This window comes from Streptomyces sp. DS1-CR2, from assembly GCF_055760475.1.
On record NZ_CM147085.1, the window covers coordinates 6347501 to 7270246 of the forward strand.

Below are 922746 nucleotides of genomic sequence, written 5' to 3' on the forward strand. Positions count from 1 at the left end.
GGGTGGAACGTTGACTATTCGGCACACTTGATCGTCTTCTCCTGCAAGTACTGCCCCTTCGGGGCGTGGAACGTTGAGGGGAGCGGGAAGGGTGTCGGGCACGCTGTTGGGTGTCTGAAGGTACGGCCGAGACGGTCGCCTTCAGTGCCGGCCCCGGTAAAGATCTGCTTCGGTGGGTTGTGACGGGTGGTTGGTCGTTGTTTGAGAACTGCACAGTGGACGCGAGCATCTGTGGCCAAGTTTTTAAGGGCGCACGGTGGATGCCTTGGCACCAGGAACCGATGAAGGACGTGGGAGGCCACGATAGTCCCCGGGGAGTCGTCAACCAGGCTTTGATCCGGGGGTTTCCGAATGGGGAAACCCGGCAGTCGTCATGGGCTGTCACCCGCTGCTGAACACATAGGCAGTGTGGAGGGAACGCGGGGAAGTGAAACATCTCAGTACCCGCAGGAAGAGAAAACAACCGTGATTCCGGGAGTAGTGGCGAGCGAAACTGGATGAGGCCAAACCATATGCGTGTGATACCCGGCAGGGGTTGCGCATGTGGGGTTGTGGGATCTCTCTTCTGTCGTCTGCCGGCGACAGGACGAGTCAGAAACCGTTGATGTAGGCGAAGGACATGCGAAAGGTCCGGCGTAGAGGGTAAGACCCCCGTAGTCGAAACATCAGCGGCTCGTTTGAGAGACACCCAAGTAGCACGGGGCCCGAGAAATCCCGTGTGAATCTGGCGGGACCACCCGCTAAGCCTAAATATTCCCTGGTGACCGATAGCGGATAGTACCGTGAGGGAATGGTGAAAAGTACCGCGGGAGCGGAGTGAAATAGTACCTGAAACCGTGTGCCTACAAGCCGTGGGAGCGTCGCTGTATGTGCTTGCACATGCAGTCGTGACTGCGTGCCTTTTGAAGAATGAGCCTGCGAGTTTGCGGTGCGTTGCGAGGTTAACCCGTGTGGGGAAGCCGTAGCGAAAGCGAGTCCGAATAGGGCGGTTTAGTAGCGCGCTCAAGACCCGAAGCGGAGTGATCTAGCCATGGGCAGGTTGAAGCGGAGGTAAGACTTCGTGGAGGACCGAACCCACCAGGGTTGAAAACCTGGGGGATGACCTGTGGTTAGGGGTGAAAGGCCAATCAAACTCCGTGATAGCTGGTTCTCCCCGAAATGCATTTAGGTGCAGCGTCGTGTGTTTCTTGCCGGAGGTAGAGCACTGGATAGGCGATGGGCCCTACCGGGTTACTGACCTTAGCCAAACTCCGAATGCCGGTAAGTGAGAGCGCGGCAGTGAGACTGTGGGGGATAAGCTCCATGGTCGAGAGGGAAACAGCCCAGAGCATCGACTAAGGCCCCTAAGCGTACGCTAAGTGGGAAAGGATGTGGAGTCGCACAGACAACCAGGAGGTTGGCTTAGAAGCAGCCACCCTTGAAAGAGTGCGTAATAGCTCACTGGTCTAGTGATTCCGCGCCGACAATGTAGCGGGGCTCAAGCGTACCGCCGAAGTCGTGTCATTCCAGCTATAGGGCCAACGCCTGCTGGGATGGGTAGGGGAGCGTCGTGTGCCGGGTGAAGCAGCCGCGGAAGCGAGTTGTGGACGGTTCACGAGTGAGAATGCAGGCATGAGTAGCGATACACACGTGAGAAACGTGTGCGCCGATTGACTAAGGGTTCCTGGGTCAAGCTGATCTGCCCAGGGTAAGTCGGGACCTAAGGCGAGGCCGACAGGCGTAGTCGATGGATAACCGGTTGATATTCCGGTACCCGCTGTGAAGCGTCAAACATTGAATCAGGCGATGCTAAGTCCGTGAAGCCGTTCCGGACCCTTCGGGGAAAGGAAAGTGGTGGAGCCGACGGACCAGACTTGTAGTAGGTGAGTGATGGGGTGACGCAGGAAGGTAGTCCAGCCCGGGCGGTGGTTGTCCCGGGGTAAGGGTGTAGGCCGTGTGGCAGGTAAATCCGTCACACATTAAGGCTGAGACCTGATGCCGAGCCGATTGTGGTGAAGTGGATGATCCTATGCTGTCGAGAAAAGCCTCTAGCGAGTTTCATGGCGGCCCGTACCCTAAACCGACTCAGGTGGTCAGGTAGAGAATACCGAGGCGTTCGGGTGAACTATGGTTAAGGAACTCGGCAAAATGCCCCCGTAACTTCGGGAGAAGGGGGGCCATCACCGGTGATTGGATTTACTTCATGAGCTGGGGGTGGCCGCAGAGACCAGCGAGAAGCGACTGTTTACTAAAAACACAGGTCCGTGCGAAGCCGTAAGGCGATGTATACGGACTGACGCCTGCCCGGTGCTGGAACGTTAAGGGGACCGGTTAGTGCACTTTCGGGTGTGCGAAGCTGAGAACTTAAGCGCCAGTAAACGGCGGTGGTAACTATAACCATCCTAAGGTAGCGAAATTCCTTGTCGGGTAAGTTCCGACCTGCACGAATGGCGTAACGACTTCTCGACTGTCTCAACCATAGGCCCGGTGAAATTGCACTACGAGTAAAGATGCTCGTTTCGCGCAGCAGGACGGAAAGACCCCGGGACCTTTACTACAGTTTGATATTGGTGTTCGGTTCGGCTTGTGTAGGATAGGTGGGAGACTGTGAACTCTGGACGCCAGTTCAGGGGGAGTCGTCGTTGAAATACCACTCTGGTCGTGCTGGATGTCTAACCTGGGTCCGTGATCCGGATCAGGGACAGTGTCTGATGGGTAGTTTAACTGGGGCGGTTGCCTCCTAAAGAGTAACGGAGGCGCCCAAAGGTTCCCTCAGCCTGGTTGGTAATCAGGTGTTGAGTGTAAGTGCACAAGGGAGCTTGACTGTGAGACCGACGGGTCGAGCAGGGACGAAAGTCGGGACTAGTGATCCGGCGGTGGCTTGTGGAAGCGCCGTCGCTCAACGGATAAAAGGTACCCCGGGGATAACAGGCTGATCTTCCCCAAGAGTCCATATCGACGGGATGGTTTGGCACCTCGATGTCGGCTCGTCGCATCCTGGGGCTGGAGTCGGTCCCAAGGGTTGGGCTGTTCGCCCATTAAAGCGGTACGCGAGCTGGGTTTAGAACGTCGTGAGACAGTTCGGTCCCTATCCGCTGTGCGCGTAGGAGTCTTGAGAAGGGCTGTCCCTAGTACGAGAGGACCGGGACGGACGAACCTCTGGTGTGCCAGTTGTCCTGCCAAGGGCATGGCTGGTTGGCTACGTTCGGAAAGGATAACCGCTGAAAGCATCTAAGCGGGAAGCCTGCTTCGAGATGAGGACTCCCACCCCCTTTGAGGGGTTAAGGCTCCCAGTAGACGACTGGGTTGATAGGCCAGATCTGGAAGCCCGGTAACGGGTGGAGGTGACTGGTACTAATAGGCCGAGGGCTTGTCCTCAGTTGCTCGCGTCCACTGTGTTGGTTCTGAAACCACGAACAACCCCACGTTTGTCACAGAGCGTGGTGCGGTTGACAGTTTCATAGTGTTTCGGTGGTCATAGCGTGAGGGAAACGCCCGGTTACATTCCGAACCCGGAAGCTAAGCCTCACAGCGCCGATGGTACTGCAGGGGGGACCCTGTGGGAGAGTAGGACGCCGCCGAACTAATTTTATAGAGCTGGTCCCTGAACTTCGGTTCAGGGACCAGCTCTTTTTTGTTTTGCGTCACTTGTCGTTCACGTTGCGCAGCCAACATCCCGTGTCATGGGGACAGTTGCAATGCTGAGGGCCGCCGGTATCGGAACCGGTGACGAGGTCATCGTGCCCGCCTACGGAAACATCGAGGTCGCGGAGGCCGTCGAACTGGCCGGAGCCAGGCCCGTGTTCGCGGACATAGACCCGGACACGTACTGCCTCGCCCCCGCCTCGGTCGAGGGCGGCGTCAGCGTACACACCGCGGCGATCATCGCCGTACACCGCTTCGGGCAGCCGGCCGATGTGGCGCGGCTTCGGGAGATCGGTGGGCGGCGCGGGCTGCTGGTCCTGGAGCAGGGCGAATCGGAGCAGCCGCACGACGGGCTCGCCAAGCGGCGGGCGCACGCCGGATATCTGAACGCGCGGCTCAGCGGCGTACAGACACCCGCCGGGAGCGAGCGGCACACCTACCAGCAGTACGTCGTCCGGGTGCCCGGCAACGGGCGGCCCGACCGTGACGCCTTCGCACATGCGATACGGGCCAGGGGAATTGACTGCCGCGTGCCCGTGAAGACGCCCGTGCACCGGCTGCCGCGGTTCCGGCGTGACGTCGCGCTGCCGGAGACCGAGCGGGCCGCCGACGAGACTCTGGCGCTGCCCGTCAGTGCCACGCTCTCGCGGCGCGAGCTGCAGAGGGTCGTCTCCGCGTGCAATGCGCTCGGCGGGCTGCTGCAGCCTGCTTTCTGACGCGCAGGCGGGGCGGTTCGTACCGTGCTGAAGTTCGGGTATGCTTAATTCCGTTGCTGCGGGGGAAACTCCGGGAAAGCAACAGGCCCCTATAGCTCAGTCGGTAGAGCGTCTCCATGGTAAGGAGAAGGTCAGCGGTTCGATTCCGCTTGGGGGCTCAGACATAAAGGCCTCCGCCCTTTCGGGCGGGGGCCTTTTGCGTTGGGTCTCTCAGTCCTTCTGGAGTTCCGGGACGCGCATCGTCAGGATGGCCATGTCGTCCGAAGGGGCGTCAGACGCGAAACGCTCGACCGCGCGCATGATGCGGGCCGCCACCGCGCCGGCCGTCAGGCCCGTACAGGTCGTCAGGACGTCCGCCAGGCCGTCGTCGCCGAGCATGCGCGTGCCTTCGCGACGCTCGGTGATGCCGTCCGTGACGCAGAGGAGAACGTCGCCCGGGTCGAGTGTCGTCGTCTGCTCGTAGAGCTCCAGGTCCTCCATGACCCCGAGGAGCGGCTGCGGCTCCGCGTACGGTTCGACCGTGCCGTCCTGGCGCAGGCGCAGAGGGAGCGGGTGGCCGGCGCAAACCATCTTCAGGACCGCCGAGCCGTCCTCCTGCGGCCACAACTCACCGTAGAGAAGCGTGAGGAAGCGGCTGCGGGCGCCCTCGTCGAGGATCGCGGCGTTCAGGCGCTCCAGGACCGCGGGGCCGCCGAAGCCCTCGCGGGCCAGGAGGCGCAGGGCGTGACGGGCCAGGCCGGTCACTGCCGCGGCCTCGGGTCCCGTACCGCAGACGTCGCCGATGGCGAAGCCGTAGGCGCCGTCGCGGATCGGGAACAGGTCGTAGAAGTCGCCGCCCACCTCGTTGCCCTCGCCGGCCGCGCGGTAGATGACCTCTACCTCGACACCCGGGATGTGCGGCAGCTCCGGTGGGAGCAGGCTTCGCTGGAGGGACTGGCTGATGGCCATGCGCTCCGAGTAGAGGCGCGCGTTGTCCAGGGCGAGCGCGGCACGGCGGCTCAAGTCCTCGGCCAGTTCCAGGATTTCCTGGCGGAAGTGTTCGTCGGACGGCTTGCCGAGCGTGAGCATGCCGATGACGCGGTTGCGGGCGACCAGAGGGAGGACGACCGTCTCGCCGCCGACCGCGGACGCCGTCGCGAGGGTTGTGCCGATGCCCGAGCTGACGCTGGCGGGTGCGCCGAGGCCGAGGCTGCGCATGGACGTCCGTAGAGCCGCCTGGTGGGCCGCCTCGGCGGGCGCCGCCCAGACGCGGGCTCCGGGGCTGGGGACCGGGTCGGGCGGGGCGATCTTGGAGAGGAGTGCCTTGAGGCCGTCGATGCGCTCCTCGTCCTCGTGCAGGACGTACGAGAGATACGGCTCCGAGGACTGGTCAGCGATCGTGTAGACGGCGCACCAGGTGGCGAGCGTCGGGACCGTCATCTGGGCCATCAGGGCCAGGGTCTGGTCGCGGTCGAGGGTGCCGGCGAGGAGGTCGGAGGCCTCGACGAGGAAGCTGAGGGAGCCGCGGCGGAGCTTTTCGAGCTCGCCGAGACGGGCCGACTCGACGGCCAGTGCGATGCGGTCGGCAGCGAACTGGAGGCGCAGGGCCTCCTCGTTCGAGTACCGGTCGGGTGCCTCGGCTGCGACGCCGAGGGAGCCGGTGAGGCGGCCCTCGACCTTGAGCGGGACCGTGACGACCGAACGCATGCCCGTGCCGTTGAGGAGCGGGACGGCGCCGGGGACGACCGTGAGGTCCTCGTGGACGGCCGGCATGCGGGCCGAGCCGTAGCGGCCGGGGCCCACCTCCACGGGGACGCGGGCGAAGCGCTGGCGGGCCGAGGGAAGGCCTGTGGAGGCGCGGACCTCCAGTTCGGTCTCGTCGTCCGTCGCGAGCAGCAGGAAGGCGGAGTCGCCGTCGAGCATGTCGCGGGCGCGTTCGACCGTGCGCTGGAGCAGGCCGTCGAGGTCGTCGGGGGCGGGTGAGCCGATGAAGACCTCGAACGGGTCGGACGCGTTGCCCTCGGACAGCGTGCCGCTCTCCGAGGTGGTCTGGCCGCGCAGCGGGGTCTGGAGGACGGCGCGCTCGTGGTCGCGGACGAGGAGGCAGACCGTGGAGGGCTCGCCGTCGGCGTCGCGGACGCGGAGGTGGGACGCGTAGACGGGGGTCACGCGGCCGTTGGCGCCGCGGATGCCGTAACTGCCCTCCCAGCGCGAGAATTGCAGCGCGTCGGCGATTCCCGTGCTCGTGCCGGGGGTGTGCGGCCAGGCCGCGAAGTCGGTGAGGGGTTTGCCGACGACCTGTTCGGCGACATATCCGAACAGGTGCTCCGCGTCCTCGCTCCAGGCGGCGACGGCTCCCGTGCTGTCGATCTGGACGACGGCGACCCGGACTCTGCCGTCGGCCAGCGGGAGGAGGTCGGTGGGGAGCGCGGGCCCCGCGGTGCGGGTGCCCACCGAACGCTGGGGAAGGGCGAGTTGGAACCAGACGAGTTTGTGCGTCGGCGTGTAGTCGACGCCCCAGCGGGTGGCGAGGGCCGCGCAGAGCTGGAGGCCGCGGCCGCCCTCACGGTCGGGGCTGCCCATGTTGATCGCGGACTGCTGGAGCGGGATCTCGCGCTCCGGATAGCGGTCGGCGACCTCGATGCGTACGCCGTCGTCGGTGCGCAGGCACAGGACTTCAGCGGAGGTGCCGGCGTGCACCACGGCGTTTGTCACGAGCTCGCTGGTCAGGACGACCGCGTCGTCGATGATGTCGGGGAAGCCCCACCCCTGGAGGGTGTCGCGCACAAAGGCGCGGGCGGTCGCGACGGACCGCCCGACGGGGTCGAAGGTGGCAGCCGCGCGCGCGGTGATCACAGAACTCCCTGTATCAGTCGTACGAGTCTCGACGCCCAGGTCTCCCGAACTCATGGCGCGGCCGCCCCCTCCGGTGCCCGTAGTCCTCGTGCCACCGCCCTGGCCGGGCGGACCGGGGTGGGTGGACAGCCGGTGCCAAGGTTACTTACCTTCGCCGTCCATGCGGATGCCGGTCGCCAGTGTTTCCGCCCGGAGGGTGTGCGGACGGTGTGCGAAGCTGCCGAACTGTTATGGCCTGGTTCTGCCATGGTGAAACACTGGGCAGGCTTCCGAAGAGAACCCGAGCAATCCGAGCAGTACGGCCAACCCTTGCGGGAGGGACACAGTGGAGTCTGGCGCAGCGTCGCGAGGCACGAATACGCGCGCAAAGGGCGGACAGTCCCTGGCGAAACAGCGTAAACCGCGCAATGGGACCACAGCGGTGGACACCGCTGCCCTGAACAGACTGCTCGCCGGGCTTGTGGCGATGCGGGACGGCAACTTCCGCAAGCGGCTCACGGTGTCGGGCGACGGCCTCATGACCGAGATCGCGGCGGTCTTCAACGAGGTCGCGGACCGGAATCTGCACCTCACCGGCGAGCTGTCGCGGGTGCGGCGGATGGTCGGGCGTGAGGGAAAGCTCACCGAACGGCTCGAGACGGGCGCCTGTGAGGGCTCGTGGGCCGCGGCGATCAACGCTTCGAACGCCCTGGTCGACGACCTCGTACGCCCGGTCTCCGAGGTCGGACGGGTGCTCACGGCGGTCGCGGAGGGCGATCTGTCGCCGCGCATGGAGCTGCGCTCGCAGGTGCCGGACGGCAACGGCCATCCGCTGCGGGGCGAGTTCCTCAAGGTCGGGCGCACCGTCAACAACCTGGTGGACCAGCTGTCGACGTTCACCGACGAGGTCACACGGGTGGCCAGTGAGGTGGGCACGGAGGGCAAGCTGGGCGGTCAGGCCCGGGTGCGCGGTATGTCCGGTTCGTGGAAGGACCTCACGGATTCGGTCAACACCATGGCGTACCGGCTGACGGCCCAGGTGCGTGACATTGCTCTCGTGACGACCGCGGTGGCAAAGGGCGATCTGTCCCGGAAGGTCACAGTTCACGTCGCGGGCGAGATGCTGGAGCTGAAGAACACCGTCAACACGATGGTGGACCAGCTGTCGTCGTTCTCCTCAGAAGTGACCCGGGTGGCCCGCGAGGTGGGCACGGAAGGTGAGCTCGGCGGCCAGGCACAGGTGCCGGGTGTGGCGGGTGTGTGGAAGGACCTCACCGATTCCGTAAATCTTATGGCCGGCAACCTGACGGCCCAGGTGCGCGGGATCGCTCAGGTCACGACGGCGGTCGCCAATGGTGATCTGTCGCAGAAGGTGACGGTGTCGGCACGCGGTGAGGTCGCCCAGCTCGCCGAGACGATCAACCAGATGACCGAGACGCTGCGCACCTTCGCCGACGAGGTCACGCGCGTGGCCAACGAGGTCGGTGCGGAAGGGCAGCTCGGCGGCCAGGCGAATGTGCCGGGTGCGGCGGGAACGTGGAAGGACCTCACCGATTCGGTGAACACGGTCTTCCGGAATCTGACCACTCAGGTGCGCGACATCGCGACCGTCACGACGGCGGTGGCGAACGGTGATCTCTCGCAGAAGGTGACCGTCGATGTCGCCGGCGAGATGCTCGAACTGAAGAACACCGTCAACACGATGGTCGATCAGCTCTCCGCGTTCGGCTCGGAAGTCACGCGCGTGGCGCGGGAGATCGGTGTCGAGGGTGAGCTGGGCGGCCAGGCGCACGTGCAGGGCGCGGCCGGTACGTGGAAGGACCTGACGGACTCCGTCAACACGGCCTTCCGCAACCTGACGGGCCAGGTCCGCAACATCGCGCAGGTGACGACGGCGGTGGCCAACGGCGACCTGTCGCAGAAGGTCACCGTCGACGTGTCCGGCGAGATGCTCCAGCTGAAGAACACCGTGAACACGATGGTGGACCAGCTGTCCTCGTTCGCCGACCAGGTGACGCGCATGGCGCGCGACGTGGGCACCGAGGGCCGCCTCGGCGGTCAGGCGCGTGTGGACGGCGTGTCCGGTACCTGGAAGGAACTCACGGACTCCGTCAACTTCATGGCGGGCAACCTGACTTCGCAGGTGCGCCAGATCGCGCAGGTGACCACGGCGGTGGCGCGGGGCGACCTGTCGCAGAAGATCGACGTGGACGCGCGCGGCGAGATCCTCGAACTCAAGAACACCATCAACACGATGGTCGACCAGCTCTCCGCGTTCGCCGACCAGGTGACGCGGGTGGCACGCGAGGTGGGTACGGAGGGCCGGCTCGGCGGTCAGGCGCAGGTGCCCGGCGTCGCCGGTGTGTGGCGCGACCTGACCGACTCCGTGAACGGCATGGCCGGCAACCTCACCGCCCAGGTGCGTAACATCGCGCAGGTCGCCACGGCGGTGGCGCGCGGTGACCTGTCGCAGAAGATCGACGTGGACGCGCGCGGCGAGATCCTGGAGCTGAAGAACACCCTCAACACGATGGTGGACCAGCTCTCGAACTTCGCCGAGCAGGTCACGCGGGTCTCTCGCGAGGTGGGTACGGAGGGCATCCTCGGCGGGCAGGCCGAGGTCCAGGGTGTCTCCGGCACCTGGAAGGACCTCACGCAGTCCGTGAACGGCATGGCCAACAACCTGACCCTTCAGGTGCGCAACATCGCCGAGGTCACCACGGCCGTCGCGCGGGGCGACCTGTCCAAGAAGATCACCGTCGACGCGAAGGGCGAGATCCTCGAACTCGTCACGACCGTCAACACGATGGTGGACCAGCTGTCGTCGTTCGCCGAGCAGGTGACCCGCGTGGCCCGTGAGGTGGGTACGGAGGGCCAGCTGGGCGGTCAGGCGCGCGTGCGGGGCGTCACGGGCATCTGGAAGGACCTCAGCGACAACGTCAACCTGATGGCCAACAACCTGACCAGCCAGGTGCGCAACATCTCGCAGGTCGCGACGGCCGTCGCCAACGGAGACCTCACCAAGAAGGTCACGGTCGAGGCGCGCGGCGAGGTCGCGCAGCTCGCCGACACGGTCAACATCATGGTGACGACGCTGAGTTCGTTCGCCGACCAGGTGACCCGGGTGGCCCGCGAGGTGGGCACCGACGGCATCCTCGGCGGGCAGGCCCGCGTCCCGGGAGTCTCCGGTACGTGGAAGGACCTCACCGAGTCCGTGAACGGCATGGCGTCGAACCTGACCGGACAGGTCCGCAACATCGCGATGGTCACGACCGCCATCGCCAAGGGCGACCTGACCAAGAAGATCGACATCGACGCGCGCGGCGAGATCCTCGAGCTCAAGACGACCATCAACACGATGGTCGACCAGCTGTCCTCGTTCGCCGAGCAGGTGACGCGGGTCGCCCGTGAGGTGGGTACGGAGGGCCAGCTCGGCGGTCAGGCGCGCGTGCGCGACGTCGACGGCACCTGGCGCGACCTGACCGAGTCCGTGAACGAGATGGCCGGAAACCTGACCCGTCAGGTGCGCGCCATCGCGGCCGTCGCCACGGCGGTGACCCGCGGCGACCTGAACCTCAAGATCGACGTCGACGCGGCGGGCGAGATCCAGGTCCTCCAGGACAACATCAACAAAATGATCTCCAACCTGCGCGACACCACGATCGCCAACGAGGAGCAGGACTGGCTGAAGGGCAACCTGGCGCGCATCTCCGGCCTTATGCAGGGCCGCCGCGACCTCGAGGACGTGGCCTCGCTGATCATGAGCGAGCTGACGCCGGTCGTCTCCGCCCAGCACGGCGCGTTCTTCCTGGCGCTGCCGACGGACGAGGCGGAGGCCGGTGGCGCGCCCGAGGACGCGTACGAGCTGCGCATGCTTGGCAGTTACGGCTACTCGATGGGGTCCATGCCGACGTCCTTCCGGCCCGGTGAGACGCTGATCGGGACCGCGGCCCAGGAGAGGCGCGCGATTCTCGTGGAGAACGTGCCGCAGGGCTATCTGAAGATCGCTTCCGGCCTCGGGGAGGCGCCGCCCGCACATGTCATCGTGCTGCCGGTGCTCTTCGAGGGGACGGTCCTCGGTGTGATCGAGCTGGCGACGTTCCAGCCGTTCACGCAGATCCAGAAGGACTTCCTGAACCAGATCGCCGAGATGATCGCGACAAGCGTGAACACCATTTCCGTCAACACGAAGACGGAGGTGCTGCTCAAGCAGTCGCAGGAGCTCACCGAGCAACTGCGCGAGCGTTCCGCCGAGTTGGAGAACCGGCAGAAGGCGCTCCAGGCGTCCAACGCGGAGCTGGAGGAGAAGGCCGAGCTGCTCGCCCAGCAGAACCGCGACATCGAGGTCAAGAACACCGAGATCGAAGAGGCCAGGCAGGTCCTGGAGGAGCGTGCCGAGCAGCTCGCGGTCTCCATGCGGTACAAGTCCGAGTTCCTGGCGAACATGTCGCACGAGCTGCGTACGCCGCTCAACTCCCTGCTGATTCTGGCCAAGTTGCTCGCCGACAACGCGGACTCGAACCTGACCCCGAAGCAGGTCGAGTTCGCCGAGACGATCCATGGCGCCGGTTCCGACCTGCTCCAGCTGATCAACGACATCCTCGACCTGTCGAAGGTCGAGGCGGGCAAGATGGACGTGTCGCCGACCCGCATCGCGCTGGTGCAACTCGTCGACTACGTAGAGGCCACTTTCCGCCCGCTGACCGCGGAGAAGGGCCTCGACTTCTCCGTACGGGTCTCTCCCGAACTGCCCGCGACGCTCCACACGGACGAACAGCGCCTGCTCCAGGTGCTGCGCAACCTGCTGTCCAACGCCGTCAAGTTCACCGACTCCGGAGCCGTCGAACTGGTCATCAGGCCGGCGGGCGCGGACGTGCCCAACGCCATCCGTGAGCAGCTGCTCGAAGCGGGCTCCCTGCAGGAGGCGGACGGCGACCTGATCGCCTTCTCCGTGACCGACACCGGCATCGGCATCGCGGCCAGCAAGATGCGGGTGATCTTCGAGGCGTTCAAGCAGGCCGACGGGACGACGAGCCGCAAGTACGGCGGTACGGGCCTCGGCCTGTCCATCAGCCGTGAGATCGCGCGGCTCCTCGGCGGTGAGATCCACGCGCAGAGCGAGCCGGGCCGTGGCTCCACGTTCACGCTGTACATGCCGCTGCACGCGAGCGAACTGCCGCCGCAGGGCTACCCGCAGCTCGCCCCGTCCATCGAGCCGGGGATGCACGCCGTGCCGATGGAGGGTGTCATGCCGCCCGAGGCGTCGATGCCGCCGGAGGTCAGGTCGTACCAGGACACCCAGCACGGTCCCGCCGCGCTCTTCAGGCGGCGCCGCAAGCAGGTGGCCGCGTCCGAACAGAGGCCGGCGCTGCCGGGACAGCCTGGGCAGCAGGCGCCCGTGGAGCCCGCGCAGGACCGTGCCCAGGAGCAGTGGGCGGGGACCGGCCAGGAAGAGGCGCCGCAGGAGCGACGCACGTTGCTCTTCGGTGGCGAGAAGGTGCTCATCGTCGACGACGACATCCGTAACGTCTTCGCGCTCACCAGCGTCCTGGAGCAGCACGGTCTGTCCGTGCTGTACGCCGAGAACGGCCGGGAGGGGATCGAGGTCCTAGAACAGCACGACGACGTGACGGTCGTCCTGATGGACATCATGATGCCGGAGATGGACGGCTACGCGACGACGACGGCGATCCGCAGGATGCCGCAGTTCGCCGGGCTGCCGATCATCGCGCTCACGGCGAAGGCGATGAAGGGCGACAGGGAGAAGGCCATCGAGTCCGGGGCCTCCGACTACGTCACGAAGCCGGTCGATCCGGATCATCTGCTGACGGTGATGGAGCAGTGGATGCGCGGGGAGTGACCGGGTAGGTGTGCGTTACTGAGCAGTTGTTGACTGAGTGTGGCCGAAGCCGTGTAGAAGTGCGGTATTCGGGGAACCTTCTGGTCTCCCACTGCGTTTGTGCTACGTGCACAGTGACATCGCGGTGACAGGGTGTGGCGACAGGCGGGGTGCGGCTACCATGACCGGCACAAGGACGGGCGACGCAAGGGAGTCGCCCCCTGGGGCGGCTTCCGGAGCCGCCCCAAGTCCTGCGGACAGGGGCGGCCCCATGCCGGGGCGAGGAGGGCGGGCCATGGTGCAGAAGGCCAAGATCCTCCTGGTCGATGACCGGCCGGAGAATCTGCTGGCGCTGGAGGCCATCCTCTCCGCGCTCGATCAGACACTGGTGCGGGCATCGTCCGGGGAGGAAGCACTCAAGGCGCTACTCACGGACGATTTCGCGGTCATTCTGCTGGATGTTCAGATGCCGGGAATGGACGGTTTCGAAACCGCGGCGCACATCAAGCGCCGTGAGCGGACACGCGACATCCCGATCATTTTCCTCACGGCCATCAACCACGGCCCGCACCACACGTTCCGTGGGTACGCGGCCGGTGCGGTGGACTACATCTCGAAACCGTTCGACCCGTGGGTCCTGCGTGCGAAGGTCTCGGTCTTCGTCGAGCTGTACATGAAGAACTGCCAACTGCGGGAGCAGGCAGCCCTGCTGCGGCTCCAGCTCGAGGGCGGCGGGAAGTCCGACGTAGGCGACTCCAAGGAGCCGGCCGGGCTGCTGGCCGAACTCTCCGCGCGGCTCGCGGCCGTTGAGGAGCAGGCCGAGGCGCTCTCGAAGCAGCTCGACGACGAGTCGGCGGACGCAGCCGCGGTCGCCACGGCAGCTCATCTCGAGCGCAAACTCACCGGACTGCGCCGTGCTCTTGACGCCCTGGAGCCCGGCACGGGAAGCGGCGCACCGTCACTTCCCTCGCAGAACTGAGCAGCAGCCCACCTTTTGAGGAAGCGTCACCTCCGGGCACACCGATCCGCGACACGGACGGGTGAAGCAGTAGGCACACGTGTCCGCGGTGGTCTCCACCGGTAACCTCACACCCATGGCCTCACGTCCCGCAGCCAAGAAGTCGCCCGCGAAGAAGGCGGCCGCCCCGACCAAGGCTCCGGCGAAGAAGGCCCCTGCCAAGAAGGCGGTCGCGAAGAAGCCCGCGGCCAAGAAGGCGCCCCCGAGGAAAGCCGCGGCGAAGAAGCCCGCGCCCAAGCCGGCGCCCAGCCCCACCGGGGGCGTGTACCGGCTCGCACGCGTGCTCTGGCTCGGCGTCGCGCACAGCGTGGGCGCGATGTTGCGCGGCATAGGACGTGGCGCCAAGGGACTCGACCCGGCACACCGCAAGGACGGCCTCGCACTCCTGCTCCTCGGCCTGGCGCTGATCGTCGCGGCGGGCACCTGGTCCAATCTGCGCGGACCCGTCGGCGACCTCGTCGAAATGCTCGTCACGGGCTCGTTCGGCCGCCTCGACCTGCTCGTACCGCTGCTGCTCGGCGGCATCGCCGTACGCCTCATCCGGCACCCCGAGAAGCCCGAGGCCAACGGGCGCATCGTGATCGGCCTGTCCGCGCTCGTCATCGGCGTGCTCGGCCAGGTCCACATCGCCTGCGGCTCGCCCGCCCGCACCGACGGCATGCAGGCCATAAGGGACGCCGGAGGGCTCATCGGCTGGGGCGCCTCCGCCCCGCTGAGCTTCACCATGGGAGAGGTGCTTGCGGTACCGCTCCTTGTCCTGCTCACCGTCTTCGGACTACTCGTGGTCACCGCGACGCCCGTGAACGCTATCCCGCAGCGGCTGCGGCTGCTCGGCGTGAAGCTCGGCGTCGTCCATCCGGACCCCGAGGACGACCTTCTCGGCGCCGACGGTGCGACGGACGACGACGAGCGCTACGACGACCGGTGGCGCGAGTCCCTGCCCGCGCGCTCCAGGCGGCGCCCGGCGGACCCGGAGGCGTACGACCCCGACCAAGCGGAGCGGGAGGCGCTCTCCAAGCGGCGCAGGCCCCGGCGCACGCCCGTGCAGCCCGTCGTGACCCGGCCCATGGACGCGGTCGACGTGGCCGCGGCGGCCGCTGCCGCGCTCGACGGGGCCGTGCTGCACGGCATGCCGCCGTCGCCGCTCGTCGCCGATCTGACGCAGGGGGTCGGTACGGAGCGGGAAAGTGCTCCGGAGCGCACGGCGCCGGTACCCACCGCGCGGGCGAAGACCTCGGTGAAGGAGGCCAAGGAGGCGGCTCCGGAGCCCGCGGCCGCGGCGCCCAAGGCCGGTGTGCCCGACCTGACGAAGTCGGCCCCCGACGCCCCGCGCGACCTCCCGCCGCGCGCCGAGCAGCTCCAGCTGTCCGGCGACATCACCTACTCGCTGCCCTCGCTCGACCTCCTGGAGCGCGGCGGCCCCGGCAAGTCGCGCAGCGCGGCCAACGACGCCGTCGTCCACTCGCTGTCGAACGTCTTCTCCGAGTTCAAGGTCGACGCCGCCGTCACCGGTTTCACGCGCGGCCCGACGGTCACTCGCTACGAGATCGAGCTCGGCCCCGCCGTGAAGGTCGAGAAGATCACGGCGCTGGCGAAGAACATCGCCTACGCCGTCGCGTCCCCGGACGTCCGGATCATCTCGCCCATCCCCGGCAAGTCAGCCGTCGGCATCGAGATCCCGAACACTGACCGCGAGATGGTCAACGTGGGCGACGTGCTGCGCCTCGCCGACGCGGCCGAGGACGACCACCCGATGCTCGTCGCGCTCGGCAAGGACGTCGAGGGCGGCTACGTCATGGCCAACATGGCCAAGATGCCGCACATCCTCGTCGCCGGCGCCACCGGCTCCGGAAAGTCCTCCTGCATCAACTGCCTGATCACCTCGATCATGTGCCGGGCGACCCCCGAGGACGTGCGCATGGTCCTCGTCGACCCCAAGCGCGTCGAGCTCACCGCCTACGAGGGCATCCCGCACCTGATCACGCCGATCATCACCAACCCCAAGCGGGCCGCCGAGGCGCTGCAGTGGGTCGTGCGTGAGATGGACCTGCGCTACGACGACCTCGCGGCGTTCGGATACCGGCACATCGACGACTTCAACCAGGCGATCCGCGACGGCAAGCTCAAGACGCCGGAGGGCAGCGAGCGCGAGCTGAAGACGTACCCGTATCTGCTGGTCATCGTCGACGAGCTCGCGGACCTGATGATGGTCGCGCCGCGGGACGTCGAGGACTCGATCGTGCGCATCACGCAGCTCGCGCGCGCGGCCGGTATCCACCTGGTGCTCGCCACCCAGCGCCCGTCGGTCGACGTGGTCACCGGTCTCATCAAGGCCAACGTCCCCTCCCGGCTCGCCTTCGCCACCTCCTCGCTCGCCGACAGCCGCGTCATCCTCGACCAGCCCGGCGCCGAGAAGCTGATCGGCAAAGGCGACGGGCTCTTCCTCCCGATGGGCGCGAACAAACCCACCCGTATGCAGGGCGCGTTCGTCACCGAGAACGAGATCCACGCCGTCGTCCAGCACTGCAAGGACCAGATGGCGCCCGTCTTCCGGGAGGACGTCACCGTCGGGACCAAGCAGAAGAAGGAGATCGACGAGGACATCGGCGACGACCTCGACCTGCTGTGCCAGGCCGCTGAGCTGGTCGTTTCCACGCAATTCGGGTCCACGTCGATGCTCCAGCGCAAGCTGCGCGTCGGCTTCGCGAAGGCCGGGCGGCTCATGGACCTCATGGAGTCGCGGAACATCGTGGGCCCGAGCGAGGGTTCGAAGGCACGTGACGTTCTTGTGAAGCCTGACGAACTGGATGGAGTGCTCGCCGTGATCCGCGGGGAGGCTCAACCCTGAGGCGCGCGTCGCAGGGACAGCGCGCGCCCCGGCAGGTAGAACGGACGGCTCACACTCGCGATCGACGCTCACTCGTAAGGGAGCGTGAGGCAACCGTTTCCCCTCCTCGTACGTCAAGTTGAGGGAGGGGCCGGGTATGTGTCCCAGCATCGGGGTGACCGGCCGTTGTGTCCGGCCATTCCGATGGCGTACAAAGTCTGACCGCCCGGTTGCCCCACCCTTTCGTACCCCCCCTAGACTGAACCTCCAGCAGGTGGTTACACGCTCGAAAGGCGCCCCCGTGTCCATCGGCAACTCCCCTGAAGACGACCGTCCTTCGGATGACCTTCACGCGACGCCCCCGCCGGCCGTCGAGCAGGCGCCCACGCCCGCGGACGACCGTCCCTCGATCGGACGCGTCCTCCGTCAGGGGCGCGTCGACGCCGGGATGACCGTCGACGAAGTCAGTACGTCCACCCGGGTGCGCGTCCCGATCGTGCACGCGATCGAGGAGGACGACTTCTCCCGGTGCGGCGGCGACGTCTACGCCCGCGGTCACATCCGGACCATCGCGCGCGCCGTGGGCCTCGATCCCGAGCCGCTTGTCGCCCGGTTCGCCGACGAGCACGGCGGGCGGCCCGCGCCGACGCCGGCCGCTCCGCTGTTCGAGGCCGAGCGGATCAGGTCCGAGCCGCGCCGGCCGAACTGGACGGCGGCCATGGTCGCCGCGATCGTCGCGGTGATCGGCTTCGTCGGCTTCACCGCGTTCGGCGGCAGCGACGACGGTGCCAAGCAGCAGGCCACCGAGGGTGCGACACCGGCCACCGGCAAGCCCAAGCCCACCCACACTCCCAAGGCCACCAAGCCCACCGACCCCAAGCCCGACCCGACCGACAGCGCGATCGCGGCCGCGCCCCGCGACAAGGTCACTGTCAAGATCAACGCGGCCGACGGCCGCAGCTGGATCTCCGCGAAGGACCACAACGGACGGATCATGTTCGACGGCCTGCTCGAACAGGGTGAGTCGAAGACCTTCCAGGACAACAAGAAGGTCGACCTCGTCCTCGGCGACGCGGGCGCCATCCAGCTGTACGTGAACGGCAAGCAGGTGGACAACGAGTTCGAGCCCGGACAGGTCGAGCGCCTTACCTACACCAAGGGTGATCCCGAGGTCGGATGAGCGGGAGGTTGCCCGGTGATGATCTCCGGGTAACCCTCGCGGGCGGGGCTGTCGGTGGGACGAAGTAGTCTTGAGCCCATGCCCGAACGCCGTACCGTCGCCCTTGTCACTCTTGGCTGCGCCCGTAACGAGGTGGACTCGGAGGAGCTCGCAGGCCGCTTGGAGGCGGACGGCTGGGAGCTCGTCGAGGACGCCGAGGCCGCAGACGTCGCTGTCGTCAACACCTGTGGCTTCGTCGAAGCCGCCAAGAAGGACTCCGTCGACGCCCTTCTCGAAGCCAATGACCTCAAGGGCCATGGCAGAACCCAGGCCGTCGTGGCCGTCGGCTGCATGGCCGAGCGGTACGGCAAGGACCTGGCGGAAGCCCTGCCCGAGGCCGACGGCGTGCTCGGCTTCGACGACTACGCCGACATCTCCGACCGGCTCCAGACCATCCTCAACGGCGGCATCCACGCCTCCCACACCCCGCGTGACCGGCGCAAGCTGCTGCCGATCAGCCCTGCCGAGCGGCAGGACGCGGGCGCCGAGGTGGCGCTTCCCGGACACGCCCCCGTGGACCTGCCCGACGGTCTTGCGCCCGCGTCCGGCCCCCGTGCCCCGCTGCGCCGCCGCCTCGGGACGAACCCCGTCGCCTCGGTGAAGCTGGCGTCCGGCTGCGACCGCCGCTGCTCGTTCTGCGCCATCCCGTCCTTCCGCGGCTCCTTCATCTCGCGCCGGCCCAGCGACGTCCTCGGTGAGACGCGCTGGCTCGCCGAACAGGGCGTCAAGGAGGTCATGCTCGTCTCCGAGAACAACACCTCGTACGGCAAGGACCTCGGCGACATCCGGCTCCTGGAGACGCTGCTGCCCGAGCTGGCCGCCGTCGAAGGGATCGAGCGGGTGCGCGTCAGCTACCTCCAGCCCGCCGAGATGCGCCCCGGCCTCATCGACGTCCTCACGGGCACCGACAAGGTCGTCCCGTACTTCGATCTCTCGTTCCAGCACTCGGCGCCCGCCGTGCTGCGCTCCATGCGGCGCTTCGGGGACACCGACCGGTTCCTCGACCTGCTCTCCACCATCCGGGACAAGGCGCCGCAGGCCGGTGTCCGGTCGAACTTCATTGTGGGCTTCCCCGGCGAGAGCGAGGCCGACCTGGCCGAGCTGGAGCGCTTCCTCACCGGCGCCCGCCTCGACGCGATCGGCGTCTTCGGCTACTCCGACGAGGAGGGCACCGAAGCTGCGACGTACGAGCACAAGCTCGACGAGGACGTCGTCGCCGAGCGCCTCGCGCGCGTGTCGCGGCTCGCCGAGGAGCTGGTCTCGCAGCGCGCGGACGAACGCGTCGGCGAGGCGGTCCACGTGCTCGTCGAGTCCATCGACGACGAGGACGGCGCTGTCGGGCGCGCAGAGCACCAGGCGCCCGAGACGGACGGACAGGTGCTGCTCACGAGCAGCGAGGGCCTGAGCGTGGGTCGTATCGTCGAGGCAAAGGTGATCGGCACCCAGGGCGTGGACCTGGTCGCCGAGCCGCTCGAGTGTTCTGAGGAGGCGGGCAGATGACCGGAGTCCCGGCGTCCGCTACGGGCGGTTCCGGTAGGCCGGCGCCCGGCGGGAAGCTGGGCGCTGCGGCCGTCAACCAGGCCAGCCTGTGGAACATCGCAAACATCCTGACCATGGTCCGGCTCCTCCTCGTGCCGGGTTTCGTCATGCTCTTGCTCACCGACGGCGGCTACGACCCCGTGTGGCGCGCCTGGGCCTGGGCGGCCTTCGCCGTTGCCATGATCACGGATGTCTTCGACGGGCATCTGGCGCGCACATACAACCTGGTCACGGACTTCGGGAAGATCGCCGACCCCATCGCCGACAAGGCGATCATGGGGGCGGCCCTCATCTGTCTCTCCAGCCTCGGCGACCTCCCCTGGTGGGTGACGGGAGTGATCCTCGGGCGTGAGCTCGGAATCACCCTGCTGCGCTTCTGGGTCATCCGGTACGGCGTGATCCCGGCCAGCCGCGGCGGCAAGATGAAGACCCTCGCGCAGGGCACGGCGGTCGGAATGTACGTCCTGGCGCTGACCGGGCCGCTGGCCACCTTCCGGTTCTGGGTGATGGCGGTGGCCGTCGCGCTGACCGTGCTCACCGGCCTCGACTACGTGAAGCAGGCCGTGGTGCTGCGGCGGCAGGGCATGGCGGCCGAGCGTGCCGCCCGCGACGGACGTGAGGCGGCGGCGGAGCAGTGACGTCCGGAGCGGTCGGCGGCGGCGGGGCGGACGGCCTCGCCACCGCCGCCGTGGTGCTCCGGCTGCTCACCGAGCGGGGCGAGACCCTCGCGGTCGCCGAGTCGCTCACCGGCGGCCTCGTGGCGGCCGACATCACCTCGGTGCCGGGCGCCTCGCGCGTCTTCCGCGGGTCCGTGACCTCGTATGCGACCGAGCTGAAACGGGACGTCCTCGGCGTCGACGGCACTCTCCTGGCCGAGCGAGGGGCGGTGGATCCCGAGGTCGCCCTGCAGATGGCGACCGGGGTGCGCAGGGTCCTCGGCGCGGACTGGGGAATCGCGACCACAGGCGTGGCCGGGCCCGACGAGCAGGACGGGCAGCCGGTGGGGACGGTGTTCGTGGCCGTCGCCGGTCCGGGGAATTCCACGGCCTTCGAGGCGGGCTCCACAGGGGCTGACGCGGGAGCCGGCGCCGGGGTTGAGGGGTCTGTTGCTTATGCCGGCAGTTTCGCTCGTAGCCGGAAAGTGGCCGCGTTGCGGTTGAACGGCGACCGTTCGGAAATCCGTATGAAGAGTGTACGGAGTGTGCTTGAGCTGCTGCTTGAGCGGCTCTTGAGCGAACGCGCAGAGAATGAGCGGGCACAGGATACGGAACAGAACGGGGGGTTTTGATGTTTACAGCCCTGAGTGAACACGACATCGCTCCCCGCACGGCCGCGGCGCAAGGCGGTACGGTGGGGCGTGAAGGATGCGGCTACGCGGTCCGAGGAGGGAGCCACCGATGATTCTGCTCCGTCGCCTGCTGGGTGACGTGCTGCGTCGGCAGCGCCAGCGCCAGGGCCGTACTCTGCGCGAAGTCTCCTCGTCCGCCCGAGTCTCGCTCGGCTATCTCTCCGAGGTGGAGCGGGGGCAGAAGGAGGCATCCTCCGAGCTGCTGTCCGCTATTTGCGACGCGCTTGACGTACGGATGTCCGAGCTCATGCGCGAGGTGAGCGACGAGCTCGCTCTCGCCGAGCTGGCCGTGTCGGCAGCGGCTACTGATCCGGTGCCCGCACCGGTTCGCCCGCGGCTCAATTCTGTCTCCGTGGCCGGTGTCCCACCGGAACGGGTGACCATCAAGGCGCCTGCGGAAGCGGTGGACGTCGTCGCTGCGTGAACTCGCGCGGCGTGACGCCTCGTGCAGGTGTCACTCATAAGTGTGTGAAAGCCCCGGCCGGGAGATCGGCCGGGGCTTTTTCATGTCGAGGGGACTGGGTGGCGGGAGCGGAGTGTCAGGAGGGGCGGGCCGGGGTGTAGCGGTGGGCCCGGGGTGCCGGGGCGGGCTCGACATGCCCGCATCAGGGCATTCGTGCCATGGTGAAGGGGATTTCGACGTGCGCGGGAGCGCCTTCGGTGTGCGGGAACGCCTCCGGAGCGCCCTGCCGCCGGGTGGCGCCGGCATTCGGGTTCGATCCGATCCGGCATCGGGCAGGAGGTGGCGGCCGTGGCGTGGCGGACCGTGCGCGGAATACCGGCCGGGGTGTGGCGGAACGCGCGCTGGATACCGGCCGTGGCCTTCGGGGCGCTGTGGTGGTGGGGCCTGCTGCGGCTGGCCTTCTCGCCTGACGCGGGAGCGTTCGAAGGATCCGTGGCGGCCGGTGGGTGGGGTCTGAGCCTGCTGCCGGTGCACTGTGTACCCAGGGCCCGGGCCGCGAGGGCCGTGAGGCGGGGCGGGACTTCTGCGGGGGCGGGGCGGTCTTCTGGGGCGGCTGCGGGGGCGACGGGGGCCGATGGGGCGGCTATGAGAGCGAGGCGGTCCGCTGCGGCTGGTCTGCTTACCAGGGCATGGCGACGCCGCCGTTCGGGCGGAGGATCTGGCCCGTCGTGAACGATGACGCGTCCGACGCCAAGTGCAGGACGGCGTGGGCGATGTCGTCCGCCTCGCCCACCCGGCCCAGCGGGGACATCCGGACCATCAGAGCCTCGGTGTGCGACTGCTCCGACGCGTCGTGGCGGCCGGTCATAGGCGTACGGATCCAGCCGGGCGCGACCGCGTTGACGCGGATGCCCTGCGGGCCGACCTCGGTCGCCAGGGTCTTCGTCAGCTGGACGACCGCGGCCTTCGAGGCGCCGTAGCAGAGCAGTCCGGGGCCGCCGGTGTCCACGGCGCCCGACGCCATCGTGACGATGCTGCCGCGAGTGCCCGTCGCGATCATGGCGCGGGCAGCCTCCTGGCAGGCGTACAGCACCCCCTTGAAATTGATGCCGAGGACGCGGTCGAGGTCCTCGTCGCGGGTCTCCAGGACGGGGCTGCTGTGCATGATCCCGGCGATCGCGGCCATGACGTCGAGACGGCCCGTCGCGTCGACGGCCGCGGCCACCGCCTCGGCGAGCTGCGTGCGGTCCGCGACGTCGAGGGCGTGGGTGCGGGCCGTGCCGCCCCTGGCCTTGATCAGCGTCTCCGTCTCGTGCAGGCCCTGCGCGTCGCGGTCGGCGCAGTGCACGGTGGCTCCGGCGTCGGCCAGGAGCTGGGCGGAAGCGCGTCCGATGCCGCTCGCGGCGCCGGTGACGAATGCGGTGCGTCCGGTGAGGTCGTACGCGGTGACGGGCATGAGGGGACCGTACGAGCATTTCTGACGGATCGTCAATTAGCTTGTACGGGCTATCTGGTGAGGCTGTGTCATCTGGTGGTCGGGGGCTGCTCGGCGTACGGGCGTGGGGTCGGGCCGTGTTGGCAGGAGGGGCACCAGTAGGTGGGGCGGTCGCGGGAGCCGTCGCCCTGGTCGGCCACGCGGATCGGGGCGCGGCAGCGCAGACAGGGGCGAGGCGCCCGGCCGTAGACGTAGAGCCGCTGGCCGGGGCGGCCACTGCCGGTGGTGACGCGTGCGGGGCGGTCGCGATTGGCTTCGAGGAGCTTCTTGGCGAGCTCGGGGAGGCGGGCGGCCGTGTCGTCGGGGAGTTCGCCGACGGGCAGCCATGGGGTGACCTGGAGGAGGAAGCACAGCTCGGACTTGTAGACGTTGCCGATGCCCGCGAGATTGCGCTGGTCTAGGAGTGCCTCGCCGAGGGGGCGGGCCGGGTCACTGAGGAGGTTGCGCAGGGCCGTTTCGGCGTCCCAGTCCGGGCCGAGCAGGTCGGGGCCGAGGTGGCCGACCACCTTGATCTCGTCGGCCGTGCGCATGAGTTCGAGGACGGGGAGGCGGTAGCCCACGGCGGTGCGGGTGGCGTTGCCGAGGACCGCCCGGATCTGGTGGCCGGGGCCGCCGGTCCAGCGCTCGCCGAGTGCGTAGACCTTCCAGGAGCCGTCCATGCGGAGGTGCGAGTGCAGGGTGAGGCCGCCCTCGATGCGGGTGAGGAGGTGCTTGCCGCGCGGGGTGACGTCGAGGACCGTGCGGCCGGTCAGGTCGGCCGTGGCGAAGCGGGGGACGCGCAGGTCGGAGCGGATGAGCACCTGGCCTGCGAGGGCGGTGTGCAGCCGCCGCGCGGTCTGCAGGACGGTGTCTCCTTCGGGCATGGGTCAAGCGTGGCACGGGTGGCAGCGGTGGTGTGGTCGGCGTGGGCCGGCGTGAGGAGCGGGGTCGGCATGGGGGAGCGGTGGGCCGGTGAGGGATTGGGGTGATGTCGTGGGGGTTCGGGTGGGCGTGTTCCATGCGGGGTCGGGTCTAGGCGCGCAGGCGTAGGCCTCGCGGGGTTGCGTGGAAGCCGGCTGTTTCCAGGAGGGGCGAGAACGGTGAGGTCAGAGCGGCGGAGCCGTTGATCCGCTCCACGGTGATCGTGCCGAGGGAACCCGCTCTGGCGGCATCGGCCAGTGCCTCCGCGGCGGCGGGCAGCCGGGAGTCCTCGGCGACCTCGGCCTCGGAGAGGCCGCCGGCGTCGCCTTCGGACGCCGGCCAGGCCAGCAGGGTCTTGCCGCCGCGCTCCATGTAGAGGGTCAGCTCGCCGTCGACGAGCACGACCAGGGAGCCCGCCTTGCGGCCCGGCTTGTGTCCGGCGCCGGTGGGGGAGTCGGGCCAGTTCAGGGCAGCGCCATAAGCGTTCGCCGGGTCTGCGGCGGCGAGAACGATGGCTCTGGACGCGGCTCTTCGGCGGCGCTCGGTGCGATCCGGGCCTGGGCCTGGGCGGCCGGGTGCGGGCCAGGCGTTGTGTTCCGCGAAGTCCGGGGGAAAGTCCGGGACGGCGTCCGGGGAGAAGCCGGGGGGAAAGTCCGGGGGGAAGTCCGGGATGGTGTGCGCTCCGGTGGCGGTGGACCACGACGGATCCCAGGCCGCCGACGGGTCGGTCGCGGAGTTCATGGGAGCCCCGGGCGGACCGGCGTAGGGGTCGGGCGGGGCATCCCCGCGGTCGCGTGCGTTCGCGGCCGCGCGCAGGCGGTCCACCGCGCCGTCCATCGCGAACTGTGCGGCGCCGAGGCCCTCGACGACGTACCCCCGCCGGGCCTGGCCGCTCTCCTCGAAGGCGGACAGGATGCGGTACACCGCGGAGAAGCCGCCCTCCACGCCCTCCGCGGCGACGGCGCCCCGGGTCACCACGCCGTGCCGGTCGAGGAGCGTGCGGGCCAGGGCATGGGCGCGCACTGTCGGGTCGGGGTCGACCGTGGGCAGTAGCGACCAGCGGCCCGCGACGGTCGGCGGGCCCGAGCGGGAGGCGGTCCGCGCGGCGGCGGTGAGGCCCCCGTAGCGCCCGCGCGGGATCGCGCGGCGGGCGCGATGAGCCGTGGATCCCGCGGTGCGGCCCGACCCGAGGAGCGAGCGCATCGGGGCCAGCGTGTCGTTCGTGAGCCGCCCGGACCAGGCCAGATCCCAGAGCGCGTCCGCCAGTTGAGGATCGGTGGCGTCGGGGTGCGTCGTCGCGCGGACCTGGTCGGCGATCTGGCGGAAGAACAGGCCGTAGCCACCGGAGAGCGTGTCCAGGACGGACTGGTGGAGGGCGGTGAGCTCCAGGGGGTGCGGCGCGGGGAGCAGCAGGGGTGCCGTGTCGGCCAGGTACAGGGAGACCCAGCCGTCCTTGCCGGGCAGGGAGCCCGCGCCTGCCCACACGACCTCGCCCGACGCCGTGAGTTCGTCGAGCATGGCCGGCGTGTAGCCCGAGACCCGGGACGGCAGGACGAGCTTCTCCAGGGCGGACGCCGGTACGGACGCGCCCTGCAACTGCTCGACCGCGCGCACCAGACCGTCGACACCGCGCAGTCCGTGCCCGCCCAAGTGCTGCCACTGGGGCAGGAACTGGGCGAGGGCGGCGGGCGGGACCGGCTCCAGCTCGTGCCGCAGGGCCGCGAGCGAACGCCTGCGCAGACGCCGGAGCACCGTCGCGTCACACCACTCCTGGCCGATGCCGGCCGGATGGAACTCGCCTTGCACCACCCGTCCGTTCGCCGCCAGGCGGTGCAGCGCGCCGTCCGTGACCGCCGCGCCGAGGCCGAAGCGGGTGGCGGCCGCGGCCGAGGTGAACGGGCCGTGCGTGCGCGCGTACCGGGCGAGAAGGTCGCCCAGGGGATCCTTGACGGGCTCCGTGAAGGCCTCGGGTACGCCGACGGGCAGCGCGGTGCCGAGCGCGTCCCGCAGCCGGCCTGCGTCCTCGATGGCCGCCCAGTGGTCGGCTCCCGCGATACGGACTCGGATGGCGCGGCGGGCGGACGCCAGCTCCGGGGCCCACCCCGGCTCGGCGCCCCGATCCGCCAACTCGGCGTCTGTGAGCGGCCCGAGGACGCGCAACAGGTCCGCGACGCCCTCGACGTCCTTGATGCGGCGGTCGTCGGTGCGCCACTGGAGCTCCTGTTCCAGCTCGGCGAGCACGTCCGCGTCGAGGAGCTCGCGCAGCTCGGCCTGGCCGAGCAGTTCGGCGAGCAGCCGCGAGTCCAGCGAGAGGGCGGCGGCGCGCCGCTCGGCCAGCGGGGAGTCGCCCTCGTACAGGAACTGGGCGACGTAGCCGAACAGGAGGGAGCGGGCGAACGGGGAGGCCTCCGGGGTGGTGACCTCGACGAGGCGGACCTTGCGGGACTCGATGTCCCCCATCAACTCCGCGAGGCCGGGCACGTCGAAGACGTCCTGGAGGCACTCCCGTACGGCTTCGAGGACGATCGGGAACGAGCCGAACTCGCTGGCCACCTGGAGGAGTTGGGAGGCGCGCTGGCGCTGCTGCCACAGAGGGGTGCGCTTGCCGGGGTTGCGGCGGGGCAACAGCAGGGCGCGGGCCGCGCACTCGCGGAAGCGGGCCGCGAACAGGGCCGAGCCGCCGACCTGGTCGGTCACGATCTGGCTGACGTCGCCCTTGTCGAAGGCGACGTCGGCGGCCCCGAGGGGCGCCTGGTCGGCGTCGTACTCCGAACCGGCCTTCGAGGGCTCCTGGTCCAGGAGGTCGAGGCTCATGAGGTCGGCGTCGGGAAGGCGCAGCACGATGCCGTCGTCGGCGTGCATGACCTGGGCGTCCATGCCGTACTTCTCGCCGAGCCTGGCGCCGAGAGCGAGCGCCCAGGGGGCGTGCACCTGCGCGCCGAAGGGGGAATGCACGACGACCCGCCAGTCGCCCAGCTCGTCACGGAAGCGCTCGACCACGATGGTCCGGTCGTCCGGGATGTGGCCGCAGGCCTCGCGCTGCTCGGACAGATAGGCCAGCACATTGTCGGCTGCCCACGCGTCGAGGCCCGCCGCGAGCAGCCGGAGCCGCGCGTCCTCCGTGGACAGGGAGCCGACCTCGCGCAGGAACGCGCCCACCGCGCGCCCCAGTTCGAGCGGGCGGCCGAGCTGGTCGCCCTTCCAGAACGGGAGCCTGCCCGGGACGCCGGGCGCGGGGGAGACCAGCACGCGGTCGCGCGTGATGTCCTCGATGCGCCAGGAACTCGTACCGAGGGTGAACACGTCGCCCACCCGGGACTCGTAGACCATCTCCTCGTCGAGCTCACCCACCCGCCCGCCGCCCTTCTTGGGGTCGGATCCGGCGAGGAACACCCCGAAGAGGCCGCGGTCCGGAATCGTGCCCCCGGAGGTGACGGCCAGGCGCTGGGCACCGGGGCGTCCGGTGACCGTGCCGGCGATGCGGTCCCACACCACGCGTGGACGCAGCTCGGCGAACGCGTCGGAGGGATAGCGGCCCGCGAGCATGTCGAGAACGCCGGTGAACGCGGACTCCGGAAGCGATGCGAAGGGGGCCGCGCGGCGGACGAGCGCGAGCAGGTCGTCCACCTGCCACGTGTCGAGTGCCGTGATCGCGACCAGCTGCTGCGCCAGCACGTCAAGGGGGTTGGCTGGGACACGAAGGGACTCGATGGAGCCCGTGCGCATCCGCTCGGTGACCACCGCCGCCTGGACGAGGTCGCCCCGGTACTTCGGGAAGACCACGCCCGTGGAGACCGCGCCCACCTGGTGTCCCGCGCGGCCCACGCGCTGGAGGCCGGAGGCCACGGAGGGCGGGGACTCCACCTGGACGACGAGGTCCACCGCCCCCATGTCGATACCCAGCTCGAGGCTGGACGTGGCCACCACGGCGGGCAGCCGGCCCGCCTTGAGGTCCTCCTCGACGAGGGCGCGCTGCTCCTTGGAGACCGATCCGTGGTGGGCGCGGGCGATGACCGCCGGCGCTCCGTTCGCCGCGCCCGAGCCGCCCATCAGCTCGGCCGGTGAGTGGTCCTCGGGGAGGGCCTCGCCCGTCGCCCGCTCGTACGCGATCTCGTTCAGCCGGTTGCACAAGCGCTCGGCCAGGCGGCGGGAGTTGGCGAAGACGATCGTCGAGCGGTGCGACTGGACCAGGTCGGCGATGCGCTCCTCGACATGCGGCCAGATCGACGGACGCTCCGCGCCCTGGTCGGAGTCGGCGACAGGTGAGCCGCCGAGCTCGCCCAGGTCCTCCACGGGGACGACCACCGAGAGGTCGAACTCCTTGCCCGAGCGCGGCTGGACGATCTCCACCTTGCGCTGGGGCGACAGATAGCGCGCCACCTCGTCGACCGGGCGGACCGTCGCCGACAGACCGATCCGGCGGGCGGGCCGGGGCAGCAGCTCGTCGAGGCGCTCCAGGGACAGCGCGAGATGGGCGCCGCGCTTGGTGCCCGCGACGGCGTGCACCTCGTCGAGAATCACCGTCTCGATGCCCGTGAGCGCGTCACGCGCAGCGGACGTGAGCATCAGGAACAGCGACTCCGGCGTTGTGATCAAAATGTCCGGGGGCCGGGTCGACAGGGCGCGGCGCTCGGCCGGGGGAGTGTCCCCGGAGCGGATGCCGACCTTGACCTCGGGCTCGGGCAGCCCGAGGCGCACCGACTCCTGCCGGATACCGGTGAGCGGGCTGCGCAGATTGCGCTCCACGTCGACCGCGAGGGCTTTGAGCGGCGAGACGTACAGGACGCGACAGCGCTTCTTCGGGTCGGCCGGCGGCGGCGTCGACGCCAGCTGGTCCAGGGCGGCCAGGAAGGCGGCCAGGGTTTTGCCGGAACCCGTCGGCGCGACGACCAGCACGTCCGAGCCTTCGCCGATGGCCTGCCACGCCCCGGCCTGCGCGGACGTGGGCGCGGAGAACGCCCCCGTGAACCAACTGCGGGTCGCGGGGGAGAAACCGTCGAGCGGGCTGCGTGCGGACCTGACCATGCACCCATCGTGCACCTCCCCACTGACAATGGCCCGGACCTGCGCAAACGCTCCGCGTCCTGATCCCAGCGGCGGGGCGGCGCCGCCCGCTCGTGACGCAGAATGAAACACATGGCGGGGTCGGGAACGAAGGAATGGGCCAGGCACTGGCGCTACGAACAGCTGCCGGGCCTCGACCTGCTGCGGGCGCGTTACGTCCGCCACACCTTCCCCCGCCACAGCCACGACGGGTACGTCTTCGGTGCGGTCACCAGCGGGGTCGAGGACGTGGGCCTGCCGACGGGGACGGTGCACGCGGGCCCCGGCACCGTCGTCATGATCAACCCCGAGGTGGCGCACACTGCGCGGGCGGGGGAACCCGAAGGGTGGGCCTACCACACGCTCTACCCGTCGGCCCATGTCATAGCCGAGATCGCGGGCGAGACCATGACGGTCCGGGGGACCGCGGCGTTCGCCGAGCCGATCGTGAGCGACCCGCAGGCGGCTCACCTCATCACTGAGGTGCACCGCGCCGCCGAGGAGGGCAACGCGCTCGCCGCCGACAGCCTGCTGCGCATCGTGGTCGCCCGGCTGCTGCGGGATCACGGGCAGCCCATGACCGCGCGCCCCACGCGGTCCGCCGGCGCCTCGATCGCGGCACGCGCGCGTGCCGTGCTCGTCGAGCGGATGGCCGAGCCGCCATCCCTGGAGATCCTCGCCACCGAACTCGGCACCAGCCCGTTCGCTCTGCTGCGCGCCTTCAGGGACGCGTTCGGCATGCCGCCGCACACCTGGCTCACCGACGCGCGCGTGCGGGCCGCCCGCCGCCTCCTGGACGGCGGCACGGCACCGGCCGACGCGGCCGTGACGGTCGGCTTCACGGACCAGCCGCACCTGAACCGGCACTTCACGCGGATCGTCGGCGTACCGCCCGGCGCCTATCAGCGGGAGCGCAAGAACGTACAAGACCCGGCAGGACGCTCCCTCGTACCGTCGGAGGCGTGGCAGAACAGACAACATCCGCGGCGATACGCGCCGGATCAGCACGGGACGGGCAAGCAGGGCCGCCCGGCGACGGAAGGCCTGAGAAGGCCGATTCCGCCGTCGTCCGGGACGCACTCGGCGTCGGCGTCGCCGTCGGACTCTCCGGGTTCGCCTTCGGCGTGACCTCGGCCGGCAGCGGCCTCAGCGTGCTCCAGACCTGCGCGCTCAGCCTGCTTGTCTTCACCGGGGCCTCGCAGTTCGCCCTCGTCGGCGCCATCGCGGCCGGCGGCAACCCGCTCACCGCCGCGGCGGGCGCCTTCTTCCTCGGCGTGCGCAACTCGTTCTACGGGCTGCGCCTGTCCCAGCTGCTCGCACTCCCGCGTGTGGTGCGCCCCTTCGCCGCACACTGGGTCATCGACGAGACCGCAGCCGTCTCGCTCGCCCAGCCCACGCGCCGCAGCGCCCGCATCGGCTTCACCGTCACGGGACTCTCCCTGTACGTGCTGTGGAACCTCACGACCCTGCTCGGGGCGCTCGGCGCGGAGGCCATCGGGGACACCGACGCCTGGGGGCTCGACGCGGCCGGACCCGCTGTCTTCCTGGCGCTGCTCGCGCCGATGCTGCGGACCCCCACGGAACGGGCCGTGGCCGGTATCGCCGTCATCCTCGGCCTCGGGCTGCTGCCCGTCCTGCCGGCCGGTGTCCCGGTCCTGGTGGCCGCGCTCGTCGCGCCGACCGTGCTCTACGTAGAGGGGCGCCGGGCGGCACGGAGAGAGACCGGAGACAACCCACCAGAGAACTCGAAGAAGGCCGACGGCCGACAAGGAGACGGCCGATGAACATCTGGATCGCGGTCGCGGTGACCGCAGTCGGCTGTTACGCCGTCAAACTCATCGGCCTCCTCGTGCCCGCCGGTGTCCTGGAACGTCCACTGGTCCGGCGGCTGGCGGCGCTGCTGCCCGTGGCCCTGCTGGCCGCGCTCACGGCCCAGCAGACCTTCGCCGAAGGCACCACGCCCATCCTCGACGCGAAGGCGGCCGGGCTGGCCGCGGCGGCGATCGCGCTGATGCTGCGCGCGCCGTTCCTGGCCGTCGTCGCGGCGGCCGTCGTGGTCACGGCAGGGCTGCGCGCTGTCACGGGATGAGCCCCACGCGCGCGTGCCCCCCCTTTTGCCCGGCGGCCGGCCGCACTCAGTGAGCCACCGGCACCCGCGGCGTCGACCCCGTCGCGGGCTCCGGTAGGCCGAGTCGCCGAGCCGTTGTCTCCGGGCGGCAGAAGAGCGCGGCCAGCACCCCCGCCGTCACCAGCAGCCCGGCGGTGAGAAGCCAGCCCTCCTCGTAACCTGCTGACACCGTCCTCGCGCGGTCCACCATGCCGCCGAGCACGAGGGGCGACAGGATGCCGCCCAGCGCGTAGACGAAGGTCAAGGTACCCAGAACGACGCCGCGTTGGGCCGGCGGAGCGATCCGGGCGCAGGCCGTGGACGCCACCGTCAGCATCACCATGGCGAGCGCCATGGGGCCGAGCATCAAGGGCACCTTGACCGCCAGAGTGCCCGTCGTGCCGTACACGGCGGTGGCGCAGCCCGCGACGGTGACGAGGAGACCCGCGCCGGCCCCGGGGGGCAGACGCCGGGGTGTGTCCTTGCGGGCGGAGCGCTGGGCGATCAGGCCGTGCCCGAGGAGGACCGCCCCGTTGGCGAGGGCCCCCAGGCCGACCATGGTGCCCGCCTGGTGCAGGTCCCAGCCGACGACGCTCTCCAGGTAGTCCGGTGCCCACGTGAGCATGGTGCTCATCGACCAGTAGGCGGCGAACGAGGCGAACGCGGCGGTGAGGAACGTGCCGGACAGCAGGATGGCGCGCAACGGCACTGTGTCCGTCGTGGAGGTCTGCTCGGCCACCTCGGGCGGCTTCCTGGCGACCGGTGCCTCCTGCTCGGCGGCCTCGGGCGGCTTCCTGGCGACTGGTGCCTGCTCGGCGGCCTCGGGATGCTTCCTGGCGACCGTCGATGCCAGCGGCCCGTCCGCGCCCCACAGCCGCCAGCAGACGGCCCAGAGAAGACCCGCCAGACCGACGGCACCGAACGACCAGCGCCAGCCCCAGTGCGTGATCACCCATGTGAGCACGGGCGAGGCGACGGCCACTCCGGCCGCCGCGCCGACCAGCAGGACAGCGGTCGGCAGAGTCCGCTCCCGCTGTGGGAACCAGCCGTGGACGTGGTGCATGGCCACCGGTGCGGCCGGCCCCTCCGCCGCGCCGAGGAGCACGCGCGTGGCCAGCAGCGTGCCGAACCCCGCGGCTCCCCACAGCATGGGCAGTTGCGCGACCGACCACAACAGCGCAAGCACCAGGAGGAGGGTCGTCGTCCGCACGCGCCGTGTCAGGGCTGAGACCCCGAGCGCGGCCACCGAGAACAGCGCGAAGAACGCCGACTGCGCCGTGCCGAACTCCTGCCGCGTGATGCCGAAGTCCGCCCGGATCTCCGGGCCCGCGAGCCCGAGCACGGCCTTGTCCGCGAAGTTCACGAGCATGAAGGCGAGCAGCAGCCACGTGGTGCGCCATGCCCGGCTCATCAGCAGCAGCCGTCTTCGTCGTCGACCACACCGACGCTGATCGCCCCTTCGGCCCGCCTGCGTCCCTCCGGGGAGCGCGTCAACTCCGTCTGCAGGTCCGTGCCGGCGGCCACGGCGGCCGACTCTGCCGCGGCCCAGTGGAAGACACCGCGGGCCATGGTCGACGTCTCCTGGAGGGCACGCCGTGCGAACACGTCGGCACGCACGCGTGCCACCTCCTGGTCGGCGGGCGCCGCGAGGGCCGCCGTCTCCGCCAGATGCGAGGCGAGACGCAGCTTCCCGGCGGCGAGCAGCTTGGAGGCGCGCAGTGCCAGCGCGGACGCCCCGCCCGCTGCTCGCGCGAACTCGGCCGCGACGTCCGCCTCCGGGGCGGGCTTGAGGTGCGCGGGGTTCTGGTCGTACCAGCCGCCCCACAGGCGCCACAGGTTGCGTACGACGAACTCCGGTTCGTCGTAGGCCGGGTGGAGGTACGGCTTCGCCAGCAGATCCTCGGGGGCCTTCACCCCGTGGATGACCGCGTCGAGGCGATGGCCCGCGTTCATGAGCGCCCTGGTCTGCTCGCACAGCGACTCCAGGAGGCGCGCGGTGTCGTCGAGAGCCTGGTGCACGCGGTCGGAGCCGACCACGGGAACGCCGTGCCCAGGGAGGAGGAGTTCGGCGCCGAGTTCCTGCATGGCACGCAGGGCGCGCGCCCAGTCCTCCGGATAGCGCTGCACCTTCTGGGGGTTGCCGGCGTTCGGCGCGTTCCAGATGAACAGGTCGCCCGTGCACAGCGTCTTGAGTTCGGGGATCCATACGTAGGTGTGGTCGTCGGTCTCCCCGCGCGCGTGCACGAGCTCGAACGTCAGCTCTCCGCGCCGCACGGCGAGACGGTCCCTGTAGACGACGTCCGGATACCGGTATGTGGTGGGCCACCCCAGGGAGGGCACTCCGAACTGCCGGCGATTGATCCAGGAGTTGTAACCCGCCGTCCCTATGTAGCGGTCGAACCGCGCGGGGACGGCTTCGTGAGCGATCACCTCGGGGCGCGGTCCGCCGCTCTCGTCGGCCTCCTGGTCGAAGGGGGCCACTCCGAAGACGTGGTCCACGTGACCGTGCGTGTACACCACGGAGCGCACCGGTCCCGCGTCGAACCCGGCGACTGCCTCGTGCAGTTGGCCCGCCGTACGGAAGTCGCCCGAGTCGACGAGGACCACGCCGTCGCCCGTGTCGAAGGCGGCCACGTTGGCGAACGCGGGGAAGAAGCCCACACGGTCACGCAGGCGCACCAGTTCACTCCCGGAGTACGCGCCCGTCAGATGAGGCAGCAGCGTCTCGGTGCCCTGCCAGACCCGGTCGATGTAGTCGGCGTACGAGACGGACCCGGCGCCCTCCGTGTGGTCCCGCTCTTTGTGTTCGGTCATGTCCTCGGCTCCTCGTGTGCAGTGCGGTCGTTCGCCACCGGCCACGAGTTTCGGCCCCCGGTGTGAGATCGAACACCGCCTCACGTCACACGTCCCACCCGTGGGTAATGTGACGCGTCACAAACGCAGTGCCCGTCCATGTCCATGGGGGAATGGAGGAACAGTGGCTCTGTCACCCGAAGCCCGATCCCTGGCCGCGCGCTGCGAACCCGGAGTCAACGAACTCGCCCGCCGAATGGCTCGCGAGTCGTTCGAGGAACTGCCCGGATACGTCGAACTCCCCGACGACGTGAAGGACTTGGAAGTCGCCGCCACCGCCCGGCACGGCGTACGGCTCTTCCTGCGCAAGGTCAGCGACCCGGACCTGGCACAGCCCGGCAGCCACCGGCTGTTCCGCGAGCGCGCCGCCCAGCGGGCCGAGGAGGGCATGCCGCTGCACCTCCTCCTGCGCACCCACGCGCACGGCCTCTACGTCCTGTGGCAGGCCTTGCGCGACGCTGCGGGCCCCGGTGACGAAGGCGCGCTGGTCGAGCTCGTGGACGTACTGCTGCAAGCGCAACCGGGGATCGTGGGGGCCGTGGCCGAGACGTATCTCGACGAGCGGTCCGCCCTGGAGGCCGAGCAGCGGGCCCAGGTCCGCTCCCTGGTGCGCGGGCTGCTCGACGGAATGGTCCCGCCCGGGCACGTCCTCCTGGACCAGCTCCGCCTCGAAGGGCCCGCGCTCGTGCTGGCCCTCGGCCTCGACGCGGATCCCGCCGAGGGGCCGGTCGCCGTGCGGCGCAGGCTGCGTCGGGTGCAGACCGCTCTGGACCACACCTTCGGAGTGGAAGTGCTCGCGCTCCTGGAGGCCGCCGGCGGGCGGGTCATCGTGCCCGGGGACTGCCCGGCTCCGGACGATCTGGCCGGCCGTCTCGCCAAGGCCGGCGGGTTCGAGGTCCGGGTGGCCGCCGTGCAGGCAGCCGGACCCGAGGAGGTGACCGAGGCGGCCCGCACCGCCACCGAGATCCTGCGCATCACGCGCGCGTGCGGCATCCCGCCCGGGCTGCACCGCCTGGACGACGTGCTCCTGGAGTACCACCTGTCCCGTCCCAGCGAGACGAGCCACCGGATAGCGGCCCTTCTGGACCCGGTGGCCGACCGGCCGGAACTCCTGGAGACCCTGCGGACCCATCTCGCCCACCAACAGGACCGCAGGGCGACAGCGACCGTGCTCGGCCTGCATCCCAACACGGTCGACAACCGGCTCGCCCGCATCGGTGAGCAGACGGGTATCGATCTCTCGGCTCCGCGCGGGACGGCGCTCGCCATCGCCGCGCTGCTGCTCAGGGACGCGTCCGACGTCTCCTGAGACGCCGCCCACGAGGGCGTCAGGCGACGGGCCGCCCGTACGCCCGCAGCGTGCGCAGCGCCTCGACCGTCACCATCGGGCGCGCCTCCAGCGCGACCACCGGAGCCCACTGGCGCCAGCGGATCGGCCACCCGCCGTCGTCCTGCTGCTCGCCCGCGAGGAAGTCCAGCGAGCGCGCCATCTCATCGTCCGTGAACCACGCGCGCGCCAGCGACTCCGGAGTCCTCGCGTAGTCGTGCGGAAGGTGGTGCTCACCCGGCGCGTACCCGGGCGCTACGGGATGCGCCTCCGCCCGCTCGGGATCGAGCAGCGCGAGCTGCTGCTCACGCACGAGACGGCCGAGCCGGTCGGCGGCCGCCTCCGCGCGCGGGCGGTCGGGCGCGCCGTCCAGGAAGGCGACGGCCGCCTCGATCTCGTAGGGATGGGACTTCTTCAGGGACTCGACCGCGGCCCAGCAGAAGTCGGTCGCCCGGAACAGCCACGCGTGCCACACCTGGTTGCGGTGCAGCAGGCCGACCACGGGGCCCGTGGCGAGCAGCTCGCTCGGCGGGTCGTCCACCACCGGCACGAAGGGCGCGCACGGGTAGCCGCGCTGGCTGGGATGGATCGCCGGGAGAGCGCCCTCGGCGGTCGAGACGGACGTCAGATAGCGGCACACGCGCTCCACGCGCTGGCCGCTGCACCGGCCGATCGAGTCGAGGACGCGCAGTGCGTGCCCGGTGGGCAGCGGCTGGCTCACCGGGCCGCGGAGATCGGGTTCGAGGGCGTGGCCGTAGCCCTCGTCCTCGTTGCGGTAGGCGGCGAGGGCGGTCTCGACGGCGTCTGCGCCGGCCCGGCCCGCGCCGAGGAAGTGGTAGGCGAAGCGGCGCTGTTCCAGCACGCGCGCGGTCAGCCAGATGAAGTGCTCGGCACGGGAGAGCGGGGAGGGCACCGAGGTGGTCTGAGGGAGTGGGGATGCTCCGTTTTCGGCCATGCACCGACGGTAGGACGGAAAGCGTTCTCGGTGAGCCTTCTGTGCCGGGCTGCACTCTCAGGGGGCGGGATACTGGTGTCATGCGGTTGACGGTCTTTTGGCAGCGGATGGCGGATCACTTCGGTCCTGGCTACGCCGAAACATTCGCGCGTGATCATGTGATGACGGAACTCGGTGGGCGCACGGTGCACCAGGCGCTCGATGCCGGCTGGGAGGCGAAGGACGTGTGGCGTGCGGTGTGCGCCACGATGAATGTTCCGTCGGAGAACCGCTGACCTGCTCGAACGAGCAGGGGCGGTGCCCGGCTGTCAGTGGCGTGGGCGAGACTGGCTCCGTGGCACCCATAGACGAGACCTTGCAGGCGACAACCGACGCCTCCCCGCCCGGCCCGACGCCCCCTGGTGGGGCCGCGAGCGTGCGTGGGCGGATGCCGGGCTGGCTGCCGCGGGCCATGGTGCTCGCCCTGGCCCTCATCGCCTGCTTCCAGCTGGGCAGTTGGGCGTTCCACCAGCTCACCGGGCTGTTGATCAACGTACTGATCGCGTTCTTCCTAGCCCTCGCCGTGGAGCCGGCGGTCAGCTGGATGGCCGGGCGCGGCATGCGCCGGGGGCTGGCCACCGGGATCGTCTTCCTGGGCGTCACTATCGCCGGCGCGGGTTTCGTGGTCCTACTCGGCTCGATGCTCGCGGGCCAGATCGTCAGCATGGTCGAGGACTTTCCCGCCTACCTCGACTCAGTGATCAACTGGATCAACCAGACGTTCCACACGGAACTGAGCAGGGTCGCGATCCAGGACAGCCTGCTGCACTCAGACTGGCTCCAGAAGTACGTGCAGAACAGCGCGAGCGGCGTCCTCGATGTGTCGGGGCAGGTCCTCGGAGGCCTGTTCCAGCTGCTGACGATTCTGCTGTTCTCGTTCTACTTCGCCGCCGACGGCCCCCGGCTCCGGCGCGCGCTGTGCTCGGTGCTGCCGCCCGCCAGGCAGGCCGAGGTGCTGCGCGCCTGGGAGATCGCGGTCGACAAGACCGGCGGCTATCTCTACTCGCGCGGCCTGATGGCACTGATCTCCGGGATCGCGCACTACATCCTGCTCCAGGCCCTGGGCGTGCCCTACGCGCCCGTGCTCGCCGTCTGGGTCGGCCTCGTGTCCCAGTTCATCCCGACCATCGGCACATATCTGGCGGGCGCCCTGCCGATGCTGATCGCGTTCACGGTCGACCCCTGGTACGCGCTGTGGGTGCTGATCTTCGTAGTCGTCTACCAGCAGTTCGAGAACTATGTGCTCCAGCCCAAGCTGACTGCGAAGACCGTGGACATTCACCCGGCGGTCGCCTTCGGATCCGTCATCGCGGGCACGGCGCTCCTCGGCGCGGTCGGCGCGCTGATCGCCATCCCTGCGGTGGCGACGCTGCAGGCCTTCCTCGGGGCGTACGTGAAGCGCTACGCCGTCACGGACGACCCGCGGGTGCACGGCCATCGGACGAGATCGGGTTCGTCCCCCCTCGCGCGCATACGGGCCGCCCTGCATAACCCGGACGATCCAAGGGGCGAAGCAGTGCCCGGGCCGGAACCGGAAGGGGACGCGGACCATACCCGCGACGGCTCTGAGTAGGCGCCCTAGGTGGCCTCCTAGGTCTCAGTAGGTGGTCGCCGCCCAGATCCCGGCGGCGGCGACGGCTGCCGCGTAGCAGGCGACCGCACCGCGCATCACGCCGTTCCTGGCCCTCTCGCTCCATGCCGTACGGGACATCAGCCAGGCCAGCGCGGGCAGGACGAGCACGGCGTGCAGGCTGACGCCGTGCAGCGGCTTGAGGGGCGCGGTCGAGTGGTAGGCCGCCTCCTGGTGGCCGGTCTTCGTGAGGATCACCCCGCGCGCGATCATCGCGGCGCCGGACGCCAGCGCGACGAGCAGAATCGCGAACCCGGACCGCAGCGCGAGCGGCATCCCTGTGGGCCCCGACGGCCGGCGCCGGAACGAGGCGACCGCGAACACGGAGAGCAGTACGACCAGGATCCCGCCGCCCACCGCGAGGGACATGGACACGGCGGTGTTGAAGCCGGACTCCATGTTGAGATGCGACGGCACCCGCCGCCATGCCTGGAGGGTGATCCCGCCGACCTCCAGGACGCAGTCGGCGGCGAACACGACGAGCAGTACGTTCCTGGCGCGGGCGCCGATCCGCAGATACGACGTCACCCAGGTGAGCGCGATCAGCGTCAGGCCGAAGGAGACGCCGAACGTGACCGGCTTGCGCCACGAGACAGGGCCGTCCCAGGGACCTCCGTCGACCACGAAGACGAGCAGGTGGGCGAGGCCGGAGAGGGTGAGTACGGCGCCGGTGGCGTAGCAGAGGCGCTCGGAGGGGCGGGCGGCGCGCCACAGGTCCCGTCCCGCACTGGTCAGGGCGGGGCCTGCCGGGCCCGGCAGGGGAGTGGCTGTAGTGGGCGAGGACATCAGACGCGCACCTCCTTGGGACGGCCGAACCGCAGTACGGACACGGCGCCAGTAAGGATCATGCCGGCGAGGGCGAGGAGCTCGGCCAGAGTGGAGACGATCAGCAGCGGGTCGCCGGAGGAGAGGTGGTCGCCGGTGTTGGGGGTGACGACTGCGCCGACGCCGATGAACAGGCCGACGGCCAGGGCGAGCCCGGCGGTCCAGCGGTTCGGCCGCCAGGCCAGCAGCGCGGCGGCCACCACCGGGATGACGAGGCCGGGCGGCACGGCGGGGTAGTCCGCGCCGGCCACGATCTGGCCGACGATCGACAGAGCGAGCAGTGCCAGGGCGGCGAGCGTGACGACGACGGCGGGGCCCCGGACCGGGCGGCGGTCTCGCGGGCGATCCAGGAGCTGGTCCTGCGGGATCCCCGGGCGGTGGTTCTGCGCGTTCTCCATGGCGCAAGCCTCGCGAACGAGGGACGTGCCGTCGTCCCCTGGCCGAAGACACCGCCTGTACGCCGGGGGGAGTATCCCCGGCGGGGGAGTGGCCCGTGGAGTGCCGGTGATGGCCTGGCTTCAGGCTGGGCTGCCGGTCGAGACCGGACTCTCAGGAGGAGCCGTAGGTCACCACCACGCCGCGGTAGAAGTTCTCCTCGTCGGCCCCGCCCGACCCGATGTACCCAACGCCCCAGACCTGTTGGGTGCCCGGTACCCGCTCGATTTCGTGAAGCAGCAGTCTCTGCCGGCGGTCGGCCTCTGTGACCTTGCCTGTCTTGCCCGGCAGGTAGGGCGGCCGCCCAATGCCGATCACCTTGCCCTCAGCCGTCCGCTGCGCCACCCCGAAGACCAGTCCTCCCGCGCCGTCCGAGGCCACGGGGACGCAGCAGAGGGACACGTCGGGGGCCGCTTCCTTCACCCAGCGGCTGCCGTCCCAGCGCAGAAGGATGGCCTCGTCGTCGGGTTCGTTGCCTTCGTCCCCCCGGTCGAAGGTGTGCTGTCCGGTCGCCCACAGTCCACCTGTCTCGGACACGAGAACTTCATCCGGGCCGGCCTGGGGCTCATAAAGGCTCGGGTCTGTGAAGCGGTACCGCGGGGTCTCGGTCAGCCGCCAGCTGTGCCCGTCGTATTGCATGGCGGCGAGCTTCGTCAGCTCCACGTCGTCCGGTGCGTTGCCCACTGCCCAGATGTCGTCGCCCGACCGTCCGTCGATGGCTTCGGCCTGGGCGGGCAGCGGGACGGAGGTCCACCGGCTGCCGTCCCAGTGCCACGCCGCCTGCCCGCCGGCCAGCCGATGGCCCGGGGGCGGCCTCCTCTGCTCTCCGGCAAGCAGCCAGACGTCGTCGGGGGCGAAGACCGCCGCGTTCTTCACCTTGTCCGTCATCGGCGGAGGGAGCGGCACCTCCCGCCAGCGCTTGCCGTCCCAGCGCGCGATGGCCGGGTCGGTTCCCAGGGTGCCCAGCGGAAGGTCGGTGCTGAACAGCCAGACGTTGTCCGGCCCGGATGCCTCCAGGACGGTCAGCCCGAGGGTGGCGAGCTTCGGCAGCTCGGCGGCGGCGTCGTAGTCCCGCCACTTCTTTCCGTCGTAGTGGAGGAAGAACGTCGAGTACCCGGGGGCCTTCTCGATTGCGGTGCTGACATGGATCCTGTCGCGGCCGATCGCCCAGCCCTCAGTGGCGGAGGCGGCGGCGACATCCCTGATCTCGGCGTCGTCGGACTCGCTGACGTACGCGCTGCGCCAGCTGTCCCCCTCCGGAAGACCGGCGGAGGGCGAGGCAGGCGTGGGCGAAGCACGCGTGCGCGAGGCCTTCCCGGAGTCGCTCGCATCCGGCCCGCACCCGGCCAGAGAGAGGATGAGTACAGCGGACAGCACCGCGGTTCTGCAGCGCAGGGGCAAGGGCATCTGCGGACCCTCCAGGCCTCGGGAGCCCCAAAGCTGTCTCGGGGAGCGCCAGAGTCTACGAGCTTGCGCATCGCAGGGCGCGTGGTGCGCGTGGTGCGCTTGACATCAAAATCGAACATCCATTCTTATGGAGTGTCTGGCGGCTCTCTCCCCAGTGTTTCCGGGGATTTCGGTGAGAGCGGCAGGGCTGTGAGCCTCGAGTTATCCACAGGCGGACGGGCGCCGAGGCCGATTGTCAGTGGCAGGCGCTAGCGTCATTGACGTGAAGCGATCGACTCAAGCAAATCGGGTGGAACCCATGGCAGGTACTGACCGCGAGAAGGCGCTCGACGCCGCGCTCGCACAGATTGAACGGCAATTCGGCAAGGGCGCAGTGATGCGCATGGGCGAGCGGCCGAATGAGCCCATCGAGGTCATCCCCACCGGGTCGACCGCGCTCGACGTGGCCCTCGGCGTCGGCGGTCTGCCGCGCGGCCGTGTGGTGGAGGTGTACGGGCCGGAGTCCTCCGGTAAGACGACCCTGACGCTGCACGCCGTGGCCAACGCGCAGCGGGCCGGCGGCGCCGTGGCGTTCGTGGACGCCGAGCACGCGCTCGACCCGGAGTACGCGAAGAAGCTCGGCGTCGACATCGACAACCTCATCCTGTCCCAGCCGGACAATGGCGAGCAGGCGCTCGAGATCGTCGACATGCTGGTCCGCTCCGGCGCGCTCGACCTGATCGTCATCGACTCCGTCGCCGCCCTGGTGCCGCGCGCGGAGATCGAGGGCGAGATGGGCGACTCGCACGTGGGCCTGCAGGCCCGCCTGATGAGCCAGGCGCTCCGGAAGATCACCAGCGCGCTCAACCAGTCGAAGACCACCGCGATCTTCATCAACCAGCTGCGCGAGAAGATCGGCGTGATGTTCGGCTCCCCGGAAACGACGACCGGTGGCCGTGCGCTCAAGTTCTACGCCTCGGTGCGACTCGACATCCGCCGTATCGAGACGCTGAAGGACGGCACCGACGCGGTCGGCAACCGCACGCGCGTCAAGGTCGTCAAGAACAAGGTCGCGCCGCCCTTCAAGCAGGCCGAGTTCGACATCCTCTATGGCCAGGGCATCAGCCGCGAGGGCGGCCTGATCGACATGGGTGTGGAGAACGGCTTCGTGCGCAAGGCCGGCGCCTGGTACACGTACGAGGGCGACCAGCTCGGCCAGGGCAAGGAGAACGCGCGCAACTTCCTGAAGGACAACCCCGACCTGGCCAACGAGATCGAGAAGAAGATCAAGGAGAAGCTGGGAGTCGGTGTGAAGCCGGAGGCGCCCACGGCCGAGCCCGGTGCCGACGCGGCGGGTGCCACCCCCGCCGAGGACGCGGCCAAGACGGTGCCCGCGCCCGCGGCCAAGGCCACCAAGTCCAAGGCCGCGGCGGCCAAGAGCTAGTCCGTGACGCGACGAACCGACTGGGCCGATCACGCCTACTCCGCCTCCCCGACGGACCTGGGTGACGGGGGCCCGGGCGATCTGGACGGGCACGGGGCGCCGCGTGACGGCGACGGACCGAGTGACGACGACAGTCCACGGGGCGGTGGCGGTACCCGTGGCGGTACTCGTGACAGCGGGCGCAGCCGTGGCCGTCGGCGCGGCAGCTTCGGCGAAGCGGCCGGAGGGCGACAGGGCAGCGGCTCCCCATCCTCGTCGAGGGCCGAAAAGGGGGAGCCGCCTGCCGACCCGGCGGAGCGGGCGCGCGGCATCTGCCTGCGCCTGCTCACCGGACAACCGCGTACGCGCAAGCAACTCGCCGACGCTCTGGCGAAGCGGGACATCCCCGATGAGGTGGCGGAGGAAGTGCTGTCCCGCTTCGAGGAGGTCGGCCTGATCAACGACGGCGCCTTCGCGGACGCCTGGGTGGAGTCGCGGCACCACGGCCGGGGGCTGGCCCGGCGGGCGCTCGCCCGGGAGCTGCGTACCAAGGGGGTGGACTCCGCGGTGATCGACGAGGCCGTCGGGCAGCTCGACTCCGAGCAGGAGGAGGAGACCGCCCGCGAGCTCGTGGCCCGCAAGCTCCGCTCCACACGCGGCCTCGACCGCGACAAGCGCCTGCGCCGCCTCGCGGGCATGCTCGCCCGCAAGGGATACCCGGAGGGCGTGGCGCTCAGGGTGGTCCGCCAGGCGCTGGAGGAAGAGGGCGAGGAGACCGAGGACCTCGGGCTGGGGGACTTCTAGCCCCCGGGTGAGGACTCTGAGCTTCCCTCGGTAAGGGGATGGCCTCTGCCGGGTGAGGGGCTGGTGAGCTCCGCCTGGTGAGGGGGAGGGCGGCGTCGGTACGGGGGTCCGACGCCGAACTCGCCCTCACCCAGGTGGGGTTAACCCCCGGGTCATGACGCCTGGTCACCGTAGTGCACAGGGATGTGTGCACAGGCGACTGTGTACGCATGACACCGGAACCCGGCTCCGCCGCTCCCGCCGGCGGCCAGGAGCTGAGCGATCTCAGCGCTCTGAAGGCGCTGGCTCAGCCCCGCCGCCAGCAGATCCTCCAGCACCTCACCCTCCACGGGCCCGCGACCTCGGCGATGCTGGCCCGTGACCTCGGGCTCAACACCGGCGCCACCAGCTACCACCTGCGTGAGCTGGCCCGCTGCGGATTCACCGAGGAGAGCTCGCCCCAGAACCAGAGTGTGGGCGGGCGCGAGCGGTGGTGGCGAGCCGTCCCGGGGGACCGCCGTTTCCCACCCCGCAGCCGCCAGAACCCCGAAACCCGGCTCGTCATGGACGAGTTGAACCACCTCTCGTACGCCGCCGACCTCGAACTCTTCGAGCGGCTCCAGCGACAGGGGCAGGACCTGGGGGAGTGGGCCGAAGCCTTCCCGTACTCGCGCGGCACGATCCGGCTCACGCTGCCCGAACTCCGCGCGTTCTTCGAGGAGTTCATCGCGCTCCTCAACCGCTACAAGCGCCCCGACAGCGAGACTCCGGACGGCGCACGCACCGTCCTGACCCGCCTGCTCGCCTTCCCCGCGCCGGCCCGCCTCGACGACGCCGACGACGCCCGCCCCAACGACGTCCAGGCCCCGGCGCGCAGGGCTCCGGCCGACGGAATTCAGGTCCCGGCCGAGGGAATCCAGGCCCTCGACAACACCGCAGAGACGGACACGCCATGATGCTGCGCTACGCACTGCACACCGTCCGGGACCGCAAAGGGGGGTTCCTCGGTGCCTTCCTCGCCCTCATGTGCGCGGCCGCCCTCATCGCGGCCTGCGGCACCCTTCTGGAGACCGGCCTGCGCGGCACCATCCGCACCGAGCGGTACGCAGCCGCCCCCGTCGTCGTCTCCGCCGACCAGAATGTCTACAAGACCACGGTCAAGCACAAGAAGGGCAAGACCAAGCTCAAGCACAAGGCCAAACCGATCGCCGAGCGGGCCTGGCTGCCTCAGGACACCGCGCGACGGCTCCGCGACCTGCCGGGCGTCGAGCGGGTCGTCCCCGAACTCACCTTCCTGGCCCAGCCCTTGCCGCCAGGTGCCGCCGACCCCGACAGGCCCGCGTACGGCCATGCTTGGGGCTCCGCCGCGCTGACCCCCTACGCGCTGACAGCCGGCACCGCACCCACCAAGCCCCAGGACCTCGTCGTGGACCGGGACCTGGCCGACCGCGCCCACCTCGCGCCCGGAGGCAGCCTCACCGTCCAGTCCACCCAGGCACCGCGCACCTACCGCGTCACCGGAATCGCCGCGCCCGCCGGGCACGCGTCAGTGACCCACCAGACCTCCCTGTTCTTCACCACCTCAGAGGCCCGGCGCCTCGCCGACCACCCCGGCCAGGTCACCGCCCTCGGCGTCATCCCCGCCCCCGGCCAGAAGCCGGCAGAGCTGGCGCGTGCCGTCGCGAAGGCTCTCGACGGCACGACCGCCCAGGTCACCACCGGCGACGCCCGAGGCCCCGTCGAGTTCCTCGACGCCGCGGGGGCTCGCATCAAGCTCGTCAGTATGGGAGGCGCGATGGGCGGCACCTCTCTCCTCGTCGCCGTCCTGGTCGTCGTCGGCACCTTCGCGCTCTCCGTCCAGCAGCGCCACCGCGAACTCGCCCTGTTGCGCGCCATCGCCGCCACGACCGGGCAGATCCGCAAGCTCCTCGGACGCGAGGCGCTCATCGTCGGCGCCGCCGCGGGCGTCCTCGGCTCCCTCGCCGGGCTCCCCCTCGGAGGATGGCTGTACCACCGCTTCGTCGAGCTCGGAGCGGTGCCGCCGACCCTCGAACGGACCGTCAGCGTCTTCCCCCTGTCCGCGGCCGTCGGCGCCACGCTGCTCGGCGCCTGGGCCGCCGCCCAGATCTCAGCCCGCCGCCTCGCCCGTATCCGCCCGGCCGAAGCGCTCGCGGAGGCCAGGGTCGAGCGTTCTCGGCCCACCTGGGGCCGCATCGCAGCCGGAATCGCCCTTCTCGCGGGCGGCGCCGTCCTCGTTGCCGTACTCAGCGTGCTGCGCACCGAATCCGCGTCAACTCCCGTTACTTTCCTCGCTGTTGTTGTCCTCGCTTCCTCCGTCGCGCTGCTCGGCCCGCTCCTGGTGAAGGGCGCCGCGGCCCTCCTCGCCGGACCTCTGGGCCTTGCGGGACCCGGCGGCAAACTGGCCACCGCCAACCTCCGCGGCAACGCGGCCCGGATGGCCGCCGTCGTCACCCCGCTCGCCCTCCTCATCGGCATGACCTGCACTGTCCTCTTCACCCAGCCGACCCTGGGCAACGCGGCCCGCGCCCAGGCACGCGAAGGTATCCGGGCAGACTGGATCGTCGCGGCGCAGGGTCCCGGGGTGCCCGCCGAGGCCGCACGCAAGATCCGTAAGACCAAGGGCACCGTCGCGACCGAGGTCGTCCGCACCACCGTGCGCGTAGGACTTGCCAAGTACCCGGCTCAGGGAGTCACCCGCGAAGGCCTCACACGCACGTGGGATCCGGACGTCACCGCGGGATCGCTGAAGGATTTCCGGCCGGACGGCGTCGCCGTCAGCGAACTCGCCGCCGACCAGCTCCACTTGAAGCCCGGCAGCAGGCTGAAGCTGACGCTCGGGGACGGCACACCGGCCACCCTCACCGTGACGGCCGTCTACGCGAAGGGTCTCGGCTTCGGCGATCTGACCCTGGCCCATGACCTGGTGGCCCGGCACGTCGACAATCCCCTCGCCTCCTCCGTACTCGTCAGGACCGGCCGTACACAGAAACAACTCGCGAGCACCGTTCGAGAGTTCCCGGGTCTGCGCGTCCTCGCCCCCGCGGCGGCCGACGACCTCCAGGCCGAACGCCGACAGGACAACGCCGAAGTCAACCTCCTCGCCATGGGCCTGATCCTCGCGTTCACCGCGATCGCCGTCGTGAACACCCTCGCGATGTCGGTCTCCGAACGCATCCGGGAGTTCGCGATGCTCCGTCTTGCCGGCGCCACCCGCCGCCAGGTTCTGCGGATGCTGCGCACCGAGACCCTCGCTGTGCTGCTCCTCGGCACGGCCCTGGGCAGCGGCATCGCGCTGGCCGTCCTGACGGCGTTCAGCGTCGGCATGACCGGCAGCGCAGCCCCCTCTGTCGCGCCCCTCGTCTACGTGGCCGTGGTCGTCGCCGCCGGACTCCTCGCGCTCACCGCGACCGCGCTGCCCGGCCGCGCCGCCCTGAAGCCCCGCCCGGTCGAGGTGGCAACAGCCAAGGAGTAAGGGGCAGTACGCAATGGTGGGCGCCCCTTACCTCGGGGGCGCCCACCGGCACGTACACCTACAACCTCGCACGACCGTCACTCGGCCACCGGCAGCCCCGCCGCCTTCCACGCCTGGAAGCCGCCCACCAGATCGGTGGCCCGGTGCAGCCCCAACTGCCGCAGGGAGACGGCGGCGAGGCTCGACGCGTAGCCCTCGTTGCACACGACCACGACGCGCAGATCGTGGCTCGTCGCCTCGGCTGCGCGATGGCTGCCCTGGGGGTCGAGCCGCCACTCCAGTTCGTTGCGCTCCACCACGAGCGCCCCGGGGATCAGCCCGTCCCGCTCCCGCAGCGCCGCGTACCGGATGTCGACGAGGAGCGCGTCGCCCGCCGTGGCGGCCTCGTACCCCTCACCGGCCTCGACCCGGTCCAGACCGAGGCGCACCCGGTCGAGCAACTCGTCGATTCCCTCAGGCCGTTCACTCCGCGAACCGCTCAAGCCACCCGCGCCACCCGCGCCACCCGCGCCGCTCACGCCGCCACTCACCCCAGTAGTCACGTCACCCACCCTGCCCTCTCCGCTCACTGCCAGTCCTCCGGCCGCTCCACCGTCTCGAGCCGCAGCACCGCGCCCGCGCGGCTGTAGCGGCGGATCTGGGGGAGCGGCGGGTAGTAGGCGTGCACGGAGATCGCGTGGTCGCTGGTGGACTCGTTGAGGACTTCGTGCACATGGTGCTGTCCGAAGGCCCTGCCCTTGCCCGCGGCCAACGTCCGTTCGCGGTCCACGTCCTCGGACAGCTCAAGCGTCTTCCAGCCGTCGGCGGGCAGCCGGGCCCCGAGTGAGTTCTCCTTGAGTTCGCCCGACGCCGTGAGGAAGGCGCCGACGGATTCGGCGTGGTCGTGCCAGCCGGTGCCCGTGCCGGGCGGCCAGCCGATGAGCCATGCCTCGCTGCCGCCGGGCCCTTCGAGCCGCACCCACGTGCGGCCCTCGGGGTCCAGGGGGAGCGAGGCGATGAGTTCGTGGTCCTCGGCGGTACGGCGTACGAAGTCGAGGAGGTCACGCTGCGTGGGCGCGGCCGTCGCCAGGGAAGGAGAGGGTGAGGCAGACACAGATACCGTCCTGAAGGTTCGCGGAGAGTGCGCGAGAAGCCCCGGAAGAACCGGTGAATCCGGGGAAAAGGGGGATCGCGCAGAGGGAAGAGGCGAATTCAGCAGGACGGGCGACACACGCAGCCCACATAGCGGACGAGGTCCATATGGACCCTCCGCCACAGGCGCACATCGGTGTCGGTCACGCTCCGGAGTACACCATGGCGGAGGGGGTCGGTCAACTCGTTCCGGCGGCGCTCCCGGCCTTCGCGCCGTTCTCCACGGGCCCCCCGAGCGCGGCTCGCGCTGCCGCGTACAGCTGAGCGGGATGCACCCCACTCAGGGCCGTGACCAGGTGGCCGTCCGGGCGCACAAGCAGCACGGAGTGCGCCGGGGCGCCCGGGTAACTCTCCGCGACGAGCAGCTCCGCCTCGTGCGGCAGTGCCGTGACGGCGGCCGCGAGCCGTGGCATCACCCCGGCCGAGACCCAGTGCCGCCGCTCCCACACACCAGTGCCCGGCGCGATCAGAACGACGAGCAGGCGTCCGAGACCGAGCCGCTCCCGCAGCCGGACGAAGGACCCGTCGGGCGCCGTGACCCGCACGTCCCGGACAGGCGCGCCCGGAGCCGTACCCACGTCGACCTCCGCCTCGGAGGGCTCCGGCGCCAGCGGCGACTCGGCGTACGCCCCCGGCGCGCCCAGCGCCCCGTGCCCCAGGTGACCGTCCGTGAGCAGCACATCATGGCCGCGCGCGGATCCGGCGACGTACGAGCGCAGCCCTTTGCCGCCCCGCAGTATCGGCAGCGCCTGGTCGGCGGCGCGCAGCCGGCCCGCGACGACCGCGCGGCGCTCGGCCTGATAGCTGTCGAGGAGTGCCTCGTGCGGGCCCTCGTGCCAGGCGAGGGCCAGTTTCCAGGCGAGGTTGTCCGCGTCCCTCAGGCCCTCGTCGAGGCCCTGCGTGCCGAGCGCGCCGAGCAGGTGCGCCGCGTCACCGGCGAGGAAGACCCGGCCGACCCGCCACCGCCGGGCCAGGCGGTGGTGAACCGTGTGCACCCCCGTGTCCAGCAGCTCGTACGGCGGTGTCGAGCCGGCACACCAGCCGGCCAGCGTCTCCCGGATGCGGGTCACCAGGATGTCGGGCGTGACCAGCTCGCTGCGGGGCGGCAGCAGCCAGTCGAGGCGCCAGACGCCGTCGGCGAGGGGGCGGCCGACGACCTCCCCGCCGGACGGGCCCGACGTCCGCCAGGGAAGGTTCCGATGAAGCAACGCCTCGCCGGGCCAGGGAAGTTCCGTGCGCAGCGCGGCGACGGCGTGTCGCTCGACGGACGTGCGGCCTGGGAAGCGGATGTCGAGCAGCTTGCGGACCGTGGAGCGTGGACCGTCGCAGCCCACCAGGAAGCTCCCGCGCCACCAGGTGCCCTTCGGGCCGCGGGTGTGCGCGGTCAGTGCGCCGCTCTCCTGCTCGATCGAGTCGAGGCGACTGTTCACGGCGACCTTGATGAGCCGCTCGTCGGCGGCGGCCTCCCGCAAGGCGCCCGTCAGTTCGTGCTGGGCCAGATGCAGCGGAGAGAGCATCTGCTCACCGAAGGTGAGCTCCCGCATCACCTGTTTGCGCCGCAGGGAGCGCCAGCCGGTCCAGCGCGCGCCCGTCGCGTCGAAGGACGTCCGGGCGAGCCGCTCCACGAGGGCGGCGGTGTCCTCGCGGAGGATCACGGTCCGTGCGGGACGCTGTTCGTCCTTGCCAGGGCCCTCGTCGAGCACGACGGAGGGCACCCCGTGGCGGGCGAGAGCGAGGGAGAGCGTGAGCCCGACAGGGCCGGCGCCGACGACGATCACCGGATCCACGGCGCGGCTCCTCCTGCCCCGGGGAGTGCTGTGGGAGGCGTACAAGAAAGGGCAGTTGGAGCGGGGTGCGCGATCACAGAACGTATGCAACCCATTGCGGGTGCTTGCGTCAAGTGACGGAGGCAGCGGCGATCATGCCACTGCCTCCGTTTGCTCACATCTCGTCAGTTCTTCTGCAGAGCGGCTCAGTCGGTCCCGTCCACGACGGAGGGCTCGGTGGCAGCCGCCACCGCGATACCGGTCTTCGCGCGCCGGCCGCGCCGCTCGATCCAGGTGGCGAGCCCGGCCAGGGCCAGACACAGCGCCACGTAGATCGCGCCGACGACGATGACCACCGCGGTGATCGGGTTCTCGCCGTTGACGATGATGTTGCTGGCCATCGTGCGGGCCGCGAACAGCAGCTCGCTGTACGTGATGATGTAGCCGAGCGACGTGTCCTTGAGGGTCACCACGAGCTGGCTGATCATCGTCGGCAGCATGGAGCGCACGGCCTGCGGCAGCAGCAGCATCGTCATGACCTGCGACTTGCGCAGCCCCAGTGCGTACGCGGCTTCCACCTGTCCGCGCGGCACGGCGTTGACGCCCGCCCGGATCACCTCGGCCTGCACGCAGCCGTTGTAGACGGTCAGACCGATGACGAGCGCCCAGAAGGCGGTGTTGTCACCGACGACGCCGAGGCTGGTCTTGTAGGTCAGGAACAGGAACCACAGGGCGTAGATCGTGATCAGCAGCGGGATCGCGCGGAACAGTTCGATGAAGCCCGTGGCCGCCCAGCGGACCGTCTTGTGCTCGGACAGGCGCGCGACGGCCAGGAGCAGGCCGAGCACCAGGGAGAGCACGCCGGCGACGGCGAACACCTTCAGCGTGGTGAGCACGCCGTCGCGGATGCTGGTCCGCACACCGGCGTTGTTGAAGATGTTCCAGACCTCGGGCTCCAGCTGCCCCTTGACGTTCATCCGGTAGAGGGTGAACGCGATCAGGCCGAGTACGGCCAGAGAGCCGACGACCGTGTAGATGCGGTTGCGCACCCGGGCCTTGGGGCCCGGTGCGTCGTACAGGACGCTCGAACTCATCGTGCGACCCCCATGCGCCGCTCGAGCAGCCGGAAGAGACCGCTGATGGTGAAGGTGATGACCAGGTAGCCGAGAGCCACCCAGAGGAAGATCCAGGCGATGGCGAAGCCCTGGTCGCTGAGCAGCTTCTGTACGCCGAACAGCTCGGTGACGCTGAACGCGCCCGCGATCGCCGAGTTCTTCGTCAGCGCGATGAAGATCGAGCTGAGCGGCGGCAGGACGGTCCGGGTGGCCTGCGGAAGGATGATCAGGCGCAGCGTCTGGAAGAAGGTCATCCCGATGGACCGGGCGGCCTCGGCCTGTCCCAGCGGCACCGTGCTGATGCCGGACCGGACGGCCTCGCACACGAACGCCGAGGTGTAGAAGCTCAGCGCCATGAGGGCCTTGGCCCACGGGCTGAGGCCCGGCATGAAGATGACCGGAACGACGAACCACGCCACAAGGAAGAGCAGGGTCAGCGGGGTGTTCCTGAAGAGCGTGACCCAGGCGGTGCCGAAGAAGCGCAGCGGGGGCACGGGTGAGACACGGAACCCGGCGATGATGACACCCAGGACCATCGCGAGGAGCCCGCTGGCCAGGGTCAGCAGGACGGTGCCTATGAACCCCTCGCGGAATTCCGCGAGATGGTCGAGCAATACGTTCACGGGGATGTCCTCGTGGGCGGCGGCGGACAGGCAGCGCGGGCCGCGCCACGGGCGCACTGTGCGGTTGCGCCCGTGGCGGGCAGGTCACTGCCGGGGGGTCGTACGGTGCGGGCTGTGGCCCGCACCGTTAGGGGGTGTCCGGCGGATCATGGCCGGGGTCGCGACGCCTGGCACGGCACCTCGCCGCGTTGCCGAAACGCCCGAATAGCTCCGCTATTAGGACGCTCCGACGCCTTGCGATGCACCGCACCAGACGCCGCGACCTGTCCGACCCTGATCCGCCGGACACCCCCTGGCGCGTCAGTAGCGCTCGAGCGCCGGCGGCGCGGTGTACGCGGACTTGGACAGGCCGAGCGTCGCGTCGTACGCCTTCTTGTAGTCGCCGTTCTTCTCGTGCGCCTCGATGGCGTTCGCGACGGCCTCGCGCAGCGCCTTGTCGTCCTTGTTCATGCCGACGCCGTACGGCTCCTCGGTGAACGGCTTGCCGACGACCTTCAGCTTGCCCGGGCGCTGGGCGGCGTAGCCCTTGAGGATCGCGTCGTCGGTGGTGACGGCGTCGACCTCGTTGTTGAGCAGCTGCTGCACGCACTCGGAGTACTTGGAGAGCTCGACGGTCTTGGCGCCGTACTTGGGCTTCTTGATCTCCTGGAGCGGGGTCGAGCCCTTGATGGAGCAGACGGTCTTGCCCTTGACGGAGTCCGGGCCCGTGATGCCCTTCTCGTCGCCGCGGACGAGGAGGTCGGCGCCGGCCATGAAGTACGGGCCGGCGAAACCGACCTGCTTCTTGCGCTCGTCGTTGATCGTGTACGTGCCTACGTAGAGGTCGACCTCGCCCTTGGAGATGGTCGTCTCACGGACGTTCGAGTCGATCGTCTTGAACTCGATCTGCGACGGCTTGAAGCCGAGGTCGGCCGCGACCATCTTGGCGATCTCGATGTCGAAGCCCGAGCGCTTGCCGTCGGTGTCCTGGAAGCCCAGGTACGGCTGGTCGTTCTTGGCGCCGATGACGAGCTTGCCGGCCTTCTGCGCCCGCTTCAGCGTCGCGGAGTCCAGCTTCACGCCCGAGGCGACCGTGTACGTGGGCAGCTTCGGCTGGTCCTTGCCGCCGGCGCCGCCGGCCGGCTTGTCACCGGCGTTGCCGGAGTCGCCGCCACACGCGGTGGCGGTGAGGGCGAGCACGGCGACAGTGGCCGCCGCCGCGGCGGACTTGCGGAGCTTCATGGTGAACATCCTTCGTGTCGGCAGATTTCGGCCGTGAAAAGTCAGACGCCCGTGCGTCAGCGTCAGTGGTGCAGGATCTTCGACAGGAAGTCCTTGGCCCGGTCGCTGCGCGGGTTGCTGAAGAACTGGTCGGGGGTGGCCTCTTCGACGATCCGTCCGTCCGCCATGAAGACCACGCGGTTGGCCGCCGAGCGCGCGAAGCCCATCTCGTGCGTGACGACGATCATCGTCATGCCGTCGCGGGCGAGCTGCTGCATGACCTCGAGGACCTCGTTGATCATCTCCGGGTCGAGGGCCGACGTCGGCTCGTCGAAGAGCATGATCTTGGGGTCCATCGCCAGCGCCCGTGCGATCGCGACGCGTTGCTGCTGCCCGCCGGAGAGCTGCGCGGGGTACTTGTCCGCCTGCGTTCCCACGCCCACCCGGTCGAGCAGGGTGCGCGCCTTGGCCTCGGCCGCCTTCTTGTCCGTCCTGCGGACCTTGATCTGCCCCAGCATCACGTTCTCGAGCACGGTCTTGTGCGCGAAGAGGTTGAAGGACTGGAAGACCATGCCCACGTCCGCGCGGAGGCGGGCCAGCTCCTTGCCCTCCTGGGGCAGCGGCTTGCCGTCGATCGATATGTCACCCGTGTCGACGGTCTCCAGGCGGTTGATCGTGCGGCACAGCGTCGACTTGCCGGAGCCCGAGGGTCCGATGACGACGACGACCTCACCACGCGCGATGGTCAGGTCGATGTCCTGGAGCACGTGCAGCGCGCCGAAGTGCTTGTTGACTTGGTTCAGCACGACCAGCTCGTCGGCCGCGGGAATGGCGTCCTTGGTCACCGATACATCGGTCATCGGGGTCTTGCTCCATCCTCCTCGGTTGGGAGGACAGTAGTAATGCCGTACGACCAGCGTCATTACATCTGAGGGGAACTTGAGCATAACGATCCGGCTTCGACCGGCCACGATGCGTGAAGGGGGTGGCCCCGCGCGTACCGGCTGGATAACGGAAGGCGCCCGTAACCGGAACGCTCTTGACGGCGTCCTTATGTATCGGAGTGGATGCCCTGGTGTGCCGCACGCGCGTGCACGGATAACGCCTGCCGGCGTGCCGGGGCCGAACGACCGATGAACCGAAGGGGGCCGTGATGAGACTGCTGCTCGTCGAGGACGACGACCATGTCGCCGCTGCTCTGTCGGCGGTCCTCGCCCGGCACGGCTTCACCGTGGTGCACGCCCGTAGTGGCGAGGAAGCGCTCCGGGCTCTGGTCCCCGAGGCGGACGCCTTCGGTGTCGTACTCCTCGATCTCGGCCTGCCCGACCAGGACGGCTACGAGGTGTGCGGCAAGATCCGCAAGCGCACGTCGACACCCGTGATCATGGTGACCGCGCGCGCGGACGTACGCTCCCGCATCCACGGCCTCAACCTCGGTGCCGACGACTACGTGGTCAAGCCGTACGACACCGGGGAGCTGCTCGCCCGGATCCACGCGGTCAGCCGGCGCAGTGTGCCGGACGAGTCCTCCGCGTCGGCCGAGGACGGACTGCGGCTCGGGTCCGTGCACATCGAACTGCCCACCCGCCAGGTCAGCGTGGACGGTTCGGTTGTCCAACTGACCCGCAAGGAGTTCGACCTCCTGGCGCTTCTCGCGCAGCGCCCCGGGGTGGTGTTCCGCCGGGAACAGATCATCAGCGAGGTCTGGCGCACCAGTTGGGAGGGGACGGGCCGCACACTGGAGGTGCATGTCGCGTCCCTGCGCTCCAAGCTGCGCATGCCCGCCCTCATCGAGACCGTGCGCGGCGTCGGGTACCGGCTCGTCGCGCCGGCCGCCTAGAGGCCGCGGGTGCGCGCTCGCCTCCTCCCGCTGCTCATCGTCCTGATGGCGGGCGTGCTGCTCGCGCTCGGCTTCCCGCTCGCCGCGAGCGTGGCGGCCGCCCAGCAGCAGAAGGTCGTCGTCGACCGCATTGACGACACGGCTCGTTTTGCCGCGCTGGCCCAGTTCGTCACCAAGCGCTCGACGGGCTCCCGCGTACGCGTCACGGACGAGCGCCAGCAGACCCTGCAGAACGAACTCACGCGCTACTACGAGGTGTACGGGATCCGCGCGGGCGTCTTCTACCGCAACAGCGACCCCATGGGGCGCGCCCCGGACGACTGGCAGCTGCCCCGCGACGGAGCCGTGCGCGAGGCCTTCGACGAGGCCCTGTTCTCGCGCGGCAGCCACGACCCGCAGCAGGTGTGGCCCTGGAGGCGCGGCCGGCTCGTCGTCGCGTCACCCGTCATCAGCGACGGCGATGTCGTCGCGGTCGTCGTCACCGACTCACCCACCGGCAAGATGCGCTCCAAGACGCTTCAGGGGTGGCTGCTCATCGCGGCGGGCGAGGCGGCCGCGATGCTTCTGGCCGTCGGCGCGGCCCTGCGGCTGACGGGCTGGGTCCTGCGGCCCGTGCGGGTCCTCGACGCGACCACCCACGACATCGCGACCGGACGCCTGAAGTCCCGCGTCGCCTCGGCCGGGGGACCCCCGGAACTCCAGCGCCTGGCCCGGTCGTTCAACGAGATGGCCGACAACGTCGAGGACGTCCTGGAGCAGCAGCGCGCCTTCGTCGCCGACGCCTCGCACCAACTGCGCAATCCGCTCGCCGCCCTGCTCCTGCGCATCGAGCTCCTGGCTTTCGAACTGCCCGAGGGGAACGAGGAGATCGCCTCCGTGCGCACGGAGGGCAAGCGGCTCGCCTCGGTCCTCGACGACCTGCTCGACCTGGCCCTCGCCGAGCACACCGAGGCGGATCTGAGGCTCACGGACATCGGCGAGCTGGTGACCGAACGCGTGGACGCGTGGCGGCCGGTCGCCGACGAGAAGGGCGTACGGCTGACCGGGGACTGCCCCGCGGTCACCGGGTGGGCGGACCCCGTGACGCTGTCGAGCGCCCTGGACGCTGTGATCGACAACGCCCTGAAGTTCACCCCCTCCGGCGAGGAAGTACGGGTCTGCGTCGCCCGTAACGGAGAGTCCACCGAGATCGTCGTCGCGGACCGGGGTCCGGGCCTGCGCGAGGACGAACTCGCGCGGATCGGAGACCGGTTCTGGCGCAGCGCCGGCCATCAGAACGTCAAGGGATCGGGCCTCGGCCTGTCCATCTCGCGGGCGCTGCTCGCGGCCGGCGGCGGCTCCATCACGTACGCCCCTCACGAGCCCCACGGGCTGTGCGTGACGGTGGCGGTGCCCCGGACCCACCGGGAAGGCTGAGGCGGCGAGCCAGGGGCCCTACGGCTTCACCGAGCGGTAGTAGCGGCGGGCGCCCTCGTGCAGCGCCAGCGGATCCGTGTAGAGCGCCGTCCGCAGGTCCACGAGCTGCGCGGCGTGCACCTGTGTGCCGATGTGGTCGCGGCTGTCTATCACCGTGCGCGTCAGCGCCTCCGTCAGGCGTGGATCGGCACGGTCCGTGGTCACCAGCAGATTCGCCACGGCCAGCGTGGGCACCGAGACGCCCTGCTGCGCGTCCGGATAGGCGTCCGCGGGCATCACAGCGGCCCGGTAGTAGCGGGACGCGCCGTCCTGCTTGTGCAGCGCGTCGACGAGGTTGCCGAGCTCGACGAGACGGATGGGGTAGTTCTCGGACAGCTCGCGCACATGGTTCGTCGGCAGGCCGCCCGACCAGAAGAAGGCGTCGATGTCGCCGTCCTCGAGCGCCTGGGGCATGCCGTCGATCCCTGTGGAGACGGGCTTCATGTCCCTCTCCAGGTCGAGCCCGGCTGCCTTGGCCACGCGCTCCGCGATGAGCCGGACCCCGGAGCCCTTGCCGCCCACGGCGACCTTGCGGCCGCGTAGATCCTGGACCGACCTGATCGACGACGAGCGGGGCACGACCAGCTGCACGTAGTCGTCGTACAGGCGGGCGCAGCCACGCAGCCGGTCCCCTCCGGCGCCGCCCTGAAGCTTGTACTTCTCCACGGCGTCGGCGGCCGCGATCGTGAAATCGGCCTTCCCCGTGGCGACCCGTTCGACGTTCTGCTGGGACCCCTCGCTGTTCGTCAGGCGTACATCGAGGTCCGGCAGGTCGTGGCCGAGCGCGGTCTTGAGGAGCTTGCCGTAGCGCTCGTACACCCCGGTCCGCTGGCCGGTACTGAACGTCATGCTGCCCCCCGGTGTCCCGTCGTCCAGCGGCAGCAGCCACCACAGGAGCAGCCCGAGGACGACGAGGGCGGCGGCCGAGCCCTCCAGGGCTCGGCGCCTGCTGACACGGGGGAGGGCCTTGTGCATGCGGGCGATCCTGCCATTTCACTCACCGTGAGGACCAGGGCCGAGGTCAGGGAACACCGGGGCACGCGCGCGTGGTGACCCCGTACCCTGGTGTGCGAGATGAGCGCGAAGACCTACGAGGTGCGCACCTACGGGTGCCAGATGAACGTCCACGACTCCGAGCGGCTCTCCGGCCTCCTTGAGGACGCCGGATACGTCCGTGCGCCCGAGGGCGCCGACGGTGATGCCGATGTCGTCGTCTTCAACACGTGCGCCGTCCGCGAGAACGCGGACAACAGGCTGTACGGCAATCTCGGCCGCTTGGCGCCGATGAAGACGAAGCGGCCCGGCATGCAGATCGCCGTCGGCGGCTGCCTCGCGCAGAAGGACCGCGACACCATCGTGCAGCGGGCCCCGTGGGTGGATGTCGTCTTCGGCACGCACAACATCGGCAAGCTGCCGGTCCTCCTGGAGCGCGCCCGTGTCCAGGAGGAGGCGCAGGTCGAGATCGCCGAGTCCCTGGAGGCGTTCCCCTCGACGCTGCCCACGCGCCGCGAGAGCGCGTACGCGGCCTGGGTGTCCATCTCCGTAGGCTGCAACAACACCTGCACCTTCTGCATCGTGCCCGCCCTGCGCGGCAAGGAGAAGGACCGCAGGACGGGCGACATCCTCGCCGAGATCGAGGCGCTCGTCGGCGAGGGCGTCAGCGAGATCACGCTGCTCGGCCAGAACGTGAACGCGTACGGCTCGGACATCGGCGACCGCGAGGCCTTCAGCAAGCTCCTGCGCGCCTGCGGGAAGATCGAGGGCCTGGAGCGGGTGCGCTTCACCTCCCCGCACCCGCGCGACTTCACGGACGACGTGATCGCGGCCATGGCCGAGACGCCGAACGTGATGCCGCAGCTGCACATGCCGATGCAGTCCGGCTCGGACACCGTCCTGAAGTCGATGCGCCGGTCCTACCGGCAGGAACGCTACCTGGGGATCATCGAGAAGGTGCGCGCCGCGATCCCGCACGCCGCCATCTCCACGGACATCATCGTGGGCTTCCCCGGCGAGACCGAGGAGGACTTCGAGCAGACCATGCACGCGGTCCGCGAGGCCCGCTTCGCGAATGCCTTCACCTTCCAGTACTCCAAGCGCCCCGGGACCCCGGCGGCGACCATGGAGGGCCAGATCCCCAAGGAGGTCGTCCAGGAGCGCTACATGCGCCTGGTCGAGCTCCAGGAGGAGATCTCCTGGGACGAGAACAAGAAGCAGGTCGGCCGCACCCTGGAGCTGATGGTCGCCGAGGGCGAGGGCCGCAAGGACGGCGCCACGCACCGCCTGTCCGGCCGCGCCCCCGACAACCGCCTGGTGCACTTCACCAAGCCGGACGCCGAGGTGCGCCCCGGTGACGTCGTCACTGTCGAGATCACGTACGCGGCCCCGCACCACCTGCTCGCCGAGGGCGACGTCCTCGAAGTGCGCCGCACGCGCGCGGGTGACGCCTGGGAGAAGCGGAACGCGGAGCCCCAGCAGAAACAGGGCGTCATGCTCGGCCTGCCCTCGGTGGGCGTCCCGGCCCCGCTGCCGGCGGCCACGGGCGGCTGCGCCGTCAACTGACGGCACCACTCCCTGCGGGCCACGTGCCGCGCAGTAGGCTGCCGATCATGCTTGTCGCCGCCGCCGTCTGCCCCTGCCCGCCCCTGCTCGTACCCGAGGTCGCCGTGGGTGCGGCCCCTGAGCTGGAGGCCGCGCGCGCGGCCTGCGACGAGGCCGTCCGCGCGGTCCTGGCGGCCCGGCCCGACCTGATCGTGGTCGTCGGCGAAGGGTCCTCCACCCGTACGCACAAGCAGGGCGCCTTGGGCGGTTTCCAGCCGTTCGGTGTCGACCGTGAGGTCCGCCTGGGCGCGGCTCCCGACTCCGAGGCACCGGCGCACCGGCTGCCCCTGTCCCTCACGGTGGGCGCCTGGCTGCTCGAACGGGCCGGGTGGACCGGTCCTGCGGAGGGCTTCGAGGTCGAGGGCGACAGGTCCTGGCCGGCCAACCGCGAGGACGGCGTGCGCCTCGCGGCGCGGGCCGAGCGCGTAGGGCTCCTCGTGATGGGCGACGGCACGGCCTGCCGCAGCGTCAAGGCGCCCGGCTACCTGGACGACCGTGCAGAAGGGGTCGACGCGTCGATCGCGCAGGCTCTGGGCAACGGCGACCGCGACGGATTCTTCGCGACCCTCGACGCGGACCTCGCCCGCGAACTCAAGATCTCCGGTCGCTCCCCGTGGCAGATCCTCACGGCGGCTGCCGACGAGGACCGGATCGGGAGCGTCCTGTATGAGGACGCTCCCTACGGAGTGGGCTACTTCGTCGCCGGCTGGTCGTAGACGAGCGCCTGGCGACGAACGGCGAGACCAAGGACGAACAGCGAGAACACGGACGAACGGCGAGAACACGGACGAACAGCGACGGCCGCGAAGCCGTGAGAGGCTCCGCGGCCGTCCGCAGTGTGCTGGTACCGCGCGCCTCAGGAGGCGGGAGGTGGCGGCGGTGTGGCGCCTCCGCCCGAGCTGCCGCCCTTGTCCTGACCCGGCTGCCCGAGGCGGTCCATGGCGTCCTTGGCCCTGCTGGTGCCCGTCTGGATCTGGTCGCTGTACTTGCCCTGGGTCTTCTCGTCGGCCGTCTTCGCGGCCTTGTCCATGCCCTGGTCGATCTTGTCCCCGTGCTGCTGCGCGAGGCCCGCGACCTTGTCCTTGCTGAGCTTGGCTTTCAACGTGTCCAGGATGCCCATGGGTTCACCTTCACTCGCGTTGGGACTACTTGCGGGCGCCCTCACCGGCCTCGCTGTCGGCGGCCTGCTCCGCGGACTGCTGCTTGGGGATTTCCACGGGCTCCGCCGCGGCGGGCTCGGGGGTATCGGCAGCCTCCGTGGATGCCTCAGGCTTCGCGGCGTCGGTGGCCGCGGAGGTGTCGGCAGCCTCGGGAGTCCCGGAGGAGGAGCCCTCAGTCCCGGAGGGGGAGTCCTCGGCCTCGGGTCCGGCCGTCAGAGTGGCGGCCTGCGCCTCAGTGGTTGACGCCTCCTCCGCGTCCTTCGACTTCCTGCGAAACCTGGCAAAAACGCCCATTTCAACTCCATACGTTACTCGTGCGGGCGAAATCCCGCGTCGCCCGGTGCGTCCGATTGCGGCGCCCGGGTCTGAGGCACTCGAAACCGGCGGTCGGAACCTCGCAACAGGGAACGACCCCGGACCTGTGGCGTCACGTAGCTCGTTCGGGAAGAGGTCCCGAGGTTTGCGAGACTGGGGCGGTGAGTAGTGCAGCTCCCGCTCCGCGGGTCATCGCCGTCGTCGGACCCACTGCGGCCGGAAAGTCCGATCTGGGCGTTTTTCTCGCCAGAGAACTGGGTGGCGAGGTCGTCAACGCCGACTCCATGCAGCTCTACCGGGGGATGGACATCGGCACCGCCAAACTGACGCCCGAGGAACGTGGCGGGGTTCCGCACCACCTCCTGGACATCTGGGACGTCACCGAGGCAGCCAGCGTCGCGGAGTACCAGAAGCTCGCCCGCGCCGAGATCGACCGGCTGCTCGCCGCGGGACGCTGGCCCGTCCTGGTCGGCGGATCCGGCCTCTACGTCCGCGCAGCGGTGGACCACCTGGAGTTCCCGGGCACCGACCCCGAGGTGCGCGCGCGCCTGGAGGAGGAGCTCGCCCTGCGCGGCTCCGGCGCTCTGCACGCCCGCCTCGCCGTCTCCGATCCCGGGGCCGCCAAGGCGATCCTGCCGAGCAACGGCCGGCGCATCGTCCGGGCCCTCGAAGTCATCGAGATCACAGGCAAGCCCTTTACGGCCAACCTGCCCGGACACGAGTCCGTCTACGACACCGTCCAGATCGGCGTGGACGTGGCGCGCCCCGAACTCGACGAGCGCATCGCGACCCGCGTCGACCGCATGTGGGACGCCGGGCTCGTGGACGAGGTGCGCAGCCTCGAGGCGCGCGGCCTGCGGGAAGGGCGTACGGCGTCGCGCGCGCTCGGCTACCAGCAGGTGCTCGCCGCGCTGGCCGGGGAGTGCACCGAGGACGAGGCGCGCGCCGAGACCGTCCGCGCCACCAAGCGCTTCGCGCGCCGTCAGGACTCGTGGTTCCGGCGCGATCCGCGCGTCCACTGGCTCAGCGGCGAGGCGGCCGAACGCGGGGAACTCCCGGTCCGGGCCATGACGTTGATCGAACGACCGGTTACAGCCTGATCACGTGATGGCATCGGGACGCTCCGGCCGTCATCGCGGCCCCTGGGAGCGTGCCATCATCGACCATCGATCGACCAGTGGAGTCCGAAGTGGGAGGGCGCGTGGCGATGGAGGCCGGCCCTCGTGACACCGCACCCGGCGGGGAACAGCTGAGCCCTGACGGACCGGACGCGACCCCGGACGGTGTGATCGCCGACGGCCCCACGGCCGAGGAGCTCGCATCGCAGAGCGCAGGCGGCGAGGTCGAGGTGGAGCTGCGTCCGCAGCGCCGCCTGCGCCTGTGGCAGCTCGCGCCCATTGTGATCCTCTCCGCGATCGGCTCCCTGATGTTCGCCTTCCCGCTCTTCTTCGAGTTCGGGGACGGCGGGGCCGTCGTGGCCATGTTGGGGCTGCTGATCAGCTCCTGCGCCGCCGGCTGGGGCATGATGGCCGCGCGCCGCGTCGGCTACACCTGGCCCGGTTTCCCGGCCCGGGGATCGGGCCGGCGCCCGGACTGGCGGGTCGTCGGCGCGTACGCGGTCGTGGTTGCCGCAGTCGCCGTCCTCGCCGTGTGGCGCGTCGCCCGCCTGCGCTAGTGCCTTTCGTTCGGATCGGGCTGGGCTGGCCCGCGTAATGGGCCGTCCCGATGGGTTGTCGTCGCTACCCCGTACGATCGAGGAATGAGCACGCGGATCGCCTTCCTCAAGGGGCACGGGACCGAGAACGACTTCGTGATCGTCCCCGACCCGGAGAACGCCCTGGAGCTGCCCCCGGCGGCCGTCGCAGCCCTGTGCGACCGACGCGCCGGAATCGGCGGTGACGGCCTGCTGCACGTGGTGCGCTCCGCGGCCCACCCCGACGCGCGGCACCTGGCTTCCGAGGCCGAGTGGTTCATGGACTACCGCAATGGCGACGGCTCGGTCGCCGAGATGTGTGGCAACGGCGTGCGTGTGTTCGCCCACTACCTTCAGCGCGTCGGCCATGTCGGCGAGGGCGACCTCGCGGTGGCCACGCGCGGAGGCGTGAAGAGCGTGCACATCGACAAGGAGGGCGACATCACGGTGGGCATGGGCAAGGCCCTCCTCCCCGAAGGGGATGTCACCGTCAGCGTCGCCGACCACAGGTGGCCCGCGCGCAACGTGAACATGGGAAACCCCCACGCTGTCGCCTTCGTGGACGACCTCGCCCAGGCCGGCAACCTCTTCACCGCCCCGCCTTTCACCCCGGCCACGGCCTACCCGGACGGGGTGAACGTCGAGTTCGTCGTCGACCGCGGCCCCCGTCACGTAGCCATGAGGGTCCACGAGCGCGGTGTGGGCGAGACCCGCTCGTGCGGCACGGGCGCGTGCGCCGTGGCCGTCGCGGCGGCCCGCAGGGACGGCCTGGACCCGGCGGTCACCGGATCGCCGGTGACGTACGAAGTGGATCTGCCCGGCGGACGGCTCGTGATCACGGAGCGGGCCGACGGGGAGATCGAGATGACGGGACCCGCGGTGATCGTCGCCGAGGGAGAGATCGACACGGACTGGCTGGCGGGTCTCGAAACCGTAAACCCCTGAACGTTCGCTCGAATGGGTGATCCGTTTCACGCTGGGCGAGAGGGGGACTGCTCCACGTGATGGGCTCGGTAGCATCAAGCACCGGCCCGGGCGGGAACCCCGCAGACCGCCGCCGGTCGACGCAGCCGGAGGTGCTCATGAGTGCGGAGGCGACCAATCCCGCGACGCCGGGCCCGGTCACACCGGGCGCGCACCGCCGGCGCGGCCGTCCCCGGATCGACCTGCGCCGCATCGGCTGGGCCGCGCTCCTCGGCCCCGCCGCGGGCAACCGGCTGCCCGACGCGATCGGACACGTGGTCGAGGCCCACCGCGCCCACCACCCGGAAGCCCCCCTTGAGCCGCTGCGCCGGGCATACGTCCTCGCCGAGTCCTCCCACCGGGGACAGATGCGCAAGAGCGGCGAGCCCTACATCACACACCCCCTCGCCGTGACGCTGATCCTCGCCGAGCTGGGCGCCGAGACCACGACACTGACCGCGTCCCTCCTCCACGACACCGTCGAGGACACCGAGGTGACGCTCGATCAGGTGCGTACGGAGTTCGGTGAAGAGGTCGCCTATCTCGTCGACGGCGTGACCAAGCTCGAAAAGGTCGACTACGGAGCTGCCGCCGAACCCGAGACCTTCCGCAAGATGCTCGTCGCCACCGGCAACGACGTGCGGGTCATGTCGATCAAACTCGCCGACCGGCTGCACAACATGCGCACCCTCGGCGTGATGCGCCCCGAGAAACAGGCGCGCATCGCCAAGGTCACCCGGGACGTGCTCATCCCGCTCGCCGAACGCCTCGGCGTGCAGGCACTCAAGACCGAGCTCGAGGACCTCGTCTTCGCGATCCTGCACCCCGACGAGTACACGGAGACCCGCGAGCTCATCGCGGCCAACGACGCGCGGGACACCGATCCCCTCGCGGAGATCGCCGAGGATGCCCGCGCCGTCCTGAAGGACGCCGGGATCACGGCCGAAGTGCTGATCAGGCCACGGCACTTCGTCTCCGTGCACCGGGCGAGACGCAAACGCGGAACACTGCGCGGTGCGGACTTCGGGCGCGTGCTGGTACTCGTCGGCGAGGACGCCGACTGCTACGGGGTGCTCGGCGAGCTGCACACGTGCTTCACGCCGGTCGTCTCGGAGTTCAAGGACTTCATCGCTGTACCGAAGTTCAACCTGTACCAGTCGCTGCACACAGCCGTGTCGCGCGGTGACGGGGAGGTCGCCGAAGTCCTCATCCGTACCCACCAGATGCACAAGGTCGCCGAGGCCGGCGTCGTCGCCCTGGGCAATCCCTACGCTCCTCCTTCGGAGGAGCAGGCCGACAGCGACGGGGAGCGCGCCGACCCGACCAGGCCCGGCTGGCTCTCCCGCCTCCTCGACTGGCAGGAGGCCGCCCCGGACGCGGACACCTTCTGGTCGACGCTGCGCGAAGACCTCGCCCAGGACCGCGAGATCACCGTTTTCCGGCCCGACGGCGGCACGCTCGGCCTGCCCGCGGGCGCCAGCTGCGTCGACGCCGCGTACGCCCAGTACGGCGAGGACGCCCACGCCTGCATCGGAGCCCGCGTCAACGGCCGGCTGGCGACGCTCAGCACGGTCCTGAGCGACGGGGACACCGTTCAGCTCCTCATGGGCCAGGACCCCGCTTCCGAGCCCTCCAGGGACTGGCTCGACCACGCCCGTACGCCCGCCGCGCGCATCGCCATCCGGCGCTGGCTCACGACCCACCCGGCCACACCCCAGCCCGAGCCCGAGGACCGGCGCACTCCGGAGTCGGCCCCCAGGACGCCTCAGGGCGCGCCTGCGGGCCGCCCCGCCGAGGCGAACGCCGTCGTGGACCAGCCGGGCGCGACGGTCCGCCTCGCGGGCTGCTGCACACCCGTGCCGCCCGACGCGGTGACCGCCTTCGCCGTACGCGGCGGTGTCGTGACCGTGCACCGCGCGGAGTGTCACGGCGTGGAGCGCATGAAGAGCGCGGGGCGCGCCGAGGTCGGCGTGCACTGGGGCGACACCACGCAGTGCCGGGTCTCCCTGATCGCCGAGTCCTTCAGCCGGCCGCATCTGCTGGCCGATCTCACCGAAGCCATCGCCTTGGAGAGCGTCGCCGTCATCTCCGCGACCGTGGAACCGCCGACCCAGGGCCGTGTGCGCCACACCTACACGCTCCAACTCCCCGACGCGACAACGCTCCCCGGACTGATGCGCGCCATGCGCAACATCGCAGGGGTGTACGACGTCAGCCGCGCGCAGCACTCCGCCCAGACCAGCTCGTAGGTCTCGTTCGGGTGGGTGTGGCGCGTCCCGCCCGGGTCCGGACGCGCGCGCTGGTAGCCGTAGTTCATGCTGCTCACCCCCCGCACCATCCGCATGGGCACCGCGCTCGTCGCCGCGGCCGCCTCCACCGCACTTCTCGCCGCGAGCGCCCCGCCGCCGGCCGTCCCGCTGGGCATCGGCGACCGGCTCTTCCCGCACCTGGGCAACCCCGGTTACGACGTGGAGTCGTACGACATCGCGTTCACGTACCACGGCGACAACAAGAAGCCGCTCGATGCCGTCACCAAGATCGAGGCCACGGCGACCGCCCGCCTCGAGCAGGTGAACCTCGACTTCGCGCACGGAACCGTCCGCTCCGTAGAGGTCAACGGCAGTCCCGCGCGGTTCGACACCAGCGGCGAGGACCTGGTCGTCACGCCCGAGAGGGCCGTCCCGGAGGGTGCCCCGCTGGAGATCACGGTGCGGCACACCAGCAACCCGGTGCCCGGCAAGGAGGAGGGGGGCTGGGTGCAGACGAAGGACGGTCTTGCCATGGCCAATCAGGCCGACGCCGGGCACCGTGTGTTCCCGAGCAACGACCACCCTTCGGACAAGGCCCTGTTCACGTTCCGGGTCACCGCACCCAAGGCGCTCACGGTCGTGGCCAACGGGGTGCCCTTCCTGAAGATGCGCCACGGTGCGGACACCAGCTGGTCTTACCACACCCTCCACCCCATGGCCACCGAGCTGGCGCAGGTCTCGATCGGTAACTCCGCGGTGCTGCATCGGGAGGGGCCGCACGGGCTTCCCGTCCGCGACGTGGTGCCTGCCAAGGACCGGAAGGTCCTCGAACCATGGCTCAAGAAGACGCCCGCCCAGCTCGCCTGGATGGAGGGGAAGGTGGGCCGCTACCCCTTCGAGAACTACGGCCTCCTGATCGCCCGGGCCCAGACCGGCTTCGAGCTCGAGACCCAGACGCTCTCCCTCTTCGAGAAGGACATCTTCACGGAGCCCGCGTACCCCGCCTGGTACATCGACTCGATCATGGTCCACGAGATGGCGCACCAGTGGTTCGGCGACAGCGTCAGCCCCCGCACCTGGTCCGACCTGTGGCTGAACGAGGGACATGCCAGCTGGTACGAGGCCCTCTACGCTCAGGAGAAGGGTCACCAGTCCATGGCCAAGCGCATGCGTGAGGCATACCGCGCCTCGGACGGCTGGCGCGCCGCGGGCGGCCCGCCGGCCTCCCCCAACGCCCCGAAGCCGGGCCAGAAGATCAGCATCTTCCGGCCGGTGGTCTACGACGGCAGCGCCCTCGTCCTCTACGCGCTCCGCCAGGAGATCGGCACCCCGGCCTTCGAGCGCCTGGAGCGCGACTGGGTGCGCACGCACCGTGACGGCACGGCGGGCACGGCGGACTTCATCAGTCTCGCTTCGCAGACCTCGGGCCGCGACCTCCAGGGCTTCCTGGGGGCCTGGCTCTACGGGAAGACGACGCCGCCGATGCCGGGGCACCCGGACTGGAAGTCGTCGCCGGTGGCGAAGGCGAAGCCGGCCCAGGGGTAGGTCATCGACCGGCGGCGCACAGCCCAGGCAGGACAGGCTCCGGGCCCGGCGCGTGCGGGCAATAAGTCGGGTGACGAGACGGGCCGTACCGTGCGACCATCTTCCAGGTCGGCGGCACGGCACCCCGGGAATCTACGGACGCCCCGGGACGTTGTGTCAGTCGAAGGGCCACGCTGTCGTGCGCGGACCGTCACCCGTTCCAACCATCTCGACGTAAGGATCCAATGACCTCCTCTTCTTCCCCTTCCCAGGACGCGCAGAGCTTCGCGCAGAACAACCCCGAAGGTCTTCGGGCCGATGCCCTGATGGAAGAGGACGTCGCCTGGAGCCACGAGATCGACGGAGAGCGGGACGGCGACCAGTTCGACCGCTCCGAGCGCGCGGCCCTGCGACGCGTCGCGGGCCTGTCCACCGAGCTCGAGGACGTCACCGAAGTCGAGTACCGGCAGCTCCGCCTGGAGCGGGTCGTGCTCGTCGGTGTGTGGACCTCGGGAACGGTGGACGACGCGGAGAACTCCCTCGCGGAGCTGGCCGCCCTCGCCGAGACCGCGGGTGCCCTGGTACTAGACGGCGTCATCCAGCGCCGGGACAAGCCCGACGCGGCGACGTACATCGGCTCGGGCAAGGCACTGGAGCTGCGCGATATCGTCCTCGAGACCGGAGCCGACACCGTCGTGTGTGACGGTGAGCTCAGCCCCGGCCAGCTCATCCACCTCGAAGACGTCGTCAAGGTCAAGGTGGTCGACAGGACCGCCCTGATCCTCGACATCTTCGCCCAGCACGCCAAGTCCCGAGAGGGCAAGGCGCAGGTAGCCCTCGCGCAGATGCAGTACATGCTGCCGCGACTGCGCGGCTGGGGTCAGTCGCTCTCCCGGCAGATGGGTGGCGGTGGCTCCTCCGGCTCCGGCGGCGGCATGGCCACCCGTGGTCCCGGTGAGACCAAGATCGAGACGGACCGGCGACGGATCCGCGAGAAGATGGCGAAGATGCGCCGGGAGATCGCGGAGATGAAGACCGGCCGCGAGATCAAGCGCCAGGAGCGCAAGCGCAACAAGGTGCCTTCGGTGGCCATCGCCGGATACACCAACGCGGGCAAGTCGTCCCTGCTCAACCGCCTGACGGGCGCCGGTGTCCTGGTGGAGAACGCACTGTTCGCCACCCTCGACCCGACCGTCCGCAGGGCGGAGACGCCCAGCGGGCGGCTGTACACGCTGGCCGACACGGTCGGTTTTGTACGGCACCTGCCGCACCACCTCGTCGAGGCGTTCCGCTCCACGATGGAGGAGGTCGGTGAATCCGACCTGATCCTGCACGTGGTGGACGGATCGCACCCGGCGCCGGAGGAGCAGTTGGCAGCCGTACGCGAGGTCATCCGCGACGTGGGCGCCACGCAGGTGCCCGAGATCGTGGTGATCAACAAGGCGGACGCGGCCGACCCGCTCGTCCTCCAGCGGCTGCTGCGCGTCGAGAAGCGCGCGATCGCGGTGTCGGCCCGCACCGGGCTCGGCATGGACAAACTGCTCGCGATCATCGACGACGAGCTGCCGCGTCCCGAGGTCGCGATCGAGGCGCTCGTGCCGTACACGCATGGCCAGCTGGTCGCGCGTGCGCACGCCGACGGAGAGGTGATCTCCGAGGAGCACACCCCGGACGGCACCCTGCTCAAGGCGCGGGTGCACGAGGAACTCGCCGCAGAGTTCGCGCCGTACCTTCCGGCGGCGGCCGCGAGCTGACGCTCCGGCAGCAGCCGGGCCTCCTGTGCCGACGGCGGGGGCCCGCCCCCAACTACCTGGGGGCGGGCCCTCGTTCGTTCGGTGCAGCCGGCGGTTACCGGCTGCCGTACTTCTCGCTCATCGTGTCGAAGACCTGCTGGGCGCCCTTGCCCAGCTGCGGTCCGGCCAGCCAGGTGTTCTCGGCCGGGCCGATCGACGTGTTCGACACCAGCTGCGTCTTCCCGTCGACCATCCGGAACCAGCCGCCACCGGACGAACCGCCGGTCATGGTGCAGCCGATGCGGTACATCGTCGGCATGTCGGGGCTGAGGGAGAGACGGCCCGGGCGGTCGATGCACTTGTGCATCAGCTGGCCGTTGAACGGTGGCGCGGCCGGGTAGCCCCAGGCGCCCATGCTGCTGACCGACTGGACCGTCGGCTCGGAGAAGTCGACGGGCAGCGCGTTGCCGACGGTCTCCTCAAGAGACTTGGAACCCTGCTCCGGCTTCACGTGCAGCACCGCGTAGTCGTACGGAGCGCCCGCACCGCCCGACTCGGCGCCCGTGTCGATCCACTCGTTGGAGGTGGAGGCCCAGTCGGCCCAGAAGGTGCCGTACGGGGCGATCTCCTGCGGGGCCGCGTTCTGCAGCTGCGCCTCGGACTTGCCCAGGTCGTTGTAGGCCGGGACGAAGGCGATGTTGCGGTACCAGCCGCCCGCCGAGCCCGCGTGCACGCAGTGACCCGCGGTCCAGACAAGGTTGGACTTGCCCGGGTTGCGCGGGTCCTTCACGACGGTGCCGGAGCAGACCATCGAACCCTCGGGCGAGTCGAAGAAGACCTTGCCTACCGGGGCGGCGTTGTCGTGGTACGGGGTCTTCTCGGGCACGGCCTTGACGGGCTGCGGCTCAGGGTCCGTGGCGCCCTGGCCGGCCGAGGCGTCCTTCGCGGCGATCGTCTTGTCCGGGTCCTTGGCGGACTTCATCCGCTCGGGCTTCCAGTGGTCCTTGATGACCGGGTTGACGAAGTCCTTGGCCTCGCGAAGCCAGTCGTCCTTGTCCCAGTTCTTCCAGGCGCCGTTCTGCCACTTGTCCGGGTCGATGCCGTGCTTCTTGAGCTGGTCGGCGATGCCCCCGGGCAGTTGGCCGTTGGATCCGTCGTCGGCGCCCTGTGAAGCGGAGGCGGCCGACTTGTCACTCGTCTTGTCGTCGCTCGGGCCGCAGGCCGTGGCGGTGAGCGCCAGGGCCGCGGCGAGCCCCGTAGCGGCGAGGACGGTACGTCGGCCCCGGCTCCGCGTGGATGACGGACGTGTGGAACGCATGGTGCAGTTACCCCCGTTGAGCGAATGTGTCATGAGCTTGTCAGGTCCGGAGTGGGCTCCGTGCGGAGATCTCGGACGCAGCACCCCACTATGCCTGTGGAGTTGGGGACGAACGGCGGCGGGGTGGTGAAGGTTTCGTCACCCGCCGCCGTCCATTGCCTGCCTGTTGGCGATGCCTGCCTACGGGCTGCCTACGGGCGGTGCCTGCCTACTGGCCGGCGTACTTCTTGCTGACCGCGTCGTAAATTCCCTTGGCCTCCTTGCCGAGTCGCGGGCCCGCGAGCCAGCCGGCCGTCACCGGGCCGATCGACGTGTTCGACACCAGCGACGGCTTGCCACCGGAGCCCTGCGCGATCCAGCCGCCACCGGACGAACCGCCGGTCATGGTGCAGCCGATGCGGTACATCGTCGGCTCGGCCTTCGCCAGCGAGAGCCGGCCCGGCTTGTCGGCGCACTGGTACAGCGTCTGGCCGTCGAACGGCGGCGCCGCCGGGTAGCCCTTCGCCGTCATCGTCGCGATCTTGGGCACCGCGGGCGCGTTGAAGTCGACCGGCACGGCCGTACCGACCGCCTCCTCAAGGGACTTGCCCTCGCTGCCCTTCTCCGGCGTGACCTGGATGACCGCGAAGTCGTACGGCGCGCCCTGCCCGCCCGTCGGACCGCCCTGCTCGATCCACTGGTCGGACGTCTGCGCCCACGCACCCCACCAGACGCCGTACGGAGCGACCTCTTCCTTGGTGGCGGTCTTGAGCTGCTCGTCCGACAGGCCCGCGTTGTTGTACGAGGGCACGAAGGCGATGTTGCGGTACCAGCCGCCGTTCTTGCCGGCGTGCACGCAGTGGCCCGCGGTCCACACCATGTTGGACTTGCCCGGGTGTGCGGGGTCCGTGACGACCGTCGCCGAACAGACCATCGACCCCTCGGGGCCGTCGAAGAAGAGCTTTCCGGCGTACGGCGCGCTCTCGTGGTACGGCGTGCCGACGGCCGCGGCCTTGACCGGCTGCGGCGTCGGGTCCGTCACGCCCTGGTCGCCCGAGATGTCGTTGTCGTCGACCTCGTTGTCCGGGTTCTTGTCGGCGTCACGCATCCGGTCCGGGTCCCACAGACCATCGATGATGGGGTTGACGTAGTCCTGCGCCTCACGCAGCCACTTGTCCTTGTCCCAGTTCTTCCACTCGCCGTTTTTCCACTTGTCCAGATCAATACCGTGCTCCTTGAGCCGGTCCTTGATGTCGTCCGGGATCTGGATCTTGTCGCTGCCGCCCTGCGTCGCGGACGCGGTCGGCTTCGAGTCCGCGTTGTCGTCGCCGGGACCGCACGCGGTGGCGGTGAGCGCGAGCGCCGCACCGATGGCGAGAGCGGCCGCCACGGGGGAGGTTCTGCGGCGCACGCTCCTCCCGCGCTGAACGGTCAAGAGCGGACGTATGGGTCGCATGTCGTGAATCCCCCTGGGCTTCGAGAACTGTGCAGTGCCGGCCGCCGGCGGTCGTGAACCGGTCGCGCCACGCCGCTCGGCACTTGATGTGCCTCGCCCCGCGACCGAACCCTCCGCCCTCCGTCGAACGGCAACCCACCCTATGCGCGCGCTGTGGGTGACTACCCACGGAACGGCAACGGTTCCGTCACGGCAGCGATCTTCCGCGGGTCAAGGATTTTCCGCTGACCCGTGATCCCGCGCAGCCACCGTCGTTGGTACGTACGGGGTTTCGCCGTCGTCGCTCGGTCCTTGGGGTTCGGCCCCGGACACACGTACGTCAACTGATCCCCCCACACCGAGAATTCGACCGGATCCAGCGGGATCCAGGGGAGGACCAGCAGTCGTGGCCGTCACCGAGCCTGCGCCCGCGGCGGTGCCCGCGGGGTATGAGGGAGGCGCCGCCCGTGAGGGCGCTGCCCAAGAGGGGATCCTGCGGCGGCAGTCCGCGCGGGAGTCGGCGGCCCGCACCTATGCGCGCGCACTGCCGATCGTGCCCGTGCGGGCGCGCGGCCTGACCATCGAGGGCGCCGACGGACGCCGCTACCTCGACTGCCTCTCCGGCGCGGGCACGTTGGCCCTCGGCCACAACCACCCCGTCGTCCTCGAAGCGATCAGACGCGTACTCGACTCCGGCGCCCCCCTGCATGTGCTCGATCTGGCCACCCCCGTGAAGGACGCCTTCACGACGGAACTCTTCCGCACGCTGCCCGCCGGGCTCGCCGAGCGGGCACGGATCCAGTTCTGCGGACCGGCCGGCACCGACGCGGTGGAGGCCGCCCTGAAACTCGTGCGCACGGCCACCGGCCGCAGCGGAATGCTCGCCTTCACCGGCGCCTACCACGGGATGACCGCGGGAGCGCTCGAAGCGTCCGGCGGGGCGCAGGACGTCAGGGTCGCGCGGTTGCCCTATCCGCAGGACTACCGCTGTCCCTTCGGCGTCGGCGGCGAGCGCGGCGCCGAACTCTCCGCGCGCTGGACCGAATCCCTCATCGATGACCCCAAGTCGGGGGTGCCACATCCCGCTGGCATGATCCTCGAACCCGTCCAGGGGGAAGGCGGAGTGATTCCCGCGCCCGACTCCTGGATGCGCAGGATGCGCGAACTCACCGCGGCACGCTCCATCCCGCTGATCGCCGACGAGGTCCAGACCGGAGTGGGCAGGACCGGCACCTTCTGGGCCGTCGAACACAGCGGAGTCGTGCCCGACGTCATGGTCCTGTCCAAGGCGATCGGCGGCAGCCTCCCCCTGGCCGTCGTCGTCTACCGGGACGACCTCGACGTCTGGCAGCCCGGAGCCCACGCCGGCACGTTCCGCGGGAACCAACTCGCCATGGCCGCCGGCGCCGCGACCCTCGCCCATGTCCGGGAGAACCGTCTCGCCGAACGCGCCGCCCTCCTGGGCGCCCGCATGGTGGGCCAGCTCCAGGGTCTCGCCGCCGAACACCCCTGCATCGGGGACGTACGGGGTCGCGGCCTGATGATCGGCGTCGAACTGGTCGACGTGGGCGCCGCCCAGGACCCGAACAGGCCCGCCGGACCCGACACGAGCCCGCATCTTCCCGCGCCCGAACTCGCTGCGTCCGTGCAGCGCGAATGCCTCCGGCGTGGACTCATCGTCGAGCTCGGCGGCCGCCACTCCAGCGTTGTACGCCTCCTGCCGCCCCTCACGATTACCGACGAACAGGCTGCCGCGGTCGTCGAGCGTCTCGCCGACGCCCTGGCCGAAGCGGCCCGCACCCATCGGGGATAGCCCAGCCAGGACGGGCGCGTTCTGGGGCCCCACACCCACCAGGCCAGGACCGCCACGACACCGACGACCGCGACGACCACGACACGGAGCACCACGGACAGCCGCGGAACACCGGACAGTCCGGACAACCGCATCACGGAGTCAACTACCCCACAAGGAAGCCCCGTTGAACGCCACTCCTGCACCCGACGACCGACGCCGCCCCCAGGCGATCGGAGCCTGCGACACGCAGCCCCAACCAGACCCGGAACGCGGGACGACGGTCCCCCGGCAGAAGGACGGCGGCCAGGAGGCCGAGCATCTGCACGGCTCCACCGCCGACCTGCTGGAGCATCCCGACCCCGGCACCGCGGCCCAGGCCGCGGCCGTCGAGAACCTGCTCCGCTGCTGGGTGCGGGAGAACGATCTGGCCGAACCTCCGCACGGCACTCTGCGTATCTCTCTGCCCGCAAGTGGTACCGCCCTCCTCATCCCTGTCCACTACTGGTCCGTGACCGGCTGGCACCGGTTCGGCATGCCCCATCTCCAGGACGGCCCGCTCGACGCCCCGCGCGTCGACGCCGTCACAGTCGCCGCCCTCCTGAGCCGCGAGGCATCGGGGCCGGGAAGCGCGGCCGCGGTGCGGGGTGGTGTTCCGGCGAGGGACGCCGGGACAAACGGCGCCGATGTCGCCCCACGGGAGGGGGCCGTCCCGGGGCCGCCGGCGGGTACGCCGGACACCACGTCCGGCACGCTCGCCGGGCCCGAGTCGGTAACCGGCCCGGCGCCGACCGCCTCGTCGCCGACCTCGAGCGTTCCCGTGCGCACGCAGACCGTCCCGGAGGCCGTCGCTGCTGCCTTCGCCCCTGTGGTCCCTCACCCGGAGCAGTCACCCCACCCCGAGCCCTCACACTCCGAGCCCTCTCGCCCGACCACCCCCCGCCACTCCCACCCCACCCCCTCCGGCGACGGAGCCGACCTAGTGGGGCGCGTGGCCGACTCGGTTCGCCGCACGGCCGACTTCATCGCTCACCGACGCAGCAACCCCCGCGACACGACCGACCTCTTCCTGGCCGCCGAACAGTCCCTCCTGCTCGGCCACCCCCTGCACCCGACCCCGAAGAGCCGCGAGGGCCTGTCGGAGGCCGAATCCCGGCTCTATTCACCCGAGTTGCAGGGGTCCTTCGCCGTGCACTGGATGGCGGTGAACCGCTCGGTGCTCGCAATGGACTCGGCCTGGACCCAGCGAGGCCGCCCCCTTCCCGCGGACCAGCTCGCCCTCCAACTGGCCGGAACGGAACTGCCCCTGCCCGACGGCCACGCCGCGCTGCCCTTGCACCCCTGGCAGGTACGCGAGCTCAAGCACCGCCCCCAGACTGCGGCCCTTCTGGACGCCGGCCTTCTGCGTGACCTCGGACCGCATGGCGCGCCCTGGTACCCCACCTCCTCCGTCCGTACGCTCTACCAGCCCGACGCGTCGGCCATGCTGAAGCTCTCGCTCGGCCTGCGCATCACCAACTCCTGCCGGGAGAACCTCCGTAAGGAACTTCACCGCGGCGTCGAGGTTCACCGACTGCTGCGCACCGGCCTCTTCGAGCAGTGGCAGGCCGCTCACCCGGGATTCGACATCGTTCGCGACCCGGCCTGGCTCGCCGTCAACGGCCCGGACGGCGAACCGGTGCCCGGCCTGGACGTGATGATCCGGAATAACCCGTTCGGACCCGGAGACGACGCAGCCTGCGTTGCCGGCTTCGTATCACCCAGGCCCCCGGCGCTGCCCCATGGGCAACGGGACCGCCAGCTCATGTGCTCCCGTCTCGCCGAGACCATCACCCGCCTCGCCGGCCGCACCGGACGCCCCCGCGGTGCCGTCGCCGCCGAGTGGTTCCTGCGCTACCTCGAACACGTCGTGCGCCCCGTGCTCTGGCTCGACAGCACCGCCGGCGTAGCCCTGGAGGCCCATCAGCAGAACACGCTGCTGCTGCTCGACCCCGAAGGCTGGCCCGTCGGCGGCCGCTACCGCGACAACCAGGGCTACTACTTTCGCGAGTCCCGGCGCGCCGAGCTGGACGGCCGGCTGCCCGGCATCGGCAGCCACAGCGAGACCTTCGTCTCCGACGACGTCACCGACGAAAGGTTCGCCTACTACCTCGGGATCAACAACATCTTCGGTCTCATCGGCGCCTTCGGCTCCCAACAGCTTGCGGACGAACGGCTGTTGCTCGCGGCCTTCCGCGGGTTCCTCTCCGATGTCGCGTCAGGCCCGGACAAGCTTCGCACCCCCCTGCCCGGATACCTCCTCGACTCCCCGGCCCTGCGCTGCAAGGCCAACCTCCTCACCCGCCTGCACGGACTCGACGAACTCGTCGGCCCCGTCGACACCCAGTCCGTCTACGTCACCATCGCCAACCCCCTTCATTCCTGAGGAACATGCCCCACCCCATCCCCTGAGAGGAACGTCGCCGTGTCATCCACCGACGCGCGCACCGACGCCGGAGTCACGCCCGCCACCGCCCTTACCGATGCCGTCACCGACGAGATCACCGACACGGGCCCCGGCGCCGACGAGCCCACTGGCTCCGACCCCGGCGGCGGCACGGATGTCGCCGACACCCTGGACCTGCGTCTGCCCGACGAACTCATCGACCTGATCGCCGGGCACGGTGGACCTGGCGGACAGGTCGACGGCAGCCCGGACCAGGGGACCGATGCAGGTTCCGGCGACTACAGGCACGCAGGCGACGGAACGCGAGCGCACGTACCGGGCGGCACCTCGACGCCCCTGGCGGACGACGACCTGCTCGACAACGTCGGAGCGTGGCGACCGGTCACCACACGTTCGGGCGTTTTCCAGCTGGTTCCCGTCCGTATCGAACGCGACCTGCCGCTGATCAGTCGCTGGATGAACGATCCAGCCGTAGCTGCCTTCTGGGAACTTGAAGGCCCGGAGAGCGTCATGGAGAACCATCTCCGCCCCCAGCTGGACGGCGACGGGCGCAGCGTTCCCTGCCTCGGCGTACTGGACGGCACCCCGATGAGCTACTGGGAGATCTACCGTGCCGACCTCGACCCGTTGGCGCGCCACTACCCCGCCCGCCCGCACGACACAGGTGTTCACCTCCTTATCGGTGGTGTCGCCAACCGCGGCCGAGGACTCGGCACAGGCCTGCTCAAGGCCGTCGCCGACCTCGTATTCGACCATCGCCCGCGCTGCGCACGTGTCGTCGCAGAGCCGGACCTTCGCAACACCCCCTCTGTGTCAGCGTTCTTGAGTGCTGGCTTCCGCTTCTCCGCCGAGGTGGACCTCCCCGACAAGCGAGCCGCACTCATGATCCGAGACCGGGCCCTGCGCGCTCTGCTGTGAGCCCGTCACTCTTAGTACACCGCTCACCCCGATCCGGTTCCCTCCCGAGGAGTCCCCGTGCCGAATCCGTCCGAGCCCCAGATGCCCGCAGCGTCCTTCGCTCTGTACGACCCAGCGGAGCTGACCTCCGAGAACTGGGAGCGCGCCGCAGCCCGGCTGCTGGCGAAGATGATCGGGGAGTTCGCGTATGAGGAGATCATCGAACCGAAACGGGAGCCGGAGCCGGAGCGGGGGCATGGGTCGGGGCATGGGCCAGGGCCGTTGCGGACAGACCTGTACACCCTTCCCGTCGACGGATCCCACGTGTCGCCGGGCAGCGCGTTCCGGTTCAGGGCCCGCCGGGGCGCGTACGGCAGCTGGCTCGTAGATCCGGGCAGCATCCAGTGGATCGCCGGCCGCCCAGAGAAGACTGCCGACCGCCCCGCGCAGACGGACATGGACGGGGACGCCACCGAGCCCGAGCCGTCACCCACCGCAGCGAACCCGCCGGAACGCTTCACCGACCCCCTCGCCTTCCTCCTCCGCGCCAAGCATGTCCTCGGCCTCGACGGCGCCACGCTCGGGCATCTCATCCGCGAGCTCACCGTCACCCTTGCCGCCGACGCCCGTCTCGCCGCCACCGCGCTCGACGCGGCCCAGCTCGCCGATCTCGGATACGCAGAACTGGAAGGCCATCAGACTGGCCACCCCTGGCTCGTCCTCAACAAGGGCCGCATGGGATTCTCGGCGACCGACACGGCCCGCTGGGCGCCCGAGGCCCGTACCCCCGGGGCGCTCCCGTGGATCGCCGTCCACACGAGGATCGCCGCCTACAGAGGCGTCGCGGATCTGGCGACAGCCGAACGCCTCTACGAACGTGAGTTCTCCCAGGCGGCGCGGGACTCCTTCGCCGAGGCCCTCCGGGAGCGCGGCCTGGACCCGCAGGCCTACCTGTACCTACCGGTACACCCATGGCAGTGGAGCAACATCGTGCTGCCGCTCTTCGCCGGCGCTGTTGCGACGGACGCCATCGTGCCGCTCCCCACCGATGGCGACGTCCGCCTGCCTCAGCAGTCCATCCGTACGTTCCTCAACATCTCGCGCCCCGACCGCCACACGGTGAAGCTCCCGCTGTCCGTACTCAACACCCTTGTGTGGCGCGGCCTGCCCACAGAGCGCACGCTCGCGGCACCGTCGGTGACCGCGTGGATGCACTCCCTCCGCGAAACAGACCCCTTCTTGAAGGACGATTGCGGGGTCATCCTCCTGGGAGAGGTGGCTTCCGTTGCCGTCGAGCACCCCGCGTACGACGGCCTCGAAGAAGTCCCCTACCAGTACAAGGAGTTGCTGGGCGCCATCTGGCGCGAACCGGTGTCCCGGTATCTTGCGCCCGGGGAGAGGGCTCGCACGCTGGCCTCGCTGCTCCACGTAGACCCGCACGGCAGGGCATTCACCGCGGAACTCGTCGCCCGCTCGGGCCTGACCCCCGAGGTGTGGCTGCACCGGCTCTTCGCGGCCCTGCTGCCCCCGCTCCTCCACTTCCTCTATCGCTACGGGACCGTGTTCTCCCCGCACGGAGAGAACGCCATCGTCGTCTTCGACGACCACGACGTGCCCGTGCGGCTCGCTGTGAAGGACTTCGTCGACGACGTGAACGTGAGCGCCGAGCAGCTGCCCGAGCACGACCGCATGCCACAGGACGTACGCGAGATCCTGCTCACCGAGCCGCCCGCATTCCTGACCCAGTTCATCCACTCGGGGCTCTTCGTCGGCGTCTTCCGATATCTGGCGCCCCTGTGCGAGGAACAACTTGGGGTCACGGAAGGGAAGTTCTGGTTCCTGCTGCGGGCGGAGATCCTGCGGCATCAGGCGCGCTTCCCCGAGCTCAAGGAGCGGTACGAGATGTTCGACCTCCTCACTCCCCGTATCGAGCGGCTCTGCCTCAATCGCAACCGACTGCACCTGGACGGTTACCGCGATCGGTCCCAACGCCCTCACGCGGCCGTGCACGGCACGGTCCCCAATCCTCTGCACCAGCCTTGATCGCGGGATTGTCAGTGGTGCCCCGTAGGGTGGTCGAGCTATGACTGCTTCCCCTCGCGCCTCCCTCCCCGAGCTCCTGCACGCCGCCGTCGCCGCCGTCGGCGGTACGGAACGACCTGGCCAGGTGACCATGGCCGAGACCGTCGCCGAGGCGATCGACGGCGGTTCCCACCTGCTCGCCCAGGCAGGCACGGGTACCGGTAAGTCCCTCGGCTACCTGGTCCCTGCCCTGGCGCACGGGGAGCGGGTCGTGGTCGCGACGGCCACGCTGGCCCTCCAGCGCCAGCTCGTAGAGCGGGACCTGCCGCGCACGGTCGACGCGCTGCACCCCCTGCTGCGCCGGCGCCCCCAGTTCGCCATGCTCAAGGGCCGGTCGAACTATCTGTGTCTGCACCGCCTCCACGAAGGAGCGCCGCAGGACGAGGAGGAGGGGCTCTTCGACCAGTTCGAGGCGGCCGCTCCGACCAGCAAGCTCGGCCAGGACCTGCTGAGGATGCGGGACTGGGCCGACGAGACGGAGACGGGCGACCGGGACGATCTGACCCCCGGAGTCTCCGACCGGGCCTGGGCCCAGGTGTCGGTCTCCTCCAGGGAGTGCCTGGGCGCCACCAAGTGCGCGTACGGGCAGGAGTGCTTCGCGGAGGCGGCCCGCGAGCGGGCCAAGCTCGCCGATGTGATCGTCACGAATCATGCGCTCCTGGCGATCGACGCCATCGAAGGGGCGCCGGTCCTGCCGTCCCACGAGGTGCTCATCGTCGACGAGGCGCACGAGCTCGTCTCCCGGGTCACAGGTGTGGCGACCGGCGAGCTCACCCCGGGGCAGGTGAACCGGGCGGTGCGCCGTTCCGCCAAGCTCGTCAACGAGAAGGCGGCCGATCAGCTCCAGACCGCCGCCGAAGGTTTCGAGCGGCTCATGGAGCTGGCGCTGCCCGGCCGTCTTGAGGAGATCCCGGAGGACCTCGGCTACGCGCTGATGGCGCTGCGGGACGCCTCGAGGACTGTCATCTCGGCCATGGGCACCACGCGCGACAAGTCCGTCCAGGACGAGGACGCGGTACGCAAGCAGGCCCTGGCCTCCGTGGAGAGCATCCACGACGTGGCGGAGCGCATCACGAACGGCTCCGAATACGACGTCGTCTGGTACGAACGCCACGACCGCTTCGGCGCGTCCCTCAGAGTGGCCCCCATGTCGGTGTCCGGCCTGCTGCGGGAGAAGCTCTTCTCGGACCGCTCGGTCGTCCTGACCTCGGCGACACTCAAGCTCGGCGGCGATTTCAACGGGGTGGGTGCCTCTCTTGGCCTGGCCCCCGAGGGCCAGGAGGGCGAGGGCCTCCCGCAGTGGCGGGGCGTCGACGTCGGATCGCCGTTCGAGTACCGCAAGCAGGGCATTCTCTATGTCGCCAAGCATCTGGCACGCCCCGCGCGTGAGGGCACCCGCAGCGACATGATGGACGAGCTGGCCGAGCTGATGCAGGCCGCCGGTGGCCGGACGCTGGGGCTCTTCTCGTCGATGCGCGCTGCACAGGCCGCGGCGGAGGAGCTGCGGACCCGGCTTCCCGAGTACCCGATCCTCCTCCAGGGCGAGGAGACGCTCGGCGAGCTGATCAAGGGGTTCTCGGCCGACCCGAAGACGTGTCTGTTCGGCACGCTCTCCCTCTGGCAGGGCGTGGACGTGCCGGGCGCCAGCTGCCAGCTCGTCGTCATGGACAAGATCCCGTTCCCGCGGCCGGACGACCCGCTGATGAGCGCCCGGCAGAAGGCCGTCGAGGATGCCGGCGGCAATGGCTTCATGGCCGTTGCGGCGACGCATGCGGCCCTGCTGATGGCCCAGGGCGCGGGCCGTCTCGTACGGGCGACGGGGGATCGCGGCGTGGTGGCGGTCCTGGACCCGCGGCTGGCGACGGCCCGGTACGGCAGCTATCTGCGGGCCTCGATGCCGGACTTCTGGTACACGACGGACCGGAACCAGGTGCGGCGCTCGCTGGCCGCGATCGACGCGAAGGCGACCGCCGAAGCCGAAGAGAGTGCGTAGCCGAGCGGACCGCGTCAGCGCGTGGCCGGAGCCCCGGACACCCGGGGCTCCGGCCACGCAGCAGGCCCCCGGATCCCGTAGGCCAATGACACTCGGCAGGCCCAGGACACATCAGACTCAGGACACAGCAGGGCCCCGGAACCGGCGCAGTTGGTTCCGGGGCCCGGTCAGGGGTGCGGGGTCACACCCGCCGCAGAACGGCCACCACCTTGCCGAGGATGGTCGCCTCGTCACCGGGGATCGGCTGGTACGCGGAGTTGTGCGGCAGCAGCCACACATGGCCGTCCTCGCGCTTGAAGCGCTTGACGGTGGCCTCGCCCTCGAGCATCGCGGCGACGATGTCGCCGTTCTCCGCGACCGGCTGGCGGCGGACCGTGACCCAGTCGCCGTCGCAGATCGCGGCCTCGATCATCGAGTCGCCGACGACCTTCAGGACGAACAGCTCACCGTCTCCGACCAGCTGCCGGGGGAGGGGGAACACGTCCTCGACGGACTCTTCGGCGAGGATCGGGCCACCGGCGGCGATGCGGCCGACGAGCGGGACGTACGACGCGGCCGGCTTGCCCGCGGTGTCCGTGGGCTGCGCGCTCGGCTGGTCGGACCCGCGGACCTCGTAGGCGCGGGGGCGGTGCGGGTCCCGGCGCAGGAAGCCCTTGCGTTCGAGGGCCATCAGCTGGTGCGCGACGGACGACGTGCTCGACAGGCCCACCGCCTGACCGATCTCACGCATCGACGGCGGGTAACCACGCCGCTGCACGGAGTCCCTGATCACCTCGATGACGCGGCGCTGCCTGTCCGTGAGCCCCGAGCTGTCCGCGCGGATTCCGGGAGGTCGGCCCGGCAAAGAGCGCGCGGGCTTTGGCCCCTCCGCGCTCATGGATGCGTCATTCATGGCATGCACCGGCTCGAGTCGGCCCTGGGAACGGTCCTGGGCAGTGATGGTGGCGCTGTCTGCGGTGGTGGTCACGTCGGTCGGCCCCTCTCGAGATGTTCTCCCTAGCTAGCCAACGGTAGTTGCTTTCGAAAGGTTGCGCCAAACACACGTTCGAGTGAAAAATCGCAGATTGCTTGTCGTGATCACGTGCCTGGGTGTATGCCTTGCGCTTCGCCGGAGTGGCAATTCGGTTCATTACGGTACGCTTCACCGCCGAGGCCGAGACCCGCTCCGTGGGGCTCCCAGTGTGCCATCCGGTGGTCCGTCAACCCGGAACCGGCCCCCTCTCCGTGCGCCGCCGCCCGTGATCTGCGCGCATCCGTCATGGGCGCGCTCCCGCCCCGGTGTTCGTGAGGTGAAAGCGACACGCGTGGGGGCGAATTAGCGACCAAACCCCAGATCTAGTGGTTCGATTGCATCAGTAGCCCAGAAGTTGTGGTCCCGGTCCATCGAGGCCTCGGTCATCGCCTATGCTTGGGGCTGCTTCGAGGGGCCTGAAGGGCCTCGCGAGGCCATTGAGTCGTGCTGTGAAGGAGGGTTGGAGTTCCATGCACTGCCCCTTCTGCAGGCACCCCGACAGCCGTGTCGTCGACAGTCGCACCACCGACGACGGCACGTCGATCCGCCGGCGCCGCCAGTGCCCCGACTGCTCCCGTCGTTTTACGACCGTGGAGACGTGCTCGCTCATGGTGGTCAAGCGGAGCGGGGTGACCGAACCCTTCAGTCGTACGAAGGTGATCAACGGCGTCCGCAAGGCATGCCAGGGTCGCCCCGTCACCGAGGACGCCCTCGCCCAGCTCGGCCAGCGGGTCGAGGAGGCGGTGCGTGCCACCGGCAGCGCGGAGCTGACCACCCATGACGTGGGCCTGGCCATACTCGGCCCGCTTCAGGAACTCGACCTCGTCGCCTACCTGCGCTTCGCGTCCGTGTACCGGGCGTTCAATTCGCTGGAGGACTTCGACTCGGCCATCGCGGAGCTGAGGGAACAGCTGCCCGGTGCGAGCCGGGGGGACGCGGGCGGAGAGCGCGAACCATGTGGCTGCGGGCCCGGAGGGACTGTCGAAGTCCCCGTGCCCGCCACCGCTGCCGACTGACCGTCCCAGGGGTCGGTCGGCGGCCATCCAGACCTGTTGCGGGCGGCAAGAGCGGCGTCCGCAATACAAGACACACACCGTGCCACGGGAAGATCGAGGCACTTCGGGGCGTTTTAGCCCGGTATAGGGAGGCGGCATGACAGAGACGACGAGTGGCCCGGCACGTGGTTCCCGCGCCAAGGGAGCCAAGGCCAACAAGGGGCTGCGTATCGAGCGCATCCACACGACTCCCGGCGTGCATCCGTACGACGAGGTGGAGTGGGAGCGCCGTGACGTCGTCATGACCAATTGGCGCGACGGCTCGATCAACTTCGAGCAGCGTGGCGTCGAGTTCCCCGGCTTCTGGTCGGTGAACGCGGTCAACATCGTCACCAGCAAGTACTTCCGCGGCGCGGTCGGCACCCCGCAGCGCGAGGTGAGCCTCAGGCAGCTCATCGACCGGATCGTGAAGACGTACCGGAAGGCCGGAGAGGACCACAACTACTTCTCCTCGCCCGCCGACGCCGAGATCTTTGAGCACGAGCTGGCGTACGCCCTCCTGCACCAGATCTTCAGCTTCAACTCTCCGGTGTGGTTCAACGTCGGTACGCCGCAGCCCCAGCAGGTCTCCGCCTGCTTCATCCTTGCCGTCGACGACTCCATGGAGTCGATCCTCGACTGGTACAAGGAAGAGGGCATGATCTTCAAGGGCGGCTCCGGCGCCGGCCTGAACCTCTCGCGGATCCGTTCCTCCAAGGAGCTGCTGTCCTCGGGTGGCAATGCCTCCGGCCCCGTCTCCTTCATGCGCGGTGCCGACGCCTCCGCAGGAACGATCAAGTCGGGTGGCGCCACGCGCCGCGCGGCCAAGATGGTCATCCTCGACGTCGACCACCCCGACATCGAGAACTTCATCGAGACCAAGGTGAAGGAAGAGGAGAAGATCCGCGCGCTGCGTGACGCGGGCTTCGACATGGACCTGGGCGGCGACGACATCACGTCCGTCCAGTACCAGAACGCCAACAACTCGGTCCGCGTGAACGACGAGTTCATGAAGGCCGTGGAGACCGGCGGCAAGTTCGGTCTGCGCGCCCGGATGACCGGTGACGTCATCGAGGAGGTCGACGCCAAGTCGCTCTTCCGCAAGATGGCCGAGGCCGCGTGGGCGTGCGCCGACCCCGGTATCCAGTACGACGACACCATCAACCAGTGGCACACCTGCCCGGAGTCCGGCCGGATCAACGGCTCGAACCCCTGCAGCGAGTACATGCACCTGGACAACACGTCCTGCAACCTCGCGTCGCTGAACCTGATGAAGTTCCTGAAGGACGACAGCAAGGGTCACCAGTCCTTCGACGTCGAGCGCTTCTCCAAGGTCGTCGAGCTGGTCATCACCGCGATGGACATCTCGATCTGCTTCGCGGACTTCCCGACGCAGAAGATCGGCGAGAACACCCGCGCCTTCCGCCAGCTGGGCATCGGCTACGCCAACCTCGGCGCCCTGCTGATGGCCACGGGTCACGCGTACGACTCCGAGGGCGGCCGCGCCCTGGCCGGTTCCATCACGTCGCTGATGACCGGTACCTCGTACAAGCGTTCCGCCGAGCTCGCCGCGGTCGTCGGCCCGTACGACGGCTACGCCCGTAACGCCGCGCCGCACCAGCGCGTCATGAAGCAGCACGCCGACGCGAACACCAAGGCCGTCCGCATGGACGACCTGGACACGCCGATCTGGGCCGCCGCCACGGAGGCCTGGCAGGACGTCGTCCGCCTTGGCGAGAAGAACGGTTTCCGCAACTCGCAGGCCTCGGTCATCGCCCCGACCGGCACCATCGGTCTCGCGATGTCCTGCGACACCACCGGCCTTGAGCCCGACCTCGCCCTGGTCAAGTTCAAGAAGCTCGTCGGCGGCGGCTCGATGCAGATCGTCAACGGCACCGTCCCGCAGGCCCTGCGCCGCCTGGGTTACCAGGAGGAGCAGATCGAGGCGATCGTCGCCCACATCGCCGACCACGGCAATGTGATCGACGCCCCCGGCCTGAAGACCGAGCACTACGAGGTCTTCGACTGCGCGATGGGCGAGCGCTCCATCTCCGCGATGGGCCACGTCCGCATGATGGCCGCCATCCAGCCCTGGATCTCCGGCGCGCTGTCCAAGACGGTCAACCTGCCCGAGACCGCCTCGGTCGAGGACGTCGAAGAGGTCTACTTCGAGGCGTGGAAGATGGGCGTCAAGGCGCTCGCCATCTACCGCGACAACTGCAAGGTCGGCCAGCCCCTCTCCGCCAAGACCAAGGAGAAGGAGGCGGTCACCGCCAAGGCCGAGGAGACCATCCGTACCGCGGTCGAGAAGGTCGTCGAGTACCGTCCGGTCCGCAAGCGTCTGCCCAAGGGCCGTCCGGGGATCACCACCTCCTTCACCGTCGGTGGCGCCGAGGGCTACATGACCGCCAACTCCTACCCGGACGACGGTCTCGGCGAGGTCTTCCTGAAGATGTCGAAGCAGGGCTCCACCCTCGCCGGCATGATGGACGCTTTCTCGATCGCCGTCTCCGTCGGTCTGCAGTACGGCGTCCCGCTGGAGACGTACGTCTCGAAGTTCACGAACATGCGCTTCGAGCCGGCCGGCATGACGGACGACCCGGACGTGCGGATGGCGCAGTCGATCGTCGACTACATCTTCCGCCGCCTGGCGCTCGACTTCCTGCCCTTCGAGACGCGCTCCGCGCTCGGCATCCACTCGGCCGAGGAGCGTCAGCGTCACCTGGAGACGGGCTCGTACGAGCAGTCCATCGACGACGTCGATGTCGAGGGTCTGGCTCAGTCCGCCCCGCGGCAGACCGAGTCCCTGAAGGCCGTCGAGGCCCCCAAGGCCGAGGCCGTCGCCGCGGCGCCCGCTCCGCAGCAGGCGCACACCAGCGCCGAGCTCGTGGAGATGCAGCTGGGCATCCAGGCGGACGCCCCGCTGTGCTTCTCCTGCGGCACGAAGATGCAGCGCGCCGGCTCCTGCTACATCTGCGAGGGCTGCGGCTCGACCAGCGGTTGCAGCTGATCCGCTGACGCAGTGAGGTGAGGGGCGGCGGGCCACCAGGCCCGCCTCCCCTCACCCGTTCCGCCTTGCCGGAGCGCTCAGTGCGCGCCGCCCATCGCGGCGGCGAACGACGTCGGGTCGCTGTCGTAGCCCTGGAGCACCTCGCGGAAGGTCCACTCTCCGGAGTCGTCCCTCGCGAATTCGGCGATCACCGCCGCCGTGGAATCGGCCACTTCGGAGAAGTCGTTCTGTGCGAGGCCGGTGTACCCCTCGCGGATACGGACCGCCGTGTTCGCCACCGCTCCGAACACCGTTGCCCGCTCTCCCTGCTGTATGGCGATACCGACGACCACGCGCGCGTAGGAGGGCGACAGGCGCTCCAGCTCCAGTGTCATGACTTCGTCGAATCCGAAGCCCTGGCCCGTCGTGCTGTCCCGGTTGAGGGTAATGGTCCCATCGGGGGAGCGGCTGTCGAAGTGCACGACGTAGGCCGGCGCTCCGCCCGGATCGTCGGATGTGTAGGTCGCCGCGATGATGTCGAGATCATGGGGCGGCTGACCGATGGGGCTCGGGTCCCATTTCAGCGCGACCTCGACCTTCTTGAGCCCTTTCTTGAAGCTGCTCACCGAACTCCCCCTTCTCGGCTGCCGGTTAGAGCTGTTCATCACTGACCGCTCATGGCTGCTCATGACTGCTACGGACACGCTACGTCCTACGATTGTGACCATGAACTGGAACGGGGAAGACCTTGATCTCGACGCCTACTTGGCGCGAATCGGCTTCATGGGGGACGTCAAACCGGACCTGGACACGCTGTGCGCGCTGCACCGGGCGCATATCGCGGCGATTCCGTTCGAGAACCTGGAGATCATGCTCGGGCGGCCGGTGGACCTGGGCCTCGCCGCGTTGCAGGAGAAGCTTGTGCGGCAGCGCCGCGGCGGCTACTGCTACGAGCAGAACCTGCTCTTCGCGGCGGTTCTGGAGCGAATGGGCTTCCCCCTGAAGGGACTTGGGGCCCGCGTCAGGGTGGGCGCCAGGTCGCTTCGCGCGGTCACTCACATGCTGACCCGCGTCACCGTGGAGGACGGCCAGGAGTGGCTGTGCGACGTGGGCTTCGGCGCCCAGGGCCTGCGCGAACCGATCCCCCTGCGGGACGGCATCGAGGTGCGTCAGGGAGCGTGGACCTTCGGCCTCGTGTCGGAGGACGCCGGCGTTCTGGTTCTGTGCGGCTTGCGTCCCGGTGGCTGGGAGGAGATATATGCCTTCACCCTGGAGGAGCGCTATCCCGTCGACTACGTAGTGATGAACCACTACACGTCGACGCATCCGCGGTCCGCCTTCACTCATCGCCCCGTCGTCCAGCGTGCCGCCGTCGACAGCCAGCGCTCCCTCATCGGCACGCGGATGACGGTCGAGCTGCCGGACGGCACCCGGGACGAACGGAACGTGCGGGAAGTCGAGTTGATCGACCTTCTCGCCCGTGAGTTCGGGATCGAACTGAGTGGCGAGGACGCGGCACGACTGACCAGGATGCGCGACGCCGGAGCGTGACCGAACCCACGTCGTGGGCCGTACGATGGCGCGGTGCTGGTCAAGTGGATTCGCTGCACCGTGACCGATCGACGCGGATTCGAGCGGGGGCAGCGAAGGTGGGCGGGGCTTCTGGGGGAGCCGGGATTCCGGGGACAGGGCGGGGGCTGGAGCAGAAATCGGCCGGGGGTGGCTCATGTCCTCGGCTTCTGGGAGAGCCGTGCCTTCTACGACTCCTTCATGGCGCGCTCGCACGACCGGCTCGCGGCCGCCCAGTCGGGCACGTACAAAGACATCCAAGTGAAGCTCTTCGACCACCGGTTCGACGTGAAGACGGGCTTCGAGCCGCGCTTCACGGATGCGGACACGGTGCGCCTCGCGCACTGCCGGGTGCACGCGGACCGCGAGGAACACTTCGCGCTCATGCAGGAGAAGGTCTGGAACCCCGCGATGGCAGGCTCCCCGGGGATGGTGCGAGGACTGTTCGGTGAGGCGCCGGGCAACGAGTTCCTGATCCTTTCGATGTGGCACTCCGTGGCCGAGCACGGCAAGTACCAGGCCGAACGCGTGGAGCGGCTCTCGACCCGCGCCCAGACGGAGACCGACATCGCCGGGATCACGGGCGACATCGTCCAGCTCGAACCCTCCTGGACGGTCTGATCCGGACCGGCCACAGCAGCGGCCGCGGTGTGACATACGCCGGATGGAGCCCGTACGGGTGCTCGAACCGCGCCCTTCCGATCTAGGGTTTCCGCATGGCACGACCACGGCGCATTGTCCTTGTCAGGCACGGCGAGTCGGAGGGCAACGCCGACGACACCGTCTACGAACGCGAGCCCGACCACGCCCTGGCCCTCACCGAGACCGGGCACCGGCAGGCGGACGAGACAGGGACGTACCTGCGGGAGCTGTTCGGCCGTGAGCGGGTGAGCGTGTACGTGTCGCCCTACCGCCGTACGCACCAGACGCTCCGCGCCTTCCGGCTCGACCCCGAACTCGTACGGGTGCGCGAGGAGCCGCGGCTGCGGGAGCAGGACTGGGGAAACTGGCAGGACCGGGACGACGTACGCCTCCAGAAGGCGTACCGCGACGCGTACGGCCACTTCTTCTACCGCTTCGCCCAGGGCGAGTCCGGGGCTGACGTGTACGACCGTGTGGGTGCTTTTCTGGAGAGCCTGTACCGGAGTTTCGAGGCGCACGACCACCCCTCGAATGTCCTCCTCGTCACCCATGGGCTCACCATGCGGCTGTTCTGCATGCGCTGGTTCCACTGGACCGTCGCCGATTTCGAATGTCTGTCGAATCCAGGGAACGGTGAGACGCGGGCACTCGTTCTCGGGGAGGACGGCAAATACACCTTGGACCGGCCGTTCGAACGATGGCGTGACCCGGAGCCGTACGGGGTCACCGGTTAGAGTGGCAGGGCGATGACCGCTGACTCCTCTCCTCATGTGCGGCTTGACCGCGCCCTGTCCAGCCTGCGCGGCCTGGCGGTGGGGGATGCGCTGGGCTCCCAGTTCTTCGTGCCCGCCAACCATCCGCTGCTCAAGCGCCGCGAGCTGCCCGACGGCATCTGGCAGTGGACCGACGACACCGAAATGGCGTGCTCCGTAGTGGCGGTCCTGGCCGCCGAGAACCGGATCGAGCAGGACGCGCTCGCCCGGTCCTTCGCGGAGCACCACGACTTCGACCGCGGCTACGGTCCCGCGGTGAACCGGCTGCTCCGGCAGATCCGCGAGGGCGGCGACTGGCGTTCCCTGTCCTCCGCGCTCTTCAAGGGCCAGGGCTCCTGGGGCAACGGCGCGGCGATGCGGATCGCGCCGCTCGGGGCCTGGTACGCGGACGATCCGGAGCAGGCCACGCATCAGGCCGAGATCTCCGCCTACCCGACGCATCAGCACCGGGAGGCCGTGGTCGGGGCCATGGCCGTGGCCGCGGCTGCCGCGATCGTGGCCGATCCGGCAGGACCACCGACCCCGCAGGCGCTCCTCGACGGAGTGATCGCGCTCGTGCCGCGCAGTGCGGTGGGCGCGGGCCTGCGGCGGGCCAGGGACATGCTCGACTACGGCGACCCGGGGACTGTGGCCGCGGTCCTCGGCTGCGGCCGACGCACCACGGCGCACGACACCGTGCCGTTCGCCCTGTGGTCGGCGGCGCGCGGGCTCGGCGACTTCGAGCGCGCGTTCTGGGAGACGGCCCAGGTGGGCGGCGACATGGACACGACGTGCGCGATCGTGGGCGGAGTGGTCGCTTCAGGCTTGGGTGGCGCTCCGGCGGACCTGTGGCTGCAGCGGACCGAGCCTCTGCCGGAGTGGGCGCCCGGACTGCCGGTCTGAGCTGTGGATTGCTCACGCCTCACTCGGTGTGACGGACACCCGTAGGGCTCTGGTGAACGCATCGCCTTGGGTGTGATGGATGCGGGGCCGCCTTCGTCGAGTCGGATGGCCCGGCATCCACCTCCCCCGTTGGACGGCTCCCCCAGTCAGCCGCCAGCCGGCCCGGCCGCACCCGCGGTACCCGCGAGCGCTTCCAGGTCGCTCTTGCGCACCCGGATCACCACAGTGGCGACGATCAGGGCGAGCAGCGCCATCGCCGCGGCCGGAATGAACGCGGTCGAGATGCCCTCCGCCAGGACCTGGTGACCCCAGGGAGCCGGGAGCTGATGGGTCTTGGCGAACTCCGCCTTCTGCTCGGGCGTGGCCTGCGCCATGAAGGAGGGGATCTGGTCCCTGGCCTCGTTCCTGCTGGCCGTACCGAAGACGGTCGTCAGGATGGAGAGGCCGAGCGAACCTCCCACCTGCTGCATCGCGTTGAGCAGCCCGGACGCCGCGCCCGCCTCGTGCTGGGCGACTCCGGAGACGGCGGTCAGGGTGAGCGTCACGAAGTTGAGCCCCATCCCGATGCCGAACAGCAGCATCGGGCCGAGCACCCCACCCACGTACGAGCTGTCGGGGGAGATGAACGTCTGCCAGCCGAGGCCGAGCAGGACGAACGTCGCGCCGGTCATCATGAACGGTTTGGGGCCGAGGACCGGAAGCAGCCGCTGCGACAGGCCCGCGCCGACGATGATCGCGGCCGTCACGGGCAGGAAGGCGAGGCCCGCCTCGATCGGCGTGTAGTTGAGGACGTTCTGTGCGAACAGGACGATGAAGAAGAACATGCCGAACATGGCCGCGGCCAGGCTCAGCATGATCACGTACGTACCGGAGCGGTTGCGGTCGGCGAACATCCGCAGCGGAGTGATCGGTTCCTTCGCCCGGCTCTCGATGAACACGAAGGCGAGCAGCAGCACCACGGCGGCGACGAACGAGCCCACGCTGACGCTGTCCCGCCAGCCCTCCTCCGACGCCCGGATGAAGCCGTACACGAGCGAGGCCATGCCCGCCGTGGAGGTGAGCGCGCCCGCGATGTCGAAGCGTCCCGGGTGGCGTTCGGACTCGTTGATGTACATCGGCGCCAGCACCGCGATGAGGATGCCGATGGGTACGTTCACGAACAGCACCCAGCGCCAGTCGAGCCACTCCGTGAGCATGCCGCCTGCGAGGAGACCGACGGCGCCGCCGCCCGCGGAGACGGCCGCGAAGACGCCGAACGCGCGGTTCCGCTCCGGGCCTTCGGGGAACGTCGTGGTGATGAGGGCGAGCGAGGTGGGCGACGCGATCGCGCCACCGACGCCCTGCAGGGCCCGGGCCGCCAGCAACTGCCAGGGTTCCTGGGCGAGTCCGCCGAGCAGGGAGGCGAGCGTGAAGAGCAGGATGCCGGACATGAAGACCCGGCGGCGACCGAGGATGTCTCCCGCACGGCCACCGAGAAGCAGCAGGCCACCGAAGGTGAGCGTGTACGCGCTGACGACCCAAGTGAGGTCTGTCGTGGAGAACTTGAGCGCGCCCTGAATGTGCGGGAGCGCGATGTTCACAATCGTCGCGTCCAGTACCACCATGAGTTGACAGGCCGCGATGACGGCGAGGGCTATGCCGGGGCGCCCCGCCCGTCGTGCCTGCCCCGGCTTTCCCGGCTTGTTCGGTTTCTGATCTTGAGTTAACTGAGAGGTTGACACTATGGATCCCCCACAAGTGCGTTAGTGAACGCAACCGTTCACTGTTGCCTCGAACGGTAGTGACTCCCCATCAGTGAACGCAACCGTTCACTGAAGAAACTGCCTGGAACACCCGGTTCCCCAACGGAGAGAAGACGATGGATACTTCGCGCTGGACGGCCGCCCCCGCTCGGACGGCCACCCTGCGCCGGCGTGGCCCCGTGCTGGAGCGGGCCATCCTGGAAGCCGCGCTGGAGCAGCTCAGTACGGTCGGCTGGAACGCCCTCACGATGGAAGGCGTCGCTGCCGGAGCGCAGACGGGCAAGGCCGCCGTCTACCGCCGCTGGCCGTCCAAGGAGGAGCTCGTCGCGGACGCACTCCAGGCGGCGCTGCCCAGGCTCGACGGAGCGCCGGACCGCGGCAGCGTCCGGGAGGACCTGATCGAGCTGTGCGGCCTGATGCGTGAGGCGATGTACTCGCGCCCCGGATTCGCCCTGCGTTCGGTTCTTCACGAATGCGACTCGGCGACGGCGCAGCGCTTCCATGAGGTGATCTTCGAGGGCGTCGTCCAGCCGAGCGTCGGGCTGATCAAAGAGGTCGTGAACCGCGGGATCGAGCGGGGAGAGGTTCGCCCCGGCGCCGCTGACGCGTACGTCTGCGATGTCATCCCTGCGATGATGATGTACCGCTCCAAGGTGTGCGCGAGCGAATGGGAAGAGCGTGATCTCACGGAGATGATCGATCAGGTGATGGTTCCGCTGCTGCGGCCGCGGGGGGCGTGAGGCGGGGCGGCGTCGGCCGTGGATCTGAGCCGGCGCCGGGGTGTGTGGCTGCATCGCGCCGCATGGACGGAGAAACGGGCCGGTCGTACCGGGGTGTCGCCGAGGGGTCAAGGCGGCGTAGGCTATCTGGCGCCATGCCGTACGAACCACCCACTCACAGCGTCGAGCGCTCACTGCGCGCCACCACCGGAGCCAAGATCGTCGCCGGTGTGGACGAGGTCGGTCGCGGTGCGTGGGCGGGACCGGTCACTGTGTGCGCCGCCGTCACCGGGCTGCGCCGACCGCCCGAAGGTCTCACCGACTCCAAGCTGATCAGCCCGAAGCGGCGCGAAGTGCTCGCCGAGACGCTGGAGAGCTGGGTGACGGCACATGCTCTCGGGCACGCCTCCCACGAGGAGATCGACGAGCTGGGGATGACGGCTGCGCTGCGGCTCGCCGCGGTGCGCGCCCTCGAGGCCCTTCCGGTCCGTCCGGATGCGGTCATCCTCGACGGCAAGCACAACTACCTCGGCGCTCCCTGGCAGGTCCGCACGGTGATCAAGGGTGACCGGTCCTGTGTGGCCGTCGCCGCGGCATCGGTGATCGCCAAGGTTCGGCGCGACAAAATGATGGCCGAACTGGGCATCGAACATGCAGACTTCGGTTTTGCGGCCAACGCCGGTTATCCGTCGCCGGTCCACAAAGCCGCGCTGGAGGTGTGGGGGCCCACCCCGTACCACCGGCTCACGTGGGCGTATCTTGATGCGCTGCCCCAGTGGCGGCACCTCAAGAAGGCCCGCATCTGGGCGGACGGAAACATTCCGGAGATCGAAGGCCAACTCGGCTTCGACTTCTGATCTTCCGTTCGCACTCATGTGCCACCCGCCGGGGCCACCCGCACCGGCGTTTGATAGATATCAGCTCATGCCTCTCCTTCCCGAGGAGCCTCAGATTCACGAGAGTGCCCAGGGTCCCCGCGCCGCTTCGGCCCCCAGCGGCCGCAACGCGCCGACCCCCCGCCCTGTACCCGGCCCGCGTCCCGCGGCGCCGCCGCGACCCGGACGCCCGGGTCCCGCACGGCCGATGCCGCCCGCGCAGCGCACGTCGCGCGAGTCGGTGTCCGCCGCCAAGCCGGGGCCCGCGGCTCCGGCCGCCCCCGCCGCCGTGCCGACCGCGCCCGCTGCGGCGGACGCGAGCGCGCAGCCGCAGATCCAGTTGATCCCGGCTTCGGCCGAGGGCGCCCTGGACGCCGCGGAGGAAGCCGTCGACCTGCTCCTCGACTCGGGCCGTGCGCCCGGCGAGGTGCTGGTGATCACTTCCGGTGACCCGCACCCGTGGGCCACGCACGAGCTGTCCTTCGGCGACACCGCCTACTGGGCGCAGCACGACGCGGGTGACGACGTCTTCTACGCCGACGCCGGTGCCGCTGAGCGTGCCACCAAGCGGCCAGTGGTCGTCGTCGCGCTGAACGGCGGCGCCGATGAGGCGGCCGCCGCGGCAATGCCTCTCGCCCTCGGCCGGGCGGGCGCCCTGCTGATCGTGTGCGGCGACCCGCAGCGGATCAACTCCCTGCTGGGCGCCGGAGTCTGACACGCCGCACGCCGGCTGCCCGGACCGCTCGACGGTTCCGCGGGCGGCCGGCGGCGTCGTGTGCCTGCGGCTCGCGTCGCGACGGGCTCGTTTCAGCGGCAGCTCTCAGCGGGCGGCCGCGCGGCGTAGTACCTCCGACGCGGCTCCTCCTGTGCGCGGCAGTGGCGGCTCGACGCCGCCCTCGAACGCTTCGGGCGTCGCCCCAAGGCTCGGCCGCCGGCCGCCACGTCCCTCGCCGAGTACCTGCCAGCCGTCCCGCGTCATGGTGATGTACGCCCCGCAGCGCAGCCCATGAAGTGTGCAGGCATCCCGCAGCCCCCACATCCACGCACCGTCCTCCTCCGTCCAACGCGCCTCGCCCTCACGGCAGTAGAGCAGTACAGCCGTACGCACCGGTGTACGGCGTCGGAGGTCGTGCGGGATGACCCGACGCAGATGCGTGAGCAGCGCGTTGCGGAACACCCAGCCGTCCGCCGCGCTCGCGCGCCGGGTGAACGACGCGCTGGCGCTGAGCCGTTCCTCCGTGTCAAGAACGGCCACGACGGCCGTCTGAGGCTTGGGGAGGTGCCGCGCGTGCAGGCCGCTGACGACCTCGCGCGGATTGCGCAGCAAGGGGATTCCCGCCGCGGCCCATTCTGCGGGTTCGAGCACCCTGGCGAGTTGATTGGCGGAGTCGGCGAACATATCGGCACGCGTTGACGTCGACAATGATGTCGCCGAGGACGGAGCGAATCCGAAGGTCACGGTCCTCCCTTCGGCTACGCGCCCACACTGCGGGCGGGGTCGGACTGCGGGAGCGCACCGCGGCACAGCCCTACCGGACCACGATCGAGCCGCGCGGGAGCGATTCCAATTCTTCCCTTCGCACTGGCTTGCGGCAACGAGCAATCGGGGCCGGGAGCCGGTATCTGGGGAAGCGTCGGCTATATCCCTGCCCACCGCCGCCACCCGTGACGCCAGGATCACGTCTTTACGGCTTCGACCAGGCACCAGGATCACGTCGTTACCGCCACGACCAGCGGTAACACCCCCTGACCTCAGCGACCCGCCCGCCCCGAGAATCGGATCAAGAGGGGCTCGGATCAAGAGGGGCTCGGCACCTGGCCGGACCCCCTCCAGGCGGCCGGATGGAAGGGGCAGGCGGTGATCATCGCGGCGGGGGATTGGGCCGTTGTCAGTGGTGTGGGGTTGCATGGGGGCATGAGTAACCAGGAGCTGCGTGCCGAAGCCGACGCCATCCTCGCTGAGCTGGTCGGCGATCCGGGGGGTTCGGCGCGCCTTCGGGAGGACCAGTGGCAGGCGGTGGCAGCCCTGGTCGAGGAGCGGCGGCGTGCCCTTGTGGTGCAGCGCACCGGATGGGGCAAGTCGGCGGTGTACTTCGTGGCCACGGCCCTGCTGCGGCGGCGTGGCTCCGGTCCCACGGTGATCATCTCGCCGTTGCTGGCGCTGATGCGTAACCAGGTCGAGTCGGCGGCGCGGGCCGGTATTCAGGCGCGCACGATCAACTCGGCCAACCCGGAGGAGTGGGACACGATCTATGAGGAGGTCGAGCGTGGCGAGACCGACGTTCTCCTCGTGAGTCCGGAACGCCTCAATTCGGTGGATTTCCGTGATCAGGTCCTGCCCAAGCTCGCGGCGACGACCGGTCTGCTCGTGGTCGACGAGGCGCACTGCATCTCCGACTGGGGCCATGATTTCCGGCCGGACTACCGTCGGCTGCGGGCGATGCTGGCCGAGCTTCCCGCCGGTGTTCCGGTGCTGGCCACCACCGCTACGGCGAACGCGCGGGTCACGGCGGATGTCGCCGATCAGCTGGGTACGGGAGCCGGCGAGGCACTGGTGCTCCGCGGTCCGTTGGATCGGGAGAGTCTGCGCCTGGGCGTGGTCCAGTTGCCGGATGCCGCACACCGCGTGGGCTGGCTTGCCGAACACCTGGATGAGCTTCAGGGCTCCGGCATCATCTACACGCTGACGGTGGCCGCGGCCGAGGAGGCCACCGCCTTCCTGCGCCAGCGCGGCTTCAACGTGGCGTCGTACACGGGCAAGACAGAGAACGCCGACCGGCTCCAGGCCGAGATCGACCTCCAGGAGAACCGGGTGAAGGCGCTGGTCGCCACCTCCGCGCTGGGGATGGGCTTCGACAAGCCGGACCTGGGATTCGTGATCCATCTCGGCTCGCCGTCCTCGCCGATCGCCTACTACCAGCAGGTGGGGCGTGCGGGCCGCGGTGTCGCCCACGCAGATGTGCTGCTGCTGCCGGGCAAGGAGGACGAGGCCATCTGGCGCTACTTCGCCGATACGGCCTTCCCGCCCGAGGCGCAGGTCCGCCAGACCCTCTCGGCTCTCGCGGGTGCGGGACGTCCGCTGTCCGTGCCCGCCCTGGAGGCGGCAGTGGATCTTCGGCGCAGCCGCCTCGAGTCGATGTTGAAGGTGCTGGACGTCGACGGCGCGGTCAAGCGCGTCAAGGGCGGCTGGACGGCCACGGGGGCCGACTGGGTGTACGACTCCGAGCGCTACGCGTGGGTGGCCAAGCAGCGGTCGACCGAGCAGCAGGCCATGCGCGACTACGCGAGTACGTCCCAGTGTCGGATGGAGTTCCTGCGTGAGCAGTTGGACGACGAGGGTGCGGTTCCGTGCGGCCGCTGCGACAACTGTGCGGGGGCCTGGGCCGATTCATCGGTATCGGCGGAGATGCTGACGGGGGCGGCCAGGGAGCTGGACCGCCCGGGGGTGGAGGTCGAGCCGCGCCGCATGTGGCCGACGGGGATGCCCGCACTGGGCATCGACCTCAAGGGGCGCATCCCGGCCAAGGAACAGTGCTCCACCGGGCGCGCCCTGGGACGGCTCTCGGACATCGGCTGGGGCAACCGACTCCGCCCGCTGCTGGCCGAGAACGCGCCCGACGGGTCCGTCCCCGACGACGTCCTGAAGGCCGCGGTGGCGGTCATCGCCGACTGGGCGCGCTCGCCCGGGGGCTGGGCGCCGACTGTTCCGGACGCCTCTGCCCGGCCGGTGGGAGTCGTCGCCGTGCCGTCTCTGACCCGGCCGCGACTGGTCGCTTCCCTCGCCCAGGGAATCGCGACGATCGGCCGCCTCCCCTTCCTGGGCACGCTTGCGTATACGGGGCCGGGGGACGTACACGCGGCACGCCGTAGCAACTCCGCCCAGCGGCTCAGGACACTGTCCGGCACCTTCACCGTTCCTGACGATCTGGCTGCGGCCCTGGCCGGCGCTCCGGGTCCCGTCCTGCTCGTGGACGATTACACGGACTCAGGCTGGACCCTCGCGGTCGCCGCGCGGCTGCTCCGGCAGGCAGGGAGCGAGCAGGTTCTGCCGCTGGTGCTGGCTGCGGCGAGCTGAGTCATGGGGTGCTCAGGGCTGAGGCGCTGAGCCGAGTCACTGACCGGAGCCGTAGAAGGGGACGCGCGAGCCCGGAGTAGACGCCTCGCTCCACGCCTGGGTCAACAACCCCAAGCACGAGAGCCAGAGCCACACCCGATCGCGGTTCGTGGACCCGCGTGCCCGAAGCTCCTGTCCGCATCCGGCCGCTGAGCTGACGTCAGCAAGCGAACGACATGGCTGGGACAAGCATGGCCTGACGGGTCGGCTCGCGCGAGTGGCCCTGCCGGCCTGTGGACAACTCCTGTCGTGTCCCTGATCCGGGTTATCCACAGGTCAAAACGGAATCTTGAGATTCGCGGCATGGTCGTCACATGACGAATCACAGCGAAGCAGCCGGCGCACCCGGCACGGAACAGGTCACCCTGCGCAACCCGTCCGAACTGGCCGAAGCGCTCCCGTACTTGCTCGGGTTCAAGCCCGAGGACAGCATCGTGCTTGTCGCACTGCACCGCGGACGCTTCGGCGGGCGCGTGCGACTCGGGATCCCCGAGCGCCCCGGCGACTGGCCGTCCGTCGCGGACGAGATGGCCAAGTGCCTGATCAGTGGATGCGAGAGGAAGGACGGAACGCCGGACGGCATCGTCGCGTTCCTGTGCCGGGATCCGAAGTCCACCGAGACCGGTCGGCAGATCATGGAGCACCTGCACCCACTGGCGCAGATGCTGCGCTTGGCGTGCGGCCGCCTCGACGTGCCCGTGGTCGAGACCCTCTGCATCGCCGACGATCACTTCTGGTCGTACAGCTGTCCGGTCGCGGAGTGCTGCCCGCCCGACGGCACACCGCTGGCCGCGTCCGGTACGTCCGTCACGGCGGCCGCGATGACCTACGCGGGCATCCAAGTGCGGCGTCCGCTAAGGGAGATGAGGGCCAGGCTCACGCCGTGGCAGACGGCGGCCGTGCCGGAGCAGGAGCGTGCGCTGGATGCCGCGGCCATGGCTCTGGTCCCGAGGATTCTCGCCGGAGTCCCGCGCGTTGAGGTCGCGGACGAGACGCTCGCTCTCGCACGGCGGGTCTGGAGCCGTTTCGGGCACCTGCCGACCGGCGACGACACGCTCGAAGCCGATCTCAAAGACGACGAGCAGCTCGCGCATGACGAAGCGGCGAGGCTGATCCTCGGCCTCCAGGACCGGCTGACCCGGGATCACGCCGCCGAGTGGATGGAGGGCGACGAGGCACCGCTCGTTCTGCGTCTGTGGCGAGCCCTGGCCCGCCGCTGCGTGGGCCCGTACGGCGAACACGCGGCGGCGCCGCTGACGCTCGCCGGCTGGGTCGCGTGGTCTCTGGGCGACCGAGTGGAAGCAGGCGAGGCATTGGACATGGCTCTGGCGGCGGATCCCCGGTACGTCTTCGCCCGGCTCCTCATGGAGGCGTGCAGCGCGGACCTGGATCCGGAGCCGGTGCGGCGAAGCCTGCGCAAGACCCGGGACGAGCGGAACGTGACGCCGTCCGGGGCGGGTTCCGAGGAGGACTCTGACGGAGCCGGAGCAGGAGTAGCGGTAGGCGCGGGGCCTGTTGCCGGCGTCAATGCCGAAGGCGCCGCCGGCCGTAAGGGCGCAGGATCCTCTGGGCGGCCAAGTGCCGAGGACTCGCGGGAACCGGCCGAGGATCGAGTGACGCGGGCCCTGGAAGCGGCCCTGCGCCGCCGCGGATCTCGACGGGCAGGCGCGGGTAAGGGGCCCGCGCAGGCTGGGGCGCATGCGTCGAGGCGACCGCAGGGACGCCGCCGAGCGGGGCGGCAGGGGACGAGGCGGGACGGATGAGTACCGGCTCGTGGCGCAGGTTCCGCATGCCCGCCCTTGTAGCAGCGCGGGCACTGGCCGACGTGAGGGAGTTGGGGAGGGGCATGGGGCGTCGGCTGCTCGGCTTCCTTTGCCGCGGGCGTGACTTGGGGTGGTGCAGGCCCGTTCACCTCTGTGGCACGGCCCGTGATCGGACTGCGCCGTCGTCTCCCCGCCGACCCTTCGGAGCGCCATCGGCGCCTCGCGCGCGCCCAGCGCGGAAGGAGCCACCCCATGCCGCCCCCCGCGTCGTCGACCATGCCCGCCGTATCGACTTGCGCCGTGCCGGTGCTGCTCGCCCTGGAGGAAGACGCCCCACCAGGTGCCATCGGACCGCCCCGCGGGACCGGTACCGCTGGTTGTCCGGGGCCGAGGCGGCGGTGATGCCTTCAGCTGCACGCGCGCCGGAGCCCGAAGACTCGTTCAAGGCGTCCTTCGAGAGTCCCTTGGAGGACTCGTTCGTCGACCGCCTCGGCGGAGGTGCGGGCCGGGCCCCTGGAATCCCCGCAGGGATGTCGCCCCCTCCACTGGCTGGGGTATCCACCGCGCCCGCTGGGGTGTCGTCCGCGACCTTAAGGCTGGGAGCGCCATCCGGCACCGCGGGGCCGTCAACCGCCATCGCGGGAGCGCCATCCGCTCACGCAGTGACATCTGCAATCTCCCCAGCGATCTCGTCCGCTCACCGCAAGGACCCGGCTCCACCTGCTACCCGCAACGCTCCACCCCCAAATACGCACGCCGGTCGCGCGAACACCCCCGCTCCCCGGCGCTCCGCGGAGCTGCCGCCGGCGCACACGGCGTTGATCTGCGTGGCCCTGCCCTCGCTCGCGATTTCTTCGCAACAAGGGCAGTTGACGGGCGATGGCCTGGAGGGGTTCTACCGCGCCGGGCGCCGTTTGTTGTCGCGCTGCCTGCTCCGCGTGGCGGGGCGCGAGCCGGTCGCGGTTCAGGCCCGTATGGTCGCCGCCGACCGGGCCCGGTTCGTGGCGACGCTGAGGCCTGTCATGGACGGCGGCCCGGACCCGGACATCACGGTCGAGCGGATGCGGCATGCCGACGGCACGGAGCGGATTACGCTGCGCAGCTCGGCCACACGCACGCTGCGACTGCCGGTCGAGGTCGCGCTCGGTACGGATCTGGCCGAGCTGGGCGCGGTGGCGGCCGGACGGCCGGGGCGTGCACTGTCCGCCACCGTCCACGACTCCGGCATGCGATGGTCGTCGCCCGCGGGCCACGCCGTCGTCACCGCCGACCCGCCGCCCCGGGATGCGCTCGCCTCCGCCGGCCTGCTGCGCTGGGAGTTCTACCTGCCTCCGGGTGGCACATGGAGTGTCGAACTACGGGTACGGGCCGACGGCGGAGGGACGGGCCGGCCGGTCGGGCATGGCACCGTACGTCCACTCGCCGGGGCGGAAGCCGCAGGGGACGACGCACGCGTGGGGCCGCTGCTGAGAACCTGCGCCGAGGACCTGCACGCATTGCTGCTGCGCGACACTGCGCACCCCTCGGACCTCTACCTCGCCGCTGGCGCGCCCTGGCGCTGTGGTCTGGCTCCGGCCGAGGCGTTGGCGGCCGCGCGGATGGCGCTGCCTTTGGGAACACGGTTGGCCGCGGGCACGCTCAGGGCCCTCGCCCGGACCCAACTCCCGGGAGCAGGAAGGGAGTCGGGGATGATCCCCGGCCCGCTGAGAGACGCAGGCTCGCATCTGCCGCCCGGCTGTACTGGAACCGAAGCGACGCTCCTTTTTCCGGCGCTCCTCGCGGAGGCGAGACGCTGGGGCCTTCCTGAGCAGGAGGTCGCCGAGCTGCTGCCCACTGCGGAGCGCTGCCTGCACTGGCTGCGGGCATCCATGGGCGATGGGACGTACCTGGCGGACCCCGGCCCCGGAGGACCGTTGCGCTGCGAGACCCAGGCCCACGCCCACCGGGCCGCCCTGCTCGGCGCGGATCTCCTCGACGCCCATGGCCGACCCGGCGCCGTAGAACTGCGTCAGTGGGCCGAAGCGATGCGGACACGGTTCAGGGAGGACTTCTGGGCCGAGGACCGCGGAGGCGGCAGGCCCGGCGCCGCCCGCACGCCGGACGGACGCCTCCTGCCCCACCTGGGCAGCGCCGCGGCCCACCTCCTCGACACAGGGCTGCTTGGCGGCGGTGTGATGGCCCCGGGACTCCTCGACAAGGTGCAGACCGAACAGCTCGCGCGGCTCCTGGGCGGTCCGGCACTCGACTCAGGATGGGGGCTTCGCAGTCTGGGCGTACGGGAGGCGTCGTACAACCCGTTCGGGCACCGTGGCGGAGCCGTGCGGGTGCAGGAGACGGCGCTGGCCGTGGGCGGCCTGGCCGCTGCGGGCTACGAGAAGGAGTCGAGTTCGCTGCTGCGGGGCGTCCTGTCGGCGGCCGAGGCATTCGGGTTCCGGCTGCCCGAGATATACGCGGGGGAGCAGCGTTCCGAAGGGGGCGCGCCGCTTGCGCATCCGTCCGCCTGCAGACCCGCGGCCACCGCCGCGGCGGCGGGGGTGCAGATCCTCGCGGCCCTCGCCGGGATCCGGCCGGATGCGCCCGCCGGGACGGTGACGCTGAGACCGATGCGCAGCGCACCCTTGGGGCAGATCGGACTGGCCGGGTTGCGGGTCGCGGGCGCACCCTTCTCGGTGCGGGTCAGCAGACTCGGTCTCGCCATGGTCGAGGAGGCGGCCGACGGGCTGCAGTTGGGGGTGTGACCGGGCCGGACGTGAGTTCGGGAGATCGGCGGGGGCCGCCTCGGGGGCTTCGAAGAAGGCCTTGATCGACGATCGCGAAGGGAGTGTTTATCGTCAGGAAGACGACTATGATCGCGGCATGTCGCCCTACGACCCGTCGGCCTTTCCGCCCTTCGCAGTCACCGTCGACCTGGTCGTGCTGACCGTGCGTCGTCACGCGCTCTGTGCGCTCGCGGTACGGCGAGGCGAACCGCCGTTCCAGGGGCGTTGGGCACTCCCCGGCGGCTTCGTACGGGACGACGAGGACCTGTCGTCCGCGGCGGCGCGCGAACTGATCGAGGAGACCGGGCTCTGCGCCCATGATCCCGCAGACCCTGACCAGGTAAATGGCGCGCACCTGGAGCAGCTGGCCACCTACGGCGACCCCAAGCGCGACCCTCGTATGCGGGTGGTCAGCGTCGCTCATCTGGCCCTGGCGCCGGATCTGCCCGCACCGCGTGCGGGTGGCGACGCGCGCAGCGCGCGCTGGGCACCCGTAGAGGCACTGCTGAACCCGAGCGGGTACGGGCGCGAGGGTGAGCAGGCGGCGCCCCTGGCCTTCGATCATGCGCAGATCCTCGCGGACGGCGTGGAGCGCGCCCGCTCGAAGATCGAGTACTCGTCGCTCGCTACGGCCTTCTGTCCGCCCGAGTTCACGGTGGGCGAGCTGCGGCGCGTGTACGAGGCGGTGTGGGCCGTCGCGCTCGATCCGCGCAATTTTCACCGCAAGGTGACAGGCACCCCGGGTTTCCTCGTGCCCACCGGCGGGACCACCACCCGCCAGGGCGGCAGGCCGGCCCAGCTCTTCCACGCCGGGGGCGCGACGCTGCTCAACCCGCCGATGCTGCGCCCCGAGGTGTGACCCGGAGCTGACCGGGCCTGACCTCCCGGCTCTGCCCGCCCACGCCGCGCAGGGACACCCGAAGCACCCTGCCCGAAAAGACGGAAATATCGCGTTATCTTTCTGCGGTACCCACGGGGTTCGTCCGTCCCCGCTCGGCGGACGGGTCCCGGCCGCCGAGCGGTCGCACATCCTGCGAGAGAAGCGATGATCCAGGCCTTCGGACTGACCAGCAACCCGCGCCAGGAGCTCCCGCCCGCTGTCGACGACGTGTCCTTCGAGGCACCGACGGGTCGCGTCACGGCGCTGCTCGGTGCTCGCGGGTCCGGTAAGACGACGGCGGTTCGGCTGATGCTCGAACTCCAACAAGGCCGTGGAATCACGCATTTCAGAGGCCGCCCCCTACACCGCATCCCCCATCCATCCCGCGAGGTGGGCGTGTTGCTCGGTGAGGTCCAGGGGCATCCGTCCCGAACCGTGCGCGGACAACTGCGTATGTTGTGCGCGGCCGCAGGGGTGCCGGTGCAGCGTGCCGACGAGGTCCTCGAAGTCGTCGGCATCGTCAGCCTGCGTGAGCAGCGACTCGGCACGCTCTCGCGAGGCATGGACAGGCGCCTCGGCCTCGCCTGCGCGCTTCTCGCGGACCCTCACACCCTCGTCCTCGACGGACCCGCTGACGGACTCTCGGTGCGTGAGGGCAAGTGGCTGCACGGCATCCTGCGGGCCCACGCGTCGCTCGGCGGCACCGTGCTCTTCACCACCGACGACGCCAAGGAAGCGGCGCGGACCGCTGACCGCGTGGTCACCATGGAGGCAGGACGCGTCATCGCGGACCAGGGAGTCGCGGACTTCTCCCGTACGCGGCTGCGCCCCCGCGTCGCCGTGCGCAGCCCGCATGCCACCCGGCTCGGTGTCCTGCTGGCCAAGGAGGCGCGCGCGACGCAGCGATCCGTCGAGGTCGTGAACGAAGACGGCAACCGCCTCTCCGTATACGGCAGTAACTGCGCGGACATCGGCGAAACCGCGTTCCGCCACAGCATCCTCATCCACCAACTCGCGGACGAGGTCGGGGATGCGGGACCGTCGGTGAGCGTCCCGGCACGCGCGCGCACTGAAGCAGTCCGCGGCGCGGAGCCGACCCCGCCTCAGACGACCGCCGCGGAGGCATCGCCCGCCGAGACGCCACCTCCGGCCACAGAGTCGTCGGAACGCGACGCGGACCTTGCCGGCGCCTCCTCCCCGGCTGAGTCGCCGCAGCGCGACGTTCCGGGCCCTCAGGCGCCCGGAACTTCCTCAACCCCAGCCCCCGCCCCTCCCTCCTCCCCCCTGTCCCCCCTCCCACCCCCCATCACGATCCGCCCCGCACCCAGCCCGCTCCGTCCGCTGCGTTACGAGGTTCGCCGGGCGGCCGGCATCGCCACCGGTTACCTCACGGCGGCCGCCGTCCTCGGCGCCTCCGCGATCGTCGCCGTGCTGCTCGCCCGGACCGGTCACACGCCGCAGCCCCGTCTCCTTGCAGCCTGGCCGCGGGAGCTGCCGCTTCCGCCGGCGGCCCTCGGTGCGGGGCTGCTCGGGGCCTTCGCGTTCGGCGACGAATTCCGTCACCCCGCGCTGGCCGCCGACCGCGGCACCGTCCCCCGTCGCCTGGGACTTCTCTGCGCGAAACTCGTCGTCGCAGCGGCCATCGCCGTCTCGCTGGCATTCCTCGTCGTCGCGTCCGACGCGGTGCTGCTTCACCTTGTATACGGAGAAGAGCTCACCAAGGTTCCCGCCGACTGGCTTTCATCGAGCGCGAGTTGGCTCGCGCTCGTCATGGGCTGCGCCTGGGCCGGGGTGCTGGCCGCAGGTGTCTTCCGGTCCACGACGGCCGGGCTGGCCGCCGTACTCGCCGTTCCGATCCTCGTCGTGCCCCTCGTACAAGAGGCCTTGGCGGGTCCATCTGTGCGAACGGCGGCGGGACTTCCGTCGAGGCTTCGTGATCTGGCGCTTGTGCACTGGCCGTTCGGGGCGGAGCGTCTTCTGGCCGCGGGGCTGCGGATGATCGCTCAACCTGTGGGCGGCGCCCTGATGTTGTCGCTGACCGCTCTGCTCTGCGCTTATCTGCTCACAGTGCTACGTCCCAGGGCTCGATGACGGCCTTCGGCGCCTTCCGGTCCGGCCCCGCGCACAACTCTCCGACGACCGCCCATTTCCGTCCTATAAGGCGTCAATTGCGACGAGGTAAGCGATCACCCTTTCGTGTGCTTTTCACCAAAGACCTCAAGGGACTTGGGAGCGGCGCCGACAACAGATCCGTGAGTACCCTTGCGCACACCATGATGACCGCCGCCCGCTCCGCCGACTCCGGCCTGACCGGCCCGGGCGAACTCGACCGATACCCCTATGGGGAGGCCAATGGTGCCGACCGTGTCGGCGCCCCTGTCTGGGATGTCGCGGATCAGGATCTCGGCCGGATGGGGCGGCGCGCCGCCGGCAGCCGCGGCCGCGGCCTGCACGGCCAGCTCGTCCAGCAGCTGGGCCAGATGATCGTTTCCGGGGATCTCGGCGCGGACCGCCCGCTCGTCCCCGAGGAGATCGGCCAGCGATTCGAGGTGTCCCGCACCGTCGTCCGCGAGTCGCTCCGCGTCCTCGAGGCCAAGGGCCTGGTCAGCGCCCGCCCCAATGTGGGCACCCGCGTCCGCCCCGTCAGTGACTGGAACCTGCTCGACCCGGACATCATCGAATGGCGCGCCTTCGGTCCGCAGCGCGACGACCAGCGCCGGGAGCTGAACGAGTTGCGCTGGACGATCGAACCCCTCGCCGCCCGGCTCGCGGCCGGACACGGCCGTGAGGACGTCCAGCAGCGGCTCACCGACATGGTCGAGATCATGGGGCACGCCCTGGGCCAGGGCGACCCGATCACCTTCGCCCGCGCCGACGCCGAGTTCCACTCCCTGCTCATCCAGCTCGCGGGCAACCGCATGCTCGAGCACCTGTCCGGCATCGTCTCCGCGGCCCTTCAGGTCTCCGGGGGGCCCGTCACGGGCTGTGACCGTCCGAACGAGACAGCCGTCGCCCACCACAGCCGGATCGCCGACGCCCTCGCCGCGGGTGACGGCACGGGCGCGGAGGCCGCCATGCGGCAGCTGCTCACCGTCCACCCCGATGTCGAACGTGTGGTCCCCGCGCCCCGCGAGCACTGACGCCTTCCACGGCGATTCGGTGATCCGGCGCCTCGGTGCAGACTCCGGTGCCCGATGCACCGCACGGTCCGGGTGCGCCCACCATCTGTTCCCCATGTGTCGCCGGATCGCGCCTGATCCCCCCGGACCCGGCGCGATCCGGCGACATATGCGTGAACCATGGGTTCCGCCGGTTCGAGCTGGGTACCCGAAGAGTGGCCATGTTTGACCGTATCCATTAGTTTTTGACTGCTTACGGGGTGTGACTCGGGCCACGCAGATTGGGCGTAACGCTCCTTGGAACAGCGCGATGACCTAAGAGGCGACAGTCGAGGAGGGAATACAGCAGCCGCGTATGGCGCTGTCCATCTCCCCGGCCCCCGCCCGCGCCGTCGGCCCATCCCCAAGCCGGCGGTCGTCGGCTCCGGTCCTCACAGGACGGGGCCGGAAGCCGTTTTCCAACGTTCCGAGAGGTTGTTCGTGTCGGCCAGCACATCCCGTACGCTCCCGCCGGAGATCGCCGAGTCCGTCTCTGTCATGGCGCTCATTGAGCGGGGAAAGGCTGATGGCCAGATCGCCGGCGACGACGTGCGCCGTGCCTTCGAGGCCGACCAGATTCCGGCCACTCAGTGGAAGAACGTTCTGCGCAGCCTCAACCAGATCCTCGAGGAAGAGGGTGTGACGCTGATGGTCAGTGCCGCGGAGCCGAAGCGCCCCCGCAAGAGCGTCGCAGCTAAGAGCCCGGTCAAGCGCACCGCCACCAAGACCGTCGCCGCCAAGACGGTCACGGCGAAGAAGGTCGCTGCCACGGCCACCCCCGAGTCCCCGGCCGAAGAGGCCGAGGCTGAGGACGCCGAACCCAAGAAGGTCGCAGCCAAGAAGACGACGGCCAAGAAGGCCGCCGCCAAGAAGACCGTCGCCAAGAAGGCGGCGGCGAAGAAGACGTCCGGCAAGAAGGACGACGAGGCCGACGACGAGGCCGAGGAGACCCCCGGCACGGCCAAGGCCGAAGGCGAGCCCGGCGAGGAGGGCGCGCAGGGCTTCGTCCTGTCCGACGAGGACGAGGACGACGCGCCCGCGCAGCAGGTCGCCGCGGCCGGCGCCACCGCCGACCCCGTCAAGGACTACCTCAAGCAGATCGGTAAGGTCCCGCTGCTCAACGCCGAGCAGGAGGTCGAGCTCGCCAAGCGCATCGAGGCCGGCCTGTTCGCCGAGGACAAGCTCGCCAATGCCGACAAGCTCGCGCCGAAGCTCAAGCGCGAGCTGGAGATCATCGCCGAGGACGGCCGCCGTGCCAAGAACCACCTCCTGGAGGCCAACCTCCGTCTGGTGGTCTCCCTGGCCAAGCGTTACACCGGGCGCGGCATGCTCTTCCTGGACCTGATCCAAGAGGGCAACCTCGGTCTGATCCGCGCGGTCGAGAAGTTCGACTACACCAAGGGCTACAAGTTCTCCACGTACGCGACGTGGTGGATCCGTCAGGCGATCACCCGCGCGATGGCCGACCAGGCCCGCACCATCCGTATCCCGGTGCACATGGTCGAGGTCATCAACAAGCTCGCGCGCGTGCAGCGTCAGATGCTCCAGGACCTGGGCCGCGAGCCCACCCCGGAGGAGCTGGCCAAGGAACTCGACATGACCCCGGAGAAGGTCATCGAGGTCCAGAAGTACGGCCGCGAGCCGATCTCCCTCCACACCCCCCTGGGTGAGGACGGCGACAGCGAGTTCGGCGACCTCATCGAGGACTCCGAGGCGGTCGTGCCGGCCGACGCGGTCAGCTTCACGCTCCTCCAGGAGCAGCTGCACTCCGTCCTCGACACCCTGTCGGAGCGCGAGGCGGGCGTCGTCTCGATGCGTTTCGGTCTCACCGACGGTCAGCCGAAGACCCTCGACGAGATCGGCAAGGTCTACGGCGTCACGCGTGAGCGGATCCGTCAGATCGAGTCCAAGACGATGTCGAAGCTGCGTCACCCGTCGCGCTCGCAGGTGCTGCGCGACTACCTGGACTAGAAGCGCGACCGCCCTGACCGGATCCGGTCGGTAGGTACGTCATCGAAGGGCCCGGCCCCCCTGTGGGGGCCGGGCCCTTCGATGTGCTCGTGTGCATGACGCACGAAGTTCGCTCACGCTGGGTGGGTCGATACAACCCAGAGTGAGGACACCGAATGCGTCGTCCCTTCGCCCGAGCCCTGCTCCGGGCGCCTGCCCTGCTGGCGGCGGCGGCCTTGCTGCCCCTGGCCTCCCCCGCCCCGTCAGTGGCGGACAGCGTCGTCATCGGGGGCCGGCCGGTCCGGGTGGCCGACAGTCCGTGGGTGGTGGCGCTCTCCAGTCGTGACCGGTTCGGGGGTACGCGATCCGGGCAGTTCTGCGGGGGCGTCGTGGTCGGGCGGTCGACCGTCATGACCGCCGCCCACTGCCTTGGCCCCGAGGTCCTGGGGACCACGCCACGCGCCGTGGGTGACCTCAAGGTCATCGCGGGGCGTGATGACCTGCGGACCCAGTCGGGCGAGGAGATCCTGGTACGCCGCACCTGGGTGAACCCCGACTACAACCCCGAGACCAACTCCGGGGATGTGGCGATCGTCACACTGGGCGCGCCGCTACCCGAGAGGTACGTGATCCCGATGGCGGGGGCGGGGGACTCCGCGTACGCGACCGGAACCCGCGCCGCTGTCTACGGCTGGGGTGACACCACCGGGGCCGGTGACTACGCGACCATGCTGCGGGTCGCGGACGTGCAGGTATTCAAACGCTCCGTGTGCAAGGCGGCCTATCCGGGCGGCTCTGAGGGAACGTTCCGCGCTCGCACGATGCTGTGCGCGGGGGTGCCGCGAGGCGGGCGGGATGCCTGCCAGGGGGACAGTGGTGGCCCTCTCGTGGCGCGCGGGCGCCTGATCGGGCTCGTGTCGTGGGGGAACGGCTGTGGGCGTCCTGGAAACCCCGGCGTCTACACCCGAGTGTCGGAGGCAATGCGCGTCATGCCAAAGCCTGTCTGAGGCGCTCAGGGCGCCTCACGGGCATATGTGGGGCTGATGCGAGGATGGGCGGCCACCCCTGTGGTGCAGGGATGGCCGCCCGATCACCGGCCTGGGCCGGAGCTGGCTCGTCGTTGTGCGAGGCGTCAGCGTTCCTCGGTTTCGGCGCTTGCCGGAGCGGCGGTCAGGCGCTCCGTCTCGTCCTGTATCTCAGCGGCGATCTTCTTGAGTTCCGGCTCGAACTTGCGGCCATGGTGGGCGCAGAAGAGCAGTTCACCACCGCTGATGAGGACGACACGAAGGTACGCCTGGGCGCCGCAACGGTCACAGCGGTCAGCGGCCGTCAGTGGGCTCGCGGGGGTCAGAACAGTAGTCACGTCGCCTCTTCTCTAGCTCGACGAGCTGTCGTACCAGGGTCAACATCCAACCAGGCCGAAAACGTTCCCGCTCGTGGCTTTTCCTCGAAAAATCTTTCCGAGGGGCTGTCTGCTGCCGGTTGGCGGCGAATGTGCCGTATTGCGTCTCTTACGTGTCATACGGGTTCGCGCGTTCCGTCAGGTCGGTCCTCGCCGACTGGCTTGTCGGTTGTGCATGAGGACGTGCCCGGAGCCTAAATGGTTCATGCCTCGAAGGGAACGTGATGTGCGCTTCACCCCATCGAGGGATCGAACACGCATGCGATGCTGGACTAGTCTGGGCAGAGGCGAGGGTTGCGTTACAACGGCTCTACCAGGCCTCGGTACCCTCTGAGCGGCGACCGAAGCCGATCCCTTACCCAAAAGGGTTCCAACTGAAATTCAGCGAGGAGCGAACTGCGTGACCGCCGAAACGTCCGTGCCGTCCACAGCGCTGCTGACCGGAGCAGGCGGCATCGTGGACAAGGACAGTTCCAACTACACCGCGCGGCACCTGCTCGTCCTTGAGGGACTCGAGGCCGTACGCAAGCGCCCTGGCATGTACATCGGGTCGACGGACAGCCGTGGCCTGATGCACTGCCTCTGGGAAATCATCGACAACTCCGTCGATGAGGCCCTCGGCGGCTATTGCGACCACATCGAGGTCATCCTCCACGACGACGCCTCCGTAGAGGTGCGGGACAACGGCCGCGGCATCCCCGTGGACGTCGAGCCGAAGACCGGGCTCTCCGGGGTCGAGGTCGTCATGACCAAGCTGCACGCGGGCGGCAAGTTCGGCGGAGGCTCCTACGCGGCCTCCGGCGGCCTGCACGGAGTGGGCGCCTCCGTGGTGAACGCGCTCTCCGCGCGGCTCGACGTCGAGGTCGACCGAGGCGGGAACACGCACGCCATCAGCTTCCGCCGCGGCGTCCCCGGCGCCTTCGCCAAGCCGGGACCCGACGCGACCTTCGACTCCGCCGCGCGGCTCAGCAAGGTCAAGCGGATCCCGAAGAACCGCACCGGCACGCGCGTGCGCTACTGGGCCGACCGCCAGATCTTCCTCAAGGACGCCAAGCTCTCCCTGGAGAACCTGCACCAGCGCGCCCGCCAGACCGCGTTCCTCGTGCCAGGCCTGACCATCGTCGTGCGCGACGAGTACGGGCTCGGTGACGGCGGCAGCAAGGGCGAGGAGTCCTTCCGCTTCGACGGCGGCATCAGCGAGTTCTGCGAGTACCTCGCCGCCGACAAGCCGGTCTGCGATGTCCTCCGTTTCTCCGGACAGGGCACCTTCAAGGAGACCGTCCCGGTCCTCGACGACCACGGTCAGATGACGCCGACCGAGGTCACCCGCGAGCTCGCTGTGGATATCGCGATGCGCTGGGGCACCGGCTACGACACGACACTCAGGTCGTTCGTCAACATCATCGCCACCCCCAAGGGCGGCACCCACGTGAGTGGCTTCGAGCGCTCGCTCACCAAGACGATGAACGAGGTGCTGCGCTCCCAGAAGCTGCTGCGCGTCGCCGAGGACGACGTGGTCAAGGACGACGCCCTCGAGGGCCTGACGGCCGTCGTCACGGTGCGTCTCGCCGAGCCGCAGTTCGAGGGCCAGACCAAGGAGGTGCTCGGCACCTCGGCGGCCAACAGGATCGTCGCGAACGTCGTGGCCAAGGAACTCAAAGCGTTCCTGACCTCCACCAAGCGCGACGCGAAGGCCCAGGCCCGCGCCGTCATGGAGAAGGCCGTCGCCGCGGCCCGTACGCGGATCGCGGCCCGCCAGCACAAGGACGCGCAGCGCAGGAAGACGGCCCTCGAGTCGTCGTCGCTGCCGGCCAAGCTGGCGGACTGCCGCAGCGACGACGTGGAGCGCAGCGAGCTCTTCATCGTCGAGGGGGACTCTGCGCTCGGCACCGCCAAGCTGGCCCGGAACTCCGAGTTCCAGGCGCTGCTGCCGATCCGCGGCAAGATCCTCAACGTTCAGAAGTCGTCCGTGTCGGACATGCTGAAGAACGCCGAGTGCGGCGCGATCATCCAGGTCATAGGAGCCGGGTCCGGGCGGACCTTCGACATCGACGCCGCGCGCTACGGGAAGATCATCCTGCTCGTCGACGCCGACGTCGACGGCGCGCACATCCGCACCCTGCTCCTGACCCTCTTCCAGCGCTACATGCGGCCGATGATCGAGGCGGGCCGCGTGTTCGCCGCGGTGCCGCCGCTGCACCGCATCGAGCTCGTCCAGCCGAAGAAGGGCCAGGACAAGTACGTCTACACGTACTCGGACCGCGAGCTGCGCGAGACGCTCCTCGAGTACCAGCGCAAGGGCGTGCGCTACAAGGACTCGATCCAGCGTTACAAGGGCCTCGGAGAGATGGACGCCGACCAGCTGGCCGAGACCACGATGGACCCGCGTCACCGCACGCTGCGCCGTATCAACATCGGCGAGCTGGACGCCGCGGAGCAGGTCTTCGATCTGCTCATGGGCACGGACGTGGCGCCGCGCAAGGAGTTCATCAGCAGCTCGGCCGCGACGCTCGACCGCTCGCGCATCGACGCCTAGGGGCGCCCCGGATGCCGGCTCCACCCGTGGGTGGAGCCGGCTGATCCACCCACGATCCACCCCAGCTCCGATCCCGTGAACTGGCCTTTTCCGTAACTTCGAAGACGTTGCTCGACGCCGCTGTTCGGCGTCGCAGGCGAAGTTCTCGAACCGCTCGAAATCCTCGAAGTCACGGAAAGTCGGAGGCCGCCATGTCCGGGCTCACCAATGTGCTGGTGATCATCGCAGTCGTCGTGCTGGTGGTCGTCCGTCAGTTCAAGGCGCAGCGGATCACCATGGACAAGCGCTGGTGGGTCGTGTCCGCCGTGCTCGTCTTCATGGCGCTGCGCAAGCCGGACCTCCTCGACTCCCACCACCAGGCCCTCTCGGCCTCGCTCATAGGGCTTGAGCTGCTCGTCGGTCTCGCCCTCGGCGCCGGCTGGGCCTGGACCACCCGGATCTGGACCGCGCAGGACGGCACCGTGTGGAGCAAGAGCACCAAGGCCAGCGGCGCCGTCTGGGTCGTCGGAATCGCCGTACGGGCCGGTCTCTACGCCGCCGGCGCGGCCTTCGGTATCAAGCAGGGCAGCGCCGCGCTCATGCTTGCCCTGGCCGCCACACTGCTCGTCCGCTCCGGAGTCCTCATCTGGCGTGCGCAGTCCCTGCGGCCTGCACCCCAGGGGGCCGGGGCGTACGGTGCCGGCGTGCCCGCGCCGTCGTGGAAGGACCGTGTGTGACGTCCGGAGCCTGGACCAGCTGGCCCTCGCGGGAGGCGCTCTCCCGCGAAGGGCTCACGCGGGCGCGGCGGGTCCTTGCCCGCGTCGTGAGAGCGGTCGCGCTCACGGCTCTCGTGTGGACCGCGGCAGCGGAGCGTGGCGTGCACGGGTGGACCGTTGCCCTGGCGCCGGTCGCGCTCATCGCCTGCGGCGCCGCGGCCTGGGGGTTCTTCCGGACCACGCTGGAACACCTGCTGTGGCCCTCCGTGGGTCTGCTCGCCGTCCTGCTGGGCGCGGCATTCGCGGCGGAGCAGACGGGGTTCAGAGGGCCGGCGCTCGTCCTCTGGTGCGGCTGCGCCGTCACCGCTCTTGAGCGGCTGCCCCTGGTCGCGGCCATTCCTCTCACGGCTGGCGCGCTCACAGGGTTCGCGGTCCTGAACAACGACGCATGGTTCACCACAGCGGTCACCACCATCGGGCTCTGCCTTGCGGGATACGTCCTGCGCCTCGACGCGGAGGCCAGAGGAAGTGCCCAGCGGCTGCTCCGGCAGGAACGGGCCGCGCGCGCCGCGGAGGCGGAATCCGCCGCACTGGCCGAGCGGGCCCGGATCGCGCGGGAGATCCACGACGTGCTGGCCCACAGCCTCTCCGCCCAGCTCGTCCACCTCGAAGCGGCACGTCTGCTCATCGAGCGGGGCGCGGATCTCGACCAGATCCACGAGCGCGTCGTCGCCGCCCGGGGCATGGCACGCGATGGGCTCACCGAGACCCGCCAGGCACTCTCGGCGCTGCGCGGAGAGATGACCCCGCTCGAGGACTTCCTGCGCGAACTCGTCGCCACGGACGGCGCGACGGTCTCGGTGGAGGGGGTGCGGCGGCCGTTGTCCGTCGAGGCGTCACAGACAGTACGCAGGGTCGCCCAGGAGGCCCTGACGAACGTACGCAAGCACGCGCCCGGCGCGAAGGCCCAGGTGAGACTGGAGTACGGCATCGCCGAAGTGACCCTTGAGGTAAGGGATTCGGGCTCGGCCACGCTGGCGGGGGAGCTCACTGTCAGTGGCTCCGGCTACGGTCTGTTGGGGATGAGGGAGCGTGCGGAGCTGCTCGGCGGCACGCTCGTGGCAGGGCCGTGCGAGGAGGGTTTCGCAGTGAAGCTGAAGGTACCCGCATGAGCGGGACGGACCCGGGGGCGAACGGAACGGATCGCCTGGCGGACTCGGCAGGTTCGCAAAGGGGCGGTGCGGACGCGGAAAGTTCGCAAACAGGCGTGGCGGACGCGGCAGGTTCGCAAGGGGGCGGTGCGGCGCGTAGGGACGCCAGAGTGGTGGTCGCCGATGACCAGACGGTCGTGCGCGAAGGCATCGTGATGCTGCTCGGGCTACTGCCCGGCATCAAGGTCGTCGGAGCGGCCGGCGACGGCGACGAGGCCGTCGCGCTGGTTGCCCAACTCGCCCCGGACGTCGTCCTCATGGACCTGCGCATGCCGCGCTGTGACGGGGTGGAGGCGACGCGGCGCATCCGATCGAAGTACCCCGGAACCCAGGTCGTCATCCTGACCACCTACGCGGACGACGAGTCGCTGTTCCCCGCGCTCAAGGCCGGAGCCCGCGGCTATCTGACCAAGGATGCGGGCGGGGACGAGATCGTGCGGGCCGTCGAGGACGTGCTCTCCGGGGACGCGGGCCTTTCCCGAAGATCCAGCGCCGACTTCTGGAGCGTCTTTCGGAGCCGGCGCCGGCCCCCGCGCCAGTGGAGCCGCCCGACGGAATCACCGCGCGAGAGGCCGAAGTTCTGGGGCTCATCGCCGAGGGGCTCACCAATCAGGAGATCGCCCGCGCCCTGCATGTCTCCACCGCGACGGTGAAGACACACATCAACAATCTCTTCGCCAAAACCGGCCTCAAGGACCGGGCTCAGGCGGTGCGGTATGCCTATCGGCACGGCCTTGTTCAGCCACCGGGGTAGGCCATCACCTAATGGAGTGAAGGGAGATGTGAGAAGAGTCCGGGATCTTCCCGTTCTGCCCATCCTTGGGCTCGCGGCCTAAGTGGCCTGCGGGCAAGGAGAGTTCGGTGGAGAAGCATGACGGGAGCGAGGCGGCGCAGACCCGGCCCGGTGATCGCGGTGTTCTCGGCGATCCCTGGTACGACGCGCTGGCCTCCGGTTGGGGCGAGTTGGACGGCACGGGGGCACCGGCCCCGGCCGTACCTCCCCAGGCCGGCCCCCCGGAGCGGAGCGCGGCGGCGATCTATCTGGAGGTGCAGCGCAGCGCGGCCTTCCAGGAAGTACGTAGCCGCTACCGGAGGTTCGTCATTCCGGCCGCCGCGGCCTTCTTCGCCTGGTACCTCGCGTACATCCTGGCGGCGACGACGGCCCCGGGTCTGATGGGCAGGCCCGTCGCGGGAGCGGTGAATGTGGCGATGCTGGCGGGGCTCGGGCAGTTCCTGAGCACCTTCCTGCTGACGTGGCTGTACTCGCGCCACGCGCGGCTGCGAAGGGACCGCGCGGCGCTCGAACTGCGCTGGGACACCCAGGAGATGACCCGAGTGATCGAGGCTGGCCGGCGGTGACCGCGAACCATCAGACACTGGCGCTGCTGCTGTTCAGCGTGTTCGTCGCCGTCACGCTGGCGATCACCACATGGGTGAGTCGCAACAGGCACGGATCGGCGGAGGAGTTCTACGCGGGCGGCCGGCTGTTCTCGCCCATGGAGAACGGGTTCGCCATCGCGGGCGACTACATGTCGGCCGCCTCCTTCCTCGGGATCTCTGGCCTGATCGCGCTCTTCGGATACGACGGCCTGCTCTACTCGGTCGGGTTCCTCGTGGCCTGGCTGGTCGTGCTGCTGCTGGTCGCCGAACTCGTGCGCAACTGCGGGCGGTTCACCCTCGCCGACGTCATCGCCGCCCGGATGCGAGAGCGTCCCGTACGGATCGCGGCGGGAACTTCCTCGGTGACGGTGTCCGTTCTCTATCTGGTGGCGCAGATGGTGGGTGCGGGCAGCCTGGTCGCGCTGCTGCTCGGCAGCACCGGCGGAGCCGTTCAGGCGTGGACCGTCGTCGGCGTCGGCGGTCTCATGGTCATCTATGTGTCGCTGGGAGGGATGCGGGCCACCACCTGGATCCAGATCGTCAAGGCGGTCCTGCTCATGGGCGGGGCGATCACCCTGACCGTGCTCGTCCTGGTGCGTTTCCACGGGGACTTCGACCAGCTGCTGCGTACGGCGGCGCAGCGCAGCGGGCACGGAGCCGCGTTCCTCGCGCCCGGTCTGAAGTACGGCGACGACTGGACCGCGAGGCTCGACTTCATCAGCCTGGGCCTTGCGCTCGTGCTCGGCACGGCCGGACTGCCGCACATCCTGTCGCGCTTCTACACCGTTCCGACGGCGCGGGCCGCGCGCCGCTCGGTCATCTGGTCCATCGGACTCATCGGCAGCTTCTACCTGATGACCATCGTGCTCGGCTTCGGTGCGGCGGCGATCGTGGGATCCGACGCCGTGCGGGGTTCGAACGCGGCCGGGAACACGGCGGTTCCGCTGCTCGCGCTCGACCTGGGCGGCGGTCCGGACTCCACAGGTGGAACGGTTCTGTTCGCCGTCGTCGCGGCCGTCGCCTTCGCCACGATCCTCGCCGTCGTCGCCGGGATCACGCTCGCCTCCTCGGCCTCCGTGGCCCACGATCTCTACGCGTCCCTGCGCCGCCCCCACGCCAAGCCGCGCAGCGAGGTCGCCGTGGCCCGCGTCGCCGCCGCCGGGATCGGCGTGGTCGCGATCGCCCTGGGACTGCTCGCCCGCGACCTCAATGTGGCGTTCCTCGTGGGCCTCGCCTTCGCCGTGGCGGCCTCCGCGAATCTGCCCGTACTGCTCTACTCCCTGTTCTGGCGGAACTTCACCACGCGCGGCGCCGTGTGGTCCGTCTACGGAGGGCTCGTGCCAGCCCTCGTCCTGGTGGTCCTGTCACCGGTCGTGTCAGGCAGCGAGACGTCGCTGTTCACCGGCGTGGACTTCCAGTACTTCCCGCTGGAGAACCCCGGCCTCATCTCCATTCCCCTCGGTTTCCTGGCGGGCTGGCTCGGCACGGTCACCTCGCATGAGCCACCGGACGAGGCCAAGCACGCGGAGACGGAGGTGCGTGCGCTGACCGGGGCGGGAGCCGTCTGAGGACCACGTCCCACAGGTGTGGCCGGCTCCCGCGCGGCTGCCCCAGAGCGCTCAGGTCAGGTCGGGCCACCGCCGGCCACCTCAGGGCGCCACCCACACATAGCGATGCTCCGGACGCCCGGTATCCCCGTACTTGAGCGAGAGGTGGAGCCGGCCCGACTGTTCCATGTGGCGCAGATACCGCTGCGCCGTGGAGCGGCTCAGGCCGGTCTGAGCCGCCACCTCGTGGGCGGACAGCGGATGGTCGGCGCGGTGCAGCACATCGCAGATCAGATCCGTGGTCGGCTCCGACTGACCGCTCGGCAGGCCGGGCGACGCGGGCATGGGCAGCGCCCGTAGCGCACCGAAAATCCGGTCGACCTGCTCCTGGCCCGCAGCGCCGCGGCCGCTGACCCGGTCCACGGTGCGGCGCAGCGCCGCGTACGAGTCGAGCCGCGAACGCAGCGCGGCGAACGTGAACGGCTTCACCAGGTAGTGCAGGGCTCCCTGGCGCATCGCCGCCTGCACCGTCAGGACGTCGCTCGCCGCGGTGATCATGATGACGTCGGTGTTGTGGCCGTTCTCCCGCATCCGGTGGGCGAGTTCGAGGCCCGTCATGTCGGGCAGGTAGTGGTCGAGCAGCACGAGGTCGATGCGCTGGCGCTCCACGGCGGCCAGCGCCTGCGCGGCGTTGTGGGCGCGGGCCACCACCCGGAAGCCGGGAACCTTTCCCACGTACTTCGCGTTGATCTCGGCGACACGGAAGTCGTCGTCCACGACCAGGACGTCAATCATCGGGCCTCTCTCCCTCAAGCCCAGGCGAGCTGTTAAGCCCGTGTTTCGGCTCAGCTGTTGTAGCGCGAGCAAAACGAGCACAACAGCCTCTTGCAAGCAGAAGTCCTCCTTGCGCCCAGAAGACTGATGCGGTGTCCCAGGTCACATCTACCTTCCGGCCATGAGCACAGACACCGGCCCCGCCATCGAACTGCGGGGCGCGAGCAAAACCTTCAGGACGCCTTCGGGCGGCCTGCACACCGCGGTCAGGGAGCTCGATCTGACCGTCGGACGCGGCGAGTTCGTGGCCGTCGTCGGCCCCACGGGCTGCGGCAAGTCGACCACCCTCACCCTTGTCAGCGGCCTGGAGGAACCCACCGACGGCGAGGTCCTGGTGGCCGGCGAACCCGTCGAGGGAGTCGGCGACAAGGTCGGATTCGTGTTCCAGCAGGACGCGACGTTCCCCTGGCGAACGGTGCTGTCCAACGTCATGGCCGGTCCGCGCTTCCGCGGCGTACCGAAGGCCGAGGCGAAGGACAAGGCCCGCGAGTGGCTGGCGCGCGTCGGTCTCGCCTCCTTCGAGGACCGCTACCCGCACCAGCTCTCCGGAGGCCAGCGCAAGCGGGTCGCGCTCGCCGCCACGTTCGTCAACGACCCCGAGATCCTGCTCATGGACGAGCCGTTCTCGGCGCTCGACGTGCAGACCAGGGCCCTGATGTCGGACGAGCTCCTGGAGCTGTGGGAGGGGACGGGCGCCTCGGTCGTCTTCGTCACCCACGACCTGGAGGAGTCCATCGCGCTGGCCGACAAGGTCGTCGTCATGACCGCGGGCCCGGCCACCGTGAAGCAGGTCTTCGACATCGGCCTGCCGCGCCCCCGCAAGGTCGAATCGGTACGCCTGCTGCCCGAGTTCATCGAGATCTACCGCGAGATCTGGGAGTCCCTGGGCGAAGAGGTCCGCATCACGCGCGAGAGGGGTGCCGCCGATGTCGCCTGATGCCGTCACCGCCCTGCCCGCCACCGAGACCGCCAAGCCGGGACGTGCCGTCACCAAGGCCCGCGCCGCCCGCCGGCGCAAGGTACTGATCGGCAGCGCCCGGGTCCTGCTCCTCGTCGCCGTCCTCGGCCTCTGGGAGGTGCTCGCGCGCGCCGCGGTCATCGACCCGTTCAACTTCTCGATGCCGTCGAAGATCTGGGACCAGATCTGGACGTGGACCACCCACGGCACGGCGCTCGGGTCGCTGGGCGAACAGGTCTGGTTCACGCTCTACGAAGCGCTCGTCGGCTGGATCATCGGTGTGATCGCCGGTGTCGTCTTCGGTATCGCGCTCGGGCGCATCACCTTCCTCGCCGACGTCCTCGGCCCGTACATCAAGGTCCTCAACTCGATCCCGAGGATCGTGCTCGCCCCGATCTTCGTGATCTGGTTCGGCCTCGGCCCGGCCTCGAAGGTGGCCTCCGCCGTGGTCCTGGTGTTCTTCCCGGTGTTCTTCAACGCCTTCCAGGGAGCCCGTGAGGTCGACCGGAACCTGGTCGCCAATGCCCGCATCCTCGGCGCCAGCGACCGCCGTGTGACGCTTCAGGTCGTCATCCCGTCCGCCACGTCATGGATCTTCACCAGCCTCCATGTGAGCTTCGGCTTCGCACTGATCGGCGCCATCGTCGGCGAGTACATCGGCGCGACCAAGGGCGTCGGCCTGCTCGTCGCGCAGTCGCAGGGCACGTTCAACGCGGCCGGTGTGTACGCGGCGATGGTCATCCTGGCCGTCGTGGCCCTGCTGGCCGAGGGGCTGCTCACCTTTGCCGAGCGCCGCATCTTCCGCTGGAAGCCGGCGGATTCGGACAGCTGACCACCGCGGCTCGTCGCGAGTCACGAGCGCTTCTCCGTACCGCTCGCTCCGCCCTCTCCGCCCTCTTCATTCTCTTCAGTCTCTTCACAAGGACGTGAACCACCATGCGTAACACCGCGCGGCTCTGTGCCCTCGCAGCGACCGGCCTGCTCGCCCTCTCCTCGCTCACGGCGTGCGCCAACGACGCCGCCAGTACGAGCACCGGCTCCGGCAAGAAGGCGGACGGGAAGGGAGAGCACGTCAAGATCATGGTCGGCGGCCTGGACAAGGTCATCTACATGCCGGCGATGCTCACGGACCGGCTCGGCTACTTCAAGGATGAGGGTTTGAATGTCCAACTTCTGAGCGAGCCCGCGGGTGTCCAGGCCGAGACGGCGCTCGTCTCCGGCCAGGTCCAGGGGGCCGTCGGCTTCTACGACCACACCCTCGATCTACAGGTGAAGGGCAAGGCCGTCGAGTCCGTGGTGCAGTTCTCACGCGCCCCCGGAGAGGTGGAGATCGTCTCCAACAAGGCGTCCGGGGCCATCTCCTCGCCCAAGGACTTCAAGGGCAAGAAGCTCGGCATCACGGGTCTCGGCTCCTCGACGGACTTCCTCACGAAGTACCTGGCGGTCAAGAACGGCGTCCAGCCCAGCCAGTTCTCGCCGGTGGCCGTCGGCGCCGGCCCGACGTTCGTCTCCGCGCTCCAGAAGGGCGCCATCGACGGCGGCATGACGACGGACCCCACCGTCGCCACGATCCTGGACAAGAAGCTCGGCAAGGTCCTCGTCGACATGCGGACCCCGGAGGGCTCCCAGGAAGCGCTCGGCGGCCCGTACCCGTCGTCAAGCCTCTACATGCAGACCGACTGGGTCAACAGCCACAAGCCGACGGTCCAGAAGCTCGCCAACGCGTTCGTGAAGACGCTCAAGTGGATGTCCACGCACAGCGCCGACGAGATCGCGGCCAAGATGCCGGCCGACTACTCGCAGGGCGACAAGAAGCTGTACGCCGAGGCGATCAAGGCCACGCTGCCGATGTTCACGACGGACGGCGTGATGCCCAAGAACGGCCCCGAGACTGTTGAGAGTGTGCTCAAGGCGTTCAACCCGAACATCAAGAACGCCAAGGTCGACCTGAGCAAGACCTACACCACCGAGTTCGTGGACAAGGCCGCCGGCTGACCACGTCAACTCGATGTACGTGGCTCAGGTGCGGGTCGCCCAGACATAACGGTGTTCCGGGCGGCCCGCATCGCCGTACTTGAGGGTCAGGCCGGCCCGACCGGTGCGTTCCAGGAGCTTCAGGTAGCGCTGGGCCGTCTGCCGGCTCAGCCCCGTACGGTCGGCGACCTCCTGCGCCGAGAGCGGGCCCTCTGCGTCCACCAGCGCCCTGCGGACGAGCTCCGCCGTGCTGAGGGAGTGCCCCTTCGGGAGGTCCGGCTCGGTGTCGGCCGAGAGGGCGCCGAAGATCCGGTCGACCTGGGCCTGTTCGGCCTCGCCGCCACCGTCCAGGGTGCGGCGCAGCCCCGCGTACGCCTCCAGCTTGGCGCGCAGACCCGCGAACGCGAACGGCTTGACCAGGTACTGCAGCGCCCCGAGTCGCATGGCGGCCTGCACGGTGGAGACGTCTCGCGCCGCCGTCACCATGATCACGTCGGTCTGGTGGCCGCGACGCCGGATCTCCTGAACGGTCGCCAGACCCGTCTCGTCCGGCAGGTAGTGGTCCATGAGGATCAGGTCGATCTGCGGCCGGGCCTCCACCTCGCGCAGTGCCTCGGCCGAGCTATGTGCCTCGGCGACCACGCGGAAGCCCGCCACCTTCTGCACGTAGGCCGCGTTCACGCGCGCGACGCGGATGTCGTCGTCCACGACCAGCACTTCGATCATCGCGGGTCCTCCTTCGTGGGGGTGGCCATGGCATCGGCGACGGTGTCGGCCGTGGTGGTCGTGGGTGCTTCGGTGGCGTCCTGCGCGAGGCCCGGATCCGTGAGCGCCTCGGGCAGGACGACGGTGAACTCGGCGCCCCCGCCGTCCGGTTCGCCGACGTCGACGCTGCCGCCCTGCCGTTCCGCGAGCCGGCGCACGAGGGGCAGGCCGATGCCGCGCTTCCCGTGGGAGGGCAGCTTCTTGGTGGACCACCCCTCCGTGAAGATCAACTCCCGTCGGGCGGCGGGGATGCCGGGTCCCGTGTCGCGCACCCGCAACTCCACTGTGTGGTCGTCGGTCGCCCGTACATCGACCTCCACGCGCGCGTGGGGGGTGCCCGCGACCGCGTCCACCGCGTTGTCGACCAGATTCCCGACGATCGTGACGAGTCCCCGCGGGTCGATCAACCGGTCGGGGAGGAGTGTCCTGTCGGAGATCCACAGGGCGACTCCGCGCTCCGCGGCCACCGTAGCCTTGCCGACCAGGAGCGCCGCGAGCAGCGGATCGTGCACCTTCTCGGTCACCTGTTCCGCGGTCGCCCTGTGGTCGCCCACCACCTCGCCGACGAACTCGACGGCGTCGTCGAACATCTCCAGTTCGAGCAGGCCGAGCAGCGTGTGCATGCGGTTGGCGTGCTCGTGGTCCTGGGCGCGCAGGGCGTCGATCAGGCCGCGCGTCGAGTCGAGCTCGCGGCCGAGCTGCTCCAGCTCGGTGCGGTCCCGGAGGGTGGCGACGGCGCCGCCGTCGTCCGTGGGCATGCGGTTGGCGATCAGGACGCGCTGTCCGCGGACGGTCACGAGATCCGTGCCCGTGGCCCGGCCCGCCAGCACATCAGTCGTACGACCCGGGCCCAGGGCGTCGTCGAGCGACTGCCCGATCACCTCGTCGCCGATGCCCAGGAGCCGGTGGGCCTCGTCGTTGAGCAGCCGGATCCGGCCGCTCCGGTCCAGGGCGACGACGCCTTCGCGAATGCCGTGCAACATGGCCTCGCGCTCCGACAGCAGCCCCGAAATATCGGAGAACGCCAGGTCACGGGTCTGCCGCTGGACCCGGCGCGAGATCAGGTAGGCGGCCAGCGCGCCCACCGCGAGGGCGCCGCCCGCGTACGCGAACAGACCCGGAATGGCGTGGATGAGCCGCGCCCTGACGCTGTCGTACTCGATGCCGACGGAGACGGCCCCGACGATGTCGCCCCGTGCGTCGCGCAGGGGAACCTTCCCGCGCGCGGAGCGGCCCAGGGTGCCGCTGTCGATCTCCATGACCTCGTGGCCCGCGAGCGCCTCGCTGGGGTCCGTGGAGACGATCCTGCCGACCTCGCCCGGATCCGTGTGGGACCAGCGGACGCCTTCCTTGTTCATGATCACTACGTACTCGGCGCCACTGGCCCGGCGGATCCGCTCGGCCTCCCGCTGGACGGGACCGTCGACCGTGGGACGTGAATGACGCAGGTCCTCGGCGATGCTCGGCTGGGCCGCGGTGGTCTGCGCGATGGCGAGCGCGCGGCGCATCGCCTGGTCGTCGAGCTGGTCGCTGAGCGGCGCGAGGAAGAGCCCCGTCGCGAGCACGGCCACGCCGGCGGCGATCGCCACCTGCATCAGCAGCACCTGCGCGAAGACGCGTCGTGGCAGGCCGAAGCGCAGCCGGCGCGTGGGGGGAGTGGGGCTCATACGAAGAACGGTAAGGGGGCGAGCGGGCTAGTCCGTAGCGATGTGGCGGGTATCTCGCGACCTGGGATGCTCCCCGTACGGGGTGGGGCGTGCCGCGAGTGCGCCGTTGCGGGGCGCGCCTCGCCGGGTCAGCCGCTCGCGCTGAGGGGGCCTGTGACGACGGGCGTGGTCTCGTCCACCGCGAGTACGTCCATGCGCGCCGGAGTGCCCAGTGCGGCACCGCAGCTTTCGGGGCGGGGCGGCTGCGAAGCGCTCTGCGCGACGGTGACGTGCCAGCGGCGGCCGTCCGTGTGCGCGACGGTCACCTCCCAGAGCGGAGCCACGGGTCCCTGCGCCACGCCCTTCGTGCCCACGACACTCAGCACTCCTGCGTCATCGATTCCCGCAGACGTGCGCACGGCGAGCTCGGCGGCCTGACCGGGCCGCTCCCACGCGGAGTTCCCGCGGCACCCGTCGGTGGCGATCCGGCCGACCCGTACCGCGTCGAGGGCGTCCCTGACGTGCGAGGCGTCGGCACGGCCGTACGCGTACCCGTAGGGCAGGACGAGGAGCGTGGGGGAGAAGCGGTGGCCGCCGAGGTGGGTGACCTCCCAGATGCCGTCCTGCCCGGACGCGGCGAGGTCGGCGGCCAGAGGCCGGCCCAGGAGGGCGCAGCAGCGGTCGCGCTTGCCATTGGTGCAGACGAGGGCGAGCGGCGCGCCCTCGTGCGGCGTGCCGAAACCGCGGTGATCACCCGCTCCGAGGGCTACGAAGTCGAGGGCGAGCAAGTCCTGTGGAGACTCGGTCATGGTGCCGCGCAGCCAGGTGTTTCCCGGGATGGTGTGGGCCACATACACATGTCGCCGGGTGGCGGCATGGAAGTCGGCGTGCCGGCCCGGGCGCCGGATGAGGGCGACGCGTACGCCGGTCCCCTCCGCGGCCGCCTCCAGGGCCCTGCCGAGCTCCGGGTCCAGATGGCTGGACGTCAGCGCCTTCACACCCCAGGGGCCCGGCTGCTCGATCAGCAGCCAGGTGCGCGCGGTGGCGGCGGTCCCCGCGAGAGGCTCGTTCAGGTCCTGCGAGGCGGTCGTACACGTACTCACGAAGGGGAGCCTAACCTCACTTGGCCGGCAATGGGGCTTCGGGCGCGGGCAGCGGCTGAGGCGGGCGTCGTCCCACGTACTGGCCGCTCGGCCGCATCCGCAGCGGGCGCTCGTCGTACTCCTCCAGGGCGTGCGCGATCCAGCCCGCTGTCCGGGCCACCGCGAAGACGGTCTCGCCCGCCTCGGCGGGCATGCCGCACGAGACGGTGAAGACCGCGAGGGCGAGGTCCACATTGGCGTGCAGGTCGGTGTGGCGGGCCGTCGTCGCCACGACGTCGCGGGCCGCGGCGAGGGCCGGGTGGACCTGCGGGATCTCTTCCAGGAGGGCGAACAGGGCCTGGGCGCGCGGGTCCTCGCCCTTGTACAGGCGGTGGCCGAGGCCCGGGACGCGGCGCCCGGCACGCAGTTCATCCGCCACCACAGGGGCCGCACTGCCGCGGTCGAGGACCTCAAGGAGCATGCGGTGCGCGAGTCCGCTGGCGGCGCCGTGGAGCGGTCCCTCCAGGACGCCGAGGCCCGCGGACACCGCCGCGTACGCGTGCGCGCGCGCCGACGCGGCGACCCGGACGGCGAGCGTCGACGCGGCGAGGTCGTGGTCGACGAGGAGCCCAAGTGCCGTGTCCAGTACGCGCAGTGACGGATCGTCGGGTTCGCGTCCGGAGAGGCGGCCCCACAGGCGCTGTGCGAGCGGCCCGCCGTCGCGGTGCGTGTGCCGTACGGGTGGCAGGGCGGTCACCAGGGTCGGGATGAGGGTGCGGGCCGTGCCGAGTACGGCCTCTTCGGAGAGGTCGTAGCGCAGTGGGTCGGCGACGGCGGCGGCGACCGCGGCGACCCGCAGACGGTCGACAGGGCCGCTGTGTTCCGGCAGTGCCCCCACGGCGCGCCGGGCCGCGGCGAGGGACTGCCGGGGGGCGGTGAACCGGATCCCTGGCCGCAGCACCCCCGTCCACAGCCACTCGGCGACCTCTTCGTAGCTGTGGTGCGCGGCGAGCTCGGCCGCGTCGACCCCGCGGAAGTAGTAGCGGTCCTCGTCGATCAACGTGATGCGGGTGCGCACCGAGAGCTCGCCAGGGGCCGAACCGGCCGTGGGTTCCCGCTTGTTGCGCAGCGCGAGCGCCTCCACCTCGGCCGCGTCGAACGTGCTGCCGCGCGAGCCCGGCGCCGCCCGGCGGCTGCTGAGCTGACCGCGGCTCACGTACGCGTACACGGTCTCGGGCTTCACGCCCAGCAGTTCGGCCGTCTCCTTGGTGCTGAGCCGCCGGGCTTCCCGCGCGGGTGCGTGTTCGTGATCCGTCATGCGCGCCACCGTATATCCGCATCGCTTGTATTGATTCAATCAATATTGACAGGCGTTGAGTCAAGCATGGACAGTCGAGTCAATTCCAGGGAGGAAACATGCCGATCAACGGGACCACGGCCGCCCCTGTCGACGTACCGCGGGGGCTCGCGGGCGTCGTCGTCACCGACACCGAATTGGGTGACGTCAGAGGGCGTGAGGGCTTTTACCACTACCGCCAGTACTCGGCCGTCGAGCTCGCGCAGACCCGCAGCTTCGAGGACGTATGGCACCTGATGATCCACGGCGAGCTGCCTGACGCCGCGCAGTCCGCGGCCTTCGCCACGCGTACGGCCGCCCTGCGCAGGCTGCCCGACGACGTGTGGGCCGCGCTGCCTGTGATCGCCCGAGCCGGAGCGCTCTCCGGCCCACTCGCCGGGCTGCGCAGCGCTCTGTCGCTCTTCGGTGCCTCGAAGGGCTTCCGCCCCGTGTACGACGTCGACGACGGGCGCAGGCGCGACGACGCGCTGGCCGCCGCGGCGGTCGTGCCGACGCTGCTCACGGCGCTCTACCGGCTCGGCGACGGGCTCGAACCGGTCGAGCCGCGCGACGACCTGTCGTACGCGGCCAACTACCTCTACATGCTGACGGGTTCGGAGCCGGAGCCCGCTCACGCCCGTGCCATCGAGCAGTATCTGATCTCAACCATTGATCACGGGTTCAATGCGTCAACGTTCACGGCGAGGGTCATCACATCGACCGGTGCCGATGTCGCGGCCTGTCTCGTCGGCGCCGTGGGGGCGCTCTCCGGGCCGCTGCACGGTGGCGCCCCGAGCCGCGCGCTCGACACGCTCGACGCGATCGGCACGCCGGACCGGATCGACGGGTGGATCCGCGAGCGGGTGCTCGCGGGTGACCGGATCATGGGCTTCGGTCACCCCGTCTACCGCACGGAGGACCCCCGCTCGCGGATGCTGCGGGGCATCGCCGAGGGGTTCGGCGGGCCGATGGTGGAGTTCGCCGTCGAGGTCGAGCGCCATGTGGAGTCGATCCTCGCGGAGCTGAAGCCGGGGCGGGAACTTCACACGAACGTGGAGTTCTACGCGGGCGTGGTCATGGAGCTGTGCGGGTTGCCGCGCACGATGTTCACCCCCACTTTCGCCGCTGCGCGGGTGGTGGGGTGGAGCGCCAACATCCTTGAGCAGGCGGAGGATTCAAAGATCATTCGCCCGGCGGCGCGTTACGTGGGGCCGGCGGCTCCGGCGCCGGTGCCGTTGATGCCCTGAACGCACCGGAGCCCGGCCCCTCGTGGGGACCGGGCTCCGTAAGGGAGGGGGCTACGCGTCCGGGATGTCGGCCTTGGCGCGCACCAGGGTCTCGCGACTGACGATCACGATGCGTTCGTAGTCGGCGCGTGAAGCGTCTGCGGGGAGCTCTTTGTCGAGCTCCGCGGTGGCCTCGGTGCCGATGACGGCGAAATTGCCGTCGCTCAGCTCGAATACGTCAGGGCAGTTCGCGCCCGAGGCGCTGCCACGTTCGCGCGGAGGCACACCAATGCGGCGCACGATCTTCAAGGGGTACCGGTCCTTAGGGGGGCTTGCTTCCAGCAGGATGCCGACAGGCTAATGCGACCCTTGGGGCTTGTGTGCCGCGACGCGCGACGCTTGGTTTCTTTGGGGAGTTGGAGGATGCCTCGTCCGTGTGAAAGGTGGCACCGCGTTGACGATCGAGGATCAAGATGTCGGAGGATCTCCGATCACCCACCACTCGTCGGTGTCCGCTTCTTCGAGTTCCTCGAGGAGACGGTCGGCGAGGTGGCCGAGTCGAGCTTCGTCGGATGAGTCAGGCAGGGTAGCTCGGTTGGACCGACTGGCCCGCCAGTATTCGCGAAAGATCGAACTCTGGAACAGGTCACGGAGATGGCCGCGCATCTGTTCCTGGTCGACGAGGCCAGCCTGGTCCAGGTGGTAGAGATTGACGTACCAGGCGTTCGCGTAGAAGTACTGGCGCAGCTTGTCCAGGGGAACCTCTGTGCCGTACGTGTTGATCACGGCCGCGAGTGAAGGGTCGTCGATGGCCTTTACCAGAAGCGCCCAGTGCATGCGCTGCTGATGAGCCCGGGCCCTGCGGCGCTGCGCCACTTCGTCCCGCTCCAGCTGCTCGACGCGGAGCAGCAACTCCTCGCGGCGTTGCTGCATGGTGAGGGCCAGCGTGGCCCCGCCGAGAGCGAACCCCACCAGTGCGGCAGCACTCAGTGCGCGTATCCCATTACTTTGTGTGGCCATGTCAACCCCCGAATCAGGCGACCGTCCGCCGGTCGTCGGGTGCGGGGCGACGGGAAAAGGACCGGCGAGCGGTGGGCGGCGCGCTTGCCGCCCCCCCAGGGTGCCGAGCGGCGCTGGTCGGCGGGGAGGCGGAGAGGAGGCACACGGAGGGAAGCAGGGGTCGCTCGTCCGGGCGCCATGCCTGTCGTGTGCCCAGCCCGCGACGCTAACAATCGTTCACTTCGCGGTGTTTCTACGCGCTCGTATCCTGGGGCGGCATTCATTCGTCGTAAGAACGCCGGTATGCGCGTCGGTATGAGACCGGCGTGCGCGTCGGTGTGAGAGAGGTCGCGCGTTGAGTCAGCCGTGGCAGGAGCTTCCGCAGCAGATCCCGGTCGTCGTGCTCGCCGGGTTCCTGGGCTCCGGCAAGACCACCCTGCTGAACCATCTGCTGCACCACGGCGGCGGCACGCGGATCGGTGCGATCGTCAATGACTTCGGCTCCATCGAGATCGATGCCATGGCCGTCGCCGGGCAGCTCGGCGACTCCACCGTCTCTCTCGGCAACGGGTGCCTGTGCTGCGCCGTCGACGCGAGCGAGCTCGATGAGTACCTGGGCCGGCTCACCCGGCCGTCGGCCCGCAATGGCATCGATGGCATGGATGTGATCGTGATCGAGGCGAGCGGGCTCGCCGAGCCGCAGGAGCTCGTGCGCATGGTGCTCGCCAGCGAGAATCCGCGGATCGTGTACGGCGGCCTGGTCGAGGTCGTCGACGCCGTCGAGTTCGACGCGACGCGGGAACAGCACCCCGAGCTCGACCGGCATCTGGCCATCGCCGACCTCGTGGTGGTCAACAAGGCCGACCGGATCCCGGAGACAGAGCACCGGCGCGTCCTGGAGCGCGTGCGCGGGCTTGCCGGAGGCGCGGCAGTCGTTCCCGCGACGTACGCGCGCGTGGACCCCGAGTTCCTCTTCGACCGCCGGCCGACGCGCGAGCGGATCGGCCAGTTGTCGTTCGACGACCTCCACCGGTACGACGGCGACGGTGCGGGCGGAGACGAGTACGACGAGCATGACCAGCACGACGGCCATCTGCACTCCGCCTACGACAGCGTCTCCGTCGAGTCCGAAGTGCCGCTCGATCCACGCCGGTTGATGGCTTTCCTCGACAGCAGGCCCGAAGGGCTCTACCGCATCAAGGGGTACGTCGACTTCGGTGCGGCCGACGCGCGCAACAAGTACACCGTGCACGCCGTCGGGCGGTTCCTGCGGTTCTCGCCGGAGCCCTGGGCTCCAGGGGAGCCGCGCCTCAGCCGGCTCGTCCTCATCGGCGCCGGGATCGACGCCCCGCGGTTGAGCAAGGAACTGACCGCCTGCGCCCAGGACGCCCCGCACATCTATGCCGACGAGCACAGCATGTGGGGCGTCCTGAGATACGTACAGGAGCCGAGCGACGCGGAAAGCGACGCGGGCTAGACCGGTCCCGCCACCACCGAGACCGTCTTCGCGAGGGAGACGCCCGAGCCGTCGCGGCGCGGGTCGACCTCGGGCAGCTCGGCCGGGGTGCCGTTCTTCTGCGCCGCGCGGGCCGGCGTCGGGCCCGCCCAGCCCAGGCTCAGGCAGTCCTCGCCCTTCAGGAAGCGCTGACAGCGCACGCCGCCCGTGGCGCGTCCCTTGCGCGGGTACTGGTCGAACGGGGTGAGCTTCGCGGTCGTCTGGACGGAGTCGTCGAGCGTGCCGCGCGACCCGGCCACCGTGAAGACGATCGCGTCCACAGCCGGATCGACGGCGGTGAACGAGATCACCTTGGCGCCGTCGGCCAGCTTGATGCCCGCCATACCGCCCGCGGCCCGGCCCTGCGGACGTACCTGCGACGCCTGGTAGCGGAGCAACTGCGCGTCGTCCGTGATGAAGACGAGGTCCTCCTCGCCGGTGCGCAGCTCCACGGCGCCGACGATGCGGTCACCGTCCCTCAGGCCGATGACCTCCAACTCGTCCTTGTTGGTCGGGTAGTCGGGCACGACGCGCTTGACCACGCCCTGCTCGGTGCCGATCGCGAGGCCGGGCGAGGACTCGTCGAGGGTGGTCAGACAGACCACCTTCTCGTCCGCCTCCAGGGACGACAGGAACTCCGTGACAGGCGCGCCCCCGGAGAGGTTCGGCGCCGAGACCGTCTCCGGGAGCTGCGGCAGGTCGATGACGTTGAGCCGCAGCAGGCGCCCCGTGGACGTGATCGCCCCGATCTCGCCGCGTGCCGTCGCCGGCACCGCGGAGACGATCACGTCGTGCTTGGTGCGCCTGGCGTCCTCGTCGTCCTCGAACGGTTCGGCGTTCGCCGTGCGCGCGAGCAGGCCCGTGGACGACAGGAGCACGCGGCACGGGTCGTCGGCGACCTGGAGGGGCACAGCGGCGACCGTCGTGCCCGCCGACTCCAGGAGGACGGTGCGGCGCTCGGTGCCGAACTTCTTTGCCACCGCCGCCAGTTCGGACGAGACGAGCTTGCGCAGCTCGGCGTCGGAGTCGAGGATCCCGGTCAGCTCGTCGATCTCGCCGTTGAGCCGGTCGCGCTCCGTCTCCAGCTCGATGCGGTCGAACCTGGTGAGACGGCGCAGCGGAGTGTCCAGGATGTACTGCGTCTGGATCTCGCTCAGCGAGAAGCGCTCCATCAGGCGCTCCTTCGCCTGTGCGGAGTTGTCGCTGGAGCGGATGAGGCGGATGACCTCGTCGATGTCCACCAGCGCGACGAGGAGGCCCTCGACCAGGTGCAGCCGGTCCCGTTTCTTCGTACGGCGGAACTCGCTGCGGCGGCGCACGACCTCGAAGCGGTGGTCGAGATAGACCTCCAGGAGCTCCTTGAGGCCGAGGGTCAAGGGCTGGCCGTCGACCAGCGCCACATTGTTGATACCGAAGGACTCCTCCATCGGCGTCAGCTTGTAGAGCTGCTCGAGGACGGCCTCCGGCACGAAGCCGTTCTTGATCTCGATGACCAGGCGCAGGCCGTGCTGGCGGTCGGTGAGGTCCTTGACGTCCGCGATGCCCTGGAGCTTCTTCGAGCCGACCAGGTCCTTGATCTTCGCGATGACCTTCTCGGGGCCCACCGCGAAGGGCAGTTCGGTGACGACGAGGCCCTTGCGGCGCGCCGTCACGTCCTCCACGGAGACCGTGGCGCGGATCTTGAAGGTGCCGCGGCCCGACTCGTAGGCGTCCTTGATGCCGGACAGGCCGACGATCCGGCCGCCCGTCGGCAGGTCGGGGCCCGGGACGAACTTCATGAGCGTCTCGAGGTCGGCGCCCGGGTGCCTGATCAGGTGGCGCGCCGCGGCGATGACCTCGCCGAGATTGTGCGGCGGCATGTTCGTCGCCATACCGACGGCGATGCCGGACGCGCCGTTGACCAGGAGGTTCGGGTAGGCGGCCGGCAGGACGGCGGGCTCCCGCTCCTGGCCGTCGTAGTTCGGCCCGAAGTCGACCGTGTTCTCGTCGATCGACTCCGTCATCAGCGACGTCGCCGGGGCCATCCGGCACTCGGTGTACCGCATGGCGGCCGGCGGGTCGTCGTTCCCCAGGGAGCCGAAGTTCCCGTGGCCGTCGACCAAGGGGAGGCGCATCGAGAACGGCTGGGCGAGCCGCACCAGGGCGTCGTAGATCGACGCGTCTCCGTGCGGGTGCAACTTACCCATGACCTCGCCGACGACGCGGGCGCACTTCACGTAGCCGCGGTCGGGGCGCAGGCCCATCTCGTTCATCTGGTAAACGATGCGCCGGTGCACGGGCTTCATGCCGTCACGGGCGTCCGGCAGGGCCCGGGAGTAGATCACCGAGTACGCGTACTCGAGGAAGGAGCCCTGCATTTCGTCGACAACGTCGATGTCGAGGATCCGCTCCTCGAAGTCGTCGGGAGGCGGGGTCTTCGTGCTGCGGCGGGCCATCGCTGCTGCGGCTCCTTCACAGATGCTGCCGGGGCATGTACGAGAATCTGACGCGCACCATTGTGGACCGCCCCACTGACAACGCCGACCGCGACCCGTCCGTAGGGCGTTCGGTGCTCGCTCTCGGCGTACCCAGTGCGGGAACTTCGCCAGGCGTCGGGACGCTTGCATACAGTGGCAGAAGTGGCAGCACATCTGCAGTTTCCGCGATAGTTCAGCGATCGAAGGGACGTACATGCCCATGGGTCACACGGCCACCGCCGAGGCCGGCTCCGGCGGCCTGACAGCGACCGAGCACCGCCTCGCCAACGGCCTGCGCGTGGTGCTCTCCGAGGACCACCTGACCCCGGTCGCAGCGGTCTGCCTCTGGTACGACGTCGGCTCGCGCCACGAGGTCAAGGGCCGTACGGGCCTGGCTCACCTCTTCGAGCACCTGATGTTCCAGGGCTCGAAGCAGGTCCACGGGAACGGGCACTTCGAGCTGGTGCAGGGCGCCGGCGGCTCGCTGAACGGGACGACGAGCTTCGAGCGCACCAACTATTTCGAGACCATGCCCGCCCACCAGCTGGAGCTGGCGCTCTGGCTGGAGGCCGACCGGATGGGCTCCCTCCTCGCCGCGCTCGACGACGAGTCGATGGAGAACCAGCGCGACGTCGTCAAGAACGAGCGCCGTCAGCGCTACGACAACGTTCCGTACGGGACAGCGTTCGAGAAGCTGACCGCCCTCGTCTACCCGGAGGGCCACCCGTACCACCACACGCCCATCGGCTCCATGGCCGACCTGGACGCGGCCACCCTGGAGGACGCGAGGAAGTTCTTCCGTACGTACTACGCGCCGAACAACGCCGTGCTTTCGGTCGTCGGGAACATCGAACCCGAGCAGACGCTGGCTTGGGTCGAGAAGTACTTCGGCTCCATCCCGCGCCACGACGGCAAGCAGCCCCCGCGCGACGGCACCCTGTCCGACCTGATCGGTGAGGGTGTGCGCGAGGTCATCGAGGAGGACGTCCCGGCCCGCGCGCTGATGGCCGCCTACCGGCTGCCGCAGGACGGTACGCGCGCGTGCGACGCGGCCGACCTGGCCCTGACGGTCCTCGGCGGCGGCGAGTCGTCCCGGATCTACAACCGTCTCGTACGGCGCGACCAGACCGCCGTCGCCGCCGGATTCGGTCTTCTGCGGCTCGCGGGGGCGCCCTCCGTGGGCTGGCTGGACGTGAAGACGTCCGCCGACGTCGAGGTCCCGGTCATCGAGGAGGCCGTCGACGAGGAGCTCGCGCGGTTCGCCGCCGAAGGGCCCACCCCGGAGGAAATGGAGCGCGCCCAGGCCCAGTTGGAGCGCGAGTGGCTCGACCGGCTCGGCACGGTCTCGGGACGTGCCGACGAACTGTGCAGGTTCGCCGTCCTGTTCGGCGACCCGCAGCTCGCCCTGACCGCCGTCCAGCGCGTCCTCGACGTCACCGCCGAGGAGGTCCAGGAGGTGGCCAAGGCCCACCTGCGTCCCGACAACCGCGCGGTGCTCGTCTACGAGCCCACGGCCCCCGAAGAGGCCGATGAGACCGCCGAAGCGTCCCTCACGGACGAGGTCGCGGACAAGACCGTCGGCGGGACCGCAGACACCATCGGGACCGCAGACAAGGAGGCCGGCAAGTGACCGAGCTCGCGACCATGGACTTCCACCCGCAGCCCCAGGCCGGGACCGCCAGGCCGTGGGCCTTCCCGGCGCCCGAGCGCGGCACCCTCGACAACGGCCTGACGGTGCTGCGCTGCCACCGCCCGGGCCAGCAGGTCGTCGCGGTCGAGATCAACCTCGAAGCGCCCCTGGAGGCCGAGCCCGCCGGGCTCGACGGCGTCGCCACCATCATGGCGAGGGCCTTCTCCGAAGGCACCGACAAGCTGGCCGCCGAGGAGTTCGCCGCCGAGCTGGAGCGCTGCGGCGCGACGCTCGACGCGCACGCCGACCACCCCGGCGTACGGGTCTCCCTGGAGGTGCCCGTCTCCCGCCTGCCGAAGGCGCTCGGCCTGCTAGCCGACGCCCTCAGGGCGCCCGCGTTCGCGGACAGCGAGATCGAACGCCTCGTGCGCAACCGCCTCGACGAGATCCCGCACGAGACGGCGAACCCGGGCCGCCGCGCCGCCAAGGAGCTCTCGAAGCAGCTCTTCCCGGCCACCGCGCGCATGTCCCGCCCGCGCCAGGGCACCGAGGAGACCGTCACGGCCATCGACGCGGCGGCCGTACGTGCCTTCTACGACCGGCACGTGCGTCCCGCCACGGCCACCGCGGTCGTCGTGGGCGACCTCGCGGGCATCGACCTCGACGCCCTCCTCGCGGACACGCTGGGCGCCTGGACGGGGAACACGGCGGAGCCGCGCCCCGTACCGCCCGTCACGGCCGACGACACCGGCAGGGTCGTCATCGTCGACCGGCCGGGCGCGGTACAGACGCAGATCCTGATCGGCCGCATCGGCGCGGACAAGCACGACCGGGTGTGGCCGGCGCAGGTGCTCGGCACGTACTGCCTGGGCGGCACCCTCACCTCCCGCCTGGACCGCGTCCTGCGCGAGGAGAAGGGTTACACCTACGGCGTGCGGGCGTTCGCCCAGGTGCTGCGCTCGGCGCCGGACGGGACGGGCGCCGCGATGCTCGCCATCAGCGGCTCCGTGGACACGCCGAACACGGGTCCGGCGCTCGACGACCTCTGGAAGGTGCTGCGCACGCTCGCGGCGGAGGGCCTCACCGACGCCGAACGGGACGTGGCTGTACAGAACTTGGTGGGCGTCGCCCCGCTCAAGTTCGAGACCGCCGCGGCCGTCGCGGGGACGCTCGCCGACCAGGTCGAGCAGCACCTGCCGGACGACTTCCAGGCGGAGGTGTACCGGCGGCTCGCCGCGACGGGCACCGTGGAGGCCACTGCGGCTGTCGTGAACGCCTTCCCGATGGACCGTCTGGTGACGGTGCTCGTCGGTGACGCCGCGCAGATCGAGGAGCCCGTGAGGGCGCTCGGGATCGGAGAGGTGACCGTCGTCACGGGCTGACCGTGACCGGTGTGCAACGAGGGGCCCCGGTGGGCGAGATGACCACCGGGGCCCTTGTTTGTCCGAATTGAACCAGTGGTTGCCTGTCTGCCCTGTGGCATGCGCTACAAAAGCCCGGTTCCGTTTGTTGATTGAAAGTTGCCCCGCTTAGCGTCGGTCCGGCTGTCCGCCAGACGTACGCCGCACCCGTGGCACCGGACAGTCATCGCCGAGTCCCCCAAGGCGCGAGCCGGGGGAGCCGGGGACCCACCGTCCCTGGGGTGAATCGGACGCCCTTCCCTGAAGGGGGTCCGTAGGAGACCTTCCTGCTCCGAACCCGTCAGCTAACCCGGTAGGCGAGAAGGAAGGAAAGGATCAGCCACCCCATGGCGTTCACCCGTGCCACCGGGAAGCACCGTCGCCCCAGCCGTCTCACGCGCACCACCGCGCAGGTCGCCGGCGTCGCCGCGCTCACCACGACCGGTGTCATCGGAGGCCTCGCCGCCCCCGCGCTCGCCGCCGACGACGCGTCTCTTGAGCAGACCGGCCTGACCAAGGCCATCTCCATCGGTGACTCCCTCGCGGAGCAGATCGACGCGCAGGCCGCCGCCCAGCAGCAGGCCGCCGACGAGGCCGCCGCGAAGAAGAAGGCCGAGGCCGCGGCCAAGAAGAAGGCCGAGGAGGACCGGCGCGAGGCCGCCGCCAAGGCCAAGGCCGAGCGCGAGGCCAAGGAGCGCGCCGCCCGTGCCGCCGAGCGCAAGCGCCTGAACGCGTTCGTCATTCCGGTCACCGGCTCGTACGTGTCCACCGCGTACAAGGCCAGCAGCGGCCTGTGGTCCTCCGGCAGTCACACCGGCATCGACTTCCACGCCGCCAGCGGCACCTCGGTCCACGCGGTGGGCGCGGGCACGGTCGTGGAGGCCGGCTGGGGCGGCGCCTACGGCAACAACATCGTCATCAAGATGAACGACGGTACGTACACGCAGTACGGCCACCTGTCGTCCATCGGTGTCTCCGTCGGCCAGACGGTCACCCCGGGGCAGCAGATAGGCCTCTCCGGAGCGACCGGCAACGTCACGGGCCCGCACCTCCACTTCGAGGCGCGCACTAGCCCCGAGTACGGCTCGGACATCGACCCCGTCGCGTACCTGCGCTCCCACGGCGTGAACGTCTGACCTTCGTCGCGTACCTCGCGAGGACGCACCGAATGCCCCGGCTCGCTGAGCCGGGGCATTCGTCGTTCCCGGACCCGCCTGTTCCTGACGCCGGTGTCCAAAAAATATCCATGGATTACGGCCTGCCGTCGGAAATTCGCGCCCGCTGGAATAGAGTCGCTGGACAGGCGAGCTGAACAGACGTCAATCGCGCTGTACGGGCGACTATCGACCGCGTTTCGCGGGGATTAAGGCGGAGGTCGGGGCATGCGCATTCCGGCGCACTCGGTATGCACGGCGATCCGCGACGACATCGTCTCCGGTGTCTACGAGCGCGGCGGCAGACTCACCGAGGAGGTGCTCGCCCGCCGCTACGGCGTCTCGCGCGTCCCCGTGCGCGAGGCGTTGCGCACTCTGGAGGCCGAGGGCTTCGTCGTCACCCGCAGGCACGCGGGCGCGTGCGTCGCCGAACCCTCCGCGCAGGAGGCGGCGGACCAGCTGGAGATCCGCATGCTCCTCGAACCGCTCGCGGCGGCCCGCGCCGCGCAGCGCCGCACCGAGGCGCACCTGAAGGTCCTGCGAGGCCTGGTCAGGCTCGGTCAGGAGCGCTCCAGGCGAGGTCAGAGCGAGGATCTGCGCTCGCTGGGCAGCTGGTTCCACGAGACGCTGGCGCAGGCGTCCGGCAGCCCGGGGCTGACCACGATGCTCACCCAGCTCCGCCACAAGATCGCGTGGATGTACACCGTCGAGCAGCCCGCGCGGCCCGCCGACTCCTGGGCCGAGCACGGGGCGATCGTCGACGCCGTGGCGCGCGGTGACGCGGAGCGCGCGCGGGCGCTCACGGCCCAGCACACGGAGCGCGCCTCGGCCGCTCACCGCTTGCGCGCCCCCCGCCCGGGTGGCCGTGTGAGGACTTCGCAACCTCCCGTCAACACGGTGGGGCTTCAGCATTAACAGAGGCGCCGTATACAAAGAGGGCGGCCCATTTCCAGGGGCTCTGTTTCCGATGCCCCGGAATTCTGAGAACAGAGCCGCAGAAAGCAAAAGGGTCTGCTCGGAAAACCGAACAGACCCTTTATGTGGCGCGATCTTCTGTGAGCAGGAGACGGCGCCCAAGAATCGAGAGACCCGGTACCGGGGCCCCTTACTAGACGGTCTCGGGAAGCTCCTCGAGCCCCTCGGCGACCAGCTTGGCCAGACGGTCGAGCGCGATGTCCGCACCCTCGACGTCGGAGGCCAGGACGATCTCCTCGCCGCCGCCGGCGCCCAGGCCGAGCACCGCGAGCATGGAGGCGGCGTTGACGGGGTTGCCGTCGACCTTGGCGATCGTCACGGGGACGCCGGCCGCCGTGGCCGCGCGGACGAAGATGGAGGCGGGGCGGGCGTGAAGGCCCTCGGCCCAGCCGACGTTGACGCGGCGCTCAGCCATGTGATGCTGCCCTTCAGGATTCTCACGGTTGTCTAGACCAGTCTCCCACATCGGTGGGCGTGCCGATGTGAGCCCTGCGTACCGCCCGCACACGCCCGTCGGCCCTCATAGCGTGCCTTCGGCCCGCTCGCGCCGCGACCCGTACGACTGTCACCGCTGCGCCGTACGCTGGCCCTATGCAGACCCCGTCGGACCGGCACGCATACCCCGCCCACTGGGAAGCAGACGTGGTGCTGCGCGACGGCGGCACCGCGCGCATCAGGCCCATCACCATCGACGACGCCGAGCGGCTCACGAGCTACTACGAGCAGGTCTCCGACGAGTCGAAGTACTACCGCTTCTTCGCGCCGTACCCGCGACTGTCCGCCAAGGACGTCCACCGCTTCACCCATCACGACTACGTGGACCGGGTGGGCCTCGCGGCCACTGTGGGCGGCGAGTTCATCGCGACTGTCCGCTACGACCGCATCAACGCCCAGGGAATGCCCACCTCCGCCCCCGCCGACGAGGCCGAGGTCGCCTTCCTCGTACAGGACGCCCACCAGGGCCGGGGCGTCGCGTCCGCGCTCCTGGAGCACATCGCCGCCGTCGCCCGTGAGCGTGGCATCCGCCGCTTCGCCGCCGAGGTGCTGCCCGCCAACACCAAGATGATCAAGGTGTTCACGGACGCCGGATACACCCAGAAGCGCCACTTCGAGGACGGCGTCGTCCGCCTGGAGTTCGACCTCGAACCCACCGAGGCCTCGCTCGCCGTGCAGCGCGCCCGCGAGCAGCGCGCCGAGGCCCGCTCGGTGCACCGGCTCCTCGCCCCCGGCTCCGTCGCCGTCATCGGCGTGGGCCGCACGCCCGGCGGAGTCGGCCGCAGCGTCCTCGACAACCTCCGCGACGCCGGCTTCACCGGCCGCCTCCACGCCGTGAACAAGGCGTTCCCCGACGACCTGAGCGACCTCGACGGCGTCCCCGCCCACCGCTCCGTCCACGACATCGACGCCGCCGAGGCCGTCGACCTGGCCGTCGTCGCGGTTCCCGCGGAGCGGGTCCCCGAAGTCGTCGCCGAATGCGGCGAGCGTGGCGTGCAGGGGATCGTCGTGGTCTCCGCCGGATACGCCGAGTCCGGCAGCGAGGGCCGCGCCCGCCAGCGCGAACTGGTGCGCCAGGCCCGCTCGTACGGAATGCGCCTCATCGGGCCGAACGCCTTCGGCGTCATCAACACCTCGCCCGAGGTGCGGCTCAACGCGTCACTCGCCCCCGAGATGCCGCGCGCGGGCCGCATGGGCCTGTTCGCCCAGTCCGGAGCCATCGGCATCGCGCTGCTCGCCCGCCTCCAGCGGCGCGGCGGCGGCGTGACCGGAGTGACAGGTGTGTCGACGTTCGTCTCCGCCGGCAACCGCGCGGACGTGTCGGGCAACGACGTACTCCAGTACTGGTACGACGACCCCGACACGGACGTCGCCCTCATGTACCTCGAATCCATCGGCAACCCGCGCAAGTTCACCCGCCTCGCCCGCCGCACGGCCGCCGCGAAGCCCCTCGTCGTGGTGCAGGGCGCCCGGCACAGCGGCATCGCGCCCCTCGGCCACGCCGTCCGCGCCACACGCCTGCCGTACGCCACCGTCTCCGCCCTGCTGCGCCAGGCGGGTGTCATCCGCGTGGAGACCATCACCGAACTCGTCGACACCGGCCTGCTGCTGGCCCGCCAGCCCCTCCCGCCGGGCCCCCGCGTGGCGATCCTCGGGAACTCGGAGTCGCTCGGCCTCCTCACGTACGACGTCTGCCTCGCCGAGGGCCTGCGGCCGAAGCCGCCGCGGGACCTGACGACCGCGGCGTCCGCCGAGGACTTCCACGCGGCGCTCACGGAGGCGCTCGCGGACGACAAGTGCGACGCGGTCGTCGTCACGGCCATGCCCGCGGTGGGGGAGTCGACCGCCCAGGACGCGGCGCTCGCCGAGGCGCTCAGCTCGGCCGCCGCCGGCACCCCCACCAAGCCGGTCCTGGTCGTGCACGTCGAGCTCGGCGGCCTCGCCGAGGCGCTCTCCGCGGCCACCAGCACCGGCCCGCGCGCGCTCGCCAAGACCCCGGGCGGCCCCCCGGCCGGACGCCCGCCCACGGACGAGCCCGCCCCCACGCCCGCGCTCATCCCCGCCTACCCCGCGGCCGAGCGCGCCGTCCACGCCCTCGCCGAAGCCGTCAAGTACGCCCAGTGGCGGCGCGACGCCGCGGAGCCCGGCAAGGTCCCCGAGTACGACGGCATCGACGAGACGGGCGCCGCCGAGTTCATCACCGCGCTCCTCGCAAAGGACGACGACCCGCGCGGCGCCGAGCTCGCCCCCGAGGACGCCCGCGCCCTCCTCGCCCGCTACGGCATCGACGTGCGGCGGACCCTGCCCGCCCCCGGACCCGACGAGGCAGCCGCCGCCGCGCGCACCCTCGGCTACCCCGTCGCCCTCAAGACGACCGCCCCGCACCTGCGCCACCGCGCCGACCTCGGAGGAGTACGCCTCGACCTGGCGCACGAGGAGGAGCTGCGCCGCGCCTACGAAGAGCTGTCCGAGACGCTCGGTAAGCCCGAGGAGCTGCGGCCCGTCGTCCAGGCCATGGCGCCCCGAGGTGTCGACACCGTCGTCCGCGCGGTCATCGACCCGGCCGCAGGCGCGGTGCTCTCCTTCGGGCTCGCGGGCGCCGCGTCCGAGCTGCTCGGCGACACCGCGCACCGGCTGATTCCGGTCACCGACCGGGACGCCCAGTCGATCGTCAGGGGCATCAAGACCGCGCCGCTGCTCTTCGGCTGGCGCGGCTCCGCGCCGGTCGACACGGCAGCGCTCGAAGAGGTGCTGCAACGGGTCTCGCGGCTCGTGGACGACCACCCCGAGGTCGTCGCCGTCTCCCTGGAGCCCGTCGTCGTCGCCCAGAGCGGCCTGTCGGTCCTCGGCGCCTCGATACGGCTCGCCCCGCCGCCCGCCCGCGACGACCTCGGCCCGCGCACCCTGCCCGCGTACTGAGCAGACGGGTGAGACGAGCCCCACATACAGGTGTTTTCCGCACCGGTCCACAGGCGCACCGCGAGCCCCCCGCCGGGCTTTAGGATGGGTCTCATGGCCAAGACCAGTACGACGACCCAAGGGCTTCGCGCGGCGATCGAGCGCAGCGGCTACTACCCGGCCCTCGTGGCCGAGGCGGTGGAGGCCGCGGTCGGCGGCGAACCCATCGGGTCGTATCTGGTCCACCAGGAGACCACCTTCGACTCGAACGAGGTGCGCAGGCACGTCACCGTGCTCGTCCTCACCGGCACCCGCTTCATCGTCAGCCACACCGACGAGCAGGCCGCCGACACCACGTCGCCGACGCCGTACGCCACGACGTCCACCGAGTCCGTGAAGCTCGGCCGGATCTCGTCGGTCGTGCTCAGCCGTGTCGTCGCCAACCCGGAGAAGTACGTTCCGGGCACCCTGCCCCGCGAGGTCGTCCTGACCATCGGCTGGGGCGCCGTCGCCCGCATCGACCTGGAGCCCGCGGCCTGCGGCGACCCCAACTGCGAGGCGGACCACGGTTACACGGGCAGCTCGACGGCCGACGACCTGAGCCTGCGCGTCAGCGAGACCGGGGACGGCCCTGACACCGTCCGTCAGACCCTCGCCTTCGCCCAGTCCCTGTCCGAGGCCACCGCTGCGACCGCGCGCTGATGGCCATGCCCAGCTGGGACGACGTGGAGCCCCTCGCCGTCCGGTCCGCCCCCGTGCCCGAGTACGGCGCCGGCTCCCTCGCCGACCTGCTCCCCACCCTCGGCTCCCACCTGGGCGTCCCCGACTGCGCTCCGGCGATACCCGAGCTCGCGCCCGCCGACCGCGCGTGCGTGTTCCTGATCGACGGGCTCGGCTGGCAGCAGCTCAAGGCCCACCCCGACGAGGCACCGTTCCTCACCTCGCTCCTCGCGTCCTCGCGCGGCGGCACGGGCCGCCCGATCACCGCGGGCTACCCGGCGACCACCGCGACCTCGCTCGCCTCCGTCGGCACGGGCCTGCCGCCCGGCGCGCACGGCCTGCCCGGCTACACGGTCCGCAACCCGGACACCGGTGAGCTGATGAACCAGCTCCGCTGGATCCCCTGGACCCAGCCGCACGTCTGGCAGCCCTACCCGACGATCTTCCAGCGCGCCCACGACGCCGGAGTGCACACCGCCCAGGTCTCCGCCCCCGCGTTCGAGTCGACCCCTCTCACGAAGATCGCCCTCAGCGGCGGCACCTTCCGCGGGCGTCTCTCCGGCGAGGACCGCATGGACCTGGCGGCCGAGCAACTGGCGGCGGGCGACCGGTCGTTGGTGTACACGTACTACAGCGAGGTCGACGGCAAGGGCCACCGCTTCGGCGTCGACTCCGACCCGTGGCGCGGCCAGCTCATGTACGTCGACCGCCTCGCCCAGCGCCTCGCCGAGCAGCTCCCGCCGCGCAGCGCCCTCTACATCACGGCCGACCACGGCATGATCGACATCCCGTTCGACGAGCAGTCCCGCATCGACTTCGACGAGGACTGGGAGCTGCGCGCAGGCGTCGCCCTCCTCGGCGGCGAGGGCCGCGCCCGCCACGTCTACGCGGTGCCGGGAGCCGAGGCGGACGTCCTGACCGTGTGGCGCGAGGTGCTCGGCGAGCAGTTCTGGATCGCGAGCCGGGACGAGGCGATCGAGGCCGGCTGGTTCGGCCCGCACATCGACGAGCGGGTCTATGCGCGCCTGGGCGACGTCATCGCGGCCGCCCACGACGACGTGGTGATCATCGCCTCGGAGCGGGAGCCCAAGGAGTCGGCCATGGTCGGCAACCACGGCTCGATGACCCCCGCCGAGCAGCTGGTACCGCTGCTCGAAGTACGCTCCTGATCGTCCCTCACCACCGCGGAAAGGCCCTGAACTCCCCATGCCCGAGCTCGTGTTCTTCTCCGGAACCATGGACTGCGGAAAGAGCACCCTGGCTCTCCAGATAGAGCACAACCGCTCGGCACGCGGCCTCAAGGGCATGATCCTCACGCGCGACGACCGGGCGGGCGAGGGCAAGCTCTCCTCGCGCCTCGGCCTCGTCACCGACGCCGTCGAGGTGGCCGACGACCTCGACGTGTACGCGTACGTGGTCGACCAGTTGTCCCAGGGCGGCCGCGTGGACTACGTCATCGCGGACGAGGCGCAGTTCCTCGCGCCCGGCCAGGTCGACCAGCTCGCCCGCGTCGTCGACGACCTCGGCCTCGACGTCTACGCCTTCGGCATCACGACCGACTTCCGGTCCAAGCTGTTCCCCGGCTCCCAGCGCCTGGTCGAACTCGCCGACCGCGTCGAGGTCCTCCAGGTCGAGGCGCTGTGCTGGTGCGGCGCCCGCGCCACGCACAACGCGCGCACGGTGGGTGGCCGGATGGTCGTCGAGGGCGCCCAGGTCGTCGTCGGCGACGTCGACCGGAGCGACGACGAGATCGGCTACGAGGTCCTGTGCCGACGCCACCACCGCAAGCAACTGACAAGCGCCACGGCACGCGCGGCGGCCCTGTCTCCCGAAGTCCTGCCGGTCGCCTCGGCCTGAGCTGTCGCAGGCGCCCGTCAGGACACCTCCTGGTGCTCCTCGCGCGCCGCCGACCGTACGAGGGTGAACACCGCGCCCTCCGGGTCCGCGACCGTCGCCTGGCGGCCCTGGGAGCCGTCGCGTGCGGGCTTCACGACGTGGCCGCCGAGCTCCTCGACCAAGGACACCGACTCGTCGACGTCCGCCACCTCGAAGTACGTCATCCAGTGCGCGCCCCGGTCGCGGGGGAGCGCCTGGCCCACGCCGTGCACCGATGCCACCGGGACGCCGCCCAGGTGCAGCGTCAGATAGTCGAAGTCGGCGGAGACGACGGCCTCTTCCTCGTAGCCGAAGGTCACCTCGTAGAACTTGGCGACGCTCGCCGTCTCCTGCGTCACCAGCTCGTTCCACGCCGGCGCCCCCGGCACCCCGGTGAGCGCCATCCCCAGATGCTCCGCCGCTTGCCAGATGCCGAACACGGCGCCCGCCGGGTCCGACGCGATGGCCATCCGGCCCGCCTCCGCGGCGTCGAGCGGACCGACGCCGACGGTGCCGCCGCAGTGGCGGATGCTTTCGGCCGTGGCGTCCACGTCGTCCGAGGCGAGGTACGGGGTCCAGGCGACGGGCAGATGACGGTCGGGCGGCATCTGCCCGATCCCGGCCACCTCGTGACCGTCGAGCAGGGCCCGCACGTAGGGGCCGAGCTGCTGCGGTCCCGGCCGGAACTCCCAGCCGAACAACGCCGCGTAGAACTCCTGGGTCGCCGCCATGCCGTGCACCATGAGACTCACCCAGCACGGGGTGCCCGGCGCGCGCCTGGCTGCTGCCTCGGTCATCGTCACTCTCTCCTCGGAACAAAATCACGTGTCGCAACGCGCCCGAGCTGATGGTGGCACTCCGTGCCGCGCGACGCCCATCGGCCGCGCCGCCACGGCCGGATCCTCGCACGAGGATGCCCGGTGAGATGTCCGCATCCATTGCCGCGCCACGGCCTCGCGATGTCCGGTCGGTCAACGCTCGGTAGTCGATCGTGCACGCTAGCCGACCGACGGCGCTCGGGCCAGAGCATGAGCAAGGATGGCCCTCATGAATGCCATCATCTCCGCAACCGAACTCGCGAGCGAGTCGACCGGCGGGAACCCGCCGGTCATCCTCGACATCCGCTGGCAGCTGAGCGTGGCCAAGGCGGCGGGCCCCCCGGCCTTCGACGGACGGGCCGCATACGAGGCCGGACACATCCCCGGCGCGGTCTACGTCGACCTCGACGCCGACCTCGCGGGACCCGCCGGAGCAGCAGGTCGGCACCCCCTCCCGGATGTGGCGTCCTTCGGCGCCGTGATGCGGCGGGCCGGCGTGTCGGCCGACCGGGACGTGGTCGTGTACGACGGCGGGCAGGGCTGGGCCGCCGCGCGCACCTGGTGGATGCTGCGCTGGACGGGTCACCCTTCCGTGCGCGTTCTCGACGGCGGTCTCGGTGCGTGGGAGGGCCCGCTGGAGACCGCGGTGCCGTCGCCCGTGCCGGGCACGTTCGAGCCCGCGCCCGGCGCAGTGGCGCTCCTGGACGCCGACGGCGCGGCCGCGCTGGCGCGCTCGGGGATCCTGCTCGACGCCCGCGCCGCCGAGCGCTACCGGGGCGACGTGGAGCCGATCGACCGCGTCGGCGGTCACATCCCGGGCGCGGTGTCCGCGCCGACGTCGGAGAACGTGGCGCAGGACGGCCGTTTCCTGCCCGCAGACGCGCTCGCCGACCGCTTCAAGTCCCTTGGCGTGTCCGGAGATTCGGGCGAGGTCGGCGTGTACTGCGGCTCCGGCGTCTCGGCCGCCCACGAGGTGCTCGCCCTCGCGGTGGCGGGCATCGACGCGGCGCTGTACGTCGGTTCGTGGTCCGAGTGGTCCTCGGACGAGTCACGCCCCGTGGCGACCGGCCCGGAGCCTCTGTAGGGCTTCGGCAGATGAGTACGCGAGAGGCCCGCGCCGATCGGTGCGGGCCTCTTCTGCGTACCGTTTGCGGCTAGTCCTGCTTCTTGCGGCGCGTCCCAAAGACGATCTCGTCCCAGCTCGGCACGGCCGCGCGCCGTCCGGGACGGACCCCGTCGGCCTCGGCCTGGCGGTCGGTGGTGCCGGTGAGACGGTCCCGGTGTCCCGCGACGCTGCGCGGCATGAGGACGTCCGCGTAGGCGGAACCCGCTCCCGCGGACGCGGCGGGCGCCGGGGGCTCCTCCGCCTCGGCGGGCTCCGGCTCGTCCGTGACGGGATCGGGCGCGGGCACCGTGGGGCGCTCGGGGACCACGATGTCGCCGCGGTAGCTGGGTACGGCTTCCAGAAGGCTGGTCAGCGAGTCACGCTCGGTGGCGGAGACGGCCGCCGGGCTCTCCTCGGTGATCTCCGGTGCGGGGGCCGGCGGCGTCGGGCGCTCCAACTGCCGGTCGAGGGCCCGGTCGAGCGGGCGGTCGCGGGGCAGCCTCGCGATGCGCGGCACGAACGGAAAGCTGGGTTCCGGCGCGGCGATGTCGTCGGTCTCGCCGATGAGCGAGCGCGCCTCGTCGTCGACGGCCTGGACGAGCCGCCGGGGCGGGTCGTACGTCCAGCTCGCCGAGTGCGGCTCACCCGCGACCAGGTAGACGAGCAGGACCTCCCAGGTGCCGTCGTCGCGGCGCCACGAGTCCCACTGGACGGTCTCCTTGTCGGCGCCGCGCAGCAGCAGACGCTCCTGCACCGCCTCGCCGAGCTGGGGGCCCGCGTTCTCGCCGGGACGGCGTACGGGGGTCTTCCTGGCCCGCTCGGCCATGAAGGCGCGCTCCGCGAGGACAGGGCCCTCGAAGCGGCGCACGCGGTCGACGGGGATGCCGGCGAGCTGGGCCACCTCCTCGGCGGAGGCACCGGCACGTATACGCGCCTGAATATCGCGGGGGCGGAGATGACTCTCCACCTCGATCTCGATCTGGCCGAGGCGCGGACGGTCGCCGCGCACGGCGGCCCGGAGGCGCTCATCGATCGGAAGCGTGTACTCCGTGCTGTCCGCAGCCTTCAGCACCAGCCGTGTGCCGTCGTTAGAGACGGCCACGACACGCAGTTCGGGCATGGGGACCTCCCGGGTGGTGCCTGCCGACGTCACGTGCGTCGCTGCTTCCGCTAGTCGAGTGTGGCCTGCCCGGGTGCAGCCTGCCACAACCTTGCCGAGTTGCCCGGCGTGTCGGGCATGGGCCCTGGATCGCCGTTATGGCACGGTTACCTGTTCGCAACGCTAAGTGACCGAGCTCGTCACCCTGTGCAACGAAACCCCTCCCGGCGGTCCTGGAAGGCCCCGGGCACCCTGACGGGAGACCGGACCCAGGGCTCGCAACGGTACTCCATTCGGGCCACTCGGGTGGACCGGCACGCCATCGAAGTTCTCATGGGGGACGGGAGTTGGGTGCGGGGGGTCACTCGTTCGGGGTTCATGGACGTGGCGTGCTTCACGGAATCCGCAGAAACGGAACTAATCACTTCGTGCATCCGTCCCTTTCTCGTGAAGTAAGTCGAGAAAGGCAGGCAAGGGTCGGAGATGGGCGAGAAGCCGGAAACCTCCCAAGATGCACAAGAAAAGCCCAAGGGGAAGCGGCTCGACCTGAGTGTGCCGCAGGTGGCGGGCAGCGCCGTGGCCGCCGTGGTGGCCGCCAAGCTGGCCGCCGGGCTCGGTGTGTACGGGACGATCGTGGGCGCGGGCGTGGTGAGCGCGCTGGCCACTTGCGGCGGCTCGCTCTTCCAGCACTTCTTCCGGCGCACGGGCGAGCAGATACGTGACGTCGCGGGCCAGGCGATACCGAAGGGCCGGCCGATCCCGGTGACCGACGACGGGCGCCCGGTACCGGAGAGCTTCCGGTCCGACATGGTCCCCGCCTCCGTGACGCCGCCCGCGGCCACGGCTGTGATGCGGACGGACGTGCTGCCGAGGACCACGTCGTGGGGGATGGGCGGCGCATCGGCACAGGGCGCCGACGCGACGACTGTCCTCCCCGCGCTGGACGCCGAGCGGACGCAGCTCCTCAGGGCGGATGCCGGTGATCCGGATCGGACGCAGCTTCTGACGGCCGGTGGTGCCGCCGCGGAGAAGACCCAGTTGCTGAGGGTCGGGGTCGGGGTAGGAGCCGGTCCGGGTGTCGTGGACGACGCCACGCGCGTCCTGCGTGCCGCACCGACGGACGGGGGAGGGGCCGGGGCCGGTGGGCCGGAACTGCCGCCTCCGCCAGGCGACTTGGGCGACTTGGGCGACGAGTTCACCGAAGGGACCATGCATCGCGCGCGCGTGCGGAGCTGGAAGCGGCCCCTCGTCGCCGCTGCCGTGGTCTTCGGAGTGACGATGGGCGGCATCACGACGTACGAGCTCGCCTCGGGGCAGAGTTTCAGCGGTGACGGGCAGCGGACCACGCTCCGCGAGGCCTTCACCGGCGGAGGCGACCACCCGTCCCGCAACGACCACACCCCCGTGCCGAGCACCTCGCAGGAGCCGTCGGACAGCAGTGGCTCCGGGACGCAGGGCGGCACGCCGCAGGACGGGGACGGGGGGCAGAAGGGCGACACCGAGCAGCCCGCGCCCACGCCCAGCGCGAGCGAGGACTCCGACACCGGTCACGACAACGGCTCGGGCAGCGGTTCCGGGGCCGGCGGAGACAAGTCCACGCCGACGCCTACCCCGACGCCCACTCCGAGCACCTCGGAGAGCAGCGACGGAGCTGATGTGCCGCAGCAGCAGGACGAGACGCCCGAGGGGTGAGCGCGGTCAGTCGCCGATGACCCGGCGCAGATAGTCGTTGGCGAACAGGCGGTCCGGGTCGAGACGGTCGCGCAGCTCCGTGAACTCGCCGAAGCGCGGATAGACCGTCGAGAAGTAGCCCGCGTCGCGCGTGTGCACCTTGCCCCAGTGCGGCCGGCCCTCGTGGGCGGTGAAGATGCGCTCGGCCGCCGTGAAGTAGGCCTGGTAGGGGGTGCCCTTGTACATGTGGACGGCGATGTACGCGCTCTCCCGGCCGGACGCCGTGGAGAGCGTGATGTCGTCCGCGGGGGCCGTGCGGACCTCGATCGGGAAGCTGATGCGCAGGTTCGAGCGCTCGACCATGGTCTTCAGCTCGCGCAGCGTCTCGACGAGGGCCGCCCGCGGAACGGCGTACTCCATCTCCACGAAGCGGACGCGGCGCGGGGACGTGAAGACCTTGTAAGGGATGTCCGTGTAGGTGCGGGCGGAGAGCGCGCGGCTGGAGATCTTGGCGATCGACGGGATCGTCGAGGGGAGAGCGCGGCCGAGTGAATTGACCGCCTGGAAGAGGCCGTTCGACAGGAGCTCGTCCTCGAGGAAGCTGCTGAATCTGCTGACAGGGGCTTCCGGGCCGGCGCTACGGTTGTTGCGCTTGGTGTTGCAGTTGCCCGTGTGCGGGAACCAGTAGAACTCGAAGTGCTCGTTCTCCGCGTACAGCGCGTCGAAGTCGCTCGCGACCCTGTCGAAGGTCATCGGCTCCTCGCGGGCGGTGAGCAGGAAGATCGGCTCCACGGCGAACGTGATCGCCGTGATGATGCCGAGGGCGCCGAGTCCGATCCGTGCGGCCGCGAAGACCGCGCGTTCTTCTGCGGTCCCCTTCTCCGAGCACGTGAGGACCGTGCCGTCGGCGGTGACCAGTTCGAGGCCCTTGATCTGCGCGGATATGGACGCCGATTCGCGGCCCGTGCCGTGCGTGCCCGTGCTGGTGGCGCCCGAGACAGTCTGCTCCATGATGTCGCCCATGTTCGTGAGCGACAGGCCCTCGCGGGCCAGGGCGAGGTTGAGTCTCTTGAGCGGGGTGCCGGCCTCCACCGTGACGGTGCCGGCGTCGCGGTCAATGTTGCGGATGCCGGTCAACAGTTGAGGGCGTATCAGTACACCGTCGGTGGCCGCCGCCGCGGTGAACGAGTGCCCCGTGCCCACGGCCTTCACCTTGAGGCCGTCATCGGCCGCCGCGCGGACGGCCGCCGACAGTTCCTCCACCGACGCGGGCGTCACCTCGCGGACCGGCCGCGCGGTGACGTTCCCCGCCCAGTTACGCCACGGTTCGTTCCGGGTCCTGGCCTGCCGGGCGTTCGTCGCGCTGCTGCCCGAGTTCCCCGTGCTCATTGGTTCCTCCCCGCTGCGGCACCGGCTGCTTCAGCCGGCGGTACCCCAGGAACCCGACCGCCACCGCGACGGCGCCGGCCACGGCCGGAACCCCGTACCCGGCCTTCGCGCCGGCGGCGTCGATCACCCAGCCGGCCGCGGAAGAGCCGAGCGCGACACCGACCGCGAGTCCGGTGCTCACCCAGGTCATGCCCTCGGTCAGTTTCGCGCGTGGTACGTGCTGCTCGACGAGGGCCATCGTCGTGATCATCGTCGGTGCGATGGACAGGCCCGCGACAAAGAGCGCCACGGCCAGAAACGGAAGGTTCCCGACCAGTAGGAGGGGGATCATACTCACGGCCGTCGTGCAGACACCGACCAGCCACCTGCGCGCGGGCGCCCCCTTGAAGTGCAGCAGGCCGAAGACCGCTCCGGCGGCACAGGAACCCGCCGCATACACCGCGAGCACGAGACTGGCCGCCGCCTTGTGGCCCTCGTCCTCGGCGAACGCGACGGTCACCACGTCCACCGCACCGAAGATCGTGCCCGTCGCGACGAACGTGGCCACCAGGACCTGAAGACCGCGCGACCTCAGGGCGGACCCCCCGGAGTGCTGTCCGCGCGGATGCGGCACCGGCTCGGTCGCGCGCTGCGCGGTCAGCCAGAAGACCCCGGCAGCGAGGAAGCAGCCCGCGAGCAGGGGCCCCGCCTCCGGGAACCATGCCGTCGACAGACCGATCGAGATGATCGGCCCGAAGATGAAGCACACCTCGTCGATGACGGACTCGAAGGAGTACGCGGTATGCAGCTGAGGGGTGTCCCTGTAGAGAGCCGCCCAGCGCGCCCGGACCATCGAGCCGACGCTCGGCACACAGCCGATCAGGGCGCTGAAGACGAACAGCGTCCAGTCCGGCGCCTCGAACTTCGCGCACAGCAGCAGACCGGCGACCGCGACCAGCGAGACCAGGGCCGCGGGCCGCAGCACACGGCGCTGTCCGTGCCGGTCGACGAGGCGTGAGATCTGCGGGCCGATGGCCGCCGCCGAGAGCGCCACGGTGGCGGACAGGGCACCCGCAAGCCCGTATCGGCCGGTCAGCTGGGAGACCATCGTGACGATCCCGATGCCCATCATCGACAGGGGCATCCGGCCCAGGAACCCGGCGACCGAGAAGCTCTTGGTGCCGGGCAGGGCGAATATGGCGCGGTAGGGGCTGGGCAAGTCGACTCCGGTAAGGCGCGTAGATGGCCAAGACAGCTTACGGGTCCCGGGGCTTGCGGGCATGCCCCTTTCCCGCCTGTCAGTGACGGATGGCAGGATCAAAGGCATGTCCGATGCGCTCGATCCCACGCCCTTCGACGGCTACGACGCCCTGCTGCTGCTCTCGTTCGGAGGCCCCGGGGGCCCGGACGACGTGGTCCCGTTCCTGGAGAACGTGACGCGCGGCCGGGGAATCCCCAAGGAGCGGCTCAAGGAGGTGGGGCAGCACTACTTCCTGTTCGGCGGGGTCAGCCCCATCAACGAGCAGAACCGCGCCCTGCTGGACGCGCTCCGCAAGGACTTCGCGGACCACGGCCTCGACCTGCCCGTCCACTGGGGCAACCGGAACTGGGCGCCGTACCTGACGGACACCCTCCGCGAGATGGTCACCGACGGCCACGAGCGCATCCTCGTCCTCGCGACCAGCGCGTACGCGTCGTACTCGGGCTGCCGTCAGTACCGCGAGAACCTCGCGGACTCGCTCGCCACCCTCGAAGCGGAGGGGCTCGAAGTGCCGCGCGTCGACAAGCTGCGGCACTACTTCAACCACCCCGGCTTCGTGCGCCCCATGATCGACGGTGTCCTGAAGTCGCTCGCCGACCTCCCCGACGACGTACGGGACGGCGCCCACATCGCGTTCACGACGCACTCCATCCCGACCGCGGCAGCCGACGTCTCCGGGCCCGTCGGTGACCACGGCGACGGCGGCGCCTACGTGAAGGAGCACCTGGACGTCGCGCGCGTGATCGCCGACGCGGTCCGCGAGGAGACCGGCATCGAGCACCCCTGGCAGCTCGTCTACCAGTCGCGTTCCGGCGCCCCGCACATCCCGTGGCTGGAGCCCGACATCTGCGACCACCTCGAGGAGCGGCACAGCGCCGGTGTGCCGGCCGTCGTGATGGCGCCCATCGGCTTCGTCTCCGACCACATGGAAGTCCTCTACGACCTCGACACCGAGGCCACGGCCAAGGCCGCCGAGCTCGGCCTCCCGGTGCGCCGCTCCGCTACCGTCGGCGCGGACCCCCGTTTCGCCGCCGCGGTCCGCGACCTCGTCCTCGAACGGTCCGCCGCCGAGAGCGGCCGGGACGTCACGCCCTGCGCCCTGGGCGCGCTCGGCGCGAGCCACAACCTCTGCCCGGTGGGCTGCTGCCCCTCCCGTACCCCCAAGCCCGCGGCCGCGGGCGCCGACAGCCCGTACGCGTAAGGATCCCGACGTGACAGACCTGAAGGCCGAACTTCTCGAGGTCGCCCTGGAGGCCGCCGCCCGCGCCGGGACCTTCCTGCGCGACGGACGCCCCGCCGACCTCGGCGTCGCCGCCACCAAGACCAGCGCCGTGGACGTCGTCACGGAGATGGACATCGCCTCCGAGAAGCTGATCACGGGCTTCCTCGCCGAGCGCCGGCCGGACGACGGAGTCCTGGGCGAGGAGGGCGCGAGCACCGAGGGCAGCAGCGGGATCACCTGGGTGATCGACCCCATCGACGGAACGGTCAATTACCTGTACGGGCGCCCCGAATGGTCGGTCTCCATCGCCGCGCGCCAGGGCGACGAGACCCTCGTCGGGGTCGTCGCCGCGCCCCTGCGCGGAGAAACTTACCGCGCGGTCCTCGGCCAGGGCGCGTACGTCAACGACCGCCCGGCACACGCGCGCGTGGCGCCCCCCTTCGAGCAGGCGCTGGTCGGCACGGGATTCGGCTACCTGGCCGCTCGCCGGGCCCACCAGGCCGATGTCGTACGGGAGTTGGTGCCTCACGTGCGCGACATCCGGCGTGGCGGTTCGGCCGCCATCGACCTCTGCGACGTCGCCGTCGGACGCCTCGACGCGTACTACGAGCGCGGCTTGAACCCCTGGGACCTCGCGGCCGGCGACCTCATCGCGCGGGAGGCGGGCGCGCTCACCGGTGGCCGTCCGGGCGAAGTGCCGACCGGCGAGCTGACGATCGCGGCGCCGCCCGGGCTCTTCGAGCAGCTCCAGAACCGCCTTGAGGAGCTCGGGGCCTGGCACGACTGAAAGGCGTCCCCAGCCTGCTGAGCCCCCAGCCTGCTGAGCACAGAGAAGGGCCCCGGCGCCTGCCTGGATCGACCAGGCGCCGGGGCCCTCCGTGCTGCGTCAGACGTGCGAGACGCCGAGCTCCACGCCGTGTTCGGCGGCGAGCCGATGCAGGTCGTCCAGCTCGTCCTGCTCGATCTCGACGAGGAATTCGTCGCCCGTCTCGCGAGCCCGGCTCAGATCGGACTCGGTCGCCTTGATGCGCTGCAGAAGTCCTGCGGTGAATGCGTCCATGGTTGCGCCCCCTCGTCCTGGGTCGTGGGTCTGTGGCACGGGGGTGTGCCCTCGGAAGGGGCGATCACGTCTCAAACCGCCCTGCGGAAAGCGGGTCGTGGCACGCCACATACAAAGCGTGATCGCGGGTGTAAATCCGTCCTCCCCGCGCTCACTTCCGCAGAAACCTCGACCGGCGAGAAAATCCGCATTCCCGGGGCGCCCCACCGCCTTACAGCCGGTTTATGGCCGAAAGGGGCAGGATGGAGGCCACACTCCACGACCCGGACCTGCTCACAGGTGCTCAGAACCTGCCCGCAGGCCACACAGGAAGGACAGCGCCGTGCGCGTACTCGTCGTCGAGGACGAGCAGCTGCTCGCCGATGCGGTGGCCACCGGACTGCGCCGGGAGGCCATGGCCGTCGACGTCGTGTACGACGGCGCGGCCGCCCTCGAGCGCATCGGCGTGAACGACTACGACGTGGTCGTACTCGACCGGGACCTCCCGCTCGTGCACGGCGACGACGTCTGCCGCAAGATCGTCGAACTCGGCATGCCGACCCGCGTCCTGATGCTGACCGCCTCCGGCGACGTCAGCGACCGCGTCGAGGGCCTCGAGATCGGTGCCGACGACTACCTGCCCAAGCCGTTCGCGTTCAGCGAGCTGACGGCCCGTGTGCGGGCGCTCGGACGCCGTACGAGCGTGCCGCTGCCGCCCGTCCTCGAGCGCGCGGGCATCAAGCTCGACCCGAACCGCCGCGAGGTCTTGCGCGACGGCAAGGAGATCCAGCTCGCGCCCAAGGAGTTCGCCGTCCTCGAGGTGCTGCTGCGCAGCGAGGGCGCCGTCGTCTCGGCCGAGCAGCTCCTGGAGAAGGCCTGGGACGAGAACACGGACCCCTTCACGAACGTCGTACGGGTCACCGTCATGACCCTGCGCCGCAAGCTCGGAGAGCCCGCCGTCATCGTGACCGTGCCCGGCTCCGGATACCGGATCTGATGCCCTGTGGCCTCGTCACCCGCGCCACCGGCCGCGCCTCCGAAACCCACGTGGGACCCCAGAAAAGCCGAGCCGCCCTACCCGTGGCTGCGTCCCACCATCCGTATACGCCTCACCCTGCTGTACGGCGGCATGTTCCTGATCGCAGGCATCCTGCTGCTGTCGATCATCTATCTGCTCGCCGCGCAGGCCCTGAACGTCGGCAGTGACCTGCCGTTCACCGTCAACGTCACGAACGGCTCGGTGAGCAGCGGAACCTGCCGCAACTTCTCCGGCCTGCCCGACCACCCCACGACGGCCCAGCTCAACTCCGCGCTGAACGAGTGCGTCAACGAGATGCGTCAGCACGCACTCGACAATCTCCTCAGCCGCTCGCTCCTCGCCCTGCTCGGCCTCGCCGTGATCGCGTTCGCCTTCGGGTACGCGATGGCGGGCCGCGTCTTGTCCCCGCTGGGCCGCATCACGCGCACCGCGCGCCGGGTGGCCGGCACGGACCTGTCGCGGCGGATCGAGCTGGACGGCCCGGACGACGAGCTGAAAGAGCTGTCCGACACCTTCGACGACATGCTCGACCGACTGGAGAGAGCCTTCACCGCGCAGCAGCGGTTCGTCGGCAACGCGTCGCACGAGCTGCGCACGCCGCTCGCGATCAACCGCACACTGCTCGAGGTCCACCTCTCCGACCCCGGAGCGCCGGTGGAGCTCCAGCAGCTCGGCAAGACGCTCCTGGCGACGAACGAACGCAGCGAGCAGCTCGTCGAGGGCCTGCTCCTGCTCGCCCGCAGCGACAACCAGATCGGGGAGCGCAAGCCGGTCGACCTCGCCGAGGTCGCCTCGCAGGCCATCGACCAGACCCGCTCGGAGGCCGACGCGAAGGGCGTCGAGATCCGCGGCGAGCGCAAGGAGGCCGTCGTCCAGGGCAATGGCGTGCTCCTGGAACGCATCGCCCTGAACCTCGTCCAGAACGCCGTCCGGTACAACGTCCCGGAGGGCGGCTGGGTCGAGGTCACCACCGAGGCCCAGCACGGCCAGGCGGTCCTCGTGGTGTCCAACACGGGGCCCGTGGTGCCCGCTTACGAGATCGACAACCTCTTCGAGCCGTTCCGGCGGCTGCGCACCGAGCGCACCGGGAGCGACAAGGGCGTGGGGCTCGGTCTGTCGATCGCCCGCTCCGTGGCGCGCGCTCATGGGGGCCGTATCATCGCGGAGCCGCGTGAAGGGGGTGGGCTCGTCATGCGGGTCACCCTGCCGATCTGAGGCCTCCGAGACGCGTGTCACCCGCCGATTCGAGCCTTCCGAGATGCGGGTCGGCGACCGATCTGAGATGCTTCCGCCGACGTGCCGGGCGAGTTCGCTTTGAGCGGAATTTTCGGGACCTGATCCCGGGGAGACCGTGTGTGATCGATCACAAGGGCGAATTTCCGGCCATCTACTCTCCGTGATCGCGAAAGCCCCCGGAAAGCCGGGAAAATCCGGGTTTTCAGGGGTCCGGATCACGGGAAGTACACGGGGTGGCGCCGTGAGGTGCCATCTCCGGACCGTGTACGGTCCCGATCGCCATCCAACCCGATCACTCATGAGGGATCCGGTTGGGTGTCGATTGAGTAACAGACCTTGATGTGAGGCAAAATCTCCGCCTCAGGTCGGGCACAAAGTCCGGCCTCCCGCGCGTTGTGCGCTGGAGACACCGCATACACCCAGAGGGGGAGAGCGACACATGGCAACGGATTACGACACCCCACGCAAGACCGACGATGACGTCAACGAGGACAGCATCGAGGAGCTCAAGGCTCGTCGGAACGACAAGTCGACCTCGTCGGTCGACGTCGACGAGTTCGAGGCGGCCGAAGGCCTGGAGCTCCCCGGCGCCGACCTCTCGAACGAGGAGCTGGCCGTCCGGGTCCTGCCCAAGCAGCAGGACGAGTTCACCTGCATGAGCTGCTTCCTGGTGCACCACAGGAGCCAGCTGGCCAGGGAGAAGAACGGCCAGCCGATCTGCCGCGACTGCGACTGAGGCAGGGTCGGCCGTGACTGGCTCGACCCCGCCCTGGAAGCGCCGCTCCCGGAAGGACCGGGAAGCGGACGGTGGCCCGTCCGGCGACGGCGTGCGTGACGACGAGCGAGGCTCTTCCCCCACTGGAGCAGCCTCGCTCGAGGACGCGGACGGCCAAGAGGTGACGGGCGACCTCGCGGCGGCAGGATTCAGCGACCTGCCCGCCGTGCCCGCCGCGGGTGACCAAGCGCCGATCGGCGGCCGTGCACAGGTCGCCAGGCGCCGTGTGGCCGCCGTCAGAGATGGCGTCCGCAAGAGCGGCACCGCCGCCAAAGCAGGACTCGGCTACCTCGCCGACCGGATCATCGAGAACGCGCCGCGTGTGCCGGTGCGCGATCTGGCGACCCTGCGCAGACAGTTCCCCGGCCTGAGCGCCGAACAGCTCGCGGACAAACTCGTCGCGGGCGCGGCCAACGCCACCTCCACCGTGGGTGCGGGGGTCGGCGCCGCCGCGATGATGCCCGTACCGCCCGCGATGCCCGCGGAGCTTGCGGCCGAGATCACCGGCGTCGCCGCCATCGAGATGAAGCTCGTCGCCGAGCTGCACGAGGTCTACGGCGTGCGCCCGCCCGGCGCCCTCAAGGACCGCAGCGCCGCCTATCTGGCCTCGTGGACCGAGGAGCGCGGCATCGAGGTGACGAAGCCCGCGACGATCAACGCGGCGCTCGGCGGCCAGATGAAGCGCGAGCTGCGCCAGCAGATCATGAAGCGCATGGTGCGCAACCTGCCGAACCTGATGCCGTTCATGGTCGGCGCCGCGGTCGGGGCGGTCATGAACCGCCGCGACACCAAGAAGCTCGCGCAGCGGATCCGCAAGGACCTGCGCAAGATCCAGGTCCCCTGGGACGCCCTGCCGGAGCTTCCGCCCCTGGAGCGCCCCAGCGACCCGCACCCGCTGATCCCGGGTGACGCGTCCGAGCCCAAGGAGCTCGGAAGCTGACCGGCGCTACTTGCCGAGCGCCTTGGCCAGCCCCTTCGGGTCCCGCGTCGACAGGTACAGGTACGGGGTCGGGTCCTGCGGGTCGGTGACGTCCACGCGCAGGGCCGTCGGCACATAGCTGCGCAGCAGCATGAAGGCGCGCGGGTCGGCCTTGTGCGTGCGCCAGGCGCGCGCCCCCTCGGCGTCCAGGATCTCCGCGTCACCCAGCGCCGACAGCGGGATCTTCGCGTCCCCGGCGACCAGCGAGTCCGCCACGACACGGATGCGTACGGAGCCGTACGAACTCGTCACCACCGCCGCCGCGGCCGTCCCGCCGACGAGCCCTCCGAGCAACGGCAGCGTGCCGAACGGCAGCAGGACCAGGGCGCAGGCGACGCCGAGCAGGAGTGAGACGAGCCACCACGAGCGGGGGGCGGTGAGGCGTTCTTCGAACGGTGCGGTGGAGAGCTCCATGCAGCCAAGCTTGGCACGGTGCGCTTTCTGCCAGGACGCGCGGGTAAGGTCTGCGCCTGTGAGTGGTACTTCTGCAGCTCTGACGCCCCCCGCCGACGCCATAGCGCCCGTGCGGCACCCCGATGCTCCTGCACCCGGCGAGCTCCTCGGCGCGCACTACGGACACTGTTTCGGCTGCGGCGACGAACAGCCGCACGGGCTGCACCTGGCGGCGCGCGCGCAGGACGGCGTCCGCGTCACCGCCGAGTTCACGGTGCGCCCCGCCCACCAGGGCGCGCCCGGCCTCGCGCACGGCGGCATCCTGGCCACCGCCCTCGACGAGACGCTCGGCTCGCTGAACTGGCTGCTGCGTGTCATCGCGGTGACCGGCCGGCTCGAGACGGACTTCGTGCGGCCCGTGCCCGTGGACACCGTGCTGTACCTGGACGCCGAGGTCACTGCCGTCGCCGGCCGCAAGATCTACTCGACCGCCACCGGCCGGATCGGCGGCCCCGACGGGCCCGTCGCGGTCCGCGCCGAGGCCCTCTTCATCGAGGTGAAGGTCGACCACTTCATCGACAACGGACGCCCGGAGGAGATCCAGGCGGCCATGAGCGACCCGGACCAGGTCCGGCGCACCCGTGCCTTCGAGGTGAACCCGTGACCCGAGCCCCTCTCGACGTGCTGATCAGGCGCGTCGACCCCGACGTACCGCTGCCGTCGTACGAGCACCCCGGTGACGCGGGCGCGGATCTGCGGACCACCGAGGCGTGCGAGCTCGCGCCGGGCGAGCGGGCCGTACTCCCCACGGGGGTGTCGATCGCGCTGCCCGAGGGGTACGCCGCCTTCGTGCACCCGAGATCCGGCCTCGCAGCCCGCTGCGGTGTCGCCCTGGTGAATGCCCCAGGGACGGTGGATGCCGGGTACCGTGGAGAGATCAAGGTGATCGTGGTGAATCTCGACCCGCGCGACAGCGTGCGGTTCGAGCGCTTCGACCGGATTGCCCAACTGGTCGTCCAACAGGTCGAGAAGGTGCGCTTCCAGGAGGTGGCGGAGCTTCCCGGCTCGGCGCGGGCCGAGGGGGGCTTCGGGTCCACCGGTGGTCATGCCGCCGTGGGGCCGGGCCCGGGTGGGCATCAGGGTGGGAATCGATACGCATCGGTCGTATCCGACCGGGAAGGACAGTGACGTGTTCGGACGTCGCAAGAAGAACGGCGCCGCCGATGACGCGGCGGGCGAGGCCGAGCAGGTCGTCGACGGCGTAGCCGGCGACAGCGACGCGGACGAGGGCGAGCCGCAGCGCGTGCGGCTCGAGCCCGAGCCGCGTCCCGACGGCCCCTGGGACGCCTCCGAGGTCCGTGAGCCCGGCGAGGGTCGCGTGGACCTGGGCGGACTCTTCGTCCCCGGAGTCGAGGGCATGGAGCTGCGGGTCGAGGTCGCGGGCGACGCGATCGTCGCGGCCACCGTCGTCCTCCAGGACAGCGCCGTGCAGCTCCAGGGCTTCGCCGCCCCCAAGAAGGAGGGCATCTGGGGCGAGGTCCGTGAGGAGATCGCGTCGGGCATCACTCAGCAGGGTGGCGTGATCGACGAGGTCGAGGGTCCGCTCGGCTGGGAGCTGCGGGCCCAGGTGCCGGTGCAGCTGCCGGACGGCACGGGCGGCTTCCAGGTCGTCCGGTTCATCGGCGTCGACGGCCCCCGCTGGTTCCTGCGCGGAGTGATCTCCGGGCAGGGCGCGGTGCAGCCGCAGGCCGCCGGGCTCCTCGAGCAGATCTTCCGGGACACCGTCGTGGTCCGCGGTGAGGGCCCGATGGCTCCGCGCGACCCGATCGTCCTGAAGCTGCCGGACGACGCGCAGATGGTCGCCGAGGGCGTGCAGCAGGAGCCGCAGGAAGGCTCCCGGTTCGCGGGCGGCATGGGGCAGCTGGCGCGCGGTCCCGAGATCACCGAGGTGCGCTGAGCCGCACCTGTACGGCCATCGATGGGCCGCGCACTCCATGGGAGTGTGCGGCCCATCGGCGTTGCGCGGCTGGGCAGTTGAAGGTTGTCCGGACCATTGCATGGCCTTCGCGCAACCCCCTGATGTGCCGCGCATACGGGGAAGACCGGTTCGTGGCCGTACGGCGGGTGCCTGCCGTGGTGTGGGGGAGCGGGCGCGATCGGATGGTTCTGTGTGCCGCCGGGCTCGCGATCCTGCTCGTGGCCATGGTGCTCGCCGCGCTCGCCGCCCTCACCGAGAAGGCTGTCGAGGGCGGGGTGCAGCGCCGGGCCTGCCGTCGATCCAGCCGCTGTCGTCGAGGTGCCCGGGGGCTACTGCGCCGCCGGCGGAACTCGGCGCGCCGGGGGCGGGGGAGGGCGTGTGAAGCGCGCCCTTGTCGACGCCGGCGTTGTGCGCGGGGTGTCGGGTCGCGGTGCCGCTGACGGCGGACCTCGCGACCGTGGACGGCTGCCGCGCCGTGGCCGCTCGATCGCGTGGCGGGGCAGGTGTCGGCGTCGTGGTTCGCGCAGGCCCTGTGGGCGCGGGAGGACGTGTGAGGCGTATGGAGCGCGCCCTCATTGACGCCGGCGCAGTGTCGACGGAGGCGCTGCCGCGAACGCGGCGGAGAGGGCGAGGAGTTCACGGTTCTGGACCGGGCGGTCCGGCTCCAGCTGCCGCGCGCCCACGTGGAGCGGTACGGGATCGGCGGTCGGGTTCGGCTCATGGGTGAGGTGGGCCACGTGGGTGTATGGCCGGATCGCGACGACCGGACCGACAGCTGAACTGCGGCTCTTTCTTCGCCTCTTGACGGAAGGCTGGTCCGTACCTAGGGTCTCCGGCCAACACCCGTGTTCATAAAGGTACTTCACGTTCACATAGAAGAACGGATGGCCCCCCACATGCCGAACACACCGGCCCCCGCCCGCCACCGGCGCAGACGACGCACGGCCCTCCTCGCCACCCTCGCGACCACCACCACCGCTCTCGTCGCCACCCTCCTCGCCTGGCCCGGCGCCGACCGCGCCGACGCCGCGCCCGCCACCTTCGCCCACCCCGGCGTCACCGTCTCCAAGAGCCAGCTCGACTTCGCCCGCGACAAGGTCAACGCCGGCGCCCAGCCCTGGAAGGGCGCGTACGACCAGATGCTGGCGAGCAAGTACGCCTCCCTCACGCGCACCGCCACGCCCCGCGCCACCGTCGAGTGCGGCTCGTACTCCAACCCCGACTACGGCTGCACCGACGAGCGCCAGGACGCGATAGCCGCGTACACCGACGCCCTCGCCTGGTACATCACACGCGACGACCGCTACGCGAAGAAGGCCATCGAGCTGATGGACGCCTGGTCGGCCACCATCAAGGAGCACACCAACAGCAACGCGCCCCTCCAGACCGGCTGGGCCGGCTCCTCCTGGCCCAAGGCCGCCGAGATCATCAAGTACACGTACACCGGCGGCTGGGCGAACGAGGGCCGTTTCAAGGCGATGCTGCGCGACGTCTACCTCCCGGAGGTCATCAACGGCTCGAACTCCAACGGCAACTGGGAGCTGTCGATGATGGAGGCCGCCGTCGGCATCTCCGTCTTCCTGGAGGACAAGACGTCGTACGACAAGGCCATGGCCAAGTTCCGTACGCGCACGGCCGCCTACGTCTACCTCGCCTCCGACGGCGACCTGCCGAAGACCGTGCCGAGCCAGAACCTCGACACCAAGGCCAAGATCGTCAGCTACTGGCAGGGGCAGTCCACCTTCGTCACCGGCCTCACCCAGGAGACCTGCCGCGACTTCACGCACAGCGGATACGGCATCTCCGCCATCTCCCACATCGCCGAGACCAGCCGCATCCAGGGCCAGGACCTGTACGGCACCGACGTCGGGCAGCGCCTCCAGCAGGCCCTCGGCTTCCACGCCAAGTACGAGCTGGGCGAGGCGCCGCCGAGCTGGCTGTGCGGCGGGTCCGTCACGCGCGGACTCGGCCCCGTCACCGAGGTCGGCTACAACGCGATGCACACCCGCCTCGGCAACGCCATGACGAACACCCAGAAGCTCACCGAGCAGAACCGCCCGGCGGGCTCCAACAACCTGTTCGTCGCCTGGGAGACCCTGACCCACGCCGAGAACCCCAACTGATCCCGGCCATTGCCCGGCCGGGCGCCGCGTGACCATACTGGCGCCCGGCCGGGGAACGCACGGGGGAGCGCACATGAGCGAGAGCACGCAAGCGGGGGCCGCCGTCCTCGACCAGGACGGCGCCGGCCCCATGGTCGTCATCGAGGACCTGCACCGGTCCTACGGCACCGGGGCCGCGGCCGTGCACGCCCTGCGCGGCGTCTCCTTCGAGGTGCCGCGCGGTGAACTCGTCGCCCTCAAGGGCCGCTCGGGATCCGGCAAGACGACCCTCCTCAACCTTGTCGGAGGTCTCGACGAACCCGACGGCGGGCGCATCACCGTCGACGGACAGGACCTCTCCGGGCTCGGCGAGAACGGGCTCCTGGAACTGCGCCGTGACCGCATCGGCTTCATCTTCCAGTCCTTCGGCCTGATCCCGATCCTGTCCGCCGCCGAGAACGTCGGCGTGCCGATGCGGCTGCGCAAGGCCGACCCCCGCGAACGCGAGGAGCGCGTCGAGCTGCTCCTCGCCCTCGTCGGCCTCGCCGACCACGCCAAGCAGCGCCCCGGCGAACTGTCCGGCGGCCAGCAGCAGCGCGTCGCCATCGCCCGCGCGCTGGCCAACCGGCCCGCCCTCCTCATCGCCGACGAACCCACGGGCCAGCTCGACGCCGAGACCGGCCTCGCCGTCATGGAGCTGCTGCGCGCCGTAGTCCGCAGCGAACACGTCACCGCGCTCGTCGCCACCCACGACGCGGCGCTGCTCGACCTCGCCGACCGGGTGCTCGAACTCCGCGACGGCGAGATCACGGAGACCACCGCGGCGCAGGGGCGCTGACCCGAACGCCGCCGGTGCGGCGAGGCCCGCATCAGAGTTGCGTCAAAGACGCACGTCCGCGGCCCCCTTGCCCCATTTGCCGCAATTGGTGGCCGTAGGGTCGACGCTGCGTACAACACGTGAAGCGGGAAGACAATGGGGCCATGGGACGCGGCAAGCTTCGGATCTACCTCGGTGCGGCGCCGGGCGTCGGCAAGACCTACGCGATGCTCTCCGAGGGTCACCGCCGTATCGAGCGGGGCACGGACTGCGCCGTCGGCTTCGTCGAGCACCACGGCAGGCCCCGTACGGAGGTGATGCTCCACGGCCTCGAACAGATCGCCCGCAAGGAGCTCACCTACCGCGGCGCCGTCTTCACCGAGATGGACGTCGACGCCGTACTGGCCCGCCGTCCCGGCGTCGCCCTGGTGGACGAACTCGCCCACACGAACGTGCCCGGTTCGCGCAACGCCAAGCGCTGGCAGGACGTCGAGGAACTCCTCGCGGCCGGCATCGACGTCGTGTCCACCGTCAACATCCAGCACCTGGAGTCACTCGGCGACGTCGTCGAGTCGATCACCGGCGTGCGCCAGCGCGAGACGGTCCCCGACGAGGTCGTGCGCCGCGCCGACCAGATCGAACTGGTCGACATGTCGCCGGAAGCGCTGCGGCGCCGCATGGCCCACGGCAACATCTACAAGCCCGACCGGATCGACGCCTCCCTCTCCAACTACTTCCGCCCCGGCAATCTCACCGCCCTGCGCGAACTGGCCCTCCTGTGGGTGGCCGACCGCGTCGACGAGTACCTCCAGCAGTACCGCGGCGAACACAACATCCGCTCCACCTGGCAGGCCCGCGAGCGCATCGTCGTCGGCCTGACCGGCGGACCCGAGGGCCGCACGCTGGTCAGGCGCGCGGCGCGGATGGCCGCCAAGGGCTCGGGCAGTGAGATCCTCGCCGTCTACATCGCCCGCAGCGACGGCCTCACCGCCGCGTCCCCCAAGGAACTCGCGCTCCAGCGCACCCTCGTCGAGGACCTGGGCGGCACCTTCCACCACGTCATAGGGGACGACATACCGGCCGCGCTCCTCGAGTTCGCGCGCGGAGTCAACGCGACCCAGATCGTGCTGGGCTCCTCGCGCCGCAAGACATGGCAGTACATCTTCGGACCCGGCGTCGGCGCGACCGTCGCCCGAGAGTCGGGCCCCGACCTCGACGTGCACATCGTCACGCACGAGGAAGTGGCCAAGGGCCGCGGCCTGCCCGTCGCACGCGGCGCCCGCCTCGGCCGCTCCCGGATCATCTGGGGCTGGCTCGTCGGCGTCGGCGGGCCCGCCCTGCTGGCCCTCGCGCTCACCCATGTCACCGCCGATCTCGGCCTCGCCAACGACATGCTCCTCTTCCTGTCCGTGACGGTGGCCGCCGCGCTCGTCGGCGGCCTCCTCCCCGCCCTGGCCTCGGCCGCCGTCGGCTCACTCCTCCTGAACTACTACTTCACGCCGCCCCTGCACCTCTTCACCATCGCCGACCCCAAGAACATCGTCGCCATCGCGATCTTCGTAGGGGTCGCGGTGTCGGTCGCCTCCGTGGTCGACCTGGCGGCCCGGCGCACCCACCAGGCCGCCAGGCTGCGCGCCGAGTCCGAGATCCTCTCCTTCCTGGCCGGCAGCGTCCTGCGCGGCGAGAACAGCCTCGACGCGCTGCTCGACCGGGTCCGCGAGACCTTCGCCATGGACTCCGTGGCCCTCCTTGAGCGCGCGAACGACGTGGAGCCGTGGACCTGCGCCGCCAGCGTCGGCCCGCACCCTCAGGAACGGCCCGAGGACGCGGACGTCGACATGCCGGTCGGCGACCACATGGCGCTCGCCCTGTCCGGCCGCGTGCTGCCCGCCGAGGACCGCCGCGTCCTCGCGGCCTTCGCGGCCCAGGCCGCCGTGGTCCTCGACCGCCAGCGACTCCAGTCCGAGGCGGACCAGGCCCGCACCCTCGCCGAGGGCAACCGCATCCGCACCGCCCTGCTCGCCGCCGTCAGCCACGACTTGCGGACCCCGCTCGCCGGCATCAAGGCCTCCGTCTCCTCATTGCGCTCCGACGACGTCGCCTGGTCCGAGGAGGACCAGGCGGAACTCCTCGCCGGCATCGAGGAGGGCGCCGACCGCCTCGACCACCTCGTCGGCAACCTCCTCGACATGTCCCGCCTCCAGACCGGCACCGTCACCCCGCTGATGCGCGAGATCGATCTCGATGAGGTGGTCCCGATGGCGCTGGTGGGTGTCCCTGACGGCAGCGTCGACCTCGACATTCCGGAGAGCCTGCCCATGGTCACCGTGGACAAGGGACTCCTGGAGCGCGCCGTCGCCAATATCGTCGAGAACGCCGTCAAGTACAGCCCCGAGGACGAGACGGTCCTCGTGGCGGCCAGCACACTCGGCGACCGCGTCGAGGTACGCGTCGTGGACCGCGGTCGCGGTGTCCCCGACACCGCGAAGGACCGGATCTTCGCCCCGTTCCAGCGCTACGGTGACGCACCGCGCGGCGCCGGAGTGGGCCTCGGCCTCGCCGTCGCGCGCGGCTTCGTCGAGGCGATGAACGGCACGCTCACGGCGGAGGACACCCCCGGCGGGGGCCTGACCATGGTCCTCACGCTCACCGCCGCGCCCGCCCACCCCCCGGCCGGCCCCACCAGCTCAGCCATTGCTCAGAGAGGCAGGTACGCATGACCCGGGTGCTCGTGGTCGACGACGAGCCGCAGATCGTGCGCGCCCTCGTCATCAACCTGAAGGCGCGCAAGTACGAGGTGGAGGCCGCGGCCGACGGCGCGGGCGCCCTCCAGCTCGCCGCCGCGTTCCACCCCGACGTGGTCGTGCTCGACCTGGGCCTGCCCGACATGGACGGCGTCGAGGTGATCAGGGGCCTGCGCGGCTGGACCCGCGTACCGATCCTGGTGCTGTCCGCCCGGCACTCCTCCGACGAGAAGGTCGAGGCGCTCGACGCGGGCGCCGACGACTACGTCACCAAGCCGTTCGGTATGGACGAGCTCCTGGCCCGGCTGCGCGCCGCGGTCCGCCGGGCCGAGCCCACCGGCGGCGGCGAGGACGAGGGCATCGTCGACACCGGCGACTTCACCGTCGACCTGGCCGCGAAGAAGGTCAACCGCGACGGCCGCGACGTGCGCCTGACCCCCACCGAGTGGCACCTCCTGGAGGTCCTGGTCCGCAACACGGGCCGCCTCGTCAGCCAGAAGCAGCTCCTCCAGGAGGTCTGGGGTCCCTCCTACGGCACCGAGACGAACTATCTGCGCGTCTACATGGCCCAGCTCCGCCGCAAACTGGAGTCCGACCCCTCCCATCCGCGGCACTTCATCACCGAGCCCGGCATGGGGTATCGCTTCGAGCGCTGACCCGCTCATCCGTTGTCCCCGGCCCCCGGTACGCTTGATTTATGACTGCTGTCCCTCGTTCCGATACGCCGTCCGAGAAGCCGGCAGGCCGCTTCCGGCGCATGCTCGACCGGCTGTCCTCCTCCCAGGAGGACCTGGAGTCCGAGGAGCTGCGCGAGGACTCGCAGACCACGGGCTGTACCCGCATCGGGGACTGCCAGGACCGGCAGATAGTCACCGTTACTGGTACCTTGCGCACGGTCACCCTCCGACCACGCGCCGGAGTCCCGGCCCTGGAGGCGGAGCTGTTCGACGGCTCCGCGGCTCTGGACGTCGTATGGCTCGGCCGCCGGTCCATCGTCGGCATCGAACCGGGCCGCAAGCTGATCGCTTCCGGACGGGTCTCGATGAGCCGGGGCCGTAGGGTGCTCTTCAACCCGAAGTACGAACTCAGACCGCTCGGACGGGAGTAGCCGGTGACGTCCCTCGACAAGCCGACCGCGGATCAGGACGCCGACTCGAAGGCGGTGACCGAGGCCGCCCTCTTCGAGGCCTTCGGCGGCGTGCGGGGCATGGTGGAGACGGTCGTTCCCGGCCTCCTCTTCGTGACCATCTTCACGATCAACAAGGACCTGCACATGTCGGCCATCGCGGCCCTCGCGGTGTCCCTGGTCCTGGTCGTGGTCCGCCTGGTCATGAAGGGCACCGTCAAGCACGCCTTCAGCGGCGTCTTCGGCGTGGCCTTCGGCGTCGTCTTCGCGATGATGACGGGCAACGCCAAGGACTTCTACCTGCCCGGCATGCTCTACACGCTGGGCCTGGCCGTCGCCTACATCGTGACCACGCTGTGCGGGGTGCCGCTGATCGGCCTGATCCTCGGGCCGGTCTTCAAGGAGAACCTCTCCTGGCGCACGCGCAACCCCGGCCGCAAGAAGGCCTACGCGAAGGCCAGTTGGGCCTGGGGCCTGATCCTGCTCGCCAAGTGCGCGATCCTCTTCCCGATGTACTGGTGGGCCGACACCACGAAGTTCGGCTGGGTCCTGATCGCCCTGAAGATCCCCCCGTTCCTGCTCGCCGTCTGGCTGACCTGGGTTTTCCTGGCGAAGGCGCCCGCGCCCATCGACGTGTTCGCGGAGATGGAGGCGCAGGAGAAGGCCGAGAAGGAAGCGAAGGCTGCCGGCAAGGAGGGCGCCGCGCGCCATCGCCGGGAGGCGTGAGGCTCGTTCGCGTCTGACGGTGGGTGGGGGCTGGTCGCGCAGTTCCCCGCGCCCCTAAGGCGAGATGGGGGCCCGGAGTGTGACACTCCGGGCCCCCATCCGCGTAACCAGGGAAAACCTCAGCCCGCGACGTCCTCGCGGCGGACCGACAGCAGGTCCTCGAGCTGTTCCTCGCGGGCCTGGGCCGCCACGAACAGCAGCTCGTCGCCCGCCTCCAGGGAGTCGTCCTGGGACGGGGCCAGGACGCGGGTCCCGCGGATGATCGTCACCAGGGACGTGTCCTCGGGCCACTGGACGTCGCCCACGCGCGTGCCGGCGAGGGCCGACTCGGGCGGCAGCGTCAGCTCCACCAGGTTCGCGTCGCCATGGCTGAAGCGCAGCAGGCGGACCAGATCGCCCACGCTCACCGCCTCCTCGACGAGCGCGGACATCAGGCGCGGCGTGGAGACCGCGACATCGACGCCCCACGACTCGTTGAAGAGCCACTCGTTCTTCGGGTTGTTCACACGGGCGACGACCCGTGGGACTCCGTACTCGGTCTTCGCGAGCAGCGAGACGACGAGGTTGACCTTGTCGTCGCCGGTGGCCGCGATGACCACGTTGCAGCGCTGGAGCGCCGCCTCGTCCAGGGACGTGATCTCGCAGGCGTCGGCGAGCAGCCACTCCGCCTGCGGGACGCGCTCGACCGAGATGGCCGTCGGCGCCTTGTCGATGAGAAGGACCTCGTGCCCGTTCTCCAGGAGCTCACCGGCGATGGAACGGCCCACCGCGCCCGCTCCGGCAATGGCGACCCTCATCAGTGACCGCCCTCCTCTTCAGGACCCTCGGCGAACGCCGCTTCGACCTTCTCGACGTCGTCGGTACGCATCATCACGTGCACCAGGTCGCCCTCCTGCAGCACCGTCTGCGACGTGGGCAGCATCGCCTCGCCGAGCCGGGTGACGAACGCGACCCGGACGCCGGTCTCCTCCTGGAGCCGGCTGATCTTGTGTCCCACCCATGCCACCGAGGCGTGCACCTCGGCGAGCTGGACGCCCCCGGTGGGATCGCGCCACAGCGGCTCGGCGCCCGACGGCAGGAGCCTGCGCAGCATCTGGTCCGCGGTCCACCGCACGGTCGCGACGGTCGGGATGCCCAGGCGCTGGTAGACCTCGGCGCGACGCGGGTCGTAGATACGGGCCGCGACGTTCTCGATGCCGAACATCTCGCGGGCCACGCGGGCGGCGATGATGTTCGAGTTGTCACCGCTGGAGACCGCGGCGAACGCGCCGGCCTCCTCGATCCCCGCCTCGCGCAGAGTGTCCTGGTCGAAGCCGACCCCGGTGACGCGGCGGCCGCCGAAGCCGGAACCCAGGCGGCGGAAGGCCGTGGGGTCCTGGTCGATGACCGCGACCGTGTGCCCCTGTTGCTCAAGGGTCTGGGCCAGGGCGGAACCCACCCGGCCGCACCCCATGATGACGATGTGCACCGGCCGCTACCCCGCACTCCTGGTCGCCCCGATGACCTGCGAAAACATCTCGCTCACTCTTCTCTCTCAGCCTGCCGGGCAACTAGAGGCAATCGCGTGCCGCGTTGCCCGGAGACGAGCTTAAGCCGCATGGCCTGAGTTGCATGCATCCGCGTAGCCGGAAGCTTGATCAGCTTCGCCGCGCGCTGCCCCTGTCCGCAATCCGGGCCGCGTCCCGCCTGAACGCCCACTTCATCTCCTTGAAGAAGGTGTACGCGACCTCGAAGATCACGTAGGGCACCGCGACCCCGGTGATGAGCCGCCGGAGCCGGTCGGGCCAGCGGTCCGGCGGAGCCGGAGGCGCCGCGGGCGGCGGTGCCCGTACAGACGAAGCTGCGGGAGAAGTAGCCGGAGATGACGACGAACGCCGGCATGTGGCCCCACCTAGACTGAGGTCCTCCTTGGCCCGGTGAGCCGAAGCGGATGTGGGAGAGGACGACGGTGGTGACGCGCGTACGCGACTTCGATGACCGGCCCGCCTTCGACGACCCGCCCGCCGACGTCATCGCGGAGGCGGCCGGCGCGTTCGGGCTGCTCGCGTCCTCGGCCCGGCTGCACATCGTGTGGGCCCTCGCGCAGGGTGAGAGTGATGTCACAGGCCTCGCCGAACGCGTCGGCGGCGCGCTGCCGGCAGTGAGCCAGCACCTCACCAAACTGAAGCTCGCCGGGCTCGTCCGGTCCCGGCGCGAGGGGCGCCGCCAGGTCTACTTCGTGGACGATCCGGACATCGTCGCCGTGGTGCGGCTGCTGATCGGCCGCCTCGCCGAACGCGCCGACCGGACCCCGGCCCGCCGGCGCGGGGCCGGAGCCCAGGCCGTGCGATGACGAAGCGGGGCGGGCAGGCGCAGGCGTAGGCGCAGGCCCTGGCTCTGGGGTGCGGTGGTGCTCGTTCTGGTCGTGTCTTGAGCGTACGGGCGGTCGGGGGATACGGGGGCTGACGGGACCGGTGGGGCCGGGAGCCAGGCCGCCGACTATCTGGCCCGACTGCGTTCGAACTGGGACAAGGCAGGGTGATCCGCCTCCCCTGCCGGCGGCGACTGAGGCCGTAAGCCCTCGTCAGGACTGCCCGGTCAGGCGCCCGGTGTGAGGTTCCGGTGCACTTGGGGGGTGGTGGGTGGGCGGCTCCCCGTTCGAACGCTTACGATCCTCTGCGTGTCCAAACTGACCGACGTGCCCAAACGGATCTTGATCGGGCGCGCTCTGCGCAGCGACCGGCTCGGAGAAACACTCCTGCCGAAGCGCATCGCCCTCCCCGTTTTCGCCTCCGACCCGCTGTCCTCCGTGGCCTATGCGCCGGGAGAGGTGCTGCTGGTCCTGTCCATCGCGGGCGTGTCGGCGTACCACTTCAGCCCCTGGATCGCGGTCGCGGTCGTGGTGCTGATGTTCACCGTGGTCGCCTCCTACCGCCAGAACGTCCACGCGTACCCGAGCGGTGGTGGCGACTACGAGGTCGCGACCACGAACCTCGGCCCCAAGGCCGGCCTCACCGTCGCGAGCGCCCTCCTCGTCGACTACGTCCTCACCGTCGCCGTGTCGATCGCCTCCGGCATCGAGAACCTCGGCTCGGCGATCCCGTTCGTCGTCGAGCACAAGGTCCTGTGCGCGGTCGTGGTCATCGTCCTGCTCACGCTGATGAACCTGCGCGGCGTGAAGGAGTCCGGGAAGCTCTTCGCCATCCCGACCTACGTCTTCGTGGCCGGCGTCTTCATCATGATCGCGTGGGGCGCGTTCCGCGGGCTCGTCCTCGACGACACCATGAAGGCGCCCACCGCCGACTTCCACATCAAGGCCGAGAACCAGGGCCTCGCGGGCTTCGCCCTCGTCTTCCTGCTGCTGCGCGCGTTCTCCTCCGGCTGTGCCGCGCTCACCGGCGTCGAGGCGATCAGCAACGGCGTACCGGCGTTCCGCAAGCCGAAGTCGAAGAACGCGGCGACCACGCTCGCGGCGATGGGCCTGCTGGCCGTCACCATGTTCTGCGGCATCATCGCCCTGGCCATGACGACCAAGGTCCGCATGGCCGAGAACCCGGCGACCGACCTGATCCACAACGGCGTCGCGGTCGGCGGGAGCTACGTCCAGAACCCGGTGATCTCCCAGGTCGCCGAGGCCGTCTTCGGCAAGGGCAGCTTCCTCTTCGTCATCCTCGCCGCGGCCACCGCGCTGGTCCTCTTCCTCGCGGCCAACACCGCGTACAACGGGTTCCCGCTCCTCGGCTCGATCCTCGCCCAGGACCGCTACCTGCCGCGCCAGCTGCACACCCGCGGCGACCGCCTCGCGTTCTCGAACGGCATCGTGCTCCTCGCCGGCGCGGCGGCGCTCCTCGTCGTGATCTACGGCGCCGACTCGACGCGCCTCATCCAGCTGTACATCGTCGGCGTGTTCGTCTCGTTCACGCTGAGCCAGACCGGCATGGTCCGGCACTGGAACCGCCACCTGCGCACCGAGAAGGACCCGGCCAAGCGCCGCCACATGGTCCGCTCGCGCGCCATCAACACCTTCGGCGCGTTCTTCACCGGCCTCGTCCTCGTCGTGGTCCTCGTCACGAAGTTCACGCACGGCGCCTGGGTCGCCCTCCTCGGCATGTGCATCTTCTACGCGACGATGACCGCCATCCGTAAGCACTACGACCGCGTGTCCGAGGAGATCCAGGCCCCCGAGACGCCGACCGACGACAGCGTCCGGCCGTCCCGCGTGCACTCGCTCGTCCTCGTCTCCAAGATCCACCGGCCCACGCTGCGCGCCCTGGCCTACGCCAAGCTCATGCGCAGCGACACGCTCGAGGCGCTCAGCGTGAACGTCGACCCGGCCGAGACGAAGGCCCTGCGCGAGGAGTGGGAGCGGCGCGGCATCGACGTACCGCTCAAGGTCCTCGACTCGCCCTACCGCGAGATCACCCGGCCGATCATCGAGTACGTCAAGGGGCTGCGCCGCGAGTCGCCCCGCGACGCGGTCAGCGTGATCATCCCCGAGTACGTGGTCGGCCACTGGTACGAGCACCTGCTCCACAACCAGTCCGCCCTGCGCCTCAAGGGCCGCCTCCTGTTCACCCCCGGCATCATGGTCACCTCGGTGCCCTACCAGCTCGAGTCCTCCGAGGCCGCCAAGAAGCGGGCCCGCAGGCGCCAGGACTGGAACGCTCCGGGCGCCGTGCGCCGCGGCCCGGTCGAGAAGCGCCCGAAGGAGCCCTCGAACAAGGGCTGACCCCCTCGGCTGTCGTGTGGCGAGCGGCCGGACAACACCCACGTAGACTGGTGGGCTGTTGTCCGGCCGTTCGCCGTGTCCCTTGCTTTCTTACGTTGTGGAGTCCCCCGCCATGCAGGCAGAACCGAAGAAGTCGCTGGTCGGGGAGGAGTACGAGGTCGAGATCGGCCCCGTCGCCCACGGAGGCCACTGCATCGCCCGCACGGACGAGGGCCAGGTCCTGTTCGTCCGGCACGCGCTGCCCGGCGAGAAGGTCGTGGCCCGCGTCACGGACGGGGAGGAAGGCGCCCGCTTCCTGCGCGCCGACGCGGTCACCGTCATCGAGGCGTCCAAGGACCGCGTCGAGGCGCCCTGCCCGTACGCAGGCCCCGGCCGCTGCGGCGGCTGCGACTGGCAGCACGCCAAGCCGGGCGCGCAGCGCCGCCTCAAGGGCGAGGTCATCGCAGAGCAGCTCCAGCGCCTCGCGGGCCTCACGCCCGAGGAGGCCGGCTGGGACGGCACGGTCATGCCGGCCGAGGGCGACAAGCTCCCGGCGGGCGAGGTCCCGCAGTGGCGCACGCGCGTGCAGTACGCGGTCGACCCCGACACCGGGAAGGCGGGCCTGCGCCGCCACCGCTCGCACGAGGTCGAGCCGATCGAGCACTGCATGATCGCGGCGCCGGGCGTCTCCGAGCTCGGCATCGAGAAGCGTGACTGGACGGGCATGGAGTCCATCGAGGCGATCGCGGCGACGGGCTCCCAGGACCGCCAGGTCATCCTGACCCCGCGCCCCGGCGCGCGCCTGCCCCTGGTCGAACTCGACAAGCCCGTCTCCATGCTGCGCGTCGACGAGAAGGACGGCGGCATCCACCGGGTCCACGGCCGCGGGTTCGTACGCGAGCGCGCCGACGGCCGCACGCACCGCGTCGGCAGCGGCGGCTTCTGGCAGGTGCATCCGCAGGCGGCGGACACGCTGGTCAAGGCGGTCATGCAGGGCCTGCTGCCCCGCAAGGGCGAGATGGCGCTCGACCTGTACTGCGGCGTCGGCCTCTTCGCCGGCGCGATCGCGGACCGCATCGGCGACCAGGGCGCGGTGCTCGGCATCGAGTCGGGCAAGCGCGCGGTCGAGGACGCCCGCCACAACCTGGCCGCGTTCGACCGCGTCCGCATCGAACAGGGCAAGGTCGAGTCGGTCCTCCCGCGCACGGGCATCACCGAGGTGGACCTGATCGTCCTGGACCCGCCGCGCGCGGGGGCGGGCAAGAAGACGGTGGAACACCTCGCATCGCTGGGCGCGCGCCGCATCGCGTACGTGGCCTGCGACCCGGCGGCGCTGGCGCGGGACTTGGCGTACTTCCGCGACAGCGGCTACAAGGTGCGGATGCTGCGGGCGTTCGACCTGTTCCCGATGACGCATCATGTGGAGTGCGTGGCGATTCTTGAGCCCGCAGCAAAGGGTGTTTGACCTGCTGTTTTTCTGATATGCCGATCGCGAGGGTCGCCGCCACCACGGCGGCGACCCCGGACCATCAACGATGTCTTCCTGGAGGCGCGGGAGAAGCCGCACCGTAGGCCGTCATCGATGCGCGCTTTCGTTTGTGGCAGGTCCCATCAGGTGCGAGTCCAGCGTTGGTTGCTGCCGTTCGAGCAGGAGTAGAGCTGGATCAGGGTGCCGTTGGCGGTTCCGCCTGCGGCGGCGTCGAGGCACAGGCCGGACTGGACGCCGGCGATGGAGCCGTCGGAGTTGAGGCGCCATTTCTGGTTGTCGCCGCCCCAGCAGCTGTAGATCTGGACCTTGGCGCCGCTACCGGTGCCCGCGGCGTCCAGGCACTTGTTGCCATAGACCTTCAACTCACCGGCGGAGGTGTACGTCCACTGCTGGTTGGTGCCGCCCGAGCAGTCCCACAGCTGGACCTGGGTGCCGTCGGTGGTGCTGGAATTGGGTACGTCCAGGCAGCGGCCCGACCCGACGCCCTTGATCTGTCCGCCGTCCGAAGGGGGCGTGGTGGAGCCGCCGTTGAGCGCGTTGAGGACGGCCGTGTAGGCGGGCTTCTTGCTGCCGTCGCCGTTGAACAGAAGCGGCGTGTCCCCCGAGCGCCAGGAGTCGGTGTCGCGCACACCCCAGACGGTGATGCCGAGGCAGCGCGCGACGGCCAGGCAGTCGTTCGTCACGTTGGCGTAGGTCGAGGACGGAGCGCCCTGGATGTCGAGTTCGGTGATGGCCACGTCGACGCCGAGGGCGGCGAAGTTCTGCAGGGTGGTGCGGAAGTTGCTGTTGTAGGGGCTGCCGCTGTTGAAGTGCGACTGGAAGCCGACGCAGTCGATCGGCACACCGCGCTGCTTGAAGTCCTTGACCATGGCGTACATGGCCTGAGTCTTGGCCCAGGTCCAGTTCTCGACGTTGTAGTCGTTGTAGCAGAGCTTGGCGGCCGGGTCGGCGGCGCGCGCGGTGCGGAAGGCGACCTCGATCCAGTCGTTGCCGGTGCGCTGCAGATTGGAGTCGCGCCGGGCCCCCGAACTGCCGTCCGCGAAGGCCTCGTTCACGACGTCCCACTGGGCGATCTTGCCCTTGTAGTGGCCCATCACTCCGTTGATGTGGTCGATCATCGCCTGGCGCAGTGTGCTGCCACTGAGGCTCTGCATCCAGCCGGGCTGCTGGGAGTGCCAGGCCAGGGTGTGGCCGCGCACCTTCTTGCCGTTCTGCACCGCCCAGTTGTAGACGCGGTCACCAGCGGTGAAGTTGAACTGGCCGCGCTGCGGTTCGGTGGCGTCGATCTTCATCTCGTTCTCGGGCGTCACCATGTTGAACTCGCGGCCCGCGATCGACGTGTACGCCGAGTCGCCGAGCTTGCCCGAGGCGATGGCGGTGCCGAAGTAGCGGCCGCTCTGCGCCGCCGCGGCGCCGAGCGTGCTCTCGGCGGCGTGTGCGGCCGGCGCAACCAGTGCGCCGGTCGCACCGAGGACGCCGACGACCAGCGCCAACAGCGGGCCGCGGATCTTCCGGCGGACAACGGATCTGGGAAGGGCATACGAGCCCATGACTGTGCCTCCAAGGTAGAAATCACGGAAGGACTGAAGCGCCCGGGTTTGCGTCGTCAACTCCCCTGCGGCAGACGGACGGACGGGACGGGCCGGAGCCCGGGCGGCACGGAATCACCGGACGCCGCGGACAGGGGACGGACGATCTTCGAGACAGGCACGGGGGCACTCCATCGCGGCTCAGCCGGGGGACCGCCATGCGGCGTCACCTACCTCTCCCACTGCGTGAAGAGCCAGGGATGCGTTGGTGCGAGCCTCACCGGAACGAAACGGGGTGGTGCAGGTGCGGTGCTTTGGTGCGCGGATCTGTAGGGCAGTCGTGCGTGGATCTGCCGTGCAGCACGGATTGCCGAAGGCCGATGTGGTTCGAAATATCGAACTGCGACTGGTTGCTCAGACGGGAATGATTGAGGTATTGACGATGCATCGTCAATACACTGTTGCATAAAAGTTTCTGACACTTGTCCGAAACATTCGGGATCGTGAGTGCCGGACGGTGAACTCCCGGCGACGTCGATGGCCGATGCCGTAGGGCAGGGGCCGAGGCCAGGGCGAGTATGCGAACGCTTCCTCCACTCCGGCGTCAAGTTTGGTCCGGGCTCGGCCATTTGCCGGTGTGGCGTGCGGCGTCTCGCGCATAGGTTCCCGCAATGTTTCGGCCTAGATAACGACACATGCGAGAGGGGTTGACGCCGTTCACCGGTTCCCTATCATTCGGGTTGCTCGACACTTCGACCTTTGTTCGATACGCCGAACGCGGTCGAGTCGCTCCATCGCACAGCAAGGCAACTCCGGGTCGCACCGCCCGAACGCAGAGCCGCAAGGAGTCGTGCCGCATGCGTATGTCATGGCCGCGCCAATCTTTCTCTTTTCGACCGTGCCACCCGGGTGCTCGGCCGTCCACGCCTCCACCCCTGGCACTCATGTCGCCCTAAGGCGCCGGGCGCCACCGGACCTTCAGAAGGTCGCGAAGGACCGGGAAGTCACAAGCGGTCTGCCGTGGTGCTCGCGGGCCGTTGCGCACCGCGCTGCACCGACAGTCCGGACTACCTCTGACGAGGCCGACCGGAACCGCCCACTCAAGGTTGAGGAAGTCCCCATGCACAGAAGAATTTTCAGCCGCAGACGTCTGTCCGCGGTGCTCGCCGCCGCGGTTGCGACCCTGACCTTGTTGGCGGCGATGTTCGTCGCCAATCCGGCTCAGGCGGCCACCAGCGGCGCCCTGCGCGGTGTCGGTTCGAACCGGTGCCTCGATGTGCCGAACGCCAGCCAGGACAACGGCACGTACCTGCAGATTTACGACTGCTGGGGTGGGTCCAATCAGCAGTGGACGCTGACGGACGACCATCAGTTGACCGTGTACGGCAACAAGTGCCTGGACGTCCCCGGCCACGCGACCGCGGCCGGTACCCGGGTGCAGATCTGGTCCTGTTCCGGCGGTGCGAACCAGCAGTGGCGGGTGAACTCCGACGGCGCGGTCGTAGGCGTGGAGTCCGGGCTGTGCCTGGAGGTCACGGGCTCCGGTACGGCCAACGGTACGGCGGTGCAGATCGGGACGTGTAACGGTGGCAGCAGCCAGAAGTGGACCGGCCTGTCCGGGACGACCCCGCCTGGCGGCTCGTGTTCCCTTCCGTCCACGTACCGGTGGTCGTCGACGGGCGCGCTGGCGCAGCCGGCGAACGGGTGGGCCGCGGTGAAGGACTTCACGAACGTGGTGTACAACGGCAAGCACCTGGTCTACGCGTCGAACGTGTCGGGATCGTCGTACGGCTCGATGATGTTCAGTCCCTTCACGAACTGGTCGGACATGGCGTCGGCCGGCCAGACCGGGATGAGCCAGTCCGCGGTGGCGCCCACGCTGTTCTACTTCGCACCCAAGAACATCTGGGTGCTGGCGTACCAGTGGGGTCCGTGGCCCTTCATCTACCGCACGTCGAGCGACCCCACCAACCCCAACGGCTGGTCCGCGCCGCAGCCGCTGTTCACCGGGAGCATCTCCGGCTCCAGCACCGGCCCGATCGACCAGACCCTGATCGCCGACGGCCAGAACATGTACCTGTTCTTCGCCGGTGACAACGGCAAGATCTACCGGGCGAGCATGCCGATCGGGAACTTCCCGGGCAGCTTCGGCTCGTCGTACACGACGGTCATGAGCGACACGACGAACAACCTGTTCGAGGCGCCGCAGGTCTACAAGGTCCAGGGCCAGAACCAGTACCTCATGATCGTCGAGGCCCAGGGTGTGAACGGGCGCTACTTCCGCTCGTTCACGGCCTCCAGCCTGAGCGGTTCGTGGACCCCGCAGGCCGCCAGCGAGAGCAACCCCTTCGCGGGCAAGGCCAACAGCGGTGCCAGCTGGACCAACGACATCAGCCACGGTGACCTGGTACGCAACAACCCCGACCAGACCATGACCATCGACCCCTGCAACCTGCAGTTCCTCTACCAGGGCAAGTCCCCCACCGCGGGCGGCCCCTACGACCAACTGCCCTGGCGGCCGGGCGTCCTCACCCTGCAGCACTGACCCGCCCGATCCACGGTGACCGTGATGTGGTGCGGTCTGCCAGCGTGTGGGCGAGCGGTTCACGGCGTGGGCCGTTCCACCTGCTGACCGACGCTCACCGTCTCGAGGAACCCCAGCCGTGCGGCGGCCGGGGTTCCTCTCATCTCCGGTGCAGTTGTCGCGGTACAGCCCGTCTTCGAAGAGGTCGAGACTGAGGTTCGCACTCGGCGCCCGTGAGGTTCACACCCGTAGTCGCCGGTAGTCGTCGTCTGCTTGAGCAGTTTGGTTGCGACCGGACTTCTGGTCCTGACGGAAAGCTGGGTGGTTCCCGTCAGATCTTGATCACGGTGACCCGTGTCCCGCAGAGGGTGGTGAGGTCCTCCGGGTCGGAGGTGAGCACAGTGGTGGGGCCGGGGGCGGCGAGTGCGGTCGCGGCGAGTATGGCGTCGATGGCGTATTTGTGGCCGTGGAGCCCGGCGTCGGCGAGGAGTGTGGCGGCGTGCCGGGCGAGCGGGTCGGTGACCGGTTCCACGACCAGCCGGGAGAGGGTCCACTCCAGGGCGGGGCGGTTGATCCGGGGGTGGATGACCTCGACCAGGGTGGCCGCGGAGGTGATGACCCGGAGATCATCGGCGAGGGCGAGGGCGAGCCAGGCAGTGACCGTGCGGTCGCGCAGGACGGCTTTCGCCAGCCCTTCGCTGTCCAGGACGAGGGTGCCGCCCGGGACCGCGGGGGAGGTGCGGGTCACGCGGCGTCCGCCCGGTCCGATCCCTGCTGCCGCCGGGCCTGGTGGAGCTCGTCGCGCAGGGCCTGGATCTCCTCGTCGGTGACGGGCCCGTGTTCCGCTTCCGCGACTGCGATGAGCTCGTTGAGATTGTCGCGCTCGACCTGACGGGCGACCGCTGCGGCGACGTAGGCGGAGAGGCCGGAGGGTCCGCTGCGGTCGCGGGCGGCCTCGGCGATGTCCCGCGGCATGGTGATGGAGTACTTGCCGGTGGCTTCACTCATGCTACCTATCCTACCGCTGGTGCTCCTCCTGGTTCCGGTGCCGTTCGGGCTGCGCTATCAGGCAACTCTCTATGCCTGACGCTCATGACGCACGTTTGGTCGCACCGTTCCGGGATGCACGATTCCGCGGCACCGACAACGGGGCTCCGCCCGCGTGCGGCTCAGCCGTGGCGGCGAGGCCGCCTACCTGGCCAGACCCGTGTCATCCGCCCAGCCATAGGCGGTACGCGGCGGATCGGGTACGGCGCCCACCGCCGCCAGGTCCCGGTCGGCGGCGTGCATCAGCTGACCGGCCAGGTCGCGCATCGCGCGGCTCGCCGCGATCTCGTCCCCTATCGCGGGGATTTCCACGTCCTGGGGATTGCAGCGCGCCTTGCCTCGTCCGACCATCTGCGTCTTCCCGTTGCCGAGCACTGCCCGGGCTCTGGTGATGCCGTCCTCCTCGGTCAGGTAGACGCCGACCTTCCACTCTTCGGCGTGTGTCATGACGTGCCTCCTCAGGCTCCGGTCCCTCTGATTCCAGTAGTTTCCAGAATCCCTCCGTGCGGGCCCATTCGGCGATTTCAGCCTGTTCCGGTGTGGATATACCCATTTCTCGCGGGTAGGGGTCGTGCATGCCCATGCTCGTCGGAACCTCGGGGTGGCAGTACGAGGACTGGCGCGGCGCTCTCTACCCGACCGGCCTGCCGCAGCGGCTGTGGCTGGAGGAGTATGCCCGGCGATTCGCGACCGTCGAGAACAACAACGCCTTCTACCGGCTTCCGACGAAGGAGATCTTCGGGTCTTGGCGGGAACGGACGCCTGAGGGGTTCGTGATGGCGGTCAAGGCCAGCCGCTATCTGACCCATATGAAGCGGCTGCACGACCCCGAGGAGCCGGTGCACCGGCTACTGGACCGTGCCGAGGGTCTTGGTGACCGGCTGGGACCCGTACTGCTGCAATTGCCGCCCCATCTCCGGGAGGACGTCGGGGCGCTGGACGCGTGCCTGAGCTGCTTTCCAAGCACGGTCCGGGTGGCCGTTGAACTGCGGCACACCTCGTGGTGGGACGCGGGGCGGGAGCTTCGGGCGGTACTTGAGCGGCACGGCAGCGCGCTGTGCTGGGCGGACCGGGGATCACGGCCGGTGACGCCGCTGTGGCGTACCGCGTCCTGGGGATACGTGCGCTTCCACGGCGGCATCGCCCAGCCGCCGCCCCGCTATGGCCGGCAGGCGTTGAAGTCCTGGGCCGGACGCATCGCCGACGCCTGGCCGGACCGGGACGACGTGTACGTGTACTTCAACAACGACCTGGGTGGTGCTGCCGTCATCGACGCTACGAAGTTCGCCCTGGCCGCGGACACGCTGGGCCGGACGGTGAGCCGGACGCCGTCGTCCCTTACGGGCTTATGCCGACCGGGCGCCGTTTTGGACGGGCGACCCGTCGACGCCGAGGGTGAGGATGCCGTCCGGGTCGTACGCGATGCGCGAGCCGAAGCCGCGGCTGATCCGGCCCAGGAGTTCCTGAAGCCACTGGCAGTCCTTCGCCGACGCCCTCCGAAGCCGCATCCGCCGGGCCTGGAAGGGTGTGATGCGCAGTTGGCGGAGTCTGCCGGTGCAGGGCTCCAGCGAGGGGGAGTAGAGCAGCCGCAGGTCGTCGCGGTAGTTCTCGTAGCCGGAGATGCCCTCGTAGTCGTTGACCAGGTCGCCGCAGCCGTAGGCGATGAGTTTTCCCCGGTACAGCTCGAACGGCCGGGGATGGTGCGAGGAATGCCCGTGGACGACATCCGCGCCTCCGTCGACGAGTGCGTGTGCGAAGCGGACCTGGTCGCGGGGGACGGTGTAGCCCCAGTTGGAACCCCAATGGATCGAGGCGACGACGATGTCACCCGGTCGCTTGACCTGCCGGATCCGGGTGACCACCGCAGCCGCTGCGGCGTCCGACGCCTCGGCCACGTAGTCGATCCCACTTCGGTCCGCCGTGGCGGCCCAGCTCGGCGGGATGCCGCTGGACGGCATGCCGAAGGAGTGGACCAGGATCCGACGGCCGCCCTTGACGGGGACGATCGCCGGCCGACGGGCCGCGTCCGCATCGTGTCCCGCCCCCGCTGAGGCGAACCCTGCGCCCGCCAGCGCGTCGAGGGTCTCCGCGAGCCCGCGGCGGCCGAAGTCGAGGATGTGGTTGTTCGCCAGGACGCAGACGTCGGGGCGGGCGGCGGTGAGGCAGGGCAGATTGGCGGGATGCATGCGGTAGTGGACGGCCTTGCCGGGTGCGAAGTCGTCGCTCCGCGTGACGCTGGTCTCCAGATTGAGCACCACGATGTCGGAAGCGGCCCGGTCGAGGAGCCGCAGCGTCTCACCCCAGGGCCAGGAGAAATCGACCGGGCGGGGAATCGGCCCGTTCGCGGCCTCCGCCAGCTCGACGTAGGAGCGGGCGTCCCGGACGTACGTCTCCGCCAGCGCCGGATCACCGGGGTGCGGAAGTATCTGGTCGACGCCCCGCCCGAGCATCACGTCGCCGGCGAGGCACAGCGTGATCAGATCACCCTGCATCCCTCCAGACTAGAACCCTGCCACAGGGATGTCACGGGAGCCGCAACGCCGCCGCGCTCAGCCGGCCGACGTGCGCACGACACCCGCGTACCTGGCCGGGGGGCGGCAGACGGCCACCCTCCGTGTGATCCACCGGGGCGAGATCGAGGCCCCCGCGCGCCTGGCCGGAAAGCCTGGGATCGTGGCACAGAGAGGGCCCATGACTCGACCCCTGACAGGCAGCGGTGGTGAGCGCTGTGGCGGAGATTCACGAGCATGCTCCAGGACCGGGCGGTCCGGCTGTTGCGTCCCTGGATCCTCTCGGGGACTCGTTTCTCCGTACGCGGATCGCCCTGCCGGCGCGGCCCGCCGCCTACCTGCGGCGGCAGCGGCTCGACCGGCACCTCGACAAGGCTCTTGGGACGCGGTTGACGCTGGTCAACGGCGCGGCCGGCGCGGGCAAGACCCTGCTGGCCGCCGACTGGGCCGCTGGCCTGCCGCAGCCGGTCGCCTGGCTCACCGCCGAGGACGAGGACCGGCAGCCCGGTGTGTTCTGGGCGTACGTGCTCGAGGCTCTGCGCGCGTGCGGTGCGCCGGTCTCCGGCGCGGTCGGGGTCCCGATGGAGGCGGCCCGCGTGGACCGCAAGCTGCTGGCGGCGCTCGCCGCCGATCTGGACGCACGTCGGCAGCCCGTGATCCTCGTGGTCGACGAGTTCGACCGCGTGACCAACCCGGAGGTCGGCGAGCAGCTGGAATTCGTCCTGCACCACGCCGGGGAGGGCTTGCGCCTGGTCCTCGTCACCCGCACCGAACCCCTGCTGCCGTTGCACCGTTACCGGGCGGCCGGCGAGCTGACGGAGCTGCGCGGCGCCGAGCTGGCCTTCACCCCCGAGGAGGCCGTCCCGCTGCTGGAACTGCACGGTCTGCGCCTGTCGGTCGACGCCGCGCGCGCCCTGGTGGACCGCACCCGGGGCTGGGCCGCCGGCCTGTGCCTGTGCGCCCTGGCCGCGCGGGAGAGCGCGACCCCGGAGCTCTATCTGAAGGAGTTCGAGGCGGACCGCAGTACGGTCGCGGACTTCCTGCTGGCCGAGGTGCTCAAGCGGCAGCCGGAGGAGACACAGGATCTCCTGCTGCGGGTCAGCGTCCTGCAGCGTTTCAGCCCTGATCTGGCGAACGCGCTGACGGGGCGGACCGACGCGGAGGCCCTGCTCGCCGAGCTGCACCGCGCGAACGCGTTCGTCGAGGACCTCGGGCACTCGCTGTACCGGCTCCACCCGCTGTTCGGGGAGATACTCCGGGCCCATCTGCGGGTCCGCCTGCCGGGCCTCGAGCCCGAGCTCCACCGGCGTGCCGCGCAGTGGCTGCGCCGTTCCGGATCCCTCCTGGAGACACTCACTCACGGCGCCGCCTCGGGCGACTGGGGTCTCACCGCCGGCGCCCTCGTCGACGACGTGGCGATCGGACAGCTCTTCACCGGTCTGCGCTCGGGCGACCTCGACCAGTTGTTCTCCGGTATGGCCCCTGAGGCCACCGGTCCCGCGACGGATCTCGTCCGGGCGGCCCGCGAGCTGTCCCGGTGCGACGTCGAGCGTGGTCTCTCCCACCTGCACCGTGCCGAGGAGCGGCTTGCCGTCGACCCGTCCGACGGAGCGGCCGCGCAGCTGAGCTGTGCGCTGCTCGAGGCGCTGGCCGCCCGGCTGACCGGTTCTCCCGAGCAGGCCGAGGACGCCGCGGAGGCGGCCGGCCGACTCCGGGGGGCGGTCCCGGAGCACCTGCTCGACAGGCATCCCGAGTTCACCGCGCTCCTTCTGACCCATCTTGGCTCCACGCGCCTGTGGGCCGGGCGTTTCGAGGACGCGCGTGCTGCCCTGACCACTGTGGCAGGCACTCATGGCGGAGCGTCCACCGTGCTGCCCCGTGAGGAGTCGCTGGGGCACCTCGCACTGATCGACTACCTGAACGGCTGGAACGGCAGGGCGGAACGCAAGGCTCTCGCCGGTGCCTCCGAGGCGGAGGGGTTCTGTCTGCCCCGGACTCGCGCCGCCGGTACCGGTACCGGCATCGGGTTGCTGGTGCGGGCCGCCGTGGCCGTCGACCGCGACGAGCTGGGCCGTGCGCAGACCCTCCTCGACGAGACGGCCCGGCTCCCCTGCGCGACGCACGATCCGGTGATCGCCGCGGGACGGGCCATGACCAGGGCGCGTCTCCTGCTGGTCCAGGGCAACGCCGCAGCCGCCGTCGAGGCGGCGGACCCAGGCGTCCGTGTCGCTGTGGCCTCACCCTGGGCGGCGGGCCATCAGGCGCTGGTCGCCTCCGCCGCGCATGTCGCCGAAGGACGGCCGGAGAGGGCGGCCGAGGTGCTCCAGGGTGTGTCCGGCGATCAGCCGGCGTGTGCGGTGGAAGCCGCGCGGATACTGCTCGCAGCGGGCCGTCCGGAAGCGGCGGTCAGCCTGCTCGACAGTATCGACACCGGGGGCCGGACCGGGCCGGGCGTGACCGTTCGGGCAGCGCTGGTCAGGGCTCAGGCCGCGCAGGGGGCGGGAGACGACGCCACGGCCCGCCGGCTCGTTGCGCAGGCACTGCTCGGCGCCCGGCGCGAGCGGCTTCGCAGACCGTTCCTCGATGCCCGGCCGTGGATCCGGCCTCTGCTGTCGACCGCGCCGCTCCGGGAGCTGGCCGCGGAGTGGCTGACGCCTGCTCCGTCGCGCCGAGGTGAACCGGCCACGACCGACGCGCGGCCCCCTCAGCTCGTTGCCGGGGAGCTGAGCGGACGCGAGCGGGACGTGCTGGAGCGACTGGCCCTGATGATGTCGACCGAGGAGATCGCCGCCGACCTCTACGTGTCGGTGAACACGGTGAAGACCCACCTCAAGAGTGTCTACCGAAAGCTGGGGGTGAACCGACGCAACGAGGCGGTGCGCCGCGCGCGCGAACTCGGGCTCGTGTGAACGGGCGTCATCGGCCGGAACGGGAACCGGGTCGTCGTGCGCCGGGCGCGGCAGGTCACCTGTACCGGGTGAGGCCCGGCCGGGCGTCGGGGCGGAGGCTTGCAGGAGGGGGTGCCGCCTACCTGCCCCACACCGCCGGCGGGAGAAAGCCCATGCGCTGCGAGTTCCGCGTCGAGGGACACATGTCGGAAACGCTGACCAAAGCCTTTCCGGAACTGAGCCACGTGATGATGTCCGGCCAGACGATCCTGTTCGGTCCCGTCGTGGACGACGCGCATCTGTACGGTCTGCTGGCCCGACTCCAGTCGCTGGGACAGCGGGTCCTGGAGATGCGGCAGCTGCCGGAGGATCCGGCCGGCTGATCCGCCGGATGCGGAGAACTCGAGGAAAGCCGGATGGGGAGAACTTGAGGACGGCCGGATGCGGAGAACTTGAGGAAGGCGGTCTCCCGCCCTGCCACATCGCCACGGCGGTGCTCACGGATCACCCGCCGTGGGTGACCCGGCGGCCTGCGGCGCGCGGGAGGCTGGGGTTGTCGGGTCCCCGCGTACGGCCCCTTCGGCGTCCGGGAACGGCCCGCTCGATCGCGCGAGGAGGAGCCATGACCATGCCGCGTGGTCCGGCGCCGCACACCGGACCGGAACCCCCCGCCGACGGGGCCGCCCCCCGCCCGGCCGACGATGCCGCGGACGTACTGGCGCGACTCGGCCGTTCATGGACCTGGATCATGGGCTCGGCGGTCGTGACGCTGGTGCCGGGCGTCCTGATCCTGGTCTGGCCGAAGGAGACACTGCATGTCCTCGCGGTCCTCATCGGCCTGTACCTGCTGGCCACGGGGGTGTTCCGGTTCGTCGCCGTCTTCGCGCGGGACGAGCACGGCGAACGGCTGTCGGGGCTGCTCCTGGCCGTGCTGTTCCTCCTGGCCGGGGTGCTGTGCCTGCGGAACCCGCTGCAGACCATCACCGCGCTCTCCCTGATCGTCGGCGTCGTCTGGCTCGTGTCCGGCGTCCTCACCCTCTACACCGCCATCGCCTCCAAGGGCCTCCCGCACCGCGGCGTGCTCTTGGGTGTCGCGGTGCTCGGCATCGTCGCGGGGATCGTGGTGCTGGCCCTGCCTGCCCAGTCGGCACACGCCCTGACCCGGCTGCTCGGACTGTGGCTCGTCCTGCTCGGTCTGGCCGAGGCGGCGGTCGCCCTCGCCTGGCGGGCCGCGCTTCGAAAGGCCGGCGTCACGGACCCGCCCGGCCCCTCGACGACGACCTGACATCAGGCCCCCGCCGCACGCACGTCCTGACGCAGGAGCGCGTCCAGCCGTACGCACGTCCTGTCGTTGTCGCAGGAGCGCGTCCATCGGCGGATGCCGGGCCGTCCGCAGGCTCACCCGCGTCGGGTGAGGCCACGCGGCCCCGGCCGTGAGCACGCTGAATACGGCTCGCGAACGCGGCCGGTGAGCGCTCGGGACGGAGAAGAGACATGAACGCGCAGATGGTTCTGGCGTACGACTATCCCCTGCTGAGCGTCTTCTGGAGCATGCTCTGGTTCTTCCTGTGGATCATGTGGTTCGTTCTGTTGTTCCGCATCATCGGGGACATCTTCCGTGACGACGACATGGGCGGCTGGGCGAAAGCCGGCTGGCTGGTGTTCACCGTCCTCCTGCCCTTCCTGGGCGTCTTCGTCTACATGATCGCCCGCGGCAAGAACATGGGCCGCCGGGAGATCGCGCAGGCCCGGGAGCAGCAGAAGGCCTTCGACAGCTACATCAAGAAGACCGCGGGCGGTACGGACCGGCCCAGCGCCGTGGACGAGCTCTCCAGGCTGTCCGAGATCCGCGCTCGCGGCGACATCACGGACGAGGAGTTCGACAGGGCGAAGGAGCTGGTCCTGAGCGGCCACGGTCCGGCCGAACGCCCGGGTACCGACACGACCACCGGCTCAGGAAGCTGAGCATGTGCCGGGCGACGCGAAACGAGGAACCAACATGACCACGACCCACACACAACAGGCGGACACGACGAAGCAGGCGTGGGCAGGCGGGTTGACGCTCTTCGCGGGCATCATGCTCACGATCACCGGTCTGCTCGGCATCTGCCGGGGAATCATGGGGATCGCGAAGGACGACATCTTCGTCACCACGCGCAACTACATCTTCAAGTTCGACCTGACGGGCTGGGGCTGGGTCCATCTCGTTCTGGGCGTACTCGCCGTGATCGTCAGCTACGGGCTGATCCAGAAGGCGGTGTGGGCACGCGTCGCAGGTGTGGTCATCGCCGGACTCGTCATCATCGCCAACTTCCTCTCCCTGCCGTACTACCCGGTCTGGTCCGTCGTGCTGATCGCGATCTCGGGCTTCGTCATCTGGGCGCTGTGCGTGGTCCGGAGCGACGAATCCCCCGACCGGTAGGAGCGAACACCTCACGACGTGTGGTCGACCTGCCGAGGCAGGCTTCGTGATCGGGAGGCAGCAGAGCGGTGGGCCGCAACGCTTCTCACACCCGCGGGTCGGTGAGTGTGTGGCAGGCGTAACCACTCGTGATCACTCGGGTTGACCTCGGGGTAACGGGCATTTCGTACGGTCGGGTGGTCTCATCCGACCGTACGAAAGAGGGCGCCCGGTGGCAGCTCAGGACCCCCGGGGCCGTGCCGAGCAGGTACGGACCGTGTGCTCGTACTGCGGTGTCGGCTGCGGGATGGTTCTCGACATCGCCACCGGGTCCGACGGGCGCCGGAAGGTGCTCAAGGCCTCGGGCGACAAGGCGCATCCCGCCAACTTCGGGCGGCTGTGCACCAAGGGTGCGACCACGGCCGACATGCTGGCCGCCCCGGGGCGGCTGACCTCGGCACTGGTGCGGGCGCAGCGCGGGGCCGCGCCGGTGCCCGTCGCCGTGGACGAGGCGATCACGTCCACGGCGCGGCGGCTGCGGGCCATCGTCGACGCACACGGTCCTGACGCGGTCGCCTTCTACGTGTCGGGGCAGATGAGCCTGGAGGCGCAGTACCTCGCCAACAAGCTCGCCAAGGGCTTCGTGCGCACCAACCGGATCGAGTCCAACTCCCGTCTGTGCATGGCCAGTGCGGGCAGCGGCTACAAGCTGTCCCTCGGCGCCGACGGGCCGCCCGGTTCGTACCAGGACTTCGAGCGCGCCGATGTCTTCTTCGTCATCGGGTCCAACATGGCCGACTGCCACCCGATCCTCTTCCTGCGGCTGATGGAGCGCGTCAAGGCGGGCGCGAAGCTGATCGTCGTGGATCCCCGGCGCAGCGCCACCGCGGAGAAGGCTGATCTGTTCCTGCAGATCCGGCCGGGAACGGATCTCGCCCTGCTCAACGGGCTGTTGCATCTGCTCCACAAGAACGAGGACCTGGACACCGGCTTCATCGCGGACCGTACCGAGGGCTGGGAGGCGATGCCGGAATTCCTCGCCGACTATCCGCCCGCCACGGTCGCGGAGACCACCGGCATCCCGGAGGAGGACATCCGGAAGGCCGCGCAGTGGATCGGCGCGGCGGGGGAGTGGATGAGCTGCTGGACCATGGGGCTCAACCAGTCCACGCACGGCACGTGGAACACCAACGCCCTGATCAATCTGCACCTGGCCACCGGGGCGATATGCCGCCCCGGCAGCGGTCCGTTCTCGCTCACCGGCCAGCCCAACGCCATGGGCGGACGCGAGATGGGCTACATGGGACCTGGCCTGCCCGGTCAGCGATCGGTCCTGGTGGACGAGGACCGGGCCTTCGCCGAGGATCTGTGGGGACTGGAACACGGCGCCGTGCGCGCGGACGGCTCCGGACAGGGAACCGTCGACATGTTCCGGCGGATGGCGGACGGGGAGATCAAGGCCTGCTGGATCATCTGCACCAACCCCGTCGCCTCGGTCGCCCACCGCAAGACCGTGATCGAGGGTCTCGAATCGGCCGAACTCGTCATCACCCAGGACGTGTTCGCCGACACCGAGACCAACGCCTACGCCGATGTCGTGCTGCCCGGTGCGCTGTGGAGCGAGACCGAAGGCGTGCTGATCAACAGCGAACGCAACCTCACCCTCGCCCGCCCTGCCGTCGACCCGCCCGGTGAGGCCATGGCCGACTGGCGCCTCATCGCGCGCATCGCCTGCGAGATGGGATACGAGAAGGCGTTCTCGTACGACAGTGCCGAGGACGTCTTCGAGGAGATCAAGGGCGCCTGGAACCCGAAGACGGGGTACGACCTGCGGGGCGTGACGTACGAGCGACTGCGCGCCACGCCCGTCCAGTGGCCGGCCGCGGACGCCGAGGGTCCGGACCGCAACCCGATCCGGTACGTGAGCGAGGACGGCGCCGGTCCGGTGTTCCCGACGGCGAGCGGCCGGGCCGTGTTCTTCGGCCGCCCGCACATTCCCGCGGCGGAAATGCCCGAGGCCGGGCCGTGTTCTTCGGCCGCCCGCACATTCCCGCGGCGGAAATGCCCGACGACGACTACCCGTTCGTCCTCAACACCGGGCGCCTCCAGCACCAGTGGCACACCCTCACCAAGACCGGCAAGGTCAGCAAGCTGAACAAGCTCAACCCGGCTCCCTTCGTCGAGCTGCATCCCGAGGACGCCGACCGCCTGGGTATCGCCGAGGGCGATTCCGTGGAAGTCGCCTCCCGGCGCGGCCGGGCCGTGCTGCCCGCCGTGGTGACGGACCGGGTGCGGCCGGGGTGCTGCTTCGCGCCCTTCCACTGGAACGACCTCTACGGTGAGTACCTGAGCATCAACGCGGTGACCAGTGACGCCGTCGACCCGATCTCGTACCAGCCCGAGTTCAAGGTGTGCGCGGTGACGCTGGCCAAGGTCAGCACGCCGGTCACGGTCGGTCCCGGGCCGTCCCCGCTCCCTGCCGTGGAGCCGGAGCTCGTCGCAACCTCTGCCCCTGTGCCCGGCGCCGCGGCCGCGTTCGGGCTGCCGAGCGCGCCGCCGCCCGTGCTGGCCGAGCACGAACGCCAGTACCTGGTCGGCTTCCTGGCGGGGCTGGAGTCGGGCGCGCCGGGAGTTCCTGTCCTGCCGCCCGGCGCGCCCTTCACCGAGGAGCACGCCCGCTGGGTGAACGGCGTACTCGCCGGCATGTACTCGCGTGCCCCGCAGCCGGACGCGGAGCCCCCGGCGCGGGTGCGGAGCGGCAGTCGTGAGGTGGTCGTGCTGTGGGCCTCGCAGACCGGAAACGCCGAGGAGTTCGCGGCGGTCACCGCCGACCGGCTCACCGCGGCCGGGCACAGCACGGCCCTGATGAGCATGGACGCCACCGACCCCGGAACCCTCCCGGCCACCGCTGATCTACTGCTGATCAGCAGCACCTTCGGTGACGGAGACGCTCCCGACAACGGCGCCGGATTCTGGGAGGCCCTCACCGCACCCGACAGCTCGGGGCTTGAGGGCCGGCGCTATGCCGTACTCGCCTTCGGGGACTCCTCGTACGACGACTTCTGCGGCCATGGGCGGCGCCTCGACCAGCGCCTGGACGAGCTGGGAGCCGTGCGCCTCGCGCCGCGCACCGACTGCGAACCGGACTACGGGCCCTCCGCCCACGCCTGGCTCGACCAGATCGCCACCCACCTGAGCACCGCCCCGGCACCGGCCCGCGACCTGGCGCCGGCGCCGGCCCGGGCACCATCCCGGATATCCGCCCCGGCCACGACGCCGGTCCGCAGTGCCAAGCCCGCACCCGCCGTCGCCCGGCTGGCCCGCAATCGGCTTCTCAGCCTGCCGGGCGCCGGAAAGGAGGTCCGGCGGTTCACCTTCGACAGCCGGAACAGCGAGGCACCGCTCGTGTACGAAGCCGGCGACGCGCTCGGTGTGCATCCCGTCAACTGCCCTGATCTGGTGGCCGAATGGCTGGCCGCCACCGGACTCGACCCCGACGCCGCCGTGCAGGTCCCGGGCGTGGGCGGCGTCCCCCTCGGCGAGGCCCTGCACCAGCACCTCGACATCACCCGGCTCACTCCCGCCCTGCTCGCCTTCATCACCGAGCGCACCGGCGACCGCGACCTGAAGAAACTGCTGCGCCCCGACAACAAGGGCGAACTCGCCCAGTGGTCCTGGGGCCGCCAGGCGGTCGATGTCGTCTCCGAGTACGCGGTCCACGCCGACGCCCAGGACTGGGCCGGCGTCCTCAAGCGGCTGCAACCCCGCCTGTACTCCATATCGTCGAGCCCTCTGCTGGACCCCCGTCAGGTGTCGCTGACGGTCTCCGTCGTCCGCTACGAGAATGTCCGCGGCCGCCCCCGCAAGGGCGTCTGCTCGACCTTCCTCGCCGATGCCGCTCCCGACGCTGCGGTGCCGGTCTTCGTTCAGCGCTCACCGAACTTCCGGCCCCCGACGGACCCCACGGCCCCGATGGTCATGGTCGGCCCCGGCACCGGCGTCGCCCCGTTCATGGGATTCCTCGACGAGCGCCGGGCCCGCGGACACGGCGGCCCGAACTGGCTCTTCTTCGGTGAACAGCACCGCGCCACCGACTTCTACTACGAGGACGAGCTGTCCGCCTTCCTCGCGGACGGCACCCTCACCCGGCTCGACACGGCCTTCTCCCGCGACCAGCGTGCCAAGATCTACGTCCAGGACCGCATGCGCGAACACGGAGCCCAGCTGTGGTCCTGGCTCCAGGACGGCGCGCACTTCTACGTCTGCGGCGATGCCTCCCGCATGGCCAAGGACGTCGACAGCGCACTGCGCGACATCGCCGTCGCCCATGGCGGCCTCGACCTCGACGCGGCCGCCCTGTACGTCAAGCAGCTCGCCGCCGACAAGCGCTACGTCCGCGACGTCTACTGACGGAGCTGGAGTTGAGCCGCTTGCGCGGATTGAACATGAAGGGCAGCCTCACGGTCCGCTGACGTCGGCGCACCCCGCACGCCCTCGTCACCGGGAGCCCCAGCCACGTCCTGCGAACCGATGAGGATCGAGACCGCCCTCAGGCGGGCCGCCTCCGGACACTGAGCGATATCTGTTCCGGCGAGTGCAGAAATTGAGGGCGGGGGGCTGAAGTTTTCCGGGCGGCGGGGCTGGGGAATTTGGAGTTCTGCGGGATTTCGGGGTGGCATGCTACTGTTGCATTTAGTTGCAGTTGTGGTTCCCAAAAACTTCGAGTGCCTCCGCCGGGATATTCGTTCCGGCGGGAGCGCTTCTGTGTTTCCGGTGTCCTTTCCGGGCGGGGCGATGATCGCGGCGACAGGAGTTCGCACAGTGCGGGCTCCGGGCACTGCCCCGAAGGAGATATGACATGGCTGCTGGCACCGTGAAGTGGTTCAACGCGGAAAAGGGTTTCGGCTTCATCGAGCAGGACGGTGGCGGCCCCGACGTCTTCGCCCACTACTCGAACATCGCCGCCCAGGGCTTCCGTGAGCTGCAGGAAGGTCAGAAGGTGAACTTCGACATCGGTCAGGGCCAGAAGGGCCCGACGGCCGAGAACATCGTTCCCGCCTGACGTCGTCGCTGACGCGTAGACCGTAGCTGGGGCCCGCACCTTGGGGTGCGGGCCCCAGCTCGTTGCTTTTCCAGGTGCCGTTCATGTTTTTGGCATCCAATTATTCGGCTCGTTCCTGCGATTCCCTGCGCTGTTCGAATGTCGCGGGAATTCCCTGACGCGTGCCGTGCATTTTCGTGCCGCGTCGAGGAAGGTTTTGCCGATCATGAAACGTACGTATGGGACAGGTCGAGGGAGTCGAGCCGGGCGAACGAGCGGGAGTGTGGTTTCCGGGGAGTTCGCGTTGCCGAAGACTGTTCGGCCGGGCCTCCCCGCAGTCGCTTCCTTCGGGGAACTCGCCCTGCCGGACGAGCTCCTGCGGATGCTCACCAGCCTCGGCATGAACGAGCCGTTCCCCATCCAGGCCGCGACCCTGCCCAACTCCCTCGCCGGGCGTGACGTGCTCGGCCGCGGCCGTACCGGGTCCGGCAAGACCCTCGCGTTCGGGCTCGCCCTCCTCGCCCGTACCGCCGGGCGGCGCGCCGAGCCCCGCAGTCCGCTCGCCCTGGTCCTCGTCCCCACCCGTGAACTCGCCCAGCAGGTCACCGAGGCACTCACCCCGTACGCGCGGTCGCTGAAGCTGCGCCTGGCCACCGTCGTCGGGGGCATGTCCATCGGACGTCAGGCCGGGGCGCTGCGCGGCGGCGTCGAGATCGTCGTCGCCACCCCAGGGCGGCTCAAGGACCTCATCGACCGAGGCGACTGCCGGCTCGACGAGGTGGCCGTCACCGTGCTCGACGAGGCCGACCAGATGGCCGACATGGGCTTCATGCCCCAGGTCACGGCCCTGCTCGATCACGTGCGGCCGGAGGGCCAGCGCATGCTGTTCTCCGCCACGCTCGACCGCAACGTCGACCTCCTCGTGCGCCGCTACCTGCACGACCCCGTGGTCCACTCCGTCGACCCGTCGGCCGGCGCGGTGACCACGATGGAACACCACGTCCTGCACGTGCACCCCGTCGACAAGCACGCGGCCACCACGGAGATCGCCGCGCGCGACGGCCGGGTCATCATGTTTCTCGACACCAAGTACGCGGTGGACCGGCTGACCCGGGACCTGCTCGGCGTCGGTGTGCGCGCCGCCGCCCTGCACGGCGGCAAGTCCCAGCCGCAGCGCACCCGCACCCTGGCCCAGTTCAAGAGCGGCCACGTCACCGTCCTGGTCGCGACCAACGTCGCCGCCCGCGGCATCCACGTCGACAGCCTCGACCTCGTCGTCAACGTCGACCCGCCCGCCGACCACAAGGACTACCTGCACCGCGGCGGCCGTACGGCCCGTGCCGGGGAGTCCGGCAGCGTCGTCACCCTCGTCCTGCCCAACCAGCGCCGCGACATGAGCCGGCTGATGCGCGACGCCGGGATCACCCCGCAGATCGCCCAAGTCCGGGCGGGTGAAGCCGAGTTGAGCCGCATCACCGGGGCGCGGGCGCCGTCCGGTGTGCCGGTCGTCATTACCGCGCCGGTGATGGAACGCCCTCGGCGCAGCGGGGCGAGCACCCGTGGCCGCCGCAGCCGTTCCGCCGAGGCCCGGCGCGCCGCCGATCCGAGGCGCGCCGCCGACCAGCCGCGCACGGGGCAGGACGTGGGAACCTTCCGGCAGTCCGCGCCCCCGGTCGCCGTGGCGTCCTGACCTGATACGCCACGGCCCCTGGCCCCGCCCCATCCCGCCATCCCGTAGGAGGCACTTTGACACTGGTAGAGACACATCCGCGCAAGACGGCCCGCCCCCCTTCGGGGGCAGCGTCCCTGAGGCCGTCGGGACCTCACGTCTGGGCCGACATGACCGTCGAGGTCGCCCTGTCCGTCCTCGACAGCTCCCGCGCCGGCCGGCTCCTCCTCTGCGACGAGGACGGCCGCTGCACCGGTACGGTCAGCCGCGCCGAGCTGACCGCCGCGCGCGACAGCGCCCGCTACACCGATCGCACCCAGCTGCGGGACATCGTCCACAGCTCCGGACCGTCCCTCTCCCTGTGAGGCCCTCATGCGCTGTGTCATCGCCAGATTCCCCTTCGACCTCTTCAGCAGTGACGTGCTGGAAGCGATGAAGGGCGTCAAACCCGAACCCGTCACCGGCGACTCCGTGCTCATCGGGCGGCGCCGCTACCCCGTCAAGCAGGTCGGGGCCGTCATCACCCGGCAGGACCGGCGCGACTTCACCTCCGGTGAGGTGGTCAGGGCTCTGACCGCGCTCGGCTTCACCTGTACCGAGGTCTCCGCGGGCGGCTCCGCCGGGGCTGAACTCACCCCGCTCCAGGCCGCGTCGGCGCTGATGGGCCTGCCGGCCTCCGCGTAGACACACCACCACCGCCGGCCGCCGAGGCCGGGCGGTGCCGAGGGCCCCGACCGGTTCACCGGTCGGGGCCCTCGGCGTGTGCGTGGCCTCGGCGGCGGCGCGGCCTTGCGGACGCATGGTGTTCAATTTGGCCGGGGCACGGCGGTCGCGACGGCGCCGGGGCCCCTCCATGCGCCCCTCGACGAGGTGAGATGACAGCAGAAGAACCGCTCGGCCGTCTCGACGACGACTACCCCGCCTTCACGATGGGACGGGCCGCCGAGATGATCGGCACCACGCCCGCGTTCCTGCGGGCCATCGGCGAAGCGCGCCTGATCACTCCGCTGCGGTCGGCCGGCGGACACCGTCGCTACTCCCGCTACCAGCTGCGTATCGCGGCACGTGCCCGCGAGCTCGTCGACCGGGGGACCCCCGTCGAGGCCGCCTGCCGCATCATCATCCTCGAGGACCAGCTCGAGGAGGCCCTGCGCATCAACGCGGAGTTCCGCCGCGCGGCGGCCGGACCGGACGCCGGGGCCGAGGGCCGATAGGCCCCACCCGAAGACCCTTCCCCTCAGGCAACGCCCTGCCATGCAGCTTCCTGGCGTGGCCGGATGCGGACAGCGGGGGTGGTGGCGCGGTGATTATCTCTAGGCACGCAGTCGGAACGGTCGCAGCGGACCGGACCGGCGCAGGCCAACGCATCGAACGTACGCCGCACCGTACTCGCGAATGGAGACCTCCCATGTCCCGTGCCACCACCGCTGTCAACACCCTGTACGCGGAGACCTCCTATCGGGTCCGCGAGTTCGGCCAGCAGCGCCTCGCGGTGCCACGCCGGTCCAGGTGCTCGGGACGGTCGCGGTCGAGAGCGTCGTCCTCACGGTGACGGGTGTGTTCTTCGGCACGGTCGCGGGCCTCGCGGGAATCGTGCCCTTCACCACCGTCCGCACCGACTCGCTCCTGCCCGACCAGGGCCTGGGCAGCTGGCTGATGGTCGTGGCACTCGCGGCCGCAGCGACCTTGGTGACCAGTCTGGGCAGGGCCCGCAGGACCCTGCGCGTCAAGGCGGTGGACGCCGTCGCGATCGCCGCCTGACACCGGGTCGAAGTACCCGGCACGGTCCGCGCCCGCCACCACGGCGGATGCGGACCGTGTCGCTGTTGGGCTGAACGGGTGACTTGGCGTAAGAATGGCGGGTGCAGACAACAGTACGAGCCCGGACGGGGTGGGGGCAGTGAACAGCCACGACGTCACTGACGAACAGTGGGAAGGGCTCGCCCAGGTCGTACCTCTGCGCGGCCGTAACGCATGGCCGTCAGCGGTCGACCACAGGGCCGTCCCCGAAGCGGAGACCGAAGCGCGGCGACGGTTCGTCGTGCTGCGGATCAATGTGTTCGCGGACGCCCGCGAGGTGGCCGAGACCGTGATGACGGGCATCCCCGTGCTGCTCGACCTGAGCGGCGCAGAGTCCGATGTCGCCAAGCGCGTCCTGGACTTCAGCAGCGGAGTGGTCATGGGCCTCGGCTGCGGAATGCACCGCGTCGACCGCAATGTCTTCCTGCTCGCCCCTCCCGGCACCGAGGTGCAGGACTTCGTGGCGGGGGCTGTTCCCCGGGCGTAGTCACCTGGCCAGAGCCACCGGTCCCCCGATCGTAGGAAGGTTTGACCGGAGGAACGGTTCGCCGGGCCCGCCCCCGCTTACCGTCCGGAACATGAGCTTGCCAGCGCGGGGCGCACCCCCGGCCCCCCAGGACCGGCCGAGCGTCACCGAACTGCGGCTCTCCGCCTTCGCCGCGCACCGCGGCGCAAGCTTCCCGCTCGGCCCGCTGACCCTCTTCGCCGGGCCGAGCGGCAGCGGCAAGTCCAGCGCCCTGAAGGCTTACGAGGGTCTGGCTCGGCTCGCCGGCGGCGCGGGCCTCGACGAGGTGTTCCCCGATCCGGCCGCCTGCGTCCCCGACCGGGCCCGGCCCGACGCACAGCGGCGCCGCGGCTTCCGCATCGGCTGCACCGTCACCGGGCCCGTCGGACCGGTCCGCCTCGACCTCGCGATCCAGGCGGAGCCCGAACTGCGCATCGTGGGCGAGCGGTTGACCTGCGACGGCCGTATCCTCCTGGAGACCGCCCTGCGCGACCCCGGGCGCCGCGTCGTCCAGGCCGCCTGGCACACGGCGGGCGCGACCGGGGTGACCCGCGCGCCCCTGCCGGACGACCTGCTCGGCACGGCGCTCCTGCCGCTACGCGTCGCGGGCAGGACACAGGGCCAGCGGCTCGTCATCGCCGCGGCCGAACAAGTGGTGGTCGCCCTGCGCTCCGTCTTCTCCTGCGACCCCCGGCCCGCCCGCATGCGCGGTCCCGCCCAGGCCGGCGCCGACCGCCTGCTGAGCGGTTGCGACAACCTCGCAGCCGTCCTGTGGCGTACCCGCTCCGAGTGCGGCATCCGGCACGCGCTGCTCGTCGCCGCCGCCCGGGCCGGCTGCGCGGGACCCGTCGTCGACGTCCTGTCGGAGGACCTCGGCAACGGCACGGTACGGGCCGTGCTCGACCGCGGCGACGGTCTGCGCACCCCCGTCGACCGGCTCGGGGACGGCGAGTTGAGATACCTGGCGCTCGCCCTGGTCCTGCTCACCGGCCCCCGTGTGCTCGCGGTCGACCCGGCGGCGGAGGTCCCCGAGGCGTACCAGACGCTCACCGTCCTCGCCGACGGCCTCGACCGCAGCCTCGACCCGCGGCAGCTGCGGGAGCTGACGGCGCTCGCGGTGCGGATGTGCGGGCGCGGGCACATCCGGCTGGCGGGGGCGGTCGGCGACGGGACGTGGGCGGCGCGGGAGCACGGAGCGTCGGTGGTAGACCTGGGGCCGTGACAGAACTTGATGTGGCGGGGCTGCAGCGCCGGCTGGCGCAGTTCGCCGAGGCCAGGAACTGGGAGCAGTACCACACGCCGAAGAACCTGGTGGCCGCGCTGAGCGTGGAGGCGTCCGAACTGGTCGAGATCTTCCAGTGGTTGACCCCTCAGGAGTCGGCCGGCGTGATGGCGGACCCGGACACGGCGCACCGGGTGCGCGACGAGGTCGCGGACGTCCTCGCGTATCTGCTGCAGCTGTGCGAGGTGCTCGGGATCGACGCGCTGGCGGCCCTGTCGGCGAAGATCGACCGCAATGAGGAACGGTTTCCGGTGCCGGGGGAGGGCTGAGACCGGCGGCTGACACCGGTGGCTGACACCGGCTGGAAGGGCGGCACGACCGGCCTTGTCACTCTATGGAGTCACAGAATTATCAACATTGGACTTCGTGTCCACAGATTTCGGTCGTCCTCTGGCTTTTCACCTCTCCGACCCTCACTCTGGGTAGTGGACACGGGAGTTCAGGACGGGGGCGGCGCATGGACGCGGTGCGACTCATCAGGGCGAGCCGACGGGCCCTGGCGGAGAGCCAGGACGCGCCGGCCATCACGCGGGAGGCATGGCAGGCCCAGGCCCTCGCACAGGCCATGGGGAACAAGCTGGCGAGAGAGGGCCCGCCGGAGCTGAGGGGTGAGGCGCGCGGACTGAGCGAGGCGGGCGGCAGAGGCTGCTCGGGCTCGGCGATCCCGGTCATCGGGGCGGGCGGCATACGGGCGGCGCAGCTCACGGAGCTGGCCGAGGCGCACCAGGCACTGATCGGGTTGGCCGCGCTGCTCGGGGAAGTGGGGATCGCCCTGGTGGGCATAGCCAGCGAGGCGGAGGAGGAGGGGGACTACTGGCACTGCATGGACGCGATCGACGCCGCCGACGAATCACGGGACAGGACCCTTGAGATAATCCGCCGGCTCGCGCTGCGCCGCGACACCCTGTCGGAGTCGGAGCCTGACTCGGCGGCGTAGAGGGGGCGCTGGTTGGTGCAGCGGGGGCTTCGGAGGCGCACCGACATCGGTGCGACGCGCCCCCCGGCGGGTTCAGAGGCGGTGGCCCTCGTCGGCGGACGGGGCGCCGGGTCCGGTGGACTGCTGAAGGTCGGCGTCGAGCTGCGACAGATCCGCGTTGAGCGCGGCCATCAGCTCTTCCATCTGCTGGAGCAGACCCTTGGGCGCGCCCTCCTGATCCGGCCCGGCCGGTTCGTGGACGACCTGCTCGGACCTGGCGCCCTGGGACATGGTGGCCTCCTCGGCCCTCGCCCTCCCCGCGGGGGAAGGCAGCTGACGCAAGCGTCGCCCGGCAGCGGCAGCCGCCGCTGGTTCGGGTGCGGGTACGGGTGCCGGGCGGGCCGGCTCCGCCCGAGCCAACGATCACTCGCGTGAACGGGTCACTGGCCGGGGCCCCGGCCACGTGCCCGGTTGACGGATATTCACCCGACAGGGGCGGGGCCGGAGCACCGGGACCAGCGGAGTTGACGCTGTGGCCCAGGGGCTTTTCGTCTGGACCCAGCCTGATCCAGACGAAAGACCCTAGGACACCTGGTGCATCACCTCGGTGGCGATCAGTTCCAAGTGGTCCAGGTCGTCCAGGTCCAGCATCTGGAGATACATCCGCTGCGAGCCGACGGCCTGGTACGCGGCGATCCGCTCGACGACCTCGGCCGGCGACCCGGCGAGCCCGTTCGCCTTCAGCTCCTCCACGTCACGGCCGATCGTGGCGGCGCGGCGCCTGACGTCGGCGTCGGTCTTGCCGACGCATGCCACCAGGGCGTTGGAGTAGACGAGGCTGTCGGCGCTGCGGCCGTGCTGCTCCACCGCCGCACGTACCCGCTTGAACTGCTGCTCCGTGTCGGTGAGCGATGCGAAGGGGATGTTGAACTCGTCGGCATACTGCCCGGCGAGCGCCGGGGTCCGCTTGGCGCCGTGCCCGCCGATCAGGACGGGCACCTTGCTCTGCGCCGGCTTCGGCAGCGCGGGGGAGTCCGTCAGCTGGTAGTAGGTGCCGTTGAAGTGGAAGCGCTCGCCGACGGGCGTGCTCCACAGGCCCGTGACGACGGCGAGTTGTTCCTCAAGGCGGCCGAACTTCTCCTTCGGGAAGGGGATGCCGTAAGCCTCGTGCTCCGCCCCGTACCAGCCGGAGCCGAGGCCCAACTCCACGCGCCCACCCGACATCTGGTCGACCTGAGCGACCTGGATCGCGAGGACGCCGGGGAGGCGGAAGGTGCCGGCGGTCATCAGTGTGCCCAGGCGGATCCGCCTGGTCTCGCGGGCGAGCCCGGCCAGCGTGATCCAGGCATCGGTGGGGCCGGGGAGCCCGTCGGCGGAGCCCATGTGCAAGTAATGGTCAGACCGGAAAAAAGCTCCGTAATTGAGGTCTTCAGCGGCCTTCGCGACGCGGAGAAGCGTCTCGTAGGTCGCGCCTTGCTGCGGTTCTGTGAAGACTCGAAGATCCATTCATCCATCATGCACCGGTCACTTCTGGTGACCTTTTAGAACCGCAGCGTCCCCGGAGAGAAATGCGTGGTCGGAGGCGGTACTGGCGGACCATACTCGGACACGTGTTCCTGACGATCAGTACGACCGGCACCCCTGAACGCCCCGCGACCGACCTCGGCTTTCTGCTGCACAAGCATCCCGACAACGCGCAGGCGTTCTCCACCTCGCACGGAACCGCGCACGTCCTCTACCCGGAGGCGTCCCCAGAGCGCTGCACCGCGGCGCTGCTCCTTGAGGTGGATCCCGTCGCGCTCGTGCGCCGCGGCAAGGGAAAGGGCAAGGGCAAGGGCCGCGGCGGCACCCCCGACGCGGCGCTCGCGCAGTATGTGAACGACCGGCCGTACGCCGCGTCGTCCCTGCTCGCCGTGGCGATCGGCACTGTGTTCTCCAGCGCCCTGCGCGGACAGTGCAAGGCCATGCCCGAGCGGGCCGGGCAGCCGATGCCGCTGCGCGTCGAGGTGCCCGCGGTGCCCGCGCGCGGCGGAGCCGCGCTGGTGCGCCGGCTCTTCGAGCCGCTCGGCTGGACCACGGTGACGGCCGACCCGGTGGCGCTCGACGAGCAGTTCCCCGAGTGGGGCGACTCGCGCTACGTGCGTCTCGTCCTGGAGGGCGAGCTGCGGCTCGCCGAGGCGCTGCGGCACCTGTATGTGCTGCTGCCCGTGCTCGACGACGCCAAGCACTACTGGGTCTCGCCCGACGAGGTCGACAAGCTGCTTCGGGCGGGTGAGGGCTGGCTGCCCACGCACCCCGAGCAGAAGCTGATCACCAGCCGCTACCTCTCGCGACGCTGGGCACTCACCCGCAGCGCCATGGAGCGCCTGGAACTGGTGCGGCTCGCCAACGCGGACGACACCGACGTCGAAGCCATCGACAACGCGGTCGACGAGGCGACGGACACCGAGGAGCAGCCCGTACCGCTGGCTGTTCAGCGGCGCGACGCCATCACCGCCGCGCTCAGGGCGGCGGGGGCCGGGCGGGTGCTCGACCTGGGCTGCGGGCAGGGCCAGTTGGTGCAGGAGTTGCTCAAGGACACCCGGTTCACCGAGGTCGTCGGTGTCGATGTGTCGATGCGGGCCCTGACGATCGCCGCCCGGCGCCTCAAGACCGACCGGATGGGCGAGCGCCAGGCCGCCCGCGTCACGCTGCTCCAGGGCTCGCTCGCGTACACCGACAAGCGGCTCAAGGGGTATGACGCGGCGGTCCTCAGCGAGGTCATCGAGCACCTCGACCTGCCGCGGCTGCCCGCACTGGAGTACGCGGTGTTCGGCTCCGCGCGGCCGAGGACGGTCCTCGTGACGACGCCGAACGTCGAGTACAACGTCCGCTGGGAGACCCTGCCCGCCGGGCACGTCCGGCACGGCGACCACCGCTTCGAGTGGACCCGCGAGGAGTTCCGCACGTGGGCGCGCGCGGTGGCCGAACGGCACGGCTACGACGTCGAGTTCGAGCCCGTAGGACCCGACGACCCGGAGGTCGGCCCGCCCACACAGATGGCCGTCTTCACCTTGACCGGTCAGACCCCGACCGACCGGACCCCGACCGGTCGGACCCCGACCGACCGGACCCCGACCGGTCAGACCCCGACCGACCGGACCCCGGCCGACCCGAGTCCGAAGGAGGCGAAGGCCGCATGACCACCACCCCCGGTTCCCACGTTCGTACGCTCCCCGTCACCGATCTGTCCCTCGTCGTCCTCGTCGGCGCCTCGGGGTCCGGCAAGTCGACGTTCGCGCGGCGGCACTTCAAGCCCACCGAGATCATCTCCAGCGACTTCTGCCGGGGGCTCGTCGCCGACGACGAGAACGACCAGAGCGCCAGCCGCGACGCCTTCGACGTGCTCCACTACATCGCGGGCAAGCGCCTCGCGGCCGGGCGGCTCACCGTCGTCGACGCGACCAACGTCCAGCAGGAGAGCCGCAGGCAGCTCGTCGACCTGGCGCGGCAGTACGACGTGCTGCCCATCGCCATCGTCCTCGACATCCCCGAGGAGGTCTGCGCCGCGCGCAACGCGGAGCGCGCCGAACGCGCCGGCATGCACCGCCGCGTCATCTCCCGGCACACCCGTGAACTGCGGCGCTCCCTGCGTCACCTGGAGCGTGAGGGCTTCCGCAAGGTCCACATCCTGCGCGGCGCAGAAGAGGCCGACAGCGCCGAGGTCGTACGCGAGAAGCGCTACAACGACCTCACGCACCTCACGGGCCCCTTCGACATCATCGGCGACATCCACGGCTGCGCCTTTGAACTGGAGACGCTGCTCACGAGGCTCGGTTACGTGGACGGTGTGCACCCCGAAGGCCGTACGGCGGTGTTCGTCGGCGACCTCGTCGACCGGGGGCCCGACTCCCCGGGCGTCCTGCGCCGCGTCATGTCGATGGTCAAGTCGGGCCACGCGCTGTGTGTGCCCGGGAACCACGAGAACAAGTTCGGCCGTTACCTCAAGGGAAGAAAGGTCCAGCACACGCACGGCCTCGCCGAGACCGTCGAGCAGTTCGCGGGCGAGAGCGAGGAGTTCACGCAGGAGGTCGCGGAGTTCGTCGACGGCCTCGTCAGCCACTACGTCCTCGACGGCGGCAGGCTCGTCGTGTGCCACGCGGGCCTGCCCGAGAAGTACCACGGCCGCACGTCCGGGCGGGTGCGCGCGCACGCGCTGTACGGGGACACGACCGGCGAGACCGACGAGTTCGGCCTGCCCGTGCGCTACCCGTGGGCCGAGGACTACCGGGGCAGCGCGGCCGTCGTCTACGGCCACACGCCGGTCCCGCAGGCCACCTGGCTCAACAACACCATCTGCCTCGACACCGGCGCCGTGTTCGGCGGCAAGCTGACCGCGTTGCGCTGGCCGGAGCGCGAACTCGTCGACGTACCCGCCGAGAAGGTCTGGTACGAGCCGTCGAGGCCGCTGCGGACGGAGGCGCCCGGCGGGCAGGACGGGCGGCCGCTCGACCTCGCCGACGTGCACGGACGGCGGGTCGTCGAGACCCGGCACGCCGGACGCGTGGCCGTGCGCGAGGAGAACGCGGCGGCGGCCCTGGAGGTCATGAGCCGCTTCGCCGTCGACCCGCGCCTGGTCCCGTACCTGCCGCCGACGATGGCGCCGACGGCGACGTCACGGGAAGACGCCCGCGGCGGAGCCGCTGATGGACACTTCCTGGAGCACCCCGCCGAGGCCTTCGCCCAGTACGCCGCCGACGGAGTAGGGCGCGTCGTGTGCGAGGAGAAGCACATGGGCTCGCGGGCCGTGGCCCTGGTGTGCCGGGACGCGGACGTGGCGCGCGAGCGCTTCGGCGTCCCGGAGGGCGGGCCCACAGGCGCGCTCTACACCCGTACCGGACGGTCCTTCTTCGCCGACGAGCAGGTCACCGAGGAGATCCTCGGCCGGGTGCGCGCCGCCGTCACCGACGCGGGCCTGTGGGACGAACTCGACACGGACTGGCTGCTGCTCGACACGGAGCTGATGCCCTGGTCGCTCAAGGCGTCGGGCCTGCTGCGCTCGCAGTACGCCGCCGTGGGCGCCGCGTCCGGTGCCGTGTTCCCGGGTGCCATCGCCGGCCTGGAAGCGGCGGAGGCGCGGGGCGTCGACGTGGGTGAACTGCTCGGCAGGCAGCGTGAACGGGCCGAAGACGCGGCCGCGTTCACGGACGCCTACCGGCGCTACTGCTGGACGACGGACGGGCTCGACGGGGTGCGGCTCGCGCCGTTCCAGATCCTGGCCGTGCAGGGCCGGTCGCTGGCAGCCCTGCCGCACGACGAGCAGCTCGCCCTCATCGACCGCATGGTCGAGCACGACGGGTCCGGGCTTCTGCAGACCACCCGGCGGCTCTTCGTGGACACCGGCGACGAGGCGTCCGTGAGCGCCGGTGTCGACTGGTGGCTGGAGATGACGGGCCGCGGCGGCGAGGGCATGGTCGTCAAGCCGGTCGAGGCGCTCACGCGCGACGGCAAGGGCCGTCTCGTACAGCCGGGCATCAAGTGCCGGGGCCGCGAGTACCTGCGGATCATCTACGGTCCCGAGTACACGCGCCCCGACCACCTGGAACGCCTGCGCGGCCGCTTCCTCGGGCACAAGCGCTCGCTCGCCGTCCGCGAGTACGCGCTCGGTCTCGAGGCGCTCGACCGGCTCGCGGACGGGGAGCCGCTGTGGCGCGTCCACGAAGCGGTGTTCGCGGTCCTCGCGCTCGAGTCGGAGCCGGTCGACCCGAGGCTGTGAGCGCGCGGATGTGAGCCGCCACCCAGCTCCTTGATTGCACGGGCACGGGCCGTCCGGCCGGGGAAAGATGGATCCATGGGATTCCACGTCGACTCCGAGGCCGGGCGGCTGCGCCGCGTCATCCTGCACCGCCCCGATCTGGAGCTCAAGCGGCTCACCCCGAGCAACAAGGACGCGCTGCTCTTCGACGACGTGCTGTGGGTGCGCCGCGCGCGGCAGGAGCACGACGGGTTCGCCGACGTGCTGCGCGACCGCGGCGTGACCGTGCACCTCTTCGGCGACCTGCTCACCGAGACGCTCGCCGTCGGGGACGCCAGATCCCTCGTCCTCGACCGGGTCTTCGACGAGAAGGAGTACGGGCCGCTCGCCACCGACCACCTCAGGGCCGCCTTCGAGACGATGCCGGCCACGGACCTGGCCGAGGCGCTGGTCGGCGGCATGACCAAGCGGGAGTTCCTCGACCGGCACCCCGAGCCGACGTCGGTGCGCTTCCACGCGATGGACCTCGACGACTTCCTGCTCGGCCCGCTGCCCAACCACCTCTTCACCCGCGACACCTCGGCCTGGATCTACGACGGTGTCTCCATCAACGCGATGAGGTGGCCCGCCCGGCAGCGCGAGACCGTCCACTTCGAGGCGATCTACCGGCACCATCCGCTGTTCCGCGACACGGGCTTCCACGTGTGGTCGGAGGGGCAGGCCGACTACCCGTCCACGATCGAGGGCGGCGACGTCCTGGTGATCGGGCAGGGCGCCGTCCTCATCGGGATGAGCGAGCGCACCACCCCGCAGGCCGTCGAGATGCTGGCGCACAAGCTGTTCGCGGCGGGCTCCGCGCAGACGATCGTGGCGCTCGACATGCCGAAGCGCCGGGCGTTCATGCACCTCGACACCGTGATGACGATGGTCGACGGCGACACGTTCACGCAGTACGCGGGGCTCGGCATGCTGCGCTCGTACACCATCGAACCGGGCGTGGGGGAGCGGGAGCTGAAGGTCACGGACCATCCGCCCGAGCACATGCACCGGGCCATCGCGGCCGCGCTCGGCCTCAGTGAGATCCGGGTCCTGACCGCCACGCAGGACGTGCACGCGGCCGAGCGGGAGCAGTGGGACGACGGGTGCAACGTGCTGGCCGTGGAGCCGGGCGTCGTCGTCGCCTACGAGCGCAACGCCACGACGAACACCTATCTGCGCAAGCAGGGCATCGAGGTCATAGAGATCCTCGGCAGCGAGCTGGGACGCGGGAGGGGCGGCCCGCGCTGCATGAGCTGCCCGGTCGAGAGGGACTCTGTATAGGGGGCCCGTGCAGAAGCCCTGCCTCTGGGATCCTGTATAGAAATGTGGAATGTCGTATAGACTTCCAGCATCTTTGATGCCCCAGCCGTTTTACGCGTACCCCAGGAGCGCCCCATGGCGACAGTCCGTCCCGACCTCACCGGCCGCCACTTCCTCAAGGAGGTGGACTTCACCGCCGAGGAGTTCCGCGGCCTGATCGACCTCGCCGCCGAGCTGAAGGCGGCCAAGAAGGCGGGGACGGAGACGCGGCACCTCGCGGGCCGGAACATCGCGCTGATCTTCGAGAAGACCTCCACGCGTACGCGCTGCGCCTTCGAGGTCGCCGCGGCCGACCAGGGCGCGTTCACGACCTACCTGGACCCGTCCGGCTCGCAGATCGGCCACAAGGAGTCCGTGCGGGACACCGCCCGGGTCCTCGGCCGGATGTTCGACGCCATTGAGTACCGCGGGGACAGCCAGTCCGGCGTCGAGGAGCTCGCCGCGTACGCGGGTGTGCCGGTCTACAACGGCCTGACCGACGACTGGCACCCCACGCAGATGCTCGCCGACGTGCTCACGATGGTCGAGCACTGCGCCAAGCCGCTCGACCGGATCGCCTTCGCCTACCTCGGCGACGCCCGCTTCAACATGGGCAACTCGTACCTGGTGACCGGCGCGCTGCTGGGCATGGACGTGCGGATCGTGGCGCCGCGCGAGTACTGGCCGGCCGAGGAGATCGTCGCCGAGGCCCGCAAGCTCGCCGAGACGAGCGGCGCCCGCGTCACGCTCACCGAGGACGTCGCCGAGGGCGCCCGTGGCGCCGACTTCGTCGCCACCGACGTCTGGGTCTCCATGGGCGAGCCCAAGGAGGTGTGGGCCGAGCGCATCACCGCTCTCAAGCCGTACGCCGTGACGATGGACGTCCTGCGCGCCACCGGCAACGCGGACGTCAAGTTCCTGCACTGTCTGCCCGCCTTCCACGACCTGGGCACCAAGGTCGGGCGCGAGATCCACGAGACGTACGGCCTCGACTCGCTGGAGGTCACGGACGAGGTCTTCGAGTCGGCGCACTCGGTCGTCTTCGACGAGGCCGAGAACCGGCTGCACACCATCAAGGCGATCATGGTCGCCACGCTGGCCTGACGCCCGCCCCGGCAGGGGAGGGGCGTACTACTCCGGGCTCGTCCGCTGCGCCGGTATCGCGGGAAGGGTGAACCAGACCGCCTTGCCGGACGCGGTGGGGCGATGTCCGCAGGACGAGCTCAGGGTGCGGATCAGCAGCAGGCCGCGCCCGTGCTCCTGCCACGGGTCCGGCTCCTCGGCCGGGCCGGGCAGGGTCAGATCGCCGGGCGGCGCAGGGTCCCCGTCGTGCACCTCGACCTGACAGCCCGACGGCAGCAGCTCCACCACCAGCTCGATGGGGCCCGACCCCGCAGTGTGCTCGACGGCGTTCGCCACCAGCTCGGCCGTGAGCAGCTCCGCCGTGTCGCTGTCGGCGGCGGGCGACTCGATCTCCGTCAGGGCCGTACGCACCAGAGCGCGCGCGACCGGCACCGCGGCCGCGGTGTGCGGCAGCGCGATGCGCCAGGAGGTGGGGGCGGGCGGTGTGGGCACGGCGGGTCCGTTCAGGGTGCAGGTGTCCTGACAGGGGACGACAGGGGCTGACAGCGGAGGAGCTGTCCTGCTTTCAACCATACGAATGGTAAGGCGTCGCCGGACAGAGCCGCCCGACACCCCTTCTTCGGGACGTTCGTCACTTCTCTCATACGCGCTCCCTACCCGCGCTCCCTACCTGGGCTGAACGCCTGCCATCAGGATCGCGTATCGCGTACTCGTGACGGAAGTCACGAAGCGGTGATAACTTCAGGGAACGACGTGCCTGACACAGGTGCGCCGAACCGTCCGCCGCCCCCGCCCGAGGAGGCCGCACCGCCATGAGTCCCTTCACCGGCTCCGCGCCCCGCACCGACGACTGGCGGCACCTGAGGTACGCCGTCGACGACGGGGTCGCCACCGTCACCCTGGCCCGCCCCGACAAGCTCAACGCGCTCACCTTCGGCGCCTACGCCGACCTGCGCGATTTGCTCGCGGAGCTGTCCCGCGAGCGCTCCGTACGCGCCCTCGTCCTGGCCGGAGAGGGGCGCGGCTTCTGCTCCGGCGGTGACGTGGACGAGATCATCGGCGCCACCCTCGCCATGGACACCGCCCAGCTCCTCGACTTCAACCGGATGACCGGCCAGGTCGTACGGGCCGTGCGCGAGTGCCCCTTCCCCGTGATCGCCGCCGTGCACGGCGTCGCGGCGGGCGCCGGCGCCGTCCTCGCACTTGCCGCCGACTTCCGCGTCGCCGACCCGAGCGCCCGCTTCGCGTTCCTCTTCACCCGCGTCGGCCTGTCCGGCGGCGACATGGGCGCCGCGTATCTGCTGCCCCGCGTCGTCGGCCTCGGCCACGCGACGCGCCTGCTCATGCTGGGCGAGCCGGTGCGCGCTCCGGAGGCCGAGCGCATCGGCCTGATCAGCGAGCTGACCGACGAGGGCCAGGTCGACGAGGCCGCGCAGGCCCTGGCCCGCCGCCTCGCCGAGGGCCCGGCCCTCGCGTACGCCCAGACCAAGGCGCTGCTCACCGCCGAACTCGACATGCCGCTGGCCGCCGCCGTCGAAATGGACGCCGCGACCCAGGCCCTCCTCATGAACGGCGAGGACTACGCCGAGTTCCACGCGGCCTTCACGGAGAAACGTGCCCCCAAGTGGCGGGGGCGGTGACCATGGGACCCCTGCGCGTGGCCGTCATCGGCGGCGGACCCGGCGGCCTGTACGCCGCCGCCCTCCTCAAGCGGCTCGACCCGCGCCGCGACATCACGGTCTGGGAGCGCAACGCCCCCGACGACACCTTCGGCTTCGGCGTCGTCCTCTCCGACGAGACGCTCGGCGGCATCGAGCACGCCGACCCCGTCGTCCACGCCGCACTCCAGGCCGAGTTCGTGCGCTGGGACGACATCGACGTCGTGCACCGCGGCACCCGCCACACCTCGGGCGGCCACGGCTTCGCCGCGCTCGGCCGCCGCAGGCTCCTCGAAATCCTCCACGAGCGCTGCCGGCAGCTCGGCGTGAACCTCCGCTTCCGCTCGGAAGCCCCGTCGGCAGCCGACCTCGCCCGCGACCACGACCTCGTCGTCGCCGCCGACGGAGTGCGCAGCGCGACCCGCGAGGCCCACGCCGACGCGTTCCGGCCGCACATCGAGGAGCACCGCTGCCGCTACATCTGGCTCGCCGCCGACTTCGCCTTCGACGCGTTCCGCTTCGAGACCGCCGAGACCGAGCACGGCGTCATGCAGCTGCACGGATACCCCTACTCGGCGAACGACAGCACCGTCATCGTCGAGATGCGCGAGGAGGTCTGGCGGGCGGCCGGTTTCGACGGGCCCGACGTGCGCGAGTCCGTCGAACGCTGCGCCAAGATCTTCACCGAGGCCCTCGGCGGCCGTGGCCTGAGGTCGAACAAATCCGCCTGGACCGCCTTCCGCACGGTCGTGAACGAGAAGTGGTCGCACGGGAACGTCGTCCTCGTCGGGGACTCCGCGCACACCGCGCACTTCTCCATCGGCTCCGGCACCAAGCTCGCCGTCGAGGACGCCCTCGCGCTCGCCGCCTGCCTCCAGGAGCAGCCCACCACGGCCGAGGCGCTCGCCGCGTACGAGGCGGAGCGGCGGCCCGTCGTCGCCTCCACGCAGCGCGCGGCCCGCGCCAGCCTGGAGTGGTTCGAGAACCTCGGCCTCTATCTCGACCAGCCCTCACGCCAGTTCGCGTTCAACCTCCTCACCCGCAGCCGCCGCGTCACGCACGACAACCTGCGCCTGCGCGACCCCCGCTTCACCGAGGCCGTCGAGCGCGACTTCGGCTGCCCGCCCGGCACACCTCCCATGTTCACGCCGCTGCGCCTGCGCGAACTGACCCTGCGCAACCGCGTCGTCGTCTCGCCCATGGACATGTACGCGTCCCAGGACGGCGTCCCCGGCGACTTCCACCTCGTCCACCTCGGCGCGCGGGCCCTCGGCGGCGCCGGACTCGTCATGACCGAGATGGTGTGCGTCAGCCCCGAGGGCCGCATCACCCCGGGCTGCGCCGGTCTCTACACGCCGCAGCAGGCCGCGGCCTGGCGCCGCATCACCGAGTTCGCGCACGCCCAGGCCCCCGGCACGGCGATCGGCGTCCAGCTGGGGCACTCCGGCCGCAAGGGCTCCACGAAACTGATGTGGGAAGGCATCGACGACCCGCTCCCCGACGGGAACTGGCCGCTGGTCGCCGCCTCCCCGCTCCCGTACAAGCCGGGCAGCCAGATTCCGCACGAGCTGACGCGGGACGAACTTGCCGATGTCCGCGAGCAGTTCAGGTCCGCCGCCGTGCGCGCCGCCGGCGCCGGCTTCGACCTCCTCGAACTGCACTGCGCCCACGGCTATCTGCTGTCCGGCTTCCTGTCACCGCTGAGCAATCACCGGACCGACGCGTACGGCGGCTCGCTCACGAACCGGCTGCGCTTCCCCCTCGAAGTCTTCGACGCCGTACGCGACGTGTGGCCCGGTGACCGGCCCATGACCGTCCGGATCTCCGCCACCGACTGGGCGGAGGGGGGCACGGACGCGGACGACGCCGTAGAGATCGCCCGCGCCTTCGCCGCGCACGGCGCGGACGCGATCGACGTGTCGACCGGCCAGGTCGTCGCCGACGAGAAACCCGCCTACGGACGCTCCTACCAAGTGCCGTTCGCGGACCGGATCCGCAACGAGACCGGCATCCCGGTGATCTCGGTCGGCGCGATCTCCTCGTGGGACGACGTCAACTCGCTGATCCTGGCCGGGCGCACCGACCTGTGCGCGCTGGCCCGCCCCCATCTCTACGACCCGCACTGGACCCTGCACGCGGCGGCCGAACAGGGCTACGCGGGTCCCGGTGTCGCCTGGCCGAAGCCGTACGAGGCGGGCAGCAGGCCACCGCAGACCGGACGTCTGGACGCGCCCAAGCCCCGGCTCACGCTGGGTGGTTGACGGTGGTGAACGCCGCTCCCGCGTCCCGCAGCCGCTCGTGCAGCGCCCGGAACACGCTCGCCGAGCGGGTCCCCGGCCACCGCGCGGGCAGCAGCCCGGCGGGAAGCCCCGGGTCGGCGTACGGCAGATGGCGCCAGGAGTCGAGGGCGAGGAGGTAGTCCCGGTACGCCTCCTCCGGAGCGGCGTCGCCGGGGGAGCGGGCCTGCCAGGCGGCGAGCACCGGCGCGTGCTCGTCCAGGAACGCCTCGTGCAGCGCGGCGAGACGGTCCAGGTCCCACCAGCGCGCGACCGCGTCCGCCGTCGCCGCGAACCCCAGGTGCTCGCCGCGGAACAGATCGACGTACGGGGAGAGCCCGAGGCGCTCCAGGGTGTGCCGGGTCTCCTCGTGCAGGCCCGCGGGGGCGATCCACACGCCGGGCGCCGCCGAGCCGAAGCCGAGCCCGGCAAGGCGTGAGCGCAGGACGTGCCGCTTGGCGCGCTCGGCCTCCGGCACGGAGAACACCGCGAGCACCCAGCCGTCCGTCTCGCCGGCCGGCGGCCCGTAGATGCGCCGGTCGCCGTCGTCCAGGAGTTGCCGCGCGGCCGGCGACAGGGCGTACCCGGCGGCGCCCGACCCCGTGCGCTCCGGCAGGAGCAGCCCGCGCCGCTTGAGGCGGGACACGCAGGACCGCACGGCGGGCGCGTCGACGCCGACCGCGCCGAGGAGACGGATCAGCTCGGCGACCGGCACGGCGCCGGGAAAGCCGCGCCCGTAGGCGCCGTAGAGGGTGACGATCAGGGACCGGGGAGTGTGCAGCTCGGACACGTGGTCACTCTAGATCGCCGGTGGCGCGCAGCCGGAACCGCTGCAGCTTCCCGGTCGCCGTGCGCGGCAGAGCGTCCAGAAACACGATCTCGCGCGGGCATTTGTACGGCACCAGCTCGGCCTTCACGAACGCCCGCAGTGCGTCCGGGTCCCGGCGGGCGCCCTCGCGCAGCACGACGTAGGCGACCGCTATCTGCCCGCGCTCGTCGTCGGGGCGGCCCACCACCGCGGTCTCCGCGACGTCCGGGTGCCGCAGCAGCGCGTCCTCGACCTCGGGGCCCGCGATGTTGTACCCCGCAGAAATGATCATGTCATCCGCGCGGGCGACGTACCGGAAGTAGCCGTCGGGATCGCGGACATACGTGTCCCCGGTGACGTTCCAGCCGCCGCGGACGTACGTCGTCTGCCGCTCGTCGGCGAGGTAGCGGCAGCCGACCGGGCCGCGCACGGCGAGCAACCCGGGTTCTCCGTCCGGCACTTCGGTCCCGGTGGCGTCGATCACGCGCGCCTGCCAGCCGGGTACGGGCACGCCCGTAGCCCCGGGGCGGATCGCGTCGTCGGCGGCGGATATGAAGATGTGCAGGAGTTCCGTGGCTCCGATGCCGTTGATGATGCGGATCCCGGTCGCCTCGTGCCAGGCGCGCCAGGTCGCGGCCGGCAGGTTCTCGCCCGCCGAGACGCACCGACGCAGCGAAGCGAGGGCGTGCGTGTCGGTGCCGTCGATCCCGTCGAGGAGCGCGCGGTACGCGGTCGGCGCGGTGAACAGGACGGACACCCCGTGCTCGGCGATGGCGGGCAGCAGCTGCCGCGGTCCGGCCTGTTCCAGCAGCAGCGACGAGGCGCCGGCCCGCAGCGGGAAGATGACGAGACCGCCGAGCCCGAACGTGAAGCCGAGCGGCGGGCTCCCCGCGAACACGTCGTCCGGCCTCGGCCGCAGGACATGGCGCGCGAACGTGTCGGCGACGGCGAGGACGTCCCGGTGGAAGTGCATGCAGCCCTTGGGGCGCCCGGTCGTGCCCGAAGTGAACGCGATCAGGGCGACATCGTCGGCGGCGGTCGCCACGGCGTCGTACGTCTCGGGCTGTCCGGAGCCGCGCCGCAGGAGGTCGTCGGGCCCCTCGCCGCCGAACGGTGTGACGCGCAGCCCGGGCACCTCGGCCTTCACCAGGTCGTCCGTGGTCCTGGCGTCGCACAGCGCGTGCGTGACCCGCGCGAGGGAGCAGATCGTCGCCAGCTCCTGCGACCGCGCCTGCGCGAGGACGGTGACGGCGACCGCGCCCGCCTTCATCACGGCCAGCCAGCAGGCCGCGAGCCAGGGCGTGGTGGGGCCGCGAAGGAGTACCCGGTTCCCCGGCCGCACGCCCAGCTCGCCGCTGAGTACGTGCGCGATCCGGTCGACGCGGCGGAGCAGTTCCCCGTACGTCCACACCTCCCCGTCGCCGGTGCGGAACGCGGGACGCTCCGCGCCGAACCGCTCGACGGTGCGGTCGAGCAGCTCGGCCCCGCAGTTGAGCCGCTGCGGATAGCGCAGTTCGGGGAGGTCGAAGACGAGGTCGGGCCAGAGTTCGGGCGGCGGGAGATGGTCGCGCGCGAAGGTGTCGACGTGGGCCGATGTGTGCTGCGGTGGAGCGTCTGTCATGGCCGTGCGCCCCCTTGTCATGGTGGGCTCGCGCAAACAGGTATCGGTGGGCTCGCGGAACGAGCGTATCGTGATGGTGACGACAGTCAACGGTCCGCGATAACGTGAGGGAGCCGGCCCGAGCCGCCGGCGAACCGGGAGGCGCCGACAGATGACCGCAAAGTCCGCAGCTCCGTCATTCTCGCTCGACCCAGCACAGACCGCCTGGTGTGCCGAGCTGTGCGCGCTCGCCGCCGAGCGGCTCGCACCCCTCGCCGAGAAGGGCGAGCCGGGGAAGGTGAACCGGCCGCTCGTCGCCGAGCTCGGCCGGCTCGGCCTCCTGGAGCGGCTCTTCCGCTCCGGCGCCCTCGACCTGTGCCTGATGCGCGAGTCCCTCGCCCGCGTCTGCACGGAGGCCGAGACCGCTCTCGCCCTTCAGGGACTCGGCGCACACCCCGTGCACGCGTACGGCACCGACGCGCAGCGCGCGCACTGGCTGCCGCGCGTCAGCGACGGCACGGCCGTCGCGGCCTTCGCGCTCAGCGAGCCGGGCGCGGGTTCCGACGCCGCGGCCCTCGCCCTGCGCGCCGAGCCCGACGGCACCGGAGGCTGGTGCCTCATCGGCGAGAAGACCTGGATCTCGAACGCCCCCGAGGCCGACTTCTACACCGTCTTCGCCCGTACGGCCGAGGGCGCCGGCGCCCGTGGCGTCACCGCCTTCCTGGTCCCGGCGGACCGCCCCGGCCTCACCGGCACCCCCCTCGACATGCTCTCCCCGCACCCCATCGGCTCCCTCGGCTTCGACGCGGTCCCGGTCACCGCCGACGACGTGCTCGGCGAACCGGACCGCGGCTTCCGCGTCGCCATGACCACCCTGAACCTCTTCCGCCCGAGCGTCGGGGCCTTCGCCGTGGGCATGGCGCAGGCCGCGCTCGACGCGACGCTCGACCACACCGCCCGGCGCGACGCGTTCGGCGGCAAGCTGAAGGACCTCCAGACGGTCGCCCACCAGGTGGCCGATCTCGCCCTGCGCACGGAGGCGGCCCGCCTCATGGTCTACGCGGCGGCCTCGGCGTACGACGCGGGCGCCCCCGACGTGCCGCAGCGCGCCGCGATGGCCAAGCTCCTGGCCACCGAGACCGCCCAGCACGTCGTCGACACCGCCGTCCAGCTGCACGGCGCCCGCGCCCTGCAACGCGGCCACCTCCTCGAACACCTCTACCGCGAGGTGCGGGCACCCCGCATCTACGAAGGGGCCAGCGAGGTCCAACGCTCGATCATCGCCAAGGAGTTGTACGCGTGAGCAGTATCGAGCGGATCAATCCACCCGAACTCTCCCCGGCCACCGGCTTCTCGCACGCCGTCACCGCCACCGGCGGCCGCCTGGTCTTCCTCGCCGGACAGACCGCCCTCGATGCGGACGGCAAGATCACCGGCGACACGCTCCCGGAGCAGTTCGAGCGGGCCCTGGCCAACCTCCTCACCGCACTGCGCCACGCGGGAGGCACCCCCGACACCCTCGCCCGCGTCACCGTCTACGCCACCGACGTCGCCGACTACCGCACCCACGCCCGTGAACTCGGGCGTATCTGGCGCGAGTCGGCGGGCCGCGACTATCCGGCGATGGCGGTGATCGGCACGACCCGGCTGTGGGACGAGCAGGCACTGGTGGAACTGGACGGGCTGGCAGTCGTGCCGGACTAGGGGGTGTCCGTCGGTCCCGGCCGACTACTCCTGCGGCAGGATCACCGCGCGTCCGCGCACCGCCCCGTCGTGCAACCGCTGGCAGGCGGTGGGCGCGTCGTCGATGCCGTACGTCTCCATGTGTACGTAGATGACATCGGCCCGCGGCCCTGAACGGCGTCAATCGAGTCAGATGTCCCGGAACGTCTCGATCTGCGCGCCAACGGAGTTGAGCCGCTCGGCCAGGTCCTCGTAGCCGCGGTTGATGACGTAGACGTTGCGCAGCACAGACGTGCCCTCGGCGGCCATCATCGCGAGGAGCACGACGACGGCGGGGCGCAGCGCGGGCGGGCACATCATCTCGGCGGCGCGCCAGCGCGTCGGGCCCTCGACGAGGACGCGGTGCGGGTCGAGCAACTGGAGGCGCCCGCCGAGCCGGTTCAGGTCGGTGAGATAGATCGCGCGGTTGTCGTAGACCCAGTCGTGGATGAGGGTCTGGCCCTGCGCCGCCGCGGCGATGGCCGCGAAGAAGGGCACGTTGTCGATGTTGAGCCCCGGGAACGGCATCGGGTGGATCTTGTCGATCGGCGCCTGCAGTTTGGAGGGCCGGACGGTGAGGTCCACCAGGCGCGTGCGGCCGTTGTCCGCGAAGTACTCGGCCGTACGGTCGTGGTCGAGGCCCATCTCCTCCAGGACCGCGAGCTCGATCTCCAGGAACTCGATCGGCACCCGCTTCACCGTCAGTTCGGACTCGGTGACCATCGCGGCGGCAAGCAGGCTCATCGCCTCGACCGGGTCCTCGGACGGCGAGTAGTCCACGTCGACGTCGATCTGCGGCACGCCGTGCACGGTGAGGGTGGTCGTGCCGATGCCCTCGACACGTACGCCCAGGGCCTCCAGGAAGAAGCAGAGGTCCTGGACCATGTAGTTCGAGGACGCGTTGCGGATGACGGTGGCGCCATCGTGGCGGGCGGCCGCGAGCAGCGCGTTCTCGGTCACGGTGTCGCCGCGCTCGGTCAGCACGATCGGCCGGCCGGGGGAGACGCCCGCCTCGACCTGCGCGTGGTACAGCCCCTCGGTCGCCGTGATGTCCAGACCGAACCGGCGCAGCGCGATCATGTGCGGCTCGATGGTGCGGGTGCCGAGGTCGCAGCCGCCCGCGTACGGCAGCTTGAAGTGGTCGAGGCGGTGCAGGAGCGGGCCGAGGAACATGATGATCGAGCGCGTGCGGCGGGCGGCGGCCGCGTCGATGGCGTCCATGTCGAGGGCGGCCGGCGGCACGATCTCCAGGTCCACGCCGTCGTTGATCCACCGGGTGCGGACGCCGATGGAGTTCAGGACCTCGAGGAGGCGGTAGACCTCCTCGATGTGGGCGACGCGGCGCAGGACGGTGCGGCCCCGGTTGAGGAGCGAGGCGCACAGCAGCGCCACGCAGGCGTTCTTGCTCGTCTTCACGTCGATCGACCCGGACAGGCGACGGCCGCCGACCACGCGCAGGTGCATCGGACCCGAGTAGCCGAGAGAGACGATTTCACTGTCGAGCGCTTCGCCTATGCGGGCGATCATCTCAAGGCTGATGTTCTGATTGCCGCGCTCGATGCGGTTGACGGCGCTCTGGCTGGTACCGAGCGCCTCGGCAAGCTGCGACTGTGTCCAGCCCCGGTGCTGACGGGCGTCACGGATGAGCTTGCCGATGCGTACGAGGTAGTCGTCTGCCATGTCGGCAGGCTATCTCAGATATGAGATGCCGCATTCCGGGGGGCCCATTGGAGTGACGGGCCGTCAATCGGCCCTGGTGGCGCGCGAGCGCGTGTGCGGGACGATGAGGGGGACGGTCCGCCGGTGGCGCGGCGGGACGGCTCGGCCAAGGCCGGGCATGACCAGTCCGGCCTCGTGTATTAGAGTTATCTCGACATCGAGATATCTGCAGAGGCGCACCGCAGCCGCCATGCTCGGTAAGGGTTACCTAAGTTAGCCTTACCTTAGCGGATCGGCGAAATCGTCGTGGCGGCAGGATGCGGTGGAACGCGCACATATATGAAGGAGACTGTCGTGTCGGCGAACAGCTTCGACGCCCGCAGCACGCTGCGCGTGGGCGACGAGTCTTACGAGATCTTCAAGCTGGACAAGGTCGAGGGCTCCGCGCGCCTCCCTTACAGCCTGAAGGTTCTCCTTGAGAACCTGCTCCGCACCGAGGACGGCGCGAACATCACCGCCGACCACATCCGTGCGCTCGGCAGCTGGGACTCCCAGGCCCAGCCGTCCCAGGAGATCCAGTTCACGCCCGCCCGCGTGATCATGCAGGACTTCACCGGTGTGCCCTGTGTAGTGGACCTCGCCACCATGCGTGAGGCCGTGAAGGAGCTCGGCGGCGACCCGGCCAAGATCAACCCGCTGGCCCCGGCCGAGCTGGTCATCGACCACTCCGTCATCGCCGACAAGTTCGGCACCGCCGACGCCTTCGGTCAGAACGTCGAGCTGGAGTACGGCCGCAACAAGGAGCGCTACCAGTTCCTGCGCTGGGGCCAGACCGCCTTCGACGAGTTCAAGGTCGTCCCCCCGGGTACCGGCATCGTCCACCAGGTCAACATCGAGCACCTGGCCCGCACGGTCATGGTCCGTAACGGTGTGGCCTACCCCGACACCCTCGTCGGCACCGACTCGCACACCACGATGGTCAACGGTCTGGGCGTCCTCGGCTGGGGCGTCGGCGGTATCGAGGCCGAGGCCGCGATGCTCGGCCAGCCGGTCTCCATGCTCATCCCGCGCGTTGTCGGCTTCAAGCTCACCGGTGAGCTCAAGCCCGGCACGACCGCCACGGACCTCGTGCTCACGATCACCGAGATGCTGCGCAAGCACGGTGTCGTCGGCAAGTTCGTCGAGTTCTACGGTGAGGGCGTCGCCGCCACCTCCCTGGCGAACCGCGCCACCATCGGCAACATGTCGCCGGAGTTCGGCTCCACCGCCGCGATCTTCCCGATCGACGACGAGACGCTGAAGTACCTGAAGCTGACGGGCCGCGACGAGCAGCAGGTCGCGCTCGTCGAGGCGTACGCCAAGGAGCAGGGCCTCTGGCTGGACCCGGCCGCCGAGCCCGACTTCTCCGAGAAGCTGGAGCTCGACCTCTCCACGGTCGTCCCCTCCATCGCCGGCCCGAAGCGCCCGCAGGACCGCATCGTCCTCGCGAACGCCGCGCAGCAGTTCGCCGTCGACGTGCGCAACTACGTCGTCGACGACGACGAGGCGGGCAAGGAGTCCTTCCCGGCCTCCGACGCCCCGGCGAACCACCCGAACGGCGCCCCGTCGAAGCCGGTCCAGGTGACCGCCCCCGACGGCTCGACGTACGAGATCGACCACGGCGCCGTCACCGTCGCCGCGATCACGTCCTGCACCAACACGTCGAACCCGTACGTGATGGTCGCCGCCGCGCTCGTCGCGAAGAAGGCCGTCGAGAAGGGCCTGACCCGCAAGCCGTGGGTCAAGACCACGCTCGCCCCGGGCTCGAAGGTCGTCACCGACTACTTCGACAAGGCCGGTCTGACGCCGTACCTGGACAAGGTCGGCTTCAACCTCGTCGGCTACGGCTGCACCACCTGCATCGGCAACTCGGGCCCGCTGCCCGAGGAGGTCTCGAAGGCGGTCAACGAGCACGACCTGGCGGTCACGTCGGTCCTGTCCGGCAACCGCAACTTCGAGGGCCGCATCAACCCCGACGTCAAGATGAACTACCTGGCGTCCCCGCCGCTGGTCGTCGCGTACGCCATCGCCGGTTCGATGAAGGTCGACATCACCAAGGACGCCCTGGGCATCGACCAGGACGGCAAGCCGGTCTACCTCGCGGACATCTGGCCGACGGAGGCCGAGGTCAACGACGTCGTCGCCAACTCCATCGGCGAGGACATGTTCAACAAGTCCTACCAGGACGTCTTCGCGGGTGACGCCCAGTGGCAGGCCCTGTCGATCCCGACCGGCAACACCTTCGAGTGGGACTCCGAGTCCACCTACGTCCGTAAGCCCCCGTACTTCGAGGGCATGACGATGGAGACCACCCCGGTCTCCGACATCACGGGCGCGCGTGTCCTCGCCAAGCTGGGCGACTCGGTCACCACCGACCACATCTCCCCGGCCGGTGCGATCAAGGCCGACACCCCGGCCGGCAAGTACCTCACGGAGCACGGCGTCGAGCGCCGTGACTTCAACTCCTACGGCTCGCGCCGTGGCAACCACGAGGTCATGATCCGCGGCACGTTCGCCAACATCCGCCTGCGCAACCAGATCGCGCCGGGCACCGAGGGCGGCTACACCCGCGACTTCACGAAGGACGGCGCCCCCGTCTCCTTCATCTACGACGCCTCGCGCAACTACATCGAGCAGGGCACCCCGCTGGCCATCCTGGCCGGCAAGGAGTACGGCTCGGGCTCGTCCCGTGACTGGGCCGCCAAGGGCACCGCGCTCCTGGGCGTCAAGGCCGTCATCGCCGAGTCGTACGAGCGCATCCACCGCTCGAACCTCATCGGCATGGGCGTCCTGCCGCTCCAGTTCCCGGAGGGCGCCTCGGCCGAGACCCTCGGCCTGACCGGCGAGGAGACCTTCTCCTTCACCGGCGTCGAGGAGCTCAACAACGGCACCACGCCGCGCACGGTCAAGGTCACCACCGACACCGGTGTGGAGTTCGACGCGGTCGTCCGCATCGACACCCCCGGTGAGGCGGACTACTACCGCAACGGCGGCATCATGCAGTACGTGCTCCGCAGCCTGATCCGCAAGTGATGTGCCCCTGGGCATGAGTGCCCAGGTTTTGTGGCCGCCGCCCCTCACGGGGTGGCGGCCACTGCTGCATGTGGAACGCTGCTTTGGGGGCTCGCGGGGGGTGTGCCTGGTCTTGGCGCGGTGGCGGCGTGGCTGTTGCTCTCCGACGCCGACGGCGTTCGTACGCAAGGGGTTTGATGTTGCCCCCGGCTGCCGGTCAGGTCCGCCCTCTTCGCCGGTGTCGGCCGAGCGGTTTGCGCCAGCACTGTCTGACGTCGCCGCACCACAACTGACGCGCGCCCTATGGTGGACGGCGTGCGTGTGCACCCAGGGACGTACGACGACGGGGGTGGCCAGTGGATCCGGGCACAGTGGGACTGCGGATCGCGTCCGCGGTGGTGGTGCCGTTGCTGAAGCGGCTCGTCCTGCCCCCGCCCAAGGCCCCGGGAGCCGAGTTCGCCGAACGGCCCGTGCGCATCCAGGGCATGCTGTCCTTCGTGGGGGACCACCCCACCGTCAGCCGGGACGATCTGCACCGGCTCGCCCGTGAGCTGGTGCGGCGTGCGGTGCGCGCGGCCGGTCCCCACGAGCGGCCCGTCGAGGACGACGAGCACGACGCCGTCGGCCAGGCACTGACCCGGACCCTGTTCGCCTTCGGCGAGCTGGACATGGACGACGTACAGATCTTCCTCATGGGGCCCGAGAAGCTGGCCGCCGCACTGTCCCGGCAGGCCGGCCCCGACACCCGCCGGCTCCTCACCCGGGACGCGGCCCTCTTCCACGACCGCCTCCTGGAGACGGCCTGTGTGCACCTGGTGCGGCTCTTCACACAGCGGCCGGGGTTCGACGCGCGGGCGCGGCTCGCGGACGCCCGCGAACTGCGCGATGTCCACCGGACGCTGGAGGTCGTGTTGCGCAGGGTGTCGGGCGACGACCGGGCCGCCCTCGACGGCCGGTTCGAGGAGAGTTACGCGCAGTACGTCGTCCGGCGGCACGGCACCCTCACCATCTACGGGGTCGACCTGCGCGACCCCGGAGGCCTTGAATGGCCCCTGGACACCGCCTACTTGAGTCTGCGCGCCGTCGCCGCCCCGGCTCCCGGCAGCGAGTCCGACGATCCCGACGACGAGCCGGAGAGCGGCCTGGAGGAGAGCGTCGAGGAAGCCCTCGCCACCCGCGGCCGCGTCCTGCTGCACGGCTTGGCCGGCACCGGCAAGACGACCCTCGTGCAGTGGCTCGCGCTCACCACCGCACGGCAGGACAGCGTGCCCGGGAACCTGCCGCAGCTCCTGGGCCGCGTCCCCTTCGTGCTCCCGCTGCGCAACCTCGCCCGCGAAGGCGCCGGGCTCCCGCTGCCCGACGACTTCCTGCGCTGGATGGACTGCCCGCTGGTCGGCACCGAACCCGACGGCTGGGCCACCCGCGTGCTGCAGAACGGCCGCGGCCTGATCCTCATCGACGGCCTGGACGAGATCCCCAAGGCCGACCGCACCCGCACCCGGAACTGGCTGCGCGAGCTCCTCGGCATCTTCCCCGGCAACCTGTGGCTGGCCACCACCCGCCCTTCCGCACTCGGCCCCGGCTGGCTGCGACGGGAGGACTTCCACGAGTTCACCCTCGACGCGCTGCGCCCCGCCGACCTGCGCCGCTTCATCGGCCGCTGGCACGAGGCGGCCGGCGCGCGCCCGGGACTCGGCGACGAGCTGATCCAGGCGCTGCGCGCGAGCCCCGGCCTGAGCAGGCTCGCCACCAACCCGCTGATGTGCAGCCTGATCTGCGCCCTGCACCGCGAGCGCCGCGGATTCCTGCCGCGCGGCCGCGCCGCCCTCTACAAGGCCGCGCTGTCCATGCTGCTCGAACGGCGCGACATGGAAAGGGAGTTGTACGGCCGCGGCGGCGGACCCGAGCTGGACGAGGAGGCCGCCACCGAGCCTCTCAAGCGCCTCGCGTACTGGCTGATCCGTAACGAGCGCACCCAGATCGAGCGGGACGACGCCGTGGACGTGGTGCGCCGCCTCCAGCCCCAAGTACCCAGCCTGGACAGCCTCGGAGAACCCGAGGACGCCCTCCAGTACCTGCTCGAACGCTCCGGGCTGCTGCGCGAACCCGTCGCGGGCGCCGTCGACTTCATCCATCGCACGTTTCAGGACTACCTGGGCGCCAAGGCTGTATTGGAGGAGCGTGACTTCGGCATGCTGGTGAGGAACGCTCATGTCGATCAATGGGAGGACGTGGTCCAGATGGCCGTCGCGCAGGCCGACCACAACGGGCGCGCCGATCTGCTGATGCGGCTGAGCGACCGCGGCAACCGCGAGAAGGACGACACCGTCCGGGCCCGGTTACGTCTCCTCGCCCTCGCCTCCCTGGAGCAGGCGACCCGTCTGCAGCCCGCCGTGCGGCAGACCATCGAGGCCGAGGCCGCGCGCATGCTGCCACCGCGCAGCCTGCGCCAGGCCCGGGTTCTCGCCCGCACCGGGCCCCTCCTGCTCGGCCTGTTGCCGCGCGCCGAGACACTCGACAGCGATGAGGAACTCGCCACGGTCCACGCCATCTGCCAGATCGGCGGGGACTCCGCCATCCCCCGGCTGCGCGAGTTCCTCGACACCCGTCAGTCGGCCGTACGCGCTCAACTCCTCGGTCACTGGGACCGGTTCGACACCGACACCTACGCCGAGGAGATCATCCGGCCACTGCTCGCCACCTCCCCGGCCGAGTCCGTCACCGTGCGCTCGGCGGCCGAGCTCGCCGCCCTCGCCGCCATGCCGGGCTGCGAACGAGTGGGTATCCACGGCGACTTCGACCCCGAGGCCATCCGAGCAGCCCTCGATCCGGGCCGGCTGCGCGAACTGCGACTGCGCGGCGCCCGGCAGCTGCGCGACCTGACGCTGCTCGACGACTTCGGCGCCCTGGAAGCGCTCACCCTGCAGGGCTGCCGCAACCTCACGGATCCCGCCCCGCTCACCCGGCTGCCACGGCTGCGCAGCCTCACCCTCGCCGACCTGCCGCAGTTCGAGGCGCTGTCCGACCTGGCGGGCTGCCCCGGCCTTGACGCCCTGCACCTGGGGCCCCAAGTACCCTGGCGCGGCCTCGCCGAACTGCCCTTCCTCGACCGGCTTCGGGTCCTCGCGCTGCCCCCGGGCACCGTGGAGCTGGCCGAGCTCGCCCGCTGCACAGGCCTGCGGGAACTGCGCCTGCACGAGGCCGGCGACAAGCTGCTCCCCGACGACTGGGGCAAGACCCTCGCCACCCTGACGACGCTGCGCACGCTGACCGTGTCGCCGGAGCAGCTGAGCGTGCTGCTGTTCGGCCAGCGCGCCCAGATCTCCGCGGTCACCCAGCTCTACGTGTACGCGAAACCCGGGTCCCCCGTGTCGCTGCGGCGTATCGCCCGCTGGCTGCCTGGCCTGACGGAGCTACACCTCACCCAGGGCACCGACATAGACCTGGCGCCGCTGAAGGGCATGAGCGCGCTGCGCCGGGTGCGGCTCGCCTATGCGCGCAACGTGAGCGCGGCCGAGGAACTGCCCGCCGGAGTCGACCTGGAGATATATCCGCATCCCTGACGCCCTGCCCTGACGCACTGCCTTGACGCACTGCCCTGACGCACTGCCTTGACGCACTGCCTTGACGCACTGCCTTGACGCACTGCCTTGACGCACTGCCTTGGCGACTGCCCTGCCTGCCGGGCCGCGACCGCCCGCGTGATCCTCTGGCGAGAGATCCACCGCACAGGTAAGTTCGGTGGTACGAGAGGCAGTTGTGCACACCGAGGGGAACCGGGACACTTCTGATGGGCAGGTCGCCAGTGCCATTTCTGTACGCGCGCGACCCCTTGGTGCGTTCCCTCGTCCCTGCCCTCACCGGCCTCGCCTACGACGAACGGGCCCGCAGAAAGCGGGAGTTCGGCGACGATGTGCCCGTCGTCCTGATCACTGGTCAGCACGGCATGGGCCGCAGCGCCGTCCTCGACGGGCTCGCCCGGCACTACCACCGCAGACTCTCCCTCGCCCATGTACGCGTGGTGCCCGCGGGCACCACCGCCGCACCGGACGCCGCACGGCCCGCCCCGGCGGGCGGTCCCGAACCGGCCCGCGCCGCCGACCTGGTGGAGATCCTCGAGCGATTGGTGTGCGCGTTCACCCCCTCGCTCGCCCGGTTCCCCGTGCTGGTCCCCGGCCTGTTCGCCGTCTCCGGCTGGCACGCGGGAGACGTCGAGGAGCGGGACGCCCTCTGCGCTCGCCACGCCCGCCTGCTGATCGCCTGCGGCCTGCGCACCGGCGACGAGCGCGACGTGGCGCGCGAGTGGTCCGCGCAGGTGGAGGCGTCCATCGCGGCGCACGCCGACGGCGCGGCCGACGCCGCCGAGGAGGCCGACTCCCTGCCGGTCACCCGGGCCGTCCTGCGCGAACTCGACACGCTGCGCCCCGCGGGCGCAGCCCGCCAGTGGTACGCCAAGCGGCACCCACTCGCCGACGATGCCGCAGGCGCCGACGGTGCGGAGGGTGCCGACGGCGGCCGGGACCCGCTGGTGCAGCTCGGCCGCCGCTTCCACCGCGGCGGCGACTACCGGCGCGCCGTCGAGTCCGACCTCATGGCGGCCTTCCTTGAGGAAGTCGGCGCGGCCTATGGCTGGGTGCACCTCCTGAACCGCGACCCCTGGCCACTCATCCTGCTCGACGAGGCGCACACCCCCGCAGGGCAGCGCTTCCTGGACCTGCTCCTCGAACACCGCGCCGCGCCGCAGCGGCCCGGCCGCCGCGACCGCATCACCGTCGTCGCCGCCCGCCTCGGCGACCTCCCCGAGGACGAGGCCCCGCACGCCGTACGCAGGGAACTCGCCGACCTGCTGCCCCCTGCGGGCGGCCCGCAGGGCGACCACGCCGCACAGGTCTGGCAGCGCACCGGCCACGACCCGTCGGCCGGTCTGCTCGTCGTGCCGCTCACCCCGCTCGGCCGCGACGACGTCCTGGCCATGCTCGACCGGGCCTCCTCCCGGCTGCTCCACCCCCACCTGGCCTCCGCACTGCACGCCCTGACCGGTGGGCACCCGCTGGCCGGAAAGCTGCTCTGCGACGCGGTGGTGCACGCCGCGGGGGAGCGCCGCACCGTCACGCCCAAGGACCTGCTCGACCTGGAGACGGAGAGCGGGCGGCCCGTCACTCAGGTTCTCCTGGAGGACCTGCTGCCCGACCGCCGCCAGCGCGACCGCCTGGTCGTGCTGTGTCTGGCCAGAGACCACCAGGCCGCGGCGGCGCTCGCCGAGGACCTGGCCCTGGACGGCCCGGAGCAACTGCCCGTGAACGCGGCGGCCCAGTACCTCGTCGAGCGCCACTGGCAGCGCCCCGTACCCCCCGAAGTGCCCTTGGTGGACCACGCGTTGCTGCAGACGCTCCTCGTCCACGAGGCACGCCGCACCTCGCCCCCGGCGGGTGAGCCGCACAGCTGGCACCAGATCCACCGCTTCCTGCACCTGCATCACGTACAGCGCGCCGACACCGAGGAGGCCGACGCGCTGCGGCACAGCCTGGCCACCGGGAACGCGGCGCAGGTCGTGGACATGCTGGCCGACGAGTTCGACGCCGAGGAGGCCGAGCAGAGCGTCGAGCACTGGCTGCTCTGCCTGCGGCGCTGTGCCTCGGCCCCGACCCCGCCCGCCGGCAGCGCACCGGACGGCGCCGCCCCCTGGACCGACGAGCGCGTACAGATCGCGCTCGGCGAGCACGCCTCCCGCTACACCCACCTCGACGAGGCGGGCCGTGGCATCAACCGCCTGCTGCACGCCCTGTGGTACCTGTCCGAGCCGTACGCCGACGCGGCCATCGACCCCGACGCCGAGACCCTGTGCCAGGCGGTCGGCGACGAACTGGGCTTCCTCTCCCGGCGCCACCCCACGTGGTACGCGGCGCTCGGCAGGGCCGCCCGCGACTGGCCGCCCGCCGCCCGCAAACGACAACCCCTGCCCATCCCCGCCATCGAAGGATCATGATGTTCAGTGGCCGACCCAAGGAGTGGGGTCCGCTGGATTGGTGCGTCGCCCTGGTCGTCGTACTCGTCCTGATCGGTGGCTTCGCCGCGTGGCAGCAGACCCGCCCCGGACCGTGCGGCGACGGCATGGACAAGCGCGGGGACGACTGCGTCGGCGTCACCGACCGGGCCTTCGAGACGGGCGACGACACCGTCGACAGCCTGCTCCGCGCCGTGGCGGACGAAAACGCGCGCGTGAAGCGCCAATGGGACGACCCGCAGGGCCAGTCGACCCGCATCCCGTACGCACGGATCGCGCTGATGATGCCGTTCACCTCGGACTCCACCAGCGCGATGACCCGCGAGATGATCCGGCGCGCTCTGGCCGGCGCGCTCGCGGCGCAGCAGCAGGCGAACAGCGCCAGTGGCCCCCACTACCAGCTGCTCCTCGCCCCCGACGGCCGCGACCTCGACCAGTGGCAGGACGTCGTCGACCGGCTCGGCGAACTGACCCGGGACGAGGAAGCACCACTGGTCGGTGTGACCGGCATCCCCAGCAGCACGATCCACACCCGCAAGGCGGTCGCCGAACTCTCCCGCCGCTCCATTCCCACCGTGGGCCCCGTGATCACCGCGGCCTCGATGAACTCCCGCTACTTCTTCAAGACGTCCCCCAACAACGAGCAGTTCGCCCAGGCCCTCGGCGAGTACCTGAAAGAACACCCCGGCAAGAGCCGCGGCTTCCTTGTCTGGGACAGCCGCGAGGACGACGTCTACTCGCAGGACCTGCGGGCCGTCTTCAAGAAACGCTTCGGCACCGCCTACGACCTGGACACCAACAACTCCCACTTCATCGGCTCGTCCGGCGACGACCAGGGCATCCCGCGGCGGTTCGCCGACGCGGCCGAGAAGATATGCCGCGACAAGGCGGACACGGTCTTCTTCGCGGGCCGGGACCAGGACCTGCCCGCGTTCATCAACCGCCTCGCGGACGAGGGCAGTTGTGATCGGAGTCAGCAGCTGCGGATCCTGAAGATCGGCATCGGCCTGGAGCCCACCCTCACCACCTCGTCCACCGTGCGCAGCCTGCACACCACCAACACGACGATCGTGGACGCCTCCGCCTACGACCCCGACTGGGCGAAGGGCGAGAACTCCCCGCCCCGCGGCTCCGCCGCCTTCCTGGCCCGCTTCCAGAAGATCGACAAGGCCTACGGTGTGGGGTCGTCGCCGCTCTCCGACGGCTACGCGGCGATGTACTACGACGGCTTCACCCTGCTCACCGGCGCGGTGGACCGCACGTACAGCGAGGTCAACGAGGGCGGGACGCAGACCCGGGAGCCCGCCCGGCTCCCCACGGCCAAGGACGTGTACAGCACGCTGACCATCTCGACCATCGACGGAAACGACTGCGCCGGCTGCCTGGTGGGCGCCGGCGGCACGTACGGCTTCACGGGCCCGGGCGAGAACAACCAGTGGGCGCTCTGCAAGCCCGTCCCGATCGTCGAGTTCCCGTCCACATCCGCGAAGTCGCCTCCGCTGTACCGCACTTACCGCGGCGACAAGGCGGGCGCCTGCCCTTCCTGAGCCGCGTCAGTCGCGCCGCGGGCCATGGCGCGGAGCCAGGGCCTTTCGTTTGGACGACGCAGTCCTCGCCTCCTTCTTCACTTGCTCTGCATCGGCGCCGAGAGCGCCCCGCTACGACGCGCGCCGGCTGGTCGGGCTCCTCGTCGCAGGCCTGCGCGAGCCGCGCTGACCCCACGACGGCGGGCGGGGCGGGACCGGCAACTCCCGGTCCCGCACCGCCCGTTGAGCGAGTCACTCACTCCGTCACGACAGCAGCTCCACCTCCGCCACCGTCGCGGCCCCACCGGCGAACACCAGCCGGTAGTGCTTGTACGTGCCCGGCTCGCCCACCGAGAACGCCCGCGTCTGCTTGTCCCAGGAGAAGGACTCGCCGGACCGCTGGTCCAGCGTCTTCCACGACGAGCCGTCGGCCGAGGCCTCCAGCTTCCAGCCCGCCGGGGCCTTCGCCCTGTCGTCCGACGTCAGCGTGTACTGCACGGCCTTCGCGCCGTCAGTGCCGACCGGCAGCTCCACCGACTCCGAACTCGCGCTCGTCGCCGAGGAGTTGTCGAACAGCGGGCCCGAACCCGTGATGGCGTCCTTGCGCGGCGACGGCACCTTGTCGTCCTGCGTGATCGAGACCGGCGCCGCGTTCTTGCCCGTGCCCCACTTCGACGGCTTCGGGCCCATCGCGAACTCCAGGACTCCGCCCTTCGCGACGACCGAGTGCGGCAGCGACGTCGACGTCCAGTTCTTGCCGTTGACCTTCAGGCCCTGCACATAGATGTTCTTCGCGCTGTTCTTGGGAGCCTTGACGAGGAGGTCCTTGCCGTTCTCCAGGTGCAGCGTCATCTTCGTGAACTGCGGGGAGCCGATGGCGTACTCGCCGCTGCCCATGACCAGCGGGTAGAAGCCGAGCGAGGAGAAGAGGTACCAGGCCGACTGCTCGCCGTTGTCCTCGTCGCCGTGGTAGCCCTGGCCGATCTCGCTGCCCGTGTAGAGGCGGGAGAGGACCTCGCGGACCTTCTCCTGCGTCTTGGACGGCCGGCCCGCCGCGTCGTACATGTACGTGATGTGGTGCGCCACCTGGTTCGAGTGGCCGTACATGCCCATCCGGACGTCACGCGCCTCCGTCATCTCGTGGATGACGCCGCCGTACGAGCCCGCGACGTCGTTCGTCGCCGTCTCCGGGGTGGCGAAGAACGTGTCGAGCTTCTTGGCGAGGCCGTCGCGGCCGCCGTAGAGGTTGGCGAGCCCGCGCGAGTCCTGCGGGGCGGTGAAGGCATAGCCCCAGGCGTTGGTCTCCGTGTAGTCGTAGCCCCAGATGCGCGGGTCGAACTTCGACGACTCGACGCGCCAGTCGCCCTTCTCGCTCTTGCCCTGGAAGAAGCCCGCCTTGGGGTCGAACATGTTCACGTAGTCGCGGGCCCGGTTGAGGAAGTACTCCGACTCCTCCTTGTAGTGCTTCTCACCGGTCTTCTTGTAGAGGGCCTGGCCCATCTGCGCGATGCCGTAGTCGTTGAGGTATCCCTCAAGCGCCCAGGACAGACCCTCGTGGGTGTCCGTGCTCGTGTAGCCGAGGAACGGCGACGTCTGCATGCCCTTGCGGCCGACGCCGGCCGCGGGCGGCACGACGCTCGCGTTCTTCAGGGCCGCCTTGTACGCCGCCTCGGCGTCGAACTTGACGCCCTTGGCGTACGCGTCGGCGAACGCCACGTCCGACGACGTGCCGGTCATCAGGTCCGCGTAGCCCGGCGACGACCAGCGCGAGATCCAGCCGCCGTCCTTGTACTGCTGCACGAACCCGTCGACGAGCTCGCCCGCCTTCTTGGGCGTCAGGAGCGAGTAGGCCGGCCAGGTCGTGCGGTACGTGTCCCAGAAGCCGTTGTTGACGTACGGCTTGCCGTCGACGATCTTCGCGCCGGTGTGGGTCGGGGTGTCCGGGCCCGGCATCGGCGAGAACGGCGACGCGTACTGGTACGTAGAACCGACCTTCTCGAAGCCGGAGTTGGGATACAGGTACAGCCGGTACAGGGACGAGTAGAGCGTGGTGCGCTGGTCGGCCGTGGCGCCCTCCACCTCGACCTTGCCGAGGAGCTTGTCCCACTGCGCGCGGGCGCTGTCCCGTACGGACGTGAACGACGAGCCGGACGGCAGCTCCTGCGCGAGGTTCGCCTTGGCCTGGTCGATGCCGATCAGGGACGTCGCGAGACGCAGGGTGACCGCCTTGTCGGCGCCCGGCTTGAAGCGGAGGTAGCCCTTGGCGCCGGCGGAGTCGCCGCCGGTGACCGGGGTGTCGAAGACGCCGTAGACGAAGAGCCGGGTCGCGCCCGCGGAGAGCCCGGACTTCACGTCCGAGTAGCCGGTGACGATGCCCTTGTCCTTGTCGAGCGTGAGGCCCGCCTGGTCGGAGACGTTGTCGAAGATCACGCTCGCGTCGTCACCGGGGTAGGTGAAGCGCAGCATCGCCGCGTGGTCGGTCGGCGTCATCTCGGCCTTGAGGCCGTTCTCGAAGCGCACCCCGTAGTAGTAGGGGCGGGCCGTCTCGTTCTCGTGCTTGAACGGCAGCGCACGGCCGGTACGGGAGGTGTCCGGGGTGCCGGACGCCGCCGACGGCATCATCTGGAACGTCTGCCGGTCGCCCATCCAGGGGCTGGGCTCATGGCTGGCGCTGAACGCCTCCATCGTCGGCAGGTTGTCCGCGTTGTTGTCGCGGCTGTAGTCGTAGAGCCAGCTGAGCGAGCCGGCGTTGGTCACCGGCGTCCAGAAGTTGAAGCCATGGGGGACCGCGGTGGCCGGGAACGTGTTGCCACGCGAGAAGCCGCCGCTGGAGTTCGTGCCGCGGGTCGTGACCGCGTAGTCCGACAGATGCGCCTTCGGCGGCTCCGGCTTCGCGGCCTTCAGCGCGATGTCGTCGACCCAGCCGCGGAACTTCGCCGGGCCCTTCGGCGAGTCGTACGCCACCAGGATCCGGTCGACGGTCTTGCCGGCCGCGACCGAGCCGATGGAGGAGGCGACGGCGTTCCACTGGTTGACGTAGAGCCGCTTGGCCGCGCCCTGCCCCTGCGGCGTCAGCAGCCCGCCGTTGCTGTCGGTGGCCTTCAGGTCGCTCAGATAGGTGCCGTCGGTGAAGGCGAGGTCCACGGAGACGTTCGTGGCGTCGTAGTCGCGGTCGCCGTCCGCCATCGACGGGAAGATCTTGTACGAGAGCTCCGTGTCACGGGCGACGGCCACGTCGACGTCGAAGACCTTGTTGTACGAGTACGCGCGCGAGTCGGCCTTGTGCGTGCCCGCGTAGCGCAGGGCCTTCTTGCCGGTGAAGCCCGCGCCCGCCTTCGCGGTGGGGGAGCCGCTGGGGCCCTTGTCCACGAGGGACAGCATGTCGTCGGGCGTGGGCGAGCCGGTGTCGGCGGTGGCCAGCTGGAGGTCGGCGAGCTGCGTGGCGTCGCCCGCGCCGTTGTTCTTGGTGAACTCGATCCGGAAGTGCTGGTACTCGGCCGGGTTCTGGAGGTCGTACTTCTTGGTCTGGAAGCGGTCGGCGAAGCTCTCCCCTGTGCGGGTGTCGAGCGTCGTCCACTCCTTGCCGTCGGTGGAACCCTTGAGGGTCCAGTCCTTCGGGTCGCGTTCGGCGTGGTCGTTGGCCGACGTCAGGGCGTACGTCGTGATCTTGGCCGGTGCGTCCAGGTCGTACTCGACCCAGGCCGTCGGCTCGAAGGAGAGCCACTTGGTGCTCGACTCGCCGTCGAGGAGGTTCTCCTTGGTCTCACCGCCGCCCGCGTTCTCGTCGCTGGCGCGGACCTCCGTGACATGGCTGTTGACATTGCCCGGAAATCCGCCGCTGTCGCCGCCGTCGACCCCGGACGACCGCTTCGTGCCGTCCGCGGCGGTATCCACGGTGTTCAGCCAGGTGGGGGCGGGATCGCCCGTTTCGAACGAGGAGCTGAACTCGCGCTCGGCGCGGGGCTGTTGGCCGGGGGACGCGGCGGACGCTCCCTGACCGGCGGCGACGAGCGCGAGTGAGGCCGCCCCCAGGGCGGCCGTGGCCTTGAGTCTGTGTCTGGATCTGCCGTCCATTCGCGTGCACCCTCCCGGCGCGAGACAACGTTGTCAGTTCGCAGCGCAGGGTCCAGTAGGGAGGTAAGTCGCCTGTGGTGTCAAGGTGTTGGGATCGGCGTGTGCGGCGCGCGGGACGAGAAGACTGGCGCGACCATCCATTAAGCGAGGTCATCGGTCGCCCGGCACGCATGGCCGCTCATGGGTGCCTCATATATCCGAGAGGTCTCAACTCGGGAAAGAACGCCGTCCAAACCTGCACTCGATCTTGCCCAGTTGACGTGAAGTGGACTATACCTGTCGGCGTCTGCTCAGCCGTTTCCACCGGCCGCGGACAGCGCGGGGGATGGGGGAAACGGTGAGGCGCGTATCGGAGCGCCGTCGGCCTGTGTTTCCGACCGATCCCGGCGTGTAGACATCAGGCACGACCCCAGCTTCACATCACCGCGGTGCCGGGGAGGATCCGGTTCACCGCCTGAGTCCTGGAGAAGGCGAGGACTTGAGCATGGGATCCACTTCCGCCCATAACAATGGTGAGGGCTTCGGCCGCCGCGATCTGATCAAGCGGTCCGCCGCACTCGGTCTGGTCGCCGTTCCCACGATGAGCTTCCTGTCGGCCTGCGCGAGCAGCGACAGCGGTTCGGGGGACAAGGCCAAGAAGGGCAAGACGTCCAAGAAGAACCCGCTCGGCGTGAACGAGACCGCGCCGCTCGCGGTCACCATCTTCGACGGCGGCTTCGGCACGAAGTACGCCACGGACGCCAACGCCGAGTACAAGAAGGCGTTCCCCAAGGCCAAGATCGTCTTCCACAAGACGCAGAAGATCCAGTCGGAGCTGCAGCCGAAGTTCAACGGCGGCACGCCCCCCGACCTGATCGACAACTCGGGCGCCGAGCAGATGGACATGGGCGTCCTCGCCAGCAAGAAGCAGCTCACCGACCTGACCCCGCTCCTGGACGCGCCGTCGATCGACGACCCGTCCAAGAAGGTCCGCGACACTCTGCGCCCCGGCATCGTCGAGATGGGCCAGCTTGAGGGCGACCCGGTCTGGATCATGTACTACGCGTACACGGTCTACGGCGTCTGGTACTCGCAGAAGGCCCTGGACGGCCTCGACGCGCAGTACCCGGAGACCTGGGACGACATGCTCGCCCTGTGCGCCAAGGCGAAGAAGAAGGGCATCGCCGGCTGGACGTACGCGGGCAAGTACCCGTACTACCTGCCGTTCTCGCTCTACCCCTTCATCGCCAAGATCGGCGGCCGCGAGGTTCTCGACAAGATCGACAACCTGGAGCCGAACGCGTGGAAGCACCCGGCCGTCAAGGCCGCCTTCGAGGCGTACTACGAGCTCTACAAGAAGGGCTACGTCCTCAAGGGCACGCCCGGCATCGACCACATCCAGTCGCAGACCGCGTGGGCCAAGGGCAAGGCGCTGTTCATCCCGAACGGCTCCTGGGTGGAGAACGAGTCCGCGAAGGTCATCCCCGGTGACTTCGACCTGGCGGTCGGCGCGCCCACCGGCCTCGACTCCAGCGACAAGATGCCCTTCGGCACCATCTGGGCGTCCGGCGGCGAGCCTTTCATCGTCCCGGCCAAGGCGAACAACGTCGAGGGTGGCATGGAGCAGCTGCGCATCATGCTCTCCGAGGCCTCCTCGAAGAACTTCACCTCCTCCGTCAAGTCGCTCTCGGCGTTCAACGGCGGCACCGACGGTATCGAGCTGACCCCGGGCCTCAAGTCCGGTGTCGCGGCCCTGGAGAAGGCCGGTGACAACGTGGTCAACCCGCGCCTGCAGGACTGGTACGTGAAGCTCCAGAAGGAGCAGATCGGCGTCTCCTGCCTGGGCGAGATGATGGCCGGACGGCTGACCCCGGCCGAGGCCATCAAGAAGATCCAGGCGTTCGCGGACGCGGCTGCCAAGGACCAGTCCATCAAGCACTACAAGCACCAGTAAGAACTCGTGCGCACGCGTCATCAGCGGCGGCACCCGCGAATCGATCGGGGTCGGTAAACCATGCAACACGGCAAGTACAGGTTCATTGCGGGGTTCCTGGTGGCCCCCTTGGCGTTGTATGCAGTCTTCGTCATCTGGCCGTTCATCCAGTCCATCTATTATTCGTTCACGGACTGGACCGGCCTGAGCCCGGACTTCAAGATGGTCGGCTTCGCCAACTACAAGCGGTTGTTCCAGGACGATGTCTTCTGGAAGTCCTTGCAGCACAGTGTGTTGCTGGCATTGCTGCTGCCGCTGGTGACGCTGGGCCTCGCGCTCTTCTTCGCCTTCATGCTCAATGTCGGTGGGCGGCGCCGAAAAGGCACCGCCATCACCGGAGTACGTGGTTCTGGGTTCTACAAGATCGCGTATTTCTTCCCGCAGGTTCTTTCGATCGCGATCGTCGCCATCCTCTTCCGGTTCGCCTTCAACCCCAATGACGGCGTGATCAACGGGACGCTGAAGGCGATCGGTCTCGGCAGCATCCAGCCGGACTGGCTGGGTGACCCGAACTTCGCTCTGTGGTGCGTCATGGCCGTCCTGGTCTGGAGCACCGTCGGATTCTTCGTCGTGCTCTTCTCGGCCGGCATGGCGTCCATCCCGAAGGACTTCTACGAGGCGGCGCTCCTCGACGGCGCGAGCCGGTTCACCACCTTCTTCAAGATCACGCTGCCGCTGCTCTGGGACACCGTGCAGTCCGGCTGGGTCTACATGGGCATCCTGGCCCTCGGCGCGGAGGCCTTCGCCTCGGTGCAGATCATGACGGTGGGCCCCGGCGGCCCCGACTACTCCACCACGGTCCTGCCGCTGTACGTGTACCAATCGGCGTTCCGCGACGCCAACGCTGCCTACGCCACAACGATCGGCGTCGCCCTGCTCATCGTCACGCTGCTGTTCGCAGCCGTCGTGATGCGGCTCGGCCGGCGCGAGCGGCTGGAGTTCTGACCATGAAGACCACTGACATCCCGCCCGCCGGACCCATCGAGGACCGTCCGCCGGTGAGCAAGACGGCGGCCCCGGCCGTCACGGAGAAGAGCGAGGGAACGGTCCTCAACGTCTTCTCGCACGGTGTCCTCGTCATCTGGGCGATCATGGTCGTCATGCCGCTGCTCTGGGCGGTGATGACGTCCTTCAAGGACGACAACTCGATCTTCAGCTCGCCCTGGTCGCTGCCGGACAAGCTGCACTTCGAGAACTGGTCACGCGCCTGGTCCCAGGCCCACATGAGCCAGTACTTCGCCAACACCCTGATCGTGGTGGGCTGTTCGCTGGTCGGCACGCTCGTTCTCGGCTCCATGGCCGCGTACGTCCTGGCCCGCTTCGACTTCCCGGGCAACCGGTTCATCTACTTCCTCTTCGTCGGAGGAATGAGCTTCCCGATCATGCTGGCCCTGGTGCCGCTGTTCTACGTGATGCAGAACCTGCACCTCCTGAACTCGCTGCAGGGCCTGATCGTCGCCTACATCGCGTATTCGCTGCCGTTCACGGTCTTCTTCCTGACGTCGTTCTTCAGGACGCTGCCGACATCGATCGCGGAGGCGGCGTTCGTCGACGGCGCCTCGCACACCAGGACGTTCTTCCAGATCATGCTGCCGATGGCCAAGCCGGGCCTGATCAGCGTGGGGATCTTCAACTTCCTGGGGCAGTGGAACCAGTACATGCTGCCGACGGTGCTCAACACCGAACCGGACAAGAGGGTGCTGGCCCAGGGGCTGGTGGAGCTCGCGACCAGCCAGGGCTACAAGGGTGACTGGTCGGGCCTGTTCGCCGGCCTCGTGATGGCGATGCTGCCAGTGCTCGGGGCGTACATCATCTTCCAGCGCCAGGTCGTGCAGGGCCTGACCGCGGGGGCGCTCAAGTAACGCCTCGGACACTGCGGGTGAGGGCCCGGTTCCGGAACATCTCGTCCGGAACCGGGCCCTCACCCCTGTCCGCGCCCGTGTGTGCTCTTCTGTGCTCTTCTGCGCCGGGTATCGCTCAAGCTCTTGACGGGAGGCAACCCGAAAGGCTCAGCTTAGAGTTCAATAGTTGGACATACGCCGAGGCCTCATCGAAGCGGCCTCGCACGCAGGAGGTCGTCGTGGAGACTCCGGGGTCGCAGTCGTCGCTGCATCGGGCCAATCTGGAGCGGGTCGTACGCGCCGTGCGGCTCGCGGGTTCGCTCACGCAGGCGGAGATCGCGAGGACGACGGGCCTGTCCGCGGCGACGGTGTCCAACATCGTCCGGGAGCTCAAGGACGGGGGAACGGTCGAGGTCACGCCCACCTCGGCCGGTGGACGCAGGGCCCGCAGCGTCTCGCTCAGCGGCGACGCGGGCATCGTCATCGGTGTCGACTTCGGCCACACCCACCTGCGCGTGGCGATCGGCAACCTCGCCCACCAGGTGCTCGCCGAGGAGGCCGAACCCCTCGATGTGGACGCCTCCGCGGCGCAGGGCTTCGACCGGGCCGAGGAGCTCGTCGAGCGGCTCGTGGCGGCCACCGGCGTGGACCGTACGAAGGTGGCGGGCGTCGGGCTCGGCGTCCCGGGTCCCATCGACGTCGAGAGCGGCACGCTGGGCTCCACGTCGATCCTGCCGGGCTGGACCGGCACCAAGCCTGCCGAGGAGATGAGCAGGCGCCTCGGCGTGCCCGTGCACGTCGACAACGACGCCAACCTGGGCGCCCTCGGCGAGCTGGTCTGGGGCAGCGGGCGCGGCGTCAAGGACCTCGCGTACATCAAGGTCGCCAGCGGTGTCGGGGCCGGGCTCGTGATCTCCGGGAAGATCTACCGGGGTCCGGGGGGAACGGCCGGCGAGATCGGGCACATCACGCTCGACGAGTCGGGCCCGGTGTGCCGCTGCGGCAACCGCGGGTGTCTGGAGACCTTCACGGCGGCCCGGTACGTGCTGCCGCTGCTCCAGTCCAGCCACGGGACCGATCTGACCATGGAGGGTGTCGTGCGGCTCGCGCGGGACGGTGACCCGGGGTGCCGGCGGGTGATCGCCGACGTGGGCCGTCACATCGGCAGTGGTGTCGCGAATCTCTGCAACCTGCTCAACCCCAGCCGGGTCGTCCTCGGCGGCGATCTGGCGGAGGCCGGAGAGCTGGTCCTCGGGCCCATCAGGGAGTCCGTGGGGCGCTATGCGATCCCCAGTGCGGCGCGTCAACTGTCCGTCCTTCCAGGGGCGTTGGGCGGCCGCGCGGAGGTGCTCGGGGCGCTCGCCCTGGCACTCAGCGAGATGGGCGATTCGACCCTATTGGACGGATCTCTGGCTGTGGCTACACCTGCCTTCACTTAGAGAACGCATGACACCGTTGCCATCTCGTTAAGGATTTACTCCTTGACGCCGGGGTTGCGGCCGAGTTGACTTCCCGCTACCTCGGCCGCAACGTCGCGGCCTCGTCAGGGAGGTTTCTGAAGTGAATACGCGTATGCGTCGTGCCGCCGTTGCGTTCTGTGCCACTGGTATGGCCGTCTCTCTCGCCGCTTGCGGCAGCGCCAAGGAGTCCGGCGACAAGGGCAGCGGCGACAAGGCGAGCCCCAAGAAGGGCGACGCCATCACGGTCGGCCTGCTGCTGCCGGAGAACCAGACCGCGCGCTACGAGAAGTTCGACAAGCCGATCATTGAGAAGCAGATTTCGACGCTGACCCATGGCAAGGGCAAGGTCGAGTACCTGAACGCCAAGCAGGACGCGACCGTCCAGTCCCAGCAGATCGACACGATGATCACCAAGAAGGTCGACGTGCTGATCCTGGACGCGGTCGACTACAAGGCCGTCGCCGGCGGGGTGACGAAGGCCAAGGCCGCCGGCATCCCCGTCGTCGCGTACGACCGCCTGGCCGAGGGTCCGATCGCCGCGTACACCTCGTTCGACAACACCGAGGTCGGCAAGACGCAGGGCGAGGCGCTGCTGAAGGCCATGGGTGACAAGGCCAAGCCCAGCTCCAAGATCGTCATGATGAACGGCGCGATCACCGACCCGAACGCGAAGCAGTTCAAGGACGGCGCGCTCTCGGTGCTCAAGGGCAAGGTGGCCATCGCCAAGTCCTACGACACCAAGGAGTGGAAGCCGGAGAACGCCAACCAGAACATGGAAGGCGCCATCTCCGCGATCGGCAAGAGCAAGATCGCCGGTGTCTACTCCGCCAACGACGGCATGGCGGGCGGCATCATCACCGCGCTCAAGGGCGCGGGCCTGAGCAAGCTCCCGCCGGTCACCGGCCAGGACGCCGAGCTCGCGGGTGTGCAGCGGATCGTCACGGGCGACCAGAACATGAGCGTCTTCAAGTCGTACCCGCAGGAGGCCGAGACCGTCGCCAAGATGGCCGTCGCCGTCGCCAAGGGTGAGAGCCTCGACTCCATCAAGACCGGCACGGTCGACAGCGGCACCGAGAAGGGTGTCCCCTCCGTGATCGTCCCGGTGGTCTCCCTGACCCAGGACAACATCAAGGACACGGTCGTCAAGCAGGGCTACTACACCCTGGGCGAGATCTGCACGGCCAAGTACAAGGCCGCCTGCGCCAAGATCGGCCTGAAGTAACCACGCCGGAGTCGCCCTTCGGCAACTCCCTGGTCCTGCACGGGACATGAGCGCACCGTGAAGGAGCGCCCCGTGTGAGCACGTCCGGCGCCCCGCCGCCGACAGCCCCGCAAGCTCAACGGCGGGGCGCCGGACGGAACGACGTACGACAGCACCATCCCTGCACGTACGCACCCCCCTCTCAGTCTTTTCTGTTCAACCTCCCGCCGGGTCAGGCCTTTGGCGGCGAAGGAGATGGTTCACGTGTCCGCTACGCCCGTGCTGGCGTTGCGCGGAGTCTCCAAGCGATTCGGTGCCGTCCAGGCGCTCACCGATGTAGAGCTTGAGGTCCACGCCGGTGAGGTGGTCGCCCTGGTCGGCGACAACGGTGCCGGAAAGTCCACCCTTGTCAAGACGATCGCCGGTGTGCACCCCATTGATGAAGGTGTCATCGAGTGGGACGGCAAGGCCGTCGCGGTCAACAAGCCGCACGACGCCCAGAACCTGGGCATCGCGACCGTCTACCAGGACCTCGCGCTGTGCGACAACATCGACGTCGTCGGCAACCTCTTCCTGGGCCGTGAGCTCAAGCGCCGCGGTGTCCTCGACGAGGTCGAGATGGAGCGCCGCTCCAGGGAGCTCCTCGAGACGCTCTCCATCCGCATCCCGAGCGTGCGCATCCCGATCGCCTCGCTCTCCGGCGGTCAGCGCCAGGTCGTGGCCATCGCCCGCTCCATGCTCGGCGAGCCCAAGCTGGTCATCCTCGACGAGCCGACGGCAGCCCTCGGTGTCGAGCAGACCGCGCAGGTCCTCGACCTCGTCGAGCGTCTTCGCGAGCGCGGGCACGCGGTCATCCTCATCAGCCACAACATGGCCGATGTGAAGGCCGTCGCCGACAAGGTCGCCGTCCTGCGGCTCGGCCGCAACAACGGCGTTTTCGAGGTCAAGACCACCTCGCAGGAAGAGATCATCTCCGCCATCACCGGCGCCACGGACAACGCCGTGACCCGTCGTGCGGCGCGCAGCAACGCGGAGGCTCAGAAGTGAGCATCGAAAAGACCGACAAGCCGCACACCGCCGTGGACGCCCCGGCGGCCGCGGGCGACGCGAGCGTGGCCATCGACCCCCGCCTCCTCGTCCGCGAGCAGGGATTCGCGGGCTACATAAGCGAGTTCAAGCGCAAGATGCGCGCCGGTGACCTCGGCGCGACGCCGGTCGTCATCGGCCTGATCGTCATCTGCGCGATCTTCCAGAGCCTGAACTCGGCGTTCCTGGGCGCCGAGAACCTCAACAACATCTTCGTCGCCATGGTCGCGACGGGCATGATGTCGGTCGGCATCATCTTCGTGCTGCTGCTCGGCGAGATCGACCTGTCGGTGGGCTCCGTCTCGGGTGTCTCCGCGGCGATCACGGCAGTGATGAGCGTGACCCACGGCGTCAACGAGTGGGTCGCGGTCCTCACCGCCCTCGCCGCCGGTGCCGTCATCGGCGCCCTGCACGGCTTCTTCTTCGCCCGGATCGGCGCCCCCGCGTTCGCCGTGACCCTGGCCGGCCTGCTGTTCTGGAACGGCTTCATGCTCCAGATCCTCGGCTCCAACGGCACGATCAACATCGACAGCGACGGCGTGGTCGGCAAGCTCACCACGTACTACTTCTCGGACGTCGCGGCCGCCTACGGGCTCGCGATCGTCGCGGTCGCCGCGTACTTCCTGACGGCGTTCCTCGGCAACCGGCGCCGCGAGGCCGCCGGCATCCCGTCCCGCCCGATGAGCGAGCTCGTGCTGCGCACGGTGCTGCTCGCGATCGCGGCCTTCGGCGTGGCGATCATGTTCAACCAGTACAAGGGCCTGCCGCTCGCCGTGCTGCTGTTCGCGATCGTCCTGGTCGGCAGCGACTTCGTGCTGCGCCGCACCTCGTACGGCCGCAAGATCTTCGCGCTCGGCGGCAGCGTCGAGGCGTCGCGCCGCGCCGGTATCAACGTCACGGCGGTCCGTGTCTCGGTCTTCGCCGTCGCGGGTCTGTTCGCGGCGGTCGGCGGTCTCTTCTGGGCCTCCAAGATCGCGGCGGCCAACCAGAGCGCCGGCTCCGGCGACCTCCTGATGAACGTCATCGCGGCGGCCGTCATCGGCGGCACCAGCCTCTTCGGCGGCCGGGGCCGCACGTGGAACGCCCTGCTCGGTGTCCTCGTGATCACGTCGATCCAGTACGGCCTTGCCCTTCAGGGCATCGCCACGCCGATCCAGTACATGATCACCGGTGGCGTGCTCCTCGCCACGGTCGTCATCGACTCGGTCACCCGCAAGACCCAGAAGTCGGCGGGCCGCGCCTAGCGGTCACGACGCTCCCTGGATCCTGTGCCCGGCGCCAATGACGACGCCGGGCACAGCCATGTCATGAGAGCGCTACCGAACGTGCGTACCCCCCGGGTACGGCCGATCGCGTGACGTACAACGCACAGCCCGGGCGCCGCGCGCTGAGGCGGAACATTAGACTCGACAGGCCCGGCAAAAGCTCGAACAGCTCTATCGCAAGGAGGCACGGGTGCCGCTGCTGACCCGCATCACGGGACCGCGCGATCTGGACCGGCTCAGCCTGGAACAGCTGGACCAGCTGGCCGGCGAGATCCGGACCTTCCTCGTCGACGCGGTATCCAAGACCGGCGGCCACCTCGGCCCCAACCTCGGCGTCGTCGAGCTCACCATCGCGCTGCACCGGGTCTTCGACTCGCCGAAGGACCGGGTGCTCTTCGACACCGGTCACCAGTCCTACGTGCACAAGCTGCTCACCGGCCGGCAGGACTTCGCCAAGCTGCGCACCAGGGGCGGCCTGTCCGGCTACCCCTCGCGCGCCGAGTCCGACCACGACGTGATCGAGAACTCGCACGCCTCCACGGTCCTCGGCTGGGCCGACGGCCTCGCCAAGGCGAACGAGGTGCGCGGCAAGGACGACCACGTCGTCGCCGTGATCGGCGACGGAGCCCTCACGGGCGGCATGGCCTGGGAGGCCCTGAACAACATCGCGGCCGCCAAGGACCGCCCCCTCGTGATCGTCGTCAACGACAACGAGCGCTCGTACGCCCCCACCATCGGCGGCCTCGCCAACCACCTGGCCACCCTGCGCACCACGGACGGCTACGAGCGGTTCCTGGCCCGCGGCAAGGACCTCCTGGAGCGCACGCCGGTCGTCGGCCGCCCGCTCTACGAGACCCTGCACGGCGCCAAGAAGGGCCTCAAGGACTTCATCGCCCCGCAGGGCATGTTCGAGGACCTCGGCCTGAAGTACGTCGGCCCCATCGACGGCCACGACATCGAGGCCCTGGAGTCGGCCCTGGCCCGCGCCAAGCGGTTCGGCGGACCGGTCATCGTGCACTGCCTCACCGAGAAGGGCCGCGGCTACAAGCCCGCCGAGCAGGACGAGGCCGACCGCTTCCACGGCATCGGCCCGATCCACCCGGACACCGGCCTGCCCATCAAGGCCTCGGCCGCCAGCTGGACGTCCGTCTTCGGCGACGAGATGGTCAAGCTCGGCCACGACCGCGAGGACATCGTCGCGATCACCGCCGCGATGCTCCAGCCCGTCGGCCTGAAGAACTTCGCCGACGCCTTCCCCGACCGCATCTACGACGTCGGCATCGCCGAGCAGCACGCCGCCACCTCGGCCGCGGGCCTCGCCACCGGCGGGGTGCACCCGGTCTTCGCGGTCTACGCGACGTTCCTCAACCGCGCTTTCGACCAGGTCCTCATGGACGTCGCGCTGCACAAGTGCGGCGTCACCTTCGTTCTGGACCGGGCCGGCGTCACGGGCGACGACGGCGCCTCGCACAACGGCATGTGGGACATGTCCATGCTCCAGGTCGTCCCCGGCCTGCGCCTGGCCGCCCCGCGCGACGCCGAGCAGTTGCGCGCCCAGCTGCGCGAGGCCGTCGAGGTCGACGACGCGCCGACCGTCGTCCGCTACTCGAAGGGCGTCGTCGGACCCGCGGTCCCGGCCGTCGGCAAGGTCGGCTCCATGGACGTGCTGCGCAGGGCGTCGGCCGCCAAGCCGGACGTGCTCCTCGTCTCCGTCGGGGCGCTCGCCCCGATGTGCCTGGAGATCGCCGGCCTCCTCGACAAGCAGGGCATCACCACGACCGTCGTCGACCCGCGCTGGGTCAAGCCGGTCGACGAGGCGCTCGCGCCGCTCGCCGAGCAGCACCGCGTCGTCGTCACCGTCGAGGACAACTCCCGCGTGGGAGGCGTCGGTTCGGCGATCGCGCAGGCCCTGCGCGACGCGGGCGTCGACGTACCGCTGCGCGACTTCGGCATCCCGCCGCGCTTCCTCGACCACGCCTCGCGCAAGGAGGTCATGGCCGAGATCGGCCTCACGGCCCCCGACATCGCGCGTCAGGTCACCGGTCTGGTCGCCAAGCTGGACGGTCGCTTCGAGCGCGCCACGGCCGCGGACGCCGTGGAGCCCGTGCGCGACTGACCCTGCAGAGGCTGCTCCATGGGCCGGTCCCACCACCACGCAAGGGTGGTGGGACCGGCCCATTCGCGTGAACGCGCCCGCGCCGGGACATACGGAGCGAAAGCCCCCTCGATCATGTCGAGGACGACAATGCGTGGGAGGTACGCCCGTGAGCAGCACCCTCTTCAGGACGAAGAAGGTCGAACAGTCGATCTTGGACACTGAGGAGCCGGAGCACGCACTCAAGAAGTCGCTGTCCGCTCTGGACCTCACCGTGTTCGGGGTCGGTGTCATCATCGGCACCGGCATCTTCGTCCTCACCGGCAAAGTCGCCAAGGAGAACGCGGGCCCCTCGGTGGCGCTGGCGTTCGTCGTGGCCGGCGTCGTCTGCGGCCTCGCCGCGCTGTGCTACGCGGAGTTCGCCTCCACCGTCCCGGTCGCCGGGTCCGCCTACACCTTCTCGTACGCGTCGCTCGGCGAACTCCCCGCCTGGATCATCGGCTGGGACCTGGTCCTCGAATTCGCGCTCGGCACGGCGGTGGTCGCCGTCGGCTGGTCGGGCTACGTGCGCTCGCTGATGGACAACGCGGGCTGGCATCTGCCCGAGTCGCTGAGCGGGCGGGACGGGGCCACGGGGTTCGGCTTCGACATCCTCGCCGCCGCCCTGGTCCTGGTGCTCACCGTCATCCTCGTCCTCGGGATGAAGCTCTCCGCCCGCGTCACCACGGTCGTCGTCGCCATCAAGGTGGCCGTCGTCCTCATCGTGATCATCGCGGGGGCCTTCTTCATCACGGCCGACAACTACAAGCCCTTCATCCCGAAGGCACAGCCGCAGGAGGCGGGCAGCAGCATCCAGTCCCCGCTCATCCAGCTGATGTTCGGCTACGCGCCCACCGACTTCGGCGTCATGGGCATCTTCACCGCAGCCTCCGTGGTCTTCTTCGCCTTCATCGGCTTCGACGTCGTCGCCACCGCCGCCGAGGAGACGAAGAACCCGCAGCGGGACATGCCGCGCGGCATCCTGGGCTCCCTCTTCATCTGCACGACGCTCTACGTGGCGGTGTCGATCGTCGTCACGGGCATGCAGAAGTACAGCGAGCTGTCCATCGACGCCCCGCTCGCCGACGCCTTCAAGGCCACCGGGCACCCCTGGTACGCGGGCGTCATCAGCTTCGGCGCCGCGGTCGGCCTGACGACGGTCTGCCTGATCCTCCTCCTCGGCCAGACCCGGGTGTTCTTCGCGATGAGCCGAGACGGGCTGCTGCCCCGCTTCTTCTCCGTCGTGCACCCGAAGTTCAAGACCCCGTACCGGCCGACCATCCTGCTCGGCGTGATCATCGCGATCCTGGCCGGGTTCACCAGCCTCAGCGAGCTCGCGGAACTGGTGAACATCGGCACGCTCTTCGCCTTCGTCGTCGTCGCGCTCGGCGTCATCATCCTGCGCCGCACCCGCCCCGACCTGCCCCGCGCCTTCCGCACCCCCCTGGTGCCGTTCATCCCGATCCTGTCGGTGCTCGCGTCCCTGTGGCTGATGCTGAACCTGCCCGCGGAGACCTGGCTCCGCTTCGCCGTCTGGATGGTGCTCGGCTTCGTCGTGTACTTGGTGTACGGGCGCTCGCACAGCCGGCTGGGGCGGGCGGAGGAGGCGGGCCAGGGGGCGTGACTCGGCTGGCGGGGCGAGTGTGGGGATGCCCCTCTGTCGACAGCGGCACGCCTATGATAGTAAATTTCAGGATCCGTGCGCCAAGCCGGGCCGGAGTTCTGAGGGAGGGTGGCATCCCGTCATGCCGATGAGGTCTGCGAGCGCGGCGAGCGTCAGGGGAGCACAGGCGCCCGAAGGCCGGCCCGGTGAGTACCTGGAACCGGTCGGCGTCGAGACCGGGCGGTGGCTCTTCCTCGGTAAGGACGGGCGGCTGACGGCCTATCTGCCCGTGGCCGGCGGTGTCCAGCGCTGGACACAGGACCGGCCGGGAGCCACGCGCTGGACGGGCCCCGAGTTCTTCGCCGCCCCGCACGTGCGGTTCATGTCGCTCACTCAGGGAGCGGACGGCTACGTCCATCTCCTCGGCAGGCGCGCCAGGCGCCGCGCCGACGGCACGGTCACCGTCGACATCGTGCACGCCATCCAGTACCAGACCGGCCGTCCGCTCTCGGAGTGGCGCGGCCTCGGCAACCCGTACAAGGACCCCGAGGCGGCGCGCAAGTTCGGCCGTCCGTCCGGGGTGGCCGACGCCTCCGGCACGGTCCACGTCTTCGTCCGCAACGGCGCCGGCGGCGTGCATCTGCGGCGCGAAGGCGCGGGCGGCAAGTGGCAGCCGTGGGAGGACCTCGGCGGCGAGCAGGCCGTCCACGGACTCGCCCCCGCCGTCACCGCGTCGGGCCGCATCGAACTCCTCGCGCCCGCCCGCGGGTCGGCGCTGCACTGGTATCAGGCGGAGGCGGGCGGGCAGCTGCTGCGCGGCCAGGACATTCCCCAAGTGCCCGTCGCGGGCAGCGCCGTCGGCCTGGAGACGGCCAGGGAGCGGGTCTCGTTCTACTGGTCCGCCCCTGCGGGCGGCATCGTTGCACAGCGCCCCGGCAACTGGCCGGCCGCGCTCGGATCCGCGACCGACGACACCCAGCTCGCCGCCGTCCGCACGTTCATCGACGGCTACGACTGCACGGTCCTCGCGCACCGCGGCGCGACCGGCGCGATCATGCTCTCCGCGTTCGTCAACGAGTCCGAGGCTAACGGCGTGTGGTGGTCCGACACCGGGCGGCGCTGCGTCGGCGGCCCCGGCCTCGCGGTCGACGCGTACGGCAGGGTGACCCTCGCAGCGGTCGACGAGAGCGGCGCGCTGTGGATCTCCCACCAGGCCGAGGGCCAGGGTCTGGCCCTCGGCGACTGGTACCGGATCTGACGTCCGCCGCCACCCGGCGCGGGCCTCGCGTGAAGCGGCGCGGGCCCGCGCACGGACCCGCGCCCCGCTCACTGCGAAGTCCCGTGCGCGGGTGACTTCTTGGCGGACTCGGGGACCTCGGACCCGGTGCGGATGGCCTTCCACAGGGTTCTCGCCTGCGGTTCGGCGGGCACCACGCGGTTCGGGTCCGCGGTGTCGTACCGCACGGGCAGCATGATCGTTTCCATGCTCGCCGGGTCGACGCCGTTCATGCTGCGTCCGAAGTCGGCGAGCGACTTGAGGGAGGCCAGCTCGGAGTCGGTAGTGAGCGACGAGGTGAGACTGTTGGCGATCTTGTAGGTCTTCGTGGGGCTGCCCAGCAGGTCCTGCTTCTTGATCTCGCCCAACAGGGCGATCATGAACTGCTGTTGGAGCCCGATACGGCCGAGGTCGCTGCCGTCGCCGACGCCGTGCCGCGTCCGCACGAACGCGAGGGACTGGGTGCCGTCGAGCTTGTGGGTGCCCGCGCTCAGGTCCAGGCCGCTGGACGTGTCGTGGATCGGCTTGTCGACGGTGACGGTGACGCCGCCTATCGCGTCCACGAGCCCCTTGAAGCCCGAGAAGTCGATCTCCATGAAGTGGTCCATGCGCACGCCGGACATCTGCTCGACGGTCTTGACCACACAGGCCGGACCGGCTAGCGAGTACACGGAGTTGAACATCACGCGCTTAGCAGCCGGGATGGTGGAGCCGTCCGACTTGGTGCACTCGGGCCGCGTGACCAGGGTGTCGCGCGGGATGCTCACCGCGGTGGCCTGCGTGCGGCCCTCGGGTATGTGCATCACAAGGGCGGTGTCGGAGCGCGCGCCGGCGACCTTGCCGGCGCCCAGGTCCGCGTTGGCTCCTGCGCGCGAGTCCGAGCCGAGGACCAGGATGTTCTGGCCGGACGTGGGCAGCTTCTCGGGGCGGTTCTTGCCGAGTGCTTCGTCCAGGTCGACGCCGTGGAGATTGCCGTTGAGGCTGCTGTAGAGCCAGTAGCCGGTGCCGCCGGCGGCCAGGACGAGCACCACCAGGGTCCACAGGATGATGCGCCGGACACGGCTGCCGCGGGAGCGCGGCGGCTTCGCCGGACGGCCCCGCCGCCCCTGCGGGCGCCGTCGGCTGTGCGTGGCGGTGGCATGACTCATAGTGATCGCAATCCTCCGGGACGCGGCCGTCTGGTGGTCGCACGCGGAACGGCGGAGGGTCCGTGGGGGATCGCCGGGGCCGCAAGGCCTCGTCGTGCGGCCGGCGCGAGAGGGGGCAACGCGTCCCGGTGCGCCCGGCGGGCGTACGGGCGTGCGAAGATCGGCCGGATATCGGAGCACTATAGACAGAATTCGGCGCGCTATCACGTCCTGGTCGCCGTCAGTTCTCCGGCCTCGCGGACGTCCTGACGGTTGTGAAGGTTGTACGCGCCACGGGGTGGTCCATGTCACGCGCGCGTTTGTGAAGATCGTTTGACGTTGCCTTATCGGGTAGATGTCATATAAGCGGCAAATTTGTCCGTTATTTACCTCGATTCACTGCCCCAATGGGTCCGTATTTAGAGGCTTTTGAGTTTTCGCTTGACGAGTCTTTATTGAAAGAGCAAAGATCCCTCGCGCCGGTTCCCGTTTAGAACGGCAACCGAATGTGATGTGAACTGCACGTGAAGACTCTGAGGTGTCGAGCCTCAGTCGGGTCGAGGCTGAGGGTCAATGAGAAAGCTGTCCTTGAGAGCTGTTCAGAAGCTCACGTGCAAGAAGCGTGACGCCTGGTGGACAGTGCTCTTGGTCGACCCCGTGGCGACCCGGATGCTGTGCTGGCTGGCCCGCTTCCGCTGCGTCACCCCGAACCGCGTCACCTGGGCCGCGCTCTTCGTCGGCCTCGGCTCGGCGTGGCTCTTCCTGCGCGGTGACCAGACCTCGCTCATCATCGGAGCCGCCCTCTACCACGTGAGCTTCATCCTCGACTGCATCGACGGCAAACTCGCTCGTCTCAAGGGCAATGGCTCCGTCTTCGGCGGCTGGCTCGACTACGTCTTCGACCGCATCCGCGTGCTGTTCTGCGCCCTCGCCCTGATGGGCGGCCAGTACCTGCGCACGCACGAGGCCTACTACCTGCTCGCGGCGCTCGTCGTGGTCTTCCTCGACATGCTGCGTTATGTCGACGCCCTGCAGATCTACAAGATGCGCATGTCCATGCGTACGAAGATCGAGAAGGTGACGGCGGAGCGGAAGGCGGTCGAGGCGCAGGCCCGGGCGGCGCAGGAGCCCGAGGCCGAGCCCAAGGTCGTCTTCATGGAGGACCTGCTCCGGGAGAACCCCGGCGTCGAGGCCGAGGTGCTGAAGCAGCACTCCGGAACGGGTGAAGTCGTCGACCTGCACGCCCAGTTCCGGGGGCGCTTCCCCTGGTACACCCGGGTGCGTCAGGCGCTCCTGCGCAGCCGTGTCAGGCCGCACCTGATCAGCGGCATCGAGTTCCAGATGTTCATCTTCATCGTGGGACCGTTGATCGGGCAGATCCTGTGGACCACGGCCGTCTCCGCCGCACTGCTCGGCCTCTTCGAGCTCGTGATCATGTACAAGTTCTGGCTGTCCACCCGTGACTTCACCCGGGTCATGGAGGAGCTGGCGCCCACGCCGTCCACGGCCGGCACCGTCGCCGACCACCTGTTCGCGGGCCGCCACCGAGGGCGCGTCCCCGCGGCGCCGCCCGAGGTCGCGATGGAGGAACGGTTCCCCACCCCTGAGCCGTACGAGGACCCGGGCTTCCAGCCCTATCCGCAGCCGCAGTACCAGAGCCATGCCCCGTACGCCGCTGCCGGCCGGGCCACCCCGTACCCGCCCCACACGGTCACGCGGCCCATCCCGGTGCAGCGGACCGACGACACCTGGATGGAGGCCGAGGGGCGCTCGCGATGAACTACCAGCACGTCGAACCGACCGCGTACACGGTCACCGTGGTCGTGGGCGCGTACAACGCGAGCGCCACGCTCGACCGCGCCCTGCGCTCCGCACTCGGCCAGACCCACCAGCGCGTGGAGGTCGTCGTCGTCGACGACGCCTCCACCGACGGCACCCTCGCCGTCGCCCAGCAGTACGCCCTGCGCGACCCCCGGGTGCGCGTCATCGCCCGCCCGCAGAACAGCGGCGGTGTCGGCGCGCCCCGCAACAACGGCATCGAGGCCGCGAGCGGCCAGTTCGTGATGTTCCTCGACGCCGACGACGAACTGCCCCACAAGGCATGCGAAGTCCTCCTCGCCTCCGCCCTGACCACCGGCGCCGACATCACGGCGGGCCGCGCCCTGCGTGTGAACCTCGCCAAGGACGAGATCACCGTCTGGCAGCCCCAGCTCTACGGCACCGACCGCACCGTCGCCGGCGGGCTCCGGGCCATGCCCGAACTGTTCGACGACCCGATCGCCGCGGCGAAGCTGTACCGCCTCGACTTCCTGCTCAACAACGGCATCCGGTTCCCGGAGAGCGTGTACTTCGAGGACACGTACTTCTCCACCGTTGCCGGCTACTGCGCCCGCTCCATCACCCTCCTCGCGGCCCCCGTCTACCGCTGGATCTGGGAGCGTGAGACGGACGCGCCGTCGATCACCAACCGGCGCGGCGAACTGCGCAGCATCCGCGACCGCGTCCTCGTGCACCAGTGGGCCGACGCCTTCCTCGCGCAGAACGGCGCGCACGAGCTGATGGCCCACAAGGCCGCCAAGTTCCTCTCGCACGACCTAAGGCTCTACACGCCCGAACTGCGTACCGGCGACGACGGCTACCGCCAGGGCTTCGTGCAGTTCGTCGCTCCCTATCTGCGGTCGTTCACCCCGGAGGCGTACGACCTGTGCGGCCCCCTGGAACGCGTGCGGGCCTTCGGGCTCATGCACGGCAGGGTCGACGTGGCGCTCTCGGTCTCCGACTACACCCAGCGGCGCAGCGTGCTCAGCTCCGACCTGGTGGAGCGCGACGAGAAGGTCTACTGGTCGGGCTCGCTGCTCGGCCGACCGCACGCCGAGCGCTTCCTCGACGTCACCGACCTCGACCTCACCGGCCAGACCCTCTCCGACGCCCGTCTGTTCAACCAGGCCACGCGCGCCGAGATCCGGGACGGCGAGCTCCACGTTACGGGCTACATCCGCAACCAGTTCGGCCGCATCGGCCCCAAGGACAAGCTCGAACTGACCGCGGTTCTGCGCCGCCGCAGCCCCAAGACCGACCACACCTTCACGGTCAGCGGCGTCGAGGTCGACGACGAGTACATCCGTTACCACACCACGGTGGACCTAGACGAGACCGTCGGCGAGTCCGGCAGCGGCGCCACATGGAACCTCTTCGTGCAGATCCGGCACGCCGGACAGCGCGCCACCACGACCGTCTGCGTGCGCGGCGTCGACGTGGGCCAGGAGCGCTACCGCGGCGACGGTGAGACGTACGAGATCTACGAAACCGTCAGCGGCAACCTCGCGCTGCGCCCCGAGACCAGCGAGCAGCAGGCCGGCCTCGACCCGCGCGGGACGCCCTGGCTGTGGTGGGCCGGCAGCAGGGCTCCGGAGCCGGCCGCACCCCCGAAGCGGTACGCCCTCTCGCTCGTCGTGCACTGCCACAACGACGAGTACAACCTGTACGAGTTCCTCAGCTCCCTCGCCGCCCAGGCCGAATTCATCCGGACCCAGGTGATCCTGGTGGACGATGGATCGGGCGACAGCACCCCCGGCCGGCTCGCCGCCTTCGCGGCCCACTACCCGAACGTCTCGGTCGTCACACAGGTGCCCATGGGCATGCGCGTCGCCTTCGACAACGGGCTGCAGTACGTGAGCGCGCCCTACGTGATGTTCGCGCGCGCCCGCGACATCCTCGGCGAGGACAGCCTCGGCCGCCTCCTGCGCACCGCCCGCTCGGCCAAGGCCGACGTCGTCATCGGAGACCAGGACAACTTCCCCGGCCCCCGGCGCGGCACCGACCAGCCGTGGAAGCGGTACTTCGCCAAGGGCGCGGACCAGGTGGCACGCCTCGACGACGCCCCCTACCTCGTCTTCTCCACGGACCTGGGGGCCAAGCTCCTCAGCACCAGGCTGCTGCGCGAGCAGCGGCTGCGCTGCGGCCAGGGACCCGGCTACGAGGACGCCTGGATGGCCGTGCCCGCCCTCCTGCACGCGCGCCGCGTCGCGATCGCGCCCATGGCCACCTTTTACGAGCGCGACCAGGAACAGCAGGACTCGCTGTTCGACCTGCCTTGGAACGACTCGGTGAAGACCCAGGAGCTGATCCGCCTGTGCGGACACGTCCTGAGGCGTACCGCCACGCTCAACCCGCGCACCACGCGCCTCGCACAGCGCTTCGTCGTACGCACCATGCAGCCGTACCTGCGCAACATCCACCGCATCATGAGCCGCGCGGAGATCAGCGCGATCTTCCCCGCCCTCTACGACGTCTACGCGCAGATACCGGACGACCTGATCCTGCAGTACGCGGTCGTCCCCATCTCACGCCTGCAGCACCACGCCGTGCGGACCGGGAACTTCGCGCTGTTCTGCGACCCGCACGCCAAGCCCGAGTACCTGCCCCATCTGCACATCGACGACCAGGGCCTGCACCGCAGGCTCACCGTCGACAACGTCCCGACCTCGCTGCTGCGCGTGGACCGGCAGAAGGCCGTCCTCGAGACCTTCGAGACGGAGCGCGAACAGATCGTCCTCCAGGGCCTGTTCGTCCTGTCCGGCACCGACATCTCGCACGAGTTCGACAACCGCATCCAGCTCGTCCTCGGCGACGGCCGCACCGAGCGCACCGTCCCCGTCGAGCAGGTCTACCGCCGTGACCGCTGGCGCACCCGCAAGGAACAGGACTGGTACTCCGGCTGGCGGGCCGTCCTGCGCCCGGACGACTTCAAGGGCATCAGCAACCGCGACCTCACCCTCACCGTCCGCGTCCACGACGGCGACCGGCACCTCGACATCTCCGTCGAAGCACGGCAGATGCTGCACCGCTTCAAGGGCGTCCACCCCGTGCGCCGCGCCACGCTCCTGCTCGTCATCGACGACGACGAGCAGATCACGCTGCGCCGGGTCGCGGGCCTTGTGCGCCGGGCCACCCACAAACTCAGGCGCTTCGGCCGGGAGTTCAGGTCCGCCCTGCCCGGCAGGCCTGGCTGGCGCACCCGGCTCCTGTACTGGCTCACTCACCCCTGGCTGCACCGCAAGGACATCTGGATCATCGGCGAGCGCGAGGACACCGCGCAGGACAACTCGTACCACCTGTTCAAGTGGATCCGGCAGTACGAGCCCAAGCGCAAGGTGTACTACGCCATCAACGGCGACGCTGCAGACCGGGAGAAGATCGACCACCTCGGACAGGTCATCGACCGCCTCTCCTGGAAGTACCGTGTCCACCTGCTGCACGCCTCGCGCCTCATCAACGCGTACGACTTGGAGGCCTACCTCGGCTTCCCCGGTCTGTCCAAGCGGGCCTTCCTGCGCGGATACGGCGATCTGCTTCGCTACAAGCGGGTGTTCCTGCAGCACGGCGTCGTCTACAACGACGTGGCGCCGTCCATCCACGCGCAGGTCACCAACGTCGACATGGTCCTCACCACCGGACGCAGCGAGCGCGCCTACTACGCGGAGCACTGCGGCTACGGCTACGACCGGGTCGCTGCCACCGGCCTGCCACGCTTCGACGCGCTCGAACCGGTGCCGGGACTGCGGCGGATCCTCGTCATGCCGACCTGGCGCCGCGACATCGTGGCCCCGTCCTACAACAAGGCCGCCAAGCCCGAGATCCCCTTCGCCGCATCCGAGTACTACCGCTTCTTCTCGTCGCTGCTCCGCGACGAGCGGCTGCTGAGCGCCCTTCAGTTTTACAACGTGGAACTGGAGTTCATGCCGCACTACGAGATCCGGCCGTACCTCAAGCACTTCCGCATCGACCACCCGTCGATCACCGTGTCCACCACGGGCCGCGACGTACAGCTGGCAATGCGCGAGTGCTCCATGCTCGTCACGGACTACTCGTCGGTCTTCTTCGACGTGGCGTACATGGCCAAGCCCATCGTCTACACGAACTTCGACGACGAGGCCTTCTACAGCAAGCACTACAAGCGTGGCTACTTCGACCTGGCCAGGGACGGTTTCGGGCCCACATGCGGCACTGTCGACCACGCCGTGAACGAGATCATCGGATCCATCGAGCGGGGCTTCGAGGTCGAACCCGAGTACCGCAAGCGGGCAGAGGACTTCTTCGTGCTGCGCGACACGTTCAACTGCGAGCGCGCCTACGACGTGATCGAGACCATGGACCCCGGCGTGGTGGGGGCCGTATGACGCGAGAGCGGACGGAGCACAACCGATGACACGCGTTTTCCTCGCCGGCGACTCGACGGTCGCCACCCGCCCCTACAGCATGGCCCCGATGGCCGGCTGGGGGCAGGCGCTGCCGGTGTTCTTGCAGGGTGCGGAGGTCGTCAACGCGGCACGTGCCGGGGCCAGTTCGCGCAGCTTCCTGGAACGCGGACGGCTCGCCTGGATCCTGCAGAGACTCGCCCCCGGCGACCTGCTCCTGATCTCGTTCGGCCTCATCGACCTCAAGCCGGAGCCGGGCCGCCACACCGCCCCGTTCACCGACTTCCAGTGGTACCTGCGCCAGTACGTCCACGGAGCGCGCGACCGCGGCGCCCACCCGGTGCTCGTCACCAGCCACGACCGGCGGTCGTTCGACGCCCACGGCAACATGTGGCACCCGTCCGGCCTCTACCCGGAGGCCGTGCGTGAGCTCGCCGCCGCGCTGACCGTCCCGCTCGTCGACCTCCACCGCTGGACCACCGACTGGTGGCGGCAGGCCGGACCCGACGGCACCCGGCGGGCCTTCCTTCACCTGGAACCGGGTGAGCACCCGAACTACCCCGAAGGCATCGAGGACAACACCCATCTGAGGCCGGCGGGCGCCCTCGAATGCGCCCGCCACGTCGCCGACACGATGCGCGTGACCGGCCTGCTGGCCCCGGACCGCTTCCGCAACCTGGACGTCCAGTACCTTCCCGAGGACTGCCTCCAGTGGCCCGACGACCACACCTTCGAACAGGTCACGGCGGAGCGGGCGGTGGCCGCGTGAGCACCTGGTTCCCGCTGGCCCAGGCCTGGGTCACTCACCCCCGCCACTCCGAGTACGGCGGCCGGCTCGAACTCGCCGCCGACGCCGACCCGTCCGTCCCCCTCGGCCCCGGCCAGGAGGTGCAGCTCGCCGTCACCGTCCAGCCGACCGGCGGGGCCTACCGCACCTACGGCTACCTCATGGACGACCTGCTCGGCACGGCCGCCGTCATGCCCGCGCACAAGGGCTTCGCCCATCTCGCCAAGAACGGCCGCTACGCGACGTACACCACCGGAACCGAGCCCCGCACCGTCATCTCCACGCTGCGCATCCGCGACGACGCCCCCGAAGGCGCGGTCGTCCTGCCGCGCGTCAGCGTCGGCGTGATATTGAACGAGGGCGACAAGCTGATCTCGTCGTCCGCGGTGTCCGAGGGCGGCTTCCGAGTCCGTCGGGCCTGGCTTCCCGGCCGCAGCGTGATGCTCGCCCCCGGCGCCCGGGTCACCATTCCTGCCGGCTTCAGCCCGGCGCAGGGGCTGCGGCTGACCGGCGCCACCTGCGCACGGTACGGAGTGGTCACCTGCGCCCCCGACGGCAGCGTGACTTACCGGTCGGATCCCACCTACCAGGGATACGACCACTTCGCCTGCTCCTTCGAGGCGGCCGGGGGACACGTCGTGTGGTCCGAAGTCACCCTGTTCATGGGGGACCTGGCCGGTTCACCCGGTGCGCTGCCCCTCCAGGGGTGAGCGGCGAATGGGCGGCATGAGACGGCGAACGGGCGTCGTCGCGCTGGCGATGACACTGGCCGCGTGCGGAGCGCCCACGGGAGAGCGGACGGACGGCGCGGGCCCGCCGGCGGCCGCCGCGCGGGCGGCCGGGCTGCCGAGCGGAGTCACCTACCAGCGGTCGACCCGCACCCTGGCCGACGGCGAGCCCGTACGCGTGCACGTCCTCTCGGTCGCGCCCGACGCCCGTGCGACGGTCACCGCCGCGCACGGCAGGACACTCGCCGGAACGTCCACCGTGCGTCAACTGGCGGCCGGCGCGGACGCCGCGGCCGCCGTCAACGGCACCTTCTTCGATGTCCACACCGGTGAGCACCATGGCGGCTACGAAGGCGATCCGCTCGGCATCTATGGCACGGACGGACGCCTTTTGAGCGAGGCCGCGAACCGGAGCACCGCCCTCGTCCTCGGCAGGGGGCGGCCGCGCGTGACCGAGCTGCGTTCCGCGACCTCGGTGCTCTCGTCGGACGGAGCCCGCAGGACCGTGGACGGGATCGATCGCAGGCCCGGATGGATCCTCGGGTGCGGCGGCGTGAGCGGCGACGTGCTCGCGGGTACGGACCGGCCGGTGACGGCACCCCGGCACGGCGAACTCTGCGTCGACAACTCGGAGTTGATCGACTTCCGTCCGCAGTGGGGCCCGTCGTCCCCCGCCGCCGGACCCGGCAGTACGGAGGCGGTCCTGGACGCGCACGGCACGGTCACGCGGCTGCGTTCCCCGGCGGGCGGCGCGATTCCGGCCGACGGGCGCACTCTCGTAGGCGCGGGCGGGGCGGCCCGGTGGCTGCGGGACCACGCGCGGGTGGGGCACTTTCTGAAGGTGACGAACCGGGTCACGGATCCGCGGGGCGGCGTCGTGGGCGGCCGTGGTGTCTCGTTCATCGGGGCGGGGCCCGCCCTGGTCCGCGGCGGACACGTGTGGATCAACGCGCGGGCCAACGGCTATCCGGCCTCGGCGGTCACCACCCGGCATCCGCGGACCGTCGCCGGGGTGACGGCGGACGGCACGCTCCTGCTCGTCGTCCTCGACGGCCGGTGGCCCGGCACAAGCGTCGGCGCGACGTTCGCGGAGGCGGCAAGGATCATGGTCTCCCTGGGTGCCGTCGACGCGGTGAACCTGGACGGCGGCGGCTCCAGCACGGCCGTCGTGGACGGCCAGGTGCGCAACCGTCCGTCGGGGGGCCATGGTTCGGGCCCGGGAGAGCGAAAGGTGTCGAACGCGATCGTGATCGTCCCCGAGCGCTGAGGGACGCTCGCACGGGCGTCCCGGGACTACCCCCGCCCGCCCCCGTACACCGTCCGTGGCCCTACGCACTCCGCCCCCAACGCGCCCACTCTGCACCGCAGTTCGCGATCCGCGGTCACGACGACGCAGGGGCCGCCCACTGTGGCGACCAGCTCCACGATGTGGTCGTCGCCGCTCCCCGCCGCCGACTCGACCCGCACGCCCGGCACCGACTCCACGCCGCGCGCCGCGCCTTCCACGACGAGCACGATGTCGACGCCCTCGCGCTCGGCATAGGTCACCAGGCTGTCCCGAAGGCGTTCCGCCGCGCCCCGCCGGTCGCGCCACCACCCGTCGGGGACCGAACCGACGACATTGGCACCGTCGACGATCAGCAGCGTCGTCATGTGTTCCGGCCCTTCTCCCTGGCGGTCGTGAGCCGCCGCAGGCGGGGAGCGTATCCAGGCCGCTCATACGCCGGAACGCTGGCCACACCCTGCTCCAGGAACCGCTTGCCGGTCACCCGCTCGCTGACGCCCTCGCGGTCCAGGTACGGCGTGATGCCGCCCAGGTGGAAGGGCCAGCCGGCGCCGGTGATCAGGCACAGGTCGATGTCCTGCGCCTCGGCGACGACACCCTCGTCGAGCATGAGCCCGATCTCCTGCGCCACCGCGTCGAGCACGCGGTCACGGACCTGCTCCTCGGTCAGGACGACATCGCCCTGCTTGAGGAGCGCGGCGACCTCGGGGTCGAGCTCCGGCTTGAAGTCGTTCTCGGCGGAGTACACGTAGAAGCCACGCTTGCCGGCCTTGACGACCGCCGCGAGGTTCGGGGACACCGTGAAGCGCTCCGGGAAGGCGCGGTTCAGGGTCTCCGAGACGTGCAGACCGATCGCCGGACCGACCAGCTCCAGGAGGACCAGCGGGGACATCGGCAGGCCGAGCGGCTCGACGGCCTTCTCGGCGACCTCGACCGGGGTGCCCTCGTCGATGACGTTCTGGATCTCGCCCATGAAGCGGGTGAGGATGCGGTTCACGACGAACGCCGGGGCGTCCTTCACCAGAACCGCCGTCTTCTTCAGCTTCTTGGCGACACCGAAGGCCGTGGCCAGCGAGGCGTCGTCGGTCTGCTCGCCGCGGACGATCTCCAGGAGCGGGAGGATCGCGACGGGGTTGAAGAAGTGGAAGCCGACGACCCGCTCGGGGTGCTTCAGCTTCGACGCCATCTCGGAGACCGAGAGGGACGAGGTGTTGGTGGCGAGGATCGCGTGCGCCGGGGCGACCGCCTCGACCTCCGCGAACACCTGCTGCTTGACGCCGATCTCCTCGAAGACGGCCTCAATGATGAAGTCGGCGTCGGAGAAGCCCTCGGCCTTGTCCAGGACACCGGAGACCAGCGCCTTGAGGCGGTTGGCCTTGTCCTGGTTGATACGGCCCTTGCCGAGCAGCTTGTCGATCTCGGCGTGGACGTAGCCCACACCCTTGTCGACGCGCTCCTGGTCGATGTCGGTCAGGACGACCGGCACCTCGAGGCGGCGCAGGAACAGCAGCGCGAGCTGCGAGGCCATCAGGCCCGCACCCACGACGCCGACCTTGGTGACCGGACGCGCGAGCGACTTGTCCGGCGCACCCGCCGGGCGCTTGCCGCGCTTCTGGACGAGGTTGAACGAGTAGATGCCCGCGCGCAGTTCGCCACCCATGATGAGGTCGGCGAGCGCCTTGTCCTCGGCGTCGAACCCGGCCTGCAGGTTCCCGTCCTTGGCGGCGGCGATGATCTCCAGTGCGCGGTACGCGGCCGGGGCCGCCCCGTGCACCTTGCTGTCGGCGATGGACGTGCCGCGCGCGACGGCCTCGTCCCACGCGTCACCGCGGTCGACCTCCGCGCGCTCGACGCTCACGTCGCCCTTGAGGACGTTCGCCGTCCAGATCAGCGACTGCTCCAGGAAGTCGGCACCCTCGAAGAGCGCGTCGGCGATGCCGAGTTCGAAGACCTGCTTGCCCTTGAGCTGGCGGTTCTGGTTGAGCGAGTTCTCGATGATGACCGAGACGGCCTTGTCGGCGCCGATCAGGTTCGGCAGGAGGGCGCAGCCGCCCCAGCCCGGGACCAGACCGAGGAAGACCTCGGGGAGCGAGAAGGCCGGCAGCGCCTTGGAGACGGTGCGGTAGGTGCAGTGCAGACCGACCTCGACACCGCCGCCCATGGCCGCGCCGTTGTAGTACGCGAACGTCGGCACGGCGAGGCCCGAGAGGCGCTTGAAGACCTCGTGGCCGCCCTTGCCGATGGCCAGCGCGTCGTCGTGCTTCTTGAGGAGCTCGACGCCCTTGAGGTCGGCGCCGACGGCGAAGATGAACGGCTTGCCGGTGATGCCGGCGCCGACGATCGTGCCCTCGGCCGCCTCCTTCTCGACCTGGTCGATCGCGGCGTTCAGGTTCGCGAGCGAGGCCGGGCCGAAGGTGGTCGGCTTGGTGTGGTCGAAGCCGTTGTCGAGCGTGATCAGCGCGAACCGGCCCGCGCCGAACGGCAGGTCGAGGTGGCGTACGTTCGCCGACGTGACGACCTCGTCCGGGAACAGCTCGGCCGCGCCCTTCAGGAGCTCAGTGGTGGTGATGCTCACTTGTCGCCTCCGGCGTCCTTGTGGTGCGGGTTCTCCCAGATGACCGTGGCGCCCATGCCGAAGCCGACGCACATCGTGGTCAGGCCGTAGCGGACCTCGGGCTGCTCCTCGAACTGGCGGGCCAGCTGCGTCATCAGGCGCACGCCGGAGGAGGCCAGCGGGTGACCGAACGCGATGGCGCCGCCGTACTGGTTGACGCGCGCGTCGTCGTCGGCGATGCCGTAGTGGTCCAGGAAGGCGAGGACCTGGATGGCGAAGGCCTCGTTGATCTCGAAGAGGTTGATGTCCTCGATCGACAGACCGGCCTTGGCGAGGGCCTTCTCCGTGGCCGGGATCGGGCCGTAGCCCATGACCTCCGGCTCGACGCCCACAAAGGCGTAGGAGACGAGGCGCATCTTCACCGGGAGGTTGTGCTCGCGGGCGAAGTCCTCGGAGGCGATGATCGACGCGGTCGCGCCGTCGTTCAGACCGGCGGCGTTGCCCGCGGTGACGCGGCCGTGTACGCGGAACGGCGTCTTGAGGCCGGACAGGTTCTCCAGCGTGGTGCCCGGGCGCATCGGCTCGTCGGCGGTGACCAGGCCCCAGCCGGTCTCGCCGACGTCCGGGTTCGTGTTGCGCACGGAGACCGGGACGAGGTCCTGCTGGATCTTCCCGTTCGCGTACGCCTTCGCCGCCTTCTCCTGCGAGCGCACGGCGTACTCGTCGGCGCGCTGCTTGGTGATGTGCGGGTAGCGGTCGTGCAGGTTCTCGGCGGTCATGCCCATGAACAGGGCGGACTCGTCGACGAGCTGCTCCGACACGAAGCGCGGGTTCGGGTCGACGCCCTCGCCCATGGGGTGGCGGCCCATGTGCTCGACACCGCCGGCGATGACGGCGTCGTACGCGCCGAAGGCGATGGAGCCCGCGGTGGCGGTGACGGCGGTCAGCGCGCCGGCGCACATGCGGTCGATGGAGTAGCCGGGCACGGACTGCGGGAGGCCCGCGAGGATGCCGGCGGTGCGGCCGAGGGTCAGGCCCTGGTCGCCGATCTGCGTGGTCGCGGCGATGGCGACCTCGTCGATCTTCGCGGGGTCGAGGGCCGGGTTGCGGCGCAGCAGCTCCCTGATGGCCTTCACGACGAGATCGTCGGCGCGGGTCTCGTGGTAGATGCCCTTCGGGCCCGCTTTGCCGAACGGGGTGCGGACGCCGTCGACGAAGACGACGTCCCTGACGGTACGAGGCACGATGGCTCTCCTCCAGATGCGGGATGGCACTGCCGCGCGGCGCGCACCCGGGGTGCGGGAAGCGCGCTGCGAATACCGTCATGCTACTTGCGGGTAACCAAGACGTGTAGTCCCCCCGGCCGGAGCGGCGAAGGTCACACCGCGCGATCGAGAACCGAGCGCACCACGGGCCCCGCCGAAGCCACCACGTCACGGACGAACCGACCCGTCCCACCCCGAACCCGCGCAGCGCCGAGCCGTGGTCGCAGGCGACGACGAGCGCCGCGGCGAGAAGCAGCGCCCGCCACCCCAGGAGCACCAGGCGCCCCACAGGGCGAGGCACCCGCGCGAAGGCCTCGCGCAGCCGCTCGCAGTGGAACGGCACATGCCGCTCCTCGTCGGCGAGTATCGCGCCGGCCACCTGCGTCGTGAGCCCGTCGTCGGTGCCGTCGCGCAGCGCCCGGTAGTAACGCAGCGCCACGACCTCGGCGACCATCAGGACCAGGAGTTCGAGCCGCAGCCCGAGAAGCCGGCGCAGCCGGACGAAGACGGTGTCGCTCCAGTGCGACGCGAGCGGCGACACCCCGCCGGCGCCGAGCAGCAGCCCGAGCAGCCGGGCGTGGTTCTGCTCCTCGGCCACGAACAGCCGGACGGCACGCGCGTACGGGGCGTCGCCCGCCCGGTCGGCCTTGGCGATCAGATTCGCCCCGTCACCGCTCTCGCCCACCTGGAAGCGCCGCACACTGCGCCACACCGCCGGATGCACACGGGCCCCCTGCCCCCAGTCGGGATCCCCGGCCGCTCTCCGCCGCTCCCGCTGGCCCTCGAACTCCCGCACCCACGCCGCGTACCCCCTGGTGATCATGGGAACGACCCAATCAGGAGGACCCCGGCGCCGGTCCCCGCGAGGAGTCACCGGTACAGAACCGCGACGAACGCCGACCGGCGGGGCGCGTGGCCGGGTGCGCACATGCGCGAGGACGCCCCCGGGATCATCCCGGGGGCGTCCTCGCGTACGTGGGCCGGTGTCAGACCGTCTGCTTCAGCGCCTCGGCGAGCAGCGGCGTGACCTGCTCTACCTGCCAGGTCCGCGCCCCGTACCCGCGCAGCGCCCCGGCCACCGCCGCCTCGGAGCGGTCGCCCGGGGGCTCCCAGCACACGCGGCGGACCGTGTCCGGAGTGATCAGGTTCTCCTGCGGCATGTTCAGCGTCTCGGCCAGCGACGACACCGCGGCCCGCGCCGCGGAGAGCCGCGCCGCGGCGACCGGGTCCTTGTCGGCCCAGGCCCGCGGGGGAGGCGGCCCGGCGAGCGGGGCCCCGGGCTGCGGCAGCTCCGCGTCGGGCAGCTCCTTCGCCCGGTCCACGGCCGCCTGCCACTGCTCCAGCTGACGCCGGCCCGTACGGTGCCCGAAACCGGGCAGCGCCGCCAGAGCGTGCACATTCGCGGGAAGCGAGAGCGCCGCCTCGACGATCGCGCCGTCCCCGAGCACCTTGCCCGGCGACACGTCACGCCGCTGCGCGATCCGGTCCCGCGCGGTCCACAGCTCCCGTACGACGGCCATCTGCCGGCGGCGCCGCACCTTGTGCATCCCGGACGTGCGCCGCCACGGGTCCTTGCGGGGCGGCGCGGGCGGCGCCGAGGCGATGGCATGGAACTCCTGGTGCGCCCAGTCCAGTTTGCCCTGCCGGTCGAGCTCCTTCTCCAGCGCGTCCCGCAGGTCCACGAGGAGCTCCACGTCCAGCGCGGCGTAGCGCAGCCACGGGTCGGGCAGGGGCCGCGTCGACCAGTCGACGGCGGAGTGGCCCTTCTCCAGTACGTAGCCGAGGACGTTCTCCACCATCGCGCCGAGCCCCACGCGTGGGAAACCGGCCAGGCGCCCGGCGAGCTCGGTGTCGAAGAGGCGGCTGGGGACCATACCTATTTCGCGCAGACACGGCAGGTCCTGTGTCGCGGCATGCAGTACCCACTCGGCGTCGGCGATCGCGTCGCCGAGGGCGGACAGGTCGGGGCACGCGACGGGGTCGATGAGCGCGGAGCCCGCGCCCTCGCGGCGCAGCTGCACCAGGTAGGCGCGCTGCCCGTAGCGGTAGCCGGAGGCGCGCTCGGCGTCGACGGCCACGGGCCCGGTGCCCGCGGCGAAGGCCGCGACCACCTCGGCCAGGGAGGCCTCGTCGGCGATCACCGGCGGGATGCCCTCGCGCGGCTCGAGCAGGGGGATCGGCACCTCCGCAACAGAGCCGCCGTCGTCCGGGGGTGCGCCCCCGGTGGTTCGCAGTGAAGTGTCTGCTGCGGTCTCTTGGGCGTCGGTCACCTGTCAAGGGTATCTGTGTATGTACAGCGCCCGTCGACGGAACGTTCCGTCGACGGGCGATGAAGGTACGTAAACCAGTCAGGGTCAGTGGATGATGCCGGTGCGCAGGGCCACGGCGACCATTCCGGCGCGGTCACCCGTGCCGAGCTTGCGCGCGATGCGGGCGAGGTGGCTCTTGACGGTCAGCGCGGACAGGCCCATCGAGACTCCGATGGCCTTGTTCGACTGGCCCTCGGCGACGAGCCGGAGCACCTCGACCTCACGGCCTGACAGTTCGCGGTAGCCGCCCGGGTGGCTCGGAGCACCCGGGGGGCGGCGGTGCATACGGGCCGCGGCGGACCCGATGGGGGCGGCGCCGGGGCGGGAGGGGAGCCCGACGTTGGTACGGGTGCCGGTGACGACGTAGCCCTTGACGCCGCCCGCGAGGGCGTTGCGTACGGCACCGATGTCGTCGGCGGCGGAGAGGGCGAGCCCGTTGGGCCAGCCCGCAGCACGGGTTTCGGACAGAAGGGTCAGGCCGGAGCCGTCGGGAAGGTGGACGTCGGCGACGCAGATGTCGCGGGGGTTGCCGATGCGGGGACGAGCCTCCGCGACGGACGAGGCCTCGATGACGTCACGTACACCGAGCGCCCACAGGTGGCGGGTGACGGTGGAACGGACGCGCGGGTCGGCCACGACCACCATGGCGGTCGGCTTGTTCGGGCGGTAGGCGACCAGGCTTGCGGGCTGCTCGAGGAGAACGGACACCAGGCCTCCTGGGGTGCGGGACGGGACCGGCTCGGGGATGAAGCCGGGGCGAACCGTGCTTTCAAGGTCACAGACCTCTTCGGCAGTAAACCCGCCCGCCTTTAGAGAAAGATCACGATTTAGTGAGTAACAATTCGTGCAATTCGGACGCACGATCGATCATCCGAAGATCGAACCGAATCACAACGGGACCGGAACTCTTCGAGGTCCGGTCCGGTCCGGTCCCGATCCGTTCTGTACCTGCCACTGTCCCTGCCCCTGGTCACCGGCAGCGGAAGGCCGAAAATCGCCCACCGATGGCTGTACCTCTTCGCCCGTCAGGACTCCTGCACCGCCGTTACAAGTCACTCCCGCACCGCCGTTCAGGACTTCTGCGGCCCCCGGCGCTGGGGCAGCGTCACCACGGACGCGTCCCCGGGACCGGCCGGCGGCAGGCCCGCGATCTGGCTGAGCAGATCGCACCAGGCGGCCAGGTGCGAGGCCGTGTCCGGCACCCCGGCGGGCCCTTCACGCGGTGTCCACGAGGCCCGGATCTCGATCTGCGACGCCGGCGCACGCTCACTGAGCCCGCCGAAGTAGTGCGAACTCGCCCGCGTCACCGTGCCGCTCGCCTCCCCGTAGGTGAGTCCCCGCCCCTGGAGCGCGCCCGTCAGCCACGACCAGCAGACCTCGGGGAGCAGCGGGTCCGCCGCCATCTCCGGCTCCAGTTCCGCCCGCACCAGCGTCACCAGACGGAACGTCCCGTGCCACGCGTCGTGCCCCGCCGGGTCGTGCAGCAGGACGAGGCGGCCGTCCGCGAGGTCGTCGTCGCCGTCCACCACCGCGGCCTCCAGCGCGTATGCGTGGGGCGCGAGGCGCTGGGGCGGCTTGGTCGGGTCCACCTCGATCTCCGGGCGCAGCCGCGCTCCCTGCAAGGCCTCGACCGCAGCCCGGAACGGCGGTGGTGCCGAGTCCACCGGATCCTTCGTCTTGCGCCCCTCCCGCTCCGATTCACTCATTCCCTCAGCGCCGTCCGACAGTCGTCCCTCAGCCGCAGCCATGCGGGGAAGATTAAGGGGAACGCGGCCTTCGCGCAGGGAGAGACACCCGGCACCTCCGCCCCGATGTCCCCGCGCCCGGCGGGGTTCGCGCCCGTGCGAGACTTTCCGACGTGAGTGCCAACCTCCGCCCCACGGGCCAGCAGCCGACAGCGACGTACGAATCCGCCTTTCTCAAGGCGTGCCGGCGTGAGCCGGTGCCGCACACCCCGGTGTGGTTCATGCGGCAGGCCGGTCGTTCACTGCCCGAGTACCTCAAGGCGCGCGAGGGCATTCCGATGCTCGAGTCCTGCATGATGCCCGAGCTCGTCGCCGAGATCACGATGCAGCCCGTGCGCCGCCACCACGTCGACGCGGCCATCTACTTCAGCGACATCGTCGTGCCGCTCAAGGCCATCGGCATCGACCTCGACATCAAGCCGGGCGTCGGTCCCGTCGTCGAGCAGCCCATCCGCTCGCGCGCCGACCTCGCGCGGCTGCGCGACCTCACGCCCGAGGACGTCTGGTACGTCACCGAGGCGATCGGTCTGCTGACGGCCGAGCTCGGCTCCACCCCGCTCATCGGTTTCGCCGGCGCGCCCTTCACCCTCGCGAGCTACCTCGTGGAGGGCGGTCCGTCCAAGAACCACGAGCACACCAAGGCGCTCATGTACGGCGACCCGCAGCTGTGGGCCGACCTGCTCGACCGCCTCGCCGAGATCACCTCCGCGTTCCTCAAAGTGCAGATCGAGGCCGGCGCCTCCGCCGTCCAGCTCTTCGACTCGTGGGTCGGCGCGCTCGCCCCCGCCGACTACCGGCGCTCCGTGATGCCCGCGTCGTCCAAGGTGTTCAAGGCCGTCGAGGAGTACGGCGTGCCGCGCATCCACTTCGGTGTCGGCACCGGCGAGCTCCTCGGTCTCATGGGCGAGGCCGGCGCCGACGTGGTCGGCGTCGACTGGCGCGTGCCGCTCGACGAGGCCGCGCGCCGCGTCGGCCCGGGCAAGGCGCTCCAGGGCAACATCGACCCGGCGGTCCTGTTCTCCACGCCGGAAGCGGTGGAGGCCAAGGCGGACGAGGTCCTCGCCGCCGCAAAGGGGCTTGAGGGACACGTCTTCAACCTGGGCCACGGGGTGCCGCCGACGACGAACCCTGACGCCCTGACGCGCCTGGCGGAATACGTCCACACGCACACGGCGGTCTGAGGGCGCGGGACATGACGTTGCCGCCGCCCGGCCCGGCGGCGGCAACGTTGTAGTGCGTCAGGCCTCGCAGCTGAGGGGCGGGTTGCCGCCGGACACCCAGCACACGTCGAAGCCGGTCCCGCCGTTCACGAGACCCAGGTCGGTGCCGGCGCGGAGGAAGTCGCTCTCGCTGTCGCCGAGGACCTGGCCGCTCGGCGAGACGTTGTTCACCTGGACGTAGTCGCCGCCCGCGCCGCCTCGGACAGTGCCGTTGACGATGCCGCCGGACTGGACGGTGACGTAGTCCGAGCCGAGATCGCCGGTGACCGTGCCGTCCACGTTGCCGGTGACGACGATGTGGTCGTTGCCGCCCTGACCGTTGACCGTGTCGTCGGCGTTGACCGTCGAACATAGGATGAAGTCGCTGCCCGCTGTTCCGTTCACGGTCGCGCTGGAGACGGGGATGCCGTTGACCGTGCACGAGGTCGCGGCCTGGGCGGGCGAGCTCAGGGTGAGTGGGGCGATGACGAGCGAGGCGGCGCAGAGCGCACGCGCGGTGTGTCTGATCATGCGACCAGTGACACATGGTGATGAATTGCGCGCCATTCATCACCATGTGTCACTGGTCCGCCTGGGTCAGTCCGCCGCCCGGACGGCGGCCACCGCCTTCCTTGCCGCCACCAGGATCGGGTCCCACACCGGTGAGAACGGCGGTGCGTAGCCGAGGTCGAGGGCCGTCATCCGGTCCACCGTCATGCCCGCGGTCAGGGCGACCGCCGCGATGTCGACCCGCTTCGCGGCGCCCTCGCGGCCGACGATCTGGACGCCGAGCAGACGGCCCGTGCGGCGCTCGGCGATCATCTTCACCGTCATCGGGGCCGCCCCCGGGTAGTAGCCCGCACGGTTCGTCGACTCGATCGTCGCGGACACGAACTGCAGACCGGCCCGCCGCGCGTCCTTCTCGCGCAGGCCCGTGCGGGCGATCTCCAGGTCGCACACCTTGCTGACTGCCGTCCCGACGACGCCCGGGAACGTCGCGTAACCGCCGCCCGCGTTCGTGCCGATGACCTGCCCGTGCTTGTTCGCGTGGGTGCCGAGCGCGATGTGGCGCTCGCGGCCCGAGACCAGGTCTAGGACCTCCACGCAGTCGCCGCCCGCCCAGATGTTCTCGTGTCCGCGCACGCGCATGGCGAGATCGGTGAGGAGCCCGCCGTGCTCGCCCAGGGGGAGCCCCGCGGCGCGCGCCAGCGAGGTGTCCGGGCGGACGCCGATGCCGAGGACGACGACGTCCGCCGGATACTCGTCGGACGTCGTCGCCACCGCCCGCGCCCGCCCGTCGCCGTCCGTGAGGATCTTGGTGACCTGGGCGTCGTCGACCATGGTGATGGCCAGGCCGGTCATCGACTCGTGCACCAGGCGGCCCATGTCGGGGTCGAGCGTCGACATCGGCTCCGGCCCGCGGTTGACGACCGTGACCTCGTATCCGCGGCGGATCAGCGCCTCCGCCATCTCGACGCCGATGTAGCCCGCGCCGACGACGACGGCCCGCCGCCCCCGCGTCGCGGCGAGCGTGTCGAGCAGCGCCTGGCCGTCGTCGAGGGTCTGCACGCCGTGCACGCCCGGCGCGTCGATCCCGGGAATCCGCGGCCGCACCGGCCGGGCACCCGTAGCGATCACGAGCTTGTCGTACGAGGTCCAGGTCTGTGTCCCCGTGTCGAGCTCACGCGACCTCACCCGTCCGCCCTCGAAGTCGAGTTCGGTCACCTCCGTGCGCATGCGCAGGTCGATGGACCGCTCCCGGTGCTTCTCGGGCGTGCGCGCGATCAGCTCCTCGCGCCCTTCCACCTCGCCACCGACCCAGTACGGGATGCCGCACGCCGAGTACGAGGAGAAGTGCCCTCGCTCGAAGGCCACGATCTCCAGCTCGTCGGGGCCGCGCATCCTGCGGGCCTGCGACGCGGCGGACATGCCCGCCGCGTCGCCGCCGATGACCACCAGTCGCTCACGTGTAGGGCTCATGCCCACCAAACTACGTCCGCGCCGCCGTCACTCCTCCTCGCCCCGCGCCCCGGCCGGCGGATGCGCGGGCAGCGGGCCGGGCGCCGTCGCGGGCGGCCGCCCGGCAGAGGTGGACCTGCGCGGCAGCCGCGGACGCACCAGGCGCAGCCACAGGAAGACCAGCAGGCCGCCCACCACGGCGAACGGCAGCACGGCGCCGACGGCCACCGCGACCCAGCGCAGCATCGTCACGAACGCTCCCCAGCCGCCCGCGACCGCGTCGGTGAACCCCGGGTCGTCGTCCTTGTGCCCCGCCGGTTTCACCGGGGTCTCAGTCAGTGACAGCGTGATCGTCGCGAGGCTCGTGCGGTCCTTGAGGGACGCCTGCTGCGCGAGCAGGGCCTCCAGATCGGACTCGCGGGTGCTCAACTCCCCTTCCAGGGCGACCACATCGCTCAGCTTCGTCGCCTTGTCCATCAGCTCGCGCACCCGCGCCACGCTCGCCCGCTGCGACGTGACGCGGCTCTCCACGTCGACGACCTGGTCGGTGACGTCCTGCGCCTTCTCGTTCCGCTCGATGAGCCGGCCCGAGCCCGCGAGGTCCGCGAGGACCTGCTTGTAGCGCTCCTGCGGCACGCGCAGGACGACACGGGAACGCTCATGTCCCGTGCCGTCGCGGTCGGTCGACTCGTTGCCGACGATGCCGCCCGCGTCCTCGGCCGCCGTGCGCGCCTTGTCGAGCGCCTGCGGGACGTCCTTGACCTGCACGGTGAGCGTCGCCGTGCGGATGATGTGGACGCCGGTCAGCTCGGGCGGCTCGCGCCGGGACGACTTCGCGTCCGACTGTCCCCCGCCCGCCTCCTTCGCGGAGCCCCGGTCCGCGGCGGCCGCGTCACCGCCCGCGGCCTTGGCGGAGTCCCCGCTGTCCGAGGCGCCGGCGCTGCACCCCGTGAGCGCCAGCGCCGCCACGAGCAGGACGGCGCCGGCCGCCCGCATCCCGCGGCGCCCCGGCCGCTTTCCTGTGGTGCCTGATATCCGCATCGACGTACCCCCGGAGGTTGAGTGGGACGGCCGGCCAAGGACAGGCCCTGGCCGCTTCCTTTGACGGTCCGGCGGCCCCTTTCGGTGGTTGCCGGGTGGTCCCGATGCGGTCACGGTCGGGACTCGACGGTCTGAGACAGTGGGGGCATGCGCGAAGCGGACACAGGTACGGGAACGGGACAGGCCCCGAGGGCGGTCGTCATCGGCGGTGGCATCGCGGGGCTCGCCGCGGCCCACCGGCTGCTCGCGGCGGGCGCGCAGGTCACCGTCCTGGAGGCGTCGGGCCGGCTCGGCGGCAAGCTGCGCGCCGGTGAGATCGCGGGCGTACGGGTCGACCTCGGCGCCGAGTCGATGCTCGCCCGGCGCCCCGAGGCAGTGGACCTCGCCCGCGAGGTGGGGCTCACGGACCGGCTTCAGCCGCCGGGTACGGCCACGGCCTCGCTCTGGACCAGGGGCGCGCTGCGCCCGATGCCCAAGGGTCATGTGATGGGCGTCCCCGGCACCGCCGCCGCGCTCTCCGGGGTCCTGTCCGACGACGGCCTTGCCCGCATCGAGCGGGACCGCGACCTGCCCGCCACCGAGTACGGCGACGACGTCGCCGTCGGTGCGTACGTCGCCGAGCGCCTCGGCCGCGAGGTCGTCGACCGGCTCGTGGAGCCGCTGCTCGGCGGCGTCTACGCGGGCGACGCGTACCGCATCTCGATGCGCAGCGCCGTCCCCCAGCTCTTCGAGGAGGCCCGCGGCCACCGCTCCCTGACCGAGGCCGTCCGCGCGATCCAGGAGCGTGCGGCGCGCAACCAGCAGACCGGGCCCGTCTTCATGGGCATCGAGGGCGGCATCGGACAGCTCCCGCTCGCCGTCGCCGAGTCGGTGCGCGCGCGGGGCGGCGAGATCCTCCTCGACAGCCCCGCCCACGGACTGCGCCGCACCCAAGACGGCTGGGAGGTCCGGGTCGACGACCGCGTCATCGAGGCCGACGCCGTCGTCCTCGCCGTGCCCGCACAGAAGGCGGCCCGGCTCCTCGACACCGAGTCGCCGGCCGCCGCGGCGGAGCTGCGCACCGTCGAGTACGCCTCGATGGCCCTGATCACCCTCGCGTTCCGGCGCGACGAGGCGCACCTGCCCGAGGGCTCCGGCTTCCTCGTGCCGCCGGTCGACGGCCGCACGATCAAGGCGTCCACGTTCGCCTCGAACAAGTGGGGCTGGATCGCGGCAGAGGACCCCGGCCTGGTCGTCGTACGCACTTCCGTGGGCCGTTACCAGGACGAGAAGGACCTCGCGCGCGACGACGACGGGCTCGTCGAGGTGTCGCGCCACGACCTGCGGGAGGCCACCGGGCTGAGCGCCACTCCCGTCGCCACGCGCGTCACGCGCTGGCACGAGGGCCTGCCCCAGTACCCCGTCGGCCACCACGCGCGCGTGGCGCGCATCCGCGGCCATGTCGCCAAGATCCCCGGACTCGCCGTGTGCGGGGCGGCGTACGACGGCGTCGGTATCCCGGCCTGCATCGCGAGCGCCTACGCCGCCGTCGACCAGCTGGACGGCGACCTGACCGGCGTGGAGGAGCTCACCGCGCACCCGGTGGAGAGTCTGCACGGCGGCGCGGGAGAATAGCCTCATGAGTGACGACGCCCCCGCCAAGATCCCGAACGCCGGCAAGAAGGCCAAGGACCTCAATGAGGTCATCCGCTACACGCTGTGGTCCGTCTTCAAGCTCCGAGACGTCCTCCCCGAGGACCGCACCGGCTACGCCGACGAGGTCCAGGAGCTCTTCGACCAGCTCTCCGCGAAGGACGTGAAGGTCCGCGGCACGTACGACCTGTCGGGTCTGCGCGCCGACGCCGACCTCATGATCTGGTGGCACGCGGAGACCGCGGACCAGCTCCAGGAGGCGTACAACCTCTTCCGCCGTACGAAGCTGGGGCGCGCCCTCGAGCCGGTCTGGTCGAACATGGCGCTGCACCGCCCCGCCGAGTTCAACCGCTCGCACATCCCGGCCTTCCTCGCCGACGAGACGCCCCGCAACTACGTGAGCGTCTACCCGTTCGTGCGCTCCTACGACTGGTACCTGCTGCCCGACGAGGACCGCCGCCGCATGCTCGCGGACCACGGCAAGATGGCCCGCGGCTACCCGGACGTCCGCGCCAACACGGTCGCCTCGTTCTCGCTGGGCGACTACGAGTGGATTCTGGCCTTCGAGGCCGACGAGCTGTACCGCATCGTCGACCTGATGCGTCACCTGCGCGCCTCCGAGGCCCGTATGCACGTCCGCGAGGAGGTCCCGTTCTACACGGGCCGCCGCAAGAGCCTCGCCGAACTGGTCGAGGGTCTCGCGTAGTTCGCACCCGGTGCGTACGCGAAGGGGCCGACCGGTTCGACGACCGGTCGGCCCCTTCGCGTTCCGTGCCCGCCGTCAGTCCACCGCGAGCGGCGCCGGTTCGGCCCGCGTGGCGCAGGACGCGGCGCGGGTGACCGGGATCCGCCCCTCCATCAGATACGCGTCGAGGTGGCTGTTCACGCACTTGTTCGGGCCGGCGGCGATGCCGTGGGTGCCCGCGCCGCGCTCCGTGACCAGGACCGAACCCGGAAGCCTGCGCCACAGCTCACGGGCGCCCTCGTACGGGGTGGCCGCGTCCCGCTCGGCGGCCAGGATCAGGGTCGCAGGCAGTGCGCCGGGCGCGGTCCGAACGTCGACGGGGCGCTGGCGCGGGGCGGGCCAGTACGCGCAGGGCAGGTTCATCCACGCGTTGTCCCACGTCTCGAACGGGGCGCGGCGCGCGAGCTCGGTGTTGTCGCGGTCCCAGACGCGGAAGTCGGTGGGCCACGCCGAGTCGTTGCACTCGACGGCCGTGTAGACGGCGGCGCTGTTCTCGTTCCCGGCGGCCGCCGCGCTCTGCGGCGCGGCCTGCTCGGCGAGCGGCTTCGGATTGCCCTTCAGATACTCGGACAGCGCGGACGCCCGCATCGCCCAGTAGTCGTCGTAGTACCCGGCCTGGAGGTATGCGGCCTGGAGCTGGCCGGGGCCGACGGTGCCGCCCACCGGCTCGCTCGCGAGCCGCGCCCTGACCTTCTCGTAGCTCTGCTGCACTTCGGCGGCGGTCGCGCCCAGGTGGTACGTCTTGTTGTGCTTGGCCACCCACCGCCGGAAGTCCGCCCAGCGCCGCTCGAAGGCCAACGACTGCACGAGGTTGTTGGTGTACCAGATCTGCTTCGGGTCGGGGTTCACGGCCGAGTCGAAGACCATGCGGCGCACATGCGTGGGGAAGAGCGTCGCGTACACGGCCCCGAAGTACGTGCCGTACGACGACCCCATGAAGTTCAGCTTCCGCTCGCCGAGCCCGGCCCGCAGCACGTCAAGGTCGCGGGCGTTGTTGAGCGTCGTGTAGTGCCGCAGCGCGCCCCCGGCGTTCTTCGCGCACCCCTGCGCGTACGTCTTGGCCTGCGCGATCCGCTCCAGCTTGTACGAGGCGGAGGGGTGCGTCGGCGCCTGCGTGGGGGCCTTCGCGAACCGCTTCGGGTCCGCGCAGGAAAGCGGAGCCGAGCGGCCGACGCCGCGCGGCGCGTAGCCGACGAGGTCGTACGCGGAGGCGATGCGCTTCCACTGCGGCATCAGCCCGACGAGCGGGAAGTACATGCCGGACGCGCCCGGGCCGCCCGGGTTGAAGACGAAGGAGCCCTGCCTGCGGACCGGCCTGCCGCCCTTTTGCGCCGTCGTGCCGGTGGCCTTCACGCGGCTCACGGTGAGCTTGATCTGCCTGCCGTCGGGGTGGGCGTAGTCGAGGGGGACGGAGACCGTGCCGCACTTGACGTGGTCCGGGAGGCTCTCGGCGGCGGCGCACGTACCGAAGGTGATGCCGGTGGCCGCGGCGCGGGCGGCGGCGACGGCCGTGCCGCGCAGTTCGGCCGTGCCGGAAGGGCCCTGGGTGCCGGCGCGGCCCGGGGCGGCGACGAGGGCGGTCAGGACCAGGGATCCGGCGGCCGCGTAGACGGAGGGGGCTGCTCTCATCGCTCTTCTGGGTCCCTTTCGTCCGGCCCTCGTACGGCCGTTTCGCACGGCCGTGCGGGGCTGTCACCGCCTGCCGGGAGCAGACGGGAACAAAGGGGATACTTCGTGCGGCAGTTGACGAAGTAAAGCACCGGCCTGCCGGTGTCGGCTCAATGACCCCGTTGCGCCGTCCCGAAGGCCGAGCGCAGCGCGGGGTCGGACACCGCGCGGACGCCGTGCACGGCGACGGCGGTCAGCAGGGCGGCCTCCCCGACCCCTTCGCGTACGCGCCTCGGCAGGGCGCCGATCAGCTGCTGCCCTGTGGGTGAGGCCCAGCGCGTGTAGGGGTGGACCTCGAAGCGGGCGATCGCCAGACAGGACAGCGTGAGGATCAGGGGCAGCGCGAACCACGCGGCGATCAGCACACCGTCGCCCGGCTCCCCGCCCGGCATCGTCAGCGATACGGCGGCCAGGACCACGACCGCGAGTGCGGCGGCCCGCACCTGGCGGACCGCGGCCGCGACCCCGCCGCGCGCGCCGTCAGGAACGGCGAGGCCCGCCGCGACGAGCCGGTCGGCCAGCGCCCGTACCGCGTCCGCGGCCGCCGTCGCCCGGCGCACCGCCCCTATCCGCGACTGCCCGTCCGGCCCGATCGCGCCGATCACCGAGCGCTCGATGTCGTCGCCGCCGACCGGGTCGACCACGGTGGCCCAGCCGGTGTGTGCGAGCAGCAGCCGCCGGCTGCGCGCCATCGAGACGAGGGTCAGATCGGCGACCCGGAGGGGGCCGCCCGACAGGAACGCGGCCTCGTACAGCGTCAGTTCGTGCGCGCCGCCGCCGGCCGGCTCGCTGTGAGCGGCGTGCACCGCGGCGAGGCAGAGGCGCGCGCAGGACAGAAAGGCGGCGGCGCAGGCCATGAGCAGGAACAGGAGCCAGAACATGGCGTTTTTCTATGCCACGCGTTCGGGTGGCGCCATGGCTTTTCAGCATATGGACAGAGCGTCGTCGGTATGTGACGTTCCGTTTGTCGTGCCTGGTTGAGTCCGGTCGAGCCGAGCCGAGCCGAGCCGAGCCGAGCCGAGTCGGGTCGGCTCGAGTCGGATCAGGGCTTGGGCCGGGAGACCGCCGGGGGCAGCGGGAAGGATGGGGAGGGGGACAGCGGCGTCGGGGGCTCGGGGGACGTCACCGGACCCGGCGGGGCGGGGGAGCGGGTCTCCGGTGGCGTACTCGTACCGGCGGCGTCCCGCGCGAGCGCGTCGAAGTCGACCAGGCCCGTGGACTCCAGGATCTTGATGTGGTCGAGGACTGTCCTGGTCGCGTCGTCCGCCAGGTCCCGTACGAGCGAGTTGCGTGTCGTCGCGCGGACCTGGGCGACCAGCGAGAAGACCTTCCCGTGGGCCCGGCGCAGGATGTTGGCGAACTTCCGCTCGTAGTCGTCGCCGTGCGCCGCGCTCAGCTCGGAGAGCCAGTGCCGCTGCCGGCTGGCCGGCTGGTTGGGGAGTTCGAGGCCGAGCCGCGCGGCGACCTCGCGCACGCGCGCGTCCAGGAAGGTGTGCCCCTCGACGAGGTGCTCACCCGCCGTCCGCACCGCCGTGCTCGTCCCTCTCGACTCGGCCTGCTGGCCCGCGGGCAGCTCCCACAGGCCCGCGAGCCGCACCTTCGTGACGAACTCGCGGTCCAGCGCCGACAGCGGGCCGAATCTGGTCGACACGGTCCCCTCGTCGAGCAGGTCCACGCCCGTGCCGGAGCGGTCGGCGTACGACCAGACCGGGAACACGAGGGCGGCGAGTGTGGTGACGAGCCCGGCGACGATGAGTCCGGTGCCGTTGACGAATCGGGTGCGCATGGTGCCTCCTGGTGCGGCACCGCACGCTAGTCCGCCTCACGGACGCGGGCTCGGGGAACCCCGCGAATACGTCAACTGCGGTACGGGCGCGGGGTGGCGACGCTCAGGCGGACCGGAGAGCCGGACGCCCCCGGTGCAGGGCGGACCGCGCCGCGCGCACCAGGCGTGCCCCCGGGTGCGCGGCCGGCGGGGTGGGCCCCGACCGCTCCCGCCACCACCGCTCCAGCTCCCGCCGCGCCCCCGCGTCCCCGGGCCCGCCGGAGTCGAGCAGGTGCTCGGCGAAGTCGAGGGCGTCGCGGCGGTAGCCGTCCGTCATGGGCCGGCACTGCGCGTACGACAGGAACGCCGGGCGGTACGCGGCCGCGCCGATGATCTCCGGCAGTTCGGGGGCCACCTTCGCCACGACGTCCGCCCGCTTGGCGCACAGCGCCCGGCCCTGGACCTTGAGCCGCACCCGGTCGAACCCCTCCGGCGCGGGCGTCCCCGAGACGAGGGCGGACAGGAGCGCGGCCTGCGCGAGCGCGACCCGCTGACGGGCGGGGTCGGTGCCCTGAGCGGCCTTGCCCGAAAAGAAGCGCACGGTGCGCCCGTCGGCGGCCGCCGTCGCCAACGTCCCCCTGATCTCGGCGAGTTCACGCTCCAGCTCCTGCGGAGCCGGGAAGTTCTCGTCGCGCTCCAGGAGGACTCCGGGCGGCGAGACCCGGGACGCCAGGTCGGCGAGGATGTCGAGGACGGGGCGCGGCACGGGGTGCGCGTGGCTGTCGTGCCACACGCCGTCGCGCTCGAAGCCGCCCGCCACATGCACGTACGCGATGGCCTCGACCGGCAGCTCGCCGATCGCCTTCGCGGGGTCCTCGCCGCGGTTGACGTGGTTCGTGTGCAGGTTCGCCACGTCGATCAGGAGGTGGACGCCGGTGCGCTCCACCAGTTCGTACAGGAACTGACCCTCCGTCATCTCCTCCCCGGGCCAGGAGAACAGGGCCGCGATGTTCTCCACGGCGAGGGGTACGGGCAGTGCGTCCTGGGCGATGCGGATGTTCTCGCAGAGCACGTCGAGGGCGTCCCTCGTGCGCGGGACCGGCAGCAGATGGCCGGCCTCCAGCGGCTGCGACGCGGTGAGCGCGCCACCCGCCCGTACGAACGCGATGTGCTCGGTGACGAGCGGGGAACCGAGGGCCTCGGCGCGGGCCGCGAGGTCGGCGAGCCTGCCCTCGTCGGGCCGTTCCGCGCCGCCGAGGCCGAGTGAGACGCCGTGCGGCACGACGGTGACGCCGCGCTCGCGCAGCCGCAGCAGGGAGTCGGGGACGTGCCCGGGGCACACGTTCTCCGCGACGGCCTCGACCCAGTCGATGCCAGGCATCGCCTCCACGGCCTCCGCGATCTCCGGACGCCAGCCGATGCCCGTACCCAGACGCTCGATCCGCTGCATGGTTCCCCTCCTCCACCCCGGCCGTATGCCGTGCGATGCCGGTGTCATCACCCGGGCGGACGCCGCCGAATCCCGGAGAGGGGACGTTCAGAGGTTCATTTGAGGTTCCGCGCGACGCCCCGTGGAGAAGTCGACACGGGGTTGCCCGAAGCGGCTCCAGGGCCCGTGGGCCGCTACGCCCGCTGCCCGCCCGGGAGCGGACAGAAGCGACTGCCCCCTTCGGTGACCACCGTCATTCCGGGGGCGATCTCCGTGAAGCCGGCGTCGTTCACCACCGGCAGCCCGGCCCGCGTCAGCGGCCCCCACCGGTCGCGGTCGGCGACCCGGACCGACAGCGGGAAGCCCGCCTCGCGCCACTCCTTGCGCTCGGTGTCCGACAGCTCCCACCAGGCCAGCTGGGCGCCGTGCCCGGCCTGGGCCATGGTCTTGCCCGCGGTCATGCCGAGCTCGGGGTTCAGCCACAGGACGGGCGCCCGGGGGTCCGGCGCGGCCGGCGGCTCCGGGTCGTCGAGTTCCGTGCCGGAGACCTGCAGCCGGGCCAGATCCTTGGGCCAGCCGCCGAGCGGGACCGGCGGAAACACCCGGACCTCGGCCGACCTCCCCGTCACTGTGATCCCTTCGAGCGCCTCCGCCCTGCGCCACTCCGCGCCGCGAGCCCGCCGCACCACCTTGCGGATCCGGGCGTCCTGCCAGTCGCGCATGACCTGCGCCCACTCGCCGTCACCGGTCGCCCGCGGGTCGGAGAGGATCATGAGGACCGCGCGGGCCGCCGTCTCCAGCGCGTCGGTGCGGGCCGGGGGAGCGGCCCTCTCGATCCGCGCCACGAGGGGCAGCACGAACTGCGGCGCCTCGTCACGCGAGGTCCGCTCGGGCCGGAGGGGGCTGTCCTGCGGCACCTCGGCAGAGGTGCCGGCGGCGTCGTTCGGGAGGGTCTGGTCGTCACTGCTCACCGGACCAGTCTGCCAGGCGGAAGATCGGTTCCTCGCGGCCCATTGCGGCAGCCGCGGTCACCCCGAGCAGGAGGTGCGCTGTGCCTCCTGCCATGCGCACACGGGGCACAGCGTCACCCCCTTGTGGGACTCCGGGTACTCGGTGGGCTTGCGGCACAGCACGCACTCGGCGAACGGTTCCGTGATCGCGCCGGCCGGTTCGGATACGTCCGGGCCCGTACGCGGACCCGGCCCGTCGCGGTAGTCAGCCATGACGCCCAGCGTAGTCCGGGCCCCGGACGGGCGGGCGGCCCCGGAGCGATGCCGGGGCGGGCGGCCCCGGAGCGATGCCGGGCATCGCCTCCACGGCCTCCGCGAACTCCTCCACCCCGGCCGTATGCCGCGCGACGCCGGCGCGCAGGGCCGGGTGGTCGGCGACGCGACCTCACCCCGGTGGAATCGGCCACAGCACTCTTCGTACGCCTCCGCAAGACCGCAAGGGCAGGAGGGCTTGCGAGCCGGGGCGGAACCACGCTGCCGCCGGAATTATGAGGTACGCCCGGACATGAGTTCCCTTCGGCTGCACCATCTGCTGTGTGAAATCCGTGAACTATCTGTTCCGACACGTGCACATCGTGTGTGGGTCGCACGCGTCTCCCTTCATCGAACCGTCTTTCGGGCTGGCGTAAACATGCCTTGCTCCCACAACTCCCCACTCCCCAAGGTGGGTTGAGCACTTGAGCATCAGGAGTCACAAGCGTGCGTGCTTGACCCGGGCGGCCGTCCGTCCGGGGCATTGACGGGGGAACTGATACGGGCTGTGCGGACCGGCGCGACATGACGCGTCCGGAGACCGCCGCGCGCCCGCCGTGCCGACACCTCCCCCTCTGCCGCCTCTTGGTGCCTTTCACCCGGTGCCCGAGAAGGGATAGGAGGGGGAATGCCGACGAATGCCGTGAGCGCCGCGAGGCCGACTTACCCGGGCGTCTACGTCGAAGAGCTTCCCAGCAGCACCCGCGCCATCTCCGCCGTGACCACTTCGGTGACCGCGTTCGTGGGGCACACCCGGCGCGGCCCGCTCAACGAGCCGGTGCGCGTCACCGGATTCGCCGAGTTCGAGCGGCGCTTCGGAGGGCTGAGCGCGCAGAGCCCGCTCGCCTACGCGGTGCACCAGTTCTTCGGCAACGGCGGCTCCGTCGCCGTGGTCGTCAGGGTCGCCAAGGCGGGCAGCGGCAAGGCCGCCTGCGTCGTCCTGGAGTCCACCGAGGGCCACAGCGAGAGCCATGTGCTCGAGGTCCACGCCAAGGAACCCGGCGTGTGGGGCAACGGTCTGCGGGTCGCCGCCGACTACGTCACCCCGGACTGCGACGAGACCTTCAACCTGCGGGTCTACGACGCCAAGGGCGACGCCCGCGAGAGCTTCACCGGCCTGTCCATGGACGCCGGCAGCGGAACCTACGCGCCCACCGTGATCAACGCCGGGTCGCGCCTCATCCGCGTCGACGCCGTGGGCGAGGGCCGCCCCGACCCGTCCGGCACCGTCTCCAAGCCGTTCGGCCACGAACTGCCCGACCTGGCCGTCGACCTGACGGTGAAGATCGGTGACGTGGAGCGTGAGTTCAAGCTCTACGACGCCGACTGCGACGGCGAAGCCCCGTCCTCCGTGGCCGAGCTGGCGCTGCTTCTGGAGCGCAAGCTGCGGGCGCTGCCCGACGCTCCGGGCCGGCACGCCTTCGCGGGTGTCGAGGTCACGGCGTTCGGCCGGCGCATCCAGGTCGTCGCGGGTTCCACCGACCCCGAGGACGTCGTCCGCTTCCTGGGCGAGTGCGCCAACGACCTGGGCCTGGAGGCCTCGGTCAACCCGCCGGTGTTCCCGCTGGAGGGCGGCGAGGACGGCGAGGCCCCCGGCCCGCGCGACCTCATCGGCTCCGAGGCCGACAAGACCGGCATCCAGGCGCTGCGCGGGGTGGCCGACGTCAACCTGCTGTCGCTGCCGGAGCTGGCGTCGTACGAGAAGACCGAGGACGCGCTCACCGTCGTGTCCGCCGCTCAGCGACTGTGCGAGGAGCGGCGGATCTTCCTGCTGGTCGACGCGCCCAGCACCTGGGTGAGCGTGGACTCGGCGCGGGCGGGCCTGTCCGCCTTCGACGCCGTGCGCGGCAACCACGCGGGCCTGTACTTCCCGCACCTGCAGCTCACCGACCCGCTCACCGGGCGGCTGCGCGCCTTCCCGCCGTCCGGCGCGGTCGCCGGCGTCATCGCGCGCACCGACTCCGAGCGCGGTGTCTGGAAGGCACCGGCCGGTACGGAGGCGCAGCTCGTCGGAGTGCGCTCGCTGACCGTCGATCTGACGGACCGCGAGACGGGGCTGCTCAATCCGCTCGGTGTGAACTGCCTGCGCACCTTCCCGCTGGCCGGTCCGCTGGTGTGGGGCGCGCGCACGCTGGAGGGCTCCGACGCCCTCGACAGCGCGTGGAAGTACGTGCCCGTGCGGCGGCTCGCGCTGCAGGTGGAGGAGAGCCTCCAACGCGGGTTGCAGTGGGTCGTGTTCGAGCCCAACGACGAGAGCCTGTGGCAGCAGATCCGGCTGTCCGCCTCCTCGTATCTGCACACGCTCTTCCGCCAGGGCGCCTTCAAGGGCAGCACTCCGCGGGAGGCGTACTTCGTCAAGTGCGACAGCGAGACCACGACGGACGAGGACGTGGCGAACGGGATCGTCCACGTGCTCGTCGGTATCGCGCCGGTCCGTCCGGCCGAGTTCGTGGTCGTCAAGATCCAGCAGACGTCCGGGCAGTTCGCTCTCTAGCGGCCCGGGATCCAGGGAGAGCTGAAGGAAATCGATGGCTGAGTTCACGGTCAACGCCCATCGCTTCGACCCGTACAAGAACTTCAAGTTCCTGGTCCTGTGGGACGGACGTACGGTCGCCGGCATCAGCAAGATCAGTCCGCTGAAGCGGACCACGGAGGTCGTCAAGCACCGCCACGGCGGTGACCCCTCCTCCCCGCGCAAGTCGCCGGGGCGCTCGGAGTTCGAGGGCATCACCCTCGAACGCGGGGTGACCCACGACCCGGAGTTCGACCGCTGGGCCAACAAGGTCTGGCAGGTCGGCGCGGGCCTCGGCTCGGAGGTGTCCCTCGCGGACTTCCGCAAGGACCTCGTCATCCAGGTCCTCAACGAGGCCGGCCAGGTCGCCGTCTCGCACAAGCTGTACCGGACCTGGCCCAGCGAGTACCAGGTCCTCGGTGAACTGGACGCCAACGCCAACGCGGTGGCCATCCAGTCGCTGAAGCTCGAGTGCGAGGGCTGGGAGCGGGACTACGAGGTGCCCGAGCCGGAGGAGCCCTCGTTCCTCAACCCGGCCTGAGCGCTCCGCCGGAAGTGCCGCGACGGGTCGTCGTTCGTCTGCGGCTTCGTCGTGGCTGGTCGCGGAAATCGGGGTGGACATGGTGATCACCGGGGCGGCTGAACTGCTGGCTACCTGGGAGGCGGGCCTTGGCGAGGCTCCGGTCGGGCGTGCGCTGCTGCTGCACCGCACGGCACGACCGGACGTCGGGGCGGAACGGCTGCCGGCACTGCCGGTGGGCGAGCGCGAGGCGGACCTGTTCGCGTTGCGCCGGGCGCTGTTCGGCGAGCGGATGCAGGTTCGCCTGGCGTGCGTGGCGTGCGGACAGGACATGGAGTTCGACCTGGACGCCGGGGAGCTCTCCGGGTCACTGGACGGGCGCGGCGAGTCGGCCGTACGGGTCCAACAGGACGGCTGGGACGTCGAGTTCAGGCTGCCCGGCGTCGCCGACCTGACGGCGGCGGCCCGGGCGGCGGATCCGCGTACGGCACTGTTCGCGCAATGTCTGGTCTCGGCGGTGCACGACGGGACGGCGGTGACGGCGGGGGAGTTGCCCGCGCCGGTACAGCGCCGGATCGCCGAGGCCGTCGAGGCGGCCGACCCCGGCGCCGACCTGGCGCTCAACGTGGCCTGCCCCGAGTGCGGGCAGGCCACCCGGGCCGAGCTCGACATCGCCTCCTACCTGTGGACCGAACTGGACTCCTGGGCACGGGACGTGCTGCTCGACGTCCATCTGCTCGCCACCGCCTACGGCTGGAGCGAGCCGGAGATCCTGGCGCTCAGCCCGACGCGGCGCCGCTACTACCTGGAGCTGTGTGCGGATGTCTGACTCCCCGGCCCCCGGGGGCTCGCCGGACTGCCCCGACTTCTTCGACCGGCTGCTCGCGCGGCACACCGCCGCGCGGCCGGCCGTGGCGCGGGTCCGGCCCCGGCTGCCCGGCCCGTTCGAGCGGGTCGAGGCGGTACGGGCCGCCGCACCGGCACCGGAGGAGGACGCGCTGCTGTGGCCCGCGGCCACGCCGTCGGCCGTTCCGCTGCCGGATGCGCCGTCGCCGACGGCTGTGGCGGCACGGACGCACACGGAACGGGAGCGGACCGTCGTCCGCAGCGAACGGGTGGCGGAACAGCAGGGGCCACGTCCGGCGCCGGTGGTCATGGCCGAGGCGCCGCTGCTGCGGCCCGCCGCGCCACTCGCGCCGCCGCGGACTCCGCCCGAGACCGGGCGGCGTGCGGCGGGCCGGGGACGTGTGGAGCCGGGAGCCGCGCAGTCCGCGGTGTCCGTGCCCGTCCCCCCGGGCAGGGACGCCGTTCCCCACGCCGTATCGGCGGCGCTGCCCCTCAGCGCCGCCGATACGGCGGCAACGCGCGACGCCGTACGGCAGGCCGCGGCCCGGCGACCGGCACGGGGCGTCGAGCAGGTGGTGCAGGTGCAGATCGGGCGGCTCGAAGTGACGGCGGGCGAGGCGCCCGGCGGCGGACGGCCGCGGACGCCCGCCGCGGGGAGGGCCGGGGCGACCTTGAGCCTCGCGGAATACCTGGCGCGGGGGCGCGAGTGAACCGCGAACACGGATCAGTACGACGACCAGCAGGCCGAGAGGAACCGAGGAACTGACGCCATGAGCAACGCACTTGCCCTCGCCCATGTCACCCAGGCCCTCGCCCTGCTGCTCGAGTCCAACCTGGGTCCCGAGATCGACATGGCCGTCAAGGTCGAGCCGCGCAAGCCGCCGGCCGACCCGCCGACCGAGCCCACCATCTCCGTGTTCCTCTACCAGGTCACGCCCGACACCTCGCAGCGCAACAACGACCTGCCGACGCGTGCGGCCGACGGCACGCTGGTCAAGCGGCCCGTCGCGGCACTCGACCTGCACTTCCTGATCACCGCGTACGGCGACGAGACGGAACTGGTCGGTCAGCGGCTGATCGGTTCCGTGGTGCGCGCGCTGCACGAGATACCGGTCCTGCCGAAGGACATCATCGAACTCGCCGGTGAGCGGCCGTACTTGGCAGGCAGCAATCTCGCCGAGTCGGCGCAGCGCGTGCGGTTCACTCCGACGGTGATGGACGTCGACGAGACGTCGAAGCTGTGGGGGATGCTCTACCAGACGCCCTACACCCTCTCGGTGGTCTACCAGGCGGCCCTCGTCCTCATCGACGGCCGGGAGACTCCGGTGGCGGGCAAGCCGGTGGAGCGGCCTGAGGTACGGGTGCTGCCGTTCGGGGCGCCGGGCGCGCCGGTGCCTCCGGGGGCGGAACCGACTCCTGATGTGACATCGAATGAGCCTGCTCCAGGCGATGTTGCGAAAAAGGAGGCCGAACCCCCGGCCCCGAGCGCCAAGAAGGCAGCCAGGACCCCTGCGAAGGCCGTCGCGAAATCCCCGGCCAAGGCCTCGGCACGCACGCGCAAGACAGCGCCCCGGGCCGCCAAGCCCACGCAGGAGTGACACGGCATGGAGACGACGGGGGCAGGTGAGGACATGGGGACGTACGAACAGAGCACGGCGGACACCGGCCCGGGCAGGGCGACGCTGACCGCGGAGATCCGGCGCGTCCTGGCCCGCGTCGACGCGCATGCGGCACGTGTCACGGAGGAGAGCGGCGGTGCCCCTGGGGCCGAACTCGCCACCGCGCCCGGCGGCCCCGGTAGCGCCCCGCTCGACGCCCTCGTCTCCTGCTTCAGCATCACGCCCTTCGAGCGCGACCTCGTACTCCTCGCCGCCGCCCACGAGCTGGAGCCCACGGCCGCCGCCCGATGTGCCGCCGCCTGCGGTGACCCCGAGCGGGCGTACCCCACCTTCTCGCTCGCGCTGGCCGCGCTGGCCGAGCCGCACTGGAGCGCCCTGACGCCCGTGGCGCCGCTCAGGCGCTGGCGGATCGTCGAGCTGGACGACGAGTCGCGGCTGACGGCCTCCCGGCTGCGCCTCGACGAGCGCATCCTGCACTTCCTGCTGGGCTCGCCCTATCTGGACGCACGGCTGCACGGTCAGTTGCGCCGCACGCCGGCGCCTCAGGAGCTGACGCCGTCGTACGACCTGGCCGCGAGCCGGCTCGCCGAGGGCTGGGCGACGGCGGCGGACTCCGAGGCGCCGCTCGTCGAGGTGACCGGCGGGGACCTGCGCAGCCGGGCCGACCTCGCCGCCGCGGCGGCCGCACGCTCGGGACTCAGGCTCTACTCGATGAGCGCCGAGGACGTGCCGTCCGACCCGGTCGAGCGCGACCGGCTCGCCCGGCTGTGGCAGCGTGAGGCGGTTCTGCTGCCCTCGGCGCTGCTCGTCGAGGTGGGCGAACTGGACCGCGACCAACGGGCGGCGACCGAATCGTTCCTGGCCGGGGCCGCTGTGCCGGTGGTGGTCTCGAGCGAGGATCCGCTGCGTTCGGAGCGGTCGTACGGGGCCCGGGTGGCCGTGCCGCGGCTGGACGACGAGGAACAACTCGGGCTGTGGACGAGCTCGTTCGAAGGAGTGGACCTGGTCGAGGGCGAACTCCGCTCCCTGGTCGCCCAGTTCCAGCTGCCGCCGCATGTCGTGCGTTCCGCGGCCACCGCCGTACACCGCCGGCTGCCGCACGAGGACGAGCTGGACGCCGCTGAACTCGCCTGGCGGGCCGGACTCGACGAGGCGCGGATCGGCATGGACGAGCTGGGGCGGCGGATCGCGCCGCAGGCCGGCTGGGACGACCTGGTGCTGCACGAGCGGCAGACGAGCGTGCTGCGCGAGATCGTCGCGCATGTGCGGCAGCGGGCAACCGTCCACCAGGAGTGGGGGTTTGCGGCCACCCTGCGCCGCGGCCTCGGCGTGACCGCGATGTTCGCGGGCGGCTCCGGCACCGGCAAGACGCTGGCCGCCGAGGTGATGGCGAAGGAACTCGGCCTCGACCTGTTCGTCATCGACCTCTCGCAGGTGGTCAGCAAGTACATCGGCGAGACCGAGAAGAACCTCCGCCGGGTCTTCGACGCCGCCGAACGCGGCGGTGCCCTGCTCCTGTTCGACGAGGCCGACGCGCTGTTCGGCAAGCGTAGCGAGGTCAAGGACAGCCACGACCGGTACGCCAACCTCGAGGTGAGCTATCTGTTGATGCGGATGGAGGCCTACCGGGGCCTGGCCATCCTCACCACCAACATGAAGAACGCCCTCGACACGGCCTTCCTGCGGCGCATCCGCTTCGTCGTCGACTTCCCCTTCCCGGCCGAGCACGAGCGCGCCGAGATCTGGCGCCGCGTGCTGCCGCCGCAGGCCCCGGTGAAGGACATCGACGCGTCGCTGCTCGCCCAGCTCACCGTCGCCGGCGGCTCGATCCGCAACATCGCCCTGTCCGGGGCCTTCTTGGCCGCCGAGGAGGGCGACCGGCTGCAGATGCGGCACATGCTCGCCGCCGCCCGTACCGAGTACCTGAAGCTGGAGCGCTCGCTGACGCCCACGGAGGTGCGCGGATGGGTGTGAATGTCTCACGGGACCACTCGCGGCATCCATCAGGCGGCCACTCCCGGGACCAGGTGCCCTCGGCGATCCGCGTGGAGATCGGTGAGCTGGTGCTCGACGGCTTCCGGGCGGATCCGGAGCGCGTATCGGCCGCGTTCGAGAGTGAGCTGACCCGGCTGGTCCGGCTGCACGGCGTGCCCCTGGCGGCGGACGGTCCCCTCACGGCCGACGCGCTGTCCGGGCTGCCGCCCCTGCCCGCAGGCCTGTCCGCGCGGCGGCTCGGGCAGGAGCTGGCGCGTGCCGTGCACGAGGGACTGAGCGGTCACGGGGAGGTGAGCCGGTGAGCTCCCGGACCCAGGACGCCGGTGCGGAGCAGTCCGCCGAGCGGCGGCGCCGCAAGCGCAAGGAGCGGGTCGCCAAGTCCCGTGCGCCCGAGCCGAAGAACATCGTCAGCGGCGCCGGGCAGCCCCTCGATCCCGGTCTGCGACGGGAGTTGGAGGAGCAGCTCGGACACGATCTCGGCCGGGTACGGCTGCATACGGGCCGGGACGCCGGGCAGCTGACCGAGCTGCTCGGGGCGGACGCGGTCGCCGTCGGTCAGGACGTCTTCTTCCGCGAGGGCGCCTACCGGCCCGGCACCGACGAGGGCCGCCGGCTGCTCACCCACGAGCTGCAGCACACGGTGCAGAACCCGCACGGCCTCGGCGCCCTGCGGGCCGGCCGCGAACTCGGCACCGTGAGCCTGCCGCAGCAGGCCATCGAGCGGGAGGCGGAAGCAGCTGCTCAGGCGGTCGTTCAGGAGGAGTCCGCCCCACAGGTCGAGGAGGGGCAGGCCACACCTGGCTGGCTGCGCTACGCCACCGTCGACGCCGACCGGATGCGTGCCGAGGCCGTCGACCCGGCGACCCTCGTGGACCGGCTCGCGGGCAACGTGCTGCGCAGTCTGCGTGGCGACCCCACCGACGCCTCCGGCCGAGTGCGGCTCCAACTGGCGCGGATGTCACAGGAGTTGGAGGACGCGGTTGTCGATCGCCTCGAGAACCGACTGCTGACACCCGAGTACGACCGTCTCCTGGAGATCGCCGATCAGGCCCGCCCCGGCCCGGTCGAACTCCAGCCCGCCGAGACGCCGTTGCCCGAGATCGACCTCTTCGAAGAGCTCGGCGTCGAACGCACCCAGTGGCAGAAGAAGCAGGAGTCGGACCGCGGATCCGCCGACAAGCGTGCCGCCGACGCCCGCGAGGAACAGCAGGACACCAAGGCCCGCGACGACAAGAGCGGCAGCGACCGCAGTCGGGCCCGCTCGGACGCCGCCACCGAGGAGCAGGACGCCGCCCGGCGCACGGAGCAGGAGGACGAGCGCAACGCCTCCCGGCAGCAGGCGCGCGAGGAGGAGCAGCAGGAGGGCGAGCAGGCCGCCACCGACCGCGAGCGCACCGACCAGGCATCCGACGAGCGCGTACAGGGGCAGCAGGAAGGCGCCGAACAGGCCAAGGAGGAGCGCAAGGAGCAGCGCGACCGTGAGGAGGCCGACCCGCGGCAGGCGAGCGCGCCGGGCGCCGACAAGCGCAAGCGGCGGGACGACCAGACCCAGTCGGGAGCCGGGTCGAAGAACGCGGAACCGGACCCGAAGCAGAAGGCCCAGCCCGGCCCCGCACGCCCCGAGAAGGTCGACGAGCGGGCCGAACACCCCGACTCCGTGTTGTCCGAGCACGGCCTGAACGAGCAGGACGAGGATGGCGGCCCCGACGCCGAGCCGCGCGAGGAGGAACGGCCGCTCGGCCTTGAAGCGGGCGCCGAGCAAGAGGTCGCGGGCGGCGAGGACGAGGGCGGCCGGGCGCCGGGCGCGCGGGACGAGCCCGCGATCAAACCCGAGGACTACCTGCCCGAGGCCGACCTCGACCTGTCCGCCGTACCGACCGCGGACAAGCTCCAGCCGGGCGCCGCCGAACCGTCGCTGCCTTCCTTCCCCACCCCTCCGCCGACGAAGGCCGAGAAGGCGGAGCAGGAGCGGGAGAAGAACGAAGGAGAGCAGGACGAGGACGAGGCCGGGCCCGAGCCGAAAGCCCCCGGCCAGGACGAGGGGCCCGTCGAGGGCGAGGCCCCGCAGCCCGAGAACGGGCCCGCCGCGCAGGCCCAGGACCGTAACACCAAGAACCTTCAGGAGACCGACAAGCCGCTCGACCAGGAGGTCGGCCCGGATCCCGCGACCCAGGACAAGGAGCGGCCCGAACCCGAGGCCGAGAAGCCCGACCCGGAACAGCAGCAGGAGAGGGAGCAGACCAAGGGACCGGAGGACGAGGGCACCGAGGGGGACGGCGACGACGAGCAGCCGGACGCCAAGGACACGCAGGACGAGCAGAGGGAACACCAGGACCGTACGACCGCGGAGTCCCGGTCGGCCGCGGGCCCGGCGGCAGCCGCGGCGCCCTCCGCGAGTCAGGTGGCGGCGGCCGTGTCCCGGCCCGCCGGCGCGCAGACTCCCAAGACCCCGGTCGAGGACCGTGACCCCTCGCCCGCAGCCCGGCGCGGAGCCGAACCGCCCCGGTCCGAGCGCGAGGCGCCGGCGGCCAAGAGCCGGGTGCCCAAGGAGACCGGGCCGGGCGCGGTGCCGCGCGGACCCGTGGGCGCCGCGGAGAAGACCGGGCCGGCGACCGCTGCCGGACCCGGTGCCGCGCCGTCCGTCGCGCAGGCGGCGGTGAGCCCGGCCGCCGAGCAGACCGACGGGCCCGGCCAGACCGCTGCCGACACGGCCGCGCCCCGGCCCGAGGCGTCCCTGGAGAAGGACGGCGGCGGCTGCGCGCCGCCCGCGCCCGCGCCCGAGAAGGACGAGGGCGGGCAGGGAAGTTGCGGGGGCGGCGGTGGTGAGGCCGCGCCCGAGCAGAAGCAGGAGGAACCGCCGGACGTCTCGGGGCAGGACCCCAAGGCCGCCGTGCAGACCGTGAGCAAGCTGGCGCCCGACCAGGCGGCCGCCGCCATGCCTGGGGTCGACAGGGGCGCGGACAAGAAGATCGGCGAGGAGCAGAAGCGGCTCGACGCGGCCCCGCCGACGCGCGAACGTCCGTCAGGCGCGCCGCAGACGCGTTCGGCGCCGCCCTCGGCCGCTCCCGCGGCGCCGCAGGTCACCGGCAAGGTGGAGAAGCTCGGTCCGGAGAACCAGGGCGACAAGCAGAAGGCCAAGGGCGGTGACAAGGCCGAGGGCAAGCAGCCCACGGACAACGTGCCTCCGCCGCCCGCCCCCGCCGTGCCCGACAAGGGGCTCAGCGAGTCCGAGGCGAAGAGCGTCGAAGCCGCGGCCGACGCCGTCCCGACCACCGACCCACAACTGGAGAACAAGACCGTCGGCCCGGCCCCCAAGATCCGTCTTGAGGGCGCCAGCGACCCCAAGCGCACCGACGACCAGGCCAAGGCGCTCAAGGACAAGCAGTCCGACCTGCAGTCGACCGGCCGCGCCGACGCGGCCAAGCCCATGGGCGAGGACCAGATCTTCCCCAACGCGCCCCGTGAACAGCTCACCGGCAAGGCGTCCGGTGGTTCCGGGGGCGGCAAGGGCGGGGCGTTGGAGGCAACGCCCGCGCCGAAGGCCGGCGTGGGGGCGGTGGCCAAACAGGAAAAGGGCTCCGAGATCACCGGCGCCGCCGGTCGGGCGCAGGGCGACCTCGGCTCCAAGGAGAAGCAGCACCAGCAGGGCGAGCAGCAGGCCAAGCAGGACAAGCAGACCGAGATCGACCGCGAGGTCGACCGCAACACCCAGCAGCAGACCACCGAACGCGGCCGTGTCGCGCGCGAAACGCAGAAGCAGCGCGAGGACTGGCGGACCGAGCAGGACAAGAAGACCGAGGACGCGGACAAGAAGTCCGACGACGAACACGGCAAGAAGAACAAGGAGATCGTCAAGGCGCGCGACGACAAGGACAAGGAGGTCGGCGCGCGCAAGGACAAGGACAACTCGCAGATCGACACCGAGCGTGAGAACGCCGAGAAGGAGGCCAAGAAGAAGAAGGAGGAGAAGAAGCCCTCCGGAGGCCTGTTCGGCTGGATCGCCGACAAGGTCGCCGACTTCTTCAAGGGCCTGCTCGCGGCGGTCACCGCGGTCTTCGACGCCGCCCGCAAGGCCGTCAACGGGATCATCGACACGTTCAAGACCTGGGCCAACCAGGCCATCGACTTCGTACGCGATCTGGCGGTCAACGCGATCAACGCGCTCGCCGACGTGCTGATCGCGATCGGGGACGTACTCCTCGCGGCCTTCCCGGAGCTACGGGACCGCTTCCGCAAGGCGATCGAGGGCCTGAGGGACGCGGCGATCGCGAAGGTCAACCAGCTGGCGGACAGCCTGAAGAAGGCGGTCAACACGCTGCTGGACGCGTTGGCGGCCGGCCTGAACAAGCTCCTCGACGTCCTTGAGGCGGGCGTCAAGGCGGTCATCAAGGCCTACCAGGCCATCATCGTGGGCGCGATCAAGTTCGCGCAGGCGGCGATCGAGGCGCTCGGGAAGTTCGCGGCGCTGGTCGCGGACATCGCGCCCGACCCGGGCGGCTGGATCTCCAAGGCGGGCAGCTCGGCCAAGACCGGGATCACCGACCACCTCTGGGGTGCCATCAAGGTGGCGGTCAAGGGATGGTTCGACACCAAGGTCGAGGGCATCCTCGGCCTCGGCAAAGCAGTGATCGACGTCCTGGTGAAGGGCTGCGTGTCGATCAAACAGATCGGCAAGATGGCCTGGGACGCGATCATCGCCTCCCTCCCGATGATGATCGCGACCCTGGTCATCGAGAAGGTCGTCTCGATGATCGTGCCGGCGGCGGGGGCGATCCTGACGATCGTCCAGGGCCTGATGTCGGCCTGGCAGAGCATCAGCTCCATCCTGTCCGCGTTCTCGAAGTTCTGGGCGTACCTGAAGGCTGTGAAGGCGGGGCCGGCGGCCTGCCTGTTCGCGGAGGCGGTCGCCGCGGGCGTCGTCGCCCTCCTCGACCTGATCACCAACTTCCTTCTCCAGAAGCTGTCTTCGGCGATGAAGGGCGTCGGCAAGCGGCTCAAGGGCATGGCCCAAAAGATCATGGACGGGCTGAAGAAGGTCGGGGGAGGGGCGAAGAAGGCGGCGGGGTCCGCGGTCAATTCGGCTCGGGGGGCGATGCGGAGGGCGAAGCAGGCGTTGTCCAGGCCTGGCACCGCCCGGAAGCCGAAGGGCGAGCCTTCACCTGACCTGAAGTCTCCGGTGAAGCCGAAGGATCACGCTACGCCGAAGGGGCCGGCGAAGAAGCCGGATGCGGCGGAGACGAAGCCGAAGGACGCGGAGACGAAGCCTGCGAAGGAGCGGGAGCCGGAGCCGGCAAAGGACAAGACGCCTGACAAGGACCGAACCCCGGACAAGGAGAAGACCCCCGGCAAGGACAAGACGCCGGAGACCGCTCCGAAGAAGAAGCAGAAGGAGATCGAGGGTCCAAAGCCGACCAAGCCCAAGAAGCCCAAGTCCCCGGTCGGCAAGGCCCTCGCGAAGGCCAAGGGCGCGGTCAAGTCCGCCCTGAAGAAGGTCGGCAACGCGGCGAAGACGCTCGGCCGGAAGCTGAAGAAGTCGAAGATCGGCAAGGCGCTCAAGAACGGGGCGTCGAATCTGCGGAACTTCTTCAAGCGGAAGAAGGACCGGCTGCGGGATCACAAGAGGCGGCAGCAGGAGCAGAAGAGGCGCAAACAGGACCAGCGGAAGAAGGACGAGAAGTCCAAGGAGTCGAAGGAGGCTCGGCTCCAGAAGATCCTCGGCCGGGTACGTCCCTCTCTGAAGCGGCTGCTGGACAAGGGAGTGCCACGCCCCGTGCTGCGTGGCGTCACTGGTGCCATGCGGACCTGGTACCGCCTGACCGGGCTGGCCGTCGAAGGCGCCGAGAAGTTCAACATCCGGGCTTGGCTCAACCCCTCCGAGATCGCTATCGGCGGCGTCAAGATACGCCTCGAACAGCTCATGCGTGAGATCGGCCAGATCTCCATGGAGATCAGACAGGCGAAGACCGGCACGCGCGCTCAGAACGTGGCTTCCGAAGGATTCAACAACGACGGTACATATCGCACCACTTTCTCCCCGGACGCTTCCTCCGAGGGATTCGCAGAGGAAATCCGTCGTCGAGAAGAATTGAAGAACCAGGGTCGACTCAATCGCCCGATTGATCCTGGAGTCTACCGAGGCAAGCCGGGCACTGTTGAGGAGTACGAACTCATGGGCGACTCTGCGGCTGGAACGCCCAGCGAGCGGGTGCCGATCGAGCAGGGGGCTTCAACGGACCTTTCCGAGACGAAAGCTCACCTGCCGAGCCCGCTCACCGAGTCGACTTATGCCCCCAGTTATGCGCAACTGGACCACTGGCTGCAGCACGAAAAGTTCACCCCCACGCGACGACGTCGGCTCAGCACGCTCATGCTCGAGTGGCTGAGGACGGGAAGGATTCCCAAGGGCGAGCAGGACCGGCCTCTGGCGGCGGGCCTCGCGCTCTGGCAGTTCGGTTCCGAAGGGGGTCGTACCAGGACGTCGAACGTCATCGGCGCCATGCTCTTCGATGCCGGTGCCTCGGAGCACGGCGACCTGAAGGACGCCATGAAACGCCATCCGCTCCGTGGTAAAGCGGCCAAGCAGGCGCGAAGGCTGGACGAGAATCTGGAAGCCCAGAGGAGGAACGAGATCCCCAATGTGTCCACGCGTTCGCCGTCCATCTCGAATCGTTACGGCAAGTTTGTGCAGCATTGGGCGGGAACCCAGGAAAACATCGTCGCCTGGGCAAAGATGCGCGCCGAAGAGCTCGGCGACAATGATGTGACCGAGGAGCAACGCGCAAAGATTGAGCGAGAGTTCTTCGAGATGGTCCGCAAGCGCATGCTGGAACTACACGGAATCTAGGCGGTGCACCGATGGCCGACACCAGGCACTTCACAGAGCGCATGCTGCTCACCGAGCAGACCACCAGGGCCAGGGTCCATGCCTATGCCGCTGAGATGGGCTGGCGGACAGCCCTTGAGGAGGGGGACCCCACACAGGAGAACTTCCGTATCAACTTCGAGGTTGCCCCGGAGGTATTCCTTCACTACGTCGAGGACTTCACTTCGAGGCAGCGCTACTTCTATGTTTCGAGCCCCACAGCGCTCGCAGCCGACCGGTTGAGCACGCTGGTGGCGGATGATCTCGAGCCCAATACTTTGAGCGACCTGTTGCGGGCCTGTGACGTGGCCGAGGGCGTGGAACTCGGCAGGGCGAACATGCGACTTGGTGTGGGCGCTCCCTATGAATACGTGCAGGACGTGTTCGAGCGGATCAGCGCCGGGATGAGGCACGAAGATCCGCGAGTGCGACGCCTTTCGATGTGGGCCACGACCTATTCACCGTGGAGCCAGTACGTTCCCCTGCTTCGCGACATCGCCAACGCCGACCCCGATCCGGCTCTTCAGGACCGTGCCGAAACCATCCTCTCCGTCTATGAATCCCACGGAGTGACAGACCAGTGAGTGACCAGCCCGAAGTGTCACCGTCGCCCGTGGCCCGGAGTTCCCGATGACCCGCTACGCAGACATCCCCAAACCCATCCGCTCCGGCATAGTCGTGGTCGACCCCGACCGCGGCACCCCCCAACGCGTCATCGTGCTGCAGTTCAACCCCGACACCCTGGAGCGCAGCATCGCACCCCAGACCGCCGGCGACAGCGGCGACGGTGGCGGCGGGGGCAGCGGCGGGGGAGACCGGAACGAGGCGCTGCGTCTCAAGGGCCCCGCCCAGGAGACCTGGAAGTTCACCGCCGAGATCGATGCCACCGACCAGTTGGAGATCGCGGCGCCCGACGGGATCCACCCCCAGCTCGCGACGCTCGAGATGCTCGTGCAGCCCACCACCGCGCAGCTCCGCGCCGCCAGTCGGCTCTCGCAGAAGGGGACCATCGAGATCAGCCCGATCGAGATGCCGTTGACGTTGTTCACGTGGGGGAGCAAGCGGGTCATGCCCGTGCGGCTCACCGAACTGTCCGTCAATGAATCCGCCTTCGACGTGAATCTCAACCCCATCCGGGCCTCTCTCGGCATCGGCATGAAGATCCTCACCGTCAGCGATCTGCCCGCAGGGCACCGCGGTGCCGATCTGTACATGGCCCACCTCGCCCAGAAGGAGCGACTGGCCGCGGCCGCGCGGGGCGGCAGTCTCGGTGCCCTCGGGCTGCCGGGAGCAGACGTACTGAGCGGAAGGGGCTGAGGAGCACCGTCATGGCTGACATCGAGTCCTATGAGAGTGCGTTGGGGGCGATACCGGGCTCCCATCCGTATCCGCGGACGAGCCGGTACCACGACGCCGAGATCGGCATTCACCGCCAGGAGGACGGCACCGAAGTCCGTTACACCAAGCGCCGGTTGCTGCCCCCGCTCGACGCGCAGGAGACGCAGGACCACGTCGTCGGCGCCGGCGAGCGCCCCGATCTGCTCGCCCAGCGCTTCTTCGGCGACCCCGGCCAGTGGTGGCGCATAGCCGACGCCAACCCGGTGCTGGATCCGAGGGAGTTGACGGACGAGGCCGGGCGCGTGGTCGACATACCCCTCCCCGGCGGGCTGCCCCGAGGGGACCGGCGTGTCTGAACAGCCCGTGGGGCAGGGCCCCGTCCACATCACGCTCCTCATGGGGCCGAAACTCGCCAGGCCGGTGCCGGCCGAGGTGACCGAGGCCCTGCTGTCCGCCCAGATCACCGCCACGGCGGGGGAGCGCAGCGGGTTTCAGCTGGCCTTCGACCTCACCAAGACGGGGATCATCAACCAGCGGCTCCTGCCCGAGGGGTTCTTCGATCCCAAGACGCGGATCATCGTCACCGTCAGCGTCCGGGGTACCCCCGACGTGCTGTTCGACGGGCTGATCGTCCGGCAGGAGGTCGGTGCCAGCAATCAGCCCGGACACTCCACCCTCACCGTCACCGGCGAGGACCTGACGCTGCTGATGGACCTGGAGGAGCGCACCGCCCGGTACCCCAATCTCCCGCCCTCCGAGCGCGTCCTCGACATCTTGCGCCGCTACTCCGACTACGGCATCCGGCCCGACGTCTACGCCGAGAAGATCAACCAGCCCCCGCACCAGGATCTCCGCGTCCACTACCAGACCGGTACCGACCTCCAGTACGTCACCGACCTCGCCCGTGCCAACGGCTACACCTTCTACCTGGAGCCCGGTCCCAACCCCGGTCAGTCCTCGGCGCGTTGGGGCCCCGAGGTCCGGCTCGGAATCCGTCAGCACGCCCTCAACGTCAATATGGACGCCAACAGCACCGTGGACCAGCTGACGTTCGCATACGACGGGACGGCGCGGGAAGAGCCGCAGGCGCGGTGGCAGGATCCGGGGACCCGGCAGTCGACTCTTCTTCCGCAGCCACCGATCAGCCCCCTTCGGCCGCCCCTCGGGCGCCGGCCCACCCCGGCCCTCAAGCGCAAGACCCTCTCGGGGACAGCCAAGCAGCAGCGCGAACAGGCCGAGGCCGAACTCCTCGCCCGTGCCGCCGTCTCCGCCGACGTCGTCTCCGGGTCCGGCTCGCTCGACGTCAACCGGCACGGGTACATCCTGCAACCCCGTCAGCTGGTCGGCGTGCGCGGTTCCGGGCGGGCCTACGACGGCGACTACTACGTCAAGTCCGTCACGCACAACCTGCGCCCGGGCTCGTTCCAGCAGAACTTCACCCTCTCCAGGGAGGGGCTCGAGGCGCGCAGCGTCTACGTCCGACCGTAACAACAACCCCTTGATCAGGAGCAGTTCAGCATGGCGGCAGACGGCAATCGCTACCTCGGCAAGTTCCGCGGCCGGGTCGTGGACAACAACGACCCGCTGCGCATCGGCCGCATCACCGTCGAGGTGCCCGACGTCCTCGGTGACGAGGCATCCACCTGGGCGCTTCCGTGCCTGCCGTTCACCGGACCCGAGGCCGGACAGTTCGTGGTGCCGCCGCCGGGCGCGGGCGTGTGGGTGGAGTTCGAGCAGGGAGACCCCAGCTTCCCTGTGTGGACCGGGTGTTGGTACGGCGCCGCCGAGGAGCTGCCGCCCGACGCGCGGCGCGAGCTGGCGGCGAACTCGCCCAGCAAGCCGGTCGTCGTACAGACGCCGGCCGCGCACAAGCTCGTCATGAACGACACCGCCGGTGCCGAGCAGGGGATCCTGCTCCAGGCCCAAGGCGGCGCGTACATCCGCATCACCAAGGAAGCCGTGGTCATCGCGACCGGCGCAGGCGCCCAAGTCGTGCTCCGTGGCAACGAAGTAACCATCAACGAGGGCCAGTTGACCGTGCTCTCGAAGCGATAGAAGACGGGGGAAGAACCAAGTGTCCGGGAGTCTGCTCGACGCCGGAGCCGTGATCGGCTGCCCGCACGGCGGCCGGGTCACCGCCGCCACCACACCCTCCGGCGGCGTACGCATCGGGGGCGTGGCCGTCGCGACGGCCACGCACGCGTACGTCGTCACCGGCTGCCCGCACACCGAAGCCGGTGTGCACAAGCCCTGCGTCTCGGTCCGCTGGACCGCCGACGGCGCCGGCATCACGGTCGACGGCGCCCCTGTGCTGCTCGACACCTCCGCGGCCCAGTGCTTCACCGCGGCGTTCGTGCCGCAGGGGCCGCCCGTCGTCCAGGCCGCACAGCGAAAGGTGATCGTCCGATGAGCCAGACGAGCCGGGGAACCCGCCCGCGCAGCGACATCGCGTTCCCCTTCCGCACCGACCGCCGGGGACGCACCGCGCACGCCGGCCACGGCGAGCACGTCCACGACCTGATCGAGCAACTGCTGTTCACCAGCCCCGGCGAGCGGGTGATGCGCCCCGACTTCGGCTGCGGGCTCCTCGACCTGGTCTTCGCCCCGAACACCCCCGAACTCGTCAGCACGCTCGAACTGTCCGTGCAGGCCTCACTCCAGCGCTGGCTCGGCGACCTCATCGACGTGGTGGCCCTCGACGTGGAGAGCGCCGACGACGCCGTACGGGTCTACCTGTCGTACGTCCTGCGCGCCACTGGAACCCGCACGGACGACGTCTTCGAAGGGAGGGCGGCGTGACCACCGGTACCACCACCTCCCGCCGCGTCAAGGTAAGAGCCGCTCAGCTCAATGGAGTCGACTCCGTCGAGGTCAGCGACGACGGGTTGCTGCTCACCGCCATGTTCCTCGGCAAGGCACCGCACGGCCTCGGACCGGAGAACGTCCGGATCGACGGCGGCCGTCGGATCACCGGCATCACCGCCGTCGACGTCAGCGTCGAGCGCGAGGAGGACCCGGAGCTCGACGACCGGTTCTACGTCACCCTCGACCAGGCCGGAGACACCTCGGAATACGTGTTCTCGCTCGTCGAGACCGACCCGCACGGGCGGCCCGGCACCGAGCCCTTCCGCGGTTTCGACCAGCGCTACCACCGCGCGTCCTTCTCCTTCCGGCCCGACTGCCCGACTCCCTTCGACTGCAAGGGTGATGGCGAGGAGGTACCGGACTTCCCGGCCGCTCCCGTCGTCGACTACACGGCCCGCGACTACGACACCATCCGCAAGCTGCTCCTGGACCGGCTCGCGCTCACCACCCCCGACTGGGTCGAGCGCAACCCCGCCGACCTGGGTGTCACCCTCGTCGAGCTGCTCGCGTACACCGGCGACCAGATCAGCTACCAGCAGGACGCGGTGGCCACCGAGGCCTACCTGGACACCGCGCGCCGCCGGGTCTCCGTGCGCCGGCACGTCCGGCTCATCGGCTACGCGCTGCACGACGGCTGCACGGCGCGCGCCTACGTCACCGTCCGGACCGCGGGCGACACCACGCTCGCCCCGGGCACCTTCCGCTTCGCCTCCGTCGACGTCCGCACCCTCGACCCGCACGACCGCCCCGAACCGGGCACCGTGATCGACGAGAACGACCTCGGCGACCTGGACGAGCGCGGCTCGGTGGAGGTCTTCGAACCGGTCGTCGCCGCGGACCCGCTGGAGCTGAAGGCCGCGCACAACACGATCCGCCTGTGGACCTGGGGCGGCGAGGTGTGCACCCTGCCCCAGGGCGCCACCGCCGCCACCCTGCGCGACGAGTGGGACGACCCGGAGACCTGCCGGGACCGTCAACTCGGTCTGAATCCAGGTGACTTGCTCGTACTCGAAGAGGTGAAGGGCCCGCGCACCGGCACCCCCGGAGACCAGGACCCGGGCCACCGTCAGGCCGTGCGCCTCACCTCCGTCACCCCGGCCGTCGACCGCATCGAGGACCAGCCGGTCCTGGAGGTCACCTGGGCCGCCGAGGACGCCCTGCGCTTCCCGCTCTGTCTCACCACGCGCGGCGGCCGCGACTGCCTGCCCGTCGAGGACGTGACCGTGGCCCGCGGCAATGTCGTTCTTGTCGACCACGGCCGCACCCTCGCCGGACTCCCGCAGACGGCCACCGCGCCGCCCCAGCCCGCCGTCGTCGCGCCCTGCGAGCCCGCGTTCGGCTGCCACGACCGGGACGAGGGCAACGCGCCCGCCCGGCTCGTCAACTCCCTCACGGACCTGGCGGAGAGCGGGCAAGCACTCGTACCCGACGACGTCCGCGAACTGTTCGAGGTCGTGGGCGAGGGGGCGACCGTGCGCGCCGGACTCGGTCTGGAACGCGCAGGGCAGCGGCACGAACGCGTGGTGCCCGGCACGGCGTACGCCCAGGCGGTCGCCCTGCGCACCCTGCTCGCGCAGTCCGTCTACCCGGGCATCGCACCCCGCTTCCGCCCGGTGCTCGGCCGTTCACCGGTCGTCCAGGCGGTGCCGTTCCCGGACGCGCGGATCGTGGCCGCCGGGCAGGCCGAGCGGATCGCCGCGATCCCCGGGCGGGTAAGGCAGCGGCTCGTCGAGCTGTGGCGCAGCGCCCGCGACCGTGACGGGCTCGCCGCTGCGGAGATCGACGAACTCACCCTGATCTACGGCCCGAAGGTCGTCGAGCGGTTCGAGCTCCGTACGCATCCCGTCCGCGCCCTGCGCGAACTCCTGCACAACAACGACGAGTTGCTCGACACAAAGCTCCGGCGTGTGGAGATTCTCGCCTCCCGCGCCCGCGCGGGCACGGTCCTCGACGGTCACATCGCCTGGGAGATCGCCCATAGCTGGGGTCCGGACTACGCGGCCGGGCTGCACCCGGACGAGCCCGTGCTGCGCGGATCCGCGACCGCCGCGCTCGGCCAGGACCCGCGCAAGGCCCTGCCCGCCGTACGTGTCGAGGACGGCGACCTTTCCTGGGCGCCCCGCCGCGACCTGTTGGACAGTGGCCCCCGCGACCGGCACTTCGTCGGCGAACTGGAGGACGACGGCCGCCTCGCCCTGCGCTTCGGCGACGGGCGGCACGGCGCGAAGCCCACACCGGGCAGCCGGCTCGCCCTGCACCACCGGCTCGGCGGCGGCATCGCCGGCAACGTCGGCGCGGAGGCCATCAACCACCTGGTCGTCCGGAGCGACTGCGCCCATCCGCCGGCCGCCGCGGTCCGCAACCCGCTGCCCGCCACCGGCGGCGTCGAGCCCGAACCCGTCGAACAGGCACGCCAGTTGGCCCCGCTCGACCTGCGTCGCACCCGCCTGCGCGCGGTCACGGCCGAGGACTACGCCGCGCTCGCAGCGGAACTGCCCGGCGTGCAGCGCGCCGCCGCGGAGATCCGCTGGACCGGCAGCGTCCAGGAGGCCCACGTCGCGATCGACGCGTACGGCAGCACAGAGCCGTCGGCCGAGCTGCTCGCCCGGGTCGAGCAGGCCCTGGAGGCCTACCGGCGCATCGGCCACGACCTGGTGGTCGGTCCCGCCCGCCTGGTGCCCCTCGACATCGCGCTGAGCGTGTGCGCCGCGCCCGGCCATCAGCACGGGCAGATCCTGGCCGAGCTGTACCGGGTGCTGGGCAGCGGCCGCCTCGCGGGCGGCCGGCTCGGGTTCTTCCACCCCGACGCGCTGACCTTCGGCGAACCCGTACGGCTCAGCCGTCTGGTCGCCGTCGCCGCCGCCGTACCGGGCGTGCAGAGCGCCCGAGTCGTGCGGCTGCGGCGGCTGTTCGAACAGGACCGAGGAGAGAGGGAGGACGGCGTGCTGCGGCTCGGCCCGCTGGAGATCGCCACCTGCGACAACGACCCGGACCGGCCGGAGAACGGCCTGCTGGCGATATCCCTGGGAGGTTCCCGATGAGCCAGGCCTGTTCCTGCGGGGGCGCGTGCGGCGGCCACGACGAGCGTCTCGCGCCCGCCCCGCTGCACAACCCGCCCGGCCGCACCGCCCTCGACTACCGCGTCGGCGAGTACGGCTCGTTCCTGGCCGCCCTGCTGGACCGGCTCGCCTCACCGGCGTACCCGGCGCTCGGTGGCCTGACCGTCCGTACCCCCGACGACCCGGCGATCGGCCTCCTCGACGCCACCGCCGTCCTCGGCGACCTGCTCACCTTCCACTCGGAGCGAATCGCCGACGAGGCATACATCCGTACGGCCGGCGAGCACCGATCGCTGGTCCTGCTGGGGCGCCTCGTCGGCCACCGCCCCCGGCCCGGCGTCGCCGCCGCCACCCACCTCGCGTACACCCTCGAACGCGACCCGCGTGCCGAGGCGCTGCCCGTGCTGATCCCGCGCGGCGCGCGCACCCACGGTGTGCCCGCCTCCGCCGACGAGGAGTCCGTGACTTTCGAGACCAGCCGGGACCTCACGGCCCGCTGGGACTGGAACGAGCTGAAGGTGCGCAGGCGCCGGCCGTCCCTGGTCACGCCGGAGGATCTGGAGCGGCGCTCCGAGCTCTTCGTCGAGGGCACCGCGAACTCCCTGCAGACCGGCGATCAGTTGCTCTTCGTCTTCGGTGAACAGACAGGCGGTCAACGGAAGTTGCTGCCCGTCGCAGACGTGCGCATCGACCGGGACGACGACATTACGGCGATCTCCCTGCAGAAGTCGGCACCGCCCACGCTGAAGGAGCTGGTCGACGAGGTGCGGCGGTGGACCGCCGAGCCTGCGGCCCCCGGCGAGCCCGGCGACGAGCTGCCCACCCCCGAGGTGCCCAACCCGCGCCCGGTCAGCCGGCTGATCGAGGACTTCGAGGACCAGGTTCTGGCGCCGCTCCAGGCGGCTCTGGACGACGTGAAGACCCCCGAGAGCCTCGCGGCCGCCCTCGCCGAGCCCGTCGCCCGCCTCGGCGAGGCACAGGTGCTGGCCACTGGGTGGGAGGACGTGGCGGCCTGGTTCGAGCAGCTGGAGGCGGTGCTGGCGGAACTTGCCGAGCGGGCACTGGAGTTGGCGCCCGCGCGGACCGCCGGGACCCCGGTGGCCACCAAGGCGAAGAGCACCGCCGACCCGCGCGCTGCCGCCTTCCGTACCTTGGCCGCCGTCCTCCCCGCCCTCCGCGTCCAGACCCCTGCCCCGCCCTCCGGCACCGGCGCTCAGCGCCCTGGCACGGACACGGCCCGCCTCCTCGCGGCCCTCAACCCCGGCCTCACCGGCCTCTACCCGGCCTGGCGCAAGGCGGGGGCCGCCGCCCCCGGCGGCGCGCAACTCCTGCGCGACCTGCTCGCGATGCGGGTCACCGCGTCCCCCTTCGGCGCCACGGCCCCGCTCAAGCCCGTCCAGGACGACAAGGGCCGGGTCATCCGCAGCGCGGACTGGCCGCTCACGGGGGCCGTGCTGACCAGCATTCGGGTCGTCCACGACACTGCGGGCAAGGCGCCGATCCGGGCGGAGTTCCAGTACGTCGAGGGCAACGGCTCCGACCAGCGGGCCGTGCCGCTGCCCCTCCCCGGGCAGATCACCTTCGCGCTGGGCCCAGGCCAGGTCGACCTGTCGACGCGCTCCGCCCAGGACCGCGACCTGAGCTGGCTGGTCCGCCGGCCCGCCGACTCCCAGGAGCCCGGCGTCACCGCGCGCCTTCGCGACGGTCTGCCCGAATGCACCCTGTTCGTGTCCCGTCCGGACGAGGACGGCCTGATCCACGTCGGCATCAACAACGGCACCACGCAGGAGATCTCCCTGCGCCCGGGCGCCACCAAGCAGTTCACCTACGGTCAGTACGAGGTGAGCGTGCGCTACGGGGTGGGCAGCAGCGAGCCCAAGGTCGAGATCGTCATCGCCGGCAAGCCCGCGCCCGTCAACCGGCGCGTGCTGCAGCTCGACACCGTGCACACCGGCATCACGGTCGGCAGCTGGGTCGCGATCCAGCGCCCCGCCAAGGGTGCCGAGGACGGCATACCCGGCGACGCCGCGCTCGCGTTCGTCACCACCCAGGTCGTGGCCGTGCGTACGGCGGCGTACGCCAACTACGGAATCACCGGCCGCGGCACCGAACTCACCCTTGCCGACCCCTGGCTGGACGAGTTCGACGTCCTGCTGTCGCACATCCGCGACACCACCGTGCACGCGGCGGGCGCGCCGCTGGGCCTGGCCGACGAACCGCTCGGCGAGGAGGTCCACGGCAATGAGATCGAACTCGCCGAGCTGTACGACGGGCTGGGCGCCGGACGCACGCTCATCGTGACGGGCGAGCGCAGCGACATCCCTGGGACGGCCGGCGTCACCGCCACCGAGGTCGTCACCATCGCCGCCGCCGACGCGACCGTGGACCCGCACGTGCCGGGGGACCGCGTCCACACCCACCTCACCCTGACCACCGACCTCGCCCACCGCTACCGCCGCGAGACGGTCCGCATCCTCGGAAACGTCGTCGAGGCCACCCACGGCGAGAGCCGGGAGGAGGCCATCGGCAGCGGCGACTCGGACCGCGTCAACCAGACGTTTGCACTCTGGCAGTCCCCGCTCACCTGGCTTGCCGACGACAACCCCCTCGGCGCCACACCGGTGCTGGAGATCCGGGTCGACGGGGTCCTGTGGCACGAGGTCGACAGCCTGGCCGGACGCGGCCCGCGCGAGCGGGTCTACCTCACCGGCACCGCCTCCGACGGCCGGACGACGGTCACCTTCGGCGACGGCGTGCACGGGGCCCGGCTGCCCAGCGGTCACGAGAACGTCCACGCCCGCTACCGCTTCGGCACCGGCAAGGCCGCCAACGTCCCTGCCGACCGCCTCACTCAGCCCCTCACCCGCCCGCTCGGCGTCACCGCCGTCACGAACCCCCGCCCGGCGACGGGCGGCGCCGACGCGGACGGCCCGGGCCTGACCCGCCGGACGATCCCGCTGGCCGTCTCCGCCCTCGACCGGCTCGTCTCGGCGGCCGACTACGAGGACTTCGCCCGCTCCCGGGCAGGCATCGGCCGGGCCGCCGCACGCGAACTCTTCGACGGGCGGCGGCGCGTGCTGCACGTGACGGTCGCGGGCACCGACGACGTGCCCCTGGACGGAGACGGCCGTGAATCAGCCACCCTGCGCGCCCTGCGCGGGGCGCTCACCGAGTACGGCGACGCCAACCTGCCCGTCCGTGTGGACGTACGCGAGCTGGTCCTGCTGCTCGTCGCCGCCAGGGTGAAGGTCGCTCCGGACCACGCCTGGGAGTTCGTCGAACCGCGGCTTCGGCAGGTGCTGCTGCGCCGACTCGGCTACGAGGGACGCGAGTTGGCGCAGCCCGCCCGGCTCTCCGACCTCCTCGCGGCGGCCCACACCGTGCCGGGTGTCGACTACGTCGACGTCGATGTCTTCAACGGCGTCCCCGCGTCCGCCACCCCGGAAGAGCTCGCCGGGCTGCTCACCGACCCCGGCCCACCGCGGTCGAGTGTTCCCGCGCGTGAGGCGACGTACGACGAGAAGATCCACACCGTCCGTGACGCCGACGGCGAGACCCTGTCGGCGGTCTGCGCGCGCTATGGCATCCCGCTCGCCGAACTCCTGCACCTCAACCCCGACATCACCGACACCCGGCGCCTGGCGAAGGGCCGGTCCGTGTTCGTCTTCCGCGGCATCCGCCCCGCCCAGCTCGCCCTGCTGTCCCCGCGAGCGGCGGACACCCTGATTCTGACGGAGGTCAAGTGATGGCCGCGCATGCAGCGGATGTCCAGTTCGACTCGACAGCCCTCACCACGAACCGGGAACCCGACGGCCTCGCCGCCCTGCTGCCCCGCTGGCACCTCCTGCGCGACGCCGAGGAGGGCGAGCCGCTGCGCGCGCTGCTCGCGGTCGTCGCCGAGCAGCTCGACCGGGTCCGCGACGGCGTCGAGCAGGGCTACGAGGACCTGTTCGTGGAGACGGCGGCCCCCTGGGTGCTGCCGTACCTCGGCGACCTGGTCGGATACCGCACCCTGCCGGGCTACGAACGCGTCCTCACCACGGGCCTGCACGAGGGCGGGCGTGCCGCGCTGGCCGACGCCATCGCGCCGCGCGCGGACGTGGCTGCCACGGTCGCCAACCGGCGCCGGAAGGGAACGCTGCACCTGCTGGAGGAGATCTCCGAGCAGGTCGCAGACTGGCCCGCGCGGGCCGTCGAGCTGTCGCGGCTGGTCGCTCACCACCAGTCGGTGAAGCTGTTCCGGGAAACGGCCGCGGAGAGGGGTCGTCTCCTCGACCTCCGTGACGGCTCTGCGCTCGCGCTCGCCGGCGGCCCCTTCGACAGCACTGCCCGCACCGTGGACATCCGCCGTGCCAACTCGCCCAAGAAGCAGGGTGGTTGGACCCCGGCGGGAGTCGGCCTCTTCGTCTGGCGTCTCAAGGCGTACTCGCTGACGTCCTCTCCGGCGTACTGCATCGACCGCGCCCGCAACCTCTACACGTTCTCGATCCTCGGCAGTGACAGCCCCCTGGTCACCAAGCCGGTCCCGGAACCGTCGCCGACCCACATCGCCACGGTCGACAACGTCCCCGCGTTCATCACCCGCCGTCTGCTCCACGACCGTCTCCTTGACTACTACGGTCCCGGCAAGAGCTTCGTCATCCGGCGCGACGGCGAGGACAAGCCCGTACCGCCCTCGGACATCGTGGTCAGCGACCTGTCCGACTGGCGCTACCGTCCGGGCCGCGGGCAGGTCGCCATCGACCCCGAGCTCGGGCGGATCGCGTTCGGGGCGCGGTCGGCGCCCCGGCAGGGAGTGTGGGTGGACTACCACTACGCGTCCGGCGCCGACATGGGCGGCGGCGAGTACGAGCGGCCCGACCGCGTGGACCGGCCCGACGCCGCCTTCTACCGGGTCGGCCCGGGACAGCCGTACCGGCAGATCATGGACGCGTACCGGGCCTGGCAGCACGACCGCCGTGCGGACCGCACCGGGCCCGACGGCATCATCGAGATCACGCACAGCGGCGCCTACCAGGAGCAGCTGGACTTCGACCTCGACCCCGGCGACCGGCTGGAGCTCCGGGCGGCCGAGGGCACGCGGCCGGTGATGCGCCTGCTCGACTGGTACAGCAACCGGCCCGACGCCCTCAACATCCGTGCCGTGGCGGACGATTGCGCCCCGCACGAGCGGCCGCGCATCGTTCTCGACGGGCTGCTGGTCACGGGGCGCGGCATCAACGTCACCGGGCCGATGGGAGCCGTCGTCGTACGGCACACCACCCTCGTACCCGGCTGGTCGCTGGAGCCCGGGTGCGAGCCGCACTCGCCCGACGAGCCCAGCATCGTCCTGGACCGCACCACCGCCTGCCTCCAGATCGAGCACAGCGTCCTCGGCACCATCGAGGTCATCGGCGACGAGGTCGGCGAGGACCCCCTCGACATCCACCTCCGCGACAGCATCCTGGACGCCACCGGCCATGACCGCGAGGCTCTGTCCGCCCCGGACTGCCGCCTCGCTCACGCCGTGCTGCACGCGCACCGCACGACCGTCATCGGCGAAGTCCACACGCACGCGGTGGAGATCGCCGAGAACTCGGTCTTCACGGGCAGGCTGCTGGTGGCCCGGCGAGGCATCGGCTGCCTGCGGTACTCGTACGTCCCCGCCGGCTCGCGCACGCCACGACGGCACCGCTGCCAGCCCGATCTCACCCCCGGCGTACAGCCGTTGTTCGCCGCTGTGCGCTACGGGACGCCCTGGTACGGGCAGTTGGCTGATCGCTGCCCCGAGGTGATCCGGCGCGGCGCGGACGACGGCGCCGAGATCGGCGCCTTCCACGACCTGTACCGGCCGCAGCGCGAGGACGGTCTGCGCGCACGGCTCGCGGAGTACACGCCCGCGGGCACGGACGCCGGAATCTTCTTCGTGACATGAGCAGTGCCGCCGTACGACCCACCCGCACTTTCCTGAACCAGGGGGACCCCCTTCATGCACGCTGATCTGTCCCGTCTCACCTTCCACCCGGAGCGGCACTACTCCGCGGTCGTCGCCCAGCAGGGCCGCGTCCAGCTCGACGCCGACGCCAACGAGCAGACCGCGATCCAGCTCCACCAGGCCCGCACCCTCGCCGCGGACCTGATCGGCCGCTACGGCGGGCCGCGCGACGCGGCGGGCTTCCGCATCGAGTACGTGGGCGGCAAGCACGACATCGACACCCTCTACATCCACGGCGGCCGTTACTACGTCGACGGCATCCTGCTCGACGCGGACCGCCCGGCGCCCGGCACGCCCGTGCCGGACGAGGACGCCGAGGGCGCGGAGGGCGCGCAGGACACGGCCACCCCGCCCTCGTACTGGACCTACTGGGACCAGCCCGACGCCTACCGCGACGCGGAGAAGCCCGGCGACCGGCTGCCCTCGCCCGCGCAGTCGCCGTTCGTGGTCTACCTGAACGTGTGGGAGCGGTCGGTGAACGCGGCCGAGGACCCGGCGCTGCGCGAGGTCGCCCTCGGCGCGGCGATGCCGGACACCGCGGCCCGCGTCAAGGTGGTCTGGCAGGTGCTGCCGCTGTCTCTCGCGGCGCTGGCGATCGAGGACGCCGACCCGTCGAAGGAGGTCGTCCGCGCGGCCTTCGACAAATGGGCGCAGAGTCAGGCGGCGGCCACCGCCCGGCTGGCCGCCCGCAGCGAGCGGCCCGACCACGCCGACGAGGACCCGTGCCTGGTCAGGCCCGATGCCCGCTTCCGCGGTCCGGAGAACCAGCTGTACCGGGTCGAGGTCCATGCCGGCGGCGAGGCGAAGGACGCCACCTTCAAGTGGTCCCGTGAGAACGGCTCGGTCGTCTTCCCGGTCGACGAACTGGACGGCACCTGGGCGCAGTTGGCGTCCCTCGGTCACGACGACAAGCTCGACCTGGACGTCGGCGACTTCGTCGAGTTCACGGACACCGCCTGCGCCTCCCGTCTGGAAGCCCTGCCCCTGCTGCGAGTGGAGGAACTCGACCTGCCGGGCCGCCGGGTCCGCCTGTCCGCCGAGCCCGAGCCGGGCGTCGGTCGGCTGCCCCACCTGCACCCGTTCCTGCGCCGCTGGGACCACCGCGAGGGTCCGAAGCGCAGGGGCCGTACCGCAGCCCTGAAGGGCGGCGCCGTCCCCGTCACGGAGGGGGAGTGGCTGCCTGTGGAGGATGGCGTCGAGGTGTACTTCGCCAAGGACGGCACCTACCGGACCGGCGACCACTGGCTCGTCCCCGCCCGCACCGCCACCGGCAGCGTCGAATGGCCGACGGACCCGGCGCGCCGCCCGCTGCTCCAGGGGCCCGCCGGCATCGCCCGCCACTTCGCCCCGCTGGCCCTGGTCAAGGGCGAGGAGAGCGCCGTCGACCTGCGCCTCGCCTTCGGCCCGCTCGCGATCAGCATCCCGGCCGCGGACGAGGCGACCCTTGCGGCGGAGGAACAGGCACACCGTGAGGAGCTCGCGGCCGAAGGCCCCTCGCACAGCAGGTCGCAGACCACCGCAGAAGCGGAGTCCGCCGTGGAAGGAGACGAGTGATGGCCACACCTCTGAGCGCGTCCAAGCTGGTGGAGATCCTTCGGAAAGAGGGTCTGACGGTCCACGAGGTGCGCAACTGGCGTACGCACAACCGCAATACGAAAGGTCCCTGGGGCCCGGTGAACGGCGTGATGATCCACCACACCGTCACCTCGGGCACGGACGCCTCCGTGAACATCTGCTACAACGGCTACTCGGGCCTGCCGGGGCCGCTGTGTCACGGCGTCATCGACAAGAAGGGCGAGATCCACCTCGTCGGCAACGGCCGTGCCAACCATGCGGGGCTGGGCGACAGCGACGTCCTGCGTGCCGTCGTCAACGAGTCGAAGCTGCCGCACGACAACGAGGCCGACACCGACGGCAACCGGCACTTCTACGGCTTCGAGTGCATCAACCTCGGCGACGGCAAGGACCCCTGGCCCGAGGCGCAGAAGGAGGCCATCGAGAAGGTGTCCGCCGCGATCTGCCGCCACTACGGCTGGAGCGAGCGGTCGGTCATCGGCCACAAGGAGTGGCAGCCGGGCAAGCAGGACCCGCGCGGCTTCACGATGGACAGCATGCGCAAGCGGATCGCCGACCGGCTCGCCGGGAAGTCCCAGGGTTCCGGCCCCGAGCCCGACCCGAAGCCCACGCCGTCCAAGCCGTCGCACGCTCCGTTTCCGGGCAGCGGCTTCTTCCACAACGGCCAGAAGTCCGCGGTCATCACGGCCATGGGCCGCCGTCTGGTCGCCGAGGGCTGCGACCACTACGAGGAAGGGCCCAGCCCCGAATGGACCGATGCCGACCGCAAGTCCTACAAGGCCTGGCAGCAGAAGCTCGGCTTCAAGGGCAAGGACGCGGACGGCATTCCGGGCAAGACCAGCTGGGACAAGCTGAAGGTCCCGGCGTCCTGAGAGCCTGACCGGGCAGCTGCCCGGTCAGGCGGTTTCAGGGTCTGGCCGTCGACCCGATCAGCTCCGACACCCGCACGAACCGGTACCCGCGTTCCCGCAGCTTCGGTACGACGGCGCGCACCGCGGCTTCCGTGGCGGGCGCCGCGCTGCGGGTGCAGTGCATGACGACGACCGAACCGGGCCGCACCCCGTCGAGCACCTGCTGTGCCACCACGTCCGAGTCCGTGGCGAACGCGTCCCCGCTCACCACGTCCCACTGCACGGCCGTGACGCCCGCCGGGGTCAGCTTCCGCAGTACCTCCTGGTCGTAACACCCGCCCGGGAAGCGGAAGTACGGCACCGTGCGCTTCACACCCGCCTTGCGGAACGCGGTGAAGGCGCGCTCCAGGTCCGTCCGCATCTGCGCGGGCGGCATGGTGGGCAGGCCGTAGCACTCACCGGTGAAGGCGTAGTGGCTGTACGAGTGGTTGGCTACCTCGAAGAGCGGATCGCTGCCGATCGACTTCGCCTCGGCCGGGTACTCCTCGGCCCACCGCCCGGTCATGAACACGGTCGCGGGCACCTTCAGCCGGCGCAGTGTCGCGATCAGGGCCGGGTTGTCGAAGTGCTCACCGGCCGCGGCGCGGGCGCCCTCGTCGGCGGTCATGTCGGCGTCGAAGGTGAGGGCCACGGTGCGGTCCCGCGGGTGGGGCGCGCTCTTGAACACGGGGGTGAGCCCGGCGGGGCCCGGCGCGAGCGTGGGCGGGCGCGAGGGCGCGGCGGAGGCGCTCGTGCTCACCACCCCTCGCCCCGGATGCCCGGCGGAGCCGCCGCTCCCACTGCAGGCGGCAGTTCCGACCCCCAGCGCGCCCAGGGCGCAGACCAGTGCAAATCTCCGTACATAGGTCATCACGCGGCGACATTAAACGTACTAATACGATTAATTGCGCACCATGCCGCGTGTGCGGTGCGGCGTCGGGCCAGGTGGGCGAGGGGTGAGGGGTGAGGGCTCAGATGTCCCGCAGCGCCCTGCTCACCTCGTCGAAGAAGCGCGCGTGCGCGGACTCGCTCGCCGGGAGTTCGGGGTTCCAGGGGAGCAGGCGTGCCCCGGCCGCGACCTGCTGCCAGTACGGGTTCGCCGCGTACTGCTCGCGCGGGGCCGCGTTCGCGCGGGAGTCCACGAGCGCGATGCCGGGCGTGAGCGCGGCGGCCTGTGCCCACCCGGCCGTGTTCCAGTTGGCGCCCGGCCCCTGCGGCGGTTCGACGGTCCGTACGCCGAGAGCCGTCAGCGCGCTCAGGTCGGGCCACTTGGCGGGGCGTGCCAGATGGACGCTGTCCGGGCCACCCGGCGACAGGGCCAGCACCCGTCCCGGACTGTCCCGCGCGGCCTGTTCCAACTCCCGCATGGCGCGCTCCAGTTCGGCCCCGCCCCGGTCCCGCGCCGCGAGCGAGCGCGTCAGCTCGGCGAAGCGCTCCCTGACCGCGGTGAGCGAACGGCCCTGACCGACGTCGACCACGACGACCGGGACGTGCTCCTCCAGGTGCTTCGCCACGTCCGGATCGACGCCGTACACCTGACCGCCGCCGTAGGTGACGGCGACGACGAGGTCGGGCTCGGCCGCGAGCACCGCCTCCAGCCCCACGCTGTGGCCCGCCCCCAGGTACAGGACCTCGTCGAGCGGCAGCGTCCCCGCCTTGGCCGGGTCGGCGAGATCCCCGTCGTGGAACGAGCCGAAGATCCCCACCGGCCGTATCCCGTGGTCCCACAGAGTGGCGCCGGCCTGTATGTAGGCCACCACCCGTAACGGCACGTCCCCCGCGGCCGCCACATGCCCGCGGTCGTCGGTGAACTCCCAGGCTGCGTGTCGCTCCATGTGTCCCGTGTCCTTTTTGTCCCTAGGGGGCGGCGTCCTGAAGGGTCTTACGGGCCCGGCAGGACCCATAAGACCCTGCCCAAGGGGCGGGGTCGGCACGCTCGGTGCATCAGCCGCAGTTGTCGGCGGCGCTGGTGCGAGGCGTCCACGACGCAACGTTTAACGGGCCGGGCCAAAACCCCGCCCGCCTCACCCCCGCGCGAGCAACAGCTCCCGCGCCCCGGCCACGTCGAAGTCCGCCTTCGGGTACGCCGGGTCCAGCGCCTCCAGATGCTCCAGGAGCAGCTTGCTGACGGCCCAGTTGCGGTACCACTTGCGGTCCGCCGGCACCACGTACCAGGGCGCGGCATCCGTCGAACAGCGCTCAAGCGCGATCTCGTACGCCTCCTGGTAGGCGGGCCACAGGGCGCGGTCCTCGATGTCGCCCATGCTGAACTTCCAGTGCTTGTCCGGGTTGCCGAGCCGTTCGAGCAGCCGCTCGCGCTGCTCCTCGTACGAGATGTGGAGGAAGCACTTGACGACCGTCACGCCGTCCTCGGCCAACGACTGCTCGAAGCGGTTGATCTGGCCGTAGCGGCCGCCCACTTGGCGGCGCGGGACGAGGCCGCGGACGCGGGCCGCGAGGACGTCCTCGTACTGCGAGCGGTCGAAGATGCCGATCTCGCCGGGCTCGGGGAGCGCCCGCATGATGCGCCACAGGAACGGGTGGCCGCGCTCCTCGGCGGTCGGCGCCTTGAACGCCTTGATGCGGCAGCCGGAAGGGTTGAAGAGGCCGATGACGTGCTTGACCGTGCCGCCCTTGCCGCTGGTGTCCATGCCCTGGAGGATCAGCAGGATCCGGCGCCGGTCGCCCGCCGTGGCGGAGGCCCACAGGCGCTCCTGGAGTGCGGCGAGGCGTTCACCCATACGGGCGGTCGCCTCCACGCCGGCGGCCTTGGCGGAGGGGCCCGCGGGCGTCGCCCGCGCGTCGTAGGAGGCGAGATCCACGGGCTTGCCCGCGGGGATGCGCAGCAGCTCACGAAGCGGGACGGGCGCCTTAGCGCCGGAGGTCTTCCCGGGCACCTTCCCGGACCCGTGTCCGGCCTTGTCCCGGGACTTCCCGGCGCCCTCGGCCGCCTCGTCCCTGCCCTTCCGCTTCGTGTCCTTGCCGGCCTTGGCCACCGCGCACCCCTTCCCGTCAGGTCCCTCGATCGTGCGACGTACCGGGCGCCTGCGCTACCGCTGCCAGGGCCCCGTCACGGCGAAGGTCGTCCCGGGCGTGTAGCAGTTGACGTACATCGTGTCGCCGTCCGGGGAGAACGTGACGCCCGCGAACTCGCCCCACGCGGGTTCCTGCGCCGTGCCGATGTTCTGGCGCCCTCGCGCCATCGCGTACACGTCGCCCTTACGGGTCACCCCGAAGACGTGCTGCGCGCCCTCGCCGTCCTCGCACACCATCAGGCCGCCGCTGGGAGCGAGGCAGATGTTGTCCGGCTCCTCGCCCGGCAGCTGGACGTCGGTGCTCGGGCCGAAGACGATCACCAGGGTGAGGCGGCGCCCAGCGGGGTCGTAGCGCCAGATCTGCCCGAAGTGGTCGGCCGCCGAGCCCTCCGCGCTGTGGGCGAAGGAGGAGACGAAGTAGACGGACGAGCCGCCCCAGTAGCAGCCCTCCAGCTTCTGTGCGTGCGTGATGCCCTTCGGGCCGAAGTCCTGGAGGCGGATGGGGGTCTGCGCGGCGAGCGGGTCGGGTACGTCGACCCACTCGATGCCGTCGAAGGTCGCGCCCGTCTCCTGGATCACGGACAGGTCGGGCACCCCGGGCACCCGCATCGCCTGGAGCGTTCCGCCCGCCCGCAGCGAACCGAGGCCCCCCTCGGGCTTCTTGGGCAGGAAGCGGTAGAAGAGACCGAACGGCTTCTGGAAGGCGTCCTCGGTCTCGTAGACGACGCCCCGCTTCGGGTCGATCGCGATCGCCTCGTGCTGGAAGCGGCCCATCGCGGTCAGCGGCACGGCGCCCGAGCGGTGCGGGTCGGCCGGGTCGACCTCGAAGATGAAGCCGTGGTCCTTGGTGTAGCCGTTCGTGCCGGCCTTGTCCTCGGTCTCCTCGCAGGTCAGCCAGGTACCCCAAGGCGTGTGCCCGCCCGCGCAGTTGACCGCCGTGCCGGCGATGGCGACGCGCTCCGACAGGACGTTGTTGTGCTGGTCGAGCGTGAGCGCCGTACAGCCGCCCTTGCCCATCGGGTCGTAGGTGAGCCCTTCGACGGTCGGCACGGCGATCTTCGCGGTGACGCGGTTCTCGTGGTTGCGGACCAGGTGGACCCGGCCGTGTCTGCCCTTCAGGGCCGTCATGCCGTCGTGGTTGCTCGGCACCTTGCCCTCGCCGGAGCGCAGCGGGTCGCCCTCGCGGGAGAGGACCTTGTAGCGGAACCCCGCGGGCAGGTCGAGCAGCCCGGCGGGGTCGGGCTCCAGGGGGCCGTAGCCCTTGTCGCCGAGGCTCTGCGCGGCGGCGGTGCCCGCGAAGAGCTCGGAGAGGCTTCCGGCGAAGGCGATCGCGGCGACGGAAGCGCCGCCGCGCGCGAGGACCTGACGTCGTGTCGCGGAGGACTGAGAGGTACGTGCGGTACGTGCTTCAGACATGGGGCAACCTCCTGCTGGCGGACAGGAACTGTGACCCGGCTGTGTCTATCACGCGCCTTTCGTCACGGGAACCACGCGCGTAGCAGAGCCAGTTGGGGGGTGGTTGCTCGTGTAACCGCTTTAGTGTCCCGTGCGTACGGCTCAGGGGGCCGGGCGGTTGGCAGAGGCAGGAGGGGACATGAAGGTGCTGCTGCGGGCGGTGAGCGCGATCGACCGGGTGGTGGTGCGGGCCATGGTGAACCACGAGCGGAGCCTGGCCCGTGCGCCGCGGCATCCTGGCCGGGTCCAGGCGTACGGCCGACGGCATCCGGTGCGCGCGGGCGGCTTGCTGGCGGCCGCGACGGTGGCGTTCATGGCGGGGATCAGCGCAGCGGCGGGGTGGCGGTTCACGGGGGCGACCGATGCCCTGGCGGTCGTCGCCTTCGGTGCGGGGGTCGGCCTTCTCCTGGCCCTGGCGCTGCGGTGGGAGCGCATGGCCCAGGAGGCCCGTGAGCACACCGACTTCGCAGAGCCGCTCAAGGCGCTCTCGGTCCGGAACGCTGTCGCCTGGGTCGCTGGTACGTGGGTGGTGTTGACGGTGGTGACGTGGAGCGAGGACGCGTGGCAGGACAAGGACGCCGACTGGCTTGGCAGCGCGGTGTTTGCCGCTGTCCTGACGGTGCTCATCAGCGCGGCGGGCTTTGTGGTCGGGCTCGTGGCCGAGCGGCGGCGCCGGAGGTGACCTCGGGCAGCCCTTATGCGTGTACCAACCCCTTGGCATCCCGTGCCAGCGCCGTCAGCCGGGAGATCGCACGGAAGTACTTCTTGCGGTAGCCGCCGTTCAGCATCTCCTCGCTGAACAGCTGGTCGAAGGGGAGGCCGGAGGCGAGCACGGGGATCTCACGGTCGTAGAGCCGGTCGGCGAGCACGACGAGGCGCAGCGCCGTCGACTGGTCGGGGACCGGCTGCACGTCGGTCAGGCAGACCGCGTTGAGGTCGTCCGTCAGGGCGCCGTAGCGGCTGGGGTGCACGCGCGCGAGGTGGTCGAGCAGATGCGGGAAGTCGTCGAGCGAGGCGCCCTGGGTCGCGTACGCCGCCTTCGTCACCTGTTCGTCGGAGAACGGGGCGGGCGCCTCGGGCAGGCCGCGGTGGCGGTAGTCGTCGCCGTCGATCCGCAGGGGGCGGAAGTGGGCGGACAGGCCCTGGATCTCGCGCAGGAAGTCGGCGGAGGCGAACCGGCCCTCACCGAGCTTGCCCGGCAGCGTGTTCGAGGTCGCGGCGAGCGCGACGCCCGCGTCGACGAGCTTGCCGAGCAGGCTCGACACCAGGACGGTGTCGCCCGGGTCGTCCAGCTCGAACTCGTCGATGCACAGCAGCCGGTGCTCGCCGAGCGTGCGTACGGTCTGCTGGAAGCCGAGCGCGCCCACCAGGTTCGTCAGCTCGACGAACGTGCCGAACGCCTTCTGCTCGGGGGCCGCCGGTGTGGCGTGCCAGAGGGAGGCGAGGAGGTGGGTCTTGCCGACGCCGTAGCCGCCGTCCAGATAGACGCCGCGGGGGGCCGTGGGGGCCGCCGGCTTCTTCGCGAACCAGCGGCGCCTGACCGCGCCGCTCGCGTGGGCGCCGCCGAGCCCGGCCGCGAAGCCGCTCAGGACCCGCACCGTCTCGGTCTGGGTGGGCTGACCGGGGTCCGGGATGTACGTCTCGAAGCGGACCGAGTCGAAGCGCGGCGGGGGCACCATCTCGGCGACCAGACGGTCCGCGGGGACGAGCGGTTCACGGGCGCACAGGGACAGCGGGGCCGCGTCGGCTATCGGACTATGGGCCGGGGCAGTGATGGAGGACGACACAGCACCCAACTCTAGACGCCGTGCGACACTGCGTGACATGCGACGCCTGTTCCCTGTGACGTACGAAACAGCAGATCACGCGGCCCACAAAGCCCGTGAATGGAGTCTCGACGAGCTCGCGGACGCCTATGCCTACCCCGCCGGGCAGGACGTCTGGCTGCGCGCCAACATGGTCTCCACGCTCGACGGCGCCGCCCACCACGACGGCCGCTCGCAGGGCATCTCGAGCGCTGCCGACATGCGGATCTTCGGCACCCTGCGCGGGCTCGCGGACGCCGTCCTCGTCGGTGCGGAAACGGTCCGCCTGGAGGGCTATCGCCCGGCACGCGCGCGTGAGGCCTTCGCCGGGCGCAGGGAGGCTGCCGGACAGGCACCCGCCGCGGCCATCGCGGTGATCACCGGGAGCCTGGACCTCGACTTCTCCCTCCCGCTGTTCACCTCCCCCCTCGTTCCCACGTTCGTGGTCACCGGCGCCGGAGCGCCGCCCGACCGGCTGGACGCCGCACGCAAGGCGGGCGCCGAGGTGCTGATCGCCGGCGAGGGCTCCACGGTCGAGCCGGAGCGTGTGGTCGGGGCGCTCGCGGAGCGCGGGCTGACCCGGCTGCTCACGGAGGGCGGACCCCGCCTGCTCGGCCAGTTCGTGGCCGCACAGGTGCTCGACGAACTCTGCCTCACGCTGTCGCCGATGCTCACCGCAGGAGACGCCCAGCGGATTGCCGGCGGACCGTCCCTGACCGTCCCTGAACGTTTCGAGATGGCTTCTGTGCTGGAAGAGGCCGGGTTCCTGTTCACCCGATACCGTCGGAGCTGACAATCAGCGGAATCTGCCGTTCCGTTTAGCTTCCGCTGGGCACACTAAATCTCGCAGACCCCGTGCGGCCACGGGGCAGGATGGTTTCCGCAGGGACCGGTCGAGAGTCGACGGCCCACGGAGGAGAGAAGAAGGGCGCCTGTCGTGTTCACGAGCGTATTGATGATCGAGAAGGCCCTGACGTCCACCGACGTGGAGTTCGTCACCACCTTGCACGGTGACGAGGAAGTCACTTTCCACGTGCTGCTCCAGCCCCGCGGCGACCAGGCCGACCGCCTGCTGCGGGCCATCGACGACGTCGCCATGGGGGAGCTCGACGACGCGGCGAAGGAAAGGGACGTACCGGAGGGCGAGGACGCCACGGAACCCGGCGAACAAGCGCTCCAGGTCTCCCTCACCGCACTCCACCAGGCGGGCTGCGAGGCCGAGGGCCGCCTCGTCGAGGACCACCCCCTGGACGCCCTGAAGTCCCTCGTCGACGAGATCGGCGCCGACGAGGTCATCGTCCTGACCGACCCGCACTACGTGGAGGAGTTCTTCCACCGCGACTGGGCCTCGCGCGCCCGGCACAAGGTGGGCGTCCCGGTCCTGAAGCTCTTCTCGTACAGCAAGGCGTAGCCGCCGGGGCGGTACGGGGTTGCGCGGGCGGGGTGCACGGAGAAAGTAGGCTGAGCCTGCCCGCACAGTGGGCACGCAGCAGCACACCGTCCCAGGGAGAAACCAATGGCACCCGGCCTGCCCACCGCCATGGACCGACCGCACTTCATCGGGATCGGCGGCGCCGGAATGTCGGGCATCGCGAAGATCCTCACGCAGCGCGGCGCCCAGGTCGCCGGCAGCGACTCCCGGGAGTCCGCCACGGCGCAGGCGCTGCGCTCGCTCGGCGCCACCGTCCACATCGGCCACGACGCCGCGCACCTCGCGCCGGACGCCACCTGCGTCGTCGTCTCCTCCGCGATCCGCGCCGACAACCCCGAGCTGGCCCGCGCCGCCGAGCTCGGCATCCCGGTCGTCCACCGCTCCGACGCGCTCGCCTCCCTCATGGACGGCCTGCGCCCCATCGCGGTCGCCGGCACGCACGGCAAGACGACGACCACGTCGATGCTGGCGGTGTCGCTGTCCTCCTTGGGCCTCGACCCCTCGTACGCCATCGGCGGCGACCTCGACGCCCCCGGCTCGAACGCGCTGCACGGCGAGGGCGAGATCTTCGTCGCCGAGGCCGACGAGTCGGACCGCAGCTTCCACAAGTACGCGCCCGAGGTCGCCATCGTCCTCAACGTCGAGCTCGACCACCACGCCAACTACGCCTCGATGGACGAGATCTACGAGTCCTTCGAGACCTTCGCCTCCAAGATCGTCCCCGGTGGCACGCTCGTCATCGCCGCGGACCAGTCCGGCGCGGTCGAGCTCACCCGCCGGCTGCGCGACACGACGTCCCTCAAGGTCGTCACCTACGGCGAGTCTCAGGCGGCCGACGTCCGCATCCACAAGGTCACTCCGCGCGGTCTGACCAGCGAGGTCACCGTCCTCCTCGACGGCAAGCTGCTCACTTTCACCGTCTCGGTCCCCGGCCGCCACTACGCGCACAACGCGGTCGCGGCGCTCGCCGCCGGCGTCGCGCTCGGCATCCCCTCCCGCAACCTGGCCGCGGCCCTGAAGTCGTACACCGGCGTCAAGCGCCGCCTCCAGCTCAAGGGCGAGGAGAACGGCGTACAGGTCATCGACTCGTACGCGCACCACCCCACCGAGATGTCCGCCGACCTCGAGGCGATGCGCTCGGCCGCGGGGGACTCCCGGATCCTCGTCGTCTTCCAGCCCCACCTCTTCTCCCGCACCCAGGAGCTCGGCAAGGAGATGGGCGACGCCCTCGCCCTCGCCGACGCGTCCGTGGTCCTGGACATCTATCCGGCCCGTGAGGACCCGATCCCCGGCATCACCAGCGGCCTCATCGTCGACGCGGCCCGCGCGGCGGGCGCCGACGTGGACGCCGTCCACGACAAGGCGACCGTGCCCGACGTGATCGCGGGAATGGCCAAGCCGGGCGACCTTGTTCTGACCATGGGCGCGGGTGACGTCACGGAGCTCGGCCCGCTGATCTTGAAAAGGATCAGCCTGGACCGCCTTGCCAAGTGAAGGACTGAGCTGAATGTCGTACGACGTCGAAAAGCCTGACGAGGAGTGGCGCGCGGAGCTGACCCCGGCGGAGTACGCGGTACTGCGCCAGGCCGGCACCGAGCCCGCCTTCGTCGGTGAGTACACGGACACCAAGACCAAGGGCGTCTACTCCTGTCGCGCGTGTGGCGCGGAGCTCTTCACCTCGGGCGAGAAGTTCGAGTCGCACTGCGGCTGGCCGTCCTTCTTCGACCCGAAGGACACGGACGCGGTCGAGCTGATCGCGGACCGTTCGCACGGCATGGTCCGCACCGAGGTGCGCTGCGCCCGCTGCGGCTCGCACCTCGGCCACGTCTTCGAGGGCGAGGGCTACCCCACCCCGACGGACCAGCGGTACTGCATCAACTCGATCTCGCTGAAGCTGGCACCGGAAGCGAGCTGACCGGGGTCCCGGCGGAGGCTCAGTCCTCCGCCGGCGTCTCCGGGCGCATCATCGGGTGGACGACGCCCGGGAAGACGCGGGCCCGGACCTCCGGCTCCGCGGAGCCGCCCAGGACCACCGTCTCGGCGATGCCCCACGGGCGGCCGGGCAGGACGACGGTCAGCGTGTACGAGGACGCGCAGCCCATGCAGTCGTACTTGTCCATCCACGTCTCGACGTCCGTGAGGCTGCCGGGGGCCCGGCCCACGTGACGGTGGCGGGCGTGACAGCGGTCGCACTTCTCGCCGGGCTCGCACGTGCCGCCGCAGGGGCAGGGGACGTCGAGGGAGTCCGCGGGCCGCCAGCGCTGGGTGCGCACGGCCTCCGCGGTGGCGCCCATGTCCTTCATCGCCTTGAGGTTCTTCGCGGCGACGACGTACGACTCTCCGGTCGACGTCATCCGGCTCCGGATCACGTGCTTGCGTCCGCGGTTCGTCGTCATCTGGTTCCTCCTGGGTTCACGCAGCCCGCCAGGAGGCCCACGAGATCGTTCCTTCCCCACGGTACCGGGCCCGGCGGGTGGCCCGGGCCACGAGAGACCGGGGAGAGCGGTCAGCCGGGGGCCGTGGCAACCGGAAGCTCCTTCACACCGTTGATGAAGTTCGACAGCAGCCGCCGTGGTGGGCCCGCCAGCTCGAGCACCGGCAGGGTCCGGCAGGTCTCCTCGTACAGCACTCGCAGCTGCAGGCGCGCGAAGTGCGCGCCCAGGCAGACGTGCGGGCCGTCCCCGAACGAGACATGCGGGTTGGGGCTGCGGGCGAGGTCGAGGCGGTGCGGGTCGGTGAAGACGCGTTCGTCGTGGTTGGCCGAGGCGTGGAAGACGACGACCTTGTCGCCCGCGCGGACACGGCGGCCCGCCAGGACCGCGTCGCGGGCGGCGGTGCGGCGGAACGTGAGGACCGGCGGATGGCGGCGCAGGAGCTCGTCGACCGCCGTCGCCGGGTCGGCCTTCCCGTCGCGCAGCAGACCGTACGCCTTTGGCGCCCGGGCCAGCTCCAGAAGGCCGCCGGGGGCCGCGCTGCGCACCGTGTCGTTGCCGGCGACCGTGAGCAGGAAGAAGAACATCTCGAGTTCGGCCGCCGTCAGGTCGGGGTCGGTGGCCAGGACCGTCATGACGTCGTCCGCCGGGTGGGTCCGCTTGTGCGCGGCGAGCGAGCGCGCGTAGGCGAACATGTCGCCCAGCATCGCGGGGGAGCGCGGGTCGACCGGTCTGCCGTCGGCGTCCAGAACGGGCTCGTCCGCCTCGTCCGCCTCGTCCGGGTCCTGGTGGTGGTGTCGGGTGTTGTTGAGCATCATGGAGCGGTTGACTTCTTCCCCTTCTGAAGGAGGGGGATCCCTACGGCTCGCGCCGTGGGGTTTCCTGCTTCGTCGCCGACGGCCCGCTCGGAGTTCTCCGTTGAGGTCTTACACCAGCTCCACAGGCCGACACCGTCAGTCCGACGGCCAGCAGGTTCTTCGCCGCGTTCACGTCCCGGTCGTGGGTCGCACCACAGCTTCCGCACGTCCAGCTACGGACGTTGAGTGGCATCTTCTCCTGGAGACTGCCGCAGGCGGAACACAGCTTGGACGAGGGGAAGAAGCGGTCGACGACGATCACTTCTCGCCCGTACCAGGCGGCCTTGTACTCCAGCAGGGTCCGGAACTCGGCCCACGCCGCATCGCTGATGGCGCGGGCGAGGTGCCGGTTCTTGACCATGTTCCGCACGGTCAGTTCCTCGATCACGATCGTTTGGTTGTCACGAACGAGTCGGGTCGTCAGCTTGTGCAGGCCGTCCCGGCGCCGGTCGGCGATCCGGGCGTGGATCCTGGCGACTTTACGCCGGGCCTTGCGCCGGTTGGCTCCACCCCCCTTGGCCTTCTTCGCCAGACGGCGCTGAGCCAGGGCGAGCCGGGCGCGGTCGCGGCGCTCGTGCCTCGGGTTGGCGATCTTTTCGCCGGTGGACAGGGTCAGAAGGTGGTCCAGGCCAACGTCAACGCCCACTGACTTACCGGCGGCTGCGGGCAGCGGATTGATGCTGGGGTCCTCGCACAGCATGGAGACGTACCAGCGCCCCGCCGCGTCCTGAGAGACGGTCACCGTAGACGGCTTCGCCTCCTTCGGGAGCGGACGGGACCACACGATGTCCAGCGGCTGAGCCATCTTCGCCAGCGTCAGCTTCCCGTCCCGGAAGCGGAAACCGGAGGCGGTGTACTCGGCGGACCTGCGCGACTTCTTCTTCGATTTGAAACGCGGATACCGCGCCCGCTTACCGAAGAAGCTGGTGAAGGCCGCCTGTAAGTGCCGCAAACACTGCTGGAGCGGAACCGAAGAGACCTCGTTCAGGAACGCGAGTTCCTCGGTCTTTTTCCACGCCGTCAGCATCGCTGACGTCGCGTTGTAGTTCACCCGCTCCTGCCGCGCCCACGCTTCCGTCCGGGCGGCGAGCGCCAGGTTGTAGACCTTCCGCACGCAGCCGAACGTGCGCGACAGCTCGGCTGCCTGCTCGTCCGTGGGGTAGAAGCGGTACTTGAACGCCCGCTTCGCATGCGTCTCAGTCACGTTTACAAACTAACGGTGCCACGGTTAAAGATCAACCTGCGGGTCGGAGTGCCCTGCCCTTGGCGGCGAAACTCCGCTACGGCCCCGCGGGTGTACGCCACTTCTGCGCGCGCCGTCGCCGCCCCGTGGCGCGGCGCCCCCGGGTCACACAAGGGCGCGCGGGGCATCAGGGACAATGAACGTCCGAACCGGGCGCCGCCGCGAGTGGCCGCACCCGGCCCACCGTCACCACGCAGGAGACCGGGCCCGTTGTCCCAGAAGCGCGAAACCCGCAGGCCCGTGGCCTCAGCGTCGGAAAGCCCGGGCGCCGGCGCCGTTCCGGAGGCCGGGCACCGCCGCCGGCTCGACCTGCGCGCCGACTGCGGGAACTGCTTCGGGCTGTGCTGTGTCGCGCTGCCCTTCGCCAAGTCCTCCGACTTCGCCGCGGACAAGGCCGCGGGCCGGCCGTGCCACAACCTCCAGGACGACTTCCGCTGCGGCATCCACACCACGCTCCGTGACAAGGGCTACTCGGGCTGCACGGTCTTCGACTGCTTCGGCGCCGGCCAGCAGGTGTCACAGGTCACGTTCGGCGGCGAGGACTGGCGTACGTCGCGCGGGACCGCGCGCACGATGTTCGACGTCTTCCCCGTCATGCGCCAACTGCACGAACTGCTCTGGTACTTGACCGAGGCGATGGAGCTGGAGCGGGCCCGCCCGGCGCACGCGGAGGTGCGGCGCGCCCTCGACGGGATCGAGGAGCTCACCCGCGCCGACGCCGCCACCCTCGCCGCGGCCGACGTCCCCACCCTCCGCGGCGAGGTCAGCGAGACGCTCCTGAAGGTCAGCGAACTCGTACGGGCGGCCGTGCCCGGCCGGAAGAAGAACCACCGGGGCGCCGACCTGATGGGCGCCCGCCTCAAGGGCGCCGATCTGCGGGGTGCCAACCTGCGCGGCGCCTACCTGATAGCGGCCGACCTCACCGGCGCCGACCTGCGCGAAGCCGACCTCATAGGGGCCGACCTCCGCGACGCGCGCCTTCAGGGCGCCGATCTGACCGGCAGCATCTTCCTCACGCAGGCGCAGGTCAACGCGGCCCGCGGGGACGCCTCGACCAGGATCCCGGCCACCCTGAGCCGCCCCGCGCACTGGTAGGCACGCGCCTCGCGGCGAGTGGTCAGACCCTCAGGGACTTCTTCAGGAAGTCGAGCTGGAACAGCAGCAGATTCTCCGCGACGTCCTCCTGCGTGACCATGTGCGTCGCGCCCGGCAGGGGGAGTACCTGGTGGCTGCGGCCCGCCGCGAGCAGCGCCGCCGACAGGCGCAGGGTGTGCGCGACCGCCACATTGTCGTCGGCGAGCCCGTGCACCAGCAGGAGCGGCCGGCGCAGCAGGGGCGCGTCGGCTATCAGGGAGCAGCGCTCGTAGTTCTCGGGCTCCTCGTCGGGATGGCCGAGATAACGCTCCTTCCAGTGCGTGTCGTACAGCCGCTGGTCGGTGGGCGGCGCGCCCGCGACCGCCGCGTGGAAGACGTCGGGCCTGCGCAGCACGGCGCCCGCGGCCAGGAACCCGCCGAACGACCAGCCGCGGATCGCGACCCGCGTCAGATCGAGGTCGGGGAACTGCGCCCCGGCCGCCTGCACGGCACAGACCTGGTCGTCGAGGGCGTGCGTCAGAATGTCGCCGCGGATCTCCTTCTCCCACGCGGGGCCGCGCCCCGGGGAGCCGCGCCCGTCCGTGACCAGGACCGCGAAGCCCTGTTCGGCGAACCACTGCGACAGATGCGCGGGCCAGCCGAGGCCGCGTGTGGCAACCAAGAGGTGCTGGCCCCCGTACGGGTTCACCAGGACGGGGAGCGTGCCGCTGCCCGGTGTGTGCCACGACGGCAGGAACAGCTGGCTGCGCAACTCCCGCTCGCCGAGCCGCAGATGAACGGGCCGCGTGGGGACGACGGGGCGCTCGGCGAGCGAGGTGATCTCCCCGACGGGCTTGCCCTTCTTCGTCACCTCCACGCTCGTACGATCCTCCCGGCGGCTCACCAGGACCGTGGTGCCGCCCGCCGAGACGGCCGTGTGCACGCCCGGCGTGTCCGTGAGCCTGACGGGGCCCGCGTCGGGCGCCCACGTCCACACATGGGTCTCGGTGGGCTCGTCGCCGCCCTCGAACAGCACCGACTCGCCCTGTACGCCCAGGACTTGGCGGACCTGGAGGCCCACCGGGGTCACCGGCTTCCCGGCCACGACGAGGCGGCGGGTGTCCTGCTCGTCGCGGGTGGTCACCAGCGCGCCGGACGCCGTGCGGCACGGGGCGCCGGGGACCAGCTCGACCCAGGCCGGGTCGAGCTGCTCGTCCAGGAGGCGGGTGGCGCCCGTCGCGGGGTCCACGGCCAGCGTGCGCAGCGTCCGCTGGTCGCGGCTCTGCACCGCGGCGAACGGGCCGTGCGCGTCCCACCCGGCCACGGGCACGTACTCGAACGCCCCACGGTCCCAGTCCACTTCGGCCCGCGAGCCGTCCAGGTGCAGCACATGGAGCGCCACGTCGGCGTTGGCGGTGCCCGCCGCCGGGTAGCGCACGGCGCGCGGCGGCGCTGAAGGGTCGGCGGGGTCGGAGAGATACCAGCGCTGCACACGCGATGTGTCCACGCGCGCCGCGAGCAGCGCGCCGCCGTCGGGCGCCCACCAGTGTCCGCGCGCCCGGCCCATCGACTCCGAGGACGCGTGGTCGGTCAACCCGTAGGTGATGTCAGGGCCTTCGGGCGCCGCGAGCAGCCGGTCCTCGCCGTCGAGCGTGACGACGTGCAGGGCGCCCCCGGTGACGTACGCGACGAAACGGCCGTCGGGGGACAGGCGCGGGTCCACGACCGGGCCCGCCGCCGGCACGGGGAACGGGACGCCGTCCGCGACCCGCACGGCCCAGAGCGCACCCGACAGGGCGTACACGACGGTGCGGCACTCGGCGTCGGCCGAATACGAGACGAGCCCGACCGCGCTCTCTCGCGCCCGCTCCCTGCGCACGCGCTCGGCGGCCGGCACGTCTCCCGCGCGCGCGGTGCGCGAGACATTCACGAGGACCCGCTCTTCACCGTCCTCGTGGAGCCACAGCGCGCTCACGGGGTCGGCGCCGCCGCCCGTGCGCAGGAACAGGACGCGCCCGCCGTCGGCCGAAACCGTGAACCGGCCCGGCGCGCCCAGGGCGAAGCGGCGGGTGCGGGCGTACTGGCGCGGGAACGCTCGGGCATCATCCATGAGGGCACTCTGGCACGCCCCGCTGACACCCCGTCGGGTGGACGACAGGGGGGCGGGCCGCCGCTCGCGTCAGCTGTCGGACTTGTGCCGCACCACCACGACCGAGCAGTGCGCGTGCTGCGTCACCTGCTGGCTCACCGAGCCGAGCAGCGCCCCCTTGAATCCGCCGTAGCCGCGGGTGCCCACGACCAGGAGGTCGGCGGCGCCGGACGCTTCGACGAGGACCTTCGCCGCGGGCCCGTGCACCATGCGGCTGTGCACCGGGACGGGCGGGCTCTCGCCGACCGTCTCCGTGACGACGTCGATGAGCCTGCCGCGCAAGGTCTCCCCGGGGGAGAGTAACTCGCGGCCGCCGGCCACCGTGTCCCCGTGGGCGGGCCCGCCGAAGCTGAAGGGGTTCGTGGACCACTCCCAGCTCATGATGGCGTGCACCCGGCCGCCGACGAGCGTGGCCTGCCGCACGGCCCAGCGGAGGGCTTCCTTCGAGTGGTTCGAACCGTCGACACCGACGACGATCAACGGCTCCGTGGCCTGGCTCACCGAAGACTCCTCGGGTGGGATCGGGTGGGGATCGGGTGGGGATGGGGCGGGATCGGGTACCGCCCTTTTCCCTGTCCGGGCGCACCTCAGTCGTCGGTTCACGCGATGGTGCGATCATGTGCCGCCGTCCGGATGTCCGCCGGAGGCCACGGGTAGGGCCGGGCCATGACGCAGCCGTTCGAACTGCCGCACTTCTACATGCCGTACCAGGCGCGGCTCAATCCACACCTCGACGAGGCGCGGGCGCACTCCGCGCAGTGGGCCCGCCAGATGGGCATGCTGGAGGGGTCGGGCATCTGGGAGCAGAGCGACCTCGACGCGCACGACTACGGACTGCTGTGCGCGTACACCCACCCCGACTGTGACGGGCCCGCCCTGTCGCTGGTCACCGACTGGTACGTGTGGGTCTTCTTCTTCGACGACCACTTCCTGGAGACGTTCAAGCGGACCATGGACCGCGAGGGCGGCAAGGCCTATCTGGACCGCCTGCCCCTGTTCATGCCGATGGACCTGTCGACTCCCGTGCCCGAGCCGAGGAACCCCGTCGAGGCGGGCCTCGCCGACCTCTGGGCGCGCACCGTGCCCGCCATGTCGGTGGACTGGCGCAGCAGGTTCGCCGAGTCGACCGAACACCTCCTCAACGAGTCGATGTGGGAGCTGTCCAACATCAACGAGGGGCGGATCTCCAACCCCGTCGAGTACATCGAAATGCGCCGCAAGGTCGGCGGGGCGCCCTGGTCGGCGGGGCTTGTCGAGTACGCGACCTCCGAAGTGCCCGCGTCCGTCTCCGGGTCGAGGCCGCTGCGCGTCCTGATGGAGACGTTCTCCGACGCCGTGCACCTGCGCAACGACCTCTTCTCGTACCAGCGGGAGGTCGAGGACGAGGGCGAGCTGAGCAACGGCGTACTGGTCCTGGAGACCTTCTTCGGCTGTACGACGCAGGAGGCCGCGCAGACCGTCAACGGCATCCTCACCTCGCGCCTCCACCAGTTCGAGCACACCGCGCTCACCGAAGTGCCCGCCCTCGCCGTCGAGAAGGGGCTCACACCGCCCGAGGCCGCCGCGGTCGCCGCCTACACGCGAGGCCTTGAGGACTGGCAGTCCGGCGGCCACGAATGGCATCTGCGCTCCAGCCGGTACATGAACGAGGGGGCGACCGGGAGCAACCCCCTGGCGGGGCCCACCGGGATCGGCACCTCCGGTGCGGACGTCGGCGCGCTGCTCGCCGCGGCGGGCGCCGAACGGCTGCGCGCCTACACGCATGTGCCGTTCCAGAAGGTAGGGCCTTCCCGGATCCCCGACCTCTACATGCCGTTCACGCTCCGGCTGAACCCCGGCCTGGCGCAGGCCCGCCGGCGCATCATCCCGTGGGCGCACGCCATGGGCATCCTGGAGGAAGGCGTCTGGGACGAGGACAAGCTCGCCGCCTACGACCTGCCCCTGTGCTCGGCCGGCCTCGACCCCGACGGGGACCAGGACGCCCTGGACCTGAGCGCGCACTGGCTGGCCTGGGGGACGTACGGGGACGACTACTATCCGCTCGTCTTCGGGCACCGCCGTGACCTCGCCGCGGCCAAGCTGTGCACCGAGCGGCTCTCCGCGTGCATGCCCGTCGAGGGCGGCGAGATCCCGCCGCCCGTGAACGCGATGGAGCGCGGCCTCGCCGACCTCTGGGCCCGCACCGCGGCCGGCATGACGACCGCGCAGCGGCGCACCCTGAAGGCGGCCATCGACGTCATGACGCAGAGCTGGGTGTGGGAGCTGTCCAACCAGCTCCAGCACCGCATCCCGGACCCCGTCGACTACCTGGAGATGCGCCGCGCCACGTTCGGCGCCGACCTCACCATGAGCCTGTGCCGCCTCGGCCACGGCCCCGCCGTGCCCCCGGAGGTCTACCGCAGCGGCCCCGTCCGCTCCCTGGAGAACGCGGCCGTCGACTACGCGACGCTCCTGAACGACGTGTTCTCGTACCAGAAGGAGATCGAGTACGAGGGCGAGATCCACAACGGCATCCTCGTCGTGCAGAACTTCTTCGGCTGCGACTACCCGACCGCGCTCGGCGTCGTGCACGACCTGATGACACAGCGCATGCATCAGTTCGAGCATGTCGCCACCCATGAATTCCCCGTCCTGTACGACGACTTCGAGCTGTCGCCCGAGGCGCGGGCGACCATGGACGGCTATGTGCTGGAGCTCCAGAACTGGATGGCCGGGATCCTCAACTGGCACCGGGAATGCCGACGTTACGGAGCCGACGACCTGGCCCGGCGCGCGCATGGCTTCGTACCGGGGCGGTTGCCGAACCTTTTCAGCCGGAATGAGGGATTCACGGAACCCTCGTGGGGTGGGGTGAGTCCTGTGGGGTGAAGGCGGCAACTGACCGGCCGCACCACGGGGCATGCAGGGCAGGGTGGGCGCGGCGGCTGACCGGATGCCAGAAATGCCCGGTTCAGTCTCACTCGTTCGAGGATCGTCGCGCCGGACGCGGACGGGTAGAGCTTTGGCCGGAGGTGGGCCATGGAACAGACCGCGTTGCGCCCCAAGTCGATGCCCGGAGCCCCGCGCCGTGAGGCGGCGCCCCGGGGGAACGGTTCGGGCGGCCGCCGCCCGCATGCGGCGCGGCGCCGTGGCAAGCGCCTCGTCACCCTGCTGCTCGGCCTGCTGTTCGGGGCGGTGCTCGTGCTGTCGGGCGTCGGCCTCGGCACGGTCGGTGCCGCCGTCATAGGCATGAGCAAGCTGGCCGAGATGCAGCAGCAGGCGGGGGCGGCGCCGCGGCCGCCCGCGCTCACGCCGTCACATCCGCCGGCCTCTTCCGCCTCCCCGTCGCCCTCCGCCCGCCCCGTGCGGGCGGCGCTCGGCGTCGAGGCGGTGGATGCGCCCAAGGGGGCGGGGGCGCTGCTCGTGGGCGTGCACGTGCCCGGTCCCGGCTATACGGCCGGTCTCGTCCGGGGCGATGTGCTGATCGCCTTCGACGGGACACAGATCGGCTCGGCGGGCGACCTCGCCCAGGCTGTGGAGTCCGCGCGTCCGGGCCGGCAGGTCACGCTGACGGTCCGGCACGAGTCGGGCGTGCGCCAGGTACTGGCGGTGACTCCTGGAGTGGTGACCTAGGGCCGCTATCAGGGGATCGCCCTACGGGGGAGATCAGACCACACGGAAGTGCGTCGTCAGCCGCCGCTCGTCGTCGAGGATGTGGAAGGCCAGGCCCACCGGAGCGTCCCGGTCCGCCACACCCTCACCCTCCCAGGGCAGCCGCAGCGTCCAGGTCACGCCGGGGCCGATCGCCAGCGGACGGCCCGCGAACACGGTGGCGGCCGGGGTGTGTGCGTGCCCCGCGATGATCCCGGCTATCTCCGGCCGCCGCTCCAGCAAAGCGGCCAGCTCCCGTGGCTGGGCCAGCTGGTACGCGTCGGGCAGCGGGTGGTGCAGCGCCACCGGCGGGTGGTGGAACGCGAGCAGGGCGGGCGTCTCGCCGTCGAGCCCGTCGAGGGTGTCCTCCAGCCAGTCGTACGTCTCCTCGTCGAGCCGGCCCTCGTCGGCGCCCGGAATGCTGGAGTCGCACATGAGGACCACGGCGCCGCCGACATGGTGGGCGCGGTTCACCGGTCCCTCGGACGCGGGTTCGCGCAGCAGCGCCTTGCGGTAGGGCGCCCGGCTGTCGTGGTTGCCGGGGCAGGTCAGGACGGGGAAGGATGCGTCGCCGTCGTGCAGCCCCAGCAGCTGGGCCGCCTCCTCGTACTCGGACTCGGCGCCGTGGTCCGCGATGTCGCCGGTGACCAGGAGGGCGTCGAGGGGGCCCGGCAGCGCCCGGAGGTGGTCGATCGCGCGCCGGGCGCGCGCCGTCGCGCGTGGGGTCCCGTCGAGGTGCAGGTCGCTGATCTGGGCCAGCACAAGCATGGTCGTACGTCCTCCGGAGAAGGGGCTTAACGGATGCTGCCGATCTAACCATTAGTTGTAATGGTTGATCAATGGGCAGGCATTAGACAGCGGCCCGGCCGGGCGGCGCGCGCATGCGGGAACAGACTCGCGTCAGGCCCTGCGGGCGGGCAGGATGCTGCCCGTACGTCCTGTTCGGAGAAGCAAGGTTCAGCTCGGAGCACCCGGAGGACCGGATGACCGCCACGCCCGCGCCGTTCACGGCCGACGACTACAAGGCCCGGATGGAGCGCGCCGCCCGGTCCGCGGCCGACGCGGGGCTCGCCGGCGTCCTCGTCGCCCCCGGCCCCGACATGGTCTGGCTCACCGGCTATTCGCCCACCGCCGACACCGAGCGCCTCACGATGCTCGTCCTCGCCCCGGGCCAGGACCCCGTCCTCGTGGTCCCCACGCTCGAGGCACCGGACGCCGCGAAGGCGGTGGGAGCGGGCGCCCTCACCCTGCGGGACTGGACCGACGGCAAGGACCCCTACGCGGTGACCGCGCCCCTCCTCGGCGTCTCCGGCCGCTTCGGCGTCAGCGACAACGCGTGGGCGATGCACCTCATCGGGCTGCAGAAGGCACTGCCCGACACCTCGTACGCCTCCCTCACCGAGGCCCTGCCGATGATGCGCGCCGTCAAGGACGCGGCCGAACTCGAACGGCTCACGGCGGCGGGCGAGGCGGCCGACGCCACGTACGAGGAGATCAAGAAGGTGCCCTTCGCGGGCCGCAGGGAGACGGACGTCGCGGGCGATCTCGCCGATCTGCTACGGCAGTTCGGGCACTCGCAGGTCGACTTCACCGTCGTCGGATCGGGCCCGAACGGCGCCAGCCCGCACCACGAGGCGGGCGAACGCGTCATCGGACACGGTGACATGGTCGTCCTCGACTTCGGCGGCCTCAAGCACGGCTACGGATCCGACACCTCCCGCACCGTGCACGTCGGCGAGCCCACCGCCGAGGAGCAGCGCGTCCACGACGTCGTGCGCGAGGCGCAGGCGGCGGGCTGCGCGGCGGTCAAGCCGGGCGTCGCCTGCCAGGACGTCGACCGCGCCGCCCGCGCTGTGATCACCGAGTTCGGCTACGGCCGGTTCTTCATCCACCGCACCGGCCACGGCATCGGCGTCACCACCCACGAACCGCCCTACATGATCGAGGGCGAGGAACTGCCCCTCGTCCCCGGAATGTGCTTCTCCGTGGAGCCGGGCATCTACCTTCCGGGCCGCTTCGGGGTGCGCATCGAGGACATCGTGACGGTCACCGAGGACGGCGTACGACGGCTGAACAGCACGTCGCGGGACATGGCGATCGTGAGCTAGACGCCATGTCCGACGCCCCGCGGCCCACCCAGGACACCGTACGAAGACTGCTGGACGCCCTCCTCCCCGACGGCGGGCAGCTCGACGTCAGTGCCGTGGCCGAGGGCGGCGAGCACTCCACCTGGTGGGTCGGCACCCGCTATGTGCTGCGCCTCGCCCTCGACGCGCCGTCGTCCGTGCGCCAGCGCCGCGAGATCAGGGTCCGTGACCTCGTGCGCCAGCACGTCGGCATCGCCGTGCCCGCCTCTCTCGCGTCCGGCGAGTGGGCGGCCGGGCGCACGTACACCCTCGATACGCGGCTGCAGGGCGCGTCGGGCGACGTCGTCGACGTCACCGCGGTCGGCGAGGAGGACCTCGCGGGGCTGCTCGGCGGCCTGCGGGAGGTGCCCGCCGCGCGGGCCGAGGCGCTCGGGCTCACCAGGACCGCGCCGCGCTCCCTCGACGCACTGCGCCGGGAGGCGGCGCGGGCAGCCGAACTCCTCGGCGGTAACGGCGAGTTCGAGACCGCACGCCTCGCGCAGCTGACCCCGCAGGCCGCCGCCCAGCTCGCCCCGCAGCCCGGCGCCGTCGTGGTCCACAACGACCTCAAGGGCGAGCACCTCACCGTGACCTCCGACGGCCGGGTGCGCGGCGTCCTCGACTGGGCCGATGCCGTCATCGGCGACCCGGCCGAGGACATCGCGGGCCTGAGCATCTCGGTCGGCGCCCGCGCGGCCGTCCGCGCGGCGACCCTCGCCGGGTACGGCGCCCGCGCCAGCCTGCGCGGCCTGTGGCTGGCCCGCTGCGACACCCTCGTACGCCTCGGCGAGCGCCTCCACGGCGCGGACGACAGCCCCGTGCCGCTGCTGCGCACCCAGCTGGAGCGCGCGTGGGAGGCGATCCTCCTCGAACTCGTGACGGAACTCGCCGACAAGGACCCGGAGACCGGCTGAAGCCCCTTATGGGCCGGCCTATGGCCCGACGAGCACCGCGCACGACTGCGGAGGGACGGTGAGCAGACCGTCCTCGCCGGGCAGGCCCACCGGCTCCCACGCGGCGAGCACCCGGTAGCCGTTCCGGCCGACCGGCACCGCTACCTCCTCGTCCGACAGGTTCACCGCCACCCGCAGATCACCCCGCCGGTACGCGATCCAGCGGGCCTCCTCGTCGTACGCCACGCGCACGGCCGCCAGATCGGAGTCCGTCAGGTCGGCCCGGGCACGGCGCAGAGCGATCAGCTCGCGGTACCAGGCCAGCACGCGCGCGTGAGGGTCGCGATCCGGCTCCGACCAGTCCAGGCAGGAGCGCTCCCGGGTCGCCGGGTCCTGCGGATCGGGAATGTCCTCCTCGGCCCACCCGTGCGACGCGAACTCCCGCCGCCTGCCCTTGCGTACGGCGTCGGCGAGCGCCGGGTCGGTGTGGTCGGTGAAGAACTGCCACGGGGTGCCGGCGGCCCACTCCTCGCCCATGAACAGCAACGGCGTGAAGGGCGCTGTCAGCACGAGCGTGGCCGCGCACGCGAGGAGCCCGGGGGGCAGGCTCGCGGAGAGCCGGTCGCCCAGCGCGCGGTTGCCGATCTGGTCGTGGGTCTGGGCGTAGCCGAGCAGCCGGTGCGCGGGGGTGCGGGTGCGGTCGATGGGGCGCCCGTGATGCCGGCCACGGAACGTCGAGTATGTGCCGTCGTGGAAGTAGCCCCGGCTCAGGGTCTTGGCGAGCGCGGCCATCGGCGCCTTCGCGAAGTCCTCGTAGTAGCCCTGGGACTCGCCCGTCACCGCCGTGTGCAGGGCGTGGTGGAAGTCGTCGCTCCACTGCGCCTGGAGCCCGAGGCCGCCGTGTGTGCGCGGGGTGATCACGCGCGGGTCGCCGAGGTCCGACTCGCCGACCAGGAACAGGGGCCTGTCCAGCTCCTCGGCCAGGGCGTCGACGGCCGTGGACAGCTGCTCCAGGAAGTGGACCGCGCGCGTGTCGCGCAGCGCGTGCACCGCGTCGAGGCGCAGCCCGTCGATCCGGTAGTCGCGCAGCCAGGCGAGCGCGCTGCCGACGAAGTACGCGCGCACCTCGTCGGAACCGGGGGCGTCGAGGTTGACCGCGGCGCCCCAGGGCGTGTGATGGGTGTCGGTGAAGTACGGCCCGAACGCGGGCAGATGGTTGCCCGAGGGGCCCAGGTGGTTGTGGACCACGTCGAGGACGACGCCCAGCCCGAGCCCGTGCGCCATGTCGACAAAACGCTTCAGCGCCTCGGGGCCCCCGTACGGCTCGTGCACCGCCCACGGGCTGACGCCCTCGTAGCCCCAGCCGTGCCGGCCGGGGAACGGGCACAGCGGCATCAGCGCCACATGCGTGATGCCCAACTCGACGAGGTGGCCCAGCCGTTCGGCCGCGGCGTCGAGCGAGCCCTCACGCGTGAACGTCCCCACGTGCAGCTCGTACAGGACCGCGCCGGGGAGGCCGCTGCCCGGCCCCGACTCCGAGCGCCACGTGTACCGCGCGTGGTCGACGACCGCGCTCAGGCCCTCGGGCCCGTCCGGCTGGCGGCGAGAGCGGGGGTCGGGCAGCACCGGCCCGTCGTCGAGCGCGAACCCGTAGCGCGAACCGTCCTGCGCGTCGGCCTCGCCCGCCCACCACCCCTCGCGGTCCGGGTCGCGCTCCAACGCGCGCGTGGTGCCCTCGCAGTGGAGCGCGACCCGCTCTGCCTGTGGTGCCCACACCTCGAACTGCACGGACGGTTCCCCCTTGTCTGCCGACAGTGACGACCCGTCCATCCTGCGTCAGCGGAGATCGATCCGCTGGGATTCGCAGCGGGTTCCGCGCATTCCTCGCCGGATCGGACCCGTCGGCGAACCGGCCGGTGAACCTCAGACGAAATTGATGCGCTTCTCCGTGACCGGGTACCCGGCCTTCGTGAAGTTCGCCGCCATCGGGAAGTTCCCGTCGTCCGTCGCCCCGGCGATGAACTCGGCGCCGTGCTCCACCAGAAGGTGCGTCGACTCGACCAGCAGGTCGTACGCGTAGCCGTGACCGCGCTGCTCCGGCACCACGCCGATGAACCCGATGCACGGACCGCCCGGGTTGTGAGCGGGGATGTGCAGTCCGGCCAGCTCGCCCTGTGGCGTGTACGCCAGCTGCCACCACTCGCGCGGTGACGGGCACCAGTGGAAGAAGTCCAGCTCCTCCTGCGCGGCCGTGTCGAGGCCCGACTCCTCGATGGCGTGCCGCGCGTGCGCGTCGAGGGTCGCCGAGTGGACCCGGCGCAGCACGGCGAGGATCACCTCGTCGTCGGGTTCCGCCCGGAACTCCAGGCGGCCGGGGCGCTCCGGCAGGCCGTTCTCGGGCGTCCACCGGTAGCGCAGCCGCTCCACGAGCAGCTTCTTGCCGGCCCGTGTGACCGCCTCCATCCGCGCCTCGGCGGCCGCCCGCGTCCGTGGGTCCTCACGCCAGCCCGCGGGCAGGATCAGCTCGTACTCGACGTCGAACGGGGCCAGCCGCAGCAGTTCGGCGCCCGCCTCGACGTCGTCCTCCAGGACGTCGAACCAGTTCAGGTTCACCGGTTCCGTGTCGTCCTTGCCGCCCCACCAGGCGGCCCGGGCGACCACGCGCCCTTCGCGCAGGGCGACCCAGGTCCAGTCCGGGCGGTAGTCGCCGCCCTCGGTGACGGTGCGATAGCCGACGCCGGTGATGACGCGGCCCACGAGGCCCGGATCCTCGAACGTACGGAAGAGCGGTACGTCTTCCTCGGTCAGTGCGCGGACGACCAGCTCCGCGTCGTCGCGCGTCGGGTGCGGGCTTCCTTGCGGTGCAGCAGTCAAGAATTCTCCTGGTCCACGTGAACGCGCCCGGCGGCGGTCCGAGCTGCCGAACCTAGCAGCGGGCATGGGACGGGCGCGCCCGGTTTTCCACGCACCGCGTTCCGTCACCGTCCTTGCTGGTCAAGGCCGTACGGAGGCGCGTTGAAGTTCGTCGTTTTCTGGACACCTCGGCCGCGCTGCCGGACAATCACGTACGTGACCTCCTCGTTCGAGCACCATACGTACCCCGCGCGGCTGTCCGACGCCGAGCGCGACAGGGCGTTGCGGGAGCTCCGTGAGGGCGCCGCACTCGGCCGGCTGTCGCACGACACGTTCGTACGGCGCATGGAACTGGCCCTCGCCGCCCGCCGGTCCGACGAACTGGCCGCGCTCACCGCCGATCTGCACACCGAGGGCCGCTGGTCCCGGGTGGTCTTCGGCACCGTGGCGGCGGTCTCCGGCTTCACGGTGCGGCTGCGCGGGGCATGGCAGCGCGAGCGCCTCCCGAAGCTGCAGCTGCCGTCGCCGAACAACCCCTACCCGCTGCGCATCGGGCGTGACCCGGCCAACGGACTGCGCCTCAGCCACGAGACGGTCTCCCGGGTGCACGCCGAACTGAGCAGGCAGGGCGGCATGTGGGTGCTGCGTGACCTCGGCTCCACCAACGGCACGTCCGTCAACGGGCGGCGGGTGGTCGGCGCGGCGGTCGTCCAGGACGGCGACCAGGTCGGCTTCGGACGGATGTCGTTCCGGCTCTCCGCCGACTCCGCCTGACTCGGGGGCGTTTGGCGTTCCAACTCCGGTCGTTCCAGGCAGTGTTCGCGTTCAGACGCCCGCCGCAAGCGTGTGCCGCACGGCCGCGACAGTCGTCCGCGACTGGTGCTCGACCTGGTGCTCCAGCGGCACCCAGCGCGCACTGAACCGCTCCGCGAACGCGTCGCACCAGTGGGTCACCAGCTGCTCAAGACGCTCCGCGTCCGGGTCGTCGGCCTCCTTCAGGACCCGCAGGAGCATCGCGGCCGCCCGCAGCGGCAGCCGTCTGGAGAACGCGTCGATGCTCCCCACGTACGCCATCGTGGCGTCCGGCGGCGGCGGTTTCAGCCAGTCGTCCGCGAGGCCCGGCACCAGCGCGACGGCCCAGCGCGCCGCCCGCATCAGCGGCCCGTCCACCTCGGGAAGCCGCGGCAGCGCCGACTGGAGGATCTGCTCCACCAGGAGCGTGTCCCGGCTCAGCCGCTGTGCGAGACGCCGCAGCGCCCGGTCGGGGGCGGGGTGCGGCGCCGGGTCGTCCACGAGGTCGCTCGCCCACATCGGGACCTCGACGATCGCGGTGCGGCCTCCGTAGCGGTGGGCGTGGTGCCAGGTGCTGTGCCGGGCGTCGTCCGGCAGGCTGGGGAACGCGGCCTCGACGCCGGGCTCGGGCATCACATGGACGCCGGGGCCCGTCGCGGGCCAGCCCGCCGCGTCCGACGCCCCCGTCTCCACCGGGATGTGCAGCTCCGCCGCCGACTTGGCGAACGGCTCCGCGAGCCCCGGTATGTCCCGCGTCAACTGCACCCAGCTGCCGCCCAGATCGGTGCCGTGCAGGGACACCTGGAGAAAGGGGCGCAGGTCGTCGATGACTCCGGTCAGGGTCCGCGTCTCGGGCGGCAGCCGGTCGGGCGGCAGCACGGAGGGCGACCACTCGGGCTGCTCGGGGCCCGCGGGGCGGAAGAAGTGCCGGTGGTAGTCGAGCAGGGTGCGCGGCGCGGGGGTGCGGTGCAGATCCGCGCCGTCGGGGTCGGCGCACAGCAGGAAGTGCCAGGAGCAGTCGGTGCGCAACTCCCGCTCCATCAGGGCTCGTTCGGCCAGGCGCAGCAGAGTGGAGCCGCCGGCCGGCTCGTTCGCGTGGGCGCCCGCGACCACGAGCACCGCGCGGTGGTCGTGCCCCACCGACAACAGGTGCAGCGGCCGGCCCGCGCGTGAGGTGCCGACCTGGCGTAGAACGCACAGGTCGGGTCGGTGAGTCGTCAGCTCCCGTGCTGACTGGACCAGTTCGGCCACATTCGGGTAGCGCTGCTCCGTCAGGTGACTCACCCCCGTTGGTGCTCCCCACGTCGCATCCCGCAGTACCCCACGCTGCGCGGCACCTGTCAAGAAGGCGGCATCGGGTGCCTCGACGCTGGTGCGGCCCGGCGCCCGCCGGGGCGAGGGAGGTCTCGCCGACGGTCTAAGAGAGCGGCCTCATCACACGCGGCCCGAAGACGCTGCCGGTACTCGTCAGTTGACGGGTGGGCGCACGAGGAGCGCGTCCGGAAGCCGGCTGAACGACTCCTGCACGCGCGCCGCACGTGAACTTCCCCCGGTACGCCCTCCTCAGCCGACCGGCGCCCGCACCAGGAGCGCCACCGGAAGCCGGTCGAACAGCTCCTCCACGCGTGCGTGACCGGTGAACTCCCGTCCCGGGGAGAGCAGGTCGGCCCAGCGACCCTCCGGGAGCGGCAGTTCCGTGTCGCGCCAGCCGCCCGTCTCCGCGAGGCGCAGGGACAGCCGGGTCACGGCGGCGACGGCCTCCCCGGAGCGTGCGAACGCCACACAGTGCGCGGCGCCCGCCCCCCGCGCGGGCAGCGGATCGTACGTCGACCCGCCGCCGAACCACTCCGGGTGCGCCCGGCGCAGCCGCAGCGCGGCGACGGTGAGGGCCAGTTTCTCGTCGGACAGACCGAGGGGCAGGGCCCCCTCACCGGAGTTCAGCTGCTTCAGATCGAAGCGGGCCGGCGCACGGTTGTCCGGGTCCACCAGTGCCCGGTACTCGTGCTCCGTCCCCTGGTAGACGTCCGGCACCCCCGGCATCGTCAGATGGGCGAGAGCGGCCCCCAGGACGTTCGCCCGCACATGGGGCCGCAAGGAGTCCGCGAACGCGGCGACGGCCTCCCTGGGCGGCCCGCACGGGCCCGCGGCCACGAAGTCGCGCACCGCCTTCTCGTAGTCCGCGTCCGGCTCGGTCCAGCTCGTGTGCAGCCCCGCCTCGCGCACATGCTTGAGCATCGCGCCCTGGAGCCGCTCGCCGTCCTGGTCGCCGAACCCGACCGCCGTCTGCCAGGCCGCCCAGGCGAGTTGGGCATCGGGCGAGCTCGCGCCGCCCTCGCGCGCGGTCCGCTCGGTGACCTCTGCGAGCAGATCGTCCCAACGCCCGGGACACTGTGTGAGCACGGAGATCCCCGCCCGCACATCGGCGCTCCGCTTGGTGTCGTGCGTCGACAACACGGTGCCCGTGTACGGCCAGTCGCGCTGCACGCGCGCGCAGTACGCGTGGAATGACTCCGGGTCCACAGCGGGGCTCTGTGGCGTACCGCCGACCTCCGTCGCGGACAGCAGGGGCGCGTGCCGGTAGAACGCCGTGTCCTCGACCGCCTTGGCCCGCAGCGCGGACGCCGTCTGCGCGAACCGCGCCCGGAACGCGCCGTGTTCGGGCCCCGACCCGCATTTCCCGAGCGCCAGATCCCGCACGGTGTCCACCGCCTCGGCCTCCTCGGCGACGGTGAACACCCCCTTCGCGTCCGCGGCGTCCTCGGGCGTGAGCACGATCTCGGGGTCCGCGCCCCCGGTCACGTACGGCCGGTACACGTCGAGGCGCACCAGGAGTTCGCGTACGGCGGCGCGCAGGGCCCACGGGGCGTGGTCGCGCAGGGCCGCGTCGGCGGCGCACAACCTGCCCGCCTCGCGCGTGAGGCGGTCCACCTCGGCGGCCAGCTCGTGCGTGACGACCTTGTACGCCGCGCGGCGCGCCGTGGCGTCCCAGTCGCCGCCCCGGTCGGCGGGCGCCGCCGTGAAGCGCCGGAACAGGCCGAGCAGTTCGTCCGCGCCCGACGGGTCGGTGAACAGGCCGTCGATCCGGCGCAGCGCGTCGTAGCCCGTCGTGCCTGCCACCGGCCAGGCGGCGGGCAGCTGTTCGTCCGGGCCGAGGATCTTCTCGACGACGGTCCAGCGCCCGCCGGCCGCGTCGGCGAGGTCCTTCAGATAGGCGCCGGGGTCCGCGAGGCCGTCGGGATGGTCGACGCGCAGCCCGTCGAGGACGCCCTCGCGCAGCAGCTGGACGATCTTCTCGTGGGTGGCGTCGAACACCTCACGGTTCTCCACGCGGACCCCGATGAGGTCCGAAATGGTGAAGAAACGCCGGTAGTTGAGCTCGGTGCGGGCCAGCCGCCACCATCCGAGCCGGTACCACTGGGCGTCGAGCAGCTCGGGAAGGGGCAGCGTCTCCGTGCCCTCGCGCAGCGGGAACGCGTGCTCGTAGTAGCGCAGCACACGGCCGTCCACCTCCAGGTGCTCCAGCTCGTGGCTCAGCCGGTGGCCGAGCACGGGCAGCAGAACCCGCCCGCCCTGCGCCTCCCAGTCGATGTCGAACCAGTGCGCGTAAGGGGAGTGCGGCCCGTCCCGCAGTACCTCCTGGAGGGGCCGGTTGAGCCCGGCCGCCGACGCCATGTGGTTGGGCACGATGTCGGCGATCAGGCCGAGCCCGTGCTCCCGCGCCGTTCGCGCGAGCGCCCGCAGCCCGGCCTCACCGCCCAGCTCGTCCCGCACGCGCGCGTGGTCCACGACGTCGTACCCGTGCGTGGAACCGGGTACGGCCTCCAGGACCGGCGACAGATGCAGGTGCGAGACACCCAAAGAGGCCAGATACGGGACGGCTCCTGCGGCGGCGGCGAACGGGAACGCCGGCTGGAGCTGCATCCGGTACGTGGCCGTGGGCGGGGCGGGGACCTCGCCCTCGTGATGGTCCGGTGTCATGCGCGTCATGCGAACCTACGTACCCGCCCCGGCGTCTTTCGTGTCATCGCCGCATGCATATGTCACCGGCGCCGTCGATAGTTTCGAACGATGGCACAGGCAGCGGGGGGAACGTCGGCGACATACCGCGAGGTGCTCGGGGCGACCGGGGCACTGCTCCCGCTGATCTCGTTCTTGGGGCGGCTGCCGGTGGCGGTGATCCAGTTCGGCAGCGTCCTGCTGATCACCAGGACGAGCGGTTCCCTCGCGACCGGAGGGACCGTGGCCTGCGCGCTCGCGCTCGGACAGGTGGCCATGGGGCCCGTCGTCGGCCGGCTCGCCGACCGGCGCGGTCAGCGGAGCGTCGTGCTGTGCTGCTCGCTGCTGAACGCCGTCGCGATCGCCTGCTACACGCTCGGCGTCCTCGCGGGACTCCCGACGCCGCTCCTGGTGGCGCTCGGCGTGCTCGCCGGGGCCACGGTGCCGGGGATCGGTCCCCTGGCCAGGGCCCGGGGCGTCGCGCTCGTCCGCCGCGGGGGTGCGGACGAGCGCGACGTGAACACCGTGCTGTCGCTGGAGAGCACCATGGACGAGCTGTCGTTCGTCCTCGGGCCCGCACTGATCGGCGTCGCGTCCTTCGTCGGCCACCCCGCGTACGCGTTCGGGGCCGCCGCTCTCCTGGTCGCCGGCTGCGGCACGGCGTTCGCGCTGCACCCGACCGCGACGGCGGTCCGGCCCGCGGCGGCGCCCACCCCCAAGGAGCCGCGCGCCCGGCGGCCCCGCATGCCGCGCGAGGTCCGGCTCGTGCGCCTCGGCCTCGTCCTCCTCGGCATCCTTCTCGGCGGCTGCGGGGCCGGGATCACGGCGCTCACCCAGAAGCTCGGCCAGGAGGACCAGGCGGGCCTCGTCTACGCCGCCATGGGCGTCATGAGCGCCGTCGTCGGCCTGTCCCTGGCCGCCGTGCCGGAGCGCTTCGGGCTCGCGCTGCGCTGGCGGGTCGCCACTGCGGCAGCCGCGCTCCTGTCCCTCCTGCTGATCGGCACGCAGAGCATGCCGGGCCTCTACGTGGCGGTGACCGTGTTCGGCGCCGTCTTCGCGCCGAACCTGATCACCGGCTTCGGACTCACCGAGCGCGCCGTGCCGGGCGAACGTCTCGCCGAAGGCATGACGTTCGCCGCGAGTGCCTTCGTCGGCGGGCAGGCGGTCACGCTCGCCGTGGCGGGCCGCCTCGCCGAGTCCCACGGCCCCGCCGCGGCTTTCACCGTGGGCAGCGTCGCCGCGGCCCTCGCGTTCGGCGTCGCACTCCTCGTAAAGGCCCCGGCGCAACGACGCGTCACGCCGGCCGCTGCAGCACCGTCAGGCTCCGGTCGAGGAGTGTGAGACGGTCACCGGCCCGCACCTTCGCACCGGTCCCGAGCGGCACACCTTCGGGCAGCGCCGTGTCCACGACGACCTCCCACTGGCGCCCGTGATTGACCGGCACGAGGAACTCCAGCGCGTCGGGCGAGGCGTTGAACAGCAGCAGGAACGAGTCGTCCGAGATGCGCTCGCCCCGGGGGCCCGGCTCCGAGATCGCGTGCCCGTTCAGGAACACCGACAGGGCCCGCGCCTGCGCCGCATCCCAGTCGTCCCGCGTCATCTCCTCGCCCTCCGGCGTGAACCAGGCGATGTCGGTCAGCTCGTCGTGGGTGCCCTCGACCGGCCGCCCGTGGAAGAAGCGGCGCCTGCGGAACACCGGGTGGTCACGCCGCAGCCGCGCCATCGCGCGCGTGAAGCCCAGCAGGTCGTCCTGCTCGCCGTCCTCGGGCCAGCGCACCCAGGCCAGCTCGCTGTCCAGGCAGTAGGCGTTGTTGTTGCCGTTCTGCGTGCGCCCCAGCTCGTCGCCGTGGCTGAGCATCGGCACGCCCTGGGAGAGCATCAGCGTCGCGATGAAGTTGCGGACCTGACGGTCCCGCAGGCCGAGCACCCCGGGGTCGTCGCTGTCGCCCTCCACACCGCAGTTCCACGACCGGTTGTGGCTCTCCCCGTCGCGGTTGCCCTCGCCGTTCGCCTCGTTGTGCTTCTCGTTGTACGAGACCAGGTCGCGCAGGGTGAAACCGTCGTGGCACGTGACGAAGTTGATGGAGGCGAGCGGGCGGCGGCCGTCGTCCTGGTAGAGGTCGGACGAGCCGGTCAGCCGCCCGGCGAACTCGGCGAGGGTGCGCGGTTCGCCCCGCCACAGGTCCCGGACGGTGTCCCGGTACTTGCCGTTCCACTCCGTCCACAGCGGCGGGAAGTTGCCCACCTGGTAGCCGCCCTCGCCGACGTCCCACGGCTCGGCGATCAGCTTCACCTGGGAGACCACCGGATCCTGCTGCACCAGGTCGAAGAACGACGACAGCCGGTCCACCTCGTGGAACTGCCGCGCCAGCGTGGCCGCCAGGTCGAAGCGGAACCCGTCGACGTGCATCTCGGTGACCCAGTAGCGCAGCGAGTCCATGATCATCTGTAGGACGTGCGGCGACCGCATGAGCAGTGAGTTCCCGGTGCCCGTCGTGTCCATGTAGTAGCGGCGGTCGTCCGCCAGGCGGTAGTACGAGGCGTTGTCCAGGCCCCTGAAGGACAGCGTCGGGCCCAGGTGGTTGCCCTCCGCCGTGTGGTTGTAGACGACGTCGAGGATGACCTCGATCCCGGCCTCGTGCAGTGCCCGTACGGCCGACTTGAACTCCAGGACCTGCTGCCCGCGGTCGCCCCAGGAGGCGTAGGCGTTGTGGGGGGCGAAGAAGCCGATGGTGTTGTAGCCCCAGTAGTTGTTCAGGCCCATCTCCACCAGGCGGTGGTCGTTGACGAACTGATGGACCGGCATCAGTTCGAGCGCCGTCACGCCCAGCTCCGTGAGGTGATCGAGGATCGCCGGGTGGGCGAGCGCCGCGTAGGTGCCGCGCAGCTCGTCCGGGAGGGCCGGGTGCGTCATCGTGAGGCCCTTCACATGGGCCTCGTAGATCACCGTGTGGTGGTACTCGGTGCGCGGCGGACGGTCGTCGCCCCAGTCGAAGTAGGGGTTGACCACGACCGACGTCATCGTGTGCGGCGCCGAGTCCAGGTCGTTGCGCTTGTCGGGCGACCCGAAGGGATACCCGTACACCGCCTCGCCCCAGTCGATCCGGCCGCTGATCGCACGGGCGTACGGGTCGAGGAGCAGCTTCGAGGAGTTGCACCGCTGGCCCCGCTCCGGGGTGTACGGGCCGTGCGCGCGGAAGCCGTACCGCTGGCCCGGCATGATGCCGGGCAGATACGCGTGCCGCACAAAGGCGTCGGACTCCCGCAGCTCGACCGCGGTCTCCGACCCGTCGTCGTGCAGCAGACACAGCTCTATGCGCCGGGCGGCCTCCGAGAAGACCGCGAAGTTGGTGCCGGCGCCGTCGTAGGTGGCACCGAGTGGATACGCCTGTCCAGGCCAGACCTGCATGGGTACGACTCTTCCACTTCCGGCCCGGATGCCCCGGGCGACTTCGGCGAGAGTCTTCCCGAAAGTGACGGAACCACCTAGGAATTGGGCCCCTCTTAAAGGAAGACCACGCATACCCGTCGCCCACAGGTGGGGCCGCGGGGACAACAAGGGGAAGATGTGCGAGAGCTCGCAAGACGCCATCTGGGGAAAATAATGGCGGGAGCGGCCGTCGCGGCCGCGGCGACCGCCGTGCTGCTGGGGGTGACCCTGCCGGGGGAGGCGGGCGCGGGTGACCAGGCCAAGGCCGGCTCCGCCCAGCAGGACGCGATCCCGAAGGACGGCGTGATGGAGGCCGCTCCGAAGGAGGGCGAGAAGGGCGTCGGCAGGGACCCGCTCACCGACGACGAGATCAAGCGCGCCGAACAGCTCGCCGTCGCGAGCAACGGACTGCGCAGGAGCGCGCGGGACGTCGAGGGCGACCGGGGGCCGCAGCACCTGTCCACGAACCTCAGCGAGGTGGACCCGACGCAGAGCGGCCCGCAGGCGGCCGAGCGCCGCGCCGAGGTCGTCTACTACGACTACAAGGCCGACACGGTCGTGACCAGGACCGTGAACCTCGACAGCGGCAGGGTCGAGAGCACCGACACGGCGCACGGCGTGCAGCCGCCGCCGAGCCCCGGCGAGCTGCGGGAGGCCACCCAGCTCCTCATCGCGGACCCGCTCGGCGCCGGCCTGAAGAAGGACTACAAGGACGCCACCGGCAAGCAGCTCACGGGCACGGACCAGCTGGAGCTGAGCGGCATGGTCTTCCGCAAGCAGACCGTCGCCCACGTCCCGTCCGGCCTCACCGCCTGCGGCGAGCACCGGTGCCTGCGCGTCGTCACCAAGGTCAGGAACGGGCCGTGGATCGACACCCGCGCCCTGGTCGTCGACCTCAGCGCGCGCACCGTCGGCCGCCTCGGCTGAGTCCCTCACGCCCGCCTCTCCTCCTGCTTGAAGGAGTCATTCCGTATGCACGTCCACAGACTTCGGCGCGCCCGCGCCCGGGCCGCCGTCGCCCTCACGTCCCTCGCGCTGCTCGGCACCGCCGTCAGCGCCGCGGGCCCCGCCACCGCCGCCCCGCAGGCGCCCGCCGCCGCGGCCCCGGCCTGCAGCACCGCGTACAAGATCGAGCAGGTCCTCGACGGGGGCACGACCTGGCGCATGTGCTGGCACTACAACACGCTGTCCGGGCTCGTCCTCGACAACGTCAGCTACCAGCCCAAGGACGAGCCCAAGCCGATCGCCGTCCTCACCAGCGCCCGCCTCGCGCAGGTCCATGTCCCCTACGACGACGGTGAGAACGAGTACGACGACGTCACCGGCACCGACTTCGGGTACGCCCTGCAGAACCTGAAGCCCGGCGAGTGCCCCGGCGGCACCATCAAGACCGTCAAGGTGCCCGACCGGGGCAACGTGCAGGGCCTGTGCACCACCACGCGCGCGCGGGGGCACGCGTACCGGCTCAACGACGACGAGAGCACCGGCGGCAGCGGCAAGGTCTACACCGCCCAGGGCAAGGACCTCCTCGTCTACACGGTCAACAAGGCGTCCTGGTACGAGTACATCACCGAGTGGCGGTTCTCCTCGGACGGGACGATCACGTCGAACGTCGGCGCGACCGGCAGCATCTCCCCGTACGACTACAACGGCACGGACGGCAAGGGCTGGCCGATCGGCAAGGGCGCCCGTGCCTATGCCGAGAGCCACGCCCACAACGTGTTCTGGCGGCTCAACTTCGGCCTCGACGGCTCCTCCAAGAGCAAGGTCGAGCAGTACGACTCCAAGGTCACCGCGCCGCGCGGCAGCGGCAGCCCCACCACGAAGACCACCCGCACCCCCGTCACCAAGGAACTCGCCGGTGACGCGAAGGACATGCGCTGGTGGCGGGTCGTCAGCACCGCGGGCAAGAACAAGGACGGCCACCCCAGGTCCTACGAGTTCGTACCCGGCCGCACAGCCAAGTTCCCCGGCCGCTCGTTCACCAAGCACGACGTGTACTTCACCGAGTACAAGAAGTGCGAGCAGTACGCGAGCGACAACCCGGCCGGGCACTGCGCAGGCGCCAGCGTCGACAAGTGGGTCGGCGGGCAGACGCTCACACACCCGGTCACCTGGGTCAACATAGGGTTCCACCACATCGCCCGGGACGAGGACCAGCAGCCGATGCCGGTCCACTGGCAGGGCTTCTCCCTGGCCCCCAGGGACGTGACCGCTATGAATCCGCTCACTCCCGCCGACCTCGCGGACCAGAACGGCGTGCCCAGAAACGGTAGTTGAGAAACTACCCTGCCCATCCGGCTGCACCGCCGACCGCTCCCGGAGTACCCTTCCTTGATCGTTGCTGGGGGAGTGCTCGGGGGAGCGGAAGGCGGTGCGCGGGTGAGCTCGGGTGGGCTGGAGCTGCCCCCTGGTGACGCAGGTCACGAGGGGAGCTCCGTTGACGTCCCGCCCGGAGCGGTGTCCTTGGCACGGCCGATGGACATGGGATCCCAGATCGGACCGGAGTCGGAGTTCGCCTGGGGCGCCGACGCCTGGAGCGAGGTCCGTACGCGCGCGCAGCGGGCCGGCCGCGCCTACATCTGGCTGAACCTCGTCGAACAGCGGCTGCGGGCCGTGGTGGCCGCAGTGCTGCGCCCCATCTACGAACCCGTCCACGGCGACGACTGGGTCGTGGCCGCCGCCGGGCCCGCCGGGCAGGAGTGGGTCCAGCGGGCCGTCGCCGTGCGCGAGGTCAGCCGCCGCAAGGGCTATCTGCTCGACCCGGCCGACGACAACGTCCTCAGCTTCCTCACCCTGCCGCAACTGCGCGAGCTGATGGTGCAGCACTGGCCCTGCTTCGAGCCGTACTTCGACGACCGCCGCGACGTCGAACTCGCCCTCGACGAGCTCGAGGTGACGCGGAACGTCGTCTCGCGCAACCGCGCCCTGTCCGAGGCCGTCCTCGCCCAGGCCGAGCGCGCCTCCGGGCGGCTCCTGGAGATGCTCGGCGCGGGCTCCGACGTGCCGTCCGCCCGCAGGCTCCCCGTCGACGCCGTCGAGGAGCTCGTCGCCGACCGGTACGCCGACGTCGTGGGCGTGCACCCGGACCGGGTGCGGCTTCTTCGCCAGTTCCCGGCCGAGGACATCTTCGGCGGCGCGCGCCGCCTCGACGCCATCGGCATAGGCCTGAACATTCTGGTGCAGAACTTCTCGGGCCGCCGCCTCGTCCGGCTCGCCGAGTCGGGCTGCCGGGTGCGCCTGCTCTTCCTCAACCCCGCCTCCAGTGCTGTCAAGCGCAGGGAGCGCGAGCTGGGCCTCAAGCGCGGCGAGCTGAGCCGCGCCGTCGAGATGAACATCCTGCACATGCGCCGGGTGCGGGCCCGGCTGCGCGACCCGGGCGCGTTCGAGATCCAGGTCTACGACGAGACGCCACGGTTCACCGCGTATCTGGTCGACGGCGACGGGTCGGACGGCGTCGGGGTCGTCCAGTCCTATCTGCGCCGGGCCAGGGGCATGGAGGCACCGGTCCTCGTGCTGCGCGGGCCCGGACGCGTGGTGAAGGCGAACAGTCCCCGCGACGGGGAGGAAGCCGGACTTTTCCCCACGTATCGCGAAGAATTCGAGCTGGCCTGGGCGGACGCCCGGCCCGTGTCCTGACCCCGCCGCACGGCAGGAAGCGGAACGCCCCCGGCCCGTTGTCAGTGCCCCATGTCATCGTGGTGGCCACTGGGGAGACACGGGGACGCACCATGAAGAAGGGGGCCGCGATGGGATGGCACCAGGAGCTGCTGGTCGGCTTCGACCTGGAGACCACGGGGACGGATCCGCGCGAGGCGCGCATCGTCACGGGCGCGGTGATAGAGGTCAAGGACGCGAGGCCGCTGGGGCACCGGCAGTGGCTCGCGGACCCGGGGGTCGAGATCCCCGCCGACGCGGTCGCCGTGCACGGGATCAGCAATGAGAAGGCGGCGTCCGACGGCGAGCCGGCCGACCGGGTCGCGGACTCCATCGCCGAGGCGCTCGTCGGGTACTGGCGCACGGGCGTGCCCGTCGTCGCGTACAACGCCGCGTTCGACCTGACCCTGCTCGCCGCCGAGCTGCGCCGCCACGGCCTGCCGTCGCTGCGGGAGCGGCTCGGTGGAATGGACCCGGCGCCGGTCATCGACCCGTACACGATCGACCGCTCGGTGGACCGCTACCGCAAGGGCAAGCGGAACCTCGAGGCGGTGTGCGCGGAGTACGGCGTGACGCTCGAATCCGCGCACGACGCCTTTGCCGACGCCCTCGCCGCCGCGCGCCTGGCCGCCGCGATAGCCGGCCGCCACCCGAAGGTCGCCTCCCTCGGACCGGCCCGGCTGCACGAATCCCAGATCGAGTGGTACGCGCAGTGGGCGGCAGACTTCCAGTCCTTCCTGCGCCGCAAGGGCGACGCACAGGCAGTGGTCGAGCCGGCGTGGCCGATGCGGGAGCTGACGGGGCCGGGGGTCTGAGTCCGAGCGGGAGTCCCCACGGCAGTGCAGGGGCGGAAGTTCAGGCCCGCGCCCCGAAGGAAGCCGTCAGAACGGGTACCAGCGCACCGTCGGATCCCCGTCCCGCAGGGACGCCACCCTGCGCTCGAACTCCGCGAGCGCCTTGGGGTTGGTCGGCGCGTGCTGGGCGACCCATGCGCAGCTCGCCGTCTCGCGCGCGCCGCGCAGCACGGCGCACCCGTCCCACTCCCGCACGTCCCAGCCGTACGTCCGCGTGAACGCGTCGTACGCGTCGGGGCCGAGCCCGTACCGGTCGCGGGAGAGCGCCATGACGACCAGGTCGTGCTCGCGGAGGTCTGAGGAGAACGTCTCCAGGTCGACGAGGACGGGTCCGTCGGGACCGATGTGCACATTGCGCGGCAGCGCGTCCCCATGGATCGGGCCCGCCGTCAGGTGGGGGACGAGCGCCGCCGCCGCGTCCGCGAAGCCGTCGCGCCGTTCGCGCAGATACGCGGCGTCGGCGGGGTCGATCGCGTCGCCGGCGAGCCGCAGCCACCGCTCGACGCCGCCGAGCAGCTCGCGGCGCGGCAGCGCGAAGGGCGGGGCGGGCAGGGCGTGCACGAGGCGCAGCAGCTCGGCCAGGTCGCGCGGCTCGGCGGGGCGCAGCGCGGACGGAACGCGGTGCCACAGCGTCACCGGGTGACCGTCCACGAGGAGCGGCTCGGGCTCGGCGGCCCGTACGGCCGGTACGCCCTGGCCGGCGAGCCAGCCCGCGACGGCGAGCTCGCGCCGGGCCCGCTCCAGGAGCTCGGGGTCGCGGCCCACCTTGACCACCAGGTCGCCGAGCGCGAACACGGCGTTCTCGCCGAGCGCGAGCAGCTCGGCCTCCGGCCCGCCGCCCTCCGGCCCACCGTCCCGCTGTCCGCCGCCCTGCTGTCCGCCGGGGAGCCCCGCCGCGGCGAGCACCTTCCGCGCCTGCGCCTCGTCCATCACGTGCCTCCCGCCGATCCCTTGGTCCGGGCCCAGTCTCGCACCCGTTTCACATGCGTATACGCCCCGGTCCACGCCGTATCGGACAACGTCGTGCGCACTGGCTTGACGAGTAACGGGTCCCTCAGCACGATGACGGAGGCCGCCGGGGCGGCCGGTGCCCTACCCAGTCGCCCGAAGGAGCCGGACACGTGACATTGGCGACCGCGACGACGCGGACGGGGAAGCGCGCGCCAGGGCCACCGGGCGGTGGGCGCCCGGCGGACCGCGGCGCCGCCTGGTTCCTGGTCCTGCCCGCCCTCATCCCGATCCTCGTGCTCAGCGTCGGGCCCCTCCTCTACGGCATCGCGCTGGCGTTCACCGACTCGCAGGCGGGCCGCACGGCGCCGACCCAGTGGGTGGGTGCGCTCAACTTCCAGGACCTGTTGCACGACACGCTGTTCTGGGACTCGTTCCGGATCGGCCTGCTGTGGGCGGTCGGGGTGACCGTGCCTCAGTTCCTGCTCGCACTCGGGCTCGCGCTCCTGCTCAACCAGAACCTCCGCTTCCGCTGGCTGGCGCGGGCGCTCGCGATCATTCCCTGGGCCATGCCCGAGGTGGTCGTCGGCATCATGTGGCGCCTCGTCTACAACCCGGACGCGGGTATCCTCAACGAGACCATCCGCGACCTCGGCCTCGGTGACGGCCGCGACTGGCTCACCGGCCTTGCGACCGCGTTGCCCGCCGTGATCGTCGTCGGCATCTGGGCGGGCATGCCGCAGACCACCGTCGCCCTGCTCGCCGGGCTCCAGAACACCTCGCCCGAACTCCACGAGGCCGCCGCGCTCGACGGCGCGGGCGCCTGGGGCCGCTTCCGCGCCGTGACCTGGCCCGCGCTCAGGCCGGTCGCGCTCGCCATCACCGCGCTCAACTTCATCTGGAACTTCAACTCGTTCGCCCTGGTCTACGTCCTGACCAACGGCGGCCCGGGCGGCCGGACCCGCCTGCCCATGCTCTTCGCCTACGAAGAGGCCTTCCGCTACGGCCAGTTCGGTTACGCGGCGGCGATGGGCTGCGTGATGGTCGCGGTCATCTCGGTCATCCTCGCCTTCTATCTCGTGGGCCGGCTCAAGGGAGGCGACGAGCAGTGAGCCGTACCCGTACAGGCATCCGGCCGAGCAGGCCGGCGCGCGCGGGCCAGTACCTCGCGCTGCTCGCCTATCTCGTCTTCCTCGCGTTCCCGTTCCTGTGGCTGATCTCCACGGCGTTCAAGCCGCCCCGCGAACTCGCGAGCCTGCACCCCACGTGGATCCCCAAGGACCCCACACTCGCCAACTTCCGCCAGGCCTTCGACGAGCAGCCCCTCCTGAGGGCCGCCGCCAACTCCGTGATCGTCGCGGTCTGCGCGGCCCTGATCGCCGTCGTCATCGCGACCCCGATGGCCTACGTGATGGCCCGCCACCGCTCCCTGCTGTCCCGCGCGGCGACGGGCTGGGTGGTGGTCAGCCAGGCGTTCCCGTTCGTCCTTCTGATCATCCCGCTCTTCCTGATCCTGAAGAACCTGCACCTGATCAACTCGCTGCCCGGCCTGACCATGGTCTACGTCGTGTGGTCGCTGCCCTTCGCGCTGTGGATGCTGGTCGGCTACGTCCGGGCCGTGCCGCCCGAGCTGGAGGAGGCGGCCGCCGTCGACGGAGCCGGAAAGCTGCGCACGCTCGTGTCCGTCACGGCACCGCTCCTCGCGCCTGGCCTGGTGGCGACGTCCCTGTTCGCGTTCATCACCGCGTGGAACGAGTTCTTCTTCGCGCTCGTCCTGATGAAGACCCCGGAGAGGCAGACGCTGCCGGTGATCCTGACGCACTTCCTCGGCGCCGAGGGCGTCGCCGACCTCGGGCCGCTGGCCGCCGCCGCGTTCCTCGCGACCCTGCCCTCACTGGTGATCTTCGCGTTCATCCAGCGCAGACTCACCGGCGGGATGCTGGCCGGGGCGGTGAAGTCATGAGGCGCGTAGGCCGGCTTACCGCCGTCGCCGCGGCCGTGGCCCTGCTGGTCACCGGCTGTTCCTCGGGCGGAACGGCCGACGACGGCAAGGTCACGCTCGAATTCCAGTCCCTCGCCTGGCAGAAGGAGTCCGTCGACGCCAACAAGCAGCTCGTGAAGGAGTGGAACGCGGCGCACCCGGACATCCAGGTCAAGTACGTCCAGGGCAGCTGGGACAGCGTCCACGACCAGCTGCTCACCTCCTTCGAGGGAGGGGAGGCGCCGGACGTCATCCATGACGCCTCGGACGACCTCGCGGACTTCGCGTACGGCGGCTATCTCGCGGACCTGCGGGACCTGCTGCCCGCCCGCCTCAAGTCCGATATCCCACAGCGCAGTTGGGAGACCGCGACCTTCGGTGACGGCGTCTACGGCGTGCCGTTCCTCCAGGAGCCGCGCGTCCTCATCGCCAACGCGAAGATCCTCAAGGCGGCGGGCGTCCGCATCCCGACACCCGCGAAACCCTGGTCCTGGGAGGAGTTCAGGGCCGTCACCAAGAAGCTGAGCGGCGACAAGAAGTTCGGCGTCGCGTGGCCACTGAAGGAGCCCGTCTCGGCGACCCTCAACCTCTCCCTCTCGGCCGGCGGGCGCATGTTCCACCGCGGCGCGGACGGCAAGGTGACGGTCCGCTTCGACGCCGCGGACCAGGTCGTGCCCCGCACGGTCCACGACCAGGTCAACACCGACGGCAGCGCCTCGGGCGCGACGCTCGGCATGGGCGGCTCGGACACGCTTCCCGGTTTCTTCGCGGGCAAGTACGCGATGGTCCCGCTCGGCTTCTCCTATCGGCAGCAGATCGTCCAGCAGGCGCCGAAGGGCTTCGACTGGCAGGTGCTCCCGGCACCCGCGGGACGTGACGGTCTGGCCCAGGGAGTGTCCCCGCAGACCCTGTCCGTCGCCGAGGACAGCCCGCACAAGAAGGAGGCGGCGCAGTTCATCGACTTTCTGCTGCGGCCGCCCAACATGGTGCGCCTCGCGCTCGGCGACTGGATGCTGCCGACCGGCACCGAGGCCCTGAAGGACCCGGCCCTGCGTACGGAGAAGAACGACTGGGCGACCGGCACGGCCCTCGCCGGTGACCTCCGCTCGGCCCCCGCGCAGTCGGTGCGCGGCTACGCGGAGTGGAAGGACAAGGTCGCGACGCCCGCGCTGCAGGAGTACTACAGCGGCTCGATCGGCCTCGGCGAACTGCGCGACCGGCTGGTGAAGGACGGGAGTCTGGTGCTCGCGAGGTATCAGAGGTAGGGCGGGACACCAGAAGGGTCACATGTCGAGGACGAGGCGTGGGCCCCGGCAGCGCGAGACGCAGATCATCAGCGTCTCGCCCGCCGCCCGCTCCTCGGTGGTGAGCACGGAGTCCCGGTGGTCCGCCGTACCCTCCACGATGTCGGTCTCGCAGGTCCCGCAGGTGCCTTCCGCGCAGGAGTACAGCACCTCGATCCCCGCCTCCCGCACCGTGTGCAGGATGCTGCGGCCGGGCGGCACGGTCAGGGTGCGCCCGGAGCGCCGCAGCTCCACCTCGAAGGCGTGGTCCGCGCCGTCGGCGCCGTCCGGTCCGTCCTGCGCAGGACGGAAACGCTCGGTGTGCGCGGCGCCCCGGGCCTCGACGGCGTCGAGGAGCGGTCCCGGGCCGCAGCAGTAGACCAGGGTGCCGTCGCCGCCCGTGTCCTGCGGGCCGAGATACCCGTCGAGGTCGAGGAGCCCTGTCTCGTCCTCCGGCGCGACGCGTACCTTCGCGCCGTAGGCGGAGAGTTGACCGAGGAACGCCATCGAGTCGCGCGACCGCCCGCCGTACAGCAGGCTCCACTCGGCGCCCGCCGCCTCGGCGGCGGCCACCATCGGAAGGATCGGGGTGATCCCGATGCCGCCTGCCACGAAGCGGTAGGCCGGTGCCTCACGGAGCGGGAAGTGGTTGCGCGGTCCCCGGACGCGGACGACCGCGCCCGGGGTGAGCTTCTCGTGCACGTAGGCCGATCCGCCGCGTCCGCACGGTTCGTGGAGGACCGCGACGGTCCAGGCGGTGCGATCGGCGGGGTCGCCGCACAGCGAGTACGGGCGGACCAGGTCGTCCGTGAGGACCAGGTCCACGTGGGCACCCGGCTCCCAGGCAGGCAGCGGGTCCGCCTCTGGGTGACGGAGCGTCAAGGAGACGACGCCGGTGGCCTCTTCGGTGCGTGCGGCGACGACGAGGTCGGTTTCGTAGGGCGGGGTCACCGGTCGTCCTCCGGGTGATCGGGGTGGGACAGCATCCACTGCCACATCACTACGGGGTCCTGCGTGTCGTGCTCGGCCCCGCAGTGGCAGATGCCGTGCAGTTCGTCGGTGCCGGGGACCCAGTCGACGCGGTACACCTCGGCGGTGGGCGGGCGGCTCATCGCGCGACGGTGTCGGGGGTCTTGGACCGGTCGCCCGCGGCGGCAAGGCGCGCCAGGATCCGGCGGGCGGCGAGGCCGCCCGTGTCGATGTTGATGCTGAGTTCCTGGTAGCCGGCGGGCTCGGTGTCCAGGGTCTTCTGGAGCAGGTTCAGCGCGTTCACGTCCTGCATGACGACCTCGTGGTTGAAGTCGCGCAGGAACGTGGACATCTCCTCGTCGCCGTGGCCGAAGTCGCGGGAGACGGCCCAGAAGTCGTAGACCTGGTTCTGCGTGGACGGTGTGATCGCGTAGGTGATCTCCACGTGGAAGGCGTCCGGGTCGGTGCCGTCCGGATGCGGCAGGACGCCCTGGGGGGCGATGCGGCTGTGCAGCAGGTACAGGCAGGGAGCGTGGTATTCGATGTCCTGCCAGCGGGTGATGCGGCCCTTGATGCCGGTGGAGTTCGCGTAGAACGGCGGACACTCGGCGTCGTCCATGTGCCGGCTGACGCGGACGATGCCGGCGCCCTCGTCGACCTCGGTCGTCATGGGGGTGTCGGCGACCTCGGGCGTGCCGATGTAGCCGCCGTGCAGATACGTCTCGTGGGACAGGTCCATCAGGTTGTCGACCAGCAGGACGTAGTCGGCGTCGATGGGCTCCATGCCGCCGACCGTCGTCCAGCGCGCGGAGTCGGACAGGTGCGGGGCCCGCGGGATCGTCGTCCGGTCGGCCAGCGCCGGGTCGCCGATCCACACCCACACGAAGGAGTCCAGCTCGGCCACGGGGTACGAACTCACCCTGGCGGTACGGGGGATGCGCTTTTGTCCGGGGACGTACACGCAGGTGCCGGTCGTGTCGTAGGTGAAGCCGTGGTAGCCGCAGACCACCTTGTCGCCGTCGAGCCGGCTCTGCGAGAGCGGGAAGCGGCGGTGCACGCAGCGGTCGGCCAGGGCGACGACCTCACCTGTGTCCTCGGTCCGGTAGAAGGCGATCGGCTCGCCGAGGACGGTGCGGGCGAGGAGGTCCCGTCCGACCTCCGTCCCGTACGCCGCTACATACCACTGGTTCCGTGCGAACTCGGACATGGCACTCCCGTCCCTGAAGGGCGAAGCGGCTCTGCTTCGCCGTGCCGTGGTGTGCCACCAGCGTCGTGACGGGAACCAGGCCCCGGCAACGGCTCTTCCGCCGGGCGGAAGCCGGAGAATGTCGGAGGTTCCTAATCATTGACCTCCGCAATTATTGAGCTCTACATTCCACGCAATCGCGGGCACTCCCCGGTGGCACCCGCACTCCCTCCGGACCCCCTCAGGACTCCCGCACTCCCTCGGAACTCCCCTCAGATCGGAGCGCCTCATCGTGCCCGTACCCCTGCCCCGTACCCTCGCCGCGCTCGGCGCCGCACTGGTTCTCACCCTCACGGCCCCGGTCGCCGCCGAGGCGGACACCGCGCCGGCCGCCCGCCACCTGACCGGAACCCTGGCCGACGGCGCGACCTGGATCGCGGACGTCCCCGACCAGTGGAACGGCACCCTCGTCCTCTTCTCCCACGGCTTCGGGCCGACCGTCGCCCAGAACGCGCCCACCCCCGCGGTGCGCGCCCAACTCCTCGCCGAGGGTTACGCGTTGGCGGGATCCTCCTACGATCCGCACGGCTCCGACTGGGCCCTCGAGAGTGCCGAGCGCGACCAGTTCGCCACGCTCGACGCGTTCGCCGCCGCGGTGGCCCGCCCGGCGCGCACACTCTCCGTGGGCCAGTCGATGGGCGGCCTGGTCAACGCCCAGATCGCCCGCGACGGGGCCGGCCGCGTCGACGCGGCGCTCGGCATGTGCGGCCTGGTCGCCGGCGGCACGGACCTCGACACCTATCAGCTCAACGCGGAGTACACCCTCGCCAGGCTGCTGCTGCCGGGGCAGGAGGTCCAGCTCACCGGATTCGCCGACGCCGCCGCGGCCTCCGCCACCGCCGACCGGCTCACCGCTGCCGTCAAGGCCGCGCAGGGCACGGCGCAGGGCCGGGCGCGCATCGCGCTCGCCGCCGCCTATCTCAACCTGCCCGCCTGGTCGTCCGGCGCGAAGCCCCCGGCGCCGCACGACGCGGCGGCGCAGGAGGAGCAGCAGTACGCATGGCTGGCCCAGGGCCTGCTGACGTTCATCGAGGGCGGCCGGTACGCGATGGAGCAGTCGGTGGGCGGCAACAACTCGGGGAACGCCGGCACCGACTACACGGCCCTGTTGACCCGTTCCGAACACGCCCCGCAGGTACGGGAGTTGTACCGCGCCGCGGGACTCGATCTGCGCGCCGACCTCGCTGTGCTCGCCGCAGGGCCGAGGACCGTGGCCGATCCGGACGCGGTGGCCGCCGCGCGGCGCACCTCGTCGGCCGGGCAGGGCCTCGGCGTACCGCTGCTCGATGTGCACACCGTCGCCGACAACCTCGTACCCGTGGAGCAGGAGGACGCGTTCGCGGACCGGGTGCGGGCGGCCGGGGACGGGAGCCTGCTGCGGCAGGCATACGTCGCACGCCCCGGGCACTGCACCTTCACCACCGCCGAGACCGTCGCCGCGGTGCACGCCATCGACCGCAGGGCCGCCCTCGGGCGCTGGGACGGCGCCGAGCGGCCCGCGGCCCTGCAGCGCGCGGCGCTCGGCCTGCGCCTCGGGGACGCCGCGTATGTCCCGTACCGGCCGGGCGAGCTGAACGGCGCGGCCCGCTCCCACTGAACCGTTCCCCCGTTCCTCCTTTCCCTCGTCCCCCGAACCCTCGACCCAGGGATGTCCCATGCCCGTACGAAGAATCACCGGCCGCTTCACCGCCGGAACCCTGATCGCCGGATGTCTCGCGGTCTGCCTCGCCCAGATCGGCATCGCCCTTCCGGCCACCCTCAACGGCCTCTTCCAGGAGCATCTGCACCCGGTGGGCTCCCAGCTGACCTGGATATCCGATGCGTTCCTGCTCCCCGTCACCGTCCTGGAACTGACCTTCGGCGTCCTCGGTGACCTCTTCGGACGCAAGCGGCTGCTCGTCGGCGGCGCTGTGCTCCTCGGCATCGGCGAGACGGTGGCCGCCGCCAGTACGGGGGTTCATCAGCTCTGGGCGGGACAGGCGCTCGCCGGACTCGGCGCGGCCGCGCTGTTCCCCACTTCGCTCGCGATGATCGCCGCGGGCAGCACCTCCACGGCGGGCCGGACTCGCGCCATCGCCCTGTGGGCGTCCAGCCTGTCCGCGGGCGGCTTCCTCGCCCCGCTGCTCGGGGGCATCACCGGGAACTACGGCTCCTGGCGCTGGGCCTTCGTCGTGGTGACGGCCATCGCGGCGGTGAGCGCCCTCACCAGCCTCCTGCTCGCCCGCGACTCCAGTGCTCCCGAGGGCCGTTCGCTGGACATCGGCGGCCAGATCACCATCGGCGTGGGAGCGTTCGCGCTGCTCTACGGGGTCATCCAGGGCCCGACGGACGGCTGGGGCTCCGCGGCCGTGATCACCGCCTTCCTCGTCGCCGCCGTCTTCCTCGGTCTGTTCGTCGTCGCCGAACTGCGGGCCCGTTCACCGCTGTTGCGCCTCGACCTGTTCGCCGACCGCTCGTTCGCGGTGGCCTCGGTCGTCGCCGTGGTGGGCATGTTCGCCTTCCTCGGCACCGCGTACGGGGCCAGCATCCGGCTCGGCCCGATCCAGCACCAGAGCCCGCTGCGCACCGCGTTCGCCTTCCTGCTCCTCAACGGCATCACCCCGTTCCTCACCCCGCTGACCACGCGACTGCTCACCCGGGTGGCGCCGCGCCTGCTGCTCGGCGGCGGCCTTGCACTGATGGCCGCGGGCGACTTCGTGGCCGCCTCGCTGCGGGTGACCGACCGGGCCCTGCCCTCGCTGATCCTGCCGCTCGGCCTGGTCGGCGTCGGCTTCGCCTTCACCGTCTCCTCCATCACGGCGACCGCCGTCAACGCGGCCCCCACCCACCTCGCGGGCATGGCCAGCGCCTCGACGAACCTGCTGCGCGACTTCGGCTTCACGCTCGGCCCCGCGGTCATCGGAGCGGTGGCACTCAGCCAGGCGGCGTCCCGCCTCGACGGCGCGATCGGTACGTCGGATCTGGCGCCGGGCGCCAAGGCGGCGGCCGGGGAGGTCCTCGCCGAGGGCGGGACGCTCGCCCTGAACTCCGTACCGGCCGGTTCCCCTCCCGGGGCGGCCGGACCCTACGCCCTTGAGGCGCTGGGCCACGGCTATGCGATCGGGTTCGTGGTCTGCGGGGCGGCCGCCGCACTGGCGGCGCTGCTTGTGCTCGTCGCACTGCGCCCCGGGAAGGGAACGGCGAAGGGGCAGGGCGCAGCACAGGAGGCTGACCGATCTCCCGCCGTCGAGGCTCTGCCCGACTCCGGCGCGGTCTCTTCCTGACTCCCTACGGCCGCCAGCCCAGGGCGCGCGAGATGCCGCGCCCCGCGAGCCGTACGGCCGGGACCAGCGAGTGCGGCTGTGTCCCGGCCGAGGGGACCACGAGCGAGACCGCGGCCACGACGTCGCCCCGCGGCCCGCGTACGGGCGCGGCCACCGAGACCGCGTCGTCCGTGATCTGGCGGTCGGCCACCGCGCAGCCGGTACGCCGCACCTCGGCCAGGACGCGGCGCAGCCGGACGGGGTCGGACACGGTGTGCGGGGTGAAGGCGGCGAGCGGACGCCCGCAGACCTGGTCCTGGAAGGCCCTGGCGCTGTGGGCGAGGAGGACGAGTCCGACGCCCGTCGCGTGCAGCGGCCAGCGCGCCCCGACGCGGCTGCGCACGCCGACCGCGTGGCGGCCGGACAGCCGCTCGATGTAGACGACGTCGAGGCCGTCGCGCACCGCGAGATGCACGTTCTCGTGGGTCGACTCGTAGAGGTCCTCGAGGAAGGGCAGCGCGGCCTCACGCAGGGCGGGGCCGCGCGGCGCCAGCGCCGCCAGTTCCCAGATCCGCAGCCCTATGTGGTAGCTGCCCGCCGCGTCGCGTTCGAGGGCGCCCCACGCGGTGAGCTCGCCCACCAGGCGGTGGGCGGTGGCCAGCGGCAGCCCGGCCCGGCGGCCGATCTCGGTGAGGGACAGCGCGGGTCTGCGGTGGTCGAACGCGCCGAGCACCGCAAGGAGCCGCTCCGCCGCGGAACGGCTGCGCGCGGCGCCCGCGGAGTTCTGCGAGGGCTCTGTCATGTCCGCCGGGTCAGCCCCGGTCCGCTTCCGCGACCCGCGCCAACAGGGCCTGCAACATGGCCTGTTCGCCGGAGTCGAGGGGGGCGAGCAGTTCGTCGGTGACGCGCCGGCTGCCCTTGTCGGTGTCGCGCAGGACGTCCTTGCCCCGGTCCGTGAGAGCGACGATGCGGCTGCGCCGGTCGCCCGGCGCGGGTCCCCGCTCCACCAGGCCGAGGTCCTGCAGATCGTCCACGAGGCTCACGATGGCGCTCGGGTCGTAGCCCAGCCGGTTGCTCAGCTCGCGCTGCAGGGCGCCCTCCACGGTGGCGAGGTAGCGCAGCAGCGCGTAGTGCCGCAGCCGCAGACCGAACTCTTCGAGAGTGGCGTTGAACAGCCGGCCCGAGTGCAGCCCGAGCCGGTAGAGGAGATAGCCGGTGTCGGCGTGCAGCGCGCGCATCCAGGGCGCCTCTTCGTCAGTGATGTCGGGCTCCGGGGTAGGTCCGTGCGGGCACGGGGGGTGCGGGAGGTCGGCTCCAGCATGAAGGACTTAAAGGCTTACGGCAACTATTGACGACAACAATGATTGGTCATAGCGTCCTTCTTGTCGGCCGGTACGGATTGAGCGGATCGGATCTCCTCGGCCGCCTTCTCCCCTCCACGTACCTGTTCACGCCATCGGAAGGGCACAGCCGCAATGTCTGACGTGTCATCAGCACCATTGACCTCCCTCGACGGAAAGGTCGCCGTCGTCACCGGCAGTGGCCGCGGACTCGGTCTCGCCTACGCCACCGCCCTCGCCGCGGCCGGGGCCAGCGTCGTCGTCAACGACATCGACGCGGACGTCGCCGGGCAGGCCGTCAAGACGATCACCGCGGCCGGCGGCCGGGCCGTCGCCGAGGTCGTCCCCGTGGGCACCACCGAGGCCGCCGAGCGCCTGGTCGGCCGGGCCGTCTCGGAGTTCGGGCGGCTGGACGTCATGGTCACCAACGCCGGAATCCTGCGCGACAGGGTGCTGTGGAAGATGACCGACGACGACTTCGACGCCGTCGTCACCACCCATCTCAGGGGCACCTTCACCTGCGCACGGGCGGCCGCCGTACGCATGCGCGAACAGGGCGAGGGCGGCAGCCTGGTGCTCGTCGCCTCCCCGGCGGGCCAGCGCGGCAACTTCGGGCAGACCAACTACGCGGCGGCCAAGGCCGGGATCGCGGCGATGGTGCGCACCTGGTCCATGGAGCTGGCCCGCGCGGGCATCACCGTGAACGCCGTCGTGCCGGTCGCCGCGACCGCGATGACCGAGACCATCCCCGCCTTCGCCCCGTACGTCGACGCCCTGCGCGGCGGCGAACCGCTGCCCGGGTTCCTGCGCAGGGGCGAGGGCTTCGGCACGCCGGAGGACTGCGCCGCGCTCGTGCCCTTCCTCGCCTCCGAAGCGGCCCGGGACGTCACGGGCCAGTGCATCGGCATCGGCGGCGACAAGCTCGCCCTGTGGTCGCACCCGCAGGAGGTGTCCGTCGCCTACGCGGACGGCGGCTGGAGCCCGCGGACCATCGCCGAGACCTGGCACACGTCGGTCGGGCGCGAGCCGCAGACCGTCGGGATCCCCGCGCCACGCCTCCCCGAGGCTCCCGAGGGCGTGATCCCGGCATGAGTGGCATCGACGTGGCGGCACTCACCGCGATCGACGTCCACACGCACGCCGAGGTGTCGTCCAAGGGGCGGGCCTCGCTCGACGACGAGCTGCACGCCGCGTCCAGCACCTACTTCAAGGTCGAGGGGAACCGGAAGCCCACCCTCGAGGAGACCGCCGCCTACTACCGCGAGCGGCGGATGGCCGCCGTGATCTTCACCGTCGACGCCGAGTCCGCCACCGGCACCGAGCCCGTCCCCAACGAGGAGGTCGCCGAGGCCGCGCACGCCAACCCCGACGTGCTGATCCCCTTCGCGAGCATCGACCCCTTCCGGGGCCGCGCCGGGATCCGCCAGGCCCGGCGCCTGGTCGAGGAGTACGGGGTGCGCGGCTTCAAGTTCCACCCCAGCATCCAAGGCTTCTTCCCCAACGACCGTATGGCGTACGGCCTTTACGAGGTGATCGAGGAGACGGGCGCCGTCGCGCTCTTCCACACCGGCCAGACCGGCATCGGCGCGGGCGTGCCCGGCGGGGGCGGCATCCGCCTCAAGTACTCCAACCCGATGCATGTGGACGACGTCGCCGCCGACTTTCCCCATCTGAAGATCATCCTCGCGCACCCGTCGTTCCCCTGGCAGGACGAGGCGCTCGCCGTGGCCACCCACAAGCCTGGGGTGCACATCGACCTCTCGGGCTGGTCGCCGAAGTACTTCCCGCAGCAGCTGGTCCAGTACGCCAACACCCTGCTGAAGGACAAGGTCCTTTTCGGCTCGGACTATCCCGTCCTCACTCCCGACCGCTGGCTCGCCGACTTCGCGAAGCTGCCGATCAAGGACGAGGTCAGACCGAAGATCCTCAAGGAGAACGCCGCCCGGCTGCTCGGGCTGACGAAACCGTAAAGGGGCCGGACATGCGCAACGAGGGACTGGGGTCGTGGCCCGCACGCCGGGCCCGCAAGACCCCGCACCGCACCGCACTGATCCACGGCGACACCACCGTCACCTACGCCGCACTGCACGAGCGCACCACCCGGCTCGCCCACGCCCTGCGGGCGCTCGGCGTCCGGCGCGGCGACCGGGTCGCCTACCTCGGCCCCAACCACCCCTCGTTCCTGGAGGCACTGTTCGCCGCCGGCCTCCTCGGCGCGGTCTTCGTGCCGCTCAACACCCGGCTGGCCGAGCCCGAACTCGCCTTCCAGATAAGGGACTCCGGTGCCACGGTGCTGCTGCACTCCGCCGCGCGGGGCGGTGACCTGCCGGGCGTCCGTACCGCCGTCGAGGCGGACGGACCGGCGTACGAGGAACTGCTGGCCGCCGCCCCGGTCCTCGCCATCGACGAGCAGGTCGGCCCCGACGACGTAGGCATCATCATGTACACCTCCGGGACGACGGGTCGTCCCAAGGGCGCCATGCTCACGCACGGGAACCTCACCTGGAACGCCGTCAACGTCCTGGTCGACCAGGACCTGATCGCCGACGAGGTCGCGCTCGTGGCGGCGCCGCTCTTCCACACCGCCGGCCTGAACATGCTCACCCTGCCGGTGCTGCTCAAGGGCGGGTGCTGTGTCCTGGTGGGCTCGTTCGACGCGGCGGCGGCCCTGGAACTCGTCGAGCGCCACCGGGTCACCTTCATGTTCGGCGTCCCGACGATGTTCGACCAGCTCACACGACAACCGGGCTGGCCGGACGCCGACCTGTCGTCGCTGCGGATGCTCAGCTGCGGCGGCTCGCCCGTCCCGACCCCGCTCATCGCGGCCTACCAGGACCGCGGACTCACCTTCCTGCAGGGCTACGGGATGACCGAGGCGTCGCCCGGCACCCTCTTCCTCGACGCCGAGCACGCCGTCAGCAAGGCGGGCACGGCGGGCGTGCCGCACTTCTTCAGCGACGTACGCGTGGCGCGCCCCGATCTCGTGCCGGTGGAGCCGGGCGAGACGGGCGAGGTCCTGGTGCGCGGGCCCCATGTCATGCCCGGCTACTGGGGTCTGCCCGACGAGAGCGCCGCCGCGTTCGCCGACGGCTGGTTCCGGACGGGGGACGCCGCACGGATCGACGCGGACGGCTACGTCACCATCGTCGACCGCTTCAAGGACATGATCATTTCGGGAGGCGAGAACATCTACCCCGCCGAGGTCGAGGACGCCCTGCTCGCCCACGCCGACATCGCCGAGTGCGCGGTCATCGGCGTACCCGACGAGAAGTGGGGTGAGGTCGGCAGGGCGGTCCTCGTCGCCCGCGAAGGCCGCGCGCCCGACCCGCGCGAGGTCCTCGCGTCGCTGTCCGGGCGCCTGGCCCCCTACAAGATCCCCAAGTCGGCCGTCGTCGTGGACGCCCTGCCCCGCACCGCGTCGGGAAAGCTCGTCAAGGCCGACGTCCGCTGCCTGCACGGCACTTCGTGACCACCGAACTCATCAGCACACATCGAAGGAGCCCCTCATGGGCATCACCGTCAACGGCCTGGACGAACTGAAGAAGCTCGCCGGAAGCGACCTGGGTTCCAGTGAATGGACCGACGTCACACAGGAGCGGATCGGCACCTTCGCCGACGCCACCGACGACCACCAGTGGATCCACACGGACCCCGAGCGCGCCAAGGAAGGCCCCTTCGGCGCGCCCATCGCGCACGGATATCTGACGCTCTCCCTCTTCATCCCGATGTTCACCGAGCTCCTGGACGTCGAAGGAGTCACCACCAAGGTCAACTACGGCCTGAACAAGGTCCGATTCCCCGCCCCCGTGCCGGCGGGCTCCCGCATCCGCCTGACCGCGCGCCTCGCCGGGGTCGAGGACGTGCCGGGCGGCGTGCAGATCACGGTCGACGGCACCGTCGAGATCGAGGGAGCGGCCAAGCCGGCATGCGTCCTGCAGAGCGTCTCCCGGTTCTACGCGTAGGTGTAGCGCCGACGTCGTACGCGTAAGGCTTCGCGCGTAGTCCTGACGCACAGGTCCCGGCGCAGGTCCCGACGCAAGGGCGGCGCAATTGAGTTGCACGAGACGTCTCGTCTCGCTTACGGTGGCGTCATGACCGTCCCCAGGAACGCCCATATCGCCATGTTCTCCATCGCCGCCCACGGGCACGTGAACCCGAGCATCGAGGTGATCAGGGAGCTCGTGGCCCGCGGGCACCGCGTGACGTACGCGATCCCGCCGCAGTTCGCCGAGAAGGTCGCCGAGACCGGGGCCGAGCCGAAGATCTGGCACTCGACGCTGCCCACCGACGACGACCCGGACGCGTGGGGCACGGAACTGATCGACAACCTCGAACCCTTCCTCACCGACGCGATCCAGGCGCTGCCGCAGCTCGTCGACCTCTACGAGGGCGACGAACCGGACCTCGTCCTCTACGACATCACCGCCTACCCCGCCCGCGTCCTGGCCCACCGCTGGAACGTCCCGATCGTGCAGTTCTCACCGAACCTCGTGGCCTGGGAGGGCTACGAGGAAGAGGTCGGCAAGCCGATGTTCGAGCCGCTGAAGCAGACGCCGCGCGGCAAGGCGTTCTACGGGAACTTCGAGCACTGGATCCGGTCGAACGGGATCGACCGCTCCGTCGAGGACTTCATGGGCCGCCCCGACCGCTGCCTCGTCCTCATCCCCAAGGCGCTCCAGCCGAACGCCGACCGGGTCGACGAGAGCCGCTACACGTTCGTCGGCGCCTGCCAGGGCGAGCGGGCGGCGCAGGGCGAGTGGCAGCGCCCGGCCGGTGCGGAGAACGTCCTCCTCGTCTCGCTCGGTTCGTCCTTCACCAAGCAGCCCGGCTTCTACCGCGCCTGTATCGGGGCCTTCGGCGACCTGCCCGGCTGGCATGTGGTGCTCCAGATCGGCAAGTTTGTCGACGAGGAGGAGCTCGGTGAGATCCCCGCGAACGTCGAGGTGCACCACTGGGTGCCGCAGCTGGCGATCCTCAGGCAGGCCGACGCCTTCATCACGCACGCGGGCGCGGGCGGCAGCCAGGAGGGCCTCGCCACCGCGACGCCGATGGTCGCGGTCCCGCAGGCCGTCGACCAGTTCGGCAACGCCGACATGCTCCAGGGGCTCGGCGTCGCACGCCACGTACCGATGGCGGAGGCCACGCCCGACAAGCTCAGGGAGACGGTGCTCGCCCTCGTGTCCGACCCCGAGGTGGCGCGCCGCCTCCGGGAGATCCGGGCGGAGATGGCGGGTGAGGGCGGTACGCGGCGCGCGGCCGACCTCGTCGAGCGGGTCGGCGGCCTGGTTCCACGGGAGGCGTGAAGTGATCGCGCGTTTTGGGTAACAGTCAGGTCATTTCATAACGCTCGGGTAACGCAGATGGTTCGTGGCGAAGTCATCGACTCGGCCATGGAGTTCGACCGTTACCCCCGGCCAAAGGTTGCGCTCTGTGCTACTTGAACCTTGTGTGAAGGGCTTTCTAGCGTGAGATGAACTCACCTCGAACGCCAGGAAGTTGACCAGCCATGCGCCGAGACATACCGCCCCTCGACGAGGTGCGCCGCATCACGCAGAAGAAACGGGACGCGTGGTGGACTGTTCTGCTCGTCGATCCGGTCGCCACGCCGCTCGTGCGGCTGACGGCGATGCGCACGAGGATCACACCGAACCAGATCACCTGGGGCGCCTTCATCCTGGGCCTCGGCTCCGCCGTCTGCTTCTGGCTGGGCGACTGGCGCTGGCTCATCGCCGGCGCCGTGGTCTACCACCTGTCCTTCGTCCTCGACTGCATGGACGGCAAGGTCGCCCGGCTCACCGGCCAGGGGTCGGTCTTCGGCGCCTGGCTGGACTTCGTCTTCGACCGCATCCGCGTCATGGTGTGCGGGGTCGCGCTCATGGCGGGCCAGTACGAACGCACCGGTGACGAGCTCTACATCTGGCTCGCCCTGGCCGTCGTCGGCCTCGACACCCTGCGCTACATCAACTCCCTGGAGATCTTCAAGATCCGCCACTCCATGCGCAAGCAGATCAAGGAGCGGGTGAAGGCGGCGCGGCGCGCGGAGAACGAGGCCGAGCTGGCCTTCATGGAGGACCTGCTCCGTGACAATCCCGAGGCGGACATCGAGCAGGACCTCCAGAGGGCACGCTCGGCCGAGGGAATCGCGGAGGAGGCCGCACCCCGGCCGGTGCCCCAAGTGGTCGACCTGCACCAGGAGTTCAGGAGCCGCTTCCCCGTATACCTGCGGTTGCGCTCGTTCCTTCTCCGTCACCGCATCCGTACCCATCTGATCAGCGGGATCGAGTTCCAGATGGGCGTCTTCATGATCGGCCCGCTGATCGACCAGGTCCTGTGGGCGACGATCGTGTCCGGAGCGCTCCTACTCGTCTTCGAACTCGCCATCATCTACAAGCTGTTGCTGTCGACCCGCGACTTCACGCGCACGATCGACTCGTTCGCGGAGCGCAGCCGGCGAACCGCCGCGGCCTGAACGTGAGGGTCCTCGAACGTGAGGGTCCTCGAACGTGAGGGTGCTCGAACGTGAGGGTCCTCGAATGTGATGGCATGCCCCGCCGGACCTGACGGTCCCGCGGGGCACCCCCGACGCGTACCTCAGCCCTACGCCGTCGTCACACCCCTACCCTCTAGTCCGTCACGGCCGGGGGCGGGGGAGCGGCCACCTCGTCGTGCGTCAGGTCGGGCAGCCGGTGCAGCCACTTCGGCAGATACCAGCTCCGCTCGCCGAGCAGCGCCATCACGGCGGGGAGCAGGATGCCGCGGATGACCGTCGCGTCGATGAGCGCCGCGGCCGCCAGGCCCACACTCATCTGCTTGAACGACTGCATGGACAGCGTCCCCCAGCGGGACGCTGATGAACGCCACGTTCTCGCGGCCGTGCACGGTGAGGTCCACCGGGCCACGCGCCCGAACTGACCGCGGCCTCACGGAAGTCGGCGAGCGCGCTCCGCATCTCGGGCGCTACATCTACAGGGAATTCCCGGAGTCCGAAGTGTCGGTCGAAGCCCGAATTGTTATTACGAAGGCTTGTTGAACAAGTCACAGCTGTATGTAGGTCTTGATCTGATCGCGTCAATCGGCCAGTGTTTCGTGCCAACCCCCGGAAATCTTCCGGAGATTGCCGGGGGATCGTTGAGAACCATCAGCAAACCCCCCCACAAACCCCCCACAGAAACCACGAGGAGACCACTCTTCATGGCAACTCACAAGCGTGCCCGCAGCACGATGAAGCTCACCGCGGCGATAGCCACCGCTGCCACCGCGGTCGGAGTGACTGTCTTCGCGGGCTCCCTGGCCGGCGCCTCGACCCCGGCCGAGGGCAAGGTCTACGGGCTCGACGCCAAGGGCGCCGTCTCCGGCAGCTACATCGTGCTGCTGGACCAGAAGGCGAACACCGACGCCAAGCAGGACCTCGCCAAGGAGTACGGCGGCCAGCTGAAGCGCGCCTACTCCTCCGCCGTCAACGGATTCTCCGTGAACGGCCTTTCGGAGACCGAGGCCAAGCGCCTCGCCGCCGATTCGTCGGTCTCCAAGGTCGTCCAGAACAAGAAGTTCCACATCGACGCCACCCAGGACAACCCGCCGTCGTGGGGCCTGGACCGCATCGACCAGGCGGACACCGCGGGCGACAACAAGTACACCTACCCGGACAGCGCCGGTGACGGCGTGACCGCGTACGTCATCGACACCGGCGTCCGGATCAGCCACAAGGACTTCGGCGGGCGCGCCTCCTACGGCTTCGACGCCGTCGACAACGACGACAGCGCCGACGACGGCAACGGCCACGGCACGCACGTCGCCGGGACCATCGCCGGTGACGCGCACGGCGTCGCCAAGAAGGCGAAGATCGTCGCCGTCCGCGTCCTCGACAACGAGGGCTCGGGCACCACCGAGCAGGTCGTCGCGGGCATCGACTGGGTCACCAAGAACCACCAGGGCCCGTCCGTCGCCAACATGTCCCTCGGCGGCGGCGCCGACGAAGCGCTCGACGCGGCCGTCCAGAAGGCCATCGCCTCCGGCGTCACCTTCGCGGTCGCCGCGGGCAACGAGTCGACCGACGCGTCCGCCGGGTCCCCGGCCCGCGTCAAGGAGGCCATCACCGTCGCCTCCTCCACCAAGGACGACCAGCAGTCCGACTTCTCCAACTACGGCTCCGTCGTGGACATCTACGCCCCCGGCTCGGACATCACCTCCGACTGGAACACCGGCGACGACGCCACCAACACCATCTCCGGTACGTCGATGGCGACCCCCCACGTCGTGGGCGCCGCCGCCGTCTACCTGAGCGGTCACAAGGACGCGACCCCCGCCGACGTCTCCAAGGCACTGACGGACGGCGCGACCCCCGACAAGATCTCCAACGCGAGCGAGGGTACGCCCAACAAGCTCCTCAAGATCGTCGAGTAGCACCGGCGGCACCCCTGACCGGCGGCCGCCGTGCCCTCCCCCACGGGGCGCGGCGGCCCAGAGCCTTCCTTCGAGCCCCGACCGGGCGCGGGGCTCGAAGGCAGGCTCTATCGTGTCCTCATGGCGACAAAGGCGTACGCGGCACTGCTCCGCGGGATCAATGTGGGCGGCAGCGTACGGGTCAAGAAGGTGCCCATGGCGCGGCTGCGCCCCCTCGTCGAAGAGCTCGGGCACGGCGACGTACGGACGTATCTGCAGAGCGGCAACGCGACGTTCACCAGCGACCACGGCGACGAGGAGACCCTGGCCGCCGAGCTGAGCGCGGCCATCGAGAAGGAGTTCGGCTTCCCGGTAGACGTGATCGTGCGGGACCACGCGTACCTCAAGTCGGTTCTCGACGCATGCCCTTTCCCCGCCGCGTCGCTCGAAGGCAAGCAGCTGCACGTCACGTACTTCTCCGAGCGCATCGGCCCCGAGCGGTTCGCGGCGATCGACCCGGCCGCGTACGCTCCCGAGGAATTCCGGCTCGGCGAGCGCGAGCTGTATCTCTACGTGCCCGACGGCCTCGGCCGCTCCAGACTCGCCGTGGCGCTCGCCCGTCCGGCCGTGAACAAGGGCCTCATCGCCACCTCCCGCAACTGGAACACCGTCGTCAAGCTCGTGGAGATGACCGGTGCCTGAGCTCGACGACGCCGTCGACGCCGCCATCGAGGGTGAACTGCGCCTGCTCGACCCGGCGGTGCGCCGCTCCCCGGAGCTGCTCGGCGCGCTCCTGCACCCCGACTACTTCGAGTTCGGCGTGTCGGGCCGCCGCTGGGACCGCGCCACGATCATCGCCGAGCTCACCGGGACGACCGAGCCGGGCGTGCGGCCCCTCACCGTCTCGCGGATGAAGGGCGTGCGGCTCGGCCCCGGGGTCGTCCATCTGACCTTCGACACCGACCGCAACGGCGCCTGCGCACACCGCAGTTCACTGTGGCGGCAGGGCGACGAGGGCTGGCTCCTCTACTTCCATCAGGGGACGCCGTTCAGCCGGGAGTGAGCGCGGCGCGCAGACGTCAGCGCGCCGGCTTCGAGCGGGAGCGGCGGCGGACCCCGACCGCGACGCCCGCGACGACACAGGCCCCGATGGCTCCGGCGACCGCGACCAGGACGTACGTGGGATACATGTCGTCGCCCGACGGGTACCGCTCACCGCAGAGCCGCACCACGCCGGGGTGGTCGCGGCCGACCTCCAGACACACCCGGTGCCCGGCCCCGGGACTGCCGGGGCCCGTGCCCAGCGCTCTCCTGACGGTGTGCCGGTGACGCCGGACCTCGTACGCGATCACCTGCTCGTCGCCGCTCTTCGGCACGTGCTCGACGGCGGTGACGATGCCGGTGACGCGGACCGGAGCAGCGTCGATCAGCTCCGCCTGCCGCCACTGACGGGAGGCCGAGCAGCCGCCGAGAACCGCCACGAGCAGGCAGAGGAGTCCGGCCCCCCAGAGGGCCACGCGTGTGCGCACGGGGAGCAGGCTCGCACGCCGGCGCGCGAAGAGCGCGAGAGTTTGCCCGATCGTGAATGGCCCCTACAGCCGTCTGTGAAAGGCTCGTTGGCATGCGCTACCTCATCATCGGAGCAGGAGCGGTCGGCGGCGCCATAGGCGGCCGGCTCGCACAGGCCGGGCACGACGTCGTCCTCGTCGCCCGCGGCAAGCAGTACGAGGCACTGCGGGACCACGGGCTGCGGCTCGTCACGGCCGACGGCCCGCACCTCCACCGTCTCCCGGTCGTCGCCGGGCCCGGGGAGCTCGGCGAACTGAGCCCGGACGACGTGCTCGTGCTCGCCGTGAAGACCCAGGACAGCGTCGCCGCGCTCGAGGCGTGGGCGGGGCGGCCGGTCGCCGGAGGCGGCACCGCGGCCGAGCGGCTGCCGCTGGTCTGCGCGCAGAACGGAGTGGAGAGCGAGCGCCTCGCGCTGCGGCTCTTCCGGCGCGTGTACGGCATGTGCGTCTGGCTGCCCGCCACGTTCGTGGAGCCCGGCGTCGTGTCCGCCGCGGGCGCCCCGCTCACCGGCATCCTGCACATCGGCCGGTTCCCCGAAGGCACCGACGAGACGGCCCACCGCATCTCCGCCGACCTGGAGAAGTCGTCCTTCGAGTCGCCCGTCGTACCCGATGTGATGCGCTGGAAGTACGCCAAACTCCTCGGCAACCTGGCCAACGCGATCGAGGCCGTGTCCGGGGTGATGACCACCGAGGAGGGCCTCGCCCTCTACGGGCGTGCCCGCGCGGAGGGCGAGGCCGTGCTCACCGCGGCGGGTATCGCCTTCGCCTCCAAGGAGGAGGAGAAGCAGTCCCGCGGCGACAAGATCCGCTTCGAGCCCTTCGACGGCTCGGAACGCAGCGGCGGCTCGTCGTGGCAGTCCCTCAGCCGCGGCACGGGCACCATCGAGTCCGACTACCTCAACGGCGAGATGGGCCTGCTCGGACGGCTGCACGGCGTGCCGACCCCGGTCAACGACGCCCTCCAGTCGGTCGCCGACCGCTTCGCCCGCGAGCGCCGCCCGGCCGGATCCATGCCGATCACGGAACTCATCTCGCAGACCGCCGCGGCGCCCCGGTAGCCGTCGCATTCCTTCAAGCCGCCGGCGGCCCCTGCGCGGGACGCTCTCGGCCCCCGCCGCTGCCTCCGGGAGCATGAACGAACTGTCGTCGCGTGTGGAGCGGTTGCGCTCCGCCTTGAGCGGACCGGCGTCCGGTGACGAGCGTTCTGAGGGTGAGCGTGGGCGCGCCTCACGCGCCCACGGCCACCAACTCCCGTACCGTCGCCGCCTCGTAGCGTCGTACGAGCAGCCGCGCCACCTCCGGCGCCGGGCCCAGTACGTCTGCGAGGACGTCCGCTTCACCGGCGCCGCGGGCGATGCGGTCCGGGAGGCGGCCGGGGGCCAGGACGTAGGGGGCCACCGCCACCCGCTGGACACCCTCGGCGCGCAGCTGCGCCACGGCGTCCTCCGTGCGGGGCAGAGATGCGGAGGCGAACGCAGGTCGCACGGCGCACCAACCGGTGTGCCGCCACTCCCGCGCGATTTCAGCGATCACTGCGATCGCCTCCGGGTCTGTGGAGCCCGCCGAGGCCAGGACGACCCCGGTCGTGGGCTTGTCGGCCGGGGTGAGCCCGGCCTCGTACAGACGGCGTTCGAGCGCTGCCATCAGGAGTGGGGAGGGGCCGAGCACCTCCGTCTGGCGGATCCGCAGCCGGGCCGGGGCCTGCCGCAGGACGGCCGGGATGTCCGCCTTCGCGTGGAACGCGCGGGTCAGGAGCAGAGGGAGCGCGACCACGTCGCGTACACCCTCCGCCGCCAGGGAGTCCAGGACGCCGTTCACCGAGGGGATGTTGAAGTCCAGGAACCCCGTCTCCACGCGCAGCCCCGGCCGCAGCGCCCGTACTTCGCGTACGAGCGCGTGGACCGTCGCGGCATGGCGCGGATCGCGGCTGCCGTGAGCGATCACGAGCAGGACCGGGCGGGCGGGGCGCTGGTGCATGGCGGGGTCAGCTCCTCACCAGGAGGCCGCGGCTGCGCAAGACGCGCCGCTCCAGGGGGCTGAAGATCAGCAGGTCGATGGCGATGCCGACGATCAGGATCAGGAAGATGGCGAGGAAGACCATGGACATGGAGCTGGCGTTGCGGCCGTTCTCCAGGAGCTGGCCGAGTCCGATGCCCAGGTCGGGCGACGAGGCGATGATCTCCGCGGCCATCAGCGAGCGCCACGAGAACGCCCAGCCCTGCTTCAGGCCCGCGAGATAGCCGGGCAGCGCGGCCGGGAGCACGATGTGCCAGGTGTGCCGCAGGCCCGTCGCGCCGAGGGTGCGGCCGGCCCGCAGGAACAGCGGCGGCACCTGGTCGACCCCCGACACCAGGCCGTTGGCGATCGAGGGGACCGCGCCGAGCAGGATCACGGCGTACATCATCTTGTTGTCGAGGCCCAGCCAGATCACGGCCGGCGGGACCCAGGCGACCGAGGGCAGCGACTGGAGGCCGGACAGGATCGGGCCGATCGCGGACCGGATGAACCGGACCCGGGCGACGACCAGGCCGAGCGGGGTGCCGATCACGAGTGCCAGCAGGAAGCCGAGCAGGCCGCGCGACACGCTCGTCCAGATGTAGCCGAGGAGCGTCCCCTGCAGCCACGCATCGGACACCTCGTGCCACACCGCGGACGGCGAGGGCAGCTTGCTCGGGTCGTCGACGATCTTGAACGACACCAGGCCCTGCCAGATCACGAGGACCAGGACCACCGCCGTCAGCGGCGGCAGCACTTTCTGGACCAGCGTCTGGCGCAGGGGGATACGGGTGGTCTGGACGGCGTCCAGGGCGTCGAGCCCCGCCTCGAGACCGGCCAGGTCCTGCCCGGGGACCGCGTCCTTGACGGCGGCGGCCGGGCCCACGGCCTTGCTCTCAGTCGTCGTCTCAGTGCTGGCCATGGCGGCGGATCTCCCCACGCAGTTGTTCGGTGATCTCGACGGACAGTTCCGCCACGGCGGTGTCCTCGATGCGGCGCGGCTGCGGAATGCCGACCCGCCATTCGTGCGCCACCCGGCCGGGCCGTGACGACAGCAGCACGACCCGCTCCGCGAGGCGCACCGCCTCGCGGACGTTGTGGGTGACGAACAGGACGGAGACGTTCGTCTCGCGCCAGATGCGGGTCAGCTCGTCGTGCAGCACGTCGCGCGTGATGGCGTCGAGCGCGGCGAACGGCTCGTCCATCAGCAGCAGTTGGCTGTCCTGCGCGAGCGCGCGGGCCAGCGCCACGCGCTGGCGCATACCGCCCGACAGCTCGTGCACCCGCTTGCCGTACGCGCCGTTCAGGCGGACGAGCTCCAGGAGCTCCTGTGCCCGCGTGCGGCGGTCCGCCTTGGGAATGCCGCGCAACTTCAGGGCCAGTTCGATGTTCTTGCCCGCGGTCAGCCACGGGAAGAGGGCGTGCTCCTGGAACATCAGGGCCGGCCGGCCCTGCGTGCTGATCTCGCCGGACGAGGGCTTGTCGAGGCCCGCGACCAGATTGAGCAGCGTCGACTTCCCGCAGCCCGAGGCTCCCAGGAGGGTGACGAACTCGCCCGGAGCGACATCGAGCGTGATGTCGTCCAGGACGAGCTGCTGCCCGGCGGGCGTGGCGAAGGACTTCGAGACGTGCTCGATCCGCGCGGCATGGCCGGTGGTGGTCTCCGTGCCGTCCGCGGCCTTGGCGAGGGTCGTTGCCATGGTCGTCACCTCCTGGGAACTCAAGCGATTACGGGCTTTGCCGACGCGGTTACTTGACGCCGAGGCCGGCGTCGGCGACCGCGCCCTTGCCCTCGGCCTTGAGGACCTTGTTCAGCGGCGCGAGGTCGTAGATGCCCTTGAGGTCGGGCTTCTCCAGGAGACCGGCCTTCACCGCGTGCGCCGCCTCGGTGTCGAGGGTCGAGGCCAGCGGGTCGTCGGTGAACTGGATCGACTTCCAGGCCGGGCCGAGTACGTCTTCGGGAAGCGCCTTGCCGGAGTCGGCCGCCAGCTGCTTGTTGGCCGCGGCCTTCGCCTCGTCCGGGTTGGCATTGATCCAGGCGTTCGTCTTCACCGAACCGCGCAGCACGGCCTCGACGACGTCCGGGTGCTCCTTGAGGAACTTCTGCGACACGATGATGTTCGTGATCACGAACTTCTTGCCGGGCCACAGGTCGGACTCGTCGAGGAGGACCTTGCCGCCCTCGGCCACGAGCTTGGACGCGGTCGGCTCCGGCACCCAGGCGCCGTCGATGGAGCCGGACTTGTAGGCATCCGGGGTGATCTTGTTGTCCGTGCGGACCACGGAGACGTCACCCTTGCCGCTGTTGGCGTCGACCTTCCAGCCCTTCTCGGCGATCCAGTTGAGGAACGCGACGTCCTGCGTGTTGCCGAGCTGCGGGGTGGCGATCTTCTTGCCCTTGACCTCGTCCAGGGACTTGATCTTCTTCGGGTTCACCACCAGCTTCACCCCGCCGGACGCCGAACCGCCGATGATGCGCAGGCTCTTGCCCTGGGACTTGGTGAAGCCGTTGATCGACGGCGAGGGGCCGATCCAGCCGATGTCGATGGAGCCGCCGTTGAGCGCCTCGATCTCGGACGGCCCCGCGTTGAAGATCTGGTACTTGGCCTGCGTGCCCTGGAGCTCTTTCTGGAAGAAGCCCTTCTGATTGCCCACGAGGGCGGTCCCGTGCGTCAGGTTGCCGAAGTAACCGATCTTCACGGTGTCGGCGGAGAGCTTCTTGCCCTTGGCGGCGACATTCGCCTTGTCGGAGGCGTTGTCCTTGGCGTCCGAGCCGTAGCCGCAGGCCGTCGCGGCGAGCGCGAGGAGCGGCAGGGCGGCGACGGCGGCGAGGCCGCGGCGCCAGGAGGCGGAAGTAATGGCAGGCACGGGAGGTGGTCCTCTCGTTGGCCCGGCGGTCACGGTTTCAGGCCGTGGCCGGGAAGTCGGCAGGTTTTCGTCGTCGTACGAACAGATCGCGGGGGGTGTGGGCGCGCAGGCAGTGCGCGTACGTCATCGCGCACATCGCGCGACCCCGCCCTGGCCGCTGCCGAGGGCGCCGCTGCCGATGCGGCCGCCCTCTTTCGCGAACGTCGCGTAGACGTCGATGGAGGTCATGACTAGAAGTCCCAGCCGTCGTCGTCCGTGGCCTGCGCGGCCTCTTCCGCGTGGGCCGCCTGCTGCGTGCCGGCGAACGCCTCGCCCGCCATGCCCGCGGCGAGCGTCGTGCCGTCCGCCGGGTCGATGAGGAGGAACGAACCGGTACGGCGCGAGTCGGCGTAGTCGTCGAGCGCGATCGGCTCGGCGGTGCGGACCTTGACGCGGCCGATGTCGTTGGCGACCAGCTGCCCCGGCTCGGGGTGCTGGGACAGGTCGTCCAGGGTGAGCCGCGAGGGGATCTCCTTGACGATCGCCTTGACCGTGCGCGTCGTGTGCTTGAGCAGCACGCGCTGGCCCACTGCGAGAGGCTGGTCGGCCACGTGGCAGACGGTCGCCTCGACGTCCTGCGAGGTTGCGGGCGCGTCGCCGCTCGGCACGATCAGGTCGCCGCGCGAGATGTCGATGTCGTCCTCCAGGAGGAGGGTCACCGACTGCGGGGTCCACGCCACGTCGACCGCCTTGCCCAGCAGGTCGATCCCGGAGACCTTCGACGTGCGGCCCGACGGCAGTACGGTGACGGACTCGCCGACGCGGAACGTGCCGGCCGCGATCTGGCCCGCGTAGCCGCGGTAGTCGGGGTGCTCGGCGGTCTGCGGGCGGATGACGACCTGGACGGGCAGCCGCGCGTGGCAGCTCGTCAGGTCGTGGCTGACCGGGACCGTCTCCAGGTGTTCGAGCACGGTCGGGCCGCCGTACCAGTCCATGTTCGCGGACGGCTCCACGACGTTGTCACCGGCGAGCGCCGAGATCGGGATCGCGGTGATCTCGGGAACGCCCAGGTCGGACGCGTACGCCGTGAACTCCTCGGCGATCTTCGCGAAGACGGGCTCCGCGTAGTCGACGAGGTCCATCTTGTTCACCGCGAGCACGACGTGCGGCACGCGCAGGAGCGCGGCGACGGCGGCGTGCCGGCGGGTCTGCTCGATGACGCCGTTGCGGGCGTCGACGAGGACGACGGCGAGGTCCGCGGTGGACGCGCCGGTCACCATGTTCCGGGTGTACTGCACATGGCCCGGGGTGTCGGCCAGGATGAACCGGCGCCGGGGCGTGGCGAAGTAGCGGTAGGCGACGTCGATGGTGATGCCCTGCTCGCGCTCGGCGCGCAGGCCGTCGGTGAGCAGCGCCAGGTCGGGCGTCTCCTGACCGCGGCCCAGGGACACGCGCTCGACGGCCTCCAGCTGGTCCGTGAGGACCGACTTGGAGTCGTGGAGCAGGCGGCCCACGAGCGTGGACTTGCCGTCGTCGACGGAACCGGCGGTGGCGAACCGCAGCAGGGTGGTGGCCGACAGGTCGGCCAACTGCTCTGTGGTGGTGGTCATTTAGAAATACCCCTCGCGCTTGCGGTCTTCCATCGCGGCCTCGGACATCTTGTCGTCGGCACGGGTCGCGCCCCGCTCGGTGAGCCGGGAGGCGGCGATCTCGGCGATCACGGCGTCCAGCGTCGTCGCGTCGGAGTCGACGGCGCCTGTGCACGACATGTCGCCGACCGTGCGGTAGCGGACGAGGCGCTTCTCGACGCTCTCGCCGTCCTTGGGGCCGCCCCACTCACCGGCGGTCAGCCACATGCCGGAGCGCTTGAAGACGTCCCGCTCGTGGGCGAAGTAGATCTCCGGCAGTTCGATGCCCTCGCGGGCGATGTACTGCCACACGTCGAGCTCGGTCCAGTTGGACAGCGGGAAGACGCGCACGTGCTCGCCGGGGGCGTGGCGGCCGTTGTAGAGCTGCCACAGCTCGGGGCGCTGGCGGCGCGGGTCCCACTGGGAGAACTCGTCGCGCAGGGAGAACACGCGCTCCTTGGCGCGCGCCTTCTCCTCGTCGCGGCGCCCGCCGCCGAAGACGGCGTCGAAGCGCTCCGCCTGGATCTTCTCCGTCAGCGGCACCGTCTGCAGCGGGTTGCGCGTCCCGTCCGGGCGCTCCTTGAGGGCGCCGCGGTCGATGTACTCCTGCACCGACGCGACGTGCAGCCGCAGGCCGTGCTCGGCGACGACGCGGTCGCGGTACTCGAGGACCTCGGGGAAGTTGTGCCCGGTGTCGACGTGCAGCAGCGTGAACGGCACCGGCGCCGGCGCGAACGCCTTCAGCGCCAGGTGCAGCATCACGATGGAGTCCTTGCCGCCGGAGAAGAGGATCACCGGCCGCTCGAACTCGCCCGCGACCTCACGGAAGATGTGCACGGCCTCGGACTCGAGGGCGTCCAGGTGCGAGAGCGCGTACGGGCTGTCGGTCTCTTCGCCTGTGGTGGGTGCGACGGTCGTCATGAGAGACCCCTCTCGGTGAGCAGCGCGTAGAGCGCCGCCGCGGACTCCTGCACGGTCTGGGTGTGCGACTCGATGCGCAGGTCGGGCGATTCGGGTGCCTCGTACGGGTCGTCGACCCCGGTGAGCCCGGAGATCTCGCCCGCCGCCTGCTTCGCGTACAGGCCCTTCACGTCGCGCACGGAGCACACCTCGACGGGCGTGGCCACGTGTACCTCGAGGTAGCCGGTGCCGCCGGCCTGGTGGCGCTTGCGTACCGCCTCTCGGCTGTCCGCGAAGGGCGCGATCACCGGGACGAGCGTCAACACGCCGTTGCGGGCGAGGAGTTCGGCGAGGAAGCCGATGCGCTGCACGTTGGTGTCGCGGTCCGCGCGGCTGAAGCCGAGGCCCGCCGAGAGGAACTCGCGGATCTCGTCGCCGTCGAGCACCTCGACGCGGCGGCCGTCGGCGCGCAGCCGCTCGGCGAGCTCGTTGGCGATGGTGGTCTTGCCCGCGCTCGGCAGACCCGTGAGCCAGACGGTGGCTCCGGTCACTTGCTTCTCCAAAGTCTGTGTGGTCCCGGGCATCAGCCGTGGATCCCGCACTCGGTCTTGTTGCTTCCGGCCCAGCGGCCGGCCCGCGCGTCCTCGCCCTCGAGGAGGCGCCGCGTGCAGGGGGCGCAGCCCACGGAGCCGTAGCCGTCCATGAGGAGGGGGTTGGTCAGCACACCGTGCTCGGCGACGTACGCCTCGACGTCGTCCTGCGTCCAGCGGGCGATCGGCGAGACCTTCACCTTGCGGCGCTTCTCGTCCCAGCCGACGACCGGGGTGTTCGCCCGGGTCGGGGACTCGTCGCGGCGCAGTCCCGTGGCCCATGCCGTGTACGAACTCAGGCCGTCCTCAAGGGGCTTGACCTTCCGCATGGCGCAGCACAGGTCGGGGTCGCGGTCGTGCAGCTTCGGCCCGAACTCGGCGTCCTGCTCGGCGACGGTCTGGCGGGGCGTGAGCGTGATGACGTTCACGTCCATCACGGCCTCGACGGCGTCCCGGGTGCCGATGGTCTCCTCGAAGTGGTAGCCGGTGTCGAGGAAGACGACGTCCACGCCGGGCCTGGCGCGCGAGGCGAGGTGGGCGACGACCGCGTCCTCCATGGAGGAGGTCACACAGAAGCGCTTGCCGAACGTGTCGACCGCCCACTCAAGGATCTCCAGGGCGGACGCGTCCTCCAGGTCGCGCCCCGCCCGCTCCGCGAGCTCCCGCAGGTCGGGCTCGGTCCGGTCAGGGACCTGGGTGGTCCGAGTGGCCGTCATATGTCTTCCCCTCCACCGTCGTTGCGCTGAACTCCCCGGGTCAGCAGACCGAGGAACTTCAACTGGAAGGCCCGATTGCACGCCGCGCATTCCCACGCGCCGTGACCGGTCTCGTTCGGACGCAGGTCCTCGTCACCGCAGTAGGGGCAGTAGAAGGGAGCGGCCCGCTCGCTCACGACAGGGCCTCCTCGGACGCGCGCGCGGTCCACGTGGCAAAGCGCTCGCCGTCCTCGCGCTCCGCCTGGAAGCGCTTGAGGACCCGCTCGACGTAGTCGGGCAGCTCGGCCGCGGTGACCTTCAGGCCGCGGACCTTGCGGCCGAACCCGGCCTCGAGGCCGAGCGCGCCACCCAGGTGCACCTGGTAGCCCTCGACCTGGTTGCCGTCCGCGTCCAGCATCAGCTGGCCCTTGAGGCCGATGTCCGCGACCTGGATACGGGCGCAGGCGTTCGGGCAGCCGTTGATGTTGATGGTGAGGGGCTCGTCGAACTCCGGGACGCGGCGCTCCAGTTCGTCGATCAGCGAGGCGCCGCGCGCCTTCGTCTCGACGATGGCGAGCTTGCAGAACTCGATGCCGGTGCAGGCCATGGTGCCGCGCCGGAACGCAGACGCGTTGACCTTGAGGTCCAGCGCCTCCAGCGACGCGACCAGCGACTCGACCTGGTCCTCGGCCACGTCCAGCACGATCATCTTCTGCTCGGCGGTGGTGCGCAGCCGGCCGGAGCCATGGGCGCCCGCGACCTCGGCGATCTTGGTGAGGGTGGTGCCGTCCACGCGGCCGACACGGGGCGCGAAGCCGACGTAGAAGAGGCCGTCCTTCTGGCGGTGCACGCCGAGGTGGTCGCGCCAGGTGCCTGCGGGCTGCTCGGGCGCGGGGCCGTCGACCAGCTTCCGCTGGAGGTACTCGTCCTCCAGGACCTGCCGGAACTTCTCGGTGCCCCAGTCGGCGAGCAGGAACTTCAGGCGGGCGCGGGTGCGCAGGCGGCGGTAGCCGTAGTCGCGGAAGATGCCGATGACGCCGCCGTACACGTCCGGCACCTCGTCGAGCGGCACCCACGCGCCGAGGCGCTGGCCCAGCTTGGGGTTGGTGGACAGGCCGCCGCCGACCCACAGGTCGAAGCCGGGGCCGTGCTCGGGGTGGTGCACGCCGACGAACGCGATGTCGTTGATCTCGTGCGCCACGTCGAGCTGCGGGGACCCGGAGATCGCGGTCTTGAACTTGCGGGGCAGGTTCGAGAACTCGGGGTTGCCGATGAAGCGCCGCTGGATCTCGTCGATGGCGGGCGTGCCGTCGATGATCTCGTCGGCGGCGACCCCGGCGACGGGCGAGCCGAGGATGACGCGGGGCGTGTCACCGCAGGCCTCGGTGGTGGAGAGCCCGACCCCTTCGAGGCGTCGCCAGATCTCCGGCACGTCCTCGATGCGGATCCAGTGGTACTGGATGTTCTGCCGGTCGGTGATGTCGGCGGTGCCGCGCGCGAACTCCTGCGAGATCTCGCCGATGACGCGCAGCTGCTCGGTGGTCAGCCGGCCGCCGTCGATGCGAACGCGGAGCATGAAGTACTCGTCGTCCAGCTCCTCCGGCTCCAGGATCGCGGTCTTGCCGCCGTCGATCCCGGGCTTGCGCTGGGTGTAGAGCCCCCACCAGCGCATGCGGCCCCGGAGGTCATTGGGGTCGATGGAGTCGAAGCCGCGCTTCGAGTAGATCGTCTCAATGCGTGTCCGCACATTGAGACCGTCGTCGTCCTTCTTGAACTGCTCGTTGCCGTTGAGCGGCGTGAAGTGCCCCACGGCCCACTGGCCCTCGCCGCGGTGACGGCTCACCTTGCGGCGCGGCGCGGCGGTCGTGGGCTTTTCAGGGGTGGCAGCCATGGGTGTACGTCCTTCGGGCGGGCGGAGGCTCTGACAGCTTTGACCAGCACACTTCGCGCGAGGGCGCGGCGGTGCGCAGAGTGCTGTACGGGGAGAAAACGCGGCGGTGCTGGTGGAGTCAGCTCACCGGACACATGGCGCTGGACATGCGGCCGAGGTCGACGTGCCGCCGACTCACCAAGGCAATTCCAGCTCGATCCATGACGGAAGCGTGTCATGGGACTTTCGGCCCAGTCCACCACTGTCCAGAAAGTGGACAAGACTGTCTCGCATCATGGACAGATGTGGCGCGCGTCACTGGACGCTGCGGGAAGGGACCGGGGTGCGACCGCTCGAGTGTGACTGGAGCGTACGGGAAGGGGCGCCGCGGCGCCCCTCGCCCCTCGCCCCGCGCCCCGCGCCCCGCGCCCCGCGCCCCGCGCCCCGCGCCCCGCGCCCCGCGCTCCTCGCCCCTCGACTTCTCGTCCTCTCTTATCGCCCCGGCTACGCCCCGGGCCAGGGCCCCGGCGTCGCCACCTCGGGCTCCTCCTCGACCTTCGTGTCGAAGAGGCGGAACCCGCGCCGCTCGTAGTTGGCCATCGCGTGCTCGCCGTCCTTGCTGCACGTGTGCAGCCAGACCCGCTTCGTCGGCGCGCGGTCCGGCCACCGCTCGGCCAGGTCCCAGGCACGCGCGACGGCGTAAGAGAGGAGGTGACCGCCGATGCGGCGGCCCCGGAAGACGGGTATCAGGCCGAAGTAGACGACCTCGACGACGCCGTCGTCCTGCGCCTCCAGCTCGACGTAACCCGCCGGGGTCCCCTTCTCGTACGCCACCCACGTCTCGGTGCCCGGCCGCGCCAGGACTTCCTGCCAGCGCGCGTACGTCCAGCTCAGCCGGTCGGTCCAGAGGATGTCGCCCCCGACGGACGCGTACAGGAAGCGGCTGAACTCCGGCGAGGGCACCTCGGCGCGCACGATGCGGAGGTCGTCGCCCTCGGGCGCGGGGGCCGGCCGGAGGTCGGACGGAGCGGTCTGCTCCAGGGACCAGGTGGTCACAGCGATGTTGCTCATGCGTGTCAGGCAATCACGGGCTCCGCACCCTGGCCAAAGCGGTCCGCGATACGGGAAGATCCGCCCGCGCCACGCCACCCCCCGCGCACGACGCACCTGGAGGATGTTCATGCCCCGCAGGACAACTCGCCGCACACCCCGCGGCCTCCTCGCCACCGCCATCACCACCGTGGCCCTCGCGACCCTCGCCGCCCCGGCCTCCGCCACGACCGCTCCGCAGGCCGCCGTCGGCCCACAGGGCCGGATCTTCATGGTCAACCCCGTCCAGTCGTCCGGCGATCAGACCCTCACCGACACCAAGGACTCCCCGACCGCGGTGCCCGCCTCCGCCTACACCCTCGCCGCGCTGAGGAACCTCGACGCGAGCGGCGGCCTCTCGGGCAAGTGGGTCACCGTGAGATCGAACACCGGCGGCGCCGCCTCGGTCGCCGACGCCGGCACATACGACCGTCAGGACGACCAGTTCGAGCAGGTCATGGCCTACTTCTGGGTCAACGAGGCACAGGAGTACCTGCAGAGCCTCGGCTTCGGCAGCGAACTGCCCGGCGCCAACGACCGCGCACAGCCGGTCCGCATCGACCAGTGGGGCGCCGACAACTCCTTCTTCACCGACAAGAAGGCCGAGATCCGCTTCGGCAAGGGCGGCGTCGACGACGCGGAGGACGCCGAGGTCATCGTCCACGAGTACGGGCACGCCGTGCACAACGCGCAGGTCCCCGGGTTCGGCACCTCTGAGGAGGCCGGGGCCATCGGCGAGGCGTGGGGCGACTACCTCGCGGCGTCCGTCGGCGCCTACGCGGACGCCAAGTACGGCTGGCCGCGCAAGACCGACCCCGCCTGTGTCGCGGACTGGGACTCGGTCTCGTACACGGCCACCGCCCCGCACTGCCTGCGCCGCCTCGACACCGGCAAGACGTACGCCGACAAGGTGGGAGAGGTGCACGCGGACGGTGAGATCTGGTCCCAGGCGCTGTTCGACATCAGGGGCGCGCTCGGCGCGCGTACGGCCGACCGCGTCATCGTCGACGCGCAGTTCGGCTTCGCCCCGGACACCAGCTTCACGGACGCGGCCCTGACGACGGTCGCGACCGCGCAGAAGATGTACGGGAAGAGCGCGGCGGACACCGTGCGCAAGGCGTTCCAGGCCCGGGGCATCCCCGGGGTGTGAGGACAACCAACCCTGGTGGTGCCGGGAGCGGCGCCCAACATCGGCGGGTGGAACGGGAGTTCAACCATCCGGTGACGATCGGCGGGGCGCCCTGATCCTGGTCGGGGCGCCCTACGGGGCGCCGACCGGCACCGGCGCGTTCCACTCGAAGTACTCGACCCAGTCGATCAGGCCCGTGCTTGATGGCCGTGGCCAGCGTATGCGCGCTGCCTAGTTTGAACGACTCGCCCGTGGTCCTGTCATGGAGGGTGGCGCCGAACCAGCCGTCGCCCTCGTAGGCGACCGTGGAGGTGTAGGTGTGCCCCTCCTCCCAGTCGTGGCCGAGAACAGGAACGTCGGCTTGTCGCCGCCGTTGCGCTGCCTCCCGATGTGCGCGCCGTTGTCGACGCTGAAGCCGGACCGATGGCTGGGCGATCCAGGGCCCAGGAAGCATTTTCCACCAAAGTCCCAACACCAGCGGTCGTCAGTCCGCACACAGAAAGACGGCTTCGCCCAGGTCGGGCGCGGTGCGTACGACTGCGGTGACCGTGTTCGTTGCCTGCGCGTTTCATGCGTGAAGCTGCAAGAACTAAATAGTTACCAATCAAGTCTTGTCATCTCTCGTCAGCCTGACGCAAGATTCCGGTACCTCGCGCGCCGGGCCTCAGCCCCCGCGAGGGCCCTGTGAAACCAACCCTCGCTCGCCACTCGACGCAGGAGGTGAATGTGTCGGCCGCTGCGTCCGCATCGCCCACGCCTACATCGCACAACCCGCCCGACCTACCGCACGAGGCACCCGGAACGCCGGGCAGGAAGAAGGCGTCCGGCGTGAAGGGGACGTCGGGCGCGAAGGGGACGCCGGGCGGGAAGGGGCGAAAGTCCGCCGGCCGGCGGAGCCTGCGGGAGCATCTGAGGCAGGACCGCACCCTGCTTCTGCTGTGTGTGCCGGGCATCCTCTACTTCGCGGTGTTCTTCTATCTGCCGCTCGCGGGCAACAGCATCGCCTTCCAGGACTACCAGCCCTACCTCGGCTTCAAGGGCAGCCCGCTGGTCGGCTGGGACAACTTCAAGGCCCTGCTCGAACAGCCGGAGTTCTGGACGGCCGTCTGGAACACGCTGAAGATCAGCGCCGTCCAGCTGATCCTCTACTTCCCCGCGCCGATCGCCCTCGCGCTCTTCCTCAACTCGCTGATCAGCAACAAGACCCGCCGCCTCATGCAGACGGTCGTCTACCTGCCGCACTTCCTGTCGTGGGTCGTCGTCGTCGGCATGTTCCAGCAGGTCTTCGGCGGCGCCGGCACGGTCACGAGTTACCTGAACGAGCACGGCGTGCACGTCGGGAACATCATGAACAACCCCGACACCTTCATCTACCTGATCACCTCCCAGAGCGTCTGGAAGGACGCCGGCTGGGGAGCGATCATCTTCCTCGCCGCGATGGCCTCCATCGACACCTCGCTCTACGAGTCGGCGGCGATGGACGGAGCGGGCTGGCTGCGCCGCATGTGGCACATCACGCTGCCCGGCATCAGGCCCGTGATGATCATGCTGCTCATCCTGCGCCTCGGCGACATCCTGTCGGTCGGCTTCGAGCAGATCCTTCTCCAGCGTGACAACGTCGGCCGGGACGCCTCCGAAGTCCTCGACACCTATGTCTACTTCCACGGCGTCGTCGACGGCGACTGGGGCATGTCCACCGCCGCCGGCCTGATGAAGGGCGTCATCGGCTCCGTCATGATCGTCCTCGCCAACAAGTTCGCGCACCGCCTCGGCGAGCAGGGGGTCTACCAGTGAGCACCGCGCCCGTCTCCACCACCCTGCGGCCCGAGAGCCAGGAGGGCCAGGAGAGCCGAAAGGGCCGCGCCGGCAGCAAGAAGCGCCGCGGCTCCGCCGAGCGCCCCGCCTGGATGGAACAGCCCAACCCGGCGGCCCAGACGCTGAAGTTCCTCGTCATCGTCGCGATGATCGTGGCGGTCGGCTACCCGTTCCTGCTCGCCATCGGCACCAGCCTCTCCTCCAAGGCCGAACTCGCCGCGAACGGCGGCTATGTGCTGTTCCCGTCGCACCCCACGCTCGAGGCGTACCGCGTGGTCCTGTCCGGCGGCGTCATCACCCGCGCCGCCGTTGTGAGCATCGGCGTCACGGTCATCGGCACGGCGCTCAGCCTGCTCTGCACGATCGCACTCGCCTACGGCCTCTCCCGGCCGCGGACCTTCGCGGGCAAGCCGCTGCTCCTGATCGTCGTCGGCACGTTCCTCTTCACTCCCGGCATCATCCCCAACTACCTGGTGGTGCAGGAGCTGGGACTGCTCGACACCTACGGGGCGATGATCGCGCCGATCCTGCTCAACGCGTTCAACATCATCGTCGTCCGGGCGTTCTTCCAGGGCATCCCCGACGAGCTGCACGAGGCGGCCCGCCTCGACGGCGCCGGTGAACTCACCATCCTGTGCCGGATCGTGCTCCCCCTGTCGAAGGCCGTCATCGCCGTGGTCGGCATGTTCTACGCGGTGACGTACTGGAACAGCTTCTTCAACGCGATGCTCTACATCAACGACCCGGACAAACTGCCACTCCAGGTCGTGCTGCGCAGTTACGTCCTCCAGGGCGACACCTTCAACGCGAAGGCGCTCGGCGTGAGCGTGCTGCCCGCCAGCACCGCCCTGTCGATGGCCGTGCTCATCCTCGCGGTCCTGCCGATCATCGCGGTCTACCCGTTCCTCCAGAAGTACTTCGTCAAGGGCGTCCTCACCGGCGCCATCAAGGCCTGAGCCACCCCCTGAGCCACCACCCTCAACCGCTCCTCGCCCCTTAGGAGAGTCATGTCCAAAGACGTCAACCGCCGCGGGTTCCTCGGTGCCGCGACCGTCGCCGGTCTCACCGTCGCCGGTGCCGGTTCCCTCACGGCCTGTGGTTCCGGCGCGGCCTCGGGTGGGGGCGGCGCCAAGGCGTCGGCCAAGCTGAAGCTGCCGACGTACGTCCCCGCGAACGTCCCGGCACCGGACCTGCCGGGCAACGCGGCGGGCCTCGACCCGGCGTACCTGCGCTACCCCAAGAACCTGACCCGCAGCGTCACCAAGAAGCCGGGCGACGGCAAGCCGGTCACGGCCCTGACCGAGACCTTCACGACCGCGGCCCCGGCCATGAACCGGAACGCGTACTGGCAGGAGCTCAACAAGCGCCTGGGTTCCGACCTGAAGATGACGATCGTCAACGGCCTCGGCGCCGACGACGTCTACCGCGCGAAGTTCAACGCCACCATCGCGGGCGGCGACATGCCCGACCTCATGTGGTTCCCGCCGAACCAGGGCCTCAAGAACGTCCCCGCGCTCCTCGAGCCGAAGTTCCACGACCTCACCGCGTACCTGTCCGGCGACGCGGTCAAGAAGTACCCGAACCTCGCCAACATCCCCGACTTCGCCTGGAAGACGGCCGTCTTCAACGGCAAGATCTGGGGCCTCGCCGTCCCCTACGGCCGCATGGGCCAGGTCTACGTCGCGAACGAGGACTTCTGGAAGCCGGTCGGCGGCGTCCAGTTCGACAGCGCGCAGGACTTCTTCGACAAGGCGAAGGAACTCCTCGACGTCAAGCGCAAGAAGTACGTCCTCGAGCCGGCGTACGTGAACCACATCCTGCAATTCGCCTACTGGCACGGCGCGCCCAACGGCTGGCGCATGGACGGCGGGAAGCTCACCCACTACTTCGAGACCGACGAGTTCCACGCCGGCCTGGAGTTCGCCCTCAAGTGCCGGAAGGCGCAGCTGTTCTGGCCGGACCCGAACCTGCCGACGACGCTGGAGAAGATGGAGGGCGGGTTCCTCGGACTGCACGTCCAGTCCTTCCCCGGCTTCCTCAGCGACAGCAACCAGTACGACTGGCCGGAGAAGGTCGTCGTCCCGTTCGCCGCGGAGAAGGGCATGACCCCCACCTGGGGCTACGGCTACGGCTCGGTCGGCTTCACGGCCATCAACAAGAACGTCGGCAAGGACCGTATCGAGACGCTGCTCCAGGTCATGAACTACCTCAGCGCCCCCTTCGGCACGGAGGAGCGGCTCTTCCTCGACAACGGCATCGAGGGCACGCACCACACCCGCTCCAAGGACGGCGACGTGCTCCTCAACAAGAAGGGCAACGCCGAGGTCCTCACCACCCGGCAGGCCATCAACTTCTTCGGCAACGCCCCTGAGACGCTGTACCTGCCGGGCAAGCCCGACATCACCCGCGGCATCCACGCGGCCCAGGTCGAACTGATGAAGCTCGCCAAGGTCAACCCGACCACGGGCTTCTTCTCGGACACCTACGCCAACAAGTACGCGTCCTCGACCGACACCGTGTACCAGGCCGTCAAGGACATCGTGGCCGGCCGCACCCCGCTCTCCTCCTTCAAGAAGGACATCCTGCCGGCCTGGCAGCGCGAGGCGGGCAACGCGATGCGCGACGAGTTCGAGAAGGCCATCGCCGACAGCAAGTAACGCCGCCCGGCAGGACCCCGCACCACTTGGCGTATCGCACACAGAACAGGACCCGCACGTGGAAGACCTGCGCATCGCAGTCATCGGGCTCGGACTGCGACGGAACCTGGCGACGGCCGCGCACCGCCCCGGCAAGGGGTCGGTCGTGGCGGCGGTGGCCGACCTCGACCCGCAGATCCGGGCGAAGGTACCGGAGTTGTACGAGGGCGCGGTCGCCGTCGACGACTACCGAAGGCTCCTCGAAGACCCCTCGATCGACGCCGTCGTCGTCGCCACCCCCGACGACACCCATGAAGCCATCGCCTGCGAGGCGCTCGAAGCGGGCAAGCCGGCGTACGTCGAGAAGCCGCTCGGCATCTCGGTCGAGCAGTGCGACACCGTCCTGCGCACCGCGTACAAGACCGGCACCCGCCTCTACGTCGGCCACAACATGCGCCACATGGGCGTCGTGCGCCTGATGCGCGACATCATCGCGCGCGGCGACATCGGCGTGCCGAAGACCGTGTGGGTACGGCACTTCGTCTCGTACGGCGGCGACTACTACTTCAAGGACTGGCACGCCGACCGCACCCGCACCACGGGCCTCCTCCTCCAGAAGGCCGCGCACGACCTGGACGTGGTGCACTGGCTGGCCGGCGGCTACACCAAGCGCGTCAACGCCCTCGGCGACCTCATGGTCTACGGGGACCTGCCGCGCCGCGAGCCGGACACCCCGCGCCCCGACGGCTGGCTGAAGGAGTTCGACTGGCCGCCGACCGCGCGCCACGACCTGCACCACGTCGTGGACGTCGAGGACGTGTCGGTGATGAACATGCAGCTGGACAACGGCGTCATCGCCGCCTACCAGCAGTGCCACTTCAGCCCCGACTACTTCCGCAACTACACGGTCATCGGCACCGAGGGCCGCCTCGAGAACTTCGGGGACAGCCCCGGCGACGAGGTCCGGGTCTGGAACACGGGCCCGACCGGCTACCGCAAGGACGCCGACATCGTCTACCGCGTACCCGAGGCGACGGGCTCGCACGGCGGCGCCGACGAGCGCATCATCGACGAGTTCTGCCGCTTCGCGCGCGAGGGCGGCCTCACCGACACGTCGCCCGTCGCGGCCCGGATGAGCGTCGCCGCGGGCGCGCTCGCCACCCGCTCGCTGCGCGAGGGAGGCGTGCCGTACGACGTCCCGGAGCTCGAGCCGGAACTCCTCGCGTACTTCGACGGCGGACAACTGACGTGCGCAGCAGGGGAGTAGCGGCCACAGCGCAGGCGTGGGCGGGCCCGTCGGAGGGGGCGGGCCCGCCCACGCCCGCGTGCGCACACAGACGGTCACGTGTAAGCGCGCGGATGATCACGTCTGGATGCGGAGAACGGCGCGGGTTACGCTACGCGCGTCGCGAGGAGGAACAAGTGGGCGCACACGCCCGATGGACCCAACTGCTGGAAATACTGGGCAATCAGGGCCATCTCGATGTCACCGAGGCCGCCGAACTGCTCGGCTGCTCCTCCGCCACGGTCCGGCGCGACATGGACGAACTGGCCCGGCAGTCTTTGCTGACCCGCACCCGCGGCGGGGCCGTGGTCAGCTCCGTGGCCTACGATCTGCCGCTGCGTTACAAGACGGCCCGCAAGGCGGACGAGAAGCAGCGCATCGCGAAGGCGGTCGCCGAACTCGTCCCGTCGGGCTCCGTCGTCGGCATCAACGGCGGCACCACGACCTCCGAGGTGGCCAGGGAGCTGGCCGTCCGCACCGACCCGGGCGGCACGTCCGGCGGCGTCGCGCTGACCGTCGTCACCAACGCGATCAACATCGCCAACGAGCTGGCGATCCGCCCCCATGTGAAGATCGTCGTCACGGGCGGCGTGGCCCGGCCGAGCTCGTACGAACTCGTCGGCCCGCTCGTCACATCCGTCCTGCAGAGCCTCGCCCTCGACTACACGATCCTCGGTGTGGACGCGGTCCACCCGCGCTTCGGCGCGGCCACGCACGACGAGTCGGAGGCCAGCGCGAACCGCTCGCTCGCCGAACGCGCGGGCACCGTCATCGTGGTGGCCGACTCCTCGAAGCTGGGCCGCCGGGCGTTCGCCCAGGTGTGCGCGCTGAACGCGGTGTCGATCCTGGTGACGGACAAGGACGCCCCCGAGGCGCTCGTCGAGGAGATCACGGCTCAGGGCATCGAAGTCATCTGCGTGTAACCGGGCGCCCCCGTAAGGGCCGCGCTCGACAAGGCGGTGGCCGTGGCGGGTGGGCAGGGGCATGGACTTCTGGAGCGCGCACAGGGACTCTCGGCGGACTTTGACGGGTCCGGCTGATCTCACCTGCTCGAAAACGCGCCATAACTTGCACCGCCAAGCATGCGCTGGGGCCGTAACCCGGACCGGCCCCGCCACCTCACGCGCTCGGTGATCCTCGCGCGGGTCTGAGAGCCCCGCGGGCCGATCAACTGTGCCTGACAGCAACGCTGTTGTGCGGGCGGTGTCAGTGCAGCGGCGTTGAGCGCGATCTCAGTACCCCGGGCGCCACCGAGTGCGGCAGCAGGTCCGCCGGACTCTGCGGGAGCACCACCTCCAGCTCCGCCTCCTCATGGAAGCGGTACGGGCGGTGCCCGAGCAGGCTGCCGAGATAGCGCCGTATCCGCGACATCTCGGCGCGGACCGTCACCGTGCGCGTCGGGTCGCCGAACATGTCCTGTGCGAGGCCCGCCGCGCTGTGCCCGCCGCGGTGCAGGGCCAGCAGATAGAGGAGTTCGGCGTGGCGCGGGCTCAGCTCGTGCGACCAGGACCGCGTGCCGTCCGTCACCGTGACCGACCAGCGCCGGGGCCTGCTCACATCCAGCACGACGCGGGTGCCGCCGAGCGGCTCGGCAGCCCCGTCCGGGCCGTCGGGCCGCAGCAGCCAGCCGCCCGGCAGCGGCGCCACCGCGCACATTCCCAGCGTCGGCACCCAGGCCCGCCCGTCCGAGAGTTCCGAGAGCTCGGACAGCGACTTGGGCAGCGCGATCCGGTCCACCGGCTGCATCCCCGTCACCGCCGCCGTCCAGCCCTGGACGTCCACCGCGACCGCCCGGCCGCCGATCCGCGCGAGGACCGGCGCCGCGACGGCCCGCAACCGGTCGAGGGCCGCCGCATGACGCTCCCGCAGCCGCGCCTCCGCGAGCTGCGCCACCGCCCCGACGAGCGAGAGCGTCGCCGGGTGCATCGTCTCCAGCGGGCCGCTCACATCGACGACGCCCATCAGCTGCCCGTCGCGCGGGTCCGTGATCGGCGCCCCCGTGCACGTCCACGCGTGCTGCGACACCACGAAGTGCTCGGCGGAGAACACCTGCACCGGGCGCCGCGTCACGAGCGGCGTGCCCACCCCGTTCGTACCGACCGTCTCCTCGGCCCAGTCCGCGCCCAGTTCGAAGCCGAGCCGGTCGGCCTTGTGCAGCACCGCCGCGCTGCCCTCGCGCCACAGGATGCGCCCGTCCCCGTCGGACACGACCATGATGTGCTGCGCCGCGTCCGCGACGGTGACCAGTGCCTCGCGCAGCACCGGCAGGACCTCCGTGAGCCCCGACGCCTGGCGGCGCTCCTCGATCTCCTCGAGGTTCAGCAGGCCCGACCGCACGTCATGGTCCGGGTCGACACCGCTGCGCAGCATGCGGTTCCAGGACTCGCCGATCACCGGGCGCGGCAGGATCTGCGGCCGCTGCCCCGACAGGGTCGCGGCGCGGACACCCTTCAGGAGCCGTGCGGCCAGCGAGAAGTCCATCGTGGACAGCCGGCCCAGATCGACGGTCGAGTTCTTCTGCGTCACAGGTCCTCCTGGAACAGACCGGCGCATACGGACGTGTGCTCATCGTGCCGCGTCTTCGGCCTTCGTGGGGCCGAAAGGGGAGCGCGACAGTTGCAACCCTCTGCAACTCTGGCGAACAGCCGTACGTCGGTCGAAGCTGAAACCGTGCCGCTCCGGCGGCGCGGGAGCTCCTCAAGGGGCCTGAAGGGCGGGGGTGATGCCGTGTCGGCGCAGCATCACCCCCGTAACCTCAGCGGTCAAGGCCCGTGACCTCGGTCGATACCCCGTAACCTCGAGCCGGTCGCTCAGCTCACAGGGCGCGCCCGCTCGACGACCGACCGCAGGTCCAGGCTGTGCGGCAGCGTGCCGAACGCCGAACCCCAGTCCCCACCGAGCCGCGAGGCGCAGAAGGCGTCCGCGACTTCCGGCGGCGCGTGACGCACCAGCAGCGAACCCTGGAGCACGAGAGCGATCCGCTCCACGACCCGGCGCGCCCGTGCCTCGACGCCCTCCAGGTCGGCGAGTTCGGTCAGCAGGCCCTTGATGGCGTTGTCGAGACGGTGATCGGCGCCGCGCGCCTTGCCGACCTCCTGGAGGAACGCGTTGAGTGCCTGCGGCTCGCGCTGCAACGCCCGCAGCACGTCGAGGGCCTGCACATTGCCGGACCCCTCCCAGATCGAGTTGAGCGGCGACTCGCGCAGCAGCCGCGGCATGCCTGACTCCTCCACATAGCCGTTCCCGCCCAGGCACTCCAGGGCCTCCGCCGCCACGGGCGTACAGCGCTTCGTCACCCAGTACTTGGCGGCCGGCACCGCGATCCGCAGGAACGCGCGCTCCTGCTCCGACCCGGTGTCCTGGACGGCGTCCTGGGCCGCCGCGAGCCGCAGCGCCAGCGTCGTCGCGGCCTCCGACTCCAGCGACAGGTCGGCCAGCACGTTGCGCATCAGCGGCTTGTCGATGAGCCGGCCGCCGAACGCCTCGCGGTACGTGCAGTGGTGGATCGCCTGTGCGACGGCCTGCCGCATGATCGCGGCCGAACCGAGCACGCAGTCCAGGCGCGTGGCGGCGACCATCTCGATGATGGTGCGCACCCCGCGCCCCTCGTCCCCGACCCGGCGCGCCCACGTCCCGTCGAACTCGACCTCGGCCGACGCGTTCGACCTGTTGCCCAGCTTGTCCTTGAGCCGCTGGATCGCGAACGGGTTGCGCGCGCCGTCCTCCAGGACGCGCGGCAGCAGGAAACACGTGAGTCCCTCGGGCGCCTGCGCCAGGACGAGGAACCCGTCCGACATGGGCGCCGAACAGAACCACTTGTGCCCGGTCAGCTCGTACGTGCCGTCCTCGGCGAGCGGTGTCGCCCGCGTCGTGTTGGCCCGGACGTCGCTGCCGCCCTGCTTCTCCGTCATGCCCATCCCGAACACGACGCCCGCCTTGGTGGCGGCGGGCCGCAGCCCCGCGTCGTACACCGTCGACGTCAGCCGGAGCTCCCACTCGGCGGCCAGCGCCGGGTCGGCGCGCAGCGCGGGCACCGCCGCGTGCGTCATCGACAGCGGGCAGGTGTGGCCCGCCTCGACCTGGCTCCACACCAGGAACGCGGCCGCGCGCCGCAGGTGGCCGCCGGGCCGCGACCAGGCCGACGTCAGCCCGGCCGCGACACCCTTGGCCATGAGCCGGTGCCAGGACGGATGGAACTCGACCTCGTCGACCCGATGCCCGTAGCGGTCGTGGGTGTGCAGCGTCGGCGGGTTCTCGTTCGCGAGCACGCCCCACTCCTGCGCCTGGGCGGAACCGGCGGCGCGGCCGAGGCCGCCGAGTTCCTCACGGACCTCGGCCGTCAGCGAGGGCTCCAGATGCCGTTCGACCCCCTCGGCGAGGGCCCTGTCCGCGGCAAAAACGTCATATCCCACCAGGGGCGGAGCCTGGTTGGTCACTGCGTGAGTGGTGGCTGCCATGACAGATACGGTAAGGACGTGCACCAGGCAAAAGAAACACCAGATCGGCCGCGCAGAGGCCGACTCCACCGGGCCCGCGCCCTCTATCGCAACGTCTCGAAGCGCAGGACCGCCTGGCTGCTGCTCAAGGACACCGTCAACTCGTGCATGGAGTACCGCATCCTCGGGCTCGCGGCCGAGGCCGCGTTCTTCACCCTCCTGTCCGTGCCCCCGCTGCTCCTCTCCCTCATCGGGCTGCTCGCCTACGTCGACACCTGGACCGGCGCCGACACGATCGCGGGTGTGCGCGACAACATCCTGGAGGCGTCGCGAACCGTCCTGAGCGACGAGGGCGTGAAGGAGATCGCCCGGCCGATCCTCGAGGACGCGATGAAGGGCCGCCCGGACGTCATCTCCATCGGCTTCCTGTTCTCGCTGTGGTCGGGCTCGCGCGCGGTGTCCACGTTCGTCGACACGGTGACGGTCATGTACGGGCTCGACGGGGTGCGCGGCATCGTCAAGACCCGCCTGCTCGCCTTCCTGCTGTTCCTCGTCGCGCTGATCGTCGGCTCGGTCGCGCTGCCGCTGATGATCGCGGGCCCGGACGCGGTGATCGCCCTGGTCCCGTGGTCGGAGACCGTGGTCCAGGTCCTGTACTGGCCCGTCGTCCTCCTCCTGTCCGTGGTCTTCCTGACGACGCTCTACCACGTGTCCGTGCCCGTGCGTTCGCCCTGGATAGAGGACGTCCCCGGCGCCCTCGTGGCCCTCGCGATGTGGGTACCGGGCAGCTTCCTGCTCCGCCTCTACATCACCAGCACCATCGAGGGCCCCACCATCTACGGGTCCCTGGCCGCGCCCGTCGCCGTACTCCTGTGGATCGGCGTATCGGCGTTCGCGGTGCTCGTCGGCGCCGCAGTGAACGCGGCGATCGACCGGGTCTGGCCGTCCGTCGCGACCTCGGTCGCCCGCGCCGCGAACGAGCGGTGGCGGACCAAGCAGGCCGCGGAGTACGTCGCCCGCTCCGCCGCCCGCGAGGCGCACGGCGGCATCGACGACGCGGACGACCCGGACATGCCGTCCGAGTTCCCCGAGCGCTGGTCGAAGTTCCTGCCCCCGGACGACGTGTCGTCCCGCCTGCGCTCGCACGTGCGCAAGAACGGCGACCACCCGCACGAAGATCACGACCACCACGGCCACGACCACCGCGACCACAACTGACCGGCCGCCGCGTGCCCGCGGGCCCGGCGTAGCCTCGAAGGCATGGCTGACGTGTACCGGGAGAGGGCGGCGCCGGGCGTGGCGGGCGCGGTCCTGTGGACCCGTACCGTCACCCCCGAAGACGACGGTCCCCGCCCCGCGCCGGACGTCCTGCCCGACGGCTGCATGGACCTGCTGTGGACCGAGGGACGCCTCTTCGTCGCCGGACCGGACACGCACGCCTACCGGTCCGGCATGAGCGGCGCCACCCGGATCGCGGGCATCCGCTTCTTCCCCGGCACCGCCCCCGCCGTCCTCGGCGTCCCGGCCCACGAACTGCGCGACCGGCGCGTCGACCTCGCCGACCTGTGGCCGTCGGACCAGGTGCGGCGCCTGACCGAACGCGTCGACGCGGCACAGGATCCGGCCGCCGCCCTCGAAGCCGTCGCTCTCGAACGGGGAGCCGCGCCGCCCGACCCCGTCCTCGCGCACATCGTGACGTCGCTCGGCGCGGGCCGCACCGTCGCCGAGACCGCCGACAGAGCGGGGCTCGGCGCGCGCAGCCTGCACCGGCGCTCCCTCGCCGCGTTCGGCTACGGACCCAAGACCCTGGCCCGTGTCCTGCGCCTGCAACGCGCCCTGGCGCTGGCCCGCGGGGGAGTGCCGCTCGCCGATACGGCCGCGCGGGCGGGCTATGCCGACCAGGCCCATCTGGCGCGCGACGTACGGGAGTTGGCGGGCGTCCCGCTGACCCGCCTCGTCTGACGCAGCCCCCGCCTACCAGGGCGAGATCGGCTCGACCCCGACCCGGCGCCCCTCCTCGTCGAGCAGATGCCCCATGCGCTTGACCGTGTGCAGGCCGACGATGCGGTCCGTCACCGTGAGCGTGGGCAGCCGGGCGCAGAGCGCGGTCTCGCGGCGCTGGATGTCCCCCAGGTCGTGCACCCACAGCGTGGCGAAGATGTTCGAGGGACCCGTGACGGCCGCGACCAGCCGGCACTCCGGAAGCGCGGCGAGCGTGCGGTGGACGGTGCCGATGTCCCGCGCGGGGACCCGGCCGAGCAGCGACACCGGGACCGGATGCCCGGCGAGCGCGGACGCGATGTCGCAGCGGAACGTCAGGACCGCCGAGTCCGTGAGACGGCGCAGCCTGCGGCGCACGGTGGGCGGGCTGGTGTCGGTGCGCTCGGCGAGTTCGGCGAGGCCCAGGCGCCCGTCGCGCACGAGTTCGCCGAGCAGGGCCCGGTCCACGGGGTCGAGTTCGAGCCCGCGCGCCGGCTCCTGCGCCGCCGTCGCACTGCCCAGCGCCGTGAGCTGCGAGGGGTCGAGGGAACGCAGCCGCCAGCGGCTGCCCTCGACGTAGAGCGACGTGGCGAGCAGCGCGCTGACCGACACGATCCCCGGCAGCTGTTCCAGCTCCTGCGTGAGGAAGCGGCTGAGCGAGGGCAGGTCGGGGGCGAGCACGTCGAGCAGCAGGTCGGAGCTGCCCGGCGCGGTCACCTCGATCGTCGCTGCCTCCGGGAGCGCGCTCAGCTCCGCCAGCAGCCGCGACCGCTCCTGAGGTTGGCAGCGCAGCAGCACGAACGCCGTGCAGCGGTTGCGGGTGAACTCACGGCCCGGCGCCGCGTACACCCAGGCGAGCCCCGCCCGCGTCAGCCGGTCCCACCGCCGCGCCAGCGTGCCCGCCGTCACGCCGAGCAGCGGGGAGAGCTCCGACCAGGACGCCCGGGGCCGCAGCTGGAGGGCGTTCACCAGAGCGAGGTCGAGCTCGCTGGCGGTGACCGTTTCTCGCATCACAAGCACTCCGTACGTACGAATCCATGAATATTCGGGGCCGCCCGTGCCTCGGCCCGCACAGTAGCGACCACATTCGGTTCCGGCCACCAGAAGACCCAGAGGTGAAGCTGTGTCCACGCACATAACGGGAACGGGACGCGGGCCGAGAGCGGTCAGCTCCGGTCCGGCCATGGTCGCGACGATGGCCGTCGTCGTCCTGTTCAGCGGCATCGTCCAGGGCTATCTCACCCCGCTCCTCCCCGAGGTCGGCCGGAGTCTGCACATCGGCACCGTCGGGCAGAACAACATCTACCTGCTCTTCCAGCTCGCCTGTGCCGTGCTGACGCCGCTGCTGTCCCGGCTCGGTGACCTGTACGGACACCGCAGGCTGCTGCGGGTGGCGCTCGCGATGGTGGCGGGCGGCTCGCTCCTGATCGCCGCGTGGCCGTCCGCCGTGACCCTCGCCGTCGGCGTCACCCTCCAGGGCGCCCTCGTCGGCTTCTTCCCGCTCCTCGTGGGCATCCTCCGCTCCCGCGCCCCCGAGCAGAACCGCACCGGGATCTCCCTCCTCGTGGGCGTCCTGCTCATCTCGATCGGCGTCGGCGGGCTCGTGGCCGGCGCGCTCAGCGAGGGACACGCGCAGGCGGGTCTGTGGACCGCGGTCCCCGTCGCCGTGCTCGCCGTCGTCGCCGGTCTGGTACTGCCGGACAGTGACATCCCGCGCGGCGGGCGCTTCCACTACGGCGCGGCGGCGCTGCTCACCGCGGGCCTCGTCGCGCTCGTCCTCGTCCTCGCGCAGGGCAGCACGTGGGGCTGGGGCTCGGCGCGCACGATCGGGCTCGCCGTCGTGGCCGTCGCCGTCCTCACGGCCTGGGTGGCCGTCGAGCGCCGGTCCGAGAACCCGCTGGTCAGCGTCCGTATGCTGGCCAACCCGCGGCTCGCGGTGGTCAGCGGCTACACGTTCTGCGCCGCGTTCGGCACGATCGGCTTCCTCGGCGCCAACGCCCTCTTCCTCGGCTCCTCGCGGTCCGAGAACGGCTACGGCATGGACATGGGCCCGCAGGCCATCGCCACGATCTCGCTCGCCATGGTCGTGGCCGGATTCGCCGGATCCACGCTGACCCCGCGCCTCGCCCGGCGCATCGGCGACCGCGCCGTGCTCGCCACGGGCGGCGTCCTCGTCGCGCTCGGCTTCGTCGGCATGGCCCTCTTCCACGGCAGCCTCGCCCAGTACGTGACCTCCGCCCTCGTCGTGGGCCTGGCTACCGGGCTCTTCGAGTCGATCACGCGGACCCTCTCGGCGGAGGTCGTCGAGGAGCACGAGACCGCGCTCGCCGTCGGCCTCAACGAACTCGCCCTCTCGCTGGGCGCGGCCATCGGCGCCGCCGTGATCGGCGGCTTCTTCACCGCCCACGCCGTGCGTGGCACCACGCGCATCGCGGAGTCCGGCTACCTGTGGGGCTGGGGCGCGTGCGCCTGCGCCGCCGTCGTCGGCACGGCCCTCGCCCTGCGCTACCGCGCCCCCCGCGCCGACGCCGTCACCCCCGTACCGCACCTCGCCCCGACCGGAGACCTCGCATGACCGACACCCCGACCGCGTGCAAGACCGTGACCGGCGCTGTACGGAACTGGCGCGAGCCGGTCGTCGCCCTCAGCCACGCCCTGCACGACGACCCCGAGACCGCCCTCCAGGAGCACCGCGCCGCGGCCCGGATCGCCGACCTCATGGAGAGCGCCGGATTCACCGTCACCCGCGGCGCCGGCGACCTTCCCACCGCGGTGCTCGCCACCTACGGCACCGGCGACCTCGTGATCGCGTTCTGCGCCGAGTACGACGCCCTGCCCGGCATCGGCCACGCCTGCGGGCACAACGTGAACGGCGCCGCGTCCGTCGGTGCCGCGCTCGGCCTCGCCGCCGCCGCCGACGAACTCGGCGTCACGGTCAAGCTGATCGGCACGCCCGCCGAGGAGGACATCGGCGGCAAGGTGCTGCTCATGGACGCCGGGATCTTCGACGACGTCGCCGCCGCGATGATGGTGCACGCCGCCCCCGACGACACCGTGGGCGCCTCCTCGCTGGCCATCGGCGCCTGGGACCTCGCCTATCGGGGCCGGCCCTCGCACGCCGCGCTCGCCCCCTGGGAGGGCGTCAACGCGCTCGACGCCATGACCGTCGCCCAGACCGCGGTCGGCCTCCTGCGCCAGCAGCTGCCGCCCGGCGTCGTCGTGCACGGCATCATCACCGACGGCGGCCAGGCCGTGAACGTCATCCCCGCCCGCACCGCAGCCCGCTACGAGGTCAGGGCGCGCACCGTGGAGCAGCTCGCCGAGGCCTGGCAACGGGTCAGGGCGTGCTTCGAGGCGGGCGCGCTCGCCACCGGCGCCGAGCTCGAAGTGAGCGCGCACGGGAGGGACTTCGCCGATCTGCGCCAGGACGAGGAGATGACCCGGTCCTACGCGAGGGCCGCCGGCGAGCTGGGCCGTAAGGTCACCTCGCTGCACGGCGAGACGATGGCGTCGACCGACATGGGCAACGTCTCGCAGCGCATTCCCACGATCCACCCCACGGTCGGCTACGACACGGGCGGCGCCAAGCAGCACACCCCCGAGTTCACAGCCCACGGCAAGACCCCGGGCGCCGACCTCGCGGTGCTCGACGGGGCGACGGCCCTCGCCCTCGTCGGCGTCGACCTCGCGACGTCCGGGGAACAGCGCGCCCGGCTGCTCGACGGGGTGCGCAAGCGCCGGGCGAACGCGTCCTAGCCGGGCGGACGCTTCTCAAGAGGTGGTGGCCAGCGGTGCGAACAGGTCGACCCCGTTCCCGTCCGGGTCGAGGACCACGGCGTACCGCTGGCCCCAGAACGCGTCCCACGGCTTGAGCTCACCGTCGTACCCGGCGGCCAGCAGCTCCTCGTAGACGGCGTCCACCCCGGACGCGTCGCCGCAGTCGAAGGCCAGCCCGTGCCGGGAGGCGCCACGGGCGGGCGCCCGCCAGGACGGGTGGAACGACTTCACGGTCTCCTCGGTGTCGAGCAGGACGCGCAGGCCGCCGGGCAGGACGGCCTCCGCGTGCGGCTGCTCCTCGGCCCCTTCGGGGAACGCGAGGCCGAGGCGGCGGTAGAACGTGACGGCGGCGGCCATGTCGGAGACGACGACGCCGACGGCGTCCAGTCGTGCGGTGATCTCGGTCATGGCCCCACCGTAGGCACCTGCCCCGGCGCCGGTCTTGAAGGAATCGGACACTGCCCTGCCGCGCCCCGTTCAGTCGCTGAACGCGGTGTCCCGCGCCACCTTCTCCCAGGCGCCGATCTCGGCGCGCACCCCGTCGAGGTGACCCACGACCGCGTCCACGGCGTCGTCGCCGAGCGGCAGCCGCAGCGGCGTCAGGTCCGCCCCGAGCGCGGTGATGATCGAGGCGGCGGCCTTCGCCGGGTCGCCGGGCTGGTCGCCGTCGCTGCCGCTGACCATCCGCCGCGTCGGGCCGACCGTGCCCGCGTAGTCGTCGAGCTCCGCGCTGACGGTCGTGTTGCCGAACAGGCTCGTGCGGAACGCGCCCGGCTCCACGACGAGGACCTTGATGCCGAGCGGCCCCACCTCGGCCGCGAGTGCCTCCGAGAAGCCCTCGAGCGCGAACTTCGTACCGCTGTACGCGGAGAACCCGGCGAACGACATCTGCCCGCCCATGCTGCTCATCTGCACGATCGCCCCCGAGCGCCGCGCCCGCATGTGCGGCAGGACCGCGCGGACCAGCGCCGCAGGCCCGAAGAAGTGCACGTCGAACAGGCCGCGCAGCTCCGCGTCCGTGGTCTCCTCGGCGGCCCCGACATGACTGCGGCCCGCGTTGTTGACCAGGACGTCGATCCGGCCGTGCCGCGCGACGACGTCCGCCACCGCGGCCCCGATACCGGCCGTGTCCGTCACGTCCAGGGTGAGCGCCTCGACCTGGTCGGGGTGGGCCGCGACCAGGTCGGCCAGGGCCGACGTGTTGCGCGCGGTGGCCACGACGACATCGCCGGCGGCGACGGCCGCCTCGGTGATCGCCCGCCCGAAGCCGCTGTTCGCACCGGTGACCAGCCAGACCTTCGCCATCTCGAACTTCCTTTGAAAGATGTGATCCTGTCGGATCAACTTTGTCGCCGGTACCGGTGGCCCGTCCAAGACCTGGCGTGATAACTGATGGTTATGGACGTACACGGCAGAGATCTGCGCTACTTCGTGGCGGTCGCCGAGGAGCTGCACTTCACCCGCGCGGCCGAGCGGCTCTACGTCTCGCAGCCCGCGCTGAGCAAGCAGATCCGGATGCTGGAGGGGCAGCTCGGCACCGAGCTGTTCGACCGGGACCGCCACGGCGTGCGGCTCACCCCCGCCGGCGCCGCGCTCCTGCCGCACGCGCGCGCCGTTCTCACCGCGTGGGAGACCGGCGCCGAGGCGGTGGAGCGCGCCAAAGCCGAGCAACTGGCCACGCTGGACGTCGGAATGAGCACGAGCCCCGGCCGCGGCGGACTGCTCCCCGCGGTCCGGTCACGCTTCACCGAGGCCCACCCCGACGCCAGGATCCGGCTGCGCCAGTTCGGCTGGGACGACGCGACCGCGGGGCTCGCGGACGGCACCTCCGACGTTGCGTTCGTGTGGCTGCCGCTCCCGGACGCCGACCGCTACCGGTGGGTCGTCGTCGCCGAGGAGCCCCGGCATGTCGCCCTCCCGGAGACCCACCGCCTCGCGGCCCTGGACGAGATCGACTTCGCGGACCTCGCGGACGAACCCTTCCTCGCGCTGCCGCGGAGCGCCGGAGCGCTGCGGGACCACTGGCTCGCCACGGATGCCCGCGACGGCACGCGGCCACGCGTCGGCGCCGAGATCGCCGGTACCGACGAGACGTATGAGGCGCTCGTGGGCGGGCTCGGGGTGTGCCTGGTCGCGGCGGGCAACGCGCCGCTCATCGCGCTCGACGGCGTCGTGACCCGCCCCGTGCGCGGCGTCTCGCCCTCCCGGCTGGCGCTCGCCTGGCGCGACGGCGACCGGCGGCCGCTCGTACGGGACTACGCGCGGGCCGCCCGCGAGGCCACCCGCGCTCAGTGACGTACGGCCGCAGCGAGCGCGGCGATCCGGTCCGGGCCCACCCGGCAGCAGCCCCCGATCAGCCGCGCCCCCGCCCGCTCCCAACCGGCCACCAGGTCCGCGGTGAACGTGGCCGCGCCCCGCCAGCCGCGCGCCTCCGCGTCCCAGGACTCGCCGCTGTTCGGATAGGCCACCACCGGCTTCCCCGTGACGCGCGCGGCCAGCGCCACCGCGGGTTCGACGTCCTCGGGGGCGCAGCAGTTGACGCCCACCGCGACGATCTCGTCCGCGTCGGCGGCGAGCGCGAACGCCTCCTCCAGGGGCTGCCCGGCGCGGGTGCGGTCACCGGCGACGCTGTACGACAGCCACGCCGGGACACCGAGCCCCCGCACGGCCCGCAGCAGCGCCCGCGCCTCGTCGGTGTCCGGCACGGTCTCCAGGGCGAGCATGTCCGGCCCGGCCGCGGCGAGGGCGTCGAGCCGGGTCCGGTGGAAGGCCTCCAGCTCGGCCACCGTCAGGCCGTAGCGGCCTCGGTACTCCGAACCGTCGGCCAGCATCGCCCCGTACGGGCCCGCCGACGCGGCCACCCACAGCGGACCCGGCACCCCCTTCGCCTCCGCGCGCCGGGCGGCCTCGCGCGCCAACCTGACGCTCAGGGCGAGCAGTTCGGCGGCCCGCTCGCGGGAGACCCCGCGCCGCGCGAACCCCTCGAACGTCGCCTGATAGCTCGCCGTGATCGCCACCGAGGCCCCCGCCTCGTAGTACGCGAGGTGCGCGGCCACGATCGCCTCGGGCCGCTCGGCGAGCAGCCGCGCCGACCACAGTTCGTCGCTCAGGTCGTACCCGGCGGACTCCAGCTGGTTGGAGAGCCCGCCGTCCAGGACGACCGGCCCCGCGGCGAGGGCTTCGGCAAGAGGGGGCGACTTCATACGACGACGCTAACCGTTCCTAGGGACTGAGCGGGAGTGAGTCCTGTCGCCAGGTCTCGTGCTCAGCCGAACGCCCCGAACGGTGTTGGGGGTTCTGGTTCCCCGCGTTCGCTCCGCGTCCGGGCGGCACACATCTGGTGCGTGGTCCGGGAATGCGGGGGCGAGGTCCCTCACGCCCCGGGGTTTCCGTTCCGGCCTGGACGGTCCGATGCCCGTACCCATCACTCTGGTGGGTACGGGGCGGTGTCGTCCGTCGCCGGATCGGGCGCCCCAGGGCGCGTCTTCCGATCGCACTTGGCAAACCCACTCGCGCGCACTGCGGTAGCCGCCCGCGTCCCGCTTGGAGCCTTTCGCCCAGACCGGGAGCGACAACCGGTGCCGGACCGTCTGGATCCCGGTTTCCAGGCTGTGGAGGTGCGCGGCCTGGCCACGCCGGGCCAGTGCCCGCTGATCACGGGTGGCCTTCGTGAGTGAACCCGCCCACCGCGACGAGGACTGGTCGGTCAACGTCCGTTTACGCTCGGCCCACCGCCCGGCGTCGTGGTCCAGGCCGGCCGCACATCGGGCCCTCAGATCCCGGGACGCGAGCGACCCGAGGTGGTCGCCGACCAGCCGCAGCACCTCCTCGTCCCCGGTGGTGAGGCCCTTGAGCCGGTCACGGATCGCCACACCCGACGGTCCCGGCACCACGAACGTCGCCGCCAACTCCCGCAGCCCGCCCACCTCATCACCCCCACCTGCATTGAAGATGCCGTCACAGCACCCAACGGCCGCCACTCCCCAGAGGTCACGCATTCGATGCGAGAACTGCTGTTCCCTTCCGGTCCTCCTACGGGCGGCAGCTGAGGACTTTCGCGCATGCCCCAACACGCTCACACGTAGTCAACGAACAGCAACCGCTGCCCCGTTGGAGAACCGGATCAGCGCTTGAAGGCCACCGCCGCGTACACGTTGATGTCGTCGTCGGTGACGTCGTTGATGTCGCGGTACATCGTCTGCTCGATCGGGTCGAGGCTCGCCACGTACTCCTCGTCGTGGCCGGCGCCCCCGTCGTGGTCGGCGACGTGGCCGGGCCGCCAGTGATGGGCGGGCACGATGCCCGGCTCGACGATCTCCAGGCCGTTCTCCGTGAAGAACCGGCGCACTTCGTCCGCCGAGCGGAGCACGAACGTGAAGCCGCGCTCGTGGTACGTCTCGGCCACCTTGGCGATCTTCTCGGCGTTCAGGTCGGAGGTGAGGTGGCTCAGGAAGAGCGCACTGCCCACCGGCAGCGCGTCCACCAGCGCGCGCACGATGTCGTACGCCTCCGCGTCCTCGATGAAGTGCAGGATCGCCACGAGACCGAGCGCGATCGGCGCGTCCAGGTCGATGGTGTTCGCGGCGTCCTGGAGGATCTTCGCCGGGTCGCGCAGGTCCGCGTCGATGTAGGCCGTCGCGCCCTGGGGGCCGCTGGTCAGGAGGGCGCGGGCGTGCGCGAGGACGACGGGGTCGTTGTCCACGTAGACGATCCGCGCCTCGGGGGCGATGCGCTGGGCGACCTGGTGCACGTTCTCCTGCGTCGGCAGGCCCGTGCCGATGTCGAGGAACTGGCGCAGGCCCGCCTCGCGCGTCAGGTAGTTCACCGAGCGTCGCATGAAGTCGCGGTTGTGCCGTACGTCAAGGTAGCCGCGCGGGTTCGCCGCGAGGGCGGCGGCCGCCGCGTCCCGGTCGGCCGCGTAGTTGTCCTTGCCGCCGAGGAAGACGTCGTACACCCGCGCCGGGTGCGCCTTGGAGCTGTCGATCCGCTTGTGCAGCTGCTCGGCGGATTCGTGCTGGGGAGCGTTGTCGCCCATGAAGGCCATCCCTCGTAGCTGGTCGTCGTAGGGACAACAACCTAGCCCCTACGAGCACGTGTTCGTGATGGACTCCGGCCCGCCCGTACCGTCAACTCCCGGGTACGGGACAGGCCTCGGCCGTCGTACGGGCCGGCCGTCACCGAGCCGGCGCGCAGGTCGACCCGGAACGCGTAGCAGCCCTCGTACCAGGGGGTGCTGCGCAACCCGTTCACGCGGGCGGTCAGGGTGATCCGGGACCCGTCCGCCGAGCGGTCCGTGTGCGTCAGGTTCGCCAGGACCTGCCGCGACGTGACCGCGTCCTCCTGCCGGAGCGCGAACACCCGCCGCTTTTCGGCGTCTGTCAGCCTTCCGTCCCCCGCTATCGCGCCCGCGAGCGCCCGCCGGATCCTTGCGGCCACCTCGTCGAGCTGGTCCCGCCGGGCCGCCTCCGCCTGCGCGTCCCGCTCCCGCTGAATCCGGTGACAGCCGTCGGGCTTCAGGGACTTGAAGGTGGCGGTGTGCGGGGCCCCGTACGCGGAACTCGTAGCAGTCCCTGCCCTGCGGCCCGCTCCCGCCGTTCAGCCAGACGAGCGCCACGGTGACCTGCGCCGCCCCGCTGCCCTCGTACGCGCGGTCCTGGAGCCGCACCCCGGGGGTCGACGTCAGGATCGTCCAGCGCGCGGAGTCGCCGGCCGTCCCCTTCGACGTCGCGCGCAGCTCGGCGGCCAGGTCACGGGCGACGTCGGCGGGTTCGCGGACGGGGCGCGAGGGCAGCCGCTCGCACCGCTCGTCCGCGACTCTGCGCTCGCGGGCCGGGGGCGGTGCGGCGGCCGGGGTTGACGGTGAACTCGTAGCAGCCGTGGGCGGTCACGGTACCCATCCACACGCCCGTACTGCCGGTGAGGAGCGCGGTGACGGTGACGTGCCCGCCGTCGCGCTCCTCGGCCCAGCCGCTGTCCGGGCCCTTGCGGAACACGCGGTCCAGCTCCGTCTCGAACAGCGTGCCCCGGGCGGCCGCCGTCGACAGCTGGGTCCGCGTCGAGGCGGCGGCCCGCGTGACGTCGTCCTCGGCCCTGGCCTCGATACGCCCCGGGGCGGTTTCGAGGCGCCACCAGCCGTACCCCACCAGCGCCAGGGCCAGGACGAGCAATGTCACACAGCCGTTGAGCAGGCAGCCACCGCGCTGTCTCTCCACACCGTCAGGCTGAGGCGCCGCCGGCTCCGGCGGACCCCTCGTGTCCCGGACGTGATCGAACCGAGCGCGGAGCCGGACCTTCCGGTGTCCTGCGTGGCTCAGCCCGCCGTCGAGAACGTGAAGGCGAACGCGGCCGGGGCCACCTCGTGCACGTACTGCGGCAGCGGGCCCGGGCCGCAGGACTGGGAGCCGATGCCGTGCTGGGCGTGGTCCAGGTTCACCCACACCGTGTCCCCGGCCACCAGGTCCGTGCGGTGCCCGGCCGCGTCGAGGTGTTCGCCCGTCCAGCGGCGGGCCGTGAACCAGAACTCCGGCTCGCCGTCGATCCGCAGGCCGCCGATCTCCACCCGGCGGACATCCGCCCGCGCACCGTTCTCCTGCGGACGCACGTACGGCGTCTGGAGCTCGTCGAGGGACGCCTCCCACCGGCCGAGCCGCGACGCGGCCCGCGTGTCCGGATAGGCCTCGCCGGGGCCGCCGCCGAACCAGCGCGCGTGCGTCGCGGACGACGGGAGGCCGAGGCGGACGCCCAGGCGGGGGAGCGGCACCTTCCAGTCGCCCTCGGGGGCCACCGAGACCGTGAGGGTCAGGCGGCCCGCGTCGTCCGCCGTCCAGCGGTACTCCGTGGCGAGGGCGAACTGCTCTGCCGCGGGTGCCACTCGCGTCCGTACGGTCAAGGCGCCGGGTTCCAGGGCGACTTGGGCCAGGCGGTGCCGCATGCGGTGCAGCCCGGCCGCGCGCCACAGGGGGCCGAACCGCCGGTCCGCCTGCCAGTCGGCGCCGTTGTCGTTGTCGGTCGTCGCCCGCCACACGTCGAGGCGCACCCCGGTGACCGGCACCTGTCCGACGCTGTGCAGCTGGCCCGTACGTGCGTCGAAGGCAGCCGGGCCGAGCGTGATGACGTCCGCGTCCCGCACAGGCGACACCCCGCTCGCGGGAACGACCGACTGCCGCCCCGATACGGGGAGTTGAGCCCACGCCACCACATGACCCCGGTCGGCCCACGCGGTGTCGTCGGCCAGCGCCGCCCGTACCGACCACTGCGTCTCCGCGCCCCGCGCCGCGTCCGGCGGGGCGGGCAGCTTGACGTCCGCGCTCTCGCCGGGCGCGAGCGCCGGCACGGAGAGCGGGCCCGACTCCACCGGTGCGCCGTTCACCTCGTAGGACCAGGTGAAGGCCAGCGCGGCGAGGTCCGCGAAGTCGTGGCGGTTCGTGACGCGGACCGTGCCGGCCGTCCCGTCGCCCTCGATCAGGACCGGCTCGATCACCTTCTTGTACTCGACGAGCCCGGGCGAGGGCGTGCGGTCGGGGAAGAGGAGACCATCGCAGACGAAGTTGCCGTCATGCAGCTCCTCGCCGAAGTCACCGCCGTACGCGTACCCGTACCGCTCGTCCGCGAGGCCGTGGTCGATCCACTCCCAGACGAACCCGCCCTGGAGCCGGTCGTACGTCTCGAAGAGGCGCTGGTACTCGGAGAGTCCGCCGGGGCCGTTGCCCATCGCGTGCGCGTACTCGCACAGGATGAAGGGGAGTGCGCGGCGCGACTCGGGTCCCTCGTCCTCGTGACGTCCGATGCGTTCGACTTCGGCGTGGTCCGCGTACATCCGCGAGTAGACGTCGGTGTCGGCGCACGACGCGTCGCCCTCGTAGTGCAGCGGGCGGGACGGGTCGCGGTCGCGGATCCAGCCGGCCATCGCGGTCAGGCCCGCGCCCGTGCCGCACTCGTTGCCGAGGGACCAGATGATCACCGACGCGTGGTTCTTGTCGCGCTCCACCATGCGGGCGGCCCGGTCGAGGAGCGCCGGGGTCCAGCGCTCGTCGGCGACCGGATTGCCGTTCCACCGCTCGTGGGTGAAGCCGTGCGTCTCCAGGTCGCACTCGTCGATCACCCACAGGCCGAGCTCGTCGCACAGGTCGAGGAAGGCGGGGTGGGGCGGGTAGTGCGAGGTCCGCACGGCGTTGATGTTGTGCCGCTTCATGAGGAGGACGTCGTGGCGCATCGTCTCCTCGTCCAGGGTGCGGCCGTGCTCCGGGTGGAACTCGTGCCGGTTGACGCCGCGGAAGAGGATCCGCTTGCCGTTGACCTTGAGGACGCCGTCCTCCACGACGACCGTACGGAATCCGGCGCGGAAGGGGATGATCTCCCCGCCCGGCGTGGCCAGTTCACCCGCGTACAGGCGCGGCGTCTCGGCCGTCCACGGCTGAACCGGCAGCGTCACCGACTCCCCGGCCCCGATGTCGACGCCGAGTTCGGGCACGGTCACGCGGCCTCCCGCGCCCGCTTCGACGCGCAGCGTGCCCTGTGCGGTGAGGTGGTTGTACGCGGTGTGCACGAAGAAGTCGGCGTCCGCGCCGTCGGGCCGGTGCAGCAGCGTGACCTCACGGAAGATGCCGGGCATCCACCACTGGTCCTGGTCCTCCAGATAGGAGCCGGACGACCACTGGTGGACGCGTACGGCCAGGACGTTGCCCTCCGCGCGCAGCAGCCCCTCGACGGCGAACTCGTGCGGCAGCCGCGAGCCCTTGAACTCGCCCAGCTCCTCGCCGTTCAGCCAGACCCGCGCACACGACTCGACCCCCTCGAAGCGCAGCACGGTCGCTCCCGACGCGGGCCAGTCGTCCGGCAGGTCGAAGACGCGCAGATGGTCGCCGGTCGGGTTCTCGGTCGGGACGCGCGGCGGGTCGACGGGGAACGGGTAGACAGTGTTCGTGTACGCGGGCAACCCGTAGGCCCCGTTGCCCTGGAGCACCCAGTGCCCCGGCACCGTCAGATCCGCCCAGGCGGACGCGTCGTAGCCCGGGCGGGCGAAGGACTCGTCGTGGCCGTCGGCCGTCGCCGCGAGGCGGAAGCGCCACGGGCCGTTGAGAGACAGGGACTTGGCGTCGGAGGCGGCGTACCAGGAGCGCGGCGCGACACCGCCGGTCCCGGGGGACACCTGCTCGTAGTAGGGGAGTGCGGATTCCTCAGGGAGGGACACCTCGGGGAGGGACATCGTTCTCCTTCACGGTCAGGTCGTGTGCGGGGTGAGGGTGGTGCCGGTCAGGCCCGGCGACGACAGCACGCCTTCCAGTGCGAAGGTCGCCGCGCCCAGACTCACGGGGTCGGTCGGTATCGGGGACAGGACGATTTCGGTGGCCGCGAACGGGCTGCCCAGGGCGTGCCGTGCGACGGCCTCGCGCACTTCGGTCAGCAGGGGCGTACCGAGCGCGGCCGCCACCCAGCTGCTGAGCACGATCACTTCGGGGTTGAGCAGGTTCACCAGGTCCGCGACGGCGGCGCCGAGATGGCGGGCGGTCTCCCGGACGACCCGCAGCGCCACCGGATCGCCGTCGGCGGCCGCGCGGCCGAGCGCGCCGATCGTCGCGGTCTGGTCGTCGTCGGTCAACAGGACGCTTTGCGGGGCGAGTTCACGCAGCGTCCGCATGATGGCGGGCGCGCCCACGTACGCCTCCACGCACCCGCTGTCGCCGCAGCGGCACGGCCGACCGTCCAGGACGAGCGTGGTGTGACCCCACTCGCCGGCGCTGTTCGTGACACCGCGGTGCAGGGAGCCACCGAGCGCGAGGCCCGCGCCGACGCCCGTACCGAGGTTGATCACCACGGCGTCGTCGCGGCCCCGCGCGGCGCCGAACCACAGCTCCGCGAGCGTGGCCGCCCGCAGCGGGTTGTCGAGGTGGACCGGGTAGGGGAAGCGTTCGGCGAGCAGCGCGGTCAGGGGCACGTCGCGCCAGCCCCAGTTCGCAGCGCGCACGGCGACACCGCGCTCGCGGTCGACCTGCCCCGGCATCGTGACGCCCACCCCGAGCACGCGGGGCGGGCGGCGCGGCCCCGCGGCGGCGACCACGGCCCCGACCGCCGCGGCGATCCGGCCGACGACCTGCTCCGGGGCGGACTCGCCGGGCCGCAGCGCCTCCTCTGCGCGCGCCACGACGCCCAGGGCGAGATCGAAGAGCTCCGCGTGCACGTACGTCTCGGCCACGTCGACGCCGATGAGGGCGCCGCCCGCCGCGTCCACCGCGACCAGGGAGCGCGGACGCCCGCCCGCGGACTCCTCGAAGCCGACCTCGACGAGCAGGCCGAGCGCGGTGAGCTCACCCACGAGCGTGGCGACCGTCGCCTGACTGAGCCCGGTCGCCGCCGCCAACTCGCCCCGGGATGCGGGGGACTTGGCGATGAGGTGGCGCAGCACCGCGTACCGGTTCGCGGTCCTGATGTCACGGGATGTGCGCTTCACCGAGTCCCCTCCATTCCTAGCCCCCTCCTTGACGCTACGGCCGCCCGCCCCTTTCGACAAGGGGTTTGAAAAGGGGTTGTCAGAAGTCCCCGCCCGTGAGGGGGCGATCACCACGGAGTACCGTCCGACCGCATGACCCAGACCGACATCGCGACAACGCTGTCGCGCACGCTCCCGCAGACCGACCGCACCCGCCACAGCAGGCTCCGCGAGCAGGCCAGCCTCGAACGCTCCGACCTCGAGGCGATCCTCGACGCGGGGTTCGTCTGCCACCTCGGCGTCCTCGTCGACGGCCGCCCCGTCGTCGTCCCCACGGTCTACGGCCGTGACGACACCCGGCTCTACCTGCACGGATCGGTGGCGAGCCGCAGCCTGGCCGCCGAACCCGACGCGCCGATATGCGTGACCGTCACCCACGTCGACGGCCTGGTCCTCGCCCGCTCCGTCTTCGAGCACGGCGTGAACTACCGCAGCGCGATGATCCACGGCGTACCGCACACGGTCACCGACCCCGACGAGAAACTCGCGGGCCTGCAACGCCTCACCGAGCACGCGACCCCGGGCCAGTGGACGTACGCCAGGCAGCCGAGCCGCAAGGAGCTGGCCGCCACCACCCTCCTGGTCCTGTCGCTCGACGAGGCCTCCGTCAAAATTCGTTCGGGCGCCCCCGACGACGGCGACGGGCCCGACGCGGCCCTCGGCCTGTGGGCCGGCACCCTGCCCCTGACCTCCCGCTGGGGCGCGCCCACCGCCGATCCGCTGCTGCCGACCGGCATCACCGCCCCGGCACACATCGTGGCGCGCGCGGGGACCCGGCAGGGCTGACCGGCAAGCGGGGGCATACCGTGAGTTCTCGAGCACTGGTTCTGGGAGCGAGGAGAACGGGATGCAGAGCCGCACGGCGCTGGTCGAGGACCTGATGGAGCGCTTCCCGCACGTGCCGCGGGAAGCGGTGTTCAAGGAGGACCTGCTGCGCGGCGGCGTGGCGTTCGACAAGTCCGCGCTCAGCGACAACGAGTCCGGTGACGTCAAGCCGAAGTCGTACTTCATCTTCTCCTTCGACCACGGCACGCTCCCCGAGCTCGGCGAGGCCGCGCTGCGCCGCCCGCCGGAGGAGATCATCCTCACCGGCGGCCCGTACGACCTGCGGCGCACGGTCGTCTCGGTCCGCGTGAACCCCTCGTCGCCCTACCGGGTCGCGGCCGACGAGGACGGGATGCTCGGGCTCTACCTCGACGGGAAGCGGATCTCGGACGTCGGCGTCCCGCCGATGCCGGAGTACTACCGGCACAAGCTCTCCAACGGGAAGTCGGTCATGGAGGTGGCCCCCACCATCCAGTGGGGCTACCTGATCTACCTGACGGTCTTCCGCGTCTGCCAGTACTTCGGCGCCAGGGAGGAGTGCCAGTACTGCGACATCAACCACAACTGGCGCCAGCACAAGGCGGCCGGCCGCCCGTACACCGGCGTCAAGGACGTCGACGAGGTCCTCGAAGCCCTCCAGATCATCGACCGCTACGACACCACGAAGGCGTCCACCGCCTACACGCTCACCGGCGGCGCGATCACCTCCAAGCTCCAGGGCCGCGACGAGGCCGACTTCTACGGCCTGTACGCCAAGGCCATCGAGGAGCACTTCCCCGGCCGCTGGATCGGCAAGGTCGTCGCCCAGGCGCTGCCCAAGGACGACGTGCAGCGCTTCAAGGACTACGGCGTGCAGATCTACCACCCCAACTACGAGGTGTGGGACCGCCGTCTGTTCGAGCTGTACTGCCCCGGCAAGGAGCGCTACGTCGGCCGCGACGAGTGGCACAAGCGCATCCTCGACTCGGCGGACGTCTTCGGTGCGCGCAATGTGATCCCGAACTTCGTGGCCGGCGTCGAGATGGCCGAGCCCTCCGGCTTCGCCACCGTCGACGAGGCCATCGCCTCCACCACCGAGGGCCTGCGCTTCTTCATGTCGCACGGCATCACGCCCCGCTTCACCACGTGGTGCCCCGAGCCGACGACCCCGCTCGGCAAGGCCAACCCGCAGGGCGCGCCGCTGGAGTACCACATCAGGCTCCTGGAGGCCTACCGCTCCACGATGGAGGAGTACGGCCTCTCCTCGCCCCCCGGCTACGGCCCCGCGGGCGCCGGCCGCGCCGTGTTCTCCGTCAGCTCGTTCATGGACAGCCTCGCGCCGGAGCCGGCCCCGGCCGGCTAGGGCCTTTCGTTCGGATCAGGCTGGATCCGGGCGCGGTGGCGGCCCGGCACCCGCCCGGTCCACCTGTGTTCAGGCCGCGCGCTCGCGCAGCACCGCGAGCGCGCGGTCGGCGTGGGCGCTCATCCGGAACTCGCTGCGGACCACTTCGAGGACGACGCGGTCCTGGCCGAGCACGAACGTGGCCCGCTTGGTCGGCGCGATCGAGAAGCCGCGCGCGACCCCGAACCGCTCGCGCACCTCGCCCTCCGCGTCCGAGAGCAGCGGGAAGCCGAGCGTGTGCTTCCCGGCGAACTCCGCCTGGCGCTCCACCGGATCGGAGCTGACGCCCACGGGCCGCGCGCCGACGGCCGCGAACTCGGCCGCGAGATCCCGGAAGTGACAGGCCTCGGCCGTGCACCCGGGTGTCATGGCCGCCGGGTAGAAGAACAGGACGACGGGACCCTCGCCCAGCAGCTCCGACAGCCGCGTCGGGGTGCCGCTCTCGTCCGGCAGGGTGAAGTCCTCGACGGTGTCGCCCACTTCGACGCGCTTGCTCATGATCCGGCCTCCTGGGCCCTGGCCACGCCGCGCGCCCACAGGACGAGCGGCACCTGAAGGGGAAGCCGCACGAGGGCCGCGGTCCTCAGCGGCGCGGGCTTGTCGCGCCAGTCGACCGCCATCTGCACATTGGCGGGGAAGACGCCAACGAAGAACGCGGCCGTGGCCCGTGCGGCCCTGCGGCGCGTCCACGGCAGCGCGATGCCGGCGGCGAGCGCGAGCTCGACGGCGCCGCTCGCGTACGTCCACGCGCGCGCGGAGCCCGGCAGCACGCGGGGCACCGTGGCGTCGAAGGAGTTCGGGGCGACGAAGTGCGTCACCCCGGCACCGGCGACCAGCCCCGCGAGCGCGAGTGCCTTGCGCGTCGACGGGGAACGGGGCTTGGAACAGGTCGTTGGCCCACAGCGGGAACCGGTGTCGGCGTCGGGTCCGGCAGGTGATCGGGGCACGGGGCCTCCAGGGAAGATCGGGAGCCTGACGCCCGCAACATTACTGGTCGGTAAGTATCCGCGGGAAGCGCTGGAGAGGGCGATTCCGATGCCACCGGCCCGCACCGCGGCCGTCGTCCGGGCGGCCCGCAGGAATTAATCCTTGGCGCGCGGGCCGTCCCCTCCCGTACGCTCGGCGACGCCCGCCACGCAGTGGTGTGCACACACACGAGAAGCCAGGAGGTGGACTTCGATGAATGCCGTCACGCAGGGCGCCGCCCGCGTCCAGAAGCCCGTTCATCCCACCTCCGTGGCCACCGGCTGACCAACCACTTCTCCCGCGCCTGTGAGCGCGCGCCGGGGCCACCCTTGTGAAGGGTCACCCCTTGAACTCCCCTTTCTCCACGGAGATTTCCCGGCATCCCCTCGCCGATTTCGGCTGGGACGATGACTGGGCCGCCGCGTTCGCCCCGTACGCCGCGCAGGGCTTCGTGCCCGGCCGCGTCGTCCGCGTCGACCGCGGTCAGTGCGACCTCGTCACCCCTGAAGGACCCGTGCGCGCCGACACGGAGTTCGTCACCCCGCACGACCCGCTGCGGGTCATCTGCACCGGCGACTGGGCGGTCGTCGACCCGGACGGCGGCGATCCGCGCTACGTCCGCACGTATCTGCCGCGCCGCACGTCCTTCGTGCGGTCGACCTCGTCGAAGCGGTCGGAGGGCCAGATCCTCGCGGCCAACGTCGACCACGCGGTGATCGCCGTGTCGCTCGCCGCGGAGCTGGACCTCGGCCGTATCGAGCGGTTCCTCGCCCTGGCGTGGGAGTCCGGCGCCCAGCCCGTCGTCGTCCTCACCAAGGCCGACCTCGTGCCGGACGCCGCGACCACCGCGCACCTCGTCTCCGACGTGGAGACGGCGGCGCCCGGTGTGGACGTCCTCGCGGTCAGCGCGGAGGAGGGCCACGGCATGGACGTGCTCGGCGCGCTCCTCGACGGGACGTCCGTGCTGCTCGGCCAGTCCGGAGCGGGCAAGTCGACGCTCGCCAACGCCCTGCTCGGCGCCGACGCCATGGACGTGCAGGCCGTACGCGACGTCGACGGCAAGGGCCGGCACACCACGACCACCCGTAACCTGCTGGTCCTGCCGACCGGCGGCGTCCTGATCGACACCCCCGGGCTGCGTGGCGTCGGGCTCTTCGACGCGGAGGCCGGCGTCGGGCAGGTCTTCTCGGAGATCGAGGCCCTGGCCGAGGGGTGCAGGTTCCACGACTGCGCCCACGACGCCGAGCCGGGATGCGCCGTGCTGGCCGCGCTCGACGACGGGACGCTGCCCCCGCGCCGCCTCGACAGCTACCGCAAGCTGCTGCGCGAGAACCAGCGGCTCGCCGCCCGCACCGACGCCCGCTTGCGGGACGAGATGCGGCGCGTCTGGAAGATGCGCGGCGCCCAGGGCCGCGCCGCGATGGAGGCGAAGCGCGGGCGCCTCGGCTGAGACGGCCTCCCGCGGCCCCCGCTGTCCCGTACGGGAAGACGCGAATTAACCAACAGCGTCTCCCGTACGGGAAGGGGGCCCAGTAGGAACGGAACAGAGAACCGGCGTAACTGTCAGAACTTTTGACAGGCACTGTTCCCCGCTCTCGTATAGCTGCCGCCACCCGACAAGTAGCCAAGCGTGACGCCCTGGACACGGGTCTCAGGAGTGGGCCCGGTGCCGGTAGCGTGCCGCCGACGACGTGATGCGAAGGGCGGGGCCGCGGTGGCGAAGCGGTGGGTCCGGTACGTGGTGCCGGTGATGGTCGAGGTCGACGTTGAGGAGGACAAGGTGACCCGGGTGGTCACCCTGCCCGAGGAGGTCCGCGAGGACCGCGACGACATGGGTCATTTCCTCATCTACGACGAGCGGTTCGTCCGCCGGGATGGTGACGAACAGCCCCAGGTGCACGCCTTCTGCGTGGCCGAACCCCGTTGGGCGGACGACCGGTTCCGTGTTGGCGGGCCGGCAAACTGGCCGGAGCGCTGGGAAGAGAGCTTCGGTCGCCTTGATGAGGATGACCGGTACGAGGAGATCAGTCCGTACGAACTGCGTGAGCGGTAGTCAGCCCTTGGCGCGAACCGTTCGAGGAGCCGTTCGCGCTGCTGAATGCTCAGGCCGCGCACGCGGCGGCTGGGGGTCTCGCCGGTATTCCTCCAGGATTGAACGCTAAGGAATGATCTTGGTCTCGGGGTCAGGCCGCATCGGTGTCGGTTGGGTCCGAGGAACGGAACAGAGAACCGGTGTAGCTGTCAAAGCTTCTGGCAGGCGGTGATCGGGGCTGTCAGGGTGTGCGGGTGACGCCCTTTGGGGTAGCGCCGAGGTAAGCCCAAAAGCCGCCAGTTCTTGATCTTGATGGGTCTTTTCAGCTCCCGGCGTGAGCCCCGAGAGCGCTGACGCGGTTCTCGTACTCGCGGCGGGCCTTGCGCTGGGCCGGGACCGCCGCAGTGCCGTCGAGAGGCTGGCAGCGGTCGAGGAGTCGGCGGTGGACCGCGGGTGCGGCAGTGACGCGCAAGGTGTAGCCCTGGCCGCGCCGTACGGTCACGCCCTGGTCGAGCGTGACGCGCTCGGCGGGTTCCAGTTCAGCGGCGCGGAGGAAGTCGGCGACCTTGCCCGGCATGTCGAGGACGACCGGTGTTTCAGGGGCCGGGGCGCCTGGGTCGGCGGCCGTGTAGTCGGGCAGGAGGTCGGCGACGGCGGTACGGATGGCGCCGCGGCTGACCTGCTGGTCGCGGGCGAGCGCGGCGATGGAGCGGCCTTCCAGGTACGCGGTACGTACGGCGTCGACCAGCTCGGCCTTGACGGCCGGGCGGCGCCCGCCCTTGTTGCCCTTGGCCTCGGCGGCCCGCAGCCCGTCGTACGTCAGCTCTCGCTGGAGGTCGCGCTGGAGTTCGCCGGCGGCGGCGAGGGTCTGCACCATGAACTTCACGGTGGACAGCAGTTCGCCGGTGCGCGGGTGGCGGGCGGTGAGGGCCATCGCGGAGAACGCGCCGTCGTGGATGCGCAGGGCGAGCCGGTCGCGGTGGAGGACGTCGAGCACGTCGAGGATGTGCTGGGTTCCGCGTACGAGGCGGAACATCTCGGAGATGTGCACGGTGTCGCCCGGCCGCGCGTAGGTGAGGAGCTCGCCGAACTTCGGGCGATCCAGGGGGTGGAGGCGGCTGGAGGTGCCCGGCTCCTCCTCGAAGACGACCGGGTCCTCGATCCCGGCCTCGTCGAGGACGAGGTTCTGGCGGTCGGTCGACTGCTGGTCGGTCGAGACCCGCTTGTAGACGAGATTGGCCACGCTGTTCCTCGCTTCTATCGCCACATCAGTCCTCGACTGTCATCTAACCCTGTCGTCAACGGTCATCGGATCTCATTGGATCTGAGTCACCGTCAGGCCCCGGAATTACCGGGTTCATTGGACGCCCGGGATGCCTGTCGTCATTCGATTGTTTGCCGACAGGCAGGTTCGCCCCGCGCTCTCGATGGCGCGTCACCGGATCAGGGTGCGGGGTGAGGGGTGAGGGGCCTCGAGTTTTCCGGACTGAGGTGCCCCGAAGTTTCCGGACAGGCGCCCCTCCCACAGCCGCTACGTGAGGGCGCCCGCCGCGTCGAGAAGGGTGCGCGCGGTGGTGACGGCGAGACCGTCGAGGCCGTGCGCCTGGACCACCGCCCCCGTGCTCGCGCCGTCGAAGACGACGGTCAACTGCCGCGCCAGCAGGTCCGGATCGGCGGCGCCCGCCTCCTCGGCCCGGTCGCGGAAGTACGCCGTGAGCCCGTCCTTGTGGCGGCGTGCGGCGCGGCTCGCCGGGTGGCCGGGCGACTTGAGCTCGACGGCCATCGCGACGAACGGGCAGCCACGGTAGCCGGCCCGCGCCGACCGCTCCTCCACGCGCCTGAAGACATGCAGGATGCGCTCGCGGGGCGAGCTCTGGTCGTCGGCCGCAGGGAGCAGGTCCGCGTGCTCGGCGGCGGCCGTGCGCTCCAGGCTCTCGGTGATCACCTCGTCCTTGGTGCCGAACAGCTGGTACATCGACCGTTTGGAGACTCCGGCCGCCCGGCACAGCGCCTCGACCCCGATGTGCACGCCGTCGCGGTAGAAGAGCTCCGCCGCGGCGTCCAGGAGGCGCTCCCGGGGGGAGAGGGCGGATCGGGCGGTGGCGGCAGGAGGTGGCGCGTCGGTCATACGCCCAGGTTACGTCGACGATTGGCATTTGGAAACCGATCGGTTTACAGTCGGTGCAGCACATCGGAAACCGATCGGTTTCCGATTCTCCTGGCTACCCCTCACGGAAGGTTCCCCTCATGACGGACATCAAGGGTTCGGTCGCACTGGTCACCGGCGGCAACCGCGGCATCGGCAAGGAGCTGGTGGAGCAGCTGTACGCCCGCGGCGCGAGCAAGGTCTACGCCACCGCCCGTGACCCGCACACGGTCACCCACCCCGACGCGGTCCCCCTCGCCCTCGAGGTGACCGACCCCGCCTCGGTAGCCGCCGCTGCCGAGCAGGCGCAGGACGTCACGCTCCTGGTCAACAACGCGGGCGCGATGGTCGGCGGAGCGTTCCTCGACACCTCCATCGACGACGTACGCCGCGACCTCGAGATCAACTTCTTCGGCCCGCTCCTGGTCAGCCGTGCCTTCGTGCCGATCATCGAGCGCAACGGCGGCGGCCACATCCTCAACGCCCACTCGGCCTTGTCGTGGTTCGGCATGGGCGGCGCCTACAGCTCCTCCAAGGCGGCGATGTGGCAGCAGTCCAACTCCCTGCGCCTCGAGCTCGCCCCGCGCGGCATCTCGGTCACCGGACTGCACATGGCCTACGTCGACACGGACATGACCGCCGGTGTCGAGGGGGTCGAGAAGGCCAGCCCGCGCGACGTCGCCGCACAGGCCCTCGACGGCGTCGAGTCGGGCGCGTGGGAGGTCCTCGCGGACGACATGACCCGCCAGGTCAAGGCGGGGCTGGCCGTGCCGCCCCAGGAGCTGTACGCGCCGTTCATGCAGCAGGGATAGCCGCAACCGGCGGACCCCGCCGGGACGGGGCGGACCAGCCCTGCAGCCGCCTTCCAGCGCATGCGGGTCCTGCTGGTGGAGCCCGCCTGGACCAGCACCGCCTTCGACGCGGCCAGCGTGCGCCCCGACCAGCCCCTGGAGGTGTACGCCAAGCAGCGCCACGTCTTCGAGGAGTACATGGCCAAGGCGGTCAAGGACGGCGACGCCCCCGCCGTCGTGGCCAGGGAGATCGTCGCGGCGGCGACCGGCGCGAAGCCGAAGCTGCGCTACACCGCCGGCGCCATGACCGGACGGGTGCGCACCATGCGCCGTCTGGTCCCCGCCCGCATGTTCGACCAGCAGCTGCGCAAGCAGAACCAGCTCCCCGCCTGACCACATCCCCCCGCACAACACCCACAACACGGCGACATGGAAGAGAAGTTCACTATGAGCACCTACCTGGCAGACACGGCCGAGAACCTCACCGTGGAAGGCCCCTCCGCAACGTTCACCTACCGGCGCATCGGTCCGCGCGGCGGCATCCCGCTGGTCCTGCTCAACCGAGTGAGGGGCACGCTGGACGCGTGGGACCCGCAGTTCCTGGAGCACCTCGCCGCCGGCCACGACGTGATCGTGTTCGACAACGTCGGCACCGGCTACACCACCGGCACCCCGCCCGACTCCGTCGCAGGGCTCGCCGCCGGCACCGCCGAGTTCATCGAGGCCCTCGGCCTGGACCGGGTCGACCTGCTCGGCTGGGCAATCGGCGGCACCGCCGCCCAGCACCTCACCCTCCACCGGCCCGACCTGGTGCGCAGGCTGGTCATGGCGGCCGCCAGCCCCGGCGGCACGGTGCCCGGCGCACCCGCCCCGGACCCGAAGGTCGGCGCCACCATGACCAAGCCCGAGGTCAGCGACGACGACCTGGTGTTCCTGTTCTTCCCCGAGACCGACACCGGCCGCACCGCCGGTCACGCCTACCTCGCCCGGGCCGCCACCCGCCTTGCCGCCGGACTCCCCGACGTGTCCCAGGCCGCCGCCATGGGCCAGATCGCCGCGATCCAGAAGGACGCGTCAATCCCCTTCGACCAGGTGCGCGCCGACCTGTCGACCATCGCGCAGCCCGTCCTGTACGCCACCGGCATGCAGGACGCCATGATCACGCCTCTGGCCGCCTACACGGCCGTCCAGTACCTGCCCAACGCCACCCTCGTCGCCTACAGCGACGCCGGCCACGCCTTCCTCTTCCAGCACGCCCGCGACTTCGCCGCCCAGGTGACCACCTTCCTCACCGACTGACCGCTTCCCCGATGCCGAAGCCCGGGAGGGCCCTCGCCGATATCGAGGTACCGGGCAGGCCGTCGCGCCCGGTCCGCGCACAACCGAAACCCGGGCCACTCGATCGGCCGCATAAACCAGCGGGCACGGGCTCTCATCTGCACATGACTTGTCCCATCGCGCCAAGAAATTCTCACTCCTGGAGGTCTCATAAGGAGGCGGGGCGGCGCAGGGCGCGTACGGCGTCGTCGAGATCCGGATGGCGCTCGGCACTCGCGCCGATCCGCCATACCGGGCCGTCCCCTTCGCGCTCGGCGTGGACCATGCCCAGAGCCTGGACTCCTGAGCCGGCGCCCCTGCGGGTGCCGTACGGCCCCGGCGCACTGCCCTTCCCCCCGTGGGGCAGCGCCGGGGCCGCTCTCTGCACGGACACGACGGGGTGGATCACCTGGCTGGCCCTGTCGCGCGTGCCGCCAAGCAACGCCGCAACTCTTGATCACACACTGCGGAAACCTCTCCCGGTTACTCCTCGCCGGCGCCCGGGTCGCGCAGTGCGCGCAGGGCGGCGCCCTCTCCGTGGCTGCGGACGATGGGGTAGCGGCCATGGAAGTTGATGTGTTCGTGGACCAGCGGGGACAGCCGGGAGCGGATCTCTTCGGAGATCGTCAGCCCGCCGCGCTCCAGTTCCTTGACCGCGGCGTCGACGTAGAGGGTGTTCCACCACACCACCGAGTTGAGTGCCATACCCAGTGCTCCGATCTGATCTTCCATCCCGTCCCGGTATCCGTGCCTGAGCTCGCCGAGGCGTCCGAAGAAGATCCGGCGGCCGAGGGCGTGGCGGCCCTCGCCGATGTTGAGCTGGACGCCGATCATCCTGCGGTATGCCTCGGAGTCGATGAACTGCAGCAGGTGCAGGGTCTTGAAGATGCGCCCGTAGTGCGCGAACGCGTCGCCGAGGCCGGTCATGCGGTCGCCGGAGGTCATCATCCGCAGCAGGTCGTACGCCCGCACCTTCCCGGTCTGCAGGGAGCCGGCCACGCGCAGCATGTCCTCCCAGTTGGCGGCGATCTTCTCGACCTGGATGCGCTGGCGGGAGACGGGCTGCAGGGGCCCGTAGTCCTTGCCCAGGTCGAAGCGCCACAGCCGGGCATCGGAGATGTCCGCGATCCGCGGGGAGAACTGGTAGCCGCAGATAGCGAACAGCCCGAACACCAAGTCGCTGTAGGAGCCGGTGTCGGTGATGACGACCTGGGGCCTCACCGGGCCGTCGAGGTTGAACATCGCGTCCAGGATGCCGAGGGAGTCTCGCAGCGTGCCAGGCATGACGATGCCGCCCAGCCCCATGACGCGGTCCGAGACGACGTTGAGCCAGGTCGCCCCGCGCCCGGTCGAGAAATACTTCCTGTTCGGGCGGGTGTGGATGGAGCCTACGGGCACCTGGAAGCGCATGCCGTCGGCGGAGGCGACATGGCCGCCGCCCCAGTCGGAGGCGATGCCGATGTCGCCCTGCCGCGCGACCAGAAGCCCGGAGGCGGCGCTGATGCCCGGCAGGTGGAAGTAGCCGGAGTCCGCGGCCGCCAGCCGGGAGCGCGACAGGGCCTTGTTGCCGGGCTTGATGACCGGCTCCAGGCCGATGTTCGTGGACTTCGAGACGAGCAGGCCGGTGAGGGTGATGTCGAGATCGTCGGGGCGGGCGACCTTGCCGCCGATGTGCTCGAAGCAGTCGAACATGCCCGTACGGGCATGGACTTCCAGCAGTAGCTCCGGATAGTCGATGCGGGGCAGCATCGCCTGCACCGCATCGCGCACCGGCGCGTATCCGGCCGGCTCGGGCTCCGCCTCCAGACGCTCCAGGCGGATCTTCCCGTCCACGATGTCCACCGCCGCATTGGTGGGGAGGTTGTCGGCGACGTGCCCGTACATCTCGTCCAGCAAAACCTCGAGCTCGCCCAGGTGCTCGCCCTCACTGCCGGACAGCTCCAGGGCGGTGAGCACCCTCGGCCGGTTCACCTGCCAGTCCGGCCCCGACAGCAGCCGGGCCCGGGGATCGCCCCAGGTGTCGGCTCCCTTCGCGTACACGTCCTTGCGCTTGAGCGCGGTGTGCAGCGCCTCCAGGACACAGAATGTCCACGCTCTCTTGTCGATGATCCCGTTCACCGCGAGCAGCGGATCACCGAGCACCAGGCGCCGCCAGGGGCCATCGAGCAGGCGGGTGCCGATGTGCTCGACGCCGGGCTTGCGCCGCGCCTGCACTTTCGGCAACTCCCGCAGAGCCTCGACGATGGGCGTACCCGCCTGGGTCGCGCCCCACGGGATGACCTCGGCCAGCAGGGACGTGAAGCGGCGGGCGGTGGAGTAGCGGTCGATCAGCTGCTTGCGCCACGCGGCGTCCGCGTCCTCGTTCCCGCTCTCGGGCAGGACCTCGGCCAACTCCACGATGGCCTTGACCAGTTCCTCCCGGGTGACGATCTGCTCGGTGATCTCCCACACCTCGGCGAACGTCACCGGCTCCGTCTCGGGCTCTTCGCCCTCGTCAGCGCCCCTCTCGCGCTCGACGGGGACGTCGAGGAACACCGCGACCGCGTCCCTGACCTTGCCCGCGGCCTTCCGCAGCCTGGGCAGTCCCTTCATCTTCTCCTTGAGGTCCTGGCGCTCCGCGCGGGCCAGCAGCTTCGTGGCCATCAGCACGTCGAACAGGGTGAGCGCGTCATCGACCGACGCCCGCTCCAGATGCCGCATCGTGGACAGCACTGTCGCCGTCCTGCGCGGCTCCGCCAGCCGGCGCAAAGTGGGCGCGTGCGCGCCCATCCCATAACGGGCCAGCTCCGCGAGCTTCACCGGCGGCAGCCGCCACAGGTCGACCTCGCCGGCCTTCACCTCACGGATGTCGCGGGTGCGTTCCAGGGCCTGCTTCTGGCCCTGCCCGGACACGTCGATGGGCCCCTTGCGCCACCGCTCCAACGCGGAGCGGAAAGCCCCTTCGGGCACGTCGAGGAGCTCCAGGAGCGAGCGCCGGAACTCCGGTGTCACGGGCGCATCCACCACCGAGTAGATCAGGGCCTGTTCGCCCTTGCGGACCTCCGCGACCAAGTAGCCCAGGGGCGTCAGGCCCGGCAGCAGGACCCGGTTGCGCAGCAGCCACGTCACCGCCCGGTCGAACAGGGCCCGCGGCCCGTCGTTCGACACCCACACCCGGCCGGCGATGTGCTCGCGCAGCTGCAGGTCCGCGTCGTCGAAGTCGCGGATCTTCAGCAGCTTGCGGATCTCGCGGGCGTGCTCATGCTGGGTCGGCAGCCGATCCGGATACAGCTTCAGACACGACGGATCGTCGATCCCGAGCTGCTCGGCGACGAACTCCGCCACCCCCGGCGGCACCTCGGCCGGCGCCGAGAGGAAGGTGCCGAGCATGCGCACCGTGCCCCACTGCACCGCCCAGCCAAGCCGGTTGTGAGGCCGTCGCTTGGACGCCGCCTGTTCCAGCGCCACCGCGTCCAGCCGGAAGAACTCCTCCAGTTCCTGGACCGACGGCTCCCCGGTGAACTTGGCGTACCGGGCTATCTGCTCTTCTGACAGGTACTCGACAGTCACATGTGGTGACGCTAGGCAACAAGCGCCCCACCAGTCCCCACAGTGACCGAACCGAGACCACCGCGCGAACCATGATCATTCCTTAGCGTTCAATCCTGGAGGAATACCGGCCGGACCCCGGCTGTCGGAGATCTCCATCTCGGTGAGGAGCTTCTGGGCCCGTACCTTGCCGATGTCGGGGAGCGACTCAAGCAGGGCGCGGACAGTCATCTTGCGGATGGCCTCGGAGTCGCTGGCCAGCACCTCGCGCAGCGACAGCTTGCCGTGCTTGAGGGCGTCCTTCACCTCGGCCCGCTCCTTGCGTGCGGCGGCGGCCTTGTCGAGTGCGGCCCGGCGCTGTTTACACGGTCTCTTCGGCGATAGGGACGCGCTCCGGGCGGGGCTGGGGGATGTCGCCGGCGGCCTGGGGGGCGGCGAAGTCGGTGTGCGCGGCCTCGATGGCTTCGGGGTACGCCTCGCGCTTGGAGTGCTCGGCCAGCGCCCGGTAGATGCTCGCCACGGAGGGGTTCTGTCCCTTGCGCCTGCCGGTGGGGATGATCAGGTCGGGCTGGATCTGCTCGACGGACTCGCCGTTCGCCCGGCGCCGGAGCACGGTGTGGAGCATGTCGTCGGTGATGACGGGCGGCCTGCCGCCGTGCTTGCCCTTGCGGGCCGCGGTGTCGAGCCCTTCCAGCGTGGACTCGCGGATGTTCTCCCGCTCGGTCTCTGCTATCGCGGCGAAGAACGCGAACAGCAGCTTGCCGGGGCCGGTGGGGTCGTAGATGCCGGGCAGGGGCCCGGCGAGCATCTCCAGGACCAGGCCGTGAGCGGTGAGGTGGTCGGCGAGCGCGGTGAGCTCGGCGGCGTCGCGGCCGAGTCGCTTCATCTCGTACACGGTGAAGATGACCCGGCAGTGCGGGGCGTGCGCCTTGACCTCCCGCGCCGTCCTCAGCGCCTCCTCGAACTTCGGGCGGACTCGCACCCGGGTGCTGATCTTCTCGCTGAAGATCTTGTCGCGGGGGATGCCGTGCTTGCTGAGCGCGTCGAGCTGGGAGTCGAGTTCCTGTCCGAGGGCCGAGCAGCGCGCGTAGCCGATGCGGATGTCCGCGCTCGGCAGGTCCGGATCGATCGGCGCCGGCGGCGGGGTGCCCGGCCGCCACGGCCGGCCCGGCCCGCGGTCGGCCGGGGTCGGCACTCGCAGTGCCTTCTTCAGCCGGGGCACCTTGGTGAAGCGGCGGGTGTGGTAGGCGGAGGCGACCGCGCCGCCGCGCGAGCGGCAGGGCGAGCCGGGCTGGGCGTCACACTTCGGACAGGCGTGCTGTTCGACGTCGTCGGCGTCCGACCGGTCGGTTGGGGAGGGCTGCTGAGGGTCCGTCATGGGCCCGGATTTTCGCACAATGCAAGTCTCAGAAGGGGGTCCGTCCCGCTTTTGAGTGAGAACGGGTTTTGCGAGCGAATCCGGGTGCGGCGGCAATCCGGCGGCTCGTGATTGATCTTGCTCGCGCAAAGGAACGTTTGTGAGAGTAACCCCGCGTGCAACTCCGGCCCTTGCTCGTGCGCGCGGAAGATCACCAGCGGGTACGAGTACGGTCTGGGCCATCCGTTCGAGCTTCGCAAGCAACAGCTTGCAGTCGGCGAGGGCGTCGTGCGGTCCACCGAGCGGCTGGTTGCGATAGGCCCCCGCTTGACGGACCTCAGTCCGCGCCACACCGCGTAGGGCACCATCGCGTCCTCCCACCGGCACCCGGCCAGCCACTCGTTCGCCGCCGCGGCGTCGCCGCGGTCGAAGTCCATCTTGTAGGCGACCAGGGGTCGAGCTGGGCAGGGCTCGCCCGTTCTGCTCCGGCGTGCGCCGATGGAAATTTCACCACCCATACGAAATGCATTTCTGCACCTGATTCCATCTTTCAGGCGTTGTCATATTCGTTGACGGTATTTCAGCGACGCGGGACCGTTATTGAGGTCTTCAAGGTGGCCTGTGTGTCACCGCTGTGATCGTCGAAGTGAGCGTGGCGAGTCGGTCGTCACCATGACCGTGGCGTCTTTTCTCAGGCCATTGCTTGGCGAGCGGTTACAGGAGCGGAGGAGGAGAGATGTCGAAGAAGAGACGAGCCGGGAGAGCCCGGAGAGGGCGCGGATACGTGATCGCCGTGTTGGCGGCGGTGACGGCGCTGTTCACGGCTCAGGGCACCGCATGGGCGGGCACCCCGACCTTCGCAACCCATGTCGACTATGCGGCAGGGGGTGCCGCTCAGGCGGTGCGGGTGGCCGACTTCAACAAGGACGGTCATCTCGACCAGGCCGTGGCCAACTCGTACGACAACACGGTGTCGGTGTTGCTGGGCAACGGGGACGGCACCTTCAACACCAAGACCGACTACGGCACGGGGGACTACCCGGCCGGCGTCGCCGTCGGTGACTTCAACGAGGACGGCAATCCCGACCTGGCGGTCGACAACTACGTCGGCGACACCGTGTCGGTGCTGCTGGGCAACGGCGACGGCACCTTCAACACCAAGGTGGACTACGCGACCGGCTCGGCCCCCTACAAGGTGGAGGTCGGTGACTTCAACAAGGACGGCCACGTCGATCTGGCGTCCTCCAACACGAACGACAACACGGTGTCGGTGCTGCTGGGCAACGGAGACGGCACCTTCAACACCAAGGTCGACTACGGCACGGGAGCGTATCCGTTCTCGGTCGTGGCGAAGGACGTGAACAAGGACACCAACCTCGATCTGGTCGTCTCCAACGTCAGTGACAACACGGTGTCGGTGCTGCTGGGCAACGGCGACGGCACGTTCAACACCAAGACCGACTTCGGCACCGGGGGCTCACCCACCCGGGTCCAGGTGGCGGACTTCAACGAGGACGGCAACCTCGACATCGCGGTCCCCAATCTGAGCGACGCCACGGTCTCGGTGCTGCTGGGCAACGGCGACGGCACCTTCAACACCAACACCGACTACGCGGTGGGCAACGCCCCGGTCCCGCTGGACGTGGCCGACTTCGACGGTGACGGCCATCTCGATCTCGTGGCGGGCAACGCGGGCCCCGATAACACGGTGTCGGTGTTGCCGGGCATCGGGGACGGCACCTTTGCCTCCAAGACCGACTTCGCTGTCGGTGACGGGCCGTTCGGTATCGCGGTGGGGGACTTCAACGAGGACTCCCGCCCTGATGTGACGGTGGCCAACTACACCTCCGGCGATGTGTCGGTCCTGCTCAACACCACATCCCCGTAGAACCCCAAGTCGCCCGGCGGCCGCCGCTAGGCGACCGCTAGGCGACGGAGTGGGTCACTGTTCCGGTGTAGGTGCCCGACACCGCGCTGGCGGGCACCGACATGATCAGCGTCGGCCGCCAGATGCACGAGGTGTTGGGCGAACTGACCGCGATGTAGGAGAACGCGGTGCGGGCGGTGTCCAAAGTCACCTTGTTGGCGGCCGTGGCCTGACCCGGAGTGAAGGTTCCGGGCCCCGACTTCGACACGGCGGGCCCCGACCAGTACGACAGGTTCCCCCGCGCAATAGTCTGGCCGGGGGAACCGCCTCCGGTGGTGAAGTTCGTCGCCGACACCGTCGCCGTCCACCGCATCGCCGATGTGCTCGTGACCTGCACCTGCCCCATCTGCACGGTCAGCGTGTTGCCGGGCGTGGCCGACCCCAGGCTGGCCGAGGCCGGGGCCGTGATCGAGGCGGAGGACAGCGCTTCGGGAATGAGGAACACCGCTGCGGCCGTCATGGCATCCGCCGGAGGCGCTTGTCCCGGAGGCAAAGCCAGGAAGTTCGCACACAATGCTCCTCCGACCCCGATCCGCAAGGTGATTCGGGCCCATGAGGGGGCTCGCGATCCCACCCATTCTCCTTCTGGTCATCCGGCATGTGGTTCTCCCGCATTCTGGGTGAGCTGTGAAGGTGTCTGCGCGCCCTTTGCGGGTGAATCCAACGGGTTCACCCCTGAGTGTCAGTGGGGGAAACTCATGTCTGGTTTCTGGCGGCGCGTCGGCGCCGGTACCGCAGGAACATCACCGTGGCACCGGTGACGGTCAGCAGAATTCCTCCCGCGGCATACCAGACCCTGCGGTTGGAGGCGATCTCGATCAAAGCGACCGACATGCCTCCCGGCTTGGGGAAGGTCAGGCGGGCGGCAAGGTCGTGTTGCACCATGCCGCTTTCCAGGTGCAGGTGCGCGGTCCAGGGTCCGTCGGGCAGGCTCTTGATCAGGCCGTCCACTCTGACCGTTCCCCTGCCGCCCGGGGGCAGGGTGACGCCCTCGGTCAACAGATGCGTTCCCGCGTCCAGCCCGCCGGGGCCGTCCGAGAGTCTCACCTTCCCTCTGAGATCCAGTGCCCGCTTTCCCGTGTTGTGCACGTGGGCGACGATGCTCGGCGACCCGTGCTTGTCGCGGAGGGCGACGATCTTGGTGATGCGGAAGTCGGCGTACTCACGGCTGTCGCTGATGTCCAGGTACACTCGCGTCCCCACCCGCATGATGGAGCCGATGTTGTGCTTGGCGTCCGGTGGCGTTCCGCTCTCCGCCCACACCACGGCGTAGCGTTCTCCCGGCGTCGCCGTGTCCGGCACTTTGATGGTGACCTTGGCCTCGGTCTTCTCCCACGGCCCCAGCCTGAGGACGGCGGGCCGGACGCTGGTCCACCGGGACAGTTCGTTGGGGGTGCGGCCCTCGGCGAACGCGAACTTGTTGTCCGCGATCCTGGCCGCGGCCGGGTACAGCTGCACCTCGCGACGGCTGCCCGTCTTGTTGGCGACCTCGAACCGCCGGTGAATGACGGTTCCCGGCTTGAGATGGTCGACGATGTACTTCAGTGCCCGCGGGTCCTCACGCCGCACGACCGGGGCTTCGAGCAGACGGAAGCTGATGAATCCGGTGTCGTACGAAGAGTCCGCCACGGCGCTCGGCACCCCTGTGGTGGACCACGCCAGGAAAGCCAGGGAAGCGGCCAGGACCCGAACAGACAAGACATTCCCTTTTGCGTACGGAGCGGGATTCAGGCCACGGAGTGCGTGATGGTGCCGGTGTAGGTCCCGGAGACGTTCGAGATCGGCACGGTCACGGTGACCGTGGGATTCCAGCTGACGGAGTTGGTGCCGTCGCCGCTGGTCCGGGAGAACGCGGTGCGGGGGCTCGCCAGGGTGCCCGCGGTCCCGGCGGTGTGCGGGGGGTTGGTCTCGGCGGTCGCCGTGCCGGGGCTGTACGTCACGTTGCTGCCTGTGATCGTCTCTGAGGCGGTAGCGCCACCCGTCGTGAAAACGGGACTCAAGCTCACGGTGGCGGTCCACGTGGTGCCCAGCTGGGAACGCTGGTCGTTCACGGTCACCGTGCCGAGCTGGCCTGAGGCCGTGCCTCCGGGAGCAGTGGAGGAAAGAGACGCGGTTGCGGGCGCGGTGATGCTCAGGCCCGTGGTCGCGGTCACCGTGAAGGTGGTCACCGTATCGGCGGACGTTGCGGCCGCTGCAGAGGTAGTCGTGGCCGCGAAGGCGCCGATCACCGACACCGGGATCACCACAGCGTTGCGGATCCTCATTCCCACTCCTCCAGTACATGATCATGCCCACGCACATGTATATGCGCTCGGAGGCCAGGCGCTGAGAGACGGCAGGCACCCGTCACGCCCAGGGAGTAACCTCCAGGGGCCGGATGGCCTACCGCGCACCTGTTCCGATACTTCCTCTGCGCCGTCGTCGTCCTCGTCGAGGTCGACCAGCGCAACACCCGGCCGTGATCCGTCACGTCGCCGGCGGCTGCGGCCTGACTCCCGTGGGGCATCGGACGGTCGCCGTCACCGTCTTGCCCGCCGCATGGACCTTCACCTGCACATCCGCCGAGAGCTCCTGCACCAGATGCCAGCCGAACCCGCCCGGCGTCCGGGGATCCAGCGGTCGGGGCCGCGGCGGGAGGGTACTGGCGTCGTCCACCGCCACCGTCAGCGTCCCGGGCCTGACCTCCAGCCGGAATCCGGTTACTCCGCCGGCATGCTGCACCGCGTTGGCGAACAGTTCGGTGACCACCAGCAGCACCGCCTCCTCCCCGCTGCCACTCGTCGGCGCGGCCACCAACAGGAACCCGCGGGCGATGTCCCTGGCCTGCTCTGCCGTCCGCACCAGCCCGTCGTCCAGGGCGTCAGGGTCACGGTCCCTCTGGGGCGAGCACGCCATCGCGGCCTCCGGCAGTCGGCTGGCAGACCCTCACCGGCTACCCCGATTTCCGGACATCTCCCTCGAACACGATCACCCCTGTCGGTGGCCCCGGGCTGATCAGCCATGACGTCCCGGGGCCGACGACACCGGCCGGTTCAACCAGGTGAGGACGCGCGGCCCACCCCATTACCGGGCTGACACGAAGTGGACCGCCGACACACCAAGCGGCGCGTCACCCGATCAACGCACACGGCCCGGACCACGACACGGCTCTATCACTCCGACGGATGGGCTCACGCCGCAGCGTTGCCAGCTCTCACCGACATGAGACACCACTTCAACAACCCGTCTCGACCATGCCCGAGCACGACGCGCTCAAGGACACCATCACCAAATACGACCTGCCCGGCGAGATGACCGGCACCGGTGAGATCCGCAACGGCTTCGTCCACCTCCACGTCGTCATGGGCGTCGAAGGCGACCGCGCCATCGCCGGGCACCTTCACGAAGCGCACATCGGCACCCACTTCGCCCGCGCCTACGTCCTCCCCGTCACCTGGCCGACCCCGCGTCAGGTACCCGGCCCCGGCGCCGCCCTCCCCCGTGGGGCGGCACGGGGCCGCTGTCGTCCGGGCCGCCCCGTCTATCACATGGGGTGATGCTCTGGGCTGGAATCGGGGATCACCTCATACTCCGCGGGGTCACCTGGCACCGTCGCGCGCGAATCACGCCGACGATCAAGGAGCGGGCGGTGCCCACCAATTTTCTGAGCGAGGAACAGCGCAGGCGCTTCGGCCACTTCACCGAGGACCCGGACGAGGGACAGCTCGCCGGGTCCTTCCTGCTGGACCAGACCGCCCGTCGAAGGGCGATGGCCGCCCTCGGCGCGCGGAACCGGATCGGCTGGGCCGTCCAGCTCGGCGCCATCCGCTACCTGGGCACCTTCCTGAACAACCCCGAAGAAGTCCCCGCCGTCGTGGTCGCCTATATCGCCGAGCAGCTCGGCCTGGAGCCGGCCGCGTTCGCCGGGTACGGCAGCAGCGAGGCCCGCTGGGACCACCAGGAGCAGATCCGCGCCGGCTACGGGTACACCAAGTTCGAGTTCGACCAGTGGTTCGCGCTCGCCCGCTGGCTCTACCAGCGGGCCTGGATCGGCAACGAACGCCCCACCCTGCTGTTCGACCTCGCGACCAAACGCCTGGTGGACAAGAAGGCGGTGCTGCCCGGGGTGACCGTGCTGGAGCGGCTGGTCTCCGGCACCCGCGAGCGGGCCGAGAAACGCCTGTGGGCGACGCTGGCCGCCGCTCCCACCCTGGAGCAGGCCGAGCGGTTGCAGCAGCTGGTCGTCGTCCCCGCGGGCAAGCGCCTCTCGGAGCTGGACCGGCTGCGCCGCTCCCCGCGCGACATCTCCGCGCGCGGGGTGGGCAAGGCCCTGGAGCGCTACGAATCCCTGCGCGCTTTCGGCGGCCACGCCTGGGACCTGGACGCGATACCGCCGGGCCGGATCCAGGCCCTGGTGCGGTTCGCCAAGGCTGCCCGCGCCCAGGCCGTCTCCGACCTGCGAGGAGACCGGCGCCTGGCCACCCTGGTCGCGTTCGCCGCGGTGATGCCGCAGCTCGCCGCCGACGAGGCGATCGAGGTCTTCGACCTGGTGATGGGTGACATCATCCGCAGCTCGGCCGCCAAGATGACCAAGCAGAGGCTGCGCACCCTCAAGGACCTGGACGCCGCCGCGATCGAACTGCGCAACGCCTGGCTCGCCATCTGCGCCACGGCCGCCGACCCCGAGGGCGATCTGCGCGCCATGCTCGACGCCATGGACGTCGGCCCGGTCCACGCGGCGGCCGACACCGTCGAGTTCCTCGCCCAGCAGCCCGACGACGGCGCAGAGCAGATGCTCGCCGCCCGCTACAACACCATCGCCCGCTTCCTGCCCGGCCTGCTCAAGACGTTCACGTTCGAGGCGAGCCCGGCCGGCGAGCCGGTCCTGGACGCGATCGACTTCGTGAAGTCCCTCAAGGGCCGGCGCCGCCCCATCCAGGCATGGGAGGTCCCCGCCAAGGTCCTCACCTCCGCCTGGCGGCGCCTGGTCTTCCCGCCCCCGCCGATGCCCGTGGGCAGCGTGGAGAAGCGCGCGCTGATCGTCGCGTCCACCGAGGCCCTGCGCACGGCGCTGCACCGGCACGAGGTGTTCGTGCCGGGCCTGCGCAAGTGGGGCGACCCCAACGCCCGCCTGCTCGGCGACGCGGCCTGGGAGGCGGCCCGCACCAGGGTCTGCGAGGAACTCGACCTCGACCCCAAGCCCGACAAGATCCTCAAGACGTGGACCGACCGGCTCGACAAGGCTCACCGGGAGTTCGCCGACGGCCTGGCCGCCAACCCCGCCGTACGCATCGAGCAGCAAGGAGGCCGCGACCGCATCATCCTCACCGGCCTGGACCGCCTGGACGAACCCGCCTCCCTGGTCGAGCTGAACAAGGAGATCGAGGCGAGAATGCCCGCCGTCGACCTGCCCGAGATCGTGCTGGAAGTCGACTCCTGGGTGCCCTACCTATCCGACTTCACCCACGTCTCCGAGGCCAACTCCCGCATGGACGACCTTCAGCTGTCCGTGGCCGCGGTCCTCACCAGTGAGGCCACCAACGTCGGCATCGAGCCGATCGTCCACGACGGCGTCGACGCCCTCAACCGCGACCGGCTGTTCTGGGTCGAGCAGAACTACGTACGCGCCCAGACCCTCAGCGCGGCCAACGCCCGCCTGGTCGACTACCACATGCGCCTGCCCCTGGTGCAGGCGTGGGGCGGCGGCGAGCTGGCCTCCGCCGACGGACTGCGCTTCGTCACCCCGATCCGCACCCTCAACTCCGGATCGAACCCGAAATACTTCGGCACCCGACGGCGCGGGGTGACGTTCTACAACTTCCTCTCGGACCAGTTCAGCGGCCTGCACGGCATCCTGATCCCCGGCACCCAGCGGGACTCCTTCTACATCCTCGACGGCCTGCTGGAACAGGAGACCGCCCTGCGCCCGGTCGAGATCACCTCCGACACCCACGGCGCCAGCGAGATCGTGTTCGGCCTCTTCCGCCTCATGGGCTACCAGTTCTCCCCGCGCCTGGCCGACGTCGGCAGCGCCACCCTCTACCGCGCCGACCCGGACGCCGACTACGGACCGCTCAACCCCGTCACCGGCGACAAGATCAACCTCAAGCAGATCACCACCCACTGGGACGAGATGCTCCGCCTCGCCGGCTCCCTGCACTCCGGCACCATCAAAGCCTCAGAAGCCCTGCGCGTCCTCGCCCCCGGCGGCAAGCCCACCCCGACCGGCAAGGCCGTCATGGAACTCGGCCGCCTGGACCGCAGCGCGTACCTGTCCTCGTACTTCACCGACGAACTCCTGCGGCGCCGGGTCAACACCCAGCTCAACCGACAGGAATCCCGCCACGAACTCGCCCGGAAAATCTTCCACGGGCAGAAGGGCGAACTGCGCCAGGCGTACAGGGAGGGGCAGGAAGACCAGCTCGGAGCACTGGGACTGATGCTCAACATCGTCGTCCTGTGGAACACGGTCTACTTCCAGAAGATCATCGAGGAGATGCGGGCCGAGGGCATCCACGTCCGTGACGAGGACGTCGCCCGGCTCTCACCGCTGAAGTTCGCCCACATCAACTTCCACGGCCGCTACAGCTTCGCCCTGCCCAACGAGGTCCAGGGCGGACAGCTCCGCTCCACCGCCAAGCCCGAAACCGCCTCCACCACGATCTAGACGGGGCCTCCGGCCGGCTCGCCCTTGCCTGCGTGCAGGGCAAGCCGGTAGCGGACCTTCTCGTGTGACAGTCCCACCTGGCCGCCGATCTGCCGCAGTCCCCAGCCCTCCGCCTTGGCCGCGGCCATCCCTTCGTCCAGGGCCGCATCCGTCACCTCGTCCAGCGCGGCGCGCAACTGGACGACGAGCCGTAGCCGGATCGCGGGGGCCAGTTCATCCAGGCCGGCGCAGAACCGCGCCACGTCCGCCTTCAGGAATCCGATCGTCGGGTCATCGCTCACCCGCCCCACCCTGGCAGCCCACCCACGCCTTGTCAGAAGTTTTGACAGCTGTGCCGGTTCTCTGTTCCGTTCCTACTGGGACCCCGGGAACAGCGGGGGCCGCGGCACCCCCGCGCTCCAGCGCCATGTCCGAATCCCGCCAGCCCCCGGCGCCGCGCAGGCGCACACTTGAGGGCGTGATGATCGATGAGGACACGCGGTACGAAGCGGTGCGCAGCCGTGACGCGCGCTTCGACGGGGAGTTCTTCTTCGCCGTCGAGACGACCGGCATCTACTGCCGCCCCAGCTGCCCCGCGGTCACCCCCAGGCGGAAGAACGTCCGCTACTACGCCACCGCCGCGGCGGCGCAGGGCTCCGGTTTCCGTGCTTGCCGGCGCTGCCGCCCCGACGCCGTGCCTGGCTCGGCCGACTGGAACGTACGCGCCGACGTGGTCGGCCGCGCCATGCGCCTGATCGGCGACGGCGTCGTCGACCGCGAGGGCGTCGCCGGGCTCGCCGTGCGCCTCGGGTACAGCGCCCGCCAGGTGCAGCGCCAGCTCACCACCGAGGTGGGCGCCGGACCCGTCGCCCTGGCCCGCGCCCAGCGCGCCCACACCGCCCGCGTCCTGCTCCAGACGACCGGCCTGCCCATCACGGAGATCGCGTTCGCCGCGGGCTTCGCGAGCGTGCGCCAGTTCAACGACACCATCCGCGCGGTCTACGCCCGTACGCCCACGGAGCTGCGCGCCGAGGCCCCCGCCACCCGCGCCACCGCAAAGGCGGCCGGCATCCCCCTGCGCCTCGCCCACCGCGGCCCCTACCAGGCCCGCCCCCTCTTCGACATCCTCGCCCGCGAGGCCCTCGACGGCGTCGAGGAGATGACCGGAACGCCGGGCGCCCGCACCTACCGGCGCACCCTGCGCCTGCCGTACGGCACCGGCGTCGTCTCCGTCGACGAGCGCACCAGGTCCACGCCCGCTAGCCGCGCCGCGCACCACGGCGGCTGGCTCGACGCCCGCATCCACCTCACCGACCTGCGCGATCTGACGACGGCCGTGGGACGCCTGCGGCGCCTGTTCGACCTGGACAGCGACCCGTACGCGATCGACGAGCGCCTCGGCGCCGACCCGCGCCTCGCGCCACTCGTCGCCGCGCGGCCCGGCCTGCGCGCGCCCGGCGCCGCCGACCCCGACGAGCTGGCTGTACGGGTCCTCGCGGGGCGGGAGGAGGCGGCGCGGCTCGTCGAGCGGTACGCGAAGGCCGTCGACGCGCCCTGCGGCACCCTCACCCATGTCTTCCCCTCGCCCGCCGACCTCGCCGGGGAGCCGGGACCCGTCGGCGCGCTCGCCACGGCCCTCGCCGACGGCGCCCTGCGCCTGGACCCGGGCGCCGACCGCGACGACGCCGAGGCCGCCCTGCGCGCCCTGCCCGGCGTCGACGCCCGCACCGCCGCCCTCATCCGCATGCGGTCCCTGGCCGACCCGGACGTGTCCCTCCCCGAAGAGCCGGGGCAGGAACCCGTACCGGACACGTGGCGCCCCTGGCGCACGTACGCACAACAACACCTCTGGACACAGCGACAGTTGGAGCAGCAGTCATGACCGTGTACTACACCGTGCTCGACAGTCCCCTCGGCGAACTCCTGCTCACCGGCGACGAGTCGGGCGCCCTCACCTCTCTGTCCGTGCCCGGGCAGAAGGGCGGCCGCACGGTGCAGCCCGGGTGGCGGCGCGCACCGGAGCGCTTCGCCGACGCCGAGAAGCAGCTCACCGCCTACTTCAGGGGTGAACTCAAGGAATTCCACCTGGAGTTCAGCACAGACGGGACCGAATTCCGCGAGAAGGTGTGGGCGGCACTCGACGCCGTGCCGTACGGCGCGACCACCACGTACGGCGCCGTCGCCGCGAGCATCGGCGCGTCACGCGCTGCGGTCCGCGCCGTCGGCGGCGCGATCGGCGCCAACCCGCTCCTCATCGTCCGCCCCTGCCACCGCGTGATCGGCGCGGACGGCTCCCTCACCGGTTACGCGGGCGGCCTGGAGTGCAAGCAGCAACTGCTGGTCCTGGAGGGAGTCCTCCAGGACCACCAGGGGAACACTGCCTAGTCGTCGAGCCCCCAGCTGTGGATCTTGTGCGGGTGGATCCGGATGAGCTCCTCGCTGAAGTGCGCGCCCAGGTGGTGCGGGCCGGTGAGGAGTTCCGCCTCGCCCCTGATGTCGACGCCCCGCACCTTCCACGGCTTGACGCTGAGGACGTCGTCGACGACGAGCGCGACCTTCGGGTTCGCCTGGAGGTTGCGCCATTTCTTCGTCGTCCCGAACGGCTGCGAAAGACACCCCTAACCTGGGATGCTCAACTCGTGGCTCTAGACAGTGCAATTGCCGTGGTTCGCCGGGTCGTCCGCTGCTTCATCTACGCCCGCATCAGCGAGGACCGCGAGGGTGCGCACCTCGCGACGGAGCGGCAGAACGAGGACTGCGAGGAACTCGCGGCCCAACTCTCAACCCCCACCGTTGAGTACCGCATCGTGCGGGTCTTCGAGGACAACGACCTTTCCGCCTACACCGGCAAGCCTCGGCCTGACTACAGGGACATGCTGGAGGCGCTCCGCAACGACGAGGCCGATTGTGTCCTGGCCTGGCATACCGACCGCCTGCACCGCTCCCCGGTCGAGCTTGAGGAGTACATCGACGTCTGCGGGCCTAAGGGAATCGACACTCGCACGGTGAAGGCCGGCCAACTGGACCTGAGTACAGCCACTGGCCGGATGATTGCCCGACAGCTCGGCGTCCAGGCTCGGTACGAAGTTGAGCGGATGATCGAACGGTCCAAACGGGCCCGTGACCAGAAGGTGGGCCGCGGCGAGTACGCGGGAGGCCCGCGGCCGTTCGGGTACGAAAAGGATGGGGTCACGCCGCGGACGTTGGAGTGCCCCGATTGCGGCCGGTTGGGTCCCGAGGGGTTCGATGTCCGGCGCCAGTGCGACGGCTGCGGGGCGATGGACCGGTTCACCCGCAATCTCGCCTGTGAGGCGTGCGACGCGAAGGACACTCTTCAGGTCACCCGGGTCTGTGGTGGCTGCGGTACGACGGCCACGTTCGCCGAGGGGTCGGAGGCCGCAGTCGTCCGCGACGCGGCGCCGGCCATCCTGTCCGGCGCCTCGCTCGGCTCCCTCGTCGCAGCCGCCAAGGCGGCCGGCCTGATGACGTCTCACGGCAAGACTCACCGGGCTCCGAACTTCCGCAGTGTCCTGCTGCGGCCGCGCAACGTCGGCTTGATGCAGCACCGCGGGGAAATCTTCGGCCGTGCTGACTGGATGCCCCTCATGGATGAGCCGACGTGGCGCAGCATGGTTGCGGTGCTGGAGGATCCCGCGCGGCTTCCGTCGGCGACGAATGCGCGCAAGCACATCGGGTCGAACATCTACATCTGTGGGGTGTGCGGGGCCACGCTCAAAGCTTCGTCGAAGCCGAACCGGCGGGGCGGAGGGACGCGGCCGGTCTATCGGTGCAGGGACAAGGACTGCGTGACCAGGGATCTCCCGGACCTCGACAGCTTCGTCATTTTGCAGTTGATGGACCGCCTTGCCCGGGAGAGTCCGGAGGACCTCACAGCGCCCCGTGAGGAGCCGGTCAATGTGCGGGGTCTGCAAGATGAGATGCGGTCGGCGCGTCGGATGCTGGACGACTTGGCGACTGCGCTCGGCAAGGGGGAGATGGATATGCAGGAGTGGCGTGCTGCCGCTGGTCCTGCGCGGGCCCGGCTCATGGCGGCGGAGGAGGCCATGAAGGACGCGGTGAAGCGGAATCCTGCCGCGGAGCTGATCGGGGCGGAGGATCCCGTGGCACTGTGGAACAGCGAGGCGTTCGACCTGTCGCGGAAGCGGGCGACCATCGATTACCTGATGAAGGTCACGGTGCATACCGCGCGTCGGGGTCGACGGGTTGGAGGCTCGTACTTCGACGCGGAGACGATTCAGATCGAGTGGAAGTGACAGCGCCCCCAGTCGGGGACTGGGGGCGCCGTTACCACACCTCCATGCCTGGGGGCGTGTACATGCTTCGCGGTGAAGTTGCCACCGGCAACGGACACCCCGAAGATTCACTCGAACGTGCGCTCTATTCGCACAACCTTAAGCACGGCACCTGAACATATGATCCAAAAATGCATGATCCACGATACAGACAGTCGATCATGCTCCGGCAAACGTTGAGCGAGTGCCGCCCGCCCCACCCTCTCCTCGTGTCCTCGCCGCCCGCCGGGCCGTCGGCGAGCGCATCCGCGCCGCGCGGCTCCACGCGGACATGACGCAAGAGACCTTGGCTGAACGCGCCGGCCTCGACCGGCAGTCCGTCAACCGAATCGAGCAGGGACACGCCTCACCGGTCCTCGACAACCTGATCCGCATCGCCGACGCGCTTGAAGTCCCCCTGCGGGATCTCGTGTAGGTACCGGCGGGCACCGATTGATCAGCCCTTAGGCGGAAGGGCGAATCCTCTCACCGGCGCTTCCGCCTGCACGATCAGAGTGCCGATGTGTCCCGGCGTTGGGGCTTCCGTCACGGTGGCCTTGGCCGTGGCGAACCCGGCCCGGAGCAGGTGTCGCTCCCACACCGCGGCCTTGTAGCTGTAGCGGTAGGTGAACTGGGCCTTGCCCGCGAACCCACCCTTGTACATGCCTTGCGGGCCGTAGGCGCCCGGGATGGCTGGCGGTTGAGAGAACACGAACCGGCCGCCCGGGTTGAGGCGTTGGCGGACGAGGGGGAACAGCCGGGACGGGTCGGTGAACCAGGCGGCGCCGAACACCGAGTAGACCGCGTCGTAGCTCTGCGTGTCGTCGCGCAGGGCATCCAGCACTTCGCCGCACACGAACTCCGCGCCCGTGTGCGCCCACTGCTCGGTGGTCTTCTGCACCATGACCGGGGACAGGTCGACGCCGCGCGCCTTCACGCCGGCTTCGGCGAGGCTGGCGAGTGCGCGGCCGGTGCCGCACCCGATCTCCAGCACCGACTCCGGGGCGCCGAGCAGCTCGGGCCCGGGGCCGTGGCCCGTGTACTGGGTCCAGCAGAACGACGGCTCGGCGTCCGCCTGGAAGGCTGACTGCGCGTAGGTGTTCCACAGTTCGGTCTCGGCGGCGATGTCGTGGGGTACTGGCACTGCGGGTCCTTCGGTCGGTGTGCGGGAGCCCCGCCCCCAGGTGCGCGGTGGGGGCGGGGCGACTGTAGCGGGGTCAGTGGCTGTCGGGGACCTTGTTGTCACACGGCGAGCAGTTCGCGCCGTCGATGGCCCAGAGCTCTTCGTCGATACGCCAGCCCTGGGACTTCAGGAAGTCGCCGGTACGCAGGCACAGGCCGTCGCCGCGGCGCTCGATGAAAGGCGCGTGGTGCTTGAACGCGCCGCCGTTGTAGAGGCGGCAGAGGCCCCACCACACGGGAGTGTCGAGGATGAGCTGGTGCACACCGATGTCGACCAACTTGCCTACGCCGAGATGCACGTCGGGGTTCTCGATGGAGCCCATGACGTACATGACCGCGTTGCCGAGGATGCGGTCCGCCATGTTACGGACCATTGTGTGATCGCGGAGCAGCAGCGCGATCTCGCGGTCCCAGAGGGACATGCCGCTGTCGAAAACGTTGACGGTCAGTTCCGTGATGTGCGGGGCAACCGCGTTGAGGATCTCCTGGGGATCGCGGGTGCGGGTCCTGGCAGTCTGCTCGAGGGCAATGGTCACTGTTCCTCCTGGGTGAGTGAGTGCCTCTTGCCTGATGAGCCGGGGTGGGAGCCAGCCCGACGGGGTGGCGGGCTGGCTCCCGGCCCGCTTCCCGAGTGCCGAATGCCTACGGATGGCTCGGGAAGCGGGGGCTTGCAACCCGTCGCACGCCGCGTGTGTGCAGGCGCAGGTGGCGCGCGACGGGGGATCAGAGGGCGCGACGGTGCTCGGGCGGCAGGCCGGTCCGCCCCACGAACCCGCCTTGAAGCGGGGGCGGGTCGAGGACGTCGGCCAGGGCCCCGGCGGTGCGGCCAAGGTTCTTCACGTGCGAGTACATGCGGTAGTCGCTGTCGAGCGGCGTCGGGTTCGCAGGTGAATCGAGGACCCGGTACGCGGCGCGGAAGACGGCCATCGTCGCGGGGACGTTGTTGGGGTAGTCCTCGCGGATCATGCGCCGCACGAGCTCAGTGAGCAGCGCGGCGTCCTTGTCGAGGCTGGCGCGGCTCGTCGTGGCCAGGACCAAGCCTCCGACCTGCTGTGCGATAGTGCGCACCAGCTTGAAGTCGATGGGCTCCTCGGGCGGAGGCCCGACTGTCGCCTCAGCGCCCGGTACCTGAGTATCCACGGTGGGCCCCCTGCCGTCGTCGTTGATCGGGTCCTGAGACCAGACTGACGACCAGCAAGGGGCTTAACTGTCACACCTGAGTGACAGCGGTGACAGTCACAGGCCGACCCACGCGGCCATGTGCCCGAGGGTGTCCGGGGTGCGGCGCTGCTGATGGACGAGCCCTTGGATCGTCTCGCGGGCAGCGGGGTGATACCGGGTCTGCTGAGGCGCGGCCTCCCGCGCCCGGACCAGGGACTTCAACGCGGCCTCGCACCGCCCGATCTCCATCTCGGAGCGGGCCCGGTCAATGTAGAAGTGCGCCCGCCTCGACGTCGCCCACGAGTTGGGCATCTTCACCTTGCGGGCCTTCTCGACGGCCTGCCCATACTGGCGGAGCTCGCCCAGCGCCGACACCTCGTGAACCGCTACGTTCGCGGGTCCGAACGACAGCCAGTGCACCTCGGACGCGTCCCCGGTGCGCTTGACGATCCGCCGTGCCTCGGCGAGATGCGTTTCCACCAACCCAGCGTCACGCGCCCTGGCTGCGATCACCGTGGCTCCCAGGTGGAGCTGCCCAGCCACGGCGAGGGACTCGGTGCTCTCGTCGGCCTGGCCCAAGACGCGGTGGCCGGCGGCGACCAGGCGCAAGCCGATCGTGTGCTCGCCCTCGCGGAAGTAGACGAGCCCGCGCATGTACTGGCGGACGGCGGCCAGCAGGGGATCGGACGCGTGGTGGGCGGCCCAGTCCATGCGGTCGAGGGCGATGGCGGACAGGTCGTAGAAGCCGAGCTTGATCGCGACGTCGTGGGCGCTGCGGTACACCGAAGCAAGCGAGCGCCACAGTTCGGTGGTGGGGTGGCGGTGTACCGCGGTCGTCAGTTCGGTGATGAGGCGGGGCAAGTCCTTGGCAGCAGCGGTGAGCTTGGCTGCCCGGACGTGCTGGCACAACAGGTCCGCGCCGACGGCGAGTTCGGCTGGCGCGCGGGGGGCGAGGTCGGGATCGGCGCCGAGGTCGTACAAGTCGAGAGACTCGCGGATGGGGCGGATCAACTCGGCGAGGCGATCCTGTTGAAGCTCGGTCATGTACGGCTGTCCTGTCAGGGCGGTGACGTCGATGTGCAGTGCCCTGGCACATGCCGCGATGAAGTCGGGGGACGCTGGCTTGTGGCCCCGCTCGACTTGATGGAGCAGGCTGCACGAGAAGCCGATCAGGTCAGCGAATCCGCGTTGTGTGTATCCGCCGAGCTTGCGGGCTTCCGCGATGCGGGCCCCTGCGTGGTCGTCTCTGGGCATACTGGAACTCCGTTCCTGACTCACCATCTGGAACGTTACCCGCGCTCCGTGGCGCTGGACCGGCGATCGCCCTCGTTCCCACCGGAACGGGGGCGGTTGCGTCTGATCAACAGTGCAGGATGAGATGAGACATGACCTCACGGACCTTGTACCTGTTCGCGTCTGCCGCGCCCCCTGTGTTCGATATCGCGCAGGTCATCGAGACTGCGCAGGCCGATGGGTGGGATGTCTGTCTCGGCCTCACGCCGACAGCGGCCCGCTGGCTGGACGAATCTGGCAGCCGTCGCGATAGCCTCGACGGCCTGGCCGCACTGACCGGGCACCCCGTGCGCAGCGAGTACAAGATGCCAGGCGAGCCGGATGTCTGGCCGAAGGCTGACGTGATGCTTTTCGCCCCGGCCACGTTCAACTCGATCAACTCCTGGGCAGCCGGACTCACTTCTTCGTTCGTGGTAGGAGTCGTGGCCGAGGGCATCGGCAAGGGGATCCCGACCGTGGCAATGCCATGCGTGAACGCGGCCTACGCCCAACACCGGGCCCTGGACCGGAGCATCACCGAACTGCGGGAGCAGGGGATCACCGTGCTGTACGGCGAGGGCGGGTTCACGCCGAACCCGGCAGGATCAGGAAAGCCGAAGGCATACCCGTGGGACGTTGCCCTCAGCGCGGCTCGACTGCGCGCCGAAGAGGCGTAGCTCAGGCGTACTGCCTGCGCTGAGGGTCCAGGCCCGCGGCCTGCGGGCTCGGCTTCGGCTCGTCGGGCTCAGGCGGTGGGGCGCCGTCGCGGCGGCATACGAGCGCATCGGGGTCATCTGCTGGTGCCTGCCAGCTAACCTCGCGCTTTCACGAGGTGGAGTGTCCGAGGCTTGATCAAATAAGCGGAGAGTGCTCCTGACCTGCAACGATGGGACTTGTCTAGGGTCCTGTTGGCTGCAGGGAAAGAAGCACTCTCCAGGTGAAGAAGCGTATCGGGTCGTACCCGCGTGTCCGCATCGAGGGCGGCGGCCGGGCGGTGGTCTCGCAGGCTGGGGGCGTGCTGCTGGTCGAGACCGTCCGCAAGGCCGGCCTGGACACCGCGATATCAGCGGCGCTGACGCCGTGGCGGAAGACTCGGGCGGTGCACGACCCGGGCAAGATCCTGCTGGACGTGGCCCTGGCGGTCGCGCTGGGCGGCGACTGCCTCGCGGATGTCGCCATGCTGCGGGCCGAGCCGGCCGTGTTCGGGCCGGTGGCCTCCGACCCGACGGTCTCCCGCCTCATAGACACCCTTGCAGCCTCCGGGGAGAAGGCCCTGCGGGCCATCCGTGCCGCGCGGGCTGAAGTCCGCCGACATGTCTGGCGGTTGGCCGACCGGGAAGCGCCTGATGCGGGCGGGACGGTGACCGTCGACCTCGACGGGGTGCTGGTGATCGCGCACTCGGACAAGGAGGACGCCGCGCCCACGTGGAAGCGAACCTATGGCCACCACCCGCTGATGGGGTTCGTCGACCACGGACCGGGCGGCACCGGTGAGCCCGTGGCGGCCCTGCTCAGGCCGGGCAACGCGGGATCGAACACGGCCGCCGACCACATCACCGCCGCCCGACTGGCCTTGGCCCAGCTGCCGAAGAAGTACCGGCGCGGGCGCCGGACGTTGATCCGCACCGACTCCGCGGGCGGCACCCACGACTTCGTCGCCTGGCTCGCTCAGCGGGGACGGTGGCTGTCCTACTCGGTCGGCATGGTGATCACCGAGGCGATCCACCAGCATGTGCTGAAGGTTCCGGCATCGGCCTGGACGGCGGCCGTCGAGGCCGAGGGCGGGATCCGTGACGGCGCCTGGGTCGCTGAACTCACCAGCAACGTTCTGGACGGCTGGCCGGAGGGCATGCGGCTGATCGTCAGGAAGGAACGACCGCACCCCGGTGCTCAGTTGCGGCTCACGGATGCGGACGGCATGCGGCTGACCTGTTTCGCCACCAACACCTCGGGCCGGCCGATCGCCGAGCTCGAGCTCCGTCACCGGCTGCGGGCCCGGGCCGAGGACCGCATCCGCGCCGCCCGGGCCACCGGCCTGCGCAATCTCCCTCTGCACCGCACGGCCCAGAACCGGATCTGGCTGGAGATCGTGCAGATCGCACTGGACCTGCTGGCCTGGATGCCGATGCTCGCACTGACGGGCAAGGCCAGGTGCTGGGAGCCCCGCCGACTGCGGCTCCGCCTGTTCACCGCGGCCGGACAGCTCGTGACCACCGGCCGTCGGCGAATCCTCCGCCTGGCCCGGCACTGGCCCTGGACCAGCCACATCACCACAGCCCTCGAACGGCTCGCACTCCTGCCGAACCCCGGCTGACCAACGGATTCCCGTCCCTACGACAGCAGCTCAACACCCGGAGCAGTGGAACCCGGCGCCACCCCGAGACGACACTCGGGTCCTGGGTATGCACAGCCTCAGCCGACGGCACGAAAACGGTCCACCGACTCCGTCGGCGGACCGTCACGAAACTTCGAGGCTAAACCCGGTCGGGCAGGCTTGTCCGTCCGACCCGTCATTCCCGTCCGTGCCGTCGACCCCGTCCCGTCCCGGCGGTCCGCTCGGCCCCGGCACCGTGGAGTCTGCTCCCGCCGGGCCGGGCACCGTCGAGTCACGGCCGGGCGCGCCCGACGCACCCGGTGACGGCGTGATCGTCGGTGCCGGGCGGCCCGGCTCCAGTTCAGCAGGGCGTTGGCGCGCTGCGGGGTGTATCCGAAGTCGGTGGCGAAGTAGAGCACGAAGTTGCCGACGGCGGCGAAGTACAGCAGGAGGTAGACGCTGATGGCGACGGCGGAGCCTATGACTCGAGACGGAGCATCTGGCGCCACTGACCGCGCAGCGCCGCCTCGGTGTCCATCCCCTTGGCGCGCGCCTCGACCAGCGCGCGGTCGCGCAGGCTCACCATGATCTGGTCGCGCAGCGCCGGGGCCAGCTCGCGCAGTCCGAACAGCGCGACGACGAACATGATGAGGCCGCTGATGCCCGCGAAGCGGATCTCGTCCTGCCAGGTGGTGGAGCCGCTGAAGGTGCGGGAGGTGACGGCGGTGACCACGAGGCTGCCGATGATCGGCCCCATCGTCCAGTAGCCCATCGCCGAGGCCCGGCCGAGCTGCGGAGAGAAGTCCCTGATGAGCGCTGGGGTGCCACCAGAATCATGCCCTCGACGAGTGACACGGCCGCGTAGATGAGCAGATAGCTCACCTTGCCCGGCGCGTTGGGCAGGGCGAACGTGGTGAGCAGGCCGACCACCAGCAGGCCGTAGACCACGATGTTCGCCCGGCCCCAGCGGTCGGCGAGACCGGCCACCAGGGACGAGAAGGCGCCCACCGCGTTGGCGGCCACCGATATGTAGACGAAGTACAGGAACGTCATGTGGTAGTGGCTGATGATGGCTGTCGACACCGCGTACTGGATGTACAGCTGGTGGTAGAGAACGATCGTGACGAGCACGACGATGCCCAGGTACCAGTACCGGGGACCACTCTCGGGGTAGTGGTCGAGCCGTCTGCCGCCGAGGTGGCTCAGAGCTGAGGGGAACGGCCGGCTGGTGCGCCGCTCCGTGTCCGCCGGTGACGAAACCGACATCACGCCTCCCTGCTGTCGAGACACGCGCCAGCGTGTGCCTGGTCGGGGAGGCTAATACCGTCCAGTCGGTATCTCCTAGGGGTAGGACAAGGGTTTGTGATCTCGTTATGGCGGGAGTGCGCGGCCCGGGTCTGCCCGGAGGCGGGCTGGCCCGGGCCGCGGGCATACGCGTGGGCGTCAGGCGGGCAGTCCCCAGCGCTCCGCCGGCGCGTTCGCCGTGACCGGCCCGACGCTCAGGTCGGGGCGGTCGCCCTTCGCCGTGACGAGCGCGGATTCGCCCTTGCGCAGGGTGATCCGGATCGCGCCGTCGGCCGCGTCCTCGTAGCGGAGCGGCCTGCCACGGCCGTCGGTTACGTCGACCGCGCCCGCGATGCCGTGCCGCACCACACACGGCGCGCCCGCCTCGCTCACGAGCCGCACCCAGCGCGTCGTGCCGCCCTCGCGTACCGCGCTCAGCAGAAAGGCGCCCTGCGTACGGAAGTTGTGGACGGCGAGGTCCTTCCACGCGGCGGGCAGGGCCGGGAAGACGCGGATCACGCCGCCCCAGGACTGGCACACCATGTCGTGCAGGGACTGGGCGGCCGACAGCGGCGTCTCGATGACCGGGCCCGACTCCTTGTACATGGTGTTGGCCTGGATGAAGCGGGACATCAGCTGGCCCAGGTACTTCAGGGCGTCCTCGCCCTTGCCGAGCAGCGCCGACATCGAGGCCGCGCCTGTGAACGTATAGCCCTGCAGGGCCCCTTCGAAGCCCACCCAGTGGGCCAACGACTTCTCGATCAGGGCGAGTTCGGAGGGCGTGCGGCCGGTCAGCTCGTACAGCGGGTACACCGCGAGCATGTGCGAGTAGTGGCGGTGGGACTTCGCGAAGGGGATGTCCGCGCCGATCATGAAGCCGTTCGTGTCCGTCGGGTAGGCCACGCGCTTGGCGAGGACCTCGCGCCAGCGCGGCGCCAACTCGTCCTCGATGCCCAGGAGTTCGGCCGAATCCAGGAGGGTGCGGCAGCCCCACGTCAGGAGCATCAGGTCATAGTTGCAGTCGCGCGTGTTGCCGCCGTACTCGGGCGAGAACGTCGCGGGCAGGTGCAGCTTGCCGTCGGTTCCCGGCTCCAGGAAGTGCAGGTAGTAGTTGATCGCCTTGCGCAGCAGGGGGAAGAGGACGTCGCGCAGGATTTTCTCGTCCATGGTGTGCCGGTAGCTCAGCCACACGTTGTGCAGCGCCCAGGTGAGGTTGCCGACCTCGGGCGTCGGAGTGTCCTGGCCGGGGATGCCGACACCGTAGCCCTGCGCGTTGCTCGTCGCGCCGCCGTTGACGAGGTGCATGTCCGTGGTGCGCGGGATGCCGAGCGAGTCGGCTCGGTAGGGGGCCGCCATCTCGGCCGTGAGGTTGTCCCGGAATTCGCCGAGCGCCCGTGTGACGGCGTCGAGTTCGAGGTGGTTCGAGCCGTGGATCAGCCAGTACTCCAGCTGCACGTTGAGGTTCCACCAGGTCGCGGGCCACGGCGTCGGCTCGAGCCAGGGGCCGCTGGTCGCCATCACGGGCGCGTCCCGCCGGGCGGCGGACGCCGTCTTGTAGAGCTGGATCCAGTAGAAGCGCTGGATGCGCGCGTCGGGGACGGACAGGAAGCTTTTGCGGTAGTACGCGTGCCACCAGTCGCGATGGGTCACGGCGAGGGCGTCGTAGGGGAGCACGGCCGCGGCCCGCACCGTCGAGACGGCCCGGTCGCGGGCGGTGGACTTCGGGAAGGAGTGCGCCACGTTCACGTACAGCGTCCGCCGCTCGCCACGGGTGTGCTCGCGCCAGGCGGTGACGTACTGGCCGCCTGACAGGAGCGGCTGGACGCAGGCGAAGACGCCGTCGTACTCACCGGACTCGGCGGGCGGATTGCCCTCGTAACCGGCCGGGATCGGCTGGAACGCGGCACGCGGGCTGATCGACCGGGCGGGGTGGAAGACCCACCCGCGAAGCCGCGTTCGCCCTCGGACGGGGTGACCTCGACGGCGAGGACGGAGAGCGCGTTGGTGATCTGGGCGCGGATCGTGAGCGTGCCCTTGTCGGTGGTGAGGGTGCCGGTCAGCTCCGCGTCGCGAAGGCGCAGGCGCCAGTCGAGGCCGGTGATGGCGCCGACGGGTTCCAGCGTGAAGTAGCCGATGGGCAGCCGCGCCAGACCGAACAGGGAGCCGAACTCCGGGCGGTGGTCCTGGACCTCGGAGTGCTGGACATTGAAGCGGATCGCGTTCTTCCCGGGCTCCTGGTAGATCCCGGAGCCGAGGAGACCGTTGCCCAGATACGGGCCCTCGTACCAGGTCTTCGGCATCTTCTGCCAGACGAGGTCGGCGTCGGCGAGGACGGTGCGCCAGGCGTCTTCGGGGGGTGCGCTCATGGCCGTGGCGGGGAGCCCGGCCGCGGTGGCGGCGGTGGCCTGCGCCGGCAGCCCGCCCGCGAGCGCGGCCCCGGCGAGCGTGGATCCGGTGGCGAGCACGGTCCTTCTGGACGGTCTTGGCATGGCGCGGCCTCCACGTGTCGTAGCTGACGTCGATTCATCGGAGCTATCCCTCGCGGAAAGCTAGAGATGTGACGAGAGCTCGTCAATATGCCGGGAGAGATCCGATGTGACTCGCGCTATATGGATGCTGTACGTATATGTGAACCGGAGCGTCTAGCCCCAGATCACGGCCCCGATCCACGCGCCCACGATGAGCAGGCAGGCGAAGAGTTCGGCCAGGATGCTTGAGCCGCCGGCGCGCATCGCGGTCCGGGTCGAGGCGACGGCGTCGCCGTGCCGGCCCAGACGCAGCCGCTCGCAGAGGTAGATACCCCCGATGAACCCCGGGATCGACCCGATCACCGGGATCACGCAGAAACCCACCAGGGCTCCGGCGCCCGCCCATGTCGCGGTGCGGCGCGTGGCGCCGCTCTCGCGCAGCCGGCGCGGCGGAAGCTGCCAGCGAAGCACCTGGGAGGCGAGCAGGACAGCGGTGGCTCCGACCAGAACACCCCAGGCCAGCCCGTTCGGGTCCTGGAGCGACCACACGAGGACCCCGGCCCACACGAGCCACGACCCCGGCACCCCGGGCACGAGCACCCCGCACAGGCCGAGCAGCATCACCACTCCCACCAGCAGGAGTTCCCACACGCCCATCTGCCAAGAGTGCCGGACAACGGCGGAACGTGCAGATCGCAGAGGTTCACGCTCCGCCACCACCGACGGCTTCCAGCCGCGGAACTCAGCCCTCCGCGACGTGCTCCCTGTCCCGCTCCCCGGCCCGCTCCCTGTCCCGCTCCCCGGCCCGCTCCCTGTCCCGCTCCCCGGCCCGCTCCTGAGTCCGCTCCCCGGCCCGCTCCTGAGTCCGGTCCAGGGCCCGCTCCTGAGTCCGGTCCAGGGCCCGCTCCTGAGTCCGGTCCAGGGCCCGCTCTCCGCCCCGGTCCAACCCCGGCACGTCCCGTGACACCCAGCCCCGCTCGTACGCGTGCCACCCCAGCTGGAGCCGCGTCGTCACACCGGCCAGCTCCATCAGGCGCTTCACCCGCCGCTGCACCGTGCGAAGGCCCAGGTCGAGCTGCTTGGCGACGCTCGCGTCTGTGAGTCCGGCCAGAAGGAGGGAGAGGATCTCCAGGTCCGTGCCGTCCGGGCCGTCGGGCTCCTGCTCGGTGACCGAGCGGCCGCTCTCGCCGAGCCGCAGCGGCAGCGCGTCCCGCCAGACCGCCTCGAACAGGCCGGACAGTGACTCGAGGAGCCCGCTCGCGTGCACGACGAGCGCCGCCGGTTCCGCGGTGCGCGAGGTGAGTGGCACCATCGCGAGCGCCCCGTCGGCGATCACCAGCTTCGTCGGCACCCGGTCCACGACCCGTACCTGCTCGTCCCGCCCGATCGCGGCAGACAGCTCGGTCAGCCCCGTCGGCGTCGAGAGCACCTCGCGCTCCACCACGACCCGGTACGCGACGCCCCGGCTGGCGGCCTGCTCCTCCGCCTCGTTGTCCATCCCCGAGACGGCGATCGGATTGCCGGTGACCAGTGCGCACACCTCGTCCGTCGCGCCCAGCTGAAGCTGGAGGAACCGCTGCGCGACGGCCGCTGCGCCCGTGACCACCTCGACCAGATCGTGCACGGCGGGCTCGGCGGCCTGTGCCCGGTACTCCTCCGCGAGCAGCGCCGCCGCCAGCTCCGCCTTCTCCAGCTCGTGCCGCTGCTGGGTCAGGAGCGCGCCGAGCGCGACGCCCGGCGGGGCGGCCACCCAGCGCCCCGGTCGCGCGGACGACTGCGCCGCGAGCCCGTGCCGCTCGAGCCGGCGCAGCGCGTGCTCGGTCTCGTACTCGGCCAGGGCGAGCCGCCCCGCGAGATCGGGCACGTCGGCCGCGCCCAGCGACACGAGCGCGCGGTACGTGCTCTCGTGCATCTCGTCCAGACCTATCGCACCCAGCATGCGGCGATGCCCCTCCCCGAGCCTCGGTTCCGGCGGCACCGTGGCGGGAAACGGCCACGGCGCAAACCCGCCGCGCCCCATCTTCCCCGTACCACCGCTCTCTCTGCCAATGTGGCGCCACCGCAGCACCAACATCCGCCGGGAATACGGCCTTTGCGCCGCATTCACCTGCGCTTTCACCTGGGGAGAGGGAGAGCGATGCGCGCGATATCGCGTACGGCCTCGGTGGCGGCGACCGCCGTCGCCCTGGCCGTCACCGCGGCCCTGCCCACCGTGGCCGAAACACGGGGGGACGCCAAGAGACCGATCGTCGGCAGCGAGGCGGCCGCGCAGGAGGGGGCGGGCTCCGTCGTCACCCTCGTCACGGGCGACCGGATCCTGGTGACGTGAAGGCCGCGATCGACGAGACCGAGCACGGCGGCAAGTGGAGCGCGACCGTGAACCACGCGGGCGCCTCCGGCAGGCAAGTCACCCTGAAGGCCCAACTGACCGATTCCAAGGGCAACTCGGTCGAACAGACGGTGACGCGCGCCTACGACGTGCGCTGATCACCGAACGAGCCGGTCCGCCGGGCGTCCCTCCCGTGGGGGGTGGGGTCGTCCGGCGGACCTTTTTCGCGTCGATCCTGGTCTTTTCGGGCCATTTCTGGTCGTTTTCGAGTGTCCCGTTTTCGTACGGCCCGTGAGGTGGACAATAGGGGCATGAGCCAGCAGGGGGAGAGGCACTCCGGCCGACACGGTCAAGGCGACGACTGGTGGGGGCAGTTGTACGACGACTCCACCGACGACACGGGTCCGGCCCCGGCCCCGGACACCCTCGACGACCGCTTCGCCTCGGCATCGGGGACGGTCTCGCCGCCGGGGCCCGAGCGGGCCGACGAGCGGGCGCCGGTCCCAGAGCAGGCGCCCGTCCCGGAGCAGCGGAGGGTGCCACCGCCACCGCCACCGTCACCGCCGCCGGCACCGCCACCACCACGGACACCGCCCGCGCCTGCCCCGCCCGGGGACCCGTCGCCGGAACCGGGCACCCCACGCGCCCCGTGGGAACCCCCGACACGCGCCCCGGGGCGCCCCCAGAGCTTCCCGCCCGGGCCGCCGCCCGGCCACCGGCCATCACCGCCACCGCCTCCCGCCGCCGCGCCGGACCTCCGCGCCGCCGACGCCGATGCGCCCGCCCCCGACACGGCCCCCGACGTCACCCCCGCCCAGGACGCGCCCGTCGCCGACGAACCCGAGCCCCGCCCCGCACCCCCCGTGATCCCCTACGTGGGCGACGGCCCGCCCACCTACGACGCCGAACCCACCGCGCTCCCGCCTGCCCACCCCGACACCCTCGACGACCTCGTCGCCGACACCGTCCTGGACGGCGCCAGATACGGGACATCGACCCTGCGCGCGGTGTCCGTGCGCGGCGACTCCGCGCGCTACCGGGGCGAGCCCCGCCGCGACTGCCTGCTCACCGCCCGGTTCGGCACGGGGCCCGGCGCCCTGATCCTGGTCGCCATGGCCACCGGCGCCCGCGCGGCACCCGGAGCGCACCGCGCGGCGGCCGAGGCCTGCGACTGGATCGGCCGCGCCGTCGGCCGCAGCCACGCCCGCCTCGCCGAGGACATCCGCGCCGCCCACCGGGGCGACCTCAAGTCGGGTCTGCACCGCCTGACCGACCGCAGCCTCGGCAGACTCAGGGCGAGCGCCGCCGAGCAGGGCCTCGAACCGGAGGAGTACACGGCGAGCCTGCGCTGCCTCCTGCTGCCCGCCGACCCCGACTGCCGCACCCGCGTGTTCTTCGGCGTCGGCGGAGGCGGCCTGTTCCGGGTGCGCGACGGCGCGTGGCAGGACATCGAGCCGCAGGTCTCCGAGGTGTCGGGCGCCCCCGTCGTCGGCTACGGCTCACCGCCACCGGAGACCCCCGACGGCGACCGCCTGACCATGGACCTCGGGATCACCACGCCGCCGAGCCCGTACGAGCCGGCACCCGAGCAGCCCCGCGACCCGTTCCGCTTCCGCGCCTCCGTCGCCCGCCCGGGTGACACGCTCCTGCTGTGCACGGCAGGCCTCGCCGAGCCCCTGCGGGGCGAGCCGGAACTGTCCGGGCACCTCACGCGCCGCTGGAACGGGAGCGGCCCGCCCGGCCTCACCGCCTTCCTCGCGGACACCCAGGTCCGGGTCAAGGGGTACGCGGACGACCGCACGGCCGCCGCTGTTTGGGAGGCGTAACCGCGCACGCTGTGAATTCATGGGACCGGGAGTATCCCGAGTGTCAGTACCCGGTTCGTGAAGGGGCGCGTGAGTCATGGCCAAGCAGAACGTCGCCGAGCAGTTCGTCGACATCCTCGTCCGCGCGGGCGTCAAGCGCATGTACGGCGTCGTCGGTGACAGCCTGAACCCGGTCGTCGACGCGATCCGCCGCAACTCCGCGATCGACTGGATCCACGTACGGCACGAGGAGACCGCCGCGTTCGCCGCCGGGGCGGAGGCGCAGATCACCGGGAAGATGACGTCCTGCGCCGGCTCCTGCGGCCCCGGCAATCTGCACCTCATCAACGGGCTCTACGACGCACACCGCTCCATGGCCCCGGTCCTTGCCCTCGCCTCGCACATCCCGTCGAGCGAGATCGGCCTCGGCTTCTTCCAGGAGACCCACCCGGACCGGCTCTTCCAGGAGTGCTCGCACTACAGCGAGATGATCTCCGACCCGCAGCAGATGCCGCGCGTCCTGCAGACGGCGATCCAGCACGCGGTCGGCCAGTCGGGCGTCAGCGTCGTCACGCTGCCCGGCGACATCGCCGACCGGCCCGCCCCCGAGAAGTCCATCGAGACGGCGGTCGTCACGTCCCGGCCGACCATCCGCCCGGGCGACACGGAGATCGACCGGCTCATCGAGATGATCGACGAGGCCGCCAAGGTCACCCTCTTCTGCGGCAGCGGCACCGCGGGCGCGCACGCCGAGGTCATGGAGTTCGCCGAGAAGATCAAGTCTCCGGTCGGGCACGCCCTGCGCGGCAAGGAATGGATTCAGTACGACAACCCGTTCGACGTCGGGATGAGCGGGCTGCTCGGGTACGGCGCCGCGTACGAGGCGACGCACGAGTGCGATCTGCTGATCCTGCTCGGCACGGACTTCCCGTACAACGCGTTCCTGCCGCAGAAGGGCGTGAAGATCGTCCAGGTCGACGTCAGGCCGGAGCACCTCGGCCGGCGCTCGAAGCTGGACCTCGCGGTGTGGGGCGACGTGCGCGAGACGCTGCGCTGTCTGACCCCGCGCGTGCAGTCGAAGACGAACCGGCGCTTCCTCGACAAGATGCTGAAGAAGCATGCGGACACCCTCGAAGGCGTCATCAAGGCGTACACGAAGAAGGTCGAGAAGCACGTCCCGATCCACCCCGAGTACGTCGCCTCCGTGCTGGACGAACTCGCCGCCGACGACGCCGTGTTCACGGTCGACACGGGCATGTGCAACGTGTGGGCGGCGCGCTACATCTCGCCCAACGGGCGCCGTCGCGTGATCGGTTCGTTCTCGCACGGCTCCATGGCCAACGCGCTGCCGATGGCGATCGGCGCCCAGTTCGTCGACCGGAACCGTCAGGTCGTCTCGATGTCGGGCGACGGTGGGTTCTCCATGCTGATGGGGGACTTCCTGACCCTCGTCCAGTACGACCTGCCGGTCAAGGTCGTCCTCTTCAACAACTCATCCCTCGGGATGGTCGAGCTGGAGATGCTCGTGGCGGGGCTCCCGTCGTACGGGACGGCGAACCAGAACCCCGACTTCGCGGCCGTAGCCCGTGCGTGCGGCGCGTACGGGGTGCGCGTGGAGAAGCCGAAGCAGCTCGCCGGGGCGCTGAAGGACGCCTTCAAGCACAAGGGCCCTGCCCTCGTCGACATCGTCACCGACCCCAACGCCCTGTCGATCCCGCCGAGGATCAGCGCCGAGATGGTGACGGGCTTCGCGCTCTCCGCCTCCAAGATCGTCCTGGACGGAGGCGTCGGCCGCATGGTGCAGATGGCCCGCTCCAACATCCGCAACATGCCGCGCCCGTAGCCGGTACGTGTCGCCCTCCTCACGCCCGCCGGGCCGCGAGTTCGTTGGTGGATGAATCCACAGGAGTGCGGACATGCGTGCGGGGCATGCATTCCCGTGTACGCGTTCGAGCGTGGTCGCAGGAGAAGGGTCAAGGTCATCGGCGTGCGGGCGGGGGACATGAAACGGCTGGTACGAGGGCGCGGTCCCACCACGGTGGCCGGACGCTCCCCAACAAAGGAAGCGCCGGGCGGCGACGGGGCGGGGAACGACGGCACGACGGACGACGGCGGCGCGAAGCTCAGACGCAGGCTGGGGCGGTCCGATCTGCGGGCGGTGCCCGAGGCGAGACGCGCGCTGCGCGAACTCCTCGACGAGTGGGGCCCGCCGGAGAGGTCTCAGACCGCGGAGCTGCTCACCAGCGAACTGGTGACGAACGCCCTGGTGCACACCGACCACGACGCCGTCCTCACGGCCACCGTCGGGCCGAAGCGGCTCCGGGTGGAGGTCAGGGACTTCGTGGGGCGCAGGCCGAGGCTGCGCGCACCGGTCGCCGACGACGGTACGAACGGCCGGGGTCTCGTCCTGGTGCAGTCCCTCGCGGACGCCTGGGGCGTACGGGCACTGGGTGTGGGCAAGGTGGTCTGGTTCGAACTGGACGGCGGCCCCGCGTGACACCGCGGGACCACCGCCCGGAACGGCACGCCCGCCGGGCCGAACTCCCTTCGGACGCCCCCTAGCCGAATTGCTGCTCGAGGTCCTTGAGCTTGCGCTCCAGTGAGTCGAGCCGCGGCAGGGCCTGGGTGTCGTCCTCCGCCGTGAGGTCGACCGTGACGGGCTTGCCGGCTTCATGGCCGCTCTTGACGGCCAGGAGGGAGGGACGCGCGCGCAGCGGGAGCTGTTCCTGAGGTGAGGGCGGCGGGTCCTGCGATATGGCAGGCTCCGCGCCGGCCTGCCCTGTGCCGGCCCCCGCGGAGACGGCGGTCTGCACGTCCACCTGGCGCCCTCCGCGCCCGCCGAGCGTGGGGTGGCCCCGGCTGATCGCCTTGAGCTGGGCCCGCTCCAGCTTCTCGTGCTCGCGCCTGCGCAGCCGGGTCTGCTCCTTCTCGCGCTTGTCCTCGCGCACCTCCTCCACTGCCTCGTCCAGGGTGCGTACCCCTTCGAGCAGCATCAGCGACCAGGCGCCGTACGTCTCGCGGGGCGCGCGCAGCCACCGCACGATCCGGATCTGCGGCAACGGCCTCGGCACCAGGCCCTGTTCGCGCAGGGCCGCGCGGCGGGTCTGCTTCAGCGCGCGGTCGAAGAGGACCGCGGCAGACAGGGACATGCCGGCGAAGAAGTGTGGGGCGCCCGCGTGGCTGATGCCGCGCGGCGCGTGCACCCAGTTGAACCAGGCGGCGGCGCCCGCGAACGTCCATACGAGTATCCGGGAGCCGAGCGCCGCGTCGCCGTGGCTCGCCTCGCGCACCGCGAGCACGGAGCAGAACATGGCCGCGCCGTCGAGGCCGAACGGGACGAGGTACTCCCAGCCCCCGGACAGGTTCAGGTTCTGCTGGCCGAAGCCGACAAGCCCGTGGAAGGAGAGCGCGGCGGCCACGGCGGCACAGCAGAACAGCAGCAGGTAGGACGCGGTGCCGTAGACGGCCTCCTTGCGCCTGCGGCGTTCCTCGCTGCGCTCCCACGAGTCGTCGGTCGATGCGGCCGCCTTCTCCCCGGCGCGCTTGCTGCGCGCGAGGACCGCCACCGCCGCCAGCAGGCCCAGGAGCAGCACGGCGCCGGGAAGCAGCCAGTCCAGCGATATGTCGGTCAGTCTCATCTGGGGTCCCTTGCATCGCGGTAGGGCTTTTCGGCCGCCATATTGGCTCAAGGCCACTGGCCCGCAAGGAGTTTCGGGACAAGAGAACGCCATTGGAGTGCGAGGGGGGCGTACGAAGCGGGCATGCGCTCGAACTCCCTTGAGGGTGAGGGAAGTTGAGTTCGAATTACGTCAGCCGAAAGGGCGGTTCATGGAGAAGGGGTTGCCGTTATCGCGCGCTCAGGCGGTTGCGCTCAGCCTCGACACACGGTCCGCGTCGCAGGTGCGGGGGCACGTCACGCAGGTGTCCTCGGGGCGCAGGGTGTAGAAGAGGCAGCAGCTCGCCCGGTCGCGCGTCGGCAGCGACTGCCCCTCGGGGCCGGTGAGTTCACGGAACGCGGGCTTGCCGACGTACGGCTTCGTCATGCCGGGCAGCAGCAGTTCGAGCTCCTGCATCGCGCGGCGCTCCTCGCCGAGCAGATGGGCGATGTACCACAGGCCCTCGACGATCTCATCGGTCGCCATGCCCCACAGGGCGCGCGGGCCGCGCCGCATCCGCGGCCCGAATCCGGTGAGCACCGGGCCCAGGTGGTCGGCGACGGCCGCGCGCACCTCGGCCCGCAGCGCCTCCTCGTCCGGCACGACGTGGGCGCCGGGCAGTGCGGCGGCCGGGTCGCCCGGCAGGCAGGCGAAGTCGGTGACGCGTACCGCCATCCGGCCCAGGGTGCGCTGGAAGGCGACGTTCGTCACGGGGAAGCGCGGGACGCGGCGGTCCAGGAACCACGGCACCGTGACCAGCAGGCAGGCGGGCCAGGCGTAACGGTGCAGGCCGAAGCTGGCGACGACGTCCGGGCGGGCCTGCTGCCCGTAGTCCTTGAGCACCTGTGCGTTGTCCCACGCGAGGAACGCGTCGAGGGCGGGTCCGCCCTCCGCGAGCCGGGCGGCGGCGACCCAGCCGCTGCCCTGAGGGGGCTGCTCGGTCTCGGCGAGCTCCGTGATCCGCAGACCCGCGAACACCTCGGTCAGGCGGGTGTACGCGGGCGTGAGCGCGCTGGTGGCCACGGGGGCCGATGCGGGAAAAGGCATGCAGGAGACCACCGAATCGCGATCGTTAGCAGGTAAGCCTTACCTTACCCGAACGGTCGGGGGTTTGAACTGAGGGCCCATCGGCCTATCGTTCTGCGTTGGACGAATTCCACGGATTGCCGACGACCGGGGAGGACCTGGGTGGAGCAGGCCAGAACGCGCGCCGACAGCGCCGCCTCAGGGCTGCCCGCGGGCATTCCCGAGCGGCGGGGCACCGCCGAGTGGCACCAGGTGCCCGAGCAGACCCGGGGCGAGCACACCCACAGCGAGACGCCGCTGCCGCGCCCCCGCGTCGAGCGGACCTCCGTGCGCGGGCAGGTGCTCGACGCGCTGCGCACCGCGCTCGTCGACGGCGACCTCGTGCCCGGCGAGGTCTACTCCGCGCCCGCCCTCGGGGACGGCCTCGGCGTCTCGGCGACGCCCGTCCGTGAGGCGATGCAGCAGCTGGCCCGCGAAGGCGCCGTCGAGGTCGTGCCGAACCGCGGCTTCCGCGTCACCGAGCGCAGCGCCCGCGAGCTCGCCGAGCTGGCCGAGGTGCGGGCCCTGATCGAGGTGCCCGTGGTGCTGCGACTCGCCCGTACGGTGCCCGTGGCGCGCTGGGCCGAGCTGCGGCCCCTCGCCGACGCGACGGCCGTCGCGGCCGCCGGCGGCGACCGTGCGCACTACGCGGAGTCGGACCGCGCCTTCCACCGCGCGATGCTCGCCCTCGGCGGCAACGAACAGCTCGTACAGGTCGCGGACGACCTGCACCGCCGCTCGCAGTGGCCCCTGCCCGGCGGCGGACCGCTGTCCCGCCGCGCCGACCTGGTGGCCGACGCCGCGGAACACATGGCACTCCTCGCGGCCCTGGAGGCCCAGGACCTCACGGTGGTGCGGGCGCTGGTACGGGAGCACTTCGCCGGGGCGGCGGACACCCCCTGACCGCGCCGCCATCAGCCCACACCGGACCGTCAGGCCGCCGTCGGCAGGTGCTCCGCCAGCCAGGTGGGGACGCCGCCCAGGAGGCGGAACAGGCGGGACGCCTCCGCGCGCAAGCGGGCCGCCGCCTCCGGGTCGGGTTCCGCCTCCGCCAGGGAGGCGAGCGCCGGGGCCGTGCCCACCAGGTAGCCGAGTTCCTCGCGGATGCGCAGCGACTCGGCGAAACCGTGCCGGGCCTCCGTCAACTCGCCGTCGCGCAGGGCGAGTCCGGCCAGATGGCGCCAGGTGAAGGACAGCAGCAGCGGATCGGGGTGCGCCGTCGCACCCGCGTGGGCCCTGCGGTACGCGGCCCTGGCCGCCTGCGGCGAGTCGGACAGGTTCTCCGCCATCAGGCCGCGCCGGAAGTCCAGCAGGGCGCGTCCAGGGGCGCCGGGCGGGAGCAGCGCTGCGGCCCTGCCGAGCGCGGAGCGCGCCTCGTCGGCCCGGTCCCGTACCCCCAACAGCGTTGACGAGTAGGCGAGTTGGCCGCGTTCGCAGGCCGCGGCGCCGCGTTCGCCGTCGTCGTGGGCCAGGGCCTCGGCGGCGCGCAGCGCGTCCTCCGCGGCGGCCCAGCCCTGCTCGGTGTAGAGGCAGCGCTCCCCGAGCAGTGCGGCCCGCTGGAGCGCGGCCCGCGCGTCCGTCGCGGCGAGCCGCTCGAGCAGCGCGGCCGCGTCGGTCCAGCAGGCGCGTGAGCGCAGCCGCCATACCGCGGTCTGGAGTGGATCGTCCCCTGCAGTCGTTCCGGAACCAGACATGGCGGTATGCGCCACGTTGCCCTCCCCGAGCACACCATTGAGCCGAGCTGTCGTGCGCGCATCTCAGCATGGATGTGCGCACTCGGCCAAGGGGGTAGGTGAAAGATTTCACAAACGCATGGGGTGGCGGACGGGGTTCGAAACACCCCTCGGGCGGCCCGAGTTCAGCTCATACGCAGGGCCAGGAAGAAGTCCAGCTTGTCCTCGAGCCGCGAGAGATCGCGGTTGGTGAGCTGTTCGATCCGCCCGACGCGGTAGCGCAGCGTGTTGACGTGGAGGTGCAGACGGCTCGCGCAGCGCGTCCACGAACCGTCGCAGTCGAGGAACGCCTCCAGGGTCGGAATGAGCTCGGCGCGGTGCTTGCGGTCGTAGTCGCGCAGCGGGTCGAGGAGGCGGGCCGTGAAGGCGCGGCGCACGTCGTCCGGGACGAACGGCAGCAGCAGGACGTGCGAGGCCAGCTCCTGGTGCCCCGCGGCGCACACGCGCCCCGTACGGGCTCCGGCGACGCGCCGGGCGTGCCGGGCCTCCTCCAGGGCCCCGCGCAGCCCCTCCGCCGAGTGCACGGCGGCGCTGACGCCCAGCGTGAGCCGCCCGTCGTCCGCGAGGCCCGCCGTCAGCGGATCGCGTACGGATTCCAGGAGCGCGTCGGCGTGCAGCCCCGCCTGCGCCCCGTCGTGCTCGTCCGGCACGGCGGGCAGCGGCACCAGGGCGATGGCCTCGTCGCCGTTGTGGGCGACGGCGATGCGGTCGGAGGGTTCGGGCCCCGCCGACAGGGGGTCGACGAGGATCTCCTCAAGGAGCGACTGGGCGACCGGGCCGCCCTCGATGTCGCCGCTGTCCCACTCGACCTTCGCCACGATGACCTGCCAGTGCGGGGCGGCGCCGAGGCCGGGGAGCAGCACGGGCGCGGCGACGCGCAGGCGTGCGGCGATCTCGGCGGGGGCGGCGCCCGTCTGGACCAGTTCGAGGACCTCCTGCGCGAGCCGGCGGCGCACGGTGCGGGCCGCGTCGCGGCGGTCGCGCTCGACGGCGATCAGCTGGGTCACGCCCTGGAGCAGGTCGAGCCGCTCCTCGGGCCAGTCGCTCGCGTCCGCCTCGACGGCGAGCAGCCAGTCGGACAGGACCGTCTCGCGCACGTCGCGGGAGGCGGGCGCCGCGCCGCGGCCCGCGCTGCGGATCGGGAAGAGCGAGTACGTCGTGCCGCCCGGCCCGTCGCCCGGCCGCCGCCCCTCATCGAGACGCTTCGCGCCGCCCCCCTCGATCGTCACCCGGTGCGGCCCGCGCCGCCCCGTGCGGGTGGCCGCCAGGTGCTCGGCGGCGAGACGGGCGCAGACGCCGGCGGCCAGCTCGGGGCCCGCCGCGCTCGACCCGGCGATGGCCCGGCCCGCGGGGGAGAGTACCCAGGCGCGCAGGTCGAGGTCGGTGCCGAGAAGGTCGAGGACCACGTCGGGGCCGCCGCCCGCGGGGCCGGACGTCATGAGGCGCCGGTGCCGGTCGACGACGGCGGCCAGGTCGCCGGCCCGCTCGCCCGAGACCTGGCGCACGACGTGCTCGGTGACCGTCGCGAAGGCGACGGACTCGTTCACCGCGAACAGCGGGAGCCGGTGGCGCGCGCATGCCTCGACGATGTCGTCGGGAATGGCCCCGAGCTCGGCCTCACCGGCCGCGAGCGCGGCCACGCCGGCCGTCGCGAGGATGCGGACGAACGGTTCGGAGTCCGCCGCGTCCCGGCGCCACGCGAGCCCGGTGAGGACCAGCTCGCCGCCGGAGAGGTAGCGGCTGGGGTCCCGCAGGTCCGTGGTCATCACACCGCGCACGGTGCGGTCCAGTTCGTCCTCGCCGCCGAGCAGCCTGAGGCCCAGCGCGTCTGTATCAAGGAGGGCGCGCAGCCGCATCTCATTGCCGCCGATCTGTCTCGAAGATTGTGCTTGCCTGACGGTGAGGCGGCCGGGGCCGCTTCCCGGGCACCGTGTCCGTGTTGTGTGTGGTTCTGCGCTTCAAGGGGAAAGCGGTGAGGCTCCCGGTGCCCTCCGTTTATATGAATCTACAAGACGTCCCGGTTGGCCAGCCAACTCCTTCATGGTTTCCGTGACTGACCACGGCGGAGTGCCGCGCTGTGTACTGAGCCCACTCCACGTAAACAGCACATGAACGAGCCTTCGAGGTCCGCACATCCCGTGGCTCGATCCGTTCGAACGACCGACCACGAGATCAACGAAGAAGAGAGCCGCTCATGGACTTCCTTCGCCCCGCCAGCTGGGAGGAGGCGCTCGCCGCCAAGGCCGAGCACCCCACCGCTGTGCCGCTCGCGGGTGGCACCGATGTGATGGTCGAGATCAACTTCGACCACCGGCGCCCCGAGTCCCTCCTCGACCTGAACCGCATCGGAGAGCTCGGCGAATGGGAGGTCGGGCAGGACACCGTCCGCCTCGGCGCCTCCGTCCCCTACACCAAGATCATGGAGAACCTGCGCGCCGAGCTGCCCGGCCTGGCCCTGGCCTCGCACACGGTGGCCTCGCCGCAGATCCGCAACCGCGGCGGCGTCGGAGGCAACCTCGGCACCGCGTCGCCCGCCGGTGACGCCCACCCCGCGCTCCTCGCCGCCGACTGCGAGGTCGAGGTGGAGTCCGTACGCGGCTCGCGCCGGATCCCGATCGACGCGTTCTACACCGGCGTGAAGCGCAACGCGCTCGCCGCCGACGAGCTCATCCGGGCCGTCCACATCAAGAAGGCCGACGGCCCGCAGCAGTACTCCAAGGTCGGCACCCGCAACGCGATGGTCATCGCCGTGTGCGCCTTCGGCCTGGCGCTGCACCCCGAGACCCGCACGGTCCGTACCGGCATCGGCTCTGCCGCGCCGACCCCGGTCCGGGCCAAGGCCGCCGAGGAATTCCTGAACGCTGCGCTCGAAGAGGGCGGCTTCTGGGACAACGGCAAGATCATCACCCCTTCGGTCGCCAAGCAGTTCGCGGACCTCTGCTCGGCCGCCTGCAACCCGATCGACGACGTCCGGGGCACCGCGAGCTACCGCCGGCACGCCGTCGGCATCATGGCCCGCCGCACCCTGACATGGACCTGGGAGTCCTACCGCGGTACCGCCGCAAGCACGGAGGGAGTCGCGTAATGCGCGTCAATTTCACGGTCAACGGCCGTCAGCAGGAAGCCGACGACGTGTGGGAGGGCGAGAGCCTCCTGTACGTCCTGCGTGAGCGCATGGGGCTGCCCGGCTCCAAGAACGCCTGCGAGCAGGGTGAGTGCGGCTCCTGCACCGTCCGCCTCGACGGCGTACCGGTCTGTTCATGTCTGGTCGCGGCCGGCCAGGTCGAGGGCCGTGACGTCGTCACCGTCGAGGGTCTCGCCGACTTCGCCAGGCAGCGCGCGCAGCACGGGGGCTGCGCGAGCGGCGCCTGCGGCGACGACGCGGGCAAGGCCGGCAAGGCGGGCACCTCGCTCCAGGACGCCCAGCAGTGGCAGTCCAGGCCGAGCGACTCACAGACCGGCGGGGGCGATGAACTCTCCCCGATCCAGCAGGCGTTCATCGACGCCGGCGCCGTCCAGTGCGGCTTCTGCACGCCGGGTCTCCTGGTCGCCGCCGACGAGATGCTCGAGCGGACCCCGGACCCGTCCGACGCGGACATCCGTGAGGCCCTGTCGGGCAACCTGTGCCGCTGCACGGGCTACGAGAAGATCATGGACGCGGTACGGCTCGCCGCCGCGCGCCAGACCGCAACTGTTCCGAGCCAGGGAGCCTGACGCCATGGCCGACACACGCACCACCGGCATCCCGTTCAACGTCACGCAGGGCTCCAGGACCAAGGGCGGCATCGGCGAGTCCACGCTCCGCCCGGACGGCACCCTCAAGGTCACCGGCGAGTTCGCGTACTCGTCCGACATGTGGCACGAGGACATGCTCTGGGGACAGATCCTGCGCTCCCCGGTCGCGCACGCCGAGATCCTCTCCATCGACACGGGCGAGGCCCTCGCAACTCCCGGCGTCTACGCGGTACTCACGTACGACGACCTGCCGACCGACGTGAAGAACTACGGCCTGGAGATCCAGGACACCCCGGTACTCGCCCACGGCAAGGTCCGCCACCACGGCGAGCCCGTCGCCCTCGTGGCCGCCGACCACCCGGAGACCGCGCGCCGCGCCGCCGCCAAGATCAAGGTCGAGTACCGCGAACTCCCCGTCATCACCGACGAGGCGAGCGCGACCGCGCCGGACGCGATCCTCGTCCACGAGGGCCGCGACGACCACCACATCGGCCACGTCCCGCACCCGAACATCGTGCACCGCCAGCCGATCGTCCGCGGCAACGCCGAAGAGGCCGCCAAGAAGGCCGACTTCATCGTCAAGGGCGAGTACTACTTCGGCATGCAGGACCAGGCGTTCCTCGGCCCCGAGTCGGGTCTGGCCGTGCCGTCCGAGGACGGGGGCGTCGACCTGTACGTCGCCACGCAGTGGCTGCACTCGGACCTCAAGCAGATCGCCCCCGTCCTCGGCCTGCCCGAGGACAAGGTCCGCATGACGCTCTCCGGCGTCGGCGGCGCCTTCGGCGGCCGCGAGGACCTGTCCATGCAGATCCACGCCTGCCTCCTGGCGCTGCGCACGGGCAAGCCGGTCAAGATCGTCTACAACCGCTTCGAGTCGTTCTTCGGGCACGTCCACCGCCACCCCGCGAGGCTCACTTACGAGCACGGGGCGACCAAGGACGGCAAGCTCACGCACATGAAGTGCAGGATCGTCCTCGACGGCGGCGCCTACGCCTCCGCCTCGCCGGCGGTCGTCGGCAACGCCTCGTCGCTCTCGGTCGGTCCGTACGTGATCGACGACGTGGACATCGAGGCGATCGCGCTCTACTCGAACAACCCGCCCTGCGGCGCCATGCGCGGCTTCGGCGCGGTCCAGGCGTGCTTCGCGTACGAGGCCCAGATGGACAAGCTCGCGGACAAGGTGGGCATGGACCGGGTCGCGTTCCGGCAGCTCAACGCCATGGAGCAGGGCACCCTCATGCCGACGGGCCAGCCGGTCGACTCCCCGGCCCCGGTCGCCGAACTGCTGCGCCGGGTCCAGGCGATGCCGCTGCCGATGGAGCGCCAGTGGGAGTCCAGCGAGGGCTCCGACGTGCGCCAGCTGCCCGGCGGTCTGTCCAACACCACGCACGGCGAAGGCGTCGTCCGGGGTGTGGGTTACGCGGTCGGCATCAAGAACGTCGGCTTCTCCGAGGGCTTCGACGACTACTCCACCGCCAAGGTGCGCATGGAGGTCATCAACGGCGAGGCCGTTGCCACCGTGCACACCGCCATGGCGGAAGTCGGCCAGGGCGGCATCACCGTCCACGCGCAGATCGCCCGCACCGAGCTGGGCGTCGGGCAGGTGACCATCCACCCCGCCGACACGCAGGTCGGCTCGGCCGGCTCCACGTCCGCGTCGCGTCAGACGTACGTGACCGGCGGCGCCGTCAAGAACGCCTGCGAGCTGGTGCGCGAGAGGGTCCTGGAGATCGGGCGCCGCAAGATGGGCACCTACCACCCGGCGTGGGCGACGGCCGAACTCCTCCTGGAGGGCGGCAAGGTCGTCACCGACGGAGGCGAGGTCCTCGCCGATCTCGTCGACGTCCTGGAGGGCGAGGTCGTCGAGGTGGAGGAGGAGTGGCGCCACCGGCCCACCGTCCCCTTCGACCTGGTCACCGGTCAGGGCAACGGTCACGTGCAGTACTCGTTCGCTGCGCACCGCGCCGTCGTCGAGGTCGACACCGAGCTCGGCCTGGTCAAGGTCATCGAGCTGGCCTGCGCCCAGGACGTCGGCAAGGCGCTCAACCCGCTGTCCGTCGTCGGGCAGATCCAGGGCGGCACGCTCCAGGGCATGGGCATCGCGGTGATGGAGGAGATCGTCGTCGACCCCAAGACCGCGAAGGTCAGGAACCCGTCCTTCACGGACTATCTGCTCCCCACGATTCTCGACACGCCGACCATCCCGGTCGATGTGCTCGAACTCGCCGACGACCACGCCCCGTACGGGCTGCGCGGCATCGGTGAGGCCCCGACCCTGTCGTCCACGCCGGCCGTCCTCGCGGCGATCCGCAACGCGACGGGCCTGGAGCTCGACCGGACTCCGGTACGCCCCGAGCACCTCACGGGAACGGGCCCGGCCTGACAGAGCTCTCCGGACGGTGCGTGCCTCCCAGGAACGTCACACTTCCCAGCCCGCACCGTCCGGAGCCTTCAAGTACCGCACCGCTCGCGGTTCTTTCCAGCACCACCAGCACCAAAGGCAGCACCAGCACCACCAGCACCACCGGCAACAACACCAGCAACACGGTTTCTTGCGTAACACAGCTACGCATTACCCCGTTCGTCTCGGGCCGTCCCCCGGGTCGTGCAGCCCACGCAGCATCCCAAATCCCGCGATCTCCAACGAAGTTTGTGCGGGTGTCCCTGTGAACCTTGGGAGTAGGCACCATGACCCAGCAGTCCCTGGAGCCGAAGACCACCGCCGAGGACGCGGGCGCAGGCTCGCGTCCGTCGGCCGGCAGGTCTTGGCTCGACCGGTACTTCCACATATCCGAACGAGGATCGACTGTCGCGCGTGAGGTGCGCGGCGGCGTCACGACCTTCATGGCCATGGCGTACATCCTGCTGCTCAACCCCCTGATCCTGTCCGGCAAGGACGTGGCGGGCGACATGATGGGCCAGAAGGCCCTCATCACCGCCACCGCCTTCGCCGCGGCGTTCACCACGCTCCTCATGGGCTTCGTCGGCAAGGTGCCGCTCGCACTCGCCGCCGGCCTCTCCGTCTCAGGTGTGATCTCTTCGCAGGTCGCACCCGAGATGACGTGGCCGCAGGCCATGGGCATGTGCGTGATGTACGGCGTGGTGATCATGCTCCTGGTCGTCACCGGTCTCCGTGAAATGATCATGAACGCGATTCCTCTCGCGCTCAAGCACGGCATCACGATGGGCATCGGCCTCTTCATCGCCCTGATCGGCCTCTACAAGTCCGGCTTCGTACAGGTCGGCAAGGCCACCCCGCTCACGCTCGGCGCCACCGGAGAACTCGCCGGCTGGCCCGTCCTACTCTTCGCGGGCACCCTGCTCCTGATCTTCATGCTCCAGGCCCGTAACACCCCCGGCGCCATCCTGATCGGCATCATCACCGGCACCGTCGTCGCGATGATTCTCAACGCGCTCGACGTGATCAGCCCCAAGCAGTGGGCCAACGGAGCCCCCGAACTGCACGGCAGCGCGGTCTCGACGCCCGACTTCTCGCTCTTCGGGCAGGTCGAGTTCGGCGGCTGGGGCCAAGTCGGCGCGATGACCGTCGGCATGATCGTCTTCACTCTGGTCCTCGCCGGCTTCTTCGACGCGATGGCCACCATCATCGGCGTCGGCACCGAGGCCGAGCTCGCCGACGACAAGGGCCGCATGCCGGGCCTGTCCAAGGCTCTGTTCATCGACGGAGCGGGCGGCGCCATCGGCGGTGTCGCCGGCGGCTCGGGTCAGACCGTGTTCGTCGAGTCCGCGACCGGTGTCGGCGAGGGAGCCCGCACAGGACTCGCGTCCGCCGTGACCGGCCTGTTCTTCGCGGCCTGTCTGTTCTTCACCCCGCTCACCGCGATCGTGCCCCAGGAGGTCGCCTCCGCCGCGCTCGTCGTCATCGGCGCGATGATGATGATGAACGCCCGGCACGTCGACTGGGCGGACCGCGCCACCGCGATCCCGGTGTTCCTGACCGTGGTCCTGATGCCCTTCACGTACACCATCACCACCGGTGTGGCCGCGGGCGTCATCTCCTGGGTCGCCATCAAGGTCGCCCAGGGCAAGGCCCGGGAGATCGGGGCCTTCATGTGGGGCCTCACAGTGATCTTCCTCGTGTACTTCGCCCTCAACCCGATCGAAGGATGGCTGGGCGTCCACTGACGCCCGGCCCGTGAGGGCCCCGCGCCCTCCACGCAACCGACAAGGAGACCTAGAGATGCTGGACATCGCCGAAGAGCTGCACCGGTGGGTCGAGCAGGGACGCGACTTCGCCGTGGCCACCGTGGTGGCCGTCGGCGGGAGCGCGCCCCGGCAGCCGGGCGCCGCACTCGCCGTCGACAGCGACGGCACTGCGATCGGCTCGGTCTCCGGCGGCTGCGTGGAGGGCGCCGTCTACGAACTGTGCCAACAGGCGCTCCAGGACGGCGAGACTGTCCTCGAACGCTTCGGCTACAGCGACGACGACGCCTTCGCCGTGGGACTCACCTGCGGCGGAATCATCGACATCCTGGTCACCCCGGTTCGCGCGGACACCCCGGGACGGGAGGTGCTCGCGGCGGCGCTGTCCGCCGCCGCCCGAGGCAGGGCGGCGGCGGTCGCGCGCATCACCCAGGGCCCGGCCGAACTCATGGGCCGCGCCATCCTCGTACGCGACGGCAGTGACCCCGAGAGCGGCTTCGCAGACGGCTACGAGGGCAGCCTCGGCGGGCACCCCGAACTGGACCGCACCGCGGCCGGCGAGGCCCGCGCGCTCCTGGACGCCGGACGCACCGCCACCGTGGAGATCGGCGAGAGCGGCTCGCGCTGCGGCCGGCCCCTCACCCTCCTCGTCGAGTCGTCCGTCCCCCCTCCGCGCATGATCGTCTTCGGGGCCATCGACTTCGCGGCGGCGCTCGTCAGGGTGGGCAAGTTCCTCGGCTACCACGTGACGGTGTGCGACGCGCGCCCCGTCTTCGCCACGCCGGCCCGCTTCCCCGACGCCGACGACATCGTCGTGGAATGGCCGCACAAGTACCTGGAGCGCACGCGGACGGACGGACGCACCGTCCTGTGCGTCCTCACCCACGACGCCAAGTTCGACGTCCCGCTCCTCCAGCTCGCGCTGCGCCTGCCCGTCGCCTACGTCGGCGCCATGGGCTCCCGCCGCACCCACCTCGACCGCAACGACCGCCTGCGCGACGTCGGCGTCACCGAACTCGAACTGGCGCGCCTGCGCTCGCCGATCGGCCTCGACCTGGGCGCCCGCACCCCCGAGGAGACGGCCCTGTCCATCGCCGCGGAGATCGTCGCGAGCCGGCGCGGCGGCAGCGGCGTCGCGCTGACCGGCGCCCACACGCCGATTCACCCCGACGCAGCGCGGGCACCCTCCGGGCGGATCGGGTCCGTGGCCTGACCGGCCTGAAGGCCGAGCGCGGCGTCTCGCGCGGATCCGAGCAGCTGGTCGATCCTCATGACGAGGGCCCGATGAGCCAGGTCCCGTACGAACAACGGCTGTTTGTACGAGAACTCCGGCTCGTTCGCCGCCTCGCTGACACTGGCGAGGTGCCCGCGGACCGCGTGGAGGCGGGACCGGTCCTCCTCGCCGAGGGTGCCGTCGGCGGCGTCGAGCAGCGCCGAGAGATCGATCTGTCCCCGGTGGGCCCGCTCCCTGACAAAGCCGAGCGTCTTGGCGATGACCGCCCCCGCCTCCTGCTGCCTGAGCTCTTCGAGTCCGGTCCCGAAGGCGTTGCCGAGGTCCAGGAGGAGCGCCGGGAGCGTGCCCGGGAGTGCCTGCGGGGGAGTCTCGGGGGCTGACTCCCGTACGGGTGCGGGGGCGGGGACACGTACGGGACCGGGCTCCGCCTCGGGCCTCGCTTCGGGCGGTGTCACCTGCTCCGGCACCTTCGCCGCCGCGGCCACCAGCTCCACCCCCTTCGGTTCGGCCTCTTGTGGCCCCGGCACGAACTTCACCTCACCCGGCTCGTACGCTTCGGCCGGCCCCAGATAAGCGCCGGCCGCTTCCGCCGCGAGCCGGAAGAACCACCACCGGTCCCGCGCGTCGTACCGGACGCGGGCCGTGAACATCAGCGCGCACGCCTGCATCGACAGGAGCCACTGACCGGTCCACTGGCCCGCGATGGTGCGCTGGTGCAGCCAGCCGCCCGGTGCCTTCCGCACCTCGTCGACCGTCCGGGCCAGGCCCTGCGGGATCAGCAGACCCGGGGTGTCCCGGCCGATGAGCAGGTCGAGGAGCTCGGCGCGGGCGTCGTCGGACAGGTGCGGCAGGAAGTCGGCCACCAGGCAGAGCAGCAGATGCACGGGGTCACGGGCGAGCAGCGCCCGCTCGTCGAAGCGCGACAGGTCGATCAGGACGTAGCGGCCGATGTCCGCGTCGGGCTCCTTGGGCACCATGACGTTGCCCGGGTGCAGATCGCCGTGCGCCCGGCCGCGCATCGGATAGTCGAGGGTGCGCCCCGCGAGCGGGCAACTTCCCGTCAGATGTACGGGGTTGGGGACCGGCGCGGCGTTCGTGCGGCCCAGTCTGATCCACGCGGTTTCCAGGTCGAGGCCCAGTCTGTCGCGGACCCAGACGGCCAGGGGTTCCGCCGGTTCGAGGCGCCGGTCGAGGAGTTCGGAGACGAACGAGGCCGCGGACATCTGCCCGTCCGAGTCCTCGTCCGGATTCCAGTCGGCCAGCAGGGACCGCGTGATCTGCGCGGCGACGCCGGGCATGCGCCGCTGCCGCAGGATCGTGCTGAGCGTCACCATGGTCTCGTCGTTGCCCGCGAAGCCCTGGAACATCAGCCAGGCGTCGTCCACCGGCATCGGATCGTAGAGCTGCTCCACCAGATGGTCGCGGGGGAACGAGGGATCGCCGTTCGGCAGGGACCGCCTCGCGGCAGCGAGCCGCCCCGGTTCCATCGAGGAGTCGCCGTCCGGGGAACAGAGCTTGATGATCATCCGCCGTTTGGTGCGCCCCGGATCGCTGTCCCGGACGAACACGGAGGCCAGGGACGCACCGCTGCCACCGGTGTCGAGCCAGGCTGGGGCGGTCAGCGGGCGGTGGTTCTGCTGCTGCCACTGGCCGAGCAGCGCGGCGGCGCGCGTACCGAACGGCGCGAACTGGGAGGAGCGGTCCATCGATTCAGTATCACCGCAAGGACCGCGCGCGTGTTCGCCCTCGCGTGATATCTCCTGCGAGGAGGAAGAGAAAGGGGGAGGCGACGATGGCACGTCTCAGGGGGAGCAGGCGTCCGAGGTGGCGCCCGGCGCCGGGTGACACGGTCGACGCGGCCCGGCTGCGCGAGGAGATCACCGGACACGAGGACGGCACCGGCGGCCCGCTCAGATTCGAGGGGCTGCGCGTACGCGGCCGGCTCGACCTGTCCCGCTGCCGCATCGACGCCGTCCTCGAACTGGTCGACTGCGTCTTCGACGAGCCACTCCGCCTCGCCGAACTCACCGTCGGCGCACTGGACTTGTCGGGGTCCGAAGCACCCTCCCTGCACGCGAACCGGATCACCGTCGACGGCGACCTGCGGCTGTCCGGAGCCACGCTCGGCAGCGGAACGCCCGTCGCTCAGCCGCTGACCGCCCCGCCCGCGGCCGGTGACGGCCCGCGAGTCCCGCGCCGCCTGCCGGAGGACTCCACATCGGCCGTACTGGAACTGGCCGACGCGCGCATAGACGGCAACCTCGTCGTCGAACAGCTCACCGTCGCCGACTCCGGCCTCTGGTCCCTGCTCGCCCCCCGCCTGAACGTGTCGGGCTCGGTCCACGCGCGCGGCCTCACCGCCTCCGGCGCCCTCTATCTGAGGGACGCCCAGATCGCGTACGCCCTCAACCTCGACGGCGCGGACGTCGGCGGCCTCGACGGCACCGGACTCGCCTGCGGGCGCGGCCTGTACGCAGACTGGGGCTTCCGCAGCGCCGGGCAGGTGCTGCTGCGCGCCGCCACGATCGAGGGCGTAGTGACATTCCACGACAGCGTCATCGGCGGACCCTCGGGCGCGCTGCTCCTGAGCCGGCTCCGGGCGCCACGGCTCCGCCTCGATCTGCGTGAACCACCGGCCGGCGCCGTGGTCCTCCAGGACGCGGCCGTCGACGTGCTCGTGGACTCGGCCGCCACCTGGGCCGCCCCGGGCCGGCTCAACCTCGAGGGCTTCACGTACAAGCGCCTGCAGACCGCCGGACCCGTCGACGTCCGCGCCCGCATCGGCTGGCTGACCCGCGACCCGAACGCGGGCGCGGGCTCCTTCGAGCAGCTGGCGACGTCGTACGAGAGCGCGGGCGACGAGCGGTCCGCGCGCACCGTGCGGCACGCGAGGGAGCGCCATGTGCGCCGCCTCGACCGGCTGTCGGGTCGCGCCTGGGGCCTGGTCCAGGACCTCCTGTTCGGGTACGGCTACGCCCCGCGCCGGGCGCTCGTCTGGCTGCTCTCCCTGGCCGCCGCGGGCTCCCTGTGGTTCGCGTACCACGAGCCGCGCGCGGTCGGCGGCTCCGGGCAGCGGGCCTGGGACCCGGTCCTCTACAGCGTCGACCTGCTCATCCCCGTGGCGAGTCTCGGCTATCGCGGCTCCTGGGATCCGCAGGGCGCGGGCAAGGCCGTCGCCGTCTTCCTCGTGGTCTCCGGCTGGACCCTGGCGACGGCGGTCCTCGCGGGCGCCAGGCGTGTCATCGGAAGAGGGTGAGTGATCCCGCGGCTCAACTTCCGTACTGGAGCAGCTTCTTGACCGCCCGTGTGAACATGAGGCGGCCCGCCCTCGCGAGCAGCGGGTCGCACCATCGCGGGAGCGGGCGGACGCGGATCTCCTCGCGCCATGCGACGAGGGACCCGGCGCCGTACGGCGCCACCTCGATCTCGGCCCAGCCGGTGACGAACGTGCCGCGCTTCTCCAGGCGGCACCGCCCGGCCGAGTCGCCGTACGGGGGCGCCCAGTCGACGACCTCCATGGGGTCGTCGAAGGTGTGGCGCCCGACGCCGGTCCGCGGCACGAAGACGGTGCCCTCGCCGGTCGGAGGCGGGGTCGCGAGCCTGACGCGGGTGAGGGGGACGACGTCCCCGTGCCGCTCCCAGTCCGTCATGCGGCGCCACGCCTCGGCGGCGGAAAGCGGCGATTCACGGGTGATTCGGAAGAAGGCCACGCCCGGATCCTAGAACCGCCGGCGCTCTTCGCGGCGCTGCCCGGCGCGCGCCGGAACCGCGTGCTTCCTCACTCCTGAGACCCTACGATCTGTTGTGCCGATTTGATCATGAAACCCCCACACCGGCTGGAGCGCCCCATGGCACACGACGCCCACGTCATCGACCCCGCGGGACGCGGCCTCCACGCGGAGGCCGACCTGCTGCGCACGCGCGGCACCGCCGCCCTCTTCCCCGGCGCGAAGAGCTGCGGCACGGTCACGAACACGTAGCCTTTCGCCTTGAGCTCGTCGATCACGCCGGGGACCGCGGGCACGGTGCCCTTGTAGATGTCGTGCAGCAGGATGATCCCGTCACGCTTCGTCTGGTCGAGGCCGGGCTGTTCGTCGGGTACGGGCTCCTGCTGCTCCTCGCCGCCCTGGACGCGGCCCGGCGAGCCGCAACCACTCCACTCCGCAGCCCAGTTGTGGCGACAGCTCTAGGGATCGTGCTGCTCGCCGTGCCCGCCGGAGGCGTCGTCGCGCACGGCGCCGCGCGCGACGACGGCGGCCGTCTCCGACCGTGCCGCCGGAAGCGAGATCAGGCCGGGATACTCGTACACGCAATGCAGTTACGTCGTGCGCGGTGGCGGCCTGTGATCCCCTGAACCCTCGCCGGGCGGCGCCGCGTGCGGGACGGGGCAGCCGCGCAGGCCCGGCGTCGGGAACGTGCCGAGCTCGCCGACCCGGTAGCCGTTCGGATAGCCCTTGATCTCCCAGTTCTGGCGGGCCTGGTGCGGCGCGCGGCGGGGCGGCAGCAGACGTACCGCACGGCCGCGCAGGCGGACGGCGCCCCGGACGAGCGTGCGCGTGAGAGGGCTCGGTGGCTCGTAGTCGAAGGCGCGCAGGAGCGGCTCGTCGAGCAGCGCGACCGTCGCCTTCTTCAGCACCGGTTCCAGGACGCCCGGATACCAGGACGCCATGAGAGTGAGCGTCGCGTCCGAAACCCGGCGCCCGGCCTCGTCCCGGCCGAAGTGCTCGGCCTCGTACGTATCGAGGCAGGTCTCGAACTGTTCGTAGGACTCCGGGATGCCCTGGATTCCCATGTGCCGGCCCAGCGCGCGGTAGTAGTGCGCCGAGGCGATCACCTCGTGGCGCGAGAGGCGGCGCCAGCCGTAGGCGTCGATCCAGCGTTTGGGCACGACGACGAACGTGCACAGGACGTACCGCATGTCGTCGTTGCTGATGTCGTAGCTGCGGTGCATCTGGTTGATGCGGCGGACCGCCGTGCGCCCCTGGACGCTGTCGAAGCCGTGCTCGACGACGGTGTCCAGCAGCAGCGAGGTGTCGTCGTACCGCTTCTGCGAACGCTCCGTCAGTTCGGCTGTCCGGTCGAGCAGTTGGCCGATGCTCGGCACGGCGTAGGTGCGGTAGAGCGCCAGCTCCAGCGCCCGGGTCAGGTCCCACGGGAATTCGTAGGTGGCGGTCAGCCGGTAGATCGCCAGCCAGTCCCGGTCCGGGTCGAGCCGCCGGATCTGCCGGAGCCGTCCATAGCGCTGCATGCCATCCCCCATCTGTGGCCGGGAGATCAAGCCTACGGCGCCGCCGCCGCACCGGGACCGCTTCGGCGCGGTATGAGTTCCGGCGGTGAAGTGCGGGGCGGCGCGCGGCGGTTCGGTCGTCGAGGGGCGGCGCGAGGTCAGACCTTCGCCGGCACGCGGTCGGCGGCCTCGGCCTCCGGGCGCAGTCCGAGCCGCTCCGCGGGCACCCGGTGCGTCTCGCGCGCGGTGAGGGCCGCGATGACCGGCGGTACGCAGAGGGCCGCGGTGAACAGGGCGACCGTGGACCAGTCGTCACCGTTCGGACCCGCGAGCTGCGCCGCGAACGTCACCGCGAACCCGGCCACCGCGAAGCCGATCTGCGTACCGATCGCGACACCGGAGAGCCGCACGCGGGTCGAGAACATCTCGCCGTAGAAGGACGGCCAGACGCCGTTGGCCGCGCTGTACACGACCCCGAAGGTGAGGATGCCGAGGACGAGGACCAGCGGGTACGAACCCGTGGAGATCGCCCACAGATAGCAGGCCATGAGCACGGCGCTGCCGACGGCGCCCACGAGGTAGACCGGCTTGCGGCCGATACGGTCCGAGAGCTTCGCCCAGAGCGGGATCGCGCCGAGGGCCGCCACGTTGGCGAGGGCGCCCACCCACAGCATCCCGGACCGGTCCATGCCCACCGAGTCGCTCGTCGCGTACGACAGGGCCCACACGGTGAAGATCGTGCTCACGGAGGCGATCAGGGATCCGGCGACGACGCGCAGGACGTCGGCCCAGTGGTCGCGCAGCAGTACGGCCAGCGGCAGTTTCACGACACCCTCCGTCGCCGCCTGCTTGGCGAAGGCCGGGGTCTCCTCCAGGGAGCGCCGGATCGCGTACCCGACGACGGCGACGGCGACGCTCAGCCAGAACGGGACGCGCCAGCCCCACGAGAGCAGCTGGTCCTCGGGCAGGGCCGCGACCGGGATGAAGACGAGGGTGGCGATGAGCTGGCCCGCCTGCGTGCCGCTGAGGGTGAAACTCGTGAAGAAGCCGCGTCGGCCCGGCGGCGCGTGCTCCAGCGTCATCGAGCTCGCGCTGGCCTGCTCGCCCGCGGCGGAGATGCCCTGGAGCACGCGGCACAGCACGAGCAGCACGGGGGCGAGCGAGCCGACCTGGGCGCGGCTCGGCAGACAGCCGATGAGGAAGGTGGACAGGCCCATCAGGATCAGCGTGAAGACCATGATCTTCTTGCGGCCGAGCCGGTCGCCGATGTGGCCGAGGAAGAGCGCGCCGACGGGGCGGGCGGCGTAGGCGACGCCGAAGGTGGCGAGGGAGAGCAGCGTCGCGTTCGCGGGGTCGGACTCGTCGAAGAAGACCTTGGGGAAGATCAGGGCCGCGGCGCTGCCGTAGATGAAGAAGTCGTAGTACTCCAGGGCGCTGCCGGTCCAGGCCGCGAGAGCTGCCTTGCGCGGCTGGCCCTCGGGGGCCTGTGGCGGCGCGGCGGCGCCGGGGGAGGGGACGGTCACGGCGTACTCCTAGGGGGACGCTTCGGCGGTGAAGCGAGCGGAGGGGTGCGGGGTGGTGTCGCGGTGTCTCTCGCCGGCCCTGGGGTGGGGGCGAGCGGTTAATTAACCCACTGGGTAGTTAGTAGTGGATTGGCTACGGATGTTGCGCTGGCGTTACCCGCGTGTCAAGAGGTGGGCCGCGAGAACTTCCGCACGAGGTGCCCTCCCGGCACCCTCTAGTCCCCGGTGCGGTCCGCCGTCAGATAGGCGATGACCATGTCGCCGAGCATGGTCCGGTAGTGCTCGCGCCGGTCCTCCGCCACCAGGTCGCGGCCGAAGAGCGCGCCGAACGTGTGCCGGTTCGAGACCCGGAAGAAGCAGAACGAGCTGATCATCGCGTGCAGGTCGACGGCGTCGATCCCGGCCGTGAACAGGCCCGACGCGCGTCCGGCGTCGAGGATGCGGCGGATCACCTCGATCGCGGGCGAGTTGAGCGCGCCGAGCTGTTCGGAGGCGGCGATGTGCTCCGCCTCGTGGATGTTCTCGATCGAGACCAGGCGGATGAAGTCGGGGTGCGCCTCGTGGTGGTCGAAGGTGAGCTCGGCGAGCCGGCGGATGGCCGCGACCGGGTCCAGATGGTCGACGTCGACCTCCTGCTCGACCTGCCGGATCGCCGAGTACGCGTGCTCCAGGACCGCCGTGAACAGCTGTTCCTTGCCGCCGAAGTAGTAGTAGATCATCCGCTTCGTGGTGCGGGTGCGGGCCGCGATCTCGTCGACGCGGGCGCCCGTGTATCCGGCGCGGGCGAACTCCTGGGTGGCGACGTCGAGGATCTCGGCCCGGGTGCGGGCGGCGTCGCGGATGCGTCCGGCGGGTCGCGTCGGCTCTTCGACTGTGGCCATGCGTTCCTCCGGGTCGGTTCGGTGCTGGTGATTGTAGAAGCAGGGTCGGGGCTGGTGGCGGGCTGCCCTTTCCAGGATGACGCCTTCCTGGTATGACTAACGAACCAGTTCGTACATTAGGAGGAGCGCGGTGTCCCAGGACTCCTGTCTCGTCGGTCTGATCGGTTCGGGCATCGGCCCCTCGCTGAGCCCCGCGCTCCATGAGCGGGAGGCCGACCGCCAGGGCCTGCGCCATCTCTACCGGCTGATCGACATCGACCACCTGGGTGTCACCCCCGACCAGGTCGGCGACCTGGTGCGGGCGGCCCGGGCCGTGGGCTACGACGGCCTGAACATCACCCACCCCTGCAAGCAGCTCGTCATTGCGCACCTCGATGAGCTCGCCCCGCAGGCGGAGGCGCTCGGCGCCGTCAACACCGTCGTGTTCGAGGACGGGCGCGCCGTCGGCCACAACACCGACGTCACCGGATTCGCGGCCTCTTTCGCCCGCGGCCTGCCCGACGCCCCGCTCGACCGGGTCGTGCAGCTCGGCGCGGGCGGCGCGGGCGCGGCCGTCGCGCACGCCGTGCTCACCCTGGGCGGCGGCCACCTCACCGTCGTGGACGCACTGCCCGAGCGCGCCGCGGACCTGGCCGCGTCGCTGAACCGGCACTTCGGCGAGGGCCGTGCGTCCGCCGGGACCCCGGACCGCATCGAAGAGCCCCTCGCCCGCGCCGACGGCCTCGTCCACGCCACACCCACCGGCATGGCCGCCCACCCGGGGCTCCCGCTCCCCGCCGGCCTGCTGCGCCCGTCCCTTTGGGTCGCGGAAGTCGTCTACCGCCCGCTGGAGACGGAACTCCTGCGTACCGCAAGGGAGTTGGGCTGCGCCACGCTCGACGGCGGAGGCATGGCGGTGTTCCAGGCCGCGGACGCGTTCCGGCTCTTCACGCGCCGCGAGCCGGACGTCGCGCGGATGCTCGCGGACATCGCCGAACTCGCGGGTGCGGCGGCGGCCCGAGGCTGACCCCGGCCCCTACACCGACCCCCTCCTCCTCCCCCTCAAGGAGCACCGTCGTGCGTACCTCGATCGCCACCGTCTCGCTCAGCGGATCCCTGACCGAGAAGCTGACCGCCGCCGCCTCGGCCGGGTTCGACGGGGTGGAGATCTTCGAGAACGATCTCCTCGCGAGTCCGCTCACCCCCGAAGAGATCCGGGCCCGCACCGCCGACCTCGGCCTGACCATCGACCTCTACCAGCCGATGCGGGACATCGAGGCGGTGCCACCGCAGGAGTTCGAGCGGAACCTGCGCCGCGCCGAGCACAAGTTCCGGCTGATGAACCGGCTCGGCACGGACACCGTCCTGGTGTGCTCCAGCGTCTCGCCCCTCGCCGTCGACGACGACGCGCTCGCCGCCGAACACCTGCACCGGCTCGCGGAGTCGGCGCTGGAACACGGCGTACGCGTCGCCTACGAAGCACTCGCCTGGGGCCGCCACGTCAGCACGTACGACCACGCCTGGCGCATCGTCGAGGCGGCGGGGCACCCGGCACTCGGCACCTGTCTGGACAGCTTCCACATCCTCGCCCGCGGCAGTGACCCCAAGGGCATCGAGGACATCCCCGGCGAGAAGATCTTCTTCCTCCAGCTCGCCGACGCCCCGCTGATGGCGATGGACGTGCTCCAGTGGAGCCGCCACTACCGCTGTTTCCCCGGGCAGGGCGGCCTGGACGTGACCGGACTCGTCCGGCACGTGATCGACGCCGGTTACACGGGCCCGCTCTCGCTCGAAGTGTTCAACGACGTCTTCCGGCAGGCCGACGCGGGCCCCACCGCCGTCGACGCCCGGCGCTCCCTGATGCTCCTCCAGGAGGCCGCCGGCCTCACGGCGCCGCCCGCACCGGTCCAGCCCACCGGCTTCGCCTTCGCGGAACTCACCACCCCGGACGCCGGTGCCGTGTCCGCGCTCCTCGCCGCGCTCGGCCTGGCCCGTGCCGCCAGGCACCGCAGCAAGCCCGTCGAACTGTGGCAGCGCGGCGAGGCCCGCATCCTCGTCACCACGGATCCCGTCCGCCACCGCGACGGACTCGCGCTCGCCGCGCTCGGCCTGGAATCCCCCGACCCGGTGGGCGCGGCGGCCCGCGCCGCGTCGCTCCTCGCTCCCGTACTGCCGCGTCACCGGGCACCGGAGGACGCCCCGCTGGACGCGGTGGCCGCGCCCGACGGCGTGGAGATCTTCTTCTGCGCGACGGACCGGGAGGGCCTGCCGAACTGGCGGGAGGACTTCACGCCGCTGCCCGGCGCCCGTGACGGCGAACCCGACCGGGACCGGCGGGGCGCCGTCCTGCGGATCGACCACCTGGCCCTCACCCAGCCCTGGCACCAGTTCGACGAGGCCGCGCTCTTCCACCGCACGGTCCTCGGGCTCCGGCCGCAGGAGAGCGTCGACGTCGCCGACCCCTACGGCCTGCTGCGCAGCCGCGCCGTCACGAACGAGGACGGCACGGTGCGGATCGCCCTCGGCATCGGCCCCGGCCCCGCCGACGACGCCGGCCGCGTCCAGCACATCGCCCTGGCGACGGACGACGTGGTGGCCGCCGCGCGCGCTTTCCAGGACGCGGGCGGCCGCCCGCTGCCCGTACCGCCCAACTACTACGACGACTTGGCGGCGCGCTTCGAGTTCGAGCCGGGCGAGGCGGAGACGTACCGGGAGCTCGGCATCCTCTACGACCGCGACGAGCACGGCACCTTCCGCCACTTCTATACGGAGACGGTCGGCCGGGTCTTCTTCGAAGTGGTCCAGCGCGACGGCGGATACCGCGGTTACGGAGCCCAGAACGCCCCCGTCCGCCTCGCCGCCCAGCACGCCCTGCGCCCGGGACGCAGGTAGGCCCCACAACTACGGGCCGAACCACGTCAGTCGAGGCAGAACTCGTTCCCCTCCGGATCGGTCATCACGATGTAGCCCGTGCTCAGCGGCGGAGCGGGCTCGTCGCGGCGCACCCGCGCGGCGCCGAGCGCGACGAGCCGGGCGCACTCGGCCTCGAGCGCCGTCATCCGCTCCTCTCCCTCAAGACCGGGTGCCGCACGGACGTCGAGGTGGACGCGGTTCTTGGCGGCCTTGTCCTCCGGCACCTGCTGGAAGAACAGCCGCGGGCCCCGCCCTTCCGGGTCCTCGATGGCCGACCGCGTGTTGCGCTGCTCCTCCGGTACGCCGATCCGCGCGAGGAAGTCGTCCCACGCGGCCAGCGGGTCGGCGCCCTCGGGCACGTCGACGCCGGGCGGGCCGGGGTGGACGTAGCCCAGTACGTCGCGCCAGAAGGACGACAGCGCCCGCGGATCGTGGGCATCGAAGGTGACCTGGATGTGGCGGCTCACGGCGTGCTCCGTTCATAGCGTGGTGCGTGTGCGGGCAGAGGGTCCGCGGCGGAGTGCGTCTGCGGCCCTTGAATCACCCTGGCACCTCTCGCGGACAGCTTCGGTCCGCGACCCCGGTGCGCCGAAGACAACATGGTGAATCCGCCCGGATCCGGCTACTGCGTCGACCCCGCCGCCGTCGGGCCTTCGTGCCGGGCCAGCGCTTCCAACGGGCCCACCAGGAGCTGGGAGAAGGCGAGTTCGGCGGCGCCGATGAGAACGGCGTCGTCGCCGAGCTCACCGACGCGCAGCCTCAAATTCTCGCGCGAGGGGGTGAGGGCGTGGCTGTTGATACGGCTACGGATCTGGGCGGCCGAGCCGAGGAACACCTCGCGGAGCGTTCCGCCGAAGATGACGGTGCGTGGGTTGAGGAGGTTGACCAGGTTGGCGACACCGATGCCGAGCCAGTCACCGATGTCGTGCAGGGCCCCGCGGGCGCTGACGTCACCCCGATCGGCTGCTTCGACGACGGCGCGTACTGCCTCTCGGCCCGTGGCCGACGGCCCTCGACCAGCCGCTTCCAGCAGGGCACGCTCGCCGGCCTCGGCCTCCAGGCAGCCTCGGGCACCGCACCCACAGTGTCTGCCGTCGCGAGGGTTGACCACCATGTGCCCCACCTCACCGCCGTATCCGCAGTCGCCGCCCAGCAGGTGGCCGCCGGAGATGACGCCGCCGCCGATCCCGATGTCGCCGTGGAGGTACACGAGGTCCTGACAGCCCGTGCCGGCACCTCGCAGGTGTTCGGCGAGGGCGCCGAGACTGGCCTCGTTCTCGACCGTCACGGGGACACCGAGGCCCAGGCGACGGGTGAGATCCTCGCCGAACTCCTCGTCCACCCAGTCGACGTAGGGAGCGGCCCGGACCATGCCGTCAGGCCTGCGCACCGTGCCCCGTACAGCGGCGCCCACACCGACACAGACGGTTCCTCGACGGGCGGAGCCCACCATCTGCCGAGCGAAACCCGCGAGCGCTCCGGTCACTTCGCCGGCGCCGCGGTGGCCGGGCGGCAGGGGGGTCTCGCGTCGGTCGAGGAAGGCCCCGCCGAGGCCGATGCGTGCGGCGATCAACCGGTCCACGCCGACATCGAAGGCCAGGACGTACACCTGGTCGGACTCGGGCCGTACGACCAAGGAAGGCCGGCCCGCTCTGCCGGTGTCCCGGGGCAGTTCCTCACGGACGAGGCCCGCCGAGGCCAATTCGCTGACGAGTCCGAGGATGGTGCTGCGGTTGAGGCCCATGCGGTCGGTCAGGACCGCCCGTGACATCGAGCCGCTGATGTGCACGTGGCGGAGCAGGGTGCCGAGGTTGTGCCTGCGGATCTCCTCCAGCGAGGGACCGGCTTTCATCGCCCCCCAGATCTCATCGCTGTGCGGACCGGCGTCGGGACAGTGCGTCGACGCCCGCGGCCACGAGCAGAACCGAACCCGTGACAGCGTACTTGACCCCCGAGCTGTACCCCATCAGACCCATGCCGTTCTGGATGACGGCGACGACCATGCCGCCGAGCACGGCGTCCACGGCCCTGCCCCGGCCGCCGAACAGGCTGGTTCCGCCGATCACCGCCGCGCCGACCGCGAGCAACAGCACGTTGCTGCCACCGGTGTTGGGGTCGACCGAGTTGCCCCGGGACGCCGCGATGATGCCGCCGACCGCGGCCAGGGACGAACAGATCACGAACGCGGCGATGCGGATGGCGGCCACGTTGATGCCTGCCCGCCGGGCCGCCTCGGCGTTGCCGCCCACCGCGTAGAAGTGCAGTCCGAACGAGGTGCGCTGGAGCACGAACGTACCGGCGACGAGGAGGGCGACGATGACCGGCACCACGATCGGCACACCCTTGAGCGAGTCGACGATGACGTTGCGGCTGCGCTCTTGGTTGAGCAGTTGGACGGCGACCGCGCCGAGCACGGCGAGGGTTCCGATCCTGACCGCGAGCAGCGCGGGCGGCGCGGTGGTGAGGCCCCGCCGGGCGCGGTTGCGGTTCTGCCGGAACTGGATCGCCGCGTAGCCCGCGACGCTGAGCGCCAGCAGGACCCAACCGAGCGCGGGGGAGAGGTTGTTGTTGGCGACGGCCAGGATCGTCTTGTCCTGGATGGAGATGTTCGTGCCCTCTTTCAACAGCATCAGCACGATGCCCTGGAAACCGAGGAAGGCGGCCAGGGTGACCACGAAGGAGGGGATGCCGACCTTCGCCACGAGGACACCGAGCAGCAGGCCGATGACGGTACCGGTGAGGATGGCCGCGCCGACGGCTCCGTACCAGGGCCATCCGTGATCGGTGAGCAGGATGGCCAGGACGGCGGCGCAGACTCCGCTGGCGTACCCGGCGGACAGATCGATCTCGCCGAGGAGGAGGACGAAGACCAGCCCCATGGCGATCGCGATGCTCCCCGCGCCCTGGGTGAGCAGATTGGCGAAGTTCGGTTCGGACAGGAAGACAGGGCGTAGGACGGCGAAGAAGGCGCAGAGGACGACCAGTCCGAGAACGGCAGGAAGGGCGCCCAGCTCGCCGCCGCGAACCCGGTCGGCGTAGGCGCGGGCGATCGAGCGCAGACTCGTGGCGCTGTTCGTCGCGTTCTTGTCCGGCAGGCGCGGGCCGTCCGGCATCTCTGACTTCTCGGGGGTGAGGGCAGCGGTCACAGGGTGGCTCCGTTGGCGGTGGCGAGGCCCAGATCTCCGCTGCGGCCCGAGGTGATGAGTTCGACGACCTGGGAGTACGTCACGTCCGACGCTTTGACCTGGGCGGCCATCCGGCCCAGGTACAGGGCGGCGATCCGGTCGGACACCGCGAACACGTCGTTCATGTTGTGCGAGATCAGGACCACGGCGATGCCGTTGTCGGCGAGCCGCCGGACCAGTTCGAGGACCTGTGCCGTCTGTGCGACACCGAGCGCGGCGGTCGGCTCGTCGAGGATGACCACCTTGCTGTTCCACAGCACTGCCTTGGCGATGGCCACCGTCTGCCGCTGGCCGCCGGAGAGGCTGGAGACCTGCTGGCGGATGGACTTGACGGTCCGCACCGACAACCCGTCGAGGGTCTTGGCAGCCATCTCCTCCATCGTCGCGTCGTCCAGCACGAGGCCCCGGCGCTTCTCGCGGCCGAGGAACATGTTCTGGACGATGTCGAGGTTGTCGCACAGTGCCAGATCCTGATAGACGATCTCGACACCGAGGGCCGCCGCGTCGCGCGGGCTGTGCACGTGCACCTGCTCGTCCGCGAACAGGTACTCGCCGCCGTCGATCGGGTGGATTCCGCCGATGCACTTGACCAGGGTGGACTTGCCGGCTCCGTTGTCCCCGACGAGGGCGGTCACCTCGCCCAGGCGGATGTCGAAGGACACGTCGTGCAGCACCTGTACGGGGCCGAAACTCTTGTCGATCCCGCGCAGTTGGAGTATCGGGGTCGCTGTCATGGAAGACGGCTCCTTACGGTCGTGAGACCGCGGGCCCACGGGGCGTCAGGTTCCCGGGGCCCGCGGCGGACCCGGTTCGAACCGCTGGTGATCGCTCGAACCGGCCGGTCGGGGTGCTACTTGATGCCGGCCTTGGCGCACAGGGCGGCGTACTTGCCCGTGCACAGCTGCTCCTTGGTGACGAAGCCGTCGTCGACGACATCCTTGACGTTGTCCTTGTAGATGGCCACGGGTGTCTCCAGTACGGATGCCACCTTGCGCTTGCCCTTGGGGTCCTCGACGGTCGCGTTCGTCGTGCCCTTCTTCCCCTTGGCCAGCGAGATCGCGAGCTGCGCGGTGGCGTCCGCCTCCTTCTTGACCGCCTTGTAGACCGTCATGCACTGGTCGCCGGCCAGGATGTTCTGCAGCCCTTGCACCGTGGCGTCCTGGCCGGTGACCGGGACTTGGCCGTTGCGGTGTTCCTTGCGCAGGACGGCGATGGCGGCGTTCCCGAGACCGTCGTTGGCGGCCAGCACACCGCCGATCTTGGGCTGACTGGTGAGCATCTGCTCGAAGATGGTGCCGGCCTGGGCGTTGTCCCAGTCAGGGACGGACTGGTCCGGGCCCTTGACGTACTCGCCCGACTTGTACTTGGGGTTGAGGACGCCGTTGTAACCCTGGGCGAACAGCGTGGCGTTGTTGTCGGTCGATGAACCGTTGAGCGTGGCGACGATCGGTTTGCCGGCCTTCATGGTGCTCAGGCATTTGCTCAGGCCCTCGCCTTGCAACTTGCCGACCTCGGTGTTGTCGAAGCTGACGTAGTACTGCGCGGAGCCGCCGAGGGTGAGCCGGTCGTAGTCGATCGTGGCGACACCTTGCGACTTGGCCTTGTCCAGAACCGCCTTTCCGGTGCCGCTGTCGAGGTTGACGATCACCAGGACGTTGACCCCGTTGGTGATCATCTGGTCGGCGATGGTCTGGAACTGCTGCTTGTCACCCTGCGCGTTCTGGATGTCGTAGTCGACGCCGGCCGCCTTGAACGCCTCACCGAGGTACTTGCGGTCCGCGGTCTCCCACCGAGCCGAGGACTTGCTGTCCGGGAGGATCACCCCGATCTTCGGCTTCTTCGTACCGGACCCGGAGCCGTCGCCGCTCGACGAGGAGCCACACGCGGTGAGTGAACCGACCAGTGCCAGCGAGGCGGCGGTGAAGAGGAGTCCCTTGCGCATGGGGCAGGGTCCTTTCTGGTGTTACGACCGGACGACCGGACGCACGAGGGTGAGGGGCCGAACAAGAGGCGCTCTGGGGCGAATTGCCGGAACTCGGATGATGCGCCCGGCTGAATGTTGTGAGCGGGAACTTACGACCCTCCGACGGCTGTCGCCAGACCCCAGGGCAGGGCTATTTGCCATCGGCGATAACAATTGGGTGACGTCGTCGCGGCGCGGGCCTCGCGGCCTGGCTGTGCGCCGCGGGACCGGAAGCGGGCGCGAGGTGGCGCGGAGTCGTGTCGGTCTGGTGCGAGGTGAACCACTGGGCTGATGAAGGCAATTGGTGACCGCAGTGGCGTAACGGCGATTCAGGAGAGGGCGGTTGGGTCCGGTGAACGACCTCACGGTGAGGGCGAGCGGATCTCCAACTCGTGGCCTTCTGTCCGGTGGTTCGTTGGTCTGGTGTGAGCGGGCATCAGCGGCCCGAAGGGGCAACGGGCCTTGCTGGAAGGGAAGTTCGAGACGTTTCTGCCGCACATCGATGAGCGGCAGCGTCGCCTGCCGGCCGGGGCAGAGGCCCGTTCGTTCGGCCGCGGTGGGATCGGAGCGTCGACCGGGCCGCCGGTGTCAGTGAAGCGGCATCCCGACCGGGACGCCCCACGACGAGCGCTGGGGTCGGCCGGGTCGGGCGCGCTCTGCAGACGTGGGTCAGCCCGCCGCGAGGCGCCGCGTCGCCATCCCGGCCAGCACGGCCGCGCCCCTCGGGAGTGCCGCGTCGTCGAAGACCGCGTAGGGGGAGTGATTGAAGGGTGTGGTCGCCTCGTCCGTGCCGGCCGGGCGTCCGGACAGGCCGAGCTGGACGCCAGGGACGACCGCGGTGACCCGGGAGAAGTCCTCCGATGCCATGATCGGGTGCTCGGGGTACTCCCAACTGCCGGTACCGTACAGATCATTGACGACCTCGCGGCCCAGCTCCACCGCTTCCTGCGCCGCGATCATCGGCGGATAGACCTCGTGCGCCTCGATGTCCGCCGTCATGCCCCAGCCGTCCGCGATGCACTCCACCAGCCGCACCGCGCGCGGCAGGAAGCCGGCCATTGCCCGCGGCGAGGTGGCTCGGACCGTGGCCTCGAACTCGGCAGTGCCTGGGATGATGTTGAGCTTCGTGCCCGCCTGGAACAGGCCGACCGTGAGGACGACGGGGTCGAAGACCGATGTCGTACGCGTCACCAGGTTCTGCAGGGAAAGAATCATCTCCGCCGCCACCGGCACCGGGTCGGCGGCCGTGTGCGGGGTCGATCCGTGACCGCCCTTGCCACGCACGGTCACCTTCAGCTCGGCGTTGCCCGCGGTCTGCGTGCCGACGCGGCCGCTGAACGTGCCGCACTCCGGGCCGTTCGACGACACGTGGACCGAATAGGCGCCGACCAGCGGCTGCCCGGCGGCGTCGAGCAGCCCCTCCTCGATCATGTACCGGGCACCGTCGTAACTCTCCTCGCCCGGCTGGAACATGAAGACCACGGTCCCCAGCAGGTCCGCCCTGCGCGCGCACAGCAGTCGGGCCGCGCCGACCACCATCGCCACGTGCTGGTCGTGCCCGCACGCGTGCATCACACCGTCGATGAGCGACTTGTACGGCACGTCGGCGAGCTCCTGCAGCGGCAGCGCATCCATGTCGCCGCGCAGCAGCCTCGTGACGGCGGTCGACGGTCTCAGGCTGGTCTCCCCGCGTACGGCCGTGGACGGCAGCCTCGACTACCCCTCGCTTGTGGCCGCCTCCACGGCCGGGGCCAACATCGGCAATCTCGTCGACGGCGACAACCAGTCGGGAACCGTGTACGCCCAGGCGGTCGACCTCTCCCACACCTTCGACTTCGGGCCCGACTTCCGGGTCTCGGCGACCCGCTTCGGGTTCCAGAGCAACATCTTCGCCGACCGGCTCGCGAACTCCACCGTCTACGGCTCGAACGACGGCCAGAACTGGACCCGTCTGACCCCGGGCGTGACCAAGTTCACCCAGGACTTCAACACGCTTGACGTCGACCCAGCGCTACGCGACGCCCAATTCCGCTACTTCAAGGTCAAGTTGCTCAAACCCCTGCCCGATGTGCTCTACGGCATCGTGCGCAACGTGTTCGAGATGACCGAGTTCCACATTTACGGCGAACGACACGAGATCGGCACCGTGACGGTGGGGCAACCGTCATCCCGGTGAACTCCTGGAGTACTGCACCATCCTGGCCGTCCCACCATGCACGGGGCCGCGCGGGGCCCGTGGCCTACGACTCCGTGCCGACGACGCGTGCCCTCAGCCACCGCTCGGTCGCACTGACGTGTAGCAGCGCGGCAGCTTGGCCGAGGGACGCGTCGCGCGCGGCCAACGCCGAGTAGATGGCCTCGTGTTGGGCGACGGTGCGGTTCGAGGCCTGGTCGTCGACGAGGCCGCGCCAGACGCGGGCGCGCAAGGTCCGGCCCGAGATGCCCTCCAGGAGGGTGAGCAGCGAGTCGTTTCCGGCGGCCGAGATCACCGCCCGGTGGAAGGCCGCGTCGTGGGCGTTGAGCTGCTCGACGTCGTCGCGTGCCGCGCACATGGCATCCAAGTGGCCCCGTACTTGCGCCAGTTGCGCGTCGGAGATCCGGACAGCGGCGAGCGCGGTGGCCGCCGGCTCCAGGAGTCGGCGGACCTCCATCAGGTCGAGGAGCGCGGCCGAGTCGCTCTGGAGGAGTTCCACTGCTCCGCCCAGGCCCTCGAACAGCAGGCTCGGCCGCAGGCTGGTGACGTACGTCCCGTCGCCCCGCCGGACTTCGAGGATCCGGGCGACCGCCAGTGCCTTGACCGCCTCGCGCGCGAGGTTGCGGGACAGGCCGAGCTGGGCGGCGAGATCCGGCTCGGGTGGCAGCTTCGTCCCCGGAGGCAGCGCCCCGGTGCGGATCATCTCGCGGATCTGCTCGATGGCCTTGTCGGTCAACGACACCGTGCGCTCCTCCACCCCCGGCCCGCGTGGGAACAACAGCCTTGATCGGGTCCGGATGCCCAGGCTGGCCCCGATGATACTGGGGTGGGTGCGGGGAAGGGAGATCGCTGCGGCGGGCGGGCTTGCCCCGCGCACGCCGCCCGGAACCCGGACGAGGGCGCGCCGTCGCCGGCCGCGTACGGCTCCGGCCGCCCTCGCGGTGGGCCTACTTCGCGTAGAGCAGGGTGCCGAAGCCGAGTTGGTCGTAGCCGCCGCTGTTCGGGCCGTAGTCCCCGCCGCCGCCTTCGGGGCGGCCCTTCTCCGCTATCGCGGTGATGTACGGCACGGACAGCCCGCGGCGGCGGGTGTAGTGGTAGTGGAGCATGTCCCAGACCGGACGCGCCTGGCCTCGGCCCCCGGAACCGAGGACGGTCTGGTTCACGTTGTCGCAGTTGTTGTAGGTGGTGTACGGGACGTTCTCGCCGAGGTTGTACTTGGCCACGTACTGGGCGGCTTTCATGAACCGGTTGCCGTCCGCGGCGTAGAGGTCGACGCCCTGGTTCCAGGCCATCTCGCAGATCGCGCCCATCAGGCCGATGCCCATGATGCTGTGGCCCTGGTCGCGGCCGGACTCCTGCCACTGGGCCAGGCCTTCGGCGTCGTGGACGAAGGGGACGGCGTGCCCGATCGCGCCGGTGCCCACGCCGCCCTGGAAGTAGTCCACCGCCTCGTCGAACTTGGCCTTGTCGTCGCAGAGGATCCCGATGGCCAGGATCGAGGCCATGTTGCACAGGTCCCAGTTGGCCCAGTAGTGGGTGTCGCAGGTGCCGTTGTGCCGGACCAGGAAGTCCGTGTTCAGCGGGTAGAAGACCTCTTTCATCAGGTTCTGGAACCGGGGCAGGTCGAAGCCCTCGTGATCACGGATGAGCTCGCCCGCGTTGGCGAACTGGTACCCGTAGATGCCCGACGCGAGCCGGGACTCGGAGTACGTGGGGTCGAGGGTCTTGAGCGTCTTGGACCATGCGTTGCAGATGTCCCGCGCGGTGTCCGCGTGGGCGGTGTCGCCGGTGATCTTCCAGCGCAGCGCGTTCTGATACGCCGCGTGGATGTCGTTGTAGAGGATCCAGTAGTTGTCCCCTTCGCCGCCGCGGATGATCGTCTCCTGCGGGTTGGGGACCCAGTCCGACGCGGAATGCGAGTTGGCCGCCAGCCGCTTCCAGCCGGCCAGCCACGGGTCGTCGCCTGCCGCCACCCTGGCGCGGGCACGGCCCAGGTCACCCTCGTTGTGCAGCATCCCGGGATGCGTGAAGGTGTCCGGTGCAGCGGCCGAGGCCGCGGCCGTCGCGCCGCCCACGGCCCCGCCCGCTGCCAGCCCTCCGGATATCTGCAGGATCCTGCGGCGACTCACGCGGTGTGTGTTGTGGTGACCCATGTAGGGCTCCTGTGTGGGGGTGTGGTGTGTGTGGTCGCTCGTCAGCTCCAGGGAGATGCGGTGAGCCAACTGGTGTCCTGGGCCCACGAGGTCGTGGAGTCCCAGGCGTTGGAGCCGCCATTGCCGGCTATGTAGGCGGTGAAGTCGTAGTGGCGGATGTACTTCGTCGGGAAGTTGACGGACTGGAAGGAGGTGCCGACCCCGCTGTTGACCTTGGTGGGGCAGAAGGTGGCGTCCTTCGCGAACGAGCCGCCGCCGTTGTCGGTGTTCAGGTAGAGCTGGTAGTTGGAGTGGCGCAGGAACTGGCCGGGGTTGTTGGCCGACTCGAAGGACAGGCAGGAGGTGTTGGCAAGGCCGGCGCGGGCGATCCAGGTGGCGTCGGCCTTGTCGGTGGCCGGGCTGGAGGAGTTGACGGCGGAGATGACGACCTTGGTGTCGGCGTCGTTGTGCCGGAGGTAGTGCGACGTGCAGCAGGGCGTGGTGGTGGCCTGCAGGGAGATCCGGGAGCCGGGGGTCAGCGAACCCGAGCTGGTCGAGCCGCTGTTGTAGCCGGCGGCGGTGATGTTGGCCTGAACGGCGTTCTCGGTGGCGTCCGAGGGGGAGCCCGAGGTCATGACGCCTTCGTAGAAGGTGCCGGCGCCGGAGACGCTGTTGTCGCCGCCGATGCCGAGGATGATCGCGCCTTGCTTCTTCATCGGGTTGTAGCCGGAGGCGTTGGGGCGTACGCCGCTGTAGTAGGTGGACAGGTTGCCCGACTGGGCGTTGCCGCCGCGGATGGCCCACTGGTTCGGGCCGCCCTTGAGCATGGCGGTCAGGAACCGGTTGTTGACGCTGGGGTTGCCCGCGTTGAATCCGCGGTTGACCCCTGAGAACAGGCCGTTCTCCAGGTCGGCCATGACCCAGGGGCCGTTGCCGCTGCCCCAGCCCCAGCCCTTGTTGTTGCCGAAGTAGAGAGCCTCCATGGTGCCGTTGCCGTCGTCGTTGCCGGTCGTCTCGGCGTTGCCGTAGTCGAAGCAGCAGCCGCCGTTGAAGTGCGTGCCGTCGAAGATTGCGTACATGCCCTCCGGCTGGTCGCCGGTGGCGATGCCGTTGGTGTTGTTGTTGCGGTAGCCGGTGCCGGGGGCGACGTAGACGCCGTACGCCTTGTGCCCGCCGACGGTGACCGGCGCTTCGAAGGCGTTGGCCAGGTTGTCGTTCCCACCCTCGGCCGGCCCGGGAAAGTGGCCCTTGGGCGCTTGGGCGAGCATGTTGCCCTTGCCGGACTGGTCGTAGATGACGGTGATGACGCAGCTGGTGCCCGCGCAGAAGGAGTCCTGCGCGGCGGCGTCGGCGTACCCGCCCGCGCTGAGCGGGCCGATGTCCCGGGTGCCGTTGTCCGAGGCGCGACGGACCTGGTAGAGCGGCCCGTTGTACGCGGCGTACAGAGCCCGTGTCGTGCTGTGTGCGGCAACGCAGGGGGTGCCGCCCGCGGCGTAGATGTCGCACGGCCCCTGGGTGGCGGCCTGCGAGGTGGTGGCCGTGGCGGTGAGGAGGCCGGCGGCGAGCGCGGCGGTGGCACCCGCCGCGAGGAGTGCGCGTCTGACGTTGCGTATCCACGGTGTCTTGATCATGAGGAGCTCCTTCACCAGGTGGGGGTGTGAGGTGAGCGTCGGCGGACCCCGGCGCCCGGCCGTGCGGACGGAGCGGGTTCCGTGGACGCTTCCGTGCTGGTGTGGCTTCGGACGTTTGTGCGCCGGGTCAGGGGACGGCGAATGACAGCGAGGTGAAGAGCAGGCCGACGGCGACAAGCGTCGCCGCCAGCCGGGAGGGAACCACGGACATGCGTATCTCCTGTCGTCCAACTCGTGGGCCAGCCAGTCGACTTGCTCGAAATATCGAACGTTGTTCGCGGTGTCGGGCAGACGTTAGGTGGGGAAACGAGGTGCGTCAATACATCCGGCATCCGTAGTCCCTCGGCGAACAACTGCACTCAACTGGCGCCAGACATCCAATGAAAGCCCGGGCGGGAAGTGCTGGCCTCGCGCGGAAACGCCGGAATCTGTGGGCTCACCCTTGACGGTGATGGGATGTATCGGCAGTCTCCCTCGCAACTCCCGGTGCGAGTGATACGCGGCGGGCAACCTTCAACCACGGAAGGCCGCATGAGACTCCGTAAACGAAGCGGGATTCGAATCGCGGGTATGGCCGCAGCTGTCCTCGCGGTCTTAGGGTCAGTCACCGCGGTGCCCGCATCCGCCGCCGCGCCGGGGAGTTGGACCTCGGTCCAGCCCGGTGTCGCACAGACCGGCTGTGACGGCGTGCGCGCCACCGTGGCGCTGGACGCGAACGGCGCACTCTCGCTCGGCGCGACCTGGAACTGCCGCCAGTCCCTGAAACCCGCTCCGATCGGGCTGGTCACCGGCCAGTCCGACTACACCAGCGGACTGGAATTCGTCAGCCGCACGGATACTCCCGTCTCGTACACGTACGAGGTCATAGCGGGGAAGTCCCGCGTCCGGACGCGGTCCGCGACCGAGACGAGGCTCGTCTTCGCGAAGGGCTCCGCGCGGGTGACCGTGCACGTCCGCACCTCCGCGGACGGTTTGGCGCTGCGCTACGAACTGCCGTCGGGTGCGACGGTGCTGAGCGAGGCGACGTCGTTCGAACTGCCCACCGACGCCCAGCTGTCCCGGCAGGTGTTCAGTCCCGATCACGAGAAAGGTTATGTGACCTCCACGGTCGCCGACGTCCCGACGGGCTCCTACGACATGGGCATGTTCGCCCAACAGGACGACGGCGCACGGGTGTTGCTCGCCGAGTCCGGCGTGGACGGCGGCTATTCGGGCGGCCGGTTCAACCACACCCAGGGCACCGGCCGGTTCACCGTCGCGCTGGCCGACGCGCAGATCGTGCGATCCGGCGCGTTCGCGACGGCATGGCGCACCGCAGCCATCGGCAGCACGGCCACGGTGGTGGAGTCCACGCTGGTCGATGACGTCGCGCCCGCGTCGAAGGTCTCCGACACCGCGTGGATCAAGCCGGGCGTCGCCGCGTGGCCCTGGCTGGACGGCATGAGCGATACCCAGCGCGACCTGACCAAGCTCAAGCAGTGGGCCGACTACGCCTCCTCGCAGGGCTGGCCCTATCTCCTCGTGGACGACGGATGGAAGACCAACCAGGCGATCATTCCCCAGCTCGTGACCTACGCCAGGGCGCGCGGTGTGCGGGTCATGCTCTGGTACCACTGGCAGGACCTGGACACCGCCGCCGAGCGGGACGCCGAGTTCACCAAGATCACCGAGTGGGGCGTGGCCGGCGTCAAGATGGACTTCATGGGGTCCGAGGCCCAGGCGCGTCAGCAGTGGTACGACGCGGCCCTGGCCGACACCGCCCGGTACCGCCTGATGGTCGACCTGCACGGCTCGCGCCTGCCCGTCGGAGTCCAGCGCACCTGGCCGCACGTACTGACCAGCGAGGCCGTCCGGGGCGAGGAACACGCCGGCAGCCGGGACATCGGGCATGCGGCCGCGCTCCCGTTCACGCGCGGCGCACTGGGCCCGGCCGACTACTCGCCGATGAGCTTCCAGCAGGGCAACCCAAACAGCGACGCCGCCGAACTCGCCCTCGGCGTACTCCTGGACAGCGGCATCACGCTGCCCGGCGGCCGTATCGCGGACTACCAGGCCCGGCCCGAGGCGCAGCGGTGGCTGCGCATGCTGCCGACCGTGTGGGACGAGACGAAGTACGTCTCGGGCGACCCGCTCACCGGAGGGGTGATCGCGCGCCGCGACGGCGACCGATGGTTCGTCGGCGCGCTCAGGCACGGCGGCGCCACGACCATCAGCTACCCGACCACGTTCCTCGGCCCCGGTACCTGGCACGCGGAGATCACCACCGACGGCCCCGACGGCCTGACCCGCACCAGCAAGGTCATCAAGGCCGGTGACACGCTGAGCGTCCCGGCGGTCGCCAACGGCGGTCATGTCGTCAGGCTGACCAAGGTCCCGGCGATCCCGGCCGGGAACCGTACGATGACCGTCGCCGGCAGCAGCCACGTACTCGACGTGAAGAGCGCGAGCCTCGCCGACGACGCCCCGATCATCCGATGGCCCGGCAGCGGCGGCACCAACCAGCGCTTCGCGTTCGTGCCCCTCGGCGACGGATACACGCGGATCGTCAACCAGGCCAGCGGCAAGGACGTCGTCATCCGGAACGCGTCCCGCGACGCGGGCGCGAAGGCCATCCAGTACCCGTACGAGGCCAACGCGAACACCAACGACGAATGGCTGGGGGAGGACGCGGGCAACGGCCGTATCCGGCTCCTCAACCGCCACAGCGGTCTCTACCTCACCGCGGGCCAGGCCCAGGGCGACCAGCTGGAGCAACGCCCGTTCGACGGCGCCGACCACCAGATGTTCACCGTCTCCTGACTGACGCAGCCGACGGGGTGGCGCATCGTGCGGAACTGCTAGTTCCGCACGATGCGCCACCGGTTGTCGGCCGTGCCGTCGTCCGGGGCCTGGACCGCGAACGCACCCGTGGAGGTGGAGTTGTTCGCGATGGCGAGCAGCTTGCCGCTGTGCTCGTTGCGGATCTTGTAGGTCCCGTCTCCCTGGTCGAGCAGCGTCCATCTGTGGTCGGCGGTGCCGTTGTCCGACCACTGCAGGACGGTCGCGTCGTCCGCCGTGGACATGTTCAGGACGCCGAGCACCTTGCCGCTGTGGGCGTTGCGGAATCGGACCGCGTTTCCGTCGGTGATCATCTGCCAGTTGTGGTCGGCGGTGCCCGAGTCCGTCCACTGCAGAGCGCGGCCACCGTCGGCCGTGGACATGTTCTGGATGCCGAGCACGAGACCGCTGCCCACGTTGGCGAGACGGACGGTGTCGCTGGTGCTCCAGTAGACGGTGTAGTTGTGGCCGTGCGCGTCGTGGAACGGGCCCAGGCTGACGGTGGAGCCGTCGGCGACGGCGGTGAAAGCGAGTGAACTGCTGCCGGTCCGTGTGATCGAGGACGTGTTCAGCGACGGGAGGGAACTGAGCGCGGAGTCACCGTAGTTGCCGGACAGGACCGACGGGCCGTAGGTGATCGCGGCGACGTTCGCGTTGTCGTTGGCCGCTCGCATGATGACCCGCATGGGCAGGCGGACGGTGACCGTGTCGCCGGAGGTCCACGCGCGGTTCAGGGTGGCGTAGCTGCCGGGGGTGGTGGTGATGGTCTGCGCGACGCCGTTGACGCTGACGGTGGCCCCGGTGGTCCAGGCCGGGATGCGGATGCGCATCGCCCAGGTTCCGCTGACATTGCCGGTGACCTGCAGGGTCGTGGTGTCGCTGACGGGGTACGTCGTGGTCTGGGTGACCGTGATTCCCCGCTCCGACCAGGTGAGCACCGAGGGCACGAACAGGTTCACGATCAGGGTGTCGTCACTGCGGAAGTAGACGGAGTCCATCAGCCTGGTGTGCATCTCCAGGCCTGTGCCCTGGCAGCACCAGAAGGTGCCGTAGTCGGTGCTCCAGGTGCCTCCGCCCCACGCCGGGCCCACACCGCGTCGGCCTCCCGGGTCGAGCGGAGTGAAGTACGTGACGTGGCCGTGGTCGTCGGCCGGGTTCTGCTGGCCGATGATCTGGTTGAGCCACGCCCGCTCGTAGTAGTCGAACAGCGCGGCCCGGTCCGGATCCAGCGCGAACAGCTCGCGGGTGAGGGTGAGCATGTTGATGGTGTTGCAGCTCTCGCACGTGTCCTTGTTGAGGTAGCCGGCGATGGCGTTCGGGGCGCGGAAGTGCTCCGCCTGGCTGTTGCCGCCGATGGCGTAGGTGTGCGAAGTGACGCAGATGTTCCAGGCGTTGGTGGCGATGTCCCGGTAGCGGGTGGTGCCGGTGGCCTTGAACTCCCGTGCGGCCCCGATCCACTTGGGTACCTGGGTGTTGGCGTGCAGTCCGTTGAGCTGGTCCTGGTTGGAGGCCAGGGGGTCGAACACCGCGGCGTGGTCGAACCGCTTGGCGACAGTCAGCCACCGCGCGTCGTCGGTCTGCTGGTAGAGATCGGTCAGCACGGCGTTCATGCCGCCGAACTCCGTCTGCAGCATGGTCTGCATCTGCTGGCCGCTCAGCCGGCCGGTGCGCCGGTCGACCCATCCCGCCAGGGCGAGCAGCACGTCCCGGGCCTGTGTGCTGCCGATGTGGCGCCATACGTCCAGCAGACCGGCGAGGGTCTTGTGGAGGGTGTAGTACGGCACGTTGCCGTTGGTCAGGGTCCGCTGTTCGAGAGCGGTGAAGTCGGACTCGGGGTAGCCGGAGAGGTATCCGGCGGTGAACCCGGCGGCGCTGTTGTTGGCCTGGCACTTGGCCAACTCCGCCACCATGTGGGTGGCCTTGTCCCGGCAGACGGTGTCCCCGGTCACGGCGTACAGCTGCGCCCACGCCGTGAGGAAGTGCCCTTGCACGTGGGTGCGGAAGGGGAACGTCGGCGCGTCCCAGCCGCCGGTCGCGGCCGCGCCGTTGGTGGACAGCCGGTGGTTGGCACGAAAGTTGTACAGCAGCCGGTCGACATCGACGAACCGCAGGTAGTTCTGCGTACGGTTCTGGTTGTCCAGCCACCGGCTCGCGGTGAGCCGGACCTGGCCGAGTGCGAAGGGGAGCGCGGAGGTCCCGATGTCGGCCCTGGCGGGAGGGACGACCGCGTGGGCGGGAGATACGCCGACGAACGCCCCGCTGGCGGAGGCGGCGGCGGTGGCTCCGGCTAATTGCAGGAGGCGCCGTCTACTGACGAAGGAAGTCACTGTGCACCTTTCGATGGCGGGAGAGTGTTTGCTCGGGGGGTGCCCCTTGCCCGAGCGCGCAACACGAGCGCTCCGGCGCCGCCCGCGGCGAGCCGGTCGAGCTGTCGTCTGGGGATGTCCACGACCTGTCCTTTGTCAGAAGCCACCGCATGCACGGGCGGTACGGGTCGTCAGAGGGCGATGATCTGCCACTGCTGCTCAGGCACGCGGTGGTACGTGGACTGGTTGACGTTGGCACCGTCGGCGGTCGAGCCTGCGTCGACGGTGAGCGACAGCCCGCTGAACCGGTTGGTGAAGCAGTAGTGGCCGTCGCCGGTGGGCGTGACCGCCCAGTGCTGCTGGGGAACGTCGGAGTCCCCGTAGATGGCGACGTTCCCGCCGTCGGCCCGCGAGAGCCCGGCCACCTCCATCAGCTTGCCGCTGTGCACGTTCTTGATCTCGTAGTAGCCGTCGCCGGTGGAGGCGAAGGTCCACTGCTGGGCGGTGTTGTTCAGCCACGGCCACTGCTGGATGTTGGTGCCGTCGGCGGTGCCGGAGTTGTACACGTCGGCGACTTCGCCGCTCTTGCGGTTGACGATGCGGTAGACCGTGCCGTCGCCCGGCAGGACTCTCGACACCAGCACCGGCTTGGCCGTCCGGCCGCCGATCCTGACGCCGCCCATGTTGGCGTAGCCGCCGGTGGCCGCGTTGGCCTGGATCCGTACGAAGCCCACGTTCCGGGCGGGCCATTCGGCCACCTTGGTGGTGCGGTCCCCGGCCCAGGTGCCGGTGGCGACCTGGGTGAAGTGAGTGCCGTCGGTGCTGGTGGAGACGGTGTACGAGGTGATGTCGCCGTCGGTGGTGTTGGTGCGGTTCCACTGCTTGGGCAGGTACTCCAGGGTGGAGACGTTGCTCCACACACCGCCCAGATCGATCGTGATCGAGTGCGGCAGGGCCGGGGAGAGTCCATATGTCGACCAGCAGGTCTCGTAATTCCTGTCGCTCAGCCCGTCGATCGCGTGGAGCGGTCCCTCCCCGGTGCGGAAGCCCGTGGCGTAGGCGCTGACGGGCGTCACGGGGTGCTCGGCGCGCGGCAGTTGCTTCGGCAGTGGCGGCCTGCTGGTGTCGGGACTCCAGGCCGCGCCGACCTCGGCGAGCCGGTCGACGATGTTGGTGTCCAGCTTGCCGCTGCGGTTGGGCGGGCAGTTGAGGATGAACGAGGTGTACTTCGGCTCCAGGTCCGCCAGATGGGACAGGATCGCGTCCTTGCTCATCAGGCTGTCCGTCGGCGTGGACGGATGCCAGAACCACCCTCTGCTGATCGTCTGTCCCTGGGTGGCGGCATAGGTGTTTCCGGCCGGTGCGGTAATGCCGGCCGGCTCCTCGAAGTAGATCGCGTCGCCGATGAAGGGTTCCACGAGACCGCCGTGGTCGATCATGACGATGTCCGGCTGGAGCGACTTCACGTGCTCGCGGATGCGTTGGTAGGAGACGGCCTGCTGGCCCATCTGCCACGCATACCCGTCGGTGACGAACAGGTCGATGGTGCCGTAGTGGGTGAGCAACTCGGTGATCTGACCGAGGATGAAGGTCATGTCGCCCGGCTGGATGGCATCGGTGCTCTCGAGACCGGACACCTTGTGCCGGCTCTCCCACGCCTCGACGCCGAAGGTGCGGTCCCAGATCGAGTAGTAGAGCCCGACCCGCAGCCCCTTCGCCCGGAAGGCATCGCAGTACGCCTTCACCACGTCGTGCTTGTAGGAGCTGTTCGCGACGTTCTGGGTGCCGTAGGCGCTCGGCCACAGGGCGAAGCCGTCATGGTGCTTGGTTGTCAGGATCCCGTAACTCATCTTCGCTGCCTTGGCGGCGGTCGCCCACTGGGCACAGTCCACGGCGGTAGGGGCGAACAGAGCGGGGTTCTGGTTCGGGGCGGCCCACTCCTGATCGGTGAATGTGCCCAGGTTGAAGTGGTTGAACATGCCGAACCGCATGTTCACCAGCTTTTCCAGGTTGGTCTGGGGGTCCGCTGCGCTCGCCTGCGCCGGCAGGGACGCCAAGGCGGGGGTGACGGGCAGCGCGGTCGCGGCGACAGCGGCGCCCGCGGCACCCAGCAGCGTGCGACGGGACAGCCTTCCTGACGGCATGGGCTCACTCCTGCGTCCTGGGATGCTACGCATGAACCTCGGCTATGTGACCTGTCCGTGTCAACGGGCGTGCAGGGATGAATTGCCGTTCGCGGGAGGGTAATTGAGCCCATCGAAGTCAGTAATGTGCGAATTGTTCTTCGCTAGACATCGTATGTCTTGCCTGGGCTGGTGGGACTCGGCTACTCCGCGGACTGCTGTCCCAGGGGAATTACCGTGCCCGCCTTGGCGTCCACCGCGAGCCGGTCGCACCAGTCCATGACGAGCGTGCGCCGGTCCGGGAAGGACAGCGGCAACCACACATGGCGGGATTCGTTGACCGGCGCACCCCAGTTCGCCGCCCACCGGTCGCCGAGGTAGAGGTAGGAGGAGCCGTCGGTGCCGTGCACTGCCAGGGTGTAGGCGGTCTGCGAGTCGTACGTGGTCGCGTCGCCCGCGTCCCGCAGTTCGCTCCAGGGGCCAGTGAGGGCGTCGGCGGTGGCGTACTGCTGCTGGTTGGGCGCCCAGCCGGTGCAGCCCGACGTGAGCAGGAAGTAGACGTCGCCCCGCTTGAACACGGCCGGGGCTTCGCGGGACTTGCCCACCCACAGCCTCGCGACCAGTTCCTCGGCCGACAAGTAGTCGGGGCTCAGCCGGTAGACGTGCAGGTCCTCGTTCTCGTTGGCGGCGGACAGGAGATGGCCGGTGCCGTCGTCATCGCGGAAGAGGGTCAGGTCACGGGACATGTGGCCGAGCGGGCGCACGCTGCCCTGGTAGCTGAAGGACCCGTCCGGGGTGTCGCACACCGCGACCGCCGCGCGGGCCTCCCTGTAGTGGCCGGCCGCCTCCTTGTGCATCCACATCACGAAGGCGCCGGTGACGGGGTTGCGGAGCACTTTGGGACGCTCGATGTTGGCCGAGGCCAGCTCGGTGTGGGACGCCTGCGTGAGCACGTGCCCCCTGAACTCCCAGTTCGCGAGATCCGTGGAGCGGTAGGCGGCGACGCCGCGGAAGGTGTTGTCGGGATGACGGTCCTCCCCGTACCAGTAGAAGAAGCCGTCGACTTCGATGATCCCGCCGCCGTGGGTGTGGATCGGGTTGCCGTCGGTGTCGGAGAACTGTGTGCCGTTCACCAGCTGGTGCATGGATTGCCTGGCCCCTTCGGTGCAGCGGTTCGGTCCGGATGGAAAACGTTCTCTACGGAAGACTGCGGGGTGCCGCGCAGTGGGTCAAGATCTCGGCGAAGGGCTCGAGCGCGATGCGCGGCCCGACGGGCGAGGAGTTCCAGGTCGAGGAGTACGGCACCGATCCGATCCCGGGGTCCGAACGGAGTGGTGGGGCAGGGCCCAGGTGTACCTAGATTTGTTAAGCGCCTTGACAGATTGGCTGTCGCTGGCGAGCGTACCTGCAGCACGCTCCTCCGGACCCCCAACCATCCCTGGGATCACAGGACTTCAGGAGTACACGGATGCCGTCGAAGCTCAGACCACGCCGTCTTGCCCTGATCGCCTCCGCGCTGGCGCTGGTCGCGATCACGCCGGTGCTGACCGGCGCCCCGGCCAGTGCCGGGACCGCGCCGGGGGCCATCGACTTCTCCGCGCGCCACCAGCGCATCGACGGGTTCGGCGTCTCGCAGGCCTTCCAGCGCGCCGCCGTCATCCATGGTCTGTATGGCCTGTCCGCCGACAAGGGTGACGAGATCGTCAAGCTGCTCTTCTCGCGGCAGGGCGGCGCGGGCCTGAGCATGCTGCGGCTCGGCGTCGGATCGTCCACGGACGAGGTGTACGACCACATGAGGACGATCGCCCCGAACGCGCCCGCGAGCCCCGACTCCCCGCTCACCTACACGTGGGATGGCAACGACGGCGGCCAGGTCTGGCTCGCCCAGCAGGCCCGGAAGTACGGGGTGAAGCGGTTCATCGCGGATGCCTGGAGCGCCCCCGCGTACATGAAGGACAACAACTCCGACTCGAACGGCGGCACCCTGTGCGGCGTCGTCGGCACCGACTGCCCGAGCGGCGACTGGCGCACCGCGTACGGCAAGTACCTCGCCCAGTATGTGAAGTTCTACCAGCAAGAAGGCATCCGCATCACCGACCTGAACTTCACCAACGAGCCCGACTGGAAGGCGAGTTACGCCTCCATGCTCTTCACCCCGGCACAGGCCGCCGACGCGGTGAAGGCGATCGGCCCGGTGCTGCGTGCCGAGGCCCCCGGCACCAAGCTGTACTGCTGCGACAGTTTCGGCTGGGACCAGGGGAAGCAGTACGCGGCCGCCATCGCGGCCGACCCGGCCGCCGAGAAGGAGGTCGCCGCGTACAGCGCCCACGGCTACGCCTCCGCCGCCACCAGCCCACTGACCGGGAGCGACAAGCCGGCCTGGATGTCGGAATGGGCGGGCAGCGGCGTGTGGCCGAGCAAGTGGGACGACGGCACGAACGCGTCCGGTCTGTACGTCGCCGAGAACATCCACAACGCCCTCGCCCGGGCCGACTCGTCCGCCTACCTCTTCTGGCTCGGCGCCTCGATCGGTAACACCGGCGCGCTCATCCGCATGGACGGCGACAGCTACACGGTCTCCACTCGCCTGCGGGCGATGACCGCGTTCAGCAGGTTCATCCGCCCCGGCGCGGTACGGGTCGACGCAGCCTCCGGTGACGAGGCAGTGCTGGCATCGGCGTACCGGAACACGGACGGCAGCGACGTGGCCGTCCTCATCAACACCGGTACGGAGCCGACGACGGCGGACCTGGCCCTGAACGCGGCGAAGGGCCATCGGGTGACCGCCTACCTCACCGATGGTGACCACGACGTGACCCCGGTGACCGGCCTCGCGCGGACCACCGCCGGGCACCTGACGGCGAAGCTGCCGGCCCGCTCGGTGGTCACCGTCGTCCTCGGCCCTGACCGGTCCCACGACTGATCGGCCCGTTCTCACCAGGTACCGAGTGTGCCGGGCTCGGTCACGCCGTCGACGGAACACGGCGTCGCGGGTCGGCCCCGCGCGGGCCCCACTTCGCAGTGAGGTATATCCGGATGACCAAGCGACGATTTCTCCCGGCCCTGGTGCTGATCTGCGCCGCCGCCCTGACCGCCACCGCGTGCAGCGACCCGTCGGCGGGCGGCGGCTCCGCGAACGCCGCGAGCGACGGCAAGGCCGACCCGACGGCGAAGCGGAGGCGGCGACGCCGCCACCCTCCCGCTCAACCTCTACCAGGTCGCCGGCGCCCAGCTGTACCTCAACAACTGGCATCTCGTCTTCGCGTACGTCGTGGTGATGAGCCTGCCGGTGATCGCGGTGTTCCTGGTGGCGCAACGCAAGATCGTGTCCGGAATCACGAACGGAGCCGTCAAATGAAGCACTCCAGATCACGACCCCGTACGACAACTGCACTGGCAGCACTGCTACTTGGAGTCACCGCGATGGCGGGAGCCCTGCATTCGGCCCCGCCCGCCCAGGCGGCCGCCTCCCTCCTTTCCGTCGACCTCGCCGCATCCGAAGGCCCGGTGCAGCATGGCGCGAACGGCGCTCTGTACGGGCTGAGCGACGACGGCGTACCCGGCGACGCGATCCTCGCCCCGCTGAAGCTGACCAGCATCAGCCAGAAACCCGACGGGGGCCTGCAGCACCCCAACGGTGACGCGGTGGAAGTCTCGAAGTCGTTCCTGCGCAACAACGGCGCCACCGGCGACATCAACGTCATGATGCAGGACATCTACCAGCACTGGCCCTACGAGGACCTCGGCCTGGACGACTACCTCGGCAAGGTCGACTCGATCGTCAGGAAAGTCCGCGACGCCGAGCACAGCGACCGCTTCGTCTACGTCCCGTTCAACGAGCCCGACTGGATCTGGTACGGCCTCAACACCAAGGACGACGCCCAGTACGCGAAGAACCGCGACCGCTTCCTCGCCGACTGGAAGACCGTCTGCCGGCGCATCCGCTCCCTCGACCCCGACGCCAGGATCGCGGGCCCGAACGAGGCGTACTACGACAGCCGCCTCCTGCCCGACTTTTTGTCGTTCGCCAAGTCGAACAACGTTCTGCCGGACGTCATGACCTGGCACGAACTCGGCTCCGACTCCCTCAAGTACTTCCAGTCGCACTACGACGCCTACCGCGCCCTCGAGAAGCGGCTCGGCATCGCCCCGCGTCCGATCTCCATCGACGAGTACGCCAACCGCCGCGACCTCTCCGTGCCGGGTCAACTCGTGCAGTGGATCGGCATGTTCGAGCGCAACAAGGTGCTCGCGAACCAGGCCTACTGGGACGCGGCCGGCAACCTCTCCGGCAACGTCGTGCGCTCCAACATCCCCAACGGCGGCTGGTGGCTGTTCCGTTGGTACGCCGGGCTGACCGGCGAGACAGTGAAGGTGACCCCGCCGACCCCGAACGCCGTCGACACCCTCCAAGGACTCGCTTCCTACGACACCGCTCGCCGACAGGCGCAGGTGCTGCTCGGCGGCGCCGACGGCGACACCGACGTGAGCATCGGGCACGTCGACCCGAAGGTCTTCGGCACGAGCGTCACCGCCACCGTCGCCGAGGCCGCCTGGTCCGGCTACGAGGGCGCGCACCCCGCGCCGCAGGTCCTGTCGCGGCTGAAGCTGAGGGTTACCGCCGACGGCACGGTCACCGTGCCACTCAAGGGCCTGCGCAAGATGTCCGCCTACCGCGTCGTGCTCACCCCCGCAGGCCGCGGCGCCCCGGAAGCCGCCGACGTCCCCTGGTCGGCGTCGTACGAGGCGGAGAACGCCGCCGTCACCGGCGCCGAGATCCGCACCCTCGGCACCCCGGCCGACGCCAACGGCTACGCCGCGTCCGGTACCAAGGACGTCGCCCCGCTCGAAGCAGTCGACAGCCAGGTCGCGTTCACGGTCTCGGTGCCCCGCACCGGCACGTACGACCTCTCCGTCCTCTACGGCAACCACTCCGGCGCCCCCGCCACTCAGCGTCTCACCATCGACGGCGCCGCCGCGCACCCGGTGACGTACCCCTCCACGGAGAACGACTCCTACCGAGGCAAGCAGACCGTCACCCTCGAACTCGCCGCAGGACAGCACACGTTGACGCTGTCTCACACCACGGGCGCCGTCTCCCTCGACCGCATCGACCTCACCGAGCACCGCACCCCCGCCGCCTCCTACGAGGCCACGCTCGCCGACATCACCGGCAAGGTCCGCTACGACTACACGAGCGCAACCGGCGCCGGTACAGGCGCCCTCGATCTGCGTCCGGGCGGCAAGTCCGTCCTCGACGTGTACGCGCCCCGAGACGGCTACTACACGGCGACGGCGCGCGCGACGGACGCGGTGCGTCTGTCCCTGCACGGCGAGAGCGTCACGGCCCGCCCCGACCGGCCCCAGCGCCTCTACCTCGTCGCGGGCAACAACCGGATCGCCGCCACTGGCGCGACGAGCCTGCGCTCCCTCGACGTCCGGGGCGCCGGGTCGGACCGCGACGTGCTGACCTACGAAGCGTCCAAGGCCCAACTTGCAGGCAGCGCCCGGCTGGTGAACAGCGAGCACGCCTCCGGCGGCAGCTACATCGGCTCGCTCGGCGGCAGTCCCGACAGCACCGCCACGTTCACAGTCGACGCCCCGCGCGCGGGCGCGTACGTCCTCGTCGTCGACTACGCGCACAACGACCGCCGGGACAACGGCCACGCCTACAACACCGACATCGTCTCCCGCACCGCAGACATCACCGTCGGCGGCTCCACGCACAAGGTGACCTTCAAGAACACCTGGAGCACGGACGACTACTGGACGGTGGGCGTCCCGGTCACCCTGAAGGCCGGCGCCAACACGGTCACGTTCGGCAACGCGACCGCGGCGGCCCCCGACCTCGACCAGATCCGGCTCGCAACGGTACGCGGCTGAATCAAGGGCGGGACCTGACGGCCTCGGTGCGAGCCGACCCGTGTTCCACGTGGGGCCCTGTCGTCACACCGACCTCCCGGCCACCCGCATCACGTCACGCTTCCTGCATCGCAGGGGCGGAGCGCTCGCCCGAGCCTCGGACGATCAGTCGGGTGGGGACGGTGATGGTGCGGGCGCGGGAGCGGTCGCCGTCGAGTCGGGCCAGTGCGGCGGCCGCGGCCGCTCTGCCGATCTCCTCGGGATCCTGGGCGACGACGGTCAGGGCCGGTTCGAGCGCCTCGGCGAGCGGGACGTCGTCGAAGGCGACGAAGGCGACGTCCTTCCGCCTGCTGCGGGAGAGCTCGGCGACGATCCCCAGCGCGACCATGTTGTTGCCGGCGAACAGGGAGGTTGGGGGATCCGCCAGGTCGAGCAGCTGGGAGGTCGCGGTCGCCGCGGCGTTCTGGTCGTGGGCGTTGGTGACCAGGGAGCGGTCATAGGCGAGGCCCGCCTCCTCCAGGGCCGACCGGTATCCCGCGAGGCGTTCGCGGCGGGTGTAGAGCTTGAGGGGCAGGTCGCCGATGAAGCCGATGCGCCGGTGGCCGTGGGCGATCAGGTGGGCGACGCCGCCGTGGGCACCCGCACGGTTGGAGCTGACGACGCTGTCCGTCGCGAGGCCCACTCCCGGACGGTCGATGAAGACGACGGGCAGGCCCCCGGCACGGTGCGTCTTGAGGTGGGAGTGGTCGGCGCCGACGGACGGCACCACCATCAGAACGCTGACGCGGCGGGCCAGGAATTTGTCCGTCAGTGCGCGTTCGCGGTCGGGATCGTCCGCGGAAGAGCCCATGAGCAGCGTCAGTCCACGGTCGCGGACGGTGTCCTCGATGCTGCCGGCCACGGCTCCGAAGAAGGGGTTGCCGAGGTCGGGGATCACCAGTCCGACAGTGGTGTCGGGCCCGCCGACACGGATATTGCGTGCCATGAGGTTCGGCTGGAAGCCGAGCTTGGCCACGGCGGCGAGCACCTGTTCCCTGGTCTGCGCCGAGGCGGGCCCGTCCTCGTTGAGGACGCGGGAGACGGTCTTGGCGCTGACGCCCACTTCGCGGGCGACGTCGGCCAGGGTGGGGCGGCGGTTCGCTGCCATGGAGGAAACGGTCTCCTGTGCTCGTCGGTTCCGGCCGCGGCCTCGGCCGGAACCTGTGAGTGCTTCGGTCGTACGTCAGTTGGCCCGGACGCCCGCGGCCTTCGCTGCCTCGGAATCCGCTACGACAGTATCCCCGGCCGCGTCGACGGTGAGTGCGCCGGTCATGATGGCGACGACCTCGGCCATCGTGTAGTCGGCCGGTTTGATCACGGCGGCGCGCCGGCCCAGCCGGTGGACGTGGATCCGGTCGGCGATCTCGAAGACGTGCGGCATGTTGTGGCTGATCAGGACCACCGGCATGCCCTTGTCGCGGACGCGGCGGATGAGATCGAGGACCTGGCCGGACTCCTTGACGCCGAGGGCGGCGGTGGGTTCGTCCATGACGACGACGGAGCGTGCCCAGGCGACGGAACGGGCGACGGCCACGGCCTGCCGCTGTCCGCCGGAGAGGGTCTCGACCGCCTGCGTGAGCGAGCGCAGACCGATCTTCAGGTCGGCCATGTGCTCGGCGGCCTCCTGACGCATACGTTTCTTGTCGAGCATGCGGAAGGCGCTGCCGAGGACGCCGGGGCGGCGCAGTTCGCGCCCGAGGAACATGTTGGAGGCGATGTCCATGGAGGCGGCCACCGCGAGATCCTGGTACACCGTCTCGATGCCGTGCGCGCGTGCGCTCTGCGGGCCGGAGAAGCTGATGGGCTTGCCATGGAGGCGTATCTCGCCGGCGTCGGGGGCGACCGCCCCGGTGAGGGCCTTGATCAGGCTGGTCTTGCCGGCTCCGTTGTCGCCGATGACGGCGAGCACCTCGCCGGGCAGCAGGTCGAAGTCGGCGCCGTCGATCGCGGTGACGTGGCCGTAGCGCTTGACCAGACCGCGGGCCTGCAGGACAGGCGTGGGGGAGTCGGTGGTGGTCATCGGGCCTTCTTCCGGGAGAGCTGGTCGACGGTCACCGCGAGGATGACGAGGACTCCGGTGATCAGGGTCTGGTAGATGGAGGCGACGCCCATCAGCTGGAGCCCGTTGCGGAAGACGCCGACGATGAGGACGCCGATGAACGTGCCCAGGACCGATCCGCGCCCGCCGAAGAGGCTGGTGCCGCCGAGGACCACGGCGGTGATGCTGTCGAGGTTGTCCGTCTGCCCCGCCTGGGGATCACCGACTCCGGTGCGGGAGACGAGCAGCAGGGCGGCGATGCCGTACATGAGGCCCGCGACGGCGTAGATGCCGATGGTCAGGCGGGAGGTGCGGATGCCGTTGAGCCGCGCCGCTTCCTGGCTGTTGCCCAGGGCGTAGACGTGCCGGCCCCAACCGGTGCTGCTCAGCGCGTACGCGAGGAGGAGGAACAGGGCGATGGTGACCAGGGAGCCGTAGGTGATGTCGGTGTGCCCGAGCGGGAACGTCCGCCCGAGGGCCGTCAGTGGGCCGGGCAGGTTGGTGACCGTCTGCTCCTTGGAGTAGATGTGGGTCAGCGCGAACGCCACGTTGAGCATGCCCAGGGTCACGATGAACGGCGGCAGCGGGATCTTCTGCACCAGCAGCCCGTTGAGCAGACCGAACCCGCCGCAGACGACCAGGCCCAGGGCGATGGCGAGCAGCGGCGGCAGGGAGCCCTCGGCCGCCATCTTGGCGATCACGATGCTGCCGAACGCCATCACGGCCCCGCACGACAGGTCGATGCCCGCGGTGAGGATGATCAGCGTCTGCCCGATGGCGAGGGTGCCGACGACCATGACCTGCTGCACGATCAGCGAGAAGTTCCCGCCGGTGAGGAACTGGTCGGTCGACAGGGAGAAGTACACACAGGCGAGAAGAAGAGCGACCAGCGGGCCGGTGGTCGGTTGCGTGAGCAGTCTGCGGGCCATGGTCGGCGCTTTGAGTCCGGCGTACGGCGATGACGTGCTCGGGGGCGTGGACGTGGCGGTCATGCGAAGTCCTTGTCGGAAGACAGAAGTCCTTGTCGGAGGACAAGAGGGGGCGGCCGTCCCGGCCCGGTCGGGGAGGTGCAGGGCCGGCCGCCCCGCTGAGGGGGAGGTGGTGTCGTACGGTCCTCGGGGCCGGGCTCAGCCCCAGCAGTTCTCCAGGCCGTAGTCGGTGTCCTTGGACGTGACCACGGCCTGCGGCTTGTCGGTGATCAGGGTGACGCCGGTGTCGGTGTAACCAGACGCCTTCTTGCCGTTCTTGGCGTACTTGAGGACGGCATCGACACCTTCGGCGGCCATCTTCAGCGGGTACTGCTGGGACGTCGCGGCGATCTTGCCGTCCTTGACCGCCCGGGTCCCGGCGCAGCCGCCGTCCACCGAGACGATCAGAACGTCCTTCTCCCGGCCCTTGGCCTTGAGCGCGGTGTACGCGCCCAGGGCGGCCGGTTCGTTGATGGTGTACACGACATTGATGCCGGGCTCCTTCTGGAGGCAGTTCTCCATCGCGGTCTGGCCCTTGGCCTGGTCGCCACCGGTGTCCTGGGCGCAGACGACGTCCTTGTCAGTGGCGCCGAAGCCCTTCAGGAAGCCCTTGTGGCGCTGGACGCCGACGGAGACGCCGGGCGCGAGGTCAAGGGTGGCTATCTTCGCCGTCTTGCCCTTCATGGTGGCCTTGGCGTACCCGCCGATCAGCTCGCCGGCGTGGAGGTTGTCGGTGGCGAAGAGGGCGTCGACCGCGCTCTCCGGATCGGTCGGCGTGTCCAGCGCGATGACCAGGACGCCCTTGGCGCGGGCCTTCTCGATCGCCGGCACGATCGCCTTGGAGTCGCTGGGCGTGATCAGGATGCCCTTGACCCCGGCGGCGACCATGTTCTCGATGGCGGTGACCTGCCCGGCGTTGTCCCCGTCGAACTTGCCCGCAGCGGTCATCAGTTGGGCGCCGTTTTCCTTGGCGGCCTTCTTTGCGCCCTCCTTCATCTTCACGAAGAACGGGTTGGTGTCGGTCTTGGTGATCAGCCCGACCTTGACGCTGCCCGAAGCGGAGCCGGCGGTGTCCGTTTTGGAGCCGGACCCGCAGGCCGTCAGGGTGAGGGCCGCGATGCCCGTGCATGCGGCGACTCTGAGGAGGGAGGGGGTCAGACGAGTGGTGCGCGACATGAACGACTCCTGCGGGATGGCGAGCGGCGCGGTCGGCATCGAGGCATGCCGTCCGAGGTGTCATCGTTGACGTATGTCATCGTTGACACCGCATGGCGAGGATGATGGACTCCGCATCCTGGAAACGTCAATGCCCCGCACCCGTCACAAATCGGCAACGCTCGTGGCCGCCGCCCGCCCGTAGCCATGCGAAAGCTGCCCGGGACATGCCCGTTTCGCCCGTACGTTCGTCAGAGGAGAGCAGCCCATGAGCTCGCGTCAGATCACGGTCCTGGGGGAGTGCGTCGCGGACGCGTTCACCGAACCTGCCAGCACCTCGAACGAACTCACCCTGCGTGTCCTGCCCGGCGGCGGACCTGCGAACACGGCCGTGGCCCTGGCTCGGCTGGGCACCCCGGCCCGCTTCCTCGCGCGCCTGTCCGGCGATGTGTTCGGCCGCCTGTTCCGGGCCCACTTGGAGGCGTCCGGGGTGGACCTGTCCTACGCCGTTCCGGCCACTGAGCCCAGCACGCTGGCCGTGGCGGAGCTGGACGCCCAGGGGCAGGCGGCGTTCTCCTTCCACGCGCAGAACACGGCCGACTGGCAGTGGAGTTCGCTGGAGCTGGCCCGGGTGGACCTCTCCGAAACCGCGTGTGTCCACACCGGGTCGCTGGCCCTGGTCCGCGAGCCCGGCGCGGCGGCGGTGGAGGAGTTCCTGGCAACGGCCGCGCCGCAGGCCACGATCAGCATCGATCCCAACGTCCGGCCGCTGCTGGTGCGCCCCGAGGTCTACCGCGCCCGGCTGGCGCACTGGTGCGGCCTCGCGGATGTGCTGCGGCTGAGCGAGGACGACCTGGAACTCCTTCTGCCGGACACGTCGCCCGAGCAGGCGTGCGACATCTGGCACGCCGCAGGGGCACGGCTCGTCGTGATCACGCGAGGCGCCGACGGCGTCCTGGCCTCACTCGACGGCGAACGGCTGGAGGTGCCCGCGGTGGCCACGCGGGTGGTCGACACGGTCGGGGCCGGGGACTCCTTCACCGCCGGTCTGCTGCACCACCTCGGCGCACGCGGTCTGCTCGGGGGCCGGCTCACGGACCTCCGTCTCGGCGACGTCGCCGAAGCCTGTGTCTTTGCCACCCAGGTCGCGGCCCTGACCTGCTCGGTCGCCGGCCCCAACCCGCCGTGGCAGAACCAGTTGGCGCAGCTCGTGACCGCCGACGGCGCCTGACGAGTAGGCGAGCCGCGTCGGCCAATCCCGCCCGAACCGTTGACGCATCGGCCGTCATGCGCACATCATCGGCCGATGTCATCGATGACAGAGTCAACGATGACACCCCTTGCGGCGCCGTGGACGACGGCGCCGACAGGCCGTCACTTCCGGTCCGTCCGCAGCAGGCTGCGCCGCGCGGACGGCAGCAGCACAGGAGACATCATGAGCTCTGGACGTGTATCCCGGCATGCCCGCACACGGATGATCGCGGCGGTGGCGACCGTCTGCGCCCTGTCCGCGGCCCCGCTCGCTCCTCAGGCCGTCGCTGCCGAGACCCCGCCGTACTCCGAGACCTACCGACCCCAGTTCCACTTCACGCCGGAGAAGAACTGGATGAACGACCCCAACGGCCTCGTGTACTACGAGGGCGAGTACCACCTCTTCTACCAGTACAACCCGGGCGGCAACTCCTGGGGCAACATGTCCTGGGGGCACGCGGTGAGCACGGACCTCGTGCACTGGAAGCAGCTTCCGCTCGCCCTGTCGCACGACGACCAGGAGATGGTGTTCTCCGGCAGTGCGGTCGTCGACCGCGACAACACCACCGGCTTCGGCACGAAGAAGAACCCGCCCATGGTGGCGATCTACACCAGCCACTCCAAGGACACCGGCAAGCAGGCGCAGTCGCTCGCCTACAGCACCGACCGCGGCCGCACCTGGACCAAGTACCAGGGCAACCCCGTACTCGACATCGGCTCCAAGGAGTTCCGCGACCCCAAGGTTCAGTGGTACGCGCCCACCAAGAGCTGGCTGATGACGGTGTCGTTGTCCACCGAGCACAAGGTGCGGTTCTACTCGTCCAAGAACCTCAAGGACTGGAGTCTGCTCAGCGAGTTCGGGCCGGCCGGCGCGACGGGCGGGGTGTGGGAGTGTCCCGACCTGTTCCCCCTCGCGGTCGACGGCGACGAGAACAACATCAAGTGGGTCCTGGTCGTCAACATCAACCCCGGTGGTATCGCGGGCGGTTCAGCCGCTCAGTACTTCGTCGGCGACTTCGACGGCAAGAAGTTCACGCCCGAGGACAAGGGCAGCTACACGCCGCCCAGCGGCACGGTGATGCAGGACTTCGAGGGCACCGACTTCGGTTCGTGGACGACGACGGGCACCGCGTTCGGCCAGGCACCGGCAGCCGGGGCAGTGGACGGTCAGGGCACGGTCGACGGCTTCGACGGCAAGGGCCTCGCCAACAGCTTCCACGCGGGTGACGGCTCCACCGGCACTCTGACCTCGCCCTCCTTCACCGTCGACAGCCCGTATCTGAACTTCAAGGTCGGCGGCGGACGGCACCCGCACGTGCCCGGAACCGTCATGGAGCAGGGACCGCCGCCCGTGGGCACGGTCCTCGCCGACTTCGAAGGCGGCACCTACGGCGACTGGACGACAAACGGAGACGCCTTCGGCACCGCACCGGCCACCGGCACGCTCCCCGACCAGCAAGAGGTCTCCGGGTTTCTGGGCGACGGCCTGGCCAACAGCTACCTGAACGGCGACTCCACCACCGGCACCCTCACCTCACCCGAATTCACCATCGACAAGGACCACATCAACTTCCTCATCGGCGGCGGCAACCACCCCGCCGGCTCCGACAACCCGGCCGTCGTCGAACTCCTCGTCGACGGCAAGGTGGTACGCAGCGCCACCGGACAGGACGCCGAGGCACTCAACTGGGCGTCCTGGGACGTCCGAGACCTCGCCGGCCAGAAGGCGCAGATAAAGATCGTCGACGACAACACCGGCGGCTGGGGCCACCTCAACGTCGACCACATCATGCTCTCCGACACTCAGGCCCAGCCCGTCTCCCAGGAGACATCCGTCAACCTGATCGTCGACGGCCAGGTCGTCCGCAGTGCCACCGGTTCCAACAGCGAGACGCTGGACTGGGCTTCCTTCGACATGCGCCCTTATGCCGGGAAGAAGGCGCAACTCCAGATCGTCGACATGAACACAGCCGGCTGGGGCCACCTCCTCGCCGACCGGTTCACCACTGCCGAAGCCCCCGCGAAGTCCGTCGTACAGCGCGCCGACTGGGCCGACTACGGCAAGGACTACTACGCGGCGGTGTCCTGGGAGAACGCCCCGGGCGGCAAGCGCTACATGATCGGCTGGATGAACAACTGGGACTACGCCGGCGCCATCCCCACCTCGCCCTGGCGGAGCGCGCAAAGCATTCCCCGGGAGATGGCCCTGCGCACCATCGACGGCCGTGTCCGGCTGACCAGCAAGCCGGTGAACAGCCTGACATCCCTGCGGCAGGATCCCCCGGCGTCCGCGACCGGGGTCACCGTCAAGGACACCTCCCAGCCCCTGATCGGCCCCGCGGCCAAGGGCAAGGCGCTCGACATCGAGGCGACCTTCTCCCTCAAGGACGCCGAACGGTTCGGCCTGAAGGTGCGCACCGGCGCCGGGGGCGAGGAGACCGTCATCGGCTACGACACCACGACGCAGGAGCTGTACGTCGACCGCACCCACTCCGGCGCCGCGGACTTCAACAGCAGCTTCCCCGGCGTCCAGACCGCGCCGCTGAAGGCCAAGAACGGCCAGGTGAAGCTGCGGATCCTCGTCGACTGGTCGTCCGTCGAGGTCCTCGGCGGCAGCGGCGAGGCCGTGATCACCGACCAGATATTCCCCGACCCCGCCAGCCAGGGGGTGCGGGTCTTCGCCGAGAACGGCTCGGTGAAGCTGGACCAGGCCCGCGTCTGGCACCTCGACTCCTACCGCGACTGACAAGGACACAAGACCATGAAGAAAACCCTGCTCGCCGAGTTCACCGCCCGAGAGGGAGCGGAGGGCGAGGTCTCTCGCCTGATCCGGGACTACGCCGAGACGGTACGCGAAGAGGCGGGCAACCTCGCCTTCGATGTCTACACCAAGGCGTCCAACCCGCGCGCCTACTGGATCTTCGAGATGTACCGGGACGAGGGCGCTTTCCAGGCACACCTGAAGGCCCCGTACGGCGGTCCGTTCAACACCGCACTTGCACCGCTGATCGAAGAGGACGCCTCTGTGCTGACGTTCCTCGACCCTGCGGCCTGATCGCGGCCGGCCCGCCTCGCGGGCCGACGCGCTCCCTTGAGGGCCCGTCGCCGAATCAGAGGGCGTTCGTATGAGCGCAAAAGCCCTGGTCAGGAGTCCATCGGGGGCAGGGCGAGGAGATCACCCGCATCACTTCTCCCCAAGGACTCCCCAGGGCCGATTCCGGCCCGATCTGTGACCGATGCGAGAGCAAACGTCAGAGAGGAACTGGGCGCGGCATGAGGGGCTCAGAGCCAGTCCCGCCGCTTGAAAATCACGTACAAACTCGCGCAAACCACCCCCATCAGGCCGATCGCAAAGGGGTATCCGAACCTCCATCCCAGCTCCGGCATGTTCTCAAAGTTCATGCCGTAAATAGTTCCAACCAGTGTGGGAGCAAACAGGATCGCCGCCCAGCTCGAGATCTTCTTGGAGTCCTCTACCTGGCCCCGCTGACCAGGGGGTTTGCGTGTTGGAGGTGCCCCGACCTGCGCGTACGCCTCTTTCTAGGTCTTTCGGGTTCGTGCGGTCTTGTGTAGCTGATTCTCCCCAGCCGCTCCCCAAGGAGCTCGATTCTCCCCGGATTCTCCCCAGCGAGCGCGCCTGCATGGGCTATCGACGGGGCCGAAGGGGCGGCTCGCTTGGCAACTCTATGTGCTGAACGGGGCGGTGTTCAGGTCCCGGTGGCGCTTGTCTAATCCTGCGCCGTGGCGGGGATCGTTGGAGTTGTCTCGACGTGTTGTCGATAACGCACCATGTGGAGTGCGTCGCGATCCTTGAGTCCACCGGAAAGGGCCGCTGACCTGCGCTCTTAATGGGTGCGCATGATGTGCGCTATGTGCATTACAGGCGATATCTTGACGCTGAAATGACGCTCTCAGGGGTATCTTGACGCTCGTTCTGATGGTGCGTCAGGTACGCCGTTGGGCTGGTCAGGGGCTGCTGGGGCGACGGATCTCCGTGTAGCGCCGAGAGTGGGTGACGCTGCATGTAGAGCGCCCGGCTTTGCTGGTCAGCAACTCAGCGCGCCTTCGGTGCGCGCCGGGGGCGTGGTAAATGGTGTTGGCGTAGGGCGAGTGCTCCTTGTGCGCTCTGACGGTCCGGCGCCGTGGCCGCGATCATGATTGTGGGCTGGTCGTTCCGGTCGAAACCGAGTCCTCTGTGACGCTGTGCAGCTCGTTGGTCAGCATGGTGCTGAGGGCCTTCCACGGGAACCGTGGAGTGTTGCTGTGAGCACGGGTGTCAGATTCCCGATTTGCCCTGGCCCTCCCGGGGCGGCCGGCCTCTGGGGCGGAGCCGTCCGCCGTGACGGAAAGGGGGAGCGGGGCATGGACGTACCGCACGAGCGGTGCGCGGGAATGGACATCAGCAAGAAGGACGCCAAGGTCTGTATCCGGGTGCCCGGTATGAAGCGCCGGGGGTCGTTCACCAGCGAGATCACTACTTGGGGCGCGACCACCAATGTGGTCCTGGAACTGCGGGACCACCTTGTGGCGGCGCGGGTGACGCTGGTGGTGATGGAGGCGACGTCCGACAGCTCTGCCTTCGTCCCCTCCGACACCCCCGCATCCTGCGACCCAACAGCCCACGAAAACCGACGAGTTATTGATCGGCAGGCCCCTGGGCAAGCTCCGCTATGTCGTCGAGTGGACCTCCGCCTGGCTGTACCAATCTCTTCGGTGGTCCCGGTGTGGTCGCCGAACACCTCAAGAGTCCTGTGCTGCTCACGAGCGCATTGAGTCGACGGTCTTCCTCCAAGTTGGCGAGTTGCGCGTGCCGTGAAGCGTTTGCGGCCAGGTGGGTTCCGTCAAGACTTTCAAGTCTACGTAAAGACGCCGAGAGTTGGGCCGGCAGGTCGCGCGCCGGATGTGGTGGCGGCTTTGCGTAGATGGTGGATGCATCAATGGTTGTGGAGTGGGGCATTCCGGGTGGTTGGCTCGACGGGGAATGGCTGAAACTCGACGGAGGTCGAGGGCGATGGTCTGGCTGTCGGCCCTTGACGCCCTTGTGTGGTGCCTGGATAGAGTCCGCCCACTTTGAAGGGCTTGTGGCTCCGGGGTGGGGACTTGCGGAGTGGGGAGGGGTGTAGGGATGCGTGCGTCTGCGTGGCGTCGGTGCGGCAGAGCGGGGATGGCTGCTGTTGCCGGGGCATTGTTGGCCGCTGTGATTCAGCCAGTGGTTTTTGCGGCACCCGCGCATGCTGCGCCCGCGGTCAGAGCGGCATCTGGCTCAGTGGCGCAGAAGACGGCCGAGACGGAGTCGGCGGCTATTCAGGCTGCGGAGTCGAGTGACTCCAAGGTGGAGGTCACGTCGCTGCGCAGTGAGTCTGGTGAGGTATATGCCACGCCGGATGGGCAGTTGGAAGCTGTGCAGCATCTGAAGCCGGTGCGCACGCGTGTTGACGGCGGCTGGAAGGCTGTCGATAACACGCTGGTCAAGCATGCGGACGGGAGCGTGGCGCCGCAGGCGGCGGCGGTGGGTCTTGAGTTCTCTGGGGGAGGGTCGGGGCCGCTGGCGACGCTGGAGCGTGCGGGGCGAAAGCTGTCGTTCACATGGCCGACGGCCCTGCCCACCCCGGTACTGGACGGGGACAGTGCGCTCTACAAAGACGTGTTGCCAGATGTTGACTTGAAGGTGCGCTCGGCCACGGACGGGTTCTCCGAGCTGCTGGTGGTTAACACAGCGGACGCGGCGAAGAACCCGGAGCTTGCCGAACTGAAGTTGAAGATTGACTCACCCGGCCTGGACCTGAAGTCGACAGGCGAAGGCGGTCTGGAAGCTGTGGACGAGGCGGCCGGCGGCGTCGTGTTCCAGGCGCCCAAGCCGATCATGTGGGACTCCGGGCAGCCGGCAACTGGGGCCCGGACCCTGTCTGCGCAGGACGAGGCAGCCGCCGCTGGCGGCGAGGACGGACCCGGCGACTCCTCGAATGTGGCACCGATCGGCGTTGCGGTCTCGAGCGACGGCAGCCAGTTGAGCCTGACACCCGATCAGGGTCTGCTGACCAGCTCGGACACAACCTTCCCGGTGTACATCGACCCGCAGACCTACACCCCCAAGGCGGGGGAGTGGACGATGGTGTCGAAGTACTGGGCGTCATCGCCGCAGTGGCGCTTCAACGGCGACTCGGATGCAGGAGTCGGGTATTGCGGTTGGGATTACTGTGCGCCGTATGACACGAAGCGCCTCTTCTTCAAGTTCCCCACCTCGCGCTTTGCCGGGAAGTCGATCATTTCGGCGACGTTCGTGGGGCATGAGACGTGGTCGGCGTCGTGTGACGGTCGTTCGGTGCAGCTGTGGCGGACGAAGTCGTTCAGTTCGTCCACGACGTGGAACAGTTCCGATGACAACTGGCTGGACCTGCTGGACTCGAGGGATGTGGCCAAGGGCTACAGCGCCTCGTGCCCGGGTGGGGACGTGGAGTTCGATGCGCTGGCCGGAGTGAAGTACGCGGCTTCGCACAACTCGTCGTACACCTCGTTCGGCCTGCGTGCCGGCACGGAGACGGACAAGTACGGCTGGAAGCGGTTCTCCGATGACGCGTATCTGCGGGTGAAGTACAACGCCCCCCCGAAGCAGCTGTCGATGAAGCAGCTGTCGATGAACCCGGGGGCCACCTGTCACAAGCCGGACAGCAAGGTACGGGTGCGCTCCCTGCCGAAGATCATGGCGAGCGACGTGAAGGACCCGGACGGAGATCAGGTCAGCGTGCAGTTCTCGTTGTGGTGGGACGCGGGCAGTGGCTTCAAGTCGCAGTGGACCTCGGCCAAGATCGGCCCGAAGAAGTCCGGATCGGACTTCAGCTCCCAACTGGCCGAGCAGATCACCAGTACCAAGAAGATCCCGAAGGACACGACACTGGCCTGGTACGCCCGCGTGGAGGACTACGACGAGGGCAAGTACTACAGCTACTCGCCGTGGTCAGGGGCGGGGTCGGCGACCGGCTGCTATTTCGTGTGGGATACCTCCGTGCCGGCCGGGCCGACGATCACGTCCGGGGACTATCCGGCGGCCGACGACAGCAACCCCGATGACCCGGCGTATGACGGGGTGGGCCGGTATGGCACCTTCACGGTCAAGGCGTCCGACACCGATGTGACGAAGTACTTGTACGGCGTGAACGAGGATCCGTCCTCGGACAACGAGGTCACCACCTCGGGCGGCGCCGCCAAGACGATCAGCTTCCGGCCCACCCGGTCCGGCACCAATTTCGTGTACGTGCAGGCCTTCGACTCAGCTGGTAACGGCAGTGAGCGTTCGAGCTACCAGTTCCGCGTGAAGGCGGGGCAGCCCACCCGCGCCCAGTGGAAACTCGATGACGACGCCGGCGCCACGCAGGCGGCGGGCACTGCGGGAGAGCGCACGCTCACCCCGCACGGCGGTCCGACCCTTGGGGTGGACGGCGCCAAGGGCAAGGCAGTGGCGTTCGACGGCACGGACGACTACCTGGCCTCCGACATCCCGACGGTGGATACCTCGGTCGGATTCTCCGTCTCGGCGTGGGCGAAGCTGGACAAACTGCCGACCAGCGCCGCCGTGATCGCGGCGCAGCCAGGTAACAACTCACCCGGGTTCGAGCTGTACTACTCCCAGGGACGCAACCGATGGGCGTTCAACCAGTACACGTCTGACACGGCCTCGGCCACGCCGGTCAGGGCGGAGCAGGCAGCAGCCGGTGGCGTCTCGGTCGGGACGTGGACCCAGCTGGTCGGAACGTTCAGCACGACCACGGATGATCTGCGGCTGTACGTCGACGGCAAGTTGGCGGGCACAGTGGCCTATGACTCGCCGTGGGATGCGCGGCGTGGTCTGCAGATAGGCGCGGGCTCCTACGACGGTGCGCCGGGCGCGTTCTTCCCCGGTGCGATCGATGATGTCCGCCTCTTCGACAAGCCGTTGGCCCAGGATGAGGTGACAGCGCTGTTCGCCAAGCAGGACTCGGTCGGCTCGGGCCGACCGGCCCGCGCTGTCTTCCCGCTGGACGAGCCGGCCACCGATGCGGACGGCAACGCCACTACCCAGGTCACCGGGCAGGCGCAGGTGAACCCGGCGGTGTTCAAGGGCGGCGCCAAGCCCGGCCAGACCGGACGCGACGGCAAGGCGCTGTCGCTGGACGGCATCGACGACTACGCGACGACCACTCCGCACCTGAACAATCAGCGCAGCTTCTCCGTGGTGGCCTGGGCGAAGCTCGCCAAGACTAAGCCGACCCACGCGGCGACGATCGTGGCGCAGACGGGCACGACCAAGCCCGGGTTCGAGTTGTACTACTCACCCACCTACGGGTGGTCGTTCAATCAGTACAGCTCGGACGACGCGTCCGGCACCCCGCAGCGGGCCGCGCAGGGCAGCTCCGACATGGCGCCGGGCGGAGAGTGGACCCAGGTCGGCGGCACCTACGATGCGGTCGACAACTACCTGCGGCTCTATGTGCAGGGCCAGTACATCGCACGGATCAACTACTCCACCCCCTTCTACGCGGGCGGGCCGTTGCAGATCGGGGCCAGCAGCTACATCGGTGCGGCGGGCAGCTTCTTCCCCGGTCAGATCTCGGACGTACAGACCTACGATCGGGCCCTGTCCGCACCGGAGATGGCCGAACTCTTCGACGACCAGGTCAGTGTGGAGGGCCGCTGGAAGCTGGACGCGGCCTCCGGCTCCCCGGCCATCAGCGCCGACGACGTCAGTCGTGAGGACCACACCAACCGGCCGCTCACCCTGGGCTCTGGCGCCAGCATCGACGCCACCGGCAGCAACAACATGGTCGGCACCGGCGGCCTGCTGCTGAACGGCACCGCCAACGGCTACGCCTCCATGAGCAGTTCACCGATCGACACCAGCGCCAGCTTCACCGCTTCCGCGTGGGTGACCGCACCCGCGAGGCCGACGAAGCCGGTGACGGTGATGAGCATGGCCGGGGCGAGCACCAACGGATTCGTTGTGCGCTATGTGCCTGATGCCACCGACCCGGCCAACGCGGGGCGCTGGCAGCTGCAGATGGCCGGCAGCGACGCGACCAACGCGGTCACGTCGACGGCCGAGCACAACAACTTCCAGAACAACAGCTCGTGGAACCACCTCGCAGTCGTCTACGACGCCTACGCCGGGCAGATGCGTCTGTACGTCGACGGCACGGTGCAGCAGATCCTGTGCGCGGACGACGACGATGACGGCACCCCCAATGACGAGGCCTGCACTGACAAGGTCTCCTGGGACTCCTCCGTCCTCCCCTTCGCCGCGACCAAGGGCTTGCAGCTGGGCCGGGCCAAGACCGTCACCAGCAGCTGGGGCGAGTACTGGTCCGGGGCCATCGACGACGTGTGGGTCTTCCAGGGCGCCGCCAGCGACACCCAGATCTCGGCACTGGCCAACGGTGACGACATTCCGACCAGCCCTGGCCCGTGACAGCAACGAGTGGGAGGCCGGCCAGCTGCGCTGGCCTCCCGCTCCAACGGACGCCGTTCGTAGGACGGGCAGCTACTACAGGCTTCTTCAGGCAACGATGCCCCGCCGAGCGGGGTCCACGGGACACGCCCGGCGGGGGATGACATCAGTGAGGGACACAGCCATGGCAGGCAGAGCGCACGGCCGGATACGTCGCAGGATCGCGTTGAGCATCTCCACTGTGCTGGTCGGCACCTTGTTGCAGGCGACCTTCACCGCCGATGCCGAGGCGAACACTCTGGCCAAGGTCCCCGCATCGGAGAAGCCGGTGTCCGGGCACAGCGTGAAGATGAAGCCGCGCAAGCGGGACGGTCTGCCCCGCGTACCGAAGACAGCGCCCAAGCACACCTGGGCAAAGCCCGGAGCAGCCACCGCCACACTCATGGCCGGTGCCAAGGCCCCGGCCCGAGCAGGCGATTTGCCGATCTCGCTTACTGCGGCACCACGTACTAAGACCGCGAAGACGGTCAAGGGGAACAGAACGAGCCGCCCGTCGTTCTCGGGCAAGGCCAGGGTCCGTGTCCTGGACGCCAAGGCCGCACGGCGCGCAGGGGTCAACGGCCTCATGTTCAGCCTTCAGGCGCAATCAGGCGCTGAGGCAGGACAGGCAGCCGTATCCGTGGACTATTCCGACTTCGCGGACGCGTACGGCGGTGCCTATGCAGCCCGACTGCATTTGGTACGCCTCCCGGCCTGTGCGCTCACCGATCCCGGGAGAGACGAGTGCACCGCTGCTAAGCCGCTCACCACGGACAATGATGCCAAGGCGCAGACTCTCTCGGCTCCTGCAGTGACTCTTGCCGCGACTGACAGCGCGGCTTCCACACCAGTGGTATTGGCGGTTGTCACCGGCACCTCCAGCGATCACGGAAGTTTTCAGGCCACGGCGCTTTCGCCGTCAGCTACGTGGAACACCAACCTGAACACCGGTGACTTCGGCTGGTCGTACAACATGCCCGTACCGGATGTTCCCGGCGGACTGACCCCCGAGGTCGGCTTGTCGTACTCCTCTGGCAGCGTCGACGGCCGTACCTCGAACACAAACAACCAGGCTTCCTGGGTTGGTGACGGGTTCAGTCTGTGGCCTGGGTCAATCGAGCGCACCTACAAGTCCTGCGACGAGGACGGGGTCACGAATGCCGACGGCAAGAAGCCGGGCGACCTGTGCTGGGCATACGACAACGCCACACTGTCCTTCAACGGACACTCCGGCGAACTGATCGCCACCGGCACCGACACCTTCAAACTGAAAGATGATGACGGCACCAAGATCGACCGTCTGACAGGAACCACCCGCGACAACGGCGACAACAACCAGGAGTACTGGCGCGTCACCACCACGGACGGCACCCGCTACTACTTCGGCTACAACAAGCTGCCCGGCTGGGCCAGCGGCGACGAGACCACCGACTCAACCTGGACCGTGCCGGTCTACGGTGACGATGCCGGCGAGCCGTGCCACGCCGCCACTTTCGAGGACTCGTGGTGCCAGCAGGCATGGCGCTGGAACCTCGACTACGCCGTCGACGTCCACGGAAACGCGATCGCCAACTACTACAACAAGGAAACCAACTACTACGCCCGCAACCTCACCGCAGCGGATGAGACTGCCTACGACCGCGGCGGCTACCTGGACCGCATCGAGTACGGCCTGAAGTCCTCGTCGATGTACGGCACCAAGCCGTTGGCCAAGGTGGACTTCACCTCCGCCGAGCGGTGCCTCCCCCAGGACGGGGTGACCTGCGACGCCTCGACGATCGACGACAAGTCGTTCTACTGGTACGACACCCCGTGGGATCTGAACTGCACCTCGGGCAAGGACTGCACCGCAGGGGCTTCGCCGACTTTCTGGACGCGCAAGCGCCTCACCGGCGTGAGCACCGGGGTGCTGCAGTCGGACAACACCTACGCTGCGATCGACAGCTGGTCCCTCAACCACAAGTGGGGTATGTCCGACATCGACTACCAGCTGCTGCTGGACTCCGTCCAGCACACCGGCAAGTCGGCCGCCTCGAACATCACCCTGCCCAAGGTCACCTTCTCCTATGACCAGCGGGCCAACCGCATGGATATCGCCGGCGACGACACCTCACCGTTCATCAAGGAACGCCTGGCGACCATCGATGACGAATCTGGCGGACAGACCGACGTCACCTACTCCACCGCCGCCTGCGACGCCGGAAACTTGCCCACGCCGCAGAGCAACACCACGCGCTGCTATCCCGTGTACTTCACGAAGTCGGGCGACGCCGACCCGAGTCTGCAGTGGTTCAACAAGTACGTCGTCACGCAGGTCCAGCAGACCGACCGTACTGGTGCCTCACCGGACATGGTCACCCGCTATTCCTACCTGGACGGTGCGGCGTGGCACTACGACGACGATGATGGACTGACCAAGGAGAAGTACAAGACCTGGTCCACCTGGCGCGGCTACGGCCACGTCCGGGTTCAGACCGGCGGCCAGGATCCGGTCGGCATGAAGACCCAGACCGACCACTACTTCCTGCGCGGCATGGACGGGGACAAGTCCGACACCAGCGGTGGAACCCGCACGGTCACGGTCAAGGATGACAACGGAGTCAGCATCACGGACGATCCCCCTCGGGCCGGCTACGAATACAAGACCGAGAACTACAGCGGCCCCAGCGGCAAAGTCCTGACCAAGACAACCAGCACCCCCTGGCACTACGAAACCGCCAAGCGGGTCCGCTCCTGGGGCACCACCACCGCCAACCTGACCGGCACCCAGAACAGCTACGGCTGGACCTCGCTGGACGGTGGCGCAGGCACGCAGTGGCGCAAGACCTACGTCTCCTACACCCACGAGCACACTGCCGGTCGCATCACCGTCCAGCACGACGCCGGCGACACCTCCACCGCCGCGGACAACGAGTGCACCCGCACTACCTACGTCGACAACACCACTGCCTGGATCCTCGAGGATCCGTCCCGGGTCGAGACCGTAGCCGCGGCCTGTGCCGACACTCCTGACCGGGCCAAGGCCGTGGTCTCCGATGTCCGCACGGCCTACGACGGCCAGGCGTACGGAGTGGCGCCGACCAAGGGCGACGCCACGCACACGGCAACGCTGAAGTCGCACGACGGCACCACCGCCACCTACCTTGAGTCCGGCACGGACTATGACGCCTACGGGCGGCCACTGAAGGTCACCGACCTCACCGGGACCGTCACCGCCACCGAGACCACTGCCCCTGTGCGCACCGACCGTACGGACGGACGGAGCACGACCACCACCTACACGCCGACCACAGGCTTTCCGACCACACTGGCCGTCACCACGCCGCCCGCCGCCGCCGGGCAGGCCACCACGGCGCAGACCACGACCTCGACACTCGATCCGCTGCGTGGACTGCCCGTCACCGTGCTGGACGCCAACAACAAGCGAACCGACCAGACCTACGATGCGCTGGGACGCAAGCTCAAGGCGTGGCTGCCCAACCGGTCCAAGGCCAACGGAGATACCCCCAACGCCGAATACACGTACACGATCGACGGCAGCGGCCCGATCGCGGTTGGCACCAAGACGCTGAAGAACGACGGTACCCAACGCACCAGCTACACCCTCTACGACGGCTTCCTCCGCGCACGCCAGACCCAGGCCCCCGGCCCGGATGGCGGACGCTTGATCGCCGACACCTTCTACGACGAACGCGGCCTGCCAGCAAAGCAGTTCGCCCCGTACTACAACACCAGCGCCCCCTCCACCGGCCTTCTCGCGCTGGACGACGCACTCTCGGTGGAGACCCAGACCTGGAACACCTACGACGGCCTCGGCCGCGTCACCAAAACCCAGCAGGTCGCCGGCAACGGCGACGGCGGCCAGGTTCTGGCCACGGCCACCACCGTCTACGGCGGCGACCGCGTCTCGGTCACCCCGCCCAAGGGCGGCACCCCCACCACCACAGTTGCCGACGTCCGCGGCCGAACCACGGATCTGCTGCAATACCACGGCGCCACCCCCACAGGAACTGCGGACACCACCCACTACGACTACGACCTTCGGTCCGGTCAGCTGTCGCAGCTCACCGACCCGGCAGGCAACAAGTGGACCTACGGCTATGACCAGCGCGGCAACCAGACCAGCGTGCACGATCCCGACAAGGGCGACGACACGTCGAAATACGACGACCGCAACCAGCTGATCTCCACGACCGACTCCCGCAACCTGACGATCACGCATGTCTATGACGACTTGGGGCGCGAAACCGAGACCCACGACGGCGACAGTGCCTCCGCCCCACTGCTGACCAAGCACGTGTGGGACCCGACCGGTTACAAGGGTCAGCTCACCTCGGCCACCCGCTACGTCGGAGGCTCCGCGGGCAGTGCCTACACCACGGCCTACAGCCTCTACGACAACCTGTACCGCCCCACTCGCACCACCGTCAGCATTCCCGTCACAGAGGGCGCGCTGGCCGGCTCATACCAGTCCAACACCAAGTACAACCTCGACGACACCGTCCAGTCGACCAGTTACCCGGCCGCGGGCAGCCTGACCAGCGAGGTCCTCACCCCGACGTACGACGACGTCATGCGCGTCAAGACGCTGGGCGGCACCGGCGGCGCCACCTACGTCACCGACACGCAGTACAGCTACACCGGCAAGCCGCTGCAGTACTCCTACCAGGCCACCGGCGCCAAGAAGACCCAGGTAACGAACACCTACGAGTGGGGCACGCAGCGCCTGGGCAATTCCAACGTCCGGCGCGAGGACGTCAACGGGACCGACAAGTCGGCGACCTACACCTACGACGAGGCCGGCAACATCACCTCGATCAAGGACGTCGCCAGGGACGGCACCGACAACCAGTGCTACAACTACGACTACCTCGGCCGCCTCACTGAAGCCTGGGCCCAGTCCACTGAAACCTGTGCCGGCGCCCCCGGCAGTAGTGCTCTCGGTGGGCCCGCACCGTACTGGCAGTCCTTCACCTACGACCTGGTCGGCAACCGTAAGACCGAGACCGATCACAACGCTTCAGGTGACAGCACCAAGGACGTCAAGCGCACATACACATACCCGGGCGCTGGCACAGCCCAGCCCCACAGCCTCACCGAAGTCGCCACCACAGGTCCCGACGGCAACACGACAGCCGGCTACAGCTACGACAAGGCCGGCAATACGCACATACGCACAATCGGCGGCGACAACCAAACCCTCGACTGGGACAGCGAAGGCCACCTGGCCAAGGCAACTACGGACGACGGCAACGGCGGAACCAAGACCACGTCGTACCTCTACGACGCAGACGGATCCCGGCTCATTCGCCGAAACGACGCCACCACCACCCTCTACCTCGGCAACACCGAACTCACCCTCGCCAAGGGTGCCGCCACTGCCAAAGCCACCCGCTACTACAGCCTCGGCAGCGGTAACCAGGCCGTTCGAACCGACGACAACAAGCTCTCCTTCCTCGTCGCTGACGGGAACGGGACCGCTCAACTCGCGGTCAGTGCCACCGATCTGACACTGCAGCAGCGCCGCTCTGCCCCCTTCGGCGGTAGCCGAGGCTCAGAGCCGACAAGCTGGCCAGGAAGCAAGGGGTACGTCGGAGGCACCGACGACACCGACGACACGGGGTTCACCCACCTGGGCGCCCGTGAATACGACCCCACCACCGGTCGGTTCATCAGCGTCGACCCGCTGATGAACCCCAGCGAACCGCAGACTCTCAACGGCTACGCCTACAGCGGCAATAGCCCCGTCACCTACGCCGACCCCAGCGGCCTGTGCCGACCGGACGAGTGCGGCATCGGCGTCCCCTACGCAGACGGCTCCGGACGAATCATTACCACCGGCCCGGTCGACCCCGGCAACAGCTCGGCTGGCTACTGCCACTACGGAGTCTGCAGCAGCACCAAGACCACCACCCTCAGCAACGGCACCGGGCGCACCACGACCCGCTACTTCGACCTCGGCCAGAAGACGCTGTTCACCACCCACGTCGACCACAAGCCCCCGGTCTTCCACGGCTGGGCCATGGGCACCAACCCCAACTACGACCCCAACGTCAGCGACGGATTCAACCGTCACCTCTCGACCTGGCAGAAAGTGCTGATCGGCATCGCCGGTGGCATTGGTCTGGTCGCAGCTGTTGGTCCTGTCGCGGCGGCCCTCGGGCCCGAAGTCGCGGTGATCTGCTTGGCTAACCCTGCCGGCTGTGCTGAATTCGTGTCAGAAGTAGGGACCGGCGGCGCCGCTGGAGGCAGCGCGCCCTCCGGAAGTGCCTCAAGCGAGCTAACGCTGTACAACAGGGGCTTCGCTAACCGGCAGAAACTCAACATGCATATTCCGAAGCTCGTGACTCCAGGTGGTCGAACGCTCAGCATGCACGCAGCAGAGCGTGTAGCGGGATCGGGGCCCGGACGTCCACCAACAAGCCTGAAGGTTGTCGACTACATACTCGACAATGCAACTAAGGTGAAGTACGACCCGGTTCGGAGAACTATTCAGGTGCGAGCGATGCAGCTGCCTGGGAAGCCCTTCGTTGCCATCAGTGCTGATGATCCGAGCCGTGTCGTGACTGTCATGATCCCTAAAGAGATAGAACTTCCGTGACTCCAATCGAGAAGCTAAAACGAATTTCACAAGAATTCATTGATGGGCGAGACCGCTCAATGGCAAAGGTCGGAGAAATTGAGGAGCTCTTGATCGTTGAATTTCTTGAGACCGACCTGTACGAGAAACTCGCGGAGCCAGTTGCGCTCTATCGGCCCGGTGAGGGAAGTCCCTACTATGACGAGGAGGAGATGGCGCAAGCGTTGCGAGAGGCCCTGTATCCTTCATCCGCGGCAGATGGTGATTGCCAGTGATCAGGCGCGCAAGGTGCTTGGTGCCGACAATGCCCATCTAAATGAAACGGCCACCGCTGGCGCCCGCCTCCCCGCAGCACCGTGAGTTCCGTGCCCGCGTCCACCTGCCCGAAGGTGGGCGCGGGCGCCGAACTCAATAGGCATTCACCAGAGGGCGTGCACTATTCTCTGAGCATCTTGACGAGGTATTCAATAATCCCAACTCTGTGGTGCGGGTTCAGGAGAATGGGCGCACCGTGAGGGAGGGTTTCTTGAAGGGGCCCGATGGAATGCTCAAGACGGAGACAATCTGGGACGGTAATAGATTGATCACTGGGCAGTTGTACGGATCTAATTCGAGATACCGAAAGTAGGTGGTGGTCGTGTCGATGTTCACGATCTCATTCGGTAGCAGTGCAATGGAGTGCTCGGTTTGGTCGAGTTCCGGAGAAGCGCGTGCCGGATTGTCCGCCGACCTGGGCATTGTTAACGAGTACGGATCCGGCTCAGGGCCCGTGTACGTCTTCTCGTCGGCAGATGATGCTGGGGCGGGTAGCCAGGGATCAGCTGTAGGGATTCAAATGGATTCAGAATTCGAGTCCCCGACGATCTTTGGTAGTGAATGGGGCGGGGCGCGCTGGATTGGTTGTAACTCGCACCTGTATCGAATCTCTCCCGGCATGGTCGTCGATCGTGAGATTAGTCTCGATTCGAGATTCGACAGCTTCAGGTATATTTCTCGCCTGGATAGGCTAATTGTTCTCTCCGAAGTCGGACTCTCCGCTGTGTGCAGCAGTGGCGAGATTGATTGGCGGGTCAATCTAGAGGTCGTCACCGATGTGCGCTGGGAGAGCGAAAGCGCGTTGATCTCCCAGATGGATAGCCCAGAAGTGTACGTGGACCTTCGAAATGGGTCTGTGACGTCTCCCTGACAGTCCTTCCGCCATTGAGTTTGCTGGCTGGCAGCGGATCCGTGGTGCTGAGCCTCGATCAACCGCGTGACGGTCGGGCTTTGGGCGGGGGAACGGAAAGAGGTGCCTGCTGACCTGGGCTCGTTGCCGGAGGGATAGCATGGGAGACGGTTTCATTCGGTGGTATCGTGAGTCGAGTAGTACGTCGATTTTCAGATATCAAGTGGAGCGTTTCGGCCAGTTTGGTGTAAGCCTAAAGAACCCGGGGGCGGGTGTTGTTGCAGCCATTAACGTCGATGGCGACGACGTTCCAATCACATGCGAGCAGCTTGAGTGGCTGCTCAGCCTAAGGCTGTCGCCCGTCACGATGAACTGGTGAATGTCGGCGGATAGTAATCTTGCAGCCGAATATAGCTATGAGCCGCTAGGCTGCGAGATTCAGACATTCTGGCTAGATGGGTTGACTCGTGAAGAAGTGAAAACTGTGGCTCGCGCGGTGGAGGCTACAGCTTCGCTTTCACCTACGCAGACGCGGGCTCTAGTTTTCGACTTTGACGGGGCTGCTGAGCCTGATAACTGGGATTCGCTCGCCCTGTATGGGGGCACTGCGATTCCAGCTTTGGGTGATTCATTGCTCCTGGGGAGTGACCTTGCCAACGTGATTCTAAATTCGACTGGGGTTTCAGGTGAAGAGATGGATAGCGGCTTGATTAGAATCTCTCGACTCTGAGGTCGGTGTACAGGAGTTATGCGAGCTAAGCCGCGATGACGTTTACGTTCGTCGCGGTGGTGATCGGCAGCAGCAGGGTTTCGAGTGCGTCGCAGATCGGTGGTATTTACGGCCCGTGTTCGCCGATGGGTCCCGCTCCCCTTTTCGCGCAAGGCTCGTCCCTTATGTGGGTGTGAGTCAGGCGTGATGCGTGCTCATGTGGTGAGACCGAGTTCGCGTAGGGCGTCGGCGGGGTGGTTGCGGTAGTGGTCGTGGGCGGCGGCGTGGTTCTTCCATCCGGCGAGGTGGGCGAGGCTGATCGCCAGGCTGCGGAAGGTCGCGAGGGCTCGGGGCAGGCTGCCGGTCCGGGCCCGGCAGGCGTCCTCGCCGAAGGTCACGTCCCTGACGAAGTGCTGGGCCTCGATGGCCCATTGGTCCCTCACGCACCGGGCGAGGGTGGCTGCACCGACGGTCGCGGCGGGTGCGGTGGTGATGCCGAGCTCGGAGACCGCGTGCGTCTTCCCGTCGCCGCGGCCGGTGGTGTACCGCTCGATGAGCAGGGCCTGGGTGGCGTGTGGGCAGTTGACCTGGCCGTCACCCAGTGGCTGGACGTGCACGAGCCGCGTCTCGTGGCGGCCGCTGTTGGTTTCCTCGGTGCGGACCGTGGTGACGCGGTCGTTGGTGGTCGCGTCCCAGTCGAGCGCGTCGAGCTGGGTGAAGAGGGTGGAGCGGTTTTCCTTGACCGGGAAGAGCCCGAAGGCGCCGCGCTGGTGCAGGTAGCGGGCGTGGCCGGCCACCGTGTGCAGGGCGTCGGCGGTGACGATCGCCCCGGTGATGTCGGCGATCAGGTCCAAAGCGGCGGTGAAGTGCACGGTCTCGTGGGGCTTGTGGCGCATCTCGCGCTGGGCGAGCATCACGCCGGGGTCGACCTGGTAGACGCCGAGCAGGTGCAGCTGCAGGCCCTCGGCGTCGCGGGCGCCGCGGACCGTCTTGCCGTCCGCGGCGAGCTGGAGAACAGGTGGGGCACCGGCGACCGTGGCGAGCGGGTCAGCCGTGTGGGCCTGCACGAACGTACCGATCGCGGCATCCAGGACGTCGGCGTCGACGCGGGCGAGGGTGCGGGTGAGCGTGGTGGACACCGGCAGTTGGGCGGGGTTGCCGTCGGGGACTTCGAGCGCGGCCAGGATGCCCGCGCCCTGGCCGTGGGCCCAGCGGATGACGCCGCGCACCGAACGGATGCCGCAGAGCAGGGCGCAGGCGACCACGCCGAGCAGCATCGGCAAGGGGTGGGTGATCAGGGGCGCAGCGCGCGGGTCGGGCACCGTGCGGACCGCTTCCAGGAGCGAGGGGAGCGCGTCGGGGGTGCACAACTCCTTGCCTTCTATGCCGAGTTGATCGGCGAGTTGACGGGAGATGGGCAGGGTCGGGCATGATGGCATGCGGGCGAGGCCTTCACGATCTTGCGAGTCAAATCACACGATCATGACGGGTCGCGCCCTTCATCGTTCCCCGGGCTCCCTGTCCAAGATCCGAGCATGCATCACGCCTGCCTCTCGACCTGGCAGAAAGTGCTGATCGGCATCGCCGGTGGCATTGGCCTGGTCGCAGCTGTTGGTCCTCTCGCGGCGGCCATCGGACCTGAAGTCGCGGTGGCCTGCTTGGATAATCCTGCAGGCCGTGCTGAATTGGTGTCGGACGTAGGGACCGGCGGCGCCGCTGGAGGCAGCTTGCCGTCTGGAGAGGCGGGCGTTGTCTCGAGGGCCGACTTTAATTCGGACTTGTCAGCGGCGCTACTCGAAGCATGTTCTGGGCGTGAAGGTAGGGAAGAAGGGGAAGCTGACGGTGATGCCGAAGGGGCCGGATATGCCTGAATTTCAAGGGCTGCAAGGGCGCCAGCGATACAGAGAGGCCGCCCGGAACTTTATGTCCGGAGATGGTCCCGCAGGATCTATCTCCCTGCCCAGCTCAAGTGGGGGGATGTTCAGGGTCGACCCTGATACCGGATACTTCGGATATATGAATTCGTCCGGCACGATTTCGACATTTTTCAGGCCGGATGGTGACCCTGCCGCCTACTTCTTGGAGCAGTTCTAATGGGTGCCGAAGAGGAAAGTTTCGTAGAGGTTTTCCAGCAGGCGATTCGCGCGAGCGGGTGGCGTAAATCCGCGCTTCCAGGCGAGATGCTTAATGCTTGGGATGAATTCGTGAGTGAATGTCTTGGTGGATATGAGGACGATTATTCCGAGTACTTGAACGACCTTTCAGTGCGAGACGCCCTGCAGGCGGCAGCGGACGATCCGAGGGTTGTTGAAGATCGGAGGTTTCTGTGGTTTTTGCGCGAAATCGACGAAACGGACAGGGGGTTCCGTGCCCTCATTGGAGGGGGGCCCGTTGTTTCTCCTGGTGAATTGCGCTGGTGGAGGGCGAGGATTCCTCCTTTCGGTGGTGCCGATTTCGTGACAGATGTTCGCGATCGATTCGGGGGTGACCTTGATTCGACAGCAGGCTGAGGTTGTTGACCGGGATTGGCGTACGTCACGAGTGACCACTGCGAGTCTTTCTGGTCGGATTCCCAGTTGGAAGTGGCGACAGTGATCATTGAAATCGACGGAGCTCAGGTAAGTTCTGTCGCCGAGTTCCACTCGAAGATGGCGGATGTGCTGGATCTGGGATCCTACTATCGGCCGAATCTGGCGGCACTGTGGGATATTCTTTCGGCGGATATCGAAAGGCCGGTAAAGCTCATTTGGAGGGAGTCCGATGCGAGCAGGAGGGCGATGGGCGATTCTAAATTCTCGTCGCTACGTGACGTCCTGTTGAGGGTTCAGGCACAAGATGAAGAATTCAATCTCGATGAACGCTTCGTCGTGCTATTCGAGTAGCGGTGAGGTCGGGGTGAAGAGCTCTTCACTGGCGGGTGCTATTTGCTCGGCTGGTTCGTGATAGATGGGCAATTCGGGAGCTCGACATTCATTCCGAACGTCCGGGGTGAAGTCGCCGAGCTGAACGTTCCTACCTTTATATGACTACAAGGTGAAGCTCGGTGGAGGGGTAGGGCGATGAGGGTTCGCTATCTGGGTGCGCCAGACACCCCTCCCAATCCGATTGACGGTAGGTATTACCTTACGCCGGGGCAGGAGTGCGTCGTACTTGAAGTCCATGTGCGGGTTGATGGGTCTTCGTCTTTGCGGATTGAGCACGCTCGTGGCGATCTCGCTGGCTTGTTCAGCGGTGAATTCTTTGAGCAGGTCTCCTGCGTAATCCCTTCCCTTTGGAGCGTGGAGCTCTATGCCCGAGGTGGGTTGAGTATGGGGCCGAAGGATTGGATTTCCGGGGACTTCTGGGAACGCATGATGGATCGCGACTCGGAAGCAGAGGAAGAGTTCACCGCAGTGCGTGACGCAATCAACTCAGAGGACCCAATCAGCCGCTATAGTCGATCATTCCTGACGGCCCATCGAGACACGTGGTGGGCCGTCTCCCCGGCAGTAGTGCGCTTGGCGGGCCCGCACCGTACTGGCAGTCCTTCACCTACGACCTGGTCGGCAACAGGAAGACCGAAACCGCACACAACGCTTCAGCCTGGATCCACGGCGTGACGGTCTGCCTGTGGATGGGAAATAGGAAGAGGTGCCTGCTGACCTGGGATGATGGGAGTTCCTACGCCCTCATCAGTCCCACGAAGCAAGGCACCTCTGAAGTGAAAGTTTCCCACAGGCCCGCGGAACTGTTCGCCGCGTTCGATGACCCGGACCTGATCGCGCATGCCGGGCTTGTCCCCACGATCCGGCTGGCCGAGCGGTGCGGCCTGCCCGCTCTGGTGGCCGAGAAGGTGAAGCTGACCGGTGCGAAAAACGGTGCCGGGACGGCCGCCGCCGCGAAGGCGCTGTCGATCGTGGGCGAGATGGTGGCCGGGGCGGACAGCATCGACGACCTGGACGTGCTGCTCCACGGCGGGCTGCCGCGCCTGTTCGGTGGGGTGCGTGCCCCGTCCACGCTGGGCAGTTTCCTGCGCGCCTTCGCCTGGGGTCATGTGCGCCAACTGGAGTCCGCGACACGGGCGTTCACCTGCCATCTCGCGGCACACACCGGCCTGATCCCGCCCGGTGACGAGGTGGTGTTCGTCGACATCGACTCCAAGGTCAAGCAGGTCTATGGGCCGGCTAAGCAGGGCGCCTCCTTCGGCTATAGCAAGCAGCGCGGCCTGCACTTCCAGATCGTCACGGTCAAGACCGCCACCTGTGCCCCGGTGATCGTGGCCACCCGGCTGCGCAAGGGTGCGGCCGGCTCGGGCAAGGGCGCCGCGTCGCTGTTGCGCGAAGCCCTGGCGACAGTGCGGGCGATAGGCATCACCGCGAAGATCCTCGTGCGGGCGGACTCCGCGTACTTCTTCCACAAGGTCGTGGCCGCGTGCCGGAGTGCGGGTGCGTACTTCTCGCTGGCCGTGGCGGTGAACAAGACGATCCGCGAGGCGAGCGCGGGCATCGACGAAGGCGCCTGGACGCCGATCAAGTACGCCGCCGCCGTCTGGGACGCCGAGGAGGAACTCTGGATCTCCGACGCGGAGATCACCGAGGTCGAGTTCACCGCGTTCGCCTCCAAGAAGAAGGCGTTCCACACCACCGCCCGGCTGATCGTGCGCCGCGTCAAGCGCCTGAACCCGAAGTCCGTGCCCGAGGGGCAGGCCGAGCTCTTCGGTGTCTGGCGTCACCATGTGGTCTTCACCGACAGCCGCTTCACGCTCGCCCAGGCCGAGCCCATGCACCGTGAACACGCCCAGGTGGAACAGGTCTTCGCGGATCTTGAGGACTCCGCGCTCGCGCACCTGCCCTCGGGAAAGTTCACCGCGAACGCGGCCTGGCTCACCCTCGCAGCCACCGCCTACAACATCACCCGAGCCGCCGGCCACCTCGCCTCCGTCTTCCACGCCAAGGCTCGCACCGGGACGATCCGCCGCCATCTGATCAACATCCCCGCCCGGATCGCCACAGGCGCCCGCCGCCTCACCCTCCACCTGCCCCAACGCTGGTGCTGGCAGGACGACTTCACCGACCTGTGGACGGCGACCGGACAGCGCATGCTCACCTGATCTCGTGATCACCCCGTCCGCCCACGACCCGAAAGACCTCGGAGACCCCGCACCGGACGGCCGCCCGGCGATCACCGCTGCCCGCACCCGAAGAAACAGATAGCGTGATCAACATTCACGCGGTGGATCCAGGTTCAAAGCGCGGCGACACTAAGTGTCCGCTCGCCTCCGTCTACCGGGGCAGCCTGCTCGGCTGAACGGGCAGTAGTGATCCGAGTCGGGCACCATCTGGGCGCTGGGATGTTTTGGTGGCGGCGCCGAGGCGATACGCGAATGTCACTGTCTGCGATATTCCGCAGGATCGGCGGACTCATCAGGCAGGACGTCGATTAGAGGGCTGTACGTGCCCACTATGGCACGCGCATGGCATGAGCTGCCTGCCGTTTCTCCCCGGATTCTCCCCAGCGCCCGTTGACCTCCAAAAATCCTGGTCAGGGGCTTGATGGAAGCAGGGAGAGGAGATCACTCGCATCACTTCTCCCCAGCCGCTCCCCACGGCGCCTCTTTGCTCAACCTTCGACCGATGCGAGAGTGAAGCGCGAAGGAGGGCTGGGTGCGCCGCGAGGGGTTCAAAGCCAGCCCCGCCGCTTGAAAATCAGGTACAGACTGACGCAAACAACCCCCATCAGGCCGATCGCGAAGGGGTATCCGAAGCTCCAGCCCAGCTCCGGCATGTTCTCAAAGTTCATGCCGTAGATAGTTCCCACCAGTGTGGGAGCAAACAGAATCGCCGCCCAGCTCGAAATCTTCTTGATTTCCTCGTTCTGTTCGAAGCCCGCCTCCGCCAGTGCCCGCATCTCCGCGTTCTGCTGCTGGGTGACCTGCGTCGCGTTCACCGTCAGGATGTCCGCGAGGGCCTGGCGGAAGCCGTCGACGCGTTCGCTGGTGTGCGTGACGTGGTCGGCCACGTCACGCAGGTAGCGCTGGAGTTCCTCGTCCGTGCCGTACTTGGCGAAGCCCGCCATCAAGGCGTGCAGCATGCCGACCAGGGGGCGGGTCGCGCGCTGGAACTCGACCATCTCGCGCGAGAGTTCGTAGATGCGCCGGGACACCTCGGGCGCGCCGGAGAAGACCTCGGTCTCGATCTCGTCGATATCCGTCTGGACGCCGGCGACGACCGGGGCGTAGCCGTCCACCACCGCGTCGAGAATCGCGTAGAGCACCGCCTCGGGGCCGAGTCTCAGCAGCTCGGGGGAGTCCTCCATGCGGCGGCGCACACCGGACAGCTCGGGTGCCGCGCCGTGCCGGACCGTGATGACGAAGTCCGCTCCGACGAACACGTGCAGCTCCCCGAACTCGACCTCCTCGGGTGCGTCCAGGTAGCGGGCGGCGCGCAGGACGACGAACAGCGTGTCCCCGTACCGCTCCAGCTTCGGCCGCTGATGCGCCTCCAGTGCGTCCTCGACCGCGAGCGGGTGCAGGTCGAATTCGCCTGCCAGGGAGAGGAGTTCGGACTCGGTCGGGCGGGCCAGACCGATCCATGCCATGCCGTCCTGCTGTTCGCGCAGCTCGCGGAACGTCTCGGCGAGCGTCGTGGGCGACGACACCCGTACCCCGTCCTGGTACAGCGCCGCCTGCACCACGCTGGCCGTCTCGGACGCGGGGTCCGTAGGTGTGGCGGACGGGAGCGGCGCGGTAGGGGGCTCGGGCGGGTTCACCGGCGACTGTCCCGCGGCGCGGCGCCACATGTACTTCTTCGGTTCGCCTCCGTGGCGGGTCCGCCGCTCTGCCATGTCTCCGCCTTGCGTGTCGAAACGGCTGTCACTTCGGCCACTGTGCAGGATATATGGCCCGAATACGGCCGGTGGCGGAGTGATCGTCAGGGGGCGGTCGGCAGGTCGGTGGGACGTGGGTGGTTGGCTGGGCGGTGGCTTGAGGCCAGTAGCTGTCCGCAAGTCCCGATAGCGTGCCGAGTGTGACCACCAAGCGGAGCACGGCCAAGGCAAGTGTGAGCAATACGGCGACGCCGACCCTGTCGGCCCGGGCCCTGGGGCGTGCCACCCTCGATCGTCAGTTCCTGCTGCGGCGCTCGCCGGTCCCCGTGAAGGCCGCCGTGGAACATCTGCTGGGGCTCCAGGCGCAGAACGTGAAGCCGCCCTACGGCGCGCTCGCCGCCCGGCTCGACGGCTTCGACCCCGCCGAGCTCTCCCGGCTCCTGGAGGACCGCGAGGTCGTCCGTATCGTCACCATGCGCTCGACCATCCACCTCCACAGCGCCGACGACTGCATGAGTCTGCGCCCCCTCGTCCAGCCCGCGCGTGAGCGGGAGTTGAAGATGTTCGCGAAGGGCCTGTCCGGCGTCGACCTCGACCGGCTCACCGCGCTCACCAAGGCGTACGTCGAGCAGGAGCCGCGTACCCCCAAGCAGATCAGGGAGCTGCTCCTCGCCGAGTGGCCCGACGCCGACCCCCTCGCCCTCACGATCGCCGCGCGCTGCCGGCTGCCGCTCGTGCAGACCACGCCGCGCGGCCTGTGGAAGCGCAGCGGCCAGGTCGCCCTGACCACCGCCGAGCACTGGCTCGACCGGGCTGCCGACCCGGCGCCCGCCCCGGACGGCACCGTCCTGCGCTATCTGGCCGCGTTCGGGCCCGCCTCGGTCAAGGACATGCAGCAGTGGGCGGGCCTGACCCGCATGAAGGAGGTCTTCGAGCGGCTGCGGCCGCAACTGGTCACCTTCCGCGACCCGCACGGCGTCGAGCTCTTCGACCTGCCCGACGCCCCCCGCCCCGACGAGGACACCCCCGCCCCGCCGCGACTCCTCCCCGAGTTCGACAACCTGCTGCTCTCGCACGCCGACCGCACCCGCCTCGTGCCGCTCGCGTACAAGGACCGCACCTGGAAGGCGAACATGTCCTATCCAGCCTTCCTCGTCGACGGCATGCTCGCCGGGCTCTGGAAGCTCGACGAGGCCAAGGACGCCTGCGCCACGCTCACCCTCCAGCCCTTCGCGAAGCTCACCTCGGGGCAGCGCGACGCCCTCACGGACGAGGCGGAGACCACCGCGCGCACGCTGGAGGTCAAGGGCCCGTGCGACATCCGCTTCGGGACCGTACGGCCGGAGTAGTGGCAGTCACCGTGCGGCCTGAGTGGTGGCAGTCGCCGTACGGCTGGAGTAGTGGCAGACCGTACGGCCGGAGTAGCGGCAGTCGGAGCGCGCCGGGATCAGTCCGCGCGGCCCGTCGCAGCGACTGTCACTCCCAGGCCGATCATCGCGAAGCCTCCCGTGCCGCCGATCAGCGACAGGCGGCGGTCGGACCGGGCGAACCACGTACGCGCGGCGGACGCCGTCAGGCCCCACAGCGTGTCCGTGACCAGGCCGATCGAGATCGGGATCAGCCCCAACAGGAGCATCTGCGCAGGCACTTGACCGGCCGAGTGGTCCACGAACTGGGGCAGAACCGCCGCGAAGAAGACGACGCCCTTGGGGTTGGTCACCCCGACGAGCGCGCCGTCCGCGACCGTGCGCAGATCCCCGCGCGGCGGGCCCTGCGGCCCCCGGATGTCCTCGGCCCGCATCTCTCGGCGATGCCGGAACGCCTGCACGCCGAGGAAGACCAGATACGCGGCTCCCGCCAGCTTCACCGCCATGAACACCGCTGCCGAGCGCTCCACCAGGGAACCGATCCCGAGCGCCACGCCCACCACGAGCACGTACGAGCCGATGACATTGCCGAGCGCCGTCGCGACCGCCGTCCGCCGGCCGTGCGCGAGCGCGCGCCCGATCACGAACAGCACGCTCGGGCCAGGGATCACGATCACAAGGAGCGACATCGCCGCGAACGCCAGATACCGGTCGGTGGACACCATGTTCCCCAGCATGTCCCTCAACCCCCTTCGTCGTCCACGGACCGCATGAGGAATTGTTCCTGCCCGAGGCGCGGGCCGCCCGAGGCGGCAGCTATGGCAGCAGCCCCGCCCTCCGTGCCGCCACCACCGCCTCCAGGCGCGTGTGCGCGCCCAACTTCCGCATGGCCGCCCGCAGATAGCCCTTCACGGTCTCGGGCCGCAGGCCGAGGCGTTCGGCCGTGGTCGCGTTTGTCGCGCCGGTGGCCACGCACGCGAGGACGTCCACCTCGCGCGGCGCGAGCCCCACGTCCCGCACGCGCGGCGGAGCCGTCGCCGAGGCGAGCCGCCCGCACACCGCGAGGAGTTCCTCGCGCAGTGCCGGATCCACGACGCGAGGCGCGAGCGCCCGCAGCGCGCCGTGCGCCTCCCGCACCTCCTCCCACGCCGCCGCGCCGGCCGCCGCGCCGGCCGCCGCGCCGGTCGCCGAGCTGGTCGCCGCAGCCGCCGAGCCGGCCAACGCGCCGGCCACCGAACCGGCCACCCCACCAGCCCGCGAGCCGGAGGCCCCCGCTCCGCCCACCGCCGCCAGTAGCGCCCGCGCCTCGTCCCGTATCACCAAGGCCTGTTCCACGTCGCGCGCCGCCGCGACCGCCTCGCCCAGCGTGCGGTCGCCCAGTGGCTGGGCGGTGCGCAGCGCCCCGTAGAGGACGCCCCGTACCCGGCGGCGCACGACGACGGGGATCGCGAGGACCGAGAGCAGGCCCTCGGCCGCGACGGCCGCGTCGTACTCGTGGCTGATGTGCCGCGAGACCGGGTAGTCCGTGACGGCGCAGGGCCGGGACAGGGCGAGCGCCTTGCCGCCCAGGCCGTTGCCCGTCGCGATGGCGAGGCCGCGGAGCGCTCCCGTCACCGCGCCGCTCAGTTCACCGATGCGCACCGAACCGGTGCCGCCCGTCACGGTGCCGCCCGTCATGAGTCCGCCGAACGCGACGGGCAGTCCCGTGCCCCGCCGCAGCCGCACCAGAGCGGCACGCATCTCCACCGCGTCGGTCCCGTCTGCGCTCACTCGCCGTGTCCCTCCAGGGAGCGGTTCGTACACCACCCCCGTCCGGGGGTGGTGAGATCTGCGTCAGGGATTACACGATGGCATGCACGGTCCGCAATGAGGAGGACACATGACGACGGTGACCAGCGGTACGGATCCGAGTCCGACCGAACAGTTCCGCACGGCGAGGGACTTCCTGCTGCGGAACGCGGACGACTACACCACCGCGTACGAGGGCTTCGCCTGGCCGCGCCCCGAGCGGTTCAACTGGGCCCTCGACTGGTTCGACGTCATCGCCGACGGCAACGGGAAGACGGCCCTGCACATCGTCGAGGAGGACGGCCGCGAGGGCCGCTTCACCTTCGACGAGCTGCGCCGCCGCTCGAACCGCGTCGCCAACTGGCTGCGCGGCCAGGGCGTCCGCGCGGGCGACCGGGTCCTCCTGATGCTCGGCAACCAGGTCGAGCTGTGGGAGATCATGCTCGCCGCGATGAAGCTGCGGGCCGTCGTCATCCCCGCGACACCGCTGCTCGGCCCCGCCGACCTGCGCGACCGCGTGGACCGCGGCCGGGCTCGGCACGTCATCGTGCGCCCCGAGGACGTCGAGAAGTTCACCGAGGTCCCCGGCGACTTCACCCGAACCGTGGTCGGCGCGAGCGGCACTCCGGAAAACGGCTGGCTCTCGTACGAGGAAGCCGACGACGCCTCCGAGACCTTCGAGCCCGACGGCGTCACGTCGGCCGAGGACCCGCTCCTCCTGTACTTCACCTCCGGCACGACCGCCCGGCCCAAGCTCGTCGAGCACACCCATGTGTCGTATCCCGTGGGGCACTTGGCGACCATGTTCTGGATCGGGCTGCGTCCCGGAGACGTCCATCTGAACATCTCGTCGCCCGGCTGGGCCAAGCACGCCTGGTCGAACTTCTTCGCGCCGTGGAACGCGGAGGCGACCGTCTTCCTCTACAACTACACGCGCTTCGACGCGGGCCGGCTCATGGAGGTCATGGAGCGCGCGGGCGTCACGTCCTTCTGCGCCCCGCCCACTGTGTGGCGCATGCTCATCCAGGCCGACCTGACGCAGCTCGCGACGCCGCCGCGCGCGGTCGTCGCCGCGGGTGAGCCGCTGAACCCCGAGGTCATCGAGCAGGTGCGGCGCGCCTGGGGCGTCACCATACGGGACGGGTTCGGCCAGACGGAGACCGCCGTGCAGGTCTCCAACAGCCCCGGTCAGGAGCTGAAGACCGGCTCCATGGGCCGCCCCAGCCCCGGCTACAAGGTCGAGCTGCTCGACCCGGTCACCGGCCAACCGGGCGCGCAGGAGGGCGAGATCAGCCTCGACCTGTCCGCACGCCCCGTCGGCCTCATGGTCGGCTACCACGGCGACCCCGAGCGCACGGCCGAGGCGATGGCGGGCGGTTACTACCGCACCGGCGACATCGGCTCGCGCGACGCCGACGGCTACCTCACGTACGTCGGCCGCTCGGACGACGTCTTCAAGGCCTCCGACTACAAGATCAGTCCGTTCGAGCTGGAGAGCGCGCTCCTGGAGCACGAGGCGGTCGCCGAGGCGGCCGTCGTGCCCGCCCCCGATGAGCTGCGGCTCGCCGTCCCGAAGGCGTACGTCGTCCTCGCCGAGGGGTACGAACCCGGGCCCGGCACGGCGAAGCTGCTGTTCGAGCACTCGCGGGACGTGCTCGCGCCGTACAAGCGCCTGCGGCGCCTGGAGTTCGCCGAGCTGCCCAAGACGGTCTCCGGCAAGATCCGCCGGATCGAACTGCGCGAGCGCACGGCGCGAGGTTCCACGGCCGAGTACCGCGAGGAGGACTTCCGGTGACGAACGAACCCCGCACGACGACCCAGCCCACGCCCCTCTCCTACGCGCACGGGACGGACCCCGCGCCGCTCCTCGGCGACACCATCGGCCGCAACCTCGACCGGGCCGTGGCCGCGTACCCCGACCGTGACGCACTGGTCGACGTGCCGTCCGGGCGCCGCTGGACCTACGCTCAATTCGGCGCGGACGTCGACGAGTTGGCACGCGGGCTGCTTGCCAGAGGTGTGCTCAAGGGGGACCGGGTCGGGATCTGGGCGGTCAACTGCCCCGAGTGGGTCCTCGTGCAGTACGCGACCGCGCGCATCGGCGCGGTCATGGTGAACATCAACCCCGCATACCGCGCCCACGAGTTGGAGTTCGTGCTCAAGCAGGCGGGCGTCTCCCTCCTCGTCGCCTCGACCGAACACAAGGGCAGCGACTACCGGGCGCTCGTCCGGCAGGTGCGGGAGCGGTGCCCGGAGCTGCGCGAGACGGTCTTCATCGGTGACCCCGGATGGGACGCCCTGACGGCGGGTGCTGCTGCGGTGACTGGCGATCAACTCGATGCCAGGCAGGCCGAGTTGAGTTGTGACGATCCGGTCAACATCCAGTACACCTCGGGCACGACCGGCTTCCCGAAGGGCGCCACGCTCTCCCACCACAACATCCTCAACAACGGATTCTGGGTGGGCGAGACGGTCGGCTACACCGAGCAGGACCGGGTCTGCCTGCCTGTGCCCTTCTATCATTGCTTCGGGATGGTCATGGGCAACCTGGGCGCAACGTCCCACGGTGCCTGCATCGTCATCCCCGCCCCGTCCTTCGACCCCGTCGCCACGCTCCACGCGGTCGAGCGCGAGCGGTGCACGTCGCTGTACGGCGTCCCGACCATGTTCATCGCCGAGCTGAACCTCGCCGACTTCGCGACGTACGACCTGTCGTCGCTGCGGACCGGCATCATGGCGGGCTCGCCGTGTCCCGTGGAGGTCATGAAGCGGGTCGTCGCCGAGATGCACATGGCGGAGGTCTCCATCTGCTACGGCATGACCGAGACCTCGCCCGTCTCCACGCAGACCCGCCGCGACGACGACCTGGAGCGCCGCACCGGCACGGTCGGCCGCGTCCTGCCGCACATCGAGGTCAAGGTCGTCGACCCGGTCAGCGGCGTGACGCTCCGGCGCGGCGAGCCGGGGGAGCTGTGCACGCGCGGCTACAGCGTGATGCTCGGCTACTGGGACGAGCCGGAGAAGACGGCCGAGGTCATCGACCCGGGACGGTGGATGCACACCGGCGACCTCGCGGTCCTGCGCGAGGACGGCTACGTCCAGATCGTCGGCCGCATCAAGGACATGATCATCAGGGGCGGCGAGAACGTCTACCCGCGCGAGATCGAGGAGTTCCTCTACGCCCACCCGAAGATCGCGGACGTCCAGGTCGTGGGCGTGCCCGACGAGCGGTACGGGGAGGAGGTCCTGGCCTGCGTGATCCTCCGTGACCCGCAGGACACGCTCACCCTGGAGGAGCTCCGCGCGTACTGCCGCGACCAGCTGGCCCACTACAAGACGCCGGCCCGGCTGCGCATCCTCGACGCGTTCCCGATGACGGTGAGCGGCAAGGTCCGCAAGATCGAGCTGCGGGAGGGGTACGGGGCCGACGCCGGCTGAGGCGTACGACTTGTTCCGCGGGGCCTCATCCGGGCGCGATCAGCCCGGGTGGGGCCCTCCCGATAGTTCCGGTCTACGCCCCGGCCGCTATCAGTTCGTCCGCCGGGTTGTTGACCGGCTGGGGCATGCCCGCCAGGTCGAGGACGAAGAGCGGGACGTCGAGTTCGTCGGCGCGGGTGCGCGCGTCCTCGTCGTAGCCCGCGAGTGAGAAGTAGACGCAGACCGCCGACTCCGTCATGCCGGTCAGCCACAGGCACTCCACGTCCCGCAGGGTGGCGGGCCGTACCGACGGCTCGACCTGGGCGACGACGCCGCGCGCCGCGAGGCCGACGCCGGACGAGGGGCGCTGGTCGGCGTGGCGGATGTCCCGGTAGCCGAGCCAGCGCAGATAGAGGGCGACGGCGGTCACCGCGTCGCGCGCCGTGCGGATGGCCACCGGCCGGAACGCGGGGCGCGGGACGGGAGCCGTGGGCGGCAGCGGAATGTGGGCGGGGCCCGGCCGCGTAGGACCGGCCTGATCCGGACCGTCCGTCGTGGGCGGGTCCGCGGGCCCCGGCCAGGTCGCGCCGCCCGCCACGTCGGAGTCCGGCGACGCGTCATGGCTCGGCGCCGGGTCGCCCTCGACCGGGATCCGCAGCACCGTGCCGCATGCGCAGCCGACCTCCGGGCGCGGCCACCGGTCCCGGCGCCCGCAGGCGGCGCACCGCACGGTCACCCAGTCGTCGAGCCAGGTGCGGTGCGTGACCGGCTGCGCGGGCGCCCCGCGCCGCAGCGGCGGCACGACGGGCGCGCCGCACGAGCACGGGTAGGCCGGTGGCGCATACACCTGTTCACGCCGGCAGGCGGGGCACCGCACCGGCACGTTCTGAGCCATGACCCACTCCCGGCATCCGCCCGGGGCTCCGCACCCGGGCTCACGTGATGGCTTCCCGCCCTCGGGGCCCATCGTCCTCCAAACCCCCGGCCGCGGCAGGCAGTCGGGCGAGATCCCTCCGGATCCGTCGACGAGAGGCCGTCCCTTGACGGTCGGGAGGCCGCCGCCTACATTGCTTCCATATAGCAGAACCTGGTTTCCGCAATGTGGAAATTAGAAGCTGAAGACAGTACGAAGACAGCACGGACTCACAGCTCGCCGCGGGGCGCGACGGGAGCGCGAATCCGACAGCCGAAGCAGGAGAACTCAATGGCTCGTATGACCGCTGCCAGCGCGGCAGTTGAGATCCTCAAGCGCGAAGGCGTCACGAACGCGTTCGGCGTGCCGGGTGCCGCCATCAACCCCTTCTACAAGTCCCTCAAGGAGGTCGGCGGCATCAGCCACACGCTGGCCCGCCACGTCGAGGGCGCCTCGCACATGGCCGAGGGCTACACCCGTACGAACCCGGGTAACATCGGGGTCTGCATCGGTACGTCGGGCCCGGCCGGCACCGACATGATCACCGGCCTCTACTCGGCCACCGGTGACTCCATCCCGATCCTGTGCATCACGGGCCAGGCGCCCAGCCACCTCCTGCACAAGGAGGACTTCCAGGCCGTCGACATCGCCTCGATCGCGAAGCCCGTCACCAAGATGGCCGTCACGGTCCTCGAAGCGGCCCAGGTGCCCGGCGTCTTCCAGCAGGCGTTCCACCTGATGCGCTCCGGCCGTCCGGGCCCGGTCCTCATCGACCTGCCGATCGACGTCCAGCAGACCGAGATCGACTTCGACCCGGAGACGTACGAGCCGCTGCCCGTCTACAAGCCGGCCGCGACCCGCGCCCAGATCGAGAAGGCGATCTCCTTCCTCCTGGAGTCCGAGCGCCCGCTGATCGTCGCCGGCGGCGGCATCATCAACGCGGACGCCTGCGACCTCCTGGTCGAGTTCGCCGAGATCACGAACACGCCGGTCGTCCCGACCCTCATGGGCTGGGGCACCATCCCGGACGACCACGACCTGAACGCGGGCATGGTCGGCCAGCAGACGGGCCACCGCTACGGCAACGCCACGTTCCTGGAGTCGGACTTCGTCCTCGGCATCGGCAACCGCTGGGCCAACCGTCACACCGGCTACAAGCTGGACGTGTACCGCGAGGGCCGCACGTTCGTCCACGTCGACATCGAGCCGACCCAGATCGGCAAGATCTTCGCCCCGGACTACGGGATCGCCTCCGACGCCAAGGCCGCCCTCGAGCTGTTCGTCGAGGTCGCGCGCGAGCTCAAGGCCGCGGGCAGGCTCCCCGACCGTTCCGCGTGGGTCGCCTCCCACCTGGAGCGCAAGGGCACGCTGCACCGCCGCACGCACTTCGACAACGTGCCGATGAAGCCCCAGCGCGTCTACGAGGAGATGAACAAGGCGTTCGGGCCCGACACCCGTTACGTCACCACCATCGGCCTCTCCCAGATCGCCGGCGCGCAGATGCTGCACGTCTACAAGCCGCGCCACTGGATCAACTGCGGCCAGGCCGGCCCGCTCGGCTGGACCATCCCGGCCGCGCTCGGTGTCGCCACCGCCGACCCGGAGACCCAGGTCGTCGCGCTCTCGGGCGACTACGACTTCCAGTTCATGATCGAGGAGCTGGCGGTCGGCGCGCAGCACCGCATCCCGTACGTCCACGTCCTGGTCAACAACGCCTACCTCGGCCTGATCCGCCAGGCGCAGATCGGTCTCGACATCAACTTCCAGGTCAACCTGGAGTTCGAGAACCAGAACAGCCCCGAGCTCGGCGTCTACGGCGTCGACCACGTCAAGGTCGCCGAGGGCCTCGGCTGCAAGGCGATCCGCGTCACCGAGCCCGACCAGCTCCTGCCGGCCTTCGAGGAGGCCAAGAAGCTCGCCGCGCAGTACCGCGTGCCGGTCGTCGTCGAGGCGATCCTGGAGCGCATCACGAACATCTCGATGAGCCCGACGGCCGACATCAGCGCCGTCAAGGAGTTCGAGGAGCTCGCGACCGAGCCCGGCCACGCGCCGACCGCGATCCGGCCGCTGACGGCCTGATCAGGCGCCTGCCGGCCGAACTGGGGGCGGTCCACCCGATGGGGGTGGACCGCCCCTTCGGCGTGGCGGCGCGCGTCACGTATGACACCGGGCCGACACCCATTCCACATCGGCTTCGACTGGCATCCGCCGACGGTGCCCCTGGGCCGGATCGACTTCCTCGTCGCGTACGGCTTCGGGAACCGGCCGCCGGCCGGTGGCGGCGACCCCGCGAAGGTCATGTACTGGCCGGGACCGGATCAACGAGGAGCTGGCGGGCACCGTGTCCCGCATGCGCGCCCGCAGAGACGTGCCCGTGTACGCGCAGTGGGATCGCGCGCTTTCTGAAGTCCAAGTACCGCATGACCGGCGTGACATCGATCGAGCCGGTCATCGCGCCGGACGGCACCATCACGTACCTGAGCACGGACGGCGTCGCCGCCCAGGTCGTTCAGGCCCGCGAGAAGCTGATCGCGCGGGCGGGCGGCGGCAACTCCTGAGCGCCGCCCGCTGAGCGACGTGGGGACAACGCAAGAACGCCGAGTACGGGACCGTCCGTACTCGGCGTTCTGTGCTTCCCCCGAAGCGGGCCTCTCCTGAAATGGGCATTCCCCGAAGAGGGCTTTCCCCGAAGGGAGTTGGTGCCGCCCGACGGCATGCGACTGGCGAGACATGCATGCGTGCCGCCGGGCGGATTCCGTGGTGTGGCCGGTACCGCGGCGGCCTGGGATGAACCCCGGCGGCTGTCCTCCCCTCAGGTCGGGAAGGGGCCGCCAGGATCTTGACCACCGCACTGGCTCGCAGAGCCGCCGCGGACCGTGCCTGTCCGCCTGGGGCGGACCGCCCGCGTCGCCGTGTGACCACCCCTCATCCGGGTCTGCACAGTGGCGCGGGCATTGCGTCCGGGGCCTGACCTCCCGTCAGGCCCCGGACGCAGCTTTGGTGCTAGTCCTCGCGCAGGGCGCGGACCGCCTCCTCCACGCGCTTGCCGTACTCGGCGTCGGCGGCGTGGAAGTGAGCCAGGTTCTTCTCGATCACGTCGTCGCGCGAGACCTGCGAGAGGCCGCCGGCGATGTTGGCGATCAGACGGGACTTCTCGTCGTCCGACATCAGGCGGAACAGCTCGCCCGCCTGGAAGAAGTCATCGTCCTTGGTGTGGGCGGGCGCCTCGTGCGTGCCGGTGTGGCCGGCGACGGCGAGCGGTGCCGACAGCGGGCGGCCGGTCTCGGCGGGCCCGTCGTACGAGTTGGGCTCGTAGTTCTTGCGGTCGCGGCCGTAGGCGTTGGAAGCCATCAGACCGTCGCGGCCGTAGTTGTCGGCGTTGGTCGCCTTGGGCGCGTTCACCGCGAGCTGGGTGTGGTTGACGCCCAGGCGGTAGCGGTGCGCGTCCGCGTAGGCGAACAGGCGGCCCTGGAGCATCTTGTCCGGGGAGGGACCGATGCCGGGCACGAAGTTGTTCGGCGAGAACGCGGCCTGCTCGACCTCGGCGAAGACGTTGTCCGGGTTGCGGTCGAGGACCAGACGGCCCACGCGCTGCAGCGGGTAGTCCTTGTGCGGCCACACCTTGGTGAGGTCGAACGGGTTGAAGCGGTAGTCGTCCGCCTCGGCGGCGGGCATGAGCTGCACGTACAGGGTCCAGGACGGGTTGACGCCGCGCTCGATGGCCTGGAGCAGGTCCGTCTGGTGCGAGTTGGGGTCCTTGCCCGCGATCTCGGCGGCCTGCTCGGAGGAGAGCGAGCGGATGCCCTGGTTCGTCTTGAAGTGGTACTTGACGAAGAAGGCCTCGCCCTCGGCGTTCGTCCACTGGTAGGTGTGCGAGCCGTAGCCGTTCATGTGGCGGTACGAGGCGGGGATGCCGCGGTCGCCCATGAGCCAGGTGATCTGGTGCGTCGCCTCGGGGGCGTGCGCCCAGAAGTCCCAGACGTTGTCCGCCTCCTGCTTGCCCGTGAAGGGGTCGCGCTTCTGGGAGTGGATGAAGTCGGGGAACTTGATCGGGTCCTTGATGAAGAACACCGGGGTGTTGTTGCCGACGAGGTCGTAGTTGCCCTCTTCGGTGTAGAACTTCAGCGCGAAGCCGCGCGGGTCGCGGACCGCGTCCGCGCCGCCGAGGTTGTCCGCGACGGTGGAGAAGCGGATGAACGTCTCGGTGCGCTTGCCGACCGTGCTGAGGAAGTCGGCGTGGGTGAAGCCGGTGACGTCGTCGGTCACCTCGAAGTAGCCGTACGCGCCGGAGCCGCGGGCGTGCACCACACGCTCCGGGATGCGCTCGCGGTTGAACCGGGCGAGCTTCTCGAGGAGGTGCTGATCCTGGAGGAGGATCGGGCCACCGACGCCGGCGGTGGCGGAATTCTGGTTGTCGGCGACAGGAGCGCCGGACTCGGTCGTGAGCACACGCTTCGACATGGTGGCGAGGGTGACCTTCCGTACGGAACTGCTGGGACTGCTGACGGTGAACCGGAGCGTAAGAGGCTCTGAACAGCTACGTCAACAGTTTGTTGAAGTTATGGTCAACGGTTTGTTGAACTGCAAGGCATGGTTCCGGGCCGTGGCGACGCCTGGGCGCGACAGGACAGGTGTCAGCGCCACCACGGCCCGGAAGTCCGGGGGGTCAGACCTGCTGACCGGAGAGGCGCTCGACGCCGCGCAGCAGCGCGGAGTGGTCGAGGCCGCCGTCGCCCTGGGCGCGCAGGGAGGCGACGAGCTGGGCGACCACACCGCCGACGGGCAGGGCGGCGCCCACGTTGCGGGCTGCGTCGGTGACGATGCCCATGTCCTTGTGGTGCAGGTCGATCCGGAAGCCGGGCTTGAAGTCCCGGTTCAGGAAGTTGTCCTTCTTGCGGGTCAGGACGGTCGAGCCGGCCAGGCCGCCGTTGAGGACGTCGAGCGCGGCCGTCAGGTCCACGCCGGACTTCTCCAGGAAGACCACGGCCTCGGCGCACGCCTGGATGTTCACGGCGACGATCAGCTGGTTGGCGGCCTTCACGGTCTGGCCCGAGCCGTGCGGACCGCACAGCACGATGGTCTTGCCGAGGGCTTCGAGGAGCGGCTTGGCCTCGTCGAAGTCGGCCTGCTCACCGCCGACCATGATCGACAGAACGGCCTCGATCGCGCCGGCCTCGCCACCGGAGACGGGGGCGTCGATTACGCGGATGCCCTTGTCCTTGGCGGCCTTCGCGAGGTCCACGGAGGTCTGCGGGGTGATCGACGACATGTCGATGATCAGGGCGCCGGACCTCGCGTTCTCGAGGATGCCGTTCTCGCCGTAGGCGATGGCCTCGACCTGCGGAGAGGCGGGCACCATCGTGATGATGACGTCGGCGTCCTTGACGGCCTCGGCGATCGAGCCGGCCGCGGTGCCGCCGGCGGCCGCGAGCCGCTCCAGCTTGTCCTGCTCGAGAGTGAAGCCGGTCACCGAGTAACCAGCCTTGATCAGGTTCTCGGACATGGGGGAGCCCATGATGCCGAGTCCGATCCACGCAATCGCCGGGCGGGCCGGGTGGGAAGAAGCGGCGAGGTTGCTCATGAGGGTGCCTCTCTAACTGCGGTCGTACGTAAGTGAGTTGGCGCACGTCGGGGCGCTCAGCGCGCGGCGCGGGCCCCGGCGGGCAGCCAGTCGAAGGCCTCGGCGCTCGGCTTGTCGCCGGGCTTGTACTCCAGGCCGACATAGCCCTCGTAACCCGTCTTCGCCAGCTGGTCGAGCAGCTCCTCGAGCGGCAGCGAACCGGTGCCGGGGGCGCCGCGGCCCGGGTTGTCGGCGATCTGCACGTGACCGGTCTTCGCGGCGTACTGCTCGATCACCGCGGGCAGGTCCTCGCCGTTCATGGACAGGTGGTACAGGTCCATCAGGAACTTGGCGTTGCCGAGGCCCGTGGCCGCGTTCACCTTGTCCACGATCTCGATCGCCTTGGGGGCGCTCACGATCGGGCACAGCGGCGACTCGGGCTTGTTCAGCGCCTCGATCAGGAGGATCGCGTCGACGCGGTCGGCGGCGCGGGCCGCGAGCACCAGGTTCTCCAGGGCGAGCTCGTCCTGGACCGCCGGGTCCACGCCGTCGACGCGGTTGCCGTACAGCGCGTTGAGCGCCGTGCAGCCGAGCGAGAGGGCGAAGTCCGCCGTGATGTCGATGTTCGCGCGGAACTTGTCGCTCTCCTCGCCGGGGACGGACAGGGCGCCGCGGTCGGGGCCCGGCAGCTGTCCGGCGTAGAAGTTGAGTCCGGTGAGCTGTACGCCCGCGTCCTCGATCGCCTTCTTGAGGGCGTCGAGCTCGGACTGCTCGGGGGTGGGGGCGTCGACCCAGGGCCACCACAGCTCGACCGCGGTGAAGCCCGCCGCGGCGGCGGCCGCGGGGCGCTCCAGGAGCGGGAGTTCCGTGAAGAGGATCGACAGGTTGACGTTGAAGCGCTGGTCTGCGGCTGTGTCCTCTGAGAAGCCTGGCATGAGGGTCGGCGCTCCCTTCCGTATCGAGATCCGTACGGCACTCGGTGTCGAGTTCCGTATAGCGGAAGTTTGTTTCTGCTTGATGGAAGACTGCCGGGGATGCTTCCCTCTTGTCAAGAGGGGCTGCCGGAAAAACCGGTCGCGGCAGTAGGTTGACCCCGTGCGATTGAGAGTGGAGTTCACGACCGAGCCCTTCGACCTCGACGAGGCGCCGCCCCACGCGGTCGTCGCCCGCGACGTCATCCAGAAGGCCGAACTGGACGCGGTGGATGTCGGACCCTTCGGCAATACCGCCGAAGGGGAGGCGGACGCCGTGCTCGGCGCGGTGGACGCGCTGCTGCGCCAGGCCCTGGCGGCCGGCGCCACGCGCGTCTCGCTCCAGGTCAATGTGATGGGGGAGGGCGATAAGTGACCGCTACAGGAGACGTCCCCTTCGTCAGCGCGGTGAAGCCGCTGGTGGACGCCATGGGGGGCGAGATGCTGCCGCCGCAGGAGGCGGGCAAGGACGATGTCGTCCTGCACTGGGAGGGCCGCGAGGTCATCGCCGTACGGCTGCCCCAGCTGGCCGACTCCCTGGACCACATCCTGGTGGCCATGGAGCGCGGGCAGGGTATGCCCCTGTCAGCCCTCGACCGCAAGGCCAAGCAGGAGGTCGTACGGGCACTGGAGGCGCGCGGTGCCTTCTCCGTGCGGCACGGAGTGGAGACCGTGGCCGGCGCGCTCGGGGTGAGTCGCTTTACCGTCTACAACTACCTGAACAGGGAAAACGCCGCCAAGGGGGAGTAGCCTCCCCAGTATCACGCCAAGGTGTCGAACCAGCCGCCGTCCGGATACCGGGCGGCGGTTTTTGTCACTCCAAGTTTTCAACAAAGTGTTGACGTGGTGTTTCGGAGGGCGTTAGCTATCCGCAGCCCGTCCAGCTCAAGCCACGGAGGCTTCCCGTGACTTCACGTCCGATGCCGGGGCTTTCCCGGTTCAACACACTTCAGGAAGATGCGGCCGGTGCCGCGCTCCACGAGGTGTGTGCCAGCTCGGCGTGGGGGAGCAAGCTCCTCGCCCAGCGCCCCTTCACCACCGCGGAGGCACTCTTCGCCGCGAGCGACGCCGCCATGGCCGAGCTCAGCGCCGAGGATCTCGCCGAGGCGATGGCGGGACACCCTCCGATCGGCCGCCCGAAGCCGGGCGACCCGACCTCGTCCCGCGAACAGCGGGGCATGGCCGGCGCCTCCGAGGAGCTCAAGGCCGAGATGCTCGAACTGAACCTGGCCTACCAGGACCGGTTCGGTCATGTCTTCCTGATCTGCGCCACCGGGGCGACCGGCGAGCAGATGCGCGACGCGATGAAGGCCAGGATCGGGAACGACGCCGGTACGGAGCGCGAGATCGTGCGCACCGAACTGGGGAAGATCAACCGTATCCGCCTGACCCGCCTCGCCGAAGAAGACGTAGAAGTGGAAGAGGACAAGGACTGATGAGCACCGCGACCACCGCGTCGGTGTCGACGCACATTCTCGACACCAGCATCGGACGCCCCGCCGAGGGCGTCGCCATCTCGCTCGCCGCCCGCTCGGGCAGCGACGCCGAGTGGGTGACGCTCGGTGGCTCCGCGACCGACGCGGACGGGCGCTGCAAGGACCTGCCGGCGCTGCCGGAGGGCACCACCCACGTACGGCTCGACTTCGCCGTCGAGACGTACTTCACGCGTTCAATCAAGACAGTGAAGCAAGCCGAGGCGCAGCAGGACGCCCCCCGCGTAAGGGACAGCGGTGCGTTCTTCCCGGAGGTGGCGATCACGTTCGCCGTCAAGCCGGGCGAGCACTATCACGTACCGCTGCTGCTCAACCCGTTCGGCTACTCCGTTTACCGAGGGAGCTAGCAGACATGCCCACGATTCTCGGCCAGAACCAGTACGGCAAAGCAGAGAACCGCGTCGTCAAGATCACGCGGGACGGCGACACCCACCACATCAAGGACCTGAACGTCTCCGTCGCCCTCTCCGGCGACCTCGACGACGTCCACTACAACGGCTCGAACGCCAACTGCCTTCCGACGGACACGACGAAGAACACCTGCTTCGCGTTCGCCAAGGAATACGGCATCGAGTCGGCCGAGCAGTACGGCATCCACCTCGCCCGGCACTTCGTGGACAGCCAGCCGTCCATCCACCGCGCGCGCATCCGCATCGAGGAGTACTCCTGGGAGCGCATCGCCGGCTCCGACGGCAACTCCAAGTTCATCGGCGCCGACGAGGTCAAGCACTCCTTCGTCCGCAAGGGCCAGGAGACCCGCCTCGCGCAGATCACGTACTCCGCCGAAGGTGACGGAGGGGCGAAGTTCGAAGTCCTGTCCGGGCTCAAGGACCTGACCGTGATGAACACCACGAACTCCGAGTTCTGGGGCTACATCAAGGACAAGTACACGACGCTCCAGGAGGACTACGACCGCATCCTCGCGACGTCCCTGTCGACGTGGTGGCGGCACAACTGGACGTCCGACGACCAGCGCATGCCGCAGTGGGAGAAGTCCTACCAGCAGTCCAAGAAGCACATCCTCCAGGCGTTCGTGGAGACGTACTCGCTCTCGCTCCAGCAGACGCTGTACCAGATGGGTTCGCGGGTCATCAACAACCGCAGCGAGATCGACGAGATCCGCTTCTCCGCGCCCAACAAGCACCACTTCCGGCAGGACCTCTCCGCCTTCGGTCTTGAGAACGAAGCCAAGGACGGCGCCGTGTACTACGCGGCCGACCGCCCCTACGGCCTGATCGAGGCCACCATCCTGCGCGACGGCTGCGAGCCGCACATCCCGGTCGACATGACCAACCTCTGACGCGGGGCGCGCCCCCGGGCAGTAACTCCCAGGGGCGCGCTATACCGGAGGGAACAGCAGCAATGACACAGCTCGTAACGGGACCGACAGGCGGCCCGTGTTCCACCCCGCTGGAGCACTCAGTGGACGAGAAGCTCCACCGTTCCTGGGCGGTGAGCAGGGGTACGCCCTGTCTCGCCGGCACGCCCCGAACGGTCTTGGGCGCACTGGTCCTCCGCTTTCGCGTCCCGGTCGGCGACGCATATCCCGTATGCGGTCCGTTCCAGGTGGGCGGATTCCCTCACGACCTGGCCATGTGGGTGTGGCCAGAGGCGACGGGGAGGCCCCGAACCATCTCACTGGTGGAGCGGGGGCCCCGACTGCTGGCGCCACATCCGGCGTCCCAGATCGCATGGATCAAGCTACGAACTTTCGCCGCCCAAGCGTACGGGTCACCTGCCGGTTCACTCCATCGTGTCAACGCTCGCCAATTCGGTGCGGGTACAGGGTGGTTGATGCCTCCCCGTAGCTCGCGCCCGCGGCCGGTCACCGGCGTCGTCATCACCCTCATCGGGGTGACCCTGATGCCCGTCCCGGTCGCCTGGGCGCAGGGCGGCGACAAGACCGCCGCCGACTTCGGCGACATGAAGCACCTGGCACTCGCCGCCTACACGCTCGTCGTCATCCTGATGATCCAGCGTTTCGGCCGCGGCTTCGTCAAGCAAGTCGCCCTGTTTCTGGGCCTGTTGATCGGCACGCTGGCTGCGATCCCCTTCGGGATGGCGGACTTCGGCTCCCTCAGGTCGGCCCCGGTCGCCGCGCTGCCCACGCCCTTCGCGTTCGGCACACCCGAGTTCCAGCCCGCCGCGATCCTCTCGCTCTGCCTGGTGATGCTCGTCCTGATGACGGAGTCCAGCGCAGGAATGCTCGCCATCGGCGAGATCTGCGAGCGCGAGACCAGCGGCAGGACCATCACCCGCGGCCTGCGCACCGACGGCCTCGCCACGCTCCTCGGCCCCGTCTTCGGCGGCTTCCCCACCTCGGCCTTCGCCCAGAACGTCGGCGTCGTCTCGCTGACCAAGGTGCGCAGCCGCTACGTCGTCGCCGCCGCGGGTGGCGCGCTCCTGGTCCTCGGCGTCTTCCCGGTGCTCGGCGCGGTGGTCTCCACGGTGCCGATGCCGGTCCTCGGCGGCGCGGGCATCGTCCTCTTCGGCTCCATCGCCGTCAGCGGCATCCGTACGCTGTCGGAGGCCGGCCTCGACGACAGCTCGAACATCGTCCTGGTGGCCGTCTCGCTCGGCGCGGGCATCATCCCGCTCGCCGCGCCCACCTTCTACGCCGGATTCCCGGCCTGGGCACAGACCGTGCTCGGCTCCGGCATCAGCGCGGGCGCCCTGGTGGCCGTATCGCTGAACCTGTTCTTTCACCATCTCGGCACCCGCGGCCGCGCCACCGCCGCCGCGGCACTCAAATCCTCCTAGGGTCCTGCCGTGCCCCCACCGCCACACACAGAACAAAAAGGAAGCACCATGGCACCTTCGGCAGCCCCTTCCCGCATCGTCATCGAGAACGCGGCCATCGCGACCGTCGACGCCAACGACACCGAGTACGCCTCGGGTCACGTGGTCGTCGCCGACAACAAGATCGAGTCCATCGGCGCCGGCCAGGCCCCCGCGGGCCTGGAGAACGTCGTGCGCCGCGTCGACGGCACCGGCCACCTCGTCACCCCCGGCCTGATCAACACGCACCACCACTTCTACCAGTGGATCACCCGCGGCCTCGCCACGGACCACAACCTCTTCAACTGGCTGGTCGCGCTGTACCCGACGTGGGCGCGCATCGACGAGCAGATGGCCCGCGTCGCCGCGCAGGGCTCCCTCGCGATGATGGCCCGCGGCGGTGTGACCACCGCGATGGACCACCACTACGTGTACCCGAAGGGCTCCGGCGACCTGTCCGGCGCCATCATCGGCGCCGCCTCCGACATGGGCGTCCGCTTCACGCTGGCCCGTGGCTCCATGGACCGCTCCGAGAAGGACGGCGGCCTGCCGCCGGACTTCGCGGTCGAGACCCTCGAGGGCGCGCTCGCGGCCACCGAGGAGACCGTCAACAAGCACCACGACGCCTCCTTCGGCGCCATGACCCAGGTGGCCGTCGCCCCCTGCTCGCCGTTCTCCGTGTCCACCGAACTCATGAAGCAGGGCGCCGAGTTGGCGCGCCGCCTCGAGGTACGCCTGCACACCCACGGCAGCGAGACGGTCGAGGAGGAGAAGTTCTGCCACGAGCTCTTCGGCATGGGCCCGACCGACTACTTCGAGTCGACGGGCTGGCTCGGCGAGGACGTGTGGATGGCGCACTGCGTCCACATGAACGACTCGGACATCGCCGCCTTCGCCCGTACGGGCACGGGTGTCGCGCACTGCCCGTCGTCCAACGCCCGCCTCGCGGCCGGCATCGCCCGCGTCCCCGACATGCTCAAGGCCGGCGTCCCGGTCGGCCTCGGCGTCGACGGCACCGCGTCCAACGAGTCCGGCGAGCTGCACACCGAGCTGCGCAACGCGCTCCTCATCAACCGTCTCGGCGCCCACCGCGAGGCCGCCCTGAACGCCCGTCAGGCGCTCCGGCTCGGCACCGCCGGCGGCGCCCGGGTCCTGGGCCGCGCCGCCGAGATCGGCTCCCTGGAGGCGGGCAAGCTCGCCGACCTGGTCCTGTGGAAGATCGACGGCATCGGGCACTCCTCGATCGCCGACCCGGTCACCGCCATCGTCTTCGGCGCGGCGGCCCCGGTCACCCTCTCCCTCGTCAACGGAAAGCCGGTCGTCGAGGACGGACGCCTGCTGCACGCCGACGAGGACGCCATCGCCCGCGATGCGCGTCAGGAGGCCCAGCGTCTCGCGCGGATCACCGCCGAGGCCTGACAACCATAGATCTCCGGTCGGGGGGGACGGCCCCCGACCGGACTTGAGCCGCCGAGCGGGCTGCTCAAGTGCCGCCCCGGATCGTGGCCCCAACACTTCACGATCCCGGGGCGGTCAGCACTACCTGGGCGCAGTACCCACAACCGAATACCGGCAAGTCTTGCACGTCGTACCACCTCCCAGAAGCGAGTGCCGCCCAGGCACTGGAAAACAACCGGAGGAGCCGCTGTGGCCAACAAGCCCAGGTTCACCAAGCAAGGCACCACCCCCGACGAGATATCCGAGGGGCACACCGAACATCCTGCGGGCAAGCACCCGGTGGACGAGAAGCTGCCGCCGCTGAAGATGGCGACGACCGGCCTCCAGCACGTCGCCGCCATGTACGCGGGCGTCGTCGCGCCGCCGCTCATCGTGGGCGCCGCCGTGGGCCTGTCGCCCAAGGAACTCACCTTCCTGACCGGCGCCTGCCTGTTCACCGCGGGACTCGCCACGTTCCTCCAGACGCTCGGCATCTGGAAGATCGGCGCCCGTCTGCCGTTCGTCAACGGCGTCACCTTCGCCGGTGTCGCCCCCATGATCGCCGTCGTCAACTCGACCGACGACAAGAAGGACGCGCTGCCCGTCATCTTCGGGGCGGTGATCGTCGCAGGCGTTCTCGGTTTCATCGCCGCCCCCTTCTTCAGCAAGCTCGTGCGCTTCTTCCCGCCGGTCGTGACCGGCACGGTCATCACCCTCATCGGCGTCTCGCTGATGCCCGTCGCGTTCGGCTGGGCCCAGGGACCCAACCCCGCGGCGAGGGACTACGGTTCGACGACCTATCTCACGCTGGCGGGCATCACCCTCGTCATCGTCCTTCTGCTGCGCCGGTTCACCACGGGCTTCGTGAAGCAGATCGCCGTGCTCCTCGGTCTGATCATCGGCACCCTCGTCGCGATTCCCTTCGGCGTCACGGACTTCAGCCCGATCGGCGACGCGGACGTCATCGGCTTCCCGACGCCGTTCCACTTCGGCGCCCCGCAGTTCGCCGCCGCGGCGATCGTCTCCCTGTGCGTCGTCATGGTCGTCTCGATGACCGAGTCCACGGCCGACATGCTGGCGCTCGGCGAGATCGTGGAACGCCCCGCCGACGAGAAGACCATCGCGGCCGGTCTGCGGGCCGACACGCTCGGCTCGGCGCTCAGCCCGTTCTTCAACGGCTTCATGTGCAGCGCGTTCGCGCAGAACATCGGCCTCGTCGCGATGACGAAGATCCGCAGCCGGTACGTCGTCGCCACGGGCGGCGGCTTCCTCGTCCTGATGGGCCTGTGCCCGATGGCCGCCTCGCTGATCGCGGTCGTGCCACGGCCAGTTCTCGGTGGCGCGGGCGTCGTGCTCTTCGGCTCGGTCGCGGCGAGCGGCATCCAGACCCTGGTCAAGGCGAACCTGGAGCGGGACAACAACGTTCTGATCGTGGCCGTTTCGCTGGCCGTCGGGCTCATCCCGATCGCGGCGCCGGAGTTCTACCACGCGTTCCCCGAGACCGCGAAGATCATCCTGGATTCGGGCATTTCCACGGGCTGTGTGGCCGCGGTGATTCTCAACCTGCTCTTCAACCACCTCGGCCGCAGCGGCGATGCGGACGACGTGACGGCCCCGATGGAACCGGGCGGTGAGATCGCGTCGACGCGCACGGTCGCCGGGTCCTCCACCTCGGTAGGGTCTTCCGCAGCAGGGGGTGCACTGACGTAACGTGCGTGACGCCGCCGACCGCATGGCGGAAGTTACGTTCCAGCCAAACCGGAATTTGCCGGTCCCGCGTGAGCCGCAGAGCGACGGGACCGGCCCCGGACGGTGAGCCGGGGCAAGGGGCGGATGGGCTGTTCGGCTCACGCGCAAGCGGCGCGCCCGGCTCACGTGATTGCCGAACGCGCCGCCCTGGGAAGGGAGTTGTCAGCCGATGTGGTAGCTGTCCCCGTACACCTTCCAGTCGAGCGGCGGGTCCAGGTTCAGATTGCCGTTCTTGAGGAAGACGCGCTGCGCGGTGTCGACGCGGCTCGTGTCGCTGTGGGCCTCCTCCTGTTTCATGGCCCACACCCGAGCGTCGAGGAACGCGTTCAGGTACGCGACCTCGTCGCCGCCCTGCGCCGGCGGCTGGGCCTGGGCGAGAGCGCGCTTGCGGATGTTGCGGAAGCTCGTCGCGTCGTCGCCGTCGCCGTGCATCACGATGGCGTCGTAGTACGCGAACTGGCCGAGCGTGCCGATGTCGTCCGCCTTGCCCTGTGAGACCGCCGGGTTGAAGTACACGCGGTCGCGCTCGTCGTTCTGGGCCTGCTGGAACGCGGAGTCCTCGGCCGCCTTCTCCCAGTCGCGCCGGTAGTCGGGGTCGAGGCCGTCGTGCGAGTCGGTGCCGTCCACCTCGCGCAGGGCGGGCAGGTACTTCGCGAGGACGTTGCCGGGCTTGCGCTGCGTGTACAGCTCCACGAGGTCGAGCATGTCGCCGGTGCCGGAACAGAAGCCGATGATCCCGGCGGTGTAGCCGCGGCCGTCACCGATGTCCTCGATGTAGCCGTACTGGGCCTTCCAGTCGAGCGAGGAGTTCTCCGCGCTCGACACCAGCTTCATGGCGATCTCCTTCTTCGCCGGGTCGTCGAGCCCGTTCGCGGTGACGGGCGTGGCCGTCGCGAGCTGGGTCGTGAGGAGCGGGGCCGCTACGACCGAGGCGCCGATCAGGGCGAGCAGGGTGCGACGCGACGTGCGTATGTGGGGGGTGTGCACGGGACCTCCATGGGGGAGCTCGTTCTTCCGCGAACTGTTAGGAAGGTTTCCTACCAGAGATTGTGGGTGACGTATACCCGTCAAGCGGAGGGGAGTTGGGGGACCGGGGCAGGGGGCGCCGCGCTGGTGCCGGTGTTCCCGCACGTGAACGGCGGTTTCATGTGTGGCGGGTAGAGCGTGAGGCGCCGGGTGGGATCAGCGGCCCGGGCCGCAGGGGCGCGTGGCCGGGAGGCGTCCCGAGACGAACGCCGTCGGCGGCACGCCGAGCAGTGCGCGGAACTCCGCCGTCATGTGAGACTGGTCGAAGTAACCGGTGAGGGGGCGTTCGTCCAGGGCGGCGTTCGTCCAGGGCCGTCGGGAATCAGAGGCCGAAGGCGCGTGGGTCCGACGCGAGTGCCCGGAAGTACTCGCGCGGATCCGCCACGAGTTTGCGCTCCTTGAGGTCCATCAGGCCGCCCGCACTCGTCAGTTCTGCCGCGAGCGTGCCGTCGGTCTTGCGTATCGACTGCTCGATCCGGAACGTCTTGCCCTCCGTCCACACGAACGCGCAGCTCACGTCCACCTCGTCGCCCGCGCGCAGCTCTCGGCGGTAGCGGATGGTCGTCTCCAGGGCGACCGGGCCGACCCCCTTCGCCAGCAGATCGGCCTGCCGGATTCCGCCGTGCTGGAGCAGCACCCATCGCGCGTGCTCCGCGTACTGCAGATACACGCTCTGATTGAGGTGCCCCTGCGAGTCGGTCTCGTACCCGCGCACTTGAATGCGCACGGTGAACGGCTCCGCCACGATTCCCCCTTCGACGACCACTACGGCCAATGCGGCCAGTACAGGTACTACGGCCTCTGCTTCGGGTGCTGCGTCTGCTGCTCGATCGTCATGATCTTCGCGGTGACGCCAGCAAGTACCGCCCCCCGGTACGGGGTTCTGCGTGCTCGCTGACCTGCCACCCTGCCCGCTCCAACGCGGCGGCGCAGCCCGCGATTCCGTCCGGCCCGCGCCCCCGTACGACCACGGCCTCCGGCTGTGGTGTGCCGCCGACGCGGTAGCCGTCCCCGGTGTCACCCTCCGCCGGACGGCAGCCCGCCGCCTCCAGGGCGAGGGCGGCGGCCTGCACCAGATGCGCGCGCTCCCAGGCGCACGGGCGGTCGGTGACGCCGCCCGGATTGGTCATCCGGCGCATCTCCACGAGCCCCTGCCAGGCACTGCGCACCTCGCGCGTCCGCGCCGGACCGCCCGGCACCGGCGCCTCTCCGCCCACCCGCGCCGCGAACGGGCCGCCGCCCGAAGGCTCCGGCGGCGGGGGCCGCTCGGCGCGCTCCGGTTCGTCCCCCGCCTCCCGTATCCGGTGTCCGGCCGGCGTCAGGAAGTGGTCGTGGGGAGGTCGCGGGTGCCGGAACGCGAGCTTCATCAGGACGAGGCGCGCGAGCTGGGCGTCACCGCCCTTCAGCCGCCCGGTGACCGGGTCGGCCTCGTCGACGATGCGCCGCTGCGCGGCGGACAGCGGCCTGGTCATGGCGCCCCCCTGATTCCGTCCCTCGGCCGGTACGTGCTCCCTACGTTCCGATGGTGCAGCACGGGTCTGACAACGGCCCGGTCCGACGGCGTATCAGGGCCGCAGATTCCAGCCGGCGACGACCGGGCGGCCGTGCTCCGTGCTGAGCCTGCTGACCGTGCCCGTCGCCAGCAGGAAGTGCGCGCCGTCCGCCGGGGGCAGGCCGAGCCTGCGCGCCGTGAGAACCCGCAGGAAGTGGCCGTGGCCGACGAGGACGACGCTGCCCTCGTTCTCCGAGAGCGCGGCGTCGACCTTCGCGATCATGCGGTCGGCCCGCGCTCCCACCTCTTCCGGGCTCTCACCCGGGTGCTCGGGAGGCCCGGGCGCGACCCCGTCCGTGAAGAGGAACCAGTTGGGCCGGGTGCGCTGGATCTCGAGCGTCGTGACGCCCTCGTAGGCGCCGTAGTCCCACTCGCAGAGGTCGGCGTCGACCCGTACGTTCCCGAGACCCGCGAGCTTCGCGGTCTCGTGCGCCCGCACCATCGGGCTCGAGAAGACGGCACCGACGTGATAGCTGCCGACGAGCGGGGCGAGCTTGCGTGCCTGCTCGCGGCCGTTCTCCGTCAGCGGGACGTCGGTCCAGCTCGTGTGCCGCCCGGACAGGGCCCACTCGGTCTCGCCGTGCCGGACCAGCAGCAGGTCACCCATGCGACTGTCCTGTTCTCTCCGAGGCTGCCGTCGGTCGGGCCCGGCGATCTTGCCCGGACCCGTCGTTCGAACCGTACACGCGGTGCGGGAGGGACGCCCGGCCTTGATTGTCAGACCCCGCCCGTAAGGTCGTAGACGTCGCCGGTCCCGCCGGACGAGGGCGACGCACGACGCACCGACCAGGGCGTACCCATGCCTGCCGACCAGGGAAAGGAGCCCGGCCATGACGGAGCAGACCGACCACAGGGGCATCACCGTCGCCGCGGCCGCCGTGTTCCTTCCCGCGCCCCTGCCGCGCGAGAGCAGCGTCGCGTTCTGGCACCCGGACGGCACGGACCTGCCGGGCGCCACCCCGCTCACCGTCGTCCGGCCGCACGGCGCGGGCGCCCGCGCCCGGACCGTGCCCGCAGTCCGGCTGCCCGTCACCGACGCCCTGCCCCTGCTCGTCCGGGCCCGCCACACCCCAGGCGCCCACCCCGCCGCGGCCTGCTGGGGCGCGGCCGCCCTGCACGCCCTGCACCTCGTGGGCCGCGGCCGCCTCCTGCCCGGCCTCACCCCCTCCGACCACGACGCGTGGCGCGCAGGCCCCCTCGACGCGGACGACATCGCACAGCTGCGCGCCATAGCCGCCGCCATGCCGTACGAGGCCCATGCCGCGCCCGTCGAGGGCTCCAAGCCGCTGCGGCTGCCCGAGCCCGAGGCCCTTGTGCGCGCGTTCCTCGACGCGGTCGCCGACTCCCTGCCGCGCAGCCCCGCCGCCCCCTTCGCGGCCGGGGCGCCCTTCGCCTCCTTCGCGCCGCAGCACCTGCCCCGCGCGCGTGCCTGGGCGGTCGAGGCGGCCGCCGGTATGGACGCGGGCGTACGGGTGTCCCTGCGCCTCGACCTCTCGAACTTCACGCTCTTCGACACGGACGACGCTGCCGATGCCACCGACCCCGCCTCCGCCGGTGGGGACGGCCCGGGAGGCCCGGGCGCCGAGGAGCGGCGGCGGGCCGGGGCCGCCCTCGTCCAGGTGCACAGCCTCGCCGACCCCACGCAGGTCGTCGACGCGGCGCGGCTGTGGGCCGGTGACGGCGACGCGCACTTCGGGCCGCGCGCCAGGATCGACGCCGTCCTCGCCCTGCGCCGCGCCGCCCGCGTCTGGCCCCCGCTCGGCCGCGTCCTGGAGCGTGACGTGCCCGACGTCCTCGCACTCTCCGAGGGAGAGCTGCTCGACCTGCTCGGCCCGGCCGCGGCCCGCCTCGCGGACGCGGGAGTCGAGGTCCACTGGCCCAGGGACCTGGCCCGCGCCCTCACCGCCACCGCCGTGGTGCGCGCCGCCGCGCCCGGCTCCGCCACCGACGGCACCCCGTTCTTCGACGGCGAGGAACTCCTCAAGTTCAACTGGCAGCTGGCGCTCGACGGCGACCCCCTCTCCGAGCGCGAGATGGACGAACTCGCCGAGTCCCACCGGCCCGTCGTCCGGCTGCGCGACCAGTGGGTCGTCGTCGACCCCGACCTCGTACGCAAGGCCCGCAAACGCGAGCTGGGACTGCTCCAGCCCGTCGACGCCCTCGCCGTGGCCCTCACCGGCGAGGCCGACATCGACGGCGAGCGCGTCGAGGCCGTCCCCACCGGCGTCCTCGCCCACCTCCGCGACCGCCTCGTCGAAGGCCCCGCCGCCGTCACCCAGCCCGCGGGCCTGCACGCCACGCTCCGCGACTACCAGCTGCGGGGCCTGGCCTGGCTCGACCTCATGACCTCGCTCGGCCTCGGCGGCTGCCTCGCCGACGACATGGGCCTCGGCAAGACGGTCACCCTCATCGCGCTCCACCTGCGCAGGAACAAGGCGGCGCCCACCCTCGTCGTCTGCCCGGCGTCCCTCCTCGGGAACTGGCAGCGGGAGATCACCCGCTTCGCCCCCGGCGTCCCCGTCCGCCGCTTCCACGGCACGGACCGCACCCTCGACGGCCTCGCGGGCGGTTTCGTCCTCACCACGTACGGCACCCTGCGCACCCGCGCCGCCGAACTGGCCGGGCACACCTGGGGCATGGTCGTCGCCGACGAGGCGCAGCACATCAAGAACCCCTTCTCCGCCACCGCCAAGGCGCTGCGCACGATCCCGTCGCCCGCCCGCATTGCGCTCACCGGCACCCCCGTGGAGAACAACCTCTCCGAGCTGTGGGCCCTGCTCGACTGGACGACCCCTGGACTGCTCGGCCCGCTCAAGTCCTTCCGCGCACGGCACGCGCGCGCCGTCGAGACCGGTGAGGACGCCGAGGCCGTCGAGCGCCTGGCCCGCCTCGTGCGGCCGTTCCTGCTCCGCCGCAAGAAGTCCGATCCCGGGATCGTCCCCGAGCTGCCGCCGAAGACCGAGTCGGACCACCCGGCCCCCCTCACCCGCGAACAGGCCTCGCTCTACGAGGCGGTCGTCCGCGAGACGATGGCCGAGATCGAGGCCGCCGAAGGCATCGCACGCCGCGGCCTGATCATGAAGCTCCTGACGTCGCTCAAGCAGATCTGCAACCACCCGGCGCAGTTCCTCAAGGAGGCGGAAGGCCCGCGGGCCCGCCTCACCGGCCGCTCCGGCAAGCTCGCCCTGCTCGACGAACTCCTCGACACGATCCTCGCGGAGGACGGCTCCGTCCTCGTCTTCACGCAGTACGTGTCCATGGCCCGCCTCCTCGCGACCCACCTCGCCGCCCGCGCGATCCCGTCCCAACTCCTGCACGGCGGTACCCCCGTGGCCGAACGCGAGCGCATGGTCGACCGCTTCCAGTCCGGCGAGGTCCCCGTCTTCCTGCTCTCCCTGAAGGCCGCCGGCACCGGCCTGAACCTCACCCGCGCGGGCCACGTCGTCCACTTCGACCGCTGGTGGAACCCGGCCGTCGAGGAGCAGGCCACCGACCGCGCCTACCGCATCGGCCAGACCCAGCCGGTCCAGGTCCACCGCCTCATCACCGAGGGCACCGTCGAGGACCGCATCGCCGAGATGCTCGCCGCCAAGAAGGCCCTCGCGGACGCCGTGCTCGGCTCCGGCGAAGCAGCCCTGACCGAGCTGACCGACCGGGAGCTCGCCGACCTCGTCTCCCTCAGGAGGACGGCATGACACGGAGGACGGCATGACACCCCACACGCCGGGCCGCGCCGGCGCGCACGCCCAGGCCCGCGCCCGCGTCGACGACCGCCGCCGCACCTTCCCGCCCCTGCCGCCCCGCACCCGCACGGCCGACGACTTCGCCCTGACCTGGTGGGGGAACGCGTGGGTGGACGCCCTCGTGGACACGGCACTCGACACGGCCCGCCTCACCCGCGGCCGCGCCTACGCCGACCGAGGACACGTCGACGCCATCACCGCGACCCCCGGCCGCGTCATGGCCTACGTCCACGGCTCACGCCCCCGCCCGTACCGCACGGAGATCCGCCTGCGCACCCTCCACGACGAGGACTGGGAGCGCATCCTGGACACGGCGGCCGCCCGCCCCGACCACATGGCCGCGCTCCTCGACAAGGACGTGCCGCACGCGCTGGCCGCCGTCGCCGACCTCCTGCCCGCCGTGGGCGACCTGATCCCCGACTGCTCCTGCCCGGACGACGGTCACCCCTGCAAGCACGCGGCCGCGCTCTGCTATCAGACGGCACGACTGCTCGACGAGGACCCGTTCGTCCTCTTCCTGCTGCGCGGCCGCGGCGAACAGGAGCTCCTCGCCGATCTCACCCGGCGCAACGCGGCGCGGGCCGCCGTCGAGCGCTCCGCCACGGCCCCCGCGCTGCCCTCGGTCGAGGCCCGCGAAGCCCTCGCGCCCCGCACCCTGCCGCTCCTGCCCCCGCCCTTCCCGGCCCCCGCGCACCCGGGCCGCCCTCCCGTCTACCCGCACGCGTCCGGCGCCCCCGACCCGCTCGCCCTCGACCTCCTCGCCACGGAGGCCGCGGCCCGCGCCCATACGTTCCTCACCCGGGGCATCGACCCGATCGCCGGTCTCACCCCCTGGCAGGACGCGGTCCGGCTCGCCGCCGCCCACCCCGGCTCCGGCCTCGCAGCGTCCACGCGCACGCTCTACAAGTCCCTCGCCCAGGGCACCGGACGCACGGCCACCGACCTGGCCCGCGCCGTCGCCGCCTGGCGCCAGGGCGGACTCGCGGGCCTGGGCGTCCTCGAAGAGGAGTGGGACCCGCCGGCCGGCCCCTTCGACCGCGCCCGACCGGCCCTCATCGCCGCGGACTTCCCCCACTTCCGCCCCCACCGAAACAGGCTGTCCACGGACAACCTCCAGCTCCGCCTCGGCCGCGAAGGGCTCTGGTACGGCTACGAGTCGGACCCGGGCCGCGAGGACTGGTGGCCGAGAGGCACCCCCGACACGGACGCCGTCGGAGCCCTCACGGCACTGCTCGGCCGCTGACGGGCCGGGCCGGCGGCGGCCGAGTACATCGCTTCACAACGCCTCGGCCCATCGCGTCAGCGTCGTGAAGTCCCTCTCGCGCAGCCCGTGGCGCGGGTGGATGTGCAGGAGCAGGGCCGGGGCGTCGTGGTGCGCGGTGACATGGCGGGAGTCCAGGTCCGTGATCATGTCGTCGACCCAGGCGAAGGGCCGACCGGCCGCCCAGTCGAGCAGCGGGCGCGTCTTCCATTGGAGTGCTCTCCCGGCTGGAGCCGGGAGATTCCTGCCTACCTTGCGGCAGCGGGCTTGACGCGCTTCGCGCGCCTGACGACTGCCCTCCCGGCAGCCGGGATGAGCGCGAGGCCCATCCGGTACAGGTGCAAGACGTTCCGGGCTGCGTTGTGGTCGGCGTTGCCCGACCAGCCGCAGTCCGGGTTCTTGCACACGAACACGGCCTGGCTCTCCCGGTTGCCGGGCGTGGTGAAGCCGCACACCGAGCAGCGTCGGGAAGTATTGGGGGCGGGGACCTTGTGCAGGGTGCCGCCGAGCCGGGCGGTCTTGTACATCAGCATGGTCACCGTCCGGCCCCATGCCTCCTGGCTGATGGAGCGGTTCAGCCCAGCCTTCTGGGCAACGTTCTTCCCCGGCTCCTCGATGGTCCCCCTGGCCGACTTGACCATGTTCGTGATGGTGAGTGCTTCGACCACGACGGTGCCGTAGGTGCGGGCGATGGCGGTGGTCGTCTGGTGCTGCCAGTCCAGGGCCCGGCGCTTGGCTTTCGCGCGCAGTCCTGCGATCTGGTCGTAGGTGTGGCGCAGTCGGCGGCTGGTGCGCTCGCCGGGCTTGCGGTGCTGCTTGCGCTGCGCGGCGCGCTGCTCCAGCTGCAGGAGCCTGGCCTTCTCCTTGCCGGTCAGCCATGCGCCGTGCTCGTACGTCTCGCCGTCCGAGAGGGCGAGGGGCACGGTGACGCCCACGTCGATGCCGACCTCATCCCCCTGGTGGGGATCGGGCTCGATCTCCAAGGTCTGGACGCGGAAAGCGATGTGCCAGCCGAGCACGTCCTTGATCAGTCGTGCCCCGGTGATCCGGTTCTCCGCGCCTGCACGCTTGCCGACCGGAAGGTCTTTGGTCCACCGGAAGCGGACCCGGCCCACCTTGGGAATGTTGGCCATGCCCCAGCGGCGGTGCGTGCGGGTGATGTTCAGGTCGCGGCCCTGTGGGATATCCACGGACATCGCGGTGCGGAGGCGGCTTTTGAAGTTCGGGGCGTCGGCGCGGCCGTCCCAGCAGTTCTTCCATGCCTGGAAGTAGGTCTTGAGTACCGCTTGCGCGGCCTGCGCGGGAAGGGCGGCCAGGAAGTCGATGTCCTTACGGGCCTGGCGGATCGCGGCGTCCGCGTTCGCAAGCGTCCGCTTTTCCTTCGGCATCATCTGCCACCAGGCGTGGAGAAGGTTCCACATGGTGCGGGCCGCGTGCGCCTGGTCATCGGTCTTCAACACTTGGGCAGGAGACGGTGAAAGTCGGGCACGGTGCCCGAACTGCCGCTTAACCAAGGTGTCGTGACTCACAACCGCGAACGTAGCATTGGATTATGTCACCGCGCTGGACTCCTCATCCCAACGTGCGCACCGGACGACATGTTGTCTACAACTTGCACGTTCACTTGGTTTTTGTCGCCAAATACCGGCGAAATGCGTTCACCGAGATGTGAGTGGCATCGAAAGGGTCCGGGGGCCTGCTACGCCCTCGGGCCCGCTCCCGTTTCCGGACCCGGCGACCCGATCCGCCGCGCCCCAGTGAAATGCCCCGCCCCGCGAAGAACGTCTCGAACGCCGCCGACGGCAGTTCCGCGCAACGGGTTTCGGGGCTGGTCCCCGACGGGTTGTGGAAGTGGAAGCGGTCACCGTCGCGGGCCGTGAGCAGGACCAGGTGTCCGCCCCGGCCGGGCGCGGGCCGTTCCGGGCGCCGGACCCCGTAGTGGACCGAGGCCATGACCGTACGGCCCTCATCGAGCAGCCCGGAGATCTCGTCGACCGTCAGTGTGCGGTGGACGGTCGCGTCCAGGCCGAGTTCCTCGCGGGCGTACTCGGCGAACGGGGCGTAGATCAGACCGTGGATGTCGCCGTCCGCATCCACGGTGTACGCGCCGTACTTGAGCGCTCCGTCCCGCAGGTCGAAGAGGCTGGGCGCGCCCGGGCCGAGCGCCATGCGCAGGCAGGTCAGGCCGCACAGATGGCCGCACCACAGCGCGTAGTCCTCCACCGTGGCCGCGCCCGAGGTCTCCCAGGCGGGGTCGTCGGCGCGGTCGTGGCCGCCCTCCACGATCGCCTCGACGAGTTCGGGCGAGGCGAACTGCGTCAGGCTCGGCAGGGCGCAGGAGGTGCAGAGCGTCAATGGCGGTACCCACTCAGGAAGCGGCCGATCCGGCTGATCGCGGCGTCCAGATCGTCAGCGTACGGGAGGGTGAGGATGCGGAAGTGGTCCGGGCGCGGCCAGTTGAAGCCGGTGCCCTGGACGACCTGGATCTTCTCGCGCAGCAGCAGGTCGAGGACGAACTTCTCGTCGTCGACGATGGGGTGGACCTTGGGATCGATACGCGGGAACGCGTACAGGGCGCCCTTCGGCTTCACGCAGGAGACGCCCGGGATCTCGTTGAGCTTCTCCCAGGCCTTGTCGCGCTGTTCGAGGAGGCGCCCGCCCGGCGCGGTCAGTTCGCGGATGGACTGGCGGCCGCCGAGCGCGGCCTGGATGGCGTACTGGGCGGGGGCGTTGGCGCACAGCCTCATGGAGGCGAGCATCGTCAGGCCCTCCAGGTAGTTGCGGGCGTGCTGCCGCGGTCCCGTGACGACCAGCCAGCCGGAGCGGAAGCCCGCGACGCGGTAGGTCTTGGAGAGGCCGCAGAAGGTGAGGACGACCAGGTCGGGGGCGAGGGCGGCGGCGCTGTGGTGGACCGCGTCGTCGTACAGGATCTGGTCGTAGATCTCGTCGGCCAGCACCATCAGGCCGTGCCGGCGGGCGAGGTCGAGGATGCCCTCGATGATCTCCTTGGGGTAGACGGCGCCCGTGGGGTTGTTGGGGTTGATGATGACGACCGCCTTGGTGCGGTCGGTGATCTTCGCGGCCATGTCGTCGAGGTCGGGGTACCAGTCGGCCGACTCGTCGCAGACGTAGTGCACGGCCTTGCCGCCGGAGAGCGTCGTGACGGCCGTCCACAGCGGGAAGTCCGGGGCGGGGATGAGGACTTCGTCGCCGTCCTCCAGGAGCGCCTGTACGGCCATGGAGACCAGCTCCGACACACCGTTGCCGAGGAACACGTCGTCGACGCCGACCTCGAGGCCGAGCGCCTGGTAGCGCTGGGCGACGGCGCGGCGGGCGGACAGGACGCCCCGCGAGTCGGTGTAGCCGTGGGCCTGGGGGAGCATCCGGATCATGTCCTGGACGATCTCCTCGGGCGCCTCGAAGCCGAAGAGCGCGGGGTTGCCGGTGTTGAGGCGCAGGACGCTGTGGCCCGCCTCCTCAAGGGCGTTGGCGTGCTCGATCACCGAGCCGCGGATCTCGTAGCAGACCTCGCTGAGCTTGCTCGACTGCCGGAACTCCATGTGGTGCCCTCCCGCGACCTGCCCGTGACGTGTGTGACTTGGTTTTACCAAGTGACCGCTTGGAAAGTCCAACAAGTTGCATAGACTGCGAGCCATGCCACGCCGAAGCTACGACCAGTACTGCGCCGCCGCCCGCGCCCTCGACGCCGTCGGGGACCGCTGGACGCTCCTGATTGTCCGTGAGCTCCTCGCCGGGCCGCGCCGCTACACCGATCTGCACGCCGACCTGCCCGGCGTCAGCACGGACGTGCTCGCCTCGCGCCTGAAGGACATGGAGCGCGAGGGCGTCGCCGAGCGACGCAGGCTGCCCGCGCCCGTCTCGGCGTACGTGTACGAACTGACCTCGCGGGGACGGCAGTTGCTGCCGGTGCTCCAGGCGCTGGGTGAGTGGGGCGCACCCGCGCTCGAAGAGCGCGGGCTCACGGACGCGGTACGCGCGCACTGGTTCGCCCTGCCACTCCTGACCCATCTGGAGCGACTCGGCGGCGAGGGCGTGGTCGAAGTCCGCCTCGACGAGGGGGAGTTCCATGTCCGGGTCGGCGGCTCGGGCGCGCGCGGGCCTGTCTATGCCGAGGGGCCGGCGAGCGGCGAGCCCGACGCGCGGCTCGTCCTGGGCACGGAAACCTGTGTCGCCGTGGTGCGGGGCGAGCTGACGCTGGAGGAGGCGGCGCACGCGGGCCGTGTCGCCGTGTCCGGGGACGGCGCCCTGGCGAAGGCGCTGCGAGAGGTGTGAAGCGGAGAGCAACTCGTCCACGACGCCCGGCACTTGAGATGCGCGGGCGCCATGGACGGGAGGGTTACATGCCCGGCGGTACCCGGGACGGGCGGCCCGTGCCGCGCGTCAGGGCGTAGCCGCCGATACCGGCGAGCGCGGCCAGGATGCCGCCCGCCGCCGTCCAGACCCAGCGGTCCGACCACCAGCCGGAGGACCAGCCGTCCTCGGGCTCACTCGTCGCGAGGGCCTGGCTCGCCGACGAGCCGTTCTCCTCATCAGAGGCGTCGTCAGAGGCGTCGTCGGCGGCGGCAGCGGCCCCTTCCGTCGTCGAGCCCGGCACGAGCGGGGCCGCGAGCGAGCCGTCCACCGCCGCGGAGCCGCCGACCTTCTTTGAGGTCACCTCGACCTCGGCCGAGACGGGCAGCCCCTGGTCCGAGGGCGTCAGCGTGGCCGCCGTGAGCCGGACGTAGTAGGTGCCGGGCAGCGGGTCGTTCGCCCACTGCTCCGACCAGGCCCGCACCGTGCGCAGCGTGCAGGACAGGTCGAAAACGTGATGAACTTCCGGGCCGGTGAGGCAAGTTCGAAGTGATGCCAGCCTCGTCCAGGAGGCGCAGGCGCTCGCTGTGGGTGCGGCGGGAGCCCATGGCGCCGACGTAGCCGACGGGCAGGGTGAGGGCCTGACGCAACAGGGGGATGTCGAACTTGGCATCGTGGGTCAGGACACAGATGGCGGTGCGGGTGTCGACGGTGGTCTGCGCCAGGTAGCGGTGGGGCCAGTCGACGACGACCTCGTCCGCGTGCGGGAAGCGGGCGGCCGTGGCGAAGACAGGCCGGGCATCGCAGACGGTGACCCGGTACCCGATGAAGCGGCCGGCCTGGGCGAGGGCGGCGGCGAAGTCGACGGCGCCAAAGATGAGCAGGCGAGGCCGGGTGGCCGCCACATGCACCAGGACGGTCAGCTGCTCGCGGCAGGTCGCTGCGGCACCGCCAAGATGGCTGCCAGCCGTACGCCCGGCCCGCAGCAGCACCCGAGTGTGCTCGGTCACGACGCGGCTTGTGTCCGCGTCCAGGTCGGTGCCGCACAGGCGGCCGTCCCCGTCCAAGGCCAAGAGGCCGCCGAGGAGGTGCGCGGGCCCGTTCACGACCTGCGCCACGGCGGCGGCCCGGCCGTTCGCCGCCTCGGCAAGGGCGGTGGCCAAGTGCGGGTGCGTGGCCGGGTCGATGCGCTGCACGTGGACGTCGAGTTCGCCGCCGCAGGTCAGGCCGACGGCGAAGGCGTCCTCGTCGGAGTACCCGAACCAGGCACGTTGCGGAGCCGTCCGGTCTTCGAGGACCTGCCGGCACAGCTCGTACACGGCGCCTTCGACGCATCCGCCGGAGATGCTGCCGACGGCCGTGCCGTCCGCGTCGACCGCGACCGAGGTGCCCACGGGCAGCGGGGCACTGCCGGTGACACCGAAGATGGTGGCCAGCGCGAAGGGGCGTTGCTGGTCGCACCAGCGGTGCAGTGTGTCCGCGATGTTCAGCATGAGCCTTCCTCCGTGCGGGTCTTGGTGGTCGGTCGGTTAAGGGTCGGTGGGGCCGCCGCCGTCCGACGGGGGGACGGGTGCGGCGGCGGCCGGTCCGGCAGGCGGCGTGTGGCTGGTGCCTGCCGGACGTTGTGGCGTGCACCGCACGGGTGCACGGGTTACAGGAGTGCTTCGGCGGTGATGGGGAGTTGGCGCACGCGGCGGCCGGTAGCGTTGTAGACGGCGTTGGCGATGGCGGGTGCGACGCCGACGTGGACGACTTCGCCGAGTCCCTTGACGCCGAGTGGGTCGGCTTGGCGGTCTTCACCGTCCAGGTAGATGGCCTGGATGTCGGGGACGTCGGCGTTGACGGGCACGAGGTAGTCCGCCAGGTTCGCGTTCACGATCCGGCCGTCGCGGTGGTCGGTGACGGTGTGCTCCAGCAGTGCGGTGCCGATGCCGCCGGTGATGCCGCCGATCGCCTGGCTTTCGGCGAGTTTGGGGCTGATGATGCGGCCCGCGTCGTACACGCCGAGCATGCGCCGCACGCGTACCAGGCCGAGGGTCGCGTCGACGGCGACTTCGGCGAAGGTGGCGTTGTAGGCGTAGAAGGAGTGCCGCTCCTTGGACGCCGGTCCGGCGTAGGAGCCCTCTGCCTCCAGGTGGGAACGCTTGTTGCGGGACAGCAGGTTCTTGTACGTCTCGCCCCGCGCCGGGTTGTCCTTGGTGTGCAGCCGCCCGCCGCGTACGACGACGTCCTCGGCATCCACGCCGTACAGCGGTGACTGGCGGTCTTCGACGGCCAGCTTGATCGCCTGGCGGCGGACCTGGTTGCAGCCGTCGAGGACGGCGGAGCCGACGCTCGCCATGGTCATGGAGCCGCCGTGCGGCGGGGTCGGCGGGAACAAGGAGTCGCCGAGGCGGAAGGTGACGGTGCGCATGGTCAGACCGAGGGCGTCGGCGGCGACCTGGGTCTGGGAGGTGTAGGTGCCCGGTCCCATGTCGCTGGCGGCGGCTTCGACCACCGCGGTGCCATCAGCATTCAGCCGGATGCGGGCTTGGGCGGGCATGCGGGCGGTGTCGTAGACGCCGGCGGCCATGCCCATGCCGATCAGCCAGTCACCCTCGCGGCGCGAGCGCGGCTTTGCTCGGCGCTGGTCCCAGCCGAACACGCGGGCGCCGGTGGTGCAGCACTCGCGCAGCCGTCGGGTGGAGAACGGCAGGTTCTTCGACTCGTCGTCGCTCGGTTCGTTGCGGCGGCGCAGCTCGATCGGGTCGATGCCGAGCCTGTCGGCGAGTTCGTCCATGGCCGATTCGATGACGAACGAGGCGGTGGCGAAGCCGGGGCCGCGCATGTAGAGCGGGGTGTTCACATCCAACGGCACCGTCCGGTACGCCTGGCTGACGTTCGGCGTGCTGTAGAGCATCTGCCCGGGGAAGAGGATCGACTCGGTGAACGTCTCGTACGAAGACGTCTCGGCGTCCATCTCGTGGGCCATCGCCGTCAGGCGGCCCTGCCGGTTGCTGCCCAGCTTCAGCCGGTACTCGTAGGAGGGGCGGAAGCCGGTGTTGAAGTACTGCTGCCTGCGCTTCAGGACGAGTTTGACCGGACGGCGCGTTTCCCGGGCGGCCAGGGCGGCGACGACGGTGTGCGGCCAGCAGCGCAGTCCGCTGCCGAAGCCGCCGCCGACGTAGGGCGAGATCACCCGCACGGAGTCGGCGGGCAGGCCGAAGACGGTGGACAGTTCGGTCTGCGTGCCGACCACCCACTGGGTCTTGTCCCACACGGTCAGCTTGTTGCCGCTCCAGCGGGCGATGGTGGCGTGCGGCTCCATCGCGTTGTGGTGGTTGCGCGCCATCTGGTAGGTCGCGTCGATCCGCACGGGCGCAGAGCGCAGCGCCGCCGCCGCGTCACCGCGTGCGTACTTCGTCGGCTTGTCCGCCTTCGCCTTCGTCAGGTCGGTGGACGGCTTCTGGGCGTCGTAGGCGACCTTGACCAGGCTCGCGCCGTGTTGCGCGGCTTCCAGGGTGGTCGCGACGACGACGGCGACGGGCTGGCCGTGGAAGAGGACCTTGTCGTCCTGGAAGACCCGCAGCCTGCGGCCGCCTGGCGGGTTGTTCGAGGCGGGGTTGTCCTTGTAGGGGAGTTTCGGCGCGTTGCCGTGGTGGATCACCTTCAACACGCCCGGCTGGGCCAGGGCGTCACTGGTGTCGATGGAGGTGATGCGGCCACGGCCGACGCTCGCGTCGACGATGACAGCGTGGACGACACCCTTGATGTCGTGCTCGGCGGCGTAGGGGGCCTTGCCGGTGACCTTGAGCTGTCCCTCCACGCGGGAGAGCGGGGCGCCGACGGCTGCCTGCGGCTGGGGGCTCACTTCGTACCTCCTACGATGCGCAGCTGGCGTTCGACGGTCCGCTTCAGCAGGTCGGTCTTGAACCGGTTGTGGGCCAGCGGGCGGGCCCCGTCCGCTGCCTTCGCGGCGGCAGCGGCCCACAGGGATGGGGAGGGGCGTTCGCCGACGAGGTGCTGTTCGACGGCGGGCAGCTTCCACGGGACGGTGCCCACGCCGCCGGCCGCGACCTTGGCCTCGCGGATCACTCCGCCGCGCACGTGTAGGGCGACGGCGGCCGAGGTCAGGGCAAACTCGTAGGACTGCCGGTCACGGACCTTCAGATACCCGGACGCGAGCGGGCGGGGCAGAGCGGGTATCTCCACTGCGGTGATCAACTCGCTGCTCTTGAGCGCCTGTTCCCGGTTCGGGGTCGAGCCGGGGCGCAGCAGGAAGTCGGCGAACGGGATCTGCCGTGGCCCGTCGGCGCCCAGCACATGGACCTGGGCTTCCAGGGCGGCGAACGCGACGGCGACGTCGGAGGGGTGGGTCGCCGCGCAGGCTTCCGAGGTGCCGAGGATGGCGTGGGAGCGGTTGTAGCCCTCGCGGGCGGCGCAGCCCGAACCCGGCTCGCGCTTGTTGCAGGCGGCGGTCACGTCGCGGAAGTAGGTGCAGCGGGTGCGCTGCATGATGTTCCCGCCGATGGTGGCCATGTTCCGCAGCTGCGCCGACGCGCTCAGCTCCAGCGACTGGGAGACGACCGGGAACAGGGTGCGCACCTTGGGGTGAGCGGCCGCTGCGGACATGGTTACCAGGGCGCCGATGCGCAGGCCGCCGCGTTCGGTGGCGGTGACCGCGTCCAGCGGCAGGCCGCTGATGTCGACCACCGTCTCGGGGCGCTCGACGGTCTCGCGCATCAGGTCGACCAGGGTGGTGCCCCCGGCGATGTAGCGGCCACCGCGACGGCCCGCGGTGAGGGCCTCTTTCGTGTCGGAGACACGGGTGTAGTCAAAGGGATACATGTTGCCGGGCCCTCACTTCCGGCCCGCGGCTTGTTCCACCGCGTGCACGATCTTGACGTAGCAGCCGCAGCGGCAGATGTTGCCGCTCATCCACTCCCGGATCTCATCCGGCGAGTGGGTGTGGCCTTCCTGGATGCAGCCGACGCCGGAGACGATCTGACCGGGGGTGCAGTAGCCGCACTGGAAGGCGTCCTCGTCGATGAATGCCTGCTGCAGCGGGTGAAGTTGGTCGCCGTCAGCCAGACCCTCGATCGTGGTGACGTCGGCGCCCTCCAGCCGGACCGCGAGGGTGAGGCAGGCGTTCTGCCGGTGTCCGTCGACCAGGACGGTGCAGGCCCCGCAGGCACCGGCGTCGCAGCCCTTCTTCGCCCCGGTCAGGTCCAGGTGCTCGCGCAGCAGGTCCAGCAGCGAGGTGCGGTTGTCGACCGTGACCGTGTGGCGGGTGCCGTTGACCGTCACGGTGAGGCGGCTGGCGGGCGCCGAAGGGGAGGCCGCCGCTTCGGACTCGGACAGCAGGTCGGTGCCGAGGACGGTACCGGCGACCACGGCGGTCCCGACGGCCGTGCCGGTGGCGATGAAGGTGCGCCGGGTCGGCGCTATGCGCGACTCCGGCTCGGCAGGTACGGCGACGGGTTCTTGCGGGACGGGTTCGGTGGGCATGTGGGGAGACCTTCGCGTCGTGGACAGGGTCAACAGCACAGCGGTGGCGCCCGTGCGGGAGGCATGGCGGGATCGCCTCCGGGCGGCCAGGAGGCATACGCGGGTTCGATTCGTACGAGAACGGGGTTCCGGCGTCGTCGTGACGTACCCGGCCCGGTGGTGTTACTGGGCGGTGTAGCCGCCGTCGACGGGCAGTGCGATGCCGGTGACGTAGCTGGCGCCGGGGCTGCACAGCCACAGCACGGCCTGGGCGATCTCGTCGGCGGTGCCGAGCCGGTGGATGGCCTGGCCCGCTTCGGCCTGGCTGCGGTCGAGTTCTCCGCCTTCGACCATGGCGTCGACCATGGGGGTGCTGATCGTGCCGGGGCAGACGGCGTTGATCCGGACACCGCGGGAGCCGTATTCGAGGGCGGCGCTCTTGGTCAGGCCGATCACGCCGTGCTTGGTGGCGTGGTAGGCGGCACGGCCGGGGTTGCCGACCAGACCGCCGAGCGAGGAGCAGTTGACGATCGCGCCGCTGCCCTGCTCGCGCATGTGGCGCAGTTCGTGCTTCACGCTCGCCCAGATGCCCCGCAGGTTGATGCCCTGGACGCGGTCGAACTGCTCGGCGCTCTCGTCGGCTGCGTCGGCGGGCGGGGGCATGATCCCGGCGTTGTTGTAGGCCATGTCGAGCCGTCCGAAGGCTTCGACCGTGCGGTCGACGGCGGCGGCGACCTGGTCCTCGTCGGTGACGTCGCAGACCAGCGCGAGGACCCGGTGGCCGTCGTCGGCGAGCTGCTTGGCGGCAGCGTTCACGGCGTCCTCGTTGATATCGGCGAGGCCAACGGCGGCGCCGGCTTCGGCGAAGGCGCGGGCGGTGGCCAGGCCCATTCCGGAGGAGGCGCCGGTGACGAAGGCCACCTGGCCGGTGAAGTCGTAGGTGGGGTTCATGTCGGTTGCTCCCAACGAAGCTGTACGGGCGTGGAGTTCAGCGTGCGGTCGTCACGGTGACGTCGGCGGCCCGCGGCTCGTCGGCGTCGGTGGTGTGGTGGGCGACGATCCGCGAGGGGCCTGCCGTGCCGCGCAGCGCAAGGGCGATCAGCGGCAGCAGGGTGAGCGCGGCGAAGACGGCGCCGACCAGGGCCGGACCGGTCAGACCGAGCGAGGAGTCCAGGGCCCGACCCGCGACGAGCGAGCCTGTGGCGATGCCGGTGTTGTAGCCGGAGGTGGTCAGCGCCGAGGTGAGGGTGGGGGCGTCGCCGGCGAAGCGGACGGCGAGGGAGGTGACGACGGGGTTGACGGTGAACCCGGCCAGGGCCATGCCGAAGACCAGGATCACGGCGGCCACGGGGCTGCTGGAGGCCGGGATCAGGGCCAGCAGGATGAGGGAGGTGGCCGCCGCCGCGGTGATCGTCGTGACCATCGGGCGGTGATCCCCGAGACGGCCGCCGATGGCGGTGCCGCCCAGCGCACCGATACCGAAGGCGATCAACACCAGCGGCACCGCCCCGGCCGGGATGCCCGCCCGGTCGGTCAGCAGCGGCGTGATGTACGTATACGTCGCGAGGACACCGCCCATGATCAGCACCGCTGCGCCGAGCGCCAGCCACAGCCGCCCCTGCTTGAGGGCCCGGACCTCGGCCCGCACCGACACCTCGGCCCGCTGTCCGGTACGGGGGATGAAACGGCCGACGAACGCGGCGGCCAGCGCGGCGAGGACGGCCAGCGCCCAGAACGGGCCGCGCCAGCCGGTGTACTGGCCGACGAACGAACCGATCGGCACACCGATGACGTTGGCCAGCGTGAGGCCGCCCATCATGACGCCGACCGCACGCGTGGCGCTCGCGGGCCCGGCGGTGGTGGTGGCGATGACGAAGCCGACGGCCCAGAACGCTCCGGTGGCCAGGGCGGTCACCACGCGGGCGGCCAGCACGACGGTGAAGGAGGTACTCAGGGCGGCGACGGCGTGCCCGAGAGCGAAGACGGCGAGTGCGCCGATGAGGGTGTGGCGCTGGGGCAGGCGCAGGGTGGCCATGGCCATCGTGGGCCCGCCGACGATCATGCCGACGGCGAACGCGGTGATCAGCAGACCGGCGTGCGACACGCTCACGTTCAGGTCGGCGGCCATCTCGGGCAGCAGTCCGGCGATGACGAACTCGGTGGTGCCCATCAGGAACGTGCCGGCAGCGAGCACCCAGACGACGAAGGGCAGCTTGCCAGGGGCGGACCCGGTGGCGGAGGACATGCGAAAACTTCTTCCCGTACGAGGAGGGGCGGTTGGCGAGGTCAGGAGGCAGCCTCAATGGTGATCCGGTCGGCCCCGGACAGCTGGTCGGCGTCGGCGTCGATGTGGCCGAGGATCAGCAGGTCGGAGGAGGCGGAGGGACCGTTCTTGTAGAAGATGGCGAGGTTGCCCCACGGTGCGAAGTAGGCGATGTCTCCGGCCTTTGCTGCGGCCGGTTCGGGGGCGCCTTCGGTGGTCAGCTTCCTGGGCGGGTCGGCGATCCGCTCGGTTCCGTGGAAGTCCTCCAGGTTCAGGGTGAGCGGGAGCAGGGAGGCGAGGTCACGGGCGGCGGGGCTGTCGTTCAAGGTCGCGTCGACGGGCTGGCCGTCGATGGTGACGCGGATGTCCATCGGAGTGCTCCTTTCTGAGCCGGACGGGCTCGCCGAAGCCGAAGTCTGCGGCTGCCCGGACGCCGGCGCGGACGATGCGGAGGCGGTGGCCGGGGCCTGCTCGGCGGGCGAGTCGTCGGAGCAGGCGGTCGCGGTCAGCAGCAGTACGCCGGTGACGGCGGTGGCGGTCAGGGCCCGGCGAAGGGTGTAGGTCATGGGGTGCCGTCCTGCGGGTCGGGCAGGGGCTCGACGTAGTGGCGAAATCCCTCACGGTCGGCGTGCAGGCCGTATAGCCGCTCGGCCAGCGCCTCGGGGCTGGAGGTCGCGGAGTCGGGGCTGATCGCGCCGGGGACGATGAGCTGTGCGGCGTAGATGTTCTCCGGGGCGAGCGCGGTGTGGAGCATCGCCGCGTAGGCGCTCTCTGCGGCGAACGCGATCGAGGTCCCGGCCACGCTGGCCTTCGGGCGTACCGCGCTGCCGCCGTTGACGAACAGCAGCGTGCCCCGCCCGAGTTCCCGCATGCCGGGCAGGACGGCGTTCACGCAGGTGAGCGGCCCTTTGACAGAGAAGGCCAACGGGTCGTCCAGGTCGGCCGCGGTGGTGTCCAGGACCGGCTTCATGAAGTCGCCCCGGGGCACCGGGCTGAACTGCAGGATCTCGACGGGTCCCAGCGTTTCTGCGGCTTCGCGCAGGGCTGCAGTGAGGGAGGCGGGGTCGAGGACGTCGGCGGTGAAACCGCGGGCGTGGACGTTCTCCCTCGCCAGTTCGGCTGCCAGGTTGTCCTGGTGCTGGGCGCTGCGCGAGAGGAGGGCGACACTGTGGCCCGCTTTGCCGAAGCGACGGGCGGCAGCCAGCCCCAGGCCAGGGCCGGCGCCGACGAGGGCGAAGGTGGTCACGGTAGTTCTCCTCAACAACGTGGGGCGGGCGGGCCGCATCAGAGGGCCCGAGGAAAGAGCGGTGCGGTTCGCGAGGGGGGTCTGATGGCGCGGCGTTCGTCGACGCCGTGCAGCCCTCGGCGACCTGAAACCAGGCTGCCCGGGTTCAGCCGGTGGCCGGAGCGGCGGCGTACTCCTCGTCGGTGACGGGATTCAGCCAGTGCACGACATCGTGGTCGCCGTCGCCCTCGTTGATGGCCAGGTGGACCATCAGCCGGTTCGGCGCGGCACCGTGCCAGTGCTCCTCATCAGCCTCGAAGAGGACGCGGTCGCCGGGCCGGATGACTTCCACCGGTCCGCCCCGGCGCTGGCACAGGCCGATCCCTTCGGTGACGAAGACGGTCTGGCTCAGCGGGTGACGGTGCCAGTGGGTGCGGGCACCGGGCATGAAATGCACCAAGTTGGCGGTGACCCGGGAGGGGGCGGGGGCCGCGGCGACGGCGTCGATGTAGACGTCGCCGGTGAACCAGTCCGCCGGACCCTTTGCGGTGTCGATCGAGCTGCGGGTGATCTGCACGGATGCTCCTCGTGCGGTTGACGGGGCGGGTCAGGGGGTGAGGAGGGTCTTGATGGCGCGGCGTTCGTCCATGGCCTTGTAGCCTTCGGCGACCTGGTCGAGGGGGAGGGTGAGGTCGAAGACCTTGCCCGGGTCGATCGCGCCGGCAAGGACGCGGTCGATGAGGTCGGGGAGGTAGCGGCGTACGGGGGCGGGGCCGCCGCGCAGGCCGACGTGGGAGAAGAACAGCTCCTGGCCGTCGACGGCGACGTCGTGCGGGACGCCGACGAAGCCGACGTTCCCACCGGGGCGGGCGGAGTGCAGGGCCTGCTGCATGGCCTGGGCGGTGCCGACGCACTCCAGGACGCTGTCCGCGCCGATCCCGCCGGTCATCTCCTTGATCCGGGCTACGCCCTCCTTGCCGCGCTCGGCGACGATGTCGGTCGCGCCGAACTCCCGGGCGAGCTTCTGCCGGGACTCGTGCCGGCTCATGGCGATGATCCGCTCCGCGCCCAGTTCCTTGGCGGCGATGACGCCGCACAGGCCGACCGCACCGTCGCCGACGACGACGGTGGTGGAGCCGGGCATGACCTCGGCGGCGTCGGCAGCCCACCAGCCGGTGCCCATCACGTCCGAGACGGCCAGCAGCCCCGGCCAGAACCGCTCGTCCGGCACACCGTCGGTGGCCACGAGGGTGCCCTGGGCGTTGGGGATACGGACGTAGTCGGCCTGGCAGGTGGACATGAACTCGCGGTTCAGGCAGTTCGACTGGAACCCGTTGCGGCAGTTCGCACAGGTGTTGTCGGAGGTCGCGAACGAGCCGATGACGAACTGGCCGGGCTTGACCGAGGTGACCTCGGGCCCGACCTCCTCCACGAAGCCGACGTACTCGTGGCCCATCGGATGGGCGTGCTCGGTCGGCTCCGCCCCCCGGTACGGCCACAGATCCGACCCGCACACACAGGTCACCGCCGTGCGGATGATCGCGTCGGTCGGGTGCTCGATCTTCGGGTCCTCCAGAGTCTCGAAGCGGATGTCGCCAGGGGCGTGGATCACTGCGCCGCGCATGAGAGGTTCCTTTGCCTACCGGTTGCAGGTGCGGGCCCCGGAGCCTCGGGCGACGGACCGCCCGAGCGGGGCGCGGAGCTGCGCCTTCGCCGCCTTGATGGCTGAAGGAGAAGCACCATGCCTTCCAGGTAAAGCCCTCTTCACGCGCGGAGCGAGTCACTGACAAGGGGTGTACCGGCAGTACATCCCTATGGCCGTGTGAGGGACGTACCGTCGAGGACATGGACAACCGTGAGGAGGTCCGCGAGTTCCTCACCTCGCGGCGCGCAAAGATCACCCCCGACCAGGCCGGATTGCCCGGAGGTTCCCGGCGCCGGGTGCCGGGCCTGCGCCGCAGCGAGGTCGCGGCCCTCGCCGACATGAGCGTGGAGTACTACTCGAAACTGGAGCGTGGCAACCTCGCCGGGGTCTCCCCGGCCGTCCTCGAAGCTCTCGCCCGCGCCCTCCAGCTCGATGACGCCGAGCGCGCCCACCTGCTGAACCTGGCCCAGGCAGCCGACGGCTCCGACACCCTCACCCGCCCCCGCCGCCGACGCACCAAGGAGCAGTGGAAGCCGCACCGCAGCCTGCAATGGACCCTGGACGCGATCACCGCCGGACCCGCGTTCGTCCGCAACGGCCGGATGGACATCCTCGCCGCCAACCAGCTCTTCCGCGCCTTCTACACCGACGTCTACACCACGCCCGGCAACCAGCAGAACCTGGCCCGCTTCACCTTCCTTGACCCCGCCGCCCGCCGCTTCTACCCCGACTGGGACGCCTTCGCCGACATCACCGTCGCCATCGTGCGTGCGGAAGCCGGCCGCAACCCGCACGACAAGGACCTTCACGACCTGGTCGGGGAGCTATGCACCCGCAGTGAAGAGTTCCGTACCCGTTGGGGTGCGCACAACGTCCGCCACCACGGCACCGGCACCAAGCACTTCCACCACCACGCCGTCGGCGACCTCTCCCTCGCCTTCGAGGGCCTGGAAATGGCCGCCGCCCCCGGCCTCACCCTCACCATCTACACCGCCGAGCCCTGCTCACCCTCCGAAGAAGGGCTGCGCCTCCTCGCCACCTGGGCCGCCACCCAGGAAGCCGACCCGGAACGGTCGGCGATTGGCTGACCGCCGACAGGGCTGACCGACGCCGAACCGGTACGGCTCGCCGAGAACGCCATATGGCGTCTTCCCAGGGGAGTGGTGGTGCGTATCGCCCAGCCCGGCCAGTCCGCCGCCGCAACGCGCGAGGTTCAGGTCGCCCGCTGGCTGGCCACCCAGGGCGTGCCCGCCGTACGCGCTCTTGACCTGCGGCAGCCAGTAGCGGTCAACGGGCACTCGGTGACGTTCTGGCAAGAGCTGCCACCACACGAAATCGGGACGGTCGCGGACGTCGTCGTGCTCCTCAAGCAACTGCACGCCCTGCCGAAACCAGACCTGCTGCTCGGCGAGCTGGACCCCTTCGTCCGGTTGGCTGAGCGCATCGACGCAGCGAGCACAATCTCTGACGATGACCGGCAGTGGCTGAACGACCGGCTCAAAGACCTCAAGGCCCAGTGGGCTTTGAGGCCGAGGGGCCTGCCGGAGTGCGTAGTCCACGGGGATGCATGGGTCGGCAACGTGGCGCGCACCGAGACCGGCCCGCTGTTGATGGACTTCGAGCGCGCTTCGTACGGCCCGCCGGAGTGGGATCTTGTGTCGACCGCCGTCAAGCTCACCACGACCGGCGCGGTGTCTGCCAAAGAGTACGCCGCATTCTGCTACGGCCTTGGTACTGGTGAGCTCGCGTATTCAACTGTCGCCAGTTCCTTGTTGGGTCCAGACAGTCAGTGACTGTGTGTAGTCGGTGAGTCCTGCCGACCTACCTCCGGGCTGGGTCCGGGCACGCCGAGTGCTTTGGCCCGGGCCGGAAGCCGCTCGCGGGCGGGTGCGGGCTCGTTGTCCACATCGTTGACCGGTCCTCCTGACCAGTCGAGCGCGACCAACGCGGCCTGCCGCGCGCCACCGATATGGACGAAGGAGCTCACTGCGTCATTCATCACGGTGCTGCTGGGAAGACCGGTCGCCCGCCAGGTCCGCCGCGAACGCGGCTCTCGTTCAAGACCAAATGCCGTGACCGGTGTGCTGGCCTGGTGTGCGGACCGCTCATCCCGGATCCACCGGCTTGCCGCCTGTGGATAGTTCTTCCGGAAACGAGGAAGTGCCTTGTGACCTGCGATGATGGGGTTTCTCTAGGACCACATCAGGCACGATCGGCAAGGCACTTCCGAGATGCAATCTTCCCATGCCGCCACGGCGGTCTCGTCCGCGTTCGATGACCCGAATCTGATCGCGTACGGCGGGCTTGAGCCAGTGGTGCGCCTGGCCGAGCGATGCGGCCTGCCCACGCTGGCCGATGAGCTCATCCGGCTTCCGAAGTCGAAGGACGGCACCGGGGCCTTCCCCGCGGCGAAGCTGATGTCGCTGGTGGGCGGTATGGTCGCGGGTGCGGACAGCATCGAGGACATGGACCGGCTGCGGCACGGCGGACTCGGTCGTTTGTTTTCGGGGGTGCGGGCCCCGTCCACGCTGGGCAACTTCCTGCGCTCCTTTACCCACGGGCATGTGAAGCAACTGCACGCCGTGGCCCGCCGGTTGTTGCCCCGCCTCGCAGCGCACACCCCGCTGCTGCCCGGCGCGGATCAGGTCGCCTATGTGGACATCGACGACACGATCCGCCGCACCTACGGCTACGCCAAGCAGGGCGCCGGATACGGATACAGCAAGGTCAAGGGGCTCAATGCGCTGCTGGGGATCGTCTCCACACCCCTTGCCGCCCCGGTAATCGCCGCCACCCGGCTGCGCAAGGGACCGTCCAACTCCGCGCGCGGGGCAGCCGCGTTCGTGACCGAGACCATCCGCACCGCCCGCGCCTGCGGCGCGAGCGGCCTGCTGGTCGTGCGGGCCGACTCCGCGTTCTACGGCGCCGATGTCGTGAACGCCTGCCGGACCCTGGACGCCCGCTTCTCGATCACGGTGCGGATGAACGCCTCCATCAAGGCCGCCATCGCGCGCATCGACGAGAACGCCTGGACGGCGATCAAGTACCCCAAAGCGACCTGGGACGAGGAGGGCCAGTGCTGGATCTCGGACGCGGAGATAGCCGAGATCGACTACACGGCCTTCACCTCCAAGCCGAAGCAGCAGCAGGTCATCGCCCGCTTGATCGTGCGGCGGGTCAAGCGTCTGGCCCCCGATACCGTCCCCGCCGGTCAGGGCACGCTCTTCGATACCTGGCGCTACCACGCCGCGTTCACCAACTCCCCGCTCTCGCTGGTGGACGCCGAGCGTGATCACAGGCGGCACGCTGTCGTGGAACAAGTGATCGCGGACGTCAAGAACAGCGCCTTCGCGCACGCCCCCTCCGGCTACTTCCAGGCGAACGCCGCCTGGCTCACCCTGGCCGCCGTGGCGCACAACCTGACCCGTGCCGCCGGAACTCTGGCCGGAACCTTCCACGCCAGAGCGACCACCGCCACGATCCGCGACCACCTCATCAACGTGCCCGCCCGCCTGGCCCGCACAGCCCGCCGCCTCACCCTCCATCTACCCGAACGCTGGCCCTGGCGAGGCGACTTCATGCAGCTGATCACCGTCTTGCACGCGCCACCGTCCACGGCCTGACACGCCCTGACCGACCCGCCCGAAAGGGCCCGAGACCTACGGACATGTGGAAGAGCTGGGCAGACCAGCGGCCATTCCATGCCCGAACCCGCAGATCAACCTCGGACCAGCCCGAACACCCCCGAAACGATCACTCTCAAAACAAGCCGGTGGATCCGGGCTCATGCACAGCGACTACTCCTGGTCGCGCCGCCGAACAGTTTCGCTGAACCGGGTCCATAGAGTGCGCGCGGCGACCGCGAGGGAACTGCCAGCGACCGTGACCATGAGCAGCATTTCCAGCAGGGCGGCGACACGAACGGCAAGACCATGCAATCCGACGTCCAGAAAGCCACCAGTGGACGCGATTCCGAAGGACAGGAGGAAGACGTCCACCATGTGCGTCGGTTGGCCTACCACGACGGACGGAGCGTTCCCTCGGGCGAGGAATCCGTAGAAGATCGCGAATCCGGTGATCAGAAGTGCTGGACCAAGTCCGAGCAGTGTCCGCGCGATACTGGCGCCTTGCCGCCGCGCGAACGAAAGGGTGGCAACCAGAGTGGCGAGCGCTGCGGCAGCTGCGGCGACGAGCCAACCGATCGCCACGGGCGCTATCGACAGCACGATGGCGGTCACCGCAAGCGCAAGACTTCCACCACCCCAATACAGAGCGGAGCCCGGCGGCCACGTGTCGATGGCTCGCCGAGAAGTCCGAAGCCCTTCCGGTGCACCGAGAAGAGCTCGAACGCTCTCGAGAACCAGCGCGTCCTTTATCCGACAAGAGCCTTTCGCAGTCATCGCCGTTTCTAAGGGCTTGCAGATCATCAAGGTGTTGCTTCCCGTCCTGGGATTCGTTGGTTCGGTATGCGCATCACGAACGAGACTCGTGCCCAACTCGCGGTGAAGTTCGCCGTGTTGTTCCCACATCTGGACGAGCGGCAGCGGCGGCTATTGATGGCCGCGGAGGCCCGAGGGCTGGGACACGGCGGCATCCGAACCGTGGCGCGGGTGGCCGCAGCGAGCGAGACGACGGTCCGTAGGGGCGTCGTCGAACCTCGCCATCGGCGCCTACCGGCACGCCCGACGCACCGACGTCGGGCTGTCCGGGATCTACGCGTTCATGGACCGGGCCATCGCCGGGCAGTTCGGGCCCGAGCACTTCGTCACCGCACAGATGATGCGCCTGAACGTTGCGACAGGCCACCCGCAATGGGTCAACGCCGGCCACCCCGCGCCGCTGCTGATTCGCAACCACCAGGTCGTCCGGCAACTGCACAGCCCCACCACCTTGCCGGTCGGCTTCGGCGGCGACGAGCCCCAGCTCAGCGAGCAGACGCTCCAGGTCGGCGACCGGGTGCTGTGCTTCACCGACGGCCTGATCGAGGAGCACGATGTCCGCGGCGAGCAGTTCGGCGAGGAGCAACTCATCGCCTGGGTGAACCGCATCGAGCACGTCGAGGAAGGGGTTCGGGCGGTGGTGCGCTCTCTCTCCCGCACCCTGATCCAGGAGCGGGGCGGGGTCACCAGCGACGACGCGACCCTCTTCCTGATCGAGTGGCGCGGGGGTGCCGCCGACCACATTGCCACCCTGGAATGAGCCGATACCGCCCGACTGGTGGTGCGGCCGTTGGCGGTGACTCTGGCATGTCACGCGAGAAAACCGCGAGGGATCTATCGTCAAGGTATGAGCGTGTTCATCAAGCTGGTGGAGAACCGGCCCCCCAAGGAATACGCGGAGCTGGCGGCTGTAGATATCTCCTACGACGACATCACCGAAGGTGAGTCGCCTGCCACGTACGAGTACGACCTGCTTCCGAGTGGCGCATTGCGGATCCTCAGAGTGACCAAAGGCGAAGCCGCTGTCGTCGAATCGATCTACGCTCCCGGACTCTGGTTCCGTGTCCAGGGGCAGTGGCGCGGTAATGCGGAATAGCAAGCACTCTGCCGGCGGCCGCTGCCGGCAGCTGGGCCCGGCCGTCGGTGCTTGAGGTCCGAGCAGAATGTGCTCATGCTTCGCGTCAGCCGACGGAATCACGTCGGAAACTACCTGCAGGTGTACCGTGGATTGTGGGTTGCGCACTCTCACGTGTTGCGCCTGAAAGGACGGCCCCGGCGGTTTCACCGGGGCCGTTTCGGGGATCACGCAGAGCGTGCTGGCGCGGTCACACGGGCGCCATGGCCGCCCTCGGAATCCCAGACCGCTTCTCGGGCCTGGTCGGCTACGATCCGTTGGAATTCGGCCCTCTGCAGCAGATCACTCGCTGTGTGGCTGCGCAGCAGACCGGTAGCCGCGGTCATCAGCCAGGCGGCGATGGCCGGATCCGTCTGCGGCGGAATCACCAGCAGGTCCCAGCGGCCGACGGTGTAGGAGAGCAGCAACAGCTTGTGGGGGTCTTGCTCGGCCTTGAACCAGCCGACGCTCACCACATGCCCATCAACGGGCACCTTCCGTGGGATGACCGGCCACAGGGTCGGGTTCACCGTGACATGCGTAATGCGCCCCCAAAGGGGATCCAGCACCGCTGTCAACGCAGGAAGTTCCGCCGCCAGGTCGCGGGAGCGGGGCCACCAGGCACCGTCCAGAAGAGCACCAGGGGTGTCCGTTGAGGCGAGCGCGACACGCAGCGGCAGCGAAAAGGTCCGCTCCTCGACCGCCGACGTATACAGAATGGTCGCGGTCATGACGCGGACCTGTCCCCGGGCCGGTGTACACCGGCCCGGTGTTGTGAATCGCCGAGAACGACAGGAGCTTAGAAACTCTTATGCGAAATGTCCTCGGTAATTTCAGGATACTCCCGGATACAGCCCGCCGGGCGGTTTCGGGGTTACGGATATTCGAGGTTACGGATATCAGGGCGTTTTGACGGGTCTTCGAACTTGAGCGGTGTACTCGGCTGGCGGTGCTGACCTGTCGTCACGATGGTGACGGTCGTGGTGGTTGTCGGCATCCGAATGCAGAGCGCCCGTGGTCATACCTGATCATTTCTGTTCTCGACGCAGAACGATCACGCCGGAGCCACGGGCTTGGTCAACGATACGACGTTGCTGCTCGACCTCGACGGGGTGAGCTGAACCGGATTTTGTAGCGGCCCTGAAGCCAGGCATGATCGCCTCGGCAGATGGGAGAACACGCATCCGATGCCTGCACCACGGAAGTACCCCGACGAGCTGCGTGAGCGAGCCGTCCGCGAAGTCCAGACCTCCGGCCGTCCGGTCGCTCATGTCGCGAAGGACCTGGGCATCCACAAGGAGGCCCTGCGCGGCTGGGTCCGCCAGGCCGAGGCAGACAAGGGTGACCGGCCTGATCTGCTGACCACCGCCGAACGGACGGAGCTGACCCAACTCCGCAAAGAAATAGCTGAGTTGCGTCGGGCGAACGAGATCCTGAAGGCTGCCTCGGTGTTTTTCGCGAAGGAGCTCGACCAGCCCCGCACGAGGCTGACGCGGTGATCAACCACCTCCGCGACGACTTCGGGGTCGAGCCCGTATGCCGGGAACTGGATCTCTCGGTCTCGGCATTCAACGCCCGCCGTAGGCGCCCGAAGTCCGCCCGGCGACAGCGCGACGAACAGCTCATCGAGCATATCCGTCGCATCCATGACACGTCCGGCCAGACCTATGGAGCCCGGCGCATCCACCACCAGTTGCGGCGCGAGGGCATCGCCGCGGCCCGCTGCACCATCGAGCGCCTCATGCGCGAAGACGGCCCGGAAGGCGTGATCCGCGGGCAGCGGCGCCGCACCACGATCCCCGAGCCGACCGCGCCCAGGCCGCCCGATCTGGTCAATCGGCGCTTCACCGCGAGCCGGCCGAACCAGCTGTGGGTCGCTGACTTCACCTATATCCGCACCTGGTCGGGCTGGGCATACGTCGCCTTCGTCCTGGACGTGCACTTGCGGATGATCGTCGGATGGCAGCTCGCCACCCACATGCGAACCGATCTCCCGCTGGACGCACTGGAGATGGCCTTGTGGCGGCGGGGAATCAAGAAGGGCTCGGGGCTGATTCATCACAGCGACCGCGGGTCGCAATACGTGTCAATTCGGTACGGTGAGCGGCTGATTGAGGCCGGCGCGACCTCATCGGTCGGCTCCGTCGCCGACAGCTATGACAACGCGATGGCCGAGGCTCTCAATGGTTCTTTCAAGGCCGAGCTGATCGAGCATCAAGGCCCCTGGCGGGACGCTGACCAGGTCGAACGTGCCGTCGTTCAATGGGTGGGCTGGTACAAAACCGAGCGCCTGCACTCCGCCCTCGACTACCTCCCACCCGAGGAATTCGAGGCCCGGCATCACCGATCACAGGCAGCCCCAAACGCCGCCTGAAATCAGAGAAACCGGCCGCTACGAAGCTCGGGGCAGCTCACTCCGGGCGTTGGACCGAGCGCGGTTCGCCTACGACTTCGCGGATCGCACCAGCGAGCAGCATATCGCCGTTCACCTGCGGCAGTTCGCATCCTGAGCCCCCTCGCGCGGTACGCGGGCAAGCCCAGGACGCGAACGCCGTCGTACGGCCGGCCCGTCGCTCCTCAGTCCTGTGACGTCTCCTCGACAACCCAGGACAGGTACGCCTCCGACCCTCCGGTCACGGGCAGCGTGATCCACTGGGGGACGTCATACGGGTGCTTCTCGTGCAGCCACGCCTCCAGTGCCGGCAGACGGTCCGTCGTAGTCATGTACGAGATCCGCCACTCTTGCGCCGTCTCGACCTTCCCCTTTCACCGGTAGAAGGCGGTGATCGGCGCATAGATGTGAACGCCCGCTGCCAGTTTGCTCTCGACCGCGCCCCGGGCCAGCGCCTTCGCCTGATCCTCGTCGTCACTGGTCGTCTGCGCGATCACAATCTCGTGGGCCATGCCACTGCCTCTCCAGCTCGGGTGCCGCGACCCTACCCAGCCGTCCAGGGAACACCGAAAGTCGGTCGCTCCGGTGAAGGTCCTCTCGTCGACGAGGTTGTGCAGCGGCTTCATGATGCAGGTGCCGGTGCGTGTCTTGCGCCTCAACCCGGATCCACAGGCATCAAGCCGGTGGATCCGGACTGAGGTTCCCCCGAGATGCGGAGGATGCTGACAGCGGATGGCGCATCCAGCGACACCGGAAACTGGGCACTGACCGGCAGTACATCTACACCTATCCGGCACGGAAATCAGTGCGTTCCGCAACGGGCAAGGTGAAGGAACTTACCGGACGGCAGAACGTCGGCTTGTCGCTGGAGTCCTTGCTCCACCGGCTGAACTCGGTGTTGCGAGGATGGTGTGCGTACTCCGCCCCGGAGTGTCGATGCATGCCGCCCTCGGCGAGGATATCGAGGAGCTCGGCGAACAGGTTGTAGGGCTGGCCGTCCGCTGTCCGTGGGCAGGACGGTCTCGTCGGTTTCTGACTCGATCGAGTGGAGGCGGGCCTTGGCGAGCAGGTCGAGTCCCATGTAGCGGCAGGCTTCGGTGCACTTCGTCGTTCTGCTCCGCCAGGACCGCGCCGACCAGGTGGATCAGGGCGGTGCGGTCGGGGAAGATGCCGACCACGTCGGTGCGGCGGCGGATCTCCTTTTCCAGCCGTTCCTGCGGTTCTTCGACCAGATCTGCCGCCAGATCTCGCGCGGGAACGCGGTGAACGCCAGGACGTCGCCCTGGGCGTCGTCCAAGTGGGCTGCGGTTTGGGGAACTTGGCTTCCAGGGCGCCGAGCACGTGCCGCATCCGGGCCTGGACAGATTCGGCGTCGGCTGTTCGAAGATGGTCCGCAGCAGTGTGGCCACCCAGGGCTGGGCCGACTTGGGCACCTGACTCAGCAACACGCGGGCGTAGTGGGTGCGGCAGTGCTGCCAGATCGCGTCCGGCAGGGTGGCGCCGATCGCCGGAAACGGGTACCCCTCGACATCGTAGGCACGGGCGCACACCGATTGGATACCGTTGGGAGACCGATGGGAGAGGTATCGACCCCACGGTTTTCCCAGGACGTGTCACCCGATGCACCGCACAGCACAACGGTCGTTGTCATTCGGTGTTCCTTCAGCCGGATGAGTCACAGTGCCGCGCGCCGTCCGGCGGATCGGCCGAGGCGGAGGCATCGCGGTGCAGCAGGCGGAGTGTGTGGGATAGCGTCTCGATGCCCGCATCGGTCTGGTCGATCTCCTCCTGAAGCATTCGCACCCGTGCCTCCAGCAGCGCAGCCTCGGCCGCCAGGGACGCACTGGTGAAGGCAGGGTCGGAGTGTTCCTCGGGGTCCGGTGGCATCAGGCGTCCCTCTTCTCTCACTGCGATGATTCACGGAGAGCGGCGTGCGTGCCGCCCTCCGCATTGACCGGACAGGCGAGTCGGATGTGACAGGCGCTGGCCCGACGTCACTCCGATGACGAGCGCCCCCGGTCAGCCGTTCACCCCAGGCACGACCCGGCACAAGGTTGCAAAGGCTCGCCAGTTCGCCATGCCGAAGTGCGAGCCGAGGCCGACGTCATCATGATCCTGGTCCCGGACCCGATCCAGGCCCAGGTCTACGAGGAGCACATCGTCCCGAACCTGAACGACGGCGACGCCCTGTTCTTCGGCCACGGCTTCAACATCCGCTTCGGCTTCATCAAGCCCCCGGCCGGCGTGGACGTCTGCATGGTCGCCCCGAAGGGCCCGGGCCACCTGGTGCGCCGCCAGTACGAGGAGAGCCGCGGCGTTCCCTGCATCGCCGCCGTCGAGCAGGACGCCTCGGGTAACGCCTTCTCGTACGCCAAGCGCATCGGCGGCACCCGCGCCGGCGTCATCAAGACCACCTTCACCGAGGAGACCGAGACCGACCTGTTCGGTGAGCAGGCCGTCCTCTGCGGTGGCACCGCGGCGCTGGTCAAGGCGGGCTACCAGCTGGCGATCGCCTACTTCGAGTGCCTGTACGAGCTGAAGCTGATCGTCGACCCGATGTACGAGGGCGGTCTGGATAAGATGCGCTGGTCGGTCTCCGAGACCGCCGAGTGAGGGGACTACGTCACCGGCTCGCGGATCATCACCGAGGCCACCAAGGCCGAGATGAAGCAGGTCCTCGCCGAGATCCAGGACGGCGCCTTCGCGCGTGAGTGGATGGCCGAGTACCACGGCGGGTCTGAAGAAGTACAACGAGTACGAGAAGGCATAGACCGTACGACCCCCTCCGGGGACAGCCCAGCACCGGAAAGCTCCGTCTCCGTGCAGCGCAGGTCTCGGACCAGCATCGTCCGCGCCCGCCAGGCGACATCCGGCAGGTACCCGCGCTCGTCGGGCGACTCGCATCCTCCCTGCGACCGTGTGCCCCGGTGGTTGACCGGTGTCACACGGGACCTGTGACACCGGTTGCGTTACGGACGGGTGTCACAGATGCGCGGGTTGTCCGGTCTTATGTGGCAGCCCCCGGTACCTCGTCATGAAGACAAGAGAGTGTGATCGATATCCGGGGCCTTTCAACGCGTAAGAATCCCGGAGGTTTCGCTGCCATGACCGCTGAGCGAGGAGAACAGGCCGCCTACTGGCGCGATCGGAACAGCGGTCATCGCGGCGTGAGCGAATCATGAACGGTGGTGACGGCATGGATGAGCCCGGCCGGGAAATCGCCGCGCCGCCGAGAGCGACGCGGGAGAGAATCCGGAAAATCTTCCCGGACCACTGGTCGTTCGTGCTGGGAGAGATCTGTCTCTACAGCTTTGTCGTCCTCCTCATCACCGGTGTGTATCTGTCCCTGTACTTCCATCCGTCCATGAAGGAGGTGCGATACGACGGAAGGTACGCACCGTTGAGGGGCCAGCTGGTGTCAGAGGCATTCGATTCGACCGTGCACATATCCTTCGACGTCCGCGGCGGCCTGCTGATCAGGCAGGCGCATCACTGGGCGGCGCTGGTCTTCGTCGCGGCCCTGCTCGTCCACATGATGCGCGTGTTCTTCACGGGCGCCTTCCGTAAACCCCGCGAGCTCACCTGGATCGTCGGCTTCCTGCTGCTGGTACTCGGTATGTTCGAAGGGCTCACGGGATACGACCTGCCGGATGACCTCCTGTCAGGGACGGGGCTCGCGGTCGTGAACGGGACGATCCTTTCCCTCCCGATCGTCGGAACCTATGTCTCGAAGTTCCTCTTCGGCGGCGAGTTCCCGGGCACGGACCTCGTGGCCCGCTTCAACGTGATCCATGTCCTGCTCATCCCCGGTCTCATGGTGGGACTGCTGGTCCTCCACCTGTTCCTGATACTCCGTCACCGGCACACGCAGTACCCGGGCCCGGGGCGCAGCGAGAGCAATGTCGTGGGGCTGCCGGCGAAGGTGCGGGCCGTGAAGTCCGCCGGAGTCTTCTTCCTCGTGGCGGGCGTCATTTTCGTCATCGCCGCGGTCGCGCAGATCAACCCCGTCTGGGCCTACGGCCCCTACCGCAGTGATCAGGTCTCGGCCGGGTCGCAGCCCGACTGGTACATGGGGGTGGCCGACGGGCTGCTGCGGGTCATGCCCGGCTGGGAAGTCTCCTTCTGGGGCCACACGTTGGCACTGGACAATCTGATTCCGCTCATGGCGGGCGTTGGTCTCTTCCTCACCCTGGGCGCCTACCCCTTCGTCGAAGCCTGGGTGACCGGCGACAAGCGGGAGCGGCACCTCCTGGACCGGCCGCGCAACCAGCCCGTGCGCACCGCACTCGGCGTCGCCTGGCTGGGCTTCTACGGGGTAGCCCTGATCGGTGCCGCGAACGACATCATCGCCATCCGCCTCCACGTCCCGGTCGAGTCCGTCACGTGGTTGATTCGGGTCGGCCTGTTCGTCGTCCCGTGGGCGGCGTACGTCCTGACGAAACGGTGTGCCCTGGGCCTGCAGCGCAGGGACCGCGACACCCTGCTGCATGGTCGTGAGACCGGCGTCATCAAGCGCCTGCCGCACGGCGAGTTCGTCGAGGTGCACGCACCGCTCAGCCAGGAACGGATCCACCTGCTGACCCAGCACGAGCAGTACGAGCCGATCGGTACCGATCGCGGGGCCGACGGCGGGGACGCGGCTACTGCGGTCCGCCTCACCCGGAAGCTGCGCGTCCGGCTCAGCCGCGCCTTCTACGGCGAGGACGCACAGATCACCAAGCCGACCGCGCAGGAGTACCGGCAGATCACCGGGGTGCACAGACGCTGATCGCGGTACGGGGCCGTGCGTACCGACCCGGTCGGGATCAGCGTCCGCACGTGGAAGAGCCGGGCATCGGTGACGATGCCCGGCTCTCGTCGGTCGTGCGGTCCTCGCGAGCCGTTCCGGCTAGCTTGATCTTCAACCTGTGCGGCGGGGTCGTGGGGTGGTTGACTTCTGTGTTCGCTGCTTCGCCGATGGTGTTTTGCGGGGTGTGTGCACGTCGTGGCGGGGTGTGGGCCGGGTGTTCTTTCCGCCCGGTGGCCGACCGGGGCCAGGGCGAGAGGGTTTCGGTGCTCTGGCCGGGCAGGCGGCTTGTGGTCGGATGTGCCGGAAGTCGCGGCGGACGCGGGCAGGACTGATTCTGTCCCGGGAACGGGGTTACTCCCAGGGGCGTCGTAGGTCGGCTGCGAGTGGGCGGGCCAGACGGAGTTGGGTGTAGGCGGCGAGGATTAGCCAGGTCCATCGGTCGGCCGCCTCGGGGGTGCGGATCTTCGGGGAGGTCCAGCCGAGGGTCTGTTTGAAGAGGCGGAAGGTGTGCTCGATGTCGAAGCGTCGCAGGTATGCCTGCCAGAGGCCGTCTGCGTCTGCCGAGGTGGCGTCGGTGCCGGACCACCAGAGCCAGACCGGCTTGGGGGTTGCTCCGCTGGACAGGTGGTCGATGTCCAGGCGGATCACTGTGCCCTCGACGATCGGGAGGGTGCCGTCGGTTGTGGCCCAGGAGGAGCGGTGGGTCAGTTTGGGGTGGAGCCGGTTCCAGGAACGGGCCCTGGCGGTGCCGTAGAGGCGTGTGTCGGTGACGGTTTCGGTGTCCGGGGTGTCCCAGGTGTCGGGCTGTCCGAAGACGAACTCGCCTCCGTGCCGGGGCGGCCTGCCCTGGGTGTGTGGCAGCCGGGGCGGGACAGCCCTGCGCAGGACGCGGTCTGATCGCATCCGGGCCAGCACCTGCACGGGCAGCCCCCTCAGGAGGAAGCCGAGGCGGGGTGCGTCGTATCCGGCGTCCGCGACGATGAGGATGTCCGGGTCGCCCGTCTGCCACTGCCCCGCTGCGATCAGTCGCTGAAGCAGATCGCGTAACTGCCGGGCGGTGACAGTGGCGGTGTCGTCGCCGGGCGCCAGGCGCAGTGCGTCCAGGAGTGCGGTCCACGAGCTGCGGCCTGGCCCCAGTGCGCAGACGATTGAGTAGGGCCAGCCGGGGACGGGGATGTGCTGGTCTTTCCCCCGGCCGTAGGTGTGGCACAAGATCCGCTGTGGTGAGGTGTGTGTCGGACCACAGCCAGCAGGTGACATCGACGGCCAGGACCAGCCGGCCGTCGGCCGTCCGCGGCAGTGGCACTTCGGCCAGCGCCCGCCTCAGCCGTCCGGCATCAATGCGTCCACGGGCCAGGGCGGCGTAGAGCCCGCCATGGCCGCGGCGGTGTTCACCCACCAGGGACAGTTCGGCCAGCGACCTCACCGGCCCGTCGCCGCACAGAACCGCATCAGCCAGCTCGAACAACGCGTCCGAACGAGCGGTCAGGCAGGAATAGAACTTGCCCCGGGCCGGGGTTCGTCCGCGGTCAGTGTGTGCGAGTCGACCGCGACGGACCGGGCGAGCCCCCGGCCTCGCTTCTGAGGCAGGACGGGCCCTTCCGGTGTGACATGTGACCGAGCACGCTGTCACACGGTGTCCCGGAACCCGGTCTGATAGAGGCCACGCACACTCAAAAAACGGAACGGAGAGCGATGCGCGACGCGATGGCTCCTCGCGGAGGACGTCTGGGCAGAACAGCGGACTCGGTACCCGCCTCCTCCGCCGTCTCGGCCGGCACGTCGTCGACGGTGGGTGGAAGAACGTCTACGGTCTCGTCCTGCCCGGCGTCGAGAAGATCTCCGCCATCCTGCGCCATGTCCCCCGTGCCGGTCCACCGGACGTCGGAGGCGGGTGTCATCACGGTGTGGGCCGAGATGGACCGCGCTTCCCGGCCAGGCTCGGCTCGCGAAGCGCGGTCCGTCCGGCTAGGAAGCCAGGGTGATGTTCGTCGGCGTGCCCTGCCCGGCCATCTTCGCGTAGGGGCAGAGCGAATCGGCCTTCTCCATCAGCGGGGCGGCCACGCCGGGATCGACGTCCGGCCACTCGACCACCAAGTCCACGCGCAACAGGTAGCCGCCGTCCGCCGGGTCCCGCCCGAACGCGACGGTCGCCTCGATGGAGATCGCCGAAGGGTCGAGCGCGGCCTGCCGTGCCACCAGGCTCAGCGCCCCGTGGTAGCAGGCGGCGAAACCAGCGGCGAACAGCTGCTCCGGATTCGTCCCCTGCCCGTCGCCGCCCAGTTCGGCGGGCATACGCAGGTCCAGATCCAGGATTCCGTCGGCCGAGCGGGCCCGGCCGGTGGCCCGGCCGTGACTCGCCACACCGCCGCTCACGGTCACCGTTGTGGTGTAGATCGCGGCGAAGGACTCCCCGTCGAAGTCCCTTTCGGTGGACAGATCGGGCAACCTGACCGGCTCGTTCACTGCGTGACCCCCTCGACGTCGCGGTCCATCGCCGCGCGCGGAGTCGGATCGGATGTCCGGGGGTGGGTAACCACCGGCCGCCGGGCAGAGCCCACGGCCTCGTGTGTGCTGGGTGTCATATTGTGTGAGCCTTTACGTTGTGAGGGCGTGCCAGTCAGGGACAGCTAGTTGACCGGCATGTCACCCCTGTTGTGACAGCCCTCGACGGAACACCCGCCCGCCCGGGATCCGTGGCCGTCCGCAGCGCGCGGAAGCCGCCTCAGGCGTCCAGCGAAGCCACGTAAGGAACCAGTTTCGCAGGATTCATCACCCACAAGAGACGTTCGATGCCGCGCGCGGACACATCAGCACAGAGCAGCACCTTCGCGTTGCCGTCCTCCGAGACCAGGACGGCGGGCCTGCCGTTGGCCTCGACCCAGCGGACATCCGTCCGCGGCCAGAAGCGCGGGGCGAAGGCGGCCAGATACCGGGAGACGTGCGGCAGCCCGGATACCGGGATCTTCGATGCCCCGCGCGTTCCGCCGCCGTCGGAGTAGCTCACGATGTCCTCCGTGAGGACCTCCTCCAGTACCGCCAGATCACCGGTCCGCGCCGCGTCCAGGAACACCTCCAGCAGACGCCGGTGCGCAGCGCGGCCGACCGGTTCCCGGCGTTCCGCGGCCAGACGCTTGCGGGCACGGGTCACCAGCTGGCGCGTGTTGGCCTCGCTGGTCTCCAGGACCTCCGCGATGCGGCGGTACGGGTAGACGAAGGCTTCCCGCAGTACGTAGGCGGCGCGTTCCACGGGATTCAGCTTCTCGAGCAGGAAGAGGACGGCCAGGTCGAGCGCCTCCGCCCGCTCCGCGCCCAGCTGCGGATCCGCCCTCGTGTCCAGGGGTTCGGGAAGCCAGGGTCCCGTATACGATTCGCGCCGCACTCTGGCGGACTGGGCCAGGTTGATCGCCAGCCGGGCGGTGACCGTGGAAAGGAAGGCGGCCGGTTCTTCGATCCCGGCGCGGTCGGTGCTCTGCCAGCGCAGCCACGCCTCCTGGAGGATGTCCTCGGCCTCTACCGCGCTGCCGAGCACACGGTAGGCGATACCGAAGAGCTGGGGCCGCGCCGCGACGAAGTCACTCGTCGCCCGGTCGAGGGAGCCTGGTTGGTCACCGGCGCGCATATATGTCCTCCAGTCTCGGACCCCATGCTACAAGCCGGACCGGCGGCTCCTGTGTGTCGCCGCGAGCCGGACGGTCAACACGGTGGGATCCGGCGGACCGGACCGTGGGACGAACTCGGACCCGGCCAGTTCCGCGACCACCGTCGCACGCGAGGCGGACCACATCCAGAACGTTTCGTGGTGTTCGCGCAGCACACCGTGGTCGCCGCGGACCCAGTAGTCGAACCGGGTCCGGATCCGGTTCTCGTCGGCCGAGGTCACCATGCGTCCCCCGTACTCGTGCTGCCCCACCCGCTGCGTCGGGAGATCATGTGTGGTCTCGTGCAGGGGGAGACGGGCGGGCGGGAGCTGGACGAGCAGGACACCCCCGGCCACGTGCGCGTCGGCGAGGGCCGGCCACAGGGAGCGCCGGGAGGCCGGAGGCAGACACGCGACCATGTTGTGGCATATTGCCACGTCCGCCACGCCGTGCAGGCCGGACTCCTGCAGGGTGTGCGGATGCACGGTCACCCGCCTGCGCAGCGCGGCGGGCAGGGACGCGAGGCCGGTCATCAGCGGGGAGCGCATGGCACGCGTGGGCTCGACGGCGTACACGGGGGCCCGGGACTCCGCAAGGCTCATCAGCGTGACCCGGCCGGTTCCCGCGCCGGCGTCCAGCACACCGAGACGGGCGTGCCGGACATGGCCGCCGTACAACCGACGTACTCGCGCGGCGTCTCGTTCCGCCTGCAGGACGTCGTAGAACTCGGCGCTGATCGCGTAGCCGTCCTGCGGCTCCAGGTGGAGAGGGGCGGCGGACGCATCTGCCAGGGATGGGTGCATATCCAGCAAGACCGGCCATGTGCCCCGTCTGTGACAGTGCGGCGCGACCGCGGTCGTGGCGGCGCCGGGGCGGATGTCACCTGCTTGGCCCCGGGGGCGGCAACGGCCCGGTCAGCGCGCCCAGTACATCTGGCATCCCCTCGCCAGGATCTGGCACGACTGGTCGAGGGCGACCGGTTCATGACCGAGGAGATGGTCAGCCACGTGGACGCGCCGATGAAGGACAGCATCCTTGAGCTCTACCGCCCCGCCCTGACGACGGGCGCGGAGTAGAAGCCGGCGCTGACGGAGATGTCCGCCCCGGCCCTGGTGTTCTCAGGTGCGCGCGACCCGGCCTGCCAGATCGAGTTCGGTGACAGGCTCGGCCACGCTCCGGGACGACCGCTCACTCGTGCCGGAGGCCCTCCGGCCGCGTCGCGATCGCGATCGGCCCTGCTGCCCCGGGGGTGGTGAGCAGCATGCGCTCGGGGAAGTCGTCTGGTGGATCGGCGCTCGTGGCGTGGGCGGTGGCGGTGATGCGCGGTGTCTTCCATCCGGGGCCGTCCGCGCCGATGCGCAGCCTCATGCCCGCCTTCCACGTGGTCATGTCGTCCGCTCCGTGCGTGCCGGCCGGAGTGACGAGGAAGGCATCCCCGTCGGAACAGGCGGGCAACACGGCCAGTCGGCGCAACCCGGCGCAGTCGGCTATGCGGACCGTGTGCGGGAAGGCGCCGTCGGGCGTACTCACGGACAACTCCCCAAAACCGACGGCCTGCTGCACACCGGGAGTCGCGGCGAACACCGGGGCGTACCGCTCCGCGTCCCCCTTGCCGTCATCGAGGCGGGCGAAACCGATGTGCGTGCGGGGCGAGGAGGAACCGTGCGCCGCCTGTGGGGTGCGGTCCGCAGATTGCTGGGTGATCCCGGTGAAGAGGGTCTGCAGCGCCACGGCACCGGCCACGGCGACCGCGATCCCGTTGACCGAGCGGGTGGCAGCCTCGCCGCTCAACTGCAGCCTTCGTACCGCCAGTTGCCAGGACAGCGGACCGAAGCCGCCGAACAGCCCGGTGAGGCGTTCCACGATCCAGGGCAGCACGGCGGTGACCCCGATGAGCAGCGCGAGCATGCCGGCGACCACCTGCACGACGGTGGTGACGTCGTGCAGGTCGGATGCGTTGCGCACGGACGTCCGCAGCAGGACCAGTCCGAGCAGGGGAAGCGCGATACGCCACCACAGGCGCCGGGTGGTTTCGCCGGACCTGCGGACGACTCCGAGGGGCTCCACGGCCACCTTGTTCATCGCCATCCGCGTGACGGCGAGGGAGAGTGCGAGGACGGCGACGACCGTGAGGGCCGCCAGTAGAGGCTGTGGAGTGAGATCCTCGGTGAAGACGCCCAGCCCCTGTACCTCCACCAGCCCGATGAACTGACGGCCCGCCATGAACAGGATCGCGCCCAGCGCGATACCGGCCAGTGTGCTGAGCAGCGTCTCGCCCGCGGCGATGCCGGCCGTCATCCGGCGGTCCGCGCCGACCAGCCGCAGGGCGGCCAGCCGCCGGTCCCGGTGCTCACCGCCGAACCGGACGGCCGCGGCGATGAAGACGCCGACCGGGGCGAGCAGTACGACGATCCCCGCGATGCTGAGCAGGGCGAGTTCGGGGGAGAGCGGCTTCTTCGCGTAGACCTTGCCGAAGTGGTCCAGTCGCCGCGTGCCCGCGACGCCGGTCACCATGTGATCTCCGCCCAGGTAGAAGACGTACTCGCCGGGGTCGAGCAGGCCCGGGTCGCCTACCTCGCCCACGACGGGGTGGGCGAGGCGCTCGCGCAGCAGCTCGCTGCCCGGTGCGGCCAGTAGCTTGCGCAGTGCTGGTGACACGACCATCTCTCCGGGGCGTGGATAACGCCGGAGTCCGGGCGGAAGCGGTGCGTCGGACCCCTCCGGCTGCACCATGCGCCCCCGGATCTTCTTGTCCCGGAACACGGTGTCGATGTCGCTGATCAGTACAGTGCCCGCCGAAGGCATGATGGCGCGGTCGTCGAGGTTGACGTCGATGCGGTGGTGAATGCGCTCGTCCCGGTGGTGCCGGGCGGTGGGTACCGACGCGGCGAGCAACAGCACGGCGACTCCGAGCCCGACTCCGACGGCCGTCAGGGTGGTGCGGACCTTGCCCTCCCGGCCACCGGGCAGGGCGAGCCGGGCACCGAGGCCGAGCGCGCGAAGTCCCCCGAAACGCCGTCCACCGCCCGGGACTCTCGCGGTCACGACATGGCGCGCATCTTTGCGAGCTGTCTTCCTCTCGTACGGGACGCGGGGCGCCGTCCGTACGGCCCGGGGGCTTGGAGTGCCGATCACATCGGCCGTACAGAAGGGGGAGCGGCATGGCGTGGAGGCCGCCTGTCGGCATGCCCGCACTATACGCCGAAGGTATTAGTCGCGCATGCTGTACCGCAGCAACCATTGTGCACCGTGTCACAACATCATGCGGTGTTACCGGTCACCGACGCAGAACGTCCGGGTGGTCGCCCGCTGGATCAGGGGCGCGACCGGAGCGGGTTCCCGCCGCGGAGCCGTGGCGGGGCCGGCTCCGCGGCGGTGTCGCCGTTGGCCGTTCCGCGTGCCGTGGGCTCCCCGGTGATGCGGAGATTCACGCGGCGCGGTACAGACCTCGGCCCGCGCGGTGGATCCGGGACGTGCCGACCAGGCGGTCGAGAGTGCTGCGCACGGCGTTGATGCTGCCGCTGTCCGTGGCACGGCCGAGCGCCTCGGCGACATCGCGTGCCCGGACGTCGGTGTCCCCGGCTCCGGCGAAGTAGTCCAGGATCTGCTCGGTGAGTTTGCCGTACTTCTGCTGACCGCCCGCCTCGTCGGAGGCCGTGGCCTCGTCGACGGGAGCCGTCGTGGCCGGCTCCCGTCGCGGCTCCACACGGGTGGCGCCGCCGGTCTCGTGCGTGGCCGTGGCGCCGACGGCTCCGGGCGGTGTCGACCCGGCGGCGGACATGAGGGTCTGCAGCGCACCCAAGGCCCGCTGGACGGAGCCGAGGTGCGCCTTGACCGCGGCCAACTCCCGTTCCAGGGCCTGCTTTTGGACCTCCAGCCGAGCCAGATCCTCCTGGAGGCTCTCGGCGGTTACCTCGATCTCATGCGCAGCGTGGGTTACAGACACCATGTGTTCCTCTCGCCCCTCAACCCTGTGGTCGCGCCCGTGTCCAGTGCCACGACATGTCATTCGGCTCGCTACCAGTACCACGCAACATCATAGGCAGGAACACCCGCGCGTCGAGGAGAGACCGGGTCGCCCCCCGGTTGCCGGCTACTCGATGGCGCAGCCCGGGTTGGGGGCGTCCTCCGAGAAGGGGGCGCCGTGCGGCAGCACGTACAGGACTTCGAGAACGACGTCCGTGGTTCCGCGGTTCTCACCGATGTGCACCTGATCGGCGCCCGCCGGTTCCTGGATCGTGCTTCCCGCCGGGTACACACCGTCCGGAGCGCAGGTGGCGTCGACGTGGCTCAGCGTTCCCTGCTTGACATAGCCGTACAGAGTACCGTCGTGGTAATGCCACCCCGTGCCCTGGCTCGGAGGTACGGTGATCTCGCGGAGGATGTAGTCCCGGTCGCCGACGGTGGTCCGGGCGATGACTTTCGCGGTCACCCCGGGGCCGCCCGGGGTCGCGTGGGCCAGGCCTGCGGGGAGGGAGACAGCGGCGAGCACGGCACCGACCGCTCCCAGACGTGCCAGGATGCGCATGAAAGTCCTCTCAGCAAAAGCGGGTTGATATGCCCGACGCGGTCGCGTACCGCGAGCGGGAGTCGAGGAAAGCGGCGATCTTGCTCGGGTTGAACACCCACATGACCCGGTGGATCCCATCGCCCGAGGCCGCGATGGTCATGAAGGTCGAGGGGCGGCCGTCCCGGTGGAGCAGCACCCCACCGCGTCCGTTGGCCTCGACGGGCCGTACCTCCACCTCGCCCCAAAACCTCGGATACGCGGTCGAAAGGTTCGCCACCCGGGCGCGCCCCAGTACCGGCACGCGCGCGGCGCCGCGTATGCCGTTGCCATCGGACAGGCTGACGGCATCCGGGGTGAGAAGCGCTTCCAAGGAGGCGATGTCGCCGTTCTGCGCCGCTGCCACGAACGTCTCCAGCAGGCGCCGGTGTTCGGCCGCGTCGACACTCCCGCGCTGCTCCGCGCCGAGGTGCGTGCGGGCGCGGCTGACGATCTTGCGCACGTTGACGACGGTCAGCTGGAGGATTTCGGCGATCTCGGCGTAGGCGTAGTCGAACGCCTCCCGTAGCACGTATGCGGCCCGCTCCGTGGGGGTCAGTTTCTCCAGGACGAGCAGGATCGCGAGTTCCAGGGCTTCGGCCCGCTGAGCGCCCACCTCGGGATCGCTGCTCGTGTCGACGGGTTCGGGCAGCCACGGGCCGATGTAGGTCTCGCGCCGCACCCGGGCGGACTGGGCCACGTTGATCGCCAGCCGGGTGGTGGTGCTGGACAGAAAGGCCGCCGGGCTGACGACCACCGAGCGATCCGTCTTCTGCCAGCGCAGCCACACCTCCTGCACCACGTCCTCGGCCTCGACCGCGCTGCCCAGTACGCGGTATGCGATTCCGAAGAGGCGTGGCCGGAGTCCGACGAAGACGGACACGGCCCCGTCAAGGGCATCGTCCGCGGGGGGTGTCTCGGGATGCATTGTCCTTCTGTCTCCGTTCCTCCGGGGGCCAGCGCTGTCAGATGACGCGACGCACCGGCCGTCCGATGGGCAACTGCTGGCGCGAGGCGGTGTTCGGGCAGGGCGAAACCACCCACAGGGCCCTGCTCCGATCGCGTCAGCCTTATTGACCATGGAGGCCACTGTTTTGTGACAGGGTTTGCGTGCAACTGCGGACGTGGCGTCGAAGACGTGTTGGATGTTGTGCGTCCGAGTGCCACTTTCACGCCGGCATTGCCCGCAGAAACCAGTCTTTCCGACCCGTGTGTGCTGTGTCCGTGCCGACGGGCCCCTACGACGGCCGGGCCGGGCAGCGGCTTCGTTCCAGGACAGGAGTCATCGCGGGACGGTCCCCAGCGCCAGGACGACCGCTGGGTGACCCAGGCGACCGGAGCCATCGGGGTCGGGAAGAAGGAGCCGTGGCGGGTGGACCTGTTTACCCAGCGAGCCTATGTGCGCCAGCGACAGAGTGTTGTCCGGGTCGGCTGAACCCTCTGCCAGGACGACGACGGCGAGCTGCTGGCAGTGTTTGCAGGCCCGACGCTCGCGTCGAGGGTCAGCTGCCGATGCAGACGGCAGGCGAAGCGGTCATGCGATTCGGCTCGGTTCCCGACGAGCGGGTCATCAACCGGGAGGTGTGCGGCGACCCGGCGCTGTCACTCGACCGCTGCACAGTGCCAGCGCCCTGATCCGATCTGGCCCGTCCGCTCATAGTCACTTGACTGATGCATCGGGCCTCCGCCGGTCCCAGGCTCGGAGGCAGTACATCGGAGCAGGTGAGGGCCCGCCGAACCAACGGTTGCCAATTCACGGCTCTGGGCCCCCGATCAGCAGCCGTCTCAGTAGCCGTCGTGGCGGGAAGACGAGAGAGGACGAATTATGAGTGGGAAGGTCTTCGACACCGATGATGACCGCGAGTGTGCTTACAAAGATCGCAGACACCGACAGGATGGCCACGCGGGGCGGGACACCCAGCCCGAGCCAGTGACGTGCCGGACGGTCGTCGCTCTTGTCGAAGAGGAGGCGCCGCTGCCGGTCATAACAGATCTCCGATACGACAGCACGGAGCCGTATTCAGTATCCATAGCATTCAATGCGGGCACCGACGCGGCCATTGAGTGGGAATTTGGGCGCGAGCTCCTGATTTCCGGTCGACGGTGGCTCGCTGGCCTCGGCGACGTCCAGATGTGGCCTACCGAAATCCGCGGTCACGGGTTGGTGTACATGTCATTTCGGTCGGGCTGGGAAGTGTTTGTTGTAGCCACATCGGCGGTAGTGATCGACGAGTTCCTAAAATGCACTTTCGAGGTCGTACCCCTCGGAGAAGAAAGTCGTTTTGTGGGTGTCGAAAGTTTCGTCAGCCACCTGCCAGATGAAACATGACGACCCGAATAGGAACGGCTTCGAACCCGATCGAGGAATGTCCGGCGATTCCTGGGACGTGTACGGGTCGGAACCGGTGACCCGGTGACGTTGCGACGCCCAGGGGAACGGGTGTACCGACGAGAGGGTCTACCGGCGAGCATGGACCCCTCTCTCGCGGCTGGATTGATCAACTGTGGGCGCTGCCCCAGCAGGATGCTGATCTGGGCGCGATCCGGGCCGGACTGCACCGACCGGAAATCGAATGGTCATTCCGAGCGGATCGACGGGGCCGATGAGAGGTCGCACCTGACGGGTACCATGGCGGTCAGAACGACCCGTTGACGGAGGAAGCCTCACGTGCTGTGCCCCACGCCCGCTGTGCCGATGAGTGAACGTCCGGTCCTGCCTGAGCATCCTGTCACCACGGTCAACGCAAGCAACGAAGGCGGGCAGCGCCGGACGGCAGAGGGCATGGTTTTCGCCCGGCTCGTTCCGGTCCACATGCGCACGGTCCCGGCGGACGTACGCGTCGGGACGGGGCTGTTGCGAACCCCGCAGAAGGCGGCATCTGTACGCGTGCGATGATCGGACGGGACAAGGAGCTGCGCACCCTGCGTGGGCTGCTGGCGGACGCTGCGGCCGGGCACGGCAGTGCGCTACTGGTCCATGGCGCCGCTGGTGTCGGCAAGTCGGCTCTGCTGCGCACGCTCGGGGCCGAGGCCCACGAAAGCGGCTTCACGGTGCTGCGCACGTCCGGGGTGGAGCCCGAGCAGTGGCTGCCATTCGCCGCGCTGCAGTTGCTGCTGCAACCAGTCGTCCGTGGCATGAAAGACCTATCGGCTCCGCACCGGTCGGCGCTGAGCGGCGCGTTCGGAGTCGGGGACACCGAGCCCGAGATATATCGGGTCGGACTGGCCGTGCTTGAGCTGCTCGCCGACGCGGCCAACCGGCAGCCGCTCCTGCTGTTGGTCGACGACGTGCAGTGGATCGATTCCTGCAGCCGGGACGTGCTCAAGTTCGTCGCCCGGCGCACCCGCGACCTCGCCATACAGGTGATCGCTGCCGCCCGGATCCAGTACTCCGAATCGTACGTGCTCCTGGACCTCCCTCTGGGACCGCTCGGCCCGCCGGCCGCCGCCGAATTGCTCGATGTCGGCGCGCCCGACCTGCAGGCGCCATTGCGGGCGCTCATCCTGGAGCGTGCCGCGGGCAATCCGCTGGCCCTGGTAGAGCTGCCTAAGGCGGTGCAGGGCATGACCACGCAGATGGACGACCTGCCGCTGACCCAGCGCCTGGAGGATGCGTTCTCCGCGCGTACCGATTCGGTGAGCCGGGAGTGTCGCACCTTGCTCCTGGTCATGGCCGCCGAGCCGGCCACGCCCCTGAACCTGCTGCTGGACGTGTCGAGTCGCCTCTCCGGCTCGGCGGTCTCCGTCGATGCAGTGCAGGAGGCGGTCGACGCGGATCTGGTCAGCCTGGTCGGCTATACCGTCGAGTTCCGCCATCCGCTGATGCGCACGGCGATCTACACCCACGCTACGCTCGCCGACCGGCTGGCCACCCACCGTGCTCTCGCATCGGTGATGGACGACAGCCCCGAGCGTCAACTTGCCCACGAGGCAGCGGCCACCATCGGGCCGGACGAGGAGCTGGCCGCCCGGCTCGAGCGTTTCGCCGATGCGTCGCAGGCCCGAGGAAAGGTGGCGGCTGCCGTCCCGGCGTTGCGCCAGGCGGCCGACCTTGTCCTCAATTCGCAGCGCCGGACCGGCATCCTGGTCCGGGCGGCCGAGCTGTACAGCGAGATCAACGACCGCATCAGCGTCCAGACGCTGCTGGACCGCACCGACATGAGCGTGCTGGGCCGGGTGGAGCGGGCTCGCCTCATGGTGGTGTCCGACAATTCTGCTTTCGAACCGGGCGAGCCACAGCGACGGATCCAGGACATGGTCACTGCGGCGGCCGGAGCGTTCGACGCGGGAGCCGAAAACGTCGCGGAGAACCTTTTGTGGCGTGCCGGCGCACGATGCTTCTTCCAGGACGGCGATGCGCAGGTGCGCGCCCGGGCCGCAGCAGAACTGGACCGATGGAATCCTGACCCGGACGCCCCCCACGTGCTGGCGGTGCGGGCATACACCGAGCCGTACCAGTACGGGGCTGACGTGATCGCGCGGCTCGACAGAATCAGAGCAAACCGTCAAGACGGTCGGATCCTGCATTTTCTTGGTAGTGGCGCAATGGTCATCGGTGACATCAGTCGCGCCGTCCAGTACCTCGCGCTGGCGGCCGCGGCGTGGCGGTCGCAGGGTCGGCTCGGGCTGCTCGCCCGTTCGCTGGCCGCCAGTTGGCCGCAGGTGTATCTCGGTCAGCTCGAGCGAGCTCGCGAGGAGTCTGTCGAGGGGCTCACCCTGGCCGAGGAAACCGGAGAATGGATCGTCTGGATAGGACTGAAGGCTACGGCCGGCCTGGTGGCGGCGTTGCGCGGAGAAACCGAACAAGCAGCGCGGACGGTCCGCGAACTACGCATGCACAGCCTGTTCCCCGGTATGCCGTTTGTCACCGTGATGGCGCAGCAGACCGACGGCCTGCTCGCTCTCTTCGACGGCCGCGCAATGGAGGCATACAACGTTCTCACTCGCGCGTTCGATCCCGTTGACCCGCACTACCACTCGGTGAGTCGCTGGCTGCTCGCACCGGACCTGGCGGACGCCGCAGTCGCCGCGGGCACCGTGAAGCAGGCCCGGGAACTGCTGGCCGACCTTCCGGTGCTGGCCAGACAGCTGCCTTCGGAAATGATGGTGGTGGCCCACACCTACACCGACGCGGTGCTGGCTCCGGACGACAGAGTGGAGGAGCGTTATGCCGCCGCCCTCACCGCACTGCCGGCCGACTGGACGCTGTCACGTGCCCGGCTGCATCTGCACCAGGGCCGCTGGTTGCGCCGCCAACGCCGAAACGTGGACGCCCGGCACCCGCTTCGACTCGCCCGCGACGAGTTCGACCGCGTCGGCGCGCAGCCCTGGGCCGAGATGGCCCGCGAGCAGCTGCGTGCCACCGGCGAGTCGAGCAGTCGACGGTACGCGAACACCGGCGAGCAGCTTTCGGCCCAGGAAATGCAGATAGCCGTGCTGGCGTCACAGGGGCTGAGCAACAGGGAAATCGGCCAGCGCCTGTTCATCTCGCACCGGACCGTGGGCGCGCATCTGTATCGCATCTATCCACGCCTTGGCATCACCGGCCGGGGCAAGCTCGCCGCCGCACTAGCCGCACTTCATGATGAACAGCCCGGGTCCGACGTCTCCAGCGCCCCGGGGTGACCTGCCGAAGTCGGTTTCGGTAGGTCGGCGTTGTTCTCGTCGAGCTGTCCGTGCTCGGCCTTGTGCACAGCGTCGGCCGCACGGGGACGCGGCAGAGAACCTCTGTGCCGGGTAGCCAAGAGGCGCCCCTCATTCGCCGGCGAAGGAAGCGAAGGCTGCCTCGGAACGGAACCTGCCCGGGAGTGACCAACTGACCAGGATTTGAGTACTCGGGATCGTACAGGTGTGCCTGCGGTGGGAAGTCCTCATCCTCGCGGACCGCGCCTACCAGGGAGTCGGCGCCATCGTTCCGCATCCCCTACCGCGGCTATCGCGGACTACCCGGGTAACACCGGCAGTACGATCATGGCCACGCCCGCCTGTGAGCACCCGGTGCCTACGTGGTGAGGCGGTCGTCGGGCCCTTCATGAGGCGGGGGATGAAGGAGGTCCACCGGCTCCAGCAGTCGAAGTAGGTCATGCTGGGACAGGGCCATCGGGTCACCTCTCCCAACGAGCCGCGCGACTCGGAGAGTTGCGCGATGGGCGGCCTTCTTCGGCTGACCACGGCCGGTCGGTGAGGCAGGCCGGGCAACGACTTGATGCCCGGCTTGAGTCGGCTGTTACCGTCGGGCCCCCCGGTCGGAACGCTACAGGGTGAACGTGCCCGCGGCGTCCAGACGGTTCTGACGGTGAGCGTTCCGGCTCGCTACACCGAACTCGAGATCGAATGTGAACGGGCAGTTCGACGTCCTTGATCAGGAGGTAGTGCCAGCCCTTCAGCAGTGAGGTGAAGCTGCGGCCGGGTGGCCCCTGTCTGTCGCCAGGGGCCACCCCGCAGGGCCCCTACTGCTGCCGCATGAGCCAGTCGGCGAACCGGGTCTCGGCGATATGGGCGTCAGGGCCCGGCACGAGCGTGGTCTCCTTCAGTTCGGCACCGGAGTACGGGGCACTCGGGTCCGTGACGACCGTGCGGGCGTCGTCCTTGTCGCCGAGTATCTGACGGATGAGTTCGTCGAGCTGGAACACGTCCGGGCCGGCGACCTCGACCACGCCGTTGACCGGTGCGCCGACCGCAGTGCGGCCGACGGCCGCGGCGACGTCGTCGGAGTAGATGGGCTGGAACTTGACAGGTGCCAGACGCACGGTGTCGCCCTCGGTCGAGATGTCCGCGATCCCGTTCACGAACTCGAAGAACTGCGTGGCGTGAACGATGGAGTACGGGACGTCGGAGGCCTTGATCAGTTCTTCCTGCGCCTGCTTGGCGCGGAAGTAACCACTCCCCTGGAGGCGGTCGGTGCCGACCACGGACAGCGCCACGTGGTGCGTCACGCCAGCGTTCGCCTCGGCCTTCAGGAGGTTGCTGGTCGAGGTGCGGAAGAAGTTCATGACCTCCTCGTCGCCCCACGAAGGGGAGTTGGACACGTCGACCACGACTGACGCGCCCTGCAGCACCTCGGCCAGTCCTTCGCCGGTCAGAGTGTTGACGCCGGTGTTGGGCGAGGCCGCGACCGCCTCGTGCCCGTACTCGTTGAGCTTGCCGACCAGCTTCGAGCCGATGAGCCCGGTTCCGCCGATCACTACGACCTTCATAGCGGTGTCCTTTCGTAGGTTTTCATGGCGCGGCGCGCATCTACGATGTGCCCCTCGTCGGCGCCAAATGAATTTCGGTATGCACTAGGAGAGACCGGATAGCGGCTCTACTTGTGACAGGGGTTCGTAGGAATCGGGGAGATTCCCGGAGAACGCCCTCGAAGGCCCGGTCTGCGAGCGAAGGTAGGGCGGATCAGCGGTCGCTTTATTCGACGAGCTTTCCATCGGTCGAGACCTCAGCCATCAGAGAGGAAATTTCGTCGGGGATGGCCGGAATGCTCTCGCGGGTGATACCAGTCGTGGGCGACCACACGAGGTTGACCTGCTGAGCGGGGTCCAGGTGGGGGTAGTCGCTGCGGTTGTGGCAGCCGCGAGTCTCGCGACGCTCCAGCGCTGCTTCGAGGGTGGCCCTGGCCGACAGGGCCGCGGACTTGAGGTCAAAGGCGTGCGCGAGATCCTGGAAGCCGGCGATGTCCGGGTGCACGCCGACGTCCTCCATCCGCTTCTCGATCACCGCGAGCTCCGCCAGCCCGGCGCGGATGCCCTGTTCGTCACGTACGACTCCGGCATGCTCGGTCATGGTGTTGCGGATGGCGCGCTGCAGGGCGCGGACGTTCTCCGGTCCGTCGGCCTCGAGAAGATCGTCGATCTCCGAGCGGGCCTGTGCGATGGCTGATGCCGACCGCGGCTGGGCGGTCAGAGATTGCGAGTATGCGGCGGCTGCCTGGCCCGTGATGCGGCCGAAGACCAGCAGTTCGATGAGGCTGTTTCCGCCGAGGCGATTGGCGCCGTGCAGGCCGCTGGACGCCTCCCCGATGGCGTACAGGCCGCGCACGTCGGTGCTGTGGTCCTCGTGGCGTACCCACACACCGCCCATCGAATAGTGCGCGGTGGGCGCGATCTCGATCGGCTCGCGGGTGATGTCCAGCATCTGCAGATCGAGCAGAGTCTGGTAGACGCGGGGGAGCCGCGTCATGATCGTCTGCCGGGGCAGATGGGAGACATCGAGCCACACGCCGCCCTTGGGCGTGCCGCGCCCTTCCTTGATCTCCGTGTAGGAGGCCAGAGCGACGCGGTCGCGGGTGGACAGCTCCATGCGGACGGGGTCGTAGCGGTTCATGAACCGTTCCCCGAGCGCGTTGCGCAGGATGCCGCCCTCACCTCGCGCGGCCTCGCTGACGAGGGTGCCGGCCGCGTTCTCCGGCTCGATGATCCCGGAAGGGTGGAACTGCACGAGCTCCGGGTCGCGCAAGCGGGCGCCGGCCTCCACGGCCAGACGGAAGGAGTCGCCCGTGTTCTCGTCGCGTCGCGAGGACGTGCGCCGCCAGATGCGGGTGTGGCCGCCCGCCGCGAGAATGACGGCGTCGGCATGGATCACGTAGCGCGTCCCGTTCGTGAGATCGAAGCCGTAGGCACCGAGAACAGCGCCGTCGTGGACCAGGAGCCGGGTGATATAAACGCCGTCGAGTACCGGGACTTTCAGCTGGTCCGCGCGTCGGATCAGCGTGCGCTGGATCTCCAGACCGGTGTAGTCGCCGGAGAACGCGGTCCGCCGGAACTTGTGCGCGCCGAAGAAGCGCTGGGAGATCCGGCCGTCCTCCTCCCTGGCAAAGGCCATACCGTACCGCTCCAGGTCACCGATGCCGCGAGCGGCGCCCTGGGTGACGAGCTCCACGGTGCGGGGATCGGCGAGCAGATAGCTTTCCTTCAGAGTGTCGGCGGCGTGCTGCTGCCAGCTGTCCTCGGGATCCATAGTGCCGAGGGCAGCGTTGATTCCTCCGGCAGCAAGCGCCGTATGCGCGTCCTCCTTGGGGCGCTTGCCGACCGCGAGGACGTCGACACCGGCCTCGGCCAGTTCGATTGCTGCTCGCAGCCCGGCACCTCCGGTTCCGATCACCAGCACCATGGTGGAAATACGTTGTTCGGTGATAGCCACGATCTACTCCGGTCGCCGAGGGGTTGTCAGTCAGTAGGACCAGGATGTCCAGGAATCTGTGACACCTCCCGTGGGCGCTCCTGTGGCGAGTGGTGCCCACTGACGTTGGACGTGGGAGTGAGCCGATGTTCGGGCCGGAGAGGAGCACGCGTGTCACCGACGTCCCGGGACAGCACACCTAGGCGGGGCAGGCGCCAGCCGTCACAACCTCGTGGGCTTCACGGTCATACCTCCAGCCGAACACTGCCTTCGCGAGCCGGCTGGCCACTGATCATCTCCGTAGGGCGGAGGAGAGGAAGATGCCGTATGCCCTTGCACGGCCCTGCGTCGACACCACGGACAGAGCTTGCCTCAACGAGTGCCCAGTGGACTGCATCTTTGAGGGCAACCGGATTTTCTACATCATCTCTTCCGCGTGCGTGGACGGCCATGCGTGTGAACCCGTCTGTCCGGTCCGGGCCGTCTTCTTCGAAGAAGACGGCCCGGAGCACTGGGCGCAGTACACGACCATCAATCCGAATGCTTCTCGCTCTCGGGGCAGGAGGGCGAGGCGTTCGTCCTTGGTGGCGATCACGCCTGGTCGCGCAGTTTGCACCGCGGCGTCACCCAGGCTTTTCCGTGACGGCCGCGGACCTCGGGGAGCCGGCACGGCCCGAGGCGGACGCCGTGGCCCGGGTTGCCCCGGCTGGACGTGTCGAGACCTTGCACCGTGCGTGATGTCACACCGTGTCTATGGCAAAACACATGTGCAGCGGTGCCCAGCAGGAAAGTTGCGGGATCATCGGTGGCTGGGGCGGTGGCGCCCCGGCGAGGGAATGAGGCAGTAGATGACTGTTCACTCCGGAGGCCGAGCCTTCCGGTCGAGCTCCGTTTCCGGCGGTACTCATCGCCTCGACCTCCGCTTGCGCCACGAGCGGCTGGTATTCGCCAGGATGCGCACGTCGCAGGACCGGTTCGCAGACGCGATCACCGCCTTCGCCGGCACGATGGGCTTTGTGTACGTCCACGCCGTCTGGTTTGCGGTGTGGATCGCCCTCAACCTCAGGCTGTTCGGCTCCGTAGCGGTCTTCGACCCCTATCCGTTCGGGCTGCTCACTATGATCGTGAGCCTGGAGGCCATCTTCCTGTCCACATTCGTGATGGTGAGCCAGAATAGGCATGCCACTCGTGAGAACGTCAGGGCTGATCTGGATTTTGAGACCAATCTTCGCGCCGAGGTCTGGGCGGTGCACATAGGCAAGTTGCTCGGCCTGGACCCGCAGGAGATCGAGCTTCACGTGCAGGAGATCATCCAGCAGAGCAAGAACGCGATGGAACCGGGGTCCGTGGATTCGCCGGTGGGCCCGGAGGCTCTGTGAACCTGGCCTTCGATGGAGCATCGGTCGGCGGCTCGGCTGTCGAGCGAAAAGCCGTCGTGTGCCGCCATGGGCACACGACGGCTACAGAAACGACATGCGGCCGGAGAGGCAGCTGATGCCGTGGGCCATGAGGCCAGCCTGATGCTTGCCAGCGTTCCGAGTAGGGCCATCTTCGTGTAAGGGCACAGCGAATTGGCCTTCTCCAAGCGCGGGGTGGCGACGGCAGGGTCGATGTCCGGTCACTTGACGGAGGCCGACGTGCAACAAGTAGCCGCCGTCTTCCGGGTCCCGCCCAACGGCAACGGTTGCCTCCACGCTCTTTGTCGGTGGACAGGTTGGGCAACCGGATCTAGTCATGGCATGACTCCGTCAACATTGCAGTGCGAGGTTGGAATGAGCCCGTGTCAGGCGGTCGTCGAGAATGTCGCCGGTCGCGTAATTGGTTCTGGCTGCTATCGGCGGTTCCTGCGGCGTCACTCGCCATAGCCGTTCGGCGGCCGTTTCCCATGGCTGGCCGATCTCCGGCATGAGCACTTCATGGGGTGCGGCCGGGTCCTCGAGCCGGTGTCGGTTGCCGGCGCCTGGATCAAGTGACGAGCGGCGCTCTTGTGGATCCGTGGTGTCAGACCTACGGCGTGGTGCACGACTCGGCTGGGGTGGCCAACGGGCCGCCCCGGCGAATCTCCGCGCAGGTGAACACCCGGCCGGGGCCGTCGACCGCTTCGACCACGCTGATCGAGGCGGGCTCTCGGGTGAGTACGATTGCCGCCCGCCCTTGCCCTGGGCCGAGCACACGAAGCCGGCCGCGGGAGTCGGACAGGATGTGTCCGGGCCGAACCCATGCTGCACTCATATAGTGGCTTATGTCTCACTTCGGACGCACTACCGGCGAAAGGGCATGTCATGAAGTTCGCAGTCATCGGCGGTACGGGACTGATCGGATCGCAGGTCGTCAACAACTTGAACGCCGCCGGGCACGAGACGGTACCGCACTCGAAGTCCACCGGAGTCGACGTCATCAGCGGCCAAGGACTCGACGAGGCGGCAGCCGGAGCAGACGTCGTCGTCAACCTGACGAACTCCCCGACCTTCGACGAAGCCTCCCTGGCCTTCTTCCAGACCTCGATGGACAACCTCCTGGCCGCGGCCCACAAGGGCGGCGTCGGCCACTTCGTCATCCTCTCGATCGTCGGCACGGACCAGGTACCGGAGCTGGACTACTACCGCGCCAAGGCGCTCCAGGAGAAGGTTCTCGCGGCCGGGCCGATCCCCTACTCGATCGTGCGGGCCACGCAGTTCATGGAGTTCATGGACGCGGTCCTGTCCTGGACCGCTGACGCCGACACCGTCCGGCTGCCCGCCACGCCCATCCAGCCCATTGCCTCCAAGGACGTGGCGGACGCGGTGGCGGAGGTCGCCGCCGGCGCCCCGCTGAATGGCATCCGCAACATCGCCGGCCCCGAGGTCTTCACCCTCGACGAGCTGGGCCGGATCACCCTGTCCCACAAGGGCGACAACCGGAGAGTCGTAACCGATCCCACCGCCGGCATGTTCGCCGTCGTCAAGGGCGACGTCCTGACAGACAAGAACGCGCACCTCGCTCCCACCCGCTACACCGACTGGCTCGCCTGACGAACTCGCACGCTCACAGGCGAACCGGCCGCAGAGGTGCCGGGTGCGGTCGCCTGCGAGAGCTGGTGGCCGTCCCCTGACCGTAGGTCTCAGCGGTCTTCAGCATCCCAACCTCGCCTCTCCTTCTGCGCTGAACCATGCCTACGCGGTCCGGGTGCTGACGGCGGTCAAGGGTGCATGAGCAGCATGATGACCGTTCCCAAAGCCATCGATCCGTCCCAGAAGTAGGGGTAACGCCCACTCGCGCTGGTGGAATTGGCTACGGCGTCCGAAACGCTGCTTAGCGTGGGCATGCCACGGGTCAGACCAAAGAGCGTACGCAAGCAGGTACAGCGCCAGCACTCCGGTGACCACGGCGCCGGCCCTCGATCCCCCCGCAGAGTGGCTGAGGTGCACGGCCTGGTGCTCCGCGGGGAGACCCTGTGTCAGGGGCTCGTGCGACAGGCCCGCCATGGAGAGCGTCATCCAGGCCATCGCTGCCATGCCGGCCGCGTACGGCAGCCTCCGTGCGGTTGCGGTCAGTCTCGACTGCTGACAACGGCCGGCAGCGGCCAGCGGGAACCACAAAGCAGCTGCCGTGAAGAAGGCCGTCAGCGGCAGCTCCGGCAGCGCGGAACTGCAGTTCCACGGCATCACCGCCATGGCCAGGGCCATGGCGGTGTGGAGGAGATGGTCCACTCGGTCGCGCCATCGAAGACTCCGTGACACGAGGGCATACCGCAGTGCGCGGACGGCCGCCGACGCAAACAGCGCTGTCAGCATGCAGTACACGACATCGGTGGCGCTCATGCCTTACCGCGTCCTCCCACAGAGCGAACGGGATCCGTTCGGAACAGGCCTGTGCGCAGGCGGCAGGTCAGTCGGTGGGCCGCGGGGCGCGCAGGTGTGCCCGCTTCTCCAATTCCTCGTCGTCGACGAGCGTGAGCATCGGCTTGCCCGGCGCGCACATCATGAACACGACGTACTTGGCCGGCGCGTCCGACGAGGCGTTGCCGTTCTGATAGTGGATCACTTCACCGCCCGGCTCCCAGAATGTCTCACCGGCCTTGATCACGTGCTCCGGCTCACCCTCGAGCTCCCACCGGACCGCGCCCTCGAGCACGTAGCCGAAACACGGCCCCGAGTGGCGGTGCGGGGGAGTCCCAGGGTCACCGGGGGCCCATTCGACGAGGATGGTCATTCCCGAAGCGCCCTCGGGAATGAAAGGCGGCTTGACGTCCGCCAACATCTTGGGTCCGAAGCCGTCCCCTGAGTGCATTCCGTGCATTTCGTGCATTGTGTTACACCTCCGTAGACCTGCCCGGAATGGAACGACCTCGCGTCGTCAATTTCGGGCTCACGACAACATGATTTACAGTGAAGACAAGGCGCGGCCCGCATCTGTGACACGCCGCGCGCCTTTGCCTTACACGCAGCGAGTCCCTATAACCCCCTGCCCCCTGCCAGCGGCGTCCACAATTCGGCGAGCTGCAGCATCGAGAGAGCAGCGCACCGTGGCAGTCGTGGTCAACGTTGTGATGACGCTGACCTTGATGGCATCAGGACGGGCATACGGTGGGCCTTTGGCGGCCAAGGGTGATCTGCATCCGACTTTGACGGGCAGCCTCCCGGGAGAACACGATCGATCCCTGAGAAGAGAACCGTCTTTCAGGAGTCCGCCCGAAAGGGTAGGCGCAGTATCGGGCCGCGAAGAAGCCGGCTCAGCCGACTGCGTGGTTGAGCGCAATCGGCTGGCGCCCGAAGTCCGTCTCTCCGCCGAAGGTAACGATGACGCGAAGAAGAACCGTACGCGCCGGCTGGGCCGCACCCTGACTCAGCCGAACATGCCGACCTTGTAGCTGCCCGCCGGCTGCTGGGTGATGATGTTGATGCGGTTGTAGGCGTTGATGATGGCGACGAGGGTCGTCAGCGCGGCGAGCTGGTCCTCATCGAAGTGCTTGGCGGCGTCCGCCCAGACCTCGTCGGGGACACCACCGGCCGCGTCAGCGATGCGGGTGCCATGCTCGGCCAGCTCCAGCGCGGCGCGCTCGGCCTCGGTGAAGACCGTCGCCTCCCGCCAGGCGGCGATCAGGTTGAGCCGCACCGAGGTTTCCCCGGCGTGGGCGGCCTCCTTGGTGTGCATGTCGGTGCAGAAGCCGCAGCCGTTGATCTGGCTGGCGCGGACCTCGACCAGATACTGAATGGTGGCCGGCAGCGTCGAGTCCGACAGCACCTTGCTGGCAGAGAACAGGTGCTTCAGCACCTTGCCCGCGAGGGGGTTGCCGTAGTAATTGAGACGTGCGTCCATGGGTCCTCCTGACAGAATTGCCGTTACGCACTTCTGACCGGACAACCCGGCGAGGTGTGACACCAAGGGCTGTGTGATGCGGGTCTCAGTGGCCATGTCATCAGACCCGGCTGCGGGTCGGGCCCAGAGGAGAGAGGTGCACCGGTTCAGTCGGTGGGCCGCGGAGCGCACAGGTGGGGCCGCTCGTTCAGCTGCTCCTTGTCGAGCAGCTCGAGCAGCGGCTTGCCGGGCGCGCACAGCATGGTCACGACGAACCGAGTCCGCGCATCCGCCGGCGCGTTGCCGTCCGGGGGATGGATCACGTCATCACCCGGCTCCGAGAACGTCCCGTCGCCTTCACCACGCCCTCCGGCTCACCCATCGACGGTCCTGCCCGAAGGGTCCTTGACGTTGTGTTGCACCTCCACAGGTGTACCGCCCATGAGGCGGCCACACCGTCCGCCGACGTGTGTCTGCACGTCCGAGCTCCGTGTTTTCCTGTGCGTGGGGAGCGCAGAAGGGGCCGGGGAAGGCCACACGGTGCTCCCGGCCTGTGACCCCGGAGTGCGCTCCCAAGCGCAGCGGACACTTCGGCGCAGTGCTCGGGGCTGTCACGAAAGTGGCACGAGCGCGGTCCTAAGTGTTTTGAAGGGCTGACTTCACCCATCACCCACGCACATCTCGTGCCGTCCGGCACTGGAACACGTCCGTTTCGACAGTCGGTCTCTCACCTACCCCCACTGTGACAGAAAGGCTGCCATGAGTGATCCGTCCCGGCCCACTGAGTTCTCTGCGACGAGTGAGCTGGACCAGCTACCCGACCGGGACACCGAGGAGACCTCCGAATGGCAGGCATCACTCGACGCTGTCGTGCGGAACTCAGGGCCGGATCGGGCGGTGTACCTGCTGCGACGCGTGCACGAGTACGCGGCCAGGTCCGGGATCGCTCTGCCCGAGCTCTTGTCCTCGGACTACATCAACACGATCCCGGCGTCGGCGCAGCCCGTCTTTCCTGGTGACGTCGCCATGGAGGCCAGGATCACCGCCCTGAACCGCTGGAATGCGGCAGCGATGGTGACACGCGGCTCCCGTCTGGGGCTCGGCGGCCACATAGCCACCTACGCTTCGGCGGCATGGCTCTATGAGGTCGGGTTCAATCATTTCTTCAAGGGCAAGGACGGGCACGGCTCCGGCGATCAGCTGTTCGTGCAGGGGCATGCCTCGCCCGGCATCTATGCCCGCGTCTTCCTGGAAGGGCGCCTCGGCGAGAAGCAGTTGGACAATTTCCGACGCGAGGCCGACGGCCACGGATTGCCGTCCTATCCCCACCCCCGCCGCCTGCCGTGGATGTGGGAGTTTCCGACCGTTTCCATGGGGCTCGGTCCGCTCGCCGCCATCTACCAGGCTCGGTTCAACCGTTACCTGCAGGCCCGGGGCATCAAGGACACAACCGGGTCCCGCGTATGGGCCTTCCTCGGCGACGGGGAAATGGACGAACCCGAAGCGACGGCCGCCCTGGCGCTCGCCGCCCGCGAGGGTCTCGACAACCTCACCTTCGTCATCAACTGCAACCTCCAGCGCTTGGACGGCCCTGTACGGCCGAATTCCAAGATCGTTCAGGAACTCGAGGGCCGGTTCCGCGGAGCGGGCTGGAACGTGGTGAAGTCCCTCTGGGGCGAGGCTTGGGACGCCGTGCTGCGACAGGACACCACCGGGGCCCTCGTGCACCGCCTCGGGGAGGTACCCGACGCCCAGATGCAGACGTACGCCGCGCGGAACGCCGCCTACACACGCGAGAACTTCTTCACCGGCGATGCGCTCTCCGGCATCGCCGCCGGGCTCAGCGACGCCCAGCTCACCGATCTGTTCGAGAACTCGCGCGGCGGGCACGAACCCCCCAAGGTCCATGCCGCCTATTGCGCCGCGGTCGAGCACCAAGGAGCGCCGACCGTCATCCTCGCCCAGACGGTGAAGGGACACACTCTGGGTGCGGGCTTCGAGTCCCGCAACGCCAATCATCAGATGAAGAAGCTGACCATGGCACAGTTCCGTGAGATGCGTGACTTGCTCGAGCTCCCCATCCCCGACAGTGCGCTGAGCGGCGAGTTGGTGCCGTACTGGCACCCCGGTGAGAATTCGGAAGAGGTGCAGTACCTACGCGACCGGCGTACGGCTCTGGGAGGCCCCGCCCCAGTACGCAAGGTGGTCGCCAAGCCGATGCAGCAGCCCCCGGCCGCCCCCTTTGAGGCCTTGAAGAAGGGCTTCGGCAAACAAGAGGTGGCCACCACCATGGCTCTTGTTCGGCTGGTCAAGGACCTGATGCGGGTCGAGGAGACGGGGCCGCGCTGGGTACCGATCATCCCCGACGAAGCCCGCACGTTCGGCATGGAATCCCTGTTCCCGACGGCCGGGATCTATTCGCCGCACGGCCAGACCTACGAACCGGTCGATGCGGATCAGCTGCTCTACTACAGGGAAGCCAAGAACGGCCAGCTCATCGACGAAGGCATCACCGAGGCTGGTTCCATGGCCGAGTTCACCGCTGCGGCGACCTCGTACGCCACGCACGGCGAACCCATGATCCCGTTCTACATGTTCTACGCCATGTTCGGTTTCCAGCGAACCGGTGACCAGTTCTGGGCCCTGGCAGACCAGATGGGGCGCGGGTTCGTCATCGGGGCGACGGCCGGCCGTACGACGATGACTGGCGAGGGACTGCAGCACGCCGACGGCCATTCCCACCTGCTGGCATCCGCGAATCCAGCCGCTGTGAGCTACGACCCGGCCTTTGCGTACGAGATCGCGGTGATCGTCAGGGAAGGGCTGCAGCGGATGTACGGCGACCGGCCCGAAGACGTCTTCTATTACCTGACGGTCTACAACGAGCCCAAGCAGCAGCCGGCCATGCCCACCGGGCCAGCGGTCGAGGAGGGGATCCTGCGGGGCATATACCGGTTCCGGCAGACGGAGCCGCGCGACACGGGACCGCAGATCCAGTTGTTGGCTTCCGGCACGGCCATCCACTGGGTGCTGGAAGCGCAGCAACTACTCACGTCCCAGTGGGGAGTCCAGGCTGACGTGTGGTCGGTGACCTCCTGGACGGAGCTGCGCCGCGATGCCTTGAGTGCCGACAGGGCGCGGCTTCGGGGTGAGGAGCACGTCCCGTATGTGACTGCTGCGCTGTCGGGCGCCCCAGGGCCGGTTTTGGCGGTCAGTGACTGGATGCGGCAGGTGCCTGACCAGATCAGCCAGTGGGTCGAGCAGGACTACACGTCGCTGGGAACGGACGGCTTCGGACTGTCGGACACCCGTGATGCCGTACGCCGCTATTTCCATGTGGACGCCGAGTCGATCGTTGTTGCCGCCCTGGACCAGTTGGCGCGGGCCGGCGCAATCGCCCCGGAGACGGTTGTCCAAGCGCGCGATCGCTACGGCCGGCAGGGTGAGCAGCTCGTCGAGGGTGTGGCGCTTTGGAAGTGAACCTGCGGACTGCAGGGCGTAGAAAGACAAAGGGCGCCCGGGGCGCCCTGCGATTGCATGAGGAGTAACCGAAGTAATGGCGGATTCCGTAACCGTACCGGCCCTTGGTGAGAGCGTCACTGAGGGCACGGTCACCCGCTGGCTGAAGCAGGTCGGCGAGACAGCACAAGTTGAGGTGCCTCTCCTTGAGGCCTCCACCGGGAAGGTCGAGCGCGAGCGGCGATGGTGGGTTGGCGCCGGCTGTTCGTGGTGGGGCAGCGCCGGGGCCAACAACGACTCTGAGCACCTCGCGGTGGTGGACTGATGCACCGCCAGAAAAGTCGGCAACCGGTCAGTACGAGTTCTGCAAAACGTAGGGGAAGCTGCTCGAACTTGCGACACGCTGTAAGGAGTACTGCTCTTGACCTGCATGGATGCAGGAAGGGGGCTTATTTGTGGGAGTGCACCGATGGTGCGTACGGTCCAGTACTTGGATGTTTGCGCAAACGCTCGGTTGCTTGCCGGTATCTGCCGGTTCCGCTGCCATGCCCGGTTCAGTGGCGGGCGATGGCGGGAATCAGCCGCAGGCGCGGACCTGGCGAGGGCAGCTGCCGTGGCCATGCCAGCGGTCGGCGGAACAGGCTGACGACGGGGGCGCCGACGGGCGTTGGTGGCGTCAGCGTGTGTCGTACCGGTAGATACGGTGTGCCTGCTCGACCGAGAGAGACATGATGTCCCCGACGATTCGCAGGGCCGTGATCCCCGCCGCCGGACTCGGCTCCCGCCTGCTGCCGCTGACCAAGGCCACACCGAAGGAGATGCTCCCGGTCGGCGACAAACCGGTTATCGAGCACACCGTGCGCGAGTTGGTGGACTCCGGCATCACCGATATCACCATCGTCGTCTCCGGAGGGAAGAGCCTTATCCAGGACCACTTCCGCCCCAACCCCGCCCTCGTGGAACAGCTCCGCAAAGACGGCAAGACGGCCCAGGCCGACGCGGTGGAGGAGGTCGCGGAGCTGGGCCGCCAGGGCCACATCACTTACCTCGACCAGTACGGCCCCTACGGCAACGGCACTCCGGTGCTGAACGCTGCCCGTGCCTTCGGCGACGAACCGGTGCTGGTGCTGTGGCCCGACGACGTCTTCGTGGCCGAGGTCCCCCGTGCCCAGCAGCTGATCCGCGCGTATGAGCAGACCGGCTGCCCGGTGCTGGCTCTCATACCTATGGACCCCGTAGACTCCCAGCGCTATGGCGTGCCCGTCGTCAAAGAGGACCTCGGAGACGGCCGACTGCGCATCACCGGCCTGGTCGAAAAGCCCGAGCCCGCTGCAGCCCCGTCGTCGTATGCGGCTATCGGCGGTTACGTCGTCACCCCGGGCATCATCGACGAACTGCGCGAGCAGACCCGCCGCTGGTACGAGCACAGGACCGGTGAGGTCTACCTGACCCACGCCATCAACGCCTACGCTTCCACCCGCGCCGCGTACGGGCAGGTCATCAGCGGCCGCTGGTACGACACCGGCAACCCCGCCGACTACCTCGTCGCCCAGATGGCCTCCGCCCTCGCCCACCCCGAGTACGGCCCTGTCCTGCGCGGCCTGGTCACCGGACTGGATGGCGACTGTGCTGTCCCCCTTGCAGGCGGAAGCTAACACCTGACCTGCTGCTTTCCCTCCTGGGTCGCCTGCGCAGCGAGCGGCCCAGGACAGGGAGCAGCGGCCGCGTGTCGGGTGTCGGCCGGCGTCGTGCGGGGTTCCGGCTGAGGCGTTCCCGGGCGGTCGGTGTCGCCGTGGGATGCGCGGGAACTGGCCTTGCGGGCATCAGCCTCGGCCCAAATAAGCTGGTACCCGGGTCAGGCGCCATGTTCCTGGCCGGGGGATGGACCAGGCGACGAAGGCCCGGAGCGGCCGTGCGTCAGCGCCTCATTCACCTTCGACACCGGGCCGAAGTCCTTGGCGGCCAGGGCCTGGTTGCGCGCACAAAGCGCTTGCCATCAGCCGTCATCGTCATGGCGACGGGCGTGGGCGTGCGCGTGACGCCGCATCGGCAAAGCGGCGCCGGACCCCGGCAAGGCCGGGAGAAACTCCTCGGAAGCCGGCGCACTGGTCTTCGTGCCGCGGGCTTCCCCGGTGACCCAGTGGCCGCACATGACTGCTGTAAGCCCGCAGAGGCTCCACAGAGCGAGGACGGCAAGGTGGCCGGCACCCGCGTTGCCGTCGAAGTACGTGGTATCGCGAAGCAGGCTGGCTCCTGCGCCGGGGGGCAGCCACTGGCCGACGTAGTCCACGCCCTTGGGGAGCATCTCCGGAGCGGAGGTGGCGCCGGAGAAGGCGTTCCCGACGAAGACCATGAGCCCGGCGCTGAGCCCAAGGCCCCCCGGCCCGAGGAGTCGGATCACGCCGGCAGCGGTGGCGCTGACGGAGAGCAGGTCGAGCGACAGGATCGCCCACGTGGCCACGTGATTGTGGGGCAGCGCCCCGAGGAAACCCTGGGCCACGAGATAAATACCAAGGGCCGCGACGGCGCATGCGACGAGAAGTGTCAGCACTCGGTGCCGCGGGCGGGCCAGGCCGCGAGCCATCGTGACAAATGCCCCGATCAGGATGCCGCAGATAGTGAGCGGGAAGACTGATGAGCTGAACACTGCACCCCGGGGGTCCTCCGTGGCGACGGGCACCACGTCGACCGCCTTCACGAGGATTTTCACCGAGGAGTCAGCACCGGCGACTCCCTGCTGGGCGGCCTTCTGCTGGGCAGCGCCCTGCTGGGCGGCTGCCTGCTTGTGGGCCTTCGCTGGGGAATGTGCCCCAGCGGCCTTCTGCTGGGTGATCTGCTGAGTGGCCTTGTCGGCCAGCTGTTGTCCGATACCGGTCAGGAGCTGGGCCACGGAGGGGCTGGCGGCGGTGGCCTTCAGCACGGTGATGCTGTGGCCGGAGATGGCGAAGGCGCCGTAGACATCCCGGTTCTTGATCGCCGACCGCGCGGCCTGCGTGTCGGCATAGAGGTGGAAGTCGAACGCGCCGGGCTTCGCACGGGTCAGTCCCTCCACCGCGTGCTGGCTGGCCGGCCCGGTGCCCACGATCCCGACCGGGACGTCGCGCGGCGAGGTCCGCCCCGCCGGCCAGGCGAACGCCATCACCGCCAGTGTGATCGCTATGGGCAGCGCCACGGCGGCAATGGCTACTTCCCGCCATGCCTGGTGTCCTGACAAGGGGTTCCTCACAGCCCGCCCTCTCATGAAAAGGAACGATCGTTTTTGGGTTCTCAGTTTGACCTACCGCTCGGGAAACGTCAACATGAATGTTCGTTTTCTTTGCTACGCTGGCCTCATGCCCAAGGTCACCCAGCAGCACATGGACGCCCGCCGCGAGCAGATCCTGGACGCGGCGCGCCGTTGTTTCCTCCGTGACGGTTTCCACTCCACGTCCATGCAGGACCTGTTCGCCGAGGCGCAGATGTCCGCGGGCGCGGTGTACCGGCACTTCACCAGCAAGGACGAGATGATCCTCGCGATCGCCGAGGAGAACATGCGCGATGTCCTCGACATCACGCTCGCCGTCGCCACGAACCGGCAGGGCCAATCCATAGGGGCGGTCATGGCGGAGCTGCTCGACGTGATTCGGGCCAAGTCCGTTGAGGAAGACGTGGCCGGCCTCGCGGTTCTGGTCTGGGGAGAGGGCATGCGCAACCGCTCGCTGGCGCGCAAGCTCGACCATCTCATGGGCCGTATACGCGCCAATCTGGTCACCTTGGTCCGCGACCACCAGGAACGCGGTGGTTTGCCCACGAATGTGACGGCTGAGGCGATCGCTTCAACGATGCTCTCCGTCCTCCCCGGCTACATCCTCCAAGTGGCTCTGCTCGATCCGGCTGTGGTGGCCGAGGTGCCTGACGCGGTGCGGGCGTTGTGGCCGGGGCCGGCCGGTGAGCGCTGAGCGGTCTCGCCACTTACAGGGCGGCACGTGCTGGTCACAGGTGGGACATCCGCGGGCCAAGGTGAAACGAGGTCATGCGGAAGGGGTGCCGCTCCGGGCAGAGGCACTCCTTCTGATCTGCAAGTATCTGGCTGTGCGGGGATGTGAAGCCACGGTGACTCGCGCAGCCGGTTTTGAAGACCGCCCGCAGGTAGCCGCCGACCTGGGACTTTCGTTTGGATCACCGGGCGGACCAGCGGAAGATGCCCGCGATGTGAAGTCCGGCCAGGTAGATGTCGCGGTCTTCTCGTAGCGGGTCGCGATCCCTCGCCACTGTGTCGAGCGGTTGATGCACCGCTCGACCATGGTCGGCCGGTTCGCTGACCGGGGCTCCTCTTTGCGGACTCCGCCCGCGTGCTGGTGAGTGTCTCGGCGTCGCTCGAATCCTGACCCTCTGACGGCGGATCAAAAGTGACCTACTTGGTGATCTTCGCCTGAACCTGATCTTGATCTGAGGTCAGGAGGGAGAGGGTGATCTGCGTGGAGGACTGGGCAGAGATTCGCAGGCTGCACCGGGCCGAGCAGATGCCGATCCGGGCGATCGCGAGGCATCTGGGCATCTCGAAGAACACGGTGAAGCGTGCACTGGCGAGTGACCGGCCGCCGAAGTACGAGCGGCCGGCCAAGGGCTCGGTGGTCGACGCCGTCGAGGTGCAGATCCGTGAACTGCTGCGGGAGACGCCGACGATGCCCGCCACGGTGATCGCCGAGCGGATCGGATGGGAACGCGGGATGACGGTCCTCAAGGAGCGAGTGCGGGAACTACGGCCCGCTTACGTTCCCGTCGATCCGGTTTCCCGCACGACCTATCAGCCGGGTGAACTGGCCCAGTGCGACCTGTGGTTTCCCGAGGCGGACATCCCGCTCGGCTACGGGCAGACCGGCCGGCCGCCGGTGCTGGTAATGGTGTCCGGCTACTCGCGGGTGATCGCCGCACGGATGCTGCCCTCCCGCACAACCGGCGACCTGATCGACGGTCACTGGCGGCTGCTGTCCGCCTGGGGAGCGGTGCCCAAAACGCTCGAGTGAGGCCAGCGGCTCCACTGCGAGGACATAGCGCAGTATGGCAAGGCCGACCAGTTGTGCAGAGACCAGAGACGTGAACGCCGGTGTCCGCTCGGTCTCTTCGGGGGCGATCCGGCCCAAGCATGACGCGAAGGTCGCCTCGATCTCGTTGCGGAACGCCTTGGCGGTCGCCTCGTCCGACAGGCTTGCCCGGTAGACGGCGACCAGCGCGGGGCGGGTCGACTCGTCCTCCCAATAGGAGAGGAACATCCGGGTGATCCACTTCCCGCGGTTCTTCACCAGGTCCTCTCTCCTCCTCCGTGCCCTCCGTCAGGGATTCGAAAAGGGCGGATATGCCGACCCGGCAGGAAACGGCCTCCCGGAAGAGACCGTCCTTGTTGCCGAAGAAGTGGTGGATCAGCGCAGGATCCACTTCCGCCCGCTGGGCGATTTCGCGCATCGTTGTGCTCGCATAGCCCTTGGCAGCGAAGAGATCGAGGGCGGCCGTGAGGATCTGGGCCCTGGTGCTGCTCTGTCCCGGGCGACGGCCGGCGCCCCGCCGCCCGCGGGCGATCTTCATGGCAACAGGTCGTCGACATCTGTCGCCACGGTCGCGCCGTAGCGGGCACGGATGATGGCGATCACGGTGTCGGTGGTGCGGTCCAGGTAGCTGCGGCCATCGGGCAGCTGCGCCTCCGGGCTGATGTAGCTGCGCGGCCCGACGTGGGTGGCCGGGTCGAGCCGATGTGCGGTGATCTTCCCGGCGCGAAGGGCCCGATTCCATTGGCTACGGCGGAACAGCCGCCAGCGTTGAGGGAATATCCAGGTGCCGACCCGCTCGATCCGATCGTTCGCGCTGGTGAGCTGATGCACGTGCTCGGCATGGGTGAGGTCGTTGGCACCGTTGTGGAATCCGCCGAGCATGATCAGTAGAAGCGGGCAGCGCAGCTGGGTGTGCAGTGCGTCGACCGCGCCTGCGGCGACCTGGGCGCCGCCGCTGTAGCTGAGCAGCACCACGGGGATACCGCTGTCGGGCTGGTAGCCGGCGAGCCGGAGTTGAGCGGCGATCTGGGAGCCGACGGCCCGGTCGTACAGAGGACGGTACCGGTGGTCGGCGGCGACGAAGGTCTGCATGACATTGTGCAGGAACAGCAGCAGACCGACGCGGCGGCCCACCCACGACCACACGGGCCGCTCAGCAAGCGGTTCTGCCAGTGGCGAGTAGGGCTGCACCTGACCCAGTACCCGCAGCTCCGGCGCTCCGGCGATCACGGCCCTGACCAGCTGGCCGCCGTCACGAGTGTCGCGGGAGCGGCGCTTCCCGATGCCGTCCAGGTAGACCAGGTAGGCATCTGGCGGACTGTCAGAGGCCGCGCCCCGGGCATAGGGCACACCCTTCGGGAGCGCGGTGACAGGGCTCCGCCAGCCGGCGCTGTAGGCCAGCACCTCGTAGCGGGCCAGCAAAGCTTCAACGAGCAGAACCGGCCCGAGCACGCAGACCCAGAGCAGAAAATCGTTCATGCGATCGACTCCGGAGTCTTGGGCGCACTGATTCTCACGACCAGGCGCCGAACAGTCTCTACAGCAACCCCCAGGCCCACCCCGGCGACGGCCACACAACCGGCGGCGGACCACCAGCCCAGCCCGGTCGCCGCGGCGAGTGGACCGGCCAGACCGGCTCCGACCCCGACAAACAGCAGCAGGTGGAACAGGGGCCCGAGCAACGGGAACGCAAGGACGGCAGCGAGCACCAGCGGGGCGACCAGGCCGGGTGTCCACACCAACCCGCCGCCTGGCGGTGCTGGGGAATGCACCAGCTGGGCGAGGGTCTCCGCGGTCAGTGGCCACAGGGTGAACACAGCACCCTCCGCCAAGCCACCGGCCAGTAGCAGCCCGGACAAAGATGTCCGCGACATGCCGGGCCGGCACGCCACCATGGGCAGGATGCGCCCGGCGGCCTCCGACAGCCCGCCGAACAGCAACAGGACGACGACGACAGGTGACATCGCTCAGCCTCGCGGTGCCGGATCGACGGGAGCCGGTCGACTGACCGAGTCGGCGGCATCCAGGTATCGCTCGAGTTCGTCGACGGCCCGCAGGTACCCCCCCGCCTCCAGCTGGGCGGCCCGCAGAGTCGCTGCGGCTGCCTGGAACGAGGGGTCGTCCAGCAGGCGCCGGGCGAGGGCACGTACGGAGGCCTCGGTGACGTCCTGGGTACGGATGGACAGTCCGGCGCCGAGCTCGGCGACTTGTCGGGCCACCATCGGCTGGTCGGCACCCTGCGGGACCACCAGCATCGGGACCCCGGCGTACAGGGCCTCGTTGACACTGTTCATCCCGCCGTGGGTGACAAATAGCGCCGCGCGGGCCAGTACCTCCGGTTGCGGTACGAAGCGACGGGCGAGCACATTGGCCGGCAACGGCTCCAGAGCGGAGGGATCGGTCTGCCCGGTGGCGATGATCACGGTCCCGCCCAGCGGGGCGAGCGCGGTAGCGAAGGTGCGCAGCAGTTGCGGGGCGGCGTTGAACACGGTGCCCAGCGAGGCGTACAGGACTGGTTCCCGTAGCTGTTCGGCCGGAAACGACGGGTCGACGGGACGGGCCCCGACGCTTGGGCCGACGAACCGGTAGGACTGGTTGAATTCCTCGGCGGCAGGCTGGAACGCCCGCGAGGTGTAGACCAGATTGAGTGGCTGGCGGATGTTTATCAAGTCGACCAGTGGCAGTCCACGCGTGTCGTAGCGGCGATGCAGACTCCAGCGGGACCGAAGGTAGGCCTGGAGGCCGCTGGGCCGGGCCATCGCAGCGGCCAGCAGGTCCCACGAGCCGCGGGTGATGCTGGGGACGTGCCGGTTGTAGGCGAACGTGGTGAACGACGAAGCCGCAGGCACCTTGAGTTCGCGGGCGGCGATTGCGCCCCACAGGCAGTCGCTGTCGTGGACGATCAGGTCGGGTCGGACGCGGCGCAGATCGGTGAGCACAGCGGGCAGCAAGCGGACGGCGGCGAGCCCGAGCGTCTCTATGAACATGGCCGGCGTCGGTGGGTCGGGGAGCGGCTGGTCGCCCCCGGGGTACGGGTACACAGTCGCGCCGGTGGCCTCGATCTCCTCGTGGAACGCGGGCGGGGTGTGGTACGTCACGGTGTGGCCGCGCCGAACGAGTTCGGCCACAACCGGCAGCGTCGGGTTGACGTGCCCGTGCATGCCGATGTTGAGGAACGCGATGGTACTCACAGGTCAACCCCTGATATCGAAGAAGTGGATGCCTCGCCCGGACTGGCGGATGTCAGCGGAGGGCCGTCGAGCCGGTACAGGCCCGGACCGCTGATGCGTAGCCCGTCGAGAAAGCGCCCCGCCGTGCGGGACGCGGTGCTGATCAGGCGCTGGGCCTGGCGGAAGTCCCACGGAGCGGGCCAGGCCTCGATGCCGGTCGGCAGCACGACGGTCGGGATGTGCTTGGACACCTCATGCAGGTCACGCTCGATCTGATGGTGCAACAACAGTGTCCCGGCCCTGGCGGCGATGGCACTGGCACGTCGGCGTGGGGTGGTGGGGCGCAACGGTGAGCTCTCCGGCCCGGTCGACAGCACCACCACGCTCGCCGCCCCGGCCTGCAGGGCCGCCAGTACCGGGACATAGGCGATCACCCCGCCATCGACGAGCACCCGCCCTCCACGATCCACCGGGGGGAGCATCCCGGGAATGGCTGCGCTGGCCAGCAGCGCGGACTCGAGGTCGCCGTGGTCGAGCAGCACCGAATTGCCGGTGACCAGGTCCATGGCCACTGCGGTGAAGGGGATCGACAGCTGCTCGATCCGCGACGGCAGCTCGGCCCGGGCGATCAGCCGACGCAGGCCGCGATCGGTGAAGACGCTGGCCCGTGAGAACAGGCGGTGGCCCAGCGGATAGACCTCACGGCGGTGCAAGTGGGTCCACACTTGGTCCAGCCACGGCGCGGCCCTGTCGGGGTGGGCGGCCGCGATGGCTCCGTTGAGAGCACCCACCGACGTTCCGATGATCATATCCGGGACGAATCCGCGCTGTTCCAGCGCGTACCCGATACCGACGTGCGCCGCTCCGAGTACTCCACCGGCGCCCACCACCACGGCCACGGGACGGGGAAGGCTGTGCAAGCCCGTCGACGGCGGATCCCCGGGCGGACGGCTCGATGAGGTTGGTCTTTGCGACAAGTAAACCCTCCGCCTTTCTCACGACGGCGTCGGATCGGATTGGGTTCCCCAGTTAGGACCGGGCGGCCACCCGGTCTGTGACACCGACCCCGTCGGCGAAGCGCCGGGCCATCGAGCGGATCTGCGGACGGCAACCGGAAATCGGGGTGTAGGCGCCAGGAGCAATCGGACTGTCAGAAAGAGGGCGCCGTCCGCGGCGATCGACCCAGGGCTCGTTCAGCCCAGATGGTCTTGCCCGCTGAGGTGTAGCGGGTGCCCCAGCGCTGAGTGAGCTCGGCGACGAGGAACAGTCCCCGGCCGCCCTCGTCGCTGACCTGGGCCCGGCGCAGGTGAGGGGCGGTGTTGCTGCTGTCGGAGACCTCGCAGATGAGGGAGCGCTCCTTGATCAGCCGCAGACGGATCGGTTCGGTGCCGTATCGGATTGCGTTGGTGACCAGTTCGCTGACCACCAGTTCCATGGTGAACGCGGCCTCCTCCAGCCCCCACGCGGTGAGCCGCTCGTCCACCAGCTTGCGTGTCTCCGCCACAGCGGCCGCGTCCGCGGGGACGTCCCACTCGGCGACGTGTTCCTTCCCGAGGACCCGGGTGCGCGCGACGAGCAGGGCGATGTCGTCGGTCCGCGTGTCGGAGTGCAAGGACTCCAGGACTGTGTCGCACAGTTCTTCCAGCGAGGGCACGGGCCGGGCCAGGGCGCGGCGCAACTCGTCGATCCGTTCATCGATGTCGTGGCCGCGGGTTTCGACGAGTCCGTCGGTGAACAATGCCAGCAGGCTGCCCTCGGGAATGTTCACCTCCGTCGCCTCGAACGGCAGGCTGCCCAGCCCGAGCGGGGGCCCGGCGGGCACGTCGAGGACCTGTGTGGTGCCGTCCGGGCGCACCAGAACCGGGGGCGGGTGACCTGCCCGGGCCAGCGCACAGGTACCGGACACCGGGTCGTAGACGGCGTACAGACAGCTGGCGCCGATGTCGCCGGGGATCGCGTCGTAACCGGCGACACCGCCATCGGCCTCGTCGCCCGTCTCTTCCACCGGGTGGGTCACCATGTCGTCGAGGTGGGTGAGGAGCTCGTCGGGCTGCAGGTCGATGTCCGCGAGGGTCCGTACCGCCGTCCGTAGCCGGCCCATGGTGACCGAGGCGCCGATGCCGTGGCCGACGACGTCCCCGACGACCAGGCCGACACGAGTGCCGGGCAAGGGGATCACGTCGAACCAGTCCCCACCCGCCTCGGCGGCGCGGTCGGCAGGCAGGTAACGGGCAGCGGTCTCCGCGCCCGGATGCGTGATCGGGCCACGCGGCAGCAGGGTGCTCTGCAGCAACAGCGCGATGCCGCGTTCGCGGGTGAACCGGCGGGCGTTGTCCAGGCAGATCGCGGCACGAGCGACCAAGTCCTCGGCGACGGTCAGATCGTCGGCGGCGAAAGACTCACGGGAGGCGCCATGGCGGAGGAAAGCGGCGGCTCCGAGAGTAGTGCCGCGGGCTCGGATCGGCACCGTGATCAGCGAGTGCGCTCCACAGGCGTGCAGCTCTGCCGCCGTCGTGGGCTCGTCGGCGAACCACCGGGTCACCTTTGGATCGGTGAAGTCGTGAAGTTCCGCTCTCCCGGTCGCCACACAACGGCTGACCGGTGAGGAAGCCGGGTGCCACCGGGTCTCGCCCGGGGCAGGACGCGCCCCTGCCGCGAAGAACTCCGGCCGTTGTGCGGCCCGGCGCAGCAGAACGGGGCCGGAGAGAACAGCCGCGGGCAGCTCACCGCCGAACACCGCCTCGAACAGGTCGACGCTGACGACGTCCGCGAAACGGGGCACGAGGAGCTCAGCGAGCTCCTCAGCCGTCCCCTCCAGTTCCAGGCTGGCCCCGATGCGGGTGCGGGCCTCGCCAAGCAGGGACAGCCGCTCCCGTGACTCGTACTGCTCGGAATAGTCGTACGCTGTCATCGCCACCGCGCGTACCCGGCCCACCGAGTCCTTGAGCGGGAAGTAATCCACGGTCCAGGCGTGCGCTTTCGGTTCGCCGGGGACCTTGAGGAAAGCCTCTCTCTGCGCCGGGTCGCCCGTCGAGGCCACCTGCCGGATCCATCGGTCGTTCTCGATCAGCGGGGCATCCGGGATCAGGTCGCTGATGCGCCGGTCGCGGAGTTCGTCCTCGCGCAAACCGGTTGCCCGGGCCATCGTCCGGTTCTGCTTCAGGCTCCGGGCTTCGCAGTCGAATATCCCGAGGTGAGATGGATGTTGCTCGAACACCCACCGCATCAACGCCTCGTCTCCGGGGTCCTGTGCACTCGACCGAGCCTCTGCAGACACCCGAGGCTGTGCGGTCAGCAGAAACCCGCCCGGCCGTTCAGACGCCCCCAAAGGCGACACACAGACCTGCGCCTCGACAGAGCGGCCGTCACGGTGCAACAGCGCCGCCCCGTCGGTGGTGAAGAGACTGGTGAGGGACTTGCCGATGACTTCTTCGGGCGCGTAACCCCACAGCAGCTGTGCAGCGTTGGTCCAAAGGATTATCCGGCCAGAAGGGTCGGAGACGGCGATGGCCGCGGCTGCGTCGACGCGGATTCGTGCCGATCCTGGAGGCAGCGGACCGAACCATGCGGGGGAGTGCGTCATGGTGCCTACTTGGTGTGCCGTGCCGGATGACCGCCGGATTGCCTTTGCCATCGGCTCTATCCACGATCGTTCCACGGCAGACCGCCGTCAAGACGAGCGTTCGGCATCCCGGCGCGAGCTCGCACCGACGTTGCGTGGGTGCAGCGGAGGCGGGCATACCATATTTTGTTTCAAACGATACCGTATCGGATGAATGGGTGGCTGGTAACCTGGAGCTGTGATTGCCGACGCTCCTCACCCCTCCGCCGCCTTGCGTGCGACTGACCGTCCGGGGGACACCTCGCCTTTCGCTCTCGGCCTGCTGCTGCGCCGGGCGCACTGGCGTGCGGCCGCGGTCATGACGGAGGCGCTGCGCCCGCTCGGCGTCGAGTTGCGGCATTTCGCGGTGCTGCTGGTGCTGGTCGACCGCGGGCCCACGGTGCAGCGGGACCTGGCGGCGGCGACGGGGTCGGACAAGGCGGGAATCATGCGGGTCGTGGACGACCTGGAACGCATGGGACTGGCCGTACGCAAGACGGTTCCGGGGGACCGGCGGGTGCGGGCGGTGGAGATCACGCCTCGGGGTGTCGAGCTTTTCGATGCGGCGCATGTGGCGGCGGAGCCGCTGGCCGAGCGTCTGGTCGCCGAACTGGGACCCGGTGGGTCCGAGCAGTTGACGGGTCTGCTGACCCGGCTCGCACATCCCGCAGCGGGCGAGGCGTAAGCGCTCCCGCGCGGCGGCTGTCCGAGGCATGGACAGGTTCCATGTGTTCCATGTCGTACGGGCTTGCACGGCGCCCCCGCCTTGACGGCTGCGGCCATCGCCGCCACACACCGGCCCGGCTGCAGGTAGGACTTCGCCGCCATCGTCCAGAAGCGCGGCCGGCTGGCGGCTCCAAAATCTGGACCAACCCACCGTCGATCAAGGGCTGATCGCCACCGTCTCAGGCGGGGCGCAGGCAACACAGACACCGTGTGACGTCCTGTGCCGAGGCGTCCCACGGTGTCCAAGTGCCGGGTGGTTACGCGGCGAGGAGTTCCGCGAGCTCCTTGGCCTTGGCGGCCGCGTCCTCCAAGGCACGCTTGCGGGAGGTCTCGTAGAGCGGGATGAGTGCTGTCATGGTCGGGTTGCGGGGGGCCATGGTGAGTTCCGGGACAATGAAGTGGAGGTCCAGGCCGAGGGTGTTCTTGAGGACGGCTTCCAGGTAGTTCTGTACGAAGTCGTAGCCCTCGCGCGGCGTGCCGGGCGCGTAGGAGCCGCCGCGGCTGGCGACGACCACGGTCGGGGTGCCCTGGGCGGAGGGCGTCTCGCCCGCAGTGCGGCCGAGGAGGAGCACGCTGTCCAGCCATGCCTTGAGGGTCGAGGGGATCGAGAAGTTGTACATGGGGGCGCCTATCAGGACGGCGTCCGCCTGCTCCAGTTCCTCGATGAGCTCCACCCGTGCGGCGAACGCGGCGGACTGCTCCGGAGTGCGCTCGGACGGGGCGCTGTAGCCGGCGGACCAGGCGGCTGCGGTGATGTGCGGCACAGGGGTGGCGGCGAGGTCGCGGTAGATCACCGTGCCCTCCGGGTGCTGTTCCTCCCACGTCTTGCGGAAGGCGGCCGTGACCGAACGGGACGAGGATGCCTCGCCGGGGAACACGGACGAGTCGATGTGCAGCAGCGTGGCCATGGGTTTCCTTCCAAGAGGAGATCAGTGCTCAACCATAGTCAAACACGTGACGGTATCGAATAAGACTATAGCGAGTGTAACGACAGCCGGATCGGGCGGGACAGGCGATCACGGGCCTCTTTGGGGTCGTGCAGGGTCCGCCCATGGGAACGGCGCAGCCAGACGGTGCGCGTACCGGGTCAGCAGCCCTCTGACGATCTCGGATCCGGAACAACGAGCACAGTCAGGCCCTCTCTCGACGGTCGAGTCACACCCACACCTCATGCCAACATCACGCTTGGCGACGACAGCGTTCGCCTGCCTTCGTGGCCCACACCGCTGCCTTGAGTGAGGACCGGATGCCCCCAAGTTCTGTGACGAAATTGACTCCGTCGCTCCATCGTGCACAGCCGTGTCACACCGTGCTGACCCGTCTGGTCTATCTGGTGTCGCACAACGAACAGAGGGACCGATGCGTGAGATTCTGATTGTCGGTGGAGGCTACGCGGGCTTCTACACCGCTTGGCGCCTTGAGAAGAAGCTGCATAGGGGCGAGGCGCGGGTCACGGTTGTCGACCCGCGTCCTTACATGACGTACCAACCCTTCCTGCCGGAGGTGACGGCTGGATCGGTCGAGGCACGTCACGCTGCCGTATCGTTGCGACGACACCTGCGCAGCACCCGGCTGATCGCCGGGAGCGTGACCGAGATCCGCCACGCAGACCGGACGGTGTCCGTGCGCTCTGCGAGCGGAGCAGACCACGAACTTCAATACGACACCCTTGTGGTCACTGCCGGCGCCGTGACCCGCACCTTCCCTGTACCCGGGCTGGCGGAGCAGGCGATAGGCCTGAAGCATGTGGAGGAGGCGGTGGCCATTCGAGATCGGCTGATGACGGCGTTCGATCAGGCGGCGTCACTACCGCCTGGCGCCGAGCGGCAAAGGCTGCTCACCGTCACGTTCGTGGGTGGCGGGTTCTCCGGCGTCGAAGGCTTCGGTGAACTGCTGTCGCTGGCGACTGCGATGGTCAAGTTCTACCCGGAGCTACGCTTCGACGAGGTGTCGTTCCACCTGGTTGAGGCCCGAGGCCGAATCCTGCCCGAGGTGGGAGACAAGCCTGGTGCCTGGGTCGTGCGCTCTTTGGAACAGCGCGGCGCGCGAGTCCACCTGAACACGCAGCTGCTCTCTGCCGAAGACGGCCACGTTGTGCTGTCCAACGGTGAGGAATTCGATTCCGCGCTGATCGTCTGGGCCGCTGGGAACGCTTCGAATCCGATCGTGCACAACCACACGGATCTGCCCGTCGATGAGAGGGGCCTGATCGTGGTGAGGCCTGATCTGCGCGTGGGCACCGACAGCGAACCCGTGGCGGATGCGTGGGCGGCCGGAGACGATGCGGCCGTTCCGGACCTCGCTTCTCCCGTACCGGGCGCGCGTACGGTGCCGAACGCCCAGCATGCCGTGCGGCAGGGCAAGCGCCTTGCACAGAACATCGCAGCAAGCCTCCGGGGTGGCAAGATCCGAAACTATCGCCACAGCAGTCTGGGAGTGGTGGCGACGTTGGGTCTCGGACAAGGCGTCTTCCAGTACAAGAGCATCGTTGTCAAGGGACTTCCCGCCTGGCTTATGCACCGGGGCTATCACGTCCTTGCTGTGCCCAGCTGGGAGCGCAAGGTCCGCGTTCTCGCCGTCTGGCTCACCGCCGCACTGTGGGGCAGGGATCTCGTCTCCCTTGCCTCCGTTCAGCATCCACGGGACGCGTTCGTCACGAACGGCAATCCGAACCGGCAATGAGAGCCGGGCGGGCGACGGCTCAGTCGCATGAGCATGCCGGAAAGACCCAAAGACCACTTGTCCGGCCGAGGTTGTTTGGTTCGAGGTTCAGGTGTCGCGCCAGTTCGGGGTGGCTTCGCGGGTGGGTTGCCTAGTCTCGGGCGAGTCGGCGGTGGTGCATGAGCCGGCCGAGGTCCGCTCGACAACCCAACGCCGGGGAATCACCTTGAAGCCTCTGACGCCGGGGACGCGTTGGACGACTTCAACGTCGATACCGTGGCAAGCGCTGTGGTCGATGGCTCTGGTGCGATAGCGGGTGTCGGCTCACGCCTTGGTGACACGAGGGTTCGCATCGGCGATGCCCGAAGGCAGGTGGATGCCGCCGGAGTTGTCCGAGACGCTCGCCGTGGTCATCCAGCCGCCAGCAGGAGGCCGGGGGTGCCGACGCCGATGTGCCGGCTTTCGGCCCGTGATTTCTTGCCGGCGTCGATGCCCTGGTCGGCCGCGGGTACGTTGGCGGAGGTCTTTACGCTCTGAGCCTCCAGCACGCAGGCACTCCGCTCGGCTCCCGACCTTCGGACTGCCGGACCAGACGCCTCAACGGGCCGTTGAGCTGATCGAAGACGCTCTCGCTTCTTTCAGGCCTCTCCTCGGCGTTCGTGAGACTGCGGCCCGGGCCAGTTCCGGCTCGATACGTTCGGTCGCGCACCCCTCACCGACATCGGGGTCTACCGCCTTCTGTTCCCCCACCGCAGTCCTTACTTCGGTGCCGGACTTCGACGTCATGACCTCCTTCCCGATGTTGATGCCTGCACCACGCCTACTCACTACGGCGACTGGCTTGTCAACCGTCTCACTCCTGGCTCCCGGAATCATCACAACTGGCCTTTCCCTCACTGGAGGACACCATGGACCCGAGCAAGGAGGCTGAACGCGGCCTCACCGACATCGAAACATACCTCTACGGGGAGGCTCATCTGCATGCAGCACGTCAGCGTGTGGCAGCCTTCACCACGCGGGCCACAGGTCTGACCCTGGAGCAGAAGACCAATATCGAGCTGTGGTATCTCGACGAGCAGAAGTACGTAGCTCGTATGGTCACCGAGCACATCTCGGACCGCATCAGCCTGGAGCAAGAGCAACACCAAGTGCGCTTCAGGCACTGGCTGCGCGGAACGGCGACCGCGATGGCTCTGATCACCGCCACGATGCTATGTGTCGCTGTGACCCTGGGGACGTTGCACTGAACCATCGGTATTCGCTTCGCCCATGTCTGACCCGGTCCCAGACGGCCGACGACGGAAAAGCCACACGGCACAGAGCTGATGTAGGGATCTGCGAGCAAGGCGCTCGCGTCTACATCATCCGTCCCTCCGGTGACCGGGGGTCATCAGTTTCGAGCATCCGGAAATCCAGACAACGGTGCGCACAGCGTGTTTCTCGGTGCTGGGCCTCTCGTTGCGATGTCCGGCTGAACACCCGCAGGGTCGGCGGGAAGGGGCGGGCTGAGTGGTCGCCGGAAGAGGCCCGGAGTCTGACGCGGAGTTCCTGCAGCCTGCCGTAGGTACGTCGCCGGTCTGGTGAAGGTGCCGGCCGGAGAGCTTGCGAAGTACGACCTGGCGGTCGTTGAGCGTCACCGAAAGCAGATCCGCGAGACCTGCGGTTCCGGCCGGCGGTCCTGGAGTACGAGGAACTGTTGACCGCGTCGCTCCGCGTAGGTGCGCCCGGTCGAGCTGGTGGAGGACCGGCAGCACGAGACACTCGGCCAGGCACTCTGTGATCGCCTCACGCAGAAGACCTCGGTCCAGGCGTAATCGATCATCGCCAATGACATACCGACACGGGCGGTCAGCTCTCTGAGTTCCAGCCCAGATGAAGCACCGCTATGTCGTCCGCCAGGCCCCCGAAGGGCGCCGCCCTGGACGCAGCGCCGTGGACCAGGGCGTCGATGAACTCCTGCCCGGGCAGGTGTACGTGCTGCACCGCCAGCCGCAGGAGGCCTTCCTCGCCAAGTCGTGTGGAGGGGGCAGTCCTTCCTTCGTACAGTCCATCGGTGAAGAGCACCACGCTGTCGCGCGGGGAAAGCGAGACATCGGTCTGCGTCCAGTCCTCGTATCCCGGAAACAGGCCGAGGGCGATTCCAGCCCGAGGCTCGACCCAGCGGATTTCCCTCTGGCTGCGTAGCAGAAGCCCCGGGTGTCCCGCGCTCACCACTTTCAAAGACGATCCTCCTGGAGGGAACACCAGCGACACAACAGTGGTGTAGGTGTCGTCGTCCGCTCTCTCATCGATCAGGACCTTCTCCAGGATGCGCAGTTGCTCGAACTGGGTCTTGCCGCAAAGAACGGCGGTCCGCCAAGCCAGGCGCAGGTGAATCGCCAGGGCGGCCTCAGCCGCTCCATGTCCCGAGACATCTCCCAAGATCACGTGTACGGTCGAGTCCTCGGTTTGCACAATGTCGTAGAAGTCACCGCACAACAGCGAGTGAGCCCGCCCTGGAACGTAACAGGAAGCGGCCGAGAAGTTGTCGTCACGCAGCGTTGGTGCGGGAAGCAGGCCTTGTTCCAGGGCCGCATTGTCCTGGGCGATCAATGCATTGAAATCCATCGCAGCTCTAAGTGTTTCCTCGTGTTCTCGGCGCACGCTGTGCCGGGACTCGGGGGTGAATCCGACAGTCGCGACTGCATGAGGCACTGGCACGGTATTCCACCCTCGGTTCATGCGTGTTGCCACCTCCCGACATAAGACAGGAGATGAACTGGATCTGTGACAAGAGAGGGGCAAGTATTACTTCGAAAAACGATCTTCAGAGGGCGACATCGCACCGACCGCACAAGTCCTGGCTGCTGTACACGCCCGCAACAGCCTCGAGTTCGTGGGTGAGGTGTTGCGGGAGATGTCGCAGGCGCTCGCCGTAGTCGCGCCGGAGTGGATGCGCACGATCGTGGATCCGGCATGACAGGAACGCTACGGGACGCGGGGTGACGCCTGCCGGCTTCCGACCGACGAAACAGGACCGGCGCGAGTTGGCCGGGCAAATCGCCACTGACTCATACCCCTCGCTCGAAGCGGTCTTTGCGCGTGGACTCGCCTGGGTCGGCTACAAGAACCACCTCAGCGAGAACTGTGACGATCCCGAAACTTCACAGCGCCCGGCTCTGATCGACCGCGTTGTCACATCAGCTACCCGTCTTCACCGCTGCGAGTGACGCCGGTGCCGGGCTTGCCCTCAACATCGCGTGCCGGTGGCCAGAGAACCCTCACTGTCCAGCAGGTCATATCCACCTGTACGTCGCCGAAACCCTCGCGTTGGCCGGGCAGGACGCTCCCAGACTGTCCTGACGCTGCCCGCTACTCCCGCGCTCGACAGGGTGACTGGGTGCTCAGCCTGGCGTGCGGCCGCCGCTGTTCCCGGCGCAGTTACGCAGGCTGGTCCGGAGAGTCCGGCGCGAAGCTCACTCCGGCGGCGGTGAGTGGGGAACCATCACGCCGCCTTGGTGATCATCTCCTTGCCCCGGCGGGCGCCACGCCGCCTGATCGCACGGCGTTCGCTTTCCGTCATGCCGCCCCAGATGCCTTCCACCTGCCCCACGCCCACGGCCCAGCCGAGGCACTGCTCCAGAACAGGGCAACTACCGCAGACAGCCTTGGCTTCGTCGATCTGTGTGAGCGCCGGGCCGCTGTGTCCTATGGGAAAGAAAAGATCAGGGTCCACACGTAGACAAGCCGCCCGTTCGCGCCAATACATGGCGTACTTGCCTCGTCGTTCAGCAGCGATGGAAATGCGGACCTCCAGGGTTCGTCATTCGGCAGGAGACCCCGGAGCCCGATCATGGTCTTCATCGTCTCTGCGAAGAGGCGCCGGGGCTATGACTGAGACCGGACACCCGGAGTATTTGTGACACGCAGTCGAGTTCTGCGTAGCTGCGAAAGCGTGAGTTTTGCAGCGTGGCACTGATCGGGTGACAGCGTCGGTGCCGCAACACACAAGACCCCCGTGCCGGTGGAGAAGGTGTTCGAAGTCTCAACCCATTCGAAGTCTCAACCCATCGGCGCAGGAGATGCTCCCATCTTGGGTCAAGCGGCCCGCGTAAGGACTTTCTTGTTGCTATCGGTGCAGGTGAGGGCCTTGAAGACCTCGCGGGCTACGGAGCGTTCGGACGACGGCGATGCGGTAGAGGGCCGTGTTGGCGGAACGGTTGCTCCGCGGTTGAGTCGGTGTCGGTCCCTGCGTTCGGATGGGGCGGGGATGGGAGCGGCACCGCACAGATGGGCGAAGCTGCCTCGGACCGCAGGCGTTCGGGATTGTCGCCGACAGCGGTCAGGAGCCGGGCGGCGGTTTCGGGACCGACTCCGTGGATGGCCAGCACCACCGTCGCTGTCGACGTCGCGGACCACCAGGTGGCCAGCGTCGGGTCGTCGTCAACGCCGGCACGTTCCGCCGGCTGCTGCGCTGTTGCGAGCAGTGGCCCGAACGCCGCTTCGCCGTCGAAGGCGCCCGCGGCCTGGGCCGCACTCTCGCCCAGCAGCTGGCCGCCGCAGGCGAGAACGTGGTGGACGTGCCCTCCACTGTCGGCCCGGGCCCGACTGCTGTCCACCGGCGGCGACCGCAAGACAGACGCCTACGACGCTCGCCACGTCACCCAGGTCGCCCTGCTCCGCGACGGCTTGAGGGCCCGCGAACCCGAGGACCAGACAACGATCCTGTGGCTGCTACTGACCTTTTCGGATTGGCTTCGGGTGATGTGAGGTGAGGGCCAGCCCGGTCTCGGTGAGGCAGCCGTCGTGCCAAGGCAAGATCACCACAGCGCCGACGGCGTGCCTCGCCATGCAATTTTGCCTGACCGGCCCGTTTCATCCCCACGGCACAGGATGAAAGAGGTCAGTGAAACGCACAGCGAGGTGCCGTGCGCGTCGGTCAGCACGGGCAAGGGTCTGGGACAGCTGATGTCACAAGACGCGTGCATGCCCGGTCAAAGGATCGAGCCGAGAAACGAAGGAGGTGTGTCGTGTGCGAGGACTCAGTCATCGGCTGTGAGAGTTCCTTTGCCGGGCGCAGGCGCTGCATGGTGGCACCCTGTCATCGGCGCGCGGAAATCTCTGAAGCCCTCGTGAAGGCCGAAGGGATCATTGGGGGCGGCCGTGTTGTGTGGTGCCGTGTGAGCAGGAGGATGCCGTATGGACGATACTGACGCGGTGCCGGTCGCGGAGTTGCTTGACGAGCGTCGGCACCTGCTGGATGTCGCCTACTGGATGCTGGGCAGTTCCCGTGAGGCGGAGAGTGCCGTCGGTGAGACCTACCGCCGGTGGTACGGGCTGTCCGACGCGGAGCGCGGGCGGATCACAGCTCCCCGGCGCTGGCTTGTGAAGACTACGGGCGGTATCTGTCTGGAGCTGCTCGCCGACTCCCGCCGGGGTGCGGCCGGTCGGAGGGACCAGAGGGAGGAGCACCATACGAAGACGGGAGACGCCGATGGGGCGCAGGCGAGCCTGGCGGAGGAGGTCAGCCGGGTTCTGCTCGACGCGCTGGACTCTCTGTCGCCGGCCGAGCGGGCGGCGTTCGTGCTTAATGACGTCTTTAGGATGGCCCCCGGCACAGTAGCCGACATCGTGGGACGCTCAGAGCCGGATTGTGTGGAACTCGCCGACCGGGCCCGCCACAGCCTTCGGATGCAGCGCTCAAGCCCCACCCCGCCGGACGAGCGCGATGTCCTCGCCAGCGCAGTCCGCCAGGCCTGCGTGAACGAGGATGCCGAACTGCTCGAGTCGCTGCTGTGTCCGGACGCCACGGCGTTCTTTGACGGCGGCGGCAAGGTCCGGGCACTGAGCAGGCCCGTACACGGCAGCCGTCAGGTCGCCCATAGCCTGCTGACACTCTTGGCTCGCCACCCTCGTACCACGCTGACCACCCACTCCGTCAACGGGTGCACCGGTCTCATCGCCCGCTACGACCATCAGGTCGCCGCCGTCATCAGCCTCGACACCGCCGACCACCACGTCACACAGGTCTGGGTCGTCCTTAATCCCGACAAACTACGCTCCTGGAACGAGTCCCCCAGCCCCCGCGACCCCGGCTCGCACCGAAACCCGTCACAGCAGGGCGATGGCTGGTCCTGATCGCTTCTGGGCGCTGTAGTGCGGCCGTGCGATCGCCGCTCGGTGCTGTCGGTTCTCTGGTGCGCACGGTGCTCCTGGATGACCACGCGCCACTGCCGCCACGCCAGGTGCGCCCACTGGGGATCGCGTGGGAGACCGCTCTGTCCTGTCCTGCGGCTGCGGCCGTCACCCGTCATGGGCGTCATTCGGACCCAGCGCGGGGCAAGGCGGGGTGGCCGCGATTTCTGGGCGGCTCTTCCCGCTGGTTCGTCACGCCGACCGAACATGAGGTGCTGACTGACTCACCGCATGGGTTCCGCGCAGAAGGGCCCAGGTCGATGAGCGTCCACCTCGGCCCCCCAGTTATGTTTTCGGCGGTCCTGCAAGAGGGCCGCTGGCCTCCGGGCCCGGCATGACTGTGTCCCCCTGTCGAAGGCATGACCTGGGGGGTGGTGTCACCGGGCCCGGCAGGTGCCGTCGGAGACGCTGATGAGAGGCCCGACCACCGTCCGGTCCGGCGCAATGCCGGACAGCTCGCGGGCGGCAGGTCTGCATAACGTGGATGCGCGCGTACGACACCGAAGCCGAGGCCAGCACGTTCAACTCCCCTGGGAGGGCGCGATGTTCGACACCGAAGACGTGGGCGTATTCCTCGGCCTGGACGTCGGCAAGACCCCTCATCACGGCCACGGGCTCACTCCAGCCGGGAAGAAGGTCCTCGACAAACAGCTGCCCAACAGCGAGCCGAAGCTGCGGGCCGTCTTCGACAAACTGACCGCCAAGTTCGGCACCGTCCTGGTGATCGTGGACCAGCCCGCCTCCATCGGCGCCCTCCCGCTGACCGTGGCCCGGGACGCCGGCTGCAAGGTCGCCTACCTGCCGGGACATGCCATGCGCCGGATCGCCGACCTGTATCCGGGCGAGGCCAAGACCGATGCGAAGGACGCCGCGGTGATCGCGGACGCGGCCCGCACTGGCTTTATTCACGAGTTAAAAGTGAACGAAGCCAGTCGGGAAGGTCGGCTGCATCAGCGCCTCTGCGTGACCCGGATGTGCTGGCTAACCAGCCTGCCGGCGACGCGGGGCGAACGCTGCCGGGTGCCTGCGTTGATCGCACGACGAGCGCCCCGTCACGCCTGGCGCAGTCTCGCATCGCCCGGCACTGGACGGAGTCGCCGCGCAGCGGGAACACGATTCGAGGAACGCGGCGATCTTGCTCGGGCTGAACACCCACATCACCTTGTGGATGCCTACCGTCGAGGCGGCTATCGTCATGAATGCCATGACTCGGCCATCCCGGTTGATCGTCACGCCCGTAAGGCCGTTGGCGTCGACCAACCTGAGCTCTGCTTCCCGCCACAGCCGTGGATAGGTCGACATTTTGGCGATACGTGAACGGCCCAGCACAGGTATACGAGCGCAGCCCCGGAGACCGTTTCCATCGGACAGACTGACAGCATCGGCGCTGAGAAGGGTCTCCAGTGAAGCCACATCGCCCGTTTGAGCCGCTGAGACGAAGGCGTTCAAAAGGCGTCTGTGCTCCGCCGTGTCCACGCTCTCCCGCTGCTCGTCCGACAGATGCTTGCGGGCGCGGCTGACGATCTTCCGGACGTTGACGACGCTGAGCTGAAGGATTTCAGCGATCTCGGGGTAGGTGTAATCGAACGCTTCACGCAGCACGTACGCGGCGCGTTCGGCGGGGCTCAGCTTCTCCAGTACCAGCAGCAGCGCCAGTTCGAGGGCCTCTGCGCGCTGTGCGCCCACCTGCGGATCCGAGCTGGTGTCGACGGGCTCGGGCAGCCAGGGCCCGATGTAGGTCTCCCGGCGCACACGTGCCGAGTGCGTGACGTTGATCGCCATACGGGTTGTGGCGCTCGATAGGAAGGCGACCGGGCTGACCACCGCGGAACGGTCTGTCTTCTGCCAGCGTAGCCACACCTCCTGAACCACATCCTCGGCCTCGACCACGCTGCCGAGCACGCGATAGGCGATTCCGAAGAGACGTGTCCGGTACTGCACGAAGACCGAGACAGCCTCTTCAAGGTCCGATCCAGGTGGGGACGGTTCGAGATCCATGATCCTGCGGTCTCCGTTCCTTAGGTTACGGCTGTCTAGTGGCGGGACCACCCGGCTACCGCGCAATTGCGGACGGCTCCGGCCCGGGATACCAGGTGCTCTCCTGAAGGCCGGGGTACTGCCTGCCGAACATGAGGCGCATAAGGGTGCAACTCCAGTGGTAACGGAACTGTGGCCACCAAAAGTCAAGGCTGCTTCAGCCGCTTCCTCGTACTGGCGCACCAGGTGGCCCCGGCTCTTCGGGACGACCGTGCATAACGTCAGTGCCGGCCGGGGGCTTGATGGAGCCGAACCGGATGTCGAAGCTCTGGCGGGCGAGAGGGCCGGCTCGCCGCATCCAGACGTCGACGGTGTCAGCAGCCGTCGACGAACGTGACTGTCTCCTCGAGCGGCGCCCGGCCGATACGGGGTTGGCTTGCCGTGACGTCCTCGTGCCCGATTGACATGCCGCAGAAGAGGAGGAGTCCATCCGGGGGCGACAGGACCTCGGCGACGGTCTCGTGATACTTCGCCCAGGCCATCTGCGTGCAACTGTGCAGCCCTTCGGCGCGGAGCAGCAGCATGACGGACTGCAGATACATGCCCACGTCGGACCACTGGGGTCGACCCATGCAGCGGTCGATGTAGCAGAACAGGGCGGCGGATGCACCGAAGCAGTCCCAGTTCGCGGCAGAGGCTCTCTGGCGCGCCTCCAGGTCGTCACGCGGAATGCCGAGTGCGCCGTAGCGCTGCTCACCGAAGGCGGATCGGCGCTCCTGGTAGGGGCTCTTCAGTGCGGTCGGGTACTGCTCGTACTCCGGCTCGTCCCAGGGGTCGCCTGCGGCTATGCGCTCGCCGGTGCGCTTTTTGAGCTCAGCCAGCGGCCGGCCGGTCAGCACGTAGGCATGCCACGGTTGGAGGTTCGACGCTGACGGCGTCCAGGCCGCGGCGGACAGCACACGCTGCAGCACCTCCCGCGGGACCTGCTGGTCGGTGAATCCCCGCACAGCTCGCCGACTCGCGACCGCCTCATAGACGTTCATGATCGCCTGCATCCCTTCCATTCGATGCGCACATACTCGTTACATCTGCGACAGTATCATTTAACACTATCCGATGCGTGGGAAGGTGCATATCGAGAAGGGGGCTCGTGCAGGGGAGGGCCGCGAGTCGCCGTCGTCTGCCGGTCCCTCGCGGGTGATCTTCACCGCCGGTCGACGGGGTGTGCGCAGGTTTCACGGACTTGCTGTCGGTCGACGTGTCGGTCGGGGGTGCATTCGGCCTGTTCGGCAATGCTGACGCCCGACCGGAGGCGTCCCTGCTCGCAGCCGGGCCGGTGTGTGGCGGCGATGGCCGCAGCCGTCAAGGCGGGGGCGCCGTGCAAGCCCGTACGACATGGAACACATGGAACCTGTCCATGCCTCGGACAGCCGCCGCGCGGGAGCGCTTACGCCTCGCCCGCTGCGGGATGTGCGAGCCGGGTCAGCAGACCCGTCAACTGCTCGGACCCACCGGGTCCCAGTTCGGCGACCAGACGCTCGGCCAGCGGCTCCGCCGCCACATGCGCCGCATCGAAAAGCTCGACACCCCGAGGCGTGATCTCCACCGCCCGCACCCGCCGGTCCCCCGGAACCGTCTTGCGTACGGCCAGTCCCATGCGTTCCAGGTCGTCCACGACCCGCATGATTCCCGCCTTGTCCGACCCCGTCGCCGCCGCCAGGTCCCGCTGCACCGTGGGCCCGCGGTCGACCAGCACCAGCAGCACCGCGAAATGCCGCAACTCGACGCCGAGCGGGCGGAGCGCCTCCGTCATGACCGCGGCCGCACGCCAGTGCGCCCGGCGCAGCAGCTGGGCGAGCGCGAAAGGCGAGGTGTCCCCGGGACGGTCGGTCGCACGTGAGGCGGCAGGGGGGGTTCTGCGAGGAAGCGTGGTCACGAAGTCACATTACAGTCATATGTACTTTCGATACGGTTTCACTTGAAACTAAATGTGTGGTGGAAGCGCGGCTGTTCTGCGGGCACGCCTCTGCGTGGACGGGGGTGGCGCCCGTACCCCGCAGCGGTGACGGGGATGGCCGGCGAGGACGTGCATCTGAGGGACGCGGCGAGCGGGCGGCCGTCGGTTCGGTCTGGTCCGGTCATGGCCGTTCCTCCTCGCGGGGCCCCGGATCAGAGGCGGGCGTCCTCAATTGCGGCTCGACTGGAGACGAGTCGGACTCGGGCCAGAGCCGCCACTGTGATCCACACCGCCCAACTCAGGTCGCTCAGAAGCCAGTTGGAGAGGCCGCTGCCTCTGGCTGCCTCCGAGCGACCCGGGCCGGACCGGGGGCAATCCGAGTGTTTTCCTCTGACTACCTCTGCTCGCCTCTGCAACCGTCCTAGCCTCGGGCTTTCGGGCGGCGGAGCCGGCCGCGCCCTCCGCCCTCGGCACAGGCACGCATCAAGACCGCCACCTGGATCACCGACTTCTGCAACGCCAGGCGGCTACACAGCGTGTGCGGGTTCGAGAGCCCCATTACCGCACTTCGCAAGATTGAGGTGGACCCGGAGTCCGGCTGCTGGTTGTGGACCGGTAGCTGTAATCGGGAAGGCCCGTCCGGCTGCGGCACCGTCTGCTACCAGGGGAAGGTCACCTACGCCTCGATCATGCTGGAGGCGGGAGAGTCCGTGGTGACGCCAGCGCGATGGCTCGGGCACTTGTCCCCGGCTGTCACGCTCGGTTACTATGCTCACTTCATGCCGGAGGCCGGAAGCAAGGGTCGCACCGCCATCGACGGACTGCTGGGGGCTAGGAGGATGACGATGCTAGTCGAAACTCCCCAGATTCTCCCCAGGGCTGATCGGGGAGGTTTCCGGGCTGTGTCGCGTTGGAGCTGACCATGAAATGTAAGGCGAATGGATCATGGAGCATCGGAAGATGCTGAGAGAGGTCGCCGCTACCCGCTACATCGAACCCCTGCGGGCGGGCGGATCCGTGCCCGGCGTCGTCGAGGCCGACGACCTGGGGACCTATGTCGTGAAGTTCACCGGCTCCGCGCAGGGCCGCAAGGCGCTCGTCGCGGAGATCGTCGTCGGTGAGCTGGCGCGCCGTCTCGGCCTGCGCTTCCCCGAGCTGGTCCGCGTCCACTTCGACCCCGTGGTGGCCGCACACGAGCCGCACCAGGAGGTCCAGGACCTGCTGCGCGCGAGCGACGGGCTCAACCTCGGGATGGACTTCCTGCCGGGCGCGAAGGACTTCACGCCCGAGGTCGCCGCCGCCTTCACGGTGGACCCGCTGGAGGCCGGGAAGATCGTGTGGCTCGACGCCCTCACGGTCAACGTGGACCGCACGATCCACAGCTCGAACCTGATGATCTGGCCCACCTTCGGCATCCAGGAGCCGAAGCTGTGGCTGATCGACCACGGCGCCGCCCTGATCTTCCACCACCGCTGGGACGCGTCCGCGCCCGACAAGGCGTACGACTTCCGCCATCACGCCCTTGGTGCCTACGGGCCCGACACGCAGGCCGCCGACGCGGAGCTGGCGCCCCTCGTCACCGAGGAGATGCTCCGCGAGATCACCGCGCTCGTCCCCGACGCGTGGCTGACCGACGAGCCGGGCTTCCATGCGCCGGACGAGGTCCGCGAGGCGTACGTCTCCTATCTCGCGGCCCGCGCCCGTACGTCCGCCGCCTGGCTGCCCACGGACTTCCCGTCGCGCGACCAGCTGGCGGCCGCCGACGCGCGCCGCGCGGCCGACACGGAGAAGGGCCGCCCCGACTGGCTCAAGCGCGTCCCCGACCTGCACGGCAAACCGGCCGCCGAACAGGACTGGTCCGTCCACCTCGGCAACAAGGGCTGACCCCGGACACGACCGAGCCCCCGGCGCTGTGCGGTGCCGAGGGCTCGGGTGGTGCGGGGCGGACTCAGCCGGCGAGCTGCTCGTACGCGGGCAGCGTCAGGAAGTCCGCGTAGTCCGCGTCCAGGGAGACCTGGAGGAGGAGGTCGTGGGCCTGCTGCCACTTGCCGGCCGCGAAGGCCTCCTCGCCGATCTCGGCCTTGATATTCGCGAGCTCCTGGGCCGCGACCTCGCGGGCCAGGTCGGCCGTGACCGTCGTGCCGGAGTGCTCGCCGCCCTCGAAGACGACGCCGGCGTTGATCCACTGCCAGATCTGCGAGCGGGAGATCTCGGCGGTGGCCGCGTCCTCCATCAGGTTGAAGATGGCGACGGCGCCGAGGCCGCGCAGCCACGCCTCGATGTAGCGGATGCCGACCTGGACGGCGTTGACCAGGCCGTCGTAGGTGGGCCGGGCGTCGAGGGAGTCGATCGCGATCAGGTCGCCGGGCGCGACGGACACGTCCTCGCGCAGGCGCTCCTTCTGGTTCGGCTTGTCACCGAGGACCGCGTCGAAGGACGCCATCGCGATCGGGACCAGGTCGGGGTGGGCGACCCACGAGCCGTCGAAGCCGTCGCCGGCCTCGCGGTCCTTGTCGTTCTTGACCTTCTCGAACGCGACCTTGTTGACCTCCGCGTCGCGCCGCGACGGGATGAACGCCGCCATGCCGCCGATCGCGTGCGCGCCCCGCTTGTGGCAGGTGCGGACGAGGAGTTCGGTGTAGGCGCGCATGAACGGGGCCGTCATCGTGACCAGGTTGCGGTCCGGCAGGACGAACTTGGCGCCGCCGTCACGGAAGTTCTTGACGATGGAGAACAGGTAGTCCCAGCGGCCCGCGTTCAGCCCGGCGGCGTGGTCGCGGAGCTCGTAGAGGATCTCGTCCATCTCGTACGCGGCCGTGATCGTCTCGATCAGGACGGTCGCGCGGACGGTGCCCTGGGGGATCCCGACGTAGTCCTGCGCGAAGACGAAGATCTCGTTCCAGAGGCGGGCCTCCAGGTGCGACTCCGTCTTCGGGAGGTAGAAGTACGGGCCCTTGCCGAGCTCGATCAGGCGCTTGGCGTTGTGGAAGAAGTACAGGCCGAAGTCGACGAGCGCGCCGGGAACGGGGCGGCCGGCCTCGTCCTTCAGGTGGCGCTCGTCCAGGTGCCAGCCGCGCGGGCGCATCACGACGGTCGCGAGTTCGTCGTTGCCCTTGAGGGCGTACGACTTGCCGCTGCGCTCGTCCGTGAAGTCGATGTTGCGCGTGTAGGCGTCCATCAGGTTGACCTGGCCCAGGACGACGTTCTCCCAGGTAGGGGCCGAGGCGTCCTCGAAGTCCGCGAGCCAGACCTTGGCGCCCGAGTTCAGCGCGTTGATGGTCATCTTGCGGTCGGTGGGACCGGTGATCTCGACGCGGCGGTCGTTCAGCGCGGCCGGGGCGGGCGCGACGCGCCAGGTGGTGTCCTCGCGGATGTGAGCGGTCTCCGGGAGGAAGTCGAGCGTGGAGGTGCGGGCGATCTCGGCGCGACGCTCCGCGCGGCGGGTGAGGAGCTCGTCACGCCGGGGCGTGAACAGCCGGTGCAGCTCGGCCACGAAGGCGAGGGCCGCGTCCGTGAGCACCTCTTCCTGCCTGGGCAGGGGCTCTGCGTCGACGATGGCCAGCGGGGACGGCGCTGGTGCGGACATGAGCTGTCACTTCCTTCAGCGAACGGGCGCGGGCGGCACCGAGTGCCGTGGGCGCCGGAATACGACTACGGACCCCGCGCGGGGGGACCGGCCCTTCTGAGCAGTGGATACTAGTTTCCTCATTGTGGAAGTTCAATGGTTTGTTGATGTCGAGATTCTCCGGGTCGACATAACGTGGCGCTCGGTGCCAGGCTCCTCACGCCCCGTTCATGCCCCTCACTCACCACTCATTCAAGGTGCTTGAGGTCGGCCTCGGTGTCGATGTCGTAGTCATCGGCCACATCGCCGCACTCCACGAGCGTGAGCTCCGACGCGTGCTCCTTCAGGTACGCGCGCGCCCCGCGGTCCCCGGCCGCGCTCGCCACGATCCCCGGCCAGTGCTCCGCCCCGAACAGGACCGGATGCCCGCGCTCCCCGTCGTACGCGGCCGCCGCCAGCGACCCCGCCGACCGGTACGCGGCCCGCACGCGCGCCACGGCCGGAGCCCCGATCCCCGGTTGGTCCACAAGGAGTACGAGCGCGGCCGGCGCCCCCGTCCCGGCGAGCGAGCCGAGCCCCGCCCGCAGCGACGACCCCATGCCCTCCTCCCACGCCGGGTTGTCCACGAGCACGCACCCCGCCAGGTCCGCCCGCGCCCGCACGTCGTCCGCTGCCGCGCCCAGCACGACGTGGACGCGCTCGCAGCCGCCCGCGCGCAGCACCGCCACCGCGTGCTCCACCAGGGGGCGCCCGCGGTGTGTCAGGAGCGCCTTCGGCCGCCCGCCGAGCCTGCGCCCACCGCCCGCCGCGAGCAGCAGTCCCGTCACCGGAGCGTCATCCGTTGCGTGTGTCATGAAGCCTGGATACCTCACCGGGCGGCCCGCGCGCCGACCCCCAGGGACACTCGTGAGGCCGGAATTCGGTCGGCACGGTGGCGGGCGCGGCAGAAAGTGGCGTTTACTGGCCGGCGACCCCGATGCGGCGCGTCCGACCCACGCCCCAGCGGGGCGGCGGAAGGCGTACCACGTGCGAACGCGCACGTATGCGGTCGCACAAAGGCGTGCGAGGGGGGAGAGCTGTGTTGCGGAGCGTGGGGCAGAAGCGGGTGGCGGTCAGCGAAGAGGATCCGCGGGTGACGGAGTTGCGCACCGCGGTGTCCAGGCTGCGCCGTGAACTGGCAGCCCATCCGGCCGAGTTCCCTGACCGGGCCGTAGCCGAGGACGAACTGGCCGCCCTGGACGCGATGGCCGCCGGCGGCCTCCCCGAGATCCCGCGCCTGCGCCGCTCCCTGCTGCTCATCGCGGGCGCGATCGGCTCGGTCAGCGCCCTGGCGAGAGGCCTCGGGGACGTGCGGAACGCGGTGGAACTGTTCGGCGGGCCGCCACTGCACTGACGTCGTGAGCGAGTTGACGACCCATCAGCCTGGTGTCACGCCACCCAGTGCGGCCGTCCCGGCTCCTCGCCCGCCGGGCCGAGGCCGTCCGCGAGGGTCTGCGCCAGGCGACGCACCGCCTCCCTGGCGACCTCGGGCGGCTGGGTGTACGGGAAGCGCAGCCGGTGCTCGTGCGTCCCCGGGTCCGCGCCGAAGCGGGAACCGCCCTCGATGCGCACCCCGTGCCGCAGCGCTGCCCGGGCGAGCGCCGAGGCGATGGGGCGGCCCAGATCGATCCAGAGCGACAGGCCTCCGGGCGGCAACTGCCAGCGCCACTCCGGCAGTTCGCGCGCCAGATCCTCGGCGAGAGCGTCCCGCTGGGCCCGCATCCGCGGCAGGCGCTCGCTCAGGACCTCGTCCATCCGGTCGAGCAGCCGCAGCGCGACGAGCTGGTCGAGCACGGAACCCGACATGTCGAACGGCACCCGTGCCGTCGCCAGTTCGGTGATGAGCCGCGATCCGGCCCTGACCCAGCCGATGCGAAGCCCGCCCCAGTGCGACTTGCTCAACGAGCCCACAGTGACGACCTGTTCGCCCGCGCCGTGCGCCGCGAGTGAGGCGAACGGCGCGGGCGGCGGTACGTCGAGCGCGATGTCGGCGACCGTCTCGTCCACGACCAGCCAGGTCCCGGTCGCCCGCGCCGCTTCGAGCAGCCGCACCCGCTGCTCGCGCGGCATCAGCCGCCCGGTCGGGTTGTGGAAGTCCGGGATCAGATAGGCGAGCCGCGGCGCGGTCTGCCGCAGCGCCGACTCGAACAGGTCCGTGTCCCAGCCGCCGTCCGTGACCGGCACCGGGGTGGCCCGCATCCCGCCCCTGTTCAGCGCGTCCAGGGCGTTCGGGTACGACGGGTTCTCGACCAGGACGCGGTCGCCCGCCCGGGCGAGGAGCCCGAGGGTGAGCGACACCGCCTGCTGGGCGCCCGAGGTGATGAGGATCTGCTCGGGAAGCGTCGGCAGGCCGCGCCGCGTGAACCGCTCGGCGACGGCGGCCCGTAGTTCGGGAAGCCCGTACGGGTGGTAGCCGGGCGTCGACGCGTGCCTCGGCAGCAGTGCGCCGGCGGCGGCGAACGCGTCGGCGAGCTCCGCCTCGGGCGCGCCGGGCGCCGCGATGGCGAGGTCGATCACGTCGTCGCCCGTGGGGAAGACGGCCACGCTGGCGGGCCGCTGTCCCTCGGGCAGCTCGGTCCACGTCCCCGCGCCGCGCCTGCTGCGTGCGTAGCCGCCCTCGCGGAGCAGGTCGTAGGCGGCGGTGACCGTGGCGCGGCTGACGCCGAGCGCCGTGGCCAGCTCGCGCTCGGCGGGCAGCCGGGTGTGCAGCGGGATGCGCCCGTCGAGCAGCAGGGTGCGTACGCCCTGGGCCAGGGCGCGGTAGCCGGGCCTCTCTCCGGCGGTGACCGTCAGGAGGCCGGCGAGGCGGCGGCTGCCCAGGGACCTGTTCATGTTGTCCGTGCCCGGCGTGTTCAAGGCGTGGACCACTCGATTACCTGCCATGCCAACTCCCCGCTATTGGCCCTGCTGTCCAGGCCAATCAGCGTACAGACTCGACAGAGGTCAGGGATTTTGGCCTGGGGATCCGGCTGAGGAGGCATGCCATGAACGGGTACGAGGCGGGCTGTGTCACGGACCGTTTCGAGCGGGAGATGCAGCGCCGCGCGGAGGCGCGCACCACGCGGCCGGCGGGCGCCTGGGTCCGCGCGCTGGTGAACGGGAAGCGGCGCAAGGGAAGGAAGCCGTGAGCGCCGCCCCGGCCCGGCGGCCCGAGGAAACGGCCGGTCAGGTCGTCGTCGGGGTGAGCGACTCGCTCGGCGGGCTCGCGGCGCTGCGCGCGGCCGCCGAGCAGGCGCGCCGCTCGGGCCGGGTCCTCGTAGCCGTCCTCGCGTGGGAGCCGCCCGAGGGCGAGGGCCTGTACGCCCGCCGCCCCGACCCGCAGTGGGCCCGGCACTGGCACCGCGAGGCCCGCGCCCGCCTCGACCGCGCGTTCGCCGAGGCGCTCGGCGGGCCACCCCAGGACGTGGACCTGGTACGCCGCGTGGTCAGGGCCAAGCCGGGCCGGGCCCTGTGCGAGGCAGTGGCGGGCCCGGACGACCTGCTCGTCATCGGCGTCCATCCACGCCGCATGTGGCGCGGGCGGATCCACCGGCACGTGGTCGCCCACGCCGGCTGCCCGGTCCTGACCGTGCCGGCCCCGCCGCTGGCACGGCAGGAGCTGCGCGTACTGCGCCGGGCGACCGCACGGGACTTCGCGGCGGCGGGGCCGGCGGGGTGAGCGGGGGTCGGTAGGTGCATGAGGCCGCACGGTCGCGGCTGTTGTTCGCAGGGCGGATCTTCGGCTCGGTCGTGGCGCACGCCGGCTGCGCGGTCCTGACCGTGCTCGCTCCGCCGCCGACGCGGCACGGGCCGTTCCGGGCGACCGCACGCGACTTCGCGGCAGCGGGGCGGGGTGAAGCGCGGGGCCGGCCCGCTGAACGGCGGGTCAGCGTCGCATCAGGCCGCGTGCGGTGGCCGCAGCGACCGCCGCTGTGCGCGAGTCGACGCCCAACTTGGCGTAGATGTGCACCAGATGGGACTTCACCGTCGCCTGGCTGAGGAACAGTTCCTTGCTGATCCGCTGGTTCGACAGGCCGTCCCTGACGAGCTGGAGCACCTCCAGCTCGCGGCGGCTGAGCGCCTCGGCGGGGGCCCGCATGCGGTCCATCAGGCGGTGTGCGATGGCGGGCGCGAGCGCGGACTGGCCGGAGGCCGCCGTACGGACCGCCGCCGCGAGCTCCTCCGGCGGCGCGTCCTTGAGCAGATAGCCGGACGCGCCCGCCTCCACCGCGGCGAGGATGTCCGCGTCCGTGTCGTACGTGGTCAGGACGAGGACGCGCGGCGCACCGGGCCTCGCCGCGATGGCCGCGGTCGCCTCCGAGCCGTGCATTCCGGAGCCGAACTGGAGGTCCATGAGGACGACGTCGACCCCGCCGGCCGCGGCGAGCTCCACGGCCCGCTCCGCCGTGGCGGCCTCCGCGGCGATCTCGAAGTCGGGTTCGGCGTCGAGGACGGCGCGGAGCCCGGCGCGTACGACGGGGTGGTCGTCGGCGAGCAGGAGCCGGACGGTCATGACGCGCCTTCAAGGGGGAGAGCAAGGGGGAGTGGGAGAGTGACCGCGACCGCCGTGCCCTGGCCCGGCGCCGACTCCACCGTGAACGTGCCCCCCAGGGACTCCGCGCGTGAGCGCATCGCGGGCAGGCCGAACCCGCCGTCGCCGGACGGGGCCGACGCGGGGTCGAAGCCGCGGCCGTCGTCCACGATGTCGAGGGCCACGGCCGTGTCCATGAAGCTGAGGGTGATCTCGGCGCGGCGGGCCCCAGCGTGGCGCACGGTGTTCGCGAGCGCCGACTGCGCGATCCGCAGCAGGGCGACCTCGTACGGCGTCGGCAGCCCGGACGCGGTGCCGCTCTGCGTGAAGCGGGCGGTGAGCCCGGGAGCCGTCGCGCACAGCCGCTCCAGGGCCCCCGCGAGCGACCCGCTCTCCAGGTCCGGCGGCGACAGGGCCCGCACGAAGCGGCGGGCCTCGGCCAGGTTGTCCTGGGCGGCCGCGCGCGCCTGTTCGATGTGCGGGGCGGCCGGTGACTGCGGCGGCAGTGCGCGCTGGGCCGCCCGCAGCAGGAGCTGGATCGAGGACAGACCCTGCGCGAGGGTGTCGTGGATTTCCCGTGCCAGGCGCTCCCGCTCGGCGAGGGTGCCCGCCGTGCGCTCCGCGGCGGCGAGTTCGGCGCGCGTCGCCATCAGCTCCTCGATCAGGCGCTGTCTGCGCTCGCTCTCGCGGTACAGCGTCTGGTAGCCCATGACGGTCGCGACGGCCACGGCCGCGCCGAGGAGCGGCCCTATGAAGGCCCCCGGGTTGAGCTCCTGTCCATGGCGTACGTACGAGGCGATGGCGGCGCACGCGGTGAGCGCCACGGCGGGGACGCCCCAGCGGGCGGGCAGCAGATGCAGCTGGAGGAAGTACAGCGGGAACGCCAGCCACAGTCCGTCGGGGGAGAGGGCGAGCAGTACCAGCCACACCGCGCACAGCGCCCCGAGCCAGAGCGCCGCCCCGTCCCGCGTGTCCCGTACGGCCGGGATCTGCGGGCCCGCCCCGTACACGACGGTCATCACGACCGCGGCGGCCACCACGGCGCCCGCCCCCGTCGAGTCCCCGGCCAGCGCGCGGCCGGCGACCAGCAGGAGCAGCCCGGCCATCAGCAGATGCAGGCACAGGCGCAGGACGCGCAGAACGGGGGTCAGAGAGCGTGGATCCATACCGTCATCAGCGTAGGCAGAAGAACGTCGAGGACGGTCAACCGAAAGTTTGAAAGGCGGCTCCTTCCTTCGATTCGGGTGAAGCGTGCTGTGGCGCGATGCCCGGGGCGGGCGCCCGGCCGCAGGCTGGGGACCATGTTCGTCGCATGGAGAGATCTACGGTTCGCCAGGGGCCGGTTCGCGCTGATGGGAAGCGTGGTCGTGCTGATCACGCTGCTCGTCGGCCTGCTGTCCGCCCTGACCGCGGGCCTGGCCCGGGACAACACCTCGGCGCTGACCGGGCTGCCCGCCGACCACCTGGCGTTCGCCCGGCCCGCGGACGGCCAGGCGGTGTCGTTCACCGGTTCGACGGTCGGGGCCGGGCAGTGGCGGACGCTGGCCGCGCGTCCGGGGATCGAGAGCGCGCAGCCGCTCGGCATCAGCACCGTCAACGCAGAGGCGGGCCACCACACGGCGGCCGTGTCCGCGTTCGGGGTGCGGCCCCGTTCGGGGCTCGCGCCCGACACGACGGCACCCGGCACGGCCGTCCTGTCCCGGCAGGCAGCGGACGATCTGGGCGCGGGGCCCGGTGACCGCATCGCCCTGTCCCGTACGTCCCTCACGGTGAGCGCGGTCGCGGGCGACGCCTCGTACAGCCACACACCCGTCGTCTGGATTGACCTCGGCGACTGGCAGAACGTGGCGCCGGGCGGGCAGCGCACAGGGGAGCGGGCCACGGTGATCGCCCTGCGCACCGGGGACGGCGCCGGCCTCGGCGCCGCGGACCGTGCGGCGGGCACCGAGACGCGGACCGTGGCCGGGGCCCTTGAGGCCATAGGGTCCTACCAGGCCGAGAACGGCTCGCTCCAGCTGATGCGGGGCTTCCTCTTCGTCATCTCGGCGATGGTCATCGGCGCGTTCTTCACCGTGTGGACGATCCAGCGCAGCGGCGACATCGCGGTCCTCAAGGCCCTCGGCTCCTCGACGCCCTATCTGCTCAAGGACGCGCTCGGGCAGGCCGTGGTCATGCTCGTCGGCGGCACGGCCCTCGGAACGGCGCTCGCGGCGCTCATCGGGGCGTTCGTGCCCGACAGCGTGCCGTTCGTCATGGAGCCGCTCACCACGCTCGGCCCGGCCGCCGTCATGGCCGTGCTCGGCGCGGCCGGCGCCGCCCTGTCCATCCGGCGCATCACCGCCGTAGACCCCCTCACCGCACTCGGGAGCGCCCGATGAGCCTCGACCTCGACGAGATCACCCTCACCTACCCGGACGGCGACGGACGCATCACGGCGCTCGACAGCGTCACGCTGCACGTCCCGGCCGGCACGGTCACCGCGGTCGTCGGCCCGTCGGGTTCGGGCAAGTCCAGCCTGCTCGCGGTCGCGGCGACGCTGGTCACGCCCGACAGCGGCACCGTGACCGTGGGCGGTACGCCGACGGACTCGATCGGCCCCGCCGAACGCGCCGGGCTGCGCCGCCGCTCTCTGGGCATCGTCTTCCAGCAGCCCAACCTGCTGCCGTCCCTGACCGCCCTCGAACAGCTCCAGGTGATGGCCCACCTGGACGGCCGCAAGCCGCGCGAAGTGCGGGAGCAGGCAGGGGAGTTGCTGGCCGCGGTCGGGCTCACGGACCAGGTGCGCCGCCGCCCCCACCAGCTGTCCGGCGGTCAGCGCCAGCGCGTCAACATCGCCCGCGCCCTGATGAACGAGCCGTCGGTCCTGCTCGTGGACGAGCCGACGAGCGCCCTCGACCACGAGCGCGGGGCGGCCGTACTGGATCTGCTCGCCCGGCTCACGAGGGAGCGCGGCACCGCGACGGTCCTGGTCACGCACGACCGGGCGCATCTCGCGGTGGCGGACGAGGTGTGCGAAATGGTGGACGGGCGGCTCACGAAGGCCGGCCCGTCCCGTGCTGCGGGTGGTGCCCGCTACGCGCCGACCCCGGAGCTCGACAGCGCCACCGACAGCTCCTCGGCGACCTGCTGAAGCACCGGCACGATCTTCTCGGTCGCGGCGTCGGTGACGCGTCCAGCCGGGCCCGAGATCGAGATCGCGGCGGCCGTGGGGGAGTTGGGCACGGAGACGGCGAGGCAGCGCACGCCGATCTCCTGCTCGTTGTCGTCGACCGCGTACCCGGCTCTGCGCACCTCGGCGAGCGCGTCGAGGAAGCCGTCGGGCGTCGTGATCGTCTTCTCCGTGGCGGCCGGCATGCCGGTCCGCGCGAGCAGCGCGCGCACCTCGTCGGCCGGGGTGTCGGCGAGCAGGGCCTTGCCCACGCCCGTCGAGTGCGGCAGGACGCGCCGGCCCACCTCGGTGAACATCCGCATCGAGTGCTTGGACGGCACCTGAGCGACGTAGACGATCTCGTCCCCGTCCAGCAGCGCCATGTTCGCCGTCTCGCCGGTCACCTCGACGAGGCGGGCGAGATAGGGGCGGGCCCAGGTGCCGAGGAGGCGGGAGGCGGACTCGCCGAGGCGGATCAGGCGGGGACCGAGCGAGTAGCGCCTGTTGGTCTGCTGGCGCACGTAGCCGCAGGCGACCAGGGTGCGCATCAGGCGGTGGATCGTCGGCAGGGGAAGGCCGCTGCTCGCGGAGAGCTCGCTGAGACCTACCTCGCCCCCGGCGTCGGCCATCCGCTCCAGGAGGTCGAAGGCGCGCTCGAGGGACTGGACTCCGCCGGTCGGGGCGGAAGGGCCAGAGGACTTGGTGCTGGCGCTTGACGTCGGCACGGGCGCGTTCCTTTCGGGGCGGAAGGGCAAGGCAGCAGCCTACCCGGCGGTCACCGAGAGGGGTGTGGCACGGCCCGGGTTGTTCCGGCCGGTCAGGGGGCCTTTGTCCGGGTGGCGCCGGGCCGTGCCTGTGTTCTCTTGACGGTGTCGTCGTAGATAGCTACGTTCTGATCTACGGAATTCTAATTCCACTTTGTGGAAACGTCCAGGACGGCGTCGTCCCGTACGAGACGGGTCTTGACGGACCCCGGACCGGAGTGAAAACTCCTTCAACAGAACGTTGAATTTACTGAGAGGGGCTCGGGTGTCCGACGTCGAACTGGTGCTGCGCTCGACCCGCGTCATCACCCCCGAAGGCACGCGGCCCGCGTCGGTCGCCGTCGCCGGGGGAAAGATCGCCGCCGTCCTTCCGCACGACGCGGACGTACCGGCAGGCGCCCGGCTCGAGGACTTCGGTGACGATGTCCTCATGCCCGGACTCGTGGACACCCATGTCCACGTGAACGACCCGGGGCGCACGGAGTGGGAGGGCTTCTGGACGGCCACCCGCGCCGCGGCGGCCGGCGGCATCACCACGATCGTCGACATGCCGCTCAACTCGCTGCCGCCGACGACGACGGTGGCCAACCTGCGCACCAAGCAGGACGTCGCCGCCGCCAAGGCGCACATCGACGTCGGCTTCTGGGGCGGCGCGCTGCCCGACAACGTCAAGGACCTGCGTCCATTGCACGACGCCGGGGTCTTCGGCTTCAAGTGCTTCCTCTCGCCGTCCGGCGTGGACGAGTTCCCGCACCTGAACGGTGACCGGCTCACCGCCTCCATGGCCGAGATCGCCGGGTTCGGCGGCCTGCTCATCGTGCACGCCGAGGACCCGCACGAGCTGGACGTCGCCCCGCACCACAGCGGCCCGAAGTACGACGACTACCTCGCTACCCGGCCGCGGATCTCCGAGGACGTCGCGATCAAGGGGCTCATCGACACCGCCAAGCGGATCGGCGCCCGCGTCCACATCCTGCACCTGTCCTCCTCCGACGCGCTGCCGCTGATCGCCGAGGCCAAGGCCGAGGGCGTCCAGCTCACCGTCGAGACGTGCCCGCACTACCTCACGCTCACCGCGGAGGAAGTCCCGGACGGCGCGAGCGAGTTCAAGTGCTGCCCGCCCATCCGCGAGGCCGCGAACCAGGACCTGCTGTGGCAGGCGCTCGCCGACGGCACCATCGACTGCGTCGTCACCGATCACTCGCCGTCGACCGCCGACCTGAAGACCGACGACTTCGCCACCGCGTGGGGCGGCATCTCCGGCCTCCAGCTGAGCCTCTCCGCCATCTGGACCGAGGCCCGGGGGCGCGGCCACTCCCTCGACGACGTGGTGCGCTGGATGTCCTCGCGCACCTCGGAGCTGGTCGGCCTCGACGACCGCAAGGGCGCCATCGCTGCCGGCCGCGACGCCGACTTCGCGGTCCTCGCCCCCGACGAGACCTTCACCGTCGATCCGGCCGAACTGCAGCACCGCAACCGCGTCACCGCCTACGCGGGCAAGACGCTGCACGGCGTCGTGCAGTCGACCTGGCTGCGCGGTGAACGCATCGTCGCCGAGGGCGAGTTCACCGCACCGGCAGGCAAGCTCCTCGAAAGGAACAACTGATCACTGTGACGGCGATTCCCCGCTTCACCGGCGACGCGAACCCCTACGGCGGCGGAGACCCCTACGCCGACTACCGCACCGCCGACTTCCCGTTCACGCAGTACGCCGACCTCGCCGCGCGGCAGCTCGGCGCCGGTGTCATCGCCGCCAACGACGAGTTCTTCGCCCAGCGCGAGAACCTCCTCGTGCCCGAGCGCGCCGAGTTCGACCCCGAGCACTTCGGCCACAAGGGCAAGATCATGGACGGCTGGGAGACCCGCCGTCGCCGCGGCACCGGCGCGGACCACCCGTGGCCGACCGCGGAGGACCACGACTGGGCGCTCGTCCGGCTCGGCGCCCCCGGCGTGATCCGCGGCATCATCGTCGACACCGCCCACTTCCGCGGCAACTACCCGCAGGCCGTATCCGTGGAGGCCGCGTCCGTGGAAGGCGCGCCCACCCCGCAGGAGCTGCTCTCGGGCGACGCCAAGTGGGCGACGCTCGTGCCGCGCACGGCGGTCGGCGGCCACGCGGCCAACGGCTTCGCCGTCGACGTGGAGCAGCGCTTCACGCACCTGCGCGTCAACCAGCACCCCGACGGCGGCATCGCCCGCCTGCGGGTCCACGGCGAGGTCGTGCCCGACCCCAAGTGGCTCGCCACGCTCGGCACGTTCGATGTCGTCGCCCTGGAGAACGGCGGCCGCGCCGAGGACGCCTCCAACCTCTTCTACTCGCCCGCGAGCAACACCATCCAGCCGGGCCGCTCCCGCAAGATGGACGACGGCTGGGAGACCCGCCGCCGCCGCGACCAGGGCAACGACTGGATCAGCTACGGCCTGGCCGCCCAGTCGCAGATCCGCGCCCTGGAGATCGACACCGCCTACCTCAAGGGCAACTCCGCGGGCTGGGCGTCGGTTTCTGTGCGCGACGGCGACGATGGCGAGTGGGTGGAGGTCCTGCCCCGCACCCGCCTCCAGCCCGACACCAACCACCGCTTCGTTCTCGACGCCCCTGCGGTCGGCACCCACGCGCGCGTGGACATCTACCCGGACGGCGGCATCTCCCGCCTGCGCCTGTTCGGCTCGCTGACGGATGAGGGCGCGGCCCGTCTGGCGGCCCGTCACCAGGAGCTCGGCGGCTGACCCAGGCTCCAGGCCCGCGCGTGGGGGCATACCGGACTGACAGCACCGGTACACCCCCGCGCGCATGCGTCACGCCGCGTGCCCGCCGTCCACGGCGAACTCCGCGCCCGTGACATACGTGGCCTCGGGGCCCGCGAGATAGGCGACCATCGACGCCACCTCGTCGGCCGTGCCGAAGCGGTCCAGCGCGACGGACACGGTCTGGCCCGAGGCGTACGGTCCGTCCGCCGGGTTCATGTCCGTGTCGATCGGGCCCGGGTGGACGATGTTCGCCGTGATGCCGCGGCCGCCCAACTCACGTGCCAGCGCCTTCGTCAGGCCGATCAGGGCCGCCTTGGTCGTCGCGTACACGGTCCCGCCGGGGCCCGGTACGCGCTTCGCCATGCAGGTGCCGACAGTGACGATCCTGCCGCCGTCGGACAGCCGCGTCGCGGCCGCCTGCGACGCCAGCAGGACACCGCGCACGTTCACCGCGAGCGCGTGGTCGATCTCGGCGAGCGAGAAGCCCTCCAGCGGCCCGAGCACCCCCACGCCCACGTTGTTCACCAGCACGTCGAGCCCGCCGAACGCGTCCGCCGCCTGATCCACCGCCCCCGCCGCCTCGTGCGCGTCCGCCGAGTCCGCGCGCAGCGCGAGACCGCGCCGGCCCAGTGCCTCGATGCGGCGCACGACCTCCTCGGCCGCCTCCTTGCCGTTCACGTAGGTGACCGCCACATCCGCGCCCTCACGAGCCAGCCGCAGCGCGGTCGCCGCGCCGATCCCGCGGCTGCCACCGGTGACGAGTGCCGCCTTGCCGTTCATGGGTCCTCCTGAAGCCATCGGTTGTTATGACTTCAAGTAAATGGACGGGCGACCGCCGATGCTGGCGGCAAACGGACGCCGATGCCCCCGCCCGCGGCGGTGAGCTCCCGGGCGGGTCCGGCGGGTGGAAAGCGGTGGCCCTGATGATCTTGCCGCCGGTACCGTGAGCCCGCCCCCGTGCGAGCCGCCGTCGTCTCCACGCCGCCGTACGCCGCCGGAGACCGCACCTTGACCACGCTCACCGCCACCGCGCCCCGCCGCGCCTGGCTCACCGACCTGCCCGTTCTCCTCGTGGCCGTCGTCTGGGGAGCCAGCTATCTCGCGGCCAAGGGCATCACCACACAGGCCACCGTCCTCGCGGTCCTCGTGCTCCGGTTCGGCGCCGTCCTGCCGGCGCTCGCCGTGGCCGGGCGGGGCGCGCTGCGCGGGCTGAGCGCCGCGCAGTGGCGCGGGGCCGGACTCCTCGGGCTGATCCTCAGCGGGATCTTCCTCCTGGAGACCTACGGCGTCGTCCACACCTCGGCGACGAACGCGGGCCTCGTCATCAGCCTCACCATGATCTTCACGCCCCTCGCCGAGGCCGCGGTGACGCGGACCAGGCCGCCCCGCACCTTCCTCGCCGCGGCCGCCGTCTCCGTGGCCGGCGTCGTCCTGCTCACCCAGAGCGGCGGCTTCACGGCACCGTCCGCCGGCGACCTCCTGATGCTGCTCGCGGCACTCGCCCGTACCGTCCACGTCCTCGCCATGGCCCGGATGAAGTCCGTGCGGGGCGCGGAGGCGCTGCCCTTGACGACGGTCCAACTGGGCGCTTCCGTCGCGGTGTTCGCGCTCTTGTGCGGGGTGCCGGGGACGGGCGCCGCGCCGTGGGAGGCGGCCGCGGACTTCGGCCCGCGCGCGTGGGCGGGGCTCGTCTTCCTGTCCGTCTTCTGTACGCTCTTCGCCTTCTTCGTGCAGATGTGGGCGGTCCACCGGACGTCACCGTCCCGGGTGAGCCTGCTCCTCGGCACGGAGCCACTGTGGGCCGCGGCGGCCGGCATCGTCATCGGCGGCGAACGCCTGGGACCGCTGGGCCTGTTGGGAGCCGTGTTCGTGCTGGCAGGGACGGCATGGGGGCGCCGCGTCACCGCCTGAGTCACTGCCTGAGCCGCACCCTGAACGGGCCCTGAACGCGCCCCGGACGCCCCTGATGCGGCGCCTCGGATTGGTTAACTTCCGGAAAACTCCCCTGACTTGACGTTGACACGTCATGCTCTACGCGCGTCACACTAGGGGCCATGCGAATCCCCCCACGAATCGCCAGTGTCACTGCCCTCGCCGCCGCCCTGCTCATCGGCGGCCCCGTCCTTGCCGGCTCGGCCACCGCGGCCCCGGCCCCCGTCACGTACTCCGTGACCGCCGTCGGCGACATCTGCTACTCGGCGCTGCCCTCCCAGGCCCACGACACGCTCGACCTCATCGAGCAGGGCGGCCCCTACCCCTACGACCAGGACGGCACGGTTTTCTCGAACCGGGAGGGTGTCCTGCCCTCGCAGTCCACCGGCTACTACCACGAGTACACGGTCATCACCCCCGGCTCCCCGACCCGCGGCGCCCGCCGCATCGTCACCGGCGAGCAGTCCCAGGAGGACTACTACACCGGCGATCACTACGCGACGTTCGACCTCGTCGACTACGGCTGCTGAACGACCCCGGTGACCGGCGCCGTCAGCTCTTGAGGCTCTCCGACGCGGCGAACAGGGCGAACGCGAGCACGATCAGCGCGATGCTCCCGTACACCTCGTAGCCGTCGAGGATGCCGAGATGCTGGATGACGCCCCAGCTCAGCCACCCGGTGAACTCGTGCAGCAGGCCGACCGCGCCCTGAATGAGCGCGATCGCGCCGATGAACTCCAGAACCTTCTTCATGGGTGACAACCTCGCCCCGCGGACCCCCCACGCACATCGGCCGCGGGGCGAGGCGCGTCCCGCCACAAGACGCGACTTCCGGCGGGGCGCGCCCACCGAAGTACCGGCCGCCGCGACTTTCGTCCACGTTCCGCTCCACGAGGCGGTACCGGGCCCCGCGGATGCGTAGATTTGCCGACCATGGAGGTTCAGGAGCGGACAGGGACGACCCCACCGGGGAAGAGGTACCGGTGGCGGCGCAGGATGCTGCCCTCGGCCGTCGCCGACGAGCTCGACCTGGACCCGGACGGCCGCCCCGGACGCAGGCGCCGCACTCTGCGCGACTGGGTCGTCGACTTCACCTGTTTCCTCGCCGCCGTGGGCATCGGCCTGCTCGGCGCCCACTCCGTCTCGAACGACCCGAACACCTCCGACGGCCTCGCCGCCCTCGACCAGTGGCTCGGCGCACTCGCCTGCGCCGCCGTGTGGCTGCGCAGACGGTGGCCCCTGAGCCTGGCCGTCGCGCTGTCGGCCGTCAGCATGGTGTCGAACAGCGCGGGCGGCGCCACCCTGGTCGCCATCTTCACCCTCGCCGTGCACCGCCCCTTCCGATACGTCGCCTGGGTCGCCGGCGCCTCCTGCGCGCTGATCCCGTTCTTCTTCTGGATCCGGCCGGACCCGGACTCGCCGTACGTCGTCTCCGTCGCCTTCACGATCGTCCTGACGATCACCGTCGTCGGCTGGGGCATGTTCGTACGCTCCCGGCGCCAGCTCCTGATGTCGCTGCGCGACCGGGCGAGGCGCGCCGAGACCGAGGCCGCACTGCGGGCCGAGCAGGCGCAGCGCCTCGCCCGCGAGGCCATCGCCCGCGAGATGCACGACGTGCTCGCCCACCGGCTCACCCTGCTCAGCGTGCACGCGGGCGCCCTGGAGTTCCGGCCCGACGCACCCCAGCAGGAGGTCGCCCGTGCGGCCGGCGTCATCCGCGAGAGCGCCCACGAGGCGCTCCAGGACCTGCGCGAGATCATCGGCGTTCTGCGGGCCGACGACCACGGCGAGGAGTCGGGGCGGCCCCAGCCGACGCTCGCCGGGCTCGACGCCCTGGTCACCGAGTCCCGCGAGGCGGGCATGAAGATCGTCCTCGACCACCAGGTCACCGCCCCGGACACCGTCCCCGCGTCCGTCGGCCGCACCGCCTACCGCATCGTCCAGGAAGGCCTGACCAACGCCCGCAAGCACGCCCCCGGCGCCGAGGTCGAGGTCCTCGTGTCCGGCGCTCCGGGCGACGGCGTCACCGTCTCGGTCCGCAACCCGCCGCCCCCCGGCGAGGTCCCGCACGTGCCGGGCTCGGGCCAGGGCCTGATCGGCCTCACGGAACGCGCCACCCTGGCCGGCGGCAGCCTCGGCCACGGCGCCGCCGCAGACGGGGGCTTCGCGATCGAGGCCTGGCTGCCGTGGCCCGGGTGACCCCCGCCCGCGGCAGGCTCGCCTGGACCACGTGATCACCGGCTCGCTACGGTGCCCCCCCGGGACAGCGATGGCGGCGACGGTGACGGCTGCGGTACGACGGCGCGAAGGCGGGACAGGGTGAATTCGGTGCAACCGATCAGGGTGCTCCTCGTCGACGACGACCCGCTGGTGCGCGCGGGCCTCTCCTTCATGCTCGGGGGCGCGCCCGACATCGAGATCGTCGGCCAGGCGGGCGACGGCTCGCAGGTCCCCGCCCTTGTCGCCGAGACCCGGCCCGACGTCGTCCTCATGGACATCCGCATGCCGGACGTGGACGGTCTCGCCGCGACCGAGGCGCTGCGGGCGCGGCGCGACGCACCCGAGGTCATCGTCCTCACCACGTTCCACGCCGACGAACAGGTACTGCGCGCGCTGCGCGCCGGGGCCGCGGGTTTCGTCCTCAAGGACACCGCGCCCGCCGAGATCGTCGAGGCGGTCCGCCGGGTCGCCTCCGGAGCGCCCGTCCTGTCGCCCGCCGTGACCCGGCAGCTCATCACGCGGGCCACCGGCCCCGACCCGCAGCAGGACCGCAGGGCACGCGCGCGTGAGCGACTCGCCGAACTGGCCGACCGCGAAAGAGAGGTGGCCGGCGCCGTGGGCCGCGGCGCGTCCAACGCGGAGATCGCCGCCGAGCTCTACATGAGCGTCGCGACCGTCAAGGCACACGTCTCCCGCATCCTCGCGAAGCTCGGCCTGAACAACCGCGTCCAGATCGCCCTCCTGACCCACGACGCGGGACTCCTCGACGACTGACTCCGGCGGCACGGGTAAATTCACTGCGTGATCCGGGCGCGGGCGAACGGCGCTCGGGGTCCGCCGCACGGGGGAGGATGACGATGGCCGGACCACGCCGGCGCACGGTGCGTGACCTCAGACGCAACAACCGCGCCACGGTGCTGCGCAAGCTCTACTTCGACGGGCCGCTCAGCCGGCAGGAGCTGGGCCCGCTCACCGCACTCAGCTCGGGGTCGATCAGCAACGTCGTCTCCGAGCTCGTCGCCGACGGCCTCCTGGAGGAAGCCGGATCGGTCGACTCCGACGGCGGCAGGCCGCGCACGCTCCTGCGCGTCGCACCGCGCTGCGGCCACCTCGCCGGCGTCGACATCGGCGAGACACGCGTACGCGTGGAGCTCTTCGATTTCACCCTGAACGAACTCGCGCGCGTGGACGCCCCGTTGCCCGACGGACACCATGACGCGCGGGACGTCGTACGGATCGTCGCGGCCGGCCTCGCGCAGGTGCTCGCCGGGGCGAAGGTCGCGCCGGACGCCCTCATCGGCGTCGGCATCGGCGTGCCCGGCATCGTCGACGCCTCCGGTGCGGGCGGCGCCGTCGGAGCTGTCGTGCACGGCCAGGCCATCGGCTGGGACGCCGTCCCCCTCGAGGCGATGCTCCGCGACTGCGGTGAACTCCCGCCCGAACTGCCCCTGTTCGTCGACAACGGCGCCAAGACGCTCGGCCTCGCCGAGATGTGGTTCGGCGCGGGCCGCGGTGCCCGCAACGCCGTCGTCGCCCTCATCGGCTCCGGCGTCGGCGCCTGCGTCATCGCCGACGGCGTCCCCTACCAGGGCTCGTCCGGCAGCGCGGGGGAGTGGGGCCACACCACACTCCAGGTCGGCGGACGCCGTTGCCGGTGCGGGGCGCGCGGCTGCCTGGAGGCGTACGTGGGCGCCGAGGCGCTGCTCGAACGGTGGCGGGAGAGCGGCGGCCACCCGGCCTCGGCCGACGAGGAGGGGGCGCTCGCCGAACTCCTCGCCGACCCCGAAGCCGGTGAACTCCTCGACGAGACGGCCGAGTTCCTCGGCGCGGGCATCGCCGACCTCGTCAATCTCTTCAACCCCGAGCGCATCGTCGTCGGCGGCTGGGCCGGGCTGCTCCTCGGCCCCCGCCTCCTCGAACCGGTCCGGCGGGCGGCCGCCGCGTACGCCCTGCGCCACCCGTACGCGCAGACCACCATCGAACTCGGGCGCCTCGGACCCGACGCGGTGACCGTCGGCGCGGCGACCCTGCCGCTCGCGCGTTTCCTGGCCGAGGGCGGCGCGGCGATCACGTCACGGGAACCGATTGTCAGTGGCGCGAGTTAGATTCGGCAGGGCCTCCCGTCGTCCGCTGTGACCTGTCGACGGTGGACGAGGAGGGCACGGAGAAACTGTGCGCCGTCGCCCAGGGCACGATCCTGTCGGTCGCGCAGGGCTGATCGGTCGCCCAGGCTGAGCGGCGCGCGTACGAGGCCGGAGAATCAGCCCCCCGGGATCTCCTCCATCCGGACCAACCGCCGCTCCCGGCGCGACAGTTCGCAGGCCTCCGCGATCCGCAGCGCGTGCAGTGCCTCGCGGCCGTCGCACGGGTTCTCGCGTTCGCCGCGCACCACGTCGACGAACGCGACGAGCTCCGCCTCGTACGCCGGGGCGAAGCGTTCCAGGAAGCCGGGCCAGGGCTTGGTCGCGGCCGACGGGCCCTTGGGCTCGGTGGAGGCGAAGGGCGTGCGGTCGTCGAGGCCGACGACGACTGTGTCCAGCTCGCCGGAGAGTTCCATGCGTACGTCGTAGCCCGCGCCGTTGCAGCGCGTCGCCGTCGCCGTGACCAGCGCGCCGTCGTCGAGCGTGAGGACGGCGGCCGCCGTGTCGACATCCCCGGCCTCGCGGAACATCGCGGGTCCGGCGTCGGACCCGGTCGCGTACACCTCCGTCACCTCGCGGCCGGTCACCCAGCGCAGGATGTCGAAGTCATGGACCAGGCAGTCCCGGTAGAGCCCGCCGGAGAGCGGCAGATAGGCGGCCGGCGGCGGCGCCGGGTCGCTCGTCATCGCCCGTACGGTGTGCAGCCGGCCGAGGCGGCCCGAGCGCACCGCCTCGCGCGCCGCCGTGTACCCCGCGTCGAAGCGGCGCTGGAAGCCCAGCTGGAGCACGGTCCCGGCCCGCTCCACCTCGTCCAGCGCGGCCAGCGTGCCCGGCAGGTCGAGGGCGATGGGCTTCTCGCAGAACACCGGGAGCCCGGCCCGCGCCGCCCGCCCGATCAGGTCGCCGTGCGCGGACGTCGCCGCCGTGATGACCACCGCGTCCACGCCCCAGGAGAAGATCTCGTCCACCGTGGGCGCCGCGGTCGCGCCGATCCGGTCCGCGAGCGCGACGGCCCGCTCCGGGTCCGCGTCCGTGACGACGAGCGAGCCGACCTCGCGGTACCGCTCCAGAACTGCTGCGTGAAAGGTGCCGATACGGCCCGTCCCGATAAGTCCGATGCGCATGCAGTCAAGGTGCCGCCCGGGGAACCCGCTGTCAACGGTTTGTCCTGACAACCGAACTTCACGACTTCCCGTCAACATTCCTTGCGACTACGCTCGGCCCGTGGCCAAACCAGTAGTCGATCCGACCGTGTCGCTCCAGCTCAGCGTGGACCGCAGCAGTCCGGTTCCGCTCTATTTCCAGCTCTCCCAGCAGCTGGAGGCGGCGATCGAGCGCGGCTCCCTGACCCCCGGCAGCCTGCTCGGCAACGAGATCGAGCTCGCGGGCCGGCTCGGCCTGTCCCGGCCCACTGTGCGCCAGGCCATTCAGTCCCTCGTCGACAAGGGCCTCCTCGTGCGCCGCCGTGGCGTCGGCACCCAGGTCGTCCACAGCCAGGTCAAGCGCCCCCTGGAGCTCAGCAGCCTCTACGACGACCTGGAGGCGGCGGGCCAGAAGCCCGAGACGCGCGTTGTGGCCAACACCCTCGTGCCCGCGTCCGCCGAGGTCGCGGCCGCGCTCGGGGTGGCGGAGGGCGACGAGGTGCACCGGGTCGAGCGGCTGCGGCTGACCCACGGCGACCCGGTCGCGTACCTCTGCAACCACCTGCCCACCGGGCTGCTCCCGCTCGACACGGAGCGGCTGGAGGTAACCGGGCTCTACCGGCTGATGCGCGCCGCGGGGATAACCCTGCACAGCGCCCGCCAGTCCGTCGGCGCCCGCGCCGCCACGGCCGAGGAGGGCGAGCGGCTCGCCGAGCCCGCGGGCGCCCCGCTCCTGACCATGCAGCGCACCACGTTCGACGACACCGGCCGACCCGTCGAGTTCGGGTCGCACACATACCGGGCGTCCCGCTACTCCTTCGAGTTCCAGCTCCTCGTACGGCCGTAAGAATGTTATGACAAAGTCATTGACGGTGCCGGGTACCCACCGCTAGAACTCCTCCAGCCGCACACGGGCGGCGAGGAGAGAGGTGGCACACCATGCGCACAGCCCGCACGGCAGCAACCCTCATTGCGGTCGTCGCACTCGCGGCCGGATGCAGCAGCTCCGGAGGCAAGACCTCCGAGGACAAGGCCGACGGCTCAGGAGGCGGCAAGTCCGCCGGCACGCCCCGCCTGAAGATCGCGATGGTCACGCACTCCGGCGAGGGCGACACCTTCTGGGACATCGTCCAGAGTGGCGCCAAGCAGGCCGCCGCCAAGGACAACGTCCAGTTCCTCTACTCGAACGACAAAGAGGCCAAGGGGCAGGCCGAGCTGGTCCAGTCGGCGATCGACAAGAAGGTCGACGGGATCGTCGTCACCCTGGCCAAGCCCGAGGCCATGAAGGCCGTACTCGCCAAGGCGAAGGACGCCGGGATCCCGGTCGTCACGATCAACTCCGGCGGCGAGTTCTCGCAGCGGTTCGGCGCGCTCACCCACATCGGGCAGGACGAGTCCGTGGCCGGCGAGGCCGTCGGCAGCGAACTCAACGCGCGGGGCAGGAAGAAGGCGCTCTGCGTCATCCACGAACAGGGCAACGTCTCCCTGGAGCAGCGCTGCGCCGGCGTCAAGAAGACCTTCAAGGGCACCGTCGAGAACCTCAACGTCGAGGGCACCAACGCCCCCGCGTCCCAGTCGTCCATCGAGGCCAAGCTCCAGGCGGCCAAGGACATCGACGCGGTCGTCGCGCTCGGCGCTCCCACCGCTGCCGTCGCCGTCAAGGCCAAGCAGGACGCGGGGAGTGAGGCGGAGGTGGACACCTTCGACCTGAACGCGGCCGTGGTGAAGAGCCTCAAGGCCAAGGACGTGGGCTTCGCCGTCGACCAGCAGCCCTACCTGCAGGGCTATCTCGCCGTCGACGAACTGTGGCTCTACCGCACCAACGCCAACGTCATCGGCGGCGGAAAGCCGGTCCTGACAGGCCCCGCGATCGTGACCGAGAAGGACGTGCCCAAGCTCGAGACGTACACCGCGCGCGGTACCCGGTGAACGGATGCGTGATCCCGGTGCCTGCTGTGTGCGCCCGGGGGACAACCCCCGGACCCCCGGCCACAAGCCTGGCGCGTCCCCCGGGACCTGCACGGCGGCCGAGACATGCGGTCGGGGATACTGAGGCGTCCGGGGCCCGAGAAGTGCCCCCTGGGGCCGGTCCGCCGGCTCCGGTGTATCAGGCAGCACAGCAAGAAGGGCACGGCCTCGTGGCACGGTTTCGGAGCTGGGTGAGCATCGCCCTCGCAGGGGCAGTCGGTCTCACCCTCGCGGGGTGCAGCAGCACCGGCGGCAAGCGGGCGGAGGACGCCAGGAAGGCGGCCTCGGCCCAGGGCAGGGCCGCGGTGAACACCCCGCGCTGGACCGTCGCGATGGTGACCCATTCAGGCGACGGCGACACCTTCTGGGACATCGTCCAGAGCGGTGCCAAGCAGGCCGCGATCAAGGACAACATCAACTTGCTGTACTCGCACAGCGACGAGGCGCAGCAGCAGGCCCAGCTCGTCGACGCGGCCGTGGACAAGAAGGTCGACGGCCTGATCGTCACGCTCGCGAAGCCCGACGCCATGAAGGCCGCCGTCGCCCGCGCCGAGAAGGCCGGCATCCCCGTGATCACCGTGAACTCCGGCTCCGAGGAGTCCAAGAAGTTCGGCGCGCTCACGCACATCGGGCAGGACGAGACGATCGCGGGCCGGGCCGTCGGCGAGGAGCTGAACAAGCGCGGCCGCAAGAAGGCCCTGTGCGTCCTGCACGAGCAGGGCAACGTCGGCCACGAGCAGCGCTGCGCCGGCGCCAAGGAGACCTTCAAGGGCCAGATGCAGAACCTGTACGTCGAGGGCACCAACATGCCCGACGTCCAGTCCTCCATCGGCGCCAAGCTCCAGGCCGACAAGTCCATCGACTCCGTCGTCACGCTCGGCGCGCCCTTCGCCGCCACCGCCGTGAAGGCCAAGCAGGACGCGGGCAGCAAGGCCGAGATCGACACCTTCGACCTCAACGAGAAGGTCGCCGGCGGTCTGAAGGACGGCACACTCGGCTTCGCTGTCGACCAGCAGCCCTACCTCCAGGGCTACGAGGCCGTGGACCTGCTCTGGCTCTACCGCTACAACGCGGACGTCCTCGGGGGCGGCAAGCCGGTCCTCACCGGACCGCAGATCATCACCAAGGACCAGGCGGCCAAGCTCGAGGAGTACACGAACCGGGGGACACGATGAGCGCCGCCGCACCAGGGACCCCGCCGCTGACGGACGAGCGGCTCCTGAAGACGTCACCGCTGCGCAAGCTCATGGGCCGGCCCGAACTCGGCTCGGTCGTCGGCGCCATCGCCGTCTTCCTCTTCTTCGCGATCTTCGCGGACAGCTTCCTGCGGGCCTCCAGCCTCGCCACGGTCCTGTACGCGTCGTCGACGATCGGCATCATGGCCGTACCCGTGGCCCTGCTGATGATCGGCGGCGAGTTCGACCTGTCCGCCGGCGTCATGGTCACGACGTCCGCGCTGGTCTCGTCGATGTTCAGCTACCAGATGACGGCCAACGTCTGGGTCGGCGTGGGCGTCTCGCTGCTGTTCACGCTCGCCATCGGCGTGTTCAACGGCGTCATGCTGACCCGCACGGACCCACCGAGCTTCATCATCACGCTCGGCACGTTCCTGATGCTGACCGGCATGAACCTCGGCTTCACCAAGCTGATCAGCGGCACCGTCTCCACCAAGTCGATCTCCGACATGGAGGGCTTCTCCTCCGCGAAGGACGTCTTCGCCTCCACGCTCACCATCGGCGGCGTCGACTTCAAGATCACCATCCTGTGGTGGCTCGCCCTGATCGTCGTCGCCACCTGGATCCTGCTGCGCACCCGCGTCGGCAACTGGATCTACGCGGTCGGCGGCGGTGAGGACGCGGCGCGCGCCGTCGGCGTCCCGGTCAACAAGACCAAGATCGGCCTCTACATGGGCGTCGCCTTCGGCGCCTGGATCTCGGGGCAGCACCTGCTGTTCTCCTTCGACGTCGTGCAGTCCGGCGAGGGCGTCGGCAACGAGCTGATCTACATCATCGCGGCCGTCATCGGCGGCTGTCTGATCACCGGCGGCTACGGTTCCGCGGTCGGCGCGGCCATCGGCGCCCTGATCTTCGGCATGACGAGCAAGGGCATCGTGTTCGCCGAGTGGAACCCGGACTGGTTCAAGTTCTTCCTCGGGGCGATGCTGCTCCTCGCGACCCTGCTCAACGCGTGGGTCCGCAAGCGCGCGGAGGCGACGAAATGACCGAGACCGCAGAGCGTACGGCGCTGGTCGAGCTCGATGGCGTCAGTAAGTACTACGGCAACATCCGGGCCCTGGAGGACGTCTCCCTCGTCGTGCACGCGGGCGAGATCTCCTGCGTCCTCGGCGACAACGGCGCGGGCAAGTCGACCCTCATCAAGATCATCGCGGGTCTGCACCGGCACGACTCCGGCTCCTTCAGCATCGAGGGCGAGGAGACCCGGCTCGCCAATCCGCGCGAGTCCCTCGACCGCGGTATCGCCACGGTCTACCAGGACCTCGCCGTCGTCCCGCTGATGCCGGTCTGGCGGAACTTCTTCCTCGGCTCCGAGCCGACGAAGGGCTCCGGGCCCTTCAAGCGCCTGGACGTCGACCTGATGCGCAGGACGACCCACGCGGAGCTGCTGCGGATGGGCATCGACCTGCGCGACGTCGACCAGCCCATCGGCACCCTCTCGGGCGGTGAACGCCAGTGCGTGGCGATCGCCCGCGCCGTCTACTTCGGCGCCAAGGTCCTCGTACTCGACGAACCGACCGCCGCCCTCGGCGTCAAGCAGTCCGGCGTCGTCCTGAAGTACGTCGCCGCCGCGCGGGACGCGGGCCTGGGCGTGGTCCTGATCACGCACAACCCGCATCACGCGTACCTCGTGGGCAACCGCTTCGTCCTCCTGAAGAGGGGCACGATGTTCGGCAGCTACGACCGCGACGAGATCACCCTCGACGAACTGACCCGCCAAATGGCAGGCGGCAGCGAACTGGACGACCTGCGCCACGAGCTGGAGGGCCGGGACGCTCCGTAGGCACGGCAATGGCGCCCCGAAGGGGCGCGGGGAACTGCGCGACCAGCCACAGCGAACCCGCAGCCGAGAGCGAACCCGCGGTAGCGCCACGCCCACCCCAAGTGACCGGTACCGCACCTGGAAGCCCGAGCGGCAGCGAAATGGCACAATCGGCGCGATGAGCACCTACCGCGACCTCGCCCACCGCGGCTCCGCACGAGCCACCGTCCTGCGGACCGTCGGCACGCGTGAGCGCCGTTCCCACCTGACGGCGCCGCGCGTCCCGACCGTCGGTATCGACATCGGCGGTACGAAGGTGATGGCGGGCGTCGTCGACGCCGACGGCAACATCCTGGAGACCCTGCGCGCAGAGACTCCGGACAAGTCCAAGAGCCCCAAGGTCGTCGAGGACACGATCACGGAGCTGGTGCTCGACCTCTCCGACCGGCACGACGTACACGCCGTCGGCATCGGCGCGGCCGGCTGGGTCGACGCGGAGCGCAACCGCATCCTGTTCGCGCCCCACCTGTCGTGGCGTAACGAGCCCCTCCGGGACCGGATCTCCAGCCGCCTCTCCGTCCCCGTACTCGTCGACAACGACGCGAACACGGCCGCCTGGGCCGAGTGGCGCTTCGGCGCGGGCCGTGGCGAGGACCACTTGGTCATGATCACGCTGGGCACCGGCATCGGCGGCGCGATCCTGGAGGACGGCCAGGTCAAGCGAGGCAAGTTCGGAGTCGCCGGTGAGTTCGGCCACATGCAGGTCGTCCCCGGCGGCCACCGCTGCCCGTGCGGCAACCGCGGCTGCTGGGAGCAGTACAGCTCCGGCAACGCCCTCGTGCGCGAGGCCCGCGAGCTCGCCGCCGCGGACTCCCCGGTCGCGTACGGGCTCATCGAGCGCGTCAAGGGCAACGTCTCCGACATCACGGGCCCGCTCATCACCGAACTCGCCCGCGAGGGCGACGCCATGTGCATCGAGCTGCTCCAGGACATCGGCCAGTGGCTCGGCGTCGGCATCGCGAACCTCGCGGCCGCCCTGGACCCCTCCTGCTTCGTCATCGGTGGCGGCGTCTCCGCGGCCGACGACCTGCTGATCGGCCCGGCCCGCGACGCCTTCAAGCGCCACCTCACCGGCCGCGGCTACCGCCCCGAGGCTCGCATCGCCCGCGCCCAGCTCGGCCCCGAGGCCGGTATGGTCGGCGCCGCGGACCTCGCACGGCTCGTCGCCCGCCGCTTCCGCCGGGCCAAGCGCCGGCGCGTGGAACGGTACGAGCGCTACGAGCGTTACCACCAGGGCACGGGCTTCGGCCTGGGCCCGCAAAGCCCGGCGAGCGCCGCCGGCGAGACCCAGGGACCCAAGTAATGACCGTGCCACGCCAGCCCTCGTCCCCCGACGAAGGGCAGCGCCCCCCTGGGAACCGCCGGAGGGTCATCCGCCGCCGCGCGCTGACGCTGCTCACGATCGTGCTGCTCATCGGCGTGCCCGCCGGCTATCTGGTGATCTCCGCGAACCAGAGCCGCAACAGCGGCAAGGACAAGGAGGCCAAGTACTCCGCGACAGGCCTCACCATCGGCTGGCCCTCCAAGGTCCAGCGCCGGCTGTACCAGGTGCCGATACCGGTCTCCTCCGCCAAGGGCGTCGCGTACTACGAGACGAACAACCTCAGGACGAGCCGCCTCTACGTCCGCTTCCGCACCACGGACTCGGGCCTCGACAAGTTCCTGAAGACCATCGGGAGCAGTTCGTCCGAGCTGAAGAAGGACGACGTCACCATCAGCCCGCGCAACCAGAAGGTCGTCGGCTGGGCCTTCGACGGCCCCGGCCCCTACCGGGGCCTCACCCACAAGCAGAAGAACCCCGAGCCGACCCTGGACATCGTGGTGAACCGGGAGAACCCGGCGAAGCCCTTCGTGTACGTGGTGTCGACGACGACGCCTTAGCGCGGGCAGCGCTCACCGGCGCCCGTCCCCGCGGGGACGGATCGTGGACGCCACCCGCACCGGCTTCGAGCAGTTCGTCGAGATCACCGGCCGGCCCCACCGATGCTGTGGCCTCCCCCAAGGTGAAGGTCAACCAAGGCTTCCGATCGGTTCCCTGACGATCTTTCACCTGCTGGCGTCGTGGCCGCGTGCCTCACCTTCCTGGCCGACCACGGCGTGCCGGACCACATCCCTTGCGCGGTGGGCCGGTCACACGAACGTGAGGACCGCCGAGCGGTGGTACGTCAAGCCGGACGTGGAGGATCTTCGCGAAGTCTCCACGACGTGGGACGGCCTGCACGGGGTGTCCACCCAGTCGTGTGAGGAATTGTGAGATGTGAGACCGTGCAGGGCGTGAGTGAGACACCGAAGAACACCCTGCAATACCGCTTTGACGGGCCAGAAGACGCTCCTGTCCTGATCTTGGGTCCCTCACTGGGTACCACATGGCACAGGTAGGCAGAACCGTCTTCTGACGTCCACGTGGTCCAGTTCGACGCCGTTCACGCAGGTTTGGTCTTGGTGGTCTTGGTGCGTCGACGGTGTTGGTGACAGCAATGTGACACGTGATGGTCGCTGAGGCCCCCTGTCGGCCTGGTGCGGGCAGGGGGCCTCAACGTTCGTCAGCGGCGAGGTCCGATCACATCGGTACGGCGTCTGTCGTGACGCAACTTGAACCAAGATGTCGGCCTCTGTGCCGCATAACGATCGGCCGGTGTCAGTTCCACGACGCCCCAAGAGCTGGGACTGAGCATGCTCCCTGTTTCCAGGTGGGAATGCTGCGACGGGCGGGAGGATTGGTGGGTGCTGTCCCGGGTCTGGGGTCTGACTCATGACATCTCTGACCGGAGCGTCTGAATTTCGCAGTGTCGGCTGTTGGCCGGGGATGGTGCGTTGTCGGTGCCGGGCTGGCGGGGTGTGTCCCGATAGGGGCCTGCCGATCATTGTGGCGTCCTCACGATTCTGACTGTCTGACGCGGCCCGGTACCGGCGACGCGACACTTCGTCGGACCGGAAGGGGAACGGGCATGTCCACTTCGACCGTGCCCAGTACGTCGCTCGCCCCGCAGACCCGCCGTCGCCGTCCTGGGGGAGAGGTGGTGCTGGGAGTGGACACGCACCGGGATGCCCACGTGGCTGCGGTGCTCTCCGTAACAGGGGCCGTGCTGGCCACCGACGAGTTCCCGGCCACCGCAGCCGGATACCGGGATCTGCTGAAGTGGGCCAGGAAGTCGGGCGTGCTGAGGCGGGCCGGGGTGGAAGGGACCGGCTCCTACGGGGCGTCCCTGTCCCGCTATCTGCTGGCGCAGGGTGTGGACGTGCTGGACGTGAATCAGATGGACCGGGCGGATCGCCGGCGGCGCGGCAAGTCGGATCCGCTGGATGCCCAGAATGCGGCGCGAGCGGTCTTGAGCGGGCGGGCGCGGGCCCGGGCCAAGGCGGGCGACGGGCCGGTGCAGATCGCCAGAATGTACAAGCTGACGAAGGTGTCGGCCGTCAAAGCCCGCACGCAAGCCATCAACCAGCTCAAGGCCGTCCTCATCACTGCCGACCCAGCCCTACGGGAAGAACTGGCCGGACTGGGCAATGCAGAACTCTTCCGTACTTGTGCGGGGTTCGCCGACGTGAGCGGTCAGGAGGGGGTCGGCGAGGAGTCGGTGCTGCAGGCCACGCGGAGCACGCTGGGTCTGCTGGCAACCCGGATCGGTCAGCTCTCCGAGCAGATCCGGGATGTGGACGCTCGTCTGGCCCGGCTCGTGGAATGCCATGCCCCGCAGCTACTGGACGTGGTGGGGATCGGCCCGGACACGGCTGTCGCCTTGCTGATCGCGGTGGGGGACAACCCGGAACGGCTGGGCACTGAGGCGTCGTTCGCTGCTTTGTGCGGGGTCAGTCCGGTCGAGCGTTCCTCGGGACGCCGGCAGTTCCGCCGCCTCAACCGCGGCGGCGACCGGCAGGCCAACGCCGCCCTCCATCGCATCGTGTTCACCCGCCTGCGGGTCGACCCGCGCACGCAGAACTACTACGAGCGCCGTATCAAAGAGGGCAAGACCCGGCGCGAGATCATCCGGTGCCTCAAACGCTACGCGGCCCGGGAGGTCTTCCACCTCATCGGACAGCCACAGCCAGAACCCTGCTCATAGCCTCTTGGCCGAAGGCGGCCGCCGGCGACTCGCTCTGGCCGGGGGCTGCCTCTGACTTCGGGAAATCGGCAATTCCTGCCAACCTCTCTGCCCCCTTCGGTCATCCGCGGCGAACTGGAAGACGCCCAGACGGCCCCTTCGAACAGCAATACCCCGCCGTGGACCGTGCACGTCGTCTCCGGCGCGGCGCGGGACGCTCTCAGCAATGAACCGCTCCGGGCCGAAGACGAGGATCGCACCTGCCAGGATTTCACCGCCGATTACGGCGAGGAGGGCATCTCCCTCGAGCGGGCGCGGGCGCTGGGCACGAGCACCTACCGGGCCCGCGGCATCGTGCGCTCGGACCGGGACGACAGGAGGGCGGCGGCCCGCGAGAACCTGGAGTTCTACGGCGCTCCCCACGCCGCCTTCCTGTTCATGCCGACGCTCGGCGACGGCGTGCGCACGGCCGGCGACATCGGCATGTGCGCGCAGAACTTCCTGCTCTCCCTGGCGGCCCGCGGGCCGGCCGGGATCCCGCAGGCCGTACCCGGCGCCTATGCAGGACCGTCCGCGAATTCCTGGGCGTCCCGGCGGAGTTCAAGCTGCTGTTCGGCATCTCCTTCGGTACGGCCGACCGGCGGCACCGGTGAACACACTGCGCACCGAGCGGGTTCCGCTGCAGTAGAGCGTGGTCCTGCACGACACCCCTGGCGTCCTCGACAGTAAGTAACACGTCAGCCGGCAAGAAGTCCGGCCCTCGGGAGCGGCGCAGCGGCAGGATCCCGCCCCCATGACGGCTGCCCACAGCCCGGGCATCCGCACCTCATTCCGCGCGCCTGCGGGGTCTACCCCCTACTCCCCCTTTGACAATTCGGAGGGAGCCTCCGTATCCTCGAGAAGGTAAAGCGGAGGCTCTCTCCGTTTCCTAGCGCCTCGTCTGGAGGAGGAGCCATGACAAGCGGGCAGATGGTCCTGGGCATGCAGTTCAGCGGCGGCTACGGGGCCGAGCCCGGGGCCTGGCGGCTGCCGGGTGCGAACCTGAACAGCTACACGGACATGGATCAGTTCGTGCGGTACGCACAGGCCGCCGAACGCGGCAAGGTCCAGCTGCTGTTCATCGCGGACACCCCGGTTCTGGACACGGACCTCGACCACCACGCCCCGCGCCAGGCGATCGACCCGCTGCTGCTCCTGACCGTCCTCGCGCGGGAGACCGAGCGGATCGGGCTGGTCACCACCGCCTCCACCACCTTCAACGAGCCCTATAACCTTGCCCGCCAGTTCAAGGCCCTGGACGTGATCAGCCACGGCCGGGCCGGGTGGAACGCGGTGACCACCTCCGACCCCGCCGCCGCGGCGAACTTCGGCAGCCAGGTCCCGCCGCGCGCCGAGAAGTACGAGCGCGCCCACGAGGTCATCCAGATCGTGCAGGCGCTGTGGGGCAGCTGGGAGAAGGACGCCCTGCTGCTCGACGTCGAGAACAAGCGGTACGCCGACATGGACAAGATCCAGCCGGTCAACCTGCAGGGCAAGCACGTCGCCTCCCGCGGCCCACTGCCCATCCCGCCGTCCGAGCAGGGCCAGCCGGTCATCTTCCAGGCGGGCGGCGGCAGTTACGGCCTGGAGATCGCCGGTCGCTACGCCAGCGGCGTGTACGCCAACCCCTACACCATCGAGGACGCCCGGGCCCAGCGCGAGGCCCTGCGGGACGCCGCCAAGCGCGCCGGACGTGACCCGGACGAGGTGAAGATGCTCGCCGGTTTCATGCCGACCATCGCCACCTCCTCCGAGGCCGCCCTTCAGCGGCGCCGCTTCCTGGACGAGGTTGTCGACCTGGTCCAGCGCGTCCGCTACCTCGGCGCCATGCTCGGTCTCCCGCTCGGCCCCGCGCAGCTCGACGAGCCGCTGACCGCGCAGCAGCTCGCCGACGCCGTGCCCAGCCCGCACGACCCGCGCTCCGCCCGCGCCCTCGAAGTGGCCCGGGAAGGCTGGACGTTGCGCGACGTGATCGCCCACGGCGTCATCGACTACCACCCGGTGGTCGCCGGTACCGCGACCGACGTGGCCGACCACATGCAGGAGTGGTTCGAGGCGGGGGCCTGCGACGGCTTCTCGATCGCCCTCGACGGTTTCCACGACGGCTTCGACGCCTTCGTCGACCAGGTCGTCCCGATCCTGCAGGAACGCGGCCTGTTCCACGAGGACTACGAGGGCCCCACCCTGCGCGACCACCTTGGCGCCCACGAGCAGTACGGCCTCGACCCGCGCCTCACGAAGCCGGCCCGGTCATGAGCCCCGTGCGGCCCACCACCGCCGCGTCGTCCAACGCCGCGCCCCCCGCAAGCGTTCCGCGACGCCATGGCGGCCGCCGCCTCCCCGGTCGCCGTGGTCACCGCCATGGACGGCACCCGCCCGCACGGCACCACGGTCAGCGCATTCGCCTCCCACTCCCTGACGCCTCCCATGGTGCTGGTGTCACTGGACAACCGCTCCGAACTCCTCGCGCTCGTCCGCCGTTCCGGCCGCTTCGGCCTCAACATCCTGGGCGTACACCAGGCCGGTCTCGCCACGGCCTTCGCCCGCTCGGGCCCGGACAGGTTCGACGGCGTCTCCTGGCGGGCGAGCCAGGGCCTGCCCCGCCTGCCGGGCTCGGCGGCCTGGGCCGCGGCCGAGGTCGACGAGTACGTGACGGCCGGGGACCACACCGTTCTGCTCGCCCACGTCACCGCCGCCGAGGCGCGTAGGGGCGGCCCGGGCCCCCTCACCTACCACCGGCGTTCCTTCGGCACGCACACCCCGCAGGCCGCCTGACGACAGGCCGCCCGACGGCAGCAAGGACAGAAAGACCATGAAACTCTCCCTCGTCGAACTCGCCAACGTCGCCCCCAGCAGCGACAAACCGCAGGCGCTCAAGGACGTCGTCGCCGCCGCGCGACAGGCGGAGGAGCTCGGCTACCACCGCATCTGGTACGCCGAGCACCACGATGCCGTCAGTGCCGCCTCCTCGGCCCCCGAAATCCTCATCGCCCTGGCGGCGAGCGCGACTTCACGCATCCGGGTGGGCTCCGGCGCGGTCCTGCTCAACCACTACAGTCCGTACAAGGTCGTCGAGAACTTCGCCCTGCTCGAAGCCCTCGCACCGGGCCGCATCGACCTCGGCCTCGGCCGGGCCACCGCGGGCCCCGTCGTCGACCTCGCCCTGCGCCGCGACCGCGACGTACCGCCCACCGACGACTTCGCCGAACAGGTCCAAGAGGTCCTCGCCCACCTCCACGGCGGCTTCCCCGCCGACCATCCCTTCGCCCGCCTCGACCCCACGGCCGGCATCTCCACCCGACCCGAGGTGTGGATCCTCGGCTCCTCCGGCTCCAGCGCCCGGATGGCCGGACAGCTCGGCCTCGGCTACGCGTTCGCCGGTTTCATCAACCCCGGCCTGGCCGCCCGGGCCCTGCTCCGCCACGGCGCCCACGCCGCCGGCGGTCCGACGAGGCCGCGCGGAATCTTGTCCCTCAGCATCGTGGTGGCCGACACCGACGCCGAAGCCCAGCGCCTGAGCTGGATCCGGACGGCCCTCATGGCACGCCTGGCGCGCACCGGCACCCGCGCGCAGGTCCCCACCGTCGAGGAGGCCGCACGCGAACTTACCCAGGCACAAAAGGACGCGCCCACGGTCATCACCGACGGACGCTGGCCCCTCCAGGTCGCCGGCAGCCCGGGGACTGTACGGGACCAGCTGGAGCAGATGACCAAGGCCGCCGGCGTCGAAGAGGTCATGGTCCAGGACATGGTCGCGGATCCCGCGACCCGCGCCCACTCCCGCACTCTGCTTGCTCAGGCACTCGATCTCACCCCCGCCCTCAAGTGACGGGCCACCGTTCCGAATCCCTGAAGTCCCGTAAGTTTCTGGAGGCACTGACCGATGACCACCTTCGTGGACCGCGTCGAACTTCAGGTCGCCGCGGGTAGCGGGGGCCACGGCTGTGCCGCTGTCCACCGGGAGAAGTTCAAGCCGCTCGGCGGCCCGGACGGCGGCAACGGCGGCCGTGGCGGTGACGTGATCCTGGTCGTCGACCAGGACGTCACGGCACTCCTCGGCTACCACCACTCCCCGCACCGCAAGGCCACCAACGGCCAACCGGGCGCGGGCGACCACCGCTCCGGCAAGGACGGCCAGGACCTGGTCCTGCCGGTGCCGGACGGCACCGTCGTCCTCGACAAGCAGGGCAATGTGCTCGCCGACCTCGTCGGCCAGGGCACCACGTTCGTCGCCGCGCAGGGCGGGCGTGGCGGCCTCGGCAACGCGGCCCTCGCCTCGGCCCGCCGCAAGGCGCCCGGCTTCGCGCTGTTCGGTGTGCCCGGCGACGAGCGGCACGTCGTCCTGGAGCTGAAGACCGTCGCGGACGTGGCGCTCGTCGGCTACCCGAGCGCCGGAAAGTCCTCGCTGATCTCGGTGCTCTCCGCGGCCAAGCCGAAGATCGCCGACTACCCGTTCACGACGCTGGTGCCGAACCTGGGCGTGGTGACGGCCGGCTCGACGGTCTACACGATCGCGGACGTGCCGGGCCTCATCCCGTGCGCCGGCCAGGGCAAGGGCCTCGGTCTGGAGTTCCTGCGGCACATCGAGCGGTGCAGCGTGCTGGTGCACGTCCTGGACACGGCGACCCTGGAGTCCGACCGTGACCCGGTGTCCGACCTCGACGTCATCGAGGCGGAGCTGCGGAAGTACGGCGCGGGGCTGGAGAACCGTCCGCGGATCGTCGTCCTCAACAAGATCGACGTGCCCGACGGTCAGGACCTCGCCGAGATGGTGCGGCCCGACCTGGAGGAGCGCGGCTACCGCGTCGTCGAGGTGTCGGCCGTCGCCCACAAAGGGCTCAAGGAGCTGTCGTACGCGCTCGCCGAGCTGGTGGGTGCCGCGCGTGCCGCGAAGCCGAAGGAGGAGGCGACCCGCATTGTCATCCGCCCGAAGGCCGTGGACGACGTGGGCTTCACCGTCAAGCGCGAGGACGTCGACGGCGAGCCGCTGTTCCGCGTCCGCGGTGAGAAGCCGGAGCGGTGGGTGCGGCAGACCGACTTCAACAACGACGAGGCCGTGGGCTACCTCGCCGACCGGCTCAGCCGTCTCGGTGTCGAGGACGAGCTGATGAAGGCGGGTGCGCAGCACGGTGACGGCGTCGCGATCGGGCCTGAGGAGAACGCGGTCGTCTTCGACTGGGAGCCGACGATGACGGCGGGCGCCGAGATGCTCGGCCGGCGTGGCGAGGACCACCGCTTCAACGCGCCGCGGCCGGCCGTGACGCGGCGGCGGGACCACCAGGCGGAGCGGAGCGATCCGGAGCTCCAGCTTCTTCCTGCACCAGGTCGTCCGGCAGGTCCACGCCGAGCGAGAGTCAGGACCTGGAAAGAGTGGGCCGAGGTGTCGGCCACAGGAGAGGCCGGGCGGGGGAGTGTTTAATCTCCAGGGCTCCCGGCTGACGCGCCGCCCGGGCGCGGCATGGTCAGTAAGCGGCCAACTCCCGGTTGGCATTGCTCATACGGAGCACCGGCTGCTGCCTCCCTGCTTGCTTCGCTTCGCGGAGCCCTGTCCCCCGGGGCGGTGACGGGAACGTCCGCCCCGGGAGTCCGGGCCGCGGACCGCCGGCGATGCGCCCTCACTGGGCATGCGGTACCAGGAGCTGGCGTCAGTCAGTAAGGCAGGCCCTCCGACGCCGCACGCAGGGCGGCGAGCAGGCACGTGGCAATCTCGCTGCCTGCCGCCTCGGGTTCCTCCGCGTACCGGCGGGCGAAGTCCTCCGAGGCCGCTCGCAGCGCACCGTTGATGGTGGCCGCGTGCACCTTGGTCCGCAGGTCGTCGGCGCTGCCGCCGGACCGCTCGGCGAGGAGTTGGGCGAGGACGGGCAGGGCCTCGTCGTGGGCCTGGAGCCAGACGGCGCGCAGTGCCGGGTCGGTGGTGGTCATGCGGATCAGGTCGAGGATGACGGGGGCCACCGCGGGCAGTTCACCGGCACGCAGCGATCGTGTGACGAAGTCCAGCAGGCCCATGTCGGCTGGCCAGTGGCGCAGTTGGGCGACGGCGAAATCGAGCCCGGCGGAGAGCAGCGGCAGGATGCAGCTCTCCTTGGTGGGGAAGTGGCGCCACAGGGTACGCGAGGAGATGCCGACGGCGCGGGCGATCTGTTCGCCCGTGGTGCCGGTGACGCCGTGTGCGGCGAACAGGCGGACGGCCTCGGCAGCTATCTCGAAGCGGAGCGTCTCTTTCCGTCGCTCGGCGAGCGACGGCTTCGCTTCCGTCTGAACTGCTCTCGCGTATACCACCGTTGGCGTTTCGTGCACCTTCGCCCCCTCCGGCCCCCGTCTGTCGTCGCAGCATAGCGAGCCCTTCAAAAATGGCACACGCAGACGCCTTGTCTCTCACTGACACACAGACCTACGCTGCCGTAAGTGACCATCGAGTAACAGTGCTGTCTCACGCACGTTTGGCATGTACAGGTCATTTAGCGCCCGGCTACCGCGACCACCTGAATCCCGCCCCGACCAGGCTGCTCGTACGGCCAACCGATCGGACGGCGCCCCATCCCACCGAAGGAGCCGCACATGCCCATTCCCAGCAGGCGCGCCCTGCTCACCGGCGCTGCCGGACTCGCAGCCGCGAGCGTTCTCCCCACGCCCACCGCCGGCGCGGCTCCCTCCCGGGTGAGGCTGGTCCGGGAAGAACACCGGGCCCTCGTCATCGGCTCTGGCTTCGGCGGCGGAGTGGCCGCGCTGCGCCTGGCGCAGGCCGGCGTGCCGGTCACCGTGCTGGAACGCGGCCGGCGCTGGCCGACCGGCCCGAATGCGGAGACCTTCCCGCGCGTCTCCGGCCTCGACCAGCGGGCACTCTGGTACGGCACCCTCCCCGCGGCAATCCGCCCGCTCGCCAAGCTCATCGGCGCCCCTTTGAACTTCGCCCCCTACGTGGGCCTGCTGGAGCCGATACTCGGAGAGAACATCCTGAGCGTCTGCGCGGCCGGGGTCGGCGGCGGCTCCCTCGTCTACCAGGGCATGACGCTCCAGCCCTCCGAGGCGGTCTTCAACACCTGGCTGCTCCAGGAACTCGACTACCGGCGCATGGACAAGATCCACTACCCGCGGGTCGCCGCCATGCTCGGCGCGGCGACGGCGCCGGACGAGCTGGTCAACTCCTCCACCTACTACGCCGCGCGGGTCTTCGCCGAGCGGGTGCGCAGGGCCGGATACGGCCTGGAGAAGATTCCGATGCCGATCGACTGGGACTACGCCCTGGCCGAGCTGCGCGGCGAGATGAAGCCGTCCTACACGAACGGGGACTGCGCACTCGGCGTCAACAACGGCGGCAAGCACTCCGTCGACGTGACCTACCTCCGGCAGGCCGAGGCGACCGGCAGAGTGACGGTCCGCACCCACCACAACGTCACCTCCGTGGCCCGGGCGGCCGACGGCCGCTGGGAGGTGCACATCGACCGCACCGACGACGCGGGAACCGTGCTGGAGCAGAAGATCCTCACCGCCCGCGCCCTGGTCATGGCGGCGGGCAGCGTCAACACCAGCAAGCTCCTCGTCCGCGCGGGAGCCACCGGCGCCATCCCCGACCTGCCCGACGGCCTCGGCGAGGGCTGGGGAACCAACGGCGACCGCATCTACGCCTGGACCAACCTCCAGGAGGACTTCGGTGCCGAGCAGGGCGGCCCGGTCGTCTACGGCAGCAAGGAGTGGGACGACCCCGCCACAGCGAACACCATCATCCAGGCGTCACTCCCGCCGCTCGGCCTCAACTCCCGGACGACCATGCTGGTCGGCTTCGGGGTGAGCGCCGACCGCGGCCGGTTCCGCTACAACGCCGCCACCGACTCCGTATCGCTGCACTGGCCCCTGGGGGGCGACGTCGCCAGCCACCGCAGCATCCAGCGGCGCGTCAGCAAGGTCGCCAAGGGGCTAGGTGTCCTCACGGACACGAACGCCCTGGTCAACAGCACCTGGCACCCGCTCGGCGGCGCCCCGATGGGCACCGTCTGCGACCTCGAAGGCCGCGTCCAGGGCCAGCGCGGCCTCTACGTCCTCGACGGTGCACTGATCCCCGGCACCACCGGCGCCTGCAACCCCTCGATGACCATCGCCGCCGTGGCCGAACGGGCCATGGACCACATCACCGCACACGACATCGACACGACCATCTAAGCGACGAACGAGGAGCACGCCATGAGCCGCAAGAGAACCCGTTCCCGTTCCACCCTCCCCGCCCCCGCAGTGGCGACCGGCCGCGCCATCAAGCCGGGGCTCCGCCTGCTGGCCGGGGTCGTCGCCGCGGGCACCGTCTGCGCCGGCCTGTCGGCGGCACCAGCCTCGGCCGCCGCACCGGAACGCATCGTCTCCCGCGGGGTCACCATCCCCGCCTTCTACACCCCACCGGCTGAACTCCCCTCCACGAACGGCGCGTTGATCCGTACCGAAGCACTGCCGCTCGGGCTGAGCATCCCCGGCCTGGACGGCCGACCGATGCCCGGCACCGCGACCCGCCTGATGTACAAGTCCACCGACTCGGCCGGACAGCCCGTCGCCGTGACCGGCGCCTACATCGAACCCTCCGCCGCCTGGAAGGGAACCGGACCGCGCCCCCTGGTCGCGGTGGCCTCGGGCACCATGGGCCAGGGCGACCAGTGCGCCCCGTCCTTCGCCCTGCAGAACCCGCTCACCCTCAACGGCGACACGGTGTCCGTGGGCTACGAAGCCCTCGCGATCTACCGCATCCTGTCCACCGGGGCAGCCGTCGTCGTCACCGACTACGTGGGCCTCGGCGCCACCGACCGCCTGCACACCTACGTCAACCGCCTCGACCAGGCACACGCCCTGCTCGACGCGGCCCGCGCCGCCCACGCCGTACCCGGAGCGTCGGTCACCGCGGCGTCCCGCACCGGCCTGTACGGCTACAGCCAGGGCGGTGGCGCCAGTGCAGCAGCCGCCGAACTCCAGTCCTCCTACGCCCCCGACATCCCGCTCGCCGGCACCTACGCCGGTGCACCTCCGGCGGATCTGACCTCGGTCATGAGGGGCATCGACGGCAGCGCGCTAGCCGGAGCGCTGGCCTGGTCCATCAGCGGATTCGCCCAGGCCGACCCCGACCTGCGCGCGATCGTCAACGCGAACATCAGCGCGACCGGCAAGGCCGCCCTGGCGGACGCGTCGACCATGTGCGTCGGCGACGCTCTCTTCGGCTACGGCTTCACCAAGAGCACGAAGTGGACCACCAACGGCAAGTCCATCGGGGACATCATCGCCGCCGACCCGCGCGCCAAGGCCGCCCTGGACAAGCAGCGCATCGGCACGCTCAAGCCGACCGGACCCGTACGCCTGGCCACCGGCATCCAAGACGACATCGTTCCCCACTCCCAGGCCCGAAAGCTCGCCGTCGACTGGTGCAACAAAGGCGCCAACGTCACCTACGACGCCATCGTGCTGCCCAACCTCGGCGACAAGATCCTCACCAACCACCTCGTGCCCCTCATCACCGACCAGGGCGACTCCATCTCCTGGCTGACCGAACGCCTCGCCGGCAAGACGGCCACCTCCAACTGCTGGTCGATGCCCATCCAGCTCTGAACCACCGCGCACACACCGACCGTGCCGCGTCCACCGGATGACACTCCGGTGGACGCGGCACGTCCGTGCGTGCATCAGAAAGTCAGGCGCCGGCCGCCTGGTCCGTACACGCCGGGTTCCCCGACGCCACCTCCGGCCGGCGGGACTGGCCAGAGGATGCCCGGTCGACGCCGAGGCCGCAGCCCACCTCGCTCGCAGAACACCGCACTCAGGGGCTGTGGGAGCATCGTTCACGGTCCGCCTCACGTTCTCCGGCAACCTGCCGAAGAACTTGATGGGGCACAAGCTGGTCATCAGCAAGACGGCCGACATGCAGAGCATCGCCACCGAAAGCATGTCCCCAGGTACTCGATAGGGACTACCTCAACAAGGAGAATGCGTCCATCGCGCGCGATGCTGATCACGAATCTCGGGCCGTACGGGGCCGGCGGCCGGTCCGACTACGAACCCCGACCCGGTACGCCGGGCGTCTGGGACTGGCAGGGCGACACCCCCTGAACCCCGAGGCCGTTCGGGTCGTTCACCTGTTGCGTGATACGGCGCCGGAGACGAACCACTGGACCACCAGGGGGCTGGCCACGTGCACGGCCACCCGGGCGGCCTCCAATGTTTTGGACGGGGTGGGCCCCGTCCCTCCTCACATGGAGATTGCGCGGTTCAGGCGGACAAGGTATTCCGCGTCTGGTTGCACGCCGGCCCCGAAGCGTTCCTGGACCACGGCGAGCCCGAGGTCGCGCCGCTTCGGTGATCGCGCCGCGTCGGCCGCCGCCAGTGCGTCCGGCAGCTCCTGACGGGTGAGATCCGTGCAGTAGGCGGGTGTGCCGGGCTGCTGCCGCCACGATTCCGCGAGCGGCCCCGCATCAAAGGCGTCGAACCCGGTGTCCCCAACGAGTGCCATTGCCAGGCCACGCTCTCGCGCACTGTCGGCCGCGACGGGGAGCGAGATGCGGTCCGCACTTCCCGCCGGCTTGTTCCTGTGCGCGAACGACTCGGCTCCGATCGAGTTCCACGCCTTGACGATGGACCGGCCCAGTTGCTTGGCAGCCCACACGCTCTCGGGCTGGCCGGCCTCGATGGCCGCGATTCCGTTGTCCCGCTGCGGGAAGTAGTTCGACGTGTCGAGGACAACCGTGTCAGCCGGCACCTTGGCGATCAGTGGTGCGACCTGCGGAATGCGGGCGAAGGGAATGGAGAGGACCACGGCGTCGACGTCCACTACGGCTTCCGCCGCTGTCACCGTGCGTCCGCCCGAGGCCAGCACGTCCGCCTCGATCGTCTGCGGGCCTCGCGAATTGGCCGCCTTTACCTCGTGCCCGGCCGCGCTCAACCGCCTGATCAACGTCTTGCCGATGTTCCCGGTGCCGAGAATGCCGATCTTCATGGTGAAACTCCTTGTCCGGAACGGAACCCTGTTTCGGTGACCGAGGTTCCGGGGCTTGGTCCCTGCGGCACGTGACCGGGGCTGCGGCCGACCGTGGACGGGTGGCGCAAGTGGGTGATGACGACCTTGCCGAAGTGAGCGCCGCTCTTCGTGTTCGTCTTGTGTGTTCGCGGCGTACCAGCGCTGCCGCTCTCGTGTCGTTGCGTGCACGAGAGTCGCGTTGGGTGGCTCAGCGGTGGGCGGCGCGGTTCATTTCGACGACGTCGTCGACGGTGGGGTTGGCCGGGAGGGCGGCGAAGCGTTCCGGGAGGCTGTCGCGGATGGCCGCGTCCTTGACGCGGTCGGCCGCGGCCAGGGCCGCCGGCAGCTCGTCGAGGGTCAGTTCGGTGCAGTAGGCGGGGCTGTTGGGCTGCTGGCGCCAGGAGTCGGCCAGTGTGCCGGCGTCGTAGGGGTCGAAGCCGGTATCGTCCACGAGCTGCATGGCCACGCGCCGCGCCTCCTCGGAGTCGCCTGCGACGGGGATGGCGAGGCGGCCGGGTGTTCCGGCCGGAAGACCCTTGGCCCGCTGGGTTTCGGCCAGGGCGGCGTTCCACGCCTTGACCACGGGCCGCCCCAGCTGCTTGGCGTTCCACACGCTCTCCACCGCGCCGTTGTCCACGGCCTCGATCTGCCCGCTGAGGTGCGGGTAGTAGTTCGAGGTGTCGATAACCACCGTCTCCTCGGGGACCGAGGCGAACAGGCCGGCCAGCTTCCCCGCCACCCCGAAGGGGATGGCCAGGACGATGACGTCGCGGCCCTGGACGGCGTCGGCGAGCTCCGCCGCGCGAGCCCCGGACTCCAGCACATCCGCCCGGACCGTCTCGGGGCCGCGGGCGTCGGCCACCTGGACGTCGTGACCGGCCGCGCTGAGCTTGGCAGCGAGGTTCCCGCCGATGGCACCGGCGCCTATGACATTAATTTTCATGATTTGTTCCTTACGAGGTTGTGCCGCCCCTTAGGGCAGCGCGATGTGATGGCCGTGTGGCGGTGCCACCTGGCCTTGGGGGGGCGAGGCGCGGTGTCTGGCTTTTTACGCCTGGGGGTCCCGCTCGCGGTAGCCGCTCGCGATGAGCGTGCGGAGCCGGTCGAGCGACTTCTCCTCGGTACCGGTGCCCTTGATCCAGGCAACGGAACAGGCCGCAAGGAACAGGTCGTGCCCCCGCACCGACGCGCGCACGCGGCCCGCGAGCTGCGCCGCTTCCACGTATTGATCGGTGGCGGTGATGAGGATGTCGCAGGGAATCGTGAGCGGGTTGTCCGGTTCCTGAGCCCTGGCCGCGGCCATGAGCGGTTCCGGCAGCCCACTGAAGGCGCTGAAGTACTCCTCCATCGCCCGCAGCCACTGCTCCAGCGCCTCGGCCGGGTCGCCGAGCTGCTCGATGTCCGCCTGGCGGGCCACCAACTCCTCAGAGCGCGTCTGCAGCACAGCCGCCAGCAGCGCCTCCCGGGTGGGGAAGTGCCGGTACAGGGTGCCGGGACCGACGCCCGCCTCCTTGGCCACCGCCTCAAGCGAGGTGCCGACCCCGTGCTGCAGGAAGTGACGCTGCGCGGTCTCCAGGAGGGCAGCGCGGTTGCGCTGAACGTCCGCACGTGGCTTACGCCCCCGCAGTTCACCGGCGCTCATGCGCCCTCCTGCCTGCCGTGATCGTGCGGCCGCATCAAAACGGATGCTGCCTCCGTACACATTCGAGAGTAAAACGGAGGCGGCATCCGGTCAAACGGGCGGCCCGACCACGGTGCCCGGACAGAGCAGCGGGGCGACATGTCTGGCCGCAGAGCGCAGGGCACAAGCCGTGCGGGCTGCACCATTCCAGGCTGCCCTTGTACGGCCCCTCCCGCGCCGAGCCTGGCCCGTCCCCCCGGGCCAGGCATCAGGGGGTGAGCTGCTGGTGCCCGATGACGGAGAGCAGTTCGAGCTTGCTGTGGCTCTCCGTGCCGGGGCGAGTGGTCAGCACCACCAGAGTCTGGGCGCGGTTCTCGGTGAACAGGACCTGGGCGTCGACGTCGATGCGGCCGAGTTCGGGATGGAGGATGGTCTTGCAGTCGTCGTAGCTTTGTGCGACCTCCTGAAGTTCCCACATGCGGACGAACTCAGGGCTGTGCTCCTGGAGTTCGGCGAGGATCCGTGCGGCTCGTGGGGTGTCGCTGCCGGCTGTGAGCGCGGCCCGCAGACGTGCTGCCTGGGCGCGGCCGTGGCGCTCGCGGCTCTCCTCGGGAACCATCAGACGCTCGGCCGGGTCCATGAACCAGCGGTAGTAGCCACTGCGGGCCAGACCGGTGTGGCGGGTCTGGTCGCCGAGCAGCGCGACGGCCAAGGGGTTCATCGCGAGAGTGTCGAGCAGGTCGGTCTGCACCAGGGCCGGGGAGTCGTCCAGGCGGTCCAGGACCCGCATCAGCGGCGGGCTGACATGTTCGGAGCGGTGGAAGCGGGCCGGGGCGTTGTGGCCGATGAGCACGAAGAGATGGTCGCGTTCGTCCAGGGACAGCCGCAGCGCCCTGGCGAGCGCCCCGGTGATCTGGACGGAGGGCTGCGGAGCACGCTGCTGTTCCAGCCGGGCGTAGTAGTCGGTGGACATGCCGGCGAGCTGCGCGACCTCCTCGCGGCGCAGCCCTTGCGTACGCCTGCGCGGCCCCTCGACCAGCCCGACGTCGCGGGGCCGCAACATCTCACGCCGGCGGCGCAGGAATGCCGCTAGTTCCTTCTTGTCCATGCCCCCATCCTCGCCGTATCCTGCCCGACTATCCAGAGACCGCCGATCCATGGCTGAGCACTCCTCTCCCACCCGCGCGCGGCCACTCATACGGTAGACGCCGAGAGCGCTCCCAGCGAGACAACCCGATGGTCACTTGACCTGCATGACCCGCTGGGAAATTCGCTGACCATCGGCGGTACGCCGCAGGCCGCCGGTATGGAAGACGGCCTGCGGCGACGGTCCCCCGTCGACGACGCCCGACGCTTTGGGACCGGCCCCGAGCCTCGTCGCTCGGCCTGGCCGACACGACGATGTTCGCGGTGTCAGACGGGCGCTCGCGTGCCCGTCGGCACTCAGGACGGATCCGGTCGCCTCCCGCGCGACGACCGGGGCGAAACCCAAGACGCTTCCCTATCGTTCCGCGTCTTCGGTGAGGACCTCCCCGAGGCGGTCCCGCTCGCGTTCGTCCGCGATGTGGCCCCACAGGGCCTGCCCGCGTGCTGTTGTTTCGCATCGGGCATGACAGGTCGGTCAGCTGCTGGTGATCATGGCGAGGACGTTGTCGTAGGAGCCGCTGGCCTCCGCGTCGCGGATGAACCGGGCGCGCTCGACGACAATCTCCTTCGCGTCGGGCTTCTCGCGCAGCAGGTCGAGGGCCTCGGTGAGGAAGTCGTCCAGCGGCATGGCGTGGTCGTTGTCCTGCTGGCCCAGCAGGGTCGTGCGCACGCCCGGCGGGGCCATCTCGATCACCTGGAGGCCGGCGTCAGCACCGGCGAGTTGGATGCGCAGGCTCTCGGAGAAGGAGTGCAGCGCGGCCTTGGTCGCGCTGTAGGTCGGGGTGCTCGGGTACGGGACGAACGCCAGCGCGGAGGTGACGTTCATGACGACCGCGTCGTCCTTGCCCACCAGCAGCGGCAGGAAGGCGTACGTCATCCGGATCGTGCCGAGCAGGTTGACCGTGACGTGATCCTCGGCGACCGGGAGTTCGGCCGGGTCGAGGAGGTTCTCCCGCAGCATGATGCCGGCGTTGTTTACCAGGACGTTCAGCCCCGGGTGGCTCGCTGCCACGGTCTCGCGGGCCCGGGCGATCGAGTCGGGGTCCGCCACATCGAGGACCAGCGCGTCGATGCCCGGATGCTCGGCCGTGATCTCGTCGAGGAGTTCCTTGCGCCGGCCGGCGACGATCACCTTGTTGCCGGCCTCGTGCAGGCGCAGGGCCAGGCCGAGGCCGATGCCCGAGGTTCCGCCGGTGATCAGGATCGTGTTGCCGGTCATCTTCATGGGGGTCTTGCTCCTTCGTTACGGCGGGCCGGTGAGCGCCCGCAGCCTCGACCGTAGGGGCGCCCGTGCAGGCGCGGGAGAGGAAGGTTTATCCATGGATCGACGGTCCCTGGCTGGGCCATAGAAGACGCCACAGCCGGTCAGCGCCTCCAGACCGGGCGCCGCGAGCCGCCAGTGGGAGACCCCGGTGGCCAGGATCACGGTCTGGGCGGTATCGGCGGATCCATCATGGAACCGCAGCACCCGCGCGGACCCGGCCGGCCGGAGAGCAATCTGCCCTCCCACGTTGCTGTCGGTGCACGACATGCTGGAGGAAGCGGTGGGGGCCGTGGGGATCGAGGAACCGTTCTGCCGCGGGGCCAGCATGGTGGAGCGAGCCGACGGCCAAGGGAAGGTGCCCTGGTCGGGGCCACTGTCCGAGCGCGGCCGGCGCCACGATGACCACGTGCGAGGCAGTCTTCACTACGCCGGTAAGCGCCCGCAGCCATGCGCGCCATCGGCGTGGCCGAATGCGCGCTCGCGTTGCTGGTCAAGCGGTCGCGCAGGTGCGTCGCGTCGGCAAAACGCTCGCCGACCAGGGCGTCGCGCAGGAGCTCATCGCGCGCTCACGCATCGAAATCGAGCAGGCGCGCCTGCTCGTCCTCGAGACTGCCTGGTTGATCGACCGGCACGGCGCCGAGGGCGCGTGCTGAGATAGCAGCCATAAAGGTCGTCGCGCCCGCCGTCGCCACCGCTGTCATCGACCGTGCCATCGAGGTCTTCGGCGGCGCCGGCGTCAGCGACGACTTCCCGCTGGCCTACGTCTACGCCTGGGCCCGCGTGCTGCGCATCGTCGACGGCCCGGACGCCGTCCACCGCCGCACCATTGCGCGGGAGGAGCTGCGCCGTACATGACGCTCGAGGCTACGGACGTCCAGCTCTGGATTTACGCGGGCACGCGTTGCGCTGGGGGTCTGCACGTCACTCACCATCTCGCCGCGCCCCGTACGCGAGGGGACCGCAGGCGCGGTCGAGGCTCTAGACCGACCCCAGAACCGCGGGCAGCGTTGTCGGTCGCAACCCGAAAGCTTCTCGACCGACGCGACAAGGCGTGTCGAGACCGCTGACCGTGAGGTCACGTGGCCCAACCCGCCCGCATGATGTCTTCGAGCGCGGGGCCGGACGTCTCGTCGGCCAAGGCGGCCTCCCGCACCCAACTGATCGCGAGCACGTTCAGGAACAGGTCTTTGCCTCGCACGGTCGGTCGGGCGCCGCCGTCGCGTTGGGCCGCGGACAAGAACTCGTCGGTGATCGTGACGTAACCCTGGCATGTGAGCGCCAGAGGTGACGATCCCTCGTTGAGCGCCAGACGAAGAGGTTCCGGCAGGCCGTTGAAGGCGGTGGCCCAGTGGCCCAGCGCCTCCAGCCACTGAGCGAGTGCGGCGGTTGAATCGTGCACCTCGCGCCGGATGGCGTCACGACGGGCCTTGAGTTCGTCGCTGCGTGCCTGCAGAAGTGCCGCGAGCAGAGCGTCGCGGTTGGGGAAGTGGCGGTACAGGGTGCCGGCCCCGACGCCTGCCAGTTTGGCGATGGCGTTCATCGAGTCGGACACGCCGTGCTCGGTGAAGTACTGCTCGGCCACGCCGAGGATGTGCGAGCGATTGCGCTGCTTGTCCGTTCGGGCGGCGCGCTGGCGGGTGCTTGCGTCTGTCACGTCCGAACCACCTCCTTTGACAATGCGGAGAATGTCTCCGTATTGTCGTTTCGTGAAGCGGAGACCCTCTCCCTATCAGCGTAGCGGTGCTGGTCTCGCTTTGTTGCGGCGGTGCAGCCGCACGGCAGGGGTTGGTACGTACGCCCTGCTGCAGTCACTGGTCACCCCTGTACTGCCGACCATCCAGGTCGCGTTGCACACCTCTCAGACCAACGTCACCTGGGTGCTGACCGCCTACCTGCTGTCAGCGTCCATCTTCACGCCGATCATGGGTCGCCTGGGCGACATGACCGGTAAGAAGCGGATGTTCGTGATCGCGTTGGTAGCGCTGGCGATCGGCTGCTTGCTGTCCGCGGTAGCGACCAACCTGCTCGTGATGATCGTCGGCCGGGTCATCCAGGGCGTCGGCGGAGGCGTTCTCCCGCTGGCGTTCGGCATCATTCGCGACGAGTTGCCGCAGGACAAGGTTCCGAGCGCGGTGGGCACCATTGCCGGACTGAGTGCCGTCGGCGCCGGCATCGGCATCGTGCTGGCCGGCCCGATCGTGACCGCCTTCGGCTACCACTGGCTGTTCTGGTGGCCTCTGATCCTTTTGGCCATCTCCGCCCTGGCCGCCCACTTCCTGGTTCCGGAATCGCTGCAGCGCAGTGCAGGCTCCATCAACTGGCTCACCGCGCTCCTGCTGTCCGGCTGGTTGGTCGCACTGCTGCTCGGTGTCAGTGAGGCGCCGACCTGGGGTTGGACATCGGCCAAGGTGTTGGGCCTGCTTGCGGTCGCCGTCGTGCTCGCCGTTGTCTGGGTGGTAGCGGAGTCTCGCGCCGAGCACCCGCTGATCGACATGACGATGATGCGGGTGCGTGCCGTCTGGGCGACGAACCTCGTTGCACTGCTGTCCGGTGCGGCGTTCTATGCCGCGTTCGCGTTCTTGCCCCAGATGTTCCAGACCTCCTCGTCCGCGGGCTACGGCTTCGGTGCGTCGATCACCCAATCAGGTCTGATGTTGTTGCCGCAGACGGTGGCAGTGTTCGTGCTCGGCGTGGTCGCCGGAGGGATGGCACGCCGCTTCGGCTCGAAGAACCTGGTCATCGTCGGATCCGTGATCGGCGCCGTGGGCTACTTCCTCGTCGCCGTGGCGCAGGACCGCGAGTGGGGGATCTACCTGATCACCCTTGTCGTCGGCGTGGGATTCGGCATGGCATTCGCGGCGATGTCGAAGCTTGACCCCCTGCCGCGATGAGCAGCTTCAGGATGGCCGTACCGGCGGCGCCGCACCCGACATGACGACCCGTACGTCACCGATGCCCTTGTCCACCACGCGCAGCGCGTTGGTCAGCGCGGCGAGCACCACGATGGCGGTGCCGTGCTGGTCGTCGTGGAAGACGGGGATGTCCAGGGCCTCGCGCAGCCGTGCCTCGATCTCGAAGCAGCGCGGCGCGGAGATGTCCTCCAGGTTGATGCCCGCGAAGCCGGGGGCGATGGCCTTGACGATCTCGACGATGGCGTCGGTGTCCTGGGTGTCCAGGCAGATCGGCCAGGCGTCGATGCCGGCGAACCGCTTGAACAGGGCCGCCTTGCCCTCCATGACCGGCAGGGCGGCCATCGGGCCGATGTTGCCGAGACCGAGGACGGCCGAGCCGTCGGTGACGACGGCGACGGAGTTGCGCTTGATGGTGAGGCGGCGCGCGTCCTCGGGGTTCTCGGCGATGGCCATGCAGACGCGGGCGACGCCCGGCGTGTAGACCATGGAGAGGTCGTCGCGGTTGCGTATGGGGTGCTTGGACACCATCTCGATCTTGCCGCCGAGGTGCATCAGGAACGTACGGTCGGAGACCTTGCCGAGGACGACGCCCTCGATGCCGCGCAGACCTTCGACGATCTCGTCCGCGTGCGAGGTGGAGGAGGCCGCGATCGTGACGTCGATGCCGAGGCGGTCGGCGTCGGAAGAGATGACGTCGAGCGCGGTCACCGAGCCGCCCAGCGCCTCCATGGTGGCGGTCAGCCGGGAGACGGCATTGCCTGCCGCGGGGACTTCAGCTGCTGTTTGTCGTTGGTCGGGTATGGAAGTGATGCCTGAAGTCGATTGCTGGAAGGCCGAGTTGGAGTTGCTCCTCGCTCGGGTGGTGCGGGCCGGTTCGGACCCGGGCGGATCTGCGGTGGCGGATGCGTGACTACGTGCGGGGACTGCTGGCGCCGGTCGGGCGGAAGAACGGCTGGCAGCTGGCCGAGTGGGCCGGCCACCGTGATCCGGCGGGCCTGCAGCACCTGCTGAACGGTGCCCGCTGGGACGTCGACGCCGTTCGCGATGACGTGCGGGACTATGCCGCCGAGCGGCTCGGCCCGGGCGGGGTGCTGATCATCGATGACACCGGGTTCGTCAAGAAGGGCACCACCTCGGCCGGGGTGGGCCGGCAGTACACCGGCACCTCGGGGAAGATCGACAATTGCCAGATCGGCGTGTTCGGCGCCTATGCCACCAGCTCGGGCCGGGCCCTGGTGGACCGGGAGCTCTACCTACCGAAAGCCTGGACCTCCGACCGTGAGCGGTGCCGGGCAGCGAAAATCCCTGATGAACGCGGCTTTGCCACCAAGGGCGAGCTGGCCCGGGAGATCGTGCGCCGCTGCCTGGCCGCGGGCCTCCCGGCCGCCTGGGTGACCGCGGACGAGGCTTATGGGCAGGACTGGAACTTCCGCCGCCTGCTCGAGCAGCTCGGCCTCGGTTACGTGGTGCGGTGCCCAAGTCCCAGCAGATCAAGTCCCTAGCCGGCTGCTGGCGCATCGACCAGCTCATCGACGAAGCCCCCGCCGATGCCTGGCAGCGGCTGTCCTGCGGTGACGGGGCGAAGGGCCCGCGCGTCTATGACTGGGCCGCGGCGAAACTGCCCGCCAACATCATTTTCGACCCAGATCCGCCGACCCATAATCGCTGGGTGCTGGCCCGCCGCAGCCTGTCCGACCCCACCGAGATTGCCTCCTACCTTGCCCACGCACCCGTCGGCATCGAGATCGACGAACTCGCCCGGATCGCCGGCAGTCGGTGGGCAGTCGAGGAATGCTTCCAGGCCGCGAAGAACGAGTGCGGCCTGGACGAGTACGAGGTCCGCCGCTATCCGGGCTGGTATCGGCACATCACCCTGGCCATGCTCGCGCGTGCCTTCCTGACCGCCCTGGCTGCCCAAGAGGCCCACCGGGAAACCGCAGAAACGAACCGACCAGCCTCGTCTCCCTCACCGTGGCAGAAATCCGACGGCTCCTGGACACTCTGCTGCCCCACCCCAGACCCGCGCTCAACCAGCGTCAGCATGCACTGACATGGTCCCACTGGCGCAGACGCCACCAAGCCATCGCCCATCGATGCCACTACCGGAAAAGAGCCAGCTCAGGACACGAATTCTGACTGGAGTATTAGCCTCGAAGTTTCGTGACGGTCCGCCGACGGAGTCGGTGGACCGTTTTCGTGCCGTCGGCTGAGGCTGTGCATACCCAGGACCCGAGTGTCGTCTCGGGGTGGCGCCGGGTTCCACTGCTCCGGGTGTTGAGCTGCTGTCGTAGGGACGGGAATCCGTTGGTCAGCCGGGGTTCGGCAGGAGTGCGAGCCGTTCGAGGGCTGTGGTGATGTGGCTGGTCCAGGGCCAGTGCCGGGCCAGGCGGAGGATTCGCCGACGGCCGGTGGTCACGAGCTGTCCGGCCGCGGTGAACAGGCGGAGCCGCAGTCGGCGGGGCTCCCAGCACCTGGCCTTGCCCGTCAGTGCGAGCATCGGCATCCAGGCCAGCAGGTCCAGTGCGATCTGCACGATCTCCAGCCAGATCCGGTTCTGGGCCGTGCGGTGCAGAGGGAGATTGCGCAGGCCGGTGGCCCGGGCGGCGCGGATGCGGTCCTCGGCCCGGGCCCGCAGCCGGTGACGGAGCTCGAGCTCGGCGATCGGCCGGCCCGAGGTGTTGGTGGCGAAACAGGTCAGCCGCATGCCGTCCGCATCCGTGAGCCGCAACTGAGCACCGGGGTGCGGTCGTTCCTTCCTGACGATCAGCCGCATGCCCTCCGGCCAGCCGTCCAGAACGTTGCTGGTGAGTTCAGCGACCCAGGCGCCGTCACGGATCCCGCCCTCGGCCTCGACGGCCGCCGTCCAGGCCGATGCCGGAACCTTCAGCACATGCTGGTGGATCGCCTCGGTGATCACCATGCCGACCGAGTAGGACAGCCACCGTCCCCGCTGAGCGAGCCAGGCGACGAAGTCGTGGGTGCCGCCCGCGGAGTCGGTGCGGATCAACGTCCGGCGCCCGCGCCGGTACTTCTTCGGCAGCTGGGCCAAGGCCAGTCGGGCGGCGGTGATGTGGTCGGCGGCCGTGTTCGATCCCGCGTTGCCCGGCCTGAGCAGGGCCGCCACGGGCTCACCGGTGCCGCCCGGTCCGTGGTCGACGAACCCCATCAGCGGGTGGTGGCCATAGGTTCGCTTCCACGTGGGCGCGGCGTCCTCCTTGTCCGAGTGCGCGATCACCAGCACCCCGTCGAGGTCGACGGTCACCGTCCCGCCCGCATCAGGCGCTTCCCGGTCGGCCAACCGCCAGACATGTCGGCGGACTTCAGCCCGCGCGGCACGGATGGCCCGCAGGGCCTTCTCCCCGGAGGCTGCAAGGGTGTCTATGAGGCGGGAGACCGTCGGGTCGGAGGCCACCGGCCCGAACACGGCCGGCTCGGCCCGCAGCATGGCGACATCCGCGAGGCAGTCGCCGCCCAGCGCGACCGCCAGGGCCACGTCCAGCAGGATCTTGCCCGGGTCGTGCACCGCCCGAGTCTTCCGCCACGGCGTCAGCGCCGCTGATATCGCGGTGTCCAGGCCGGCCTTGCGGACGGTCTCGACCAGCAGCACGCCCCCAGCCTGCGAGACCACCGCCCGGCCGCCGCCCTCGATGCGGACACGCGGGTACGACCCGATACGCTTCTTCACCTGGAGAGTGCTTCTTTCCCTGCAGCCAACAGGACCCTAGACAAGTCCCATCGTTGCAGGTCAGGAGCACTCTCCGCTTATTTGATCAAGCCTCGGACACTCCACCTCGTGAAAGCGCGAGGCTAGGGGCGCTAACAGAAGTCACTGATCATGCGACTGTCACTTTGTTTACCCTGATCGGGCGCCGCGGGTGAGGGTGACGAGGTCAGCCATGGATGATCCCGGCGGTGGTGACAGCGCCCTCTTCAAAGCCCCAGTCGGTGAGAATCTTGCGGTACTCACCGCTGCTGATGAGCGCGTTGAGGGCACGCTGGAGGGCGTCGCGTAGTGCGGTGTTGGTTCTGTCCACGGCCATGCCGACGGGAGCCTGGTTGACCAGGTCGCTGTCCGGGAGGCCGAAGTCGCCGCCGGAGCCCTTGGCCTCGTGGACGGCGTACGGAAGGTCGGTGACCACCGCGTCTATGGAGCCGTCGCGGAGCAGTCGCGGGATCGCGAAGATATCCTCGGAAGTCTGTTTGATTGGTTTCGGGCCGCACGCCTTGTAGGACGCGTCCCGGACCACTTCCTCATCGCCGTCGACATGCATGCCACAGAGGTCGGCCCACGAATGGATCTTCCGGGCCGTCTTCCACGGGGCGTAGACCGTGTAGCCGTAGTCGAAATAGTGGATGAAGTCGACGCCTTGGCGTTCTTCTGCGTCGAAGGAGGTGTACTTCGAGCTCGGCATGACCACGTCGTAGGTCGACCCAAGCCGCTGAAAATCCCGGCCAGATGCTTCGACGCCGACGAGCTTCACCCGCAGACCGAGTTGGTCACCGAGCGCTGCGGCCAGGTCAGGGTCGGCACCGACCCAGTCGCCGGGTTTTGCGATGACGTCTCTGTCCTCGACAGTGCTGGTGTCGAGCCAGCCACTGTCGTCGGCGGCGGCAGCGAGATTGTGCGCGCTACCGGTACGGACACCTGCCACAGCGACCGTGAGGGTTCCGGGTGTCACGAGGTGGAGCTTGTTCGCCTGCTTGCCGTGGCTACCGTGCCCGCCTGCCGCCTCCTTGCCATCGCTGGAGGAATTGCCCAGGGTGTACGCCGTGATCGCGCCCAGCGCGGTGGCCACGATCACGGCCCCGGCGATCAGCCAGGAACGTTTGCGGCGAGACGGGGCGGCGGACGGTGGCAGGGGGCCCGGCACCGAAGCTGGAGTCCGGGCGGTCTGGGTAGGCTGCTCTGCCTCGGGGAGCCTGGCTGTGGGCCCCGCACTTCCCTCCGCGGCAGCGGCCAGCATCGCGTCGAGCCGCTCGGCCGAGGGCCGCGCCGCCGGGTCGGATACGAGGAGCTCCGTCAGCACGGGCGCCAGGACCCCGGCCCGGACGGGCGGCGGCACCTCGCCGTCGAGGACGGCCGCCACCGTGGCCAGCGGGGTTGGCCTGCGCAGTGGGTTGTGGCCCTCGATGCAGACGTACAGCATCATGCCCAGCGACCAAAGATCGGAGGCGGGGTCATCGTCCGTGCCCCGGATGCGTTCGGGGGCGAGGTAGTCGGGGGTGCCGATGAGTTCTCCGGTCGCGGTCAGCGTGGAACTGGCGGTGGAATCCACCGAGCCGGTTCGCTGCAGGGCGGCGATACCAAAGTCGGTGAGTACCGCCTCTCTGTCCGGGCGCAGCATCACGTTGGCGGGCTTCACGTCACGGTGGCGGATGCCGGCAGTGTGCGCGGTGCGCAGCGCGGCCAGTACTTGACGGCCGATCCGGGCGGCCTCCTCCGGCGCCAGCAGCGTCCCCTCGTCCAGCAGCTCCGCCAGGCTGCGGCCAGGTATCAGCTCCATCACCAGCCAGGGGAAGGAATCCTCGCCCTCGTCAATGACGTGGTAGATCGTCACCACGTGAGGGTGACTGAGCCGAGCCAAGGCCCGGGCCTCACGTAGAACACGTTCACGCAGGACCCGCGAAGGGGCGGAGCCCTCGGGGGCCAGCTCCGGAGCGAGCGGACGGACCTGCTTGACCGCGACCTCCCGATGCAGCATCAGGTCGCGCGCCCGCCACACCGTGCCCATCCCGCCGCTACCCAGCCGCTCTACCAGCTCGAAGCGCCCGTCAATGACCCGCCCGCTGTCGCCATCGATCACACAGGGAGCCTACGCGCCCGCCCCTATTGGCGGCAGTCCATCGGCCACCCAAATCCAGGACGCCCAGGTCGAGTTGGTGGTGCAACTTACTGGCTCTAACAAAAGCCGTTGATCACGTGACTGTTGGCTTGTCGGGTCGTTGTTCTGTTCATGGGGAAAGGGTCTGCTGCACGATCGGGTGACATCTGAACTGGCTTGCCCTGTGGGGCGGGTGGGAAGAATGTCGCTGTGCCCAAGCCCTATCCGAAAGAGTTCCGCGAGGATGTCGTGCGGGTCGCGAGGAACCGGAACCCTGCGCATAGGGGTGAGACACTTCGGATCGGCTGGCGGTAGGCAGCGCAGCTGTGCTGCCGAATTTCGGCCAAGTTGCGATGAGGGTGTGCGGACGTAGCCGGACGTCCACGGACTGACGCGAACACAGTGAGAACTACTGAGCCCGGATCCACCGGCTTGCCGCCTGTGGATAGTTCTTCCGGAAACGAGGAAGTGCCTTGTGACCTGCGATGATGGGGTTTCTCTAGGACCACATCAGGCACGATCGGCAAGGCACTTCCGAGATGCAATCTTCCCATGCCGCCACGGCGGTCTCGTCCGCGTTCGATGACCCGAATCTGATCGCGTACGGCGGGCTTGAGCCAGTGGTGCGCCTGGCCGAGCGATGCGGCCTGCCCACGCTGGCCGATGAGCTCATCCGGCTTCCGAAGTCGAAGGACGGCACCGGGGCCTTCCCCGCGGCGAAGCTGATGTCGCTGGTGGGCGGTATGGTCGCGGGTGCGGACAGCATCGAGGACATGGACCGGCTGCGGCACGGCGGACTCGGTCGTTTGTTTTCGGGGGTGCGGGCCCCGTCCACGCTGGGCAACTTCCTGCGCTCCTTTACCCACGGGCATGTGAAGCAACTGCACGCCGTGGCCCGCCGGTTGTTGCCCCGCCTCGCAGCGCACACCCCGCTGCTGCCCGGCGCGGATCAGGTCGCCTATGTGGACATCGACGACACGATCCGCCGCACCTACGGCTACGCCAAGCAGGGCGCCGGATACGGATACAGCAAGGTCAAGGGGCTCAATGCGCTGCTGGGGATCGTCTCCACACCCCTTGCCGCCCCGGTAATCGCCGCCACCCGGCTGCGCAAGGGACCGTCCAACTCCGCGCGCGGGGCAGCCGCGTTCGTGACCGAGACCATCCGCACCGCCCGCGCCTGCGGCGCGAGCGGCCTGCTGGTCGTGCGGGCCGACTCCGCGTTCTACGGCGCCGATGTCGTGAACGCCTGCCGGACCCTGGACGCCCGCTTCTCGATCACGGTGCGGATGAACGCCTCCATCAAGGCCGCCATCGCGCGCATCGACGAGAACGCCTGGACGGCGATCAAGTACCCCAAAGCGACCTGGGACGAGGAGGGCCAGTGCTGGATCTCGGACGCGGAGATAGCCGAGATCGACTACACGGCCTTCACCTCCAAGCCGAAGCAGCAGCAGGTCATCGCCCGCTTGATCGTGCGGCGGGTCAAGCGTCTGGCCCCCGATACCGTCCCCGCCGGTCAGGGCACGCTCTTCGATACCTGGCGCTACCACGCCGCGTTCACCAACTCCCCGCTCTCGCTGGTGGACGCCGAGCGTGATCACAGGCGGCACGCTGTCGTGGAACAAGTGATCGCGGACGTCAAGAACAGCGCCTTCGCGCACGCCCCCTCCGGCTACTTCCAGGCGAACGCCGCCTGGCTCACCCTGGCCGCCGTGGCGCACAACCTGACCCGTGCCGCCGGAACTCTGGCCGGAACCTTCCACGCCAGAGCGACCACCGCCACGATCCGCGACCACCTCATCAACGTGCCCGCCCGCCTGGCCCGCACAGCCCGCCGCCTCACCCTCCATCTACCCGAACGCTGGCCCTGGCGAGGCGACTTCATGCAGCTGATCACCGTCTTGCACGCGCCACCGTCCACGGCCTGACACGCCCTGACCGACCCGCCCGAAAGGGCCCGAGACCTACGGACATGTGGAAGAGCTGGGCAGACCAGCGGCCATTCCATGCCCGAACCCGCAGATCAACCTCGGACCAGCCCGAACACCCCCGAAACGATCACTCTCAAAACAAGCCGGTGGATCCGGGCTGAGACTGAATGGGACTGTCCGGGTTCAATCCATGCTGGGTTACCTGTTCTCCTCTGCGGGCCACACTGCATCCATGACGAGCTTTCAGCAGCGGAAGGCGATAGGTGACGCGCATGAGCGGTACGTCGCCAACTCGCCGGGCGAGGGTGGACGTCGACTACTGGGGCCAAGGGCCGTGTGCCGCGCGATCGCGGCGGCACGTCCCATCGTTCCCCGGAAGTCGACAAAACGGGCGGTAGGCTGCGGACACGTGATGGTCGACAAGCGACACCCCCAGCCATTTCCGCGAGCCGAACGCAGCGGGCAGGCCGTGCAGGCTGCGGTTCCGCTGTACGGTTTCCAGCCCCCGGTCGGCACTCCGTACGGCCTTGAGGTGAACACCATTGAGGAGTTCTTCGCCGGGCACGACGACTGGCCGTGGAATCCGCCCCGTCCGGGCCGTGCGACCTTCCACTATCTGATCCTGGTCACTGAGGGCGAACTGCTCCACGACGTCGACCACGTCACGCGGACCGTCTCCCCGGGCCAGTGGCTGTGGGTGCGCCCCGGGCACACGCAGTGCTGGCATCCGCCGGGCGCCACCCGCGGCCCGTTCATCCTGTTCGAGCCGGGCGTCCTGACCTCTGAGATCGCCCGCCTGCTGGCCCCGCTCACCGCGCACGAGGCCCCTGCCGTGCTGAGCCCGCACCCCGACGACGACGCCTGGCTGCGGCAGACGGCCCTCCAACTCCTGGACGAACACCGTGCACTGGGGCGCCGCCGGCTCGATGTCCACCACGCCCTGCGGCGCAGCCTGCTCGAATCGCTGCTGCTGCGCCTCGCCAACTCCCCGGACGTCGCCTCCGCCGGCCCGGCGGCGAAGGGCACGGGCCGCAAGGACACATACACACAGTTCGTGGACGCGCTGGAACTGCATTTCCGGGAACTGCACCGGGCCGCGGACTATGCCGCGCTGTTCGGCTGTTCCGTACGTACTCTCAGCCGCGCCGCCCGGGACGCCACCGGCAAGGGGGTGCGTGAGCTGATCGACGAGCGGCGGCTGCTCGAGGCCCGGCGCCTGCTGGTCGGTGCCGGGTGGGAGGCCCGGGCTGTCGCCCAGCACCTCGGTTTCACCGATCCCGCGAACTTCGGCCGCTTCTTCCGCGGTCACACCGGTCTCACTCCGGCCGCGTTCGCGGCCCGTGAGGCCGATTCCGGCAGGTGAGGCGCAAGCCCGCACTCCCATCAGCCGTCCCCGTACCCGTCCCTGTCCTCGGGTGACCCGACCCGAGCCGATCCCGATCAGAGCCCTTCCCGGCTGGACGATCTGATGGGCGTCAGGCAGCGGCGCCACGGGGGGCCGACGTCGCCCGGCCGCGCTCGGAGTCCGGGAACTGCCGCAGTAGTTCGCGCAGTTTCGGTGCCGCCGTGTTGGCGCCGAAGACCGGAGTGCCGGGCTCCATGCGTATCCCTTCGGTGAGCGCTCCGGCTTCGACGGGGTCGAAGCCGAGGGCGTCGACCAGCGCGGTGACGGCGGCCACGGCCTCCGGAACGTCGCCCGCGACGGCGATGGCGCGGCGGCCCGCCGCCCCCGCGGCGAGGTCGGGGCGGGCACCGTCCTCCAGGTCGTGGTACCCCATGTGGTTGAAAGCCTTCACGACGTGCGAGCCGGGCAGGTGGGCTTGGACGAGCTCGCTGGAGGAGGTGCGCGGGTCGGTGAGGTCGTCGCGGATCCCGTCCGTCTCCCACCAGTAGTTCATCGCGTCGGCGACGACCTTGCCGCGCAGCGCCTGCGCCGGGACGCTGCGGTACTTGCCGAGTGGCAGGGCGAGGACGACGAGGTCCGCCTCGGCGGTGGCCTGTTCTGCGGTGACGGGCTCGGCGCCGGGGGCGAGAACCTCCACGGTGAGGGCGATGCGCTCCGGGGCGCCCGAGCCCGCGATCAGGACCCGGTGCCCGGCCGCGACGGCCAGGCGGGCCAGCACCGTGCCGACCTTGCCCGCGCCCAGGATGCCGATCGTCGGGAGCGGCTGAGTTCCCATCACGTACTCCTCATTCAGGTTGCGGTCAGTCGGCCAGCAGTTCGCGGACCATCGGGAGGACCTTCGTGCCGTACAGCTCCACCGCCCGCAGTCGGGCGCTGACCGGCTGGGCGCCAGCGGTGTAGACGAGGTCGATCCGGCCGACGCCGAGCCGCTTGACGGAGGCGGCCATCTTGCGGGCGACGGTCTCCGGGGAGCCGACGTACATCGAGCCGTGCTCGATCTCGGACTCGTACTCGCCCTTGGTGACCGGCGGCCAGCCGCGCAGCGCCCCGATCGTGTCGCGGATGACTTTGTAGTGCGGCCAGTGCAAGGCGCGGGCCTTCTCGTCGGTGTCGGCGACGAACCCCGTGGAATGCATGCCGACTGGGTGCGCCACGGTGCCGAACTGCTCGGCGGCGCGCTGGTACAGGTCGATGTAGCGGCTGAAGCGGGCCGGGTCGCCGCCGATGATCGCGAGCATCAGCGGCAGCCCGTGGCGAGCGGTGCGGATCACCGACTGCGGGGAGCCGCCGACCCCGACCCAGGTGGGCAGGCGGCCGGACTCGGTCTTGGGGAAGACGTCGGCGTCCTTGAGGGCGGCCCGCTGGGTGCCCTCCCAGGTGACCGGCTTCTCGTCCAGCAGCTGGACGAAAAGGTCCAGCTTCTCCTCGAAAAGTACGTCGTAATCGGCCAGGTCGTAGCCGAAGAGCGGGAAGGACTCGGTGAACGAGCCCCGGCCCAGGATGACTTCGGCGCGGCCGTCGGAGAGCGCGTCGAGGGTGGCGAAGCGCTGGAAGACGCGCACCGGGTCGTCCGAGCTGAGCACGGTGACCCCGGAGGCGAGCCGGATCCGCTCGGTGCGGGTGGCGATGCCCGCAAGCACCGTCTCGGGCGTGGAGACGGCGTACTCGGGGCGATGGTGCTCGCCGAGCGCGAGGGCGTCGACCCCTATGGAGTCGGCGAGTACGGCCTCGTCCATGACCTGCCGGATCGCGCGGGCGTAGGAGACGGGACGGCCCTGGTCGTCCTGGGGGACGTCGCCGAAGGTGTCGAGGCCGAAGAGGACGTCGGGCGCGGGCGCGACGGCGGACATGGCGTACTCCGTTTCGCTGGAGGAAGTGGGCGTGGGGGGTGGTGAAGGGATGCCTCGGGCGGGCTTACCAGGCGTACGGGCCGAAGCGGCCCCAGGCGATCACGACCGCGATGGCGAGCAGCACGACGTTGATGCCGACGTTCGGCCACTCGCCCCGGCGGGCGTGGGTGACCACCGCGCCGAGCATGATCAGCGCGACGCCGACGGCCGCGAGCGGCGTGAGCACGGTGGCGGCCGGGAGGACCAGGCCGAGCGCGGCCAGCACCTCCAGCGAGCCGATGGCCTTCACCTGGCCGGCGGTGAAGCTCTTCGCCCAGGCCATGGACTCGGCGGTCTTCTCGTAGGGCTGGGCGAGCTTGCCGCCGCCGGCGGCGAGCATTCCGGCGGCGAGCAGGGACTGGAGTATCCAGAGGAAGACGTTCATGGCGGGTCCGTTTCATGCGACGGGAGAGGACGTGCGGCCGGGCCCGACAAGCGGGGCCGGACCTCGCACAGCATAAGCGGACTTCACCCCGTTTAGATTCCCCGGCCTCCGGGCGAGATGCACGGCGGGGATAGATTTGCCGCATGGAACGATCGCCGCTGCCCTTCGGACGGCCCCGAGCCGAGCGCGCCGACGCCGCCCGCAACCGAGAGCAACTGCTGGCGGCGGCGCGCGAGATGACCGCCGAGCTGGGGGCGGACAAGGTCACCATGGACGGCCTCGCCGAACGCGCCGGCCTGGGCAAGGGCACCGTCTACCGCCGCTTCGGCACCCGCGCCGGGATCTTCCACGCCCTGCTCGAAGACGACGAACACGCCTTCCAGCACCAGGTCCTGGCCGGACCGCCCCCGCTCGGCCCGGGTGCGGAGCCCCTCGACCGGCTGGTCGCCTACGGCCGGGCCCGCATCGCCTACCTTGCCGACCACGTCACGATCGTCCGCTCCTCACTGGACCGGCACCGGCCCGTCCCCGCCGAGGGCGGCAGTGGCTTCAGCCAGGCCCACATCCGCATGCTGCTCGGTCACGCGGGCACTGGTGTCGCCGATCTGGACAGCCTGACCGTCCAACTCACCAGCGCCCTGGAAGGCCCCTTCATGATCTTCCTCGCGCTGCCGGGGAGCGGCCCCGACGGCGACGCCGAGGCCGACGCCGCCTTCCAGCGCCGCACCCGCCCGCTGGGCAACAGCTGGCAGACCCTGATCGAGCGGGCCTGCCGCACCCCGTGAAACTGCGGGGGCGCCTGGCCTGACCCGACCGGGTCACCCCTCCCATCCGGCAATACTTGGCTAGCCACATGATTGCTGTTACGGTTGCTATGTGCCCAGCCACACTTTTTATCGCGGCCCGAGCGGAATGAGCAGAGTCATCATGAAAGCGATCGTTTTCGACGAGTTCGGCGGCCCGGACGTGCTGCACGAGGCCGACGTCGAGGTCCCGCAGCCCGGCCCCGGCCAGGTCCGGGTCCGTGTGAAGGCCGCCGGGCTGAACGCCCTGGACGGCAAGACCCGCGCCGGAATGCTCGAGGCCGTCTACCCCACGACCTTCCCCGCCACCCCCGGCGGCGAGCTGGCCGGCGTGGTCGACGCGCTCGGCGAGGGCGTGACCGATGTGCAGGTCGGCGGCGAAGTGCTGGGCTGGTCGGACACCGGCTCGTACGCCGAGTACGCGCTGGCCACCACCGTGGCCCCCAAGCCCGCCGACCTGTCCTGGCAGGACGCAGCCGCGCTGCCGGTCGCAAGCGAGACGGCCGAGCGGGTCCTGGACCAGCTGCAGGTCACCGCCGGGGAGACGGTGCTGATGCACGGCGCCTCCGGAGCGGTCGGCACCGTGGCCGTCCAGCTCGCCACGGCCCGCGGCGCCCGCGTGATCGCCACCGCCGGCGCCTCGAACCAGGACTACCTCACGTCGCTCGGCGCGACGGCGACCACCTACGGCGAGGGCCTGGTCGAGAGGGTGCGCGCACTGGCCCCCGACGGCGTGGACGCGGTCTTTGACCTGGCTGGCAAGGGCGCCTTGCCCGACTCCATCACCCTGCGCGGCGGCACCGACCGCATCGTCACCATCGCCGACTTCAGCGCCCGCCAGCTGGGCGTCACCTTCTCCCAGGGCTCCCGGGAGCACTCCGCCGAGCGCCTGGCCGCCGTGGCCCAGGACGCCGCGGCCGGCAAGCTCACCACCACCGTCACCGCCTACCCCCTCGCCAAGGCCGCCGAGGCCCAGCAGGCCAGCGACGCCGGACACGTGCGCGGCAAGCTCGTCCTGACCGTCGACTGAGCACGCCAGCCCCTCGAATACCCCCACCCCCGGTTGCGGTGGCCGTCGCGTCACCGCATTACCGAAGGATTTCGTCATGCTCGAATCCCTGTGGACCCCGACCACTCTCGGCTCCGTATCCCTGCCGCACCGCCTGGTCATGGCCCCCATGACCCGGGACCGCTCCACGCCGGAGGGCGTGCCGACGGAGCTGAATGCCGAGTACTACGCCCAGCGCGCCTCCCACGCGCTGATCATCACCGAGGGCACCCAGCCGTCCGCCGACGGTCAGGGCTATCTGCTGACCCCCGGCATCTACGATGACGCGCAGATCGCCGGATGGCGCACGGTCACCGACGCCGTGCACGCGGCCGGCAGCCGCGTGTTCATCCAACTGATGCACGTCGGCCGCATCTCCCACCCCGACAACACCCCGCACCACCGCCAGCCGGTCGCCCCCTTCCCGATCCGCCCGGCCGGCGTGATGTTCACCGCGACCGGACCGCAGGAAATGCCCGAACCCCGGGCTCTGTCCACGCAGGAGGTCGCGGAGACGATCGAGGACTTCCGGCGCGCTGCGGCGGCCGCGATCGCGGCGGGCGCGGACGGTGTGGAGATCCACGGTGCCAACGGCTATCTGATCCACCAGTTCCTGGCCGACAACACCAACCAGCGCACCGACGGCTACGGCGGCTCGATCGAGGCCCGTATCCGCTTCGCTGTCGAGGTCGCCGCCGCGGTGGCCGACGAGATCGGCCCCGAGCGCACCGGTATCCGCCTCTCGCCCGGAAACCCGTACAACGACATCGCCGAGTCGGACACCCACGAGCTGTACCCGGCGCTCGTCGAGGCGCTGCGCCCGCTCGGCCTGGCCTACCTGCACCTGATGCACGCCGGCGACGAGGCGCTGCTCGACACGCTGCGCTCGCAGTGGCCGGGCACGCTGATCCTCAACCGGGCCGGCGCCGACATCCCCACCCGGGCCAAGGATGTCGAGAACGGCACGGCCGACCTCGTCTCCGTCGGCGCCCTCGCCCTGGCCAACCCCGACCTGGTCGAGCGGCTGCGCGTCGGCGCGGAGCTGAACACTCCCGACCCGGCCACCTTCTACGGTGGCGGAGCGGTCGGCTACACCGACTACCCCACTCACACCGGCTGAAGAAGCGGAGACCATGCCTGACATTCCCACGACTGCGGCAGGAGGGCCGATGGGCTACGCGATCTTCCAGCTCGCGCGCGCCCATCGCGCCTACGCCGGCGCCCTGCTGCGCAAGATGGACCTGCACCCCGGCCAGGAACTGCTGCTGATGCAGCTCCTTGACCGCGAGGGTCAGACCCAGTCCGAACTCCTCGAAGCCGTCGGTCTCGACCACTCCACCGTCTCCAAATCCCTGCGCCGCATGCAGGAGGCGGGCCTGCTGGTGCGCGAGCCCGCCGCCCACGACCGGCGCGTGATGGTCGTCCACCTCACCGAGAAGGGCCGTGGCATGCGCGAACCCATCGCCGCCCTGTGGCAGAGCCTGGAGGAGATCTCCGCGGGAAATCTGACGGAGCAGCAGGCGCAGTCCTTCGTCGAGACCGCTTACGCGATCACCGAGGCGATCGCCAGCCGCCCGCTGCCGCCAGAAGAAGCCGGCTGACCTGCCGATACGGCAGGGCGGACCGCGGACGGCCGGCGGTGTGGCAGTAGCCCGGACTGGGGGCGTCGAACTGCCGCCACACCGCCGGCCGTCCGCACATCGGCAACAGCCGCCCCTTTCACCCCAAGCCCCACCTTGACCTGATGGAAAGTGAATCCCCCATGCCTGCCACCGACTCCACCACCCTCCCCGTCCTCGTCGTCGGAGCGACCGGCTCCCTGGGCGGCAAGGTCGTCGACGAACTCCTGGCGCGCGGCAAGAAGGTTCGCGCCCTGGTGCGGCCCACCAGCGACGCGAGCCGGCTCGAAAGCCGGGGCGTCGAGATCGCCCGCGGCGACATGCTCGACGTCGACTCGCTGGTCGCCGCCATGAACGGCGCCGACGCCGTCATCACCACCGCGGCCGGCTACACCCGCGGCGGCAAGAACGCGTACGACATCGACACCATCGGCAACGCCAACCTCGCCGAGGCCGCCCACCGCGCCGGCATCCGCCGCTTCGTCCTGACCAGCATCCTCGAAAGCGACAAGACGCCCGACGTCCCGCACTTCTGGCACAAGAAGCTCGCCGAGGACAAGCTCGAACAACTCGGCGTCCCCTTCGTCGCCCTGCGCCCCGGAGCCTTCCTCGACCAGATCGCGACCGGGGCGGGCAACCCGATCGACAAGGGCCGCATGATCTGGATCGGCAAGACCGGCGTCCCGCTGACCTTCGTCCACATGTCCGACCTCGCCGCCTACCTCGCCGCCGCGGTCGACGCCGACACCCAGGACGGTGAGCGCATCGACATCGGCTGGGACCGCCCGGTCAGCATGCGCGAAGTGGCCGACCTGATGGGCGCCCGCGCCGGAAAGAAGATCAAGGTGTGGGCCGTGCCGTCCCCCGTCACCCGCGCCGCAGGCGCCGTAGCCGGCCGCTTCATGCCCCTGCTCAAGGACATGGCCGCGATGTTCCACTGGTTCGACACCGGCCGCTACGTCGCCGATCCCACCCGCCAGGAACAGCTCTTCGGCCCCGCCCCCACCGCCGAGCAGGCCCTCGCCCGCTTCACCGACGAACTACGCACCGCACAGGGCAAGTAGCCGGCCCACACCCACGCCGCCGGACGGCCCGACCAGCACGGCTGGGGGGCCATCACCTCAGGAGCGCACCCGCCTTCCTGTACCTGTGTCGATCCCGAGGAGAATCCATGCACACCCTGCTCGTCGTCGCCCACCCGCGCGGCTCGTCCCTGACCATGCAGGTCGCCGACCGGGCCCGCAGTCGCCTGGAGGCAGCGGGCAACACCGTCGACTTCCTCGACCTGCATACGGAGGGCTTCGACCCGCGGATGAGCCTCGAGGACGAGCCCGATTTCGCCGACCCCCGGAAGGTCTACTCGGCCGAGGTCCGCGCGCACATGCGCCGCGTCGAGGCCGCCGACGAGATCGTCATCGTCTTTCCCGTCTGGTGGTACGGCCTCCCGGCCCTCCTCAAGGGCTGGGTCGACCGGGTGTGGAACCACGGCTTCGCTTACGGCATGCGTACGTTCACCTCGCACATCGCCGGGAAGCGCGTGCTGTGGCTGGGGCTGGCGGGCGCCTCGGAGAGCACCTTCGCTCGGAGCGGCGTACGCGGGCTGCTCGAACAGCAGCTGACCGCAGGCATCTCCTACTTCTCGGGCATCGAAGACGCGACGGCCCACGTGGTCTACGACACGATCGACAACGGAGCCACCGCTTTGGAGACGGCCGATACCGCTCTGGCCGACTTCGTCGCGGCACAAGGGGCACAGGCCGGTGCGTGACCCCACGACGTTCCGCTGGATTTACCCCGCCGCCAGGCGGCCCGGCCAGGACGACTGCATCACCTCAAGACGACCGCGGCCGGCCCGCAGGGACGGCGACCGCTCAGCCGGAGTGCGGTGCGAGCGCCTCGCGCAGGTAGCGGCCGGTGACGCTGTCGGGGCTTTCGGCGATCTGCTCGGGCGTGCCGGTGGCGGTGATGCGTCCGCCGTCCGCGCCGCCGCCGGGACCGAGGTCGATCACGTGGTCGGCGTTGGCAATCATGTCGAGGTCGTGCTCGATGAAGACGACGGTGGCCCCGTTGTCGACCAGGCGTTGCAGCACGCCGAGCAGGACGCGGACGTCGAGCGGGTGCAGGCCGACACTGGGCTCGTCCAGGACGAACAGGGCGTCGTGCTGGTCACGGTCGAGTTCGGTGGCGAGCTTGAGTCGCTGGGCCTCGCCGCCGGACAGGGCGGGGGTGGCCTCGCCGAGGGTGAGGTAGCCGAGCCCGAGGTCGACGAGGGTCTGCAGGCGGGAGCGGACCTTGTTCAAGTCGCCGGTGTGCTCGATCGCTTGGGTGACGGTGCAGGCCAGTAGCTGCGGCAGGGTCAGCCCGTCGGCCGCGTCCCCTCCGCGCGGCACGCGGCGGACGGCGTCGGCCTCGGGGGCGTAGCGGGAGCCTTCGCAGTCGGGGCAGAGGATGTCGACGTCGGGCAGGAACTGCACGTCGAGTTCGATCTGTCCGGTGCCCTCGCAGGTGGGGCAGCGCAGGCTGCCGGTGTTGTAGGAGAAGTCCCCGGCCTTGAGGCCGCGTTCCTTCGCCGCGGGCGTGGCGGCGTAGGCGCGGCGCAGGTCGTCCAGAGCGCCGCTGTAAGTGGCCACGGTGGAGCGGACGTTGATGCCGATGGGCGAGGCGTCGACGACGTTGACACGGGTGATGCCATCCGGGGTGAGCTTGCGGATGTGCTCCGGGAGCGGCTGCCCAGCGGCGTGCGCTTTCAGCGCGGGAACCAGGCTTTCCAGGACGAGGGTGGTTTTGCCGGAGCCGGAGGCGCCGGTGACCGCGGTGAGACGGCCGCGCGGAATGTCCAGGTCGAGGGCGTGCACGGTGTGCAGCGGCGCGGTCCGCAGCTGGACGCGGCCCATCTTGAACACGTCGTCCGCGTCGGGCCGGGGCCGTACGAGGATCTCTTCGCGGCCGGTGAGGAACCCGCCGATCAGGGATGCCTTGCTGCGTCCCACGCTCTGGAGCGTGCCTTCGGCGACGACCGTGCCGCCGCCCTGCCCGGAGCCGGGCCCGATCTCGATGAGGTGGTCGGCCTGGCGCAGGACCTGGACGTCGTGGTCGACGACAATCACCGAGTTGCCGTCGTCCAGCAGACTGCGGATGACGCCGAGCAGACCGTCGACGTTGGCGGGGTGCAGGCCGATCGAGGGCTCGTCCAGGACGTACAGGACACCGGTGGTGCGGTTGCGGACCGCGCGGGACAGCGCGACGCGCTGGCGTTCGCCGGTGGACAGGGTGGACGAGGCACGGTCCAACGTCAGGTAACCGAGGCCGAGTTCGATGAGCCGCTGGGCGGTGGCCACCATCTGCGTGACGATGCTCTCGGCCATGGGGGCCATCGCCTTCGGCACGGTGGCAGGGACCGTCTGGACCCACGCGGTGACGTCGTCGAGGGTCTTGGCGGTGGCCTCGGCCAGGTTGATGCCGTCGACCAGGCTGGAGCGGGCCACCTCGCTCAGGCGGGTGCCGTGGCAGTCCGGGCAGGTCTGCACGGACAGGAACTTCTCGACACGATCGAGCCCCTTCTTGGTGGAGGCGTTCTTCAACGCCTCCACGACCGCCTGCCGGGCGTTGCGGTAACTGGCGTTCAGCTCGAAGAGCTTGCCGTTCTTGGCCGGGTACAGGATGACGCGCTTGACCGGCTCCCCCTCGAAAACAATCGCGCGTTCCTTCTTCGTCAGCTTCGAGAACGGCACGTCGGTACGGACACCGAGCTCGGCGGCGACCTTCGGAACGGCGGCCAGGCCGAACATTTGCCAGGGCACGACTGCGCCCTCGTCGATGGTGCGCGAGGGATCGGGGACGAGGGTGCCCTCGTCGACCTCCCGCACGGTCCCGGTACCCGCGCACCGCGGACAGGCGCCGTCACTGTTGAACGCGAACGACTCCGCGCCCGGCGGCCCGAACACCACCTGGCACTCGGGACAGGTCAGCGGCAGGTCCAGTGCCACGTCCATGGTCGGCTCGAGGCGGTGCCCGTTGGGGCACCGGTGGTGGCCGAGCCGGGAGAAGAGCAGACGCAGGCTGTTGAGGAGCTCGGTGGAGGTGCCGAACGTGCTGCGCACCCCGGGAATGCCGGGCCGCTGACGCAGCGCCAGCGCGGCCGGCACATGCTCGACACTGTCCACGGCAGCATGGGCCGCTTGGGTGAGGCGGCGCCGCGTGTAGGTGGACAGCGCCTCCAAATAGCGGCGGGACCCTTCGGCGTAGAGCACGCCGAGGGCGAGTGAGGACTTGCCCGAGCCGGAGACTCCCGCGATCGCGACGAGCTTGCCCAGCGGCACCGTCACGTCGATGTCCTTGAGGTTGTGCACACGTGCCCCGTGCACCTTGATCGCGTCCGGTGCGGGCACGGGCGCCGAGCCGGCGCCCGTCGCCCCCTTCACAGACTTGCCCACTGAACTGGTCCTTCCGCTACGGCTGGTCGTGATCGATGCGGGATGCCCGGGAAGACGCCGGGCGTCAGCGCATCAGGGTGCTCTACTTGCCGACGCTGGTGCGCTTCCACGACTCGCGCAGCTTCTGGATGCTGTCGGGGTCCCACGCGTTCCGCAGGGACAGGTGCCCGTGCGTCATCAGCCACTCGCCGTCGGTCTTGCGGAAGATGAGCGACATGTTCCACGACAGGAACAGCTTCTCCCCGCCGTTGTCGTCCGGCTGGTACGTGTTGAAGGTGAAGACCAGCAGGACCTCGTCGTTGCTGATCACGCGGGTGGTCTCGTCCAGATACTCCTGCCGGGTGAGGCCCGCATCCGCGTAGATGCGCTTGAAGTGCGCACGCACAGCTTCACGGCCTACGACGAAGTGCTCGGCGAGCGGATCGACGTAGGTGACGTCCTCGGCCAGCGCGTCCATGTAGCCCGTCGGGTCTCCGCTGGTCCACCGCCACTGGATGGACTTCTCGAACTCGACGAGTGTTGCGACTTCTTCGGGGGTCATGACGTTCTCCTGTCTGTCGTTCATGCCGGTGTTCTTCTGGTCCAGGCGCGGGTCGCCGGTCAGTACGCGACCAGGTCCTTGAGGGTCTCGGAGAAGGCCCAGTTGGAGTGCACGATGAGCCACTGGCCGTCGACGAGCCGGTAGCCGTGCGTGGCGTTCCAGGCGCGCAGCAGCTTCTCGTTGCCGTCCTCGTCGAGCACGTAGGTCTTGAGGTTGTAGCCCATGACGGCGAAGTCACCCCTGTCGCCGACGTGCACCTGCGGGTTGAGGTACTCGCTGCGCACGATGTTCGGGTTGGAGTAGATGGACGACAGCCACGCGACGGTCTTCTCCTTGCCGACGACGATGTCCTTGAGGATCGGGTCGAAGTAGCTCACCTCGTCCGCGAACCCGTCCAGGTAGCCGTCGGGGTCGCCGACGCTGAAGCGCTCGTTGTACGCCTTCTCCAGCTCGATGAGGGTCTTGCTGATCTCGTCCTTGTTGACGCCCATGACGTCTCCCTTCGTAGGTGCCGCGACCGGCGCGGGCCAGATGGTGTGTCTCCTCAGGCGTCGAGCGGCGTTCCGTGCCGGCCTCGACGTCGGTCTGGGCGAAGCGAACCCGCTCCAGGCCCCAGGGGGATCTTCACGGCCAGGGCCTTGTTCCGCTTGTTGGCGATTGCTCCCGGCTACGTATCCACTTTCAGCCCCCGCCTACCGAATCGGGCGGTCGGCAGCGGACGCCTAGTGGTCAGTTCGGGACAGTAGGCGCGAGTGGTCGCACCCCTGCCCGAATGTCTCCGATTGACCAGCAGATGTCCGCAGGCGCCGGTCAGGCCGGTCGAATATAGGGCGAATATGAATGAATCGTGTGACGCTCTCCGTACTGCGTGTGAGGGAGGGCGCCACAGCTCCGGACAGGGCGGTTCGCGAAGGAAACCCGGAGTGCTTGACCTGCACTTTCCATCGGTGTCGCATGCATCCACTTGGAGTCCGACGCCACGGTCGATCAAGGAGTGAGTACGACGTGGCGCACAAGATGACGACCGACGAATGGCGCGCCTTCGTGGCGACCGGCGGCCGTACCGGCAAGTTCGCCACGGTGGGCGCAGACGGCACGCCCGCGATCACTCCGGTGTGGTTCGTCCTGGACGGCGACACCCTCGCCTTCACCACCGGCGGCTCCACCGCCAAGATCAAGAACCTGCGGCGTAGTCCGCGCGCCGCTCTCTGTGTCACCGACGACGAACCCCCGTTCTCCTACGCCGAGTTCCGCGGCGATGTCACTCTCAGCGACGACCTCGACGAACTCCTGCGGATCGCGACGGCGGCTGGCGAGAAATACATGGGCCCGGAGCAGGCCGAGGCGTTCGGCCGACGCAACGGCGTCCCGGGCGAACTGGTCGTCCGACTCCACCCGACCAAGATCCACGCGTACGGCGGCATCACCGACTGACGGCCCACCGATCGCCACACCGTTGAACCGAGGAACGAACCACCATGAGCGAACCGACCGGCCCAGCCGGCGAAGCCGGTCCTCGCACGATGCGCGCCGTCGTCGTCTCCGAAACGGGCGGCATCGACAAGCTCGTCGTCACCGACCTGCCCGTACCCACGGCACGACCCGACTGGGTCCGTATCAAGGTCAAGGCGTTCGGCGTCAACGAGTCCGAAGTGACCACCCGCAAAGGCTTGTCCAGCCCCGACGTGACCTATCCGCGCGTCCTCGGCATCGAATGCGCCGGAGTGGTCGACGAGGCACCGGCCGGCAGCGGCCTCACCCCCGGCCAGCAGGTGGCCACCATGATGGGCGGGATGGGCCGCTCCTACGACGGGGCGTACGCCGAATACGTCCTGGTCCCGGCCGCCCAGTGCATCCCGTTCACCTCCGGCCTGCCGTGGGAGACGCTCGGCGCGCTCCCGGAAATGGTGCAGACCGCGTACGGCTCCCTGTCCACCGGCCTCGACCTGCGCCCAGGGCAGTCGCTGCTGATCCGCGGCGGCACCTCTACGGTCGGCCTGACCGCCGCCGCCATCGCCAAGGACCTGGGCGCCACCGTGCTGTCCACCACCCGTCGCCCCGACCGCGCCGCCATGCTCCGCGAAGCGGGCGTCGACCATCCCCTCGTCGACGACGGCGAGATCGCCGAGGCCGTACGGGAGATCTTCCCGGACGGTGTCGACGCGGCCCTGGAACTGGTCGGCGCCGGGCACCTGCACGACACCCTGCGCGCGGTCCGCGTCCACGGCACGCTCTGCTTCACCGGCGCGCTCAACGACCAGTGGACGATCCCGGACTTCAGCCTCCTCGGCTTCATCCCCAACGGGGTACGGCTGACCGCCTACGGCGGCGCCGCCACCGACCTCCCCGCCGACGTCCTCGACCACCAGCTGCGCGCCATCGCCGACGGACGTCTGAAGGTGAGCGTCGCGAAGGTCTACCACGGCCTGGAATCCGTCGGCGAGGCCCAGGCCGATCTGGAATCGGGCGCGTACCCGGGCAAGCACGTCGTCGTACTGGACCTGGACTGACGGCAGCGGCCCTTCAACTGCCGTACGGGAAAGAGAGGTTGCAGTGATGAACGGAATGAAACTGCAGGAGACGGCACGGGAGCGCGCCCAGAGGCTGCCGGACGCCAAGCCGGTGGACCCCTTCGGCCCCGAATGGGAGGTCTTCGAGGTCCACGGCAAGATGTTCCTGCTGATGACCGAGGTGCCCGGCCATCCGGTCGTCATCCTCAAGTCCGAACCGGACGAGGCCGAGGCGCTGCGTGCCGCGCACGCCGACATCACCCCCGGCTACCACATGAACAAGAAGCACTGGATCACGCTCTCCGCCGGGAAGTCCCTCACGCCGCGCCTGGTCGAGGACCTGGTCACCGACTCCTACCGGCTCGTGGTCGCCGGGCTCCCGAAGGCCGAGCAGCCGGTGGATCAGAAGATGTTCGGCGAACGCGCGCCGGGTGCCCGGTGAGCCTCGGCGGCGACCGGCTCCAGGACATCGCGCGCCGCACGGCGGCCGGTCTGCCCGGTGTCACCCACGACCGCCCCTTCACCCCGAAACTGGACGTCCACAAGGCGGCCGGCAAGGTCTTCTTGATCGTCACCGACGACCCGGACGACCTGATCATCACCGTCAAGTGCAAGCCTGACATGGGTAGTTCACTGCGGGCACGGTACGAGAGCATCGTGCCGGGCCGCTATCTCAGCAAGGCGCACTGGATCTCCGTCGGCGCGGGCCCCGGCATCACCGCTGCCCTCGTCGAGGACCTGGTCACCCACTCCTACGAGCTCGTCCACGGCCCACCACCCCGGAAAACCCCCTGATGACCCACACCGAACCCGCCCTTCCCCTCTTCGGCGACGAGCCGGTCCGCCCGCTGGCCGACCGGCTGCGTCCGCGGGCCCTGGACGACGTGGTCGGCCAGGACCACCTCCTGGCCCCCGATGCCCCGCTCGGCCGCATGGTCGCTCAGAAGCGCCTGGTCTCCACCGTTCTCTGGGGCCCGCCCGGCTGCGGAAAGACCACCATCGCCCGCCTCCTGGCCGAGCGCACCGGGCTGGCCTTCGAGCCCTTGTCGGCGACCTTCTCCGGCGTCGCCGACCTGCGCAAGATCTTCCAGGCCGCCACGCGCAGGCACCAGATGGGCCAGGGCACGCTGCTGTTCGTCGACGAGATCCACCGCTTCAACCGGGCCCAGCAGGACAGCTTCCTCCCGTACGTGGAGGACGGCGCGGTCGTCCTGGTCGGCGCGACCACCGAGAACCCCAGCTTCGAACTCAACGGCGCGCTGCTCTCCCGCTGCCAGGTCCTCGTCCTCAAACGCCTCGACGACACCGCGCTGACCACACTCCTCACCCGCGCCGAGACCATCGCCGGCCGCCCGCTGCCGCTCACCGACGACGCCCGCCACGCCCTGACCGCGCTCGCCGACGGCGACGGCCGCTACCTCCTCAACCTGGCCGAACAGCTCCAGGCCCTGCCGGCCTCCACCGCCCCGCTGGACGTCGCCGCCCTCGCCGCCCATATCCAGAAGCGCGCCCCGCTCTACGACAAGGCGCAGGAGGGCCACTACAACCTGATCTCCGCGCTCCACAAGGCGATGCGCGGCTCCGACCCGGACGCCTCCCTGTACTGGCTGGCCCGCATGCTCGACGGCGGCGAGGATCCCCTCTTCGTCGCCCGCCGCCTGGTCCGCTTCGCGAGCGAGGACATCGGCATAGCCGATCCCCAGGCCGTGCACCAGGCCCTCGCCGCCTGGGACGTCTACGAACGCCTCGGCTCCCCGGAAGGGGAACTGGCCATCGCCCAGGCCGTCGTCTACCTGGCCACGGCCCCGAAGTCGATCGCTGTCTACCGCGGCTTCAACGCCGCCGCCGCCCGCGCCCGCCGCACCGGTTCCCTCATGCCGCCGGCGCACATTCTCAACGCCCCCACCCGCCTCATGAAGGACCTCGGCTACGGCAAGAACTATCAGTACGACCCCGACACCGCCCACGGCTTCTCCGGCGCCGACTACTTCCCCGACGGCATGGACCGCGATACCTACTACCACCCCACCCGCAACGGCTACGAAGCCGAGATCCGCAAGCGCCTCGACCAGTGGGCCGCCCTCCGCGAGAACAACACCGGCCGGGGCCGGAAGAGAACTCCGTCGCAGCAGGCCAGCGGGCACGGCGTAGAGCTTGCCTCCGAAGCACGAATCTCGAGAATGCTCCCTTAACGCAGCAGCCGCGCTGGGAGGATGGGCGGGTGCTGTCCCGGGTCCGGGGTCTGACTCACCAGTTGGTTGACCGAGGTGTCCTGGAATCACAGTGTCGACTGCTGGCCGGGGACGGTGCGTTGTCGGTGCCGGGCGGGCAGGGTGTGTCCCGATAGGGGCCTGCCGATTGTTGTGGCGTCTTCACGTTTCTGACCACCTGACGCGGCCCGGTATCGGCAACGCGACACGTTTGCGGACCAGAAGGGGAATGGACATATCCAGATCAACCATGTGCGCTTCGATCACGCCGAGTACACCTCCTGCTCTGCAGGCCCGTCGTCGCCCCGCAAGGGCTGGCACGGCTAGCGTCGGGATATCCACGCCGCTGTGGTGTTCTCCATGGCGGCGACCGCGCTTGCCGCCGACGTCACGGCCGACGGCTTCCCGCGATCTGCCGAAGTGAGCCAGGAAGTGTTGAACCGAGGTGACCCGAGAGGTCTTCCACCTGGTCAAACCGCCACAGCCGGACCCCCGGTAATAGGGGCTGTCGCGACAGATGAGAGGGTCAGGCAGGTGAGTGAGACACCGATGAAGACCCTGCAGTACCGCTTTGACGGGCCAGAAGACGCACCAGTCCTGATCTTGGCTCCCTCACTGGGTACCACATGGCACATGTGGGACCGGCAGGTACCCGAGCTCGCCCGGCAGTGGCGGGTGTTCCGTTTCGACCTGCCCGGGCACGGTGGCGCCCCCGCCCACCCGGCCGGTTCCGTCGCCGACCTCGCCGCGCGGCTCCTGGCCACGCTCGACGGACTCGGCGTGCAGCGCTTCGGCTACGCGGGCTGCTCCCTGGGCGGCGCCATCGGCGCGGAGCTGGCGCTGCGCCACCCCCAGCGCGTGGCCTCCCTCGCGCTGATCGCGGCCTCGCCCCGCTTCGGCACCGCCGACGAGTTCCGCCAGCGCGGCGTGATCGTCCGCAGCAACGGCCTCGACCCCATCGCCCGCACGTCCCCGGAGCACTGGTTCACCAGCGGCTTCGCGGCCGCCCAGCCCGCGATCACCGACTGGGCCGTGCAGATGGTGCGCACCACCGACCCGGGCTGCTACATCGCCGCCTGCGAGGCGCTCGCGTCCTTCGACGTACGGGCCGAGCTCGGCTCCATCGGCGTCCCCACGCTCGTCCTTGTCGGCTCCGACGACCAGGTGACGGGCCCCGCCCAGGCGCGCACACTCGTCGCGGGCATACCGGACGCGCGGCTCGCCGTCGTGCCCGCCGCCTCGCACCTCGCCCCGGTCGAGCAGCCCGCCGCCGTCACGGACCTCCTCGTACGGCACTTCTCCACCGCCTGGCAGCCCGCGTACGAGACGGGGCAGCACGCGATCCCCGCCGCCCCCGTCAAGCCCGTCCTCGCGCCGCCGCCCCCGCCGGTCGCCCCCGTGGCGGAGATCGGGCCCACGGAGGCCCAGCCCGAGGCGGAGGTCCGGCCCGACCGGCACGACGTGGGTCTCAAGGTGCGCCGCGAGGTGCTCGGCGACGCGCATGTCGACCGGGCGCTGGCCTCGGCGGATGCCTTCTCCGGCGACTTCCAGGAGTTCCTCACCCGCTACGCGTGGGGCGAGATCTGGAGCCGGCCCGGCCTCGACCGCCGCATGCGCAGCTGCGTCACGCTCACCGCGCTCGTCGCCGGCGGCCACCTCGAAGAGCTGGCCTTCCACACCCGCGCCGCCCTGCGCAACGGCCTCACCGCCGACGAGATCAAGGAAGTGCTGCTCCAGGCCGCCGTGTACTGCGGCGTGCCCGCGGCGAACTCGGCGTTCAAGGTGGCCCAGGCCGTGATCCGCGAGGAGACCACGCCGCAGGAGTAGACGACCGGGTGCCGGGGCGGGCCGGACGCGGGCCGGGAGCGCAGGATGGTTCCTATGAAGCTCACGAAGAAGATCCATGCCTGCGTCCGCCTGGAGAAGGACGGGCGGACGCTCGTCATCGACCCGGGCGGCTTCTGCGAGGAGGACGCGGCTGTCGGCGCCGAGGCGATCCTCGTGACGCACGAGCACCCGGACCACTTCAACGAGGCGCGGCTGCGGGTGGCCCTCGAAGCCGACCCGGCCACCGAGATCTGGACCCTGAAGTCCGTGGCCGACAAGATCTCGACGGCGTTCCCGGGCCGGGTGCACACGGTCGGGCACGGCGACACGTTCGAGGCGGCCGGTTTCGACATCCAGGTCCACGGCGAACTGCACGCCGTCATCCACCCGGACATCCCCCGCATCACGAACGTCGGCTATCTGATCGACCACGGCCGCGTCTTCCACCCCGGCGACGCGTTCACCGTCCCCGACCAGCCCGTCGAGACGCTCCTCGTGCCCGTGATGGCCCCCTGGAACAAGATCGCCGAGGTCATCGACTACCTCCGCGAGGTCGGCCCGCAGCGCGCGTACGACATCCATGACGCGCTGCTGACCGACCTGGCCTGGCCCATCTACGAAGGGCAGATCGGGGCGCTCGGCGGGACGGACCACCTGCGGCTGACGCCGGAGGAGTACGCGACGCTCTGAGCACCCTCGCGGGCTGTGAAGTCCCGTTACCGGCCGAGGAGTTCGACGATCTCTTCGGTCGTGGCGAGTTCCGCGATCCGCGGGAAGATCTTGCCGAAGCTGTGCTCGTGGGACGCGGCGTCCGTGTCGGTCGTCGCGTCCTCGACCACCGTGAGGTGGTAGCTCAGCTCGAAGGCGGAGCGGGCGGTGGACTCGACGCCGATCGAGGACGAGATCCCCGCGAGCACGATCTGCGTCACTCCGCGGCGGCGCAGCTGGAGGTCCAGCTCCGTCCCCGTGAACGCGCCCCAGTGCCGCTTGGTGATCACGATGTCGTCGCCGAGCGGGCCCAGCTCGTCCGGGAACTCGGAGAACGCTGCGGGCGGCGCCTGGGTGAGCCCGGGGGCGGCCGACCGGCTCACCGGCAGGTCGCCGCCGTCGGGGGACCAGGCGACGCGGACCCGCACAACGGGCAGGCCCCTGGCGCGGAAGGCGGCCGCGAGCGTGGCCCCGTTCTTCAGGACTCCGTCGGCGGGGTGGACGGTCGGCAGGCCGAGGATGCCGTTCTGGAGGTCGATGAGGACGAGGGCGGTGCGCTCGTCGAGGGTGCTGGCGGGCATGGAGGGCTCCTTGCGGATCCGGGGGAGATGCTTCGGCAGGCTAACTTTCAAGCAGGGAAACTTGCAAGGTAGCCTGCCTATCGCCTGCCTATCGCCTGCCTATCGCCTGACTGTCGCGTGCTGCCCATCGCGCCCCGTCGGCGGCCGCCCCGGGTTCGGCAGGCGTTGTCGTACCCGCCCGGTAGGTTGTGGGCATGCGGATTGCTACCTGGAATGTGAACTCGATCACCGCCCGGCTGCCCAGGCTCCTCGCCTGGCTGGAGAACACCGGGACGGACGTGCTGTGCGTCCAGGAGACCAAGTGCACGGCCGAGCAGTTCCCCGCGGACGAGCTGCGCGAGCTGGGCTACGAGTCCGCGGTGAACGCGACCGGGCGGTGGAACGGCGTGGCGCTGATCTCCCGCGTCGGCCTGGAGGACGTCGTGACCGGCCTGCCCGGCGACCCCGGTTACGAAGGCGCCCACGAGCCCCGCGCGATCTCCGCCACGTGCGGCCCGGCGCGTGTCTGGTCGGTATACGTGCCGAACGGCCGCGAGGTGGACCACCCGCACTACGCGTACAAGCTCCAGTGGTTCGAGGCGCTCAGGGCGGCCGTCGCGGGCGACGCGGGGGGCTCCCGCCCGTTCGCCGTGATGGGCGACTACAACGTCGCGCCGACGGACGACGACGTCTGGGACATCTCCCTCTTCGACGGCGCCACGCACGTCACCCCGGGGGAGCGCGCCGCGCTCGCCGCGCTCCGTGAGACGGGCCTGTCCGACGTGGTCCCGCGGCCCCTGAAGTACGACCACCCCTTCACATACTGGGACTACCGCCAGCTCGGCTTCCCCAAGAACCGCGGCATGCGCATCGACCTCGTCTACGGGAACGCGGAGTTCGCGGGGGCCGTGAAGGACTCGTACGTGGACCGCGAGGAGCGCAAGGGCAAGGGCGCCTCGGACCATGCCCCGGTGGTCGTGGACCTGGAGGTCTAGGACGTCTGCGATCCGAGGGGGCCGGCCCGGAGCTCTACGGCTTCAGCGCCCCCAGATCCACCGCCCGGGCCATCGCGTCGAGCCCCGCGTCCCCCGGGTGCAGATGATCTCCGCTGTCGTACTCGGGCCGTATCCGCGCGGGATGCGCCGGATCGCGCACCACGGCGTCGAAGTCGAGCACCGCGTCGAAGTCGCCCCCGCTGTCCCGCACATACGCGTTGACGACCTCCCGCTCCCGGTCCGCCGTGGCTGTGCACAGCGTCTCGCCCTCGCACGGAGTGACCGTCGCCCCGACCACGCGCAGGCCCCGCGCGTGGGCGCGCGCCGCGATCTCCCGTAGCCCGGCGACGACCTGGGCCCCGCTGAAGCCGGCCCGTACGTCGTTGACGCCCTGGAAGACGACGACCGTGCGCGCCGACGTCTGCGACAGCACGTCACGGTCGAGGCGGTGCAGCGCGCTCACACCGCCCGTGTCGGTGGAGACGCCGTCCCCGGGATAGCGGTCGCCCGTCACCCGGTTCGCCGAGATCCCCTGGTTCAGGACTCCGTAGTGCGGCACCGTGTCCTGCTCGCGCAGCCGGGTGGAGAGCACGTCGGGCCAGCGGTGGTTCGCGTCCGGCGTCGACTTCACGCCGTCCGTGATGGAGTCGCCGAGCAGAACGACCGACCCGGGCCCGCCGCTCACGTCGACACCGGTGAGCAGCGGCCAGTAGGTGATCGTCGACGTGTACGAGGCCGCTGAGGCCTCCGCCGCGTGATCGCCCGGCAGGCTCACGTACGAGCGCTGGATCGCCTGGCTGTGCACCGGCGCCGTGGCGACCGCCTCTGGAAGATGGAAGCTGACCAGCAGATTCGCGCCGGCCGGCACATCGAAGCCCACCGGGTCGCTGAACGCCTGCGCCCCCGCGGGGATCTCCGTACCCGCCGCGCCCCGGAACGTCAGCGGCACCGGCTTGCCCGTGGCCCCGGCGCCCGCGTCCTGCACGGCCACCGTCGCGCTCCCGACCCGCACCGGTGCCGACGCGAACGTGTTGTCGAGCCGGATCCGCACGCGCGGCCCGCCCACGCTGGTGTGCACGACGAGCCGCACCGTGCGGTCCGCCCAGGGGCCCACGGCCGCGTATCCGGCGGTGGACGCCGACCAGGTGCCGGTCCACCCCGGCGCGGGTGAGCGCACCGACAGGGCGAAGACATGCAGATCGGGGGTGCCCGGGTCCCGGGGCAGGTCCACGGAGGCGATCTCACGGCCCTTGGCGACCGGCACCGTGACGACGTACAGCCGTGTCCGCTCGGCGAGTTGACCGCCGGGTGTGTTGCGGTGGGGCAGCGCCACGGACTTGGTGGCGAGCGGGCCCGTGCGCCAGTCGGGCGCGGTGAGGCGGTACGTGGAGCGCGAGCCGTCCCGGTAGCGCACGGTGCCGCCACCGGCCGCGTCGCCGCCCGTTCCGGCCACCAGGAAGGCGAGCGCGTCGCCCCGGCCGTGCACGCGGACGGGCTGGCCGTCAGCGCGCACGTTGTCGGGCCCGGTCGCCGCCGTGCGCGGCCAGGTGAGGCGGGCGCCCTCAACACCCAAGATGCGCCCGGGAGTCCAGCCTGCCGCCGACAGGTCACCGACGGACAGCGAGCTGCCCGAGCCGTCGAAGTCGGCCTCCCCGGCCCGGTCGTCGGCGCTGACCGCCCTGTTGTCGAAGAGCCGCTCCAGAGGGAGCGGCCCGGGTCTGTGCGGGGCGGCCTGCGCGAGGGCGGTGGGGGCGAAGCCCGTAAAGAGCGCCAGTACAGCTGCCGTTCCCCAGACGCGTCGGCGCATGACCGACTCCCTCCGCTTGTGGGTGAGACGTGACAGGTGAGCCATGAAGCTAAAGAGGAGACAGGTCCGCGTCAATGAGCCGCGTGCGAACGTGGCCCGAACTCTCCGTAACGGAGCTCAGCGCGCCCTGTGGTGCGACAGCCTGCGGGGATGTCAGGGTGAACGGTATGAACATCCCTTTCTTGGACAACTGGCGCAGGAAGCACGGTTCCGCCTTCGGCGTGGCCGTCTTCACCGAGGGTGACGGCGGGGCTGAGGGGATCGCCGAACTTCTCTCCGAGTGCGAGCTGCTGCGCTCGCAGGCACACGAGGCCGGGGTCGAACTGGACGACTCCGTCGCGTCGTTGGAGGCGCTCGACCAACTGGTGCCGCGCTGGCGCGAGGACGAGGAAGCGCTGCCGTGGCTCGGCAACGACGCGGGCCTGTACCTCGGTACGGTCCTCGTCCGCCAGGTGCCGGAGGCGGCGTGGGTGATCTGGCCCAGCGGGCAGCCGGTGGTGCGGCTGCCCTCCGGCCGCGAGGTCGACGTCGTCGCCGCGGGCCACGAATGGGCGACCAGCGGGGCGCCCGAGCTGTCGCAGTTCTACGCCGAGGCCTCGGAGACGTAGGACCGCAAATACGGTTAATGGCCATACGTGCGTGTCGCCGGTCAAGTCCCAAATTGACGTAGGTAGTTTGCGCGGACCGACACAGCTGAGAGTGGGCAGGTCTTGCCATGGCCGTCGATCCGTTGATCGAGCTGCGTGACGTCAACAAGTACTACGGGGAGCTGCATGTCCTCCAGGACATCAACCTCACGGTCGGCAAGGGGGAGGTGGTGGTGGTCATCGGCCCCTCGGGGTCGGGAAAGTCGACGCTCTGCCGGGCGATCAACAGGCTCGAGACGATCCAGTCGGGGAACATCCGGCTCGACGGACAACCGCTTCCGGAGGAGGGCAAGGCCCTCGCCCATCTGAGGGCCGAGGTGGGGATGGTCTTCCAGTCCTTCAACCTCTTCGCGCACAAGACGGTCCTGCAGAACGTCTCCCTCGCCCAGATAAAGGTCAGGGGCCGCAAGCGGGACGAGGCCGACAAGCGCTCCCAAGAACTCCTCGACCGGGTGGGGCTCGCCTCACAGGCCGCCAAATACCCCGCCCAGCTCTCCGGCGGCCAGCAGCAGCGCGTGGCCATCGCCCGCGCCCTCGCCATGGACCCCAAGGCCCTCCTCTTCGACGAGCCGACCTCGGCCCTCGACCCGGAGATGATCAACGAGGTCCTTGAGGTGATGCGACAGCTCGCCCGCGACGGCATGACCATGGTCGTGGTCACCCACGAGATGGGCTTCGCCCGCTCCGCCGCCAACCGCGTCGTGTTCATGGCCGACGGCCGCATCGTCGAGGACCGCACCCCCGAGGACTTCTTCACCAACCCGCGCAGCGAGCGGGCCAAGGACTTCCTTTCCAAGATCCTCAAGCACTGACGGGGGCGGACCGATCCATGCTGTGCAAGACACGTGTGTTCCGCGCCGTCGCCGCCCTCGCCCTCACCGCCCTGGCCGCGGCGGCCTGCGGCAAGGAGGGCAGTCCGCCGACCAAGGGCCCGGCCCCCGACAAGCTGCCCACCTACCAAGTGGCGAAAGACTTCCGACTGTCCTCCTCGCCCACCTGGGAGCGCGCCAAGAAACGCGGCTACTTCATCGTCGGCGCCAAGGAGGACCAGCCGTACCTGGGGGAGAGGGACCCGGCGACCGGCCTCTTCTCAGGCTTCGACGTCGAGATCGCCAAGATGATGTCCGCCTCGCTCGGCTTCCCCCCGAAGACCATCCACTTCAAGACGATCGCCTCGGCCAACCGCGAAACCGCCCTGCAGAACGGTCAGATCGACTACTACGTCGGCACCTACACCATCAACGCCATGCGCAAGAAGCTCGTCGGCTTCGCGGGCCCGTACTTCCTGGCGGGTCAGGACCTGTTGGTACGCAAGGACGAGAACGACATCCACGGCCCGCAGGACCTGGCCGGCAAACGCGTCTGCTCGGCGAGCGGTTCGACCCCCTACCAGCGCATCAAGACCGACTACCCGAAGGCGACGCTCGTCGCGTACGACACGTACTCGGTCTGCGTCGACAACCTGCTCACCTACCAGGTCGACGCCGTCACCACCGACGACGCGATCCTGATCGGCTTCGCGGCGAAGGTGCCCGACCAACTCAGGGTCGTGGGCAAGCCGTTCTCCGAGGAGCCGTACGGCATCGGTGTGCGGCGCAGCGACAACGCGCTGCGGATGGCGCTCAACGACGCTTTGGAGGCCCGCGAGAAGAACGGCGACTGGAAGAGGGCCTTCGAAGCGACGCTCGGCCAATCCGGCGTGCCCGCGCCCACCCCGCCCCCCATCGACCGCTACCCGGCGAGCTGAGGAGGCCTCGTGGATGTACTGACCAGCAATTTCTCCACTTTCGCCAAGGGGTTCCTCGGGACGGTCGAACTGACCGTCTACTCCTCGATCCTCGCGCTCGTCCTCGGCTTCGTGATGGCGTCGTTCCGGGTCGCGCCCGTCGGATCCTTCCGTGTCTTCGGCACGGTGTGGGTCAACATCCTGCGCAACACCCCGCTGACCCTGCTGTTCTTCGCGGTGCTGCTCGGCCTGCCGCGCTTCGGACTCGTGCTGCCCTTCAAAGTGTTCGCAATCCTCGCGCTCGGCTGCTACACCTCCGCCTTCATCTGCGAGGCCCTGCGTTCCGGCATCAACACCGTCCCCAGGGGGCAGGGCGAGGCGGCCCGCAGCCTCGGCATGACGTTCGCCCAGACGCTGTCGCTGGTCGTGCTCCCGCAGGCCTTCAAGTCCGTCATCCCACCCATCGGCTCGACCCTCATCGCCCTCGCCAAGAACTCGGCGATCGCCGGCGCGTTCAGCGTCACCGAGCTGCTCGGCACCTACAAGACCCTCAGTGAACTGGGCTACAGCATCATCTGGACGTTCTTCTGGATCGCCGTCGGCTACCTGATCATCACCCTCACCATCAGCGCGATCTTCAACGTGCTCGAGAAGCGCTGGGGAGTTCCCCGATGAAGGCTCTTGCCCACGACGCCACCGCCCTCTACGACGTACCGGGACCGAAGACCGAGCGACGGCACCGGCTGTACGGGGTGCTCTCCACGCTGATCGTGCTCGGGCTGCTCGCCTGGATCTTCTACCTCCTGTTCGACACCGACCAGTTCACCTACACGAAGTGGATGCCGTTCGAGTACAAGGGCATCCAGAAGCTGCTCCTGCGGGGGCTCGGCAACACGCTGAAGGCGTTCGCCATCGCCGCCGCGCTCTCGCTCGTGCTCGGGGCCGTGCTCGCGGTGGGGCGCGTGTCCGACCACCGGCCGGTTCGCTGGCTCGCCACCCTCGTCGTGGAGTTCTTCCGCGCCATGCCCGTCCTGGTGATGATCTTCTTCATCTTCGTGGCGCTGAAGGTCCAGCCGCTGCCCGCCCTCGTCGCCGGGCTCACCCTCTACAACGGCTCGGTGCTCGCCGAGGTCTTCCGCTCCGGCGTCATCTCCGTCGAACGCGGCCAGGGCGAGGCCGCGTTCGCGCTCGGCATGCGCAAGACCCAGGTCATGACGCACGTCCTCGTGCCACAGGCGGTACGCGCCATGCTGCCCGCCATCATCAGTCAGCTGGTGGTCGCCCTGAAGGACACGTCGCTCGGCTTTCTCATCACCTACGAGGAGTTCCTCCACGCGGGGAAGCTCATCGCCTCGAACCTCGACTACGATTTGCCCTTCATCCCCGTGGTGATGGTGATCTCTCCGATCTACATCGGGATGTGCATGCTCCTTTCGTGGTTCGCCCAGTGGGTGTCCAAGCGCCAGCGGCGCAACCCCAAGGTCGAGGCGGCCGAAGTCGCCCCGGCCGAACCGGGGACGCTGCTGCCGGGGGTGCAGTAGCAGGGGCTCCTTGCACAGACCACAGGGCCATGCCCGCCCGGCAGCAGCCGGAGATCACTGCTCGCGCAGGGGGATCGACACGTATGACGGGTCGTTCTTCGGCGAGGAGAAGGTCAGCTGCGCGCCGGTCGGGTTGTGCTCGATATAGAGCGGGTCGACCGTGTCGACGACCAGGGCGAGCCGGTGCCCTGCCGGGACGTCGTAGGCCGTGGAGAACAACTCCAGGTCCACGCCGAACGGAGCACCGGGTGTCTTGCCGTGGAAGGTGTACGGCGCGTTGCTGACCAGCTTGCCGAGGCCGAGCGGGCCCACGTCGTACAGGTACGCGACGAGGGTTCCGCTCTCCTTGGTCGGGGTGAGCGTGGTGTGCAGCTTCGCAGTCCCGCGCACATGCTGTTCGGATGTGTACTTCTCCGACTGCCACACGCCCGCCCAGCGGCGCGGCAGCAGCGGCACCGAGGCCGTCGGGGGCAGCCGCAGGAACTGGTCGAGGATGTTCGACAGTTCCAGGAGCCCGCCGTTGGCCCCGGAGTCGACGTTCGTGTGGATCGTGGTGGTGCCCGCGAGGGCGATCTTCTTCTTCGTCGCGCCGACCGACTTCCAGTCGGGGTAGCTCTCGTACGCGCCGGTGGAGCGGGACTTGATGCGGACGGGGAGCTCGCGGTCGACGCCGTTGGCGTCCCCCTTGAGGTAGTGGTCGAACCAGCGGTGCGTGTCCTGCCACGTGTCGTTGGGCAGCCCGAGCAGTCCGGTCGCCTCGGCCGTGGCGTGGTCGCCGGGGCGGAACTCCAGGCGCTTGGGCGTGGTGAGCTTCTCGTAGAAGTCCGCGTACTGGTTGGGCGGGAAGACGGTGTCGCCCCAGGCGTTGCCGAGCAGGATGGCGGCGCCGTTCTTGTTGATGCTGTCGATGTACGTCTCGGGGGAGCGTTTCCTGCCCCACGCGATCATGTCGTCCTCCTTGGCCAGGTTCGAGCCGAGGAAGTCCTTCATGACCTGCTGGAGTTCGGGGCTCGGGCGGCCCGTGAGATAGCCGGCGCCGGAGAGCAGGGCGGCGGCCTGGAAGTGCTGGGTGCGGCCGGAGTAGATCGAGTCGATCAGGTCGCCCCAGCCGCTGAGCGCCGCCACGGCCTTGATGCGCTTGTCGTGCCCCGCGGCGAGCAGGCTGATGCCCGCGCCGTAGGAGACGCCCGCCATGCCGACCTTGCCAGGGTCGGCCTGGGTGTTGGCGAGGGCCCAGTCGATGACCTTCGAGGCGTCCTCGATGTCCTCGGGGCCGCCGACCTCGATCTCGCCGCCCGACTGCCAGAAGCCGCGCGAGTTGTAAGTCACCACGACATAGCCGGAGTCGGCGAGCTGCCTGGCCTGGGCGAGATACTCGATCTGCGGCACGGCCCAGCTCGTGGGGAGCACGACGACGGGGTATCTGCGCGAGGTGTCGGAGGGGGCCACGACGTTGGCCTTGAGGACCGTTCCGCCGGCGCCGCTGATGTCGACGAAGCGCACGCCCGGCCCCGGCGCCGCCTGCGCGGCGGGGGCCAGGCCCAGCCCCGCCCCGGCGATCAGGGTCGCGGTCACGGCACCAACAGTGGTCGTACGCAGCGCTCTGCGCGGGTGTCGCGGGTGTCCCACGGGTCACTCCTCACTCGTGTCAGTGCAAAGTGACCCGACGGTAACCGTGGCGTCTTACCGTAGGTAACCCGTCGGTAAGTTACGTACGGGTAACGATGTTTTGTTGTTCAACGGCGTCGCCGCGCCCCAGGTCAGGGGCGGGTCACGTCGCCCGGTGCGAGGAGGAGCGGGGCGTGGCCGCGGGGGCCGGCGCCTGGGCGGCGCGGGTGACGTCGCCGACCAGCTCGACCACATCGGGGCCGTACGCCTGGGAGTTGACGACCTTCAGAAGGAGCACGAACGCGTTGCCGCCGTGCTTACGGGCCAGGCGCTCGTGGTGGCGGGCGAGATAGCGGGTGGCCGCCTGGTTGGTGACCGGCAGCTGGCCGCAGAAGAGGAAGACCGGGCGCGAGCCCTGCCCCTGGCCCGCCGTCAGCCGGGCGAGCAGCACGTACTCAGTGATCCCCGGCTCCAGGCGGTAGCGCTCGCTGCCTATCTGGAACGCGCCGCGGTCGGGGCCGGGCTCCGGGGCTGTGTTGACGCGGATGCCCGGCAGGAGACTGTGCATATGGGCGGCCATCCGGCGGTTCGACGCCGGTCCGCCCACGCAGAACTCGGTGCGTTCCCCGAAGCCCTGCTGGGTCGTGTCGTGTGCGACGACCTGCGCGTGCGCCCCGCAGTCCTTGATGATTGCCGAGAGTTCGAGCAGGGCGAAGACGTCGTGACGCTTCACCGTCAGCTCGGGGCCGCCCGCGTCGCGGTTGACCACGAGGAGCGACTCAGAGTTGTCGGGCAGCCCGAAGAAGGCCTGCCTGCGGCGGAGTTTGCGCTTCCACAAGTAGGTGCGGGCGAGCCAGCCAAGGGCGGCGCTGATCCCGGCTGCGATCACGCCGAGGACGATGTTGCGCACGTCTTCAGTCATGGGGGCGCATGCTAGCGGGCGGACGGATCCTTGTTCGAGGGGGTCCTGACGGCTCGCGGAACTGAAGTTACGCTGCGCAGACGGCTGTTGACTGGAGGTACGGATGAGACGTCCTGTTGCGCGGAATCGGATGCATCCCGGGTATCCGGGGAGGCCGCGGAGCCTGCGAAGTCTTCGGAATCTCTCGGGGCTGGCTGTCGCGGCCACGCTGGTGACGGTCGGTGCCGCCGCGGCCCCGGCGTCCGACGCGAACCACTCGCCCCACGCGTCCGCGCAGAAGGTGCCGCTCGCCGTCGGCTACGGCGGCGCGGTCTCCAGCGTCGACGCGGACGCGTCCGCCGCCGGGATCGAGGTCCTGCGCAAGGGCGGCAACGCGGTGGACGCCGCCGTCGCCACGGCCGCGGCGCTCGGCGTCACCGAGCCGTACTCCGCGGGCGTCGGCGGGGGCGGCTACTTCGTGTACTACGACGCGAAGACCCGCAAGGTGCACACGATCGACGGCCGCGAGACGGCCCCGCTCACCGCCGACTCGGGTCTGTTCCTGGAGAACGGCAAGCCCCTCGCCTTCAACGACGCGGTGACGAGCGGCCTGAGCGTCGGGACACCGGGCACGCCCGCCACCTGGCAGACCGCGCTCGACACCTGGGGCAGTGAGCGGCTCGGCTCGGTGCTTCGGCCGGCGCAGAAGCTGGCACGGGACGGGTTCACGGTCGACGACACGTTCCGCTCCCAGACCGAGGCGAACCAGGCGCGGTTCAAGGACTTCCCCGCCACGGCCGAGCTGTTTCTGCCGGGCGGCGCGCTACCCGTCGTCGGCTCCACGTTCAAGAACCCCGATCTCGCCCGCACCTACGACGAGTTGGCGCACAAGGGCGTCGGCGCCCTCTACCGAGGCGACATCGCCGAGGATGTCGTACGCACCGTGAACAAGCCGCCCGTGGACCCGGCGTCGGGCCGGGTCGCGCGGCCCGGCAAGCTGTCCGTCAAGGACCTCGAGGCGTACGGGGCGAAGCTCCGGGCCCCGACGAAGACCTCGTACCGCGGGCTCGGCGTCTACTCGATGGCGCCGTCGTCCTCAGGCGGTACGACCGTCGGCGAGGCGCTCAACATCCTTGAGCGCACAGACCTGTCGAAGGCCACGCAGGAGCAGTATCTGCACCGCTACATCGAGGCGAGCCGGATCGCGTTCGCGGACCGCGGGCGCTGGGTCGGCGACCCCGGCTTCGAGGACGTCCCTGCGAAGGAGCTGCTCTCGCAGCGGTTCGCCGACTCGCGGGAGTGCCTCATCAAGGACGACGCGGTCCTGACGAGCCCGCTGGCGCCGGGGGATCCGCGGCGCCCGGGCGAGTGCGGTGAGCCGGGCGACAAGGCGGCCCCGACGACCTTCGAGGGCGAGAACACGACCCATCTGACGGCCGCCGACAAGTGGGGCAACGTCGTCGCGTACACGCTGACGATCGAGTCGACGGGCGGCAGCGGCATCACCGTCCCGGGCCGCGGCTTCCTGCTCAACAACGAGCTCACGGACTTCTCGTTCGCGCCGGCCAACCCCGCGGTCCACGACCCGAACCTGCCGGGGCCCGGCAAGCGCCCGCGCTCGTCGATCTCCCCGACGATCGTCCTTGACCGGCACAACCAGCCGGTGGTGGCCCTCGGTTCGCCCGGCGGCGCGACGATCATCACGACCGTCCTGCAGACGCTGACCGGCTTCGTCGACCGCGGGCTGCCCCTGGTGGACGCGATCGCGGCGCCCCGCGCCAGCCAGCGCAACGCGGCGGCGACGGAGCTCGAACCGGGCCTGTGGGGCTCACCGGCGAGAGCGCGCCTGGAGGCGCTCGGCCACGTCTTCAAGCAGAACCCCGAGATCGGCGCGGCGACGGGCGTGCAGCGTCTGAAGAACGGCAAGTGGCTCGCCGCGGCCGAGAAGGTGCGGCGCGGCGGTGGCTCGGCGATGGTGGTGAGGCCCGCCTCCGGCGGCTGACCAGACGTGCGGTGAGGGGCCCGTGGTCCCGTCGGCTGACGTGGGATCGACGTCAACCGGCGGGAAACGCGGGCCTCTTGGCGTATTCGAGCCGGAGCCGGGGCGACCGGCTCAGAGCGCCGTAAGGATCCGCGGTCCCGCGTCCGTGATCGCCACCGTGTGTTCGGCGTGGGCGGCGCGGGTGCCGTCTCCCGTGCGCAGGGTCCAGCCGTCCGGGGCCGCGTAGTAGTCGTCCATGCCGCCGGCGATCACCATCGGCTCGATCGCGAGCACCATGCCGTGTTTGAGGCGCATGCCCCGGCCCGCCCGTCCCTCGTTCGGGACGGGCGGGTCCTCGTGCATCTTGCGGCCGATGCCGTGCCCGCCGAAGCCGTCCGGGATGCCGTACCCCTCCGCCCGGCACACCTTCCCGATTGCGTGGGCGATGTCCCCGATCCTGTTGCCGACGACCGCCGCCGCGATGCCCGCCGCGAGCGCGCGCTCCGCCGTCTCGATGAGGTGCAGGTCTTCGGGGCGTGCCGTGCCGACCGTGAAGCTGATCGCCGAGTCGCCGGCCCAGCCGCCCAGCTCGGCGCCGAAGTCGGCCGAGAGGAGGTCGCCGTCGCGCAGCCGGTACCCGTCGGGGATGCCGTGCACGATCGCGTCGTTCACCGACGCGCAGAGGACCGCGGGGAAGGGGGTCGGGGCGAACGAAGGGCGGTAGCCGAGGAACGGGGAGCCCGCGTCGGCCGCGCGCAGGACGTCGTGCGCCACCGAGTCCAGCTCCAGGAGCGAGACCCCGACGGCCGCCTTCTCGCGGACCGCCGCGAGCGCCTGGGCCACGACCCGGCCCGCTTCCCGCATCTCGTCGATCGATGTGTCCGTCTTGAGTTCCACCATGCCAATTACAATACCGGTATTTGAATGGGGGTTCTGCCGGTAGACTGGACGCATGGTCCGAACCCCCTTGACACCCGAAGAGCGCGAGCGCGGCGAGCGGCTCGGCCTCCTGCTGCGCGAGGCCCGGCGCGGGCGGAGCATGGTGGAGGTCGCCGCGAGCGCGGGTCTGTCCGCCGAGACGCTCCGCAAGATCGAGACCGGCCGGGCGCCCACGCCCGCGTTCTTCACGGTCGCGGCCCTCGCCCGGACTCTCGGCCTCTCCATGGACGAGATCGTCGCGCGTTGCTCGCTGGTGACTGTCTAGCTGCGGCGAGTGAGGACGGTGCCGCCCCGGAAAAGCGCCCGTAGCGCCCTCGAAACACGGAGGGTGTTTTCTTCCGAACCGGAAGACTCCACTCTGCGGAGGGATCGGGCGGCGTGTGATGGAAGTGGAACAACTCCCTGACCAGGTCAGGGAGTTCGCGGTGTACCTGCGCGATCTCCTGGCCCGGCTCGACCAGGACGCCGGCTGGTGCGGCATCTTCTGGCAGCGCGACCCCGACGGGATGCGGGCGTGCCTCACCGGCGCCGAGGTGCCTCCCTGGGATGTCGTGGAGGCCCTGCTCCAGGATCTGGGCGGGGGCGGGGGGTCCTACGAGGCAGAGGTGGACGCAGGAGTAGGGGCAGAGACCGTACGGGCCCGAGCCCTGCATCGCGCCTCGCTCAACGCCTTCGACGCACGGCCCGGCGGCCGCGACCTGCTCGGTGACCGGCTCGACGTGATGCTCCGCGAGCAGCGGTACGCCGCTGAGCGGCAGGTGGAGCTGGCCCAGCTCCTGCCCACGGCCGCCACGCGCGAACATGCCGAGGCGATGCGCCTCGATCTGGCCTGGGCCCGCGACGACCACGAACGCGCGACGGCCCGCTGCGCGGAGCTCCGCCGGAGGGTGGCGGACCTGGACCGGCGGCCACCTCCGCCACCGCCGTCACCCCTCCCCGTACCGCAGCAGCGCCCGCAGTCAGCACCTCCCGACCCCCCGGGACGCTCCAAACCGCCCAAGGAACGCAAGCGCCGCCCCCGTGGCAGCGCCCGTTTCGCCGGGATGCTCGACGAGGCCGAGGCCCCTGTCGCTGGTGCGACCGAGCCGACCGTCGACCCCACACCCCCAGCCGCTCAAGGCCCGTCACGGAACTCCGCCGCGAGCCCGCGCGGCGCCCGGTTCGCCGGGGCCGCCGAGGGGCAGGAGGCGGCACCGCCCGCCCCGCAGCGCCTCGACAGCGAGGCGCGCGACGCCATCACCGCCTGCGTCGCCACCCTCCTGCGGCTGCGCGCCGAGGGCCGCGGCGGGGAGGCGCACGGCGTACTTGTCGAGGCTGCCCACTGGCCCGCCGCCCGATTCCCGCTGCTCGCCGCCGAGTTGGGCCGCGCGGGCCTCGGCGCCGACTGGGCGACCCTGCTCTGGGAGACCGCCTCGCTCCCGGCCGACCTCCTCGTGGGCGCCGCCGACGCGCTCGCCGCCGCGGGACGCACCGCCGACGCCCAGCACATCCTGCGCCAGGGAGTGGCCCGCCCCGCCACCGAGATCGGCACGTCCGTGCTCCGCCTCACCGACGAGGGCCGCCACCGCGAGACCCGCGCGCTCCTCGACGCCTACGTCCGTGTACGCACCCCCGAAGAGGCCGCCCGCAGCGTGGGCGACGACCCGGGCCGCCTCGTCCCGCTGCTCGTCGAGGCGGCGCGCGGAGTCTCCGACGAGCGGTACTGGGACGTCGTGCACGCCCTCAGGGTCGCCGGGTTCCCCGCGTAGTCCGCTCACGCCTCACCCGCACGGGTGCGAAACATGATCGATTCCGCCGGTTAACGGCGATGGTCTTGGCAAGCCCGCCGGTGAGGCTTACGTTCGTCCCTCTACGGCCTGTGTCTACGGGCGTAGAGGCTCTCTGACGTCCCCCGGCGGGGGCAACAGGCAAAGGAGCGGCACATGGCCCACGTCGTACGCGCCGCGCTGATCCAGGCGACCTGGACGGGCGACACCGAATCCATGATCACCAAGCATGAGGAACATGCGCGGGAGGCCGCCCGGCAGGGCGCGCGGATCATCGGTTTCCAGGAGGTCTTCAACGCCCCCTACTTCTGCCAGGTGCAGGAGGCCGAGCACTACCGGTGGGCCGAACCCGTGCCGGACGGGCCGACGGTGACCCGGATGCAGGCGCTGGCCCGCGAGACCGCAATGGTCGTCGTCGTACCGGTCTTCGAGGTCGAGCAGTCCGGGTTCTACTTCAACACCGCGGCCGTGATCGACGCCGACGGCACGTACCTCGGCAAGTACCGCAAGCACCACATCCCGCAGGTCAAGGGCTTCTGGGAGAAGTACTACTTCAAGCCGGGAAACCTGGGCTGGCCCGTCTTCGAGACCGCCGTCGGCCGCGTCGGCGTCTACATCTGCTACGACCGGCACTTCCCGGAGGGCTGGCGCCAGCTCGGGCTCAACGGCGCTCAGCTCGTGTACAACCCGTCCGCCACGAGCCGCGGCCTGTCGGGGTACCTGTGGCAGCTGGAACAGCCCGCCGCGGCCGTCGCCAACGAGTACTTCATCGCCGCGATCAACCGCGTCGGCGTGGAGGAGTACGGCGACAACGACTTCTACGGCACCAGCTACTTCGTCGACCCCCGCGGGCAGACCGTGGGCGACGCCGCGAGCGACAAGGACGAGGAACTCCTCGTACGGGACCTGGACTTCGGCCTCATCGACGAGGTGCGCCAGCAGTGGGCGTTCTACCGGGACCGCCGGCCCGACGCATACGAAGGGCTGGTGCAGCCATGACCACTGTCACTCGTGAAGGAGCCGACGAAGGGACCCGTGCGACCTTGATGACCCCCGATCTCCACGCCCGTCACCGCGCCGTCCTGCCGGACTGGCTCGCCCTGTACTACGACCGCCCCATCGAGATCACCCACGGCGAGGGCCGCCACGTCTGGGACGCCGCCGGGAACAAGTACCTGGACTTCTTCGGCGGCATCCTGACGACGATGACCGCGCACGCCCTGCCCGAGGTGACCAAGGCGGTCAGCGAGCAGGCCGGACGCATCATCCACACCTCGACCCTCTACCTCAACCGGCAGATGGTCGAACTCGCCGAGCGCGTCGCCTCGTTGTCCGGCATCCCGGACGCCCGCGTCTTCTTCACCACCTCCGGCACCGAGGCCAACGACACGGCGTTGCTGCTCGCCACCGCGTACCGCCGCTCGAACCAGATCCTCGCGATGCGCAACAGCTACCACGGCCGTTCCTTCTCCGCCGTCGGCATCACCGGCAACCGCGCCTGGTCCCCGACCAGCATCTCCCCGCTCCAGACGCTGTACGTCCACGGCGGGGTGCGCAGCCGGGGCCCGTACGCCCAGCTGACCGACGCCCAGTTCATCGAGGCGTGCGTCGACGACCTGCGAGACATCCTCGGCCAGACCCGCGGCGTCGCCGCGCTCATCGCCGAACCCATCCAGGGCGTCGGCGGGTTCACCTCGCCGCCCGACGGCCTGTACGCGGCGTTCCGCGAGGTGCTCCAGGAGCACGGCATCCTGTGGATCGCCGACGAGGTGCAGACCGGCTGGGGCCGCACCGGCGAGCACTTCTGGGGCTGGCAGGCGCACGGGCAGAACGGTCCCCCCGACATCCTCACCTTCGCCAAGGGCATCGGGAACGGCATGTCCATCGGGGGCGTCGTCGCGCGCGCCGAGGTCATGAACTGCCTCGACGCCAACTCCATTTCGACGTTCGGCGGCTCACCGGTGACGATGGCCGCCGGCCTCGCCAACCTCATCTACCTCCTCGAACACGACCTCCAGGGCAACGCCCGCCGCGTCGGCGGCCTCCTCATCGAGCGGCTGCGGGCCGTCGGCGCCACCACCGAGTGCGTACGAGAAGTGCGCGGCCGGGGCCTGATGATCGGCATCGAGCTGGTGAAACCCGGCACGGACGAGGCCGACCCGGACGCGGCGTCGCGCGCGATCGAGGCGGCCCGCGAGGGCGGACTCCTCGTCGGCAAGGGCGGCGGGCACAACACCAGCGTGCTGCGCATCGCGCCGCCGATGACCCTCACCGTCGCCGAGGCGGAAGAGGGCGCGGCCATTTTGGAACGGGCCCTGCGCAGCGTCTGTTAGCCCGAACCAGCGGGTCTGCCGGCCGAAGGCAGTGATGGTAAGGAAGGGGCCCCGATGACCGTCACCGACGCCGAACACGCCCTGTCCGTACGGCAGATACTCGCCCTGGAGCGCATCGCGGCGGGGGACCCCGAGGTGGTCGCGGGGGCCGGTCATCTCGACCGGCCCGTGCGCTGGGTGCACGTCGCCGAGGCCGCCGACGTCGGGGTGATGCTCAGCGGCGGCGAGATGGTCCTCACCACCGGCGTCCTCCTCGCCGGGAACGCCCACGCCAGGACCGAGTACATCAAGTCCCTGCACCGCGCCGAGGCGGCGGCCGTCGTCCTCGGGCTCGGCCGTGCCTTCCCGTCACCGCCCGAGGACATGCGGCGCGCGGCCGAGCGGTACGGCCTGCCGATGGTCGTCCTGCACCGCCCGTTCCCCTTCGCCGAACTCACGGAGGAGGTCCAATCCCGGCTCGTGAGAAGGAAGTTCGCGGCGGTCAGCCTCTCCGAGGGCATCCGCACCGCGCTGACCGGACTCATCACGGCGGGCGCCCCGCTCCAGCGGCTCCTCGACGAGATCGCCGCGCACAGCGGCTGCCCCGTCGTCGTCGCCAACCTCGCCCACCGTGTCCTCGCCACCGCCGGTGAGCGGTCCGCCGTGGACGACGTGCTGCGCGACTGGGAACGCATCGCGCGCCGGGCGGGCTGCGCCGACGGCGCCGACTGGTACCGCGCCGACCTCGACGGGCGCGGCGAACGCTGGGGCAGCGTCGTGCTGTGCGGCTACCGTGGCGACGGCCCCACCGGACGGCTCCTCGCCGAACGCGCCGCCGAGGCCCTCGTCCTGCACCGCATGCTCGGCGGCGCCGCCCGCACCTGGGAGGAGCAGTCCGCGCAGAGCATCCTCACCGACCTCGTCTCCGGCGTCGAACCTGCCCGCCATCTCCTGCCCCGGGCCAGGGCCGCCGGCCTCCCCGTCAACCGCCGCACCTTCGCCCCGCTCGTCGTCCGCGACGGCGACCCCGCCGAACTCGACCGCGCACTGCGCCTGTTGGGGCTGCCGGGACTCGCCGCCGAACTCGCGGACGGGGCCACCGCCGTCCTGCTCAGCCTCGCCCGCGACCAGGCCCCGGGACCGCTCACCGAACACTTCGCGGCCCGCCTGCGCGCAGGGGCGGGGGAGCCGGTCGTCGTGGCGGCCGCCGAGCCGTGTACCGCCTGGGACGACGTGCCCGCCGGGCTGCGCGAGGCCCTGCACATCGCCCAGGCCGCGGCCGGCACCCCGGACGTCCCGCCCGTCGTGCGCCTGCGCGACGTACGCCTGCGCGGCCTCGTACGGCTCCTGCGCGACGACCCGCACGTCCAGGCCTTCACCGAACGCGAGCTGGACGGGCTCCTGTACGCCGACGACCCGGGCCTGCTGCCCGTCCTGCGGACCTACCTCGCGACCGGGCGCAACAAGTCGCGCACGGCGCAGCTCCACCACATGAGCCGCCCCGCCCTCTACCGCAGGCTGGAGGCCATCGAGTCGCTCCTCGGGCTCGACCTCGACGACTTCGAGCAGGCCGCGTCCGTCCACATCGCCCTCCTCGCCCACGACGCGCAGAGAGGGTGACAGCGTGGAACGCCGTACGGCTCCAGACGTGACACGGTGCAACTCCGGTACACGGCGCGGACTTCCTAGGCTCACGGCACACCGAGCGACCGGAGGTCCCCGATGAGCACCGTGATCCGCGCCGCGATCTTCCAGACCGCCTGGACGGGCGACAAAGAGTCCATGATCCAGGTCCATGAGCAGGCCGTCCGCGACGCCGCCGCGCAGGGGGCGAAGGTCCTCTGCTTCCAGGAGCTGTTCTACGGCCCGTACTTCTGCCAGGTGCAGGACGCGAAGTTCTACGAGTACGCCGAGGCGATCCCCGACGGCCCCACCGTCCGACGCTTCCAGGCGCTCGCCGCCGAGCACGGCATCGTCCTCGTGCTGCCCATGTACGAGGAGGAGCAGCCCGGCGTCCTCTACAACACGGCCGCCGTGATCGACGCCGACGGCACCTACCTCGGCAAGTACCGCAAGACTCACATCCCTCAAGTGAAGGGATTCTGGGAGAAGTTCTACTTCCGTCCGGGCAACTCCGGCTGGCCCGTCTTCGACACGGCCGTCGGGAAGATCGGCGTCTATATCTGCTACGACCGGCACTTCCCCGAGGGCTGGCGCGCGCTCGGCCTCGAAGGCGCGCAGATCGTCTTCAACCCGTCGGCGACCTCGCGCGGCCTGTCCGGCTACCTGTGGCAGCTGGAACAGCCGGCGTCCGCCGTCGCGAACGAGTACTTCGTCGGCGCGATCAACCGCGTCGGCCAGGAGGAGTACGGCGACAACGACTTCTACGGGACGAGCTACTTCGTCGACCCGGAGGGCCAGTTCGTCGGGGAGGTGGCGGGCGACAAGGAGCCCGAACTCGTCGTCCGTGACCTCGACATGGCAAAGCTGCGCGAGGTCCGCGACCGCTGGCAGTTCTACCGCGACCGCGCCCCGGGCGCGTACACGCCGCTGACCAACCCGTAGGCAGCGTAGACACGGAAGAGGGAGCATGAGCAGCAGCCGTACCGTCATCCGCGGCGGACTCGTCGTCACCGCCGCCGACGAGATCCACGCCGACGTACTCATCGAGGACGGGCGCATCGCCGCCCTCGCCGCGGCCGGCACCGACGCCGCGGAATCCTGGACCGCGGACCGGACGATCGACGCCCGCCAGAAGTACGTCATCCCGGGCGGCGTCGACGCGCACACCCATATGGAGATGCCGTTCGGCGGCACCTTCGCCGCCGACACCTTCGAGACGGGCACCCGGGCGGCGGCCTGGGGCGGCACGACCACCATCGTCGACTTCGCCATCCAGTCCGTCGGGCACACCCTGCGCGAGGGCCTGGACGCCTGGCACGCCAAGGCCGACGGGAAGTGCGCGATCGACTACGGCTTCCACGTGATCGTCTCCGATGTGCACGACGAGACGCTCAAGGAGATGGACCTGCTCGTCGCCGAGGGGGTCACGTCGTTCAAGCAGTTCATGGCATACCCCGGAGTCTTCTACTCCGACGACGGGCAGATCCTGCGCGCCATGCAGCGGGCCGGCGACAACGGCGGCCTGATCATGATGCACGCCGAGAACGGCATCGCGATCGACGTCCTCGTGCAGCAGGCCCTGGAGCGCGGCGAGACCGACCCGCGCTACCACGGCGAGGTCAGGAAGGCGCTCCTCGAAGCCGAGGCGACGCACCGCGCCATCAAGCTCGCGCAGGTCGCGGGCGCGCCCCTGTACGTGGTGCACGTCTCGGCGCAGGAGGCGCTCGCCGAGATCGCGCGCGCCCGCGACGAGGGCCTCAACGTCTTCGGCGAGACCTGCCCCCAGTACCTCTTCCTGTCCACGGACAACCTCGCCGAGCCGGACTTCGAGGGCGCCAAGTACGTGTGCAGTACGCCCCTGCGGCCCAAGGACCACCAGGCGGCCCTGTGGCGCGGCCTGCGCACGAACGACCTCCAGGTCGTCTCCACCGACCACTGCCCCTTCTGCTTCACCGGGCAGAAGGAGCTGGGCCGCGGCGACTTCTCGAAGATCCCCAACGGCATGCCCGGCGTCGAGAACCGTATGGACCTCCTGCACCAGGCCGTCGTCGACGGACACATCTCGCGCCGCCGCTGGATCGAGATCGCCTGCGCGACCCCGGCCCGCATGTTCGGCCTCTACCCGAAGAAGGGCACCATCGCGCCCGGCGCCGACGCCGACGTCGTCATCTACGACCCGCACGCCGAGCAGGTCGTCTCCGCCGAGACCCACCACATGAACGTCGACTACTCGGCGTACGAGGGCAAGCGGATCACAGGCCGCGTCGAGACCGTGCTCTCCCGCGGCGAACTCGTCATCTCCGAGCGGGAGTTCACGGGCCGCGCCGGTCACGGCGTGTACACCGCGCGCTCCGCCTGCCAGTACCTGAACTAGAAACGTGGTGGATCCCATGGACTTCGGACTCGTCCTCCAGACCGACCCCCCGGCCTCCGGCGTCGTCTCCCTCATGCAGCGCGCCGAGCGCGAGGGCTTCACCCACGGGTGGACCTTCGACTCGGCCGTGCTGTGGCAGGAACCCTTCGTCATCTACAGCCGGATCCTGGCCGAGACGTCGCATCTGACCGTCGGCCCGATGGTCACCAACCCGGGCACCCGCACCTGGGAGGTCACCGCCTCCACCTTCGCCACCCTCAACGACATGTACGGCAACCGCACCATCTGCGGCATCGGCCGCGGCGACTCCGCGATGCGCGTCGCCGGACGCAAGCCCAACACACTCGCCCGGATCAGCGAGGCCATGAAGGTCATCAGGGCGCTCGCCCGGGGCGAAGAGGCCGACCTCGGAGGAACGGTCATCCGTTTCCCGTGGGTGCGGGACGGTGCCCAACTGCCGGTCTGGATGGCCGCGTACGGGCCCAAGGCCCTGAAGATGGCCGGCGAGGAGGCGGACGGGTTCATCCTCCAGCTCGCCGACCCGTATCTGACCCAGTACATGATCAAGGCCGTGCGGGACGCGGCCGCCGGCGCGGGCCGCGACCCGTCCGAGGTGAAGATCTGTGTGGCGGCGCCCGCGTACGTCACCGCCGACGACTCGCCCGAGGCCCTCGCCCACGCGCGCGAGGAGTGCCGCTGGTTCGGCGGCATGGTCGGCAACCACGTCGCCGACCTCGTCACCAAGTACGGCGAGCACTCGTCGATGGTCCCCGACGAACTCACCGACTACATCAAGGCCCGCCAGGGCTACGACTACGCCCACCACGGCAGGACCGGGAACCCCGACACGGCGTTCGTACCGGACGAGATCGTCGACCGGTTCTGCCTCATCGGCACCGCACAGGACCACGTCGAGAAGCTGCGCGCCCTGCGGGACCTCGGCGTCGACCAGTTCGCCCTCTACGCCATGCACGACGCGAAGGAGGAGGTGATCGACGCGTACGGGGAGCACATCATTCCGGCGGTGAACACCTGAGGCGATCCCATGGGGAACGCCTGAGCCCCATCTCGGTACACCCCGTCACCCTCGTCCTCCCCGCCAGGGTCCCCACCGCCCGCACCCGCACGGCCCGTTCGCACCTCCCCGCTGTCCGAGCCCCCGGCTCCCGAACGAATGGCCTGCTCATGACCGACACCGCGCCACCCACGCTGCCCGCGGGCGGCGGCATCGACCTCAGCGCCGACGCCTACCCCTCCGACAGCCGCTTCGCCAACGACGACCTGCGCCCCGTCCCCCTCGCCGAACGCCGCTGGACCACCTACAACTTCGTGGCCCTGTGGATCGGCATGGCCCACTGCATCCCCTCCTGGACCCTCGCCTCGGGCCTCGTCGCGCTCGGCATGGACTGGAAGCAGGCCGTCCTCACCATCGGGCTCGCCAACGTCATCGTGCTCCTGCCGATGCTGCTCACCGGGCACGCGGGACCCAAGTACGGCATACCCTTCCCCGTCCTCGCCCGCGCCTCGTTCGGCCTGCGCGGCGCCAACCTGCCCGCGCTGATCCGGGCGGCGGTGGCCTGCTGCTGGTTCGGCATCCAGACCTGGATCGGCGGGCAGGGCGTGTTCGTCCTGCTCGGGAAGGTCTTCGGCGGCTGGGCCGACGTCTCGCACGTCGGCGGCTACCCGTGGACCCTGTGGCTCTGTTTCGTCCTCTTCTGGGTCCTCGAACTCGCCATCATCTACCGGGGCATGGACACCCTGCGCCGCTTCGAGAACTGGGCGGCGCCGTTCGTCCTGGTCGGCGCCGTCGTCCTGCTCGTATGGATCGCGAACAAGGCGGGCGGCTTCGGCCCGCTCCTCGACGAGCCGTCCAAGGTCGGCTGGGGATCCGACTTCTGGAAGATCTTCTTCCCCGGCCTGATGGGCATGATCGGCTTCTGGAGCACGCTCAGCCTCAACATCCCGGACTTCACGCGCTTCGGCAAAGGACAGCGCGCCCAGGTCTGGGGCCAGACCCTCGGCCTGCCCACGACCATGACCCTCTTCGCCCTGATGTCCGTCCTGGTGACGTCCGGGTCCGAGAAGGTCTACGGCGCCGCGATCTGGGACCCGGTCGCGCTGGCCGGCAAGACCGACAACGTCTTCGGGCTGCTGTTCGCGCTCATCACGGTCTTCGTCGCGACCATCTCCGTGAACATCGCGGCGAACGTCGTGTCACCCGCGTACGACCTGGCGAACCTCGCGCCCAAGCTCATCAACTTCCGCACCGGCGCGCTGATCACCGGTGTCATCGGCGTCCTCGTCATGCCGTGGAAGCTGACCTCCACGCCCGAGCTGTACATCTTCACCTGGCTCGGCGTCGTCGGCGGACTGCTCGGCACCGTCGCCGGCATCCTGATCGCCGACTACTGGATCATCCGCCGCACGGTGCTCCACCTCGCCGACCTGTATCTGCCGAACGGCCGCTACTGGTACTCGGGCGGCTGGAACTGGAACGCGGTGATCGCCTTCGCCGTGGGCGGTGTCCTCGCCGTCGGCGGCTCGTACTCGACGGTCGACGCGCAGGGCGCCAAGCAGGGACCGTTCCCCGTGGACGGCCTCATCCCGTTCCTCAAGCCACTCGCGGACTACGGCTGGGCGGTCGGGCTCGCGTCCTCGCTGATCCTTTACGTGGCCCTGGCCAAGGCGCGTGGGGTCCGGATCTAGCCGGTCGGGCCTGCTTTGCCGGTCAGCTTCGCCACCGCGTCCCCGGCCGCCTTCAGGGCGCCCTTGTAGATGCCGTCCGCCGGGGGCGCGCCGTGGGACTCGAAGTCGCTGCCGTTGTACGTGACGGTCACCAGGGCGTTGCCGGCCCTGACCGTCACCACCGCCCCCCGGGTGTTCTGCTTGTCGTGCGAGGTGAGGGCGACGGTGATCCGGGCCTCGTCACCGAGGCCGGGCGCCGAGTCGCCCTTGCCGCGCGCGGCGAAGGCGGTGTTCGCCGCGGCGGCCGTCTCCTTGATCTCGAAGGAGACGTCGAGCCAGCGGTAGTCGTAGTCCTTCAGCGCGCTCCACGAGCAGCCGCGGCGCAGCGAACGGTCGGCGGCGGCGAGTTCCTTGCCCGCCGGGTCGGCCTTCGGGACCAGGTCCGCGACCGTGCTTGCCGTGACGGCGGAGCACGGCTCGGGCGGCTTGTCGTAGGCGCGGCTGGTCGCGGACGCCGCCGACTGTGGGGCACGCTTCGCCGAGGGCTGCGGGGCAGCGGCAGGCTGCCCAGGCGAATCCGCCATCGGGCCCGAGGTCCAGGCCCAGCCGGCGCACGCGAGCACCGCGACCGGCAGGACCCGCACGGTCAGAGCGAGGGGGAGAGGGAGAGAACGCACGGCGTACGCCCCTTGTGCGAGGGGGAGGGGACGCCAGTGTCACACGAGTTGCCCCGGGACAACACCGCCCCCTTGCCCCTCATGCGCATCATGCGCAGTTCAGCGAGTTCGCATCACCGTGCCTTCACCCCAAAGAGGCCTGGCGGAAGGGCATCCGGGGCTGGGACCGCAGGGCCGCACCGGTGCGCCTGGCCTCGCCGGGGCCCACGCCGTGCAGGCCCCTGAAGGCCCGCGCGAACGCCTCGCCCGACCCGTAGCCGTAGCGCACGGCGATCTCGAGGAGCGTCGGCTCCCCGGCGAGCACCTCCGCGCTCCTTCCTGTTGACCTCGCTCACGCTAGGGAGGACCCATGGCCGCGGACCCGACATCCTGTGCCCGTTCCGGTCGGACGTGCCCGTTCCGGTCGCTTGGGACCTTGTGCCCTTCTTTGCCGGGGCCGGTTATTCAATCTTCATCGAATGCGTTCCGCCATGCGGACAACCCCCTTGCCTGTGGACTGTATGCGAAATACGTTCTGCGGTATTCCTTGATCACACACGGATCATCCACAGGATGTCCCGCACACTCGTCCCCTGGCGGAGGTATCTCCTCGTGCGCCGAACAGCGGTTGCCGTCACGGCAGTTGCCCTGGTGTTGTCCACAACGGCGGGCTGCGGCTCCCTCCAGTCCTCGGCCACCGAGGTCGGCGGGGAGCGCATGACCGACGACCGGCCCGTACGGGACGGCGGCACGCTCACCGTCGCCCTCAACGCGGACCCGGACAAACTCGACCCCTCGCTCGCCCAGACCCTCGTAGGCCGCACGGTCTTCGCCGGGATGTGCGAGAAGCTCTACGACGTCGACGAGGCGGGCAAGGTCGTCCCGCAGCTCGCCACCGCGCTGCCGAAGACCTCGCCGAACGGCCGCACCGTCACCTTCTCCGTCCGCAAGGGCCTGAAGTTCAGCGACGGCACCTCCCTCGACGCGGCCGCCGTCGTCACCTCGCTGCTGCGCCACCGCGACCTGCCGGGATCGGCCCGCGCCACCGAACTCACCCCGCTCAAGACGGCCGAGGCCACCGGCGCGTACTCCGTGAAGCTCACCCTCAAGCAGGCCTACGTCCCGCTCACCGCCGTGCTCGCCGACCGCTCCGGCATGGTGATGTCCCCGGCCGCGCTCAAGAAGTACGGCAAGAACTTCACGAATCACCCCTCCTGCGTCGGCCCGTTCAAGTTCGTCGAGCGCGTCGGCGGCGACCGCATCGTGCTCGCCAAGGACCCGAACTACTACGACGCGCGCGACGTCCACCTCGACAAGGTGATCTACAAGCCGATCCCCGACGGCAGCGTCCGCCTCGCCAACCTGCGCTCCGGAGACGTCCAGGTCGGCGACCAGATGGTGCCCGTGGACGTGAAGAGCGCCCTCACCGACAACAAGCTCCAGCTTTTCAACTCGCCGTCGCTCGGCTACCAGGGCATCGGCATCAACGTCGGCAACGTGAAGGGCCTCGGCCAGGAGCCGGGCCACGTCGACAGCCCGCTGGCGAACGACGTCCGTGTCCGCGAGGCCTTCGAGCTCTCCATCGACCGCGCACTCATCAACAAGGTCGTCTTCCAGGGCATGTACGAGCCCGCATGCGGCCCGATCTCCCCGGAGTCCGCGCTCGCGCCCGGCGTCAAGGCGTCGCAGTGCCCCAAGCGCGATGTGGCCAAGGCCAAGCGGCTGTTGAAGCAGGCGGGCGTCAAGACCCCCGTGCACGTCGAGCTGAAGACCTCCACGACGCCCGAGTGGAGCCGCATCGGCCAGGTCATCCAAGCCATGGCCAAGGACGCCGGGTTCGCGGTCACCCTGCGCCCCACCGAGTACGCCACCATGCTCGAGGAGACCGACGACGGTCACTACCAGACGTTCAACAGCGGCTGGTCCGGACGCCTCGACCCGGACGGCAACATCGCCAGCTTCCTGCAGACGAAGGGCGCGATGAACGCGTACGGCCTCTCCGACGACAAGATCGACGCCCTCATCGAGCGCGGCCGCACCGAGGCCGACCCCGCCGAACGCGCCAAGATCTACGGTGATCTGACCCGCCGAGCCAACGACGCCCACGCGCTCATCTACCTCTACCGCCAGAAGAACTACGTCGTCGCAGGGCAGGACGTCGCAGGCGTACGCGTCTACGGCGACGGACTGATCCGCGTGAAGGATGCGGGGTACGCCAAGTGACGACCGCTCAACTCACGGAAAAGAAGGTCACGTTGAGGAAGGCTTCTGCGAAACGGCAGGGGCTGCTCGCCGGGCACCCCATGGCCAGGTACGTCCTGACCCGCGTCCGGCAGTCGGTCATCACGCTCATCCTCGTCTCGATCGTCGTCTTCGCGGGGATCCGCGCCCTGCCGGGCGACCCGGCCCTCGCCCTCGCGGGCGAGGAGCGCAGCCCCGCCGCGCTCGCCGCGATCCGTGCCGAGTACGGGCTCGACGACAACATCGTGATCCAGTACGGGCGTTTCATCAGCCACGCCCTGCAGGGTGACCTGGGCACGTCCTCGCGCACCGGCCTCCCGGTGGCCGACGCCATCGGGCAGGCGCTGCCCGTCACGCTCGAACTCGCCGCGCTCTCCCTGCTGCTGGCGATCGTCCTCGGTATCGGCGCCGGTGTCGTCGCGGCCGTGCGGCGCGGCAGGCCCGCGGAGTGGATCGCCAACGGCCTCGCCCTGCTCGGCCTCTCGGTCCCCACGTTCTGGCTCGGCATCGTGCTCGTGCTCGCCTTCGCGATCGTCGTCCCGGTCTTCGCGGCCTCCGGCTTCGTCCCCTTCGGCACCGACCCGATCGACAACCTGCGCCGCATGGTGCTGCCCGCGATCGTCCTCGGATCCGGGCTCGCCGCCGTCGTCATGCGTCAGACGCGCGCCGCGATGCTCGACTCCCTGTCCGCCGACTACGTCCGCACCGCCCGCGCCAAGGGCCTGTCCCGGCGCGAGGTCGTCGGTGGCCACGCCCTGCGGAACTCCCTGGTCACGGTCGTCACCGTGCTCGGTCTGCAGCTCGGTCACCTGATCTCCGGCGCGGTCGTCACCGAGCAGATCTTCGTGCTCCCCGGCTTCGGCAAGCTCACCATCGACGCCGTCTTCACGCGTGACTACGCGACGCTGCAAGGCGTGGTGCTGTGCACGTCGGCCGCGTACATCTTCATCAACCTGCTGGTCGACGTGGCGTACTCGGTCATCGACCCGCGCATCCGGCTCGGAGGTGCCCGGTGACCACGCTCGCCCTCACAGGAATACGGGTCCGCGCGGCCAAGAGCGGCAAGCTGCGCGCCCTGCGCAGGAACAAGCTCGCCATGACGGGCGCCGTCATCGCCGCGGTCTTCGTGCTCGCCGCGCTGTTCGCACCGCTCGTCGCGCCTTATGACCCCGCGCAGCCGAACTTCGACAACGTTCTCGCGGCGCCCGGCTGGAGCCACTGGCTCGGCACCGACGACCTCGGCCGCGACCAGCTGTCCCGCGTCGTCTACGGGGCCCGGGCCTCGATGCAGGTGGGCGTGCTCGCCGTCGTGCTCGCTTTCGTCATCGGCGTCCCGCTCGGACTGCTCGCCGGCTACTACGGCAAGTTCGCCGACAGCGTCGTCTCGCGCGTCACCGACACCATGCTCGCGTTCCCGTTCCTGGTCCTGGCCGTCGGTCTCGCCGCCGTGCTCGGCCCGTCCCTCACCAATGCGACCATCGCGATCGGCATCTCGCAGATCCCGGCCGTCATCCGCATCACCCGCGCGGAGACCCTGCGGCTCAAGCACGTCGACTACGTCGTCGCGGCCGTCGCCAACGGGGGAGGGGACGGCACCGTCCTGTTCCGCCACATCCTCCCCAACGCGACCTCGGCGCTCGTCGTCCAGGCCACCGTCGGCATCCCCGCCGCGATCATCGGCGAGGCCCTGCTCAGCTTCCTCGGCCTCGGCGTCCAGCCGCCCGAGCCGTCCCTCGGCGTGATGCTGTCGTCCGCCCAGTCCTTCCTCGCGCCCGCGCCCTGGATGGCGGTGTTCCCCGGCCTCGCCGTCGTCGCCGCGACGCTGGCGTTCAACCTGCTCGGCGACGGCCTGCGCGACGTCCTCGACCCCCGTGGAGCGACCCGATGAGCCCCGACCCCGTGCTGAGTGTCCGCGACCTCTCGGTGTCCTTCCGCTCGGACTCCCGCACCGTCCACGCGGTCGACCACGTCTCGTTCGACCTGGCGGCCGGTGAAGTCCTCGCCGTGGTGGGCGAGTCGGGCTGCGGCAAGTCCGTCACCTCCATGGCCGTCATGGGCCTGCTCCCGCCGACCGCGCACATCACCGGGTCGATCAGGCTCGGGATGCGCGAACTCGCGGGCGGCGACGACAAGGCGTACGGGAAGATCCGCGGCAAGGACATCGCGATGATCTTCCAGGAGCCGATGACCTCGCTGAACCCGGTGCTCACCATCGGCCGGCAGATCGGTGAGGTGCTCCGCCGCCACCAGGGGCTGAGCAAGAAGGAGGCACGCGCGCGTGCCGTCGAACTCCTGGACCTCGTCGGTATCCCCGCCCCGGCCCAGCGCGTCGACGAATACCCGCACCAGCTCTCCGGCGGCATGCGCCAGCGCGTGATGATCGCCATCGCGGTCGCCTGCGACCCGGCCGTCCTCATCGCCGACGAACCGACCACCGCCCTCGACGTGACGGTTCAGGCGGGCATCCTGGAGGTCCTCCAGTCGCTGCGCGAGCGCCTCGGCACGGCGATCGTCCTCATCACCCACGACCTCGGCGTCGTCGCCGACACCGCCGACCGCGTCCTCGTCATGTACGCGGGCCGGCCCGTCGAACAGGCCCCCGTGGACGAGCTGTTCGCGGCGCCCAGCCACCCGTACACCCGCGGACTCCTCTCGGCGGTCCTGCGGCCCGGCGCCTCGGCCGCGGCGGATAGTGGCGGCAAGCGGCGCCTGCCCGAGATCCCCGGCCTCGTGCCGAGCCTCGACTCCCAGCCCGACGCCTGCACGTTCGCCCCGCGCTGCACCCGTGCCGACGAGCGGTGCACGACGACCCGGCCCGGCTTCGAAGCCGTCACTGAGAACGCCGCAGCCGACGCCCCGCACCTGACCGCCTGCTGGCACCCGCACACCCTCCAGGAGGCCGCACAGTGAGCACCCCGGTCCTGCAACTCGACGCCCTGGAGCGGCACTTCGCCGCGTCCGGCGGCACCGTACGCGCCGCCGACGGCGTCTCCCTGACCGTCGGACGCGGGGAAGTCGTCGGTCTCGTGGGCGAGTCGGGCAGCGGCAAGTCCACCGTCGGCCGCTGCGCCGTACGCCTCGACGAGCCCACCGGCGGCACCGTACGCATCAACGGCACCGACGTGACGACCATGTCCCGGCGCGCCCTGCGCCCCCTGCGCAAGGACTTCCACCTCGTCTTCCAGGACCCCTCGTCGTCCCTCGACCCGCGCATGACCGTCGGGCAGATCGTCGCCGAGCCGCTGCGGCTGCACGGCATCGCGAAGGGCGAGGCGGCACGCGCGCGCGTGGCGGAACTCCTCGCCCAGGTCGGCCTGCGCCCCGAGCACGCCGACCGGCACCCGCACGAGCTGTCCGGCGGCCAGCGCCAGCGCATCTCCATCGCCCGCGCCCTGTCGGTCGACCCCGCGCTCCTCGTCGCCGACGAGCCGACCTCCGCCCTCGACGTGTCCGTCCAGGCGTCCGTCCTCAACCTGCTCGCCGACCTCCAGCGCGACCGCGGCTTCGGCTGCCTGTTCATCACCCACGACCTCGCCGCCGTCGAGTACCTCGCCGACCGGATCGCGGTCATGTACCTGGGCCAGATCGTCGAACAGGCCCCCACCGCCGAGCTGTTCGCCGACCCCAAGCACCCCTACACCCAGGCACTCCTGTCGGCGGCGCCCGTGCCCGACCCGGTCACCCAGCGCACCCGCGAACGCATCGTCCTCAGCGGCGAACTGCCCAGCCCGCTCGCGCCGCCGCCCGGCTGCCGCTTCCACACGCGCTGCCCGCTCGCCACAGGCCGCTGCCGCACCGAGATCCCGGCACTGCGCACCCTGGACGGCGGCCGCGAGGTGTCCTGCCACCTCGTCGCCGACGACGGCACAGCCCCCGACGCCGCGGCACCCCGAACCGCGGACGCCGACGACTCACTTCGTACGATCCCTCACAGCCGCCCCGCATCCGCCTGACGCCCGAGGAGCACCACCCTTGTTCACCACCCGGCCGACCCTGCAAGGCACCTTCGGCATGGTCTCGTCCACCCACTGGCTCGCCTCCCAGTCGGCCATGGCCGTCCTGGAGAGCGGCGGCAACGCCTATGACGCCGCCGTCGCCGCGGGCTTCGTCCTGCACGTCGTCGAACCGCACCTGAACGGCCCCGCCGGCGAGGTCCCGATCATCCTCGCCCCCGCCGGCGGGGACGTCAGCGTCCTGTGCGGGCAGGGCGTCGCGCCCGCCGGGGCCACCGTCGCCCACTACCGCTCCCTCGGCCTCGACCTCGTACCCGGCACCGGCCCCCTGGCCGCCGCCGTGCCCGGCGCCTTCGACGCCTGGATGGTCCTCCTGAAGGACCACGGCACCAAGTCCCTGGCCGAGGTGCTGAGTTACGCCATCGGGTACGCAGAGGACGGGCACGCGCCCGTGGAGCGCGTCGGCGAGACCGTCGACACCGTGCGCGCCCTCTTCGAGAACGAGTGGCCCTCCTCGGCCGAGGTCTACCTCAAGGACGGCGCCTCCCCGAAGCCCGGGGAGCTCTTCCGCAACCCGCAGCTCGCCGCGACGTGGCGCCGCGTCATCGAGGAGGCCGAGGAGAGCGCGGGCGACGGCGCCGACAACCGTGTCGCCCAGATCGAGGCCGCCCGCGCGATCTGGCGCGAGGGCTTCATCGCCGAGGCCCTCGTCCGGCAGGCCGGCCGGCCCACCATGGACACCAGCGGCACCCACCACACCGGCACGCTCGCCGCCGCCGACCTGGCCGGCTGGTCCGCGTCCTACGAGGCGCCCGCCACGTACGACTGGAACGGCTGGACCCTGTGCAAGGCCGGCGGCTGGAGCCAGGGCCCCGCCTTCCTCCAGCAGCTCGCCCTGCTCCGCGACGAGCTGCCCGCCTACGGCTCCGCCGAGTACGTCCACCTGCTCATCGAGGGCTGCAAGCTCGCCATGGCCGACCGCGAGGCCTGGTACGGGGACGCCGGGCCCGAGGACGTGCCCCTCGCCGAGCTCCTGTCCGACGAGTACAACGCCGCGCGCCGCGCCCTCATCGGCGACAAGGCGTCCCACGAGCTGCGGCCGGGCAGCCCGCGCGGCACCGAGCCCCGGATCTCCGCGCACGCGCACGCCGTGGCGGCGGGGGAGGACGGGTTCGACGCCATGGGGATAGCGGGCGCCGGAGCCGGTGAGCCCACCGTCGCCAAGCGCGGTGACCAGGAGGTCTCCGCGGACGGCGCGACCCGCGGCGACACCTGCCAGCTCGACATCGTCGACCGCTGGGGCAACATGGTCGCCGCGACGCCCTCCGGCGGCTGGCTCCAGTCGAACCCCGTCGTGCCCGAGCTCGGCTTCCCGCTCGGCACTCGCCTCCAGATGGCGTGGCTGGACGAGGGCCTGCCGAACTCGCTCGCGCCGGGACGCCGTCCCCGTACGACGCTGACGCCGTCGCTCGCCCTCAAGGACGGTGTGCCGGTGATGGCGTTCGGCACGCCCGGGGGCGATCAGCAGGACCAGTGGCAGGTCCACTTCTTCCTGGCCGTCGCGCTGCGCGCGGCCGTGCGCGGCGGGCTCGACCTCCAGGGCGCCGTCGACGCCCCGAACTGGCACAACGACTCCTTCCCCGGCTCCTTCTACCCGCGCGCGATGCGGCCCGGCAGCGTCACCGTCGAGTCCCGCGTCGGCGAGGACGTCATCGAGGAGCTGCGCCGCCGCGGCCACGACGTGACGGTCGGCGAGCCCTGGTCGGAGGGTCGCCTGTGCGCGGTCGCCCGCGACCCGGAGACCGGCGTCCTGTCGGCCGCCGCCAACCCGCGCGGGATGCAGGGGTACGCCGTCGGCCGCTGACGGATCAGGCGGTGCACGGATCGATGTATCAGGGGTGGGGTTCCGCGGTATTCAACGGGATTCCACCCCTCGTACACCGGGCGGGTACGGGCTGTCAGTGGAGCGTGCTCTCATGGAGGCATGATCGAAGCACAGGAAATGACGGAAAGCATCGACGACTTTCTCGTACACGGGGTCACCGAGGTGGAGCAGGCCGTGCGCGCCGCTGCCGCCGCAGAGGTGATGCCCCGCTTCCGGCAGCTCGCCGAGGGTGACGTCGCCCAGAAGAGCGGCCCGCACGACCTCGTGACCACTGCCGACCGGCTGGCCGAGGAGTATCTGACCCGCGAGCTGAGCGCCCTGCTGCCCGGTTCCGTCGTCGTCGGCGAGGAGGCGGTCCACGCCGACTACGCGGTCTACGACGCGATAGGCGAGGACGCCCCGGTGTGGATCGTCGACCCGGTCGACGGTACCCGCCAGTTCGTCCACGGCGACCCCGGGTTCTGCATGCTCGTCGCGCTGGCCCAGCACGGCACGGTCCTCGCCTCCTGGACGTTCGCACCCGCGCTCGGCGAGTTCGCCGTAGCGGTCCGCGGCAAGGGCGCCTGGCTCAACGGCGAGGCGCTGCACGCCGGTTCACCCGGAGCGGACGAGCCCATCGACGTGGCGACCTCGCACCCCGACTACACGACGGACGCGCAGAAGCGCGACCTCCTTGGCCTGTGGGCCGACGGGGTGCGCCCGCGCCCGTGCGGCTCGGCCGGCCTCGAGTATCTGGCCGTCGCCCGCGGCGAGCTGGACGCGACCGCGTTCTCCTGGGAGGCCGCGTGGGACCACGCGGCGGGGCTGCTGCTCGTCGAGGAGGCGGGCGGCACACACCTGACGAAGGAGGGCGAGCCCTTCCGCATCACCGGGGGGAACGCACTTCCGTTCACGGCGGCCAGGAACGCGGCCACGGCTCGGCGCGTGGTGGACCTGCTCGGCGGCGAGTGACCGAGCGGCCGCGAGCGCCCCTCGCGGGTTCCCGCGCCCATGACCTGCGCCGACCCTCGGCGCACCCTTGCGCAGCCCGTCCGGGAACGCCCCGCGCCCCGGCTCTGTCAGCCCTGCGGCATATCCTGTCGACCAGTGGCCTCGGCTGACAAAGGAGTCCGAAGGTGCCGTCGATGCTCGATGCCGTCGTCGTGGGTGCGGGACCGAACGGACTGACCGCTGCCGTGGAGCTGGCCCGCCGAGGCTTCTCCGTGGCGGTCTTCGAGGCCAGGGACACCGTCGGCGGGGGCGCGCGCACCGAGGAGCTCACCCTCCCCGGATTCCGCCACGACCCGTGCTCGGCCGCTCACCCTCTGGGGATCAACTCGCCCGCGTTCAGGAACATGCCGCTGGACCGGTACGGCCTGGAGTGGCTGCACGCCGAGCTCCCCATGGCGCACCCCTTCCCCGACGGCAGCGCGGCCGTACTGTCACGCTCCGTCGCCGAGACGGCCGCCTCGTTCGGGCCGCACGACGCGGGCACCTACCGCCGTCTCGTCACACCTCTCCTGCCCAAGTGGGACGCCCTCGTGCGGGACTTCATGGCGCTGCCGCTCACCTCCCTGCCGCGCGACCCGCTCACCCTGGCCCGCTTCGGGCTCACGGGGCTCCCGCCGGCGACGTGGCTGATGCGGCGCTTCCGCGACGACCGGGCGCGCGCCCTGTTCTCCGGCCTCGTCGCCCATGCCATCGCGCCGCTCGGCGGCCTGGCCACGGGAGCCGTCGGCCTCGTCTTCGCGCTCGCCGGTCACGCGCGTGGGTGGCCCGTCGCGCGCGGCGGCTCGCAGGCGATCTCCGACGCGCTCACCGCGTACCTCAAGGACCTGGGCGGAGCCGTTCACACGAGCTACGAGATCAAGCGCCTCGACGACCTGCCGCCCGCCCGGGCCTACATCTTCGACACCTCGCCCACGGCCCTCGCCCGCATCGCCGGGCTCGGCAGCTACTACGAGCGCTTCCGGTACGGCGCGAGCGTCTTCAAGCTCGACTACGCGCTCGACGGACCCGTGCCGTGGACGGCGAAGGAGGCCAGGAGCGCAGGCACCGTCCAGGTCGGGCCCGGCAGCCGCGACATCGAGGCTGCCCTGCGCGCCGCGTCCCGCGAGGGCCGCGCCCCGGACAAGCCCTTCCTCATCACCGTCCAGCCCAGCGTCATGGACCCCTCCAGGGCCCCCGCGGGCCAGCACGTCTTCTGGGCGTACGGGCATGTCCCGAGCGGCTGGGACGGCGACCTCACCGACGCCGCCGAGCGGCAGCTGGAGCGCTTCGCGCCCGGGTTCCGCGACCGGATCCTGGCGCGGGCCACCGCGGGACCGCCCGAGCTGGCCGCCCGCAACGCGAACTATGTGGGCGGTGACATCGCCTGCGGCGCGGTGAGCGGGCTCCAGACGCTGCTGCGGCCCAAGCTGTCCCTGTCGCCGTACACGACGCCGCACCCCGCCGTCTTCATCTGCTCGTCCGCGAGCCCGCCGGGGCCGGGCGTCCACGGCATGTCCGGGCACAACGCGGCCAAGGCCGTGTGGAGGAGGATCCGCGCATCATGACCCGAATCACCCTGGTCAAGGGCGACATCACCGCCGAGACCGCCGACGCGATCGTGAACGCGGCCAACTCCTCGCTGCTCGGCGGCGGCGGTGTCGACGGCGCGATCCACCGGCGCGGCGGCCCCGAGATCCTCGCCGAGTGCCGCAGACTCCGCGCCTCGCACTATGGAAAGGGCCTGGCCACCGGACAGGCGGTCGCCACGACGGCCGGGAACCTGGACGCCGGGCATGTGATCCACACAGTAGGCCCGGTCTGGTCCGCGTCCCTGGACCGGTCCGAGCTGCTCGCCTCCTGCTACCGCGAGTCGCTGCGCGTGGCGGCCGGTCTCGGCGCGCGCACGGTGGCCTTCCCCGCGATCTCGACCGGGATCTACGGCTGGCCGCTGGACGACGGGGCGCGCATCGCGGTCCGCACCGTGCGGGAGGCCGCAGGGCCGCCGGTCGAAGAGGTGCGGTTCGTCCTCTTCGACGACCGGGCGTACGCGGCCTTCGCCGACGCCCTCGCCGACTGACCGCCCCCCGCCGAGGGGCCGCGCGGCCCGCACGTGGATGTCGGATTCTCGCCAGCCGGGGGCGGCGGCCATCGGCGATGCTTACTGCATGCACACCGACACCGACCGATGCGTCCGGGCCGTCCAGTCCAAGGACGCCCGCTTCGACGGCTGGTTCTTCACCGCCGTCCTGACGACCCGGATCTACTGCAGGCCCAGCTGTCCGGTAGTGCCTCCCAAGCCCGAGAACATGACCTTCCTGCCCAGCGCCGCCGCCTGCCAGCAGGCCGGATTCCGGGCCTGCAAGCGCTGCCGCCCCGACACGAGCCCCGGCTCCCCGCAGTGGAACCAGCGCGCCGACCTGGTGGCCCGCGCCATGCGTCTCATCGGCGACGGCGTCGTCGACCGCGAGGGCGTCCCCGGCCTCGCCGGACGCCTCGGCTACAGCACCCGCCAGGTCGAGCGCCAGCTCCTCGCCGAGCTGGGCGCGGGCCCCCTCGCCCTGGCCCGCGCCCAGCGCGCGCAGACCGCACGCATCCTCGTCGAGACGACCGAGCTGCCGATGGCCGACATCGCGTTCGCCGCCGGCTTCTCCTCCGTCCGCACCTTCAACGACACGGTCCGCGAGGTCTTCGCCCTCGCCCCGAGCGAGCTGCGCACCCGCGCGCCCAGGAACGGTGCGGCGGCGCCCGGCGCGATCACGCTGCGCCTCCCGTTCCGCGCCCCGCTCAACCCCGACAACCTCTTCGGCCACCTCGCCGCGACCGCCGTACCGGGCGTAGAGGAGTGGCGCGACGGCGCGTATCGGCGCACGCTGCGCCTCCCCTACGGGCACGGCATCGTCACCCTCACACCCGCCCCCGACCACATCGGCTGCCGCCTCGTCCTCACCGACCAGCGCGATCTGACCGTCGCGATCAGCCGCTGCCGCCGCATGCTCGACCTCGACGCGGACCCCATCGCCGTCGACGAGCAGCTGCGCGCGGACCCGCTGCTCGCGCCGCTCGTCGACAAGGCGCCCGGCCGCAGGGTGCCGCGCACCGTCGACGAGCCCGAGTTCGCGGTCCGCGCCGTACTCGGCCAGCAGGTGTCCACGGCCGCCGCCCGCACCCACGCCGCGCGCCTCGTCACCGCGCACGGCGAGCCCGTCGACGACCCCGACGGCGGCCTCACCCACCTCTTCCCGTCACCGGCGTCCCTCGCGGCCCTCGACCCCGAGGCGCTCGCCCTGCCGCGCAGCCGCCGCACCACCCTGACCACACTGGTGCGCGAACTCGCGGAGGGCACCCTCGTCCTCGGCCCCGAGAGCGACTGGGACGAGGCCCGCGACCGGCTCATGACGCTGCCCGGCTTCGGGCCCTGGACGGTCGAGGTCATCGCGATGCGCGCCCTCGGCGACCCGGACGCCTTCCTGCCCACCGACCTCGGAATGCGGCGCGCCGCACAGGAGTTGGGGCTGCCCCACACACCCGCCGCGCTCACCGCGCGCGCCGCGTCCTGGCGCACCTGGCGCGCGTACGCCGTCCAGTACCTGTGGGCCACCGACGACCACCCGATCAACTTCCTCCCCGTGTAAGGGACGTACGACCATGACCGCCAAGCAGCACCACGTCATCGACAGCCCCTACGGTCCGCTCACGCTCGTCGCCACCGACGGCACGCTCAGCGGCCTCTATATGACCGACCAGCGCCACCGCCCCGCCGAGGAGACCTTCGGGGAGCGCGACGCCCGCCCCTTCGGGGCGGTCATCGACCAGCTGGAGGCCTATTTCCAGGGCGAGCCATCCGACCAGCAGCCATGGCCTGTATGGCGCACCGCGGTCTCCCTTCCGAGTGACTCCGGTGGCGCGAGTCCCCGGATCACTGGTGTCTGTACGAAGGAGGACCGGGCAGAAAGCGAGAGACCATGGAGCGAAAGCGCGAGCGCCTCGCGACACCCTGGGCCGCGGGGGTGGCCGGGGTGGTGTTCGCGATCCTCATGGCCGCGGCGATGGTCCTGATGCGCATCGCTTTGCCCGGCGGCAACGGCGCGGACGACGTAACCGTCGATGCCGGACAGCGCAGCGCCGTGCGGACAGCGCTGGAGCTTCTCCCGTTCGCCGGGATCGCCTTCCTGTGGTTCATGGGCGCCCTGCGCGAGCACGCCGGCGAGGCCGAGGACCCTTTCGTGTCCACGGTGTTCCTGGGCAGTGGCCTGGTCTTCGTCGCCACCCTGTTCGGCGCTGCCGCGGCAGCCGGAACCGTGCTCGACGAGAGTCAGCAGCACCCTCCTTTCGGCCGGCATTTCGCCTACGCCCTGCTGACCACGTACGCCATGCGGATGGCGGCCGTGTTCATCATCACGACCTCGACCATCGGCCGCCGACGCGGCGCACTCCCGCGCCCGCTCGTCGCCCTCGGCTACCTGGCGGGCCTTACGCTGCTCGCGGTGGGAGCGAACGTGCCCTGGTCCGAACTGGTCTTCCCGGCCTGGGCGTTGCTCCTCAGCCTGAACATCCTGCGGGGTCGGCGTCCCGCCCGGTCGCAGCCGGCCACATCGGCCTGAGCCGACCACACCGCTCACTCGAACGGTCGCCTTCTCGTCGCCGCAGCCCGTCCGGACACCGAGGGTGGTCTCAGGGGGCTGACCGGGCCGTGGAGAGGACCGATCCCGTGGTGAGGATTGCCGTCGACCTGAACCGCTGCCAGGGGTATGCGCAGTGCGCGTTCCTTGCGCCCGAGATCTTCGCCATGCACGGCGAGGAGGCACTGCTGTACACCCCGGAGGCCGACGAGGCGCAGCGTGCGAAGCTGGCCCAGGCCGCCGCGGCCTGCCCGGTTCAGGCCATCCTCGTCGATGCGGTGGACGTACCGGCCGAGGCGGTGTCCGGTGCACGGTGACGGATCCCTGGAACGGCTCAGACGCGAGGGCCGCATCGTCGTCGTAGGCGCCTCACTGGCCGGCCTGCGCGCCGCCGAAACCCTGCGAACCGAGGGCTTCGCGGGCTCCCTGACCATGATCGGTGACGAGCCCCACGAGCCGTACGACCGGCCCCCGCTCTCCAAGCAGGTGCTGCTGGGCAGGGCGGCCGCCGACCGCACCGCACTGCCCAGGCTCCGGTCGGTCGACGTGACCTGGCGGCTGGGTGTCCCGGCCACCGGCCTGGACATGGCCGCAGCGCGGGTGCGGCTGGCCGACGGTGACGAGGTGCCGTACGACCGGCTGCTGATCGCCACCGGGGTCCGGGCGCGACCCTGGCCGCGCGAGGCCGAGGCGGAACTCGACGGCGTCTTCGTCCTGCGGACCCGCGACGACAGCGCCGCCCTCGTGCGGCGGCTCGAGGCGGGACCCAAGCGGGTCCTCGTCATCGGGGCCGGGTTCACCGGCTCGGAGATCGCCTCCGCCTGCCGCGAACGCGGCCTCCCCGTCACCGTCGCCGAGCGTGGCTCGGCGCCCCTGGTCGGCGCCCTCGGCGGGCTGGTCGGCGCGGTCGCCGCGGAGCTCCAGCGCAAGCACGGTGTCGACCTGCGATGCGGGGTCATGGTGACCGCTCTGGAGGGCGACACCTCGGGACGGGTACGCGCCGCGCATCTGTCCGACGGCTCCACCGTGGAGGCCGACGTGGTGATCGTCTCGCTCGGGGCCACCCGCAACACCGAATGGCTCGCCGGGTCCGGACTCGGGGCCGGCCCCCGCGGCATCGCCTGCGACGCCGGCTGCCGCGCCTTCGACATCCGCGGAATCGTCACCGACGACATCTATGCGGCGGGCGACGTCGCCCGCTCCCCTCACGCTCTGTTCGGCTATCAGTTCCTGTCCCTGGAGCACTGGGGCAACGCCGTCTCGCAGGGTCGGATCGCGGCGCACAACATGCTCAGCGAGAGCACCGACCGCCTCCCCCACATGGAGGTGCCGGCCTTCTGGTCCGCGCAGTTCGGAGTCAACATCAAGTCCGTCGGGGTGCCGTCGCTGGGGACCGAGATCCTCATCTCGCAGGGCTCGCTCCAGGATCGGCGGTTCGTAGGTGTCTACGGGTATCAGGGGCGCGTCATCGGCGCGGTTGCCTTCGACCATGCCCGGTGGCTGCCGTTCTACCAGGAGCTGATCGAGACCACCGCGTCGTTCCCGCCGCCGTTCGACACGGTCGACCGGCGCTCGGACGGACAGCGGCCGATCGACGCGGACTTCCCCGACCCGTCGGTCCCCACCCACGGCCCCACTGTGACCCTCAGCGGATACTCACCGGCCGACCGCCGGATGACGTTCACCCCCGCGCACTGACCGGCACGGCCACGAGGACTCGCCATGACGCCATCCTTGCTGCACCAGGTTCTGGACTACGCCAACCGCGCCAATCCGTACCCGATCTACGAAGAGCTGCGGAAGACGCCGGTCCACCACGAAGCCGACGGGCCGTACGTCATCAGCACCTACTACGAGATCCGCAGTCTCCTGCACGATCCCCGGATCAGTTCCGACGCCCGCAATCTGGCCTCGAACACCCGCGACCCGCTGGCCCAGTCGACCGAGGGGGAAAGTGCCCTGCCGCCGAGCTTCCTCCGGCTCGATCCGCCGGAACACGACCGGCTGCGACGCATGACGAACCGGCCCTTCGGCCCGCCGCACTCCCCCCGCCGGGTCGACGGGATGCGCGAAGAGCTGCACGGCATCGTCTCCGGCCTCATCGACGACATCGGCGACCCGGGCCGGATCGACCTGGTGGACCAGTTCTCGTACCCCTTCCCGGTGACCGTGATCTGCCGGCTGCTGGGGGTGCCGCGCGAGGACGAGGCACGCTTCCACACCTGGGCGGACACCATCGCCGCCGGCCTGGACCCCGACCCGGACGCGGACCCGGCCGAGCGGGGCAAGGTCACGCAGGACGCCCGTATGCAGTTGGGCATGTACCTGGCCGGACTGGTCGAGGAGCGCCGCAAGAATCCCGGAGAGGACATGCTCTCCGAGCTGGCGACCGCAAAGGGCGAGGACGGGGCGATGACCACCATGGAACTGCTCAGCACGGCAGCGCTGCTGCTGATCGCGGGGCACGAGACCACCGTCAATCTCGTCACCAACGGAATGCTGACCCTGCTGCGCCATCCCGATGTCCTGGAGCGGCTGCGTGCGGATCCGCGGCTGGCCGTGCCCATCGTCGAGGAGCTGCTGCGCTTCGAGCCGCCGGTGCAACTCGTGCCGCAGCGCACCACCCTCGCCGACATCGAGGTCCGCGGCGTCACCATTCCCAAGGGCGCCTCGCTGTGGCTGGTTCTGGCGTCCGGCAACCGAGACCCCCAGCGCTTCGAGGACCCCGACCGCTTCGACCCCGACCGCCAGGACATCCAGCACCTCGGCCTGGGCAGCGGCATCCACAGCTGCTTCGGGGCACCACTCGCCCGGCTGGAGGCCCAGTTCGCCCTGTCGGAACTGGCCCGGAGGCTGGAGAACCCACGTCTGCTGGAGGACCCGCCGCCGTACCGGCAGAACGCCGTGCTGCGCGGGCCGCGGCATCTGTCCATCGCCTGCGACGGGATCCGCCCTTAGGGCCCCCTAGTGCCTGGCCCTACGGGTGCGCCATGCCGAATTGGCGCAGCAGCTTCGGCAGCGCGGTGCCGATGGGTTCGCGGATGAGTTCGTCGGCCAGTTCGTCGTACGGCGTCGCCTCGGCGTTGACGATGACGAGCCGCGCCCCATGATCCGCGGCGACACCGGCGAGCCCGGCGGCGGGCTGCACCTGAAGACTGCTCCCCACGGCGACGAACACCTGACACGCCTTGGTGATCGCGACGGCCTCACCCAGCACCACCGGATCGAGCCGCTCCCCGAACATCACGGTCGCCGACTTCAGGATCCCCCCGCACTTCAGGCACGGCGGATCGTCTTCCCCGGCCTCGACCCGGGCGAGGGCGTCCTCCATGGGCCCACGCGCATGACAGCCGGTACACACGAAACTCCGTACGGAGCCGTGCAGTTCGAGGACCTTGCGGGCGGGCATCCCGGCGAGCTGGTGCAGCCCGTCCACGTTCTGCGTGATCACCCGCACGGGCACACCGGCCCGCTCCAGATCGGCGACGGCCCGGTGCGCGCCGTTCGGCTCGGCGGCAAGGGTCCGGTTCTTGCGCCGCATCTGCCACGACCGGCGCCGGATCTCCGGATCCCCCATGTAGTACTCGTACGTGACGAGCTTCTCCGCCTCCGGATCGCGCCGCCACAGACCGTTCGGCCCGCGGTAGTCCGGGATCCCGGAGTCCGTGGAGATGCCTGCACCACTGAGGATCGCGACGAGAGGCTGCGTGCTCATGCCGCCGAGGGTAGGCGCCCCTGCGGGCGAACCGCGAGGCGGTATCGGCGCCCGCCGCACCGGGCCGGGTCCGCCCGCCGCACCCGCCCGCCGCACCGGGCCGGGTCAGCTCGCGCGGTTGCCGTCCTCCAGTTCGGCCGTTCCCTCGCCCCGCGTGAGGACGTCGAGGGCCGTAAGGACGCGGCGGCCCAGTGGGCCCGGCAGGTACTCCGGCAGGTCGGGCCGGTCCACGAGGCGCCAGGAGAGCAGTTCCTCCTCCTGGAGCCTGATCGCCTTGATGCGGTCCTCGTCCAGGACCCCGCCGTCGTACAGATAGGCCACGAGCGGCGGTCGCGCGGGCGTGCCCGGCACCCAGTCGACCGCGAGCAGCCGGCCGAGCTCCAGGTCGAGGCCGATCTCCTCGGCGGTCTCGCGCCGGGCGCCCTGGCGCGGGGTCTCCCCGGTGTCGGACTCGACGGTGCCGCCCGGCAGCGCCCACCCGTCGCGGTAGTTCGGCTCGACGAGCAGCACACGCCCCTCGGAGTCACGGAAGAGCGCGGCGGCGCCGCACAGGACGCGGGGGAGGCCCGCGATGTACGCGGCGAACTCGGCAGAGACAGTCATGAGGGAAGCGTAGGGGGTGTCCGGCGGATCACGGCCGGGGTCGCGACGCCTGGCACGGGACCTCGCCCCGTTGTCGAAACATCCGAATGGCTCCGCCATGAGGGTGCTCCGGCGCCTTGCGATGCGCCGCGCCAGGCGCCGCGACCTGTCCGACCCCGATCCGCCGGCCCCCCTGACGACCGTGTGCGGGGCCCGGATCCGCCGGGCTACGCTTCGGCCAACTCGACCGTACGCGACGCGAGTTCGCTGATCCGCGCGCCGTCGAACCCGAACACCGCGCTGCGCACCCGGTCCTCCAGCGGGTCCTTCCACTGCGCCGGGATCGCCGCGGCGCCGCACAGCACACCGGCCACGGACCCGGCCGTCGCGCCGTTCGAGTCGGTGTCCAGGCCGCCGCGCACCGTGAGCGCGAGGGTGCGGGTGAAGTCCCCGTCGCCGTACAGGAGCCCGGCTGTGATGACGGCCGCGTTCGGGACCGTGTGGATCCAGCCGAGCCCGGACGTCTCCTCCTCCAGCGTCGCGAGCGTCTCCTCCCAGCTCAGCCGCGACTCGTGGAGCGTGGCGGTGCGCCGCACCGTACGGGCCAGCCGGCTGCTCGCCGGGATCACGGTGAGCGCGGTGTCGAGCGCGGCGCGCGGGCCCGGCGCCGTGAACGCCGCCGCGACGAGCGCCGCCGCCCACATCGCGCCGTACACGCCGTTGCCCGTATGGGACAGGACCGCGTCGCGGCGCGCGAGGGAGGCCGCGCGGTGCGGGTCGCCCGGACACGTCCAGCCGAAGATGTCGGCACGGATCAGCGCGCCGATCCACTCCTGGTACGGATTGTCGAACGTCGCCGTGAGCGGCGGCTTCAGCCCGTTCGCGAGATTGCGGTACGCCGCCCGCTCCGCGGTGAACGTCTGCAGATACGGCAGCCTCATCAGCCACAGATCACCCACCTGTTCCGTGGAGAAGGCGAAGCCGTACGTCTCCAGGAGGTGCAGGCCGAGGATCGCGTAGTCCACGTCGTCGTCCCGGCAGCTGCCGTGGATCCGCCCGCGCACGCACTGCCGCCACTCGGGTCGCAGTGCGAGGCCGTCGGACTCGTCGGCGGGTTCGGGCAGATAGTCGGTGAGCGGCAGGGCGGCGGCCCGCCGCAGATAGCCGTCGATGCGCGCCCGGGTCCAGTGCTCGCCCTGTTCCACCGGCTTGCCGAGCATGTTGCCCGCGATCCGGCCGAGCCAGCCGCCGAGCACCCGGTCCTGGAGGTCGCTGCCCACTGGGGTCATGTCTTTGGTGTACCCGATGAGGGGCCGCGGTGGGGTGAGGCGTTCCGCGCCGTGCGCCGGACCGTCCGCGCACCGCGCCCGGCTGATCGATCATTTCCGTGCTCACGGCGCCCCGGTTTGAGTGGGTATAGCGGGACTTATCGTCCGGGCGCGCCGTTTCGGGGACCGGACAGCCATGGGCAGCGGCCCCCACCTCCGGTTAAGGTCGCAGCGGCGCGACTGCCTTGCGCGAGCAAGGCGCGAAAGCAAGGGGAATGCAAGGTGGCGGACGCTGGAGTGACGGCGGAGCACGTGCTCATCGCCGCGGACAAGTTCAAGGGCTCGCTCACGGCCGTGCAGGTCGCGGAGCGGGTCACGGCCGGCCTGCGGCGGATCGCGCCCGGGGTGACGGTCGAGTCCGTGCCCGTCGCGGACGGTGGGGACGGCACGGTGGCCGCGGCCGTGGCGGCCGGTTTCGAGCGCCGCGAGGTACGGGTCACGGGGCCGCTCGGTGACGAGGTCACGGCGGCGTATGCCCTGCGGGACGGCACGGCCGTCGTCGAGATGGCCGAGGCGTCCGGGCTCCAGCTGCTGCCCGAAGGCGTCTTCGCGCCGCTGACCTCGACCACGTACGGGTCCGGCGAACTGCTCGCCGCGGCGCTCGACGCGGGCGCCCGCTCCATCGTCTTCGGCGTGGGCGGCAGCGCGACGACCGACGGCGGCGCCGGAATGCTGGCCGCGCTCGGCGCACGCTTCCTGGATGCGGACGGCAAGCCCGTCGGCCCGGGCGGCGGGCCCCTCGCCGACCTGGCCACGGCCGACCTCTCGGGGCTCGACCCGCGCCTGGCCGACGTGGAGATCGTCCTCGCCAGCGACGTCGACAACCCGCTGACCGGCCCGAAGGGCGCGCCCGCGGTGTACGGCCCGCAGAAGGGCGCGACGTCGGACGACGTCGCCGCCCTGGACGCGGCGCTGGCCCACTTCGCGCGGGTCCTGGCCAAGTCGATCGGCCCGAAGGCACTCGAATACGCCGACTCGCCCGGCGCCGGAGCCGCCGGTGGCATCGGCTACGGCGCCCTCGTCGGGCTCGGAGCGGGCTTCCGGGCCGGGATCGAGGTCATGCTCGACGTCCTCGGCTTCGCGCCCGCGCTCGCCCGCGCCACCCTCGTCATCACGGGCGAGGGTTCCCTCGACGAGCAGACGCTCCACGGCAAGGCCCCGGCGGGCGTCGCCGCGGCGGCCCGCGCGGCGGGCGTCGAGGTCGTGGCGGTCTGCGGCCGCCTCGCCCTTCCCCCGGAGGCCCTGGGCCGTGCGGGCATCCGCCGCGCCTACGCCCTCACGGACGTGGAGCCGGACGTGGCCCGCGCCATCGCCGAGGCGGGCCCGATCCTGGAGACCGTGGCGGAGCGGGTCGCCCGCGATTTCCTGGTGTGACCTGACGCGCGCCGGGGTGAGGGGTGGTCCTCACCCCGGCGAGGGCCGGTAGGCGGCGAGGGCCGGGGTCATCTCCATCAGGTCGCGGGGGCGCGACAGTGACCTGGGCGTTGGCCTGTCCGGCACGGGAGCTGCGGCCCTGGACACGCTCCGGCAGCCGGACGACCGCGTGAAGGTCCTGGTACGCCCCGGCCTCCCCGGCACCGGCCTGCACCCCGCTCCGTGAGATAGGACGAAGGGCCCCGAACCAAGCGGTTCGGGGCCCTTCGTCCGTACGGGTACGGGTTACGGCAGCTGCGCGGCGCGTGCCTCGCGGCGGTTGTCCCGGAAGTTGTTCACCCTCCGGGCCGTCGCGAACAGCGGGATCACGGCGCCGAGGACCAGCTGCAGCGCGCAGCCGGTCTGGAGCAGCAGCTGGCCGCCGGGGGCGTCGAACGCCCAGGCCGCCAGGAGCCCCATCGCTGCCACGATCCACCCCAGCATCGCGACCGCGAGCGGACCGCGCGGCTTCGGGTACTCGACGCGGCTCACCATCAGCCAGGCCGTACCGATGATCGCGAGGACCGTTGCCACGAACGGCAGCTCGAGGAGCACGATCGACACGACCGTGAGCGCCCCGAAGGGGCTCGGCATGCCCTGGAAGGTGCCGTCCTTCACCGTCACGCACGAGAATCTCGCGAGTCTGAGCACGACGGCCAGGAGCACCACGATGGCGCCCACCGCCGCCACCCGCTGATGCGCGTCGTCCGCGACCATGCCGTACACGAGGACGAAGTACGCGGGCGCGAGGCCGAAGCTGATGAGGTCCGAGAGGTTGTCCAGCTCGGCGCCCATCGGCGACGAGCGGAGCTTGCGCGCCACCAGGCCGTCGAACAGGTCGAAGATCGCCGCGGCCAGCATCAGGATGACGGCCGTGGCCGCGCTGTGCCGGGCCATGCCCGACTCCTGGCTGCCCTGGAGGTGCGGGATCAGGATGCCGGTGGTGGTGAAGTACACCGCCATGAAGCCGCACGTGGCGTTACCGAGCGTGAGGGTGTCCGCTATCGACAGGCGCAGTGAAAGCGGCATTTCCTCCGCTTCGTCCGCCTCCTCGGCCTCGGGCACCCACCCGGCCTGCGTCTCTGGATCAGTCACGGTCAATGCGAGTCACCCCAGCCACGGTCTTCTGGCCGACCTCGAGCGCGACCTCGACACCCTCGGGGAGGTAGATGTCGACGCGCGACCCGAAGCGGATCAGACCGATGCGCTCGCCCTGCTCGAGCTTGGTGCCCTGCGGGACGTACGGGACGATCCGGCGGGCGACCGCACCGGCGATCTGCACCATCTCGATGTCGCCGAGCTCGGTGTCGAAGTGCCAGACAACGCGCTCGTTGTTCTCGCTCTCCTTGTTGAACGCCGGGACGAACCCGCCGGGGATGTGCTCCACGGACGTCACCGTGCCTGCCAGCGGCGCGCGGTTGACGTGGACGTTCAGCGGGCTCATGAAGATCGCGACCCGGGTCCGCCCGTCCTTCCACGGCATGATGCTCTGCACCACGCCGTCGGCCGGGGAGATGACCCGGCCGGGGGCGATCTCACGCTCGGGGTCGCGGAAGAACCACAGCATGCCGGCCGCCAGAGCGGTGGCGGGTACGGCTACTGCGGCGGCCTTCTTGGAGCGACGCGAACGGGCCAGGCTCAGGGCGGCTGTGGCGACGGTCGGCAGGAGCCACGGCGATGCTCCGCGCGCAATGCGTCCACCCAGGACGCCGTCGCGTGGTGCAGAGGTTTGGCTGTGGGGCATGGATGACCTTCGTAGCGGATGATGCCGCGCTCTGTACGGGGGGACGGCGGCTTTTCCGGGATGCTATCGGTTGCGAGCCACAACTGGGCAAGCCAGGAAGCTGAGTCGGCGGCTGAAGGGTGCTGACAGGGTGTGATCTTCTTCTCGAACAAAACACCCTGTAGCGGACATTCAGCCCTGGAATCGATACTCCTCGAGCAGGCGGCGGCCAATGATCATTTTCTGGATCTCGGCGGTACCTTCACCGATCAGGAGCATCGGGGCCTCGCGGTAGAGACGCTCGATCTCGTACTCCTTGGAGAAGCCGTAGCCGCCGTGGATCCGGAAGGCGTCCTCGACCACTTCCTTGCAGTATTCGGAGGCGAGGTACTTCGCCATCCCTGCTTCCAGGTCGTTTCGTTCCCCGGAATCCTTTTTGCGTGCTGCGTTGACCATCATCGCATGGGCGGCCTCGACCTTGGTAGCCATCTCCGCGAGCTTGAACTGGATGGCCTGGTGCTGGGCGATGGGCTTGCCGAACGTGTGGCGTTGCTGGGCGTAGGAAACCCCCAGTTCAAACGCACGCTGCGCGACACCGCAGCCACGTGCCGCGACATTCACGCGGCCGACTTCCACTCCGTCCATCATTTGGTAAAACCCTCGGCCACTCGCGCCGCCGAGTACCCGATTGGCCGGAATGCGCAGTCCGTCCATGATGAGTTCGGTCGTGTCGACGCCCTTGTAACCCATCTTGTCGATCTTCCCCGGAATGGTGAGGCCCGGACGGACCTCTCCGAAGCCGGGCTCCTTCTCGACGAGGAAGGTCGTCATCGACTTGTGGGGCGCCGTGCCCTCCGGGTGTCCTTCGTCACTCTTGACCAGAACAGCCACCAGATTCGACGAGCCGCCGTTCGTCAGCCACATCTTCTGACCGTTCAGGACGTACTCGTCCCCGTCCTTCACCGCCTTCGACGAGATCGCCGACACGTCCGAGCCGAGCGCCGGCTCCGACATCGAGAACGCGCCGCGCGTCTCGCCCAGCGCCATGCGCGGCAGGAAGTAGTCCTTCTGCTCCTGCGTGCCGTGCTGCTTGAGCATGTACGCCACGATGAAGTGCGTGTTGATGATGCCGGAGACCGACATCCAGCCGCGGGCGATCTCCTCGACGCACAGCGCGTACGTGAGAAGGGACTCGCCCAGGCCCCCGTACTCCTCGGGGATCATCAGGCCGAACAGGCCCAACTCCTTGAGACCGTCGACGATCTGCTGCGGGTACTCGTCGCGGTGCTCCAGCTCGGTCGCGACCGGAATGATCTCCTTGTCCACGAAGTCGCGGACGGTGGAGAGGATCTCCTGCTGGACGTCGGTGAGACCGGCGGTCTGGGCGAGTCGCGCCATGGCTACTTCTCCTGCTGCTTCAGTTCGGGACGGCCCGGCTGCTCGCCGCCGCGCTCCTTGATGTACGTCTCGGTGGGGACCATCACCTTGCGGCGGAACACGCAGACCAGCGTGCCGTCCTGCTTGTAGCCCTTGGTCTCCACGTAGACGATCCCGCGGTCGTTCTTCGACTTGGAGGGCGTCTTGTCGAGGACCGTCGTCTCGCCGTAGATGGTGTCGCCGTGGAAGGTCGGCGCCACGTGCTTGAGCGACTCGACCTCCAGGTTGGCGATCGCCTTGCCGGACACGTCCGGCACCGACATGCCGAGGAGCAGCGAGTAGATGTAGTTCCCGACGACGACGTTCTTGCCGAAGTCGGTCGTCTTCTCCGCGTAGTTGGTGTCCATGTGGAGCGGGTGGTGGTTCATCGTCAGGAGACAGAAGAGGTGGTCGTCGTACTCCGTGACGGTCTTTCCGGGCCAGTGCTTGTAGACCGCGCCGACCTCGAACTCTTCGTACGTGCGTCCGAACTGCATGGTGCTCAGGCCTCCGGGGCTTCGAACTTGGAGGTGCGCTGCATGCCCGCGGCGCGTCCCTTGCCGGAGATGACCAGGGCCATCTTGCGGCTGGCCTCGTCGATCATCTCGTCGCCCAGCATCGCCGAGCCCTTCTTGCCGCCGGCCTCGGACGTGCAGAAGTCGTACGCGTCCAGGATCAGCTCGGCGTGGTCGTAGTCCTCCTGCGAGGGCGAGAAGATCTCGTTCGCCGCGGCGACCTGGTCCGGGTGCAGCACCCACTTGCCGTCGAAGCCGAGGGCCGCGGCGCGCTTCGCGACCGCCTTGTAGCCCTCCTGGTTGCGGATCTGCAGGTAGGGGCCGTCGATCGCCTGGAGGTTGTTGGCGCGGGCGGCCATCAGGATCTTCATCAGGATGTAGTGGTAGGCGTCGGCGTCGTAGCCGGGCGGCTGCTCGCCGACGACCAGGGACTTCATGTTGATGGAGGCCATGAAGTCGGCCGGGCCGAAGATGATCGTCTCGACGCGCTGGGAGGCCGTCGCGATCGCGTTGACGTTGTTGAGGCCCTGCGCGTTCTCGATCTGCGCCTCGATACCGATCTTGCCGGTCTCGAAGCCCATCGTCTTCTCGATCTGCGTGAGCAGCAGGTCGAGCGCGACGATCTGCTGGGCGTCCTGGACCTTCGGCAGCATGATGCAGTCGAGGTTCTGGCCCGCGCCCTCGACGACCGTGACGACGTCGCGGTACGTCCACTCGGTCGTCCAGTCGTTCACACGCACCACACGTGTCTTGCCCGTCCAGTCGCCCTCGTTCAGGAACTTGACGATGGTGTGCCGTGCCTCCGGCTTGGCGAGCGGCGCGCAGGCGTCCTCCAGGTCCAGGAAGACCTGGTCGGCAGGCAGACCCTGGGCCTTTTCCAGGAAGCGCGGGTTCGATCCCGGGACCGCGAGACACGAGCGGCGGGGACGGAGACGGTTGATGGGCGCGGTCATGCGGGGACCTCCAGAGGGTCGAGCTGGTTCGCTTGCCGGATCTCGTCGACGATACGTCCGATGATCTCCGTGATGCCGAAGTCCTTGGGGGTGAAGACGGCGGCCACGCCCGCGCGCTTCAGGTCCTCGGCATCGCCGTTGGGAATGATGCCGCCGACGATCACCGGGATCTCGGCGGCGCCCGCCTCGCGCAGCCGGTCGAGGACGTCGGGCACCAGCGCGGCGTGCGACCCGGAGAGGATCGACAGGCCGACGCAGTGCACGTCCTCGGCGAGCGCGGCGGACACGATCTGTTCGGGCGTGAGCCTGATGCCCTGGTAGATCACCTCGAAGCCCGCGTCACGGGCGCGTACGGCGATCTGCTCGGCGCCGTTCGAGTGCCCGTCGAGGCCCGGCTTGCCGACCAGGAGGCGCAGTTTGCCGCCGAGCTCGTCGCCGGTGCGGCGGACCTTCTCGCGGACGAGGGCGAGCGGCGTGCCCTCCTCGGCGGTGACGGCGACGGGCGCCGACGACACGCCCGTGGGGGCGCGGAACTCGCCGAACACCTCGCGCAGCGCCTGGGACCACTCGCCGGTCGTGACCCCGGCGCGGGCGCATTCGAGCGTGGCTTCCATCAGGTTCCCGGTGCCGGCCGCGGCCTCCTTCAGGCGCTCCACGGCCTGCTGGGTGGTCGGGTAGTGGAACGGGTCGCCCATGCCCTGCCGGTCGCTCGACTCCTGGCGCGTGGTGCGCCACTCGTCGATGGCCCGCACGACCCGCGACTCGACCTGGTGATCCACCGTCATGATCGCGGCGTCCAGGTCGGCGGTGAGCGGGTTCGGCTCGGTCGACTCGTGGATGTTCACGCCGACGATCTTCTCCTCGCCGCCCTCGATCCGCGCCCGTCGCTCGGCGTGCGAGGAGACGAGCTGCGACTTGAGGTAGCCGGACTCGACAGCGGCCATCGCGCCGCCCATCTCCTGGATCCGCTCGATCTCGGCGAACGAGTCGGCGACGAGCTCGTCGACCTTCTTCTCGATGACGTGCGATCCCGCGAAGATGTCCTCGTACTCCAGCAGGTCGCTCTCGTGCGCCAGGACCTGCTGGATGCGCAGGGACCACTGCTGGTCCCAGGGGCGGGGCAGGCCGAGCGCCTCGTTCCAGGCAGGGAGCTGGACGGCGCGGGCACGGGCGTCCTTGGACAGCGTCACGGCCAGCATCTCCAGGACGATGCGCTGGACGTTGTTCTCCGGCTGCGCCTCGGTCAGGCCCAGGGAGTTGACCTGGACGCCGTAGCGGAAGCGGCGTTGCTTCGCGTCCTCGATGCCGTACCGCTCGCGCGTGATCTGGTCCCAGATCCGCCCGAACGCCCGCATCTTGCACATCTCCTCGATGAAGCGGACACCCGCGTTCACGAAGAAGGAGATGCGGGCCACGACGTCCCCGAACTTCTCGGCGGGGACCTGCCCTGAGTCGCGTACGGCATCGAGAACGGCGATCGCGGTCGACATCGCGTACGCGATCTCCTGGACCGGGGTGGCCCCGGCCTCCTGGAGGTGGTAGCTGCAGATGTTGATCGGGTTCCACTTCGGCATGTGCCGGACCGTGTACGCGATCATGTCCGTCGTCAGCCGCAGGGACGGACCCGGCGGGAACACGTGCGTGCCCCGCGACAGGTACTCCTTGACGATGTCGTTCTGCGTCGTGCCCTGGAGCTGGGTGATGTCCGCGCCCTGCTCCTCGGCGACGACCTGGTAGAGCGCCAGGAGCCACATGGCGGTGGCGTTGATGGTCATCGAGGTGTTCATCTGCTCCAGGGGGATGTCCTGGAACAGCCGGCGCATGTCACCGAGGTGCGAGACCGGCACCCCGACCCGGCCGACCTCGCCGCGGGCGAGGATGTGGTCCGGGTCGTAGCCGGTCTGCGTCGGCAGATCGAACGCGACCGACAGGCCGGTCTGGCCCTTGGCGAGATTGCGCCGGTACAGCTCGTTGGACGCCTCAGCCGTGGAGTGACCGGCGTACGTGCGCATGAGCCACGGCCGGTCCTTTACTTTTCGCCCCTGCGACGGAGAGCGCTGTGTGCCGCTGTCGACGTTCCTCAGCCCGCGGTCGCTGCGCTCCCTTGTCTTCGTCTCTTTCGACATCGGCGCGCCCTCCGTCGCAGGGGCAGTCTGACGCTCAGTCATGTTCCGCTACTCCTTGGGGGTTCAGATGTTGCGGAAGCGGTTGATGGCGTCGATGTGCTGGGCGCGCAGTTCCTGGTCGCGGACGCCCAGGCCCTCCTTCGGGGCCAGCGCGAGGACGCCGACCTTGCCCTGGTGGAGGTTGCGGTGCACGTCGTAGGCGGCCTGGCCGGTGTCCTCGAGGGAGTACACCTTCGAGAGCGTCGGGTGGATCTTGCCCTTGGCGACCAGGCGGTTCGCCTCCCACGCCTCGCGGTAGTTGGCGAAGTGCGAGCCCACGATCTTCTTGAGGGACATCCACAGGTAGCGGTTGTCGTACTCGTGGTGGTAGCCGGACGTCGAGGCGCAGGTGACGATCGTGCCGCCCTTGCGGGTCACGTAGACCGAGGCGCCGAAGGTCTCGCGGCCCGGGTGCTCGAAGACGATGTCGACGTCCTCGCCGCCGGTGAGCTCACGGATGCGCTTGCCGAAGCGCTTCCACTCCTTCGGGTCCTGGTTGTGCTCGTCCTTCCAGAACTTATAGCCCTCGGCGTTGCGGTCGATGACCGCCTCGGCGCCCATGGCCTCGCAGATGGCGGCCTTCTCCGGGCTGGAGACGACACAGATCGGAGTGGCGCCGCCGGCCAGCGCGAACTGCGTGGCGTACGAGCCGAGTCCGCCGCTGGCGCCCCAGATCAGGACGTTGTCGCCCTGCTTCATGCCGGCGCCGTTGCGCGAGACGAGCTGGCGGTACGCGGTGGAGTTCACCAGGCCGGGGGCCGCGGCCTCTTCCCAGCTCAGGTGGTCCGGCTTCGGCATCAGCTGGTTGGACTTGACGAGCGCGATCTCGGCGAGGCCGCCGAAGTTCGTCTCGAAGCCCCAGATGCGCTGCTCGGGGTCGAGCATCGTGTCGTTGTGGCCGTCCGAGGACTCCAGCTCGACGGAGAGGCAGTGCGCGACGACCTCGTCGCCGGGGTTCCAGGCGTTGACGCCGGGACCGGTGCGCAGCACGACGCCCGAGAGGTCGGAACCGATGATGTGGTACGGCAGGTCGTGGCGCTTGGTGAGCTCCGACAGGCGTCCGTAGCGCTCCAGGAAGCTGAAGGTGGACACCGGCTCGAAGATCGAGGTCCAGACCGAGTTGTAGTTCACGGAGCTGGCCATGACGGCCACGAGCGCCTCGCCCGGTCCGAGTTCGGGGACCGGCACGTCGTCCAGGTGGATCGACTTGCGGGGGTCCTTGTCCCGGGTGTCGAGGCCGGCGAACATCTCCGTCTCGTCCTTGTGCACGGTGATGGCGCGGTACGACTCGGGGAGCGGCAGAGCGGCGAAGTCGGCGGAGGTCGACTCCGGCGACTGAATCGCGTCCAGGATTTCCTTCACGATGTTGCCTCCGGCGATGCGTCCCAGGGGGACGTTGAGGGTTACGTCGGGGTGGAGTGCTGCTGTGTGGGTGGAGAGGTGCCGTCGGTTCGGCGGGGTGTTGCTACGGCAGCGCTTGGTCGGCGCGAGAAGTTTGCCTGTGACGCAGGCGTCCGGGCGCGCTCGCCACGGTTTGGGGTGGCTTGCGGGGACAGCCGACGTACGGAAGTTCTCTGCACGCCGGCCGCCCGGACACCTTCAACGTATGGCACCGCGTGCCAGTCGGCAAGACACTGGGTGCCACAACTTTTTGAGCGATGATCGATCAGTGCAGGTCAGGGGTGGTGCGGCTCGATGGCACCGGAGGTCCACGGCGGCTCTGGCCTGTGCTTCAGAGGCCCGTTAGAGGCCCCAGAGGGGGTCCACGGGGGTCTCCAGGGGGCCCGCGATGCGGGCGGGGCGGCGGGGCGCCGGGGCGGCGGGGCGAGGGCGGCGTGCGGATCGCGCACGTGCGGCCGGACAGGGCCCCGACCTTGCTCGGTGGGGAGAGTGTCGCCGCCTATCGGAAGCCGGGCGTACAGATCGCGCCGGACGGCCGGCCAGGGGTGGCGGCGCTCTCCGGGCGGGAGGCCGCGCCGGAGAGCGCCGCGCGTGCCGGTTTTCTTGACGGGGCGTCAACAGCCCCTGGGGCCAGCACCGTTCATGCGGTGTCGGCGGAGCCGCTAGCCGCGTTCCCGCAGCGCCTTCTCGATCGTTCCCATGATCTCGTCCAGCGGCGCGTCCGTGCGCGCCACGGTGACCAGCACGTCGCCACCCGTGGACACGGAGGCCGCCGGAGCGGTGGCGGTGTCCCGGCCCGCCCCGATGCCCGTACCGAACGTCTTGCGGACGATCGCGAAGGCGTGGTCGAGCTGGTTCTCCACGTCGCCCTGGCCGCCGGCCCGCAGCCAGCGCCGCAGCACGTGGTTGTGGGCGGTGACGACGGCGGACGCGGCGACCTCGGCGAGCAGCGGGTCGTCATTGCCGTGCTGGTGGGCCTGCTCGTCGAAGTGGCCCAGGAGATAGCGGGTGAAAAGCCGCTCGTAGCGGGCCACCGAGGCGATCTCGCGCTCGCGCAGGGTGGGTACCTCGCGCGTGAGGCGGTAGCGCTCCACGGACACGGCGGGCGACGCCGCGTACATCTTCATGACTTCCTTGATGCCGCGGCACACCGTGTCGAGCGGATGCTCGTGCGCGGGCGCCGCGTTGAGGACCGCCTCCGCCCGGATCAGGGTGTCGTCGTGGTCCGGGAAGATCGCCTCTTCCTTGGAGCGGAAGTGGCGGAAGAAGGTCCGCCGTGCCACACCCGCCGCGGCCGCGATCTCGTCGACCGTCGTGGCCTCGTAGCCCTTGGTCGCGAAGAGTTCCATCGCCGCGGCCGCCAGCTCCCGGCGCATCTTGAGCCGCTGGGCTGCGGCGCGGGAGCCCGCGGCGCTCTCAGGAGCGTCGGGCGTGGGCGTCGTTCGGGAGGACTTGGCGGCCTTGGACATGCCATGAACGTACTGCATATGCGCGGTGGCGTGCGCCCGAGCGGGGTTCCCCCCGCCCGGGTCACGGGCGGGGGGAGTGAGACCGGGCGGCCGGAGCAGGCCGCCCCAGTCGGTGGGCCGTCGGGTGCCGCTGCCCTTGGGCAGGTCAGCGCCGGGCATATTCGCGGAAGCCGCGGCCGGTCTTGCGGCCGAGGCAGCCCGCGGCCACCAGGTGCTCGAGCAGTGGCGCGGGGGCCAGGCCCGGGTCGCGGAACTCGCGGTGCAGGACCTTCTCGATGGCCAGCGAGACATCGAGGCCGACCACGTCCAGGAGCTCGAAGGGCCCCATCGGGTAGCCGCCGCCGAGCCTCATCGCGGCGTCGATGTCGTCGAGCGTCGCGTAGTGCTCCTGCACCATCTTGATCGCGTTGTTCAGGTACGGGAACAGCAGCGCGTTCACGATGAAGCCCGCGCGGTCGCCGCAGTCCACCGGGTGCTTGCGGATCTTCGTGCACACCTCACGGACGGTGGCGTGCACGTCGTCGCCGGTCAGCACGGTCCGCACGACCTCGACGAGCTTCATCGCGGGCGCCGGGTTGAAGAAGTGCATGCCGATGACGTCCTGCGGGCGCGAGGTCGCGCGGGCGCAGGCCACGACGGGCAGCGACGAGGTCGTCGTGGCGAGGACCGCGCCCGGCTTGCACACCTTGTCGAGGGTCCCGAACAGCTGCTGCTTGATCTCCAGGTCCTCGGCGACGGCTTCGAGCGCCAGGTCGACGTCCGAGAAGGCGTCGTACGAACCCGCCGCGGTGATCCGGTCCAGGGTCTGCGCCGCCGCCTCCGCGGTCATGCGGCCCTTGTCGACAGAGCGCGAAAGAGACTTGCCGATACGGGACTTGGCCTTCTCGGCCTTCTCCTCGCTGCGGGCGGCGAGCACCACGTCGTAGCCCGCCTTCGCGAAGACCTCCGCGATACCGGACGCCATGGTCCCGGAGCCCGCGACGCCGACCGAGCGAACGGTGCGCGCGCCGTCCAAGACCTCGCCCGCGAGCGGGGTGAGCGCGTCCCGCACGACCTCGGAGCTGCCCGGCTCCGCGTACGTGTAGAAGCCGCGCCCCGACTTGCGGCCGGTCAGACCCGCCTCGCTGAGCTGCTTGAGGACGGGCGCCGGCGCGTGCAGGCGGTCGTGGGACTCGGTGTACATGGCGTCGAGGACCGTGCGGGCCGTGTCGATGCCGATGAGGTCGAGCAGGGCGAGGGGGCCCATGGGCAGGCCGCAGCCCAGCTTCATCGCGGCGTCGATGTCCTCGCGCGAGGCGTACTTCGCCTCGTACATGGCGGCGGCCTGGTTGAGGTAGCCGAACAGCAGGCCGTCGGCGACGAAGCCGGGCCGGTCGCCCACCGCGACGGGCTCCTTGCCGAGTTCGATGGCGAGATCCGTGACCGCCGCGACGGCCGTGGGCGCGGTGAGCACCGACGAGACCACCTCGACGAGCTTCATCGCGGGCGCCGGGTTGAAGAAGTGCAGCCCGAGGACCCGCTCCGGGCGGGACGAGTCGGCGGCGAGCCGCGTCACGGACAGGGCGTTGGTGCCGGTCGCGAGGATCGTCTCCGGCCGCACGACGGCGTCGAGGTCCCGGAAGATCTGCTGCTTGATCTCGTACGACTCGGGGGCCACCTCGATGACGAGGTCGGCGTCGGCCGCGGCCTGGAGGTCCGTGAAGGTGCGGAAGCGGGCGAGGATGTCCCGCCGCTCGTCCTCGGTGAGGCGCTCGCGGCGCACCGCACGCGCCGTCGAGGCCTCGAGCGCGGCGACGGCCTGCGCGGACGCGGCCTCGCTGATGTCGATGCCGATGACGTCACGGCCGGCGCGGGCGAGCACCTCGGCGATGCCGGTGCCCATCGTGCCGAGACCGACGACCGCGACGGTCGGGAGGGTGGCCGGGGAAGCGGGGGACAGGGGAGCGTCCATCTGAGGACTCCAGGAGGGAGGAGTGACGACTGAGGGGCACAAACGGATACGCCTACGGGCGTACGGAGTGCGGGGATTCGAGCCCGGACGCGACGCACACAGGCGTCCGGTGAATCGGTGAGATGGAGATCCGGCGGGGCTCTGTCCCGGAGCCGCGCCGTACTGCGGTACCTGAGGCACCGAACCGACTGACACTCTCGGCGGCTGCGTCACCAGGCCGCCAGGAGTGGGGTGCGGGGGGTGTGCCCCGCTCAATTGAGGTTAACCGGCGAGTAACGAGCGCGCCAGCCCTCGGCGTTCATCAGTCTCTGTGATCTACGTCGCCGAGGCCCGAGGCCGCTCTACGCTGGACCGCATGGACGAAGAGTTGCGATCGGTGACGGAGCGCTTACGGGCCGAGTCGGGTGCCTCCCCGCTGCTCGACCGGATCGCGGCGACCGGCGACCTCGACGAGCTCGCGGCCGTGCTGACCGAGCCCGGGCAGCCGCTGTGGGCGCGTGAGCTGGCCGCGTACCGCCTCGCAGTGGCCGGGGACCGCCGGGCCTTCGAGGCGCTCGTCCTGCTCCTCAACCACCGCGACCCGGCACGCTGTGCCACCGCCGCGCACGCCCTGGCCGCGCTCGGCGACCCGCGCACCGCGCGCGCGGCCGCGGCGCTCGCCACGAACGAGCTGCGGGTCGCGTACGCGCTGCACCCGGTGCGGCTCCTGGCCGCGCTGCGCGCTCCCGAGTCCGCGCCCGCGCTGATCACCACCCTGGAGCGGCGCCTCGGCCCCCGCGATCCGTACCGCGCGGTCGCGCTCGCGTGCGTGGAGGGGCTCGGCGGCATCGGGGACGCCCGCGCCCGTCCGGCCCTGACCGCGGCCCTCGCCCACCCGGCGCTCGCGGAGGCCGCGGTGCGCGCGCTCGCGCGACTGCCCGAGCAGCGTGAGAGCTGAAGCCCGGGCATCAGCGGCGGACAGTGCGCACGTAGCGCACTTCCGGTACGGGTTCCCCGTCCACCTCGAACGGCTCCTCGGCGCCGTCCGGGGTGAACCCGGCGCGCTCGTAGAACCTTCGGGCGCGGGCGTTGCCCTTGAGTACCCACAGGCGTATCCGCTCGTAGCCGGCGTCGGCGCAGCGGTCCAGGCAGGTGTCCAGGAGGGCGCGGCCCACGCCGCTGGACAGCTGCCGGTCGTGCACGTAGATCGCGTACAACTCGGCTTCCCCGGGCGGCAGATCGGCGTCGCGGGTCGGGCCGTGGCAGGCCCAGCCGACGACGTCGCCGGCGCGCTCCGCGACCACGTTCACCACCGACGAACCGGCCCGCGCGAGACGCTCGCGGCGGCGCGCCGCGTCTTCCTCGATGCTCAGCGCGGCCAGATAGGACCCTGGCAACAGGCCCGCCTACGCCGTCCGCCAGCCGCGGATCCGGATTCCCGCCACCGCCTCGCAGTCGGCGTCGGCCATGTCCCGGACGTGGAGGTCCGCCGCCGGGGCCGCGGCCGGGGCGGTGTCGTGGGTTCGAGGGGTGCTCATGCGCCCATCGTGACCCGGCGGACACCGCCCCGGCCAGGGTGTTCCATCACAGGGGACTGCTCAGCCGTGGAAGCCCATCAGCCCGTGCAGACGAACGCCGCGTGACGGGGACGGACCGGCGGCGCTCTTCTTCGCGAGCGGTTTCGGGTCTGGCAGCTTCTTGCATGTCGCGTCGGCCTCGCCGCTGCCGCGCGGCACCTTCCCGGTCCGCAGATAGTCGGCCAGGTACCGGTCCAGGCAGGCGTTCCCGCTCAGGCTGACGCCGTGGTTCTCGCCGCCCTGCTCGACCACCAGGCTGGAGCCGCGCAGCTCGCGGTGGACGGCGACCCCGCCCTCGTACGGCGTGGCGCCGTCGTCGGTGGCCTGGAAGAGCAGCGTCGGCGGCAGCCCGTAGTTGGACACGTCCGTCGGGGTCAGCGGACTCGTCGGCCAGAACGCGCACGGCGCATTGTACCAGGCGTTGTACCAGGTCGAGAAGGGCGCCTTCTCGTACGTCTGCCAGTTGTCGTAGCGCCACTGGTTCCAGTCGCGCGGCCACCCGGCGTCGCGGCACTGCACAGCCGCGTAGACGCTGTAGCCGTTGTCGCCCGAGGCGTCGACGGCGCCGAACGCCTTGTACGTCTCGACGAGCGGGGCCGGGTCCTTGTCCTTCACGTACGCCGCGAACGCCTCGGCCAGATAAGGCCAGTAGCCGTTGTAGTAGCCGCCCGGCAGGAAGGTGTCCTCCAGTTCGGCGGCCCCGACCTTCTTGCCCGCCGGCTTCTTCTGCACGGCGTCGCGCATCGCGTACCACTCGGCCTCGACCTTCGCCGGGTCCTTGCCGAGCTTGTACGTCGCGTCGTGCCGCGCGACCCAGGCGAGGAACGCCTGGTGGCGGGCGTTGAACGCGTGGTCCTGCCCGAGGTTGTCGTCGTACCAGACACCGCCCGGGTCGACGATCGAGTCGAGCACCAGGCGGCGCACGCGCTGCGGGTAGAGCTTGGCGTAGACGGCGCCCAGGTAGGTGCCGTACGAGTAGCCGAAGTAGTTGAGCTGCTGTGCGCCGAGCGCCGCGCGGATCGCGTCCATGTCCCTGGCGGCGTTCACCGTGTCGAAGTACGGGAGCACGTCCGCGTACTTGGCGGTGCACGCCTTCGCGAACGCCTGCGCACGGTCGAGGTTGGCGCGCTCGATCGCCAGGGTGGACGGCACGCTGGGCGGGCGCACGGTGGCGAAGTGCTTGGGCCGGCAGTTCAGGGCCGGTTTGCTCTTGCCGACGCCGCGCGGGTCGAAGCCCACGACGTCGTACTGGGCGGCGACGCTCTTCGGCAGCTCGTGTGCCACGAAGCCCGCCAGTGTCAGGCCGCTGCCGCCGGGGCCGCCGGGGTTCACCAGGAGCGGGCCCTGCGACGTCTTCGCGGTGTGCCGGACCCTGGACAGGGCGAGCGTGATCTGCTCACCGCCGGGGCGGTTGTGATCGAGCGGGACCCGCACCGAGGAGCACTGGAGCGTCGGGTATTTCTTGGTGCCGCAGTCCTTCCAGGTGAGGGCTGCGCGCTGGACGGAAAAGGTCGGGGCGGCGGCGGCCGGAGCCGCGGCGAGCATGCCGGCCACCATGGTGGCGGCGCCGCACACAGCGGCTACACGTTTCTTCATCGGGCCTCCCAGCACGGAGGGTTCGGGGCCGCGAGCGCGCGGCCCCCGCGGCATGGTCCCCGAATCCGTGCCGGGAGCGTCCTGTTCCCTGCAGAGTTGACCCGATTGGCGTGTACGTGTCCGGGAGGCGCGTGATTCAGAGAATGGTGAGCTGGGTGGCTGCGGGGGCGGGCTCCGGCTCCTGGCGTGCGCGCAGCCGTCGCGGGGCCCCCGCGCGCGAGGGGCCGATGCCGAACTCCTCGGCCAGCTCGTGCACCTGACGGGTGATCCGGCGCTGGTACCACTTCGGCGCGTAGGCACCCTCCGCGTACAGCCGCTCGTAGCGCCGCACCAGGTGCGGGTGGTGCTGCCCGAGCCAGGACATGAACCACTCGCGTGCCCCGGGCCGCAGATGCAGCACGAGCGGGGTCACGGAGGTCGCCCCGGCCGCCGCGACGGCCCGTACGGTCTCCCGCAGTTGCCCGGGGTGGTCGCCCAGGAACGGGATCACGGGGGCCATCAGGACCCCGCAGCCGATGCCGGCCTCGCCGAGGGCGCGGACGACGTCGAGGCGCCGCTCCGGCGCGGGCGTGCCCGGCTCGACGGTGCGCCACAGCTCGCGGTCGACGAAGCCGACGGACACCGAGACGCCGACGTCGGTGACCTCGGCGGCCTGCCGCAGCAGGTCGAGGTCGCGCAGGATCAGCGTGCCCTTCGTGAGGATCGAGAACGGGTTCGCATAGTCCCTGAGCGCCTCGATGATTCCCGGCATCAGCCGGTAGCGCCCCTCCGCGCGCTGGTAGCAGTCCACGTTCGTGCCCATCGCGATGTGCTCGCCGCGCCAGCGGCGCGAGGCCAGATGGCGGCGCAGCAGATCCGGCGCGTTCACCTTCACGACGATCTGACTGTCGAAGCCGAGGCCCGTGTCGAGGTCCAGATAGCTGTGCGTCTTGCGGGCGAAGCAGTAGACACACGCGTGTGTGCAGCCCCGGTACGGGTTGACCGTCCACTCGAACGGCATGCGGGAGGCGCCGGGCACGCGGTTCACGATCGACCTGGCCCGGATCTCGTGGAAGGTGACGCCCGCGAATTCAGGCGTGTTGAACGTGCGGGTGATCACGCTGTCCGCGCCGAAGAGCGCAGCGTCCGTGACCCTCCCTGTCGGGATTTCGGCCGGATTCTCCGTGAGGTTCTCCCAGCGCATGACGCCTCCTAGTGCCGTAGCAGACAACGTTTGCCCTGTTGTGATGTGACGCGCCGTCCGGGTGCTGTGCCGGGCGGCGCGTAGCCGTCACCCTGGCTGGGTGGCGGAACGAGTACATGTACGCGAGATCGACGATGACGAGGGCAGACGGCTACTACGGATCATCCGCAGGGGCACCGGGTCGGTGGTGACCTGGCGGCGGGCCCAGATGGTGCTGCTGTCCGCGCAGGGCATGCCGGTTGCGAAGATCGCCGAGGTGTCGTTCACCAGCGACGACCGGGTCCGGGACGTGATCCACAACTTCAACGCCGACGGCTTCGAGTCGCTGTATCCGAAGTACAAGGGCGGCCGCCCCAAGACGTTCACGCTGCCCGAGCGGCGCGAGATCAAGAAGATCGCCAAGTCGAATCCGACCGAGCACGACCTGCCGTTCTCTACCTGGAGCCTGACCAAGCTGGCGGACTTCCTGGTTGCCGAGGGGGTGGTCGACGACATCAGCCACGAGGGCCTGCGCATCCTGCTCCGCGAGGAAGGCGTCTCGTTTCAACGCCTGAAGACCTGGAAGACCTCCCGCGATCCGGACTACGCGGCCAAGAAGGCCCGCGTCGAACACCTCTACGCTATCGCCGACGGCGAGGTCATACCCGAGGACGGCGAGCCTGAAGTCATCTTCTGCATGGACGAGTTCGGGCCGCTCAACCTGATGCCCCACCCGGGCCGGCAATGGGCCGAGCGCGGCGGCAAGCACAAAGTCCCCGACCGTGAACCACGCCGACGACGGCGGGCGACCTACAACCGCTACGGCGGAGTGCGGCACCTGTTCGCCGCCCTGGACCTAGCCAAGGACAAGCTCTACGGCCACATCAAACCGGTCAAGAAGCGGACGCAGTTCCTGGAGTTCTGCCGCTACCTGCGCAGCCTCCACCCGGACAACGTCCGCATCGCGATCGTCTGCGACAACTTTTCCCCGCATCTGACCACGAAGAGGTGCCAACGGGTCGGCACCTGGGCGGCGGCGAACAACGTCGAGATCGCCTACACCCCGACGAACTCCTCCTGGCTCAACCGCATCGAGGCCCAGTTCACGGCCCTGCGCTACTTCACCCTCGACGGCACCGACCATGCCGACCACAAGGAACAGGGCAGCATGATCCGCCGCTACATCATCTGGCGAAACCGCCATGCCGACGACCGGCGCCTACGCGCCGTCGTGGACAGGGCAAACGTTGCCTGATCCGGCACTAGCTAGCACTGGGCACAGAATAGAACACATGTTCCCTTGATCGTGCGACCCCGATTTTGGTGGCCACCCAGGAGGGTGGTTGGCTTGGGCTCCCTCTCGAACACCGAGAACACCGACTGCTGGAGGAAGTGCCATGGCGCAGGTCGAGGCCATCACGGAGCGGGTCATCGCCGCCGAGCCGGACGACGTGTTCGACGCGCTCGCCGACTACAGCGGCACGCGCGCGAAGCTGCTGCCCGAGCACTTCAGCGAGTACGAGGTCCGCGAGGGCGGTGACGGCGAGGGCACGCTCGTCCACTGGAAGCTCCAGGCCACCAGCAAGCGGGTCCGCGACTGCCTCCTCGAGGTCAGCGAGCCCACCGACGGCGAGCTCGTCGAGAAGGACCGCAACTCCTCGATGGTCACCACCTGGCGCGTGACCCCCTCCGGCGAGGGCGCCTCGCGCGTCGTCGTCAGCACCGTCTGGAACGGCGCGGGCGGCATCGGCGGCTTCTTCGAGAAGACCTTCGCCCCCAAGGGCCTCGGCCGCATCTACGACGCCGTCCTCGCGAAGCTCGCCGCCGAGGTGGAGCAGTAACCCCGATGTAGTGCCCCGATCCAGCACCCCGATGTAGTGCTCACCGTTTCGAGTGGTTTTCCGTTCGCGCGCGGTTGTACGCCGTAGGGCTCCCACCGGCGCATTCGCGCCGGGAACCCGCCGGAGCCGCCGCTCGTCGCGCTTGCCCGCAGTTGTCGCGTAATGCGAGAAATATGCGGCGCAGGCGCGACGAGGGGAGCGACAGGTGGGCACGACGACGCTGGGGACGAGTGAGCCGGGGCCGGTGCCGGCGACGGAACCGACCCCGGCCCCCGAGCCCCAACCGGCCGTGGAGCAGCTGCAGTTCCCCGACCACGGCCTGAGCCCGAGCCGGGTGCGCATGGTCTTCTTCGGGCTCATGCTGGCGCTGCTGCTCGCCGCGCTCGACCAGATGATCGTCGCCACCGCGCTGCCGAAGGTCGTCGGCGAGCTCCACGGCCTCGACAAGATGTCCTGGGCGATCACCGCCTATCTCCTGACCGCCACCATCGGCCTGCCGATCTACGGCAAGCTCGGCGACCTCTTCGGCCGCAAGGGCGTCTTCCAGTTCGCCATCGCCGTCTTCGTCGTCGGCTCCGCGCTGGCCGGCTGGTCGCGCACCATGGACGAACTCATCGCGTTCCGCGCCGTCCAGGGCATCGGCGCCGGCGGACTCATGATCGGCGTGCAGGCGATCATCGCGGACATCGTGCCGCCTCGCGAACGCGGCCGCTACATGGGCCTCATCGGCGCCGCGTTCGGCCTCGCGTCCGTCGCGGGCCCGCTGCTCGGCGGCTATTTCACCGACCACCTCACCTGGCGCTGGTGCTTCTACATCAACGTGCCCTTCGGCCTGGTCACGCTCGCCGTCGTCACCGCCGTACTCAAACTGCCCCGGCCCAAGGTCAAGGCCAGGCTCGACGTCCTCGGCGCCCTGCTCCTCGCCGCGGCCTCAACCTGTCTTGTTCTGCTGACCAGTTGGGGCGGCACCGAGTACGCCTGGGGTTCGCGGGTCATCCTGGGGCTCGCCGCCGGAGCGGCCGTGACGGCCGTGCTCTTCGTCGTCGCCGAACACTTCGCCGCCGAACCCGTCATCCCGCTGCGGCTGTTCCGCGACCCCGTCTTCAACATCACCAGCCTGGTCGGCATGGTCATCGGCATCGCCCTCTTCGGAGCGGCCAGTTACCTGCCGACCTTCCTCCAGATGGTCGACGGCGCGAGCGCCACCGAGTCGGGGCTGCTGATGCTGCCGATGATGGGCGGCATCGTCATCGCCTCGATCGCCTCCGGCCAACTCATCAGCCGCACCGGGCACTACAAGATCTACCCGATCCTCGGCGGGACCCTGTCGACGGCGGGCATGTGGCTCCTGTCCCGCCTCGAAGTCGACACCCCGCGACTGCACTACAGCCTCTACATGGCCGTACTCGGAGCGGGCATCGGCATGATCATGCCGGTCCTCATCCTCGCCGTGCAGAACGCCGTGCGCCCCGCCGACATCGGCACCGCGACCAGCGCCAACAACTACTTCCGGCAGATCGGCGGCAGCGTCGGCGCCGCGATCTTCGGCACGCTCTTCGCCGACCGGCTCGCCGACGCCCTCGCGGACCGGCTGCCCAAAGGGGCGGGCCTGCCCGACCCGGAGTCCATCACCCCGCAGCTCGTCCACGCCCTGCCGCGCGCGCTGCGCGACGGCTACATCCAGGCGTACGCCGACGCGATGCCCCGGATCTTCCTCTACCTCGTCCCGGTGCTCGTCCTCGGCCTCGTGATCGCCTTCTTCCTCAAGGAGACACCCCTGTTGTCCAGTGCCGCCCCCCACAGCGCCCCGAGCGGCGAGACCGCCTCAGTCCCGACCCAGGCCCGGACCTCGTACGGCGCCGGCGTGCCGGTCTGCGGCATCGTCCAGCACCCCGACGGGACCGCGGTGCCGCGCGCCGCGCTCACCCTCATCGACGTCGGCGGCCAGCAGATCGGACGCGGCGCCAGCGGCGACGACGGCCGGTACGCCCTGTCGACGCCCGGCGCCGGAAGTTACGTCCTGATCGCGGCGGCGGGCGGACACCAGCCCCAGGCCGTGACCGTCACCGTGGGGGAGCGGCCGGTCGACCTCGACGTCGTCCTCGGCGGCGCCGGGCGGCTCGCCGGGAGCGTGCTGACCGCAGACGGCGCGCCCGTGCGCGACGCCACCGTGACCCTGACCAACGTCCACGGAGAGGTCGTCTCCACGACCCGCAGCGGGCGCGAGGGCGGCTACGTCATCACGGAGCTGGTGGCCGGCGAGTACACGCTCGCCGGGAGCGCGCCCGCGTTCCGCCCCGCCGCGCTCCCCGTCACCGTGATGGCCGCGCGCGAGACCCGCCAGGACATCGAACTCGCGGGCGGCGCCGTGCTGCGCGGCACGGTCAGGGCCGGCGGCGGACGGCCCGTCGAGGACGCGCGGGTGACCCTCCTCGACGCGGCCGGCAACGTCGTCGACACCCTCACGACAGGCGCCGACGGCACATTCCGTTTCGTCGACCTGTCGTCGGGCGAGTACACCGTGATCGCCGCCGGTTACCCGCCGGTCGCCACGGTGCTGCACATGGCGGGCGGCGGCCGCACGGAGCGCGACCTGCAACTGGGCCACGAGGACTGAGCGTTGGGGCCGGGCGCGGCGCCCGGCCCCGGCACTCCGTGCCCGTTCAATTCGGCCGATGCAGCCCCCTGCACCCCCGTACCGCGTACCGTGGAACGGGAAAGGGCCGAACCAATGACGCTCGGTCGCCGCGCGGGGAAGGGAGCGCAGGCCATGCACAGTGGCACCGGGACGGCCCCACAGAGCCCCGTGCCGGGCCGCGTACCCCTGGCGGTCGTCGTGGTCGACGGCGACGGACTCGTCTCGCACTGGAGTACCGGCGCACGCCGCCTCTTCGGCTCCGCGCGCGAGGACGCCGTCGGCCGCCCCGCCACCGACCTGCTGCCCGTCTCCGGCGCGCTGCCCGACGGCCCCAACTCCGAGGCGTACGGGGAGGAGGGCGCGTACGACGGGCTCGGCCCCGGCCTGGAGTCCTCGCTCGAGGGGCGGGCCTCGTACCCCGCCGCGGGCCGCGCCCGCCTCGAAGCTCCGCGCCGGGAGCGCATCGACGTCCTGTGGTGGGCCTACCCGCTCGTCGGCCCCGGGCCCGAGAAGCTGCTCGTACTCGCCGCCGACGCAGACCGGTTGCACGCCGACGACGTGCCCGACGGACACCCCCTGGAGCGCATCGCGCCCGGCTTCGCCCTGCACACCGACTTTCCCGGAGCCGACGAGCTGGCCCGCGGACTCCCCGCCATTCTGCCCAGCATGAGCGTCGGCGAGAGCGCCCGCATCGTCTCCCAGGTGCTCGAACTCGGCTATCCCGTCCTGGAGTTCAGCCTCCACGACCGGGTACCCGTCACCGCCGACTGGGGCGTGCCCCGGCGCGCCGAGCGTCAGGCCCGCAGGGAGGAGGCCGCCCGCGCGGCCGCCGCCGGACTGCCCGCGCCGCGCCGCGCACCCGACGACGAGACGGACGACCTGGAGTACGCGGCCGTCCGCGAACACCTGGAGTTCCTCAACGAGGTGAGCGGGCGCATCGGTTCGTCCCTCGACCTGTCCCGCACGATCATCGAGGTCAGCCGGGCCGTCGTACCGCGCTTCACGGACGTCGCGGGCACCTATCTGCGCGAACAGGTCGTCGCGGGCGAGGGGTTCCCCGAAGGCCCGCCCGATGCGACCACCCTGTGGCACCGCGTCGCCCTGGAGCACACGGACGAGCCGGGCCGCTGGGACGACGTCGTGCCCGTCGGCGAGTCGATGCCGTTCCCCGCGCACACGCCGTTCTTCCAGTGCATGACCTCAGGGGAGCCCGTCCTCGTCCCGCGCATCAGCGAGGAGATGGGCAACGCGATCGCGTCGCAGTTCGAGAAGCGCGACATCAGGCCCCTCATCACCGACCGCTCGATGCTGGTGGTGCCCCTGAAGGCGCGCAACGTCGTCCTCGGATTCATGATCCTGCTGCGCCACCGGGAACGCCCGGTCTTCAACGACATGGACCGCGTCACCGGCGCCGAACTCGCCGCCCGCGCCGGCCTCGTCCTCGACAACGCCCGCATGTACACGTACCAGGAGAGCGTCGCCGAGACCCTCCAGGACAGCATGCTGCCGCACATCGAACCGCACATGCCCGGCTGCGACATCGCCACCCGCTATCTGCCCGGCACGCTCCTCGGCCGCGTCGGCGGCGACTGGTTCGACTCGATCAAGCTGTCGGGCTCGCGGACCGCGCTCGTCGTCGGCGATGTCATGGGTCACGGGCTCAACTCGGCCGCGATGATGGGCCAGTTGCGCACCGCCGTCCAGACCATGGCCGCCCTCGACCTGCCGCCGGCCCAGCTCCTGCGCAACCTCGACGACCTCGCCCAGCGCCTCGGCGAGCACTACCTCGCGACCTGTCTGTACGCGGTCTACGACCCGATCGCGAACGCGCTGGAGCTCGCCAACGCCGGGCACATCCCGCCGGTCCTCGTCCGCGCCGAGGACGGCCGCAGCGAGCTGCTCGAACTGCCCACCGGCGCGCCCATCGGCGTCGGCGGCGTCCCGTTCGAATCGGTCCGCGTCCCGATGGCGCCCGGCGACCGGCTCGTCATGTGCACCGACGGCCTCGTCGAGGTGCGCGGCGAGGACATCGGCGTCGGCCTCGCCACGCTCTGCGAGTCCGCCGCCCATCCCGCGGCCTCCATGGACGCCGCCTGCGACACCATCATCAGATCCCTCAACACCCGCGGCGGCCGCAAGGACGACGTCGCCCTCTTGATGGCCCGGCTCAACGGCATCGCGCCCGAGGACGTCGCCCACTGGAGCGTCACCCCCGACCCCGTCGAAGTGCCCCGCACGCGCGCCCTCGTCCGCGACCAGCTCACGGCCTGGGGCCTCGGCACGCTCACCGCCCCCGCGGAAATGATGGCCGGGGAACTCGTCGCCAACGCCGTACGGCATGCCCGCACCCGCAGCGTCGAGGTACGCCTGGTGCGCTCGGGGACCCTCGTGTGCGAGGTCGAGGACGACGACCAGAGGCTCCCGACGCTGCTCAACGCGGGCGCGGGCGACGAGTTCGGGCGCGGCCTGCGCGTCGTGAGCGCCCTTGCCAGGGAGTGGGGCACGAGCCGTACGGGCTCCGGCAAGACCGTGTGGTTCGAACTGGCGTTGCCGCGAGGGTAGTTGGCGTCGGGGCGCGCCGGGCGTCCACGTATCGAATGCGGCGTGAAGGTATGGGCCGGGTGCTTGTGGGCGGGCCCGGGGCGCGGTAGACCGATCTTGGCGTGCCACCACACCCCGGGAGTTGCAGATGAGCGTGACGAGTCGGTACAAGGACGCCTGGGAGAGCTTCTGGCGCGAGGCTCCCGGCGAACCCGGCGGAGTCTTCTGGGACGCCGAGCCCGCCCTCACCGCGAAGGTCCATCTCGCCCTGTTCGAGCCGCACTTGACCCAGAGCCTTCCCGTCGTGGACCTCGGCTGCGGGAACGGCACCCAGACGCGCTTCCTCGCCGACCGCTATCCGCGCGTCGTCGGCGCCGACCTCTCCGACGCCGCCCTCGGCCACGCCCGGCTCGCCGACCCCGCGGGCCGGGCCGACTTCCGGCAGCTCGACGCCACGGAGCAGACCGAGGCGCACCAGCTGCACTCCGAGCTCGGCGACGCGAACGTGTACATGCGGGGCGTGCTCCACCAGTGCGAGGCGGACGACCGCCAGGCCCTGGTCGACGGCATCGCGGCGCTCGTCGGCGAGCGCGGCCGGGCCTTCGTCGTGGAGCTCGCCGAGGCCGCCCGGCCCGTCCTGATGTATCTCGCGCAGAGCCCCACGGGCCCGCCCGCGAAGCTGGCACCGGTCTTCGCGCACGGCATCGCACCCGGCGAGGTGTCCGACGCGGCGGTTCCCGACTACGTGCGTACCGCGGGCCTCGACGTGCTCGCGAGCGGCGAACTCCCGCTCACCACCACGGAGTACACACCGGACGGCACCCGCATCGAGCTCCCGTCACGCTGGCTCGTCGTGGGGCGGGCACACTAGCCGCCGCAGGCCGAGGCGGCGCAGGGCATTGCCGAAGGGGCCCAGGAGATGCGGGCAGAGCGGCCTGCCGCGCCGGAGCGGGACGCCCTCGTGCGCGGTCACCGCGAGGAAGAAGCCGCGCCCGGGGCGGGTCTGGAGGGTGGTGTTCCAGCGGTAGTCGTGGCCCTGGGCCAGCGCGACCCGCACCGCCCGCCGGCCCAGCCCCTCCTGCCGGCGTGACTCCAGGATCCAGATGCCGAGGAGCCGGCCCGTACGGCACGGCGCGCACAGCCGGAAGCGGACCTGGCCGACGAGGGCTCCGCCCTCGTCGTGAAGCAGCACCTCACCGACGCCGTGTGCCGAACGGGGAGGGATGCCCGTGAGGCGCACCGGCCCGGACGGTGACGCCGGCCGGCCGGGGGCCATGGGGGATCGACCGGCCCGTCAGTCGCGCGAGTTGCCGAAGAGCAGGCGATAGCCGATGAGCAGCACGAGCGAGCCGCCGATGGCCGCGATCCAGGTGGTCCCGTCGAAGAACTGGTTGTCGACCGGGCGGTCCAGGAACCGCGACGAGATCCAGCCGCCGACGAACGCGCCCCCGACGCCGATGAGGGTCGTGCCGATGAGGCCGCCCGGGTCGCGGCCGGGGAGCAGGACCTTGGCGATGACTCCGGCGACGAGGCCGAGGATGATCCAGCTGATGATGCCCACGTGTGCGTCGTTCCCCTCGGTGATGTGTGGTGCTTGTGCATGTGGTTCTGCTTCGGCTGTGCAGTGGCTGTGAGTTGGCTGTGCGTTGCGAATGTGCGCAACTGTCCAGTCAGAGGTGAAGACGCTGAACGATCCCGGTCGGTTGCATTGGTTCAGCCGTAGTGCTCAGCTGCGGCGCGTCATCCGTAGGACAGGTTCGAGCACAGGCTGTCGTCGGCTGAGCGGGCGTCGTCGGAGACGTCGGACGGTATGCCGGTGGGTTCCGGCGACGCCGTCGCGGCGGTCGACGGATGGTCCGCGTAGTCCTGCCCGAGAATCGCCTTGATGCCCGCGGTCGAGGTCTCTTCGAGGCGTGCGCCCGGGAACCGCTGGGCGAGCGTTCCCGCTCGCGCCTTCTCGCCGGGGCCGTACTGGATGAGTGTGGTCGCCTGGTTCCGGGTGTTCGCGGTCGCCGTGCCCGTGACGGTGAACCCGTCGTCCTCAAGGGCGCGCGCGGCGTGGGCGGCCAGTCCCATGACGGTCGTTCCGTTGTAGACCGTGACGCGGATGCCGTCCCCCGGATCCGGCGCGGCGGAGGGCGCGGAGGAGGCGCTCGACCGGGCGCCCTTCTTGCCGCTGGCGTCCTTCCCGTCGAGTGTCCGGTCCTCCCTGAGCGACGCCCACAGCGCGTCGGCGTCCGGCTCGACGACCGCGACGCGGCTTCCCTCGTAGCGCCAGGGGATCGTGACGAACTTGGTGTTGTGCAGGTCGACGTTCTTGAGGGACATCGCGAAGGAGAGGAGCTTGTCGGCGGAGCCGAGGCCGGAGTCGACGGTCATCGACCGCGTGGCCGCGTTCGCGAGCGGCAGGAGCTTCGTGGGCGTCAGGCCGTTGCTTTTGATCTCCTTGATCAGGCTGCCGACGAAGGCCTGCTGCCGCTTGATGCGGCCGATGTCGGAGCCGTCGCCGATGCCGTGCCGCAGGCGGACGTAGTCGAGGGCCTTCTGCCCGGAGACGCTCTGCTCGCCGCGCGGGAACAGGAGCTTGCCGGGGGTCGTGCGATGGGGGTTCAGGTCGCGCTGGTAGATGGGCTGCGGGAGGCACACCTTCACGCCGCCGACGACGTCGGTCAGGGCGGCGAAGCCCTTGAAGTCCACGACGACGGTGTGGTCGACGCGCAGACCCGTCAGCTTCTCCACCGTGTTCTGCGTGCAGGCGGGGTTCCCGTCGGGGGTCTCGCCGGTCGAGTACGCCGCGTTGAACATCGTGTCGGGCCGCGTGCTGGTCCAGCTGCCGTCGGGCAGTTTGCAGGGCGGGATCGTGACGAGGGTGTCGCGCGGGACGGACACCGCCACGGCGTTGCGACGGTCGGCGTAGATGTGCAGCAGGAACGCCGTGTCCGAGCGGCCGATGTCGCCCTTGTCGCCCCCGCCGAGTGCCTCGTTGCCCCCGGTGCGCGCGTCGGAGCCGATGACGAGGACGTTCTCCCCCTTCGACGCGTCGGCGTCGGGGCGGTCGCCGGAGATGCCGTCCGAGCTGAACGTGTTGATGTCGCCGCCGAGTTTCAGATACACCCAGCCGACGCCACCCGTCAGGAGGACGAGCAGAGACAGGGCTATCGCGAGCGTGAAGCGCACGCGGCTGCGCCTCGGTCGCGCCGCGCGTACGGGGGACTTGGCACCGCCGCCTCGGCGCGCGGGTGCCAACTGCTCACGGGTGCCTGCCATGGGGTGCGCCCTCACTCGGATCCGGGGTTGTGCAGTTGCGCAATGTAGCAAGCTTCTTGGTGGGTGCCGTCCGTGGTGCCCACCTCATCCGAAGAGACGAAGGATGGGGCGAAAATGTTCCACAACGGTCAACGGTCTTGAGCCCTGGCACCTGCTCATTGTGGCGATCGTGGCCATCGTCCTGTTCGGTTCGAGGAAACTGCCCGACACGGCGCGCGCTCGGCAGGTCGCTCCGGATCCTCAAGAGCGAGACGCGGGCGATGAAGACGGACGAGGTCGAGGAGCGCCGGGACCCGGCCGCGTCCTGACACCGGCGCATCCGCCGGCCACAGGGGCGCCCGCCGCCTTTCGGTGGACTGGACCTCTGGCTCTCCGGGTGGCTCTGGCCTGCGCGTTCCCCGGCGCGTACCGTGATGCGCCATGAAGATCCTCATCAGCGCCGACATGGAGGGCGCCACCGGTGTGACCTGGCCGGGCGACGTGCTGCCCGGCACCCCGCAGTGGGAACGCTGCCGGTCGCTGTTCACCTCGGACGTCAACGCCGCCGTGCTCGGCTTCTTCGACGGGGGTGCCGACGAGGTGCTCATCAACGAGGCGCACTGGTCGATGCGCAATCTGCTCCTGGAGCAGCTCGACGAGCGCGCGGAGATGCTCACGGGCCGCCACAAGACGCTCTCCATGGTCGAGGGCGTCCAGCACGGCGACGTCGACGGCATCGCGTTCATCGGCTACCACACGGGCGCCGGCACGGAGGGCGTGCTCGCCCACACCTACCTCGCCAACTCCATCACCGGCGTCTGGATCAACGGCGTACGGGCGAGCGAGGGCCTGCTGAACGCGCACGTCGTCGCCGAGTACGGCGTACCCGTCGTCCTCGTCACCGGCGACGACCTCACTTGCGACGACGCGCTCGGCTACGCGCCCGAGGCCCGCAAGGTCGCGGTCAAGGACTATGTGTCCCGGTATGCGGCTGTGTGTCGTACGCCGAAGCGGACCGCCGCCGACATCCGGGCCGCGGCGAAGGAGGCGGCGGCGCTCGCCGTGCGCCACGAGCCCGTCGAGGGCGGCCCGTTCACCATCGAGCTCGCATTCGACGCCGAGCATCTGTCGATGGCCGCGACGGTGGTGCCCGGAGTCCGGCGCACCGGCGAGCGCAGGGTCTCCTACACGAACGACACCATGTACGACGGCATCCGCACCTTCAAGGCGGTCACCACGATCGTCTCGGCCGCGGTGGAGGAACAGTATGGCTGACCAGGCATTTCAGGTGGACGATCAGGCGCTCGACGAGGTCGTGACCTTCACGTCCGAGCTGATCCGCATCGACACCACCAACCGCGGGGGCGGCGACTGCCAGGAACGCCCGGCCGCCGAGTACGCGGCCGAAAAGCTCGCCGAAGCCGGCCTTGAGCCCACCCTCCTCGAGCGCACGAAGGGGCGCACGAACGTCGTCGCGCGCATCGCCGGCACGGACCCGTCCGCCGACGCGATGCTCGTCCACGGCCACCTCGACGTCGTCCCCGCGGAGGCCGCCGACTGGAGCGTGCACCCGTTCTCCGGAGAGATCCGCGACGGGGTCGTGTGGGGCCGGGGCGCGGTCGACATGAAGAACATGGACGCGATGATCCTCGCGGTCGTCCGGCAGTGGGCCCGCGCCGGGGTGCGCCCGCGCCGGGACATCGTCGTCGCCTTCACCGCCGACGAGGAGGCGAGCGCCGAGGACGGTTCCGGCTTCCTCGCCGACCAGCACGCGGGCCTCTTCGAGGGCTGTACCGAGGGCATCAGCGAATCGGGCGCCTTCACCTTCCACGACGGCTACGGCAAGCAGATCTACCCGATCGCGGCGGGCGAGCGCGGCACGGGCTGGCTCCGGCTCACCGCGCACGGCAAGGCGGGCCACGGCTCGAAGGTGAACCACGCCAACGCCGTCACCAGGCTCGCCGCCGCCGTCGCGCGGATCGGCGCGCACGAGTGGCCGGTGCGGCTCACTCCGACCGTGGCCGCCGCGCTCACCGAACTCGCCGCCCTGTACGGCATCGACGCCGGCGTGGGCTCCCCGCGCTTCTCGGCCGACGAACTTCTCGCCAAGCTCGGCCCGGCCGCGGCTCTCGTCGCGCCGACCGTCCGCAACAGCGCCAACCCGACGATGCTGTCCGCCGGATACAAGATCAACGTGATCCCCGGTGAGGCGAGCGCGCACATCGACGGCCGGTATCTGCCGGGCGGCGAGGACGAGTTCCGCGAGACCCTCGACCGGCTCACCGGACCCGATGTGGACTGGGAGTTCGAGCACCGCGAGGTCGCGCTCCAGGCGCCGGTCGACTCGCCGACGTTCGCGGGGATGCGCGCGGCCGTCGAGGAGTTCGCGCCCGAGGGGCACGTCGTGCCGTACTGCATGTCGGGCGGCACCGACGCCAAGCAGTTCTCGCGGCTAGGCATCACGGGCTACGGCTTCGCGCCGCTGAAGCTCCCCGAGGGCTTCGACTACCAGGCGCTCTTCCACGGCGTGGACGAGCGGGTCCCGGTAGAGGCGCTGCACTTCGGCGTCCGCGTGCTCGACCGCTTCCTGCGGTCCGCGTAGGCGCCGTCGGGCGGGTTTCGGCATCGGTTGGGGAGACGGTCTAGGAAATGGCGTCGCACGTGGAGAATATGGGGGCCTCTGAAGTCATGGGGGGCGTGGACAAGTTGGTGCTGATCCAGAACTACGGATCGTGGCCGTCGCCGATCACGGCCGCGCTCGCCGCCGCGCACGACGGGAAGCCGGAGTACGTCGGCTTCGTCGGCGACGAGGCGTGGTGGACCGAGCCCCGCCCCGGCGAGGGCGGCCGGCGGGCCCTGGTCAGGCGGCGCGCCGACGGTTCGGAGCACACCGTGCTGCCCGCGCCGTGGAACGTGCGCAGCCGCGTCATCGAGTACGGCGGCCAGCCGTGGGCCGGCGCCGTGCGGCCCGAGGGGTCGCATGGGCCGCTTGTGGTGTTTGTCGACTTCGCCGACCAGCGGCTCTACGCCTACGAGCCCGACGCTCCCGGCGCCGTACCCCGCCCGCTCACCCCCGTCTCCGCGGTCGGGGACGGGCTGCGCTGGGCCGATCCGCAGATCCACCTCGACCGGGGCGAAGTGTGGTGCGTCCTGGAGGAGTTCACCGGGGACGGGCCGACCGACGTGCGCCGCGTCGCCGCCGCGGTGCCGCTCGACGGAAGCGCGGCCGGGGACCGCGCCGCCGTGCGCGAACTCTCCGACGCCTGCCACCGGTTCGTCACCGGACCCCGCCTCTCGCCCGACGGCCGCCGCGCCGCCTGGCTCGCCTGGGACCATCCGCGCATGCCGTGGGACGGTACGGAGCTGGTCGTCGCGGACGTGGCCGAGGACGGCACGTTCAGCGGGGCGAGGACGGCGTTCGGCGGGCCCGAAGAGTCCGTGGCGCAGGTGGAGTGGGCTCCGGACGGCGCCCTCGTCTACTCCAGCGACCGCAGCGGCTGGTGGAACCTCTACCGCGTCGGCCCGGACGGCGAACCGCGGGCCCTGTGCCCGCGCGAGGAGGAGTTCGGCGGGCCGCTCTGGAAGATCGGCCACCGCTGGTTCGCCCCGCTGGAGAGCGGCCTGATCGCCGTCGTCCACGGCGTCGGCGCCACCGCGCTCGGCGTGCTCGACCCGGCGACCGGCGAGGTCGTGGACACGGCCGGACCCTGGACCGAGTGGAGCCCCGCCCTCGCCGTGCACGGCACCCGCGTCGTCGGCATCGCCGCCAGCCCCCGCACCGGCCACGAGGTCGTGGAGCTCGACACGTGTACGGGCCGGGCGCGCGTCGTCGGCGCCGCGCACACCGACGCCGTCGACCCCGCGTACTGCCCGGAGCCGCAGATCCGCACCTTCGCGGGCCCCGACGGCAGGGACATCCACGCCCACATCTATCCGCCGCACAGCCCCACCCACGCCGCGCCCGACGACGAACTCCCGCCCTACGTCGTGTGGGCCCACGGCGGCCCCACCGGGCACGCGCCCCTCGTACTCGACCTGGAGATCGCCTACTTCACCTCGCGCGGCATCGGCGTCGCCGAGGTCAACTACGGCGGCTCCACCGGCTACGGCCGTGAGTACCGCAACCGCCTGCGCGAACAGTGGGGCGTCGTCGACGTCGAGGACTGCGCCGCCGTGGCGCTCGCGCTCGCCGCCGAGGGCACCGCAGACCGCAACCGGCTCGCGATCCGCGGCGGCAGCGCCGGAGGCTGGACCACGGCCGCGTCCCTGACCGGCACCGACGTCTACGCCTGCGGCACGATCCTCTACCCCATCCTCGACCTCACGGCCTGGGGCTCCGGCGAGACCCACGACTTCGAGTCCCAGTACCTGGAGTCGCTCGTCGGACCGCTCGCCGAAGTTCCCGCGCGATACGTGGAGCGCTCGCCGGCCGAGCACGCGGAGCAGCTCACCGCGCCGTTCCTGCTGCTCCAGGGCCTCGACGACGTGATCTGCCCGCCCGTGCAGTGCGAGCGCTTCCTCGCCCGTCTGGAGGGGCGCCGTGTCCCGCACGCGTACATCGCCTTCGAGGGCGAGAGCCACGGGTTCCGGCGCGCGGACACCGTGATCCGCGCCCTGGAGTCCGAACTCTCCCTGTATGCCCAGGTGTTCGGCCTCCATCCGACCGGGATCCCCACGCTGGAGCTGTCCAAGTGACGTCACCGACACCGCTGACCCGACCCGCACGCCTCGCCCCCGGAGCGCGCGTCGCCGTCGCCGCGCCCAGCGGACCCGTGCCCGAGGGCCGGCTGGAGGCAGGTCTCGACATCCTGCGCGGCTGGGACCTCGAACCCGTCGTCGAACCCCAAGTCCGCTCTGTCCATGGGCGGTTCGACTACCTTGCGGGCAGTGACGCCGAGCGCGCCGCCGGTCTCCAGCGGGCCTGGTGCGACCCGTCCGTCGACGCCGTCCTGTGCGCGCGGGGCGGATACGGCGCGCAGCGCATGGCCGACCTGCTCGACTGGGACGCGATGCGGGCGGCCGGGCCCAAGGTGTTCGTCGGGTACAGCGACATCACGGCGCTGCACGAGGCGTTCGCCGCCCGGCTCGGTCTCGCGACCCTGCACGGACCGATGGTCGCGGCGGCCGACTTCGTCAAGAGCGCCCGCGCGCAGGACCACTTGAAGGCCACGCTCTTCGCGCCGGAGACCGTACAGACCATCACGTCGGTGGACGGCGGACGGCCGCTCGTGGGCGGCACCGCGCGCGGCGTCACACTCGGCGGCTGCCTCTGTCTGCTCGCCGCCGACGTGGGCAACCCGCACGCCCGGCTGTCGGCCGCGGGCGGGCTGCTGTGTCTGGAGGACACCGGCGAGGAGACGTACCGCATCGACCGCTACCTCACCCAACTCCTGCGTGCCGGCTGGCTGGACGGGGTCTCGGGGATCCTGCTCGGGTCCTGGGCGGAGTGCGAGGCGTACGACGGGTTGCGCGCGCTGCTCGCCGACCGGCTCGGCGGTCTCGGCGTACCGATCGTCGAGGAGTTCGGCTTCGGGCACTGCGAGGGGGCGCTGACGATCCCCTTCGGCATGACGGCTGAACTCGACGCGGACGCCGGGACGTTGAGCCTGGACGTGCCCGCGCTGGCCTGAATCTTTCGGTTACTGAATCTTCGTCAAGAAACACGCGTCCCGGTGATTGACCTGTGTATGACACGTGTCACAACATGACCACGCCCAGACTTACCGGTCGGTAGCCGGTGGGTCTTCCTCAGCGTGGAGGTAGCCGTGTCCCGTGCTGTGCCCCGATCCCGACCGCGGTCACCACTGGCGCCGGCCCTCGCCCTCGGCGCCATGGTCGCCGCGCCCCTCGCCCTCGCAGCGCCCGCGAACGCGACGCCACAGACGCAGCAGACGGGCGAATACACCGTCACCGCACTGAAGTTCACCGTCCGGGCAGGCGGCCGCACCTGCGTCGTCGATGCCGACCTCTACCGGCCCGCCGGCGTCGACGCCACCCACACCGCACCCGCCGTCCTCGCCACCAACGGTTTCGGCGGCAACAAGTCCGACGGCTCGACCGACGCCATCGGCAAGGCCTTCGCCGCGCGCGGCTACGTCGGACTCGTCTACTCCGGACTCGGCTTCGGCAAGTCGGGGTGCCTCGTCTCGCTCGACGACCCCCGCATCGACGGCGCCGCGGCCTCCGGGCTGGTCGACTTCCTCGCCGGGACCCGCGCGGCCGACGACGGCACGAAGGCCGACTACGTCACCGAGGACGGCAAGGGCGACCCCCGCGTCGGCATGATCGGCGGCTCGTACGGCGGCGCGATCCAGCTGGCCACCGCGGCGGTCGACCACCGCGTGGACGCGCTCGTCCCGATGATCACCTGGAACGACCTGGCGTACTCCCTCGACCCGAACAACGCCGCCGACCGCTCCGTCCCCGGCTCCTTCAAGTGGCAGTGGACCAACGGCTTCTACCTGATCGGCGAGGGCCAGCCCCTCCTCGAACCGTCCCTCGACCCGTCCCGGATCAACAAGCTGACCTGCCTGCACTTCGTCACCGACGCCTGCGAGACGATCAGCACCCTGAACTCCGGCCGCTACCCGTCCGACAAGGCGGGACCGATGCTCGACTACGCGCGCAGCGTCTCCCCGGTCTCGTACCTGAAGCAGGTCAAGGCGCCGACGCTGCTCGTGCAGGGCCAGTCCGACAGCCTCTTCAACCTGAACGAGGCGCAGGCCACGTACGGGACCCTCAAGGCGCAGGGCACGACCACCAAGATGATCTGGCAGTCCTGGGGTCACAGCGGCGGCCTCACGGATCCGGCGAGCGGCGAACTCAACCTCGCGCAGGGCAACCTGGAGACCTCGTACGTCGGCAAGCGGATCCTCGCCTGGTTCGACCGCTACCTCCAGCACAAGAAGGACGTCGACACCGGCCCCGCGTTCGCCTACTACCGCGACTGGATCACGGACCCGGACCAGACCTACGCCACCGCGCAGAGCGTCCCGGCCCTGAGCCGGAAGGTGTATCTGTCCGGCGACGGCAAGCTCGTCGACAACCGGGCGAAGGTCGCGCGCGGCAGCCGCGCGTACGCGAACTGGCTGATCCCCACCAGCCACTCCGAGTCCTCCCTGGCCGGCCTGATCGGCCTGCCCGACCCCGCCCCGCGCGACACCGCGGGCACCTACCTCGGCTGGACCAGCGAGCCCCTGACCCGCACGACCGACGTCGTGGGCGCCCCGAAGGCCACCCTCAAGGTCGTCTCACCGAAGACCGAGCGCGTCCAGAACTCGGACGACGCCGCCGACAAACTCGTCCTCTTCGCGAAGCTGTACGACATCGCGCCGGACGGCAGCAAGACACTCGTCCACCGACTGGTCGCACCGGTCCGTGTGCCGGACGTGACCCGCTCCTTCACAGTGTCGCTGCCCGGCATCGTCCACCGCTACGAGACGGGGCACCGTCTCCAGTTCGTCATCGCGGCGAGCGACGACGCGTACGGCGGCAACAAGGGCATCAAGCCCGTCACCGTCACCAGCGCGCCCGAGGACACCGGCGTCCTGGAGCTGCCGGTCGTCGGACAGTAGGGCGACCCGGGGCCGGGGCCGTCACCCGTACGGCCGCGCGCCCCGCCCCGGAGGGACACCCCGCCGTGCGCGAACCCGCCCGGCTGCCCATGCTGGGCGGAGAAGGCACGCGTCGCTCCGACGGAGGGGTCCACGGATGAGTCCCAAGGACACGGCGAGCTCCGACAGGAGCGGCGTCACCGGCACCTTCACACGGGGCCGGATCGCCGTCATCGTGCTGGTCGTCCTCGTCGTCGTCTTCATCCTCGAGAACACCCGGCAGGTCAGGATCCGCCTGCTGCTCCCCGAGGTGTCGATGCCGCTCTGTCTGGTGCTCGGCGCCGTCGCCGTCATCGGGGCGATCTGCGGCGGCTACTTCATCAGCAGGCGCAAGTGACACGGACCGGCTGCCGCCCCACGGCCGCGGCGTAGGCTGGCCGGATGTCCGCCACCAGCCGCCGCTACCTCGACGAAGGCCCCCACGTGGGCATACGCCCCTTCACGCTCGCGGACGGAGAAGAGTTCACCGCGCGGGCGCGGGAGAGCGCGGAGCTGCACCACCCCTGGCTCTTCCCGCCCACCGCCGCCGACACCTACGCCGCCTACGCGGGCGCACTCATCGACGATCCGACCCGCTGCGGATTCCTGGTGTGCGAGCGGACGGACGACGGGGGCGGTGGCGAAATCGCCGGCTTCATCAACATCAACAACATCGTCCGCGGCGGCTTCCGCAGCGGCGCCCTCGGCTACGGCGTGTTCGCGCACGCGGCGGGCCGCGGCATCATGAGCGAGGGCCTCGGCCTCGTCGTCCGGTATGCCTTCGGCCCCCTCGGACTGCACCGCCTGGAGATCAACATGCAGCCGGGCAACAAGGCGTCCATCGCGCTCGCCCGCCGCGCCGGGTTCCGCCGTGAGGGCTACTCGCCCGACTTCATCTTCGTGGACGGCGCCTGGCGCGACCACGAGCGCTGGGCGCTCACGGCCGAGATGCCCGGTGCTTCCGGTTGACCTTCATCGTGTCCATGTCCGTCGCCGACGACTTCAGCGACCCGAAGCCGTACCCCTCACCGAGCGCCCTGAGCGACGCCTCGGCCCGCTCCTCGGCGAGCGCCTCCGCCATCTCCGCGCCGTCCTCGGCATCCGACTCCACGACGAACCGGTACGAGAAGTGCTTCAGCACCCGGTCGTACGTGAGCGATCCCTCCGGCGTGAACCTCATCGACGCGAGCCCGTGCTCGTCGGCCTCGGCGAGCAGCCGCTCGCGCGCGCCGTCCGCCAGACCGTCCCATGTGCCGCGGACGATGACCCTGTAGGTGTGCTGCGTTCCCATCCGCGGAGAGTAACCCGGCGGGCCGAAATGCGCCTTTGCTTAATTCTGACCTGGAGAGCCCCTGGTCAGCTCGGGGGCGAGCCTGTTCCATGGTCGTCGGGGCACTCCGCGTGCGGACGGCGGGCCCCATGGACCAGGAGGCGGACTTGACGGACTCGCAGGCCGAGCGGACGACCCTTCGACGCGACGTACTGACCCTGCCCGGCGTGGCGGTGGGCGCCCCCGACCCGCTGCCGCCGCTGCGGCCCCTCGACGAACTCCACGAAGTCGACGACCGCTCCAAGCAGGGCATGCCGCGCGACATGGCCCGCCAGATCGGCTACGAGAAGCTGCGCAGCATCCTGCCGGAGCGGCTCAAGAACGGCTACGGGCGCGAGCGCGCCCCCCTCACCCTCGACACGCTCGTGATCGAGAACGACCGGCTGCGCGTCACGGTTCTGCCGGGCCTCGGCGGCCGTGTCCACTCGATGTTCCACAAGCCCACCGACCGTGAACTCCTCTACCGCAACCCGGTGTTCCAGCCCGCCGACTTCGCCCTCAACGGCGCCTGGTTCTCCGGCGGCATCGAGTGGAACATCGGCGCGACGGGGCACACCACCCTGTCCTGCGCACCCCTGCACGCCGCCCGCGTCACCGCGCCCGACGGCGGCGACATGCTGCGCCTGTGGGAGTGGGAGCGCCTGCGCGACCTGCCGTTCCAGGTGGACCTGTGGCTGCCCGCCGGTTCCGACTTCCTCCACGTGGGGGTGCGGATACGCAATCCCCACGAACGGCCCGCGCCCGTCTACTGGTGGTCGAACATCGCCGTCCCCGAGGAACACCGCGTCCTGGCCCCCGCCGACGAGGCCTGGCACTTCGGCTACGAGCGCAGCCTGCGCCGCGTCCCCGTCCCGGAGTCCGACGGCGTGGACCGCACCTACCCCCTCAGCGGCGAATTCCCGGCCGACTACTTCTACGAGGTCCCCGACGGGCAGCGCCGCTGGATCGCCGCGCTCGACGACGACGGGCACGGGCTCGTACAGACCTCGACCGACCTGCTGCGCGGCCGCAAGCTGTTCCTGTGGGGTCACGGCGAGGGCGGGCGGCGCTGGCAGGAGTGGCTGACCGAGCCGGGCACGGGCGGCTACGCCGAGATACAGGCGGGCCTCGCCCGCACCCAGCTGGAGCACGTACGCCTGGACGCCGAGGGCGAGTTCGCGTGGCTGGAGTCGTACGGACCGCTGTCCGCGGCGCCCGACGCCGTGCATTCGGCCGAAGACTGGGCGGCCGCGCGCGGCGAGGTCGAGGAGTGCCTCGAAGCCGCGCTGCCGAGGGCGGACGTCGACGCCGCCTACGCGGCCTGGCGCCCGCACGCCGACGCGGAACCGGAGGAGTCGCTCGCGGAGGGCTCCGGGTGGGGCGCCCTCGAAGTGCTGCGCGGTGACTTCAAGCTGCCCGGCACCCCCTTCGCCGAGTCGGGCCTCGGCCCGGCCCAGGAACCCTGGCTCGACCTCCTGCGCACCGGCTCCATCCCCGAGCCGCGCCGCGTCGGACCGCCCGGTCCCACCCTCGTCGCGCCGCACTGGCGGGACATGCTGGAAACGGCGCCCGCACAGCCGCTCACCGAGTACCACCTCGGCGTCGCCCAATGGCATGCGGGCGACCTGGCCCAGGCCGTACGCAGCTGGGAGCGCGGCCTCGAACTCGCCCCGTCCCTCTGGCCGTTGCTGCGCTGCCTGGCCGTCGCCGACCAGGAGGCCGGCCATCACGAACGCGCAGCCGACCGCTATGCCGAAGCCTTCGACGACCTGTGCCAGGAGCGGCGCGACGACGGCGAGGCCTGGACGGCGGCCACCGCGGCGCTCGGCCGCGAGGCCATCGACGCGCTGCTCGCGGCCCGCCGCCCCGGACCGGCCCGCGCCGTCTGGGACCGGCTGCACGCCACGACCCGCGCCCGCGGCCGCTTCCGGCTCGTCGAGGCCCGGCTCCTCCTTGCCGAGGGCGACAAGGAGGCGGCACGGGCCGTGTTCGACGAGGGCTTCGAGGTCGCCGACCTGCGCGAGGGCTCGGAGGTCATCGCCGAACTGTGGGCACGCCTCGCCGCGCCGGGCGAACGTCTGCCCGCCCAGTACGACTTCAGCATGCGGCCCAGGGAGTCCTGACCCGGCGCGCGGCGGCGCGCGCGGTCAGGGGAGCAGCAGCTCGCCGTCCCTGGCCACGAGCCGACCCGCCCTGACCACCAGGTCACGCGCGGGCAGGTCCACCACGACCGCTCGTCAAGCCTGGCCCTGCCGGTCGGCGTACTCGAAGACCGAGCCGTCCGGGTGCATCGCGATCAGGTTGCGGCCCGCGGGCGTCGGGACCGGTCCCGCGAGGACGCGTGCGCCGGACGCGCTGAGGACGGCGTGGGCCTCGTCGACGTTCGGGACGGCGATCGTCGCCGAGACCTTGCGCAGGACGTCGATCTCCTCCTTCGGCCCGCTCATCAGCAGGAAGCAGCCGACCGCCGCGACGGAGACCCCGCCGCGCTCGAAGCGCAGGGCCCGGCTGCCCGCGAGCCGTTCGTAGAACGCGACCGAGGACTCCAGGTCCTCGACGCAGATACGCAGCGTGGTTCCCAGGATCTCCATAGCGGTGAGGGTAGTTGGCCACGCGCGGACGCGTGATCACTTCCGGGGAACGGCGGGGAACGGCGGGGAACGGGGGGCGCGGCGGGGATCGGTCGTGAGGCGGCGCGCCCGCGTCACCGGGAGGACGGTGACGCGGGCGCACAGCTCAGCTCTCCTCGCTCCCGTGATCCGTCTTGCGGCACAGGATTTCGCCGTGCAGCACCGAGAACCAGGCGTCAGGCTGCTTCCCCCATGTCCGCCACGCCTCGGAGATCTCCTCCAGCTGGGCGGCCGTCGCGTGGCCGCTCTTCGTGGCGCGGTCGGCGTACGCGGAGGCGACGGTGCGGTCCGCCCACAGGCCGCTCCACCACTCGACCTCGTCGGGCGCGGAGTAACACCAGGTGGAGGAGGACGCGGTGATGTCGGCCGGGGTGAAACCGGCCTCCAGTGCCCAGGACTTGAGACGCCGGCCCGCGTCCGGTTCGCCGCCGTTGGCGCGGGCGACCCGCCGGTACAGGTCCAGCCAGCCGTCCATGGCGGGCGCGTTCGGGTACCAGGTCATGGCCGCGTAGTCCGAATCGCGGACGGCGATGAAACCGGTGGGCTTGGTGACGCGGCGCATCTCGCGCAGGGCCTGCACCGGGTCGCCGACGTGCTGGAGCACCTGGTGGGCGTGCACGACGCAGAACGTGTCGTCCGGGTAGTCCAGCGCGTGGACATCCGCCGTCGCGAAGTCGACGTTGGTCAGGCCGCGTTCGGCCGCCGTCGCCCTTGCCTGGTCGAGGATCACCGCGGCCTGGTCCACGCCGGTGACATGCCCCTCGGGAACCAGTGCCGCCAGGTCGGCGGTGATGGTGCCCGGGCCGCACCCGATGTCCAGGATCTTCATGTGCGGCTTCAGCGAACCGCGCAGATACGCCGCCGAGTTGGCGGCCGTGCGCCAGGTGTGGGAGCGCAGCACGGACTCGTGGTGGCCGTGCGTGTAGACGGCGGTCTCCTTCGGCATGGCGGTCCCCTTCGCAAGATCGGTGAGCGGTGAACCCAGTGAGATCACCGTACGCCGTTATGCCGAATATTGAGATGGCCATCTCGCTATACGGACTCGTTCGTGCTGTCACAGTATGGTCGGCGACCGGTAGACCCGCAGTGCCTCGTGCTGCTTGTCGATGGTCAACTCCCGTCCGCACGACCCGACTTCACCGTCGAAGGCCAGCGGTGTGCCGGGGCTGATGCGGTCCATGCGCAGCCGCGTGCGCCGGACCGCGGCGTGGAACGGGGAGCGGGACAGCGGCCCCGCGAACGCCGCCGCCAGGAGACGTGCGCCCGGCAGCCGGCCGCCGTGCACCACGCGCACGTCGAGCAGGCCGTCCGCGAGATCCGCGCGCCGGCCCGCCGTGAGCCCCATCCGGCGGTATGTGCAGTTCCCGGCGAACACCATCCACAACGGCCGCCGCGTGCCGTCCAGTTCGGCCTGCAACGGGTGGTCGCGGCGCAGCACGTGCGTGGCGGCCACCACGTCGGCGAGCCGTCCGCCGATCCGCCGCGACCAGCGCTCGCGCTCCTTCACCAGCTCCGGGTACACGCCCAGGCTGAAGGTGTTGAGGAAGATCCCGGAGGTGGCCGACGAGCGGAAGCGGCCGACGTCGACCGCGACGGCGTCGCCCGCCTCGACGGCCCGCGACAGATCGCCCGGGTCCTCGATCCCCAGGTCGTAGGCGAAATGGTTGAACGTGCCGCCGGGAAGGACGGCGAGCGGCAGACCGTGGCGCAGGGCGACGCCCGCCGCGGTGTTCACCGTGCCGTCCCCGCCGCACACCCCGAGCGCCCGCGCCCGGGTCGCCGCCCTCTCCAGCGCGGCGGGCAGATCGGACCCCTCGGCCTCGACGATCTCGGCGAGCGGCAGCAGGCCGCGCAGCGTCCGCGCCTGGTCCGGCGTGCCCGCACCGGTGTTGACCACCATCACCAGGCCCTGACCGCCGGGCAGCTTCGGCACGTCGTCCACCAGCGGCCGGCCCGGCGACGGCATCTGGTCGCGGGTCGGCACGAGGCCCCGTACCGCGTAGGCCGCGCCCGCCCCGAGCGCGGCGCCCGCGAGGACATCGCCCGGGAAGTGCGCGCCCGTATAGACACGGGACGCGGCGACGGAGAACGCGAGGGGCGCCACCAGCGCGCCCAGCAGGCGGGACTCCAGCGCGACGCCGGTGGCGAAGGCGGCCGCCGACGCCGCGTGCCCGGACGGGAACGACGTCGTGACGGGCTGCCGCTTCAGGCGCCGCACCAGTGGCACCGGGTCGAGCACGGGCCGCGGCCTGCGCACCGAACGCTTGCCGAGCGTGTTGATCGTCGCGGACGCCACGGCGAGCGAGGCCACCCCGCGCACGGCCGCGCGGCGGGCCTTCGGCGAACCGCCCACCGCCAGCGCGCCCGCCGCCGCGAACCACAGCACCCCATGGTTCGCGCTGCGGCTCAGCCGGGGCAGGACACGGTCGCCGCCGGGCCAGTGCCGACGCGCCGCATACTCGAAAACGCGCAGGTCAAGGGCGGCGAGCCGGCCGCGCAGGCCGGGGCCCGGAGGGGGTGCGGTCCACCGGGTCGTCAGAGGGTCGAGGTCAGCGCACATTGCGCACGTGTACCCGCCGTGGGGCCCCACACCCCGGGGGCGTGCCGAAATCGTTTTGCTCCTCACCCGACCGGGCGCCCACAATGCGGACCATGGGACATCTGGAAGCCGCGCACCTCGAGTACTACTTGCCGGACGGGCGGGCGCTGCTCGGTGATGTCTCCTTCCGGGTCGGGGAGGGCTCCGTGGTCGCCCTCGTCGGGCCGAACGGCGCGGGAAAGACGACCCTCCTCAAGCTGATCTCCGGCGAGCTGAAGCCGCACGGCGGCACCGTCACCGTCGGCGGCGGGCTCGGCGTCATGTCGCAGTTCGTCGGCTCGGTACGCGACGAGACGACCGTGCGCGACCTGCTCGTATCGGTTGCGACCCCGCGGATCAGGGAGGCGGCGAAGGCCGTCGACAAGGCCGAGAACCTGATCATGACCGTCGACGACGAGGCGGCGCAGCTCGAGTACGCGCAGGCCCTGTCCGACTGGGCCGAGGCGCGCGGCTACGAGGCCGAGACGGTCTGGGACATGTGCACCACGGCCGCCCTCGGCATCCCGTACGACACGGCCCAGTTCCGCGAGGTCCGCACGCTCTCCGGCGGCGAGCAGAAACGACTCGTCCTCGAAGCGCTGCTGCGCGGCACCGACGAGGTCCTCCTCCTCGACGAGCCGGACAACTATCTCGACGTGCCCGGCAAGCGCTGGCTGGAGGAGAAGCTGCGCGAGACCCGTAAGACGGTCCTGTTCGTCTCCCACGACCGGGAGCTGCTCGCCCGCTCCGCCGAGAAGATCGTCAGCGTCGAGCCGGGCCCGGCCGGCGCCGACGCCTGGGTGCACGGCGCCGGCTTCGCGACGTACCACGAGGCGCGGCGCGAGCGGTTCGCGCGCTTCGAGGAGCTGCGCAGGCGCTGGGACGAGAAGCACGCCCAGCTGAAGAAGCTCGTCCTCAACCTGCGGCAGGCGGCCGCGGTCAGCCACGAGATGGCGTCCCGCTACGCGGCGGCGCAGACCCGCCTGCGCAAGTTCGAGGAGGCGGGACCCCCGCCCGAGCCGCCGCGCGAGCAGGACATCACCATGCGCCTGCACGGCGGCCGGACCGGCGTGCGGGCCATCACCTGCAAGGGCCTTGAGCTGACCGGCCTCATGCAACCGTTCGACCTGGAGGTCTTCTACGGCGAGCGGGTCGCGGTCCTCGGCTCGAACGGTTCGGGCAAGTCGCACTTCCTGCGCCTGCTCGCCGGGAACCCCGACGACACGGTCGCGCACACGGGGGAGTGGAGGCTCGGCGCGCGCGTCGTGCCCGGCCACTTCGCACAGACCCACGCCCACCCCGAGCTCCAGGGCCGCACCCTGCTCGACATCCTCTGGCTCGACCACGCCAAGGACCGCGGCGCGGCGATGGGGCGGCTGCGGCGCTACGAGCTGACGGCCCAGGCCGAGCAGAAGTTCGAGCGGCTCTCGGGCGGCCAGCAGGCCCGCTTCCAGATCCTGCTGCTCGAACTGGCCGGAGTGACGGCGCTCCTCCTCGACGAGCCGACGGACAACCTCGACCTGGAGTCCGCCGAAGCGCTCCAGGAGGGCCTGGAGGCGTTCGACGGCACGGTCCTCGCCGTCACGCACGACCGCTGGTTCGCGCGCTCCTTCGACCGCTACCTCGTCTTCGGCAGCGACGGCCGACTGCGCGAGTCCGACGAACCCGTCTGGGACGAGCGCAGGGTGGAGCGGGCGCGGGGGTAAGGGACGCGCGCGGGGTGACCGGCGCCGCCCCCGCCGGCGCCCCGTCACCCACTCGGCCCAGCTCCGCGCGACCCTCCCCTCGCCGCATTCCCACGTGCTCCCGATCCCGGGACGCGGCCACCGTCCCTGCCGTGCAGGCCGCGCGCGAGTGTGCGGCTCGGGAGAGGCTGGGGAGGGTATGAGGTGCCCATGAGGTCGGCAGTGCGGACTGGCAGCGCGTGGAGGTGGCACATGCGGGGGAACGACCACGGGATCCTGGAGGGGCACGGGCCCGTCCGGTACGGGCCGCCGCTGCCGGACGACGGCCTTCCCGTCCTGCCCGAGCTGGCCGCCGCGGCCGCCGCCGCGGACCCGGCCGCCCCGCAGCCGCCCGGCGGCTCCCCCTCCCTCCTCGACGCCGCCTGCGGCTACTGGCAGCGTCGCGGGCTGCCCACCGAACCGGGCGGCACCGCTGCCGCGCCCGGAGGCGCACCCCTGCTCCTCGCCCTGACCGCCGCGATCGGCGGCGACGTGCTGCTGCCCCGGCCCTGCCCGGCCTGGTGGGAGCCCCAGGCGCGGCTGCTCGGCCGGTCCGTCTTCCACGTGGCGACGCCCGCCGAGTGCGGCGGCGTCCCCGATCCGTACGCCCTCCTCGAAACCGCGCGCCGCGTCCGCGCCGAGGGCGGCGACCCGCGGCTCCTCGTCCTGTCCGTCGCCGACGACCCGACCGGGACCGTGCCGCCGCCCGAGATCCTGCACGAGGCGGTCGAGGCCGCCGCGGAGGAGGGCCTGCACATCGTCAGCGACGAGACCTGGCGCGACACCCTGCACCACGACCCGGCCCGCGCCACCGTCCTGATCGGCCCCGCCGAGATGCTGCCCGAGCACGTCACCGTCGTCACCGACCTCACCGGCGCCTACCTGCCGCCCGGCCTGCCCGCGGCCGTCGCCCGCCTCCCCGCCACCGCGCGCGGAGCCGCGCTGCGCGCCCGCGTCCTGGACATCCTCACCGCGCTCGGCGCGGTCCTCTCGGCCCCCGCCGCGGCGGCAGCGGCGTACGCGCTCGGCGAGCCCGCCGGGATCACTGCGCACCTGCACGCCACGACCGCGCTCCACGCGCGCGTGGCCGCCGCCGTGCACCGCGCGGTGCTCCGCTCCGGCGGACTCGCCCGGCCGCCCGAAGCCGGCCGCCATCTGTACGCGGACCTGGACCGGCTGCGTCCCGCGCTCGCCGCCCGCGGCGTCGGCGACGCCCAGGACCTGGAGGACCGGCTCTCCGAGCGGCTCGGCATGCCCACCCCCGGCGGCCACCGCTTCGGCGACGACCTGGCGGTGCTGCGGGTACGCCTGTCCACCGGCCCCTTCCTCGGCTCAACCCCCAAAGAGCGTATGACGTCTCTCTCCGCGCCGGATCCTCTGGAATTGCCGCATGTACAGCGCGCGTTGAGCATGTTGCAGTCGGCTCTCGACGATCTCAGGGCCGACGTCAAGGGATGGGAGAGTCCTCGATGACGCAGCAGTCCGAGTCGACGGCACAGCGAGCTGATGCCCCCGCGTCCTTCGTACCCCTCGCCGAGCCGAAGCCGCTCGGCGGGGGACGTATGTGGCCCAAGTCGTTCGCCGACCGCCTGACGGCGCCGCTGCCCGGACTGCGCGCCTTCGCCCGGTTCGCCAGGGAGGGCGCGCTGCGTCCGCCGCCCGACGCGCTGAACGAGATCGCCGCCCTGCCGTTCGAGCCGGGACCGCTGCCGACCGTGGACGCCCGTACCGTCGCCGTCAGCTGGGCCGGGCACGCCAGTTGGGTGCTGCGCATAGGCGGCCTCACCGTGCTCACCGACCCGGTCTGGTCCCGCAAGATCCTCGGCACCCCGGCCCGCGTCACCCCGGCCGGCGTCGCCTGGAGCGCCCTGCCGCCCGTCGACGCCGTCGTCATCAGCCACAACCACTACGACCACCTGGACGCCCCCACCCTCAAAAGGCTCCCGAGGGACACACCCGTGTTCGTCCCCGCCGGACTCGGCCGCTGGTTCACCCGCCGCCGCTTCACCTGCGTCACGGAGCTCGACTGGTGGGAGGCGGCGGAACTGGACGGCGTGCGCTTCGACTTCGTCCCGGCGCACCACTGGTCCAAGCGCAGCCTCGTCGACACCTGCCGCACCCTGTGGGGCGGCTGGGTCCTCACCGACCTGGAGGGACAGCGGGTCTACTTCGCAGGGGACACCGGATACGGCCACTGGTTCTCCGAGATCGGCAGCCGCTACCCCGGCATCGACCTGGCGCTTCTGCCCATCGGCGCCTACGAGCCGCGCTGGTGGCTGAAGGACGTCCACTGCGACCCGGAGGATGCGGTGCAGGCCGCGCAGGACGTGGGCGCGCGCCGTATGGCGCCCATGCACTGGGCCACGTTCCTGCTCTCGGCCGAGCCGGTCCTCGAACCCCTCACGCGCGTACGGGCCGCCTGGCAGAAGGCGGGACTTGCGCGCAAAGACCTGTGGGACCTGCCGGTCGGCGCCTCACGCGTGCTGACCGTCTGAGCGGCCCCCGCGCGCCCGCCGCCACACGGCGGGCGCCGCGCTGATCACCAGCGTCAGGCCGACCGCCGCCACCACGCCCTCCCACGGCTCACTGAACAGGGAGCCGCCGAGGATGCCGATGAGCTGATACGTCACGGCCCAGGCCAGGCACGCCGGGACGTCCCCGCGCGCGAACTGCCGCAGCGGCATCCTCGCCATCAGGCACGCCAGCATCACGGGGATGCGCCCGGCGGGCACGAGCCGGGACAGGACGAGCACCATCACCCCGTGGTCGGCGAGTTTGTCCTGCGCCTGCGCGAGCCGCTCCTCGGGCGCCCGGTCGCGGATCGCGCCGAGCCACTTCGACCCGTTCTTCGACCGCATGCCGCGCTGCCCCAGCCAGTACAGCGCCACATCGCCGAGGAACGCCGCCGACGCGGAGACTCCGAACACCAGGAGCAGCGAGAACGGCGCCGTCTGATGAAAGGCGACCACGGCCGCCGAGCTGACGAGCGCCCCCGTGGGGACGACCGGCACCAGCGCCCCGATCACGATCAGCAGGAACAACGACGGGTATCCGACGGCCTGTTGGGTGGACTCCGGCGGCGCGTGCGTCACCGCGGCGGCGAGCAGCTCGTGGCCCGCGCCACTGACCGGATTCACCTGGCGACCTCCGGCCTCACGCTCTCACCGTGACCGAGCAGATGCACCGTCACCTCGGGCGCCAGCTGGGCGGAGCGCCGCACGAACTCCTCGCCCGGCGTGTGGAATTCATGCGGTCGCACCGCGTCCATGCCGATCGGCCAGTACGTCCCGTAGTGCACCGGCACGGCGCTGCGCGGCGCGATCCGGGCGAGCGCCTCGGCGGCGCGGCCCGCGTCCAGATGGTGCGGCCCGAGCCAGGGTCCCCACCCCCCGACCGGCAGGAGCGCCACATCCACCTCGCCCACCGCCCCCGCCATGGAGTCGAAGAGCCCGGTGTCGCCCGCGAAGTAGGTACGGGCCTCGCCGCTCACCACGAACCCGAGCGCGGGGGAGCGGTGCGGTCCCACCGGGATGCGCCGCCCGTCGTGCGACGCGGGCACGGCGCGTATGACGAGGTCGCCCACCTTTACGCGGGTGCCCGGCTCGACCTCCGTGAGCCGCAGATGCGTGAGCCTGCGCAGGCCGGGCACCGCGCGCCGGGCCCCTCGCGGGAGCAGGACCCGGGTGCCGGGCGCGAGCCGGGCCAGGGACGGGACGTGCAGATGGTCGGCGTGCAGATGAGAGACGAGCACGACGTCGGCGACGGCGGCCTCGGGCGGTGGGGGCGCCCCGCGGCGCCGGCGCAGATGGGCGAGGCGGCGCGTGAAGAGCGGGTCGGTCAGCACGCGGATTCCCGAGTCCTCGACCGTGCAGGTCGCGTGACCCCACCAGGTGATCTCCACCGGCACCTCCAGGACCTCCTCCGTGCGACTCCCCCCGAGCCTACGGGCAGGAGTAGGGTCGTCGGGGAAACCGGAGGTGAGGGGGACACCATGGGTGAAACGGCGGGGGAGACCGCGGCCGGCGCGGTCCGCGTCACGGCGATCGCCAGCCTGACGCCGCTGGAGGAGCTGGACGTCGACCCCTTCCTCGTGGACTCGCGCGGCCAGCACGCGATGTGCGCCCGCTGGGCCGCCGACCGGGGCTACGTCGTGACCAGGGAACTCCTCGCCCACTCACTGCGCTCCGACCACGACGTGCTGTGGACGGACGTCGACGCGGGCCTCGTCGACCTGTTCGTCGCCCCGAGCGAGAGGGTCCTGCGGGCCGCGCTGCGCTCGGTCGACGAGTTCACGGCCGAGTGCGAGCGCCGCGGCGTCCGCCTGGAGACCGCGGGCCTCGCCGAGCCGTCGTACAACGCGGAGATGAAGAAGCGCGTCCACCGCCGGATGTCGATGCCGACGGCCGGTTACGACGGCTGCTGACCGGCACCACGTTCGTCCCGCGCCGCCCCGCGCCGGGCACCTGTGTTCGCAGTCAGGGGAAAACCCGGACGTATCGCGCTCATATGACACGCTTGGCGCGGGGTCGACGACGTGACGACGAGAGGGTGGGCGAGGCGTGGGCGAGGGGCTTTGGCGGCGGTTCGCCAGCATGTGCTGGCGGTCGATCGCGGTGTGGGCGGTCAGCACCGTCACGATGCTCGTGCTCGCCGGGATCCTGCCGGACTTCAAGCTCCAGTCGGACAACGGCGACAGTGCCACCCGCATCGGCGTCACCGCCGCGCTCGGCGCGGGGGCCTTCGCCGTCCTGTCCGTGCTGGTGTGGCCGCTCCTCGTGCGCGCCCTGCTGCTGGTGCCCGCGCTCGTCCTCGGCCTCGTCGTCTTCTTCCTCAACGGCGGACTGCTGCTCTTCGCCCTGGCCATCGTCCCCGACGGCCGGGGCGAGGCGAACCCCGAGACCGCCGTCGTGGTCGCCGCCGTGATGTCCGCGGTGGCGTCCGCCACCGGAGGAGCCCTCGCCGTACGCGACGACGACGCCTACCGCCGCCGCCTGTACCGCCTCGCCGACCGGCGTCGCCGCAGAGGGAGCGCCGGAGCGGGACCGTCCACCCCCGGCACCGTCTTCCTCCAGCTCGACGGCGTCGGCCACGACGTCCTGCGCGACGCCGTGAACCAGGACGTGATGCCCACCGTCGGCGCCTGGCTCGGCGCCGGCACCCACCGCCTCACGCCCTGGCGCACCGACTGGTCCAGCCAGACGGGCGCCAGCCAACTCGGCATCCTGCACGGCAGCAACTACGACGTGCCCGCGTTCCGCTGGTACGAGAAGGACACCCGCGAGGTCCAGGTCTCCAACCGGCCCACCAGCGCCGCCGAACTCCAGCGCCGCGCCATCGAGCACACCGGCGACGGCGGCCTGCTCACCCTGGACGGCGCCAGCCGCGGCAACCTCTTCAGCGGAGGCGCCGAACAGGTCGCCCTCGTGCTGTCCGTCGCGGCCCGCCGCGGCAAGGAGAACCGCTCGCGCGCCGGCTACTTCGCGTACTTCAGCGACCCGGCGAACGCCGTGCGCACCGCCCTGTCCTTCGTCGCCGAGGCCGGCCGCGAGATCGGCCAGTCCACCCGGGCCCGGCTGACCCGGCAGCGCCCCCGCGTCGGCCGCGGCGGGCTCTACCCGTTCATCCGCGCCTTCGCGACCGTCGTGGAGCGGGACGTCGTCGTCGCCGCGGTCATCGGCGACATGCTCGCGGGCCGCAGCGCGGTCTACGCGGACCTCGTCGCGTACGACGAGGTCGCCCACCACTCCGGGCCCGTCAGCCGCGACGCCGAGAAGGTCCTCGCACGCCTCGACCGCTCCCTCGCGCTGATCGCGAAGGTCGCCGAGCACGCCCCGCGCCGGTACCGGATCGTCGTCCTGTCCGACCACGGGCAGAGCCCCGGCGAGACGTTCCGCGCCCGCTACGGGCTCGGCCTCCAGGACCTCGTCCGGGCCGGCTGCGGACTGCCCGTGCCGCGCCGGGCCCAGCGCACTCACAGTGGCGCCGAGGCCCGCGCGGCCGTCCGGGCCGCGCTGGGCAGGCCCGTGGAGGAGGGCGCCGAGAAGCACCGCCCGTCCTCGCGCCGCTCCGAGCCGATCGTCCTCGCCTCCGGCAACCTCGGCCTGGTCTCCTTCCCCGACGTGCCGCACCGCATGAGCAAGGAGGAGATCGACGCCCGCCACCCCGCGCTCCTGACGACCCTCGCCAACCACCCCGGCATCGGCTTCCTGCTGGTGCGCAGCGAGGAGCACGGCGCCGTCGTCCTCGGCGCGCGCGGCGCCGAGATCCCCCTGGCCGACCTCGACGACCGCCCCGGGCCCCTGGCCGACTTCGGCGCGCACGCCGCCGGCGCCGTCCGCCGTACCGACTCCTTCCCGCACACCGCCGACATCATGGTGAACTCCTGGTACGACCCGGCCGAGGGCGAAGTGCTCGCCTTCGAGGAGCAGATCGGCTCCCACGGAGGCCTCGGCGGCGCCCAGGGACACGCGTTCCTGCTCGCCCCGAAGGCCTTCTCGCCGCCGGTCGCCGAGGGCGCCGAACTGGTGGGTGCCCAGCAGGTCCACCACGTGCTCCGCCGCTGGCTGCGCGAGGGCTGCGGCCCCCAGGTCCCACTGGACAAATCCCGGCACGAGCCCACCCCCGACGCATCATTTACGGTCGCGACGGTCACTCCGCAGGACAAATCCGCCTGATTTTGAACAATGTGTGCCGGGGACCGACCATGAGACGTCGCCCGGCGATCCCGGTCGGCGCCCGCACGAGAGAGGCGCACCACCCCCCATGCCCCACACCGGAACCGTGACGAAGCCGGCTCCGGCCCCGCAGCACGAAGAGCTCCCCAGCAAGCACGCCCGCCGCTTCGGGCTCCCCATCGCCACCGCCCTCGTGATGGGCAACATCATCGGCGGCGGCATCTTCCTGCTCCCGGCCTCCGTAGCCCCCTTCGGCACCATCAGCCTCGTCGCGTTCGGCGTCCTGACCGTCGGAGCCATCGCGCTCGCGCTCGTCTTCGGCCGCCTCGCCCGCCGCCATCCGCAGACCGGCGGACCCTACGTCTACGCGCGCGAGGCGTTCGGCGACTTCGCCGGGTTCCTGGCCTCCTGGTCGTACTGGATCACCACCTGGGTGTCGAACGCGGCGCTGGCCGTGGCCGCCGTCGGCTACCTCGACGTGCTCCTGCCCCTCCACGGCTCCACGTTCTGGACCATCGTCGCCGCGCTCACCGTCCAGTGGCTGCCCGCCCTCGCCAACCTCGCGGGCACCCGCTACGTCGGCGCGGTGCAGCTCGTGTCGACCGTCCTGAAGTTCGCGCCGCTGCTTCTCGTCGCCGTCGGCGGCCTGTTCTTCTTCCACGCCGACAACCTCGGACCGTTCCGGGCGAGCGGCGACTCCTCGCTCGGCGCCGTCTCCGCGTCCGCCGCGATCCTGCTCTTCAGCTACCTCGGCGTCGAGTCCGCCTCGGTCAGCGCCGGCGAGGTCCGCGACCCCGAGCGCAACGTGGGCCGCGCCACCGTCATCGGCACCGGCCTCGCCGCCCTCCTCTACCTGCTGTGCACCCTCGCCGTCTTCGGGACCGTCGCCCACGACCGGCTCGTCGACTCCAGCGCGCCCTTCTCCGACGCCGTCAACGCCATGTTCGGCGGCACCTGGGGCGGCACCGCCGTAGCGATCGCCGCGCTCGTCTCCATGCTCGGCGCCCTGAACGGCTGGACGCTCCTGAGCGCCCAGACTCCGTACGCCGCCGCCAAGGACGGCCTGTTCCCGGCGGTGTTCACCAAGAAGAAGCGCGGCACCCCGACCGCCGGCGTCCTCGTCGCCGTCACCCTCGCCTCGCTCCTGACGGTCTACAACTACACGGCGGGCTCGGCCGGGGTCTTCGAGACGCTCGTCCTCGTCACCACGTTCACCGCGACCGTCCCCTACCTCCTCTCGACCGCCGCCCAGATCTACTTCCTGCTGTCCGGGCAGGGCCACCGCGTCAGCGGCCCGCGCCTGGCCCGCGACCTGGTGCTCGCCCTCGCCGCGTTCGGCTTCTCGCTGTGGCTGGTCGGCGGCGCCGGATACGCGGCCGTCTACCAGGGCGTCCTGTTCCTCTTCGTCGGAGTCCTCGTCTACGCGTGGATGGCGGCCCGCAAGAAGCGCACCGCAGGGGAGACCACCGACTGATTCCGCGCCCCGTGCGCATTGCGGCCATAAGCGGTCCGGGTGTGGTCGGATGGTGCTCAACGCCCCAACCGGCACCCGACTGAAGGGAATCACCGTGGCTACCACGCGCTCCGCGCACACCGTGTGGGAAGGCGATCTGCTCAAGGGGAGCGGCGTCGTCACCTTCGACTCGTCCGGCATCGGCCAGCAGGCCGTGTCCTGGCCCTCCCGCGCCGAGCAGGCCAACGGCAAGACCAGCCCGGAGGAGCTGATCGCCGCCGCGCACTCCAGCTGCTTCTCGATGGCCCTGTCCAACGGCCTGACGACCGGCGGCAACCCGCCCACCAAGCTCGTCACGTCCGCGGACGTCACGTTCCAGCCGGGCGAGGGCATCACCGGCATTCACCTCACGGTCGAGGGCACGGTGCCAGGGCTCGACGAGGCCGGATTCGCCGCGGCGGCCGAGGAGGCCAAGAAGAACTGCCCGGTGAGCCAGGCGCTCACCGGCACCACGATCACCCTCACCGCGAAGCTCGCCTGACGGCGCACGCCCAGCCTTCACGTGCCGCGGTCCCGCAGCGACGGGCCCGCGGCACTGCTGTCACCACGCGTCGCCGGTCACCACGCGCCGCGAGTCAGAGCGCGTCGCGCTTCTTCCGCAGCAGCTCCACCGTGTGCTCCGCGGACGCCGCCTGCGCCGCGATGTGGTCGAGCACCTCCAGATGGGCGCCCACCTCTTCCCGGCCGTCCAGATAGAGCGCGCCCGTGACGTACTCGCTGAAGACCATGTCCGGCAGCTCGCGCACCGGGAACCGGAACAGCGTGAACGGGCCGAACGTCCCCGGGTGCGGGCCCGCCGTGAACTCGGCTATCTGGAGCGTCACTTGAGGCAGTTCGGCCGCCTCTATGAGCCGGTCGAGCTGGTTGCGCAGCACCTTGGGGCCGCCCGGCGGCCGGCGCAGCACCGTCTCGTCCATCACGACCCACAGATGCGGCGCGTCCTCACGGGTCAGCAGCGCCTGGCGGGCCATCCGGAGCGTCACATGGCGTTCCAGGTCGCCGGGCTGCGTGCGGCCGACGGTGCCCGCTTCCAGGACGGCCCGCGCGTACTCCTCCGTCTGCAGCAGCCCCGGCACGAAGTGCGGCTCGTACGACCTGATGAGCCCGGCAGCGCTCTCCAGGCTCACGTACAGGCTGAACCAGTCGGGCAGGATGTCGTGGAACCGCTGCCACCAGCCCGGCAGATTCGCCTCCTCGGCGAGCCCGACGAACGCCTCGGTCTCCTGCTCCGGCACCCCGTACAGCTCCAGGAGCATCTGTACGTACGGGATCTTGAGGGCGACCTCCGCGGTCTCCATGCGGCGGATCGTCGCGCCGGTGACGCGCAGCGCGCGGGCGGCCTCGTCGCGGTTGAGCCCGGCCGACTCCCGCAGTTCCCGCAGGCGTCTGCCCAGGACCACCTGGCCCACGGTCGGCGCGGGCCGCCGTTCACTCACGTCACGTCTCCCCACGTGCCGGGCGGCGAGCGGATTCGGGAGCCGGTGCGCTCCCAGCCGCGGCACTGCGCGCACTGAACATGTGCGCGAGCCGCGTGAACGGTACCAGTGCGATGAGTGGCCTGCCCACTACCGCGTGGATCCGGTGACGAGGCCCCGACTACGGCTCCAGCGACCGCAGATACTTCGCCGTCGCCGGGTCGGCCGGCAGGAACGTCTCGATCGCGAGCTCGGCCACCGTCACGTCCATCGGGGTGTTGAACGTCGAGATCGACGACACGAACGACAGGACCTGCCCGTCGTGCTCGATCACCATCGGCAGCGCGAAGTACGGCACCGCCTCGCCGCCCTCCCCGTCGTCGGCACCGGCGTCCCTGTCAGCCACCGGGTACGCCTTGACCTCGTCGTACACCGCGCGCAGCGCCTCCGAGCGGTCCAGCGCGATCTGTCGCTCCATCTGCGCCAGGAGATGCCCCCGCCACTCGCGCAGATTCCGGATCCGCGGCGCGAGGCCCTCCGGGTGCAGGGTGAGGCGCATCGCGTTGAGCGGCGGGGCCAGCAGCGACTCGGGAATCCCCTCCATCAGCATCGCGATGCCCCGATTGGCGGCGACCACCGTGTACGTCGCGTCGACGACCAGCGCCGGATACGGCTCGTAGCCGTGCAGGAGCCGGTCCAGGCCCTGCCGCAGCGCCGCCATGGAGGGGTCGTCGAGCGGGGTCTCCGCGAACCGCGGCGCGTAACCCGCCGCGAGCAGCAGCGCGTTGCGCTCCCGCACCGGCACGTCCAGATGCTCCGCGAGCCGCAGGACGAGCTCCTCGCTCGGCCGCGACCTGCCCGTCTCCACGAAGCTGAGATGCCGGGCGGACGAGTCCGCGCGCAGGGCGAGCTCCAGCTGGCTCACCCGCCGCCGATCCCGCCACTCGCGCAGCAGAGGACCGATTCCGGACTGGCGAGCACGCGTGGCAGTCGTCATGCCACGACCGTAGCCGAGGGGCGCGCGGCACCGCCCCTGTGGGACGCTGGAAGTCCTCGCACATCACAGGGAAAGGACCTGGTCATGCCCACGGAGCCGCTGTCCCAGAAGGAGATCGAGGACCGTCTCGCCGAGCTGCCCGGATGGAGCGTGGCCGATGACAAACTCACCCGCACCTACCGCCTGGCCAACCACTTCGCGTGCACGGCCCTCGTCGTGCACATCGCGCAGATCCAGGACGAACTCGACCACCACTCCGACCTGACCCTCGGCTACAACACGGTCGCCCTGTCCGTGAACACCCACAGCGTGGGCGGAAAGCTCACCAAATTCGACTTCGCCCTCGCCCAGCGCGTCCAGGAGATCGCCCCCACCCACGGCGCGAGCTGACGGCCGGTGCTGGACTACGACAAGGAAGCCGCGGTCTACGACGAGACCCGCGGCGGCATACCCCGCGCCCGGTCCGCCGCCGAGGCCGTACTGCACCTCGTGCCGCCCGCCGCCCGGACCCTCCTCGACCTGGCCTGCGGCACCGGCCTCGTCACCATGCGCCTCACCCGGCCGGGCCTGCGCCCCGTCGGCATCGACCTCGCCCCTGGCATGCTCCGCGCCGCGGCGCCCCGCCTCGACGGCGCCGCCGTCCGCGGCGACAGCCGCCAACTCCCGTTCCGCAGCGCCTCCGTGGACGCCGTGACCGCGATCTGGCTGCTGCATCTGCTGCCCGACGCGCGCCCCGTCATAGCCGAGGCCGCCCGGGTCCTGCGGCCCGGCGGCGTCTTCGTGACCACCGTCGACAAGGCCGCCGCCCACGACGTCGGCAGCGACATCGACACCCTCGTCGCCCCCTACCGCAGCCGCCTCCCCTCCGACGCGGCCGCACGCATCGCCGCCCACGCCGCCGGCCACGGACTGCGGCCGAGCGGCGAGGCCCGCTTCCCCGGACACGGCCAGGGCCGCACCCCGAGCCGCCTCGCCGACGACGTGCGGCGCGCCAGGATCTACGCGGCCGGGGGCACCGCGCTCGCCGACCTGATCGCCGCGCTCCCTGACCCCGAACTACCCCGCGCGGACCCGGAGTTCACCGTGCACGCCTTCACACGGCACGCCTGACGCACTCACCACCGACGAGGCCGAAGCCCTCTTCCATCCGGGCCACGGTCGACGCGCTGGCCGTCCTCTACGCCTGAACCACGGCCTCACGCACGTGTGCCCCGACTCCGGACGGAGACGGGGCACACGAACCCGTACGCGTGGAGCGATCAGGCCATGTCGAACGTCGCCGGGTCGGGGCCCAGGCGACGGTCCTCGTTCAGCGCGCTGATCGCGGCGATGTCCTCGAGGTCCAGCTCGAAGTCGAACACGTCGATGTTCTCCACGATCCGCGACGGCGTCACGGACTTGGGGATCACGACGTTGCCGAGCTGGACGTGCCAGCGCAGCACGATCTGAGCCGGCGTGCGGCCGTGCTTCTGGGCGATAGCGACGATCGCGGGGACCTCCAGCAGGCCCTTGCCCTGACCCAGCGGCGACCAGGCCTCGGTGGTGATGCCCTGCTCCGCGTGGAACTCACGCGCGGCGCGCTGCTGGAGGTGCGGGTGCAGCTCGATCTGGTTGACCGCCGGGATGATCGACGTCTCGCCGAGGAGGCGCTCCAGGTGCTCCGGAAGGAAGTTGGAGACACCGATGGCCTTGGCGCGGCCGTCCGCGTAGATCTTCTCGAAGGCCTTGTACGTGTCGACGTAGCTGTCCTTCGAGGGCAGCGGCCAGTGGATCAGGTACAGATCGAGGTAGTCGAGGCCCAGCTTGTCGAGGGAGGCGTCGTAGGCGCGTAGCGTCGCGTCGTAACCCTGGTCGGCGTTCCACAGCTTCGTGGTGACGAAGAGCTTCTCGCGGGCGATGCCGGAGGCGGCGATGGCCTTGCCGGTGCCCTCCTCGTTGCCGTAGATCGCGGCGGTGTCGATGCTGCGGTACCCGGCCTCCAGGGCCGTCGCGACAGCCTTCTCGGCCTCGGCGTCCGGCACCTGCCATACGCCGAAACCGAGCTGGGGCATCTCGACGCCGTTGTTCAGGATGATCGGGGGGACCTTGCTCACGAGCTCTCGATCCTTCGCGTTGTCGGGTGGTACTCCCATCGTCAACGATCACGGCCCGGGGCGCATTCCCGTTCACGCCGTGTTCACAGGGGCGCCCCGGGCCCCGCTCACCCGGCCGAACCGAGATAGGCGTCCCGCACGGCCGGGTCGGCGCGAACCGCCGCCGGCGTCCCCTCGGCCAGCACGGTTCCGAGGTCGAGGACGACTATGCGGGAGCAGAGGTCCATGACGAAGGCGACGTTGTGCTCTACGAGGAGCACGGCGCAGCCCTGTTGGTCCGACAGATGGCGGATGACAGATGTCAGCTGACAGATTTCATCATCTGTCATCCCGGATGCGGGCTCATCGAGCAGCACCACCCGCGCCCCCTCCACCCCCGCCCTGGCCAGTTCCACCATGCGTGCCTGGCCTACGGGGAGCGCCCCCGCGTACTCCCCGGCCAGTGCGTCGAGGCCGCACGCGCGCAGCATCGACGCCGCCTGCTCGCGGCGCCGGCGCTCGTACGTCCGTCTGGTCGGCGCCGCCAGCAGGTCGGCGGCGAGCCCGCCCCCGCCGCCCCGCCACTCCTGCGCCACCAGCAGGTTGTCCGCGACCGTGAGCTGGCCGAAGAGCTGCTGGCGCTGGAACGTGCGGCGCATTCCGTGGCGGGCCCGCCATACGGGTGAGCGGCGCGTGATGTCCTCGCCGTCCAGCAGGACGCGGCCCTCGTCGGGGCGCCGGATCCCGGAGGCGACGTCGAAGAACGTGGTCTTGCCTGCGCCGTTCGGGCCGATGAGCCCGCACACCTCGCCGGGGCGCAGCATCAGGCCGACCCCGTCGAGCGCGCGGATCCCGCCGAACCGGACGCCGACCCCGGCCGCTTCGAGTACGGGGTTCCCTGTGGTCCCGCTCATGGCCGTACCGCCCCTTCCTCTTCGGTGGCCTGGGCCGTGCCCGGCCCGCTCGCGGCGAGACCCAGGTAGGCCTCGGTGAGCCGGTCGGCCCGCACCTCGGAGCGCGGGCCGCACCACGAGACGCGGCCCCGGTCGAGATACGCGACGGTGTCCGCGACGCCGAGGATCTCGGTGGCCTTCTCCTCGACGAGGAGCAACCCCGTTCCCGCGTCGCGGAGTTCGGCGAGCAGCCGGAACACGTCCTCGACGATGCGCGGCGCGAGACCGAGGGACGGCTCGTCGGCGATGAGGACGCGGGGCGGCTCCTGGAGGAGCGGGGCGAGGGCGAGCAGTTGCTGTTCGCCGCCGGAGAGCGCGCCCGCGGTGACGTTGCGGCGGGCGGCGAGTCCGGCGAAGCGCTCGTACACGTCCTCGCGCGCGTGCTTGTCGGGGAGGTGCAGGGTGAGGTTCTCCTCGATGGTGAGGGCGGGGAAGATGCCGCGCCCTTCGGGGGCGAGGAGTACGCCGGCCCGCGCCCGGCGGACCGGGCCCTCGCGCGTGACGTCCCGCCCGGCGACGTACACCTGTCCTCGCAGGGGTGTGAGAAGCCCGGCCGCCGTACGGCAAGTCGTGGATTTCCCGGCGCCGTTGGGACCGAGGAGGGCGACGATCTCGCCGGGGTGGACGGTGATGCCGACGCCGTGCAGGACGGGCGCGCCGTCGTATCCGGCGTGAAGGCCGCGCAGTTCGAGGACCGGCGGGGCGCTGCCGTCTTGAGGGGGAGCGGGCGCCTGAGCCGTCGCTTCGGACTGTCCGATGCCCGCCGCCCCCGGCTTCGTACTCCTGCGCCTGTGGCCTCGTACGGAGATCGCCGCGCAGTACCCGTCCGGGTCGTTGGCGAGTGCGAGGCCCGCCAGGCCGAACAGGACGACCGGCAGATGGACGGAGTCCGTGACGTAGTCCGCGACGAGGTGCGGCACGATCGCGTAGACGAGGCCCGCGACGACCGCGAACTGCGGGCGCCGTACTCCTGCCGCGACGACGACCGCGAGCCAGATCAGGCCTGTCATCGCGGTGAAGTCGGTAGCGGTGATACGGGTGTTGTACGACGCGTACATCACGCCCCCGAAGCCCGCGAGGCCGGCCGAGAGAGTGAAGAGGAGGAGTTTGGTACGGATGACGGAGACGCCGGAGGCCATCGCTGCGGCGGGCGCCGAGCGTACGGCGAGCATGGCACGGCCCGAGGGGGAGTTCCGCAGCGCGGCGAGGGCGGCCACGGCGGCCGCGCACAGGACGACCATCGCGACGCCCATCGCCCGGTCGTCGCTCAGGTCGACGGGCCCGAAGACGGGGCGCGGGATCTCCCAGCCGGTGTCGCCGTTCCTCAACCAGCCCATCTGGAAGAGGACTTGGTCGGCGAGGAAGGCGAGGGCGAGCGTGGCGAGGGCGAGGGTACGGCCGCCGAGGCGCAGCGCGGGCAGCGCCACGAGCGCCCCGAGGAGGGCCGCGACACAGGTGCCCACGAGCGCCGCCGCGATGAACGGCCAGCCGTGGCTCATCAGGAGACCCGCCACGAGCGCCGCGCCGGTGACGAACGTGGCCTGCGCGAGGGACACCATCGCGCCGAGCCCCGTCACGACGGTGAAGGAGACGAAGACCAGGGAGAGGGCGAGGCCCTGGGCGAGGATGCCGCTCCAGAACGGGGTCGTCACCGTGTAGAAGGACGCCGCGAGCAGCACGGCGGCCACCGCCCATGGCCCCCATTTCCGCGTCCAGGCGCGGCCCGCGAGGTAGTCGACGGGCGGCGCGTCGGCGGCGGCCGTCCCCGCCGTGCGCTGTCGCCGGGTGAGCAGCAGCAGTCCGGCGAAGAGGATCAGGAACGGGACCGCGGTACGGAACCCCGTGATGCGTTCGGCGAAGGACGAGTAGCCGGCGACGAGGTTCTGCAGGACGCCGAGGCCGAGTCCGCCCGCGAACGCGAGGGGCACGGACGCGAAGCGCCCGAGGACCGCTGCGGTCGCCGACACGAACAGGAACAGCGTGAAGTCGTGGGCGGACAGGCCGAGCAGTGGTGTCGCGAGGACGCCGGCGAGGCCCGCGAGGCCGGACGACACCATCCACGCCACGGTGGAGAGCCGGTCGGCGCTCATGCCGCGCAGCTCGACGAGTGAGCGGTTGTCGACGGCGGCCCGCAGGCGCAGGCCGAGGGTGGTGTGGCGCATCAGGATCCACAGGCCGAGCGCGACGGCGGCGGTCGCCAGCCACGTGATCAGCTGGTCGGAGTCGATGCCGACGCCGTCCATCAGCTGCCAGTTCTTCGCGGGGCTGGGGCCGACGCCCGGCAGCCCGAACTGGTTCTCTGCGGGCTTGAGGGACACCCCGGCGTCGTCGAGCAGTTCCACCACCCATAGGCCGAGCGCGGGCAGTGCGACGAGCAGGCCGATCGTCGCCACGATCTGCGCGGTCTCGCCGACGCGGGCCAGCTTGCGGAACATCAGCCGGTCAAGTCCCCAGCCCAGCAGGGGAGATGCGACGCAGACGAGGAGGAGCGCGGTCGGCACGGCGGGCCAGCCGAGACCGGAGTGGAGCTCGTAGAAGGTGAGCGCGCACAGGTAAGCGGTGGCGCCATGGGCGAAGTTGAAGAGGCCGGAGGCCGAGTAGGACAGGACGAGGCCGGTGGCGAGGAGCGCGTACAGCGCACCCGACACGAGCCCGCTCAGCACGAAGGCCAGCAGGTCGGACATGCGGGGCGCCCCCTACGTGAACGGGATGGGCTCGTAGCACTTGAAGGGTGACGAGACGTGGTACGCCCCGTCCTTGAGCTGGACGAGGGCGCCGCAGCCGAACGACTCCTTCTGCCCCTTGGGCAGGGCTCGGTCGCCGACCATGGTGCCGGTGTCGGAGAACCCGTCCGCGGCCTTCTGGAAGGAGGCGACGGTGAGGTCCCGGCCGGCCTTCTGCGCGATGGAGAGGAAGAGGTCGGCGGACATGTAGCCGGTCATCATGTGCATGTTGAGCGGCACGTCCTTCCCGCCCGACGCCTTCTTGATGTCCGCCTTGAACTGCTTCATCGCCGCCGTCCGCGTCTCGAACGGTTCGAAGGTCAGCAGGATGTGCACCCCGTCGAGCGCCTCCTTCGTCGCGCTCTTGGCGAGCAGCCCCGGGTCGTAGTCGGTCGGGTCGGTGAGGACGCCGCGGTACCCGGAGCGCTTGACGGCGGTGAACAGGCCGATGTTGTACGGGGTTTGCATGACGGAGACGACGATGTCGGGCGCCTTGCCGCCGTCGCTGCGCAGGATCTCCTTGGTGTACGCCGACCAGTCGCTCGGGACCGAGGTCGCGGGCACGGACGCCTTGGCGTAGGTGACCTTGTATCCGGCGGACGCGAAGCTCTGCTTGTAGGTGCGGATGGCGAAGGTGCCCGCGTCGTTGTCGTTGGCGAGGATGGCGACGGTCTTGCCCTTGACGCCGTGCGTGACCTGCTTGAGGCCCTCGGGCCAGGTCTGCGAGATGGTGCCGCCGGGCATCGGGACCATGCAGCCGCCGAAGCCGTAGATGTAGGTGGGCCCGCAGAAGGACGGGATCGTGCCCCAGCCGAAGGTGGGGACCTTCTGCTTCTGGAGGAAGTCGGCGCCGGAGAAGGTGACCGAGCTCATCGGGGAGATCGCGAACACCTTGTCCTGCTGGACGAGTTTGCGGGCCGCGGCGAGGTTCTTGGCCGGGTCCTGGCCGTCGTCCTCAGCGCCCAGGTAATCGATCTTCCTGCCGTTGATCCCGCCCTGAGCGTTGGCGCGGGCGAAGCGGGCCTTCGCGCCGAGGTCGGTGTCTTTCTTGCTGTAGCCGCTGGCGGTCGTCATGGAGACGATGCCGCCGACCTTGATGGCGTCATCCGTCACTCCGCGTGCCGAACTCCCCTTGCTGTCTGGGGAGTTGCCGGTCGCGGCGGAGTTGCACGCGGTGGCGAGCAGCAGTGCCGCCACAGTGGCGGTGATGGCGCGGACAGTTCGCGACACGATGGGCCCCCTCCGTCGGGTGAGGGTGATTCTGTGTGCGACCTGATGAACCGTCAATAACTGACGCATCGGTAATTGATGAACCGTCAGAAAGGCTTCGCGGCCGGGTCAGGGCCTTGCGGCGGGGTTACCTTCGGGAACGTGCCGGCGCGCGATCAGCCCCCGTACAGCGCCTCGACCTCCTCCGAGTACGCCGTCTCGATCGCCTTCCGCTTGAGCTTCAGGGACGGCGTGAGCAGCCCGTGCTCCTCGGTGAACTGGTAGGCCAGTATCCGGAACGTACGGATCGACTCGGCCTGCGAGACCAGGGTGTTGGCCGCCACGACGGCCCTGCGCACCTCGGTCTCCAGATCCGGGTCGTGGACCAGCTGGGCGGGCTTCAGCGGCGGCTTGCCCCGCATGTTCAGCCAGTGCTCGACGGCCTCGCCCTCAAGAGTGACGAGCGCGGCGATGTACGGCCGGTCGTTGCCGACGACGATGCACTGCGCGACCAGCGGATGGTCACGGACGCGCTCCTCCAGCTGCTGCGGCGAGACGCTCTTGCCGCCGGAGGTCACGAGGATCTCCTTCTTGCGGCCGGTGATCGTCAGGTAGCCGTCCTCGTCGAGCGCGCCGAGGTCGCCGGTGGCCAGCCAGCCGTCGTGCAGGGTGGCGTCGGTGGCCTTCGGGTCGTTGAGGTACCCCTGGAACACATTGCCGCCGTACAGCCAGACCTCGCCGTCGTCGGCGATGTGGACCGTCGTGCCTGGGATGGCCTGGCCGACCGTGCCGTAGCGGGTCTGCTCCGGCGGGTTCGCGGTCGCCGCTGCCGTGGACTCGGTGAGCCCGTACCCCTCGTAGATCGTGACGCCGGCGCCCGCGAAGAACAGGCCCAGGCGGCGGTCCATCCCCGAGCCGCCCGACATCGCGTGCCGCACGCGGCCGCCCATCGCCTCGCGGACCTTGGAGTAGACGAGCTTGTCGAAGATCGAGTGCTGCATGCGCAGCGACGCGGAAGGTCCGGGACCGGTGCCGAACGCCTTGGCCTCCTGCGCGTCCGCGTACTTGACGGCGCACTCGACGGCCTTGTCGAACGGCCCCGACTTGCCGTCCTTCTCGGCCTTGCGGCGGGCCGCGTTGAAGACCTTCTCGAAGATGTACGGCACGGCGAGGATGAACGTCGGGCGGAACGACTGCAGGTCGGGCAGCAGGGCCGCCGCGTTGAGCTGCGGCTGGTGGGCGAGCTTGACGCCGCCGCGGATCGCGGCGATCTGCACCATGCGCCCGAAGACGTGCGCGAGGGGCAGGAACAGCAGGGTCGAGGCCTCGTCGCCGCGCTTGGAGTGGAACACCGGCTCCCAGCGGGTGATCATCGTGTCCGCCTCGAACATAAAGTTCGCGTGGCTGATGACGCAGCCCTTGGGGCGGCCCGTGGTGCCCGAGGTGTAGATGATGGTGGCGATCGAGTCGGGGGTGACGGCGCGCCGGTGGCGGTGCACCACCTCGTCGTCGATGTGGGCGCCGGACTCGATCAGCCGGGGCACGGGATCGGAGTCCAGCTGCCACATCCGGCTGAGCGTGGGCAGCCGGTCGATGACGGTGGCGATCGTCATCGCGTGGTCCTCGTGCTCCACCATCGCGGCCGACACCTGCGAGTCGTGCAGGGTCCAGAAGACCTGCTCGGCGGAGGCCGTGGGGTAGATCGGCACGACCTGGGCGCCGATCGTCCACAGCGCGAAGTCGAAGAGGGTCCACTCGTAGCGGGTCCTCGACATGATCGCGACGCGGTCGCCGAAGCGGACGCCCTGCGCGAGCAGCCCCTTGGCCAGCCCGAGCACTTCGTCACGGAATTCGGCGGCCGTCACATCGAACCAGCGGCCCGCGTCGTCCTTGCGGCCGAGTACGACGTGCAGCGGATCTTCGAGGGCATGGTCGAACACGGCGTCGGCCAGGCCGCCCACCGGCAGCGCCGACGCCAGAGGAGGATTGGTGAACTCGCGCAATGTTGCTCCTTGTGGCGCTCCGCACAGCGCCGGTGACGGTACCCCACCGCGCGCCCCGGCGGGAGGGGTTCAAATGGGCCGGAGCGTGCGGAATATGCACTGGTCAGCCGGTGAAATACGGCCACAAGGGGAAGCGCGGGACAGAATTCCTACGGTTCAGTAAGTTTCGGTGGCGTAATCTCCACGGAATCTGTACGGGGTGGTTACCGGGGGTCCGCTGCGGGGTTTTTGGGCGGACTGGTCGCTTCCGATTTCTCCACGGACGGTCCACGAACGTCCCCGGCGGCGGTCGCTCCCGGCGGGCGGTGGGACGCCGGCAGGCGCCCCTGCTATCGACTGCGGTGCAGGCGGTCGCCCCCTTCGAGGATCGCCTGGGCCAGCGCCTGCGCCGCGTCGCCCTGCGACGCGCTGCCGTGCCGCGGGCCGTGCAGCAGCACGAAGTCCACCTCGCCCAGCTCCGGCAGTCCCGCCCGCTCCGGTACGCGGACCAGGCCGGGCGGGATCAGGCCGCGGGAGTGCGCCATCACGCCGAGGCCCGCCCTGGCCGCCGCGATCAGGCCGTTGAGGCTGCCGCTGGTGCAGGCCACGCGCCAGGCGCGGCCGTGCCGCTCCAAGGCTTCGAGGGCCAGGGCGCGCGAGATGCCCGGCGGCGGGTACACGATGAGCGGCACCGGGCGGTCCGGGTCGAGGCGCAGCCGCTCCGCGCCGATCCACACCAGCCGGTCGTGCCACACGGACTCGCCGCGCGGGTCCTCCGGCCGCCGTTTGGCGAGGACCAGGTCGAGCTTGCCCGCGTCGAGCTGCTCGTGCAGCGTCCCGGACAGCTCGACCGTGAGCTCCAGGTCCACCTCGGGGTGGTCGTGCCGGAACGCCTCCAGGATCTCGGTGAGCCGGGTCAGGACGAAGTCCTCCGACGCCCCGAAGCGCAGCCGCCCGCGCAGCCTCGTGCCCGTGAAGAACGCCGACGCCTGCTCGTGCACCTCCAGGATCCGGCGCGCGAAGCCGAGCATCGCCTCGCCGTCCTCCGTGAGCTCCACCGTGTGCGTGTCCCGCGTGAACAGGGTCCGCCCGGTCGCGTCCTCCAGGCGCCGCACATGCTGGCTGACCGTGGACTGGCGCAGGCCGAGTCGGCGGGCGGCCTGCGTGAAGCTCAGCGTCTGGGCCACCGCGAGGAACGTACGCAGCTGCGAGGGGTCGTACATGCCCCCGACCCTACCCGTGCTCATCGTGGAACGTGATGACAGTCAGTGCGGTATGCAGGATTCCCGATCGCCCTGATCAGGAGGACGATGGAGAGGGCACGATCTGAACCGACAGCAAGGAACATGGAACCCGTGAAACGCCTGACTTGGCCGTCCTGGATGCCGGTCGACCCCTACATCCTGGCGCTCATAGGGACGGTGGGCCTCGCGGCGCTCCTGCCCGCGCGCGGCGGCGCGGCCGATGTCGCGTCCGGCGCCTCGACCACCGCCGTCGCGTTCCTCTTCTTCCTCTACGGGGCGCGCCTGTCGACCCGCGAGGCGCTCGACGGGCTGAGGCACTGGCGGCTCCATGTGACCGTCCTTGCCGCCACGTTCGTCGTCTTCCCGCTCCTCGGCCTCGCGGCCCGCGGCCTCGTCCCCGTCATCCTCACGCCGTCCCTCTACGACGGACTGCTCTTCCTCACCCTCGTCCCCTCGACGATCCAGTCGTCGATCGCCTTCACCTCCATGGCCCGCGGCAACGTGCCCGCGGCGATCTGCGCGGGCTCCTTCTCCTCGCTCGCCGGCATCGTCATCACGCCGCTGCTCGCGGCGGGGCTGCTCGGCAACAGCGGCGGCGGGTTCTCCGCGGACTCCCTCGTCAAGATCGTGCTGCAGCTGCTCGCGCCGTTCCTCGCGGGGCAGTTCCTGCGCCGCTGGGTCGGCTCCTTCATCACGCGGCACAAGAAGGTCCTGAGTTACGTCGACCGCGGCTCGATCCTCCTCGTCGTCTACACGGCGTTCAGCGAGGGCATGGTGCAGGGCATCTGGCACCAGGTCAGCGCCGTGCGCCTGGGCGGGCTCCTCGCCGTCGAGGCGGTGCTGCTCGCCGTGATGCTGGCGGCCACCTGGTACGGCGGCAAGGCGCTCGGCTTCGGGCGCGCGGACAGCATCGCGATCCAGTTCGCCGGGTCGAAGAAGTCCCTGGCGGCCGGACTGCCCATGGCGAGCGTCCTGTTCGGGGCGCACGCGTCCCTCGCCGTGCTGCCGCTGATGCTGTTCCACCAGATGCAGCTCATGGTGTGCGCGGTGATCGCCAAGCGCCGGGCGCGCGACCCCCTGGAGCAGGTCAGCGCGGGCGAGCGAGCCGCAGCGTCACGAACCGCGGCCGGTACAGCGACACGTTCCGGCTGACCTGTGCCTGCGCGGTGGCGGGCGCCGCGTCCAGCCAGTTGACGTCGTAGCTCAGCAGCAGGCGCCCGTCGCCGCCGCCGAGCGCGGGGTGCGCCTGCGGGTTGTACGCGGCCGTGCCCTGCGGGAGCGCCCCGTCCGGCGGCAGCGGCGCCTCGAAGCCCTTCGCGGGACCGTGCCAGGGCCCGGTCGGTGCGCACGCCCAGTAAGAGGTGACGCGGGTCAGGCCCGCGGTCCCGGCGGCCATCGTGAACAGGACGTACGTACCGCCGTCGCGCACGACGGTGAACGCGCTGCCGACCCCGCGGCGTTCACCGTCGCCGAGGACCGCCCGTGGCCGGGCAGCGCGCGTCCAGCGCGAGCCGTCCCAGTAGCGCCACGCCCCCGGCTCGGCGAGCCGGCCGCGCGGCACGCGCGCGACATAGGCATGGCGCGTGGCCCCCTGCCCGTCGTCACCGCCGAACACGTACGTCCATCCGCCCCGGTCGAGCGCCGTCGTGCCGAACAGGACGCGCCGCGCCGGATCCGGCACGCCCCGCTGGTCGAGGACCGTCGCGACGCTCTCGACGCGCAGGCCGGGCAGGGACAGCGTGGCGACCTCGGTGGCGGCGGGCATGCCGTAGATCCAGGGGCCCGTCCCCGTCGTACGGGTCCACAGCAGGACGCGGACGACCCGCTCGGCGGAGCCGGGGGAGCGGGGCTCGACGCGGGCCGCGACCGGCCAGCGCCACTGCTGCGGCGCCGGGTCGGGGAACAGGGGCGCGGGGAGCGTGCGCTCCAGGGTGCCCGAACGGCCCATCACCACGGCCGAGTTGCGCACGAACGGCGCCGACATGTCGCGCCAGGCATGGGGCTGGCCCGCCGGATTGGGCGGCGCGTGCACCTGTCCCAGATAGGTGTCGGAGAACAGCCACAGGACCCGCCCGTCCGGGAGCCGCACCGAGTGCGTACCGTCGCCGCCCGTCCAGTCGTCGCCCCGCGACGCGTCGTCGCCGTAGCGGGCGAACGCGCCCGTGAGGCCGGTGTCGGCGGACCACGACGCGACGACGCGCGCCGCGCATGGGCGACCGCCCTCCCGGTCGTCGTCCGGGAGGGCGGTCAGCAGGGCGGCGGCGCAGACCAGGGCGAGCAGCAGGCCGAGACCCGCTCCCAGGCTCCTGCGGCGCACCGCCTCCGTGTCCGCGGGCACGCTGGGACGTTAGTGGCCCCCGCGCACCCGGTCCATGGGCAGCCACAGGACGGTGTCCGGGGTCACAGTGGTGACCGGGGTGTTGAGTTCCTCGTCGCTCAACGCCCGGTCCTGGATCCGGACTTCGTCGATCGCGCCGGTGAAGTGCGCCCGGCTGTCCATCCGTTCGCCCACGTGCACGCCGAACGGCGAGTTACGGCTGACGGAGCCCGGCACGTCGGGCGTACTGACCGACGTCCCGTCGACGGTGAGCGTCAGCTGCCCACCGCCCCGCCGCAGGGACAGGTGGTGCCACTGGCCGTCGTTGTAGGCGCCCGTGGTGCGCACCGACGCGGACCGCGGGGCCGCGGCGCCGTCCCGCGTGGTGATCAGACCCGTGATGCGGTTGCTCGCCGGCTCGGCGCGCAGCCACACCTGCGGCTGCGTGGTGCCGATGCCGCCCATCCACAGCAGCGGCTGCTCACCGGTCGTGGCGGAGTAGCGGAACCACAGCGACGCGGTGAAGTCCTTCGCGCCGAGCGGCAGTCGGTCGCTGTACGGGAGCCGTACCGCGTCGTCCGTGCCGTCGAAGGAGAGCGCCCCGCCGAAGCGGCCTGCCGTCGGGGAGGCACCGCCGAGCACGGCCGCGTCCCGTGCGTGGCTGGCCCGGTCCTCCGTCGTCGGGTCCGCGCCGCGGCGCGGCGTCAGCCAGTCCTCGGTGAAGCGCGCGAAACGGATCTCGTCGCGCGCGTCGACCGCGCCGCCCTCATACATGAGGCCCACATGGTCGCCGGTCGCCTGCACGAGGTCCGAGTAGCCGGACCAGTCGGTCGTCACCACGGTCGAGCGGTCGAAGCTGTCCCAGGTCCGCCCGCCGTCGTACGAGGAACGGACGGTCATGGTCCGGCGCCGGTCGGGGTCGCCGGGGCAGGCCAGCAGCAGCCGGTTGCCGGTGCGCAGGACCGAACCCTGCACCTGGGGGGTGTAGAGGTCGGGGAGTGTCGTGAAGCGCCGCGTGAACGAGTCGCCGCCGTCCCGGCTCCATGTGTGCGTGCGGTGACCGAGGTCGGTGCCGTCCTGCTCGCGCCCCGACACGTACAGCGTGCCGCCGGGCAGTTCGGCGAGGGTCATCTCGGACGGCTTCTGCCGGAAGGTGCCGTCGTCCGCGATCGGCCACGAGTCCTTCGCGCCGACCCGCCAGTGCCTGCCGCCGTCGTCGCTGACCATGAGCGCGGCATGGTTCGCGGTGATGCGACTGCCGTTCCAGGTCTCGGCGTTGACGGTGAAGACAAGCCGCCCGCGGTGGCGCCCCTGGGCGAGCTGGAGGCCGTGCACCGGCCCCGTCGCGTACCAGGAGTTCCAGTCCTTCGGCAGGATCTCGTCGCTCAGGTCGCGCGGCGCCGACCAGGTGCGGCCGTCGTCGTCGCTGTACTGGAGGTGCGGGGTGCGGTCGCACGGAATGTCGCAGTTCTTTCCGTCCGTGCGGCCGGTGTTGTACGTCTCCGCGAGCACGATGCGGCCCGTCCTGAGGTCGACCACGGGGGCGGGGTTGCCGTGGGTGTCACCGGCGCCCTCGTTGACGACCTGGAGCGGGCTCCAGGTGCGGCCGCCGTCCTCGGACCGCTTGACGACGATGTCTATGTCGCCCGCGTCGGAACAGTCGTTCGTCCGCCCCTCGGCGAAGGCGAGCAGCGTCCCCTGCTTCGTCTTCACCACGGCCGGAATGCGGTAGCAGGCATACCCGGGATCCTGGGAAGCCTTGAAGAGGACCTGCTGCTCGAACGGCGGTTGCGCCGAGGCCGCTCGGGCAGCGGTGGCCTGGGTCGCTTGTGTCGCGTCAGCCGGTTCTGCGGCTTGCGCGGGCAGTGCGGCTCCCGCGGCGACCGCGAGCAGCGCGACGACGGATGTGCCCAGGGATCTCAGACGTACACGGAGACTTGACGGCATGGTGCTGCCACCCTTCAACGGCTCGTGCCAAGGCTGATGTCACGGCTCATGCGTCTGGACATCCAGACATCCCACGTCCAATGTCCGGGCCACAGACGCTACTTGGGACGCTCGGCACGCCACAAGCACCGTGCATCAGGGGATCAGGACGACTTTGCCCGGATTGGCGCGCCCCTCCATCGCCTCGCGGGCCCGCGCCGCGTCCTCCAGGGGGCATGCCGGGGTGCGTCGGCGCGTGGGGCCCGGCCGGCGCAGGGGGCGCTCCCCGCCGGATCCGGGCCCCGTCGCCGTGCCGCGGGGAAACCGGTCAGCCCTGGGCGGCCGCGGCCCGCAGGGCGATGCGGTGTTCTCCTGCGTACACGTTCATGTGGGGCCCGCGCAGGAAGCCGACCAGGGTGAGGCCGCTCTCGGCGGCCAGGTCGACCGCGAGCGACGACGGCGCGGACACGGCCGCGAGGACCGGGATGCCCGCCATCACCGCCTTCTGCGCGAGCTCGAAGGAGGCGCGGCCCGAGACGAGCAGGATCGCGCGGGACAGCGGAAGCCCGCCGTTCTGGAGGGCGCGCCCGACGAGCTTGTCCACCGCGTTGTGCCGGCCCACGTCCTCGCGGATGTCGAGCAGTTCCCCTGCCTCCGAGAACAGCGCCGCGGCGTGCAGACCCCCGGTCCGGTCGAAGACCCGCTGGGCCTCGCGCAGCCGGTCGGGGAGGCTCGCCAGGAGCGAGGGCTCGATCCGGACCGGGGGAGTGTCGTCGATCGCGAACCGGGTCGTCGTACGCACCGCGTCCAGGCTCGCCTTCCCGCACAGGCCGCACGACGACGTCGTGTACACATTGCGTTCGAGCGTGATGTCGGGGATCTCCACGCCGGGAGCGGTGCGCACGTCGACGACGTTGTAGGTGTTGACACCGTCCGCCGTAGCCCCCGCGCAGTACACGATGCTCTGGAGTTCCTCCGTCGCGCCGAGGACGCCCTCGCTGACCAGGAACCCCGCCGCGAGAGCGAAGTCGTCGCCCGGGGTGCGCATCGTGATGGCGAGAGGCTTGCCGTTCAGGCGGATCTCCAGGGGTTCCTCCGCGACCAGGGTGTCGGGCCTGCTGGAGACCTGCCCGTCCCGGATGCGGAGCACCTTGCGTCGTTCCGTGACTCGTCCCATGTGTCGATCAGTCCCGGTTCTGTACGTGCTGATAGCCGAAGCGGCCCTTGATGCAGAGGTTGCCGTGGGTCACCGGGTTGTCGTGCGGCGAGGTGACCTTGACGATCTCATTGTCCTGCACATGGAGAGTGAGGTTGCAGCCCACTCCGCAGTACGCGCACACGGTCGTCGTCTCCGTCTGCTCCGCCTCGTTCCAGGTGCCCGCCGCCCGCATGTCGAACTCCGACTTGAAGGACAGCGCGCCCGTCGGGCACACCTCGATGCAGTTGCCGCAGTACACGCACGCCGAGTCCGTCAGCGGCGCGTCGTGCTCCACGGCGATCCTGGCGTCGAAGCCGCGCCCGACGACCGAGATGGCGAACGTGTTCTGCCACTGGTCACCACACGCGTCGACGCACTTGTAGCAGAGGATGCACTTGTCGTAGTCCCGGACGTAAAGATCGTTGTCGACGCGCGGTTCCTCGTCCACACGTGCCGCGTCCGGGCCGAACCGGTCGGGCTTCGCCTCGTACTCCTTGATCCACTCGGCGGCGCGCGGTGTCGTCGACAGGTTCACGGACGAGGCGAGCAGTTCGAGGACGACCTTGCGGCTGTGCCGGGCCCGCTCCGTGTCGGTGCGGACCTCCATCCCCGCCTCGGCCTTGCGCGAGCACGCCGGGGCGAGGGTGCGGGCGCCCTCGACCTCGACGACGCACACCCGGCACGCGTTCTTAGGAGTGAGGGTGTCGCCCTCGCACAGCGTCGGGATGTCCTTGCCCGCGGCCCGGCAGGCGTCCAGGATCGTCGACCCCTCGGGCACCCGCGACTCCTGCCCGTCCAGCGTGAACTCGACGAGGCGGCGCGGCACTCCCAGCGGTATGGCGGTCATTCGTACGCCCCCAGGCGGTCGATGGCGGATTCCACGGCGTTCCACGCGGTCTGCCCCAGACCGCAGATCGAGGCGTCCCGCATGGCCCGCCCCACCTCCCTGAGCAGCGCGATGTCACCTGCGGCCGCCGCACCCGTCCGCTCGGCGATCCGGTGCAGCGCCTCCTCCTGCCGGACCGTGCCCACCCGGCACGGCACGCACTGTCCGCACGACTCGTCGCGGAAGAACTCGGCGATCCGCAGCAGGATGCGCGGCAGCGGAACGCTGTCGTCGAGGGCGAGGACGACGCCCGAGCCGAGCGTCGTGCCGGCCGCGCGCGTCCCCTCGAAGGTGAGCGGGATGTCCATCTCGTCGGCGCGCACGAAGCCGCCCGCGGCGCCGCCGAGCAGCACGGCCCGCAGGTTGTCCGGCTTCCCCGCGAGGTCTAGGAGTTCGCCGAGCGTCGCGCCGAACGGCAGCTCGTAGATCCCCGGCCGCTCGACGCTCCCCGACACGCAGAACAGCTTCGGCCCGGTCGACTTCTCCGTGCCGATCGCCCCGTAGGCCTCGGCGCCCATCGTCAGGATCGGCAGCACGTTCACGAGCGTCTCGACGTTGTTCTCGGCCGTCGGCTTCCCGAACAGGCCCTTCTCCACGGGGAAGGGCGGCTTGGAGCGCGGCTCGCCGCGGTAGCCCTCGATGGAGTTGAAGAGCGCGGTCTCCTCGCCGCAGATGTACGCGCCCGCGCCCCGCCGGATCTCGATGTCGAAGGCGTAGCCCTGACCGAGCACGTCGTCCCCGAGGAGCCCGCGGGCGCGCGCCTGGTCGATCGCGTTGCTCAACAGCCTCAGGGCGCGCGGGTATTCACCGCGCAGATACAGGTATCCCTTGTGGGCGCCGACCGCGTACCCGGCGATCGTCATGGCCTCGATGAGGGAGTACGGGTCCCCTTCCATCAGGACCCGGTCCTTGAAGGTGCCGGGCTCGGATTCGTCGGCGTTGCACACCAGGTAGTGCGGATGGTCGGGCTGTGAGGCGGTGGCCTTCCACTTGACGCCGGTGGGGAAGGCCGCCCCGCCGCGCCCGACGAGCCCCGCGTCGGTCACCTCCCGGATCACCCCCGCGGGCCCGAGCGCGAACGCCCGGCGCAGGGCGGCATATCCGCCGTGGGACCGGTAGTCGTCGAGCGAGCCCGGGTCCACGACTCCGATGCGGCGCAGCAGGGTGAGTCCGGGCTGCCCGGCCTGCGGGACGGCGAGCGAGGCGGGCGGTTCGGGCTCGGCGGCCTCGGGCGCGGAGGCGGCGAGGACAGTGGCCTCGGGGGTGGCGGGGGCCACGACGGCGGTCGCGTGCGGCTTCCCGGCATCCGGTGCGCCGCCCTCGGCCGATGGCGAACCCGCCCGCACCACCAGCGCCGCCGGCGCCCGCTCGCACAACCCCAGACAAGGACTCCGTTCGACCGAGATCCCGCTCCCCAGCCCCAGCCGACCCTCCACCCCCGCGCAGAGCTCGGCGGAGCCGGCCGCCGCGCACGCCACGTCCGTGCACACGTGCAGCACGGTCGCCGGGCGCGGCTTCACGGAGAACATCGAGTAGAACGTCGCCACCCCGTACGCCTCCGCAGGCGGCACCGTCAGCCGCCGGCACAGATAGTCGAGGGCGCCGTCGCTGATCCAGCCGACCCGGTCGTTGACCGCGTGCAGCCCCGGCAACAGCAGGTCCCGCCGCTCCCGCGCCGCACGGCCCCCGCGCGCCCAGCGCAGATCCGCGTCCGAACGGACCGTCGAGTCACCGAAAGGGGCTTCCCACGCGGAGCCGGGCGGCCCGAGCAGCGCGTCGACCGCCTCGCGTTCCTCGTCGGTGGGCTTGCTGTCACCGAAGCGCAGATCCATTGCTCTCCTACGTGTTACGTTTCGGGTGCCCCGGAAGGGGTCGGTTCGGGCTGGACCGCAACCCCCGGGTTGGAAGCCCCCGCCTTTCAGCGGGGAGCGGAGTCACGTCCTGCGTCAGCTCCTAATGGCAGCGACCGGCAGTTTCTCGATGCGGACCGCCGAGGCCTTGAACTCGGCGGTCCCCGCGATCGGGCAGTTCGCCTCGATCGTCAGCTGGTTGGTGTCCACCTCGTCGGGAAAGTGCATGGTCATGAACGCGAGCCCGGGCCGCAGCGCCGGGTCGACCCACACGGGCGCCACCACCACGCCGCGCCGCGACGACACCCGCACCTCCTCGCCCACCACGACGCCGTACCGCTCCGCGTCCTCCGGGCACAGCTCGACGTACTCGCCGCGCCGCAGCGGAGAGGCGAAACTCCCGCTCTGCACACCGGTGTTGTACGAGTCGAGGCGCCGGCCCGTCGTCAGGCGGATCGGGAACGACTCGTCCGTCAGGTCCACCGGCGGGTCGTGCGCGACGAGCCCGAAGGGTGCCGCACGGCCGCGCAGCGCCGGATCCTGCTCCCACAGCCTCCCGTGCAGGAAGCTCGACGGCAGGACCTCCAGGTCCGGGCACGGCCACTGAAGGCCCTGGTGCTCCTCCAGGCGGTCGTACGTCATGCCGAAGTGGTCCGGCGACAGGTCACGCAGCTCGTTCCAGACGGCCTCGGAGTCGGCGAACTTCCAGTCGTGGCCGAGCCGCGCGGCGACCTCGCAGATGATGGCGATGTCCTCGCGGGCCTCGCCGGGCGGGGTGAGCGCGGCGCGTACGCGCTGAACCCGCCTCTCGCTGTTGGTCGTTGTGCCGTCGGTCTCCGCCCAGGCGGCGGTCGCCGGCAGGATCACGTCGGCCATCTCCGCCGTCTTCGTCAGGAAGATGTCCTGGACCACCAGATGGTCGAGGGCCGCGAGACGGCGTATCGCCTGCTCGCTGTCGGCCTCGGACTGGGCGGGGTTCTCGCCGATGCAGTACACGGCGTGCAGTTCGCCGTGCTCCATCGCCTCGAACATGTCGGTGAGCGTCATCCCGTACCGCGGCTGGATGGCCGCGCCCCACGCGCGCTCGAACTTGACGCGGTGCGCGCTGTCGAGGATGTCCTGGAAGCCGGGCAGGCGGTTGGGGATGGCGCCCATGTCGCCGCCGCCCTGGACGTTGTTCTGCCCGCGCAGGGGCTGGACGCCGGAGCCGTAGCGGCCTACGTGCCCGGTGAGCAGCGACAGGTTGATCAACGCCCGTACGTTGTCCGTGCCGTTGTGGTGCTCTGTGATGCCAAGGGTCCAGCACAGCTGGGCGCGCTCGGCGGTGGCGTAGGCGTGCGCGAGGTCGCGGATGGCGGCGGCGGGGACGCCCGTGACCTTCTCGGCGAGGGAGAGGGTCCACGGCTCGACCAGCTCGGCGTACTCGTCGAAGCCGGTCGTGGCCCGCTCGATGAACGCCTTGTTGTGCAGGCCCGCGTGGATGATCTCGCGGCCTACGGCGTGGGCGAGCGGGATGTCCGTGCCGACGTTCAGACCGAGCCAGCTCTCCGCCCACTCGGCGGTCGAGGTGCGGCGCGGATCGACCGCGTACATCCGTGCCCCGTTCCTGATCCCCTTCAGGACGTGCTGGAAGAAGATCGGGTGCGCGAAGCGGGCGTTGGAGCCCCACATCACGATGAGGTCGGTGTGCTCGACCTCCTCGTACGAGGAGGTGCCGCCGCCCGAGCCGAACGCCGCGGACAGGCCCGCGACGCTCGGGGCGTGACAGGTGCGGTTGCACGAGTCGACGTTGTTGGTGCCCATCACGACGCGCGTGAACTTCTGTGCCACGTAGTTCATCTCGTTCGTGGCGCGGGCACAGGAGAGCATCGCGAACGCGTCCGGGCCGTGCGCCTCCTTGGTGCGCCGGAAGCCGTCCGCGGCCCTGGCGAGCGCCTCGTCCCAGGTGGCGCGTCGCAGCGGCTCGTCCCGGGAGTCCCGGACGAGGGGATGGGTGAGGCGGGTGTACGTCTTCGGGGTGCGGTCCCGCTTCTTCATGCCGCGCTCCTCATGCGGTCGGCGAGCAGATCCGAGATGGCGTGGACGGTGCGCAGTGTCGGGACCGGAACGCCGGTGATCTCCGCCAGTTCCACGACGGCCGCAAGCAGCACGTCGAGTTCGAGCGGTTTGCCGCGCTCCAGGTCCTGGAGTGTCGAGGTGCGGTGGTCGCCGACGCGCTCGGCGCCGGCCAGCCGTCGTTCGACGGAGATGTCCGGACGGCAGCCGAGGGCTCCGGCGACGGCGAGCGTCTCGGTCATCATGATCTCGATGACGCGGCGTGTGCCGCCGTGCAGGCACATCTGCCGCATGGTCGCGCGGGACAGCGCGCTGATCGGGTTGAACGAGATGTTGCCGAGCAGCTTGATCCAGATGTCGCCGCGCAGCTCGGGCTCGACCGGGCACTTGAGGCCCCCGGCCTGCATCGCCTGACTGAACGCGAGGCAGCGGTCCGACACCGAGCGGTCGGGCTCCCCGATGGAGAACCTGGTCCCTTCGAGATGGCGAACGATGCCGGGGCCTTCGAGCTCCGTCGCCGCGTAGACGACACAGCCGATGGCCCGCTCGGGCGCGAGCACCGCACTGACCGTGCCGCCCGGGTCCACACTCTCGACGCGCTGCCCGTCGTGCGGGCCGCCGTGCCGGTGGAAGTACCACCAGGGGATGCCGTTCTGGGCCGCGATCACGGCCGTCGAGCTGTGCAGCAGCGGCTCGATGAGCGGCCCGCACGCCGCGTACGAGTTCGCCTTGAGACCGAGGAAGACATAGTCGACCGGGCCGATCCCCGAGGGGTCGTCGGTCGCGTGGGCCCGGGCGGTGAAGTCACCGCGGGGGCTGAGCACTTGGACGCCGTGCTGCCTCATGGCCGCGAGGTGCGGTCCACGGGCGACGAGATGCACGTCGGCGCCGGCGCGATGCAGCGCGGCTCCGACGTAGGCGCCGATCGCACCGGCGCCGAGGACTGCGACTTTCACGATGGCGAGCTCCGTTCGGTCGAGGGCTCCTGCTCTCACGGGAGGAGAGTGCGGAGGACCGTCGGACTGTCGATGGAATATTGTCTACAGTATGGAAGATGGGCCGACAAGAGGTGACGCATCGCATACCGTGTACGGATTCCGGTGTGCGCTCTTCCCAACTCCCGTACGGCTCCCTAACGTTCGGGATCATGAGGCCCCCCGTCGCGCCAACCGGCTGGAGCCGCTGGCTCGTTCCGCCCGCCGCTCTGTCCGTCCACCTCTCCATCGGCCAGGCCTACGCCTGGAGCGTCTTCAAGCCCCCGCTCGAGTCCGCCATGCACCTCAGCGGCACCCAGAGCGCCCTCCCCTTCCAGCTCGGCATCGTGATGCTCGGCCTCTCCGCGGCCTTCGGCGGCACGCTCGTCGAGCGCAACGGCCCGCGCTGGGCGATGACCGTCGCCCTCGTCTGTTTCTCCTCCGGCTTCCTGCTCTCCGCCCTCGGCGCCGCCACCGGACAGTTCTGGCTGATCGTCTTCGGCTACGGCTTCGTCGGCGGGATCGGCCTCGGCATCGGCTACATCTCGCCGGTGTCGACCCTGATCAAGTGGTTCCCCGACCGGCCCGGCATGGCCACCGGCATCGCGATCATGGGCTTCGGCGGCGGCGCGCTGATCGCCTCCCCGTGGTCCGCCCAGATGCTGGAGTCCTTCGGCGCCGACTCCAAGGGCATCGCCCTCGCGTTCCTGGTCCACGGCCTCACATACGCGGTGTTCATGTCCCTCGGCGTGCTCCTGGTGCGGGTGCCGAGCGCTCCGTCAGGGGCGCGGGGCTGTGACATGAGCGGCTCCGCCGCGTGGGCGCGACAAGCCCCCACCGGCCCGCAGGTATCAGCAAGCGCAGCGATCCGCACCCCCCAGTTCTGGTGCCTGTGGCTCGTGCTCTGCATGAACGTGACGGCGGGCATCGGCATCCTGGAGAAGGCCGCCCCGATGATCACGGACTTCTTCAAGGACAGCGGCACCCCCGTCGGCGTCTCCGCGGCCGCGGGCTTCGTCGCGCTCCTGTCGGCGGCGAACATGGCGGGCCGCATCGGCTGGTCCTCCGCCTCCGACCTGGTCGGCCGCAAGAACGTCTACCGCCTCTACCTGGGCGTGGGCGCCGTCATGTACCTGCTGATCGCCCGCTTCGGCGACTCGTCCAAGCCCCTGTTCATCGGCTGCGCGCTGGTGATCCTCTCCTTCTACGGCGGAGGCTTCGCCACCGTTCCCGCGTACCTCAAGGACCTCTTCGGCACCTACCAGGTCGGCGCGATCCACGGCCGGCTGCTCACGGCCTGGTCCACCGCCGGAGTGCTCGGCCCGCTGATCGTCAACCGGGTCGCCGACAGCCAGGAAGAGGCCGGAAAGCACGGCCAGGACCTCTACGGCCTGTCCTTCACGATCATGATCGGCCTGCTCGTCGTGGGCTTCGTCGCGAACGAGCTGATCCGTCCCGTCCACGCCCGCCACCACATCCCCGCCCCGAGGGAGGCCACCGATGACGCAGCCGCAGAGCGCCGGCAGTCCGCCTAGCCGTCGCGCGCTCACCCTGTTCGCCTGGCTGTGGGTCGGGGTGCCGCTCGCGTACGGCCTGTACGAACTCGTACAGAAGGCGAGGCAGCTCTTCACGGGGTAGCACGGGACAGGCCCCGGACGCCGCAGGGCGATGTGGGGCACCCTCCAACCAGGGCGCCCCAATCCTGTCGCTTTACGTGCCCTCGTACCGGTGAGTCGCTCACCAGACTGGTGGATCCGCATCCCGAACACCGAGGGGCCCCACCTATGACCGGTTCGCGCATCGCCGCCATTGGCCACTACCAGCCCGCCAGGGTCCTCACCAATGACGACCTGGCGGCGATGGTGGACACCGACGACGCGTGGATCCGCAGCCGCGTGGGCATCCGCACCCGTCATATCGCGGGCCCCGGCGAACCGGTCGACGACCTGGCCGCGCACGCCGCGGCAAAGGCGCTCGCGTCGGCGGGGCTGTCGGCGGCCGACATCGACCTCGTCGTCGTCGCCACCTCCACCGCCGTCGACCGCTCACCGAACATGGCCGCGCGCGTCGCGCACCGCCTCGGCGTGCCCTCGCCCGCCGCGCTCGACGTCAACGTGGTGTGCGCGGGCTTCACGCACGCGCTCGCCACCGCCGACCACGCAGTACGGGCGGGCGCCGCGACGCGCGCCCTGGTGATCGGCGCCGACAAGATGTCCGCCGTCACCGACTGGACGGACCGCACGACCTGCGTCCTCGTCGGCGACGGCGCGGGCGCCGTCGTGGTCGAGGCCTGCCCGCCCGGCGACGAGCCGGGCATCGGGCCCGTCCTGTGGGGTTCCGTGCCCGAGATGGGCAACGCCGTCCGCATCGAGGGCGAGCCGGCGCGCTTCGCGCAGGAGGGCCAGAGCGTCTACCGCTGGGCGACGCAGCAACTGCCGCCGCTGGCCCGCGCGGCGTGCGAGCGCGCCGGGTACACGCCCGCGGATCTGGCCGCCGTCGTCCTGCATCAGGCGAACCTGCGGATCATCGAGCCGCTCGCCGAGAAGATCGGCGCGGTGAACGCCGTCGTCGCGCGCGATGTCGTCGACTCGGGCAACACCTCCGCCGCTAGCGTCCCGCTCGCCTTCTCCAAGCTCGTCGAGCGCGGTGAGATCCGCAGCGGCCAGCCGGTGCTGCTCTTCGGATTCGGCGGAAACCTGTCCTACGCGGGCCAGGTCGTCCGCTGCCCCTGAGCAGGCGTGATTTCGCGGCGTTCACGGGTGTAACGAGACCGACTCCCGCCCCTCCTGGCCATTGTGCTCGGTAGACTGTAGACGAAAGCCAATTCATACTGGCTTCTCCGTTGCCCAGGAGGGGGACCGCGATGTTGTCCACAGGACTGCCGCAGGGGGCGGTGCCCAAGCTCGAGCGCCCCGGACCGCTGCGCGAGCGGGTCTACGAGGCGCTGCTCGAACTGATCACGACGCGTGCACTTCAGCCGGGCCAGCATCTGGTCGAGAGCGAACTCGCCGGGCACCTCGGGGTGTCGAGGCAGCCCGTGCGCGAGGCGCTACAGCGGCTGAACACGGAGGGCTGGGTCGATCTCCGTCCGGCGCAGGGCGCCTTCGTGCACGAACCGACCGAGGACGAGGCGGACCAGCTCCTCACGGTCCGTACGCTCCTGGAGGCCGAGGCGGCCCGCCTTGCCGCAGCGAACGCCGGCAAGGCCGGGATCACCGCACTCGAAGAGCTCTGCGCCAGAGGCGAGCAGGCCGTCGCCGACGGGGACGTCGAACTCGTCGTGGCGACGAACGCGGCCTTCCACGCCAAGGTCATGGAACTCGCGGGGAACGTCGTCCTGGGTGAGCTCGCCGGACAGGTGGACCGCCGCGTGCGCTGGTACTACCAGCCGGTCGCCCGCCAGCGCGGCAAGCAGTCCTGGATCGAGCACCGCGAGCTGATCGCGGCGATCGCGCAGCGGGACGAGGCGCGGGCGACGGCGGTCATGCGGGCCCACACCGAGCACACCCGCGAGACGTACCACCGGCGCGACCAGTCGTAGGGGCCGCGTGCCTGAAGGGGGCGCGGGCTTTGCGCGGCGGGACACAGCCGACCGCGCGGGCTTTGCGCCGCCGGCCCCAGCCGACCGTCAGCTGGAAGAGCTCCCCGACAGGCCCCGCGCCTCCGCGGCCAGCATCGCCACCAGGATCACGACGAGCGCGATGAGTTCCGCCACGGCGGCCACATGTATCCCGAGCAGCGCCGCGCCGAGCACCACCGGCACGGCCGCTGCCCGGAAGGCAAGCGGGGAGAGCCGCATGGCGGTCCGGAACGCGACATCGCCGGCCAGGAACAGCGCGACACCGCCCGCGAGCGCGAGCGCGGGCCCGGTGTGCAGATGTTCACCGAGATGACCGAGCGACTTCTTCACGCCCGCCGCGAGGAACGCGACCCCGAGCAGCATCGGCAGGAAGGCGTAGTAGTACGCGTTCATCGCGAGGCGGAAGCGGCGCGCGGGTTCCGTGGCCCGGAACGTCTCCTCGGCCGCCCCCTCGTCCCGTACGAAGTACGTCCACCACAGCGCGACCGCGACCGCCAGCGCCAGGAACGCGCCCCCGAACAGGCCCACCGTCAGCGGCTGGTCGCCGATGCCGATGCCGATCGCGATGACGGACTCGCCGAACGCGATGATCAGGAGCAGGCCGTGGCGCTCCACGAAGTGCCCCGGCTCCAGGCCGCCGAGCTGACCCCGGAGGTCGTCCGTCGTGCGCCCGCCGTGGCTGCGGGGACCGGCCTGCGCCAGGAACGGCGTCACGATCTGCAGCGCGATCGCGAGCACCCACCATGCGTCGGTGGCGAGCCCGTGGAAGAAGCCGCCCGTCGTCACGGCGAGCGCGGCCAGCGCGTTCGGCACCGCGTACCAGATCACGTCACGGCCGTGGCTGCGTGTGTACAGCGCGCTGTGCACCACGACGACGAGCAGGAACCCGAGGCCGAAGACCACGCCGCCGTCGGTGAAGGCGCGCGGGATGGCGAGCGCGCACACCAGGAACGCGCCCATCCCGACGATGAGCAGCAGCCGGCGTGAGGGCCGGTCGGGCGGCACCTGGTTGGTGAGGTAGGCGTAGGCGCCGTACATCCAGAACAGCACGACGAAGATGAGGACGACCCGGCCCGCCGTGGCGAACGACAGGTCGTGCGCCAGCAGCACGGTGAGCTGCGTCAGGGTGAAGACGAAGACGAGGTCGAAGAAGAGCTCCAGCGTGCTGACCCGCAGCTCGGGGGCGGGCCGTCGCTCCTGTGTCCTCTCCTGCGGGCCGCGCGTGCTCTCCGTCATTCCAACCCCCTTGTGACGTCCATCAGTTGTGCGAGCGACAGGGTACGCGGATCCTTCCTCCCGGCTCTTTGTCCTGTGACTGGAGAAAGTCATGGGTAATTGCTGCGCAACTTCTTCCCACTCCCGGCAAGCACTGCTACGTTCCCCTCGAAAGCCCGAAGACGGGACGACCGGCGGCCCGGTGAGGCGGTGAGGGGCACGTGAGACGCATGACGGCTCGACCCGCGAACGCGCACCAGGCGCGCCTGCTGCGTCTGCTGCGCGACGGCGGACCCAACTCCCGGGCCCAGCTGGGCGATCAGGTCGACCTCTCGCGGTCGAAGCTGGCCGTCGAGGTGGACCGGCTCCTGGAGACGGGCCTCGTCGTGGCCGACGGACTCGCTGCCTCGCGCGGCGGGCGCCGCTCCCACAACATCCGGCTCGCGCCCGAACTGCGTTTCCTCGGCGTCGACATCGGCGCGACCTCGGTCGACGTCGCTGTCACCAACGCCGAACTGGAAGTCCTCGGGCACATCAACCAGCCCCTGGACGTCCGCGAGGGTCCGGTCGCCGTCTTCGAGCAAGTGCTCGCGATGGCGGCCAAGTTGAGGGCCTCCGGGCTGGCCGAGGGGTTCGACGGAGCCGGGATCGGCGTCCCCGGACCCGTCCGGTTCCCCGAGGGCGTGCCGGTCGCGCCGCCGATCATGCCGGGCTGGGACGGTTTCCCCGTCCGCGAGGCCCTCAGCCAGGAACTCGGCTGCCCGGTCATGGTCGACAACGACGTGAACCTGATGGCGATGGGGGAGCAGCACGCGGGCGTCGCCCGCTCCGCGCGCGACTTCCTCTGCGTCAAGATCGGTACGGGCATCGGCTGCGGCATCGTCGTCGGCGGAGAGGTCTACCGCGGTACGACGGGCAGCGCCGGCGACATCGGCCACATCCAGGTCGAGCCCGACGGACGCCAGTGCGCCTGCGGCAACAAGGGCTGCCTGGAGGCCCACTTCAGCGGCGCGGCACTCGCCCGCGACGCCGAGGAGGCCGCCCGCGAGGGCCGTTCCGACGAACTCGCCGCCCTCCTTGAGACGGCCGGGAAGCTCAGCGCCGCCGACGTGGCCGTCGCGGCCGCCGCCGGTGACGCCACCTCACTCGATCTCATCCGCCAGGGCGGCAACCGCACCGGGCAGGTCATCGCCTCACTCGTCAGCTTCTTCAATCCGGGCCTCGTGGTGATCGGGGGTGGCGTGACCGGCCTCGGCCACACGCTTCTCGCCGCCCTGCGCACCCAGGTCTACCGCCAGTCGCTGCCCCTGGCGACCGGCAACCTCCCCATCGTCCTGGGCGAGCTCGGCCCCACCGCCGGAGTCATCGGCGCGGCCCGCCTGATCAGCGACCACCTGTTCTCACCGGCGTAACACCGCCCGGCGTAACACCGCACGCGATCACCACACCAGTACGGCGCTCAGCTCCGCCCTGCCCTGGCACCGGCCCGCATCCGCCGAGGGGATCACTCATGGCACCGGAACCACCCCTGCTCACCATGTCCGGCATCACCAAGTCGTTCCCCGGCGTCCGCGCCCTCGACGGCGTGGACCTGGAGGTCCTGGCCGGTGAGGTGCACTGCCTCCTCGGCCAGAACGGCGCGGGGAAGTCCACCCTCATCAAGGTCCTCGCCGGCGCCCACCAGCCCGACGACGGCACGATCACCTGGCGCGGCGAGCGCACGGTGCTCAAGTCGCCCATCGCCGCGATGCGCCTCGGCATCGCGACCATCTACCAGGAACTCGACCTGGTGGAGGGGCTGTCCGTCGCCGAGAACGTCTACCTCGGACACGAGCCGACCACCGCCGGATTCGTGGTCCGCGGGCGCGACGCCCGCACCACAACCGCCGCACTGCTCAAGCGACTCGGGCACGACGAGATCGGCCCCGGCACGCTCGTCGGCGACCTCTCGGCGGCCCAGCAGCAGATCGTCTCCATGGCCCGCGCGCTCTCCCACGACGTCCGCCTCATCGTCATGGACGAACCCTCGGCCGCCCTCGACCCGGACGAGGTCGACAACCTCTTCCGCATCGTCGACTCCCTCACCGCGGACGGCGTCGCCGTCGTCTACATCTCGCACCGCCTGGAGGAGATCCGCCGGATCGGCGATCGCGTCACCGTCCTCAAGGACGGCCGGGCGGTCGCGGGCGGACTGCCCGCCAAGGAGACGCCGACCCGCGACGTGGTGGCCCTCATGACCGGCCGGAACGTCGAGTACGTGTTCCCCGAGCGTCCCTCGGGACCGCCTCGCGCCGAACCCGTCCTGACCGTCAAGGGCCTTTCCCGGCAAGGGGAGTTCGCGCCACTCGACCTCGAACTGCGGCCCGGCGAGATCGTCGGCCTCGCGGGGCTCGTCGGCTCGGGACGCTCCGAGATCCTGGAGACGATCTACGGCGCACGCAAGGCCACTACGGGACAAGTCGCCGTCGACGGACAGGTGTTGCGGCCCGGCAGCGTCCGCGCCGCCGTCCGCGCCGGTCTCGGCCTCGCCCCCGAGGAGCGCAAGGCACAGGCACTCCTCATGCTGGAGTCCGTCACCAACAACGTCTCCGTCTCCTCCATGTCCCGCTTCTCGTACGGGGGCTGGCTGGACCGGGGCAAGGAACTCGACGCCGCGCGGGCCGCGACCCGCGAGCTGTCCCTGCGCCCCGACAACCCGTCCGCGCCGGTGCGCACCCTCTCCGGGGGCAACCAGCAAAAGGCCGTCCTGGCCCGCTGGCTCCTGCGCGGCTGCCGCGTCCTCCTCCTCGACGAGCCGACCCGCGGCGTGGACGTCGGCGCCCGCGCCGAGCTCTACGCCGTCATCCGCCGCCTCGCCGACGACGGCCTCGCGGTCCTCATGGTCTCCAGCGAGGTCCCCGAGGTCCTCGGACTCGCGGACCGGGTCCTGGTGCTGAGAGAGGGCCGGGTCGTCCACGAGGCCCCGGCGGCGGACCTGGACGAACACAGGGTCCTGGACCTGGTATTGGCGGGGGCATGAGGCGCCCCGTCAGGGGCGCGGGGCTGTCACATGTGCGGCTCCGCCGCGTGGGCGCGCCCAGCCACGAACAACCGGCACTCGGGCTGCCACTCAGGCGCCCCTTAAGGGGCGCGGGGAACTGCGCAGACACCAGCCAAAACGAACCCGCACACGAAGGGAGCCCCGAGCGATGACGCACCCCACATCCCCCGCCCGGCCCGTCGCGCCCAAGAGCGCCCCGGCCAAGACTCGCCCCAGAGGCTTCCGTCCAGACGTGCGGACCCTGTCCCTGGTGGGCGTGCTCGCCGTCCTCGTCCTGATCGGCGGCGTCACCCAGCCCGACTCGTTCCTCGACACGCACAACGTGCAGCTGATCCTCACGCAGGCGTCCGTCATCGGTGTCGTCACCGTCGGCATGACCTTCGTGATCATCTCCGGCGGCATCGACCTGTCGGTCGGCGCGATCGTCGCCCTCGCGAGCGTCTGGGCCACCACGGTCGCGACCCAGGACTACGGCTTCGCCGGAATCCTGTTCACCGCCGTCGTCGTGGGCGTGGCCTGCGGCCTGGTCAACGGGCTGCTCATCGCGTACGGCGGCATGGTCCCCTTCATCGCCACCCTCGCGATGCTGGCGTCGGGCCGCGGTCTCGCCCTCCAGATCACCGACGGCAAGACCCAGACCGTGTCCGTGGACAGCGTCCTCAAGCTCGGTGAGCGCGACGCCTACATCCTCGGCATCCCGCCGCTCGTCCTCGTCTTCGCGGCCGTCACGGTCGTCGGCTGGCTGGTCCTGAACCGCACGACGTTCGGGCGCCGCTCCGTAGCCGTCGGCGGCAACGCCGAGGCCGCGCGGCTCGCCGGCATCGACGTACGCCGCCAGCGCCTCTACCTCTACCTCCTGTCGGGCCTGTGCTGCGGCATCGCGGCCTTCCTCCTGATCGTCCTGGCCGGATCGGGACAGAACACGAACGGCAACCTCTACGAACTCGACGCCATCGCCGCCGCGATCATCGGCGGCACCCTGCTGACCGGCGGCCGGGGCACCATCACCGGCTCCGTGCTCGGCGTACTGATCTTCACCACGATCACCAACATCTTCGCGCTCAACAATCTGCAGAGCGACGTCCAGGAGATCGCCAAGGGGGCGATCATCGTCGCCGCGGTCCTGGTCCAGCGACGCACCTCCACCACCACTTCTTGACTCGGGAAGGGCCCACCGACATGCCAGAGACCACGAGCCGCAGAGGACTGCTCTTCGGGGCGGCAGCCGCCGTCACCACGGGCGGACTGCTCACCGCCTGCACGAGCAACGAGCCCAAGGACGCGAAGCCCGCGGCGAACGACAAGCCCGCCGCGGACGACAAGCCGGGCAAGCACGTCACCATCGGGTTCGCGGGACCGCAGGCCGACCACGGCTGGCTCAACGCCATCAACGACAACGCCACCGAGCGCGCCAAGAAGTACTCCGACGTCACCCTGGAGGCGACGGAGGGCTCGAACGACACCGCCGCGCAGATCGGGCAGGTCGAGACCCTGATCAACAAGAAGGTCGACGTCCTGGTGATCCTGCCGGCCGACGGCAAGGCCCTCACCCAGGTCGGCCTGAAGGCGATGCGCGCCGGGATCCCCGTCGTCAACCTCGACCGGATCTTCAACACCCCGCAGGCGTACCGCTGCTGGATCGGCGGCGACAACTACGGCATGGGCCTGAGCGCCGGCAACTACATCGGCGAGCAGCTCAAGGACAAGAAGAACGCCAAGGTCGTCGAGCTCGCGGGCCTCGACAACCTGGAGCTCACCAAGCAGCGCAGCCAGGGCTTCGACGACGCCCTGAAGAACTACCCGAACATCAAGAAGGTCGCCCGCCAGGCCGCCGAGTTCACCGTCGAGTCGGGCCAGTCGAAGATGGCGCAGCTCCTCCAGGCGCAGAAGAACTTCGACGCCCTGTGGAACCACGACGACGACCAGGGTGTCGGCGCCCTGCGCGCCATCAAGCAGGCCGGCCGCGACGACTTCCTCATGGTCGGCGGCGCCGGAGCGCTCTCCGCCATGCAGGCCATCGAGGCCGGCAACAGCGTCCTCAAGGCGACCGTCCTCTACCCGCCGACCATGGCCGCCTCCGCGATCGACCTCGCACGCGCCCTCGGACAGGGCAAGGGCGTCAGCGGTATGGCCGAGTTCGAGATCCCGGCCCACGTGACGCTCTTCTCGGCGGTCGTCGACAAGGACAACGTCGCCCAGTACATGCCGACCGGCTTCAAGTGATGGATGCCCCCACAGCGCATCTCGCGGGACCGGCGTCGACGAGGAGGACTACTGCATGGGCACGACTCAGGAGCCGGGGACAAGGCCGCGCCCCTTGGGTGTCGGCATGGTCGGCTACGCCTTCATGGGCGCCGCCCACTCCCAGGGCTGGCGCACCGTGGGCCGGGTCTTCGACCTGCCGCTGCGGCCGGTCCTCGCGGCCGTCTGCGGCCGGGACGGGCAGGCCGTCCGCGCCGCGGCCGACCGGCTCGGCTGGGCCGCGGCCGAGACGGACTGGCGGGCGCTGATCGCCCGCGAGGACGTCGACGTCGTCGACATCTGCACCCCGGGCGACAGCCATGCGGAGATCGCCGTCGCCGCCCTGGAGGCGGGCAAGCATGTCCTGTGCGAGAAGCCGCTCGCCAACACGGTCGACGAGGCCGAGGCGATGGTCGAGGCGGCCGAACGGGCCCGCACGCGTGGCCAGTTGGCGATGGCCGGCTTCAACTACCGGCGCCTGCCCGCCACCGTGCTCGCCCGCCGTATGGTCGAGGAGGGCCGCATCGGCGCCCTGCGCCACGTGCGCGTCTCCTACCTCCAGGACTGGCTCGTCGACCCCGACTTCCCGCTCACATGGCGGCTGAAGAAGGAGTACGCGGGCTCCGGCGCCCTGGGCGACCTGGGCGCGCACGCCGTCGACCTCGCGCAGTACCTGGCCGGGGAGCCCCTCGCCGGAGTCTCGGCGCTCACCGAGACCTTCGTACGGGAACGGCCGGTCCTCAAGGACACCGTAGGGGCGTCGGCCGGGCTCGCGGCGGGCGACGCCGGGACCGGGCGCGGCCCGGTGACGGTCGACGACGCGGCGCTCTTCACGGCCCGCTTCGCCTCCGGGGCACTCGGCTCCTTCGAGGCGACGCGCTTCGCCTCCGGCCGCAAGAACGCCCTGCGCATCGAACTCAACGGCGAGAAGGGCTCGTTGGCCTTCGATCTGGAGCGCCTCAACGAGCTGTCGTTCCACGACCACACCGAACCCGGGGTCAGCGCGGGCTTCCGCCGCATCCTCGTCACCGAGCCCGAGCACCCCTACCTGGAGGCCTGGTGGCCGCCGGGCCACGGCCTCGGCTACGAACACACCTTCACGCACCAGGCCCGCGATCTGGTCCACGCCATCGCGGCCGGTGAGCAGCCCGAACCGTCCTTCGCCGAAGGCCTGCGCGTGCAGCGCGTGCTCGCCGCCGTGGAGGAGAGCGCGCTCAAGAACTCCGTCTACACCCCCATCCCGGTCTGAGGAGGCACGGCTCATGCCACGCCAGTTCACCCTGTTCACCGGACAGTGGGCCGACCTGCCGCTCGAAGAGGTGTGCAGGCTGGCCCGTGACTTCGGCTACGACGGCCTCGAACTCGCCTGCTGGGGCGACCACTTCGAGGTCGACAAGGCCCTCGCGGACCCCGGCTACCTCGACTCGCGCCGCGCCCTGCTCGACAAGTACGGCCTCAAATGCTGGGCGATCTCCAACCACCTCGTGGGGCAGGCGGTGTGCGACGCGATCATCGACGAGCGCCACCGGGCGATCCTGCCGGCCCGCATCTGGGGCGACGGCGAGGCCGAGGGCGTACGACGGCGGGCCGCGGCCGAGATGGAGGACACCGCGCGGGCCGCGGCGGCCTTCGGCGTCGACACCGTCATCGGCTTCACCGGCTCGTCCATCTGGCACCTGGTCGCCATGTTCCCGCCCGCGCCCGAGTCGATGATCGAGCGCGGCTACCAGGACTTCGCCGACCGCTGGAACCCCGTCCTCGACGTCTTCGACGAGAACGGCGTCCTGTTCGCGCACGAGGTCCACCCGTCGGAGATCGCGTACGACTACTGGACCACGCAGCGCGCCCTCGACGCCGTCGACCACCGGCCCGCCTTCGGCCTGAACTTCGACCCCAGCCATTTCGTGTGGCAGGACCTCGACCCGGTCGGCTTCCTGTGGGACTTCCGTGACCGGATCTACCACGTCGACTGCAAGGAGGCCAGGCGCCGCCTGGACGGCCGCAACGGCCGCCTCGGCTCGCACCTGCCCTGGGGCGACCCGCGCCGCGGCTGGGACTTCGTCTCCGCGGGCCACGGCGACGTGCCCTGGGAGGACGTCTTCCGGATGCTGCGCTCCATCGACTACGAGGGGCCCGTCTCGGTCGAGTGGGAGGACGCCGGCATGGACCGGCTCCAGGGCGCCCCCGAGGCGCTCAGGCACCTCAAGACGTTCGACTTCGAACCGCCGTCGGCGTCCTTCGATTCGGCGTTCAGCAACTGACGCCCTGAAGGGGCGCGGGGCCGCCTCGGTGTGCGGCTCCGCAGCGACTGCGCGACCGGCCCCAACGGTCGCGCAGTCGCTGAACCCTGCCCAGACACCTCTTTGTCTTCGTGCAGGAGAAAGTCTCAACAACCTTATGCACAAGGGCTATCCGAGCCAGACAAACGCGGCTAGCTTCGTTGCCGCATACATAGCAACCGCTTTCCCGGGGTGACGGCGCACCCCGTCCACGGCACGACCCGCCCCTTTCCGGAGGAACCCGTGCACAGAAAACGCCCGAGAATCCGCAAGGCGCTCGCACTCCTCACCGGCACACTCCTGGCCGGTGCATCGCTCACCCTCACCGCCCGTGCCGCTGAACCGCCGGAGGCGCAGGCGGAGGACTTCCAGCAGGTCACCCTCGCCAAGGGCGCCGAAGAGGTCGGCGAGCCCATGTCGCTCGCCGTCCTGCCGGACCGCAAGGTCCTGCACACCTCGCGCGACGGTGTCCTGCGCCTGACCGACGAGAACGGCACCACCAAGGTCGCCGGCAAGCTCGACGTCTACTCCCACGACGAAGAGGGCCTCCAAGGCGTCGGCGTGGACCCGAAGTTCAGCGACAACCACTTCATCTACCTCTACTACGCGCCGCCGCTCGACACCCCCGCGGGCGACGCCCCGAACGACGGCACGGCCGCGGACTTCAAGCCCTTCGACGGCCACAACCAGCTCTCGCGCTTCGTGCTCAACACGGACGGCACCCTCGACAACGCCAGCGAGAAGAAGATCCTGGAGATCCCCACCTCGCGCGGCATCTGCTGCCACGTGGGCGGCGACATCGACTTCGACAAGGACGGCAACCTCTACCTGTCGACGGGCGACGACTCCAACCCGTTCTCCTCCGACGGCTACACGCCGATCGACGAGCAGCCCACCCGCAACCCGGCCTACGACGCCCGGCGTTCGGCCGGCAACAGCAACGACCTGCGCGGCAAGATCCTGCGCATCAAGGTCAACGACGACGCCACGTACTCCATACCCGACGGCAACCTCTTCGCCCCGGGCACGGACAAGACCCGCCCCGAGATCTACGCGATGGGCTTCCGCAACCCGTTCCGGATCAGCGTCGACAAGCCGACCGGCATCGTCTACGTCGGTGACTACGGCCCCGACGCCGGCACCGCCGACCCCAAGCGCGGCCCCGGGGGCCAGGTCGAGTTCGACCGCGTCACGAAGGCCGGCAACTTCGGCTGGCCGTACTGCACCGGCAACAACGACGCGTACATCGACTACGACTTCGCCACCAAGACGTCCGGCGCCGCCTTCGACTGCGCCGCGCCGAAGAACACCTCGCCGCACAACACGGGCATCGTCGACCTGCCGGCCGCGCAGCCGGCCTGGATCCCCTACGACGGCGCCTCCGTGCCCGAGTTCGGCACCGGCTCCGAGTCCCCGATGGGCGGCCCGGTCTACCGCTACGACGCCGCGAACACCTCGCCCGTGAAGTTCCCCGAGGCCTACGACGGCAACTTCTTCGCCGGTGAGTTCGGCCGGCAGTGGATCAAGCGGATCGAGCAGGACGCGGACGGCAAGGTCGCCAAGATCAACCCGTTCCCGTGGACCGGCACGCAGGTGATGGACATGGCCTTCGGGCCGGACGGCGCCCTGTATGTCCTGGACTACGGCCTGTCCTGGTTCGGCGGCGACGAGCACTCCGGCCTCTACCGCATCGAGAACGCGACCGACGGCCACTCGCCCGTCGTCGACGCCAAGGTCGACAAGACCTCGGGCCAGGCCCCGCTCAAGGCCCGCTTCTCCTCGACCGCGACCGACGCCGACAGCGACGCGCTGACGTACTCCTGGAACTTCGGCGACGGCACCACCGGCACGGGCGCCGCCCCCAGCCACACGTACAAGAAGAACGGCACCTACACCGCGACCGTCACCGCCAAGGACACGACGGGCCGCACCGGCAGCGCCGACACCCACATCGTCGTCGGCAACACCGCGCCCACGGTGACCCTCGAACTCCCCGCGGACGGCCAGCTGTTCACCTTCGGTGACGAGGTGCCCTTCAAGGTGAAGGTCACCGACCCCGAGGACGGGACGATCGACTGCTCCAAGGTCAAGGTCACGCACATCCTCGGCCACGACATGCACGGCCACCCGGTCACGTCGGCCAACGGCTGCTCCGGCACCATCAAGACCTCCGCGGACAGTGAGCACGACCCGAACGCCAACATCTTCGGGGTCTTCGACGCCGAGTACACCGACCAGGGCGCAGGCGGCCAGCCCGCGCTGACCACCCACGACCAGAGCGTCACGCAGCAGAAGCACCGCCAGGCCGAGCACTACGGCGACTCCAAGGGCGTCAGTATCGTCGCCCACACCCCGGCCGAGGGCGGCAAGACGGTCGGCGACATCAACAACGGCGACTGGATCTCCTTCAAGCCGTACGTCCTGAACAACGCCACGTCGTTCACCGCCCGCGTCGCGTCCGCCGGCACCGGCGGCACGCTGGAGATCCGCAGCGGCTCCGCCACGGGGAAGCTCCTGGGCAGCGCCAAGGTCGAACCCACCGGGTCCTGGGAGACGTACAAGGACGTCACCGGCACCCTCGGCGGGGCGTCCGCGAAGACCACGACCCTGTTCCTGGTCTTCAAGGGTGCGGGCACCGACGCCCTGTTCGACGTCGACAACTTCACCTTCACCACCAGCTGAGGAAGGAGCAGGACTGTGCGCACCTCCACCCGTACCGCGCTCGCGGCCTCCGCGGCCGCCCTGCTCATCGGCTGTGTCTCCGCTCCCGCGTCCTCCTCACCGGGGGACGCGGGGGCGGGCGGCCGGGTCCTGGTCTTCTCCAAGACCGCGGGCTTCCGCCACGACTCGATCCCGGAGGGGATCGCCGCCGTGAAGGACCTGGGTGCCGCAGGCGGCTTCGCCGTCGACGCCACCGAGGACGGCGGCGCCTTCACGACCGCCAACCTGAGCCGCTACGACGCCGTCGTCTTCCTCTCCACCACCGGTGACGTGCTCGACGAAGGCCAGCAGAGCGCCTTCGAGAGCTACATCAAGAAGGGCGGCGGCTACGTCGGCGTCCACGCGGCCGCCGACACCGAGTACGACTGGCCGTTCTACGGAGGACTCGCCGGCGCCTACTTCCAGAACCACCCGGCGATCCAGCCCGCCACGGTCAAGGTCGAGGACCGGGGCAACCCGGCCACCGCCCACCTCGACCGGACCTGGAACCGCACCGACGAGTGGTACAACTACCGCACCAACCCGCGCGAACACGCCCACGTCCTCGCCTCGCTCGACGAGTCGTCGTACACGGGCGGCACCATGGCGGGCGACCACCCCATCTCCTGGTGCCAGAACTACCAGGGCGGCCGCTCCTTCTACACCGGCGCCGGCCACACCAAGGAGTCGTACGCCGACCCGGCCTTCCGGCAGCACCTGCTCGGCGGGATCCGCTGGGCGAGCGGCGCCGCGCAGGCCGACTGCCGGCCCGAGAACGGCTACACGTCCCTGTTCGACGGGACCGCCGAGTCGCTGGGGGACTGGAAGCAGGCCGGACCCGGCTCCTTCGAGCTCTCGGACGACGGCACGCTCACCTCGGCCGGCGGCATGGGAATGCTCTGGTACGCGGGCCGCCCGCTCGGCTCGTACTCCCTGAAGCTCGACTGGAAGATGGCCGGGGACGACAACTCCGGTGTCTTCGTGGGCTTCCCGGAGTCCGACGACCCCTGGTCGGCCGTGAACAACGGCTACGAGGTCCAGATCGACGCGACCGACGCGCCCGACCGCACCACCGGGTCCGTCTACAGCTTCCAGTCCGCCGACGTGAAGAAGCGCGACCGTGCGCTGAACCCGCCGGGGGAGTGGAACACGTACGAGATCCGGGTCGAGGGCGAGCACCTGCGGATCTGGCTCAACGGCGTGAAGGTCAACGACTTCACCAACACCGACCCCGCCCGGAGCCTGCGCGACGGATACGTCGGGATCCAGAACCACGGCAACGACGACCAGGTGTCCTTCCGTGACATCCGGGTCATGGACCTGCCCGCGAAGCCGGGCGCCGGGTCCGGCCACTAGACGGCGGCGGGCGGGGGACGCCGGACCCCCGCTCGCCGTCCCGCACCACCACGGCAACTCCGGCTCCAGGTTCGCGTACGACAAGGAGGCTGCCCATGTCCGCCGAACCCACTTCCCCCACCGCCCGCTCTCCTCGTCACGGTGTATGGCTCATCGGGGCCCGTGGCTCCGTCGCCACCACCGCGGTCGCGGGCTGCGCCGCCGTCGGCGCGGGCCTGCACCCTCCGACCGGCCTGGTCACCGAGACCGAACCCTTCGCCGACGCCGGGCTCCCCGCGCTGTCGTCCCTTGTCTTCGGCGGACACGACACCGTCGACTGTCCGCTGCCCAAACGCGCCGAACACCTCGCCGCCGGAGGAGTCCTGCCGCACGGCCTGCCGGCCGCGGTCGGCGCCGAACTCGCCGCCGCCGACCGGGAGATACGCCCGGGAGGCCCCCAGCCGGGGGACTCCCGCTCCGACGACGAACTCATCGCCGCCTTCGCCGCCGACATCCGTGACTTCGTGGACCACGGCGGACTCGCCCGCGCCGTCGTCGTGAACGTGGCGTCCACGGAACCCGCCCCCGGCAGCAGCCGGCTGCCCGCCAGCTCCCTCTACGCGGCGGCCGCCCTGCGCGCGGGCTGCCCGTACGTCAACTTCACCCCCTCCACCGGCCTGCACCACCCCGCGCTCGCCGAACTCGCCGCCACCAGCGGCCTGCCCTACGCGGGCCGTGACGGCAAGACTGGCCAGACCCTCCTGCGGTCCGTGCTCGCGCCGATGTTCCTCCAGCGCTCCCTGTCCGTGCGGGCCTGGTCCGGCACCAACCTCCTCGGCGGCGGAGACGGTGCCGCGCTCGCCGACCCCGGCGCCGCCGCGGCGAAGAACGCGGGCAAGGAACGCGTTCTCGCCGACGCGCTCGGGGCCGTGCCCGAGGGCGAGGTCCACATCGACGACGTGCCCGCGCTCGGGGACTGGAAGACCGCCTGGGACCACATCGCCTTCGACGGGTTCCTCGGCTCCCGCATGATCCTTCAGACGATCTGGCAGGGCTGCGACTCCGCGCTCGCCGCCCCCCTCGTCCTCGACCTGGCCCGCCTTCTCCTGCGCGCCCACGAGAAGGGCGTCGAGGGGCCCCTGCCGGAGCTCGGCTTCTACTTCAAGGACCCGGACGGCGACGCGTCCCCCGCGCTCGCCGAGCAGTACGCGACACTGGTCGGCTTTGCCGGACGCCTGCGGTGACCGGCCGCGCACAGCACCTGCGGGCCTGGGCCGAACTCCTGCGTCTGCCCGCCCTGTTCACCGTCCCCGGCGACGCGCTGGCGGGCGCGTCGGCGATGGGCCTGCGCCCCGGCCGAGGCACCTTCCTCGCCATCGGGTCGTCGCTGTGCCTCTACGAGGCGGGCATGGCCCTCAACGACTGGGCGGACCGCGCCGAGGACGCCGTGGACCGCCCGCACCGCCCGCTGCCGTCAGGGCGAATCCGCCCCGCAGCGGCCCTCGCGGCAGCGGGCGGCCTCACGGCCGCGGGCCTGGCCCTCGCGACCCGGGCGGGCCGTCCCGCCGCCCTGGCCGCGGGCGCGCTCGCGGCGACGGTGTGGTCGTACGACCTGGGCCTGAAGAAGACGCCGGCGGGACCGGTGGCGATGGCGGCGGCGAGAGGGCTCGACGTGCTGCTGGGAGCGGCGGCGACCTCGGGCCGCCTGCATCGCGCGGCCCTGCCCGCGGCCACGACGCTGGCCGCCCACACGCTCGCCGTCACCGCGGTGTCCCGCAACGAAACCCAGGGCGGCGACGTCAAAGCCCCCCTGGGCGCGCTCGCCGCGACCCTCGCGCTGACCCGGATCACCGGGCGCGCCCCACGACTCCCGGCAGGCCGGCGGGTAGCAGCCGCCCCCGGCCTGTCGGGGACCACCGCCGCCGCCCTGGCCGCCGCCTACGCGGCCACCGCGGCCCGCCCCTACTTCCACGCCGCCCTCAACCCCTCGCCGCCCCTGACCCAGCGGGCGGTGGGCGGCGGCATCCGCGCCATGATCCCCCTCCAGGCCGCCCTCGCCGCCAGGGCCGGCGCCCCCAGCACCGCCCTGATCACCGCCGCCCTCGCGCCGCTCGCGCGGCGCATCGCACCGAAGGTGAGCGTCACATGACCATCCGCTGGGGATACGGCACGAACGGCCTCACCGACCTGCGCCTGGAGGACGCCCTCGCCGTCCTCGCCGACCTGGGATACGACGGCGTCGGCCTCACCCTCGACCACATGCACCTGGACCCCCTGGTCCCGGACCTCCCCACCCGCACCCGGCAGGTGGCCCGCGCCCTCGACCGGCACGGCCTGACCGTCACCGTCGAGACCGGCGCCCGCTACGTCCTCGACCCGCGCCGCAAGCACGGCCCCTCGCTCCTCGACCCCGACCCGGACGCCAGGGCCGCCCGCACCCGGCTCCTCATCAGGGCCGTGCAGGTGGCCGCCGGCCTCGGCGCCCACGCCGTGCACTGCTTCAGCGGCATCACTCCGGACGGCACGGACGACGGCACCGCCTGGAAGCGGTTCGCCGACGCGCTCGCCCCCGTCCTCGACGCGGCCGACGCCGTCGGCGTCCCGCTCGCCATCGAGCCCGAGCCCGGCCACCTCCTCGGCTCACTCGCCGACTTCCACTACCTCCGCGAGGAGTTCGGCGGCCCGGAAGCGCTCGGCCTGACCCTGGACATCGGCCACTGCCAGTGCCTGGAGCCGCTGCCGCCCGCCGACTGCGTGCGCGAGGCCGCCCCCTGGCTGAAGCACGTACAGATCGAGGACATGCGGCGCGGTGTCCACGAACACCTTCCGTTCGGCGAAGGCGAGATCGACTTCCCGCCGGTGCTCGAAGCCCTCGACGCCACCGGCTACCAGGGACTGACGGTCGTGGAACTGCCCCGCCACTCCCACGCGGGGCCCCAACTCGCCGAGGAATCCCTGCGGTTCCTGCGATCCGCCGCCGAAGGAGGCACCCCATGACCGACACACCTGTCGGCATCGCGGCCCTTCGCGCCCGCACCGACGCCTCCCTCGGCGAGACCGCCCGCACCTGGCTCGACAAGGCCACGGCGGCGGCTGCCGCCGAAAACACCGGTAATCAACAGACGCCAGCCACATGGGAGTTGAGGTTCGCCGAAGCGGGGCGCCGCTGTGGCGCCGAGCACGCCGACAGTGCCCGCATCGTCCTCCTGCACGCGGCCCGCGCCGACACCGCCACCCTCACCCGCCTCTACGAACAGGGCGCCGGCGCCGAACGCCGCGCCGTCCTCGCCGCCCTGCCCCACCTCGTACCAGGGCCCGAAGCGCTGTCCCTCGTCGAGGACGCGCTGCGCACGAACGACACCCGGCTCGTCGCCGCCGCCGTCGGCCCCTACGCCGCCGAGCACCTCCCCGCACACCACTGGCGGCACGCCGTCCTGAAGTGTCTGTTCACCGGCGTGCCGGTGTCCGCCGTCGCCGAGCTCGCCGAACGGGCGCGCGGTGACGCCGAACTCGCCCGCATGCTCGGAGACTACGCACGCGAACGCACCGCCGCGGGCCGACCCGTCCCCGACGACCTGCACCGCGTACTGGCCCTGACCCCCCTGGTCGTGCCCCCTCCCCACAAGGCCGAGGAGTCCTGATGCGCATCTTCGACCCCCACATCCACATGACGTCGCGCACCACCGACGACTACGAGGCCATGTACGCCGCGGGCGTACGGGCGATCGTCGAGCCGTCCTTCTGGCTCGGCCAGCCCCGCACCTCGCCCGCCTCGTTCTTCGACTACTTCGACGCGCTCCTCGGCTGGGAGCCGTTCCGTGCCGCGCAGTACGGGATCGCCCACCACTGCACGCTCGCCCTCAACCCCAAAGAGGCGAACGACCCGCGCTGCACGCCCGTCCTCGACGCGCTGCCGCGCTACCTCGTCAAGGACAACGTCGTCGCCGTGGGCGAGATCGGCTACGACTCGATGACCCCCGCCGAGGACACCGCGCTCGCCGCGCAGCTCCAGCTCGCCGCCGACCACGAACTCCCCGCGCTCGTGCACACCCCGCACCGCGACAAGCTCGCCGGACTGCGCCGCACCCTGGACGTCGTACGCGAGTCGGACCTGCCGCTCGACCGCGTGCTGATCGACCACCTCAACGAGACCACGGTGAAGGAGGCCAAGGACGCGGGCTGCTGGCTCGGGTTCTCCGTCTACCCCGACACCAAGATGGACGAGGAGCGGATGGTCGCGATCCTCACCGAGTACGGACCCGAGCAGGTGCTCGTCAACTCGGCCGCGGACTGGGGCAAGAGCGACCCCCTCAAGACCCGCAAGGTCGCCGACGCGATGCTGAAGGCCGGCTTCACCGAGGACGACGCCGACCGCGTCCTGTGGCGCAACCCCGTCGCGTTCTACGGCCTCAGCGGCCGGCTCGACCTCGACGTCGCCGGAACCGACGCCACCCACGAGGGCAACTCCATCCTGCGCGGCGGGGCGTGAGCGATGCGCTTCCGCCACCCCGACGGGTCCACCGTCCACCTCGCGTACTGCACCAACGTCCACCCCGCCGAGACCCTGGACGGCGTGCTGGCCCAGCTGCGCGACCACTGCGAACCCGTCCGCAAGCGCCTCGGCCGCGACCGGCTCGGCATCGGCCTGTGGCTCGCCAAGGACGCCGCGCGCGCCCTCACCACCGACCCCGTCGCCCTGCGCGGCCTGCGCACCGAACTCGACCGCCGCGGCCTCGAAGTCGTCACCCTAAACGGCTTCCCTTACGAAGGGTTCGGCGCCGAGAAGGTCAAGTACCGCGTGTACAAGCCCGACTGGGCCGACCCGGAGCGCCTCGCGCACACCGCGGACCTCGCCCGGCTCCTCGCCGCGCTGCTCCCCTCCGACATCACCGAGGGCACCATCTCCACGCTGCCCCTCGCATGGCGCACCGGCTACGACCCGGCACGCAGGGACATCGCGTACGCGGCGCTCACCACCCTCGCCGAGCGGCTCGACGCCCTGGAGGAGCTGACCGGCCGCTCCCTCCGCATCGGCCTCGAACCCGAGCCGGGCTGCACCGTCGAGACGACCGGCGACGCCATCGCCCCGCTCACGGCCGTGGCCCGCGACCGCATCGGCGTCTGCGTCGACACCTGCCATCTCGCCACCTCCTTCGAGGACCCGGCCACCGCACTCGACGCCCTCGCCGCCGCCGGCATCCCCGTCGTCAAGTCCCAGCTCTCCGCGGCCCTGCACGCCGAGCACCCCGAAAGAGCCGAGGTCCGCGAGGCGCTCGCCGCGTTCGACGAACCCCGCTTCCTGCACCAGACCCGCACCCTCACCCCCGAAGGGCTGCGCGGCACCGACGACCTCGGCGAGGCAATCGCCGGCGGCGCGCTCCCCGACACCGCGCCCTGGCGCGCCCACTTCCACGTACCGCTGCACGCGGCGCCCGCGGCCCCCCTCACCTCCACACTCCCGGTGCTGAAGGACACGCTCACCCGCCTGGTCGGCGGCGCGCACCCGCTCACCCGTCACCTGGAAGTCGAGACGTACACCTGGCAGGCGCTCCCGCCCGAGCTGCGCCCCCGCGCCCGCACCCAGCTCGCCGACGGCATCGCCGCCGAGCTCACCCTGGCCCGCGACCTCCTGACGGACCTCGGCCTGAAGGAACTCCCATGACAACTGCCACCGCAGACCACACAGTCGAGCGGCCGGACGTGAGCCCGAACCCGCTGCTCGTCCTGGACGTCGTGGGACTCACCCCGCGTCTCCTCGACCACATGCCCCACCTCAAGGCCCTCGGCCGGACTGGGTCGCAGGCCCACCTCGGCACGGTCCTGCCCGCCGTCACCTGCGCCGCCCAGTCGACGTTCCTCACCGGCACCATGCCGTCCGAGCACGGCATCGTCGCCAACGGCTGGTACTTCCGCGAGCTGGGCGACGTACTCCTGTGGCGCCAGCACAACGGACTCGTCGCCGGCGACAAGCTCTGGGACGCGGCCCGCCGCAGCCACCCCGGGTACACGGTCGCCAACATCTGCTGGTGGTACGCCATGGGCGCCGACACCGACATCACCGTCACGCCCCGGCCCGTGTACTACGCCGACGGCCGCAAGGAACCCGACTGCTACACCAGACCACCGGCCCTGCACGACGAACTCACCGAGAACCTCGGCACGTTCCCCCTCTTCCACTTCTGGGGCCCGGGCGCCGACCTCGTCTCCAGCCGGTGGATCGTCGACGCGACCCGTCACATCATGGCCACCCGCCACCCCGACCTGGCCCTGGCCTACGTCCCCCACCTCGACTACGACCTCCAGCGCTTCGGCCCCGACGACCCGCGCTCGCACCGGGCCGCCGCCGAACTCGACGCCACCCTCGCGCCGCTCCTCGACGACGCGAAGGCCGAGGGCCGCACGGTCGTCGCCCTGTCCGAGTACGGCATCACCCGCGTCGAGCGGCCCGTCGACATCAACCGCGCCCTGCGCCGCGCCGGACTCCTCGAAGTGCACACGCAGGACGGCATGGAGTACCTCGACCCGATGACGTCCCGCGCGTTCGCGGTCGCCGACCACCAGATCGCCCACATCTACGTGCGCCGCCCCGAGGATCTCGACATGGTCCGCGAGGCGCTGAAGGACGTGCCCGGCATCGAGCAACTCCTCGACGACGAGGGCAAGAAGGCCCACCATCTCGACCACCCCCGCTCCGGGGAACTCGTCGCCGTCGCCGAACCCGACGCCTGGTTCACGTACTACTACTGGCTCGACGACGCCCGCGCGCCCGACTTCGCGCAGCTCGTCGAGATCCACCGCAAACCCGGCTACGACCCCGTCGAGCTGTTCATGGACCCCCAGGACCCCTACGTCAAGGTGAAGGCCGCCGGCGCCCTGGCCCGCAAGAAGCTCGGCATGCGCTACCGCATGGCGGTCGTACCCCTCGACCCCTCACCCATCCGCGGCAGCCACGGCCGCCTCCCCTTGAGCGACGACAGCCCCGACGGTCCGCTCATCCTCTGTTCCACCCCCCGCGCCGTCACCGGCCGTGTCGCGGCCACCGACGTGAAATCGCTGTTGCTCGACCTGGCCGGTCTCGCATGAGCCCGGTGCGCACCCGCACACACCCCGCACCCACCCGAGAAAGAGAGAGACCGTGACCGCGTTCAACGATGAATCCGGACCCGGCGACGCACTGCGCCGCGCTCTCGGTGTCAGCCGCCGACGCTTTCTGAGCACCTGCACCGCCGCGGGGGCAGCCGCCGTCGCCGCACCCGTCTTCGGCGCGTCGCCCGCCCTCGCCCAGAGCACGCACAACGGCGGCGGGGGCGGCGGCAACGCCCTCGTCCCGGCATCCAAGCGCGGCATCATCCTCTACACCGTGCGCGACGCCACCGGCAGAGACCCGCTCGCCACCGACCTGCCCTCCGGCTTCCGCGAGGTGTTCAAGGAGCTGGCCCGCTACGGCTACAAGCAGGTCGAGTTCGCCGGCTACGGCCAGCACGCCAACGCGCCCGGCGGCGCCAGCCTCGAATCCGTCGAGGGCGCCAAGCTGCTGCGCTCCTGGCTCGACGAGTACGGCCTGCGCGCCCAGGGCAACCACGGCTTCATCCCGGGGTCGTGGCCGCTCAGCCAGCCCGACCTCGACACGTTCAAGAAGCACCTGGAGATAGCCAACATCCTCGGCATGGACCACATGGGCACCGGCGGCGACCCCACCGGCAGCGCCTACCGGTCCGACTGGGACACCGCCGCCGACAAGTGGAACGCGCTCGGCAAGATCGCCCACGGCGCCGGCCTCAAGCTGTACACGCACAACCACGACGCGGCGTACGGCTTCCTGCTCGACGGCGGCCCCCTCGACGCGCAGGGCAAACCGACACGCAGCTCCGGCATCCGCAAGCTGGAGTACTTCCTCGAGGTGACCGACCCGAAGACGGTCTGGCTGGAGATGGACATCTTCTGGGCGCACGTGGCCCAGTACAAGTTCCACACCTACACCGCCCACGACGGCTCCCAGCGGGAGAACGTCTTCGACCCGGCGGCGCTCGTGAGCCGCAACAACAAGCGCTACCCGCTGTTCCACGCCAAGGACGGCACGGTCAACGAGACGAACGGCATGGGCTACGACATGGTGCCGTTCGGCACCGGAGTCATCGACTACGAGAAGTTCTTCACCCGCGTCGGGGCGATGAACTACCACAACCCGATGGTCGAGCAGGACAACGCGCCCAGCGCCACCGACCTCGGCCAGTCCCTCACGTACGCGAAGACCGGCTACGACAACCTGGCCGGGCTGCGCAAGAAGCGCTGACGCCGACCCGGCGGAAATGAGTGGGGCCCTGCCATACGGCCGGGCCCCACTCAGTAGGTGAACGTGAACTCCCCTTATGCGCCGATGACTTCCTTCGAGGTCGTGGCCGCCTTCTCCCGGCCCGGCTGCCGCAGCAGCAGCGCGAAGGCCGCCGCCACCATCGATATCCCGCCGGCCAGCGCGTACGCCCCGTTGTAGCCCCACGCGGCGACCACCATCGAGCCGAGGCCGCCGCCGAACAGACCACTGACGAGCTTGCCGCTGTAGACGAGCCCGTAGTTGGTGGCGTTGTAGTTCTCCCCGAAGTAGTCCGGGGTCAGCGCCGCGAACATCGGGTAGAACGCGCCGCCGCCGAAGCCCGACAGGAACGCGAACACCAGGAACAGCCACTCACTCTTGATGTCGCCCGCCCAGATCACGCCGAACTGGGCAAGCCCCAGCACGACGATCACGAGCACCAGGCTGAGCTTCCGGCCCCAGATGTCCGACATCCAGCCCACGACGGCACGGCCGACTCCGTTGATGACGGCCATGACGCCCATCGACGACGCCGCGACCAGCGGCCCGAAGCCGACCTCCTTGGCGAAGTCCACCTGGAACGAGATGCCGAAGATCGACACACCGGCCGTCAGCACGAGGCTGAACCACATGATCGGCAGCATGCCGGTCCTGATGGCCTCCTTGGGCGTGTACTGGCGTACCGCGGGCGGGTTCTTGGCCAGAGACCTCGCGCTCTTGCCCGTGCCGGAGGTGGCCAGAGGGTCGATGTCGTGCGGCCACCAGTTCTTCGGCGGGTCCCTGAAGTAGAACGCGCAGACCAGCACCACGACCAGGACGTAGGCGCCGATCATGTCGAGCACCCGGTGGTAATTGGACGTGTCGAAGGCGTAGTTGAAGATGAAGATGAACGGCAGGGACCCGTAGGCGAAGCCGCCGTTGACGAAACCGGTCCTGCCGCCTTTTCGCTCCGGGAACCATTTGCCGACCATGTTGATGCAGGTCGAGTAGACGAGGCCGGAGCCCAGGCCACCGATGACGCCGAAGCCGAGGATCGCCAGCCACACATTGCTGAGATGGGAGAGCGCGAGAAATCCGAGCATGCACAGGAACGCGCCGGTCATCATGGCCCGCTTCGCGGACAGGATGCCCTTCTCCCGCATCCACCCCGCCGGGAAGGCGATGCCCGCCTGGAAGAACACCCAGACGCTCAGGATCCAGAAGGTGTTCGACTGCGTCCAGCCATGTGCGCTGGACAGAGTGTCCTCCGCCGAACCGTACGCGTACTCGGAAACGCTGATGGCCATCATCGCGACCCATGGCAGATACACCATGAACTTACGGGAATGGCCGAGGATGTCGCGGTCGCTCTCGCCCAGGCGATAGACGCGGCCGTTCTCGTCGGTGATTTCTCGGTACCTGCTACCGGTGGTCGTCGCTGAGTTGCCTGCGGCGATGGGCTCCGCCGTCATATCAAGCCATCTCCTCACCGAGCGGTTGCGGGTTGGGAACGATGCGGCGCTGAGGTTTCGGCCTGCCCGGCGCCTTGAGGAACAGTGCGAGGACCGCGGAGGCGAGCCCGATGGAGCCCGCGATGACGAAGGCGCCTTCGTAGTCCCACGCCCCGACCACGACGGCGCCCATTCCGGAGCCCACGAGACCCGAGATCAGCTTCGAGCTGTAGACCATCCCGTAGTTGGAGGCGTTGTTGTTCTCACCGAAGTAGTCCGCCGTCATGGCCGCGAACAGCGGGAAGATCGCGCCGCCGCCGAACCCGGAGACCATCGAGCAGAACAGGAAGAACGGCATGCTGCCCATCGACCCGGAGACGAGTACGCCGAACTGGGCGGACCCGAGGACGAGGCAGACGACGATGAGTGTGTTGCGGCGGCCGAAGCGGTCGGAGATCCAGCCGATCACACCGCGGCCGGTTCCGTTGACGATCGCCTTGAGTGACATCGCCGTGGCCACGATGCCGCCGGCGAATCCCATGTCCTTTCCGAACGGCACCTGGAAGGCGATGCCGAAGATATTGATCCCCGCGGTGCAGAGCAGACAGAACCACATCATCCACAGGACGGGTGTCCGGGCGGCCTCCTTGGGGGTGTACTGCTTCACGGCCGGCGGGTTATTCGCCAGAGCCCGGCGAATCTTCGGGTCGTCGGACACCTTCAGCGGGTCCACATGCGGGGGCCACCAGCCCTTCGGCGGGTCCTTGAAGAACCAGCCCGCGAACGCGACGACGGCGCAGCAGATCACGCCGACCATCACCAGGACACCCTCGTAGTTGCTCAAGTCCATGTACGACGTGAACAGGAAGACGAAGGGCACCGAGCCATAGGCGAAACCGCCGTTGACCATCCCGGTCTTGCCGCCCTTGCGCTCCGGGTACCACTTGCCGACCATGTTCACGCAGGTCGCGTAGACGAGGCCGGCGCCGATGCCGCTGAACATGCCGAAACCGAGGTACGCGACGATCACATGCGGCGCGTACGCGAGCGACAGATAGCCGAGGATCGTGCCGAGGGCGCCGAGGAACATCGCGTAACGCGCGGGCAGCCTCCCGCTCTCACGCAGCTGCCCCGCGGGGAAGGCGACGGCGGCCTGGAAGAACACCCAGACACCCATCAGCCAGAAGATGTGCCCGCTGTTCCACAGATGGGCCTCGTGCAGGGTGTCCTCGGCGGACGTGAAGGCGTACTCGGACGAGCTGATGCCGAGCATGCCCATCCATGGGAAGAGCACCATGGTCCAGCGTGGTCGCCCCATGATGTCCCGATCGGTCTCACCGATGCGGTACAGGCGGCCGTTGCGGTCCGTCACCTCCCTGAAGGGGACGGGACTCGATAGATCGTCGGTGGTTTTCATGACGGTCGCACCCCTTGCGTCGAAAGATCTGGCCAGCGCCCCCTGTCCAAATTCCTTCTCCGTGCGCATGGGTCCCGGGGCCGGCCCGCGCGCACCGCCGGCCGGCCCCCAGTCCGGTCACCTCATGAACCGCCCCCCAACAGCCCCGCCGCACGGGCCCACCGGCTGTGTTGGCCCGGGGGCAACCCCCGGACCCCCGGCCGGTTCGTCGGCTGGTCCGGGCATCACAACAGCCCCGCCGCACGGGCCCACCGATACTTCGCACCAAGTGCGGCCACCGGCTTCTCGGTCGTGTACGGGTACGCCACGACCCCGCGCTCGTAGAGGTACTGGCAGGCCTCCTCGACCTCGACGTCGCCCGCGAGCGACGCCACCACGGGCTTCTCGATGCCCCGCGCGCGGAATTCCTCGACCACCCGTGCCGTCAGCTCCGCGAAGACCATCGGCGGGGTGACGATCGTGTGCCAGTAGCCGAGGACGAGCGAGTGGATCCGCGGGTCCTCAAGTCCGAGCCTGATGGTGGCCTCGTACGTCGACGGCGGCTCACCGCCCGTGATGTCGATCGGGTTGCCCGCGGCGCCGAAGGGCGGGATGAACGCCTTGAACGCGGCGTCCAGATCCTCCGGGATCTCCATCAGGGACAGGCCGTTGTCGACGATGGCGTCCGAGAGCAGCACACCCGAGCCGCCCGCGCCGGTGATGATGACGACGTTGTCGCCCTTCGGCGTCGGAAGCACGGGCAGCGCCCGCGCGTACTCGAGCATCTCGTTCAGCCCCGGCGCCCTGATGACGCCGGCCTGCCTGAGGATGTCGTCGTACACCGCGTCGTCGCCCGCGAGGGCTCCCGTGTGCGAACCGGCCGCCTTCGCGCCCGCGCTGGTGCGCCCCGCCTTGAGGACCACGACGGGCTTCTTCGGCACCGTCGCCCGCGCGGCCTCCACGAAGGCCCGCCCGTCCTTCAGGTCCTCCAAGTGCATGGCGATGCACTGGGTGTTGGGGTCCTCGCCGAACCAGGTGAGCAGGTCGTCCTCGTCGAGGTCCGACTTGTTGCCGAGCCCCACGATCGCGGAGACACCGGTCTTCGTCGTGCGCGCGAAGCCGAGGATCGCCATGCCGATGCCCCCGGACTGCGAGGTCAGCGCGACCCCGCCCTTCACGTCGTACGGCGTGCAGAACGTGGCGCACAGGTCCTGCCACGTCGAGTAGTAGCCGTAGATGTTCGGCCCGAGCAGGCGTACCCCGTACCGCTCGCCGATCGCCACGATCTCGTCCTGGAGGGCCTGTTCACCGGTCTCCGCGAAGCCGGAGGGGATCAGGACCGCGTTCGGGATCCCCTTGCGTCCCACCTCTTCGAGGGCCGAGGCCACGAACTTGGCGGGGATCGCGAAGACCGCCACATCCACCTCACCCGGGACGTCCGTGACACTCTTGTACGCCTTGCGGCCCAGGATGTCATCGGCCTTGGGGTTCACCGGATGGATCTCTCCGGAGAAACCCCCGTCGATCAGGTTGCGCATGACCGAATTGCCGATCTTGCCCTGCTCGCTGGACGCGCCGATCACCGCGACCGAGCGCGGCTGCATCAGCCGGCGCATCGACCGGAGGATCTCCTCGCGCGAGTACGTGCGCCGCTGCTTTAGTGCCCCGTCGGCGAGGATCACCCGGATGTCGGCGGCGACGGCGCCCTGCGGCGTCGCGATCACGGGGTTGAGGTCGACCTCGGCGATCTCCGGGAAGTCGGTGACCAGTTGGGACACCCGGCGGATCTGCTCGGCGAGCGCCCACCGGTCGACCGGCTGCGCGCCGCGCACCCCGCGCAGCACCTCGGCCGCCCGGATCGAGTCCAGCATGGACACGGCCTCGTCCGCGCCGACCGGCGCGAGCCGGAACGTCACGTCCTTGAGCACCTCGACCAGCACACCGCCGAGCCCGAACGCGACGACCTTCCCGAACGTCGGATCGGTGACGGCCCCGACGATGACCTCCTGCGAGGAGGGCCCGGTCGGCAGCAGCTCCTGCACCTGCACGCCCTTGATCCGGGCGTCCGGCGCGTAGGCCCGCGCGTTCTCCACGATCTTGCAGAAGGCGGCCCGCACGTCGGCCGCGCCCTCCACCCCCACGATCACGCCGCCCGCGTCCGTCTTGTGCAGGATGTCGGGGGAGACGATCTTCATCACGACGGGTCCGCCGAAGCGTGCCGCGTACGCGACCGCCTCGTCCACGTCCGTCGCCAGCTCCTCGCCGGGCACGCAGATCCCGTACGCGTCGGCGATCACCTTGCCCTCGGGGGCGGTGAGAGCGCTGCGGCCCTCCGCGCGTACGGATTCGAGCAGCGCCCGTACCGTGAGCTCACGGTCCTCGGCCATCAATCAGATCACTCCGTTCGACTTGAGCAGGCGCAGTTCCTCGTCCCCGAGCCCCAGCTCCCCGACGAACACCTCGGCGTTGTGCTCGCCGAGCAGGGGTGAACTGACCACTTCCACAGGGGAGTCGGAGAGCTTGAGGGGGGAGCCGACCGTGGTGAACGTGCCGCGCTCCGGGTGGGCCACCTCGACGACCATCTCGTTCGCGACGAGCGAGGCGTCCTCGATGATCTCCTTGGTGGAGAGGATCGGCCCGCACGGGATGTTGTGCGCGTTGAGCCGCTCGAGCACCTCCCACTTGGGCAGGGTCGAGGACCACTCCTCGATGAGCTGGAACATCTTGTTGAGCTTGGGCAGGCGCGCCTCGGGCGACGCCCACTCGGGGTCCTCGGCCAGCTCGGGCCGCCCGATCAGCTCGCTCAGCGGCTGCCAGCCGACGGGCTGCACGATGACGTACACGTAGTCGTTCGGGCCGCCGGGCGCGCACTTGACCGCCCAGCCGGGCTGGCCGCCGCCGGACGCGTTGCCCGAGCGCGGCACCTCGTCCCCGAAGTCCTCGTTGGGATACTCGGCCAACGGGCCGTGCGTCAGGCGCTGTTGGTCGCGCAGCTTGACCCGGCACAGATTGAGCACGGCGTGCTGCATGGCGACGTTCACGCGCTGGCCGCGCCCGGTGTTCTCGCGCTGGAACAGCGCCGCGAGGATGCCGGCGACGGCGTGGATGCCGGTGCCGGAGTCACCGATCTGCGCGCCCGTGGCCAGCGGCGGACCGTCCTCGAAGCCGGTCGTCGCCATCGAGCCGCCCATGGCCTGCGCCACGACCTCGTACGCCTTGAAGTTGGTGTACGGGCCGTCGCCGAAGCCCTTGATGGAGGCGTAGACGATGCGCGGGTTGATCTCCTGGATGCGCTCCCAGGTGAAGCCCATCCGGTCGACGGCGCCCGGGCCGAAATTCTCGACCATGACGTCGGAGCGCCGGATCAGCTCGGTGAGGAGCTCCTTGCCGCGTTCCGTCTTCGTGTTGAGGGTGATGCTCCGCTTGTTGCAGTTGAGCATCGTGAAGTAGAGCGAGTCGACGTCCGGCAGGTCGCGCAGCTGCTTGCGCGTGATGTCCCCGGTCGGCGCCTCCAGCTTCACCACGTCCGCGCCGAGCCAGGCGAGGAGCTGGGTCGCGGAGGGCCCGGACTGCACATGGGTCATGTCGAGGACACGGACGCCCTCAAGAGCCTTGGTGGTCATGGCAGGGCTCCTCACTTGTACATGGTCTGGTTCATGGTTCCGGGGGCGTACGCGTCCGGGTCGACCCACACGTTGATCAGTGAGGGCTTCCCGGACTCGCGGGCCCGCCGGAGCGCGGGCGCGATGTCGGCGGGGTCGCGGACCTCTTCGCCGTAACCCCCCAGCATCTGGGCGAACTTGTCGTAGTGGACGTCGCCGAGGGTGTTGCCGACGCGCTCGCGCTCGTCGCCGTACTTGGCCTTCTGGCCGTAACGGATCTGGTTCATCGACGAGTTGTTGCCGACGATCCCGACGAAGGGCAGGTTGTAGCGGACGAGGGTCTCGAAGTCCCAGCCCGTCAGCGAGAACGCCCCGTCGCCGAAGAGCGCGACGACCTCCTTGTCGGGCCGCGCCTGCTTGGCGGCGAGGACGAAGGGGATGCCGACGCCGAGGGTGCCCAGCGGCCCCGGGTCCATCCAGTGGCCGGGCGACTTGGGCTGCACGACCTGCCCGGAGAAGGTGACGATGTCGCCGCCGTCGCCGATGTAGATCGAGTCCTCGGTGAGGAAGTCGTTGATCTCGCTGACCAGGCGGTACGGGTGGATCGGCGAGGCGTCCGACCTGAGGCTCGGCAGGCGCTTGTCGATGGCGGTCTGCTCGGCGGCCCGCAGCTCGTCGAGCCACTCCTTGCGCTTGGTCCCGCCGCCGTTCAGGCGCCCGGACGCGGCCTCGGTGACCGACTTCAGGACGAGACCCGCGTCGCCGACGATGCCGAGGTCGATGTCGCGGTTCTTGCCGACGGTGCGGTAGTCGAGGTCGATCTGTACGACGGTCGCGTCGGGAGAGAGGCGCTTGCCGTAGCCCATGCGGAAGTCGAAGGGCGTGCCGACGATGATGATGAGATCGGCGTTGGAGAAGGCGTAGCGCCGCGAGAGCTGGAAGTGGTGCGGGTCGCCGGGCGGCAGGGTGCCGCGTCCCGCGCCGTTCATGTACGCGGGCACGTTGAGGGTGCGGACGAGCTCGATGGCGTCCTCGGTCGCGCGGGTCGTCCACACCTGGCTGCCGAGCAGGATCGCCGGCTTCTCGGCATGCACGAGGAGGTCGGCGAGCTTCTCGATCGCCTCCGGGTCACCGGCCGAGCGGGTCGAGGCCCGGTACTGGCCGGCCTGCGGTACGCGGGCCTTGTCCACCGGCACCTTGGCGTCGAGGACATCGCGCGGGATCTCCAGGAAGGAGGGGCCGGGAGCGCCGTGGTAGCACTCGCGAAACGCCATCGACACCATGTCGGCGGCGCGCGCGGTGTCCGGCACCGTCGCCGCGAACTTGGTGATGGGCGTCATCATGTCGACGTGCGGCAGGTCCTGGAGCGAGCCCATCTTGTGCTGGGTGTGCGCGCCCTGGCCACCGATGAGGAGCATGGGTGACTCCGCGCGGAACGCGTTCGCGACACCGGTGACGGCATCGGTGGTGCCAGGCCCCGCGGTGACGACGGCGCATCCGGGCTTGCCGGTGATGCGCGCGTACCCGTCCGCCGCGTGGGCGGCGACCTGCTCGTGACGGACGTCGACGACTTCAATGCCTTCGTCGACGCAGCCGTCGTAGATGTCGATGATGTGGCCGCCGCACAGGGTGTAGATGACCTCCACACCTTCTGCCTTGAGCGCCTTGGCGACCAGATGACCACCGGAGATGAGTTCCTGGCTGTCGTCGGGCATGAGGAAGTCCTGTCCCTTCGTAGGGGAGTCGTGCGCTGTCGCAGTACATTGCATACAGTCGACGAATACTGTATGAAGCTTGTTATCCCGCATCCGGTGGGTGGTGTCCAGGGGGCGTGCGGCACTTTTACGGCAGGAGCCGAGATGGACCTGTACGAGCACCAGGCAAGGGAACTCTTCGAAGAACACGGCATCTTGGTGCCGAAGGCCGAGGTCACGGACTCGCCCAAGGAGGCCCGCGAGATCGCGCGCAGGCTCGGCGGCCGCGTCGTCGTCAAGGCACAGGTGAAGACCGGCGGCCGCGGCAAGGCGGGCGGCGTCAAACTCGCCGCCGACCCGCCCGCCGCCGAACTGACGACACGCCAGATCCTCGGCATGGACATCAATGGCCACACCGTCGGCAAGGTGATGCTGGCCCAACCGGTAGACATAGAGAGCGAGTTCTACGTCTCCTACGTCCTCGACCGGGCCGCCGGACGCTTCCTCGCCATCGCCTCCGCCGAGGGCGGCATGGACATCGAGGAGGTCGCGGCGACCCGGCCCGAGGCCGTGGCCCGCATCCCGGTCGACCCGGCGGAGGGTGTCACCACGGCGAAGGCCGCCGAGATCGCCCAGGCCGCCGGCCTCCCCGACCGGACCGTCGACGTACTGGTCCGCCTCTGGGACGTCCTCACCCGCGAGGACGCCGTACTCGTCGAGGTGAACCCCCTCGTGCGTACGAGCGGCGGCCAGATCCTCGCCCTCGACGGCAAGGTCACCCTCGACGACAACGCCCGCTTCCGCCAAGAGCGTTGGGGCACGCAGGAGTCCGCCCACGACGACGCCCTCGAAGCGGCCGCCGCTGCCAAGGGCCTCAACTACGTGAAGCTCGACGGCGAGGTCGGCATCATCGGCAACGGCGCCGGGCTCGTCATGTCGACGCTCGACGTGGTCGCGGGCTGCGGCGCCCGCCCAGCGAACTTCCTCGACATCGGCGGCGGCGCCTCCGCGCAGATCATGGCCGACGGCCTCTCCGTCATCCTGTCCGACCCGGCCGTGAAGTCCGTCTTCGTGAACGTCTTCGGCGGCATCACCGCCTGCGACGCCGTCGCCGACGGCATCGTCCAGGCCCTGGAGTCCGTACGGCTGACCAAACCGCTCGTCGTCCGACTCGACGGGAACAGCGCCGCAGCGGGCCGCGCCATCCTCGACGGCCGCGCCCACCCCCTCGTCGAACAGGCCACCACCATGGACGGCGCCGCGCGCCGGGCCGCCGAACTCGCCGACGCGGGTTAAGGAGCCGGGACATGGCGATCCACCTCACCAAGGAGAGCGGGACATGGCGATATACCTGACCAAGGAGAGCAAGGTCCTCGTCCAGGGCATGACCGGCGCCGAGGGCATGAAGCACACCCGGCGCATGCTCGCCGCAGGCACGAACGTCGTCGGCGGCGTCAACCCGCGCAAGGCGGGGCGCAGCGTCGACTTCGACCACCGCGCCGTCCCCGTCTTCGGCTCCGTCGCCGAGGGCATCGCGGCGACCGGCGCCGACGTCACCGTCGTCTTCGTGCCGCCCGTCTTCGCCAAGGCGGCCGTCACTGAGGCCGTCGACGCGGGCATTCCGCTGGCCGTCGTCATCACGGAGGGCATCCCCGTCCACGACGCCGTCACCTTCCACGCGTACGCCGCCGCGAAGGGCACCCGCATCGTCGGCCCCAACTGCCCCGGCCTGATCACCCCCGGCCAGTCCAACGCCGGCATCATCCCCGCCGACATCACCAAGGCGGGCCGCATCGGCCTCGTCTCCAAGTCGGGCACCCTCACCTACCAGCTCATGTACGAACTGCGCGACATCGGCTTCTCCACCTGCGTCGGCATCGGCGGCGACCCCGTCATCGGCACGACACACATCGACTGTCTCGCCGCGTTCCAGAACGACCCGGACACCGACCTGATCGTCCTCATCGGGGAGATCGGCGGCGACGCGGAGGAGCGCGCTGCGGCCTATGTCCGCGACCACGTCACCAAGCCCGTCGTCGCCTACATCGCCGGGTTCACCGCCCCCGAGGGCAAGACCATGGGGCACGCGGGCGCGATCGTCTCCGGCTCCTCCGGCACGGCGCAGGCCAAGAAGGAGGCCCTGGAAGCGGCCGGGGTCCGCGTCGGCTCCACCCCGACGGAGACGGCCCGCCTGGTACTCGACCGCTTGGCGGACTGACGCCTACAGCGGGGAGTGGGGAGCGAGCCCACCGGGCAACCTCCCCACTCCACCCACCCCCCCCGCACCAGCCATGCACCCCCGCCCCGACTGTGCACCGTGAGCGGAGAACCTGAAATGGCAGACAACCCCAGCAACCCCGCGCCCCACACCCCCGCCGCCCCCGTGGCGACCACCCTCAAGGCCGGCACCTCCTGGCACGACGCCTGGCAGCGCTGCCTCGCCGTCGCCCCCGAGGCGTTCCGCGACGACCGCGTACTCAACCTGTGGAACGGCACCTGGCAGGCCGACGGCCGCGCCCTGCCCGCCAGTACGCCCGTCGACGGCAGCCCCATCGCCGGGCCGCCCCGCCTCGACGCCGCCACCGCCCACCGGGCCGTGCGCGCCTCCCTCGACCAGCACCGCGCCTGGCGCCACATCCCGCTCGACGAGCGCCGCGCCCGCGTCGGCGCCACCCTCGACGCCCTCACCCAGCACCGCGAACTCCTCGCACTCCTCCTCGTCTGGGAGATCGGCAAGCCCTGGCGCCTCGCCCAGGCCGACGTCGACCGCGCCATCGACGGGGTGCGCTGGTACGTCGACGGCATCGAGCCCATGGTCGACGGACGCGCCCCGCTCGAGGGCCCCGTCTCGAACATCGCCAGCTGGAACTACCCGATGAGCGTCCTCGTGCACGCCGTCCTGATCCAGGCACTCGCCGGCAACGCGGTCATCGCCAAGACCCCCACCGACGGCGGCGTCGCCTGCCTCACCCTCGCCTGCGCACTCGCCGCCCGCGAGGGCATCCCCGTCACTCTCGTCAGCGGCAGCGGAGGCGAACTCTCCGAAGCGCTCGTGCGGGCGCCCGAGATCGGCTGCGTCTCGTTCGTCGGCGGCCGCGACACCGGCGCCGCCGTCGCCACGGCCGTCGCCGACCTCGGCAAGCGCCACATCCTCGAACAGGAGGGCCTCAACACCTGGGGCATCTGGAACTACTCCGACTGGGACAAGCTCTCCGCGGTGATCCCCAAGCTCTTCGACTATGGCAAGCAGCGCTGCACCGCGTACCCGCGCTTCGTCGTCCAGCGCAGCCTCTTCGACGACTTCCTCGCCGCGTACCTCCCGGCCGTACGCACCCTGCGCGTCGGCCACCCCCTGGCAGTGGCGGACCCTCAAGACCCCTACCCCCAGCTCGACTTCGGCCCGCTGGTCAACGCGGCCAAGGCGAAGGAGCTCACCGACCAGGTCGCGGAGGCCATCGACCGAGGCGCCGTCCCCCTGCACCGCGGCGCCCCGGACCCCGGCCGCTTCCTCTCCGGCCAGGACACAAGCGCGTACGTCCACCCGGTCACGCTCCTGAGCCCACCCCCCTCCTCCCCTCTCCACCACGCCGAACCGTTCGGCCCCGTCGACACGATCGTCCTGGTCGACACGGAGGCGGAACTGCTCGCCGCGATGAACGCCTCCAACGGCGCGCTGGTCGCCACCCTCTCCACGGACGACGACGCGACGTACGACCGCCTCGCCCCCCAGATCCGCGCCTTCAAAACGGGCCGCGGCAAGCCGCGCTCGCGCGGCGACAGGGACGAACTGTTCGGCGGCTTCGGAGCATCGTGGCGGGGAGCGTTCGTGGGAGGGGAGCTGCTGGTGCGGGCGGTGACACGGGGCTCGGAGGGCGAACGGCTCCCGGGCAACTTCCCGGACTATCACTTGATGCCGTAGCCCTCCGGGGAGGCGGGGTGTCGGTGGGCGCGGCCCGAGCAGGAAGCAGACGCTCGGGCAGCGGCCACCGATACGCCGTCGGTGACGGACCAGATACGCACGGTGAGTCCCGAGGGGCCCCGCCCCAGGCCCCCGGAGGTGCCGCCGAGGGGACGGATATGCAGGTGAAAGGCACTCCGAGGCTTTGGTATTGTTATCCATGTCGCCGCGGGGAACACTCCGGCCGGGCGGCAGACACCTAGTCCGGGTGGCGGAATGGCAGACGCGCTAGCTTGAGGTGCTAGTGCCCTTTATCGGGCGTGGGGGTTCAAGTCCCCCCTCGGACACTTATCTTGAAATGCCTGGTCAGCGTGCTGACCAGGCATTTTGCGTGCAATCACAGTCAGGCGCGCACAGCACGGCCACGGACCGGACGACGGCATGCGGCGACTCGAGCAGCCGCACCTTGAGGCCGTGGTGCTCGATGGCTACAGGTTCAGATGCGCGCAGAGTGACGTGGTGTCAGCTGGTCGCGCTCCCCGCGACCCACTTGCTCCACGGCATGTTCCAGTCGCTGAGGCCGTTGCCCGGGGCGAGCTTGGTCTTGTCCGGGGAGTTCTTGATGATCACGACGTCACCGATCATCGAGTGGCCGAAGAACCACGCGGCGGGCTGCGTACCGTCGCCGCCGTCCCTGGCGTCCTTCAGGCCCACGCAGCCGTGGCTGGTGTTGACCTTGCCGAAGACCGAGTCGGCACCCCAGTAGTTGCCGTGGATGAACGTGCCCGAGTCGGTCAGGCGCATGGCGTGCGGTACGGCCTTGATGTCGTACGAGGGCTTGCCGTCCTTCTCCGTGAGGCCGACGCTCGCACCGTTCATATGGATCTGCCGGAACTTCTCGGAGATGACCATCCGGCCGTTGTACGTCGGGTGCTCGGTGCTGCCGGACGAGATCGGGATGGTCCTGATCGTCTTGCCGTCCCGTACGACGGTCATCTGCTTCGTCCTGGCGTCGACCGTGCTGATCTGGCTCCGGCCGATCTTGAACGTGACCGTCTTCTGGACGCCGTGGGCGCTGAGCCTGACGGTGACGGTGGAGCCGGGCTGCCAGTAGTTCTTGGGGCGGAAGTCGAGGCGGCTGTTGTTGAGCCAGTGGCCGACGACCTGCTGGCCGCTGCTGGAGCTCACCTGGATCTTCGACTCCATGGCGGCCTTGTCGCTGATCGCCTTGTCGAAGTTGACCGTCACCGGCATGCCCACGCCGACGGTGGATCCGTTCTCGGGGGAGACGTGCCCGATGAAGTCGTTGGCCGGGGAGACCGTGGTGATCGCGGCGTTCCCGGTGACGGAGCGGCCCTTGGCGTCCTCGGCCTCTGCGGCGACCTGATACTTGGTGGCCCGCTCCAGCGGCCCGTCCGGCTGCCAGGACGTGCCGTCCGCGGACAGGGTGCCCGAAACCTCGGCGCCGGTCGCGACGGCGCTCATGGTCACCTTGGTGAGCTTGCCGTTGCTGACGGTGACCTTGACGGGGTCGTTGATCCCGATGCTGGAGGCACCTTGCCCAGGCATGATCTTTATTCGGGCGTCGGAAGCGTCCTGGGCGTCGGCCCGAGCCCCCCACGCCTGGGAGTGCGGGTGATTCCCAGGGCCGTTGTCGCTGGTGGCAGCGTTGCTGGTACCACCGAGGGCCGTGAGTGCGAGTACGCCGCCGAGTATGCCGGCCGGAGCCACCAGAGCGGTGCGTCGGTTACGTACCGTGATCAAACGCTTCTCCTTTGCCACTGGTCGTTGAATCCCTGGGGCTGGTTATCGGAGGAATGCAGCCAGCCCCGAAGAACGATTTATGCACTCATCCGCCCCGAATTGGGCAAAATGTGGCGAACCCAACGCGTCGCGAGAGCGCTGCCGAGGCTGTGTCCGACGGCCGGACAGCCCGTACGGCTGAGGGCTCGGGTCCTGCCGCCTACTGGCGGCTCACCGTGCGAGTGATGCCCGCGGCGACTGTCGTGGCGAGGATCCAGCCGGTGGTGATCAAGATCCGTCAGCATCAGGCCTGTGCCGATCAGTCCGGGCTGGGCAGGGGCCAGCACCAAGTGTTCACGGGGGATGTGGCCGATCCCCGGCACTGCGAGACTGTCGATCAAGACTCTGATGTCCGGACGGCCCCGGTGCGTGGCCATGGGCAAGGACCGATCCCGTACCCGGCCTCCATCTCAATCGTGCGGCTTCTTGTAGGCACCGCACCCGAGGGTCGTGTGTGACGGTCGGCTACGCTGGCCGCTGTCATTGGCGTGAGCATGGCTTTCATTGAGTAAGAGGAGAAAAGTCCGTGAAACAGCGTCCGGTGCTTGCCGGCCTGACCGTGATGCTGGTGGCCGTTCTTAGTGCGTGCGGCGGTGGTGCGGACAAGGGTTCGGGTCACGGTGGTGGCGGCAAGGGCGGTTCTTACTCCAAGCCGCACTCCGACCAGGTGCGCGGTCTCTACGACGCCGTCCGGCATCTTCCGCGCAAGACCGTCAAGGGCACCCGCGCGCACATGGTCAAGGAGTGTGATCCGGCGACCCGCAAGGTCAAGCACACCTCGCGCAGCGGCAGCGGCAAGCGCAAGACGACCCGCACCTGGTACACCACCGAGCACTACAAGCAGTGCCACAAGGTCCGCAAGGGCAGCGAGACGTACACCCGCGTCGTGCGGAGGGAGCGGTGGTGCGTGCGGCTCGACGACGTGAACGGGAAGGCCGCCAAGGACGACCTCTGGTTCCGGGTCGGCCCCGCCACGTACAGCGAGGTCCGGAACAAGGACGGGCATGCGCGCGTGAAGTTCGAGCCGAGGGCGCGCGGCTGCTGACGCGGGCGGCTCAGGTTCGGCGTGCGGCGGACCCCGCCACGTGCGAGGGGAAAACCCCAGGTCCCCGCCCCGGCGCCCATGGCATCCTGAGGCGATGAACGGACCGCAGATCGTCGTCAGCGTCGTGCCCGAGCTGCAGCTGTTCGTTCCGCATGCGCGGCGCGGCGGCGCGGCCGTCCCGCTCGTCACCGACGGGGTGTCCACGCTGGGGCATGTGATCGAGTCGCTCGGCGTGCCGCTCACGGAGGTCGGGGCGCTGGTCGTGGACGGGCGCGAGGTGGCCGTCGGCCACATTCCCGTGGCGGGGGAGCGGGTCGAGGTGCGGGCCGTGGTCCGGCCGCAGCGCGTCGAGGGGGCGCCGCTGCGGTTCCTGCTGGACGTCCATCTCGGCACGCTGGCACGGCGGTTGAGGCTGCTCGGGGTCGACTCCGCTTACGAGTCCACGGACGTCGGCGACCCCGCGCTCGCGGCCCGCTCCGCCGCCGAGCGGCGCGTCATGCTCAGCCGGGACCGGGGACTGCTGCGGCGACGTGAGCTGTGGGCCGGCGCGTACGTCTACAGCGACCGGCCCGACGAGCAACTACGCGACGTGCTCGGCCGGTTCACGCCCGAGCTGCACCCCTGGACGCGGTGCACCGCCTGCAACGGACTGCTGAAGGACGCCCGTAAGGAGGATGTCGCCGACCTCCTTGAGGGCGGGACGCGCGGCACGTACGACGTGTTCGCCCAGTGCCGCGCGTGTGAGCGCGTGTACTGGCGGGGTGCCCATCACGACCGGCTGGAGCGGATCGTGGGGCGGGCGGTCGCCGAGTTCGGGGGCTGAGGGGCCGCTTCGTCCTCCGGCCTCAGGGGCGGTTCGATGCGCCAGGCGATGCGCTGCCCGTCCTGGACCACCCTGCGGTACGCGTACAGCACCACCGAGATCAGCAGGATGCCGACGAGGTCTGGATGGCGGGGGACTGTGTGTCACCGCGGACCGTGGAGGAGGCCGTACTGGAGGGGCTGACGGTGGCGTCGTCGCTCTGACACACGCCTGGCCCCCGGCGGGCTCAGCGCGGATGGCGGCGCAGCCGCACCCGGTACGAGTAGTGCTCCGGAAGGAAGTGGCTCACGGCCAGCTCGACCGGGCGCCCCGACGCCGACAGGTAGAGGCGGTCGATGCGGAGCAGCGGATGCTGCGGCGGGCAGTCCAGGTGTGCCGCCACCTCGGCCGACGCGAGGGCGACCGTGACGGACTGCTCCGCCTCCGCGATCGGCTCGGGCAGCCGCCCGTCGAGGAGGCCGATGACGGTGACGCGGCTGTCCGTGCCCGCCTCTGTCAGCTCGGGGCGGTCCGCGACGAGCGCGCCCACGTCCGGCGGCAGACGCACCGTCGTCAGGCAGAACGGGGTGTCCTCGTGCAGCCGCAGGAACGAGAGGTGGTCCACGCGGTCGGAGCCGACGCGCAGCCTGCCCGCCGCGTCGACGTCGACCCGGCGGCGCAGCGGCGATACGAGGCGCATCGTCGTGTCGAGGGACAGCGCCATGAGGTCCTCGACCGAGCCGAACTGCCGCAGATACTGCTCCTCGCGGGGCGCCGCGAACGTGCCGCGCCCCGGGATCCGGTGCACCAGGCCCTCCGTGACCAGGTCCTGGAAGGCGCGCCGCACGGTCTGCCGGCTGAGCCCGTGTGAGGCGGCGAGCTCCGCCTCCGTGGGCAGCCGCACCCCCTCGGGGTAGTCGTGCCGCAGGATCGCCTCGCGCAGCTCGCGCGCGAGGCGTACGTAGGCGCTGTCACGCCCGGGGGCCGCCATCCGTGTCCCCCTCGTCCGCTCTGTGCGTGTCGTACGCGTCATGTCTGCCGTTCACCGCCCTGCCTGTGCCGTGAGTCTAATGGCCGTACAAGACGGTGCGCAGGTCAGACGTCCAGACCGCCCCGGGAGACCAGCTGGCGCACGATGACGTTGCGCTGGATCTCGTTGGTGCCCTCGCCGACGATCATCAGGGGCGCGTCGCGGAAGTAGCGCTCGACGTCGAACTCGGTGGAGTAGCCGTAGCCGCCGTGGATGCGGACCGCGTTCAGGGCGATCTCCATGGCCGTCTCCGAGGCGAAGAGCTTGGCCATGCCCGCCTCCATGTCGACGCGGCGGCCCGCGTCCGCCTCGCGGGCGGCGTACAGGGTGAGCTGGCGCGCCGCGGTGAGCGAAGTCGCCATGTCCGCAAGGTAGTTGCCGATCGACTGGTGCTTGTAGAGGGGCTCGCCGAACGTCTCGCGCTCCTGCGCGTAGCGCAGCGCGTCCTCGAACGCGGCCCGGCCGACACCGAGCGCGCGCGAGGCGACCTGGAGGCGGCCCGTCTCCAGGCCCTTCATCATCTGCCCGAAGCCCTTGCCCTCGACGCCGCCGAGCAGGGCGCCGGCCGGGACCCGGTAGTCGTCGAAGGTGAGCTCGCAGCTCTCGACGCCCTTGTAGCCGAGCTTCGGCAGGTCGCGCGAGACGGTGAGCCCCGGGCCGTGCTCGGCGAGCAGGATGGAGATGCCGCGGTGCTTCGGCTCGGCCGCCGGGTCCGTCTTGCACAGCAGCGCGATCAGCTGCGAGCGGCGGGAGTTGGTGATCCAGGTCTTGCCGCCGTTGACGACGTACGCGTCCCCGTCGCGCCGCGCGACCGTGCGCATCGCCTGGAGGTCGGAGCCGCCGCCCGGCTCGGTGAGGGCCATCGTCGAGCGGATCTCGCCGGTCGCCATCTTCGGCAGGTAGCGGTCCTTCTGCGCGTCGGTGCCGAAGTGCAGCAGCAGCTTGGAGACGACGGTATGGCCGCCCATGGCGCCCGCGAGGCTCATCCAGCCGCGCGCCAGCTCCTCCGTGATCAGTACGTAGCAGGGCGTGGAGACGGGCGTGCCGCCGTACTCCTCGGGGATCGCCAGGCCGAAGATGCCGAGGTCCTTCATCTGCTCGATGAGTGCCTCGGGGTAGATGTTGGCGTGCTCCAACTCCCGTACGACGGGCTTGACTTCGCGGTCCACGAAGTTCCGCACGGTCTCGACGATCAGCTGTTCGTCGGAGGAGAGGGTGTCGAGGGCGCTCACTTCGCGGACGCTCCTTGCTCATGGTCGTGCGCGGTGTCGATGACGCCCTGAGCGCGCAGCCGCTCGATGTCGGCGGCGCTGCGGCCGAGGGCGCCGAGGATCTGTTCGGTGTGCTCTCCCGCGGCGGGGACGGGGTCCATCCGGGGGGTGACACCGGAGAGGTCCGCCGGGGGAAGCAGCGCTTGTACGGGTCCCTGCGCGCCCGGCACCGCGATGTCGCGCCACCGGTCGCGCTCGGCGAGGGCCGGGTGGGCGAGGAACTCGGCGATGGAGTTCACACCCGCGTTGGCGATACCGGCCTTGTCGAGGAGCGCCATGGCGTCCTCGCTGCCGAGCTCGGCGAAGCGCGCGGCGACGGCCGCGTTGACCTCGTCGCGGTGGGCGACGCGGTCGGCTCCGGTGGCCATGCGGGGGTCGTCGGTGAGTTCGGGACGGCCGAGGACCGTGGAGCACATTGCCTGCCACTCGCGCTCGTTCTGGATGGAGAGCAGCACCTCCTTCCCGTCGGAGGCGGTGAACGGGCCGTAGGGCGCGATCGTGGCGTGCTGGGCGCCGATGCGCGGCGGCTGCGTGCCGCCGTAGCGCGTGTAGTAGGCGGGCTGGCTCATCCACTCGGCGAGCGCCTCGAAGAGGGAGACCTCGACGGCGGGCGCGCGTCCGGTGGTGGCCCGCGTGTAGAGGGCGGTGAGTACGCCGCTGTACGCGTACATGCCCGCCGAGATGTCGGCGACGGAGATGCCGACGCGGGCGGGCTCGTCGGGTGAGCCCGTGATGGAGAGCAGTCCCGTCTGGCACTGCACGAGCAGGTCGTACGCCTTGCGCTGCGACCAGGATCCGCTGGTGCCGTACCCGCTGATCGTGCACGGGATGAGGCGCGGGTGGCGGGCCTGGAGCTCGGCCGGGCCGAGGTCCATGCGGTCGGCGGCGCCCGGGGCGAGATTCTGGACGAACACGTCCGCGTCCGCGAGGAGTTCCTCCAGGATGTCCCGGCCCTCCTGCGACTTGAGGTCCAGGGTGAGGGACTCCTTGGAGCGGTTGAGCCACACGAAGTAGCTGGCCTGGCCGTGCACAGTGGTGTCGTAGCGGCGGGCGAAGTCGCCTCCGCCGGGGCGCTCGACCTTGATGACGCGGGCGCCGAGGTCGGCGAGCTGGCGGGTGGCGAAGGGCGCGGCGACGGCCTGTTCCAGGCTGACGACCGTGATGCCTTCGAGGGGGAGCGGATCGGTCATGCGGCGGCCTTCCCGGGAAGTTCGGTCAGGAGCAGGGCGCGGGCCGACTCCCAGGTCGTGTCCTTGAGCAGAGCCGGTACGTCGCTGCCGCACGCGACGAACTTCTCCGTCAACTCCTCATCCGTGGCAGGGCGTTGGGGCGAGCCCGGGGGATGGGCGAGGGCGGACCGCAGGACCCGGCCGTCGGTGAGCGTCACCGCGAGGTCGACCTCGCCGTCGAGGAGCCCGGCACCGCCCTCGGTGCGCTCGGACCCGACCGTGGCCATCAGGCGCCGCGCCTCGGGCCGGCCCACCGCGTCGTCCGTGAAGGCGCCGAAGCCGGGGAACCCGTCGAGCAGGGCCGTCGCCACCGCGTACGGGAGGCTGAACTTGCCTTCGAGACCTGTCTTTGGACGGTCGTGGATGAGGGGGTGGATCGCGGCCCCCGGGGTGATGACGCGCACGGCCGTGACGTCGTCGGGGCCGCACTCGGCGCGCAGGTCGCGCAGCGCCGCGATCGGGCGCTGCATTGCGTAGCAGCAGGGGAACATCTTGATGGCGAGGCCACCGGGGACGGCGGGGCCGCCGGTCCAGGACGCCCCTCCCTCGGCGCCGTCCGCCCCCTCCGCGCCCACCAGCTTCAGCCACGCGTCGACCGCCCGCGGGTCGGCCGTGGCGCCTGCCCGGGCGAGGCGCGCCGCCCGCACCCCCGCCTCCGCCGCGAAGCCGACCTGGAGTGACTTGCTGTGCGTGCCGAACGCTGCCTGGACCCCGCTCGCGCCGGGCACCGCGAGCGCCATGGCCGTCGCCAGCTGCTCGGGCGTGAGGCCCCAGGCGACGCCCGCCGCGACGGCCGCCGCGGGGGCGCCCGCCGTGCACGTGGCGTGCCAGCCCGCCGCGTAGTGGGACCAGCCGAGCAGCGTGCCGAGCCGGGCCATCACGCCGGCCCCGGCCAGATAGGCGCCCGCGTCGCCGCCCGCCGCGAGGACCGCGGGGACGATCACCACGCTGATGTGCGTCGTGGACTCGATGTGCAGGTCGTCGAAGTCGAGGACGTGCCCGACCGCGGCCCAGCGCGCCGCGTCCGGCAGCTCGGCGGCCAGCGCGCTCACGGGGTGGTCGCGCGCCGCGAGCGTGACCGCGACCGTGTCCAGGAGGGAGCGGCGGGAGAGCGCCAGGTCCTCAGCGTCGGGTTCGTATCCGTACGCCCACTCGGCGAGCGATTCCGCGATGGCCGGCATGGCTTCCCTTCGGGCATGTCCTGCACTACGTGGTTACTTTGTACGGCCAAATGATGGGAGCGTCAATGGCGCCACCGAACGGGGATTCAAAGCTTTCACATGCAACTTCACCTCAGGGGGGTTGACTGGACGCCCGGCGGGGCGGACGCTGGGCCGCGTTTTGTGCGGCACAATCCGCCATTGAGGCGGCCACATCCAGCGGTCTGTCCAGCCACCTGACCAGGTACTGGCAATCCAACCCGCGCCGGGGCTCGGCTACGTCGCGGTGTTCGTGTTCATCGCGGGATGCTGGCTGGTCGCCACGGCCACCGTGTACTTCTTCGGCGTCGACACCCGCGGCCGGTCGCTGGAGACCCTGCACGACGCGGCGGCGGCCCCGGTGGCTTCCGCCGCACACGTCTCGCCACGCATTGGAGAATGAGAACCATGCCCCAACCACACGCATCCCAGGGCGAGTTCGAGCTCGCGCGCTATCTGGACGCCTGGTCCCCGGCGCCCGTGAGCCTCGACGATCCCGTCGCCGCCGCGCCCGTCACCGCCCTGAGTCAGGTCCTCGACCAGGAGGCGACCGTGGCCGGCGAGGGGGAGCCGCTGCCGCCGCTGTGGCACTGGCTGCACTTCCTCGAATGGCCCGCACAGCGGGAGCTGGGGGCCGACGGGCACCCCGCGCACGGCCACTTCTTGCCGCCCCTGCCGGACCGCAGGCGCATGTTCGCCGGCGGCCGCGCGGAGTTCATCGCGCCGCTGCGGGTGGGCGTGCCTGCCCGGCGTACGAGTTCCCTCGCCAAGGTCGAGATCAAGCGCGGCCGCACCGGCGAGATGGCGTTCGTGACGGTCCGTCATGAGATCGCGCAGGCAGGGGAGACGCGGGTCACCGAGGAGCAGGACCTCGTCTACCGCGTCGGAGAGGACGAGCGACGCAGCGGTGGCTTCGGACTCGACCTCGGTGAGGCCGAACCGTCGGACGGTGACTGGCAGTTGATCCTGCGCCCCAAGCCGACCCTGCTGTTCCGCTACAGCGCGCTGACCGCGAACGCCCACCGGATTCACTACGACGAGCCGTACGTACGCGACGTCGAGGGCTACCCAGGGCTCGTCGTCCACGGGCCGCTCCTCGTCCAGCTGATGCTGGAACTCGCCCGCCGCGAGGCCCCGGAGCGTGAGATCCGTACGCTCTCGTACCGGCTGCGCAAGCCCGTGTTCGCGGGCGAGCAGGTGTGTGCGCTCGGCGACGTGGCGGACGACGGAGGATCGGCCGGGCTGCGGATCGCGACGCGTCGGGACGAGCGGCATGCGACGGCGGAGGTGACTTTCAAGTGAGCGCCGAACGCTGGCAATCGAGCCGTGGTTGACGCGTGACACGGGGAACGTCAGCGCCGGCCGAACGGCTCCCGTGCGAACGACGCCGCCGCGCGGGGCGTGTACAGCCGCTCCACGTCCTGGGCGTACGCGGCGAGGACCGCGCTCCTGCGCAGCTTCAGGGACGGTGTGAGCAGGCCCGTGTCCGGCGTGAACTCGCCCGGCAGGATGCGGAATTCACGGATCGACTCCGCCCGCGAGACCCGCGTGTTCGCCCGGGAGACCGCACGCTGGATCTGGGCGCGCAGTTCCTCGTCGTCGGTCAGTGTGCCCGGCTCGGCCGGGGCGCGGCCCTTGAGGCGCTGCCAGTGGTGCAGGGCCTGCGGGTCGAGGGTGATGAGCGCGGCCACGTACGGCCTGTTGTCGCCGACGACGACGCACTGCGAGATCAGCGGGTGGCTCCGCAGCTCCTCCTCCAGGGCCAGCGGCGACATGCTCTTGCCGCCGCTCGTGATGATGACGTCCTTCTTGCGGCCGGTGATGACGAGATAGCCGTCGTCGAGATGTCCGAGGTCGCCGGTCGCGAACCAGCCGCCGTGCAGCGCCGTTCGCGTCGCCTTCGGGTCGTTGAGATAACCCGGGAACACGACGTCGCCGCGGACCCAGATCTCGCCGTCGCCCGCGATGTGCACGGAACACCCGGGAAGCGGCCGTCCCACCGTGCCGAAGCGGACCGCGCCGACCGGCTGCGCCGTCACCGCAGCCGTCGTCTCGGTGAGGCCGTAACCGTCGTAGACCGTGATGCCGGCGCCCGCGAAGAACAGACCCGTCTCACGGGACAGCGGCGAACCGCCCGACACCGCGTGCCGCACCCGCCCGCCGAAGACCGCGCGCAGCTTCGCGTACACCAGCCGCTCGTACACCGCGTGCCGCAGCCGGAGCCGCGGCCCCGGCCCCTGCCCGCGGCCGAGCGACTGCCGCTCCGCCGCCTCCGCGTACCGCACCGCGACCTGCGCCGCCCTGCGGAAGAGCGTGCCGTGACCCGCGTGCTGCGCGGCCGCACGGGATCTGGCGAGGACCGTCTCGAAGATGTACGGGACCCCGAACATGAACGTGGGCCGGAACGACGCGAGCGCCGGCAGGAGGCTCTCGGGGGAGAGATCGGGCTCGTGCGCCACATGCACACCGCCCCGCACCGAACCGACGACGACCATCAGGCCGTAGCAGTGCGACAGCGGCAGGAAGGCGAGCAGCGACGGGGGTTCGCCAGGAGATCCGAGGATACTGCTCCAGCCGGCCAGCAGGCTGTCGCACTCGGACGCGAGGTTAGCGTGCGTGATGACACAGCCCTTGGGGCGGCCCGTGGTGCCGGAGGTGTAGCAGATGGCCGCCGGGTTCTGCGGGGCGACGGCCGCGCGCTGCCGGTGCACGTCCTCGTCGGCCACGCCCACCCCGTCGTCGGCGAGCGCCGCCACGCAGCCGCTGTCGAGCTGCCAGATCCGCGTGAGCGCATTCTGCGAGCCGTACGCGGCGGCCACGGTCATCGCGTGGTTCTCGTTCTCCACGACGATGCCGGTCGCGCCCGTGTCCTGGAGGATCCACCGGACCTGCTCCACGGACGACGTGGGGTACACGGGGACGACCTCGGCGCCGACGGTCCACAGTGCGTACGCGAGGAGCGTCCACTCGTAGCGGGTACGGGACATGAGGGCCACGCGGTCACCGAGACGGACCCCGTTCGCGAGGAGGCCGCGGGCGACGGCGAGCACGTCGTCGCAGAACGCGGCGGCGGTGACGGGAATCCACGTGCCCCCGCCATGGCTGTTGCCCGGGCGCGAGAACTGGAGGCGTCTCGGCTCGCGTTCGGCCGCCGCGAACACGGAGTCGGCGAGCCCGCCCGAACGCAGTGGCTCGACGAGGCGCGGGACGGTGAACTCCTGCATGGTTCCCCTTCCGTGGCGGCGGCTCAGGACTAAACCATTGGCAGCGCAAGCTACTCCCCTGCGCGTGCGGGTGCCTAGGGCCTTTCGTTCCGGGGGAGGGGGAGGGGGAGGGGGCGGCGAACATCTACGCCGAGAGCACCCGTATCCGGGGATGAGCGGTCTGGGCGGTACGCCCAAGGGTGCGCCGCCGCTACCGCGCCGCCCGCTGCACCGCCTCGGCCGCCAGAGACGTGGCCGCGCGGCGTGTCGCCTCCGACAGGAGCGCCGTCCGGATCGGGCCTCCCGCCGCCAGATGACGGTCGTACGGCAGGTGCACCACCGCGACCCCCGTCTCGCGCAGATGCGCGGTCGCCGCCTTCAGGTCGAGCGTCATGTCGGGCGCGCTCGACGTGAGCGCGACGACGGTACTGGCCAGGGCCGCCTTCGGGAGCTGCGCCAGCCAGTCGAGCACCACGCGCGTGCCGCCCACACCCTCCACCGTCATCGGGGCGACCACCACGCGCGCGTGCGCCGTGTCCATCGCCGTACGCGCCACCTCGCCCGGCAGCGTCTCGCAGTCCACGACCGTCACCGCGAAGTAGCGCCGCAGCGCGAGCGACACCGTCCGGTACGTACGTATGTCCAGCGGGGCGCCGACGCGGCCCTGGCTCGCCGGCAGCAGCCAGCCGCCGTCGGTGACCGGCACGAGATAGCCAGTGACATCGGTGAGTCGCATCGACGGTTTGAGGATCTGCGCGAGGTCGGGGCACGACCAGCGCACCGACTCGGCGCCCAGCCGCACGGGCAGCGTGCCGAGTGCGGCGTCCGCCTCCAGCGCGAGCACCGGGTCGTGCCGGTAGTGGTTGAGGGTGCGGGCGAGGAGGGCGGACACGGTGGTCTTGCCCACGCCGCCGCGGATGGATGTCACGGCGACCACCCGGCCGTTGGCCACCGGCTGCTGCACCTCCCGCGCCAGACGCGTCTCTTCGGACACTCCCGGCGCGGCGGACGAGGCGAGCCTGCGCAGCGAATGCCTCGTGCGCCTGGCCACGGTGTCCCCGTGCTGAGCCCGCCTGAGCGCCCCCGCGAGCCGCGGGTCGACGGTGGGGACGGACTCGGGGGTGAAGGCCGGGAGCCGGGGGTTCCGTGAGGGGGGCTTGGGGGCGACCGGGGGGTGGGGTGCGGGCGCGTGCGGCTGAGGGGTCGGCGCGGGCGCGGGGGTGTAGGGGGCGGGGAGTCCTGAGGGAGGCGGGGCGGAGGGGAGGTGGGGGGTCGGGGGGTTCGGGGGCGGGGCGGGCGCGTCGGGGGTGGGTGCGGCGTCCCTGATGACGGCTTGGGGGACGGGGGTCGGTGCGTCCGGGGCCGGGGAGTGGGTGGCTGCCGCCAGGACAGGCACGGCGTCCGTGATGTCGGGCGGGGACGGAGGCGCGGGTGTGGGGGCGGCCTTCTTGTCGATCTCGATGGACACGTCCGGTAGGGGTGACGTACCCGTGCTGCCGGGTCCGGGCTTTGGCGCCAAGAGTTTTGGCGCCAGGGGCTTTGCGGCCGGCGGGGCGTCGGCGGGGGCGTCGCTTGATGCCGCCGGGGCCGGTACCGCGTCCACGTCAGTCGGCGGAGTCGGCGGAGTCGGCGGAGTCGGCCGGTCCGCTCGGCCCGCCGCGAGGCGTGCCGCCAGTGACGCCGTCCGGCGCGGCGCCGGGCCGGCCGCGGGGGAGATCGGCTCACCCGCAGCGTCGTCGTCCGGGTCGAGCGGCGGTGAGGGCGACGGGCCAGGCCCCGCGTCCGGTGACGGAGACGTATTGGGGCGCCGGCGCGGAAGCGGTGCGCGCCCGGGGGCGGGCGCAGGCGCCACTGAGGGCTCCGCCTCTCCCTCGGCCCCGGCGCCTCGCGCCGCTACCTCGGAACTGGACATGTCCGACGCCGCCATCTCGCCGCCCTCCCCGCCCAGTTGTGCCTGGGTCTGCCTGAGCAGGTCCCGCAGTACGTTGTTCTGCCAGTCGCTCTGCGTCATTCCCCGAGCCCCTACGCGAAGGTGTCGAGCAGACGCCCGTACACACCGAAGACGCCGAGCGGCTCGCGGGACGGCAGCACGAGTTCGACGCGTCTGCGCTCACCCGCCAAGGCGACTCCGCTCAGCGCCGTACGGCTCAGTGACCCCGTCGATATCACGCTTTTGAACCTATCATCGGGCCGAAGACGTGCTGGTCGGCGTGGTGGACGGTTCCGGGGGAGAGGAACTGGCCGGGCGCAACGCGGACACGACGTCGCGAATCGGCTGTAGCCGACACCCTCACCCACCCCCTGACCCGAACGTACTCGCGGACATCGTACGAGCAGCCCGCGTCGCACCAGCAAACCGCCTGGTGCGGCGGGGGGGCGGGGTCAGCGTCCTGAGGCTTTCGCCCGCGATACGGCAGTCTGCGGCAACGCAGAGGGGGCGGGCCCGCACCACCGGACCCGCCCCCGCCTCACTCCGCCCTGCGGATCAGCGCCGCAGCGTCACCGTGAAGCCGCGGTCCAGGGACTGGCGCGCGGTCTTCACCGTCGTCACCCCCGTGTCCGCGTCGTAGTACCAGCCCGACCCGGCTGCCGCGAGCGCGTCCGCCGAGCTGACGCGGGGCAGCGTGCGCCCCTCCGCCGACACTCGGCGCGGCGCGCTCTCGCCGTGGACGGTGAACCGGTACGCGCGGGCGTCGGGCTTGTTCTTGTAACTGCCCTTGCTCGCACCGACGTTGACCTCGGTTGCGTGCTCGCCCTGGTCGACCGTGACGCGCTGCGTCGCCGACGCGCCCTTGGCGAAGTCGCGGGTCACGCCGTCGTCCTCGTACAGCGTGGAGGAGGAACGGCCCTGCGGATACACGTCCCAGTCCAGCTCGTGGACGTCACGGGACTTGTACGACGTCGTCCCCTTCGGCCACATCGGCACGACTGCACCGGACCTGACGAAGAGGGGGAGCGTGTCGATGGGCGCGTGGTAGCCGTCGATCGTGGTCGGGCCCTTGTAGGTCTTGCCCGTCCAGTAGTCCGTCCACGTGCCCTTGGGCAGGTAGATGCCGTCGCGGGTGTCCGAGTCCTTGTAGACCGGGGCGACCAGGAAGTCGTCGCCCGCCAAGTACTCGTACTTGGCGTTCGCGCCGAGCGTCGCGGGGTCGTCCGGGTACTCCAGGTAGAGCGGGCGCACCCCGCCGACACCGGTCTTCGCCGCCTCGGCGGACAGCGTGTACAGGTACGGCAGCAGGCGCTCGCGCAGCTGGAGGTACTTGCGGTTGATCGACGTGTAGGGCTCGCCGTCCACCCACGGCTGCTGATTGATCTTCTGGCCGGTGGTGATGTCCCGCGCCCAGCCGTCCATCGTCATGATGGCGGGCAGGAACGTCTTGGCCTGGAGGTCACGCGCGTACATCTTGGCGTCGTGGCTGTAAATGCTGCCCACGTCACCGGTGTTGTACGCGATGCCGGACATCGTGGCGCCCGCGTACGTCGGGATCTGCCAGCGCACGTAGTCCCACGACAGCTTCTGGTCGCCGCTCCACAGCACGCCGCAGCGCTGCGCGCCCGCCCACGAGACGGGCAGCCAGACGAACCCGCGCGCGTCGCTGTTGTCCTCGATGCCGGCCTTCGCCTTGTCGCAGGCGTCCAGGGCCATGCCGTAGCCGTTGCCGACCCAGGCGACATCGAGCTTCGCGACGCGCTGCCCGGCCTTCACCTGCTCGCCGAGCTTGTCGATGCCGTCCTGCGTCCACAGGCCCATCTCGGCGCCGCGCTCCTGGAGGCCCTTGGCGGTCTCGGCGAGGTTCTCGTAGCCGCAGCCGTAACCGTCGTTGACCAGCATCCAGCCGAGCGGCATCTGGTGCTCGACGTAGCCGTCGGCGACCTTGAGGGAGTCGAGAGTGTGCCGCTCGCCCTGGTTGGCGTTGTGGAGATAGCAGTCGGCGTCGCCGGGTTCGAGGCCGTACACCGGCGGCATGAACGGCTTGCCGACCAGCGACGTGTAGCCGCCGATCACCTTCTTCGCGTCACCGAGGAAGTAGTAGGCGTCGAGGCGGCGCTCCTGCTGGCCCGTGTGGACCGAGGGGCCGAAGTCGTAGACGCCGGGGGCGAAGGTGTTGCGGTAGACGCCGTAGCCCGCCGAAGAGAGGTAGAACGGCTGCGAGTTGTTGTAACCGCCCTCGTTCCAGTTGGTGTTGTTGGCGACGTAGACCGTCTTGTCGCGGTGCGAGAACGAGCCGTTCTGCTCGCCGCCGCCGAAGAACTGCTCGTCCTTGCCGCGCTCCAGGCTCTGCCGCATGCCGCCGGTGGACCAGCGCAGGGGCTTGTCCTCCTGCCAGATCCGTGTCCTGTTGTCGGCCTTGTAGAGGCCGAAGCGCAGGGGCTTCTTGTAGACGCGCAGGACGGCGCCGGAGGAGCGGATGCCGTAGTACGCGCCCGCGTCGAACGACGAAGTGTGCCGGTCGAGCGCGGGCTGCTTGCGCACGATCTGCGATCCTGCCGGGTCGCTGAACGTGCCGGACGGGTCGGCCTGGAGCCGCAGCTGGCCACCTGTCAGGAATTCGGCCTTCGCCTTCAGGGTGCCGGCGCCGATGGTGTAGCTGCCGTCCTTGCCCGTGAAGGAGGTCAGGTCGCCCGCGTCGGTCGTCTCGGGCAGATACGCCTTGCCGACGAAGGAGTTGTCGTGCACGTCGTAGGGGACGACCACGACGTGGTACGTGCCGTTCGCCTTCGGGATGATCGTGGCTTCGGGGTCGGCCGTGCCCGCGCTGGCGGCCACCTGCTTGCCCGCGTCGTCGAAGACGTACATGTCGAAGTCGTCGGTGGGCTGTTTCGCCCACTCGATCGAGACGGGGACGCCGCCCTCGGGGTTGTCGTCCCAGTAGCCGTCAGGGACCGACACCTTGAGGTCGAAGCGGTCGCACACCTTGTTGTCGGGGTCGTCCGCGGCGGCCGGGCACTTGCCGGGATCGCCCACGGTCCCCGCGGCGTACACCGGGCTCTGCCACGTCACGCTCTTGTGGGCGTCGTCGAGCACCCCGCTGCCCGGAGTCGCCGCCTTCGCCTGCTGGGCGGGGGTCCCGAGGAGGGTCGCGCCGAGGAGTGCCGCGGTGCCGATCACCGCCAAGGTGCCCCCGCGAGACGGTCGTTGCCGTCTCGGCCGCCATTGCCGCAGTCTTCGCAATCCGTGCAAGGTGCATCTCCGCTCAACCCGAGTGACCCATGGAGCCCGGCCGGTCGATGTTTACCAGTGCTTGAACTATTGCCATTTCGAGCAACTTCGAGCACGAAGGTTCACAGGGTTGAGGGGTTCTGTCAATGTCCTTGCGCGGGCCGGCTGCGTTCCCTTGCGCGGCCTGCGGCTCGGGTTGTGGTCCGGGCTAGGCCATCTGACGCCGCACCAGCTCGTGCAGCCGTCCGTTCGTGTCCGCGAGCAGCTGGGCCGGCGGTCCCTGCTGGACGACCCGGCCGTCCGCCATGACGATCACCCGGTCCGCGTCCATCACCGTGGACAGGCGGTGCGCGATGACGACGCGCGTGGCGTTCAAGGCGCGGGTGCTGTCGATGACGGTGCGCTGGGTCTCGTTGTCCAGCGCGCTCGTGGCCTCGTCGAAGAACAGGATGCGCGGCCGGCGGATCAGCGCCTGCGCGATCATCAGGCGCTGGCGCTGGCCGCCGGAGATGGCGCCGCCCCCGGCGATCATCGTGTGCAGCCCCATCGGCATCCGCTTGATGTCCTCGGCGAGCCCCGCCATCGCCGCCGCCTCCCACGCCTCCTCCTGCGTGAACACCTCGGCGCCGCAGATGCAGTCCAGGATCGAACCGGTCAATGGCTGCGCGTTCTGCAGGACGACGCCGCACTGCCGGCGCACCGCGGCCTGGTCGAGCGCGCCGAGGTCCTGGCCGTCGTACAGGACACCGCCCGAGACCGGCTTGTCGAAGCCGATGAGGAGGCGCAGGAGCGTGGACTTGCCGCAGCCGCTCGGACCGACGACCGCGACGAACTCGCCCGGCCTGATGGACAGGTTCACGTCGTCGAGGACGAGCGGCCCGTCGTCCGTGTAGCGGAAGGACACGCCACGCGCCTCGATCTCGCCGGTCAGCTCGCCCGGCTGGGTGCTGGCGGCCCGCACCTCGGGCGCCTCGTCGAGGACGGGCTTGATCTGCTCGAACATCGGCAGGACGGCCGCCGCCGAGATCAGGGCGCCCGTGAGCTGCGTGACCGAGGACAGCAGCATCGTCACCGCGGTGCTGAACGTGAGGAAGTCGCCCGCGGAGAGGGTGCCCCGCGCGGGGCCCGCGAGCAGAATGAACATGCCGAGCGAACACAGCGGCAGATAGACCGCGTTGAGGACCGTCGTCAGGTTCTTGATGCGGCCCGCGCGCCGCTGGAGCTCGCGGCTGCGCGCGAACTCCCCGGCCCACGAGGCGTACGCGAAGCTCTCCGCGCCCGCGACCCGCAGCTTCGGCAGGCCGCGCAGCGTCTGGAACGCCTGGTTGTTGAGCTTGTTGCCGAGCACGACGAGGCGGCGCTGCCAGCGCAGTTCCCACAGCCCGAGGGTGAGGAACACGCCCGCGATCACCGCGAGCATGGCGAGCGCGGTCAGCGCCAGGGGGACGCTGTAGAGGAGGAGCAGGACGAGGTTCATCGCGCCGACCGTGCCGGACTGCACCACCACCGGCCCCACGCCGGACATGAGGCGGCGGATCGAGCTGATGCCCATGGCGGCGCTCGCCAGCTCACCCGTGGAACGTGACGCGAAGAACCGCGTCGGGAGCCTCAGCAGGCGGTCCCACACGGCGGGTTGGAGTGCGCTCTCGATCCGGCCCTCCATGCGCAGGATCGTCAGATTCTGCAGCAGCATGAACGCGGCCGACACGATGCTCGTCACCATGACGGCGAGGGAGACCTGCACGATGAGGTCCGTCTCGGCGTTCGGCACGTACACGCCGAGCACCCGCCCGGTGGCGACCGGCACCAGGGCCCCGATCGCGACCGTCACGAGCCCGGCGAGCAGCAGATTGCGCACGTCGGCCCGCGTGCCGCGCGCGCTGAACCGCAGCAGCCGCAGCGGGCTCAGCGCCCGGTCGGGCAGCGGCCGGTACAGCATGACCGCCCGCTGCTCGAACTCCTCCGCGTTGTCTTCGTCGATCCGGGTCCGCCGCCCGCTCGACGGATGCACGGCCTCGTACCCGCCGCGCCGCCACAGCAGCGCGACCGGGGCGCCGGACGCCGCCCGGTGCCCCACCAGGGGGCCCGCGTTCTCACGCCACCAGCGCCCGTCGAGGCGGACCGCTCGGGTGCGGATCCGTGAGGCGACGGCGACCTGCTCGACCGGGTCGACGCGGTCGCTGACGGCGCCGCTGCGCTCGGGCGCCGCGAGCGTGATCCCGGCCGCGCTCGCGACCAGCTGGCACGCCGCGTACGTCGCGTCGTCGCCGTTCCCGTTTCCGGAGGAGCCGCGCCGCGAACTCCCCCTGCCCTGGCGGCCGATGGACGCGAGGAGCGTCCGGTCGGCCTCCTCGCGGACGGTCTCGCCCGCCTTGATGCCCGCCGCCGTCCGGGTCTCGTGCGCGCTCTCCAGGCGTTCGATCCACCGGTCGAGCGCGGACAGGAGCCGGAACTGCTGGTTGACCATGCGCTGCCACATCGAGCCGTCGACGAGCAGCTCGCCCACGGTGTCCGCGCTGTACGACGCCCCGTACTGCACGCTGCCCGGCAGGATCGGCAGCCACAGGATGTCGTCGTCGCCCACGGAGTCGTCGCCGGCCGTCCGGCCGTCGAGGGGTGCCTCGAACAGGACACGCTGGCTGCGGCCCACACCCAGGGCGAAGGCGTGCTCGAGGAGGCTGAGGGCGGCGTCCTGGGTGTCGTACTGGCTGAGGTACTGCTGGTCGTACGACCACGAGGCGTCGCCGTAGTCCGGGCGCTGGAGTTCGCGCAGGCCGATACGGCGCAGCAGGCAGCCCTGCAACGGGCGGCCCACCAACGTGTGCTGGGGCCCCTCGACCGGGCCGAGCAGCAGGGTGCCCGCTTCGAGCCGGCCCAGGAAGTGCCAGTGCCCCTGGGCGGCCGCGTCGACCGCGAACAGGTCGAGCGCGCCCTGGACGACCAGCCACAGGACCTGCGGTCCCTCGAGGTTCAGGCTGCGCATGCCGGCGCAGTCCACCGGCATGCCCAGGGAGCCGAACGAGGCGGTCACCTGGTCGCCGGCCGCGTACTCCTGATCTGTGTACGTCACGTCAGTGCTCCTTGACCAGCTCGGCGTACGCCCCGCCGGCGGCGACGAGCGCCTCGTGCCGGCCCCGCTCCACGATCTGACCGTGGTCGAGGACGACGATCTCGTCGCTGTCGCGCACCGTGCTGAGGCGGTGCGCGATCACGACGCAGGCGCAGCCGCGGCGCCGCAGATTGTCGATGATGAGCTGCTCCGTCTCGGCGTCGAGCGCGCTGGTCACCTCGTCGAGCACGAGGATGCTCGGCCGGCGCACCAGGGCCCGCGCGATCTCCAGGCGCTGGCGCTGGCCGCCGGAGAAGTTCCGCCCGTCCTGCTCGACCCGGCCCTGGATGCCCCCGGGCCTGCGCGCGATGACGTCGTAGAGCGCCGCGTCCTTGAGGGCGTCGACGACGGCCTCGTCCGGGATCGACGGGTCCCACAGCGCGACGTTGTCACGGACCGTGCCCTCGAAGAGGAACACGTCCTGGTCGACGAAGGAAACCGACGCCGAGAGGGCACCCCGCGGAATGTCCTCCAGACGCTGCCCGTCGATGCGGATCGAGCCCTCCCACGGGCTGTAGAGCCCGGAGATGAGGCGCGACACCGTGGACTTGCCGCTGCCCGAGCCGCCGACGAGCGCCACCTGCTGACCGGGCCCGACCGCCAGTGAGAAGCCCGTGAGGAGCGGCTTGTCCAGCGGGCTGTAGCCGAACGTGATGTCGTCGAGCGTGACGTGCCCCTTCAGACGGCGCGTGCTCGCCGCCGCGTCGGGCCGCGTGTACAAGGCGTCCGCCGGGAAGCTCTCCACGTCCTTGAGGCGCGCCACGTCGGCGGCGAAGTCCTGGATGCGTCCCGCGACACCGTTGAGGCGGGTGATCGGCGCGGTGAACCGCGTGACGAGCGCCTGGAACGCCACGAGCAGGCCCACCGACAGATGCCCCTCGACCGCGCGCAGGCCGCCGATCCACAGGATCAGGGCGCTGTTGAGCGTCGCCAGGGTCGGCGCCACCATGCCGAGCCACGCGCTCGGCACCCCGAGCCGCTGCTGCTCCTCCAGCGTGGTCGCGTGCTGCCCCGCCCAGCGCCGGAAGTACCCGTTCTCGCCGCCCGTCGCCTTCATCGTCTCGATGAGCTGCAGACCGGTGTACGAGGTGTTGGTGAGCCGCGCCGTGTCCGCGCGCAGCTTCTGCGTACGGGTGGCCCGCAGCCGGATCACGATCCGCATCGCGACGACGTTCCCGAGCGCGATGCCCACACCCACCAGCGTGAGCTGCGGGTCGTACGTCCACAGCAGCGCCGCGTACAGGAGGACCACGACGCCGTCGACGCCCGCCGCGGTCAGGTCACGCGCGAGCGTCTCGGAGACCGCGTCGTTCGACTGGAGGCGCTGCACCAGATCGGCCGGACTGCGCTGCGCGAAGAACGTCACCGGCAGCCGCAGCAGATGGCCGAAGAACCGGGCGCTGCTCAGCGTCGACGCGATGACACGCCCGCGCAGCAGATTGGCCTGCTGGAGCCAGGTGAGCACGGCCGTGAGCGCCACCATCGCGCCCATCGACGCGAACAGCGCGCCGAGCAGTGAGGTCTGGTCACCGATCAGGAACATGTCGATGTACGTGCGGCTGAGCGCGGGCAGCGCCGCGCCGACCGCGACGAGCAGGAGGCTGGCGAGCAGCGCCGCGAGCATCGTGCCCGTCGTGCCGCGAAGTCGCGCGGGCATCGCCCGCAGGACGCCGGGCCTGCGCCCGCCCGTGCGGAAGTCTTCACCGGGTTCGAGGACGAGGACGACGCCCGTGAAACTGGTGTCGAAGTCCTCGGCGGGCACGAACCTGCGGCCCTTGTCCGGGTCGTTGATGTGCACGCCGCGCCGCCCGAAGCGCCGGCCCATGCCGTCGTAGACGACGTAGTGGTTGAACTCCCAGAAGAGGATCGCGGGCGCCTCGACCTCCGCGAGCGCGGCCGGCTCCATCTGCATCCCGCGCGCGGTCATCCCGTAACTGCGGGCCGCCTTCAGAAGGTTGCTGGCCCGCGAACCGTCGCGCGAGACGCCGCACGCGATGCGCAGCTCCTCCAGCGGGACGTGCCGGCCGTGGTGCGCCAGGACCATCGCGAGGGACGCGGCGCCGCACTCGACGGCCTCCATCTGGAGGACGGTGGGCGTGCGGACAGTGCGGTGGCGGCGGCGCGGCGGCTTCGGCGCGGGGCGCGCGCGGCGGCGGCCGTGTCCGGCCGGGGGCAGCTGCTGCTGGACTGCGGGGGAGGGGCTCACGGGAGCAGCCAATCGATCGGGCGCTGCTCGGCGAGGTGCACGGCGCCGGAGGCGGGGGTCATCGAGTCGAGCGCGTACGGGGGTCCGCCCTTGGACGACCACGCGTAACCCGACTTGGTGGAGGGCGACGCGACGAGCTTCACGAGGACCGCGACCGCCGGGCCGCCCTTCGTGAACTGCGTGGCCAGTTCCTTGTCGCCGAGGAACGCCTCGACCCGCTGACTGCTCTGCGCGCCGCGCCCGACCGCCTGCACCCGGCCGCGCAGCATGCCGTACTGCTGGGAGGGCGCCGACTGGACGGTGAGGTCGACGTCCGCTCCGACGGGGACGGTGCCCGCGCGGTCCGCGGGGACGTACAGCATCGCGAGGAGGGGGTCCTTGGCGCCGGTCTTCTCGACGGTCGCCACGTCGGAACCGGTGGTGACGACCGCGCCGATCCGGGCGACGAGGGTGGTGACGCGGCCCGCGTCGACGGTCCGCACATAGCGGTCGCCCTGCGGTGTACTGACCTTGAGGAGCGGGGAGTTCGCGGCGAGGCGCTGCCCCTCCTTGGCGAGCACGCCCGTGACCTGACCGGTGACGGGGCTCTGGAGGACGTAACTGCCCTGCGCGTGGGTGAGGACGCCGGGGACCCGCAGCGTCGAGGAGAGCGACCCGGTCACCGCCCACACGGACGCGGCCGCCATCACGACGAGGGTCACGGCCAGCGCGAGTACGCCCTGGGGCCTGGCGAGCCGCACAGGAAGGTCGAGTTCCTCGGGCGACTGCAGTTTGGACAGGGCCTGTTGGCGGAACTGCACGACGTACTTCCCTTACGTGTCTTCCGGCCCGGCGAGGCGCCGGGAGTGCCCAAGGGCCCCGGAACCGGGGGGAGGTTCCGGGGCCCTGGCAGAGCCGTGGCTCAGAGACCAGCGGTCAGGCCGGAGGCCAGGCCGGTGACGGCGGCGGTGTTGACGCCGGTCAGGCCCTCGACGGTGCCCGTCAGGCCGGCGACGGTGCCGGAGACCGGGGCGATCGAGTCGGCGGTGCCGGTCAGGTTGGCGGCGAGGCCGCCCACGAGGCCGCCCGACACGTTGTCGAGGTCGGCGTCGGAGATCTCAAGGGTCTGAACCTGGGGGGTGGAGTTCATGATGAGCTGCCCTTCTCATTGGTAATTACCAGAATGCGTGAATCACTTGCGTAACTCCCGCAGTGCGGAGGATCAAAGCACGCGGACGCCTCGCACATCCAATCGGAAGGTCCCCGGTCAGAGGCTGTGTGGGCACGTAATTACCGCCGCGTGCAGGCGTGTTCACGTCGTGGGAGCAGACCCTTCACAGGATCCACAGGTCCGAATTTCCGAGCGGGCTCCATGAATTTCTGCAAAATGGACACTCCCGCATTTTTGGACGGACCCACATTTGAGGGTTGTGCGCATTCACGGCACACCGTGACCGGACTGCGCATTCGGTGTGCAGGTTTGCTGGAGGGGTGCGCGGGAGCGCAGGGGGGTTGTCTCCCGGGCCGCGGCGTGAACAATGGGGCGATGCTGGAGTTGTCGCAGGACACAGGCGTGACGCTGCCCGGTGGTGCGGGTGCGGTGCGGTTCGGGATGACGCCCGACGAGGTGCTCTCCAAACTCACCGAGGGCGCGATCACGCGCAGGCGGCAGTGCATGACACTGACGCGCGAGCAGTACCCGGAGCTGCGGCATGCGCACGACGCCTGGCTCAGTGGGCTCCTCCACGAACCGGACTGGGCCTTCGAGGCGGAGTTCGACGGTGTCACGCTCGGCTTTCGGGGCGGCGGCCCCGGCGCGGCGGACCGGCTGTCCCGGCTCGATGTCACCACCACGGTCCCCGCCCCGGCGACGCCGGTCGCCTGGGAGGACATAGACCTCTTCGGCTACCCGGCGGCCGAGGTCGCCGAGGCCCTGCCCGAGGCCACGCGGCTGCCGGACGGCCCGGCGGCGGGAGCGGGCCGGACCGCCACCGGCCTGGTCGTCGAGACCGCGGGACTGCGCCTGTCCCTGCTGACGCCCGCGGCCGCCGGCCAGCGCGTCGTGCTGCTCGGGCCCGACGCCCGGTCCTGGCAGGCGTGTTGCGACGGCGCGTGGGAGTGCGTAAAGGAAGGGGACGCGCTCACCGGGATCATGCGGTGACCTGACGGCCGGTCCGCGGGCCCCGGAATCCGCCCGCCCACCCGTGGAGCGCCGGGTCCTGAGTGCGGCCGGCCGCGCATGGGCCCGCTCACGGCCGTCCGCGCGACTACCGGACCACGCGCTACCGAGGCAGCGCGCAGACGGCGATCGGTGCGGCGAACGCGGGACCCTCCGCCGGGGTGAGCCCGCCGCCGCAGTGGTCGACGTGGAAGACGGTCACGGACCCCGACTTCTGGTTCGCGGCGACCAGCGCAACCGTGGTTGCACCTGCGCAACGCACCTCAGCGGTCGAGCTCGTTGTGCGCGCTCTCCGGCAGCCGCAGATACACCACGGACGACACGAGGCAGAGCACGGCGACGTACCAGGGGAAGAGCCCCGCGTGCCCGGTCTCCTTGAACAGCGTGCCGACATAGGGAGCCGTCCCGCCGAAGACGGCGACGGTGAGCGAGTACGGGAACCCGATGCCCGCCGCGCGCACCCGCGCGGGGAACACCTCGGCGTTGACCGCGGCCGAGATCGACGTGAAGCCGGTGAGCAGCACCATCCCCGCGCACTGCACCAGGAGCAGCGAGGCGAACGAGCTGCCGAGCGAGCGCAGCAGCGGCACGCTGAGCAGCGCGAAGCCCAGGCCGAAGAAGAGGAGCAGCGGCTTGCGCCCGAACCGGTCCGAGAGCATTCCGCCGACCGGCTGGAGCAGGGCGAAGAAGGCCAGCGCGATGGTCCCCGCGACGAGAGCGTCCGCCTTGTCGATGCCCGCGTTCAGCTCCGCGTACGTGGGCAGATAGGACGTCCACGTGTAGTAGGCGAGCGTGCCGCCCGCGGTGATGCCGCAGATCAGGAGGGACTCGCGCGGGTGATGGCGCAGCGCGTCGAAGAGGCCCGGCCGCTCGGCCGCACGCTGCTCGGCGCTGCGCGTCTCCTGCGCGCCGCGCCGGATCCAGAAGCCGACCAGGCTGAGGAGCGCGCCGAGTACGAACGGCACGCGCCAGCCCCAGCCGTCCATCTGCCCGTCGCCGAGCGTGCTCACCAGCGCCGCCGCGACACCGGACGCCGCGAGCTGTCCGGCGGACGTGGACACGTACTGGAAGGACGAGAACAGTCCGCGCCGCCCCGGGCCCGCCGACTCCACGAGGAAGGTGGTCGAGGCCGCGAACTCGCCCCCGACGGACAGCCCTTGGAGCAGCCGCGCGAGGACGAGCACCACGGGCGCGAGGACGCCCGCGGCCGCGTACGTCGGGGTGAGTCCGACGAGCAGGCTGCTGCCGCCCATCAGCAGGATGGTCACGGTCAGCGCGGCCCGGCGGCCGTGCCGGTCGGCGACCGCTCCCATGAGGAGGCCGCCGACCGGCCGCATGAAGAACCCGACGGCGAACACCGCGAACGTGGAGAGCAGCGGTACGAGGGAGTTGCCCGAGCCTTTGGGGAACACCTGGCCCGCGATGTACGTGGCCAGGAAGGTGTAGGCGTACCAGTCGTACCACTCGACGGCGTTGCCGACGGAGGCGGCGAGGAGCTGGCGGAATGGGTGAGCGGGCCGGGTGGTGGCCTTGAGGGTCTCTGTCATGATCCTGACGCTATCCCCGGAAAGTCCCTGCTCACATGGGGTTTGACGGAGTCGACACATCGCCGTCACTCGGTCCGCTCCGGTCGACCGACCGTGTCGTTTGGTGCGGCCGGGGATCCGAACCAAAATCACGGGCGCTGAGTCAGCAAAAGGTCAGCAAGAGCCCGAGGTCAGTACGTTGCCTTCCATCCCCAAGCAGCTCGCCCGTGGCATGGGCACCTTCGCCAAGCCGTGCAGGTGCCCAGCCCACCCGCTGCCAGCACCCGTACTTCATCCGCTACCGCGACGCGGCCGGCAAGCAGCGGGAGGACACCGGCTTCCGTACACAGGACGCAGCCAAGGAACGGCTCGTCGAGCTGTACGCACGGAAGTCCAGCACGCCGGCGTCCAAGGCCGAACTCGTCCGTCACTACGATCAGATGCGGTTCGAGGACTTCATCGGCGACTACATGGGCCGACAACGACGACTCTCGTACGGCACGGCGTACGAGTACGAACACCTCGCGCGGAACCACCTGATTCCGGAGCTCGGATCACGGCGTGTGGAGACATTCAGCCCGACTCGGCCGGTACGAACAGGTCGAGCATCAGATGGCGACTGGGGTGGCGAACGACGACGAGGTCCGGGTGGACGTCGGTCCTGGTCTCGCGGTTGACGGCGGTCTGTGTCGAGTGAGGGCGCGTCATTTGAGTAGGGGGGTCAGGGCGGAAGCGGCGAACAGGACCAAGGTTCCTCCTACGCGGTTCGCCACGGTGGCGAAAGGTATCAGGTGCATGCGGCCCCTCGATCGCCGCGGGGTCGCAGACCAGCTGGCGCCCGCGCCGGAACGCCTGGATGTTGGTCCGAGCCGCGGCGCCGTTGAGCGCGATGGCCTTTTCCAGGGACGCCTCGCCCACCGGGAGTCGGCCGAGCTGCCAGGCGACTCCGACGAGCAGCATGTTGGCGTACTGCTCGTGGCCGAAGAGCTGCTCGGACATCCGGGCCGCGTCCACCCCGAGGTGCCTGCGGGCGGCCGAGGCGAGGGAGTCGCGGACCTGGTCGGCGTCCGGGAACCGGATGCCGGTGCCACCACCGGGTGGAGCGCCCGTTGTACCCGTTCGACGAGGACGCCTACGAGGCCGGGACGGACGGCCCCGAACTCACGCCGGTCCTCCTCTAGCGGCGGCTCAACCCATCCACTCTGCCTCGTGCTTGGCGTACGTCCCGTCGTGCGTCGCCAGATGCACGAACTGGGTCACGTACTCCTGGAAGTCCCGGTCGCCGCGCGGCGTCGCATACGCCTTCTCCGCGAACGTGAACGGCTTGTCGGGGTGGATCGAGCACAGCTCGGGGTGGAGCTTGGACTGGTAGAGCGTCTCGCTCGCATCGGTCATCATCACGTCCGCCCGGCCCGCCACGATCTCGTCGAAGATCGTGGTGTTGTCCGGGTGGACCTTGATGGTGGCCTGCTTGATGTTGGCGCGGGCGAACTGCTCGTTCGTGCCACCCGGGTTGACGATCACCGTCGTCCCGGCCTGGTCGATGTCCTTGAGCGTCTGGTACTTGTTCTTGTTCGCGCAGCGCACGATCGGCGTCTTGCCATCCTCGCGGGTCGGCTCGCTGAAGTACACCTGGCGGGCGCGGGGCAGGGTGATCGAGACGCCGCCGACGCCGATGTCGCACTTCCCGTCCGACAGGTCCGTCGTCAGGTTCGCCCACGTGGTGTCCACGAAGCGGGCCTTGGCGTCCAGGCTCTTCGCGAGGTCCTGGGCCATGTCGATGTCGATGCCGCTGTACGAACCGTCCTTCGGGTCCTTGTACGTGAACGGCCGGTAGTCGCCCGTGGTGCACACGCGCAGCACCCCCGACTTCGGCACGGCGTCCAGCAGGCTCCCCTGCTGCTTCTTCGCGGGCCGGTTCGCCGCTGTGGGCGCGGCCGGCGCGGCGGCGGTCAGGGCCAGCAGGCAGACCAGGGCGGACAGGGTGGCGGCACGTTGCTTGGACGCGCGGCGGCTCATCGCGGCTCCTCGGCAAGAGATCGGTGCAGGGTGAAGAGATCACTCAGGGGCACACCCTGACAGAAGAGTTCGCGCAGGTGAAGTGACGCCGGGCGCGTGGCCTGCACGGGTCAGAGCAGAAAACCCGCGGGGAATGGGTCGGTCGGGTCGAGATGGAACTGCGAGGTCCCGGTGACCCAGGCTCGGCCCGTGATGGACGGCAGCACCGCGGGGCGCGTCCCGACCGTCGTCTCGCCGAGCAACCGGCCCGTGAACCGCGTCCCGATGAACGACTCGTTCACGAACTCGTCGCCGAGGCCCAGCTCCCCGCGCGCGTGCAGCTGCGCCATCCGCGCGCTGGTCCCCGTGCCGCAGGGGGAGCGGTCGAACCAGCCGGGATGGATGGCCATGGCGTGCCGGGACAGTTCGGCGGTCGAGCCGGGCGCCTTCAGATAGACGTGATGGCAGCCGTTGATGTCGTCCCGTTCCGGGTGCACCGGCCGGGCGCGTTCGTTCACCGCGTCCATGATTGACAGTCCCGCGGCGAGCAGATCCTGCGCCCGGGAGCGGTCGAACGGCAGCCCCAGGTCGGCGAGTTCGACGATTGCGTAGAAGTTGCCGCCGAAGGCCAGGTCGTAACCCACCTCGCCGAAGCCGGGCACCTCCGCCTTCTGGTCGAGGGCGTGGGCGAACGACGGCACGTTCTCGATCGTCACCGCCGTCGCCGCGCCGCCCTCCACCGCCACCGACGCGACGACGAGCCCGGCGGGGGTGTCGAGCCGGATCGTCGTGACCGGTTCGACGACGGGCACCATCCCCGTCTCGACGAGGACGGTCGCGACGCCGATCGTGCCGTGGCCGCACATCGGCAGCAGCCCGGACACCTCGATGAACAGCACGCCGTAGTCGGCGTCGGGGCGGGTCGGCGGCTGCAGGATCGCGCCGCTCATCGCGCTGTGGCCGCGCGGCTCGTACATCAGAAGGGTGCGTATGTCGTCGCTGTGCTCCATGAAGTGGAGCCGGCGCTCGGCCATGGTCGCACCGGGGATCGTCCCTACCCCGCCGACGATCACCCGCGTGGGCATGCCCTCGGTGTGCGAGTCGACGGCATGGAGCGTACGACGGGACCTCACTTGTACCCCTTGGAGAGGACGGCCTCGGTGTCGGCGGTGATGCGTTCCACCAGCTCCGGGGCGAGCGGAAGGCGCGGCGGACGGCACGGGCCGCCCTTGAGGCCCGCGATGTCCATCGACAGCTTGATCGACTGGACGAACTCGACCTTCGAGTCCCAGCGCAGCAACGGATGCAGATCTCGGTACATCGGCAGCGCCCTGGCCAGGTCGGCGGGGTCGCCGGACGTGGCCAGGCGGTAGAGCTCGACCGTGGACTCGGGAACCATGTTCGGATACCCGGCGATCCAGCCGGTGGCCCCCGCGAGACCCAGCTCGACGAGCACGTCGTCGGCGCCGATCAGCAGATCGAGGCCCGCCGCCAACTCGCTGATCTGGTATGCCCGTCGGACGTCACCGCTGAACTCCTTGACGCCGACGATCGTGCCCTCGTGGTACAGCTCGGCGAGCAGCTCGGGCGTCAGGTCGACCTTGGTGTCGAACGGGTTGTTGTACGCGACGACCGGCAGGCCCACCTTGGCGACCTCGCGGTAGTGCGCGACGACCGCCTGCGGCTCGGCACGGAAGGTGTTCGGCGGCAACAGCAGGAGCGACGTGGCGCCGGCCTCGGCGGCCTGTTCGGCCCAGCGGCACGCCTCCATCGAGCCGTATGCGGCTACCCCCGGCATGACGCCGAACCCGTCGGGCGCCGCCTCGACCGCGGTCTCCACGACGCGGGCCCGCTCTTCGGCGGTCAGCGTCTGGTACTCGCCGAGTGAACCGTTGGGCGCCACCCCGTCGCAGCCGCCCGCGGCGAGGAACCGCACGTGCTCGCCGAACGCGTCGTAGTCGACCGAGAGATCGTCATGGAAGGGGAGCGCCGTCGCGACATGGACGCCGTGCCAGGGCGTGGCGGGACTGAACATGCTGATGTCTCCTTGTGAAACGTGAAGGTGCGGGGGCGTGGCGGGTGCGGGCGCCGATGGGCGGTCCGGTTCAGGACGTCGACCCGGCTGCCGTCATCCATTTCTCCAGGCCCGAGGCGTCCAACGGCAGTGCAGCGGACAGCACTTCGGAGCCTTGCGGGGTGACCAGGATGTCGTCCTCGATCCGTACGCCGATGCCGCGCAACTCCGGCGGAACGGTGAGGTCGTGCGCGTGGAAGTACAGGCCGGGCTCGACCGTGAGCACCATCCCGGGGGCCATGTCGGCGCCCAGGTAGGCCTCGTCGGCGGCACGCGCGCAGTCGTGGACGTCGAGGCCGAGGTGGTGACCGATGCCGCACACCAGGTAGCGGCGGTGGTGCTGGCCGGTGTCGGACAGCGCCTCGTCGACGGAGACCGGCAGCAGTCCCCAGTCGGCGAGGCCGTGCGCGATCACCTCCATGCAGGCGTGGTGGAAGTCGGAGAACCGGCGGCCGGGGCCGACCGCGGCGAGACCGGCGCGGTGCGCCTTCTCCACCAGGTCGTGCACCTGCCGCTGGGCGGTGGAGAACCGTCCCGAGGCGGGGAACGTGCGGGTGACGTCGGCGGTGTAGTGGCTGTGGACCTCGACGCCCATGTCGAGCAGGAGCAGTTCGTCGGGCAGGACCGGGCCGTCGCAGCGCACCCAGTGCAGCGTCGGGGCGTGCCGGCCACTGCCGACGATCGACGCGTAGCCGGGGCCGTTGCCGTACGCGCGGGCGTAGCGGTCGAAGGTGCCCTGCAGCCAGCGCTCCCCGGGGCCCTCGATCGCGGCGGGTATCTCCCGGACGACCGCGGCGAAGCCCTCGACGGTGCTGTCCACCGCCCGCCTCAACTGCCCGATCTCCCAAGGGTCCTTGAACATGCGAAGCTCGGCCAGCGTGCGGCCGACCTCCTCGTCGACGGTCACCTGCTCGGTGAGATCGGCCAGGGGACGGACGTCGATGCCCAGCGCCTTGGACCAGTCGTCGAAACCGGGCGCGGCCCCCACCCACAGCTCGCCGTACCGGGCGTCGCGCCAGAATCCCTGCTCGCCGGGGTAGGCGGGCGGCGGTATGTAGAGAGTGGCGTCGCCGGACCGGAGCACCACGACCGCGTTCTCGACGGCGCAGCCCGTCACCCAGTAGAAGTCGCTGTCCGGGCGGAAGTCGTACGCTGTGTCGTTGCTGCGCACCGGCGCCTCGCCGGCGGCCAGCACGACGGTTCTGCCGGGCAGGGCCTCGGCGAGCCGGGCCCGATGCTCGGCGGCCGCTTCCGGGGCGCCGGGGACGACGGGCGCGGTGCGGTCGGGCGTGCCCCAGCCCGTGCCCATGTAGGTGTTGAATGCCGGGATTTCGGTCAGCTTCGGGGGCCTGCCCTCACGCATCGGTGATCTCTCCTCCTGCGTCGCGCACCAGCTCGTGGAGGCGGGTGAGGACCCGCCCGTCGCGGATGCCGTCGTGTTCGTACTCGTTGGTGACCCAGGTCTGCACGTTGCCGACCCTGGCGGCCGTGTCCAGCTGCAGGCCGGCGTCCACGTACATGTCGTCGTAGTAGACGGCGGCGGCGAGGGGGACCTCGTTGGCGGCCAGCCGGTCGAGGTCGTACAGCGGCGGCCACTCCGTGCGCTCGGCCAGCAGTTCCACCGCCCCTTGGAACGGCCGCAGTCCGGCGATCTCCGCGAACATCCAGGGATAGATCATCTCGCCGGTGAACAGAAGCGGCCGGGCATCCTCGGCGAACCCCGGATGCCGGGCCAGCTCGGCCTGCGCCGCCCATCCGGTGGCCCCGGCGCCGTGCCCGTAGATGCTCTCCTGGAGCGCGGCGAACAGCGGGTTGTCGCTGTACGACGTGCGGGCCAGCACCTGGTGCAGGAACGCCGCCGAGAGCTCGTCGCCGCTGAACGCCTCGTCGAGCAGCCAGTGCATCCGCTCGTGGCCCGGCTTCATGCCGAAGTCGATGCCGAGCGACTGCAGCCGCCGCACGGTCAGCACATCCCCGTCCGGCAGCCGCACGTCCCCCGCGGCCAGCCGGTCGGCGATCCGGCCGACGCTCTCGACCTGGTGCGGGTAACGCCGGTAGAACAGCTCGTTCTTCGCCGCCACCCGCGGATACGTACGCCGGTAGACCTCGGCGGCCGACGGGTCGAGGCCGGGCAGCCCGCCGGTGACGTAGCAGGCGCTGAGCCCCTCGGGGACCCGCGACAGATACGTCAGGGTCAGGAAGCCCCCGTACGACTGGCCGAGCGTCGTCCAACGCCGGCCCCCGTACAGGGTCTTCCGTACGTGCTCGTGGTCCGCCACGATCGCGTCGGCCCGGAAGCAGGCCAGGAAGTCCGCACCCTCGCGGGCGGACGCGAACGCGCTCATCCGGCGCCCGTCGACCCGGCTGCTGCGGCCCGTGCCGCGCTGGTCGACCAGGACCACCCGGTGTGTCTTCAGCGCCTTGCCGAGCCAGCCGCCGCGGTCCACAGGGCGCGGTCCCTTGCCGCCGGGGCCGCCCTGCAGATAGACGAGGCAGGGCAGGTCCTCGCCGGCCCGGGTGGGGGCGGCGAGGTCGCGGACGAAGAGCTGGATCGTGCCCCGGGACGGGTCCGACCAGTCGAGCGGCACGTCGACCAGGTGCTCGCGCACCCGCATGCCGGGGATCGTGTATTCGACGGTCATGCGGTGGCCGCCTTCCGCTTGCGCTCCCACTCCGGATTGATCCGGGGTATCGCCGCCAGCAGCGTCTGCGTGTACGGGTCCTGCGGGGCGTCGAAGACCCGGTCGCACGGCCCCTGTTCGACGATCTTCCCCGCGCTCATCACCGCCACCCGCTGCGCGATCCGCCGGACCACGGCGAGGTCGTGGGCGATGAAGATGTACGAGAATCCGCTCTCCCGCTGCAGCCGCATCAGCAGCTCCAGGATCTGCGCCTGCACCGACACGTCCAGCGCGGAGACGGCCTCGTCGCAGATCACCAGCTTCGGGTTGACCGCGAGCGCGCGGGCGATGCCGATGCGCTGCGCCTGCCCGCCGGAGAACTGCGCCGGATAGCGCAGCGCGTGGTCGGGGTTGAGGCCGACCCGCTCCATGAGCTCACGGGTGTGGGCCCGCCGGCCGCCCTTGGGCGCGATGCCCTGGTAGTCGAGCGGCGCCATGAGGATGCGCTCGACGGTGTGCCGCGGGTTGAGCGACGAGAACGGGTCCTGGAAGACGACCTGCACATCGGCGCGGTAGCGGGCGAGCTGCGCACGCGTGGCGTGGGTGATGTCCTCGCCTTCGAACTCCAGGGTGCCCGCGCTCGGTTCCATCAGCTTGGCGGCCATCCGCGCGCTGGTGGACTTGCCGCTGCCGGACTCGCCGACCAGCGCGAGGGTCTCGCCGAGCCGCACGTCGAAGCTGACGCCGTCCACGGCCGTGAACTCGCTCTTGCGGCCGTAGAGACCGCGGGTCGTGAACCGCTTGATCAGGTCGCGGGCGCTGAGCAGTACCTCACTCATGCGATCACCTCGTCGGCGGGAAGGTTTTCCTCGGGCAGGGCGTCGTCGATCCGCGGGATGCTGTCGAGCAGCTTGCGCGTGTACGCGTGCTCGGGCGCCGAGAAGATCCGCTCGGCACTCCCGTACTCGACCTGCTCGCCCTGGCACATCACCAGCACCCGGTCCGCGATCGAGCTGATCACGGCGAGGTCGTGGGTGATGAAGACCATCCCGGTACGGGTCGTGTCCTGCAGGCCGGCGAGCAGGCGCAGGATCTGGGCCTGGACGGTGACGTCCAGGGCCGTGGTCGGCTCGTCGGCGATGAGCAGCGCGGGCGAGCAGACCAGCGCCATCGCGATCATGATGCGCTGCCGCTGCCCGCCGGAGAACCGGTGCGGGTAGTGGCCCACCCGGGTGCCGGGCTCCGGGATGCCGACCCGCTCCAGCGCCTCGATGGCGACCTGCCTGGCCTCCGCTCGCGAGGCGTCCCGGTGAGCCCGGTACATCTCCTCGATCTGCAGGCCGACGGTGTAGTACGGGTTCAGCGAGGACAGCGGGTCCTGGAAGATCATGGCAGCCTGCTCGCCCCGGATCTTGCGCATCTCCCGGTCCGTACGGCCGAGGAGCTCGACGCCGTCCAGCGTGACGCTGCCCTTCGTCACCGCCCCGCGCGGCAGCAGGCCCATGATGGCCAGGCTGGTCATCGACTTGCCCGAGCCGGACTCGCCGACGATGCCGACGGTCTCGTTGTGCCCGACCGTGAACGACACGTCCTTGACGACGTCCACAGGACCGCGCGTGGTCGGCAGGGTCACGGTGAGGTTCTCCACCGCAAGCAGCTCGCTCATCGGATCCTCACTCGCGGGTCGAGGGCGGTGTAGAGGAGGTCGACCACGACGTTGCCCATGACCACGAGGAAGGCCGCGAGCAGCGTGACCGCCATGATCACCGGCTGGTCGTTCTTCTCGATCGAGTCGGCGGCCAGCTTGCCGACACCGTTGAGGCCGTAGACGGACTCGGTGATGAGCGCGCCGCCGAGCAGGCTCGCGAAGTCCATCCCGAAGATCGTGACGACCGGGGTGAGCGCGGGGCGCAGCGCGTGCCGGCGCATCGTCAGCAGGGGCGAGAGGCCCTTGGACCGAGCGGTCCGCATGAAGTTCTCGGCCAGCGTGTCGATGACGTTCGCCCGCGTCAGCCGGGCGTACAGACAAGCGGCGCCGGTGGCGAGCACGATCCACGGCATGAGGTACGAGTCGAACCACAGCCCCGGATTGTCCGAGAACGCCACGGCCGACGGGAACGGCAGCAGCTTCAACTTGACCACCAGCAGGTACTGCAGCGCCAGCGCGAGCACGAAGTTGGGGACGCTCGCGCCGCCCAGGGTGAGGTTCATGGCGACCTTGTCCCACCAGGTGCCCTCCTTGACCGCGCTGAGCAGGCCCGCGGCGATGCCGACGAGCAGCCAGAGCGCGGCCGCGCCGACCGCGAGGGTGGCGGTGGCCGGCAGCCGCTCGATGATCATCCCCGTGACCGGCTGGCTGGTCTGGAACGAGTACCCGAGGCAGGGCGCCGCGCAGTGCACGAGGTCATTCCCGGATCCGTAGTCCCGCCCGGCGACGATGCCGGTCACGAAGTGCCAGAACTGGGTGAGAAACGGCTCGTTGATGCCGAGGGCATCCCGGATCTGCGAGACCCGGTCCGGCGTGCAGGTCTTCCCGCAGATCATCAGCGCGGGATCCGGCGACAGCTCGAAGAAGATGAGATAGGTGAACAGGCAGATCAGAAAGAGGATCAGTACGAGGCCGGCGAGCCGGCCGGCGAGATAGCGGGCCATCAGGCGGCCTCCCCCGCATCGGTGGCGGCCCGGACTCGGTCGCCGAGCACGGTAAGGGACAGCACGGTCAGGAAGAGGAACAGGCCGGGGATCACGAAGTACAGGGGGTCCACGGCGTACCAGTGCACCGAGCTGGAGATCATCTGGCCCCAGGAGGCGGTCGGCGGGCTGACGCCCACGCCCAGGAAGGACAGCCCGGCCTCGGTGCCGATATAGCCGGGCACGGCGAGGGTGGTCATCACGATCAGCGAGCTGCGCAGGTTGGGCAGGATCTCCTTGAACACCAGGGCGCGCTTCGAGGCGCCCGAGGCGCGGGCGGCCTCGACGAAGTCGCGGCCCAGCAGGGTCAGCGTCTGGCCGCGCACCACCCGGGCGAGATAGGGCCAGCCGAAGAAGCTGATCACGGCGACCAGCAGCACCGACTTGTTGCCCGTGGGCAGCGACGACAGGATCGCGATCATGAAGATCAGGGCCGGGAAGGCCATGAGGAAGTCCATGACCCGGGAGATCACCTGGTCGACCCAGCCGCCGTAGAAGCCGGCGACCATGCCGATCACCACCCCGAGCAGTGTGGTGAGCACGGTCGCCGAGATGGCGATGCTGAACGAGACGCGCGCGCCGTACGCGATCCGCGCCAGGAGGTCACGGCCGTTCTGCGGCTCGACGCCGAAGACGTGGTCGGCGCTGACACCGCCGAACGACCCCTTGGGCAGGCCGCCGGAGTTGACGTCGATGGCCCCGGTGTCGAACGACGTCGGGCCGTGGCCCGTGACGGCGCTGATGAGCGGCGCGCAGATCGCCATCAGCACCATCAGGGCGATGAACCCGGCGCTGAGCATGGCGCCGCGGTCGTGGAGCAGGACCCCCATGATCCGCCGGCTCGCCGTCGGGGGCGCACCGGGCGCGGTCGCTGATGGACCGGCCTGCGCGTCGGGAACGATGGCAGTCGTCATCTGTGGCCTACTTCCCCGCGTCCTTGAGGCCGACCGAGACGAGGTCGATGCCGCCGCTGAACGCCGCGCTCTGGTAGGCGCCCGCGATGTTGGAGCCGGGGATCATGGTGACCTTCTCGTAGGCCAGGGAGACGATCGGCGCCTGGGCCATGATCTGCTTGTCCAGCTCGCCGTACGCCTTGTTGGCGGCATCCACGTCCTGCATGGCCGCGATCTCGTCGATGCGCTTGTTGATCGCCTTGTTGTCGATCTGCGCCAGGTTGGCGTTCGCGGTGGGGGTGATCCGGCGGCCGTCGAACAGCGGCGGCAGGAAGGTCGCGCCCGACGCCCAGTCGGGGCACCAGCCGGTGATGGCGAGGTCGTGCTGCTTGGCCGTGGTGCCGATCACCTCGTAGTACGTCGAGGTGTCAATGTTGTTGATCTCTATCTTGATGCCCAGCGGCTTGAGGGCCTCCTGGATCGCGACCGCCTCCGCCGTCGACTTGGCGTCCGGCCGGTTGTCCAGGGTGAGGCTGAACCCCTTCGACACCCCCGCCTCGGCGAGCAGCTTCTTCGCCTTCGCCACGTTGCGTGGGTAGGGGTCGTACTCGCTGCGGCCGAGCATGGTCGGCGGCTGGATCGCGGTCCCCGCGGTGGCAAGCTGCTTGCCGCCGAGCGCGGCGACGACCGTCTTCTTGTCGATCGCGTACTCGATGGCCTGACGAACCCGCACGTCCTTGAGGTACTTCTTGGTCGTGTTCATCCCCATGTACGTGGTGCAGCCGCCGTACCCGGAGAGTGTGCGCGACTTCAGCTCCGGCGTCTTGATCCGCGACAGCGTCGAGGCCTGGATGCTGGGGGTGATGGCGTCGACGTCCTTGCCCTGCCCGGCGAGCATGCGCTCGTCCATGGTCGCGGCGTCAAGGCCGAAGGTCCACTCGAAGGCGTCCGGCTTGGCCGCGCGGATCTTGTCGGTCGACCGCTTCCACTTCGGGTTGCGGGTCAGCTTGAGCGACGCGCCGTGCTTGTAGCTCGCCACCTTGTACGGGCCGGAGGAGATCGGCTTGGTGTCGAACGCGTGCTTCGCGCCCGTGCCCTTCGGGAACGGCGTGAAGTTGGGCATGGTCAGCGCGCTGGGGAAGTCGGGGAAAGACTTCTTCAGATGGAAGACGACGGTCTTGGCGTCGGGCGTCTCGATCGAGTCGAGGTCACCGGACTTGTACGGGCCCTTGTAGCCGGCCGGCGCCTTGATGAGCTCCTTCGGGTAGGGCGAGCCCACGCCGTCGGGGTCCCAGGCGCGCTCGATGCCGAACTTCACGGCCTCGCTGTCGATCGGCGTGCCGTCCTCGAACTTCAGACCGTCCTTGAGGGTGAACTTCCAGGTCTTCGCGTTGTCGGACGGGGTACCGAGGTCGGTCGCCAGGTCCGCGTGGACCTTCACGCCCTTGGCGCCGGTACCGGCGCCGAACGTGGTCAGGCCGCGGTAGATGAGCCGGTAGAAGTTGTTGACGCCGCCGTCCCACCCGGCGCTCGGGTCCAGGTGGGAGAAGTCGGCGTTGGCCAGGACATGGACGGTGCCGCCCGTGGCCGGGCCCTTCGATGCGCCACCGTCGGCGTCGGCGGCCGACTGGCCGCCCTCCCCGGAGCAGGATGCGAGCAGCGTGCAGGCAAGCGCGGCGCCGATGGCAGCCGTGGTTCTCCTCATGGTGCGCTCCTTGGATCGGTACGTTTCGATGACGTCGGGGGAAGTGCTCACTGGGCCCGAACCCAGACGCGCATGGCCTCGGGCCTGCGGTTGCCCCACAGGAAGTAGGGGACGAGGGTCACCTGAGCGGTCCCGGCCGGATCGGCGGCGACGGGCTCGCCGGTGATCTCCGGATAGAGCTCGGCCGACGGCACTGGCGCGACATCCGCCGTCAGACGCACGGCGACCTGTCTGGGCAGGCCGTCGGGCAACGCCGCGAGTTCGGCGTCGGCCAGACGGTCGACCGGGAGGACGAGATCGTCGACCGGGGCGGGGGAGTCCTGCTGCTCGACGCAGTAGACGAGCGGCCCGCGGGCGACGGCGACGGCGCCCCGGGTCGCGTCCAGGTAGGGGTGCGAGGCGTGGCCGCGTACCGGCATCGGCAGGTGCAGGCGCAGCGTGTCTCCCGCCGACCACTCCCGCTCGACGGTCAGCCATCCGTCCTCGGCCGTGACCGGCTCGCCGTCCAGCGTGACGTCCCGGGCCCACGCGGGGATGCGCAGGCGGATCGCATACCGGCGGCAGGGCGCGCGTTCGACGGTGAGGCGCACGTCGCCGTCCCACGGATACGCCGTCTCCACGCTCACCGCGACGGCGTCCGTCTCGATGCGGCCCTCGGTGAACAGGGCGATGACCAGTTCGTCCGGGCGCTCGGCGGCCACGTAGTCGCCGAGCTGTGCCATCCACCGGACGATGTTGGGCGGGCAGCAGGGGCAGCCGAACCAGGAGCGGCGCAGCGCCTCGCCGCCGGTCTCGGCGCCGCTGCGCTGCTCGTGGTCGGGGCGCCGCTGGAGCGGGTTGTCGTAGAAGAAGGCCTGTCCGTCGGCCGAGAGCCCCACGGCGTAGGCGTTGAAGAGCACGCGCTCGAAGACGTCGAGGTACTTCGCGCTGCCCGTGGCCACGAACATGCGCCAGGCCCACTGCATGACAGCGATGGCGGCGCAGGTCTCGGTGTACGCGCGCTCGGACGGCAGCTCGTACCGGTCACCGATGGCCTCGTCGGAGTGCCGGCTGCCGAGCCCGCCCGTGAGGTACAGCTTGGTGGCGACCATGTCGTCCCAGAGCTTGTCCAGGGTCTCGAACAGGGTTCGGTCCTGCGTCTCCAAAAAAACGTCGGTCGCACCGGCGGCCAGGTACCCCATGCGCACCGCGTGCCCGGTGACCGTCGCGAGGTCACGGAAGGGCAGATGGTCCTGGAAGTAGTCGGGCGGGAAGACGCTGTGCCGCAGGTGTCCGTGCCCGCGGCGGTCCACGAACAGGCGGGCCTGGGTCAGATAGGCACGCTCGCCGGTCTCCCGGTACAGCTCGACCAGGGCCATCTCCACCTCGGGATGCCCGCAGACGCCCTCCTTGCCCCCTTCGCCCTCTTCGCCGAAGCGCCGGACGGCCAGGTCGGCGAACTTCCTGGCCACGGCGAGGAGTCGGGCGTCGCCCATCCTGCGGTGGGCCGCGACGGCGGCCTGGATCAGATGGCCGAGGTTGTAGAGCTCGTGCCCCCAAGCCAGGTCCTGCCAGGGCTTCTTGGCAGCCTCCGGGTCCTGGAAGAAGGAGTTGAGGTAGCCGTCCTCGCCCTGTACCCGTTCGAGGAGCCCGACGACCTCGTCGAAGAACTCCCGTACGCCGGCGTCCCCTTCGCCCTCGCCGATCTCGTACGCCAGACCTTCGAGCGTCTTGTACAGATCGGTGTCGAGGAACGGGTAACGGCCGCGGTAGGCGGGAGGTTCGGCGCTGAGGAGTCGGCTCAGGTTGTCGAGGTTGCCGGCGGCGCGCAGTTGCTCGACGGTGTGCGGGATCGTCGCGTGCCGGTTCCGGTCCTGCCACTCCCGGAGCAGACCGCCCGTGATGCGGGTGGAGGAAAGCGGCGAGACAGCACCCATATCCGTCCGTACGGCTCCCGTCGGCTCATCTGACACGGTTCTGACCTGCCCTGATGCCATGAAATCCCCAGTGATATGTGGCATTGCACTGTGCAATAGCACTGGCGTGCTGCGCCGACCTTAGAGCCGGGGGGAGTTGAACGGCAATGGATGTTCCGTGGAATTTACGTGGCGGCGAACTCCGGCGGCACGCACGGCCGGTGGGTGCCCGTCCGACTTTGTGAATCCCTTTGACGGGGCAGGGGTGTGTGACATAGTACTGCCGTGACTAAGCGACTGACCTGCGATGTTGTGGTCGTCGGGGCCGGGATGACGGGCGCTGCATGCGCCTTGTACGCGGCCCGCGCCGGCCTGAGAGTCGCCCTGGTGGACCGCGGCCCGGTGGCCGGCGGCACGACCGGCGCCGGCGAGGGGAACCTGCTGGTCTCCGACAAGGAACCGGGGCCCGAGCTCGAACTGGCCCTGCACTCCGTCCGGCTGTGGGCCGAGCTGGCCGCCGAGCCGGGGATGGGCGACGCCGTCGAGTACGAGCGCAAGGGCGGCGTCGTCGTGGCCACCGCGCCCGAAGGGCTCGCCGCCCTGGAGGAACTCGCGGTCGAGCAGCGCGCCGCCGGGGTCGAGGCGATATCCGTCGACCCCGATGAACTCCGTTCTCTCGAACCACACTTGGCGCCAGAACTCCCCGGCGCGGTCCACTATCCGCAGGACGCGCAGGTGATGCCGTCCATGGCCGCCGCCCACCTGGTGCGCGCGGCACGGGCGGCCGGCGCCCGACTGCACACCGGCTGGACCGTCACCGGCGTACTGAGCGCCGCCGACGGCTCCGTCCGCGGCGTCCGTACCGACCAGGGGGATCCGAAGACATTCACCTCGCGCGCGCCGCGGCTCGCCGCCCACCCGGACAAGCTGGCCGAGGCGGCACAGTACGCGGCGGCGCTGCTGACCCACCGGATCCCGGTCCGCGCGCACCACACCGTCATCGCGGCGCATTGGACGGACCGGTTGGAGGCCGTCACCGTCGCCGCGCTCGACGCCGACGGCCGGGTCAGGCCGGGCACCGAGCGGCGCATCCCCTGCGACACTCTCGCCGTCGGCCACGGCCTGCTCCCGCACACGGATCTCGCCGAGACGCTCGGCTGCCGCGTCGACGACGGAGGCGTCTCGGTCGACGAGGGACAGCGCACCGACGTGCCCGGCGTCTGGGCCGCGGGCGAGAGCACCGGCATCGGAGGCTCGACGCTCTCCCTCGCCGAGGGACACATCGCAGGACGTTCGGCGGCCGCCCGGCTACGGGGGACGGAACCCGACCCGGCCGGCTGGGCGGCAGCCGCCCGCACCCGCGACCGGCTGCGCCGCTTCTTCGCCACCATCGACTCCGTGTACGCCCCGCCCGCGCACTGGACCGAGCAGATCACTGACGACACGGTCGTCTGCCGCTGCGAGGAAGTGCCGGCGGCCGCGATCCGCGAGGCACTGGACGAGCTCGGCGCGGGCGATGTACGCACCGTGAAACTGCTGACCAGGGCAGGCATGGGCTGGTGCCAGGGCAAAATGTGCGGCCCGGCGGTGGCGGCCCTCGCCGGAGGCGAACAGCGGCCCGCGAAGCGGCCGTTCGCCTGCCCGGTACCACTGGGCGTGCTCGCACGGGCCGGAGAGCAGGAAGCGGCCGCAGAGCACTGATCCCTCCGAATCCGCCCCACCCCTGCCCGGCACTCCCGTACCGCCCCTCACCACGCGCTGCCACGCATCCGCTGCCTGGATACTGGTGGCTCGCGACTTGGCATGGAAGGAAACCCGATGGCCGCCCAGCGCACCAGCGCCCGAACCGCCGGTCCCGCTCTGCCCACCCTCGGGGGCACGCGGAGCAGCTACCGCGAACGTGTCGTCGACGCGCTGCGCGCCGCGCTGATAGCCGGCGAGCTGCGGCCGGGCGAGGTCTACTCCGCGCCCGGTCTCGCCGCCCGCTTCGGCGTCTCCGCGACGCCCGTGCGCGAGGCCATGCTCGACCTCGCCAAGGAGGGCCTGGTCGACACGGTGCCCAACAAGGGCTTCCGGGTCACCGTGGTGTCCGACCAGCAGCTGGACGAGTACACCCACATCCGTGCGCTGATCGAGATCCCCACCACGGTGGAGCTGGCCACGACCGCGGACCCCGCCGCCCTGGAAGCACTGCGCCCCGTGGCCCAGGAGATCGTCGCCGCCGCTGCCGCCGGTGACCTCATCACGTACGTCGAGGCGGACCTGCGCTTCCACCTCGAACTGCTCGCCCTCGCGGGCAACGCCCACCTCGTCCAGGTCGTCGGCGATCTGCGCCGACGCTCCCGCCTGTACGGCCTCACCTCGCTCGTCGAGGAGGAGAAGCTGCAGGCCTCCGCCGAGGAACATCTCGAGATCCTCGACGCACTGCTCGCCCGCGACGAGGAGGCGGTCCGCGCGGTCATGACCCGGCACATCGGACACATCCGGAGCCTGTGGGCGGAGTAGCGGCGCGGGTCTTCGTGCGAGGCGCACCGTGCGCAGCCGTGGCTCAGACGGACCGGTGGTACTGGTCCGGCACGTGTACGTCGGCGCTGCCCATGCCGATAAGCGGCCCGGCGCGTCGTACACATGCTCAAGGCCCTCGACCGCGGTGCCCACGGAGGTTGGCCGCGGCTCGCCGAAGGGGATGTAACGGCCCGTCACGGCCCAGCGCGGTTCGGGAGCATCGCGTTGTAGCGGCGGTTGATGAGCCGCATCGTGATCTCCTCGGTCCATTCGCTGTACTTGGCAGCGCCCAGGTCGTCGATGATCAGCAGGGGACAGCGGGGGTGGGCGCCAACCGGCAAGGGGGCACCTCAGGCGACCCCTTGCGATCCAAGGCATGAGCCCACACCCCGGCGACCGTCCACTCGGGCGCGGGCGCCGGGGCCGGCTTTACGGGATACGCCGCGGCCGCACTCCTTCCAGCGTGGGCGTGACGGGGCGCATCAGCCCGTCCGCCCCGAACGTCACCTTGTCGATGGTCGTCTCACGGTGCGTGCCGTCACCGTCGGGGATCGCGAAGCGGTGGTAGGCGATGTACCAGTCGTCGGTCCCGGGCACCTGGAGCAGGGAGTTGTGACCTGTGCCGAGAATGCCCTGGGCCGGGTCCTTCTCCAGGACCACACCGCGGTAGGTGAACGGCCCGTACGGGGAGTCGGCGGTGGCATACCCGACGCGGTAGTCCTCGCTGCGGGTGTCGTCGATCGAGTACGTCAGGTGGTACACGTCCCCCCGCCGGACCACGAATGTGCCCTCGCGGAAGTCCGTAAGTCCCTTGATCTGCTGAATCTTTGACGAGTCGAAGGACACCATGTCGACATTGAGCGGGACCACCCACGCCGAACCGTTGCCCCAGTACAGATACGCCTGCCCGTCCTCGTCAGTGAAGGCGGCCGGGTCGATGGGCTGCCCGGCGCCGTCCGGGTTGGCCGCGATCAGGACCTTGCCGGAGTCCGTGAACGGCCCGGTGGGTGAGTCGGCGGTCGCGACACCGATCTTCGCCTCGGCACAGTAGTAGAAGAAATACTTCCCGTCCTTCTCGGCGATGGTGGGCGCCCAGGCGCGCGCATCCGCCCAGCCCACGTCCTTCCCGAGATCCAGGATGACGCCCTCGTCCTTCCAGTCGACAAGGTTCTGCGACGACCAGACGCTGAAGGTAGTGCCGCTCCAGCCGGCGAACCCGTCGGTGGTCGCGTAGATGTAGTACGTCCCGCCGAACGCGACGATGTTGGGATCGGCGTAGAGTCCCGGCAGCACCGGCGTACGCATCTCCACCGCGGATACCTTCCACGCGCGCTGCGCGCCCGCCGCCGAGGTGACGGTGTACGTCACCGGCTTGCGCAGATCCATCCGCTTCCCGTTCGCCGGGCTGATCCGCGCACCGGGCGCGAGCGTGAACTTGGGCCTCAGCCGCCGCCGGTCAGTCCCCGGCACGACCGGCAGGACGACGGTGGCGCCCTCCCCCTCGATGACGGCTGGAACCTTGAGCCCCTTCACTTCCACGCCACGGACGCGGGTCGCGTTGGCGGGCAGCGCGGCGATCTCGTCGTCCGACAGGGCCCGGTTGTACAGCCGGACGTCCCGCAGCCGCCCCTTGAGGGTGTGGTCGGAGGTGTACTGCGATCGGCCGAGGTAGTTGGCCGTGGTGCGGCCGCCGCCGATGTCCGAGGGCATGAGGGTGATCGCGGTGTTGCGCGCGACGACAACGCCGTCGAGGTACAGCAGAGCGGTGTCCCCGTCGACGGTGTACGTGACGTTGGTCCAACGCCCGTGCGCCAGGCCGCTGTTGGCGTTCGCCTCCTGTTCCTTGCTCCAGTTGCCGTCGGACAGGGCGGCCCGGAACCCGCTGCTGGTGCTGCCGCCGGTCGCGAAGAGATAGCCGTTGCCGTGGCCGGTGGCGGAGGCGGTGTTCCCGAACCCGTAGAGGAAGTAGGGCGTCGCCTGATCGCTGTCCACCCACACATCGGCGGCCACGGTGACGGCGTCCACCCCGGACAGCATGTTGTCGGGCAGCTTGACGTGCCCGCTCGCGCCGCCGAGTACGAGAGCCCCGTCGGCCCAGCTGATGTCCCCGGTGGCGGTGCCGTGATAGCCGTGCCCGGAGGTGTCGTCGGCGCTGGTGTCCAGCGGCCAGTGGGCGACGAGCCCGTCCGCGTCGGCCAGGACAGGGGCGACGCCCCACTTGGCGTTGACCCGGTCGAACTCGTCCTTCGTCACCGGAAGCACGGTGCCGTGCCGAGGGGCCGAGGGCAGCCGGTACTCGGCCGACTTGGTCCACACCCCGCCGGCCAGGTCCGTCGACTCGAAGGGCATGTAGCCGCTCGCGGTGTAGTCATCGACGAACAGATACCACTTCTCCTCCGTGTTGGACTTGAAGACGAGTGGCCCCTCGCCCTGCGTCATGGCCCCGCTGCCGATGCACTCGGACACGGTGTCCCAGTCCGTGTCGAGCAGATCGGTCGCCTTCTCCTCCAGGATGAACTTCCCGCACGAGGACTGCTCCGCCGACCGCTCGTCCTTCGTGAACCGGTAGTACGTCCCGTCGTGCGCGATCACCGTCGAGTCGATCACCGAGTACCCGGGGTCGTTCCACACCTTGGCCTCGCTGAACGTCACGAAGTCCGTGGTCGTCGCGTACAGCATCCGGTTGTAGGTGTCCCCGGTGTGCTCCGTGTCGTCATCGGCGTACAGCTTCGACGCCCAGAAGACGACGTACGCACCGACCTCCTCACTCCAATAGGCCTCGGGCGCCCAGGTGTTGCCCGCCGTCGCCGGAGACACCTGCACCAAACGCTCCTGGGACCAGTTCACCAGGTCCGTCGACTCCCACACCATGATCGACCGGGAGCCGTGCCGCTGGACGTAGTCCCAGCCGGCCCCGCCGTAGACCTTCAGGTCGGTGGCGATGAGAAAGAACGTGTCCCCTTCGGGCGACCGGATGATGAAGGGATCGCGTACGCCCTTGTCGCCGAGGGCGGAGGTCAGCACGGGCTCACCGCCGTTCAACTCCCTCCAGTGAAGCGGGTCGTCGCCGCGGCTGAGCGCGAAACGGATCTGCTCACCGTCGGCGGTGCCCTCACCGGTGAAGTAGACGAAGAGGTAGCCCTCGTAGGCGGCGGCGCTCTTGTCCCCTGCACGGGCGGGGGCCGGGGCGGCAAGCGTCGTGGCCCCCAGAGTGAGCGCTCCGGCGACGAGAAGGTGCCGCCGCGACAGGTTGGCAGCGGGCAGACGGGATGTTCCGTTACGGGGCATACGTACTGATCCTCGGGGTGCGGGGGGAGCCCGTGGGGGCAGAGCTCGTGGGGGTGGCGGTGGTGTCGGCGTTGGTCAGTGAAGAAGCCCTCGGGGGCCCGGTCAAGGTCCTGGGCGCGGATTGGTCCGAAAACTCGAAGGTCGATCGATATACCGAACGACAAACAGTGGAGAGTCGGCGATAAGGGACGCCTTCCGGTGGGTCTACGGGGGTCCCCCCCGGCGTCATCCCTACGATCTCCTCGCCGCTCAGCCCGAGTTGGCGCCCCTCTGACAAGACTGCCCGCGCCTTCCCTGTGAGCCGGACCACCCCCCGTTCCCATCCTCCGGCGAGCAGCGCGACGCCAAGCGGCCCGCGCGTCATGAGCAACGAGCGGGTGTCAATGGTCTCCCTTGCGCGAGACCTTGACGGCAGAAGGGTCGGATGTGACGATTCCGGCGCTGCGATGTTTGCGTAAACATCGCAGCGGCCGGGCCTGCCCGCAATGCCGGACCCATGCCTGTCCCAGCGTGTGTACGCGCGTTTCCCGCGCCCAACCCGGCAATGCGGCACCGCTGTTCACCGAGTCGCTCTCTCCTTAAGGGGAATATCCGTGCGCATGGCCCGAACCCGTCGTATCTCCTCCATACGAACCGTCGCCGTGGCTGTCGCGGCGGCCGCTCTCGGCGTCGCCGCTCTCTCCGCCGGACCCGCCACCGCGGCCCCGCGAGCGGACACCACCCAGTTCAAGGGCGTCAACTGGGCCGACCCCCGGGACAACTTCGCCGACGACGAGCTCCAGCTCTCCGGCCTGTTGACCACCGACAGCTACCGCGAGACGTACGGCAAGGCGAAGCGGATCATGTCGGCTTTCCGCGCCAACCTCGGGGCCAACACCGTCCGGCTTCCCATCAACCCGTACACGGTGAACGGCAGTTACTGGGACTCCTACCAGGGGGTCATCGACGCGGCCTCCGACCAGGGCTTCAAGGTGATCGTTTCCTACTGGGAGGGAACGGGCGAGCGCAAGGACGGCCTCATCGACGACACCACCACCTACTGGCCCATGTGGAACAGAGTCGTCGACACGTACAAGAACGACCCGCGGGTCTACTTCGAGCCCATGAACGAGCCGCACGGCTACACCGAGACCGAGTGGGCCGACCTGGCCGCGAAGTGGCTGGACACCTACTCCTCCGTCCCCCGCGACCGTGTCTTCGTCAGCGGCGCCGGCTACAACGACCACGTCACCTCCGTCTGCGCCGACCCGCGCCTGGCCGGCACCTATCTGTCGCTGCACCACTACGGCTTCTGGAAGTCGTACGCCACCTACCACCAGTGGGTCGCCGACCTCAAGGAACGCATCGGCGACTGCGCCGGCCGGACGGTCGCGGACGAGTTCGGCTCCCCGATGACCACCGGCCTCGACTACAACGTGCCGACCCCGGACGACAACTTCGTCAACTACCTCCAGGCCGTCACCGACACCTTCCGCGAGCTGAAGATGGGCTCCGTCTACTGGCCCGGCCTGCGCAGCGACGACACGTACTCGCTGCAGACCCTGACCGGTACCGAGGACCGCCCCTGGCTGGCCACCACCAATCAGTCGGGCGCGGACAGGCTCGCCTGGGCGTGGGGGCGCGGCGAGGCGGTCGGGGACTGAGGGTCGCGTGCGAGCGGGGCGGGCCTCGTCGGGCCGCCCCGCTCCCCGTGCCGTGCGCGAATCCTGACTAGCTGCCGCTCACATCCGTCAGCCTCCATCGCTGGTTGGCGCCCGAGTTCGGCTGCCAGACGGTGACCGCGGCGCCGTCGGCGGTGGCCTGGCCGCCGACTTCGAGGAGTGTGCCGGTCGCGGCGTTGACGAGGGTGTACGTGCCGTCTCCGGTTGTCGACGCGATCCAGCGGGTGGCCGCGTCGCGCTCACCGCTGTCGGCCTCGACGACCGGTACGCCCTCGCGTACGGCAAGACGCTTTCCGCTCGCCGCGCCGGCGAACACGTAGCTCTTGCGGTTGTCCGGGCCGTCGCCGCAGACCTGCTGCAGCTGCCACCGCTGTCCGGCCTCATCCGCACCGGCCTTGATGACGAGGCCGCTTCCGTCGTCGGCGACGGTGAGGTCCTTGCCGCTCTGTACGCCGGTCAGCTTGTACGTGCGGCCCCTGCGCAGGGTCGCCGCGTCCTTTGCGACCCCGGACACCCCCTTGATCACGAACGAGGTCACGGACTGCGCGGGCACGGTGAACGCGGCCTTCTTGTTGCTGACCGGGATCGCGGCCTGCGGCGACAGCTTGCCGTCGGCACTGGTCACGATCGGGGTGACGGTGGCGTTGCCGCGTACCTTCCCGAACTTCGACAGGTCGAGCGTGATCGTGCGGGCGTCGGTCGTGCTATTCACGTGGACGACGGTGGCCCCCTGTCCCGACCGGGTGACAGCCGCTGTGCTGCTGGTGTCGTCGACCTTGATCAGGCTGTCGCCGGGCCGGATGTAGTGGGTGAAGTTCCGGGCGGTGTCGAACTTCGTGTTGGTGTAGACGGGGCAGGTCTCGAGGGTGTCCTCGGCGGTGGCGCTGAACGAGACCTGGACCGAACCCCAGTTGCCGCCCTTCGCGGATTCTCCGCCCGGCTTCATGTTGTCGTAGTCCTCGACGGGCTGCCAGAACACCCAGGCCGTGGGCTCGAGTTCACGCAGGTCGTCGACCATGTGCTGGGCCAGGCCGAGACCGGGCCGCATGTCGGTGAAGGACTGCCCCTCGCCCCAGTCGCCCTCGACCTCGCTCATCCACAGTGGCTTGCCGTCCGCCTTGGCGAGGTCGCGTACGGCGGTGCGGCCGTTCGTTCCGTACGTGTGGACGTTCAGCTGCCCGACGAGACTCCTCACCTCGGCCGGGTAGCTGTTCCAGTTGGTGGCGAAGGTGGACGGGTTGGTTTCGTCCATCGCCGATATTCGTGCGCCGGTCTGCGCCGACTTCAGGGCGGCGGCGAGGGCGGGTATGACCTCCTGCTGGAGCCCGGGGCCCATGTGCGCGCCCTCCTGGCGGCCGCCGGTCGGCCGGCCGTCGGCGCCGAGTGTGGTCTTCCAGTAGCTGGTGTTGGGCTCGTTGAACGGGTCGACGGTGTCGACCCTGATGCCCTCCGCCTTCTCCAGACGCTTCGTCGCACCGGCCAGGTAGGCGGCGAAGTCGTCGATGGACTCGGTCTTGAGCTGGTCCGTCGAGGCGTCGAAACCGCCCGAAACGTAGCCGCTCTGCGTCATGAAGTACGGCGGCGAGTTGCTGAACGTCTCCCAGTGGGTGATGTCCTTCTTGATCCGGTTCACCCACCAGCGCTGGGTGGCGTCGGCGTTCCCGTTCCAGTGGTCCTCGTTCTCGGGGTCCCACCAGTCGGTGTCGCTCCGGGTGGTGCCCTCGGGCGCCTTCCACCAGCCTTCGACCGCGCCGCCCGGCCTCAAGTAGTCCGTCACGTCAGGGGCATTGCCGCCGCCGATGTTGTAGCGGGCGATGTTCAGGGCGAGTCCGTCGCGGCCGAAGACGAGGTCGGCGATCTTCTCGCGGATCTCGTCCGGGTAGCGGCCGGTGGCGTTCGCGAACCAGACGAGGCTGGTACCCCAGCCCTCGAACTTCTCGTGCTGATACGACGGATCGGGGGTGACCGTGACCGTGGTGGTGGCCGCGGCGGCCAGCCGTGCGTTCGCCAGTTCGGCCCCGGAGACCAGGGCGGCGGCGCCGATGAGACCGAGGAACCGTCTGCGGGTGTAGCGCGCCAACGTGTGCTCCCAACATCGTTGTACGGGCGATCAGTTGTAGGTGCGGCGGTGCGGCTCAGTGAGTGCGCTGACGCAGGACCGCCACCTCGCGGGGCGGCAGGACGAGACCGTCGCCTGCGATCGCCGGTCCGAGAACCACGTCTCCGCTGACACCCGGCAGCGGGACCGACTCGTCGCTGCGGTTGATCAGGAAGAGGTAGCGGCTGTCGGCGTCCCGGCGCACTGCGGTCTCCACCGACCCCCGCGCCCCGTCCGGGAGGACGCTGTCCACCCCGGCGGGCGCGAGCAGTTCGGGCAGGAGGGCGGCGAGGCCCTCGATGCCCAGGCGCGTGGAGATGTACGCGGCTGAACCCCGGCCCGTGGTGCGGCGCGTGACCGCCGGGCGGGCGGCGTACGTGCCGGTGCGGTAGCGGGCGAGCACCTCGACACCGGGAGCTTCGACGGTGATCCGGTCGCTCCACAGGCTGCCGGTCGCGGCGTTGTCGAGGGCGACCGTGTCACCGTCGAGCAGCGGACCGAACTCCTCGATGCGGATGCCGAGCAGCTCGCGCAGGGCGCCCGGGTAGCCGCCGAGCCAGATATGGTCGTTCTCGTCGACGACTCCCGAGAAGTACGTCGTCACGAGGTGGCCGCCGCCCTCGACGTAACGGGTGAGCTCCTTGGCGAGCGTCTGGGGCACCATGTGCAGCACGGGCGCGATCACGACGTCGTACGCCGAGAGGTCTGTCCGGTGGGCGGGTACGACGTCCGCGCGGATGCCGAGGCGAAGGAGCGCGGAGTACCAGTCGAGGGCCTCACGGTGGTAGTCGAGCCGCGAGGTGGGGTGGGAGTCGTGCTCACTGGCCCACCACGAGTCCCAGTCGAACAGGACAGCCACGGTGGCCGGTTCGCGCTCGCTGCCCGCGATCGGTGCGAGGGCTTGAAGGGTCCGGCCCAGCTCCACGACGGAGCGGAAGAGCTCGCTGTCCTGACCGGCGTGCGGGACCATCGCCGAGTGGTACTTCTCGGCGCCGGCTGCCGACTGCCGCCACTGGAAGAAGCAGACGGCGTCGGCACCGTGGGCGACATGCAGCAATGAGTCGCGGGCCAGTTCACCGGGTGTCTTGGCGACATTGACCGGCTGCCAGTTCACCGCGCTCGTGGAGTGCTCCATCAGGAACCACGGCCGGTGGCCGGCGATTCCGCTGGTGAGGTTGGCGGAGAAGGACAGCTCGTCGCGGTCCTGCGGGCCGGGGACGACGTAGTGGTCGTTGGCGACGAAGTCCAACTCGCCCGCCCAGTCCGCGTAATCCATGCCCTTGGTGCCGCCCATCACCATGAAGTTGGTGGTGACGGGGACGCCCGGAGTCAGCTCGCGCAGCACCTCGCGCTCGGCGATGAGGTGCTCCTTGAGCGCGTCGGAGGAGAACCGTTTGAAGTCGAGTTGCTGTGTCGGATTGGGGTGCGAGGCCGCGAGGCGCGGCGGGAGGATCTGGTCGAAATTGCTGTACCTCTGCGACCAGAAAGCCGTTCCCCAGGCATGGTTGAGGGCGTCGAGGGTGGTGTAGCGGCGGCGCAGCCAGGTGCGGAAGGAGTGGGCGGCGTCATCGGAGAAGTCGTAGACGTTGTGGCAGCCCAGCTCGTTGTTGACGTGCCAGGCGACCAGGGCCGGATGGGCGGCGTAGCGCGTCGCGAGCTCCCGTACGAGCCGCAGCGCGTGCTCACGGAAGACCGGTGAGGTGGGCCGCCAGTGCTGGCGGGCGCCCGGCGACACGGTCTCGCCGGTCGCGGTCACCGGCAGGATCTCCGGGTGCGCGGTGGTGAGCCACGGCGGCGGCGATGCGGTGGCGGTCGCCAGGTCCACGCCGATGCCGCCCGCGTGCAGCAGGTCCATGATCTCGTCGAGCCACCCGAAGTCCCAGGTGTCGGCCGTGGGCTGGATCCTGGCCCAGGAGAAGATCGCCAGGGAGACGGTGTTCACTTTGGCCTCGCGCATCAGCCGGACGTCCTCCGCCCACACCTCCCGCGGCCACTGCTCGGGGTTGTAGTCGGCACCGTAACCGAGCCGGCGGGCGCCGTCGCTGCCCTTCGCGTACGGGAAACGGGAGGTGAGGGGGGCGGTCATGCAGGTCCTTCCAATGGGGCGGTCTTCGCCGGATGCGTGCGGACTACTTGGTGACGGTGAAGCCCTGCTCCGTGCCGTACTTGACCGATGAGTCCTGCCACGACTTCAGACCTGCGGACAGCTTGGTGCCGGAGACGTAGGCCTTGCCGACGGTGTCGTTGAAGATCGAGTTGGCGTAGACCTGGAAGGGCAGGTACGACCATCCGGTGGGCACGTTCTTCGCGGACTCGGCGAAGATCTTGTTGGCCTGCTGGCCGCCGAAGTACGGGAACTTGGTGTCCTGGAACGCCGTCGAGTTCAGGTCCTTCACCGTCGCCGGGAACGCACCGTCGGCGACACGGGTCTGCACACCGTCACCTGCGGCGATGAAGTCGACGAAGGCGTACGCGAGTTCCTTGTTCTTGCCGAGCTCCGGCAGCGCGAGGGAGCTGCCGCCGTTCTCGGCGCTGGCGTGTCCGCCCTTGGTCCACTGCGGCAGCGGGGCCACCCGCCAGTCGCCTGAGGCCTGCTTCACACCGGTGACGAAGTTGTTCGGCATCCACGCGCCGGTGGGCAGCGTGGCGATGGTGCCGTCCCCGAGGCCCTTGTACCAGTCGTCGGTCCAGCCGGTGATCGGCGCGACGAGCTTCTCGTCGATGAGCTTCTGCCAGGTGTCGGTGTACTGCTTGGCGGCCGCGTCGGTGAAGTCGATGCCGACCTTCGTGCCGTCGACCTTGTACGGGTGCGAACCGGCTTGCCACAGCAGGCTGGTGGTCATACCCGCGTCACCGACGTCGCTGGTGATGTACATCTTCGGGTTGGCCTTGTGCAGCTTGCGGGCGGCCTCGATGTACTCGTCCCAGGTGGTGGGCACGGAGATCTTGTACTTGTCGAAGACCTTCTTGTTGTAGAAGAGCGCCATCGGGCCCGAGTCCATGGGCAGTCCGTAGACGCTGCTTCCGTTCGACACCGCGTTCCACGGGCCCGGCGAATACGCGCTCTTCAGCTTGTCGGCGCCGTACGCGCTCAGATCGGTGATGCCCTTCGTCAGGGAGTACTGGCCGAGCGCGTAGTACTCGACCTGCGCGACGTCAGGGACGCCCTTCTTCGCCGAGATGGCGTTCGACAGGGCCTTGTACTGGTCGTTGTTCGTGCCCGCGTTGACCACCTTGACGTGGACCTTCGGGTACTTCTTCTCGAACTGGGCGGCGACGTCCTTCACCGTGGAGTCCCACGTCCACACGGTTATCGTGCCGCCCTTCTTCAAGGCGGCCTGGATGTCTGCCGAACTGACCTTCTTGTCACTGGAGTTGCCGTCGTCCGAGCTGCCGCAGGCGGTCACCCCGAGGGCGAGGGCGAGGGCGCAGACGAGACCTAGGGGGCGCGGCAGGCGGCGGGAGTGCTTGGGCATGGCAGTACTTCCACTTCGTCGTGGTGCTACAAGGGGTGTCACACAGGGGGTGAGCTTCGGGGCTGCCGCCTACTCCTACTCCTTGACGCTTCCGGCGGAGAGCCCTGACTGCCAGTACTTCTGGAGCAGGAGGAAGGCGGCGATCAACGGCACGATGGTGAGCAGCGAGCCGGTGAGGACCAGGTTCGTCACGGCTTGGCCGCCGGACGTCTGGGCCTGCTTGTTCCAGCTGTCGAGGCCGAGGGTGAGCGGATACCAGTCGGCGTTCTTCAGCATGATCAACGGCAGGAAGTAGTTGTTCCACGTCGCGACCGTGGTGAAGAGCAGGACGGTGACGGTCCCGGGCGCGAGCAGCGGCAGAGCGACCTGGAAGAAGGTGCGCACCTCGCTCGCGCCGTCGATGCGGGCCGCCTCCATCAGTTCGGCGGGGATCGCCTCACCGGCGAACACCCACATCAGATACAGGCCGAACGGCGAGATCAGCGACGGGATGATGACCGCCCACGGGGTGTCGGTGAGCCCCATGTTGCTGAACATCAGGAACGTGGGGACCGCGAGCGCCGTGCCCGGCACCGCGACCGCACCGATGATCACCGCGAACACGGCCCGCTTGCCCGGGAAGTTGAACTTGGCGAGCGCATACCCGCCCAGCACGGCGAGGAAAGTGGCGCCGCCCGCGCCCACCCCCACGTACAGCAGGGTGTTGAGCAGCCAGCGGACGAAAACGCCGTCCTGGTAGGTGAGCGTCTCGTGGATGTTCGACCACAGGTCGAAGTCGCGGTCGAACCACAGGCCGAACGAACGGGCAAGCCCCTCCTGGGACTTGGTGGCGCTGATCGCCAGCCACAGCAGTGGCAGCAGGCTGTAGAGAAGGACGACGCCGGTGAGCACGGTCAGCAGGATGCTGCGCCGGGGCCGGCCGGGTATGTGGCGGCGCCGTGATCGCAGACGCGGGGCGCTCCGGCTGACCGATGTCGCCGGGCGCGGGGCGGCGGTGGCGCTGCTCAGTGCGGTCATTGGGGTCACGCTCCCTTGCGCATGCCGCGGAGCTGGACCACGTAGGCGACGATCATGGTGATCACGCCCATGACGATGGCGACCGTCGCGGAGTAGTTCTGCTGCTGGCCGGCGAAGGACAGCGAGTACGTATAGAAGTTCGGGGTGAAGTCGGTAGTGATCGTGTTCGGTGCGAGCTTCTGGAGAATGGCGGGCTCGTTGAAGAGCTGGAAGCTGCCGATGATCGAGAAGATGGTGGCGATGACCAGGGCGCCACGGATCGCTGGGAGTTTGATCGCCGTGATGACGCGCAGTTGTCCGGCGCCGTCGATTTCCGCGGCCTCGTACAGGGACTGCGGTACGACACGCAGCGCGGCGTAGAAGATCAGCATGTTGTAGCCGACGAACTCCCAGGTCACGATGTTGCCGATGGACGCGAGGACCAGGTGGGCCGAGAGCGGTTCGGGCAGCGTCACGCCGAGCCCGTCGTTGATGTCACCGACCAGTCCGTAGCGGGTGCCGTACATGAAGCCCCACATGAGGGTGGCGACGACGGCGGGTACCGCGTAGGGCAGGAAGACGGTGATCCGGAAGAAGTCCTTGCCGTACAGGCGGCCGCTGTCGATCGCGAGGGCCACCAGCAGGGCGATGCCCAGCATGATCGGCACCTGGATGAGGAGGAACAGTCCGACGCGTCCGACCGCGTCCCAGAACTGGCTGTCCTGCAGGGCCAGTTGATAGTTTTCCAGGCCCACGAAGGTGGTGCCCCCGATGAGCTTGGTGCGGAACAGGCTCAGATAGACCGAGTACGCGAGCGGCGCCAGGAAGACCAGTGCGAAGACGAGAGTGAAGGGGCCGATGAACCCCCATCCCGTCCACGAGCGGCGCGCCCGGCGCGCCGGTGATCCGGCCGTACGCCGGCCTGCGGCGGCCGGCGGTTCAAGCGTCGTCATCTCGCGTCCCTCACTCATACGTCCCCGTCGGGTGGCGCCCGGATGATTACGTAAACATCAGGAGCACGAGTGATCCTATGACTGTTATGTTTACGTAAACATTCGGTGGCGGCATGTCTACACGCCCTTGTTCTCGACGGTCAAGAGTCTTCGGGCGGGGAGATCGATACAGTGACATCCGCCGTGGACGAAGCCGGCAACTGCGGCATCCGTGAGGGAGATGATGGAAGCAACGGACAACGCTCCGGCGCACGGCGGGGCCGGCGGACTGCGGCGTGCGCAGCGCGCGTCGATGGCTGATGTCGCCCGGGTCGCGGGCGTCTCCTCGCAGACGGTCTCCCGTGTCTCGAACGGCTTCCCCGGCGTCAACGAGGAGACCAGACGGCGGGTCCAGAGTGCGATGAGGGAGCTCGGCTACCGGCCCAACAGCGCTGCGCGCGCCCTGAAACGCGGCGACTTCCGCACCATCGGTGTCATCACGTTCACGCTGTCCACCACGGGAAACGTCCGTACGCTGGAGGCCATCGCAGCCTCCGCCGCCGAGGAGGGGTACGCGGTCACGCTCCTTCCGGTCGCCGTGCCCACTCAGGACGAACTGCGCGGCGCCTTCTCACGGTTGGGCGAGCTGGCGGTGGACGCGGTCATCGTCATCATGGAGGTCCACCTCCTCCACGCGGCCCGGCTCTCACTGCCGCCGCACGTCAAGGTCGTCGTCGTGGACTCCGACGCAGGTGACCGCTACACCGTCGTCGACAGTGACCAGGCAGGTGGTGCCCGCACTGCCGTACGCCACCTCCTCGACCTCGGCCACCGCACTGTCTGGCACCTGGCAGGGCCCGAAGACTCCTACGCCGCCGAACGCCGCACCAGTGCGTGGCGCGCCGCCCTGACCGAGGCCGGCTGCGAGGTGCCTGAGCCCGTACGCGGCGACTGGTCGGCCGAGTCCGGCTACCGAGCCGGGCTCGAGCTCGCCGAACAGCCCGACTGCACCGCGGTGTTCGCGGCCAACGACCAGATGGCCCTCGGTCTGCTGCGTGCCCTGAACGAAAGGGGCCGCCGCGTCCCGCAGGACGTTTCGGTGATCGGGTTCGACGACATCCCGGAGTCCGGCTCGTTCCTGCCGCCCCTGACGACCGTCCACCAGGACTTCGCCGAGGTCGGCCGACGCTGCGTGGCGGGCGTACTCCGTCAGGTGCGGCAGGAGGAGACGGCGGACGCGCAGACGACGGTGCGGGGCACGACGCTGGTGCCGACGCGGCTGGTGGTGCGCAACAGCACGGCGGCGCCCAGAGGGCCGGCCGCGGCCTGACGGCAGGGTGTCGAGAGGCGTCGAACGGCTTGCGGCATGCCAGCGCGTACGCGCAAGGGCGGCCGAGAGGTTCGAGCGGCTGGGGTCAAGGGGTCGCAGGTTCGAATACTGTCGTCCCGACTTGTGTTGTCGCAGATCGGAGGCCGTCCTCTCGTGATCGAGAGGGCGGCCTTTCGTGATTCCTGGGGCGTGGTGGTCGCAGTGTGGTCGCACGCTTTTGGTGCACTGAACGGCACCACGTGGTCATGATCGCGACCATCCCCCGAACCCCGCCGTCCCACACCTCAGGTCCTACGGCCCGGGGTCACGGTCAGCCCTTGTGGTACAAGATCACCGTCGTCGTCACCAGACACGGCGAGGGCGGCACCATCTCCACCCGCAGCGTGCCGCTTGCGGTGTCGTAGTCCACGCCCTCGGCCTCGAACGTGCCCGAGCAGATGCTGCGTTGAGGGATCGCGAACGCGGCCGTGACGTGCCCGGTGACCGGCGAGCCGTCCAGCGGGCGGTCCAGGGCGACCTCCAGGACCTCCTTCGTCGAGCCGTCGGACGAGCACGCCAGATGTGTGGCGTCGGTGAAGTCGCAGCCCTGGATGTTGTCGACCGGCTTGTCGAGAGTGATCTGCCCGGCCTGCGGGAGATTCGCGCCGGGCGCGGGCGCCGACGGGTTGAGCACGGGCGCCGGGAAGACCTGGAGCCGGTTCATCGTGCCCCACTCGCCGGCCACCAGCCACTGCCCGTCCGGCGACACGGACGCGAACGAGTTGTTGAGCAACTCGCCCTGATCCAGGGCGTGTTCGTACGTGGTGCGCCGCCCGTCGGGGGCTGTCACCGCGAACATCTTCTTCGTCGCGCCGTCGCCGCCCTGGTACGCGTCGAACGTGTAGCCCTGCGCCACGTCGGGGTCGCCTATGTGCGACCAGCCTGCCGTGCGCAGATCGAGCGGTATGGAAGCAAGGCCCCGGTACACCAGCGAGCCGTCGGCGTGGCTCGCCAGGCCCTGGCTGCCGGTGAGTGAACTCACCCGCGCGGTGCCGGTCTCGGTCCAGGCGGGCGCGGCCACCGCCGTGCCCGCGCCGAGCACGAGGGTGCCCAGGGCCGCGGCCAGAGTGAGGAATTGGCGTCTCGTCCGTCGTTGCGTGGGGGGTTTCATCGCGGCCTCCGCCGGTCGAAGATCGGGTCGCGGACCAGGCTGCCCTACGATCGGCGCATGAGGCTGACGATTCTCGGCGGTGGCGGATTTCGGGTGCCCTTGGTGTACGGAGCGCTGCTCGGCGACCACGCGCCGGGCCGCGTCACCGAGGTCACGCTGCACGACACCGACCCGGACCGGCTGCGGGCCGTCACCGGCGTACTGGCGGAACAAGCCACCGGCGTCCCCGACGCGCCCGCCGTGCACGCCACCACCGACCTCGACGAGGCGCTGCGCGGCGCCGACTTCGTGTTCTCCGCGATCCGCGTCGGCGGCCTCGCGGGCCGCGCCGCGGACGAGCGGGTCGCCCTCGCCGAAGGAGTGCTCGGCCAGGAGACCGTCGGCGCCGGCGGCATCGCGTACGGCCTGCGGACCGTGCCCGTCGCCGTCGACATCGCGCGCCGCGTCAGGCAACTCGCGCCCGACGCCTGGGTCATCAACTTCACCAACCCGGCAGGCCTGGTCACCGAGGCCATGTCACGGCACCTGGGCGACCGCGTCATCGGCATCTGCGACTCGCCCGTAGGACTCGGCCGCCGCGTGGCGCGCGTCCTCGGCGCCGACCCGGGCGAGGCTTGGATCGACTACGTCGGCCTCAACCACCTCGGCTGGCTGCGCGGACTCGAAGTGAACGGCCGCGACGAACTCCCGCGCCTGCTCGCCGACGAGAAGCTGCTCGGCTCCTTCGAGGAAGGCCGCCTCTTCGGCACGGACTGGCTCCGCTCACTCGGCGCGATCCCCAACGAGTACCTGCACTACTACTACTTCAACCGCGAGACCGTCCGCGCCTACCAGGAGGCCGACCGCACCCGCGGCGCGTTCCTGCTCGACCAGCAGGCCGCCTTCTACGCCGACCCGTCGTACGCCAGTTGGGACCGCACCCGCGCCGAGCGCGAGGCCACCTACATGGCGCACAACCGCGAGGCGTCCGGCGCGGGCGAGCGGGACGCGGCCGACCTGGAGGAGTCGGGCGGCTACGAGAAGGTGGCGCTCGCCCTGATGCGCGCCATCGCCCGCGACGAGCGCGCGACGCTGATCCTCAACGTGCGCGGGCGCGGCGCCCTGCCGTCCCTCGACGACGACGCCGTGGTCGAGATCCCCTGCCTCGTCGACGCCAACGGCGCGCACCCCGTCAGCGTGGCGCCGCTGCCCGGCCACGCCACGGGCCTCGTCTCCTCGGTCAAGGCCGTCGAGCGCGAGGTGCTCGAAGCGGCCGAGGGCGGCTCGCGCGCCACCGCCGTCAAGGCCTTCGCCCTGCACCCCCTCGTCGACTCCGTGAGTGTGGCCCGCCGCCTCCTGGAGGGATACACGGAGGCCCACCCCGGCCTCGCTTACCTGGTCCGTTAGGCGGTGACGCGGTGCGGGTGGCGCTGCGGCCGTTCCAGATCGTGACGCTGCGCCTCGCGGTGGGCGGCCGGGGCTGAAGTCGTCAGCGGGGAGGGCCGGTTGGACCTCCCCACGGATCCTCGCTCCATGATTGTTTCTGACGCATACAGCGAATTTTCATGCAAGAGTCATCACCCCTTCCCCTCTGACGGGTCCTCTTGGAACACTCTGCTCGCTTCTGTCCCCACACACCCAAGAGGCCCACACCCATGCCTGAACTCAACCGGCGGCGTTTCCTGCAGATAGCGGGCGCGACCGCGGGCTTCACCGCCCTGTCGAACAGCATCGACCGCGCCGCGGCCATCCCGGCCGCCCGCGTCAAAGGAACCGTCCAGGACATCGAGCACATCGTCGTCCTGATGCAGGAGAACCGGTCCTTCGACCACTACTTCGGCACGATGAAGGGCGTCCGCGGCTTCGGCGACCCGCGACCGGTGACGCTCCCCAGCGGCAAGCCCGTGTGGAACCAGGCGAGCGGTGCCAAGGAGGTCCTGCCCTACCACCCGGACGCGGCAGACCTGGGCATGCAGTTCATCGCGGGCCTCGACCACGACTGGGCCGGCGGTCACAGCGCGTTCAACAACGGCAAGTACGACAACTGGATCGCCGCCAAGGGCACGGGCACGATGGCGTATCTGACGCGCCAGGACATCCCGTTCCACTACGCGCTCGCCGACAAGTTCACGGTGTGCGACGACTACCACTGCTCGTTCATGGGGGCCACCGACCCCAACCGCTACTACATGCTGTCGGGCCACGTCGGCAACGACGGCTCCGGCGGCGGGCCCGTCCTCGGCAACCAGGAGGCCGGCTACGGCTGGACCACGTACGCCGAGCGCCTGGAGAAGGCCGGGGTCTCCTGGAAGGTCTACCAGGACATCGGCGACGGCCTCGACGCCGCCGGGAGCTGGGGCTGGATCGACGACGCCTACCGTGGCAACTACGGCGACAACTCGCTCCTCTACTTCAACAACTACCGCAACGCAAAGCCGGGCGACCCCCTCTACGACAAGGCCCGCACCGGCACGAACGCCAAGGCCGGCGACGGCTACTTCGACGTCCTGAAGGCCGACGTCAAGGCCGGGAAGCTCCCCAAGATCTCCTGGATCGCGGCGCCCGAGGCGTTCTCCGAGCACCCCAACTGGCCCGCGAACTACGGCGCTTGGTACATCTCGCAGGCTCTCGACGCGCTCACGTCCAACCCGGATGTATGGAGCAGAACGGCTCTGTTCATCACGTACGACGAGAACGACGGCTACTTCGACCACGTGGTGCCGCCGTACGCCCCCGCCTCCGCGAACCAGGGCCTGTCCACCGCCGACACCACCCTCGACTACTTCAAGGGCAACGCGAGCTACGCGGCGGGCCCCTACGGCCTCGGGCAGCGCGTCCCCATGATCGTCGTCTCGCCGTGGTCCACGGGCGGCTACGTCTGCTCCGAGACGCTCGACCACACCTCGATCCTGCGGTTCATGGAGAAGCGCTTCGGCGTCAAGGAGACCAACATCTCGCCGTGGCGCCGCGCGATTTGCGGCGACCTCTCCACCGCGTTCGACTTCTCCCTCACGAACACGACGCCGGCGCAACTGCCCAGCACCGCGGGGTACCTGCCGCCGGACCACGACCGGCACAACAGCTACGTGCCGAAGCCGCCGGCCAGCCCCGTGCTGCCCAAGCAGGAGTCGGGCTCCCGGCCCGCGCGCCCGCTGCCGTACGCGCCCTACGTCGACGGGGTGTCCACGCCGTCGACCGGCAAGTTCCAGCTCACGTTCAGCGGCGGGCCCTCCGCGGGCGCGGCGTTCCAGGTGAGGTCGCAGAGCCGGACCGACGGCCCCTGGACGTACTCCACCGAGGCCGGCAAGTCGATCTCGGACGCCTGGAACTCCACTTACTCCGCCGGGAAGTACGACCTCACGGTGCACGGCCCGAACGGGTTCCTGCGCGCCTTCAAGGGCACCAACACGGTCGCCGAGCCCGGGCTCACCGCCCGCCACGACGCGAGCACGGGCAACCTCACACTCACGCTGACGAACCCCACCGGCGCCGATGTCCACCTCACCGTGACCAACGCCTACGGCGGACAGCCGCAGACGTACACGGTGCGGGCCGGTGCCACCGTCACGCAGACCGTCGACCTGCGCGCGACCAAGCGCTGGTACGACCTGAAGGTGACCGCCGACAGCGACAGCACGTACCTGCGCCGCCTCGCGGGCCATGTCGAGAACGGACAGGCCGGCGTGAGCGACCCCGGGATCCTCACGGTCTGACCCCGTAGGGGCTTCGATCTCCAAGACCTCCAAGACCTCCAAGACCTCGAACGTCGAAGACGCTCGAAAATCGCGCCGCCGCCCGTTCCGTACCGGTTCGGGCGGCGGCGTACGTCACATCTGTCCGGCCTGGAGGCCATCACAGGATGGCGCGATAGTGTGCCCGGGTGACGACGCATTCGAACACCCCGGCAGGCTGGTACCCCGACCCCCAGGGCGCGCCCCAGACCCTGCGGTGGTGGGACGGCGCGCAGTGGACCGAGCACACCAGCCCTGTGCAGCAGCCCGCGGGCCAGCAGGTCCCGCAGCAGGCGCAGCGGCAGCATGTGCAGCAGCCGGTCCAGGGCCAGTTCGCGCCGCAGCAGCCGCAGCAGCACGCGGCCGGCCCGTACGGTCAGCAGGCCCCGCAGCAGCAACAACAGCAACAACAGCAACAACAGCAGTACGTCGACCCCGCCAAGGTGCAGCGCCAGGTGCAGCACCAGGCCGGTGTCGCGCCCACCGCGCAGGGCGGCGGCAGCCTCTTCACCGAGCCGGTCCTGGTGGTGAACCAGAAGGCCAAGCTGATCGAACTGACGAACGAGTACACCGTCATGGATCAGAACGGCGCCCAGATCGGCTCCGTCGTCCAGGTCGGCCAGAGCACCCTCAAGAAGGTGGCGCGCTTCGTCTCCAGCCTCGACCAGTTCATGACCCACAAGCTGGAGATCCGCGACGCGTACGGGCAGCCGCAGCTCGTCATGACACGGCCCGCGAAGTTCATGAAGTCGCGTGTCGTCGTGGAGCGTCCGGACGGCTCGCCGGTCGGTGAGATCGTCCAGCAGAACATGATCGGCAAGATCAACTTCGGGATCAACGTGAACGGCCAGCAGATCGGCGCGATCAAGGCCGAGAACTGGCGGGCCTGGAACTTCTCGATCGTCGACCACGCCG

At 70.2% G+C, this 922746-nt stretch carries 734 protein-coding genes, 2 tRNA genes, 2 rRNA genes, 48 pseudogenes and 1 riboswitch (1 of these 787 running past the window's edge); of the genes and pseudogenes, 436 read left to right on the plus strand and 350 right to left on the minus strand.

Annotated elements, in window-relative coordinates; genetic code table 11:
- Nucleotides 1–233 precede the first annotated feature (233 nt).
- The 4 genes from ACY0PA_RS30210 (at nt 234) to ACY0PA_RS30225 (ending at nt 4498) form a co-directional block, all read left to right on the plus strand.
- A 23S ribosomal RNA gene (locus tag ACY0PA_RS30210) occupies nt 234–3357 on the plus strand.
- Between the two features lie 89 nt (nt 3358–3446).
- Nucleotides 3447–3563, plus strand: a 5S ribosomal RNA gene (gene rrf / locus ACY0PA_RS30215).
- 114 nt (nt 3564–3677) lie between these two features.
- The gene (locus tag ACY0PA_RS30220; RefSeq protein WP_473086476.1) at nt 3678–4340 is read left to right on the plus strand and encodes a DegT/DnrJ/EryC1/StrS family aminotransferase; all 663 of its coding nucleotides are present in this window, start codon (nt 3678–3680) and stop codon (nt 4338–4340) included.
- Between the two features lie 85 nt (nt 4341–4425).
- Nucleotides 4426–4498: transfer RNA gene (locus ACY0PA_RS30225), tRNA-Thr, on the plus strand.
- A 52-nt stretch (nt 4499–4550) separates the two neighbouring features.
- Here the strand turns inward: ACY0PA_RS30225 and ACY0PA_RS30230 are convergent.
- Nucleotides 4551–7229 (minus strand): SpoIIE family protein phosphatase, encoded by a 2679-nt coding sequence (locus ACY0PA_RS30230; RefSeq protein ID WP_473080676.1) that lies wholly within the window; start codon nt 7227–7229, stop codon nt 4551–4553.
- Nucleotides 7230–7500: 271 nt separating this feature from the next.
- On the opposite strand from ACY0PA_RS30230, the gene ACY0PA_RS30235 reads away from it, so the two are divergent.
- The 9 genes from ACY0PA_RS30235 to ACY0PA_RS30275 all read left to right on the plus strand — a co-directional run bounded on the left by ACY0PA_RS30235 (nt 7501) and on the right by ACY0PA_RS30275 (nt 22079).
- Nucleotides 7501–13014: a HAMP domain-containing protein gene (locus ACY0PA_RS30235; protein WP_473080677.1), complete on the plus strand. Its 5514-nt coding sequence runs from the start codon at nt 7501–7503 to the stop codon at nt 13012–13014.
- A 274-nt stretch (nt 13015–13288) separates the two neighbouring features.
- Nucleotides 13289–13972 carry a response regulator gene (locus ACY0PA_RS30240; protein WP_116509145.1) on the plus strand — a complete coding sequence of 228 codons (684 nt, stop codon included), beginning with the start codon at nt 13289–13291 and terminating at the stop codon, nt 13970–13972.
- 115 nt (nt 13973–14087) lie between these two features.
- Nucleotides 14088–16859 carry a DNA translocase FtsK gene (locus tag ACY0PA_RS30245; RefSeq protein WP_473080678.1) on the plus strand — a complete coding sequence of 924 codons (2772 nt, stop codon included), beginning with the start codon at nt 14088–14090 and terminating at the stop codon, nt 16857–16859.
- A 280-nt stretch (nt 16860–17139) separates the two neighbouring features.
- Nucleotides 17140–18018 carry a helix-turn-helix domain-containing protein gene (locus tag ACY0PA_RS30250; protein WP_473080679.1) on the plus strand — a complete coding sequence of 293 codons (879 nt, stop codon included), beginning with the start codon at nt 17140–17142 and terminating at the stop codon, nt 18016–18018.
- Nucleotides 18019–18096: 78 nt separating this feature from the next.
- Entirely contained in the window at nt 18097–19557 is a 1461-nt protein-coding gene (rimO, locus tag ACY0PA_RS30255) for a 30S ribosomal protein S12 methylthiotransferase RimO (protein ID WP_473080680.1), read from the plus strand.
- Nucleotides 19554–20234, plus strand: a complete 681-nt coding sequence (pgsA, locus tag ACY0PA_RS30260) for a CDP-diacylglycerol--glycerol-3-phosphate 3-phosphatidyltransferase (protein ID WP_473080681.1) — start codon at nt 19554–19556, stop codon at nt 20232–20234. The genes rimO and pgsA overlap by 4 nt, the downstream gene beginning before the upstream one ends.
- Nucleotides 20231–20884 carry a CinA family protein gene (locus ACY0PA_RS30265; RefSeq protein WP_473080682.1) on the plus strand — a complete coding sequence of 218 codons (654 nt, stop codon included), beginning with the start codon at nt 20231–20233 and terminating at the stop codon, nt 20882–20884. Before pgsA ends, ACY0PA_RS30265 begins: the two co-directional genes overlap by 4 nt.
- Nucleotides 20885–20993: 109 nt before the next feature.
- On the plus strand, nt 20994–21368 hold the full coding sequence (locus ACY0PA_RS30270) for a helix-turn-helix domain-containing protein (RefSeq protein WP_383094896.1): 375 nt from the start codon (nt 20994–20996) through the stop codon (nt 21366–21368).
- Between the two features lie 384 nt (nt 21369–21752).
- Nucleotides 21753–22079 (plus strand): hypothetical protein, encoded by a 327-nt coding sequence (locus ACY0PA_RS30275; protein WP_473086477.1) that lies wholly within the window; start codon nt 21753–21755, stop codon nt 22077–22079.
- Here ACY0PA_RS30275 and ACY0PA_RS30280 read toward each other — a convergent pair.
- The 3 genes from ACY0PA_RS30280 to ACY0PA_RS30290 all read right to left on the minus strand — a co-directional run bounded on the left by ACY0PA_RS30280 (nt 22027) and on the right by ACY0PA_RS30290 (nt 28767).
- Nucleotides 22027–22803, minus strand: coding sequence for an SDR family NAD(P)-dependent oxidoreductase (locus tag ACY0PA_RS30280; protein ID WP_473080683.1), 777 nt, complete (start codon nt 22801–22803; stop codon nt 22027–22029). The two genes, ACY0PA_RS30275 and ACY0PA_RS30280, sit on opposite strands and share 53 nt — an antisense overlap.
- A 68-nt stretch (nt 22804–22871) precedes the next feature.
- Nucleotides 22872–23705, minus strand: coding sequence for an Fpg/Nei family DNA glycosylase (locus ACY0PA_RS30285; protein WP_473080684.1), 834 nt, complete (start codon nt 23703–23705; stop codon nt 22872–22874).
- A gap of 148 nt (nt 23706–23853) precedes the next feature.
- Nucleotides 23854–28767 (minus strand): ATP-dependent helicase, encoded by a 4914-nt coding sequence (locus ACY0PA_RS30290; RefSeq protein WP_473080685.1) that lies wholly within the window; start codon nt 28765–28767, stop codon nt 23854–23856.
- 111 nt (nt 28768–28878) lie between these two features.
- Here ACY0PA_RS30290 and ACY0PA_RS30295 point away from each other — a divergent pair.
- The 3 genes and pseudogenes from ACY0PA_RS30295 to ACY0PA_RS30305 form a co-directional block, all read left to right on the plus strand.
- Nucleotides 28879–29634: pseudogene (locus tag ACY0PA_RS30295) on the plus strand (AraC family transcriptional regulator); the annotation flags it as partial.
- Between the two features lie 113 nt (nt 29635–29747).
- Nucleotides 29748–30569, plus strand: a complete 822-nt coding sequence (locus ACY0PA_RS30300) for an AzlC family ABC transporter permease (RefSeq protein ID WP_473080686.1) — start codon at nt 29748–29750, stop codon at nt 30567–30569.
- Complete coding sequence (locus ACY0PA_RS30305) at nt 30566–30874, plus strand: AzlD domain-containing protein (RefSeq protein WP_473080687.1); 309 nt, start codon at nt 30566–30568, stop codon at nt 30872–30874. The genes ACY0PA_RS30300 and ACY0PA_RS30305 overlap by 4 nt, the downstream gene beginning before the upstream one ends.
- 46 nt (nt 30875–30920) lie before the next feature.
- Here the strand turns inward: ACY0PA_RS30305 and ACY0PA_RS30310 are convergent, their stop codons facing one another.
- Together ACY0PA_RS30310 and ACY0PA_RS30315 are read right to left on the minus strand one after the other, a co-directional pair.
- On the minus strand, nt 30921–32303 hold the full coding sequence (locus tag ACY0PA_RS30310; protein ID WP_473080688.1) for an MFS transporter: 1383 nt from the start codon (nt 32301–32303) through the stop codon (nt 30921–30923).
- Nucleotides 32303–33706, minus strand: a complete 1404-nt coding sequence (locus ACY0PA_RS30315) for an alkyl sulfatase dimerization domain-containing protein (RefSeq protein WP_473080689.1) — start codon at nt 33704–33706, stop codon at nt 32303–32305. The genes ACY0PA_RS30310 and ACY0PA_RS30315 overlap by 1 nt, the downstream gene beginning before the upstream one ends.
- Before the next feature lie 163 nt (nt 33707–33869).
- On the opposite strand from ACY0PA_RS30315, the gene ACY0PA_RS30320 reads away from it, so the two are divergent.
- Complete coding sequence (locus tag ACY0PA_RS30320) at nt 33870–35054, plus strand: PucR family transcriptional regulator (protein WP_473080690.1); 1185 nt, start codon at nt 33870–33872, stop codon at nt 35052–35054.
- Nucleotides 35055–35073: 19 nt separating this feature from the next.
- On the opposite strand, the gene ACY0PA_RS30325 is transcribed toward ACY0PA_RS30320, so the two are convergent.
- Nucleotides 35074–36027 (minus strand): hypothetical protein, encoded by a 954-nt coding sequence (locus ACY0PA_RS30325; RefSeq protein ID WP_473080691.1) that lies wholly within the window; start codon nt 36025–36027, stop codon nt 35074–35076.
- Nucleotides 36028–36107: 80 nt separating this feature from the next.
- Between ACY0PA_RS30325 and ACY0PA_RS30330 the strand changes: the two genes are divergently transcribed.
- Nucleotides 36108–36302 carry a DUF3046 domain-containing protein gene (locus ACY0PA_RS30330; RefSeq protein WP_473080692.1) on the plus strand — a complete coding sequence of 65 codons (195 nt, stop codon included), beginning with the start codon at nt 36108–36110 and terminating at the stop codon, nt 36300–36302.
- Nucleotides 36303–36361: 59 nt separating this feature from the next.
- On the plus strand, nt 36362–37639 hold the full coding sequence (locus ACY0PA_RS30335) for an AI-2E family transporter (RefSeq protein WP_473080693.1): 1278 nt from the start codon (nt 36362–36364) through the stop codon (nt 37637–37639).
- A gap of 24 nt (nt 37640–37663) precedes the next feature.
- Here the strand turns inward: ACY0PA_RS30335 and ACY0PA_RS30340 are convergent, their stop codons facing one another.
- The 3 genes from ACY0PA_RS30340 to ACY0PA_RS30350 form a co-directional block, all read right to left on the minus strand.
- A complete protein-coding gene (locus tag ACY0PA_RS30340) occupies nt 37664–38482 on the minus strand; it encodes a hypothetical protein (protein ID WP_473080694.1) in 819 nt (272 codons plus the stop codon).
- Complete coding sequence (locus ACY0PA_RS30345) at nt 38482–38919, minus strand: hypothetical protein (RefSeq protein WP_473080695.1); 438 nt, start codon at nt 38917–38919, stop codon at nt 38482–38484. Before ACY0PA_RS30345 ends, ACY0PA_RS30340 begins: the two co-directional genes overlap by 1 nt.
- Nucleotides 38920–39070: 151 nt before the next feature.
- A complete protein-coding gene (locus ACY0PA_RS30350) occupies nt 39071–40363 on the minus strand; it encodes a hypothetical protein (RefSeq protein ID WP_473080696.1) in 1293 nt (430 codons plus the stop codon).
- Between the two features lie 298 nt (nt 40364–40661).
- Here ACY0PA_RS30350 and recA point away from each other — a divergent pair, with 298 nt between their 5' ends.
- From recA to ACY0PA_RS30370, 4 genes are all read left to right on the plus strand, one after another.
- Complete coding sequence (gene recA / locus ACY0PA_RS30355; protein ID WP_326773806.1) at nt 40662–41786, plus strand: recombinase RecA; 1125 nt, start codon at nt 40662–40664, stop codon at nt 41784–41786.
- Between the two features lie 3 nt (nt 41787–41789).
- Nucleotides 41790–42569, plus strand: coding sequence for a recombination regulator RecX (recX, locus tag ACY0PA_RS30360; protein WP_473080697.1), 780 nt, complete (start codon nt 41790–41792; stop codon nt 42567–42569).
- Nucleotides 42570–42778: 209 nt separating this feature from the next.
- Complete coding sequence (locus ACY0PA_RS30365) at nt 42779–43504, plus strand: ArsR/SmtB family transcription factor (RefSeq protein ID WP_473080698.1); 726 nt, start codon at nt 42779–42781, stop codon at nt 43502–43504.
- Nucleotides 43501–46041 (plus strand): FtsX-like permease family protein, encoded by a 2541-nt coding sequence (locus ACY0PA_RS30370; RefSeq protein ID WP_473080699.1) that lies wholly within the window; start codon nt 43501–43503, stop codon nt 46039–46041. Before ACY0PA_RS30365 ends, ACY0PA_RS30370 begins: the two co-directional genes overlap by 4 nt.
- Nucleotides 46042–46118: 77 nt before the next feature.
- Here the strand turns inward: ACY0PA_RS30370 and ACY0PA_RS30375 are convergent, their stop codons facing one another.
- The 7 genes from ACY0PA_RS30375 to ACY0PA_RS30405 all read right to left on the minus strand — a co-directional run bounded on the left by ACY0PA_RS30375 (nt 46119) and on the right by ACY0PA_RS30405 (nt 52736).
- Nucleotides 46119–46559 (minus strand): rhodanese-like domain-containing protein, encoded by a 441-nt coding sequence (locus ACY0PA_RS30375; protein ID WP_473086478.1) that lies wholly within the window; start codon nt 46557–46559, stop codon nt 46119–46121.
- 47 nt (nt 46560–46606) lie between these two features.
- On the minus strand, nt 46607–47134 hold the full coding sequence (locus ACY0PA_RS30380; RefSeq protein WP_473080700.1) for a cupin domain-containing protein: 528 nt from the start codon (nt 47132–47134) through the stop codon (nt 46607–46609).
- A gap of 217 nt (nt 47135–47351) precedes the next feature.
- Nucleotides 47352–48959, minus strand: coding sequence for an FAD-dependent monooxygenase (locus ACY0PA_RS30385; RefSeq protein ID WP_473080701.1), 1608 nt, complete (start codon nt 48957–48959; stop codon nt 47352–47354).
- A 185-nt stretch (nt 48960–49144) separates the two neighbouring features.
- Nucleotides 49145–50032: an amino acid ABC transporter permease gene (locus ACY0PA_RS30390; protein ID WP_454405362.1), complete on the minus strand. Its 888-nt coding sequence runs from the start codon at nt 50030–50032 to the stop codon at nt 49145–49147.
- Nucleotides 50029–50676 carry an amino acid ABC transporter permease gene (locus tag ACY0PA_RS30395; RefSeq protein WP_100591744.1) on the minus strand — a complete coding sequence of 216 codons (648 nt, stop codon included), beginning with the start codon at nt 50674–50676 and terminating at the stop codon, nt 50029–50031. The genes ACY0PA_RS30390 and ACY0PA_RS30395 overlap by 4 nt, the downstream gene beginning before the upstream one ends.
- Nucleotides 50677–50976: 300 nt before the next feature.
- Nucleotides 50977–51897 (minus strand): glutamate ABC transporter substrate-binding protein, encoded by a 921-nt coding sequence (locus ACY0PA_RS30400; protein WP_473080702.1) that lies wholly within the window; start codon nt 51895–51897, stop codon nt 50977–50979.
- A gap of 62 nt (nt 51898–51959) precedes the next feature.
- Nucleotides 51960–52736, minus strand: a complete 777-nt coding sequence (locus tag ACY0PA_RS30405; protein ID WP_473080703.1) for an amino acid ABC transporter ATP-binding protein — start codon at nt 52734–52736, stop codon at nt 51960–51962.
- A gap of 293 nt (nt 52737–53029) precedes the next feature.
- Between ACY0PA_RS30405 and ACY0PA_RS30410 the strand changes: the two genes are divergently transcribed.
- Together ACY0PA_RS30410 and ACY0PA_RS30415 are read left to right on the plus strand one after the other, a co-directional pair.
- Complete coding sequence (locus tag ACY0PA_RS30410) at nt 53030–53716, plus strand: response regulator transcription factor (RefSeq protein WP_473080704.1); 687 nt, start codon at nt 53030–53032, stop codon at nt 53714–53716.
- A 9-nt stretch (nt 53717–53725) separates the two neighbouring features.
- Nucleotides 53726–55132: a HAMP domain-containing sensor histidine kinase gene (locus ACY0PA_RS30415; RefSeq protein ID WP_473080705.1), complete on the plus strand. Its 1407-nt coding sequence runs from the start codon at nt 53726–53728 to the stop codon at nt 55130–55132.
- A gap of 18 nt (nt 55133–55150) precedes the next feature.
- Here ACY0PA_RS30415 and ACY0PA_RS30420 read toward each other — a convergent pair whose 3' ends face one another.
- On the minus strand, nt 55151–56146 hold the full coding sequence (locus ACY0PA_RS30420; RefSeq protein ID WP_473080706.1) for a TAXI family TRAP transporter solute-binding subunit: 996 nt from the start codon (nt 56144–56146) through the stop codon (nt 55151–55153).
- 99 nt (nt 56147–56245) lie between these two features.
- Here ACY0PA_RS30420 and miaB point away from each other — a divergent pair, with 99 nt between their 5' ends.
- The gene (gene miaB, locus ACY0PA_RS30425; RefSeq protein WP_383094920.1) at nt 56246–57730 is read left to right on the plus strand and encodes a tRNA (N6-isopentenyl adenosine(37)-C2)-methylthiotransferase MiaB; all 1485 of its coding nucleotides are present in this window, start codon (nt 56246–56248) and stop codon (nt 57728–57730) included.
- Between the two features lie 47 nt (nt 57731–57777).
- Entirely contained in the window at nt 57778–58485 is a 708-nt protein-coding gene (locus ACY0PA_RS30430) for a class III extradiol dioxygenase subunit B-like domain-containing protein (RefSeq protein ID WP_473080707.1), read from the plus strand.
- Nucleotides 58486–58625: 140 nt separating this feature from the next.
- On the opposite strand, the gene ACY0PA_RS30435 is transcribed toward ACY0PA_RS30430, so the two are convergent.
- Both ACY0PA_RS30435 and ACY0PA_RS30440 read right to left on the minus strand, forming a co-directional pair.
- Nucleotides 58626–58889, minus strand: coding sequence for an antitoxin (locus tag ACY0PA_RS30435; protein ID WP_473080708.1), 264 nt, complete (start codon nt 58887–58889; stop codon nt 58626–58628).
- A gap of 25 nt (nt 58890–58914) precedes the next feature.
- Nucleotides 58915–59223, minus strand: coding sequence for a hypothetical protein (locus ACY0PA_RS30440; RefSeq protein ID WP_473080709.1), 309 nt, complete (start codon nt 59221–59223; stop codon nt 58915–58917).
- A gap of 182 nt (nt 59224–59405) precedes the next feature.
- Between ACY0PA_RS30440 and miaA the strand changes: the two genes are divergently transcribed.
- The 6 genes from miaA to hflX all read left to right on the plus strand — a co-directional run bounded on the left by miaA (nt 59406) and on the right by hflX (nt 67427).
- Entirely contained in the window at nt 59406–60344 is a 939-nt protein-coding gene (gene miaA, locus ACY0PA_RS30445) for a tRNA (adenosine(37)-N6)-dimethylallyltransferase MiaA (RefSeq protein WP_473080710.1), read from the plus strand.
- Nucleotides 60345–60451: 107 nt separating this feature from the next.
- Complete coding sequence (locus ACY0PA_RS30450) at nt 60452–60919, plus strand: hypothetical protein (RefSeq protein WP_473086479.1); 468 nt, start codon at nt 60452–60454, stop codon at nt 60917–60919.
- An 84-nt stretch (nt 60920–61003) separates the two neighbouring features.
- Nucleotides 61004–61882 (plus strand): diaminopimelate epimerase, encoded by an 879-nt coding sequence (gene dapF / locus ACY0PA_RS30455; RefSeq protein ID WP_473080711.1) that lies wholly within the window; start codon nt 61004–61006, stop codon nt 61880–61882.
- Between the two features lie 137 nt (nt 61883–62019).
- Nucleotides 62020–64149: a RelA/SpoT family protein gene (locus ACY0PA_RS30460; protein ID WP_473080712.1), complete on the plus strand. Its 2130-nt coding sequence runs from the start codon at nt 62020–62022 to the stop codon at nt 64147–64149.
- A gap of 66 nt (nt 64150–64215) precedes the next feature.
- Nucleotides 64216–65694: a M1 family metallopeptidase gene (locus ACY0PA_RS30465; protein ID WP_473080713.1), complete on the plus strand. Its 1479-nt coding sequence runs from the start codon at nt 64216–64218 to the stop codon at nt 65692–65694.
- Between the two features lie 224 nt (nt 65695–65918).
- Nucleotides 65919–67427, plus strand: a complete 1509-nt coding sequence (gene hflX, locus ACY0PA_RS30470; RefSeq protein ID WP_473080714.1) for a GTPase HflX — start codon at nt 65919–65921, stop codon at nt 67425–67427.
- Nucleotides 67428–67521: 94 nt separating this feature from the next.
- On the opposite strand, the gene ACY0PA_RS30475 is transcribed toward hflX, so the two are convergent.
- A complete protein-coding gene (locus ACY0PA_RS30475) occupies nt 67522–68724 on the minus strand; it encodes a trypsin-like serine peptidase (RefSeq protein WP_473080715.1) in 1203 nt (400 codons plus the stop codon).
- A 208-nt stretch (nt 68725–68932) separates the two neighbouring features.
- Entirely contained in the window at nt 68933–70159 is a 1227-nt protein-coding gene (locus ACY0PA_RS30480; protein WP_473080716.1) for a trypsin-like serine peptidase, read from the minus strand.
- 385 nt (nt 70160–70544) lie between these two features.
- Here ACY0PA_RS30480 and ACY0PA_RS30485 point away from each other — a divergent pair, with 385 nt between their 5' ends.
- The 5 genes from ACY0PA_RS30485 to ACY0PA_RS30505 all read left to right on the plus strand — a co-directional run bounded on the left by ACY0PA_RS30485 (nt 70545) and on the right by ACY0PA_RS30505 (nt 79348).
- Nucleotides 70545–71951 carry a diaminobutyrate--2-oxoglutarate transaminase family protein gene (locus tag ACY0PA_RS30485; RefSeq protein WP_473080717.1) on the plus strand — a complete coding sequence of 469 codons (1407 nt, stop codon included), beginning with the start codon at nt 70545–70547 and terminating at the stop codon, nt 71949–71951.
- Nucleotides 71952–72117: 166 nt separating this feature from the next.
- Nucleotides 72118–74355 carry an IucA/IucC family protein gene (locus tag ACY0PA_RS30490; RefSeq protein WP_473080718.1) on the plus strand — a complete coding sequence of 746 codons (2238 nt, stop codon included), beginning with the start codon at nt 72118–72120 and terminating at the stop codon, nt 74353–74355.
- A 39-nt stretch (nt 74356–74394) separates the two neighbouring features.
- Nucleotides 74395–75294: a GNAT family N-acetyltransferase gene (locus ACY0PA_RS30495; protein WP_473080719.1), complete on the plus strand. Its 900-nt coding sequence runs from the start codon at nt 74395–74397 to the stop codon at nt 75292–75294.
- 81 nt (nt 75295–75375) lie between these two features.
- Nucleotides 75376–77316 (plus strand): IucA/IucC family protein, encoded by a 1941-nt coding sequence (locus tag ACY0PA_RS30500; protein WP_473086480.1) that lies wholly within the window; start codon nt 75376–75378, stop codon nt 77314–77316.
- A gap of 40 nt (nt 77317–77356) precedes the next feature.
- A complete protein-coding gene (locus ACY0PA_RS30505; RefSeq protein ID WP_473080720.1) occupies nt 77357–79348 on the plus strand; it encodes an ATP-dependent DNA helicase in 1992 nt (663 codons plus the stop codon).
- Nucleotides 79349–79529: 181 nt separating this feature from the next.
- Here the strand turns inward: ACY0PA_RS30505 and lexA are convergent, their stop codons facing one another.
- Nucleotides 79530–80315, minus strand: coding sequence for a transcriptional repressor LexA (gene lexA / locus ACY0PA_RS30510; RefSeq protein WP_100591111.1), 786 nt, complete (start codon nt 80313–80315; stop codon nt 79530–79532).
- A 515-nt stretch (nt 80316–80830) separates the two neighbouring features.
- On the opposite strand from lexA, the gene nrdR reads away from it, so the two are divergent.
- A complete protein-coding gene (nrdR, locus tag ACY0PA_RS30515) occupies nt 80831–81376 on the plus strand; it encodes a transcriptional regulator NrdR (protein ID WP_326773781.1) in 546 nt (181 codons plus the stop codon).
- A gap of 136 nt (nt 81377–81512) precedes the next feature.
- Entirely contained in the window at nt 81513–84404 is a 2892-nt protein-coding gene (locus tag ACY0PA_RS30520; RefSeq protein ID WP_473080721.1) for a vitamin B12-dependent ribonucleotide reductase, read from the plus strand.
- Between the two features lie 77 nt (nt 84405–84481).
- On the opposite strand, the gene ACY0PA_RS30525 is transcribed toward ACY0PA_RS30520, so the two are convergent.
- A complete protein-coding gene (locus ACY0PA_RS30525; RefSeq protein WP_473080722.1) occupies nt 84482–85009 on the minus strand; it encodes a TerD family protein in 528 nt (175 codons plus the stop codon).
- Between ACY0PA_RS30525 and ACY0PA_RS30530 the strand changes: the two genes are divergently transcribed.
- From ACY0PA_RS30530 to ACY0PA_RS30545, 4 genes are all read left to right on the plus strand, one after another.
- The gene (locus tag ACY0PA_RS30530; protein ID WP_473080723.1) at nt 84996–85934 is read left to right on the plus strand and encodes an arylamine N-acetyltransferase family protein; all 939 of its coding nucleotides are present in this window, start codon (nt 84996–84998) and stop codon (nt 85932–85934) included. The two genes, ACY0PA_RS30525 and ACY0PA_RS30530, sit on opposite strands and share 14 nt — an antisense overlap.
- A gap of 33 nt (nt 85935–85967) precedes the next feature.
- On the plus strand, nt 85968–86573 hold the full coding sequence (locus ACY0PA_RS30535) for a YdbC family protein (RefSeq protein ID WP_473080724.1): 606 nt from the start codon (nt 85968–85970) through the stop codon (nt 86571–86573).
- A gap of 95 nt (nt 86574–86668) precedes the next feature.
- Complete coding sequence (locus ACY0PA_RS30540; RefSeq protein WP_473080725.1) at nt 86669–87328, plus strand: histidine phosphatase family protein; 660 nt, start codon at nt 86669–86671, stop codon at nt 87326–87328.
- A gap of 12 nt (nt 87329–87340) precedes the next feature.
- On the plus strand, nt 87341–88249 hold the full coding sequence (locus tag ACY0PA_RS30545) for an ADP-ribosylglycohydrolase family protein (RefSeq protein ID WP_100591118.1): 909 nt from the start codon (nt 87341–87343) through the stop codon (nt 88247–88249).
- A gap of 146 nt (nt 88250–88395) precedes the next feature.
- On the opposite strand, the gene ACY0PA_RS30550 is transcribed toward ACY0PA_RS30545, so the two are convergent.
- The gene (locus ACY0PA_RS30550; RefSeq protein ID WP_473080726.1) at nt 88396–89970 is read right to left on the minus strand and encodes an MFS transporter; all 1575 of its coding nucleotides are present in this window, start codon (nt 89968–89970) and stop codon (nt 88396–88398) included.
- Nucleotides 89971–90107: 137 nt separating this feature from the next.
- Here ACY0PA_RS30550 and ACY0PA_RS30555 point away from each other — a divergent pair, with 137 nt between their 5' ends.
- From ACY0PA_RS30555 to ACY0PA_RS30565, 3 genes are all read left to right on the plus strand, one after another.
- The gene (locus tag ACY0PA_RS30555) at nt 90108–90731 is read left to right on the plus strand and encodes a TetR/AcrR family transcriptional regulator (protein ID WP_473080727.1); all 624 of its coding nucleotides are present in this window, start codon (nt 90108–90110) and stop codon (nt 90729–90731) included.
- Between the two features lie 134 nt (nt 90732–90865).
- Nucleotides 90866–91567 (plus strand): ribonuclease HII, encoded by a 702-nt coding sequence (locus ACY0PA_RS30560; protein WP_473080728.1) that lies wholly within the window; start codon nt 90866–90868, stop codon nt 91565–91567.
- A 67-nt stretch (nt 91568–91634) separates the two neighbouring features.
- Nucleotides 91635–92300, plus strand: coding sequence for a hypothetical protein (locus ACY0PA_RS30565; protein WP_473080729.1), 666 nt, complete (start codon nt 91635–91637; stop codon nt 92298–92300).
- Between the two features lie 105 nt (nt 92301–92405).
- On the opposite strand, the gene ACY0PA_RS30570 is transcribed toward ACY0PA_RS30565, so the two are convergent.
- Nucleotides 92406–93044 carry a hypothetical protein gene (locus ACY0PA_RS30570; protein ID WP_473080730.1) on the minus strand — a complete coding sequence of 213 codons (639 nt, stop codon included), beginning with the start codon at nt 93042–93044 and terminating at the stop codon, nt 92406–92408.
- Between the two features lie 456 nt (nt 93045–93500).
- On the opposite strand from ACY0PA_RS30570, the gene ACY0PA_RS30575 reads away from it, so the two are divergent.
- From ACY0PA_RS30575 to ACY0PA_RS30610, 8 genes are all read left to right on the plus strand, one after another.
- Complete coding sequence (locus ACY0PA_RS30575) at nt 93501–95660, plus strand: RecQ family ATP-dependent DNA helicase (protein WP_473080731.1); 2160 nt, start codon at nt 93501–93503, stop codon at nt 95658–95660.
- A gap of 353 nt (nt 95661–96013) precedes the next feature.
- Nucleotides 96014–97462: a DUF4192 domain-containing protein gene (locus ACY0PA_RS30580; protein ID WP_473080732.1), complete on the plus strand. Its 1449-nt coding sequence runs from the start codon at nt 96014–96016 to the stop codon at nt 97460–97462.
- Nucleotides 97463–98280: 818 nt separating this feature from the next.
- Nucleotides 98281–100200 (plus strand): glycogen debranching N-terminal domain-containing protein, encoded by a 1920-nt coding sequence (locus ACY0PA_RS30585; protein ID WP_473086481.1) that lies wholly within the window; start codon nt 98281–98283, stop codon nt 100198–100200.
- Between the two features lie 118 nt (nt 100201–100318).
- The gene (locus ACY0PA_RS30590) at nt 100319–101080 is read left to right on the plus strand and encodes an NUDIX hydrolase (RefSeq protein ID WP_473080733.1); all 762 of its coding nucleotides are present in this window, start codon (nt 100319–100321) and stop codon (nt 101078–101080) included.
- Between the two features lie 186 nt (nt 101081–101266).
- A complete protein-coding gene (locus tag ACY0PA_RS30595) occupies nt 101267–103192 on the plus strand; it encodes an ABC transporter ATP-binding protein (RefSeq protein WP_473080734.1) in 1926 nt (641 codons plus the stop codon).
- Between the two features lie 161 nt (nt 103193–103353).
- Nucleotides 103354–104241: a FadR/GntR family transcriptional regulator gene (locus tag ACY0PA_RS30600; RefSeq protein ID WP_473080735.1), complete on the plus strand. Its 888-nt coding sequence runs from the start codon at nt 103354–103356 to the stop codon at nt 104239–104241.
- A gap of 459 nt (nt 104242–104700) precedes the next feature.
- On the plus strand, nt 104701–106230 hold the full coding sequence (locus ACY0PA_RS30605; RefSeq protein ID WP_473080736.1) for an RNA polymerase sigma factor: 1530 nt from the start codon (nt 104701–104703) through the stop codon (nt 106228–106230).
- A gap of 155 nt (nt 106231–106385) precedes the next feature.
- Complete coding sequence (locus tag ACY0PA_RS30610; RefSeq protein WP_473080737.1) at nt 106386–107216, plus strand: S1 family peptidase; 831 nt, start codon at nt 106386–106388, stop codon at nt 107214–107216.
- Nucleotides 107217–107341: 125 nt separating this feature from the next.
- Here the strand turns inward: ACY0PA_RS30610 and ACY0PA_RS30615 are convergent, their stop codons facing one another.
- Complete coding sequence (locus tag ACY0PA_RS30615; RefSeq protein ID WP_018535956.1) at nt 107342–107572, minus strand: DUF7455 domain-containing protein; 231 nt, start codon at nt 107570–107572, stop codon at nt 107342–107344.
- A 439-nt stretch (nt 107573–108011) separates the two neighbouring features.
- Between ACY0PA_RS30615 and ACY0PA_RS30620 the strand changes: the two genes are divergently transcribed.
- The 6 genes and pseudogenes from ACY0PA_RS30620 (at nt 108012) to ACY0PA_RS30645 (ending at nt 115001) form a co-directional block, all read left to right on the plus strand.
- Nucleotides 108012–110147 carry a DNA gyrase/topoisomerase IV subunit B gene (locus ACY0PA_RS30620; RefSeq protein ID WP_326773765.1) on the plus strand — a complete coding sequence of 712 codons (2136 nt, stop codon included), beginning with the start codon at nt 108012–108014 and terminating at the stop codon, nt 110145–110147.
- A 191-nt stretch (nt 110148–110338) separates the two neighbouring features.
- Entirely contained in the window at nt 110339–110863 is a 525-nt protein-coding gene (locus ACY0PA_RS30625; RefSeq protein ID WP_473080738.1) for a DUF1453 domain-containing protein, read from the plus strand.
- Nucleotides 110860–112014: a sensor histidine kinase gene (locus ACY0PA_RS30630; RefSeq protein WP_473080739.1), complete on the plus strand. Its 1155-nt coding sequence runs from the start codon at nt 110860–110862 to the stop codon at nt 112012–112014. The genes ACY0PA_RS30625 and ACY0PA_RS30630 overlap by 4 nt, the downstream gene beginning before the upstream one ends.
- A 194-nt stretch (nt 112015–112208) precedes the next feature.
- Nucleotides 112209–112807 (plus strand): annotated as a pseudogene (locus ACY0PA_RS30635) (response regulator).
- A gap of 107 nt (nt 112808–112914) precedes the next feature.
- Nucleotides 112915–113412: a DUF485 domain-containing protein gene (locus ACY0PA_RS30640; protein ID WP_473080740.1), complete on the plus strand. Its 498-nt coding sequence runs from the start codon at nt 112915–112917 to the stop codon at nt 113410–113412.
- Nucleotides 113409–115001: a solute symporter family protein gene (locus tag ACY0PA_RS30645; protein ID WP_473080741.1), complete on the plus strand. Its 1593-nt coding sequence runs from the start codon at nt 113409–113411 to the stop codon at nt 114999–115001. Before ACY0PA_RS30640 ends, ACY0PA_RS30645 begins: the two co-directional genes overlap by 4 nt.
- An 81-nt stretch (nt 115002–115082) precedes the next feature.
- On the opposite strand, the gene ACY0PA_RS30650 is transcribed toward ACY0PA_RS30645, so the two are convergent.
- Complete coding sequence (locus ACY0PA_RS30650) at nt 115083–115775, minus strand: response regulator (protein WP_473080742.1); 693 nt, start codon at nt 115773–115775, stop codon at nt 115083–115085.
- A gap of 160 nt (nt 115776–115935) precedes the next feature.
- Between ACY0PA_RS30650 and ACY0PA_RS30655 the strand changes: the two genes are divergently transcribed.
- From ACY0PA_RS30655 to ACY0PA_RS30665, 3 genes are all read left to right on the plus strand, one after another.
- On the plus strand, nt 115936–116751 hold the full coding sequence (locus ACY0PA_RS30655; protein WP_473080743.1) for an ABC transporter ATP-binding protein: 816 nt from the start codon (nt 115936–115938) through the stop codon (nt 116749–116751).
- Nucleotides 116741–117604 carry an ABC transporter permease gene (locus tag ACY0PA_RS30660; protein WP_473080744.1) on the plus strand — a complete coding sequence of 288 codons (864 nt, stop codon included), beginning with the start codon at nt 116741–116743 and terminating at the stop codon, nt 117602–117604. Before ACY0PA_RS30655 ends, ACY0PA_RS30660 begins: the two co-directional genes overlap by 11 nt.
- Before the next feature lie 104 nt (nt 117605–117708).
- The gene (locus ACY0PA_RS30665; protein WP_473080745.1) at nt 117709–118767 is read left to right on the plus strand and encodes an ABC transporter substrate-binding protein; all 1059 of its coding nucleotides are present in this window, start codon (nt 117709–117711) and stop codon (nt 118765–118767) included.
- A gap of 24 nt (nt 118768–118791) precedes the next feature.
- On the opposite strand, the gene ACY0PA_RS30670 is transcribed toward ACY0PA_RS30665, so the two are convergent.
- The 4 genes from ACY0PA_RS30670 to ACY0PA_RS30685 all read right to left on the minus strand — a co-directional run bounded on the left by ACY0PA_RS30670 (nt 118792) and on the right by ACY0PA_RS30685 (nt 123557).
- Nucleotides 118792–119472 (minus strand): response regulator, encoded by a 681-nt coding sequence (locus ACY0PA_RS30670; protein ID WP_100591139.1) that lies wholly within the window; start codon nt 119470–119472, stop codon nt 118792–118794.
- The gene (locus tag ACY0PA_RS30675) at nt 119469–121178 is read right to left on the minus strand and encodes a sensor histidine kinase (protein WP_473080746.1); all 1710 of its coding nucleotides are present in this window, start codon (nt 121176–121178) and stop codon (nt 119469–119471) included. Before ACY0PA_RS30675 ends, ACY0PA_RS30670 begins: the two co-directional genes overlap by 4 nt.
- Nucleotides 121179–121306: 128 nt before the next feature.
- On the minus strand, nt 121307–122260 hold the full coding sequence (locus tag ACY0PA_RS30680) for a sucrase ferredoxin (protein WP_473080747.1): 954 nt from the start codon (nt 122258–122260) through the stop codon (nt 121307–121309).
- A gap of 16 nt (nt 122261–122276) precedes the next feature.
- Nucleotides 122277–123557 carry a citrate synthase gene (locus tag ACY0PA_RS30685; RefSeq protein WP_473080748.1) on the minus strand — a complete coding sequence of 427 codons (1281 nt, stop codon included), beginning with the start codon at nt 123555–123557 and terminating at the stop codon, nt 122277–122279.
- A gap of 98 nt (nt 123558–123655) precedes the next feature.
- Between ACY0PA_RS30685 and ACY0PA_RS30690 the strand changes: the two genes are divergently transcribed.
- Nucleotides 123656–124822, plus strand: coding sequence for a citrate synthase/methylcitrate synthase (locus ACY0PA_RS30690; RefSeq protein WP_473080749.1), 1167 nt, complete (start codon nt 123656–123658; stop codon nt 124820–124822).
- A 51-nt stretch (nt 124823–124873) separates the two neighbouring features.
- Here the strand turns inward: ACY0PA_RS30690 and ACY0PA_RS30695 are convergent, their stop codons facing one another.
- Nucleotides 124874–125110 carry a hypothetical protein gene (locus tag ACY0PA_RS30695; RefSeq protein WP_473080750.1) on the minus strand — a complete coding sequence of 79 codons (237 nt, stop codon included), beginning with the start codon at nt 125108–125110 and terminating at the stop codon, nt 124874–124876.
- Nucleotides 125111–125269: 159 nt separating this feature from the next.
- Entirely contained in the window at nt 125270–125821 is a 552-nt protein-coding gene (locus tag ACY0PA_RS30700; protein WP_473080751.1) for a DUF6082 family protein, read from the minus strand.
- A gap of 334 nt (nt 125822–126155) precedes the next feature.
- Between ACY0PA_RS30700 and ACY0PA_RS30705 the strand changes: the two genes are divergently transcribed.
- Nucleotides 126156–127277, plus strand: a complete 1122-nt coding sequence (locus ACY0PA_RS30705; protein WP_473080752.1) for a CobW family GTP-binding protein — start codon at nt 126156–126158, stop codon at nt 127275–127277.
- Here the strand turns inward: ACY0PA_RS30705 and ACY0PA_RS30710 are convergent.
- Nucleotides 127274–129730 carry a DNA gyrase/topoisomerase IV subunit A gene (locus tag ACY0PA_RS30710; protein ID WP_473080753.1) on the minus strand — a complete coding sequence of 819 codons (2457 nt, stop codon included), beginning with the start codon at nt 129728–129730 and terminating at the stop codon, nt 127274–127276. The genes ACY0PA_RS30705 and ACY0PA_RS30710 overlap by 4 nt on opposite strands.
- Nucleotides 129731–129971: 241 nt before the next feature.
- Here ACY0PA_RS30710 and ACY0PA_RS30715 point away from each other — a divergent pair, with 241 nt between their 5' ends.
- The 4 genes from ACY0PA_RS30715 to ACY0PA_RS30730 all read left to right on the plus strand — a co-directional run bounded on the left by ACY0PA_RS30715 (nt 129972) and on the right by ACY0PA_RS30730 (nt 134850).
- A complete protein-coding gene (locus tag ACY0PA_RS30715; RefSeq protein WP_473086482.1) occupies nt 129972–131381 on the plus strand; it encodes a M16 family metallopeptidase in 1410 nt (469 codons plus the stop codon).
- Nucleotides 131378–132763 (plus strand): M16 family metallopeptidase, encoded by a 1386-nt coding sequence (locus ACY0PA_RS30720; protein WP_473080754.1) that lies wholly within the window; start codon nt 131378–131380, stop codon nt 132761–132763. Before ACY0PA_RS30715 ends, ACY0PA_RS30720 begins: the two co-directional genes overlap by 4 nt.
- A gap of 196 nt (nt 132764–132959) precedes the next feature.
- A riboswitch (cyclic di-AMP (ydaO/yuaA leader) is annotated at nt 132960–133115 on the plus strand.
- Nucleotides 133116–133128: 13 nt separating this feature from the next.
- Nucleotides 133129–133917: a M23 family metallopeptidase gene (locus ACY0PA_RS30725; RefSeq protein WP_473080755.1), complete on the plus strand. Its 789-nt coding sequence runs from the start codon at nt 133129–133131 to the stop codon at nt 133915–133917.
- Nucleotides 133918–134163: 246 nt separating this feature from the next.
- Nucleotides 134164–134850 (plus strand): GntR family transcriptional regulator, encoded by a 687-nt coding sequence (locus tag ACY0PA_RS30730; protein ID WP_473080756.1) that lies wholly within the window; start codon nt 134164–134166, stop codon nt 134848–134850.
- A 193-nt stretch (nt 134851–135043) separates the two neighbouring features.
- Here ACY0PA_RS30730 and ACY0PA_RS30735 read toward each other — a convergent pair whose 3' ends face one another.
- A complete protein-coding gene (locus tag ACY0PA_RS30735) occupies nt 135044–135325 on the minus strand; it encodes an HPr family phosphocarrier protein (protein ID WP_329569543.1) in 282 nt (93 codons plus the stop codon).
- Between the two features lie 176 nt (nt 135326–135501).
- On the opposite strand from ACY0PA_RS30735, the gene ACY0PA_RS30740 reads away from it, so the two are divergent.
- The 4 genes from ACY0PA_RS30740 to ACY0PA_RS30755 all read left to right on the plus strand — a co-directional run bounded on the left by ACY0PA_RS30740 (nt 135502) and on the right by ACY0PA_RS30755 (nt 140880).
- The gene (locus tag ACY0PA_RS30740) at nt 135502–138324 is read left to right on the plus strand and encodes a bifunctional acetate--CoA ligase family protein/GNAT family N-acetyltransferase (protein WP_473080757.1); all 2823 of its coding nucleotides are present in this window, start codon (nt 135502–135504) and stop codon (nt 138322–138324) included.
- Nucleotides 138325–138417: 93 nt separating this feature from the next.
- Nucleotides 138418–139005 carry a DUF5998 family protein gene (locus ACY0PA_RS30745; RefSeq protein WP_116513360.1) on the plus strand — a complete coding sequence of 196 codons (588 nt, stop codon included), beginning with the start codon at nt 138418–138420 and terminating at the stop codon, nt 139003–139005.
- Complete coding sequence (locus ACY0PA_RS30750) at nt 139005–140192, plus strand: alkaline phosphatase family protein (RefSeq protein WP_473080758.1); 1188 nt, start codon at nt 139005–139007, stop codon at nt 140190–140192. Before ACY0PA_RS30745 ends, ACY0PA_RS30750 begins: the two co-directional genes overlap by 1 nt.
- A gap of 37 nt (nt 140193–140229) precedes the next feature.
- Nucleotides 140230–140880 (plus strand): thymidine kinase, encoded by a 651-nt coding sequence (locus ACY0PA_RS30755; RefSeq protein ID WP_473080759.1) that lies wholly within the window; start codon nt 140230–140232, stop codon nt 140878–140880.
- Nucleotides 140881–140897: 17 nt separating this feature from the next.
- Here ACY0PA_RS30755 and ACY0PA_RS30760 read toward each other — a convergent pair whose 3' ends face one another.
- Nucleotides 140898–141695: a VOC family protein gene (locus tag ACY0PA_RS30760; protein WP_473080760.1), complete on the minus strand. Its 798-nt coding sequence runs from the start codon at nt 141693–141695 to the stop codon at nt 140898–140900.
- 250 nt (nt 141696–141945) lie between these two features.
- Between ACY0PA_RS30760 and ACY0PA_RS30765 the strand changes: the two genes are divergently transcribed.
- A complete protein-coding gene (locus ACY0PA_RS30765; protein ID WP_473080761.1) occupies nt 141946–142800 on the plus strand; it encodes a sulfurtransferase in 855 nt (284 codons plus the stop codon).
- A 70-nt stretch (nt 142801–142870) separates the two neighbouring features.
- Here ACY0PA_RS30765 and sepH read toward each other — a convergent pair whose 3' ends face one another.
- On the minus strand, nt 142871–143941 hold the full coding sequence (sepH, locus tag ACY0PA_RS30770) for a septation protein SepH (protein ID WP_473080762.1): 1071 nt from the start codon (nt 143939–143941) through the stop codon (nt 142871–142873).
- Between the two features lie 462 nt (nt 143942–144403).
- On the opposite strand from sepH, the gene ACY0PA_RS30775 reads away from it, so the two are divergent.
- Nucleotides 144404–145612 (plus strand): hypothetical protein, encoded by a 1209-nt coding sequence (locus ACY0PA_RS30775; RefSeq protein WP_473080763.1) that lies wholly within the window; start codon nt 144404–144406, stop codon nt 145610–145612.
- Nucleotides 145613–145618: 6 nt separating this feature from the next.
- Here the strand turns inward: ACY0PA_RS30775 and ACY0PA_RS30780 are convergent, their stop codons facing one another.
- Nucleotides 145619–146980 (minus strand): D-arabinono-1,4-lactone oxidase, encoded by a 1362-nt coding sequence (locus ACY0PA_RS30780; protein ID WP_473080764.1) that lies wholly within the window; start codon nt 146978–146980, stop codon nt 145619–145621.
- Entirely contained in the window at nt 146907–148178 is a 1272-nt protein-coding gene (locus tag ACY0PA_RS30785; protein WP_473080765.1) for an MFS transporter, read from the minus strand. The genes ACY0PA_RS30780 and ACY0PA_RS30785 overlap by 74 nt, the downstream gene beginning before the upstream one ends.
- 106 nt (nt 148179–148284) lie before the next feature.
- Here ACY0PA_RS30785 and ACY0PA_RS30790 point away from each other — a divergent pair, with 106 nt between their 5' ends.
- A complete protein-coding gene (locus ACY0PA_RS30790) occupies nt 148285–149421 on the plus strand; it encodes a ferrochelatase (RefSeq protein ID WP_473080766.1) in 1137 nt (378 codons plus the stop codon).
- A gap of 10 nt (nt 149422–149431) precedes the next feature.
- Nucleotides 149432–150229, plus strand: a complete 798-nt coding sequence (locus ACY0PA_RS30795; protein WP_473080767.1) for an inositol monophosphatase family protein — start codon at nt 149432–149434, stop codon at nt 150227–150229.
- Between the two features lie 99 nt (nt 150230–150328).
- Here ACY0PA_RS30795 and ACY0PA_RS30800 read toward each other — a convergent pair whose 3' ends face one another.
- On the minus strand, nt 150329–150502 hold the full coding sequence (locus ACY0PA_RS30800; RefSeq protein WP_329569519.1) for a hypothetical protein: 174 nt from the start codon (nt 150500–150502) through the stop codon (nt 150329–150331).
- Between the two features lie 322 nt (nt 150503–150824).
- Here ACY0PA_RS30800 and ACY0PA_RS30805 point away from each other — a divergent pair, with 322 nt between their 5' ends.
- From ACY0PA_RS30805 to ACY0PA_RS30820, 4 genes are all read left to right on the plus strand, one after another.
- Nucleotides 150825–151478 (plus strand): response regulator transcription factor, encoded by a 654-nt coding sequence (locus tag ACY0PA_RS30805; RefSeq protein ID WP_100591163.1) that lies wholly within the window; start codon nt 150825–150827, stop codon nt 151476–151478.
- Nucleotides 151479–151484: 6 nt separating this feature from the next.
- Nucleotides 151485–152735, plus strand: coding sequence for a sensor histidine kinase (locus tag ACY0PA_RS30810; RefSeq protein WP_473080768.1), 1251 nt, complete (start codon nt 151485–151487; stop codon nt 152733–152735).
- Nucleotides 152736–153195: 460 nt separating this feature from the next.
- On the plus strand, nt 153196–153492 hold the full coding sequence (locus ACY0PA_RS30815) for a DUF4193 domain-containing protein (RefSeq protein ID WP_030357326.1): 297 nt from the start codon (nt 153196–153198) through the stop codon (nt 153490–153492).
- 13 nt (nt 153493–153505) lie between these two features.
- On the plus strand, nt 153506–154471 hold the full coding sequence (locus tag ACY0PA_RS30820) for a hypothetical protein (protein ID WP_473080769.1): 966 nt from the start codon (nt 153506–153508) through the stop codon (nt 154469–154471).
- A gap of 6 nt (nt 154472–154477) precedes the next feature.
- Here the strand turns inward: ACY0PA_RS30820 and ACY0PA_RS30825 are convergent, their stop codons facing one another.
- Entirely contained in the window at nt 154478–154924 is a 447-nt protein-coding gene (locus ACY0PA_RS30825) for a DUF3093 domain-containing protein (RefSeq protein ID WP_356281593.1), read from the minus strand.
- A 58-nt stretch (nt 154925–154982) separates the two neighbouring features.
- Here ACY0PA_RS30825 and ACY0PA_RS30830 point away from each other — a divergent pair, with 58 nt between their 5' ends.
- From ACY0PA_RS30830 to ACY0PA_RS30840, 3 genes are read left to right on the plus strand one after another with little or no spacing between them, the layout of a single operon-like run.
- The gene (locus tag ACY0PA_RS30830; RefSeq protein ID WP_356281596.1) at nt 154983–155567 is read left to right on the plus strand and encodes a PaaI family thioesterase; all 585 of its coding nucleotides are present in this window, start codon (nt 154983–154985) and stop codon (nt 155565–155567) included.
- Nucleotides 155564–156091: a dUTP diphosphatase gene (gene dut / locus ACY0PA_RS30835; protein WP_473080770.1), complete on the plus strand. Its 528-nt coding sequence runs from the start codon at nt 155564–155566 to the stop codon at nt 156089–156091. The genes ACY0PA_RS30830 and dut overlap by 4 nt, the downstream gene beginning before the upstream one ends.
- Nucleotide 156092: 1 nt before the next feature.
- Nucleotides 156093–156860: a DUF3710 domain-containing protein gene (locus ACY0PA_RS30840; RefSeq protein ID WP_100591169.1), complete on the plus strand. Its 768-nt coding sequence runs from the start codon at nt 156093–156095 to the stop codon at nt 156858–156860.
- Between the two features lie 593 nt (nt 156861–157453).
- On the opposite strand, the gene ACY0PA_RS30845 is transcribed toward ACY0PA_RS30840, so the two are convergent.
- A complete protein-coding gene (locus ACY0PA_RS30845; protein ID WP_473080771.1) occupies nt 157454–157618 on the minus strand; it encodes a hypothetical protein in 165 nt (54 codons plus the stop codon).
- A 159-nt stretch (nt 157619–157777) separates the two neighbouring features.
- Here ACY0PA_RS30845 and ACY0PA_RS30850 point away from each other — a divergent pair, with 159 nt between their 5' ends.
- The 6 genes from ACY0PA_RS30850 (at nt 157778) to ACY0PA_RS30875 (ending at nt 164396) form a co-directional block, all read left to right on the plus strand.
- Nucleotides 157778–159004, plus strand: coding sequence for an alginate lyase family protein (locus ACY0PA_RS30850; protein ID WP_473080772.1), 1227 nt, complete (start codon nt 157778–157780; stop codon nt 159002–159004).
- A 73-nt stretch (nt 159005–159077) separates the two neighbouring features.
- Complete coding sequence (locus ACY0PA_RS30855) at nt 159078–159821, plus strand: ABC transporter ATP-binding protein (RefSeq protein ID WP_473080773.1); 744 nt, start codon at nt 159078–159080, stop codon at nt 159819–159821.
- 143 nt (nt 159822–159964) lie between these two features.
- Nucleotides 159965–162520, plus strand: coding sequence for an ATP-binding protein (locus tag ACY0PA_RS30860; RefSeq protein WP_473080774.1), 2556 nt, complete (start codon nt 159965–159967; stop codon nt 162518–162520).
- Nucleotides 162517–163200, plus strand: coding sequence for a response regulator (locus ACY0PA_RS30865; RefSeq protein ID WP_473080775.1), 684 nt, complete (start codon nt 162517–162519; stop codon nt 163198–163200). The genes ACY0PA_RS30860 and ACY0PA_RS30865 overlap by 4 nt, the downstream gene beginning before the upstream one ends.
- 41 nt (nt 163201–163241) lie before the next feature.
- Entirely contained in the window at nt 163242–163652 is a 411-nt protein-coding gene (locus ACY0PA_RS30870; protein ID WP_384002667.1) for an OB-fold nucleic acid binding domain-containing protein, read from the plus strand.
- Between the two features lie 3 nt (nt 163653–163655).
- Nucleotides 163656–164396 carry a DUF3159 domain-containing protein gene (locus tag ACY0PA_RS30875; RefSeq protein WP_473080776.1) on the plus strand — a complete coding sequence of 247 codons (741 nt, stop codon included), beginning with the start codon at nt 163656–163658 and terminating at the stop codon, nt 164394–164396.
- 119 nt (nt 164397–164515) lie between these two features.
- Here ACY0PA_RS30875 and ACY0PA_RS30880 read toward each other — a convergent pair whose 3' ends face one another.
- The 3 genes and pseudogenes from ACY0PA_RS30880 to ACY0PA_RS30890 form a co-directional block, all read right to left on the minus strand.
- The gene (locus ACY0PA_RS30880) at nt 164516–165193 is read right to left on the minus strand and encodes a potassium channel family protein (protein ID WP_100591176.1); all 678 of its coding nucleotides are present in this window, start codon (nt 165191–165193) and stop codon (nt 164516–164518) included.
- Nucleotides 165193–165864, minus strand: a complete 672-nt coding sequence (locus ACY0PA_RS30885; RefSeq protein ID WP_453777545.1) for a potassium channel family protein — start codon at nt 165862–165864, stop codon at nt 165193–165195. The genes ACY0PA_RS30880 and ACY0PA_RS30885 overlap by 1 nt, the downstream gene beginning before the upstream one ends.
- Nucleotides 165865–166087: 223 nt before the next feature.
- Nucleotides 166088–166280, minus strand: a pseudogene (locus tag ACY0PA_RS30890) (hypothetical protein); the annotation flags it as partial.
- Nucleotides 166281–166347: 67 nt separating this feature from the next.
- On the opposite strand from ACY0PA_RS30890, the gene ACY0PA_RS30895 reads away from it, so the two are divergent.
- From ACY0PA_RS30895 to ACY0PA_RS30905, 3 genes are all read left to right on the plus strand, one after another.
- On the plus strand, nt 166348–166728 hold the full coding sequence (locus ACY0PA_RS30895) for an ArsR/SmtB family transcription factor (protein WP_473080777.1): 381 nt from the start codon (nt 166348–166350) through the stop codon (nt 166726–166728).
- 327 nt (nt 166729–167055) lie between these two features.
- Complete coding sequence (locus tag ACY0PA_RS30900; RefSeq protein WP_473080778.1) at nt 167056–169104, plus strand: APC family permease; 2049 nt, start codon at nt 167056–167058, stop codon at nt 169102–169104.
- A 112-nt stretch (nt 169105–169216) separates the two neighbouring features.
- A complete protein-coding gene (locus ACY0PA_RS30905; RefSeq protein ID WP_473080779.1) occupies nt 169217–170548 on the plus strand; it encodes a class I SAM-dependent RNA methyltransferase in 1332 nt (443 codons plus the stop codon).
- A gap of 146 nt (nt 170549–170694) precedes the next feature.
- On the opposite strand, the gene ACY0PA_RS30910 is transcribed toward ACY0PA_RS30905, so the two are convergent.
- Nucleotides 170695–172122: an endo-1,4-beta-xylanase gene (locus ACY0PA_RS30910; RefSeq protein WP_473080780.1), complete on the minus strand. Its 1428-nt coding sequence runs from the start codon at nt 172120–172122 to the stop codon at nt 170695–170697.
- Nucleotides 172123–173221: 1099 nt separating this feature from the next.
- Between ACY0PA_RS30910 and ACY0PA_RS30915 the strand changes: the two genes are divergently transcribed.
- A complete protein-coding gene (locus ACY0PA_RS30915; RefSeq protein WP_473080781.1) occupies nt 173222–174646 on the plus strand; it encodes a non-reducing end alpha-L-arabinofuranosidase family hydrolase in 1425 nt (474 codons plus the stop codon).
- 310 nt (nt 174647–174956) lie between these two features.
- On the opposite strand, the gene ACY0PA_RS30920 is transcribed toward ACY0PA_RS30915, so the two are convergent.
- From ACY0PA_RS30920 to ACY0PA_RS30930, 3 genes are all read right to left on the minus strand, one after another.
- Nucleotides 174957–175373: a PIN domain-containing protein gene (locus tag ACY0PA_RS30920; protein WP_473080782.1), complete on the minus strand. Its 417-nt coding sequence runs from the start codon at nt 175371–175373 to the stop codon at nt 174957–174959.
- A complete protein-coding gene (locus ACY0PA_RS30925; RefSeq protein ID WP_473080783.1) occupies nt 175370–175633 on the minus strand; it encodes a CopG family transcriptional regulator in 264 nt (87 codons plus the stop codon). The genes ACY0PA_RS30920 and ACY0PA_RS30925 overlap by 4 nt, the downstream gene beginning before the upstream one ends.
- A 183-nt stretch (nt 175634–175816) precedes the next feature.
- Nucleotides 175817–176119 (minus strand): DUF1876 domain-containing protein, encoded by a 303-nt coding sequence (locus ACY0PA_RS30930; protein WP_473080784.1) that lies wholly within the window; start codon nt 176117–176119, stop codon nt 175817–175819.
- A 128-nt stretch (nt 176120–176247) separates the two neighbouring features.
- Here ACY0PA_RS30930 and ACY0PA_RS30935 point away from each other — a divergent pair.
- Nucleotides 176248–177006: pseudogene (locus ACY0PA_RS30935) on the plus strand (DUF72 domain-containing protein); the annotation flags it as partial.
- Between the two features lie 12 nt (nt 177007–177018).
- On the opposite strand, the gene ACY0PA_RS30940 reads toward ACY0PA_RS30935, so the two are convergent.
- Nucleotides 177019–178164 (minus strand): CapA family protein, encoded by a 1146-nt coding sequence (locus tag ACY0PA_RS30940; RefSeq protein WP_473080785.1) that lies wholly within the window; start codon nt 178162–178164, stop codon nt 177019–177021.
- A gap of 236 nt (nt 178165–178400) precedes the next feature.
- Between ACY0PA_RS30940 and ACY0PA_RS30945 the strand changes: the two genes are divergently transcribed.
- The 16 genes and pseudogenes from ACY0PA_RS30945 to ACY0PA_RS31020 all read left to right on the plus strand — a co-directional run bounded on the left by ACY0PA_RS30945 (nt 178401) and on the right by ACY0PA_RS31020 (nt 194705).
- A complete protein-coding gene (locus tag ACY0PA_RS30945; RefSeq protein ID WP_473080786.1) occupies nt 178401–181091 on the plus strand; it encodes a winged helix-turn-helix domain-containing protein in 2691 nt (896 codons plus the stop codon).
- Nucleotides 181092–181243: 152 nt separating this feature from the next.
- Entirely contained in the window at nt 181244–181453 is a 210-nt protein-coding gene (locus ACY0PA_RS30950; protein WP_473080787.1) for a hypothetical protein, read from the plus strand.
- Nucleotides 181454–181692: 239 nt separating this feature from the next.
- On the plus strand, nt 181693–182355 hold the full coding sequence (locus ACY0PA_RS30955; protein WP_473080788.1) for an HdeD family acid-resistance protein: 663 nt from the start codon (nt 181693–181695) through the stop codon (nt 182353–182355).
- Between the two features lie 209 nt (nt 182356–182564).
- Nucleotides 182565–183035, plus strand: a complete 471-nt coding sequence (locus ACY0PA_RS30960) for an SHOCT domain-containing protein (protein WP_473080789.1) — start codon at nt 182565–182567, stop codon at nt 183033–183035.
- 34 nt (nt 183036–183069) lie between these two features.
- A complete protein-coding gene (locus ACY0PA_RS30965) occupies nt 183070–183492 on the plus strand; it encodes a DUF7144 family membrane protein (RefSeq protein ID WP_473080790.1) in 423 nt (140 codons plus the stop codon).
- 286 nt (nt 183493–183778) lie between these two features.
- Nucleotides 183779–187881, plus strand: a pseudogene (locus tag ACY0PA_RS30970) (molybdopterin-dependent oxidoreductase).
- Between the two features lie 448 nt (nt 187882–188329).
- Nucleotides 188330–188533 (plus strand): cold-shock protein, encoded by a 204-nt coding sequence (locus ACY0PA_RS30975; protein WP_266558953.1) that lies wholly within the window; start codon nt 188330–188332, stop codon nt 188531–188533.
- A 205-nt stretch (nt 188534–188738) separates the two neighbouring features.
- Nucleotides 188739–190202 (plus strand): DEAD/DEAH box helicase, encoded by a 1464-nt coding sequence (locus tag ACY0PA_RS30980; protein ID WP_473080791.1) that lies wholly within the window; start codon nt 188739–188741, stop codon nt 190200–190202.
- A gap of 149 nt (nt 190203–190351) precedes the next feature.
- Nucleotides 190352–190546 (plus strand): CBS domain-containing protein, encoded by a 195-nt coding sequence (locus ACY0PA_RS30985; protein WP_473080792.1) that lies wholly within the window; start codon nt 190352–190354, stop codon nt 190544–190546.
- A 7-nt stretch (nt 190547–190553) separates the two neighbouring features.
- Complete coding sequence (locus ACY0PA_RS30990) at nt 190554–190865, plus strand: SCO5918 family protein (RefSeq protein ID WP_473080793.1); 312 nt, start codon at nt 190554–190556, stop codon at nt 190863–190865.
- Nucleotides 190866–191056: 191 nt separating this feature from the next.
- Complete coding sequence (locus tag ACY0PA_RS30995) at nt 191057–191395, plus strand: MerR family transcriptional regulator (RefSeq protein ID WP_473080794.1); 339 nt, start codon at nt 191057–191059, stop codon at nt 191393–191395.
- 215 nt (nt 191396–191610) lie between these two features.
- Nucleotides 191611–191942 (plus strand): annotated as a pseudogene (locus tag ACY0PA_RS31000) (FtsX-like permease family protein); the annotation flags it as partial.
- Between the two features lie 139 nt (nt 191943–192081).
- Nucleotides 192082–192468 carry a cell division protein SepF gene (locus tag ACY0PA_RS31005; protein ID WP_356281670.1) on the plus strand — a complete coding sequence of 129 codons (387 nt, stop codon included), beginning with the start codon at nt 192082–192084 and terminating at the stop codon, nt 192466–192468.
- Between the two features lie 91 nt (nt 192469–192559).
- On the plus strand, nt 192560–193708 hold the full coding sequence (locus ACY0PA_RS31010; RefSeq protein ID WP_473080795.1) for an AAA family ATPase: 1149 nt from the start codon (nt 192560–192562) through the stop codon (nt 193706–193708).
- Nucleotides 193705–194037, plus strand: coding sequence for a nucleotide pyrophosphohydrolase (locus ACY0PA_RS31015; protein ID WP_473080796.1), 333 nt, complete (start codon nt 193705–193707; stop codon nt 194035–194037). The genes ACY0PA_RS31010 and ACY0PA_RS31015 overlap by 4 nt, the downstream gene beginning before the upstream one ends.
- Before the next feature lie 188 nt (nt 194038–194225).
- Nucleotides 194226–194705 carry a DUF6099 family protein gene (locus tag ACY0PA_RS31020; protein ID WP_473080797.1) on the plus strand — a complete coding sequence of 160 codons (480 nt, stop codon included), beginning with the start codon at nt 194226–194228 and terminating at the stop codon, nt 194703–194705.
- Between the two features lie 72 nt (nt 194706–194777).
- On the opposite strand, the gene ACY0PA_RS31025 is transcribed toward ACY0PA_RS31020, so the two are convergent.
- Together ACY0PA_RS31025 and ACY0PA_RS31030 are read right to left on the minus strand one after the other, a co-directional pair.
- The gene (locus tag ACY0PA_RS31025; protein ID WP_473080798.1) at nt 194778–194975 is read right to left on the minus strand and encodes a hypothetical protein; all 198 of its coding nucleotides are present in this window, start codon (nt 194973–194975) and stop codon (nt 194778–194780) included.
- Nucleotides 194976–195266: 291 nt separating this feature from the next.
- Complete coding sequence (locus ACY0PA_RS31030) at nt 195267–196190, minus strand: LLM class F420-dependent oxidoreductase (protein WP_473080799.1); 924 nt, start codon at nt 196188–196190, stop codon at nt 195267–195269.
- A gap of 104 nt (nt 196191–196294) precedes the next feature.
- On the opposite strand from ACY0PA_RS31030, the gene ACY0PA_RS31035 reads away from it, so the two are divergent.
- From ACY0PA_RS31035 to argF, 4 genes are all read left to right on the plus strand, one after another.
- Nucleotides 196295–197866: a 3' terminal RNA ribose 2'-O-methyltransferase Hen1 gene (locus ACY0PA_RS31035; protein ID WP_473080800.1), complete on the plus strand. Its 1572-nt coding sequence runs from the start codon at nt 196295–196297 to the stop codon at nt 197864–197866.
- Nucleotides 197863–200439 carry a polynucleotide kinase-phosphatase gene (locus ACY0PA_RS31040; protein WP_473080801.1) on the plus strand — a complete coding sequence of 859 codons (2577 nt, stop codon included), beginning with the start codon at nt 197863–197865 and terminating at the stop codon, nt 200437–200439. The genes ACY0PA_RS31035 and ACY0PA_RS31040 overlap by 4 nt, the downstream gene beginning before the upstream one ends.
- 75 nt (nt 200440–200514) lie before the next feature.
- Nucleotides 200515–201738, plus strand: a complete 1224-nt coding sequence (locus tag ACY0PA_RS31045) for an arginine deiminase (RefSeq protein WP_473080802.1) — start codon at nt 200515–200517, stop codon at nt 201736–201738.
- 114 nt (nt 201739–201852) lie between these two features.
- Nucleotides 201853–202860: an ornithine carbamoyltransferase gene (argF, locus tag ACY0PA_RS31050; RefSeq protein ID WP_473080803.1), complete on the plus strand. Its 1008-nt coding sequence runs from the start codon at nt 201853–201855 to the stop codon at nt 202858–202860.
- 27 nt (nt 202861–202887) lie between these two features.
- On the opposite strand, the gene ACY0PA_RS31055 is transcribed toward argF, so the two are convergent.
- Nucleotides 202888–203412 (minus strand): ATP-binding protein, encoded by a 525-nt coding sequence (locus ACY0PA_RS31055; RefSeq protein WP_473080804.1) that lies wholly within the window; start codon nt 203410–203412, stop codon nt 202888–202890.
- Between the two features lie 239 nt (nt 203413–203651).
- On the opposite strand from ACY0PA_RS31055, the gene ACY0PA_RS31060 reads away from it, so the two are divergent.
- Both ACY0PA_RS31060 and ACY0PA_RS31065 read left to right on the plus strand, forming a co-directional pair.
- Nucleotides 203652–204479, plus strand: a complete 828-nt coding sequence (locus ACY0PA_RS31060; RefSeq protein WP_100591225.1) for an enoyl-CoA hydratase family protein — start codon at nt 203652–203654, stop codon at nt 204477–204479.
- A 2-nt stretch (nt 204480–204481) separates the two neighbouring features.
- Nucleotides 204482–206758 (plus strand): bifunctional salicylyl-CoA 5-hydroxylase/oxidoreductase, encoded by a 2277-nt coding sequence (locus tag ACY0PA_RS31065; protein ID WP_473086483.1) that lies wholly within the window; start codon nt 204482–204484, stop codon nt 206756–206758.
- Here ACY0PA_RS31065 and ACY0PA_RS31070 read toward each other — a convergent pair.
- Together ACY0PA_RS31070 and ACY0PA_RS31075 are read right to left on the minus strand one after the other, a co-directional pair.
- The gene (locus ACY0PA_RS31070) at nt 206742–207563 is read right to left on the minus strand and encodes a PaaX family transcriptional regulator (RefSeq protein WP_473080805.1); all 822 of its coding nucleotides are present in this window, start codon (nt 207561–207563) and stop codon (nt 206742–206744) included. The two genes, ACY0PA_RS31065 and ACY0PA_RS31070, sit on opposite strands and share 17 nt — an antisense overlap.
- Before the next feature lie 4 nt (nt 207564–207567).
- Nucleotides 207568–209202, minus strand: coding sequence for an AMP-binding protein (locus ACY0PA_RS31075; RefSeq protein WP_473080806.1), 1635 nt, complete (start codon nt 209200–209202; stop codon nt 207568–207570).
- 151 nt (nt 209203–209353) lie between these two features.
- Between ACY0PA_RS31075 and ACY0PA_RS31080 the strand changes: the two genes are divergently transcribed.
- Both ACY0PA_RS31080 and ACY0PA_RS31085 read left to right on the plus strand, forming a co-directional pair.
- A complete protein-coding gene (locus tag ACY0PA_RS31080) occupies nt 209354–210484 on the plus strand; it encodes an acyl-CoA dehydrogenase family protein (protein WP_473080807.1) in 1131 nt (376 codons plus the stop codon).
- A complete protein-coding gene (locus ACY0PA_RS31085; protein WP_473080808.1) occupies nt 210481–210885 on the plus strand; it encodes a RidA family protein in 405 nt (134 codons plus the stop codon). Before ACY0PA_RS31080 ends, ACY0PA_RS31085 begins: the two co-directional genes overlap by 4 nt.
- 168 nt (nt 210886–211053) lie before the next feature.
- Here the strand turns inward: ACY0PA_RS31085 and ACY0PA_RS31090 are convergent, their stop codons facing one another.
- Entirely contained in the window at nt 211054–212583 is a 1530-nt protein-coding gene (locus ACY0PA_RS31090) for a helix-turn-helix domain-containing protein (RefSeq protein ID WP_473080809.1), read from the minus strand.
- Nucleotides 212584–212916: 333 nt separating this feature from the next.
- Here ACY0PA_RS31090 and acnA point away from each other — a divergent pair, with 333 nt between their 5' ends.
- The 4 genes from acnA to ACY0PA_RS31110 all read left to right on the plus strand — a co-directional run bounded on the left by acnA (nt 212917) and on the right by ACY0PA_RS31110 (nt 223164).
- Entirely contained in the window at nt 212917–215634 is a 2718-nt protein-coding gene (gene acnA, locus ACY0PA_RS31095; protein WP_473080810.1) for an aconitate hydratase AcnA, read from the plus strand.
- 350 nt (nt 215635–215984) lie between these two features.
- The gene (locus ACY0PA_RS31100) at nt 215985–219176 is read left to right on the plus strand and encodes an NACHT domain-containing protein (protein WP_473080811.1); all 3192 of its coding nucleotides are present in this window, start codon (nt 215985–215987) and stop codon (nt 219174–219176) included.
- A gap of 242 nt (nt 219177–219418) precedes the next feature.
- Entirely contained in the window at nt 219419–221599 is a 2181-nt protein-coding gene (locus ACY0PA_RS31105; RefSeq protein ID WP_473080812.1) for an ATP-binding protein, read from the plus strand.
- Entirely contained in the window at nt 221596–223164 is a 1569-nt protein-coding gene (locus tag ACY0PA_RS31110) for an ABC transporter substrate-binding protein (RefSeq protein ID WP_473080813.1), read from the plus strand. Before ACY0PA_RS31105 ends, ACY0PA_RS31110 begins: the two co-directional genes overlap by 4 nt.
- Before the next feature lie 243 nt (nt 223165–223407).
- Here ACY0PA_RS31110 and ACY0PA_RS31115 read toward each other — a convergent pair whose 3' ends face one another.
- The gene (locus ACY0PA_RS31115) at nt 223408–227217 is read right to left on the minus strand and encodes a GH92 family glycosyl hydrolase (protein WP_473080814.1); all 3810 of its coding nucleotides are present in this window, start codon (nt 227215–227217) and stop codon (nt 223408–223410) included.
- A gap of 484 nt (nt 227218–227701) precedes the next feature.
- Between ACY0PA_RS31115 and ngcE the strand changes: the two genes are divergently transcribed.
- The 10 genes from ngcE (at nt 227702) to ACY0PA_RS31165 (ending at nt 241037) form a co-directional block, all read left to right on the plus strand.
- Nucleotides 227702–229150, plus strand: coding sequence for an N-acetylglucosamine/diacetylchitobiose ABC transporter substrate-binding protein (ngcE, locus tag ACY0PA_RS31120; RefSeq protein ID WP_473080815.1), 1449 nt, complete (start codon nt 227702–227704; stop codon nt 229148–229150).
- Nucleotides 229151–229210: 60 nt separating this feature from the next.
- Nucleotides 229211–230134: a carbohydrate ABC transporter permease gene (locus ACY0PA_RS31125; protein WP_473080816.1), complete on the plus strand. Its 924-nt coding sequence runs from the start codon at nt 229211–229213 to the stop codon at nt 230132–230134.
- A 2-nt stretch (nt 230135–230136) separates the two neighbouring features.
- Complete coding sequence (locus ACY0PA_RS31130; RefSeq protein ID WP_473080817.1) at nt 230137–231051, plus strand: carbohydrate ABC transporter permease; 915 nt, start codon at nt 230137–230139, stop codon at nt 231049–231051.
- Between the two features lie 218 nt (nt 231052–231269).
- On the plus strand, nt 231270–232469 hold the full coding sequence (locus ACY0PA_RS31135) for an ROK family transcriptional regulator (RefSeq protein WP_473080818.1): 1200 nt from the start codon (nt 231270–231272) through the stop codon (nt 232467–232469).
- Between the two features lie 121 nt (nt 232470–232590).
- A complete protein-coding gene (locus tag ACY0PA_RS31140) occupies nt 232591–233712 on the plus strand; it encodes a sugar ABC transporter substrate-binding protein (protein ID WP_473080819.1) in 1122 nt (373 codons plus the stop codon).
- Nucleotides 233713–233946: 234 nt separating this feature from the next.
- The gene (locus ACY0PA_RS31145) at nt 233947–234738 is read left to right on the plus strand and encodes an ATP-binding cassette domain-containing protein (RefSeq protein ID WP_266558831.1); all 792 of its coding nucleotides are present in this window, start codon (nt 233947–233949) and stop codon (nt 234736–234738) included.
- Nucleotides 234735–236021, plus strand: coding sequence for a sugar ABC transporter permease (locus tag ACY0PA_RS31150; RefSeq protein ID WP_473080820.1), 1287 nt, complete (start codon nt 234735–234737; stop codon nt 236019–236021). Before ACY0PA_RS31145 ends, ACY0PA_RS31150 begins: the two co-directional genes overlap by 4 nt.
- A gap of 211 nt (nt 236022–236232) precedes the next feature.
- Complete coding sequence (dxs, locus tag ACY0PA_RS31155; RefSeq protein WP_473080821.1) at nt 236233–238158, plus strand: 1-deoxy-D-xylulose-5-phosphate synthase; 1926 nt, start codon at nt 236233–236235, stop codon at nt 238156–238158.
- Between the two features lie 148 nt (nt 238159–238306).
- Nucleotides 238307–239800, plus strand: coding sequence for an amino acid permease (locus ACY0PA_RS31160; RefSeq protein ID WP_473080822.1), 1494 nt, complete (start codon nt 238307–238309; stop codon nt 239798–239800).
- Nucleotides 239801–239921: 121 nt separating this feature from the next.
- Nucleotides 239922–241037: a PLL family lectin gene (locus ACY0PA_RS31165; protein ID WP_473080823.1), complete on the plus strand. Its 1116-nt coding sequence runs from the start codon at nt 239922–239924 to the stop codon at nt 241035–241037.
- Nucleotides 241038–241105: 68 nt separating this feature from the next.
- On the opposite strand, the gene ACY0PA_RS31170 is transcribed toward ACY0PA_RS31165, so the two are convergent.
- The gene (locus ACY0PA_RS31170) at nt 241106–242203 is read right to left on the minus strand and encodes an LCP family protein (RefSeq protein WP_473080824.1); all 1098 of its coding nucleotides are present in this window, start codon (nt 242201–242203) and stop codon (nt 241106–241108) included.
- Nucleotides 242204–242770: 567 nt separating this feature from the next.
- On the opposite strand from ACY0PA_RS31170, the gene ACY0PA_RS31175 reads away from it, so the two are divergent.
- The 5 genes from ACY0PA_RS31175 to ACY0PA_RS31195 are packed head-to-tail and all read left to right on the plus strand — an operon-like array spanning nt 242771 to nt 251161.
- Nucleotides 242771–243961: a CDP-alcohol phosphatidyltransferase family protein gene (locus tag ACY0PA_RS31175; protein WP_473080825.1), complete on the plus strand. Its 1191-nt coding sequence runs from the start codon at nt 242771–242773 to the stop codon at nt 243959–243961.
- Nucleotides 243958–248361: a glycosyltransferase gene (locus ACY0PA_RS31180; protein WP_473080826.1), complete on the plus strand. Its 4404-nt coding sequence runs from the start codon at nt 243958–243960 to the stop codon at nt 248359–248361. Before ACY0PA_RS31175 ends, ACY0PA_RS31180 begins: the two co-directional genes overlap by 4 nt.
- Before the next feature lie 25 nt (nt 248362–248386).
- Nucleotides 248387–249148 (plus strand): rhamnogalacturonan acetylesterase, encoded by a 762-nt coding sequence (locus ACY0PA_RS31185; protein WP_473080827.1) that lies wholly within the window; start codon nt 248387–248389, stop codon nt 249146–249148.
- Nucleotides 249145–249876, plus strand: a complete 732-nt coding sequence (locus tag ACY0PA_RS31190; RefSeq protein ID WP_473080828.1) for a hypothetical protein — start codon at nt 249145–249147, stop codon at nt 249874–249876. Before ACY0PA_RS31185 ends, ACY0PA_RS31190 begins: the two co-directional genes overlap by 4 nt.
- 16 nt (nt 249877–249892) lie before the next feature.
- On the plus strand, nt 249893–251161 hold the full coding sequence (locus tag ACY0PA_RS31195; RefSeq protein WP_473080829.1) for a phosphodiester glycosidase family protein: 1269 nt from the start codon (nt 249893–249895) through the stop codon (nt 251159–251161).
- Nucleotides 251162–251187: 26 nt separating this feature from the next.
- Here the strand turns inward: ACY0PA_RS31195 and ACY0PA_RS31200 are convergent, their stop codons facing one another.
- The 7 genes and pseudogenes from ACY0PA_RS31200 to ACY0PA_RS31230 all read right to left on the minus strand — a co-directional run bounded on the left by ACY0PA_RS31200 (nt 251188) and on the right by ACY0PA_RS31230 (nt 259055).
- On the minus strand, nt 251188–251547 hold the full coding sequence (locus ACY0PA_RS31200; RefSeq protein ID WP_473080830.1) for a PIN domain-containing protein: 360 nt from the start codon (nt 251545–251547) through the stop codon (nt 251188–251190).
- A gap of 68 nt (nt 251548–251615) precedes the next feature.
- A pseudogene (locus ACY0PA_RS31205) lies at nt 251616–253748 on the minus strand (3-hydroxyacyl-CoA dehydrogenase NAD-binding domain-containing protein); the annotation flags it as partial.
- 2 nt (nt 253749–253750) lie between these two features.
- Nucleotides 253751–254977, minus strand: a complete 1227-nt coding sequence (locus ACY0PA_RS31210) for a thiolase family protein (RefSeq protein ID WP_473080831.1) — start codon at nt 254975–254977, stop codon at nt 253751–253753.
- A gap of 134 nt (nt 254978–255111) precedes the next feature.
- A pseudogene (locus ACY0PA_RS31215) lies at nt 255112–255821 on the minus strand (ferritin-like domain-containing protein).
- 163 nt (nt 255822–255984) lie between these two features.
- Nucleotides 255985–257268 carry an HRDC domain-containing protein gene (locus ACY0PA_RS31220; protein WP_473080832.1) on the minus strand — a complete coding sequence of 428 codons (1284 nt, stop codon included), beginning with the start codon at nt 257266–257268 and terminating at the stop codon, nt 255985–255987.
- Between the two features lie 84 nt (nt 257269–257352).
- The gene (locus tag ACY0PA_RS31225) at nt 257353–258015 is read right to left on the minus strand and encodes a response regulator transcription factor (RefSeq protein ID WP_100591261.1); all 663 of its coding nucleotides are present in this window, start codon (nt 258013–258015) and stop codon (nt 257353–257355) included.
- Nucleotides 258016–258377: 362 nt separating this feature from the next.
- The gene (locus ACY0PA_RS31230) at nt 258378–259055 is read right to left on the minus strand and encodes a DUF3000 domain-containing protein (RefSeq protein ID WP_473080833.1); all 678 of its coding nucleotides are present in this window, start codon (nt 259053–259055) and stop codon (nt 258378–258380) included.
- 110 nt (nt 259056–259165) lie between these two features.
- On the opposite strand from ACY0PA_RS31230, the gene hemE reads away from it, so the two are divergent.
- Nucleotides 259166–260233: a uroporphyrinogen decarboxylase gene (gene hemE / locus ACY0PA_RS31235; protein WP_473080834.1), complete on the plus strand. Its 1068-nt coding sequence runs from the start codon at nt 259166–259168 to the stop codon at nt 260231–260233.
- Between the two features lie 57 nt (nt 260234–260290).
- Here the strand turns inward: hemE and ACY0PA_RS31240 are convergent, their stop codons facing one another.
- From ACY0PA_RS31240 to ACY0PA_RS31250, 3 genes are all read right to left on the minus strand, one after another.
- Complete coding sequence (locus ACY0PA_RS31240) at nt 260291–260782, minus strand: hypothetical protein (protein WP_473080835.1); 492 nt, start codon at nt 260780–260782, stop codon at nt 260291–260293.
- Between the two features lie 66 nt (nt 260783–260848).
- The gene (locus tag ACY0PA_RS31245; RefSeq protein WP_473080836.1) at nt 260849–262231 is read right to left on the minus strand and encodes an FAD-dependent oxidoreductase; all 1383 of its coding nucleotides are present in this window, start codon (nt 262229–262231) and stop codon (nt 260849–260851) included.
- A 27-nt stretch (nt 262232–262258) separates the two neighbouring features.
- Entirely contained in the window at nt 262259–263251 is a 993-nt protein-coding gene (locus ACY0PA_RS31250; protein ID WP_473080837.1) for a DUF4349 domain-containing protein, read from the minus strand.
- A 147-nt stretch (nt 263252–263398) separates the two neighbouring features.
- On the opposite strand from ACY0PA_RS31250, the gene hemG reads away from it, so the two are divergent.
- Nucleotides 263399–264865, plus strand: a complete 1467-nt coding sequence (hemG, locus tag ACY0PA_RS31255; protein ID WP_473080838.1) for a protoporphyrinogen oxidase — start codon at nt 263399–263401, stop codon at nt 264863–264865.
- A 4-nt stretch (nt 264866–264869) separates the two neighbouring features.
- A complete protein-coding gene (hemQ, locus tag ACY0PA_RS31260; RefSeq protein WP_473080839.1) occupies nt 264870–265589 on the plus strand; it encodes a hydrogen peroxide-dependent heme synthase in 720 nt (239 codons plus the stop codon).
- Nucleotides 265590–265664: 75 nt separating this feature from the next.
- On the opposite strand, the gene ACY0PA_RS31265 is transcribed toward hemQ, so the two are convergent.
- From ACY0PA_RS31265 to ACY0PA_RS31290, 6 genes are all read right to left on the minus strand, one after another.
- The gene (locus tag ACY0PA_RS31265; protein WP_473080840.1) at nt 265665–267257 is read right to left on the minus strand and encodes an alpha/beta hydrolase; all 1593 of its coding nucleotides are present in this window, start codon (nt 267255–267257) and stop codon (nt 265665–265667) included.
- A 149-nt stretch (nt 267258–267406) separates the two neighbouring features.
- The gene (locus ACY0PA_RS31270) at nt 267407–268177 is read right to left on the minus strand and encodes a TIGR04222 domain-containing membrane protein (protein ID WP_473080841.1); all 771 of its coding nucleotides are present in this window, start codon (nt 268175–268177) and stop codon (nt 267407–267409) included.
- A 161-nt stretch (nt 268178–268338) separates the two neighbouring features.
- Nucleotides 268339–269082, minus strand: coding sequence for a DUF4142 domain-containing protein (locus ACY0PA_RS31275; protein ID WP_473080842.1), 744 nt, complete (start codon nt 269080–269082; stop codon nt 268339–268341).
- Nucleotides 269083–269185: 103 nt separating this feature from the next.
- The gene (locus ACY0PA_RS31280; RefSeq protein WP_473080843.1) at nt 269186–270511 is read right to left on the minus strand and encodes an MbnB/TglH/ChrH family RiPP precursor modification enzyme; all 1326 of its coding nucleotides are present in this window, start codon (nt 270509–270511) and stop codon (nt 269186–269188) included.
- A 173-nt stretch (nt 270512–270684) separates the two neighbouring features.
- The gene (locus tag ACY0PA_RS31285) at nt 270685–271461 is read right to left on the minus strand and encodes a peptidyl-tRNA hydrolase (RefSeq protein ID WP_473080844.1); all 777 of its coding nucleotides are present in this window, start codon (nt 271459–271461) and stop codon (nt 270685–270687) included.
- 57 nt (nt 271462–271518) lie between these two features.
- Complete coding sequence (locus ACY0PA_RS31290; RefSeq protein WP_356279580.1) at nt 271519–271713, minus strand: hypothetical protein; 195 nt, start codon at nt 271711–271713, stop codon at nt 271519–271521.
- A gap of 667 nt (nt 271714–272380) precedes the next feature.
- Between ACY0PA_RS31290 and ACY0PA_RS31295 the strand changes: the two genes are divergently transcribed.
- The 20 genes from ACY0PA_RS31295 to ACY0PA_RS31390 all read left to right on the plus strand — a co-directional run bounded on the left by ACY0PA_RS31295 (nt 272381) and on the right by ACY0PA_RS31390 (nt 301789).
- The gene (locus tag ACY0PA_RS31295) at nt 272381–274246 is read left to right on the plus strand and encodes a phage tail sheath subtilisin-like domain-containing protein (RefSeq protein ID WP_473080845.1); all 1866 of its coding nucleotides are present in this window, start codon (nt 272381–272383) and stop codon (nt 274244–274246) included.
- 34 nt (nt 274247–274280) lie between these two features.
- Entirely contained in the window at nt 274281–274805 is a 525-nt protein-coding gene (locus tag ACY0PA_RS31300; RefSeq protein WP_100591276.1) for a phage tail protein, read from the plus strand.
- Between the two features lie 79 nt (nt 274806–274884).
- Nucleotides 274885–275613 (plus strand): T4 family baseplate hub assembly chaperone, encoded by a 729-nt coding sequence (locus ACY0PA_RS31305; RefSeq protein WP_473086484.1) that lies wholly within the window; start codon nt 274885–274887, stop codon nt 275611–275613.
- Nucleotides 275606–276340 carry a serine/threonine-protein kinase gene (locus ACY0PA_RS31310; protein ID WP_473080846.1) on the plus strand — a complete coding sequence of 245 codons (735 nt, stop codon included), beginning with the start codon at nt 275606–275608 and terminating at the stop codon, nt 276338–276340. The genes ACY0PA_RS31305 and ACY0PA_RS31310 overlap by 8 nt, the downstream gene beginning before the upstream one ends.
- Before the next feature lie 60 nt (nt 276341–276400).
- Nucleotides 276401–277228, plus strand: coding sequence for a Pvc16 family protein (locus tag ACY0PA_RS31315; protein ID WP_473080847.1), 828 nt, complete (start codon nt 276401–276403; stop codon nt 277226–277228).
- A gap of 6 nt (nt 277229–277234) precedes the next feature.
- Complete coding sequence (locus ACY0PA_RS31320; RefSeq protein WP_473080848.1) at nt 277235–279223, plus strand: ATP-binding protein; 1989 nt, start codon at nt 277235–277237, stop codon at nt 279221–279223.
- Entirely contained in the window at nt 279214–279546 is a 333-nt protein-coding gene (locus ACY0PA_RS31325; RefSeq protein WP_473080849.1) for a hypothetical protein, read from the plus strand. The genes ACY0PA_RS31320 and ACY0PA_RS31325 overlap by 10 nt, the downstream gene beginning before the upstream one ends.
- On the plus strand, nt 279543–286088 hold the full coding sequence (locus ACY0PA_RS31330; RefSeq protein ID WP_473080850.1) for an eCIS core domain-containing protein: 6546 nt from the start codon (nt 279543–279545) through the stop codon (nt 286086–286088). The genes ACY0PA_RS31325 and ACY0PA_RS31330 overlap by 4 nt, the downstream gene beginning before the upstream one ends.
- A gap of 11 nt (nt 286089–286099) precedes the next feature.
- Nucleotides 286100–286690 carry a hypothetical protein gene (locus ACY0PA_RS31335; protein ID WP_473080851.1) on the plus strand — a complete coding sequence of 197 codons (591 nt, stop codon included), beginning with the start codon at nt 286100–286102 and terminating at the stop codon, nt 286688–286690.
- A 46-nt stretch (nt 286691–286736) separates the two neighbouring features.
- Nucleotides 286737–287423: a hypothetical protein gene (locus tag ACY0PA_RS31340; protein ID WP_356279559.1), complete on the plus strand. Its 687-nt coding sequence runs from the start codon at nt 286737–286739 to the stop codon at nt 287421–287423.
- A gap of 11 nt (nt 287424–287434) precedes the next feature.
- A complete protein-coding gene (locus ACY0PA_RS31345) occupies nt 287435–287800 on the plus strand; it encodes a hypothetical protein (RefSeq protein ID WP_473080852.1) in 366 nt (121 codons plus the stop codon).
- Nucleotides 287793–288932 (plus strand): hypothetical protein, encoded by a 1140-nt coding sequence (locus tag ACY0PA_RS31350; protein WP_473080853.1) that lies wholly within the window; start codon nt 287793–287795, stop codon nt 288930–288932. The genes ACY0PA_RS31345 and ACY0PA_RS31350 overlap by 8 nt, the downstream gene beginning before the upstream one ends.
- Nucleotides 288933–288962: 30 nt before the next feature.
- A complete protein-coding gene (locus ACY0PA_RS31355) occupies nt 288963–289499 on the plus strand; it encodes a phage baseplate assembly protein V (protein ID WP_329569379.1) in 537 nt (178 codons plus the stop codon).
- 19 nt (nt 289500–289518) lie between these two features.
- Nucleotides 289519–289854, plus strand: coding sequence for a hypothetical protein (locus ACY0PA_RS31360; protein WP_100591284.1), 336 nt, complete (start codon nt 289519–289521; stop codon nt 289852–289854).
- Complete coding sequence (locus tag ACY0PA_RS31365) at nt 289851–290243, plus strand: GPW/gp25 family protein (RefSeq protein WP_329569377.1); 393 nt, start codon at nt 289851–289853, stop codon at nt 290241–290243. The genes ACY0PA_RS31360 and ACY0PA_RS31365 overlap by 4 nt, the downstream gene beginning before the upstream one ends.
- The gene (locus ACY0PA_RS31370) at nt 290240–293350 is read left to right on the plus strand and encodes a putative baseplate assembly protein (protein WP_473080854.1); all 3111 of its coding nucleotides are present in this window, start codon (nt 290240–290242) and stop codon (nt 293348–293350) included. Before ACY0PA_RS31365 ends, ACY0PA_RS31370 begins: the two co-directional genes overlap by 4 nt.
- On the plus strand, nt 293347–297114 hold the full coding sequence (locus ACY0PA_RS31375) for a putative baseplate assembly protein (RefSeq protein ID WP_473080855.1): 3768 nt from the start codon (nt 293347–293349) through the stop codon (nt 297112–297114). The genes ACY0PA_RS31370 and ACY0PA_RS31375 overlap by 4 nt, the downstream gene beginning before the upstream one ends.
- On the plus strand, nt 297114–299282 hold the full coding sequence (locus ACY0PA_RS31380; protein ID WP_473080856.1) for a hypothetical protein: 2169 nt from the start codon (nt 297114–297116) through the stop codon (nt 299280–299282). Before ACY0PA_RS31375 ends, ACY0PA_RS31380 begins: the two co-directional genes overlap by 1 nt.
- Before the next feature lie 54 nt (nt 299283–299336).
- Entirely contained in the window at nt 299337–300896 is a 1560-nt protein-coding gene (locus ACY0PA_RS31385; RefSeq protein WP_473080857.1) for a DUF6519 domain-containing protein, read from the plus strand.
- On the plus strand, nt 300896–301789 hold the full coding sequence (locus tag ACY0PA_RS31390; protein ID WP_473080858.1) for a peptidoglycan-binding protein: 894 nt from the start codon (nt 300896–300898) through the stop codon (nt 301787–301789). Before ACY0PA_RS31385 ends, ACY0PA_RS31390 begins: the two co-directional genes overlap by 1 nt.
- 34 nt (nt 301790–301823) lie before the next feature.
- Here the strand turns inward: ACY0PA_RS31390 and ACY0PA_RS31395 are convergent, their stop codons facing one another.
- The 4 genes from ACY0PA_RS31395 to ACY0PA_RS31410 all read right to left on the minus strand — a co-directional run bounded on the left by ACY0PA_RS31395 (nt 301824) and on the right by ACY0PA_RS31410 (nt 306258).
- The gene (locus ACY0PA_RS31395; protein ID WP_473080859.1) at nt 301824–302681 is read right to left on the minus strand and encodes a polysaccharide deacetylase family protein; all 858 of its coding nucleotides are present in this window, start codon (nt 302679–302681) and stop codon (nt 301824–301826) included.
- A 97-nt stretch (nt 302682–302778) separates the two neighbouring features.
- Complete coding sequence (locus tag ACY0PA_RS31400; protein WP_473080860.1) at nt 302779–303642, minus strand: ABC transporter substrate-binding protein; 864 nt, start codon at nt 303640–303642, stop codon at nt 302779–302781.
- Between the two features lie 189 nt (nt 303643–303831).
- Complete coding sequence (locus ACY0PA_RS31405; RefSeq protein WP_473086485.1) at nt 303832–304704, minus strand: PPK2 family polyphosphate kinase; 873 nt, start codon at nt 304702–304704, stop codon at nt 303832–303834.
- A 153-nt stretch (nt 304705–304857) separates the two neighbouring features.
- Entirely contained in the window at nt 304858–306258 is a 1401-nt protein-coding gene (locus tag ACY0PA_RS31410) for a PhoX family protein (protein WP_473080861.1), read from the minus strand.
- A gap of 178 nt (nt 306259–306436) precedes the next feature.
- On the opposite strand from ACY0PA_RS31410, the gene ACY0PA_RS31415 reads away from it, so the two are divergent.
- The gene (locus ACY0PA_RS31415) at nt 306437–306979 is read left to right on the plus strand and encodes a hypothetical protein (protein ID WP_473080862.1); all 543 of its coding nucleotides are present in this window, start codon (nt 306437–306439) and stop codon (nt 306977–306979) included.
- Between the two features lie 13 nt (nt 306980–306992).
- Here the strand turns inward: ACY0PA_RS31415 and zapE are convergent, their stop codons facing one another.
- Nucleotides 306993–308123: a cell division protein ZapE gene (zapE, locus tag ACY0PA_RS31420; protein ID WP_473080863.1), complete on the minus strand. Its 1131-nt coding sequence runs from the start codon at nt 308121–308123 to the stop codon at nt 306993–306995.
- Here zapE and ACY0PA_RS31425 point away from each other — a divergent pair.
- The 4 genes from ACY0PA_RS31425 to msrB all read left to right on the plus strand — a co-directional run bounded on the left by ACY0PA_RS31425 (nt 308122) and on the right by msrB (nt 311449).
- Nucleotides 308122–308895, plus strand: coding sequence for a pyrimidine reductase family protein (locus ACY0PA_RS31425; protein WP_473080864.1), 774 nt, complete (start codon nt 308122–308124; stop codon nt 308893–308895). The genes zapE and ACY0PA_RS31425 overlap by 2 nt on opposite strands.
- Nucleotides 308896–309039: 144 nt before the next feature.
- The gene (locus ACY0PA_RS31430; RefSeq protein ID WP_473080865.1) at nt 309040–309513 is read left to right on the plus strand and encodes an indole-3-glycerol phosphate synthase; all 474 of its coding nucleotides are present in this window, start codon (nt 309040–309042) and stop codon (nt 309511–309513) included.
- A gap of 105 nt (nt 309514–309618) precedes the next feature.
- A complete protein-coding gene (murC, locus tag ACY0PA_RS31435; RefSeq protein ID WP_473080866.1) occupies nt 309619–311028 on the plus strand; it encodes a UDP-N-acetylmuramate--L-alanine ligase in 1410 nt (469 codons plus the stop codon).
- 13 nt (nt 311029–311041) lie between these two features.
- Entirely contained in the window at nt 311042–311449 is a 408-nt protein-coding gene (gene msrB, locus ACY0PA_RS31440; RefSeq protein ID WP_473080867.1) for a peptide-methionine (R)-S-oxide reductase MsrB, read from the plus strand.
- Between the two features lie 19 nt (nt 311450–311468).
- Here msrB and ACY0PA_RS31445 read toward each other — a convergent pair whose 3' ends face one another.
- From ACY0PA_RS31445 to ACY0PA_RS31455, 3 genes and pseudogenes are all read right to left on the minus strand, one after another.
- A complete protein-coding gene (locus tag ACY0PA_RS31445; protein ID WP_473080868.1) occupies nt 311469–311930 on the minus strand; it encodes a hypothetical protein in 462 nt (153 codons plus the stop codon).
- Between the two features lie 110 nt (nt 311931–312040).
- Nucleotides 312041–312757: pseudogene (locus ACY0PA_RS31450) on the minus strand (cytochrome P450); the annotation flags it as partial.
- 67 nt (nt 312758–312824) lie between these two features.
- Nucleotides 312825–314027, minus strand: a complete 1203-nt coding sequence (locus ACY0PA_RS31455; RefSeq protein ID WP_473080869.1) for an RNA-guided endonuclease InsQ/TnpB family protein — start codon at nt 314025–314027, stop codon at nt 312825–312827.
- A gap of 249 nt (nt 314028–314276) precedes the next feature.
- On the opposite strand from ACY0PA_RS31455, the gene ACY0PA_RS31460 reads away from it, so the two are divergent.
- A complete protein-coding gene (locus ACY0PA_RS31460) occupies nt 314277–315161 on the plus strand; it encodes a pentapeptide repeat-containing protein (protein WP_473080870.1) in 885 nt (294 codons plus the stop codon).
- Nucleotides 315162–315183: 22 nt separating this feature from the next.
- Here the strand turns inward: ACY0PA_RS31460 and ACY0PA_RS31465 are convergent, their stop codons facing one another.
- Entirely contained in the window at nt 315184–317250 is a 2067-nt protein-coding gene (locus ACY0PA_RS31465) for a prolyl oligopeptidase family serine peptidase (protein WP_473080871.1), read from the minus strand.
- Nucleotides 317251–317319: 69 nt separating this feature from the next.
- Complete coding sequence (locus ACY0PA_RS31470) at nt 317320–317790, minus strand: universal stress protein (RefSeq protein WP_473080872.1); 471 nt, start codon at nt 317788–317790, stop codon at nt 317320–317322.
- Nucleotides 317791–317955: 165 nt separating this feature from the next.
- Here ACY0PA_RS31470 and cyc2 point away from each other — a divergent pair, with 165 nt between their 5' ends.
- On the plus strand, nt 317956–320157 hold the full coding sequence (cyc2, locus tag ACY0PA_RS31475; RefSeq protein WP_473080873.1) for a germacradienol/geosmin synthase Cyc2: 2202 nt from the start codon (nt 317956–317958) through the stop codon (nt 320155–320157).
- 150 nt (nt 320158–320307) lie between these two features.
- Entirely contained in the window at nt 320308–320901 is a 594-nt protein-coding gene (locus ACY0PA_RS31480; protein WP_473080874.1) for a PDZ domain-containing protein, read from the plus strand.
- 33 nt (nt 320902–320934) lie between these two features.
- Here ACY0PA_RS31480 and ACY0PA_RS31485 read toward each other — a convergent pair whose 3' ends face one another.
- Nucleotides 320935–321687 carry a metallophosphoesterase gene (locus ACY0PA_RS31485; RefSeq protein WP_473080875.1) on the minus strand — a complete coding sequence of 251 codons (753 nt, stop codon included), beginning with the start codon at nt 321685–321687 and terminating at the stop codon, nt 320935–320937.
- 215 nt (nt 321688–321902) lie between these two features.
- On the opposite strand from ACY0PA_RS31485, the gene ACY0PA_RS31490 reads away from it, so the two are divergent.
- Nucleotides 321903–323027, plus strand: a complete 1125-nt coding sequence (locus ACY0PA_RS31490) for a M24 family metallopeptidase (protein ID WP_473080876.1) — start codon at nt 321903–321905, stop codon at nt 323025–323027.
- Between the two features lie 5 nt (nt 323028–323032).
- The gene (locus ACY0PA_RS31495) at nt 323033–323959 is read left to right on the plus strand and encodes an aminoglycoside phosphotransferase family protein (protein WP_473080877.1); all 927 of its coding nucleotides are present in this window, start codon (nt 323033–323035) and stop codon (nt 323957–323959) included.
- Nucleotides 323960–323977: 18 nt separating this feature from the next.
- Here ACY0PA_RS31495 and treZ read toward each other — a convergent pair whose 3' ends face one another.
- The gene (treZ, locus tag ACY0PA_RS31500) at nt 323978–325726 is read right to left on the minus strand and encodes a malto-oligosyltrehalose trehalohydrolase (RefSeq protein ID WP_473080878.1); all 1749 of its coding nucleotides are present in this window, start codon (nt 325724–325726) and stop codon (nt 323978–323980) included.
- Between the two features lie 135 nt (nt 325727–325861).
- The gene (locus tag ACY0PA_RS31505) at nt 325862–326812 is read right to left on the minus strand and encodes a GNAT family N-acetyltransferase (protein WP_473080879.1); all 951 of its coding nucleotides are present in this window, start codon (nt 326810–326812) and stop codon (nt 325862–325864) included.
- Nucleotides 326813–327007: 195 nt separating this feature from the next.
- Here ACY0PA_RS31505 and ACY0PA_RS31510 point away from each other — a divergent pair, with 195 nt between their 5' ends.
- The gene (locus ACY0PA_RS31510; RefSeq protein WP_356279466.1) at nt 327008–327565 is read left to right on the plus strand and encodes a DUF1707 and FHA domain-containing protein; all 558 of its coding nucleotides are present in this window, start codon (nt 327008–327010) and stop codon (nt 327563–327565) included.
- Between the two features lie 51 nt (nt 327566–327616).
- On the opposite strand, the gene ACY0PA_RS31515 is transcribed toward ACY0PA_RS31510, so the two are convergent.
- Both ACY0PA_RS31515 and treY read right to left on the minus strand, forming a co-directional pair.
- Nucleotides 327617–328867 (minus strand): M14 family zinc carboxypeptidase, encoded by a 1251-nt coding sequence (locus tag ACY0PA_RS31515; protein WP_473080880.1) that lies wholly within the window; start codon nt 328865–328867, stop codon nt 327617–327619.
- Nucleotides 328868–329146: 279 nt separating this feature from the next.
- Complete coding sequence (gene treY / locus ACY0PA_RS31520; RefSeq protein ID WP_473086486.1) at nt 329147–331561, minus strand: malto-oligosyltrehalose synthase; 2415 nt, start codon at nt 331559–331561, stop codon at nt 329147–329149.
- Nucleotides 331562–331651: 90 nt separating this feature from the next.
- Here treY and ACY0PA_RS31525 point away from each other — a divergent pair, with 90 nt between their 5' ends.
- On the plus strand, nt 331652–332920 hold the full coding sequence (locus tag ACY0PA_RS31525) for an MFS transporter (protein ID WP_473080881.1): 1269 nt from the start codon (nt 331652–331654) through the stop codon (nt 332918–332920).
- Here the strand turns inward: ACY0PA_RS31525 and glgX are convergent.
- Nucleotides 332874–334988 carry a glycogen debranching protein GlgX gene (gene glgX, locus ACY0PA_RS31530; RefSeq protein WP_473080882.1) on the minus strand — a complete coding sequence of 705 codons (2115 nt, stop codon included), beginning with the start codon at nt 334986–334988 and terminating at the stop codon, nt 332874–332876. The genes ACY0PA_RS31525 and glgX overlap by 47 nt on opposite strands.
- Before the next feature lie 195 nt (nt 334989–335183).
- Between glgX and ACY0PA_RS31535 the strand changes: the two genes are divergently transcribed.
- The 4 genes from ACY0PA_RS31535 (at nt 335184) to ACY0PA_RS31550 (ending at nt 339481) form a co-directional block, all read left to right on the plus strand.
- Nucleotides 335184–335936, plus strand: coding sequence for a Tat pathway signal sequence domain protein (locus tag ACY0PA_RS31535; RefSeq protein WP_473080883.1), 753 nt, complete (start codon nt 335184–335186; stop codon nt 335934–335936).
- A gap of 45 nt (nt 335937–335981) precedes the next feature.
- A complete protein-coding gene (locus tag ACY0PA_RS31540; protein ID WP_473080884.1) occupies nt 335982–337289 on the plus strand; it encodes a copper amine oxidase in 1308 nt (435 codons plus the stop codon).
- A gap of 102 nt (nt 337290–337391) precedes the next feature.
- Nucleotides 337392–338648: an SAV2148 family HEPN domain-containing protein gene (locus ACY0PA_RS31545; RefSeq protein ID WP_473080885.1), complete on the plus strand. Its 1257-nt coding sequence runs from the start codon at nt 337392–337394 to the stop codon at nt 338646–338648.
- 110 nt (nt 338649–338758) lie between these two features.
- Nucleotides 338759–339481, plus strand: coding sequence for an exonuclease domain-containing protein (locus ACY0PA_RS31550; RefSeq protein WP_473080886.1), 723 nt, complete (start codon nt 338759–338761; stop codon nt 339479–339481).
- A gap of 66 nt (nt 339482–339547) precedes the next feature.
- Here ACY0PA_RS31550 and ACY0PA_RS31555 read toward each other — a convergent pair whose 3' ends face one another.
- Nucleotides 339548–340450: a phosphotransferase enzyme family protein gene (locus ACY0PA_RS31555; protein ID WP_473080887.1), complete on the minus strand. Its 903-nt coding sequence runs from the start codon at nt 340448–340450 to the stop codon at nt 339548–339550.
- Between the two features lie 191 nt (nt 340451–340641).
- Here ACY0PA_RS31555 and ACY0PA_RS31560 point away from each other — a divergent pair, with 191 nt between their 5' ends.
- The 3 genes from ACY0PA_RS31560 to ACY0PA_RS31570 are packed head-to-tail and all read left to right on the plus strand — an operon-like array spanning nt 340642 to nt 343714.
- Nucleotides 340642–341580, plus strand: a complete 939-nt coding sequence (locus ACY0PA_RS31560) for a carbohydrate ABC transporter permease (RefSeq protein ID WP_199841621.1) — start codon at nt 340642–340644, stop codon at nt 341578–341580.
- A 17-nt stretch (nt 341581–341597) separates the two neighbouring features.
- A complete protein-coding gene (locus tag ACY0PA_RS31565; RefSeq protein WP_473086487.1) occupies nt 341598–342431 on the plus strand; it encodes a carbohydrate ABC transporter permease in 834 nt (277 codons plus the stop codon).
- Complete coding sequence (locus ACY0PA_RS31570) at nt 342428–343714, plus strand: ABC transporter substrate-binding protein (RefSeq protein ID WP_473080888.1); 1287 nt, start codon at nt 342428–342430, stop codon at nt 343712–343714. The genes ACY0PA_RS31565 and ACY0PA_RS31570 overlap by 4 nt, the downstream gene beginning before the upstream one ends.
- Before the next feature lie 18 nt (nt 343715–343732).
- Here the strand turns inward: ACY0PA_RS31570 and ACY0PA_RS31575 are convergent, their stop codons facing one another.
- From ACY0PA_RS31575 to ACY0PA_RS31585, 3 genes are read right to left on the minus strand one after another with little or no spacing between them, the layout of a single operon-like run.
- A complete protein-coding gene (locus tag ACY0PA_RS31575; RefSeq protein WP_473080889.1) occupies nt 343733–344683 on the minus strand; it encodes a PDR/VanB family oxidoreductase in 951 nt (316 codons plus the stop codon).
- On the minus strand, nt 344680–344844 hold the full coding sequence (locus tag ACY0PA_RS31580; RefSeq protein WP_473080890.1) for a hypothetical protein: 165 nt from the start codon (nt 344842–344844) through the stop codon (nt 344680–344682). The genes ACY0PA_RS31575 and ACY0PA_RS31580 overlap by 4 nt, the downstream gene beginning before the upstream one ends.
- Nucleotides 344841–345908 (minus strand): Rieske 2Fe-2S domain-containing protein, encoded by a 1068-nt coding sequence (locus tag ACY0PA_RS31585; RefSeq protein WP_473080891.1) that lies wholly within the window; start codon nt 345906–345908, stop codon nt 344841–344843. Before ACY0PA_RS31585 ends, ACY0PA_RS31580 begins: the two co-directional genes overlap by 4 nt.
- A gap of 271 nt (nt 345909–346179) precedes the next feature.
- On the opposite strand from ACY0PA_RS31585, the gene ACY0PA_RS31590 reads away from it, so the two are divergent.
- Both ACY0PA_RS31590 and ACY0PA_RS31595 read left to right on the plus strand, forming a co-directional pair.
- Entirely contained in the window at nt 346180–347544 is a 1365-nt protein-coding gene (locus tag ACY0PA_RS31590; RefSeq protein ID WP_473080892.1) for an alpha/beta hydrolase, read from the plus strand.
- Between the two features lie 58 nt (nt 347545–347602).
- The gene (locus tag ACY0PA_RS31595; protein ID WP_473080893.1) at nt 347603–349210 is read left to right on the plus strand and encodes an MFS transporter; all 1608 of its coding nucleotides are present in this window, start codon (nt 347603–347605) and stop codon (nt 349208–349210) included.
- Between the two features lie 4 nt (nt 349211–349214).
- Here the strand turns inward: ACY0PA_RS31595 and ACY0PA_RS31600 are convergent, their stop codons facing one another.
- Both ACY0PA_RS31600 and ACY0PA_RS31605 read right to left on the minus strand, forming a co-directional pair.
- Nucleotides 349215–349991 carry an IclR family transcriptional regulator gene (locus tag ACY0PA_RS31600; protein WP_473080894.1) on the minus strand — a complete coding sequence of 259 codons (777 nt, stop codon included), beginning with the start codon at nt 349989–349991 and terminating at the stop codon, nt 349215–349217.
- Nucleotides 349992–350001: 10 nt separating this feature from the next.
- Nucleotides 350002–350427 (minus strand): MarR family winged helix-turn-helix transcriptional regulator, encoded by a 426-nt coding sequence (locus ACY0PA_RS31605; RefSeq protein ID WP_473080895.1) that lies wholly within the window; start codon nt 350425–350427, stop codon nt 350002–350004.
- Nucleotides 350428–350673: 246 nt separating this feature from the next.
- On the opposite strand from ACY0PA_RS31605, the gene ACY0PA_RS31610 reads away from it, so the two are divergent.
- The 6 genes from ACY0PA_RS31610 (at nt 350674) to ACY0PA_RS31635 (ending at nt 356998) form a co-directional block, all read left to right on the plus strand.
- Entirely contained in the window at nt 350674–351621 is a 948-nt protein-coding gene (locus ACY0PA_RS31610) for an SDR family NAD(P)-dependent oxidoreductase (protein WP_473080896.1), read from the plus strand.
- A complete protein-coding gene (locus ACY0PA_RS31615) occupies nt 351618–352499 on the plus strand; it encodes an amidohydrolase family protein (protein WP_473080897.1) in 882 nt (293 codons plus the stop codon). Before ACY0PA_RS31610 ends, ACY0PA_RS31615 begins: the two co-directional genes overlap by 4 nt.
- An 11-nt stretch (nt 352500–352510) precedes the next feature.
- Nucleotides 352511–353998, plus strand: coding sequence for an acyl-CoA synthetase (locus ACY0PA_RS31620; RefSeq protein WP_473080898.1), 1488 nt, complete (start codon nt 352511–352513; stop codon nt 353996–353998).
- Between the two features lie 37 nt (nt 353999–354035).
- Nucleotides 354036–354491, plus strand: coding sequence for a MaoC family dehydratase (locus ACY0PA_RS31625; protein ID WP_473080899.1), 456 nt, complete (start codon nt 354036–354038; stop codon nt 354489–354491).
- Between the two features lie 129 nt (nt 354492–354620).
- Nucleotides 354621–355832, plus strand: a complete 1212-nt coding sequence (mgt, locus tag ACY0PA_RS31630) for a macrolide-inactivating glycosyltransferase (protein WP_473080900.1) — start codon at nt 354621–354623, stop codon at nt 355830–355832.
- A 203-nt stretch (nt 355833–356035) separates the two neighbouring features.
- Nucleotides 356036–356998, plus strand: coding sequence for a CDP-alcohol phosphatidyltransferase family protein (locus ACY0PA_RS31635; protein ID WP_473080901.1), 963 nt, complete (start codon nt 356036–356038; stop codon nt 356996–356998).
- Nucleotides 356999–357152: 154 nt separating this feature from the next.
- Here the strand turns inward: ACY0PA_RS31635 and ACY0PA_RS31640 are convergent.
- A pseudogene (locus tag ACY0PA_RS31640) lies at nt 357153–357368 on the minus strand (hypothetical protein); the annotation flags it as partial.
- Between the two features lie 352 nt (nt 357369–357720).
- On the opposite strand from ACY0PA_RS31640, the gene ACY0PA_RS31645 reads away from it, so the two are divergent.
- From ACY0PA_RS31645 to ACY0PA_RS31655, 3 genes are all read left to right on the plus strand, one after another.
- Entirely contained in the window at nt 357721–358932 is a 1212-nt protein-coding gene (locus ACY0PA_RS31645) for a S8 family peptidase (protein WP_473080902.1), read from the plus strand.
- Between the two features lie 120 nt (nt 358933–359052).
- Nucleotides 359053–359613, plus strand: a complete 561-nt coding sequence (locus ACY0PA_RS31650; protein ID WP_473080903.1) for a DUF1697 domain-containing protein — start codon at nt 359053–359055, stop codon at nt 359611–359613.
- Nucleotides 359606–359974 (plus strand): nuclear transport factor 2 family protein, encoded by a 369-nt coding sequence (locus ACY0PA_RS31655; RefSeq protein ID WP_473080904.1) that lies wholly within the window; start codon nt 359606–359608, stop codon nt 359972–359974. The genes ACY0PA_RS31650 and ACY0PA_RS31655 overlap by 8 nt, the downstream gene beginning before the upstream one ends.
- Before the next feature lie 16 nt (nt 359975–359990).
- Here the strand turns inward: ACY0PA_RS31655 and ACY0PA_RS31660 are convergent, their stop codons facing one another.
- The gene (locus ACY0PA_RS31660) at nt 359991–360440 is read right to left on the minus strand and encodes a hypothetical protein (protein WP_473080905.1); all 450 of its coding nucleotides are present in this window, start codon (nt 360438–360440) and stop codon (nt 359991–359993) included.
- 92 nt (nt 360441–360532) lie between these two features.
- Here ACY0PA_RS31660 and ACY0PA_RS31665 point away from each other — a divergent pair, with 92 nt between their 5' ends.
- On the plus strand, nt 360533–361540 hold the full coding sequence (locus tag ACY0PA_RS31665) for a ketopantoate reductase family protein (protein ID WP_473080906.1): 1008 nt from the start codon (nt 360533–360535) through the stop codon (nt 361538–361540).
- 169 nt (nt 361541–361709) lie between these two features.
- Here the strand turns inward: ACY0PA_RS31665 and ACY0PA_RS31670 are convergent, their stop codons facing one another.
- The 12 genes from ACY0PA_RS31670 to ACY0PA_RS31725 form a co-directional block, all read right to left on the minus strand.
- Nucleotides 361710–362459, minus strand: a complete 750-nt coding sequence (locus tag ACY0PA_RS31670; RefSeq protein ID WP_473080907.1) for a sirohydrochlorin chelatase — start codon at nt 362457–362459, stop codon at nt 361710–361712.
- A gap of 7 nt (nt 362460–362466) precedes the next feature.
- Nucleotides 362467–363399, minus strand: a complete 933-nt coding sequence (locus ACY0PA_RS31675) for an ABC transporter permease (protein ID WP_473080908.1) — start codon at nt 363397–363399, stop codon at nt 362467–362469.
- Complete coding sequence (locus tag ACY0PA_RS31680; protein WP_473080909.1) at nt 363386–364177, minus strand: ABC transporter ATP-binding protein; 792 nt, start codon at nt 364175–364177, stop codon at nt 363386–363388. The genes ACY0PA_RS31675 and ACY0PA_RS31680 overlap by 14 nt, the downstream gene beginning before the upstream one ends.
- Nucleotides 364178–364226: 49 nt before the next feature.
- Complete coding sequence (locus ACY0PA_RS31685) at nt 364227–365345, minus strand: aliphatic sulfonate ABC transporter substrate-binding protein (RefSeq protein WP_473080910.1); 1119 nt, start codon at nt 365343–365345, stop codon at nt 364227–364229.
- A 230-nt stretch (nt 365346–365575) separates the two neighbouring features.
- Nucleotides 365576–366934: a sulfate adenylyltransferase subunit 1 gene (locus ACY0PA_RS31690; RefSeq protein WP_473080911.1), complete on the minus strand. Its 1359-nt coding sequence runs from the start codon at nt 366932–366934 to the stop codon at nt 365576–365578.
- A complete protein-coding gene (gene cysD, locus ACY0PA_RS31695; protein ID WP_454407603.1) occupies nt 366935–367873 on the minus strand; it encodes a sulfate adenylyltransferase subunit CysD in 939 nt (312 codons plus the stop codon).
- Nucleotides 367870–368436, minus strand: a complete 567-nt coding sequence (gene cysC, locus ACY0PA_RS31700) for an adenylyl-sulfate kinase (protein WP_473080912.1) — start codon at nt 368434–368436, stop codon at nt 367870–367872. Before cysC ends, cysD begins: the two co-directional genes overlap by 4 nt.
- Nucleotides 368436–369158: a phosphoadenylyl-sulfate reductase gene (locus ACY0PA_RS31705; RefSeq protein ID WP_473080913.1), complete on the minus strand. Its 723-nt coding sequence runs from the start codon at nt 369156–369158 to the stop codon at nt 368436–368438. The genes cysC and ACY0PA_RS31705 overlap by 1 nt, the downstream gene beginning before the upstream one ends.
- Entirely contained in the window at nt 369155–369334 is a 180-nt protein-coding gene (locus tag ACY0PA_RS31710) for a hypothetical protein (RefSeq protein ID WP_100591340.1), read from the minus strand. The genes ACY0PA_RS31705 and ACY0PA_RS31710 overlap by 4 nt, the downstream gene beginning before the upstream one ends.
- On the minus strand, nt 369331–371028 hold the full coding sequence (locus ACY0PA_RS31715) for a nitrite/sulfite reductase (RefSeq protein ID WP_473080914.1): 1698 nt from the start codon (nt 371026–371028) through the stop codon (nt 369331–369333). Before ACY0PA_RS31715 ends, ACY0PA_RS31710 begins: the two co-directional genes overlap by 4 nt.
- Before the next feature lie 118 nt (nt 371029–371146).
- Nucleotides 371147–371230 (minus strand): putative leader peptide, encoded by an 84-nt coding sequence (locus ACY0PA_RS31720; protein WP_324902501.1) that lies wholly within the window; start codon nt 371228–371230, stop codon nt 371147–371149.
- Nucleotides 371231–371511: 281 nt separating this feature from the next.
- Nucleotides 371512–372078 (minus strand): GNAT family N-acetyltransferase, encoded by a 567-nt coding sequence (locus ACY0PA_RS31725; RefSeq protein ID WP_473080915.1) that lies wholly within the window; start codon nt 372076–372078, stop codon nt 371512–371514.
- A 109-nt stretch (nt 372079–372187) separates the two neighbouring features.
- Here ACY0PA_RS31725 and ACY0PA_RS31730 point away from each other — a divergent pair, with 109 nt between their 5' ends.
- The 6 genes from ACY0PA_RS31730 to ACY0PA_RS31755 all read left to right on the plus strand — a co-directional run bounded on the left by ACY0PA_RS31730 (nt 372188) and on the right by ACY0PA_RS31755 (nt 379884).
- Nucleotides 372188–373246 carry a M36 family metallopeptidase gene (locus ACY0PA_RS31730; protein ID WP_473080916.1) on the plus strand — a complete coding sequence of 353 codons (1059 nt, stop codon included), beginning with the start codon at nt 372188–372190 and terminating at the stop codon, nt 373244–373246.
- Between the two features lie 807 nt (nt 373247–374053).
- On the plus strand, nt 374054–375019 hold the full coding sequence (locus ACY0PA_RS31735; RefSeq protein ID WP_473080917.1) for an ABC transporter permease: 966 nt from the start codon (nt 374054–374056) through the stop codon (nt 375017–375019).
- A 113-nt stretch (nt 375020–375132) separates the two neighbouring features.
- A complete protein-coding gene (locus ACY0PA_RS31740; RefSeq protein ID WP_473086488.1) occupies nt 375133–375996 on the plus strand; it encodes a carbohydrate ABC transporter permease in 864 nt (287 codons plus the stop codon).
- 51 nt (nt 375997–376047) lie between these two features.
- Nucleotides 376048–377697, plus strand: a complete 1650-nt coding sequence (locus tag ACY0PA_RS31745; protein ID WP_473080918.1) for a type 2 periplasmic-binding domain-containing protein — start codon at nt 376048–376050, stop codon at nt 377695–377697.
- A gap of 58 nt (nt 377698–377755) precedes the next feature.
- Nucleotides 377756–378943 carry a Gfo/Idh/MocA family protein gene (locus ACY0PA_RS31750; RefSeq protein ID WP_473080919.1) on the plus strand — a complete coding sequence of 396 codons (1188 nt, stop codon included), beginning with the start codon at nt 377756–377758 and terminating at the stop codon, nt 378941–378943.
- Nucleotides 378944–379098: 155 nt separating this feature from the next.
- On the plus strand, nt 379099–379884 hold the full coding sequence (locus ACY0PA_RS31755) for a DeoR/GlpR family DNA-binding transcription regulator (RefSeq protein WP_473080920.1): 786 nt from the start codon (nt 379099–379101) through the stop codon (nt 379882–379884).
- Between the two features lie 283 nt (nt 379885–380167).
- On the opposite strand, the gene ACY0PA_RS31760 is transcribed toward ACY0PA_RS31755, so the two are convergent.
- Together ACY0PA_RS31760 and ACY0PA_RS31765 are read right to left on the minus strand one after the other, a co-directional pair.
- The gene (locus ACY0PA_RS31760; protein WP_473080921.1) at nt 380168–381514 is read right to left on the minus strand and encodes a helix-turn-helix domain-containing protein; all 1347 of its coding nucleotides are present in this window, start codon (nt 381512–381514) and stop codon (nt 380168–380170) included.
- Nucleotides 381515–381771: 257 nt separating this feature from the next.
- Nucleotides 381772–383418, minus strand: coding sequence for an acyl-CoA dehydrogenase family protein (locus ACY0PA_RS31765; RefSeq protein ID WP_473080922.1), 1647 nt, complete (start codon nt 383416–383418; stop codon nt 381772–381774).
- Nucleotides 383419–383436: 18 nt separating this feature from the next.
- On the opposite strand from ACY0PA_RS31765, the gene ACY0PA_RS31770 reads away from it, so the two are divergent.
- Nucleotides 383437–384615, plus strand: a complete 1179-nt coding sequence (locus tag ACY0PA_RS31770; protein ID WP_473080923.1) for a YihY/virulence factor BrkB family protein — start codon at nt 383437–383439, stop codon at nt 384613–384615.
- Nucleotides 384616–384666: 51 nt separating this feature from the next.
- Nucleotides 384667–385359 (plus strand): DUF6597 domain-containing transcriptional factor, encoded by a 693-nt coding sequence (locus tag ACY0PA_RS31775; RefSeq protein WP_473086489.1) that lies wholly within the window; start codon nt 384667–384669, stop codon nt 385357–385359.
- 12 nt (nt 385360–385371) lie between these two features.
- Here the strand turns inward: ACY0PA_RS31775 and ACY0PA_RS31780 are convergent, their stop codons facing one another.
- Nucleotides 385372–386388 carry an Lrp/AsnC family transcriptional regulator gene (locus ACY0PA_RS31780; protein ID WP_473080924.1) on the minus strand — a complete coding sequence of 339 codons (1017 nt, stop codon included), beginning with the start codon at nt 386386–386388 and terminating at the stop codon, nt 385372–385374.
- Between the two features lie 172 nt (nt 386389–386560).
- On the opposite strand from ACY0PA_RS31780, the gene ACY0PA_RS31785 reads away from it, so the two are divergent.
- Together ACY0PA_RS31785 and ACY0PA_RS31790 are read left to right on the plus strand one after the other, a co-directional pair.
- The gene (locus ACY0PA_RS31785; protein ID WP_473080925.1) at nt 386561–387952 is read left to right on the plus strand and encodes an MFS transporter; all 1392 of its coding nucleotides are present in this window, start codon (nt 386561–386563) and stop codon (nt 387950–387952) included.
- Nucleotides 387949–389133, plus strand: coding sequence for a M20 family metallopeptidase (locus tag ACY0PA_RS31790; RefSeq protein ID WP_473080926.1), 1185 nt, complete (start codon nt 387949–387951; stop codon nt 389131–389133). The genes ACY0PA_RS31785 and ACY0PA_RS31790 overlap by 4 nt, the downstream gene beginning before the upstream one ends.
- A 15-nt stretch (nt 389134–389148) precedes the next feature.
- Here ACY0PA_RS31790 and ACY0PA_RS31795 read toward each other — a convergent pair whose 3' ends face one another.
- Nucleotides 389149–389562 carry a VOC family protein gene (locus tag ACY0PA_RS31795; protein WP_375982950.1) on the minus strand — a complete coding sequence of 138 codons (414 nt, stop codon included), beginning with the start codon at nt 389560–389562 and terminating at the stop codon, nt 389149–389151.
- A 69-nt stretch (nt 389563–389631) separates the two neighbouring features.
- The gene (locus ACY0PA_RS31800; protein ID WP_473080927.1) at nt 389632–390459 is read right to left on the minus strand and encodes an oxidoreductase; all 828 of its coding nucleotides are present in this window, start codon (nt 390457–390459) and stop codon (nt 389632–389634) included.
- Nucleotides 390460–390546: 87 nt separating this feature from the next.
- On the opposite strand from ACY0PA_RS31800, the gene ACY0PA_RS31805 reads away from it, so the two are divergent.
- A complete protein-coding gene (locus tag ACY0PA_RS31805; protein ID WP_473080928.1) occupies nt 390547–391449 on the plus strand; it encodes a LysR family transcriptional regulator in 903 nt (300 codons plus the stop codon).
- Here ACY0PA_RS31805 and mmuM read toward each other — a convergent pair.
- The 7 genes and pseudogenes from mmuM to ACY0PA_RS31840 all read right to left on the minus strand — a co-directional run bounded on the left by mmuM (nt 391443) and on the right by ACY0PA_RS31840 (nt 399601).
- Nucleotides 391443–392357: a homocysteine S-methyltransferase gene (mmuM, locus tag ACY0PA_RS31810; RefSeq protein ID WP_473080929.1), complete on the minus strand. Its 915-nt coding sequence runs from the start codon at nt 392355–392357 to the stop codon at nt 391443–391445. The two genes, ACY0PA_RS31805 and mmuM, sit on opposite strands and share 7 nt — an antisense overlap.
- A gap of 288 nt (nt 392358–392645) precedes the next feature.
- A pseudogene (locus ACY0PA_RS31815) lies at nt 392646–393080 on the minus strand (IS200/IS605 family accessory protein TnpB-related protein); the annotation flags it as partial.
- Between the two features lie 197 nt (nt 393081–393277).
- Nucleotides 393278–394189 (minus strand): SAM-dependent methyltransferase, encoded by a 912-nt coding sequence (locus ACY0PA_RS31820; RefSeq protein ID WP_473080930.1) that lies wholly within the window; start codon nt 394187–394189, stop codon nt 393278–393280.
- 41 nt (nt 394190–394230) lie between these two features.
- Complete coding sequence (locus ACY0PA_RS31825; protein WP_473080931.1) at nt 394231–394590, minus strand: hypothetical protein; 360 nt, start codon at nt 394588–394590, stop codon at nt 394231–394233.
- 311 nt (nt 394591–394901) lie between these two features.
- The gene (locus ACY0PA_RS31830) at nt 394902–395366 is read right to left on the minus strand and encodes a hypothetical protein (protein WP_473080932.1); all 465 of its coding nucleotides are present in this window, start codon (nt 395364–395366) and stop codon (nt 394902–394904) included.
- 98 nt (nt 395367–395464) lie between these two features.
- Entirely contained in the window at nt 395465–398359 is a 2895-nt protein-coding gene (locus ACY0PA_RS31835; protein ID WP_473080933.1) for a glycoside hydrolase family 2 TIM barrel-domain containing protein, read from the minus strand.
- A gap of 15 nt (nt 398360–398374) precedes the next feature.
- Entirely contained in the window at nt 398375–399601 is a 1227-nt protein-coding gene (locus tag ACY0PA_RS31840) for an ROK family transcriptional regulator (protein WP_473080934.1), read from the minus strand.
- Nucleotides 399602–399733: 132 nt separating this feature from the next.
- Between ACY0PA_RS31840 and ACY0PA_RS31845 the strand changes: the two genes are divergently transcribed.
- On the plus strand, nt 399734–400426 hold the full coding sequence (locus ACY0PA_RS31845) for a pyridoxamine 5'-phosphate oxidase family protein (RefSeq protein ID WP_473080935.1): 693 nt from the start codon (nt 399734–399736) through the stop codon (nt 400424–400426).
- Between the two features lie 61 nt (nt 400427–400487).
- On the plus strand, nt 400488–401807 hold the full coding sequence (locus tag ACY0PA_RS31850; protein WP_473080936.1) for a radical SAM protein: 1320 nt from the start codon (nt 400488–400490) through the stop codon (nt 401805–401807).
- A 69-nt stretch (nt 401808–401876) separates the two neighbouring features.
- Here ACY0PA_RS31850 and ACY0PA_RS31855 read toward each other — a convergent pair whose 3' ends face one another.
- Both ACY0PA_RS31855 and ACY0PA_RS31860 read right to left on the minus strand, forming a co-directional pair.
- Nucleotides 401877–402344: a peroxiredoxin gene (locus tag ACY0PA_RS31855; RefSeq protein WP_473080937.1), complete on the minus strand. Its 468-nt coding sequence runs from the start codon at nt 402342–402344 to the stop codon at nt 401877–401879.
- Entirely contained in the window at nt 402341–402682 is a 342-nt protein-coding gene (locus ACY0PA_RS31860) for a DoxX family protein (RefSeq protein ID WP_473086490.1), read from the minus strand. The genes ACY0PA_RS31855 and ACY0PA_RS31860 overlap by 4 nt, the downstream gene beginning before the upstream one ends.
- 476 nt (nt 402683–403158) lie before the next feature.
- Here ACY0PA_RS31860 and rsgA point away from each other — a divergent pair, with 476 nt between their 5' ends.
- Both rsgA and ACY0PA_RS31870 read left to right on the plus strand, forming a co-directional pair.
- Entirely contained in the window at nt 403159–404262 is a 1104-nt protein-coding gene (rsgA, locus tag ACY0PA_RS31865) for a ribosome small subunit-dependent GTPase A (protein WP_473080938.1), read from the plus strand.
- A gap of 300 nt (nt 404263–404562) precedes the next feature.
- Nucleotides 404563–404865: a hypothetical protein gene (locus ACY0PA_RS31870; RefSeq protein WP_473080939.1), complete on the plus strand. Its 303-nt coding sequence runs from the start codon at nt 404563–404565 to the stop codon at nt 404863–404865.
- 301 nt (nt 404866–405166) lie between these two features.
- Here the strand turns inward: ACY0PA_RS31870 and ACY0PA_RS31875 are convergent, their stop codons facing one another.
- Both ACY0PA_RS31875 and ACY0PA_RS31880 read right to left on the minus strand, forming a co-directional pair.
- Nucleotides 405167–406087: a recombinase family protein gene (locus tag ACY0PA_RS31875; protein WP_473080940.1), complete on the minus strand. Its 921-nt coding sequence runs from the start codon at nt 406085–406087 to the stop codon at nt 405167–405169.
- 288 nt (nt 406088–406375) lie between these two features.
- Nucleotides 406376–406972 carry a TetR/AcrR family transcriptional regulator gene (locus ACY0PA_RS31880; protein ID WP_473080941.1) on the minus strand — a complete coding sequence of 199 codons (597 nt, stop codon included), beginning with the start codon at nt 406970–406972 and terminating at the stop codon, nt 406376–406378.
- Between the two features lie 119 nt (nt 406973–407091).
- Here ACY0PA_RS31880 and ACY0PA_RS31885 point away from each other — a divergent pair, with 119 nt between their 5' ends.
- The 3 genes from ACY0PA_RS31885 to ACY0PA_RS31895 are packed head-to-tail and all read left to right on the plus strand — an operon-like array spanning nt 407092 to nt 409080.
- Nucleotides 407092–407802, plus strand: a complete 711-nt coding sequence (locus ACY0PA_RS31885; RefSeq protein WP_473080942.1) for an SDR family oxidoreductase — start codon at nt 407092–407094, stop codon at nt 407800–407802.
- A gap of 60 nt (nt 407803–407862) precedes the next feature.
- Entirely contained in the window at nt 407863–408174 is a 312-nt protein-coding gene (locus ACY0PA_RS31890; RefSeq protein WP_473080943.1) for a Rossmann-fold NAD(P)-binding domain-containing protein, read from the plus strand.
- A 54-nt stretch (nt 408175–408228) separates the two neighbouring features.
- A complete protein-coding gene (locus ACY0PA_RS31895) occupies nt 408229–409080 on the plus strand; it encodes an alpha/beta fold hydrolase (protein WP_473080944.1) in 852 nt (283 codons plus the stop codon).
- Nucleotides 409081–409267: 187 nt separating this feature from the next.
- On the opposite strand, the gene ACY0PA_RS31900 is transcribed toward ACY0PA_RS31895, so the two are convergent.
- From ACY0PA_RS31900 to ACY0PA_RS31915, 4 genes and pseudogenes are all read right to left on the minus strand, one after another.
- Nucleotides 409268–409492: a hypothetical protein gene (locus ACY0PA_RS31900; RefSeq protein WP_473080945.1), complete on the minus strand. Its 225-nt coding sequence runs from the start codon at nt 409490–409492 to the stop codon at nt 409268–409270.
- An 89-nt stretch (nt 409493–409581) separates the two neighbouring features.
- The gene (locus tag ACY0PA_RS31905; RefSeq protein WP_473080946.1) at nt 409582–412647 is read right to left on the minus strand and encodes a Tn3 family transposase; all 3066 of its coding nucleotides are present in this window, start codon (nt 412645–412647) and stop codon (nt 409582–409584) included.
- A 75-nt stretch (nt 412648–412722) separates the two neighbouring features.
- Nucleotides 412723–413013 (minus strand): annotated as a pseudogene (gene mihF, locus ACY0PA_RS31910) (integration host factor, actinobacterial type); the annotation flags it as partial.
- A complete protein-coding gene (locus ACY0PA_RS31915; protein ID WP_473080947.1) occupies nt 412988–414004 on the minus strand; it encodes a recombinase family protein in 1017 nt (338 codons plus the stop codon). The pseudogene mihF and the gene ACY0PA_RS31915, both read right to left, overlap by 26 nt.
- A gap of 763 nt (nt 414005–414767) precedes the next feature.
- On the opposite strand from ACY0PA_RS31915, the gene ACY0PA_RS31920 reads away from it, so the two are divergent.
- Nucleotides 414768–415871: an FG-GAP repeat domain-containing protein gene (locus ACY0PA_RS31920; RefSeq protein ID WP_473080948.1), complete on the plus strand. Its 1104-nt coding sequence runs from the start codon at nt 414768–414770 to the stop codon at nt 415869–415871.
- 37 nt (nt 415872–415908) lie between these two features.
- On the opposite strand, the gene ACY0PA_RS31925 is transcribed toward ACY0PA_RS31920, so the two are convergent.
- From ACY0PA_RS31925 to ACY0PA_RS31940, 4 genes are all read right to left on the minus strand, one after another.
- The gene (locus ACY0PA_RS31925; RefSeq protein WP_473080949.1) at nt 415909–416370 is read right to left on the minus strand and encodes a hypothetical protein; all 462 of its coding nucleotides are present in this window, start codon (nt 416368–416370) and stop codon (nt 415909–415911) included.
- Between the two features lie 236 nt (nt 416371–416606).
- On the minus strand, nt 416607–417539 hold the full coding sequence (locus tag ACY0PA_RS31930; protein ID WP_473080950.1) for a peptidase: 933 nt from the start codon (nt 417537–417539) through the stop codon (nt 416607–416609).
- Nucleotides 417540–417637: 98 nt separating this feature from the next.
- Nucleotides 417638–418174: a hypothetical protein gene (locus tag ACY0PA_RS31935; RefSeq protein ID WP_473080951.1), complete on the minus strand. Its 537-nt coding sequence runs from the start codon at nt 418172–418174 to the stop codon at nt 417638–417640.
- A 202-nt stretch (nt 418175–418376) separates the two neighbouring features.
- Nucleotides 418377–418805 (minus strand): ATP-binding protein, encoded by a 429-nt coding sequence (locus tag ACY0PA_RS31940; protein WP_473080952.1) that lies wholly within the window; start codon nt 418803–418805, stop codon nt 418377–418379.
- 338 nt (nt 418806–419143) lie between these two features.
- Between ACY0PA_RS31940 and ACY0PA_RS31945 the strand changes: the two genes are divergently transcribed.
- Together ACY0PA_RS31945 and ACY0PA_RS31950 are read left to right on the plus strand one after the other, a co-directional pair.
- Entirely contained in the window at nt 419144–419446 is a 303-nt protein-coding gene (locus ACY0PA_RS31945) for a hypothetical protein (protein WP_473080953.1), read from the plus strand.
- Between the two features lie 92 nt (nt 419447–419538).
- On the plus strand, nt 419539–422556 hold the full coding sequence (locus ACY0PA_RS31950; RefSeq protein ID WP_473080954.1) for a Tn3 family transposase: 3018 nt from the start codon (nt 419539–419541) through the stop codon (nt 422554–422556).
- On the opposite strand, the gene ACY0PA_RS31955 is transcribed toward ACY0PA_RS31950, so the two are convergent.
- Nucleotides 422553–422837 (minus strand): hypothetical protein, encoded by a 285-nt coding sequence (locus tag ACY0PA_RS31955; protein WP_473080955.1) that lies wholly within the window; start codon nt 422835–422837, stop codon nt 422553–422555. The genes ACY0PA_RS31950 and ACY0PA_RS31955 overlap by 4 nt on opposite strands.
- 179 nt (nt 422838–423016) lie before the next feature.
- Between ACY0PA_RS31955 and ACY0PA_RS31960 the strand changes: the two genes are divergently transcribed.
- Both ACY0PA_RS31960 and ACY0PA_RS31965 read left to right on the plus strand, forming a co-directional pair.
- Nucleotides 423017–424417: a DNA-3-methyladenine glycosylase 2 family protein gene (locus ACY0PA_RS31960; protein WP_473086491.1), complete on the plus strand. Its 1401-nt coding sequence runs from the start codon at nt 423017–423019 to the stop codon at nt 424415–424417.
- Complete coding sequence (locus ACY0PA_RS31965) at nt 424414–424920, plus strand: methylated-DNA--[protein]-cysteine S-methyltransferase (protein ID WP_473080956.1); 507 nt, start codon at nt 424414–424416, stop codon at nt 424918–424920. The genes ACY0PA_RS31960 and ACY0PA_RS31965 overlap by 4 nt, the downstream gene beginning before the upstream one ends.
- On the opposite strand, the pseudogene ACY0PA_RS31970 reads toward ACY0PA_RS31965, so the two are convergent.
- Nucleotides 424917–425132, minus strand: a pseudogene (locus tag ACY0PA_RS31970) (pyridoxamine 5'-phosphate oxidase family protein); the annotation flags it as partial. The gene ACY0PA_RS31965 and the pseudogene ACY0PA_RS31970 sit on opposite strands and share 4 nt — an antisense overlap.
- Before the next feature lie 66 nt (nt 425133–425198).
- On the opposite strand from ACY0PA_RS31970, the gene ACY0PA_RS31975 reads away from it, so the two are divergent.
- Both ACY0PA_RS31975 and ACY0PA_RS31980 read left to right on the plus strand, forming a co-directional pair.
- Nucleotides 425199–426809 carry a recombinase family protein gene (locus ACY0PA_RS31975; RefSeq protein ID WP_473086492.1) on the plus strand — a complete coding sequence of 537 codons (1611 nt, stop codon included), beginning with the start codon at nt 425199–425201 and terminating at the stop codon, nt 426807–426809.
- A gap of 223 nt (nt 426810–427032) precedes the next feature.
- Nucleotides 427033–427263 carry a helix-turn-helix transcriptional regulator gene (locus tag ACY0PA_RS31980; protein WP_473080957.1) on the plus strand — a complete coding sequence of 77 codons (231 nt, stop codon included), beginning with the start codon at nt 427033–427035 and terminating at the stop codon, nt 427261–427263.
- A gap of 21 nt (nt 427264–427284) precedes the next feature.
- Here ACY0PA_RS31980 and ACY0PA_RS31985 read toward each other — a convergent pair whose 3' ends face one another.
- The 4 genes from ACY0PA_RS31985 to ACY0PA_RS32000 all read right to left on the minus strand — a co-directional run bounded on the left by ACY0PA_RS31985 (nt 427285) and on the right by ACY0PA_RS32000 (nt 430424).
- Nucleotides 427285–427971, minus strand: a complete 687-nt coding sequence (locus tag ACY0PA_RS31985) for a class I SAM-dependent methyltransferase (RefSeq protein ID WP_473080958.1) — start codon at nt 427969–427971, stop codon at nt 427285–427287.
- Between the two features lie 73 nt (nt 427972–428044).
- The gene (locus tag ACY0PA_RS31990; protein WP_473080959.1) at nt 428045–428545 is read right to left on the minus strand and encodes a hypothetical protein; all 501 of its coding nucleotides are present in this window, start codon (nt 428543–428545) and stop codon (nt 428045–428047) included.
- Nucleotides 428546–428732: 187 nt separating this feature from the next.
- Entirely contained in the window at nt 428733–429149 is a 417-nt protein-coding gene (locus tag ACY0PA_RS31995; RefSeq protein ID WP_473080960.1) for a hypothetical protein, read from the minus strand.
- 96 nt (nt 429150–429245) lie between these two features.
- On the minus strand, nt 429246–430424 hold the full coding sequence (locus ACY0PA_RS32000; protein WP_473080961.1) for a helix-turn-helix domain-containing protein: 1179 nt from the start codon (nt 430422–430424) through the stop codon (nt 429246–429248).
- Nucleotides 430425–430555: 131 nt separating this feature from the next.
- Here ACY0PA_RS32000 and ACY0PA_RS32005 point away from each other — a divergent pair, with 131 nt between their 5' ends.
- Together ACY0PA_RS32005 and ACY0PA_RS32010 are read left to right on the plus strand one after the other, a co-directional pair.
- Nucleotides 430556–431119, plus strand: coding sequence for a flavoprotein (locus ACY0PA_RS32005; RefSeq protein ID WP_473080962.1), 564 nt, complete (start codon nt 430556–430558; stop codon nt 431117–431119).
- 260 nt (nt 431120–431379) lie between these two features.
- Entirely contained in the window at nt 431380–432756 is a 1377-nt protein-coding gene (locus ACY0PA_RS32010; protein ID WP_473079639.1) for an IS1380 family transposase, read from the plus strand.
- A gap of 478 nt (nt 432757–433234) precedes the next feature.
- On the opposite strand, the gene ACY0PA_RS32015 is transcribed toward ACY0PA_RS32010, so the two are convergent.
- The 4 genes and pseudogenes from ACY0PA_RS32015 to ACY0PA_RS32030 all read right to left on the minus strand — a co-directional run.
- Entirely contained in the window at nt 433235–433513 is a 279-nt protein-coding gene (locus ACY0PA_RS32015) for a hypothetical protein (RefSeq protein WP_473080963.1), read from the minus strand.
- 686 nt (nt 433514–434199) lie between these two features.
- Nucleotides 434200–436529, minus strand: a pseudogene (locus ACY0PA_RS32020) (glycosyl hydrolase family 95 catalytic domain-containing protein).
- A 153-nt stretch (nt 436530–436682) separates the two neighbouring features.
- Entirely contained in the window at nt 436683–437165 is a 483-nt protein-coding gene (locus tag ACY0PA_RS32025; RefSeq protein WP_473080964.1) for a DUF456 domain-containing protein, read from the minus strand.
- Between the two features lie 298 nt (nt 437166–437463).
- Nucleotides 437464–438447 (minus strand): annotated as a pseudogene (locus ACY0PA_RS32030) (winged helix-turn-helix transcriptional regulator); the annotation flags it as partial.
- 198 nt (nt 438448–438645) lie between these two features.
- Between ACY0PA_RS32030 and ACY0PA_RS32035 the strand changes: the two are divergent.
- From ACY0PA_RS32035 to ACY0PA_RS32055, 5 genes are all read left to right on the plus strand, one after another.
- Nucleotides 438646–438837, plus strand: coding sequence for a hypothetical protein (locus tag ACY0PA_RS32035; RefSeq protein ID WP_473080965.1), 192 nt, complete (start codon nt 438646–438648; stop codon nt 438835–438837).
- Complete coding sequence (locus ACY0PA_RS32040; RefSeq protein WP_473080966.1) at nt 438834–438995, plus strand: hypothetical protein; 162 nt, start codon at nt 438834–438836, stop codon at nt 438993–438995. Before ACY0PA_RS32035 ends, ACY0PA_RS32040 begins: the two co-directional genes overlap by 4 nt.
- 153 nt (nt 438996–439148) lie before the next feature.
- Nucleotides 439149–440663 (plus strand): protein phosphatase 2C domain-containing protein, encoded by a 1515-nt coding sequence (locus ACY0PA_RS32045; protein WP_473080967.1) that lies wholly within the window; start codon nt 439149–439151, stop codon nt 440661–440663.
- Nucleotides 440664–440739: 76 nt separating this feature from the next.
- Complete coding sequence (locus ACY0PA_RS32050; RefSeq protein WP_473080968.1) at nt 440740–442485, plus strand: pyruvate dehydrogenase; 1746 nt, start codon at nt 440740–440742, stop codon at nt 442483–442485.
- Between the two features lie 159 nt (nt 442486–442644).
- Complete coding sequence (locus ACY0PA_RS32055) at nt 442645–443139, plus strand: ATP-binding protein (protein WP_473080969.1); 495 nt, start codon at nt 442645–442647, stop codon at nt 443137–443139.
- Between the two features lie 61 nt (nt 443140–443200).
- Here ACY0PA_RS32055 and ACY0PA_RS32060 read toward each other — a convergent pair whose 3' ends face one another.
- Both ACY0PA_RS32060 and ACY0PA_RS32065 read right to left on the minus strand, forming a co-directional pair.
- A complete protein-coding gene (locus ACY0PA_RS32060; protein WP_473080970.1) occupies nt 443201–444280 on the minus strand; it encodes a DUF2637 domain-containing protein in 1080 nt (359 codons plus the stop codon).
- A gap of 219 nt (nt 444281–444499) precedes the next feature.
- Nucleotides 444500–445345, minus strand: a complete 846-nt coding sequence (locus ACY0PA_RS32065) for a (2Fe-2S)-binding protein (protein WP_473080971.1) — start codon at nt 445343–445345, stop codon at nt 444500–444502.
- A 195-nt stretch (nt 445346–445540) separates the two neighbouring features.
- Between ACY0PA_RS32065 and ACY0PA_RS32070 the strand changes: the two genes are divergently transcribed.
- Nucleotides 445541–446266, plus strand: coding sequence for a GntR family transcriptional regulator (locus ACY0PA_RS32070; RefSeq protein WP_473086493.1), 726 nt, complete (start codon nt 445541–445543; stop codon nt 446264–446266).
- Between the two features lie 29 nt (nt 446267–446295).
- Here ACY0PA_RS32070 and ACY0PA_RS32075 read toward each other — a convergent pair whose 3' ends face one another.
- Together ACY0PA_RS32075 and ACY0PA_RS32080 are read right to left on the minus strand one after the other, a co-directional pair.
- On the minus strand, nt 446296–447057 hold the full coding sequence (locus ACY0PA_RS32075) for a hypothetical protein (RefSeq protein ID WP_473080972.1): 762 nt from the start codon (nt 447055–447057) through the stop codon (nt 446296–446298).
- A 164-nt stretch (nt 447058–447221) separates the two neighbouring features.
- Nucleotides 447222–448952, minus strand: coding sequence for a PucR family transcriptional regulator (locus tag ACY0PA_RS32080; protein ID WP_473080973.1), 1731 nt, complete (start codon nt 448950–448952; stop codon nt 447222–447224).
- A gap of 338 nt (nt 448953–449290) precedes the next feature.
- Here ACY0PA_RS32080 and ACY0PA_RS32085 point away from each other — a divergent pair, with 338 nt between their 5' ends.
- Genes ACY0PA_RS32085 through ACY0PA_RS32095 form a run of 3 tightly spaced genes read left to right on the plus strand, consistent with a single transcriptional unit; the run spans nt 449291 to nt 453214 of the window.
- On the plus strand, nt 449291–450181 hold the full coding sequence (locus tag ACY0PA_RS32085) for an FAD binding domain-containing protein (protein WP_473080974.1): 891 nt from the start codon (nt 449291–449293) through the stop codon (nt 450179–450181).
- Complete coding sequence (locus tag ACY0PA_RS32090; RefSeq protein ID WP_473080975.1) at nt 450181–450810, plus strand: (2Fe-2S)-binding protein; 630 nt, start codon at nt 450181–450183, stop codon at nt 450808–450810. The genes ACY0PA_RS32085 and ACY0PA_RS32090 overlap by 1 nt, the downstream gene beginning before the upstream one ends.
- A gap of 4 nt (nt 450811–450814) precedes the next feature.
- Nucleotides 450815–453214, plus strand: coding sequence for a xanthine dehydrogenase family protein molybdopterin-binding subunit (locus ACY0PA_RS32095; RefSeq protein ID WP_473080976.1), 2400 nt, complete (start codon nt 450815–450817; stop codon nt 453212–453214).
- Here ACY0PA_RS32095 and ACY0PA_RS32100 read toward each other — a convergent pair.
- Nucleotides 453192–453377: a hypothetical protein gene (locus ACY0PA_RS32100; protein WP_473080977.1), complete on the minus strand. Its 186-nt coding sequence runs from the start codon at nt 453375–453377 to the stop codon at nt 453192–453194. The two genes, ACY0PA_RS32095 and ACY0PA_RS32100, sit on opposite strands and share 23 nt — an antisense overlap.
- Before the next feature lie 142 nt (nt 453378–453519).
- On the opposite strand from ACY0PA_RS32100, the gene ACY0PA_RS32105 reads away from it, so the two are divergent.
- On the plus strand, nt 453520–454977 hold the full coding sequence (locus ACY0PA_RS32105; protein WP_473080978.1) for an NCS2 family permease: 1458 nt from the start codon (nt 453520–453522) through the stop codon (nt 454975–454977).
- Between the two features lie 55 nt (nt 454978–455032).
- On the plus strand, nt 455033–456208 hold the full coding sequence (locus ACY0PA_RS32110) for an XdhC family protein (protein WP_473080979.1): 1176 nt from the start codon (nt 455033–455035) through the stop codon (nt 456206–456208).
- Here the strand turns inward: ACY0PA_RS32110 and ACY0PA_RS32115 are convergent.
- A complete protein-coding gene (locus ACY0PA_RS32115) occupies nt 456157–457935 on the minus strand; it encodes a hypothetical protein (protein ID WP_473080980.1) in 1779 nt (592 codons plus the stop codon). The two genes, ACY0PA_RS32110 and ACY0PA_RS32115, sit on opposite strands and share 52 nt — an antisense overlap.
- 86 nt (nt 457936–458021) lie before the next feature.
- Here ACY0PA_RS32115 and ACY0PA_RS32120 point away from each other — a divergent pair, with 86 nt between their 5' ends.
- Nucleotides 458022–459485 carry a hypothetical protein gene (locus ACY0PA_RS32120; protein ID WP_473080981.1) on the plus strand — a complete coding sequence of 488 codons (1464 nt, stop codon included), beginning with the start codon at nt 458022–458024 and terminating at the stop codon, nt 459483–459485.
- Between the two features lie 13 nt (nt 459486–459498).
- Here the strand turns inward: ACY0PA_RS32120 and ACY0PA_RS32125 are convergent, their stop codons facing one another.
- Nucleotides 459499–459939 (minus strand): SRPBCC family protein, encoded by a 441-nt coding sequence (locus ACY0PA_RS32125; protein ID WP_473080982.1) that lies wholly within the window; start codon nt 459937–459939, stop codon nt 459499–459501.
- A gap of 138 nt (nt 459940–460077) precedes the next feature.
- Between ACY0PA_RS32125 and ACY0PA_RS32130 the strand changes: the two genes are divergently transcribed.
- On the plus strand, nt 460078–460209 hold the full coding sequence (locus ACY0PA_RS32130) for a hypothetical protein (RefSeq protein WP_473080983.1): 132 nt from the start codon (nt 460078–460080) through the stop codon (nt 460207–460209).
- Here the strand turns inward: ACY0PA_RS32130 and ACY0PA_RS32135 are convergent.
- The 5 genes and pseudogenes from ACY0PA_RS32135 to ACY0PA_RS32155 form a co-directional block, all read right to left on the minus strand.
- Nucleotides 460167–460310, minus strand: a pseudogene (locus ACY0PA_RS32135) (polysaccharide deacetylase family protein); the annotation flags it as partial. The gene ACY0PA_RS32130 and the pseudogene ACY0PA_RS32135 overlap by 43 nt on opposite strands.
- A gap of 105 nt (nt 460311–460415) precedes the next feature.
- Nucleotides 460416–460538: a hypothetical protein gene (locus ACY0PA_RS32140; RefSeq protein WP_473080984.1), complete on the minus strand. Its 123-nt coding sequence runs from the start codon at nt 460536–460538 to the stop codon at nt 460416–460418.
- Nucleotides 460539–460547: 9 nt separating this feature from the next.
- The gene (locus tag ACY0PA_RS32145; protein WP_473080985.1) at nt 460548–461477 is read right to left on the minus strand and encodes an oxygenase MpaB family protein; all 930 of its coding nucleotides are present in this window, start codon (nt 461475–461477) and stop codon (nt 460548–460550) included.
- 137 nt (nt 461478–461614) lie between these two features.
- Nucleotides 461615–462979 carry an MFS transporter gene (locus ACY0PA_RS32150; protein WP_473080986.1) on the minus strand — a complete coding sequence of 455 codons (1365 nt, stop codon included), beginning with the start codon at nt 462977–462979 and terminating at the stop codon, nt 461615–461617.
- Nucleotides 462980–463194: 215 nt separating this feature from the next.
- Nucleotides 463195–463860 carry a TetR/AcrR family transcriptional regulator gene (locus ACY0PA_RS32155; protein WP_473080987.1) on the minus strand — a complete coding sequence of 222 codons (666 nt, stop codon included), beginning with the start codon at nt 463858–463860 and terminating at the stop codon, nt 463195–463197.
- Between the two features lie 130 nt (nt 463861–463990).
- Between ACY0PA_RS32155 and ACY0PA_RS32160 the strand changes: the two genes are divergently transcribed.
- Entirely contained in the window at nt 463991–464866 is an 876-nt protein-coding gene (locus ACY0PA_RS32160) for a shikimate dehydrogenase (RefSeq protein ID WP_473080988.1), read from the plus strand.
- Between the two features lie 50 nt (nt 464867–464916).
- Nucleotides 464917–466731 carry a TIM barrel protein gene (locus ACY0PA_RS32165; protein ID WP_473080989.1) on the plus strand — a complete coding sequence of 605 codons (1815 nt, stop codon included), beginning with the start codon at nt 464917–464919 and terminating at the stop codon, nt 466729–466731.
- Between the two features lie 26 nt (nt 466732–466757).
- Here ACY0PA_RS32165 and ACY0PA_RS32170 read toward each other — a convergent pair whose 3' ends face one another.
- The 6 genes from ACY0PA_RS32170 to ACY0PA_RS32195 all read right to left on the minus strand — a co-directional run bounded on the left by ACY0PA_RS32170 (nt 466758) and on the right by ACY0PA_RS32195 (nt 473502).
- The gene (locus ACY0PA_RS32170) at nt 466758–467219 is read right to left on the minus strand and encodes a VOC family protein (RefSeq protein ID WP_473080990.1); all 462 of its coding nucleotides are present in this window, start codon (nt 467217–467219) and stop codon (nt 466758–466760) included.
- Between the two features lie 155 nt (nt 467220–467374).
- Nucleotides 467375–468604, minus strand: coding sequence for an ROK family protein (locus tag ACY0PA_RS32175; RefSeq protein ID WP_473080991.1), 1230 nt, complete (start codon nt 468602–468604; stop codon nt 467375–467377).
- Nucleotides 468605–468617: 13 nt separating this feature from the next.
- Entirely contained in the window at nt 468618–469898 is a 1281-nt protein-coding gene (locus tag ACY0PA_RS32180) for a sugar ABC transporter permease (RefSeq protein WP_473080992.1), read from the minus strand.
- On the minus strand, nt 469895–470671 hold the full coding sequence (locus tag ACY0PA_RS32185) for an ATP-binding cassette domain-containing protein (RefSeq protein WP_473080993.1): 777 nt from the start codon (nt 470669–470671) through the stop codon (nt 469895–469897). The genes ACY0PA_RS32180 and ACY0PA_RS32185 overlap by 4 nt, the downstream gene beginning before the upstream one ends.
- A gap of 116 nt (nt 470672–470787) precedes the next feature.
- Entirely contained in the window at nt 470788–471879 is a 1092-nt protein-coding gene (locus ACY0PA_RS32190; protein ID WP_473080994.1) for a sugar ABC transporter substrate-binding protein, read from the minus strand.
- Nucleotides 471880–472569: 690 nt separating this feature from the next.
- The gene (locus ACY0PA_RS32195) at nt 472570–473502 is read right to left on the minus strand and encodes a M20 metallopeptidase family protein (RefSeq protein ID WP_473080995.1); all 933 of its coding nucleotides are present in this window, start codon (nt 473500–473502) and stop codon (nt 472570–472572) included.
- On the opposite strand from ACY0PA_RS32195, the gene ACY0PA_RS32200 reads away from it, so the two are divergent.
- Nucleotides 473483–474076 carry a hypothetical protein gene (locus ACY0PA_RS32200; protein WP_473080996.1) on the plus strand — a complete coding sequence of 198 codons (594 nt, stop codon included), beginning with the start codon at nt 473483–473485 and terminating at the stop codon, nt 474074–474076. The genes ACY0PA_RS32195 and ACY0PA_RS32200 overlap by 20 nt on opposite strands.
- 64 nt (nt 474077–474140) lie before the next feature.
- Here the strand turns inward: ACY0PA_RS32200 and ACY0PA_RS32205 are convergent, their stop codons facing one another.
- From ACY0PA_RS32205 to ACY0PA_RS32215, 3 genes are all read right to left on the minus strand, one after another.
- Nucleotides 474141–474836 (minus strand): FadR/GntR family transcriptional regulator, encoded by a 696-nt coding sequence (locus tag ACY0PA_RS32205; protein ID WP_473080997.1) that lies wholly within the window; start codon nt 474834–474836, stop codon nt 474141–474143.
- Nucleotides 474837–475041: 205 nt separating this feature from the next.
- Complete coding sequence (locus ACY0PA_RS32210) at nt 475042–476247, minus strand: alginate lyase family protein (protein ID WP_473080998.1); 1206 nt, start codon at nt 476245–476247, stop codon at nt 475042–475044.
- Between the two features lie 41 nt (nt 476248–476288).
- Nucleotides 476289–477857 (minus strand): alpha-L-arabinofuranosidase B, encoded by a 1569-nt coding sequence (locus tag ACY0PA_RS32215; RefSeq protein WP_473080999.1) that lies wholly within the window; start codon nt 477855–477857, stop codon nt 476289–476291.
- Between the two features lie 612 nt (nt 477858–478469).
- Between ACY0PA_RS32215 and ACY0PA_RS32220 the strand changes: the two genes are divergently transcribed.
- Nucleotides 478470–480656, plus strand: coding sequence for a glycoside hydrolase family 97 catalytic domain-containing protein (locus tag ACY0PA_RS32220; RefSeq protein ID WP_473081000.1), 2187 nt, complete (start codon nt 478470–478472; stop codon nt 480654–480656).
- Nucleotides 480657–480694: 38 nt separating this feature from the next.
- Here the strand turns inward: ACY0PA_RS32220 and ACY0PA_RS32225 are convergent, their stop codons facing one another.
- The 3 genes and pseudogenes from ACY0PA_RS32225 to ACY0PA_RS32235 all read right to left on the minus strand — a co-directional run.
- Nucleotides 480695–483001 (minus strand): beta-L-arabinofuranosidase domain-containing protein, encoded by a 2307-nt coding sequence (locus ACY0PA_RS32225; RefSeq protein WP_473081001.1) that lies wholly within the window; start codon nt 482999–483001, stop codon nt 480695–480697.
- 170 nt (nt 483002–483171) lie between these two features.
- Nucleotides 483172–485124 carry an alpha-L-fucosidase gene (locus ACY0PA_RS32230; RefSeq protein WP_473081002.1) on the minus strand — a complete coding sequence of 651 codons (1953 nt, stop codon included), beginning with the start codon at nt 485122–485124 and terminating at the stop codon, nt 483172–483174.
- A 212-nt stretch (nt 485125–485336) separates the two neighbouring features.
- Nucleotides 485337–486239 (minus strand): annotated as a pseudogene (locus ACY0PA_RS32235) (family 43 glycosylhydrolase); the annotation flags it as partial.
- Nucleotides 486240–486571: 332 nt separating this feature from the next.
- Between ACY0PA_RS32235 and ACY0PA_RS32240 the strand changes: the two are divergent.
- The 3 genes and pseudogenes from ACY0PA_RS32240 (at nt 486572) to ACY0PA_RS32250 (ending at nt 490986) form a co-directional block, all read left to right on the plus strand.
- Nucleotides 486572–488026 carry a glycoside hydrolase family 30 protein gene (locus tag ACY0PA_RS32240; RefSeq protein ID WP_473081003.1) on the plus strand — a complete coding sequence of 485 codons (1455 nt, stop codon included), beginning with the start codon at nt 486572–486574 and terminating at the stop codon, nt 488024–488026.
- 252 nt (nt 488027–488278) lie between these two features.
- A pseudogene (locus ACY0PA_RS32245) lies at nt 488279–488461 on the plus strand (carbohydrate ABC transporter permease); the annotation flags it as partial.
- A gap of 65 nt (nt 488462–488526) precedes the next feature.
- Nucleotides 488527–490986 (plus strand): CBM35 domain-containing protein, encoded by a 2460-nt coding sequence (locus ACY0PA_RS32250; RefSeq protein WP_473081004.1) that lies wholly within the window; start codon nt 488527–488529, stop codon nt 490984–490986.
- 94 nt (nt 490987–491080) lie between these two features.
- Here the strand turns inward: ACY0PA_RS32250 and ACY0PA_RS32255 are convergent, their stop codons facing one another.
- The 4 genes from ACY0PA_RS32255 to ACY0PA_RS32270 form a co-directional block, all read right to left on the minus strand.
- Entirely contained in the window at nt 491081–492112 is a 1032-nt protein-coding gene (locus tag ACY0PA_RS32255; protein ID WP_473081005.1) for a LacI family DNA-binding transcriptional regulator, read from the minus strand.
- A 75-nt stretch (nt 492113–492187) separates the two neighbouring features.
- Nucleotides 492188–493024: an ATP-binding cassette domain-containing protein gene (locus ACY0PA_RS32260; RefSeq protein WP_473081006.1), complete on the minus strand. Its 837-nt coding sequence runs from the start codon at nt 493022–493024 to the stop codon at nt 492188–492190.
- Nucleotides 493021–494034, minus strand: a complete 1014-nt coding sequence (locus ACY0PA_RS32265; RefSeq protein WP_473081007.1) for an ABC transporter permease — start codon at nt 494032–494034, stop codon at nt 493021–493023. The genes ACY0PA_RS32260 and ACY0PA_RS32265 overlap by 4 nt, the downstream gene beginning before the upstream one ends.
- A gap of 135 nt (nt 494035–494169) precedes the next feature.
- Nucleotides 494170–495186, minus strand: coding sequence for a substrate-binding domain-containing protein (locus ACY0PA_RS32270; RefSeq protein WP_473081008.1), 1017 nt, complete (start codon nt 495184–495186; stop codon nt 494170–494172).
- A gap of 247 nt (nt 495187–495433) precedes the next feature.
- Here ACY0PA_RS32270 and ACY0PA_RS32275 point away from each other — a divergent pair, with 247 nt between their 5' ends.
- From ACY0PA_RS32275 to ACY0PA_RS32285, 3 genes are all read left to right on the plus strand, one after another.
- Nucleotides 495434–496396, plus strand: coding sequence for a carbohydrate kinase family protein (locus ACY0PA_RS32275; RefSeq protein WP_473081009.1), 963 nt, complete (start codon nt 495434–495436; stop codon nt 496394–496396).
- A 204-nt stretch (nt 496397–496600) separates the two neighbouring features.
- Nucleotides 496601–499162 carry a GH32 C-terminal domain-containing protein gene (locus tag ACY0PA_RS32280; RefSeq protein ID WP_473081010.1) on the plus strand — a complete coding sequence of 854 codons (2562 nt, stop codon included), beginning with the start codon at nt 496601–496603 and terminating at the stop codon, nt 499160–499162.
- Between the two features lie 15 nt (nt 499163–499177).
- Nucleotides 499178–499471 carry a putative quinol monooxygenase gene (locus ACY0PA_RS32285; RefSeq protein WP_473081011.1) on the plus strand — a complete coding sequence of 98 codons (294 nt, stop codon included), beginning with the start codon at nt 499178–499180 and terminating at the stop codon, nt 499469–499471.
- A gap of 227 nt (nt 499472–499698) precedes the next feature.
- On the opposite strand, the pseudogene ACY0PA_RS32290 reads toward ACY0PA_RS32285, so the two are convergent.
- Nucleotides 499699–499896 (minus strand): annotated as a pseudogene (locus ACY0PA_RS32290) (CorA family divalent cation transporter); the annotation flags it as partial.
- Between the two features lie 882 nt (nt 499897–500778).
- Here ACY0PA_RS32290 and ACY0PA_RS32295 point away from each other — a divergent pair.
- From ACY0PA_RS32295 to ACY0PA_RS32315, 5 genes and pseudogenes are all read left to right on the plus strand, one after another.
- A pseudogene (locus ACY0PA_RS32295) lies at nt 500779–500985 on the plus strand (IS110 family transposase); the annotation flags it as partial.
- Nucleotides 500986–502060: 1075 nt separating this feature from the next.
- A complete protein-coding gene (locus tag ACY0PA_RS32300) occupies nt 502061–505855 on the plus strand; it encodes a LamG-like jellyroll fold domain-containing protein (protein WP_473086494.1) in 3795 nt (1264 codons plus the stop codon).
- 163 nt (nt 505856–506018) lie between these two features.
- Nucleotides 506019–512474: an RHS repeat domain-containing protein gene (locus ACY0PA_RS32305; protein ID WP_473081012.1), complete on the plus strand. Its 6456-nt coding sequence runs from the start codon at nt 506019–506021 to the stop codon at nt 512472–512474.
- On the plus strand, nt 512471–512728 hold the full coding sequence (locus tag ACY0PA_RS32310) for a hypothetical protein (protein ID WP_473081013.1): 258 nt from the start codon (nt 512471–512473) through the stop codon (nt 512726–512728). Before ACY0PA_RS32305 ends, ACY0PA_RS32310 begins: the two co-directional genes overlap by 4 nt.
- 362 nt (nt 512729–513090) lie before the next feature.
- Nucleotides 513091–513639, plus strand: a complete 549-nt coding sequence (locus ACY0PA_RS32315; protein WP_473081014.1) for a hypothetical protein — start codon at nt 513091–513093, stop codon at nt 513637–513639.
- Nucleotides 513640–514542: 903 nt separating this feature from the next.
- Here ACY0PA_RS32315 and ACY0PA_RS32320 read toward each other — a convergent pair.
- The gene (locus tag ACY0PA_RS32320; protein WP_473081015.1) at nt 514543–515766 is read right to left on the minus strand and encodes an ISAs1 family transposase; all 1224 of its coding nucleotides are present in this window, start codon (nt 515764–515766) and stop codon (nt 514543–514545) included.
- 654 nt (nt 515767–516420) lie between these two features.
- On the opposite strand from ACY0PA_RS32320, the gene ACY0PA_RS32325 reads away from it, so the two are divergent.
- The 3 genes from ACY0PA_RS32325 (at nt 516421) to ACY0PA_RS32335 (ending at nt 519416) form a co-directional block, all read left to right on the plus strand.
- Nucleotides 516421–516837: a hypothetical protein gene (locus ACY0PA_RS32325; protein WP_473081016.1), complete on the plus strand. Its 417-nt coding sequence runs from the start codon at nt 516421–516423 to the stop codon at nt 516835–516837.
- Nucleotides 516838–516909: 72 nt separating this feature from the next.
- The gene (locus ACY0PA_RS32330; protein ID WP_473081017.1) at nt 516910–517209 is read left to right on the plus strand and encodes a barstar family protein; all 300 of its coding nucleotides are present in this window, start codon (nt 516910–516912) and stop codon (nt 517207–517209) included.
- 818 nt (nt 517210–518027) lie between these two features.
- A complete protein-coding gene (locus ACY0PA_RS32335) occupies nt 518028–519416 on the plus strand; it encodes an IS1380 family transposase (protein WP_473081018.1) in 1389 nt (462 codons plus the stop codon).
- 569 nt (nt 519417–519985) lie between these two features.
- Here the strand turns inward: ACY0PA_RS32335 and ACY0PA_RS32340 are convergent.
- On the minus strand, nt 519986–521149 hold the full coding sequence (locus ACY0PA_RS32340; protein WP_473081019.1) for a magnesium and cobalt transport protein CorA: 1164 nt from the start codon (nt 521147–521149) through the stop codon (nt 519986–519988).
- Between the two features lie 182 nt (nt 521150–521331).
- Here ACY0PA_RS32340 and ACY0PA_RS32345 point away from each other — a divergent pair, with 182 nt between their 5' ends.
- Nucleotides 521332–522480, plus strand: coding sequence for a winged helix DNA-binding domain-containing protein (locus ACY0PA_RS32345; protein ID WP_473081020.1), 1149 nt, complete (start codon nt 521332–521334; stop codon nt 522478–522480).
- 98 nt (nt 522481–522578) lie between these two features.
- Here the strand turns inward: ACY0PA_RS32345 and ACY0PA_RS32350 are convergent, their stop codons facing one another.
- Together ACY0PA_RS32350 and ACY0PA_RS32355 are read right to left on the minus strand one after the other, a co-directional pair.
- Nucleotides 522579–523223 carry a LysE family translocator gene (locus ACY0PA_RS32350; RefSeq protein WP_473081021.1) on the minus strand — a complete coding sequence of 215 codons (645 nt, stop codon included), beginning with the start codon at nt 523221–523223 and terminating at the stop codon, nt 522579–522581.
- A gap of 91 nt (nt 523224–523314) precedes the next feature.
- On the minus strand, nt 523315–524268 hold the full coding sequence (locus tag ACY0PA_RS32355) for a helix-turn-helix transcriptional regulator (RefSeq protein ID WP_473081022.1): 954 nt from the start codon (nt 524266–524268) through the stop codon (nt 523315–523317).
- Nucleotides 524269–524377: 109 nt separating this feature from the next.
- Between ACY0PA_RS32355 and ACY0PA_RS32360 the strand changes: the two genes are divergently transcribed.
- Nucleotides 524378–526081 carry an AMP-binding protein gene (locus ACY0PA_RS32360; protein WP_473081023.1) on the plus strand — a complete coding sequence of 568 codons (1704 nt, stop codon included), beginning with the start codon at nt 524378–524380 and terminating at the stop codon, nt 526079–526081.
- Entirely contained in the window at nt 526078–527724 is a 1647-nt protein-coding gene (locus ACY0PA_RS32365; protein ID WP_473081024.1) for an AMP-binding protein, read from the plus strand. Before ACY0PA_RS32360 ends, ACY0PA_RS32365 begins: the two co-directional genes overlap by 4 nt.
- A 73-nt stretch (nt 527725–527797) precedes the next feature.
- Here ACY0PA_RS32365 and ACY0PA_RS32370 read toward each other — a convergent pair whose 3' ends face one another.
- A complete protein-coding gene (locus ACY0PA_RS32370) occupies nt 527798–528598 on the minus strand; it encodes a hypothetical protein (RefSeq protein ID WP_473081025.1) in 801 nt (266 codons plus the stop codon).
- Nucleotides 528599–528916: 318 nt separating this feature from the next.
- On the opposite strand from ACY0PA_RS32370, the gene gcl reads away from it, so the two are divergent.
- Both gcl and ACY0PA_RS32380 read left to right on the plus strand, forming a co-directional pair.
- Entirely contained in the window at nt 528917–530695 is a 1779-nt protein-coding gene (gene gcl, locus ACY0PA_RS32375; protein WP_473081026.1) for a glyoxylate carboligase, read from the plus strand.
- A gap of 341 nt (nt 530696–531036) precedes the next feature.
- On the plus strand, nt 531037–531174 hold the full coding sequence (locus ACY0PA_RS32380) for a hypothetical protein (protein WP_473081027.1): 138 nt from the start codon (nt 531037–531039) through the stop codon (nt 531172–531174).
- A gap of 445 nt (nt 531175–531619) precedes the next feature.
- Here ACY0PA_RS32380 and ACY0PA_RS32385 read toward each other — a convergent pair whose 3' ends face one another.
- The 3 genes from ACY0PA_RS32385 to ACY0PA_RS32395 form a co-directional block, all read right to left on the minus strand.
- Nucleotides 531620–533077 (minus strand): catalase, encoded by a 1458-nt coding sequence (locus ACY0PA_RS32385; protein ID WP_473081028.1) that lies wholly within the window; start codon nt 533075–533077, stop codon nt 531620–531622.
- A 205-nt stretch (nt 533078–533282) separates the two neighbouring features.
- Nucleotides 533283–534197, minus strand: coding sequence for a 2-hydroxy-3-oxopropionate reductase (locus ACY0PA_RS32390; protein ID WP_473081029.1), 915 nt, complete (start codon nt 534195–534197; stop codon nt 533283–533285).
- 56 nt (nt 534198–534253) lie between these two features.
- Nucleotides 534254–535111, minus strand: a complete 858-nt coding sequence (locus ACY0PA_RS32395) for a TIM barrel protein (protein ID WP_473081030.1) — start codon at nt 535109–535111, stop codon at nt 534254–534256.
- A 160-nt stretch (nt 535112–535271) separates the two neighbouring features.
- On the opposite strand from ACY0PA_RS32395, the gene ACY0PA_RS32400 reads away from it, so the two are divergent.
- The 8 genes and pseudogenes from ACY0PA_RS32400 (at nt 535272) to ACY0PA_RS32435 (ending at nt 542565) form a co-directional block, all read left to right on the plus strand.
- Nucleotides 535272–535523: a YkoF family thiamine-binding protein gene (locus tag ACY0PA_RS32400; protein ID WP_100591422.1), complete on the plus strand. Its 252-nt coding sequence runs from the start codon at nt 535272–535274 to the stop codon at nt 535521–535523.
- Nucleotides 535520–535897, plus strand: a complete 378-nt coding sequence (locus ACY0PA_RS32405) for a helix-turn-helix domain-containing protein (protein WP_473081031.1) — start codon at nt 535520–535522, stop codon at nt 535895–535897. The genes ACY0PA_RS32400 and ACY0PA_RS32405 overlap by 4 nt, the downstream gene beginning before the upstream one ends.
- A 155-nt stretch (nt 535898–536052) precedes the next feature.
- Nucleotides 536053–536583: a 2-oxo-4-hydroxy-4-carboxy-5-ureidoimidazoline decarboxylase gene (gene uraD, locus ACY0PA_RS32410; protein WP_473081032.1), complete on the plus strand. Its 531-nt coding sequence runs from the start codon at nt 536053–536055 to the stop codon at nt 536581–536583.
- Nucleotides 536583–536987, plus strand: coding sequence for a hydroxyisourate hydrolase (gene uraH, locus ACY0PA_RS32415; protein WP_473081033.1), 405 nt, complete (start codon nt 536583–536585; stop codon nt 536985–536987). The genes uraD and uraH overlap by 1 nt, the downstream gene beginning before the upstream one ends.
- Nucleotides 536988–536992: 5 nt before the next feature.
- Nucleotides 536993–537940: a factor-independent urate hydroxylase gene (pucL, locus tag ACY0PA_RS32420; RefSeq protein WP_473081034.1), complete on the plus strand. Its 948-nt coding sequence runs from the start codon at nt 536993–536995 to the stop codon at nt 537938–537940.
- Nucleotides 537941–538455: 515 nt separating this feature from the next.
- Nucleotides 538456–539400: pseudogene (locus ACY0PA_RS32425) on the plus strand (solute carrier family 23 protein); the annotation flags it as partial.
- Between the two features lie 48 nt (nt 539401–539448).
- On the plus strand, nt 539449–540837 hold the full coding sequence (locus tag ACY0PA_RS32430; protein ID WP_473081035.1) for an 8-oxoguanine deaminase: 1389 nt from the start codon (nt 539449–539451) through the stop codon (nt 540835–540837).
- Between the two features lie 345 nt (nt 540838–541182).
- Nucleotides 541183–542565, plus strand: coding sequence for a nucleobase:cation symporter-2 family protein (locus ACY0PA_RS32435; RefSeq protein WP_473086495.1), 1383 nt, complete (start codon nt 541183–541185; stop codon nt 542563–542565).
- Between the two features lie 201 nt (nt 542566–542766).
- Here ACY0PA_RS32435 and ACY0PA_RS32440 read toward each other — a convergent pair whose 3' ends face one another.
- From ACY0PA_RS32440 to ACY0PA_RS32455, 4 genes are all read right to left on the minus strand, one after another.
- Nucleotides 542767–543591, minus strand: a complete 825-nt coding sequence (locus ACY0PA_RS32440; protein ID WP_473081036.1) for a chitosanase — start codon at nt 543589–543591, stop codon at nt 542767–542769.
- Between the two features lie 361 nt (nt 543592–543952).
- A complete protein-coding gene (locus tag ACY0PA_RS32445; RefSeq protein WP_326773481.1) occupies nt 543953–544375 on the minus strand; it encodes an acyl-CoA thioesterase in 423 nt (140 codons plus the stop codon).
- A gap of 88 nt (nt 544376–544463) precedes the next feature.
- Nucleotides 544464–545102 (minus strand): hypothetical protein, encoded by a 639-nt coding sequence (locus ACY0PA_RS32450; RefSeq protein WP_473081037.1) that lies wholly within the window; start codon nt 545100–545102, stop codon nt 544464–544466.
- A 93-nt stretch (nt 545103–545195) separates the two neighbouring features.
- On the minus strand, nt 545196–545789 hold the full coding sequence (locus tag ACY0PA_RS32455) for a histidine phosphatase family protein (RefSeq protein WP_473081038.1): 594 nt from the start codon (nt 545787–545789) through the stop codon (nt 545196–545198).
- A gap of 223 nt (nt 545790–546012) precedes the next feature.
- On the opposite strand from ACY0PA_RS32455, the gene ACY0PA_RS32460 reads away from it, so the two are divergent.
- The gene (locus ACY0PA_RS32460) at nt 546013–548877 is read left to right on the plus strand and encodes a DEAD/DEAH box helicase (RefSeq protein ID WP_473081039.1); all 2865 of its coding nucleotides are present in this window, start codon (nt 546013–546015) and stop codon (nt 548875–548877) included.
- A gap of 13 nt (nt 548878–548890) precedes the next feature.
- Complete coding sequence (locus ACY0PA_RS32465; RefSeq protein WP_473081040.1) at nt 548891–550168, plus strand: SWIM zinc finger family protein; 1278 nt, start codon at nt 548891–548893, stop codon at nt 550166–550168.
- 33 nt (nt 550169–550201) lie between these two features.
- Here the strand turns inward: ACY0PA_RS32465 and ACY0PA_RS32470 are convergent.
- Nucleotides 550202–550402, minus strand: a pseudogene (locus tag ACY0PA_RS32470) (hypothetical protein); the annotation flags it as partial.
- 32 nt (nt 550403–550434) lie between these two features.
- Nucleotides 550435–551646, minus strand: coding sequence for an RNA-guided endonuclease InsQ/TnpB family protein (locus tag ACY0PA_RS32475; RefSeq protein ID WP_473081041.1), 1212 nt, complete (start codon nt 551644–551646; stop codon nt 550435–550437).
- A 92-nt stretch (nt 551647–551738) separates the two neighbouring features.
- On the opposite strand from ACY0PA_RS32475, the pseudogene ACY0PA_RS32480 reads away from it, so the two are divergent.
- Nucleotides 551739–551852, plus strand: a pseudogene (locus ACY0PA_RS32480) (IS200/IS605 family transposase); the annotation flags it as partial.
- On the opposite strand, the gene ACY0PA_RS32485 reads toward ACY0PA_RS32480, so the two are convergent.
- Both ACY0PA_RS32485 and ACY0PA_RS32490 read right to left on the minus strand, forming a co-directional pair.
- Nucleotides 551807–552541, minus strand: a complete 735-nt coding sequence (locus ACY0PA_RS32485; RefSeq protein ID WP_473081042.1) for a cysteine peptidase family C39 domain-containing protein — start codon at nt 552539–552541, stop codon at nt 551807–551809. The pseudogene ACY0PA_RS32480 and the gene ACY0PA_RS32485 sit on opposite strands and share 46 nt — an antisense overlap.
- A complete protein-coding gene (locus tag ACY0PA_RS32490) occupies nt 552538–553746 on the minus strand; it encodes a pyridoxal phosphate-dependent aminotransferase (protein ID WP_473081043.1) in 1209 nt (402 codons plus the stop codon). The genes ACY0PA_RS32485 and ACY0PA_RS32490 overlap by 4 nt, the downstream gene beginning before the upstream one ends.
- A 94-nt stretch (nt 553747–553840) precedes the next feature.
- Here ACY0PA_RS32490 and ACY0PA_RS32495 point away from each other — a divergent pair, with 94 nt between their 5' ends.
- Entirely contained in the window at nt 553841–554479 is a 639-nt protein-coding gene (locus ACY0PA_RS32495) for a winged helix-turn-helix transcriptional regulator (protein ID WP_473081044.1), read from the plus strand.
- 64 nt (nt 554480–554543) lie between these two features.
- On the opposite strand, the gene ACY0PA_RS32500 is transcribed toward ACY0PA_RS32495, so the two are convergent.
- The 11 genes from ACY0PA_RS32500 to ACY0PA_RS32550 all read right to left on the minus strand — a co-directional run bounded on the left by ACY0PA_RS32500 (nt 554544) and on the right by ACY0PA_RS32550 (nt 565075).
- Nucleotides 554544–554801, minus strand: coding sequence for a hypothetical protein (locus tag ACY0PA_RS32500; RefSeq protein ID WP_473081045.1), 258 nt, complete (start codon nt 554799–554801; stop codon nt 554544–554546).
- Nucleotides 554749–555990: an XdhC family protein gene (locus tag ACY0PA_RS32505; RefSeq protein ID WP_473081046.1), complete on the minus strand. Its 1242-nt coding sequence runs from the start codon at nt 555988–555990 to the stop codon at nt 554749–554751. The genes ACY0PA_RS32500 and ACY0PA_RS32505 overlap by 53 nt, the downstream gene beginning before the upstream one ends.
- Before the next feature lie 158 nt (nt 555991–556148).
- A complete protein-coding gene (locus tag ACY0PA_RS32510) occupies nt 556149–558347 on the minus strand; it encodes a xanthine dehydrogenase family protein molybdopterin-binding subunit (protein WP_473081047.1) in 2199 nt (732 codons plus the stop codon).
- Nucleotides 558344–559324: an FAD binding domain-containing protein gene (locus ACY0PA_RS32515; RefSeq protein ID WP_473081048.1), complete on the minus strand. Its 981-nt coding sequence runs from the start codon at nt 559322–559324 to the stop codon at nt 558344–558346. The genes ACY0PA_RS32510 and ACY0PA_RS32515 overlap by 4 nt, the downstream gene beginning before the upstream one ends.
- 12 nt (nt 559325–559336) lie before the next feature.
- Nucleotides 559337–559984 carry a (2Fe-2S)-binding protein gene (locus ACY0PA_RS32520; RefSeq protein WP_473081049.1) on the minus strand — a complete coding sequence of 216 codons (648 nt, stop codon included), beginning with the start codon at nt 559982–559984 and terminating at the stop codon, nt 559337–559339.
- A gap of 162 nt (nt 559985–560146) precedes the next feature.
- Nucleotides 560147–560914: an SDR family NAD(P)-dependent oxidoreductase gene (locus ACY0PA_RS32525; RefSeq protein WP_473081050.1), complete on the minus strand. Its 768-nt coding sequence runs from the start codon at nt 560912–560914 to the stop codon at nt 560147–560149.
- A gap of 37 nt (nt 560915–560951) precedes the next feature.
- Complete coding sequence (locus tag ACY0PA_RS32530; RefSeq protein WP_473081051.1) at nt 560952–562208, minus strand: MFS transporter; 1257 nt, start codon at nt 562206–562208, stop codon at nt 560952–560954.
- Nucleotides 562209–562249: 41 nt separating this feature from the next.
- Nucleotides 562250–562792: a cyclophilin-like fold protein gene (locus ACY0PA_RS32535; RefSeq protein ID WP_473081052.1), complete on the minus strand. Its 543-nt coding sequence runs from the start codon at nt 562790–562792 to the stop codon at nt 562250–562252.
- On the minus strand, nt 562789–563472 hold the full coding sequence (locus ACY0PA_RS32540) for an SDR family NAD(P)-dependent oxidoreductase (RefSeq protein ID WP_473081053.1): 684 nt from the start codon (nt 563470–563472) through the stop codon (nt 562789–562791). Before ACY0PA_RS32540 ends, ACY0PA_RS32535 begins: the two co-directional genes overlap by 4 nt.
- A 145-nt stretch (nt 563473–563617) precedes the next feature.
- Nucleotides 563618–564028: a (R)-mandelonitrile lyase gene (locus tag ACY0PA_RS32545; protein ID WP_473081054.1), complete on the minus strand. Its 411-nt coding sequence runs from the start codon at nt 564026–564028 to the stop codon at nt 563618–563620.
- Nucleotides 564029–564058: 30 nt separating this feature from the next.
- Nucleotides 564059–565075 (minus strand): zinc-dependent alcohol dehydrogenase family protein, encoded by a 1017-nt coding sequence (locus ACY0PA_RS32550; protein WP_473081055.1) that lies wholly within the window; start codon nt 565073–565075, stop codon nt 564059–564061.
- Nucleotides 565076–565296: 221 nt separating this feature from the next.
- Here ACY0PA_RS32550 and ACY0PA_RS32555 point away from each other — a divergent pair, with 221 nt between their 5' ends.
- The 3 genes from ACY0PA_RS32555 (at nt 565297) to ACY0PA_RS32565 (ending at nt 568719) form a co-directional block, all read left to right on the plus strand.
- On the plus strand, nt 565297–566184 hold the full coding sequence (locus tag ACY0PA_RS32555; RefSeq protein WP_473081056.1) for a helix-turn-helix transcriptional regulator: 888 nt from the start codon (nt 565297–565299) through the stop codon (nt 566182–566184).
- A 78-nt stretch (nt 566185–566262) separates the two neighbouring features.
- A complete protein-coding gene (locus ACY0PA_RS32560) occupies nt 566263–566889 on the plus strand; it encodes an aminoglycoside phosphotransferase family protein (protein WP_473081057.1) in 627 nt (208 codons plus the stop codon).
- Nucleotides 566890–567327: 438 nt separating this feature from the next.
- Nucleotides 567328–568719, plus strand: a complete 1392-nt coding sequence (locus tag ACY0PA_RS32565; RefSeq protein WP_473081058.1) for an IS1380 family transposase — start codon at nt 567328–567330, stop codon at nt 568717–568719.
- A 174-nt stretch (nt 568720–568893) separates the two neighbouring features.
- On the opposite strand, the gene ACY0PA_RS32570 is transcribed toward ACY0PA_RS32565, so the two are convergent.
- Nucleotides 568894–569334 (minus strand): hypothetical protein, encoded by a 441-nt coding sequence (locus ACY0PA_RS32570; protein WP_473081059.1) that lies wholly within the window; start codon nt 569332–569334, stop codon nt 568894–568896.
- A 228-nt stretch (nt 569335–569562) separates the two neighbouring features.
- Between ACY0PA_RS32570 and ACY0PA_RS32575 the strand changes: the two are divergent.
- The 3 genes and pseudogenes from ACY0PA_RS32575 to ACY0PA_RS32585 form a co-directional block, all read left to right on the plus strand.
- Nucleotides 569563–569751, plus strand: a pseudogene (locus tag ACY0PA_RS32575) (ISAzo13 family transposase); the annotation flags it as partial.
- A pseudogene (locus ACY0PA_RS32580) lies at nt 569747–570295 on the plus strand (PP2C family protein-serine/threonine phosphatase); the annotation flags it as partial. The pseudogenes ACY0PA_RS32575 and ACY0PA_RS32580, both read left to right, overlap by 5 nt.
- A gap of 87 nt (nt 570296–570382) precedes the next feature.
- Entirely contained in the window at nt 570383–570631 is a 249-nt protein-coding gene (locus tag ACY0PA_RS32585; protein ID WP_473081060.1) for a hypothetical protein, read from the plus strand.
- Nucleotides 570632–570837: 206 nt separating this feature from the next.
- On the opposite strand, the gene ACY0PA_RS32590 is transcribed toward ACY0PA_RS32585, so the two are convergent.
- Complete coding sequence (locus ACY0PA_RS32590) at nt 570838–571380, minus strand: DUF5994 family protein (protein WP_473081061.1); 543 nt, start codon at nt 571378–571380, stop codon at nt 570838–570840.
- A gap of 456 nt (nt 571381–571836) precedes the next feature.
- On the opposite strand from ACY0PA_RS32590, the gene ACY0PA_RS32595 reads away from it, so the two are divergent.
- A protein-coding gene (locus tag ACY0PA_RS32595; protein WP_473081062.1) for an IS3 family transposase occupies nt 571837–573023 on the plus strand; the annotation gives its coding sequence in 2 pieces (ribosomal slippage) (nt 571837–572110 and nt 572110–573023; 1188 coding nt in all).
- Between the two features lie 203 nt (nt 573024–573226).
- On the opposite strand, the pseudogene cutA reads toward ACY0PA_RS32595, so the two are convergent.
- Nucleotides 573227–573553 (minus strand): annotated as a pseudogene (gene cutA, locus ACY0PA_RS32600) (divalent-cation tolerance protein CutA).
- A gap of 293 nt (nt 573554–573846) precedes the next feature.
- On the opposite strand from cutA, the gene ACY0PA_RS32605 reads away from it, so the two are divergent.
- Nucleotides 573847–574029, plus strand: coding sequence for a group II intron maturase-specific domain-containing protein (locus tag ACY0PA_RS32605; RefSeq protein ID WP_473086496.1), 183 nt, complete (start codon nt 573847–573849; stop codon nt 574027–574029).
- A 15-nt stretch (nt 574030–574044) separates the two neighbouring features.
- On the opposite strand, the pseudogene ACY0PA_RS32610 reads toward ACY0PA_RS32605, so the two are convergent.
- Nucleotides 574045–574552, minus strand: a pseudogene (locus ACY0PA_RS32610) (transposase); the annotation flags it as partial.
- Between the two features lie 151 nt (nt 574553–574703).
- The gene (locus ACY0PA_RS32615; RefSeq protein ID WP_473081063.1) at nt 574704–574928 is read right to left on the minus strand and encodes a hypothetical protein; all 225 of its coding nucleotides are present in this window, start codon (nt 574926–574928) and stop codon (nt 574704–574706) included.
- A gap of 192 nt (nt 574929–575120) precedes the next feature.
- On the opposite strand from ACY0PA_RS32615, the pseudogene ilvC reads away from it, so the two are divergent.
- Together ilvC and qcrB are read left to right on the plus strand one after the other, a co-directional pair.
- Nucleotides 575121–575808, plus strand: a pseudogene (gene ilvC / locus ACY0PA_RS32620) (ketol-acid reductoisomerase); the annotation flags it as partial.
- A 429-nt stretch (nt 575809–576237) separates the two neighbouring features.
- A complete protein-coding gene (qcrB, locus tag ACY0PA_RS32625; RefSeq protein ID WP_473081064.1) occupies nt 576238–577809 on the plus strand; it encodes a cytochrome bc1 complex cytochrome b subunit in 1572 nt (523 codons plus the stop codon).
- A 132-nt stretch (nt 577810–577941) separates the two neighbouring features.
- On the opposite strand, the pseudogene ACY0PA_RS32630 reads toward qcrB, so the two are convergent.
- From ACY0PA_RS32630 to ACY0PA_RS32665, 8 genes and pseudogenes are all read right to left on the minus strand, one after another.
- Nucleotides 577942–579319 (minus strand): annotated as a pseudogene (locus tag ACY0PA_RS32630) (NF041680 family putative transposase).
- 479 nt (nt 579320–579798) lie between these two features.
- Nucleotides 579799–580296 carry an Ohr family peroxiredoxin gene (locus ACY0PA_RS32635; protein WP_398379746.1) on the minus strand — a complete coding sequence of 166 codons (498 nt, stop codon included), beginning with the start codon at nt 580294–580296 and terminating at the stop codon, nt 579799–579801.
- Nucleotides 580297–580555: 259 nt separating this feature from the next.
- A complete protein-coding gene (locus ACY0PA_RS32640; protein WP_473081065.1) occupies nt 580556–581452 on the minus strand; it encodes an RNA polymerase sigma-70 factor in 897 nt (298 codons plus the stop codon).
- Nucleotides 581453–581479: 27 nt separating this feature from the next.
- The gene (locus tag ACY0PA_RS32645) at nt 581480–582274 is read right to left on the minus strand and encodes a class I SAM-dependent methyltransferase (RefSeq protein WP_473081066.1); all 795 of its coding nucleotides are present in this window, start codon (nt 582272–582274) and stop codon (nt 581480–581482) included.
- 385 nt (nt 582275–582659) lie between these two features.
- Nucleotides 582660–584516, minus strand: coding sequence for an FtsX-like permease family protein (locus ACY0PA_RS32650; protein WP_473081067.1), 1857 nt, complete (start codon nt 584514–584516; stop codon nt 582660–582662).
- A 382-nt stretch (nt 584517–584898) separates the two neighbouring features.
- Nucleotides 584899–585420, minus strand: a complete 522-nt coding sequence (locus ACY0PA_RS32655) for a hypothetical protein (RefSeq protein WP_473081068.1) — start codon at nt 585418–585420, stop codon at nt 584899–584901.
- Between the two features lie 144 nt (nt 585421–585564).
- Nucleotides 585565–585999: a cupin domain-containing protein gene (locus ACY0PA_RS32660; RefSeq protein ID WP_473081069.1), complete on the minus strand. Its 435-nt coding sequence runs from the start codon at nt 585997–585999 to the stop codon at nt 585565–585567.
- Between the two features lie 10 nt (nt 586000–586009).
- Complete coding sequence (locus ACY0PA_RS32665; protein WP_398379758.1) at nt 586010–586945, minus strand: RNA polymerase sigma-70 factor; 936 nt, start codon at nt 586943–586945, stop codon at nt 586010–586012.
- An 897-nt stretch (nt 586946–587842) separates the two neighbouring features.
- On the opposite strand from ACY0PA_RS32665, the gene ACY0PA_RS32670 reads away from it, so the two are divergent.
- The 3 genes and pseudogenes from ACY0PA_RS32670 to ACY0PA_RS32680 form a co-directional block, all read left to right on the plus strand.
- Nucleotides 587843–588346, plus strand: a complete 504-nt coding sequence (locus tag ACY0PA_RS32670; RefSeq protein ID WP_406103229.1) for an SsgA family sporulation/cell division regulator — start codon at nt 587843–587845, stop codon at nt 588344–588346.
- A 563-nt stretch (nt 588347–588909) separates the two neighbouring features.
- The gene (locus ACY0PA_RS32675; RefSeq protein ID WP_473081070.1) at nt 588910–591642 is read left to right on the plus strand and encodes an ATP-binding protein; all 2733 of its coding nucleotides are present in this window, start codon (nt 588910–588912) and stop codon (nt 591640–591642) included.
- Between the two features lie 211 nt (nt 591643–591853).
- Nucleotides 591854–591949, plus strand: a pseudogene (locus ACY0PA_RS32680) (IS5/IS1182 family transposase); the annotation flags it as partial.
- A gap of 517 nt (nt 591950–592466) precedes the next feature.
- On the opposite strand, the gene ACY0PA_RS32685 reads toward ACY0PA_RS32680, so the two are convergent.
- Nucleotides 592467–593213 (minus strand): SDR family oxidoreductase, encoded by a 747-nt coding sequence (locus ACY0PA_RS32685; RefSeq protein ID WP_398379766.1) that lies wholly within the window; start codon nt 593211–593213, stop codon nt 592467–592469.
- A 205-nt stretch (nt 593214–593418) separates the two neighbouring features.
- Complete coding sequence (locus ACY0PA_RS32690) at nt 593419–595119, minus strand: FAD-dependent oxidoreductase (protein WP_473086497.1); 1701 nt, start codon at nt 595117–595119, stop codon at nt 593419–593421.
- A gap of 329 nt (nt 595120–595448) precedes the next feature.
- On the opposite strand from ACY0PA_RS32690, the pseudogene ACY0PA_RS32695 reads away from it, so the two are divergent.
- The 3 genes and pseudogenes from ACY0PA_RS32695 to ACY0PA_RS32705 form a co-directional block, all read left to right on the plus strand.
- Nucleotides 595449–595647: pseudogene (locus tag ACY0PA_RS32695) on the plus strand (ferredoxin); the annotation flags it as partial.
- Between the two features lie 329 nt (nt 595648–595976).
- Nucleotides 595977–596507 carry a DUF1003 domain-containing protein gene (locus tag ACY0PA_RS32700; RefSeq protein ID WP_473081071.1) on the plus strand — a complete coding sequence of 177 codons (531 nt, stop codon included), beginning with the start codon at nt 595977–595979 and terminating at the stop codon, nt 596505–596507.
- A gap of 903 nt (nt 596508–597410) precedes the next feature.
- Nucleotides 597411–598139 carry an SDR family oxidoreductase gene (locus ACY0PA_RS32705; RefSeq protein ID WP_473081072.1) on the plus strand — a complete coding sequence of 243 codons (729 nt, stop codon included), beginning with the start codon at nt 597411–597413 and terminating at the stop codon, nt 598137–598139.
- Between the two features lie 141 nt (nt 598140–598280).
- Here the strand turns inward: ACY0PA_RS32705 and ACY0PA_RS32710 are convergent, their stop codons facing one another.
- The 4 genes from ACY0PA_RS32710 to ACY0PA_RS32725 all read right to left on the minus strand — a co-directional run bounded on the left by ACY0PA_RS32710 (nt 598281) and on the right by ACY0PA_RS32725 (nt 600728).
- Nucleotides 598281–598928 (minus strand): DUF5134 domain-containing protein, encoded by a 648-nt coding sequence (locus tag ACY0PA_RS32710; protein ID WP_473081073.1) that lies wholly within the window; start codon nt 598926–598928, stop codon nt 598281–598283.
- A gap of 67 nt (nt 598929–598995) precedes the next feature.
- On the minus strand, nt 598996–599406 hold the full coding sequence (locus tag ACY0PA_RS32715; RefSeq protein ID WP_473081074.1) for a cupin domain-containing protein: 411 nt from the start codon (nt 599404–599406) through the stop codon (nt 598996–598998).
- Between the two features lie 546 nt (nt 599407–599952).
- Nucleotides 599953–600426, minus strand: coding sequence for a carboxymuconolactone decarboxylase family protein (locus tag ACY0PA_RS32720; protein ID WP_398379778.1), 474 nt, complete (start codon nt 600424–600426; stop codon nt 599953–599955).
- A 146-nt stretch (nt 600427–600572) separates the two neighbouring features.
- Nucleotides 600573–600728 carry a hypothetical protein gene (locus tag ACY0PA_RS32725; RefSeq protein ID WP_473081075.1) on the minus strand — a complete coding sequence of 52 codons (156 nt, stop codon included), beginning with the start codon at nt 600726–600728 and terminating at the stop codon, nt 600573–600575.
- Between the two features lie 436 nt (nt 600729–601164).
- On the opposite strand from ACY0PA_RS32725, the gene aceE reads away from it, so the two are divergent.
- The 3 genes and pseudogenes from aceE (at nt 601165) to ACY0PA_RS32740 (ending at nt 605519) form a co-directional block, all read left to right on the plus strand.
- A complete protein-coding gene (gene aceE / locus ACY0PA_RS32730; protein ID WP_473081076.1) occupies nt 601165–603885 on the plus strand; it encodes a pyruvate dehydrogenase (acetyl-transferring), homodimeric type in 2721 nt (906 codons plus the stop codon).
- Nucleotides 603886–603961: 76 nt separating this feature from the next.
- Nucleotides 603962–604102 (plus strand): annotated as a pseudogene (locus tag ACY0PA_RS32735) (biotin/lipoyl-containing protein); the annotation flags it as partial.
- Nucleotides 604103–604595: 493 nt separating this feature from the next.
- A complete protein-coding gene (locus tag ACY0PA_RS32740; RefSeq protein WP_473086498.1) occupies nt 604596–605519 on the plus strand; it encodes a UTP--glucose-1-phosphate uridylyltransferase in 924 nt (307 codons plus the stop codon).
- A gap of 341 nt (nt 605520–605860) precedes the next feature.
- Here the strand turns inward: ACY0PA_RS32740 and ACY0PA_RS32745 are convergent, their stop codons facing one another.
- Nucleotides 605861–607036, minus strand: coding sequence for an ABC transporter permease (locus ACY0PA_RS32745; RefSeq protein WP_473081077.1), 1176 nt, complete (start codon nt 607034–607036; stop codon nt 605861–605863).
- 160 nt (nt 607037–607196) lie between these two features.
- Here ACY0PA_RS32745 and ACY0PA_RS32750 point away from each other — a divergent pair, with 160 nt between their 5' ends.
- Complete coding sequence (locus ACY0PA_RS32750; protein ID WP_473081078.1) at nt 607197–607802, plus strand: TetR/AcrR family transcriptional regulator; 606 nt, start codon at nt 607197–607199, stop codon at nt 607800–607802.
- Nucleotides 607803–608312: 510 nt separating this feature from the next.
- Nucleotides 608313–608864: pseudogene (locus ACY0PA_RS32755) on the plus strand (helix-turn-helix domain-containing protein); the annotation flags it as partial.
- A gap of 57 nt (nt 608865–608921) precedes the next feature.
- Here ACY0PA_RS32755 and ACY0PA_RS32760 read toward each other — a convergent pair.
- From ACY0PA_RS32760 to ACY0PA_RS32790, 7 genes and pseudogenes are all read right to left on the minus strand, one after another.
- A pseudogene (locus ACY0PA_RS32760) lies at nt 608922–609116 on the minus strand (hypothetical protein); the annotation flags it as partial.
- Nucleotides 609117–609231: 115 nt separating this feature from the next.
- Nucleotides 609232–609426 (minus strand): annotated as a pseudogene (locus ACY0PA_RS32765) (TetR/AcrR family transcriptional regulator); the annotation flags it as partial.
- On the minus strand, nt 609423–610367 hold the full coding sequence (locus tag ACY0PA_RS32770) for a hypothetical protein (protein WP_473081079.1): 945 nt from the start codon (nt 610365–610367) through the stop codon (nt 609423–609425). The pseudogene ACY0PA_RS32765 and the gene ACY0PA_RS32770, both read right to left, overlap by 4 nt.
- Entirely contained in the window at nt 610364–610852 is a 489-nt protein-coding gene (locus ACY0PA_RS32775) for a hypothetical protein (RefSeq protein ID WP_473081080.1), read from the minus strand. The genes ACY0PA_RS32770 and ACY0PA_RS32775 overlap by 4 nt, the downstream gene beginning before the upstream one ends.
- A gap of 3 nt (nt 610853–610855) precedes the next feature.
- Nucleotides 610856–612079: a macrolide family glycosyltransferase gene (locus ACY0PA_RS32780; RefSeq protein WP_473081081.1), complete on the minus strand. Its 1224-nt coding sequence runs from the start codon at nt 612077–612079 to the stop codon at nt 610856–610858.
- A complete protein-coding gene (locus ACY0PA_RS32785) occupies nt 612076–612957 on the minus strand; it encodes a patatin-like phospholipase family protein (protein ID WP_398379792.1) in 882 nt (293 codons plus the stop codon). The genes ACY0PA_RS32780 and ACY0PA_RS32785 overlap by 4 nt, the downstream gene beginning before the upstream one ends.
- A gap of 251 nt (nt 612958–613208) precedes the next feature.
- Entirely contained in the window at nt 613209–615692 is a 2484-nt protein-coding gene (locus ACY0PA_RS32790; protein WP_473081082.1) for a SpoIIE family protein phosphatase, read from the minus strand.
- Between the two features lie 199 nt (nt 615693–615891).
- Between ACY0PA_RS32790 and ACY0PA_RS32795 the strand changes: the two genes are divergently transcribed.
- Nucleotides 615892–616344 carry a MarR family winged helix-turn-helix transcriptional regulator gene (locus ACY0PA_RS32795; protein ID WP_473081083.1) on the plus strand — a complete coding sequence of 151 codons (453 nt, stop codon included), beginning with the start codon at nt 615892–615894 and terminating at the stop codon, nt 616342–616344.
- A gap of 298 nt (nt 616345–616642) precedes the next feature.
- On the opposite strand, the gene ACY0PA_RS32800 is transcribed toward ACY0PA_RS32795, so the two are convergent.
- Entirely contained in the window at nt 616643–617293 is a 651-nt protein-coding gene (locus ACY0PA_RS32800; RefSeq protein WP_473081084.1) for an FMN-dependent NADH-azoreductase, read from the minus strand.
- 451 nt (nt 617294–617744) lie between these two features.
- Between ACY0PA_RS32800 and ACY0PA_RS32805 the strand changes: the two genes are divergently transcribed.
- Entirely contained in the window at nt 617745–619067 is a 1323-nt protein-coding gene (locus tag ACY0PA_RS32805; RefSeq protein ID WP_473081085.1) for an NAD(P)/FAD-dependent oxidoreductase, read from the plus strand.
- 87 nt (nt 619068–619154) lie between these two features.
- Here ACY0PA_RS32805 and ACY0PA_RS32810 read toward each other — a convergent pair.
- Nucleotides 619155–619683, minus strand: a pseudogene (locus ACY0PA_RS32810) (transposase); the annotation flags it as partial.
- 271 nt (nt 619684–619954) lie between these two features.
- On the opposite strand from ACY0PA_RS32810, the gene ACY0PA_RS32815 reads away from it, so the two are divergent.
- Nucleotides 619955–620293: a hypothetical protein gene (locus ACY0PA_RS32815; RefSeq protein ID WP_473081086.1), complete on the plus strand. Its 339-nt coding sequence runs from the start codon at nt 619955–619957 to the stop codon at nt 620291–620293.
- Nucleotides 620294–620894: 601 nt separating this feature from the next.
- On the opposite strand, the gene ACY0PA_RS32820 is transcribed toward ACY0PA_RS32815, so the two are convergent.
- From ACY0PA_RS32820 to ACY0PA_RS32830, 3 genes and pseudogenes are all read right to left on the minus strand, one after another.
- The gene (locus tag ACY0PA_RS32820) at nt 620895–621653 is read right to left on the minus strand and encodes a PP2C family protein-serine/threonine phosphatase (protein WP_473081087.1); all 759 of its coding nucleotides are present in this window, start codon (nt 621651–621653) and stop codon (nt 620895–620897) included.
- Nucleotides 621654–622530: 877 nt separating this feature from the next.
- Nucleotides 622531–622794, minus strand: coding sequence for a WhiB family transcriptional regulator (locus ACY0PA_RS32825; RefSeq protein WP_473081088.1), 264 nt, complete (start codon nt 622792–622794; stop codon nt 622531–622533).
- Between the two features lie 408 nt (nt 622795–623202).
- Nucleotides 623203–623410, minus strand: a pseudogene (locus tag ACY0PA_RS32830) (transposase); the annotation flags it as partial.
- Between ACY0PA_RS32830 and ACY0PA_RS32835 the strand changes: the two are divergent.
- The 3 genes and pseudogenes from ACY0PA_RS32835 to ACY0PA_RS32845 all read left to right on the plus strand — a co-directional run.
- Entirely contained in the window at nt 623406–623795 is a 390-nt protein-coding gene (locus ACY0PA_RS32835) for a hypothetical protein (protein WP_473086622.1), read from the plus strand. The pseudogene ACY0PA_RS32830 and the gene ACY0PA_RS32835 sit on opposite strands and share 5 nt — an antisense overlap.
- 429 nt (nt 623796–624224) lie before the next feature.
- Nucleotides 624225–625163, plus strand: a complete 939-nt coding sequence (locus tag ACY0PA_RS32840) for a sigma-70 family RNA polymerase sigma factor family protein (RefSeq protein ID WP_473081089.1) — start codon at nt 624225–624227, stop codon at nt 625161–625163.
- A gap of 600 nt (nt 625164–625763) precedes the next feature.
- A pseudogene (locus tag ACY0PA_RS32845) lies at nt 625764–626159 on the plus strand (IS110 family transposase); the annotation flags it as partial.
- 42 nt (nt 626160–626201) lie between these two features.
- On the opposite strand, the gene ACY0PA_RS32850 reads toward ACY0PA_RS32845, so the two are convergent.
- From ACY0PA_RS32850 to ACY0PA_RS32860, 3 genes are all read right to left on the minus strand, one after another.
- Nucleotides 626202–627218 carry a sigma-70 family RNA polymerase sigma factor gene (locus ACY0PA_RS32850; protein ID WP_473081090.1) on the minus strand — a complete coding sequence of 339 codons (1017 nt, stop codon included), beginning with the start codon at nt 627216–627218 and terminating at the stop codon, nt 626202–626204.
- A gap of 353 nt (nt 627219–627571) precedes the next feature.
- Nucleotides 627572–628240, minus strand: coding sequence for a nitroreductase (locus ACY0PA_RS32855; RefSeq protein ID WP_406111022.1), 669 nt, complete (start codon nt 628238–628240; stop codon nt 627572–627574).
- A 404-nt stretch (nt 628241–628644) separates the two neighbouring features.
- The gene (locus ACY0PA_RS32860; RefSeq protein ID WP_473081091.1) at nt 628645–629133 is read right to left on the minus strand and encodes a MarR family winged helix-turn-helix transcriptional regulator; all 489 of its coding nucleotides are present in this window, start codon (nt 629131–629133) and stop codon (nt 628645–628647) included.
- A gap of 695 nt (nt 629134–629828) precedes the next feature.
- Between ACY0PA_RS32860 and ACY0PA_RS32865 the strand changes: the two are divergent.
- Both ACY0PA_RS32865 and ACY0PA_RS32870 read left to right on the plus strand, forming a co-directional pair.
- A pseudogene (locus tag ACY0PA_RS32865) lies at nt 629829–630037 on the plus strand (site-specific integrase); the annotation flags it as partial.
- Nucleotides 630038–630114: 77 nt separating this feature from the next.
- A complete protein-coding gene (locus tag ACY0PA_RS32870; protein ID WP_473086499.1) occupies nt 630115–631038 on the plus strand; it encodes a HipA family kinase in 924 nt (307 codons plus the stop codon).
- Between the two features lie 64 nt (nt 631039–631102).
- Here ACY0PA_RS32870 and aceB read toward each other — a convergent pair whose 3' ends face one another.
- A complete protein-coding gene (aceB, locus tag ACY0PA_RS32875; protein WP_473081092.1) occupies nt 631103–632740 on the minus strand; it encodes a malate synthase A in 1638 nt (545 codons plus the stop codon).
- Between the two features lie 227 nt (nt 632741–632967).
- The gene (locus ACY0PA_RS32880) at nt 632968–633573 is read right to left on the minus strand and encodes a nucleotidyltransferase family protein (protein ID WP_473081093.1); all 606 of its coding nucleotides are present in this window, start codon (nt 633571–633573) and stop codon (nt 632968–632970) included.
- A 224-nt stretch (nt 633574–633797) separates the two neighbouring features.
- Here ACY0PA_RS32880 and ACY0PA_RS32885 point away from each other — a divergent pair, with 224 nt between their 5' ends.
- Complete coding sequence (locus ACY0PA_RS32885) at nt 633798–634112, plus strand: DUF5955 family protein (protein ID WP_473081094.1); 315 nt, start codon at nt 633798–633800, stop codon at nt 634110–634112.
- A 35-nt stretch (nt 634113–634147) separates the two neighbouring features.
- Here the strand turns inward: ACY0PA_RS32885 and yczR are convergent, their stop codons facing one another.
- Nucleotides 634148–635641, minus strand: coding sequence for a MocR-like transcription factor YczR (gene yczR, locus ACY0PA_RS32890; protein WP_473081095.1), 1494 nt, complete (start codon nt 635639–635641; stop codon nt 634148–634150).
- Between the two features lie 101 nt (nt 635642–635742).
- On the opposite strand from yczR, the gene ACY0PA_RS32895 reads away from it, so the two are divergent.
- Together ACY0PA_RS32895 and ACY0PA_RS32900 are read left to right on the plus strand one after the other, a co-directional pair.
- Complete coding sequence (locus tag ACY0PA_RS32895; RefSeq protein ID WP_473081096.1) at nt 635743–635886, plus strand: hypothetical protein; 144 nt, start codon at nt 635743–635745, stop codon at nt 635884–635886.
- Nucleotides 635883–636416 carry a universal stress protein gene (locus ACY0PA_RS32900; RefSeq protein WP_473081097.1) on the plus strand — a complete coding sequence of 178 codons (534 nt, stop codon included), beginning with the start codon at nt 635883–635885 and terminating at the stop codon, nt 636414–636416. The genes ACY0PA_RS32895 and ACY0PA_RS32900 overlap by 4 nt, the downstream gene beginning before the upstream one ends.
- 207 nt (nt 636417–636623) lie before the next feature.
- Here ACY0PA_RS32900 and ACY0PA_RS32905 read toward each other — a convergent pair whose 3' ends face one another.
- Nucleotides 636624–637250, minus strand: coding sequence for a response regulator (locus ACY0PA_RS32905; protein WP_473081098.1), 627 nt, complete (start codon nt 637248–637250; stop codon nt 636624–636626).
- A complete protein-coding gene (locus ACY0PA_RS32910; RefSeq protein WP_473081099.1) occupies nt 637247–638434 on the minus strand; it encodes a sensor histidine kinase in 1188 nt (395 codons plus the stop codon). Before ACY0PA_RS32910 ends, ACY0PA_RS32905 begins: the two co-directional genes overlap by 4 nt.
- Nucleotides 638435–638569: 135 nt before the next feature.
- Between ACY0PA_RS32910 and ACY0PA_RS32915 the strand changes: the two genes are divergently transcribed.
- Together ACY0PA_RS32915 and ACY0PA_RS32920 are read left to right on the plus strand one after the other, a co-directional pair.
- Nucleotides 638570–639646 carry an ABC transporter permease gene (locus ACY0PA_RS32915; protein ID WP_473081100.1) on the plus strand — a complete coding sequence of 359 codons (1077 nt, stop codon included), beginning with the start codon at nt 638570–638572 and terminating at the stop codon, nt 639644–639646.
- Entirely contained in the window at nt 639643–640398 is a 756-nt protein-coding gene (locus ACY0PA_RS32920) for an ABC transporter ATP-binding protein (protein WP_473081101.1), read from the plus strand. The genes ACY0PA_RS32915 and ACY0PA_RS32920 overlap by 4 nt, the downstream gene beginning before the upstream one ends.
- On the opposite strand, the gene ACY0PA_RS32925 is transcribed toward ACY0PA_RS32920, so the two are convergent.
- Nucleotides 640341–641141, minus strand: a complete 801-nt coding sequence (locus tag ACY0PA_RS32925; protein ID WP_473081102.1) for an IclR family transcriptional regulator — start codon at nt 641139–641141, stop codon at nt 640341–640343. The two genes, ACY0PA_RS32920 and ACY0PA_RS32925, sit on opposite strands and share 58 nt — an antisense overlap.
- Nucleotides 641142–641445: 304 nt before the next feature.
- Between ACY0PA_RS32925 and allB the strand changes: the two genes are divergently transcribed.
- Both allB and alc read left to right on the plus strand, forming a co-directional pair.
- Entirely contained in the window at nt 641446–642786 is a 1341-nt protein-coding gene (gene allB / locus ACY0PA_RS32930) for an allantoinase AllB (protein WP_473081103.1), read from the plus strand.
- A gap of 5 nt (nt 642787–642791) precedes the next feature.
- A complete protein-coding gene (gene alc, locus ACY0PA_RS32935) occupies nt 642792–643907 on the plus strand; it encodes an allantoicase (protein WP_473081104.1) in 1116 nt (371 codons plus the stop codon).
- Nucleotides 643908–643976: 69 nt separating this feature from the next.
- Here the strand turns inward: alc and ACY0PA_RS32940 are convergent, their stop codons facing one another.
- Nucleotides 643977–644708, minus strand: coding sequence for an SDR family oxidoreductase (locus tag ACY0PA_RS32940; RefSeq protein WP_383081151.1), 732 nt, complete (start codon nt 644706–644708; stop codon nt 643977–643979).
- Between the two features lie 228 nt (nt 644709–644936).
- On the opposite strand from ACY0PA_RS32940, the gene ACY0PA_RS32945 reads away from it, so the two are divergent.
- Complete coding sequence (locus ACY0PA_RS32945; protein WP_473086500.1) at nt 644937–645839, plus strand: DMT family transporter; 903 nt, start codon at nt 644937–644939, stop codon at nt 645837–645839.
- A gap of 143 nt (nt 645840–645982) precedes the next feature.
- On the plus strand, nt 645983–646390 hold the full coding sequence (locus ACY0PA_RS32950) for a guanyl-specific ribonuclease (protein ID WP_473081105.1): 408 nt from the start codon (nt 645983–645985) through the stop codon (nt 646388–646390).
- A 22-nt stretch (nt 646391–646412) separates the two neighbouring features.
- On the opposite strand, the gene ACY0PA_RS32955 is transcribed toward ACY0PA_RS32950, so the two are convergent.
- Entirely contained in the window at nt 646413–646613 is a 201-nt protein-coding gene (locus tag ACY0PA_RS32955; RefSeq protein WP_356289250.1) for a hypothetical protein, read from the minus strand.
- 180 nt (nt 646614–646793) lie between these two features.
- On the opposite strand from ACY0PA_RS32955, the gene ACY0PA_RS32960 reads away from it, so the two are divergent.
- The 3 genes from ACY0PA_RS32960 (at nt 646794) to ACY0PA_RS32970 (ending at nt 650185) form a co-directional block, all read left to right on the plus strand.
- Nucleotides 646794–648059: a sensor histidine kinase gene (locus ACY0PA_RS32960; protein ID WP_473081106.1), complete on the plus strand. Its 1266-nt coding sequence runs from the start codon at nt 646794–646796 to the stop codon at nt 648057–648059.
- 129 nt (nt 648060–648188) lie between these two features.
- A complete protein-coding gene (locus ACY0PA_RS32965) occupies nt 648189–648854 on the plus strand; it encodes a response regulator (RefSeq protein ID WP_473081107.1) in 666 nt (221 codons plus the stop codon).
- Between the two features lie 83 nt (nt 648855–648937).
- On the plus strand, nt 648938–650185 hold the full coding sequence (locus ACY0PA_RS32970) for an ROK family protein (RefSeq protein WP_473081108.1): 1248 nt from the start codon (nt 648938–648940) through the stop codon (nt 650183–650185).
- 155 nt (nt 650186–650340) lie between these two features.
- Here the strand turns inward: ACY0PA_RS32970 and ACY0PA_RS32975 are convergent, their stop codons facing one another.
- On the minus strand, nt 650341–651345 hold the full coding sequence (locus ACY0PA_RS32975; protein WP_473081109.1) for a Gfo/Idh/MocA family protein: 1005 nt from the start codon (nt 651343–651345) through the stop codon (nt 650341–650343).
- Nucleotides 651346–651472: 127 nt separating this feature from the next.
- On the opposite strand from ACY0PA_RS32975, the gene ACY0PA_RS32980 reads away from it, so the two are divergent.
- The 13 genes and pseudogenes from ACY0PA_RS32980 to obgE all read left to right on the plus strand — a co-directional run.
- Entirely contained in the window at nt 651473–652210 is a 738-nt protein-coding gene (locus ACY0PA_RS32980; RefSeq protein ID WP_473086501.1) for a GntR family transcriptional regulator, read from the plus strand.
- Nucleotides 652211–652302: 92 nt separating this feature from the next.
- Nucleotides 652303–653292 (plus strand): sugar ABC transporter substrate-binding protein, encoded by a 990-nt coding sequence (locus tag ACY0PA_RS32985; protein ID WP_473081110.1) that lies wholly within the window; start codon nt 652303–652305, stop codon nt 653290–653292.
- 209 nt (nt 653293–653501) lie between these two features.
- Nucleotides 653502–654506: a sugar ABC transporter substrate-binding protein gene (locus tag ACY0PA_RS32990; protein WP_473081111.1), complete on the plus strand. Its 1005-nt coding sequence runs from the start codon at nt 653502–653504 to the stop codon at nt 654504–654506.
- Nucleotides 654503–655552 carry an ABC transporter permease gene (locus ACY0PA_RS32995; protein WP_473081112.1) on the plus strand — a complete coding sequence of 350 codons (1050 nt, stop codon included), beginning with the start codon at nt 654503–654505 and terminating at the stop codon, nt 655550–655552. The genes ACY0PA_RS32990 and ACY0PA_RS32995 overlap by 4 nt, the downstream gene beginning before the upstream one ends.
- Nucleotides 655549–656349 carry an ATP-binding cassette domain-containing protein gene (locus tag ACY0PA_RS33000; protein ID WP_473081113.1) on the plus strand — a complete coding sequence of 267 codons (801 nt, stop codon included), beginning with the start codon at nt 655549–655551 and terminating at the stop codon, nt 656347–656349. Before ACY0PA_RS32995 ends, ACY0PA_RS33000 begins: the two co-directional genes overlap by 4 nt.
- Nucleotides 656350–656506: 157 nt before the next feature.
- Complete coding sequence (locus tag ACY0PA_RS33005) at nt 656507–657691, plus strand: ROK family glucokinase (RefSeq protein WP_473081114.1); 1185 nt, start codon at nt 656507–656509, stop codon at nt 657689–657691.
- On the plus strand, nt 657691–658269 hold the full coding sequence (locus ACY0PA_RS33010) for a sugar kinase (protein WP_473081115.1): 579 nt from the start codon (nt 657691–657693) through the stop codon (nt 658267–658269). The genes ACY0PA_RS33005 and ACY0PA_RS33010 overlap by 1 nt, the downstream gene beginning before the upstream one ends.
- 1082 nt (nt 658270–659351) lie before the next feature.
- Nucleotides 659352–660452 carry an IS110 family RNA-guided transposase gene (locus ACY0PA_RS33015; protein ID WP_473086502.1) on the plus strand — a complete coding sequence of 367 codons (1101 nt, stop codon included), beginning with the start codon at nt 659352–659354 and terminating at the stop codon, nt 660450–660452.
- Nucleotides 660453–660566: 114 nt separating this feature from the next.
- Nucleotides 660567–661160, plus strand: a complete 594-nt coding sequence (locus ACY0PA_RS33020; protein ID WP_473086503.1) for a nitroreductase family protein — start codon at nt 660567–660569, stop codon at nt 661158–661160.
- Between the two features lie 225 nt (nt 661161–661385).
- Nucleotides 661386–662726, plus strand: a complete 1341-nt coding sequence (locus ACY0PA_RS33025; protein WP_473081116.1) for an NtaA/DmoA family FMN-dependent monooxygenase — start codon at nt 661386–661388, stop codon at nt 662724–662726.
- A 66-nt stretch (nt 662727–662792) separates the two neighbouring features.
- Entirely contained in the window at nt 662793–663245 is a 453-nt protein-coding gene (locus tag ACY0PA_RS33030; RefSeq protein ID WP_473081117.1) for a flavin reductase family protein, read from the plus strand.
- A gap of 37 nt (nt 663246–663282) precedes the next feature.
- Nucleotides 663283–664299 carry an MsnO8 family LLM class oxidoreductase gene (locus ACY0PA_RS33035; protein WP_473081118.1) on the plus strand — a complete coding sequence of 339 codons (1017 nt, stop codon included), beginning with the start codon at nt 663283–663285 and terminating at the stop codon, nt 664297–664299.
- A gap of 54 nt (nt 664300–664353) precedes the next feature.
- Nucleotides 664354–665772 (plus strand): annotated as a pseudogene (gene obgE, locus ACY0PA_RS33040) (GTPase ObgE); the annotation flags it as partial.
- Nucleotides 665773–666119: 347 nt separating this feature from the next.
- Here obgE and ACY0PA_RS33045 read toward each other — a convergent pair.
- Nucleotides 666120–666767, minus strand: a complete 648-nt coding sequence (locus tag ACY0PA_RS33045) for a TetR/AcrR family transcriptional regulator (protein ID WP_473081119.1) — start codon at nt 666765–666767, stop codon at nt 666120–666122.
- 261 nt (nt 666768–667028) lie between these two features.
- Here ACY0PA_RS33045 and ACY0PA_RS33050 point away from each other — a divergent pair, with 261 nt between their 5' ends.
- From ACY0PA_RS33050 to ACY0PA_RS33065, 4 genes are all read left to right on the plus strand, one after another.
- On the plus strand, nt 667029–668627 hold the full coding sequence (locus ACY0PA_RS33050; protein WP_473081120.1) for a GMC oxidoreductase: 1599 nt from the start codon (nt 667029–667031) through the stop codon (nt 668625–668627).
- Between the two features lie 21 nt (nt 668628–668648).
- A complete protein-coding gene (locus ACY0PA_RS33055) occupies nt 668649–670046 on the plus strand; it encodes a lipase family protein (protein ID WP_473081121.1) in 1398 nt (465 codons plus the stop codon).
- A gap of 217 nt (nt 670047–670263) precedes the next feature.
- Nucleotides 670264–670401 (plus strand): hypothetical protein, encoded by a 138-nt coding sequence (locus ACY0PA_RS33060; RefSeq protein WP_473081122.1) that lies wholly within the window; start codon nt 670264–670266, stop codon nt 670399–670401.
- Between the two features lie 20 nt (nt 670402–670421).
- On the plus strand, nt 670422–670544 hold the full coding sequence (locus tag ACY0PA_RS33065) for a hypothetical protein (protein ID WP_473081123.1): 123 nt from the start codon (nt 670422–670424) through the stop codon (nt 670542–670544).
- A 139-nt stretch (nt 670545–670683) separates the two neighbouring features.
- Here ACY0PA_RS33065 and ACY0PA_RS33070 read toward each other — a convergent pair whose 3' ends face one another.
- The 5 genes from ACY0PA_RS33070 to ACY0PA_RS33090 form a co-directional block, all read right to left on the minus strand.
- Complete coding sequence (locus ACY0PA_RS33070; protein ID WP_473081124.1) at nt 670684–671427, minus strand: NADPH-dependent F420 reductase; 744 nt, start codon at nt 671425–671427, stop codon at nt 670684–670686.
- A gap of 229 nt (nt 671428–671656) precedes the next feature.
- A complete protein-coding gene (locus ACY0PA_RS33075; RefSeq protein WP_473081125.1) occupies nt 671657–672391 on the minus strand; it encodes an NADPH-dependent F420 reductase in 735 nt (244 codons plus the stop codon).
- Between the two features lie 105 nt (nt 672392–672496).
- A complete protein-coding gene (locus tag ACY0PA_RS33080) occupies nt 672497–673090 on the minus strand; it encodes a TetR/AcrR family transcriptional regulator (RefSeq protein ID WP_473081126.1) in 594 nt (197 codons plus the stop codon).
- A gap of 247 nt (nt 673091–673337) precedes the next feature.
- Nucleotides 673338–674177: a helix-turn-helix transcriptional regulator gene (locus ACY0PA_RS33085; protein WP_473081127.1), complete on the minus strand. Its 840-nt coding sequence runs from the start codon at nt 674175–674177 to the stop codon at nt 673338–673340.
- A gap of 513 nt (nt 674178–674690) precedes the next feature.
- On the minus strand, nt 674691–675440 hold the full coding sequence (locus ACY0PA_RS33090; RefSeq protein ID WP_473081128.1) for an SDR family oxidoreductase: 750 nt from the start codon (nt 675438–675440) through the stop codon (nt 674691–674693).
- Nucleotides 675441–675949: 509 nt separating this feature from the next.
- Between ACY0PA_RS33090 and ACY0PA_RS33095 the strand changes: the two are divergent.
- Nucleotides 675950–676334 (plus strand): annotated as a pseudogene (locus tag ACY0PA_RS33095) (acyl-CoA dehydrogenase family protein).
- A gap of 220 nt (nt 676335–676554) precedes the next feature.
- Here ACY0PA_RS33095 and ACY0PA_RS33100 read toward each other — a convergent pair.
- A complete protein-coding gene (locus ACY0PA_RS33100) occupies nt 676555–677133 on the minus strand; it encodes a TetR/AcrR family transcriptional regulator (protein ID WP_473081129.1) in 579 nt (192 codons plus the stop codon).
- Nucleotides 677134–677164: 31 nt separating this feature from the next.
- Here ACY0PA_RS33100 and ACY0PA_RS33105 point away from each other — a divergent pair, with 31 nt between their 5' ends.
- On the plus strand, nt 677165–678370 hold the full coding sequence (locus tag ACY0PA_RS33105) for an MFS transporter (RefSeq protein WP_473081130.1): 1206 nt from the start codon (nt 677165–677167) through the stop codon (nt 678368–678370).
- On the opposite strand, the pseudogene ACY0PA_RS33110 reads toward ACY0PA_RS33105, so the two are convergent.
- A pseudogene (locus ACY0PA_RS33110) lies at nt 678357–679201 on the minus strand (NAD-dependent malic enzyme); the annotation flags it as partial. The gene ACY0PA_RS33105 and the pseudogene ACY0PA_RS33110 overlap by 14 nt on opposite strands.
- 11 nt (nt 679202–679212) lie before the next feature.
- Here ACY0PA_RS33110 and ACY0PA_RS33115 point away from each other — a divergent pair.
- Nucleotides 679213–680441 (plus strand): annotated as a pseudogene (locus ACY0PA_RS33115) (IS701 family transposase).
- A gap of 258 nt (nt 680442–680699) precedes the next feature.
- Here the strand turns inward: ACY0PA_RS33115 and ACY0PA_RS33120 are convergent.
- On the minus strand, nt 680700–682076 hold the full coding sequence (locus tag ACY0PA_RS33120) for an IS1380 family transposase (RefSeq protein ID WP_473079639.1): 1377 nt from the start codon (nt 682074–682076) through the stop codon (nt 680700–680702).
- Nucleotides 682077–682281: 205 nt separating this feature from the next.
- The gene (locus ACY0PA_RS33125) at nt 682282–684123 is read right to left on the minus strand and encodes a serine/threonine-protein kinase (protein WP_473086504.1); all 1842 of its coding nucleotides are present in this window, start codon (nt 684121–684123) and stop codon (nt 682282–682284) included.
- Between the two features lie 629 nt (nt 684124–684752).
- Between ACY0PA_RS33125 and ACY0PA_RS33130 the strand changes: the two genes are divergently transcribed.
- Nucleotides 684753–686144, plus strand: a complete 1392-nt coding sequence (locus tag ACY0PA_RS33130; protein WP_473081058.1) for an IS1380 family transposase — start codon at nt 684753–684755, stop codon at nt 686142–686144.
- A gap of 535 nt (nt 686145–686679) precedes the next feature.
- Nucleotides 686680–687510, plus strand: a complete 831-nt coding sequence (locus ACY0PA_RS33135) for an AraC family transcriptional regulator (RefSeq protein WP_473081131.1) — start codon at nt 686680–686682, stop codon at nt 687508–687510.
- Nucleotides 687511–687622: 112 nt separating this feature from the next.
- Here ACY0PA_RS33135 and ACY0PA_RS33140 read toward each other — a convergent pair whose 3' ends face one another.
- The 3 genes from ACY0PA_RS33140 to ACY0PA_RS33150 all read right to left on the minus strand — a co-directional run bounded on the left by ACY0PA_RS33140 (nt 687623) and on the right by ACY0PA_RS33150 (nt 689826).
- The gene (locus ACY0PA_RS33140) at nt 687623–688327 is read right to left on the minus strand and encodes an NADPH-dependent F420 reductase (RefSeq protein WP_473081132.1); all 705 of its coding nucleotides are present in this window, start codon (nt 688325–688327) and stop codon (nt 687623–687625) included.
- Between the two features lie 25 nt (nt 688328–688352).
- Complete coding sequence (locus ACY0PA_RS33145) at nt 688353–689402, minus strand: LLM class flavin-dependent oxidoreductase (RefSeq protein WP_473081133.1); 1050 nt, start codon at nt 689400–689402, stop codon at nt 688353–688355.
- Nucleotides 689403–689466: 64 nt separating this feature from the next.
- On the minus strand, nt 689467–689826 hold the full coding sequence (locus ACY0PA_RS33150) for a DoxX family protein (RefSeq protein ID WP_473081134.1): 360 nt from the start codon (nt 689824–689826) through the stop codon (nt 689467–689469).
- A 143-nt stretch (nt 689827–689969) separates the two neighbouring features.
- Between ACY0PA_RS33150 and ACY0PA_RS33155 the strand changes: the two genes are divergently transcribed.
- The 6 genes from ACY0PA_RS33155 (at nt 689970) to ACY0PA_RS33180 (ending at nt 695064) form a co-directional block, all read left to right on the plus strand.
- A complete protein-coding gene (locus ACY0PA_RS33155; protein ID WP_473081135.1) occupies nt 689970–690611 on the plus strand; it encodes a TetR/AcrR family transcriptional regulator in 642 nt (213 codons plus the stop codon).
- A 142-nt stretch (nt 690612–690753) separates the two neighbouring features.
- Nucleotides 690754–691659: an NADP-dependent oxidoreductase gene (locus ACY0PA_RS33160; protein ID WP_473081136.1), complete on the plus strand. Its 906-nt coding sequence runs from the start codon at nt 690754–690756 to the stop codon at nt 691657–691659.
- A 76-nt stretch (nt 691660–691735) separates the two neighbouring features.
- Nucleotides 691736–692797 carry an alkene reductase gene (locus ACY0PA_RS33165; protein WP_473081137.1) on the plus strand — a complete coding sequence of 354 codons (1062 nt, stop codon included), beginning with the start codon at nt 691736–691738 and terminating at the stop codon, nt 692795–692797.
- A 13-nt stretch (nt 692798–692810) separates the two neighbouring features.
- Entirely contained in the window at nt 692811–693278 is a 468-nt protein-coding gene (locus ACY0PA_RS33170) for a MarR family winged helix-turn-helix transcriptional regulator (RefSeq protein ID WP_473081138.1), read from the plus strand.
- A gap of 161 nt (nt 693279–693439) precedes the next feature.
- The gene (locus tag ACY0PA_RS33175) at nt 693440–694360 is read left to right on the plus strand and encodes an SDR family oxidoreductase (RefSeq protein ID WP_473081139.1); all 921 of its coding nucleotides are present in this window, start codon (nt 693440–693442) and stop codon (nt 694358–694360) included.
- A gap of 107 nt (nt 694361–694467) precedes the next feature.
- Nucleotides 694468–695064, plus strand: coding sequence for an NAD(P)H oxidoreductase (locus ACY0PA_RS33180; RefSeq protein WP_473081140.1), 597 nt, complete (start codon nt 694468–694470; stop codon nt 695062–695064).
- A 103-nt stretch (nt 695065–695167) separates the two neighbouring features.
- Here ACY0PA_RS33180 and ACY0PA_RS33185 read toward each other — a convergent pair whose 3' ends face one another.
- The 3 genes from ACY0PA_RS33185 to ACY0PA_RS33195 form a co-directional block, all read right to left on the minus strand.
- Nucleotides 695168–697729 (minus strand): excinuclease ABC subunit UvrA, encoded by a 2562-nt coding sequence (locus ACY0PA_RS33185; protein ID WP_473081141.1) that lies wholly within the window; start codon nt 697727–697729, stop codon nt 695168–695170.
- 82 nt (nt 697730–697811) lie between these two features.
- Nucleotides 697812–698294 (minus strand): YybH family protein, encoded by a 483-nt coding sequence (locus tag ACY0PA_RS33190; protein WP_473081142.1) that lies wholly within the window; start codon nt 698292–698294, stop codon nt 697812–697814.
- A gap of 35 nt (nt 698295–698329) precedes the next feature.
- A complete protein-coding gene (locus tag ACY0PA_RS33195; protein WP_473081143.1) occupies nt 698330–698761 on the minus strand; it encodes a YybH family protein in 432 nt (143 codons plus the stop codon).
- A 514-nt stretch (nt 698762–699275) separates the two neighbouring features.
- Here ACY0PA_RS33195 and ACY0PA_RS33200 point away from each other — a divergent pair.
- The 7 genes from ACY0PA_RS33200 to ACY0PA_RS33230 all read left to right on the plus strand — a co-directional run bounded on the left by ACY0PA_RS33200 (nt 699276) and on the right by ACY0PA_RS33230 (nt 705507).
- Complete coding sequence (locus ACY0PA_RS33200) at nt 699276–699704, plus strand: PPOX class F420-dependent oxidoreductase (RefSeq protein WP_473081144.1); 429 nt, start codon at nt 699276–699278, stop codon at nt 699702–699704.
- 44 nt (nt 699705–699748) lie between these two features.
- Entirely contained in the window at nt 699749–700780 is a 1032-nt protein-coding gene (locus ACY0PA_RS33205) for an alcohol dehydrogenase catalytic domain-containing protein (protein WP_473081145.1), read from the plus strand.
- 46 nt (nt 700781–700826) lie between these two features.
- Complete coding sequence (locus ACY0PA_RS33210; protein WP_473081146.1) at nt 700827–701222, plus strand: MmcQ/YjbR family DNA-binding protein; 396 nt, start codon at nt 700827–700829, stop codon at nt 701220–701222.
- On the plus strand, nt 701219–701575 hold the full coding sequence (locus tag ACY0PA_RS33215) for an MmcQ/YjbR family DNA-binding protein (RefSeq protein ID WP_473081147.1): 357 nt from the start codon (nt 701219–701221) through the stop codon (nt 701573–701575). Before ACY0PA_RS33210 ends, ACY0PA_RS33215 begins: the two co-directional genes overlap by 4 nt.
- Nucleotides 701575–702972: a replication-associated recombination protein A gene (locus ACY0PA_RS33220; protein ID WP_473081148.1), complete on the plus strand. Its 1398-nt coding sequence runs from the start codon at nt 701575–701577 to the stop codon at nt 702970–702972. Before ACY0PA_RS33215 ends, ACY0PA_RS33220 begins: the two co-directional genes overlap by 1 nt.
- Before the next feature lie 552 nt (nt 702973–703524).
- Nucleotides 703525–704817 (plus strand): bifunctional 3-oxoadipate enol-lactonase/4-carboxymuconolactone decarboxylase PcaDC, encoded by a 1293-nt coding sequence (pcaDC, locus tag ACY0PA_RS33225; RefSeq protein WP_473081149.1) that lies wholly within the window; start codon nt 703525–703527, stop codon nt 704815–704817.
- A 54-nt stretch (nt 704818–704871) separates the two neighbouring features.
- Nucleotides 704872–705507 (plus strand): MBL fold metallo-hydrolase, encoded by a 636-nt coding sequence (locus tag ACY0PA_RS33230; RefSeq protein WP_473081150.1) that lies wholly within the window; start codon nt 704872–704874, stop codon nt 705505–705507.
- Nucleotides 705508–705533: 26 nt separating this feature from the next.
- Here ACY0PA_RS33230 and ACY0PA_RS33235 read toward each other — a convergent pair whose 3' ends face one another.
- Nucleotides 705534–706106, minus strand: coding sequence for an isochorismatase family protein (locus tag ACY0PA_RS33235; protein WP_473081151.1), 573 nt, complete (start codon nt 706104–706106; stop codon nt 705534–705536).
- A 194-nt stretch (nt 706107–706300) separates the two neighbouring features.
- Here ACY0PA_RS33235 and ACY0PA_RS33240 point away from each other — a divergent pair, with 194 nt between their 5' ends.
- Entirely contained in the window at nt 706301–707080 is a 780-nt protein-coding gene (locus ACY0PA_RS33240) for an exodeoxyribonuclease III (RefSeq protein ID WP_473081152.1), read from the plus strand.
- Nucleotides 707081–707114: 34 nt separating this feature from the next.
- Here the strand turns inward: ACY0PA_RS33240 and ACY0PA_RS33245 are convergent, their stop codons facing one another.
- Nucleotides 707115–708887 carry an SGNH/GDSL hydrolase family protein gene (locus ACY0PA_RS33245; RefSeq protein WP_473081153.1) on the minus strand — a complete coding sequence of 591 codons (1773 nt, stop codon included), beginning with the start codon at nt 708885–708887 and terminating at the stop codon, nt 707115–707117.
- Between the two features lie 167 nt (nt 708888–709054).
- Between ACY0PA_RS33245 and ACY0PA_RS33250 the strand changes: the two genes are divergently transcribed.
- The 5 genes from ACY0PA_RS33250 to ACY0PA_RS33270 all read left to right on the plus strand — a co-directional run bounded on the left by ACY0PA_RS33250 (nt 709055) and on the right by ACY0PA_RS33270 (nt 712801).
- Nucleotides 709055–709495, plus strand: coding sequence for a DUF6278 family protein (locus ACY0PA_RS33250; protein ID WP_473081154.1), 441 nt, complete (start codon nt 709055–709057; stop codon nt 709493–709495).
- A gap of 107 nt (nt 709496–709602) precedes the next feature.
- The gene (locus ACY0PA_RS33255) at nt 709603–710346 is read left to right on the plus strand and encodes an amino acid ABC transporter ATP-binding protein (RefSeq protein ID WP_473081155.1); all 744 of its coding nucleotides are present in this window, start codon (nt 709603–709605) and stop codon (nt 710344–710346) included.
- A 17-nt stretch (nt 710347–710363) separates the two neighbouring features.
- A complete protein-coding gene (locus tag ACY0PA_RS33260; protein ID WP_473081156.1) occupies nt 710364–711281 on the plus strand; it encodes a glutamate ABC transporter substrate-binding protein in 918 nt (305 codons plus the stop codon).
- Between the two features lie 9 nt (nt 711282–711290).
- Entirely contained in the window at nt 711291–711935 is a 645-nt protein-coding gene (locus ACY0PA_RS33265) for an amino acid ABC transporter permease (protein WP_473081157.1), read from the plus strand.
- Nucleotides 711932–712801: an amino acid ABC transporter permease gene (locus tag ACY0PA_RS33270; protein WP_473081158.1), complete on the plus strand. Its 870-nt coding sequence runs from the start codon at nt 711932–711934 to the stop codon at nt 712799–712801. Before ACY0PA_RS33265 ends, ACY0PA_RS33270 begins: the two co-directional genes overlap by 4 nt.
- Before the next feature lie 54 nt (nt 712802–712855).
- Here ACY0PA_RS33270 and ACY0PA_RS33275 read toward each other — a convergent pair whose 3' ends face one another.
- The gene (locus tag ACY0PA_RS33275) at nt 712856–714430 is read right to left on the minus strand and encodes a CocE/NonD family hydrolase (protein ID WP_473081159.1); all 1575 of its coding nucleotides are present in this window, start codon (nt 714428–714430) and stop codon (nt 712856–712858) included.
- A gap of 142 nt (nt 714431–714572) precedes the next feature.
- Nucleotides 714573–715331 (minus strand): hypothetical protein, encoded by a 759-nt coding sequence (locus ACY0PA_RS33280; RefSeq protein ID WP_473081160.1) that lies wholly within the window; start codon nt 715329–715331, stop codon nt 714573–714575.
- A 103-nt stretch (nt 715332–715434) separates the two neighbouring features.
- Between ACY0PA_RS33280 and ggt the strand changes: the two genes are divergently transcribed.
- Entirely contained in the window at nt 715435–717312 is a 1878-nt protein-coding gene (gene ggt, locus ACY0PA_RS33285) for a gamma-glutamyltransferase (RefSeq protein ID WP_473081161.1), read from the plus strand.
- A 111-nt stretch (nt 717313–717423) separates the two neighbouring features.
- Here the strand turns inward: ggt and map are convergent, their stop codons facing one another.
- Nucleotides 717424–718191 (minus strand): type I methionyl aminopeptidase, encoded by a 768-nt coding sequence (map, locus tag ACY0PA_RS33290; protein WP_473081162.1) that lies wholly within the window; start codon nt 718189–718191, stop codon nt 717424–717426.
- A 52-nt stretch (nt 718192–718243) separates the two neighbouring features.
- On the opposite strand from map, the gene ACY0PA_RS33295 reads away from it, so the two are divergent.
- From ACY0PA_RS33295 to ACY0PA_RS33335, 9 genes are all read left to right on the plus strand, one after another.
- Nucleotides 718244–718495 carry a helix-turn-helix domain-containing protein gene (locus ACY0PA_RS33295; protein WP_454396648.1) on the plus strand — a complete coding sequence of 84 codons (252 nt, stop codon included), beginning with the start codon at nt 718244–718246 and terminating at the stop codon, nt 718493–718495.
- A gap of 118 nt (nt 718496–718613) precedes the next feature.
- On the plus strand, nt 718614–719978 hold the full coding sequence (locus tag ACY0PA_RS33300; protein ID WP_473086505.1) for a hypothetical protein: 1365 nt from the start codon (nt 718614–718616) through the stop codon (nt 719976–719978).
- Between the two features lie 174 nt (nt 719979–720152).
- Nucleotides 720153–720995 carry a nitrilase-related carbon-nitrogen hydrolase gene (locus tag ACY0PA_RS33305; protein ID WP_473081163.1) on the plus strand — a complete coding sequence of 281 codons (843 nt, stop codon included), beginning with the start codon at nt 720153–720155 and terminating at the stop codon, nt 720993–720995.
- Nucleotides 720996–721042: 47 nt separating this feature from the next.
- Nucleotides 721043–722329 (plus strand): aspartate aminotransferase family protein, encoded by a 1287-nt coding sequence (locus ACY0PA_RS33310; protein WP_473086506.1) that lies wholly within the window; start codon nt 721043–721045, stop codon nt 722327–722329.
- 54 nt (nt 722330–722383) lie between these two features.
- Entirely contained in the window at nt 722384–723928 is a 1545-nt protein-coding gene (locus tag ACY0PA_RS33315) for a PucR family transcriptional regulator (RefSeq protein WP_473081164.1), read from the plus strand.
- A gap of 102 nt (nt 723929–724030) precedes the next feature.
- Complete coding sequence (locus ACY0PA_RS33320; RefSeq protein ID WP_100591491.1) at nt 724031–724873, plus strand: nitrilase-related carbon-nitrogen hydrolase; 843 nt, start codon at nt 724031–724033, stop codon at nt 724871–724873.
- 25 nt (nt 724874–724898) lie between these two features.
- On the plus strand, nt 724899–726305 hold the full coding sequence (hydA, locus tag ACY0PA_RS33325; protein WP_473081165.1) for a dihydropyrimidinase: 1407 nt from the start codon (nt 724899–724901) through the stop codon (nt 726303–726305).
- 16 nt (nt 726306–726321) lie between these two features.
- Nucleotides 726322–727341 carry a TIGR03842 family LLM class F420-dependent oxidoreductase gene (locus ACY0PA_RS33330; RefSeq protein ID WP_473081166.1) on the plus strand — a complete coding sequence of 340 codons (1020 nt, stop codon included), beginning with the start codon at nt 726322–726324 and terminating at the stop codon, nt 727339–727341.
- A gap of 149 nt (nt 727342–727490) precedes the next feature.
- The gene (locus ACY0PA_RS33335) at nt 727491–729011 is read left to right on the plus strand and encodes an NCS1 family nucleobase:cation symporter-1 (RefSeq protein WP_473081167.1); all 1521 of its coding nucleotides are present in this window, start codon (nt 727491–727493) and stop codon (nt 729009–729011) included.
- Here ACY0PA_RS33335 and ACY0PA_RS33340 read toward each other — a convergent pair.
- Both ACY0PA_RS33340 and ACY0PA_RS33345 read right to left on the minus strand, forming a co-directional pair.
- Nucleotides 729008–729667: a hypothetical protein gene (locus tag ACY0PA_RS33340; protein WP_473081168.1), complete on the minus strand. Its 660-nt coding sequence runs from the start codon at nt 729665–729667 to the stop codon at nt 729008–729010. The genes ACY0PA_RS33335 and ACY0PA_RS33340 overlap by 4 nt on opposite strands.
- Before the next feature lie 142 nt (nt 729668–729809).
- A pseudogene (locus tag ACY0PA_RS33345) lies at nt 729810–729995 on the minus strand (AraC family transcriptional regulator); the annotation flags it as partial.
- Between the two features lie 224 nt (nt 729996–730219).
- On the opposite strand from ACY0PA_RS33345, the gene ACY0PA_RS33350 reads away from it, so the two are divergent.
- From ACY0PA_RS33350 to ACY0PA_RS33420, 15 genes and pseudogenes are all read left to right on the plus strand, one after another.
- Entirely contained in the window at nt 730220–731869 is a 1650-nt protein-coding gene (locus ACY0PA_RS33350) for an ABC transporter substrate-binding protein (protein ID WP_473081169.1), read from the plus strand.
- An 80-nt stretch (nt 731870–731949) separates the two neighbouring features.
- Nucleotides 731950–732903 carry an ABC transporter permease gene (locus ACY0PA_RS33355; RefSeq protein WP_473086507.1) on the plus strand — a complete coding sequence of 318 codons (954 nt, stop codon included), beginning with the start codon at nt 731950–731952 and terminating at the stop codon, nt 732901–732903.
- Nucleotides 732904–732953: 50 nt separating this feature from the next.
- Nucleotides 732954–733775 (plus strand): ABC transporter permease, encoded by an 822-nt coding sequence (locus tag ACY0PA_RS33360; protein WP_473086508.1) that lies wholly within the window; start codon nt 732954–732956, stop codon nt 733773–733775.
- The gene (locus ACY0PA_RS33365) at nt 733772–734797 is read left to right on the plus strand and encodes an ABC transporter ATP-binding protein (protein ID WP_473081170.1); all 1026 of its coding nucleotides are present in this window, start codon (nt 733772–733774) and stop codon (nt 734795–734797) included. The genes ACY0PA_RS33360 and ACY0PA_RS33365 overlap by 4 nt, the downstream gene beginning before the upstream one ends.
- On the plus strand, nt 734794–735840 hold the full coding sequence (locus ACY0PA_RS33370; RefSeq protein WP_473081171.1) for an ABC transporter ATP-binding protein: 1047 nt from the start codon (nt 734794–734796) through the stop codon (nt 735838–735840). The genes ACY0PA_RS33365 and ACY0PA_RS33370 overlap by 4 nt, the downstream gene beginning before the upstream one ends.
- Before the next feature lie 19 nt (nt 735841–735859).
- The gene (locus ACY0PA_RS33375; RefSeq protein WP_473081172.1) at nt 735860–737704 is read left to right on the plus strand and encodes a gamma-glutamyltransferase family protein; all 1845 of its coding nucleotides are present in this window, start codon (nt 735860–735862) and stop codon (nt 737702–737704) included.
- Between the two features lie 120 nt (nt 737705–737824).
- Entirely contained in the window at nt 737825–738676 is an 852-nt protein-coding gene (locus tag ACY0PA_RS33380; RefSeq protein WP_473081173.1) for an inositol monophosphatase family protein, read from the plus strand.
- Nucleotides 738677–738849: 173 nt separating this feature from the next.
- Nucleotides 738850–740259, plus strand: coding sequence for a phytoene desaturase family protein (locus tag ACY0PA_RS33385; RefSeq protein WP_473086509.1), 1410 nt, complete (start codon nt 738850–738852; stop codon nt 740257–740259).
- Nucleotides 740256–740771: an O-acetyl-ADP-ribose deacetylase gene (locus tag ACY0PA_RS33390; RefSeq protein ID WP_473081174.1), complete on the plus strand. Its 516-nt coding sequence runs from the start codon at nt 740256–740258 to the stop codon at nt 740769–740771. The genes ACY0PA_RS33385 and ACY0PA_RS33390 overlap by 4 nt, the downstream gene beginning before the upstream one ends.
- 88 nt (nt 740772–740859) lie before the next feature.
- Nucleotides 740860–742326: a DNA-3-methyladenine glycosylase 2 family protein gene (locus ACY0PA_RS33395; protein ID WP_473081175.1), complete on the plus strand. Its 1467-nt coding sequence runs from the start codon at nt 740860–740862 to the stop codon at nt 742324–742326.
- 13 nt (nt 742327–742339) lie between these two features.
- Nucleotides 742340–742540, plus strand: a pseudogene (locus ACY0PA_RS33400) (methylated-DNA--[protein]-cysteine S-methyltransferase); the annotation flags it as partial.
- Between the two features lie 116 nt (nt 742541–742656).
- Nucleotides 742657–743295, plus strand: a complete 639-nt coding sequence (locus tag ACY0PA_RS33405) for a hypothetical protein (protein ID WP_473081176.1) — start codon at nt 742657–742659, stop codon at nt 743293–743295.
- Nucleotides 743296–743405: 110 nt separating this feature from the next.
- On the plus strand, nt 743406–743630 hold the full coding sequence (locus tag ACY0PA_RS33410; RefSeq protein ID WP_473086510.1) for a ferredoxin: 225 nt from the start codon (nt 743406–743408) through the stop codon (nt 743628–743630).
- Nucleotides 743587–745011, plus strand: coding sequence for an NAD(P)/FAD-dependent oxidoreductase (locus ACY0PA_RS33415; protein ID WP_473081177.1), 1425 nt, complete (start codon nt 743587–743589; stop codon nt 745009–745011). The genes ACY0PA_RS33410 and ACY0PA_RS33415 overlap by 44 nt, the downstream gene beginning before the upstream one ends.
- Nucleotides 745012–745035: 24 nt before the next feature.
- Complete coding sequence (locus tag ACY0PA_RS33420; RefSeq protein ID WP_473081178.1) at nt 745036–746271, plus strand: cytochrome P450; 1236 nt, start codon at nt 745036–745038, stop codon at nt 746269–746271.
- Nucleotides 746272–746290: 19 nt separating this feature from the next.
- Here ACY0PA_RS33420 and ACY0PA_RS33425 read toward each other — a convergent pair whose 3' ends face one another.
- From ACY0PA_RS33425 to ACY0PA_RS33435, 3 genes are all read right to left on the minus strand, one after another.
- Nucleotides 746291–747028, minus strand: a complete 738-nt coding sequence (locus tag ACY0PA_RS33425; RefSeq protein ID WP_473081179.1) for an SIR2 family NAD-dependent protein deacylase — start codon at nt 747026–747028, stop codon at nt 746291–746293.
- Nucleotides 747029–747133: 105 nt separating this feature from the next.
- The gene (locus ACY0PA_RS33430) at nt 747134–747631 is read right to left on the minus strand and encodes an NUDIX domain-containing protein (protein ID WP_473081180.1); all 498 of its coding nucleotides are present in this window, start codon (nt 747629–747631) and stop codon (nt 747134–747136) included.
- A gap of 206 nt (nt 747632–747837) precedes the next feature.
- Nucleotides 747838–748899, minus strand: a complete 1062-nt coding sequence (locus ACY0PA_RS33435; RefSeq protein ID WP_473081181.1) for an ADP-ribosylglycohydrolase family protein — start codon at nt 748897–748899, stop codon at nt 747838–747840.
- Nucleotides 748900–749160: 261 nt separating this feature from the next.
- Here ACY0PA_RS33435 and ACY0PA_RS33440 point away from each other — a divergent pair, with 261 nt between their 5' ends.
- A complete protein-coding gene (locus tag ACY0PA_RS33440) occupies nt 749161–750312 on the plus strand; it encodes a glycerate kinase (protein ID WP_473081182.1) in 1152 nt (383 codons plus the stop codon).
- Between the two features lie 285 nt (nt 750313–750597).
- Here the strand turns inward: ACY0PA_RS33440 and pssA are convergent, their stop codons facing one another.
- The 9 genes from pssA to ACY0PA_RS33485 form a co-directional block, all read right to left on the minus strand.
- Nucleotides 750598–751452 (minus strand): CDP-diacylglycerol--serine O-phosphatidyltransferase, encoded by an 855-nt coding sequence (pssA, locus tag ACY0PA_RS33445; RefSeq protein WP_100591520.1) that lies wholly within the window; start codon nt 751450–751452, stop codon nt 750598–750600.
- On the minus strand, nt 751439–752095 hold the full coding sequence (locus ACY0PA_RS33450; protein ID WP_100591521.1) for a phosphatidylserine decarboxylase: 657 nt from the start codon (nt 752093–752095) through the stop codon (nt 751439–751441). The genes pssA and ACY0PA_RS33450 overlap by 14 nt, the downstream gene beginning before the upstream one ends.
- A gap of 171 nt (nt 752096–752266) precedes the next feature.
- Nucleotides 752267–753472 (minus strand): acyl-CoA dehydrogenase family protein, encoded by a 1206-nt coding sequence (locus ACY0PA_RS33455; protein WP_473081183.1) that lies wholly within the window; start codon nt 753470–753472, stop codon nt 752267–752269.
- 2 nt (nt 753473–753474) lie between these two features.
- Nucleotides 753475–753987, minus strand: coding sequence for a MaoC family dehydratase (locus ACY0PA_RS33460; RefSeq protein ID WP_473081184.1), 513 nt, complete (start codon nt 753985–753987; stop codon nt 753475–753477).
- A gap of 5 nt (nt 753988–753992) precedes the next feature.
- Nucleotides 753993–754958 carry an HpcH/HpaI aldolase/citrate lyase family protein gene (locus ACY0PA_RS33465; RefSeq protein WP_469981114.1) on the minus strand — a complete coding sequence of 322 codons (966 nt, stop codon included), beginning with the start codon at nt 754956–754958 and terminating at the stop codon, nt 753993–753995.
- Nucleotides 754955–756970, minus strand: coding sequence for a protein meaA (locus ACY0PA_RS33470; protein WP_473081185.1), 2016 nt, complete (start codon nt 756968–756970; stop codon nt 754955–754957). The genes ACY0PA_RS33465 and ACY0PA_RS33470 overlap by 4 nt, the downstream gene beginning before the upstream one ends.
- A 177-nt stretch (nt 756971–757147) precedes the next feature.
- The gene (gene ccrA / locus ACY0PA_RS33475) at nt 757148–758485 is read right to left on the minus strand and encodes a crotonyl-CoA carboxylase/reductase (protein ID WP_473081186.1); all 1338 of its coding nucleotides are present in this window, start codon (nt 758483–758485) and stop codon (nt 757148–757150) included.
- A 701-nt stretch (nt 758486–759186) separates the two neighbouring features.
- Nucleotides 759187–760011, minus strand: coding sequence for a TetR family transcriptional regulator (locus ACY0PA_RS33480; RefSeq protein WP_473086511.1), 825 nt, complete (start codon nt 760009–760011; stop codon nt 759187–759189).
- Between the two features lie 127 nt (nt 760012–760138).
- Nucleotides 760139–761944 carry a 3-hydroxyacyl-CoA dehydrogenase family protein gene (locus ACY0PA_RS33485; protein ID WP_473081187.1) on the minus strand — a complete coding sequence of 602 codons (1806 nt, stop codon included), beginning with the start codon at nt 761942–761944 and terminating at the stop codon, nt 760139–760141.
- Between the two features lie 355 nt (nt 761945–762299).
- Here ACY0PA_RS33485 and ACY0PA_RS33490 point away from each other — a divergent pair, with 355 nt between their 5' ends.
- Nucleotides 762300–762881, plus strand: a complete 582-nt coding sequence (locus tag ACY0PA_RS33490) for an adenylosuccinate lyase (RefSeq protein ID WP_473081188.1) — start codon at nt 762300–762302, stop codon at nt 762879–762881.
- A 10-nt stretch (nt 762882–762891) separates the two neighbouring features.
- On the opposite strand, the gene ACY0PA_RS33495 is transcribed toward ACY0PA_RS33490, so the two are convergent.
- From ACY0PA_RS33495 to ACY0PA_RS33510, 4 genes are all read right to left on the minus strand, one after another.
- Nucleotides 762892–763320: a GNAT family N-acetyltransferase gene (locus tag ACY0PA_RS33495; protein ID WP_473081189.1), complete on the minus strand. Its 429-nt coding sequence runs from the start codon at nt 763318–763320 to the stop codon at nt 762892–762894.
- A gap of 9 nt (nt 763321–763329) precedes the next feature.
- A complete protein-coding gene (locus ACY0PA_RS33500) occupies nt 763330–763461 on the minus strand; it encodes a hypothetical protein (protein WP_473081190.1) in 132 nt (43 codons plus the stop codon).
- Nucleotides 763462–763521: 60 nt separating this feature from the next.
- The gene (locus ACY0PA_RS33505; protein WP_473081191.1) at nt 763522–765096 is read right to left on the minus strand and encodes an alpha/beta hydrolase; all 1575 of its coding nucleotides are present in this window, start codon (nt 765094–765096) and stop codon (nt 763522–763524) included.
- A gap of 136 nt (nt 765097–765232) precedes the next feature.
- Nucleotides 765233–766279 carry an Rv2578c family radical SAM protein gene (locus ACY0PA_RS33510; RefSeq protein WP_473081192.1) on the minus strand — a complete coding sequence of 349 codons (1047 nt, stop codon included), beginning with the start codon at nt 766277–766279 and terminating at the stop codon, nt 765233–765235.
- Nucleotides 766280–766379: 100 nt separating this feature from the next.
- On the opposite strand from ACY0PA_RS33510, the gene ACY0PA_RS33515 reads away from it, so the two are divergent.
- The 5 genes from ACY0PA_RS33515 (at nt 766380) to ACY0PA_RS33535 (ending at nt 774149) form a co-directional block, all read left to right on the plus strand.
- Nucleotides 766380–767513, plus strand: coding sequence for an IS630 family transposase (locus ACY0PA_RS33515; protein ID WP_473081193.1), 1134 nt, complete (start codon nt 766380–766382; stop codon nt 767511–767513).
- Between the two features lie 142 nt (nt 767514–767655).
- Nucleotides 767656–768099 (plus strand): SRPBCC family protein, encoded by a 444-nt coding sequence (locus tag ACY0PA_RS33520; RefSeq protein WP_473081194.1) that lies wholly within the window; start codon nt 767656–767658, stop codon nt 768097–768099.
- 205 nt (nt 768100–768304) lie between these two features.
- On the plus strand, nt 768305–770716 hold the full coding sequence (locus ACY0PA_RS33525) for an MFS transporter (RefSeq protein WP_473081195.1): 2412 nt from the start codon (nt 768305–768307) through the stop codon (nt 770714–770716).
- A gap of 153 nt (nt 770717–770869) precedes the next feature.
- Nucleotides 770870–773299 (plus strand): ATP-binding SpoIIE family protein phosphatase, encoded by a 2430-nt coding sequence (locus ACY0PA_RS33530; RefSeq protein WP_473081196.1) that lies wholly within the window; start codon nt 770870–770872, stop codon nt 773297–773299.
- 127 nt (nt 773300–773426) lie between these two features.
- Entirely contained in the window at nt 773427–774149 is a 723-nt protein-coding gene (locus tag ACY0PA_RS33535) for a class I SAM-dependent methyltransferase (RefSeq protein WP_473081197.1), read from the plus strand.
- Here the strand turns inward: ACY0PA_RS33535 and ACY0PA_RS33540 are convergent.
- From ACY0PA_RS33540 to ACY0PA_RS33550, 3 genes are all read right to left on the minus strand, one after another.
- Complete coding sequence (locus ACY0PA_RS33540) at nt 774117–774470, minus strand: hypothetical protein (RefSeq protein ID WP_473081198.1); 354 nt, start codon at nt 774468–774470, stop codon at nt 774117–774119. The two genes, ACY0PA_RS33535 and ACY0PA_RS33540, sit on opposite strands and share 33 nt — an antisense overlap.
- Before the next feature lie 102 nt (nt 774471–774572).
- Nucleotides 774573–774839 carry a GlsB/YeaQ/YmgE family stress response membrane protein gene (locus ACY0PA_RS33545; protein ID WP_473081199.1) on the minus strand — a complete coding sequence of 89 codons (267 nt, stop codon included), beginning with the start codon at nt 774837–774839 and terminating at the stop codon, nt 774573–774575.
- Nucleotides 774840–775018: 179 nt separating this feature from the next.
- Nucleotides 775019–776545, minus strand: coding sequence for an LCP family protein (locus ACY0PA_RS33550; RefSeq protein ID WP_473081200.1), 1527 nt, complete (start codon nt 776543–776545; stop codon nt 775019–775021).
- A 103-nt stretch (nt 776546–776648) separates the two neighbouring features.
- On the opposite strand from ACY0PA_RS33550, the pseudogene tatA reads away from it, so the two are divergent.
- From tatA to ACY0PA_RS33590, 8 genes and pseudogenes are all read left to right on the plus strand, one after another.
- Nucleotides 776649–776853: pseudogene (tatA, locus tag ACY0PA_RS33555) on the plus strand (Sec-independent protein translocase subunit TatA).
- A gap of 112 nt (nt 776854–776965) precedes the next feature.
- Nucleotides 776966–777799, plus strand: coding sequence for a M55 family metallopeptidase (locus ACY0PA_RS33560; RefSeq protein ID WP_473081201.1), 834 nt, complete (start codon nt 776966–776968; stop codon nt 777797–777799).
- The gene (locus ACY0PA_RS33565) at nt 777792–779126 is read left to right on the plus strand and encodes a M20/M25/M40 family metallo-hydrolase (protein WP_473081202.1); all 1335 of its coding nucleotides are present in this window, start codon (nt 777792–777794) and stop codon (nt 779124–779126) included. The genes ACY0PA_RS33560 and ACY0PA_RS33565 overlap by 8 nt, the downstream gene beginning before the upstream one ends.
- A gap of 86 nt (nt 779127–779212) precedes the next feature.
- Nucleotides 779213–781219, plus strand: coding sequence for a dipeptidyl-peptidase 5 (locus ACY0PA_RS33570; RefSeq protein WP_473086512.1), 2007 nt, complete (start codon nt 779213–779215; stop codon nt 781217–781219).
- Nucleotides 781216–782154 (plus strand): S66 peptidase family protein, encoded by a 939-nt coding sequence (locus ACY0PA_RS33575; protein WP_473081203.1) that lies wholly within the window; start codon nt 781216–781218, stop codon nt 782152–782154. Before ACY0PA_RS33570 ends, ACY0PA_RS33575 begins: the two co-directional genes overlap by 4 nt.
- Nucleotides 782155–782355: 201 nt before the next feature.
- Entirely contained in the window at nt 782356–784098 is a 1743-nt protein-coding gene (locus ACY0PA_RS33580; protein ID WP_473081204.1) for a CocE/NonD family hydrolase, read from the plus strand.
- 136 nt (nt 784099–784234) lie between these two features.
- The gene (locus tag ACY0PA_RS33585; RefSeq protein WP_473081205.1) at nt 784235–784474 is read left to right on the plus strand and encodes a LapA family protein; all 240 of its coding nucleotides are present in this window, start codon (nt 784235–784237) and stop codon (nt 784472–784474) included.
- Between the two features lie 44 nt (nt 784475–784518).
- A complete protein-coding gene (locus ACY0PA_RS33590; protein WP_473081206.1) occupies nt 784519–785085 on the plus strand; it encodes a GNAT family N-acetyltransferase in 567 nt (188 codons plus the stop codon).
- Here the strand turns inward: ACY0PA_RS33590 and ACY0PA_RS33595 are convergent.
- Entirely contained in the window at nt 785054–785407 is a 354-nt protein-coding gene (locus tag ACY0PA_RS33595; RefSeq protein ID WP_473081207.1) for a DUF6204 family protein, read from the minus strand. The genes ACY0PA_RS33590 and ACY0PA_RS33595 overlap by 32 nt on opposite strands.
- A 146-nt stretch (nt 785408–785553) precedes the next feature.
- Between ACY0PA_RS33595 and ACY0PA_RS33600 the strand changes: the two genes are divergently transcribed.
- Nucleotides 785554–787548, plus strand: coding sequence for a DUF5107 domain-containing protein (locus tag ACY0PA_RS33600; protein WP_473081208.1), 1995 nt, complete (start codon nt 785554–785556; stop codon nt 787546–787548).
- Nucleotides 787549–787662: 114 nt separating this feature from the next.
- Here the strand turns inward: ACY0PA_RS33600 and ACY0PA_RS33605 are convergent, their stop codons facing one another.
- The 3 genes from ACY0PA_RS33605 to ACY0PA_RS33615 form a co-directional block, all read right to left on the minus strand.
- Nucleotides 787663–788016 (minus strand): VOC family protein, encoded by a 354-nt coding sequence (locus ACY0PA_RS33605; RefSeq protein ID WP_473081209.1) that lies wholly within the window; start codon nt 788014–788016, stop codon nt 787663–787665.
- 145 nt (nt 788017–788161) lie between these two features.
- Nucleotides 788162–789001: a class I SAM-dependent methyltransferase gene (locus ACY0PA_RS33610; RefSeq protein WP_473081210.1), complete on the minus strand. Its 840-nt coding sequence runs from the start codon at nt 788999–789001 to the stop codon at nt 788162–788164.
- A 108-nt stretch (nt 789002–789109) separates the two neighbouring features.
- Nucleotides 789110–790615: a phosphatase PAP2 family protein gene (locus tag ACY0PA_RS33615; protein WP_473081211.1), complete on the minus strand. Its 1506-nt coding sequence runs from the start codon at nt 790613–790615 to the stop codon at nt 789110–789112.
- A gap of 92 nt (nt 790616–790707) precedes the next feature.
- Between ACY0PA_RS33615 and ACY0PA_RS33620 the strand changes: the two genes are divergently transcribed.
- From ACY0PA_RS33620 to ACY0PA_RS33630, 3 genes are all read left to right on the plus strand, one after another.
- The gene (locus tag ACY0PA_RS33620) at nt 790708–792339 is read left to right on the plus strand and encodes an ATP-binding cassette domain-containing protein (RefSeq protein ID WP_473081212.1); all 1632 of its coding nucleotides are present in this window, start codon (nt 790708–790710) and stop codon (nt 792337–792339) included.
- Between the two features lie 231 nt (nt 792340–792570).
- Nucleotides 792571–793830 (plus strand): aminotransferase class I/II-fold pyridoxal phosphate-dependent enzyme, encoded by a 1260-nt coding sequence (locus tag ACY0PA_RS33625; RefSeq protein ID WP_473081213.1) that lies wholly within the window; start codon nt 792571–792573, stop codon nt 793828–793830.
- The gene (locus ACY0PA_RS33630) at nt 793827–794852 is read left to right on the plus strand and encodes an MBL fold metallo-hydrolase (RefSeq protein ID WP_473081214.1); all 1026 of its coding nucleotides are present in this window, start codon (nt 793827–793829) and stop codon (nt 794850–794852) included. The genes ACY0PA_RS33625 and ACY0PA_RS33630 overlap by 4 nt, the downstream gene beginning before the upstream one ends.
- Here ACY0PA_RS33630 and ACY0PA_RS33635 read toward each other — a convergent pair.
- The gene (locus ACY0PA_RS33635; RefSeq protein ID WP_473081215.1) at nt 794832–795494 is read right to left on the minus strand and encodes a DedA family protein; all 663 of its coding nucleotides are present in this window, start codon (nt 795492–795494) and stop codon (nt 794832–794834) included. The two genes, ACY0PA_RS33630 and ACY0PA_RS33635, sit on opposite strands and share 21 nt — an antisense overlap.
- Nucleotides 795491–796264 carry an MBL fold metallo-hydrolase gene (locus ACY0PA_RS33640; RefSeq protein ID WP_473081216.1) on the minus strand — a complete coding sequence of 258 codons (774 nt, stop codon included), beginning with the start codon at nt 796262–796264 and terminating at the stop codon, nt 795491–795493. The genes ACY0PA_RS33635 and ACY0PA_RS33640 overlap by 4 nt, the downstream gene beginning before the upstream one ends.
- 84 nt (nt 796265–796348) lie before the next feature.
- Between ACY0PA_RS33640 and ACY0PA_RS33645 the strand changes: the two genes are divergently transcribed.
- The 4 genes from ACY0PA_RS33645 (at nt 796349) to ACY0PA_RS33660 (ending at nt 801025) form a co-directional block, all read left to right on the plus strand.
- A complete protein-coding gene (locus ACY0PA_RS33645; protein ID WP_473081217.1) occupies nt 796349–796780 on the plus strand; it encodes a hypothetical protein in 432 nt (143 codons plus the stop codon).
- Between the two features lie 169 nt (nt 796781–796949).
- The gene (locus ACY0PA_RS33650) at nt 796950–799031 is read left to right on the plus strand and encodes a phage holin family protein (RefSeq protein ID WP_473086513.1); all 2082 of its coding nucleotides are present in this window, start codon (nt 796950–796952) and stop codon (nt 799029–799031) included.
- Nucleotides 799032–799119: 88 nt separating this feature from the next.
- A complete protein-coding gene (locus ACY0PA_RS33655) occupies nt 799120–800505 on the plus strand; it encodes an amino acid permease (protein WP_473081218.1) in 1386 nt (461 codons plus the stop codon).
- 94 nt (nt 800506–800599) lie between these two features.
- Complete coding sequence (locus ACY0PA_RS33660; protein WP_473081219.1) at nt 800600–801025, plus strand: OsmC family peroxiredoxin; 426 nt, start codon at nt 800600–800602, stop codon at nt 801023–801025.
- Nucleotides 801026–801119: 94 nt separating this feature from the next.
- On the opposite strand, the gene ACY0PA_RS33665 is transcribed toward ACY0PA_RS33660, so the two are convergent.
- Together ACY0PA_RS33665 and ACY0PA_RS33670 are read right to left on the minus strand one after the other, a co-directional pair.
- Nucleotides 801120–801980, minus strand: coding sequence for a helix-turn-helix domain-containing protein (locus tag ACY0PA_RS33665; protein WP_473081220.1), 861 nt, complete (start codon nt 801978–801980; stop codon nt 801120–801122).
- 160 nt (nt 801981–802140) lie between these two features.
- Nucleotides 802141–802956 carry a helix-turn-helix domain-containing protein gene (locus tag ACY0PA_RS33670; RefSeq protein WP_473081221.1) on the minus strand — a complete coding sequence of 272 codons (816 nt, stop codon included), beginning with the start codon at nt 802954–802956 and terminating at the stop codon, nt 802141–802143.
- Nucleotides 802957–803040: 84 nt separating this feature from the next.
- Between ACY0PA_RS33670 and ACY0PA_RS33675 the strand changes: the two genes are divergently transcribed.
- Together ACY0PA_RS33675 and ACY0PA_RS33680 are read left to right on the plus strand one after the other, a co-directional pair.
- On the plus strand, nt 803041–803346 hold the full coding sequence (locus ACY0PA_RS33675) for a 4a-hydroxytetrahydrobiopterin dehydratase (RefSeq protein ID WP_473081222.1): 306 nt from the start codon (nt 803041–803043) through the stop codon (nt 803344–803346).
- A gap of 6 nt (nt 803347–803352) precedes the next feature.
- A complete protein-coding gene (locus ACY0PA_RS33680) occupies nt 803353–804066 on the plus strand; it encodes a class I SAM-dependent methyltransferase (RefSeq protein ID WP_473081223.1) in 714 nt (237 codons plus the stop codon).
- 149 nt (nt 804067–804215) lie between these two features.
- Here ACY0PA_RS33680 and ACY0PA_RS33685 read toward each other — a convergent pair whose 3' ends face one another.
- From ACY0PA_RS33685 to ACY0PA_RS33710, 6 genes are all read right to left on the minus strand, one after another.
- Nucleotides 804216–805007 carry an aldo/keto reductase gene (locus ACY0PA_RS33685; RefSeq protein ID WP_473086514.1) on the minus strand — a complete coding sequence of 264 codons (792 nt, stop codon included), beginning with the start codon at nt 805005–805007 and terminating at the stop codon, nt 804216–804218.
- 149 nt (nt 805008–805156) lie between these two features.
- On the minus strand, nt 805157–805942 hold the full coding sequence (locus tag ACY0PA_RS33690) for an ABC transporter ATP-binding protein (protein ID WP_473081224.1): 786 nt from the start codon (nt 805940–805942) through the stop codon (nt 805157–805159).
- Nucleotides 805939–808665 carry an ABC transporter permease subunit gene (locus ACY0PA_RS33695; RefSeq protein WP_473081225.1) on the minus strand — a complete coding sequence of 909 codons (2727 nt, stop codon included), beginning with the start codon at nt 808663–808665 and terminating at the stop codon, nt 805939–805941. The genes ACY0PA_RS33690 and ACY0PA_RS33695 overlap by 4 nt, the downstream gene beginning before the upstream one ends.
- A gap of 12 nt (nt 808666–808677) precedes the next feature.
- Nucleotides 808678–809934: an ABC transporter substrate-binding protein gene (locus tag ACY0PA_RS33700; protein ID WP_473081226.1), complete on the minus strand. Its 1257-nt coding sequence runs from the start codon at nt 809932–809934 to the stop codon at nt 808678–808680.
- Nucleotides 809935–810089: 155 nt separating this feature from the next.
- A complete protein-coding gene (locus tag ACY0PA_RS33705; RefSeq protein WP_473081227.1) occupies nt 810090–811916 on the minus strand; it encodes an AMP-dependent synthetase/ligase in 1827 nt (608 codons plus the stop codon).
- Between the two features lie 329 nt (nt 811917–812245).
- Nucleotides 812246–813118, minus strand: coding sequence for a LysR substrate-binding domain-containing protein (locus ACY0PA_RS33710; protein ID WP_473081228.1), 873 nt, complete (start codon nt 813116–813118; stop codon nt 812246–812248).
- A 159-nt stretch (nt 813119–813277) separates the two neighbouring features.
- On the opposite strand from ACY0PA_RS33710, the gene ACY0PA_RS33715 reads away from it, so the two are divergent.
- A complete protein-coding gene (locus ACY0PA_RS33715) occupies nt 813278–814291 on the plus strand; it encodes a bile acid:sodium symporter family protein (protein WP_473086515.1) in 1014 nt (337 codons plus the stop codon).
- Here ACY0PA_RS33715 and ACY0PA_RS33720 read toward each other — a convergent pair.
- The 7 genes from ACY0PA_RS33720 to ACY0PA_RS33750 all read right to left on the minus strand — a co-directional run bounded on the left by ACY0PA_RS33720 (nt 814227) and on the right by ACY0PA_RS33750 (nt 824327).
- Complete coding sequence (locus tag ACY0PA_RS33720; protein WP_473081229.1) at nt 814227–815477, minus strand: hypothetical protein; 1251 nt, start codon at nt 815475–815477, stop codon at nt 814227–814229. The two genes, ACY0PA_RS33715 and ACY0PA_RS33720, sit on opposite strands and share 65 nt — an antisense overlap.
- Nucleotides 815478–815486: 9 nt before the next feature.
- The gene (locus ACY0PA_RS33725; RefSeq protein ID WP_473081230.1) at nt 815487–817403 is read right to left on the minus strand and encodes an exo-alpha-sialidase; all 1917 of its coding nucleotides are present in this window, start codon (nt 817401–817403) and stop codon (nt 815487–815489) included.
- A 307-nt stretch (nt 817404–817710) separates the two neighbouring features.
- Entirely contained in the window at nt 817711–818559 is an 849-nt protein-coding gene (gene fdhD / locus ACY0PA_RS33730; protein WP_473081231.1) for a formate dehydrogenase accessory sulfurtransferase FdhD, read from the minus strand.
- Between the two features lie 7 nt (nt 818560–818566).
- Nucleotides 818567–819427 (minus strand): 2Fe-2S iron-sulfur cluster-binding protein, encoded by an 861-nt coding sequence (locus tag ACY0PA_RS33735; RefSeq protein ID WP_473081232.1) that lies wholly within the window; start codon nt 819425–819427, stop codon nt 818567–818569.
- The gene (locus ACY0PA_RS33740) at nt 819424–821298 is read right to left on the minus strand and encodes an NAD(P)H-dependent oxidoreductase subunit E (RefSeq protein ID WP_473081233.1); all 1875 of its coding nucleotides are present in this window, start codon (nt 821296–821298) and stop codon (nt 819424–819426) included. The genes ACY0PA_RS33735 and ACY0PA_RS33740 overlap by 4 nt, the downstream gene beginning before the upstream one ends.
- Before the next feature lie 114 nt (nt 821299–821412).
- Nucleotides 821413–823353, minus strand: a complete 1941-nt coding sequence (locus tag ACY0PA_RS33745; protein WP_473081234.1) for a molybdopterin oxidoreductase family protein — start codon at nt 823351–823353, stop codon at nt 821413–821415.
- On the minus strand, nt 823350–824327 hold the full coding sequence (locus ACY0PA_RS33750; protein WP_473081235.1) for a 2-dehydropantoate 2-reductase: 978 nt from the start codon (nt 824325–824327) through the stop codon (nt 823350–823352). The genes ACY0PA_RS33745 and ACY0PA_RS33750 overlap by 4 nt, the downstream gene beginning before the upstream one ends.
- 191 nt (nt 824328–824518) lie before the next feature.
- Here ACY0PA_RS33750 and ACY0PA_RS33755 point away from each other — a divergent pair, with 191 nt between their 5' ends.
- The 4 genes from ACY0PA_RS33755 to ACY0PA_RS33770 all read left to right on the plus strand — a co-directional run bounded on the left by ACY0PA_RS33755 (nt 824519) and on the right by ACY0PA_RS33770 (nt 827886).
- Nucleotides 824519–825880: an OFA family MFS transporter gene (locus ACY0PA_RS33755; RefSeq protein WP_473081236.1), complete on the plus strand. Its 1362-nt coding sequence runs from the start codon at nt 824519–824521 to the stop codon at nt 825878–825880.
- A complete protein-coding gene (locus ACY0PA_RS33760) occupies nt 825846–825983 on the plus strand; it encodes an MFS transporter small subunit (protein ID WP_199841638.1) in 138 nt (45 codons plus the stop codon). The genes ACY0PA_RS33755 and ACY0PA_RS33760 overlap by 35 nt, the downstream gene beginning before the upstream one ends.
- Before the next feature lie 146 nt (nt 825984–826129).
- The gene (locus ACY0PA_RS33765) at nt 826130–827077 is read left to right on the plus strand and encodes a beta-ketoacyl-ACP synthase III (RefSeq protein WP_473081237.1); all 948 of its coding nucleotides are present in this window, start codon (nt 826130–826132) and stop codon (nt 827075–827077) included.
- Between the two features lie 131 nt (nt 827078–827208).
- A complete protein-coding gene (locus ACY0PA_RS33770) occupies nt 827209–827886 on the plus strand; it encodes a GntR family transcriptional regulator (protein WP_383894349.1) in 678 nt (225 codons plus the stop codon).
- Between the two features lie 87 nt (nt 827887–827973).
- Here the strand turns inward: ACY0PA_RS33770 and ACY0PA_RS33775 are convergent, their stop codons facing one another.
- The gene (locus ACY0PA_RS33775) at nt 827974–829161 is read right to left on the minus strand and encodes a low temperature requirement protein A (protein ID WP_473081238.1); all 1188 of its coding nucleotides are present in this window, start codon (nt 829159–829161) and stop codon (nt 827974–827976) included.
- A gap of 209 nt (nt 829162–829370) precedes the next feature.
- Here ACY0PA_RS33775 and ACY0PA_RS33780 point away from each other — a divergent pair, with 209 nt between their 5' ends.
- The 16 genes from ACY0PA_RS33780 to ACY0PA_RS33855 all read left to right on the plus strand — a co-directional run bounded on the left by ACY0PA_RS33780 (nt 829371) and on the right by ACY0PA_RS33855 (nt 849028).
- Nucleotides 829371–830552 carry an ROK family transcriptional regulator gene (locus ACY0PA_RS33780; RefSeq protein ID WP_473081239.1) on the plus strand — a complete coding sequence of 394 codons (1182 nt, stop codon included), beginning with the start codon at nt 829371–829373 and terminating at the stop codon, nt 830550–830552.
- Nucleotides 830553–830650: 98 nt separating this feature from the next.
- Nucleotides 830651–832159, plus strand: a complete 1509-nt coding sequence (locus ACY0PA_RS33785) for a sugar ABC transporter ATP-binding protein (protein ID WP_473081240.1) — start codon at nt 830651–830653, stop codon at nt 832157–832159.
- A gap of 169 nt (nt 832160–832328) precedes the next feature.
- Nucleotides 832329–833339: an ABC transporter permease gene (locus ACY0PA_RS33790; protein WP_473081241.1), complete on the plus strand. Its 1011-nt coding sequence runs from the start codon at nt 832329–832331 to the stop codon at nt 833337–833339.
- A 20-nt stretch (nt 833340–833359) separates the two neighbouring features.
- Nucleotides 833360–834403 (plus strand): substrate-binding domain-containing protein, encoded by a 1044-nt coding sequence (locus ACY0PA_RS33795; RefSeq protein WP_473081242.1) that lies wholly within the window; start codon nt 833360–833362, stop codon nt 834401–834403.
- A 55-nt stretch (nt 834404–834458) separates the two neighbouring features.
- Complete coding sequence (locus ACY0PA_RS33800; protein ID WP_473081243.1) at nt 834459–835670, plus strand: Gfo/Idh/MocA family protein; 1212 nt, start codon at nt 834459–834461, stop codon at nt 835668–835670.
- A 13-nt stretch (nt 835671–835683) separates the two neighbouring features.
- The gene (locus tag ACY0PA_RS33805) at nt 835684–836682 is read left to right on the plus strand and encodes a sugar phosphate isomerase/epimerase family protein (RefSeq protein WP_473081244.1); all 999 of its coding nucleotides are present in this window, start codon (nt 835684–835686) and stop codon (nt 836680–836682) included.
- Between the two features lie 261 nt (nt 836683–836943).
- A complete protein-coding gene (locus ACY0PA_RS33810) occupies nt 836944–839382 on the plus strand; it encodes a PQQ-dependent sugar dehydrogenase (protein WP_473081245.1) in 2439 nt (812 codons plus the stop codon).
- 15 nt (nt 839383–839397) lie between these two features.
- The gene (locus ACY0PA_RS33815; RefSeq protein ID WP_473081246.1) at nt 839398–840756 is read left to right on the plus strand and encodes a ThuA domain-containing protein; all 1359 of its coding nucleotides are present in this window, start codon (nt 839398–839400) and stop codon (nt 840754–840756) included.
- Nucleotides 840757–840851: 95 nt separating this feature from the next.
- Complete coding sequence (locus tag ACY0PA_RS33820; RefSeq protein ID WP_473081247.1) at nt 840852–841979, plus strand: inositol-3-phosphate synthase; 1128 nt, start codon at nt 840852–840854, stop codon at nt 841977–841979.
- Nucleotides 841976–842884, plus strand: coding sequence for an SCO3242 family prenyltransferase (locus tag ACY0PA_RS33825; protein ID WP_473081248.1), 909 nt, complete (start codon nt 841976–841978; stop codon nt 842882–842884). The genes ACY0PA_RS33820 and ACY0PA_RS33825 overlap by 4 nt, the downstream gene beginning before the upstream one ends.
- Nucleotides 842881–843732 carry a sugar phosphate isomerase/epimerase family protein gene (locus ACY0PA_RS33830; RefSeq protein WP_473081249.1) on the plus strand — a complete coding sequence of 284 codons (852 nt, stop codon included), beginning with the start codon at nt 842881–842883 and terminating at the stop codon, nt 843730–843732. Before ACY0PA_RS33825 ends, ACY0PA_RS33830 begins: the two co-directional genes overlap by 4 nt.
- Nucleotides 843729–844376: an EboA domain-containing protein gene (locus ACY0PA_RS33835; protein WP_473081250.1), complete on the plus strand. Its 648-nt coding sequence runs from the start codon at nt 843729–843731 to the stop codon at nt 844374–844376. The genes ACY0PA_RS33830 and ACY0PA_RS33835 overlap by 4 nt, the downstream gene beginning before the upstream one ends.
- The gene (locus ACY0PA_RS33840; RefSeq protein ID WP_473081251.1) at nt 844376–845224 is read left to right on the plus strand and encodes a TatD family hydrolase; all 849 of its coding nucleotides are present in this window, start codon (nt 844376–844378) and stop codon (nt 845222–845224) included. The genes ACY0PA_RS33835 and ACY0PA_RS33840 overlap by 1 nt, the downstream gene beginning before the upstream one ends.
- 3 nt (nt 845225–845227) lie before the next feature.
- Nucleotides 845228–846397, plus strand: a complete 1170-nt coding sequence (gene eboE, locus ACY0PA_RS33845; RefSeq protein ID WP_473081252.1) for a metabolite traffic protein EboE — start codon at nt 845228–845230, stop codon at nt 846395–846397.
- Complete coding sequence (locus ACY0PA_RS33850; protein WP_473081253.1) at nt 846394–847818, plus strand: alkaline phosphatase family protein; 1425 nt, start codon at nt 846394–846396, stop codon at nt 847816–847818. Before eboE ends, ACY0PA_RS33850 begins: the two co-directional genes overlap by 4 nt.
- A gap of 52 nt (nt 847819–847870) precedes the next feature.
- Entirely contained in the window at nt 847871–849028 is a 1158-nt protein-coding gene (locus ACY0PA_RS33855) for a sugar phosphate isomerase/epimerase family protein (protein WP_473081254.1), read from the plus strand.
- Nucleotides 849029–849102: 74 nt separating this feature from the next.
- Here the strand turns inward: ACY0PA_RS33855 and ACY0PA_RS33860 are convergent, their stop codons facing one another.
- The 5 genes from ACY0PA_RS33860 to ACY0PA_RS33880 all read right to left on the minus strand — a co-directional run bounded on the left by ACY0PA_RS33860 (nt 849103) and on the right by ACY0PA_RS33880 (nt 857189).
- Nucleotides 849103–850497, minus strand: coding sequence for an OFA family MFS transporter (locus ACY0PA_RS33860; RefSeq protein ID WP_473081255.1), 1395 nt, complete (start codon nt 850495–850497; stop codon nt 849103–849105).
- Nucleotide 850498: 1 nt separating this feature from the next.
- Nucleotides 850499–851893 carry an OFA family MFS transporter gene (locus tag ACY0PA_RS33865; protein WP_473081256.1) on the minus strand — a complete coding sequence of 465 codons (1395 nt, stop codon included), beginning with the start codon at nt 851891–851893 and terminating at the stop codon, nt 850499–850501.
- Nucleotides 851894–852117: 224 nt separating this feature from the next.
- Entirely contained in the window at nt 852118–854259 is a 2142-nt protein-coding gene (locus tag ACY0PA_RS33870) for an acetate--CoA ligase family protein (protein ID WP_473081257.1), read from the minus strand.
- Between the two features lie 3 nt (nt 854260–854262).
- Nucleotides 854263–855495, minus strand: coding sequence for a formyl-CoA transferase (frc, locus tag ACY0PA_RS33875; protein WP_473081258.1), 1233 nt, complete (start codon nt 855493–855495; stop codon nt 854263–854265).
- Nucleotides 855496–855506: 11 nt separating this feature from the next.
- On the minus strand, nt 855507–857189 hold the full coding sequence (locus ACY0PA_RS33880) for a thiamine pyrophosphate-binding protein (protein WP_473081259.1): 1683 nt from the start codon (nt 857187–857189) through the stop codon (nt 855507–855509).
- Nucleotides 857190–857333: 144 nt separating this feature from the next.
- Here ACY0PA_RS33880 and sucC point away from each other — a divergent pair, with 144 nt between their 5' ends.
- From sucC to ACY0PA_RS33900, 4 genes are all read left to right on the plus strand, one after another.
- On the plus strand, nt 857334–858464 hold the full coding sequence (sucC, locus tag ACY0PA_RS33885) for an ADP-forming succinate--CoA ligase subunit beta (protein WP_473081260.1): 1131 nt from the start codon (nt 857334–857336) through the stop codon (nt 858462–858464).
- A gap of 43 nt (nt 858465–858507) precedes the next feature.
- Nucleotides 858508–859386 carry a succinate--CoA ligase subunit alpha gene (gene sucD, locus ACY0PA_RS33890; RefSeq protein ID WP_473081261.1) on the plus strand — a complete coding sequence of 293 codons (879 nt, stop codon included), beginning with the start codon at nt 858508–858510 and terminating at the stop codon, nt 859384–859386.
- 117 nt (nt 859387–859503) lie between these two features.
- On the plus strand, nt 859504–861087 hold the full coding sequence (locus tag ACY0PA_RS33895) for an aldehyde dehydrogenase family protein (RefSeq protein ID WP_473081262.1): 1584 nt from the start codon (nt 859504–859506) through the stop codon (nt 861085–861087).
- A gap of 241 nt (nt 861088–861328) precedes the next feature.
- Nucleotides 861329–861413, plus strand: a tRNA-Leu gene (locus ACY0PA_RS33900).
- Between the two features lie 175 nt (nt 861414–861588).
- Here ACY0PA_RS33900 and ACY0PA_RS33905 read toward each other — a convergent pair.
- Nucleotides 861589–862830: a L,D-transpeptidase gene (locus ACY0PA_RS33905; protein ID WP_473081263.1), complete on the minus strand. Its 1242-nt coding sequence runs from the start codon at nt 862828–862830 to the stop codon at nt 861589–861591.
- A gap of 565 nt (nt 862831–863395) precedes the next feature.
- On the opposite strand from ACY0PA_RS33905, the gene ACY0PA_RS33910 reads away from it, so the two are divergent.
- Nucleotides 863396–863914, plus strand: a complete 519-nt coding sequence (locus ACY0PA_RS33910) for a hypothetical protein (RefSeq protein WP_473081264.1) — start codon at nt 863396–863398, stop codon at nt 863912–863914.
- Nucleotides 863915–864008: 94 nt separating this feature from the next.
- Nucleotides 864009–864737, plus strand: a complete 729-nt coding sequence (locus ACY0PA_RS33915; protein ID WP_473081265.1) for a Mut7-C RNAse domain-containing protein — start codon at nt 864009–864011, stop codon at nt 864735–864737.
- 226 nt (nt 864738–864963) lie between these two features.
- Here the strand turns inward: ACY0PA_RS33915 and ACY0PA_RS33920 are convergent, their stop codons facing one another.
- The 5 genes from ACY0PA_RS33920 to ACY0PA_RS33940 all read right to left on the minus strand — a co-directional run bounded on the left by ACY0PA_RS33920 (nt 864964) and on the right by ACY0PA_RS33940 (nt 869838).
- The gene (locus ACY0PA_RS33920; protein WP_473081266.1) at nt 864964–865707 is read right to left on the minus strand and encodes a GntR family transcriptional regulator; all 744 of its coding nucleotides are present in this window, start codon (nt 865705–865707) and stop codon (nt 864964–864966) included.
- 104 nt (nt 865708–865811) lie between these two features.
- Nucleotides 865812–866978, minus strand: a complete 1167-nt coding sequence (locus ACY0PA_RS33925; protein ID WP_473081267.1) for an acyl-CoA dehydrogenase family protein — start codon at nt 866976–866978, stop codon at nt 865812–865814.
- Nucleotides 866975–868207 carry a CaiB/BaiF CoA transferase family protein gene (locus tag ACY0PA_RS33930; RefSeq protein WP_473081268.1) on the minus strand — a complete coding sequence of 411 codons (1233 nt, stop codon included), beginning with the start codon at nt 868205–868207 and terminating at the stop codon, nt 866975–866977. The genes ACY0PA_RS33925 and ACY0PA_RS33930 overlap by 4 nt, the downstream gene beginning before the upstream one ends.
- Nucleotides 868204–869427: an MmgE/PrpD family protein gene (locus ACY0PA_RS33935; RefSeq protein WP_473081269.1), complete on the minus strand. Its 1224-nt coding sequence runs from the start codon at nt 869425–869427 to the stop codon at nt 868204–868206. The genes ACY0PA_RS33930 and ACY0PA_RS33935 overlap by 4 nt, the downstream gene beginning before the upstream one ends.
- Before the next feature lie 255 nt (nt 869428–869682).
- A complete protein-coding gene (locus ACY0PA_RS33940; RefSeq protein WP_473081270.1) occupies nt 869683–869838 on the minus strand; it encodes a hypothetical protein in 156 nt (51 codons plus the stop codon).
- Nucleotides 869839–869853: 15 nt separating this feature from the next.
- Here ACY0PA_RS33940 and ACY0PA_RS33945 point away from each other — a divergent pair, with 15 nt between their 5' ends.
- Nucleotides 869854–870747: an HTD2 family dehydratase gene (locus ACY0PA_RS33945; RefSeq protein WP_473081271.1), complete on the plus strand. Its 894-nt coding sequence runs from the start codon at nt 869854–869856 to the stop codon at nt 870745–870747.
- A 50-nt stretch (nt 870748–870797) separates the two neighbouring features.
- Here the strand turns inward: ACY0PA_RS33945 and ACY0PA_RS33950 are convergent, their stop codons facing one another.
- From ACY0PA_RS33950 to ACY0PA_RS33985, 8 genes are all read right to left on the minus strand, one after another.
- Nucleotides 870798–872669, minus strand: a complete 1872-nt coding sequence (locus ACY0PA_RS33950) for an AMP-dependent synthetase/ligase (protein ID WP_473081272.1) — start codon at nt 872667–872669, stop codon at nt 870798–870800.
- Nucleotides 872670–872859: 190 nt separating this feature from the next.
- The gene (locus ACY0PA_RS33955) at nt 872860–874116 is read right to left on the minus strand and encodes a nucleotide-binding protein (RefSeq protein WP_473081273.1); all 1257 of its coding nucleotides are present in this window, start codon (nt 874114–874116) and stop codon (nt 872860–872862) included.
- 554 nt (nt 874117–874670) lie between these two features.
- Nucleotides 874671–874817 (minus strand): hypothetical protein, encoded by a 147-nt coding sequence (locus ACY0PA_RS33960; RefSeq protein WP_473081274.1) that lies wholly within the window; start codon nt 874815–874817, stop codon nt 874671–874673.
- Nucleotides 874818–875133: 316 nt separating this feature from the next.
- Nucleotides 875134–877758 carry a glycoside hydrolase family 31 protein gene (locus ACY0PA_RS33965; protein ID WP_473081275.1) on the minus strand — a complete coding sequence of 875 codons (2625 nt, stop codon included), beginning with the start codon at nt 877756–877758 and terminating at the stop codon, nt 875134–875136.
- A 259-nt stretch (nt 877759–878017) separates the two neighbouring features.
- The gene (locus tag ACY0PA_RS33970) at nt 878018–880813 is read right to left on the minus strand and encodes an NHLP bacteriocin export ABC transporter permease/ATPase subunit (RefSeq protein WP_473086516.1); all 2796 of its coding nucleotides are present in this window, start codon (nt 880811–880813) and stop codon (nt 878018–878020) included.
- 67 nt (nt 880814–880880) lie between these two features.
- On the minus strand, nt 880881–883136 hold the full coding sequence (locus ACY0PA_RS33975; protein WP_473081276.1) for an NHLP family bacteriocin export ABC transporter peptidase/permease/ATPase subunit: 2256 nt from the start codon (nt 883134–883136) through the stop codon (nt 880881–880883).
- Nucleotides 883121–883924: an HlyD family efflux transporter periplasmic adaptor subunit gene (locus ACY0PA_RS33980; RefSeq protein WP_326773294.1), complete on the minus strand. Its 804-nt coding sequence runs from the start codon at nt 883922–883924 to the stop codon at nt 883121–883123. The genes ACY0PA_RS33975 and ACY0PA_RS33980 overlap by 16 nt, the downstream gene beginning before the upstream one ends.
- Before the next feature lie 101 nt (nt 883925–884025).
- A complete protein-coding gene (locus ACY0PA_RS33985) occupies nt 884026–884253 on the minus strand; it encodes a type A2 lantipeptide (RefSeq protein WP_454396382.1) in 228 nt (75 codons plus the stop codon).
- A 396-nt stretch (nt 884254–884649) separates the two neighbouring features.
- Between ACY0PA_RS33985 and ACY0PA_RS33990 the strand changes: the two genes are divergently transcribed.
- The gene (locus ACY0PA_RS33990; protein WP_473081277.1) at nt 884650–885264 is read left to right on the plus strand and encodes a hypothetical protein; all 615 of its coding nucleotides are present in this window, start codon (nt 884650–884652) and stop codon (nt 885262–885264) included.
- 281 nt (nt 885265–885545) lie between these two features.
- On the opposite strand, the gene ACY0PA_RS33995 is transcribed toward ACY0PA_RS33990, so the two are convergent.
- The 13 genes from ACY0PA_RS33995 to ACY0PA_RS34055 all read right to left on the minus strand — a co-directional run bounded on the left by ACY0PA_RS33995 (nt 885546) and on the right by ACY0PA_RS34055 (nt 900706).
- Entirely contained in the window at nt 885546–886829 is a 1284-nt protein-coding gene (locus tag ACY0PA_RS33995) for an MFS transporter (protein WP_473081278.1), read from the minus strand.
- 552 nt (nt 886830–887381) lie between these two features.
- Nucleotides 887382–887888 (minus strand): 2-oxoacid:acceptor oxidoreductase family protein, encoded by a 507-nt coding sequence (locus tag ACY0PA_RS34000; RefSeq protein ID WP_473086517.1) that lies wholly within the window; start codon nt 887886–887888, stop codon nt 887382–887384.
- A gap of 108 nt (nt 887889–887996) precedes the next feature.
- The gene (locus ACY0PA_RS34005) at nt 887997–888827 is read right to left on the minus strand and encodes a transporter substrate-binding domain-containing protein (RefSeq protein WP_473081279.1); all 831 of its coding nucleotides are present in this window, start codon (nt 888825–888827) and stop codon (nt 887997–887999) included.
- A 110-nt stretch (nt 888828–888937) separates the two neighbouring features.
- Nucleotides 888938–889939: a proline racemase family protein gene (locus ACY0PA_RS34010; protein ID WP_473081280.1), complete on the minus strand. Its 1002-nt coding sequence runs from the start codon at nt 889937–889939 to the stop codon at nt 888938–888940.
- Nucleotides 889936–890841 carry a dihydrodipicolinate synthase family protein gene (locus ACY0PA_RS34015; RefSeq protein WP_473081281.1) on the minus strand — a complete coding sequence of 302 codons (906 nt, stop codon included), beginning with the start codon at nt 890839–890841 and terminating at the stop codon, nt 889936–889938. Before ACY0PA_RS34015 ends, ACY0PA_RS34010 begins: the two co-directional genes overlap by 4 nt.
- A 70-nt stretch (nt 890842–890911) precedes the next feature.
- A complete protein-coding gene (locus tag ACY0PA_RS34020; RefSeq protein WP_473081282.1) occupies nt 890912–892243 on the minus strand; it encodes an aminopeptidase P family protein in 1332 nt (443 codons plus the stop codon).
- Nucleotides 892236–893522, minus strand: a complete 1287-nt coding sequence (locus ACY0PA_RS34025) for an alpha/beta fold hydrolase (RefSeq protein WP_473081283.1) — start codon at nt 893520–893522, stop codon at nt 892236–892238. Before ACY0PA_RS34025 ends, ACY0PA_RS34020 begins: the two co-directional genes overlap by 8 nt.
- On the minus strand, nt 893519–894340 hold the full coding sequence (locus ACY0PA_RS34030) for an ABC transporter ATP-binding protein (protein ID WP_473081284.1): 822 nt from the start codon (nt 894338–894340) through the stop codon (nt 893519–893521). The genes ACY0PA_RS34025 and ACY0PA_RS34030 overlap by 4 nt, the downstream gene beginning before the upstream one ends.
- Nucleotides 894337–895167, minus strand: a complete 831-nt coding sequence (locus ACY0PA_RS34035; protein ID WP_473081285.1) for an ABC transporter ATP-binding protein — start codon at nt 895165–895167, stop codon at nt 894337–894339. The genes ACY0PA_RS34030 and ACY0PA_RS34035 overlap by 4 nt, the downstream gene beginning before the upstream one ends.
- Nucleotides 895164–896153: an ABC transporter permease gene (locus ACY0PA_RS34040; protein WP_326777369.1), complete on the minus strand. Its 990-nt coding sequence runs from the start codon at nt 896151–896153 to the stop codon at nt 895164–895166. The genes ACY0PA_RS34035 and ACY0PA_RS34040 overlap by 4 nt, the downstream gene beginning before the upstream one ends.
- Nucleotides 896153–897106, minus strand: a complete 954-nt coding sequence (locus ACY0PA_RS34045) for an ABC transporter permease (RefSeq protein ID WP_473081286.1) — start codon at nt 897104–897106, stop codon at nt 896153–896155. Before ACY0PA_RS34045 ends, ACY0PA_RS34040 begins: the two co-directional genes overlap by 1 nt.
- A gap of 7 nt (nt 897107–897113) precedes the next feature.
- Nucleotides 897114–898790, minus strand: a complete 1677-nt coding sequence (locus ACY0PA_RS34050) for an ABC transporter substrate-binding protein (protein ID WP_473081287.1) — start codon at nt 898788–898790, stop codon at nt 897114–897116.
- A gap of 47 nt (nt 898791–898837) precedes the next feature.
- Nucleotides 898838–900706: a glycoside hydrolase family 127 protein gene (locus ACY0PA_RS34055; protein ID WP_473081288.1), complete on the minus strand. Its 1869-nt coding sequence runs from the start codon at nt 900704–900706 to the stop codon at nt 898838–898840.
- A 264-nt stretch (nt 900707–900970) separates the two neighbouring features.
- Between ACY0PA_RS34055 and ACY0PA_RS34060 the strand changes: the two genes are divergently transcribed.
- Together ACY0PA_RS34060 and ACY0PA_RS34065 are read left to right on the plus strand one after the other, a co-directional pair.
- Entirely contained in the window at nt 900971–902386 is a 1416-nt protein-coding gene (locus ACY0PA_RS34060; RefSeq protein ID WP_473081289.1) for an FAD-dependent oxidoreductase, read from the plus strand.
- Between the two features lie 117 nt (nt 902387–902503).
- A complete protein-coding gene (locus ACY0PA_RS34065; protein WP_473081290.1) occupies nt 902504–903190 on the plus strand; it encodes a GntR family transcriptional regulator in 687 nt (228 codons plus the stop codon).
- Between the two features lie 98 nt (nt 903191–903288).
- On the opposite strand, the pseudogene ACY0PA_RS34070 reads toward ACY0PA_RS34065, so the two are convergent.
- The 3 genes and pseudogenes from ACY0PA_RS34070 to ACY0PA_RS34080 form a co-directional block, all read right to left on the minus strand.
- A pseudogene (locus ACY0PA_RS34070) lies at nt 903289–903409 on the minus strand (DUF1684 domain-containing protein); the annotation flags it as partial.
- Nucleotides 903403–903510, minus strand: a pseudogene (locus ACY0PA_RS34075) (ATP-binding protein); the annotation flags it as partial. The pseudogenes ACY0PA_RS34070 and ACY0PA_RS34075, both read right to left, overlap by 7 nt.
- 109 nt (nt 903511–903619) lie before the next feature.
- Nucleotides 903620–906478, minus strand: a complete 2859-nt coding sequence (locus ACY0PA_RS34080) for a family 43 glycosylhydrolase (protein WP_473081291.1) — start codon at nt 906476–906478, stop codon at nt 903620–903622.
- Between the two features lie 599 nt (nt 906479–907077).
- Between ACY0PA_RS34080 and ACY0PA_RS34085 the strand changes: the two genes are divergently transcribed.
- A complete protein-coding gene (locus tag ACY0PA_RS34085; RefSeq protein WP_473081292.1) occupies nt 907078–908121 on the plus strand; it encodes a glycoside hydrolase family 5 protein in 1044 nt (347 codons plus the stop codon).
- Nucleotides 908122–908188: 67 nt separating this feature from the next.
- On the opposite strand, the gene ACY0PA_RS34090 is transcribed toward ACY0PA_RS34085, so the two are convergent.
- The 5 genes from ACY0PA_RS34090 to ACY0PA_RS34110 form a co-directional block, all read right to left on the minus strand.
- Nucleotides 908189–910219, minus strand: a complete 2031-nt coding sequence (locus ACY0PA_RS34090; protein ID WP_473081293.1) for an RICIN domain-containing protein — start codon at nt 910217–910219, stop codon at nt 908189–908191.
- Nucleotides 910220–910274: 55 nt separating this feature from the next.
- Nucleotides 910275–912323: a beta-galactosidase gene (locus ACY0PA_RS34095; protein WP_473081294.1), complete on the minus strand. Its 2049-nt coding sequence runs from the start codon at nt 912321–912323 to the stop codon at nt 910275–910277.
- A 43-nt stretch (nt 912324–912366) separates the two neighbouring features.
- Entirely contained in the window at nt 912367–913713 is a 1347-nt protein-coding gene (locus ACY0PA_RS34100; RefSeq protein ID WP_473081295.1) for an ABC transporter substrate-binding protein, read from the minus strand.
- A 75-nt stretch (nt 913714–913788) separates the two neighbouring features.
- On the minus strand, nt 913789–914730 hold the full coding sequence (locus ACY0PA_RS34105) for a carbohydrate ABC transporter permease (RefSeq protein WP_473081296.1): 942 nt from the start codon (nt 914728–914730) through the stop codon (nt 913789–913791).
- Nucleotides 914731–914735: 5 nt separating this feature from the next.
- A complete protein-coding gene (locus ACY0PA_RS34110) occupies nt 914736–915662 on the minus strand; it encodes a carbohydrate ABC transporter permease (protein WP_473081297.1) in 927 nt (308 codons plus the stop codon).
- A gap of 292 nt (nt 915663–915954) precedes the next feature.
- On the opposite strand from ACY0PA_RS34110, the gene ACY0PA_RS34115 reads away from it, so the two are divergent.
- The gene (locus ACY0PA_RS34115; RefSeq protein WP_473086518.1) at nt 915955–916971 is read left to right on the plus strand and encodes a LacI family DNA-binding transcriptional regulator; all 1017 of its coding nucleotides are present in this window, start codon (nt 915955–915957) and stop codon (nt 916969–916971) included.
- Nucleotides 916972–917281: 310 nt separating this feature from the next.
- On the opposite strand, the gene ACY0PA_RS34120 is transcribed toward ACY0PA_RS34115, so the two are convergent.
- Nucleotides 917282–918121, minus strand: a complete 840-nt coding sequence (locus tag ACY0PA_RS34120; RefSeq protein ID WP_473081298.1) for a hypothetical protein — start codon at nt 918119–918121, stop codon at nt 917282–917284.
- Between the two features lie 57 nt (nt 918122–918178).
- Here ACY0PA_RS34120 and ACY0PA_RS34125 point away from each other — a divergent pair, with 57 nt between their 5' ends.
- From ACY0PA_RS34125 to ACY0PA_RS34135, 3 genes are all read left to right on the plus strand, one after another.
- Nucleotides 918179–919507, plus strand: a complete 1329-nt coding sequence (locus ACY0PA_RS34125) for a 6-phospho-beta-glucosidase (protein WP_473081299.1) — start codon at nt 918179–918181, stop codon at nt 919505–919507.
- 248 nt (nt 919508–919755) lie between these two features.
- Nucleotides 919756–921813 (plus strand): phosphocholine-specific phospholipase C, encoded by a 2058-nt coding sequence (locus ACY0PA_RS34130; RefSeq protein ID WP_473081300.1) that lies wholly within the window; start codon nt 919756–919758, stop codon nt 921811–921813.
- A 167-nt stretch (nt 921814–921980) separates the two neighbouring features.
- Nucleotides 921981–922746, plus strand: the 5' portion of a protein-coding gene (locus ACY0PA_RS34135) for an LURP-one-related family protein (protein WP_473081301.1). It continues 182 nt past the right edge of the window; the window shows 766 of its 948 coding nt (coding positions 1–766); its start codon is at nt 921981–921983; its stop codon lies off the right edge, out of view.

Coding starts and splice junctions, on each gene's coding strand:
- hydA (WP_473081165.1), top strand. CDS start 724,899: ATGAGCAGCAGCCGTACCGTCATCCGCGGCGGACTCGTCGTCACCGCC.
- ACY0PA_RS31960 (WP_473086491.1), top strand. CDS start 423,017: ATGATCGATGAGGACACGCGGTACGAAGCGGTGCGCAGCCGTGACGCG.
- ACY0PA_RS33310 (WP_473086506.1), top strand. CDS start 721,043: ATGACCCCCGATCTCCACGCCCGTCACCGCGCCGTCCTGCCGGACTGG.
- ggt (WP_473081161.1), top strand. CDS start 715,435: ATGAGACGTCCTGTTGCGCGGAATCGGATGCATCCCGGGTATCCGGGG.
- ACY0PA_RS31555 (WP_473080887.1), bottom strand. CDS start 340,450: ATGGACGAGGCGCAGGCGCGGAAGGTGCTCGCCGCGGCGGGGCTCCCC.
- ACY0PA_RS31185 (WP_473080827.1), top strand. CDS start 248,387: ATGACACGCGTTTTCCTCGCCGGCGACTCGACGGTCGCCACCCGCCCC.
- sucC (WP_473081260.1), top strand. CDS start 857,334: ATGGACCTGTACGAGCACCAGGCAAGGGAACTCTTCGAAGAACACGGC.
- ACY0PA_RS31620 (WP_473080898.1), top strand. CDS start 352,511: ATGCGCAACGAGGGACTGGGGTCGTGGCCCGCACGCCGGGCCCGCAAG.
- ACY0PA_RS32685 (WP_398379766.1), bottom strand. CDS start 593,213: ATGAAGGTCGTAGTGATCGGCGGAACCGGGCTCATCGGCTCGAAGCTG.
- ACY0PA_RS31340 (WP_356279559.1), top strand. CDS start 286,737: ATGACCCGCTACGCAGACATCCCCAAACCCATCCGCTCCGGCATAGTC.
- ACY0PA_RS32090 (WP_473080975.1), top strand. CDS start 450,181: ATGCGCGTCAATTTCACGGTCAACGGCCGTCAGCAGGAAGCCGACGAC.
- ACY0PA_RS30465 (WP_473080713.1), top strand. CDS start 64,216: ATGCTGCTCACCCCCCGCACCATCCGCATGGGCACCGCGCTCGTCGCC.
- ACY0PA_RS34005 (WP_473081279.1), bottom strand. CDS start 888,827: ATGAGCCGCCGCGCGTCCAAGCAACGTGCCGCCACCCTGTCCGCCCTG.
- ACY0PA_RS31595 (WP_473080893.1), top strand. CDS start 347,603: ATGCCCGTACGAAGAATCACCGGCCGCTTCACCGCCGGAACCCTGATC.
- ACY0PA_RS33405 (WP_473081176.1), top strand. CDS start 742,657: ATGGAGCGAAAGCGCGAGCGCCTCGCGACACCCTGGGCCGCGGGGGTG.
- ACY0PA_RS30575 (WP_473080731.1), top strand. CDS start 93,501: ATGAGTAACCAGGAGCTGCGTGCCGAAGCCGACGCCATCCTCGCTGAG.
- ACY0PA_RS33055 (WP_473081121.1), top strand. CDS start 668,649: ATGAGCCGCAAGAGAACCCGTTCCCGTTCCACCCTCCCCGCCCCCGCA.
- ACY0PA_RS32025 (WP_473080964.1), bottom strand. CDS start 437,165: ATGGGCGTGTGGGAACTCCTGCTGGTGGGAGTGGTGATGCTGCTCGGC.
- rimO (WP_473080680.1), top strand. CDS start 18,097: ATGCCCGAACGCCGTACCGTCGCCCTTGTCACTCTTGGCTGCGCCCGT.
- ACY0PA_RS32155 (WP_473080987.1), bottom strand. CDS start 463,860: ATGGCCACAGTCGAAGAGCCGACGCGACCCGCCGGACGCATCCGCGAC.
- ACY0PA_RS32675 (WP_473081070.1), top strand. CDS start 588,910: ATGATCGGACGGGACAAGGAGCTGCGCACCCTGCGTGGGCTGCTGGCG.
- ACY0PA_RS31380 (WP_473080856.1), top strand. CDS start 297,114: ATGGCCGCGCATGCAGCGGATGTCCAGTTCGACTCGACAGCCCTCACC.
- ACY0PA_RS31765 (WP_473080922.1), bottom strand. CDS start 383,418: ATGGCAGCCACCACTCACGCAGTGACCAACCAGGCTCCGCCCCTGGTG.
- ACY0PA_RS33315 (WP_473081164.1), top strand. CDS start 722,384: ATGACCGTCACCGACGCCGAACACGCCCTGTCCGTACGGCAGATACTC.
- ACY0PA_RS33075 (WP_473081125.1), bottom strand. CDS start 672,391: ATGAAAATTAATGTCATAGGCGCCGGTGCCATCGGCGGGAACCTCGCT.
- ACY0PA_RS31245 (WP_473080836.1), bottom strand. CDS start 262,231: ATGAGCCCTACACGTGAGCGACTGGTGGTCATCGGCGGCGACGCGGCG.
- ACY0PA_RS33605 (WP_473081209.1), bottom strand. CDS start 788,016: ATGGAGATCCTGGGAACCACGCTGCGTATCTGCGTCGAGGACCTGGAG.
- ACY0PA_RS30985 (WP_473080792.1), top strand. CDS start 190,352: ATGACCGTCGAGGTCGCCCTGTCCGTCCTCGACAGCTCCCGCGCCGGC.
- ACY0PA_RS33455 (WP_473081183.1), bottom strand. CDS start 753,472: ATGGCGCGACTCGCCCAGACCGCCGGTCTCACCGACGTCCAGCAGGAG.
- ACY0PA_RS30450 (WP_473086479.1), top strand. CDS start 60,452: ATGGAGGCCGGCCCTCGTGACACCGCACCCGGCGGGGAACAGCTGAGC.
- ACY0PA_RS33300 (WP_473086505.1), top strand. CDS start 718,614: ATGGAAGTGGAACAACTCCCTGACCAGGTCAGGGAGTTCGCGGTGTAC.
- ACY0PA_RS32065 (WP_473080971.1), bottom strand. CDS start 445,345: ATGCCTTTTCCCGCATCGGCCCCCGTGGCCACCAGCGCGCTCACGCCC.
- ACY0PA_RS30940 (WP_473080785.1), bottom strand. CDS start 178,164: ATGCAGGGTGATCTGATCACGCTGTGCCTCGCCGGCGACGTGATGCTC.
- mgt (WP_473080900.1), top strand. CDS start 354,621: ATGACCGTCCCCAGGAACGCCCATATCGCCATGTTCTCCATCGCCGCC.
- ACY0PA_RS33770 (WP_383894349.1), top strand. CDS start 827,209: ATGTTGTCCACAGGACTGCCGCAGGGGGCGGTGCCCAAGCTCGAGCGC.
- ACY0PA_RS32815 (WP_473081086.1), top strand. CDS start 619,955: ATGGACCCGAGCAAGGAGGCTGAACGCGGCCTCACCGACATCGAAACA.
- ACY0PA_RS34080 (WP_473081291.1), bottom strand. CDS start 906,478: ATGCCCCGTAACGGAACATCCCGTCTGCCCGCTGCCAACCTGTCGCGG.
- ACY0PA_RS32120 (WP_473080981.1), top strand. CDS start 458,022: ATGGCACGTCTCAGGGGGAGCAGGCGTCCGAGGTGGCGCCCGGCGCCG.
- ACY0PA_RS33085 (WP_473081127.1), bottom strand. CDS start 674,177: ATGGACAAGAAGGAACTAGCGGCATTCCTGCGCCGCCGGCGTGAGATG.
- ACY0PA_RS32385 (WP_473081028.1), bottom strand. CDS start 533,077: ATGTCGAAGCGTGTGCTCACGACCGAGTCCGGCGCTCCTGTCGCCGAC.
- ACY0PA_RS31845 (WP_473080935.1), top strand. CDS start 399,734: ATGACCCAGACCGACATCGCGACAACGCTGTCGCGCACGCTCCCGCAG.
- ACY0PA_RS33775 (WP_473081238.1), bottom strand. CDS start 829,161: ATGACGGAGAGCACGCGCGGCCCGCAGGAGAGGACACAGGAGCGACGG.
- ACY0PA_RS32390 (WP_473081029.1), bottom strand. CDS start 534,197: ATGAGCAACCTCGCCGCTTCTTCCCACCCGGCCCGCCCGGCGATTGCG.
- ACY0PA_RS31745 (WP_473080918.1), top strand. CDS start 376,048: ATGTCCAAAGACGTCAACCGCCGCGGGTTCCTCGGTGCCGCGACCGTC.
- ACY0PA_RS33025 (WP_473081116.1), top strand. CDS start 661,386: ATGACAAGCGGGCAGATGGTCCTGGGCATGCAGTTCAGCGGCGGCTAC.
- ACY0PA_RS30290 (WP_473080685.1), bottom strand. CDS start 28,767: ATGGTCAGGTCCGCACGCAGCCCGCTCGACGGTTTCTCCCCCGCGACC.
- ACY0PA_RS30750 (WP_473080758.1), top strand. CDS start 139,005: ATGGCCATGCCCAGCTGGGACGACGTGGAGCCCCTCGCCGTCCGGTCC.
- ACY0PA_RS31715 (WP_473080914.1), bottom strand. CDS start 371,028: ATGGCTGCCACCCCTGAAAAGCCCACGACCGCCGCGCCGCGCCGCAAG.
- ACY0PA_RS33180 (WP_473081140.1), top strand. CDS start 694,468: ATGCACACCCTGCTCGTCGTCGCCCACCCGCGCGGCTCGTCCCTGACC.
- ACY0PA_RS30315 (WP_473080689.1), bottom strand. CDS start 33,706: ATGACCGAACACAAAGAGCGGGACCACACGGAGGGCGCCGGGTCCGTC.
- ACY0PA_RS32200 (WP_473080996.1), top strand. CDS start 473,483: ATGAGCGACTTGTACGGCACGTCGGCGAGCTCCTGCAGCGGCAGCGCA.
- ACY0PA_RS32370 (WP_473081025.1), bottom strand. CDS start 528,598: ATGGCTCAGAACGTGCCGGTGCGGTGCCCCGCCTGCCGGCGTGAACAG.
- ACY0PA_RS33380 (WP_473081173.1), top strand. CDS start 737,825: ATGATCGAAGCACAGGAAATGACGGAAAGCATCGACGACTTTCTCGTA.
- ACY0PA_RS30240 (WP_116509145.1), top strand. CDS start 13,289: ATGGTGCAGAAGGCCAAGATCCTCCTGGTCGATGACCGGCCGGAGAAT.
- ACY0PA_RS33280 (WP_473081160.1), bottom strand. CDS start 715,331: ATGACTGAAGACGTGCGCAACATCGTCCTCGGCGTGATCGCAGCCGGG.
- ACY0PA_RS31060 (WP_100591225.1), top strand. CDS start 203,652: ATGAGTCCCTTCACCGGCTCCGCGCCCCGCACCGACGACTGGCGGCAC.
- ACY0PA_RS31800 (WP_473080927.1), bottom strand. CDS start 390,459: ATGGCGAAGGTCTGGCTGGTCACCGGTGCGAACAGCGGCTTCGGGCGG.
- miaB (WP_383094920.1), top strand. CDS start 56,246: ATGAGCGCGAAGACCTACGAGGTGCGCACCTACGGGTGCCAGATGAAC.
- sucD (WP_473081261.1), top strand. CDS start 858,508: ATGGCGATATACCTGACCAAGGAGAGCAAGGTCCTCGTCCAGGGCATG.
- ACY0PA_RS30305 (WP_473080687.1), top strand. CDS start 30,566: ATGAACATCTGGATCGCGGTCGCGGTGACCGCAGTCGGCTGTTACGCC.
- ACY0PA_RS30710 (WP_473080753.1), bottom strand. CDS start 129,730: ATGGCCCGCCGCAGCACGAAGACCCCGCCTCCCGACGACTTCGAGGAG.
- ACY0PA_RS30410 (WP_473080704.1), top strand. CDS start 53,030: ATGAGACTGCTGCTCGTCGAGGACGACGACCATGTCGCCGCTGCTCTG.
- ACY0PA_RS32550 (WP_473081055.1), bottom strand. CDS start 565,075: ATGCGCGGCGCAGTGATCCACGCCCCTGGCGACATCCGCTTCGAGACT.
- ACY0PA_RS32870 (WP_473086499.1), top strand. CDS start 630,115: ATGCTGAGAGAGGTCGCCGCTACCCGCTACATCGAACCCCTGCGGGCG.
- ACY0PA_RS33780 (WP_473081239.1), top strand. CDS start 829,371: ATGACGGCTCGACCCGCGAACGCGCACCAGGCGCGCCTGCTGCGTCTG.
- ACY0PA_RS31945 (WP_473080953.1), top strand. CDS start 419,144: ATGCCCGAGCACGACGCGCTCAAGGACACCATCACCAAATACGACCTG.
- ACY0PA_RS33295 (WP_454396648.1), top strand. CDS start 718,244: ATGGTCCGAACCCCCTTGACACCCGAAGAGCGCGAGCGCGGCGAGCGG.
- ACY0PA_RS30850 (WP_473080772.1), top strand. CDS start 157,778: ATGCCGAACACACCGGCCCCCGCCCGCCACCGGCGCAGACGACGCACG.
- ACY0PA_RS34050 (WP_473081287.1), bottom strand. CDS start 898,790: ATGAGGAGAACCACGGCTGCCATCGGCGCCGCGCTTGCCTGCACGCTG.
- ACY0PA_RS32690 (WP_473086497.1), bottom strand. CDS start 595,119: ATGGTGCTGGTGATCGGAACCGGAGGTGCCGGGCTGCGAGCAGCAATC.
- ACY0PA_RS33235 (WP_473081151.1), bottom strand. CDS start 706,106: ATGCCCGCCAGCACCCTCGACGAGCGCACCGCCCTCGTCCTCATCGAC.
- ACY0PA_RS31165 (WP_473080823.1), top strand. CDS start 239,922: ATGCCGATGAGGTCTGCGAGCGCGGCGAGCGTCAGGGGAGCACAGGCG.
- ACY0PA_RS31335 (WP_473080851.1), top strand. CDS start 286,100: ATGGCCGACACCAGGCACTTCACAGAGCGCATGCTGCTCACCGAGCAG.
- ACY0PA_RS30505 (WP_473080720.1), top strand. CDS start 77,357: ATGACTGCTTCCCCTCGCGCCTCCCTCCCCGAGCTCCTGCACGCCGCC.
- ACY0PA_RS32380 (WP_473081027.1), top strand. CDS start 531,037: ATGACCGGCGTGACATCGATCGAGCCGGTCATCGCGCCGGACGGCACC.
- ACY0PA_RS30790 (WP_473080766.1), top strand. CDS start 148,285: ATGTCCGATGCGCTCGATCCCACGCCCTTCGACGGCTACGACGCCCTG.
- ACY0PA_RS30735 (WP_329569543.1), bottom strand. CDS start 135,325: ATGGCTGAGCGCCGCGTCAACGTCGGCTGGGCCGAGGGCCTTCACGCC.
- ACY0PA_RS33330 (WP_473081166.1), top strand. CDS start 726,322: ATGGACTTCGGACTCGTCCTCCAGACCGACCCCCCGGCCTCCGGCGTC.
- ACY0PA_RS33050 (WP_473081120.1), top strand. CDS start 667,029: ATGCCCATTCCCAGCAGGCGCGCCCTGCTCACCGGCGCTGCCGGACTC.
- ACY0PA_RS33985 (WP_454396382.1), bottom strand. CDS start 884,253: ATGAACTCCACCCCCCAGGTTCAGACCCTTGAGATCTCCGACGCCGAC.
- ACY0PA_RS34105 (WP_473081296.1), bottom strand. CDS start 914,730: ATGACCGCACTGAGCAGCGCCACCGCCGCCCCGCGCCCGGCGACATCG.
- ACY0PA_RS30345 (WP_473080695.1), bottom strand. CDS start 38,919: ATGGAGAACGCGCAGAACCACCGCCCGGGGATCCCGCAGGACCAGCTC.
- ACY0PA_RS33270 (WP_473081158.1), top strand. CDS start 711,932: ATGAAGGCTCTTGCCCACGACGCCACCGCCCTCTACGACGTACCGGGA.
- ACY0PA_RS30780 (WP_473080764.1), bottom strand. CDS start 146,980: ATGAGCACGGGGAACTCGGGCAGCAGCGCGACGAACGCCCGGCAGGCC.
- ACY0PA_RS31740 (WP_473086488.1), top strand. CDS start 375,133: ATGGAACAGCCCAACCCGGCGGCCCAGACGCTGAAGTTCCTCGTCATC.
- hemG (WP_473080838.1), top strand. CDS start 263,399: ATGCGCGAAGCGGACACAGGTACGGGAACGGGACAGGCCCCGAGGGCG.
- ACY0PA_RS33070 (WP_473081124.1), bottom strand. CDS start 671,427: ATGAAGATCGGCATTCTCGGCACCGGGAACATCGGCAAGACGTTGATC.
- ACY0PA_RS31415 (WP_473080862.1), top strand. CDS start 306,437: ATGAAGGTGCTGCTGCGGGCGGTGAGCGCGATCGACCGGGTGGTGGTG.
- ACY0PA_RS34130 (WP_473081300.1), top strand. CDS start 919,756: ATGCCTGAACTCAACCGGCGGCGTTTCCTGCAGATAGCGGGCGCGACC.
- ACY0PA_RS32895 (WP_473081096.1), top strand. CDS start 635,743: ATGAACGGGTACGAGGCGGGCTGTGTCACGGACCGTTTCGAGCGGGAG.
- ACY0PA_RS33065 (WP_473081123.1), top strand. CDS start 670,422: ATGCGTCCATCGCGCGCGATGCTGATCACGAATCTCGGGCCGTACGGG.
- ACY0PA_RS33175 (WP_473081139.1), top strand. CDS start 693,440: ATGCCTGCCACCGACTCCACCACCCTCCCCGTCCTCGTCGTCGGAGCG.
- ACY0PA_RS34095 (WP_473081294.1), bottom strand. CDS start 912,323: ATGACCGCCCCCCTCACCTCCCGTTTCCCGTACGCGAAGGGCAGCGAC.
- ACY0PA_RS33250 (WP_473081154.1), top strand. CDS start 709,055: ATGAACATCCCTTTCTTGGACAACTGGCGCAGGAAGCACGGTTCCGCC.
- ACY0PA_RS33260 (WP_473081156.1), top strand. CDS start 710,364: ATGCTGTGCAAGACACGTGTGTTCCGCGCCGTCGCCGCCCTCGCCCTC.
- ACY0PA_RS31705 (WP_473080913.1), bottom strand. CDS start 369,158: ATGACGGCCACTCGGACCACCCAGGTCCCTGACCGGACCGAGCCCGAC.
- ACY0PA_RS33510 (WP_473081192.1), bottom strand. CDS start 766,279: ATGCGCTGGGAGAACCTCACGGAGAATCCGGCCGAAATCCCGACAGGG.
- ACY0PA_RS33715 (WP_473086515.1), top strand. CDS start 813,278: ATGCCGGTCGACCCCTACATCCTGGCGCTCATAGGGACGGTGGGCCTC.
- ACY0PA_RS30480 (WP_473080716.1), bottom strand. CDS start 70,159: ATGCGACCCATACGTCCGCTCTTGACCGTTCAGCGCGGGAGGAGCGTG.
- ACY0PA_RS33940 (WP_473081270.1), bottom strand. CDS start 869,838: ATGCGTGGCGAGACGTGTGCGGCGGAAGCCACCGGGGCCGCCGCCGCG.
- ACY0PA_RS32750 (WP_473081078.1), top strand. CDS start 607,197: ATGCCCAAGGTCACCCAGCAGCACATGGACGCCCGCCGCGAGCAGATC.
- ACY0PA_RS30975 (WP_266558953.1), top strand. CDS start 188,330: ATGGCTGCTGGCACCGTGAAGTGGTTCAACGCGGAAAAGGGTTTCGGC.
- ACY0PA_RS31625 (WP_473080899.1), top strand. CDS start 354,036: ATGGGCATCACCGTCAACGGCCTGGACGAACTGAAGAAGCTCGCCGGA.
- cysD (WP_454407603.1), bottom strand. CDS start 367,873: ATGACGACCGTCGCACCCACCACAGGCGAAGAGACCGACAGCCCGTAC.
- ACY0PA_RS33935 (WP_473081269.1), bottom strand. CDS start 869,427: ATGCCGGCCATCGCGGAATCGCTCGCCGAGTGGGCGTACGGATACGAA.
- ACY0PA_RS33450 (WP_100591521.1), bottom strand. CDS start 752,095: ATGCCCCACAGCCAAACCTCTGCACCACGCGACGGCGTCCTGGGTGGA.
- ACY0PA_RS31935 (WP_473080951.1), bottom strand. CDS start 418,174: ATGAGGATCCGCAACGCTGTGGTGATCCCGGTGTCGGTGATCGGCGCC.
- ACY0PA_RS30745 (WP_116513360.1), top strand. CDS start 138,418: ATGGCCAAGACCAGTACGACGACCCAAGGGCTTCGCGCGGCGATCGAG.
- ACY0PA_RS32515 (WP_473081048.1), bottom strand. CDS start 559,324: ATGTATCCCTTTGACTACACCCGTGTCTCCGACACGAAAGAGGCCCTC.
- ACY0PA_RS32495 (WP_473081044.1), top strand. CDS start 553,841: ATGCCACGCCGAAGCTACGACCAGTACTGCGCCGCCGCCCGCGCCCTC.
- ACY0PA_RS30880 (WP_100591176.1), bottom strand. CDS start 165,193: ATGAGGGTCGCCATTGCCGGAGCGGGCGCGGTGGGCCGTTCCATCGCC.
- ACY0PA_RS31090 (WP_473080809.1), bottom strand. CDS start 212,583: ATGGCAGACGACTACCTCGTACGCATCGGCAAGCTCATCCGTGACGCC.
- ACY0PA_RS31295 (WP_473080845.1), top strand. CDS start 272,381: ATGCCGACGAATGCCGTGAGCGCCGCGAGGCCGACTTACCCGGGCGTC.
- ACY0PA_RS33190 (WP_473081142.1), bottom strand. CDS start 698,294: ATGAACGACAGACAGGAGAACGTCATGACCCCCGAAGAAGTCGCAACA.
- ACY0PA_RS33990 (WP_473081277.1), top strand. CDS start 884,650: ATGCTGGAGTTGTCGCAGGACACAGGCGTGACGCTGCCCGGTGGTGCG.
- murC (WP_473080866.1), top strand. CDS start 309,619: ATGGCACCCGGCCTGCCCACCGCCATGGACCGACCGCACTTCATCGGG.
- ACY0PA_RS33630 (WP_473081214.1), top strand. CDS start 793,827: ATGACGCAGCAGTCCGAGTCGACGGCACAGCGAGCTGATGCCCCCGCG.
- ACY0PA_RS31605 (WP_473080895.1), bottom strand. CDS start 350,427: ATGCGCGCGCTGCACGCCGACACCGGCTATCTCCTCTACCGGCTCGGG.
- ACY0PA_RS31635 (WP_473080901.1), top strand. CDS start 356,036: ATGCGCCGAGACATACCGCCCCTCGACGAGGTGCGCCGCATCACGCAG.
- ACY0PA_RS32055 (WP_473080969.1), top strand. CDS start 442,645: ATGAAACGGCTGGTACGAGGGCGCGGTCCCACCACGGTGGCCGGACGC.
- ACY0PA_RS32275 (WP_473081009.1), top strand. CDS start 495,434: ATGAGCTCGCGTCAGATCACGGTCCTGGGGGAGTGCGTCGCGGACGCG.
- ACY0PA_RS32465 (WP_473081040.1), top strand. CDS start 548,891: ATGACACCCCACACGCCGGGCCGCGCCGGCGCGCACGCCCAGGCCCGC.
- ACY0PA_RS32555 (WP_473081056.1), top strand. CDS start 565,297: ATGGACAACCGTGAGGAGGTCCGCGAGTTCCTCACCTCGCGGCGCGCA.
- ACY0PA_RS32585 (WP_473081060.1), top strand. CDS start 570,383: ATGAGCGTGTTCATCAAGCTGGTGGAGAACCGGCCCCCCAAGGAATAC.
- ACY0PA_RS31965 (WP_473080956.1), top strand. CDS start 424,414: ATGACCGTGTACTACACCGTGCTCGACAGTCCCCTCGGCGAACTCCTG.
- ACY0PA_RS33655 (WP_473081218.1), top strand. CDS start 799,120: ATGCCCCACACCGGAACCGTGACGAAGCCGGCTCCGGCCCCGCAGCAC.
- ACY0PA_RS33105 (WP_473081130.1), top strand. CDS start 677,165: ATGTCTCCGTATTGTCGTTTCGTGAAGCGGAGACCCTCTCCCTATCAG.
- ACY0PA_RS33490 (WP_473081188.1), top strand. CDS start 762,300: ATGGACGAAGAGTTGCGATCGGTGACGGAGCGCTTACGGGCCGAGTCG.
- ACY0PA_RS33435 (WP_473081181.1), bottom strand. CDS start 748,899: ATGACCCCAGTGGGCAGCGACCTCCAGGACCGGGTGCTCGGCGGCTGG.
- ACY0PA_RS32590 (WP_473081061.1), bottom strand. CDS start 571,380: ATGACCGCGACCATTCTGTATACGTCGGCGGTCGAGGAGCGGACCTTT.
- ACY0PA_RS30650 (WP_473080742.1), bottom strand. CDS start 115,775: ATGATTGACGTCCTGGTCGTGGACGACGACTTCCGTGTCGCCGAGATC.
- ACY0PA_RS31730 (WP_473080916.1), top strand. CDS start 372,188: ATGCCCCGCAGGACAACTCGCCGCACACCCCGCGGCCTCCTCGCCACC.
- ACY0PA_RS33745 (WP_473081234.1), bottom strand. CDS start 823,353: ATGAAGAAGCGGGACCGCACCCCGAAGACGTACACCCGCCTCACCCAT.
- ACY0PA_RS31690 (WP_473080911.1), bottom strand. CDS start 366,934: ATGACCACCACCACAGAGCAGTTGGCCGACCTGTCGGCCACCACCCTG.
- ACY0PA_RS33610 (WP_473081210.1), bottom strand. CDS start 789,001: ATGCCGAAGGAGACCGCCGTCTACACGCACGGCCACCACGAGTCCGTG.
- ACY0PA_RS31585 (WP_473080891.1), bottom strand. CDS start 345,908: ATGTCCGAGTTCGCACGGAACCAGTGGTATGTAGCGGCGTACGGGACG.
- ACY0PA_RS33150 (WP_473081134.1), bottom strand. CDS start 689,826: ATGAACGTCTTCCTCTGGATACTCCAGTCCCTGCTCGCCGCCGGAATG.
- ACY0PA_RS30860 (WP_473080774.1), top strand. CDS start 159,965: ATGGGACGCGGCAAGCTTCGGATCTACCTCGGTGCGGCGCCGGGCGTC.
- ACY0PA_RS32240 (WP_473081003.1), top strand. CDS start 486,572: ATGCCGTCGAAGCTCAGACCACGCCGTCTTGCCCTGATCGCCTCCGCG.
- ACY0PA_RS30800 (WP_329569519.1), bottom strand. CDS start 150,502: ATGGACGCATTCACCGCAGGACTTCTGCAGCGCATCAAGGCGACCGAG.
- ACY0PA_RS33535 (WP_473081197.1), top strand. CDS start 773,427: ATGAGCGTGACGAGTCGGTACAAGGACGCCTGGGAGAGCTTCTGGCGC.
- ACY0PA_RS30325 (WP_473080691.1), bottom strand. CDS start 36,027: ATGGCCGAAAACGGAGCATCCCCACTCCCTCAGACCACCTCGGTGCCC.
- ACY0PA_RS31055 (WP_473080804.1), bottom strand. CDS start 203,412: ATGGTTGAAAGCAGGACAGCTCCTCCGCTGTCAGCCCCTGTCGTCCCC.
- ACY0PA_RS33820 (WP_473081247.1), top strand. CDS start 840,852: ATGTCCGCCGAACCCACTTCCCCCACCGCCCGCTCTCCTCGTCACGGT.
- ACY0PA_RS32985 (WP_473081110.1), top strand. CDS start 652,303: ATGCGCACAGCCCGCACGGCAGCAACCCTCATTGCGGTCGTCGCACTC.
- ACY0PA_RS30390 (WP_454405362.1), bottom strand. CDS start 50,032: ATGAGTTCGAGCGTCCTGTACGACGCACCGGGCCCCAAGGCCCGGGTG.
- ACY0PA_RS31615 (WP_473080897.1), top strand. CDS start 351,618: ATGAGTGGCATCGACGTGGCGGCACTCACCGCGATCGACGTCCACACG.
- ACY0PA_RS32450 (WP_473081037.1), bottom strand. CDS start 545,102: ATGACCAGGCCGCTGTCCGCCGCGCAGCGGCGCATCGTCGACGAGGCC.
- aceB (WP_473081092.1), bottom strand. CDS start 632,740: ATGTCCGCACCAGCGCCGTCCCCGCTGGCCATCGTCGACGCAGAGCCC.
- ACY0PA_RS33425 (WP_473081179.1), bottom strand. CDS start 747,028: ATGAGCACGCAGCCTCTCGTCGCGATCCTCAGTGGTGCAGGCATCTCC.
- ACY0PA_RS32715 (WP_473081074.1), bottom strand. CDS start 599,406: ATGCACGGAATGCACTCAGGGGACGGCTTCGGACCCAAGATGTTGGCG.
- ACY0PA_RS32770 (WP_473081079.1), bottom strand. CDS start 610,367: ATGAACGATTTTCTGCTCTGGGTCTGCGTGCTCGGGCCGGTTCTGCTC.
- ACY0PA_RS31850 (WP_473080936.1), top strand. CDS start 400,488: ATGCAGAGCCGCACGGCGCTGGTCGAGGACCTGATGGAGCGCTTCCCG.
- ACY0PA_RS31525 (WP_473080881.1), top strand. CDS start 331,652: ATGGCACAGGCAGCGGGGGGAACGTCGGCGACATACCGCGAGGTGCTC.
- ACY0PA_RS33210 (WP_473081146.1), top strand. CDS start 700,827: ATGAACGGAATGAAACTGCAGGAGACGGCACGGGAGCGCGCCCAGAGG.
- fdhD (WP_473081231.1), bottom strand. CDS start 818,559: ATGGGACGAGTCACGGAACGACGCAAGGTGCTCCGCATCCGGGACGGG.
- ACY0PA_RS30905 (WP_473080779.1), top strand. CDS start 169,217: ATGCAGGCAGAACCGAAGAAGTCGCTGGTCGGGGAGGAGTACGAGGTC.
- ACY0PA_RS33790 (WP_473081241.1), top strand. CDS start 832,329: ATGACGCACCCCACATCCCCCGCCCGGCCCGTCGCGCCCAAGAGCGCC.
- ACY0PA_RS30815 (WP_030357326.1), top strand. CDS start 153,196: ATGGCAACGGATTACGACACCCCACGCAAGACCGACGATGACGTCAAC.
- ACY0PA_RS33850 (WP_473081253.1), top strand. CDS start 846,394: ATGACAACTGCCACCGCAGACCACACAGTCGAGCGGCCGGACGTGAGC.
- ACY0PA_RS34040 (WP_326777369.1), bottom strand. CDS start 896,153: ATGGCCCGCTATCTCGCCGGCCGGCTCGCCGGCCTCGTACTGATCCTC.
- ACY0PA_RS30765 (WP_473080761.1), top strand. CDS start 141,946: ATGAATGCCATCATCTCCGCAACCGAACTCGCGAGCGAGTCGACCGGC.
- qcrB (WP_473081064.1), top strand. CDS start 576,238: ATGGATGAGCCCGGCCGGGAAATCGCCGCGCCGCCGAGAGCGACGCGG.
- ACY0PA_RS33625 (WP_473081213.1), top strand. CDS start 792,571: ATGCGGGGGAACGACCACGGGATCCTGGAGGGGCACGGGCCCGTCCGG.
- ACY0PA_RS31180 (WP_473080826.1), top strand. CDS start 243,958: ATGAACTACCAGCACGTCGAACCGACCGCGTACACGGTCACCGTGGTC.
- ACY0PA_RS31885 (WP_473080942.1), top strand. CDS start 407,092: ATGACGGACATCAAGGGTTCGGTCGCACTGGTCACCGGCGGCAACCGC.
- ACY0PA_RS33145 (WP_473081133.1), bottom strand. CDS start 689,402: ATGTCCGCCGTCGCGCCCGCGCCCGACGTCCTCTTCGGCCTCGACACC.
- ACY0PA_RS31365 (WP_329569377.1), top strand. CDS start 289,851: ATGAGCCAGACGAGCCGGGGAACCCGCCCGCGCAGCGACATCGCGTTC.
- ACY0PA_RS30555 (WP_473080727.1), top strand. CDS start 90,108: ATGGATACTTCGCGCTGGACGGCCGCCCCCGCTCGGACGGCCACCCTG.
- ACY0PA_RS32800 (WP_473081084.1), bottom strand. CDS start 617,293: ATGGCCACGCTGCTGCACATCGACTCGTCCGTGTTCCCCGGCGAGGCA.
- aceE (WP_473081076.1), top strand. CDS start 601,165: ATGAGTGATCCGTCCCGGCCCACTGAGTTCTCTGCGACGAGTGAGCTG.
- ACY0PA_RS31040 (WP_473080801.1), top strand. CDS start 197,863: ATGACCACCACCCCCGGTTCCCACGTTCGTACGCTCCCCGTCACCGAT.
- ACY0PA_RS33470 (WP_473081185.1), bottom strand. CDS start 756,970: ATGCGCACGTACGCCGGTCACTCCACGGCTGAGGCGTCCAACGAGCTG.
- ACY0PA_RS32820 (WP_473081087.1), bottom strand. CDS start 621,653: ATGGATTTCAATGCATTGATCGCCCAGGACAATGCGGCCCTGGAACAA.
- ACY0PA_RS33485 (WP_473081187.1), bottom strand. CDS start 761,944: ATGGACGCTCCCCTGTCCCCCGCTTCCCCGGCCACCCTCCCGACCGTC.
- ACY0PA_RS30270 (WP_383094896.1), top strand. CDS start 20,994: ATGATTCTGCTCCGTCGCCTGCTGGGTGACGTGCTGCGTCGGCAGCGC.
- dapF (WP_473080711.1), top strand. CDS start 61,004: ATGAGCACGCGGATCGCCTTCCTCAAGGGGCACGGGACCGAGAACGAC.
- ACY0PA_RS31890 (WP_473080943.1), top strand. CDS start 407,863: ATGCGGGTCCTGCTGGTGGAGCCCGCCTGGACCAGCACCGCCTTCGAC.
- sepH (WP_473080762.1), bottom strand. CDS start 143,941: ATGCCCGAACTGCGTGTCGTGGCCGTCTCTAACGACGGCACACGGCTG.
- ACY0PA_RS33785 (WP_473081240.1), top strand. CDS start 830,651: ATGGCACCGGAACCACCCCTGCTCACCATGTCCGGCATCACCAAGTCG.
- ACY0PA_RS31355 (WP_329569379.1), top strand. CDS start 288,963: ATGGCGGCAGACGGCAATCGCTACCTCGGCAAGTTCCGCGGCCGGGTC.
- ACY0PA_RS33165 (WP_473081137.1), top strand. CDS start 691,736: ATGCTCGAATCCCTGTGGACCCCGACCACTCTCGGCTCCGTATCCCTG.
- ACY0PA_RS32950 (WP_473081105.1), top strand. CDS start 645,983: ATGCGAATCCCCCCACGAATCGCCAGTGTCACTGCCCTCGCCGCCGCC.
- ACY0PA_RS33880 (WP_473081259.1), bottom strand. CDS start 857,189: ATGCCCGACGACAGCCAGGAACTCATCTCCGGTGGTCATCTGGTCGCC.
- ACY0PA_RS30590 (WP_473080733.1), top strand. CDS start 100,319: ATGTCGCCCTACGACCCGTCGGCCTTTCCGCCCTTCGCAGTCACCGTC.
- pgsA (WP_473080681.1), top strand. CDS start 19,554: ATGACCGGAGTCCCGGCGTCCGCTACGGGCGGTTCCGGTAGGCCGGCG.
- ACY0PA_RS32190 (WP_473080994.1), bottom strand. CDS start 471,879: ATGCGCAAGGGACTCCTCTTCACCGCCGCCTCGCTGGCACTGGTCGGT.
- ACY0PA_RS30760 (WP_473080760.1), bottom strand. CDS start 141,695: ATGACCGAGGCAGCAGCCAGGCGCGCGCCGGGCACCCCGTGCTGGGTG.
- ACY0PA_RS34085 (WP_473081292.1), top strand. CDS start 907,078: ATGGCCCGAACCCGTCGTATCTCCTCCATACGAACCGTCGCCGTGGCT.
- ACY0PA_RS33430 (WP_473081180.1), bottom strand. CDS start 747,631: ATGACTGTCTCTGCCGAGTTCGCCGCGTACATCGCGGGCCTCCCCCGC.
- ACY0PA_RS31410 (WP_473080861.1), bottom strand. CDS start 306,258: ATGTCTGAAGCACGTACCGCACGTACCTCTCAGTCCTCCGCGACACGA.
- ACY0PA_RS33690 (WP_473081224.1), bottom strand. CDS start 805,942: ATGAGCGGGACCACAGGGAACCCCGTACTCGAAGCGGCCGGGGTCGGC.
- ACY0PA_RS32960 (WP_473081106.1), top strand. CDS start 646,794: ATGGAGGTTCAGGAGCGGACAGGGACGACCCCACCGGGGAAGAGGTAC.
- ACY0PA_RS31570 (WP_473080888.1), top strand. CDS start 342,428: ATGAGGCGCGTAGGCCGGCTTACCGCCGTCGCCGCGGCCGTGGCCCTG.
- ACY0PA_RS30725 (WP_473080755.1), top strand. CDS start 133,129: ATGGCGTTCACCCGTGCCACCGGGAAGCACCGTCGCCCCAGCCGTCTC.
- ACY0PA_RS32395 (WP_473081030.1), bottom strand. CDS start 535,111: ATGCCAGGCTTCTCAGAGGACACAGCCGCAGACCAGCGCTTCAACGTC.
- ACY0PA_RS31325 (WP_473080849.1), top strand. CDS start 279,214: ATGGGTGTGAATGTCTCACGGGACCACTCGCGGCATCCATCAGGCGGC.
- ACY0PA_RS32000 (WP_473080961.1), bottom strand. CDS start 430,424: ATGCCCAGAGACGACCACGCAGGGGCCCGCATCGCGGAAGCCCGCAAG.
- ACY0PA_RS33130 (WP_473081058.1), top strand. CDS start 684,753: ATGCAATCTTCCCATGCCGCCACGGCGGTCTCGTCCGCGTTCGATGAC.
- ACY0PA_RS32430 (WP_473081035.1), top strand. CDS start 539,449: ATGGCACCTTCGGCAGCCCCTTCCCGCATCGTCATCGAGAACGCGGCC.
- ACY0PA_RS32185 (WP_473080993.1), bottom strand. CDS start 470,671: ATGACAGCGACCCCGATACTCCAACTGCGCGGGATCGACAAGAGTTTC.
- ACY0PA_RS31535 (WP_473080883.1), top strand. CDS start 335,184: ATGGCGGGAGCGGCCGTCGCGGCCGCGGCGACCGCCGTGCTGCTGGGG.
- ACY0PA_RS30825 (WP_356281593.1), bottom strand. CDS start 154,924: ATGGAGCTCTCCACCGCACCGTTCGAAGAACGCCTCACCGCCCCCCGC.
- ACY0PA_RS34115 (WP_473086518.1), top strand. CDS start 915,955: ATGGCTGATGTCGCCCGGGTCGCGGGCGTCTCCTCGCAGACGGTCTCC.
- ACY0PA_RS33385 (WP_473086509.1), top strand. CDS start 738,850: ATGCTCGATGCCGTCGTCGTGGGTGCGGGACCGAACGGACTGACCGCT.
- ACY0PA_RS33320 (WP_100591491.1), top strand. CDS start 724,031: ATGAGCACCGTGATCCGCGCCGCGATCTTCCAGACCGCCTGGACGGGC.
- msrB (WP_473080867.1), top strand. CDS start 311,042: ATGTCGTACGACGTCGAAAAGCCTGACGAGGAGTGGCGCGCGGAGCTG.
- ACY0PA_RS33950 (WP_473081272.1), bottom strand. CDS start 872,669: ATGCAGGAGTTCACCGTCCCGCGCCTCGTCGAGCCACTGCGTTCGGGC.
- ACY0PA_RS33590 (WP_473081206.1), top strand. CDS start 784,519: ATGTCCGCCACCAGCCGCCGCTACCTCGACGAAGGCCCCCACGTGGGC.
- ACY0PA_RS33930 (WP_473081268.1), bottom strand. CDS start 868,207: ATGACCGATCCGCTCCCCCTCGAAGGCATCACGGTCGTCAGCCTGGAA.
- ACY0PA_RS31290 (WP_356279580.1), bottom strand. CDS start 271,713: ATGGCTGACTACCGCGACGGGCCGGGTCCGCGTACGGGCCCGGACGTA.
- ACY0PA_RS31485 (WP_473080875.1), bottom strand. CDS start 321,687: ATGCTTGTGCTGGCCCAGATCAGCGACCTGCACCTCGACGGGACCCCA.
- ACY0PA_RS31240 (WP_473080835.1), bottom strand. CDS start 260,782: ATGATCAGACACACCGCGCGTGCGCTCTGCGCCGCCTCGCTCGTCATC.
- ACY0PA_RS30520 (WP_473080721.1), top strand. CDS start 81,513: ATGACAGAGACGACGAGTGGCCCGGCACGTGGTTCCCGCGCCAAGGGA.
- ACY0PA_RS31345 (WP_473080852.1), top strand. CDS start 287,435: ATGGCTGACATCGAGTCCTATGAGAGTGCGTTGGGGGCGATACCGGGC.
- pucL (WP_473081034.1), top strand. CDS start 536,993: ATGCCCACGATTCTCGGCCAGAACCAGTACGGCAAAGCAGAGAACCGC.
- ACY0PA_RS32455 (WP_473081038.1), bottom strand. CDS start 545,789: ATGGGTGACCTGCTGCTGGTCCGGCACGGCGAGACCGAGTGGGCCCTG.
- ACY0PA_RS31115 (WP_473080814.1), bottom strand. CDS start 227,217: ATGGACGGCAGATCCAGACACAGACTCAAGGCCACGGCCGCCCTGGGG.
- ACY0PA_RS30660 (WP_473080744.1), top strand. CDS start 116,741: ATGTCGCCTGATGCCGTCACCGCCCTGCCCGCCACCGAGACCGCCAAG.
- ACY0PA_RS33725 (WP_473081230.1), bottom strand. CDS start 817,403: ATGCCGTCAAGTCTCCGTGTACGTCTGAGATCCCTGGGCACATCCGTC.
- ACY0PA_RS30870 (WP_384002667.1), top strand. CDS start 163,242: ATGACTGCTGTCCCTCGTTCCGATACGCCGTCCGAGAAGCCGGCAGGC.
- ACY0PA_RS32520 (WP_473081049.1), bottom strand. CDS start 559,984: ATGCCCACCGAACCCGTCCCGCAAGAACCCGTCGCCGTACCTGCCGAG.
- ACY0PA_RS30730 (WP_473080756.1), top strand. CDS start 134,164: ATGCGCATTCCGGCGCACTCGGTATGCACGGCGATCCGCGACGACATC.
- ACY0PA_RS30950 (WP_473080787.1), top strand. CDS start 181,244: ATGCGCTGCGAGTTCCGCGTCGAGGGACACATGTCGGAAACGCTGACC.
- ACY0PA_RS31310 (WP_473080846.1), top strand. CDS start 275,606: ATGTCTGACTCCCCGGCCCCCGGGGGCTCGCCGGACTGCCCCGACTTC.
- yczR (WP_473081095.1), bottom strand. CDS start 635,641: ATGGCAGGTAATCGAGTGGTCCACGCCTTGAACACGCCGGGCACGGAC.
- glgX (WP_473080882.1), bottom strand. CDS start 334,988: ATGCAGGTCTGGCCTGGACAGGCGTATCCACTCGGTGCCACCTACGAC.
- ACY0PA_RS32110 (WP_473080979.1), top strand. CDS start 455,033: ATGCTGGACATCGCCGAAGAGCTGCACCGGTGGGTCGAGCAGGGACGC.
- ACY0PA_RS32910 (WP_473081099.1), bottom strand. CDS start 638,434: ATGGATCCACGCTCTCTGACCCCCGTTCTGCGCGTCCTGCGCCTGTGC.
- ACY0PA_RS30755 (WP_473080759.1), top strand. CDS start 140,230: ATGCCCGAGCTCGTGTTCTTCTCCGGAACCATGGACTGCGGAAAGAGC.
- ACY0PA_RS34015 (WP_473081281.1), bottom strand. CDS start 890,841: ATGTTCAGTCCCGCCACGCCCTGGCACGGCGTCCATGTCGCGACGGCG.
- ACY0PA_RS33480 (WP_473086511.1), bottom strand. CDS start 760,011: ATGCAGTACGTTCATGGCATGTCCAAGGCCGCCAAGTCCTCCCGAACG.
- ACY0PA_RS30625 (WP_473080738.1), top strand. CDS start 110,339: ATGTCCGGGCTCACCAATGTGCTGGTGATCATCGCAGTCGTCGTGCTG.
- recA (WP_326773806.1), top strand. CDS start 40,662: ATGGCAGGTACTGACCGCGAGAAGGCGCTCGACGCCGCGCTCGCACAG.
- ACY0PA_RS33170 (WP_473081138.1), top strand. CDS start 692,811: ATGCCTGACATTCCCACGACTGCGGCAGGAGGGCCGATGGGCTACGCG.
- ACY0PA_RS30995 (WP_473080794.1), top strand. CDS start 191,057: ATGACAGCAGAAGAACCGCTCGGCCGTCTCGACGACGACTACCCCGCC.
- ACY0PA_RS31010 (WP_473080795.1), top strand. CDS start 192,560: ATGAGCTTGCCAGCGCGGGGCGCACCCCCGGCCCCCCAGGACCGGCCG.
- ACY0PA_RS33835 (WP_473081250.1), top strand. CDS start 843,729: ATGACCGACACACCTGTCGGCATCGCGGCCCTTCGCGCCCGCACCGAC.
- ACY0PA_RS33160 (WP_473081136.1), top strand. CDS start 690,754: ATGAAAGCGATCGTTTTCGACGAGTTCGGCGGCCCGGACGTGCTGCAC.
- ACY0PA_RS33915 (WP_473081265.1), top strand. CDS start 864,009: ATGAACGGACCGCAGATCGTCGTCAGCGTCGTGCCCGAGCTGCAGCTG.
- ACY0PA_RS32145 (WP_473080985.1), bottom strand. CDS start 461,477: ATGCAGCGCTATGGACGGCTCCGGCAGATCCGGCGGCTCGACCCGGAC.
- ACY0PA_RS32995 (WP_473081112.1), top strand. CDS start 654,503: ATGAGCGCCGCCGCACCAGGGACCCCGCCGCTGACGGACGAGCGGCTC.
- ACY0PA_RS31580 (WP_473080890.1), bottom strand. CDS start 344,844: ATGAGCCGCCCGCCCACCGCCGAGGTGTACCGCGTCGACTGGGTCCCC.
- ACY0PA_RS33365 (WP_473081170.1), top strand. CDS start 733,772: ATGAGCCCCGACCCCGTGCTGAGTGTCCGCGACCTCTCGGTGTCCTTC.
- ACY0PA_RS31200 (WP_473080830.1), bottom strand. CDS start 251,547: ATGACGACGCTGCTGATCGTCGACGGTGCCAATGTCGTCGGTTCGGTC.
- ACY0PA_RS32790 (WP_473081082.1), bottom strand. CDS start 615,692: ATGGCAAAGGCAATCCGGCGGTCATCCGGCACGGCACACCAAGTAGGC.
- ACY0PA_RS33800 (WP_473081243.1), top strand. CDS start 834,459: ATGGGCACGACTCAGGAGCCGGGGACAAGGCCGCGCCCCTTGGGTGTC.
- ACY0PA_RS33355 (WP_473086507.1), top strand. CDS start 731,950: ATGGCCAGGTACGTCCTGACCCGCGTCCGGCAGTCGGTCATCACGCTC.
- ACY0PA_RS30865 (WP_473080775.1), top strand. CDS start 162,517: ATGACCCGGGTGCTCGTGGTCGACGACGAGCCGCAGATCGTGCGCGCC.
- ACY0PA_RS30980 (WP_473080791.1), top strand. CDS start 188,739: ATGAAACGTACGTATGGGACAGGTCGAGGGAGTCGAGCCGGGCGAACG.
- ACY0PA_RS32920 (WP_473081101.1), top strand. CDS start 639,643: ATGAGCCTCGACCTCGACGAGATCACCCTCACCTACCCGGACGGCGAC.
- ACY0PA_RS32280 (WP_473081010.1), top strand. CDS start 496,601: ATGAGCTCTGGACGTGTATCCCGGCATGCCCGCACACGGATGATCGCG.
- ACY0PA_RS33220 (WP_473081148.1), top strand. CDS start 701,575: ATGACCCACACCGAACCCGCCCTTCCCCTCTTCGGCGACGAGCCGGTC.
- ACY0PA_RS33865 (WP_473081256.1), bottom strand. CDS start 851,893: ATGAAAACCACCGACGATCTATCGAGTCCCGTCCCCTTCAGGGAGGTG.
- ACY0PA_RS33645 (WP_473081217.1), top strand. CDS start 796,349: ATGGGTGAAACGGCGGGGGAGACCGCGGCCGGCGCGGTCCGCGTCACG.
- ACY0PA_RS30435 (WP_473080708.1), bottom strand. CDS start 58,889: ATGGGCATCCTGGACACGTTGAAAGCCAAGCTCAGCAAGGACAAGGTC.
- ACY0PA_RS32270 (WP_473081008.1), bottom strand. CDS start 495,186: ATGTCGCGCACCACTCGTCTGACCCCCTCCCTCCTCAGAGTCGCCGCA.
- ACY0PA_RS30910 (WP_473080780.1), bottom strand. CDS start 172,122: ATGGGCTCGTATGCCCTTCCCAGATCCGTTGTCCGCCGGAAGATCCGC.
- ACY0PA_RS33840 (WP_473081251.1), top strand. CDS start 844,376: ATGCGCATCTTCGACCCCCACATCCACATGACGTCGCGCACCACCGAC.
- ACY0PA_RS33305 (WP_473081163.1), top strand. CDS start 720,153: ATGGCCCACGTCGTACGCGCCGCGCTGATCCAGGCGACCTGGACGGGC.
- zapE (WP_473080863.1), bottom strand. CDS start 308,123: ATGTCACGCAGTGTCGCACGGCGTCTAGAGTTGGGTGCTGTGTCGTCC.
- ACY0PA_RS33080 (WP_473081126.1), bottom strand. CDS start 673,090: ATGAGCGCCGGTGAACTGCGGGGGCGTAAGCCACGTGCGGACGTTCAG.
- ACY0PA_RS30925 (WP_473080783.1), bottom strand. CDS start 175,633: ATGAGTGAAGCCACCGGCAAGTACTCCATCACCATGCCGCGGGACATC.
- ACY0PA_RS31665 (WP_473080906.1), top strand. CDS start 360,533: ATGCGCTACCTCATCATCGGAGCAGGAGCGGTCGGCGGCGCCATAGGC.
- ACY0PA_RS32210 (WP_473080998.1), bottom strand. CDS start 476,247: ATGGGTCACCACAACACACACCGCGTGAGTCGCCGCAGGATCCTGCAG.
- ACY0PA_RS32565 (WP_473081058.1), top strand. CDS start 567,328: ATGCAATCTTCCCATGCCGCCACGGCGGTCTCGTCCGCGTTCGATGAC.
- ACY0PA_RS31465 (WP_473080871.1), bottom strand. CDS start 317,250: ATGGATGATGCCCGAGCGTTCCCGCGCCAGTACGCCCGCACCCGCCGC.
- ACY0PA_RS32505 (WP_473081046.1), bottom strand. CDS start 555,990: ATGCTGAACATCGCGGACACACTGCACCGCTGGTGCGACCAGCAACGC.
- ACY0PA_RS33000 (WP_473081113.1), top strand. CDS start 655,549: ATGACCGAGACCGCAGAGCGTACGGCGCTGGTCGAGCTCGATGGCGTC.
- ACY0PA_RS30285 (WP_473080684.1), bottom strand. CDS start 23,705: ATGCCCGAAGGAGACACCGTCCTGCAGACCGCGCGGCGGCTGCACACC.
- ACY0PA_RS33240 (WP_473081152.1), top strand. CDS start 706,301: ATGCGGATTGCTACCTGGAATGTGAACTCGATCACCGCCCGGCTGCCC.
- ACY0PA_RS31650 (WP_473080903.1), top strand. CDS start 359,053: ATGGCGACAAAGGCGTACGCGGCACTGCTCCGCGGGATCAATGTGGGC.
- ACY0PA_RS31075 (WP_473080806.1), bottom strand. CDS start 209,202: ATGACAGACGCTCCACCGCAGCACACATCGGCCCACGTCGACACCTTC.
- ACY0PA_RS34035 (WP_473081285.1), bottom strand. CDS start 895,167: ATGAGCGAGCTGCTTGCGGTGGAGAACCTCACCGTGACCCTGCCGACC.
- ACY0PA_RS32855 (WP_406111022.1), bottom strand. CDS start 628,240: ATGAACGTCTATGAGGCGGTCGCGAGTCGGCGAGCTGTGCGGGGATTC.
- ACY0PA_RS32035 (WP_473080965.1), top strand. CDS start 438,646: ATGCGCGCGATATCGCGTACGGCCTCGGTGGCGGCGACCGCCGTCGCC.
- ACY0PA_RS31760 (WP_473080921.1), bottom strand. CDS start 381,514: ATGCGCCGGTCTGTTCCAGGAGGACCTGTGACGCAGAAGAACTCGACC.
- ACY0PA_RS31265 (WP_473080840.1), bottom strand. CDS start 267,257: ATGAGAGCAGCCCCCTCCGTCTACGCGGCCGCCGGATCCCTGGTCCTG.
- ACY0PA_RS31170 (WP_473080824.1), bottom strand. CDS start 242,203: ATGAGTCATGCCACCGCCACGCACAGCCGACGGCGCCCGCAGGGGCGG.
- ACY0PA_RS32655 (WP_473081068.1), bottom strand. CDS start 585,420: ATGGTGTCTGTAACCCACGCTGCGCATGAGATCGAGGTAACCGCCGAG.
- ACY0PA_RS31780 (WP_473080924.1), bottom strand. CDS start 386,388: ATGCGAGAAACGGTCACCGCCAGCGAGCTCGACCTCGCTCTGGTGAAC.
- ACY0PA_RS33505 (WP_473081191.1), bottom strand. CDS start 765,096: ATGAAGAAACGTGTAGCCGCTGTGTGCGGCGCCGCCACCATGGTGGCC.
- ACY0PA_RS34020 (WP_473081282.1), bottom strand. CDS start 892,243: ATGCGTGAGGGCAGGCCCCCGAAGCTGACCGAAATCCCGGCATTCAAC.
- ACY0PA_RS32260 (WP_473081006.1), bottom strand. CDS start 493,024: ATGACCACCACCGACTCCCCCACGCCTGTCCTGCAGGCCCGCGGTCTG.
- ACY0PA_RS32105 (WP_473080978.1), top strand. CDS start 453,520: ATGACCCAGCAGTCCCTGGAGCCGAAGACCACCGCCGAGGACGCGGGC.
- ACY0PA_RS30580 (WP_473080732.1), top strand. CDS start 96,014: ATGACGAATCACAGCGAAGCAGCCGGCGCACCCGGCACGGAACAGGTC.
- ACY0PA_RS32705 (WP_473081072.1), top strand. CDS start 597,411: ATGAAGTTCGCAGTCATCGGCGGTACGGGACTGATCGGATCGCAGGTC.
- ACY0PA_RS31045 (WP_473080802.1), top strand. CDS start 200,515: ATGGGATTCCACGTCGACTCCGAGGCCGGGCGGCTGCGCCGCGTCATC.
- ACY0PA_RS33005 (WP_473081114.1), top strand. CDS start 656,507: ATGAGCACCTACCGCGACCTCGCCCACCGCGGCTCCGCACGAGCCACC.
- ACY0PA_RS32615 (WP_473081063.1), bottom strand. CDS start 574,928: ATGCCACCGGACCCCGAGGAACACTCCGACCCTGCCTTCACCAGTGCG.
- ACY0PA_RS33615 (WP_473081211.1), bottom strand. CDS start 790,615: ATGTGCGCTGACCTCGACCCTCTGACGACCCGGTGGACCGCACCCCCT.
- ACY0PA_RS33460 (WP_473081184.1), bottom strand. CDS start 753,987: ATGCAGTTCGGACGCACGTACGAAGAGTTCGAGGTCGGCGCGGTCTAC.
- ACY0PA_RS31230 (WP_473080833.1), bottom strand. CDS start 259,055: ATGGCTGCGGCTGAGGGACGACTGTCGGACGGCGCTGAGGGAATGAGT.
- ACY0PA_RS32850 (WP_473081090.1), bottom strand. CDS start 627,218: ATGGATCTCGAACCGTCCCCACCTGGATCGGACCTTGAAGAGGCTGTC.
- uraH (WP_473081033.1), top strand. CDS start 536,583: ATGAGCACCGCGACCACCGCGTCGGTGTCGACGCACATTCTCGACACC.
- ACY0PA_RS33675 (WP_473081222.1), top strand. CDS start 803,041: ATGCCCACGGAGCCGCTGTCCCAGAAGGAGATCGAGGACCGTCTCGCC.
- ACY0PA_RS34025 (WP_473081283.1), bottom strand. CDS start 893,522: ATGACCGTCGAATACACGATCCCCGGCATGCGGGTGCGCGAGCACCTG.
- ACY0PA_RS33620 (WP_473081212.1), top strand. CDS start 790,708: ATGGGACATCTGGAAGCCGCGCACCTCGAGTACTACTTGCCGGACGGG.
- ACY0PA_RS30930 (WP_473080784.1), bottom strand. CDS start 176,119: ATGACACACGCCGAAGAGTGGAAGGTCGGCGTCTACCTGACCGAGGAG.
- ACY0PA_RS32700 (WP_473081071.1), top strand. CDS start 595,977: ATGACTGTTCACTCCGGAGGCCGAGCCTTCCGGTCGAGCTCCGTTTCC.
- ACY0PA_RS31680 (WP_473080909.1), bottom strand. CDS start 364,177: ATGGCAACGACCCTCGCCAAGGCCGCGGACGGCACGGAGACCACCACC.
- ACY0PA_RS30440 (WP_473080709.1), bottom strand. CDS start 59,223: ATGGGCGTTTTTGCCAGGTTTCGCAGGAAGTCGAAGGACGCGGAGGAG.
- ACY0PA_RS33090 (WP_473081128.1), bottom strand. CDS start 675,440: ATGAAGATGACCGGCAACACGATCCTGATCACCGGCGGAACCTCGGGC.
- ACY0PA_RS33595 (WP_473081207.1), bottom strand. CDS start 785,407: ATGGGAACGCAGCACACCTACAGGGTCATCGTCCGCGGCACATGGGAC.
- ACY0PA_RS30500 (WP_473086480.1), top strand. CDS start 75,376: ATGCCCGCAGCGTCCTTCGCTCTGTACGACCCAGCGGAGCTGACCTCC.
- ACY0PA_RS33945 (WP_473081271.1), top strand. CDS start 869,854: ATGCCCCAACCACACGCATCCCAGGGCGAGTTCGAGCTCGCGCGCTAT.
- ACY0PA_RS30670 (WP_100591139.1), bottom strand. CDS start 119,472: ATGATCGAAGTGCTGGTCGTGGACGACGACATCCGCGTCGCGCGCGTG.
- ACY0PA_RS32975 (WP_473081109.1), bottom strand. CDS start 651,345: ATGCGCATCGGACTTATCGGGACGGGCCGTATCGGCACCTTTCACGCA.
- ACY0PA_RS31480 (WP_473080874.1), top strand. CDS start 320,308: ATGGAACAGACCGCGTTGCGCCCCAAGTCGATGCCCGGAGCCCCGCGC.
- ACY0PA_RS30655 (WP_473080743.1), top strand. CDS start 115,936: ATGAGCACAGACACCGGCCCCGCCATCGAACTGCGGGGCGCGAGCAAA.
- ACY0PA_RS33565 (WP_473081202.1), top strand. CDS start 777,792: ATGGCTGACCAGGCATTTCAGGTGGACGATCAGGCGCTCGACGAGGTC.
- ACY0PA_RS31795 (WP_375982950.1), bottom strand. CDS start 389,562: ATGACCGAGATCACCGCACGACTGGACGCCGTCGGCGTCGTCGTCTCC.
- ACY0PA_RS30350 (WP_473080696.1), bottom strand. CDS start 40,363: ATGCCCTTGCCCCTGCGCTGCAGAACCGCGGTGCTGTCCGCTGTACTC.
- ACY0PA_RS31250 (WP_473080837.1), bottom strand. CDS start 263,251: ATGCGGATATCAGGCACCACAGGAAAGCGGCCGGGGCGCCGCGGGATG.
- ACY0PA_RS33650 (WP_473086513.1), top strand. CDS start 796,950: ATGTGCTGGCGGTCGATCGCGGTGTGGGCGGTCAGCACCGTCACGATG.
- ACY0PA_RS33255 (WP_473081155.1), top strand. CDS start 709,603: ATGGCCGTCGATCCGTTGATCGAGCTGCGTGACGTCAACAAGTACTAC.
- ACY0PA_RS33870 (WP_473081257.1), bottom strand. CDS start 854,259: ATGGCCGAGGACCGTGAGCTCACGGTACGGGCGCTGCTCGAATCCGTA.
- ACY0PA_RS31495 (WP_473080877.1), top strand. CDS start 323,033: ATGTCCGACGCCCCGCGGCCCACCCAGGACACCGTACGAAGACTGCTG.
- ACY0PA_RS33670 (WP_473081221.1), bottom strand. CDS start 802,956: ATGACGACTGCCACGCGTGCTCGCCAGTCCGGAATCGGTCCTCTGCTG.
- ACY0PA_RS30960 (WP_473080789.1), top strand. CDS start 182,565: ATGAACGCGCAGATGGTTCTGGCGTACGACTATCCCCTGCTGAGCGTC.
- ACY0PA_RS33205 (WP_473081145.1), top strand. CDS start 699,749: ATGAGCGAACCGACCGGCCCAGCCGGCGAAGCCGGTCCTCGCACGATG.
- ACY0PA_RS30740 (WP_473080757.1), top strand. CDS start 135,502: ATGCAGACCCCGTCGGACCGGCACGCATACCCCGCCCACTGGGAAGCA.
- ACY0PA_RS31785 (WP_473080925.1), top strand. CDS start 386,561: ATGGTCGCGACGATGGCCGTCGTCGTCCTGTTCAGCGGCATCGTCCAG.
- ACY0PA_RS33580 (WP_473081204.1), top strand. CDS start 782,356: ATGGTCGCCGCGCCCCTCGCCCTCGCAGCGCCCGCGAACGCGACGCCA.
- ACY0PA_RS30230 (WP_473080676.1), bottom strand. CDS start 7,229: ATGAGTTCGGGAGACCTGGGCGTCGAGACTCGTACGACTGATACAGGG.
- ACY0PA_RS33335 (WP_473081167.1), top strand. CDS start 727,491: ATGACCGACACCGCGCCACCCACGCTGCCCGCGGGCGGCGGCATCGAC.
- ACY0PA_RS31880 (WP_473080941.1), bottom strand. CDS start 406,972: ATGACCGACGCGCCACCTCCTGCCGCCACCGCCCGATCCGCCCTCTCC.
- ACY0PA_RS34045 (WP_473081286.1), bottom strand. CDS start 897,106: ATGACGACTGCCATCGTTCCCGACGCGCAGGCCGGTCCATCAGCGACC.
- ACY0PA_RS31600 (WP_473080894.1), bottom strand. CDS start 349,991: ATGACAGAGCCCTCGCAGAACTCCGCGGGCGCCGCGCGCAGCCGTTCC.
- ACY0PA_RS32265 (WP_473081007.1), bottom strand. CDS start 494,034: ATGACCGCCACGTCCACGCCCCCGAGCACGTCATCGCCGTACGCCGGA.
- ACY0PA_RS33350 (WP_473081169.1), top strand. CDS start 730,220: ATGTCCCGCACACTCGTCCCCTGGCGGAGGTATCTCCTCGTGCGCCGA.
- ACY0PA_RS32060 (WP_473080970.1), bottom strand. CDS start 444,280: ATGAGACTGACCGACATATCGCTGGACTGGCTGCTTCCCGGCGCCGTG.
- ACY0PA_RS32175 (WP_473080991.1), bottom strand. CDS start 468,604: ATGAAAGCCGGTCCCTCGCTGGAGGAGATCCGCAGGCACAACCTCGGC.
- ACY0PA_RS33010 (WP_473081115.1), top strand. CDS start 657,691: ATGACCGTGCCACGCCAGCCCTCGTCCCCCGACGAAGGGCAGCGCCCC.
- ACY0PA_RS30370 (WP_473080699.1), top strand. CDS start 43,501: ATGATGCTGCGCTACGCACTGCACACCGTCCGGGACCGCAAAGGGGGG.
- ACY0PA_RS31280 (WP_473080843.1), bottom strand. CDS start 270,511: ATGCAGCGGATCGAGCGTCTGGGTACGGGCATCGGCTGGCGTCCGGAG.
- ACY0PA_RS31915 (WP_473080947.1), bottom strand. CDS start 414,004: ATGACGGACCCTCAGCAGCCCTCCCCAACCGACCGGTCGGACGCCGAC.
- ACY0PA_RS30675 (WP_473080746.1), bottom strand. CDS start 121,178: ATGAGCCCCACTCCCCCCACGCGCCGGCTGCGCTTCGGCCTGCCACGA.
- ACY0PA_RS34100 (WP_473081295.1), bottom strand. CDS start 913,713: ATGCCCAAGCACTCCCGCCGCCTGCCGCGCCCCCTAGGTCTCGTCTGC.
- ACY0PA_RS31300 (WP_100591276.1), top strand. CDS start 274,281: ATGGCTGAGTTCACGGTCAACGCCCATCGCTTCGACCCGTACAAGAAC.
- ACY0PA_RS31855 (WP_473080937.1), bottom strand. CDS start 402,344: ATGAGCAAGCGCGTCGAAGTGGGCGACACCGTCGAGGACTTCACCCTG.
- ACY0PA_RS33560 (WP_473081201.1), top strand. CDS start 776,966: ATGAAGATCCTCATCAGCGCCGACATGGAGGGCGCCACCGGTGTGACC.
- ACY0PA_RS34055 (WP_473081288.1), bottom strand. CDS start 900,706: ATGGGTGCTGTCTCGCCGCTTTCCTCCACCCGCATCACGGGCGGTCTG.
- ACY0PA_RS33030 (WP_473081117.1), top strand. CDS start 662,793: ATGGCGGCCGCCGCCTCCCCGGTCGCCGTGGTCACCGCCATGGACGGC.
- ACY0PA_RS30540 (WP_473080725.1), top strand. CDS start 86,669: ATGGCACGACCACGGCGCATTGTCCTTGTCAGGCACGGCGAGTCGGAG.
- ACY0PA_RS33140 (WP_473081132.1), bottom strand. CDS start 688,327: ATGGGAACTCAGCCGCTCCCGACGATCGGCATCCTGGGCGCGGGCAAG.
- ACY0PA_RS33390 (WP_473081174.1), top strand. CDS start 740,256: ATGACCCGAATCACCCTGGTCAAGGGCGACATCACCGCCGAGACCGCC.
- ACY0PA_RS32360 (WP_473081023.1), top strand. CDS start 524,378: ATGACGACGGTGACCAGCGGTACGGATCCGAGTCCGACCGAACAGTTC.
- ACY0PA_RS31490 (WP_473080876.1), top strand. CDS start 321,903: ATGACCGCCACGCCCGCGCCGTTCACGGCCGACGACTACAAGGCCCGG.
- ACY0PA_RS31020 (WP_473080797.1), top strand. CDS start 194,226: ATGGACGCGGTGCGACTCATCAGGGCGAGCCGACGGGCCCTGGCGGAG.
- cysC (WP_473080912.1), bottom strand. CDS start 368,436: ATGCCCGGGACCACACAGACTTTGGAGAAGCAAGTGACCGGAGCCACC.
- ACY0PA_RS33895 (WP_473081262.1), top strand. CDS start 859,504: ATGGCAGACAACCCCAGCAACCCCGCGCCCCACACCCCCGCCGCCCCC.
- ACY0PA_RS30330 (WP_473080692.1), top strand. CDS start 36,108: ATGCGGTTGACGGTCTTTTGGCAGCGGATGGCGGATCACTTCGGTCCT.
- ACY0PA_RS31145 (WP_266558831.1), top strand. CDS start 233,947: ATGGTTCACGTGTCCGCTACGCCCGTGCTGGCGTTGCGCGGAGTCTCC.
- ACY0PA_RS32970 (WP_473081108.1), top strand. CDS start 648,938: ATGGCCGGACCACGCCGGCGCACGGTGCGTGACCTCAGACGCAACAAC.
- ACY0PA_RS33830 (WP_473081249.1), top strand. CDS start 842,881: ATGACCATCCGCTGGGGATACGGCACGAACGGCCTCACCGACCTGCGC.
- ACY0PA_RS33805 (WP_473081244.1), top strand. CDS start 835,684: ATGCCACGCCAGTTCACCCTGTTCACCGGACAGTGGGCCGACCTGCCG.
- ACY0PA_RS32640 (WP_473081065.1), bottom strand. CDS start 581,452: ATGCGCGCCGGTGACCAACCAGGCTCCCTCGACCGGGCGACGAGTGAC.
- ngcE (WP_473080815.1), top strand. CDS start 227,702: ATGGGATCCACTTCCGCCCATAACAATGGTGAGGGCTTCGGCCGCCGC.
- ACY0PA_RS33970 (WP_473086516.1), bottom strand. CDS start 880,813: ATGCCGGTGGACTGCGCCGGCATGCGCAGCCTGAACCTCGAGGGACCG.
- hflX (WP_473080714.1), top strand. CDS start 65,919: ATGACCTCCTCTTCTTCCCCTTCCCAGGACGCGCAGAGCTTCGCGCAG.
- ACY0PA_RS33735 (WP_473081232.1), bottom strand. CDS start 819,427: ATGACCGCCATACCGCTGGGAGTGCCGCGCCGCCTCGTCGAGTTCACG.
- ACY0PA_RS31390 (WP_473080858.1), top strand. CDS start 300,896: ATGGCCACACCTCTGAGCGCGTCCAAGCTGGTGGAGATCCTTCGGAAA.
- ACY0PA_RS31030 (WP_473080799.1), bottom strand. CDS start 196,190: ATGGATCTTCGAGTCTTCACAGAACCGCAGCAAGGCGCGACCTACGAG.
- treY (WP_473086486.1), bottom strand. CDS start 331,561: ATGACACCGGACCATCACGAGGGCGAGGTCCCCGCCCCGCCCACGGCC.
- ACY0PA_RS33395 (WP_473081175.1), top strand. CDS start 740,860: ATGCACACCGACACCGACCGATGCGTCCGGGCCGTCCAGTCCAAGGAC.
- ACY0PA_RS33570 (WP_473086512.1), top strand. CDS start 779,213: ATGGGGGGCGTGGACAAGTTGGTGCTGATCCAGAACTACGGATCGTGG.
- ACY0PA_RS31080 (WP_473080807.1), top strand. CDS start 209,354: ATGACCGCAAAGTCCGCAGCTCCGTCATTCTCGCTCGACCCAGCACAG.
- ACY0PA_RS31270 (WP_473080841.1), bottom strand. CDS start 268,177: ATGTTCTGGCTCCTGTTCCTGCTCATGGCCTGCGCCGCCGCCTTTCTG.
- ACY0PA_RS33125 (WP_473086504.1), bottom strand. CDS start 684,123: ATGGGCACGGTGTGGCGGGCGCGCGACCTGATGCTGCATCGGGAGGTC.
- ACY0PA_RS31790 (WP_473080926.1), top strand. CDS start 387,949: ATGACCGACACCCCGACCGCGTGCAAGACCGTGACCGGCGCTGTACGG.
- ACY0PA_RS32825 (WP_473081088.1), bottom strand. CDS start 622,794: ATGTATTGGCGCGAACGGGCGGCTTGTCTACGTGTGGACCCTGATCTT.
- ACY0PA_RS30405 (WP_473080703.1), bottom strand. CDS start 52,736: ATGACCGATGTATCGGTGACCAAGGACGCCATTCCCGCGGCCGACGAG.
- ACY0PA_RS31125 (WP_473080816.1), top strand. CDS start 229,211: ATGCAACACGGCAAGTACAGGTTCATTGCGGGGTTCCTGGTGGCCCCC.
- ACY0PA_RS32645 (WP_473081066.1), bottom strand. CDS start 582,274: ATGCACCCATCCCTGGCAGATGCGTCCGCCGCCCCTCTCCACCTGGAG.
- ACY0PA_RS31670 (WP_473080907.1), bottom strand. CDS start 362,459: ATGCACCAGCGCCCCGCCCGCCCGGTCCTGCTCGTGATCGCTCACGGC.
- ACY0PA_RS32720 (WP_398379778.1), bottom strand. CDS start 600,426: ATGGACGCACGTCTCAATTACTACGGCAACCCCCTCGCGGGCAAGGTG.
- ACY0PA_RS33860 (WP_473081255.1), bottom strand. CDS start 850,497: ATGACGGCGGAGCCCATCGCCGCAGGCAACTCAGCGACGACCACCGGT.
- ACY0PA_RS32320 (WP_473081015.1), bottom strand. CDS start 515,766: ATGCCATCATGCCCGACCCTGCCCATCTCCCGTCAACTCGCCGATCAA.
- ACY0PA_RS33245 (WP_473081153.1), bottom strand. CDS start 708,887: ATGCGCCGACGCGTCTGGGGAACGGCAGCTGTACTGGCGCTCTTTACG.
- ACY0PA_RS32285 (WP_473081011.1), top strand. CDS start 499,178: ATGAAGAAAACCCTGCTCGCCGAGTTCACCGCCCGAGAGGGAGCGGAG.
- ACY0PA_RS32215 (WP_473080999.1), bottom strand. CDS start 477,857: ATGATCAAGACACCGTGGATACGCAACGTCAGACGCGCACTCCTCGCG.
- eboE (WP_473081252.1), top strand. CDS start 845,228: ATGCGCTTCCGCCACCCCGACGGGTCCACCGTCCACCTCGCGTACTGC.
- ACY0PA_RS33520 (WP_473081194.1), top strand. CDS start 767,656: ATGGCGCAGGTCGAGGCCATCACGGAGCGGGTCATCGCCGCCGAGCCG.
- ACY0PA_RS33155 (WP_473081135.1), top strand. CDS start 689,970: ATGGAACGATCGCCGCTGCCCTTCGGACGGCCCCGAGCCGAGCGCGCC.
- ACY0PA_RS31835 (WP_473080933.1), bottom strand. CDS start 398,359: ATGTCCCTCCCCGAGGTGTCCCTCCCTGAGGAATCCGCACTCCCCTAC.
- ACY0PA_RS32080 (WP_473080973.1), bottom strand. CDS start 448,952: ATGCGGCTGCGCGCCCTCCTTGATACAGACGCGCTGGGCCTCAGGCTG.
- ACY0PA_RS31720 (WP_324902501.1), bottom strand. CDS start 371,230: ATGGATCGAGCTGGAATTGCCTTGGTGAGTCGGCGGCACGTCGACCTC.
- ACY0PA_RS32305 (WP_473081012.1), top strand. CDS start 506,019: ATGGCAGGCAGAGCGCACGGCCGGATACGTCGCAGGATCGCGTTGAGC.
- ACY0PA_RS30245 (WP_473080678.1), top strand. CDS start 14,088: ATGGCCTCACGTCCCGCAGCCAAGAAGTCGCCCGCGAAGAAGGCGGCC.
- ACY0PA_RS31725 (WP_473080915.1), bottom strand. CDS start 372,078: ATGAGCAACATCGCTGTGACCACCTGGTCCCTGGAGCAGACCGCTCCG.
- frc (WP_473081258.1), bottom strand. CDS start 855,495: ATGACCACCAAGGCTCTTGAGGGCGTCCGTGTCCTCGACATGACCCAT.
- ACY0PA_RS30420 (WP_473080706.1), bottom strand. CDS start 56,146: ATGCACAAGGCCCTCCCCCGTGTCAGCAGGCGCCGAGCCCTGGAGGGC.
- ACY0PA_RS30310 (WP_473080688.1), bottom strand. CDS start 32,303: ATGAGCCGGGCATGGCGCACCACGTGGCTGCTGCTCGCCTTCATGCTC.
- ACY0PA_RS30475 (WP_473080715.1), bottom strand. CDS start 68,724: ATGCGTTCCACACGTCCGTCATCCACGCGGAGCCGGGGCCGACGTACC.
- map (WP_473081162.1), bottom strand. CDS start 718,191: ATGGTGGAACTCAAGACGGACACATCGATCGACGAGATGCGGGAAGCG.
- ACY0PA_RS32670 (WP_406103229.1), top strand. CDS start 587,843: ATGAGTGGGAAGGTCTTCGACACCGATGATGACCGCGAGTGTGCTTAC.
- ACY0PA_RS30365 (WP_473080698.1), top strand. CDS start 42,779: ATGACACCGGAACCCGGCTCCGCCGCTCCCGCCGGCGGCCAGGAGCTG.
- ACY0PA_RS32115 (WP_473080980.1), bottom strand. CDS start 457,935: ATGGACCGCTCCTCCCAGTTCGCGCCGTTCGGTACGCGCGCCGCCGCG.
- ACY0PA_RS33795 (WP_473081242.1), top strand. CDS start 833,360: ATGCCAGAGACCACGAGCCGCAGAGGACTGCTCTTCGGGGCGGCAGCC.
- ACY0PA_RS30610 (WP_473080737.1), top strand. CDS start 106,386: ATGCGTCGTCCCTTCGCCCGAGCCCTGCTCCGGGCGCCTGCCCTGCTG.
- ACY0PA_RS32940 (WP_383081151.1), bottom strand. CDS start 644,708: ATGAACGGCAAGGCGGCACTCGTCACCGGTGGCAGCCGCGGGATCGGC.
- ACY0PA_RS32015 (WP_473080963.1), bottom strand. CDS start 433,513: ATGGGGCCGATCATCGGCAGCCTCGTGGTCACCGCCGTCACCTCCCGC.
- ACY0PA_RS31895 (WP_473080944.1), top strand. CDS start 408,229: ATGAGCACCTACCTGGCAGACACGGCCGAGAACCTCACCGTGGAAGGC.
- ACY0PA_RS31320 (WP_473080848.1), top strand. CDS start 277,235: ATGGAGACGACGGGGGCAGGTGAGGACATGGGGACGTACGAACAGAGC.
- ACY0PA_RS31645 (WP_473080902.1), top strand. CDS start 357,721: ATGGCAACTCACAAGCGTGCCCGCAGCACGATGAAGCTCACCGCGGCG.
- ACY0PA_RS31375 (WP_473080855.1), top strand. CDS start 293,347: ATGAGCCAGGCCTGTTCCTGCGGGGGCGCGTGCGGCGGCCACGACGAG.
- ACY0PA_RS31940 (WP_473080952.1), bottom strand. CDS start 418,805: ATGGCGTGCTCGCCCCAGAGGGACCGTGACCCTGACGCCCTGGACGAC.
- ACY0PA_RS33550 (WP_473081200.1), bottom strand. CDS start 776,545: ATGGCAGGCACCCGTGAGCAGTTGGCACCCGCGCGCCGAGGCGGCGGT.
- ACY0PA_RS33420 (WP_473081178.1), top strand. CDS start 745,036: ATGACGCCATCCTTGCTGCACCAGGTTCTGGACTACGCCAACCGCGCC.
- ACY0PA_RS30560 (WP_473080728.1), top strand. CDS start 90,866: ATGCCGTACGAACCACCCACTCACAGCGTCGAGCGCTCACTGCGCGCC.
- ACY0PA_RS33920 (WP_473081266.1), bottom strand. CDS start 865,707: ATGGCGGCCCCCGGGCGTGACAGCGCCTACGTACGCCTCGCGCGCGAG.
- cyc2 (WP_473080873.1), top strand. CDS start 317,956: ATGACGCAGCCGTTCGAACTGCCGCACTTCTACATGCCGTACCAGGCG.
- ACY0PA_RS33755 (WP_473081236.1), top strand. CDS start 824,519: ATGAGGCCCCCCGTCGCGCCAACCGGCTGGAGCCGCTGGCTCGTTCCG.
- ACY0PA_RS32710 (WP_473081073.1), bottom strand. CDS start 598,928: ATGAGCGCCACCGATGTCGTGTACTGCATGCTGACAGCGCTGTTTGCG.
- ACY0PA_RS32740 (WP_473086498.1), top strand. CDS start 604,596: ATGTCCCCGACGATTCGCAGGGCCGTGATCCCCGCCGCCGGACTCGGC.
- ACY0PA_RS31540 (WP_473080884.1), top strand. CDS start 335,982: ATGCACGTCCACAGACTTCGGCGCGCCCGCGCCCGGGCCGCCGTCGCC.
- ACY0PA_RS33465 (WP_469981114.1), bottom strand. CDS start 754,958: ATGACCGCGCCCATCAACCGTCTCCGTCCCCGCCGCTCGTGTCTCGCG.
- ACY0PA_RS31675 (WP_473080908.1), bottom strand. CDS start 363,399: ATGGCCAGCACTGAGACGACGACTGAGAGCAAGGCCGTGGGCCCGGCC.
- ACY0PA_RS31025 (WP_473080798.1), bottom strand. CDS start 194,975: ATGTCCCAGGGCGCCAGGTCCGAGCAGGTCGTCCACGAACCGGCCGGG.
- ACY0PA_RS30565 (WP_473080729.1), top strand. CDS start 91,635: ATGCCTCTCCTTCCCGAGGAGCCTCAGATTCACGAGAGTGCCCAGGGT.
- ACY0PA_RS32490 (WP_473081043.1), bottom strand. CDS start 553,746: ATGGAGTTCCGGCAGTCGAGCAAGCTCAGCGAGGTCTGCTACGAGATC.
- ACY0PA_RS31805 (WP_473080928.1), top strand. CDS start 390,547: ATGGTTATGGACGTACACGGCAGAGATCTGCGCTACTTCGTGGCGGTC.
- ACY0PA_RS32095 (WP_473080976.1), top strand. CDS start 450,815: ATGGCCGACACACGCACCACCGGCATCCCGTTCAACGTCACGCAGGGC.
- ACY0PA_RS31315 (WP_473080847.1), top strand. CDS start 276,401: ATGAGCAACGCACTTGCCCTCGCCCATGTCACCCAGGCCCTCGCCCTG.
- ACY0PA_RS33230 (WP_473081150.1), top strand. CDS start 704,872: ATGAAGCTCACGAAGAAGATCCATGCCTGCGTCCGCCTGGAGAAGGAC.
- argF (WP_473080803.1), top strand. CDS start 201,853: ATGGCGACAGTCCGTCCCGACCTCACCGGCCGCCACTTCCTCAAGGAG.
- ACY0PA_RS33415 (WP_473081177.1), top strand. CDS start 743,587: ATGCGGTGGACGTACCGGCCGAGGCGGTGTCCGGTGCACGGTGACGGA.
- ACY0PA_RS32840 (WP_473081089.1), top strand. CDS start 624,225: ATGGACGATACTGACGCGGTGCCGGTCGCGGAGTTGCTTGACGAGCGT.
- ACY0PA_RS32835 (WP_473086622.1), top strand. CDS start 623,406: ATGGCCAGCACCACCGTCGCTGTCGACGTCGCGGACCACCAGGTGGCC.
- ACY0PA_RS31400 (WP_473080860.1), bottom strand. CDS start 303,642: ATGGAGCGACACGCAGCCTGGGAGTTCACCGACGACCGCGGGCATGTG.
- ACY0PA_RS31425 (WP_473080864.1), top strand. CDS start 308,122: ATGCGACGCCTGTTCCCTGTGACGTACGAAACAGCAGATCACGCGGCC.
- ACY0PA_RS32775 (WP_473081080.1), bottom strand. CDS start 610,852: ATGTCACCTGTCGTCGTCGTCCTGTTGCTGTTCGGCGGGCTGTCGGAG.
- ACY0PA_RS30775 (WP_473080763.1), top strand. CDS start 144,404: ATGGGCGAGAAGCCGGAAACCTCCCAAGATGCACAAGAAAAGCCCAAG.
- ACY0PA_RS32915 (WP_473081100.1), top strand. CDS start 638,570: ATGTTCGTCGCATGGAGAGATCTACGGTTCGCCAGGGGCCGGTTCGCG.
- ACY0PA_RS32665 (WP_398379758.1), bottom strand. CDS start 586,945: ATGCATCCCGAGACACCCCCCGCGGACGATGCCCTTGACGGGGCCGTG.
- ACY0PA_RS32805 (WP_473081085.1), top strand. CDS start 617,745: ATGCGTGAGATTCTGATTGTCGGTGGAGGCTACGCGGGCTTCTACACC.
- ACY0PA_RS32050 (WP_473080968.1), top strand. CDS start 440,740: ATGGCCAAGCAGAACGTCGCCGAGCAGTTCGTCGACATCCTCGTCCGC.
- ACY0PA_RS33035 (WP_473081118.1), top strand. CDS start 663,283: ATGAAACTCTCCCTCGTCGAACTCGCCAACGTCGCCCCCAGCAGCGAC.
- ACY0PA_RS32955 (WP_356289250.1), bottom strand. CDS start 646,613: ATGAAGAAGGTTCTGGAGTTCATCGGCGCGATCGCGCTCATTCAGGGC.
- ACY0PA_RS32530 (WP_473081051.1), bottom strand. CDS start 562,208: ATGTCCTCCGCCACCGGGTCCGCCCCTGGCAAGCTGCCCTTCGTCGTC.
- ACY0PA_RS30700 (WP_473080751.1), bottom strand. CDS start 125,821: ATGGCCACACAAAGTAATGGGATACGCGCACTGAGTGCTGCCGCACTG.
- ACY0PA_RS30430 (WP_473080707.1), top strand. CDS start 57,778: ATGCTTGTCGCCGCCGCCGTCTGCCCCTGCCCGCCCCTGCTCGTACCC.
- ACY0PA_RS34030 (WP_473081284.1), bottom strand. CDS start 894,340: ATGAGTGAGGTACTGCTCAGCGCCCGCGACCTGATCAAGCGGTTCACG.
- ACY0PA_RS30965 (WP_473080790.1), top strand. CDS start 183,070: ATGACCACGACCCACACACAACAGGCGGACACGACGAAGCAGGCGTGG.
- ACY0PA_RS32435 (WP_473086495.1), top strand. CDS start 541,183: ATGGCGACGACCGGCCTCCAGCACGTCGCCGCCATGTACGCGGGCGTC.
- ACY0PA_RS30340 (WP_473080694.1), bottom strand. CDS start 38,482: ATGTCCTCGCCCACTACAGCCACTCCCCTGCCGGGCCCGGCAGGCCCC.
- ACY0PA_RS32255 (WP_473081005.1), bottom strand. CDS start 492,112: ATGGCAGCGAACCGCCGCCCCACCCTGGCCGACGTCGCCCGCGAAGTG.
- ACY0PA_RS32085 (WP_473080974.1), top strand. CDS start 449,291: ATGGACTTCCTTCGCCCCGCCAGCTGGGAGGAGGCGCTCGCCGCCAAG.
- ACY0PA_RS30690 (WP_473080749.1), top strand. CDS start 123,656: ATGCCGATCAACGGGACCACGGCCGCCCCTGTCGACGTACCGCGGGGG.
- ACY0PA_RS31870 (WP_473080939.1), top strand. CDS start 404,563: ATGGTCGAGGTCGACGTTGAGGAGGACAAGGTGACCCGGGTGGTCACC.
- ACY0PA_RS33760 (WP_199841638.1), top strand. CDS start 825,846: ATGACGCAGCCGCAGAGCGCCGGCAGTCCGCCTAGCCGTCGCGCGCTC.
- ACY0PA_RS32880 (WP_473081093.1), bottom strand. CDS start 633,573: ATGACACACGCAACGGATGACGCTCCGGTGACGGGACTGCTGCTCGCG.
- ACY0PA_RS33710 (WP_473081228.1), bottom strand. CDS start 813,118: ATGTACGACCCCTCGCAGCTGCGTACGTTCCTCGCGGTGGCCCAGACG.
- ACY0PA_RS32325 (WP_473081016.1), top strand. CDS start 516,421: ATGGGTGCCGAAGAGGAAAGTTTCGTAGAGGTTTTCCAGCAGGCGATT.
- ACY0PA_RS33695 (WP_473081225.1), bottom strand. CDS start 808,665: ATGTCCGACCTGCTGGCCTTCGTGCTGAGCGGGCTCGTGTCGGGTGCG.
- ACY0PA_RS30220 (WP_473086476.1), top strand. CDS start 3,678: ATGCTGAGGGCCGCCGGTATCGGAACCGGTGACGAGGTCATCGTGCCC.
- ACY0PA_RS31385 (WP_473080857.1), top strand. CDS start 299,337: ATGCACGCTGATCTGTCCCGTCTCACCTTCCACCCGGAGCGGCACTAC.
- ACY0PA_RS30990 (WP_473080793.1), top strand. CDS start 190,554: ATGCGCTGTGTCATCGCCAGATTCCCCTTCGACCTCTTCAGCAGTGAC.
- ACY0PA_RS30595 (WP_473080734.1), top strand. CDS start 101,267: ATGATCCAGGCCTTCGGACTGACCAGCAACCCGCGCCAGGAGCTCCCG.
- hemQ (WP_473080839.1), top strand. CDS start 264,870: ATGAGTGACGACGCCCCCGCCAAGATCCCGAACGCCGGCAAGAAGGCC.
- gcl (WP_473081026.1), top strand. CDS start 528,917: ATGACCGCTGCCAGCGCGGCAGTTGAGATCCTCAAGCGCGAAGGCGTC.
- ACY0PA_RS31820 (WP_473080930.1), bottom strand. CDS start 394,189: ATGGGCGACAACGCTCCCCAGCACGAATCCGCCGAGCAGCTGCACAAG.
- ACY0PA_RS30400 (WP_473080702.1), bottom strand. CDS start 51,897: ATGAAGCTCCGCAAGTCCGCCGCGGCGGCGGCCACTGTCGCCGTGCTC.
- ACY0PA_RS32045 (WP_473080967.1), top strand. CDS start 439,149: ATGAGCCAGCAGGGGGAGAGGCACTCCGGCCGACACGGTCAAGGCGAC.
- ACY0PA_RS30855 (WP_473080773.1), top strand. CDS start 159,078: ATGAGCGAGAGCACGCAAGCGGGGGCCGCCGTCCTCGACCAGGACGGC.
- ACY0PA_RS32230 (WP_473081002.1), bottom strand. CDS start 485,124: ATGCCGTCAGGAAGGCTGTCCCGTCGCACGCTGCTGGGTGCCGCGGGC.
- ACY0PA_RS32905 (WP_473081098.1), bottom strand. CDS start 637,250: ATGACCGTCCGGCTCCTGCTCGCCGACGACCACCCCGTCGTACGCGCC.
- ACY0PA_RS31925 (WP_473080949.1), bottom strand. CDS start 416,370: ATGACGGCCGCAGCGGTGTTCCTCATTCCCGAAGCGCTGTCCTCCGCC.
- ACY0PA_RS31445 (WP_473080868.1), bottom strand. CDS start 311,930: ATGACGACGAACCGCGGACGCAAGCACGTGATCCGGAGCCGGATGACG.
- ACY0PA_RS30545 (WP_100591118.1), top strand. CDS start 87,341: ATGACCGCTGACTCCTCTCCTCATGTGCGGCTTGACCGCGCCCTGTCC.
- ACY0PA_RS31275 (WP_473080842.1), bottom strand. CDS start 269,082: ATGCGCACCCGATTCGTCAACGGCACCGGACTCATCGTCGCCGGGCTC.
- ACY0PA_RS32075 (WP_473080972.1), bottom strand. CDS start 447,057: ATGTCTGGTTCCGGAACGACTGCAGGGGACGATCCACTCCAGACCGCG.
- ACY0PA_RS34125 (WP_473081299.1), top strand. CDS start 918,179: ATGAGGCTGACGATTCTCGGCGGTGGCGGATTTCGGGTGCCCTTGGTG.
- ACY0PA_RS31305 (WP_473086484.1), top strand. CDS start 274,885: ATGGTGATCACCGGGGCGGCTGAACTGCTGGCTACCTGGGAGGCGGGC.
- ACY0PA_RS32130 (WP_473080983.1), top strand. CDS start 460,078: ATGGCACACGACGCCCACGTCATCGACCCCGCGGGACGCGGCCTCCAC.
- ACY0PA_RS32460 (WP_473081039.1), top strand. CDS start 546,013: ATGACGGAGCAGACCGACCACAGGGGCATCACCGTCGCCGCGGCCGCC.
- ACY0PA_RS30915 (WP_473080781.1), top strand. CDS start 173,222: ATGCACAGAAGAATTTTCAGCCGCAGACGTCTGTCCGCGGTGCTCGCC.
- ACY0PA_RS32535 (WP_473081052.1), bottom strand. CDS start 562,792: ATGACCTACACCCTTCGCCGGGCCCTGACCGCCACCGCCGTCACCGGC.
- nrdR (WP_326773781.1), top strand. CDS start 80,831: ATGCACTGCCCCTTCTGCAGGCACCCCGACAGCCGTGTCGTCGACAGT.
- ACY0PA_RS30685 (WP_473080748.1), bottom strand. CDS start 123,557: ATGACGGATCACGAACACGCACCCGCGCGGGAAGCCCGGCGGCTCAGC.
- ACY0PA_RS31065 (WP_473086483.1), top strand. CDS start 204,482: ATGGGACCCCTGCGCGTGGCCGTCATCGGCGGCGGACCCGGCGGCCTG.
- ACY0PA_RS32005 (WP_473080962.1), top strand. CDS start 430,556: ATGACCTCACGGACCTTGTACCTGTTCGCGTCTGCCGCGCCCCCTGTG.
- ACY0PA_RS30665 (WP_473080745.1), top strand. CDS start 117,709: ATGCGTAACACCGCGCGGCTCTGTGCCCTCGCAGCGACCGGCCTGCTC.
- ACY0PA_RS30280 (WP_473080683.1), bottom strand. CDS start 22,803: ATGCCCGTCACCGCGTACGACCTCACCGGACGCACCGCATTCGTCACC.
- mmuM (WP_473080929.1), bottom strand. CDS start 392,357: ATGAAGTCGCCCCCTCTTGCCGAAGCCCTCGCCGCGGGGCCGGTCGTC.
- ACY0PA_RS33685 (WP_473086514.1), bottom strand. CDS start 805,007: ATGCCCCAGCTCGGTTTCGGCGTATGGCAGGTGCCGGACGCCGAGGCC.
- ACY0PA_RS33500 (WP_473081190.1), bottom strand. CDS start 763,461: ATGAGCACCCCTCGAACCCACGACACCGCCCCGGCCGCGGCCCCGGCG.
- ACY0PA_RS32525 (WP_473081050.1), bottom strand. CDS start 560,914: ATGAACCCCACCTACGACTTCACCGGCCAGGTGGCCTTCGTCACCGGC.
- ACY0PA_RS34110 (WP_473081297.1), bottom strand. CDS start 915,662: ATGACGACGCTTGAACCGCCGGCCGCCGCAGGCCGGCGTACGGCCGGA.
- ACY0PA_RS33740 (WP_473081233.1), bottom strand. CDS start 821,298: ATGGATCTGCGCTTCGGTGACAGCAAGCCCACCGACGAGGAACGCGAG.
- ACY0PA_RS30460 (WP_473080712.1), top strand. CDS start 62,020: ATGAGTGCGGAGGCGACCAATCCCGCGACGCCGGGCCCGGTCACACCG.
- ACY0PA_RS32660 (WP_473081069.1), bottom strand. CDS start 585,999: ATGCGCATCCTGGCACGTCTGGGAGCGGTCGGTGCCGTGCTCGCCGCT.
- ACY0PA_RS33195 (WP_473081143.1), bottom strand. CDS start 698,761: ATGGGCGTCAACAAGGACGAGATCAGCAAGACCCTCATCGAGCTGGAG.
- ACY0PA_RS34065 (WP_473081290.1), top strand. CDS start 902,504: ATGGCCGCCCAGCGCACCAGCGCCCGAACCGCCGGTCCCGCTCTGCCC.
- ACY0PA_RS33995 (WP_473081278.1), bottom strand. CDS start 886,829: ATGACAGAGACCCTCAAGGCCACCACCCGGCCCGCTCACCCATTCCGC.
- ACY0PA_RS31110 (WP_473080813.1), top strand. CDS start 221,596: ATGATGTTCAGTGGCCGACCCAAGGAGTGGGGTCCGCTGGATTGGTGC.
- ACY0PA_RS31130 (WP_473080817.1), top strand. CDS start 230,137: ATGAAGACCACTGACATCCCGCCCGCCGGACCCATCGAGGACCGTCCG.
- ACY0PA_RS34120 (WP_473081298.1), bottom strand. CDS start 918,121: ATGAAACCCCCCACGCAACGACGGACGAGACGCCAATTCCTCACTCTG.
- ACY0PA_RS30955 (WP_473080788.1), top strand. CDS start 181,693: ATGACCATGCCGCGTGGTCCGGCGCCGCACACCGGACCGGAACCCCCC.
- ACY0PA_RS32340 (WP_473081019.1), bottom strand. CDS start 521,149: ATGGCAGAGCGGCGGACCCGCCACGGAGGCGAACCGAAGAAGTACATG.
- ACY0PA_RS33530 (WP_473081196.1), top strand. CDS start 770,870: ATGCACAGTGGCACCGGGACGGCCCCACAGAGCCCCGTGCCGGGCCGC.
- ACY0PA_RS32350 (WP_473081021.1), bottom strand. CDS start 523,223: ATGGTGTCCACCGACCGGTATCTGGCGTTCGCGGCGATGTCGCTCCTT.
- ACY0PA_RS32250 (WP_473081004.1), top strand. CDS start 488,527: ATGGCGGGAGCCCTGCATTCGGCCCCGCCCGCCCAGGCGGCCGCCTCC.
- ACY0PA_RS30715 (WP_473086482.1), top strand. CDS start 129,972: ATGGGTCACACGGCCACCGCCGAGGCCGGCTCCGGCGGCCTGACAGCG.
- ACY0PA_RS31195 (WP_473080829.1), top strand. CDS start 249,893: ATGAGACGGCGAACGGGCGTCGTCGCGCTGGCGATGACACTGGCCGCG.
- ACY0PA_RS31550 (WP_473080886.1), top strand. CDS start 338,759: ATGGGATGGCACCAGGAGCTGCTGGTCGGCTTCGACCTGGAGACCACG.
- ACY0PA_RS33765 (WP_473081237.1), top strand. CDS start 826,130: ATGACCGGTTCGCGCATCGCCGCCATTGGCCACTACCAGCCCGCCAGG.
- ACY0PA_RS33585 (WP_473081205.1), top strand. CDS start 784,235: ATGAGTCCCAAGGACACGGCGAGCTCCGACAGGAGCGGCGTCACCGGC.